Origin of the sequence: Streptomyces coeruleorubidus, from assembly GCF_008705135.1 — a bacterium.
Classification (GTDB): Bacteria; Actinomycetota; Actinomycetes; order Streptomycetales; family Streptomycetaceae; genus Streptomyces; species Streptomyces coeruleofuscus.
The window spans coordinates 1993196-2915941 of record NZ_CP023694.1 but is presented as its reverse complement, the minus strand read 5'-3'; the positions used below and the strand labels follow the sequence as shown (position 1 = coordinate 2915941).

The 922746-nt window shown below is 71.3% G+C and carries 804 protein-coding genes, 2 tRNA genes, 3 rRNA genes, 1 other RNA gene, 10 pseudogenes and 3 riboswitches (2 of these 823 only partly in view); of the genes and pseudogenes, 447 read left to right on the top strand and 373 right to left on the bottom strand.

Features of this window, described 5'->3' with window-relative positions; genetic code table 11:
* Positions 1 to 200, top strand: the 3' end of a protein-coding gene (locus CP976_RS13445) for an MFS transporter (protein ID WP_150480571.1). 1228 nt of this gene lie to the left of the window's left edge; 200 of the gene's 1428 nt are visible here — the last part of the coding sequence; the start codon falls outside the window, past its left edge; its stop codon occupies positions 198 to 200.
* A 253-nt stretch (positions 201 to 453) separates the two neighbouring features.
* Positions 454 to 1194: a class I SAM-dependent methyltransferase gene (locus tag CP976_RS13440; RefSeq protein WP_150480570.1), complete on the top strand. Its 741-nt coding sequence runs from the start codon at positions 454 to 456 to the stop codon at positions 1192 to 1194.
* 4 nt (positions 1195 to 1198) lie between these two features.
* On the opposite strand, the gene CP976_RS13435 is transcribed toward CP976_RS13440, so the two are convergent.
* Positions 1199 to 2398 carry a polysaccharide pyruvyl transferase family protein gene (locus tag CP976_RS13435; RefSeq protein WP_150480569.1) on the bottom strand — a complete coding sequence of 400 codons (1200 nt, stop codon included), beginning with the start codon at positions 2396 to 2398 and terminating at the stop codon, positions 1199 to 1201.
* A 307-nt stretch (positions 2399 to 2705) separates the two neighbouring features.
* On the opposite strand from CP976_RS13435, the gene CP976_RS13430 reads away from it, so the two are divergent.
* From CP976_RS13430 to CP976_RS13420, 3 genes are read left to right on the top strand one after another with little or no spacing between them, the layout of a single operon-like run.
* A complete protein-coding gene (locus CP976_RS13430) occupies positions 2706 to 3563 on the top strand; it encodes a MaoC/PaaZ C-terminal domain-containing protein (RefSeq protein WP_150480568.1) in 858 nt (285 codons plus the stop codon).
* Positions 3564 to 3594: 31 nt separating this feature from the next.
* The gene (locus CP976_RS13425) at positions 3595 to 4671 is read left to right on the top strand and encodes a Zn-dependent alcohol dehydrogenase (RefSeq protein ID WP_150480567.1); all 1077 of its coding nucleotides are present in this window, start codon (positions 3595 to 3597) and stop codon (positions 4669 to 4671) included.
* 10 nt (positions 4672 to 4681) lie between these two features.
* Positions 4682 to 5623 (top strand): 3-oxoacyl-ACP reductase, encoded by a 942-nt coding sequence (locus CP976_RS13420; protein WP_150480566.1) that lies wholly within the window; start codon positions 4682 to 4684, stop codon positions 5621 to 5623.
* A 66-nt stretch (positions 5624 to 5689) separates the two neighbouring features.
* Here the strand turns inward: CP976_RS13420 and CP976_RS42880 are convergent, their stop codons facing one another.
* Complete coding sequence (locus CP976_RS42880) at positions 5690 to 5866, bottom strand: hypothetical protein (RefSeq protein ID WP_167537332.1); 177 nt, start codon at positions 5864 to 5866, stop codon at positions 5690 to 5692.
* A 97-nt stretch (positions 5867 to 5963) separates the two neighbouring features.
* Positions 5964 to 7217: a hypothetical protein gene (locus CP976_RS13415; protein WP_150480565.1), complete on the bottom strand. Its 1254-nt coding sequence runs from the start codon at positions 7215 to 7217 to the stop codon at positions 5964 to 5966.
* Between the two features lie 247 nt (positions 7218 to 7464).
* Here CP976_RS13415 and CP976_RS13410 point away from each other — a divergent pair, with 247 nt between their 5' ends.
* From CP976_RS13410 to CP976_RS13400, 3 genes are read left to right on the top strand one after another with little or no spacing between them, the layout of a single operon-like run.
* Positions 7465 to 8319: a Nif3-like dinuclear metal center hexameric protein gene (locus tag CP976_RS13410; protein WP_150480564.1), complete on the top strand. Its 855-nt coding sequence runs from the start codon at positions 7465 to 7467 to the stop codon at positions 8317 to 8319.
* Positions 8316 to 9059: a zinc ribbon domain-containing protein gene (locus tag CP976_RS13405; RefSeq protein ID WP_150480563.1), complete on the top strand. Its 744-nt coding sequence runs from the start codon at positions 8316 to 8318 to the stop codon at positions 9057 to 9059. The genes CP976_RS13410 and CP976_RS13405 overlap by 4 nt, the downstream gene beginning before the upstream one ends.
* A 19-nt stretch (positions 9060 to 9078) precedes the next feature.
* Positions 9079 to 10668, top strand: coding sequence for a bifunctional RNase H/acid phosphatase (locus CP976_RS13400; RefSeq protein ID WP_150480562.1), 1590 nt, complete (start codon positions 9079 to 9081; stop codon positions 10666 to 10668).
* On the opposite strand, the gene CP976_RS13395 is transcribed toward CP976_RS13400, so the two are convergent.
* From CP976_RS13395 to CP976_RS13380, 4 genes are all read right to left on the bottom strand, one after another.
* Positions 10643 to 11290 (bottom strand): bifunctional 4-hydroxy-2-oxoglutarate aldolase/2-dehydro-3-deoxy-phosphogluconate aldolase, encoded by a 648-nt coding sequence (locus CP976_RS13395; protein ID WP_150480561.1) that lies wholly within the window; start codon positions 11288 to 11290, stop codon positions 10643 to 10645. The two genes, CP976_RS13400 and CP976_RS13395, sit on opposite strands and share 26 nt — an antisense overlap.
* Before the next feature lie 83 nt (positions 11291 to 11373).
* Entirely contained in the window at positions 11374 to 12156 is a 783-nt protein-coding gene (gene yaaA / locus CP976_RS13390; RefSeq protein WP_150480560.1) for a peroxide stress protein YaaA, read from the bottom strand.
* A 43-nt stretch (positions 12157 to 12199) separates the two neighbouring features.
* Complete coding sequence (locus CP976_RS13385; protein ID WP_150480559.1) at positions 12200 to 12778, bottom strand: hypothetical protein; 579 nt, start codon at positions 12776 to 12778, stop codon at positions 12200 to 12202.
* The gene (locus tag CP976_RS13380) at positions 12775 to 13530 is read right to left on the bottom strand and encodes a MerR family transcriptional regulator (RefSeq protein ID WP_150480558.1); all 756 of its coding nucleotides are present in this window, start codon (positions 13528 to 13530) and stop codon (positions 12775 to 12777) included. Before CP976_RS13380 ends, CP976_RS13385 begins: the two co-directional genes overlap by 4 nt.
* 163 nt (positions 13531 to 13693) lie before the next feature.
* Between CP976_RS13380 and CP976_RS13375 the strand changes: the two genes are divergently transcribed.
* The 4 genes and pseudogenes from CP976_RS13375 (at position 13694) to rnpB (ending at position 16461) form a co-directional block, all read left to right on the top strand.
* The gene (locus CP976_RS13375) at positions 13694 to 14272 is read left to right on the top strand and encodes a Uma2 family endonuclease (protein ID WP_190146802.1); all 579 of its coding nucleotides are present in this window, start codon (positions 13694 to 13696) and stop codon (positions 14270 to 14272) included.
* Positions 14273 to 14301: 29 nt separating this feature from the next.
* Complete coding sequence (locus tag CP976_RS13370) at positions 14302 to 15141, top strand: helix-turn-helix domain-containing protein (RefSeq protein ID WP_229875236.1); 840 nt, start codon at positions 14302 to 14304, stop codon at positions 15139 to 15141.
* Between the two features lie 19 nt (positions 15142 to 15160).
* A pseudogene (locus CP976_RS44660) lies at positions 15161 to 15940 on the top strand (DMT family transporter); the annotation flags it as partial.
* 115 nt (positions 15941 to 16055) lie between these two features.
* Positions 16056 to 16461: RNase P RNA component class A (gene rnpB, locus CP976_RS13360), an RNA gene on the top strand.
* 84 nt (positions 16462 to 16545) lie between these two features.
* Here the strand turns inward: rnpB and CP976_RS13355 are convergent.
* From CP976_RS13355 to CP976_RS44345, 12 genes are all read right to left on the bottom strand, one after another.
* Complete coding sequence (locus CP976_RS13355; RefSeq protein WP_150480556.1) at positions 16546 to 17946, bottom strand: DUF6177 family protein; 1401 nt, start codon at positions 17944 to 17946, stop codon at positions 16546 to 16548.
* Positions 17943 to 21923: a type VII secretion protein EccCa gene (gene eccCa / locus CP976_RS13350; protein WP_150480555.1), complete on the bottom strand. Its 3981-nt coding sequence runs from the start codon at positions 21921 to 21923 to the stop codon at positions 17943 to 17945. Before eccCa ends, CP976_RS13355 begins: the two co-directional genes overlap by 4 nt.
* On the bottom strand, positions 21920 to 23032 hold the full coding sequence (locus tag CP976_RS13345; RefSeq protein ID WP_150480554.1) for a CpaE/TadZ family protein: 1113 nt from the start codon (positions 23030 to 23032) through the stop codon (positions 21920 to 21922). The genes eccCa and CP976_RS13345 overlap by 4 nt, the downstream gene beginning before the upstream one ends.
* A 15-nt stretch (positions 23033 to 23047) precedes the next feature.
* Entirely contained in the window at positions 23048 to 24427 is a 1380-nt protein-coding gene (gene eccD, locus CP976_RS13340; RefSeq protein ID WP_190146816.1) for a type VII secretion integral membrane protein EccD, read from the bottom strand.
* Positions 24428 to 24443: 16 nt separating this feature from the next.
* A complete protein-coding gene (locus tag CP976_RS13335) occupies positions 24444 to 24734 on the bottom strand; it encodes a hypothetical protein (RefSeq protein ID WP_150480553.1) in 291 nt (96 codons plus the stop codon).
* Between the two features lie 34 nt (positions 24735 to 24768).
* Positions 24769 to 25647, bottom strand: a complete 879-nt coding sequence (locus tag CP976_RS13330) for an immunity 49 family protein (RefSeq protein ID WP_229875240.1) — start codon at positions 25645 to 25647, stop codon at positions 24769 to 24771.
* 12 nt (positions 25648 to 25659) lie between these two features.
* Entirely contained in the window at positions 25660 to 28071 is a 2412-nt protein-coding gene (locus CP976_RS13325) for a hypothetical protein (protein WP_150480552.1), read from the bottom strand.
* Positions 28068 to 28460 carry a DUF6507 family protein gene (locus tag CP976_RS13320; RefSeq protein WP_268250132.1) on the bottom strand — a complete coding sequence of 131 codons (393 nt, stop codon included), beginning with the start codon at positions 28458 to 28460 and terminating at the stop codon, positions 28068 to 28070. The genes CP976_RS13325 and CP976_RS13320 overlap by 4 nt, the downstream gene beginning before the upstream one ends.
* Positions 28461 to 28513: 53 nt before the next feature.
* Positions 28514 to 28825, bottom strand: a complete 312-nt coding sequence (locus tag CP976_RS13315) for a pore-forming ESAT-6 family protein (RefSeq protein WP_150480551.1) — start codon at positions 28823 to 28825, stop codon at positions 28514 to 28516.
* 76 nt (positions 28826 to 28901) lie between these two features.
* Positions 28902 to 29234, bottom strand: coding sequence for a hypothetical protein (locus tag CP976_RS13310; protein ID WP_086604314.1), 333 nt, complete (start codon positions 29232 to 29234; stop codon positions 28902 to 28904).
* Positions 29235 to 29512: 278 nt separating this feature from the next.
* Positions 29513 to 31771: a UvrD-helicase domain-containing protein gene (locus CP976_RS13305; RefSeq protein WP_150480550.1), complete on the bottom strand. Its 2259-nt coding sequence runs from the start codon at positions 31769 to 31771 to the stop codon at positions 29513 to 29515.
* Positions 31768 to 38817, bottom strand: coding sequence for a DEAD/DEAH box helicase (locus CP976_RS44345; RefSeq protein WP_150480549.1), 7050 nt, complete (start codon positions 38815 to 38817; stop codon positions 31768 to 31770). The genes CP976_RS13305 and CP976_RS44345 overlap by 4 nt, the downstream gene beginning before the upstream one ends.
* Before the next feature lie 306 nt (positions 38818 to 39123).
* Between CP976_RS44345 and CP976_RS13295 the strand changes: the two genes are divergently transcribed.
* Positions 39124 to 40164: a beta family protein gene (locus CP976_RS13295; RefSeq protein WP_150480548.1), complete on the top strand. Its 1041-nt coding sequence runs from the start codon at positions 39124 to 39126 to the stop codon at positions 40162 to 40164.
* Between the two features lie 36 nt (positions 40165 to 40200).
* On the opposite strand, the gene CP976_RS13290 is transcribed toward CP976_RS13295, so the two are convergent.
* The 10 genes from CP976_RS13290 to CP976_RS13245 all read right to left on the bottom strand — a co-directional run bounded on the left by CP976_RS13290 (position 40201) and on the right by CP976_RS13245 (position 52468).
* Entirely contained in the window at positions 40201 to 41661 is a 1461-nt protein-coding gene (locus CP976_RS13290) for a hypothetical protein (RefSeq protein WP_150480547.1), read from the bottom strand.
* Between the two features lie 18 nt (positions 41662 to 41679).
* A complete protein-coding gene (locus tag CP976_RS13285) occupies positions 41680 to 42105 on the bottom strand; it encodes an ATP-binding protein (protein ID WP_150480546.1) in 426 nt (141 codons plus the stop codon).
* A 193-nt stretch (positions 42106 to 42298) separates the two neighbouring features.
* Entirely contained in the window at positions 42299 to 43711 is a 1413-nt protein-coding gene (locus CP976_RS13280) for a restriction system modified-DNA reader domain-containing protein (protein WP_150480545.1), read from the bottom strand.
* A gap of 45 nt (positions 43712 to 43756) precedes the next feature.
* Positions 43757 to 44689: a hypothetical protein gene (locus CP976_RS13275; protein ID WP_150480544.1), complete on the bottom strand. Its 933-nt coding sequence runs from the start codon at positions 44687 to 44689 to the stop codon at positions 43757 to 43759.
* A 72-nt stretch (positions 44690 to 44761) separates the two neighbouring features.
* Positions 44762 to 45895: an AAA family ATPase gene (locus tag CP976_RS13270; RefSeq protein WP_150480543.1), complete on the bottom strand. Its 1134-nt coding sequence runs from the start codon at positions 45893 to 45895 to the stop codon at positions 44762 to 44764.
* Positions 45888 to 47057 carry a DUF262 domain-containing protein gene (locus tag CP976_RS13265; protein ID WP_150485331.1) on the bottom strand — a complete coding sequence of 390 codons (1170 nt, stop codon included), beginning with the start codon at positions 47055 to 47057 and terminating at the stop codon, positions 45888 to 45890. Before CP976_RS13265 ends, CP976_RS13270 begins: the two co-directional genes overlap by 8 nt.
* A gap of 191 nt (positions 47058 to 47248) precedes the next feature.
* Positions 47249 to 47785 (bottom strand): hypothetical protein, encoded by a 537-nt coding sequence (locus CP976_RS13260; protein ID WP_150480542.1) that lies wholly within the window; start codon positions 47783 to 47785, stop codon positions 47249 to 47251.
* Positions 47786 to 48115: 330 nt separating this feature from the next.
* Positions 48116 to 50185 (bottom strand): Hsp70 family protein, encoded by a 2070-nt coding sequence (locus tag CP976_RS13255; protein ID WP_150480541.1) that lies wholly within the window; start codon positions 50183 to 50185, stop codon positions 48116 to 48118.
* Positions 50182 to 50604: a hypothetical protein gene (locus CP976_RS13250; RefSeq protein ID WP_229875245.1), complete on the bottom strand. Its 423-nt coding sequence runs from the start codon at positions 50602 to 50604 to the stop codon at positions 50182 to 50184. Before CP976_RS13250 ends, CP976_RS13255 begins: the two co-directional genes overlap by 4 nt.
* Before the next feature lie 268 nt (positions 50605 to 50872).
* The gene (locus CP976_RS13245) at positions 50873 to 52468 is read right to left on the bottom strand and encodes a hypothetical protein (RefSeq protein ID WP_190146804.1); all 1596 of its coding nucleotides are present in this window, start codon (positions 52466 to 52468) and stop codon (positions 50873 to 50875) included.
* A gap of 485 nt (positions 52469 to 52953) precedes the next feature.
* On the opposite strand from CP976_RS13245, the gene CP976_RS13240 reads away from it, so the two are divergent.
* On the top strand, positions 52954 to 54081 hold the full coding sequence (locus CP976_RS13240) for a hypothetical protein (protein ID WP_150480540.1): 1128 nt from the start codon (positions 52954 to 52956) through the stop codon (positions 54079 to 54081).
* Between the two features lie 132 nt (positions 54082 to 54213).
* Here the strand turns inward: CP976_RS13240 and CP976_RS13235 are convergent, their stop codons facing one another.
* The 3 genes from CP976_RS13235 to CP976_RS13225 are packed head-to-tail and all read right to left on the bottom strand — an operon-like array spanning position 54214 to position 56359.
* The gene (locus CP976_RS13235; RefSeq protein WP_150480539.1) at positions 54214 to 54525 is read right to left on the bottom strand and encodes a hypothetical protein; all 312 of its coding nucleotides are present in this window, start codon (positions 54523 to 54525) and stop codon (positions 54214 to 54216) included.
* Positions 54525 to 55913 (bottom strand): hypothetical protein, encoded by a 1389-nt coding sequence (locus tag CP976_RS13230; RefSeq protein ID WP_150480538.1) that lies wholly within the window; start codon positions 55911 to 55913, stop codon positions 54525 to 54527. The genes CP976_RS13235 and CP976_RS13230 overlap by 1 nt, the downstream gene beginning before the upstream one ends.
* Positions 55910 to 56359, bottom strand: coding sequence for a hypothetical protein (locus CP976_RS13225; protein ID WP_229875247.1), 450 nt, complete (start codon positions 56357 to 56359; stop codon positions 55910 to 55912). The genes CP976_RS13230 and CP976_RS13225 overlap by 4 nt, the downstream gene beginning before the upstream one ends.
* 432 nt (positions 56360 to 56791) lie before the next feature.
* Here CP976_RS13225 and CP976_RS44475 point away from each other — a divergent pair, with 432 nt between their 5' ends.
* From CP976_RS44475 to CP976_RS13210, 3 genes are all read left to right on the top strand, one after another.
* Positions 56792 to 57328 carry a hypothetical protein gene (locus CP976_RS44475; protein ID WP_308429988.1) on the top strand — a complete coding sequence of 179 codons (537 nt, stop codon included), beginning with the start codon at positions 56792 to 56794 and terminating at the stop codon, positions 57326 to 57328.
* 629 nt (positions 57329 to 57957) lie between these two features.
* On the top strand, positions 57958 to 58797 hold the full coding sequence (locus tag CP976_RS13215; protein ID WP_150485327.1) for a helix-turn-helix domain-containing protein: 840 nt from the start codon (positions 57958 to 57960) through the stop codon (positions 58795 to 58797).
* Positions 58794 to 58994, top strand: coding sequence for a DUF397 domain-containing protein (locus CP976_RS13210; RefSeq protein ID WP_150480537.1), 201 nt, complete (start codon positions 58794 to 58796; stop codon positions 58992 to 58994). The genes CP976_RS13215 and CP976_RS13210 overlap by 4 nt, the downstream gene beginning before the upstream one ends.
* A 25-nt stretch (positions 58995 to 59019) precedes the next feature.
* Here CP976_RS13210 and CP976_RS13205 read toward each other — a convergent pair whose 3' ends face one another.
* The 5 genes from CP976_RS13205 to CP976_RS13185 form a co-directional block, all read right to left on the bottom strand.
* The gene (locus CP976_RS13205) at positions 59020 to 59658 is read right to left on the bottom strand and encodes a hypothetical protein (RefSeq protein ID WP_150480536.1); all 639 of its coding nucleotides are present in this window, start codon (positions 59656 to 59658) and stop codon (positions 59020 to 59022) included.
* A gap of 38 nt (positions 59659 to 59696) precedes the next feature.
* A complete protein-coding gene (locus CP976_RS13200; protein ID WP_150480535.1) occupies positions 59697 to 60929 on the bottom strand; it encodes an AAA family ATPase in 1233 nt (410 codons plus the stop codon).
* Positions 60930 to 60938: 9 nt separating this feature from the next.
* Positions 60939 to 66239 (bottom strand): class I SAM-dependent DNA methyltransferase, encoded by a 5301-nt coding sequence (locus tag CP976_RS13195; protein WP_244403664.1) that lies wholly within the window; start codon positions 66237 to 66239, stop codon positions 60939 to 60941.
* A 78-nt stretch (positions 66240 to 66317) separates the two neighbouring features.
* Complete coding sequence (locus tag CP976_RS13190; protein ID WP_150480534.1) at positions 66318 to 69251, bottom strand: DEAD/DEAH box helicase; 2934 nt, start codon at positions 69249 to 69251, stop codon at positions 66318 to 66320.
* Between the two features lie 210 nt (positions 69252 to 69461).
* On the bottom strand, positions 69462 to 70736 hold the full coding sequence (locus tag CP976_RS13185; protein ID WP_150480533.1) for a serine/threonine-protein kinase: 1275 nt from the start codon (positions 70734 to 70736) through the stop codon (positions 69462 to 69464).
* 607 nt (positions 70737 to 71343) lie between these two features.
* Between CP976_RS13185 and CP976_RS13180 the strand changes: the two genes are divergently transcribed.
* The 13 genes from CP976_RS13180 to CP976_RS13120 all read left to right on the top strand — a co-directional run bounded on the left by CP976_RS13180 (position 71344) and on the right by CP976_RS13120 (position 84636).
* On the top strand, positions 71344 to 72372 hold the full coding sequence (locus CP976_RS13180) for a lytic murein transglycosylase (RefSeq protein WP_244403663.1): 1029 nt from the start codon (positions 71344 to 71346) through the stop codon (positions 72370 to 72372).
* Between the two features lie 109 nt (positions 72373 to 72481).
* On the top strand, positions 72482 to 73576 hold the full coding sequence (locus CP976_RS13175) for an RNA polymerase sigma factor (protein WP_150480532.1): 1095 nt from the start codon (positions 72482 to 72484) through the stop codon (positions 73574 to 73576).
* 151 nt (positions 73577 to 73727) lie between these two features.
* Positions 73728 to 74660 carry an ABC transporter ATP-binding protein gene (locus CP976_RS13170; protein WP_150480531.1) on the top strand — a complete coding sequence of 311 codons (933 nt, stop codon included), beginning with the start codon at positions 73728 to 73730 and terminating at the stop codon, positions 74658 to 74660.
* Positions 74657 to 75427, top strand: coding sequence for an MlaE family ABC transporter permease (locus tag CP976_RS13165; RefSeq protein WP_010036858.1), 771 nt, complete (start codon positions 74657 to 74659; stop codon positions 75425 to 75427). The genes CP976_RS13170 and CP976_RS13165 overlap by 4 nt, the downstream gene beginning before the upstream one ends.
* 3 nt (positions 75428 to 75430) lie before the next feature.
* Positions 75431 to 76246 carry an MlaE family ABC transporter permease gene (locus CP976_RS13160; RefSeq protein WP_150480530.1) on the top strand — a complete coding sequence of 272 codons (816 nt, stop codon included), beginning with the start codon at positions 75431 to 75433 and terminating at the stop codon, positions 76244 to 76246.
* Positions 76247 to 76254: 8 nt separating this feature from the next.
* Positions 76255 to 77496, top strand: coding sequence for an MCE family protein (locus CP976_RS13155; RefSeq protein WP_150480529.1), 1242 nt, complete (start codon positions 76255 to 76257; stop codon positions 77494 to 77496).
* Positions 77493 to 78530 (top strand): MCE family protein, encoded by a 1038-nt coding sequence (locus CP976_RS13150; RefSeq protein WP_150480528.1) that lies wholly within the window; start codon positions 77493 to 77495, stop codon positions 78528 to 78530. Before CP976_RS13155 ends, CP976_RS13150 begins: the two co-directional genes overlap by 4 nt.
* Entirely contained in the window at positions 78527 to 79594 is a 1068-nt protein-coding gene (locus tag CP976_RS13145; RefSeq protein WP_229875249.1) for an MCE family protein, read from the top strand. The genes CP976_RS13150 and CP976_RS13145 overlap by 4 nt, the downstream gene beginning before the upstream one ends.
* On the top strand, positions 79591 to 80715 hold the full coding sequence (locus CP976_RS13140) for an MCE family protein (protein ID WP_150480527.1): 1125 nt from the start codon (positions 79591 to 79593) through the stop codon (positions 80713 to 80715). The genes CP976_RS13145 and CP976_RS13140 overlap by 4 nt, the downstream gene beginning before the upstream one ends.
* Complete coding sequence (locus CP976_RS13135; RefSeq protein WP_150480526.1) at positions 80712 to 82046, top strand: MCE family protein; 1335 nt, start codon at positions 80712 to 80714, stop codon at positions 82044 to 82046. Before CP976_RS13140 ends, CP976_RS13135 begins: the two co-directional genes overlap by 4 nt.
* Positions 82043 to 83320, top strand: a complete 1278-nt coding sequence (locus CP976_RS13130) for an MCE family protein (protein WP_150480525.1) — start codon at positions 82043 to 82045, stop codon at positions 83318 to 83320. Before CP976_RS13135 ends, CP976_RS13130 begins: the two co-directional genes overlap by 4 nt.
* Entirely contained in the window at positions 83317 to 83805 is a 489-nt protein-coding gene (locus tag CP976_RS13125) for a hypothetical protein (RefSeq protein ID WP_150480524.1), read from the top strand. Before CP976_RS13130 ends, CP976_RS13125 begins: the two co-directional genes overlap by 4 nt.
* 48 nt (positions 83806 to 83853) lie before the next feature.
* Positions 83854 to 84636: a hypothetical protein gene (locus CP976_RS13120; protein ID WP_150480523.1), complete on the top strand. Its 783-nt coding sequence runs from the start codon at positions 83854 to 83856 to the stop codon at positions 84634 to 84636.
* Positions 84637 to 84649: 13 nt separating this feature from the next.
* Here CP976_RS13120 and CP976_RS13115 read toward each other — a convergent pair whose 3' ends face one another.
* The 4 genes from CP976_RS13115 to CP976_RS13100 all read right to left on the bottom strand — a co-directional run bounded on the left by CP976_RS13115 (position 84650) and on the right by CP976_RS13100 (position 97845).
* A complete protein-coding gene (locus CP976_RS13115) occupies positions 84650 to 95287 on the bottom strand; it encodes a non-ribosomal peptide synthetase/type I polyketide synthase (RefSeq protein ID WP_150480522.1) in 10638 nt (3545 codons plus the stop codon).
* Complete coding sequence (locus CP976_RS13110; RefSeq protein ID WP_229875250.1) at positions 95247 to 96770, bottom strand: MFS transporter; 1524 nt, start codon at positions 96768 to 96770, stop codon at positions 95247 to 95249. The genes CP976_RS13115 and CP976_RS13110 overlap by 41 nt, the downstream gene beginning before the upstream one ends.
* 104 nt (positions 96771 to 96874) lie before the next feature.
* Positions 96875 to 97243 (bottom strand): MazG-like family protein, encoded by a 369-nt coding sequence (locus CP976_RS13105; protein ID WP_150480521.1) that lies wholly within the window; start codon positions 97241 to 97243, stop codon positions 96875 to 96877.
* 44 nt (positions 97244 to 97287) lie between these two features.
* Positions 97288 to 97845 (bottom strand): DoxX family protein, encoded by a 558-nt coding sequence (locus CP976_RS13100; protein ID WP_150480520.1) that lies wholly within the window; start codon positions 97843 to 97845, stop codon positions 97288 to 97290.
* Between the two features lie 148 nt (positions 97846 to 97993).
* Between CP976_RS13100 and CP976_RS13095 the strand changes: the two genes are divergently transcribed.
* Positions 97994 to 98320: a hypothetical protein gene (locus CP976_RS13095; protein ID WP_086846736.1), complete on the top strand. Its 327-nt coding sequence runs from the start codon at positions 97994 to 97996 to the stop codon at positions 98318 to 98320.
* A gap of 60 nt (positions 98321 to 98380) precedes the next feature.
* A complete protein-coding gene (locus CP976_RS13090) occupies positions 98381 to 99367 on the top strand; it encodes an aldo/keto reductase (RefSeq protein WP_150480519.1) in 987 nt (328 codons plus the stop codon).
* A 249-nt stretch (positions 99368 to 99616) separates the two neighbouring features.
* On the opposite strand, the gene CP976_RS13085 is transcribed toward CP976_RS13090, so the two are convergent.
* A complete protein-coding gene (locus tag CP976_RS13085; protein WP_150480518.1) occupies positions 99617 to 100375 on the bottom strand; it encodes an SDR family oxidoreductase in 759 nt (252 codons plus the stop codon).
* Between the two features lie 133 nt (positions 100376 to 100508).
* Here CP976_RS13085 and CP976_RS13080 point away from each other — a divergent pair, with 133 nt between their 5' ends.
* On the top strand, positions 100509 to 102149 hold the full coding sequence (locus CP976_RS13080) for an alkaline phosphatase D family protein (RefSeq protein WP_150480517.1): 1641 nt from the start codon (positions 100509 to 100511) through the stop codon (positions 102147 to 102149).
* Positions 102150 to 102155: 6 nt separating this feature from the next.
* Here CP976_RS13080 and CP976_RS13075 read toward each other — a convergent pair whose 3' ends face one another.
* Positions 102156 to 103190 carry a Gfo/Idh/MocA family protein gene (locus tag CP976_RS13075; RefSeq protein WP_150480516.1) on the bottom strand — a complete coding sequence of 345 codons (1035 nt, stop codon included), beginning with the start codon at positions 103188 to 103190 and terminating at the stop codon, positions 102156 to 102158.
* Positions 103191 to 103275: 85 nt separating this feature from the next.
* Here CP976_RS13075 and CP976_RS13070 point away from each other — a divergent pair, with 85 nt between their 5' ends.
* From CP976_RS13070 to CP976_RS43280, 3 genes and pseudogenes are all read left to right on the top strand, one after another.
* Positions 103276 to 104619 carry a multidrug effflux MFS transporter gene (locus CP976_RS13070; RefSeq protein ID WP_150480515.1) on the top strand — a complete coding sequence of 448 codons (1344 nt, stop codon included), beginning with the start codon at positions 103276 to 103278 and terminating at the stop codon, positions 104617 to 104619.
* An 11-nt stretch (positions 104620 to 104630) separates the two neighbouring features.
* Positions 104631 to 105746 (top strand): serine hydrolase domain-containing protein, encoded by a 1116-nt coding sequence (locus CP976_RS13065; protein ID WP_150480514.1) that lies wholly within the window; start codon positions 104631 to 104633, stop codon positions 105744 to 105746.
* A gap of 15 nt (positions 105747 to 105761) precedes the next feature.
* A pseudogene (locus CP976_RS43280) lies at positions 105762 to 105914 on the top strand (IS5/IS1182 family transposase); the annotation flags it as partial.
* A 689-nt stretch (positions 105915 to 106603) separates the two neighbouring features.
* On the opposite strand, the gene CP976_RS13050 reads toward CP976_RS43280, so the two are convergent.
* The 3 genes from CP976_RS13050 to CP976_RS13040 form a co-directional block, all read right to left on the bottom strand.
* Positions 106604 to 107002 carry a type II toxin-antitoxin system VapC family toxin gene (locus tag CP976_RS13050; RefSeq protein ID WP_150480513.1) on the bottom strand — a complete coding sequence of 133 codons (399 nt, stop codon included), beginning with the start codon at positions 107000 to 107002 and terminating at the stop codon, positions 106604 to 106606.
* Entirely contained in the window at positions 106999 to 107280 is a 282-nt protein-coding gene (locus tag CP976_RS13045; protein WP_150480512.1) for a hypothetical protein, read from the bottom strand. Before CP976_RS13045 ends, CP976_RS13050 begins: the two co-directional genes overlap by 4 nt.
* Before the next feature lie 267 nt (positions 107281 to 107547).
* Positions 107548 to 107994, bottom strand: coding sequence for an SRPBCC family protein (locus tag CP976_RS13040; protein WP_150480511.1), 447 nt, complete (start codon positions 107992 to 107994; stop codon positions 107548 to 107550).
* 140 nt (positions 107995 to 108134) lie between these two features.
* Here CP976_RS13040 and CP976_RS13035 point away from each other — a divergent pair, with 140 nt between their 5' ends.
* Together CP976_RS13035 and CP976_RS13030 are read left to right on the top strand one after the other, a co-directional pair.
* Positions 108135 to 109121 carry a small ribosomal subunit Rsm22 family protein gene (locus CP976_RS13035; RefSeq protein ID WP_150480510.1) on the top strand — a complete coding sequence of 329 codons (987 nt, stop codon included), beginning with the start codon at positions 108135 to 108137 and terminating at the stop codon, positions 109119 to 109121.
* Positions 109122 to 109204: 83 nt separating this feature from the next.
* A complete protein-coding gene (locus CP976_RS13030; RefSeq protein WP_150480509.1) occupies positions 109205 to 109558 on the top strand; it encodes a hypothetical protein in 354 nt (117 codons plus the stop codon).
* Here CP976_RS13030 and CP976_RS13025 read toward each other — a convergent pair.
* Together CP976_RS13025 and CP976_RS13020 are read right to left on the bottom strand one after the other, a co-directional pair.
* Positions 109525 to 110895 (bottom strand): S28 family serine protease, encoded by a 1371-nt coding sequence (locus tag CP976_RS13025; RefSeq protein WP_150480508.1) that lies wholly within the window; start codon positions 110893 to 110895, stop codon positions 109525 to 109527. The two genes, CP976_RS13030 and CP976_RS13025, sit on opposite strands and share 34 nt — an antisense overlap.
* Positions 110896 to 111012: 117 nt before the next feature.
* Entirely contained in the window at positions 111013 to 111216 is a 204-nt protein-coding gene (locus CP976_RS13020; RefSeq protein WP_190146806.1) for a DUF6243 family protein, read from the bottom strand.
* 107 nt (positions 111217 to 111323) lie between these two features.
* On the opposite strand from CP976_RS13020, the gene CP976_RS13015 reads away from it, so the two are divergent.
* Positions 111324 to 111968, top strand: coding sequence for a TetR/AcrR family transcriptional regulator (locus tag CP976_RS13015; RefSeq protein ID WP_150480507.1), 645 nt, complete (start codon positions 111324 to 111326; stop codon positions 111966 to 111968).
* Here CP976_RS13015 and CP976_RS13010 read toward each other — a convergent pair.
* A complete protein-coding gene (locus CP976_RS13010; protein ID WP_150480506.1) occupies positions 111947 to 112843 on the bottom strand; it encodes a glycerophosphodiester phosphodiesterase in 897 nt (298 codons plus the stop codon). The genes CP976_RS13015 and CP976_RS13010 overlap by 22 nt on opposite strands.
* Positions 112844 to 113053: 210 nt before the next feature.
* On the opposite strand from CP976_RS13010, the gene CP976_RS13005 reads away from it, so the two are divergent.
* The gene (locus CP976_RS13005; protein ID WP_150480505.1) at positions 113054 to 113791 is read left to right on the top strand and encodes a bifunctional DNA primase/polymerase; all 738 of its coding nucleotides are present in this window, start codon (positions 113054 to 113056) and stop codon (positions 113789 to 113791) included.
* An 18-nt stretch (positions 113792 to 113809) separates the two neighbouring features.
* Here the strand turns inward: CP976_RS13005 and CP976_RS13000 are convergent, their stop codons facing one another.
* On the bottom strand, positions 113810 to 114811 hold the full coding sequence (locus CP976_RS13000) for an SCO2278 family lipoprotein (RefSeq protein ID WP_150480504.1): 1002 nt from the start codon (positions 114809 to 114811) through the stop codon (positions 113810 to 113812).
* A gap of 347 nt (positions 114812 to 115158) precedes the next feature.
* Between CP976_RS13000 and CP976_RS12995 the strand changes: the two genes are divergently transcribed.
* Positions 115159 to 115803 (top strand): PhzF family phenazine biosynthesis protein, encoded by a 645-nt coding sequence (locus tag CP976_RS12995; protein WP_150480503.1) that lies wholly within the window; start codon positions 115159 to 115161, stop codon positions 115801 to 115803.
* A 3-nt stretch (positions 115804 to 115806) separates the two neighbouring features.
* Here the strand turns inward: CP976_RS12995 and CP976_RS12990 are convergent, their stop codons facing one another.
* On the bottom strand, positions 115807 to 116454 hold the full coding sequence (locus tag CP976_RS12990) for a biliverdin-producing heme oxygenase (RefSeq protein WP_150480502.1): 648 nt from the start codon (positions 116452 to 116454) through the stop codon (positions 115807 to 115809).
* A 119-nt stretch (positions 116455 to 116573) separates the two neighbouring features.
* Entirely contained in the window at positions 116574 to 117431 is an 858-nt protein-coding gene (gene map / locus CP976_RS12985; RefSeq protein WP_150480501.1) for a type I methionyl aminopeptidase, read from the bottom strand.
* A 58-nt stretch (positions 117432 to 117489) separates the two neighbouring features.
* Here map and CP976_RS12980 point away from each other — a divergent pair, with 58 nt between their 5' ends.
* Entirely contained in the window at positions 117490 to 117720 is a 231-nt protein-coding gene (locus tag CP976_RS12980) for a hypothetical protein (protein WP_150480500.1), read from the top strand.
* Between the two features lie 68 nt (positions 117721 to 117788).
* On the opposite strand, the gene CP976_RS12975 is transcribed toward CP976_RS12980, so the two are convergent.
* The gene (locus tag CP976_RS12975; protein WP_150480499.1) at positions 117789 to 118391 is read right to left on the bottom strand and encodes a hypothetical protein; all 603 of its coding nucleotides are present in this window, start codon (positions 118389 to 118391) and stop codon (positions 117789 to 117791) included.
* Between the two features lie 118 nt (positions 118392 to 118509).
* Here CP976_RS12975 and CP976_RS12970 point away from each other — a divergent pair, with 118 nt between their 5' ends.
* From CP976_RS12970 to CP976_RS12960, 3 genes are read left to right on the top strand one after another with little or no spacing between them, the layout of a single operon-like run.
* Positions 118510 to 119619: a sialidase family protein gene (locus CP976_RS12970; protein WP_150480498.1), complete on the top strand. Its 1110-nt coding sequence runs from the start codon at positions 118510 to 118512 to the stop codon at positions 119617 to 119619.
* A 33-nt stretch (positions 119620 to 119652) separates the two neighbouring features.
* Positions 119653 to 120372 carry an NADPH-dependent F420 reductase gene (npdG, locus tag CP976_RS12965; protein WP_030837291.1) on the top strand — a complete coding sequence of 240 codons (720 nt, stop codon included), beginning with the start codon at positions 119653 to 119655 and terminating at the stop codon, positions 120370 to 120372.
* 13 nt (positions 120373 to 120385) lie between these two features.
* A complete protein-coding gene (locus tag CP976_RS12960; protein WP_190146807.1) occupies positions 120386 to 120616 on the top strand; it encodes a hypothetical protein in 231 nt (76 codons plus the stop codon).
* Between the two features lie 4 nt (positions 120617 to 120620).
* On the opposite strand, the gene CP976_RS12955 is transcribed toward CP976_RS12960, so the two are convergent.
* Positions 120621 to 121421 carry a site-2 protease family protein gene (locus CP976_RS12955; protein WP_150480496.1) on the bottom strand — a complete coding sequence of 267 codons (801 nt, stop codon included), beginning with the start codon at positions 121419 to 121421 and terminating at the stop codon, positions 120621 to 120623.
* A 170-nt stretch (positions 121422 to 121591) separates the two neighbouring features.
* Between CP976_RS12955 and CP976_RS12950 the strand changes: the two genes are divergently transcribed.
* The gene (locus CP976_RS12950; protein WP_150480495.1) at positions 121592 to 124876 is read left to right on the top strand and encodes an ATP-binding protein; all 3285 of its coding nucleotides are present in this window, start codon (positions 121592 to 121594) and stop codon (positions 124874 to 124876) included.
* Between the two features lie 19 nt (positions 124877 to 124895).
* Here CP976_RS12950 and CP976_RS12945 read toward each other — a convergent pair whose 3' ends face one another.
* The 3 genes from CP976_RS12945 to panB form a co-directional block, all read right to left on the bottom strand.
* Positions 124896 to 125711 (bottom strand): ABC transporter permease, encoded by an 816-nt coding sequence (locus tag CP976_RS12945; RefSeq protein WP_150480494.1) that lies wholly within the window; start codon positions 125709 to 125711, stop codon positions 124896 to 124898.
* Positions 125708 to 126727 (bottom strand): ATP-binding cassette domain-containing protein, encoded by a 1020-nt coding sequence (locus CP976_RS12940; protein WP_150480493.1) that lies wholly within the window; start codon positions 126725 to 126727, stop codon positions 125708 to 125710. Before CP976_RS12940 ends, CP976_RS12945 begins: the two co-directional genes overlap by 4 nt.
* A 131-nt stretch (positions 126728 to 126858) precedes the next feature.
* Positions 126859 to 127734, bottom strand: a complete 876-nt coding sequence (gene panB / locus CP976_RS12935; protein WP_150480492.1) for a 3-methyl-2-oxobutanoate hydroxymethyltransferase — start codon at positions 127732 to 127734, stop codon at positions 126859 to 126861.
* 202 nt (positions 127735 to 127936) lie between these two features.
* On the opposite strand from panB, the gene CP976_RS12930 reads away from it, so the two are divergent.
* From CP976_RS12930 to CP976_RS12910, 5 genes are all read left to right on the top strand, one after another.
* Positions 127937 to 129538 carry an MFS transporter gene (locus CP976_RS12930; protein ID WP_150480491.1) on the top strand — a complete coding sequence of 534 codons (1602 nt, stop codon included), beginning with the start codon at positions 127937 to 127939 and terminating at the stop codon, positions 129536 to 129538.
* A gap of 90 nt (positions 129539 to 129628) precedes the next feature.
* A complete protein-coding gene (locus tag CP976_RS12925; RefSeq protein ID WP_150480490.1) occupies positions 129629 to 130264 on the top strand; it encodes a TetR/AcrR family transcriptional regulator in 636 nt (211 codons plus the stop codon).
* Positions 130265 to 130440: 176 nt separating this feature from the next.
* The gene (locus CP976_RS12920) at positions 130441 to 131493 is read left to right on the top strand and encodes an endonuclease/exonuclease/phosphatase family protein (protein ID WP_150480489.1); all 1053 of its coding nucleotides are present in this window, start codon (positions 130441 to 130443) and stop codon (positions 131491 to 131493) included.
* Positions 131494 to 131649: 156 nt separating this feature from the next.
* Positions 131650 to 132867 (top strand): MFS transporter, encoded by a 1218-nt coding sequence (locus CP976_RS12915; protein ID WP_086848753.1) that lies wholly within the window; start codon positions 131650 to 131652, stop codon positions 132865 to 132867.
* A gap of 193 nt (positions 132868 to 133060) precedes the next feature.
* The gene (locus tag CP976_RS12910) at positions 133061 to 133984 is read left to right on the top strand and encodes an NADP-dependent oxidoreductase (protein ID WP_167537331.1); all 924 of its coding nucleotides are present in this window, start codon (positions 133061 to 133063) and stop codon (positions 133982 to 133984) included.
* 63 nt (positions 133985 to 134047) lie between these two features.
* Here CP976_RS12910 and CP976_RS12905 read toward each other — a convergent pair whose 3' ends face one another.
* The 5 genes from CP976_RS12905 to CP976_RS12885 all read right to left on the bottom strand — a co-directional run bounded on the left by CP976_RS12905 (position 134048) and on the right by CP976_RS12885 (position 140583).
* Positions 134048 to 135802 carry an NAD+ synthase gene (locus CP976_RS12905; protein WP_167537330.1) on the bottom strand — a complete coding sequence of 585 codons (1755 nt, stop codon included), beginning with the start codon at positions 135800 to 135802 and terminating at the stop codon, positions 134048 to 134050.
* A gap of 90 nt (positions 135803 to 135892) precedes the next feature.
* Entirely contained in the window at positions 135893 to 137836 is a 1944-nt protein-coding gene (locus tag CP976_RS12900; RefSeq protein WP_150480486.1) for a S53 family peptidase, read from the bottom strand.
* 158 nt (positions 137837 to 137994) lie between these two features.
* Positions 137995 to 138615, bottom strand: coding sequence for a DUF305 domain-containing protein (locus CP976_RS12895; RefSeq protein ID WP_150480485.1), 621 nt, complete (start codon positions 138613 to 138615; stop codon positions 137995 to 137997).
* On the bottom strand, positions 138612 to 139277 hold the full coding sequence (locus CP976_RS12890; RefSeq protein WP_150480484.1) for a DUF3105 domain-containing protein: 666 nt from the start codon (positions 139275 to 139277) through the stop codon (positions 138612 to 138614). Before CP976_RS12890 ends, CP976_RS12895 begins: the two co-directional genes overlap by 4 nt.
* Positions 139201 to 140583: an RNA-guided endonuclease InsQ/TnpB family protein gene (locus tag CP976_RS12885; RefSeq protein ID WP_229875251.1), complete on the bottom strand. Its 1383-nt coding sequence runs from the start codon at positions 140581 to 140583 to the stop codon at positions 139201 to 139203. Before CP976_RS12885 ends, CP976_RS12890 begins: the two co-directional genes overlap by 77 nt.
* 220 nt (positions 140584 to 140803) lie before the next feature.
* Here CP976_RS12885 and CP976_RS12880 point away from each other — a divergent pair, with 220 nt between their 5' ends.
* Positions 140804 to 141253, top strand: a complete 450-nt coding sequence (locus CP976_RS12880; RefSeq protein WP_150480483.1) for an RrF2 family transcriptional regulator — start codon at positions 140804 to 140806, stop codon at positions 141251 to 141253.
* Here the strand turns inward: CP976_RS12880 and CP976_RS12875 are convergent.
* Positions 141250 to 142440, bottom strand: a complete 1191-nt coding sequence (locus CP976_RS12875; protein WP_150480482.1) for a globin domain-containing protein — start codon at positions 142438 to 142440, stop codon at positions 141250 to 141252. The two genes, CP976_RS12880 and CP976_RS12875, sit on opposite strands and share 4 nt — an antisense overlap.
* A gap of 294 nt (positions 142441 to 142734) precedes the next feature.
* Between CP976_RS12875 and glnA (CP976_RS12870) the strand changes: the two genes are divergently transcribed.
* Complete coding sequence (gene glnA / locus CP976_RS12870; protein WP_150480481.1) at positions 142735 to 144096, top strand: type I glutamate--ammonia ligase; 1362 nt, start codon at positions 142735 to 142737, stop codon at positions 144094 to 144096.
* Between the two features lie 75 nt (positions 144097 to 144171).
* Here the strand turns inward: glnA (CP976_RS12870) and CP976_RS12865 are convergent.
* The 5 genes and pseudogenes from CP976_RS12865 to CP976_RS12840 form a co-directional block, all read right to left on the bottom strand.
* Positions 144172 to 145038, bottom strand: a pseudogene (locus CP976_RS12865) (tyrosine-type recombinase/integrase); the annotation flags it as partial.
* An 874-nt stretch (positions 145039 to 145912) separates the two neighbouring features.
* A complete protein-coding gene (locus CP976_RS43655) occupies positions 145913 to 146188 on the bottom strand; it encodes a lactococcin 972 family bacteriocin (protein ID WP_229875254.1) in 276 nt (91 codons plus the stop codon).
* Complete coding sequence (locus CP976_RS43650) at positions 146092 to 146364, bottom strand: hypothetical protein (protein ID WP_229875273.1); 273 nt, start codon at positions 146362 to 146364, stop codon at positions 146092 to 146094. The genes CP976_RS43655 and CP976_RS43650 overlap by 97 nt, the downstream gene beginning before the upstream one ends.
* Before the next feature lie 674 nt (positions 146365 to 147038).
* The gene (locus tag CP976_RS12845) at positions 147039 to 147485 is read right to left on the bottom strand and encodes a VOC family protein (protein ID WP_059420767.1); all 447 of its coding nucleotides are present in this window, start codon (positions 147483 to 147485) and stop codon (positions 147039 to 147041) included.
* A gap of 15 nt (positions 147486 to 147500) precedes the next feature.
* Entirely contained in the window at positions 147501 to 148019 is a 519-nt protein-coding gene (locus CP976_RS12840; protein WP_150480477.1) for a pyridoxamine 5'-phosphate oxidase family protein, read from the bottom strand.
* Between the two features lie 158 nt (positions 148020 to 148177).
* On the opposite strand from CP976_RS12840, the gene CP976_RS12835 reads away from it, so the two are divergent.
* The gene (locus CP976_RS12835; RefSeq protein ID WP_150480476.1) at positions 148178 to 151186 is read left to right on the top strand and encodes a bifunctional [glutamine synthetase] adenylyltransferase/[glutamine synthetase]-adenylyl-L-tyrosine phosphorylase; all 3009 of its coding nucleotides are present in this window, start codon (positions 148178 to 148180) and stop codon (positions 151184 to 151186) included.
* Between the two features lie 147 nt (positions 151187 to 151333).
* Here the strand turns inward: CP976_RS12835 and CP976_RS12830 are convergent, their stop codons facing one another.
* Positions 151334 to 151804, bottom strand: coding sequence for a TetR/AcrR family transcriptional regulator C-terminal domain-containing protein (locus CP976_RS12830; protein ID WP_373304845.1), 471 nt, complete (start codon positions 151802 to 151804; stop codon positions 151334 to 151336).
* On the opposite strand from CP976_RS12830, the pseudogene CP976_RS12825 reads away from it, so the two are divergent.
* Positions 151704 to 151934: pseudogene (locus CP976_RS12825) on the top strand (amidohydrolase family protein); the annotation flags it as partial. The gene CP976_RS12830 and the pseudogene CP976_RS12825 sit on opposite strands and share 101 nt — an antisense overlap.
* 51 nt (positions 151935 to 151985) lie before the next feature.
* Here CP976_RS12825 and CP976_RS12820 read toward each other — a convergent pair.
* Positions 151986 to 152816, bottom strand: a complete 831-nt coding sequence (locus CP976_RS12820; protein WP_150480475.1) for a phosphatase PAP2 family protein — start codon at positions 152814 to 152816, stop codon at positions 151986 to 151988.
* A gap of 93 nt (positions 152817 to 152909) precedes the next feature.
* On the bottom strand, positions 152910 to 153944 hold the full coding sequence (locus CP976_RS12815; protein WP_150480474.1) for a LacI family DNA-binding transcriptional regulator: 1035 nt from the start codon (positions 153942 to 153944) through the stop codon (positions 152910 to 152912).
* A 391-nt stretch (positions 153945 to 154335) separates the two neighbouring features.
* Between CP976_RS12815 and CP976_RS12810 the strand changes: the two genes are divergently transcribed.
* From CP976_RS12810 to CP976_RS12775, 8 genes are all read left to right on the top strand, one after another.
* The gene (locus tag CP976_RS12810) at positions 154336 to 155604 is read left to right on the top strand and encodes an extracellular solute-binding protein (RefSeq protein WP_150480473.1); all 1269 of its coding nucleotides are present in this window, start codon (positions 154336 to 154338) and stop codon (positions 155602 to 155604) included.
* A gap of 123 nt (positions 155605 to 155727) precedes the next feature.
* Complete coding sequence (locus CP976_RS12805) at positions 155728 to 156732, top strand: carbohydrate ABC transporter permease (RefSeq protein WP_150480472.1); 1005 nt, start codon at positions 155728 to 155730, stop codon at positions 156730 to 156732.
* Positions 156733 to 156746: 14 nt separating this feature from the next.
* Positions 156747 to 157655: a sugar ABC transporter permease gene (locus CP976_RS12800; RefSeq protein ID WP_150480471.1), complete on the top strand. Its 909-nt coding sequence runs from the start codon at positions 156747 to 156749 to the stop codon at positions 157653 to 157655.
* Between the two features lie 148 nt (positions 157656 to 157803).
* Positions 157804 to 159501: a glycoside hydrolase family 13 protein gene (locus CP976_RS12795; protein ID WP_150480470.1), complete on the top strand. Its 1698-nt coding sequence runs from the start codon at positions 157804 to 157806 to the stop codon at positions 159499 to 159501.
* A gap of 119 nt (positions 159502 to 159620) precedes the next feature.
* A complete protein-coding gene (locus tag CP976_RS12790) occupies positions 159621 to 160991 on the top strand; it encodes an alpha-amylase (protein ID WP_150480469.1) in 1371 nt (456 codons plus the stop codon).
* Positions 160992 to 161097: 106 nt separating this feature from the next.
* Positions 161098 to 166500 carry a pullulanase-type alpha-1,6-glucosidase gene (gene pulA, locus CP976_RS12785; RefSeq protein WP_150480468.1) on the top strand — a complete coding sequence of 1801 codons (5403 nt, stop codon included), beginning with the start codon at positions 161098 to 161100 and terminating at the stop codon, positions 166498 to 166500.
* Positions 166501 to 166573: 73 nt separating this feature from the next.
* Positions 166574 to 168193 carry a fused response regulator/phosphatase gene (locus tag CP976_RS12780; RefSeq protein WP_150480467.1) on the top strand — a complete coding sequence of 540 codons (1620 nt, stop codon included), beginning with the start codon at positions 166574 to 166576 and terminating at the stop codon, positions 168191 to 168193.
* A 30-nt stretch (positions 168194 to 168223) separates the two neighbouring features.
* The gene (locus CP976_RS12775; protein WP_150480466.1) at positions 168224 to 168580 is read left to right on the top strand and encodes a 5-carboxymethyl-2-hydroxymuconate Delta-isomerase; all 357 of its coding nucleotides are present in this window, start codon (positions 168224 to 168226) and stop codon (positions 168578 to 168580) included.
* A gap of 49 nt (positions 168581 to 168629) precedes the next feature.
* On the opposite strand, the gene CP976_RS12770 is transcribed toward CP976_RS12775, so the two are convergent.
* The 3 genes from CP976_RS12770 to CP976_RS12760 all read right to left on the bottom strand — a co-directional run bounded on the left by CP976_RS12770 (position 168630) and on the right by CP976_RS12760 (position 171934).
* Positions 168630 to 169319: a TetR/AcrR family transcriptional regulator gene (locus tag CP976_RS12770; protein ID WP_086845292.1), complete on the bottom strand. Its 690-nt coding sequence runs from the start codon at positions 169317 to 169319 to the stop codon at positions 168630 to 168632.
* A gap of 116 nt (positions 169320 to 169435) precedes the next feature.
* Positions 169436 to 171358 carry a hypothetical protein gene (locus CP976_RS12765; protein WP_150480465.1) on the bottom strand — a complete coding sequence of 641 codons (1923 nt, stop codon included), beginning with the start codon at positions 171356 to 171358 and terminating at the stop codon, positions 169436 to 169438.
* A 48-nt stretch (positions 171359 to 171406) separates the two neighbouring features.
* Positions 171407 to 171934 carry a tetratricopeptide repeat protein gene (locus tag CP976_RS12760; RefSeq protein WP_150480464.1) on the bottom strand — a complete coding sequence of 176 codons (528 nt, stop codon included), beginning with the start codon at positions 171932 to 171934 and terminating at the stop codon, positions 171407 to 171409.
* A gap of 146 nt (positions 171935 to 172080) precedes the next feature.
* Between CP976_RS12760 and CP976_RS12755 the strand changes: the two genes are divergently transcribed.
* The gene (locus CP976_RS12755) at positions 172081 to 172542 is read left to right on the top strand and encodes a hypothetical protein (RefSeq protein ID WP_150480463.1); all 462 of its coding nucleotides are present in this window, start codon (positions 172081 to 172083) and stop codon (positions 172540 to 172542) included.
* A gap of 68 nt (positions 172543 to 172610) precedes the next feature.
* Here CP976_RS12755 and CP976_RS12750 read toward each other — a convergent pair whose 3' ends face one another.
* The 10 genes from CP976_RS12750 to CP976_RS12710 form a co-directional block, all read right to left on the bottom strand.
* Complete coding sequence (locus tag CP976_RS12750) at positions 172611 to 174179, bottom strand: DUF1996 domain-containing protein (RefSeq protein WP_150480462.1); 1569 nt, start codon at positions 174177 to 174179, stop codon at positions 172611 to 172613.
* Between the two features lie 203 nt (positions 174180 to 174382).
* On the bottom strand, positions 174383 to 175036 hold the full coding sequence (locus tag CP976_RS12745; RefSeq protein WP_086851022.1) for a LuxR C-terminal-related transcriptional regulator: 654 nt from the start codon (positions 175034 to 175036) through the stop codon (positions 174383 to 174385).
* On the bottom strand, positions 175027 to 176286 hold the full coding sequence (locus tag CP976_RS12740) for a sensor histidine kinase (protein ID WP_150480461.1): 1260 nt from the start codon (positions 176284 to 176286) through the stop codon (positions 175027 to 175029). The genes CP976_RS12745 and CP976_RS12740 overlap by 10 nt, the downstream gene beginning before the upstream one ends.
* Positions 176287 to 176338: 52 nt before the next feature.
* Positions 176339 to 177373, bottom strand: coding sequence for an NAD-dependent epimerase/dehydratase family protein (locus CP976_RS12735; protein ID WP_167537329.1), 1035 nt, complete (start codon positions 177371 to 177373; stop codon positions 176339 to 176341).
* Between the two features lie 78 nt (positions 177374 to 177451).
* On the bottom strand, positions 177452 to 178075 hold the full coding sequence (locus tag CP976_RS12730; RefSeq protein ID WP_150480460.1) for a winged helix-turn-helix domain-containing protein: 624 nt from the start codon (positions 178073 to 178075) through the stop codon (positions 177452 to 177454).
* Between the two features lie 120 nt (positions 178076 to 178195).
* On the bottom strand, positions 178196 to 178318 hold the full coding sequence (locus CP976_RS44340; protein ID WP_010037077.1) for a hypothetical protein: 123 nt from the start codon (positions 178316 to 178318) through the stop codon (positions 178196 to 178198).
* Positions 178319 to 178409: 91 nt separating this feature from the next.
* Positions 178410 to 179345: a DUF6891 domain-containing protein gene (locus tag CP976_RS12725; protein WP_150480459.1), complete on the bottom strand. Its 936-nt coding sequence runs from the start codon at positions 179343 to 179345 to the stop codon at positions 178410 to 178412.
* A gap of 85 nt (positions 179346 to 179430) precedes the next feature.
* On the bottom strand, positions 179431 to 180462 hold the full coding sequence (gene glnII / locus CP976_RS12720) for a glutamine synthetase (protein WP_150480458.1): 1032 nt from the start codon (positions 180460 to 180462) through the stop codon (positions 179431 to 179433).
* 364 nt (positions 180463 to 180826) lie between these two features.
* Positions 180827 to 181540, bottom strand: a complete 714-nt coding sequence (locus CP976_RS12715) for an RlpA-like double-psi beta-barrel domain-containing protein (RefSeq protein ID WP_150480457.1) — start codon at positions 181538 to 181540, stop codon at positions 180827 to 180829.
* Between the two features lie 128 nt (positions 181541 to 181668).
* A complete protein-coding gene (locus CP976_RS12710) occupies positions 181669 to 182028 on the bottom strand; it encodes an arsenate reductase family protein (protein WP_150480456.1) in 360 nt (119 codons plus the stop codon).
* Between the two features lie 199 nt (positions 182029 to 182227).
* On the opposite strand from CP976_RS12710, the gene CP976_RS12705 reads away from it, so the two are divergent.
* Positions 182228 to 182542: a hypothetical protein gene (locus CP976_RS12705; RefSeq protein ID WP_150480455.1), complete on the top strand. Its 315-nt coding sequence runs from the start codon at positions 182228 to 182230 to the stop codon at positions 182540 to 182542.
* 661 nt (positions 182543 to 183203) lie between these two features.
* Here CP976_RS12705 and CP976_RS12700 read toward each other — a convergent pair.
* From CP976_RS12700 to glnA (CP976_RS12670), 7 genes are all read right to left on the bottom strand, one after another.
* A complete protein-coding gene (locus CP976_RS12700; protein WP_150480454.1) occupies positions 183204 to 184391 on the bottom strand; it encodes a winged helix DNA-binding domain-containing protein in 1188 nt (395 codons plus the stop codon).
* A 102-nt stretch (positions 184392 to 184493) separates the two neighbouring features.
* A complete protein-coding gene (locus CP976_RS12695) occupies positions 184494 to 186134 on the bottom strand; it encodes an alpha/beta fold hydrolase (RefSeq protein ID WP_229875255.1) in 1641 nt (546 codons plus the stop codon).
* A gap of 92 nt (positions 186135 to 186226) precedes the next feature.
* Positions 186227 to 186811 (bottom strand): PspA-associated protein PspAB, encoded by a 585-nt coding sequence (gene pspAB, locus CP976_RS12690; protein ID WP_150480452.1) that lies wholly within the window; start codon positions 186809 to 186811, stop codon positions 186227 to 186229.
* A 6-nt stretch (positions 186812 to 186817) separates the two neighbouring features.
* Positions 186818 to 187735: a zinc metalloprotease HtpX gene (gene htpX / locus CP976_RS12685; RefSeq protein WP_150480451.1), complete on the bottom strand. Its 918-nt coding sequence runs from the start codon at positions 187733 to 187735 to the stop codon at positions 186818 to 186820.
* Between the two features lie 104 nt (positions 187736 to 187839).
* The gene (locus tag CP976_RS12680) at positions 187840 to 188211 is read right to left on the bottom strand and encodes a cupin domain-containing protein (protein WP_150480450.1); all 372 of its coding nucleotides are present in this window, start codon (positions 188209 to 188211) and stop codon (positions 187840 to 187842) included.
* Positions 188212 to 188257: 46 nt separating this feature from the next.
* A complete protein-coding gene (locus CP976_RS12675; protein WP_150480449.1) occupies positions 188258 to 188530 on the bottom strand; it encodes an SCO2583/SCO2584 N-terminal domain-containing protein in 273 nt (90 codons plus the stop codon).
* Positions 188531 to 188641: 111 nt separating this feature from the next.
* Positions 188642 to 190051 carry a type I glutamate--ammonia ligase gene (gene glnA, locus CP976_RS12670; protein WP_086854677.1) on the bottom strand — a complete coding sequence of 470 codons (1410 nt, stop codon included), beginning with the start codon at positions 190049 to 190051 and terminating at the stop codon, positions 188642 to 188644.
* Positions 190052 to 190261: 210 nt separating this feature from the next.
* Here glnA (CP976_RS12670) and CP976_RS12665 point away from each other — a divergent pair, with 210 nt between their 5' ends.
* Positions 190262 to 190729 carry an RDD family protein gene (locus CP976_RS12665; protein ID WP_010037124.1) on the top strand — a complete coding sequence of 156 codons (468 nt, stop codon included), beginning with the start codon at positions 190262 to 190264 and terminating at the stop codon, positions 190727 to 190729.
* Between the two features lie 90 nt (positions 190730 to 190819).
* Here the strand turns inward: CP976_RS12665 and CP976_RS12660 are convergent, their stop codons facing one another.
* From CP976_RS12660 to lipB, 4 genes are all read right to left on the bottom strand, one after another.
* On the bottom strand, positions 190820 to 191524 hold the full coding sequence (locus CP976_RS12660; RefSeq protein WP_150480448.1) for a DUF4191 domain-containing protein: 705 nt from the start codon (positions 191522 to 191524) through the stop codon (positions 190820 to 190822).
* A gap of 80 nt (positions 191525 to 191604) precedes the next feature.
* Positions 191605 to 191817 (bottom strand): SCO2195 family GlnR-regulated protein, encoded by a 213-nt coding sequence (locus CP976_RS12655; protein ID WP_059413702.1) that lies wholly within the window; start codon positions 191815 to 191817, stop codon positions 191605 to 191607.
* Positions 191818 to 192077: 260 nt separating this feature from the next.
* Positions 192078 to 193043, bottom strand: coding sequence for a lipoyl synthase (gene lipA, locus CP976_RS12650; RefSeq protein ID WP_150480447.1), 966 nt, complete (start codon positions 193041 to 193043; stop codon positions 192078 to 192080).
* Positions 193044 to 193137: 94 nt separating this feature from the next.
* Entirely contained in the window at positions 193138 to 193938 is an 801-nt protein-coding gene (gene lipB, locus CP976_RS12645) for a lipoyl(octanoyl) transferase LipB (RefSeq protein WP_150480446.1), read from the bottom strand.
* A 238-nt stretch (positions 193939 to 194176) separates the two neighbouring features.
* On the opposite strand from lipB, the gene CP976_RS12640 reads away from it, so the two are divergent.
* Positions 194177 to 195649, top strand: coding sequence for an NsdA family TPR-like regulatory protein (locus CP976_RS12640; protein ID WP_150480445.1), 1473 nt, complete (start codon positions 194177 to 194179; stop codon positions 195647 to 195649).
* 63 nt (positions 195650 to 195712) lie between these two features.
* Here CP976_RS12640 and CP976_RS12635 read toward each other — a convergent pair whose 3' ends face one another.
* Positions 195713 to 197119 carry an NAD(P)/FAD-dependent oxidoreductase gene (locus CP976_RS12635; RefSeq protein ID WP_150480444.1) on the bottom strand — a complete coding sequence of 469 codons (1407 nt, stop codon included), beginning with the start codon at positions 197117 to 197119 and terminating at the stop codon, positions 195713 to 195715.
* A 238-nt stretch (positions 197120 to 197357) separates the two neighbouring features.
* Entirely contained in the window at positions 197358 to 198260 is a 903-nt protein-coding gene (locus CP976_RS12630) for a TIGR01777 family oxidoreductase (protein WP_150480443.1), read from the bottom strand.
* Positions 198261 to 198330: 70 nt separating this feature from the next.
* On the opposite strand from CP976_RS12630, the gene CP976_RS12625 reads away from it, so the two are divergent.
* Positions 198331 to 198828 (top strand): GNAT family N-acetyltransferase, encoded by a 498-nt coding sequence (locus tag CP976_RS12625; protein ID WP_150480442.1) that lies wholly within the window; start codon positions 198331 to 198333, stop codon positions 198826 to 198828.
* Positions 198829 to 198841: 13 nt separating this feature from the next.
* Here the strand turns inward: CP976_RS12625 and CP976_RS12620 are convergent, their stop codons facing one another.
* On the bottom strand, positions 198842 to 200026 hold the full coding sequence (locus CP976_RS12620) for a MarP family serine protease (RefSeq protein ID WP_150480441.1): 1185 nt from the start codon (positions 200024 to 200026) through the stop codon (positions 198842 to 198844).
* Positions 200027 to 200327: 301 nt separating this feature from the next.
* On the opposite strand from CP976_RS12620, the gene CP976_RS12615 reads away from it, so the two are divergent.
* The gene (locus tag CP976_RS12615) at positions 200328 to 201161 is read left to right on the top strand and encodes a peptidoglycan recognition protein family protein (RefSeq protein ID WP_150485323.1); all 834 of its coding nucleotides are present in this window, start codon (positions 200328 to 200330) and stop codon (positions 201159 to 201161) included.
* On the top strand, positions 201158 to 201376 hold the full coding sequence (locus CP976_RS12610) for a hypothetical protein (RefSeq protein WP_150480440.1): 219 nt from the start codon (positions 201158 to 201160) through the stop codon (positions 201374 to 201376). Before CP976_RS12615 ends, CP976_RS12610 begins: the two co-directional genes overlap by 4 nt.
* On the opposite strand, the gene CP976_RS12605 is transcribed toward CP976_RS12610, so the two are convergent.
* The 8 genes from CP976_RS12605 to CP976_RS44335 all read right to left on the bottom strand — a co-directional run bounded on the left by CP976_RS12605 (position 201377) and on the right by CP976_RS44335 (position 212206).
* On the bottom strand, positions 201377 to 201895 hold the full coding sequence (locus CP976_RS12605; RefSeq protein WP_150485322.1) for a DUF4240 domain-containing protein: 519 nt from the start codon (positions 201893 to 201895) through the stop codon (positions 201377 to 201379). It lies immediately after the preceding gene.
* Between the two features lie 56 nt (positions 201896 to 201951).
* Entirely contained in the window at positions 201952 to 202938 is a 987-nt protein-coding gene (locus CP976_RS12600) for a helix-turn-helix transcriptional regulator (protein ID WP_150480439.1), read from the bottom strand.
* A 59-nt stretch (positions 202939 to 202997) separates the two neighbouring features.
* Positions 202998 to 205700: a pyruvate dehydrogenase (acetyl-transferring), homodimeric type gene (gene aceE / locus CP976_RS12595; protein WP_150480438.1), complete on the bottom strand. Its 2703-nt coding sequence runs from the start codon at positions 205698 to 205700 to the stop codon at positions 202998 to 203000.
* A gap of 267 nt (positions 205701 to 205967) precedes the next feature.
* A complete protein-coding gene (locus CP976_RS12590; RefSeq protein WP_150480437.1) occupies positions 205968 to 206591 on the bottom strand; it encodes a GntR family transcriptional regulator in 624 nt (207 codons plus the stop codon).
* Positions 206592 to 206842: 251 nt separating this feature from the next.
* Positions 206843 to 208633, bottom strand: coding sequence for a 2-oxoglutarate dehydrogenase, E2 component, dihydrolipoamide succinyltransferase (sucB, locus tag CP976_RS12585; RefSeq protein WP_150480436.1), 1791 nt, complete (start codon positions 208631 to 208633; stop codon positions 206843 to 206845).
* A 62-nt stretch (positions 208634 to 208695) separates the two neighbouring features.
* Positions 208696 to 210084 carry a dihydrolipoyl dehydrogenase gene (gene lpdA, locus CP976_RS12580; protein WP_150480435.1) on the bottom strand — a complete coding sequence of 463 codons (1389 nt, stop codon included), beginning with the start codon at positions 210082 to 210084 and terminating at the stop codon, positions 208696 to 208698.
* Positions 210085 to 210389: 305 nt separating this feature from the next.
* Complete coding sequence (locus tag CP976_RS12575; protein ID WP_086850448.1) at positions 210390 to 211916, bottom strand: leucyl aminopeptidase; 1527 nt, start codon at positions 211914 to 211916, stop codon at positions 210390 to 210392.
* A gap of 164 nt (positions 211917 to 212080) precedes the next feature.
* Positions 212081 to 212206: a hypothetical protein gene (locus CP976_RS44335; protein WP_268250133.1), complete on the bottom strand. Its 126-nt coding sequence runs from the start codon at positions 212204 to 212206 to the stop codon at positions 212081 to 212083.
* Between the two features lie 56 nt (positions 212207 to 212262).
* Between CP976_RS44335 and CP976_RS12570 the strand changes: the two genes are divergently transcribed.
* The 5 genes from CP976_RS12570 to CP976_RS12550 all read left to right on the top strand — a co-directional run bounded on the left by CP976_RS12570 (position 212263) and on the right by CP976_RS12550 (position 218862).
* Positions 212263 to 214296, top strand: a complete 2034-nt coding sequence (locus CP976_RS12570; RefSeq protein ID WP_150480434.1) for a hypothetical protein — start codon at positions 212263 to 212265, stop codon at positions 214294 to 214296.
* A gap of 102 nt (positions 214297 to 214398) precedes the next feature.
* A complete protein-coding gene (gene pelF / locus CP976_RS12565; protein ID WP_150480433.1) occupies positions 214399 to 215922 on the top strand; it encodes a GT4 family glycosyltransferase PelF in 1524 nt (507 codons plus the stop codon).
* Complete coding sequence (locus tag CP976_RS12560; RefSeq protein WP_150480432.1) at positions 215919 to 217433, top strand: hypothetical protein; 1515 nt, start codon at positions 215919 to 215921, stop codon at positions 217431 to 217433. The genes pelF and CP976_RS12560 overlap by 4 nt, the downstream gene beginning before the upstream one ends.
* Positions 217430 to 218089 (top strand): spherulation-specific family 4 protein, encoded by a 660-nt coding sequence (locus tag CP976_RS12555; RefSeq protein WP_150480431.1) that lies wholly within the window; start codon positions 217430 to 217432, stop codon positions 218087 to 218089. Before CP976_RS12560 ends, CP976_RS12555 begins: the two co-directional genes overlap by 4 nt.
* Entirely contained in the window at positions 218086 to 218862 is a 777-nt protein-coding gene (locus CP976_RS12550; RefSeq protein ID WP_150480430.1) for an endo alpha-1,4 polygalactosaminidase, read from the top strand. Before CP976_RS12555 ends, CP976_RS12550 begins: the two co-directional genes overlap by 4 nt.
* Here CP976_RS12550 and CP976_RS12545 read toward each other — a convergent pair.
* Both CP976_RS12545 and CP976_RS12540 read right to left on the bottom strand, forming a co-directional pair.
* A complete protein-coding gene (locus CP976_RS12545; protein WP_150480429.1) occupies positions 218822 to 219427 on the bottom strand; it encodes an RDD family protein in 606 nt (201 codons plus the stop codon). The genes CP976_RS12550 and CP976_RS12545 overlap by 41 nt on opposite strands.
* 83 nt (positions 219428 to 219510) lie before the next feature.
* Positions 219511 to 220293 carry an adenosylcobinamide-GDP ribazoletransferase gene (locus CP976_RS12540; RefSeq protein ID WP_150480428.1) on the bottom strand — a complete coding sequence of 261 codons (783 nt, stop codon included), beginning with the start codon at positions 220291 to 220293 and terminating at the stop codon, positions 219511 to 219513.
* Between the two features lie 60 nt (positions 220294 to 220353).
* Here CP976_RS12540 and CP976_RS43645 point away from each other — a divergent pair, with 60 nt between their 5' ends.
* Positions 220354 to 221118 (top strand): hypothetical protein, encoded by a 765-nt coding sequence (locus tag CP976_RS43645; RefSeq protein WP_150480427.1) that lies wholly within the window; start codon positions 220354 to 220356, stop codon positions 221116 to 221118.
* Here the strand turns inward: CP976_RS43645 and CP976_RS43275 are convergent.
* Both CP976_RS43275 and cobT read right to left on the bottom strand, forming a co-directional pair.
* Positions 221105 to 221767, bottom strand: a pseudogene (locus CP976_RS43275) (hypothetical protein); the annotation flags it as partial. The gene CP976_RS43645 and the pseudogene CP976_RS43275 sit on opposite strands and share 14 nt — an antisense overlap.
* Before the next feature lie 94 nt (positions 221768 to 221861).
* Entirely contained in the window at positions 221862 to 222980 is a 1119-nt protein-coding gene (gene cobT, locus CP976_RS12525; protein WP_150480426.1) for a nicotinate-nucleotide--dimethylbenzimidazole phosphoribosyltransferase, read from the bottom strand.
* 171 nt (positions 222981 to 223151) lie between these two features.
* Between cobT and CP976_RS12520 the strand changes: the two genes are divergently transcribed.
* Positions 223152 to 224198 (top strand): class I SAM-dependent methyltransferase, encoded by a 1047-nt coding sequence (locus CP976_RS12520; RefSeq protein WP_150480425.1) that lies wholly within the window; start codon positions 223152 to 223154, stop codon positions 224196 to 224198.
* Positions 224199 to 224227: 29 nt separating this feature from the next.
* On the opposite strand, the gene CP976_RS12515 is transcribed toward CP976_RS12520, so the two are convergent.
* Positions 224228 to 225427: a bifunctional adenosylcobinamide kinase/adenosylcobinamide-phosphate guanylyltransferase gene (locus tag CP976_RS12515; protein WP_150480424.1), complete on the bottom strand. Its 1200-nt coding sequence runs from the start codon at positions 225425 to 225427 to the stop codon at positions 224228 to 224230.
* A 223-nt stretch (positions 225428 to 225650) separates the two neighbouring features.
* Between CP976_RS12515 and CP976_RS12510 the strand changes: the two genes are divergently transcribed.
* Positions 225651 to 225863, top strand: a complete 213-nt coding sequence (locus tag CP976_RS12510) for a hypothetical protein (protein ID WP_150480423.1) — start codon at positions 225651 to 225653, stop codon at positions 225861 to 225863.
* Between the two features lie 52 nt (positions 225864 to 225915).
* Here the strand turns inward: CP976_RS12510 and CP976_RS12505 are convergent, their stop codons facing one another.
* Together CP976_RS12505 and CP976_RS12500 are read right to left on the bottom strand one after the other, a co-directional pair.
* Positions 225916 to 226617, bottom strand: a complete 702-nt coding sequence (locus CP976_RS12505; RefSeq protein WP_150480422.1) for a class I SAM-dependent methyltransferase — start codon at positions 226615 to 226617, stop codon at positions 225916 to 225918.
* An 83-nt stretch (positions 226618 to 226700) separates the two neighbouring features.
* Positions 226701 to 227300 carry a DUF3043 domain-containing protein gene (locus CP976_RS12500; protein ID WP_150480421.1) on the bottom strand — a complete coding sequence of 200 codons (600 nt, stop codon included), beginning with the start codon at positions 227298 to 227300 and terminating at the stop codon, positions 226701 to 226703.
* 336 nt (positions 227301 to 227636) lie between these two features.
* On the opposite strand from CP976_RS12500, the gene CP976_RS12495 reads away from it, so the two are divergent.
* The 6 genes from CP976_RS12495 (at position 227637) to CP976_RS12470 (ending at position 236459) form a co-directional block, all read left to right on the top strand.
* Positions 227637 to 228422 (top strand): PspA/IM30 family protein, encoded by a 786-nt coding sequence (locus CP976_RS12495; protein ID WP_150480420.1) that lies wholly within the window; start codon positions 227637 to 227639, stop codon positions 228420 to 228422.
* A gap of 23 nt (positions 228423 to 228445) precedes the next feature.
* Positions 228446 to 228724, top strand: coding sequence for a PspA-associated protein PspAA (pspAA, locus tag CP976_RS12490; RefSeq protein ID WP_010037210.1), 279 nt, complete (start codon positions 228446 to 228448; stop codon positions 228722 to 228724).
* Between the two features lie 209 nt (positions 228725 to 228933).
* Positions 228934 to 230151, top strand: coding sequence for a sensor histidine kinase (locus CP976_RS12485; RefSeq protein ID WP_150480419.1), 1218 nt, complete (start codon positions 228934 to 228936; stop codon positions 230149 to 230151).
* Positions 230148 to 230831 (top strand): response regulator, encoded by a 684-nt coding sequence (locus CP976_RS12480; RefSeq protein WP_150480418.1) that lies wholly within the window; start codon positions 230148 to 230150, stop codon positions 230829 to 230831. Before CP976_RS12485 ends, CP976_RS12480 begins: the two co-directional genes overlap by 4 nt.
* 160 nt (positions 230832 to 230991) lie before the next feature.
* Entirely contained in the window at positions 230992 to 234108 is a 3117-nt protein-coding gene (locus tag CP976_RS12475) for an efflux RND transporter permease subunit (RefSeq protein ID WP_150480417.1), read from the top strand.
* A 116-nt stretch (positions 234109 to 234224) separates the two neighbouring features.
* Positions 234225 to 236459: a protein kinase domain-containing protein gene (locus CP976_RS12470; protein ID WP_150480416.1), complete on the top strand. Its 2235-nt coding sequence runs from the start codon at positions 234225 to 234227 to the stop codon at positions 236457 to 236459.
* Positions 236460 to 236477: 18 nt separating this feature from the next.
* Here the strand turns inward: CP976_RS12470 and nadA are convergent, their stop codons facing one another.
* Positions 236478 to 237662 (bottom strand): quinolinate synthase NadA, encoded by a 1185-nt coding sequence (gene nadA, locus CP976_RS12465; protein ID WP_150480415.1) that lies wholly within the window; start codon positions 237660 to 237662, stop codon positions 236478 to 236480.
* 281 nt (positions 237663 to 237943) lie between these two features.
* Here nadA and CP976_RS12455 point away from each other — a divergent pair, with 281 nt between their 5' ends.
* Complete coding sequence (locus CP976_RS12455; RefSeq protein ID WP_086851802.1) at positions 237944 to 238300, top strand: HesB/IscA family protein; 357 nt, start codon at positions 237944 to 237946, stop codon at positions 238298 to 238300.
* Positions 238301 to 238386: 86 nt separating this feature from the next.
* On the opposite strand, the gene CP976_RS12450 is transcribed toward CP976_RS12455, so the two are convergent.
* Both CP976_RS12450 and CP976_RS12445 read right to left on the bottom strand, forming a co-directional pair.
* Positions 238387 to 240318 (bottom strand): hypothetical protein, encoded by a 1932-nt coding sequence (locus tag CP976_RS12450; protein ID WP_150480414.1) that lies wholly within the window; start codon positions 240316 to 240318, stop codon positions 238387 to 238389.
* 146 nt (positions 240319 to 240464) lie between these two features.
* A complete protein-coding gene (locus CP976_RS12445; protein ID WP_150480413.1) occupies positions 240465 to 240674 on the bottom strand; it encodes a hypothetical protein in 210 nt (69 codons plus the stop codon).
* A 133-nt stretch (positions 240675 to 240807) separates the two neighbouring features.
* Between CP976_RS12445 and CP976_RS12440 the strand changes: the two genes are divergently transcribed.
* On the top strand, positions 240808 to 241782 hold the full coding sequence (locus tag CP976_RS12440) for a carbohydrate kinase family protein (RefSeq protein WP_150480412.1): 975 nt from the start codon (positions 240808 to 240810) through the stop codon (positions 241780 to 241782).
* A gap of 61 nt (positions 241783 to 241843) precedes the next feature.
* Here CP976_RS12440 and CP976_RS12435 read toward each other — a convergent pair whose 3' ends face one another.
* The gene (locus CP976_RS12435) at positions 241844 to 243223 is read right to left on the bottom strand and encodes a cysteine desulfurase/sulfurtransferase TusA family protein (protein ID WP_150480411.1); all 1380 of its coding nucleotides are present in this window, start codon (positions 243221 to 243223) and stop codon (positions 241844 to 241846) included.
* 264 nt (positions 243224 to 243487) lie between these two features.
* Here CP976_RS12435 and ctaC point away from each other — a divergent pair, with 264 nt between their 5' ends.
* From ctaC to CP976_RS12415, 4 genes are all read left to right on the top strand, one after another.
* Positions 243488 to 244453, top strand: coding sequence for an aa3-type cytochrome oxidase subunit II (ctaC, locus tag CP976_RS12430; RefSeq protein WP_150480410.1), 966 nt, complete (start codon positions 243488 to 243490; stop codon positions 244451 to 244453).
* On the top strand, positions 244450 to 246186 hold the full coding sequence (ctaD, locus tag CP976_RS12425) for an aa3-type cytochrome oxidase subunit I (RefSeq protein ID WP_150480409.1): 1737 nt from the start codon (positions 244450 to 244452) through the stop codon (positions 246184 to 246186). Before ctaC ends, ctaD (CP976_RS12425) begins: the two co-directional genes overlap by 4 nt.
* Positions 246183 to 246581: a cytochrome c oxidase subunit 4 gene (locus CP976_RS12420; RefSeq protein WP_107458433.1), complete on the top strand. Its 399-nt coding sequence runs from the start codon at positions 246183 to 246185 to the stop codon at positions 246579 to 246581. The genes ctaD (CP976_RS12425) and CP976_RS12420 overlap by 4 nt, the downstream gene beginning before the upstream one ends.
* Before the next feature lie 131 nt (positions 246582 to 246712).
* Positions 246713 to 247969, top strand: a complete 1257-nt coding sequence (locus CP976_RS12415; RefSeq protein ID WP_150480408.1) for a L,D-transpeptidase — start codon at positions 246713 to 246715, stop codon at positions 247967 to 247969.
* 76 nt (positions 247970 to 248045) lie between these two features.
* Here CP976_RS12415 and CP976_RS12410 read toward each other — a convergent pair whose 3' ends face one another.
* Complete coding sequence (locus CP976_RS12410) at positions 248046 to 248447, bottom strand: response regulator (protein WP_150480407.1); 402 nt, start codon at positions 248445 to 248447, stop codon at positions 248046 to 248048.
* A 145-nt stretch (positions 248448 to 248592) separates the two neighbouring features.
* On the opposite strand from CP976_RS12410, the gene ctaE reads away from it, so the two are divergent.
* The 6 genes from ctaE to CP976_RS12380 all read left to right on the top strand — a co-directional run bounded on the left by ctaE (position 248593) and on the right by CP976_RS12380 (position 255680).
* Positions 248593 to 249213: an aa3-type cytochrome oxidase subunit III gene (ctaE, locus tag CP976_RS12405; protein ID WP_030249479.1), complete on the top strand. Its 621-nt coding sequence runs from the start codon at positions 248593 to 248595 to the stop codon at positions 249211 to 249213.
* 77 nt (positions 249214 to 249290) lie between these two features.
* On the top strand, positions 249291 to 250103 hold the full coding sequence (qcrC, locus tag CP976_RS12400) for a cytochrome bc1 complex diheme cytochrome c subunit (RefSeq protein ID WP_150480406.1): 813 nt from the start codon (positions 249291 to 249293) through the stop codon (positions 250101 to 250103).
* Entirely contained in the window at positions 250100 to 251179 is a 1080-nt protein-coding gene (gene qcrA / locus CP976_RS12395; protein ID WP_150480405.1) for a cytochrome bc1 complex Rieske iron-sulfur subunit, read from the top strand. The genes qcrC and qcrA overlap by 4 nt, the downstream gene beginning before the upstream one ends.
* The gene (gene qcrB / locus CP976_RS12390; protein ID WP_086839575.1) at positions 251176 to 252798 is read left to right on the top strand and encodes a cytochrome bc1 complex cytochrome b subunit; all 1623 of its coding nucleotides are present in this window, start codon (positions 251176 to 251178) and stop codon (positions 252796 to 252798) included. Before qcrA ends, qcrB (CP976_RS12390) begins: the two co-directional genes overlap by 4 nt.
* Before the next feature lie 136 nt (positions 252799 to 252934).
* On the top strand, positions 252935 to 253999 hold the full coding sequence (trpD, locus tag CP976_RS12385) for an anthranilate phosphoribosyltransferase (RefSeq protein ID WP_150480404.1): 1065 nt from the start codon (positions 252935 to 252937) through the stop codon (positions 253997 to 253999).
* Between the two features lie 66 nt (positions 254000 to 254065).
* Positions 254066 to 254182, top strand: a riboswitch (SAM riboswitch).
* Between the two features lie 130 nt (positions 254183 to 254312).
* The gene (locus tag CP976_RS12380; RefSeq protein ID WP_150480403.1) at positions 254313 to 255680 is read left to right on the top strand and encodes an aminotransferase class V-fold PLP-dependent enzyme; all 1368 of its coding nucleotides are present in this window, start codon (positions 254313 to 254315) and stop codon (positions 255678 to 255680) included.
* Here the strand turns inward: CP976_RS12380 and CP976_RS12375 are convergent.
* The 7 genes from CP976_RS12375 to CP976_RS12345 all read right to left on the bottom strand — a co-directional run bounded on the left by CP976_RS12375 (position 255635) and on the right by CP976_RS12345 (position 261373).
* Complete coding sequence (locus CP976_RS12375; RefSeq protein ID WP_150480402.1) at positions 255635 to 256342, bottom strand: glycerate kinase; 708 nt, start codon at positions 256340 to 256342, stop codon at positions 255635 to 255637. The two genes, CP976_RS12380 and CP976_RS12375, sit on opposite strands and share 46 nt — an antisense overlap.
* Before the next feature lie 13 nt (positions 256343 to 256355).
* A complete protein-coding gene (locus tag CP976_RS12370; protein WP_150480401.1) occupies positions 256356 to 257771 on the bottom strand; it encodes an SLC13 family permease in 1416 nt (471 codons plus the stop codon).
* A 57-nt stretch (positions 257772 to 257828) separates the two neighbouring features.
* Positions 257829 to 258494 (bottom strand): response regulator transcription factor, encoded by a 666-nt coding sequence (locus tag CP976_RS12365; RefSeq protein WP_150480400.1) that lies wholly within the window; start codon positions 258492 to 258494, stop codon positions 257829 to 257831.
* Positions 258491 to 260005 carry a sensor histidine kinase gene (locus CP976_RS12360; protein WP_190147073.1) on the bottom strand — a complete coding sequence of 505 codons (1515 nt, stop codon included), beginning with the start codon at positions 260003 to 260005 and terminating at the stop codon, positions 258491 to 258493. Before CP976_RS12360 ends, CP976_RS12365 begins: the two co-directional genes overlap by 4 nt.
* Positions 259932 to 260258: a small secreted hydrophilic protein gene (locus CP976_RS12355; protein ID WP_150480399.1), complete on the bottom strand. Its 327-nt coding sequence runs from the start codon at positions 260256 to 260258 to the stop codon at positions 259932 to 259934. The genes CP976_RS12360 and CP976_RS12355 overlap by 74 nt, the downstream gene beginning before the upstream one ends.
* Before the next feature lie 87 nt (positions 260259 to 260345).
* Positions 260346 to 260627: an Lrp/AsnC family transcriptional regulator gene (locus tag CP976_RS12350; protein ID WP_030848030.1), complete on the bottom strand. Its 282-nt coding sequence runs from the start codon at positions 260625 to 260627 to the stop codon at positions 260346 to 260348.
* A complete protein-coding gene (locus CP976_RS12345) occupies positions 260624 to 261373 on the bottom strand; it encodes a rhomboid family intramembrane serine protease (RefSeq protein ID WP_150480398.1) in 750 nt (249 codons plus the stop codon). Before CP976_RS12345 ends, CP976_RS12350 begins: the two co-directional genes overlap by 4 nt.
* A 159-nt stretch (positions 261374 to 261532) precedes the next feature.
* On the opposite strand from CP976_RS12345, the gene CP976_RS12340 reads away from it, so the two are divergent.
* The 5 genes from CP976_RS12340 to CP976_RS12320 all read left to right on the top strand — a co-directional run bounded on the left by CP976_RS12340 (position 261533) and on the right by CP976_RS12320 (position 266909).
* The gene (locus CP976_RS12340) at positions 261533 to 261772 is read left to right on the top strand and encodes a hypothetical protein (protein ID WP_020272953.1); all 240 of its coding nucleotides are present in this window, start codon (positions 261533 to 261535) and stop codon (positions 261770 to 261772) included.
* A gap of 37 nt (positions 261773 to 261809) precedes the next feature.
* Positions 261810 to 263159 carry an NYN domain-containing protein gene (locus tag CP976_RS12335; RefSeq protein WP_150480397.1) on the top strand — a complete coding sequence of 450 codons (1350 nt, stop codon included), beginning with the start codon at positions 261810 to 261812 and terminating at the stop codon, positions 263157 to 263159.
* A gap of 248 nt (positions 263160 to 263407) precedes the next feature.
* Complete coding sequence (locus tag CP976_RS12330) at positions 263408 to 264448, top strand: C40 family peptidase (protein WP_150480396.1); 1041 nt, start codon at positions 263408 to 263410, stop codon at positions 264446 to 264448.
* 230 nt (positions 264449 to 264678) lie between these two features.
* Positions 264679 to 265692 (top strand): C40 family peptidase, encoded by a 1014-nt coding sequence (locus CP976_RS12325; RefSeq protein ID WP_150480395.1) that lies wholly within the window; start codon positions 264679 to 264681, stop codon positions 265690 to 265692.
* A gap of 32 nt (positions 265693 to 265724) precedes the next feature.
* On the top strand, positions 265725 to 266909 hold the full coding sequence (locus tag CP976_RS12320; protein ID WP_150480394.1) for a hypothetical protein: 1185 nt from the start codon (positions 265725 to 265727) through the stop codon (positions 266907 to 266909).
* A 38-nt stretch (positions 266910 to 266947) separates the two neighbouring features.
* Here the strand turns inward: CP976_RS12320 and CP976_RS12315 are convergent, their stop codons facing one another.
* Positions 266948 to 267478, bottom strand: coding sequence for a PadR family transcriptional regulator (locus CP976_RS12315; protein WP_150480393.1), 531 nt, complete (start codon positions 267476 to 267478; stop codon positions 266948 to 266950).
* A 105-nt stretch (positions 267479 to 267583) separates the two neighbouring features.
* Between CP976_RS12315 and CP976_RS12310 the strand changes: the two genes are divergently transcribed.
* Positions 267584 to 268909, top strand: coding sequence for an MATE family efflux transporter (locus CP976_RS12310; protein ID WP_150480392.1), 1326 nt, complete (start codon positions 267584 to 267586; stop codon positions 268907 to 268909).
* Here CP976_RS12310 and CP976_RS12305 read toward each other — a convergent pair.
* Positions 268867 to 270105 (bottom strand): glycosyltransferase family 87 protein, encoded by a 1239-nt coding sequence (locus CP976_RS12305; RefSeq protein ID WP_150480391.1) that lies wholly within the window; start codon positions 270103 to 270105, stop codon positions 268867 to 268869. The genes CP976_RS12310 and CP976_RS12305 overlap by 43 nt on opposite strands.
* Positions 270106 to 270224: 119 nt before the next feature.
* Between CP976_RS12305 and CP976_RS12300 the strand changes: the two genes are divergently transcribed.
* Both CP976_RS12300 and CP976_RS12295 read left to right on the top strand, forming a co-directional pair.
* Positions 270225 to 271367 (top strand): glycosyltransferase family 4 protein, encoded by a 1143-nt coding sequence (locus CP976_RS12300; RefSeq protein WP_150480390.1) that lies wholly within the window; start codon positions 270225 to 270227, stop codon positions 271365 to 271367.
* Between the two features lie 114 nt (positions 271368 to 271481).
* A complete protein-coding gene (locus CP976_RS12295) occupies positions 271482 to 273119 on the top strand; it encodes a GMC oxidoreductase (RefSeq protein WP_483025173.1) in 1638 nt (545 codons plus the stop codon).
* 18 nt (positions 273120 to 273137) lie between these two features.
* Here the strand turns inward: CP976_RS12295 and CP976_RS12290 are convergent, their stop codons facing one another.
* A complete protein-coding gene (locus CP976_RS12290) occupies positions 273138 to 273698 on the bottom strand; it encodes a hypothetical protein (protein WP_150480388.1) in 561 nt (186 codons plus the stop codon).
* Positions 273699 to 274210: 512 nt separating this feature from the next.
* Entirely contained in the window at positions 274211 to 276007 is a 1797-nt protein-coding gene (locus tag CP976_RS12285) for an AMP-dependent synthetase/ligase (RefSeq protein ID WP_150480387.1), read from the bottom strand.
* Between the two features lie 297 nt (positions 276008 to 276304).
* Here CP976_RS12285 and CP976_RS12280 point away from each other — a divergent pair, with 297 nt between their 5' ends.
* The 6 genes from CP976_RS12280 (at position 276305) to CP976_RS12255 (ending at position 281536) form a co-directional block, all read left to right on the top strand.
* Entirely contained in the window at positions 276305 to 277102 is a 798-nt protein-coding gene (locus tag CP976_RS12280) for a metallophosphoesterase family protein (protein WP_150480386.1), read from the top strand.
* 111 nt (positions 277103 to 277213) lie between these two features.
* A complete protein-coding gene (locus CP976_RS12275) occupies positions 277214 to 277651 on the top strand; it encodes an SRPBCC family protein (RefSeq protein WP_086564878.1) in 438 nt (145 codons plus the stop codon).
* Positions 277652 to 277871: 220 nt separating this feature from the next.
* Entirely contained in the window at positions 277872 to 279047 is a 1176-nt protein-coding gene (locus tag CP976_RS12270; protein ID WP_150480385.1) for an ArsA family ATPase, read from the top strand.
* Between the two features lie 44 nt (positions 279048 to 279091).
* Positions 279092 to 279592 carry a DUF5304 domain-containing protein gene (locus CP976_RS12265; protein ID WP_150480384.1) on the top strand — a complete coding sequence of 167 codons (501 nt, stop codon included), beginning with the start codon at positions 279092 to 279094 and terminating at the stop codon, positions 279590 to 279592.
* 133 nt (positions 279593 to 279725) lie between these two features.
* A complete protein-coding gene (locus CP976_RS12260; protein WP_020272969.1) occupies positions 279726 to 280679 on the top strand; it encodes an ROK family glucokinase in 954 nt (317 codons plus the stop codon).
* Positions 280680 to 280789: 110 nt separating this feature from the next.
* A complete protein-coding gene (locus CP976_RS12255) occupies positions 280790 to 281536 on the top strand; it encodes an endonuclease/exonuclease/phosphatase family protein (protein ID WP_150480383.1) in 747 nt (248 codons plus the stop codon).
* Here the strand turns inward: CP976_RS12255 and CP976_RS12250 are convergent.
* Together CP976_RS12250 and CP976_RS12245 are read right to left on the bottom strand one after the other, a co-directional pair.
* Positions 281533 to 282174 (bottom strand): hypothetical protein, encoded by a 642-nt coding sequence (locus tag CP976_RS12250; RefSeq protein ID WP_150480382.1) that lies wholly within the window; start codon positions 282172 to 282174, stop codon positions 281533 to 281535. The genes CP976_RS12255 and CP976_RS12250 overlap by 4 nt on opposite strands.
* Complete coding sequence (locus tag CP976_RS12245) at positions 282167 to 282964, bottom strand: alpha/beta hydrolase (RefSeq protein WP_150480381.1); 798 nt, start codon at positions 282962 to 282964, stop codon at positions 282167 to 282169. Before CP976_RS12245 ends, CP976_RS12250 begins: the two co-directional genes overlap by 8 nt.
* Positions 282965 to 283166: 202 nt before the next feature.
* Between CP976_RS12245 and CP976_RS12240 the strand changes: the two genes are divergently transcribed.
* Genes CP976_RS12240 through CP976_RS12225 form a run of 4 tightly spaced genes read left to right on the top strand, consistent with a single transcriptional unit; the run spans position 283167 to position 286981 of the window.
* A complete protein-coding gene (locus CP976_RS12240) occupies positions 283167 to 283958 on the top strand; it encodes a lysophospholipid acyltransferase family protein (RefSeq protein ID WP_150485320.1) in 792 nt (263 codons plus the stop codon).
* A gap of 28 nt (positions 283959 to 283986) precedes the next feature.
* A complete protein-coding gene (gene macS / locus CP976_RS12235) occupies positions 283987 to 285213 on the top strand; it encodes a MacS family sensor histidine kinase (protein ID WP_150480380.1) in 1227 nt (408 codons plus the stop codon).
* Positions 285210 to 285899: a response regulator gene (locus CP976_RS12230; protein ID WP_150480379.1), complete on the top strand. Its 690-nt coding sequence runs from the start codon at positions 285210 to 285212 to the stop codon at positions 285897 to 285899. Before macS ends, CP976_RS12230 begins: the two co-directional genes overlap by 4 nt.
* Positions 285900 to 285952: 53 nt before the next feature.
* On the top strand, positions 285953 to 286981 hold the full coding sequence (locus CP976_RS12225; protein WP_150480378.1) for a 6-phosphofructokinase: 1029 nt from the start codon (positions 285953 to 285955) through the stop codon (positions 286979 to 286981).
* Positions 286982 to 287034: 53 nt separating this feature from the next.
* Here CP976_RS12225 and CP976_RS12220 read toward each other — a convergent pair whose 3' ends face one another.
* Together CP976_RS12220 and CP976_RS44655 are read right to left on the bottom strand one after the other, a co-directional pair.
* The gene (locus CP976_RS12220; protein WP_150480377.1) at positions 287035 to 288900 is read right to left on the bottom strand and encodes an anthranilate synthase family protein; all 1866 of its coding nucleotides are present in this window, start codon (positions 288898 to 288900) and stop codon (positions 287035 to 287037) included.
* 114 nt (positions 288901 to 289014) lie between these two features.
* Complete coding sequence (locus CP976_RS44655) at positions 289015 to 289071, bottom strand: trp operon leader peptide (RefSeq protein ID WP_082319877.1); 57 nt, start codon at positions 289069 to 289071, stop codon at positions 289015 to 289017.
* Positions 289072 to 289181: 110 nt separating this feature from the next.
* Here CP976_RS44655 and CP976_RS12210 point away from each other — a divergent pair, with 110 nt between their 5' ends.
* Positions 289182 to 290534, top strand: a complete 1353-nt coding sequence (locus CP976_RS12210) for a class II 3-deoxy-7-phosphoheptulonate synthase (protein WP_086601386.1) — start codon at positions 289182 to 289184, stop codon at positions 290532 to 290534.
* A gap of 149 nt (positions 290535 to 290683) precedes the next feature.
* Complete coding sequence (locus CP976_RS12205) at positions 290684 to 290917, top strand: (2Fe-2S)-binding protein (protein ID WP_086855271.1); 234 nt, start codon at positions 290684 to 290686, stop codon at positions 290915 to 290917.
* Positions 290918 to 290975: 58 nt separating this feature from the next.
* Here the strand turns inward: CP976_RS12205 and bfr are convergent, their stop codons facing one another.
* Positions 290976 to 291452 carry a bacterioferritin gene (gene bfr, locus CP976_RS12200; RefSeq protein WP_086855270.1) on the bottom strand — a complete coding sequence of 159 codons (477 nt, stop codon included), beginning with the start codon at positions 291450 to 291452 and terminating at the stop codon, positions 290976 to 290978.
* Positions 291453 to 291626: 174 nt separating this feature from the next.
* Between bfr and CP976_RS12195 the strand changes: the two genes are divergently transcribed.
* Positions 291627 to 292277 carry a sulfite oxidase-like oxidoreductase gene (locus tag CP976_RS12195; protein ID WP_150480375.1) on the top strand — a complete coding sequence of 217 codons (651 nt, stop codon included), beginning with the start codon at positions 291627 to 291629 and terminating at the stop codon, positions 292275 to 292277.
* A 17-nt stretch (positions 292278 to 292294) separates the two neighbouring features.
* On the opposite strand, the gene CP976_RS12190 is transcribed toward CP976_RS12195, so the two are convergent.
* From CP976_RS12190 to thiO, 5 genes are all read right to left on the bottom strand, one after another.
* A complete protein-coding gene (locus CP976_RS12190; protein WP_086855268.1) occupies positions 292295 to 293173 on the bottom strand; it encodes a deoxyribonuclease IV in 879 nt (292 codons plus the stop codon).
* 58 nt (positions 293174 to 293231) lie between these two features.
* On the bottom strand, positions 293232 to 295166 hold the full coding sequence (gene pknB / locus CP976_RS12185) for a Stk1 family PASTA domain-containing Ser/Thr kinase (RefSeq protein WP_167537328.1): 1935 nt from the start codon (positions 295164 to 295166) through the stop codon (positions 293232 to 293234).
* Between the two features lie 189 nt (positions 295167 to 295355).
* Entirely contained in the window at positions 295356 to 296153 is a 798-nt protein-coding gene (locus CP976_RS12180; protein WP_150480374.1) for a thiazole synthase, read from the bottom strand.
* Between the two features lie 2 nt (positions 296154 to 296155).
* Entirely contained in the window at positions 296156 to 296356 is a 201-nt protein-coding gene (thiS, locus tag CP976_RS12175; RefSeq protein ID WP_150480373.1) for a sulfur carrier protein ThiS, read from the bottom strand.
* The gene (gene thiO / locus CP976_RS12170) at positions 296353 to 297522 is read right to left on the bottom strand and encodes a glycine oxidase ThiO (RefSeq protein WP_150480372.1); all 1170 of its coding nucleotides are present in this window, start codon (positions 297520 to 297522) and stop codon (positions 296353 to 296355) included. Before thiO ends, thiS begins: the two co-directional genes overlap by 4 nt.
* A riboswitch (TPP riboswitch) is annotated at positions 297520 to 297631 on the bottom strand. It overlaps the preceding gene by 3 nt.
* 55 nt (positions 297632 to 297686) lie before the next feature.
* Here thiO and CP976_RS12165 point away from each other — a divergent pair.
* The 6 genes from CP976_RS12165 to CP976_RS12140 all read left to right on the top strand — a co-directional run bounded on the left by CP976_RS12165 (position 297687) and on the right by CP976_RS12140 (position 302883).
* Positions 297687 to 298037, top strand: a complete 351-nt coding sequence (locus tag CP976_RS12165) for an avidin-fold protein (protein WP_150480371.1) — start codon at positions 297687 to 297689, stop codon at positions 298035 to 298037.
* A gap of 32 nt (positions 298038 to 298069) precedes the next feature.
* On the top strand, positions 298070 to 299311 hold the full coding sequence (locus tag CP976_RS12160; RefSeq protein WP_190146945.1) for an NAD(P)/FAD-dependent oxidoreductase: 1242 nt from the start codon (positions 298070 to 298072) through the stop codon (positions 299309 to 299311).
* A gap of 77 nt (positions 299312 to 299388) precedes the next feature.
* Positions 299389 to 299754: an Rv2175c family DNA-binding protein gene (locus CP976_RS12155; RefSeq protein WP_053671919.1), complete on the top strand. Its 366-nt coding sequence runs from the start codon at positions 299389 to 299391 to the stop codon at positions 299752 to 299754.
* A gap of 442 nt (positions 299755 to 300196) precedes the next feature.
* Positions 300197 to 300856 (top strand): thiamine phosphate synthase, encoded by a 660-nt coding sequence (thiE, locus tag CP976_RS12150; RefSeq protein WP_150480370.1) that lies wholly within the window; start codon positions 300197 to 300199, stop codon positions 300854 to 300856.
* A 96-nt stretch (positions 300857 to 300952) separates the two neighbouring features.
* Complete coding sequence (metF, locus tag CP976_RS12145; protein WP_059423235.1) at positions 300953 to 301876, top strand: methylenetetrahydrofolate reductase [NAD(P)H]; 924 nt, start codon at positions 300953 to 300955, stop codon at positions 301874 to 301876.
* Between the two features lie 56 nt (positions 301877 to 301932).
* A complete protein-coding gene (locus tag CP976_RS12140) occupies positions 301933 to 302883 on the top strand; it encodes an SCO2102 family sporulation regulator (protein ID WP_150480369.1) in 951 nt (316 codons plus the stop codon).
* Between the two features lie 45 nt (positions 302884 to 302928).
* On the opposite strand, the gene CP976_RS12135 is transcribed toward CP976_RS12140, so the two are convergent.
* From CP976_RS12135 to CP976_RS12120, 4 genes are all read right to left on the bottom strand, one after another.
* Complete coding sequence (locus CP976_RS12135) at positions 302929 to 304422, bottom strand: phytoene desaturase family protein (protein ID WP_150480368.1); 1494 nt, start codon at positions 304420 to 304422, stop codon at positions 302929 to 302931.
* A gap of 477 nt (positions 304423 to 304899) precedes the next feature.
* Positions 304900 to 305529 (bottom strand): TetR/AcrR family transcriptional regulator, encoded by a 630-nt coding sequence (locus CP976_RS12130; protein ID WP_150480367.1) that lies wholly within the window; start codon positions 305527 to 305529, stop codon positions 304900 to 304902.
* A gap of 71 nt (positions 305530 to 305600) precedes the next feature.
* A complete protein-coding gene (locus CP976_RS12125) occupies positions 305601 to 307685 on the bottom strand; it encodes a YhgE/Pip family protein (RefSeq protein ID WP_150480366.1) in 2085 nt (694 codons plus the stop codon).
* A complete protein-coding gene (locus tag CP976_RS12120; protein ID WP_229875825.1) occupies positions 307657 to 308451 on the bottom strand; it encodes an ATP-binding cassette domain-containing protein in 795 nt (264 codons plus the stop codon). The genes CP976_RS12125 and CP976_RS12120 overlap by 29 nt, the downstream gene beginning before the upstream one ends.
* Before the next feature lie 181 nt (positions 308452 to 308632).
* Between CP976_RS12120 and CP976_RS12115 the strand changes: the two genes are divergently transcribed.
* The 3 genes from CP976_RS12115 (at position 308633) to CP976_RS12105 (ending at position 310870) form a co-directional block, all read left to right on the top strand.
* Positions 308633 to 309196, top strand: coding sequence for an SAV_6107 family HEPN domain-containing protein (locus CP976_RS12115; protein ID WP_150480365.1), 564 nt, complete (start codon positions 308633 to 308635; stop codon positions 309194 to 309196).
* A gap of 195 nt (positions 309197 to 309391) precedes the next feature.
* Positions 309392 to 310189, top strand: a complete 798-nt coding sequence (locus tag CP976_RS12110; RefSeq protein ID WP_150480364.1) for a methyltransferase — start codon at positions 309392 to 309394, stop codon at positions 310187 to 310189.
* Between the two features lie 279 nt (positions 310190 to 310468).
* Complete coding sequence (locus tag CP976_RS12105) at positions 310469 to 310870, top strand: DUF3040 domain-containing protein (protein ID WP_086604991.1); 402 nt, start codon at positions 310469 to 310471, stop codon at positions 310868 to 310870.
* 264 nt (positions 310871 to 311134) lie between these two features.
* On the opposite strand, the gene CP976_RS12100 is transcribed toward CP976_RS12105, so the two are convergent.
* From CP976_RS12100 to CP976_RS12085, 4 genes are all read right to left on the bottom strand, one after another.
* On the bottom strand, positions 311135 to 313528 hold the full coding sequence (locus tag CP976_RS12100; protein WP_167537327.1) for a transglutaminase TgpA family protein: 2394 nt from the start codon (positions 313526 to 313528) through the stop codon (positions 311135 to 311137).
* Positions 313528 to 314889 carry a DUF58 domain-containing protein gene (locus CP976_RS12095; protein WP_150480362.1) on the bottom strand — a complete coding sequence of 454 codons (1362 nt, stop codon included), beginning with the start codon at positions 314887 to 314889 and terminating at the stop codon, positions 313528 to 313530. The genes CP976_RS12100 and CP976_RS12095 overlap by 1 nt, the downstream gene beginning before the upstream one ends.
* Positions 314889 to 315926, bottom strand: a complete 1038-nt coding sequence (locus CP976_RS12090; protein ID WP_086851215.1) for an AAA family ATPase — start codon at positions 315924 to 315926, stop codon at positions 314889 to 314891. Before CP976_RS12090 ends, CP976_RS12095 begins: the two co-directional genes overlap by 1 nt.
* Before the next feature lie 308 nt (positions 315927 to 316234).
* Complete coding sequence (locus CP976_RS12085; protein WP_150480361.1) at positions 316235 to 316783, bottom strand: beta-class carbonic anhydrase; 549 nt, start codon at positions 316781 to 316783, stop codon at positions 316235 to 316237.
* 374 nt (positions 316784 to 317157) lie between these two features.
* Between CP976_RS12085 and rsmH the strand changes: the two genes are divergently transcribed.
* The 16 genes from rsmH (at position 317158) to CP976_RS12000 (ending at position 334891) form a co-directional block, all read left to right on the top strand.
* Positions 317158 to 318114, top strand: a complete 957-nt coding sequence (gene rsmH, locus CP976_RS12080) for a 16S rRNA (cytosine(1402)-N(4))-methyltransferase RsmH (protein WP_150480360.1) — start codon at positions 317158 to 317160, stop codon at positions 318112 to 318114.
* Positions 318115 to 318145: 31 nt separating this feature from the next.
* Entirely contained in the window at positions 318146 to 318595 is a 450-nt protein-coding gene (ftsL, locus tag CP976_RS12075) for a cell division protein FtsL (RefSeq protein WP_150480359.1), read from the top strand.
* 5 nt (positions 318596 to 318600) lie between these two features.
* A complete protein-coding gene (locus CP976_RS12070) occupies positions 318601 to 320559 on the top strand; it encodes a peptidoglycan D,D-transpeptidase FtsI family protein (RefSeq protein WP_373304882.1) in 1959 nt (652 codons plus the stop codon).
* A gap of 181 nt (positions 320560 to 320740) precedes the next feature.
* Positions 320741 to 322261 (top strand): UDP-N-acetylmuramoyl-L-alanyl-D-glutamate--2,6-diaminopimelate ligase, encoded by a 1521-nt coding sequence (locus CP976_RS12065; protein ID WP_150480357.1) that lies wholly within the window; start codon positions 320741 to 320743, stop codon positions 322259 to 322261.
* Between the two features lie 28 nt (positions 322262 to 322289).
* Positions 322290 to 323696 (top strand): UDP-N-acetylmuramoyl-tripeptide--D-alanyl-D-alanine ligase, encoded by a 1407-nt coding sequence (locus CP976_RS12060; RefSeq protein WP_150480356.1) that lies wholly within the window; start codon positions 322290 to 322292, stop codon positions 323694 to 323696.
* On the top strand, positions 323696 to 324787 hold the full coding sequence (gene mraY / locus CP976_RS12055) for a phospho-N-acetylmuramoyl-pentapeptide-transferase (protein WP_086854586.1): 1092 nt from the start codon (positions 323696 to 323698) through the stop codon (positions 324785 to 324787). Before CP976_RS12060 ends, mraY begins: the two co-directional genes overlap by 1 nt.
* Positions 324769 to 326211 carry a UDP-N-acetylmuramoyl-L-alanine--D-glutamate ligase gene (murD, locus tag CP976_RS12050; RefSeq protein ID WP_190146944.1) on the top strand — a complete coding sequence of 481 codons (1443 nt, stop codon included), beginning with the start codon at positions 324769 to 324771 and terminating at the stop codon, positions 326209 to 326211. The genes mraY and murD overlap by 19 nt, the downstream gene beginning before the upstream one ends.
* Positions 326212 to 326355: 144 nt before the next feature.
* On the top strand, positions 326356 to 327720 hold the full coding sequence (gene ftsW / locus CP976_RS12045) for a putative lipid II flippase FtsW (RefSeq protein WP_150480355.1): 1365 nt from the start codon (positions 326356 to 326358) through the stop codon (positions 327718 to 327720).
* A 6-nt stretch (positions 327721 to 327726) separates the two neighbouring features.
* Positions 327727 to 328824 carry an undecaprenyldiphospho-muramoylpentapeptide beta-N-acetylglucosaminyltransferase gene (gene murG, locus CP976_RS12040; protein WP_150480354.1) on the top strand — a complete coding sequence of 366 codons (1098 nt, stop codon included), beginning with the start codon at positions 327727 to 327729 and terminating at the stop codon, positions 328822 to 328824.
* A gap of 26 nt (positions 328825 to 328850) precedes the next feature.
* Positions 328851 to 329645 (top strand): cell division protein FtsQ/DivIB, encoded by a 795-nt coding sequence (locus tag CP976_RS12035; protein ID WP_150480353.1) that lies wholly within the window; start codon positions 328851 to 328853, stop codon positions 329643 to 329645.
* 288 nt (positions 329646 to 329933) lie between these two features.
* Positions 329934 to 331127, top strand: a complete 1194-nt coding sequence (gene ftsZ, locus CP976_RS12025; RefSeq protein ID WP_150480351.1) for a cell division protein FtsZ — start codon at positions 329934 to 329936, stop codon at positions 331125 to 331127.
* Positions 331128 to 331137: 10 nt separating this feature from the next.
* Positions 331138 to 331869, top strand: coding sequence for a peptidoglycan editing factor PgeF (gene pgeF, locus CP976_RS12020; protein WP_150480350.1), 732 nt, complete (start codon positions 331138 to 331140; stop codon positions 331867 to 331869).
* Positions 331870 to 331875: 6 nt separating this feature from the next.
* The gene (locus CP976_RS12015; protein WP_150480349.1) at positions 331876 to 332595 is read left to right on the top strand and encodes a YggS family pyridoxal phosphate-dependent enzyme; all 720 of its coding nucleotides are present in this window, start codon (positions 331876 to 331878) and stop codon (positions 332593 to 332595) included.
* Between the two features lie 129 nt (positions 332596 to 332724).
* Positions 332725 to 333366 carry a cell division protein SepF gene (locus tag CP976_RS12010; protein ID WP_086602706.1) on the top strand — a complete coding sequence of 214 codons (642 nt, stop codon included), beginning with the start codon at positions 332725 to 332727 and terminating at the stop codon, positions 333364 to 333366.
* Between the two features lie 59 nt (positions 333367 to 333425).
* Positions 333426 to 333710 carry a YggT family protein gene (locus tag CP976_RS12005; protein WP_007448661.1) on the top strand — a complete coding sequence of 95 codons (285 nt, stop codon included), beginning with the start codon at positions 333426 to 333428 and terminating at the stop codon, positions 333708 to 333710.
* Positions 333711 to 333763: 53 nt separating this feature from the next.
* Entirely contained in the window at positions 333764 to 334891 is a 1128-nt protein-coding gene (locus CP976_RS12000; protein ID WP_150480348.1) for a DivIVA domain-containing protein, read from the top strand.
* Between the two features lie 216 nt (positions 334892 to 335107).
* Here the strand turns inward: CP976_RS12000 and ileS are convergent, their stop codons facing one another.
* Positions 335108 to 338260 (bottom strand): isoleucine--tRNA ligase, encoded by a 3153-nt coding sequence (gene ileS / locus CP976_RS11995; protein ID WP_150480347.1) that lies wholly within the window; start codon positions 338258 to 338260, stop codon positions 335108 to 335110.
* 624 nt (positions 338261 to 338884) lie between these two features.
* Between ileS and CP976_RS44470 the strand changes: the two genes are divergently transcribed.
* The 6 genes from CP976_RS44470 (at position 338885) to CP976_RS11960 (ending at position 345199) form a co-directional block, all read left to right on the top strand.
* Entirely contained in the window at positions 338885 to 340432 is a 1548-nt protein-coding gene (locus CP976_RS44470) for a TraR/DksA family transcriptional regulator (RefSeq protein ID WP_308430033.1), read from the top strand.
* A gap of 89 nt (positions 340433 to 340521) precedes the next feature.
* Entirely contained in the window at positions 340522 to 341208 is a 687-nt protein-coding gene (gene lspA, locus CP976_RS11980; protein WP_150480346.1) for a signal peptidase II, read from the top strand.
* 64 nt (positions 341209 to 341272) lie between these two features.
* Positions 341273 to 342217 carry an RluA family pseudouridine synthase gene (locus CP976_RS11975; protein ID WP_086602782.1) on the top strand — a complete coding sequence of 315 codons (945 nt, stop codon included), beginning with the start codon at positions 341273 to 341275 and terminating at the stop codon, positions 342215 to 342217.
* Positions 342214 to 342693: a GNAT family N-acetyltransferase gene (locus tag CP976_RS11970; protein ID WP_150480345.1), complete on the top strand. Its 480-nt coding sequence runs from the start codon at positions 342214 to 342216 to the stop codon at positions 342691 to 342693. Before CP976_RS11975 ends, CP976_RS11970 begins: the two co-directional genes overlap by 4 nt.
* Positions 342694 to 342788: 95 nt before the next feature.
* A complete protein-coding gene (locus CP976_RS11965; RefSeq protein ID WP_150480344.1) occupies positions 342789 to 344375 on the top strand; it encodes a Na+/H+ antiporter in 1587 nt (528 codons plus the stop codon).
* Between the two features lie 83 nt (positions 344376 to 344458).
* Positions 344459 to 345199, top strand: a complete 741-nt coding sequence (locus tag CP976_RS11960) for an SDR family NAD(P)-dependent oxidoreductase (RefSeq protein ID WP_150480343.1) — start codon at positions 344459 to 344461, stop codon at positions 345197 to 345199.
* A gap of 149 nt (positions 345200 to 345348) precedes the next feature.
* On the opposite strand, the gene CP976_RS11955 is transcribed toward CP976_RS11960, so the two are convergent.
* Entirely contained in the window at positions 345349 to 346479 is a 1131-nt protein-coding gene (locus tag CP976_RS11955) for a mechanosensitive ion channel family protein (RefSeq protein ID WP_150480342.1), read from the bottom strand.
* 107 nt (positions 346480 to 346586) lie between these two features.
* Between CP976_RS11955 and CP976_RS11950 the strand changes: the two genes are divergently transcribed.
* A complete protein-coding gene (locus tag CP976_RS11950; RefSeq protein ID WP_150480341.1) occupies positions 346587 to 347156 on the top strand; it encodes a dienelactone hydrolase family protein in 570 nt (189 codons plus the stop codon).
* A gap of 10 nt (positions 347157 to 347166) precedes the next feature.
* Here CP976_RS11950 and CP976_RS11945 read toward each other — a convergent pair whose 3' ends face one another.
* From CP976_RS11945 to CP976_RS11930, 4 genes are all read right to left on the bottom strand, one after another.
* Positions 347167 to 348837, bottom strand: a complete 1671-nt coding sequence (locus tag CP976_RS11945) for an alkaline phosphatase D family protein (protein ID WP_150480340.1) — start codon at positions 348835 to 348837, stop codon at positions 347167 to 347169.
* 93 nt (positions 348838 to 348930) lie between these two features.
* On the bottom strand, positions 348931 to 349749 hold the full coding sequence (locus tag CP976_RS11940) for a DsbA family protein (RefSeq protein ID WP_086853764.1): 819 nt from the start codon (positions 349747 to 349749) through the stop codon (positions 348931 to 348933).
* Between the two features lie 78 nt (positions 349750 to 349827).
* On the bottom strand, positions 349828 to 350523 hold the full coding sequence (locus CP976_RS11935) for a hypothetical protein (RefSeq protein WP_150480339.1): 696 nt from the start codon (positions 350521 to 350523) through the stop codon (positions 349828 to 349830).
* 91 nt (positions 350524 to 350614) lie between these two features.
* Positions 350615 to 351940 carry a DUF2252 domain-containing protein gene (locus tag CP976_RS11930; protein ID WP_150480338.1) on the bottom strand — a complete coding sequence of 442 codons (1326 nt, stop codon included), beginning with the start codon at positions 351938 to 351940 and terminating at the stop codon, positions 350615 to 350617.
* A 215-nt stretch (positions 351941 to 352155) separates the two neighbouring features.
* Here CP976_RS11930 and dnaE point away from each other — a divergent pair, with 215 nt between their 5' ends.
* On the top strand, positions 352156 to 355695 hold the full coding sequence (gene dnaE, locus CP976_RS11925; RefSeq protein WP_150480337.1) for a DNA polymerase III subunit alpha: 3540 nt from the start codon (positions 352156 to 352158) through the stop codon (positions 355693 to 355695).
* Between the two features lie 102 nt (positions 355696 to 355797).
* On the opposite strand, the gene CP976_RS42875 is transcribed toward dnaE, so the two are convergent.
* A complete protein-coding gene (locus CP976_RS42875) occupies positions 355798 to 355962 on the bottom strand; it encodes a hypothetical protein (RefSeq protein WP_167537326.1) in 165 nt (54 codons plus the stop codon).
* 222 nt (positions 355963 to 356184) lie between these two features.
* Here CP976_RS42875 and CP976_RS11920 point away from each other — a divergent pair, with 222 nt between their 5' ends.
* From CP976_RS11920 to CP976_RS11905, 4 genes are all read left to right on the top strand, one after another.
* Positions 356185 to 357396, top strand: a complete 1212-nt coding sequence (locus CP976_RS11920) for an NYN domain-containing protein (RefSeq protein WP_150480336.1) — start codon at positions 356185 to 356187, stop codon at positions 357394 to 357396.
* 123 nt (positions 357397 to 357519) lie between these two features.
* The gene (locus CP976_RS11915) at positions 357520 to 358494 is read left to right on the top strand and encodes an ABC transporter ATP-binding protein (protein ID WP_150480335.1); all 975 of its coding nucleotides are present in this window, start codon (positions 357520 to 357522) and stop codon (positions 358492 to 358494) included.
* A 181-nt stretch (positions 358495 to 358675) separates the two neighbouring features.
* Positions 358676 to 359497: an ABC transporter permease gene (locus CP976_RS11910; protein WP_167537325.1), complete on the top strand. Its 822-nt coding sequence runs from the start codon at positions 358676 to 358678 to the stop codon at positions 359495 to 359497.
* 56 nt (positions 359498 to 359553) lie between these two features.
* Positions 359554 to 360270, top strand: coding sequence for an AAA family ATPase (locus CP976_RS11905; protein WP_150480333.1), 717 nt, complete (start codon positions 359554 to 359556; stop codon positions 360268 to 360270).
* A gap of 105 nt (positions 360271 to 360375) precedes the next feature.
* On the opposite strand, the gene ybaK is transcribed toward CP976_RS11905, so the two are convergent.
* The 4 genes from ybaK to CP976_RS11885 all read right to left on the bottom strand — a co-directional run bounded on the left by ybaK (position 360376) and on the right by CP976_RS11885 (position 364423).
* Positions 360376 to 360879, bottom strand: coding sequence for a Cys-tRNA(Pro) deacylase (gene ybaK, locus CP976_RS11900; protein ID WP_150480332.1), 504 nt, complete (start codon positions 360877 to 360879; stop codon positions 360376 to 360378).
* A gap of 61 nt (positions 360880 to 360940) precedes the next feature.
* Positions 360941 to 361681: an LON peptidase substrate-binding domain-containing protein gene (locus CP976_RS11895; RefSeq protein WP_150480331.1), complete on the bottom strand. Its 741-nt coding sequence runs from the start codon at positions 361679 to 361681 to the stop codon at positions 360941 to 360943.
* 11 nt (positions 361682 to 361692) lie between these two features.
* The gene (locus CP976_RS11890) at positions 361693 to 362724 is read right to left on the bottom strand and encodes a hypothetical protein (protein WP_150480330.1); all 1032 of its coding nucleotides are present in this window, start codon (positions 362722 to 362724) and stop codon (positions 361693 to 361695) included.
* Positions 362725 to 362845: 121 nt separating this feature from the next.
* Positions 362846 to 364423, bottom strand: a complete 1578-nt coding sequence (locus CP976_RS11885; protein WP_150480329.1) for an oxidoreductase — start codon at positions 364421 to 364423, stop codon at positions 362846 to 362848.
* Positions 364424 to 364601: 178 nt separating this feature from the next.
* Here CP976_RS11885 and hisD point away from each other — a divergent pair, with 178 nt between their 5' ends.
* From hisD to hisF, 8 genes are read left to right on the top strand one after another with little or no spacing between them, the layout of a single operon-like run.
* Entirely contained in the window at positions 364602 to 365927 is a 1326-nt protein-coding gene (hisD, locus tag CP976_RS11880; protein WP_150480328.1) for a histidinol dehydrogenase, read from the top strand.
* Positions 365924 to 367036, top strand: a complete 1113-nt coding sequence (locus tag CP976_RS11875) for a histidinol-phosphate transaminase (protein WP_150480327.1) — start codon at positions 365924 to 365926, stop codon at positions 367034 to 367036. Before hisD ends, CP976_RS11875 begins: the two co-directional genes overlap by 4 nt.
* The gene (gene hisB / locus CP976_RS11870; RefSeq protein ID WP_003989586.1) at positions 367033 to 367626 is read left to right on the top strand and encodes an imidazoleglycerol-phosphate dehydratase HisB; all 594 of its coding nucleotides are present in this window, start codon (positions 367033 to 367035) and stop codon (positions 367624 to 367626) included. Before CP976_RS11875 ends, hisB begins: the two co-directional genes overlap by 4 nt.
* The gene (locus CP976_RS42870) at positions 367623 to 367787 is read left to right on the top strand and encodes a hypothetical protein (RefSeq protein WP_167537324.1); all 165 of its coding nucleotides are present in this window, start codon (positions 367623 to 367625) and stop codon (positions 367785 to 367787) included. The genes hisB and CP976_RS42870 overlap by 4 nt, the downstream gene beginning before the upstream one ends.
* The gene (gene hisH, locus CP976_RS11865; protein ID WP_373304881.1) at positions 367784 to 368428 is read left to right on the top strand and encodes an imidazole glycerol phosphate synthase subunit HisH; all 645 of its coding nucleotides are present in this window, start codon (positions 367784 to 367786) and stop codon (positions 368426 to 368428) included. The genes CP976_RS42870 and hisH overlap by 4 nt, the downstream gene beginning before the upstream one ends.
* Positions 368425 to 369150 carry a bifunctional 1-(5-phosphoribosyl)-5-((5-phosphoribosylamino)methylideneamino)imidazole-4-carboxamide isomerase/phosphoribosylanthranilate isomerase PriA gene (gene priA, locus CP976_RS11860; protein WP_086601778.1) on the top strand — a complete coding sequence of 242 codons (726 nt, stop codon included), beginning with the start codon at positions 368425 to 368427 and terminating at the stop codon, positions 369148 to 369150. The genes hisH and priA overlap by 4 nt, the downstream gene beginning before the upstream one ends.
* On the top strand, positions 369147 to 369548 hold the full coding sequence (locus tag CP976_RS11855; protein ID WP_150480325.1) for a RidA family protein: 402 nt from the start codon (positions 369147 to 369149) through the stop codon (positions 369546 to 369548). Before priA ends, CP976_RS11855 begins: the two co-directional genes overlap by 4 nt.
* Positions 369545 to 370300, top strand: a complete 756-nt coding sequence (gene hisF, locus CP976_RS11850; RefSeq protein ID WP_150480324.1) for an imidazole glycerol phosphate synthase subunit HisF — start codon at positions 369545 to 369547, stop codon at positions 370298 to 370300. The genes CP976_RS11855 and hisF overlap by 4 nt, the downstream gene beginning before the upstream one ends.
* Before the next feature lie 25 nt (positions 370301 to 370325).
* Here hisF and CP976_RS11845 read toward each other — a convergent pair whose 3' ends face one another.
* Entirely contained in the window at positions 370326 to 370961 is a 636-nt protein-coding gene (locus CP976_RS11845) for a TIGR03085 family metal-binding protein (RefSeq protein WP_150480323.1), read from the bottom strand.
* Positions 370962 to 371045: 84 nt separating this feature from the next.
* On the opposite strand from CP976_RS11845, the gene hisI reads away from it, so the two are divergent.
* From hisI to lgt, 11 genes are all read left to right on the top strand, one after another.
* Positions 371046 to 371441 (top strand): phosphoribosyl-AMP cyclohydrolase, encoded by a 396-nt coding sequence (hisI, locus tag CP976_RS11840; RefSeq protein ID WP_150480322.1) that lies wholly within the window; start codon positions 371046 to 371048, stop codon positions 371439 to 371441.
* A gap of 11 nt (positions 371442 to 371452) precedes the next feature.
* The gene (locus CP976_RS11835) at positions 371453 to 372934 is read left to right on the top strand and encodes an anthranilate synthase component I (RefSeq protein ID WP_150480321.1); all 1482 of its coding nucleotides are present in this window, start codon (positions 371453 to 371455) and stop codon (positions 372932 to 372934) included.
* Positions 372935 to 372975: 41 nt separating this feature from the next.
* Entirely contained in the window at positions 372976 to 373617 is a 642-nt protein-coding gene (locus CP976_RS11830; RefSeq protein WP_150480320.1) for a TIGR02234 family membrane protein, read from the top strand.
* Between the two features lie 119 nt (positions 373618 to 373736).
* The gene (locus CP976_RS11825; RefSeq protein ID WP_150480319.1) at positions 373737 to 373988 is read left to right on the top strand and encodes an HGxxPAAW family protein; all 252 of its coding nucleotides are present in this window, start codon (positions 373737 to 373739) and stop codon (positions 373986 to 373988) included.
* An 83-nt stretch (positions 373989 to 374071) separates the two neighbouring features.
* Complete coding sequence (locus CP976_RS11820) at positions 374072 to 374506, top strand: DUF2752 domain-containing protein (protein ID WP_150480318.1); 435 nt, start codon at positions 374072 to 374074, stop codon at positions 374504 to 374506.
* Between the two features lie 139 nt (positions 374507 to 374645).
* Positions 374646 to 375455 (top strand): indole-3-glycerol phosphate synthase TrpC, encoded by an 810-nt coding sequence (trpC, locus tag CP976_RS11815; protein ID WP_037668094.1) that lies wholly within the window; start codon positions 374646 to 374648, stop codon positions 375453 to 375455.
* Positions 375456 to 375477: 22 nt separating this feature from the next.
* Positions 375478 to 375678, top strand: coding sequence for a tryptophan biosynthesis modulator TrpM (trpM, locus tag CP976_RS11810; protein WP_150480317.1), 201 nt, complete (start codon positions 375478 to 375480; stop codon positions 375676 to 375678).
* Between the two features lie 75 nt (positions 375679 to 375753).
* Positions 375754 to 377040 (top strand): tryptophan synthase subunit beta, encoded by a 1287-nt coding sequence (gene trpB, locus CP976_RS11805; RefSeq protein ID WP_150480316.1) that lies wholly within the window; start codon positions 375754 to 375756, stop codon positions 377038 to 377040.
* A complete protein-coding gene (trpA, locus tag CP976_RS11800; RefSeq protein ID WP_150480315.1) occupies positions 377037 to 377855 on the top strand; it encodes a tryptophan synthase subunit alpha in 819 nt (272 codons plus the stop codon). Before trpB ends, trpA begins: the two co-directional genes overlap by 4 nt.
* 86 nt (positions 377856 to 377941) lie before the next feature.
* Complete coding sequence (locus CP976_RS11795) at positions 377942 to 378715, top strand: DsbA family protein (RefSeq protein ID WP_150480314.1); 774 nt, start codon at positions 377942 to 377944, stop codon at positions 378713 to 378715.
* Between the two features lie 84 nt (positions 378716 to 378799).
* On the top strand, positions 378800 to 379738 hold the full coding sequence (lgt, locus tag CP976_RS11790; protein WP_150480313.1) for a prolipoprotein diacylglyceryl transferase: 939 nt from the start codon (positions 378800 to 378802) through the stop codon (positions 379736 to 379738).
* 58 nt (positions 379739 to 379796) lie between these two features.
* Here lgt and CP976_RS11785 read toward each other — a convergent pair whose 3' ends face one another.
* The 6 genes from CP976_RS11785 to CP976_RS11760 are packed head-to-tail and all read right to left on the bottom strand — an operon-like array spanning position 379797 to position 386648.
* A complete protein-coding gene (locus CP976_RS11785) occupies positions 379797 to 380618 on the bottom strand; it encodes an HpcH/HpaI aldolase/citrate lyase family protein (RefSeq protein WP_150480312.1) in 822 nt (273 codons plus the stop codon).
* Entirely contained in the window at positions 380615 to 381802 is a 1188-nt protein-coding gene (locus tag CP976_RS11780) for a CaiB/BaiF CoA transferase family protein (protein WP_150480311.1), read from the bottom strand. Before CP976_RS11780 ends, CP976_RS11785 begins: the two co-directional genes overlap by 4 nt.
* Positions 381799 to 383235: an ADP-ribosylglycohydrolase family protein gene (locus tag CP976_RS11775; protein ID WP_150480310.1), complete on the bottom strand. Its 1437-nt coding sequence runs from the start codon at positions 383233 to 383235 to the stop codon at positions 381799 to 381801. The genes CP976_RS11780 and CP976_RS11775 overlap by 4 nt, the downstream gene beginning before the upstream one ends.
* A complete protein-coding gene (locus tag CP976_RS11770; RefSeq protein ID WP_150480309.1) occupies positions 383223 to 384392 on the bottom strand; it encodes an ADP-ribosylglycohydrolase family protein in 1170 nt (389 codons plus the stop codon). Before CP976_RS11770 ends, CP976_RS11775 begins: the two co-directional genes overlap by 13 nt.
* Positions 384393 to 384399: 7 nt before the next feature.
* On the bottom strand, positions 384400 to 385608 hold the full coding sequence (locus CP976_RS11765) for an ADP-ribosylglycohydrolase family protein (RefSeq protein WP_229875817.1): 1209 nt from the start codon (positions 385606 to 385608) through the stop codon (positions 384400 to 384402).
* A complete protein-coding gene (locus tag CP976_RS11760; RefSeq protein WP_150480308.1) occupies positions 385605 to 386648 on the bottom strand; it encodes an ADP-ribosylglycohydrolase family protein in 1044 nt (347 codons plus the stop codon). Before CP976_RS11760 ends, CP976_RS11765 begins: the two co-directional genes overlap by 4 nt.
* A 227-nt stretch (positions 386649 to 386875) precedes the next feature.
* Here CP976_RS11760 and CP976_RS11755 point away from each other — a divergent pair, with 227 nt between their 5' ends.
* The 3 genes from CP976_RS11755 to CP976_RS11745 all read left to right on the top strand — a co-directional run bounded on the left by CP976_RS11755 (position 386876) and on the right by CP976_RS11745 (position 394041).
* Entirely contained in the window at positions 386876 to 387607 is a 732-nt protein-coding gene (locus CP976_RS11755) for a VIT1/CCC1 transporter family protein (RefSeq protein WP_086849404.1), read from the top strand.
* 382 nt (positions 387608 to 387989) lie between these two features.
* Positions 387990 to 392585 carry a glutamate synthase large subunit gene (gene gltB, locus CP976_RS11750; RefSeq protein ID WP_150485313.1) on the top strand — a complete coding sequence of 1532 codons (4596 nt, stop codon included), beginning with the start codon at positions 387990 to 387992 and terminating at the stop codon, positions 392583 to 392585.
* The gene (locus tag CP976_RS11745) at positions 392578 to 394041 is read left to right on the top strand and encodes a glutamate synthase subunit beta (RefSeq protein ID WP_150480307.1); all 1464 of its coding nucleotides are present in this window, start codon (positions 392578 to 392580) and stop codon (positions 394039 to 394041) included. Before gltB ends, CP976_RS11745 begins: the two co-directional genes overlap by 8 nt.
* Before the next feature lie 133 nt (positions 394042 to 394174).
* On the opposite strand, the gene CP976_RS11740 is transcribed toward CP976_RS11745, so the two are convergent.
* The 4 genes from CP976_RS11740 to CP976_RS11725 form a co-directional block, all read right to left on the bottom strand.
* The gene (locus tag CP976_RS11740) at positions 394175 to 395074 is read right to left on the bottom strand and encodes a chitosanase (protein ID WP_150480306.1); all 900 of its coding nucleotides are present in this window, start codon (positions 395072 to 395074) and stop codon (positions 394175 to 394177) included.
* Positions 395075 to 395326: 252 nt separating this feature from the next.
* Complete coding sequence (locus CP976_RS11735) at positions 395327 to 396301, bottom strand: ABC transporter ATP-binding protein (protein WP_150480305.1); 975 nt, start codon at positions 396299 to 396301, stop codon at positions 395327 to 395329.
* The gene (locus CP976_RS11730) at positions 396298 to 399033 is read right to left on the bottom strand and encodes an ABC transporter permease (RefSeq protein ID WP_150480304.1); all 2736 of its coding nucleotides are present in this window, start codon (positions 399031 to 399033) and stop codon (positions 396298 to 396300) included. Before CP976_RS11730 ends, CP976_RS11735 begins: the two co-directional genes overlap by 4 nt.
* Before the next feature lies 1 nt (position 399034).
* The gene (locus tag CP976_RS11725) at positions 399035 to 402382 is read right to left on the bottom strand and encodes an FtsX-like permease family protein (RefSeq protein ID WP_150480303.1); all 3348 of its coding nucleotides are present in this window, start codon (positions 402380 to 402382) and stop codon (positions 399035 to 399037) included.
* Between the two features lie 138 nt (positions 402383 to 402520).
* Between CP976_RS11725 and CP976_RS11720 the strand changes: the two genes are divergently transcribed.
* The 3 genes from CP976_RS11720 to qcrB (CP976_RS11710) all read left to right on the top strand — a co-directional run bounded on the left by CP976_RS11720 (position 402521) and on the right by qcrB (CP976_RS11710) (position 405829).
* The gene (locus tag CP976_RS11720) at positions 402521 to 403252 is read left to right on the top strand and encodes an ABC transporter ATP-binding protein (RefSeq protein ID WP_150480302.1); all 732 of its coding nucleotides are present in this window, start codon (positions 402521 to 402523) and stop codon (positions 403250 to 403252) included.
* 12 nt (positions 403253 to 403264) lie between these two features.
* Positions 403265 to 403999: a vWA domain-containing protein gene (locus CP976_RS11715; RefSeq protein ID WP_150480301.1), complete on the top strand. Its 735-nt coding sequence runs from the start codon at positions 403265 to 403267 to the stop codon at positions 403997 to 403999.
* A gap of 123 nt (positions 404000 to 404122) precedes the next feature.
* The gene (gene qcrB, locus CP976_RS11710) at positions 404123 to 405829 is read left to right on the top strand and encodes a cytochrome bc1 complex cytochrome b subunit (RefSeq protein ID WP_229875815.1); all 1707 of its coding nucleotides are present in this window, start codon (positions 404123 to 404125) and stop codon (positions 405827 to 405829) included.
* On the opposite strand, the gene CP976_RS11705 is transcribed toward qcrB (CP976_RS11710), so the two are convergent.
* Positions 405801 to 406766 carry an acyl-CoA dehydrogenase family protein gene (locus CP976_RS11705; protein WP_150480300.1) on the bottom strand — a complete coding sequence of 322 codons (966 nt, stop codon included), beginning with the start codon at positions 406764 to 406766 and terminating at the stop codon, positions 405801 to 405803. The genes qcrB (CP976_RS11710) and CP976_RS11705 overlap by 29 nt on opposite strands.
* Positions 406766 to 407905, bottom strand: a complete 1140-nt coding sequence (locus CP976_RS11700; protein ID WP_150480299.1) for an acyl-CoA dehydrogenase family protein — start codon at positions 407903 to 407905, stop codon at positions 406766 to 406768. Before CP976_RS11700 ends, CP976_RS11705 begins: the two co-directional genes overlap by 1 nt.
* Positions 407906 to 407952: 47 nt before the next feature.
* On the opposite strand from CP976_RS11700, the gene CP976_RS11695 reads away from it, so the two are divergent.
* From CP976_RS11695 to CP976_RS11685, 3 genes are read left to right on the top strand one after another with little or no spacing between them, the layout of a single operon-like run.
* The gene (locus tag CP976_RS11695) at positions 407953 to 408738 is read left to right on the top strand and encodes an SDR family oxidoreductase (protein ID WP_150480298.1); all 786 of its coding nucleotides are present in this window, start codon (positions 407953 to 407955) and stop codon (positions 408736 to 408738) included.
* A gap of 15 nt (positions 408739 to 408753) precedes the next feature.
* Positions 408754 to 409392 (top strand): TetR/AcrR family transcriptional regulator, encoded by a 639-nt coding sequence (locus CP976_RS11690; RefSeq protein ID WP_373304880.1) that lies wholly within the window; start codon positions 408754 to 408756, stop codon positions 409390 to 409392.
* A gap of 23 nt (positions 409393 to 409415) precedes the next feature.
* The gene (locus CP976_RS11685; RefSeq protein ID WP_150480297.1) at positions 409416 to 410573 is read left to right on the top strand and encodes an acetyl-CoA C-acetyltransferase; all 1158 of its coding nucleotides are present in this window, start codon (positions 409416 to 409418) and stop codon (positions 410571 to 410573) included.
* On the opposite strand, the gene CP976_RS11680 is transcribed toward CP976_RS11685, so the two are convergent.
* From CP976_RS11680 to CP976_RS11665, 4 genes are read right to left on the bottom strand one after another with little or no spacing between them, the layout of a single operon-like run.
* A complete protein-coding gene (locus CP976_RS11680) occupies positions 410557 to 411606 on the bottom strand; it encodes an NAD(P)H-dependent flavin oxidoreductase (protein ID WP_150480296.1) in 1050 nt (349 codons plus the stop codon). The two genes, CP976_RS11685 and CP976_RS11680, sit on opposite strands and share 17 nt — an antisense overlap.
* Positions 411606 to 412325 carry a CoA-transferase subunit beta gene (locus CP976_RS11675; RefSeq protein WP_150480295.1) on the bottom strand — a complete coding sequence of 240 codons (720 nt, stop codon included), beginning with the start codon at positions 412323 to 412325 and terminating at the stop codon, positions 411606 to 411608. Before CP976_RS11675 ends, CP976_RS11680 begins: the two co-directional genes overlap by 1 nt.
* Positions 412322 to 413158, bottom strand: a complete 837-nt coding sequence (locus CP976_RS11670; RefSeq protein ID WP_150480294.1) for a CoA transferase subunit A — start codon at positions 413156 to 413158, stop codon at positions 412322 to 412324. The genes CP976_RS11675 and CP976_RS11670 overlap by 4 nt, the downstream gene beginning before the upstream one ends.
* Positions 413159 to 413902, bottom strand: coding sequence for an enoyl-CoA hydratase family protein (locus CP976_RS11665; RefSeq protein WP_150480293.1), 744 nt, complete (start codon positions 413900 to 413902; stop codon positions 413159 to 413161).
* Between the two features lie 54 nt (positions 413903 to 413956).
* On the opposite strand from CP976_RS11665, the gene CP976_RS11660 reads away from it, so the two are divergent.
* Together CP976_RS11660 and CP976_RS11655 are read left to right on the top strand one after the other, a co-directional pair.
* A complete protein-coding gene (locus CP976_RS11660; RefSeq protein WP_150480292.1) occupies positions 413957 to 414718 on the top strand; it encodes an SDR family oxidoreductase in 762 nt (253 codons plus the stop codon).
* Positions 414715 to 415641, top strand: a complete 927-nt coding sequence (locus CP976_RS11655; protein ID WP_150480291.1) for an SDR family oxidoreductase — start codon at positions 414715 to 414717, stop codon at positions 415639 to 415641. Before CP976_RS11660 ends, CP976_RS11655 begins: the two co-directional genes overlap by 4 nt.
* A gap of 41 nt (positions 415642 to 415682) precedes the next feature.
* Here CP976_RS11655 and CP976_RS11650 read toward each other — a convergent pair whose 3' ends face one another.
* A complete protein-coding gene (locus CP976_RS11650; RefSeq protein WP_150480290.1) occupies positions 415683 to 416570 on the bottom strand; it encodes a hypothetical protein in 888 nt (295 codons plus the stop codon).
* 122 nt (positions 416571 to 416692) lie between these two features.
* Between CP976_RS11650 and CP976_RS11645 the strand changes: the two genes are divergently transcribed.
* Both CP976_RS11645 and CP976_RS11640 read left to right on the top strand, forming a co-directional pair.
* Positions 416693 to 417145: a GNAT family N-acetyltransferase gene (locus CP976_RS11645; protein WP_229875814.1), complete on the top strand. Its 453-nt coding sequence runs from the start codon at positions 416693 to 416695 to the stop codon at positions 417143 to 417145.
* A gap of 45 nt (positions 417146 to 417190) precedes the next feature.
* A complete protein-coding gene (locus CP976_RS11640; RefSeq protein WP_150480289.1) occupies positions 417191 to 417541 on the top strand; it encodes a chorismate mutase in 351 nt (116 codons plus the stop codon).
* 44 nt (positions 417542 to 417585) lie between these two features.
* Here the strand turns inward: CP976_RS11640 and CP976_RS11635 are convergent, their stop codons facing one another.
* The gene (locus tag CP976_RS11635; protein ID WP_150480288.1) at positions 417586 to 418422 is read right to left on the bottom strand and encodes an alpha/beta fold hydrolase; all 837 of its coding nucleotides are present in this window, start codon (positions 418420 to 418422) and stop codon (positions 417586 to 417588) included.
* Between the two features lie 253 nt (positions 418423 to 418675).
* Here CP976_RS11635 and CP976_RS11630 point away from each other — a divergent pair, with 253 nt between their 5' ends.
* The 4 genes from CP976_RS11630 (at position 418676) to CP976_RS11615 (ending at position 425179) form a co-directional block, all read left to right on the top strand.
* Positions 418676 to 419227: a response regulator gene (locus CP976_RS11630; RefSeq protein ID WP_150480287.1), complete on the top strand. Its 552-nt coding sequence runs from the start codon at positions 418676 to 418678 to the stop codon at positions 419225 to 419227.
* A gap of 67 nt (positions 419228 to 419294) precedes the next feature.
* Positions 419295 to 421790 carry an aminopeptidase N gene (pepN, locus tag CP976_RS11625; RefSeq protein WP_150480286.1) on the top strand — a complete coding sequence of 832 codons (2496 nt, stop codon included), beginning with the start codon at positions 419295 to 419297 and terminating at the stop codon, positions 421788 to 421790.
* A 510-nt stretch (positions 421791 to 422300) separates the two neighbouring features.
* Positions 422301 to 423707: a pyridoxal phosphate-dependent decarboxylase family protein gene (locus tag CP976_RS11620; protein WP_150480285.1), complete on the top strand. Its 1407-nt coding sequence runs from the start codon at positions 422301 to 422303 to the stop codon at positions 423705 to 423707.
* Complete coding sequence (locus CP976_RS11615) at positions 423704 to 425179, top strand: lysine N(6)-hydroxylase/L-ornithine N(5)-oxygenase family protein (RefSeq protein WP_150480284.1); 1476 nt, start codon at positions 423704 to 423706, stop codon at positions 425177 to 425179. Before CP976_RS11620 ends, CP976_RS11615 begins: the two co-directional genes overlap by 4 nt.
* A gap of 13 nt (positions 425180 to 425192) precedes the next feature.
* On the opposite strand, the gene CP976_RS11610 is transcribed toward CP976_RS11615, so the two are convergent.
* On the bottom strand, positions 425193 to 426998 hold the full coding sequence (locus CP976_RS11610; RefSeq protein ID WP_150480283.1) for a bifunctional metallophosphatase/5'-nucleotidase: 1806 nt from the start codon (positions 426996 to 426998) through the stop codon (positions 425193 to 425195).
* Between the two features lie 161 nt (positions 426999 to 427159).
* Between CP976_RS11610 and CP976_RS11605 the strand changes: the two genes are divergently transcribed.
* Positions 427160 to 427879, top strand: coding sequence for an SIMPL domain-containing protein (locus CP976_RS11605; protein WP_150480282.1), 720 nt, complete (start codon positions 427160 to 427162; stop codon positions 427877 to 427879).
* Between the two features lie 164 nt (positions 427880 to 428043).
* Positions 428044 to 429480: a pyruvate kinase gene (gene pyk, locus CP976_RS11600; RefSeq protein WP_150480281.1), complete on the top strand. Its 1437-nt coding sequence runs from the start codon at positions 428044 to 428046 to the stop codon at positions 429478 to 429480.
* Positions 429481 to 429487: 7 nt separating this feature from the next.
* On the opposite strand, the gene CP976_RS11595 is transcribed toward pyk, so the two are convergent.
* Together CP976_RS11595 and CP976_RS11590 are read right to left on the bottom strand one after the other, a co-directional pair.
* The gene (locus CP976_RS11595; protein ID WP_150480280.1) at positions 429488 to 430276 is read right to left on the bottom strand and encodes a helix-turn-helix domain-containing protein; all 789 of its coding nucleotides are present in this window, start codon (positions 430274 to 430276) and stop codon (positions 429488 to 429490) included.
* Positions 430277 to 430362: 86 nt separating this feature from the next.
* Positions 430363 to 430446: transfer RNA gene (locus tag CP976_RS11590), tRNA-Leu, on the bottom strand.
* A 102-nt stretch (positions 430447 to 430548) separates the two neighbouring features.
* Between CP976_RS11590 and CP976_RS11585 the strand changes: the two genes are divergently transcribed.
* Positions 430549 to 431205, top strand: a complete 657-nt coding sequence (locus CP976_RS11585; RefSeq protein ID WP_150480279.1) for an ANTAR domain-containing response regulator — start codon at positions 430549 to 430551, stop codon at positions 431203 to 431205.
* Between the two features lie 65 nt (positions 431206 to 431270).
* Here CP976_RS11585 and CP976_RS11580 read toward each other — a convergent pair whose 3' ends face one another.
* The 8 genes from CP976_RS11580 to CP976_RS11545 all read right to left on the bottom strand — a co-directional run bounded on the left by CP976_RS11580 (position 431271) and on the right by CP976_RS11545 (position 441644).
* Positions 431271 to 431987 (bottom strand): ABC transporter ATP-binding protein, encoded by a 717-nt coding sequence (locus CP976_RS11580; RefSeq protein ID WP_059414413.1) that lies wholly within the window; start codon positions 431985 to 431987, stop codon positions 431271 to 431273.
* Positions 431984 to 432850: an ABC transporter ATP-binding protein gene (locus CP976_RS11575; protein WP_086848239.1), complete on the bottom strand. Its 867-nt coding sequence runs from the start codon at positions 432848 to 432850 to the stop codon at positions 431984 to 431986. The genes CP976_RS11580 and CP976_RS11575 overlap by 4 nt, the downstream gene beginning before the upstream one ends.
* A gap of 5 nt (positions 432851 to 432855) precedes the next feature.
* Positions 432856 to 434667, bottom strand: a complete 1812-nt coding sequence (locus CP976_RS11570; RefSeq protein WP_150480278.1) for a branched-chain amino acid ABC transporter permease — start codon at positions 434665 to 434667, stop codon at positions 432856 to 432858.
* A gap of 4 nt (positions 434668 to 434671) precedes the next feature.
* Positions 434672 to 435601, bottom strand: a complete 930-nt coding sequence (locus tag CP976_RS11565; protein ID WP_086855523.1) for a branched-chain amino acid ABC transporter permease — start codon at positions 435599 to 435601, stop codon at positions 434672 to 434674.
* 138 nt (positions 435602 to 435739) lie between these two features.
* Entirely contained in the window at positions 435740 to 436969 is a 1230-nt protein-coding gene (locus CP976_RS11560; protein WP_150485310.1) for a branched-chain amino acid ABC transporter substrate-binding protein, read from the bottom strand.
* A gap of 823 nt (positions 436970 to 437792) precedes the next feature.
* The gene (locus CP976_RS11555) at positions 437793 to 438665 is read right to left on the bottom strand and encodes a trypsin-like serine protease (protein WP_150480277.1); all 873 of its coding nucleotides are present in this window, start codon (positions 438663 to 438665) and stop codon (positions 437793 to 437795) included.
* A 153-nt stretch (positions 438666 to 438818) separates the two neighbouring features.
* Positions 438819 to 439307, bottom strand: coding sequence for a PaaI family thioesterase (locus CP976_RS11550; RefSeq protein ID WP_150480276.1), 489 nt, complete (start codon positions 439305 to 439307; stop codon positions 438819 to 438821).
* Positions 439308 to 439364: 57 nt separating this feature from the next.
* Positions 439365 to 441644, bottom strand: a complete 2280-nt coding sequence (locus CP976_RS11545) for an FdhF/YdeP family oxidoreductase (RefSeq protein WP_150480275.1) — start codon at positions 441642 to 441644, stop codon at positions 439365 to 439367.
* Positions 441645 to 441800: 156 nt separating this feature from the next.
* Here CP976_RS11545 and polA point away from each other — a divergent pair, with 156 nt between their 5' ends.
* Positions 441801 to 444527 carry a DNA polymerase I gene (gene polA / locus CP976_RS11540; protein ID WP_150480274.1) on the top strand — a complete coding sequence of 909 codons (2727 nt, stop codon included), beginning with the start codon at positions 441801 to 441803 and terminating at the stop codon, positions 444525 to 444527.
* 137 nt (positions 444528 to 444664) lie between these two features.
* Positions 444665 to 445264, top strand: a complete 600-nt coding sequence (locus tag CP976_RS11535; protein WP_150480273.1) for a hypothetical protein — start codon at positions 444665 to 444667, stop codon at positions 445262 to 445264.
* On the opposite strand, the gene CP976_RS11530 is transcribed toward CP976_RS11535, so the two are convergent.
* On the bottom strand, positions 445164 to 446039 hold the full coding sequence (locus tag CP976_RS11530; RefSeq protein ID WP_150480272.1) for a DUF4184 family protein: 876 nt from the start codon (positions 446037 to 446039) through the stop codon (positions 445164 to 445166). The genes CP976_RS11535 and CP976_RS11530 overlap by 101 nt on opposite strands.
* Before the next feature lie 316 nt (positions 446040 to 446355).
* Here CP976_RS11530 and CP976_RS11525 point away from each other — a divergent pair, with 316 nt between their 5' ends.
* The 3 genes from CP976_RS11525 to pgfA all read left to right on the top strand — a co-directional run bounded on the left by CP976_RS11525 (position 446356) and on the right by pgfA (position 449422).
* Positions 446356 to 448110 (top strand): lytic transglycosylase domain-containing protein, encoded by a 1755-nt coding sequence (locus CP976_RS11525; RefSeq protein ID WP_150480271.1) that lies wholly within the window; start codon positions 446356 to 446358, stop codon positions 448108 to 448110.
* A gap of 159 nt (positions 448111 to 448269) precedes the next feature.
* Entirely contained in the window at positions 448270 to 448404 is a 135-nt protein-coding gene (locus tag CP976_RS11520; protein WP_106975450.1) for an SPW_0924 family protein, read from the top strand.
* A gap of 25 nt (positions 448405 to 448429) precedes the next feature.
* Positions 448430 to 449422 (top strand): cell envelope lipid trafficking protein PgfA, encoded by a 993-nt coding sequence (pgfA, locus tag CP976_RS11515; protein WP_150480270.1) that lies wholly within the window; start codon positions 448430 to 448432, stop codon positions 449420 to 449422.
* A 12-nt stretch (positions 449423 to 449434) separates the two neighbouring features.
* Here pgfA and hrpB read toward each other — a convergent pair whose 3' ends face one another.
* Both hrpB and CP976_RS11505 read right to left on the bottom strand, forming a co-directional pair.
* Entirely contained in the window at positions 449435 to 451975 is a 2541-nt protein-coding gene (gene hrpB, locus CP976_RS11510) for an ATP-dependent helicase HrpB (protein WP_150480269.1), read from the bottom strand.
* A gap of 4 nt (positions 451976 to 451979) precedes the next feature.
* Positions 451980 to 452792: a class I SAM-dependent methyltransferase gene (locus CP976_RS11505; protein ID WP_308430036.1), complete on the bottom strand. Its 813-nt coding sequence runs from the start codon at positions 452790 to 452792 to the stop codon at positions 451980 to 451982.
* Between the two features lie 362 nt (positions 452793 to 453154).
* Here CP976_RS11505 and rpsA point away from each other — a divergent pair, with 362 nt between their 5' ends.
* The 4 genes and pseudogenes from rpsA to CP976_RS11480 all read left to right on the top strand — a co-directional run bounded on the left by rpsA (position 453155) and on the right by CP976_RS11480 (position 456927).
* On the top strand, positions 453155 to 454654 hold the full coding sequence (rpsA, locus tag CP976_RS11495; RefSeq protein WP_150480266.1) for a 30S ribosomal protein S1: 1500 nt from the start codon (positions 453155 to 453157) through the stop codon (positions 454652 to 454654).
* Positions 454655 to 454885: 231 nt separating this feature from the next.
* Positions 454886 to 455824, top strand: coding sequence for a PAC2 family protein (locus tag CP976_RS11490; protein WP_150480265.1), 939 nt, complete (start codon positions 454886 to 454888; stop codon positions 455822 to 455824).
* 52 nt (positions 455825 to 455876) lie between these two features.
* Positions 455877 to 456497 (top strand): dephospho-CoA kinase, encoded by a 621-nt coding sequence (gene coaE, locus CP976_RS11485; protein WP_150480264.1) that lies wholly within the window; start codon positions 455877 to 455879, stop codon positions 456495 to 456497.
* Between the two features lie 50 nt (positions 456498 to 456547).
* Positions 456548 to 456927 (top strand): annotated as a pseudogene (locus CP976_RS11480) (tetratricopeptide repeat protein).
* Positions 456928 to 457006: 79 nt separating this feature from the next.
* Here CP976_RS11480 and CP976_RS11475 read toward each other — a convergent pair.
* A complete protein-coding gene (locus CP976_RS11475; protein WP_150480263.1) occupies positions 457007 to 457270 on the bottom strand; it encodes a DUF6343 family protein in 264 nt (87 codons plus the stop codon).
* A gap of 159 nt (positions 457271 to 457429) precedes the next feature.
* On the opposite strand from CP976_RS11475, the gene CP976_RS11470 reads away from it, so the two are divergent.
* The 3 genes from CP976_RS11470 (at position 457430) to CP976_RS11460 (ending at position 459772) form a co-directional block, all read left to right on the top strand.
* Positions 457430 to 458140 carry a class I SAM-dependent methyltransferase gene (locus CP976_RS11470; RefSeq protein WP_150480262.1) on the top strand — a complete coding sequence of 237 codons (711 nt, stop codon included), beginning with the start codon at positions 457430 to 457432 and terminating at the stop codon, positions 458138 to 458140.
* The gene (locus tag CP976_RS11465) at positions 458133 to 459194 is read left to right on the top strand and encodes a protein kinase family protein (protein ID WP_150480261.1); all 1062 of its coding nucleotides are present in this window, start codon (positions 458133 to 458135) and stop codon (positions 459192 to 459194) included. Before CP976_RS11470 ends, CP976_RS11465 begins: the two co-directional genes overlap by 8 nt.
* A 113-nt stretch (positions 459195 to 459307) precedes the next feature.
* A complete protein-coding gene (locus CP976_RS11460) occupies positions 459308 to 459772 on the top strand; it encodes a DoxX family protein (RefSeq protein WP_150480260.1) in 465 nt (154 codons plus the stop codon).
* 18 nt (positions 459773 to 459790) lie between these two features.
* Here CP976_RS11460 and CP976_RS11455 read toward each other — a convergent pair whose 3' ends face one another.
* Positions 459791 to 460441 carry an RNA-binding S4 domain-containing protein gene (locus CP976_RS11455; protein WP_229875812.1) on the bottom strand — a complete coding sequence of 217 codons (651 nt, stop codon included), beginning with the start codon at positions 460439 to 460441 and terminating at the stop codon, positions 459791 to 459793.
* A gap of 133 nt (positions 460442 to 460574) precedes the next feature.
* Here CP976_RS11455 and CP976_RS11450 point away from each other — a divergent pair, with 133 nt between their 5' ends.
* The 3 genes from CP976_RS11450 (at position 460575) to CP976_RS11440 (ending at position 463300) form a co-directional block, all read left to right on the top strand.
* Complete coding sequence (locus CP976_RS11450; protein WP_150480259.1) at positions 460575 to 461192, top strand: helix-turn-helix domain-containing protein; 618 nt, start codon at positions 460575 to 460577, stop codon at positions 461190 to 461192.
* Positions 461193 to 461290: 98 nt separating this feature from the next.
* Entirely contained in the window at positions 461291 to 462511 is a 1221-nt protein-coding gene (locus CP976_RS11445) for an MFS transporter (protein ID WP_308430032.1), read from the top strand.
* 84 nt (positions 462512 to 462595) lie between these two features.
* Positions 462596 to 463300: a uracil-DNA glycosylase gene (locus CP976_RS11440; RefSeq protein WP_190146942.1), complete on the top strand. Its 705-nt coding sequence runs from the start codon at positions 462596 to 462598 to the stop codon at positions 463298 to 463300.
* Positions 463301 to 463317: 17 nt separating this feature from the next.
* Here the strand turns inward: CP976_RS11440 and CP976_RS11435 are convergent, their stop codons facing one another.
* Entirely contained in the window at positions 463318 to 463992 is a 675-nt protein-coding gene (locus tag CP976_RS11435; protein ID WP_150480256.1) for a GntR family transcriptional regulator, read from the bottom strand.
* Between the two features lie 145 nt (positions 463993 to 464137).
* Between CP976_RS11435 and CP976_RS11430 the strand changes: the two genes are divergently transcribed.
* Positions 464138 to 465601: an NCS1 family nucleobase:cation symporter-1 gene (locus CP976_RS11430; protein WP_150480255.1), complete on the top strand. Its 1464-nt coding sequence runs from the start codon at positions 464138 to 464140 to the stop codon at positions 465599 to 465601.
* 5 nt (positions 465602 to 465606) lie between these two features.
* Complete coding sequence (locus CP976_RS11425) at positions 465607 to 466329, top strand: aspartate/glutamate racemase family protein (RefSeq protein WP_150480254.1); 723 nt, start codon at positions 465607 to 465609, stop codon at positions 466327 to 466329.
* A gap of 1 nt (position 466330) precedes the next feature.
* Here the strand turns inward: CP976_RS11425 and CP976_RS11420 are convergent, their stop codons facing one another.
* On the bottom strand, positions 466331 to 466936 hold the full coding sequence (locus CP976_RS11420) for a gamma carbonic anhydrase family protein (protein ID WP_150480253.1): 606 nt from the start codon (positions 466934 to 466936) through the stop codon (positions 466331 to 466333).
* Positions 466937 to 466953: 17 nt separating this feature from the next.
* Positions 466954 to 467367 carry a RidA family protein gene (locus tag CP976_RS11415; protein WP_150480252.1) on the bottom strand — a complete coding sequence of 138 codons (414 nt, stop codon included), beginning with the start codon at positions 467365 to 467367 and terminating at the stop codon, positions 466954 to 466956.
* Between the two features lie 153 nt (positions 467368 to 467520).
* On the opposite strand from CP976_RS11415, the gene CP976_RS11410 reads away from it, so the two are divergent.
* On the top strand, positions 467521 to 468297 hold the full coding sequence (locus CP976_RS11410) for a nucleotidyltransferase family protein (RefSeq protein ID WP_373304879.1): 777 nt from the start codon (positions 467521 to 467523) through the stop codon (positions 468295 to 468297).
* 223 nt (positions 468298 to 468520) lie between these two features.
* On the top strand, positions 468521 to 470515 hold the full coding sequence (locus tag CP976_RS11405) for an FUSC family protein (protein WP_167537323.1): 1995 nt from the start codon (positions 468521 to 468523) through the stop codon (positions 470513 to 470515).
* Here the strand turns inward: CP976_RS11405 and CP976_RS11400 are convergent.
* Positions 470483 to 471070, bottom strand: a complete 588-nt coding sequence (locus tag CP976_RS11400; protein ID WP_150480250.1) for an SAM-dependent methyltransferase — start codon at positions 471068 to 471070, stop codon at positions 470483 to 470485. The two genes, CP976_RS11405 and CP976_RS11400, sit on opposite strands and share 33 nt — an antisense overlap.
* On the bottom strand, positions 471049 to 472005 hold the full coding sequence (locus tag CP976_RS11395; protein ID WP_150480249.1) for an endonuclease/exonuclease/phosphatase family protein: 957 nt from the start codon (positions 472003 to 472005) through the stop codon (positions 471049 to 471051). The genes CP976_RS11400 and CP976_RS11395 overlap by 22 nt, the downstream gene beginning before the upstream one ends.
* A gap of 134 nt (positions 472006 to 472139) precedes the next feature.
* Between CP976_RS11395 and CP976_RS11390 the strand changes: the two genes are divergently transcribed.
* The 3 genes from CP976_RS11390 (at position 472140) to CP976_RS11380 (ending at position 474597) form a co-directional block, all read left to right on the top strand.
* On the top strand, positions 472140 to 473504 hold the full coding sequence (locus CP976_RS11390; protein WP_150480248.1) for an amidohydrolase: 1365 nt from the start codon (positions 472140 to 472142) through the stop codon (positions 473502 to 473504).
* Positions 473505 to 473578: 74 nt separating this feature from the next.
* Complete coding sequence (locus CP976_RS11385) at positions 473579 to 474259, top strand: DUF899 domain-containing protein (protein WP_150480247.1); 681 nt, start codon at positions 473579 to 473581, stop codon at positions 474257 to 474259.
* Between the two features lie 155 nt (positions 474260 to 474414).
* A complete protein-coding gene (locus tag CP976_RS11380) occupies positions 474415 to 474597 on the top strand; it encodes a hypothetical protein (protein ID WP_150480246.1) in 183 nt (60 codons plus the stop codon).
* Positions 474598 to 474620: 23 nt separating this feature from the next.
* Here CP976_RS11380 and CP976_RS11375 read toward each other — a convergent pair whose 3' ends face one another.
* The 3 genes from CP976_RS11375 to CP976_RS11365 form a co-directional block, all read right to left on the bottom strand.
* Entirely contained in the window at positions 474621 to 476594 is a 1974-nt protein-coding gene (locus CP976_RS11375; protein WP_150480245.1) for an ABC transporter ATP-binding protein, read from the bottom strand.
* A 311-nt stretch (positions 476595 to 476905) separates the two neighbouring features.
* The gene (locus tag CP976_RS11370; RefSeq protein ID WP_150480244.1) at positions 476906 to 477340 is read right to left on the bottom strand and encodes a hypothetical protein; all 435 of its coding nucleotides are present in this window, start codon (positions 477338 to 477340) and stop codon (positions 476906 to 476908) included.
* Entirely contained in the window at positions 477337 to 477999 is a 663-nt protein-coding gene (locus CP976_RS11365; RefSeq protein ID WP_229875809.1) for an ATP-binding protein, read from the bottom strand. Before CP976_RS11365 ends, CP976_RS11370 begins: the two co-directional genes overlap by 4 nt.
* A 246-nt stretch (positions 478000 to 478245) precedes the next feature.
* Between CP976_RS11365 and CP976_RS11360 the strand changes: the two genes are divergently transcribed.
* The 3 genes from CP976_RS11360 (at position 478246) to CP976_RS11350 (ending at position 480272) form a co-directional block, all read left to right on the top strand.
* Positions 478246 to 479106, top strand: coding sequence for a helix-turn-helix domain-containing protein (locus tag CP976_RS11360; protein WP_150480242.1), 861 nt, complete (start codon positions 478246 to 478248; stop codon positions 479104 to 479106).
* Positions 479107 to 479361, top strand: a complete 255-nt coding sequence (locus tag CP976_RS11355) for a DUF397 domain-containing protein (protein WP_020277664.1) — start codon at positions 479107 to 479109, stop codon at positions 479359 to 479361. It begins immediately after the preceding gene.
* 98 nt (positions 479362 to 479459) lie between these two features.
* A complete protein-coding gene (locus CP976_RS11350) occupies positions 479460 to 480272 on the top strand; it encodes an SAM-dependent methyltransferase (protein WP_150480241.1) in 813 nt (270 codons plus the stop codon).
* A gap of 22 nt (positions 480273 to 480294) precedes the next feature.
* Here the strand turns inward: CP976_RS11350 and pdxR are convergent, their stop codons facing one another.
* On the bottom strand, positions 480295 to 481707 hold the full coding sequence (gene pdxR / locus CP976_RS11345) for a MocR-like pyridoxine biosynthesis transcription factor PdxR (RefSeq protein WP_150480240.1): 1413 nt from the start codon (positions 481705 to 481707) through the stop codon (positions 480295 to 480297).
* 47 nt (positions 481708 to 481754) lie between these two features.
* Here pdxR and CP976_RS11340 point away from each other — a divergent pair, with 47 nt between their 5' ends.
* Positions 481755 to 482240 (top strand): carboxymuconolactone decarboxylase family protein, encoded by a 486-nt coding sequence (locus tag CP976_RS11340; protein WP_150480239.1) that lies wholly within the window; start codon positions 481755 to 481757, stop codon positions 482238 to 482240.
* A gap of 24 nt (positions 482241 to 482264) precedes the next feature.
* Here the strand turns inward: CP976_RS11340 and CP976_RS11335 are convergent, their stop codons facing one another.
* The 3 genes from CP976_RS11335 to CP976_RS11325 form a co-directional block, all read right to left on the bottom strand.
* A complete protein-coding gene (locus CP976_RS11335; protein ID WP_150480238.1) occupies positions 482265 to 483755 on the bottom strand; it encodes a glutamate synthase subunit beta in 1491 nt (496 codons plus the stop codon).
* 140 nt (positions 483756 to 483895) lie between these two features.
* A complete protein-coding gene (locus CP976_RS11330) occupies positions 483896 to 484375 on the bottom strand; it encodes an anthrone oxygenase family protein (RefSeq protein ID WP_150480237.1) in 480 nt (159 codons plus the stop codon).
* A 394-nt stretch (positions 484376 to 484769) separates the two neighbouring features.
* Positions 484770 to 485504 (bottom strand): DUF2293 domain-containing protein, encoded by a 735-nt coding sequence (locus CP976_RS11325; protein ID WP_229875807.1) that lies wholly within the window; start codon positions 485502 to 485504, stop codon positions 484770 to 484772.
* A 153-nt stretch (positions 485505 to 485657) separates the two neighbouring features.
* Here CP976_RS11325 and CP976_RS11320 point away from each other — a divergent pair, with 153 nt between their 5' ends.
* Both CP976_RS11320 and CP976_RS11315 read left to right on the top strand, forming a co-directional pair.
* The gene (locus CP976_RS11320; RefSeq protein WP_150480236.1) at positions 485658 to 486290 is read left to right on the top strand and encodes a nucleoside/nucleotide kinase family protein; all 633 of its coding nucleotides are present in this window, start codon (positions 485658 to 485660) and stop codon (positions 486288 to 486290) included.
* Positions 486291 to 486471: 181 nt separating this feature from the next.
* Positions 486472 to 486900 (top strand): CBS domain-containing protein, encoded by a 429-nt coding sequence (locus tag CP976_RS11315; RefSeq protein WP_150480235.1) that lies wholly within the window; start codon positions 486472 to 486474, stop codon positions 486898 to 486900.
* Between the two features lie 43 nt (positions 486901 to 486943).
* Here CP976_RS11315 and corA (CP976_RS11310) read toward each other — a convergent pair whose 3' ends face one another.
* Positions 486944 to 488071 (bottom strand): magnesium/cobalt transporter CorA, encoded by a 1128-nt coding sequence (corA, locus tag CP976_RS11310; RefSeq protein ID WP_150480234.1) that lies wholly within the window; start codon positions 488069 to 488071, stop codon positions 486944 to 486946.
* Positions 488072 to 488356: 285 nt separating this feature from the next.
* Between corA (CP976_RS11310) and CP976_RS11305 the strand changes: the two genes are divergently transcribed.
* The gene (locus tag CP976_RS11305; RefSeq protein ID WP_150480233.1) at positions 488357 to 489151 is read left to right on the top strand and encodes a class I SAM-dependent methyltransferase; all 795 of its coding nucleotides are present in this window, start codon (positions 488357 to 488359) and stop codon (positions 489149 to 489151) included.
* Positions 489152 to 489174: 23 nt separating this feature from the next.
* On the opposite strand, the gene CP976_RS11300 is transcribed toward CP976_RS11305, so the two are convergent.
* Together CP976_RS11300 and CP976_RS11295 are read right to left on the bottom strand one after the other, a co-directional pair.
* Positions 489175 to 490101, bottom strand: coding sequence for a carbohydrate kinase family protein (locus tag CP976_RS11300; RefSeq protein ID WP_150480232.1), 927 nt, complete (start codon positions 490099 to 490101; stop codon positions 489175 to 489177).
* Between the two features lie 401 nt (positions 490102 to 490502).
* The gene (locus CP976_RS11295) at positions 490503 to 491408 is read right to left on the bottom strand and encodes a pseudouridine-5'-phosphate glycosidase (RefSeq protein WP_150485306.1); all 906 of its coding nucleotides are present in this window, start codon (positions 491406 to 491408) and stop codon (positions 490503 to 490505) included.
* Between the two features lie 102 nt (positions 491409 to 491510).
* Between CP976_RS11295 and CP976_RS11290 the strand changes: the two genes are divergently transcribed.
* Entirely contained in the window at positions 491511 to 491939 is a 429-nt protein-coding gene (locus tag CP976_RS11290; protein WP_150480231.1) for a VOC family protein, read from the top strand.
* An 11-nt stretch (positions 491940 to 491950) separates the two neighbouring features.
* Here CP976_RS11290 and CP976_RS11285 read toward each other — a convergent pair whose 3' ends face one another.
* Complete coding sequence (locus CP976_RS11285; RefSeq protein ID WP_150480230.1) at positions 491951 to 492505, bottom strand: methylated-DNA--[protein]-cysteine S-methyltransferase; 555 nt, start codon at positions 492503 to 492505, stop codon at positions 491951 to 491953.
* Positions 492506 to 492574: 69 nt separating this feature from the next.
* Complete coding sequence (locus CP976_RS11280) at positions 492575 to 493441, bottom strand: glycerophosphodiester phosphodiesterase (protein ID WP_150480229.1); 867 nt, start codon at positions 493439 to 493441, stop codon at positions 492575 to 492577.
* Between the two features lie 288 nt (positions 493442 to 493729).
* Between CP976_RS11280 and CP976_RS11275 the strand changes: the two genes are divergently transcribed.
* The 7 genes from CP976_RS11275 to CP976_RS11245 all read left to right on the top strand — a co-directional run bounded on the left by CP976_RS11275 (position 493730) and on the right by CP976_RS11245 (position 502470).
* A complete protein-coding gene (locus CP976_RS11275; RefSeq protein WP_150480228.1) occupies positions 493730 to 494596 on the top strand; it encodes an MHYT domain-containing protein in 867 nt (288 codons plus the stop codon).
* A 40-nt stretch (positions 494597 to 494636) separates the two neighbouring features.
* Positions 494637 to 496781: an excinuclease ABC subunit UvrB gene (uvrB, locus tag CP976_RS11270; protein WP_150480227.1), complete on the top strand. Its 2145-nt coding sequence runs from the start codon at positions 494637 to 494639 to the stop codon at positions 496779 to 496781.
* Positions 496782 to 496919: 138 nt separating this feature from the next.
* Positions 496920 to 497498, top strand: a complete 579-nt coding sequence (locus tag CP976_RS11265) for a TerD family protein (RefSeq protein ID WP_059422155.1) — start codon at positions 496920 to 496922, stop codon at positions 497496 to 497498.
* A gap of 73 nt (positions 497499 to 497571) precedes the next feature.
* Positions 497572 to 499590, top strand: coding sequence for a TerD family protein (locus tag CP976_RS11260; protein WP_150480226.1), 2019 nt, complete (start codon positions 497572 to 497574; stop codon positions 499588 to 499590).
* Positions 499591 to 499813: 223 nt separating this feature from the next.
* Positions 499814 to 500815: a TerC/Alx family metal homeostasis membrane protein gene (locus tag CP976_RS11255; protein WP_150480225.1), complete on the top strand. Its 1002-nt coding sequence runs from the start codon at positions 499814 to 499816 to the stop codon at positions 500813 to 500815.
* A gap of 129 nt (positions 500816 to 500944) precedes the next feature.
* Positions 500945 to 501247 carry a hypothetical protein gene (locus CP976_RS11250; protein ID WP_150480224.1) on the top strand — a complete coding sequence of 101 codons (303 nt, stop codon included), beginning with the start codon at positions 500945 to 500947 and terminating at the stop codon, positions 501245 to 501247.
* A gap of 122 nt (positions 501248 to 501369) precedes the next feature.
* Positions 501370 to 502470: a calcium:cation antiporter gene (locus CP976_RS11245; RefSeq protein ID WP_150480223.1), complete on the top strand. Its 1101-nt coding sequence runs from the start codon at positions 501370 to 501372 to the stop codon at positions 502468 to 502470.
* Between the two features lie 93 nt (positions 502471 to 502563).
* On the opposite strand, the gene CP976_RS11240 is transcribed toward CP976_RS11245, so the two are convergent.
* Complete coding sequence (locus CP976_RS11240; protein WP_229875806.1) at positions 502564 to 503871, bottom strand: MFS transporter; 1308 nt, start codon at positions 503869 to 503871, stop codon at positions 502564 to 502566.
* Between the two features lie 60 nt (positions 503872 to 503931).
* Positions 503932 to 504978 (bottom strand): S66 family peptidase, encoded by a 1047-nt coding sequence (locus tag CP976_RS11235; RefSeq protein ID WP_150480222.1) that lies wholly within the window; start codon positions 504976 to 504978, stop codon positions 503932 to 503934.
* Between the two features lie 103 nt (positions 504979 to 505081).
* On the opposite strand from CP976_RS11235, the gene aroQ reads away from it, so the two are divergent.
* Complete coding sequence (aroQ, locus tag CP976_RS11230) at positions 505082 to 505555, top strand: type II 3-dehydroquinate dehydratase (protein WP_086599349.1); 474 nt, start codon at positions 505082 to 505084, stop codon at positions 505553 to 505555.
* Between the two features lie 51 nt (positions 505556 to 505606).
* On the opposite strand, the gene CP976_RS11225 is transcribed toward aroQ, so the two are convergent.
* The 5 genes from CP976_RS11225 to CP976_RS11205 all read right to left on the bottom strand — a co-directional run bounded on the left by CP976_RS11225 (position 505607) and on the right by CP976_RS11205 (position 509952).
* The gene (locus CP976_RS11225; RefSeq protein ID WP_150480221.1) at positions 505607 to 506359 is read right to left on the bottom strand and encodes an amino acid ABC transporter ATP-binding protein; all 753 of its coding nucleotides are present in this window, start codon (positions 506357 to 506359) and stop codon (positions 505607 to 505609) included.
* Positions 506356 to 507258, bottom strand: a complete 903-nt coding sequence (locus CP976_RS11220; RefSeq protein ID WP_150480220.1) for an amino acid ABC transporter permease — start codon at positions 507256 to 507258, stop codon at positions 506356 to 506358. The genes CP976_RS11225 and CP976_RS11220 overlap by 4 nt, the downstream gene beginning before the upstream one ends.
* A complete protein-coding gene (locus CP976_RS11215) occupies positions 507255 to 508133 on the bottom strand; it encodes an ABC transporter substrate-binding protein (protein WP_150480219.1) in 879 nt (292 codons plus the stop codon). The genes CP976_RS11220 and CP976_RS11215 overlap by 4 nt, the downstream gene beginning before the upstream one ends.
* Positions 508134 to 508570: 437 nt before the next feature.
* Entirely contained in the window at positions 508571 to 509227 is a 657-nt protein-coding gene (locus CP976_RS11210; protein WP_150480218.1) for an MBL fold metallo-hydrolase, read from the bottom strand.
* Positions 509228 to 509262: 35 nt separating this feature from the next.
* The gene (locus CP976_RS11205; protein ID WP_150480217.1) at positions 509263 to 509952 is read right to left on the bottom strand and encodes a maleylpyruvate isomerase family mycothiol-dependent enzyme; all 690 of its coding nucleotides are present in this window, start codon (positions 509950 to 509952) and stop codon (positions 509263 to 509265) included.
* Between the two features lie 224 nt (positions 509953 to 510176).
* On the opposite strand from CP976_RS11205, the gene uvrA reads away from it, so the two are divergent.
* Entirely contained in the window at positions 510177 to 513200 is a 3024-nt protein-coding gene (uvrA, locus tag CP976_RS11200; protein WP_150480216.1) for an excinuclease ABC subunit UvrA, read from the top strand.
* Between the two features lie 80 nt (positions 513201 to 513280).
* Here uvrA and CP976_RS11195 read toward each other — a convergent pair whose 3' ends face one another.
* On the bottom strand, positions 513281 to 513832 hold the full coding sequence (locus CP976_RS11195) for a YceI family protein (protein ID WP_150480215.1): 552 nt from the start codon (positions 513830 to 513832) through the stop codon (positions 513281 to 513283).
* A gap of 101 nt (positions 513833 to 513933) precedes the next feature.
* Here CP976_RS11195 and CP976_RS11190 point away from each other — a divergent pair, with 101 nt between their 5' ends.
* Positions 513934 to 514794, top strand: a complete 861-nt coding sequence (locus CP976_RS11190) for a helix-turn-helix domain-containing protein (protein ID WP_150480214.1) — start codon at positions 513934 to 513936, stop codon at positions 514792 to 514794.
* Positions 514795 to 514845: 51 nt separating this feature from the next.
* Here the strand turns inward: CP976_RS11190 and CP976_RS11185 are convergent, their stop codons facing one another.
* From CP976_RS11185 to CP976_RS42865, 4 genes are all read right to left on the bottom strand, one after another.
* Positions 514846 to 515751 (bottom strand): carbohydrate kinase family protein, encoded by a 906-nt coding sequence (locus CP976_RS11185; RefSeq protein ID WP_150480213.1) that lies wholly within the window; start codon positions 515749 to 515751, stop codon positions 514846 to 514848.
* Entirely contained in the window at positions 515748 to 516830 is a 1083-nt protein-coding gene (locus CP976_RS11180) for a LacI family DNA-binding transcriptional regulator (RefSeq protein ID WP_150480212.1), read from the bottom strand. Before CP976_RS11180 ends, CP976_RS11185 begins: the two co-directional genes overlap by 4 nt.
* Before the next feature lie 123 nt (positions 516831 to 516953).
* Positions 516954 to 517901, bottom strand: a complete 948-nt coding sequence (locus CP976_RS11175; RefSeq protein ID WP_150480211.1) for a hypothetical protein — start codon at positions 517899 to 517901, stop codon at positions 516954 to 516956.
* 257 nt (positions 517902 to 518158) lie between these two features.
* Positions 518159 to 518320: a hypothetical protein gene (locus CP976_RS42865; RefSeq protein ID WP_167537322.1), complete on the bottom strand. Its 162-nt coding sequence runs from the start codon at positions 518318 to 518320 to the stop codon at positions 518159 to 518161.
* Positions 518321 to 518569: 249 nt separating this feature from the next.
* On the opposite strand from CP976_RS42865, the gene uvrC reads away from it, so the two are divergent.
* The 13 genes and pseudogenes from uvrC to CP976_RS11115 all read left to right on the top strand — a co-directional run bounded on the left by uvrC (position 518570) and on the right by CP976_RS11115 (position 535295).
* A complete protein-coding gene (uvrC, locus tag CP976_RS11170; protein ID WP_150480210.1) occupies positions 518570 to 520663 on the top strand; it encodes an excinuclease ABC subunit UvrC in 2094 nt (697 codons plus the stop codon).
* Positions 520660 to 521619, top strand: a complete 960-nt coding sequence (rapZ, locus tag CP976_RS11165) for an RNase adapter RapZ (protein WP_150480209.1) — start codon at positions 520660 to 520662, stop codon at positions 521617 to 521619. The genes uvrC and rapZ overlap by 4 nt, the downstream gene beginning before the upstream one ends.
* Positions 521616 to 522695 carry a gluconeogenesis factor YvcK family protein gene (locus CP976_RS11160; RefSeq protein ID WP_150480208.1) on the top strand — a complete coding sequence of 360 codons (1080 nt, stop codon included), beginning with the start codon at positions 521616 to 521618 and terminating at the stop codon, positions 522693 to 522695. Before rapZ ends, CP976_RS11160 begins: the two co-directional genes overlap by 4 nt.
* Positions 522686 to 523675: a DNA-binding protein WhiA gene (whiA, locus tag CP976_RS11155; RefSeq protein ID WP_150480207.1), complete on the top strand. Its 990-nt coding sequence runs from the start codon at positions 522686 to 522688 to the stop codon at positions 523673 to 523675. Before CP976_RS11160 ends, whiA begins: the two co-directional genes overlap by 10 nt.
* Positions 523676 to 523826: 151 nt before the next feature.
* Entirely contained in the window at positions 523827 to 526781 is a 2955-nt protein-coding gene (locus CP976_RS11150) for a M14 family metallopeptidase (RefSeq protein WP_150480206.1), read from the top strand.
* A 243-nt stretch (positions 526782 to 527024) separates the two neighbouring features.
* Positions 527025 to 528032: a type I glyceraldehyde-3-phosphate dehydrogenase gene (gene gap, locus CP976_RS11145; RefSeq protein ID WP_086599366.1), complete on the top strand. Its 1008-nt coding sequence runs from the start codon at positions 527025 to 527027 to the stop codon at positions 528030 to 528032.
* A 142-nt stretch (positions 528033 to 528174) separates the two neighbouring features.
* The gene (locus CP976_RS11140; RefSeq protein ID WP_150480205.1) at positions 528175 to 529386 is read left to right on the top strand and encodes a phosphoglycerate kinase; all 1212 of its coding nucleotides are present in this window, start codon (positions 528175 to 528177) and stop codon (positions 529384 to 529386) included.
* Positions 529387 to 529391: 5 nt separating this feature from the next.
* Complete coding sequence (gene tpiA, locus CP976_RS11135) at positions 529392 to 530168, top strand: triose-phosphate isomerase (RefSeq protein ID WP_059418257.1); 777 nt, start codon at positions 529392 to 529394, stop codon at positions 530166 to 530168.
* A gap of 95 nt (positions 530169 to 530263) precedes the next feature.
* The gene (gene secG / locus CP976_RS11130; protein WP_208641567.1) at positions 530264 to 530500 is read left to right on the top strand and encodes a preprotein translocase subunit SecG; all 237 of its coding nucleotides are present in this window, start codon (positions 530264 to 530266) and stop codon (positions 530498 to 530500) included.
* Between the two features lie 238 nt (positions 530501 to 530738).
* A complete protein-coding gene (locus tag CP976_RS11125) occupies positions 530739 to 531074 on the top strand; it encodes an RNA polymerase-binding protein RbpA (RefSeq protein WP_003976875.1) in 336 nt (111 codons plus the stop codon).
* 134 nt (positions 531075 to 531208) lie between these two features.
* Positions 531209 to 532351, top strand: a pseudogene (locus CP976_RS43640) (MFS transporter); the annotation flags it as partial.
* Between the two features lie 195 nt (positions 532352 to 532546).
* Positions 532547 to 534199 carry a glucose-6-phosphate isomerase gene (gene pgi, locus CP976_RS43635; protein ID WP_167537546.1) on the top strand — a complete coding sequence of 551 codons (1653 nt, stop codon included), beginning with the start codon at positions 532547 to 532549 and terminating at the stop codon, positions 534197 to 534199.
* 172 nt (positions 534200 to 534371) lie between these two features.
* On the top strand, positions 534372 to 535295 hold the full coding sequence (locus CP976_RS11115) for a hypothetical protein (RefSeq protein ID WP_150480203.1): 924 nt from the start codon (positions 534372 to 534374) through the stop codon (positions 535293 to 535295).
* A gap of 20 nt (positions 535296 to 535315) precedes the next feature.
* Here the strand turns inward: CP976_RS11115 and CP976_RS11110 are convergent, their stop codons facing one another.
* From CP976_RS11110 to CP976_RS11100, 3 genes are all read right to left on the bottom strand, one after another.
* Positions 535316 to 537907: an ABC transporter permease gene (locus tag CP976_RS11110; RefSeq protein ID WP_150480202.1), complete on the bottom strand. Its 2592-nt coding sequence runs from the start codon at positions 537905 to 537907 to the stop codon at positions 535316 to 535318.
* Positions 537908 to 537977: 70 nt separating this feature from the next.
* A complete protein-coding gene (locus CP976_RS11105; protein WP_150480201.1) occupies positions 537978 to 538733 on the bottom strand; it encodes an ABC transporter ATP-binding protein in 756 nt (251 codons plus the stop codon).
* Positions 538730 to 539245 carry a PadR family transcriptional regulator gene (locus CP976_RS11100; RefSeq protein WP_086561728.1) on the bottom strand — a complete coding sequence of 172 codons (516 nt, stop codon included), beginning with the start codon at positions 539243 to 539245 and terminating at the stop codon, positions 538730 to 538732. The genes CP976_RS11105 and CP976_RS11100 overlap by 4 nt, the downstream gene beginning before the upstream one ends.
* 121 nt (positions 539246 to 539366) lie before the next feature.
* Here CP976_RS11100 and CP976_RS11095 point away from each other — a divergent pair, with 121 nt between their 5' ends.
* The 5 genes from CP976_RS11095 (at position 539367) to CP976_RS11075 (ending at position 546022) form a co-directional block, all read left to right on the top strand.
* A complete protein-coding gene (locus CP976_RS11095) occupies positions 539367 to 540638 on the top strand; it encodes an ABC transporter substrate-binding protein (protein WP_150480200.1) in 1272 nt (423 codons plus the stop codon).
* Positions 540639 to 540778: 140 nt separating this feature from the next.
* Entirely contained in the window at positions 540779 to 542437 is a 1659-nt protein-coding gene (locus CP976_RS11090; protein ID WP_190146941.1) for a glycoside hydrolase family 13 protein, read from the top strand.
* A 49-nt stretch (positions 542438 to 542486) separates the two neighbouring features.
* Entirely contained in the window at positions 542487 to 543812 is a 1326-nt protein-coding gene (locus tag CP976_RS11085) for an ABC transporter substrate-binding protein (protein ID WP_150480198.1), read from the top strand.
* A 6-nt stretch (positions 543813 to 543818) separates the two neighbouring features.
* Complete coding sequence (locus CP976_RS11080; RefSeq protein WP_150480197.1) at positions 543819 to 545186, top strand: ABC transporter permease subunit; 1368 nt, start codon at positions 543819 to 543821, stop codon at positions 545184 to 545186.
* Positions 545183 to 546022, top strand: coding sequence for a carbohydrate ABC transporter permease (locus tag CP976_RS11075; RefSeq protein ID WP_150480196.1), 840 nt, complete (start codon positions 545183 to 545185; stop codon positions 546020 to 546022). The genes CP976_RS11080 and CP976_RS11075 overlap by 4 nt, the downstream gene beginning before the upstream one ends.
* A 140-nt stretch (positions 546023 to 546162) precedes the next feature.
* On the opposite strand, the gene pgl is transcribed toward CP976_RS11075, so the two are convergent.
* Genes pgl through tkt form a run of 5 tightly spaced genes read right to left on the bottom strand, consistent with a single transcriptional unit; the run spans position 546163 to position 552846 of the window.
* The gene (gene pgl / locus CP976_RS11070) at positions 546163 to 546948 is read right to left on the bottom strand and encodes a 6-phosphogluconolactonase (protein ID WP_150480195.1); all 786 of its coding nucleotides are present in this window, start codon (positions 546946 to 546948) and stop codon (positions 546163 to 546165) included.
* Positions 546945 to 548081, bottom strand: coding sequence for a glucose-6-phosphate dehydrogenase assembly protein OpcA (gene opcA / locus CP976_RS11065; RefSeq protein WP_150480194.1), 1137 nt, complete (start codon positions 548079 to 548081; stop codon positions 546945 to 546947). The genes pgl and opcA overlap by 4 nt, the downstream gene beginning before the upstream one ends.
* The gene (gene zwf / locus CP976_RS11060) at positions 548078 to 549601 is read right to left on the bottom strand and encodes a glucose-6-phosphate dehydrogenase (protein WP_150480193.1); all 1524 of its coding nucleotides are present in this window, start codon (positions 549599 to 549601) and stop codon (positions 548078 to 548080) included. Before zwf ends, opcA begins: the two co-directional genes overlap by 4 nt.
* A gap of 4 nt (positions 549602 to 549605) precedes the next feature.
* Positions 549606 to 550724 carry a transaldolase gene (gene tal, locus CP976_RS11055; protein WP_150480192.1) on the bottom strand — a complete coding sequence of 373 codons (1119 nt, stop codon included), beginning with the start codon at positions 550722 to 550724 and terminating at the stop codon, positions 549606 to 549608.
* Between the two features lie 34 nt (positions 550725 to 550758).
* Positions 550759 to 552846 carry a transketolase gene (tkt, locus tag CP976_RS11050; protein ID WP_150480191.1) on the bottom strand — a complete coding sequence of 696 codons (2088 nt, stop codon included), beginning with the start codon at positions 552844 to 552846 and terminating at the stop codon, positions 550759 to 550761.
* Between the two features lie 383 nt (positions 552847 to 553229).
* Between tkt and CP976_RS11040 the strand changes: the two genes are divergently transcribed.
* From CP976_RS11040 to CP976_RS11030, 3 genes are all read left to right on the top strand, one after another.
* A complete protein-coding gene (locus tag CP976_RS11040; RefSeq protein ID WP_190146940.1) occupies positions 553230 to 554147 on the top strand; it encodes a heme o synthase in 918 nt (305 codons plus the stop codon).
* Between the two features lie 69 nt (positions 554148 to 554216).
* Positions 554217 to 554549, top strand: coding sequence for a hypothetical protein (locus CP976_RS11035; RefSeq protein ID WP_150480189.1), 333 nt, complete (start codon positions 554217 to 554219; stop codon positions 554547 to 554549).
* 148 nt (positions 554550 to 554697) lie between these two features.
* Complete coding sequence (locus CP976_RS11030; protein ID WP_150480188.1) at positions 554698 to 555804, top strand: amidohydrolase family protein; 1107 nt, start codon at positions 554698 to 554700, stop codon at positions 555802 to 555804.
* 18 nt (positions 555805 to 555822) lie between these two features.
* Here CP976_RS11030 and CP976_RS11025 read toward each other — a convergent pair whose 3' ends face one another.
* The 4 genes from CP976_RS11025 to CP976_RS11010 are packed head-to-tail and all read right to left on the bottom strand — an operon-like array spanning position 555823 to position 559411.
* The gene (locus CP976_RS11025; protein ID WP_150480187.1) at positions 555823 to 556830 is read right to left on the bottom strand and encodes a COX15/CtaA family protein; all 1008 of its coding nucleotides are present in this window, start codon (positions 556828 to 556830) and stop codon (positions 555823 to 555825) included.
* A gap of 46 nt (positions 556831 to 556876) precedes the next feature.
* The gene (locus tag CP976_RS11020) at positions 556877 to 557593 is read right to left on the bottom strand and encodes an ABC transporter permease (RefSeq protein WP_150485304.1); all 717 of its coding nucleotides are present in this window, start codon (positions 557591 to 557593) and stop codon (positions 556877 to 556879) included.
* Positions 557594 to 557643: 50 nt separating this feature from the next.
* Entirely contained in the window at positions 557644 to 558567 is a 924-nt protein-coding gene (locus CP976_RS11015; RefSeq protein WP_150480186.1) for an ABC transporter ATP-binding protein, read from the bottom strand.
* Between the two features lie 31 nt (positions 558568 to 558598).
* Positions 558599 to 559411, bottom strand: a complete 813-nt coding sequence (locus CP976_RS11010; RefSeq protein WP_150480185.1) for an AAC(3) family N-acetyltransferase — start codon at positions 559409 to 559411, stop codon at positions 558599 to 558601.
* Positions 559412 to 559571: 160 nt separating this feature from the next.
* On the opposite strand from CP976_RS11010, the gene CP976_RS11005 reads away from it, so the two are divergent.
* From CP976_RS11005 to CP976_RS10970, 8 genes are read left to right on the top strand one after another with little or no spacing between them, the layout of a single operon-like run.
* The gene (locus CP976_RS11005; RefSeq protein ID WP_150480184.1) at positions 559572 to 560315 is read left to right on the top strand and encodes a helix-turn-helix transcriptional regulator; all 744 of its coding nucleotides are present in this window, start codon (positions 559572 to 559574) and stop codon (positions 560313 to 560315) included.
* Positions 560312 to 561733, top strand: coding sequence for a Fe-S cluster assembly protein SufB (sufB, locus tag CP976_RS11000; protein ID WP_150480183.1), 1422 nt, complete (start codon positions 560312 to 560314; stop codon positions 561731 to 561733). The genes CP976_RS11005 and sufB overlap by 4 nt, the downstream gene beginning before the upstream one ends.
* 57 nt (positions 561734 to 561790) lie before the next feature.
* Positions 561791 to 562975 carry a Fe-S cluster assembly protein SufD gene (gene sufD / locus CP976_RS10995; RefSeq protein ID WP_150480182.1) on the top strand — a complete coding sequence of 395 codons (1185 nt, stop codon included), beginning with the start codon at positions 561791 to 561793 and terminating at the stop codon, positions 562973 to 562975.
* Positions 562972 to 563289 (top strand): non-heme iron oxygenase ferredoxin subunit, encoded by a 318-nt coding sequence (locus CP976_RS10990; RefSeq protein WP_086846035.1) that lies wholly within the window; start codon positions 562972 to 562974, stop codon positions 563287 to 563289. The genes sufD and CP976_RS10990 overlap by 4 nt, the downstream gene beginning before the upstream one ends.
* A gap of 7 nt (positions 563290 to 563296) precedes the next feature.
* Positions 563297 to 564061: a Fe-S cluster assembly ATPase SufC gene (gene sufC / locus CP976_RS10985; protein WP_150480181.1), complete on the top strand. Its 765-nt coding sequence runs from the start codon at positions 563297 to 563299 to the stop codon at positions 564059 to 564061.
* Entirely contained in the window at positions 564058 to 565314 is a 1257-nt protein-coding gene (locus CP976_RS10980; RefSeq protein ID WP_150480180.1) for a cysteine desulfurase, read from the top strand. Before sufC ends, CP976_RS10980 begins: the two co-directional genes overlap by 4 nt.
* Before the next feature lie 15 nt (positions 565315 to 565329).
* The gene (gene sufU / locus CP976_RS10975) at positions 565330 to 565800 is read left to right on the top strand and encodes a Fe-S cluster assembly sulfur transfer protein SufU (RefSeq protein WP_059419772.1); all 471 of its coding nucleotides are present in this window, start codon (positions 565330 to 565332) and stop codon (positions 565798 to 565800) included.
* Positions 565797 to 566129, top strand: a complete 333-nt coding sequence (locus tag CP976_RS10970) for a metal-sulfur cluster assembly factor (protein ID WP_031143572.1) — start codon at positions 565797 to 565799, stop codon at positions 566127 to 566129. The genes sufU and CP976_RS10970 overlap by 4 nt, the downstream gene beginning before the upstream one ends.
* A gap of 56 nt (positions 566130 to 566185) precedes the next feature.
* Here the strand turns inward: CP976_RS10970 and CP976_RS10965 are convergent, their stop codons facing one another.
* Positions 566186 to 567025: an AbfB domain-containing protein gene (locus tag CP976_RS10965; RefSeq protein ID WP_150480179.1), complete on the bottom strand. Its 840-nt coding sequence runs from the start codon at positions 567023 to 567025 to the stop codon at positions 566186 to 566188.
* 172 nt (positions 567026 to 567197) lie between these two features.
* Between CP976_RS10965 and CP976_RS10960 the strand changes: the two genes are divergently transcribed.
* The 4 genes from CP976_RS10960 (at position 567198) to CP976_RS10945 (ending at position 569776) form a co-directional block, all read left to right on the top strand.
* Positions 567198 to 567518, top strand: a complete 321-nt coding sequence (locus tag CP976_RS10960; RefSeq protein ID WP_150480178.1) for a DMT family transporter — start codon at positions 567198 to 567200, stop codon at positions 567516 to 567518.
* Positions 567518 to 568066 (top strand): TetR/AcrR family transcriptional regulator, encoded by a 549-nt coding sequence (locus tag CP976_RS10955; protein ID WP_150480177.1) that lies wholly within the window; start codon positions 567518 to 567520, stop codon positions 568064 to 568066. Before CP976_RS10960 ends, CP976_RS10955 begins: the two co-directional genes overlap by 1 nt.
* 276 nt (positions 568067 to 568342) lie before the next feature.
* Positions 568343 to 569332 (top strand): 2,3,4,5-tetrahydropyridine-2,6-dicarboxylate N-succinyltransferase, encoded by a 990-nt coding sequence (gene dapD / locus CP976_RS10950; protein ID WP_150480176.1) that lies wholly within the window; start codon positions 568343 to 568345, stop codon positions 569330 to 569332.
* A 213-nt stretch (positions 569333 to 569545) separates the two neighbouring features.
* Entirely contained in the window at positions 569546 to 569776 is a 231-nt protein-coding gene (locus CP976_RS10945) for a hypothetical protein (RefSeq protein ID WP_150480175.1), read from the top strand.
* A 73-nt stretch (positions 569777 to 569849) separates the two neighbouring features.
* On the opposite strand, the gene dapA is transcribed toward CP976_RS10945, so the two are convergent.
* On the bottom strand, positions 569850 to 570734 hold the full coding sequence (gene dapA / locus CP976_RS10940; protein ID WP_167537321.1) for a 4-hydroxy-tetrahydrodipicolinate synthase: 885 nt from the start codon (positions 570732 to 570734) through the stop codon (positions 569850 to 569852).
* A gap of 195 nt (positions 570735 to 570929) precedes the next feature.
* Between dapA and CP976_RS42850 the strand changes: the two genes are divergently transcribed.
* The 5 genes from CP976_RS42850 to CP976_RS10920 all read left to right on the top strand — a co-directional run bounded on the left by CP976_RS42850 (position 570930) and on the right by CP976_RS10920 (position 573832).
* The gene (locus CP976_RS42850) at positions 570930 to 571079 is read left to right on the top strand and encodes a hypothetical protein (protein ID WP_167537320.1); all 150 of its coding nucleotides are present in this window, start codon (positions 570930 to 570932) and stop codon (positions 571077 to 571079) included.
* Complete coding sequence (locus CP976_RS10935) at positions 571076 to 571777, top strand: hypothetical protein (protein WP_150480173.1); 702 nt, start codon at positions 571076 to 571078, stop codon at positions 571775 to 571777. The genes CP976_RS42850 and CP976_RS10935 overlap by 4 nt, the downstream gene beginning before the upstream one ends.
* Positions 571778 to 571995: 218 nt before the next feature.
* Complete coding sequence (locus CP976_RS10930; protein WP_150480172.1) at positions 571996 to 572415, top strand: phage holin family protein; 420 nt, start codon at positions 571996 to 571998, stop codon at positions 572413 to 572415.
* Positions 572412 to 572807 carry a DUF3618 domain-containing protein gene (locus CP976_RS10925; protein WP_150480171.1) on the top strand — a complete coding sequence of 132 codons (396 nt, stop codon included), beginning with the start codon at positions 572412 to 572414 and terminating at the stop codon, positions 572805 to 572807. The genes CP976_RS10930 and CP976_RS10925 overlap by 4 nt, the downstream gene beginning before the upstream one ends.
* Positions 572808 to 573145: 338 nt before the next feature.
* Positions 573146 to 573832 (top strand): antibiotic biosynthesis monooxygenase, encoded by a 687-nt coding sequence (locus tag CP976_RS10920; RefSeq protein ID WP_150480170.1) that lies wholly within the window; start codon positions 573146 to 573148, stop codon positions 573830 to 573832.
* A 58-nt stretch (positions 573833 to 573890) separates the two neighbouring features.
* On the opposite strand, the gene CP976_RS10915 is transcribed toward CP976_RS10920, so the two are convergent.
* On the bottom strand, positions 573891 to 575720 hold the full coding sequence (locus tag CP976_RS10915) for an endonuclease/exonuclease/phosphatase family protein (RefSeq protein WP_150480169.1): 1830 nt from the start codon (positions 575718 to 575720) through the stop codon (positions 573891 to 573893).
* Between the two features lie 306 nt (positions 575721 to 576026).
* Here CP976_RS10915 and CP976_RS10910 point away from each other — a divergent pair, with 306 nt between their 5' ends.
* The 12 genes from CP976_RS10910 (at position 576027) to CP976_RS10855 (ending at position 589500) form a co-directional block, all read left to right on the top strand.
* Positions 576027 to 577445 (top strand): hypothetical protein, encoded by a 1419-nt coding sequence (locus CP976_RS10910; protein ID WP_150480168.1) that lies wholly within the window; start codon positions 576027 to 576029, stop codon positions 577443 to 577445.
* 154 nt (positions 577446 to 577599) lie between these two features.
* Positions 577600 to 579042: an alkaline phosphatase PhoX gene (locus tag CP976_RS10905; RefSeq protein WP_150480167.1), complete on the top strand. Its 1443-nt coding sequence runs from the start codon at positions 577600 to 577602 to the stop codon at positions 579040 to 579042.
* Positions 579043 to 579389: 347 nt separating this feature from the next.
* Positions 579390 to 580973: a TROVE domain-containing protein gene (locus tag CP976_RS10900; protein ID WP_150480166.1), complete on the top strand. Its 1584-nt coding sequence runs from the start codon at positions 579390 to 579392 to the stop codon at positions 580971 to 580973.
* A 92-nt stretch (positions 580974 to 581065) separates the two neighbouring features.
* Positions 581066 to 581707, top strand: a complete 642-nt coding sequence (locus tag CP976_RS10895; protein ID WP_150480165.1) for a GntR family transcriptional regulator — start codon at positions 581066 to 581068, stop codon at positions 581705 to 581707.
* 35 nt (positions 581708 to 581742) lie between these two features.
* Positions 581743 to 582795: a 1-aminocyclopropane-1-carboxylate deaminase gene (locus CP976_RS10890; protein WP_150480164.1), complete on the top strand. Its 1053-nt coding sequence runs from the start codon at positions 581743 to 581745 to the stop codon at positions 582793 to 582795.
* Between the two features lie 86 nt (positions 582796 to 582881).
* Complete coding sequence (locus tag CP976_RS10885) at positions 582882 to 583286, top strand: VOC family protein (RefSeq protein ID WP_150480163.1); 405 nt, start codon at positions 582882 to 582884, stop codon at positions 583284 to 583286.
* 113 nt (positions 583287 to 583399) lie between these two features.
* Positions 583400 to 584437 (top strand): LacI family DNA-binding transcriptional regulator, encoded by a 1038-nt coding sequence (locus tag CP976_RS10880; RefSeq protein WP_150480162.1) that lies wholly within the window; start codon positions 583400 to 583402, stop codon positions 584435 to 584437.
* Positions 584438 to 584678: 241 nt separating this feature from the next.
* The gene (locus tag CP976_RS10875) at positions 584679 to 585971 is read left to right on the top strand and encodes an ABC transporter substrate-binding protein (RefSeq protein ID WP_150480161.1); all 1293 of its coding nucleotides are present in this window, start codon (positions 584679 to 584681) and stop codon (positions 585969 to 585971) included.
* 1 nt (position 585972) lies between these two features.
* Positions 585973 to 586992 carry a carbohydrate ABC transporter permease gene (locus tag CP976_RS10870; protein WP_150480160.1) on the top strand — a complete coding sequence of 340 codons (1020 nt, stop codon included), beginning with the start codon at positions 585973 to 585975 and terminating at the stop codon, positions 586990 to 586992.
* Positions 586982 to 587854 (top strand): carbohydrate ABC transporter permease, encoded by an 873-nt coding sequence (locus CP976_RS10865; protein ID WP_190146938.1) that lies wholly within the window; start codon positions 586982 to 586984, stop codon positions 587852 to 587854. The genes CP976_RS10870 and CP976_RS10865 overlap by 11 nt, the downstream gene beginning before the upstream one ends.
* Before the next feature lie 97 nt (positions 587855 to 587951).
* Positions 587952 to 588518 (top strand): TetR/AcrR family transcriptional regulator, encoded by a 567-nt coding sequence (locus tag CP976_RS10860; RefSeq protein WP_150480159.1) that lies wholly within the window; start codon positions 587952 to 587954, stop codon positions 588516 to 588518.
* Between the two features lie 49 nt (positions 588519 to 588567).
* The gene (locus CP976_RS10855) at positions 588568 to 589500 is read left to right on the top strand and encodes an alpha/beta fold hydrolase (protein WP_208838967.1); all 933 of its coding nucleotides are present in this window, start codon (positions 588568 to 588570) and stop codon (positions 589498 to 589500) included.
* Between the two features lie 30 nt (positions 589501 to 589530).
* On the opposite strand, the gene CP976_RS10850 is transcribed toward CP976_RS10855, so the two are convergent.
* From CP976_RS10850 to CP976_RS10815, 8 genes are all read right to left on the bottom strand, one after another.
* On the bottom strand, positions 589531 to 590739 hold the full coding sequence (locus CP976_RS10850; RefSeq protein WP_150485302.1) for a TerD family protein: 1209 nt from the start codon (positions 590737 to 590739) through the stop codon (positions 589531 to 589533).
* Positions 590740 to 590803: 64 nt separating this feature from the next.
* Positions 590804 to 591025, bottom strand: coding sequence for a hypothetical protein (locus CP976_RS10845; protein WP_150480157.1), 222 nt, complete (start codon positions 591023 to 591025; stop codon positions 590804 to 590806).
* 73 nt (positions 591026 to 591098) lie between these two features.
* Complete coding sequence (locus CP976_RS10840) at positions 591099 to 592088, bottom strand: zinc-dependent alcohol dehydrogenase family protein (protein ID WP_150480156.1); 990 nt, start codon at positions 592086 to 592088, stop codon at positions 591099 to 591101.
* Positions 592085 to 592936, bottom strand: a complete 852-nt coding sequence (locus CP976_RS10835) for a carbohydrate ABC transporter permease (protein ID WP_059417350.1) — start codon at positions 592934 to 592936, stop codon at positions 592085 to 592087. The genes CP976_RS10840 and CP976_RS10835 overlap by 4 nt, the downstream gene beginning before the upstream one ends.
* The gene (locus tag CP976_RS10830; RefSeq protein WP_150480155.1) at positions 592933 to 593874 is read right to left on the bottom strand and encodes a carbohydrate ABC transporter permease; all 942 of its coding nucleotides are present in this window, start codon (positions 593872 to 593874) and stop codon (positions 592933 to 592935) included. Before CP976_RS10830 ends, CP976_RS10835 begins: the two co-directional genes overlap by 4 nt.
* Positions 593871 to 595244, bottom strand: coding sequence for an ABC transporter substrate-binding protein (locus CP976_RS10825; RefSeq protein ID WP_150480154.1), 1374 nt, complete (start codon positions 595242 to 595244; stop codon positions 593871 to 593873). The genes CP976_RS10830 and CP976_RS10825 overlap by 4 nt, the downstream gene beginning before the upstream one ends.
* Before the next feature lie 78 nt (positions 595245 to 595322).
* Positions 595323 to 596093, bottom strand: coding sequence for a DeoR/GlpR family DNA-binding transcription regulator (locus CP976_RS10820; protein ID WP_150480153.1), 771 nt, complete (start codon positions 596091 to 596093; stop codon positions 595323 to 595325).
* 262 nt (positions 596094 to 596355) lie between these two features.
* The gene (locus tag CP976_RS10815) at positions 596356 to 597165 is read right to left on the bottom strand and encodes an NAD-dependent epimerase/dehydratase family protein (RefSeq protein ID WP_150480152.1); all 810 of its coding nucleotides are present in this window, start codon (positions 597163 to 597165) and stop codon (positions 596356 to 596358) included.
* Between the two features lie 222 nt (positions 597166 to 597387).
* Between CP976_RS10815 and CP976_RS10810 the strand changes: the two genes are divergently transcribed.
* Positions 597388 to 598329, top strand: coding sequence for a 5-dehydro-4-deoxyglucarate dehydratase (locus CP976_RS10810; RefSeq protein ID WP_150480151.1), 942 nt, complete (start codon positions 597388 to 597390; stop codon positions 598327 to 598329).
* Positions 598326 to 599498: a hypothetical protein gene (locus CP976_RS10805; protein ID WP_150480150.1), complete on the top strand. Its 1173-nt coding sequence runs from the start codon at positions 598326 to 598328 to the stop codon at positions 599496 to 599498. Before CP976_RS10810 ends, CP976_RS10805 begins: the two co-directional genes overlap by 4 nt.
* 37 nt (positions 599499 to 599535) lie before the next feature.
* On the opposite strand, the gene CP976_RS10800 is transcribed toward CP976_RS10805, so the two are convergent.
* Positions 599536 to 601155, bottom strand: coding sequence for an ABC-F family ATP-binding cassette domain-containing protein (locus CP976_RS10800; RefSeq protein WP_150480149.1), 1620 nt, complete (start codon positions 601153 to 601155; stop codon positions 599536 to 599538).
* A gap of 222 nt (positions 601156 to 601377) precedes the next feature.
* Here CP976_RS10800 and CP976_RS42845 point away from each other — a divergent pair, with 222 nt between their 5' ends.
* The 8 genes from CP976_RS42845 (at position 601378) to CP976_RS10765 (ending at position 610767) form a co-directional block, all read left to right on the top strand.
* Positions 601378 to 601536 (top strand): hypothetical protein, encoded by a 159-nt coding sequence (locus CP976_RS42845; protein WP_167537318.1) that lies wholly within the window; start codon positions 601378 to 601380, stop codon positions 601534 to 601536.
* 101 nt (positions 601537 to 601637) lie between these two features.
* The gene (locus CP976_RS10795) at positions 601638 to 602627 is read left to right on the top strand and encodes a cupin-like domain-containing protein (RefSeq protein WP_167537317.1); all 990 of its coding nucleotides are present in this window, start codon (positions 601638 to 601640) and stop codon (positions 602625 to 602627) included.
* The gene (locus CP976_RS10790; RefSeq protein WP_150480147.1) at positions 602617 to 603927 is read left to right on the top strand and encodes an ABC transporter substrate-binding protein; all 1311 of its coding nucleotides are present in this window, start codon (positions 602617 to 602619) and stop codon (positions 603925 to 603927) included. Before CP976_RS10795 ends, CP976_RS10790 begins: the two co-directional genes overlap by 11 nt.
* Positions 603924 to 605027: a ThiF family adenylyltransferase gene (locus CP976_RS10785; RefSeq protein ID WP_150480146.1), complete on the top strand. Its 1104-nt coding sequence runs from the start codon at positions 603924 to 603926 to the stop codon at positions 605025 to 605027. Before CP976_RS10790 ends, CP976_RS10785 begins: the two co-directional genes overlap by 4 nt.
* A complete protein-coding gene (locus CP976_RS10780) occupies positions 605018 to 606523 on the top strand; it encodes a hypothetical protein (protein ID WP_150480145.1) in 1506 nt (501 codons plus the stop codon). The genes CP976_RS10785 and CP976_RS10780 overlap by 10 nt, the downstream gene beginning before the upstream one ends.
* On the top strand, positions 606486 to 607913 hold the full coding sequence (locus CP976_RS10775) for a TldD/PmbA family protein (RefSeq protein ID WP_167537316.1): 1428 nt from the start codon (positions 606486 to 606488) through the stop codon (positions 607911 to 607913). The genes CP976_RS10780 and CP976_RS10775 overlap by 38 nt, the downstream gene beginning before the upstream one ends.
* A 56-nt stretch (positions 607914 to 607969) precedes the next feature.
* Positions 607970 to 609448 carry an NAD(P)/FAD-dependent oxidoreductase gene (locus CP976_RS10770; RefSeq protein ID WP_150480143.1) on the top strand — a complete coding sequence of 493 codons (1479 nt, stop codon included), beginning with the start codon at positions 607970 to 607972 and terminating at the stop codon, positions 609446 to 609448.
* The gene (locus CP976_RS10765; RefSeq protein WP_308430029.1) at positions 609445 to 610767 is read left to right on the top strand and encodes an MFS transporter; all 1323 of its coding nucleotides are present in this window, start codon (positions 609445 to 609447) and stop codon (positions 610765 to 610767) included. Before CP976_RS10770 ends, CP976_RS10765 begins: the two co-directional genes overlap by 4 nt.
* Here the strand turns inward: CP976_RS10765 and CP976_RS10760 are convergent.
* Positions 610745 to 611980 carry an MFS transporter gene (locus CP976_RS10760; RefSeq protein ID WP_150480142.1) on the bottom strand — a complete coding sequence of 412 codons (1236 nt, stop codon included), beginning with the start codon at positions 611978 to 611980 and terminating at the stop codon, positions 610745 to 610747. The genes CP976_RS10765 and CP976_RS10760 overlap by 23 nt on opposite strands.
* Positions 611981 to 612111: 131 nt before the next feature.
* Here CP976_RS10760 and CP976_RS10755 point away from each other — a divergent pair, with 131 nt between their 5' ends.
* From CP976_RS10755 to CP976_RS10670, 18 genes are all read left to right on the top strand, one after another.
* Positions 612112 to 612708, top strand: coding sequence for a TIGR03086 family metal-binding protein (locus CP976_RS10755; RefSeq protein WP_150480141.1), 597 nt, complete (start codon positions 612112 to 612114; stop codon positions 612706 to 612708).
* Between the two features lie 196 nt (positions 612709 to 612904).
* The gene (locus tag CP976_RS10750) at positions 612905 to 613564 is read left to right on the top strand and encodes a GntR family transcriptional regulator (protein ID WP_037670479.1); all 660 of its coding nucleotides are present in this window, start codon (positions 612905 to 612907) and stop codon (positions 613562 to 613564) included.
* The gene (locus CP976_RS10745; protein WP_150480140.1) at positions 613561 to 614472 is read left to right on the top strand and encodes a dihydrodipicolinate synthase family protein; all 912 of its coding nucleotides are present in this window, start codon (positions 613561 to 613563) and stop codon (positions 614470 to 614472) included. The genes CP976_RS10750 and CP976_RS10745 overlap by 4 nt, the downstream gene beginning before the upstream one ends.
* Entirely contained in the window at positions 614469 to 616202 is a 1734-nt protein-coding gene (araD, locus tag CP976_RS10740; protein WP_150480139.1) for an L-arabinonate dehydratase, read from the top strand. The genes CP976_RS10745 and araD overlap by 4 nt, the downstream gene beginning before the upstream one ends.
* Before the next feature lie 133 nt (positions 616203 to 616335).
* Entirely contained in the window at positions 616336 to 617271 is a 936-nt protein-coding gene (locus CP976_RS10735; protein ID WP_150480138.1) for a carbohydrate ABC transporter permease, read from the top strand.
* Complete coding sequence (locus CP976_RS10730) at positions 617268 to 618164, top strand: carbohydrate ABC transporter permease (protein ID WP_150480137.1); 897 nt, start codon at positions 617268 to 617270, stop codon at positions 618162 to 618164. Before CP976_RS10735 ends, CP976_RS10730 begins: the two co-directional genes overlap by 4 nt.
* Entirely contained in the window at positions 618161 to 619447 is a 1287-nt protein-coding gene (locus tag CP976_RS10725; RefSeq protein ID WP_150480136.1) for a pectate lyase family protein, read from the top strand. Before CP976_RS10730 ends, CP976_RS10725 begins: the two co-directional genes overlap by 4 nt.
* Positions 619448 to 619455: 8 nt before the next feature.
* Positions 619456 to 620625, top strand: a complete 1170-nt coding sequence (locus tag CP976_RS10720) for a Gfo/Idh/MocA family protein (RefSeq protein ID WP_398658223.1) — start codon at positions 619456 to 619458, stop codon at positions 620623 to 620625.
* The gene (locus CP976_RS10715; RefSeq protein ID WP_150480134.1) at positions 620622 to 621470 is read left to right on the top strand and encodes a DUF6807 domain-containing protein; all 849 of its coding nucleotides are present in this window, start codon (positions 620622 to 620624) and stop codon (positions 621468 to 621470) included. Before CP976_RS10720 ends, CP976_RS10715 begins: the two co-directional genes overlap by 4 nt.
* On the top strand, positions 621467 to 622975 hold the full coding sequence (locus CP976_RS10710; RefSeq protein WP_150480133.1) for a glycoside hydrolase family 43 protein: 1509 nt from the start codon (positions 621467 to 621469) through the stop codon (positions 622973 to 622975). Before CP976_RS10715 ends, CP976_RS10710 begins: the two co-directional genes overlap by 4 nt.
* Positions 622976 to 623009: 34 nt before the next feature.
* Positions 623010 to 624998, top strand: a complete 1989-nt coding sequence (locus CP976_RS10705) for a pectinesterase family protein (RefSeq protein ID WP_150480132.1) — start codon at positions 623010 to 623012, stop codon at positions 624996 to 624998.
* 49 nt (positions 624999 to 625047) lie between these two features.
* Positions 625048 to 626397 carry an ABC transporter substrate-binding protein gene (locus CP976_RS10700; RefSeq protein ID WP_150480131.1) on the top strand — a complete coding sequence of 450 codons (1350 nt, stop codon included), beginning with the start codon at positions 625048 to 625050 and terminating at the stop codon, positions 626395 to 626397.
* Between the two features lie 125 nt (positions 626398 to 626522).
* Positions 626523 to 627320 carry a rhamnogalacturonan acetylesterase gene (locus CP976_RS10695; protein WP_150480130.1) on the top strand — a complete coding sequence of 266 codons (798 nt, stop codon included), beginning with the start codon at positions 626523 to 626525 and terminating at the stop codon, positions 627318 to 627320.
* A 33-nt stretch (positions 627321 to 627353) separates the two neighbouring features.
* Positions 627354 to 628664, top strand: a complete 1311-nt coding sequence (locus tag CP976_RS10690; RefSeq protein ID WP_150480129.1) for a pectate lyase family protein — start codon at positions 627354 to 627356, stop codon at positions 628662 to 628664.
* A 127-nt stretch (positions 628665 to 628791) separates the two neighbouring features.
* On the top strand, positions 628792 to 629922 hold the full coding sequence (locus CP976_RS10685; protein WP_150480128.1) for a pectinesterase family protein: 1131 nt from the start codon (positions 628792 to 628794) through the stop codon (positions 629920 to 629922).
* Positions 629923 to 630954: a pectinesterase family protein gene (locus CP976_RS10680; RefSeq protein ID WP_150480127.1), complete on the top strand. Its 1032-nt coding sequence runs from the start codon at positions 629923 to 629925 to the stop codon at positions 630952 to 630954.
* Positions 630947 to 632212: a pectate lyase family protein gene (locus CP976_RS10675; RefSeq protein WP_150480126.1), complete on the top strand. Its 1266-nt coding sequence runs from the start codon at positions 630947 to 630949 to the stop codon at positions 632210 to 632212. The genes CP976_RS10680 and CP976_RS10675 overlap by 8 nt, the downstream gene beginning before the upstream one ends.
* Complete coding sequence (locus CP976_RS10670; RefSeq protein WP_150480125.1) at positions 632199 to 633356, top strand: dienelactone hydrolase family protein; 1158 nt, start codon at positions 632199 to 632201, stop codon at positions 633354 to 633356. The genes CP976_RS10675 and CP976_RS10670 overlap by 14 nt, the downstream gene beginning before the upstream one ends.
* 3 nt (positions 633357 to 633359) lie before the next feature.
* Here CP976_RS10670 and CP976_RS10665 read toward each other — a convergent pair whose 3' ends face one another.
* Positions 633360 to 635567 carry a glycoside hydrolase family 43 protein gene (locus tag CP976_RS10665; RefSeq protein WP_150480124.1) on the bottom strand — a complete coding sequence of 736 codons (2208 nt, stop codon included), beginning with the start codon at positions 635565 to 635567 and terminating at the stop codon, positions 633360 to 633362.
* A 247-nt stretch (positions 635568 to 635814) separates the two neighbouring features.
* Here CP976_RS10665 and CP976_RS10660 point away from each other — a divergent pair, with 247 nt between their 5' ends.
* Positions 635815 to 636969 carry a right-handed parallel beta-helix repeat-containing protein gene (locus CP976_RS10660; RefSeq protein WP_150480123.1) on the top strand — a complete coding sequence of 385 codons (1155 nt, stop codon included), beginning with the start codon at positions 635815 to 635817 and terminating at the stop codon, positions 636967 to 636969.
* Between the two features lie 456 nt (positions 636970 to 637425).
* On the opposite strand, the gene CP976_RS10655 is transcribed toward CP976_RS10660, so the two are convergent.
* From CP976_RS10655 to CP976_RS10645, 3 genes are all read right to left on the bottom strand, one after another.
* On the bottom strand, positions 637426 to 638259 hold the full coding sequence (locus CP976_RS10655) for a pectate lyase (protein WP_150480122.1): 834 nt from the start codon (positions 638257 to 638259) through the stop codon (positions 637426 to 637428).
* Positions 638260 to 638343: 84 nt separating this feature from the next.
* Entirely contained in the window at positions 638344 to 639189 is an 846-nt protein-coding gene (locus CP976_RS10650; protein ID WP_150480121.1) for a hypothetical protein, read from the bottom strand.
* Entirely contained in the window at positions 639186 to 639791 is a 606-nt protein-coding gene (locus CP976_RS10645; RefSeq protein ID WP_150480120.1) for a SigE family RNA polymerase sigma factor, read from the bottom strand. The genes CP976_RS10650 and CP976_RS10645 overlap by 4 nt, the downstream gene beginning before the upstream one ends.
* Before the next feature lie 269 nt (positions 639792 to 640060).
* On the opposite strand from CP976_RS10645, the gene CP976_RS10640 reads away from it, so the two are divergent.
* Positions 640061 to 641518: an NCS2 family permease gene (locus CP976_RS10640; RefSeq protein WP_150480119.1), complete on the top strand. Its 1458-nt coding sequence runs from the start codon at positions 640061 to 640063 to the stop codon at positions 641516 to 641518.
* A gap of 74 nt (positions 641519 to 641592) precedes the next feature.
* Here CP976_RS10640 and CP976_RS10635 read toward each other — a convergent pair whose 3' ends face one another.
* The 6 genes from CP976_RS10635 to CP976_RS10610 all read right to left on the bottom strand — a co-directional run bounded on the left by CP976_RS10635 (position 641593) and on the right by CP976_RS10610 (position 647392).
* A complete protein-coding gene (locus tag CP976_RS10635; protein ID WP_150480118.1) occupies positions 641593 to 643050 on the bottom strand; it encodes a peptidoglycan D,D-transpeptidase FtsI family protein in 1458 nt (485 codons plus the stop codon).
* Positions 643051 to 643104: 54 nt separating this feature from the next.
* Positions 643105 to 643767, bottom strand: coding sequence for a response regulator transcription factor (locus tag CP976_RS10630; protein ID WP_150480117.1), 663 nt, complete (start codon positions 643765 to 643767; stop codon positions 643105 to 643107).
* A complete protein-coding gene (locus CP976_RS10625) occupies positions 643764 to 645050 on the bottom strand; it encodes a sensor histidine kinase (RefSeq protein ID WP_150480116.1) in 1287 nt (428 codons plus the stop codon). The genes CP976_RS10630 and CP976_RS10625 overlap by 4 nt, the downstream gene beginning before the upstream one ends.
* On the bottom strand, positions 645047 to 646054 hold the full coding sequence (locus tag CP976_RS10620; protein ID WP_150480115.1) for a hypothetical protein: 1008 nt from the start codon (positions 646052 to 646054) through the stop codon (positions 645047 to 645049). Before CP976_RS10620 ends, CP976_RS10625 begins: the two co-directional genes overlap by 4 nt.
* A gap of 90 nt (positions 646055 to 646144) precedes the next feature.
* Complete coding sequence (locus CP976_RS10615; RefSeq protein ID WP_150480114.1) at positions 646145 to 646615, bottom strand: GNAT family N-acetyltransferase; 471 nt, start codon at positions 646613 to 646615, stop codon at positions 646145 to 646147.
* Between the two features lie 3 nt (positions 646616 to 646618).
* Entirely contained in the window at positions 646619 to 647392 is a 774-nt protein-coding gene (locus CP976_RS10610; RefSeq protein ID WP_010037854.1) for an IclR family transcriptional regulator, read from the bottom strand.
* Positions 647393 to 647524: 132 nt separating this feature from the next.
* Between CP976_RS10610 and CP976_RS10605 the strand changes: the two genes are divergently transcribed.
* From CP976_RS10605 to CP976_RS10585, 5 genes are all read left to right on the top strand, one after another.
* Positions 647525 to 649054 (top strand): aldehyde dehydrogenase (NADP(+)), encoded by a 1530-nt coding sequence (locus CP976_RS10605; RefSeq protein ID WP_150480113.1) that lies wholly within the window; start codon positions 647525 to 647527, stop codon positions 649052 to 649054.
* Between the two features lie 92 nt (positions 649055 to 649146).
* On the top strand, positions 649147 to 649755 hold the full coding sequence (locus tag CP976_RS10600; protein WP_150480112.1) for a DUF1349 domain-containing protein: 609 nt from the start codon (positions 649147 to 649149) through the stop codon (positions 649753 to 649755).
* 46 nt (positions 649756 to 649801) lie between these two features.
* Positions 649802 to 650296: a GNAT family N-acetyltransferase gene (locus tag CP976_RS10595; RefSeq protein ID WP_190146937.1), complete on the top strand. Its 495-nt coding sequence runs from the start codon at positions 649802 to 649804 to the stop codon at positions 650294 to 650296.
* A 76-nt stretch (positions 650297 to 650372) separates the two neighbouring features.
* Positions 650373 to 651086 carry a DsbA family oxidoreductase gene (locus CP976_RS10590; protein ID WP_150485299.1) on the top strand — a complete coding sequence of 238 codons (714 nt, stop codon included), beginning with the start codon at positions 650373 to 650375 and terminating at the stop codon, positions 651084 to 651086.
* A gap of 95 nt (positions 651087 to 651181) precedes the next feature.
* On the top strand, positions 651182 to 652234 hold the full coding sequence (locus tag CP976_RS10585) for an aminotransferase class V-fold PLP-dependent enzyme (RefSeq protein ID WP_190146936.1): 1053 nt from the start codon (positions 651182 to 651184) through the stop codon (positions 652232 to 652234).
* A 210-nt stretch (positions 652235 to 652444) separates the two neighbouring features.
* On the opposite strand, the gene thpD is transcribed toward CP976_RS10585, so the two are convergent.
* The 6 genes from thpD to CP976_RS10555 form a co-directional block, all read right to left on the bottom strand.
* Positions 652445 to 653344 carry an ectoine hydroxylase gene (gene thpD / locus CP976_RS10580; RefSeq protein ID WP_190146946.1) on the bottom strand — a complete coding sequence of 300 codons (900 nt, stop codon included), beginning with the start codon at positions 653342 to 653344 and terminating at the stop codon, positions 652445 to 652447.
* A gap of 15 nt (positions 653345 to 653359) precedes the next feature.
* Complete coding sequence (locus CP976_RS10575; RefSeq protein WP_059422332.1) at positions 653360 to 653758, bottom strand: ectoine synthase; 399 nt, start codon at positions 653756 to 653758, stop codon at positions 653360 to 653362.
* Between the two features lie 42 nt (positions 653759 to 653800).
* Positions 653801 to 655072 (bottom strand): diaminobutyrate--2-oxoglutarate transaminase, encoded by a 1272-nt coding sequence (gene ectB / locus CP976_RS10570; RefSeq protein WP_059422331.1) that lies wholly within the window; start codon positions 655070 to 655072, stop codon positions 653801 to 653803.
* A 52-nt stretch (positions 655073 to 655124) separates the two neighbouring features.
* Entirely contained in the window at positions 655125 to 655631 is a 507-nt protein-coding gene (ectA, locus tag CP976_RS10565) for a diaminobutyrate acetyltransferase (protein ID WP_059422330.1), read from the bottom strand.
* Between the two features lie 338 nt (positions 655632 to 655969).
* Positions 655970 to 656497, bottom strand: coding sequence for a DinB family protein (locus CP976_RS10560; RefSeq protein WP_150480109.1), 528 nt, complete (start codon positions 656495 to 656497; stop codon positions 655970 to 655972).
* 275 nt (positions 656498 to 656772) lie between these two features.
* Entirely contained in the window at positions 656773 to 657882 is a 1110-nt protein-coding gene (locus CP976_RS10555; RefSeq protein WP_150480108.1) for a pyridoxal-phosphate-dependent aminotransferase family protein, read from the bottom strand.
* A 208-nt stretch (positions 657883 to 658090) separates the two neighbouring features.
* Here CP976_RS10555 and CP976_RS10550 point away from each other — a divergent pair, with 208 nt between their 5' ends.
* From CP976_RS10550 to CP976_RS10535, 4 genes are read left to right on the top strand one after another with little or no spacing between them, the layout of a single operon-like run.
* Positions 658091 to 658936 (top strand): transporter substrate-binding domain-containing protein, encoded by an 846-nt coding sequence (locus CP976_RS10550; RefSeq protein WP_150480107.1) that lies wholly within the window; start codon positions 658091 to 658093, stop codon positions 658934 to 658936.
* Positions 658933 to 659769 carry an amino acid ABC transporter permease gene (locus CP976_RS10545; protein WP_150480106.1) on the top strand — a complete coding sequence of 279 codons (837 nt, stop codon included), beginning with the start codon at positions 658933 to 658935 and terminating at the stop codon, positions 659767 to 659769. Before CP976_RS10550 ends, CP976_RS10545 begins: the two co-directional genes overlap by 4 nt.
* Positions 659766 to 660557, top strand: coding sequence for an amino acid ABC transporter ATP-binding protein (locus tag CP976_RS10540; RefSeq protein ID WP_150480105.1), 792 nt, complete (start codon positions 659766 to 659768; stop codon positions 660555 to 660557). The genes CP976_RS10545 and CP976_RS10540 overlap by 4 nt, the downstream gene beginning before the upstream one ends.
* Before the next feature lie 21 nt (positions 660558 to 660578).
* Positions 660579 to 661670: an amidohydrolase family protein gene (locus CP976_RS10535; protein WP_150480104.1), complete on the top strand. Its 1092-nt coding sequence runs from the start codon at positions 660579 to 660581 to the stop codon at positions 661668 to 661670.
* A gap of 338 nt (positions 661671 to 662008) precedes the next feature.
* On the opposite strand, the gene cobC is transcribed toward CP976_RS10535, so the two are convergent.
* The 13 genes from cobC to CP976_RS10470 all read right to left on the bottom strand — a co-directional run bounded on the left by cobC (position 662009) and on the right by CP976_RS10470 (position 679318).
* Entirely contained in the window at positions 662009 to 663064 is a 1056-nt protein-coding gene (cobC, locus tag CP976_RS10530; RefSeq protein ID WP_150480103.1) for an Rv2231c family histidinol phosphate aminotransferase CobC, read from the bottom strand.
* Entirely contained in the window at positions 663054 to 663974 is a 921-nt protein-coding gene (locus CP976_RS10525; protein ID WP_150480102.1) for a sirohydrochlorin chelatase, read from the bottom strand. The genes cobC and CP976_RS10525 overlap by 11 nt, the downstream gene beginning before the upstream one ends.
* Before the next feature lie 40 nt (positions 663975 to 664014).
* The gene (gene cobJ, locus CP976_RS10520; protein WP_150480101.1) at positions 664015 to 665697 is read right to left on the bottom strand and encodes a precorrin-3B C(17)-methyltransferase; all 1683 of its coding nucleotides are present in this window, start codon (positions 665695 to 665697) and stop codon (positions 664015 to 664017) included.
* A 49-nt stretch (positions 665698 to 665746) separates the two neighbouring features.
* Entirely contained in the window at positions 665747 to 666565 is an 819-nt protein-coding gene (gene cobM, locus CP976_RS10515) for a precorrin-4 C(11)-methyltransferase (protein WP_150480100.1), read from the bottom strand.
* A gap of 55 nt (positions 666566 to 666620) precedes the next feature.
* The gene (gene cobI, locus CP976_RS10510) at positions 666621 to 667352 is read right to left on the bottom strand and encodes a precorrin-2 C(20)-methyltransferase (protein WP_150480099.1); all 732 of its coding nucleotides are present in this window, start codon (positions 667350 to 667352) and stop codon (positions 666621 to 666623) included.
* Complete coding sequence (locus tag CP976_RS10505; protein WP_150480098.1) at positions 667349 to 668731, bottom strand: cobyrinic acid a,c-diamide synthase CobB; 1383 nt, start codon at positions 668729 to 668731, stop codon at positions 667349 to 667351. The genes cobI and CP976_RS10505 overlap by 4 nt, the downstream gene beginning before the upstream one ends.
* Positions 668731 to 669330 carry a cob(I)yrinic acid a,c-diamide adenosyltransferase gene (gene cobO, locus CP976_RS10500; RefSeq protein WP_150480097.1) on the bottom strand — a complete coding sequence of 200 codons (600 nt, stop codon included), beginning with the start codon at positions 669328 to 669330 and terminating at the stop codon, positions 668731 to 668733. Before cobO ends, CP976_RS10505 begins: the two co-directional genes overlap by 1 nt.
* Positions 669330 to 671348, bottom strand: a complete 2019-nt coding sequence (locus tag CP976_RS10495) for a putative cobaltochelatase (protein WP_150480096.1) — start codon at positions 671346 to 671348, stop codon at positions 669330 to 669332. Before CP976_RS10495 ends, cobO begins: the two co-directional genes overlap by 1 nt.
* Positions 671345 to 675001, bottom strand: a complete 3657-nt coding sequence (gene cobN / locus CP976_RS10490) for a cobaltochelatase subunit CobN (protein WP_150480095.1) — start codon at positions 674999 to 675001, stop codon at positions 671345 to 671347. Before cobN ends, CP976_RS10495 begins: the two co-directional genes overlap by 4 nt.
* On the bottom strand, positions 674998 to 676509 hold the full coding sequence (locus CP976_RS10485) for a cobyric acid synthase (RefSeq protein WP_150480094.1): 1512 nt from the start codon (positions 676507 to 676509) through the stop codon (positions 674998 to 675000). Before CP976_RS10485 ends, cobN begins: the two co-directional genes overlap by 4 nt.
* Positions 676506 to 677447: a cobalamin biosynthesis protein gene (locus CP976_RS10480; protein ID WP_150480093.1), complete on the bottom strand. Its 942-nt coding sequence runs from the start codon at positions 677445 to 677447 to the stop codon at positions 676506 to 676508. The genes CP976_RS10485 and CP976_RS10480 overlap by 4 nt, the downstream gene beginning before the upstream one ends.
* A 101-nt stretch (positions 677448 to 677548) precedes the next feature.
* Positions 677549 to 677687, bottom strand: a riboswitch (cobalamin riboswitch).
* A gap of 130 nt (positions 677688 to 677817) precedes the next feature.
* The gene (locus tag CP976_RS10475) at positions 677818 to 678039 is read right to left on the bottom strand and encodes a hypothetical protein (RefSeq protein WP_033310903.1); all 222 of its coding nucleotides are present in this window, start codon (positions 678037 to 678039) and stop codon (positions 677818 to 677820) included.
* Between the two features lie 34 nt (positions 678040 to 678073).
* Positions 678074 to 679318 (bottom strand): inorganic phosphate transporter, encoded by a 1245-nt coding sequence (locus CP976_RS10470; RefSeq protein ID WP_150480092.1) that lies wholly within the window; start codon positions 679316 to 679318, stop codon positions 678074 to 678076.
* A gap of 252 nt (positions 679319 to 679570) precedes the next feature.
* On the opposite strand from CP976_RS10470, the gene CP976_RS10465 reads away from it, so the two are divergent.
* The 3 genes from CP976_RS10465 to CP976_RS10455 all read left to right on the top strand — a co-directional run bounded on the left by CP976_RS10465 (position 679571) and on the right by CP976_RS10455 (position 683278).
* Entirely contained in the window at positions 679571 to 680302 is a 732-nt protein-coding gene (locus CP976_RS10465) for a class II aldolase/adducin family protein (protein WP_150480091.1), read from the top strand.
* A gap of 204 nt (positions 680303 to 680506) precedes the next feature.
* Positions 680507 to 681634 carry an alpha/beta hydrolase gene (locus CP976_RS10460; RefSeq protein WP_150480090.1) on the top strand — a complete coding sequence of 376 codons (1128 nt, stop codon included), beginning with the start codon at positions 680507 to 680509 and terminating at the stop codon, positions 681632 to 681634.
* Positions 681635 to 681877: 243 nt separating this feature from the next.
* Positions 681878 to 683278, top strand: a complete 1401-nt coding sequence (locus CP976_RS10455) for a hypothetical protein (protein WP_190147061.1) — start codon at positions 681878 to 681880, stop codon at positions 683276 to 683278.
* 22 nt (positions 683279 to 683300) lie between these two features.
* Here the strand turns inward: CP976_RS10455 and CP976_RS10450 are convergent, their stop codons facing one another.
* A complete protein-coding gene (locus CP976_RS10450; RefSeq protein WP_150480089.1) occupies positions 683301 to 683714 on the bottom strand; it encodes a VOC family protein in 414 nt (137 codons plus the stop codon).
* Positions 683715 to 683961: 247 nt separating this feature from the next.
* Between CP976_RS10450 and CP976_RS10445 the strand changes: the two genes are divergently transcribed.
* The 3 genes from CP976_RS10445 (at position 683962) to CP976_RS10435 (ending at position 687026) form a co-directional block, all read left to right on the top strand.
* Positions 683962 to 685560 carry an ABC-F family ATP-binding cassette domain-containing protein gene (locus tag CP976_RS10445; protein ID WP_086852169.1) on the top strand — a complete coding sequence of 533 codons (1599 nt, stop codon included), beginning with the start codon at positions 683962 to 683964 and terminating at the stop codon, positions 685558 to 685560.
* Between the two features lie 335 nt (positions 685561 to 685895).
* Complete coding sequence (locus tag CP976_RS10440) at positions 685896 to 686114, top strand: helix-turn-helix domain-containing protein (protein WP_010037790.1); 219 nt, start codon at positions 685896 to 685898, stop codon at positions 686112 to 686114.
* A gap of 108 nt (positions 686115 to 686222) precedes the next feature.
* Positions 686223 to 687026, top strand: a complete 804-nt coding sequence (locus CP976_RS10435) for an enoyl-CoA hydratase/isomerase family protein (RefSeq protein WP_150480088.1) — start codon at positions 686223 to 686225, stop codon at positions 687024 to 687026.
* A gap of 442 nt (positions 687027 to 687468) precedes the next feature.
* Here CP976_RS10435 and CP976_RS10430 read toward each other — a convergent pair whose 3' ends face one another.
* Positions 687469 to 688185 carry a nucleopolyhedrovirus P10 family protein gene (locus tag CP976_RS10430; protein WP_150480087.1) on the bottom strand — a complete coding sequence of 239 codons (717 nt, stop codon included), beginning with the start codon at positions 688183 to 688185 and terminating at the stop codon, positions 687469 to 687471.
* Positions 688186 to 688272: 87 nt separating this feature from the next.
* Here CP976_RS10430 and CP976_RS10425 point away from each other — a divergent pair, with 87 nt between their 5' ends.
* The 5 genes from CP976_RS10425 to amaP are packed head-to-tail and all read left to right on the top strand — an operon-like array spanning position 688273 to position 690634.
* Complete coding sequence (locus CP976_RS10425) at positions 688273 to 688746, top strand: Asp23/Gls24 family envelope stress response protein (RefSeq protein ID WP_086852174.1); 474 nt, start codon at positions 688273 to 688275, stop codon at positions 688744 to 688746.
* Positions 688747 to 688795: 49 nt separating this feature from the next.
* Positions 688796 to 688978: a hypothetical protein gene (locus tag CP976_RS10420; protein ID WP_086852176.1), complete on the top strand. Its 183-nt coding sequence runs from the start codon at positions 688796 to 688798 to the stop codon at positions 688976 to 688978.
* Positions 688975 to 689358 carry an Asp23/Gls24 family envelope stress response protein gene (locus tag CP976_RS10415; RefSeq protein WP_150480086.1) on the top strand — a complete coding sequence of 128 codons (384 nt, stop codon included), beginning with the start codon at positions 688975 to 688977 and terminating at the stop codon, positions 689356 to 689358. Before CP976_RS10420 ends, CP976_RS10415 begins: the two co-directional genes overlap by 4 nt.
* Entirely contained in the window at positions 689355 to 690050 is a 696-nt protein-coding gene (locus tag CP976_RS10410) for a DUF6286 domain-containing protein (RefSeq protein ID WP_150480085.1), read from the top strand. Before CP976_RS10415 ends, CP976_RS10410 begins: the two co-directional genes overlap by 4 nt.
* 5 nt (positions 690051 to 690055) lie before the next feature.
* A complete protein-coding gene (amaP, locus tag CP976_RS10405; RefSeq protein WP_373304937.1) occupies positions 690056 to 690634 on the top strand; it encodes an alkaline shock response membrane anchor protein AmaP in 579 nt (192 codons plus the stop codon).
* A gap of 22 nt (positions 690635 to 690656) precedes the next feature.
* Here amaP and CP976_RS10400 read toward each other — a convergent pair whose 3' ends face one another.
* The 5 genes from CP976_RS10400 to CP976_RS10380 are packed head-to-tail and all read right to left on the bottom strand — an operon-like array spanning position 690657 to position 695702.
* Positions 690657 to 691412, bottom strand: coding sequence for an SDR family oxidoreductase (locus CP976_RS10400; protein ID WP_150480083.1), 756 nt, complete (start codon positions 691410 to 691412; stop codon positions 690657 to 690659).
* A 5-nt stretch (positions 691413 to 691417) separates the two neighbouring features.
* Complete coding sequence (locus CP976_RS10395; RefSeq protein ID WP_150480082.1) at positions 691418 to 693211, bottom strand: glycoside hydrolase family 15 protein; 1794 nt, start codon at positions 693209 to 693211, stop codon at positions 691418 to 691420.
* A gap of 33 nt (positions 693212 to 693244) precedes the next feature.
* Positions 693245 to 693577, bottom strand: a complete 333-nt coding sequence (locus CP976_RS10390) for a hypothetical protein (protein WP_150480081.1) — start codon at positions 693575 to 693577, stop codon at positions 693245 to 693247.
* Positions 693574 to 694158 (bottom strand): SigE family RNA polymerase sigma factor, encoded by a 585-nt coding sequence (locus CP976_RS10385; RefSeq protein ID WP_150480080.1) that lies wholly within the window; start codon positions 694156 to 694158, stop codon positions 693574 to 693576. The genes CP976_RS10390 and CP976_RS10385 overlap by 4 nt, the downstream gene beginning before the upstream one ends.
* Positions 694155 to 695702: a sodium:solute symporter family protein gene (locus CP976_RS10380; RefSeq protein WP_150480079.1), complete on the bottom strand. Its 1548-nt coding sequence runs from the start codon at positions 695700 to 695702 to the stop codon at positions 694155 to 694157. Before CP976_RS10380 ends, CP976_RS10385 begins: the two co-directional genes overlap by 4 nt.
* Before the next feature lie 168 nt (positions 695703 to 695870).
* On the opposite strand from CP976_RS10380, the gene CP976_RS10375 reads away from it, so the two are divergent.
* Entirely contained in the window at positions 695871 to 696083 is a 213-nt protein-coding gene (locus CP976_RS10375) for a DUF3311 domain-containing protein (RefSeq protein ID WP_086852193.1), read from the top strand.
* Positions 696084 to 696127: 44 nt separating this feature from the next.
* The gene (locus CP976_RS10370) at positions 696128 to 698266 is read left to right on the top strand and encodes a carbon starvation CstA family protein (RefSeq protein ID WP_150480078.1); all 2139 of its coding nucleotides are present in this window, start codon (positions 696128 to 696130) and stop codon (positions 698264 to 698266) included.
* A gap of 129 nt (positions 698267 to 698395) precedes the next feature.
* Here the strand turns inward: CP976_RS10370 and CP976_RS10365 are convergent, their stop codons facing one another.
* The 3 genes from CP976_RS10365 to CP976_RS10355 form a co-directional block, all read right to left on the bottom strand.
* Positions 698396 to 699193: an SURF1 family cytochrome oxidase biogenesis protein gene (locus CP976_RS10365; protein WP_229876608.1), complete on the bottom strand. Its 798-nt coding sequence runs from the start codon at positions 699191 to 699193 to the stop codon at positions 698396 to 698398.
* A 49-nt stretch (positions 699194 to 699242) separates the two neighbouring features.
* Positions 699243 to 699476, bottom strand: a complete 234-nt coding sequence (locus tag CP976_RS10360) for a hypothetical protein (RefSeq protein WP_078945499.1) — start codon at positions 699474 to 699476, stop codon at positions 699243 to 699245.
* Between the two features lie 165 nt (positions 699477 to 699641).
* Positions 699642 to 700643: a DEDDh family exonuclease gene (locus tag CP976_RS10355; protein ID WP_150480076.1), complete on the bottom strand. Its 1002-nt coding sequence runs from the start codon at positions 700641 to 700643 to the stop codon at positions 699642 to 699644.
* Positions 700644 to 700900: 257 nt separating this feature from the next.
* Between CP976_RS10355 and CP976_RS44330 the strand changes: the two genes are divergently transcribed.
* The 5 genes from CP976_RS44330 (at position 700901) to CP976_RS10330 (ending at position 708878) form a co-directional block, all read left to right on the top strand.
* Complete coding sequence (locus CP976_RS44330) at positions 700901 to 706204, top strand: HD domain-containing protein (RefSeq protein WP_167537313.1); 5304 nt, start codon at positions 700901 to 700903, stop codon at positions 706202 to 706204.
* 46 nt (positions 706205 to 706250) lie between these two features.
* Positions 706251 to 706598, top strand: a complete 348-nt coding sequence (locus tag CP976_RS10345) for a hypothetical protein (protein WP_150480074.1) — start codon at positions 706251 to 706253, stop codon at positions 706596 to 706598.
* Positions 706595 to 707209, top strand: a complete 615-nt coding sequence (locus CP976_RS10340) for a hypothetical protein (protein WP_150480073.1) — start codon at positions 706595 to 706597, stop codon at positions 707207 to 707209. Before CP976_RS10345 ends, CP976_RS10340 begins: the two co-directional genes overlap by 4 nt.
* 107 nt (positions 707210 to 707316) lie before the next feature.
* Positions 707317 to 708201: a sterol desaturase family protein gene (locus tag CP976_RS10335; RefSeq protein WP_150480072.1), complete on the top strand. Its 885-nt coding sequence runs from the start codon at positions 707317 to 707319 to the stop codon at positions 708199 to 708201.
* Positions 708198 to 708878: a lysoplasmalogenase gene (locus CP976_RS10330; RefSeq protein WP_150480071.1), complete on the top strand. Its 681-nt coding sequence runs from the start codon at positions 708198 to 708200 to the stop codon at positions 708876 to 708878. Before CP976_RS10335 ends, CP976_RS10330 begins: the two co-directional genes overlap by 4 nt.
* Positions 708879 to 708922: 44 nt before the next feature.
* On the opposite strand, the gene CP976_RS10325 is transcribed toward CP976_RS10330, so the two are convergent.
* The 4 genes from CP976_RS10325 to CP976_RS10310 form a co-directional block, all read right to left on the bottom strand.
* Entirely contained in the window at positions 708923 to 709897 is a 975-nt protein-coding gene (locus CP976_RS10325; RefSeq protein ID WP_150480070.1) for a CopD family protein, read from the bottom strand.
* Between the two features lie 51 nt (positions 709898 to 709948).
* Positions 709949 to 710479, bottom strand: coding sequence for a hypothetical protein (locus CP976_RS10320; protein ID WP_150480069.1), 531 nt, complete (start codon positions 710477 to 710479; stop codon positions 709949 to 709951).
* 77 nt (positions 710480 to 710556) lie between these two features.
* Entirely contained in the window at positions 710557 to 712077 is a 1521-nt protein-coding gene (locus CP976_RS10315; protein WP_150480068.1) for a S8 family peptidase, read from the bottom strand.
* Between the two features lie 59 nt (positions 712078 to 712136).
* On the bottom strand, positions 712137 to 713666 hold the full coding sequence (locus CP976_RS10310) for a S8 family peptidase (RefSeq protein ID WP_150480067.1): 1530 nt from the start codon (positions 713664 to 713666) through the stop codon (positions 712137 to 712139).
* A gap of 256 nt (positions 713667 to 713922) precedes the next feature.
* Here CP976_RS10310 and CP976_RS10305 point away from each other — a divergent pair, with 256 nt between their 5' ends.
* The 3 genes from CP976_RS10305 to moaA all read left to right on the top strand — a co-directional run bounded on the left by CP976_RS10305 (position 713923) and on the right by moaA (position 717271).
* A complete protein-coding gene (locus tag CP976_RS10305) occupies positions 713923 to 714279 on the top strand; it encodes a DUF485 domain-containing protein (RefSeq protein WP_150480066.1) in 357 nt (118 codons plus the stop codon).
* Positions 714276 to 715901 (top strand): solute symporter family protein, encoded by a 1626-nt coding sequence (locus tag CP976_RS10300; RefSeq protein WP_150480065.1) that lies wholly within the window; start codon positions 714276 to 714278, stop codon positions 715899 to 715901. The genes CP976_RS10305 and CP976_RS10300 overlap by 4 nt, the downstream gene beginning before the upstream one ends.
* Positions 715902 to 716281: 380 nt before the next feature.
* Positions 716282 to 717271 (top strand): GTP 3',8-cyclase MoaA, encoded by a 990-nt coding sequence (gene moaA, locus CP976_RS10290; protein ID WP_229876607.1) that lies wholly within the window; start codon positions 716282 to 716284, stop codon positions 717269 to 717271.
* Between the two features lie 20 nt (positions 717272 to 717291).
* Here the strand turns inward: moaA and CP976_RS10285 are convergent, their stop codons facing one another.
* A complete protein-coding gene (locus tag CP976_RS10285; RefSeq protein ID WP_150480063.1) occupies positions 717292 to 717507 on the bottom strand; it encodes a hypothetical protein in 216 nt (71 codons plus the stop codon).
* Positions 717508 to 717723: 216 nt separating this feature from the next.
* Complete coding sequence (locus CP976_RS10280; protein WP_150480062.1) at positions 717724 to 718119, bottom strand: DUF3099 domain-containing protein; 396 nt, start codon at positions 718117 to 718119, stop codon at positions 717724 to 717726.
* 243 nt (positions 718120 to 718362) lie between these two features.
* Between CP976_RS10280 and CP976_RS10275 the strand changes: the two genes are divergently transcribed.
* Positions 718363 to 718638: a GlsB/YeaQ/YmgE family stress response membrane protein gene (locus CP976_RS10275; RefSeq protein WP_150480061.1), complete on the top strand. Its 276-nt coding sequence runs from the start codon at positions 718363 to 718365 to the stop codon at positions 718636 to 718638.
* Positions 718639 to 718698: 60 nt separating this feature from the next.
* Here the strand turns inward: CP976_RS10275 and tyrS are convergent, their stop codons facing one another.
* Genes tyrS through CP976_RS10260 form a run of 3 tightly spaced genes read right to left on the bottom strand, consistent with a single transcriptional unit; the run spans position 718699 to position 722938 of the window.
* Entirely contained in the window at positions 718699 to 719967 is a 1269-nt protein-coding gene (gene tyrS, locus CP976_RS10270; protein ID WP_150480060.1) for a tyrosine--tRNA ligase, read from the bottom strand.
* A 56-nt stretch (positions 719968 to 720023) separates the two neighbouring features.
* Positions 720024 to 721418 (bottom strand): metallopeptidase TldD-related protein, encoded by a 1395-nt coding sequence (locus CP976_RS10265; RefSeq protein WP_150480059.1) that lies wholly within the window; start codon positions 721416 to 721418, stop codon positions 720024 to 720026.
* The gene (locus CP976_RS10260; RefSeq protein ID WP_150480058.1) at positions 721415 to 722938 is read right to left on the bottom strand and encodes a TldD/PmbA family protein; all 1524 of its coding nucleotides are present in this window, start codon (positions 722936 to 722938) and stop codon (positions 721415 to 721417) included. The genes CP976_RS10265 and CP976_RS10260 overlap by 4 nt, the downstream gene beginning before the upstream one ends.
* A gap of 271 nt (positions 722939 to 723209) precedes the next feature.
* On the opposite strand from CP976_RS10260, the gene fabG reads away from it, so the two are divergent.
* The 3 genes from fabG to CP976_RS10245 all read left to right on the top strand — a co-directional run bounded on the left by fabG (position 723210) and on the right by CP976_RS10245 (position 725199).
* Positions 723210 to 723914 (top strand): 3-oxoacyl-[acyl-carrier-protein] reductase, encoded by a 705-nt coding sequence (gene fabG, locus CP976_RS10255; RefSeq protein WP_086854509.1) that lies wholly within the window; start codon positions 723210 to 723212, stop codon positions 723912 to 723914.
* A gap of 5 nt (positions 723915 to 723919) precedes the next feature.
* On the top strand, positions 723920 to 724687 hold the full coding sequence (gene fabI, locus CP976_RS10250) for an enoyl-ACP reductase FabI (RefSeq protein ID WP_086854510.1): 768 nt from the start codon (positions 723920 to 723922) through the stop codon (positions 724685 to 724687).
* Positions 724688 to 724848: 161 nt separating this feature from the next.
* The gene (locus tag CP976_RS10245; RefSeq protein WP_150480057.1) at positions 724849 to 725199 is read left to right on the top strand and encodes a hypothetical protein; all 351 of its coding nucleotides are present in this window, start codon (positions 724849 to 724851) and stop codon (positions 725197 to 725199) included.
* Here the strand turns inward: CP976_RS10245 and CP976_RS10240 are convergent.
* Positions 725177 to 725869 (bottom strand): FadR/GntR family transcriptional regulator, encoded by a 693-nt coding sequence (locus CP976_RS10240; protein WP_150480056.1) that lies wholly within the window; start codon positions 725867 to 725869, stop codon positions 725177 to 725179. The two genes, CP976_RS10245 and CP976_RS10240, sit on opposite strands and share 23 nt — an antisense overlap.
* A gap of 91 nt (positions 725870 to 725960) precedes the next feature.
* On the opposite strand from CP976_RS10240, the gene CP976_RS10235 reads away from it, so the two are divergent.
* The 4 genes from CP976_RS10235 (at position 725961) to CP976_RS10220 (ending at position 728808) form a co-directional block, all read left to right on the top strand.
* Positions 725961 to 727664 (top strand): CynX/NimT family MFS transporter, encoded by a 1704-nt coding sequence (locus tag CP976_RS10235; RefSeq protein WP_229876606.1) that lies wholly within the window; start codon positions 725961 to 725963, stop codon positions 727662 to 727664.
* Positions 727665 to 727733: 69 nt separating this feature from the next.
* Positions 727734 to 727850, top strand: a complete 117-nt coding sequence (locus tag CP976_RS44325) for an SGM_5486 family transporter-associated protein (protein ID WP_106975484.1) — start codon at positions 727734 to 727736, stop codon at positions 727848 to 727850.
* A gap of 167 nt (positions 727851 to 728017) precedes the next feature.
* Positions 728018 to 728224, top strand: a complete 207-nt coding sequence (locus CP976_RS10225) for a hypothetical protein (protein ID WP_150480055.1) — start codon at positions 728018 to 728020, stop codon at positions 728222 to 728224.
* Between the two features lie 65 nt (positions 728225 to 728289).
* The gene (locus CP976_RS10220) at positions 728290 to 728808 is read left to right on the top strand and encodes a SixA phosphatase family protein (RefSeq protein WP_150480054.1); all 519 of its coding nucleotides are present in this window, start codon (positions 728290 to 728292) and stop codon (positions 728806 to 728808) included.
* A gap of 128 nt (positions 728809 to 728936) precedes the next feature.
* Here CP976_RS10220 and serB read toward each other — a convergent pair whose 3' ends face one another.
* Both serB and CP976_RS10210 read right to left on the bottom strand, forming a co-directional pair.
* Positions 728937 to 730151 carry a phosphoserine phosphatase SerB gene (gene serB, locus CP976_RS10215; RefSeq protein WP_150480053.1) on the bottom strand — a complete coding sequence of 405 codons (1215 nt, stop codon included), beginning with the start codon at positions 730149 to 730151 and terminating at the stop codon, positions 728937 to 728939.
* Positions 730152 to 730281: 130 nt separating this feature from the next.
* On the bottom strand, positions 730282 to 732552 hold the full coding sequence (locus CP976_RS10210) for a streptophobe family protein (RefSeq protein WP_150480052.1): 2271 nt from the start codon (positions 732550 to 732552) through the stop codon (positions 730282 to 730284).
* A 242-nt stretch (positions 732553 to 732794) separates the two neighbouring features.
* On the opposite strand from CP976_RS10210, the gene CP976_RS10205 reads away from it, so the two are divergent.
* Positions 732795 to 735344, top strand: a complete 2550-nt coding sequence (locus CP976_RS10205; RefSeq protein ID WP_208838934.1) for an ABC transporter ATP-binding protein/permease — start codon at positions 732795 to 732797, stop codon at positions 735342 to 735344.
* A gap of 91 nt (positions 735345 to 735435) precedes the next feature.
* Here the strand turns inward: CP976_RS10205 and CP976_RS10200 are convergent, their stop codons facing one another.
* From CP976_RS10200 to CP976_RS10190, 3 genes are all read right to left on the bottom strand, one after another.
* Positions 735436 to 736164, bottom strand: a complete 729-nt coding sequence (locus CP976_RS10200; protein ID WP_150480050.1) for a transglycosylase SLT domain-containing protein — start codon at positions 736162 to 736164, stop codon at positions 735436 to 735438.
* Positions 736165 to 736506: 342 nt separating this feature from the next.
* On the bottom strand, positions 736507 to 737580 hold the full coding sequence (locus CP976_RS10195; RefSeq protein ID WP_150480049.1) for an S-adenosylmethionine:tRNA ribosyltransferase-isomerase: 1074 nt from the start codon (positions 737578 to 737580) through the stop codon (positions 736507 to 736509).
* Positions 737577 to 738275, bottom strand: a complete 699-nt coding sequence (locus CP976_RS10190; RefSeq protein ID WP_150480048.1) for an SDR family NAD(P)-dependent oxidoreductase — start codon at positions 738273 to 738275, stop codon at positions 737577 to 737579. The genes CP976_RS10195 and CP976_RS10190 overlap by 4 nt, the downstream gene beginning before the upstream one ends.
* A 233-nt stretch (positions 738276 to 738508) precedes the next feature.
* Between CP976_RS10190 and CP976_RS10185 the strand changes: the two genes are divergently transcribed.
* From CP976_RS10185 to CP976_RS10175, 3 genes are all read left to right on the top strand, one after another.
* Positions 738509 to 739654 (top strand): GAF domain-containing sensor histidine kinase, encoded by a 1146-nt coding sequence (locus tag CP976_RS10185; protein ID WP_150480047.1) that lies wholly within the window; start codon positions 738509 to 738511, stop codon positions 739652 to 739654.
* Entirely contained in the window at positions 739647 to 740288 is a 642-nt protein-coding gene (locus tag CP976_RS10180) for a response regulator (RefSeq protein ID WP_150480046.1), read from the top strand. Before CP976_RS10185 ends, CP976_RS10180 begins: the two co-directional genes overlap by 8 nt.
* A 156-nt stretch (positions 740289 to 740444) precedes the next feature.
* Positions 740445 to 740687, top strand: a complete 243-nt coding sequence (locus CP976_RS10175; RefSeq protein ID WP_086847493.1) for a chaplin — start codon at positions 740445 to 740447, stop codon at positions 740685 to 740687.
* Positions 740688 to 740928: 241 nt separating this feature from the next.
* Here the strand turns inward: CP976_RS10175 and CP976_RS10170 are convergent, their stop codons facing one another.
* Complete coding sequence (locus CP976_RS10170; protein ID WP_150480045.1) at positions 740929 to 741714, bottom strand: hypothetical protein; 786 nt, start codon at positions 741712 to 741714, stop codon at positions 740929 to 740931.
* Positions 741715 to 741875: 161 nt separating this feature from the next.
* Between CP976_RS10170 and CP976_RS10165 the strand changes: the two genes are divergently transcribed.
* From CP976_RS10165 to CP976_RS10155, 3 genes are all read left to right on the top strand, one after another.
* The gene (locus CP976_RS10165; protein ID WP_150480044.1) at positions 741876 to 742673 is read left to right on the top strand and encodes an ABC transporter ATP-binding protein; all 798 of its coding nucleotides are present in this window, start codon (positions 741876 to 741878) and stop codon (positions 742671 to 742673) included.
* A 96-nt stretch (positions 742674 to 742769) separates the two neighbouring features.
* Positions 742770 to 743201 carry an NfeD family protein gene (locus CP976_RS10160; RefSeq protein WP_150480043.1) on the top strand — a complete coding sequence of 144 codons (432 nt, stop codon included), beginning with the start codon at positions 742770 to 742772 and terminating at the stop codon, positions 743199 to 743201.
* Positions 743202 to 743333: 132 nt separating this feature from the next.
* Positions 743334 to 744293, top strand: coding sequence for an SPFH domain-containing protein (locus tag CP976_RS10155; protein ID WP_086604733.1), 960 nt, complete (start codon positions 743334 to 743336; stop codon positions 744291 to 744293).
* A 69-nt stretch (positions 744294 to 744362) separates the two neighbouring features.
* On the opposite strand, the gene CP976_RS10150 is transcribed toward CP976_RS10155, so the two are convergent.
* The 3 genes from CP976_RS10150 to CP976_RS10140 form a co-directional block, all read right to left on the bottom strand.
* The gene (locus CP976_RS10150; protein WP_010037688.1) at positions 744363 to 744869 is read right to left on the bottom strand and encodes an HNH endonuclease; all 507 of its coding nucleotides are present in this window, start codon (positions 744867 to 744869) and stop codon (positions 744363 to 744365) included.
* Between the two features lie 210 nt (positions 744870 to 745079).
* Positions 745080 to 745619: a YbhB/YbcL family Raf kinase inhibitor-like protein gene (locus CP976_RS10145; protein WP_150480042.1), complete on the bottom strand. Its 540-nt coding sequence runs from the start codon at positions 745617 to 745619 to the stop codon at positions 745080 to 745082.
* 53 nt (positions 745620 to 745672) lie between these two features.
* Positions 745673 to 746455: a sporulation protein gene (locus CP976_RS10140; RefSeq protein WP_150480041.1), complete on the bottom strand. Its 783-nt coding sequence runs from the start codon at positions 746453 to 746455 to the stop codon at positions 745673 to 745675.
* A gap of 145 nt (positions 746456 to 746600) precedes the next feature.
* Here CP976_RS10140 and CP976_RS10135 point away from each other — a divergent pair, with 145 nt between their 5' ends.
* From CP976_RS10135 to CP976_RS43260, 6 genes are all read left to right on the top strand, one after another.
* Positions 746601 to 747251: a DNA-3-methyladenine glycosylase gene (locus CP976_RS10135; RefSeq protein WP_150480040.1), complete on the top strand. Its 651-nt coding sequence runs from the start codon at positions 746601 to 746603 to the stop codon at positions 747249 to 747251.
* A 525-nt stretch (positions 747252 to 747776) separates the two neighbouring features.
* Positions 747777 to 749305 (top strand): 16S ribosomal RNA (locus CP976_RS10125).
* Positions 749306 to 749614: 309 nt separating this feature from the next.
* Positions 749615 to 752735, top strand: a 23S ribosomal RNA gene (locus tag CP976_RS10120).
* Positions 752736 to 752839: 104 nt separating this feature from the next.
* Positions 752840 to 752956: ribosomal RNA gene (gene rrf, locus CP976_RS10115) — 5S ribosomal RNA — on the top strand.
* Together the 16S, 23S and 5S rRNA genes form the textbook arrangement of a ribosomal RNA operon.
* 215 nt (positions 752957 to 753171) lie before the next feature.
* On the top strand, positions 753172 to 754410 hold the full coding sequence (locus CP976_RS43265) for a hypothetical protein (RefSeq protein ID WP_208838988.1): 1239 nt from the start codon (positions 753172 to 753174) through the stop codon (positions 754408 to 754410).
* Positions 754302 to 755027 (top strand): tetratricopeptide repeat protein, encoded by a 726-nt coding sequence (locus tag CP976_RS43260; RefSeq protein WP_193504660.1) that lies wholly within the window; start codon positions 754302 to 754304, stop codon positions 755025 to 755027. The genes CP976_RS43265 and CP976_RS43260 overlap by 109 nt, the downstream gene beginning before the upstream one ends.
* A gap of 69 nt (positions 755028 to 755096) precedes the next feature.
* Here the strand turns inward: CP976_RS43260 and CP976_RS10105 are convergent, their stop codons facing one another.
* Positions 755097 to 756389, bottom strand: a complete 1293-nt coding sequence (locus CP976_RS10105; RefSeq protein ID WP_150480038.1) for a DUF1015 family protein — start codon at positions 756387 to 756389, stop codon at positions 755097 to 755099.
* A gap of 72 nt (positions 756390 to 756461) precedes the next feature.
* Here CP976_RS10105 and CP976_RS10100 point away from each other — a divergent pair, with 72 nt between their 5' ends.
* The 4 genes from CP976_RS10100 to CP976_RS10085 all read left to right on the top strand — a co-directional run bounded on the left by CP976_RS10100 (position 756462) and on the right by CP976_RS10085 (position 760537).
* Positions 756462 to 757493 (top strand): HAD hydrolase-like protein, encoded by a 1032-nt coding sequence (locus tag CP976_RS10100; RefSeq protein WP_150480037.1) that lies wholly within the window; start codon positions 756462 to 756464, stop codon positions 757491 to 757493.
* Positions 757494 to 757599: 106 nt separating this feature from the next.
* Positions 757600 to 758643 (top strand): FecCD family ABC transporter permease, encoded by a 1044-nt coding sequence (locus tag CP976_RS10095; RefSeq protein ID WP_150480036.1) that lies wholly within the window; start codon positions 757600 to 757602, stop codon positions 758641 to 758643.
* On the top strand, positions 758640 to 759680 hold the full coding sequence (locus CP976_RS10090) for a FecCD family ABC transporter permease (RefSeq protein ID WP_150480035.1): 1041 nt from the start codon (positions 758640 to 758642) through the stop codon (positions 759678 to 759680). The genes CP976_RS10095 and CP976_RS10090 overlap by 4 nt, the downstream gene beginning before the upstream one ends.
* The gene (locus tag CP976_RS10085; RefSeq protein WP_150480034.1) at positions 759677 to 760537 is read left to right on the top strand and encodes an ABC transporter ATP-binding protein; all 861 of its coding nucleotides are present in this window, start codon (positions 759677 to 759679) and stop codon (positions 760535 to 760537) included. Before CP976_RS10090 ends, CP976_RS10085 begins: the two co-directional genes overlap by 4 nt.
* On the opposite strand, the gene CP976_RS10080 is transcribed toward CP976_RS10085, so the two are convergent.
* Positions 760521 to 760868, bottom strand: a complete 348-nt coding sequence (locus CP976_RS10080; RefSeq protein ID WP_150480033.1) for a sterol-binding protein — start codon at positions 760866 to 760868, stop codon at positions 760521 to 760523. The two genes, CP976_RS10085 and CP976_RS10080, sit on opposite strands and share 17 nt — an antisense overlap.
* Before the next feature lie 42 nt (positions 760869 to 760910).
* On the opposite strand from CP976_RS10080, the gene CP976_RS10075 reads away from it, so the two are divergent.
* The 5 genes from CP976_RS10075 (at position 760911) to CP976_RS10055 (ending at position 766191) form a co-directional block, all read left to right on the top strand.
* Positions 760911 to 761198: a hypothetical protein gene (locus CP976_RS10075; RefSeq protein ID WP_150480032.1), complete on the top strand. Its 288-nt coding sequence runs from the start codon at positions 760911 to 760913 to the stop codon at positions 761196 to 761198.
* A 7-nt stretch (positions 761199 to 761205) separates the two neighbouring features.
* Entirely contained in the window at positions 761206 to 762021 is an 816-nt protein-coding gene (locus CP976_RS10070; RefSeq protein WP_086848095.1) for a TlyA family RNA methyltransferase, read from the top strand.
* Positions 762018 to 762923 (top strand): NAD kinase, encoded by a 906-nt coding sequence (locus CP976_RS10065; RefSeq protein ID WP_086848094.1) that lies wholly within the window; start codon positions 762018 to 762020, stop codon positions 762921 to 762923. The genes CP976_RS10070 and CP976_RS10065 overlap by 4 nt, the downstream gene beginning before the upstream one ends.
* Before the next feature lie 193 nt (positions 762924 to 763116).
* Complete coding sequence (gene recN, locus CP976_RS10060; protein ID WP_150485296.1) at positions 763117 to 764835, top strand: DNA repair protein RecN; 1719 nt, start codon at positions 763117 to 763119, stop codon at positions 764833 to 764835.
* Positions 764836 to 765045: 210 nt separating this feature from the next.
* Entirely contained in the window at positions 765046 to 766191 is a 1146-nt protein-coding gene (locus tag CP976_RS10055) for a glycosyltransferase family 4 protein (protein ID WP_150480031.1), read from the top strand.
* A gap of 173 nt (positions 766192 to 766364) precedes the next feature.
* Here CP976_RS10055 and CP976_RS10045 read toward each other — a convergent pair whose 3' ends face one another.
* The gene (locus CP976_RS10045) at positions 766365 to 768026 is read right to left on the bottom strand and encodes a PucR family transcriptional regulator (RefSeq protein WP_150480030.1); all 1662 of its coding nucleotides are present in this window, start codon (positions 768024 to 768026) and stop codon (positions 766365 to 766367) included.
* Between the two features lie 126 nt (positions 768027 to 768152).
* Here CP976_RS10045 and CP976_RS10040 point away from each other — a divergent pair, with 126 nt between their 5' ends.
* Positions 768153 to 769109, top strand: a complete 957-nt coding sequence (locus tag CP976_RS10040) for an LLM class F420-dependent oxidoreductase (RefSeq protein WP_150480029.1) — start codon at positions 768153 to 768155, stop codon at positions 769107 to 769109.
* Here the strand turns inward: CP976_RS10040 and CP976_RS10035 are convergent.
* Both CP976_RS10035 and CP976_RS10030 read right to left on the bottom strand, forming a co-directional pair.
* On the bottom strand, positions 769096 to 770415 hold the full coding sequence (locus CP976_RS10035) for an FAD-binding oxidoreductase (protein WP_229876122.1): 1320 nt from the start codon (positions 770413 to 770415) through the stop codon (positions 769096 to 769098). The two genes, CP976_RS10040 and CP976_RS10035, sit on opposite strands and share 14 nt — an antisense overlap.
* 133 nt (positions 770416 to 770548) lie before the next feature.
* Positions 770549 to 772351: a glycoside hydrolase family 15 protein gene (locus CP976_RS10030; protein WP_150480027.1), complete on the bottom strand. Its 1803-nt coding sequence runs from the start codon at positions 772349 to 772351 to the stop codon at positions 770549 to 770551.
* A 519-nt stretch (positions 772352 to 772870) separates the two neighbouring features.
* Between CP976_RS10030 and CP976_RS10025 the strand changes: the two genes are divergently transcribed.
* The 10 genes from CP976_RS10025 (at position 772871) to CP976_RS09980 (ending at position 785412) form a co-directional block, all read left to right on the top strand.
* The gene (locus CP976_RS10025; protein ID WP_150480026.1) at positions 772871 to 774529 is read left to right on the top strand and encodes a CTP synthase; all 1659 of its coding nucleotides are present in this window, start codon (positions 772871 to 772873) and stop codon (positions 774527 to 774529) included.
* Between the two features lie 115 nt (positions 774530 to 774644).
* Positions 774645 to 775271, top strand: a complete 627-nt coding sequence (locus CP976_RS10020) for an NUDIX domain-containing protein (protein WP_150480025.1) — start codon at positions 774645 to 774647, stop codon at positions 775269 to 775271.
* 300 nt (positions 775272 to 775571) lie between these two features.
* Positions 775572 to 777656: a tetratricopeptide repeat protein gene (locus CP976_RS10015; RefSeq protein ID WP_150480024.1), complete on the top strand. Its 2085-nt coding sequence runs from the start codon at positions 775572 to 775574 to the stop codon at positions 777654 to 777656.
* 136 nt (positions 777657 to 777792) lie between these two features.
* Entirely contained in the window at positions 777793 to 778917 is a 1125-nt protein-coding gene (gene ald / locus CP976_RS10010) for an alanine dehydrogenase (protein WP_150480023.1), read from the top strand.
* Between the two features lie 412 nt (positions 778918 to 779329).
* Entirely contained in the window at positions 779330 to 780457 is a 1128-nt protein-coding gene (locus CP976_RS10005) for a ParA family protein (protein WP_086559363.1), read from the top strand.
* A complete protein-coding gene (locus CP976_RS10000; RefSeq protein WP_150480022.1) occupies positions 780442 to 781020 on the top strand; it encodes a hypothetical protein in 579 nt (192 codons plus the stop codon). Before CP976_RS10005 ends, CP976_RS10000 begins: the two co-directional genes overlap by 16 nt.
* Positions 781021 to 781521: 501 nt before the next feature.
* Positions 781522 to 782577, top strand: coding sequence for a segregation and condensation protein A (locus tag CP976_RS43625; RefSeq protein WP_373304903.1), 1056 nt, complete (start codon positions 781522 to 781524; stop codon positions 782575 to 782577).
* Positions 782574 to 783260 carry an SMC-Scp complex subunit ScpB gene (gene scpB / locus CP976_RS09990; RefSeq protein ID WP_150480020.1) on the top strand — a complete coding sequence of 229 codons (687 nt, stop codon included), beginning with the start codon at positions 782574 to 782576 and terminating at the stop codon, positions 783258 to 783260. Before CP976_RS43625 ends, scpB begins: the two co-directional genes overlap by 4 nt.
* A complete protein-coding gene (locus tag CP976_RS09985) occupies positions 783260 to 784321 on the top strand; it encodes a pseudouridine synthase (RefSeq protein WP_150480019.1) in 1062 nt (353 codons plus the stop codon). Before scpB ends, CP976_RS09985 begins: the two co-directional genes overlap by 1 nt.
* Positions 784322 to 784392: 71 nt before the next feature.
* Positions 784393 to 785412 carry an ADP-ribosylglycohydrolase family protein gene (locus CP976_RS09980; protein ID WP_150480018.1) on the top strand — a complete coding sequence of 340 codons (1020 nt, stop codon included), beginning with the start codon at positions 784393 to 784395 and terminating at the stop codon, positions 785410 to 785412.
* A gap of 67 nt (positions 785413 to 785479) precedes the next feature.
* Here the strand turns inward: CP976_RS09980 and CP976_RS09975 are convergent, their stop codons facing one another.
* Positions 785480 to 785920, bottom strand: a complete 441-nt coding sequence (locus CP976_RS09975) for a Rieske (2Fe-2S) protein (protein ID WP_150480017.1) — start codon at positions 785918 to 785920, stop codon at positions 785480 to 785482.
* Between the two features lie 214 nt (positions 785921 to 786134).
* On the opposite strand from CP976_RS09975, the gene aroH reads away from it, so the two are divergent.
* From aroH to der, 5 genes are all read left to right on the top strand, one after another.
* Positions 786135 to 786497 carry a chorismate mutase gene (gene aroH, locus CP976_RS09970; protein WP_150480016.1) on the top strand — a complete coding sequence of 121 codons (363 nt, stop codon included), beginning with the start codon at positions 786135 to 786137 and terminating at the stop codon, positions 786495 to 786497.
* Entirely contained in the window at positions 786494 to 787579 is a 1086-nt protein-coding gene (locus CP976_RS09965) for a prephenate dehydrogenase (RefSeq protein ID WP_150480015.1), read from the top strand. Before aroH ends, CP976_RS09965 begins: the two co-directional genes overlap by 4 nt.
* A gap of 117 nt (positions 787580 to 787696) precedes the next feature.
* Positions 787697 to 788377, top strand: a complete 681-nt coding sequence (gene cmk / locus CP976_RS09960; RefSeq protein ID WP_150480014.1) for a (d)CMP kinase — start codon at positions 787697 to 787699, stop codon at positions 788375 to 788377.
* Entirely contained in the window at positions 788374 to 789024 is a 651-nt protein-coding gene (locus tag CP976_RS09955) for a lysophospholipid acyltransferase family protein (protein WP_150480013.1), read from the top strand. Before cmk ends, CP976_RS09955 begins: the two co-directional genes overlap by 4 nt.
* Positions 789025 to 789104: 80 nt before the next feature.
* Entirely contained in the window at positions 789105 to 790601 is a 1497-nt protein-coding gene (gene der / locus CP976_RS09950) for a ribosome biogenesis GTPase Der (protein WP_150480012.1), read from the top strand.
* 60 nt (positions 790602 to 790661) lie between these two features.
* Here der and CP976_RS09945 read toward each other — a convergent pair whose 3' ends face one another.
* Positions 790662 to 791051 (bottom strand): hypothetical protein, encoded by a 390-nt coding sequence (locus CP976_RS09945; RefSeq protein WP_150480011.1) that lies wholly within the window; start codon positions 791049 to 791051, stop codon positions 790662 to 790664.
* A gap of 85 nt (positions 791052 to 791136) precedes the next feature.
* On the bottom strand, positions 791137 to 791919 hold the full coding sequence (locus CP976_RS09940) for a hypothetical protein (protein WP_086855056.1): 783 nt from the start codon (positions 791917 to 791919) through the stop codon (positions 791137 to 791139).
* 545 nt (positions 791920 to 792464) lie between these two features.
* On the opposite strand from CP976_RS09940, the gene CP976_RS09935 reads away from it, so the two are divergent.
* Entirely contained in the window at positions 792465 to 793106 is a 642-nt protein-coding gene (locus CP976_RS09935; protein ID WP_150480010.1) for a LysM peptidoglycan-binding domain-containing protein, read from the top strand.
* 70 nt (positions 793107 to 793176) lie between these two features.
* On the opposite strand, the gene CP976_RS09930 is transcribed toward CP976_RS09935, so the two are convergent.
* The 3 genes and pseudogenes from CP976_RS09930 to CP976_RS09920 all read right to left on the bottom strand — a co-directional run bounded on the left by CP976_RS09930 (position 793177) and on the right by CP976_RS09920 (position 797304).
* Positions 793177 to 793818: an ABC transporter ATP-binding protein gene (locus tag CP976_RS09930; RefSeq protein WP_150480009.1), complete on the bottom strand. Its 642-nt coding sequence runs from the start codon at positions 793816 to 793818 to the stop codon at positions 793177 to 793179.
* Positions 793815 to 796818 (bottom strand): annotated as a pseudogene (locus CP976_RS09925) (ABC transporter permease subunit). The gene CP976_RS09930 and the pseudogene CP976_RS09925 overlap by 4 nt, the downstream one beginning before the upstream one ends.
* Positions 796819 to 796827: 9 nt before the next feature.
* Positions 796828 to 797304: a hypothetical protein gene (locus CP976_RS09920; protein ID WP_150480008.1), complete on the bottom strand. Its 477-nt coding sequence runs from the start codon at positions 797302 to 797304 to the stop codon at positions 796828 to 796830.
* A 142-nt stretch (positions 797305 to 797446) separates the two neighbouring features.
* Here CP976_RS09920 and CP976_RS09915 point away from each other — a divergent pair, with 142 nt between their 5' ends.
* From CP976_RS09915 to CP976_RS09905, 3 genes are read left to right on the top strand one after another with little or no spacing between them, the layout of a single operon-like run.
* Complete coding sequence (locus CP976_RS09915; RefSeq protein ID WP_150480007.1) at positions 797447 to 798010, top strand: MTB12 C-terminal domain-containing protein; 564 nt, start codon at positions 797447 to 797449, stop codon at positions 798008 to 798010.
* The gene (locus CP976_RS09910; RefSeq protein WP_150480006.1) at positions 797985 to 799271 is read left to right on the top strand and encodes an ABC transporter substrate-binding protein; all 1287 of its coding nucleotides are present in this window, start codon (positions 797985 to 797987) and stop codon (positions 799269 to 799271) included. The genes CP976_RS09915 and CP976_RS09910 overlap by 26 nt, the downstream gene beginning before the upstream one ends.
* 39 nt (positions 799272 to 799310) lie before the next feature.
* Positions 799311 to 800351 (top strand): helix-turn-helix transcriptional regulator, encoded by a 1041-nt coding sequence (locus CP976_RS09905; RefSeq protein WP_150480005.1) that lies wholly within the window; start codon positions 799311 to 799313, stop codon positions 800349 to 800351.
* On the opposite strand, the pseudogene ctaD (CP976_RS09900) reads toward CP976_RS09905, so the two are convergent.
* Positions 800350 to 801921: pseudogene (ctaD, locus tag CP976_RS09900) on the bottom strand (aa3-type cytochrome oxidase subunit I); the annotation flags it as partial. The gene CP976_RS09905 and the pseudogene ctaD (CP976_RS09900) overlap by 2 nt on opposite strands.
* Positions 801922 to 802351: 430 nt before the next feature.
* Here ctaD (CP976_RS09900) and CP976_RS09895 point away from each other — a divergent pair.
* Complete coding sequence (locus tag CP976_RS09895) at positions 802352 to 802567, top strand: I78 family peptidase inhibitor (protein ID WP_150480004.1); 216 nt, start codon at positions 802352 to 802354, stop codon at positions 802565 to 802567.
* Positions 802568 to 802656: 89 nt separating this feature from the next.
* Here the strand turns inward: CP976_RS09895 and CP976_RS09890 are convergent, their stop codons facing one another.
* Both CP976_RS09890 and CP976_RS09885 read right to left on the bottom strand, forming a co-directional pair.
* Positions 802657 to 803658, bottom strand: a complete 1002-nt coding sequence (locus CP976_RS09890; RefSeq protein WP_150480003.1) for a phosphatase PAP2 family protein — start codon at positions 803656 to 803658, stop codon at positions 802657 to 802659.
* A 227-nt stretch (positions 803659 to 803885) separates the two neighbouring features.
* A complete protein-coding gene (locus CP976_RS09885; protein ID WP_150480002.1) occupies positions 803886 to 805076 on the bottom strand; it encodes a glycosyltransferase family protein in 1191 nt (396 codons plus the stop codon).
* 263 nt (positions 805077 to 805339) lie between these two features.
* Between CP976_RS09885 and CP976_RS09880 the strand changes: the two genes are divergently transcribed.
* Both CP976_RS09880 and CP976_RS09875 read left to right on the top strand, forming a co-directional pair.
* Positions 805340 to 806941 (top strand): MFS transporter, encoded by a 1602-nt coding sequence (locus CP976_RS09880; protein ID WP_150480001.1) that lies wholly within the window; start codon positions 805340 to 805342, stop codon positions 806939 to 806941.
* Between the two features lie 148 nt (positions 806942 to 807089).
* Entirely contained in the window at positions 807090 to 808280 is a 1191-nt protein-coding gene (locus CP976_RS09875; RefSeq protein ID WP_150480000.1) for an acyl-CoA dehydrogenase family protein, read from the top strand.
* A 37-nt stretch (positions 808281 to 808317) separates the two neighbouring features.
* Here CP976_RS09875 and CP976_RS09870 read toward each other — a convergent pair whose 3' ends face one another.
* Entirely contained in the window at positions 808318 to 808755 is a 438-nt protein-coding gene (locus CP976_RS09870; protein ID WP_150479999.1) for a cell division protein SepF, read from the bottom strand.
* A gap of 290 nt (positions 808756 to 809045) precedes the next feature.
* On the opposite strand from CP976_RS09870, the gene CP976_RS09865 reads away from it, so the two are divergent.
* From CP976_RS09865 to CP976_RS09855, 3 genes are all read left to right on the top strand, one after another.
* Entirely contained in the window at positions 809046 to 810278 is a 1233-nt protein-coding gene (locus CP976_RS09865) for a DUF5685 family protein (protein ID WP_190146980.1), read from the top strand.
* Between the two features lie 261 nt (positions 810279 to 810539).
* Positions 810540 to 811445, top strand: a complete 906-nt coding sequence (locus CP976_RS09860; protein ID WP_150479998.1) for a S1 family peptidase — start codon at positions 810540 to 810542, stop codon at positions 811443 to 811445.
* A gap of 421 nt (positions 811446 to 811866) precedes the next feature.
* On the top strand, positions 811867 to 812949 hold the full coding sequence (locus tag CP976_RS09855; RefSeq protein ID WP_150479997.1) for a S1 family peptidase: 1083 nt from the start codon (positions 811867 to 811869) through the stop codon (positions 812947 to 812949).
* 142 nt (positions 812950 to 813091) lie between these two features.
* Here CP976_RS09855 and CP976_RS09850 read toward each other — a convergent pair whose 3' ends face one another.
* Positions 813092 to 814096 carry a DUF3533 domain-containing protein gene (locus tag CP976_RS09850; RefSeq protein WP_150479996.1) on the bottom strand — a complete coding sequence of 335 codons (1005 nt, stop codon included), beginning with the start codon at positions 814094 to 814096 and terminating at the stop codon, positions 813092 to 813094.
* 154 nt (positions 814097 to 814250) lie between these two features.
* Here CP976_RS09850 and CP976_RS09845 point away from each other — a divergent pair, with 154 nt between their 5' ends.
* Positions 814251 to 817748, top strand: a complete 3498-nt coding sequence (locus tag CP976_RS09845) for a DNA polymerase III subunit alpha (RefSeq protein ID WP_150479995.1) — start codon at positions 814251 to 814253, stop codon at positions 817746 to 817748.
* The gene (locus CP976_RS09840) at positions 817745 to 818728 is read left to right on the top strand and encodes a DNA polymerase Y family protein (protein ID WP_150479994.1); all 984 of its coding nucleotides are present in this window, start codon (positions 817745 to 817747) and stop codon (positions 818726 to 818728) included. Before CP976_RS09845 ends, CP976_RS09840 begins: the two co-directional genes overlap by 4 nt.
* A 16-nt stretch (positions 818729 to 818744) precedes the next feature.
* Here the strand turns inward: CP976_RS09840 and CP976_RS09835 are convergent, their stop codons facing one another.
* Entirely contained in the window at positions 818745 to 819119 is a 375-nt protein-coding gene (locus CP976_RS09835; RefSeq protein ID WP_150479993.1) for a cupin domain-containing protein, read from the bottom strand.
* A gap of 81 nt (positions 819120 to 819200) precedes the next feature.
* Here CP976_RS09835 and CP976_RS09830 point away from each other — a divergent pair, with 81 nt between their 5' ends.
* Both CP976_RS09830 and CP976_RS09825 read left to right on the top strand, forming a co-directional pair.
* Entirely contained in the window at positions 819201 to 819647 is a 447-nt protein-coding gene (locus CP976_RS09830) for a MarR family winged helix-turn-helix transcriptional regulator (RefSeq protein WP_150479992.1), read from the top strand.
* Between the two features lie 170 nt (positions 819648 to 819817).
* Positions 819818 to 820690 (top strand): esterase/lipase family protein, encoded by an 873-nt coding sequence (locus tag CP976_RS09825; protein ID WP_150479991.1) that lies wholly within the window; start codon positions 819818 to 819820, stop codon positions 820688 to 820690.
* A 73-nt stretch (positions 820691 to 820763) separates the two neighbouring features.
* Here CP976_RS09825 and CP976_RS09820 read toward each other — a convergent pair whose 3' ends face one another.
* On the bottom strand, positions 820764 to 821795 hold the full coding sequence (locus CP976_RS09820; protein WP_150479990.1) for a lytic polysaccharide monooxygenase auxiliary activity family 9 protein: 1032 nt from the start codon (positions 821793 to 821795) through the stop codon (positions 820764 to 820766).
* 183 nt (positions 821796 to 821978) lie between these two features.
* On the opposite strand from CP976_RS09820, the gene CP976_RS09815 reads away from it, so the two are divergent.
* Complete coding sequence (locus tag CP976_RS09815) at positions 821979 to 822428, top strand: GNAT family N-acetyltransferase (RefSeq protein WP_150479989.1); 450 nt, start codon at positions 821979 to 821981, stop codon at positions 822426 to 822428.
* Positions 822429 to 822455: 27 nt separating this feature from the next.
* Here the strand turns inward: CP976_RS09815 and CP976_RS44320 are convergent, their stop codons facing one another.
* Entirely contained in the window at positions 822456 to 822590 is a 135-nt protein-coding gene (locus CP976_RS44320) for a hypothetical protein (RefSeq protein ID WP_010046145.1), read from the bottom strand.
* A 139-nt stretch (positions 822591 to 822729) separates the two neighbouring features.
* On the opposite strand from CP976_RS44320, the pseudogene CP976_RS09805 reads away from it, so the two are divergent.
* Positions 822730 to 823346, top strand: a pseudogene (locus tag CP976_RS09805) (class I SAM-dependent methyltransferase); the annotation flags it as partial.
* 23 nt (positions 823347 to 823369) lie between these two features.
* Here the strand turns inward: CP976_RS09805 and CP976_RS09800 are convergent.
* Both CP976_RS09800 and CP976_RS09795 read right to left on the bottom strand, forming a co-directional pair.
* A complete protein-coding gene (locus CP976_RS09800) occupies positions 823370 to 823870 on the bottom strand; it encodes a ribonuclease FAU-1 family protein (protein WP_150479988.1) in 501 nt (166 codons plus the stop codon).
* Entirely contained in the window at positions 823851 to 824777 is a 927-nt protein-coding gene (locus CP976_RS09795) for a GNAT family N-acetyltransferase (protein WP_150479987.1), read from the bottom strand. Before CP976_RS09795 ends, CP976_RS09800 begins: the two co-directional genes overlap by 20 nt.
* Before the next feature lie 71 nt (positions 824778 to 824848).
* Between CP976_RS09795 and CP976_RS09790 the strand changes: the two genes are divergently transcribed.
* Positions 824849 to 825217 (top strand): GntR family transcriptional regulator, encoded by a 369-nt coding sequence (locus CP976_RS09790; RefSeq protein WP_190146979.1) that lies wholly within the window; start codon positions 824849 to 824851, stop codon positions 825215 to 825217.
* 81 nt (positions 825218 to 825298) lie between these two features.
* On the opposite strand, the gene CP976_RS09785 is transcribed toward CP976_RS09790, so the two are convergent.
* The 6 genes from CP976_RS09785 to CP976_RS09760 form a co-directional block, all read right to left on the bottom strand.
* The gene (locus CP976_RS09785) at positions 825299 to 826072 is read right to left on the bottom strand and encodes a DUF72 domain-containing protein (RefSeq protein ID WP_150479985.1); all 774 of its coding nucleotides are present in this window, start codon (positions 826070 to 826072) and stop codon (positions 825299 to 825301) included.
* Positions 826073 to 826105: 33 nt separating this feature from the next.
* The gene (locus CP976_RS09780) at positions 826106 to 827200 is read right to left on the bottom strand and encodes a DUF5925 domain-containing protein (protein WP_150479984.1); all 1095 of its coding nucleotides are present in this window, start codon (positions 827198 to 827200) and stop codon (positions 826106 to 826108) included.
* 76 nt (positions 827201 to 827276) lie between these two features.
* The gene (locus CP976_RS09775) at positions 827277 to 828077 is read right to left on the bottom strand and encodes a polysaccharide deacetylase family protein (RefSeq protein WP_190146978.1); all 801 of its coding nucleotides are present in this window, start codon (positions 828075 to 828077) and stop codon (positions 827277 to 827279) included.
* Entirely contained in the window at positions 828074 to 829111 is a 1038-nt protein-coding gene (locus tag CP976_RS09770; protein ID WP_150479983.1) for a glycosyltransferase family 2 protein, read from the bottom strand. Before CP976_RS09770 ends, CP976_RS09775 begins: the two co-directional genes overlap by 4 nt.
* Complete coding sequence (locus CP976_RS09765) at positions 829108 to 829929, bottom strand: glycosyltransferase family 2 protein (RefSeq protein WP_086605655.1); 822 nt, start codon at positions 829927 to 829929, stop codon at positions 829108 to 829110. Before CP976_RS09765 ends, CP976_RS09770 begins: the two co-directional genes overlap by 4 nt.
* A 493-nt stretch (positions 829930 to 830422) precedes the next feature.
* Positions 830423 to 831631 carry a S8 family peptidase gene (locus CP976_RS09760; RefSeq protein WP_150479982.1) on the bottom strand — a complete coding sequence of 403 codons (1209 nt, stop codon included), beginning with the start codon at positions 831629 to 831631 and terminating at the stop codon, positions 830423 to 830425.
* Between the two features lie 336 nt (positions 831632 to 831967).
* On the opposite strand from CP976_RS09760, the gene CP976_RS09755 reads away from it, so the two are divergent.
* On the top strand, positions 831968 to 832774 hold the full coding sequence (locus CP976_RS09755; RefSeq protein ID WP_150479981.1) for an SGNH/GDSL hydrolase family protein: 807 nt from the start codon (positions 831968 to 831970) through the stop codon (positions 832772 to 832774).
* Positions 832775 to 832778: 4 nt separating this feature from the next.
* Here the strand turns inward: CP976_RS09755 and CP976_RS09750 are convergent, their stop codons facing one another.
* From CP976_RS09750 to CP976_RS09735, 4 genes are all read right to left on the bottom strand, one after another.
* A complete protein-coding gene (locus CP976_RS09750) occupies positions 832779 to 834416 on the bottom strand; it encodes a serine/threonine-protein kinase (protein WP_229876117.1) in 1638 nt (545 codons plus the stop codon).
* Between the two features lie 79 nt (positions 834417 to 834495).
* Positions 834496 to 836091 (bottom strand): HoxN/HupN/NixA family nickel/cobalt transporter, encoded by a 1596-nt coding sequence (locus tag CP976_RS09745; RefSeq protein ID WP_150479980.1) that lies wholly within the window; start codon positions 836089 to 836091, stop codon positions 834496 to 834498.
* Complete coding sequence (locus tag CP976_RS09740; RefSeq protein ID WP_150479979.1) at positions 836088 to 837812, bottom strand: tetratricopeptide repeat protein; 1725 nt, start codon at positions 837810 to 837812, stop codon at positions 836088 to 836090. The genes CP976_RS09745 and CP976_RS09740 overlap by 4 nt, the downstream gene beginning before the upstream one ends.
* 108 nt (positions 837813 to 837920) lie before the next feature.
* Positions 837921 to 839453, bottom strand: a complete 1533-nt coding sequence (locus CP976_RS09735) for a DUF4331 domain-containing protein (RefSeq protein ID WP_150479978.1) — start codon at positions 839451 to 839453, stop codon at positions 837921 to 837923.
* Positions 839454 to 839680: 227 nt separating this feature from the next.
* On the opposite strand from CP976_RS09735, the gene CP976_RS09730 reads away from it, so the two are divergent.
* The 3 genes from CP976_RS09730 to CP976_RS09720 all read left to right on the top strand — a co-directional run bounded on the left by CP976_RS09730 (position 839681) and on the right by CP976_RS09720 (position 841431).
* Complete coding sequence (locus tag CP976_RS09730) at positions 839681 to 840223, top strand: sigma-70 family RNA polymerase sigma factor (RefSeq protein WP_167537312.1); 543 nt, start codon at positions 839681 to 839683, stop codon at positions 840221 to 840223.
* Positions 840220 to 841038 carry an anti-sigma factor gene (locus CP976_RS09725; protein ID WP_150479976.1) on the top strand — a complete coding sequence of 273 codons (819 nt, stop codon included), beginning with the start codon at positions 840220 to 840222 and terminating at the stop codon, positions 841036 to 841038. The genes CP976_RS09730 and CP976_RS09725 overlap by 4 nt, the downstream gene beginning before the upstream one ends.
* Before the next feature lie 126 nt (positions 841039 to 841164).
* Complete coding sequence (locus tag CP976_RS09720) at positions 841165 to 841431, top strand: hypothetical protein (RefSeq protein ID WP_086841716.1); 267 nt, start codon at positions 841165 to 841167, stop codon at positions 841429 to 841431.
* Positions 841432 to 841613: 182 nt separating this feature from the next.
* On the opposite strand, the gene CP976_RS09715 is transcribed toward CP976_RS09720, so the two are convergent.
* Together CP976_RS09715 and CP976_RS09710 are read right to left on the bottom strand one after the other, a co-directional pair.
* A complete protein-coding gene (locus tag CP976_RS09715) occupies positions 841614 to 842396 on the bottom strand; it encodes an ABC transporter permease (protein ID WP_150479975.1) in 783 nt (260 codons plus the stop codon).
* Entirely contained in the window at positions 842393 to 843355 is a 963-nt protein-coding gene (locus tag CP976_RS09710) for an ATP-binding cassette domain-containing protein (RefSeq protein WP_150479974.1), read from the bottom strand. Before CP976_RS09710 ends, CP976_RS09715 begins: the two co-directional genes overlap by 4 nt.
* A gap of 63 nt (positions 843356 to 843418) precedes the next feature.
* Here CP976_RS09710 and CP976_RS09705 point away from each other — a divergent pair, with 63 nt between their 5' ends.
* Positions 843419 to 844135 carry a TetR/AcrR family transcriptional regulator gene (locus tag CP976_RS09705; protein ID WP_150479973.1) on the top strand — a complete coding sequence of 239 codons (717 nt, stop codon included), beginning with the start codon at positions 843419 to 843421 and terminating at the stop codon, positions 844133 to 844135.
* Between the two features lie 6 nt (positions 844136 to 844141).
* On the opposite strand, the gene CP976_RS09700 is transcribed toward CP976_RS09705, so the two are convergent.
* The 3 genes from CP976_RS09700 to hmgA are packed head-to-tail and all read right to left on the bottom strand — an operon-like array spanning position 844142 to position 847469.
* Positions 844142 to 845314: a type ISP restriction/modification enzyme gene (locus tag CP976_RS09700; protein ID WP_150479972.1), complete on the bottom strand. Its 1173-nt coding sequence runs from the start codon at positions 845312 to 845314 to the stop codon at positions 844142 to 844144.
* A gap of 26 nt (positions 845315 to 845340) precedes the next feature.
* Positions 845341 to 846090, bottom strand: a complete 750-nt coding sequence (locus tag CP976_RS09695; RefSeq protein ID WP_150479971.1) for a GntR family transcriptional regulator — start codon at positions 846088 to 846090, stop codon at positions 845341 to 845343.
* A gap of 26 nt (positions 846091 to 846116) precedes the next feature.
* Positions 846117 to 847469, bottom strand: a complete 1353-nt coding sequence (hmgA, locus tag CP976_RS09690; protein WP_150479970.1) for a homogentisate 1,2-dioxygenase — start codon at positions 847467 to 847469, stop codon at positions 846117 to 846119.
* A 162-nt stretch (positions 847470 to 847631) separates the two neighbouring features.
* Between hmgA and CP976_RS09685 the strand changes: the two genes are divergently transcribed.
* The 11 genes from CP976_RS09685 to CP976_RS09635 all read left to right on the top strand — a co-directional run bounded on the left by CP976_RS09685 (position 847632) and on the right by CP976_RS09635 (position 861972).
* On the top strand, positions 847632 to 848240 hold the full coding sequence (locus CP976_RS09685; RefSeq protein WP_150479969.1) for a hypothetical protein: 609 nt from the start codon (positions 847632 to 847634) through the stop codon (positions 848238 to 848240).
* Positions 848237 to 848854 carry a TetR/AcrR family transcriptional regulator gene (locus CP976_RS09680; RefSeq protein WP_150479968.1) on the top strand — a complete coding sequence of 206 codons (618 nt, stop codon included), beginning with the start codon at positions 848237 to 848239 and terminating at the stop codon, positions 848852 to 848854. The genes CP976_RS09685 and CP976_RS09680 overlap by 4 nt, the downstream gene beginning before the upstream one ends.
* 92 nt (positions 848855 to 848946) lie before the next feature.
* Positions 848947 to 851214 (top strand): molybdopterin oxidoreductase family protein, encoded by a 2268-nt coding sequence (locus CP976_RS09675; RefSeq protein ID WP_150479967.1) that lies wholly within the window; start codon positions 848947 to 848949, stop codon positions 851212 to 851214.
* 135 nt (positions 851215 to 851349) lie between these two features.
* A complete protein-coding gene (locus CP976_RS09670) occupies positions 851350 to 852768 on the top strand; it encodes a CitMHS family transporter (protein ID WP_150479966.1) in 1419 nt (472 codons plus the stop codon).
* A gap of 34 nt (positions 852769 to 852802) precedes the next feature.
* Positions 852803 to 854032: an MFS transporter gene (locus CP976_RS09665; protein WP_150479965.1), complete on the top strand. Its 1230-nt coding sequence runs from the start codon at positions 852803 to 852805 to the stop codon at positions 854030 to 854032.
* Positions 854033 to 854125: 93 nt separating this feature from the next.
* On the top strand, positions 854126 to 854716 hold the full coding sequence (locus tag CP976_RS09660; protein ID WP_150479964.1) for a hypothetical protein: 591 nt from the start codon (positions 854126 to 854128) through the stop codon (positions 854714 to 854716).
* A gap of 523 nt (positions 854717 to 855239) precedes the next feature.
* A complete protein-coding gene (locus CP976_RS44650) occupies positions 855240 to 856226 on the top strand; it encodes a class F sortase (protein ID WP_373304901.1) in 987 nt (328 codons plus the stop codon).
* Positions 856227 to 856422: 196 nt separating this feature from the next.
* Complete coding sequence (locus tag CP976_RS09650) at positions 856423 to 857763, top strand: ABC transporter ATP-binding protein (RefSeq protein ID WP_150479962.1); 1341 nt, start codon at positions 856423 to 856425, stop codon at positions 857761 to 857763.
* Between the two features lie 154 nt (positions 857764 to 857917).
* The gene (locus CP976_RS09645) at positions 857918 to 859306 is read left to right on the top strand and encodes an aldehyde dehydrogenase family protein (protein WP_150479961.1); all 1389 of its coding nucleotides are present in this window, start codon (positions 857918 to 857920) and stop codon (positions 859304 to 859306) included.
* Between the two features lie 20 nt (positions 859307 to 859326).
* Complete coding sequence (locus CP976_RS09640) at positions 859327 to 860409, top strand: Zn-dependent alcohol dehydrogenase (protein ID WP_150479960.1); 1083 nt, start codon at positions 859327 to 859329, stop codon at positions 860407 to 860409.
* A 192-nt stretch (positions 860410 to 860601) separates the two neighbouring features.
* Complete coding sequence (locus tag CP976_RS09635; RefSeq protein WP_150479959.1) at positions 860602 to 861972, top strand: MFS transporter; 1371 nt, start codon at positions 860602 to 860604, stop codon at positions 861970 to 861972.
* Here CP976_RS09635 and CP976_RS09630 read toward each other — a convergent pair.
* From CP976_RS09630 to CP976_RS09620, 3 genes are all read right to left on the bottom strand, one after another.
* Complete coding sequence (locus CP976_RS09630; protein WP_167537311.1) at positions 861961 to 862935, bottom strand: DMT family transporter; 975 nt, start codon at positions 862933 to 862935, stop codon at positions 861961 to 861963. The genes CP976_RS09635 and CP976_RS09630 overlap by 12 nt on opposite strands.
* 92 nt (positions 862936 to 863027) lie before the next feature.
* Complete coding sequence (locus CP976_RS09625) at positions 863028 to 863738, bottom strand: ArsR/SmtB family transcription factor (protein ID WP_150479958.1); 711 nt, start codon at positions 863736 to 863738, stop codon at positions 863028 to 863030.
* 58 nt (positions 863739 to 863796) lie between these two features.
* Entirely contained in the window at positions 863797 to 864438 is a 642-nt protein-coding gene (locus CP976_RS09620) for a TetR/AcrR family transcriptional regulator (protein ID WP_150479957.1), read from the bottom strand.
* 77 nt (positions 864439 to 864515) lie between these two features.
* Between CP976_RS09620 and CP976_RS09615 the strand changes: the two genes are divergently transcribed.
* The 3 genes from CP976_RS09615 (at position 864516) to CP976_RS09605 (ending at position 866698) form a co-directional block, all read left to right on the top strand.
* Entirely contained in the window at positions 864516 to 865667 is a 1152-nt protein-coding gene (locus CP976_RS09615; RefSeq protein ID WP_150479956.1) for an acyl-CoA dehydrogenase family protein, read from the top strand.
* A gap of 59 nt (positions 865668 to 865726) precedes the next feature.
* A complete protein-coding gene (locus tag CP976_RS09610) occupies positions 865727 to 865987 on the top strand; it encodes a YiaA/YiaB family inner membrane protein (protein WP_150479955.1) in 261 nt (86 codons plus the stop codon).
* Between the two features lie 69 nt (positions 865988 to 866056).
* Positions 866057 to 866698 (top strand): TetR/AcrR family transcriptional regulator, encoded by a 642-nt coding sequence (locus tag CP976_RS09605; protein WP_150479954.1) that lies wholly within the window; start codon positions 866057 to 866059, stop codon positions 866696 to 866698.
* Between the two features lie 31 nt (positions 866699 to 866729).
* Here CP976_RS09605 and CP976_RS09600 read toward each other — a convergent pair whose 3' ends face one another.
* Positions 866730 to 867191: a MaoC family dehydratase gene (locus CP976_RS09600; RefSeq protein ID WP_150479953.1), complete on the bottom strand. Its 462-nt coding sequence runs from the start codon at positions 867189 to 867191 to the stop codon at positions 866730 to 866732.
* A 121-nt stretch (positions 867192 to 867312) separates the two neighbouring features.
* On the opposite strand from CP976_RS09600, the gene soxR reads away from it, so the two are divergent.
* On the top strand, positions 867313 to 867783 hold the full coding sequence (soxR, locus tag CP976_RS09595; protein ID WP_086846866.1) for a redox-sensitive transcriptional activator SoxR: 471 nt from the start codon (positions 867313 to 867315) through the stop codon (positions 867781 to 867783).
* Positions 867784 to 867897: 114 nt separating this feature from the next.
* Here soxR and CP976_RS09590 read toward each other — a convergent pair whose 3' ends face one another.
* Positions 867898 to 868638: a 3-keto-5-aminohexanoate cleavage protein gene (locus CP976_RS09590; protein ID WP_167537310.1), complete on the bottom strand. Its 741-nt coding sequence runs from the start codon at positions 868636 to 868638 to the stop codon at positions 867898 to 867900.
* A gap of 93 nt (positions 868639 to 868731) precedes the next feature.
* A complete protein-coding gene (locus tag CP976_RS09585; protein WP_150479952.1) occupies positions 868732 to 869334 on the bottom strand; it encodes a hypothetical protein in 603 nt (200 codons plus the stop codon).
* 266 nt (positions 869335 to 869600) lie between these two features.
* On the opposite strand from CP976_RS09585, the gene CP976_RS09575 reads away from it, so the two are divergent.
* Positions 869601 to 872399 carry a penicillin acylase family protein gene (locus tag CP976_RS09575; RefSeq protein ID WP_150479951.1) on the top strand — a complete coding sequence of 933 codons (2799 nt, stop codon included), beginning with the start codon at positions 869601 to 869603 and terminating at the stop codon, positions 872397 to 872399.
* A gap of 19 nt (positions 872400 to 872418) precedes the next feature.
* Here the strand turns inward: CP976_RS09575 and CP976_RS09570 are convergent, their stop codons facing one another.
* Positions 872419 to 873735, bottom strand: coding sequence for a serine-threonine protein kinase (locus CP976_RS09570; protein ID WP_150479950.1), 1317 nt, complete (start codon positions 873733 to 873735; stop codon positions 872419 to 872421).
* Positions 873736 to 873842: 107 nt separating this feature from the next.
* Positions 873843 to 875078, bottom strand: coding sequence for an exo-beta-N-acetylmuramidase NamZ family protein (locus CP976_RS09565; protein ID WP_150479949.1), 1236 nt, complete (start codon positions 875076 to 875078; stop codon positions 873843 to 873845).
* A 154-nt stretch (positions 875079 to 875232) separates the two neighbouring features.
* On the opposite strand from CP976_RS09565, the gene CP976_RS09560 reads away from it, so the two are divergent.
* From CP976_RS09560 to CP976_RS09550, 3 genes are read left to right on the top strand one after another with little or no spacing between them, the layout of a single operon-like run.
* The gene (locus tag CP976_RS09560) at positions 875233 to 876006 is read left to right on the top strand and encodes an SDR family oxidoreductase (RefSeq protein ID WP_150479948.1); all 774 of its coding nucleotides are present in this window, start codon (positions 875233 to 875235) and stop codon (positions 876004 to 876006) included.
* The gene (locus tag CP976_RS09555) at positions 876003 to 877667 is read left to right on the top strand and encodes a class I adenylate-forming enzyme family protein (protein ID WP_150479947.1); all 1665 of its coding nucleotides are present in this window, start codon (positions 876003 to 876005) and stop codon (positions 877665 to 877667) included. The genes CP976_RS09560 and CP976_RS09555 overlap by 4 nt, the downstream gene beginning before the upstream one ends.
* A gap of 28 nt (positions 877668 to 877695) precedes the next feature.
* Positions 877696 to 878289, top strand: a complete 594-nt coding sequence (locus CP976_RS09550; protein WP_150479946.1) for a TetR/AcrR family transcriptional regulator — start codon at positions 877696 to 877698, stop codon at positions 878287 to 878289.
* A gap of 156 nt (positions 878290 to 878445) precedes the next feature.
* Here the strand turns inward: CP976_RS09550 and CP976_RS09545 are convergent, their stop codons facing one another.
* Positions 878446 to 879660: an acyl-CoA dehydrogenase gene (locus CP976_RS09545; protein WP_150479945.1), complete on the bottom strand. Its 1215-nt coding sequence runs from the start codon at positions 879658 to 879660 to the stop codon at positions 878446 to 878448.
* Positions 879661 to 879665: 5 nt separating this feature from the next.
* Entirely contained in the window at positions 879666 to 880688 is a 1023-nt protein-coding gene (locus tag CP976_RS09540; RefSeq protein WP_150479944.1) for a phosphotransferase family protein, read from the bottom strand.
* Positions 880689 to 880886: 198 nt separating this feature from the next.
* On the opposite strand from CP976_RS09540, the gene CP976_RS09535 reads away from it, so the two are divergent.
* Positions 880887 to 881831 (top strand): NADP-dependent oxidoreductase, encoded by a 945-nt coding sequence (locus CP976_RS09535; protein WP_150479943.1) that lies wholly within the window; start codon positions 880887 to 880889, stop codon positions 881829 to 881831.
* Positions 881832 to 881967: 136 nt separating this feature from the next.
* Here the strand turns inward: CP976_RS09535 and CP976_RS09530 are convergent, their stop codons facing one another.
* The 4 genes from CP976_RS09530 to CP976_RS09515 are packed head-to-tail and all read right to left on the bottom strand — an operon-like array spanning position 881968 to position 884187.
* Positions 881968 to 882312 carry a DUF202 domain-containing protein gene (locus CP976_RS09530; RefSeq protein WP_150479942.1) on the bottom strand — a complete coding sequence of 115 codons (345 nt, stop codon included), beginning with the start codon at positions 882310 to 882312 and terminating at the stop codon, positions 881968 to 881970.
* Positions 882300 to 882692, bottom strand: coding sequence for a YidH family protein (locus tag CP976_RS09525; RefSeq protein ID WP_150479941.1), 393 nt, complete (start codon positions 882690 to 882692; stop codon positions 882300 to 882302). Before CP976_RS09525 ends, CP976_RS09530 begins: the two co-directional genes overlap by 13 nt.
* A 31-nt stretch (positions 882693 to 882723) precedes the next feature.
* Positions 882724 to 883260 (bottom strand): NUDIX hydrolase, encoded by a 537-nt coding sequence (locus CP976_RS09520; protein ID WP_150479940.1) that lies wholly within the window; start codon positions 883258 to 883260, stop codon positions 882724 to 882726.
* A gap of 27 nt (positions 883261 to 883287) precedes the next feature.
* Positions 883288 to 884187 carry a DMT family transporter gene (locus tag CP976_RS09515; RefSeq protein WP_150479939.1) on the bottom strand — a complete coding sequence of 300 codons (900 nt, stop codon included), beginning with the start codon at positions 884185 to 884187 and terminating at the stop codon, positions 883288 to 883290.
* A 366-nt stretch (positions 884188 to 884553) separates the two neighbouring features.
* Here CP976_RS09515 and CP976_RS09510 point away from each other — a divergent pair, with 366 nt between their 5' ends.
* From CP976_RS09510 to CP976_RS09495, 4 genes are all read left to right on the top strand, one after another.
* A complete protein-coding gene (locus CP976_RS09510; RefSeq protein WP_150479938.1) occupies positions 884554 to 885504 on the top strand; it encodes a hypothetical protein in 951 nt (316 codons plus the stop codon).
* 37 nt (positions 885505 to 885541) lie between these two features.
* Entirely contained in the window at positions 885542 to 887077 is a 1536-nt protein-coding gene (locus CP976_RS09505; RefSeq protein ID WP_150479937.1) for an APC family permease, read from the top strand.
* Between the two features lie 111 nt (positions 887078 to 887188).
* Complete coding sequence (locus CP976_RS09500; RefSeq protein ID WP_150479936.1) at positions 887189 to 887914, top strand: molybdopterin-dependent oxidoreductase; 726 nt, start codon at positions 887189 to 887191, stop codon at positions 887912 to 887914.
* On the top strand, positions 887898 to 888512 hold the full coding sequence (locus tag CP976_RS09495; RefSeq protein ID WP_150479935.1) for a cytochrome b/b6 domain-containing protein: 615 nt from the start codon (positions 887898 to 887900) through the stop codon (positions 888510 to 888512). The genes CP976_RS09500 and CP976_RS09495 overlap by 17 nt, the downstream gene beginning before the upstream one ends.
* 153 nt (positions 888513 to 888665) lie before the next feature.
* Here the strand turns inward: CP976_RS09495 and CP976_RS09490 are convergent, their stop codons facing one another.
* From CP976_RS09490 to CP976_RS09475, 4 genes are read right to left on the bottom strand one after another with little or no spacing between them, the layout of a single operon-like run.
* The gene (locus tag CP976_RS09490) at positions 888666 to 889697 is read right to left on the bottom strand and encodes an L-idonate 5-dehydrogenase (protein WP_150485289.1); all 1032 of its coding nucleotides are present in this window, start codon (positions 889695 to 889697) and stop codon (positions 888666 to 888668) included.
* A gap of 20 nt (positions 889698 to 889717) precedes the next feature.
* Positions 889718 to 890482 carry an SDR family oxidoreductase gene (locus CP976_RS09485; protein WP_150479934.1) on the bottom strand — a complete coding sequence of 255 codons (765 nt, stop codon included), beginning with the start codon at positions 890480 to 890482 and terminating at the stop codon, positions 889718 to 889720.
* Between the two features lie 13 nt (positions 890483 to 890495).
* The gene (locus tag CP976_RS09480) at positions 890496 to 891893 is read right to left on the bottom strand and encodes a GntT/GntP/DsdX family permease (protein ID WP_150479933.1); all 1398 of its coding nucleotides are present in this window, start codon (positions 891891 to 891893) and stop codon (positions 890496 to 890498) included.
* 51 nt (positions 891894 to 891944) lie between these two features.
* On the bottom strand, positions 891945 to 892463 hold the full coding sequence (locus tag CP976_RS09475) for a gluconokinase (RefSeq protein ID WP_150479932.1): 519 nt from the start codon (positions 892461 to 892463) through the stop codon (positions 891945 to 891947).
* 137 nt (positions 892464 to 892600) lie between these two features.
* Here CP976_RS09475 and CP976_RS09470 point away from each other — a divergent pair, with 137 nt between their 5' ends.
* Entirely contained in the window at positions 892601 to 893302 is a 702-nt protein-coding gene (locus CP976_RS09470) for a FadR/GntR family transcriptional regulator (protein ID WP_150479931.1), read from the top strand.
* 6 nt (positions 893303 to 893308) lie between these two features.
* On the opposite strand, the gene CP976_RS09465 is transcribed toward CP976_RS09470, so the two are convergent.
* The 4 genes from CP976_RS09465 to CP976_RS09450 all read right to left on the bottom strand — a co-directional run bounded on the left by CP976_RS09465 (position 893309) and on the right by CP976_RS09450 (position 899351).
* On the bottom strand, positions 893309 to 893683 hold the full coding sequence (locus tag CP976_RS09465; RefSeq protein WP_150479930.1) for a YchJ family protein: 375 nt from the start codon (positions 893681 to 893683) through the stop codon (positions 893309 to 893311).
* A 13-nt stretch (positions 893684 to 893696) separates the two neighbouring features.
* Complete coding sequence (locus CP976_RS09460; protein ID WP_150479929.1) at positions 893697 to 895040, bottom strand: M1 family metallopeptidase; 1344 nt, start codon at positions 895038 to 895040, stop codon at positions 893697 to 893699.
* 68 nt (positions 895041 to 895108) lie between these two features.
* Entirely contained in the window at positions 895109 to 898975 is a 3867-nt protein-coding gene (locus CP976_RS09455; protein WP_150479928.1) for a Pls/PosA family non-ribosomal peptide synthetase, read from the bottom strand.
* Between the two features lie 291 nt (positions 898976 to 899266).
* A tRNA-Leu gene (locus tag CP976_RS09450) sits at positions 899267 to 899351 on the bottom strand.
* Between the two features lie 195 nt (positions 899352 to 899546).
* On the opposite strand from CP976_RS09450, the gene CP976_RS09445 reads away from it, so the two are divergent.
* The 3 genes from CP976_RS09445 to CP976_RS43255 all read left to right on the top strand — a co-directional run bounded on the left by CP976_RS09445 (position 899547) and on the right by CP976_RS43255 (position 902264).
* Positions 899547 to 900872: a M20/M25/M40 family metallo-hydrolase gene (locus tag CP976_RS09445; RefSeq protein ID WP_150479927.1), complete on the top strand. Its 1326-nt coding sequence runs from the start codon at positions 899547 to 899549 to the stop codon at positions 900870 to 900872.
* Between the two features lie 174 nt (positions 900873 to 901046).
* The gene (chpH, locus tag CP976_RS09440; protein ID WP_150479926.1) at positions 901047 to 901280 is read left to right on the top strand and encodes a chaplin ChpH; all 234 of its coding nucleotides are present in this window, start codon (positions 901047 to 901049) and stop codon (positions 901278 to 901280) included.
* A gap of 129 nt (positions 901281 to 901409) precedes the next feature.
* Positions 901410 to 902264: a chaplin family protein gene (locus tag CP976_RS43255; RefSeq protein WP_150479925.1), complete on the top strand. Its 855-nt coding sequence runs from the start codon at positions 901410 to 901412 to the stop codon at positions 902262 to 902264.
* Positions 902265 to 902359: 95 nt separating this feature from the next.
* On the opposite strand, the gene CP976_RS09430 is transcribed toward CP976_RS43255, so the two are convergent.
* On the bottom strand, positions 902360 to 902548 hold the full coding sequence (locus CP976_RS09430) for a DUF5703 family protein (protein WP_010045410.1): 189 nt from the start codon (positions 902546 to 902548) through the stop codon (positions 902360 to 902362).
* Between the two features lie 47 nt (positions 902549 to 902595).
* Here CP976_RS09430 and CP976_RS09425 point away from each other — a divergent pair, with 47 nt between their 5' ends.
* Positions 902596 to 903306 (top strand): hypothetical protein, encoded by a 711-nt coding sequence (locus CP976_RS09425; protein ID WP_150479924.1) that lies wholly within the window; start codon positions 902596 to 902598, stop codon positions 903304 to 903306.
* Positions 903307 to 903372: 66 nt separating this feature from the next.
* Here CP976_RS09425 and CP976_RS09420 read toward each other — a convergent pair whose 3' ends face one another.
* Positions 903373 to 905631, bottom strand: a complete 2259-nt coding sequence (locus CP976_RS09420) for a helix-hairpin-helix domain-containing protein (RefSeq protein ID WP_150479923.1) — start codon at positions 905629 to 905631, stop codon at positions 903373 to 903375.
* Positions 905628 to 906614 (bottom strand): aldo/keto reductase, encoded by a 987-nt coding sequence (locus CP976_RS09415; RefSeq protein ID WP_150479922.1) that lies wholly within the window; start codon positions 906612 to 906614, stop codon positions 905628 to 905630. Before CP976_RS09415 ends, CP976_RS09420 begins: the two co-directional genes overlap by 4 nt.
* Before the next feature lie 168 nt (positions 906615 to 906782).
* On the opposite strand from CP976_RS09415, the gene CP976_RS09410 reads away from it, so the two are divergent.
* Both CP976_RS09410 and CP976_RS09405 read left to right on the top strand, forming a co-directional pair.
* A complete protein-coding gene (locus CP976_RS09410) occupies positions 906783 to 907838 on the top strand; it encodes an LLM class F420-dependent oxidoreductase (protein WP_150479921.1) in 1056 nt (351 codons plus the stop codon).
* Between the two features lie 278 nt (positions 907839 to 908116).
* Positions 908117 to 908905 carry a ferritin-like domain-containing protein gene (locus tag CP976_RS09405; RefSeq protein WP_150479920.1) on the top strand — a complete coding sequence of 263 codons (789 nt, stop codon included), beginning with the start codon at positions 908117 to 908119 and terminating at the stop codon, positions 908903 to 908905.
* Positions 908906 to 908915: 10 nt separating this feature from the next.
* On the opposite strand, the gene corA (CP976_RS09400) is transcribed toward CP976_RS09405, so the two are convergent.
* Positions 908916 to 909911: a magnesium/cobalt transporter CorA gene (corA, locus tag CP976_RS09400; protein ID WP_150479919.1), complete on the bottom strand. Its 996-nt coding sequence runs from the start codon at positions 909909 to 909911 to the stop codon at positions 908916 to 908918.
* 61 nt (positions 909912 to 909972) lie between these two features.
* Here corA (CP976_RS09400) and CP976_RS09395 point away from each other — a divergent pair, with 61 nt between their 5' ends.
* The 4 genes from CP976_RS09395 to mshC all read left to right on the top strand — a co-directional run bounded on the left by CP976_RS09395 (position 909973) and on the right by mshC (position 913445).
* Positions 909973 to 910659, top strand: coding sequence for a histidine phosphatase family protein (locus CP976_RS09395; protein WP_150479918.1), 687 nt, complete (start codon positions 909973 to 909975; stop codon positions 910657 to 910659).
* Between the two features lie 78 nt (positions 910660 to 910737).
* Positions 910738 to 911328, top strand: coding sequence for a DUF3090 domain-containing protein (locus tag CP976_RS09390; RefSeq protein ID WP_086839541.1), 591 nt, complete (start codon positions 910738 to 910740; stop codon positions 911326 to 911328).
* Positions 911292 to 912122 (top strand): SCO1664 family protein, encoded by an 831-nt coding sequence (locus CP976_RS09385; protein ID WP_150479917.1) that lies wholly within the window; start codon positions 911292 to 911294, stop codon positions 912120 to 912122. Before CP976_RS09390 ends, CP976_RS09385 begins: the two co-directional genes overlap by 37 nt.
* A gap of 93 nt (positions 912123 to 912215) precedes the next feature.
* On the top strand, positions 912216 to 913445 hold the full coding sequence (gene mshC, locus CP976_RS09380; protein WP_150479916.1) for a cysteine--1-D-myo-inosityl 2-amino-2-deoxy-alpha-D-glucopyranoside ligase: 1230 nt from the start codon (positions 912216 to 912218) through the stop codon (positions 913443 to 913445).
* A gap of 160 nt (positions 913446 to 913605) precedes the next feature.
* Here the strand turns inward: mshC and CP976_RS09375 are convergent, their stop codons facing one another.
* The 6 genes from CP976_RS09375 to CP976_RS09350 all read right to left on the bottom strand — a co-directional run bounded on the left by CP976_RS09375 (position 913606) and on the right by CP976_RS09350 (position 920624).
* On the bottom strand, positions 913606 to 914589 hold the full coding sequence (locus CP976_RS09375; RefSeq protein WP_150479915.1) for a PAC2 family protein: 984 nt from the start codon (positions 914587 to 914589) through the stop codon (positions 913606 to 913608).
* Positions 914590 to 914745: 156 nt separating this feature from the next.
* Entirely contained in the window at positions 914746 to 915417 is a 672-nt protein-coding gene (locus tag CP976_RS09370; protein ID WP_150479914.1) for a FadR/GntR family transcriptional regulator, read from the bottom strand.
* A 124-nt stretch (positions 915418 to 915541) separates the two neighbouring features.
* Positions 915542 to 917158: a glycerol-3-phosphate dehydrogenase/oxidase gene (locus tag CP976_RS09365; protein ID WP_150479913.1), complete on the bottom strand. Its 1617-nt coding sequence runs from the start codon at positions 917156 to 917158 to the stop codon at positions 915542 to 915544.
* 8 nt (positions 917159 to 917166) lie between these two features.
* The gene (glpK, locus tag CP976_RS09360; protein WP_150479912.1) at positions 917167 to 918705 is read right to left on the bottom strand and encodes a glycerol kinase GlpK; all 1539 of its coding nucleotides are present in this window, start codon (positions 918703 to 918705) and stop codon (positions 917167 to 917169) included.
* An 83-nt stretch (positions 918706 to 918788) separates the two neighbouring features.
* Positions 918789 to 919583: an MIP/aquaporin family protein gene (locus CP976_RS09355; protein WP_086600090.1), complete on the bottom strand. Its 795-nt coding sequence runs from the start codon at positions 919581 to 919583 to the stop codon at positions 918789 to 918791.
* A gap of 267 nt (positions 919584 to 919850) precedes the next feature.
* A complete protein-coding gene (locus tag CP976_RS09350; protein WP_150479911.1) occupies positions 919851 to 920624 on the bottom strand; it encodes an IclR family transcriptional regulator in 774 nt (257 codons plus the stop codon).
* A gap of 351 nt (positions 920625 to 920975) precedes the next feature.
* Between CP976_RS09350 and metH the strand changes: the two genes are divergently transcribed.
* Positions 920976 to 922746: the 5' portion of a methionine synthase gene (gene metH, locus CP976_RS09345; RefSeq protein WP_150479910.1), read on the top strand. Its footprint extends 1751 nt past the window's final position; the window shows 1771 of its 3522 coding nt (coding positions 1–1771); it begins with the start codon at positions 920976 to 920978; its stop codon lies beyond the right edge, outside the window.

Here is a 922746-nt window from a genome sequence, read left to right as displayed (position 1 = left end):
TCAACACCTCCCGCACGATGGGCGGTTCCCTGGGCCTGGCGGTCCTGTCCACCCTCGCGGCGGCCCGGTCGGCTGGGAGCGGGACGCCGGAGGCGCTGACGGAGGGGTACGCCTTGGCGTTCCGGGTGGGGACCGGAGTGCTGGCCGTGGGGGTGCTGTTGATGTGGGTCTGGCTGCCGCGGACGGCACGGGAGCACTAGGGGGTGTCGGCAGCTCCTGGATCTGCCGACGGCGGACATCGGTGCGCGTCGCGTCGTCCGTATCGGGGGCGTCGAGGCCCCTGGGCGGCGCGCCGCCGCTCTTTCGGCCCGGGGGCGGAGTGAGGCCCCGGGCGGGTGGTTCCCGGTTCGGCGGTAGGCCGCAGGAGGCCCTTCACCGGCGCCTGAAAACCCGTCTGAGCTGGGCTTTCCTCCTGTCCGGGCATAGGGTTGCCGGAAGCGGAAGGGGGACCGGATGGACCGGAACATACGCACCGTCGACGACGTACTCGCGCTGCTCGACGGGCTGTTCGCGCCCGAGGCCGATCGGTGGACGGGGCGGGGCGCCGATTGGTGGGACGGCTTCTACGCCGACCGTTCCCGGCAGGTGCCGTTCTTCGTGGCGAAGCCGGACGAGAACCTGGTGAGTTGTGTCGAACAGGGGGTGATCAGCGGGGGGCGGGCGCTGGACCTGGGGTGCGGCCCGGGGCGCAACGCGCTGTACCTGGCGGAGCGGGGGTTCGAGGTGGACGCGGTCGACCTGTCCCCGGCGGCCGTCGACTGGGCCCGGGAACGGGCCCGTGAGGCGGGGGCGGACGGCGTACGGTTCCACTGCGGGGACGCTTTCGCGCTCGCCGGCACGGAACTCACCGGGCCGTACGACCTCGTCCACGACTCCGGCTGCTTCCACCATCTGCCTCCGCACCGGCGGATCAGCTACCTGGCGCTGCTGGACGACGTCCTGGCTCCCGGGGGCGTGTTCAGCCTCACGTGCTTCGCCGCCGGTGCCGGCGGGATGGGGTCGGAGCTGTCCGACACCGGCTTCTACCGTGAGGCGAAAGGTCTCGGGGGCGGGCTCGCGTACACGTCCGAGTCGTTGCGGGAGATCTTCTCGGGCCTGACCGAGGTCGAACTGCGGCGGATGCGGGACGAGCCGGAGGAGTCGGCGTACTTCGGCGAGAGCTTCCTGTGGACGGCGCTGTTCCGGCGGACCTGAGGTCTCACCGTGGCGCGTCGAGCAACGAGGCCAGCGTCTCGGTGAACGCCGTCGCCGAGTAGTCGGCGTGCGCACGGATGCGCGCCGCCACGGCCTCGGCACCGCCGCCCTCCAGGAGCCGCACCAGCCGGTCGACGCCCTGCCGGTGCCCTTCCTGGGTGGACAGGTAGAAGTCCGCCGCGTCGTAAGCCATGTGGAAGACGTGCTTCTTCACATCGCTCAGCGTCAGGTAGTCGTCGTGGGTCTTGGGGGTCGGCTCGGGCGCGCCGACGCACACCGCGGGGGTGCCGGCGCCCCAGGCGTTGACGGACAGGTGGTAGGTGTCCGTGATGACCAGGCGGTAGCGGGGGAGGACCCCCACCAGGTCGCCGATGGTGTGCCGGCCCGGGCGCGGCGCGATGTGGCCGACCGGAGCGGGGATGTCCCGGTCGAACCAGGGCAGCCATTCGAGCGGGGCGCCCAGGCGCTCGGACAGGTCCTGGCAGAAGGCCGGCAGCCACTCGGGGATCCGGGTACGGGCACCGAGGAACACGCCGATCGCGCCGCCGTCCGGGACCGCCCGGGACCATTCCGTCGTCGGGAGGTGGTCGAGGTCGCCCGGACGGGACAGCAGCGCCGCGTCCGAACCGAAGTAGTCGGTCGTGCGGTCCCGGCGCAGGTGCGCGATCTTCGCGGCCGAGAGCGGGTCACGCACCCAGACGCGGCGGCTGCGTGTCACCAGGCGTGAGAACAGGGGGCCGTATTCCTTGTCCTCGTAGTCGGACTGCGAGTTGTGCAGGATGGTCCCGCCGTAGCTGAGGGTCCGCGCGAGGAGCTCGTCCGGCTGGTCGGCGAACAGCAGGGTGCGGTTCAGCAGGTTCCGGGCCGCGCCGCGGTCCTCGGCGAAACCGAAGTCGAGCAGACGGTTCGTCGCGTCCTGCTCCAGGTAGTGCCGGGTGTGGAGGAAGTCGCCCCAGAAGACGACCGCGTCGTGGTCGCGGAGCGTGTCGAGGTGCTCCGCCAGGGGGTGGAAGTGGAACGGGAGGTCTGTGTCTCGCGCGCACTCGCGCAGGGGCACGGTCTCCGGCGTGTGCAGGGTGTACCAGGTGGCGTCGATCTCGGGGGTCATCCGCCGCCGCAGGGACTCGAACGCCAAGTCGACGGTCAGCATGCCGGTGTTGCGGTACCCGATGTTCGGCGCGGTGATGACGGCGACGCGTGCCATGTGCTCCATTTCCCCAAGCAGTTGCCGACGCCCTGTACGTGTACGTGTGCATGCACGTGTGGCGCGGACCATCGTCAACGTACACGCCGACGTGGGTCGTACTGCGCCCTGCCCCCTGCCCCGGAGCTGTCGCGATCTGACACAGTGTCAGGAGGCTTCACAAGTGTGGTGGCCTGGGCTATACAGAGGGCGCAGGACTGGAACGCGTTCCAGTTCGGCCCCAGAAGGCCTCGGTGCGACCGACGGTGCGGACGGCCGTGCCGAGGTCTTTCCCACGGCGGTCTCTCCCACGGCGATCAGGAGCCCCATGCCCATCGACGCAGCCAAGGCGCTCGCCGCCGAGCCCCGGACCGGCGAGCTCTCCTGGGACCACAAGGACGTGCAGCTCTACCACCTCGGCATCGGCGCCGGCGTCCCCGCCACCGACCCCGACGAGCTGCGCTACACCCTGGAGTCCCGGCTGCACGTCCTGCCGAGCTTCGCCACCGTCGCGGGCGCCGGGTCCCCCGGGGTGATCAGCGGGCTGTCCATGCCCGGCGTCGACGTCGATCTCGCCCGCGTTCTTCACGGCGGGCAGAGCCTGCGGATCCATCGCCCCATCCCGGCCCGGGGGCGTGCGACCGCCACCGGCCGGATCGCCGCCGTGTACGACAAGGGCAAGGCGGCCGTCCTCGTCATGCGGACCGAAGTGGCCGACGACGACGGGCCGCTGTGGACCAACGACGCGCAGATCTACGTCCGGGGAGAGGGCGGCTGGGGCGGCGACCGGGGACCGTCCACCCGGCTCGATCCGCCCGCCGGTGAGCCGGACCGGGTCGTCGAGCGGCACGTCCGCGAGGACCAGGCCCTGCTCTACCGCCTCTCCGGCGACCGGAACCCGCTGCACGCCGACCCCGATTTCGCCAAGCGCGCCGGGTTCGACCGGCCCATCCTGCACGGCCTGTGCACCTACGGCATGACGCTCAAGGCGGTCGTGGACACGCTGCTCGACGGGGACGTGACCCGGGTGCGGTCGTATGCCACCCGGTTCGCCGGGGTCGTGTACCCGGGCGAGACGCTGCGCATCCGCATGTGGCGCCTGGACGGCGGAATCCGGGTCGCCGTGAGCGCCGTCGAGAGGGACGACACGCCCGTCCTCGCCGACACCGTCGTCGAACACACCTGAGTCCAGAACGCCGTACGAGGGGAGCCGCACCATGCGCGCAGCCGTACTGCACGAGATCGGCCAGGACAAACTGGAGGTCCTCGACGACGTCGAGGCGGTGGGGTTCGGACCCGGCAAGGTGCGGATCCGGGTGCGCGCCACGGGGCTGTGCCACTCGGACCTGTCCGCGATGAGCGGGGTGCTGCCGCAGCCCGGGCCGTTCGTGCCCGGACACGAGGGGGCGGGCGAGATCCTCGAAGTCGGCGAAGGTGTCGGCCACTTGGCGGTCGGCGACCGGGTCGTCGTGTGCTGGCTGCCCGCCTGCGGAGTCTGCCCCGCCTGCAAGCGCGGGCAGACCGAGCTGTGCCTCGCCGGGTTCATGAACGCGGGCACCCCCAACTTCAGGCGGCCCGCCGGGGACGTCTTCGGCATGGCCGGCACCGGCACGTTCACCGAGGAGGTCGTCGTCGACGCCGGGTGCGCGGTCCCGATACCCGACGACGTGCCCTTCGACATCGCCGCCCTCATCGGCTGCGGGGTGACGACCGGGCTGGGCGCCGCCCTCAACACGGCGGACGTGGAGGCCGGTTCGGCGGTGGCGGTCATCGGGTGCGGAGGCGTGGGCATCTCCGTGATCCAGGGCGCCCGGCTGCGCGGGGCCGCCGAGATCGTCGCCGTCGATCCGGTCGCCTCCCGGCGCGAGGCCGCCCTGCGGTTCGGGGCCACGAAGGCCGTCTCGCCCGACGAACTGCCCGACGCCAAACAGCAGGTCACCGCGGGCGAGGGCTTCGACTACGTCTTCGAGGTCGTCGGCAGGTCCGCCACGGCACGGACCGCCTACGACACCACCCGGCGCGGCGGCACCCTCGTCGTGGTCGGCGCCGGCGCCATGGACGACTTCCTCCAGCTGAACATGTTCGAGCTGTTCTTCGACGAGAAGCGGATCCTGCCGTCCATGTACGGCGGTGGCGACATCCTGCGCTCCTACGAACGCACCATCGCCCTGTGGCGCGCGGGCCGCGTCGACCTGGCGGGCCTGATCACCCACCGGGTCCCCCTCGCCGACATCAACGAGGCCCTGGACCAGATGCGGACCGGGACCGCCCTGCGTACCTGCATCGAGATGTGAGGACACCGCCATGCCGCTGCCGCTCCAGGGACTGTCCGCGATCGTCACGGGCGCGGGCCGCGGGCTCGGCCGGGCCGAGGCGCTGGAACTCGCCCGGCTCGGCGCCGCCGTGGTCGTCAACGACTACGGGCAGCCCGGGCGGGACGGCACCGGCGAGGCCTGCGCCGGACCCGCCGAGGAGGTCGCCGCCGAGATCCGCGCGGCGGGCGGCACCGCCCTCGCGCACACCGGCGACGTCTCCGACTTCCGGCAGGCGCGCGAACTGGTCGAGTCGGCCGTCGCCGAGTTCGGCAAGCTCGACATCCTGGTCAACAACGCGGGCATCCTGCGCGACCGCATGGTGTTCTCGATGGCCGAGGAGGAGTGGGACGCCGTGCTCCGCGTGCACCTCAAGGGGCACTTCAACACCATCCGGTTCGCCGCCGCCCACTGGCGCGAGCGGTCCAAACGGGCCGGGGAGCCGGTGTACGGGCGGATCGTGAACACCTCCTCCGAGGCGTTCCTCGCCGGTTCCGCCGGGCAGCCCAACTACGCGGCCGCCAAGGGCGGGATCGTCGGCCTGACCACCTCCACGGCCCTCGCCCTCGGCAAGTACGGCGTCACGGCCAACGCGATCTGCCCGCGTGCCCGCACGCGGATGACCGAGGACGTCTTCGCGGGCGTCGAACAGCCTTCCGGCGACCGCCTCGACCCGCTCGCCCCCGAGCATGTCGCCCCGCTCGTCGGCTTTCTGGCCTCGCCCGCCGCCGCCCATGTGAACGGACAGCTCCTCGTGGTGCACGGCGGCATGGTGGCCGTCGTCGAACGGCCGCGCGTCGCCGCCCGGTTCGACAGCAAGCAGGACACCTTCACGTACGACGAACTGGAGGCCGTCCTCGGGGCGTACTACGCGGACCGGCCGGCGGGGGAGACGTTCGCGGCGGCGGAGGTGCTGGGGCTGAGGCGCGGCTGAGGAACGGGAACGGCCCCACCCCCATACACGGGCGGGGCCGTTCGTCGTACGGTCACTGACGTGCCGTCAGGCCGCCGTCTCGGTGCGCTCGGTCCGTTCGGTCTCCGTCACCGGCTTGCGGTGGCGGCCGCGCGGAGCCGTCTCGCCGACCTGCGTGGAGATCTCGCCGCGGTGCCGGCCGTGGCCGGCGGCGGTCTCCTGGACGTCGGCTGTGTGCAGCTGGTTCCTGCTGGCGTCGCTCATCGGATGGAATTCACCCCGTCAACATGATCTTTCAAACAGCCGGGCGAGTTTAACCGGCACCCCGTATCCCGGATCCAGGCGGCCACGCCAACCGGCACTAGTTCGTTACAAGCCGTCCCAACGGCGCCTCTTGCAGCGGGACCGGGCGGGGGGCGGAGGGGGCCGGAGGTGGAGCGGGATCGGCTGGTGGAGTGGGTCGTGGGGGGTGTGCGGGCTGTGCCAACTGCGGAGGCATGCTGGAGGTTTCCGGAGCCGGGGGCGCCGGTTCCGGGGGGTGTCCTGGGGGGTGTCCTGGCACCGGGGTCGCGCCGGGCTCGGGCGCCGCGGCCGCGGGCGGGCTCACCAGGGCCACGCCGCACGGCACCGCCTCCGTCGCGTACGGCAGACGCAGCACCCCCTCCGGCGTCCACAGGCCCGTGCCCGCCAGCCACCCCTCGGGCGCCGGGAGATGGTGCACCCGCCGCTCGGCCGGCCGCCACACGCCGACCCACCTGCCGCGCGGCCCGTCGACGCGCAGCGCCACCGCGCAGCTCTCCGGTGTCAGGATCTGCCCCGGCTGGATCGCGAACGGCGTGACGGTGCAGTCCCGCAGCCGCAGGCACTCCGGGAAGCGCACCGGCAGGGTGCTGCCCAGGACACCCCAGCCCAGCCGGTCCTGCCCCGGCGATGGCGCGTCCGAGCGGATGAGCAGCAGCCCGCTGTCGTGGTCGGCGAGCAGCAGCCGGTCGTCGCTGTCGGCGGCGATCTGGAGCAGCGGCGACATCTCCCCGCCGCGCTCCAGGTCCACCACGACGGCCTTGGTGCGTCCGCCGGTCTCCCGGTCCAGGGCCAGCAGCCGTCCCGCACGGTCCAGCCAGACCCCGCCCGAGCAGCGGCCGGGCAGCTCGGCCAGCCGCTCGGGTCCGAAGGCACCGCCCGCCACCAGCCACACCGTCGTCGCACGCGGGCCGACGGCCAGGGCGTACGCCCGCTCTCCGCCGGGGGCGGGCGGCAGCAGCCGCAGCCGGGCCGTGTCGTCCGGGCACTGGACCACGCCCAGGGGCAGCTCGCCGGTGCCGGGCCCGGTCGGGTACAGCAGCGAGAAGGCGTGCCGCCCGGCCACCAGACGGTGGATGAGGACCCGCCCGTCACCCATCGGCTGCACCTCGGTGCCGGGTTCCTCCGGCTGGTTGCGGGGCAGGGGTACCGCGTACGGCTCGGGGCCGTCCAGGGTCCAGCGCTCCGGGAACCAGGAGTCGCCGGCCGACGCGAGGCGTGCGGCGTAGGCGCCGTCCGCGGTGAGTGTGCATCCTGCCGGCGCGACCCCGTCGTCCTCGTGTCCCGCCGAAGGCTCGATCGCACACGCTGTCATCGTTCGGTCACCTCCAGTGACGAACGTAGTTATCGTACGTGCAGGCGGGGAATCCGCAGGGTCCCGACTTCACACATAAGGGTGTTCCAGGAACGATTCGCCTGAGGATGCGGGGGCTTCTGTGCTGGGCGGGGCGACAGCCGGCCGACAGCGGGCGCCGAGGGAGGGGACCGGGGGAGGAGGCCGGGGGAGAGGACGGCGGCGGTGGCGGTTCAACGCCACAGATCAGACGGGTAGCCTTGCACCCGTGCCCCGTCTGTCTGAAGTCATCGCCGCGCTGGAGAACCTGTGGCCCGCCGAGCGGGCCGAGTCCTGGGACGCGGTCGGCACCGTCGTGGGCGACCCGGACCAGGAGGTCACGCGCGTCCTGTTCGCCGTCGACCCGGTCCAGGAGATCGTCGACGAGGCGGTGAAGCTGGGCGCCGACCTGCTCGTCACCCACCACCCGCTCTATCTGCGCGGCACGACGACGGTCGCGGCGACGCACTTCAAGGGCCGTGTCGTCCACACTCTGATCAAGAACGACATCGCCCTGCACGTCGCCCACACCAACGCCGACACCGCCGACCCCGGCGTCTCCGACGCCCTCGCGGGCGCCCTGGACCTGCGCGTCACCGGGCCGCTCGTGCCGGACGCCGGCGATCCCGAGGGCCGCCGGGGACTGGGCCGCGTCTGCGCCCTCGACCACCCGCTGACCGTCCGCGAGTTCGCCGCCCGTGCCGCCGAGCGGCTGCCCGCCACCGCGCAGGGCATCCGGGTCGCCGGCGACCCCGAGGCGGTGCTGCACACCGTGGCCGTCAGCGGCGGCTCCGGCGACAGCCTCTTCGACCAGGTACGCGCGGCGGGCGTCGACGCCTTCCTCACGGCGGACCTGCGCCACCACCCCGTCTCCGAGGCCCGCGCCCACAGCCCCCTCGCGCTGCTCGACGCGGCGCACTGGGCCACCGAGTGGCCCTGGTGCGAGCTGGCCGCGAGCCAGCTCGACGAGATCTCCGACCGTCACGGATGGGACCTGCGCGTCCACGTCTCGAAGACGGTCACCGACCCCTGGACCGCCCACGCGGCCTCTGCCACTTCTGACCCACTGGGAGCCCCGAACTGAACGCCGCGCCCGCCGACCAGATCCGACTCCTCGACCTCCAGGACCTCGACGTCCGCCTCCAGCAGCTCGCCCACCGGCGGAGGTCGCTGCCCGAGCACGCCGAGATCGAGTCGCTCACCAAGGACCAGACCCAGCTGCGCGACCTGCTCGTGGCCGCGCAGACCGAGGAGAGCGACACCGCCCGCGAGCAGACCAAGGCCGAGCAGGACGTGGACCAGGTGCGCCAGCGTTCCGCCCGCGACCAGCAGCGCCTGGACTCCGGTGCCGTCACCTCCCCCAAGGACCTGGAGAACCTCCAGCGCGAGATCGCCTCGCTCGCCAAGCGGCAGGGTGATCTGGAGGACGTGGTGCTGGAGGTCATGGAGCGCCGGGAGTCCGCGCAGCAGCGGGTCGCCGAGCTGACCGAGCGGGTCGGATCCGTCCAGTCGAAGATCGACGCCGCGACCGCACGCCGCGACGCCGCGTTCGAGGAGATCGACGCCGAGGTCGCCACGGTCACCAAGGAGCGCGAGGTCATCGCCGGTTCGATCCCCACCGACCTGCTCAAGCTCTACGAGAAGCTGCGCGAGCATCAGGGCGGCGTCGGCGCGGCGAAGCTGTACGCGCGAAGCTGCCAGGGCTGCCGGCAGGAGCTCGCCATCACGGAGCTGAGCGAGATCCGCAAGGCGGCGCCCGACACGGTGATCCGCTGCGAGAACTGCCGCCGCATCCTGGTGCGCACGTCCGAGTCCGGTATCTAGGCCGCTGGGAGCCGTTCCGGTGCGGGAGTTCATCGTCGAGGCCGACGGCGGGTCGCGGGGCAACCCGGGACCCGCGGGCTACGGGGCCGTGGTGAGCGACGCTGCGACGGGCGAGACGCTGCGGGAGGCCGCCGAGTACATCGGCGTCGCCACGAACAACGTCGCCGAGTACCGCGGCCTCCTCGCCGGCCTGCGCGCCGCCCACGAACTGGACCCGGGCGCGACGGTCCACGTCCGGATGGACTCCAAGCTCGTCGTCGAGCAGATGTCGGGCCGCTGGAAGATCAAGCACCCCGACATGAAGCCACTGGCCGCGGACGCGGCCCGGATCTTCCCGCCCGGGCGCGTGACGTACGAGTGGATCCCACGAGAGCGCAACAAGCACGCGGACCGGCTGGCCAACGAGGCGATGGACGCCGGTGCCAGGGGAGAGCAGTGGTCGGCGTCGACTTCGACGGCGGAGCTGGACACCGGAGCCGGAGCCGGAGCCGGAGCCGGGGCTGTCGCCCCGTCCGGCCCGCCGGGTGACGCCGCGGCGGGCGCCGCGAGGGTGCGCGAAGCCCTGGCGACGGGGCGCGCCGCCTCCTTGGGTGGGGCTCCCGTCGGGGACGGTGCTGACGCGGGCTCGGCGAAGGCGGACGATGGTGTTCGTGCCGGCAGGGCGGACGCGGACGCTCGTACCCCCAAGGCGGACGCTGACGCGGGTGCCCCGAAGGCGGGCGCCGACCTTGGCGCGGCCGAGACGGACGCTGACGCTCCCACGGCCGAGGCGGACTCCGACGCCCACGCCCCCGAGGCGGACGCCGACCATCGCGCGGCCAAGACGGGCGCTGACGCTCCCACGGACACGGACACGGACACGGACACGGACACGGATACGGCCACGGACACGGATATGGATACGGCCACGGCCGCGGCCAAGGCGGACGCCGACGCCCGTGCCGCCAAGGCCGTCGCCACCCCCGGCTGGGCTCCCGCCGACATGGGCGCCCCCGCCACCTTCGTGCTGTTGCGGCACGGGGAGACGCCGTTGACGCCGCAGAAGCGGTTCTCCGGCAGTGGTGGTACCGATCCCTCCCTCTCCGACATCGGCCGGGACCAGGCCGAGCGGGCCGCCGCCCTGCTCGCCCGGCGGGGCACGATCCAGGCGATCGTGTCGTCGCCCCTCGCCCGTACCCGGGAGACCGCCGGCATCATCGCCGCCCGGCTCGGCCTCGACGTGAGCGTCGACGACGGGCTGCGCGAGACGGACTTCGGCGCCTGGGAGGGCCTCACCTTCGCCGAGGTGCGCGAGCGCCACCCCGACGACCTGAACGCCTGGCTGGCCTCCCCGGACGCCGAACCCACCGGCGGCGGCGAGAGCTTCGCGGCGACCGCCACCCGGATCGCCGCCACCCGCGACAAGCTGATCGCGGCGTACACGGGACGCACGGTCCTGCTCGTCACGCACGTGACCCCGATCAAGACGCTGGTCCGGCTCGCCCTCGGCGCCCCGCCGGAGTCCCTGTTCCGGATGGAACTGTCGGCGGCGTCCCTGTCGGTCGTCGCGTACTACGCGGACGGCAACGCCAGCCTCCGGCTCCTCAACGACACGTCACACCTGCGCTGAGCGCCGCCGCCTCGCGGGCCAGCGTTTCGACGCGGCCCCAGTCGCGGGCCGTGACCGCGTCCTGCGGAAGCATCCAGCTCCCGCCCACGCACGCGACGTTGGGCAGGGCCAGATAGTCCGGGGCGGAGGCCGGGCCGATGCCGCCCGTGGGGCAGAACCGGGCCTGGGGGAGCGGCCCGGACAGCGACTTCAGGTAGGCCGTACCGCCCGCGGCCTCGGCCGGGAAGAACTTCATCTCCCGCACCCCGCGCTCCAGCAGCGCCACGACCTCGGACGTGGTCGACACCCCCGGCAGGAACGGCACGCCGGAGCCCCGCATCGCCTCCAGCAGCACGTCCGTCCAGCCGGGACTGACCAGGAAGCGGGCGCCCGCGGCCACCACGTCCGTGACCTGCCCGGGGCTGATCACCGTCCCGGCACCCACCACCGCCTCCGGCACCTGCCCCGCGATCTCCCGGATCGCCTCCACGGCCGCCGGCGTCCGCAGCGTCACCTCGATCGCGGGCAGCCCACCGGCGACCAGCGCCCGCGCCAGCGGTACGGCGTCACCGGCATCCTCGATGACGACGACAGGGACGACGGGCGCGAGATCCAGCACGGAGGCGGGCAGGGGTGAGGCCATGGCCGTATCCTGCCGCCGACTCGACAGCATGCGCAAAGCTCATTGCGTATGCTGCAACACTCAGTCCGATGCTGCGATGATGCTCAGTGGACCTCGGTCACGAGCACATCCAGCGACCAGGCCTGCCCCGCCTTCGCAGGGGCCTCCGCCTCCACGACGTACCCGAGGTCCCGCAGCGCCTCCACCAGCTCGGCCGGCCCCTTCGGGGCGGCCCCGGTGGTCAGCAGACTGCGCACGATCCGCCCCTTCGTCGCCTTGTTGAAGTGGCTGACGACCTTCCGGGTCGGCGCGTGCAGCACCCGCACGGACGCCGTCCGACCGGCGACCTCGCCCTTCGGCTTCCACGCGGCGGCGTACGCGGCGGACCGCAGATCCAGCACCAACCCGTCCCCGGCCACCTCGGGAAGCACCGACGCCATCGGCGTACGCCAGTGCGCGCCCAGCGCACCGAGACCCGGCAGCTTGACACCCATCGAGCACCGGTAGGACGGGATCCGGTCCGTCACCCGGACCGCTCCCCACAGCCCGGAGAAGACCAGCAGCGACCGCGCGGCCCGCCGCTTGGCGGAGGCGTCCAGGGAGGCGAGGCCGAGGGCGTCGTACAGCACCCCGGTGTAGATCTCCCCGGCCGGCCGGGCCCCCGCCGTGCGCAGCCCCGCGTTCTTCGCGACCTCGCCCCGCAGCCCCTCGCTCAGCCCGAGCACCTCGCGCGCCTTGTCCTCGTCGCCGGTGCACAGCTCGACCAGCTCGGTGAGGACGGCCTCCCGGGCGGCGGTCAGCCCCGGCAGCGACAGCGCCTCGGGCTTCAGCGGGGCACCGCGGCCGGAGGAGGCCTTGCCTTCGGACGGCGGCAGCAGGACAAGCACGCGTACTCCTTCGATCGAACTCCGCCGACAGGGTACGGGGAGCTCAGACGCGGGCCCGGCCGAGGGCACGGACCAGCCCGTCGGCGTCGTCGGCGTGGAAGCGGACCACCCGTACGTCCCTGCGACGCCCGAAGAACGTGACGTGCGTGACCGGTTCCGTCAGTTCGAGCGTGACGGTGGTCTGGGACCCGACCTCGACGTCGAGTTCGCCGTCGGCCCGCTCGTGCGTCATCCGCAGCTCGCGCCGCACCGAGGAGATCCGCTCCAGCGGAACCCGCAGGTCGACATGGACGTACCGGCGGATCCGCAGCGAGCCGGCGTCCGGATCCAGCACGTGCGGGCGTACGACCGACGAGGCGTGCAGCGCGACGACGATGACGATGCCGTACACGTCCAGGAAGAGAAGCACGGCGTGCGCGGTCGGCCAGTCGCGCAGCAGCACGGACATCGCGACGGTCTCGACGAGACACACGAACCCGAACCCGAACATCATCGCGCCCTGCCCGCGCGCATACCCGAAGGCCCTCCCACTCCTCGTCCCGTCGGTCCGCCGCACCACCCACAGCACGAGACTCACGAGCAGCCGCGCCTCGTGCCGGACCAGCAGGCGCGCGACCCTCATCGCCGCTCCTCGGTGAGGATGCGCAGCGTCCGGCGGATCGCCTCCGCCTGGGCCGGGGCCAGGTCCTCGTAGAAGGCGCGCAGGACACCGCCGCCGTGGTCGAGGTCCCCGATCTCCGGGAACAGCTCCGGCGGAATGCAGTCGGCGAGGGCCCGGGCGGCCTCGGCGACGCGCGGATCGTCCGGCTCCGCGTCGGCGAGCGCGTCGAGCCGGGCATACGCCTCGTTGGCCCGCGCCACGGCTTCGGGCCGGCCGAGCACCGCACCCAGCGACGACATGAGCTGCTGCCGGGCCTCGTCAGGCATGGCCGTCTCCAGGAAGGCGATGATCTCGCGGTCCTTGGCGGCCATGGGCGAGTCCGACAGCTGCGCGGTCCCGGCGAACAACGCGGCCAGCTCGGGCGACACCGGCCCCTCGGCGGGCAGCCCGTCCTCAGCCTCCAGCAACGCCCGCAACCGCCCGCGCCGCTCCCGGACGGCCTCCTCCTGCCGCGCCAGATCCTCGTCCAGCTCCGTCAGCACCTCGACGAGGTCCTTCCCCGCGTCGTCCGCCAGCACGTCCCGCACCTCGGCGAGCCCCAGCCCCAACTCGGTCAGCCGCCGGATCCGCGCCAGCACGACAGCGTGCCGCAGCCCGTACTCCCGATACCCGTTCGCCCGCCGTTCCGGCTCGGGCAGCAGCCCCACATGGTGGTAATGGCGCACGGCCCGCGTGGTGACACCGACGACGTCGGCGAGTTCTCCGATCCGCATGGGACCAGTAGAGACGTTGACGTTGCGGCAAGGTCAAGGACCGGCTCTGGCTTCTGACGGCGGTCGTGATCGTGTGCCACGATCGAGGGAACGGTTCCCGATCTCACGGACGGGTGGTTCGGCGATGTCCCAGTCTGGCGAGCGACCGAAGGAGGGGCGTGACATGACTGCCATGGCCCATGAGCCGCTCACGCAGGAACAGGTCCTGCTGGAGGGCTTTCTCGCCCTGGACACCCCGGAGGGTTTCCGGGCCGAGCTGATCGAGGGGGAGATCGTTGTGACGCCGCCGCCGGACGGGGATCACGAGAAGTACATCAGCCGGATCGTGCGGCAAGTGATCAAGCAGTCCCGGACCGATATGGATTTCTCCGGGAACAAGGGGCTGAAGTTGCGGAGCGGCGACGCCTGCCCCAAGAACCACCTGGTGCCGGACGTCACCTTCGGCCCCATCGAACTCGACCTGTTCGGCGGGGTCGGCTCCTGGATGTCCTGCGAAGGCGTCGCCATGGTGCTGGAGGTGACGTCGACCAAGCCGAAGGCTGATCGCGAGGTAAAGCGCCGTTGCTACGCCCGCGCCGGCATCCCTCTCTACCTGCTCGTCGACCGGGACACCGCTCAGGTCACGCTGTTCAGCGAACCCAAGCAGAACGACTACCGCGAGCATTGCGCCCGCCCCTTCGGCAAGCCGATCACTCTGCCCGAGCCGTTCGCTTTCGAACTGGACACTACGGACCTCCTCTGATCCCCTGTGAGGTGGGGAGGTACCACGGGGTGAGCACACGGGGGCGGATACGCGAGCAGGCCCGCTGGGCGAGGGCGCGACTGGGGCGGGACGGGCCGCCCCTGGATCTCCTCACCGCCCACTTCGATCAGCATGTCTACGCTCCACACGCCCACCAGGAATTCACCATCGGCGTCACGGTCGGCGGGTCGGAGGTCATCGCGTACCGGGGCGGGCTGATCCACTCCTACCCGGGTTCGATCGTCGTGCTGGAGCCGGGCGAGATGCACACCGGCGGTCCGGCCGCCTGCGAGGGCTACGCCTACCAGGCCCTGTACGCCGAGCCCACCCTCCTCACCGACGGCACGCTCGGCGGCACCCCGCACTTCCGCGACCCCGTCCTGCACGACCCCGAACTGGCCACCGCCCTGCGCGCCGCCCACACCGACATCAGCGCCTGCCCCGACCCGCTGGAGGCCGAGTCCCGGCTGCCCTGGCTGCTCACGGCCCTGGCCCGCCGGCACTCCACGGCGCGGGCGAGCGAGGACACCGTGCCCGGCGCCGGCCACATCGCCCGGGCCGTGCGCGACCGCCTCGCGGACGAGCTGCTGGAACCCCCTTCCCTGGCCGACCTCGCCACCGACCTGGGCCTCTCCCGCTACCAGCTGCTGCGCGCCTTCCGCACGACGATGGGCGTACCGCCCTACGCCTGGCTCGCCCAGCACCGCGTGACCAGGGCCCGCGGCCTCCTGGAAACCGGCCTGCGCCCCGCCGAGGTCGCGGGCCTCGTCGGCTTCGCCGACCAGGCGCACCTCACCCGCTGGTTCCGCCGCGTACTGGGCGTGACCCCGGCGGCGTACCGCAACAGCGTTCAAGACGCGGCGGGGTGAGGCGGCCGAGACTCGCCGCATGACTGCACGCGGCTGGTTCCTGTTCTCCCTGATGGGAGTGGTCTGGGGCGTCCCCTACCTGATGATCAAGGTGGCGGTGGAGGACCTGTCCCCGTCCATGGTGGTGTTCACGCGCTGCGCGCTGGGCGCCGCGCTCCTGCTCCCCTTCGCGCTCCGCCAGGGCGGCCTCGGCCGTACCGTCCGGACCCACTGGAAGCCGATGCTGGCCTTCGCCGTCATCGAGATCATCGGCCCCTGGTGGACCCTGACCGACGCCGAACGCCATCTGTCCAGCTCCACCGCCGGACTCCTCATCGCGGGCGTGCCGATCGTCGCCCTCATCCTGGCCCGCTTCTTCGGCGCCGAGGAACGCGTGGGCGCCCGCCGTGTCGCCGGACTCGGCCTCGGTCTCGCGGGCGTCACCGTCCTCACCCTGCCCCACCTCACCGGCGGCGATGCCCGCTCCCTGGCCGAGGTGCTGGTGACGGTCGTCGGCTATGCCACCGCCCCGCTGATAGCCGCCCGGCATCTCAAGGACGTCCCGACCCTCCAACTGATCACCCCCTGCCTCACGCTAGCCGCCGTTGTCTACGCCCCAGCCGCCTACCTGACCCGGCCCGCCGCCATGCCCTCGGCCGAGGTCCTGGCCGCCCTCGCCGGCCTCGGCATCATCTGCACCGCGATCGCGTTCGTGGCCTTCCTGGAGCTGATCAAGGAGATCGGCCCGACCCGGGCCGGCGTGATCACCTACGTCAACCCGGCGGTCGCCGTCGGCGCGGGCGCCCTCTTCCTGGACGAGGAACTGACCCTCGGCATCGGCGTCGCCTTCACCCTGATCCTGGCGGGCTCGGTGCTGGCCACGGCCGCGGCGCCGAAACGGGAGATCCGCCGGGTACCATGGTCGACACGGCAGACGAGCCGGGCGGACGGCCGCGTGGAGTCCCCCTGACGGGGAGCTCCCCGAGGAACGTCCGGGCTCCACAGGGCAGGGTGGTGGCTAACGGCCACCCGGGGTGACCCGCGGGACAGTGCCACAGAAAGCAAACCGCCGAGGGCTCCGGCCCTCGGTAAGGGTGAAACGGTGGTGTAAGAGACCACCAGTGCCTGGGGTGACTCAGGCAGCTAGGTAAACCCCACCCGGAGCAAGGTCAAGAGGGAGCACCTCGGTGCTCCTGCGCGGACGATCGAGGGCTGCCCGCCCGAGTCCGCGGGTAGACCGCACGAGGCCGGTGGCAACGCCGGCCCTAGATGGATGGCCGTCGCCCGGGGCTCCGCGAGGAACCCCGGGAACAGAACCCGGCGTACAGCCCGACTCGTCTGCCGCTTTCGGCGGATTTGCCGTGCTGAAGGCATCTGGGCTGTGCCGGAGGCCCTTACCGGTCCTTCACCCGGTCGGGCCGGCCGTCACGCCTGCCTCAGATGCTGGATGAGGTGCTGGAACGTGGTCCAGGCCCGGGCATCTGTTCCGTCCCCCAGGGAGTAGTGGAGGGCGGGCCGCGCCGTGGGGCCGAGCCGCGCGGGCGTGGGGCCTTGGGGCGGATGCTCGGCGCGGGCCGGGCCGATGCGTTCGGTCTCGTCGTGTCCGAGCGTGAAGGCGACGGGGATCGGCGGGGGTTCCAGGCGTGAGGGGACAGTGAGGTCGCGGCGGGCGGCGCGCAGTGACGTGAGCTGGGTGACGAGGCCGTGCTGGGTGTCGAGTTCGGCCGCGAGGTCCGCGATGATGTCGAGGGCCGGTGTCTCGTCTCCGCCGTAGCCGATGGCGAGGGTGATGTCCTCCTCGATCCCGGCCGGTGTGCGCAGCACGCGGACGGTGGCGAGGGCGGGGCGGTCGGAGTGCCCGACGGCGACGAGCCAGGTGGGCCGGGGCGCGCGGGCGCGGGCCAGGTCGGTCAACTGGCGGGTGGACCAGGGGAGGTTGACGGGTTCGGCGGTGCTCCAGCCTGCGGGCGGTGCGCCGGTGAGGTGCTGGAAGGCGGCTTCCAGGGCGTGGCCGAGGGCGAGGTTCTCTTCGGCCGGCTGGCGGGTGCGCAGGGTGAGAATCAGCTGGCGGTCACCGGTGTCGGGGGTGGGGGTGAAGGCCTCGGCGACCCTGGTGGCGCCTTGCTCGTCGTGTACGGGGATGAAGCTGCCGTCCTTCCAGTGGAGTACGGCCCCGGACAGGCCGTCGTAGTAACCGTGCTCAGGATCCTGGACGACCCAGCGGTTGGGCACGCCGCGCAGAGCCGTGCGGGTGGGCAGGGTGAGGCGTGCGGAGGGCGGGGTGACGATCTGCAGGGCGCGGTCGGCGGTGGCCGCGGTGCGCAGGGCGTCGGAGAGCCAGCTGGTCATGGCGACCAGGGGGCGGTCCTGGATGACCACGGCTGTCGAGTCGGTGAGGACGTCCACGGCGGGGGCGCCGGTGGCCGGGGCTGGGATCGCCGAGACGTCCGTGGTGAGGGGGACGACGTCGGTGGTGGCGGCCTCCGGCGGCCATACCGTCCCGCCCAGCACGGTGGCCAGACGTCCGGCGAAGGAGCCCGCGAGTCGTCCGGCTTCGGCGACGGCGGTCGAGGCACGGGCCTCGGTCCACCACACCGGCCCGTCCTCGACCGCGTGGTCCAGCAGGCGGGTGGTCTCGCCGGGAACGTGGACGAGGATGGGTGCCTCCACCGAGACCAGGGGACGGCCGTCGGGGCCGCAGAGCTGGACGACTGCCCCGTCGGCCGTGGTGTTCACGCCGAGGTCGGGGCCGCCGGCGTAGAGGCCCGCGAGCAGGGTGGGCAGGTCCGGCATCTTGGGGGTGAGCGCGATGACGTCCTTGGTCACGGGCCTTCTTCATCTGCGAGGGCGGTCTGGATGAGCTGGTGGGGGCGTCCGCGGCGGACGAGTGTGCCCCGGCCAGGCGGCTGCCGGGACGCGTACAGGCCGGGGAAGAGCTGGCCTTCGGTGCGCTCGCCGGTCATGACGAGTGCGGTGGTGCCGGTTTCGCGCAGTGTGGTCAGGAGCGGTTCGTAGAGCGCGCGGGAGGCGCCGGCGGTGCGGCGGGCGACGACGAAGTGCAGGCCGATGTCCTGTGCGGAGGAGACGTACGGCAGGAAGGGCGCCAGGGGCTGTTGGCCGGCCGCGGTGAGGATGTCGTAGTCGTCGACCAGGATGACGATGCGGGGCCCGGTGAAGGCGGGCTCGGTGGTCGTCGGAGCGTCGGGGTCCGCCGTCTCCGGCAGGCGCTTCTCCAGCTCTGCGGCGATGCCGGTGGACAGTGCGCCTGCGAGCTTGGCGTTGTGGGCGTAGCCGCCGCGGTAGGGCTCGGGGACCACGCCGCGCAGGCCGCGGCGGGGGTCGTAGACGCCGAAGACGAGTTCCTTGTCGCTGTATCGCCGGACGAGCTGGGTGGCGATCAGCTTCAGCAGGTTCGTCTTGCCGCACTCGTTGTCGCCGAGGACCAGCAGGTGCTGATCGGTGCCGAACAGGTCGAGCAGGACCGGCGCGAGGGTCTCCTGGTCGAGGCCTACGGGGACCGTCGCCGGTTCGGCGACCGGTCCCGGCAGCTTGGCCGAGGACAGACGGGTGGGCAGGACCCGTACGGCTGGGGCGACTTCGCCGTGCCAGGAGGCGCGGATGGTGCGGGCGGCGTGTTCGAGGGCGGGGCCCAGGTCGCCTGCCGTCGGCCGGTTGTCGATGCGGGGCAGAGCGACCTGCGCGAACAGCTTGCCGTCGGTCAGGACGCGACCGGGGGTGCCGGGGGCGAGGGTCTCGGACAGTTTGCGGTCGATGGATGAGTCGGCCGGGTCGTTGAGGCGCAGTTCGATGCGGGTGCCGAACATCGACTGGGTGGCGATGCGGACGTCGTTCCAGCGCAGCAAGCCAGCGACGATGTGGATGCCGTAGCCGCCGCCGCGCTTGAGCAGGTCGGCCACCGCGTCGTCGAGGTCGGCGAACTCATCACGCAGTGCACCGAAACCGTCGATGATCAGTACGACGTCCGTGGCGGCAAGCTCGGGCAGCCGTCCCTTGGATCGCAGGCGGCGCAGTTGGTCGACGGAGTCGATGCCGTGCTCGCGGAACAGCTCCTCGCGTATCGCCAGCATGCCGCGCACCTCGGCGACGGTGCGGGCGGCCCGCTCGTGGTCGGCGCGGGAGGCGATGCCGCCGACGTGCGGCAGACCGGACAGGGCGGACAGGCCGCCGCCTGCCAGGTCGAGGCCGTACACGGCCACTTGGTACGGCGTGTGGGTGAGGGCCAGGGAGAGGGCGAGGGTGCGCAGGAGGGTGGTCTTGCCGGACTGCGGGCCTCCGATGACGGCCGCGTGCCCGCCGGCGACGGTCAGGTCGAGCCGCCACGGCTGCTGCCACTGCCGGGCCGGGTCGTCCAGGACGCCGAGGGGGACGTTCATCGGTCCGCCTGTGTGGGTGAGGCGCACACCGTCTGCGCCGGCGTGGAGGGGGCCTGCGGCCGTGTCGAGGGTGGTGGCGTCGGGCAGTGGGGGCAGCCAGATGCGTCGTACCGGCGGTGCTGTCGCCGCGAGCCGGCCGACCATCACGGACAGGACGGTCGGGCCGGTTTCCCGCCGGGTGGCGACGGGCTCCTCCACCGCCTCGGTCTCTTGAGGGGTGTTGTACGCCGGGTAGGGGCGGACGAGTGGCTCGTCGTCGCGTCGGTCGCGCTGGGCCGGTCCGCTGTAGGGCCCCGAGACGTATCCGGCCTTGAAACGCTCGTAGGTGGAGGTGTCGACCTTGAGGTAGCCGAAGCCCGGCAGCGGCGGGAGGTGGAAGGCGTCGGTGGTGTCGAGGACGGTGCGGGACTCGTCGGCGGAGAAGGTGCGCAGGCCGAGCCGGTAGGAGAGGTAGGTGTCCAGGCCCTTGAGCTTGCCGCCCTCGATGCGCTGGCTCGACAGCAGAAGATGGACGCCGATGGAGCGGCCGATGCGCCCGATGGACAGGAACAGGTCGATGAAGTCCGGCTTGGCCGTGATGAGTTCGCCGAACTCGTCGATGACGACGAACAGGTGGGGGAGGGGTTCCAGGTCGGGGCGGCCGGCGGCGCGCAGGGTGGCGTAGTGGCCGATGTCGGCGAGGTCCCCGGCGTCCTTGAGGACCTGCTGGCGGCGCTTGACCTCACCGGCCACGCTGGAGTGGACGCGTTCGACGAGCCCGGCCTGGTTCTCCAGGTTGGTGATCACGCCTGCCACGTGGGGGAGTTCGGCGAACGGGGCGAAGGTCGCGCCACCCTTGTAGTCGACCAGGACGAGGGCCAGGTCCTCGGGTGAGTGAGTGGCGGCCAGTGCGAGGACGAGGGTGCGCAGCAGCTCGCTCTTGCCGGAGCCGGTGGCGCCCACGCACAGGCCGTGCGGGCCCATGCCGAGCTGCGAGGACTCCTTCAGGTCCAGCAGCACCGGCTCGTGGCGGTCGGTGAGGCCGATGGGGACACGCAGGAAGTCCCGATCGCCGCGGGGTGCCCACAGGCGGCGCAGGTCGAGGTCGGCCGGGTCGTCGATGCCCAGCAGCGCGGGGAAGTCGACCGGGCCGGCGACGGGCGTGCCCTCGGCCGCAGATTCGGCCGACAGGCGCAGCGGGGCGAGCATGCGGGCGACGCCCTCGGCTCCGGCGGTGGTCACCGCGTCGACCGTGCCGTGGCCGGAGGGCGTGTTCGGGGCGCGCAGGTCGTCCATGACGATCCGGTCGCCGTCGACGGTGATGCGCACGCTGACCTGATCGGGCTCGTGCACCTGCTGCTGAAGCAGGTGCAGCACGGTGACACCCATCTCCGGCAGTCCGATCGCCGAGTCGGGGCGGGAGAGTTCACCCGCGGGGGTGCCGTAAGAGTCGCTGATCACGAGCATGCGGGAGGTCAGGCGCAGGGCGTCCTTGGTCCGGCCGGACAGTCCGCGGCGTACCTCGGCCGCGTAGGCGGCGTGCTGCCGCAGGTCGGGGGCGCACAGCCGGGCCAGCTCGGCCAGGTGGGGGGCGATACGACGGGCGGCGACCGGGCCGTCGGACGTCTGTGGATCGAGGATGTGGGGCAGCCACTTGGCCCATGCCCACTCCGGCTCGTCGCTGGTGCCGAGGGCGACGGCGACGTCGTCCGGCGCGTGCGTCACGGCGGTCTGCAGCAGCAGAGCGCGGGCGACCCGGAGGACGCCGTCCCGGTCGCCGATGATGCTGACGTTTCCGGCCCGGTCCAGCGGCACGGTGAGCGGGAAGTCCGTGGCCGTACCGAAGCGGCCCTGAAGGGCGCGGGCCTCGTTCAGCATGAACGGGTCCGGTGGGGTGAGGACACCGCCGGTGCTGTTCTGCGCGATGACCAGCTCATGTGCCGGTACGTCGCCGGTGCCGGCCCGCACCGAGAGGAAGTCGACGTCCTGGCGCCGCCGCTCCCACAGCCTGGCCGGGTTCCGGACGAGGTCGTACAGGGCCTCGGGCGGCGGGTTCAACTCGCGTGCCTTCTGCCGCCGTTCCCGCTCGGCGGTGCCCAACTCCTCGCGCAGTTCCTCCAGGTACTCCAGGTAGCGCTCACGCTGCACGCGCCGGGTGCGCTGTGCCTTGCCGCGCTGCGACAGGAACAGCGCCACCGCTCCGAGCAGGGCGACGACGAGCACGAGCGCGCCGATCGCGGCGAACTGGCTGTTGCGGATGACCGTCATCAGTACGACGGAGCTGACGACACCGGCCATGGGCAGCAGTGCCGTGGCGGCGTTGCCGACCTTGCCCTCCGGGAGGTTCGGGGGCGCCTCGATGGTGCGGGGTGCGGCGGGTTCGAGGGGGCGGGTGCTGCGGGCGGGCCGGTGGATCACCTGCTGGGTCATCGCACCCTCACCGCCCGCCGCATCGCCTCGGCCGCCAGGCGTACGGCCGCGTCCCGGGTGCTTCGGCCGAGCATGGCGGTGTGGATGGGGCCTCCTTGGGCGAGATGACGGTCGTAGGGGAGCGGGACGACGGGCACGCCGGGCTCGCGCAGGTGCGCGGCGGCCGTCTTCGGGTCCATGGTGGTGTCGGGGGAGTTCGCGCTGAGCACGACCACGGTGCCGGCCAGCGCGGAGTGCGGCAACTGGCCCAGCCAGTCGAGGACTTGGCGCGTTCCGTGGATGCCCTCGGCGGTCATCGGGGCGACGACGACTCGTGCGTGGGCGGTGTCCATGGCCGTGCGTGCCACCTCGCCGGGCAGTGTCTCGCAGTCCACCACCGTCACCGCGAAGTACCGGCGCAGGGCGAGCGTCACCGTCCGGTAGGTGCGGATGTCCATGGGGGCACCGACCCGCCCCTGGCTCGCGGGCAGCAGCCAGCCGCCATCGGCCACGGGCACCAGGTAGCCCGTGATGTCCGTGAGCTGCATCGCGGGTGTCAGGATCCGGGCGAGGTCGGCGCAACACCAGCGCACGGTGTCCGCGCCCATCCGTACCGGGAGGGTGCCGAGGGCGGCGTCGGCCTCCAGGGTGAGCACCGGATCGTGCCGGTAGTGGTTGAAGGTACGGCCGAGCAGCGCGGAGACCGTGGACTTGCCGACGCCGCCGCGGATCGAGGTGACGGCGATGACCCGTCCGGTGGTGACGGGCTGCTGCACCTCCTGGGCCAGACGGGTCTGTTCGGCTACCTCCTGGGTGGCGGAGGCGGTGAGACGGCGCAGGGAGGTTCCGGCGCGGCGTGCGGCCGAGTCACCGTGGTGCGGGTTGCCCAGGGCGAGAGCGAGGCGCGGATCGACCGTGGGGAGGGACTCGGGGACCGGCGCAGGGACACGAGGGTCAGGCGTCCGGCGGGGGACCGGAGGTGGTGCGGAGGCAGCCGGGGGTGAGGGCTGCCGCGGTTCGGGAGCAGCCTGGGCTGCGTGCTCCTCGGGCACGGCGGGGGCAACCGGCTCCGGATTGCCGTCGGTGAGCTGGCGCAGCACGTCGCGCTGCCAGTCCCCTCCCCCTGTCATGCCGGTCACCCTGCCCTACGCGAAGGTGCCGAGCAGCCGCCCGTACACCCCGAACACGCCGATCACCAAAGGGAACAGGGTGATCACAGCCACGGACTCCAGCAGGTCACCGGCCCGCCGCAGCCGCACCCGCACATGTTCGGCCGGTTCGACGGCCAGCACCACCAGAGGTACGACAGCGAGGGAGGCGAGCACGGCGACAGGGCCCACAGCCGAGGCATGGTCCCCCCACAGCGCCACGAGGCGCACCGCGACGACGGCCGCCGCCAGGAGCAGCACGACGACCTCGGCGGTGAGCGGAAAGGCACGAGCCCGCAAGGCGAGCACGACCATCACGACGACGCCGAGCGGCACCGTCCACACTGACGCCGTACGCAGGACGAGCACGCCGGCCGCCCCCGCGGAGGCGGCGAGAACCACGGTCGCCAGCACCAGCCCACGGTGGGTGGCCGCGAGTGCCGTACCCACCTGGTACCGGCTCACCGACGCCCCACCCGTGCGCCGGTCGTCCAGCCCGGTCAGCCCTGACGCCATCAGCGCGAGCCGCGGCAGCATCCCGAGGACGACGACGGAGACGACGGCGAGCAGCGCACCCACCCGGGCCTGCTGGGCGGCGGTCCCCGCCCCGCCCTGAAGCCCGAGGGCCGCTTGCCACATCACCAGGCAGCCGACGACAGCCCCGGCACCGATCAGCGCGCCGCGCCCCAACGGCGTGAACCACCCCGCGAGCAACAGCGCCAGCGCCACGCTCGCCGCGACACCGGCCAGCCGCACCGCGCCGTTCCAGCCGTAGGCATCGGCGCAGGTCCAGGTAGACAGGACGGCCAGGACGGCGGCCGTGGCGATCAGGGTGGCGGCGAGTGCCTGCCGCCGGACGCGCCCGAGGAGGACACCGGCCACGGCACATCCCACGGCAATGACGAGAAGCCCCACCCCGACTGCCGACAGGGCGAAGTGCTCTCTAGCCAGGAGCCCAGCGGCGAAGGCCCAGAGGACGGTTGCACACGCGGCGACGACGCGCCGCACCGCAGGCCGCCACCGCCAGACCCGCATGTCGAGATCGCCGGCGACTTCGTCGGTGACGTCATGGACGACAGGCGCGGAAGGGGCATCCTCCACCCGCACGAGCCGCAACACCGCCCCGTCGGCCACACCGGCCGACTCCAGGGTGCTGTCGTGCGCGAGCGCGGACCCGTCCGGGGTGACCAGATGCCGCAACTCGGGCCGGTCGCCCACTCGGTCGTCCAGGAGCCGCATGACCTCCGGCAGCAGGACCCCGACGGGCTCCCGCGAAGGCAGCACGAGGTCGACCCGACGCCGCTCACCGACCAGGGTGATCCGGCTCAGCGCCGTACGGCTGCTGGTCGCCGAACGACTCAAGGACCCCGTGGACATCACGCGTTCGAACCTATCACCGAGAAGAAGAGGCAGACGGGGCGGCAGCGGTGGGGGAGTTCTGACCCGAGGACGGCACGGACGCCCCGTACGGGCTCTTCCCGATGACCTTGTGCGACACGAACGACCAGCCCACACACCCCGCGCACACCACCGCCGCGATCACGACGCCGACGAACAGCTTCCCCAACCTCTCGTCGGTGGAACGCCTCTGGCGCTGGGCGCCGAAGAGCAGAGCGTCCCGAATGCGCCGTCGGCGGACGGACACCGACTCCAGCAACTGGTTGTCGTAGTCCTGAGCTGTCACGGTCTTCGGCCCCCTGTCTCGCGGAGAACGTGGATCACGTCTCGAACTCGCCGACCCATGAACGCCTCAGCAGATGCTTGGGCAAGTACTCGGACTCGACCTCGATCGGGAATTCGTTGTCGTGAGCCATACAGGCCAAGGCGAGAGGACCGAGGGCCACCAGGCCGTCTCCGCTCAGGACACGCGCCTCATCGCCGGCCCAGTACTGCTTGTGCCCGGTGACGGCGTCAACCAGTGCGCTGTTGAACTGCTCGGTTTCCCGTAGCTGGAAGCGATGGAAGAGTTCGAGCGGCGGATAAAGGATCTTCAGTATCATTTCCTTGTCAATGACGCCCTCCCGCTCGGGATCGGTGCCTTTGACCGCCGCCACCAGCTTGTCCCACATCTCCGTCGCTCGACCGGCCCAGTAGCTCTGGAGAGCCTCTACCCAGTCGTAGACGTAGTCATCGAAAACCGCGCCCTCGGGAACAGACTCACGCAGAAACGACACAGGCACCCGCATCAGTCGATCGAGACGGTCGTTCTCGCGGCAGATCGTCGCCAGATAGACCGCCGTGAGCCACGCCCCCGCGTGCGTATAAGGCGTCGGCCCCGTCGCAGGCAGATTCTTCACCTCGCCCGCGCTCCCGATCCGGCACGGTACGGGTCCCTCGGTGGCCGTGGCCGAGTCGAACAGAGCACAGCCGACCTGCATCGCTGTGACCCAGGCCTCCCACGTTTCAAGCTTCGCTGCTTCGGGGTCCGTCAGGCAGTACCACTTCGCCATGGTCAGGGTGCTGCTCAGCGCCCGGTGGCGGGACATCTCCGACCGTTCCATTCGGTCGAGAACCCGACGCGTCCCATTGATGAGCGGCGCCATGGCCTCGGCCGCGTTGTCCGTGCGGAAGCCATGGCGCGGAACGCTCGTGACCACTGAACCCCTCCTCTAACGGATCTTGAAGTATTCCATCACAGCACCAGCGTAGGACCCCGTGTTCTCATTCGCCTTCACTAGGACGTACTGCAGCTTTCCGTCTTCCAGGGCGTCTTCGAGGGCGTTGGCGATCTCGGTGTCTTTCCCGCCTCGCGCCCACATCTTTTCAAGAATTGTGTAGAAATATTCCTTGGTGCCCTGTTTGACCATCATGCCCTCGTAGGGGCCTGCACCTCTGCGCCAGCCGAGGTCCGCCGAGGGTGCCTTCGCTTCGACGATCACAAAACCGCCGTCATCGCCAAGCTTGTACACCTGGTCGAACATGTCGGCGCCATTGGGCGTCTTGGGAAGTGGCACGCACTCGGCGCCTGGGAACTCATGCGGAACCACGTGCAGCTCAGCGGCCTTCTCGCCCAGCTTCTCGGATATCTTGCTGTTGTTGGGCACGTCGCCGAGCTGCTCGGCGTATGCCGCCTGTGCTCTTTTGAGGGCCTCGTGCGCTTCAGGTGTGGGGGCTTCCTCAACTGCCTTTGACGCATCGGTGAGGTGCCCTGCCACCTTGCGGTCTTTCGCCAGCCTGTCGAGTTCGGGACGATGCACGGGGTCGGCCGAGTCCGGCCCCAGCGGCGTCCGACCATACTTGACATCCGACGGCCCGCTCGGCAGGTCGTACTTGGATACCAGCTTGCCGTTCGCGTCCCTGGCGAGGATGGGCAACTCAACGCCGTCAACGATCCTCGCGGCTTCCTTGCGTCGGTCGAGAGCGTCATAGTGTTCTTCGCGCCAAGCCGGGTCGTTGTTGGCCTTCCAAATATGCTCGTCCCGGATGCGCTTTCGTTCCTCCGCGGAGAGTTCCCGGTCTCCGGCGGAATTTGTTCCTCCGGAATTGTGATCCGAGCCGCCTGGCCTCGCGGCAGATCTCGACGGCTCGTGGCCGCTACCCGACCCGTTGGCATCGCCTGTTCCTTGGCTGGGCGACGATGCATGCGAGGTGTGTCCTCGAACGCTGCCACCGGTATCGGCTGTTGTTCCGGCGGACCCGCCGCCTGTGTGCGTGGATGCCTGCGGCGACTGTGACCTGCCGCCAACCCCTGCAAGTTCTCGCTCTCGCCCCGCCAACTCCTCCGGTGTGTCCCCGGCCGCGGCGGAACGTTCCGTCTTCGGTGCGTCGCTGACGATGTTGCCGTGTTTGTCGTAGGGGATGAACTCGCCGTTCTCGATGACGACCTTGGAGCCGTCGTCGAGTTCCAGGACGCTGTGCGGAGCGCGCAGGTCGGGGACGTTGTTCACTCCGCGCAGGTTCTCGGTGACCTGGGCGATCCTGGGTATGGCGTGGCCCGTCACCTTGACCGCGGCGCCGACCGGGTCGATCACGTCGCCGACCTTCGCGACCGTGGTGGCGACCTTGGCGGCGGTGCCTGCCTTGCCGGCGGATGCGATCTTGAGCGGTCCGGCGCCAAGAGTGAGTCCGTTGAAGACGACGGTGGCCGCGGCGCGGGACGGGTTCTCCTCCCACATGTCCCAGGCGACGAAGCCCTTCGCGAACTCCTTGGCGTATCCCTTGCTCGCCTGGGTGAAGTCGGTCGCGAAGACTCCGGTGGGTTTTTGGCCGCCGGATTCCATGAGGTACGTCTCGGCTCCGACCACCGCCCGGACCAGGCCTTCCCAGGCCTGGCCAGCGCTGTCCGAGCCGTGGAACCCGGCGAGGGTCGCGAGGCCGTCGACGGTGCCCCAGACGTTGTCGACGATGATCCCGTCCCAGAAGAAGCTCTTGGCGTAGTAGCCGAGGTCGTCCGGGTCCCACCAGTCGTGGGACTGGGTGACCGGTGTGCCCCAGGGGAGTTCCTTGGCCTGGTCCAGTACCTCGGCGCTGTAGCCGTAGAGTTCCGCGCCACGTGGGGTGAACTGCTTGTCGCCGGTGTTCATCACGTACTGGGTGCCGCCCACCAGTGCCGTGATCTTGTTGTTGCAGGCGATCTCGGCAGCGGTGAACGCCGCCTGCGCGACGGCCACGTCATGCATCAGAGCTTGGTGCTCCGAGACCTTGTCCGCGTCATCGGTCCAGTTCTCGTCGAACTCCCCGCTGCTGGTCTTCAGCCCGGCCACAAAGGTGGTCGCCTGGCTCTGTAACTGCTCCAACCGCTTGGCGATCGGCGCGACCTCGGCCGCGTAGGTCCGCAGCGCGTCGGCCACCGTGGCGACGTTGTCCCCGAACCGGTCGGCGGCGTCGCGTACCGGCGTCGTGGAGGCGAACAGGTCCTCCGCCTCCGGCGCCTGGTAGAAGGCCGACAGCCCCTGGAACTGGCGATGGGCCTCCCCGCCGGCCTGGCGGATACCGTCCGCCTCGTCCCGCAGGGCGTCGATGTGCTGTTCCAACTGACCGAGATCGCCGGTGAACAGCGGGATGGACTCCGGCTTGATCACAGGCGGCCGGCCTTCCAGCCGTCCGGCATGTCGGGCCTGACCACTCCGGCCGCGCGCCGCTGCACTTCCGCGGCCATCTCCAGGTCGCCGTCCCGGTACGCCACCGTGGCCTCCACCGCACCGTTGACCGACTTGCCGACCCGCACGCCGATGAACTTCAGCTCGTTCGCGGTGCCCTCCATGAACTCCGCGAGGGCAGCGGCCACCAACCCGCTCTGCCCCTTGTGCTCACCGCCCGCCCCACCCGGAGCGAGCGTCCCGGCCGAGGTGGCCGCACCCTGCACGTCATCCGAGTACGCCTGGACGATGTCGTCCAGGACTTTCATGACGTCACTCACGTTCGAGATCACACTTTGGACCCCGGACGGAGAGATGTCCCACGCCGGCATGCGTCAGCCCCCGCTTCCCGCTCCCTGTTACTGCTACCGCTGCGCGTCCGGCTTCAGCCGATGTTGTCGACGGCCGCCCGTGCCCTGGCCAGGGTCGTCTGCGCGGTCCCGTCGTTCTGCTCCATCGTCGTGCGCACCAGCCGGATGATCTCGCGGACTTCACCGGCGGCGCGGTGCCAGCGGTTCTCCTTGCCGTGGTACTCATCGGCGATGCCGTCCGCCGTGAAGTCGGCCATCGCGGCCTTCACCGCGCGGTCGCGGTCGCTCAGTACCCGCTCCAGCTGCCCGATGACGGCGTGCAGGCTGATCTGGACCTCGCTGGAAGCGCCGGTGTCGTACGAGCGGCGGTCCTGGTTCTGCCCCATGGTCGGATTCCCCCTTGAAAACGGTGACGGTGAAGGCGGGTGGCTACGGCCGACGGGCGCATACGCGCCTCCGTGGTTACCGTGCGCCGAAGCGGGCCGCATCGAAGTTGGCGGCACCCATGTTCTGGTGGGCGTTGTCTTCCAACTCCACGTCACCGGTCCCGAATGCGGTGTCCATGCCGGACTGACCGCCCAGGATCGCCCCCAGCGAACTGTTCAACGCATCCGTGATCTCGTCGGCGTGCAACTTGAACCTGTCGAACGCGGCCTTGCCCGCCCCGTTGAACTTCCCCTCCAACGGCTCTGCCGACTGGATCAGCCACGTGATCAGCGTGCCCAGATCCTCACTCGAGCCGACGGTGCTCTTCCCGAGCTCCGACAGGGTCGTCGACCCCATATCGAACTTCATCAACCCACCCCCGTAAGCGTGTTGCGCAGTGGGATTGCGCGATCTCTGCAGCGTACTCACACGTCACGTGTGACTCACAGCTCGTCGAACATCCTTCCGTACATTGCGTTGCAGGCGCAACGCAGATGAGTATGAAGTGGCTTGATCTCGTACGTGGATGGCCGTTGCTCGGAGCTCCGCAAGGACTTCCGGAACAGAGGCCGGCGTGCAGCTCGACTCGTCTGCCGCTATCTGCGGTTGCCTGGAAGAGGGCAGATGCGGCCGCTCGTGCGCGCCGTTCACGGCAGACGGTGGAGGAACGGGCTCGGGGCGCCGTGCCAGAAGATGTCGAGGCTGTCGCGGGCTCGGGTCACCGCCACGAACAGCAGGGATCTCGCCCGCTGGAGTTCCCTCCGGTAGCGGGCTGGGTCCACCTGACGCAACTGGTTGACCTGCTCGCGGGGGACAAGACCGTCACTGACCCCGGCGATGATCATGCGCTGGTACTCCAACCCCTTGAACCGGAACATGGTCCCGATGTGAACTCCGGACTCGCCCCGGGCGCCGTCTGCGCCGATCTCCAGGGCCCGGATGCCGTGTTCCCCGAGGGTGTTTCCCAGCTCTCTCGCCATGAGATTGGTGGGAACGCAGATTGCGATCTGCTCGTGTGCGATCCGCTCGTCTGGGTGGGCGTCCCAGGCCAGGATGCGTGCGGCGATGGCCTCGCGTTCCGTCTGCCAGTCCGTGCACGGGTGCATGCCAGGTGCGCTACCGCTGAGCACGGAACGGTATCCGGCGAGGGTCTCCGAGTTTCCGTCGAGGTCGTCGTAGGTCTCCTCGCCCAGCACCTCGAGCGCGGAGCGCAGGATCTGCCGTGTTGTGCGGTAGCTGAGGCTGAGCTTCGCGGACCGGCCCCGGATGTTGATACCGAGGCTGCCTAGCGTCACCTGGTTCTTGTAGATGCGCTGGTGGGTGTCGCCCACGAGGAACAGGTCATCCGAGTCACGGGCCGTCATGGCGCGCAACATCTTCCAGTGGGCGGGGCGCAGGTCCTGAGCCTCGTCGACCACGATGTGCCGGTACCGGTAGCGGAGCCAGCCGCCTGAGCCGTCCTGGAGGTGGATGTTGTCCAGACCGCTCGCTTCCTCCCGCTGCCGTTCGATGGCGCGGATGCGCTGCTCGCGCCCTATCTCCAGACGGGCGGCCCGTTCGGCGACCTGATCCCACGTCTGGCGCCCGAGCCGGTCCAGACGCTGCGTGAAGCGTTCGGCGAGCTGCCAGATGGCGGCCCTGTCCGCCCGGCCGATGTTCTTGCCGCGTCCGGCCCGGCGAGCCCGGAAGTAGTCGGTGCGGGTGCCGACTGCCTGTCCGAGGATCACCTGCGTCCACTCGTCGTGCAGGAACTCCGCATCCCAGCCGCTTTCGCCGAGCTCGTCGAGCATCGCCCGCCATTCCCGTACGGCCTGGCTGTCGTCGATGGTCTGCTTGCGGCTGCCGGGCTCGGCTTCCCTCACCACGCGTAGCGCGAGCTGGTCGACGTGGCTTACCTCCACCCGCGACAGCAGTTGCTCACCGCCCAGTTCCAGGAGGCGGGAGCGCAGGTCGGCAGCGAGATTCTTGTTGTAGGTGGTCAGCAGTACCGGCTTGTTGTGACCAGGCGGCAGCTGGGAAACGAGGTGGCGGACGCGGTGCAGGGCAACGATGGTCTTCCCGGTGCCTGGGCCGCCGCCGACCCGTGCGGGTCCGGAGTAGCGGCGCTCGACCAACTTTGACTGAGCAGGGTGGAGGAAGACCTTCCAGCGGCCGAAGTCTCCTGCCTCCAGTGCCTCGCGCAGCGCGTCGTCGGAGGTGGTGACAACGGTGGCCGGCCGTTCGGCGGCCGTCTGGAAGTCCTCGGTGTCGACGGGCTCCGGAGCGGCAACGGGGGCGGTGACCTCGTCCCGTACCTCTTCGAACGGCTTTCCGTCGTAGAGGGCGAGCAGGACCTCGCCGGTGAGCTGCGGCGCGTACTCGATCAGGCCGAGGAGCTGCTCATCGGTGGTGAGGGAGCGGATGACCGGAACCAGGGGCTCGGCCACGCCCAGTTCCATCAGCTGCCCGTCGGTCCAGGCGGCGAACAGCGGCTCGGGAGCGAGCGGTCGGGCTTCAGCGGGCGGTGCTGGGACGGCCGGAGTGGCGGTCGACGGCTGTTGCGGCGGGATGCGCCGCAGCACGCTGTCCTCCACCACCTGAAGGTCGACGTACTCGATCCCGCCGGTGACGGTGTTGATTCCGTACGCCAGCCGGTCGTAGACCTCCTTGCGGTGCTTGACCGAGACGATGAGCCAGTCGTCCTCGGCCAGTTTGAGCAGGAGGGCGCGGTACTCGTCGTTGATCCGAGCGGACCAGATTCGGCTGTCGCCCTTGAGCTGCTTGAGCTTGAGCCCCGGGGTCCGAGGGTTCTCCTTGAACTTGTGCTGGAAGTCGAACAGCGCGCCCTTGACTGTGCGCGGGAGCCGGAGGATCTCTTTGTCCGCCTTGTCGAGCAGGCGCAGCGTCACGCCCCCGGTCCTCGTCATGCCAGCTCCCCGTCTTCGTTCTCGTTCTTGTCGTTCTTGGTCGTGCCGGTGTCAGGCCGCCCCACGTCTGTATGACTGCCGTCGGGTGTCCGCGCGGCAACGACGCCGAGGCGTCCGGCGATCTCCTCCGCGGTCCACCCGCCTGCCGGACGTACGTCCCAATGGGCGGCGACGAAGGCACGGTCACGGTCCTGTGCCTCGTGATCCGGCTCCTCGGGCGTCCCCTGCGGTGCCAGCACCACGCCGAGCCGGGCGTCGGGCCAGGCCAATTCGGCCTGCCAGCCGTGTTCGTCGAGTTCGAAGCCGTCCTCAGGCGCGGGCACGCCCAGGTCGGCGAGTGCGTGAGCCAGTTCGGCCAGGCCGGCTTCGTCGGGGTCGACGTACTCCAGTACCGCGTCCCAGGCGCCGTCCCGCCCCGGCCGGGTTTCGGAAGGCGGCTCCTCTGTTCTCGCCGGTACCGCGGGCAGTCCGGCGGTCACAGCGACCGGTGGCAGGCTGTCCGGTTCCCGCTGAGGCTCGCCGCCGACGACCGGCGTGATCCGCGTTGAGGACAGCCACCCCTGTCCGCCGGTCACGGTGAGTACGTCGGCGGTGAAGCCGTCGAGCAGTGTGGTGGTGAGCTGCGCGCTGTCGCCCCCGCCGTGCTCCAGGAACTGCAGCACGTTGCTCCAGTACAGCCAGGCCTGCCAACGCCGCTTGTGGGTCTTCTCCTCCGTGACGGCGTGGGCACTGTCGTCCAGGAGTGTCAGCCCCGTCCATGTCGGCGGCCGGTGCCGCACGTCGGCGACCAGGACGAGTCGGCAACCGGACCTGTCCGTCGCCATGAGGACGCGCAGAGGCCCCTTCGGTTCATTCACGACCTCGTCGCGTAATGCCGCCTCGACGGCTCGGCCGACCGCTTCCGCCCCGACCGGTGCGTCCCGTAGGCCGGGGGTTCCGAGGAGGCCTGCCACGGTGGCTTCGGCGCGGTGGTGCCACCGTTGCGCGTCAGGGGCACGGAGGTAGGCGAGCAGCAGTTCGGCAGGGTTGACCCAGATGGTTTCCGACAGCTCGCCGGGCAGGCCGCCCCGGGTCTGGGCGTAGTAGGAGCGTGCTCGGTCCTGTGCCGCCGGGTTGTACGGCATCCACACCGGATCCGCCGGGGCGACTCCGGCATAGCCGGTGTCGCGGACGCGGCGCCGCCACTCCTTGACGTCGTAGTACGTCAGTTGGAACACCCGCAGTCCGTCGGCCCGCAGCCGGGCGCGTTTCGTGGCGTCGTCCGCGAGACGGTTGTGCTCGGAGCTCGCGTGGTACCGGTATCCGTCCAGATAGACGGCGAGCCGTGGACCGGGAGCGTCGAGCCGCTCGAAGAGCACGTCGGGCCGGGTCCCGTCGAGGACGCGCTGCTGCGAGACCCGCCAGCTCACCGTGGCTCCGTCGCCGGTCGTCAGTCGCAGATCCAGCGCCCGGGTACCCGCCGGGGTGGTGTACGTGTCCGCCGCCGCACGGGACTCGGGCTGCTTGGCCCACTCCTCCAGCGTGTCGACGAACATGACCTCCAGGTCGCTCTCCGCCTGCTGCTCCAGCGGAATCTGGCGGGTCGTCGAGACCGGTGAGGTCTGCCAGCGTTCGCCGTCGGCGCCCAGGAGTTCGTCCAGCATGGACTGCACCTCGCGGCGGGAGACCCGGTCGTAGTCCGACGGGGGCACCCTGCGCAGGAGACACTGGTGGCAGCCGTCCAACTCCCTTTGCTGACATGGGCAGTTCTCCATGACCTCGCGCGCCTTCAGCAGCACCTCACGGAAGCCGGCCGCGGATGCCAGCCGGTGCAGATAGCCGGTGCCACCGGGCAGCCGGTCGTAGACGACGAGGAAGCGCCGAGGGAAGTCGGAGCCGAGTTGTTCCGGACTGTCCGGCATCGAGGCCGCGGCGATCTCGATGTGGTCGGGGTCGCCGCCGTAGCGTGCCGCGATACCGGCGAACAGCGCCGCGGTGAAGGAGGCGAGCCGCTCCCGGGCCCGTGTCACGGAGGCGGGCAGCAGGATCCGCACGGCTTCCGTGGTCAACTCATGGGCCAGCAGCAGCGGTACGTCCTGGCCCCCTCCCTGCCTCTCGCCGTGCCCGGAGCCCTGAGTGCGCCGCCGGGGGCACCACAGCAGATGGTGCAGGCTCCCCTTCGTGGTGGCGGCCCCCGATTCGGTCAGCGCGTGCTGCGACTGGTCGACGACCGGCCGGCCGTCTGCCGTCGCGCCGCCGCAGCTCGTGCAGACGTAGAACGGGTTGATCCGGACGTCCTCGCCCGCCAACGGAACCGTGGAGCTGCCGTCCTGCCGGTCGAGTCCCAGGTTCAGCGTTCTGATGACGGCTCGGCGGGAGAAGTCCACGCCGAAGGTCGCCGTGTCATGCCGCCAGGAGCCGGTTGCCTGGTGCGCGGGGTCGATGTCCACCGTGGTGAGGACCGCGTACTGCCTGCGGGCGCGCTCGTCGCGGTCGTCGCGCACTCGTGCGTCGTCCCGCTTGTCGCGCGCTACGACCCGGCGCGGCTGGAGCACGTACTGGACACAGCCCGCGTCCGCGATCTCGCGCCCGTCGCAGCGCGGACAGGGCGAGGTGTCGGTCTGGGCGTCGCGTGTGCGCACGTATCCGCAGGAGGGACACAGCCGCCACACCGACCAGGCGCGGCGTTCCGGGCTGCCGATGTCGAGGGCGCGCACCACGTGCTTGTAGCCGTTGACGTAGAAGCTGTTGCCCGGGGCGAGTTCGGTGAGGGCGATCTTGCGGGAGCGTTCGTAGTCGCGGGTCTCGCTGCGGTAGATGCGAGGCGTACCGGCGGGGGGCCGGTGTTCTTTCGGTGCGTCGGTTCCGCCGGGCGTCTGGGCGGTCTCGTCGGTGTCCGAGGGGACCTCGGACCAGTACAGGGTGGCCTCCAACTGGGTCGTGGTGTCGGCCAGGCTGTAGTTCGGCAGGAGACCCAGCTCGACGAGGGTGCCGTGCGCGCTGGTCCGGCTCAGGTCCCGCAGCAGATCGCCGGTGCTGCGGCGCTCGGCGAGCAGTTCCCGCCGCTCCCGGTCCTGGACCTCGTCCGTGCGGGCCAGTGAGTCGACGGCTTCGTCGATCGCGGCGATCCTGCGCCGCAGCTCCTCCCGCCGTCCCGTCCAGTCCTCCTCCGCCTCCTGGAGCGCACGTACGATGCCGCCGGTCGCGTACTCCCGGAGCGCGTCGGCGGCGTGCGTGGACACTCCGGCGTCGTCACCGTCCCGCACGGCGGACTCGCCATGGCCTCGTACGAGGGATCCGCCTTCGGGGAACAGGGCCAGGAACTGCTCGACGAGGCTCGCCCCGTGTGTCTGTGCGGCGTCCGCGAGGTCTTGGCACCAACCCGTCGTGCCGAAGAGAGCGGAGGCCAGCCGGGGCACCGGCTGCACCTGCTCGCCGTCCGCGGTCCTGAGCCCGCCTCGCGCGGCGAGGTCCAGCAGCCACGCGGTGTACTGGCGGCGCAGGATCTCCACCGCCGACAGATAGCAGCCCGGTGGCACGATGTCGCCGGCGATCATCTCTCGCGGCTGGTCCAGGTAGTACAGGTCCCGGGCCCGGCGTCCGCCGAAGGCGACGACCAACGCGTTGCCGGTCTTGCGTCCCGCGCGGCCCGACTGCTGCACATAGTTGGCGGGCCCCTTCGGCAGCGAGCCGATGAGTACGGCCGAGAGGTCGCCGATGTCGATGCCGAGTTCCAGCGTGGGTGTGCAGGACAGAACGTTCGGATCGGTGTAGTGCGTTCCGGCGCGGAAGGTCCGCTCGACCTGCTCACGCTGCGCACGGGTCAGCATGCCGGTGTGCTCGGCCGTCACCACGCGGAAGGTACCGCCGGTCAGATACAACCTTCGGTAGTAGTCGTTCGTGTAGTCGCGTTCCTGGAGAACTCCGAAGCCCGCGCCGGTGACGCCCCCGCTGCCGCTGTGCGGTTCATGCGGTGTCCCGCGGTGCATCCCCGGTTGCGGCGGCGTCAGGTATCCCTTGCACCGATAGCGCGGGCACGGATGGCCGTACCATCGTGTGCGCCGCTCCGGCGGCACGACCTGCTGCCAGCCGCAGTCCTCGCACGCCACGAACGCCTTGTTGACGATCGAGTCGTCCAGTAGCCGCACCTGGATGTGGCCGGGCTGAAGACCGTAGACGCGTGTGGTGCGGTCTTTCGCCGTCCGCACGCTGAGCACATGCTCGTCGGCGAGGGCGGGCAGCAGCCGACGGAGGTACTCGGTGGCTCCGGGGGCGTCCAGCCCGAGACAGCGGCGGGTCCAGTCCTGGAACCAGCCGAGACGGCCGGTGACCACGTCGAACTCGGACCGGTCCTTCTGCCCGTCCAGCAGGAACCGCGGTGGGGCGATCCCTTCCGGAAACGCGGGCATGCCGTCGGGCCGTCGCCCGCTGATCAGGAACCGGTCGGCGCCGGCCTCCCGCATCCACTGCTCCAGCCACCGGTGCCGGACCGCGCCGCGCAGCCGCAGCCGCTCCAAAATGCCTCGCACGTAGGCGAGATACCTCTCAGGTGTGGGAAGGCCACCCGCCATCACCATCTGTCCCGGCAACGCGAGGTGCAGATCACGGGCGAGATCGGTGACTCTCTCAGGGTTCTCGACCACGACCTCGGCGGCGGCAGTCCGCGTGAGTTCCAGGGTGCGGCCCAGCCGTGACCGCAGCCCGAACTCCATGACCGTGGCGAACGCCAGCCGTTCACCGATCAGCCGCCAGGTACGGGCGTCCCCGGTGCCGCGCCCCGACAGCACCCGGTCGACACCCGGCTCGTCGTGCAGATCCGGTGGAACGACGGCGGCCAGCGCCTCGGGGTCGTCCACCGAGTCGAGTACGTTGCCGATCAGATCGTTGAGCGCGGTCGCGGTCCCGGAGTCGTCGAGGTTGTGCGCGAGCAGCGACCTCAGCGAGAACTTGTACGAGGCGTTGGCGACGTATCCGGCGCGGTGCGCGGCGTCCTGCGTGGAGTCGTTGAACAGCAGTGTCTTGCGTTCCTCCGGTACCAGCGCGATGTCCCCGCCCGTGAAGAGCTGGGTGACGGTGGCCGAGGCCAGTGCCGCCTGCGCCGTACCGAGGAACCGGATGCTGTTGTCGGTGTTGCACGCCGGGCAGCGGTCGTCTCTGGCCGCCTTGTCGGCGGTTTTCTTGTCGAGCAGCGCGAGCCCGAACCAAGCGTCCACCAGGTCCCCGTCGTCTCCCGCCGTCGGCAGCCGGTAGGTGCCCTGTGCCCCGTCGAGTACCACCACGGAGAGGGGATCGACGCCGCTGCCCGCGGGACGTCGCCCGGCCAGCGCGTCCAGTGCCTGGCGCCGCTCCGGCTCGGTCGCGGAGATGAAGTAGCGGATGCGGCGCTTGTCCCGGCCGACACCTGCTCGCCAGATCCGGTCCTGCGCCATGACAAGCTGCTGCGGATCGGCCTCCGGGGACAGCGCGGCCCAGCCCGAGCGCCCGCAGGCGCGGCAGTAGACGGCGGGCAGATGGACCTGGGCGGGGCGCACCGCCGTATCCGTACCCGCAAGAGGCTGCGGCCGGTTCGCCCCGGCAGAAGACCCACTGCCGGCGGAGGGGCCGTCCTCCTCGTCCGACGGCGGAGACGCGGCCAGGGCGGCTCGTCTGGCCTGCGCGCGGTCGTCCTCGTACCAGCGGAACTCCGGAGTCCGGCCGACCCCGCGCAGCACACGCGTCACCGGCCGCACCCAAAGATGGGCCTCCACGTGCAGCAGGGGACGCGGACGCCGTTCGTCCGAGTCGGGATCCCGGGCGGCGGACAGCAGGGCCACGAAACGGGCCAGGGCTTGCAGCACCAGCTGCGGATTCTCCCGGGCCGTGCGCCCCCAGGCGTATCCGAAGCGCGCGAGCCGGTCCCGCAGCCCCCATTCGTCCAGCGGCTCGCCATCGAGCAGCGCGAGCACGCCCTGCGTGAAGTCGTGCCGCTTCAGCAGGCGGCCGATACGGAATGCGTCGAGGCCCTGCCGCCCCAGCATGCGGGCGGCGAGCCCGTCCAGGTCCAGCAGATCCGGCTTCGCCTCCACCCCGATGCCGCCCGACGCCGCGATGACCTCTTGCGGAGAGGGTGGCTCGGGAAGCGCGTAGTCGACCTCGCCGGTGAACTCCTCGGCGGTCATCCGTTCCTCGCCGATGACCGCGTCCGCCGTGAACGGCATGCCGAACACCTGCGCCGCCACGTCCAGGATGCCCCCGGCCGGCGTACCCGCCCGGCCCGCCCCCAGCGTCGCGGAGGTCGCCACGGGGCAGATTCGCCCCAGCGGTCGGTCCGGCCGCGCTGCGCCGACCGCCCTCGCCAGCCGGCGCAGTAGCATGGCCACGTCGGTGCCCTGCGCACCGTCGTAGGTGTGGAACTCGTCCAGCACCACGTACGCGACGTCTGCGCCCGCCCACAGTGCCCGGTCCTCACCACGCTGCAGCAGGAGGTCCAGCATCTTGTAGTTGGTGATCAGCACGTCCGGCGGGGAGACACGCATCTCCTCGCGCCGTGTCATGACCCGCCGGAAATCGGTGTCCGGCCGGTCGCCGATGTACAGACCCGCCGTTACCTGGGCGAGGTCGGGTGCGGTCAGGTAGTCGCTGATGCGGCCCGCCTGGTCGGTGGCGAGCGCGTTCATCGGGTACAGCAGGACGGCCTTCACACCGCGCCGCCCGAGCGCCTTCTGCCGTCGGCAGTGGTCGAGCACCGGCACCAGGAACGACTCCGTCTTTCCGGAACCCGTGCCGGTCGTCACGAGCGTCGGCTCGGCCTCCCTGCCGCCCAGCGTGCTGAGCCGCTGCCACGCCTTGGCCTGGTGCCGCCACGGCGTGAACCCAGGCTGCCACTCCAGATGCCGCTCCCACCCGTCGTCCGCCTTGTGGAACGGCGTCCTGATCCGCAGATACGGACCCCGGAAGATCCCGGACTCCGGATCCCCCAGAAACCGCTCAAGGGCTCGCCGGGTGTCGTCGTCGGCCAGTGCGTACGTCGTCGTGAGGTACTGCGTCAGACTGCCCCGCAGCTGCGCGGCGGCCAGAGTGGGTTTCACGACGCTCCCCTTCGTCTGTGGATCCCGAGACGCTTGCGTGGCAGCGGTCGCCTCGTGTGGTGCGGTGTGGTGCCGGTTCGTGTGGTGCGGATCAACCGTATAGCGCAGGTCGGACAGTGTGTGAGGGGACGGACACACCGGCGGCCCGTGACCTCCGCAGAGAGCTCCGGCGCCGGATGGCCTGTGTTGACACCGAGCGTGGCCGATTGGCGCCCTTTCCGGTATTCACAAGTGGTTTCACCCTGAAAGAAAGCGAGGGCAAGCGAAGGAAAACACCGCACACGGGCAGCGCCGAGGGGGAACGCCATGTCCGTACCGCCGTACGTTCCCGTTCTGCCGACCCGACCGCACGCGGCAGCCGCCTACCGCGCGCTGGCGCCGGACGTACAGCGCCAGGTCGCCCCGCTGTGGACGTTGCCTCCCCGCCCCGGCATGCTGCCGCAACCATTGGCCGAACGCGTCGCCAAAGAGGCCGGCGACATCGCCGCCGCACAGCGCCTCGGGCCCGGGTGGCTGGACGCGCCCTTCGCCGACGACGTCGAAGCAGCGGTCCTGGCAGACGTCCTGACCCCCGAGTGGTGGGACCACCGCAACCTGCGACCGGTCACCGGACCCGGGCGCTCTGGCGCCCAGCAGTCACTCGCCCTCGCCGCGGCCCGACACCGGGAGGACGGACTCGGTATCCGCGTACGACTCCCCGGCGACTGGAACGACCGCACGGCCATGGACGTCGCCGTGCTGCTCGACCGGCTGCCCTCGGGCCAACCCGCCGACCTGTTCCTCGACCTCGCCACCGTACTGCCCGACCGCCCCGACGCCGCCAAGGAGGCCCTGCGCGCGCTGGACACCCTGATCCCACTTACCTCCTGGCGCACGGTGACCGTCGCGGCCGGCGGCTTCCCCGAACCGCCCGACGACTTCCGGGAGGGCGTCACGTACGAGGCCCCGCGCTCGGACTGGGAGACCTGGCACGAAATCCGCCACAGCGAACGCCAGTACCTGTCCCGACTGCGCTACGGCGACTACGGGATCCATCCGGCCACCTACGTCACCCAGCCCCCGCCCTCACGCAGCGGGGGACCACCCTGGGGCGTGCTGCGCTACACGACCGCCCGTTCCTACCACCTGTCCAAGGTGCCGCACGGTAGGCAGTACGACGACGCCAACCGGGAGGCCGCCAAGTGCCTCACCCGCCTCAGCGACTTCCGGGGAGCGGCGGCGAGTGCCGGCGAGGAGTGGCTCTGTGATCGGGTCCGGGGCGTCGAGACCATAGGGAACCACTCCACTTGGAACAGGCAGGGAAACGTCCAGCACATGACGTTCGTGACGCGAAGTCTCGGGCATTGACGGAGGCTGACCTCTACCAGACCACCACAGCTGATTTCAGGACTCGGGGAACATCTGTTGGCCGGGAATGGGTGGTGTGGGACGTCGCTGCCTGCGCAGGCGGTTGGCGAGCGCTTTGTCGTACCCCTGAGCGTGATTCCGTCTGTGCCGCTCCTTGACCGTCTCGCGCAGCGGGCCGGTTGCTCTCTCGACGGCGAGGACTACGGACATCTTGTCTTCCTCGGCCCGTTGCGCACCGATTTCCGCGAGCTGCTCGATCGTCGTGCCGACGGTCCCCACCAGTCCGTTCTTGATGAGTGTGGTGAACTCGGTGTTCGTCAGATATCGATCGACCTGCGGGTACCCGAGCATCCGTCCGCCGTTGGGGCCCCGTGTGACATCGTCTTCAAGCAGCAGCCGTACGTACGGCACCGGCAGGTACATGCCGGGCGAGGGGCCCGGGTCGATGGTCTCCGTCAGCGGCCAGTAGGCGAGCTTCACGAAGCATGGATCAGGGCCTAGGCGCCACTCGTGGGGAAGGCCCGCTGGGCGGCTGAGGGCGGCCACTCGCTCCAGTCGGTCCAGCTGACTCAACAGCTTCTTGTCAACGCGAATCCAGCGGTTCCCGGCCTCGTGCGGCAGGCGCTTGTACTGCACCAGCACGAAGCTCTGCGTCGGCTCGTGGTAGAAAATCAGGTCGGTGCCGAGGCGAGTTTCGACCGGTGACGCGTTGACATTCGCGATTTCAATACGGCGGCCGAGGTGCTCGAAGACCTGGATGTCGCATCGAAAGGTGGAGCCGACAGAGCCGTCAGCGTACGGCGGTCCCATGGACTGGAAGACGTCGTCTCCGTCGAAGAAGTGATGCATGTCGTAATCGAGTAGCGACGGTTCATAGGGTTCGGCGATCAAACCAGCCAGAACGGGCGCGTGGCGATCGGCCGGGCGTCGCCACGCGGCAAGCCGAGCTGGCGGAACTCCTACGGTTACCATAGCCAGCCGGGCTGCTTCGAGTTGCTCCTGCCAAGAGGCGTCCTCAACCCGCCCCAGCGGATCGAGGCGTTCTGGCGCGGCAGCCTCACCAAGAAAGCGGAGCAGTTGGTGCAGCTTCTCATGGTGCTGGGCGATAGCCGAAAGAAGAGCGTCGGATACTGCGTCGTCCAGGATGGTGACTTCTCTGCCCGAAGCGGCAGCGACCACGTTGCGGAAGTGAAACGGGAGTTTCTCTTCGATGGCCTGCATCGACATGGGGACGGGGCATTCTCGTAGCAGTTCCACGTTGACCCGTGAGTCGACTGCGGCCACCTTCTCTCCGCGTGGCTGCCGCACGACTCCCAGCCAGACCAGTGGGGATGCCTGCCCGGCTGTGGACGACCGTGTGACGATCAGAGTGATCTGAGGCTCGGAACCACTGGGCAAGGAATCGGCGGCGACAGTCTTGGTGAAGGACTGCTTCAACCGTAAGTCCATGTCAATACGGTCGAGTTCCTTCTCGCTGAGCGCTATGACGTAAACCATGCACGGAGAGTACGCGAGTCATCGCGGCATCCCGAGGGCGGGCGAGCGGCCGGTGAGAGGGCAGCCCGTCTCCGCCCACACGGTCTTGCCGGGGGCCGTTACGCGTGGCGCGACGCCCCACCGGTCGGCCAGCGCGGCCACCAGCATCAGCCCGCGACCGGACTCAGCGTCGCCGGAAGGCTCCTGCGAGGGCAGCAGAGGAACTCGCTCGGTACGTGTATCGGAGACCTCCACACGCAACGTCTCACTGGTGGCGATGAGTCGCACCTCGAAGTCACGACCCGGTACGTGACCGTGGCGCACTGCGTTGGCGGCCAGCTCTGCCGTGATGAGGGTCAGCGTCTCGTTCGCCGTGGACGTGTAGGGATGGCCCCACGCACCGAGTCTGTCGGCGACCAGGCGGCGGGCGAGGCGGGCGCCCCGAGGAGTCGGGCTGAAGCGCATCGTGAACTCATCCGTAGTACTGCGTACTTGCGCCGGGTCACATGTTGTGGAGGTGGCTGAGTGCTCGCTGTTCATGGCACCTACGTTGCCGGTGCGTACCCAGATGTGCCCAGGTCCGACGCGCACACAGCCAGGCGCCGTAGGCGTCGGTGTGTTACGTGTAGGCGGCGGTGTGCGGCGGTGAGTTATGGACCTACTCCCCGTACTCCCTCAGCAACTTGTTGAGGTTTCGGATCTTGTCCACGTCCGCCTTCGGCAGGGGATCGCTGCTGTTGAAGTGCATGACGTTGTTGCGGATCTTCCGGATTTCTTCGAGTCGCGCGATGAACACCTTGCGGTCGAGCGGCCAGCCGAGTTGCTCCCACAGCCCTGGATTCTCCAGTACGCGCTGGTAGTCGCCGACGGTCATGTCGCCGAAGGAAGCGATGCGCTCGCCCTCCGCGTCGCAGAGTTTCGTCACTTCGGGCAGGGGGAAGGCACCTGCGATGACCTGTCGCAGGCGGCGGTCCATCTCCCCGATCAGGAGGAAGTGTCCGGCCAGATCACCGTAGGCCTGGGCCACGTCGGCGGCGGTGACGATGCCGGCGATGGCGTTCCGCTGGTCCCTGACGAGGATGAAGTCGTGCTCGGCGAGCGTGGGGAGGACGTCGATCAGGTCGTGGTCGTAGCGGACGTCCCGCGCGTCCACGATGGCCTGGGAGAGGTGGGCGCCGGGATCGGCGTGCCGGGCGCGGGCTATGGATTTCCACGAGACGGACCCTCGCAGGTTGTGCGGACCGGCGAGGACGGGCAGCTGGGAGAAGTCGTGGAGCACCATCAGCGTGATGACCTCCTCGAAGGTGGCCGTCGGCTTGACGCTGATGACGCCGCCGAGGGCGGACGGCAGGGTGCCGACGGTGAGCCCGGTCTCGCGTGATTCCTGTTCTTCGGACGTACCGGTCGGCACTGTGGTGGTCGCCGGAGGCCCGGTCAGATGAATGTCCTCAGTGTCTTCTTCCGCGGCCTTGACCAGGTGGACCGTGGCGGTCAGGGGGACCTTGTCGAATTCGGGCGAGGTAATGAGGCTGTGGTTGGCGAGTTCGGCCTCGATCTGCTCGTTGACAAGTCCTCGGCCTGTCGCACCCCACCAGCCCAGTAGCGACTGCACGGAGAGGGTGAACGGACTCCCTGCCTCGGCCGACTCCCGGGCCTTCTTCAGCCGGGCGTGCCGCTCGCTGGGCGACAGCGACGTCTGTTGCTGCTCCTCCGGCTCCGTGGGGTCGGCTTCTTCGGCGGCCCGGTCCAGCAGCTCCTGGCGCAACTGCATCAGGAATCTGCCGTCGTCCACCTGCCAAGCCGCCCACCCGTCGAACGTCCCGTACCCGACAGCGACCATGGCCGCCTTGGACGGTGAGCGGAACTCCTCCCCGTCCGCCAGCCGGATCCATCCCCGCGACGTGACCGTGGCCTCGTGCGTCTCACCCATCCGGGGCCGTACAAACGTCAGGTGTTCACCCTCCGCGAGCAGCCCGGCGCTGAGCAGGTCGGAGAGGGTCACCCGCCGTCCGTCCAGGAGGTAGCGGGCGCGGGACTGTGTCTCTGCGGGAACGGTGGTGGAATCAGTCATGTCACCTGCGCCTTTGCTGGTGGAAGCGGGCCGTGAGTGTCTGCTTCAGAGGTGGCGCCCGATGTGGGCGATGCGGATGGCTTTCTCGTCGTGAACGAGCCTGAAGTAGATGCGGCCGGCGTTGCGGTTGAGGTTCCCGTGGAGCTCGAAGCAACGGCTCTCGCCGTCTTTATCCTCCCAGAACCGGTTTCTGCGGGCGCTTTCGTGTTCCGGTCTGATGTTCGGGGCTTCCCAGTGCGGGCCGGTGGGGGAGGTGACCGGGTCCCATGCCTCCGCGCTCGCCTGAAGCTGGCGCAGCAACCGGCGCGCGCCTTTGAACCACTTCGGGTCGAGGTTCTCCAGATCGTCCTGTACCCGGTCGAGGAACTGGAGGTTGGGAAAGAAGTCCGCATGTCCTGCCCAGAGTTCTGCGCCGCTGGAGACGCTGTCCAGTCCTTCCAGCCGCCCCCATTCCTCGTGGTCGCGGAGGTGCGCCTTCTGGGAGGCATGCCGAATCGTCTCCGGGTACTCATCGGCGACGGTCTCCCCGGTCTCGGGGTCCTCCGACAGCTCCTCGATGCGAAGTTCCAGCCAGGCCGTGTCCCAGTCCGGGGCAAGCGGCAGACTCACGGCGAGCCCGTCCGTCATCTGTGCCGCGCCGAGCCCGTGTACGTCGACCCCGTTGTGCCGGTGCCAGATGTCGTCCCGGTCTGGCGCCGCAGCGTCGTGGAGAGCGGCCGTGAAGGTCGTGCAGCGGTCGCGCATCCGCTGGATGAAGCGGTGTTCGTCCCTGTTGCGGGTGTCGTTGCGCCACTGTGCGTAGTAGTAGCCGTCCGCGAGTTCCGCCTGGTCGAGCGGGCTCTGCGTGGCGAGGCTGATGTCCCGCCAGCGCCGTAACTCCCGGAGCACGTCCACGAAGGTGCGCATACCCGAAGCGACCTCGTCGGGCCCGCACTTCGTCGCGCAGGACTGTTCGTTGAGAAACACAAGCAGCGGCACGCCCCACCCCATTCTTGTTCCGCGCCGATGGCCCCGACCCCCCGGGGCGCTTCAATGGCTCTGTGTGCCTGCTCAGTCGAGCAGCTGATCGAGGGAGTTCTCCCACTCGTCGAAGAAGCCCTCGGGCCATTCGGAGAGCCGGCCGTCCGGCCCGATCACCGGGCTGACGACCTCCGAGGTCTGATCCTTGCGACGGAAGTAATGCACGGCGGTCGCGTCCGCGCTCAGCAGCCCCTGCTTGACGCGGAGCCGCAGCCCGTTGAGTACGTGATCGCTGTGCGTCTCCATCACGATCTGCGCCCCGCTGGCCGCCGCCGCGCTCGCCAGGTACGCCATCCAGGTCTGGCCCTGCGGGTGCAGGTGCGCCTCCGGGTTCTCCAGCAGGATCAGCGTCCCCGGCTTGGCCGACAGGCAGGCCACGACGATCGGCAGGACGTACGTGAGTCCGAATCCGACGTTGGTGGGGCGGTACCGGTTGGACTGGGAGACACCCGATCCGAAGCGGTAGCTGAGCCGGACGGAGTCGGTGCCGTCGATGCCGGCCGCCTCCAGGCTCACCCCGGGGCACAGTTTCTGCATCCAGGCTTCCGTCTGACCGAGCAGCGTGACGGACGCCGCGTCCGGGACGAGGAGCGCTGACGCCTCGACGGGATCGTCCTGGTGAGCGCGCAGATAGTTCACGGTGTGCTCACCATGCGCGCCGAGGAACCCGCGCGTGGTCACGGCGTGGTGCGAGCGTGGGTAGCTGACCTGGGGTGAGACACGGTCGGCCTTCAGGTACTGGAAGCCCGGGCCGAACAGGGTCGGCAGCAGACCGGCAAGGTCCTTGCCGTCTCTGTCCTCGTCCGTGTCCGACAGCAGCTTCAGATGGTCGGCTTCCTGCTCGTAGAGGGCGCTCCATCGGATGGAAGCTCCGTCACCGCGCACCGCGAGCGAGATATGCGGACCGGTCTCGTCGTATGCCTCGTGCCGTACGTCCTGTCCGATGCCGAGCTGCACCAGCTCCTCGTTGAGCAGCAGCCCGGCCTCGTCGCCGCCGACCGGGGCAAGGTCACCGGACTCGTACGACTGCCGCAGCAGTGCCAGAGACTGGAGGACAGAACTCTTGCCGGAGGAGTTGAGCCCGGTGAGCAGGGTGAAGGGGGCCAGACGGAGTTCCTGGTGGGCGAACGCCTTGAAGTTGGTGAGAGTGAGCGACTCAAGCATTCGTGGACTCCAACACCTCGCGGAACAGGTCCTTCATGGACTGGAAGCGGTAGTTGACCTTGTCGGCGTCGCCCGTTCCCGAGGAGATTGCGTCGAAGAAGGCCAGGTCGTCGTTCATGAGCTTCTTGAATTTCTCCTCGACGAGGCTCGCCCGTTGGCAAAGGATCTTGGCCTCTGCCGGCGTGCACTGGGCCAGGGTGACAGCCTGTACTTCGAAGAGCGCCTTGTTAATGGGGTAGCGGCGTGCTGATCCGGCGAACTGCTTACGAAACGCGTGCTCCCCGAAAACGCGGGCGCTGGTGAGCATGGCGCGATAGAAGCGTCTCTCCAGGTCGAGCCGTTCCGACGGCGTGAGCCCGTTGATATGGCGCATGGCCTCACGCAGGAAGCCGTCGAAGTCCTGGGTGACGTACCGCTCCGGTGGCGTCATCCAGAACGCCAGAAATCGCAGGCACAGTTCGCGCTCTGCCATGCGGCTGGGGGACACGCTGTGTGTCGTCGCGTACAGGAAGAACAGACTCTCCGCGAGTGTGGCCAGCAGATCCCGCGCTGGTCCCGGAATCAGGGCGTGCCGCAGTTCCTGCTGCGAGAGGGGCAGTCCTCCGGTGTTGATCCGCGTGAAGATGTTGAACCGGGCCTCTTCGGGTGTGCCCTTCCGGATGAGCAGCAAGGACAGCTCGGTCTCCAGAATGCGGGTCTGCATGCGCCCCGGCAGGTCCTCGAACGTCTTGCCGTTGTAGTCGAGGTACTCCAGGTTCCTCAGCGTCAACGGTTCCAGCCCGGCGGCCTCAGGTTTGACGAACCGGACGATGGTGGTGAGCCGCTGCACCCCGTCCACAACGGTCCAGGAGTCGTCGGCCTCCTCCGCCACGTAGATCGTGGGCAGCGCAATGCGTAGGAGGAGGGACTCGATCAGTCTGCTCTGGGCCGTCTCGTTCCAGATGCCGGAGCGGCGCTGGAAGTCGGGTTGCAGATCGATGAGCCCTCGTTTGAGGCGCTGAAGCATCAGGTCGATCGTCGTCGCGCGCGGATAGACGTCGATCAGCTCCGGGTCGAACGGCGCCCGGTGGCTCGGACCGAGGTCCTCCGCTTCGATTCCGGCGCTGAGTCCGGTGTCGGTCAGTTCGACGAGCGGTTCGTCGTTCCGCGGTGTCGCGGCCACTGTGGATGCGGGGTCCGGTGACGACTGTTCCGGCTCCGGCCCGGGAGCGCTGCCGACCAAGATGTGCCCCTCCGCATACGTGCATACCGCCCATGAATCGAACGTGTCCGTACAGTAGCTGATCGACTACGGCCAGCGCCCTGTGTTCCGCCCGGAAGAAGCCGCGCTGTTAAGGCAGTACCCGGCTGGACTCAGCGGCCGATACCGCCATGGTGGGAACACGTTCCGCGGCCGGTGGATCCGGAGACCCAGCCGTCGCGGCACACGGTTCCAGGGAGCGCAGGTGTGGGCATCGGAACTGCGAGGGTGGGCCGCGGCGTTGATGTGGCCGACAGTGGTGGCAAGGTGTTGACGGTGGTCCAGCAGTTTCCGCGGTCACCGATCCAATAGGCCTGAGGGGCGGTGTCCGGACAATCTCCGTACGGAGTGCCGGCGGGTACGAGGCCCTGTTCCACGAAGAGGTCCACCGCCGTGTCCAGAGCACTTGCCAGGGCTTTCGTCGGAACGACTTCACGCTTCACTTCGACGATGCGTACGGCCAGCCCGCGGCCATCGGCCGGCCGTACAGCGTAGGCCGTCCTCGATATGGTCGCCGAGGCGTTCACGTGGCCGAAGTAGGTGTGCTCAGTGGCGAGCGAGTGCTGCTCGGAGTCGATGAACTCGACGGTGACGTCGTAGTTGGCTTCGCCCGTGCCGGTGTTCTTCACCGTGATGTCCACGGCGCTCATGCCTGAGTCCGCGTCCGAGCACCGCACGTCGCCCAACTCGACGTGGCGTACGGGCCCGGATGCGCGCGTGGGAATGGCTGAGACGTCGGACGCGACGGGTGGACAGACGTCGTTCTCCGCCTGACCGGTGCTCGGCCGAGCCGAGCAGCCGGTGGCGAGAAGCAACGCGACCACCGCGACGACCGACAACCTCACGCTCTCCACTGGCGGCCCCAATCGCTGTCCGGCCGCCCCGGACGACGATTGCGTACGTCGGCGCCAGGGCGCAGGCTTCCATGTCTCTGACTGCCTAAGCGTGTTCTCGTCCGTGCGGATCCGCCCCCCTGCGTGTCACCTTCGCTGGGCAGGCGGCGCCGGATTGGGTACGCGTCGGTTGAACACCCACACACCCTGTGAGTGAGTCGCCCCCATGACCCGTCCAGCGACCCGCAGCCACGGATTCGCCTTCTGGAAGGGCGCGAAGTTGTCGTTCGAGACGATGACTCCGCTGACCTCCTCGGCGATGCTGATCACCAATGCGTCACCCCGACCCTCGGTCCCGGCCGGAGGCTGTACGACAGTGCCGTCGGCGATGGCTGCCTCCACGAGGGGCCTCTCCTCGGCGGACACGTCGTGGCGCAGGGTGGCGTCGACCACCACGTGGATGTCGCAATCGGGGTGCTTGAACCGCAGCGACCGGACAGCCGCCTGCAATGCCGCGAAGCTCGGCTTCCCGCCCGCAGCACGCGGCGGGCGGCCGTTCCAGGCGAGGTTGGATCCGTCGATCACGAGCGGCGGCGCGGCCGTGTTCGCGTCGGCCGACCGGGGCGCGGAGCGAGGCGGGGCGGGTTTGGGCGCCCCGTTGCCCTGGCCCTGGGGCCGGACCTGCGGAGGATGGGTCGGAGTGGTCGCGGGCCGGGCGGCCGGCGCGAGGGCGAGCAGCCGGTCGAGCTCCTTCTTCACCTCCGGCAGGACGTTCCCGTCCCCGAACACCTTCACCTCGCCGTCGAGGACGACCTCGCCGGTCTTCTGCAGGGTCGCCCGGACGGTCAGCAGGCCTTCCTTGCTGTAGGTGTACTCCAGGTCGAAGACACCGTCCTCGGCCGTGCAGCGTCGGGGGTAGGTCAGAACGAGGTCGGTCAGCTTGACGTTGTCCGGGTGGCCGACCTCGCGGTCCGGGTCTCCCTCCCAGACCTCGACGTTGAGTTGGGAGACGTTGTCCTTCGTCGGCTCGTACGACTTCACGCGCTGCTGCGGGAGGCGCTGGTTGCGGTCGATGAGGGCGCTGAACTTCCGCCTGCCCTCACGGTCCTTGGTGATCGTGCCCAGGGCGTGCGTGTTGACCACCCGGATGATGCTCTTCAGCTCGCCGTCCATGGCGGCGGCGCTGATCGCCGCTCCCTCGGCGACCGCGGTCATCGGATCACACAGGGAGGCGTCCACGAGTTCGCAGTCGAGCGCCTCCGAGACCGCGGCGCGCACTGCCGGGATCTGGCTGCTGCCGCCGATCATCAGTACTGCGGTGAGGTCCTGCGGGTCGATCCGAGCCTGTTCCAGGCATTCCTCCACCGGGTCGAGGGCCCGGTTGATGAGGTCCTGGATGGCCTCGGAGAACTCGTCCTGCCCAATCTCGACGGTGACGTCGTCGGGCGTTTGGACGCGGACCGATTCCTGGTGGGAGAGGAGGATTTTGGCCCGCTCGATCTCCAGGGCGAACATCCGCTTCTCGGAATCGCTCCAACGCCCGCGGGCAGGCGCCTGGTCGAGGACCATGCGGCGCAGTCGGGCGTCGATCTCCAGGCCGCCGAGGCGGTTGACGCCCCGGCTCGCCTTCTCGTCGAAGAACCCGTCATCGTGAAGGAGGAGGGTGGCGTCCATCGTGCCGCCACCCCAGTCGAATACCAGAAACTCGCCGTCGATCTCCATCTCGTGCGCGTACGCGATCGCCGCCGCCGTCGGCTCGTTCAGCAGGGTGCGGACCGTGATGCCCGCGGCACGGGCGGCCTCACGGGTCCGGAACCGGGCCGCGCCGGTCGCGTTGGCGGGCACGGTGATGACGGCCTCGCGGATCTCGGTGGCGGCCTCCTCCTCCGCCGCCCCCGCGATGGCGTGGAAGACGCCGGCGGCGGCGGTGGTCGCGGCGAAGCGTTCACCGCCCAGCTTGACGAACGGCTCCTCGTGCAGCATCCGCTTGCACGCCTCGACGGCCTGCTCGGAACGGAGTTTCGCCTCCCAGCCGAACAGGGTGCCCGGCCGCAGGGAACTCGTGCCGACGACCGACGGGTAGAGCAGCTCGAACCCCTCGCGCCTCCAGTTCGCGTCCAGGCCCTGCCCGCCGATCTCCAACAACTCGACGTACTCGCCGTTCCACTGGGCGGCGACCGAGTTGGTGGTCCCGAAGTCAATTCCGGCTGCCGTCATGCTTCCTCCCCCGCCGTCACACCCGCAAGCCCGGCGATGCGCCGGAGTTGCCCCGCGAGAATGACCTTCCCTGTCAACTCGTCGACGTATGCCGGACTCAGCAACTCGAAGGCGTCTCCCTCGCCCTCGGTCACCACGAACCGGTCGCTCTCCTCCGGCTCCGTAACCCGCAGCAGCCGCAGTTCCCGCAGGTGCGCCGTCATCGCGCCCTCGACGGTCTCGCGGCTGTCTCCCGCCCGGGACCACAGCAGCGCGTCGATCTCGGCGAGACGTCCGGCGAACTGGGCGCGCGTGCGGAACTCGTCGAGGACCGCCCTGCGCACCGCCGCGGTGAGCGCGCCGGCCGGGGGCGCCTCTTCGGCCCCGGCAGCCTCCAGTGCCTCCGGTACGCGGGCCGCCACCCCTTTGATGACCGTCATAGCGTCGATCGGATCGGGACGAGGGGGAGCCTCGACGGCACTGGCCTCCGTGGGCTTGGCCGGGGCATCCGTGTGCTGCCCCCGGCGGCGCTTCAAACCTCCGGGTTTGTGTGGTGACGGCGCGCCCTGTGCCCCGGGTTGCGTCTGGCCGCACGCGGGGCACGGGCGGTGTGCTCGCTCTCTTTTGGGAATCTTCTTCTTGGGAGGCATCAGGCTGCTCTACTTCGTTCGGCTCGGACGGTGGGTCAGGACGACGGCGCCGAAGCGGTCATCGTGCGGAGCTGTGGCGGTCGAGGCGCGGAGCGGTAGTCCGGAAGTCGTCGAGGAGTTCTACGGCGGCACGGGCGCGGATGGCCTCCAGCTCGCCGCCACTCGTCACCGCGGTCCGGCGGGGCAGGGCCTCCACCGGAGGCACTAGATGCTTCGGCACCTGGGAGGGCATGTCGTATCGCGACCGGTCGAGCGGCAGCTGGTAGAAAACGTCCCAGCCCGCCTCTCCGCGCAGCGCGCCACGGATGCGTTCCTCGGCCATGTTCAGTTCCGACTGGCCCCTGGCGTCGCCCTCGCGCTCCCGGAATATCTCCCGGCAGCGTTCCTCCCACCCGTCGGCCCCGTGATCGAGGCCGATGTCGAGGAAGGGATTGCTGAACCGACCACGGTCGTTCCTTCTCGTCCCCCTCCAGGCGCGAAGGAGCCGGAGGTTGCGTTCGGCGACGACCCCTCCCTGCGTGGCGGCCTTACCGGCGTACTCCTCGGCGGAGTCGAGAAGTTTGTCCCGTCCCGCGGGAGAATCGAGCTGCTCACTCTGTGCCACGGCCACGTACGCCGCGAGGACGTTGGCCTCCTGTACAAGGTCCGCAGGAACCTTGCGGTTGCTCACGCTGTCACGGGTGAGGGAGCGAGCCTGCTGGGCCGCCGCTTCCAAGTCGCCGGACCTCATGAGGTCGTAGGCGCGATTCAAGGCGACGAGGGCGTAGAACGGACTCCGTCCGGCGTCGACGAGGTTGCTTGGGCGCCACAGGGTGGCCATGAGCAGCCAGAGTCCTCGGTCGTCGGTCATGCTCGGCGGCCACTGCCCGGACAGCGCACCCGACTTGAGGTCGCGAAACTCGATCTGCTGAGGCCGGGGCAGGGCCATGTCGAGTGCGTCCATGGCCGTCACGTCGCCGTCGATGACGACGTCGTACAGCAGGTCCCACACATCCTCCGGTTCCTCTCGGACGAGGGTCTCGCCGATGAGGAAGGACTGCCGGCGCAGGTACGCCTGCCATGTGAGGCGCTCGGCCTGCTCGCTGGTGACCGTTGTGGGGGCGAGACGGGCGCGCAGATACAGCCCCTCCCGCTCATCCCTTTTCGTCCAGGGTGTGTCCTCGGGCATGAGGCCACCGTGGTCGATCAGATCGTCGATGACGGACAGGGGCGCCCACGCGAGAAGTTCGTCGAGAAAGCGGTTCGGCACGGGGATCGCGCCGCGTGTGGCCGCGGTCGCGAAGAGGCTGAAGGCGGGTCCGCCTGAGACCGCGTGGGCACGCTTGCTGATCAGGTCCAGGCTGGGCGCCGTCGAACACAGCACTCTGCACCGCTCCAGGCCTGCCTCGTTGAGCCATCGCACACCGGTCGCCCAGAGGCTCCGCAGATGGCCGAGGACCGACTCCGGTGGAAGGAGACTCAGCCCCGCGCGCACTGCGGGTAACAGGATCTCGCGTTCCGGATCGCCTTCGAGGGCCTGCGTGAGGACCGCCCGCTCCGCCTCAGGCATTCCGGTGACGGCCGCCGCCTCTGTGAGCATGGCCAGCACGGCTTCGACCGCCTCGCCGCCCCCGACGCCGAGCCAACGCCACTTGCGCTGAACGAAACCGCTCACGCCTGAGGAGCCCTTGCTCTCCCGGCGTTCGCGCGCACGTTTCAGGCGCTCATGTTCAGCGGCTTTCGCTGCCCGGCGAGCGGCGACCGGGTCCGTCATGTCGTACACCCCGACAGGGTATCCGCGTGATCTGACAATCCATATGGACTCGTGCGTTTCGTGACCATGGGCGATGGGCGGATCCGGCACGCGTGGCCGTGACATCGGCCCCTGTGGGGGAGAGACCGTGGCGGCGTACGAGGGATCGGACTGGAAGTCGAGAGCGGCGAGATTCTCCTGAGCCGCCTTCAATGTGGAGCCGATCAGATCAGGCATCCTCGGCCAGGGAATCGTGCCGCATGATGACGCACGCTAGGGTTATGCAGCTTATGGGACATCTGTCCACAGTATGTTGCTGGTTACTGAGTCACCGTGTTGAGACGTCAGTGGGGTTGTCCAAACCAGGCAACCTTGCTGCACGCTGAACCGCCTGGGGGGAGCTCGCCATGGCCGAAGCTTCGACTGACGCTGCCGGCGCCGGCGCCGGCGCCGACGACGATGCCGACCGGAAGGTTGTCGAACAGGAGCGGGCCGAAGTACGGGAGTTCATCAAGGGGCTGAGCGCGGACGACATCAAGTCGGGCGGCTGGTTCTCCAAGCTCAGCGCTGAGGCCCTGAGCTCCTACACCGACAAGGTCGACTGGCAGTACTTCCAAGAACGGTACGAGGGCGTACCCGCGGACGCCATCGTCGACCAGCGGATCAAGATGGCGGCTCGGTACGCCGCGCTCGAAGGCGGGCTCTCCGCCGGGGCCTACACGGCGGCCGTCGCCGCCACGATCGGAAGCCTTGGCGGTGCCTCGGCGGCGACGGTCCCGGCCGCCGTCGCGACCATGATGGTTGATGTCGCGTTCATCACGCGGCTCCAGCTCCGCCTGGCCTACGACATCTCAGTCCTCTATCGGGTCCCGCTCGACCTGTCCGACCCCGATGACATGTGGAAGCTCATTCGAGTGGCTTTCACGATCAAAAGCGGGGAAGCGGTCCGGGTACCGGTGGTCAAGGCGGTCCCGGCCATAGTGCGGCCGATGATCAAGCGCTACTACTCCAAAGCGGTACTGACCGCCGCGAAGGGGCTCCCCGTCGTCGGGAAGTATCTCCTGCAGCGCAACGTCATCAAAATCGGTATCCCCGTGGTCGGCGTTCCCCTTGCGGTGGTGCTGAACCGCTACACGACGCTGCTCGCGGGGCGGCACGCGCAAGCCGTCTTCCGGAACGAGGCGCGGGTGATCGAAATCGCCGAGGGTCTGAGCAAGCGGAGTCAGCACCCGCAGTTGATGCTGTGGGTCGCGTGGCTCGTCATCATGGCGGACCACAAGATCGCCGACGACGAGACGCTCTTGATGAAGCACCTGGTGAGGCTGGTCCGGGATCAGCATCAGGTGGTCGACGAACAGCTCGCTCACCTTGTTGATATAGACCCTGCCGAGGTGTGGGAGCGCATAGACGCCGAGCCGGGGGACCTGAGCGACCTCCTCGACGTGGCCGACCGGGTGGCCACGGTGGACGGTGCCGTCAACGCGAGCGAGAAAGTCATCATCTCCGAGCTTCGAGGTCGCTGCCGCCGAGTCTGACGCCGTCATGCGCTGCCCCGCAATCGCGAGGATCTGACGCGTGAGTTGTGGCCTGCTGGCAGTCTCGCGGCTTGATGCGGAGGTTCGCGCATGTGCAGCGAACCGAGTGCGACGGTGGCGGTGGACCTGGGCCTAGCCGCCCACGGCCCATCGCGCTCCTGCAACCGCGCCCAACAGCAGAGCGGGAAATATCCACCACCACGGCATGGCCCTCCGCACCGAAGGCACCAGCCACAGTGCCGCCGCGGCTCCGGCGGCCGCGATGGTGACGACGCACGACAGCACGATTCCGGCGTACGCGTCGTCGTCCCAGGTGCCGGACGGTGTGGTGGTCAGTGCCGTCCAGCAGAAGTACGCCGCGATGAGGGTGAGCAGGGTGAGGGGTACGGCGAGGACCACACGGAGGCAGCCGCGGTCGTCGTCAACGTGGGAAGGGGTGGTCATCAGCGCAGTGCGTTCCTTGCCTCGTCCAGATTGTTCGCGAACCCACGCCCGTAGTCCTGGGCGTCGTCGGTCTCCCAGTACGGCCCGCCGTTGTAACGCGCGGCGAGTTCCTGGTACTGGGCTGGTGTCATCTCCTCGGCCGGCACATTGGCGAACTCGCTCTCCGCCTTGAGCTGGGCCAGGTACTCCGAGGCGATGAAGATGTTCTGAGCGGGGTCCTGCAGGGCTGTTTCCACCGTGCCGCGCTGCTGGTCGGTGAGGTGCTCGGGGTCGTAACCGAGAACCTCGGCGCCACGTCGCACCTGGATGGCGATGGGGCCCATGGACGTGTTGTCCGGGTCACCGCCGAGTCGCCGCGGCAGGCTCTCAGGAGCGATCGGGCTCAAGGGAGAGTCCGCCTGTTCGCGGATGGTGTCGGTCATGTCGTCCAGGATGCCGGGCTGTCCGCCGACCTCCTGCCACGCGATACCGGCAACCATGTCCGGCGGCAGCCCCGAATTCCGTGCCGCTGCCTTGATGATCTCCTTGTTCGCAGCGATCCAATCGGCCCGGTCCTGTGAGGTGGACGGTGGGCTCCAGTAACTGTCCTCCGCGCCGGGCAGGTTGGCGATCTGGAGGCGGATGTCCCGCAGGGTCGGTGAGACGATGTCGTCGCCGGCGAGGGGGGAGTAGTCCTGCTTGGGGCCGCTGCCGGGCAGCCGCGTCAGCGGGTTCGTGCTCGCCTCGGCCGCCTCTCGCCGCAGCTCCGCGATCGCCGAGACGACGTCGACACGTTGGATGAAACCCATCCGGAAGTCCGGCAGCAGGTCATAGGCCTGCTTGAGCTCGTGCACGCAGATCTCCCGCGCCTCATGCTCCGTGATCTTCGCCAGGTGGAAGTCCCCACCGGCGGCATCGTGCAGCCGGTTCGCGTCGTCGCGGATGTCGTCGACATCCATGGTCAGCTCGGCGAAGAAGTCCATGACACCAGTGGTGTCCCGCATGTCCTCCCACTGGCGCATCGGCTCCGCCTCCTGGGCGTCGCGGGTGATCGCCGTGCCCTTGGTGTGGATCAGTTCCGCGAGGGACTGCTCGTTCGCCTTGCCGTTGGAGTAGTGCGCCTTGGCGACCTCCAGCGCGAACGCGTAGCTGCGTAGCGCGCTGGAGGCCTTGTCGTAACCCTCTGCGAGCTGCGCGATGAGCTTGCGCCCTTCGGTGAGCCGGGCTTCGTAGTGCTGGCTGCCCTCGCTCTTCCACTGTGTGTGCTTCTCGGCCCGCTCGGCGGATGGGTCGACCGCTACGAGCATGTCGTGCAGGCGCTTGAACTCGTCCGCGTTCCGTTCGACGAGGGGCGGGTTGCAGTCTTCCAGGAACTCGACGTCCTTGCGGTGACTGATGCCGCTGCTCATCGCGCCTCCGGGGCGACGTACTGACCGTACTCCAGGACGTTGTCCAGGAAGCGTTGGGCCGTGTCGTCGTCGATCTTCACGAAGTCGCTGCCGGTTGTCCTGAGGCGAGTGGACAGCGCCGCGAACAGGGCGACCGCGTCCAGGTACTGGTCATCGGCGAAGCCCGCGAACCGTGCCACCTGCTTGGCCACGTCCTCGGGCGCCCGGGGTGCGCGGGCCATGGTGGTCAGTTCGTCATCAGGCCGACCCTCATGGAGGAAGCCCGCGATCTCGATCAGCAGATTCGCGTTGCCATTGATCGACTCGGCCTTGGCGACCAGGGAACCGGTGGTCGGGGCGACGGCCCCGCCGCCGCTGTCTGCCGGCAACTGATTGATCCGCGTGCCGGTCTGCTGACGTGCCAGGGCGTCGGCCTTCAACTGGGCCCATTCCTCTTCGAAAGACAACCTGTTCCCCCTCCAAGTACGTCACCTCGAACAGTCAATCGATCACGCTACTGGAGGGGTGCGTACCGGAACTTTGCCGCTTCGCCTGGGGATGGTTCACACATTGTCTTGGCCAGTCGCGCACAACCCGGGCCGCCTGCGGGGGCGATGGAGCGCAGGCGGACCGGTGACGGGGTATTCGCCCAGCTCGGTACCGGGGCGCGGGATCCCGCGACTCGGTCATGCGCGATGTTCTTTGAGGAAACTACCAACCCCGCCAAACCCGCCTTTTCTGTCCGCGAGTCGGTGGGCCACTCGTTCGAGTGATGGGACCGTCAGCGGGTCGGGCGGGTGGGGTACGGTCGCCGCACACAACCTCAGACAGAGAACGGCCCCCGGCAGGACGGCAATCCCGGCGAGGGCCTGACCAACCAGGAAGATGTGAGCTTCCCGATGGCTGACCCGCAGTCTAACGCGGCCGTGCCCGCGTACCCGTCGCCCGAGCACTCGTTGCCCGCGCCTCCGGAACTCCCGCCGGACGCGCCCCGCGCCGGAGTCCTCCACGTACGGCACCGCCACACCGAGCGCTACACCGTCGTCGGCAACCACCTCGCCCAGCACCCCCGCCTCTCCGCCACGGCGATCGGTATCGGCGTCCACATCCAGTCCCTGCCGGATGGGGCCTCGGTCACCATCAAGGCGTTGGCCCTGCGCTTCCCGGAGGGCGAGGTGACGATCGGCAGGGCGTTGCGGGACCTGGAGGATGCCGGGTATCTCGTTCGCCGCCGGGTGCCGCTCGGGGGTGGTCGTATCGCCACGCGTACGTTCTTTCTCGATCATCCGGGGGTGGTCGTACGAGCCTCGGTGCTGAGCAGCGGGTTGGAGGCTGCCGTCCCTGTCCCGTCCCCTGCCGCAGGGGATGAGCCCGAGCCTCGTCCTGCTCCGGGGCCCGGTGGCTGTTCAGGGCGAGGCGAAGGGTCCGCGGCCTGACTCGCCGTCGACTTCCGTACGTACGAAGCGTGCTGCCCCCGGACCTGTTACGGTGCCCGACGGGCCGGCGGCCGACCTGCTCGCGCGTCTGCGTCTCGCCGACGCCCGGCTCTTGCTGTCCGAACGGGACGTTCAGCGGCTCGCGCCCGCTGTCGAGGCCTGGCTCGCTCGTGCCGCGACGCCGGACCAGATCGTCCGCATGCTCACTGCGGGTCTCCCGTCCGAGGCTGACCCCATCCGCCACCCGGCGAGCTTCCTCGAATACCGCCTGACCACCCTTCTTCCACCGCCGTTGCCGCCAGGGCCTGCCCGTACGGCTACGGTGACGTCTCCATCGCGACCGGTACCGCTGGTCACCTGCGACGGCTGTGAACGCGCGTTCCGCTCACAGGATCCGCGCGCGCTCTGCCGGGCTTGCAGGGAGCGCCGTGGCCGCCACAAGGCCGAACCGGTCCACTCGGCCGCCTGAGCCGGTATCGGCGGGAGTACTTGTGCGGGTGAACTTTCGAGGTTCGGCGGTGTGGTGAGCGTGTGCTTCCTAGCGTGGGCGTCGGTCGGTACGGGCGGTGGAGGTGAGCGGGCGGGTGAGTGAACTGGCACGGGAGCCGGACGGAACCGGGGCTGCGGGCATGGACTCGGACGGCGAGACGGAGGCTTCGGCGTCGCCAGAACCGGGGTCGGGCATCCTCCGAGTCTTCGGACGGCAGCTGAAACGGTTCCGGCTGCGGGCGGGGCTGGAGCGCGCCGAGTTCGGGTCGCGTACCGGGTACTCGGCGTCCACGATCGCGGCGTTCGAGCAGGGGAGGAGGGTACCGCCGCCTCGGTTCATCGACGTGGCGGACGAGGTGCTGGACGCGGGCGGGGTCTTGAAGGAGATGAAGGAGGAGGTCGCGCGGGCGCAGTACCCGGCGTTCTTTCGGGATGCGGCTCGGTTGGAGGCGGAGGCGGTTGAGCTGCACGCTTACGACACGCACGTCGTCAAAGGGCTCTTGCAGACCGAGGAGTACACGCGAGCCCTACTGCGGATGCGGAGGCCGCTCCTGACTGAAGAGATCATCGAGCAGCGAGTGGCAGCTCGGCTGGCACGACAAGAGGTCTTCGCGAGAGTCGACAGGCCGCTGTTCAGCTTCGTGATGGAAGAATCCGTGCTATTGCGCGGACTCGGCGGTCCAGATGTCAAGCGGGGACAGCTGGAGCAGATCCTTCTCATCGGTCAGCAGCGCAACGTCGAGGTCCAGATCATGCCGTTGGACCGAGAGGACAATGCAGGCGTTGACGGAGGCTTCACGCTCTACATGCGGAAGGGCGGGGAGCAGGTGGGCTATTTGGAGACCCAAGGACGAAGCACGCTGGTCACCGACCGAGAAGAGGTGCGCGTGCTGTCGGCGCGCTATGGGATTATCCGAGCGCAAGCACTCGCTCCCCGTGAGTCGTTGTCCTACATCGAGAAGTTGTTGGGAGAACCATGACGCCCCGAACCAAGAACACGGCGGACTCGTCCCTGACCTGGTTCAAGAGCAGTTACAGCGGGGCTGAGGGCGGTGATTGCGTCGAGGTGGCCGCCTCCCCGCAAACGATCCATGTGCGGGACTCCAAGGACACTGCCCGCCCTGGACTGACTGTTGGCAAGGATGCCTGGGCGATGTTCGTCGGGTACACGAGCTGAGCTGCATGACTAAGCCGTGAACCGCTCATCTGCGGCGGCGGGGACTCGGGACGGAGGCTGCGGACCACTGGCCGAGTTCGTGGACGAAGTCCTTGTAGGAGCGGTTGGTACCGGTCGGGCCCGAGGCCAGTAGGCCAAGCGACTGGGCCTGCTCGGCGACCTTGGGCCCGTCACTCTCCCGGAAGGCAGGGGAACCAAGCCTGCGCTTGAGCTCTTCCTTGGGGCTCATGAGGGTTCCGGTGTCGCGGCCTCGGAGCTGGGCGGGAACCTTCCAGCTGGGTCGGACGGCCGGGAAGGCGTCCGGGAAGAGTAAGAGCCAAGCTTCCGATTCCCAAGCCGCAAGCGCCAACGCCGAGTTGCAGGGACTCTCACGTGACAGGGCCCTGGCGACGTTCGCACGGATACGGGCGTAATCGGCGTCCGTGTAGCCGTCCAGGTCCTCGTGGATCACCAGGCCGACCAGCGGGCCCTTCGCCCGGAGAGCGCGACCCTTCGCCTTGCCGATGATCGTGCGGATGCGGGCGGCGAGTTCGGGACCGGTGGCCGTCTTGAGCCGGGTCTTGTCGCTGATCTCGACGAGCCGGGCGTTGCTGAGGTCCGGGTGGTGCTGCTTGATGATCTCGGCGACGATCCGGCAGTCGTTGGAGTCCTCGCCGGCAAGCACGATGACGCCGCGCTCCTGCGGCCGTCTGTTCCTGGCCGTCACAGCTCGTCGCCAGTGAGGTCGCCCCCGATGACGCCGGAGAACCAGAGTTCGCCGAGCGGCAGGTCGCCACTCTCCTCGACGATCGCACGCACCTCGTCGGTGGTGATCGCAGGGATGAGCGAGGCGCCCTCGTCGTCGCGCTCACAGATCACGATCTCCTCGGGCTCAAGCCGGTCGGTGAGCGCGGGGGAGTGCGTGGCGACGATGAACTGCGTGAGGGCACTGGCCTCGCGCAGTCGATCGACGATCAGGTTCAGGGCCTGGGGGTGCAGGCCGTGGTCGATCTCTTCGATACAGGTGAGTGCAGGGGGCGCGGGATCGTAGAGCAGAGCCAGGAGGCCGAGGAGTCGCACGGTTCCGTAGGAGGCGTCGGCCAGAGGAGTGGGCCGGCGCAGGCCGCGTTCCACCAGTTGGACAGCCACTTGAGCGGCACGACCACCGACCGCCGCGAACTGGATGTCCTCGAGCTGTGGAAGCACGGAACGAGCGTCGTCGAGGAGTCGTCCCCAGAGGGCGGAGTCTTCGTTGAGGAAGTTCAGGAAAGCGGCAAGGTTGTCGGCACTGGACGACAGGTCGCCGTAATAGCGGTGATCGAGGCGAGACGGCAGACGCGCCGCGTCCACATCCACGTCGAAAACACGGAATGACGAGAGCCGGTCCGCCATCATCGCCACCTCGGTGCCGCCCTCGGCACTTGCAAGGCGGGGCAGAGTGGACAGACCGCTACTGAGCCGCTGGATGCCGAACTCGCTGCTGTCCTCAAGCTTGGTACTGGGCCGCGTATCGACGACTGTGGCCCGCGCTCCCGACACGGTGATGCGACGGCCGCGTCCCTTGGTCCGCTTGAACTGGAAGCTCTCACTGCGGGTGAGCCGGTAGCGGCCGTGGTCCCTGTTGCTGGGGGCCGAGTAGCGCCGGACCTTGAGGTCGTACTCGTCGGGAGCGTTAGCACTGGAGTGGATCGTCCAGGTCCCCTTGAGTCGAACCCGTAGCGTCGATGGTGGCTTGGGCCCGCCCCAGAACGCGACTTCGTCGAACCCGCCGCGGGTTTCGAGGGCGGGTTCGAGGTCGGTTCGGATGATGTCGGCGAGCAGGTCGAAGACCTTGAGGACATTCGACTTGCCGACACCGTTCGCACCGACGAGAACCGTCAGCGGACCTAACGGGATCGTCACATCCCGCAGACTGCGGAAGTTCTCCACGTGTAGTTCGAGCAACTGTCCTGGCATGGACGGAACCTATCGGGAGGCTTGGAACGGAATCAGTTGTGGCGTCGGCACACGCCGCTGAGGGTCAGCCATCCACTGGCACCTCACGCGCCGCCTGGACGCGGAGCCCACTGTCCACAGGCTCGGGCGGAGTCCACCGCCCTGCCGCAATCTCGGCATCCAGCCGCGCCTGGAAGTTCGCGTGAGCACCTCGCATCTCGGCCTCACGGTCGGCCTTGTAGAAGGGGGGCTCGTATCCATCGGGAGGGGGGCGGTTTCGGGGGATTGAAGGTAGGCGAGGAGGGCGGGATAGGCCTCCTTAGTTTGGTTGTGACCGTAGGTGTTGTGGTTGCGTGCGATCTTCCGGCCCTTGGCGTCGAAATACATCTCGGCTTCGTAGTCGCGCAAAACGGGGTAGCGCGACTTGTAGATGGCCACAAGCTGGTCGGCGGTAATGCCGAGCCAGACAGAGACTAGCGCATCCAACTCTACGAGTGCTGCTCGCCGCTCGTATTCGGAACGGAGGGGCGTCCTGTGATTCCAGACAGCTGTCAGGGTCCCGGCAAGTGGTGTCAAGCAGGGCCATTTGTAAGCCCACTCTTCGTATCCAGGCCAGGTGGCATGAAACAACTCTTGCCATAGAGGAGCATACGCATCGGTCAGGCAATTTAGGCGAAGAGACCGCAAGAGAACAGGGTTAGCTAGGGGGTGTGTGCAAGTTGGTGCAGGCATTTTATTTGCCTCACCGCCTTGCAGATCTGCGCGGCCGGTGATGCGAAGTAGGTAGTCGAGAGGGAGAGACGCCCAGAACCCTGCATTCAATGCTGTGAGTTGGTTAGAGGGTAGCGCCATTGAGTGGACAGTGTGCACGTGCGTAGGACCTGGGGGAATGAGTGCGGAAAATAGACTGCGCTCCGTATCGAAGGGGATCATACGTCGCCAGGCGAGTCGGAAGAAATTTGTGTAGGGCTGTCCATCCCAGAGGTCTTGGGCGCCCTGGTACTCACTTGCGGAACATGCGCGCTGATAGTCCGTGGCGGGAGTAGCTGAGGTGGGAAGCTGGTTCAAGTTGAGGAACTCTCCCGATCTTCCCATGTCGGGAGCCTGCTTCGAGAAAGGGGTCGCAACAGAGAAGTGCGGCCCTCGCAGAATTACGTCCTGCCAAGCAAGATTGGTTGCAAAGCCGCGCTTTATGAAGCCTGCCTCCTTGGCTCCTGATTCGTGATATCCGGACGAGATGTGCGGTTTATGTGAAATCAGCCTCAGGGCCTGCGAAAGACGATCTATAGCTCCTTGCTCCGTACGGGAGATCGGGTAAAGGAGGGGAGTCTCAGTTACGTCTGAGCTCTCGGCATTAAGTAGCCTCTGCCATGTCGCCAGCTGCTTCAAGTCGACGTGGATAAGGCGGTCTTTGTGTGCGCGAGTGTCCCACTTTCCGCGGTGTCTCATACCGGGTGGAGGGCCGCTTCCGTCATGCTTGAAGGAGTTGAGTAGTGAAGAAGTGTCAAAAATCCAGCTGGCGTGTGTGAATGAGGGAGTGTGTGGATTTCCATAGATATGTACCCCATATTGTCTCGTTACTCGAATCTCAGGGAAGAGGGCTGTGAGATTCGAAAAGTGAATATGGGTGCGAAGTCTGCTGTAGCAAGCACGCCTTAGTTTTCCCTCTCGGATGCCACCGAAATGTGTATCTGGATGGATTAGCCCGGCTGAACCTTTGGAGTTCGTATTATCCCATACGCGGCACATGAAAGCTCGATAGAGATCGGGCTGGGTCCCGGTAAGCAAGGGGTAAGTGGCTGCGTTGGCGAGAATGTCGACTGTTCCGGTGGTTTGAGTCAGTTCATTTAGGAAGAAGAAGTTCGCTTCGCGGTCTTCGAGGGCCTCACTCTTCCTCGAATTGCGATCCGATGTACTCGCTTTATCGGTTAGCATGAACCAAGGGTCGGTTTCTGCGAGCACGGAATCCTCTTGCCATGTAGGCCGCACCCACGGTGGATTCCCCACTTGCAAGTCATAGCCACCCGCAGCAAACACGTGCGCAAAGTCCAGCTCCCAGTGGAAGAATCCCTGAGCCTTGGCCACATCCCCCGCCACCGACGCCCAAGGGAACCGCAGCTCCAACTGCTGGAAATGCTCCATCCCCATCAGGTCCGGCAACGCATCCTCATACGGCTCCAGTTCCGCCAGCGACCCGAACTCCGCCACCAGCGAGTCCGCTGGCACATCCTCCGTGCCGATCAACGCCTCGGCGAACTCCAGCCAGTCGTCCAGCCCCGCCAGCGGAACCACCGCCCGCTTGCGCGCACCCCCGATGGCCTCCTTGCGGCGCCCCGTACGCCGTCGCTCCACCGAGGCCGCCGTCAGCTCACCGGCCCCCGTCACTTCGCCGAAGAGGTCGGTCGTCTCCCAGGACATCAGCACGCCAGACTCGTCCGCCGCCCGCAGACCCTGCGCCACAGCGCCCGAAGGAAGCTCCTCAGCCCCCCGCTGGTACACCGCCGCCGTTCCGTCCAGCAGCCCAGCCTCCTGCACCGGCCAGAACCACAACGCGCACCACGCGTCCATCAGCGTCTTCAGCCGCCAGTACGGAGTGTTCGGCGCCGTCAGGTCGGCGACGACCTTCTCCCGCTGCACCGCGACCTCCGGTGACCGCAGCCAGCCGTCCTCCGTGCCCCACACGTCGATCCGGCGTGAAATGTCCCGCTCGGAGATCTCCAGGCGCCGTACGACCAGCTCCCACAGGAACTCGACCCGTCGGGCCAGGGCCTGAAGGCGTTCCGACTGCTTGGCGGTTGGCGTGCGCGTGATCATCTTGCGCCAGTTGCCCAGCGTGCGCGCCGCCTCCGGGGAGAGCGCCTTCGCCTCCTTCTCGGCCGCGACCGCGCCCCACTCCTTCGCGGGGAGGAGGAAGTGGTGGACGGCGTTCTCGGTGACGCGCTGCACCGATCCGCTCCGGGTCGTGCGCTCGGTCACCGTCACCGGGAGGCCGTTCGCCGCCTCCGTGAGGGGGAAACGCTCGGGCGTGGTCCCCAGCCAGGCCGCCTTCTTCAGCTTCTCCGGCGGATACACCTCACGTCGGCCGCCGATCAGCGAGTTGCCGCGCCGCAGGTGGAGGCCGAACCACGGGGCCTCCATGCCGGGGTGCATGGTGTTGAGCCACAGAGATACCTCTGCCAGCTCCACGGCCGTCTCGTTGAGGTCGACGCCGTAGGAGTTGTGCAGGGCGATGTATGCCTTGGTCTTCTGGAGCTCGATCGCGTACTTCTCCGTGTCGATCGGCGTGCCCAACTCCTCCTGGCGGCGGCGCAGGTACTCCGCCGCGACCTGGTTGATGGCCTCGTTGAGGAACGCGCCCGAGCCGAGCGCCGGCTCGCAGATCTTCCAGTCGAGCAGCTCGCGCGCCTCGGTCGTCGTACCGTCCTGGTCCAGGCGGTGCTGGAGGGCCAGTTGGACCGTGACCTTGGTGAGGGACTCGGGGGTGTAGTACGAGGCGGAGGTCTGGCGGTCGCGGCCGGAGAGGCGGTAGACGAACGAGCCGGGTTCATAGGTGACGCGGACGTCCTCGCCGGTCTCCTCGTCGCGGCGGTACACGAACACGTTGCTCGGATAGTCGTCGATCTTCGACTTCGGGATCAGCCAGGAACCGTCCTTCGGATCTCCGCCCTTCGCGACCTCGTACAGATCCTCGTTGTCGGCCGCGATGAAGCCGTTGTACGACATCAGGCCCTCGTACACGGCCCCGAGCTGGTTGATGCCGAGCTGGGCGTACGAGATGAAGCCGCCGCGTTCGCCCTTCTTGCCGCGGGTGATCATCAGCAGGCGCAGCACCTTGTAGAGGGTGGCGTTTCGCAGGCGGGTGTCCAGGAGGCGGCCTGAGCTCTCAGGGCCGGCCTCGGCGTCGTCCTCGTCGTACCCGTCGTGGGGGTGCTGGATCGCGCCCAGGCCGATCAGCCGGATCGACTCCGGCTCGAACAGCTTGGAGTGCAGCGGCTCGAAGCGCAGGCCCACGTCCTCGCTGGTTTTGGCGTCCGTCTCTACGCCGTCCGTCTCCAAGGCTGCGACGCCGTGCGTCCGGCGGGAGCGGTAGCCTTCCTGCACCTTGCGGAAGAGCAGGTCCAGGGACTCGTACAGGTATGTGCCCTGCCGGGACTTCTCGTCGACGAGGTCGCGTTCGGCGATCAGTTCGCCGAGGCGGCCGAGGCCGTAGCCCTGCTGGTACTCGGGATAGTCGGCGGGCAGGATGCCCAGCTCGGGGCGGGCCTCCGCGTAGAGCAGGAACAGAATGCGGTAGAGGTAGCGGAGCGACTCGCGAGTCAACTGCTTGCCGAGGTCGGACAGTTCGCCGATGTCCTCTGGGCGTACGCCCTGCTCGCGCAGCCGGGCCAGGACCTCGCTCGCGATCAGCTCGACGCTCTGGCGCAGACCGTCGCGCAGCTCGCTGGAGACGCCCACCGCGTGCTTGGTGGACTTGTCGACGAGTTCGGAGAGAGGGTTCTCGCCGCCCTCCTCCGGGGTGCGCAGCGAGTCCGCGCCGAACAGGGCGGCGATCGTGTCGAGTTCGCCGCCCGCCTTGGTGTCGTTGCGTTGCAGGGCCGCGTCCAGGGAGACCGCGAGGTAGCGTCCCTCGCCCCACACCATCCGGTCCGCGAGGACGACGACCCCGCCGACCAGCAGCAGCACGTAGCGGGGCGCGTCCTCGCAGGCGAAGAGGAACGAGGCGAGCTTCGAGCCCGTCGGTACGGTGTTCCGGCCGTCCAGCGGTACCGGCTCCAGGAGGCGGCCGGGGCCCTCCGGGTCGAGGGCGGCGTCCGGTTCGGCGGCCCAGCCGCAGTCGACCGCGACCAGGCCCTTCTCGGCGTGCGCCACCCGCACCTCGTACGGCTGGTCGGCGCGCGTGACCGTCATCGTGCGCGGCTTGGCGTCGTATCCGAGCGCGCGCAGCACCTCTGCGTTCAGGGCGCGGACCCGCTCGCACCAGGCGGGGGAGTCGTACGTCGCCGAGTCGTCCTCGGTGTCCTGGGCGGCGGCCGTACCGTCCTCGTCCTCGGGCAGGGCGAAGGAGGAACGGGCCCGGAAGTAGCGGCGGCGCAGCTCACGCAGGCCCGCGCGCGGGGTGACCGGCAGGGCGTCGGCGTCCGGTTCCCCCGGTGCCGCTTCGGACGTCGCGTCGGCTCCCGCCGTGGCCGCCCGCTCGGCCTCCGCCTTCGCCTCGTCCTCGCGCTGCTTCCAGGTGGCCAGTAGTCCCGACTTGAGGTCCTTGGGCAGCACTTCGGCGAGGTAGTGCGCCGAGAAGTAGTCTCCTCGGTTGACCAGGGAGTCGTACGTCATGTCCGGTCTCTTCTCAGGGAATCACAGGTCGGGAAGTCTGGCGGGCGAGGGCCGGGCCGTGGGTGGGCGGCGCGGGGCTCAGGCCGTGGACGGCGGATGCGAGGGCGCTTCCGGATCGGGGACCAGGACGGCGAGGACCCGCATCAGCGGGCGGCCGGTGGTCAGCAGCGAGTCCGCGAGCGAGGCGAGCGACTTCTTCGTCCGCTCGCCGGCCAGGGTGGGCTGCTCCCAGTCGCCCAGGCGTGCCTTGTAGTCGTCGATCGGCTTGCGCAGCGGCTCGTCCCAGGCGTCACGGTGTTGGTCGAGGAACCGTTCGGCAGCGGCCAGCGCGTCGGGGATGCCGGCCTCCAGCGCGGTCACCGGTTCGCCGTGGCGCATCGGGTTGGCCATGGTCGGTCCGACCCCGGAGCGGCGCAGCAGACCCACCATGTCGTCCTCGACCGTGCCGCCCCGCGTCACGCCCATCCACTTGACGACGGTCGGACGGCCCAACGCGTTGGAGTAGACGCCCTGGATGAGATAGGTGGGCTCGGGCACGTCCGCCGTGATGATCAGGGCCTCCTGGCGGCCCAGGCGTACCAGGACCTTGTCCGTCAGCCACTCCACCACCGGATGTAGATCCGTGAGCAGGGAGATCTCCGGCCAGCTGGACGTGGACGACTCGCGGGCCCGCTTCAGGGAGTGCTCGGCGAGCCGGCGGTTGAAGGTCACCAACAGCCGCTCCCGCAGGCGCTGTTCGCGTACGTAGTCCAGCGGGAGCGCCTTGAGACGGTGTACCAGGTCGGTGGGCGGGCGGAAGGACAGCAGGCCCGACTCGGTGTCCCGGTGCAGATCCAGGCTGGTGGTCGCGTCGGGGAACACCTCGCGCAGTGCCTCGTCGAGGAACTCGGCGGTCGACGTGAACAGGCGCGGCACCACCGCGTTGCCAGCTCCTGTCCCCGCCCCGCCCGGTGTCGCCGCGTCGGCACCGTTTCCTTCGGCGTCCTGCGGATCGCCGTCCCCCGCGCTTGGTTCGGCGTCACCCACCGAACCGAAGAAGTCCGCGAGGAAGTCGTCCATGGCCGCGTCCGCCTCGGCCTCCGCCCGGTGCGCGTCCAGTGACTCGTCCACCGTACGGCCGCGTAGCAGATCCTGGATGAGGGACTTCTCCTCGGCCTCCGCCCGGTACAGGCCCGTCACCGCCTCGGCCGTGCCCAGCGCCCGGTGCGCCTGGTCCTCACGGTCCAGCAGCCGCTCCGCCACTACCGTGTCGTCCTTCGCACCCTCCACCTCACTGGTGAGGATCAGCGCGCGGAACTGCGGCTGGTGCGCCTGCCCGTACCGGTCGATACGGCCGTTGCGCTGCTCGATGCGGATCAGCGACCACGGCACGTCGTAGTGGATCAGCTGGTGGCACTGGCGGTGCAGGTTGACGCCCTCGGACGCCACGTCGCCGGTCAGCAGGATGCGCACGGGCGCGTCCGCCAGGCCGAAGTCCTCCACGCACTGCATCTGCTGCTCGTCCGAAAGGCCGCCGTGCATCACCCGCGTCGACTCCTCGGCCGCCCGGCCCCGGAAACCGAGCGCCGCCGGGAGCACCGTACGCAGCCACTCCAGGGTCTGCACCCGCTCGGAGAAGACCACCATCCGCGCGTCCGACTTCGGGCCGACACCGATCGCCTTCAGCTGCTCGACCAGCGCCGAGAACTTCGCCGAGTCCGCCTCGGTCATCGGCGCCACCAGCTCCTGGAGCGTGCGCAGCGCGTCGAGTTCGGCGCGGGTCGCCGTCGGGTCGTCCTTCTTCTCCAGCGTCTTGATGCGCGCGGCCACCGTCGCCTTCAGAGCGGCGTGCGAGGACAGGAACGACTTCAGCAGCGTGTACGGGAAGAGGGGAACGCCGCTTACCGACGTGCCGTTCTCGCCGGGCAGCCACACTGCCGCCAGTTCCTCGAAGATCTTCTCCTCGGCGGGGGTGGCCGCGCACCGTACCGACTGGGAGGGGCCCCGGTCCGCCCACTGGCCCTTCATCTGCTCGCGGACCTCAGGGCTGATCTTCGTACGGCGGATGAAGAGGTGCTCGATGTCCTCGGCGCGGTAGTGCTCCGGATCGCGGATCGCCGCCGGGTCGAGGAGGCTGATCAGCTCCGCGAACGACTTCGCGTCACCGTTGTGCGGGGTCGCGGAGGCCAGGATCAGGGCGTCCGTGCGCGGAGCGAGGATCTGCGCGAGCTGGTTGCGTAGGGAGCCGCGGTTGATCAGGTTGTGGGACTCGTCGATGACGACCGCGTCCCAGTTGATCCGCTCCAGGTGGTGCTTGTACTGGTCAGTGTTCTTCAGGGTATCGATCGAGACGATGACCCGCTTGAAGTAAGTGAACGGGTTGCGGCCCGCCGGGATCTCCCGCTGGATCCGCTCGATGCCGACCGAGTCCAGCCGCACGAGAGGGATCGCGAACCGGGTCCACAGCTCGTGCTGGAACTGCTCAAGGACATGCTGTGGGGTGACCACCAGGATCCGCTCGCCACGCCCCCGCCGGATCAGCTCGGCCAGCGTCAGACCGATCTCCAGGGTCTTGCCCAGACCGACCACGTCGGCGATCAGCAGCCGTGGGCGCAGGTTGCGGCCCGACAGGGCCAGCTCTGCGGGGCGACGCTGGTAGGGGAGGGAGTCGAGGAGGAACGAGTCGGCGAGGGCCAGCCGGCGCTCGGACTGCGGCAGCGCGGTCTTGCGGAGGACCGCCTCCAGGAAGAGACGGGAGCGGCGGAAGGTCGACGACTCGTCCCGGACCAGTTTCGTACGGCGGGGGTCGATCAGCTCGATCGTGTCCAGGCCGGTGAAGAACACGGCCTCCTGGTCCCGTACGAAGTCGGACACGCCTACGACATCGACTTTGGCCCCGTCGTGCTCGGTGCGTACGGAGTTCCGCACGAGCCACACCTCGTCGCGCACGAAGACCTGCGCGCCTGCCGGAAACTGGTCCTCCTCCTCGGGGCGAGGGCCGACCGGTGCGGTGCTGCTCTGCTGGGCGGTCACCCGCTGCCTCCCGTGTCCGTCGTGCTGTGCTGTTGTCGCGGTCGCCGCCCGGCTCGGGCAGACCTGCCGCTCACGCTGTTGTACCGCTCCACTGTGCCGTATGGGCGGCAAAGCGCGTGAACCACCCTCACCGGGGCAGACCCGCAGGTCAATGGTGCGCGGCGGGGGGTGTGCCGGGGGAGGCACCTGGAGCGGTGCGCGGGATGTGGCTCAGAACGCGGCGAGCGCCGCGTAGGTCTCGCGCAGCTGCTGGGCGGTGCGGCGGGCCTGGGCGGAATGGCGCAGGGAACGGGCCGGGGTCCGACCGGTGCGGCGGGGCCGCCGTGGCATGTCCTGTGCGTTCTGAGCGCTCTGCTGATCCTCTGTGTCCTGAGGCACCGGGACCGCAGGCGCCGGTCGAGGGGGCGGCTCGGCCTGCGCTGCCTGCTGTGGCGCGGCCAGGCGCATGGTCGGCCGGGTATCCGGAGCGGGTTCCTCCGCTACCCCGGGTGCGGTCGGCAGTGCGTCATGGAGCTGCGTGGTTGCCGGATCGGATGCAACGGGGACGGCCGGAGGCGTAGCGCTTTCCGGCACCGGCACCGGCAGCAGCGTCGGGAAGTCCTGGGGTGGCGCCGCCGTGTAGGTGGTGAGACGCCTACGTGCCTGAGCGAGCTTCAGGCCCTGAGCTTCGACCAGGCCACGGCACTGCTGGACGACCTCGGTGATCGTGGGCCGGTCCTGAGCGTTGTGGGACAGCATGGCCGTCAGGAGGGGGACCAGCTCGGGCGGCGCCCCGGTCAGATCGGGGGCGGTCGCAGGATCGGTCACCATGTGGAACAGCACGTGGATGTTGTTCGCGTGGTACGGCAGGTGGCCAGTCGCGGCGAACAGCAGAACCGTACCGAGTGCGTACACGTCGACGGCGCTCGTCAGCGGCTTCACACCGTTGGCCTGCTCGGGCGGCATGCAGGACGGGGTTCCTACGACGGTGTTGGCGGCGGTGAGGGAGGCGCTCGACTCGGCGAAGACCGCGAGGCCGAAGTCGATGATCTTGGGACCGTTCGGGCCGAGCAGGATGTTCGCGGGCTTCAGATCCCGGTGCAGCAGTCCCTGCTTGTGCACATAACCCAGACCCTCGGCGAGAGTGGCGCCGAGCGACAGGACAAGGAGCGCGGGCAGCGGGCCGTGCGTCACCACATGCTTGCCGAGGTCAGGTCCCTCCACGTACTCGGTCGCCAGCCAGGGCTGCTCCGCCTCCGCGTCCGCGTCGAGGAGCTGCGCGATCCGCGCGCCCCAGACCGTCTTCAGGATCTCGATCTCCTGCGCGAAACGCAGTCGGGTGGTCGAATCGACGACCGACGGTTTGATGATCTTCACTGCGGCCGGCTCACCGCCTGGAGACTCGCCCAGGTACACCTGTCCCATGCCGCCGTGGCCGATCCGGCCCAACAGCTCGAAGGTGCCGATCTGTGCCGGATCTTCGGGGCTGAGCGGCGTCGTCTGCACGTCTGTCCTTTGGTCGGGCTCGCCGGGCGGGGCTGCAGAAGAGGTTCAGCAACAAGCTAGCCGATCCGGCTGACGCGGTCCGCCGCGTGCGCAACTCCGCACCACCACGCCTATGGGTGCCTTGCCCGCAGCGCAAGAAAGCGTGCACTCGATGGACATCGCTTCAAGTCGAAGGCCGTATGCACCGGTCAAAGAGGGCTGACCAGGGTGAGCGGGCTTGGAACGCCTGCTTCCACAGGGACGAAGCTGGCTGTTCTCCCCCCGTACCGACAGGGCGCGGCAGGCGATCTGTGGAGACCGCCTCAGAGCCGAGGGGCCTGGATGTTGTCGGCCGCGGTTCCTCGCCACGGGGCGCGCGACTTTCAACGAGGGAGCGAGCGCACCTGCGCTCACATAGCCGTCAAAGGAGCTGTAGGAGTGATCGCGTGGCATGTTTGTGCAGGTCATAGCCTGCGAAGACTCTCCCCGGCGTACAGCCCGACTCGTCTGCCGCTCCCACTCCGCGCCGTACCGGCTCCGCCCGCAGCGTGCGCAAAACCCGCGACGGACCCACCCCCCCTCCCCCGTAGAGCAGACGACAGAAAGCTCGCAGGGAGGGGAGCGGGACGTGGCAGGGAACAGGGGCAGACGCGTCAGAGGTACGGCCGCCGCAGTGATGGCGATGGCGGCGCTCACCGCGTCGCAGGCGCCGGGGGCGGTGTCGGCGCGGGCCTCCGCACCGGCGGCCGGTCAGGCATCCGTCGAGGACGGGCCGAGCGTGTCCGGCGACGCGCCGTACCGGACCGAGCTTCCGCCGCTGCGGGCCGGGAAGCGCGCGGGCGGTAGAAACGCGGTCGAGGTGGGTGGTGCGCTGCCGGCGACTGTGTTCGCCGCCTACCGGCGGGCCGAGGACCGGCTCGCGCGTGAGGCACCCGGCTGCAGGCTGCGCTGGCAGCTGCTGGCGGCGATCGGGCAGGTGGAGTCGGGGCAGGCGCGGGGCGGCAGGGTGGCGTCGGATGGTACGACCTTGGCGCCGATCCTCGGGCCGCGGCTGGACGGCGTGGCCTTCGCGCTGATCCGGGACACCGACGGCGGCGCCCACGACGGGGACACGGCGTACGACCGCGCGGTCGGGCCGATGCAGTTCATCCCGTCGACCTGGGCCCGCTGGGGCGCGGACGGCAACGGCGACGGGCGCACGGATCCGAACAACGTCTTCGACGCGGCACTCGCCGCCGGACGGTATCTGTGTGCCGGTGGCCGGGACCTGTCCGTTCCCGCCCAGCTGGACCGCGCGATCCTCGGCTACAACCACTCGGCGGCCTATCTGCGCACGGTCAGGGCCTGGTACACGTACTTCCTGGAAGGGCACCGGGTGGTGCCGGACGGATCCGCCGGGCCCGTCCCCGGGACCTCCTCCCCACGCCCCGAGCCGTCGCGGTCCCCCTCGAAGCCGAAGCAGGCCTCGCCGACACCCTCCGCCCGGCCGAGTGCCCCGCCGTCCCGCAGTCCGGCGACCCCTGCCTCCCCGGCCCGGCCAGAACCCGCCCCGCCCCCGACCCCGAGAAGCCGGACGAGCCACGACTCCCCGCCCCGACCCGGACTTGGAGCTCCCTGCCCCCGACCTGCTGCCCAGCGGTGCCCCGCTCACCAGTAACAGCGCGGACTCGATGACCGTCTCCCCCTCCACAACCGCCGATACTGGGCGGTAATGTCGCCCACCGCCGGACAGCACGAGACCGGTGGGCGAGCGCGAAGGGGCCCTCATGGCGACGGACATGCCTGCGGACATGCCCGCAGAGACACCTGCGGAGGTGACCGCGGCCGACGAGCGGTGGCGGCGTATGTGGAGCCACCGCGAGCACCTCCTCAAGGTGGCCCGGCGCAGGTCGATGAGCCCGGAGGACGCCGAGGACGCGGTGCATGAGGCGATGCTGCGCGCCGCTGAGCGTCCCGACCTGGACGAGGAGCGGCTCGCGGCCTGGCTGACGACGGTGACGATGCGGCTGTGCGTCGACCGCTACCGGCAGGTGAACCGCGAGGCCGAGGTGCGGACCAGCCCGACACTCATCGCCCCCGGCCCGGTGCCCGTCGAGGAGGCGGTGTGCGACCGGGCCGAGGCGAAGTGGCTGGCGGTGCGCAGTGGTGAGCTGCCCGCGCGGCAGGCCGAGGCGCTGCGGCTGAAGTCGGAGGACCTGGACGTCGGCCAGGTCGCCGTCCGGATGGGGCTGAGCTACCGGACCGTCGAGTCGCTGCTGGCCCGCGCCCGGCGGACCCTGCGGCAGTCGCTGGCCGCCACGCTCGGGTTCGCGCTGTTCCTGATCGGGTGGGGACGGCCGCGCGGAGTCGGCAGGGCCCAGGCCGTGGCGGTCGCCTCGACGGCGGCGTCCCTTGCGGTGGCGGGGTTCGTGCTGCCGTACGCCCTCGACGGCAGCGGAGACGGGGGCGGGGGTGGTAGGCCGCCTCGGCCCGCCGTTGCCTCTCCGGGTGCCGAGGCGGTCCGGCCGGACAGCGGTGGAGGGGAGCGTACGCCTCGGGGGAATGGGCCCACGGCTGCGGCAGCCGAGCCCGGAGCGGCCGAGTCTTCCGTGGGCGAATCGTTCCTTCCGCTGTCGGTGCCGTCGGTGCCGCCACTGCCGGAGGTCCCGGACATTCCGGACGTTCCTGAGGTGCCCCCAGTGTCGCCGCTGCCCGCACTGTCCGCGCCGGAGGTCCCGCAGGTGCCCGACATCCCCGACTTGCCGGTGGAGCCCACCGCCGCGCCGACCGGCACAGCGGTCCCTGCGGTCCCGGAAGCTCCGGAGGCTCCCGCCGTACCGTCCGCCTCGCTCTCCGTGCCCACGCCGAGCCCGCTTCCGTAGCGCCCGGAAGCCCGCCCGGAAGCCCGCCCGGAACCCGCTCGGAAACCCGCCCGAAAAAAATCCGCCACTCGAGCGACGGACGCCCCGCCCCTCCCCGTAGAGCAGATGTCAGAGCTGCTGGAACTGCTCCACGGGCTGAAGGGTGGACCGGATGGGTGTCGAGATCTGTGTGGAAGGGCTGACCAAGTCCTTCGGTCACCAGGTCATCTGGCAGGACGTCTCGCTGACGCTGCCCGCCGGGGAGGTCTCGGTCATGCTCGGCCCCTCCGGCACGGGCAAGTCGGTGTTCCTCAAGACGCTCGTCGGCCTGCTCAAGCCGGAGCGCGGCTCCATCACGATCCAGGGCCGGGACATCACCAAGCTCCGCGAGCACGACCTGTACGAGGTGCGCAAGCTCTTCGGCGTGCTGTTCCAGGACGGGGCGCTGTTCGGCTCCATGAACCTGTACGACAACATCGCCTTCCCGCTGCGCGAGCACACCCGTAAGTCCGAGAGCGACATCCGGCGCATCGTGCTGGAGAAGATGGACATGGTCGGTCTGATCGGCGCGGAGGGGAAGCTGCCCGGCGAGATCTCCGGCGGGATGCGCAAGCGCGCCGGGCTGGCCCGGGCCCTCGTCCTCGACCCGGAGATCATCCTCTTCGACGAACCCGACTCGGGCCTCGACCCGGTCCGCGTGGCCTACCTCAACCAGCTCATCGTCGACCTCAACGCCCAGATCGACGCGACCTTCCTGATCGTCACGCACGACATCGCCTCGGCGCGCCAGGTGCCGGACAACATCGGGCTGCTGTTCCGCCGCGAGCTGGTGATGTTCGGGCCGCGTGAAGAGCTGCTGGCCAGCGACGAACCCGTCGTACGGCAGTTCCTGAACGGCCGGATGCAGGGCCCGATCGGCATGGCGGAGGAGAAGGACGCGGCGCAGGTCGAGCAGGAGCTCGCGCAGATCGACGACAGCGCGCGCGTTCGCGAGCCGCCGGCTCCACGCCTGCTGCCGGGGCCGGGCATCGCCCGGCCACCCCGCTGGGAGGCCATCGCCCGGCGCGAGGCGGCGCTGCTCCAGAAGGAGGTGGCCGGCGCGTGAGCCTGTCACCGGTGGGAGCGCTGCGGCACTCGGGCAGCCTCTTCGCGATGGCGCTGGACGTCGTCCGGACGATTCCCCGACGGCCCTTCCAGGCGCGGGAGTTCATCCAGCAGACGTGGTTCGTCGCGAGCGTCACCATCCTGCCGACGGCCCTGGTGTCGATCCCCTTCGGAGCGGTGATCGCGCTGCAGATCGGCAGTCTGACCCGGCAGCTCGGCGCCCAGTCCTTCTCCGGCGCCGCCTCCGTCCTCGCCGTGCTGCGCGAGGCCTCGCCGATCGTCACCGCGCTGCTGATCGCGGGCGCCGGCGGCACGGCGATCTGCGCCGACCTCGGGGCGCGGAAGATCCGCGACGAGATCGACGCGATGCAGGTGCTGGGCATCGACCCCATCCACCGGCTGGTCGTCCCCCGCGTGCTGGCGTCGATGCTGGTGGCGGTGCTGCTCAACGGCCTGGTCTCGGTGGTGGGCGTGGCGGGCGGCTACTTCTTCAACGTCGTTCTCCAGAACGGCACCCCGGGCGCCTACCTGGCCTCCTTCACCACCCTCGCCCAGCTCTCCGACCTGTGGGCGGCCGAGGTCAAGGCGCTGGTGTTCGGCGCGATCGCCGGGATCGTCGCCTCCTACAAGGGACTGACCGCGAAGGGCGGACCCAAGGGTGTGGGCGACGCGGTGAACCAGTCGGTGGTGATCACCTTCATGTTGCTGTTCGTGACCAACTTCGTGATGACCGCGGTGTACTTCCAGGTCGTCCCCCAGAGGGGTTAGCCGATGAGACTCATCGACCGCCCGCTGAAGTCCCTAGAGGCGCTGGGCACTCAACTCTCGTTCTACGGCCGTTCGCTGGCGTGGACGGGGCGCACCCTGCGCCGCTACAAGAAGGAGATCCTGCGGCTGCTGGCCGAGGTGAGCTTCGGCCGGGGCGCGCTCGCCGTCGTGGGCGGCACGGTCGGCGTGATCGCCTTCCTGTCGTTCTTCACCGGCACGGAAGTGGGGTTGCAGGGCTACGCCGCGCTCAACCAGCTCGGCACCTCCAACTTCGTGGCGTTCCTCTCGGCGTACTTCAACACCCGTGAGATCGCCCCGCTGGTGGCCGGGCTCGCGCTCTCCGCGACCGTCGGCGCCGGGTTCACCGCCCAGCTCGGCGCGATGCGGATCAGCGAGGAGACCGACGCGCTGGAGGTCATGGGCGTGCCCTCGCTGCCGTTCCTCGTGACGACGCGGATGATCGCCGGGTTCGTGGCCGTCGTCCCGCTGTACGTGATCGGCCTGCTGTCCTCGTACCTGGCCGCCCGCACCATCACCACCGGGTACTACGGGCAGTCCACAGGCACCTACGACCACTACTTCCAGCAGTACCTGCCCCCGGTGGACGTGCTGTGGTCCTTCGGGAAGGTGCTGGTCTTCGCCGTCCTGATCATCCTGGTGCACTGCTTCTACGGCTACTACGCGAGCGGCGGCCCGGCGGGCGTCGGTGTCGCGGTGGGCCGTGCGGTGCGGACCTCGATCGTGGCGATCAACGTCCTGGACTTCTTCCTGTCGCTGGCGATCTGGGGCGCCAGCACGACCGTACGGATCGCGGGGTGAGCCGCCGTATGAGGGTGCTGAGACTGCGGTTGTACGGCGTCGTCTTCATCGCCGTGCTCGCGCTGCTGCTGTCCCTGTCCGTCGCCGTCTACCGGCAGGCGTTCACGCCGGTCGTGCGGATCACGCTGGAGGCCGACAGCCTCGGCAACCAGCTCGATCCGCGGGCCGACGTCAAGCTGCGCGGGCTGCTGGTCGGCGAGGTGCGCGAGGTGCGGGCCGACGGGACGAAGGCGACGCTCGACATCGCGCTGAAGCCGGAGCACGTCGCCCAGATCCCGTCCGACGTGCACGCGCGCCTGCTGCCCAAGACGCTGTTCGGCGAGAAGTACGTCGACCTGGTCGCACCGCGCGGCTCATCGGGCCGGCCCATCCGCGCCGGTGACGTCATCACCCAGGACCGCACCCGCGTCGGCATCGAGGTCCAGCAGCTGATGAACGACCTGCTGCCGCTGCTGCGGACCGTGCAGCCCGGCAAGCTCAACGCCACGCTCTCCGCGTTCGCCACCGCCCTCGACGGCCGCGGCGACCGGATCGGCGACAACCTCACGCGAGTGGAGGCCTACCTGCGCCGCCTCAATCCGCACCTGCCGTCCCTGAAAGAGGACATCGCACGCTTCGCCGACGTCGCCGAGGTCTACGGCGACGCGGCGCCCGACCTGATGGAGATCCTGCGCAACACCGTCACCACCAGCCGCACGATCGTCGAGGAGAAGGACCGGCTGGCCGCGGCGCTGACGACCACGGCCACCGTCGCGGGCACCGCCGAGGACTTCCTCGACGCCAACGGCGACCGGCTGATCACCCTCGGCCGGGTCTCCCGCCCCACGCTGGAGCTGTTCGCCCGCTATTCCCCCCAGTACCCCTGTCTGCTGGCCGGCCTGGTCCGGCAGGAGAAGGCGTCCGAGGAGGCGTTCCGGGGCGGAAAGATGCACATCACGCTGGAGGTCGTACGGCCGCAGGGTGCGTACGAACCGGGTGAGGAACCGCGCTACGGCGAGCGGTCGGGCCCGAACTGCCGTGATCTGCCGAACCCTCCGGTGCCGGCGCCCGGCGCCCACCTCGACGACGGTTCCAAGAAGGCGAGTCCGTCCTCGGGCGGTCCGCTCGGCGTCTCCGCCACCCGGGCCGAGCAGCGGGCCGTCGGCTCGCTCGTGGCCCCGGTGCTGGGCGTGCCCGCGGACGAGGTGCCGCCGGTCGCGACGCTGCTGTTCGGGCCGATGGCGCGCGGGACGGCGGTGAGCGTCGCATGAGCACTGCAGGAGCCCGGCAGACCGCCGCGCCGCTCATCAAGTTCAGTCTCTTCGCGCTGGTGACGGTGGTGGCGACGGCCCTGCTCGCCGCCACCATCGTGAACATCTCCTTCACCCCCGAGCACGAGTACCGCGCGGTCTTCAGCGACGTCACCGGCCTGGAGGAGGGCGACGACATCCGGGTGGCCGGTGTGCGGGTCGGCGAGGTCGCGGGCATCCGGATCAAGGACCGGACGCTGGCCGAGGTCACCTTCACGGTCAGCCGGGACCGGCCGCTGCTCACCAGCACGGGCGCCGTCATCCGCTACCGCAACCTGGTCGGGCAGCGGTACGTCGCGCTGACCGAGGGCGCCGGCGACGGCACCCGGCTGCGCCCCGGCGGCACGATCCCGCTCGCGCGCACCCAGCCCGCCCTCGACCTGAACGCGCTGCTGAACGGCTTCAAGCCGCTGTTCGCCGCGCTCAGCCCGAAGGACGTCAACCAGCTCGCCACCGAGATCATCAAAACTCTCCAGGGCGAGGGCGGCACCGTCAACAGCCTGCTGACGCACACGGCGTCGCTCACCACGACGCTGGCCGGCCGCGACAAGCTGATCGGCTCCGTGATCGACAACCTCAACACCGTGCTGAAGACGCTCGACAAGCGCGGCGCCCGCTTCTCCGGACTGCTCAGGCAACTGCGCCGGGTCATCTCGGGCCTGTCCGCCGACCGCAAGCCCATCGGGGAGTCGCTGGTGAGCATCGGCGATCTGACGGAGGCCACCTCGGGCCTGCTCAAGGACGCGCGTCCGCCGCTGAAGGACGACATCGCGGAACTGACCGACCTCACCGGGACGCTGAACGACAACGAGAAGACCGTGGAGGGCGTGCTGAAGAGGCTGCCGAACAAGCTCAACGAGCTGACGGGGACGGCGTCCTACGGCTCGTGGTTCAACTTCTACCTGTGCGACTTCGACGGCCGCATCGTGCTGCCGAAGACGAAGCAGGTGCTCACCCCCGAGATGCACGTGGCGAGGGCGAGGTGTGGGGCATGAGCCGCAAGCGCCGCCCGGAGCCGCTGGTCAAGGTGCGCATCGAGCCGCCGAAGCTGCCGAAGATACGGCTCCGGCGCCCCCGTCTCGGCCCCTTCCGCGAGCGCAACCCCATCGTCATCGGCGCCGTCGGACTCACCGTCCTCGCGCTGCTGACCGTGGCCGCGTTCAACGCCGACCGCCTGCCGGTGATCGGCGACGGCGAGACCTACAGCGCCGCCTTCGCGGAGGCGGGCGGTCTCAAGCCGGGCGACGAGGTGCGGATCGCCGGGGTCAAGGTCGGCAAGGTCGAGGAGGTCGACCTGGACGGCGACCACGTCAAGGTCACCTTCAAGATCAAGGACGAGCCGGCGTTCGGCACCCGGACCGGCGCGTCGATCCGGGTCAAGACGATCCTCGGCGCGAAGTACCTCGCCCTGCACCCCGAGGGGCGGGGCCGGCTGGAGCCCGGCAGCGAGATCCCGCTGGAGCGGACCGTGCCCGCGTACGACGTCGTGCAGGCGTTCAGCGATCTCACCACCACGACGGAGAAGGTCGACACCGAACAGCTGGCCAAGGCCCTGGACACCATCTCCACCACCTTCGAGGACTCACCGGAGGAGGTACGGGCGTCCATCAAGGGCCTGTCGAAGATCTCCCGGACGGTGGCCTCGCGCGACAAGGCCCTCGGGGAGCTCCTCGACCACGCGAACGGCGTGACGGGCGTACTCGCCGAAAGGTCGGGCGACTTCACCGCCATGGTCGAGGACGGCGACAAGCTGTTCAGGGAGATCAGCAAGCGGCGTGCGGCGATCCACAAGCTGCTGAAGACCTCCGCCGCGCTCGGCATCCAGCTCTCCGGCCTGGTCCAGGACAACGAGAAGGAGATCGGGCCCGCGCTCAAGGGCCTGAACCGCGTGGTGACGATGCTCGAACGGAACCAAGCCGGCCTGGAGCGGAGCATCAAGCTCCTGGCCCCCTACGTACGGGTCTTCACCAACACCCTCGGCAACGGGCGCTGGTTCGACTCCTACGTCCAGAACCTGGTCGCCGCCCCGGTGGTCCCGCGAACGGGAGGAGAGCGGTGAGGAACCGTCGGAAGAAGCACGCGGCCCTGCTGACCGCCCTGGCCCTGGTCGCCGCGCTCACCTACGTCCTGTGGCCGCGGACCGAGCCGGCCCGCGTCACGGCGTACTTCCCCCGCACCGTCGGCATCTATCCCGGCTCGGACGTGCGTGTGCTGGGCGTGCGGATCGGCGAGGTCAAGAAGATCACGCCGGAGGGCGGCCGGGTGCGGGTGGAGCTGGAGTACGACGCGGACCGCAAGGTCCCGGCGGACGCACAGGCGGCGATCATCAACTCCTCGGTGGTCAGCGACCGTTACGTGCAGCTGCTGCCGGTGTACCGGAGCGGTCCGGTGCTGCGGGACGGGGACGAGATCCCCGAGTCGCGTACGGCCGTGCCGGTCGAACTGGACCGCGTCTTCGACAGCCTGCACACCACGGCCGAGGCGCTCGGCCCCGAGGGCGCCAACAAGGACGGCGCCCTGTCACGGCTGCTCGGCGTCAGCGCCGACAACCTCGACGGCCAGGGGAAGAACCTCCACCGGATGGTCGGGGACCTCTCGGAGGCGGTCACGACTCTCTCCGACGGCCGCACGGACCTGTTCGGCACGGTCCGCAACCTCCAGGTGTTCACGGCGGCGCTGGCGGCGGACGACAAGAGCGTGCGGTCGTTCAACAGCAGTCTCGCCAAGGTCGCCGAGCAGCTCGCGGGCGAGCGCAAGGACCTGGCGGCGGCGCTGAAACACCTCGGCACGGCCCTCGGTGACGTGTCCGCCTTCGTGAAGAAGAACAAGAAGTCCCTGACCTCGAACGTGGAGGGCCTGAGCAAGGTGACCAAGGTGCTCGTCACCCAACGTGCGGCGCTGGAGGAGCTGCTGGAGGTCGCGCCGACGGGCATGTCGAACCTGAACAACGCCTACAACCCCTCCGCCGGCACCCTCGACACCCGCAACAACCCCGACCATCCGCAGGATCCGGCGTCCCTGCTGTGCTCGATCCTGAAGACGACCGGGGAGAAGACCGACTGCAAGGACCTGAGGGACCTCTTCGACTCCCTGCCCGAAGTGCCCGAAGTACCCGAGGGCACCGCGGCCACCGGCACGGTCGACCGCACCCTCGGCGGAATCCTGGGGGCACGCGCATGAGGCCACTGCGCAAGGGCGGGGCGGTCGCGTGGGCGGCCGTCGGGACGCTGCTGCTGTCCGGCTGCGAGTTCAACGGCTGGTACGACGTCCCGCTCCCCGGCGGAGCCGCCGCCGATGGCAACGCCTACCACGTCACCGTCGAGTTCCGCGACGTCCTGGACCTGGTGCCGCAGTCGGCGGTCAAGGTCGACAACGTCACCGTGGGCGCGGTGGAGAAGGTGGAGCTGGAGGGCTGGCACGCGAGGGTCCGCCTCCGGGTCGCCGACTCGGTGAAGCTGCCCGCCAACGCCGTGGCCGGGCTACGGCAGACCAGCATGCTCGGCGAGAAGTACGTGGCGCTGGCCGAGCCGCCGGAAGGCACGCCGGTCGGCCGGCTCCGCGACGGTGACGTGATCCCTTTGTCCCGCAGCGGCCGCAACCCGGAGGTCGAGGAGGTGCTGTCCGCGCTGTCCGCGCTGCTCAACGGCGGCGGCGTGGCCCAGCTCAAGACGATCACCACGGAGCTGAACAAGGCCCTGGAAGGCCGGGAGAACCGGGTCAGGTCCCTGCTCAAGGAGCTCGACACCTTCATCGGCGGCCTGGACGACCAGCGCCGGGACATCGTCCGCGCGCTGAAGGCCGTGGACCGGCTGGCCAAACGGCTGGGCAAGGAGAAGAGGACGATCGCCGACGCCGTCGACGCGATGCCGCCCGCCCTGAAGGTCCTGGCCGACCAGCGCCGCGACCTGACGAGGATGCTCACCGCCCTGTCCAAGCTGGGCAGGACCGGCACCGAGGTGGTCAACGCCTCGCACGACGACACGGTCGCCAACCTCAAGCGGCTGCGGCCGATCCTGCGACAGCTGAACAAGGCGGGCAGCGACCTGCCCAACTCCCTTGAGCTGCTGACGACATACCCGTTCCCGCGCAACGTGGTGGACGCCATCAAGGGCGACTACGTCAACCTGCACATCACGGCGGACCTCGACCTGCCCGGGATCTACGGCAACCTGACGGACGAACCGGGCGGCGGGAAGGGCGGGGACACGCGGATACCGGAGCTTCCCGAGGCCCCGGACCTGCCGGACGTACCGGATCTCCCGGACGCACCGGATCTGCCGGACGTGCCGAAGCCCACCGCGCTGCCGAGCGGTCCGAGCGTGCCGTCGCGCCCGTCGGCCCCCTCGGGCGGCGACGACCCGCTGTGCCCGCCGGTCTGCACCGCCGACTACGGCTCCGGCGGATACGGCTCCGCCGGCTATGGCTCCGGCGGCCACCGCACCCGGGGCGACTGGCCCGAGGGGATCGACCTCGAACTCGCCGAGCTGATGCTGAAGGGGGTCCAGCCGTGATCACCCGTACGGTCAAGGCGCAACTGATCGCCTTCGCCGCCCTCACCGCCGTGGGGGTGTCGTACGTCGGCGCCGAGTACACGGGCCTGGTGGACGAGGTCCTGGACCGCGGCTACACCGTGAAGGCCGACTTCGCCGACTCCGGAGGCGTCTTCCCCGGCGCCGAGGTCACGTATCGCGGGGTGCCGGTGGGCAAGGTCGGCGCACTGCGTCTGACCGGCCCGGACGGCGTCTCGGTCACGCTCGACATCAAGGACGGGGCGCCGCGCATCCCGGCGGACACGCTGGCCGTGGTGGCGAACCGTTCGGCGGTGGGCGAGCAGTACGTCGACCTCCAGCCCCGCACCTCCCGCGGCCCGTACCTGCTGAACGGCAGCACGATCCCGCGCGAGAGCACGCGGGTGCCGCTGTCGACGACGGACATGGTCCTCAGCCTGGACCGCCTGGTGAACTCGGTCGGCAAGGACGACCTGGGCGTCACGGTCGACGAGTTGGGCAAGGCGTTCGCCGGTACCGGCCCGAAGCTGAGCCGCCTGGTGGACTCGGGCAACACCCTGGTCGAGTCGGCGTCCGAGGCGCTGCCGGAGACGATCGCCCTGATCGAGGACTCACGCAAGGTCCTCAAGACACAGGCCGACCAGGGCTCGTCGATCAAGTCGTTCGCGCGTGATCTGGCGGCGCTCTCGGCCCAGTTGAAGGCCAGCGACGGTGACCTGCGCAAGCTGATCGGCAACGCGCGGCCGGCGGGGCAGGAGCTGAACTCGCTGCTGAAGTCGACCGGGCCGCAGCTGTCGGTCCTGCTGGCCAACCTGATCAGCGGCGGCCAGGTCACGCTGGCCCGCCTGCCCGGCGTCGAGCAGGCCCTGGTCACCTTCCCGCTGATGGTCGCGGGCAGCTACACGGTCGTCCCGGGCGACGGCACCACCCACTTCGGCCTGGTCCTGAACGCCGACGACCCGCCGGCCTGCACCCAGGGGTACGGCACGGCACGCCGAGACCCCGCGGACACCAGCACACGCGAGGCGAACACCGGCGCCCGCTGCACGCTCCCGCGCGGCAGCCAGTCGTCGGTACGGGGCGCGCAGAACGCCCCGGGGGCGTCGGCCCCCGGCGGCGGCGCGAACCAGGCGACGTACGTCACCCCGTACGACCCGGAGACCGGTACCACCACCGGCCCGGACGGAAGGAACGTCGAGATCGGCTCGACGGGCGGCCAGCAGGCCGTGTTCGGAAAGGAGTCGTGGCAATGGCTGCTCGTTGGCCCCGTGGCATGAGGCCGGTGCGACCCGGAGTGCTGACGGCGGGACTCGTCGCGGCGACCGTCAGCACCACGGCACTGACGCTCTGGCTGGCCTTCGGCCTCTACCAGCAGCGCGAGGCGGACCAGCGACGCCAGGGCATCCTGGCCGCGGCCCGCCAGTCGGCGCTGAACTTCACCTCCCTCGACTACCGGCACTACGACCGCGACAGCGCGAACGTACTGGCGGGCGCGACCGGCGAGTTCAAGAAGCAGTTCACCGCGCAGACGGACCAGTTGACGAAGCTGGTGGCCCAGAACAAGTCCGTGTCGGAGGGCCAGGTTCTGGAAGCGGGCATCGTCCGCTCCGACGAGGACTCGGCCCGGGTACTGGTGGTCGCCGACAGCAAGGTGAGCAACACCGCCGCGCCCGAGGGGGAGGCGCGCACGTACCGGCTCCAGCTCGACCTCGTGCACAAGGACGGCCGCTGGCTGACGTCCGACGTCGAGTTCGTCGGCTGATCCACGGGCCGATCCGCCGACCGACAAGCACCGACGAGGAGTACCACCATGCCGAAGACGACCACCGGCCGCGCCCCCGCTCCGGGCACCCGCCGCACCATGACGGCGGCGGCCCGCGCGGCGGCGAAGCGCGCGGAGCGCGGCCACCGTGAAGCGGGCGCGGCGACGGCCGGCGACGAGGAGTCCCCGCGCCGGGCCGAGCGGCCACGCGCCGGACGCACCGTCCTCGTCGACGCCCCGAGGGACGGCTGGGACGACCCGCCGGAGCCGTCGCCGGAGTCGTTCGAGGAGGACGCGCCACAGGAGCGGGGCGAGCCCGGCCCCGCAGGCCGTCGGAGGCCGCTCACCTTGCTCCTGGCCGTCCTGCTCGTCGTGGGCCTGGTCGCGCTCGCCGCCCTGGGGTGGCAGTACCGCGACGGCCGCCTCACGGAGACGGCCCGGACCGAGGCGCTCGCAGCCGCGCGAAAGGCGGCACCGGTCGTCCTGTCGTACGACTACCGCCGCCTGGACAAGGACTTCTCCAGGGCCCGCGCCCACCTGACCGGCGACTTCCGCGACGAGTACGGCAAGACCACGAAGACCGTGGTCGCCCCGACGGCCGAGAAGTACCACGGCGTGGTGAAGGCCACGGTCGCCGCCCCCGGCTCCGGCGGCACCCCGGCCGCCTCCGTCGTCTCGGCCTCCCCCGACAAGGTCGTGGTCCTGCTCTTCGTCAACCAGGTCACCGAGAGCACCCAGGTCTCGGGTGCCCGTGTGGACCAGAACCGGGTGCGGATGACGATGGACCGCACGGGGGACGGGTGGAAGGTGAGCGCGGTGGACGCCCTGTGACGGGAAGTTCCGTTCAGTCCCCGCAGTCCACCGCGGATCTCAGTGCCTCGGTGAAGGACCCGGCCCACGCCTCGACCGTCTCGTGGGTGAACAGGTCCGTCGAGTACTCGAACGTGACCGTGATCGAGTCGGCCTCGGGTGCGATCACGACGTAGAGCTCGTTGCGGGCCACGCCCTGGGCGGGGAGGGCGCGGATGGTGGTGGAGACCTCCTGGAGGTTCAGGGCCGGGGGCTCTGTGGTGATCACGGTGAACAGGACCGTGGGGAACAGGGCGTCCTTCAGCCCGGGCGAGACGAGGGACACCACGTCCGTCAAGGGGAGCTCCTGGTGGTCGAGGGCCGTGAACAGGGTGGTGCTGAGCTGGGACACCAGGTCGGGGAACGTTTCGGCATCGGACAGTCGGGCCCGTAGCAGCACGGCGTCGCCCAGGATGCCGACGATCTCGGAGCGGTCGCGCTGGACGCGGTTGGCGCTGGACGCCGCCAGGACGATGTCGTCCTGTCCGCCGCAGAGGTCGCCCAGCCAGGTGGCGAACGCGGCCGCGAGGACCGTGTACGCCGTGGTGCCCAGGCGGGTCGCCGTGCCGGTCAGGCGGGCGGGAGTGTCGTCGGCGATGGTCCAGGTGCGCAGGGCGCCCCGGCCGGAGAGCCTGCCAGGGTGCGGGTGGTCGTAGGGGAGGGGCGGGCGTAGCGGGACGGTGTCGAGTTCCGTGCGCCAGAAGTGTTCCAGGGCTGTTCTGCGCTGGTCCGGCAGTGCGTGTTCCGATCGGGCGAAGTCCGTGAACTGGCGGACGTCGAGCGGCAGTTGGGGTTGCGTGCCGGATCGTCGCGCGTTGTAGAGGTCCTGAAGGTCGCGCCTGATGATGCTCAGGGACCAGCCGTCGCACACCGCGTGGTGGAAGACCGTCACCAGGACCCAGCGGTCCTCGGCGAGACGGGCCAGGCGGAAGCGGAAGAGAGGGGGCTGGTCCAGCGTGAACGGGGTGGAGACCTGCTCGCGGCACCAGTGGTCCATGGCCTCTTCCGTCTTCCCGGCACGGAGGTCGCTGATCGGCAGCGGCACGGGGACCTCGGCCAGGATCTCGACCTCGTAGCGTCCGTCCTCCCGGCGGACCGGCCTGCCGCGCAGCGCGTGGTGGCGTGCCACCAGGTCCCTGAGGGCCTGGTGCAGGACCTCGGGGTCCAGGTCGCCGCGCAGGTCCATGCGGTGGGCGATGTTGTAGACGCTCGGGTCGGGGAGCGCGTGGTGGCGGCGCCACAGGCGGCGCAGGGTCGAGGGCATCGGCGCGGTGTCCACGACACGGTGACGTGCCGAGATGCCCCGGATCGTCGGATCCAGGAAGAAGTCGGCCATCGTGAGGTCGACGTCCGCCTCCTCCCGCATGCGGTTCAGCAGCCGGATCGCGCTCAGCGAGTGGCCGCCGAGTTCGAAGAACGAGGTGGTGACCGGGACCGGCCGTGTGTCCAGTTCCTCGCCCCACAGATCGTGCAGCGTCTTCTCCAGGGCCGTCGCCGGACCGGCCTGCGACGGCCCGGCGGAGTCGTCCCCCGGTTCCGGCAGGGCCGTGCGGTCCAGCTTGCCGGAGGCGTTCACCGGGAGGCGGTCGAGGGTCACCCAGCGGCGGGGCACCAGGTGGTCCGGCAGTTCGGCGGCCAGTGCGGTGCGCAAAAAGTGCCAGGACGCCGTCGGTTCGGTGGGCACCACGTACGCGGCCAGCTCCATGTCACCGTGTCGGTCCCGGCGTGGGAGGACCGCCGCGTCCCGGACCCCGGGCAGTGCCGTCAACGCCGACTGGACCTCGCCCGGTTCGACGCGGTAGCCGCGGATCTTGACCTGGTCGTCCGCCCGGCCCCGGTACTCCAGCGTGCCGTCCGTACGCACGCGGCCCAGGTCACCCGTGCGGTACAGCACCCCGCCCTCGCCGTCGTCGACGAACGCGGCGGCGGTCTCGGCGGGGCGGTTGTGATAGCCGTGCGCCACCGGTATCCCGCTCACGTGGATCTCGCCGACGGCGCCGACCGGGACCTGCCGGCCCGAGCCGTCCAGCAGCAGGACGCGCGCTCCCGGCACCGGGGTGCCGATCGGGGGCCACTCCTCGCCTGCCGGGTCGACGCGGTGCGACGTGACGATGACCGATGTCTCCGTGGGGCCGTACTGGTTGTGGAGAGCGCAGTCCGGGTGCTGCGCGAGGAAGCGGCGGAAGGCGGGCGTGAGCTGGAGGGCCTCGCCCGCCGAGAACAGCTCGCGCAGGGAGGGGAGATCGGGGGCCGTCTCCATCAGGTACTTCAGGGGGGTGCAGGGCATGAACAGGCGCTGCACCCCGTGGCGGCGTACCGCCTGCGCCAGCGCCGCGGGGTCGTGCCGTACGGCGTCGTCGACGAGGACGAGCGCGGCTCCCGAGGCCAGCGTCGTGAAGATCTCCTGCACGCTGACGTCGAACGCCGGTGACGTCCATTGGAGGGTGCGGAGCGCGGGGTGGCGGCGCAGGTGGCCGTGGACCAGGTTCGCCGGGCCGCGGTGGGGTACGACGACGCCCTTCGGGCGGCCGGTCGAGCCCGAGGTGTGGATGCAGTACGCCGGGTCCTCCAGGCCCGCCCCGTCCGGCAGGGGTGTGGACGGCAGTGTGTCGTCCGCCTGCTCCATACGCAGGACGGGCGGTTCCGGCGCGAGGTCCGGGTGCCCGGCGAGAGCGGTGCCGGAGGTGAGCAGAAGCGCGGGTGTGCCGTCGGCGAGCAGCAGCGACAGACGCGGGGTGGGCAGCGACGGGTCGAGGGGGAGGTATGCCGCCCCGCTCTTGAGCACCGCCAGCAGGGCCGTGATCAGGTGCGGGCCCCGTGGCAGGAGTACGGCGACCCGTTCTCCGCGTGCCGCGCCCCTGGTGCGGAGCCGCCGGGCGAGGCGGTTGGCCGCCGCGTCCAGCTCCGCGTAGGAGAGGTGTTGTTCCCCGCTGATCAGGGCCATGGCGTCCGGGGTGCGGTGGGCTTGCTGCTCGAACAGGCCGTGCAGGGTGGCCAGGGCCCCTTCGCCGGCGCCCTCCTGCCGGGACAGGGCCGCGCGGTCCGCGGCCGTGAGCGCGGTGAGGTCCGCCAGCGGCGCGCCCGGTGCGTCCAGGGCGCGGCGCAGGACCTGTTCGACGTAGTCCACGAAGCGGCGCACAGTGGCCTCGTCGAAGAGGGCCGTGTCGTACTCGACCATGAAGCGGACGCCGTCCGCGTGGTGGGTGAGGTAGACGCTGAGGTCGAACGGGGCGCGGGCGCTCGGCACGTCGAGCAGGGCGGCCGTCAGGCGGGGCGGGTCGAAGAGGGCCTCGCCCTCGTTCTCGTACTCCACCATCACCTGGAACAGCGGATTGCGGCCCGGGTCGCGACGCGGGTTGAGCGCGCCGACCAGTTCGTCGAAGGGCACGCCGCGGTGTTCGTACGCCGACGTGCTGCTCTCCCGGACCCGGCGCAGCAGCGTCGGGAAGTCCGGGTCGCCGGTCAGGTCCAGCCGCAGCGGCACGGTGTCGAGGAACAGGCCCACGTGGTCTTCCGCACCCGCGGGGCGGGCCGCCACCGCGGTGCCGATCACCACGTCCCGTTGCCCGCTGAAACGGCCCAGGACCGCGCCGATCGCGCTCGTCAGTGCCATGAAGAGGGTGGCGCGGTGCCCGGCGGCGAACTTCCTTAGCCCGTCCGTCAGTTCCGCGTCGAGGGCGTGCGTGAGGCTCGCGCCCGCCCCGGTCCTGACCGGCGGGCGGGGACGGTCGGTGGGCAGGGTCAGCTCCGGTGCGTCGCCGAGGCGCCGCCGCCAGAAGTCCAGGGACGCGGGGTCTGCCTCGGGTGCCGCCGGCAGTCCGGGCAGGGGCGGCGGCTCCGAGCCCGCACTGCCGCCCCGCCGGGCGCGGTAGTACGCGGCGAGGTCACGGGCCAGCACAGCCGTGGAAGAGGAGTCGAAGACGATGTGGTGGGCCAGGAGGAAGAGCAGGTGGCGGTCCGGGGACAGGCGGAGCAGGCGGGCCGCGACCAGAGGACCCGTGGCGAGATCGAGTCCGTGGTCGTCCACGAGTGCCGACCGCAGGGCGTCCTCCTCGGTCGAACCCGTGTGGTCCTCCACCGGGCAGTCGAGCGGCATACGGTCGCGCACCTCCTGGTAGGGGATGCCCTCCGTGTCGCCGAACACCGTGCGCAGCGCCGGGTGCCGGTCCGTGACCCGGTCCAGCGCCCAGCGCAGGGCCGGGACGTCCAGCGGGCCCTCCAGCCGGATCGCCTTGGGCTCGTGGTACATGGCGGTGCCCGGGTGCAGTTGCTCCAGGAACCAGATACGGCGCTGGGCGGGGGTGAGCGGCGCCCGGCGGGGCGCTGAGGGTGCCGGAGGCTTCGTCCCGGGAGCCGTCCTGCGGAGCCGGTCCAGTACCGGCAGCGCCGCCAGCACCTTCTCCTTCGGTACGCCGAAGTCCACGAAGCAGGCGATCTCGTCCGCTCCGGCCTCCCGCAGACGCCGTACGGTCTCCGCGGCCGTGCGCTCGTCGCCGATCAGCGCGCGGGAGTCGCAGTAGCGCTCGTAGGCGCGGCCTAGGAGGAACTCCACGTCCTCCTCGGGGGTGTTCTCGAGGTCCACCTGGAAGCCGAGACTGTTGGTGACCTGGTCGAAGAGGGACAGGGAGGAGCGCAGATACGACAGGAAGGGCCGGTAGGCCTCGGCCCGTGCCCGCTCGGCGTCGTCCTCCAGGTAGGTGTGCACGAGCACCACGACCCGCCCGGCCGCCGGGTCGAGACCGTGCTCGGCACGGCAGCGCCGGTACAGCGCGATGTTCTCGGCCAGTTGCTCCACCGTCTGCGTCATCAGGTTGGTGACCACGCCGAGGTCCTCGGCGGCCGCCCGGCGGTAGCTGTCCGGGTTCCCGACGACGGCCACGTACATCGGCGGCCGTTCCTGTACGGGGCGGGGGTGCAGGCGGATCTCCACGGGGGTGCCGTCACCCGCCGTCGTCTTCACCGGCTGCCCCGACCAGAGGTCCCGTACGGTCGCCAGGTGCTCGTACATCACCTCCCGGTGCCGGCCGAAGTGCTGGGGCGCCAGCGCGAAGTCGGTGGCGTGCCAGCCGCTCGCGAAGCACAGGCCCGTCCGGCCGCCGGAGATGTTGTCGACCACCGACCACTCCTCCGCGACCCGGGCGGGATGGTGCAGCGGCAGCACCACGGAACCGGCGTGCAGCCGGACCCGGCTGGTCCGGGCGGCCAGAGCCGCGGCCAGTACGGAGGGGTTGGGGAAGAGCGCGCCGAAGGAGTTGAAGTGCCGCTCGGGGAACCACAGGGCGTGGAAGCCGTGCTGGTCGGCGAAGTCCGCGGCGGCCATGATCAGGCCGTATTTGTCGTGGTCGGTGTCCTGGGGGTAGTCGCCGAAGAAGTAGAGGCTGAAGTCGAACGTCCCAGGAGGTGAGGGGGACGGACTGGGGGTGGGTATGGGCGCGGGCTTGGGGACGATGGGTGCGGGGGCCTGGGCGGGCGGTGTCGTCGGGTGGCCGGATGCCGCGAGCACGTCCAGTTGGCGGGAGATCATTTCGCCCACCTGGTCGACGAGTTGCTCGGCCAGTCGGAGCTGCTGACCGAACAAGGCGTGCAGCCCTTCCGGCGACTCCGACGGAGCAGCGGGCGCCGTCGGCTGCTCGACCACCGGTTCCCGGACCACCCGTTCCCGGACCACCGGCGCGTCTCCCCGCAGTCGCGCGACCCGCTCGGCCAGCCTGCGCGGTGTGTCGGCCGAGTCGAACACCTCCCGGACCGGGACGCGGACGCCGTACCGCTGTTCCAGCTCCGTCGTCATGCTCATCAGGGAGAGCGAGTCGGCGCCCAGTTCGAAGAAGGAGCTGTCCGGTGTGACGTCGGCGGTGGGGCGGCCGAGTTTGGCAGCCGCCAGTTCCCTGATGACGAGCAGGACTTGGCCGTCCGGCCCGGGCTTCTCAGGAGCCGGCACCGGCGCCTCCGCCCGGAACGGCACCGCACGCCGCCGCAGCGGATGCCCCGGCAGCGGCACCCGGCCCCCGTCACCGGTCAGCGAGTCCCAGTCCAGGTCCGCGCCCCTGCCGTACAGCGAGCCGAGCGCCGTCAGGAACCCGTGTGCCTGCTCGGCCGCCGCGTCCCCTTCGCCCTGCCCGCTCAGCCAGCGGCTGTCGGGTACGCAGTGCCGGCCGAGGCCGGTGAGGGTCCGCCCGGCGCCGATCTCCACGAAGTCCCGGCAGCCCTGCTCGACGGCCCTGTCCATGGCGAGGTCGAAGCGGACCGGCTGCCGGGCCTGACGGCACAGGTAGTCCACGTCGACCGTCCAGCCCGCCCCGCGCAGCTCACCGTCGGCCGTGGTCACCAGCGGCGTGTGCGACGGGCGGTACGTCACGTCGCGCGCACGGGTCCGGAACTCGTCCAGGGCGCTGTCGATCCCGGCGGAGTGGAACGCCCGGTCGACCGGCAGCTCACGCCACCGCAGGCCCTCCCGGTCGAGCAGCACCGCCGCCTCCTTCAGGGCCTGCGGTTGGCCCGAGAGCACCTGGGCGTAGGGGCCGTTGACCGCGGCGAGCTCCGCACCGGCGGCCAGGGCGATGCGCCGCGCGGTGGCCTGGTCGGCCCGGACGGCGAGCATGCCCCCGGCCGGGCAGCGGGTCTGCATCAGCCGCCCGCGCCAGGCGGTGAGCCGCAGCCCGTCCTCCAGCGTCAAAGCACCGGCCGCGTAGAGGGCGGCATACTCGCCGACGCTGTGCCCGAGCAGGAGCGCGGGGCGTATCCCGGCCGCCCGCCAGGCGTCCACCAGTGCCGCCTGATGGGCGAAGAGGGCGGCTTGCGCGGTTTCGGTGGGCCAGATCTCGTCGTCCGCGGGCCGGTCGGCGGGCGTGGGGGCGGGGGTGGTCAGCAGCCGCGCGAGCAGGCTGCCGCCGAACTCCCCGGCGTAGACCTCCTCGCACCGGTCGAGCGTGACCCGCGCGGCCGGGTGCGCGGCGTACTGGCCGTTCGCCATGCCGCGGCGGGCACTGCCCTGGCCCGCGAACGCGAAGGCGACCGGGCCGAGAGGGGAGGGCGTGAGGTGGCGCTGTTCTCCCAGAGCGCGGGCGAGTTCGCCCGCCGTGCGGCCGGCCACGGCGGTGCGTGCCGGACGGTGCGGCCTGCCGAGGGCCAGGGTGGCGGCCACGTCGGCGGCCGGGAGGCCGGGCCGGGCCGGCAGCCGGTCGCGGAGGGCGGCCGTGAGCTCGTCCAGGGCCTCGGGGTCGCGGGCCGACACGGGGACGAGGACGGGCAGGTCGGGGGTGGGGCGGGGGCGTGCGGGCGGGGCTTCCTCCAGCACCACATGGGCGTTGGTGCCGCCGACGCCGAGCGCGCTGACCCCGGCCCGGCGGGGCACGCCGTCCGGCACCTGCCACGGCCGCAGTTCCGTGGCGAGCGTCAATGTGCCGTCGCTCAAGGGGAGTTCGGGGTTCGGACGGGTGAGGTGCGGTGTCGGCACCAGGGTGCGGTCGCGCAGCATGAGGACCGTCTTGATGAGCCCGGCCATTCCGGCGCAACTGTCGAGATGCCCGATGTTCGGCTTCACCGAGCCGACCACGCAGGGGCCGGAGCGAGCGGATGCCCCCGTGTCCTCGCCCAGCGCCCGCCGCAACGCCGTCAGCTCCACCGGATCCCCGAGCCGCGTCCCCGTGCCGTGCGCCTCCACGTACGAGATCGTCGCCGCGGGCACCTCCGCCCTGCGCAGGGCCTGACGTACGACCTCGGCCTGTCCCTCGACACCGGGCGCGCTGAAGCCGACCTTGGCGGCGCCGTCGTTGTTGACCGCGGAGCCCAGGATCACCGCGTGCACGGTGTCGCCGTCGGCCAGCGCCCGGTCGAGACGCTTGAGCAGGACGGCGGCCACGCCGTTGCCGCCGACGGTGCCGTCGGCCTCCGCGTCGAAGGCGCGGCAGCGTCCGGTGGGGGACAGGATCGACCCGGGGTGGCTGTGATAGCCGGTCTCCTGCGGCAGGTGCACGGCCGCCGCGCCCGCCAGCGCCAGGTCCGTCTCCCCGGTGAGCAGCGCCTGGACCGCGAGGTGCACCGCGACCAGGGAGGTGGAACAGGCCGTCTGCACACCGATCGCCGGGCCGGTGAGGCCGAGCCGGTAGGCGACGCGGGTGGCGAGGAAGTCCGGCTCCTGACCGATGGCCGACTGCATGCCGGCGGCCGGGTCCGACGGGTCGTACGGTGAGCCGGTCGCGGGCTGCTGCTGGTGGTCGTAGAGGTTCATGCCCGAGCCGGCGAACACCCCCACCCGGACGCCGGGCGCGGTCGCCGCGTGGCCGCCGTCCTCCAGGGCCTGGTGGCAGCACTCCAGGAACAGCCGGTGCGCGGGATGCGTCAGCCCGGCCTCCTTAGGGCTCATCCCGAAGAAGTCCGCGTCGAACTCCTCGACGCCGTCGAGGATCCCGGCGGCGGGCACGAGGCCGGGCGCGCGGCGCTGCTCCGGCGACAGGCCCGCCGCCGCGAGCTCCCGCTCACCGAAGACCCGGACGCTGTCGACGCCGCCCCGCAGATTCGCCCAGAACTCCTCGACCGAGTTCGCCCCGGGGAAGCGCAGCGACAGCCCGATGACGGCGACGCGGCGCTCGGGGGAGTCCGTGGGAGAGGTGCCCTCGTCGGTCACCGTCTCGGCCCCGGTCCGGGTCGCCGTCCCGGCCGCCGGTCCGCTCGCGAGGTGTGCCGCGAGTGCCGTGGCCGTCGGGTGCTCGAAGAACGCGGTCTGGGCGACCGGCACCCCGAGGCGTTCCGCCAGCCGGTTCCCCAGGCGCACCAGCAGGACGGACGTCAGGCCGAGTTCGTAGAACGGCACGTCCGCGTCGGCCGGGCGGCCCAGCTCGGCGCTCAGTTCCTCCCTGACGGCCCGGGTCACGGCGTCCGCGTCCGCCGGGGCGGACGGCGCCGGAGCCGGGGCGGCGTCGAAGCCACCGGCGACCAGGCGGCTCTGGAGTTCCGCGCGGCGCACCTTGCCCGCCGGCGTCCGAGGGAACTCGCCCGCCGGGACGGGCAGGACGTACGCGGCGGTGAGCCGGAGACGGGTGAACAGCGCCGCCTTCACCTCGGTGGCGATCCGCGGGTCCTCGGCGGTGCCGCGGCTGACGAAGAACACGGCGAGTTCCTCCGTGCCCCGCTCCGGGTGCGGGATGCCGCAGGCGGCGACCTCGCCCTGCCGGACGCCGTCGACGGCGGTGGCGGTCTCCTCCACCTCGTGGCAGTAGACGTTGTGGCCGTTGAGGATGATCACGTCCTTGCGGCGGCCCGTGATGACGACCTGGCCGCCGTAGAGGAACGCCAGGTCACCGGTGTCGAGCCAGTCGCGTCCGGCGGGGTAGGCGGCGGCGTCCGCCTCGGGGTTGTTCACGTAGCCCGGGGTGAGCCGGTTGGCCGAGTGGACCTGGAGCCTGCCGATGCGGCCCGGCGGGGCGAGCTCGCCCCGGTCGTCGACGACGCGCAGGGTGACGCCGTGCGCGGGCGAGCCGCAGGCGACGAAGGTGACGCACTCGGCGTCCGGGGTGTCCTCACCGGCTCGGACCAGGTCGCCGCCCAGGCTGTTCTTGAGCAGGCGGTGCACGGTGCCCGGCCGGTCCAGCCGGCCGTAGGTGACGGCCGTGACCGTCTCTGCCATGCCCCACACCGGGGCGATGTGCTCCTCGCGCACCCCGTACGGGGCCGTCGCGTCGAGGAAACGGCGCAGCACCGGCAGCACGACCCGCTCGCCCCCGCACACCAGCGACTTGAGGCCGCTCAGGTCCCAGGAGCGGTCGGCCCGCTCGGCGAGCGCGTCCGCGACCAGCCGGTAGGCGAAGGTCGGTGCCCAGCCGTGCTGCGCCCGGTGTTCGTGGAGGAGGTCGAGCCAGCGCAGCGGGTCGGCGAGCACCCGCTCGGTGGGCGCGTGGACGTTGGTGCAGCCGGTGAAGACCGCGAGCAGGTGGTAGAGCAGGAAGGCGCCGCTGTGGTCGACGGGCAGCCAGTTCACCATCGTGTCGTCCGGGCGGACGTCGAGGATCCGCCTGCTGCTCGCCGCGAAGTCCGCGAGCCCGGCGTGCGTCAGCCGGGCGGCCTTCGGGACGCCGGTGCTGCCGGAGGACAGCATCAGCAGGGCCGTGTCGGAGGGGTCCGGCTCGACGAGGTCGTCGTGGCCGTCCGCGGGCGGTGCGTCCAGGCAGGCGGCGGCGAGGGCGACGCGCGGTGCGGGCGTGGCGTGGGCGAGGGCCGCCGCGCCGGGTGCGTCGGTCAGGACCAGCGGCCCGCCGAGCAACGCGCAGGCCTGCCGCAAGCGTTCGAAGGCCGGGGAGCCCGGCGCGGGATGCTCGGCGATGGCCACGGGTAAGGCACCGCCGAGGACACACGCCCAGAAGGCGGGGAAGAACTCGGCCAGTGGCAGCCCGCACAGCACCACCGTGTCGCCGCGCCGCAGTCCGTGCGCCCGCAGGCCGGTGAGCATACGGCGTGCCGCGTCCAGCAGTTCGGGATACGACCGTGAGCTCGTCGTGCCGTCGGCGGCGACGGTGACGACGGCTCCGCCGGAAGCGGCCCGGGCGGCGCCCAGCAGTGCCCGCACGGCGTCGACCGGATCACCCTCCGCGCGTTCGGGCTCAGGGCCCCGGCAACTGGCTTGCCCCCGTGGACGTTCCATGCGCGTGCTCTCCCTTTTCTTCGCCGGCCGGCGGGGGGTGTGAGTGGTCCTCGCCGGTGGGTGGGCGGTTGTGGCCGGTGGGTGGGCGGTTGTCGCCGGTGGACGGGTGGTTCTCGCCGAGGGATGGGTGGTTCTCGCCGGTAGGTGGACGGTTGTCGCCGGTGGACGGGTGGTCCTCCCCGACGGACGGACGGCTCTCGCTGATGGGCGGGCGGCCGTCGTCGGCGTGCGAGTGCGAGTGCGTGTCGCCGTCGCCCTGGCCCGGCCGGCCCATCCACCGCCGTCCCCCCGCGAACAGCAGCAGCGCCAGCGCCCCGCACACCGCCGCCCCGTGGAAGGCGCCCACGACGGTCAGTGCGGGCAGCACCTCCAGGGCGGCGGCCGCGGCCATCGTGCCGAGGGCGAATCCGGACTGCTCGGCGGTGGCGGACAGGCCGAACAGGCGGCCGCGCTGCCGGTCGGGGGCCGCCTGGAGGCGCGAGGTGTAGACGATCTCGGTCCAGCCGTCCGCGAACCCCGCCGCCACGGCCGCCGCCATCAGGGCCGGGGCGGGCAGCCCGGTGAACGCCGCCACGAAACAGAACGACATCGCGCAGGTGCCCACCGCGAAGGCACGCTCGCCCCAGGACGCCCCGTGGGACCGGCGTTTGAGGACCTGGTGGGCGAGCAGGGTGCCCACGGCCCACGCCGACCAGAACCGGGTCATGAACACCGCCGGATCGGACGGCTCGGCCGCGTGCGCCGCCAGCGGCAGCGCGACGTTGTGCGAGGCGGACGCCAGCGCGTCGAGCCCCCGCAGCGCGATCATGCCGAGCAACGCTCCGGCGAGGCCCGCCACACGGAGCCGCGGCCGCTTGCCACCCGCCGGCGAGGACCCGGCGCCGGCCCGCTCCTCCCCGGACTCGTCACACGGTTGGTCGTCCGTGCGCGGCCGGAGCACCAGTACGGCCGCGGCCGACACCGCGAAGCTCGCGGCGTTCACGGCGAAGGCGACACCGAAACCGCCGAGGGCGATGACCGGCGCGGCCGACGCGAAACCCAGCACCGTGGCGACCGAACGGGCCGTGACCAGTACGCCGTTCGCCCGGGCGCGGTCGTCCTGCCCGACCATGACGGGCACCGCGCTGCGCAGGGCGACGTTGAAGAAGGTGTTGCCCGCGCCCAGCACGACCACCGCCCCGAGCAGCACCCACAGCGGCGTGTCCGACGCCCGGAGCGCGAGCACGACCATGGCGAGGGTCTGGGCGAGGTCCGTGACCACCATGACGGTCCGGCGCGTGAACCTGGCGGTCAGCGCCCCGGCGGCGAGGCCCGCCGTGACACCGGACAGCAGCCGTACGGCCATCACGACGCCCACGCCCAGGGCGGTGCCCGTGACCTCGTACGAGAACAGGCTCAGCGCGATGAGATTCAGGTAGGTCCCGTACGCCGACACGGCGTGCGCGACCACCACGGCACGAAACCGCCACTCCACCCCCGTCACCGGACTCCTCAACCTGGTTGGGCCAGGGTCGGCCGCTCGGTGCTTTTCACCGCAGCGTAACCCGAGGGGGAAAGGTGAACGGGCGCTTGTGCGTTATTCGATGATCAGAGCGACGGGCGCGGAACCTCCGCTTGTGCCGGCAGTGCCGTGGACCGGCGTGTCACCCGCTCCAGGTGCCCGGCGAAGACCTCCCGCGCCTCCGGCGTCAGGGACCGCAGTGCCATCAGTGCCGTGATGACGACATCGCACAGTTCCGCCTGCACGTCGTCCCAGGTGTGTGTCACGCCCTTGCGCGGGTTCTGGCCGGTCGCGCCGATCACCGCCTCGGCGACCTCGCCGACCTCCTCGGACAGTTTCAGGATGCGCAGCAGCACGCCCTCGCGGCCCTCGACCGGGCGGTGGGTGTCGAGCCACTCGGACAGGGTGTCGATGGTGGCCCACAGGTCGGGCACGGGCGGCGTGTGATCACTCATGGGCGGCAGCCTGCCACGAGGGTCTGACAGTGCCCCTACCGCTGCTACTCCATGAACTCCTCTTCGAACAGCGGGTCCTGCTCGCCCTCCTTCGCCCTCCGCAGCCGCCGGGCACGCGCCCCCACGACCAGGGCCGTCCCCGCCGCCGTCGCCGCGAACGCCGCCGGAATCATCCAGCCCCGGTTCACCGCGTGCCCGAGCGCGTGGTCCAGGGAGAGCCTTCCCGGGCCGGTGACGGCCAGGCCGGCGGCCGTGAGGCCCAGCGTCGCCGCGTACTCGTAGCCGCCGCCCTGGTTGAAGAAGCCGTTCGGCGTGTGCACGGCTGCCGCACCGGCCATCGCACCGGCCGCCGCGGCACCGGCCGCCGGTGTGGCGAGGCCCAGGGCCAGCAGCGCGCCGCCGCCGGTCTCGGCGAGGCCCGCCGCCGTCGCGCTCGTCCTGCCGGGGACGTAGCCGACGGACTCCATGAACTGGCCGGTCCCCTCGATGCCGTGCCCGCCGAACCAGCCGAACAGCTTCTGCGTGCCGTGCGCGGCCAGCACACCGCCCGTCCCCAGCCGAAGCAGCAGCAGGCCCAGATCACGTCGGTCGTAACGCCTCACGTCGTCTCCCGGAGCAGACAGCAGGAACAGAAGGACACTCCCCGTCGCCTTTCCACCGTCGCACCCCTGACACCCCCCGGACCCGCCCGGGACGCCGTTCGGGTGGCACGGGTGGCGTGGCGGGGCGGCCGGTACGAGGCTGACCGGCATGACGATTCAGACCACACGCCTCAGCGATCCGGCCGTCCGCGCCTTCGTGACCGCCGTGAACAACCACGACCGCGAGGCCTTCATGGCGCTCCTCGCGCCCGGCGCGACCATGGCGGACGACGGCTCCGACCGCGACCTCGCCGACTGGGTGGACCGGGAGATCTTCTCCTCCCACGGCCACCTGGAGGTCGACAACGAGTCCAACGGCGGCCGCGCCCTCATCGCCCGCTACAACAACGACACCTGGGGCGAGATGCGCACCCGGTGGAGCTTCACCGTGGACGACGACGGCCGGATCTCCCGCTTCGAGACCGGTCAGGCCTGAAAAACCGCACTAGGCAGGGCCTTGCCTTCGCGTGCGCTCCAACTCCTAGCATCCCCGGGCATGGAAACCACACGGACGCTGGGACGCAGCGGCATCGAGGTGAGCGCCCTCGGCTTCGGCTGCTGGGCGATCGGCGGGGAATGGCAGGACACGGACGGGCAGCCGCTCGGCTGGGGCAAGGTCGACGACGAGGAGTCCGGGCGGGCGGTGCGGCGCGCCCTCGACCTGGGCGTCACCTTCTTCGACACCGCCGACACCTACGGGGCCGGACACAGTGAACGCGTGCTGGGCCGGGCCCTCGGCAAGCGCAGGGCCGATGTCGTCGTCGCCACCAAGTGGGGCAACGTGTTCGACGAGGCCACCCGGACCCGCACCGGCGGCGACGCCTCCCCGGCCCACCTGCGCCGCGCCCTGACCGCGTCCCTGGACCGGCTCGGCACCGACTACGTCGATCTCTACCAGTTCCATCTCTCCGATGCGGACCCCGAGCAGGCCGCCCTGCTCCGGGACGCGTGCGAGGAGCTGGTCCGCGAGGGACTGATACGGGCCTACGCGTGGAGCACCGACGACCCGGCCCGCGCCGCCGTGTTCGCCGAGGGGCCGCACTGCGCCGCAGTCCAGCACACGCTCAACGTCCTCCAGGACGCGCCCGCGATGATCCGGCTGTGCGAGGAGGCGGGCCTGGCGAGCATCAACCGCAGCCCGCTCGCCATGGGACTGCTCACCGGGAAACGCCGGGCCCGGCAGCCGCTGGAGGCCGGTGACATCCGCAGCAGGCCCCCGGCCTGGCTCCAGGGTTTCGGTGACGGATCCGGCGCCGACCCGGAGTGGCTCGCCCGTATCGACGCCGTCAGGGACGTCCTCACCAGCGAGGGCCGCACGCTCGGCCAGGGCGCCCTTGCCTGGTTGTGGGCGCGCAGCCCGCGCACGATTCCCATCCCGGGCTTCCGGTCGGTGGCCCAGGCGGAGGAGAACGCGGCGGCGCTGGAGAAGGGGGCACTGACCGGCGCTCAGCTGACCGAGGTCGACCGGCTGCTCGGGCGGTGATGTAAGCGGCAGTCGTTCCACACGCACCGGTGCGCACCCCGCGGTTCAGCGCGGGGTCCACCCCCACCCGGTGCCGTGGAACGACTGCCGCCGCCCCCCTGGAAATGTGGCCGACGGAAGCTACCTGCTCCAACTGTGAAGCTTTCGTGTAAGCGAGTTGAGCATAAGGCCCCTACCGGCCGCAATGGGGCGGACGTTCTAATTCCGTTTGTGCAGGTTGAAGAGTTGACGAATGCGCCCCCGCGAGGGTCAGCCCCGCCCGACGTACGGCATCGCCGTGGCGAGTACGGTCGCGAACTGCACATTCGCCTCCAGCGGCAGCTCCGCCATGTGCCGTACCGTGCGGGCCACGTCGGCGACGTCCATCACCGGTTCCGGGGCGGTCTCGCCGTTCGCCTGAAGCGCTCCCGTCTGCATACGGGCCGTCATGTCGGTGGCCGCGTTGCCGATGTCGATCTGCCCGACGGCGATGCGGTACGGCCGCCCGTCCAGCGACAGCGATTTGGTCAGGCCGGTCAGCGCGTGCTTGGTCGCGGTGTAGGCCACCGAGTGCGGACGCGGCGTGTGCGCCGAGATCGAGCCGTTGTTGATGATCCGCCCGCCCTGCGGCTCCTGCTCCTTCATCTGCCGGTACGCCGCCTGCGCGCACAGGAACGCCCCGTTGAGGTTGGTGTCCACCACGTGCCGCCACGCCTCGTAGGGCAGCTCCTCGACCGGCACGCCGCCGGGCCCGAACGTGCCCGCGTTGTTGAACAGCAGGTCGACCCGCCCGAAGCGCTCGACGGTGGCGGCGAACAGGGCGGTCACGTCCTCGGGCCGTGAGACGTCCGTCCGTACGGCGAGAGCCGCGCCCCCGGGTACCAGGGCCGCCGTCTCCTCCAGCGTCTCGGCGCGCCGCCCCGCCAGTGCCACCGACCAGCCGGCGCGGAGCAGTTCCACGGCGACCGCCCGGCCGATGCCGGAGCCCGCCCCGGTCACCACCGCGATCGCATTTTCCTTGGCATTCATGGGCCCGCAGCGTACGGGAGGGCCCGCCATGCGGAACTCACCCATCCGTCACGCGAGTGCTGTGTACGTGTCAACCAGGTGTCGTCCCCGGCCACTCCAATGCCCCCTGAGCCATTCGTCAGGGGAGGACCGGATGACACCCGCAGCACACCCGTCCCAGCACGCCCCCGAACTCCGCGCGGCAGCCCGGCACATCGGCCGCCGCCGCTTCCTCACCGCCACCGGCGCCGCCGCCGCGCTGGCCTTCGCGACCAACCTGCCGTCCCCCGGAGTAGCGGCCGCCGCCGAACTCGACGCCGCGCGGATCACCGACAACCCGTTCACGCTGGGCGTCGCCTCCGGCGACCCGCTGCCCGGCTCGGTCATCCTGTGGACCCGTCTCGCACCCGCCCCCTTCCAGGCCGACAGCGGACTGCCCGCCGAACGCGTCACCGTCCACTGGGAGCTGGCCCACGACGAGCGGTTCCGCCGCGTCGCCCGGCGCGGCACCGCCACCGCGCACCCCGAGTTCCACCACACCGTCCACGTCGAGGTGGGCCACCTGGACGCCGGACGCGTCTACTACTACCGCTTCCGCGCGGGCCGTTGGGTCAGCCCGGCCGGCCGCACCCGCACCGCCCCCGACCCCGGCAGCCGCGTCCCGGAACTCACCCTCGCCGCCGTCTCCTGCCAGGCCTACCACGACGGCTACTACACGCCGTACGCCCATCTCGCCGCCGACGACGTCGACCTCGTCCTGCACCTCGGCGACTACCTCTACGAGTACGCCGTCAACCCGGTCGGCGGCCAGCGCAACTACACCGACCGCACGCTGCCCGACCTCTTCAACCGCGAGACCCTGACCCTGGAGGACTACCGCCTGCGGTACGCCCTCTACAAGTCCGACCCCGACCTGAGCGCCGCGCACGCCGCGCACCCCTTCGTCGTCACCTGGGACGACCACGAGACCGAGAACAACTACGCCGACGACATCCCCGAGAACAGCGTCCCGCCGGAGGAGTTCCTGCTGCGCCGCGCCTCCGCCTACCGCGCCTACTGGGAGAACCAGCCGCTGCGTCAGCCGCAGCGTCCCACCGGACCCGACATGCGGCTCTACCGCCGCCTGCACTGGGGCAGGCTCGCCCAGTTCGACGTCCTCGACACCCGCCAGTACCGCTCCGACCAGGCCTACGGAGACAAGGCGCACGTCCCCGGGCCCGAGTCCGACGACCCGGCGCGCACCATGACCGGGGCGACGCAGGAACGGTGGCTGCTCGACGGCTGGCGCTCCTCGCGGGCGCTGTGGAACGTCGTGCCGCAGCAGGTCCTGTTCGCCCGGCGGCACATGGACGCCACCACCCCGTCGCGGGTGTCGATGGACGCCTGGGACGGCTACAGCGCCTCACGCAGGCGCGTCCTCGACGGGGCGAAGGCCGCCGGCGTCGAGAACCTGATGGTGCTCAGCGGCGACGTGCACGCGGCGTACGCCTTCGACATCAAGGACGACTTCGACGACCAGGACTCCGCGACGCTCGGCACCGAGATCGTGGCGACGTCCATCTCCAGCGGCCGGGACGGCGCCGACAAGCCCGCCACCTGGGACACCTACATGTCCGCCAACCCGCACCTGAAGTTCTTCAACGGGCGGCGCGGCTACGTCACGGTCGCCCTGGGGCGGGAGTCGGCGCGGGCCGACTTCAAGACCGTGCCGTACGTGACCCGGCAGGGGGCGCCGGTCGCGACGGCCGCGTCCTTCGTGACGGAGGTGGGGGAGCAGGGGCTCAAGCCGGCGTGAGCAGGCTCAAGCCGGCGTGAGCTCGGCCGTGAGGTCCCCGTCCGGGGTCTCGCCCGGGTAGCGGACGCCGACGCGGTCCCGGATCGCGTCGAGCGTCCGCATCACGGCGAGGGTGCCGTCGAGCGGGACGAGCGGGGACTCGGTCTCACCGGCGCGCACGGCGCGCATCACCTCGGACGCCTCGTGACGGAGGCTGTTGCGGGGCCCGTCCGCCGGGTCGGCCGTGAACTCCTCGGGGTCACGGCCGTCCCGGTGCAGCACGAAGCGGTCCGGGAAGAAGAAGCCGTGCGGGATGTCGATACGGCCCTGCGAGCCGGTGACCGAGGCGGAGGTCGCCGTACCGCCGACGATGGAGCAGTGCACCGAGCCGAGAGCGCCGCTCTCCCAGGAGAGCAGCGCTCCCGTCTGGAGATCGACGCCCTCGTCGGAGAGCACCGCTCGCGCCGCGATGTCCGACGGCTCCCCGAGCAGGAGCTGCGCGAACGAAACCGGATACACGCCGAGATCGAGCAGCGCGCCCCCGCCCAGCTCCGGGTTCCGCAGCCGGTGCGAGGGCGGGAACGGCCCGGCCAGCCCGAAGTCGGCCTGGACCGTGCGCACTTCACCGATCGCGCCGTCGTCGACCAGCGACTTCAGCCGCCGCACCACCGGGTTGCAGTACATCCACATCGCCTCCATCAGGAAGCGCCCGTGTTCCCGCGCCAGCGCGACGAGTTCCGCCGCCTCGCGCACGTTCAGCGTGAACGGCTTCTCGCACAGCACGTTCCGCCCGGCCGCCAGACACAGACCGGCGGCGGTCCGGTGGGCTGTGTGCGGCGTGGCGACGTAGACGACATCGATGTCCTCGTCCCGGGCGAGCGTGTTCCAGTCGCCGTAGGCCCGCGGGATCCCGAACCGCTCCGCGAACGTCTTCGCGGACGCCTCCGACCGGGACGCCACCGCCACGACCTCCGCGTCAGGCAGGTCGATCAGGTCCGCGGTGAACGCCGCCGCGATCCCTCCGGTCGCCAGGATGCCCCACCGCACCGTGTCCGCCGTCATTCCCGCCCCGCCTTCACCTCGTAACCCGAGCAGTCCGTACGAGCTGAGAGCATAGGTGGCGATCGACTCGAAAAGGGAGGGACTCATGCCCGAGGGTGGGGCGTCCATACCGAACACCGCGCAGGGGGCCGCAGCCGGGGCGGAGCCCCCCGGCCTCACAGCGCACCGCCGCACCGGGCTCCTGGTCACCTTCCTCCTCGGCGGCCTGACCGCCGTACCCCCGCTGGCGATGGACATGTACCTCCCGGCCCTGCCGGAGGTCACCCGCGCCCTGCACGCCCCCGCTGCGACCGTCCAGCTCACCCTCACCACCTGCCTGGCCGGCATGGCGCTCGGCCAGCTCGTCGTGGGTCCGATGAGCGACCGCTGGGGACGCCGCCGCCCCCTCCTCGCCGGACTCGGCGTCTTCGTCGTCGCCACCGTCCTGTGCGCGCTCGCGCCCACCGTCGAACTCCTCGTCGCCTTCCGGCTGGCGCAGGGCCTCGCGGGCGCGGCCGCCATCGTCATCGCCCGGGCCGTCGTCCGCGACCTGTACGACGGCATGGCCATGGCCCGGTTCTTCTCCACCCTCATGCTGATCTCGGGGGTCGCCCCGATCGTGGCGCCGCTCATCGGCGGGCAGGTCCTGCGCGTGACGGACTGGCGGGGCGTGTTCGTCGTCCTCACGGCCATCGGCATCCTGATCGGAGCCCTGGTCTGGACGAGGCTCCCCGAGACCCTGCCGCCCGCGCAGCGCCACAGCGGCGGCGTCGGCGAGGCGCTGCGCTCGATGCGCGGCCTGCTCGCCGACCGCTCCTTCGCCGGCTACACCCTCACCGGCGGCTTCGCCTTCGCCGCCCTCTTCGCCTACATCTCCGCGTCCCCGTTCGTCATCCAGGAGATCTACGGCGCCTCCCCGCAGACGTTCAGCCTGCTGTTCGGCGTCAACTCGGTCGGACTGGTCCTCGTCGGCCAGATCAACGGCAAGATCCTCGTCGGCCGGGTCAGCCTGGACCGCGTCCTGGGGATCGGCCTGGCCATCGTCATCACCGCCGCGACCGCGCTGCTGCTGATGTCCCTCGGCGTGTTCGGCGAGGTCGGCCTCGCGCCCGTCGCCGTCGCGCTGTTCGTGCTGATGTCCGCGATGGGCATCACCCTGCCCAACACCCAGGCCCTCGCCCTGATGCGCACCAAGCACGCCGCCGGCTCGGCGTCCGCCCTGCTCGGCACGTCGTCGTTCCTCATCGGCGCGATCGCCTCCCCGCTCGTCGGCGTCGCCGGGGAGGACACGGCCGTCCCGATGGCCGTCGTCCAACTGGCCGCCGCCCTGGTGGCACTGGCCTGCTTCGTGGGAATGTGCCGACCCTGGAAGTCTGACAGGGAGATGGACAGCAAGACGGACGGGAAGACGGACAGCAGGGGCGCGAGCGTGGAGGGAGCAGACAGCTGAGCGCACCAAGACTGCGCGACGGCACACCGGAACGGGCCGGACTCGACCCCGGGGAACTGCGTCACCTGGTCCGGGAGGTCCACGTCCTCACCACCGGGCAGCGCCCCTGGGCGCCCGGCGCGGTCGTGGTCGTCGGCCGCGGCCCGGTGATCGCGGTCGAGGAGGCGGCGGGCTGGGCCGTCCGCTACGCGGCCTACGACGAGGCCACCGACGCGGGTGTGGAACTGCCGCCCGAGGAGCGGGTCCCGATGACCGTCGGCACCCCCTTCGACCTGGCGTCCCTGACCAAACTGTTCACAGCCGTGGCCGCCGTGCAGCAGATCGAGCGCGGCACCCTGGGCATCGACGCGAAGGTGGGCGCGTACCTGCCCGACTTCACGGCGGCCGCCCGCCACGGCATCACCGTACGGCAGCTGCTCACCCACACCTCCGGGCTGCGCCCCGAACTCCCGCTGTACGACTGCGCCGACGCGGCCGGGCGGCTGGCGGCGCTGCGCACGGAGGCGCCGGTCGGTCCACCGGGCACGTACGGCTACTCCGACCTGAACATGCTGCTCCTCCAGCACGTCCTGGAACGCATCACCGGCCGCACGCTCGACGTCCTCTTCCGCGACGGCATCACCCGGCCGCTGGGCATGACGGCGACGGAGTTCGGGCCGTGCCTCGGGGCGGCGGCGACCGAGGACCAGCGGCGGCCGTGGGCCAAGGCGGACCGGGGGATGCTGCGGGGCGAGGTGCACGACGAGAACGCCTGGGCGCTGGGCGGCGTGGCGGGCCACGCGGGCCTCTTCTCCACCGGCCGGGACCTCGCGGTGTTCTGCCGCGCCCTCCTCGCCGGCGGCTCCTACGGCCCCGCCCGCATCCTCGGCCCCGACTTCGTCGACCTCCTCTTCACCCCACCGGGCCTGGGCTTCTCCCTCGACCAGCCGTGGTTCATGGGCGACCTGGCGGGCCGCGGCGCGGCGGGCCACACGGGCTTCACGGGCACGTCCCTCGTCCTCGACCCGGCGACGGACACGTTCCTGATCCTCCTCACCAACACGGTCCATCCCCGTCGCCGCCGCCCGGACAGCGCGCCGAGGGCGGCGGCGGGGTCGCGGGTGGCTCGGGCGGTGCGGGGGATGTGAGAGGGAATACAAAGGGGGGAACTCACAGGTCCGAGCCCCGTGGACCGGGGCAAGCCGGGTTTCACGATGCACGTCCTGTCGGACGCGAACGGACTGCCCCTGGTCGTCGGCGTCTCGGCCGCCAACACTCACGCTTCCCGAGCAGAGGGCCTTGAGCCCTGCGTCTCAACGCTTGGGAGAGTTAGCGGACCCCCCGCGTTTCCGCCTGACACCTGGTCCTTGGCCGCCGCCCTCGGCTCGGTCTGTCGGGCGCAGCGACGGTCCTCGGGGCGTTTTCCCCCTCAGACACACGGGCGGGATCGTCAGCCTCTGGCGAGCCCTGCACTTCAGGGAGATCGTCTGGCCCCGCTTGAAGAGCGCGCCGTACCTCACGCCAAGCTCGGATGATCTCAGGAAGCTTGGACAGCACCTCGGCGATCTGCGTCAGTAGCAGCATGACGCAGCCAGAAGCAGCGAGGATCACCAGCGTCACGTTGTCCCAGCTCATGCGGACTGTCCCAGCGTCGGCTGGAGCGGTCCTCGACGTCCATGCAGGCTGAGCGTCGCGTCCCCCAACCGCACCTCCACGCGGTCGCCGACATCGTGCATCGTGGCGCCGGGGATACCAACCTGTTGAGCTGTCCAGCATGCCAGATTCGTGGCAGAACGCTGATTGTGTGGGTCGGCGGGGGCTTCTTCTGGCGCTACAGCAGATGCCTGTGATTGCTTCTGCGCCTGCCCCCTGTGCTTTTGCAGTCCGAGTTCCGGCCTCCGACTCGGTGTCGCCCTGGACGCGCCGCCCGTTCATCCGCTCCGGCTCGGCGAGGCGAACGCAACCTCCGCACAGCGAGCGCCGTCTCTCCAACACACGCCTCGGCTCAGACCTTCTCCGCACTCACGCGCGGATGCTCGGCAGCGAGCAGCCCGACGTCTTCTACATCGCAAGTCAGGATCGTCACCCGGCCGGGATGTTGCAGGGCGGTCGCGCACAGCATGGCGTCGATAGCGTACTTGTGGCCGTGTAGCCCCGCTGTACGCAGCAAAGCGGCAGCGGATTGCGCGACGGCCTGGGTCACCGGCTCGATACTCAGGCGGGACAGGGTCCACTTGAGTGCGGCTTCGTTGATCTTCGGGTGGATCACCTCGACCAGCACCGCCGCCGAGGTGATCACGGGTAGGTCCGCGTCGCGAGCCGCCGTCAGCCACTCATGGATTTCCCGATCACGCTGTACAGCCTTCGCCAGGCCCTCGCTGTCCAGGACCAGAACACCGCTCACGCGGCCGCCCCGGCATTTGAAGCGCCGCCGGTCAGCCGGGCACGCTTGGCCGCCACGGCCTCGGGGTCAGCGGGGCCGTGCATCTTGTCGAAGTCCGCGATCAGCTCGTCCAGGTTGTCCCGCTCGATCTGCCGTTGGGCCGCCTTCTCCAGGTACGCCGAGACGCCCCGCTTGCCGACCCGCTCACGGATCGCTTGCAGAGTTCCGGCGGTCAGAGTGACGGAGATACCGCTAGTGGGGCCGTCGCCGGGCAGGAAGTCAACGTCGTCATCAGTCACACTGCGAGTGTGCCATAGGAAATGGCATAGTGGTGCCAAGTGCATCACGAGGCTCTGACCGGATGACGGAGGACCCCTGCCAGAGCCTCGTAATGGCTATGCGGCCGCAACGCCCCTCCAAAGATGATCTCGGGCTCCGTGGTCAGGGCCGCGCCGATCCCGCCGATACCCTCGTGGAGCCGGTCGCCAGTCACGCAACCGGCGACGGCGACAGCATCGTCATCTGTGATCGGAGAGTCTCGGCACCCGGGGCCGTGCAGCAGTGCCTCAAACGCCCCCGCCACCCTCCCGCACCGCGATCCGCGCCAACTTCGTCAGCATCATGCCGTTCCGGACCGCGACGACGTAATCCACGGGCAGTCCGTGCATCCGCGTGCCGGGACCCCGGAGCGGGTGCCAGTCGAGGGTGAAGCGAGTGTGCTCGCCCCAGGGGAGCAGCCTCATGGCGATGCGGGCCGCGCCGAAGGGGTCAGCCTTCGCCTCCAGTTCCAGGCGGTGGGGCGGTTCGCAGACGCGGACGACGCAGGTGTCGTCGAGGGTGAGAGGGCCGGCGCCGACGCGGACCTTCAGCCGGGCGCCCACCTCTGGCCAGTGCGGGTCCGCGGCGAGGACCTGCCGGGTTCCTGTCACCCACTCCCCGTAGCGGTGGCCGTCGCACAGCAGACGCCAGACTTCGGACGGCGGGCTCAGGATCAGACGGCGGCTCCGGGCCATGATCACGCTCCTGGGCGGCTGTGAGCTCGACGCGAGAACTTCGAGAACATGGTTCCAGCGTCATGCCGACGCACCACGTGCACCGTCCGACCGGTCCGGACGGGTGAGTCTCCGGGCCCGGGCCCTCGTAGAATCGCCGGGTGAACGCCCCCGCACCCCCGGCCGAAACCCTCCGCGCCGCCCTCGCCGGTCTGCTCGACGGGCTGCCGCCCCGGCAGGCCGCGCAGGCGGTGGAGCGGCTGATCGCCAGCTACCGGGGGGCGACCCCGACCGACGCTCCCATCCTCCGCGACCGGGCCGATGTCGCCGCCTACGCGGCTTACCGCATGCCCGCGACCTTCGAGGCGGTCCGTTCCGCGCTGGAGGCGTTCGCGGATGCCGTGCCCGGGTGGGTGCCCGGATCGCACACCGACCTCGGTGGCGGTACGGGTGCCGCGGCCTGGGCCGTGAGCGCGACCTGGGGCGGGAAGCGGCCCGTCACCGTGCTCGACTGGGCCGAGCCCGCGCTCGCGCTCGGCCGGGAGATCGCCGCGGCCGACCCGGCCCTGCGGGACGTACGGTGGCAGCGCTCTCGGATCGGAGCGGCGCTCACCCTGGAGAGCACTGATCTCGTTACCGTCTCCTACGTCCTCAACGAGCTGACCGCCCCCGACCGCACCGCCCTCGTCGACGCCGCCGCGACCGCGGCTCAGGCCGTCGTGATCGTCGAGCCCGGCACCCCCGACGGTTACGCCCGCGTCATCGAGGCCCGCGACCGGCTGATCGGCGCCGGCTTCCACGTCGCCGCCCCCTGCCCGCACAGCGCCGGCTGCCCCATCGCCCCGGGCACGGACTGGTGCCACTTCTCCGCCCGGGTCAGCCGTTCCTCCCTGCACCGCCAGGTCAAGGGCGGCTCCCTGCCCTACGAGGACGAGAAGTTCAGTTACGTAGCCGCCGCCCGCTTCCCCGTCACCCCGGCACCCTCCCGTGTCGTGCGGCGCCCGCAGATCCGCAAGGGCCAGGTCCTCCTCGACCTGTGCGAGACCGAACCGTCCCTGCACCGCACCACCGTCACCAAACGCCACGGCGATCTTTACAAGGCGGCACGAGACGCGGACTGGGGCGACGCCTGGCCGCCGGCACCATGATCGGGACTCCTGTCAGGTACGCATAAGATCAACTCCGCGCCTTCGGGCGTGAGCAATGCGCACCAAAGAAACGGGAGGAACCTTTGAAGAAGCTTCTGATCGCCCCGGTGGCGGTGGCGGCCCTGGCCCTGGCCGGGTTCGTGCCGAGTGCCTCCGGCACGGCGACCGTACGGAGCGACGACATGACCACCGTCGCGGCCACGGCGAAGTGCAAGAGCCTCACGGCGCTTTCGAACGTCAATGTGCGCAAGTCGGCCAGCACCAAGTCGACCATCCTGCGCCTCTGGTACAAGGGCACCAAGGGCTGTGACATCAAGGGTGTCGACGGCGGCTCGTACAAGAACGCCTGCGGGATCAAGAGCTACCACTACTGGCGCAAGGTCAACTACCGCGGCACCGTGGGCTACGTGCCCAACGTCTGCGTGAAGTACTCCTGACCGGCCCAGCGGGACAACGCCTCCTCCGCCGACGCCCGGTCGGCGGGGGACAGGTTCGCGATCTCGATGTTGTGGTTGCCTCCCGGGACCCAGAGGACCCCTGAGTCGCGGCCGCCGGGGCTGAAGTACTCGGCCACGGACGGGTCTTGGGTGCCGTTGACGACCAGCAGCCGGCTGCCGTGCCGGCGGACCCAGCGGTCGATGTCCGGCATGGCTGCCGCGTCGAAGGCCATGGGGATGTCCCGGGGGACGAAGTTGCGCGCCTCGATGCCGCCGGAGTGGCGCATCAGGTCCGCGACATGGTCGGTGGGGACGTCGCCGTACCCCAGCTGCGTGCCGATCTGGTACCAGTACGGGATGTACCGCCGCGCCGCCGTGTCGGCGTAGAAATGCAGCCCCGCCGTGTCGTCGAGCCAGGTGTACAGCTCGTCGGCCGTCGCCTCCGGGCCGGGGATCGTGGCGACGTCGGCCGCGCTGCCCCGCTGCCAGAACATGAACAGCACGCGCAGCACGGCGATTTCGAAGGCCTGGTCGGCGCTGCCGATGATGCGGAAGGTGTCGTTGGTGGCGGCCGCCCAGGCCTCGTAACGGGCGACCATCTCGGCCCGTTTGAGCAACAGCCGCCGCTGTGCGGACTTGACGGCCTCGCGGCCCGCGGGGGTGCCGACCGTCTCCAGGAAGCGCAGGTAGGCGGAGTTGTCGCGGTCGTCGACGTTGTTCGGGGCCGAGTAGACCACCGTGCCGTCCACGTCCTGGGGGTGGAAGCGGCGGTGGTAGACCGTCGCCGTGCCGCCCTTGCTGCCACCGGTGGAGATCCACGCGCCGGAGTAGAGCCGGCGGAAGAGGCGGACGACGCGGTGGTGGTCGTCGGCGGCCTGGCGGATCGTGAGGTGGGCGTAGCCGGTCCCCGCCGGGCGTGACGTGCCGAAGTAGCGGTGTTCCACCTGGAGTTGGTTGGCGCCGAGCAGGATCGTCGGTTCGCTCCGCCAGGGCGAGAGGACCGCGTGGTAGCCCGTGGTGGTGAGGACCATGGGACGGTCGGCGGCGGTGTGCAGCAGGGTGAGGCGCTGCTCGAAGGTGCCGGCCGCGGGGTTCCCGTGGTCGACCGGCTGGCGCAGGCCCAGGACGAAGTGCCGGTAGCCCGGTTCGGCGTCCTGCCGCTCCTCGATCAGCCGCAGTCCGGGCAGTGCCCGCAGCGCGTCCGCGATGTCGCGGGTGCCGGGACGGGCCGCTCCGGCCGCCGCCCGGGCGGGCAGGGCCGTCGTCGCGGCGAGACCCGCCGCCGTGACGGCCGTCGCCGCCGAAGTGAGCAGTCGTCGTCTCGTCCACACGCGCATCGTGAGTCCTCCCGGGTGTCCGTCGGCCGCGGTGTCACGACCGCGTTCAGTACATCCGCCGGACGTCCCGGGAGGATCCCTCGCGCGAGGGGACCGCCTCCCCCGGGCGGGGGAGGCTCACGACGACTTGTCGGTCGTACCGCCCTCCTGCTGTTGCCGGCGCTTCTCCTGGAGCTTGCGCAGCAGCTCGCGCTTCTGGGCCTGCGGGTCGAGGCCGCCGCCGATCCGGCCGCCCCGGCCGCCGCCGCGCAGCGCCTTGCGGCCGAGCTTCTGGCGTGATCCGCCGACACCCAGCAGGTTTCCGGCTCCACCTCGGGTCATGTCGGGCTCCTTCCCTGATCCTTCTCCGCGACGAGACGGTTCGTCTCGTTCATGTTGCTCCACTGTCCGCGAGACGCTCCGTCTTGTCAACCTGTTAAATTCGATCCATGCCCGTACAGAAAGACTCCGCCCCGCCCGCCCCCGCCAAGCCCGCCCCCGACTCCACCCGGCGCAGTGAGAAGTCCCGCCGCGCCATCTACGACGCCGCCCTCTCGCTCGTCGTGGAGGCCGGGTATCCGAAGACCACCATCGAGGGCATCGCCGCCCGCGCCGGCGTCGGCAAGCAGACGATCTACCGCTGGTGGTCGTCGAAGGCGGACGTGCTGATGGAGGCGTTCCTCGACCTGGGCGAGCAGTCCCTGCGGGAAGCGGGACCGGAGCCGTACGCCTTCCCCGACACCGGCGACGTCGCCGCCGACGTCAAAGGCGTCCTGCGCGCCACCGTCGACCAGTTGCGCGACCCGAGGTTCGAGGCACCGTCCCGCGCGCTGGCCGCCGAGGGCGTCGTCAACGAGCAACTCGGGCGCGAGCTGGTCGCCAAGCTGATGCAGCCCTCACTCGACCTGTACATGGAACGGCTGCGAGCCGCACAGGACGCCGGGCAGGTGCGGTCCGACGTCGACCCGCGCATCGCCCTGGAGTTCTTCATCTCCCCGCTCGCCCAGCGCTGGCTCCAGCACACCGGCCCGATCTCCTACGAGTACACCGACACCCTCGTCGACTACGCCCTTCACGGCCTCGCGCCCCGCTGAGCGGCCCGCGCGAGGCGCCCCGGCGCGTCCGTGATCACCCCGTCACAGCCCAGCGCCAGCACCCGGTCCCGCTGCGCGTCCGTCACCACGGTGTGCGCCCACACCCGCCGGATCCCCGAGCGCACCGCCCGCACGAGGTCCGCGTCCCGCGCCCGGTGGTCCACGTCCAGCAGGTCCACGTACGACCGCCAGCGCTCCGGGCGGTCCGTGCGCAGTTGCCGCGCCGAGCGCCACAACTGGGCGAGCAGGCCCAGGCGATGGGCGCGCCGGGCCACCTCCGGGTCGTTGGAGTTCACGAACACCGAGCGGGTCAGTCCGCGGGCCCGGATCAGCCCGGCCAGCCGGTCGAGGCTGCCCGGGTCCTTCGCCTCCAGCATCAGCACGATCCGCCCGCCGAAACGATCCAGCACCTCCGCGACCGTCGGCGGCCGTTCCGACCGCCAGCTGCCGGGCAGGGCGTCCTTCGGGCGCAGCCGGACGCCCTGCCACTCCCGGGCGTCGAGGCCGCGCACCTCGCCGCCCAGGTACGTGGTGCGGTTCAGGGTCTCGTCGTGGAACACCACGGGCGTCCCGTCGCGCAGCGACCGCGTGTCGAAGTCCAGCACCTGCGCCGTACCGCGCTCGTAGGCGGCCATCAGCCCCGTCATGCTGTTCTCGGGGACCTCGCGGGCGCCGCCGCGGTGGGCGACGTACGCGATCCGGGGGAGCGCCGCCACGGTCAGGGGGCCGGTGCCCCACTCCAGCGGGCGGGTGTGCCCCGCCGGTGGACGGATGCCCGCCGGCAGGGCCGGGGCGGCGCCGGCCGGTCCCGTGAGGGTCAGCGAGACCACCGAAACCGCGGAGGCGAGGCCCGTCAGCGCGATCCTTGTGAGCATGGCGACCACGGTAGGGCGCCATGTCGCGGCAAAGCGGGCAATGACACCCGATCACGGTGCGGAGTACGCCTCGCCCCACGGGCATATGCCTCGCCCCACCGGTACATGTCTCGGCCCTCCTGCCCCGGATGTGGGCACTGGCCCCCCGGCGCGCGGGAAGATGGGACCATGAGGCATGCTGTTCCGCACGACAGCGAGGCGAGGGGATAGATGAGCGCGGAGTACGGCGGCAGGACCGGCCTACAGGGCAAACTCACCCAGTGGCTGCGCGCCGGGCGCCGGCCGAAGGAGACCGCCGGTGACGGCGGCCGTGAGGACCTGCTGCTCGCCGCCGCCGGCGCCGGACTGCCGCTCGCGCCCGCCGCGCACCCGGCCGGCTACCGCTGCTCCTGCGACCGCGTCGGCTGTCCCACCCCGGCCCGGCATCCGGTGTCCTTCGCCTGGCAGACGCAGTCGACCACCGACCGCGCCCAGATCGAACGCTGGGCCCGCCATCAGCCGCAGGCCAACTTCATCACCGCGACCGGCATGGTGCACGACGTCCTGGACGTGCCCCTGGATGCCGGTCGCAGTGCGTTGGAGCGGCTGCTGGCCGGCGGGGTCGAGGTCGGCCCCGTCGCCGAGAGCGACGACGGCCGCATGCTGTTCTTCACCCTCACCCGCGGGACGCCCGAGGACGAGGACGAGTGGTGGCCGTGCGAACTGGACTGCCACCCCGAGACGATGGACGAGCACCCCGGGCTGCGGTGGCACTGCCGCGGCTCCTACGTCCTCGTCCCGCCGGCGCGGCTGCCCGGTGAGGACCGGACCGTGCACTGGGTGCGCGGGCCCGAGCATCCGCTCCCGGATCCGCTGACCCTGCTGGAGACCCTGACCGAGGCCTGTGCCCGGTACGCCGGTGAGGACGCCGACCATGCCGGGTCGGCCTGGCCGGTGCGACGGCACTGAGCCGGTCCCGCTCCGCCCCTACGAGCCTTCCGCCGACGTCATTCCCTGGATCCGGCCGAGGATCGTCACCTTCTGGCTGCCGCTGCCCTTCGGCGGGTCCAGCGCCACCTCGTTGGAGACGAACTCCATCAAGAGGGACTGCTTGATCTCGCCGGTCGTCAGCGCGAGAACGTCCTTGTTGGGGACGGGGAACGACGTGCCCGCGTAGGCCGTCTGCTTCTCGTAGTGCCGTGTGGTGAAGAACACCAGCGCGCCGCCGTCCGCCGTGCGCAGGGCGAGGGGCTGGTAGTCGCCGTTCGTCAGCGGTTCGTCGATGTACTGGGTGACCAGGCCCGGCTTCTTGGAGTTCTTCTCGCGCAGGGCGCGCCACTGACTGGTGTGGAAACCGTCCGCGAACGTGTCTCCGCCGTTCTTGAGGTAGGCCGTGTAGTCCCGGCTCAGACCGCCGGGATCGGCGGCCAGGCCGGTCGAGTTCACCGGGACGGACTCGGCCCAGCCGTCCGCGTCCTTCTTGAACTCCGGGACCTTGCCCGGTGTGACGAGGGTGAGGTACGCCACCTGGAAGGGGTCGTCCAGGCTGCTGCGGGTGAACACCAGCAGCCAGCGGGCCGTGCCGCCCTTGTTGCCGGCCGCGTCGACGAGGAACCAGCGGGGCCAGCCGGCCTTCTTGGGGATCGTGTACTTCGCGTCCGTCAGCTTCAGGGGCGAGTGGTTCGGGTTGCCGTCCGGGTTGTTCGCCTTCCCGGCCTTCAGACGGGCCGAGTCGATGTCGGCCAGGGCCCCGGTGGTGTGGTCGGAGTCCAGGGAGGCGTCGTAGGCCTTGTCGGCCTCGTTGTACGCGGTCGTGAACTCCTGGAGGGCCTTGGCGGCTTCGGCGCGGGTCGTGGACGGGAGGATCTCCCGTTCGCCGTGCACCACGACGCATCCGCTCGCCGTCGCCGACAAAGCGGTCACCGAGGCTGCTATGAGGGCGCTCCGGGCGGACCTGCGGAGCGTTCGAGGGTCGCGATCCCTGCTCATCGGGTTCCTTCACCTTCCCCTTTCCGGAGGCGAACCCTACCGGTTGCCTCCGGCGGTCGGGCGGGGGTGGGTGTGCCTGTGCCTTGGCTGCGGGCGTTCGTGCCTCCCTCAGTGCCTCAAGGGCCTGGGAGGTGCCGCCAGGGCGGCACGGGTGGGCGCAACGGCACCGCGTCGGCGCCGAGTTGCGCGGCGCCCCGGCCTCGGCTCTCGCCGGCCGGTGTTGTCGCCGTCCGACGCTGTCGGAATCTCGCCGGTGACAGCAAGCGGCCCGTACCGTCGCCCGGCCCCTCCCGGCGGTCCGGCCACCTGGGACGACCTGGCCGCCCGGGCGATGTTTGAATGCCCCCGTGACTGACTACGACGTGCTCCGCGTCTTCTGCGGGCCGAACGGTGGATACGGCAACGAACTCGGTGTCGTGCGCGAGGGTTCGCTGCTGCCCGAGCGGAGGGACCGGCAGGAGTTCGCCGCGAAACTCGGGTTCAGCGAGACCGTGTTCGTCGACGACCCCGAGCGCGGTGTGATCGACATCTACACGCCCACCCTGCGCCTGCCCTTCGCCGGGCACCCGTGTGTCGGGACGGCCTGGCTGCTCGACGTGCCCGAGCTGGTCACGCCCGCCGGGGTGGCCGGTGCCCGGCAGGACGGGGAGTTCTGCTGGATCGAGGCACGGGCGGAGTGGGTGCCGCAGCGCACCCTGCGGCAGTACGGCAGCGCCGCCGAGGTCGACGGCCTGGCCGTGCCGCCGCCGGGGGAGTGGGTGTACGCCTGGGCGTGGGAGGACGAGCCCGCCGGACGGGTTCGGGCCCGGGCCTTCCCCGGACGCGGTGACGGGATCGACGAGGACGAGGCGACCGGGGCGGCGCCCCTGCTGCTCACCGACCGGCTCGGCCGGGCCCTCAACATCACCCAGGGCGCGGGCTCCCAGATCCTGACCGCGCCCCAGCCGGGCGGATGGACCGAGGTCGGCGGCCGGGTCCGTCTCGAACGCTGACGCTCACGCCGACAGCGGGAACTCCTCGCCCAGCGCCTGGAACACCGCGTTGTTCATCGCGTACGCCCGCCGGCACTCGGACACGATCCGCTGCCGCTCCAGCTCGTCGCCGGGGACCGCGTCCAGCAGCTCCCAGTAATCCCGCTTGAAGGCGGCCGGGTTGGGGATCTCCTCGAACACGTAGAAGCGGACCCCGTCGCCCTTCTTCGGGAAACCCCACGTCCTCTCGGCCGTGTCGCGGATGATCTGCCCGCCGGAGAGGTCACCGAGGTAGCGGGTGTAGTGGTGGGCGACGTAGCCGGCCGGCCAGGTGCGGGCGCAGTCGGAGATCCGCCGCGCGTACTCCAGGGTGGCGGGCAGCGCGCTGACGCCCGATCGCCAATCGGGGCCGCGCAGGTACTCCAGGTCCTGTTCCAGCGAGGCCATCCGGAACAGCTCCGGGCGGACGAACGGGCCGGCCACCGGGTCCCCGGCCAGTTGCTCGGCGCCGGACTCCAGGGCCCCGTACACGAACCAGAGCTGCTCCGTGTAGCGGGCGAACGCGTCGACCCCCAGTTTGTGCCCCAGCAGGTCGCTCATGAACGTCGAGCCCCTGACCTCCTCGTGCTGCTCGCGGGAAGCGGTCCGAATGAGGGTCGAGAAGGATTCCATGGGCTCATCCTCTGGGTAAGGCTTACCTAAGTCAATGGGTTTGCCGACGCCCTGTCGGTAAAAGCGTACAAGAGAAAGCCCGCCCTGGCAGGGCGGGCTCGGTGATCGGTGATCGGTGATCAGGGCAGCGTGAGGATCTCCGCGCCCGTCTCCGTCACGACCAGCGTGTGCTCGAACTGGGCCGTCCGCTTCCGGTCCTTCGTCACGACCGTCCAGCCGTCGTCCCACATGTCGTACTCGTGCGTCCCGAGCGTCAGCATCGGCTCGATCGTGAACGTCATCCCGGGCTGGATGACCGTCGTCGCGTGCGGGCTGTCGTAGTGCGGGATGATCAGGCCCGAGTGGAACGAGCTGTTGATGCCGTGGCCGGTGAAGTCCCGGACCACCCCGTAGCCGAAGCGCTTGGCGTACGACTCGATGACCCGGCCGATGATGTTGATCTGCCGGCCCGGCTTGACCGCCTTGATCGCCCGGTCGAGGGACTCCCGGGTCCGCTCCACCAGCAGCCGCGACTCCTCGTCGACGTCACCGACCAGGTAGGTCGCGTTGTTGTCGCCGTGCACACCGCCGATGTACGCCGTCACGTCGAGGTTGACGATGTCGCCGTCGCGCAGGACCGTCGAGTCCGGGATGCCGTGGCAGATCACCTCGTTGACCGAACTGCACAGCGACTTAGGGAAGCCCCGGTAGCCGAGCGTCGAGGGATAGGCGCCGTGGTCGCACATGTACTCGTGCGCCACCCTGTCCAGCTCGTCCGTGGTCACCCCGGGGGCGATCAGCTTCGCGGCCGCCGCCATCGCCCGGGCGGCGATCCGGCCGGCGAACCGCATCGCCTCGATCGTCTCGGGCGTCTGCACCTCCGGTCCGGTGTACGGCGTCGGCGCGGGCTTGCCGACGTACTCGGGGCGACGGATGTTTCCGGGCACGGGACGGGTGGGGGACAGCTCCCCCGGTACGAGCAGCGACTGGCCAGACATGCCAGCGAGTCTAACCAGCGGCCATGGGGGAACATGACGGTGGCGAGAGGAGCTGGTCATGGCCCTGTTCAAGAAGCGGACGGTCGGCAAGCCGGGCGAGTGGTACTACTGCCTGGAGCACAAGAAGGTCGAGGAGGGGCCGGAGTGCCCCAACAAGGACCGGTTCGGACCGTACGCCTCCCGTCCGGAAGCCGAACACGCGATGGAGACCGCCCGCGCACGCAACCTCCAGTGGGAGAACGACCCCAAGTGGCACGACGCCCCTGCGGGCGGCCGGAACGAGGAGTAGGCGCACCCCGGCGGCTGCGCGCCGGTCGCGCAGCCGCACCACCGGCAGAGCCCGCCCAGGGGGTGTCCCTACCAGCGTGCGGGCGGAGGGGCCGTCAGGTGCTCCGCCAGTCTCGCCACCCTGTCCCGGAAGCGGCGGCGGCCGCGTGGCGTCGGTAGGGCATTCTCCCCGGCCGCCGCGCTGACCAGGTGCTGGACCGTGTCCAGGTCCAGCTCCGAGCCGTCGGGGACGGCCAGGGCCTCGTGAGCCATCGCCGACAGCTCACCCTCACCGGGGCCGAGGGACAGCACCGTCGCCCCGGCGCGCCGGGCGTCGGACACCCGTTCAAGGAGGGGCGCGGCAGGCCCCTCGGGGGACACCACCAGCAGCGTCTCGCCCCGCCTGGCCGCCTCCAGCCGGCCGAGGCCGACCGCCAGGTGCGCGGGGTCCGAGGAGCGCGCGTCGTGCCGTACCAGCGTCGGGGCCAGCTCCGGCGTGCCCGACCAGGCCGCCTCGTCCACCAGATGCGCCGCCAGGTGCCACGGCTCGTACTCCGGCGTGCCGACGAGCAGCATCCCGCCGCCGTGCGACACCACCGACCCCCGCAGCGCACCGGCGAACCGCCGCGTGGCGCCCAGCCACTCCGTCCCGGCGAGCACTTCCCGCAGCAGCGCGACCCGTACGGCATCCATATGACCGCATCCTGCCCCGACCGGTCACTCGTGATGTGGAATTCACCACGCATTCGCCCGGCTTGGGCAGGGGGACCGGTCATCCGTACCTTCGTCGAACGCCCGGAGGAATCCGCCGATGACCGAGACCAGCGTCCCCTTCCGCGCCGGCCAGGAGGGGTACGCCAGCTTCCGCATCCCCGCCGTCGTCACCACCGTCCCCCACTCTCGGCTCCGCGCGAGCGGGGGCACCCCCATCGGCACCCTGCTCGCCTTCTGCGAGGGCCGCGTCGGCTCCCGGGACGACTTCGGGAACATCGACGTCGTACTCAAACGCTCCACGGACGGCGGCCGCACATGGGGCCCGCTCCTGGTCGCCGCCAAGAACGGCGACGCACTCGCCGGCAACCCGGCCCCCGTCGTCCTCGACACCGGCCGCGTGCTCCTCGTGCACGTACGCAACGCCGCACTCGCCACCGAGGACGCCATCCGGCGCGGCAAGGTGAGCGCGGCCGACGGACGCCGGGTCTGGGTGCAGCACAGCGACGACGACGGCCTCACCTGGTCCGCGCCGAGGGAGATCACCCAGCAGACCAAGAAGCCGCACTGGCGCTGGTATGCCACCACCCCCGGCCACGCCCTCCAGCTGAGCACCGGCCGGATCGTCGTCCCCGCCAACCACTCCCTGCCGCCCACCGGCACGGACAACGGCACGGAGGGCAGGTACAACGGCGGCCACTGCCTGCTCAGCGACGACCGGGGCGCCACCTGGCGGATCGGCTACGTCGACGACAACACCGACGGGTACATCAACGCCAACGAGACCACCGCCGCCGAACTCCCCGACGGCCGCGTGTACTTCAACACCCGCAACGACTCCCCGTCGCCCGGCACCCGCGCAGACGCCCACTCCGCGGACGGCGGGCAGACCCTGGTGAAACCCTTCCGTCCGCAGGCGGGCCTGGCCGCTCCCGTCTGCCAGGCGAGCGTGCTCCAACTCCGCGACCCCGACGTGCTGCTCTACTCCGGCCCGGCCGACCCGGGCTTCCGCGCCCTGATGACGATCCGCGCCTCCACCGACGGCGGCACCACCTGGCGCCCGGCCCACCCCGTGGACGGACTGCCCGCCGCGTACTCCGACCTCGTCCGCGTCGACGCGGACACCGTGGGCCTGCTGTACGAGACCGGCGACTTCAGTGCCTACGAGACCATCACCTTCCGCCGGGTGCCCGTGACGGAGCTGACCTGAGCCGATGGCCGCGGCGGACGTAGAGTCTGGGCCATGACCTCTACCGACAGTGCTGCCACCGACAACGCCCAGAAGGCCCCCGCCAAGGACCCCTGGGACCTGCCCGACGTCTCCGGACTCGTCGTCGGGGTGCTCGGCGGGACCGGGCCGCAGGGCAAGGGTCTCGCCTACCGGCTCGCCAAGGCCGGGCAGAAGGTGATCATCGGCTCGCGGGCGGCCGACCGCGCCCGGGCCGCCGCGGAGGAACTCGGACACGGCGTCGAGGGCGCCGACAACGCCGAGACCGCGCGCCGCAGCGACATCGTGATCGTCGCCGTGCCGTGGGACGGCCACGGCAAGACCCTCGAATCCCTGCGCGAGGAGCTGGCCGGCAAGCTCGTCGTGGACTGCGTCAACCCGCTCGGCTTCGACAAGAAGGGCGCCTACGCGCTCAAGCCCGAGGAGGGCAGCGCCGCCGAGCAGGCCGCCGCCCTGCTGCCGGACTCCCGGGTCACGGCCGCCTTCCACCACCTGTCGGCCGTGCTGCTCCAGGACCCGGAGATCGACGAGATCGACACCGACGTGATGGTGCTCGGCGAGGTCCGTGCCGACGTCGAGATCGTGCAGGCCCTCGCCGGGCGCATCCCCGGCATGCGCGGCATCTTCGCCGGGCGGCTGCGCAACGCCCACCAGGTGGAGTCGCTGGTGGCGAACCTGATCTCCGTGAACCGCCGGTACAAGGCGCACGCGGGGCTCCGCGTCACCGACGTGTGAGCCGCTGAGGCGCATGGGGGACACTGGTCGTCGTAGCAGTGTCCCCCGACAGGAGTCGACCGAAATGCCCCGCCTTGCCCTCTACGCCCTGATCGTCTGCGTCCTCGCCGTGGCCGCGGCCGTCGTCTCCTTCACACGGGGCAGCTGGCTGGGGATCGTCTGGGTGCTGCTGGCGGGCCTGTCGTCCAACATGTGCTGGTACTACGTGAAGCGCGGCAAGCAGCAGAAGTCCGTCACGGGCTGACCCGTCAGGGAGCGGCCGAGCAGAACTCGTTCGAGCCCTGCCAGAAGCGGTACAGTTCCTGACCGCAGTACGTCTCGAAGTCACTGATCCCGAGCGACTTCAGGAGCGAGTCGACCACGTCGAAGAACACGCCGTTCACCGCGGGCAGCCACAGCAGCGCGAACACGAACAGCAGGCCGAACGGCGCGAACGGCTCCACCTGCCGCCGGATGTTGTACGACAGCCAGGGCTCGATGACGCCGTAGCCGTCCAGGCCCGGGACCGGCAGGAAGTTCAGCAGCGCGGCCGTCACCTGGAGCAGCGCGAGGAAGGCCAGGGCGAACCGGAAGTCGCTCGGCACGCCGTCCAGCGCGTCCAGCCAGAACGGGGCCGTGCATACGACCGCGAAGAGCACGTTCGTCAGCGGACCGGCGGCCGAGATCAGACTGTGCTTCCAGCGGCCCTGGATCCGCCCGCGCTCGATGAACACCGCCCCGCCGGGCAGCCCGATCCCGCCCATGATCACGAAGATCACCGGGAGGACGATGCTGAGCAGGGCGTGCGTGTACTTCAGCGGGTTCAGCGTGAGGTAGCCCTTCGCGCCGACCGAGATGTCGCCGCTGTGCAGGGCGGTGCGCGCGTGCGCGTACTCGTGCAGACAGAGCGAGACGATCCAGGCCGCCGTCACGAAGAGGAACACGGCGACCCCGGGCTGCTGCGCGAACCCGGTCCAGGTCGCCCACCCCGTGACCGCCGTCACGGCCAGAATCCCGACGAAGACGGGACTGATCCGCCGCTCACTGTGGCGGCTGGTGGCGGTGGTCATGGGACTCCCTGCACTCTCGAACACGCGATGGGACGCCCGACGGTACCGGGCGCAGCGGGAAAACGTCTCGCGCGGGGCGGTCGGTTCCGGGGGTGCGGGGGCATCGGCCGGTCCCCTGCCGCCCGCCGCGCCGCCCAACTACGTGACCGGCTCTCGGCATACCGGGGACAATGGTCCCCGTGCGCTACCGCATTCTCGGCACCACGCAGGCGCTCCGCACCGACGGCACGGTCGTTCCGGTGGGCGGGGCGCGGCTGCGTGCGCTGCTGACCGTGCTGGCCCTGCGGGCCGGCCGTACCGTGCCCGTGGGGCTGCTCGTCGACGAGGTGTGGGGCGGTGAGCCCCCCGCCGACGCCCCGGGGGCGCTCCAGGCGCTGGTCGGGCGGCTGCGGCGGGCGCTCGGGGCCGACGCGGTCGCCTCCGACGAGGGCGGGTACCGGCTCACGGCCGCGCCCGACGACGTCGACCTGCACCGGTTCGAGCGGCTGTCCGGTGAGGGACTGCGGGCCCTGGCCGACGGCGACCCCGCCAAGGCGGCCGTGGTCCTGGACGACGCCCTCGCCCTGTGGCGCGGACCGGCCCTCGCCGACCTGCCCGACCGCGCCGCCGAGGCGGCCCGCCGGGACACCCGCCGCCTGGACGTGCTGCGCGCCCGCCACAGCGCCGCCCTCGCCCTCGGCCAGGCGGAGCAGTCCCTGCCGGAGCTGACCGCCCTGTGCGACAGCCACCCCTTGGACGAGCCCCTCCAGACCCTGCGCCTGCGCGCCCTGCGCGACGCCGGCCGCACGGCGGAGGCGCTGGACGCGTACGAGGACGTGCGGCGGCTGCTCGCCGACCGGCTCGGGGCCGACCCGGGGCCGGAACTGCGCTCCCTGCACGCGGAGTTGCTGAAGCTGGGCGACGGCAGCCCCGTGTCCGACCCGGCTGCGGACGCCCCGGCCGTCGGCAACCTGCGCGCCCGGCTCACCTCCTTCATCGGCCGCGAGAGCGACCTCGAGACCATCCGGCGCGATCTCACCGCGGCCCGCCTGGTGACGCTGCTCGGACCCGGCGGGGCCGGCAAGACACGGCTGTCGCAGGAGGCCGCGGAGACCGTACGGCACGCCATGCCGGGCGGCGTGTGGCTGGCCGAGCTCGCCCCGGTCGACGACCCCGCCGCCGTACCGGAGGCCGTGCTCACGGCCGTCGGCGCCCGCGAGACCGTGCTGTACGGCGCCGGCGCCGAAGGCATCCGGGCCGCCGTCGGCGACCGGCTCGACGATCCCGTCGAGCGGCTCGCCGAGCACTGCTCCAGGCCCGGCATGCTGCTGATCCTCGACAACTGCGAGCACGTCGCCGAGGCCGCCGCCCGGCTCGCCGAGGAACTGCTGGAGCGCTGCCCCGGCCTGACCGTGCTCGCCACCAGCCGTGAACCCCTCGGCGTGCCGGGGGAGTCGCTGCGGCCCGTGGAGCCGCTGCCCGAGCCGGTCGCGCTGCGGCTGCTCGCCGACCGGGGCGCGGCGGCCCGGCCCGGCTTCCGGACCGAGGACGACCCCGAGGCGTGCGCGGAGATCTGCCGGCGCCTCGACGGCCTGCCGCTGGCCATCGAACTGGCCGCCGCCCGGCTGCGGATGCTGACGCCACGCCAGATCGCCGACCGGCTCGACGACCGCTTCCGTCTCCTCACCTCCGGCAGCCGTACCGTCCTGCCCCGCCAGCAGACCCTCCGGGCCGTCGTCGACTGGTCCTGGGACCTGCTCGACGAGGACGAACGGGACGTCCTGCGGCGGCTGTCGGTGTTCGCGGGCGGCTGCGACCTGCCCGCCGCCGAGGCCGTGTGCGGACCGGCCGCCCTGGAGGCGCTCGGCTCCCTCGTCGACCGCTCCCTGGTCGTGGCCACGCCGCCCGGCGAGTCGGGCGACGGCGAGATGCGCTACCGGCTGCTGGAGACCGTCGCCGAGTACGCCGCCGAGCGGCTGGACGAGTCCGGGCAGCGCGACGGCGCCGAGCGCGCCCACCTGACGTACTACCGCGAACTGGCCCGCACCACCGACCCGTTGCTGCGGGGCCCGGGCCAGCTGGCCGCGATCCGCCGGCTGGAGCGGGAGTACGAGAACCTGCGCACCGCCCTGCGCCGTGCCGTCGCCCTGCGCGACGAGCAGGAGGCGCTGTGCCTGACGCTGTCCCTCGTCTGGTACTGGCAGATGCGCGACCTGCGCATCGAGGCCCGCAACTGGTGCCGCGAGGTCATGGCCCTCGGCCCCGACCCCTTCACCGAGCCCGTCCGCCCCGCCGCCCCGGTGTGGCAGCGCTGCACCGACGCCCCGCCCCCGATGGCCGGCGAGGTCCTGTGGGAGGCCCGGCGCGGTGTCCACCTGGCCCATCTCGCCTGCATGGACACCGAACTGGACGCCTGGCAGAACCCGCGCTCCCAGCAGAAGCTGCGGAACATCTCCCTGACCTACGAGGCCGGCCTCCCGCAGAACTGCCGGCTCCCCGGCCTGCTCTGGTTCTTCGCCGTGATGCTGACCGGCGACATGGACCGGCTGCGCGTCATCATGGACGCGGCCATCCGCACCTGCCGCGAGACCCCCGGCTTCGACTGGGAGCTTGCCTCCGGCCTCCAGATGCGGGCCAACTTCCTCGCCAACCGCACCGACTGGGCCGGCGACGCCGCCCGCGACGCCGACGAGTCGCTGGAGATCTACCGGCGCCTCGGTGACGCCTGGGGCACCGCCGAGGCCCTCTCCGCCCGCGCCGAGGCCCACGAACGCAAGGGCGACTACACGCTGGCCGCCGCTGACTACGAGGCGGCCATCGCGCACGCCGAACGGGTCGGCGCCCGCGCCCAGGCGGCCGTCCTCGCCGCCCGGCTGGGCAGCGCGCTGCTGGAGGCGGGCGAGGGCGAGCGCGGCGAGCGGCTGCTGCGCGAGGTGATCGCCCAGCGCGGGGACTCGCACAGCGAGGCCATGCCCGCCGCCCGCCTGTTCCTGGCCGGCTGGCTCGGCATGACGGACCGCGTCCCCGAGGCGCGCGAGCAACTGCGGCGGCTGCGCCAGGACTTCCGTATCGCCCACTTCATCGTCTTCGACGCGTTCATCCTCGGCGCGGAGGCCTGGCTGGACGCCATGGAGGGGCGTCACGAGGCGTGCCTGGACCTGATCCGCAGGGCGCTGGAGCGGGCCGCCGATCCGCTCTCGGTGGCCATCACACCCCATATGCGCGCGGTGTACCTGACCATCGCCGCCCGGTCCCTGGCCGCCCTGGACGGCGGGCACCGCGCCCGGGACGCGGCCCGCTTCATCGGCGCCGCCGACGCCCTGCTGCCGTCCGGGCACGTCGCCGCGCGGCAGGAGCGCGAGGCGCGCGAGCAGGCGGAGCGGCGGGCGCGGGCGGTGCTCGGCGACCCGGCGTACGAGTCCGCGTACGCGGAAGGCGGCCGCCTCTCCCCCGAGGAGGCCGCCGCCCTGCTCTGACGCGGATCCGCCCGCCGGTTCAGCTCTTCGTGCGGAATTTGTGGATCGCGACCGGCGCCATCACGGCCGTGATCGCCACCGACCAGCCGAGCGTCACCCACAGGTCGTGCGCGACCGGCCCGCCCACCATCAGACCGCGTGCGGCGTCCGCCAGCGTCGACAGCGGGTTGTAGTCGGTGAACGCCTGCAACCAGCCCGGCATGGACGTGGTCGGCGCGAAGATCGACGAGCCGAACTGGAGCGGGAACAGCACCAGGAAGCCCATCGCCTGCACGGACTGCGCGTTCTTCAGGATCACGCCCAGGGTGAGGAACACCCACATGATCGACGAGGCGAACGCCGTGGACAGGGCCACCGTCGCGAGGAGCCCCGGCCAGTTGGTGATCTCGAACCCGACCGCGACGGCCACGATCATCAGCACGGCGGTCGCGAACAGCATCCGCAGCAGTTCCACCGAGATCTTCGCGAACAGCACCGAACCGCGCCCGATCGGCAGGGACCGGAAGCGGTCCATGACACCGGAGTTGAAGTCCTGGCTGAAGCCGGTGCCGACGCCCTGGGACAGCGTCATGCTCATCATCGCGATCATGCCGGGGATCACGTACTGCACGTACCGGTCCTGCCCGCCGCCCAGCGCCTGCCCGATCGAGCCGCCGAAGACGAACACGAACAGCAGGGTGAAGATGACCGGCATCAGCAGGGCGTCGGCCATCGACTCCGGGTCCTTGCGGATCCACAGCAGGTTGCGGCGGATCAGGGCGCCGGTGTGGCGCAGGTGGCCGCGCAGCGAGATACGGGCGTCCGCCTCGGCGTCGTGGATGGTGACGGCGCTCATACGGCGGCCTCCTGAAGGTCTTCGGCGGGCACGGCGTCCTGCGGGGCACTGGCGCGGTGGCCGGTGAGGGACAGGAACACCTCGTCCAGGCTGGGCAGTTCGGTGGTGAGGGAGGAGAGGGTGATGCCGCGCGCGGTGACCGCGCCGACCACGGCGGTCAGCTGCTCGTCGCTGAGGATCGGCACGAGGACGTCACCCCGGTCGGTGTCCACGGTCGTGGTGGCGAGCCCGGTGATCCCCAGCTCGTCCAGCGCGACGGCGAGGGGCCGCAGGTGCGCCGGATCGGCCGGGCGGATCCGCAGCGCCCGGCCGCCGACCTTCGCCTTCAGTTCCTCGATGGCGCCGCCCGCGATGACCTGGCCGCGGTCGACGACCGTCAGCTCGGAGGCGAGCTGCTCGGCCTCCTCCATGTACTGCGTGGTGAGCAGCACGGTGACCCCGTCGCCGACCATGCGCTTCACCTCGTCCCACACCTCGTTGCGGGTGCGCGGGTCGAGCCCGGTGGTCGGCTCGTCGAGGAAGAGCACGGCCGGCCGCCCGATCATCGAAGCGGCCAGGTCCAGCCGCCGCCGCATACCCCCGGAGTACGTCGCCGCCGGCCGCTTGGCCGCCTCGGTCAGGGAGAAGCGCTCCAGCAACTCGTCGGCCCGGCCGCGGGCGTCCTTGCGGGGCAGGTCGAGCAGCCGCCCGATCATGTACAGGTTCTCCCAGCCGGAGAGCTTCTCGTCCACGGAGGCGTACTGCCCCGTGAGCCCGATCACCCGCCGCAGCTGCCGCGGCTGCCGTACGACGTCGTACCCGGCCACGGTCGCCTGCCCCGAGTCGGATTTCAGCAGGGTGGACAGGATCCGCACCAGGGTGGTCTTCCCGGCCCCGTTCGGCCCGAGCACCCCCATCACGGTGCCCTCACGCACGTCCAGGTCGACCCCGTCCAGTGCCTTGGTCTCGCCGTAGTGCTTCACCAGCCCCCGCACGGTCACAGCGGCGCCGCCGGTGTTCTTGTCGATTCGCGTCATGACACAGACGGTGTCAGCTCCCACCGACAAACCACCGACAGACCGCCGACAGCCCTTGTCGGTGGTCCCGGCAAAAGGGACAGCCCGCCGACGGGGGAAGATCGACGGGCTGCCGGTGGTACCGCAGTGGCTCAGTGGACGCTGTGCTCCTCGAGCGGGAACGTTCCGCCCACGACGTCCTCCGCGAACGCCTTCGCCGCGTTCCCCATGACCTCACGCAGATTCGCGTACTGCTTGACGAACTTCGGGACGCGACCGCCGGTCAGACCCAGCATGTCCGTCCACACCAGCACCTGCGCGTCCGTCTCGGACCCGGCGCCGATCCCGACGGTCGGAATGTGCAGCACCCGCGTCACCTCGGCCGCCAGCTCCGCCGGAACCAGCTCCAGCACTACGGCGAACGCGCCCGCGTCCTGCACGGCCTTGGCGTCCCGCAGCAGCTGCTGGGCCGCCTCCTCGCCCCGCCCCTGCACGCGGTACCCCATCGCGTTGACGGACTGGGGGGTCAGGCCGATGTGCGCCATGACCGGGATGCCGGACTCGACGAGCAGCCGGATCTGCTCGTGCGACCGCTCGCCCCCCTCCAGCTTCACGGCCTGCACGCCCGCCTCCTTCACCAGCCGGGTCGCCGAGCGCAGCGCCTGCACCGGACCCTCCTGGTAGGAGCCGAAGGGCAGATCGCCGACGATCAGGGCGCGCGAGGTGCCCCGTACGACCGCCGCCGACAGCATGGTCATCTCGTCGAGGGTGACGGGCACGGTCGTCTCGTACCCGAGGTGGCAGTTGCCCGCCGAGTCGCCGACGAGCATGACCGGGATCCCGGCCTCGTCGAAGACGGACGCGGTCATCGCGTCGTAGGCGGTGAGCATGGGCCACTTCTCGCCGCGCTCCTTGGCGGCGGCGATGTCCCGCACGGTGATGCGGCGGGTGCCCTTGCCCCCGTACAGCGTCTTGCCGCCGTCGGAGGACTTCCTCTGAGCAGTCTGGGCAGCCGGAAGCTGCGTCATGGCACGGCTCCTAACACGTCATCTCGAGGCGCCCTGACGGCGTCCCCGGACCACGTCCATGGTGGCACCTCGTGTCATCCAGGGCTAGGGGAGCCCCTGTGAGTTCCGCCCGGGTGCCGTGAAGCACAGCGCGCGTAAGGGCTCGGTAAAAGTATTCCAATACGAGACGGTCTCGTATCGAAATGGCTCTAGGGTCGACGGCATGACTACTCCTGCCGACCGTGCCGCCCCCACCGGCCCTCGCATACCGGAAGCGGTGCACCGGCGCCGCTGGGCGATCCTCGGCGTGCTGATGCTCAGCCTGCTGATCGTCGTCCTCGACAATTCGATCCTGAACGTCGCCATCAAGACGATCTCCACACCCGCCCCGACCGGCCTGGGGGCCACGCAGAGCGAGCTGGAGTGGGCGATCAACTCCTACACCCTCGTCTTCGCGGGCCTGCTGTTCAGCGCCGGCCTGCTGGGGGACCGGCTGGGCCGCAAGAAGGTGCTGCTCGGCGGGCTCGCGGTGTTCGGCGTCGGTTCCGCGCTCGCCGCCTTCTCCGGCTCCCCGGGCGAGCTCATCGCCTTCCGTGCCGTCATGGGTCTCGGCGCCGCGTTCGTCATGCCGGCCACCCTCGCCGTCCTCATGAACGTCTTCGAGCGCGAGGAGCAGCCGAAGGCCATCGGCATCTGGGCGGGCGGCGTCGGCCTCGCCATCGCCATCGGCCCGATCACCGGCGGTGTGCTCCTCGACCACTTCTGGTGGGGCTCGGTCTTCCTCGTCAACGTGCCGATCGTGCTGCTCGCGCTCGCGCTGATGCTGTGGCTGGTGCCCGACTCCCGCGACCCCAGCCCCGGCCGCCTCGATCCCGTCGGCGTCGTGCTGTCCGTCGTCGGCCTGGTGCTGCTCGTCTACGGCATCATCAAGGGCGGCCAGCTCGCCGACTTCACCGACGCCACGGTGCTGGCGACGATCGGCGCCGGCCTCGCCGTGCTCGTCGCCTTCGTGCTGTTCGAGAAGCGCACCGACCACCCGTCCATCGACGTCAGGTACTTCAAGAACAAGGTCTTCTCGGCCGCCGTCGCCGCCATCGCGCTGGTCTTCTTCGCGCTGATGGGGGTGACGTTCTTCTCGGTCTTCTACACGCAGAGCGTGCGCGCCTACTCGCCGCTCCAGACCGGTCTGCTGATGCTGCCGCTGGCCGCCGCCCAGCTCATCTTCGCGCCGCGCGCCCGGCTGCTGGTCGACCGCTTCGGCAACAAGGCCACCACGACCGCCGGAATGCTGGTCATCGCCGCGATGCTGGCCGCCTTCGCCACGCTGGACGCCGGTACGCCCATCTGGATCCTGGAAGTGATCTTCTTCCTGATGGGCGCCGGCATGGCGCACGTCATGACGCCGGTCAGCGTCGTCATCATGCAGGCCCTGCCCCGCGAGAAGGCCGGCTCGGCCTCCGCGCTCAGCAACACCTTCCGGCAGGTCGGCGGCGCCCTGGGCATCGCCGTCCTGGGCTCGGTGCTGTCCGCGGCCTACCGCACGGGCATCGAGGACAAGCTCGACCGGCTGCCGCCGGCCCTGCGGCACACCGCGGGGGAGTCCATCGAGGCCACCCTCGGCGTCGCCGCGAAGCTGGGCCCGCAGGGCGAGGCCCTGGTCACCCCGGCCTACGACGCGTTCCTGCACGCGATGCACGTCACCGCCCTGTGGGGAGCGGGGGTCGCGCTGATCGGCGCGGTCGTCGTGGCGCTGTTCCTGCCCGGCAGGCAGCCGGAGCCGCAGCGGGGGGAGGAGGAGAGGGAGTTGTCGGACGCGCGGTCGTAGACCTCGGACACGCGATCGTAGACCTCGGACACGCGGTCGTAGACCTGCGGGAGAATCATCCTCATCCTGCCCAGGAAAGGACCCAGCGACGTGAGCCTCGCCGAACGGCACCCCCGGCCAGACGGCCCCCCGAGGGGCCGCCCCAGAAGCGAGGCCGTGGAGCGCGCCATCGTCGAGGGCGTGATGAGGCTCCTGGAGGAGGGCGTGCCCCTCGCGGAGCTGTCCATCGAGCGGATCGCCCGCACCGCCGGCGTCGGCAAGGCCACCATCTACCGCCGCTGGAGCGGCAAGGAGGAACTCTTCGCCGACGTCCTGCGCGCCACAGAACCCCCCGGGCCCCCGCTCCCCGGCACCTCCACGCGCGACGACCTCGTGGCCCTGCTGGAACAGGCGCGCCGGCGCGGCCTGGCCAAGCGCTCGTCGGCGATCCTGACCAACGTGCACGCCCAGATGAAGAGCAGCCCGAAGATCTGGGCGGCGTACGAGGCCACCGTCCTCGCACCGCGCCGCCGGCAGGGCCTGGAAATCCTGCGCCGGGGGCAGGAGAACGGCGAATTGCGTACGGACGTCGACATCGAACTTCTGAGCGACATGTTCATCGGCCCCGTGCTCGTCCGCTCCGTCCTGCGCCCGGACGCCGACCTCCCCGACGACCTCGCCGCCCAGGTCGTCGACACACTCCTCGAAGGCCTACGGCCCGTCAGTTCCGCAGCTCACCCGTCCTAGTGTGCGCGTTTCGTCACAGAGGGCGCTTACTCCGGTCCTGATCGGAACTCGTCCCGCGGGCTCGAACGTCCTCGCCCCCGTACGGCCGTCGAAGGACGGCGGGAACGGAACGGATCATCCCCTAGGGTCGTAGACACGGGGGCGATGGTGTGCACGGCAGGCAGTGAGGCGACGGTATGGCGCAGCAGCAGGCGTACATGACGGAGACGGCAGACGGCGGCTCGGGGCCCGAGCCCCGGGGAGACCGGCTTCGGCGCCTGTTCGACCGGTTCCTCGGCGACTGGCGCGGGGACCGGCAGATCTGGCGGCGCGGGATCGTCGTGGCCGCGTGCGCGGTGCTGCTGGCCGTCGTCATGCTGCTGCACTCGCGGATCCCGAACACCATCGGCAACCTGGGCAGCCTCGTCGAGACGTTCCTGCCCTGGCTCGGCCTCTTCATCCCGGTGCTGCTCCTCGTCGCCGTGGTCCGCAAGTCCGCGACCGCCCTGATCGCGGTGCTGCTGCCGGCCATGGTCTGGCTGAACCTCTTCGGCGGCCAGGTCAGCGACAAGACCGCCACCGGCGGCGACCTCACCGTGGCCACGCACAACGTCAACGCGGACAACCCCGACCCGGCCGGAACCGCCCGTGACGTGGCCGCGTCCGGCGCGGACGTGGTGGCCCTGGAGGAGCTGACGGCGGACGCGGTCCCGACGTACGAGCGGGCGCTGGACTCGACGTACCCGTACCACTCGGTGCAGGGCACGGTCGGGCTGTGGAGCAAGTACCCGCTGACCGGCGTGGGGGCCGTCGACATCGACCTGGGCTGGACGCGGGCCATGCGCGCCACCGTGACCGCCCCGGCCGGGCAGGTCGCCGTCTACGTCGCCCATCTGCCGTCCGTGCGCGTGAAGATGGAGGCCGGCTTCACGGCCCGGCAGCGCGACCGGAGCGCCGACTTCCTGGGCGAGGCCATCGCCCACGAACCGCTGAAGAACGTCGTACTGCTCGGCGACCTGAACGGCACGATGAACGACCGCGCGCTCAACGCCGTCACCTCCCAGATGCGCTCCACGCAGGGCGCCGCCGGCAACGGCTTCGGGTTCAGCTGGCCGGCGTCGTTCCCGATGGCGCGCATCGACCAGATCATGGTCAGGGGCCTGAAGCCGGAGAGCTCGTGGACCCTCCCGCAGACGGCCAGCGACCATCTGCCCGTCGCGGCCCGTGTGAGTGTCACCACAGGCGGCTGAGGAAAACCGCAGCTCAGGGCCAGTCCGTCAGGAGTGGGCAACCGCGGCTTCACTTCCTGGAGGCCTCGCGGAATAGTCGGCCTGCGAGACTTTGTTCCGTACTTGAACATACGAAGTCACGAAGTACGAACACCGCAAGTCTCGAAAGGCTCCCTCATGCCCCTGGCCCTACTCGCCCTCGCCGTGGGCGCCTTCGGCATCGGTACGACCGAGTTCGTGATGATGGGGCTGCTGCCCGATGTCGCGGACGACCTGAACATCTCGATACCCAGCGCCGGCCACCTGGTGTCGGCGTACGCGCTGGGCGTCGTCATCGGCGCCCCCCTGCTGGCCGCGGTCACCGCCCGGATGTCCCGCCGTACGGTCCTGATCGGGCTGATGGGGCTGTTCGTCGCGGGCAACGCGCTGTCGGCCCTGGCTCCCGACAACGGCTGGCTGCTGGCGGCCCGCTTCCTGAGCGGTCTGCCGCACGGCGCCTTCTTCGGCGTCGGCGCCGTCGTCGCGACGAACATGGTCGCCCCCGAACGCAAGGCGCGCTCGGTCTCCCTGATGTTCCTCGGCCTGACGGTCGCGAACGTCGTGGGTGTGCCCGTCGCGACCCTCATGGGCCAGCAGCTCGGCTGGCGGGCGACCTTCCTCGGCGTCAGCGCCATCGGCCTGGCGGCGATCGCCGCGCTCGCGTTCCTGATCCCGCACGACCACGAGCACGCCACCGCGAAGGGCCTGCGCGGCGAACTGGCCGCCCTGCGCTCCGTCCCGGTCTGGCTGTCGCTCGGCACGACGGTCGCGGGCTTCGGCGCCCTCTTCGCGGCCTACAGCTACATCACGCCCATGCTCACGGACGCCGCCGGGTACGCCGGCGCCAGCGTGACCCTGCTGCTGGCCCTGTTCGGTGTCGGCGCGACCGCCGGCAACCTGCTGGGCGGCCGCCTGGCCGACCACTCCCTGCGGGGCACGCTGTTCGGCGGCCTGGGCGCGCTGGTGGCGGTACTGGCGCTGTTCCCGCTGCTGATGCGCACGGAACTCACCGCCGCCGTCGCCGTGATCCTGCTCGGCATGGCGGCCTTCGCCACCGGCTCCCCGCTCCAGCTGATGGTCATGGACAAGGCCGCGTCGGCCCCGTCCCTGGCCTCCTCCGCCAACCAGGCCGCCTTCAACCTGGCCAACGCCGGCGGCGCCTGGATCGGCGGCCTCGCCCTGGCCGCGGGCTTCGGGGTCACCTCCCCGGCCCTGGCCGGCGCGGTCCTGGCCGTCCTCGGCCTCGGCGTGGCGTCGCTGGCGTACGCCGTGGACCGGCGCACCGCGCCGGCCGGCGGCCGCGAGCGGGTCGTGGCGAGCCACGTCCCGCAGGAGGCGGAAGCGGTGCGCCGCTGACCGGGGCCGGTGCGCCGGCGCTGTGATGCGACTCGGGCGGCGGTCCGCGGGTGGGTACCCGCGGACCGCCGCTCCGTGCGTACGGCAACCGAGAGGGCGCGGCAGGCCGGTCTCTCACTTCGGCGCACGGGGAAGACGACGCCCGTTCCAGGAGGTTCACCCTGAACCACTCCCGGACATACGGAGGTTGTCAGTGCTGGCTGCGCGCTACCACCGCTACGGCGGTCCCGAGGTCCTCTCCGTGGAGGAGGCCGACGAACCGCACGCCGGCCCGGGGCAGGTCCGCATCTCGGTGCGTGCCACCGGCGTCACCCCCGCCGACTGGTACCTGCGCTCGGGGATGCTGAAGGAGATGGCATCCCTGCGGTTCCCCCACATCCCCGGCATGGACGCCGCCGGAGTCGTCGACGAGGTCGGCGAAGGGGTGACCGGCACCGCCGTGGGAGACGCGGTGTTCGGCCTCGTCCCCCTGGCCCGGCTGGGCGGGGCCGCCGCCCGGTACGCGGTGCTGGAGGCATGGGCTCACAAGCCCCGGGCCTGGTCCTTCGAGACGGCGGGCGGTGCCGCGGGCAACGTCGAGACGGCGACACGGGTGCTGGACGCCCTCGGGGCCGCCGAGGGCATGACCCTCCTGATCGAGGGTGCGGCCGGCGGCGCCGGCACGATGACCGCGCAACTGGCCAGGGCCCGCGGGCTGACCGTGATCGGCACCGCGAGCGAACGCAACCACGACTTCCTCGACGGACTCGGCGTCACGCCGGTCACGTACGGTCCGGGCCTGGCCGACCGCGTCGCCCCGCTCGCTCCCCGGGGCGTCGACGTGGTGCTGGACGCCGCGGGCAAGGGCTCCCTCCCCGACCTGGTGGCCATCGCCAAAGACCCGCACCGCGTGGTGACGATCGCCGACTTCGACGCCGCCCGCCACGGAGTACGGCTCACCCGCTCCGGGGTCGGCGAGCCCGGCTGGTCCGGACTGCCGCACGCCGCGTCCCTCGCCGACGAAGGCCGCCTCACCGTCCCGGTGCACAGGGTGTTCCCACTACGGGACATCGCCGCGGCGCACGAGGAGAGCGCCACCGGTCACGCGCGCGGCAAGATCGTCGTCACGGTGCCCTGAGACACCCGCCGTGGGAGCCCGGGCCGCGGCCCGGGCTCCCCCGGCGGGTGATCGACGAACCCGTCAGACCGACTCCCGCCACCCGTTCGTGATCGGCAGTCGGCGGTCCTTGCCGAAGCCCTTCGCCGAGATCTTCGTCCCCGGCGGGTACTGCCGTCGCTTGTACTCGGCCGTGTCGACCATGCGCAGGGTCTTCGTGACCAGCGCCCGGTCGTAACCGGCCGCGACGATCTCGTCGGCACCCCGGTCCCGGTCGACGTAGAGCTCCAGGATCGCGTCCAGCACCGGGTAGTCGGGGAGCGAGTCCGTGTCGACCTGGCCCGGGCGGAGTTCCGCGCTCGGGGGCTTGGTGATGGAGTTCTCGGGGATCGGCGGGGTCTGGCCGCGTTCCACGGCGGCCCGGTTGCGCCACTCGGCCAGGCGGAAGATCGACGTCTTGTAGACGTCCTTGATGGGGCCGTAGGCGCCCACCGAGTCCCCGTAGAGCGTGGAGTAGCCGACCGCCAGTTCCGACTTGTTGCCGGGGGCCAGGACGATGTGGCCCTCCTGGTTGGAGACGGCCATGAGCAGCGTGCCGCGCAGGCGCGACTGGAGGTTCTCCTCGGCCAGGCCCGACAGGCCCAGGGAGCCCATGTACGCGTCGAACATCGGCTCGATGGCGACCGTGCGGTAGTTCAGGCCGGTGCGGCGGGCCAGTTCCGCCGCGTCGTCCTTGGAGTGGTCCGAGGAGTACTTCGACGGCATCGACACGCCGTACACGTTCTGCGCGCCCACCGCGTCACAGGCGATCGCCGCGACCAGCGCCGAGTCGATGCCGCCCGACAGACCGATCAGGACCGACTTGAAGCCGTTCTTCGCGACGTACGCCCGCAGGCCCACGACCAGCGCCGAGTAGACCTCCTCGTCGTCGTCCAGGCGGTCCGCGTAGCCACCCGTGAGCTCCGGCTCGTACGGGGGCAGCGGGTCCTCCGAGAGCACCACCCGGTCGATGCGCAGGCCGTCGTCCACCACGCCCGTCGGGGCGTCCGCCGACGCCGCCGGCAGCTCCAGGTCCAGGACGACGCAGCCCTCGGCGAACTGCGGCGCCCGCGCCACGACCTCGCCGTCCCGGTCCACGACGATCGAGTCGCCGTCGAACACCAGCTCGTCCTGGCCGCCGATCATGGCGAGGTAGGCCGTGGTGCAGCCGGCCTCCTGGGCCCGCTTGCGGACCAGCTCCAGGCGCGTGTCGTCCTTGTTGCGCTCGTAGGGCGAGGCGTTGATCGAGACCAGCAGGCCCGCCCGCGCCGAGCGGGCCGCGGGGACACGGCCGCCGTCCTGCCAGAGGTCCTCGCAGATGGCCAGGGCCACATCGACACCGTGGACGCGCAGGACCGGCATGCTGTCGCCGGGCACGAAGTAGCGGAACTCGTCGAAGACGCCGTAGTTCGGCAGGTGGTGCTTGGCGAAGTTCAGGACGACCTCGCCGCCGTACAGCACCGCGCCCGCGTTCTGCGGCGCGCCGGCCGGCTGGCCGTACTTCGGCTGGGCGGTCGCGCAGCGGTCGAGGTATCCGACGATCACCGGCAGCTCGCCGAAGCCCTCGTCGGCCAGGCGGACGGCGAGGCTCCGCAGCGCCGCCCGGGACGCCTCCACGAAGGACGACCTGAGGGCCAGGTCCTCGACGGGATACCCGGTCAGCGCCATCTCGGGGAACGCCACGAGATGGGCTCCCTGCTCGGCGGAGTGCCGGGTCCAGCGGACGATCGACTCGGCGTTCCCGGCGAGGTCGCCGACGCTCGAGTCGATCTGGTTCAGGGCGAGACGTAGTTGAGGCACGGGCCCAGTGTAATCGTCAGAGCGACGCAATGGGGTGGCGTGGGTCACCCACACCACCCCGTTCTCCTTGCGATGGCCGGCTCGCGGAGGTCAGCGACGCCGGTACGACTCCACGTAACCGCTCGCGGGCGTGCCCACGCCGGTGACGTCGTCGTAGCCCTTCACGGCCGAGAGCGAGCTGTCCTTGCCCAGGCTGCGCACGGACGTGGCCAGGCCGCCCGTGGCGTCATAGCCGTTCACGAAGTCGACGCGGGCCACGGCCAGGCCGGAGCCCGTCGGGTCGTCGGTGACGTCGTGGTAGGCCTTCGAGCCGGCCTTGGCGTAGATCGCCGGGTTGGCGAAGCCGATCGGCGTGCCGCCGCGGGCCTCCTGGGCCAGCGCCTGGATGGCGGCGATGGTCGGCGCGGCGAGCGAGGTGCCGCCGATCCGGTACTCGCTGTACGCCTGCGTCTTCCCGTCGGGCAGGGTCTGCGTCTGGCCGACCAGGAAGCCGGTGTTCGGGTCGGCGATCGCCGCGATGTCCGGCACGACGCGGTTGCCGTCCGCGCTGTCGGCCTTCGCCAGCGCGTCCGGTACGACGCCCTGCTGATAGGAGGGCTCCGCCACCGTCTTGCTGGTGCCGCCGCCCGCCCCGGAGGTGAAGGCGCCGGGGAAGTCCGTCCAGCTCTTGCCGTCCGCCGACAGGCTCGCCTTGTCGGTGCCCCAGCCGGTCTCCCACAGGTACGTGTCGTTCTTGCCGACGGCCAGCGAGGTGCCGCCGACTGCGGTCACCCACGCCGAGTTCGCGGGGGAGTCGACCTGCTTCGTCCCGGAGCTCGCGACCTCGTCGCCGTTGTCGCCGGAGGAGAAGTAGAAGCCGATGCCCTCGACCGCGCCGAGCTGGAAGACCTGGTCGTAGGCGGCCGCGAGGTCGGGCGTCTGCGCCGCTTCGACCTCGCCCCAGGAGTTGGAGACGATGTCGGCCAGGTGGTGGTCGACGACCTTGCCGAGCGCGTCGAGCAGGTCGGCGTCGGAGCAGGACGCGGCACCCACGTAGGTGACGTCCGAGGCCGGCGCGACCGCGTGCACGGCCTCGACGTCCAGGGTCTCCTCGCCGTACCAGCCGGACGCCGAGCAGGCCTTGGTGTCCGTGTACTTCTTGGGCAGCACCTGGTGCAGCTGGCCGGTCTTCCAGGCCGCGTCGCCGTGCTTGCCGGCGTAGGTGGCCGCGTCGTGGGCGATCGTCGGCGAGGCGTACGCGTCCGTGATGGCGACCCGGACGCCCTTGCCGGTGCGGGTGCCCGCGCCGTAGGCGGCCCGCAGCTGCTTGCCGGTGTAGCCCTTGATCGCGTAGGGGATCTTCGTGCCGTACGCGTCCGGCAGCGTGCTCGCGGTGTTCGAGCCGTAGTACGAGGAGAACGGCCCGGCGTTGCGGAACACGGTGTCCGGCGGCGGCAGCCGGTCGTCGTGCGTGACCATGTGCGGGGCGTTGTCCAGGCCCGTGACGGTCAGCACGGCGCCGGCCAGGCTCGCCGGCACGGAGGCGGTGCTCGCCGGGGCGCGGTAGGTCTTCGAGCCCTTGGCGAAGTCGTGCAGCTGGGTGCCGAACGCCTTCTCGGCGGCGGCCACGTCACCGGCGACGGAGACGTAGTGCGCCGTGACGCCGGTGACCTTCAGGCCGGCGGCCGTCAGCCAGGACTTCACGGCGGCCACCTGGGCCTCGGTCGCGCCGAAGCGGGCCTGTGCCTGCCCGGCGGTCAGGTACGTGCCGTACGAGGCCGACGTCGGGTCGGAGACGGCCTTGGCGTACGCGGCGAGGCCGGCCGCGTCGCGGCCCCGGAGATAGACCCGGGCCGACACCCCGGCATCGTCGGAGGTGGCGCCCTCGTCGGCCCTGGCCGTGGCCCACGCGGGCTTGGTCCCGGCGAGCAGGTCGCGGAGCGGATGGTCGGCGGCGTGGGCCGCGGGTATGCCGAGCGCCAGCGCGCCGGCGAGCATCGGCAGTGTCGCCGCCATGCTCACTCCTGCGCGCACCTTGGCGCGATTGGATCTCATGGAACCCCCAGTGCGGTTCGACGCGAGTGGATCACTCGACGGTCGCCACTCTCGCGACGAACCGTTCATGCCAGGGGAATGCGCAGCCCAAGAAGCGCTCTACGGAGGCCAAGAGGAGGCCAAGAAGCCGCAGTACAGGGTGATTTGGGGCTTACGCCCTACGAGCGCGGTGCGGCGCCCCGCTCCTTCAGCATGTCCGCCATCAGGTCGATCTCCGACCGCTGCGCCTCCACCATGCCCTGCGCGAGCCGCTTCTCCACGCCGACCGTGCACTTGTCGACACAGCCCTGGGCCATGTGGACGCCGCCCTGGTGATGGTCCGTCATCAGCTGGAGGTAGAAGATCTCCGCCTGCTTGCCGCTGAGCTCACCGAGCTTCTTCATCTCCGTGTTGGTCGCCATGCCCGGCATCAGCGCACCGTCCTTGCCGGAGGCCATGCCGCCCATGTCCATCCACGTCATCGGCGGCTGAGAGGACACCTTGGGCAGCCCCCACAGGTCGAGCCAGCCGATCATCATGCCGCGCTGGTTGGCCTGCGTCTGCGCGATGTCGTACGCGAGGCGTCGCACCTCCTCGTCCTTGGTGCGGTCGCGCACGATGTACGACATCTCCACGGCCTGCTGGTGGTGCACCGCCATGTCCCGCGCGAACCCGGCGTCCGCGGACCCGGCGGACGGGGTCCGGCCGCCGCCGTCGTCCCCGGCGACGGCGTAGGTGATCGCGCCGGCCGCGACGAGCGCCGTCGCCGCGGCTCCCGCGATCAGACCGACCTGCCTCACTGCGACAGGCCGTTCGTGCAGGCGGCACCCGGCTCGGGCGTCTGCTTGCCCTGGACGAACTTCTCGAAGAACGTGTCGACGTCCGGGTCGCTCGCGCCCGTCACCGTGCGCTGGTGACCCCACGCCGAGAGCATGATCGGGTCCTTCTGCTCGTCCAGCGGGCTCATCAGCGTGTACGGCGTCTTCTTCACCTTCGCCGCGAGCGCGTCGATGTCGGCCTTCTTCGCGTCGGCGTTGTACGTCACCCAGACCGCGCCGTGCTCCAGCGAGTGCACGGCGTTGGTGTTGTTGATCTTCTTGGTGTAGACGTCGCCGTTGCAGTTCATCCAGGCCAGGTTGTGGTCACCGCCGACCGGGGGCACGGAGGCGTACTTCACCGCCTTGTTGACGTGGTTGCGGGCCAGCTCGCCTTCCCAGGTCTTCACGCCGTCCTTGCCCGTGACGAACTTCCCCTTGCCCGAGGAGTCGCTCGCCGCGGTGTCGCTGCCGCCGTCGGACTGGGACCGCACGAGCACGACACCGCCGGCGACGAGACCGCAGACGATCACGACACTGGCCGTGATGGTGAGGATCCGGTTGCGGCGCTCACGGGCCTGCTCGGCGCGCCGCATCTCCTCTATCCGCGCCTTGCGGTCCGTGTTGCTCTTCTTGGCGGAGCCCATGGGGTGTCCTTCGTGGGGAAAGTGGGACGGTCGGGTGAGCTGATCTTGACGTGCTCCCTGGCTTAATGTCCAGAGTTCCGGCCTGGGGCGTCCGACCCTTCCGGTGGCTTCCTGCTTCGACGCGCTGTGCGGGCACGTATGCCCGTCTTACCGGCGCTCCACAGGCGTTTGGTGTCTCCGCCCGTCCGGCGGCGACGATGCGGCGTCCTTCGAAGAGGACGTTGCGGGCTGCGTTGTGGTCGCGGTCGTGCACGGTGCCGCACGCCCCGCACGTCCACTCCCGGACGTGCAGGGGCTTGGGGCCGTCCCTGAATCCGCAGGCCGAACAGACCTGAGAGGACGGGAAGGCACGGTCGACCTTGGCGAAGGTGCGGCCGTGCAGAGCCGCCTTGTACTCCAGCATGCCGACGAACGCCGACCACCCCGCGTCGTGCACGGATTTGGCGAGCCGAGTGCGGCCGAGGCCGGACACCGCGAGGTCCTCCACGAACACCGCTTGGTTGTCGCGAATGATCTGTGTGGAAGCCTTGTGATGCCAGTCCCGGCGCTGGTTGGCCACCTTGGCGTGCTGGCGTGCGACCTTGATGCGGGCCTTGGCCCGGTTCTTCGAACCCTTGACCTTGCGGGAGAGCTCCCTTCCAAGGCGCCTGAGCTTCTTCTCCGCCCGGCGCAAAAAGCGCGGGCTGTCGATCTTGCGGCCGTTGGACAGGACGGCGAAGGCGGACAGGCCCAGGTCGATACCGGTTTCTGTCTCCAGCTCGGGGAGGATGTCCGGCTCGGTGTCCACGACGAAGCTGAGGAAGTACCGGCCCGAGCTGTCCCTGGTGACAGTCAAGGACGTCGGTGCGGCTGGCAGCCGGCGAGACCACTTGACCTTGAGGTTGCCGACCTTGGCCACGTACACGGTGCCGTTGCCTTGGACGGAAAAGGCGTTGGTGTTGAGGCGGATCGACTGCCGGGTGTCCTTCTTCGACTTGTAGCGGGGAGGGCCGACCTTCCGGCCCTGCCGTTTGCCTTTGAGGCTGTCGAAGAAGTTCTTGTAGGCGGTGTCCAGGTCCCGCAGGGACTGCTGCAGGGCGACCGCTGACACGTCGGCGAGCCAAGCGCGCTCCTCGGTGCGCTTGGCCTGGGTGATACGCAGCCGGGACAACTCCGCCGACTTCACGTACGGCATCCCCGCCGCGTGTGCTTCCTTCCGGTCGCGCAGGCAGTCGTTCCACACCACACGGGCACACCCGAACGCCTTCGCCAGCGCACGGCGCTGGGAGGCATCCGGGTAGGCCCGGTAGTTGTAGCGGAGCTGCATACCGAGCACCGTAAGGACGCTTCGTGGCCACCCACGGCGAAAGATCACATCCAACCGGAATTGCACACGACGTGAGCAGGTATGTTCGAGGGCTTCGAGGTGGAGCTGATGGAGGTCACCGGCGCGTCCGAGCAGAACAGCACCGACAGTTGCCGGTCAGGCGCGGACCTTCGAGTACGGATAATTTGAACCGCAGATTCCCATTACCTAGGCTGCGGGCATGCGGCTGCTGCGCTCCACCGACCTGGCCCTGCGGGTCCTGATGCGGCTCGCCGTCGCCGGTGAGTCGAGCCCGACGACCCGCGACGTCGCCACCGGCATGGACGTGCCGTACACCCACCTGGCGAAGGTCGTCGCCGAGCTCCAGCACATGGGTCTGCTGGCCGCCCGTCGCGGCCGCGGCGGCGGTCTCACGCTCACCGAGCGGGGCCGTACGGCGTCGGTGGGCGCCGTGGTGCGCGCCTTCGAGGGCGACGGCGACGTCGTCGACTGCGAGGGCCCCACGCCCTGCCCCCTGAACTCCGCCTGCCGCCTGCGCGACGCCCTGCGCCGGGCCCAGGAGGCGTTCTTCGCCTCACTGGACCCGATCACGGTGGCGGACATCGTGGCGGAGCCGACCGGGGCGCTGCTGCTGGGGATCTCGCGGGGCGCTGATCCCCGTGATGTCTAGGCCGCCTGCCCCGCCAGCCACAGGTCCGGCCCGAACACCTCGTAGTGGATGTCGGCCGGTGCCACGCCCTTGCCGATCAGCTGGGCCCGTACCGCCCGCATGAAGGGCAGTGGCCCGCACAGGTACGCGCGCGTGCCCGGCGCGACCGGAACGTCGGCGAGGTCGACCAGGCCGGAGCGGGTGCCCGCCGGGGCGTCCTGCTCGTACCAGAAGTGGACGGACGCGTCGGGCAGCTTGGCGGCGTAGGCCTCGTGGTCGGTGCGCAGGGCGTGGGCGGCGGGTGAGCGGTCGCCGTGCACGACGGTGACCGGGGCGCGGTGCCCCGAGCCGGCGAGGTGGGCCAGCATCGCGGTCATGGGGGTCACGCCGATGCCCGCCGAGGCCAGCAGCAGCGGGGTGTCGGGGCCGGCGTCCAGCACGAGGTCGCCGTAGGGCTCGGACAGCTCCAGGACGTCACCCGCCTGCACGCGCGCGTGGAGGTGGTTCGAGACCTCGCCGTCGGGGGTGCCGTCGCCGTGCACGCGCTTCACGCTGATCTGCCGCAGGTCCGGGGCGGGCGCACCGGAGAGGCTGTACTGCCGTATCTGCCGGGCGCCGTCCGCCAGCGCGACGCGGACGGAGACGTACTGGCCCGCGAGGAAGTCCCGCACCGGACCGCCGTCGGCGGGCCGCAGCCGGAACGTGGCGACGTCATCGGTCTCGGCGACGCGCTCGACGACCTCCCAGGCCCGCCAGGCGTACCCGCCACGCTCCTCCCGCAGCCGCTTCTCGACGGCGATGAGGGCGTTCGCCATCAGCCAGTAGACCTCGTCCCAGGCGGCGGCGACCTCGGGGGTGACGGCGTCGCCGAGCACGTCGGCGATGGCGGCGAACAGGTGCTCGTGGACGATGTCGTACTGCTCGGGCGTGATGTTGAGGGAGGCGTGCTTGTGGGCGATGCGGTGCAGCATCGCGTCCGGCCGCTGCTCCGGGTGGTCGAGCAGGTGCGTCGCGAAGGCGGCGATGGATCCGGCGAGCGCCTGCCGCTGGGTGCCGGCGGCCTGGTTTCCCCGGTTGAACAGGTCGTTCAGCAGCTCGGGGTGGGCCGCGAACAGCCCGGCGTAGAAGCGCTCGGTGATCGTGCCGAGGGCCGCGCCGACGGCGGGGAGGGTGGCGCGGACGGTGACGGCGGACTGCTCGGACAGCATCGGGACTCCTCAGGACTCGACTGCCGCGCACCGTATTTAAAGTTGCATATGAAATGCAAATTAAGTGGGAGGACAGCGAACCGAACCGGCCGTTACGGATGCCGGTGCGAGCAGGCACTATGGGCGGAAGAGCAGTCCACCCGCCGTACGTGAGGCGTTCGGCCCCGGGCCGCCCGGGCGATCATGGTGCGCAACGCGTACGAAATGGTGGTGTGGTGGGATGCTCAGGTGCCCGACCGCCTCCCGAGCTACGGAAGACAGGCGGCCTGACCAGCAAGGATGGGGAAGCGGAAGATGGACAAGCAGCAGGAGTTCGTGCTCCGGACGTTGGAGGAGCGCGACATCCGGTTCGTACGCCTGTGGTTCACGGACGTGCTGGGCTTCCTCAAGTCCGTCGCCGTGGCCCCGGCCGAACTGGAACAGGCCTTCGACGAGGGCATCGGCTTCGACGGCTCCGCGATCGAGGGCTTCGCCCGGGTCTACGAGTCCGACATGATCGCCAAGCCGGATCCGTCGACCTTCCAGATCCTGCCCTGGCGCGCGGAGGCCCCGGGCACGGCGCGCATGTTCTGCGACATCCTCATGCCGGACGGCTCGCCGTCCTTCGCCGACCCGCGCTACGTACTCAAGCGCGCCCTGGCCCGCACCTCGGACCTGGGCTTCACGTTCTACACGCACCCGGAGATCGAGTTCTTCCTGCTGAAGGACCGGCCGCTGGACGGCAGCCGTCCGACGCCCGCCGACAACTCCGGCTACTTCGACCACACCCCCACCAACGTCGGCATGGACTTCCGCCGCCAGGCGATCACCATGCTGGAGTCCATGGGCATCTCGGTCGAGTTCTCCCACCACGAGGGCGCGCCGGGCCAGCAGGAGATCGACCTGCGCTACGCCGACGCGCTCTCCACGGCCGACAACATCATGACGTTCCGCCTGGTCATGAAGCAGGTGGCGCTGGAGCAGGGCGTCCAGGCGACCTTCATGCCGAAGCCGTTCTCCGAGCACCCCGGCAGCGGCATGCACACCCACCTCTCCCTCTTCGAGGGCGACCGCAACGCCTTCTACGAGTCGGGCTCGGAGTACCAGCTCTCGAAGGTGGGCCGCTCCTTCATCGCGGGCCTGCTGCGGCACGCGGCGGAGATCTCCGCCGTCACCAACCAGTGGGTCAACTCCTACAAGCGCATCTGGGGCGGCGCGGAGCGCACGGCGGGCGCGGGCGGCGAGGCCCCCTCGTACATCTGCTGGGGCCACAACAACCGCTCGGCGCTGGTCCGCGTCCCGATGTACAAGCCCGGCAAGACGGGCTCGGCCCGGGTCGAGGTCCGCTCCCTGGACTCCGGCGCGAACCCGTACCTGTCCTACGCCGTCCTCCTGGCCGCCGGCCTGAAGGGCATCGAGGAGGGCTACGAGCTCCCGCCGGGCGCCGAGGACGACGTCTGGGCCCTCTCCGACGCCGAGCGCCGCGCGATGGGCATCGAGCCGCTCCCCCAGAACCTCGGCGAGGCCCTGACCCTGATGGAACGCAGCGACCTGGTCGCCGAGACGCTCGGGGAGCACGTCTTCGACTTCTTCCTTCGGAACAAGAAGTCGGAGTGGGAGGAGTACCGCTCGGAGGTCACGGCGTTCGAGCTGCGGAAGAACCTTCCGGCCTTGTAGACGCAGGTCAGAGCGACTTCTCCGCAGATTCAGCGGATGAGGCCGACGGTTGCGGACCGTCGGCCTCATGGCGTCTCACAGACCCTGGGCCGTCTCTGGGCCGTCGGGCGCCGGATCGGTGCCCTCGTACAGGCCGTCCACGGCCTTCCGGGCTCGTGCGTCGCTGCTCGGCATGAGGTGCGTGTAGACCCGGAGCGTGAACCCCGGATCGTTGTGTCCGAGGTAGTTGCTCAGCGCCTTGACGTTCTCGCCGGTGTCCAGGAGGGCCGAGGCGTAGAAGTGCCTGAGAGCGTGCATGCCGTGTTCGCGGGCAGCCTGGTGGCGCTCTCCCGGATTCGGCGCGGGGATCACCCCAGCGGCCACGAGAGCAGGCTTCCACGCGCGGTCGTTGAAGTCAGTACGCCGAACTGCACCCGCGCCGTCGAGGCGAGTGAAGAGCAGCCGCTTCGTGACACTCTGACCGCCCACCCGGAGCCACGGCAGGGTGATCTCTACCGGGGGGAACGCCTCCATATGCTGCTTGAGGACGTGCGCCACGCGATTCGGCAAGGGAACGTCGCGGATCTTGTTCCGCTTCGGTGGGGCGAACACGAGACCGTCTTTCGTCACCTTCACCTGGTTCGCGATGTGCAGCCATCCGGAGTCGAAGCCGATTGCATCGACGGGCAACCCGAAGATCTCCCCTTGCCGGAGTCCGCATCCGCCTCCGAGGTCGACCGTCGCGCGGTATCGCTCTGGCAGTGCCGCTCGTACAGCGAAGACGCGCTCGGCGCTCCACGGCACAACGCGGCCACTTCCCGCAGCAGGTGGACACACCGATTGCGCGTGGCACGGGTTCTTCGACAGGTGACCGTCGTCCACCGCCGCGTTGAGGACCGTCGACACGTTGTTGTAGATCACGCGCCGGTACGACGATGCAGGGACAGCCCGTTCCAGCCGCGAATCGCGGATTCCACTGACTCTCGCGTGGTCATGTCCTCAACGACCGGCCCCAGCTGACGGATCGAGGCTGGACTTCAGAAGGTCACAAGGACGAAATGTCCCTTCTGGCGTGGTGCTCATCCGTCTCCGCGGAACGAGTACGCCGAGAGTGCCACCAACTCCGGATGGTGTGAATTACTAGAGCCAAAGCAACAGCGCCCGCGATGAACCGAATCACATTCCAAGTAATTCCAACGACCGCACGTTGCCCATCCGCCTCTGCAGCCAGCTGCATGGAGGTCTCGAAAAGTGCTACGAGCGGAACAATCAGTCGGAATGGGAGACCGCCAACACTTGGAATTCGCGCCAGGTTGCCCAAGAGCCCGACGGGTGCCCCAAGGACGAAAGCTGCTATTCCCCATGCAAGCATACTAGAGTAATTTACCTCGCCGGTGGCGCCAGATTCCAGTCCGGCCGGGATGGTGGGGCTCAGGTCCTTGAATAGATAGTATGTGACCACGCCGATAGCCAACCCCAAAGAGGGCAGCAAGGCTGACTCAATTTTGGATCGGCTGAAATAGCCTACCAAGAATGCATAACAGACCCACGACCATCCATCGGAAAAAACAACATTTAGAGGGGCGCAAACGGGATTGCCCCATTTTTCGGTAAGGGGACCCGCTAGTCCAAGTAGAAAACCGACCCCGAGGGGCACTGCGAGCGGCGCAACATGAGTGCGCGGAAAGTTTGCGATTTCTTCTTCCCTGTTCCGTGATTACCTCAGAGTAGGAGGTGGCGCCACTCGGAGACTGCGCGGGCGACGAAACAGACCCGAGTGGCGCACCAACCTACCCCACCTACCGAAAGGGTCACCGCGTGATGCGGGGATCAGAATCTACTCATCAAGGCTGTAGAAGGTTTCGCAGGTGTAGGCAGCGCCCGCCGTCCGGTTGGCGTAGGAGGTTTGGCCAGCGAACGCGTAACCGGTATTCGAACCCCCGGCAATCTTGACCGTGGAATGGTGGTCCTTAGTGGAGTGGTAGTAGTTCGAGTAGCAGTACTTACCGTCGGTGGTCAGGTTGTAGCCGTAGCACCAATTTCCGCCACTGGCACCATGCAGGCCTGCGGCGTAAAGGTCGAATCGTCCATCTTGATCACCACCACACCCCATTCTGAGGGGTTACCCAGCTCTGCGGGCGGCTTCGTCCCGTCACCACGCTTGTGGACGGTGACCTGGCCGACCTTGGAACCATCCGCGGCGACGACAGTGCCGTTCGCCGTAACGGTGGCAGCCTGAGAGGCGTCTGCGGCGGCCGGCGTAGCGAAGCTAAATGCTGCGAGTGCCACGCTCACAAAGCCGAGAACGATCGATCTACCGGATATCCTCACGGCATTTCTTCCCTAACCCCCCAGTGGGAGTTTGCGTAATGATCTTGGGCGAGGGGATGGGTGGCAGTCAATAGCCTCGATGAGGACTGTCCGAAAAAGGACTGTCCATTACAGGACTGTAGTGCAGCATTCGGCAGGGTGTGGCCTGTTCGCCGTCCTTGACCTGGACTTTTGTGGGCCTACGGTACGGGTCAAAGCCTCGCGACCCGTACCGGATTTGCCCCACGTCGTATTCCGGTGAGATGGGGTCGCCGGAGTCGATGTCGGTGCAGTAGGCGTCGAAGATTTCTCCGGCCGTGAGGGGGTCGAGGTCTCCCGCTCGCAGCCGCCAGCCGTAGACGCGGTCCGGGCCGGGCCGTCTGTGGGCCGTCGAAGGGCGGCCCAAGGCGACCAACAACGACCAACAACGACCACCCGATCACAGGTCAGACCTGCGCCGACACCGATCGTGTGAGGTCGCCCCACGCCGACGTCACTTCCTTCGGAACAAGAAGTTGCTGCGGAAGAACCTCCCGGCGCTGTAAGGGCGGTGCCGTCTCCTGGACGGCAAGGGGGAGGGGCCAGCGGTCGATGATCGCCGGCCCCCTCGTCCGTTCTTACAACTTCGCCAGGTACGCGCTGAACCGACCCGGTCAGCCCCCCTGCCGCTTCAGGTCCGCCAGCAACTGGTGCAGCGGCTCCGTCGCCCGGCGGCGGTACTCCTGGATCGCCCAGCCGTTGCCGTCCGGGTCCTGGAAGTGCATGAACGTGGCGCCGTCGTCGGGGGCGTACTGGACCGGCTCCGAGACGTCGAGACCGCGTTCGACGAGCTCCGCGTGGGCGGCCTTGATGTCGGCGACGCACAGTTGCAGGCCCTGATAGGAGCCGGGTGCCGGGGTGGGGCCCGGGGTCATCTCCCAGATGGAGTCGCCGAGGGCGATCGAACAGCCGGAGCCGGGAGGCGTCAGCTGGACGATCCGCATCCCGGGCATGACCTCCTGGTCGATGTCCACGTGGAAGCCGACCTTGTCCCGGTAGAAGTCCCGGGCACGGTCGATGTCGGTCACCGGCAACGGGATGACTTCGAGTGTGAAGTCCATGGCGTGACTCCTTCGTCAGGCATCGGTGAACCGCCACCTCGTCTGGCTGAACGGCTCCCCCTTACCGAAGCCGAATACTGTGCGCGGCGCCACCGCATAGACGGCCGCGTGTCCCGCACCGTGGCGGAAATAGCCCTCCCGTACCTCGAAGTGCCAGAAACTGCCGTACTTCGCCTCCCACGCGGCGGCCAGTTCGCGTAGGCGCCCGTCGTCGGTCACGCGCGTCGCCTCGCCCTCGACGACCAGGTCGTAGCCCTCGTTCCAGGTGTTCGTGCCGGTGGTCAGCACGACGTGCGGGTTCTCGGCGAGGTTCCTGGCCTTGCGCTCTTCCGGTCCCGTGCAGAAGTGCAGGGCGCCGTCCGACCAGACCGCCGGCAGCGGGGTGACGTGCGGGCGGCCGTCGGGTCGCACCGTGGTGATCCAGAACAGTTCGGCGGCCGTGAGCCGCGCCTCGGCCTCCTGCCAGTCGGTCGCGGTCGCCGTCTCGTCGCTGTAGCGGCGATCCAGACGGGTCTCGGGGTGCATGGTGGTCATGAGCGTCCTCCCGGCCTGTGGGTTCACAGGTGCAGACCCCGTCCGGGCGCCGAACTCATCGGCGCTTCCCCCGGCCCGTGCGGTTAGGCTCAAGCCGTACGACCTTGATCCGATGAGACTTTCGATGTGACTCCGATGCAAGTGCGAGGGAGGCCCGGATGACGGCGGCGCCGGGGCGCAGGAGCAGTACCTTCACGCGGCTGCTGCGGCACGGCTTCACCGACGCCTCCGCCGCCGAGCGGCTCCTGGACAGCGCCGAGCTCGCGCCCCTGCGCGACGACCCGGTGCTGCTGGACGCGCTGGGCGCCACCGCCGACCCCGATCTCGCGCTGCTCGGGCTGGTCCGGCTGCTGGAGGCCCAGCCGGAGCCCGGCGCCCGCCGGGAGCTGCTCGACACGCTGATCTCGTCCAAGCCGCTGCGTGACCGGCTGCTCGGTGTGCTCGGCGCCTCCACCGCCCTCGCCGACCACCTCACCCGGCACCCGGACGACTGGCAGGCGCTCGTCATGTACGAGGCCCACGACCTGCACCCCGGCGTGGAGGAGTTCGAGGACGGTCTCGCACAGGCCACCGACCCCGTCTCCCTGCGCGTCGCCTACCGGCGCTGCCTGCTGTCCATCGCCGCCCGGGACGTGTGCGGCACCACCGGCGTCGCCGAGTCCGCCGCCGAGCTCGCCGACCTGGCCACGGCGACCCTGCGCGCCGCTCTCGGCCTCGCCGGGGCCGCCGCGCCCGAGGACGCCGCCCTGTGCCGGCTCGCGGTCATCGCGATGGGCAAGTGCGGCGGCCACGAGCTGAACTACGTCTCGGACGTGGACGTCATCTTCGTCGGGGAGGCCGTCGAGGGCGCCGACGAGACCAAGGCCGTCCGGGCCGCGACCCGGCTCGCCTCGCACATGATGCGGATCTGCTCGGAGACGACCGTCGAGGGGTCCATCTGGCCCGTGGACGCCAACCTCCGGCCCGAGGGCAGGAACGGCCCGCTCGTGCGGACGCTCTCCAGCCACCTCGCCTACTACCAGCGCTGGGCCAAGACCTGGGAGTTCCAGGCGCTGCTCAAGGCCCGCCCGGTGGCCGGTGACCTCGACCTCGGCGCGGAGTACGTCGCCGCCGTCCAGCCGCTGGTGTGGAAGGCCGCCGAGCGCGAGAACTTCGTCCCGGACGTGCAGAAGATGCGCCGCCGGGTCGTGGAGAACATCCCCGTCGCCGAGGTCGACCGCCAGCTGAAGCTGGGCCCGGGCGGCCTCAGGGACGTCGAGTTCGCCGTGCAGCTCCTCCAGTTGGTGCACGGCCGGACCGACACCTCGCTGCGCAGCGGCACCACCCTCGACGCGCTGAAGGCGCTCGCCGCCGGCGGGTACGTCGGCCGGGCCGACGCCGCCCAGCTCGACGAGGCCTACCGCTTCCTGCGCTCCATGGAGCACCGGATCCAGCTGTTCCGGCTGCGGCGCACCCACCTCGTGCCCGAGGACGAGGCGGAGCTGCGCCGCATCGGCCGCTCCCTCGGCCTGCGCACCGACCCGGTCGCCGAGCTGCTCCGGGAGTGGAAGCGGCACGCCACCGTCGTACGGCGTCTGCACGAGAAGCTGTTCTACCGGCCGCTGCTCGACGCGGTCGCCCAACTCGCCACCGGTGAGGCGCGGCTGAGTGCCGAGGCGGCCCGGGAGCGGATGGTCGCCCTCGGATACGCCGACCCGGCCTCCGCCCTGCGCCACCTGGAGGCACTGGCGTCCGGCGTCACCCGCAAGGCCGCCATCCAGCGCACCCTGCTGCCCGTCATGCTGGGCTGGTTCGCCGACTCGGCCGACCCGGACGCGGGTCTGCTCAACTTCCGCAAGGTGTCGGACGCGCTCGGCAAGACGCCCTGGTACCTGCGGCTGCTGCGGGACGAGGGCGCCGCCGCGCAGAACCTGGCCCGCGTGCTGTCCGCCGGCCGGCTCGCGCCCGACCTGCTGATGCGCGCCCCGGAGGCGGTGGCGCTGCTCGGCGACGGGGACGGCGGCGGCCTCGAACCGCGCTCCCGGGCCCATCTGGAGCAGGAGATACTCGCCGCGGTGAACCGGGCCGACGGGGCCGCCCAGGCGGTCACGGCCGCCCGCGGTGTGCGCCGCCGCGAGCTGTTCCGTACGGCCGCCGCCGACATCGTCGGCTCCTACGGCACCGAGGAGCAGCCCGTCGAGGCCGACCCGGGCGCCCTGGTGGACCGGGTGGGCGGCGCGGTGTCGGACCTGACGGCCGCGACCCTCGCGGGTACGCTCCGCGCGGTCGTGCGCGACGGCTGGGGGGACAGACTGCCCACCCGGTTCGCGATCATAGGCATGGGACGCTTCGGCGGACACGAACTGGGCTACGGTTCCGACGCGGACGTGCTGTTCGTGCACGAGCCGCGCGACGGCGTCGACGAGCGGGAGGCCGGGCAGGCCGCCAACAAGGTCGTCTCCGAGATGCGCCGGCTGCTCCAGATCCCCAGCGCCGACCCGCCCCTGCTCATCGACGCCGACCTGCGCCCGGAGGGCAAGTCCGGCCCGTTGGTGCGGACCCTCACCTCGTACGCGGCGTACTACCGCCGGTGGTCCCTGACCTGGGAGTCGCACGCGCTGCTGCGGGCCGAACACGTCGCCGGGGACGAGGACCTCGGCCGCCGGTTCATCGAGCTGATCGACCCGCTGCGCTACCCGGCGGACGGGCTCGCCGACGAGGCCGTCCGCGACATCCGGCGGCTGAAGGCCCGCATGGAGTCCGAGCGGCTGCCGCGGGGTGCCGACCCCAAGCTGCACGCCAAGCTGGGCCCGGGCGGTCTGTCCGACGTGGAGTGGACGGTGCAGCTGCTGCAATTGCGGCACGGCGCGGCCGAGCCGGGCCTGCGCACGACCCGGACGCGTCAGGCCCTGGCCGCCGCCCGCACGGCCGGTCTCATCGGGGACGAGGACGCGGCGGTCCTGGACGAGGCCTGGGTCCTCGCGACCCGCGTCCGCAACGCGGTCATGCTGGTCCGCGGCCGGGCCGGCGACACGTTCCCCACGGAGCCCCGTGAACTGGCCGCCGTGGGACGGTACCTGGGCTACGGACCCGGCCACGCCGGGGACATGCTCGACGCGTACCGGCGTACGGCACGCCGGGCCCGGGCTGTGGTGGACGAGCTGTTCTACGGGGTGACGGAGCGCTAGTCCGGGCTGTTCCGGCCCGCAGCTGCCCAGCCTTGGCCCTCACGGCCCGCAGCTGCCCAGCTCCGGGCTGTTCCGACCCGCAGCTGCCCAGCCTTGGCCCTCACGGCCCGCAGCTGCCCAGCCTTGGCCCTCACGGCCACCGGCTCCCTACCCCTCGCCCCTGCCGGCCCGCAACTCCCTCGCGTGGTTCATGACCCCCGTCAGCCCCACCTCGAACGCCCGGTCCGCCCGGCCCTCGCTCACCGCCGACAGCGCCTGGGCCAGCCGTGGGGTGGGTGCCGAGGCGGTCAGTTCCCACATCGTCTCGGAGGCGGCGAGGTCGAGGGCCGAGCCGAGGACGAGGTTCTCCAGGGCGGTGAGCAGGGGCATCACCCCGGCCGGGTCGAAGCCCGCGTCGAGCAGCAGCGTCACCGCCCGCTCGTACTGCTCCAGCACGCGCGGTGCCCGCACGGGGGACGTCATCAGCAGCGGGATCGCCCTTGGGTGCGCGGCGAACGCGGCGAGGTAGGAGCGGGCCGCGGCATCCTCCCGGGCCGGGCTGACCGGCCTGGAGGCGCTGGAGGGCTGCACCAGCCATGCGGCGCTGGCGGCGGGGGAGTCCGGCGCGGCCGGGCGCATCGCTCCCGGGTTCCGGGCCGACCTGACGGCGCTGGGTCTGGACCCGGTGGCCGCTCCGGCGGACGAGGTGGCCGAGGCACCGGTGCTACTGACGGTGACCGGGGGACACGTGGTGTATCGGGGGAAGTGAGGCACGGGGAAGTGAGGCACGGGGAAGTGAGGCGCGGCCTCGCCGCCCGGGTCACAGTCTCGCGGGTACCACTTGCGGCAGTGCGTAGGGCAGCCTCCCGTACCAGACTCCTGCCACCGCGAACCCGAAGCCCAGGCAGAGCATGCCACCGACCGCATCCAGCCAGAAATGGTTCGCCGTGGCGACGATGACGACCAGCGTCAGCGCCGGGTACAGCAGGCCCAGAACCCGCACCCAGGGGATCGTCGCCAGGGCGCAGATGGTCAGTCCGCACCACACGGACCAGCCGATGTGCATCGAGGGCATCGCGGCGTACTGGTTGGACATGTGTTTCAGGTCGCCGGAGGCCATCGATCCCCAGGTCTGGTGGACCATGACGGTGTCGATGAAGCCACCGCCGTTCATCAGCCGTGGGGGCGCCAGCGGATACAGGTAGTAACCGACCAGGGCGACGGCGGTCGTCGCGAACAGCACCAGGCGGGTCGCCGCGTACCGGCCGGGATGGCGACGGTACAGCCATACGAGCACACCCAGCGTCACCACGAAGTGCAGCGTCGCGTAGTAGTAGTTCATACCGATGATCAGCCAAGTCACCGAGTTCACCGCCTGGTTCACCGACTCCTCGACGGCGATGCCCAGAGCGTGCTCGGCCTGCCAGATCCAGTCGGCGTTGCGCAGCGCCTCGGCCCGCTGCTCGGGCACGGCGTTGCGGATGAGCGAGTACGTCCAGTAACTCACCGCGATCAGCAGGATCTCGAACCAGAACCGGGGCCGGCGGGGGGTGCGCAGCCGGGGGAGTGGGCCCCGTCCCGGATCGGCCGCGACCGGGTCCGGAACGGCCGCTTTCCGGCCGTCCAGCGTCGTCACGGTCGAGTCACCCATAGGCACAAAGTCTGCCAGAAAAGCCCTGTCCCCCCGATCATCCTCCGCCCTGGTGCGGGCCGCATGTTCAGCGGCGAAATCCAGCCGCGAACCTCAGGAGCGAGCGCGGTCCCCAGGCGCCGAATCCGTCGAGCCCCGCACCACCAGTTCCGGCATGAACACGAACTCGCTGTGGGGTGCGGGCGTCCCGCCGATCTCCTCCAGCAGCGTGCGGACCGCGGCCTGGCCCATCGCCGGGACCGGCTTGCGGATCGTGGTCAGCGGCGGGTCGGTGAAGGCGATCAGCGGAGAGTCGTCGAAGCCGACCACGGAGATGTCCGTCGGAACCTCCAGGCCGCGCTGCCGTGCCGCCCTGATCGCGCCCAGCGCCATCATGTCGCTGGCGCACACCACGGCCGTGCAGTTCCGCTCGATCAGCGCCGTGGCCGCGGCCTGACCGCCCTCCAGGGTGTAGAGGGAGTGCTGCACCAGCTCCTTCTCGACGGTCTCGGCGCCCAGGCCCAACTGGTCCTGCATGGTGCGCACGAACCCCTCGATCTTGCGCTGCACGGGCACGAACCGCTTGGGCCCCAGGGCCAGACCGATCCGCGTGTGCCCCAGGGACACCAGGTGCGTCACCGCCAGGTTCATCGCCGCGCGGTCGTCGGGGGAGATGAACGGCGCCTGCACCTTCGGCGAGAAACCGTCGACCAGCACGTACGGCACGCCCTGCGCGCGCAGCCGGTCGTAGCGCTGCATGTCGGCGGTGGTGTCCGCGTGCAGCCCGGAGACGTAGATGATGCCGGCGACCCCTCGGTCCACGAGCATCTCCGTGAGCTCGTCCTCGGTCGAGCCGCCCGGAGTCTGGGTGGCCAGCACGGGCGTGTAGCCCTGTCGGGTCAGTGCCTGGCCGATGACCTGGGCCAGGGCGGGGAAGATCGGGTTCTCCAGCTCCGGGGTGATCAGGCCGACGAGGCCCTCGCTGCGCTGCCGCAGACGCACGGGGCGTTCGTAGCCCAGCACGTCGAGGGCGGCCAGCACGGACTGGCGGGTGGTGGCGGCGACGCCCGGCTTCCCGTTGAGGACGCGGCTGACGGTCGCTTCGCTCACCCCCGCCTGCGCAGCGATGTCCGCAAGCCGTGTGGTCACAGCACTGGACTGTAGCGGCCGGGGTTCTGCTTGCACACCGACGGGACGCCTGGTGCGGGCCGGCGCACGGCCCGCTGCGGGTGGCTTGGTCATCGCGGTCCCTCGAAGTCGTGGTCGGCGCCGATCCGCAACGGATGATTCCCGCGGCGGCAACGGATGGCAAGTGCTTGCAGAGTCTTGCACAACTGTCCGACTCCCCGCCGAACAGGCGGAAACCCCGGCTCCACAAGGGTCCGGGAGAGGTCACGGCGGGATAACCATCCGCACCCCTTGCAACTTTTTGCTGCAAGGTCTTTCGCAACTCCTTCCAGCGCGGCTAATCTCACCGACGCCCGGCGGCCAACGGTGCAGTCGGCAGCACGAAACGGGCTTTCACCCTCAAGGAGAACTCATGCGGCGTGGCATAGCGGCCACCGCGCTGGTGGCGTCCCTCGCCCTGGCGGCGACGGCGTGCGGCGGGAGCGACAGCGGCGACGAGGCCGACGGCCCGGTCACCATCACCTGGTGGGACACCTCCAACGCCACCAACGAGGCGCCGACGTACAAGGCCCTGGTCAAGGAGTTCGAGGCCGCCAACAAGGACATCAAGGTCAACTACGTCAACGTCCCGTTCGACCAGGCGCAGAACAAGTTCGACACCGCCGCCGGTTCCAAGGGCGCCCCCGACGTGCTGCGCTCCGAGGTCGGCTGGACCCCCGCCTTCGCCAAGAAGGGCTTCTTCGCGCCCCTGGACGGCACCGAGGCCCTCGCCGAGCAGGACAAGTTCCAGCCCAGCCTGATCGAGCAGGCCAAGTACGACGGCAAGACCTACGGCGTCCCCTTCACCACGGACACCCTCGCCCTCGTCTACAACAAGGCCCTGTTCGAGAAGGCCGGCGTCGAGGCCCCCAAGACCTGGGACGACCTGAAGAAGGCCGCCGCCACCATCAAGGACAAGACCGGCGTCGACGGCTACTGGGGCTCCACCCAGGCCTACTACGCCCAGTCCTTCCTCTACGGCGAGGGCACCGACACCGTCGACGCCGACGCCAAGAAGATCACCGTCACCTCGCCCGAGGCGAAGAAGGCCTACGGCACCTGGAAGGGCCTCTTCAGCGGCAAGGGCCTGCACAAGGCCGACACCACCGCCGACGCCTACGCCCACATCCAGGAGGCGTTCGTCAGCGGCAAGGTCGCCTCGATCGTCCAGGGCCCGTGGGAGATCACCAACTTCTACAAGGGCTCCGCCTTCAAGGACAAGAACAACCTCGGCATCGCCACCGTCCCGGCCGGCTCCACCGGCAAGGCGGGCGCCCCGACCGGCGGCCACAACCTCTCCGTGTACGCGGGCTCGGACAAGGCCCACCAGGAGGCCTCGCTGAAGTTCGTGAAGTTCATGACCTCGGCCAAGGCCCAGGAGACCATCGCGCTGAAGAACTCCACGCTCCCCACGCGCGAGGACGCCTACACCGCCGAGGTCAAGGCCGACCCCGGCATCGCCGGCTACCAGGGCGTGCTGTCGTCCGCCCAGCCGCGCCCGGCGCTGCCCGAGTACAGCTCGCTGTGGGGTCCGCTCGACGACGAGCTGATCGAGATCGCGGGCGGCAAGGAGTCCCTGGACAAGGGCCTCGGCGACGCCGAGACCGCCATCGCCAAGCTGGTGCCGGACTTCTCCAAGTGACCGCCGCGTGGCCGCCGGATCCCCGGTCATGGGGGAGGGGATCCGGCGGCCACCGGCCGCGCCTGCGCCCGGGCCCGGGCAGCTTCCCTCCGAACTCCTTGAACCTCCAGAAGGTGCCGAACCATGACAGTCGTCATCGACCGAGCGACCGGCAAGCGGCGCGGTGAGCGGGAACCGCGACCCGGGCCGGGCCGGCGGCTGAAGAACGGCTTCCACAAGCACTGGTACGCCTACGCGATGATCGCGCCGGTGGCGATCGTCCTCGGCGTCCTCGTGCTGTACCCGCTGGCGTACGGCCTGTACCTCACCCTCACCGACGCCACCAGCCTGAACACCGCCCGCACGATCGGCGTCAACGAGATCGACGCCACCTACCAGTTCATCGGCCTGGACAACTACGCCGACATCCTGTGGGGCCCGACGGCGTACGACCGGTTCTGGTCGCACTTCCTCTGGACGGTCTTCTGGACGGCTGCCTGCGTCACCCTGCACTACGGCATCGGCCTCGGCCTCGCCCTGCTGCTCAACCAGAAGCTGCGCGGGCGCACCCTCTACCGGATGATCCTGGTGCTGCCCTGGGCCGTGCCGACCTTCGTCACCGTGTTCGGCTGGCGGTTCATGCTCGCCGACGGCGGCATCATCAACTCCGGCCTGGACTTCCTGCACCTGCCGACGCCGCTGTGGCTGGAGGACACCTTCTGGCAGCGGTTCGCCGCGATCATGGTCAACACCTGGTGCGGTGTGCCGTTCATGATGGTCTCGCTGCTCGGCGGACTCCAGTCGATCGACGCGAGCCTGTACGAGGCGTCCGAGATGGACGGGGCCAACGCCTGGCAGCGGTTCCGGTACGTCACCCTGCCCGGTCTGAGGTCCGTCAGCACGACGGTCGTACTCCTCGGCGTCATCTGGACCTTCAACCAGTTCGCCATCATCTTCCTGCTGTTCGGCAACACCGCCCCGGACGCCCAGATCCTCGTGACCTGGGCCTACCAGCTCGGCTTCGGACAGCAGCCACGCGACTACGCTCAGTCCGCCGCCTACGGAATCCTGCTCCTGTCCATCCTGATCGTCTTCACCTCCTTCTACCGCCGCTGGCTGAACCGCAACGAGCAGCAGCTCGCGATCTGAGGCAGGAGTCCGAAATGAGTACGACCACCGTCGAGACCTCCGCCGCGGACACCGGGCGGCGCCCCGCCGACGCACCCCGCAAGGTCCGCCGCCGCGGCGAGCACAGCCGCGCGACCTCCCTCGTCTCGCACGCCATCCTGATCGGCGCGAGCCTGACCGCGCTCTTCCCGATCGCCTGGCTGCTCTTCCTGTCCCTCGGCCCGGACAAGGACGACTACCTGCACCCCGGACGCATCTGGGGGAAGATGACGTTCGACAACTACGCGTTCGTCCTCAAGGACACCAGCTTCTTCGACTGGCTGACGAGCACACTGGTCGTGGTGCTGGGCACGACGCTCATCGGAGTCGTCGTCGCCGCGTCCACCGGCTACGCGGTCTCCCGCATGCGGTTCCCCGGCTACCGGAAGCTGATGTGGGTGCTGCTCGTCACCCAGATGTTCCCGATCGCGGTACTGATCGTGCCGATGTACCAGATCCTCTCGGATCTCCAGCTCATCGACAGCTACCTTGGTCTCATCCTTGTCAACTGCACCACGATCGTGCCGTACTGCGCCTGGCTGATGAAGGGCTATTTCGACACCATCCCGTTCGAGATCGACGAGGCCGGGCGCGTCGACGGGCTGACCCCCTTCGGCACCTTCGCACGGCTGATCCTTCCGCTGGCCAAGCCGGGCCTCGCGGTCGCCGCGTTCTACAGCTTCCTCACGGCCTTCGGTGAGGTCGCGTTCGCTTCCACGTTCCTGCTGAGCGACGACAAGTACACGTTCGCCGTCGGTCTCCAGACGTTCGTGAGCGAGCACGACGCGCAGCGGAACCTGATGGCCGCGACGGCTGTGCTGATCGCCATACCGGCTGCCGTGTTCTTCTACCTCGTGCAGAAGAACCTGGTCACCGGGCTCACCGCGGGTGGCACGAAGGGGTGACCCGGTGCCCCTCGGGGTGCCGCCGAACCGCTCCTCACAAGCCCGAGGCGGCCGCGGTGCCCATCCGACCCCGCTGTGCCGCGGCCGCCTCGTCACCCACTCAGCTCACGCTCACATGACCACATCTCAGTTACGCATCAAGGACGACATGAGCCAGCAGCACTCAGCCGCCCCTACCCCCACTTCCGCATCGGGCGTCGCCACCGTCGCCAAGCGTCGCGACTGGTGGCGGGACGCGGTGATCTACCAGGTGTACCCGCGCAGCTTCGCCGACAGCAACGGCGACGGCATGGGCGACCTGGAAGGTGTCCGCACCCGTCTGCCGTACCTGCGCGACCTCGGCGTGGACGCCGTGTGGCTCAGCCCCTTCTACGCCTCGCCGCAGGCCGACGCCGGCTACGACGTCGCCGACTACCGGGCCGTCGACCCCATGTTCGGCAACCTCCTGGACGCCGACGCGCTGATTCGCGACGCCCACGAACTGGGCCTGCGGATCATCGTCGACCTCGTGCCCAACCACTCCTCCGACCAGCACGAGTGGTTCAAGCGGGCCGTCGCGGAGGGCCCGGGCTCCCCGCTGCGGGACCGCTACCACTTCCGCCCCGGCAAGGGGGAGAACGGCGAGCTGCCGCCCAACGACTGGGAGTCGATCTTCGGCGGCCCGGCCTGGACCCGGGTCACCGAACCCGACGGCACGCCCGGAGAGTGGTACCTGCACCTCTTCGCCCCCGAGCAGCCCGACTTCAACTGGGAGCACCCGGCGGTCGGCGACGAGTTCCGCTCCATCCTGCGCTTCTGGCTGGACATGGGCGTCGACGGCTTCCGGATCGATGTCGCCCACGGCCTGGTGAAGGCAGAGGGGCTGCCCGACCTTGGATCCCATGACCAGGTGAAGCTGCTGGGCAACGATGTCATGCCGTTCTTCGACCAGGAGGGCGTGCACGAGATCTACCGGCAGTGGCGGCTCGTCCTCGACGAGTACGCGGGCGAGCGCATCTTCGTGGCGGAGGCCTGGACGCCGACCATCGAGCGCACCGCCCACTACGTCCGCCCGGACGAGCTGCACCAGGCCTTCAACTTCCAGTACCTCAGCACCCACTGGGACGCCGCGGAGATGCGCGAGGTCATCGACCGCACCCTGGAGGCCATGCGCCCGGTCGGCGCCCCGGCCACCTGGGTGCTGTCCAACCACGACGTGACCCGGCACGCCACCCGCTTCGCCAACCCGCCCGGCCTCGGTACCCAGATCCGCCTGGCCGGCGACCGGGAGCTGGGCCTGCGCAGGGCCCGGGCCGCGACCCTGCTGATGCTCGCGCTGCCCGGCTCGGCCTACATCTACCAGGGCGAGGAGCTGGGCCTCCCGGACGTCGTGGACCTGCCGGACGAGGTGCGTCAGGACCCGGCGTACTTCCGGGGCGCGGGCCAGGACGGCTTCCGCGACGGGTGCCGGGTGCCGATCCCGTGGACCAGGGCCGGGTCGGCGTACGGCTTCGGCGACGGGGGCAGCTGGCTGCCGCAGCCGGAAGGGTGGGGCGAGCTGAGCGTCGAGGCGCAGACCGGGGAGCCCGGCTCGACCCTGGAGCTGTACCGGGCGGCGCTCGCCGTGCGCCGCGCGCAGCCCGATCTCGGTGCCGGCTCCTCCGTGGAGTGGCTGCGGGCGCCCGAGGGCGTGCTCGCCTTCCGGCGCGGGGAGTTCGTGTGCGTCGCTAACACCACCGGCGAGTCGGTGGCGATGCCGGCGTACGGCCGGGTGCTGGTCGCGAGCGGCGAGGTCGTCGAGGTCGACGACGAGGCCAAGGTGCCGGCCGACACCACGGTGTGGTGGACCACCGCGGTCACCGCCTGATTTTCCGTTGAATTTCGCACGGCCCGCTGCCCTTTGGGGCGGCGGGCCTTTAACATCTGCGTCACCGCAAGGTTTCTGAACTTTGCAGCAAGAATCTTCAAAGAAGAAGGAAACCCCACATGGCACGCAGACACCTCTCCGCCGCCGCGCTCGCCGTGGCTGCGGTTGTCATGAGCCCGACGAGTGCACAGGCCTCCCCACCTGGCACCAAGGACGTCACCGCAGTTCTCTTCGAGTGGAAGTTCGTCTCCGTCGCCCGCGAGTGCACCAACACCCTCGGGCCCGCCGGATACGGCTACGTCCAGGTCTCCCCGCCCGCCGAGCACATACAGGGCCCGCAGTGGTGGACCTCGTACCAGCCGGTCAGCTACAAGATCGCCGGCCGGCTCGGTGACCGCGCGGCCTTCCGGAACATGGTGAACACCTGCCACGCGGCCGGTGTGAAGGTCGTCGTCGACACGGTGATCAACCACATGTCGGCGGGCGACGGCACCGGCACCGGCGGCTCGTCGTACACCAAGTACGACTACCCCGGCCTGTACTCCTCGTACGACTTCGACGACTGCACCTCCCGGATCGGCAACTACCAGGACCGCTGGAACGTCCAGCACTGCGAACTGGTGGGCCTCGCCGACCTCGACACCGGTGAGAACTACGTCCGAGGCGCCATCGCCGGGTACATGAACGACCTGCTCTCCCTCGGCGTCGACGGCTTCCGCATCGACGCGGCCAAGCACATGGACGCCGCCGATCTCGCGAACATCAAGTCCCGGCTGAGCAACCCGTCGGTGTACTGGAAGCAGGAGGCCATCTTCGGCGCCGGCGAGGCCGTCCAGCCCACCGAATACACGGGCAACGGCGACGTCCAGGAGTTCCGCTACGGCTACGACCTCAAGCGGGTCTTCAACAGCGAGAACCTCGCCTATCTGAAGAACTACGGCGAGGGCTGGGGCCATATGAACAGCTCGGTGGCCGGCGTCTTCGTCGACAACCACGACACCGAGCGCAACGGCTCCACGCTCAGCTACAAGGACGGTGCGAACTACACCCTGGCCAACGTCTTCATGCTGGCCTGGCCCTACGGCGCCCCGGACATCCACTCCGGCTACGAGTTCACCGACCACGACGCCGGTCCGCCCAACGGCGGCCAGGCCAACGCCTGCTGGCAGGACGGCTGGAAGTGCCAGCACAACTGGCCCGAGATCAAGTCGATGGTCGGCTTCCGCAACGCCACACGCGGCGAACCGGTCACCAACTGGTGGGACAACGGCGGCGACGCCATCGCCTTCGGCCGGGGCGGCAAGGGTTTCGTGGCCATCAATCACGAGTCGGGATCCCTCACGCGGACGTACCAGACGTCGCTGCCGGCGGGGGCGTACTGCGACGTGCAGAACAACACGACTGTGACAGTGAACTCCAGCGGGCAGTTCACGGCCGCCCTGGGCTCGAACACGGCCCTGGCGATCCACGTGGGGAAGCCGCGCTGCTGAAAGTTCTTTCCAATGATTTCAGGACTCTTGCTGTAAGCGTTTCGGCGGCGATACGGTCGCGCGGGGTCGGACCCGTGAGAGCCGCAATCGCAAGGAGTCCACGTCAGTGATACCGAGATGGCCGGCGCCGCCGAGGCGCCGAACCGCCCGTGCCGGACGGGTCGCTGCGGTCACCGCCACCGCGCTGGCCGCAGCACTCGTCCAGCCTCTCGCCGCCGGGGCGGCCACCCCACCGGCGCCCCCGTCCGACGCGAAGCTCGCCGCCGAGCCCGCCCGTCATGACGCCACCCGCGAGCAGTTCTACTTCGTCCTGCCGGACCGCTTCGCCAACGGCGACCCGCGCAACGACAAGGGCGGACTGACCGGTTCGCGCCTGTCCACCGGCCACGACCCCACCGACAAGGGCTTCTACCAGGGCGGCGACCTCAAGGGCCTGACCAAGAAGCTCGACTACATCAAGGGCCTCGGCACCACCGCCCTGTGGATGGCCCCGATCTTCAAGAACCAGCCCGTTCAGGGCACCGGGGCGAACGCATCGGCCGGCTACCACGGGTACTGGATCACCGACTTCACCCAGGTCGACCCGCACTTCGGCACCAACGAGGACCTCGAGACCCTCATCGACAAGGCGCACGCCAAGGGCATGAAGGTCTTCTTCGACGTCATCACCAACCACACGGCGGATGTCGTCGACTATGAGGAGAAGTCGTACGACTACCTGTCCAAGGGCGCCTTCCCGTACCTGACCAAGGACGGCGAGCCCTTCGACGACGCCGACTACGCAGACGGCACGCGGAAGTTCCCGGCCGTCGACGCGGACTCCTTCCCGCGCACGCCGGCCGTCCCCGCCGCGAAGAAGGACGTCAAGGTCCCGTCGTGGCTCAACGACCCGACGATGTACCACAACCGCGGCGACTCCACCTTCGCCGGAGAGAGCTCCACCCACGGCGACTTCTCCGGCCTCGACGACCTGTGGACCGAGCGTCCCGAGGTCGTCAAGGGGATGGAGAAGATCTACCAGCGCTGGGTACGGGACTTCGACATCGACGGCTTCCGGATCGACACCGTGAAGCACGTGAACATGGAGTTCTGGACGCAGTGGGCCACCGCCCTCGACGCGTACGCGGCCAAGCGGGGCCGGGACGACTTCTTCATGTTCGGCGAGGTCTACTCGGCCGACACGAACGTCACCGCCCCCTACGTCACCGAGGGACGGCTCGACGCCACCCTCGACTTCCCCTTCCAGGAGGCGGCCCGCCAGTACGCCTCGCAGGGCGGCAGCGCGCAGAAGCTCGCGGGAGTCTTCGGCGACGACTACAAGTACACGACCGGCAAGGCGAACGCCTACGAGCAGGTCACCTTCCTCGGCAACCACGACATGGGCCGGATCGGGTCGTTCCTCAAGCAGGACAATCCCAAGGCCACGGACGCCGAGATCCTCGCCAAGGACAGGCTCGCCAACGAGCTGATGTTCCTCAGCCGCGGCAACCCGGTCGTCTACTACGGCGACGAGCAGGGCTTCGCCGGCGCGGGCGGCGACAAGGACGCCCGGCAGACCATGTTCGCCTCGCGCACCGCCGACTACCTCGACGACGACCGGATCGGCACGGACGACACCCACGCCGAGGACGCCTACGACACCAAAGCGCCGCTGTACCGGCAGATCAGCGCCCTCGCCCAGCTCCGCAAGGCCAACCCGGCCCTCACGGACGGCGTCCAGCAGCAGCGGTACGCGGCCGACGGGCCGGGCGTCTACGCCTTCTCCCGCACGGACGCGAAGAGCGGCACCGAGTACGTCGTCGCCTTCAACAACGCCGCCGACGAGAAGACCGCGACCTTCGCGACCGGCTCGGCCGGCATGACCTTCCGCGGCCTCTACGGCACCGACGCCGCCCCGAAGAGCGACGGCGACAGGAAGCTCACCGTGACGGTCCCGGCCGGCTCGGCGATCGTCCTGAAGGCGGCGGGCAGGCTCCCGAAGCCCGCCACCGAACCGTCCCTGACCCTGAAAGCCCCCGAGGCCGGCGCCACCGGCACCGTGGAGGTCACCGCGGACGTCGACGGCGGGCAGCTGAACCGGGTCGTGTTCGCCGCCCGGACCGGAAACGGCAAGTGGCGGGTCCTCGGCTCCGCCGACCACGCCCCGTACAAGGTCACGCACACCATCGGCAAGGACGTGGCCCCGGGCACGGCCCTGCGCTACAAGGCCGTCGTGGTCGACTCGGCCGGCCGCACCGCGAGCGCCCTGGCCGCCTCCACCACCGGCACCCCGCCCGTCGCCCAGCCGCCCACCGCGTCCTCGCGCGACTACGCGATCGTCCACTACAAGCGCGCGGACGGCGACTACGCCGACTGGGGCCTGTACGCCTGGGGCGACCTCGCCGAGGGCGAGGCCACCGAGTGGCCGAAGAGCCACCCCTTCACCGGCCGGGACGCCTACGGCGCCTTCGCCTGGGTCAAGCTCAAGCCCGGCGCCTCGAACGTCGGCTTCCTCGTCATCGACAAGGACGGCACCAAGGACGTCTCCGCCGACCGCACGATCGACGTCACGAAGACCGGCGAGGTCTGGATCGAGCAGGGCAAGGAGACCGTCACCACCGAGCGGCCCGCGTACCCGGCGCCCGACAAGAGCAAAGCCGTCCTGCACTACCACCGGGCCGACGGGAACTACGACGGCTGGGGCCTGCACGTGTGGACGGGCGCCGCGAACCCCACCGACTGGTCGAACCCCCTCGAACCGGTCAAGACTGATTCCTATGGCGCAGTCTTCGAGGTGCCGCTCACCGAGGGTGCCACCAGCCTCAGCTACATCGTCCACAAGGGCGACGAGAAGGACCTGCCCACCGACCGGTCGCTCGACCTCAAGGCGGACGGCCACGAGGTGTGGCTGGTGAGCGGCCAGGAGAAGCACCTGCTCCCGCAGCCGGCGGGCAGTGCCGCCGCCCTCGACCCGACCACCTCCAAGGCGGTCTGGATCGACCGGAACACCCTGGCCTGGAACGGCTCGGAGGCCGCCGCCTCCACCCAGCTGCAGTACTCCCGCGACGGCTCGATCAAGGTCGAGGACGGTGCACTGACCGGCGGCGCCAAGTGGCTGCGCCTGTCGAAGGGGGAGCTGACCGACGCCCAGACGACGAAGTTCCCGCACCTGAAGGAGTACGACGCCTGGACCGTCGACCCCCGTGACCGCGACCGGGTCCGCGAGGCCCTGCGCGGCCAGGTCGTCGCCACACAGCGGGCCGCCAACGGCGCCGTCCTGGCCGCGACCGGCGTGCAGATCGCCGGTGTCCTCGACGACCTCTACGACGCGACCGGGGCCGACCTGGGGCCGACGTTCTCCCTGGGCCGACCCACCCTGGCCGTGTGGGCGCCCACCGCGCAGTCCGTGTCCGTGGAGATCGGCGACGCCACCGTGCCGATGAAGCGCGACGACAGCACCGGCGTCTGGTCCGTCACCGGCCCGAAGTCCTGGAAGAACAAGCCCTACCGCTACGTCGTGAAGGTCTGGGCGCCCAGCGTCCGCAAGGTCGTCACCAACAAGGTCACCGACCCCTACGCCCTCGCCCTCACCACCGACTCCGAGCGGAGCCTCGTCGTCGACCTGGACGACAGGGCCCTCAAGCCGGCCGGGTGGTCGACCTACACCAAGCCCAAGGCCGTACCGCTGCGGGACGCCCAGATCCAGGAGCTGCACATCCGGGACTTCTCCGTCGAGGACCGCACGGCGAAGCACCCCGGCACCTACCTCGCCTTCACCGACAAGGCGAGCGACGGCTCCGAGCACCTGCGCGAGCTGGCGAAGGCCGGCACCTCGTACGTCCATCTCCTGCCCGCCTTCGACATCGCCACCATCCCGGAGCGCAAGGCCGACCAGGCGAGCGTCGACTGCGACCTGGCCTCCTACCCGGCCGACTCCGACAAGCAGCAGGAGTGCGTCGGGAAGATCGCCGCGAAGGACGCCTACAACTGGGGCTACGACCCGTACCACTACACGGTCCCCGAGGGCTCCTACGCCACCGACCCGGACGGCACGGCCCGCACGGTCGAGTTCCGCAGGATGGTCAAGGCCCTCAACGACGACGGCCTGCGGGTCGTCATGGACGTCGTCTACAACCACACCGCGGCGAGCGGTCAGGCGAAGACGAGCGTCCTCGACCGGATCGTCCCGGGCTACTACCAGCGGCTCCTCGCCGACGGCTCGGTGGCGAACAGCACCTGCTGTGCCAACACCGCCACCGAGAACGCCATGATGGGCAAGCTCGTCGTCGACTCGATCGTCACCTGGGCCCGGGAGTACAAGGTCGACGGCTTCCGCTTCGACCTCATGGGCCACCACCCGAAGGCCAACATCCTCGCGGTCCGCGAGGCCCTCGACGCGCTCACCCCTCAGAAGGACGGCGTCGACGGCAAGAAGATCATCCTGTACGGGGAGGGCTGGAACTTCGGGGAGGTCGCCGACGACGCCCGGTTCGTCCAGGCCACCCAGAAGAACATGGCCGGCACGGGCATCGCCACCTTCTCCGACCGGGCCCGTGACGCCGTGCGCGGCGGCGGCCCCTTCGACGAGGACCCCGGCGTGCAGGGCTTCGCCTCCGGCCTCTACACCGAACCCAACTCCTCCGGGAACAACGGCAGTCCGGCCGAACAGAAGGCCCGCCTGCTGCACTACCAGGACCTGATCAAGGTCGGGCTGTCCGGCAACCTCGCCGGCTACCGGTTCACCGGCACCGGCGGCAAGGAGGTCAAGGGCTCCGAGGTCGACTACAACGGCTCACCCGCCGGATACGCGGACGCCCCGGGCGACGCCCTCGCCTACGCCGACGCCCACGACAACGAGTCCCTGTTCGACGCGCTCGCCTTCAAGCTCCCTGCCACGACCAGTGCGTCCGACCGGGCCCGCATGCAGGTCCTGGCCATGGCGACGGCCACCCTGTCCCAGGGCCCGGCCCTCTCCCAGGCGGGCACCGACCTGCTCCGCTCCAAGTCCCTGGACCGCAACTCCTACGACAGCGGCGACTGGTTCAACGCCGTCCACTGGAACTGCGCCGACGGCAACGGCTTCGGCCGCGGACTGCCCATGGCGACCGACAACGCCGGCAAGTGGCCCTACGCCAAGCCCCTGTTGAGCAAGGTCAGGGTGGGTTGCGAGCAGATCGAGGGCGCCTCGGCGGCCTACCGGGACCTGCTGCGGATCCGTACCACCGAGCAGGACTTCTCCCTCGGCACCGCCGAGCGGGTGCAGTCCCGGCTCTCCTTCCCGCTGTCCGGCAAGGACGAGACACCCGGCGTGATCACGATGCGGCTCGGCGACCTCGTCGTCGTCTTCAACGCCACGCCCGAGCGGCGGGAACAGCGCGTCCCCGCACTCGCCGGGACCGGCTACCGGCTGCACCCGGTGCAGGCGGCGGGGGCGGACCCTATCGTCAAGTCGTCCTCCTACGCGGCGGAATCGGGCACGTTCGCCGTTCCGGGGCGCACGGTCGCCGTCTTCACCCGGGCCGCCGGATAACCGCACTACGTTGGGTGGCGCAGGCCGCGACCGGCGGTCTGCCCACCCACGTACGCCCCGAGGGGCAGTCGAGATGTACGGCAACGGCACGCAGCAGACCTCAGGCACCACCGTGCTGGTCGTGGACGACGTCGCGGCCAGCCGGTACGCCATGGGCGCGGTGCTGAGCCGGGCCGGCCACCAGGTCGTGCCGGTCGCCAGCGGCGGCGAGGCGCTCGTCGAACTCGACGTCCGGCTGCGCGACGGCACCCTGCCCGACGTGGCCCTCGTCGACGTGGGCCTGCCGGACATGAGCGGCTTCGAACTGTGCCGCCGGGTACGGGCCCGGCCCCCCATGGCCGCGCTGCCCGTCGTGCACTTCTCCGCCGCCGCGACCGCGCCCGGCGACCGGTGCCGGGGACTGGACGCGGGCGGCGACGCCTATCTGACCGTGCCCGCCGAGCCGCAGGAGATCCAGGCCGTCGTACGGGCCGCCGTGCGCGGGGCCCGCCGCAGCACGGGCGCCGAGACCGCCGTCCACCGTCTGACGCTGCTGTCCGAGGCCATCGTCACCGTGCAGGCCGCCCGCTGCCCGCGGGAACTCGCCGCCGCGGCCGCCGAAGGCGCCGCACACCTCACCGACTCGCCCGCCGTGGTGTTCGTGATCGGCCCGGACGGCGAGCCGTACCGGGGCACGGCCCGGTGCCGCCCCGCACCGGCGGACAGCGGCGCGCACCAGGCGGCGGCCCGGCTGGTCACCCGGCTCGCGGAGGGCCGCACGGGCGTCACCAGCACCGTCGTCCCCGCGCCGCTGTGGCCGGCCGGGATGTTCCGGGCGGGCGTCGAGGAGGACGCCCGCCTGACCGTGGCGACCGCCCAGGACGGCCGGACGGCGGTCTGCCTCGCCACGCCCGTACGGCGCGCCGCGATCACCGACCCCGCGGCCGACGGGCTGCTCGCCCGCCTCGCCCAGGCCTGCGCGCTCGCCGCCGAGCCGCTGCTGCTGTACCGGGTGGAGCGGCATGTCGCCCTCACCCTCCAGCACAGCTTCCTGCCCCAGCCGCACAAGCTGCCGCACCTGCCCGGCGTCGACATCGTCGTCCGCTACGTGCCCGCCTCCCCGCAGACCGAGATCGGCGGCGACTTCTACGCCGCCCTGCGCACCGGCGAGGGCGTGCTCACCGCCGTCGGGGACGTCGTCGGGCACTCGCTGGACGCGGCCACCGTCATGGTCGAGATCCGGCACGCGCTGCGCGCCTACTGCGTGACCGAGAGCGACCCGGCGGTCCTGGCCGGGCGGCTCGACCGGATGCTCCAGCAGTACCACCCCGACGTCACGGCGACCGTCTGCCTGGCCCTGGTCGATCCCGGTAGCGGGCGGGTGCGGATCGCCAACGCCGGGCACATCCCGCCGCTGATCCTGCGCGACGGGGGCGGCGCCGAGTACGTCGACGCGTGCGGTCCGCTGCTCGGGCTGGGCCTGGAACGGCCCGCCCCGAGCGAGCGGCACCTGGCCCCCACCGACCGCCTCCTCATGGTCACCGACGGCCTCATCGAGACCCGCGGCACTCCCCTGGAGACCTCCCTGGAACAGCTCCGCACGGCCGCCTCCGACGCCCCGGCCGGTCTCGACACCCTCTGCGACGTGCTGCTCGGCTGTTTCGGCCGCGACCGGGAGGACGACATCGCGATGCTGGCGCTGAGGTTAGGGTGAGCCCGATGGCCGCCTAGAACAGGAGTGCTCATGCCGCAGATCACCGTCGACTATTCCGCCGACCTCGCGGACGACTTCGACCGGCCCGGGTTCGCGAAGGCGCTGCACGAGGCCACGGTCGACATCGCGGCCGCCAAGCCGGCGGCGTGCAAGACCCGGTTCCGCCGGACCGAGGACGTCGTGGTCGGCCCCGAGACCGAGGGGCACGCCCATGTGCACGTCCACATCGCGCTGCTCGCCGGCCGCACCGAGGAGACCAGGGCCCGGCTCACCGAGGCCACCCTGGAGTTGCTGCGCACCCACCTGAAGACCACCGACGGGCGCGTGCTGCACGCCTCCGCCGAGGTGCGCGAACTGGACGCGTCCTACCGGAAGTTCGAGAGCTGAGCGGTTTCAGGTCGCCGGCGCCGCCGGAAGTTTCGAGAGCCGAGCCGTCTCAGGTCGCCAGCGCCAGCAGGCGGCCGGCCAGGGTGGCGAACGGGCCGTCGGCCGGCTCCTCCTGGGCGATGCGGCGCAGCAGGGCGGCCATCTCTGCGTCCTGGGCGGCGCTGACGGCGGTGAGCGCGGCGAAGTCGTGGACGAGCTGGACCTCCAGCTCGGCCCGCGGGATGCGCCGGCCGTCCAGCCAGATCAGCGCCGTCGACTCGGCGAGCGAGATCCAGGAACGCACGACCAGTTCCAGCCGCGCGGGCGGATCGGTCACGCCCAGATGCGAAAGGATCTGGACATACGCGGCCTGCCGCACGGAGTCGATGAGCGCGTTGGTCGTCGAGGAGCCGACCGCCGGACCGCCGCGCATGAGGGCGGAGAAACCGGGGCCGTGCTCGTCGACGAAGTCGAAGAAGCGACGCATCACACGCAGCAGCCGCGCCCCCAGCGGCCCCTCGTGCGGCTCCACGAACCGGGCCGCGAGATCGTCCGAGGCCCGCTTCAACGCGGCCTCGTACAGGCTGAGTTTGCCGGGAAAGTAGTGGTAGACCAACGGGCGTGAAATGCCCGCGGCCGACGCTATCTCGTCGATGGAGACCTCGTCGGGCGAGCGGCGGCTGAACAGTTCGAGGGCGACGCCGATCAACTGCTGCCGCCGCTCCTCGACTCCCAATCTGCGGCGAACCCCGGTAGTCATGCGAACACCTTACCGATCGATTCCGGCCTTGAACGGATCGGATCGGTCCGGGATCGGTCGGGGATCGTCCGGGGATGGTCACCCAGGGGCGCCGGACGGGGCGCCTCAGCCGCCGTTCAGCGCAGCCCGCCGATCGGGCGCCCGTCCCGCAGTGTCCCCTTCAGCTCGGCCCGAGCCCCCCGCTCGGCCGGCACGGTCAGCAAACTGGTCTGCGACGCCCCGCCGACCCCGCCCGTCGCGCGGATCGACGCGGTGTCCCGGCTGCCGGCGGCCAGCAGATACCAGCCGCCCGCCTTCGACTTCCACAGCACTCCGGCCAGCACGTGCGGTTCGCGCGCCCCGCAGGCGAGCACGTTCTCGGCCTTCGCCGCCACCGCCCCGTACCTCCCGCCCGGCGTGTGGAACTGGGCCAGCACCCGCGCTCCGCCGCCCCGCCAGGTCTCGGCCCGGGTGCACACCCACGCGGCCGAACCGCTCGCGTCCGGCAGCGGCTGCCTGTTGAACGCCCAGGCGTTGACGCTCCGCACGCCCGCCGAGCGCACCGTGCCCAGCGAGCAGGCGAACGGCCCCCAGGTGCGCAGCGCCTCGGCACCGGACGCCTCGCGCGGTGAGCCGGGCCGTCCGGCGGTGAGCCGGGCCGGGACCAGTTCGCCGAGGTCGGTCAGCAGCCGCGTTCTCGTGCCGTCGCTCAGTTGCAGCACGTTCCACGACGTGCACGCGCCGGCCCGCAGAACCGGGCTGGCCAGCGGCGCGGTCACACCGTCGGCGAGGGCCAGGTCCATCGCGCCGGAGCCCGGCTTCATCAGGTCCCGCTCGCCCGCCTCCTTCACCCAAGGGGCGGTCAGATAGCGGACGTTGCCGTCGGACCGGCCGAGGACCACCGCGCCCGCCTCGGCCCGGCCCGCGCCGTCGACCCGGGCGAAGTCGAGGGCGGCGCCCTGCGTGCCCTCCTTCGGCTCGGCGTACCGGGCGACGCGCAGACCGTCGTAGAGGATCACCACGCGCGCCGCGTCGACCGTCCCCGCGTACAGCAACTGGGGTGGTCCGGCCGGGCCGCCGGACGGGGTGCCGGGCGTCGCGGACACCCCGACCGTCTCGCCCGGGCGGGCCCAGACGGCCAGGGCGCGGCGCAGCAGGGGCGAGTCGCCGGTGAGCTCGCCGCGGGCCGGCCACACCGAGAAGTCCGTGCGCGCCGAGCCCCGCCACGCGGCGGGGGAGACCCGGGTCAGCTTCGCGGGGTCCAGGGCGGCCTGGGCGGCCGGGTTCCGCGCGTACGGCGGCGCGGCGGCGCCGTCGGGGCCCCACCCATCGCCGGGCAGACCCAGCAGCGCCCCGCACACCAGCAGGGCCGCCCCCGCGGCCAGCGCGGCCTTCAGGTGCTGGCGGCGCCGCATGAGGTCGGTGGGGCGGGCCTGAAGCGAGCACGGGTCGAACTCGGGGGAGTCGAGCAGTCCGTACTGCGCGGGGATCCCGTCGGCCTCCAGCAGCGCACCGTCCGCGTCGGCGACCCCCGCGGTCGTGAGCACCTTGCGTACGCCGTCGTCCGTCAGCCGCTCCAGGCCGCGCAGCGCGTAGGCGGCCCGGGCCGGGCCGGACAGGGTGGACAGCCGCTGGTCCAGGGCGAGTTCGTCGGCGCCGCCGGACCGCGGGAACAGCTTCAGCCCCCACACCTGCGGCAGCACCGGCGGCAACTGGGACCGCTTCGGCCAGGCCTTGCGCTTCAGGGGCAGCCCCGCCTCCAGCGCCGTACGCAGCACCTGGAGACGGACCAGGGCGTAGCCCGGGTCACCGTCACGGCCGGTCGACTGGGCCGGGATCACCGGCGCCGGTGTGCGGTTGCGGGGAAGTGCGCGCTGGGTGAGGGCGTGTGCGGTGAGGACGCGCCTGCTGCGGCCCAGGCCCGGCGGCAGCACCAGATAGGCGAGCCGCACGAGCCGCGGATAGTGCTCGACGAGCGCGGCCTCGGCCTGCTCGACATCGACGACCGGGCCGGCGGGGGAGGGGGGCGCGGGGCGCTGGGCGACATCCTGTGACTGCACGTTCAGCAGAACGAGCGAATCGGGGGATGGTCACCTGACCACGGGGCGTCACGCCCCTGGCTGCTCCCCGGGCTCCACCAGCAGCCGGGCGTAGTTCGCCATCGACCGCTGGTAGCGCGGCAGGTGCGGGGCCAGGGCGCCGAGGGTCAGCGACAGCGCCTCGCGATCGCGGCCCAGGCTCGACAGGCACAGCGCGAGCGTGGCCCGCACCGGGTCGTCCAGCTCGTCGGACGGAGCTTCCAGCTCGGGCGTCAGCAGCGCGACGCCCTCCTCAGCCTGTCCGATGTTCCGCAGCGAGCTGGCCATCTGGATCTTCGTCCGGCGGGCCTTGTAGGGGCTGACGTCGGCGAGGCCGAGCTCGAGCGCCTCCCGGTAGAGCGGGACCGCCTTGTCCGAGTGGCCCGTGGAGTCCCAGGCGCACGCCTGCTCGAACGGACCGAGCGGGCTGCCCTCCGGCAGCTCGGCGACGAGGGCGTCGACGTCGGAGCGGAAGCGGGCCTCGTCCTCCTCGGTTTCGGCGTAGTCGTCGAACCGGTCCCACAAGGCGGCCACGCGATCTTCCCAGTCCTGGTTCACCGGGACAGACTCGCACGGACGTGCCCGCGGTGGCACCTGGATTTGAGCGCTGCGCCCGCCGCAGCCGTATCGAAGACGAGAGCCTCTTGCCGGGGCTCCGTGCGGCATGCGTCCGGACCGTGCCGTGACAAGGACCGGAGGAACAGATGAGGGTGACCCGACCGATGCTCGCGCTGAGCGGCGCGGTGGCGATACTGGCGCTGACCGGCTGCGGATCCGGCGGCAAGGGCGAGGCGGCCGCGCCGGAGACGGTGACCGGCAGTCTGGAGCACATCGCGGCCGAGGCCAAGTGCAAGCCGGACATGCAGACCGACGCCGACACCATCCGCCAGGCCCTGTGCAAGAAGGGCAAGGAGAAATACGTCCTCGCGACCTTCGCCACCGACCGCGGACAGCGCGAGTGGCTGAACGGGGCGAAGGACTACGGCGGCTACTACCTGGTCGGCCGCAAGTGGGTCGCCGTCGGCGAGAAGAAGACGGTCACGGCGCTCCAGGGCACCATCGGCGGGACCATGGAGGAAGGCTCCGAGCACATGAATCCCGGTGGCAGTCACAACAGCGGCAACCACGACAGCGGCAAACACGGCAGTGGCGGCGGCCACGGCTGACCGCGCGGGCCGGGCAAGCGAAAGCCGGCGGTGGGAAATCCCACCGCCGGCTTTCACTTACGTGCGGACTACTGGCAGTCCTCGCCGTTGTTGATGCACTGGACCATCTCGTTCATCACGTTCTCGTCGAAGAAGTTGATGAAGTCGTTGTGGTCGGTGATCGCCTTGTGCAGCTGCTCCGGGAAGGAGTCCACCGCGAAGGCGTTCTGTATCTGCCCGTTGTTGATCTGCGGCGCCTGCACGTCGTAGACCAGGCGGACCTGGAGCTGGGGGATGGCCTGGAAGCCGTTCGAGCAGCTGCCGTCCGCCTCCACGAAGTCCACGTGGGTGCGGTGGTTGGCGCTGTCGATGTTCTGGCCGTCCCAGCAGCTCTGGAAGTTGGACGTCCGGACCACGCTGCTGCCCTCGGGGCAGAGCGGGTACTTGTCCGTCACCTGACGGTCCTCGAACCCGGTGCAGCTCCAGGAGGTGTTGGCGTTGTTGAGGCCGTTGGTGAAGGCCTTGGCGTCACCGGTGATGATGCGCAGGGCCTTCGGCATCGCGACGACGTCGCTGGTGCGGTTGCCGACGAACTTGAGCTGGGCCTCGGCCGGCTCGACGATCTTGCCGACGTTGCCGTCCTGACCGCCACCGGGCTGGCCGGCGTCGATGTCGTCCGAACCGTCCTGGATCCGCAGGACCGGCCAGAAGTACGAGGACTTGTCGCCCTGGTTCTGGCAGGTCGTCTCGGCGTTCGCCAGGTCCTCGTCGCTCGCGAAGGCGTTGTTGCTCTGGTTGCCGACGTAGTCGTGCTGGTGCTGCGCGCCGTTGGAGACGCCGGGCGCCACGATCACGTTGTCCGAGTTGCGGTTCTCGTTCTCGTTGGTGCCGCAGTTCGTGGTGAACGAGCCCGTGGAACCGCCGTCGCCGTTCGCGGCGAGACCGTTCGGCAGGTTGCGGGAGTTGGGCTGGACGTCCTCGATGTTGATGAAGTCGTCGGCCACCGGGCCGTTGTTGGCCTGACCGCCGTTGCCGCCCTGACCCTGGTCCTGGCCGTTGTCACCGCCCTGGTCCTGACCGCCGTTGTCCTGACCCTGGTCCTGGCCCTGGTCCTGGCCCTGGTCCTGACCGTCGTTGTTCTGGCCGTCGTTGTTCTGACCGCCCCCGGCCTCGCCGTCGTTGGTGTTCGCGTCGGCGGCCATGCCCTTGCATTCCGCCATCTGGGCGAGGTTGTCCGGGGCCTGGCCACCCACCCGCCGGATGTTGATGCCGATCCGGTCGATGACAGCGGTCCGCTTCGACTTCAGCGGGCCGAGGATGGCGTTGTTGACGAAGCCCGAGTCACCGGCCTGGGCCTGACGCGTGGAGGCGAGCCGGGTGTAGGCCTCGCTGATCTGCTTGTCGAGGTTCGCCAGCTCCTTGTCCACCCCCTGCCGCGCACCCTCCGGCACATCGGTGAGCTGCTGCCCGACGTCCGGGCACTGGATCGTGGCGATCTGTGCGCCCGCGGCCTTCGTCTGGTTCGCCGAGTTCTCCTCATGCGCCGAGGCATAGAAGTTTGCCCAGATCAGCCCGCCCCCACCGAGCGCTAGGGCCGCCGATGCGGCTATGGCCTTGGTGGCCATCGGCGTCCGGCGTTTTCTTGTGTTGCGTCCCATGGAACTCCTCTGACTTCCTTTTTCGGGGGCATCGAGGCGCCCGACAGGAGTGAAGCGGCGCCCTTCCATACGGAGGCCGTCCCAGGGGTGTTCAGATGTCTCGGAAATTGATGCGAGATTCGTGAGGGAGCTGTGTCCTCAACAGCCTCTTGCGCACCGGGAGTTGTTGATCCCCGACAGCGGGTGAATAAGCAGGTCCGGTTTCACCGGCCGTGGTCGAGATACGCGAGAACCGCCAGCACGCGCCGGTTGTCGTCGTCCGAGACCTCCAGTCCCAGTTTGGCGAAGATGTTCGCGGTGTGCTTGGCGATCGCCCGTTCCGTCACGACCAGCCTGCCCGCGATCGCCGCGTTGGTCCGGCCCTGCGCCATCAGCTCCAGCACCTCCCGCTCGCGGGGAGTCAGCCGGGCCAGCGGCCGGCCGTCGCCCGCCTGCCGGGCCAGCAGCTGCTGGATGACCTGCGGATCCATCGCCGTACCACCGGCGGCGACCCGCCGTACCGCGTCCACGAACTGCTCGGCGTCGAACACCCGGTCCTTCAGCAGGTATCCGACGCCGCCGCTGCCGTCGGCGAGCAGCTCACGCGCGTAGAGCTGTTCCACGTGCTGGGAGAGCACCAGCACCGGCAGCCCGGGCCGTTTCCTGCGTGCGTCGAGCGCGCACTGAAGCCCCTCGTCGGTGTGCGTGGGCGGCAGGCGGACGTCGACCACGGCGACGTCCGGCTCCAGCTCGGCCAGCGCGGCGGCCAGTTCGGGACCGGACTCGACGGCCGCCGCGATCTCGAAGTCGTGCGCCTGGAGCAGCCGGACGAGTCCGTCGCGCAGCAGGAACAGGTCTTCGGCCAGGACTACGCGCAAGGGATCTCCATGGTGACCATGGTGGGACCGCCCGCGGGGCTGCTGACGGCCAGGACGCCGTCGAATGTACCCAGTCGCCGCTCCACCCCGGCCAGTCCGGAACCGGCCCCGATCACCGCACCTCCCTTGCCGTTGTCGGTGACGGTCGCCCGCAGATGGCCGTCCGCGTGGTGCAGGTCGACCCAGATCCGGTCGGCGCCGGAGTGCTTCACGGCGTTGGTGAGCACCTCGCTCACGGCGAAGTACGCGGCGGACTCCACGGGCGCCTCCGCCCGCCCGGGCAGGTCCACGTTCACCTCGGTGGCCACCGGCAGCCGCAGCGCCAGCGCCCGTACGGCGTCACCCAGTCCGCGCTCGGCGAGGACCGGCGGATGGATGCCGCGCACCAGCTCGCGCAGCTCGGCCAGCGCTTCGACCGAGGACGTGCGGGCCTGCGCGATCAGCTCCTTGGCCTTGGCCGGGTCCTTGTCGAGGAGCGCCTCGATGGTGCCCAGGTCCATGCCGACCGCCACCAGCCGGGCCTGGGCCCCGTCGTGCAGATCCCGTTCGATGCGCCGCAGTTCGGCGGCGGAGGAGTCGACCGCGTCCCGCCGCGTCTCGGTCAGGACCCGCACCCGCTCGGCCAGTTGGCGCTGGCCCGAGCCCAGAACGGCCTGGGTGAGGCGGAAGTGGACGTCCAGCAGGAGCGGGCTGAGGAAGTGCGCGAAGAAGAGGATGACGAGGCCCAGGGCAGCGGCACCGAGCGCGGACACCTGCCCCGTGACCGGCACGAATCCGTACCAGTACCCGTCGGGGAAGACCCGCCACAGCCCGACCGCGAGCGCGAAGCCCTCCAGCGGGTACAGCCACAGCGCGGCCGGCAGCAGCGCGGTGACGAACCCCGCCGTCATGTCGACCGGCAGCCACATCAGGTCCCGCCAGGTCGCCGGGTCGCGCAGCATCCCGAAGGTGCGCGTCCACGGGTTGGCGTTCCTCGGCAGCGGCCGGTACGCCGGAGGTATCCGCACCCCGCCCCACTCCGCCGCGAGCACTCGCCGCCAGTTCGCGAACGCCCGCACCCCCGTCAGTACGTACGGCGTCGTGACGAGCCCGATGCCGATCGGGATGAGCGCCATGGACACCAGGGACAGGGTGAAGCACAGCACCGCCCCCGGCAGGGAGACCAGGGCGACCCCCAGCCCCCGCATCGCGGCGAGCCCGATGCCCCGCCCCTTGGTACGCCCGTTGCCGTTCTTCGTGTCGATGGTCATGGCGTCAGTCTTGCCGAGCGGAGTGCGCGGGTCACTGGGCCGACCACCCCGGTCAGGGGGTGGTGCTACCTACACCCCTCCCGTCTCCGCCGGCCGCGAGCACCCTCGCCTCCACCTCCGGGGCGAGCCCCGTCCTCGTCCGGTCCGGGCGCTGGGGTGCCGTGCCGCCGATGTCCTGGAGCCACCGCCAGGTGTCGGCCACGGTCTCCTCGACGGGTCGGCAGCTCAGAGCCGATTCGACCGCCCGGGAGACGTCCGCGCCGTGCAGCGCGTCGTGCAGGTCGCTGCCCGGCGGCACCCACACCGGCAGCTCGGTCCACGGTTCGATGCCCGCCTTGAGGATCGCGTCGGGTTCGGTCCACCGGAGTTCGGCCGCACCACCGGTGACCCGGACGCAGGCGTCCAGCAACTCGCCCATGGTGGCGTGCCCCTGCGGACTGATCAGGTTGTACGGCCCGCTCAGCTCCCGCTGCGCCGCGTGCAGGATCCACTCGGCCAGGTCACGGACGTCCACGTACTGAAGGGGCAGCTCACGTGGGCCCGGAGCCAGCACCGGGCCGCCGCGCGCCATGCGACCCAGCCACCAGGGCAGTCGGCCGACGTTCTCGTACGGGCCGAGGATCAGCCCCGCCCGTACGAGCACCGACCGGTCCTCGCCGAAGGCGTCCAGGACGGCCAGTTCGCCGCCCCGTTTGTCCCGCGGGTAGTCGGTCTGGTCAGCGTCGGCCGACGCGCCCTCCACCAGGGGCGCGTCCTCGCCGTATCCGGCGGGAGGGGCCCACGCGTACACCGAGCAGCTCGACACGTACACGTACCGGCGGGCGCGGCCCCGCAGCAGCCGCGCCGCGTCCAGCACCGCGCGGGGCGCCGCCGACCAGGTGTCGACGACGACGTCCCACTCGCCCGGGTGCTCGGCGAGGGCGGCCAGACCGCCGGGCGTGGTGCGGTCGCCCAGCAGCGACCGCACGCCGGCCGGCGCCTCGTGCCGCCCCCGGTGGAAGACGGTCACCTCCCAGCCCCGCCCCAGGGCCGCCTCCACGACCGCCCGGCCGGCGAACTCCGTACCACCCAGCATCAGAAGTCTCATGCCTCGGACTCTGCCCGGTGGGGCGAGAGGACGGAACGGTGATCTGCTGTCAGCAGACGGGCCGGCGGGGGAGGGGCCTCAGTGCGCCGTCGGCGGCACGTACTTGTAGCCGACCCGCCGCACCGTGCGGATCGTGTCGCGGTGTTCGGCACCCAGCTTGCGGCGCAGGCGGGCGACGTGGACGTCGACCGTACGGCCGTCGCCCACATGCCCGTAGCCCCACACCGTGCCGACCAGCTGGTCACGGGTGTGGACCCGGCCCGGATGCGCCACGAGGTGGGCCAGCAGCTCGAACTCCAGGTAGGTGAGGTCGAGCTGACGCCCCGCCACCTCGGCCGTGCGCTGCACGGTGTCGACCCGGATCAGCGGCTCACCGCCCGGCTCGGGGCCTGCGGGGCCTTCGGGGCTTTCGAAGACTGCGGGGCTTTCGACGCGGGTGGTCTCCGACCGGTCCGGCACCGCCGCCGGGAACGGCGGCTGCTGGTCGGCCGGGACGAGCACCAGATAGCCGATCATCGGCGGCTGCCCCGGCAGCGTGGGCAGGGTGTGCTGGGGCGCCGGGAGCCAGGTGGCACCGGGCGGCAGCAGGTCCGCGACCGTCACCACCTCATCCCGGTCGACGGCACGCAGCCGGTGCCGGGGCCCGGTGGCCGAGGGGGCGTTGAAGGGGGCGGCGGGAGACAGGGAACGAGTGGTCGCCATGAGAGGTCAGCTCTTTCGCGCGAGGAGTTCGTCGGAGAGGTCGACGGCCGCGATTCGTGGTCGGGCTCGCCGAGGGACGTACGCGGTTCGCGCTGGCCGAAGGCCGGGGGGTGTACGGCTTTAGAGGGCCGGCGCGTTCGTCGCGCGGCAACACACCCGGTCGAAGTCGTGGTCCTGACGGGACGGCCAGAAGGGCTCGAGGTCATGGCGACCCGTCGCGGTGTGCTTCTGGTAGCTGGCCATGAGGCCATTGAAGCAGACGGGGGCCAGGTGCCGGGACCCTCCTCTCACAGCTTGGACATCCGCCGGGAGGGCCTTTGGCCCCTCCGGCACCTCATCCCACCAGGCGCTTGCGCCACTCCAGGGGCGCGACGTCGATCGCCTTGCCCGGGTCGCCGTCCCACTCCGCGGACAGCCCGGCCGCGGCCAGCGCCGCCACCACCTCGTGTCCGACGGCTTTCGTGGTCTCCTCGGAGCCGTCGAATCCGCCGTAGTAGAGCGACAGGCCGTGTCCCCGCGCCGCGCCGCGCGTGCCCTGGTGGTGGAAGAAGACGAATCCCCGCACCCCGGGCTTGCCGTCCGCCTCCGCGCCGATCTCCGTCAGGCCGCAGCCGCGGCAGCAGGCGAAGTCCTCCCGGGCGACGATGCCGGCGTCCTCCAGGGCCGCGAAGGCCTGCTCCAGCCGGTCCGGACCGGTCGGCCCGGCCCACGTCTCCTGCTCGTCGAGCCGGTCCAGCCACAGCCGCTCGACGATCTCGCGGGCCTGCGTCCGGGAGACGGGGGAGGCGCCCTCGCCGTCCTCCATCAGGTACACCGTCTCCCGGATCATCGCCTCGATGCCCAGATAGCCGTCCCGGAGCATCTCGCGGACGTGCTCCTCGGCCCGCGCGGCGACCTTGGCCGCGAGGGCAGGGGCCTCCTCGGGCAGCCCGAACTCCTCACGCTCCCAGGAGACTCCGGCGTCCCAGCCGTCCTCCTGCCGCGCCCAGCGCTCCATCACCTCGGCGACGAGGCCCGGGTCGGTCACCCGGGCCACCCACATGTGGGGGACGCGGCCCGTGCGGTGCTGGAGGTCGTACGCCCCGTCCCCGTCGCGTGCCGTCTGGATGAAGAGCAGCGGCCGGTCCGGTATCCGCTGCACGACGAGGAAGTGGTCGTCGTCCCCGCCGATCCGCTGCACCAGCTCGCGCAGTCGCCGCGCCGGGATCCGCGCGTACGTCTGCCCGCTCTCCGTCTTCACCTTGATGTCGAGGCCCCCGTCGATCTTCATGCCCCCACGATGACATGGCCCACTGACAACGCGAGGGGGCGCCCACCGCGCACGGTGAGCGCCCCTCAGGAGCCTTGCGGGTGGATCAGACCTGGCCGGCCTTCTCCAGCGCCGAGCAGCAGGTGTCGACGAGCAGGCGGGTCACCACGTACGGGTCGACGTTGGCGTTCGGACGGCGGTCCTCGATGTAGCCCTTGCCGTCCTTCTCGACCTGCCACGGGATACGGACCGAGGCGCCGCGGTTGGAGACGCCGTAGGAGTACTCGTTCCACGGGGCGGTCTCGTGCAGACCGGTCAGGCGGTCGTCGATGCCCGCGCCGTAGTTCTTGACGTGGTCGAGCGGCTTGGAGCCCTCACCGAGCGACTCGGCCGCGGTGATGATCGCGTCGTAGGACTCGCGCATCGCCTTGGTGGAGAAGTTGGTGTGCGCGCCGGCGCCGTTCCAGTCGCCCTTGACCGGCTTCGGGTCGAGCGTGGCGGCGATGTCGAAGTCCTCGGCGGTGCGGTAGAGCAGCCAGCGGGCCACCCACAGCTGGTCGGAGACCTCCAGGGGGGCGAGCGGGCCGACCTGGAACTCCCACTGGCCGGGCATGACCTCGGCGTTGATGCCGGAGATGCCCAGGCCCGCCTTCAGGCAGTTGTCCAGGTGCGCCTCGACGACGTCACGGCCGAAGATCTCGTCGGCGCCGACACCGCAGTAGTAGCCGCCCTGCGGGGCCGGGAAGCCCCCCTTGGGGAAGCCGAGCGGGTAGCCGTCCTTGAAGAAGGTGTACTCCTGCTCGATGCCGAAGATCGGCTCCTGCGCCGCGAACTTCTCCTCGACCTCGGCCAGCGCGGCACGGGTGTTGCTGGCGTGCGGGGTGAGGTCGATGTTCAGGACCTCGCACAGCACCAGGATGTCGTCGCCGCCGCGGATCGGGTCCGGGCAGGTGAAGACCGGCTTGAGGACGCAGTCCGAGGCGTGGCCCTCGGCCTGGTTGGTGGAGGACCCGTCGAAGCCCCAGATCGGCAGCGCGTCGAGACCGGCGGGGGAGCCCGCGATGATCTTGGTCTTGGAACGCAGCTTGGCCGTCGGCTCGGTGCCGTCGATCCAGATGTACTCAGCCTTGAAGGTCACGGGCCACATCCTTCGGGGGTGTGTCTGGGCGCGTATCGCGGGTGCTTGCGGCGCTGCGGCACTGGGGCGCCGCGTCAATGCCCGGCAGCCTGTCAACAGGCGATTTCCCGGCCATTGCTCGAATGTGAACCCCGTGTTACCTGGTGTCGTGGTGCCCTGCCTCACGCTGTGAGGGTGTTTGGCCCCGAGGGATGAGCTGGTCACCGGCTTCCCTCCGTCAAGCCGGTGACCGGCGCCACGTGTCGCGCGGCGCGCCGGTCCTGCCGCTCCTGGCCGGGAGCGGCAGGACCGTTGACACGTACGAGGAGGCGGCCGAGGGGTGGGCCGCCGCCTCAGTGACTCACTCGTCCTCGTCCGTCCGGCGTCACCCCACCTTCTCGATCACGGCCCGGCGGATCAGGAACTTGCCGGGCTCACGGACCTGTTCGAACGCCGCGTTGTTGAGCAGCACACAGCTGCCGGAGACCGAAGTGACCTCCACCGTCGTGGACTTGTTGTTGTCCAGGTTGGTGACCTTCAGCTTCGTGCCGGCCGGGAACTGGTTGCTGGACGCGGCAGGCGCACCGTCCTCGCCGGAGAGCGTGACGGTGGAGCCGTTGCACACCTGCTGCCCGGAGGCCTCGGCGCCACCGCCGGGGTTCTCCGCGGGGGCGGACTGCGCGGGGGCGGACTGCGCGGGCTGCGAGGGCTGGGCGCCTCCGCCCTGTTGGCCGCCCTGCTGACCGCCCTGCGCGGGCTGCGACGGCTGCGCGGCCTGGGAGTCCTGAGCCGACTCCCCAACCGCGCACCCCGACGCCTCCTGCTTCCGCTTGATCTCCTCGATGACCGCCTGGCGGTTGGCGATCCTGGCTTCCGACTGGGCGTCGGGGTTGGCCTGCTGGTCGGCGATGAACTTCTGGTTGTTGCCGAGGGCGGTGGCGAGTCCCAGACAGGCCGTCGACTCCGCCGCCGACTTGGGAGCCGGCGGCGTGGCGTTCGACGTGCTCGCCATGACGAAGGCCCCGCCTCCCGCCACGGTCGCCGCGCTCACCAGCAGCGCGATCTTCTTCTTCGTGCCGAGAGTTCTCCTACGCGACATGCGCGCCTCCTGAAAGAGGTAGGGGAGCGTACGTCGCTATGTACGAGATACCGAACGAGGTTACTCAGCGGTTACAGGAGTCACTGAAGTAACGTCCGTCACACAAGAAGGAGATCTCCTGGGGGCCTCTACCGGGAGAGGGCATCTCGTACGGCCTCGTCGGTGCGCGCGACCACCGCCGTACCGTCGTCCGCCGTGATGATCGGCCGCTGGATCAGCTTGGGATGCTCGGCGAGGGCCTTGATCCACCGTTCCCGCGCACTCGCGTCGCGGGGCCAGTCCTTGACGCCGAGTTCCTTGGCGGCGGGCTCCTGGGTGCGGGTGATGTCCCAGGGCTCCAGTCCGAGCCGGTCCAGCACGCCCCGGATCTCGTCCTCGTTCGGCACGTCCTCCAGGTAGCGGCGGACGGTGTAGTCGGCGCCCTCGGCGTCGAGCAGCTGCACGGCACTGCGGCACTTCGAACAGGCCGGGTTGATCCAGATCTCCATGGCCCCACGGTACGCCCCCGTGACGCCGGGGAGCGTGGCTCGAAACTCGTTCTCCACTTGTGTCACGGCACCCCCGAAAGGCCTTGTGGCCAGGGCCTTTTGTCAGTGGTGGGCAGTAGAATAGAAGCAGTGTTCGAGGGTGGCGCCGGGGTCGCCGAGGACCCCGGTGAGCCGCCCTCACCGCGACAGGAGGATGCCTGTGCCCGCTGCCGCACTCAAGCCGAAGCCGCTGCCCACCCAGTCCACCGCGAAGCGCCCCGTCCTGCTCGACCTGCCGTACGTGCCCGTGGAGAAGCGGCCGCTGCCGCCGGGCCGTCCGCGCGAGTGGTACGTCACGCACAACCGTCGCCTCAAGGCGATGCGCCTTGCCATCGCCCTGCTCGACTCCGGCGTCTACATGCCGAACCAGGCCCGCAACGAGACGATCCGCGACACGGCGGAACTGATCGGCGTCCACCCGCCGTCGGACACGACGTGCCACATGGTGAGGGCGCTCATGCGGTACGCGCGCTGACCTGACCCGATTCCGAGCGCCGGGTGCCCTGTCCGCGGGGTGCCCGGCGCTTCGTCATGCCGCACGGCCCGGTGCCGCGAACACCGGCGGATTCAGGCGGGCGAAGCCCTCCTGCCGCTCGTAGGGGACCGCGGCGCGGGCGGGGGTCTACGCACGGCCCTGACGCCGCGGGGACCGGCGCTCCACGCCATGCGGGGCCGGCTCCACGCCGCGGAGACCTGGCGCCCCACACGCCGCGGAGCGCGGGCATCGGTTGCGCTCCACGCCGAAAAGACCCGGCGCTCCACGCCGCGGAGTCCCGGCGCCCCACGCCGCGGGGGCCGGCGCTCCACGCCGCGGGGGCCGGCGCTCCACGCCGCGCGGGGCCGGCTCCACGCCGCGGAGACCTGGCGCCCCACACGCTGCGGAGCGCGGGCACCGGTTGCGCTCCACGCCGAAAAGACCCGGCGCTCCACCGCGGACACCCGGCGCTCCACGCCGCTGACACCCGGCGGCCCACGCGCGGACACTCGGCGGCCCACGCCGCGGAGACCCGGCGCTCCACGCCGAGAAGACCCGGCGCCCCACGCCGTGAAGGTCGGCTCCCCACCTCGCGAAGGCCCGACGCCCCACGCCGCGAAGGCCGGCGCCCCACCTCGCGAAGGCCCGACGCCCCTTCTGGCTACGCCGCCAGCTCCTTCTCCAGTGGTGTCCGGAAGCGGGGTGTGATCCTGGTCGTCCCCACCCACCCGCTCAGCCGCTCCGCTTCCTTCTCGATCGCGGCGAGCGCCTCCCGGCCCACCCCCTCCTCGTCGAGGATCCGCCAGACGATCTCCCCGCCGGGCCGCTGGGCCCACCCGCCGACCACGCGGCCGTTCCACCACACCGTCGGCCCGACGTTCCCGCTGCGGTCGAACAGCCGGGGCCGCAGTTCCGGCGCGAGATACCAGTCGCGCTGCTGCCACCCCATCGCCGTCGGGTCGAGGGCGGGCAGCAGTGCGGCCCAGGGCTCGCCGGGCGCGGTCACCTCGTCGACGTCGCCGTCGGTCACGTATCCCGTGCCCTCGTCCAGCGACACCGGCTGCGCCCCGATCGCGGACAGCGCCCGGCGGACGTCCGTCACGCGCCATCCCGTCCACCACTTCAGATCGGCCTCGGTCGCCGGACCGCACGCCGCGAGCCACAGTCCCAGCAACTCCGCCTGCGCCTGCGCCGGGTCCAGTTCGGGGTGCTCGGGCGCCACCGCCCAGCGGAACTGGCTGGACGTCCAGGAGCCGAGCGGCCGGCCGCGTACGACCTTCCCCTCGACGCCCAGCACCCTCAGCAGCCGGGTCGAGACCGTGTGCAGGCCCTCGTAGCTCTTGCCGGCCGCGTACACGAACTGCTCCCGCAACCGCGGCTCGTCCTGGGCGAGTTCGGAGGCCGTGGCCTGCCCGCGCCGGGCGAGTGCCGCCAGCGCCGCATCCTCGACCTCCTTCAGCCAGGCCGCGTCCGGCGCCCCGGCCGCCGCCATGTCCTTGAGCAGCGCGGCCCGCTCCCGGGCGGCGACCGCCAGGCCGGTCGAGGCGTGCACGACGGCGGTGAGGGCCGTGGGGAACACGAACACCGTGTGCCGCATGCCGTGCATCCGCACCAGGGAACGGTCGTCGTACAGGGCGCGCCCGGTCTCCGCCACCGTCCTCGCGGGGTCCGCCAGCCGCGCGCCCACGGCCAGGTACACCGCAGCCGGGTCCGTGCCGTGCAGGGCGACGAGCGAACCGGCGACCTCCTCGGGAGTTCCCGCCCGCGCCTGCCCGGCCAGCCGCTGCCGCGACGCGAGCCGGGCCCGCCGCTCCGCCACCCCGATGTACCGCTGCGCCCTACCGCCCATACCGGCCTCCAGTCGTCACATCGCTCCGGCCATCGCTCCGATCCGACCGCATCATCGCGAACACCACTGACAATCGGCCGTCACCCGCACCACCACCGCCTCTCAGGCGTACCGCTCCAGCAGGCCGGCCACATACGCCTCCAGCCGCCCGGCCAGCACCTCCGGCGTCAGATCGATCCGGCCCAGCTCCCGCCACGGGCCCGCCAGCTTCACCGCGTCGGGGGCGTAGGCCAGGGCGTCGAGCAGCCGCCAGTACAGGTGGTCCGAGCCGTCGGCCTGCCGGTGGCCGCCGTGGGCCTCGTAGCGCTCCCGGAAACCGAGGCCGCACTCCGAGCCGTACAACAGCGCGAGGGCCGTCGAGCAGTGGGCGACGTCCAGGTCGGCGGGACCCCACGAGGTCTCCACCCAGTCGACGACACCGCTGATCCGCAGGCCGGCCCCCGAGCCGGTGAACAGCACGTTGCCCGGATGGAAGTCGCGGTGCAGGAAGCAGCCCTCGTACGGCGGTGGGTCGCGGCGGATCACGTCCACCGCTCGTTCCCACAGCGCACCCTCGGGCGCGAGCACCCGCTCAGGGGACGTCCAGGCCTGGTACAGCCGCGGACGCTGCTCGGGGACGACCCGGTGGATCCGGGCGAGCTGGGCCGCCAGCAGGTCCACCCGCGGGTCGAGGTCCTCCTCGTCCACCCGGACCCGGCCAGGCAGTGCGGACATCAGCAGGGACGGATGGTCGCAGTGCTCGGCGGTCGCGTCCACGCCGATCAGCTCGGCGGCCGGCACGCCCTCCTGCTCCGCCAAGAGCGTGAGAATCTCCGCCTCGCGGGCCAGCAGCCCGGGCGCGTGCCGCCGGAAGAAGGGCTTCACGAAGGTCCGCAGCGCCAGCTCGGTGCCGTCGTCGAGGGTGAGCCGCCGCATCTGGGCGCTCCAACCACCGCTCAGGAAAGCCGACTTGTCGACCGTACGGCCCTCCGGCAGCTCCTTGGCCACCCACGCGCGCGTGGCCGTCCAGCCCTGCTCACCCAGCCCGGCCAGAACAGCCGTGACGAACTCCCGCACATCGCCGGGGTGGTCGCGGAACCACAGGCCCAACCGGTGCTCCGCCTCCGGGAGTTCCCAGTGGGTGAACTGGGCGCTCCGGGCCAGCGCCTCCGAGACGGCCTCCGTCACGGCGGGCGGGATGACCTCGTCCGTGCCCGGCACCGCCAGCACCGCTCGCCCCTCGTACCTCCTCAGGACGTCGAGCGCGGGCGACTCCCGCCAGCTTCCGGGCCGCCGGATGATCTCGCTGAACCGCCCGTCACCCGCACCGAACGGCACGTCCCACGCCTGAGCCGCGTACACCGCCGGCGCGCACAGCCCCAGTGCCGCCACCCGGTCCCCGTAGTGCCGGACGAGATCGGCCACCGTCTGGCCGCTCATGCTGAAGCCGACGAGGACCAGCGGCCCGTCCACGCGCGCGTGCGCGTCGATGACGGACACGGCCTGCTCGAAGCGGCGGCGCAGGCTCAGCTCGGGCAGCAGGCCGGTGCTCTCCCCGTGCCCGGAGAAGTCGAAGGCGAGGGCGTGGCAGCCGTGCGCGGCGAACTCCGACAGCAACGGCAGCAGCCGCTCCTTGCTGCCGTTGCCCGCGCCGTGCAGCAGTACGGCGGTCGCCCTGGCCGGCTCACCCGGGCCGGTGCCGCCGGACAGCCCGCTGAGTCGTTCACCGTCGACGGCATGTGTGAAGGGGATCAGCTCACTCATACGGCCATTCATTCACGCGGCCGGGCCTTGTGAGGGGTGATCACACAGGGCGATCACACAGGGCAATCACACGGGCCAATCACACGGGTCGATCACAGACCCGGCGCTCCCCACACCGGGAACCAGCGACCCAGGTCCTGCTCGATCGGCAGGTCGCCGGCGATCGCCGCCCGCACTTGGAGCTCCAGCGCGTTGTCACGCCGCTGGGGTTCTCCCCGCAGGGGCGCGAACGGGTAGAAGGTGCCGCGCTTGTAGAGGTAGACCAGCGCGAGCCGCCGGCCCGACCGGTCCCCGAACCCGGCCAGGGAGCACAGCAGTTGGGGGCCGAACCCGTTCACCTCCATCTGGCTGTTCACGGCGTGCAGGTCCGTCACCAGCGGTGCGAGCTGGTCGGGGGCGCGGTGCGAGACCAGCCAGGAGTAGCCGTAGTCGTCCTGCCGCAGTTCCACCGGCGGGCCGTCGCGGTCGCGGTCCGCGTCCAGCAGCGCCCGCACCTCGCGGTGAGTCTGCTCGAAGGCCGCGCCCTCGACCGTGGCGAAGCACACCGCGCCCTGCCCGGTCGGGGTGAAGCCCGCCGCGGCCTCCAGCGTCACGGCTGCCGACGGCAGCGCGAAGAGCCGGTCGAGATCCGGCGCGACCGGCTTGGTCCGGCCGAGCAGAATGTCCAGCAGCCCCATCCCCGCTCACACCCCTCCGGGCGCCGCCGCCTCGCCCAGCTCGGCGGAGATCCGGCCCAGCTGGTCGAGCCGCTGCTCCAGGCTCGGATGCGTCGAGAAGAGCCGCGCGACACCGGGCTCGCGGCCCAGCGCCGGAGTGAAGTAGAAGGCGTTGAACGCCTGGGCCGTGCGCAGGTCCTTCGTCGGGATGCGGGCGATGTCCCCCGACACCTTGGTGAGGGCGGAGGCCAGCGCCGAGGGCCGGCCGGTGAGCAGCGCGGCCGCGCGGTCCGCGGCCAGCTCCCGGTACCGGGACAGGGACCGGATGAGCAGGAAGCTCACCGCGTACACGGCCGCCGACACGCCCATCACCGCGGCGAAGACCACCGCCGTGTTCTGGTCCCTGCGGCCCCCGCCGAACAACTGAGAGTAGAAGGCGAACCGCACGATCAGCCCCGCGAGCACACCGAGGAACGAGGCGACCGTGATCACCGCGACGTCCTTGTGCGCCACGTGCGACAACTCGTGCGCGAGCACGCCCTCCAGCTCGGCCGGCTCCAGGCGCCTGAGCAGCCCGGTCGTCACACAGACCACGGCATGGTCGGGGTTCCGCCCCGTCGCGAACGCGTTCGGCATGTCCATATCGGACACGGCCACCACCGGCTTGGGCATGTCCGCGATGGCGCACAGCCGGTCCACGACCCCGTGCAGCTCGGGATACTCCTCGCGCTCCACGACCCGCCCGCGCATCCCGAACAGCGCGACCCGGTCCGAGAACCAGTACTGGGCCCCGAGCACCGCCGCCGCGACGACCACGACCAGCACCCACGACTTCAGCAGCACGATCAGCGCCGCGACGAACCCCACGTACACCAGCCCGAGCAGGAACAGTGTGATCCCCATACGGGTGGTCAACCGCCGGTCGCTCCGGAAACGGCTGTGCATCTGCATCACCCCGCAGTCAGGCACTCGTCCCTCTGCCAGTGTGCACCCGCCCCCGCCCATGAACGGGTCGCGATCACCCCTGGGCCAGGCAAAGCCGTCAGCCGTCAGCCGTCTCCGGCCACCGCGTACCCGGGCACGGACGGCCACCGGACCGTCAGCACCACCGACTCCTCCTCGGCGAACCAGGAGTGATCGACCCCGCGCCCCCACACGACGTAGTCCCCCTGCCGCTCCAGCAGGACACTGCGGCCGGGGAGTTCCACCCGGAACCGCCCACTGACGAGAACCAGCAGCGCGGTCCGCTCCTCACCCCGCACCCACTGCGACCGTTCGTCACCGGCCGGGTGGACACCCCACTTGACCTCGACGGCCTCGCTGTGGCGCGGATCGCCGACGTCCTTGAAGTGCCCGAGGAGCCACCCCCGGTCCAGCGCCGCGTCCGTGCCCGCGTTGCCCACGTACACACCGTCATCCACGTGGCCGGACGCTAGCAGCCGCCGCCTGACCGGCCCCGCGCAGGCTCTAGTACGGCGCCCGGAAGTTGATGTACCCGAGCAGCACGATCACCGCGGCCACACAGCCGAGCACCACGACCGTCGACACCCACGACGAGCGCGACCGACGACCAGACCCCCTGTGGTCGGGCTCGGGCCGGAAGGGCACGGGCCCGGGCGGATTGTGCTTCCAGCGCGCGGCGAGCATTCGGGCCCGCGCGGAGGGCTCCTTGTGCTCGGCGCTGTCCGCCCATCTGAGGTCGAACTCGCGCTCCTGGCCGTCCTGTTCGTGCTCGGGCATTCCCTCTCCACCCCCGTGTGGGTCCTGCCAGCAGAATAGAACATACGACCGCGCCCTCGCTGTCCGTACGGGCAGCGAGGGCGCGGTCGTGGTGTCTCGATCAGGCGTCGATCACACGTCGAAGTACAGCTCGAACTCGTGCGGGTGCGGACGCAGCTGAAGCGGCGCGATCTCGTTCGTGCGCTTGTAGTCGATCCACGTCTCGATCAGGTCCGGCGTGAACACGTCGCCCTGGAGGAGGAACTCGTGGTCGGCCTCGAGGGAGTCGAGGACGGCCGGGAGCGAGGTCGGGACCTGCGGGACGCCCGCGTGCTCCTCGGGAGCCAGCTCGTACAGGTCCTTGTCGATCGGCTCGGCCGGCTCGATCTTGTTCTTGATGCCGTCCAGGCCCGCGAGCAGCAGCGCCGAGAACGCCAGGTACGGGTTGCCGGAGGAGTCGGGCGCGCGGAACTCGACGCGCTTGGCCTTCGGGTTCGAGCCCGTGATCGGGATACGCATGGCCGCGGAGCGGTTGCGCTGCGAGTAGACCAGGTTCACCGGGGCCTCGAAGCCGGGGACCAGGCGGTGGTACGAGTTCACCGTCGGGTTGGTGAAGGCCAGCAGCGACGGGGCGTGCTTGAGGATGCCGCCGATGTAGTAGCGGGCGGTGTCCGACAGGCCCGCGTAACCGGCCTCGTCGTAGAAGAGCGGGGAGCCGCCCGTCCACAGGGACTGGTGGACGTGCATGCCCGAGCCGTTGTCACCGAAGATCGGCTTCGGCATGAAGGTCGCCGTCTTGCCGTTCTTCCACGCCACGTTCTTCACGATGTACTTGAAGAGCTGGAGGTCGTCGGCGGCGGCAAGCAGCGTGTTGAACTTGTAGTTGATCTCGGCCTGGCCGGCGGTGCCCACCTCGTGGTGCTGGCGCTCGACCTGAAGGCCGGCGCGGTTCAGCTCCAGGGAGATCTCGGCGCGCAGGTCGGCGAAGTGGTCGACCGGCGGGACCGGGAAGTAGCCGCCCTTGTAGCGGACCTTGTAACCACGGTTGTCCTCGAGGGCGCCGGTGTTCCAGGCGCCGGCCTCGGAGTCGATGTGGTAGAAGGACTCGTTCGCGGTGGTCGCGAAGCGGACGGAGTCGAAGACGTAGAACTCGGCCTCGGGACCGAAGTACGCCGTGTCCGCGATACCGGTGGAGGCCAGGTAGGCCTCGGCCTTCTTCGCCACGTTGCGCGGGTCACGGGAGTACTGCTCGCCCGTGATCGGGTCGTGGATGAAGAAGTTGATGTTCAGCGTCTTGTCACGGCGGAACGGGTCGACACGGGCGGTCGACAGGTCGGCGCGCAGCGCCATGTCGGACTCGTGAATGGCCTGGAAGCCGCGGATGGACGAGCCGTCGAAGGCCAGCTCCTCGTCCGCGTCGAACGCCTCAGCAGGCACGGTGAAGTGCTGCATCACGCCCGGCAGGTCGCAGAAGCGGACGTCGATGAACTTGACGTCCTCGTCCGCGATGAACTTCTTGGCCTCGTCGGCGTTCTGGAACATCCAGCTCCTCCTACTCCCGACCGTCCCGCCGGGGTGGTAGTTCGTTCGTGCGGCCAGTGCGGGTGGCACACGCTGACCTCGACCCTAGGGACGGGTGGTTTCTCGGGCGTGACTCATTTGTTTCGCACAAGTTAACCGGCTCACCTTCCACCGTAGCCCCGACGCACCCCGCCGTGCCCTGGTCATTTCCGGGCGCAGTACCGTGGACGGGTGGACAACAGGCAAGCACTCGGATCGTGGCTTTCCGGGCCCCGCGCGGCCGCGGAAGAGGCCGGTGTCGACTTCGGATACCGGGGTGAGCAGCTCGGTCTGCCCGAGGAGGGACCCGGCTCGATCGCCCGCCCGGGGCGGCGGCTCGGCGCCCTCGCCGTGGACTGGGGCCTGAGCCTCCTGATCGCATACGGTCTCATCACCCAGAGCTACAACGAAGCGGCCCAGATCTGGGCACCGCTCATCATGTTCGCCCTGATGGTGCTCACGGTCGGCACGGTCGGCTTCACACCGGGCAAGCGGCTCCTCGGCCTGCGGGTGCTCGCCCTGGACACCGGCCGCGTCAGCCCGTGGCGCGCGGTGCTGCGCACGGTCCTGCTCTTCCTCGCGATCCCCGCCCTGATCTGGGACCGCGACGGCCGTGGCCTGCACGACCGGCTGGCGGGCACGGTCGAGGTCCGCATCTGACACGCACGAACGGACATGAACGAACGGACATGAGTGAAGGGGCGGCCGGATCACTCCGGCCGCCCCTTCACTCATGTGGTGTGCGGGTCGTCAGCGCGCCTTCGGCCCGCCGCCCTTCGGCATCCGCATGCCCTTGGGCATCGGCCCCTTCGGCAGCGGCATGTTGCTCATCAGGTCGCCCAGGGCACGCAGCCGGTCGTTGGTGGCGGTGACCTGCGGGCCGGTCAGCACGCGGGGCAGCTTCAGCATGGTCGTGCGCAGCTTCTTCAGCTCGACCTGGCCCTCGCCCGTGCCCACGACCAAGTCGTGCACCGGGACGTCCGCGACGATGCGGTTCATCTTCTTCTTCTCGGCGGCGAGCAGGGACTTCACCCGGTTCGGGTTGCCCTCGGCGACCAGCACGATGCCGGCCTTGCCGACCGCGCGGTGCACCACGTCCTGGTTGCGGTTCATCGCCACCGCGGGGGTCGTCGTCCACCCCCGGCCGATGTTGTCGAGCACCGCCGCCGCGGCACCGGGCTGGCCTTCCATCTGCCCGAAGGCGGCCCGCTCGGCCCGGCGCCCGAACACGATCGCCGTCGCGAGGAAGGCGAGCAGGAGGCCCAGGATGCCGGCATAGATGGGGTGACCGATCAAGAAACCGATCGCGAGGAAGACACCGAAGGTGACGATTCCGACTGTCGCGAGTACAAGACCGATCTTCTTGTCGGCCCTGCGGGTCATCTTGTAGGTCAGGGCGATCTGCTTCAGTCGCCCGGGGTTCGCAGCGTCCGCTGCGGTTTCCTTCCTCGCCATGACCCGAAGTCTACGTGGCCCCACAAGCGCCTTCGACGGCAGTGTCCGCGGGAGCGCTCGCGGGGGAGGGGGGGCGGGCCTCAGGGGTGGACGGAGAGGGACCGGGAGACGGACTGATCGAGGACGCGCTGCGCCTCGACCCGGTCCTTGGCGCGACGGCGGTCCTCCAGCACGGAGGTCCAGGCGTTGCGGCGGGCGGTGCGCTGACCGCTGCTCAGCAGCAGCGACTCGACGGCACGCAGGGCGGTGGTGAAGGACGGAATCGCGGTGGCGCGAACGGGCGCGGCCTGCATGGGTGAGGTCCCCCCTCGGGAGCGGTGTACGTGCTGTGAGTTCAGCGTCACTGATTGGTGTTACCAGGGCATGACCGGCCGGTCAAACACCCATGAAGCCCTGGTTGGGAACCGTCGAACGGCGACGCGGTCCTGACATGTGCCCTCATCTGCGAGGACGGTCAGGACCGCGTCAAATCGGTCGCTACCGGCGGGTAGGTTCTTGTGCGCGAATTCACACGCTTGTCCCACTCTTCATGGGGAAGAACGGTGACGGTTCGTCAGACCGCCTGGGCCGCGATGCGCGCGTCCCGCTGCTCCATGGCCATCTGGTAGAGCCGCCCGGCGCGGTACGAGGACCGCACCAGCGGGCCCGACATCACACCGGAGAAGCCGATCTGCTCGGCCTCCTCCTTGAGCTCCACGAACTCGTGCGGCTTGACCCAGCGCTCCACCGGGTGGTGGCGCACGGAGGGCCGCAGGTACTGCGTGATGGTGACCAGCTCGCAGCCCGCCTCGTGCAGCTGCTTCAGCGCCTCGCTGACCTCCTCACGGGTCTCGCCCATGCCGAGGATGAGGTTCGACTTGGTGACCAGGCCGTAGTCGCGGGCCTCGGTGATGACCTTCAGGGAGCGCTCGTAGCGGAAGCCGGGGCGGATCCGCTTGAAGATCCGCGGGACCGTCTCGACGTTGTGCGCGAAGACCTCGGGACGGGAGGAGAAGACCTCCTCGAGCAGCTCCGGGACGGCGTTGAAGTCGGGCGCGAGCAGCTCGACCTTCGTCCGGCCGGCCTCGCGCTCGGCCGTCTGCTGGTGGATCTGGCGGACCGTCTCCGCGTACAGCCAGGCGCCGCCGTCCTCCAGGTCGTCGCGGGCGACGCCGGTGATCGTGGCGTAGTTCAGGTCCATGGTGACCACCGACTCGCCCACGCGGCGGGGCTCGTCGCGGTCGAGCGCCTCGGGCTTGCCGGTGTCGATCTGGCAGAAGTCACAGCGCCGCGTGCACTGGTCGCCGCCGATGAGGAACGTGGCCTCGCGGTCCTCCCAGCACTCGTAGATGTTGGGGCAGCCGGCTTCCTGGCAGACCGTGTGCAGGCCCTCGCTCTTCACGAGGTTCTGCATCTTGGTGTACTCGGGGCCCATTTTCGCCCGGGTCTTGATCCACTCGGGCTTGCGCTCGATGGGGGTCTGGCTGTTGCGGACCTCCAGGCGCAGCATCTTGCGTCCGTCGGGTGCGACTGCGGACACGACCGGCTCCCTAGCGATTGATTCTTCGGCGTCCTCAAGGGTACGCCCGTTGATTTGAAAGCCTGTGTGGGTGCCAGCCCCTCCACAGCCCGTTTTATGCCGCCGGTGTCTTCTCGATCTCCCGGGGCTTCAGCTCGGCGTTCTCCAGGACGTCCCTCAGGTGCCGCTCGACGACCGGCAGGACCTCCTCGATCGTGACGTCGCGACCCAGTTCGTTCGCCAGGGAGGCGACCCCCGCGTCACGGATGCCGCACGGGATGATCCGGTCGAACCACTTGTTGTCCGGGTTCACGTTGAGCGCGAAGCCGTGCATGGTGACGCCCTTGGCCACGCGGATGCCGATCGCGGCGATCTTGCGGTCCTCGCGGCGCTGACCCGCGTTGGAGGGCGCGTACTCCGGGCCGTTCAGGCGCGGGTCGAACTCCTCGTCGTGCAGCCGCGGGTCGAAGTCCAGGGCCAGGCCCCCCAGCGCCGGGCGCTGCTCGACCGGATCGCCCAGGACCCACACCCCGCTGCGGCCCTCGACCCGGGTGGTCTCCAGACCGAACTCCGCGCAGGTGCGGATCAGGGCCTCTTCGAGGCGGCGTACGTGGGCCACGACATCCACCGGGCGCGGGAGCTTCTGGATCGGGTAGCCCACGAGCTGGCCGGGGCCGTGCCAGGTGATCTTGCCTCCGCGGTCCACGTCGACGACCGGCGTGCCGTCGAGGGGCCGCTCGTTGTCCGCCGTGCGCCGTCCCGCCGTGTAGACAGGGGGATGCTCCAGGAGCAGCACGGTGTCGGGGACCTCGTCCGCGAAGCGCGCCGCGTGCACCCGGCGCTGCTCGTCCCACGCCTCCCGGTACTCGACGGCCTCGTCACCGAACCCCATGCGGACGAACCGCAACCCACTCACGGCAAGCGCCTCCCTCGGACGGGTGTGTCAGGCACGTATCGCGCCCAAGCCACTGTACGTCCGGCCCGGACGCGTCAGTCCTGGGGGCAATCCTCACACGATCGGATGAATGTCCGCGAAAATGTGTGATGGGGTGTTTACTCTCCGCTACATTCGCGCCGTCCAGCAAGCCATAAGGCCTGCTCACAGGCAATCCGGCAGATCACCCACACCGGAAGGCAGGAGACCGCACCGCACCATGACGGAACGACCCGCGCAGCGCACCCCCAACCGACAGCTCGCCGCGCTCATCGCAGAAGCGGGGTTCTCCAACGCGGGTCTCGCCCGTCGCGTGGATCAGCTCGGTCTCGAACACGGGCTCGACCTGAGATACGACAAGACATCCGTCACCCGGTGGCTGCGCGGCCAGCAGCCCAGGGGTACCACGCCCGCGCTGATCGCCGAGGTCTTCACCCGGCGCCTGGGCCGCCGCCTCACCGCCCAGGACCTCGGCCTGGACGCCTGCGCGCCCGTCTACGCGGGGCTGGAGTTCGCGTCCACCCCCGAGGAGGCCGTCGACATCGTCAGCGGGCTGTGGCGCAAGGACTCCGGCAGCCACGCCGAGCTGCGCAAGATCGCCTTCACACCGGCCGGGCTCGTCGTGCCCAGCCGGGACTGGCTGATCGGCCGGGCCGACGAGAAGGTGGCCCGCGGGGAGCCGCCCGCCGCCCGCATCCCGGCCCAGGGCCGCACCGCCCTGCGGCCCCCGGCCGAGCCGGGCGTGCCGTCCCCGCCCCGCCAGCGGGGGCAGGCCGAACGCGGACCCGGCCAGAAGGTGACCGCCGGCGACATCGCCGCCCTGCGCTCGGTCGGCGAGCTGTTCCGCACTCTCGACGACGCCTACGGCGGCGGCCACGCCCGCCAGGCCCTCGTGCGCTATCTGGAGCACGAGTGCGAGCCCATGCTGCGCGGCACCTACGGCGAGCAGACCGGCCGCCGGCTGTTCGCCGCCGCCGCCGACCTGACCCGGCTCGCGGGCTGGACGTCGTACGACATCGCCGCGCACGGCCTCGCCCAGCGCTACTTCGTGCAGGCGCTCCGGCTCGCCCAGGCGGCCGGGGACCGGACGTACGGGGCGTACGTGCTGGTCACCATGAGCCGGCAGGCCGTCTACCTCGGGCACGGGCGGGAGGCGGTGCAGCTCGCGCGTGTGGCCCAGCAGGGTGTCGGCACCTCCGCGCCGCCCGTCGTGCAGGCCCTGTTGCACTGCTCCGAGGCGCGCGGACACGGCGTGCTCGGCGAGGTGCGGGCCTGCACGGCCGCACTGGTCCGCGCCGAGCGCGCCCTGGAGACGGCCCGGCCGGGGGACGACGTACCGCACTGGGCGAAGTTCTTCGACGAGGCGCAGCTCGCCGACGAGTTCGGGCACTGCCACCGGGACCTTCAGCAGTTCCGCGCCGCCGCCCAGCACGCGGAACGCTCACTCCAGCTCCGCGCCCCGTCCTACGCCCGCAGCCGCCTCTTCTGCCGCGTCGTCCTCGCCACCGCCCGCCTCGGCCTCGGCGAACTCGACCAGGCCTGCCAACTGGCCGCGGAGGCGGCGGGGCAGGCGGCGGAGATGCGCTCGGTACGGGCGGTGGAGTATGTGAGGGACTTCGAGCGGCGATTGGAGCCGTACAAGGACGCGGCACCGGTGCGGACTTACCGCGACAAGGTAGCGGCCCTTGGGTAGAGGCCCTTAGGGGCGCGGGGAACTGCGCGAACAACCCCCACGCGCCCGCACCCGACGAAATACCTATGCAGCCCGGGGCACGGTCGGCACAGGGTCGGCAACATGCATCGACCGCCCCGCCCCCAAGTCCGCCAAGATCGCCGCGGATGCCCGATGCCCGGAGTGCAGAGCGCCCTGGACAGTACTGGTATCCCGGTGATCCCCACACACGTACAGCCCGGCCAACAACCGCACCGGCCGCCGCAGATCATGCGGCGGCCGCATCGCCGGCACGGCCTCCGCCGTCCGGTACACACCCAACGTCTCCCACCGGGCCGTCGACACCCCGTACAGCCGCGCCAGATGCATCCGCACGGCCGTGTCCACATCCCCCGGCGGCCGCCCCAGCACCGTCGAGGACACCAGCGCCCGCCCCGCCGGAGCCCGGGACGGATCGATCTGGCTGACCACCGCCGTATGCGCGACCGGCCCACCCAGGTCCGCGTCGAGCAACAGCGACGCCCCCGTCCCCGGCGGCTCGTCGGTCGTGTGGTGGACGACCGTCACCGGATGGAACTCCGGCACCCGCAGCCCGGGCAGGAGCTCGGCCGCGGCCCTCGCGTCCGTCGCCACCAGCACCGCCCGGCACCGGATCTCACCGTGCTCGGCGGTGGTCACCGAGGTCGTCGCCACGGAGGTGACGCGCACGCCCGTGTGCACCGTGCCGGCCGGCAACATCCGGGCCAGCAGCTCAGGCAGGGCCTCGGCGCCGCCCTCCGGCAGGCACAGCCGGCCGCTCGCGAAGGCGCGCAGCGCGAGGTCCGCGCACCGGCTGGACGTCGTCAGGTCCGGGTCGCACAGCAGCGCGGCGAGCAGCGGACGCAGGAAGCCGTCGATCGTCCGGGCGGGCAGCCCGCGGGCCGCCAGGGCCTCGCCGGCGGGCAGTTCCGGGCGGGCCAGCAGCCGTTCGGCCGGGGTGCCCGCAAGCCGGGTCAGAGCGGCTCCCAGGCGGGCCTGGTCGACCGCCGTGCCCAGCGGGGCACCGGACCGGCTCCGGGGCACGGAGACCTGCCGTCCGGGAACCGCCACCGGCCTCCTGGGCGGCCTGGGCGCGGACGGCGACCGGGGGGCGCTCGCCAGGGCGCGCACCGCGTGTAGTGCGCCCCGCGCGCCCCCTGTGCCCGCCTGGACGCCCGCGCGATGGTGCCGTCCGTCGCCGTACAGCAGGACACCGGGCGCGAAGGGGCGCAGCACGAGGGTGCCGAGGCCGGGTGTCAGCCGTAGTTCCGGGTATGCCGTGGACAGCAACTGGCCGATTCTGTCGAGCCGGAAGCCGTCCACCTTCTCCGTCGCCATGCGGCCGCCCACCCCGTGGGCGGCCTCCAGGACCATGGTCGTCACTCCTGCGCTGGTCAGCCGGTGCGCGGCCGAGAGTCCGGCGACCCCGGCCCCCACGACGACCACGTCCGCCTGGTAAGCGGGCTCAAGCACGTGCCCCTCCTCGAGGTTGCGCGGGCGCTGGAGACGTCATGCCCTCAACAGGCCCCAGGGATACGCGAGTTCTGGTCGAGGGTAGGGCCGCGATCGGTCAGGGGGAGTCGCGCATCGGCAGGGCACGGTCGCACAGCGGTCGCATACGGAGGTCTTCTGGGCGTGAAGTGGTCACAGGGGGCTGGTGTGCGGCGCGGAAGGTTGTCTCGGAACCGTCGGTCGCCGTCCCGGGGGCCCGTCACAACGCCGCCCGGATCGCCCCCTCGATCTCCGGGAAGGCGAACCGGAACCCCGACTCCAGCAGTCGCGTGGGCAGGATCCGGGCGCTGCCGAGCACATCCCCGGCCATCTCACCGAGCACGTTCCGCAGGACGGGCGCGGGCACGGCGAACAGCGTCGGGCGGTGCAGCACGCGCCCCATCACGGCCGTGATCTCACGGTTCGTCAGGGGGTTCGGGGCGGTGATGTTGAACGGTCCGGACAGGCCGTCGGTGTCGATGAGATGCCGGATCGCGGCGACCTCGTCGTGCAGCGCGACGAACGACCAGTACTGCCGCCCGTCGCCCATCCGCCCGCCGAGCCCGGCCCGGAACAGCGGGAACAGCCGCCCCCAGGCACCGCCCTCACGGGACACGACCAGCCCGGTCCTGGTGAACACCGTGCGCACGCCGGCCTCCTGGGCGGGTGTGGTGGCGGCCTCCCACTCCACGCACAGCTCGGGCAGGAAGCCCTCGCCCGCCGGCGCGCTCTCGTCGACGGCCCGGTCCCCGGTCTCGCCGTAGTAGCCGATGGCGCTGCCGTTCACGAAGACCCGCGGCCGGTCCTTCTCGTCCAGCGAGGCGACCGCCCGGGCGAGCGCCGCCGTGCCGTTCACCCTGCTGTCGCGGATCCGCTGCTTGTAGGCGTCCGTCCAGCGGCGGTTGCCGACCCCCGCGCCGGCCAGGTTCACCACCGCGTCGCACCCGGCGAGCCCGGCCGCGTCCGCGCGCCCGCCCTCGGGATCCCACCGGACCTCGTCCGCCGTCCGGGGCGTACGGCGCACGAGGCGCACCACCTCGTGCCCGTCCGCGGCCAGGGATCGCGCCAGGGCGCCGCCGATGAGGCCGGAGGCGCCGGCCACTGCGATACGTGAGCGTTCCATGTGCCCATCCTGCCCGGCAGCCGCCTGAATCCCCTGTCGGGCCACGGTCCTGCGACCTAGGGTGACGCCCATGCCCGAGCGCAGCGAACTCCGTATCCGCACCGCCGTGCCCGATGACGGCGAAGGGCTGGCGCTGCTGGACCGTCTCGCGTGGTCGCACCTGCACGCGGTGATGCCCCGGCCGCAGCCGCCGTACCCGCCGTTCTTCAGCGAGCGGCACACCCCCGAGGACTGCCTGGTCGCCGAACTCGGTGACCGCCTGGCGGGCTACGTACATCTCGGCTTCCCGACGCCGGTCGAGGCGAACCGGCACGTCCGGCAGATCCAGGGCCTCGCCGTCTCGGAGGAGGTGCGCGGCCGGGGTGTCGGGCGGGCGCTGGTCCGGGCCGCCGTGGACGAGGCCCGCCGGCGCGGCGCCCGCCGCCTCACCCTGCGCGTCCTCGCCCACAACACCCCGGCCCGGGGGCTCTACGAGGCCGAGGGATTCGTGGTGGAGGGGATCCTGCCCGAGGAGTTCCTGCTCGACGGGACGTACGTCGACGATGTGCTGATGGGGCGCTCCCTCTGAGCTCGGACGATCCTCAGGACTCGGCCAGCTCGCCCGTGTCCACCGGCGCCGTCGCGCTCGCCGCACGCTCGGCGTCGGAGGAGACCTCGGCCGCCGTCAGCACGTAGCCCGTCTCGGCGTCGGAGGTGGAGCGGGCGAAGACCACGCCGAAGACGCGGCCGTCCGTGGTGAGGAGGGGGCCGCCGGAGTTGCCGGGGCGGACGGTGGAGCGGATCGAGTAGATCTCGCGGGTGACGGTGTCGTCGTTGTAGATGTTCTGGCCCGTCGCCCGGACCCGGTTCGCGACCGTCGCCGCCTGGAGGTTCAGGTCGCCGTCCTGCGGATAGCCCGCGACGACCGCCGAGTCGCCGCGCCGGGCCTGGTCGTCGAAGCGGAGCACGGGCGCCTTGAGACCCGGCACGTACAGCACGGCCACGTCCTTCTGCGGGTCGAAGAGCACCACCCGCGCCTCGTACGTCCGCCCGACCCCGCCTATCTGCACGGTCGGCTCGTCGATGCCCGCCACTACGTGGGCGTTGGTCATCACGTGCTCCCGCGCGTACACGAACCCGCTGCCCTCGCGGCCCTGGGTGCCCGCGACGCCCTCGACCTTGACCGTGCTCAGCTTGGCGGCGTTGGTGGCGGCCGCCGTGACGCTGTCGCCGGAGGGCTCGGCGACCTCGGCGGTCGACTCGTTCTCGAAGGGGTTGAAGACCTGCGGGAAGCCCGCCTCGGTCAGCGCGGACGTGGCACCCGAGAACCAGGCCGGCGTGGTGTCCGGCATCGTCCGCTGCACGGCGCCGAGCAGCCGCGAGTCCCGGATCGCCGAGGTGACCAGCGGCGACGAGGAAGCGCCCAGGACGCTCGCGGCCACCCACGCCACGATGAGGACCGCGACCGCGTTGGCCACCGCCCCGCCGATCCCGTCCGCCACGCGAAGCGGACCCCGGTCCAGCTCCCGCCGCAGCCTGAGCGCGAGGCGCCCCGCCAGCTCGTGCCCCACCACCGCCGGGAGCAGCACCGTGAGCACCGCCGTCACCGTCGCGCGCGTCGTGGCCGGCGGCACCAGGTCCATCACCCACGGCAGGATCCACACGCCGACGACCGCACCGCCCACGAAGCCCGCGAGCGACACACAGCCGGCCACCAGCCCGCGCCGGTAGCCGGATGCCGCGTAGGCCAGGACGACCAGCAACAGCAGGATGTCGAGCAGGTCCACGCACGCCTTCTTTCTCTCGGAACCCCCTTAGAGGGTGTTGAAAGTGCCCCTAAGTACGTGGGGGAAGGGCCCGGTGATCAGTTACACGCGCGTGGATGATCAGAACCGGCCACGCGCGCGTGCACTCGGAAAAACGTCGCGGACCGTGACGATGGTTCCACCGGGTGGCACATCACACATCGCGGACGGACCGGATCAGGCCGACAGTGGGATCATGCGTGTCTTGCGAAGACGGCGGGGTACGCGCAGGCACCGCGCCGCCGGGACACCCGGCATAGCCGGACCGCCGCGCGCGGCGCGGGTGCTGCTCGGCTGCCTGCCGGGCGTCGCCGCCGTCGTGGCGCTGGTGCTGTGCGCCCACGGCGTCGAGCACGCCGCCGAGACCAGCGGCCGCACGGCGACGCACCGCCCTGCCGCCACGCCCTACGCGGCGCCGCGCCCGCAGATCGTGCCGCGATCGCAGTGGCTGGGCGACGCCGCCCGCAAGCAGCCGCGCCCCCGCTACGACGACCGGGTCGCCGCCGTCTTCGTCCACCACACCGACTCGCCGAACGGCTACGACTGCGCCGACGCGCCCCGCATCATCCGCGACCTCTACACCGGCCAGACCGGCACCCGCGACTGGGACGACATCGGCTACAACTTCGTCGTCGACCGCTGCGGCACCGTCTACGAGGGCCGCGCCGGCGGCGTCGAACGGGCCGTCACCGGCGCCCACACCCAGGGTTTCAACCACGGCACCACCGGCATCGCCGCCCTCGGCACCTTCACCGCGGGCATGCCCGTGCCCCGGGCGATGACCCACGCCATCGCCGCGCTGTCCGCCTGGAAGCTGGGCCTGACCGGCACCGACCCGCGGGCGAGCGTCCGTCTGGTCTCCAGCAACGGCCTGAGCCGGTACGCGGCCGGCACCACCGCCGAGCTGCCCGCCCTCGCCGGCCACAACGACGGCTACATGACCAGTTGCCCGGGCGCCGCCCTGCACGCCCGGCTGCCGGAGATCAGGCGACTGGCCGCCCGCTTGCAGGGCCGGCCGACGGGTCCACAGGAAGGCCACAGCCGGCGCGCAGGGTCCTCAGATCCCGGCGCCCTACGGTCACCAGCACAGGCAGCCGACCGGAGGTGGGGACCATGAACAACGGGCGTACGAGGAACCCGGGGATCCGAGCCGGGGTCACACGCGGCCCCTGGGCGGTGCTCTGCGCGGTCGCGACCGTCGTCCTGGGCCCGGCCGCGGCCACCGCGTCCGCCCTCGACCAGGCCAACGCCGCCCCCCTGCACCAGGCGGTCACAGCCGACCGGACACACGCGTACCCGCCGTCCGACACGAGCCGCCGCCGGGCCGCCTGATCAGCCCCGAAAGCGATCCCACAGCCGGGGATAGCGCTCGGCGAGCAGGTCCTCGTTCTCGAAGTCGAGCGGCGTGCCCTCGGGTTCCGGGGGCGCCGGCGGGATTCCCAGATCGGGGGCGACCGTGCCGGTGAGCTGCTCGTAGGCCTCGTCCGCCGCGTAGCCGAGCTCCTCGCCGTCGCCGTCGATCTCCTCGTCGAAGTCGCCCAGCAGATCGGCGAGCGAGTCCGGATCGTGCACGGCGCCCTCGAAGACATGGCGGCCCTGACCGATCAGCCAGCACCGGAAGAAGTCGAAGGCGTCGTCGCTCGCCCCGTCGAGCAGCACCCAGGCGGCCCCCCACAGGTCCCACCGGTAGGCGCGGTTGTAGCGGGACTCGAAGTGCCGGGCGAAGTCCAGGACCGAGTCCGGGTCCTTCTGCGTGAGCCGCTCCACGAGCAGGTCGGCCTGCTCCTCCGGGTCGCCCTCGGCGGCCTCCCGGGTGTCGTCCACCAGCTCCCAGAACTCCGTCTCGTCCATCACGGGTCCAGCATCGGCCCTGGGGCACAGGGGCGCACCCGGAGTGCGCGGGATCGTTATACGCCGTCCTGGGGGTGGTACAGCCCGGCCAGCCGCAGCGCGTCCCCCGCGAACCGCTCGCGCAGGCTCTCGGGCGCCAGTACCTCCACCTCCGGGCCCAGCGCCGTGAGCTGGCTGTGGGCGACCTCCTCGGACTCCACCGGAAGGGCCACCGTCACCCAGCCGTCGTCGTCCGGGGCGTCCGCGTCCGCCAGGGCCTCGCGGGCGGACAGCGAGTCGAGGGCGTACGGCAGCCGGCGCACACCGTCGGGGGACAGCCGGACCACGACCCGGGCGCGCAGGATGGACCGCGCGAACTGCTCCGCCCGTTCCTCCCAGAAGGCCGGCAGGTCGAACTCCGGCTCCCGCTCGAAGCGCTCCCCGGCCGTGTCCACCGCCGTGAACCGGTCGATTCGGTACACCCGGAAGGACCCGCCCCCGGCCACCCGTGCGCACAGGTACCAGACGCCCGCCTTCAGCACGAGCCCGTACGGCTCCAGCTCCCGGACGACCTCGTCCTCACCGCGCCGGTAGCGCGCGGCGACCCGCCGGTCGTCCCACACCGCGTCGGCGACCTCCGGCAGCAGCACGGGTGTCTTCGGCTCCTTGAACCAGTCCGGCGCGTCCAGGTGGAACCGCTGGGCCGCCGTCCTCGACGCGTCCCGCAAGGAGGGCAGCAGAGCGGCCGACACCTTCAGCTGGGCTGCCGAGGCGGCGTCCTCCAGGCCCATCTCGCGCAGCGCCCCCGGCACCCCGGACAGGAACAGCGCCTCGGCCTCGCTGCGGTGCAGCCCGGTCAGCCGTGTCCGGTACCCGCCGACCAGCCGGTAGCCGCCGGCCCGGCCCCGGTCCGCGTACACGGGCACACCCGCCTCCGACAGGGCCTGGGCGTCCCGTGTGACCGTCCGCTCCGACACCTCCAGCTCACGGGCGAGCTCGGCGGCCGTCATGGAGGGCCGGGACTGGAGCAGCAGCACCATCTTGATGAGCCGGGCAGCGCGCATGCAGCACATCATGCAGGAGGAGGCCCCCGCCGCAGCGGGAGCCTCCTGCCTCGCAGCTCTTACAGACCGTACTTCGCGCGCGCTTCCTTCACGGCCGTGGCCTTGACCTCGCCGCGCTTGGCGAGCTGGGCCAGGGCCGCGACGACGATCGACTCGGCGTCGACGCCGAAGTGGCGGCGGGCCGCCTCGCGGGTGTCCGAGAGGCCGAAGCCGTCGGCGCCCAGCGAGGACCAGTCCTGCTCGACCCACTGCGCGATCTGGTCCGGGACCTGGCGCATGTAGTCGGAGACCGCCAGCACCGGGCCCTCGGCGCCCTGGAGCGCCTGCCGGACGAACGGCATCCGCTCCTCGCCGCGCAGCAGCGCCTCGTCCGCCTCCAGGGCGTCCCGGCGCAGCTCGCTCCACGAGGTCGCCGACCAGACGTCGGCCGCCACGCCCCACTCCTCGGCAAGGAGCTGCTGGGCCTTGAGCGCCCAGTGGATCGCCGTACCGGAGCCGAGCAGCTGGATCCGCGGGGCGTTGGCCGGGGGCGTGATGCCCGCCGACTCCGCCGTGTTGAAGCGGTACAGGCCCTTGACGATGCCCTCGTCGATGCCGTCGACGGACGGCTTCGCGGGCTGCGGCAGCGGCTCGTTGTAGACGGTCAGGTAGTAGAAGACGTTCTGGTCCTCACCCGGGGCCGCCTCGCCGTACATCCGGCGCAGGCCCTCCTTGACGATGGCCGCGACCTCGTACGCGAACGCCGGGTCGTACGTCAGCGCCGCCGGGTTCGTCGCGGCGATGACGGGGGAGTGGCCGTCGGCGTGCTGGAGGCCCTCACCGGTCAGCGTCGTACGGCCCGCCGTGGCGCCCACGAGGAAACCGCGGCCGAGCTGGTCGCCGAGCTGCCACATCTGGTCGGCCGTGCGCTGCCAGCCGAACATGGAGTAGAAGATGTAGAACGGGATCATCGTCTCGCCGTGCGTCGCGTACGACGTCGAAGCGGCGATGAAGTCGGCCATCGAACCGGCCTCGGTGATCCCCTCGTTGAGGATCTGGCCGTTGCGGGCCTCCTTGTAGTACATCAGCTGGTCGCGGTCGACCGGCTCGTACGTCTGGCCCTTGGGCGAGTAGATGCCCAGGGACGGGAAGAGGCTCTCCATACCGAAGGTGCGCGCCTCGTCCGGGACGATCGGCACCCAGCGCTTGCCGGTCTCCTTGTCGCGGACCAGGTCCTTCACCAGGCGGACGAACGCCATGGTGGTGGCCACGTTCTGCGAGCCGGAGCCCTTGTCGAAGGAGGCGAACGCCTTCTCCGCCGGGGCGGGCAGCGGCGCGACCGGGTGGACGCGGCGGGCCGGGGCCGGACCGCCGAGGGCGGCACGCCGCTCCTGGAGGTAGCGGACCTCGGGGGAGTCGGCGCCCGGGTGGCCGTAGGGCACCACGCCGTCGACGAAGTCGCTGTCCTTGATCGGCAGGCCGAGCAGGTCGCGCATGTTCTTGAACTCGTCCACCGTCAGCTTCTTCATCTGGTGGTTGGCGTTCTTCGACGCGAAGCCCTCGCCGAGGGTGTGGCCCTTGACCGTCTGGGCCAGGATCACGGTCGGCGCGCCCTTGTGCTCGACGGCCGCCTTGTACGCGGCGTACACCTTGCGCGCCTCGTGACCGCCGCGCGAGAAGTGGAAGCACTCGAGGATCTTGTCGTCGCTCAGCAGCTTCGCCATCTCCGCCAGCGCCGGGTCGCCGCCGAAGAAGTCCTGGCGGATGTAGGCGGCGTCGCGGGTCTGGTACGTCTGGATCTGCGCGTCCGGTACCTGGCGCAGGCGGCGTACGAGCGCGCCCGTGGTGTCCAGCCGGAACAGCTCGTCCCAGGCCGTGCCCCACAGCGTCTTGATGACGTTCCAGCCGGCGCCGCGGAACTGGGCCTCCAGCTCCTGCACGATCTTGAAGTTGGCGCGGACCGGGCCGTCGAGGCGCTGGAGGTTGCAGTTGATGACGAACGTGAGGTTGTCCAGCTCCTCACGGGCCGCCAGCGCGAGGGCCGCCGTCGACTCGGGCTCGTCCATCTCGCCGTCACCGAGGAACGCCCACACGTGCGAGGCGGAGGTGTCCTTGATGCCGCGGTTGGTGAGGTAGCGGTTGAAGCGCGCCTGGTAGATGGCGGAGAGCGGGCCCAGACCCATGGAGACGGTCGGGAACTCCCACAGCCAGGGCAGTCGGCGCGGGTGCGGGTAGGAGGGCAGGCCGTTGCCGCCCGACTCGCGGCGGAAGTTGTCGAGTTGCTCCTCGTTCAGACGGCCGTCGAGGAACGCGCGGGCGTAGATGCCGGGGGAGGCGTGGCCCTGGATGTAGAGCTGGTCGCCGGAGCCGTCGGCCTCCTTGCCTTTGAAGAAGTGGTTGAAGCCGGTCTCGTACAGCCAGGCGGCGGAGGCGAAGGTGGCGATGTGGCCGCCGACGCCGTACTTGCTGCCCCGGGTGACCATCGCGGCCGCGTTCCAGCGGTTCCACGCGGTGATCCGCTGCTCCATCGCCTCGTCACCGGGCACGGCCGGCTCGGCGGCGGTGGGGATGGAGTTGACGTAGTCCGTCTCCAGGAGCTTCGGCAGCGCGATGCCGGCGCCCTCGGCGCGCTCCAGCGTGCGCCGCATCAGATACGCGGCACGGTGCGGCCCGGCCGCCTCGGTCACCGCGTCCAGGGAGGCCTGCCATTCGGCGGTCTCCTCCGGGTCCCGGTCCGGGAGCTGGTCGAGCTCGCTCGGCTGGATGGCGTTGGGGTCGGTCATGTCGCCGCCTTCCTCAGTCGAAGGGGGTTCCCTCACGTAAGGGGATCGGGGGTGCCCTTTGTCTTTGGCAGGACAGGGCTGGAGCTTGGGTGGCAAGCCCGTCGGCGACTGTAACTCGCTGATCGATGATCGATCAAAGGGTTGAGGAGCAAAACCTCTTGATCACGAGAAAGTAGGCACGGGGTGCCTCCGGAGGTGGCACGCGGTGACGGCTTTTCGAACGATTTTCGCAGGTCGGAGGCGTTTGAGCGGGCGAGTGCTCGGGTGTCACGCCCGGGGCGCGCAGCCCAGGACGTGCGCCTTCACGAGTTCCGCGATCCGGGGGTCGCGGCGCTTGAACGCGGCGACCAGCTCCTCGTGCTCCTCGGCGTACGACTGCTGCTGGGTGCCCAGCCAGCGGATCGACAGGGCCGTGAACACCTCGATGCCGAGGCCTTCCCAGGTGTGCAGCAGGACGGAGTTGCCCGCGGCGCGGACCAGTTCGCGGTGGAAGGCGACGGTGTGGCGGACCTGGGCCGTGCCGTCGGACACGCGGTCGGCCTCGTAGAGGGCGTTGACGTGGGGTTCCAGGGCCGAGCAGTCCTCGGCGAGGCCCTGGGCCGCCAGTTCCGCGGCGATGGCCTCCAGGCCGGCCCGGACCGGGTAGCTCTCCTCCAGGTCGGCGGCCGTCAGGTTCCTGACGCGGACGCCCTTGTTCGGAGCCGACTCGATCAGGCGGAGGGACTCCAGTTCGCGCAGGGCCTCGCGGACCGGGGTCTGGCTGACCTCCAGTTCGGTCGCGATGCGGCGCTCCACGATCCGCTCGCCCGGCTGCCAGCGTCCGCTGATGATCCCCTCCAGGATGTGCTCGCGGATCTGCTCGCGCAGCGAGTGGATGACGGGCGCGGTCATGAAGGCTCCTTAGGCGGGATTGACGTTTAGACAATACGGCCGGTTCACACCGCGGGTGAGACCGACGAGGGTGCTGTCGTGCAGGTGAGATGAGGCGCACACGGTGCCTGTGACGCGTGTGAGCTCGGGCCGGACGGCCTTCGGGCGGCCGCGGGTCGTTTGTGCTTGATCGCGCAGTTCCCCGCGCCCCTCAGGTACGACGGTGCCCCGCCCGGGAATCCGGACGGGGCACCGTACAGCCGTGAGGAAGGTCAGAGGCCGAGCTCGACCTCGAACTCGCCTGCCTCCAGGATGGCCTTGACCGCCGTCAGGTAACGGGCCGCGTCGGCGCCGTCCACCAGGCGGTGGTCGTAGGAGAGGGTCAGGTACGTCATGTCGCGGACGCCGATGACCGGGCCGTCCTCCGTCTCGATGACGGCGGGGCGCTTGACCGTGGCACCGATGCCCAGGATCGCGACCTGGCCCGGGGGCACGATGATCGTGTCGAAGAGCGCGCCGCGCGACCCGGTGTTGCTGATGGTGAAGGTCGCGCCGGACAGCTCGTCCGGGGTGATCTTGTTGGCGCGGACCTTGCCCGCCAGCTCGGCCGTGGCCTTGGCGATACCGGCGAGGTTGAGGTCACCGGCGTTCTTGATGACCGGGGTCATCAGGCCCTTCTCGGAGTCCACCGCGATACCGACGTTCTCGGTGTCGAAGTAGGTGATGGTCCCCTCGGCCTCGTTGATCTTGGCGTTGATGGGCGCGTGCGCCTTCAGCGCCTGGGCCGCGGCCTTGACGAAGAACGGCATCGGGGAGAGCTTGACGCCCTCACGGGCCGCGAACGCGTCCTTGGCACGGGCGCGCAGCTTCATCAGGCGGGTGACGTCGACCTCGACGACCGAGGACAGCTGGGCCTGCTCGTGCAGGGCCTTGACCATGTTGTCGCCGATGACCTTGCGGATCCGCGGCATCTTGATGGTCTGGCCGCGCAGCGGGGACGCCTCCAGCACCGGGGCCTTCTTGGCGGCGGCCGGAGCGGCGGCGGCAGGGGCCGGAGCAGCGGCGGCGGCCTTGGCGGCCTCGGCGGCGGACATGACGTCCTGCTTGCGGATACGGCCGCCGACGCCGGTGCCCTTGACGGTGGACAGGTCGACGCCGTGCTCGGCGGCGAGCTTGCGCACCAGCGGGGTGACGTAGGCGCCGTCGTCGGCCGGCTGGGCGGCGGCCGGAGCGGCCGGTGCCTGGGCCGGAGCCGGGGCGGGAGCAGGAGCGGCCGGGGCCGGCTCGGGAGCCGGGGTGACCTGCTGCTGCGGAGCCGGGGCCGAGGGAGCCTGCGGCGCCGGGGCGGGCTGAGCCGGAGCCGGAGCCGGAGCCGGGGTGGGCTCGGGCTGGGCCGGGGCGGCCGGGGCCTCCTGCGCCGGGGCGGCGGCCGGAGCGGCACCCGCCTCGCCGATGACGGCGAGCTTGGCGCCGACCTCGGCGGTCTCGTCCTCACCGACCACGATCTCCAGCAGCGTGCCGGAGGCGGGCGCCGGGATCTCGGTGTCGACCTTGTCGGTGGAGACCTCGAGCAGCGGCTCGTCGGCCTCGACGCTGTCACCGACCGACTTCAGCCAGCGGGTGACGGTGCCCTCGGTGACGGACTCGCCCAGCGCGGGCAGGACCACGTCCGTGCCCTGGGCGGAGCCGCCGCCGGCGGCGGCGTCGGCGGTCGGAGCGGGCGCCGGGGCGGCCTGCTCGGTGGACGGGGCGGCCGCGGCCGGCTCGGGAGCGGGCTCGGCGACCTGCTCGGCGGCCGGGGCCGGGGCGGCAGCGGGCGCGCCCGTGCCGTCGTCGATGACGGCCAGCTCGGCGCCGACCTCAACGGTCTCGTCCTCGGCGACCTTGATGGACGCCAGGACACCGGCGGCGGGCGAGGGGATCTCGGTGTCGACCTTGTCGGTCGACACCTCGAGCAGCGGCTCGTCGGCCTCGACGCGCTCACCCTCGGCCTTCAGCCAGCGAGTGACAGTGCCCTCGGTGACGCTCTCTCCGAGCGCCGGAAGGGTTACGGAAACCGCCATGGTTTCGGTTGCTCCTTACGGAAAGTGCGGAAGTCTGTGTCGTCGCTTCGTCGACCGAGGGATCAGTCGTGCGAGTGGAGGGGCTTGCCGGCCAGGGCCAGGTGGGCCTCGCCGAGCGCCTCGCTCTGCGTCGGGTGTGCGTGGATGAGCTGCGCGACCTCGGCCGGCAGCGCCTCCCAGTTGTAGATCAGCTGGGCTTCGCCGACCTGCTCGCCCATGCGGTCGCCGACCATGTGGACGCCGACCACGGCACCGTCCTTGACCTGGACGAGCTTGATCTCGCCCGCGGTGTTCAGGATCTTGCTCCGGCCGTTGCCGGCGAGGTTGTACTTAAGAGCGACGACCTTGTCCGCGCCGTAGATCTCCTTGGCCTTGGCCTCGGTGATACCGACGGAGGCGACCTCGGGGTGGCAGTACGTCACCCGCGGGACACCGTCGTAGTCGATCGGAACGGTCTTCAGACCGGCCAGGCGCTCCGCCACCAGGATGCCCTCGGCGAAGCCGACGTGCGCGAGCTGGAGGGTCGGGACGAGGTCGCCGACTGCGGAGACGGTCGGGACGTTGGTGCGCATGTACTCGTCGACCAGGACGTAGCCGCGGTCCATGGCGACGCCCTGCTCCTCGTAGCCCAGGCCCTGGGAGACCGGGCCGCGGCCGATGGCGACGAGCAGGATCTCGGCCTCGAACTCCTTGCCGTCGGCGAGGGTGACCTTGACACCGTCCTGGGTGTACTCGGCCTTCTCGAAGAAGGTGCCCAGGTTGAACTTGATGCCGCGCTTGCGGAACGCGCGCTCCAGCAGCTTGGAGGAGTTCTCGTCCTCGACCGGGACGAGGTGCTTCAGGCCCTCGACGATGGTGACGTCGGTGCCGAAGGACTTCCACGCGGAGGCGAACTCGACGCCGATGACACCGCCACCGAGGATGATCGCGGACTTCGGCACGCGGTCCAGGACGAGGGCGTGGTCCGAGGAGATGATGCGGTCGCCGTCGATGTCCAGACCCGGCAGCGACTTCGGCACGGAGCCGGTCGCGAGGAGCACGTGGCGGCCCTGGACGCGCCGGCCGTTCACGTCGACGGAGGTCGGGGAGGACAGGCGTCCCTCACCCTCGATGTAGGTCACCTTGCGGGAGGCGACGAGCCCCTGGAGCCCCTTGTAGAGGCCGGCGATCACGCCGTCCTTGTACTTGTGGACGCCGGCGATGTCGATGCCCTCGAGGGTGGCCTTCACACCGAACTGCTCGCTCTCGCGGGCCTGGTCGGCGATCTCACCCGCGTGCAGCAGGGCCTTGGTGGGGATGCATCCTCGGTGCAGGCAGGTGCCGCCGACCTTGTCCTTCTCGATCAGGGCGACGTCCAGGCCCAGCTGTGCCCCGCGCAGGGCCGCGGCGTAACCACCGCTGCCACCGCCGAGGATCACTAGGTCGAAAACGGTGCTGGCGTCGTTCGCCACGTCACGTCCTCCATGCATGTGCGCCGTACGCCGGTCTTCACTGACCGGCAGGCGGCTGGTGTCCGGCCGCTCGTTCTTCGGCCCTTCGGTGGGGCCCTGTCCTGCCGAGCCCCATCTTCGCACTTGTCAGCACAGAAGGAGACGCCGGGCTGCTGTGTGAGACGCCCCACGTTCAGATGAGACGCGCCCTGAAGGGATGACGGACGGCGGGGTCGTGCCCTTAGGGGCGCGGGGAACTGCGCGACCAGCCCCCCACGCCCCCGCACTCGCCACACCACAGGCGAGACCGGGCTACTGGGCGACGATCAGCCCAGATCACCCGCAGCCGTCAACTCCGCCAGCCGCACCAGCGTCCGCACGCCACTGCCCGTGCCGCCCTTCGGCGTGTACCCGAACGGCCCGCCCTCGTTGAAGGCCGGCCCGGCGATGTCGAGGTGCGCCCAGGTGATGCCCTCGCCCACGAACTCGCGCAGGAACAGCCCGGCGACCAGTCCGCCGCCCATCCGCTCACCCATGTTCGCGATGTCGGCCGTGGGCGAGTCCATCCCCTTGCGCAGGTGCTCCGGCATCGGCATCGGCCACGCCGGCTCCCCGACCTCCTCAGCGGCCTCGTACAGCGCCGTGCGGAAGGCGTCGTCGTTGCCCATGATCCCGAACGTCCGGTTCCCCAGCGCCAGCACCATCGCCCCGGTCAGCGTCGCGACGTCCACGATGGCGTCCGGCTTCTCCTGGGACGCCGCCCACAGGGCGTCGGCCAGCACCAGCCGGCCCTCCGCGTCGGTGTTGAGCACCTCCACCGTCTTGCCGCTGTACATCCGCAGCACGTCACCCGGACGGGTCGCCGAACCGGAGGGCATGTTCTCGGCCAGGGCCAGCCAGCCGGTGACGTTGACCTCCAGGCCGAGGCGCGCGGCGGCGACGACCGCGGCGAACACGGCGGCCGCGCCGCTCATGTCGCACTTCATCGTCTCGTTGTGACCGGCCGGCTTCAGCGAGATGCCGCCCGAGTCGTACGTGATGCCCTTGCCGACGAAGGCGAGGTGCTTCTTCGCCTTGGAGGAGGTGTACGACAGCTTCACCAGGCGCGGACCGGCCGCCGAGCCCGCCCCGACGCCGAGGATGCCGCCGTAGCCGCCTTTCTCCAGGGCCTTCACGTCGAGCACCTGCACCTTGATGCCGTGCTCCTTGGCCGCGGCCTGGGCGATCGCGGCGAACGACTCGGGGTTCAGGTCGTTCGGCGGGGTGTTGACCAGGTCGCGGGCGCGGTTGAGTTCCTCGGACACGGCGACGGCACGCTCGACGGCCGCCTTGTACGCCTTGTCGCGGGGCTTGCCGCCGAGCAGGGCGACCTCGGCGAGGGGGGCCTTGCCGTTCTTCGCCTTGGGGTCCTTGCCGTTGTCCTTGTAGGCGTCGAAGGAGTACGCGCCGAGCAGCGCGCCCTCCCCGATCGCGCCGGCGTCGGCGGCGTCGGTCAGGGGGAGGGCGAAGGCGGCCTTCTTTGACCCGGTCAGGGCGCGGGCGGCGATGCCGGCGGCCTTGCGCAGGGCCTCGGAGTCGTAGGCGGTGTCCTTCTCGGGCACCGGGCCGAGGCCCACCGCCAGCACGAGCGGTGCCTTGAAGCCGGACGGCGCCGGCAGCTTCGTCACCTCGCCCTCGGCACCGGAGGCGCCGAGGGTCTCCAGAACGCCGGCGAGCCTGCCGTCGTACGCCTTGTCCACGGCCTCGGCGCCCGGCGCGACGACCGGCCCCTTGGCACCCTTGGCGACACCGATCACGATGGCGTCGGCCCGCAGACCGGGCGCCGCGGCGGTGCTGAGAGTGAGAGCAGTCACGGTGGTGAAATCTCGCTTCCGATGTGAAGTTGCTGTGGTCGAACGGTGTGGGTCGACCGGGCCCGACAGCCGACCCTATTGCGACCTCAGGGTTCGGGTATCACGGGGCCTTCCCCGGTGCGGCGAACACTCGACGACGAGACTACGCGCGTGGCCGTGTTCGCTCATGCCTGCGGGCGTTCACCTGACGGTGGCGTAGTGGCCATTTCTTGATCCTTCATGTCGGTGAACTGAGTCACACTCGTCGGGATCCGGTGAGCGCCCTGCTCGCCGCTTTGCATGATTTCCACGGATCCTCCTCTGTTCGACCGCAAGGGGATCTCTGGGATCTTCAGGGGGAGGAACCATGGCGCAGCGTGCGCGCAAGTGGAGAAACACGGCCGCAGCGGTGACGGCGGCGGGCATGATCACGGCCGGGGCGGTGGCGCCGGGGGCGGCGGCCGCGGAGGCACCACGCATCGATCTGAAGGTGCTGGTCGTGGACAACGGCGACAGCTCCGTCCGGGCCGTCGCCGCCCAGCTCAAGAGCACGGGCGTCCCGTACACGACCGTCGACCTGAACGACGCGGACCGTCCGAAGATCACCGAGTCGTTCCTGAGCGACACGGTCGACGGCCGTCCCCGCGCCAAGTACCAGGGCGTCGTCCTGCCGAACGAATCCCCGTTCGGCGCGGGCTCCGCCGAGCAGACCGCCCTGGAGACCTTCGAGCGGACGTACGGCATCCCGCAGGTCGACGCCTACACCTGGGCGCACCCGGAGGTCGGCCTCGACTACACCAGCGAGGGTGGCTGGGCGGGCACTCTTGACGGGCGCGAGGCATCCGTCACGGCGGCCGGGAAGGCGGGCTGGTTCGGCTATCTCGACGGCGCGTTCCGGTTCGAGGACAACTCGGCGTCCGTTCAGGAGAGTTACGGCTACGTGGCCCGGCCCCGCGCCGGCTTCACCAGCTACGTCGACATCCCCGTGCCCGGCGGCGCCGGCCGCGGCAGCCTCGTCGGCGAATACGACCACGACGGCCGCCGCGAACTCGTCGTGACCTTCGCCTACAACGGCAACCAGCAGCAGTTCCGGCTGCTGGCCCGGGGCATCGTCGAGTGGCTCACCCAGGGAGTGCACCTGGGCCGGACCCGCAACTCCTTCGCCGTGCACATCGACGACGTGTTCGCCCCGGACAGCCGCTGGGACACCGAGCGCGACTGCACCCCGGGCGACTTCGACTGCGCGGGCGGCGACGGCGAGGGCACCACGCCGATCCGCATGACCGCGGCCGACGCCGCCCACGCCGCCCAGTGGCAGCGCGAGCACGGCTTCACCATGGACATGGTCTACAACGCCGGCTCCGGCGAGGAGTGGAAGACCGAGCACGGCGGTACCGACGCGCTGACCGACCGGCTGCTCGCAGACAAGGCGCAGTACCGCTGGGTCAACCACACCTACACGCACCCCTTCCTCGGCTGCGTCCAGGACACCTCCACCGTGCCGTGGAGCTGCGCGAAGAACGCCGACGGCTCGACCAAGTACATGAGCCGCGCCGAGATCGCCGCGCAGATCCGCGACAACCACGCCTGGGCCGTGAACAAGGGCCTTCCCGTCGACCGCACGGAACTGGTCACCGGTGAGCACTCGGGCCTGAGGACGCTGCCCCAGCAGCCCGCCGACAACCCCAACCTGGCCGGCGCGCTCGCCGACACCGGCGTCAGGTGGGTCGCCTCGGACAACTCCCGCGAGCCCGAGCAGCGCGCGATCGGCAACGCCCTCACCGTCCCGCGCCATCCGATGAACGTGTACTACAACGTGGGCACGGCGGCCGAGATGGCCGACGAGTACAACTGGGTCTACACCTCGCGGGCCGACGGCGGCAGCGGCGTCTGCGAGGACAACCCCACCTCGACCTGCCTCGACGAGCCGCTCGACCCCGCCACCGGCTACGCCGAGCACATCGTCCCGCAGGAGGCGCGCACCGCCCTCGGACACGTCCTCGCCGGCGACCCCCGGCCGCACTACGCGCACCAGTCCAATCTGGCCGAGGACCGGCTGCTCTACCCGGTCATGGAGAAGGTGCTGGACGACTACCGGGCCCTGTTCGCCGACAACACCCCGCTGGAGAACCCCCGGCACAGCGCCATCGGCACGGAGGTGCAGCGCCGCGCCGCCTGGCAGATCGCCCTGGCCAACGGCCGCGTGACGGCGTACCGCATCGGCAACACGGTCACGGTCACGGCACCGTCCGGCACCCAGATCCCGGTGACCGCGCCGGACGGCACACAGAAGCAACTGCTGCTGGGCACCAGCGCGTTCGGCACCCCGTACGCGGGAGCCCGCTCGGCCTGGACGACCCCGGCGGCACTCCAGTCGGCTCTGACACTGAAGCTGCCGTAAAGGGGCGCGGGGAACTGCGCGACCAGCCCGCACGAGGCCCGCACTCGGCATCCGGGCAAGCAGTTCCCCGCACACCATCCGCAATACAGGGGGAAACACCGCATGAGGCGAACAGGCCGTCATGTCACCATGCTCACCGAAGGCACCTACCCGCACGTCCACGGCGGCGTCAGCACCTGGTGCGACCAGCTCGTCAAGGGCATGCCCGAGGTCGACTTCCACCTCGTCTCGCTCACCGGCAGCGGCCGCGAACCCGTCACCTGGGAACTGCCGCCCAACGTCTACGCCCACACCTCGGTCCCCACCTGGGGCCCGCGCCCCGGCCGCAGAAGGCCCCCGTACGGCAGGGCCCGCCGCCGCTTCACCGAGACCTACGAGCGTTTCCTGCTCTCCTTCCTCGACCCCGGCTCGCACGCCGACTTCGGCGAGTCCCTGAACGAGCTGGCCGAACTCGCCCGGGACGGACGCCTGCCGGCGGCCCTGCGCACCGAGTCGGCGCTGCGGTCGCTGATGTGGATATGGACGATGCCGCATCTGCCGACGGCCGCCGCCCGCCCCACCGTGCACGACGCGCTCACCGCTACCGACCTGCTGGAACACGCCCTGCGCCCGCTCGGCGTCCGCATCCCCGAGGAGTCCGTCGCGCACGCCGTCAGCAGCGGCCTCGCCACCCTGCCCGCGCTCGCCGCCCGCCACCTGGACGGCGTGCCGTTCCTGCTCACCGAGCACGGCATCTACCTGCGCGAGCGCTACCTCGGCTACCGCCGTGACGCCCAGCGCTGGCCCGTGAAGGCGTTCATGCTGGGCTTCTACCGGGAGCTGAACTCCTACGGCTACCGGGCCGCCGACCTGATCACGCCGTGCAACCAGTACAACCGCCGCTGGGAGGAGCGCGGCGGCGCCGACGCCGACAAAATCCGCACCGTCTACAACGGCGTCGACCCGGCCGCCTTCCCGCACGCCGGCCCCGAGCCCGGGGTCCCCACCCTGTCCTGGTGCGGCCGGATCGACCCCATCAAGGACCTCGAGACCCTGATCCGCGCCTACGCGATGGTGCGCGCCGAGATCCCGGCGACCCGGCTCAGGCTCTTCGGCCCGGTCCCGCCCGGCGGCGAGGCCTACCGCACCCGTCTGGAGAAGCTCGCCGCCGAACTGGGCGTCACCGACGGCCTGACCTTCGAGGGCCGCATCACCGAGGTCTGGCGCGCGTACGCGGCCGGGCACCTCGTCATGCTGTCGTCGATCTCCGAGGGCTTCCCGTTCTCCATCATCGAGGCCATGTCGTGCGGCCGTACGACCGTCTCGACGGACGTCGGGGGAGTGCGCGAGGCCGTCGGCGACACCGGCCTCGTGGTGCCCCCGCGCGAGCCGGAGAAGATGGCCGCCGCCGCGCTGACCCTGCTCAAGGACGACCAACGGCGCATCGAACTAGGGGAGTTGTCGAGACAGCGCGTCATCGACCGGTTCACGCTGCGCCGCTCGGTGGACGCCTTCCGCACCATCTACAAGGAACTCGCGGGCGAGGACGAGGTCTACGAGCCGACGCTGGAGACCGTCGCCGACTGGACGCTGGAACTGCGCGACCCCTGGTACGCCGCCGTCGCGACGGACGGAGCCGGCTGGTGAGCGGAAGCGTCTGGCTGCCCCCGGGCTCCCGCCCGGACACCCTCCCCGGCATTCCCCGGCAGCGCACCCCGAGCTGGGCCCGGCCCGACCCGGTCGACGAACTCGCCGACCGCCTGGAGGACTTCATAGCCGCGGCCGTCCACCCGGACGAGATAGCCGCGCTCCTGGAGTCCGACGGCCTCTCCGACGACCAGATACGCGAACGGTACGGCGTGAAGAACTCCCTCGCGCTCGCCGAGACCCTCTACGAGCGGGTCGAGCGCCGCTACCCCGAGCCCGACGGCCCCCTCCACGACCCCTGGCGGATCGGCCTGCTCGGCTGCCTGCTGCGCGGTCTCGTCTTCGCCCTGCCCGGCCTCGCCTACGTCCTCGGCGCGCCCCTGTTCACGGGCCCCGGCGACTTCGGCCTCCCCGCGGGCACGGTCCCGCTCCTGGCCGGGGCCCTGTGCGGCTGGACATGGAACCAGGGCCTCGCCCACCGGGCGTACGCCTGGCTGGGCCTGGGCGACCGGACGGCCGCCCGGCGAGCCCTGCTGCTCGGTGCCCCGGCCGGCGCGCTGCTCGGCTCGCTGGTCGCCCTGGCGTTCGCGGGCGGCGCCGCCCCGGCCGTGGTCGCCTTCGCCGCCGGGCAGTCCTGCTATCTGGCGGCGGCGACCGTGCTGCTGGTGATGGGCCGCGAACGGTTCCTGCTGGCCGCGCTCGCGCCGATGGCGATGGGCGCGGTCCTGTCCCTGGTCGACCCGCTGCCCGAGGCCGCGAGCCTGGCCCTGCTGCTGGGTTCCCTGGCGGCGGTCGCGGCCCTCGCCGTCCGCGAAGTGGCACCCGCCCTCAAGGAACCGGGCGAGGGCGGCTGGACCGCCGGCCTCGTCGCCCTGCTGCCCTTCGGCGGGTTCGGCACCGCCCCCGCGCACCGGAGCCCCGCCGGACCCCGGCTCACGGGCTCCCTGCCGTATGCCCTGTTCGGGCTCGCCACCGGCGTCCTCGTGCTGTACGCGGCGCTCGGCGACGTCCTCGCCGGGGAGACGGACAGCGCGGTCGCCGCGCCCGCCGCCGTGGCGCTCACCCTCAGCATGGGCCCCGCCGAGTGGCTGCTGTACCGCTTCCGCAGCGACAGCCTCGCCGGACTGCGCTCCAGCGGCACCGCCCGGGACTTCTGGCGCACCACGGTCCTGACCGTCGCCCAGTGCCTGGCCGCCTATCTCGCCGCGCTGCTCGCGCTGAGCCTCACCGCCTCCCTCCTGTGGCCGCACTCCCCGGTCCCGGGCGGGGTCCGGCTGGCCGGGCTGCTCCTGCTGGGCGTGGTCCTCTGGACCGGCCTGCTGCTCCAGTCGTTCGGCGCGGTGACCGGCGCGACGGCGGTGTGCTGCGCCGCGGCCCTCGTCCAGAGCCTGCTCATCGCCACCCGCACCGGCGACCCGCACACGGCGGGCCTGGCCGTGTACGGCGCGGCGGCCGTCGTCCAGGCCGTCCTGGTGTGCGCGCTGCTGGGGAGGGCAACCGCCCACCGATGAGCACTCTCCTGGTCCCGTACTACGAGCACCCGTCCGCCCGCCCCGCCGAATGGGAGGCGATCGTGGCGGCCGCGCCCCGCCTCTACGGCGTCGTCCTCAACCCGGCCAGCGGCCCCGGCGACCGCCCCGACGCGGCCTTCGCCGAGGTCGCCGCCCGGCTGAAGGGGGCGGGCGTCCGGGTGCTGGGGTACGCCGACACCGACTACGGCCGCCGCGCCGCCACCGACGTCGTCCGCGACCTCACCCGGCACCGCGACTGGTACGGCACCGACGGCGCCTTCCTCGACCAGGTCCCCGCCGGGCCCGAGCAGTTCGAGCACTACCAGCGGCTGGCGGTGGCCGCCTGGGGCGTCGGCTGCGGCACCCTCGTCCTCAACCACGGCACGGCACCGCACCCCTGCTACGCCCGCATCGCCGACGTCCTCGTCACCTTCGAGGGCACCTGGGCCTCCTACCAGGCTCTGTCTCCCCAGCCCTGGCCGGGCGGCGGCGGGGTGCGGCTGTGCCACCTGGTGTACGGCGTGCCGCCCGGCGCCGACCCCGAGGGCCTGGCACGGGAGCGGGGCGCGGCGGTGCACTGCGCGGTGCCCGGCACCGGAGATCATCCTTGGGGCACACTGCCGTACACCCTGCACAACCCGGAGAACGCCCCGTGAGACGCCCCCTGCTCGCCGCCCTGCTCGTCCTGCTGCTCGCGGGCTGCACCCAGGGCCCCGACGACAAGCCCGGCCCCCGCTGGCAGCCCCGCCCCGGCACGGCCTGGCAGTGGCAGCTCAGCGGGCGCCTGGACGCCTCCGTCGACGTGCCGGTCTACGACATCGACGGCTTCGACCACTCCGAGGACACGGTCGCCCGGCTGCACCGCGAGGGCCGCAAGGTCATCTGCTATCTGTCGACGGGCGCCTGGGAGGAGTTCCGCCCGGACGCGGAGAAGTTCCCGAAGCCGGTCCTCGGCCGGGGCAACGGCTGGGAGGGTGAACGCTGGCTCGACATCCGCCGCACCGACGTCTTGGAGCCGCTCATGGCGGCCCGTATGGACATGTGCCGCGACAAGGGCTTCGACGCGGTGGAACCCGACAACATGGACGGCTACCGCAACGACACGGGCTTCCCGCTGACCGCCGCCGACCAGCTCCGCTACAACCGGCTCATCGCCCGTCTGGCCCACGACCGGGGCCTGGCCGTCGGCCTGAAGAACGACCTGGACCAGATCCCGGAACTGGTCGGGGACTTCGACTTCGCGGTCAACGAGCAGTGCGCCCAGTACGGCGAGTGCGCGGCCCTGAAGCCGTTCGTGGAGGCGGGCAAGGCCGTCTTCCACGTCGAGTACGAGGTGCCCACCGGCCGCTTCTGCGCCGAATCCCGCCGCCTGCGCCTGAGTTCACTGCTCAAGAAGCACGAACTAGGGGCGTGGCGACAGGAGTGCTGAGCCCGAGCCCGGTGACCTGCGTGCCCGCCACCCGGTCGGCGAGGGACCGGCGGGCGGGGGAGAGGACCGGCAGCGCGTTCAGCAGGAACAGCACCACCGCGACCGCCCACACCAGCACCGACAGCACGACCTGCCCCTCGACCAGCAGCACACAGGCCACCGCGTACACGGCGACGTCCGCGACGGTGGTGACGGCGGCCCGCAGCGCCGCCCGGCGCGGCAGCCGCGGCGTGACCCTGAGTCCGGCCAGGCCCTTGCCGACCGTCCGCCCGGCCAGGGCCAGACAGGCCCACTGGTAGAGGAACACCGTCAGGACCAGCAGCCCGAAGGCCTGCTCGACGTACAGCACCGACTTGTCCCACAGCCTCAGCCCCAGGTCCTGGGAGGCGTCGAGCACGTCGCCGCGCGAGGTCAGCAGTTCGAGTCCGCTGCGGGTGGCGAGCTCGGGCACGTCGGTGACGAGCGCGGAGACCCGGTGGAAGGTGAGCACGGCGAGCGCCGAGGCCAGCGCCACCACCAGCGCGAAGTCGACGGACCAGGCCACGGCACGGCGCAGCTTCGGCATGAACATCCCCCGATCACTTGTGTGTTCGAGGCAGGAAGCTAGCGGCTGGGCGGCCCGGGCAGGAAGGGAACGAGGAGATCGTTTCAGCCCAGTGACAGAACGACCAGCGCCGTGGTCGCCGCCGTCTCGGCGAGGCCGCCGAACACGTCCCCGGTGATCCCGCCGAAGCGGCGCGTGCAGTGTCGCAGGAGTGCTTCCGCGGCGGCCAGGGAGAGCAGGACCGCGAGCGCGGTGCGGGCGACGTCGTACGGCCCGAGGACGGCGGCGACCGCCGCGGCCGCGCCCGTCACGGCGACTCCGGCGAGCAGCGCTCCGCGGACCGGCACCACACCCGCGACCGCCGCCCCCAGCCCCTCCGGCCGCGCCGCCGGCACCCCGGCCCGGGCCGCGAGGGTCAGGGCCAGCCGGGCGACGGTCGCCGAGACGACGGCGGCGCACGCGCCCCGGGCCCAGGAGGCGTCGTAGGCCTGGGCGAGCGCGGCGACCTGGGCGAGCAGGGCGAGGACGAGGGTGATGACACCGAACGGCCCGATGTCCGACTGCTTCATGATCCGCAGGGCGTCCTCCGCGGGCTTGCCGCTGCCCAGCCCGTCGGCGGTGTCCGCGAGCCCGTCGAGGTGCAGTCCCCGGGTCAGGGCGGCGGGGACGGCGACGGTGGCCACGGCGGCGAGCGGCCCGCCCGCACCGAGGAACAGCAGCACCAGTCCGGCGGCGGCGGCGGCCGCCCCGACCGCGAGCCCGGCCAGCGGAGCGCACAGCATGCCGCCGCGCGCGGCCTCCCGGTCCCACCGGGTCACCCGGACCGGGAACACCGTGAGCGTGCCGAAGGCGAAGCGGAGACCGTCGAGGGGCGAGGTTCTGGGCACCGGCGCAGGCTACCGGCCGGTCAGGAGAGCGGGCATGGTGGCCGAGGATAAAGTTCGCATATGGGATGGTTCGAGCGGAACATCATGGAACCCGGCAAGCTGCCGTTGCTTCTCGCTCTCGTCTCCTTCGTGCTGACCTTCTTGATCACCCGGGGCATCACCCGCCTCATCCGGGCGGGCAAGGGCCCCTTCCGCAACATCAGCGGCAGCGGCGGTGTCCACGTCCACCACGTGGTGCCCGGCGTCATCCTGACGATCGTCGGCGGCTTCGGCGCGGTGGCCGGAGGGCAGCACGGCTTCGGCTCGGCGCTGGCCGCGGTGATCTTCGGCATCGGAGCCGGCCTCGTCCTCGACGAGTTCGCCCTGGTCCTGCACCTGGCCGACGTCTACTGGACCGAGGCCGGCCGCAAGAGCGTCGAGATGGTCGTCCTCACCGCCTCCCTCGTCGGACTGCTCCTGATCGGCTTCTCGCCCCTGGGCGTCAACGACCTGTCGGACGACCAGGAGCAGAACCGCGCCACCGTCATCGTGAACGTCGTCGTGAATTTCGTGTTCGCCCTCATCGCCCTGTTCAAGGGCAAGGCCCGCCTCGCGGTCTTCGGCGTGATCGTCCCCGTCATCGCCCTGATCGGCGCCGTACGGCTGGCCCGCCCCGGTTCCTATTGGGCCAAGCGTTTCTACCGGCGCCGCCCCCGCGCTCGCGCCAAGTCCAGCCTGCGGGCCTACCACCACGACCGCCGCTGGCTGGGCCCCCGGCGCGCTTTCCAGGACTGGATCGGAGGCGCGCCCGACCCCGAGCCGGCCCGGTCCCTCGAACACCGCTGACGCGCCGCCGGCGCACGGCGCCGACCGCGCACACGACCAGCACCGCCGCGATCGCCGCCAGGTGCTCCTTGCCCGCCAGGTTCTCCTTCAGGGCGACCTCGGCCACCATCGCCACGATCACCGCCCCCGCCGTGAAGTACGCGCGGTAGCGCCATCCCAGGTAGACGGCCAGCCCCACCACGGCCGCCGACGGCCCGGTGTCCACGACCCGCGCGTCCGCGGCGGGCAGCCCCAGCGGGACGTCCGGGCCCAGCCGGACGCCCAGTCGGGCGTACAGCGTGCCCGCGAGCGTCGCGAGGTACGCCATGAGCAGCGTCCGCCGCCGGCCCAGGCAGAGCTCCGCGATGCCGAACACCAGCAGGATCTGCGCCAGCGCGCCCCACACCGGCAGGTCCAGCGCGGGCACGAACAGCGACAGCGGCGTCCGCAGCAGCGCGAGCCACAGCGGATCCTCGGCCCGTACCGCCCCGATGTCCTGCACGAACCGGTAGCCCCACGGCCGGCTGTGCGCGAAATGCAGCGCGGCCGTGAGGCACACGGCCGCGACCGCCATCGGCACGGCCCGCAGGCGCCGCTGCCGCAGCGGCCCGCGCACGGCCGCGTACAGCGGCCCCCATTCGGCGCGGGCCCAGCGGGCGAGCGTGGTCATCGGTCGTCCTCGTCCGGTGTCGGTACATGGGCGAAGACCGACCGGAGGGGGACGAAGTTGAGCCAGGTGTGCGTGACCTGGATCTCCCGGAACGCTACTGCTCGGAGGGAACCTCAGAAGCCTCCGCGACCTCAGGGGCCTCGGCACTCTCCAGTGCCTCGGACTCCTTCGGCTGCTCGGGCAGCTCCGCCGCCAGCGCGGCCGCGGCCTGCACCAGCGGGAGCGCGAGCAGGCCGCCCGCGCCCTCGCCGACGGTCACGCCCTGGGTCAGCAGCGGTTCCAGGGCCATCCGGTCCAGCGCCTTGGCCTGCCCGGGCTCGCCGCTGTCGTGCGCGGCCAGCCACCAGTCCGGCGCCCGGAACGCGATCCGCTGCCCGACCAGCGCGCACGCGGCCGTCACGACCCCGTCGAGCACCACGGGCATCTTCCGCACCGCGCTCTGCAACAGGAAGCCCGTCATCGCGGCGAGGTCGGCCCCGCCCGCCGTCGCCAGCAACTGCAACTGGTCCCCGAGCACCGGCCTGGCCCGGCGCAGCGCGTCGCGGATCGCCGCGCACTTGCGCATCCACGCCAGGTCGTCGATCGCCAGCCCGCCCCGGCCGGTGACGACCGACGCGTCGACCCCGCACAGCGCCGCGACCAGCACGCCCGCCGCCGTCGTCCCGCCGACGCTCACATCGCCGAGCACCACCAGATCCGTACCGGAGTCGGCCTCCTCGTCGGCCACCGCGACCCCGGCCCGGAACGCCGCCTCGGCCTCCTGAAGGGTCAGCGCGTCCTCGACGTCGATGCGCCCGCTGCCGCGCCGCACCCGGTGCCGTACGACGTCCTCGGGCAGGGCCTCCGGATCGCAGTCCAGGGCCATGTCGACGATCCGCACCGGCACGCCCAGCCGCCGCGCCAGCACCGACACGGGCCGGCCGCCCTCCAGCACCTCCCGCACCAACTCCCCGGCGCCGCCCGCGGGCCGGGCCGAGACGCCCAGTTCGGCGACGCCGTGGTCACCGGCGAAGAGCACCACCCGCGGCCGTTCGATCGGCCGCACCGGCACGGCGGACTGCGCCGCCGCCAGCCACTCACCCAGGTCGTCCAGGCGGCCCAGCGACCCGGGCGGCACGATCTGCCGCTCCCGGCGCGCCTCGGCGTCACGGCGTACCCCGCCGTCCGGACGCTCGATCAGATCGGTGAAGTCGTCGAGATTAAGCGAGCTCATTCGCCGAACAGTACCGGCACCGATCGAACAGCAGGGCGCCACATCGCGACTCCGCGGTGGCGACGTCGTTGCACCCCGGATCGGCATCCCATACGTTCCGGTTTGCAGCGGATTGTCGTACGTCGTTCGTCGGACGTCCCTGCCGTACGCCTTCGCGCCCGGGAGCCGCCCATGACCGCACATCCCGCCCCCTCCGCACCTCCCACCCCTCAAGCGACGACACCGGCGCACGAGCCGCGCCGAGAGGACTGCCCCTGGTGCGGCTCGGCCCGGCTGCGGAACCGGCTGCGCACCGGTGACCTGCGGCAGTACAAGCCGGGCAGCTTCACCGTCGACGAGTGCCGGGACTGCGGCCACACCTTCCAGAACCCCCGCCTCACGTTCGAGGGCCTCGCGCTCTACCACCGGACGGTGCGCGGAGCACCCCGGGACGTCGCGGCCGACACCCTCCTCGCGCTGCGCGGCAGCCGGCTCCGCCACCGCTCGGCCGCCCGCGCGATGCTCCGCTTCGGGGAGCCGGAGAGCTGGCTGGACGTGGGGACGGGCCACGCCCGCTTCCCCGCGACAGCCCGGGAGTTCTTCCCCTACACCTCCTTCGACGGCCTCGACCGCACCCCGCGCGTGGTCCGCGCCCGCTCGGCCGACCGCGTCGAGGAGGCCCACGTGGGCCGCCTGACGGACCCCCGGATCTCGGCTCCACTGCGCGCCCGCTACGACGTGGTCAGCATGCTCCACCACCTGGAGGGCGTCCCCGACCCCCGCGCGGAGCTCCACGCCGCCCTCGAAGTCCTGCGCCCCGGCGGCCACCTGCTCATCGAGACCCTGAACCCGCGCAGCGTGTACGCCGCGCTACTGGGCCGCTGGTGGCTCGCCTACGACCAGCCCCGCCACCTGCACCTGCTCCCCCCGCGCAACCTCCGCGCGGAACTGGAGGCGGCTGGCTGCACGATCGCGCTCCTGGACCACCGCCCCGTCCACATCCCCCACGACCTCGCCGGCGCCACGGCCCTGGCCCTCTCCCACGCCCTCCCCGCCCCCGACACCCCCTGGCGAGCGATCCCGCCGCCCATGACCCGTCAACACCTCCGCGAGGCCCTGCTCCGAGCCGGTATCCCCTTGGTGGCCCTGGCGGCGGTGGCAGACCACCTCATCGCCCCACTGACCCGCCGCACCCGCTTCGCGAACACGTACCGCCTGATCGCCGGCAAGCCCGGTTAGCTGCGGGCAGCCGTGCCCCCCGGCACCTGTTACCCCCGCAGCACCACGGCCTGCCCCGCCACCACCAGCAGCACATGCTCACACTCGTCCGCGAACCCCGCGTTCAACCGCCCGAGTTCGTCCCGGTACCGCCGCCCCGACGCAGTCGACGGCACGATCCCCGACCCCACCTCGTTCGACACGGCGACAACGGTCCGCCGAGTGGAACGCACCGCCTCCGTCAGCTCCCGCACCCGCTCCCGCAACGCCTTCTCCCCCCGCTCCGCCCACACCGCGTCGTCCCACGCCCCGGCGGCATCCATCGCATCCGTCAGCCACAACGACAGGCAGTCGATGAGCAGCGGCGGCCCCTCCTCCTCCAGCAGCGGCACCAGATCGCACGTCTCGACCGTCCGCCACGACCCCGGCCGCCGGTCCCGGTGCGCGGCCACCCGCGCCGACCACTCGGTGTCCCCGTTGCGCGACCCGCCCGTCGCCACGTACAGCACGTCCGGAAAGGCCTCCAGCCTCCGTTCGGCCTCCACCGACTTGCCCGACCGCGCCCCGCCCAGCACCAGCGTCCGCCGCGGCACGTCCGGCACGTCCTCGTACACCCCCACCGCCAGCGTCGTCCCGTCCGGCACGGCCCGCGCCCCGGCCGCCGCGAGCCGCCGCCCGAGCTCCGGCCCCGGCGGCACGTCGTGGTCCAGATGGACGGCGACCACATCGGTCGTCGCCCCCACCGCGCCGACCGCCCGCAGCTTCGCCAACGCGTCCGGCCGCCCCACGACGTCCGCGAGCACCATGTCGTACGACTCCGCCGGCTCCTCCAGCCCCGCCGGCGCCCCGCCCGGCGGCAGGTACAGCAGCCGCTGCCCCTCCGGCCCGGTCACCGCGTATCCCGTGCCCGGCGCGTCCAGCGCCACCGCCCGCACCCGGTGCCCCGTCAGCAGCGTCAACTCCCGTCCGTCCGGCACCCGTCCGGGTTGCGGCAGCCCGGCCGGCACCTCGACCGCCGGCCCGTCGTGCGGATGCGACAGCAGCACCTGCCGCACGCCGGTCAGGGAACGGCCCGCCCGCGCCGCCGCGAACGCTGCCCCGGGCGTCAGGTCGAGCAGCAGCGCCCCGTCCAGGAGCAGCGCGGTGGCCGCCCGCGCGTCCGGGCCGAGGGCGGCCGCACAGGCCGCGCAGGGACAGTCGGGGCGGGGGAGTCCCGCGGGGGCGCCGGTGCCGAGCAGAGTCAGTTCCACGCCCCGATTCTCACCCGTGCACATGGAACACGCGTGATGGAGACGCCCTCAAGGGGCGCGGGGAACTGCGCGCCCAGCCCCCCACGACCCGCACGCGCGCAACCACTCGCACTCCCGGAAGGCCTATAACGCCCCACCCAGCGGAGCGCATAGGCTCAGGTCAGGAGCCGGACCAAGATCCGGCTTTCGCTGTGCAGTGTGCTCACACACATGGGAGGCGTACATGGCGGCATGGACGTGGCGGTTCGAGAAGACCGACGGGACGGAGGTCGAGCCCGCGGTGCCGCCGGAGGAGTTCCCCACCCAGGGGGACGCCGAGTCCTGGATCGGGGAGCACTGGAAGGCGCTTAAGGAGGGCGGCGCAGACCAGGTGCGGCTGTTCGAGGACACCACGGAGATCTACGGGCCGATGAGCCTGCACGCGGCCGAGGCGTGAGCCCCGGGGCGGGGGCCGGCCGACGGCCCTCGCCCACTCCGCCGGCCGGCGGTCAGCCCCGTACGCCGCACAGGTGCAGCAGCGCCGCCACCCCGCGGTACGGGTCCGTCCGCCCGGCCTTCTCCTCCACCGCGAGCAGCGTCTCCACGTCGGCCGGGACCTCGGAGCCGTCCGCCGCCGTGTCCGTGAACACGCGCACCCCGTACCAGGCGTGCAGCGGCGCACCGATCCCGGCGAGCGTCGCCGTCAGGTCCTTCAGCCGGTCGGCCCGTACGTCCAGCCCGAGGCGGTTGCGGTAGGCCACCGTGTCGAACGCGGCCAGCGCGCCCGCCCAGTCGCCGGACAGCCCCGGCCGTATCGCGAGCGCGTCCCCGTTGCGCACGAGCAGGGACAGCAGCCCGCCGGGCGCGAGCATCCGGGCCAGGCCCGCCAGCAGCGGGTCGGGCTCCTCCACGTACATGAGGACGCCGTGGCACAGCACCACGTCGAAACTGCCCGGCAGGAAGTGCACGCCGGTGTCCCGGCCGTCGCCCTCGATGATCCGCATCCGCTCCCGGATGCCCTCCGGCTCCCCGGCGAGGGACTCCCGGGCCACGGCGATCATCGTCGCGTCCTGCTCCAGACCGGTCACCTGGTGCCCGGCCCGGGCCAGCCGCAGCGCCTGGGTGCCCTGGCCCATGCCCACGTCGAGCACCCGCAGCCGCTTGCCGACGGGGAAACGCCCGATGATCTGCTCGTCCAGCTGCCGGGCCACCAGCTCCTGCCGGACGACATCGCGCAGCCCGCCCAGCTTGTCCAGCCAGGCATCCGCCGCGCCCCCGGAGAACGACGTCGCGGTCAGGGCCGCTCTCCGCGCTTGACCTGCGGCTTCGGCAGCCGGAGCCGGCGCATCTGGAGAGAGCGCATCAGGGCGTAGGCGACCGCGCCGCGCTTGTTCTCGTCCGCGAAGCGCTCGTTGAGCTGCTTCTTCAGGCGGAACGCCGTGACGAACGAGTCGAGCACGATCAGCACGATCACCACGAGCCACAGCAGCAGCGCGATGTTCTGGAGCGCCGCCACCCGCACCATGCTCAGCACGAGGATGACCACGGCCATCGGCAGGAAGAACTCCGCGATGTTGAACCGCGAGTCGACGAAGTCGCGCGCGAACCGGCGGACCGGTCCCTTGTCACGCGCGGGCAAGTAGCGCTCGTCGCCGCTCGCCAGCGCCTGGCGCTGGCGCTCCAGCGCGCTGCGGCGCTCCTCGCGCTGCCGCTTGGCGGCCTCCTTCCGCGTCATCGACGTGTTGGCGACGCTGCGCCGCTGGGACTGGGCCTCACTGCGCTTGGGCGTGGGCCTGCCCTTCGGGGCCTGCGGGTCGCGGGGCTGCTTGGAGAAGTTCACCGGCGCCTTGTCGGCTGCCTGGGCCTTCTCATCCTTCGCACGGCTACGGAACACAAAACCCAAGGGTAAGGGCTTCCCGGGCATGGACCCCAGTCCCGGTGGGAACGATCCGGCAACACCAGTCGTCTGTAAGGGGACAGAGGGGACGTTGTGTACGCACCCGGTCGTTCCCGGGATGTACGGCTCCGGTAACCCCGGGTATCCCCGGTAACCCCGGGGACCACCTACTCCCTACGCCGGAGCGGGAGCGTGCTCAGTCGTCCTTGGGGATGAGCGCATCCGTCCCCGAACAGTGCGGTAATGGATGCAGGGCCCGTACTGTGGGTTCTGTCGCAGGAGCTGGAGCCGGAGTCGGTCAGAAGGGGGCGCGCGAAGCCCATGAGCGGTGTCATGAAGCGTATGGGGATGATCTTCCGCGCGAAGGCGAACAAGGCCCTTGACCGGGCCGAGGACCCGCGCGAGACCCTCGATTACTCGTACCAGAAGCAGCTGGAGCTGCTCCAGAAGGTCCGCCGCGGTGTCGCCGACGTGGCGACCTCGCGCAAGCGCCTGGAACTCCAGCTCAACCAGTTGCAGTCCCAGTCCACCAAGCTGGAGGACCAGGGCCGCAAGGCGCTCGCGCTGGGCCGTGAGGACCTGGCCCGTGAAGCGCTGTCCCGCCGTGCCGCCCTCCAGCAGCAGGTGACCGACCTGGAGACCCAGCACGCGACGCTCCAGGGCGAGGAGGAGAAGCTCACCCTGGCGGCCCAGCGGCTCCAGGCCAAGGTCGACGCCTTCCGCACGAAGAAGGAGACGATCAAGGCGACGTACACGGCGGCCCAGGCGCAGACCCGCATCGGAGAGGCCTTCTCCGGCATCTCCGAGGAGATGGGCGACGTCGGCCTGGCGATCCAGCGTGCCGAGGACAAGACGGCCCAGCTCCAGGCCCGCGCCGGGGCCATCGACGAGCTGCTCGCCTCCGGTGCCCTGGAGGACCCCTCCGGCATGCACAAGGACGACCTCCAGGCCGAGCTGGACCGGCTCTCCGGTGGTACGGATGTAGAGCTGGAACTGCAGCGGATGAAGGCCGAGCTGGCCGGCGGATCGAGTGCCGGGCAGCAGGCCCTCGAAGGTGGCACGAGCCAGCAGCAGTCCCAGCAGCAGCCGCAGGACACCCCGCGCTTCGACAAGCAGTAGGGGCCCACGCCTAGGAGGGCGACATGATCGTACGGATCATGGGGGAGGGCCAGGTGAGGCTGGCCGACGGCCACCTCACCGAACTGAACAAGCTGGACGACGAACTCCTGGCCGAGATGGAGAACGGCGACGGCCCCGGCTTCCGCCGCACCCTCCAGGCCCTGCTGACCAGGGTCAGAGACCTGGGCGAACCCCTGCCGGACGACTCCCTGGAACCCTCGGAACTGATCCTCCCCTCTCCGGACGCGACGCTGGAGGAAGTCAGGGAACTGCTCAGCGACGACGGCTTGATCCCGGGCTGAAGCTGCGTAACCGCGGGCATTCGTGCCTCCCCCAGTGCCTTAAGGGCCTGGGAGGTGCCCCCAGGCGGCACGGGTGGGCGCGGCGGCACCCCGCAGCGCCGGGTTGCGCAGTCGCCCCGCCCTCAGCTCCCACGCCGAGCACCTCACAACCGGCCTTCCGACCCCGGCCCCCATACCCCGCACACCCACCCCGGCTACCGTGAACCCCCGTGAGCACCCTCCAGCGGGTCAAATGCCAGGCCAAAGCACATCCCCTGGCCATGGACGCGGTCCTGGCCGCAGGCGTCCTGGTCTGCATGGTCGCCGGATCGTTCGTCGAGCCCCGCCACCGTGACAGCGTCAGCTGGGCCCTGCGCACCCCCGACCTCCTCAGCCTCCTCCTCATCGCCCTCGGCGCCGCCGCCCTGGTCTTCCGCCGCCGCGCCCCGATGACGGTCCTCTGCCTCACCGGCACGGTCTCCGTCATCGAATCCGTCACCGGCGACCCCCGCGCCCCCGTCGCCATGTCCGCGGTCATCGCCCTGTACACCGTCGCCTCCACCACCGACCGCCCCACCACCTGGCGCGTCGGCCTGCTCACCATGACCGTGCTGACCGGCTCCGCCATGGCCGCCGGCAGCCTGCCCTGGTACGCCCAGGAGAACCTCGCGATCTTCGCCTGGACCGGCATCGGCGCCACCGCCGGCGACGCGGTCCGCAGCCGCCGCGCCTTCGTCCAGGCCATCCGCGAACGCGCCGAACGCGCCGAACGCACCCGTGAGGAGGAGGCCCGCCGCCGGGTCGCCGAGGAGCGCCTGCGGATCGCCCGCGACCTGCACGACGTCGTGGCCCACCACATCGCCCTGGTCAACGTCCAGGCCGGCGTCGCCGCACACGTCATGGACAAGCGCCCCGACCAGGCCAAGGAAGCCCTCGCCCACGTCCGGGAGGCCAGCCGCTCCGCCCTCAACGAACTCCGCGCCACCGTCGGACTGCTCAGACAGTCAGGTGACCCGGAGGCCCCCACCGAACCCGCCCCCGGCCTGGACCGCCTCGACGAACTCACCGGCACCTTCCGCAACGCCGGCCTGCACATCGAGGTCGCCCGCGCCGACCACGACACCACCCTCCCCGCGGCCGTCGACCTGGCCGCCTACCGGATCATCCAGGAGGCCCTCACCAACGTGCAGAAGCACGCCGGGCCGCAGGCCCAGGCCGAGGTCAGCGTCGTACAGGTCGGACCCCACATCGAGATCACCGTCGTGGACGACGGCAGCGGCGAGAACGACACCCCGGGCAGCGGCGGCGGGCACGGGCTGCTCGGCATGCGGGAACGCGTCAGCGCCCTGCGCGGCACCCTCACCACCGGTCCCCGCTACGGCGGCGGTTTCCGTGTCCATGCGATCCTGCCGGTCAAGAACCGCACACCCGGGGAGGACCCCGCATGACGATCCGTGTCCTGCTCGCCGACGACCAGGCGCTGCTCCGCAGCGCCTTTCGCGTGCTCGTCGACTCCGAGCCCGACATGGAGGTGGTGGGCGAGGCCTCCGACGGCGCGGAGGCGGTACGGATGACGAAGGAGCAGCGCGCCGACGTCGTCCTCATGGACATCCGGATGCCCGGCACCGACGGTCTCGCCGCGACCCGCATGATCAGCGCCGACCCGGAGCTCGCCGACGTCCGCGTGGTGATCCTGACGACGTTCGAGGTCGACGACTACGTCGTGCAGTCGCTGCGCGCGGGCGCCTCCGGCTTCCTCGGCAAGGGCTCCGAGCCCGAGGAACTGCTGACCGCCATCCGGACGGCGGCCGGCGGGCAGGCACTGCTGTCCCCGGCGGCCACCACGGGCCTGATCGCCCGTTTCCTCGCCCAGGAGGACCCCGACGCGGGCGACCGCGACCCGGCCCGCGGCGAGCGGCTCGACTCGCTCACCGGGCGGGAGCGCGAGGTGCTGGTCCAGGTCGCGGGCGGCCACTCCAACGACGAGATCGCCGAGCGGCTGGAGGTCAGCCCGCTGACGGTGAAGACGCACGTCAACCGGGCCATGGCCAAGCTGGGTGCCCGGGACCGGGCCCAGCTCGTGGTCATCGCGTACGAGTCCGGTCTGGTCCGTCCAAGGGTGGAGTGAGCCCGGCCCGGGCGTACTGCGCCGGGAGTATGCGCCGCATAAGGAACGGGACCTGGGGCCTACGGATCGGGTCCCGCCGATGGCTCAGGGTGTAGGGGCGGGCGCTCATCTGCGCGCCCGCTGCCGCTTCTGCCGTTAAACAGAAGAGAGACCCTGACCCATGTCCTGGCTGTCGAGATTCAGCCTCGCGCAACGGGCCCTGATAGGGCTGATGTCGATCATCGCGCTCGTCTTCGGGGCGATCGCGATACCCCAGCTCAAGCAGCAGCTGCTGCCCACCATCGAACTGCCCATGGTGTCCGTGCTGGCGCCGTACCAGGGCGCGTCCCCGGACGTGGTCGAGAAGCAGGTCGTCGAGCCCATCGAGGACAGCCTCGAAGCCGTCGACGGCATCAGCGGCGTGACCTCCACCGCCACCGAGGGCAACGCCGTGATCATGGCGTCCTTCGACTACGGCAACGGCACCGAACAGCTCGTCGCCGATGTGCAGCAGGCCGTCAACCGGGCCCGCGTCCAGCTCCCGGACGACGTGGACCCGCAGGTCGTCGCCGGTTCGACGGACGACATCCCGACCGTCGTCCTCGCCGTCACCTCCGACCGGGACCAGCAGGCCCTGGCCGACCAGCTCGACAAGACGGTCGTGCCGGACCTGAAGAGCATCGACGGCGTCGGCCAGGTCACCGTCGACGGTGTGCGGGACCTCCAGGTCACCGTCACCCCCGACGAGGCGAAGCTGGCGAAGGCCGGCCTCACCTCGCAGGCCCTCGCCCAGGCCCTCCAGGCGGGCGGCGCGACCGTCCCGGCCGGCTCCTTCGACGAGGGCGGCGCCAACCGCACGGTCCAGGTCGGCGGCGGCTTCACCTCGCTGAAGCAGATTCAGGACCTGATGGTCGCGGGCGAGCCCGGCAAGGGCAAGCCGGTGCGCCTCGGTGACGTCGCCACGGTGAAGCAGCAGGAGGCCCCGGCCGACTCCATCACCCGCACGGACGGCAGGCCCAGCCTCGCCGTCGCCGTCACCATGGACCGCGACGGCAGCGCGGTCGCCATCTCCGACGCCGTCCAGGACAAGCTCCCCGACCTCCGCAAGGACCTCGGCTCCGGCGCGAACCTCACGGTCGTCAGCGACCAGGGCCCGGCCGTGTCGAAGTCCATCAAGGGCCTCACCACCGAGGGCGCGCTCGGTCTGCTCTTCGCCGTCCTGGTGATCCTGGTCTTCCTGGCCTCGATCCGCTCGACCCTCGTGACGGCGGTGTCCATCCCGCTGTCCGTGGTCCTCGCCCTGATCGTGCTGTGGACCCGCGACCTGTCGCTGAACGTCCTGACGCTGGGCGCGCTGACCATCGCCATCGGCCGCGTCGTCGACGACTCGATCGTGGTCCTGGAGAACATCAAGCGGCACCTCGGCTACGGCGAGGAGCGCAACTCGGCCATCCTCAACGCGGTTCGTGAGGTCGCGGGCGCGGTGACGTCCTCGACGCTCACCACGGTCGCCGTGTTCCTGCCGATCGGCCTCGTCGGCGGCATGGTGGGCGAGCTGTTCGGCTCGTTCAGCCTCACGGTCACCGCCGCGCTGCTGGCGTCCCTGCTCGTGTCCCTGACGGTCGTACCGGTGCTGTCGTACTGGTTCCTGCGGCCTCCCAAGGGCACCCCCGAGGACGCGGACGAGGCCCGCCGGCTCGCCGAGGAGAAGGAGGCCAAGAGCCGCCTCCAGCGCATCTACGTGCCGGTCCTGCGCTTCGCGACCCGCCGCCGGCTCACCAGCGTCGCCATCGCGATCGTCGTCCTGGTCGGCACGTTCGGCATGGCACCGCTGCTGAAGACGAACTTCTTCGACCAGGGCGAGGTCGAGGTCCTCACCGTCAAGCAGGAGCTGAAGCCCGGCACCAGCCTGGAGGCGACCAACGCCCAGGCCAAGAAGGTCGAGCAGCTCCTCGGCGACACCGAGGGCGTGAAGAACTACCAGGTCACGATCGGCTCGTCCGGCTTCATGGCGGCCTTCGGCGGCGGTACGGACACCAACCAGGCCTCGTACCAGGTGACGCTGGACGACTCGGCGTCGTACGAGGACGTCCAGGACCGTGTCGAGAAGGGCCTGGCCGGTCTGAAGGGCATCGGCACGACCACCATCACCGCCGGTGACGGCTTCGGCGCCCAGGACCTCAGCGTGGTCGTGAAGGCCGCCGACGCCGGCGTCCTGCGCACCGCGGCCGAGGAGGTCCGCAAGACGGTCGCCTCGCTCGACGACGTCACGGACGTCACCAGCGACCTGGCGACCAGCGTGCCCCGGATCTCCGTGAAGGCCAACGACAAGGCCGCCGCGGCCGGCTTCAACGACCAGACCCTCGGCGCCGCCGTCGCCCAGGCCGTCCGCGGCACCAACGCCGCCAAGGCGGTCCTGGACGACACCGAGCGCGACGTCGTCATCCGCTCGGCGAAGCCCGCGACGACGCTGAAGCAGCTTCAGGACCTGCGCCTGGGCGCGGTGAAGCTCGGCGACATCGCGACGGTGAAGCTGGTCGACGGCCCGGTCTCCATGACCCGCATCGACGGCCAGCGCGCGGCCACCATCACCGCGAAGCCGACCGGCGACAACACGGGCGCGGTGAGCACCAAGCTCCAGTCCGAGATCAACGCGCTGAAGCTCCCGGACGGCGCCACGGCGTCGATCGGCGGTGTCTCCGAGGACCAGGAGGAGGCGTTCGCCAACCTGGGCCTGGCGATGCTCGCGGCCATCGCGATCGTCTTCATGCTGCTGGTCGGAACCTTCCGGTCCCTGGTCCAGCCGCTGATCCTGCTCGTCTCCATCCCGTTCGCGGCGACGGGCGCGATCGGCCTGCTGGTGGCCACCGGCACGCCGATGGGCGTGCCCGCGATGATCGGCATGCTGATGCTGATCGGCATCGTGGTGACGAACGCGATCGTGCTGATCGACCTGATCAACCAGTACCGCAAGCAGGGCTACGGCGTCGTCGAAGCCGTGGTCGAGGGCGGCCGCCACCGGCTGCGGCCCATCCTCATGACCGCCCTGGCGACGATCTTCGCCCTGCTGCCGATGGCCCTCGGCATCACCGGCGAGGGCGGCTTCATCGCCCAGCCGCTGGCCGTGGTCGTGATCGGCGGCCTGGTGACGTCGACCCTGCTGACGCTGCTGCTGGTCCCGACGCTGTACGCGATGTTCGAACTCCGCAAGGAGCGCCGGGCGAAGAAGCGCGCGGCGAAGAAGGGCCTCCCGGCCCAGCGGACGGACGCGGCGGAGCCGGAGCACGCGGGCGTGTGACGGCCTGACCCGGCGGCGGCCGGGCACCGGACCTCATGGTCGGTGCCCGGCCGCCCCCATGTCCCGTTACGTATCCTGTGGGCCTGAACGGCAGTACGGGGGAAGGGGATTCGGGCGTGCCGCTGCACAGCGACGACCCGAAGTCGGTCGGCGGCTACAGGCTGCTCGACCGGCTCGGGGCCGGGGGCATGGGCGTCGTCTACCGGGCCAGGGCGCGGTCGGGCCGTGACGTCGCCATCAAGGTGGTGCACGCCCAGTACGCCGCGGACAGCGTCTTCCGCACCCGGTTCCGGCAGGAGATCGCGGCCGTCCGCAAGGTCAGCGGCGCCTTCACCGCACCGGTCCTGGACGCCGACCCCGAGGCGGCGCTGCCCTGGATGGCGACCCAGTACGTGCCCGGGCCCTCGCTCGCCCGGCGGATCCGCGACCGGGGCGCCCTGCCGGACGCCGAAGTGCGCGGGCTGGCCCTGGGCCTGGTCGAGGCACTGCGCGACATCCACCGGGCCGGTGTGGTGCACCGGGACCTGAAACCGGCCAACGTCCTGCTCGCCGAGGACGGGCCCCGTGTCATCGACTTCGGCATCTCCCGGGCGGCGGAGAACCACCAGACGCTGACCGAGACGGGCCAGATGATCGGCACTCCGCCCTTCATGTCTCCGGAACAGCTCGTCGACGCCCGTGCGGTCGGCCCGGCCTCGGACGTCTTCTCCCTCGGCTCACTACTGGTCTACGCCGTCACCGGCCGCGGCCCCTTCGACATGGACAGCCCCTATCTGACGGCCTACCGGGTGGTCCACGACGAACCCGTGCTGGACGGAGTGGGGGAGCCGCTGCGGGGCATCCTGGAGCGCTGCCTGTCCAAGGAGGCCGCGGACCGGCCCGGACTCGACGAGCTGGCCCGGGAGTTCGCGACCGCCCTGCCCGAGCCGGCGGACGACGATCCGGCCACCGTGACCCTCCGCGCGGACAGGATCCCGGCGGCCGAGGCAACCCGCCCCGTGACCCTGGCGGACCCGCCGGGCCCCATCCGGCCCCGCCCCCGCCGCCGCATCCGCCCGCTGCTCGCCGCGACGGGCACGGTCGGCGCCCTGGTGCTCGGCCTGACGGCCTATCTGACGCTCGGCCCCGGCTGGGCGCGGAGCACGGACCGGCCCGGCACCTCACCCTCCGCGAACTCCCGGTGGGCGGCGCCGCCCACCGGCTGGAAGCCCTGGCAGACGACCGTGTACGAGACGGCCGGGCGCGGCGTGCGGAAGACGCCGAAGCGGCAGGTCGGCGAGACCCGGGGCGGGCCGGGGTGCCAGGTGTACGAGGGCGCCGTCTTCTGCGCGGGCGACGGGATCCTGCCCGTACGCCTGGACGGGAAGACGGGCGAGACCGTCTGGCGCGCCGGCTCGCCGGCGGCTGTCACCGGCGACGGCTTCTCCAGGTTCGAGATCCTCGGCGTCCGGGACGACGCGGTACTGGTTCAGCAGGAACCCCCGGGCGAAGGGGCCACCCGGGTCTTCGCCTTCGACACCGGCACCGGCGACCGGCTCTGGGACCGAGCGGTGAACGACGAGTGGGTGGAGGTGGTCTTCTCCGGCGACATGGTGGTGATCCCGGAGGGCGACGGCACCTCGGTGACGGCCCGCTCGCTCCGCACCGGCGCTCCGCGCTGGACGGAACGGCTGCCCGCGAGGCACGCCTGCGGGATCCTGGAGGCCGCCCGGAAGCTGTACCTGCACTGCAGCCCGGAGGCGGCACCCCAGAACAGCCTGGTCATGGAACTGCACCCGGCCGACGGCCCGGCACGCCGGCTGACCGTACCCGGCAAGGCCATCTACTTCGGATCGTTCGACGGCCGGCTCCTGTTCCTGGACCTGACCCAGGACGAGGACGGAAACACACTCCTCGGGCAGGAGGCGCCGTATGCGGCAATCCGGTTGGTGGATCCCGCCACCGGTGCGGAAAGCACGACGAAGCTGGCCGAGGAGTACGCGGGACAGGTGACGATGGCGGACGGCACCCTGTGGTTCGCCACCTCCAGCGGACGGGTCACCGCCGTGTCGGCCCGCACGGGAAAACCGCTGTGGCAGACCCCGACCAGCCTGGAACAACCGAGCGAGGCGACGTACGACCCGCGGACCCGGGCCGTGTACCTCGCCAGTGCCAGCGGCCGCGTCGGCGCGCTCGACGCCAAGAAGGGCACGCTGCTGTGGGAGACGCTGCCGCGGGCGCAGAGGAACGACACCGACTGGGGTGCCACCAGAGTGCGGCTCGTCGAAGGCGCCCTGGTCGCGACCACCCCCGGCGGCACCGTCTTCAGCCTCGACCCCGCGCACCCCGAGCGGAAACCGCACTCGGGGTGACGACGGGCGGGGCGAGGATTACGGCAGCGCCAGCATCCGCTCCAGGGCCAGCTTCGCGAACGCCTCCGTCTCCTTGTCCACCTCGATGCGGTTGACGAGGTTGCCCTCGGCCAGCGACTCCAGCGCCCACACCAGGTGGGGGAGGTCGATGCGGTTCATGGTCGAGCAGAAGCAGACCGTCTTGTCGAGGAAGACGATCTCCTTGCCCTCCGGCGCGAAACGGTTCGCCAGGCGGCGGACCAGGTTCAGCTCCGTGCCGATGGCCCACTTGGAGCCGGCGGGCGCGGCCTCCAGGGCCTTGATGATGTACTCCGTCGAGCCGACGTAGTCCGCCGCGGCCACGACCTCGTGCTTGCACTCGGGGTGGACCAGGACATTGACGCCCGGAATGCGCTCGCGCACGTCGTTGACCGAGTCCAGGCTGAAGCGGCCGTGCACCGAGCAGTGGCCGCGCCACAGGATCATCTTCGCGGCGCGCAGCTCGTCGGCCGTCAGCCCGCCGTTCGGCTTGTGCGGGTTGTAGACGACGCAGTCGTCCAGGGACATGCCCATGTCCCGCACGGCGGTGTTGCGGCCCAGGTGCTGGTCCGGCAGGAAGAGGACCTTCTCGCCCTGCTCGAAGGCCCAGTCCAGGGCCCGCTTGGCGTTCGAGGAGGTGCAGATCGTGCCGCCGTGCTTGCCCGTGAACGCCTTGATGTCGGCGGACGAGTTCATGTACGAGACGGGCACGACCTGCTCGGCTATCCCCGCCTCGGTCAGCACATCCCAGCACTCGGCGACCTGCTCGGCCGTCGCCATGTCGGCCATCGAGCAGCCGGCGGCGAGGTCGGGCAGGACGACCTTCTGGTCGTCGGACGTCAGGATGTCCGCGGACTCCGCCATGAAGTGCACACCGCAGAACACGATGTACTCGGCCTCCGGACGCGCCGCCGCGTCCCGGGCCAGCTTGAAGGAGTCCCCCGTGACGTCGGCGAACTGGATGACCTCGTCGCGCTGGTAGTGGTGGCCGAGCACGAAGACCTTGTTGCCGAGCTTCTCCTTGGCCTTGCGGGCGCGCTCCACCAGGTCCGGGTCGGACGGCGAGGGCAGGTCGCCTGGACACTCCACGCCCCGCTCGCTCTTCGGGTCGGCCTCACGGCCGAGGAGCAGCAGGGCGAGGGGCGTCGGCTGTACGTCGAGCTCCTGGGTTTGGGCGGTGGTCACGACACGCACCCTTTCTGTTCCAAGACTTTTCGTCGATTTGACGCTATCTATCATAACCGCTTCACGTCACTTTGACGATGGCCATAGCGTCTGTGTGACGTGAATCCCGGCGAGCCGTCGTTCATTCCCGGGAAGGCCGGGAAAGAGCCGTTTTCCGGTTCCCGGCGCGTGTGCGAGCATGAAAAGGAGCCGAGATCGAGCGCCCGGCCCGGAATGAATCCGCGGCCCCGCCGGTTGGACCCGTCGGCAAGCAGTCTCCGTACAACCCGGGAGAGATGTAGATGTCCGTATCGGACGAGACCACCACCGTCAGCGACGGCATCATCCTGACCGACGCCGCCGCGGACAAGGTCAGGACCCTGCTCGACCAGGAAGGCCGCGACGACCTCGCGCTGCGCGTCGCCGTCCAGCCCGGCGGCTGCTCCGGCCTGCGCTACCAGCTCTTCTTCGACGAGCGTTCCCTCGACGGTGACGTGGAGAAGGACTTCGGCGGTGTGAAGGTCGTCACCGACCGCATGAGCGCCCCGTACCTGGGCGGCGCCACGATCGACTTCGTGGACACGATCGAGAAGCAGGGTTTCACGATCGACAACCCGAACGCGACGGGCTCCTGCGCCTGCGGCGACTCCTTCAGCTGAGCCTGCCGAGCCGCTTCCCGCGGCCGCGGACATGACGAAGGCGGCGGCCCCCTCCGACGGGGCCGCCGCCTTCGCGCTCTGCCGTCCTATCGCTCCCGCGTCGGGGGAGCCGGCAGCCGCGCGCCCTCCTTGGCCAGCGGGACGCCCTTGCCGTCCGAGCCCACGACCGCGCGGTCGCCGAGCGGCTCGTCCAGCTGCACGGTCTTCTGGAACTGCTTCGCGATCATGATGCAGACCTTGTCCGGCCACGGGGTCGAGGTCACCGTGACCTTCACCTCGTCCCCGCTCTCGGTCGCCTTCACGTCGTAGTCGGAGCACACCCCGCCCGTGAAGGTCACGGTCAGCTCCGAGCCCTCGGCCCGGTAGCCGTCCACCTCGACGTCACGCGGCTCGGGAGCCGACGTCGGCTTGTCACTCGGCTCGCTCGGCGTGGGCGAGGCCAGGTACTTCGGGTCGACCGCCGGGTACGTCACCGTGAACGGGTCCTTCGCGCCCGGCGCCGTCACCTCGAACAGCCAGGACGGCACCAGCGCCTGCCGCCCGTCCACAAAGTGCGAGGCCAGGCCGAACACCGCGTCCCGCACCGTCACGGCGTCCTTCTCGGGAGCGCCGCTCGCCGACGACTCGCAGGGCTGCTCCAGCCGGTCCTTCAGCGGCACGGGGCGCGCGCAGCCGCCTATGCCCATGCGGTGGTCGCCCGCCGGCCGCTGTTCCATCAGCTCCAGTGCCTTCTCCGCGCCGACCACGGGGTACGTGTCCCCCTTCACCGGCGTCTTCAGCTGACCGCTGCCGCCGACGACCTCGCCGTCGGAGCCGACCGTGACCCCGGTCGTCCAGCCGTGCGTGGGCAGTCCACCGACCTCGGGAGCGGCGTTCACCACCCGCTGGGCGCCCATGACCTGGCTCGCGTCGAGCTTCGCGTCGTCCTGACCCAACGCCTTCAGCACGGGCGCCGCCGCCTTCTCGGCCTCCGCCTCGCTCACCGGGTTGCCGCCGGGCTGCGGAGCGGTGCAGGTGTCGGTGCCCTTGCAGTTGTCGGTGCCCGGGGCGTACCGGCTGAAGGTCCAGGCTCCCGGTGCCTGCCTGTTCACCTGGAGGCTCGGCCCGGAACCGTCCTGACCGGCCCCGACCTTCCAGGCCTCGCCCTGCGCCACCGGCGCCCCCTCGACCCCGAGGGCCTTCGCCAGCCGGGCCACGTCCTCCTCGGTGACCCCGCCCTGCGCCCGGTACACCGGGGCTTCGCCGGGACCGTCCGGAAGCGGGCCGCCGAGCCGGTAGGTGGCGCCGTAGGGGTTGGGCTCACCGGGCGCGAAGCCGTTGCCGCCGCCCGACGTCGATTCCGAGTACCCGTCGAGCGCGAGCGGCGGGGGAGTGTCGTCCCCACCGGGCGCGCCGGACGTCGCACCGCCGTCGGACCCGCCGGAGGCGTTGGCCGCGAGCCAGGCCCCACCACCGCCGATCAGCAGCACGGCGGCGGCGACGGAGGCGATGATCGCGGGCGTCCGCGACCGCCCACTGCCCGGACGGACCAGGTGCTCTTCGTCGCGGGGGAGGTCGCCGTGGGGTGCGGGGGGTGTCGCTTCCGTGTCCGCTTCCCGGGCCGGGCCGGAATCGGCTTCCTGGGCACCGGGGCTTTCCGCAGCGACCTCGCGGTCCGGGGCCGGGCCGGTTTCCTCGGCGCCGGCACCATCCGTACCGGTTTCCTCGGCGCCGGCACCATCCGTACCGGCTTCCTCGGCGTCGGCTTCCGAGGTGCTGGACTCCTCGGCCGCCGGTACCGCGTCGTCCTTCCCGGCCTCGCCGGCCTCGGCACCGTCCGTCGCCTCGCCGTCCGCCTCAGAAGCCCGCGCGTCCTCACCCGGCGTCTCGGAAGCTTCAGCGGCCTCGGAGGCCTCGGAGGCCTCCGAGGCCTCAGCGGCGTCGGCCGAACCCCGCTCCTCGACCTCCGGGGTGTCGGCGGATCCGGCGCCGCCCACTTCCCTGGCGTCGTCGTCGTTGTCGGGTCGCTCGGTGTTCACCGCATCGCTCCTTCGGCTGCACAGCTGTCCCACGGGACCCGGCCCGGTCCGAAACGGGCCACTGTCGGGTCGTATCCCGCATCCCCTTTACGGGGGACAGCGATGGGACGCAGCGGGGGAGCGCGCGGTTCCCGGTAATGCTCCGCTCAGTCCCCGTAGTCCGACATCGCGTCGAGCATCCGCGCCGACGCCGAGGGTACGGTCACACCGTGGATCAGGGCCGGGGAGACCGGCCGGGAGGCGACCCGGTCGGGAGCCGCCCAGTGGGGAGCCATCCGGGCCCCGTCACCCGGCAGCGACGCCAGGTCGCCCTCGAGATCGACCGGAACCGGCACCTGGAACTTGAGGTTCGTCATATCCGCACCGTATGCACGCCGGACCTCACGGAGAAAGATCTACTATCGGGTAGTTTCGATGCCTTCAGAGCGGCGCCGCCCACCCGATAGCGTGAAGTGTCAAGGTCCGCCCTCCCTCAGGAGAGTCCACGCCGTGCGCATCGCAGTCACCGGCTCCATCGCCACCGACCACCTCATGACCTTCCCCGGCCGCTTCGCCGACCAGCTCGTAGCGGACCAACTGCACACGGTCTCGCTGTCGTTCCTGGTCGACAAGCTCGACGTCCGCCGCGGCGGCGTCGCCGCGAACATCGCCTTCGGCATGGGACAGCTCGGCACCCGCCCGATCCTGGTCGGCGCCGCGGGCGCGGACTTCGACGAGTACCGGGCCTGGCTCGACCGGCACGGCGTCGACACCGACTCCGTCCGCATCTCCGACACGCTGCACACCGCCCGCTTCGTGTGCACGACCGACGCCGATCACAACCAGATCGGCTCCTTCTACACCGGCGCCATGAGCGAGGCCCGTCTCATCGAGCTGAAGACCGTCGCCGACCGCGTCGGCGGTCTCGACCTGGTCTCCATCGGCGCGGACGACCCGGAGGCCATGCTCCGTCACACCGAGGAGTGCCGCTCCCGGTCCATCCCGTTCGCTGCCGACTTCTCCCAGCAGATCGCCCGTATGGACGGCGAGGAGATCCGCATCCTGCTGGACGGGGCGACGTACCTCTTCTCCAACGAGTACGAGAAGGGCCTCATCGAGTCCAAGACCGGCTGGACCGACGCGGAGATCCTGTCCAGGGTGGGGCACCGGGTGACCACCCTCGGCGCGCAGGGCGTCCGGATCGAGCGGACCGGCGAGGACCCGATCGAGGTCGGCACCCCGGACGAGGAGCGCAAGGCCGACCCGACCGGCGTCGGCGACGCCTTCCGCGCGGGCTTCCTCTCGGGCCTCGCCTGGGGCGTCTCCCTGGAGCGTGCGGCCCAGGTCGGCTGCATGCTGGCGACTCTCGTCATCGAGACGGTGGGGACGCAGGAGTACCAGCTGCGGCGCGGGCACTTCATGGAGCGGTTCACCAAGGCGTACGGGGATGAGGCCGCGGCGGAGGTGCAGGCGCACCTGGGCTAGACCGCCTTTGGCTGCGGGTCGCGGGGGCTGGTCGCGCAGTTCCCCGCGCCCCTCAGGTTTCTCAGCTCACCCGGCGGACCAGGTACGCCGTTCCCTCGTCCGCCGGCTCCTCACCGACGTACTCCTGGCTCCTCATCTCGCACCACGCAGGGATGTCCAGCCGGGCCGCCTCGTCGTCCGACAGCACCCGGACCAGGCCGCCGACGGGTACGTCGCCGATGACCTTCGCCAGCTCGATCACAGGAATCGGACAGCGCTTGCCCAGGGAGTCGACGACCAGGACGTCCTCCTCGCGGGCGACCTCGGAGGCGACCGGCGCCCCCAGCTTCTCCCGCACCGCCGCCACCGTCCCCGGCAGCACCTCCAGGAACCGCTCGACGTCCTCCTCGGCCACCCCCACCGGCAGGGAAAGCCGCACATTTCCCTCACTCAGTACGCCCATCGCCCGGAGCACATGGCTCGGCGTCAGCGTGCTGCTGGTGCAGGACGAGCCGGACGAGACCGAGAAACCCTCCCGGTCCAGCTCGTGGAGCAGCACCTCCCCGTCGACATAGAGACACGAGAACGTGACGACCCCGGGCAGCCTGCGTACCGGATCGCCGACCACCTCGACGTCCGGCACCGCCCGCTGCACCCGTACCCGGATCCGCTCCGTCAGCTCCCGCAGCCGCAGGGCCTCCTCGGCAGCCTCGGCCCGTACGGCCCGCAGCGACGCGGCCGCCGCCACGATCGCCGGGATGTTCTCGAATCCGGCCGCCCGACCCGACTCCCGCTCGTCCACCGGCCCTTGCGGTACGAACCGAACGCCCTTGCGGACGACCAGCAGGCCGACCCCGGCCGGGCCACCCCACTTGTGCGCGCTGGCCGTGAGCAGCGACCAGTCACCCTCCACCGGCCCCCACCCCAGCGACTGCGCCGCGTCCACCAGCAACGGCACCCCCGCCGCCCGGCACACCTCGGCCACCTCGGCCACCGGCTGCTCGGTCCCCACCTCGTGGTTGGCCGACTGGAGACAGGCCAGCGCCGTGTCCGCGCGCAGGGCATCGCCGTACGCCGCCGGATCCACCCGTCCGGTGCGGTCCACCGGGATCTGTGTGACGGTCCCTCCGGCGGCCTCGAGGGGCTCCGCCGAATGCAGTACAGACGAATGTTCGACTGCTGACACGATCAGGTGGCGCCCGGCCCGCCTCCGCCCGGCCAGCGCCCCGGCAATCCCCGTATGCACGGCACGCGTTCCGGACGACGTGAAGATCAGTTCGTCCGGTCGGCAGCCCACCGCCTCGGCAGCGGCCTCCCGCGCCGCGTCCAGCAGCACCCGGGCACGCCGTCCCTCCCTGTACAGACGCGCGGGATCCGCCCACCCTTCGTCGAGCGAGGCCAGCAGGGCCTGCCGGGCAACAGGATGAAGCGGAGCAGCGGAAGCAGCATCGAAGTAGGCCACACAGCAACGCTAAGACGTTCAGCAGGGCAGTGGACCTCAGGGGCGCGGGGAACTGCGCGACTAGCCACAAACAACCCGCAGCCGCCAAACCAGCGAACCACCCCTCCGCATAGGCACCCCTCCCCGAGAACCCCCGGAGGGCGTCGGCTAGGGTTTGGTCCGCATAAACATCCAAACCCCTGCCCGACGCAGGGCGGCGACCGACCAGCGAGAAGGCCAGGCCGCAGCCGATCCGCGCGGGCGAGACTCTCGGGAAGGCGCTACGTGAGTCCCAACGGCTCCGACCGCTCGCCGCGGCGCCCGATGCGGCGGAAGCTGCTGCAGGCACTGACCGCGGGCCTGGTCTTGGCGACAGCCACCGGTTGCTCGTACAACTGGGAAGACTTCCCCCGCCTTGGTATGCCCACCCCGACCACGGAAGAGGCTCCGCGGATCCTCTCCCTGTGGCAGGGGTCCTGGGCGGCTGCGCTCGCCGTTGGCGTGCTGGTGTGGGGTCTGATCCTGTGGAGTGCTTTCTTCCACCGGCGCAGCCGCACCAAGGTCGAGGTTCCTCCGCAGACCCGGTACAACATGCCCATCGAGGCGCTGTACACCGTGGTCCCGCTCATCATCGTCTCGGTGTTGTTCTACTTCACCGCTCGTGACGAGTCCGAGCTGCTCAGCCTCAAGAAGAAGCCCGACGTCACGGTCAACGTGGTCGGCTTCCAGTGGAGCTGGTGCTTCAACTACGTCGAACCGGTCGCCGGTTCCACCGGTGACGCCAAGAAGTCCCCGGAGCTCGACGCGATCCCGGACCGGTTCAAGAAGGACTTCCCGGCCGACGCCGGCGGCGTCTACGACTGCGGTACCCCCGGTACGCGGAACCCGCAGACCAACAACCCGGGTCCGACGCTCTGGCTGCCCAAGGGCAAGACGGTCCGCTTCGTCCTCACCTCGCGTGACGTCATCCACTCCTTCTGGGTGGTGCCGTTCCTGATGAAGCAGGACGTCATCCCGGGCCACACCAACGCCTTCCAGGTGACCCCCAACAAGGAGGGGACCTTCCTGGGCAAGTGCGCCGAGCTCTGCGGCGTCGACCACTCTCGGATGCTGTTCAACGTGAAGGTCGTCTCCCCCGAGCGCTACGAGCAGCACCTCAAGGACCTCGTGGACAAGCAGCAGACCGGTTACGTTCCCGCCGGCATCGCGCAGACGAGCCACGAGAAGAACCGGGAGACGAACAACCTGTGAGCATCCTCAACGAACCCCAGGGTGCCGCGGCAGCAGGGTCCCACTACCAGGACGAGCTGCCGGTCAGGCGCCAGAACCGCGGCAGTGTCGTGGTCAAGTGGCTGACGACGACGGACCACAAGACGATCGGCACGCTGTACCTGGTGACGTCGTTCGCGTTCTTCGTCATCGGTGGCGTGATGGCGCTGTTCATGCGCGCCGAGCTCGCCCGGCCCGGTCTGCAGATCATGTCGAACGAGCAGTTCAACCAGGCGTTCACGATGCACGGCACGATCATGCTGCTGATGTTCGCGACGCCGCTGTTCGCCGGCTTCGCGAACTGGATCATGCCGCTGCAGATCGGCGCGCCGGACGTGGCGTTCCCCCGGCTGAACATGTTCGCCTACTGGCTGTACCTGTTCGGCTCGCTCATCGCCGTCGGGGGCTTCCTCACCCCGCAGGGCGCGGCCGACTTCGGCTGGTTCGCCTACAGCCCGCTCTCGGACGCGGTCCGTTCCCCGGGCATCGGCGCCGACATGTGGATCATGGGTCTGGCCTTCTCCGGCTTCGGCACCATCCTCGGCTCGGTCAACTTCATCACCACGATCATCTGCATGCGCGCCCCGGGCATGACGATGTTCCGCATGCCGATCTTCACCTGGAACGTGCTGCTGACCGGTGTGCTGGTCCTGCTGGCCTTCCCGGTGCTGGCCGCGGCGCTGTTCGCCCTGGAGGCGGACCGCAAGTTCGGTGCCCACATCTTCGACTCCGCCAACGGCGGGGCGCTGCTGTGGCAACACCTCTTCTGGTTCTTCGGCCATCCAGAGGTGTACATCATCGCGCTGCCGTTCTTCGGGATCATCTCCGAGGTCATCCCGGTCTTCTCCCGTAAGCCGATGTTCGGTTACCAGGGTCTGATCGGCGCGACCATCGCGATCGCGGGTCTGTCCGTGACGGTGTGGGCGCACCACATGTACGTCACCGGCGGTGTGCTGCTGCCGTTCTTCTCCTTCATGACCTTCCTGATCGCGGTCCCGACCGGTGTGAAGTTCTTCAACTGGATCGGCACCATGTGGAAGGGCTCGCTGTCCTTCGAGACGCCGATGCTCTGGGCGACCGGCTTCCTGATCACGTTCACCTTCGGTGGTCTGACCGGTGTCATCCTGGCCTCGCCGCCGATGGACTTCCACGTCTCGGACTCGTACTTCGTGGTGGCCCACTTCCACTACGTCGTCTTCGGCACCGTGGTCTTCGCGATGTTCTCCGGCTTCCACTTCTGGTGGCCGAAGTGGACCGGCAAGATGCTGGACGAGCGCCTCGGCAAGATCACCTTCTGGACGCTGTTCATCGGCTTCCACGGCACGTTCCTGGTCCAGCACTGGCTGGGTGCCGAGGGCATGCCCCGCCGGTACGCGGACTACCTCGCGGCCGACGGCTTCACCGCACTGAACACGATCTCGACGATCAGCTCGTTCCTGCTCGGCATGTCGATCCTGCCGTTCTTCTACAACGTGTGGAAGACGGCCAAGTACGGCAAGCCGGTCGGCGTCGACGACCCGTGGGGCTACGGCCGCTCCCTCGAGTGGGCGACCTCCTGCCCGCCGCCGCGGCACAACTTCGTGATCATGCCGCGGATCCGCAGTGAATCCCCGGCGTTCGACCTGCACCACCCGGAGATCGCCGCTCTCGACCAGCTCGAGAACGTCGGTCACGGCGAGAAGTCCCTCGCTGGCGGCAAGGAGGCCGGCAAGTGAAGATCCAGGGCAAGATGTTCATGTGGCTGAGCGTCTTCGTGCTCGTCATGGCGGTCGTCTATGGCGTGTGGTCGAAGGAGCCGGCCGGCACCACGGCCCTCTTCCTGGCCTTCGGCCTGTGCATCATGATCGGCTTCTACCTCGGCTTCACGGCCAAGCGGGTCGACGTGGGCGCACAGGACAACAAGGAGGCGGACGTCGCGGACGACGCCGGCGAGGTCGGGTTCTTCAGCCCGCACAGCTGGCAGCCGCTCTCCCTGGCCATCGGTGGCGCCCTCGCCTTCCTGTCGATCGCGATCGGCTGGTGGCTGATGTACTTCTCGCTGCCGATCATCCTGATCGGCGTCTGGGGCTGGGTCTTCGAGTACTACCGCGGTGAGAACCGCACCCAGTAACACGAGCCGAGCGCTTCAGGGGCCCGGACACTCCGCAAGGAGCGTCCGGGCTCCTGCTTTTGCCGCAATACGTGTCACTCGTACGAGTCACCCGGCGTGCCGCAGTTGACGCGGCTTCCTAGCGTGAGGCCATGAGCCACACAGCGATCTCCCGCCCCCGCACCGCCGTCAGCTGCACGCTGCTGGTGATAGCCCTCTGCGCGGGCCTCACCGCCTGCGGCTCGGACGGCAACCCGCTCTCCCACCGCCCCTACGACGCGGCGGACCAGATCTCCTTCAACGCCCCCTCGGAGGGCCGCAAGAAGGCCGACCCGGACAAGCCCCTGGAAGTGGTCGCCGAGGACTCCGACGGGCGCATTACGGACGTCACGGCCTACGACACCGCCGGACGCTACGTGGCCGGCGAACTCGCCGCCGACGGCGGCCGCTGGCACAGCACCTCGCCGCTCGCCGCCAACGCCAGCTACACGGTCCGTGTGAGCACCGAGGACGAGGACGGGGCACCCGGCCGCAAGGTCCTCACCTTCGACACCGGCAAGACCACCTCCAAGAAGCGCCTGGACGTCACCTTCGGCCCCAAGGCCGGCACCTACGGCGTCGGCCAGCCCATCACGGCCGAGCTGAGCCAGCCCGTCAAGGACAGATCCCAGCGGGCCGTCGTCGAACGGGCCCTCAAGGTCTCCTCCATGCCCGCCACGGACGGTGCCTGGCACTGGGTGGACGACAAGAAGCTCCACTACCGCCCGAAGGACTACTGGCCCACGCAGGCCACCGTCCAGGTCCGCAGCAACCTGGAGGGCATCAAGATCGGCGACCGGATGCGGGGCGGCAAGGCCAAGCCGCTGACGATCAACACCGCCGACAAGGTCATAGCCGTGACGGACGCCGCGGCACACCAGATGACCGTCTACAAGAACGACGAGATCGTCCGGCAGATACCGGTCACCACGGGCATGCCCGGCTACGACACGCGCAACGGCGTCAAGGTCGTCCTGGCCAAGGAGGGCACCGTCCGGATGACCAGCGCCAGCATCGGCGCCTCGGACTTCTACGACCTGATCGTCCACCACTCCGTGCGGGTCACCAACAGCGGCGAGTACGTCCACGCCGCCCCCTGGTCGGTCGGCTCCCAGGGCTACGCCAACGTCAGCCACGGCTGCACCGGCATGAGCACCGAGAACGCCGCGTGGTTCTACGAGAACGTTCGCGAGGGCGACATCGTCAAGGTCATAAACTCCGGCGGCGACACGATGACGCCGTTCGGCAACGGCTTCGGCGACTGGAACCTCGAATGGAAGCAGTGGCGCACAGGCAGCGCCCTGACAGCCGGCACCCCGGAGGGCCCGACACCGGCGGACAGGGCCCGCCTACGCCCTCAGAGTGTCTGACCTGAAGGGGCGCGGGGAACTGCGCGACAAGCCACGGAACACCCGCACCCGCCGGACTGCCGCCGAACCCGAGCTCCTAGGCGTGCAAAGCCGCCCTCTCCCGCAACAAGGAAGCCAGGGCCGCGGCGAACTCCACCGGATCCACCGGCAACGTCACCGCCGACTCCGCCCGGCTCCAGGTCGCCAGCCACGCATCCTGCGGCCGCCCCATGAGCAGCAGCACCGGCGGACAGTCGAACACCTCGTCCTTGATCTGCCGGCAGAGCCCCATGCCCCCCATGGGCACGGCCTCACCGTCCAGCACACAGACGTCGATCCCACCCCGGTCCAGCTCCTTGAGCACCGCCGCCGGAGTCGCACACTCCACGAACTCCACCAAGGGAACGTCCGGCGCCGGCCGCCGTCCCGTGGCGAGCCGCACCTGTTCGCGGGTGGTGGAGTCGTCGCTGTAGACCAGCACCGTGGCGGTCGGCTGCATTGTTCCTCCGTGACGTCAGCGTCGTAAGGACAGGCCCGTTGGGCCGGATGCTACTCCCTTGAACACCACGTCAACACCGGTACGACCGGCTTAGACACTCCGAACGGCACCCCCCGGAGTGAGGGCGGGATAAGCGACCGACATAATGTCGGTCGTGGCGACAGCAACGACAGTAGAAACCGGGCACGCGCACCCGTCGGTCAACCGGCCGAACCTCACCAGCGTCGGAACCATCATTTGGCTGAGTTCCGAGCTGATGTTCTTCGCGGCCCTCTTCGCGATGTACTTCACCCTGCGATCGGTGACGGGTCCCGATCACTGGAAGGAGATGGCGAGCCATCTCAACTTCCCGTTCTCGGCGGCGAACACCACCATCCTGGTGCTCTCCTCGCTCACCTGCCAGCTCGGCGTCTTCGCCGCCGAGCGCGGTGACGTGAAGAAGCTGCGGATGTGGTTCATCGTCACGTTCGTGATGGGTGCGATCTTCATCGGCGGTCAGGTCCTCGAGTACACCGAGCTGGTCAAGGAGGCGGGCCTGTCCCTGTCCTCCGACCCGTACGGCTCGGTCTTCTACCTGACCACCGGCTTCCACGGCCTGCACGTGACGGGCGGTCTCATCGCCTTCCTGCTGGTCCTGGGCCGGACCTACGCGGCCCGGAGGTTCACCCACGAGCAGGCGACCGCCGCGATCGTCGTGTCCTATTACTGGCACTTCGTCGATGTCGTCTGGATCGGCCTCTTCGCCACGATCTACATGATCAAGTAGCGGGACCGCAGCGCGCGCCCGACGAGGCACGCATCCCAGAAGCACCGACGCAGAAGATCCTGACACCGGGGTAATCCGTGAAAAAGCTCTCCGCACGACGACGCCACCCGTTGGCGGCGGTCGTCGTCCTACTCCTCGCGCTGCTCTTCAGCGGGGGGCTGTATGCCGTGTTCGCACCCACGACCAAGGCTGAGGCCGACGAGTCAGCCCAGTCCCTCACCATCGAGGAGGGCAAGAGGCTCTACGCCGTCGGCTGCGCCAGTTGCCACGGCACCGGCGGTCAGGGCACCTCCGACGGGCCGAGCCTGGTAGGCGTGGGCGCCGCGGCCGTGGACTTCCAGGTGGGCACCGGCCGCATGCCGGCCGCCACCTCCCAGGGCCCGCAGGTCCCCAAGAAGAAGAACATCTACAGCCAGGCCGAGATCGACCAGCTCGCGGCCTACATCGCCTCGCTGGGCGCCGGGCCCGCCATCCCGACCGAGGAGCAGTACGGCCCCCAGGGTGCCGACATCGCCAAGGGCGGTGAGCTGTTCCGCACCAACTGCGCGCAGTGCCACAACTTCACCGGCAAGGGCGGTGCGCTGACGCACGGCAAGTACGCACCGGACCTCGAGGGTGTCTCCCCGAAGCACATCTACGAGGCCATGGAGACCGGCCCGCAGAACATGCCGTCCTTCCCCGAGACCACGCTCTCGGAGGAGAACAAGAAGGACATCATCGCGTACCTGGACGCGGTCAACAGCAGCAAGTCCGAGAGCCCCGGCGGTCTCGAGCTCGGCGGCCTCGGGCCGGTCAGCGAGGGTCTGTTCGGCTGGATCTTCGGTCTCGGCGGGCTGATCGCCGTCGCCGTGTGGGTCGCCGCCCGGACCGCAAAGGCCAAGAAGTCATGAGTAGCCAAGACATTCCCGAAGAGAACCTGCCTGCCGAGCAGTCCGAGCAGACCGCAGGACATGACGAGCACGGGCACGGGGCACTGAGCCCCGCGGACGAGCACCCGTTCGCCGACCCGGGCCTGCCCCCCCACGAGCACCGGATCCAGGACGTCGACGAGCGGGCCGCCAAGCGGTCCGAGCGCTCGGTCGCCCTGATGTTCACGGTGTCGATGCTGGCCACCATCGCCTTCATCGCCGCGTTCGTGGCGATCCCGGTCGACAAGTCGGTCTACATCTTCCCGCTGGGCCACATCAGCGCGCTGAACTTCGCGCTGGGCATGACGCTCGGCATCGCGCTGTTCTGCATCGGCGCGGGCGCCGTCCACTGGGCGCGCACCCTGATGTCGGACGTGGAGATCGCCGACGAGCGGCACCCGATCGAGGCGGAGCCCGAGGTCCGCGAGAAGGTCTTCGCGGACTTCAAGCAGGGCGCCAAGGAGTCCGCGCTCGGCCGCCGCAAGCTGATCCGCAACACCATGTTCGGCGCGCTCACGCTGGTGCCGCTCTCCGGTGTCGTACTGCTGCGCGACCTCGGCCCGCTGCCCGAGGACAAGCTGCGTCACACGCTGTGGTCCAAGGGCAAGCTGCTCGTCAACATGAACACGAACGAGCCGCTGCGTCCGTCGGACGTCGCGGTCGGTTCGCTGACCTTCGCCAAGCCCGAGGGCCTGGAGGAGCACGACCACGAGTTCCAGAACGAGATCGCCAAGGCCGCCCTGATGATCGTCCGGATCCAGCCGGAGAACATCAAGGACAAGCGCGAGCTCGAGTGGTCGCACGAGGGCATCGTCGCCTACTCGAAGATCTGCACCCACGTCGGTTGCCCGATCTCCCTGTACGAGCAGCAGACGCACCACGTGCTCTGCCCCTGCCACCAGTCCACCTTCGACCTCTCCGACGGTGCCCGAGTGATCTTCGGCCCCGCCGGTCACGCCCTGCCGCAGCTCCGCATCGGCGTGAACGACGAGGGCTACCTCGAGGCGCGCGGCGACTTCGAAGAGCCCGTCGGCCCTGCTTTCTGGGAGCGCGGATGAGCACTGCACAAGAACGACGCAAGGCGCCCGCGGGTGAGCGGGTCGCCGACTGGGCCGACGGCCGCCTCGGGATCTACTCCCTGGCCAAGGCCAACATGCGCAAGATCTTCCCGGACCACTGGTCCTTCATGCTGGGTGAGATCTGCCTCTACAGCTTCATCATCATCATCCTCACGGGTGTGTACCTGACGCTGTTCTTCCACCCGTCGATGAACGAGGTGGAGTACCACGGCAGTTACGTCCCGCTCCAGGGGCAGCTGATGTCGGAGGCGTTCGCCTCCACGCTGGACATCAGCTTCGACGTCCGCGGCGGTCTGCTCATCCGGCAGATCCACCACTGGGCGGCGATCATCTTCCTCGCCGGCATGTTCGTGCACATGATGCGCGTGTTCTTCACCGGCGCGTTCCGCAAGCCGCGTGAGATCAACTGGCTGTTCGGCTTCCTGCTGTTCGTCCTGGGCATGTTCACCGGTTTCACCGGCTACTCGCTCCCGGACGACCTGCTCTCCGGCACCGGTGTCCGCTTCACCCAGGGCGCGATCCTGTCCGTGCCGATCGTCGGCACGTACATCTCGATGTTCCTGTTCGGCGGGGAGTTCCCGGGTACCGACTTCGTCGCCCGGTTCTACTCGATCCACATCCTGCTGCTGCCGGGCATCATGCTCGGGCTCGTGGTCGGCCACCTGATCCTGGTCTTCTACCACAAGCACACGCAGTTCGCGGGTCCCGGCCGGACCAACAAGAACGTCGTCGGAATGCCGCTGCTGCCGGTCTACGCGGCCAAGGCCGGAGGCTTCTTCTTCCTGGTCTTCGGTGTCATCGCGGCCCTCGCCGGCATCGCGACCGTCAACCCCATCTGGGTGCTGGGCCCCTACCGGCCCGATCAGGTGTCGACGGGTGCACAGCCCGACTGGTACATGGGCTTCGCCGAGGGCCTGATCCGGGCGATGCCGGGCTGGGAGATCGACTTCTGGGGTCACACGCTCGTCCTGGGCGTGTTCATCCCGCTGGTCCTCTTCGGTCTGTTCCTCGGGATCATCGCCCTCTACCCGTTCATCGAGTCGTGGGTCACCGGGGACAAGCGCGAGCACCACATCCTGGACCGGCCGCGCAACGCCCCGACGCGCACCGGCTTCGGTGTCGCGTGGATCACCGGCTACATGATCATGCTGATCGGCGGTGGCAACGACATCGTCGCCACCCACTTCCACCTGTCGATCAACGCGGTCACCTGGTTCGTCCGGATCGGGTTCTTCGCCGGACCGGTCATCGCGTTCATCATCACCAAGCGCATCTGCCTCGGCCTCCAGCGCCGCGACAAGGAGAAGGTGCTGCACGGCCGCGAGTCGGGCATCATCAAGCGCCTGCCGCACGGTGAGTTCATCGAGGTGCACGAGCCGCTCAGCCAGGAGCAGATGTACACGCTCACGGCGCACGAGCAGTACCAGCCGGTCGAGATCGGCCCGACGGTCGACGAGAACGGTGTCGAGCGCAAGGTGAAGGGCTCCGAGAAGCTGCGCGCCAAGCTCAGCGAGTCCTACTACGGCGAGGGAGCCCAGATCCCGAAGCCGACCGCCGAGGAGTACCGGGAGATCACGAGCGGCCACGGCCACCACTGATCACTGCTTCGCCACGCCACAGAAGGGCCCCGTCCGGTGTTCGGACGGGGCCCTTCGCGGTGCCCGGGGCTGGATAGGGTGGACCTCGTTGAGACTCTCGTCCCGTAGTGCGGGACGCCTGACCCTGGAGCGGCTTATGAGCGCTGTGATCCCCGCTGGAGGCGACACCGCGGCGGGCCGCTCCTGGCCCCTGCTGTTGAACGGTCTGCTGGACCGCCGGGACCTGACCGCCGACGACACCGCCTGGGCGATGGACCTGATCATGCGCGGCGAGGCGACGGATGCGCAGATCGCCGGGTTCGTGGTGGCGCTGCGGGCCAAGGGCGAGACCGTCGAGGAGATCGCCGGCTTCGTCCGGGCGATGTACGAGCACGCCAACGTGATCGAGGTGCCGGGCCCGGCCGTCGACATCGTCGGCACGGGCGGCGACGGGGCGAAGACCGTCAACATCTCCACGATGTCGGCGATCGTCATCGCCGGCACGGGTGCGAAGGTCGTCAAGCACGGCAACCGCGCGGCGTCCTCGGCGTCCGGGGCGTCGGACGTGCTGGAGAAGCTCGGCGTCAATCTGGAACTGCCGACGCACCGGGTGGCCCAGGTCGCCGAGGACGCCGGGATCACCTTCTGCTTCGCGGCGAAGTTCCACCCGGCGATGCGGCACGCGGGCGCGGCCCGCGGCCAGTTGGGCATCCGGACGATCTTCAACGTCCTCGGCCCGCTGACCAATCCCGCGAAGGTACGCGCCCAGGCCGTCGGTGTCGCGGATCCGCGCATGGCACCGATCGTCGCGGGCGTCTTCGCCGAGCGCGGCCACTCGTCCCTGGTCTTCCGGGGTGACGACGGCCTCGACGAACTGACCACCACCGCCACGTCCCGGGTGTGGGTCGTCCGCGACGGCAAGGTGACCGAGGAGGCCTTCGACCCGCGCGACGTGGGCATCGAACTCGTCCCCGTGGAGGCGCTGCGCGGCGCGGACGCCTCCTACAACGCGGAGGTCGCCCGCCGTCTGCTGGACGGCGAGACGGGCCCGGTGCGGGACGCGGTCCTGCTGAACTCGGCGGCTGCCCTGGTGGCCCTCGATCCCGGCCAGGGGCCGCTGGCCGAGCAGATCCGTGCCGGCATGGCGAAGGCGGCCGAATCGATCGACTCCGGGGCCGCAAAGCGGACCCTGGAGCGGTGGGTGGCGGCGAGCAACGCGTAGCGCCGGGTGTCCCGCAATCCGGACGCGGGTTGCGGGACCTCGATCATTCTCGTAAGTTCCTTCTCAGGTCATGAGTGACAGTCATGAGGCCCCGGCCGACTGTCCGGCAACCCTCCGTCCGTGGCGGGGTGCCCCGGGTGAAGACCAGGCCGCAGGCAGCGAGGTCTGTGGCAAGCGCGTGACGAGGAGTCTCTCGTGAACCAGCGAATGCGATAGGGCCGCAGAGCCCCGCCTCCGCACCCCTCTTTCCTTCACCCCCGCTTGAGCCATGTCCTCGCGGGCGGATCACACCTGACTTCACGGGAGTTCCGTCATGTCCGTCTCCACCCTTGCCACCGCCCCGTCCGTCTGTGCCCCGCTGCCCGTCCTGGGCCGGGACGTCACCGTTCCGCTCGTCACCGGTGGCGAGGTCACCTACGCCGCGCTCGACTACGCCGCCAGCGCCCCGGCGCTCCAGCGGGTCTGGGACGACGTCGCCGCCTACGCGCCGTACTACGGCAGCGTCCACCGCGGGGCCGGGTACCTGTCCCAGCTGTCGACCGACCTGTTCGAGAACGCCCGCCGTACGGTCGCGGAGTTCCTCGACTGCCGGGACGGCGACCAGGTGGTCTTCACCCGGTCCACCACCGACTCCCTCAACCTGCTCGCCGCCGCGCTCCCGGCCGGCTGCCAGGTCTTCGTCTTCGAGACCGAGCACCACGCCGCCCTGCTGCCCTGGCGCGACGCCCGCGTCACCGTCCTCGACGCCCCGCGCGGCCCCCGCCAGGCCGTCGAGACCCTGGAGCGCGCCCTTGCCGGAAGGGACCCCCACGGCCCGGCCCTCGTCTGCGTCACCGGCGCCTCGAACGTCACCGGTGAGCTGTGGCCCGTACGGGAACTCGCGGCGACCGCGCACGCCCACGGCGCCCGGATCGTGCTCGACGCCGCCCAGCTGGCCCCGCACCACCCCGTGTCCGTCGAGGACCTCGATGTCGACTGGGTCGCCTTCTCCGGGCACAAGCTGTACGCGCCCTTCGGCTCCGGCGTGCTGGCCGGGCGGGCCGACTGGCTGCGCGAGGCCGAGCCGTACCTCGCGGGCGGCGGCGCCAGCCGCAAGGTCACCCGGCGCACCGACGGGGGAGTGGACGTGGAGTGGCACGACAGCGCCGCCCGTCACGAGGCCGGCTCGCCCAACGTCATCGGCGCCTACGCCGTCGCCTCCGCCTGCAAGGCGCTGACGGAGGCCGGATTCGACACGCTCGTCGCCCGCGAGCAGTACCTGGTCGCCAAGGTGCGGGAGGGGCTCGCCGACGTCCCCCAGGTGCGGTTCCTGTCCCTCTTCGGGGACGACGCCCCGCGCGTCGGTGTGCTCTCCTTCGTCGTCGAGGGCTGGAACAGCTCGCACTTCGCCGCCGCGCTCTCCGCCGAGTACGGCATCGGCGTCCGGGACGGGCTCTTCTGCGCCCACCCGCTGGTGCGCACGCTGCTCGGCAGCGACCCGCAGACACAGGGCGAGTGCGGCGCGCCGGAGGCGGCGCCCGGCGAGAAGTCCCTCAACGCCATCCGGGTCAGCTTCGGCGCGGGAACGCCGGACGAGCACGTGGAGCGGTTCGTGCGGGCCGTGCGGGAGCTCGTGACGGACGGGGCGCGGTGGAACTACCGCACGGAGGACGGGCGTTGCGTGCCGGACACCTCCGCCTGAACGGGTTCGGACACCAGAGGTAGCCGGGTGCCGAGGACGATCATCCGCAGGGCACGTTCCGTGGCGTCGGTGAGCAGTTCGCTCGCACGGAGCAGTGCCTCGGCCAGCTCCATCGGGGCGGGCAGGATGCCGTGGCAGGCGTCCACGCCCGGCACCTCGTGCGCGCCCTCGCCGAGCGTGCCCGCCAGGGCCAGGACCGGGCGGCCGTAGAGCTTGGCCCGGCGGGCCACCTCGGCGGGGACCTTGCCGCGCGGTGTCTGGTGGTCCAGGGCGCCCTCGGCGGTGATCACCAGGTCCGCGCTGGCCAGCCGGGCATCCAGGTCGAGGTGGTCCAGCAGCACGTCGAAGCGGGGGAGGAGACGGGCGCCGAGGGCGGCGAGGCCGGCGCCCAGGCCGCCGGAGGCCCCGGTGCCGGGACCGTACCGGAAGTGGGCGCCGATGGTCTCCCCGACCGGGCCGGTGGCGGGCACGGTGACGAGCCGGCCCCCGGTCGCGGCGGCCAGGGCGACGGCCGTGCCCTCGCCGCCGTCCACCAGCGGGACGAGGTCGAGGTCGGCGCCGGGCAGGACACGGCGTACACCGGCGGCGATGGCGTCGGCGGCGGCCTCCGCGGACAGGGACTCCTTGAACCCGCTGGGGGCTACGACGACACGGGTGAGCATGGGTGGGTCTCCTTTAACGGGTGACGGAGATGCCGAGCAGCGGCCACACCGCGACGGCGAAGAGCAGCACGAGCGCGGCGGTCAGCGGGGCCAGGAAGGCGGACAGCCGCAGCAGGTCGCGCGGGGTGTAGGTGGGGGTGCCGGGGATCTGGGCGAAGAGTGTGACCGGCTTGGCGGAGGCGGGCAGTGTGTGGCAGAAGCCGGCGGCGGCGGTGGAGGCGAGTGCGGCGGCGACCGGGTTGACGCCGACGCCGACGGAGGCGGCCACGACGAGCGGGACCAGGACGGAGGAGCGGGCCGAGCGGGACTGGAGGACCAGGTGAGCGGCCGTGCTGACCGCGATCACGACCGCCAGGAACACCACCGGGGCGCCACCCGCCGGCAGCCCGGAGACCAGCCACTTCGCCGCTCCCGAGTCGGTGAGCGCGACGCCCATCGCCATCGTCGCCGCCATGAACAGCAGCAGTGACCAGGGGACGGTCTTCAGCGCGTCCTTCAGGCGCACGGTGCCGAGGGCGGGCGAGGAGGCGATGACGGCGCCGATGAGCGCGACCAGCGCGGGCGGCACGCGGTGCAGGGGCTCGCTGCACCACAGCAGCACCACCGTGGCCATGAGCAGGGCGCAGCGCTTCTCGGCCTGGCTCCAGGGGCCGGTCACCGGCTGCTCGCTGTGCTGCTGGATCTGCTCGGCGGTGATGTGGACCGGGCCGCGGCGGTCCGCCCGCCGGGTCGTCGTCAGCAGGACCAGCTCGGCGGCCAGGTGCGAGGAGGCCACGGCCAGCGGCAGGCCCAGCAGCAGCCACTGCGTGAAGCCGATGTGCTGTCCGGTCGCTTCCCACAGCACCGACACGGTGATCAGATGTGCGCCGGCGCCGATCAGGGTCGCCACCGCCGACAGCAGGATCACGGTCGGGAACAGCAGCGCCAGCATCACGACCAGTCGCTTCCGGTCGGCGAGGACCTTGGCGAGAGCGAGGAACACCGGCAGCGCGAGCGCGGCCCGGCCGGACGTGGCGGGCACCGCGAACGCCGTGACGACCAGGGCCGCCGTCGTCAGGTGCACGAGCTGCCGTACCGTGCGCGCCCCGCTGACCAGGAACACCGCCGCCCGCCCCGCGAGCCCGGTCCGGCTCACCGCGGCCGCCAGCACGAACGCGCAGATCAGCAGCCACACCGTGGCATCACCGAGCGTGCCGAACAGGGTGTCGCTGCTGATCACGCCGGTCACCGTGAGCGCGAGTCCGGCGCCCAGCGCGATGTAGGTGTCGTCGATCGACGTCCCGATCCAGGCGCAGGTCGCGAGCGCGAACACGGCGAGCGTGAAACGGGCGTCTGCACCGAGTCCCGGGAAGTTCCGGGGGACCGCGAGCAGCGCGCACAGCGACAGCGCCACGCAGAGGGCGGTGAGAGCTCGGGGGTTCCTTGTCACGTCATCGAGGGTTCATCCCGGGTGTGAGCCGTCGATGAGCCGAAGATGAAGGGAACTTCACCCGGCGGGCAGCCGGTACCCCATCCCCCGTACCGTCTCCACCCGCTCCGCCCCCAGCTTCTTCCGCAGTGTCCGCACGTACACGTCCACGATGTTGGACCCCGGGTCGAAGTCGTAACCCCACACATGGGACAGGATCTGCTCACGCGACAGCACCTGGCCCGGATGCCGCAGGAACAGCTCCAGCAGCACGAACTCACGGGCCGTCAGATCGACCGTCCGCTCCCCGGACCGGGCACGCCGCGTACGGAGATCGAGGCTCAGGGAGCCCGACCTGAGCACCGTCACCTCCGGCGCCCGCGCGGCCGTCCGCAGCCTCAGCCGCACCCGGGCCAGCAGCTCCTCGAAGCGGAACGGCTTGGTCATCCAGTCGTCGGCGCCACCCTCGAGACCGGCCACCGTGTCCCGTACGGAGTCCCGCGCGGTCAGCACGATCACCGGCACCGTCACCCGCGCCTCGCGCAGCTCGCGCAGGATGGTGAAACCGTCCCGGCCGGGCAGTCCGATGTCCAGGACGACGAGGTCGAAGCCGCCGGTCAGGGCGTACTCGCAGCCCGCGTCGCCGTCGGTGACGACGGTCGTGGTGAAGCCGTTGGAGCGCAGGCCCTTCTCCACGAAGGAGGCGATGCGCTCCTCGTCCTCGACGATGAGGATGCGGTTCACGTGGGGTCCCCTTCCGGTGCCCGGGGCGCGTGCAGGACGAGGGCGAAGGTGGCGCCGCCCCCGGGGGTGCCGTGGAGCCGTACCCGGCCCCGGTGCCCCTCGGCGATCGCCTTGACGATGGACAGTCCGAGCCCGGCGCCGGAGCCCCGGGCGCCGCGGCGGGCCGTGCCGCGCCGGAAGCGCTCGAAGATCACCTCGGTGTCCTGGGGCTGCACACCGGGCCCGGAGTCGGCGACGTACAGCTCCAGGTGCGGGCCGTCGGTGCGGGAGCCGATGCGGATGGTCTGGCCGGGCGTGGTGTGCTGCACGGCGTTCTGCGCGAGCTGCACCATGGCCTGGGTGATCCGCTGCGGATCCAGCTCGGCCTCCAGGTCGGCGACCCCGTCGAGCTGCCAGTCACGTTCGCCGAGCGTGCGGGCCTTGACGTAGACGTCGGCGGTGAGTTCGGCGACCTGGACCGGCTCGGGGGAGACGAAGTCGGGGCGTTCGGCCTTGGCGAGGAGCAGCAGGTCCTCGACGATGCGGCTCATCCGGTCCAGCTCGTCGGTCACCAGCCGGACGGTCTCCTCGCGTTCGGCCGGATCGTCGCCCATCAGTTCCAGATGGCCGCGCACGATGGTGATGGGCGTGCGCAGCTCGTGGCCCGCGTCGTCGACGAACTCGCGCTGGGCCGCGAAGGCCCGCTCCAGCCGGTCGAGCATGCCGTTGAACGTGTCGGCGAGCGCCGCTATGTCGTCGTTTCCGTGCACCGGGATCCGCCGCGTGAGGTCCTGCTCGGTGAGCTGCGCCGCCGCGGTGCGCACCACCCGCACGGGTCTGAGGATCCGCCCGGCGACCGCCCAGGCGATCCCGACGGTCAGCAGCAGGGCGACCCCGGAGATGCCGAGCAGCGTGCGGAACATGCTGTTCACGCGGGCCTGCTCGCGCTCCGGATGGAAGGCGACGACGAACGCGGCGTCCGGCTCCCGGCCCCGCTGGGCCACGGTGACCTTGGCCCAGCGGATCTCGCCCTCCGGCCGGTGCAGAACACCGGAGGACGCGGGCGAGCCGAAGATGCGGCGCAGCGCGTCGGCGTCCCGGTCCAGGGGCAGGGCGACGGGCACGTCGTGCGGCTGGCGGAGCGGCCGGAGGCTGCCGTCGGTCCTGGTCACGAGGCCGATCAGCTCCTCGTCCGCGTCGGGGTTCTGCCGTTCCAGGAACACCGTCAGCAGCCGGTCCGCGTCGGTGAACGGCCGGCCCGTCCGCGGATCCCCGCCCCGCTCCTCGAAGTTGGCGAACTCGCCGGTCTCCTGGGTGAGCAGGCCGTTGATCCGGTTGTCGACGTCCCGCAGCAGGAACGAGCGGGTGGTCATGGCGACGGAGGCGAGCGCGACCGCCATCACGAAAAGCAGCCAGAGCAGGATGCGGACCCGGGCGGAGACGCGCCGGCGGCCGGAGTCAGTTGTCGGAGCCGGCGTCGTCGTCGTTCGGTCCGTCGTCCGATGCGCCCCGGCCGCGGTCGTCGTCGTCATCGTCACTCGCTGAGCTGTCGGTCACCGGAGGCCGCGAGACGCCCTCGTCGCCCGGCGTGGGCTCCGGCGGCGTGGACTTCGCGGGGGGTGTGAGGGTGGAGGTGGGCGTGGGCGAGCTGTTGTCCAGCTCCACCTGCTGGGACGGGACCTTGGGCGCCTCGGGGCTGTCCGCGAGGGCGTAGCTGGTCGCGGCGATGCCCAGCGGGATCAGCACGACGGCGGACAGGGCCGCCATACGACGGGAGAAAGCCATGCGCCCGATCCTGTGGCCGGAACCCGGAGCCGATGATGAACCCCGGATGAAGAACTCTTCATCCGGAGTCCGCGTTCAGAGGGGTCCTCAGTTGTCGAGCCCGATCGAGAACGCCGCCTCCAGGTCGTGCTGCGAGTACGTACGGAACGCCACGTGCGTGTCGGTCCCCTCCACCCCGGGGATCTTGCTGATCCGGCCGGGGATGACCTCCGCCAGGTCCTCGTGCTCCTTCACCCGGACCATCGCGATGAGGTCGTAGGTGCCGGTGACGGAGAAGACCTCGCTGACGCTGTCCAACGCGGCGATCGACTCCGCGATCTCGGGGATCCGGTCCACGCTGGTCTTGATGAGGACGATCGCGGTGATCACGGCTGGTTCTCTCCCTCGGGGGCCGGAGCAGGGGCCTTCACTCTAGTGGGGCTGGTCGGGCGGCCGTAGCGGACCGAGGCGTAGCCGAAGCCGAGGCCGAAGCCCACCAGGTGGGCGAGGTAGGCCACCCCCGGGCCGTCCGAGGCCCGTCCGGCCGCCAGCCACTGGAGCGCCGCCCAGAACGGCAGCACGATCCAGGCCGGGAAGCGCACCGGCAGGAAGAAGAGGAACGGCAGGAGACTGGTCACCCTGGCCCGCGGGAACAGGTACAGAAACGCACCGAGGACCGCCGAGATCGCCCCCGAGGCACCGACCAGGGACTGCTCGGAGTCCGCGTTGACGGCGGCGTAGCCCAGCAGGGCCAGAGAGCCGCAGCCGACGTAGAACAGGATGAACTGCACCCGGCCCATCCGTTCCTCGGTCATCGCCCCGAAGACGTAGAGGAAGAGCATGTTGCCGAGCAGGTGCACCCAGCTGCCGTGCACGAACAGGGCCGTCGCGGGGGTGAGAGCCGATCCGGCGGACCCTTCGAACAGTTCTGCGGGGATCACGCCCCAGAGCCGGAAATAGGCCCGCTGCGCGGCGAGCAGGTCGTCGCCCGTGCCGTACGCCGGACTCAGGCCCGAGGCGGGTCCGGCCAGGAAGACCGCGCAGCACAGGGCGATCAGTGAGTACGTCACCGGTGCCGACGACCCCCGGACCGATCTGCCGGCCCGGACGATCGACGCACTCCACTTGCTGATCATGAACACAGAGCATGACGTAACCGGACGCAACCGCACAGATCGCCTCGCCGCCGTGGACGCGTGGGCGGCGAGGACCCGCCAGGCCGTAGGGTTACGAGCCACACGCACCGGGGATGCCGGTGGCGTCACGGACACTAGAAGGAAAGAGAACAGGCCACGATGACGGTTCCCCTGCCGACCGCCTCGACGCGGTGGCGCTGCGCCCTCTGCGGCAACCTCACGAGGTTCGACGTGACCCGCTCGTCGAAGGTCGTCGAGTACGTCCACCTCGACCTGGCCGGAGAGCCGAAGGTCGAGGAGCGCGAGGTGCTCAGTGAGACCATCGAGTCGGTGCGCTGCCGCTGGTGCAACGCGGTGGACCAGGTGGAACTCGTGGACAGGCCGGGTGCCGGCTCCTGACGGGAGCGGTCCCCGCACAGGCATTGGGGTGTGACGGATGGTGGAGACCACGGGCGGGGGGCCGGGCGACGGCGCCGCCGAGGTGCTCGACCGTCCGCTGCCCGACGGCGTGCGCCGCAGGGTCGTCCAGATCGTCTCCGACGGCTTCGGTTCGCTGACCGTCGGTGAGCTGCCCGCGCAGCTCAGGCAGTACGCCCGGTTCGCCCCGAACCGCCGGGCCAAGTTCGCCGGCAACGCCATGGCCGCGGCGCTGGAGACCGACCCGCTGTTCCGGCAGCGCATCGGGGAGAAGCTCAGAGAGGCCCAGCCGGAACTGACCGGCGCCCTCGACTCAGGCTCCCCGCCCCCGGCCGCGGATCCGCTCGACGTGGCGGCCGCGGCCTACGTACTGCGGCCCCTCGACTGGGTGAAGCTCGTGACCGCCGCCGGCGAGGAGGCCCAGCGGGCCGACGCCGAGCGGGCCGACGAGGAGAACCGGGCCGAGCTGGAGCGGCTGCGCGCCGAACTGGCCCGGGCCCGTGACCACACCAGGGCCGAGACGGAGCGGCTGCGCACGGAGCTGGAATCGGCCAAGAAGGAAACCGAGTCGCTGCACCGCAAGCTCCGCGCCGCCCTCAGCGACGTCAAGCGCGGCGAGGCCGCCCTGCGCAAGGCGCACGGCGAGATCGAGGCCGTCCGTACCGAGGGGCAGGCCCAGGTGTCCGCCGCCGAGAGCGAGACGCGGCGGCTCAAGGCGCGGCTGGCCGAGACCGAGGCCGCCCTGGAGGCGGCGCGCCGGGCGGCGCGCGAGGGCCGCAGCGTCGAGGACATGCGGGTACGGCTGCTGCTGGACACCCTGCTGGACGCCACCCAGGGGCTCCGGCGCGAGCTGGCCCTGCCGCCGGTGTCGGTGCGGCCCGCCGAGACCGTGGACGCCGTCGAGCCGGGCCGGATGAGCCCCAAGGACATCGCAGCCCGCGCCCTGTCGGAGAACGACCCGCAGGTCCTGGACCAGCTGCTGGCGCTGCCACAGGCCCATCTGGTCGTCGACGGCTACAACGTCACCAAGACCGGCTATCCGCAGATGCCGCTGGAGAAGCAGCGTCTGAGGCTGCTGGGGCAGCTCTCCCAACTGGCGGCACAGACCGGCGCCGAGGTGACGTGCGTCTTCGACGGGGCCGAACTGGCCGCGCCGGTCCTGCTCGCGCCACCGCGCGGGGTGCGGGTGCTGTTCTCGAAGCCGGGCGTCACCGCCGACGAGCTGATCCGCCAGCTGGTGCGCGCCGAACCGCCCGGCCGGCCCGTCATCGTGGCCTCCACCGACCGCGAGGTCGCCGACGGCGTGGCCCGCGCGGGCGCGCGTCCCGTGGCCTCGGCGATGCTGCTGAAGCGCCTTTCGCGAGGCTAGCAACCGTACGGGCGATGCGTAACGTCCGGGCCTGATGCCCGAATTGATGAGACATGTGTGCCACGGTGAGTCAACTGTGCCTCACTGCCTGTGGGTCCAGGGGAAAAGTTGGCCTACCGTGACGCGATTTTTCATCTGAGGATTTGAACTGATCACAGGAAGGTCACTAGGGTCAGGCCCCGAACCTCCGCTCGGGTGATCGCTCACTGGGAGCGTCGGCGGAGGGGCCGAGAAGGAGCTTGTCACCCGTGGCGTCCCACCGTCGTCCCAAGCAGCCGAGCCGCGCACGTGTGACCGTGTTGACCACCGCCGCCGCCGCTGCCGTCGCCTTCAGCTCGCAGGCCGCCAACGCGGCCCCCAGTGAGAAGCCGAGCAAGGACGAGGTCAAGGCCAAGGTCGACAAGCTCTACGAAGAGGCTGAGCACGCCACCGAGAAGTACAACGGGGCCAAGGAGAAGCAGGAGAAGCTCCAGAAGGAGATCTCCACCATCCAGGACAACGTCGCCCGCGGCCAGGAGGAGCTCAACGAGCTGCGCGACAGCCTGGGTCTCGCGGCCGCGTCGCAGTACCGGACCGGCTCCATCGACCCCTCCGTGCAGCTCTTCCTCTCCGCGGACCCGGACGACTACCTCGACAAGGCGTCCACGCTCGACCAGTTGAGCAGCCAGCAGGTCGAGGCGCTGAAGAAGGTCCAGGACAAGCAGCGCGAACTCGCCCAGGAACGCGCCGAGGCCTCCGAGAAGCTCAAGGACCTCGCCTCCACCCGCACCGAACTCGGCAAGAAGAAGAAGGAAGTCCAGGGCAAGCTCGCCGCCGCGCAGAAGCTGCTCAACACCCTCACCGCCGCCCAGAAGGCACAGATGAAGGCCGAGGAGGACCGCGCCAGCCGCGACAGCGCACGCGACGCCCTCACTGCCGACGTCCCGCCCGGTTCGGGCCGGGCCGCCGCGGCCTTCGCCTTCGCCCAGAGCCAGCTCGGCAAGCCGTACGTCTACGGAGCCACCGGCATGAGCTCCTACGACTGCTCCGGCCTCACCTCCCGGGCGTACGCCGCGGCCGGCGTGCAGATCCCGCGTACCTCCGAGGCGCAGACCGGAGCCGGCACCAAGATCTACTCGGTCAGCCAGCTCAAGGTCGGCGACCTGGTCTTCTTCTTCAACGACCTGCACCACGTCGGCCTCTACGCCGGCAACGGGCAGATCATCCACGCCCCGCGCACCGGCACGGTCGTCCGCTACGAGTCGATGGACACCATCGGCGGCCCGTTCATGTTCGGCGTCCGCGTCTGACCCTCCGCACGACGGACCCGACCGGCCTCCGGCGTCTCCAAGATCAGGACACCGTGTCCGCCGTTCGGGCGAATCACGCCGACCTCGACTGAGCCCACGCCCCGCCAGTGACCTGCGTCAGTGGCGGGGCGTCGTGCCGCATACCCACGGATGGTCGTTGGCGGCCCCGCGTCGCGGGGCTACTGTCTGCCGCGTTTCCTAGTCCGTCAGCGGAAGGAGAGCGGCTTCCCGTGGGGTCCCATCGCCGCCTTGCACCGTCCGGGTTCGACCGGGGCGCCAGTGCCGCGGTCAGCTTCCTTTCCGTCGCGGCCGCCGCCCTGGGCGCGGTACCCGCCGCGGCCGCACCGTACGACGACACCCGGGCCGAGGTGGACCGCCTCTACGAGCAGGCCGAGAAGGCGACCGAGGCCTACAACGAGGCCGACGAGCGCGCCGACGAACTGCGCGCCGAAGTCCGCACCGCCCGGGACCGGATCGCCCGGCAGCAGCAGCGCATCAACTCCATGCGGGAGTCGCTCGGTTCGCTCGCCGGCGCCCAGTACCGGTCGGGCGGCCTCGACCCGTCCCTCGCCCTGCTGTTCTCCGACGACCCGGACGACTACCTCGACAAGGCGTCCCGGCTGGACCGCGTCACGGCCCACCAGGCCGGCGAGCTGAAGGAGCTCCAGCAGGCCATGCGCGAACTCGCCCAGGACCGCGAGGAGGCCGCCGGCAAGCTCCGCGAACTGGAGAAGAGCCGCAAGGCCGTCACCGCCCACAAGAGAACCGTCGAGCGGAAGCTCGCCACGGCCCGCCGGCTGCTCAACTCCCTTCCGGACAGCGAGCGCGACGCCTACGACCGCGCCTCCCGCTCCGGCCGGGACGGCATCCCCGACCTCGGCGGCGCCACCGCCGCCTCGGGACGCGGGGCGGCCGCCGTCGCCGCCGCCCGCAGCGCGCTCGGCAAGCCCTACATCTGGGGCGCCAACGGCCCCTCCGGCTTCGACTGTTCGGGTCTGATGCAGTGGTCGTACGCGCAGGCCGGGGTTTCCCTGCCGCGCACCTCGCAGGGCCAGCGATTCGCCGGCCGGCAGGTGCCGCTGTCCGAGGCGCGCCCCGGTGACCTGGTCGTCTACCGGGGTGACGCCAGCCATGTCGGGATGTACATGGGCAACGGCCAGGTCATCCACGCGCCCTACCCCGGCGCACCCGTGCGCTACGACCCGGTCGGGATGATGCCGGTCTCGTCGGTCACCAGGGTCTGACCGGCGCGGCCGGGCGCCCGTACGATCGGGACGTGGCTGGTCGAAGGTCGGGGTCCCCGGTGGTGGCGCTCGTTCTGCTGCTCGTCTTCCTGACCGGATGCGGGGGCCGGCCCGCCGTCGACAGCGCCACGGCGGACGTCCAGCGGCTCCTCGACCGGCGGGCCGCCGCGGTCCTCGACCACGACGAGCGGGCCTACGCGCGCACGGGCACGGCGGCGGATTACGCCCGTCTGCGCGCGCTGCCCCTCGCCGACTGGGCGTACCGGGTGACCGGCCTGCACCGCACCGGCGACACGGCCACCGCCGACGCCGAACTGCGCTACCGCGTCGCGGGGTACGACCGGGCGCCGGTGACCGCCGGCCGCACCCTGCGGCTCACCCGCGACGCGGACGGGCGGTGGTCCGTCGACGCCGACCGGCCCGCGAGGAAGTCCGCCCAGCAGCTGTGGGACCAGGGGGCGGTACAGGTCGTCCGGGGCGAGCGCAGCCTCGTCCTCGGTGTCGGGCAGTCCGGCCGGTCGCTGCGCGGCTTCGCGGACCTGGCCGACCGTGCGGTGCCCGCGGTTTCGGAGGCCTGGGGCACGGACTGGGGCCGGCGCGTCGTCCTGCTCGTACCGAAGTCACTGGAGGGGATGGCGGGGCTGCTCGGCTCGCCCGCCTCCTCCTACCGCGGGATCGCGGCGGTCACCACCGGCGAGACGGGCGCACCGGCACAGGCGCCGGCGGACCGCGTCATCGTCAACCCGGACGCGTTCGCACTCCTCGGCACGTTCGGCGAGCAGGTCGTCGTCACCCACGAGACGACCCATGTCGCCACCCGCGCCCACACCACCCCTGCCACCCCGCTGTGGCTGTCCGAGGGCTACGCCGACTGGGTCGGCTACCGGGACACCGGCCGCACGCCGCGCGAGGCCGCGCCCGAACTGTCCCGCGCGGTGACCCAGGGCCGGATCCCGTCCGCCCTCCCGGCCGACGAGGACTTCGGCTTCACCGGCGACGCGAGCCGTCTGGCCCGGGCCTACGAGAGCGGCTGGACGGCCTGCCGGCTGATCGCCGACCGCTGGGGCGAGGCCCGGCTGGGCGAGTTCTACCGGGCCGTCGGCGAGCACCGGAAGCGCGCCGGGGCGGTGGAGGAGGCGATGCGCGACGTACTGGGGACGACGCCGGAGGCCTTCTCGCGGGAGTGGCGGGAGTATCTGCGGGTTCAGCTGGGCTGACCGGGCCGTGACCGGGACGGACAGCCACGCCCCCGGCCTCACCCCGGCTGTTCCAGCAGGGCGATGGCCTCTCGCAGCCAGGTGCGTTCCGCCTCGCCCGTCGCTCGGGCGACCCGCAGCATGCCCTGGCGGAAGAGGTCGTCGGCCTCCTCGGCGCGGACCGGCTTGCCGGACTGGTAGAAGAAGCTCGACGGGGTCTCGAGGAAGTCCAGCCGGCGGCGCAGCACCGCGGCCTGCTCGCGCCGGTCGGGCAGGTGGCGCAGGAACGCCAGGACCGTGTTGAAGCGGACGTGGTCGGTGATCTCGGTCTGCTTCGGGTGGCGCAGCCGCTCCAGCAGTTCCTCGCGGCCCTTGCCGGTGAGGGCGAGGATCCGGCGCGGGGCCGCGCTCGCGCCCGGCTCGGTGCGCTGGTCGAGCAGGCCCGCCCCGACCAGGCGGGTGATCGCCGGGTAGAGCGCGCCGTCGCTGACCGGCCGGACATGGCCGGTCAGCGCCTTGATCCGCTCCTTGAGCTCATAGCCGTGCAGCGGCTCCTCGGCCAGGAAGCCCAGGATCGACAGCTCCAGCATGGTCCTCCTTGCGGGTGCGTGAGCCCTCATGCTACCTCTTAACGAGCTACCTCGAATCGAGTTAACACTTTTCGAGGTTCACCAGGAACCAGGGGGAAGGTCGCCGTGAACGCCCACCGCAAGCAACTCCTCCAGCTCGCCCACCCCGTCTACTTCTCGCTCCTGGCGTCCGTCGCCGCCGGGATCATCAACACCGTCTGGGTCGCCCGGCTGGGCGGACCGGCCGTGGCCGCCGTGGCCGTGGCGACCACCACGGAGAACGTGCTGCTCGGCGTCGCCCTGGTCTTCGGCTCCGGCACGACCGTGCTGGTCGCCCACGCCCGGGGCGCCCGCGACCCCGCCGCCGTACGGGCGGCCGTGCGCGGCGGCTGGGCGCTGTGGGCGCTGGTGACACCCCTGGTGGTGGTGGGCGGTCTGCTGTGCCGCGAACCACTGGCCCGGCTGGTGCTGGGCGGCTCCGACGGCGCCGCCCTCCCGCTCGCCGTCGCGTACTTCACGCTCTCCATGCCCGGCATGGCCGTCTTCTTCGCCCAGCAACTCGTCGACGGCATCCTCAAGGGCACCGGCGACACCAGGACCCCGCTGCGACTCGCCCTGCTGTCCAACGGCCTGATCCTGGCCCTCGACCCCCTTTTCATCCACCTCTACGGCGTCCAGGGCGCCGCCGCCTCCACGGTGCTGTGCCGGTCCGTGGCGCTCGGGGCCGGACTCGTCGCCGTCCGGCGCAACGCACCGCTGCGGAGCGCCCGCGGCGCGGCGCCGACCGAGTCCCCGGCCGTCTCCCTGCGCCGGACGCTGACCACCGGTCTGCCCATGTCGGCCGACTTCACCGTGCGCCAGACGGGCGCTCTGGTCCTGGTCGCCATCGTGGCGCGGCTCGGGGTGACGGCGGTGGCCGCGTACTCGATCGCCTACAAGGTCATGTACGTGGCGACCATGGCCTTCTACGCCGTCCGCCAGGCCGCGTCCATCCACACCGCGCACACGCGGGGCGAGGGGAGGGAGGCGCGGCGGGAGATCGGGCGGCAGGCCGTGCTGGTCTCCGGAGCCATCGGCCTCGCCGCGGCCGTCCTGCTGGCCGTCACCGCCCCGTGGCTCATGGCCGCCTTCGGCGCCGGGCCCGGGGTCGCGCGTGAGGGCGTCCTCTTCCTGCGCTGCGTCGGGCCCTACCTGCTGCTGATGGCCTGCCTCATCGCGCTCGGCGGTGTCTTCGAGGGCGGCGGGGACGCCCGGAGGCTGCTGCGCGTGACCGTGCTCGGGACGGCGGTCCAGCTGCCGCTCGCGTATGGCCTGACGGGGCTCGGGCTGCCCGGTGTGTGCCTCGCGCTGGCGGTGGCGACGGCGGTGCAGTGCGGGCTGGCGGGCATGCTGTTCCGGCGGGCTCCGGCTCAGGTGGAGACCGGGGTCTCGTCGGTGCGGGTGGTGGGCTGAGCGGGCACGGCAGCGGGGGCCGTGCGCGGCACCGTCGCCCGCCACAGGGCGCGGGCCGCGAGGAGCGCGGCGGCCACCAGGAGGCCGTTGCGCAGGAACAGCAAGGTCAGCCCGAGGCCGTCGCTGGCCACCACGTTGCCGAAGTAGAGCGGGAACTCCAGCACCGTCACGAAGCACGCCACCAGGACGAGCCCGACCGGAAGCCGCATCCGGCTCCCGGGGAAGTACAGGCAGACCGCCGCCAGCCCGACCAGCCACACCATGTACTGCGGGCTGATCACCCGGCTGGTGGTGGTGAACATCAGCACCGCCACGAAGGCCGCGTCGGCGACCGTGTGCTCCTCGAAGTTCCGGGCCAGCAGCCGCCACAGCACCAGCCAGCCGAACGCCGCCCCCGTCAGGAACAGCGCGCCCGTGCTCACCTCGCTCACGTACGGCCCGAGGAACTCGATCGAACCGTAGTTCAGCCGCACCTCGCCCTCCCAGCCGAAGTGCCGGGCGACGTGGAAGACCAGCGCGCCGAGCGACTCCACCTCGGTGCCCCGGTCCCGCTGGAAGGTCAGGAAGGCGAACGCCCCCGGCATGACCAGGGCGAACACACCCGTCACCGCGATGCCGGTCACCAGGGCCGACACCCAGGAGGCGGGCCGGCGGGCAGCCAGGAGGAGCATCGCCGGCCAGACCTTCAGCAGCGCGCCGAACGCGGCCAGCGCCCCCATCACCTTGGGGTGCCGGGCGCCCGCGAGCAGCGCCGCCACGGCCACCGCCGTGACCATCACGTCGTAGCGCGCGTACACCGTCGGCCCGAGCAGCGGCACGCCCGCCACCCACACCCAGGCGCCGCGCAGCGACCTGCCGGGGCGCCGGCCCGCGTACGCCAGCAGGGCCAGGACGGCCAGGTCGGTGACGCAGACCAGCACGAAGAACGCGGTCGCGTAGGGCAGGAAGGGCAGCAGGCCGGGGGAGAGGATCGCCAGGGCGGCGGCGGGCGGGTACTGCCAGGTGACGTCGTTCTGAGGGAACGTTCCGGTGCGCAGGACGTCGTACCAGCCCTGGTAGATCACGGACACGTCGCTCGTCACGTCCGGGCCCGGGACGACGTACACCTTCAGCACGAACAGCAGCAGCACCAGCCTCGTGAGACACCAGGCCACCAGCAGCCATGCCAGGGACCGCCTCGCGCCCGTCGTCCTCACCTGATCCCTGCCCCGTCCGCGTGCCGTGTCGAGGAGGCCATGATGTCCCCGACAGCTGTGAGCGTGCCACACCTGCCGGCGCGTACGGCCGTGAGGGGCGGTTCGGTAGGGTCGGCGGCGTGCGCAAGACCCTGATCGTGACCAACGACTTCCCTCCCCGGCCGGGCGGCATCCAGGCGTTTCTGCACAACATGGCGCTGCGGCTGGACCCGCAGCGGCTGGTCGTCTACGCGTCGACCTGGAAGCGGAGCCGGGAGGGCGTGGAGGCGACCGCCGCCTTCGACGCCGAGCAGCCCTTCACCGTCGTACGGGACCGTACGACCATGCTGCTGCCGACGCCGGGCGTCACCCGGCGGGCCGTCGGGCTGCTGCGGGAGCACGGATGCACCTCGGTGTGGTTCGGGGCGGCGGCGCCCCTCGGCCTGATGGCGCCGGCGCTGCGGAGCGCGGGCGCCGAACGGCTGGTGGCCACCACGCACGGGCACGAGGCCGGCTGGGCGCAACTGCCCGCCGCCCGGCAGTTGCTGCGCCGGATCGGCGACTCCACGGACACGATCACCTATCTCGGCGAGTACACGCGCTCCCGGATCGCCGGCGCGCTCAGCCCGCAGGCGGCCGCGCGGATGGCGCAGCTGCCGCCGGGCGTCGACGAGAAGACCTTCCACCCCGGTTCGGGCGGCGACGACATCCGGTCGAGGCTCGGCCTGACGGACCGCCCGGTCGTGGTGTGCGTCTCCCGGCTGGTGCGGCGCAAGGGCCAGGACACCCTGATCCAGGCCATGCCCCGGATCCTGGCGGCCGAGCCGGACGCCGTGCTGCTGATCGTCGGAGGCGGCCCCTACGAGAAGGACCTCCGCAAGCTGGCCCACGACACGGGTGTCGCCGGCTCCGTCCGCTTCACGGGCCCCGTGCCCTGGGCGGAGCTGCCCGCCCACTACGGCGCCGGCGACGTCTTCGCCATGCCCTGCCGCACCCGCCGCGGCGGCCTCGACGTCGAGGGCCTCGGCATCGTCTACCTGGAGGCCTCCGCGACGGGCCTCCCGGTCGTCGCCGGCGACTCGGGCGGCGCCCCGGACGCGGTCCTCGACGGAGAGACGGGCTGGGTGGTCCGCGGCGGCTCGCCGGCGGAGGCAGCCGACCGCATCATCACCCTCCTCGGCGACGCGGAGCTGCGCCGCAGGATGGGCGAGCGCGGCAGGGAATGGGTCGAGGAGAAATGGCGCTGGGACCTGCTCGCGGAGCACCTGAAAAACTTGCTGTAGATGCCTCAGGGGCGCGGGGAACTGCGCGATCAACCAGAACGCACCCGCACCCGCCCACGACGAATACGCGGCACCCCACTAGGCGGAACCAAATAATCCGCCGATGCTGCGCCCATGACATCAAACCTGACGCATCGTCACCTGACAAGACGTCAAATCCTCGGTATGGCAGCCCTCCAAACCGCAGCCACCCTGGGTTTCACCCGCATCGGCCTCGACTCCGCCCGAGCGGCGCAGCCACACGCAGTCGACACCGCCCCCGCCATCGTCATCGGCTCCGGCTACGGCGGCGCCGTAGCCGCCCTCCGCCTCGCCCAGGCCGGCATCCGCACCCTCGTCCTGGAGATGGGCCGCCTCTGGAACACCCCAGGCGCGGACGGCAAGATCTTCTGCTCCACCCGCACCCCGGACCAGCGCTCCATGTGGTTCCGCACCCGCACCGAGGCACCCCTGGGCACCTTCCTCTGGCTGGACGTCGTCAACCAGGACATCGGCCGCTACCCGGGCGTCCTGGACCGCGTGCACTTCGCGGAGATGTCCGTGTACGTCGGCCGGGGCGTCGGCGGCGGCTCACTCGTCAACGGCGGCATGGCGGTCACGCCGCCCAGGGCCTACTTCACCGAGCAGTTCCCCACCGTCGACGCCGACGAGATGTACGGCACGTACTTCCCGCGCGCCCGCGCCGCCCTCGGCGTGAACACCGTCGACCCCGCCTGGTTCGAGTCGACGGAGTGGTACCGCTTCACCCGCGTCTCCCGTCAGCACGCGGAGAAGACCGGACTGCGCACCACCTTCGTGCCGAACGTCTACGACTTCGGCCACATGGCGCGCGAGGCGGCCGGTACCGCCCCGAAGTCGGCACTCGCCGGCGAGGTCATCTACGGCAACAACCACGGCAAGCGCAGCCTCGACAAGACCTATCTCGCCGCCGCGCTCGGCACCGGCCACGTCACGATCCACACCCTGGAGAAGGTCCGCGCGATCAGCCGGGCGCCGGACGGCACCTACGTCCTGACCGCCGACCGCATCGACTCCACCGGCCGGGTCGTCGAGACCAAGGAGTACGGCTGCACGTACCTCTTCCTCGGTGGCGGCAGTCTCGGCACCACCGAACTGCTGCTGCGCGCCCGGGAGACGGGCACCCTGCCCGATCTCGACCCCGGTGTCGGCGCCGGCTGGGGCACCAACGGCAACGTGATGCTCGGCCGGGCCAACCACCTGTGGGACACGGTCGGCGCCAACCAGTCGACCATGCCGGTCATGGGCATCGACGACTGGGCGAACGCCGCCAACCCCGTGTTCGCCGAGATCGCCCCGCTGCCGACCGGGCTGGAGCACTGGGTGAGTCTCTATCTGGCGATCACCAGGAACCGGGAGCGGGCGTCCTTCACGTACGACACCGGCTCGGACGGGGTACGGCTCGGCTGGACGGCCGCCCACAGCGCGGTCTCCGTCGCCATGGCCAAGAAGCTGTTCGACCGGATCAACGCGGCCAACTCGACGATCTACCGGTACGACCTGTTCGGGTCGAGCAGCAAGGTCTTCGCCGACGACTTCACCTACCACCCGCTGGGCGGCTGCGTACTGGGCCGGGCGACGGACGACTACGGGCGGGTGAAGGGCTACCCCAGGCTGTACGTCACCGACGGCTCGCTGGTGCCCGGGTCGATCGGGGTCAACCCCTTCGTGACCATCACGGCCCTCGCCGAACGCACGATGGCGCGGGTCCTCGCGGAGGACACCGCGCCCTGAGGGTGGTCCGGCCACGCCTCACATGTACTGGAAGTAGCGGTCGTACCAAGCTGGCGGAAGATCGTCTTCCTCTTCTTCCTCCTCGTCTGCGGACGCGGCCGCCAGCGCCGCCAGAATCGCCTCGTCGGCCTCGTCGTCTCCCAGGGGAGTTGGTCCGTCGTACGGCTCCATGAGCAGTTCGAAGGGCACGTAGACGCAGCCGAGTTCCGTGCACAGCTCGTCGAGCCAGGTCACGAACTCGTCGTCCAGGCCTTCCTTCCAGTCGAGCAGACCCGGAAGGCCTGCTCTGGCCGTGACGAAGGGGCCAAAATTGCTGATCGCCATCTGCAGGGGCCGGCCCGTCCCCGTGGCCTCACCAGGGACCGAGACGACACCGAGGAAGCTCGAGTCCTGTCCCATGCCGGCCGACACGGACGGCCCGAACCGCCGCTCCGCGGCGTCGGCGAACTGCCGAAAGCGCTGCCGGGCGGCCGGAACGTCGTAATCCCGGGGCATCTCCCGGTGTTCGGGGTCGGGGTCGTCCAGCTCGCGCAGGAGCTCCCGGAGGCGGTCGAGGGGGAGCATGGTCGTGTCCTTCATGGTGTTCGCCGTACGTCGGCTCTTAGGGCGTGTCCGCAAAGTCCCGCCTGCCCCGCGACGCCCGGCACGCTCCCCCACTGCCTTAAGGGCGTGGGAGGTGCCCCCACTCGCCGCACCGTGCGAACACCCGCGTACAACCAGTACGCGGGCGTCCGCCCGGCACTCCCCCAGCCTTCGGCCGGGGGGACCCCCAGAGCACGCACCGAACGCCGCGGGGCCCGCCCTCCGGGCGGACGACGGGACTTTACGGACACGCCCTAGGGGATCCCCGGCGTCGCCGAGGCCGGCGACCGCTTCGGCGCGGAGGTCGCCGCCGGCGACTACACAGGGACCTCGGCCGTCGGCCTGGCCGTCGGCGCCCCGGGCGAGAACTCCGGCGACGGCACCGTCGTCCATCTCGGCGCCGACAGCACAGCCGCCTTCATCGGCCCTGCCACGGTGGGCACTCCCGCCGACGCCGGCCTGGGCACCGTCCTCGCGCCCTAGGTGTGTCGTCCAGGCCCTCCGGCCGGTCACTTCGCGTAGATCGCCTCGACCTCGTGCGCGTAGTCCTTCGCCACCACGTTCCGCTTCAGCTTCAGCGAGGGGGTCAGGTGGCCCGACTCCTCCGTGAACTGGGAGGACAGAATGCGGAACTTCCGCACCGATTCCGCCTTCGACACCGCGGCGTTGCCGTCGTCGACCGCGGCCTGGATCGCGGCCAGCAGGTCCGGGTCCTCGCACAGCGACGCCGCGGTGGAACCCGCCGGCTTGCCGTGGTCCGCGCACCAACGGCCCAGGAACTCCTCGTCGATGGTGATCAGCGCGCCCACGAACGGCCGCCCGTCACCCACCACCATGCACTCCGCGACCAGCGCGTGCGCCCGGATGCGGTCCTCGATCACGGCCGGGGCGACGTTCTTGCCGCCCGCGGTGACGATGATCTCCTTCTTGCGGCCGGTGATCCTGAGGTAGCCGTCCTCGTCGAGGGTGCCGATGTCACCGGTGTGGAACCAGCCGTCGGCCAGCGCCTCCGCGGTCGCGCCGGGGTTGTTCCAGTACTCCTTGAACAGGTGCTCGCCGTGCAGCAGCACCTCGCCGTCGTCGGCGATCCGGACCACCGAGCCGGGCAGCGGCTGGCCGACCGTGCCGATCTTCTGCCGGTCCCAGGGGTTGAACGCGGTGGCCGCGCAGGACTCGGTCAGGCCGTAGCCCTCCAGGACCGTGAAGCCGATGCCGCGGAAGAAGTGGCCCAGGCGCTCGCCCAGCGGGGCGCCGCCGGAGATGGCGTACTCGCCCCGGCCGCCGAGGACCGCGCGGAGCTTGCTGTAGACGAGCTTGTCGAACGTCTTGTGCTTGATCCGCAGGCCGAGGGACGGGCCGGAGGGGGTGTCCAGCGCCCTGCTGTAGGCGATCGCCGTGTCGGCGGCCTTGTCGAAGATCTTGCCCTTGCCGTCGGCCTGGGCCTTGGCGCGCGCCGAGTTGTAGACCTTCTCGAACACGCGCGGCACCCCGAGGATCAGCGTCGGGCGGAACGCGGCCAGCTCGTCGGTGAGGTTCTTGATGTCCGGGACGCAGCCCAGCTTGATCGGCGCCATCATCGGCGCGATCTGCACGAGCCGCCCGAAGACGTGCGCGAGCGGCAGGAAGAGCAGCACCGAGCACTCGCCCGTGCGGAACAGCGGACGCAGCCGCTCCACGATGTTGCCGCACTCCGCGAAGAAGCTGCGGTGGGTGAGCACACAGCCCTTGGGACGGCCGGTCGTGCCCGAGGTGTAGACGATGGTCGCCGGGTCGTCGGCCTTGGCGATCGAGCTGCGCTCCTCGACCGTCCGGTCCGTGACGTCCTGCCCGAGCCGGCCCAGCTCGTCGATGCCGCCGCCCTCGATCTGCCACACGTGCTTGAGCGCAGGCAGATGGTCGCGCACCGACTCGACGGCGGCCGTGTGACCGCCCGACTCCACGATGCACGCGGTCGCGCCGGAGTCGCCGAGGATCCACTGGACCTGCTCCGGCGAACTGGTCTCGTACACCGGCACGGTCACCGCGCCCGCGCTCCAGATCGCGAAGTCCAGCAGCGTCCACTCGTAACGGGTGCGGGACATCAGGCCCACCCGGTCGCCCGGCTGGACACCGGCGGCGATCAGCCCCTTCGCGGCCGTGTGCACCTCGGCGAGGAAGGCGGTGGCCGTGACGTCCTGCCAGGTGCCGCCGATCTTGCGGGCGATGACGGTGACGTCCGGGTGCTGCGCGGCGTTTCTGCGGACGATGTCGGTCAGATTGCCGTCCGCAGGGACCTCGTACAAAGCCGGAAGGCTGAACTCGCGCAAGACTGCTGCTCCTCATAGGGCGCCGGCGCCACGACGTTGTGTGATGCGACGGTCCGGTCCAAGGCTCGGGCAGGTGCTCCGGCATTCACTTGTTGAAATGCAGAGCACGACTGGACTGCCCGGACGTTACCCGCCGGTATGGCTTCTACGACAGGGGGTCCCGGCGAGATGTTCGCTGCGTCACACAGTTGGGTATTCCTTCGCGCACAGTAGTCCACTTACTAACTGACTGGCCAGTAACCGCAGGTAGGGCCGCCACTGTTCACAAGTGCAGCGCTCGACCTACCCTTGATCGCCATGGCACCCACACCAGCCGGAAACCACAGGACGCGCGTGCATGTGGTCAGCGACGTGCACGGCAACGCCCGTGACCTGGCGAGGGCCGGCGAGGGCGCCGACGCCCTGATCTGCCTGGGCGACCTCGTCCTCTTCCTCGACTACGCCGACCACTCGCGCGGCATCTTCCCGGACCTGTTCGGCGTGGAGAACGCCGACCGCATCGTCGCGCTGCGCACCGCCCGCCGCTTCCAGGAGGCACGGGAGTTCGGCGCCCGGCTGTGGGCCGGCGTCGGCGCGGACCGGGCGTCGGTGATCGAGAAGGCGGTGCGCAAGCAGTACGCCGAGATGTTCGCCGCGTTCCCCACTCCGACGTACGCGACCTACGGCAATGTCGACATGCCGCCCCTGTGGCAGGAGTACGCCGGCCCCGGCACGACCGTCCTCGACGGCGAGCGCGTCGAGATAGGCGGCTGGGTCTTCGGCTTCGTCGGCGGCGGCCTGCGCACGCCGATGCGGACGCCGTACGAGATCAGCGACGAGGAGTACGCGGCCAAGATAGAGGCCGTCGGCGAGGTCGACGTGCTGTGCACGCACATCCCGCCCGAGGTTCCCGAACTGGTCTACGACACGGTCGCGCGCCGCTTCGAGCGCGGCAGCCGGGCCCTGCTGGACGCCATCCGCCGCACCCGCCCCCGCTACTCCCTCTTCGGACACGTGCACCAGCCGCTGGTGCGGCGAATGCGGATCGGGGCAACCGAGTGTGTGAACGTGGGGCACTTCGCGGGGACCGGGGCGCCCTGGGCGCTGGAATGGTGAGGACGTCCCAGGTCGGGTGAGATCGGCGGGGCCCGTGCGCGGTAGCCTTCACGCTGCACACGCTTGCGCACGACGACCTCATACCGGCCCGTATCTGGAGGAGCCACGGAGATGGCGGAACACACCAGCTCGAGCATCACCATCGAGGCGGCCCCGGCCGACGTCATGGCGGTCATCTCCGATTTCGCCCGCTATCCGGACTGGACCGGCGAGGTGAAGGAGGCCGAGGTACTCAAGACCGACGAGCAGGGGCGCGCCGAGCAGGTCCGGCTCGTCATGGACGCGGGTGCGATCAAGGACGACCAGGTTCTCGCGTACACGTGGACCGGCGAGAACGAGGTGTCCTGGACCCTCGTGAAGTCCCAGATGCTCCGCTCCCTCGACGGCACCTACCTTTTGAAGCCGGCGGGTGCGGGTGGCACGGAGGTCACGTACGCGCTGACCGTGGACGTCAAGATCCCGATGCTCGGCATGATCAAGCGCAAGGCGGAGAAGGTCATCATCGACCGGGCGCTGGCGGGTCTGAAGAAGAGGGTCGAGTCCGCTTAGCCGCCGCGCGGGTTTCTGACGGAGTCCCGTGCGGGCCCGTCGTGGCTGGTCGCGCACACGCGGCGGAGCCGCATGTTTGCACAGCCCCGCGCCCCTAGGGTGCCTCAGCTGCGGGCAATCGTGCCGCTAAGGGCGGCACGGGTGGGCGCAGCGGCACCTCGCTCCGCCGGGCTGCGGACCCACCCGGCCCGAGCGTCAACGCCGGGTACCGTTCACCCCCATGCGCACCATCCTGATCACCGGCCCCGGCGGCAGCGGCCGTACCACCCTCGCGGCCGCGACCGCCCTGGCCGCGGCGACGGAGGGCACCCGCACCCTCCTCCTCGGCGCCGACCGCACCGACACCCTCGGCGCCGCCCTCGGGACCAGGACGGGACCTGAGCCGGCCGAAGCCGCACCCCGCCTCACGGCCTGGCGTCCCGACCCCGCCCAGGACTTCCGGAGGGACCTCACCGCCCTCCAGGACCGCGCCTCCTCCGCCCTCGACCTCCTCGGCGCCTCCCGCCTCGACTCCGAGGAACTCACGCCCCTCCCCGGCGCCGAGGAACTCGCCCTCCTGCGCGCCCTGCGCGACGCCGCGCTGTCGGAGTCGTACGACCTGCTCGTCGTCGACCTGCCACCGACCCCGCGGGCCCTCGACCTCCTCGCCCTGCCCGAGGTGCTCCGCCGCTACCTGCGCCGCCTGCTCCCGCCCGAACGCCAGGCCGCCCGCGCCCTGCGCCCCGTACTGGGCCGGCTCGCCGGCGTCCCCATGCCCGCCGAGTGGCTGTACGAGACGGCCGCCCGCTGGGACCTGGAGCTGGCCGCAGTCGAGGCGGTCGTCGCCGACCGCGACACCGTCGTACGACTGATCGCCGAGCCCGGCCCGGCCGGCGCCGACGCCCTCCGCGCGGCCGGCCTCGGCCTCGCCCTGCGCGGCCTGCGCACCGACGTCCTGGTCGCCAACCGCGTCCTGCCCGAGGCGTCCCCGGACACCTGGCTGGCCGGCCCGGTCGCCCAGCAGCGCAAGACACTGGAGGAGTGGCGGGAGTCGTACGACGTCCGGACCGTCGCCCACCTCGGACGCGACCCGGTCGGCGCCGACGACCTCGCCGACCTCGCCGTGCCCGGCGTCGATCCGGACGCCCCCGTCCCACCGGTCGAGTGGCCGGTGACCGACCGGCTCGGCGAGGACGGCGTGCTCGTCTGGCACATCCCGCTGCCCGGCGCCGTACGCGAGGAGCTGGACCTCGTCCGGCGCGGCGACGAACTCGTCGTCACGGCGGGACCTTTCCGCCGAATCGTTCCGCTGCCCTCCGCGCTGCGCCGCTGCACCGTCGACGGGGCCGCCCTGCGCGAGGGCGAGCTGCGCGTCCGCTTCGCACCCGACCCGAAGCTGTGGCCGCGGACGCGGTGAGAGGGGGTAACGTCGTAGGGACGAACCGTAGTCAGGAGTCCGTCATGAGCGAAGAGCTCCCCCCGTCCGACGCCGCCCGTGAAGAGGCCGTCGACGAGGCGCGGGCGACCGACCCCGACGCCTGGGCGACCGCGTGCGCCGAGGACCTCGAGGCGGAGAAGGCCCGCCGCCGCGCCGAGTACGGCCCGCACCCCGGCTCCGCGGCCGAGGAACTGAAGAAGCTCGTCGACGCCGTCGCGGACAAGCTGTCGGGGATCCAGTCCCCGCTGTTCGGCGCGGTCGCGGGACCAGCCGCCGAACAGGTCGTCCGCCAGGTCGTCCAGCAGGCCAAGGCCGCCGTGGAACCCGTCATCGAACGCAACCCGGACGTCTTCGACCACCTGGCCGCCGCCGGGAACGAACTGCTCGCCGCCTACCGCTCGGCCGTCGAGGCCCAGGAGCGCCGATGGACCGGCCGAGACGACCGGATCGACCCGCGTGACCTGGACGAACGCGATGACCGGGGCGACGACGGCGGCCCGGGGGAGCGCATCGACCTGGACTGAGCCCCCGGCCCTCTCACGAGCCGCGACCGGCGTGCCGCCGCCGGTCCTGCCCAGCGTGCGGACGACAGCGAACCCGACGGCGTGCCTCGGGTACCGTTGGCCGTAGCGGGGCTCGACCGAAACTGAGGGATTCATGGGACTCACCATCGGCGTCGACATCGGCGGCACGAAGATCGCGGCCGGCGTGGTCGATGAGGAAGGCAACATCCTCTCGACCCACAAGGTGCCGACCCCGGGCACGCCTGAGGGCATCGTGGACGCCATCGCCTCGGCGGTGGAAGGCGCACGCGTCGGGCACGACATCGTCGGCGTGGGCATCGGCGCGGCCGGATATGTGAACCGGCAGCGTTCCGAGGTCTACTTCGCGCCCAACATCCACTGGCGCAACGAGCCGCTCAAGGAGAAGGTCGAGGCCCGCGTGGGCCTCCCGGTGGTCGTCGAGAACGACGCGAACGCCGCGGCGTGGGGCGAGTACAAGTTCGGCGCGGGCAAGGGCCACCGCAACGTCATCTGCATCACGCTCGGCACCGGCCTCGGCGGCGGCATCATCATCGGCAACAAGCTGCGCCGCGGGCACTTCGGCGTGGCCGCCGAGTTCGGCCACATCCGCATGGTGCCGGACGGCCTGCTGTGCGGCTGCGGCTCACAGGGCTGCTGGGAGCAGTACGCGTCGGGACGGGCGCTCGTGAGGTACGCCAAGCAGCGCGCCAACGCCACCCCCGAGAACGCCGAGATCCTCCTCGGCCTCGGCAACGGCACGCCCGACGGCATCGAGGGCAAGCACATCTCCATGGCCGCCCGCCAGGGCGACCGCGTGGCCGTCGACTCCTACCGCGAACTGGCCCGCTGGGTCGGCGCGGGCCTCGCCGACCTCGCCTCCCTCTTCGACCCCTCCGCCTTCATCGTGGGCGGCGGCCTCTCCGACGAGGGCGAACTGGTCCTGGGCCCGATCCGCAAGTCCTACAAGCGCTGGCTGGTCGGCGGCAACTGGCGCCCGGTGGCCGAGGTCCGCGCCGCGGAACTGGGCAACAAGGCCGGCCTGGTGGGAGCAGCGGACCTGGCGAGGGAACCCGACCCGATCATGTAACGCCCTGCTTTTGGCCTTTAAGGGGCGCGGGGAACTGCGCGATCAGCCACATACGACCGGCACTCGCGCACAATCCCCGCGCCCCGAGCCATTGGGCGTAAATTGATCACATGCCCCTGCTCCCCAACTCCCGTACCGAACCCGACGGTTCCGCGGTCATCAGGGTCCTCAGCTACAACATCCGCTCGATGCGGGACGACACCGACGCCCTGGCCCGTGTCATCCGCGCTTGCGAACCCGACCTGGTCCTGATCCAAGAAGCCCCCCGCTTCTTCCGCTGGCGCAAGAAACTCGCCCGTCTGGCCCGCGAATCCGACCTGGTCGTCGTCACCGGGGGCGCCACCACCACAGGCCCGGCGATCCTCAGCTCGCTCCGGGCGAGCGTCGAACGCACGGAGGACGTCCTCCTGCCCCACACCCCCGGCCTGCACCGCCGCGGCTTCGCCACCGCGGTCGTCCGCTTCGCCGGCACCCGCCTCGGCGTCCTGAGCTGTCACCTGTCGCTCCAGAAGGACGAGCGCTACGACCAGGCCGGCATGCTCCTGGACCGGCTCGCCGGCATGGGCGTGGAGCACATGATCGCCGGCGGCGACCTGAACGAACGCCCCGACGGCCCCGCCTTCCGCCGGCTCACCGGCACCCTGACCGACTGCCGAGCCGCGTCCCCCTGGGGCGGCGAGCACACCTGGACCCCCGCCGACCCCTACCAGCGCATCGACGCGATCTTCGCGACCGAGGGCATCGAGGTGCTGGGCTGTGGGGTGCCGTTCGAGCACCCCGGAGTGACCGACACAGACCTGAGGGCGGCCACGGACCACCTTCCGGTCCTGGCCGCCCTCAGAGTGCCGGCTTCCTAGACGACCGCACCCCGCCCGGGATCGTCGTCCTCCTCGTCATCCGTCCGCATCCGCATCACCAGCGTCGCGAACCCGCCGACGAACCCGCCGATCCCCAGCGTGGCCAGCCACCACGTCATCTCCCAGCCGAGCAGCACGGCGAGCAGGAGCAGCACCGGCCCGCCCAGTACGCCGAGCCAGGCGAACTTCGCGGTGGGGTCGGCGGACGGCAGCGGGGGCGGCTCCGGCGGCACGAAATGCCCCTCGTCGTCCTCGTCGAAGTCGTCCTCGGTGGCCTCGGGCGCGGAGTAGTCGCGCGGGCCGACGCCGGGTGCGAAGGAGACGGAGCCGCCCAGCGGTCTGGCGGGCTTGTCCGGCTTGTCGCCGGTGCCCTTCGGCTCCGGCCCGTCCGGCTCGCCGGGCTTCCCGGCCTCCACGGGGGCCGACGCGGCGTCCCCGGCCGTGTCCACCCGGTCGTCGTTGGTCGGAGACTCCAGCAGCGCCAGGTCCTCGATCGACTTGAACGGCTTGGCGCCCGGCGGGTCCGGCGGCTCGTCGCCGTACCCGGCGACGATCGCCGCCCAGGCGGCCTCCTCGTCGAACGGGACGCCCTTCTCGTCCGGCTCGCGGCCCTCGCGGTCGGAGTCGTGCTCAGCCACCTGCGGTCGTCCCTTCCTTGCCGAGACCGGGCTCGTTGCCGAGGCCGGACGCGAGCCGGCCGATGAACGCGGTGCTCTCCGCGAAGATCCGGTCCGCGTCATGGTCCAACGTGGCGACGTGGTAGCTCTGTTCCAGGAGGACCTCTTTCACGTCGGTCGACGAGATGCGGCTGAGGACACGGGCCGAGTCGGCGGGCGGCACCACATGGTCCTGCGGGCTGCGCAGCAGCAGCACCGGCTGGGTGACCTGCGGCAGCTCGCCGTCGACGATCCGGAAGAACTGCCGCAGGGAGTGCGCGGCGTGCAGCGGCACCCGGTCGTAGCCGAGCTCCCTGCTGTCCGGCTTGGCGATGTCGCTGGCGATGCCCTTCGTCGCGGGGACGAGGTGGCGGACCACCGGCAGGGCGTGCGCGGCCAGGCCGTGCACCTTGTTCGCCGGGTTGACGACCACCACGCCGCTGACGGCGTCGCCGTGCTTCGCGGCCAGCCGCAGGGCCAGGGCGCCGCCCATGGACAGACCGGCCACGAACACCTGCTCGCGGCGCTCGCACAGCAGGCGCAGCTCGCGGTCCACCTCCGCGTACCAGTCCTGCCAGCCGGTCATCCGCAGGTCCTCCCAGCGCGTGCCGTGCCCGGGCAGCAGCGGCAGCGAGACGGTCAGGCCGCGTGCGGCGAGATGCTCCGCCCAGGGGCGCAGCGACTGCGGTGAACCGGTGAAGCCGTGGCAGAGGAGTACGGCGGTCTCCCCGCCCTCGTGGCGAAATGGCTCGGCTCCGGCAAGGACCGGCACCTTCGGCCTCCTGGTCGTGAGAAGGGACTGACACGATCACGGATTGTCACGGAACGTCATGGCAGGGGTCGCACGGCGTTCGCGGGACCTTCACCGTACGCGACGGCACTGACACCGACCAGGGCCGTCGGCGCCTTTGACAGCGCGCCGGGTTAAGGTCTGATCGACACATACAGGAGGCACTCGGTTGTTGTACGGCGCGATGAAGGTCGCTGTTGGGGGACCGCTGAAGGTCGCCTTCAGGCCATGGGTGGAAGGCCTGGAGAACGTTCCCGCAGACGGCCCCGCGATCCTGGCGAGCAACCACCTCTCCTTCTCGGACTCGTTCTTCCTGCCCGCGGTCCTGGACCGCAAGGTCACGTTCATCGCGAAGGCCGAGTACTTCACCACGCCCGGGGTGAAGGGCCGGTTGACGGCCGCCTTCTTCAAGGGAGTCGGGCAGCTTCCGGTGGACCGCTCCGGTGCGCGCGGCGCGGGTGAGGCCGCCATCAAGAGCGGCATCGAGGTGCTGGAGCGCGGCGAGCTGTTCGGTATCTACCCGGAGGGGACGCGCTCGCCCGACGGGCGGCTCTACCGCGGCAAGCCGGGCGGCCTCGCGCGCGTGGCGCTCGCGACCGGTGCGCCCGTCATCCCCGTCGCCATGATCGACACGGAGAAGATCCAGCCGCCCGGCAAGGTCATGCCGAAGCTGATGCGCCCCGGCATCCGGATCGGCAAGCCCCTGGACTTCAGCCGCTACCAGGGCATGGAGCACGACCGCTTCGTGCTGCGCGCGGTGACCGACGAAGTCATGTACGAGATCATGAAGCTCTCCGGCCAGGAGTACGTCGACATGTACGCGACGGCCATGAAGCGTCAGCTCGCGGAGGCGGCGAAGGCGGAGAAGGAAGCCGAGAAGGCGGCGAAGGCCGCGCTCGTACGGGCGGAGAAGGAACAGGCGGAGAAGGAAAAGTCCGAGCAGGAAAAGCCGGAGCGGCGGCGGACCGAGCCCTAGTCGGGGGTTCGAGCCAGGGGTGGGGGAGATGGCCAAGCGCGAGCGGGTCCTGAGGATGTCGGTCGAGCAGCCGCTGTGGCGCGCGCTGACCGCCTACCGGGTGCTCACGATGCTGTACGCGGTCGGCCTGTTCGCCACCGCCTACGAGGAGTTCACCCGGCCCTGGGTGGCCGTCGGCTACTACGCCGTGCTGGGCGTGTGGACCCTGGCCACACTGCCCCGGGTCGCGAACGCCGCCCGCTGCACCAAGCGGTTCCTCGCCGCCGACCTCACCGTCGCCGTCACCGGCATCCTGCTCACGCCCGTCGCCGACGCCCACGAGCGGGTCCAGGCGGGCGGCCCGACGCTGCCGTCGATATGGACCGCCGGTGCCGTCCTCGCCTTCGCCATCAAGGGCGGCTGGCGCTGGGCGGCCCTCGCCTCCAGCCTCGTGGCCGTCGCCAACCTGATCGAGCGCGGCAGCCCGGCCCGCGACACCGTCCACAACGTCATCCTGGTCTGCATCGCCTCCATCGCCATCGGCTACGTCGTCGAGGTCGCCCGCGCCTCCGAGCGCACCCTCGCCCGCGCCCTGGAGATCGAGGCCGCGACACGGGAGCGGGAGCGCCTGGCCCGGGACATCCACGACAGCGTGCTCCAGGTGCTGGCGATGGTGCAGCGGCGCGGCGCGGTGATCGGCGGCGAGGCGGCCGAGCTGGGCCGGATGGCCGGCGACCAGGAGGTCGCCCTGCGCACCCTGGTCTCCGGCGGACTGGTGCCCGTCTCCCGGGTCTCGGAGGACGCCGCCGAGGGAGCCGTCGTCCGGGCCGTCGACGAGCAGCCGGAGGAGAGCGGCCCCGTCGACCTGCGCGCCCTGCTCGCGCCGTACGCCGGCGCCAAGGTCAGCCTCGCCGAGCCGGGCGCGCCCGTGCCGCTGGCGCCGGTCGCCGCCCGGGAGGTGGCCGCCGCCGTCGGGGCGGCGCTGGACAACGTCCGCAAGCACGCCGGGGAGCAGGCGCGCGCGTGGATCCTCGTCGAGGACGAGCCGGACGAGGTGATCGTCACCGTACGGGACGACGGACCCGGCATCCCGGAGGGGCGGCTCGCCCAGGCCGAGGGCGAGGGGCGGCTCGGCGTCGCCCTGTCGATCCGCGGCCGGCTGCGCGACCTCGGCGGCAGCGCGGAGCTGATCTCGGTGCCGGGCCAGGGCACGGAGGTCGAGTTGAAGGTACCGAAGGACGTGACGAACGTACGGGGGAAGGCGGAGCGGCGATGACGGAGACCACGGAGGACCGGCGGGACCCGATCAAGGTCATGGTGGTCGACGACCACCCCATGTGGCGTGACGCGGTCGCCCGTGACCTGGCCGAGTCGGGCTTCGAGGTGGTGGCCACCGCGGGCGACGGCGAGCAGGCCGTGCGCCGCGCCAAGGCCGCCGCGCCCGAGGTGCTCGTGCTCGACCTGAACCTGCCCGGCAAGCCCGGCGTCCAGGTCTGCAAGGAGGTCGTCGCCGCCGACCCGTCGCTGCGCGTCCTGGTGCTGTCCGCGAGCGGGGAGCACGCCGACGTCCTGGAGGCGGTGAAGTCCGGCGCGACCGGCTATCTGCTGAAGTCGGCCTCCACCGAGGAACTCCAGGACGCGGTCCGCCGCACGGCCGTCGGCGACCCGGTCTTCACCCCCGGCCTCGCCGGGCTGGTCCTCGGCGAGTACCGCCGCCTGGCCTCCGAACCCGCCCCCGCCCAGGACACCGACGAACCGAAGGCACCCCGGCTCACCGACCGCGAGACCGAGGTGCTGCGCCTCGTCGCCAAGGGCCTGAGCTACAAGCAGATCGCCGAACGCCTGGTCATCTCCCACCGCACGGTGCAGAACCACGTCCAGAACACCCTCGGCAAGCTCCAGTTGCACAACCGCGTGGAACTCGTGCGGTACGCGATAGAGCGCGGCCTCGACGACGAGTGAGGCGCACGTCACACTGACCCTTCGTCAGGCACCTGCGGCGAAGGGACTGTTCCATGCGCGTCGGAGTACTGACCGGAGGCGGCGACTGCCCCGGCCTCAACGCCGTCATCCGGGCCATCGTCCGCAAGGGCGTGCAGGAGTACGGCTACGACTTCACCGGCTTCCGGGACGGCTGGCGAGGGCCCTTGGAAAACGACACCGTCCGTCTCGACATCCCCGCCGTGCGCGGCATCCTGCCCCGCGGCGGCACCATCCTCGGCTCCTCGCGGACCAACCCGCTGAAGGAGCGGAACGGCATCCGCCGGATCAAGGAGAACCTCGCCGAACTGGAGGTCGAGGCGCTGATCGTCATCGGCGGCGAGGACACCCTGGGCGTGGCCGCCCGGCTGTCCGGCGAGTACGACGTGCCCTGTGTGGGCGTTCCGAAGACGATCGACAACGACCTGTCCGCCACCGACTACACCTTCGGCTTCGACACCGCGGTCGGCATCGCCACCGAGGCCATCGACCGGCTGCACACGACCGCCGAGTCCCACATGCGGGTCCTGGTCTGCGAGGTCATGGGCCGGCACGCCGGCTGGATCGCCCTCCACTCCGGCCTGGCCGGCGGCGCGAACGTCATCCTCATCCCCGAGCAGCGCTTCGACGTCGAGCAGGTGTGTGCCTGGGTGACCTCTCGCTTCCGGGCGTCGTACGCGCCGATCGTCGTCGTCGCGGAAGGAGCCATGCCCAAGGACGGCGACATGGTCCTCAAGGACCAGACGCTGGACTCCTTCGGGCACGTCCGCCTGTCGGGTGTCGGCGAGTGGCTCGCCAAGGAGATCGAGAAGCGCACGGGCAAGGAGGCCCGCACGACGGTCCTGGGCCACGTCCAGCGCGGCGGCACCCCCAGCGCCTTCGACCGCTGGCTCGCCACCCGCTTCGGCCTGCACGCCATCGACTGCGTCCGCGACGGCGACTTCGGCACGATGGTCGCCCTGCGCGGCACCGACATCGTCCGCGTCCCCATCGCGGACGCGACGGCCAGCCTGAAGACGGTGGACCCGAAGCTGTACGAGGAGGTCGGGGTGTTCTTCGGCTGACGGACTGTCCGGCTCGGACGCCGGCCGGGCCGAGCGGCCCGACCGGCCCCGTGCTACGCCGTGTGCGTGCTCGTGCCCCGCAGCTGCCCCACCAGGTCCCGCACGACCGCCGCGCCGCCCAGCGTGAGCACGGACTCCGGGTGGAACTGCACCCCGGCGAATCCGGGCCCCCGCAACGCGTGCACCTCCCCGTTCGCGGCGCGGCTGACCTCCACGCCGTGCGCGGCCAGCTCCTGACGGGCCGCTTCGTCGCAGCGCGCCACGAAGCTGTTGTAGAAGCCGACCGTCTCCGGCCGCCCGAACAGGTCGATCGTCGTCTGCGCCCCCTGGTACGGCACGTCCTTCCGTACGATCTCCAGCCCCAGCTCGGCCGCGATCAGCTCGTGCCCGAGGCAGACGCCGAGCACGCCGTGCGGATGATCACGGATGACCTCGGCGGTGAGGTTCCGCAGGATGCGCATCTTGGGGTCGGTCAGGTCCGAGGGATCACCGGGGCCCGGGCCCAGGACCACCGGCCCCTCGTGCGCGAGCACCGCCTCGCGGAGCCCGTCCTCGTCGTACCGCCGGACGGTCACCTCCAGCCCGCCCGACCGCAGCACATGGGCGAGCATCGCCGTGAAGGTGTCCTCGCCGTCGACGACGAGGGCGTGTCCGGTGAGCTCCTCGGACGGCTCCTGCATCCGCAGCCAGAACGGCGCGAGGGAGGACCGCCGCCCGTCGAGCGCGGCCTGCACGCGTGGGTCGTCGGCCAGTCGCGGCCGTACGGACTCCTCGCGCGGCCGTCCCGGCCGGACGCCCAGCGCCGTCAGCACACCCGCCGCCTTCGCGTGCGTCTCCGCGACCTCGCCCGCCGGGTCGGATCCGCGCACCAGCGTGGCGCCCACCGGCACCCGCAGCCGGCCGCCGGTGTCGATGTCGGCGGTGCGGATGAGGATGGGGGAGTCGAGGGTCTGGGCACCGCCCGAGTCCCGGCCGAGGAGGGCCAGCGCCCCGGCGTAGTACCCGCGCCCGCCGACCTCGTGCCGCTCGATGACCCGGCAGGCGTTCTGCACCGGCGAGCCCGTGACGGTCGCCGCGAACATGGTCTCCTTCAGGACCTCCCGCACGTCCAGCGAGGACTTCCCGCGCAGCTCGTACTCGGTGTGCGCGAGGTGTGCCATCTCCTTCAGCCGGGGTCCGACGACGACCCCGCCCCTGTCGCCGACGGTGCACATCATCTTGAGCTCCTCGTCGACGACCATCGACAGCTCCTCGATCTCCTTGCCGTCGGCGAGGAAGTCCAGCAGGTGCTCGGGGGTCGGCCCGCCGGCGGGGTAGCGGTACGTGCCGCTGATCGGGTTCATGACGACCGTGCCGCCGGACATCCGGACGTGCACCTCCGGGCTCGCCCCGACCAGCGTCCGGTCGCCGGTGTGCACGACGAACGTCCAGTACGCGCCCCGCTCGCCCTCCAGCAGCCGCCGGAACAGCGCCAGCGCGTCGGCCCGGTCGAACCCGGGGATCTCGCCCTCGTACGTCCGCCGGATCACGAAGTTCGCGCCCTCGCCCCGGCCGATCTCCTCCCGCAGCACGCGCCCGACGATCTCCCCGTACTCCTCGTCACCGACGTCGAAGCCACCGCCCTCTACGCGCACGTCGTGCGCCGGGAGCTGCTCCAGGGCGTCGGTGAGCGGAACGCCGTACGACTCCTCGGGCGTCAGCACCGTCAGCGGAGTGCCGTCGTCGCGGACGTCGAAGCCGCGCTCGCGGATCTGCCGGAAGGGGACGAGCGCCAAGCCCTCGTCGGGGAGGTCGGCGAGGCGGTCGTGCGTGGTGACCGGGCCGACGAGGACCTCGATCAGTCCCTGGTCGTGGCCCGGGGTGCGGCGGCGCAGCAGGGCGAACGGGCGGGGGTCGTCCAGCAAGCCGAGCAGATTCATGGGTCCGTGCTCCTTCTCCGAGGATCCGGTGGGATGTCGGTGGAGAGGAACGACCCCGGGAAACGCCGAAGGCCGCCCCTCGGGCGGCCTTCGCGAAGTCTGTCGTACGCGCAGTCAGTGGGCCGCCGGATGAGCGGTCCACCACCAGGTCTGGATCGAGTGCGCGAACATGGCAGGCACCCTACCCCATGTCCGAGACCCCATGTCCGAGTCGTGTACCCCGTGTCTCAATTGCTGGGCATGGGCCAGGACGCCCGACACGACCCCGTAATGTTGAGGTCGTGACCGTGAACGCTAAGACCAGCGCGAGTGCTGGCAACACCTGGCGAGACCTGCCCGCGGCGCAGCAGCCCGAGTACCCCGACACCGAGGCTCTGCGCGCAGTCGTTGCGGACCTCGAGTCGTATCCGCCGCTCGTCTTCGCGGGCGAGTGCGACCAGCTGCGCGCCCGGATGGCGGCCGTCGCCAAGGGAGAGGCGTTCCTCCTCCAGGGCGGCGACTGCGCCGAGGCCTTCGACGCGGTGTCCGCGGACCAGATCCGCAACAAGCTCAAGACGCTGCTCCAGATGGGCGCCGTGCTGACGTACGCCGCGTCCGTGCCCGTGGTGAAGGTCGGCCGGATCGCCGGTCAGTACTCCAAGCCGCGCTCCAAGCCGACCGAGACCCGCGACGGCGTGACGCTGCCGACCTACCGCGGCGACTCCGTCAACGGCTTCGACTTCACCGAAGAGGCCCGGATCCCGGACCCCGAGCGGCTGAAGCGCATGTACCACGCCTCGGCCTCCACGCTGAACCTGGTGCGCGCCTTCACCACCGGCGGCTACGCCGACCTGCGCCAGGTGCACGCCTGGAACCAGGACTTCGTGAAGTCGTCCCCGTCGGGGCAGCGCTACGAGCAGCTCGCCCGCGAGATCGACAACGCGCTGAACTTCATGCACGCCTGCGGGGCCGACCCGGAGGAGTTCAAGACGGTCGAGTTCTACTCCTCGCACGAGGCGCTGCTGCTCGACTACGAGTCCGCCCTCACCCGGGTCGACTCGCGCACCGGGCAGCTGTACGACGTCTCCGCGCACATGGTGTGGATCGGTGAGCGCACCCGGCAGCTGGACCACGCGCACGTCGAGTTCGCCTCGCGGATCCGCAACCCGATCGGCATCAAGCTGGGTCCGACGACCACGGCCGAGGACGCGCTGCAGTACATCGAGCGCCTCGACCCGGAGCGGGAGCCGGGCCGGCTGACCTTCATCGTCCGCATGGGCGCCGACAAGGTCCGCGACAAGCTTCCGGAGCTGGTCGAGAAGGTCACCGCCTCGGGCGCCACCGTCGCCTGGGTGACCGACCCGATGCACGGCAACACCTTCGAGGCGGCCTCCGGGCACAAGACCCGTCGCTTCGACGACGTGCTCGACGAGGTCAAGGGCTTCTTCGAGGTCCACAAGGCCCTCGGCACCCACCCGGGCGGCATTCACGTGGAGCTGACCGGCGACGACGTCACCGAGTGCGTCGGCGGCGGCGACGAGATCTTCGTCGACGATCTGCACCAGCGCTACGAGACGGCCTGCGACCCGCGGCTCAACCGCAGCCAGTCGCTGGACCTGGCGTTCCTCGTGGCCGAGATGTACAGGGACCAGTAGCGGTTTCGCCTGTTACCCCGACAACGACTGGGGCGCGGATCACATACGATCCGCGCCCCAGTCGACTTTTGCGTCTCCGACCCGGCGGGTAAGGTTAGGTTAGCCTCACCGATCAACGGGGACGGCGCCATGGAACGACCTGTCGGGAGGTGGACCGCGTGTACGTGTGCAGTTGCTTCGGGATCACCGAGCAGCAGGTCAAGAAGCACGCGGACGGCGGCGCCTGCACCCCTCGGCAGATAGCCTCCGCATGCAAGGCGGGCACGGACTGCGGGTCGTGCGTACGTCGCATCCAGGCCATCCTGGGCAGGGGTGCGTGCCCTCGCCGTGACCTGGCCGACCAGGGCCAGCCGGTGCTCGCGGAGCTGGAGGACGCCGCCTAGGGCGTGCCGGGCGTCGCGGGGCAGGCGGGACTTTGCGGACACGCCCTAGGGGCCCGCCCTAGCTCGGCTGCTCGATCTGCTGCGCGAGGTACAGCGCCTCGCCGAGCTTGTCGATGAGCTCCAGTTGCGTGTCCAGGTAGTCGATGTGGTGCTCCTCGTCCTCCAGGATCGACTCGAAGAGGTTCGCGGACGTGATGTCGCCCTTGCTGCGCATCACCTCGATACCGCGCTTGAGGCGGTCGATCGCCTCGACCTCCACCTGGCGGTCGGCCTGGAACATCTCCGTGACCGTCTGGCCGACCCGCACGTGGAAGAGCCGCTGGTAGTTGGGCAGGCCGTCCAGCATGAGAATGCGTTCGGTGATCTTGTCCGCGTGCTTCATCTCGTCGATGGATTCTTCACGCGTGTACTTGGCGAGCTTGGTCCAGCCCTTGTTGTCCTGGATCCGGTAGTGCAGCCAGTACTGGTTGATCGCCGTCAGCTCGCCGGTCAACTGCTCGTTCAGGAATTCGAGAACCTCGGGGTCGCCCTGCATCGCAGAGGCTCCTTCCACGCGGGGGAACTGGCAGGTTGCGCCGCATGATTCCACCGGCGACGAAGATCGTCCAGTAAGTCTTCACTTACTAAGTAAGGGCATGCTTAGTTCCCATTGCCCTTTTTGGGGTGGCCCCGGTCGGGGGCATCACCCGGGGTCTGTCAGGATGGAGTCATGGGTCAGCCGGTGGGACACGAATCGGGAGAAGGGCGCGATCCGGCAGGAGCGACGCAGCCCGGGCTTCCGCCGGGACAGCGGGTGCAGCGCGGCTGGCCGGTCACTCACTACGGGCCCGTCCCCAAATTCCGTCCCGAGCGCTGGGAGTTCAGGGTCTTCGGCGCCACGGCGGACGGCGGCAAGCACTGCTGGACCCACGAGGAGTTCACGGCCCTGCCGTACACCACCGTCGTGGCCGATCTGCACTGCGTCACGAAGTTCAGCATGCTGGGTGCCGAGTGGGGTGGCATCCCCGCGCGCACGATCCTCGACATCGCTCCACCCGCGGACGACGTCACCCATGTGATGGTGTGGGCCGAGTACGGATTCAGCTCCAACCTCCGGCTGTCCGACTTCGCCTCCGAGCACGCCCTGTTCGCCACCCACAAGGACGGCGAGCTGCTCACCGCCGAGCACGGCTTCCCGCTGCGCCTCGTCGTGCCCCACCTGTACGCCTGGAAGGGCCCCAAATGGGTGCGCGGTGTGGAGTACATGACCGCCGACCGGCGTGGTTTCTGGGAGGAGCGTGGCTACCACAACGTCGGCGACCCCTGGCGGGAGCAGCGCTACTCCTATCAGGAGGAACCCGGGGACGGCCCCGACCTCTGAGGCCTCCGCAGCGGCTTTCAGCAGTCGCGCAGTTTCTTCAGCCGCTCCACGTCCGCCGCGTGCCCTTCCTTGCCGCCCGGCGTCTCGATGATCAGCGGCACGCCCTCGGTCGCGGGGTGCGTCATCAGGGCCCGGAACGGGTCCTCGCCGATGTGGCCCACGCCGATGTTCTCGTGCCGGTCCTTGTGCGCGCCCACCACGTCCTTGGAGTCGTTGGCGTGGATCAGCTTCAGCCGGCCCTCGCCGACCGTGTCCACCAGCAGGTCCAGCGTCTGGTGCATGCCGCTGGGGCCCGTCAGGTCGTGCCCGGCGGCGAAGACATGGCAGGTGTCCAGGCACACGCCCAGCTTCGGATGGGCGTCCAGCGCCTCGAAGTACGGGCCGAAGTCCCACGTCCGTGAGCACAGGGAGGCGCCCTGGCCGGCGGTCGACTCCAGCAGCAGATACGGGTCGTCGTCGTGGGTCAGCTCGTCGAGCAGCGGCAGCAGATGCTCCCGCACCTGTTTCAGCGCCACGGACCGCTCCCGGCCGCCGGTCGCGCTGCCGGTGTGCACGACCACGCCCAGTGCCCCGATCGCCCGCCCGCGGCGCAGCGAGTGCCGCAGCGACTCCACGGACCGCTCCACGGTCGCCTCGGTGTGCGAGCCGAAGTTGATCAGGTAGGGGGCGTGGACGTACGCCGGGATCGACTCGGCCTCGCACGCGGCACGGAACGCCTCGTCCTGCTTCGGATTTCCGGCCGGAGTGGCCCAGCCGCGCGGGTTGGCGACGAAGACCTGGACGGTCTCGGCCTTCAGGTCACGGGCGTAGGACAGGCCGACGGAGTGGAGCCCACCGGCCACGGGGACGTGGCCGCCCACGGGGTTGCGGGAGGGGCCGGACAGCTGATTGTTCACCCGTTCAGGGTGTCATGCGTCCGGCCCTGTCCCGGTCGGGGGCTCCCCGCCCGGTCCCTCACCTGATCTTGATCGTGATCGTCGAGCCCTTGGGCGCGGTCTCGCCGCCCTTCACGGACTGGTCCTTCACCGTGTCGCCGAACAGGCCGAGCAGGCCGCGGTCCTCCTCGACCTGGAACCCGGCGCTCTCCAGCTCCCGCGTGGCGTCGTCGACACTGGCGCCGACCACGTCCGGGACCTCGATCATCTCGGGCCCCTTGGAGACCGTCAGCGTCACCGTGTCGCCCTCGGCCGCCCGGCCGCCCGGGCTCGGGCTCTGCTCGGCGACCTGGCCCTTGTCGAATTCGGAGGAGGTGACCCGCTCGGCGGCGACCTTCACCTCGAGGCCGGCGTCCTCCAGCTCCGACCGCGCGTCGGCCAGGTCCGAGCCGGTGACGTCGGGGATGTCGATGGGGCTGCCCTTGCTGACGACGAGCGCCACGGCCGTGCCCGTGCGCACCTTCGTGCCGTCCGCCGGCCGCGCGGAGATCACCGAGCCCTTGGGCACGTCCTCGCTGAACTGCCGGGTGACCATGCCCGGCTCCAGCCCGTCCTGCTTCAGCAGGGACCGCGCCTTGTCCAGCCGCTGGCCCGCCAGGGCGGGCACCCGCACGTTCCGGGGGCCGTCGGAGATGGTGAGGGACACCGCGTCGTTGCCGCGGATGCGCGTCCCGGCCTTCGGGTCGCTGCTGATGACCGTGCCGCGCTCCACGGTGTCGCTGTAGGCGTGCTCGACCTTGCCGAGCTCCAGCCCCGCGTCCGCCAGCCGGTCCTCGGCCTGCGCCTGGGTCTTCGCCAGGAGCGGGGGCACCTCGGTGAACTGGCCCGAGTTGATGTACCAGATGCCGGTGCCGAGACCGAGTACGAGCAGGACGGCGACGACGATCGCCATCGGGCCGCGCCGGGGCCCCGAGCGGCGCCGGGACGGCGGGGGCGGCGGGGACTCGAAGCGGCTGGTGCGGTTGAGCGCGGCCGCGGAGACCTCCTCGTCCTCGTTGACGGGCAGCGGGCGCGGCGTGGCCGGCGCCCGCGGGATCACGCTCGTACGGTCGTCGGTGTTGTCGTGGTCCGCGGCGAGCGCCTGCGGCGGCACCGCGTCCAGCTGCTCCACGGCCAGCCGGCCGCGCCCGTCGCGGACCTGCGCGAGCAGCGCCACCGCGTCGTGCGGGCGGATCTCCGGGGTGCGGGCGGTCGCGGAGGCCACCATCTCGTCCAGCTCGTACGCCAGACCGGGCACGGCGGCCGAGGGCGGCGGGACGTCCTCGTGCAGGTGCTTGTAGAGGATCACGGCCGGGGAGTCGCCGTCGTGCGGCTTGTCGCCGGTCAGCATCTCGTACAGCATCACTCCGCACGCGTACACGTCGACGCGGGGGTCGGCGGTGCCGTTCTCTATCTGCTCGGGAGCGAGGTACGAGACCGTGCCGAGCACGGTGCCGGTGGTGTTCGTCACCGTGTCCACGGCCCGTACGAGCCCGAAGTCGGCGACCTTGACCCGGCCGTCATCCCCTATCAGGACGTTCTCGGGCTTCATGTCCCGGTGCACGAACCCGGCGCGGTGCGCGGCGCCCAGCGCGGCCAGCACCGGCTCCAGGATGTCCAGGGCGGCACGCGGCTGAAGGGCCCCGCGCTCGCGCAGCACGTCCCGCAGGGTGCAGCCCGCGACGTACTCCATGGCGAGGTAGACGTAACTGCCGTCGGTGCCCTGGTCGAAGACCTGCACCACGTTCGGGTGAGCCAGCCGGGCCACCGACTTCGCCTCGCGGATGAACCGCTCGACGAAGGAGCCGTCGACCGCGAGCGAGGGGTGCATCACCTTGAGCGCGAGGACCCGGTCGAGCCGGGTGTCCACGGCCCGGTAGACCGTGGCCATCCCGCCGACCGCGATCCGCGCGTCGACGCGATACCGGCCGTCGAGCACCTGCCCGACCAAGGGGTCCTGAAGGGTCGTGTCCACGCAGGCGAGTGTACGAGCCACGACTGACAGCTCCGTCCCCCCGTCAGTTTCGGGGCGCGACTGAAGCGGACCTGTGACGTGCGTCCACTTAGCTGCGGGCAGTCGTGCCGCTTGGGGCGGCACGGGTGGGCGCAGCGGCACCCCGCACCGCCGGGCTGCGGACCCACCCGCCCTCAGCGACAACGCCGGTCACTGAAAAGCAGGCCGCTCAGGATCCAGCACGGCCCTGCCCTCAGCCGGTGAAGACGCCTCCGCGAAATGCCGCCGAGGAATACGCCCAGCCCGATAAGCCAACCTCCCCGCCTCCACCGCGTTCCTCATGGCGGCAGCCATCAGCACCGGCTCCCGCGCCCGCGTCACCGCCGAGGCGAGCATCACACCCGCACACCCCAGCTCCATCGCCAACGCCGCATCCGACGCCGTACCGGCCCCCGCGTCGAGAATCACCGGCACGCGCGCGTGCTCGACGATCAGCTGGAAGTTGTGCGGATTGCGGATGCCCAGCCCGGAGCCGATCGGCGAACCGAGCGGCATGATCGCCGCGCAGCCGACGTCCTCCAGCTTCCGCGCGAGCACGGGGTCGTCGTTGGTGTACGGCAACACCGTGAACCCGTCGTCGACCAGCGTCTCGGCCGCCTCCAGCAGTTCGATCGGATCCGGCAGCAGGGTCCGCTCGTCGGCGATGACCTCCAGCTTGATCAGGTCCGTGCCGAGGGCCTCGCGCGCGAGGCGGGCGGTGAGGACGGCCTCGCCGGCGGTGAAGCAGCCCGCCGTGTTGGGCAGGACGCGGATGCCGAGCTTGTCCAGGACGGACAGCACCGAGCCGTGCACCGAGGCGTTCACCCGGCGCATCGCGACCGTCGTCAGCTCCGTCCCGGACGCGACCAGCGACCGCTCCAGCACATCGAGGCTCGGGGCCCCGCCCGTACCCATGATCAGGCGGGACGTGAAGGACGTACCAGCGAGGACGAACGGATCGTCGGCCATGATCAGCCTCCTTGGACGGCGGTCAGGACTTCCACGCGGTCCCCCTCGGCCAGGGGGGTGGACGGCCACTGCGCGCGCGGGACGACGGTTTCGTTGAGGGCGGCGGCCACGCCGGACGGCGAGGTGGTGAGCGACCTCACGACGGTGTCGAGAGCCGTGCCGGGCCGGACGTCCCGGGGCTCCCCGTTGACGGAGATGTTCATGCGGACTGCTCCGTGAGTGCGGTGGCGGTGCTGAACCGCTTCGGCGTGAAGGGGCGGGCCTCCTCGGGGAGCTCACCCGTCGCCAGGGCGTGTGCCATGGCGTCGCCGGTGACCGGCGTGAGCAGGACGCCGTTGCGGTAGTGCCCGGTGGCCAGCAGCAGTCCCTCCAGCCCGGTCGGGCCGAGCAGCGGGGCGTTGTCGGGGGAGCCGGGCCGCAGTCCGGCACGGGTCTCGGTGAGCGGCAGCTCGGTGAGGCCCGGGACCAGTTCGTGCGCGTCGCGCAGCAGCTCGTACACGCCGCCCGCGGTCACGGTGGTGTCCCAGCCCAGCTCCTCGCTGGTCGCCCCGACGACCAGCTCGCCGCTCTCGCGCGGCACCAGGTAGACGTGGCTGCCGCGGACGACCGCGCGCACCGTCCGGCTCAGGAACGGCCCGTGCCGCCGCGGCATGGTCAGCCGTACGACCTGCCCCTTCACCGGCCGCACGGGCGGCAGCACGTCCTCCGGGACGCCCGCCAGCCGCCCGCTGAGGCTTCCCCCGGCCAGCACGACCTGACCGGCGTCCAGCGCGGTGCCGTCGTCCGTGACGACGCCCGTGGCCCGGTCCCGTACGACGGTGAGCCGCTCGGCCCACACCCGGTGGAAGACCACACCGGCCCGCTCGCACGCGGCGACCAGCGCCCCGGCCAGCCGCCGCGGGTCGATCTGGTGATCGCCGTCGACCCGCAGCCCGCCGCGCACACCGGGCGCGAGCATCGGCTCCAGGCGCCGGCACTCCCGCCCCGACAGCCACTGGGACTCCAGGCCCGACTGCTGCTGCAAGGTGTGCAGTTCGCGCAGATGGGCCCGGTCGTCGGCGTCCAGGGCCACGGCGAGCGTGCCGCACCGGCGGTAGCCGAGGTCGTGGCCCGTCTGCTCGGTGAGCTCGGCCGCGAAGTCCGGATAGCGCCGGGCGGAGGCGAGATTCAGACCGAGCAGGGTCTGCTCGCCGTAGTGCAGCTCCGTGACGGCGGCCAGCATCCCGGCCGCCACCTGTGCGGCTCCGCCGCCCGGCCCCGGGTCCACCACAGCCGTGGCGAGCCCGCGCTGCGCGGCCCGCCACGCGGTGACCAGGCCGATGATCCCGCCCCCGATGACGAGGACGTCTGACGTTCGCGTACGCGACATGGGCGTCCAGCCCCTCCCTTCGCCGGCATGACCCGGATCAGGTTCGTACGGTCGGAGGCCGCCAGCCTCCCTCTCAGCCCGGTGCGTCCGGGCTCCCGCGAGTGCCTTACGTTGGCCACCCACCCTAGCCCGATGCCATATGCCGCAGTAAGGGAGCCACCGCCATGGCCCGATCCCTCGACGGTCTCGTCCTCGCCCCGGTCGCCGACCAGGCACCGGGCCAGGTCGGGACCCGCACCCGGTTCACGTACCACGAGAAGGACGGCGAGATCTGGGCCGAGTACACGGGCGGAGACGTCGTACGCGGACATCTCGTGGGAACCCGGGAGGGCGACAGACTGGACTTCCGCTACGTACAGCTCAAGGAGGACGGAACCACGTCCTCCGGGCACTGCGTGTCGACGGTCGTGGAACTGCCCGACGGGCGGGTGCGGCTGGAGGAGAGCTGGGAGTGGGAGTCCCAGGCGGGCAGCGGGACGAGCGTTGTGGAGCAGGTCACTGCGCATGAGCACTGACTGACAAAATGTCAGTTGTCTATGGTGATCAGGTGAGCGAGCAGACGCAGGAACCAGGTTCGTCCGCGCCGCGGCGCGTGGTCGTGGCGGGCGCGGGCATGGCCGGTGTGCAGACCGCGGTCGCCCTGCGCGAGCAGGGCTTCACCGGCACCGTGAGCCTGATCGGCGCCGAGCCCCACCAGCCGTACGACCGGCCTCCCTTGTCCAAGGCCGTCCTGCTCGGCAAGGCCGAGGGCTCCGCCTTCGACGTCGACTTCGAGGCCCTGGGCATCGAGCTGCGGCTCGGCTGCGAGGTGCGGGGCCTGCGGCCCGGCGACCACGAACTGGACACCGAGGACGGGCCCGTGCCGTACGACGTCCTGGTCGTCGCGACCGGTGCCGAACCGATCCGGCTGCCCGGGGCGGAGGGCGTGCCGGGCGTGCATCTGCTGCGCACCCTGGACGACGCCGAGCGGCTGCGGCCGGTGCTGGCCCGCCGGCAGGACATCGTGGTCGTCGGCGCGGGCTGGATCGGTGCGGAGTTCGCGACTGCGGCGCGCGAGGCGGGCTGCGCGGTGACCGTCGTGGAGGCCGCCGAGCGGCCGCTCGCCGGGGCGTTGCCCGCCGAGGTCGCCGCGCCGATGGCCGGCTGGTACGCCGACGCGGGTGCCGTCCTGCGGACGCACGCGCGCGTGGAGCGTGTGGAACCCGGCACGGTGGTTCTCGACGACGGCTCGCGGCTGCCCGCGGGCGCGGTCGTCGTCGGCATCGGCGCCCGTCCGGCCACGGCCTGGCTGTCCGGCTCCGGGGTCGAGCTGGGCGCGCACGGCGAGATCGTGGCCGACCAGCACCTGCGTTCGTCGGCGCCCGACGTGTACGCGGTCGGTGACTGCGCCTCCTTCCCCTCCGGCCGGTACGGCGAGCGCCTGCTGGTGCACCACTGGGACAACGCCCTCCAGGGGCCGCGCACGGTCGCCGTGAACATCGTCGGCCGGGCGTCGGGGGAGACCCCGGCGGTGTACGACCCCGTGCCGTACTTCTGGTCCGAGCAGTTCGGGCGGTTCGTGCAGTACGCCGGTCATCACGCGGCCGCCGACATGACCCTGTGGCGGGGCGACCCGGCCGGACCGGCCTGGACGGTCTGCTGGCTGCGAGGCGACCGGCTGGTCGCGCTGCTGGCGGTGGGACGTCCCCGGGACCTGGCGCAGGGCCGCCGCCTGATCGAGTCGGGCACGCCGATGAATCCGGCGTTGCTGGCGGACCCGGCGAGGCCGTTGAAGGCGGCGACGGCGTAGCTCGCGAGGAGCGTGTGTCCGCCCAGGTGGGCGGGCCCGACTTCCGACTGTCAGTGGGGGATGGCAGGCTGGTTTCCGTGACCGAGATTGACGCAAAGATCGATGCTCTCGTCCCTGCCTGGCTCACCCTCCCCGACATCGCCGAACAGCTCGGCGTCGAGGTGACGCGCGTGCGGCAGCTGGTCAAGGAGGGCCAGCTCATCGCCGTACGCCGTGGTGAGAACCGCGCACTGCACGTCCCCGCGGCCTTCATCGACGGGGACAAGGTCGTCAAGGGCCTGTCCGGGACCCTGACGCTCCTGCGGGACGACGGCTTCACGGACGAAGAGATGCTGGAGTGGCTCTTCACCCCCGACCCGAGCCTGCCCGGTACGCCGGCACAGGCGCTCAGCGAGAATCGCGGCACGGAGGTGAAGCGCCGAGCCCAGGCGCTCGCGGTCTGACCCGACCTCGACCAAAACAACCGTCCGGTGCCGTACGAGTGGGACCGGACTGAACAACGCCCGGTGTGCGGGCCGGGGCCCGTCGGGCCCCGGCCACGGGCCGGCTCGCGCCCGGCCGGGACGTGCGCAGCCTGCGGCGGGCCGTGCGGGACCCCGGGCGGGGCCCGCACGGGAGCATCCACCGGAGCGGTGCGCTCCTGCGCCCCGGCCGCATGCGCGTGCCGTGCGCCAGAGGTGCCGCACCTGCCCGTCCGCCACGGTCACGGGCGACCTGATGTCCCGCTCGTAACCGCCACCGGTACGGGGCGCGCGCCACCATGGGCGCACCCGTGCCTCCCCGTCGCCGGGTGTACCCGCATCCGTACGCTCAGGGGTGTACCCGTGCGCCGCCAGGCGGCGCACCCCGCGCACCCGTACACCACCGCCAACCAGGGGGACCCGCATGGCCGCCACCACCGCCACCACCGCCCGCGCCCAGCTCGCCGACGCCCGGGTCTACCTCTGCACCGACGCGCGCAAGCGGCAGGGCGATCTCGTGGAGTTCCTGGACGCCGTGCTGGCGGGCGGCGTCGACATCGTGCAGTTGCGGGACAAGGGCATGGAAGCGGCCGAAGAGCTGGAGCACCTGGCCGTCTTCGCCGACGCCTGCGCCCGGCACGGCAAGCTGCTCGCGGTCAACGACCGCGCGGACGTCGCCCACGCCGCCGGCTCCGACGTACTGCACCTCGGCCAGGGCGACCTCCCCGTCCCCGCGGCCCGCGCGATCCTCGGCGACGACGTCCTGATCGGCCGCTCCACGCACGCCGAGTCCGAGGCCGCCGCGGCCGCCGTCCAGGACGGCGTGGACTACTTCTGCACCGGCCCCTGCTGGCCCACCCCCACCAAGCCCGGCCGCCACGCCCCCGGCCTGGACCTCGTCCGGTACACCGCCGCCCTCGGCACCGACCGGCCCTGGTTCGCCATCGGCGGCATCGACCTCGGCAATCTCGACCAGGTCCTGGAAGCGGGAGCCCGGCGCGCCGTCGTCGTACGGGCGATCACCGAAGCCGACGACCCGGGCGCGGCGGCGGCCGAGTTCGCGAAGAGGCTGCGGGGGAACTAGTACGCCGGGTGTCCAAGGGGTGGACAACAAGTACACAAATCGGTCAAATGTCCATGCCCGGTTGGGGGACCGACCGCCCCTGGCTAACCTGCCGGTATGGCCCTCGGCACCGCATCCATCAGGTCGGACCACGCGCGCACCGTCCGCGACATGCTCGCGACCGGCAAAACGACGTATTCGTTCGAGTTCTACGCCCCGAAGACACCGAAGGGCGAGCGGAACCTGTGGAACGCGCTGCGCCGGGTCGAGGCCGTGGCGCCCGACTTCGTCTCCGTGACCTACGGCGCGGGCGGTTCCACCCGCGCGGGCACGGTCAAGGCGACCGAGGCGATCGCCTCCGACACCACCCTCACGCCCATCGCCCACCTCACGGCGGTCGACCACTCGGTGGCCGACCTGCGCAACATCATCGGCCAGTACGCCGACGCCGGGATCCGCAACATGCTCGCCCTGCGCGGCGACCCGCCCGGTGACCCGATGGGCGAGTGGGTGCCGCACCCCCGGGGCCTGGCCTACGCCGCCGAACTCGTCGAACTGATCAAGGCGTCCGGCGACTTCTGCGTCGGCGTCGCCGCCTTCCCGGCGATGCACCCGCGCTCCACCGACTGGGACACCGACGTCCGCCACTTCGTCGACAAGTGCCGCGCGGGCGCGGACTACGCCATCACGCAGATGTTCTTCCACCCGGAGGACTACCTCCGGCTGCGCGACCGGGTCTCGGCCGCCGGCTGTGACACCCCGATCATCCCCGAGGTCATGCCGATCGCCAGCGCGCGGTCGCTGGAGCGCATCCCGTCCCTCACCAACGCCGCGTTCCCGGCCGCCCTGAAAGAGCGGATCCTCACAGCAAAAGACGATCCGGCCGCTGTACGCTCCATTGGTATCGAATTCGCCACGGAGTTCTGTGCGCGGCTGCTCGCCGAGGGAGTGCCCGGCTTGCACTTCATCACGCTCAACAACTCCACGGCGACGCTGGAAATCTACGAGAACCTTGGCCTGCACCACCGACCGCAGGCCTAGACCGTTCGCACCGGTATACGACACACTGCGTAACGGCGACTGGGAGAGGGGCGTACATGGGCTGGGCGGTCCTCTACATCGCGTTCGGCATCGTCGCGCTGTGGCTGCTGGGCGAGGTGCTGTTGCAGTACAAGGCGCGGCTGCGCTGGCGGCTGCTGGCCTTCGTCGGGTTCCTCGGCGTCGTCGTCGGTGTACTGATCCCGTCCGTCGTCGTGATCGGACTGGGCGCGGCCGCCTTCGCGGTCGGCCAGACGTACGTCACCCTGTCGTTCCGCAGCGGATTCTCGGCCGGCTGGGCGATGAACGCGCCGGTGCTGGGCGGCAGCAAGCGCCGCCGCGGTGAGCGCGGCCGCCAGGAGCCGACCCTCGAGGTCTCCGGCCTGGAGACGGCCGGCGGCGGCTACGGCGACGAGGGCGCCGACTACCGCCGCGACGCCAGTGCCCCCGCCTACGGCCAGGACGACGACTACGACCGCGACGACGTCTTCACCCCGTCGCGTCCCGTCCACCCGACGGCCGCCGAGACCACCGCCGTCTACGAGCCGCAGCCCGTGCCCGACGACACCGGCTCCTACGGCGTGTACGGCGACACCGGCTACCAGCCGGGCCAGACCCACGACCAGTACGCCGCCACGGCCCAGGGCACCGACCAGACCTACGGCTATGACTACTCGGGCTACGGCCAGCAGCAGGGCTACGACGCCACGGACCAGCAGCAGTACGCCGCCTACTCGGACCCGTACATCGGCACGCCGACCTACGGCGGCGCCTCGTACGACACCTCCTACGGCGACCAGCAGTACTACCCCCAGCAGGGCTACGGCCAGGACCAGTACACCGGCACCCACGGCGGCGAGACCCCGCCGGGCGATGTGTGGGTCCCGCAGCAGCGCACCACCGACGAGTACGGCCAGGAGCTGCCGCCGGAGCAGCAGCCGTACCCGTACCAGGGCAACGGGCAGCAGCAGGCGCCCGGGAACGGTTTCGACGAGCAGTACCGCTTCTGACGAGCAGTACCGTTCTGAAGCCTGGACGCCGCTGAGGCGGCGAGCTCACTGGGAGCCCCGGAACTCCGGTCCCTCCACGATCAGTCCCGCCACCAGCGCGCCCGACATGCCGGCGTGCGGCAGTCCGCCACCGGGGTGCGCCCAGCCGCCGACGGTGAACAGACCGGGCACGCGCGTGCTGTTGGACGGATGCAGCAGCCGCCCGCCGTCCGCCGCCAGGGCGGGCACGGGCACCGCCCCGCCCTCCGCGCCGGTCGCCCCGGCGATGTCGGCCGGGGTGCGCACCTCGTGCCAGAGGAGACGGTCGCGCAGGTCGGGTACGGCGCGTTCGGCGACGGTGATCATGTTGTCGGCGAGGTCGTCGTAGGGCTCGCCGGGCCGCGCGGGTACCACCGTCGTGACGGTGACCGCCTCGTGGTCCGGGTCCGGGACCAGCCCCGGGTCGTCGGGCCGCAGGACCGTGACCGTCGGGTGTGTGTTCCCCGCCGCCTCGCCGAACAGGGCGTCCAACTCGGCCTCGCGGTCCGCCGCGTGCACCACCGTGCGGTGTGCCGTGCCCTCGGGGCGGGCGTCGCGCAGGGCGAGCAGCACCGTGAGCCGGCTCGCCGTCGCGGGCTGCGGCGGCACCTCGCCGTCACCCCGCACCGCGGCCTGTGCCGACAGCCGGTCCAGCGTGCCGGGTGCGACACCGGCCACCACGAAGTCCGCCTCCGCGACCGCGCCGTCGGCGAGTTCCACCCCCGACGCCCGGCCGTCCTTCTCCAGCACCCCGGTCACGTCGGCGCCGAAGCGGAACTCGACCTTTCGGGCCACACACCGCTCGTACACCGCCCGGGCCAGCTCGCGCAGGCCGCCGCGCACGTACCACGTGCCGAAGGCGTGCTCCATGTACGGCAGCACGGCCGCGCTCGCCGGGGTGGTCCGGGGATCCAGGCCCTGCGCCAGGGCGTGGCTCTCCAGGAGCGCGGCGAGCCGGGCGTCCCGCAGCTCCCAGGCGCCGACCTCGGCGAGCGTGCCGGCCCGGCGGGTGCGCAGCAACCGCTTGTGGGGCACCGCCGGGTACGGCTCGCGCTCCGCCAGCACCTGCCAGTTCGGCCACAGCGGCTCCTCCAGGAGGGGCCGGCGGGTCCGGTCCCAGGCCTCGCGGGCCCGCACCAGGAAGTCGCCCCACCGCCCGCCGGCCCCGGAGCCGAGTGCCTCGTCCAGAGCCGCCACGACGCCCGCGCGCGAGGCGTTCGGCAGCGAGACCCGGGTGCCGTCCGCGAACACGTGCCGGGACGACGGGTCGACCTGGACCAGGTCGACGCAGGCCTCCAGCGGCTCCTTGCCGGTCTTGACGAACAGGTCGCGGTAGACGGCGGGCAGCGGGAGCAGGCCGGGTCCGGTGTCGAAGGAGAACCCGTCGCGCTCGAAGCGGCGCAGGGCTCCGCCGTACGTGTCCGTCCGCTCGTACACCACCACCCGGTGGCCCGCCACGGCCAGCCGGGCGGCCGCCGCCAGCGCGCCCATCCCGGCGCCGATCACCGCAATCCGTGCCATGCCAGGGACTTTATCGGCCCCCACTGACAGTCCCCGCCGACAGCCTCCGAGTACGGGCACGGAAGCGATCGTGACCAGTCGGCCGCCCGGTGTTCTGGGGCCGCGTGCGCAGGGCTGAGTACCCGTACCTAGTGAGGGAGTTGAGTACGCGCGCGGATGGGCGGGGACCTGCGCGAACGAGAGAGTGGAGGCACGGAGAGGGGCACGGCTCCGGTACCGGCGACACGGGGCGCCGGAACGGGACCGGGCCCACGATCCGCTCCTTCCGCCGACGGTGTCGGCGGGAGCGAGGCACGGGGGAGAACCGGGGGACGACCGAACGGGGGTCCTGCGGGGGAACGCACGGGGGAGCAGGAAAACGGGGGAGCGAGGAAGGCGCCGGTTCGAGGTGGCCCGCGGGGGACGCGGCCACAGCGGACCGGCGCTTTCACGTCTGCGCCGGGGCCGCCTTCAGCGGCAGCCGCTCAATGTGTGGCCTCAGCGGCAGCCGCTCACCCGCCCCTGGAGCAGCCGGGACAGGGCCGCGTGGACGTCGTCCAGGGAGCGCTCCGGCTGGAAGGACTTCCAGTCCAGCGCGGCCACCAGGACCATGCCGACCAGCGCGGCCGCCGTCAGCGGGACGTCGATCTCGTCGCTGAACTCGCCGCCCGCCACTCCTTCGCGCAGCACGTCCTCCACGACCGCGACGGCCTGCTGCCGGACCACCATCAGCGTGGACTGCCAGGCCCGGTTCGTGCGCCACAGCTCGGCCACGTACAACTGCGTGAAGGCCGGGTAGCGGTCGATGAAGACCAGCCCCGCGCGGATCATCGCGTCCAGGGCGTCGACCTTGGTGCCGTCCTCGCGGGCGGTCCGCTCGGCCGCTTCCCGCAGGGAGGCGGTGAGGAGGCCGACCCCGTGCCGCAGCAGTTCCTCGAAGAGGACGGACTTGCTCGCGAAGTTGTAATAGACCGTGCCCTTCGCGACTCCGGCACGCTCGGCGATCTCGTCCACGGTGGTGGCGGAGAAGCCCTGCTCGGCGATGAGCGTGACGGCCGCCTCGTAGAGCTTCTGCCGGGTGGCCTCGCGGCGCGTGCTGCCGCCCGACGCGGCACTGCTGCTTTCCATGGCCCTGATTGTCACAGGAACCTTTCCGGGGGATGTCACCGAAGGGTGCGCAGGGGGTGTCACCGAGCGACTCACAGGCCCAGCTCCGGGTGCAGCCGGTCCAGCGTCCACACCTGGCGGCGGCGGGCCGCCACGGCGGTCAGCGCGAGGGCGCCGGCGGTGAACGCCGTCAGCACCACGCACGCGTGCCACACCGGTTCCAGACCACCGCCCGTGATGAGCCTCCGGAGGGCCTCGACGACGTAACTCATCGGCAGGAAGGGGTGGAGCGCGTTGAAGAAACCGGGGCTGGTCTGCACGGGGTACGTGCCGCCCGCCGAGGTCAGCTGGAGCATCAGCAGGGCGAGCACGAGGATCCGGCCGGCCGCCCCGAAGCGCGCGTTCAGCCACTGCACGATCGCCGCGAAACACGCCGTCACCAGGAACAGGAAGCCCACCGTCCCGGCCGCCCGCACCATCTCCAGGCCGACCGCCCAGTGCAGCACCGACATCAGGGCCACCGTCTGGAGCACCCCGATCGCCACCACGGGCAGCCAGCCGGCCAGCGCGATCCGCCATGCCGAGGCGCCCGCGGCGAGCGCGCGCCGGTTCATCGGCGTGATCAGCATGTAGGCCACCATCGCGCCCACCCACAGCGACAGCGGGATGAAGTACGGGGCGAACCCGGTGCCGTAGTTGGGCGCCTTGTGCAGGTCCTGGGAGGCGAGCCGCACGGGGTCGGCCATGACCTCCGTGCGCTGGTCGCGGTCCCGCTCGTTGTAGTCGGGGATCCGCTCCGCCCCGTCGTGCAGCCCGCCCGCGAGCTTGCCGGAGCCGTCGACGAGCTTGAACATGCCGCCGTTGAGGTCGTCCGCGCCCGTCTTCAGATCGCCGACGCCCTTGTCCAGGTCGACGGCACCGGTCTTGGCCGTGCCGAGTCCCTTGTGCAGCTTCTTCGCGCCCGCGGCGACCTCGGCCGCCCCGTCGTTCAGCTTGTTGATCTTCTTGACTGCGTCGTCGAGGTCCTCGGAGAGGTGCGGCGCGCGCTCGGCCAGGGCCCGGGACTGCTTCTGGAGGGTGGCGAGGTTCTTGTCGAGCTCGGTCAGGTCGCCGTTCTGGTCCGCGATCAGCGTGTTGACGTCGTCGGCGATGACGGCGACGTCGGCGGCCGCGTCCTTGGCCTTCTTCAGGTCGGCGCAGGCGGCGTCGGGCAGGACGGGGTCGTCACAGCGCCTGGCGTAGACGCCGTCCAGGGTGTCCGACGCCGTACGGGCGCCCTTGGCGGCGGTCGGGGCCGTCTTCGCCAGGGTGTCCAGGTTCTTGCGGATCACCCCGGAGGAGTCCGCGACGAGCCGGGCCGTGTCGCCGATGGTCTTCTCGTTGCCCTTGAGGAAGGGGCCCAGCTTGTCGGCGTACGTGTTGACCTTGTCGGCGAGCTTCCGCGTGCCCTCCGCGACCCGCTTCGAGCCGTCCGCCACGTCGCCCGCGCCCTTGTGGAGCTTCTTCAGGCCCGTGGACAGATCACCGCTGCCGTCCTTGGCGTCCTTCAGACCGTCGGCGAGGTCCTTGGAGCCCTTCTCGGCCTTCCCGATGCCGCCCTTGAGCTCGTCGGCCCCCTTCGCCGCCTTCACGGTCTTGCCGTGGATGTCGGAGAACGAGACGAAGATCCTGTCCAGGAACGACCGCGACGTCTTCGTGGACGCGGCCTGCCGCACCTCGCTGAACACCGTCCGGGAGATCTGCCCGACGATGTAGTTGTTCGCGTCGTTGGTGCGCACCTGGAGGGCGCCGGTCTCCGGGGTCTTCCCCGAACTGGAGGCGATCCGCTCGCTGAAGTCCGCGGGCATGGTGAGCGACAGGTAGTACGTGCCGTCCTCCACACCCCTGCGGGCCTCGGCGGCACTCACCTCCTGCCAGTCGAAGGTCTTGCTGTCGTGCAGCCGCTCCGTGATGTCGTCGCCCGCCGTGATCTTCTTCCCGTCGGCGGTCGCCCCCTGGTCGGCGTTCACGAGCGCCACGGGGATCCGGTCCAGGCGGCCGTACGGGTCCCAGAACGACCACAGGTACAGCGCGCCGTACAGCAACGGCAGCACCAGCAGCGCGACCAGCGCGGCCCGCGGCAGCTTGCCCCGCCCGAAGCGGCGGAGCTCAAGCGCGGCCAGTCTCGGCGAGCGCATCGGCCTTCTCCTCTCCCTGGTCGGCCTCGTCGTCCTCGGCCGCTCGGTGATCGTCGCTGTCGTCCTGGTTCTCCTGCGTGGACACCCGGACGGCGCCCGCCGGGGCCTCACTGCACACGGCCACGACCGTCGTCCCGGCGTCGGCGAGGGATCTCAGCAGGGACCAGACCTCGTCCCGCTCGCCGTCCGAGAGCTTGAGGTCGGTGTCGTCGACCCCGAGCAGCAGCGGCCTGCCGATGAGCGCGAGGGCGACCGACAGCCGCAGCGCCTCCAGACGCTCCAGATCGCGCACCGCGGTACGGGACGCCTTGGGCAGCGCCTCCAGGTCGAGACCGGCGGCGGCCAGTGCCGCGCCGACGCGCCGCCCGGCCTCGGCCGCCCGCTCGCCGCGGGGCCGCAGCAGTCCGCGCAGGGAGTCGCCGAACCGCCGCTGGAGCAGCGCCCGTTCCCGCAGGTGCTCGCCGACGGTCAGGGCCGGGTCGAGGTCGGTGACCCCGGGTACATGGGCCAGGGCGCTGACGCGGCGCACCGCCGACAACTGCTTGGGGAGCCGGGCCTCGCCGACAGTGGCGGTGCCCTCCGCGATCTTCATCCGCCCCGTCAGCGCGAGCAGCAGGCACGTACGGCCGGACCCGGACGGGCCCTCGACCGCGACGAGCGATCCCGGCTCCGCGTCGACGGAGATCCCGCGGAACGCCCACCCGCGCGGCCCTTTGACCCCAAGGCCCTCGGCGGCGACCCGCGCCCCTCCCACTCGTTCCCCCACGAGTCTCCTTCGATTGAGAACTGAAGTTTTTGAACTGACTGGTCAGTGCAAAAACTACTCCGAACCTACGAGCGAGGCAAAACCGCAGGTCAGATCGGATTGTCAGTGCCATACCTCACGATGGGTCACATACGGCACTCCGTAACGGACATGCCGTCACACAGACGACAGGAGGTTCGTCATGGCCAGCTACCACGCAGCAGCCGCCCGCCGGCGCCGCGCCACCGGCCCTGCCCCCTCACTGACCGGTCCGGCGAGCGATGTCCACCCTGTGCTCCGCCGCGCCTCGGCCCCGCCCGCCGCCCTCGACCTGCTCGCCCAGGCCCGCGCCGGCCTCGACGAGGCCACCGTCCTGGAAACACCGAACGAGCGCTACGCGACGGCCCACCTCGCCGCCCTGCGCACGGCCGCCGCCGTGCTCGCCGCCCGGGGAAGGCCGGAGACCTCGCCCCGGGCCCGGGCCAAGATCAGGAGCGCCTGGGAAGTGCTCCCCGAGATCGCGCCCGAACTGTCCGAGTGGAGCGCGTTGTTCGCCTCCGGTGCCCGGCGCCGTGCCCGGGCCGAGGCGGGCATCCAGGACGCGGCCAGCAGCCGGGACGCCGACGACCTGATACGGGACGTGGCGATGTTCCTCCGCATCGTCGAGCGCATGCTGGTCCTCCAGCCGGTCCTCCCGCAGCCCCGCGCGGACCAGGACGACCCGGAGGCACCGGGGGAGGGGCGGGACATGCCGGACGCGGGCTGAGCAGGCATGCCGGCGCGTGTCCGCCCGGTCGTGCCGACGCGTGCCCGGGTGAGGACCGGGCCATGCCGGCTGCCCAGTCGGAGGCAATAGGGTGGGGGACGCCTGAAGTCTTCCCTCCCCGTCGCCGGGGCCGGGGAAGGCGCCCCGTTCGCTCCGCCGTGCAAGTGGCGGTGCCGCGCCGAGGAGTCAACTGCCGTGTCGGACCCGATGCGCCCCCGCGCCTCACTCCGTACCGCCGTGGTCTGGGAGGTCCTCCAGGACGCCCTGGACCGCCGGGTCAAGGCCACGGGTCGGGAGTCGCTGGACGTCCTCGACACCGGGGGCGGCAGCGGCAACTTCGCGGTGCCCGTCGCCCGTCTCGGTCACCGGGTCACCGTCGTCGACCCCAGCCCCAACGCGCTGTTCGCCCTGGAGCGGCGCGCCGCCGAGGCAGGAGTCGCCGACCGGGTGAAGGGCGTGCAGGGCGACGCCCACGGCCTCTTCGACGTGGCCGAGCGCGGTGGCTACGACGTGGTGCTGTGCCACGGCGTCCTGGAGTACGTGGACGATCCGGCCGAGGGCGTGCGCAACGCGGTGGCCGCCCTGCGCTCCGAGGGCGTCCTCAGCCTGCTCGCCGCCGGCCTCGGGGGTGCCGTGCTGGCCCGCGCCCTCGCCGGGCACTTCAAGGAGGCCCGGCAGGCGCTCGACGACCCGAACGGACGATGGGGCACGGGTGACCCCGTTCCGCGCCGCTTCACCGCCGATCAGCTCACCGGACTGGTCGAGGGCGCGGGCCTGCGTGTCGGCGCCGTGCACGGCGTGCGGGTCTTCGCCGACCTCGTGCCCGGCGTCCTCGTCGACACCGAGCCCGGCGCCCTGGAGGCGCTGCTGAAGCTGGAGGAGGCCGCCGCCGAGCTTCCCGCCTTCCACTCGGTGGCCACCCAGCTTCATGTGCTGGGTGAGACTCCTGGGACTGGTGAGGTAATCGAGACCGGTGGGTCGGTCGAGGCCTGAGCCGCTTCGTGAGGTACCGCCGCTGATCAGCGCCTGGCCTGTGCATGGAGTACGCCACAGGCCCCCCGAATGGCGGCTAGGCGCCGTATGATCGAGGGAGACCGTTCCGGCATGACGGGTCGGCCGCCGGGGAATGTAGGCCTCAGCGAGCCGGGATGTTCATGGCGTGTTCCGGTTGGCCAATTGGCGCAGAGGGGCGGGTTTCACGGGGGCGATTCCCTGCCTATCCTGAAGAGACCCCCCGGGTCGCCCCGGCGACTGCACGATGAGGAGGACTCCGTGCCGCTCTCGGAGCACGAGCAGCGCATGCTCGAGCAGATGGAGCGAGCGCTGTACGCCGAAGATCCCAAGTTCGCGACGGCGCTCGAGGGAAGCGGGCTGCGTACGTACACCCGGCGACGGGTCTACCAGGCGGTCGCGGGCTTCCTCGTAGGTATTGCGCTCCTCATGGCCGGTATGGTCGCCAAACAGGTCTGGCTCAGCGTCGTGGGCTTCCTCGTCATGCTGGGCTGTGCGGTGCTCGCCGTGACCGGCTGGCGCAAGGCCCCCAAGCCGGGCGAACAGGCGGCCGGGGCCGGCGGACAGCCGGCCGCACGCCGTCAGGGCCGGCAACGGCGCTCCATGATGGACCGCATCGAGCAGCGCTGGCAGAAGCGCCGCGACGAGCAGGGCGGCCATTAGCCCGGAGCACAGATCTCCAGGACACCTGAAGACATGAGTCAGGGGGTGACCACCGACTGGGTGGTCACCCCCTGACGTGTGCGTACAAGGAGCGACTGGTTACCGGGGGTACCGGGGGAGGGCTTCCCTGCGAGGCCGCCCCCACCCTCCGGCGCGTGCTCACCCGGGGTGACGGGAAGCCGAACGCATCACCGGCCGACCCCGGGCAGACACAGCGAGGCCGGCCGGGCGCACAAGCCCGACCGGCCTAAGGCCCCCGGCCCGTCAGCCCTGCTGCCCCGATGCCTTCCGCCACGTCGGCCGCAGCGCCAGAGCACGTTCCCGCACGCCCGACCACCAGGCCGACGCCGCCCACACCACGCGCACGGTGGAGCGTGGGGCCAGCACCGCACGGAGCCTGGTGCCCCGGCCGACCCCGGCGCTCAGGCTCGCCGCCGCGCGGCGGACGTCGTCCGTGAGGCCCGGCGTCGGGCGGGGCTGCGGTGCGTACAGGACCTGTTCCACCGCGTTCGCCACCCGGTGCACCGAGGCCTCGGCCGTCGCGTCGAGGGAGCCCAGCCGGACGATGCGTGCGGCAGCCTTGCGTGGCGTCTGTGACTCGTCCGGCGCGATGCCGAAGTCCCAGGCCGTGTCGGTCAGCTCCTGCCAGACGGCCAGCGTGTGCGGCACCGCGTCCGCATCACTGCGGCCGTGCGCCCCCAGCCGGACCGCCCGGATCCGTCGGCGCCACAGCATCGGTGCCAGCGGAAGCGCCAGAACGGCGAGACCGGCCAGGGCCCAGGCCAGGATCGCGTACCACTTCGGCCCGTCGTCGCCCGTGGGCAGCGCCGCCTGCGGGGACTCGCTCGCGCACCCGCCGTCCAGCTTCCTCTGCACCGGCGTGCAGCTCTCGCTCGTCGAGGGGGTCGGGGACGGCGCGGCGGACGACGTCTCGGACGGTCGGACCACGTCCGGGAGCGAACTGCCGGGGCTCTCGGGCAGCGTGTACGGCGGCATCGAGCCGCGGTTCGGAGTCGGCTCGAAGCGGGTCCAGCCCACGCCCTCGAAGTACAGCTCGGGCCAGGCGTGCGCGTCGCGCAGCCCCACCGACACCGAGCCGTCCGCCTGCGGGGTACCGGGCGCGAAGCCCACCGCGACCCGGGCCGGTATGCCGAGCGAGCGCGCCATCGCCGCCATGGCGAAGGAGAAGTGCACGCAGAAGCCCTGCTTGTCCTTCAGGAAGCGGGCGATCCCCTCCGAGCCGCTGCCGACCTGCACCTGGGTGTCGTACTCGAAGCCGCCGGTCACGGCGAACCAGTCCTGGAGCTTGACCGCCTGGTCGTAGGGGTTGGCGGCGTCCGCGGTCACCTGGCGGGCGGTGCGCGCCACGACCGCCGGGAGCGAGTCGGGCAGCTTGGTGAAGTCGCGCACGATGGCTGCCGGCGGGGGCGCCGCCGAGGCCAGCTGTTCCGCCGTCGGCTGCACGTCCAGGCTCTTGACCTGGTACGTGAGCCCTCGTGTGTTCTGGCCGTGGTCGCCGACCAGCGTCATCCCCAGGGGTTCGTAACGCCAGTTGCCCCGGATGTCGACGCCGCTCGGCGGGTACGGCATGGGCAGCCAGTCCTGGCCGTACCAGCCGGCCGCCGTGATCGTGGTGTCGACCTCCGTGCGCTTGACCTCGGAGCCGAGGCCGGTCGGGGTCGGGAAGGTGCCGTCGGGGACGGCGGTGATGGAGCGCCGGGCCGGCTTCCAGGTCGTGCCGTCGAACTCGTCCAGGGACACGATCCGCAGATAGAGGTCCGAGACGTCGGCCATCTTCGTCTTCACGGAGAGGACCTGCCGGTCCTCGTCCACGTTCAGATTGTCGCGCAGCGAAACCAGCGGGTTCACGGCGGAGATCGTGCCGCCGCCGCCCGTGCCGCCGCCCGCGCCCGCACCCACGGAGTCCAGCAGGCCCCCGTTCATCGCGGGCAGTCCCAGCGGCACCACCAGGGCGATGCCCAGCGCGACCACGCCGATCCGCCGGCCCGTGCGGACCGGGGCGACCACGCCGCTCGGTTCCCCTCCGGCCGTGCGCGGAGCCCCGCCGAAGACCCGGCCCCACTGGGACAGCCGGTCCCGGCCCTCGGCCAGGAGCAGCATCAGATAGCCGGCCGCCGCGACCAGGAACCACAGCCAGTCCGTGCCCCCGTCGGACAGCCCCGCGGCCACCGAGTACAGCGCGAGCAGCGGCAGGCCGGCCGGGGCGGCGCTGCGGAAGGTCACCGCGAGGGTGTCCACCAGCAGCCCGATGATCAGGACGCCGCCGATGAGCATCAGCCGGATGCCGTCGGACTCCAGGGGCGCCGGTATCGCGTACCGCGCGATGTCGTCCCCGCCCTGCCGGAGCAGGACCTCGAAGCGGTCGAGGGCGTCCGGCCCGGGCACCAGCCCGGCGAGGGCCTGCTCACGGGCGAAGAGGAACGTCAGCAGCAGTACCGTGACCACGGCCTGTGCCGCCACCGTCAGCGGGCGCGCCAGCGGCACCCTGCGGGCCGCGGCACCCACGCCCGCCTGCACGGCCAGCAGGAAGGCCGCCTGCACGATCCAGGTCGCCGGCTTGACGAGGGGCAGCAGGGCGCACGCGGCCATCAGTGTGGCCGCCCACGCGCCCAGCGTCAGTCGTACCCGCCCGCTCATCACGGTCCCTCCCCGCCGCCCGCGGCGGCCATCCCCCTGCGCTCCCGGTCCGCCTGCCGCCACAGCTCGTCCACGGAGGCACCCCGCGGCACGCCGAGGGCCGTCCAGCCCGCCTCGCGCAGCATGCGCAGCCGCTCCCCGCTCCCGTCCAACGGACCGGGCACGTCGCTCGGTTCCCGCACCCAGGAGTCGCTGTCCAGGACGAAGGCGACCGCGCCCGGGCTGCGCTGCCGCATCCGGCCCAGCACGGCCGCCTGCTCCTCGTCCAGGTCGCCGAGGAAGGCCACCAGCAGCCCCTCGTTCCCGCCGCGCAGCACGTCGTAGGCCCGGGACAGGCCCGCGCCGTCGGAGTGGTCGATCACCGCGAGGGTGTCCATCATCAGCCCGGCCGCGTCCGCCGACTCCTGGTTCGCGCCCGCGAATCCGTCACCGCCCTCGCCGGGCACCGCGTTGCCGGTGTCCGTCAACAACCGGACCGAGAAGCCCCGTTCGAGCATGTGCACCAGCACGGACGCCGCGCCCGACACGGCCCATTCGAAGGCCGAGTCCGGTCCCGCGCCCTGGTAGGCGATGCCCCGGGTGTCGAGCAGCACCGTGCAGCGGGCGCGCTGCGGCTGCTCCTCGCGGCGCACCATCAGCTCGCCGTAGCGGGCGGTGGAGCGCCAGTGCACACGGCGCAGGTCGTCGCCGTAGCGGTACCCGCGGGGAATCACGTCGTCCTCGCCGGCCAGCGCGAGCGAGCGCTGCCGCCCCTCGCCGTACCCCTTCGCCTCACCGCTGAGACGCACCGGGGCCAGCGGCTCCACGCGCGGGATCACCGTCAGCGTGTCGAACGTCGAGAAGGACCGGGTCAGCTCGCACATGCCGAACGGGTCGGTCAGGCGAAGCTGGAGCGGGCCCAGCGGGTAGCGGCCGCGCAGGTCGGAACGGACCCGGTAGGACACCTCGCGCCGGCCGCCCGCCTCCACCCGGTCGAGCACGAAACGGGGCCGGGGACCGAGCACGTACGGCACCCGGTCCTGGAGCATCAGCAGACCCGTGGGCAGCCGCGAGACGTTGTCCATCCGCAGGTGGACCCGGGCCTCGCTGCCCGCCGGCAAGCGCGCGGGGGAGAGGCGGCGGCTGCCCGCGACCCGGTAGCGCGTGCGGTACAGCACCGTCGCGCACACCAGCGGCAGCACCGCCAGCAGCAGGCCCACGCGCAGCAGGTCGCTCTGCCCGAGCACGTACGAACAGACGGCGGCCGCGACGCCGGCGGCCAGGAAGGAGCGTCCGCGGGTGGTCAGACCGGCCAGGGCGGTGCGGATGCCTCCCTTGTCGCCCCGGTCGGCCTCCGCCTGCCCCGTCCCCGCGGTGGTCATCACAGCCTCCGCGGCGGCTGCTGGGGATACGCCGGCACGCCCCGGCCGAGGCCGCCGAAGCCGCTCTGCTGCGGCGTCGCCGGGACCGGCGTGCGCTGGAGGATCTCCTCGACGACCTGCTCGGCCGTGCGGCGGTTGAGCTGGGCCTGGGCGGTGGGCAGCAGACGGTGGGCCAGGACGGCGACGGCGAGTGCCTGCACGTCGTCCGGCAGCGCGTACTCCCGGCCGCTCAGGGCCGCGGACGCCTTCGCCGCGCGCACCAGGTGCAGCGTCGCGCGCGGGGAGGCGCCCAGTCTCAGATCGGGGTGCGTGCGCGTGGCGCCGACCAGTTCGACCGCGTAGCGCCGGACCGGCTCGGCGACATGGACGCCGCGCACCGCCTCGATCAGCTTGAGGATCTCGTGCGCGTGGGCCACGGGCTGGAGGTCCTCAAGCGGCGAGACGCCGCCGTGCACGTCCAGCATCTGAAGCTCGGCCTCGGCGCTCGGGTAACCGACCGACACCCGGGCCATGAAGCGGTCGCGCTGGGCCTCCGGCAGCGGGTAGGTGCCCTCCATCTCGACCGGGTTCTGCGTCGCCACCACCATGAAGGGGCTGGGCAGCTCGTAGGTCTTGCCGTCGATGGTGACCTGGCGCTCCTCCATGGACTCCAGGAGCGCGGACTGCGTCTTGGGCGAAGCGCGGTTGATCTCGTCGCCGATCACGACCTGCGCGAAGATCGCGCCGGGCTTGAACTCGAAGTCGCGGCGCTGCTGGTCCCAGATGGACACACCGGTGATGTCCGAGGGCAGCAGGTCGGGCGTGAACTGGATGCGCCGCACCGAGCAGTCGATGGACCGCGCCAGTGCCTTGGCGAGCATCGTCTTGCCGACGCCCGGGACGTCCTCGATCAGCAGATGTCCCTCGGCGAGCAGTACGGTCAGCGAGAGCCGTACGACCTCGGGCTTGCCCTCGATCACGCCTTCCACCGACTCCCGCACGCGTTCCACCACGGCGGTCAGATCAGTGAGGCTCGCTCGATCGTCATAGGTCGTCACCCGGCCCTCCTCGGCCTTTCCCTTGCTCCCAGGGAGCACGGGATACCCCATTTTCCCGGGCCGACGCCACATGACGCAGGCCGGCCCACCCCGAACCACGGACACCACGCGTGAAAGGTTCCGCGTGACGCCACTCCCGCATTCTTGCTGCCGTTACCGATTCGTGTCACTCGACTGTGGATAACTGGCCGCGATATGTCGGTCTTGCGACCATTCGAACGCGTGACTGACAGGCTTTCGACAGCTACAGCAGGTTGTGCCCGGGGTGGGCTGTCAGGTCAGGAGGCGGGATCGATCAGCGGGGTCGATCAGGCGGGGTCGATCTCCCGCAGCAGGCCGGTCTTCACGTCGAAGACGAACCCCCGCACGTCGTCCGTGTGCGGCACGAACGGCGAGGTGCGCACGCGCTGCATGGACTGCCGTACGTCCTGGTCGACGTCCCGGAAGGACTCCACCGCCCACGCCGGGCGCTGGCCGACCTCGGCCTCCAGTTCGTTGCGGAAGTCCTCGGTGAGGCTCTCCAGGCCACAGCCGGTGTGGTGGATGAGGACGACGCTGCGCGTCCCCAGCTTGCGCTGGCTGATGGTGAGGGAGCGGATCACGTCGTCGGTGACGACGCCGCCCGCGTTGCGGATGGTGTGGCAGTCGCCGAGTTCGAGACCGAGCGCCGCGTGCAGGTCGAGACGGGCGTCCATGCAGGCCACGACGGCCACGTGCAGCACGGGCCGGGCGTCCATCCCCGGGTCGGTGAACTCGGCGGCGTACCGGGCGTTGGCGTCGACGAGGCGGTCGGTGACCGTGCCGCTGCCGGCTGTGGTGCTCTCCGAGGCTGTGGGAACCGATGCAGAAGTCGTCATAACCCATGACGTTACTGGTCACACCCGGTCCAGGCCTCTTGTGAGACTGGACAAAGAATGCCAGCGAGGCGGGGTTGTGAGGTAACCCACAAGGGTGGTGGGCCGCCGGACGCGACGCGCAGGCCGGTTGATTGACCGGGAGACAGGGTGGACTAAAGTGACGCGAAGCGGGAGGCGAGACTCTCCCCGCTGGACTGTTCACCCCGGAGATCCCGGCGACGACCGGAGATCTCCCCACGTGCGCGGCGCGTACGTACGGCTCGGCCTCCTCCCGCTCCCGGTCGGCTGACGCTTCCGGCGCCGGCAGGCCTCCCCTTCACGAGCGGGCGGGGACCCGGCGGTGCGTATGGGCCCGCCGGATCTGAGAGGGCCCCTTGAGCCAGAGTCGACACGTTCCGGTGATGCTCCAGAGGTGCCTGGATCTGCTGGCACCCGCCCTGGAGGGGCCGGAGCCGGTGGTCGTCGACTGCACCCTCGGCCTCGGCGGCCACAGTGAGGCGCTCCTGGAGAGGTTCCCCGGGATCCGCCTCGTCGCCCTCGACCGCGACAAGGAGGCCCTGCGCCTGTCCGGCGAGCGCCTCGCGTCCTACGGGGAGCGGGCCACCCTCGTGCACGCCGTGTACGACGAGCTCCCCGAGGTGCTGCACCGGCTCGGCATCGCGCGCGTGCAGGGCGTGTTGTTCGACCTCGGGGTCTCCTCCATGCAGCTCGACGAGGCCGACCGCGGCTTCGCCTACGCCCAGGACGCCCCGCTCGACATGCGGATGGACCAGACGTCCGGGGTCAGCGCCGCGGAGGTCCTCAACACGTACCCGCCGGGCGAGCTGGTTCGCATCCTGAGGGCGTACGGCGAGGAGAAGCAGGCCAAGCGGATCGTGTCCGCGGTCGTGCGCGAGCGGGAGAAGGAGCCGTTCAGCACCAGCGCGCGGCTGGTCGAACTGATCCGGGACGCGCTGCCGCAGGCCGCCAAGCGCACCGGTGGCAACCCGGCCAAGCGCACCTTCCAGGCGCTGCGCATCGAGGTCAACGGCGAGCTCGCCGTCCTGGAGCGGGCGATCCCGGCCGCCGTGAAGGCGCTGGACGTGGGCGGGCGGATCGCCGTGCTGTCGTACCACTCGCTGGAGGACCGGCTGGTCAAGCAGGTGTTCGCGGCGGGTGCCGCCACCACGGCGCCGCCCGGGCTGCCCGTCGTGCCCGAGCGCTACCAGCCGCGGCTCAAGCTGCTCACGCGCGGTGCCGAACTCCCCACCGAGGAGGAGATCGCCGAGAACCGGCGGGCGGCACCGGCGCGGCTGCGCGGCGCCCAGCGCATCAGGGAGGACATCGAGTGAGGCGTCTGAAGGCCGTACCGAGGGAGCGTGAGTGAGCACCAAACCCGAACTGAAGGGGAGGGCGGCACGTCTGGCGCAGCTCTTCCCGACCGGCCCCGGGCAGGCGGCGCGCACCCCCTTCGTCCTCCTCGTGGTCCTCCTCCTCGGCGGTGGTCTCATCGGCCTCCTGGTGCTGAACTCGGCCCTCAGCGAAGGCGCGTTCAAGCTCGACGACCTCCAGCGCGAGACCAAGAGCCTCACCGACGAGGAACAGGCCCTCCAGCGGGACATCGACGCCTACTCCGCTCCCGAGGCCCTCCAGCGCCGCGCCCGCGAACTCGGCATGGTCCCCGGCGGCGACCCCGCCTTCCTCGCCCCCGACGGCACAGTCAAGGGCTTCCCGAGTCCCGCCCCCGGCGTCCGGCAGACCTTCGCCCACATCCCCCTGGTCCTGGCCCCCGAGGCCATGCCCAACGGCCCCACCTCAACCTCCGGCAGGTGACGGAAGTGACCGACAGGGAACCCCCGCGCCGCCGCGTGCCCGGGCCCGCCAGGCCCGCTCGACCCGACGCCCGGCGCCGCCCGGGGCCCGGTGCCCGGCCGGCCCGTCGCCCGGCCCCGGCCCGTCAGGCGGCGCCCAAGCCGCTCCGGCTGGGCAGCCCCCGCCCCCGGCTGCGTCTGGTCGGGCTCGCACTGACGCTGGTGCTGATCGCCTTCGTCGTACGGCTGTTCCAGGTGCAGGCCGTCGACGCGAGCACGTATGCCGCCAAGGCCGAGCAGAACAGGTACGTCGGGCAGGTGCTGGCCGCGGACCGCGGGGAGATCACCGACCGGTCCGGGGTGGCCCTGGCGACCAGTGAGGACGCCTACGACATCACGGCCGACCCCACGATGTTCGCCCCCGACCAGCTGAAGATCGGGGACGGGCCCGAGCAGGCGGCCGCGCTGCTCGCGCCGATCCTGGGCCAGGAGCAGGAGACTCTGGTCCAGAAGCTGCGGCCGAAGAACAAGGCGCTGCGCTACGTCAAGCTGGCCTCCCGTCAGACCCCGCAGGTCTGGAAGCAGATCAAGGACCTGAAGTCCGCGCTCGCCAAGAAGGAGGAGACGGACAAGTCCGCGCACAACGTCCTCGGGGGCGTCTTCTCCGTCGCCACCAGCAAGCGCGTGTACCCCAACGGCGACCTCGCCGCCGGGATACTGGGCTGGGTCAACGGCGAGGGCAAGCCCGGCGGAGGCGTCGAGCTCCAGCTGAACAAGCGGCTGGCCGGCAAGGACGGCAAGATCCGCTACGCCCAGTCCGGCGGCCGGCTCGTCCCCACCGCGGGTTCCACCGAGACGCCCGCCGTGCCCGGCAGCGACGTCGAACTCACCATCGACCGCGACATCCAGTGGGCCGCCCAGAAGGCCATCAGCGACCAGGTGAAGGAGTCCGCAGCCGACCGCGGCTACGTCATCGTCCAGGACACCCGCACCGGCCAGGTCCTGGCCATGGCCAACTCACCCGGTTTTGACCCGAACGACCTCTCCGACGCCGACTCGGCCGCCCTCGGCAACGCGGCCCTCCAGGACGCCTTCGAACCCGGCTCCACCGCCAAGGTCATGTCGATGGCGGCCGTCCTCCAGGAGGGCGCCGCCACCCCGATGACCCACGTCGTCGTGCCCAACCGGCTGCACCGCGGTGACCGGCTCTTCAAGGACGACGTGAACCACCCGACCTGGTACCTGACGCTCAACGGCGTCCTCGCCAAGTCCAGCAACATCGGCACCATCCTCGCCACCGGGCAGCTCGGCAAGACCCAGGCCCAGTCCAACAAGGTCCTCTACGACTACCTGCGCAAGTTCGGCCTCGGCAGCTACAGCGGCCTCGGCTTCCCGGGCGAGACCAAGGGCATCCTCGCCCCGCCCGACAAGTGGTCGACCTCGCAGCAGTACACGATCCCTTTCGGCCAGGGCGTCTCCATCAACGCCATGCAGGCGGCGTCGGTGTACTCGACCATCGCCAACGGCGGCGTCCGCGTCGAACCCACCCTCGTACGCGGCACCAAGGGCCCCGACGGCCGCTTCACCCCGGCCCCCAAGCCCGAGAAAACCCGGGTCGTCAGCGCCAAGACGGCGAAGACCCTCGCCCAGATGCTGGAGTCGGTCGTGGACGACGAGGAGGGCACCGGCACCAAGGCGCGTATCCCCGGCTACCGCGTCGCGGGCAAGACGGGCACGGCCAACCGCGTGGATCCGGCCACCGGCATGTACAAGGGCTACACCTCGTCGTTCGCCGGATTCGCGCCCGCCGACAAGCCCCGCATCACCGTCTACTGCGCCATCCAGAACGCCACCGAGGGCAACTACTTCGGCGGCCAGATCTGCGGCCCCGTGTACAAGCAGGTCATGGAGTTCGCACTGAAGTCCCTCCAGGTCCCGCCGACCGGGGCCAAGCCGGCGAAGCTCCCGGTCACCTTCAAGCGCTGACCGGCCGCAAGCCCCGGTCGGCACGGAACCCACCAGGAACCACCTCGTGACAACGATCACCCCGGACCCGGGGAACCAGAGCAGCCCCCGCCCCTCACTTCGCCCGGAGGCGGGTACGCCCGGTACGCTCACCGCCGTGCCACACGCTGATCAGTCCCAAACCACCCAGAAGGGCCATCCCGTGACATACCCCGGGCCGCCCAGGCCGGCGCAGGTCTCCGCCACACCCCTCGCGGAACTGGCCCGGCAGCTGGGTGCTCCCGCGCCGGAGGGCGCCGCCGACGTCACGGGCATCACCCACGACTCGCGCGCCGTACGCCCCGGCGATCTGTACGCCGCCCTCCCGGGCGCCCGCCTGCACGGCGCCGACTTCGTCGACCAGGCCGCGAGCCTCGGCGCGGCCGCCGTGCTGACGGACCCCACCGGCGCCGAGCGCGCCGCGGCCTCCGGGCTGCCGGTCCTGGTCGTCGACGACCCCCGCGGACGGATGGGCGAGCTGGCGGCCACGATCTACCGCCACCCCGGCCGGGACCTCCTCCAGATCGGCATCACCGGCACCTCCGGCAAGACCACCACCGCCTACCTCGTCGAGGGCGGCCTGAAGACCGTCAGGTCCACCGGCCTGATCGGCACGGTCGAGATGCGCATCGGCGACGAGCGCATCAAGTCCGAGCGCACCACCCCCGAGGCCACCGACCTCCAGGCCCTCTTCGCCGTCATGCGTGAACGCGGCGTCGAGGCGGTGGCCATGGAGGTCTCCAGCCACGCCCTGGTCCTCGGCCGCGTCGACGGCTGCGTCTTCGACATCGGCGTCTTCACCAACCTCAGCCCGGAACACATGGAGTTCCACTCCGACATGGAGGACTACTTCCAGGCGAAGGCGCAGCTGTTCACCCCGAAACGGGGCAAACTCGGCGTGGTCAACGTCGACGACGAGTACGGCCGCAGGCTGGCCAAGGAGGCCACGGTCCCGGTCGTCACCTACTCCGCCGAGGGCCACCCCGACGCCGACTGGCGCGCCGAGGACGTCGAGGTCGGCCGGCTCGACTCGACGTTCACCGTCATCGGGCCCAAGGGCGAGCGGATCAGCGCCAAGTCGCCGCTGCCGGGCCCCTTCAACGTGGCCAACACCCTCGCCGCGATCGTCGCCCTCGCCGTCGCCGGGCTCGACCCGCAGGCCGCCGCCGACGGCGTCGCCGCCGTACCCGGCGTACCGGGCCGCCTGGAGCGCGTGGACGCCGGACAGCCCTACCTCGCGGTCGTCGACTACGCGCACAAGACCGACGCCGTCGAGTCGGTGCTGCGCGCCCTGCGCAAGGTCACCGAGGGCAAGCTGCACATCGTCCTCGGCTGCGGCGGCGACCGGGACAGGACCAAGCGGGAGCCGATGGGCGCCGCCGCGGCCCGGCTCGCCGACACCGCCGTACTGACCTCCGACAACCCCCGTGGTGAGGACCCTCTCGCGATCCTCGCCACGATGCTCCAGGGCGCGGCCTCCGTGCCCGCGCACGAGCGCGGCGAAGTGGCGGTCTTCGAGGACCGGGCCGCCGCGATCGCCGCCGCCGTCGCCCGTGCCGAGCCCGGCGACACCGTGCTGGTCGCGGGCAAGGGCCACGAGCAGGGCCAGGACATCGCCGGGGTGGTCCGTCCCTTCGACGACCGCCAGGTGCTTCGCGAAGCCATTCAGAAGACCCAGGGATGAAATCCCGCATGATCCAGGGGATGAACTTGTGATCGCCCTCTCCCTCGCCGAGATCGCAGAAGTCGTCGGCGGGCAGACGCACGACATACCGGATCCGACCGTCCAGGTCACCGGCCCGGTCGTCCGGGACTCCCGCGAGGCGGGGCCGGGCAGCCTGTTCGTCGCCTTCGCCGGCGAGCGCGTGGACGGCCACGACTTCGCGGCCGCGGTCGTCGAGGCGGGAGCGGTGGCCGTGCTCGGCACCCGGCCCGTCGGCGTGCCCGCGATCGTCGTGGACGACGTCCAGGCCGCGCTCGGCGCCCTCGCGCGGCACGTCGTACGACGTCTCGGCGCCACCCTCGTCGCTCTCACCGGCTCGGCGGGCAAGACCAGCACCAAGGACCTGATCGCGCAGGTGCTCCAGCGCAAGGCGCCCACGGTCTTCACGCCCGGCTCGCTCAACAACGAGATCGGGCTGCCGCTGACCGCGCTCAGCGCCACCGAGGACACCCGGTTCCTCGTCCTGGAGATGGGGGCCCGCGGTATCGGGCACATCTCCTACCTCACGGGTCTCACGCCCCCGAAGGTCGGCCTCGTCCTGAACGTCGGCAGCGCCCACATCGGCGAGTTCGGCGGCCGCGAGCAGATCGCGCAGGCCAAGGGCGAACTCGTCGAGTCCCTCCCGGAGGACGGGACGGCCGTCCTCAACGCGGACGACCCCTACGTGCGGGCCATGGCCTCCCGTACGAAGGCGAAGGTGATCTTTTTCGGAGAGTCCGACGAAGCGGACGTTCGCGCCGAGAACGTGCGACTCACGGACACGGGACAGCCCGCATTCAGGCTTCACACACCCTCCGGTGCAAGCGATGTGACCATGCGCCTGTACGGTGAGCACCACGTGTCGAACGCGCTCGCCGCGGCCGCCGTCGCCCACGAGTTGGGCATGTCCGCAGACGAGATCGCCGTCGCGCTCTCCGAGGCGGGCTCCCTCTCCCGCTGGCGGATGGAGGTCACCGAGCGCCCGGACGGCGTGACGGTCGTCAACGACGCCTACAACGCGAACCCCGAGTCCATGCGAGCCGCTCTGCGCGCGCTCGCGGCGATCGGCAAGGGGCGCCGTACGTGGGCGGTGCTCGGCAAGATGGCCGAGCTCGGGGACGAGGCTCTCGCCGAGCACGACGCGGTCGGACGGCTCGCCGTCCGGCTCAACGTCAGCAAGCTCGTCGCGGTCGGTGGCAGGGAAGCCGCCTGGCTGCAACTGGGCGCATATAACGAGGGTTCGTGGGGTGAGGAGTCGGTGCACGTGTCCGACGCACAGGCGGCGGTCGACCTGTTGCGCAGCGAGTTGCGCCCGGGAGACGTCGTACTCGTGAAGGCGTCCCGTTCGGTCGGCCTCGAGAGCGTGGCGCAGGCGCTGCTCGAGTCCGGTGCCGAGGGTGAGGTTTCCGCCCGATGATGAAGCAGATCCTGTTCGCAGGAGTCATTGGCCTCTTCCTGACCCTGGTCGGCACCCCGCTGCTGATCAAGCTGCTCGCGCGCAAGGGCTACGGTCAGTACATCCGCGACGACGGCCCGCGCGAGCACGCCAGCAAGCGCGGTACGCCGACCATGGGCGGTATCGCCTTCATCTTCGCGACGGTCGCCGCGTACTTCCTGGCCAAGGTGATCACGGGCTATCTGGACCCGGAGGCCGACGCGGCGCCGACCTTCTCGGGTCTGCTGGTGCTCGGTCTGATGGTCGGCATGGGTCTGGTCGGCTTCCTCGACGACTACATCAAGATCGTCAAGCGGCGTTCGCTGGGTCTGCGGGCCAAGGCGAAGATGGCCGGCCAGCTGATCGTCGGCATCGCCTTCGCGGTGCTCTCGCTCCAGTTCGCGGACAACCGCGGCAACACCCCGGCCTCCACGAAGCTGTCGTTCATCACGGACTTCGGCTGGACGATCGGCCCCGTGCTGTTCGTGGTCTGGGCGCTGTTCATGATCCTCGCGATGTCGAACGGCGTGAACCTCACCGACGGTCTGGACGGTCTGGCCACCGGCGCCTCGGTGCTCGTCTTCGGTGCCTACACGTTCATCGGCGTCTGGCAGTTCCAGGAGTCCTGCGCCAACGCGCAGACGCTGACCAACCCGGGCGCCTGCTTCGAGGTGCGGGACCCCCTCGACCTCGCGGTGGTGGCCTCCGCGCTGATGGGCGCCTGCCTCGGGTTCCTGTGGTGGAACACCTCGCCGGCCAAGATCTTCATGGGTGACACCGGTTCGCTCGCGCTCGGCGGTGTGCTCGCCGGCCTCGCGATCTGCTCCCGCACCGAGCTGCTGATCGCCCTCCTCGGCGGCCTGTTCGTCCTGATCACCATGTCGGTGGTCATCCAGGTCGGCTCCTTCAAGCTCACGGGCAAGCGCGTCTTCCGGATGGCGCCACTCCAGCACCACTTCGAACTCAAGGGCTGGTCCGAAGTACTCGTCGTGGTCCGCTTCTGGATCATTCAGGGCATTTGTGTGATCGTCGGACTGGGCCTCTTCTATGCAGGATGGGCAGCGGACAAGTGACCTCCTCGGTGTCTTCGGAGTTCAAGGGCAAGCACGTCACCGTCGCCGGGCTCGGCGTCTCCGGCCTCCCGGCGGCCAAGGTGCTGCACGGCCTCGGCGCGATCGTCACGGCCGTCAACGACGGCGCCGACGAGCGCGCGCGGGCGCAGGCCGCCGAACTGGAGGCGCTCGGCATCACCGTGCGCCTCGGTGACGGCGACACCCTGCCCGAGGGCACCGAGCTGATCGTCACCGCGCCCGGCTGGAAGCCGGACAAGCCGCTGTTCGCGGTGGCGGAGCGGGCAGGCGTCCCCGTCTGGGGCGACGTCGAGCTGGCCTGGCGCCTGCGCGGCCCCGACGCGGCCCCCTGGCTCGCCGTCACGGGCACCAACGGCAAGACCACCACGGTGCAGATGCTCGCCTCGATCCTGAAGGCGGCGGGCCTGCGCACGGCCGCCGTCGGCAACATCGGCGTCTCCCTGCTGGACGCGGTGCTCGGCGAGGAGCAGTACGACGTGCTGGCCGTGGAGCTGTCCAGCTACCAGCTCCACTGGGCGCCGTCCCTGCGCGCCCACTCGGCCGCCGTGCTCAACCTCGCCCCCGACCACCTCGACTGGCACGGCTCCATGGAGGCGTACGCCGCCGACAAGGGCCGCATCTACGAGGGCAATCGCGTCGCCTGCGTCTACAACGCCGCCGACAAGGCCACCGAGGACCTGGTCCGCGAGGCCGACGTCGAGGAGGGCTGCCGGGCCGTCGGCTTCACCCTCGGCACGCCCGCGCCCTCCCAACTCGGCGTCGTGGAGGGCATCCTCGTCGACCGTGCCTTCGTCGAGAACCGGCAGAAGAACGCCCAGGAGCTCGCCGAGGTCGCCGACGTCAACCCGCCGGCCCCGCACAACATCGCCAACGCCCTCGCGGCGGCGGCCCTCGCGCGGGCGTACGGCGTGCCCGCCAAGGCCGTACGGGACGGCCTGCGGGCGTTCACCCCGGACGCCCACCGCATCGCGCACGTGGCCGACGTGGACGGGGTCGCGTACGTCGACGACTCCAAGGCCACCAACACCCACGCCGCGGAAGCCTCGTTGGCGGCCTACGAGTCGATCGTGTGGATCGCGGGCGGGCTGGCGAAGGGGGCGACGTTCGACGAGCTGGTCACCAAGTCGGCGCCGCGGCTGCGGGGGGCCGTACTGATCGGCGCGGACCGCGCGCTGATCCGCGAAGCCCTGGCGCGACACGCACCGGAAGTACCCGTCGTCGACCTCGACCGGACCGACACTGGGGCGATGCGCGCGGCGGTTCAGGAGGCGCGGCGGCTCGCTCAGGCCGGTGACACGGTGCTGCTGGCTCCGGCCTGCGCCTCCATGGACATGTTCGCCAACTACAACAAGCGCGGGGACGCTTTCGCGGACGCCGTTCGCGAGCTCGGCTCCGCCGACGGCTGACCCGGGTCCGCCTCGCCCGGCGGCGGCGCCGGGCGTATCTGGGAGGGACGCGTGACACGGATGTGGCTGGTGCCCGAGCGGCCGGGGAGCGAAACACCCCCTGGGTGCCGAACGTTCCCCTTCGGCATGGCGGGGTGAGCGGCGATGCCCACCAGCCGCACCGGACGGCCTCCGGTCCCACGCACGCCCAAGCGCACCGCGACGCCCCGGCTCGCCCGTGAGAACGGCGTCCTGGCCTTCTACACCCGTGCGCGCAGGGGCTGGGACCGGCCGCTGACCGCCTACTACCTCATCTTCGGCGGCAGTCTGCTGATCACCGTGCTGGGCCTGGTGATGGTCTACTCGGCCTCGCAGATCACCGCGCTCCAGATGTCGCTGCCGGGCTCGTACTTCTTCCGCAAGCAGCTGCTGGCCGCCGTGATCGGCGCAGGGCTGCTGTTCGCCGCATCCCGGATGCCCGTGAAGCTGCACCGCGCCCTGGCCTATCCGATCCTCGCCGGCGCCGTCTTCCTCATGGCCCTGGTGCAGATCCCCGGGATAGGAGTGTCGGTCAACGGCAACCAGAACTGGATCGCGGTCGGCGGCTCCTTCCAGATCCAGCCCAGCGAGTTCGGCAAGCTCGCCCTCGTGCTGTGGGGCGCCGATCTGCTCGCCCGTAAGCAGGACAAGAAGCTGCTGACCCAGTGGAAGCACATGCTGGTGCCGCTGGTCCCGGCCGCCTTCATGCTGCTCGGTCTGATCATGATCGGCGGCGACATGGGCACCGCGATCATCCTCACGGCCATCCTGTTCGGCCTGCTCTGGCTGGCCGGCGCCCCCACGCGGCTGTTCGCCGGCGTGCTGTCGATCGCCGCCGTACTCGGCCTGATCCTCATCAAGACCAGCCCCAACCGCATGGCGCGCCTCCAGTGCCTCGGCGCCACCGAACCCCAGTCCGGCCCGGTCGACTGCTGGCAGGCCGTGCACGGCATCTACGCCCTCGCCTCGGGCGGAATCTTCGGTTCCGGACTGGGTGCGAGTGTGGAGAAATGGGGCCAACTCCCCGAAGCCCACACCGACTTCATCTTCGCCGTCACCGGTGAGGAACTGGGCCTGGCGGGGACGCTGTCGGTACTCGCCCTCTTCGCGGCTCTAGGCTATGCGGGTATCCGCGTGGCCGGACGCACGGAGGACCCCTTCGTGAGGTATGCCGCGGGAGGCGTGACCACCTGGATCACGGCCCAGGCCGTGATCAACATCGGTGCGGTGCTCGGTCTGCTGCCGATCGCCGGCGTCCCCCTCCCGCTGTTCTCCTACGGGGGATCCGCCCTGCTGCCGACCATGTTCGCCATCGGGTTGCTGATCGCCTTCGCGCGCGACGAGCCCGCTGCGCGGGCGGCGCTTGCGATGCGGCAACCCCGCTTTGGTAGAAAGCGGGGGGCTGGGGGAACCGGTTCCGGCCGGAGTCCCCGGAGATGGAACACGATGCGACGACGCGCCTCGGCGGCGCGCTCGTCCGGAGAGCGGTGAATTTCGGTGCATGTCGTACTCGCCGGCGGAGGAACCGCGGGCCACATCGAGCCCGCGCTCGCCCTCGCGGATGCCCTGCGCAGGCAGGATCCGTCCGTGGGCATCACGGCCCTGGGCACGGAGCGAGGCCTGGAGACACGTCTCGTACCCGAGCGTGGCTACGAACTCGCGCTGATCCCGGCCGTACCGCTGCCGCGCAAGCCCACCCCCGAGCTGATCACCGTCCCGGGCCGGCTGCGCGGCACCATCAAGGCGACCGAGCAGATCCTGGAGCGCACCAAGGCGGACGCCGTGGTCGGCTTCGGCGGCTACGTCGCCCTGCCCGGCTACCTCGCGGCCAAGCGCCTCGGCGTGCCGATCATCATCCACGAGGCCAACGCCCGCCCGGGACTGGCCAACAAGATCGGCTCGCGGTACGCCAGCCAGGTCGCCGTCTCCACCCCGGACAGCAAGCTGCGTAACGCCCGGTACATCGGCATCCCGCTGCGCCGCTCCATCGCCACCCTGGACCGGGCCGCCGTACGCCCCGAGGCCCGGGCCGCCTTCGGTCTCGACCCGAACCTGCCCACGCTGCTGGTCACCGGCGGCTCCCAGGGCGCCCGCCGCCTGAACGAGGTCGTCCAGCAGGTCGCGCCCTGGCTCCAGCAGGCCGGAATCCAGATCCTGCACGCGGTCGGACCGAAGAACGAACTGCCGCACGTCCAGCAGATGCCGGGAATGCCCCCCTACATCCCGGTAAGTTACCTGGACCGGATGGACCTCGCGTACGCCGCGGCCGACATGATGCTGTGCCGCGCGGGCGCGATGACCGTCGCCGAGCTCTCCGCCGTCGGGCTCCCGGCCGCCTACGTCCCGCTGCCCATCGGCAACGGCGAACAGCGGCTCAACGCCCAGCCGGTGGTCAAGGCCGGCGGCGGCCTGCTGGTCGACGACGCGGAGCTGACCCCCGAGTGGGTCCAGCAGAACGTCCTGCCCGTGCTCGCCGACCCGCACCGGCTGTACCAGATGTCCCGCGCCGCCGCCGAGTTCGGCCGCCGGGACGCCGACGACCTGCTCGTCGGCATGGTGTACGAGGCGATCGCCGCCGCTCGTGCACACCGCTAGGACTGTATGACGGAAGGCAGGGGAGCGTGGCCGGATCGACCACCGCCGAGCGCGGTCAACGCCAGCAGGAATCGTCCAGCCCGCCGCCCCGCCTGCGGTCGAGGCGGGCCCGGCTTCGCGCCATCGTCATCCTGGGTCTCGTCCTGGTGTTCCTCGGCATCCCGACGGTGTGGCTGTTCTACGGCTCCGAGTGGCTGCGCGCCGAGCAGGTCTCCGTGTCGGGCACACGGGTGCTGACGCCGGCTCAGGTCGAGGCGGCCGCCGACGTCCCCCTCGGGGAGCCGCTGATTTCCGTCGACACCGATGCGATCGAGACGAGACTGCGCCAGAAATTGCCCCGAATTGACTCGGTTGACGTGGTCCGTTCCTGGCCTCATGGAATCGACCTGAAAGTGGTCGAGCGGACTCCGGTTCTGATTGTCCAAAAGGGCCGAAAGTTCATCGAAGTGGACGATGAAGGTGTCCGATTCGCCACGGTTTCCAGGGCGCCGAAAGGCGTGCCCGCACTGGAATTGACGCTCTCCCGGTCCAGCTCCGCCGCCGCGAGCCTGCGCCGCTTCGGCGAGTCCCGGCTGGTGCGCGAGGCGGTCGGCGTCGCCCGTGCGGTTCCGGCCGCCGTCGCGCGCGACACACGGACCGTCAAGGTCCGTTCCTACGACGACATCTCGCTGGAGTTGAGGGACGGCCGTACGGTCGTCTGGGGAAGCAGCGAGAAGGGCGCCGCGAAGGCCCGTACACTCACCGCCCTGATGAAAGCCTCACCCGGCGCGCGGTACTTCGACGTGAGTGTTCCCACCGCGCCTGCGTCATCAGGGAGTTGACGCACATCCGCGCAGGCCAGCACCCTGGTTGGGCAGTGCTACGGCTGATCACATAGGGTGAAAAGAAAAACGGGAGGTTCGGCGTGTTCGTTGAACGTGCGCCACTTGTCGACTTAGTGTCCTGTTCAGAAGAGTCCAAGGAACAGACACACTGGTAACCCTAAACTTCAGGGTTAGGGTTCGGGTCGGCGATACGGACCGTCCCATTCGGCATCAGTCGTCGGGTCGCGGGGCGCAGCGCGCCACGGTGATTCGGCGACACGTAACTCGAGGCGAGAGGCCTTCGACGTGGCAGCACCGCAGAACTACCTCGCAGTCATCAAAGTCATCGGTGTCGGCGGCGGTGGTGTCAATGCCATCAACCGGATGATCGAGGTCGGTCTCAAGGGCGTCGAGTTCATCGCCATCAACACCGACGCGCAAGCTCTGTTGATGAGCGACGCCGACGTCAAGCTGGACGTCGGCCGTGAACTCACCCGCGGACTCGGCGCCGGAGCCAACCCGGCCGTGGGCCGCAAGGCCGCCGAGGACCACCGCGAGGAGATCGAGGAGGTCCTCAAGGGGGCCGACATGGTCTTCGTGACAGCCGGTGAAGGCGGCGGCACCGGCACCGGCGGCGCGCCCGTCGTGGCCAACATCGCCCGCTCGCTCGGTGCCCTCACCATCGGCGTGGTGACGCGCCCGTTCACCTTCGAGGGACGGCGCCGCGCGAACCAGGCCGAGGACGGCATCGCCGAGCTCCGCGAAGAGGTCGACACCCTCATCGTCATCCCGAACGACCGGCTGCTGTCCATCTCGGACCGCCAGGTCTCGGTGCTGGACGCCTTCAAGTCGGCCGACCAGGTCCTGCTCTCCGGTGTCCAGGGCATCACCGACCTCATCACCACCCCGGGCCTCATCAACCTCGACTTCGCCGACGTCAAGTCGGTCATGTCCGAGGCCGGCTCGGCCCTGATGGGCATCGGCTCCGCCCGCGGCGACGACCGCGCGGTGGCCGCCGCCGAGATGGCGATCTCCTCGCCGCTGCTGGAGGCGTCCATCGACGGCGCCCGCGGTGTGCTGCTCTCGATCTCCGGTGGCTCGGACCTCGGTCTGTTCGAGATCAACGAGGCCGCCCAGCTGGTGAGCGAGGCCGCCCACCCCGAGGCCAACATCATCTTCGGCGCGGTGATCGACGACGCCCTGGGCGACGAGGTCAGGGTCACCGTGATCGCGGCCGGCTTCGACGGCGGCCAGCCGCCCTCCAAGCGGGACAACGTCCTCGGCTCGTCCTCGGTCAAGCGCGAGGAGCCGGCCCCGGCGCGGCAGACCGAGAGCCGCCCGTCCTTCGGTTCGCTCGGCAGCGTGACCCCGAAGGAGGACCCGGAGCCCGCTCCGAAGCCGGTCGAGGACATCCCGGTCGCCCCGCCGGTCCCGCCGGCGCCGCGGACCTACTCGGACAGCGCGGCCGAGGAACTGGACGTACCGGACTTCCTCAAGTGATCCTTCTGACGTGATAGGACAGCGCGAAAGCGTGAGCGGCGCCCACTTCGCCTTCACCGACCGGTGGGGCGGGGTGAGCGCCGCTCCGTATGAGGAGCTCAATCTCGGCGGGGCGGTCGGTGACGACCCCGGCGCCGTACGCGCCAACCGCGAACTGGCCGCGAAGTCCCTGGGCGTCGAGCCGGACCGGGTGGTCTGGATGAACCAGGTGCACGGGGCCGACGTGGCGGTGGTGGACGGGCCGTGGGGATCTTCCTCCGGGATCCCGTCGGTCGACGCGATCGTCACGACGCGGCGGGGGCTCGCCCTCGCCGTGCTCACCGCCGACTGCGTGCCGGTACTGCTCGCCGATCCCGTCGCCGGAATCGCCGCCGCGGCCCACGCGGGCCGCCCCGGCATGATCGCCGGAGTCGTCCCGGCCGCGCTACGCGCGATGACGGACCTGGGCGCCGAGCCCTCCCGGATCGTCGCCCGCACCGGGCCCACCGTGTGCGGCCGGTGTTACGAGGTGCCCGAGGCGATGCGTGCCGAGGTGTCCGCCATCGAGCCGGCGGCGTACGCCGAGACGAGTTGGGGCACACCGGCGGTCGACGTGAGCGCGGGAGTGCACGCCCAACTGGAACGGCTCGGGGTGCGTGACCGGGCGCAGTCGCCGGTGTGCACGCTGGAGTCGGAGGATCACTTCTCGTACCGCCGCGACCGCACGACCGGTCGGCTCGCGGGCTATGTGTGGCTGGACTGATAGGACATGACGGACCGCAAGGACGAACTCGCCGCAAATCTGGCGAAAGTTGAGCGTCGCATCGCCGACGCCTGTGCGGCCGCGGGGCGGGGGCACGAAGAGGTGACCCTGATCGTGGTCACCAAGACCTACCCCGCGACCGATGTGCGGATCCTCTCGGAACTCGGCGTGCGGCACGTCGCCGAGAACCGCGACCAGGACGCGGCACCGAAGGCCGCCGCCTGCGCGGATCTGCCCCTTACTTGGCATTTTGTCGGTCAACTCCAGACCAACAAGGTGCGATCCGTGGCCGGTTACGCGGACTTCGTGCAGTCCGTCGATCGTTCCAAGCTCGTCACAGCTCTGTCGAAGGAGGCCGTCCGGGCCGGGCGGGAGCTGGGGTGTCTCATCCAGGTCGCACTCGACGCCGGCGAGAGCGCGCGGGGCGAGCGGGGTGGCGTCGCGCCCGCGGGAATCGAAGAGTTGGCCGCCCTCGTCGCGGAAGCACCGGGGCTGCGACTCGGCGGACTGATGACCGTCGCACCGCTCACCGGGGAGTACGCGGGACGCGAACAGGCGGCCTTCGGGCGGTTGATGGATTTGTCCACCGACCTGCGCCGGAGTCATCCGGCTGCCACCATGGTCTCGGCAGGGATGAGTGCGGACCTCGAACAGGCCGTGGCGGCCGGAGCGACACATGTGCGCGTCGGCAGCGCGGTACTCGGAGTCCGCCCCAGGCTCGGGTAACGTCGCCAAGAAGTCGGACCACAGCAGAAAATATGGTCATTGCCGCCGAAAGGCGGATTCAAGGACCACGTGGATCGCGGGCACTTGGCAGTCGTCAGCCGATCCACCACAGAGCGGAGGACTCAGAGCATGGCCGGCGCGATGCGCAAGATGGCGGTCTACCTCGGCCTCGTGGAGGACGATGGGTACGACGGCCGCGGATTTGACCCCGACGACGACTTCGAACCAGAACTGGACCCGGAGCCCGAGCGGGACCACCGACGGCACGAGCCGTCCCACCAGCCGCATGCCTCACATCAGCCCCAAAGGGACGAAGAGGTACGAGTCGTACAGCCGCCCGCACCTCGTGAACCGGCCGCCCGTTCCGCTTCGCTACCCGCGGAATCCGGCCGCCCGGCGCGCATCGCGCCCGTGGCATCCATCACACAAGAACGCGCAAGTCTGGAGAAGAACGCACCGGTGATCATGCCCAAGGTCGTGTCCGAACGAGAGCCTTACCGGATCACCACGCTCCACCCACGGACCTACAACGAGGCCCGTACCATCGGGGAACACTTCCGTGAAGGCACCCCGGTGATCATGAATCTGACTGAGATGGATGACACAGACGCGAAGCGACTTGTCGACTTTGCGGCTGGTTTGGTGTTTGGTCTTCACGGCAGTATCGAGCGGGTGACGCAGAAGGTGTTCCTGTTGTCGCCTGCTAACGTCGATGTCACGGCGGAGGACAAGGCCCGCATCGCAGAGGGCGGGTTCTTCAACCAGAGCTGAGACGTAACACCGGAAACAGCAGCAACAGCAGGGCACAGGGGAGAGGGAAGCAAGAGGTCATGAGCGTGGTTTTGGATGTCGTCTACATCGCGCTGATGTGCTTCCTCATCGTGCTCATCTTCCGGTTGGTCATGGACTACGTCTTCCAGTTCGCCCGCTCATGGCAACCAGGCAAGGCGATGGTGGTCGTTCTGGAGGCCACCTACACTGTCACGGATCCACCGCTCAAGCTTCTGCGGCGGTTCATTCCGCCGCTGCGTCTCGGGGGCGTGGCGCTCGACCTGTCCTTCTTCGTGCTGATGATCATCGTCTACATCCTGATCTCGATCGTGAGCCGGCTGTGAGCGATGTGAACTACGGTCTTGCCGAATGCCGACGACTACGTTGAGGTGAAGAGATGCCGTTGACCCCCGAGGACGTGCGGAACAAGCAGTTCACGACCGTCCGCCTCCGAGAAGGCTATGACGAGGACGAGGTCGATGCCTTCCTCGACGAGGTCGAAGCCGAACTGACCCGCCTGCTCCGCGAGAACGAGGACCTGCGCGCCAAGCTGGCCGCGGCCACGCGCGCTGCTGCCCAGAATCAGCAGAACATGCGCAAGCCTCCCGAGCAGCAGGATCAGCAGCAGCAACAGCAGCAGCAGGGCATGCGCGGTCCAGGTGGTCCCGTACCCGCCGGCATATCGGGCCCGCCGCAGCAGCAGATGGGTGGCCCCATGGGTGGTCCGCCCCAGCTGCCGAGCGGTGCCCCGCAGCTGCCCGCCGGTCCCGGCGGTCAGGGTGGCCCGCAGGGTCCCGGCCCGATGGGCCAGGGTCCGGGCGGTCCCGGCCCGATGGGCCAGCCCCCCATGCAGCAGCAGATGGGTGGTCCGATGGGCGGCCCCATGGGCGGTCCGATGGGCGGCCCCGGTCAGGGAGGCCCCGGTGGCGACAGCGCCGCCCGTGTCCTCTCGCTGGCCCAGCAGACCGCCGACCAGGCGATCGCCGAGGCCCGTTCCGAAGCCAACAAGATCGTCGGCGAGGCGCGTTCGCGTGCCGAGGGTCTGGAGCGTGACGCCCGTGCCAAGGCCGATGCCCTGGAGCGGGACGCGCAGGAGAAGCACCGCGTCGCGATGGGCTCCCTGGAGTCCGCCCGCGCCACGCTGGAGCGCAAGGTCGAGGACCTGCGCGGCTTCGAGCGCGAGTACCGCACGCGCCTGAAGTCGTACCTGGAGTCGCAGCTGCGTCAGCTGGAGACCCAGGCCGACGACTCGCTGGCCCCGCCGCGTACTCCGGCGACCGCGTCCCTCCCGCCGTCCCCGGCGCCTTCCATGGCACCGGCCGGCGCGAGCGCCCCGTCCTACGGCGGTGGCAACCAGACGATGGGCGGCGGTCCCTCGCAGTCCGGTCCGTCCTACGGCGGTCAGCAGCAGATGTCCCCGGCGATGACCCAGCCCATGGCGCCGGTGCGTCCGCAGGGCCCGTCGCCGATGGGCCAGGCGCCCTCGCCCATGCGAGGCTTCCTGATCGACGAGGACGACAACTGACGGCCTGATGGCCAGTAGTACGGCCTAGACGTCGGCAGCGTTCAGGGCGGGGCCCCGGGTTGATCCCGGGGCCCCGCCCTTTTGCCGCTGCGTGTTCGTGCGCACAGCACCCGTGTTCGTGGGTGCGTAACCGCGTTCGTGCGTACGCAACGCCGAAGGCCCGGACCCACCAAGATCTTTGGCGGGTCCGGGCCTTCGGCCTGTGGGCCCCTGTGGCTACACCTTGCGCAGACGGAACGTCAGCGTCAGGCCCTCGTCCGTGAACGGGTTCCCGTAGCTGTCGTCCGCGTCGCCTTCGGCGAAGTCTGTGGCCAGGACCTCGTCGGCGATCAGGCCGGCGTGGTCGGTGAGCGCCGCGACCGTCGCCGGGTCCGTGGCGGTCCAGCGCAGTGCGATGCGGTCGGCCACGTCGAGGCCGCTGTTCTTGCGGGCCTCCTGGATCAGGCGGATCGCGTCACGGGCCAGACCCGCACGGCGGAGCTCCTCCGTGATCTCCAGGTCCAGCGCCACCGTCGCACCCGAGTCGGACGCCACCGACCAGCCCTCGCGCGGGGTCTCCGTGATGATCACCTCGTCCGGAGCGAGGGTGACCGTCTCGCCGTCGACCTCCACCGACGCCGTGCCCTCGCGCAGGGCCAGGGACAGGGCGGCCGCGTCCGCGTTCGCGACGGCCTTGGCCACGTCCTGGACGCGCTTGCCGAAACGCTTGCCCAGCGCGCGGAAGTTGGCCTTGGCGGTGGTGTCGACCAGGGACCCGCCGACCTCGCTCAGCGTCGCCAGGGACTCGACGTTCAGCTCCTCCGTGATCTGCGTGCGCAGTTCCGAGCCGAGCGTCTCGAAGCCCGTCGCCGCGATCAGCGCGCGGGACAGCGGCTGACGCGTCTTGACGCCCGACTCCGCGCGCGTGGCACGGCCCAGCTCCACGAGCCGGCGCACCAGCACCATCTGCCTGGAGAGCTCCGGGTCGATGGCGGTGAGGTCGGCCTCGGGCCAGGTCGACAGGTGGACCGACTCCGGGGCGCCCGGGGTGACCGGGACGATCAGGTCCTGCCACACCCGCTCGGTGATGAACGGGGTCAGGGGGGCCATCAGCTGCGTCACCGTCTCGACGACCTCGTGCAGCGTGCGCAGCGCCGCCTTGTCGCCCTGCCAGAAGCGGCGGCGGGAGCGGCGCACGTACCAGTTGGACAGGTCGTCGACGAACGCGGACAGCAGCTTGCCGGCGCGCTGGGTGTCGTAGGCGTCGAGGGCCTGGGTGACCTGGTCGGTGAGCGCGTGCAGTTCGGACAGCAGCCAGCGGTCCAGGACCGGGCGGTCGGCCGGGGCCGGGTCGGCCTCGGACGGGGCCCAGCCGGACGTGCGGGCGTACAGGGCCTGGAAGGCGACCGTGTTCCAGTACGTGAGGAGCGTCTTGCGGACGACCTCCTGGATGGTGCCGTGGCCGACGCGGCGGGCCGCCCAGGGGGAGCCGCCGGCCGCCATGAACCAGCGGACCGCGTCGGCGCCGTGCCGGTCCATGAGCGGGATCGGCTCCAGGGTGTTGCCCAGGTGCTTGGACATCTTGCGGCCGTCCTCGGCGAGGATGTGGCCCAGGCAGACCACGTTCTCGTACGACGACTTGTCGAAGACCAGCGTGCCGACCGCCATCAGCGTGTAGAACCAGCCGCGGGTCTGGTCGATGGCCTCGCAGATGAACTGCGCCGGGTAACGCGCCTCGAAGATCTCCTTGTTCTTGTACGGGTAGCCCCACTGCGCGAACGGCATCGAACCCGAGTCGTACCAGGCGTCGATGACCTCCGGCACGCGCGTGGCGGTCTGCCCGCAGCCCTCCTGCGGACAGGCGAAGGTGACCCCGTCGATGAACGGGCGGTGCGGGTCCAGGCCCGACTGGTCGGTGCCGGTCAGCTCGGTCAGCTCGGTGAGGGAGCCGACGCAGGTGAGGTGGTCGTCCTCGCAGCGCCAGATCGGCAGCGGCGTGCCCCAGTAGCGGTTGCGGGACAGCGCCCAGTCGATGTTGTTGTTCAGCCAGTCGCCGTACCGGCCGTTCTTGACCGTGTCCGGGAACCAGTTGGTGTTCTCGTTCTCCGCGAGGAGGCGGTCCTTGACCTCGGTGGTGCGGATGTACCAGGAGGGCTGCGCGTAGTAGAGCAGCGCGGTGTGGCAGCGCCAGCAGTGCGGGTAGCTGTGCTCGTACGGGATGTGCTTGAAGAGCAGGCCGCGCTGCTGGAGGTCCTCGGTGAGCTTTTCGTCCGCCTTCTTGAAGAAGACGCCGCCGACGAGGGGGACGTCCTCCTCGAACGTGCCGTCCGGGCGGACCGGGTTCACGACCGGCAGGCCGTACGCGCGGCAGACCTTGAGGTCGTCCTCACCGAAGGCGGGGGACTGGTGGACCAGACCCGTACCGTCCTCGGTCGTGACGTACTCGGCGTTCACGACGTAGTGCGTGCCGCCCTCGGTCTCCGGGAACTCGACCAGCTCGAACGGCCGCTGGTACGTCCAGCGCTCCAGCTCGGCGCCCGTGAACGTCTGGCCGGTGGTCTCCCAGCCCTCGCCGAGGGCCTTGGCGACGAGCGGCTCGGCGACGACGAGCTTCTCCTCGCCGTCGGTCGCGACGACGTAGGTCACCTCGGGGTGCGCGGCGACCGCCGTGTTGGAGACGAGCGTCCAGGGCGTGGTCGTCCACACCAGGAGCGCGGCCTCGCCGGCCAGCGGGCCGGAGGTGAGCGGGAAGCGGACGAAGACCGACGGGTCGACGACCGTCTCGTAGCCCTGCGCCAGCTCGTGGTCCGACAGGCCCGTGCCGCAGCGGGGGCACCAGGGGGCGACGCGGTGGTCCTGGGCCAGCAGGCCCTTGTTGAAGATCTCCTTCAGCGACCACCAGACCGACTCGATGTACTCGGGGTCCATGGTGCGGTAGGGCTCGGTGAGGTCGGTCCAGTAGCCCATGCGGGTCGTGAGCTCTTCGAAGGCGTCCGTGTGCCGGGTCACCGACTCGCGGCACTTCGCGTTGAACTCGGCGATGCCGTACGCCTCGATGTCCTGCTTGCCGGAGAAGCCGAGCTCCTTCTCCACGGCGAGCTCCACCGGGAGGCCGTGGCAGTCCCAGCCGGCCTTGCGGGCCACGTGGTAGCCGCGCATGGTGCGGAAGCGGGGGAAGACGTCCTTGAAGACGCGGGCCTCGATGTGGTGGGCGCCGGGCATGCCGTTGGCGGTGGGCGGGCCCTCGTAGAACACCCATTCGGGGCGGCCCTCGGACTGCTCCAGGCTCTTGGCGAAGATCTTCTGCTCGCGCCAGAAGTCGAGCACGGCGTGCTCGAGGGCGGGCAGGTCGACCTGGGCGGGTACCTGGCGATACGTCGGCGATGTCATCAGCGGGCTTCCTCCGGCGGACTTGCTGCCTTCCGTCCGGAGGGACGAGAGCTACGTCTGCCTGCGCCGCCTTCGGCGCGCTCCCGCGGTACCACCCTCCTTGGCCCTCCGGTGCGGGGTGTGCGCCGGTGAGCCCCCTCATTGGGGTCGCGATGCCGGTTCTACTGGCCACTGCGCTGGGCGGCGGTTTTCTTCCGGCGGCTCCGGGGTGATCTTCACGTCGCGCTCGCCCCCGGGCTTCCACCGTCCCCGGGTCGCTCTGGGCTGCGTACGCCGCTACTCGTCCCCATCCACGCTTCTCGCTCCGCCCAGTGTACGGCGCCGCACGGACAGCGGCCGACCGCTTTTCGGGGCGGTCGGGGGAGGGGAGCCGTGCGGGACGCCGTATTGGGTGACGTATGGGTTTGATGACCCGAATGGCGAGGTATGGGTGTTCGGATCCTGGGACGTCCGGCTCGGCGGATTACCCGGCGGGGAGCTGGGCACAACGGATGCAGGTTCGCCGCGCGGCGTGCGCGAGGCGGGCGAATCGGGCGGTGTGCCCCGTTGCCGCGGGACTCAAGTCGATTTATCGTCCCAGCACGATTCGCGAGCAAGATCACAATATGTGAAGGGGCCGCGGCCATGGTGGCGAAGAAGACCGCCGTACAGCAGCCGGCGTCCGGCAGGTCCGCGGAGGCCTCCGGCGGTGCGGCCAAGGATGTGGGCGGGAAGAAGACCACGCAGGGGGGCTCGGCGGGGCGGGCGGCGAAGGGGGCGGCCGGGAAGGCGACCGAGGGGACGAAGTCGGCTGTCGAGAAGACGAAGACGGCGGTCAAGAAGGTGACGGGCAAGAAGGCCGTGGCCGGGGAAGTGGTGGCCAAGGCCGGGAAGGCCGTTACCAAGAAGGCCGCGACGAAGGGGGCTGCGACACGGGAGGCCGCGGCCAAGGAGGCCGTGGCCAAGGCTCCGGCCGAGGAGACGACCGAGGCGACGGCCGAGGAGACGACCGAGAGGGGGAGGGCGGCCAAGAAGGCGGGAGCCAGGAAGACGGCGGTCAAGGAGGCCGCGGCCGGGAAGGCCCCGGCGAAGAAGGCCCCCGCCAAGGAGACGGCGCTCAAGGGGACGGCGGCCGGGAAGGCGGCAGCCAAGGAGGCGACGGCCAAGGGGCCGACAGCTGGGAAGGCCCCGGCCAAGGCGGCCCCGGCCAAGGAGACGGCGGCCGAGAAGGCGGTGGCCACAGAGGCGGCAGTCGAGAAGGTGCCGGCCAGGAAGGCTCCGGCCAGGAAGGCGGCAGTCGAGAAGGTGCCGGCCAGCAAGGCGGCCGCCGGGAAGGCTGAGGCCAAGGAGACGGCGGCCGAGAGCGTGGCGGCCACAGAGGCGCCAGCCAAGGAGACGGGGGCCAAGAAGGCCGCGGTCAAGGAGACGGGGGCCAAGAAGGCGGCGGCCAAGAAGGCGGCAGTCGAGAAGACGGCGGTCAAGAAGGCGGCGGAGAAGAAGGCCGCTGTCAGGAGGGTGAAGGCCGCCAAGGCCGGTGCCGCCGAGAAGGGCGTCGAGGCCGAGGGCGTTCGCGCCGGAGGCGAGAGCACCACCACGAAGGGCGGAGTCGGGAAGGGCACGGCCCGGACCGGCGCCGTCACACAGGACACGGCCGGCAGCAGTACGGCCAAGAAGGCGCGTGCGGCCGAGGCCGCGCAGCAGACGGGAGCGACGACGGTGGGTGCGAAGAAGACTCCTGGCACGGCGACGGCGGCCAAGACCGCTGTACCGAAGGCACGGGGGGCCGCGGCGGAGCCGGGTGAGCTCGCGGTACGCCCGGGCGAGGACCCCTGGACGGAGGCGGAGGTCGAGGAGGCGCGTGCCGAGCTGACGTCCGAGGAGACCCGGCTGCGTGAGGAGCTCGAGTCGTCGGAGCGGTCGCTCGCCGGTCTGATGCGGGACTCCGGGGACGGCGCCGGTCACGACGAGGCGGACACCGGCAGCAAGAACATCACGCGCGAGCACGAGCTGGCGCTGGCCGCCAACGCGCGCGAGATGCTCGTCCAGACCGAGCGCGCCCTGGAACGCCTCGACGCCGGTACCTACGGCCTGTGCGAGAACTGCGGCAACCCCATCGGCAAGGCCCGCATGCAGGCCTTCCCGCGGGCCACTCTGTGCGTGGAGTGCAAGCAGAAGCAGGAGCGCCGTTACTGACCGGCCGCCGAATGCCTCCTGAGCACGTGGGACGCCCGGGGTGTGCCGTACCCTCGTCCTCAGTCAGGCACCTAGGTTGAGGGACTCACGTGGCAGAGGCGGAGCGCATCATCGGTACGCCGGACACACCGGACGCGGCCGGTAACGGGCGGGAGCGGCCCGGCGAGGACGCGGCGCCGGGCGAGCGCGCCGACTCCGAGGGCACCCGGGCCCCGGCCGGCGGCTCCGGCGATGCGGCGGCCGCCGGGGCGTCCGGCACGGATGAGCCGACGGCGGCCGGGCGGCCCCGGGGCAAGCGCCGGATCGCCGTGCTGTTCGCGGTCGCCTCGTTCGCGTACGCCCTGGACCTGATCAGCAAGATGATCGTGGTGGCCAAGCTGGAGCACCACCCGCCCATCGAGATCATCGGGGACTGGCTGAAGTTCGAGGCGATCCGGAACGCGGGCGCGGCCTTCGGCTTCGGCGAGGCCTTCACGGTGATCTTCACCATGATCGCGGCGGCGGTGATCGTGGTGATCGCCCGGCTCGCCCGCAAGCTCTACAGCCTGCCCTGGGCGATCGCGCTCGGTCTGCTGCTCGGCGGTGCGCTGGGCAACCTCACCGACCGGATCTTCCGGGCGCCGGGCGTCTTCGAGGGCGCGGTCGTGGACTTCATCGCGCCGAAGCACTTCGCCGTCTTCAACCTGGCGGACTCGGCGATCGTGTGCGGCGGCATCCTGATCGTGCTGCTGTCGTTCAAGGGGCTCGACCCTGACGGGACCGTCCACAAGGACTGAGCCCGCGAGGGGTTGTCCACAGGCTCCGTACGGGGCTGTCTCACTCGTCCGGCATACTCGACGGGTGAGCACGATTCCCGAGATCCGTACCCTGCCCGTGCCCGACGGACTGGAGGGCGAGCGCGTCGACGCCGCCATCTCTCGTATGTTCGGCTTCTCCCGGACCAAGGCGGCCGAGCTCGCCGCCGCGGGGAAGGTCACGGTCGACGGATCGGTGGTCGGCAAGTCGGAGCGGGTGCACGGCGGTGCCTGGCTCGAAGTCGAGATGCCGCAGGCGCCCGCGCCGGTGCAGGTGGTGGCCGAGCCGGTCGAGGGCATGGAGATCGTGCACGACGACGATGACGTGGTCGTGATCGTCAAGCCGGTGGGCGTGGCCGCGCACCCGTCGCCGGGCTGGACCGGCCCGACCGTGATCGGGGGCCTGGCCGCCGCCGGGTACCGGATCTCGACCTCCGGGGCCGCGGAGCGCCAGGGCATCGTGCACCGGCTCGACGTCGGCACGTCCGGGCTGATGGTCGTCGCCAAGTCGGAGTACGCCTACACGTCGCTGAAGCGCCAGTTCAAGGAGCGCACGGTCGACAAGCGGTACCACACGCTCGTCCAGGGCCACCCCGACCCGACCAGCGGCACCATCGACGCGCCCATCGGACGGCATCCGCAGCACGACTACAAGTGGGCGGTCACCGCCGAGGGCAAGCCGTCCGTCACGCACTACGACCTGATCGAGGCCTTCCGCGCGGCGTCGCTGCTCGACGTGAAGCTGGAGACCGGCCGTACCCACCAGATCCGCGTCCACATGGCCGCCCACCGGCACCCCTGCGTGGGCGACCTGACGTACGGGGCCGACCCGACGCTCGCCAAGCGGCTCCACCTGACCCGCCAGTGGCTGCACGCGGTGCGGCTGGGCTTCGAGCACCCCGGGGACGGGCAGTGGGCGGAGTTCTCCTGCGAGTACCCGGAGGACCTCCAGAAGGCCCTGGACCAGGTCCGGGAGGAGACGTACGCATGAGCGGGAGGCCGGCGCCGTCGTACGTGGTGCGGGTCGCGGAGGACCCGGCCGATCGTGAGGCGTGCTTCGCGGTGCGCAAGGAGGTGTTCGTCGGCGAGCAGGGCGTGCCGGAGGACATCGAGTACGACGCGTACGACCCGGGAGCCGTCCATGTGCTGGCGGTCCGGGAGGACGGCGTGCCGCTGGGGACCGGGCGGCTGCTGCTCGGGGAGGCGGCCGTGGCACAGACCGGCGCCGACCCGTCCGTGGGCTCCCTCGGCCGGCTCGCCGTGGCCGCCCACGCGCGCGGTCTCGGTGTCGGCGTCGCCCTGGTGCGGGCCATCGAGGAGGCGGCACGCGCGCGTGGTCTCGCGGCCGTGGACCTGCACGCCCAGACGCACGCGCTGGGCTTCTACGAGCGGCTCGGCTACGAGGTGTACGGGCCGGAGTACTTGGAAGCGGGCATTCCGCACCAGGCGATGCGGCGTTCGCTTTAGCCCGTCGTGAAGGGTGCCGAAACGGTTTGTCCCGGGAGTTGCGTGGCAGGCTTGAGGTCAGTCGTGTGAACGTCTGACCTTCCGGAGCGCTGACCGTGGATCAGTTGGCCCTGCTGTTCGTGCTACTGCTCGGGGCCGTGATCAGCGTCCCGGTCGGGGACCGGCTCAGCGTGCCCGCGCCGGTGCTGATGACGCTCCTGGGCATAGTCCTCGCGCTGCTCGACTTCGTACCGAACGTCCAGATCCCGCCGGACCTGATCCTGCCGCTGCTGTTGCCGCCGCTGTTGTACGCCGCGGTGCGGCGCACGTCCTGGCGGCAGTTCGCGGCGAACAAGAGGCCGATCTTCCTGCTGGCCGTGGCGCTGGTGTTCGTCACCATGGCCTGTGTGGCCGCCGCGGCCAACGCGATCGTGCCGGGGCTGCCGCTGGCCGCGGCGTTCGCGCTCGGCGCGCTGGTCGCGCCGCCGGACCCGGTCGCGGCGACCGCCGTCGCCGGGCAACTGGGGCTGCCGCGCCGGCTGGTGTCGATCCTGGAGGGCGAGGGGCTGTTCAACGACGTGACGGCCATCGTCCTGTACCACGTGGCGATCGCGGCCGCCGTCAGCGGGACGTTCTCACCCTGGAAGGCCGGGCTCGATCTCGTGCTGTCGGCCGTGGTCGGGGTGGCCGTGGGCCTCGCGCTGGGCTGGGGCGCGAACAAGCTGATGGACCTGCTCGGCGAGGCGACCCTCCAGATCGGGCTGACCCTGCTGGTGCCGTACGCCTCGTACGTCATGGCCGAGGAACTGCACGGGTCCGGGGTGCTCGCCGTGCTCACCACCGCGCTGTTCCTCGCGGAGCACGGGTCCGACGCCGACGACGTCATGACGCGGCTGGCCGGGCACACGTTCTGGAACATCGTCGACACGCTCGTCACCGGCGTCGCGTTCGGGCTGGTCGGGCTGGAGCTGCACAACGCGATCCATACCGCGTCCGGCCGCTGGGGCGAGTTGCTCGGGTGGGCGGCGGTCGTCGTCTGCGTGGTCGTGTTCGTACGGCTGTTGTGGCTGCTGCCGGCGACCTGGCTGACCAAACGGCTGCACGCGCGGCGGGACTACGACGAGGACATCCCGGTGAGCTGGCGCGAGACCGTGGTGATGTGGTGGTCGGGAATGCGGGGGGTGGCCTCCGTCGCGCTGGTGCTGGCCATTCCGCTGGAGACCGACGCGGGGGCGCCGTTCCCCAGCCGGGACGAGATCATCTTCATCGCGTTCGGGGTGATCATGGCGACGTTGGTGGTGCAGGGGCTGACGCTGCCGTGGCTGGTGCGGTCGCTGGGGGTGCGGGCCGACACGGACGTCGAGAAGGAGTTCGCGAAGGCGTTGGCGATCCGGGCGTCCCATGCGGCGAAGCGCAGGCTCCGGGAGATCGAGGAGGCCGAGGAGCTGCCGGAGGAGCTGTCCGAGCAGATGGTGCGGCGGGCGTTCGACATCGCGGTGCGGATCAGTCCCGAAGTGGCCGAGGACGAGCGGCGGGACGCATATCGGGAGCGGGCCCGGCGGCTGAAGCGGGTGCGGCGGATCCAGCAGGAAATGCTGAGTGCGGCGCGGCACGAGGTGCTGGCGGCGCGGAGCGAGCCGGGGGCGGATCCCGAGGTGGTGGACCGGGTGCTGCGGCATCTCGACGTCCGTAGTATGCGGTGAGCCGCCCACGCGTGTCCCCAGGCGGCCGCGGCCTCGGTTGACGGTTTGACGGTGGGCGGCCGGGGCGTCGTAGGGTCGTTCGCATGGCACGAAACGTAGTAATCAGTGGTGGAGGTACGGGAATTGGGCTCGCGGCGGCTCGGATGTTCGCCGCGGGCGGGGATCGGGTGCTGCTGCTCGGGCGGCGGGCCGAGGTGCTGGAGAAGGCCGAGGTGCCCGGCGCACTGACCTGTGCGGCGGATCTCGCCGAGCCCGAGGACGTGCGGGGCGTCGCCGGTTTCGTGGAGCGGGAGTTCGGGGGCGTGGACGTGCTCGTGCACAGCGCCGGCGGCAGCGGGCTGCTCGAACCGGATGCCGGGAGCGACGATCCGCTCGAGGGCGTCGCCCACACGTGGACCGTGAACTTCCGGCTCAACACGCTGACCGCCGTCCTGCTCACCGAGGCTCTGAAGCCGAGGCTCGCCGAACCCGGTGGGCGGGTGCTGTTCCTCAGCTCCATCGCCGCCTACCGGGGATCCGGGAGCGGGGCGTACGCGGCGGCCAAGGCGGGGCTGCACCCGTATGCCCATGATCTGGCCCGGGAGCTGGGGCCGCGCGGCATCACCGTGAACGTGGTCGCGCCCGGCTACATCGAGGACACCGAGTTCTTCGGGGACGCGATGGCCGAGGAGCGGAGGGCGCGGCTCATCGGCGAGACCTCGAACGGGCGAGCCGGGACGCCCGGGGACGTTGCCGAGACCCTGCACTGGCTCGCCTCTCCCGGCGCCGGGCACATCACGTCCCAGATCATCCAGGTCAACGGCGGCGCCGAGCGCGGTCACTGACCCGACCGACGCAGGAGGGCTGCCCGCAGCCGCGGGCAGCCCTCCTGCGTCGGTCGGCGCGGCAGGACGCGGGTTGCTCGGTGACCGGGCGCCCCTCCTGCGGTGCGGTCGGCGCTCCGGTCGTGGGTGGACGTCCGCCCGTGCCGCCGTCAGGGCTCCGTCCGGCTCGCGCCGTGGAAGCGGCGCTGCTGGTGCGGGACGCCGTCCTGGGACGGGCGGTGGCCGTTCTGGCTCTGGGACGGCGGCAGGATCGCGTCCGCCGTGTTGACCCGGGGCAGGGCGTACGGGTGCTCGTCGGCCAGCCAGCCGACCATCTGCTCGCGGACCGCGACCCGCACCGTCCAGATGTCGTCCGCGTCCTTGGCGGTCACCAGGGCCCGCACCTGCATGGTGTTCGGGGTGGTGTCCGTGACGGACAGGTCGTAGGCGCGGCCGTCCCAGGCCGGGCACTGGCGCAGGATGTCGCGGAGCTTCTCGCGCATGGCGTCCACGGGGGCCGTGTGGTCGACGTGCCAGAAGACGGTGCCGGTCATCTGCGGGGTGCCGCGCGACCAGTTCTCGAACGGCTTGGACGTGAAGTACGACACCGGCATGGTGATCCGGCGCTCGTCCCAGGTGCGCACGGTCAGGAACGTCAGCGTGATCTCCTCGACCGTGCCCCACTCGCCGTCCACGACGACGGTGTCCCCGATGCGCACCATGTCGCCGAAGGCGATCTGGAACCCGGCGAACATGTTGCTCAGCGTGGACTGGGCGGCGACACCGGCGACGATGCCGAGGATGCCGGCCGAGGCCAGCAGCGAGGCACCCGCCGCGCGGAACGCCGGGAACGTCAGCAGCATGCTCGCCGCGGCCACCACACCGACGATCGCGGACACCACCCGCATGATCAGCGTCACCTGGGTGCGCACCCGGCGGACCCTGGCCGGGTCGCGGTGGGCCCGGGCATTGGCGTACCGGGTGTAGGACGTCTCGACGATCGCCGACGCGATACGGATCACCAGCCAGGCGGCCGACCCGATCAGCACCAGGGTCAGCACCTGGCCGATGCCCTCCCTGCGGCTCTCCAGCAGTTGCGCCTCGTCGTACGACCCTCTCAGCAGGGCCGCGCACAGCAGGAGCTGGTAGGGGATGCGGCCGCGGCGGAGCAGCCCCCACAGCGGGGTCTCGTGGTGCCGTTCGTCGGCCTTGCGCAGCAGGAAGTCGGTGGCCCAGCCGATCACCAGCGTGAGCACGACCGAGCCACCGACCACGATCAGCGGTCGTAGCAGGTTCTCCATGCCCCCGAACCTAACCGGCTCGCCGGGTGCATGAACATGTGACTTCGGCGGCGTCCTGGGTAGTGCCGCGATCCCGGCAGGTCACACCCGGCTGGCACCATGGCCTCATGGACATCATGCTCTTTCACTCGACCCATGGGCTGCGGCCCGCGGTGCTCCAGGCCGCTGACCGGCTGCGCGCGGCCGGACACGAGGTGTGGACACCCGACCTCTTCGAGGGACGCACGTTCGACACGGTCGAGGAAGGCATGGAGCACAAGGAGAAGATCGGCAAGGAGGAGCTGCTGAGGCGGGCCGTGCTGGCCGCCGCGCCCTACTCCGAGCGCGGGCTGGTCTACGCAGGGTTCTCGCTCGGCGCCTCCATCGCGCAGACCCTCGCCCTCGGCGACGACAAGGCGCGCGGGCTGCTGCTCCTGCACGGCACGTCGGACATCGCGCCGGGCGTCACGGCGGACGAGCTGCCGGTCCAGCTGCACGTGGCGGAGCCGGACCCGTTCGAGACGGACGACTGGCTCAGCGCCTGGTACCTCCAGATGGGCCGCACCGGCGCCGACGTCGAGGTGTACCGGTACGCCGGGGCCGGCCATCTCTACACCGACCCCGACCTGCCGGACTACGACGAGGAGGCCGCCGAGGCCACCTGGCGGGTGGCACTCGGCTTCCTCGACAGCCTGTAGGGAGGTCCGGTCACGCCGGGTCGTAGGCGCGCTCGACCTTCTGGGTGCCGTTGCGGGTGCGGTACGAGCGGACCCACTTGGCGGTCGTGTCCCGCTTCGTGCGGTCGGAGACGACGTAGTAGTCCATCTGCGCGCGCTCGGCCGTGATGTCCAGGACGCCGAAGCCGTGGCGGTCGGTGTCGACCCAGTGGACGTGCCGGTTGGCGGCGCGGATCACGGGTGCGGCGACCGCGGAGACCGTGCCCTCGGGGACCTTGACGATGTCGTCGAGGTTGTCGGAGGTGACCGAGGTGACGACGAACTCGGTGGCGGCCGACGGGGACAGCGGGTACGTACCGGCGTCCACCGGCACGTCGTTGGCCCACGCCATGTGGATGTCGCCGGTGAGGAAGACGGTGTTGCGGATGGCGTGGGACCGCAGGTGCGCCAGGATCTCGCGGCGGTCGTCGGTGTAGCCGTCCCACTGGTCGGTGTTGAGGGCGAGACCCTCCTGCGGCAGGCCCAGCAGCTTGGCCAGCGGCTTCAGCAGGTCGGCGGAGAGCGAGCCGATGGCGAACGGCGAGACCATCACCGAGTTGCCGACCAGCCGCCAGGTGGTGTCGGACGCCTTCAGGCCCGCCTTGAGCCAGTCGAGCTGGGCGCGGCCGGTGAGCGTGCGGTCCGGGTCGTCGACCTCGCCGTCGCCGACCTTGACCTGCTGGGAGCGGAAGGAGCGCAGGTCCAGCAGCGAGAGGTCGGCCAGCTTGCCGAAACGCAGCCGGCGGTAGGTGGTGCCCGCGATCGCCGGACGCACCGGCATCCACTCGAAGTAGGCCTGCTTGGCGGCGGCCTGGCGGGCGGACCAGGTGCCCTCGGCGCCTTCCGTGTGGTTCTCGGCGCCGCCCGACCAGGCGTCGTTGGCGAACTCGTGGTCGTCCCAGATCGCCACGACAGGGGCCGCCGCGTGCAGGGCCTGGAGGTCCGGGTCCGTCTTGTAGCGGGCGTGCCGGACGCGGTAGTCGGCGAGGGTGACGATCTCGTGGGCCGGGGCGTGCGGGCGGACGACCGTGCCGCGGGTGCCGTACTGGCCGGTGCCGTACTCGTAGATGTAGTCGCCGAGGTGCAGCCAGGCGTCCAGGTCGCCGCGCGTGGCGAGGTGGCGGTACGGGGAGAAGTAGCCGGCCTCCCAGTTGGCGCAGGAGGCCACGCCGAAGCGCAGGTTGGTGACGGCCGCGTCGGGCGCCGGGGCGGTGCGGGTGCGGGCGGCGGGGGAGTCGGTGCCGCCGGCGGAGAAGCGGAACCAGTAGTCCGTGCCCGGCTCCAGGCCGCGGATGTCGGCCTTCACGGTGTGGTCGGAGGCGGCGGTCGCGGTGGTGGAGCCCTTGGCGACGACGGTGCTGAACGCCTTGTCCCTGGCGACGATCCAGCTCACCTCGGTGTCCGGGCCGAGCCCGGAGCCGGGTATCGCCTCCGGGACGGGCGTCACGCGGGTCCACAGCAGGATGCCGTCCGGCAGCGGGTCACCGGAGGCCACGCCGTGCAGGAAGGCGGGTGCCTGGTCGACGGCGCGCGCGGGCAGGGTTGCCGCCAGTGGCCCGGCCAGGACAGCGGTCGCCGCCGCGGCCTTGACGACCGTACGGCGGCGCGGGGTGAGGGAGTTGAGGCCCTCGGACGTGTTCGATGATCTGTATCGACTGGTCACGAGCGATCAGGTTACTGGTCGGTATGCACCGGAGCGGGCGAACTGAAGGAAGTTCGCCCGCTCTTCACATGCCGGCCGGTCCCTGACCTGCCGTCACTTCTTGAGGGCCTCGCCCACGACCCGGTTGAAGTCGGCCACCGTCATCAGCGGCGTGCCCTGGTTGTCGGCGGTGAGCTGCTTGCCGTCCATGACGAAGCCCGGGGTGCCCTGCACGCCGTCCTTGTTGTCGTCGAAGGTCTTCGACATGGCCATCGCCCAGGCGTCGTAGGTGCCCTTCTCGACCGCGTCCTGGAACTTCTTGTTGTTCTTCAGCTCCGGGACGGTGTTCGCGACCTTGATGAGGTAGCTGTCCTTCTTGAACTCGTCGGTCGTCTCCTCGGGGTGGTACTTCGCCGAGTACAGCGCGGCCTTGTAGTCGAGGAACGCCTGGTCGCTGACGTTCAGCGCGGCACCCAGGGCGCTCAGCGCGTTCTTGGAGCCCTCGCCGTTGTCCTTGTTGTCGATGAAGGTGGCGCCGATGAACTGCATCTTGTACTTGCCGTCGTCGATGTCCTTCTTCACGGTCGGACCGACGGTCTGCTCGAACTGGGCGCACACGGGGCAGCGCGGGTCCTCGTAGATCTTCAGGGTCTTCTTGGCCGAGTCCTTGCCGATGACGACCGTGGTGCCCTTGCTGCCCGTGGTGTTGGCCGGGGCGACGACCTTGGCGTCCTTCTGGGCCTCCCAGTGCGTGGGCTTGTTGGCCTGGACGACCGCGTAGCCGATGCCGCCGGCTATCGCCAGGACGCCGACTATGGAGGCGGCGACGATGATCTGCCGCTTGGCCTTCGCCCGCTTGGCCTCGCGCTCGCGCTCGACGCGCAGCCGCTCACGGGCCGCCGTCTTCGCCGCCTGGCTGTTCCGCTTGCTCATGGTGATGTTCTCCGTCGGGGACGCGCACACGTCGTGTGCGGAATACGTAAGGGGGACTGGCGGTGCTCGAAAGGTGCCTCACGCGAAGGCGGGCGAGCACGGCGGTCCACGTCGTCCCAGGGAGTGGGTGAGGATCCGGTCGCGGGCGGTGGGCGTGCGGTCGGAGGCCCGCGACGGCAGCCGGGGCCCGGCCGGGTCCCGGGTCACCGTCACGGCGGCGACCGCTAGCAGCAACGGCCGGAACGTGCTCGCCGCCACCGCCCGCAGCAGCTGGGCCAGGGCCCGCTCGCCGCGGCGCAGCCAGACGGCGGCGGTCAGTCCCACGCCGACGTGCGCGCCGAGCAGCAGCCAGGCGGTGGCCGGATCGGCGTGTGCGACCACGGCCGCGAGCCGGTCGGTGCCGGTGGCCCCGGCCATCCGCGCCAGCGGCGTGCCGATCTCGAAGCCGCCGCACAGCACGTCCAGGCCGACCGACCGCAGCGGGCCGGCTACCGGCCCGCCCGAACGGCCGTAACAGGCGTGCTGTCCCGTGGTGAACACCGTGTCGGCGGCCAGTTCCAGCGGGATCAGCAGGGCCGCGATCCGCCCGAAGGAGCGCTCGCGGCCCGCCAGGGCGTACGCGATCACGAACACGGTGACGGCGACCGCGGCCACCGTGCCCATCGGCAGCGGGACCCGGGACAGCAGCACGTGCGACGCGGTGCTGAGCGTCACGACCACTGCCGTGAACAGCGCCGCGCGTACGGCTCTGAGCTGGATCCCGGATATGTCCATAGCGAAAGGAGAGTCTGTCACGGGGGCCTGTAAGGGACCCCTAAAGGATGCCTGTGAGTAAGCGGCCGGACAAAGCCCCGGCTCAGGGCCCTTACAGCCCCGGGATCCGGCCGTTGCGGAACAGGTCCACGAAGGTCTGGTGGTCGGCACGCGCGCGTGCGCCGTAGCTGTGCGCGAAGTCGGTCAGCAGCGGGGCGAAGCTCTCCTCGTCGCCCGCGATCGCGGCGTCGATGGCCCGCTCCGTGGAGAACGGCACCAGGGACTCGCCGGACTGGTCGTCCGCCGCCGAGTGCATCGTGGCCGTGGCGCGGCCGAGGTCGGCCACCACCTGGGCGATCTCCTCAGCGTCGTCGATGTCGCCCCAGTCGAGGTCCACCGCGTACGGCGAGACCTCGGCGACCAGCTGGCCCGCGCCGTCCAGCTCGGTCCAGCCCAGCCACGGGTCGGCGTGCGCCTGGAGGGCGCGCTGGGAGATGACCGTGCGGTGCCCCTCGTGCTGGAAGTAGTCGCGGATCGGCTGGTCCGTGACGTGCCGGGAGACGGCCGGGGTCTGGGCCTGCTTGATGTAGATCACCACATCGTTCTCCAGGGCGTCGCTGTGGCCCTCAAGGAGGATGTTGTACGACGGCAGCCCCGCCGAGCCGATGCCGATGCCGCGCCGGCCGACGACGTCCTTCACGCGGTAGGAGTCCGGGCGGGCCAGCGAGCTGTCCGGGAGCGTCTCCAGGTAGCCGTCGAAGGCGGCGAGCACCTTGTAGCGCGTGGCCGCGTCCAGCTCCACCGAACCGCCGCCCGGGGCGAAGCGGCGCTCGAAGTCGCGGATCTCCGTCATCGACTCCAGCAGCCCGAACCGGGTCAGCGACCGGGCGTCGCGCAGCGCGTCCAGCAGCGGGCCCTGTGCCGTGTCCAGCGTGAAGGGCGGCACCTCGTCGCTCTTGGCGCCGGTGGCCAGGGCGTGGATCCGCTCGCGGTAGGCGACCGCGTAGATCGTCACCAGCTCGGAGATCTGCTCGTCGCTGAGCGCCTTCGCGTACCCGATGAGGGCGATGGAGGCGGCGAAGCGCTTCAGGTCCCACGTGAAGGGGCCGACGTAGGCCTCGTCGAAGTCGTTGACGTTGAAGATCAGGCGGCCGTTGGCGTCCATGTACGTGCCGAAGTTCTCCGCGTGCAGGTCGCCGTGGATCCACACGCGCGAGGTGCGCTCGTCCAGGAACGGCCCGCCCCGCTTCTCCTGCCCCAGATCGTGGTAGAAGAGGCACGCCGTGCCCCGGTAGAACGCGAAGGCCGAGGCCGCCATCTTCCGGAACTTCACGCGGAACGCGGCCGGGTCGGCGGCCAGGAGCTCGCCGAAGGCGGTGTCGAAGACGGCGAGAATTTCCTCACCGCGGTGCTCGCCGTCGAGCTGCGGGAACGACATCGCTGGGTGCCTCCTGGTGGTACGTCTGGGGACGGCAGATCCGCCCTCCGTCTAACGTGCGGCGGTCCGCGGGAGTGCCCGCGAGCCCCGCACGAAGGTACGCGGGTCAGGCCCCCGAGTGTCACTGGCGAGGCATAGACTTCGACGCTGTCCCCCAGACTGTCCGCAGCCTGTCGGGCCCCATTCGACGAACGTTTTCTCTGGAGGCCGCAGCCGTGTCAAAGCCGCCGTTCACGCACCTGCACGTCCACACCCAGTACTCGCTGCTGGACGGTGCCGCGCGGCTGAAGGACATGTTCAACGCGTGCAACGAGATGGGCATGACGCACATCGCCATGTCCGACCACGGCAACCTCCACGGGGCGTACGACTTCTTCCACACGGCGCAGAAGGCCGGGGTCACGCCGATCATCGGCATCGAGGCGTACGTCGCGCCCGAGTCGCGCCGCAACAAGCGCAAGATCCAGTGGGGCCAGCCGCACCAGAAGCGGGACGACGTCTCCGGCTCCGGTGGCTACACCCACAAGACGATGTGGGCCGTGAACAAGACGGGCCTGCACAACCTCTTCCGCCTCTCCTCGGACGCGTACGCCGAGGGCTGGCTGCAGAAGTGGCCCCGCATGGACAAGGAGACCATCGCCAAGTGGTCCGAGGGCATCGTCGCCTCCACCGGCTGCCCCTCCGGCGAGGTCCAGACCCGGCTGCGCCTCGGCCACTTCGACGAGGCCCTCAAGGCCGCCGCCGACTACCAGGACATCTTCGGCAAGGACCGCTACTTCCTGGAGCTGATGGACCACGGCATCGAGATCGAGCACCGGGTCCGCGACGGCCTGCTCGAGATCGCCAAGAAGCTCGGCATCCCCCCGCTGGTCACGAACGACTCCCACTACACCTACTCGCACGAGGCGAGCGCGCACGACGCCCTGCTGTGCATCCAGACCGGCAAGAACCTCTCCGACCCCGACCGCTTCAGGTTCGACGGCACCGGCTACTACCTGAAGTCCACGGACGAGATGTACGCCATCGACTCCTCGGACGCCTGGCAGGAGGGCTGCGCCAACACCCGGCTGATCGCCGAGATGGTCGACACCACGGGCATGTTCGAGAAGCGCGACCTGATGCCCAAGTTCGACATCCCCGAGGGGTACACGGAGGTCAGCTGGTTCCGCGAGGAGACCCTGCGCGGCATGCACCGCCGCTTCCCGGACGGCATCCCGGACGACCGCATGAAGCAGGTCGAGTACGAGATGGACACCATCATCTCGATGGGCTTCCCGGGCTACTTCCTCGTGGTCGCCGACTTCATCATGTGGGCCAAGAAGCAGGGCATCGCGGTCGGCCCCGGCCGAGGCTCCGCGGCCGGCTCGATCGTCGCCTACGCCCTCGGCATCACCGACCTCGACCCCATCCCGCACGGCCTGATCTTCGAGCGGTTCCTCAACCCCGAGCGCATCTCCATGCCCGATGTCGACATCGACTTCGACGAGCGCCGGCGCGTCGAGGTGATCCGGTACGTGACGGAGAAGTACGGCGCCGACAAGGTCGCCATGATCGGCACGTACGGCACCATCAAGGCCAAGAACGCGATCAAGGACTCCGCGCGCGTGCTGGGCTACCCGTACGCGATGGGCGACCGCCTCACCAAGGCCATGCCCGCCGACGTCCTCGGCAAGGGCATCAACCTCGACGGCATCACCAACCCCGAGCACCCCCGCTACTCGGAGGCGGGCGAGATCCGGGCGATGTACGAGAACGAGCCGGACGTGAAGAAGGTCATCGACACCGCCAAGGGCGTCGAGGGCCTGGTCCGCCAGATGGGCGTCCACGCCGCCGGCGTGATCATGTCCAGCGAGACCATCACCGACCACGTCCCGGTCTGGGTCAGGCACACCGACGGCGTGACCATCACGCAGTGGGACTACCCGAGCTGTGAGTCGCTCGGCCTGCTGAAGATGGACTTCCTCGGCCTGCGCAACCTGACGATCATGGACGACGCCGTCAAGATGGTGAAGTCCAACAAGGGGATCGACATCGATCTCCTGAGCCTCCCGCTCGACGACCCCACGACCTTCGAACTGCTCCAGCGCGGCGACACCCTCGGCGTCTTCCAGTTCGACGGCGGCCCCATGCGCTCCCTGCTTCGGCTGATGAAGCCGGACAACTTCGAAGACATCTCCGCCGTGTCGGCCCTGTACCGCCCGGGCCCGATGGGCATGAACTCCCACACGAACTACGCCCTGCGCAAGAACGGGCAGCAGGACATCACGCCCATCCACCCCGAGCTGGAGGAGCCGCTCAGGGAGGTCCTGGACGTCACCCACGGCCTGATCGTCTACCAGGAGCAGGTGCAGAAGGCCGCCCAGATCATCGCGGGCTACTCGCTCGGCGAGGCCGACATCCTCCGCCGCGTGATGGGCAAGAAGAAGCCCGAGGAACTGGCCAAGAACTTCGTGCTGTTCCAGGAGGGCGCCCGCAAGAAGGGCTACAGCGACGAGGCCATCCAGGCGCTGTGGGACGTGCTGGTCCCCTTCGCCGGCTACGCGTTCAACAAGGCGCACTCCGCCGCGTACGGACTCGTCTCGTACTGGACGGCGTACCTCAAGGCGAACCACCCCGCCGAGTACATGGCCGCGCTCCTCACGTCCGTGAAGGACGACAAGGACAAGTCGGCCGTCTACCTCAACGAGTGCCGCCGCATGGGCATCAAGGTGCTCCCGCCGGACGTCAACGAGTCGATGTCCAACTTCGCCGCCCAGGGCGACGACGTGATCCTCTTCGGCCTCTCCGCCGTCCGCAACGTCGGTACGAACGTCGTCGAGTCGATCATCAGGTGCCGCAAGGCCAAGGGGAAGTACACCTCGTTCCCGGACTACCTCGACAAGGTGGAGGCGGTGGTCTGCAACAAGCGCACCACCGAATCGCTGATCAAGGCCGGCGCCTTCGACGCCATGGGCCACACCCGCAAGGGCCTGACCGCGCAGTACGAACCGATGATCGACAACGTGGTCGCGGTCAAGCGCAAGGAGGCCGAGGGGCAGTTCGACCTCTTCGGCGGCATGGGGGAGGAGCAGAGCGACGAGCCGGGCTTCGGGCTCGACGTGGAGTTCACCACCGAGGAGTGGGACAAGACCTATCTGCTCGCCCAGGAGCGGGAGATGCTCGGTCTGTACGTCTCCGACCACCCGCTGTTCGGTCTGGAGCACATCCTGTCCGACAAGGCCGACGCGGGCATCTCCCAGCTCACCGGCGGTGAGCACGCGGACGGCGCGGTCGTCACCATCGGCGGCATCATCTCCGGCCTCCAGCGCAAGATGACCAAGCAGGGCAACGCCTGGGCCATCGCCACCGTCGAGGACCTCGCCGGCTCGATCGAGTGCATGTTCTTCCCGGCGACCTACCAGCTCGTCTCGACCCAACTCGTCGAGGACGCCGTGGTGTTCGTCAAGGGCCGACTCGACAAGCGCGAGGACGTGCCGCGGCTGGTCGCGATGGAGTTGCAGGTCCCCGACCTGTCGAACGCGGGCACCAACGCGCCCGTCGTACTGACCATCCCGGCCACGCGGGTGACCCCGCCGCTGGTCAGCCGGCTCGGCGAGGTCCTCAGCCACCACAAGGGCGACAGCGAGGTCCGGATCAGGCTCCAGGGGCCGACCAAGACGACCGTGCTGCGTCTGGACCGGCACCGGGTGAAGCCGGACCCGGCGCTCTTCGGCGACCTGAAGGTGCTGCTCGGGCCGTCCTGCCTGGCGGGCTGACGACAGAGCCCAGCGGGCTCTTGACGCGCGTGAGGGGCGTACCCGGTACCTGGTACGCCCCTCGCGCATGAGCGCGAGTCTCAACGACCCGTCACACAGATGTCAGTTGTGGCCGAAGCTGCGCTTCCGCTTGCGGGACGCCACGTCACCGGGGGTCAGCTCGACCTCGGGCTGGGGCTCCGCCTCGGTCGCGGGGCTGCGGTCCGCCCGCTGTCCGCGCTCGGTAGGACGCTGCTGCTTACGGTCACGGTTCTTGTTCTTGGCCATGGTGATGCCTCCTGTGGGGGATCTAGGGGCCAGGGCCGGGACCAGATTCACACAGGCCGACAACGATCGCATGTCGGACAATTACCGTGCGTGACAGGGCTGGTCGCGGCGAGATCCTCGGAAACGCCACGCCGAAGATCGAGTTCCGGCCGTTAACCTCCGCGCCGTCGGGCAGACTCGAAGCAAGCCCGAAGCAAACCTCCCGGGAAGAGGGTGAGTCGTGTGGACCGCTGCATCGTCCTGGTGGACGCGGGGTATCTGCTGGGGGCAGCGGCGAGTCTCCTCGCCGGGGAGCCCTCGCGATCCCGTATCACCGTCGACCACACCGCCCTCATCCAGGGGCTGCGCGAACGCGCCGAGTCGGACACGCAGCAGCCGCTGCTGCGTATCTACTGGTTCGACGGCGCCCCCGACCGGGTCCCGCAGCCCGAGCACCGCAGGCTGCGCGTGATGCCCCGGGTCACCGTCCGGCTGGGCGCGCTGACCCGCAGCGACGGCCGCTGGGCGCAGAAGGGCGTGGACGCCGCGATGCACGCCGAGCTCACCGAACTGGCCCGCAACCGCGCCTGCTCCGACGTCGTCCTGGTGACCGGGGACGGTGACCTGCTGCCGGGAATGATGGCCGCCAAGGAGCACGGCGTCGCCGTCCACCTGTGGGCCGTGCAGGCCGCCGACGGCGACTACAACCAGTCCGAGGACCTGGTCGCCGAGGCCGACGAGCGGCGCGTCCTGGACCGGACCTGGATCACCAGGGCCGTCCGCGCCAAGGAGCACACCGGCGTGTGCGCCCCGCAGCCCGCGCCCCGGCCCGAGATCGCCGCGATCCTCTCCGCCCCGCTGCCCGAGTCCGCGCTCGCCGCCGCGGCCGAGCGACCCGCCCCGCAGCCGCAGCACCCCGCGGCCGGTGCCGGGCAGAACGGCGGGGAGGAACGGGCGCCCGCCGCCAAAGGCGTCCCCACGCCCAAAGACCTGGCCGCCCTGCGCGCCCCCGGCGCCCAGTCCGCCCAGCAGCCCGCCTCCGCCACCCTCCGCTGGTCCTCCGACAAGGGCTGGGTCGACCGGCCCACGGCCGAGCCCCCCGAGGCCGCCTCGATGCCGACGCTCGCCCAGCTGACCACGGCCGAGCAGCGGTGGGCCGACCGCGAGGAGGACATCACCACCGTCGGCGGCGACCCCTTCGAGGTGGGGCAGGTCTTCGCGCGGCGCTGGGTCGAGCGCCTCGGCGACCAGGGCCACCTGCAGAAACTGTCCGGAATGTACCCGCGCATCCCGCACCGTGTCGACGGGGAGCTGCTGCGCTACGCCGCCCGCTTCGGGCTGCTCGCCCACAAGGACGACCAGATCGACGAGCGGGACCGGTACGCCATCCGGGCCGGTTTCTGGAAGGAGATCGGCGTCCGCACGGGAGTGGAGCACGCGCCCGTCGGCGAATGAGAACTTCGCCGGCGGATTTCCCGTTGTGGACCGACCCGAGAGCGGACCGGGCTCGCCGACCCCGTAGTCTCGTCCCTTGTGAGTAAGCGCGCGGCACAGGCATTTCGGCACGATGGTGACGTCGTGTGCGCGGTGCGCGGGCTGACCAAGACCTATCCGGCGGTACGCGCCCGGCGCGGCGCGCCCGGAACACCCGAGGTCCGGGCCACGGACGACGTGACGCTGGACATCCGGCGTGGCGAGATCTTCGGCCTGCTCGGGCCGAACGGCGCCGGCAAGTCCACCCTCGTACGGCAGCTCACCGGACTGATGCGGCCCGACCGCGGCAGCGTGGAGATTCTCGGGCACGACATCGTGCGCCACCCGGAGCGGGCGGCGCGGATCCTCGCCTACCTCGGGCAGGAGTCGACCGCCCTCGACGAGCTGACCGTGTCGCTCGCCGCCGAGACCACCGGGCGGCTGCGCGGCCTGGACGTACGGCGGGCGCGGGCCGAGCGGGACGACGTACTCGACGAGCTGGGGCTCGCGCCGCTCGCCGGGCGGCCGCTGAAGAAGCTCTCCGGGGGCCAGCGGCGCCTGGCGTGCTTCGCCGCGGCGCTGGTGGGGGAGCGGTCGCTGCTCGTGCTCGACGAGCCGACCACCGGCATGGACCCGGTGGCGCGGCGGGCTGTGTGGTCCGCCGTCGACCGGCGGCGGGCCGAGCGCGGGACGACCGTGCTGCTGGTCACCCACAACGTCATCGAGGCCGAGACCGTGCTGGACCGGGTGGCCGTCCTCGACCGGGGGCGGGTGATCGCCTGCGACACTCCGACCGGGCTCAAGGAGCAGGTCGCCGGCGAGGTGCGGGTCGACCTGGTGTGGCGGGACGCGGCGCCGCTGCACGTCCCCGAGGTGGCCGCGCTGCGGGACCGCGCCGTGGAGTCGGGCCGCCTGTGGACGCTCCGGCTCGGGCCCGAGGAGGCCCGGGCGGTGGTCGCCACCGTCACCGGCGGAGCCGCCTTCGCCGCCCTGGACGACTTCACGCTGGCCACGCCGAGCCTGGAGGACGTGTACCTGGCCCTGGGCGGTGCCGTGCAGCAGGGGCTGGTGAAGGCGTGAGGAGTGGCGAGGCCTCGAGTGCGGGGGCCTGGAACATGGCGGCCTTGAACATGACGGCCTTGAATGTGACGGCCCGGAATGCGGCGGCCCGGAATGCGGCGGCCTTGAGTACGCGGGGCGCCGCGTACGTACCGAACTGGGCGACTGCCGCAGTGGACCCGACGAAGGGGAGCAGCGCGACGTGAGTGTCGTACCCGCCGATGTCCTGCCGGGCAGTGCCCTGGCCGTGGACGAGCCCGCCGCGTACGCGGCCGAGCTCGGGCCTCGGGCGCGGCTGTGGCCGTCGCTGGCGGCCGTGTACCGGGCGCAGCTGTCCCGGGCGCGGGTCGCGCGAATCCCGCTGCTGTTCGTGGCGACCTTCCAGTCGATCGGGATCATGATCCTGATGCGCGGGGTCGTGGACGACGGGGCAGAGGCGCAGGCCGTCGTCGCCGGGTCGTCGGTCCTCGTGGTCGCCTTCGTCGCGCTGAACCTTCTCGCGCAGTACTTCGGGCAGCTGCGGGCCAGCGGCGGACTCGACCACTACGCGACGCTGCCGGTGCCGCCGGCGGCGGTGGTGCTGGGCGCGGCGGGCGCGTACGCGTCGTTCACCGTGCCCGGGACCGTCGTGACGGCGGTGTTCGGCTGTGTGCTCTTCGGGCTGCCACTGGCCCATCTGTGGATCCTCGTGGCCGTGATCCCGCTGGCGGGCGCCGCGCTCGCCGGGCTCGGGGCGGCGCTCGGGCTGCTCGCGCCCCGGCCGGAGCTGGCCACGTTGCTCGGGCAGCTCGGCATGTCGGCGGCGCTGCTGCTGGGCGTGCTGCCGGCGGACCGGATGCCGGAGGTCGTGCGGTTCGCGCGGGATCTGCTGCCGTCGACGTACGGGGTGGAGGCCTTCGCGCGCACGTTCGGGCCGAACCCCGACTGGGCCTTCGTGCTCGGTGACCTCGCCGTGTGCGGGTTCGTGGGCGTCGTATCGCTGGCCGTGGCGACCTGGGCGTACCGCCGGGCGGCCGTCCGGTGAGCGGGGAGGGATCGTCCGGTGACGCGGGGCACAGGCGGGCCTGGCACGATGGCAGGGTGACCGCACCACTGAATCCGCCACCGCATGAACGTTCCGCACAGGATTCGTGGCCGCCGCCGGGCGCCGGCCCCGGGGCGCACGGGTCCCAGGCTCATGAAGCCGAGGCTCCTGGGTCTCAGCAGGCCGAGTACGCCGGGCACGGCTGGTACGGGCAGGACGACGGGCCCGGCATGAGGACGGAAGTGCGGGAGGCCGGCGTGGTCGCCGTGGCGGTGGCGCTCGGCGGGGTGCTGCTGGGCGTGCTGTGGTGGTGGCTCGCGCCTCACGTGCCGCTGGTCGGTGACGTGGTCGAGGGGAACTGGGTCGTCTTCCTCAAGGACACCGAGGGGGAGCAGGCCGTCGGGGTCGACGGCACGTTCACGCTGCTCGGGCTGGCCTTCGGGGTCGTCAGTGCCCTGGTCGTGTTCCTGCTGCGGCGGCGCGGGGGTGTGCCGCTGGTCGTGGGGCTGGCCGTCGGGGGGCTGCTCGGGTCGTTTGTGGCATGGCGGGTCGGGGTGTGGCTCGGGCCCGCGGAGGACGTGGTCGCCCATGCGCGGGAAGTGGGGCGGGGGGTGACGTTCTCCGCGCCGTTGAGGCTGGGGGCGAAGGGGGCGTTGCTGGCCTGGCCGTTCGCCGCGCTGGTGCTGCATCTCGGGTTGACGGCGTTGTTCGGGCCTCGGGATCCGGAGCCGGAGTTCGGGCATGGGCCCTATGAGGCACCGCCTGCTGCTTGAGCGCTCGGCGTTGGTGCTGGGGCGGGGTGGGTCCGCAGCCCGGCGGCGCGGGGTGCCGCTCTCTTTGGGACGGGTGCCGCCCTTAGCGGCACGATTGCCCGCAGCTCAGCTGAATCGCCCGACAGGCGCCAGCAGTGCGTCCGTCAGCTTCTGCAAGTCCAGCGGGGACAGTTCCACCTCCAGGCCCCTCCGGCCCGCCGAGACGCAGATCGTCGAGTGCGCTGAAGCCGAGGCATCGAGCACCGTCGGGAGCCTCTTTCGCTGGCCCAGCGGGGAGATGCCGCCCCGGACGTACCCCGTCGTGCGTTCCGCCAGTGTCGGGTCGGCCATGGTCGCGCGTTTGCCGCCCACGGCCGCTGCCAGGGCCTTCAGGTCCAGCTGGCCCGCCACCGGGACCACGGCGACCGTCAGGGAGCCGTCGACGTCCGCCACCAGGGTCTTGAAGACGCGGTCCGGGGAGACGCCCATCGCCTCGGCCGCCTCCTCGCCGTAGGAGGGGTGGGAGGGGTCGTGGTCGTAGGAGTGGACCGTGAACTCCACGCCGGCCGCCGTGAGGGCGACCGTCGCGGGGGTGCCGCCCGGCTGCTGCTTCTTCGACTTCTTGGCCATTCCGTCCGCTTCGGTCGAGACGCGTCTTCGGTTGAGACGCGTCTTCAGTTGAGACTCGTCTTCAGTTGAGACTCGTCGGGCCGCGCGTCAGGTCCGACGACGGCAACGACGGCAGATTACGGATGATGGCCGTCTCGGAGCGAAGGAGTTTCAGCTCGTCGCGCAGGCGGGAGGCCGTGTCGGGTGCCTGGAGCAGGCGCTGCTTGGTGGGGGTGTCCAGCATCATCGCCGCGGCCACCAGGTACGAGACCACACCGGGCTCGTCGGGCAGGTCGGCGCCGGTCGTCAGGGACCGTTCCCGCGCGCCAGCCAGCCGCTTCTGGTACTGGCGGAAGGACCGCAGCACCCCCTCGGCCAAGGGCGCCGCCTCGTCGCCGGGTTCCTCCGGCAGCGTCTCCAGCTCGGCCGTCAGGAACGGACCCGACGCCTCCACCGACAGCAGCCGCACCCGGTTCGTGCCGGTCGCCAGCACCTCGAAGGAGCCGTCGGTCCGCTCGCGGATCGTCGCGGCGTCCGCGATACAGCCCACCTTGTGGAACGCCTTGGCCGGGTCCGTGCCGAAGCCGGCGGCGGGCCCCCGCTCGGGCAGGGACGTGGGGTCGGGCATGCCGGGCGCGCTCGGGGCCACCTCGTGGCCGTCGCGGATCGCCACGACGGCGAACCGGCGCGGCTCGTCCTCCGGCGTCTTCAGCAGTTCGCGCATCATGGCGCGATACCGCTCCTCGAAGACGTTGAGCGGGAGCACGAGCCCCGGGAACAGCACCGAGTTCAGGGGGAAGAGGGGGAGCCGGACGGTGGTCACGACGCAAAAGCCTAATGGTCGCGGGAGCGGGCTCGTCCGCCCCGTTCACTCCGTGGATGCCCGGGCGGCCGGCCGGCCGCTCCGGCCAGGATGTCGTCGCGTACCCGAAGGAAGTGGCCGAGCGGGTCGTCGGACACCTGGTCCCAGGGGAACGAGGTGGCGTACGGGCCGTTCAGGCGCAGCTGTTCCTGGGCGTCCGGCCAGCGCTCCAGGCGCACCAGGACGAAGACGAGCAGGTTCCGCATGCGGGCCGGCCAGGGGTCGGCCGTCGGCAGGCGCAGGGACAGCGCGATCGCCCGGTCGGCGGCCGCGTCCAGCCGTTCGCGCGGCAGCTCGGGGCCGCAGTCGTCGGTGAGATAGCCGAAGGCGGCCCGCAGCGGCAGCGCCTGGACGAGCGCGTCGGCTGGCGCGTCCTGCGCGGCCCGGTCGGCGAAGTCGAAGCACTCCTGGTGCGAACCGTGCCAGGACGCGGCCAGGTAGCGCAGGGCCGACTCGTGACAGCCGTAGTGGTGGGGGGCGCGGCGGACGGCCGCCGCCCACAGTTCCTCGAAGTAGCTGTGTCCGGCCTGGGCGCCGCGCGCGTGGTCCAGCGCGAGCCGCCAGGGCACGGGATCGCCGTGGTCGGCCCGCGCGGCGGCCGTGATCAGCGGGCTCACCTCGCGCAGCGCCTCGGCCCGGGCCGGTGACTGCCAGGCGCGGTCCACCGCGAGCTGGGCCCTGAGCAGCAGCGCGTCCGGGTCCTGCGGGACGGTGGCGAGCCAGGCGTCCAGCCAGTCGGGGCGCGAGCGGGCGAAGGCGGCCAGCCGGGTGACGTACCGGTCGCGCCGCTCCCATTCGGCCGCCGTCCGGGTGGCGCTGAGCAGCCCGGCAGCCGGTCCGTGGTCGTCGCGGGCGGCCGCGACCAGCGCCGGACTGAGCCGCGCGTCGGGCGCGTCGAGCAGTGCCTCGTCGTCGGTGCGCGGTCCGCCGACGAGGTGGGAGGCGGTCCTTGTCATCCGGCTCGCGCGGATGAACGGCAGCTGTATTGCCATGGTGCCGACCATTGAAAGTCCGCTGGTCACAGCGGCGCCAGATCGTTCAGGGAAGTCGCGGAAAGTTGTACGCCACAGAGTCAAGAGATGGTAAAGCTGTGACAGTTCAACAACTTCCATCACATGGGCAACACTAGTTGCGCCGCAGCAACCGCGTCGCCCCCGCCGCCACTGTCGTCGCCAGGATCCAGCCCAGCAGGATCATGGCCGTCGCCAGCCACTGCCAGCCCCCGCGCAACTGCCAGAAGCCCACCTGGCCGAGGTCGATGACCGGCAGCAGCAGATCGAGCGTGAACAGCGTGGGGTTCCACTCCGGATGCTCACCGCGCTTCAGCGGCGGGTGCCCGGCCTGGGCGAAGGCGAACGAGCCCGCCGCCCACAGCACCGCCATCCACACCGCGGCCCGGCCCGGCCGGTACCCGTAGGCGACCGTCCAGTCCTGCGCGTAACCCCACAGCTTGGCGGCCGGCGGCAGGCTCTCCCGGTGCCGGCGCTGCTTGGCGAGCAGCACCTCGCGGGCGTCCTCGTCCTCCCCGCCGGCCCGCAGCACGGCCGCGAGCCGCTCGTACGGCTCCGGGTTGTACTCGGCGGTCGCCGCCGCCACCCAGTCCAGCCGCTCGGCCAGCGGGAACGGCCCGCGCGGCACGAGGTTCTCGTAGGTGAAGCCGCCCATGTGCAGCCGCCCGGGGCCGGGCCAGGCGTCCGCCCGGTCCATCAGGTTGACGATCTTCGCCCCCGACAGCACGACACGCCCGCGCGCGGGCTGCTCACCGAGGAACCGCAGCTCCGGCGTCTGCACCCGGCGCAGTGACAGCTCCTGGTCGTCGGTGAGGGTGAACCTGGCCCGCTCGAAGTCGACCGCGTCGCCGAACCGCCCGTCGTCCAGCCGGATCCCGCCCTCGCACGAGAACCGCTGGATCCGCGTCCCGCGCGCCGGGGTCATCCCGCTCATCGCCTGGGCGCCGATGCCCGCCGGCGTCAGGTACAGGCTGCGCTCGACGGTGAGCTGCGGGGCGTTGAAGGCGAGCCGCTCGTACGGGTTGGCCAGGCGGGCGCCGCGCAGGCTCAGGGACACGCCGATGGTGGCGGCGCGCAGGCTCAGCTCGCCGTGCGACTCCAGCAGCTCGGCCTGTAAGTCCTGGCCGACGGTCAGGCCGTCCGCGGCGATCGACCGCCCGCTGCGGTCCCGGTGCACGATCGCCTGGTTGAGCATCAGGTCCGTGCCGATCTGCGCGTCCGTGAGCCGGATGCCGCGGTGGAAGCGGCAGCGCGGCAGATGCAGATCGCCCTCCGTCTGCACGCGGGCCGCCTCCAGCCGCGGCACCGAGCAGTCCACCATCCGCACGGTCGTGAAGCGGGCCTCCGGCAGCAGCACGTCCTGCTCGAACCGGCACTGGTGCATCTCGACGTACGGGACCACCGTGCCGCCCGCGAGGTCCAGCGAGCCGCTGATCAGCACGCCGGTCAGCTTCAGCGACGACACCCGGCCGGCCAGGGCGGGCGGGCCGTCCAGGAGCAGCCAGCAGACGATCCGGGCCCGCACGGTCCGATCCTCGCCCCACGGGTGGCCGCCGTGCGGGTCGTCCACCACCGGGTCGCCGCTGCTCAGGTCGTACACGCTGCCGTTGCGGAACGCCTGCCACATTCCGGCCTCCGCCGCGGTCAGGTCGTCGGGCAGCTCCCCGGCACGCACTCCGGCCCCCTCGGTCACGTCTCTTCCTTCCTCCCCGGGTACTCGCGGGTCAGTTGCTTCGTACACCAGTTCATGCCCGCTGAGTGACGCCCCGAACGCGAAACGTGAAGGGGATCTTCCGGGTTCCGGCGGCGTTCTGTATCAGCCATTGATACGAGCGAACGGCACGTCATCGGGGTCTGAGAGAATTGAGCACGTGATCTCCCGAATCGATCTGCGTGGCGACGCCCTCCCCGAGGGCCCCGCCCTGCGCGACCTGCTGCCCCGAGCCGAGTTCGACGTTCAGGCCGCCCTGGAGAAGGTGCGTCCGATCTGCGAGGACGTGCATCATCGGGGCGACGCGGCGCTGATCGATTTCGCCGAGCGGTTCGACGGGGTCAGGCTCGACCAGGTGCGGGTGCCTGCCGCCGCGCTCACGCGCGCGCTGGAGGAGCTCGACCCGGCCGTGCGCGCGGCCCTGGAGGAGTCCATCCGGCGCGCCCGGACCGTCCACCGCGAGCAGCGCCGCAGCACGCACACCACCCAGGTGGTGCCCGGCGGTTCCGTGACCGAGAAGTGGGTTCCGGTCGAGCGCGTCGGGCTGTACGCGCCCGGCGGCCGGTCCGTGTATCCGTCCTCCGTGGTCATGAACGTCGTGCCCGCCCAGGAGGCCGGCGTCGAGTCCATCGCGCTCGCCTCCCCGGCCCAGGCCGAGTTCGGCGGGCTGCCGCACCCGACGATCCTGGCCGCCTGCGCGCTGCTCGGCGTCGACGAGGTCTACGCCGCCGGCGGCGCCACCGCCGTCGCGATGTTCGCCTACGGCACGGATTCCTGCCCGCCCGCCAACATGGTCACCGGCCCCGGCAACATCTGGGTCGCCGCCGCCAAGCGCTACTTCACCGGCAAGATCGGCATCGACGCCGAGGCCGGCCCGACCGAGATCGCGGTCCTGGCCGACGACACGGCCGACCCGGTGCACGTCGCCTCCGACCTGATCAGTCAGGCCGAGCACGACCCGCTGGCCGCCGCCGTGCTCGTCACGGACTCCGTCGAGCTCGCGGACGCCGTGGAGAAGGAGCTGGAGCCGCAGGTCGCGGCCACCAGGCACGTCGACGACCGGATCGTCCCGGCGCTGTCCGGCAAGCAGTCCGCGATCGTCCTGGTCGACGGCATCGACGAGGGCCTCAGGGTGGTCGACGCGTACGGCGCCGAGCACCTGGAGATCCAGACCGCCGACGCCACCGCCGTGGCCGACCGCGTCAGGAACGCCGGCGCGATCTTCATCGGCCCCTGGGCGCCGGTCTCCCTCGGCGACTACGCGGCCGGCTCCAACCACGTCCTGCCGACCGGTGGCTGCGCCTGCCACTCCTCGGGCCTGTCCGTCCAGTCGTTCCTGCGCGGCATCCACATCGTCGACTACACCAAGGACGCGCTGGCCGAGGTCGCGCACCACGTGGTCACGCTGGCGGAGGCGGAGGACCTGCCCGCGCACGGCGCGGCGATCAAGGCAAGGTTCGGCTGGAAGGTGCCGGAGAGCAAGTGAGCGACGTACGTATCGACGATCTCCCCGTACGGGACGAGCTGCGCGGCAAGTCCCCCTACGGCGCGCCCCAGCTGGACGTCCCCGTACGGCTGAACACCAACGAGAACCCCTACCCGCTGCCCGAGCCGCTGGTCGAGCGCATCACCGAGCGGGTCCGCGAGGCGGCCCGCACCCTCAACCGCTACCCCGACCGGGACGCGGTCGAGCTGCGCACCAAGCTCGCCGAGTACCTGACGGACACGTCCGGTCACGAGGTGGGCCTCGCCAACGTCTGGGCCGCCAACGGCTCCAACGAGGTCATCCAGCAGCTGCTGCAGACCTTCGGCGGGCCCGGCCGCACCGCGATCGGCTTCGAGCCGTCGTACTCGATGCACGCGCTCATCTCGCGCGGCACGGGCACGGGCTGGATCTCCGGTCCCCGCAACGAGGACTTCACGATCGACCTCGAGGCCGCCGAGCGGGCGATCGCCGAGCACCGGCCGGACGTCGTCTTCGTCACCACCCCCAACAACCCCACGGGCAACGCGGTCCCGCCCGAGACGGTCCTCGCGCTGTACGAGGCCGCACAGGCGGCGAAGCCGTCGATGGTCGTCGTCGACGAGGCATACATTGAGTTCAGCCACGGCGACTCGCTGCTGCCGCTGCTCGACGGGCGTCCCAACCTCGTCATCTCCCGCACGATGTCGAAGGCGTTCGGCGCGGCGGGCCTGCGCCTCGGCTACCTCGCCGCGCACCCCGCCGTCGTGGACGCCGTCCAGCTCGTCCGGCTGCCGTACCACCTGTCGGCCGTCACCCAGGCGACCGCCCTGGCCGCCCTGGAGCACACCGGCACGCTGCTGGGCTACGTCGAGCAGCTCAAGGCCGAGCGGGACCGCCTGGTCACCGAGCTGCGCGAGATCGGCTACGAGGTGACCGCGTCCGACGCGAACTTCGTACAGTTCGGCCGGTTCGCGGACTCCCACGAAGCCTGGCGGAAGATCCTCGACCGGGGCGTCCTGGTCCGGGACAACGGCGTGCCCGGCTGGCTCCGGGTCACCGCCGGAACCCCCGAAGAGAACGACGCGTTCCTCGACGCGGTACGTGCACTGAAGAAGGAGCAGAGTTCATGAGCCGCACCGGACGCGTGGAGCGGACGACCAAGGAGACCTCGGTCCTCGTCGAGATCGACCTCGACGGCACCGGCAAGACGGAGATCTCCACCGGCGTCGGCTTCTACGACCACATGCTCGACCAGCTCGGCCGGCACGGTCTGTTCGACCTGACCGTGAAGACCGAGGGCGATCTGCACATCGACTCGCACCACACCATCGAGGACACCGCCCTCGCCCTGGGCGCCGCCTTCAAGCAGGCCCTCGGCGACAAGGTCGGCATCTACCGCTTCGGCAACTGCACGGTCCCGCTGGACGAGTCTCTCGCCCAGGTCACCGTCGACCTGTCGGGCCGCCCCTACCTCGTGCACACCGAGCCCGAGAAGATGGCCCCGATGATCGGCGAGTACGACACCACGATGACGCGGCACATCCTGGAGTCCTTCGTGGCCCAGGCGCAGATCGCGCTGCACGTGCACGTGCCCTACGGGCGCAACGCGCACCACATCGTGGAGTGCCAGTTCAAGGCGCTGGCCCGGGCCCTGCGCTACGCGTCCGAGCGCGACCCGCGGGCGGCCGGCATCCTCCCCTCCACGAAGGGCGCCCTGTGAACGGCATCTCGACCCTGCTGATCGTCGTCGGCCTGTTCCTCGTCGGCGGGATCTACTCCTTCATCAAGCAGAAGATGCCCAAGGGCCTGATCGTGCTGCTCTCGATCGGCGCCGCGATGTGCCTGGCTGCCGGTGTGGTGAGGCTGGAGGTGTGGAATTGAGCGCCCCGCAGAAGAAGGTCGTCGTCTTCGACTACGGCTTCGGCAACGTCCGCTCCGCCGAGCGTGCCCTCGCGCGCGCGGGAGCCGACGTCGAGATAACGCGTGACTACGACAAGGCCATGAACGCCGACGGGCTGCTCGTGCCGGGCGTCGGCGCCTTCGCCTCCTGCATGACGGGCCTGCGCGAGGCGCGCGGCGACTGGATCGTCGACCGCAGGCTGTCCGGCGGCCGCCCGGTCATGGGCATCTGCGTCGGCATGCAGATCCTCTTCGCCCGTGGCATCGAGCACGGCGTGGAGAGCGAGGGCCTCGACGAGTGGCCCGGCTCGGTCGAGCCGCTCCAGGCCGAGATCGTGCCCCACATGGGCTGGAACACCGTGGACGCGGCGCCCGGTTCGCAGCTGTTCGCGGGCCTGGACGCGGACGCGCGCTTCTACTTCGTGCACTCCTACGCCGTCCACGACTGGTCGCTTCAGACCCACAACCCGGCGATGGAGGCCCCCAAGGTCACCTGGTCCACACACGGCAAGCCGTTCGTCGCGGCCGTCGAGAACGGTGCCCTGTGGGCCACGCAGTTCCACCCCGAGAAGTCCGGCGACGCCGGAGCCCAGCTCCTCACCAACTGGATCGGAACACTGTGAGCAAGCTCGAACTCCTCCCCGCCGTCGACGTCCGTGACGGCCAGGCGGTGCGTCTGGTGCACGGCGAGTCCGGTACGGAGACCTCCTACGGCTCGCCCCTGGAGGCCGCCCTCGCCTGGCAGCGGTCCGGCGCCGAGTGGCTGCACCTGGTCGACCTGGACGCCGCGTTCGGCACGGGCGACAACCGCGCGCTGATCGCCGAGGTCACCAAGGCGATGGACATCAAGGTGGAGCTGTCCGGCGGCATCCGTGACGACGACACCCTCGCCGCCGCCCTGGCCACCGGCTGCACCCGCGTGAACCTGGGCACGGCCGCCCTGGAGGCCCCCGAGTGGGTCGCCAAGGTCATCGCCGAGCACGGCGACAAGATCGCCGTCGGTCTCGACGTCCGCGGCACGACCCTGCGCGGCCGCGGCTGGACCCGCGACGGCGGCGACCTCTACGAGACGCTGGAGCGCCTCAACAAGGAGGGCTGCGCGCGGTACGTCGTCACGGACATCGCCAAGGACGGCACGCTCCAGGGCCCGAATCTGGAGCTGCTGAAGAACGTCTGCGCGGCGACGGACCGCCCGGTGGTGGCCTCCGGCGGTGTCTCGTCGCTCGACGACCTCCGTGCGATCGCCGAACTCGTCCCGCTCGGTGTCGAGGGCGCGATCGTAGGGAAGGCGCTGTACGCGAAGGCGTTCACCCTGGAAGAGGCATTGGAGACTGTGTCGTCATGAGCGATGCCGTACGGCGCGTGCAGAGCGGAAGTCCCTGGGAAGAGAGTTTCGGTTTCGCGCGCGCCGTGGCGGCGGGCGATCGGGTGCTGGTGGCGGGCACGACACCCTTCAAGGGCGATGTGCTGTACGGCGAGGGCGACCCGTACGAGCAGGCCAAAGCGGCCTTCACCAGCGCCCTCGAGGCGATCGGCGAGTTCGGGCTCGGCATCGGGTCCGTGGTCCGGACGCGGATGTATCTGGCACACACGCGCGACCTCGACGAGGTGGGCCGGGCCCACAAGGAGCTGTTCGACATCGTGCGCCCGGTCGCGAGCTTCCTCGTGGTGGACGGCTTCGTCGACCCGCGCGTCCTGGTGTCGGTGGAACTAGAGGCATTCAGAGGAACGGTGGATTCATGACCCTGGCGGTCCGAGTCATCCCCTGCCTGGACGTGGACAACGGCCGGGTCGTCAAGGGCGTCAACTTCCAGAACCTGCGCGACGCGGGCGACCCCGTCGAGATGGCCAAGGTGTACGACGCCGAGGGCGCCGACGAGCTGACGTTCCTGGACATCACCGCCTCGTCGGGCAACCGCGAGACGACGTACGACGTGGTGCGCCGCACGGCCGAGCAGGTGTTCATCCCGCTCACGGTCGGCGGCGGTGTGCGCACCGCCGAGGACGTGGACAAGCTGCTGCGGGCCGGCGCGGACAAGGTCGGCGTCAACACGGCCGCGATCGCCCGCCCGGAGCTCATCCGGGAGATCGCGGAACGCTTCGGCCGCCAGGTCCTGGTCCTGTCGGTGGACGCGCGCCGGACCGAGTCCGGCTCCTTCGAGGTGACCACCCACGGCGGCCGCCGCGGCACCGGCATCGACGCCGTCGAGTGGGCGCACCGGGCCGCGGAGCTGGGCGCCGGCGAGATCCTGCTCAACTCCATGGACGCGGACGGCACCAAGGACGGCTACGACCTGGAGATGATCGCGGCCGTGCGGGGGCATGTGACCGTCCCGGTCATCGCCTCGGGCGGCGCGGGCAGGCTGGCGGACTTCCCGCCGGCCATCGCGGCGGGCGCGGACGCGGTGCTGGCCGCGTCGGTGTTCCACTTCGGGGACCTGCGCATCGGCGAGGTCAAGGAGACGCTGCGGGAGGCGGGTCACCCGGTGCGGTGACCCACTCCCTCAGATCCCGACTGCTTCAGATCCCGAGCTGCTTCGTCTCGTGCAGCTTCGCGATCGCGTCCTCGTCGCCGTCCAGCTCGACCTTGGCCTTGCTCTGCCGTCCGTAGGAGAACAGCACCAGCTCCGAGGGCTCACCGGTCACCGTCACAACCGGCGCGCCCCGCTGGGCGACGACCGTCTGGCCGTCCGGGCGGCGCAGCACCAGGCCCGTCGGGACGCTGCGCCCCATCAGCCGGGCGGTGCGCTCCAGCCGGGTCCACAGGGCGTCCTGGAAGACCGCATCGAGCTCGCGGGGCGACCAGTCGGGCTGGGCGCGCCGGACGTCCTCCGTGTGGACGTAGAACTCGATGATGTTCGACATCTCGTCGACCGGCTTGAGCGAGAAGGGCGAGAAGCGGGGCGGCCCCGTACGGATCAGCTGGATCAGCTCCTCGTACGGCTTGTCGGTGTACTCCGCCATCACCCGGTCCAGGCGAGGCGCGAGCTGCTTGATCAGTATCCCGCCGGCGGCGTCCGGGCGGCGCTCGCGCACCACCACGTGGGCGGCGAGGTCCCGGGTCGTCCAGCCCTCGCACAGGGTGGGCGCGTCCGGGCCCGCGGTCTCCAACAGATCGGCGAGGAGAAGTCGTTCACGCTTGGCATGGGTCGACATGCGGCCCAGCCTACGACCGGCCCGGAGGTCCGCACAGTGGACACTCCACTTGGCCTGTCAGTGGCGCGCGGCACAATGGTCGGCATGACCAGCACGTCCTCCCGGCCCAGCCCCCTCGACCCGGAGATCGCCGCCCGCCTCAAGCGCAGCGCCGACGGCCTCCTGCCCGCCATCGCCCAGCAGTACGACACCGGAGAGGTGCTCATGCTCGGCTGGATGGACGACGAGGCGCTGCACCGCACCCTGACCACCGGCCGGTGCACGTACTGGTCGCGCAGCCGCCAGGAGTACTGGGTCAAGGGCGACACCTCCGGCCACTTCCAGTGGGTGAAGTCCGTCGCCCTCGACTGCGACGCCGACACCGTCCTGGTGAAGGTCGACCAGGTCGGCGCCGCCTGCCACACCGGCGCACGCACCTGCTTCGACGAGGACGTGCTCCTCAAGGACGGCGGCTCCGACGTCTCCGCCACGGATCAGTAAGGTCAGCCGCCATGGACCTCGAGACGTTCCGCAAGCTCGCCACCGACCGGCGGGTCATCCCGGTCACCCGCAAACTCCTCGCCGACGGCGACACCCCGGTCGCGCTCTACCGCAAGCTCGCCGCCGAGCGCCCGGGCACCTTCCTGCTGGAGTCCGCGGAGAACGGCCGCTCGTGGTCCCGCTACTCGTTCGTGGGCGTCCGCAGCGCCGCCACGCTGACCGAGCGCGACGGGCAGGCCCACTGGCTCGGCGCCCCGCCCGTCGGCGTCCCCACGGACGGCGACCCCCTCGCCGCGCTGCGCGCCACCATCGAGGCCCTGCACACCCCCCACCAGGACGGCATGCCGCCCTTCACCGGCGGCATGGTCGGCTACCTCGGCTACGACATCGTCCGCCGCCTGGAGAAGATCGGCCCCGGCGAGCGCGACGACCTCAAGCTCCCCGAGCTGACCATGCTCCTCACCAGCGACCTGGCCGTCATGGACCACTGGGAGGGCTCGGTCCTGCTGATCGCCAACGCGATCAACCACAACGACCTGGAGACCGGCGTCGACGAGGCCTACGCGGACGCCGTGGCCCGGCTCGACGCCATGCAGGCCGACCTCTCCCGCGCGGTCGCCCAGCCCCCGGCCGTGCTGCCGCCCTCCGAGCTCCCCGAGTACTCCGCGCTGTGGGGCGGCCCCGACTTCCAGGAGGCCGTCGAGGACATCAAGGAGCGCATCCGGGCCGGCGAGGCCTTCCAGGTCGTCCCCTCCCAGCGCTTCGAGACGCCGTGCACGGCGAGCGCGCTGGACGTCTACCGGGTCCTCAGGGCCACCAACCCGTCCCCGTACATGTACCTGTTCCGCTTCGACGGGTTCGACGTCGTCGGCTCGTCCCCCGAGGCCCTGGTCAAGGTCGAGGACGGACGCGCCATGGTCCATCCCATCGCCGGCACCCGCTGGCGCGGCGCCACCCCGCAGGAGGACCAGGCCCTCGCCGACGAACTGCTCGCCGACCCCAAGGAGCGCGCCGAGCACCTCATGCTCGTCGACCTGGGGCGCAACGACCTGGGGCGGGTCTGCGAGCCCGGTTCGGTCGAGGTCGTCGACTTCATGTCCGTCGAGCGGTACTCGCACGTCATGCACATCGTCTCGACGGTGACGGGCCGCGTCGCCCCGGGCCGCACCGCCTTCGACGTCCTCACCGCGTGCTTCCCGGCCGGCACCCTCTCCGGTGCCCCGAAGCCCCGCGCCATGCAGATCATCGACGAACTCGAACCGTCCCGGCGCGGGCTGTACGGCGGCTGCGTCGGCTACCTCGACTTCGCGGGCGACTCCGACACCGCCATCGCCATCCGCACGGCCCTCCTCCGGGACGGCACCGCCTTCGTCCAGGCGGGCGCGGGCATCGTCGCCGACTCCGACCCGGTCGCCGAGGACACGGAGTGCCGCAACAAGGCGGCGGCGGTCCTCAGGGCCGTCCACACGGCGAACCGGCTGGGAAAGGCCTGAGATGACCCCCGGGTGACGGTTCGCCCCGGGTTCAAGCGATAGTGGGGTACGTGACTGCTGCACCTCACCCCCGTTCCCAAGGCGCCGGGTCCGCCCGGGCCGGCCGCCGGAGCCTCGCCGTCGCGCTGCTGTGCGGCGCGCTCGGCGCGGCCGTGGCGCTGCTCGCCACCCGGCAGCGCTGGGCGGAGGGCACCGCGACGGTCGCCGGCGGCGCCTTCCCCCTGACCGCCAAGGGCAGCGACGTCACAGGCGTCCCGGCGGCGCTCGCCGTGGTCGGCCTCGCCGCGCTCGTCGCCGTCTTCGCCGTCCGCCGGGCCGGCCGCCTCGTCGTGGCCGCGCTGCTCGCGCTCTCCGGCGCGGGCATCGTCGTCGCCGCCCTGCTCGGCGCCTCCGACGGCTCCGCGCTCGACGAGCAGGCCGCCCAGGCCTCCGGCGACAGCTCCGCCTCCGTAGACACCCTCAGCCACACCGCCTGGCCGTACGTCGCGGCCGTCGGCGGTGTGCTGCTCCTCCTGGCCGGACTGCTCGCCCTGCGCTACGGCCGGCTGTGGCCCGCGATGTCCGGCCGCTACGAGCGGAGCGGCACACCGCAGCCGCGCCGCAAGGCCCCCGCCGTCGACCCGGACCGGCCCGAAGACCTGTGGAAGGCGCTCGACCGGGGCGAGGACCCGACCGGAGCCTGAGCCACACGGGGGAGCGGGGCGTATCGCAGGAGCACCCCCGCTCACCGCCCCCGCGCACGTGCGGGACAATGGGCCCGAGCGTCCTGCTCAGACACGCACACAGCAACGAGGAGCAAGCAATGGCGGGCAGCAGCCACGGTCACACCCCGGCCGCCTGGACCGGTGTCACGATCGCCTTCATCGGTTTCTGCGTCGCGGGCGCGTTCATGGTGATGGACCAGCCGGCGGGCTTCTGGGCCGGCATGGTGGTCGTGCTGCTCGGCGGCGTCGTCGGCGCCGTCATGCGCGCGATGGGTCTCGGACAGCCGAAGGAACTGCACCAGCCGCACCGGACCACGGGCGACCGCGAGCCGGCGCGCGCCGAGGGCTGATCCCCGCGGAACACCGCGTTGTCGCGTCAGGGGCGGCCGGCACTCGGGTGCCGGGACCGCCCCTCACGCGCGTGCGGGGCACAATGGCTGCCGTGAACGCCGACAGCCGAAGGGCGACGCCCAGCGTCCCGGGCCGCCTGGCCGTCCCCGCCGGGGTGCTCGCGGCCGTCACCGCGGCCTTCGCCTACGTGGGCGCGGTCGACCCCAACGAACCCGGCCACTACCCCGTCTGCCCGCTGCTGCACTACACGGGCCTGTACTGCCCCGGCTGCGGCGGACTGCGCAGTGCGCACGCCTTCGTCCACGGCGACCTCCCGGCGGCACTGCACGCCAACGCGCTCGCCGTCCTCGGCTATCTGGCCTTCGCCGTGCTGTGGACCGTCTGGGTGGTCCACGCGGTGCGCGGGCGCCCGCTGCGGATCGACCCCCGCCCGGGGCTGGTGTGGAGCCTCGGCGCGTTGCTGCTGGTCTTCACGGTCGTCCGGAACCTGCCCTTCGGTGGCTGGCTCCATCCTTGATCAACTGGCGGATGTCCAGGTAGTGGGACCGGCGTCAACCGGATGCGAGGCCTACGCCCCGCTGCGGATACCATCGCAGTGACCATCGGTTTTCGATCGGTCGCTGGAACTGTCAAGAGTCTGGAAGGGGGCCGCTCGCGTGAGTGTGCTCGACGAGATCATCGACGGAGTCCGTGCCGACCTCGCGGAGCGGCAGGCGCGCGTCAGCCTCGACGAGCTCAAGGAGCGCGCGGCGAAGGCTCCCGCCGCCAAGGACGGCGCGGCCGCACTGCGCGGCGACGGCGTCAAGGTCATCTGCGAGGTCAAGCGCTCCAGCCCGTCCAAGGGCGCGCTGGCCGCGATCGCCGACCCGGCCGGACTCGCCGCGGACTACGAGGCGGGCGGCGCGGCCGTCATCTCCGTCCTCACCGAACAGCGGCGCTTCGGCGGCTCGCTCGCCGACCTCGAGGCGGTCCGCGCCCGCGTGGACATCCCGGTCCTGCGCAAGGACTTCATCGTCACGTCGTACCAGCTCTGGGAGGCCCGGGCCTACGGCGCCGACGTCGTCCTGCTGATCGTCGCCGCTCTCGACCAGCCCGCCCTGGAGTCCCTGATCGAGCGCGCCGAGTCCATCGGGCTCACGCCGCTCGTCGAGGTGCACGACGAGGACGAGGTCGAGCGCGCGGTCGACGCCGGCGCACGCGTGATCGGCGTCAACGCGCGCAACCTCAAGACCCTCGAGGTCGACCGCGGCACCTTCGAGCGCGTGGCACCCGAGATCCCCGACCACATCATCAAGATCGCCGAGTCCGGCGTCCGCGGCCCGCACGACCTCATCGCCTACGCCAACGCCGGCGCCGACGCGGTCCTGGTGGGCGAGTCCCTCGTCACCGGCAAGGACCCCAAGACGGCGGTCTCCGACCTGGTGGCGGCAGGCGAACACCCCGCACTCCGGCACGGCCGGGGCTGATCCCCCGCTAGGCTTGGCCCCGATGAACCTCACCATGACGACCGTGGACCGGTACGCCCGCCTCGCGCGCGGCTGCCGCCCCCGCGGCTGCCGTGCGCCCGCGCGCCGCGTACACGGCCGCCGCGTCCGCTACGTCATCGGTGACGAGCCGGGCCAGGTCAACGGCATGCGATGGCAACAGCGCCCCGTAAGGGGCGCGGGGAACTGCGCGACCAGCCACTGACGGCCCGCGGTCAACAGTCGATCCCCGCCCCCACGGCGACTAGTGCATCCAACACACTCACCGTGAGGTATTCGCATGCCCAGTCAGTTCTTCATCCCCGACCCCGAGGGTCAAACGCCCAACCCCGAAGGCTACTTCGGGACATTCGGCGGCAAGTTCATCCCGGAGGCCCTCGTCGCCGCAGTCGACGAGGTGGCCGTCGAGTACGACAAGGCCAAGCACGACCCGGAGTTCGCCAAGGAACTCGACGACCTCCTGGTCAACTACACCGGCCGCCCGTCGGCGCTGACGGAGGTGCCCCGGTTCGCCGAGCACGCCGGTGGCGCCCGGATCTTCCTCAAGCGGGAAGACCTCAACCACACCGGCTCCCACAAGATCAACAACGTCCTCGGCCAGGCCCTGCTCACCAAGCGCATGGGCAAGACCCGCGTCATCGCCGAGACGGGCGCCGGCCAGCACGGCGTCGCCACGGCCACGGCCTGCGCGCTCTTCGGCCTCGAGTGCACCATCTACATGGGCGAGATCGACACGCAGCGGCAGGCCCTCAACGTCGCGCGGATGCGCATGCTCGGCGCCGAGGTCATCGCCGTGAAGTCCGGCAGCCGCACGCTGAAGGACGCGATCAACGAGGCGTTCCGCGACTGGGTCGCCAACGTCGAGCACACGCACTACCTCTTCGGCACGGTGGCCGGTCCCCACCCCTTCCCTGCCATGGTCCGCGACTTCCACCGGGTCATCGGCGTGGAGACCCGCCGCCAGCTCCTGGAGCGCGCGGGCCAGCTCCCCGACGCGGCCGTCGCCTGCGTCGGCGGCGGCTCCAACGCCATCGGCCTCTTCCACGCCTTCATCCCGGACCCGGACGTACGCCTCATCGGCTGCGAGCCGGCAGGCCACGGCGTCGACACCGGCGAGCACGCGGCGACCCTGACCGCCGGAGAGCCCGGCATCCTGCACGGCTCCCGGTCGTACGTCCTCCAGGACGACGAGGGCCAGATCACCGAGCCGTACTCGATCTCGGCCGGTCTGGACTACCCGGGCATCGGCCCCGAGCACTCCTACCTCAAGGACTCCGGCCGCGGTGAGTACCGCGCGGTCACGGACGACGCGGCCATGCAGGCCCTGCGCCTGCTGTCCCGCACCGAGGGCATCATCCCGGCCATCGAGAGCGCCCACGCGCTGGCCGGCGCCCTGGAGGTCGGCAGGGAGCTCGGCGAGGACGGGCTGATCGTGGTCAACCTGTCCGGGCGCGGCGACAAGGACATGGACACCGCCGCCCGCTACTTCGGCCTCTACGACACCGACGCCGAGGTCGCCGCCGACGCCGACACCGACACCGCAGAGATCGAGGGGGACGCCAAGTGAGCGGGAACATTCAGCTGCTGAGCGACACCCTCGCCGCGGCGAAGTCCGAGGGCCGGGCCGCCCTCATCGCCTACCTCCCGGCCGGGTTCCCGACCGTGGACGGCGGCATCGAGGCGATCAAGGCCGTCCTGGACGGCGGCGCCGACGTCGTCGAGGTCGGTCTGCCGCACAGCGACCCCGTCCTCGACGGGCCCGTCATCCAGACCGCCGACGACATCGCCCTGCGCGGCGGCGTGAAGATCGCCGACGTGATGCGCACGGTCCGCGAGGCCCACGCGGCCACCGGCAAGCCGGTGCTCGTCATGACGTACTGGAACCCCATCGACCGCTACGGCGTCGAGCGGTTCACCGCCGAGCTCGCCGAGGCGGGCGGCGCCGGGTGCATCCTGCCCGACCTGCCCGTGCAGGAGTCGGCGCTGTGGAGGGAGCACGCCGAGAAGCACGGCCTCGCCACCGTCTTCGTCGTCGCCCCCAGCAGCAAGGACCAGCGGCTCGCGCAGATCACCGCGGCGGGCAGCGGCTTCGTCTACGCCGCTTCCCTCATGGGCGTCACCGGCACCCGCGCGTCGGTCAGCTCGCAGGCCGAGGACCTGGTGGCACGCACCCGGGCCAGCGGCACGGACCTGCCGGTCTGCGTCGGGCTCGGCGTCTCCAACGCCGCCCAGGCCGCCGAGGTCGCCGGCTTCGCCGACGGCGTGATCGTCGGCTCCGCCTTCGTCAAGGCCATGCTGGACGCCCCGGACGACGCGGCCGGTGTCGAGGCCGTGCGCTCGCTCGCGGGTGACCTCGCGAAGGGCGTGCGCCGACAGGAGTAGGAAAGCCGGAAGTCATACAGGTCCCTCGTACGGGTGGACCTGGGGCCGGGGAGGCGCGGTGCGCCTCCCCGGTTCGTTTCCGGGGTGTGAGCGAGAAGAACCGTGAGGGAAAGCGCACCGCCCGGGAGAAGATGGCGGTCGAGCGTGAGAAGCAGAAGTCCGCTGAGAAGCGCCGGCGCGCGTTGATCGTGGGCGGGGCCGTCGTCGCCGTCCTGGGTCTCGCGGCGGTGATCGGCGTCGTCGCGGCCAACGCCGGCAAGGACGACAGCGAGGCCTCGGGCCCGGTCGTGGCCCCCTCGGGAGCACAGGGCAAGGACGGCCTGGCGATCCCGGTCGGCAAGGACAGCGCCAAGTCCACGCTTACGGTCTGGGAGGACTTCCGCTGCCCGGCCTGCAAGTCCTTCGAGACGGCGTACCGGCCGGTGATCCACGAACTGACGGACGCCGGCCAGTTGAAGACCGAGTACCACCTGGTCACCCTCATCGACGGAAACATGGGCGGCAGCGGCTCCCGCAACGCGGCCAACGCCGCGGCCTGCGCCCAGGACGCCGGGAAGTTCCCCGCGTACCACGACGTGCTCTTCGACAACCAGCCCCAAGAGGTCGACGACGCCTACGCCAGGAACGACAAGCTGATCGAGCTGGCCGGCAAGGTCGACGGCCTGGACACCCCCGCCTTCCGCAAGTGCGTCGAGGACGGCAAGCACAACGGCTGGGTCGCCAAGTCCCACCAGGCCTTCAACAAGGGCGGCTTCTCCGGCACGCCGACCGTGCTGTTCGACGGCGAGAACATCTACCAGGACCGGGCGATGACCCCGGCGAAGCTGAAGCAGATGGTGCAGGAGCAGAACAAGGGGTAAAGGCTTTTCTCACGCTCCCGTTATGGACCCGTAGCCGGGCTGCCTGCCGCGGCCCCGGTCCGGCACGGTAGCGTCGACCCTGCCATGGAACTTGCCTTCATTCCCAGCCCGTCACGCGGGGTGCTGTACCTCGGCCCCATTCCGCTGCGCGGCTACGCGTTCTGCATCATCATCGGCGTCTTCGTTGCCGTCTGGCTCGGCAACAAGCGCTGGATCGCCCGGGGCGGGCGGACCGGCACGGTGGCCGACATCGCTGTCTGGGCCGTGCCGTTCGGTCTGGTCGGCGGCCGGCTCTACCACGTGATCACGGACTACGAGCTGTACTTCAGCGAGGGCCGTGACTGGGTGAACGCCTTCAAGATCTGGGAGGGCGGTCTCGGCATCTGGGGCGCGATCGCGCTGGGCGCGCTGGGCGCCTGGATCGGCTGCCGGCGCCGGGGCATCCCGATGCCGGCGTACGCCGACGCCGTCGCGCCGGGCATCGCCCTCGCCCAGGCGATCGGCCGCTGGGGCAACTGGTTCAACCAGGAGCTGTACGGCAAGCCCACCGACCTGCCCTGGGCCCTGGAGATCACGTCCTCCGCGGACGGGCGGGTGCCGGGCACGTACCACCCGACGTTCCTGTACGAGTCGCTGTGGTGCATCGGCGTCGCAGTCCTGGTCATCTGGGCGGACCGCCGCTTCCGGCTGGGACACGGCCGGGCGTTCGCGCTGTACGTCGCCGCGTACTGCGCGGGCCGGGCGTGGATCGAGTACATGCGTGTCGACGACGCCCACCACATCCTGGGTCTCCGGCTCAACGTGTGGACCGCGATGATCGTGTTCCTGCTCGCGGTCACCTACCTCGTGGTGTCGTCGAAGAAGCGGCCGGGCCGGGAAGCCGTGGTGGAGCCTGGTGCCTCCGGCGGTGAGGCCGACGGTGACGACGCGTCCGCCGGCGAGGGCAAGGAAGACGAGGCCAAGGAAGAAGAGTCCCAGGCCGACGAGGCCAATGACGAGGCCGGGTCGGCGAAGAAAAGCTGACGATCAGCCGCACGACGTCGAGGGGTGCCCGGAGTTGTCCGGGCACCCCTCGGTGCGTCTAACGGCGGCGTGCCAGGGACAGGGTGCGCTGGGCCGCCGTCACCACCGCCGTGTCGATGAAACGGCCGTCCGGGAGGGCCTGGGCGCCCGGGTCCGCGGCCGCCGCCTTGACGATCGTCTCCGCTTGCTCGATCTCCTCCTCGGTGGGGAGGAAGGCCCGCTCGATGACCGGGAGCTGGCGGGGGTGGATCGCGGTCCGGCCCAGGAAGCCCAGGGTGCGGCCATGGGCACAGGAGGCGGCCAGCCCTTCCAGGTCGTGGACGTCCGGGTGGACCGACTGCGCCGGCGGGGGCAGGCCCGCGGCCCGGGCGGCCACGATCACCCGGGAGCGGGACCAGTCGAGCCCCGCGTCGTGCCGTACGCCCAGGTCGGCCCGTAGATCCGCCTCCCCGAGCGCGATGCCCCGCAGGGACGGGTGGGCCGTGGCGACGGCGTAAGCCTGTTCCACGCCGAGGGCCGTCTCCAGGAGGGCGTACAGAGGCAGCCCTGCGGGGACGGCGTGCTGTGCGATCCGGACGATCTCGGCGGGCGAGGTGATCTTGGGGAGCCGCAGGGCGCAGAGGCCGGGAGCCGGGGACACGGCGGCGAGGTCCTGCCCGGCCCAGGGGCTGTCCAGGGCGTTGACGCGGACGTGCACCGGGACCGGCGGCAGCTCGGCGAGCAACTCGGCGGTGGCGGCCCGGGCGTACGCCTTCCGGTCGGGGGCGACCGCGTCCTCCAGGTCGACGACGACGATGTCGGCGCCGGAGGTGAGGGCCTTGGCCACCACGGGCGGGCGGTCGCCCGGGGCGTAGAGCCAGGTGAGTGGGAACGCCGTCACAGGGCGCCCTCCGCGCGCAGCGCCGTGAGGTCGGCCGGGGTGAGGCCCAGTTCGGTGAGGACCTCGTCGGTGTCGGCGCCGTGCGGGCGGCCGGCCCAGCGGATCGCGCCGGGCGTGGCGGAGAGCCGGAAGAGGACGTTCTGCATGCGCAGGGGGCCCAGCTCCGGGTCGTCGACGGTGGTGATGGTGTTCAGGGCCTGGTACTGCGGGTCCGCCATCACGTCGCGGACGTCCTGGACCGGGGCCACCGCCGCCTCGGCCTTCTCGAAGGCCGCCAGGACGTCCGTGCGGGTGCGTGCGGCGATCCAGGAGCCGACCGCCTCGTCCAGGACGTCGGCGTGGCGGGCGCGGTCGGCGCCCGTGGCGAACCACGGCTCGTCGATCAGTTCCGGCCGGCCCACCAGGTGCATCACGCGTTCCGCGACCGACTGGGCCGACGTCGAGACCGCGACCCAGGTGCCGTCCGCGGTGCGGTAGACGCCGCGTGGGGCGTTGTTGGGGGAGCGGTTGCCGGTGCGGGGCTGGACGTGGCCGAGCTGGTCGTACCAGAGGGGCTGGGGTCCGAGCGCGGCCAGGATCGGTTCGATCAGGGCCATGTCGACGACCTGGCCCTCGCCGGTGCGGTCGCGGGCGGCGAGCGCCGTCATCACCGCGTACGCCGTCGTCAGGCCCGCGATGGAGTCGGCCAGGCCGAACGGCGGGAGCGTCGGGGGCGCGTCCGGTTCGCCGGTGATCGCGGCGAAGCCGCTCATCGCCTCGGCGAGGGTGCCGAAGCCGGGGCGGTGGGCATAGGGGCCGAACTGGCCGAAGCCGGTGACGCGGGCCAGGACCAGGCGGGGGTTGGCGGCCGACAGCTCCGGCCAGCCCAGGTCCCATTTCTCCAGGGTGCCGGGGCGGAAGTTCTCGATGATCACGTCGGCGCCGGCGGCGAGGCGCAGGAGGGTGCTGCGGCCGCCGGGCTTCGACAGGTCGAGGGTGATGGTGCGCTTGTTGCGGCCGAGCATCTTCCACCACAGGCCCACGCCGTCCTTCGACGGGCCGTGGCCGCGGGACGGGTCCGGTTTCGACGGGTGCTCGACCTTGACGACCTCCGCGCCGAAGTCGCCGAGCAGGGTGGCGGCGAGCGGGCCGGCGAAGAGGGTGGCGAGGTCCAGGACGCGGAGGCCGGTGAGGGGAGCGGTCATGAGCGGTGGGTCTCCCGGTGTGTGAGGTGGGCGAGGGTGTCGAAGCCGATGCCGTTGAAGTCGCCGATGGAGGTGGACAGGCGGTTCTTCAGGGGGGCCGTCCATCGGTCGGGGAGGGCCGCGGGGTCTTTGGCCAGCAGGCCGGCGATGCTGCCGGCGGTCGCGCCGTTGGAGTCGGTGTCCCAGCCGCCGCTCACCGCGCGGCAGATCGAGCCGGAGAAGTCGCCGTTCGCGTGGGTGAGGGCGGCGGCGATCAGGGCGGTGTTGGGGACGGCGTGCACCCAGTGGTGGGTGGGGGCGTGGGTGGCGTGCAGTCCGTCGACGACCGTGTCGAAGTCGTCGTGCTCCCGGGCCAGTTCGATGGCGTGGTGGACGGCTTGGGTGAGGCGGGAGCGTGGCGGGACGACGGTGAGGCCGGTGCGCAGGCAGGTGTGGACGTCGTGTTCGCCTGTCGCGGCGGTCGCGATGGTGGCCGCCGTGAACATCGCCGCGTAGGCGCCGTTGGCGGTGTGGGTGAGGGTGGCGTCGCGGTGGGCCTGTTCCGCGGCGGCGGCCGGGTCGCCGGGGTTGGTCCAGCCGTGGACGTCGGCGCGGATCAGGGCCCCGATCCATTCGCGGAACGGGTTGCGGTGGCGGGCGGTGTGCGGGGGTTCCAGGCCGGTGAGGAGGTTGCGGTAGGCGATGCGTTCGGCGGTGAAGGTGCGGCCGGCGGGGAGTTCGTCGAGCCAGGTGCGGGCCACGTCCGTGGTGGTGAAGGACTTGCCGTGGCGGTGGAGGACGAGGAGGTTGAGGAGGGGGTAGTTGAGGTCGTCGTCCTCGGGCATGCCGTCGATGTTCTCGGCGAGGGAGGCTTTCGCCGAGCGGCGGTTCCAGGGGTGCTTCTGGAGGAGGTCTTCGGGGACGCCCCGGGCTGTGAAGTAGGTGGTGAGGGGCCAGTTGCCGGTGGAGTTGGCCAGTTGGCGGATGGCATCGAGGGGGAGTTTCTCTACTGGTTTGCCCAGGAGGCAGCCGGCGGCTCGGCCCAGCCATGCGGATTCCAGGTGCTGGTCGGGTGTGGCTGGGGTCCGGGTTGCGGCGCTCACCCGCGCTGGCGGGGTGCCGCCCTTCTTTGGGACGGGTGCCGCCCCAGCGGCACGACTGCCCGCAGACGGCGGCCACTCGGGGCAAGCTGACCTGATCTTCCCCAGGTCCGTCGGTTCGTCGTCCGACAACCTGCTCGGGAGGTCTGCCAGTTCGTCCAGGAGGTCTTCTGCCAGTTGGCGTAGGTAGCGGGAGGCCGGGGACGGGGACGCGCCTGCTGTGAGGGGGGCGTCCGGGCCGCCTGCTGCTCTCCAGCGGGCCGCGATCGCTTTCGGCTCGCGGCCGTCCTGGGCTGCCTGGCGGAGTTCGTGGCCGAGCAGGTCCTCCGGCTGGACCCAGGTCAGGCGGAGCATTCCGGGCCTCCGAGGGATGCGAAGGCCTGTTCGTGGGTGCGGCGGCGGGCGGTGTCCCGGGAGAAGACCTCGCGGGTTACGGCCGTGAGGGTCACGGCCGGTTCCCAGAGGTCCAGGCGGCTGGCCTCCGCGACCGTCTTGGCCCAGTCCTGGGGGATGGGCGAACCGAGTGCGCCGGCCAGGGCGCCGGCCATCGTGGCGATGGAGTCGCAGTCGCGGCCGTAGTTCACGGCGCCCAGGACCGCGTGCCGGTAGTCGCCCTGGGCCACGAGCAACATGCCCAGGGCTACGGGGAGTTCCTCGATCGTGTGGAGGCGGGAGGGGCGGCGGGCGCCGAGGGAGGGGGCGCGGTAGTCGGGGCCGACCGTGTCGTAGGGGGCGACCGCCTCGCGCAGGGGACCCAGTGCGGACTCGAAGTCCGTGTGGCGGGAGGCCTCCTCGCAGACCCGCTCGATGGCGGTGCGCGTGCCGTCCTTCGCCAGGGACAGGCAGGCCGAGACGACCGAGTCCGGGGTGGCTCCCGGGGTGCACGCCGCCGCGACCGCCGCCGCCAGGACGCCCGCCGCCTCACGGCCGTACGACGACTGGTGCGCGCCGGCGATGTCGAGGGCTTCGGCGTAGGCCGCCCGCGGGTTGGCGGCGTTGACCAGGCCGACCGGGGACATGTACATCGCCGCACCGCAGTTGACGATGTTGCCGCTGCCGGCCTCTCGCGGGTCGGCATGGCCGTAATGGATCCTCGTCACCAGCCATTTCTCCGCCAGGAAGACGCGGTGCAGGGGGAGTGCCTCGGTCTCCAGTTCCGGGATCCAGCGTGGCTCGGTCATGAGGTCGGGGACGAGGTGGCCGGCGATCGCGTAGGCGTCGAGGTGGTCGCGGACCCGGGCGTAGACGCGGATCAGGGCGTGCGTCATCAAGGTGTCGTCGGTGACGTGGCCGTCGCCCTTGTGGTACGGGGCGAGGGGGCGGGCGGTGCGCCAGTCGTCGCCGTGCCAGGGGCCGACGATGCCGTGCACGCGGCCGCCGTGGCGTTCCAGGATCTGCTCGGGCGAGTAGCCCTCGACGGGGCCGCCGAGGGCGTCGCCGACGGCGGCTCCGACCAGGGCTCCGGTGATCCGTTCGTCCAGTGTGGCGTTTTGGTGTGGTTTGGGCTTCATGGCCGCATCATCCACCGGGGCATGCCGGTTGTGCGGCTTCCAGCAGTTCGGCGAGTTCCACGAGGTCCGTGCCGGTGAGGCGGGGAAGGGCGCAGCCGGAGAGCGTGCGGCAGGTCTCCCGCCAGGAGGCGGGGATCGAGGCGCCGCCGCCCAGCGCGCCGGTCAGGGCACCCGCCAGGGCCGGGGCGGAGTCCGCGACGCGGGACAGGCAGGCCGCGGCGGGGATCGCCTCCGCGATGCGGCCGCGGGCGGCGGTGGCCAGGGCGAGGGCGACCGGTACCGTTTCGGCGGCGGCGATGCCGTAGCTGTAGACGTGGTCGACGATCTGGTGTTCCAGGGGCGGGACCAGGGCGAAGGCGCTGTCCGCGACGGCGGCGAGGTGCAGCGCGTGCCGGGCGTTGCGGCCGATCTCCGTCTCCTCGGGGAGTTCGGCGAGCGCCGCCGTGACGCAGGCGTCGACGTTCGCGCCGGCCAGGGCGAGGGCGAGCGCCGCCGCCATGGCGCGGGCGCCGTGTACGCCGTCGCCGTCCTGGGTGTAGCGGGCGTCGAACTCGGCGAGGCCGGCGGCGCGGCGGGGGTCGCCGGGGTGGGCCACGGCCAGGACGCACGCGCGTACGCAGGCGGCGTCGTCGAAGTAGTGCGGGTTGTCGTGGCCGGTGGCGGGCGGGCGCAGGCCGGTGGCGAGGTTGCCGAGGCCGGCGCGGACGGAGATGCGGGCGCGTAGAGGGAGGACGGCGGATTCGATCTCGGAGGCGCGGTCCGCTGCGGCGGCCACCTCGCAGGCGAGGGCGTTCCAGGTGAGGTCGATCGCGGCGCGGATGCGGCGTTCTCGGCTGAGGTCGTTCAGGACGGTGTCGTCGCCCGCGCGCAGGAGGGCCTCCGCGGAGAAGGCGGCCCACTCGGCGTCGTCCGAGGGGCCCAGGCGGAGGGGTTCCGGGGGCTGGTTCAGGGCGATGGGGACGGGGAGGGTGGTCGTGGCGTTGTGTTCGGCGAAGGTGTCCAGTTCGCGGGTGAGGCGGCGGGTCCAGTCGGGCATGCGGGCGGCTCTGTGGCGGGCGGCGGGCCAGCCGGCGGCGTCGCCCGCGGCGAGTCCGAGCAGGAGGCCTTCGGCCTTTTTGTCTCCCACCCGCGCACCGCCCGTAACTGTCACCGGAGGGGTCCTGGTCTCCCGTGGGGCGCCTTCGCCGTCGGCGGCTGCGGGTGCCAGCGGGGTCATGCGGGTACCTCCCTCTCCCCGTCCGCTGCCAGTGCACAGGTGGTTGCCGCCGGCGTCAGCAGGTCCGCCACGTCCAGGACGTGGTAACCCGCCATCGCCGGCAGGCACCGGCCGCGGACCGGGCCGATGGGGGTCGTCCAGGCCTGCGGAATCGCCGAGACTCCCCGGGTCGCGCCCGCCAGGGCACCCGCGACCGCCGCCGTCGTGTCCGCGTCGCGGCCCATGTTCACCGCCGTCAGGACGGACTGCTCGAAGTCGCCGTCGGCCGCCGCGTACGCGCCGAAGGCGAGGGCGACCGCCTCGGGGGCCAGGTCGGTCCAGGGGTAGCCGCCGATGACGACCGCGGAGCGGACCGCGCGTTCGCCGCGGTGGGCCACCGCCACCGCGCGGCGCAGGCAGCGGGCCGTCCAGGAGTCGTCGGGCACGACCGCGAGGGCGGCGGCCACGACCGCGATCGGCTGGGCGCCCGCCATCGCCGCCGCCACGCCCGCGGCCACCGCCTGGCCGCCGTAGATGCCCTCGCCGTCATGGCTCACCGAGCCGTCGATCGCCACCAGCCGGGCCGCCTCCGCCGGGCGGCCGGGCGCGAACACCCCGAAGGGGGCCGCGCGCATGGCCAGGCCGTCGCTCCAGGCGTGCCGGTGCTGGGCGGAGATGGGGGCCGCCAGACCCCGGCGGAGGTTCTCGAGCGTGCCGCGTTCGCTGAAGCCGGCGCCGCGGAACGGGCCCTCGTCGCGGTCGGCGATCCATTCGTGCCAGGCCGCCTCCACGTGTGCGGGGGTGAGTGCCGAGCCGTGCCGGGTCAGGAGGAGGCCCGAGAAGATCGCGTACTCGGTGTCGTCCGTTCCGGCGGGGTGCTCGGCGACGTAGCCGGTGATGCGGCCCCACCGCGCGCGGATCTCCGAGGGCTTCATGTTCTCGGCCGGGGCCCCGAGCGCGTCACCGACGGCCAGGCCCAGCAGTGCGCCGCGTGCCCGTGCGCGGAGTTCGGCGGCGTCCCCGGGCGCCGGGGCTGAGGGAATGCAGGCGATCGGTGCCATACGGGATGTGTCCCACTCCGGCGACCGCCCCGAGCCTCAGCGGCCACAGCATCACCCGGTCGACATCTGTGCAAGATCGTCATCAAGTGAGCGCTGAACGGTAAAACCGCAGGTTAGCCCAGCCTTTCCTTGCTGGCGGCGCTGGAATTCACGGCGTACTTTGGTTGCTGTAAAAATCTGGAACTTGTCCAAAGTGGCTTGTTCGGCGAGAGGATCGGGGATTTTTCATGGCCATCATCGAGACCGAGGCGGCGCTGCACGAGGCGCACCGGGACAACCACACCCACCGGGACGTGAACGGCGGCTGGCTGCGTCCCGCGGTGTTCGGTGCGATGGACGGCCTCGTCTCCAACCTGGCCCTGATGACCGGTGTCGCGGGCGGCTCGGTCAGCCAGCACACCGTCGTCCTGAGCGGACTCGCGGGCCTGGCCGCCGGTGCCTTCTCCATGGCCGCCGGTGAGTACACCTCCGTCGCGTCCCAGCGCGAGCTCGTCGAGGCCGAGCTGGACGTGGAGCGGCGCGAGCTGCGCAAGCACCCGCAGGACGAGGAGGCCGAGCTCGCCGCGCTCTACCGGGCGAGAGGGGTCGAGCCGCGGCTGGCCAGTGAGGTCGCCCGGCAGCTGTCGAAGGACCCCGAGCAGGCGCTGGAGATCCACGCCCGCGAGGAGCTGGGCATCGACCCCGGCGATCTGCCCTCGCCCACCGTGGCCGCGGTGTCGAGCTTCGGCTCCTTCGCGCTGGGTGCGCTGATCCCCGTCCTGCCGTATCTGCTGGGTGCGAGCAGCCTCCTGCCGGCCGTGCTGCTGGCGCTGCTCGGGCTCTTCCTGTGCGGCGCGGTGGTGGCCAGGGTGACGGCACGCACCTGGTGGTACAGCGGCCTGCGGCAGCTCTTCCTGGGAGGTGCGGCGGCCGGTGTGACGTACGCCCTGGGCACCTTGTTCGGGACGGCCGTAGGATAGTTCGGCTCGGACCTATGCGTTGGGCCGTATAAGTAGCCGTTACTTGCTGGTTTCGAACGCGCAATCACCGGGCATGAGCCGTAAGCGCTGCGGGCAATGAGGCCCGTGGGCGCGATCAGCGAGGTGGGTGAAGACGCCCGTCCCGCCCCCGGGCCCGACGGGCATCGATCTCACCCGGTCGTTCCGTGCTGGCCCCCCATAGCTTCCACCGTCGGTGCGGTACCCCCGCCGCCAGCCGCCGGTGTCCGCATGTTGGAACGGATTATCCCGGTTCCCGAGAACCGCTCCATCATGTAACCTGCACGAAATTTTGCGATCACGCGAGGGCCAACGTCGTCCCTCGGCACTTTGCATATGCCACATGACGACGACGGGAGAGCCGATGCGTACGCCGCGCCAGCCGTCCCAGCATTCCGCGAATGGCCAGAACTGGTCCTTCATGGATGCTCGCCCTGCTGCGCAGGGTATGTACGACCCCCGCAACGAGCACGACGCCTGTGGCGTCGGCTTCGTCGCCACCCTCACCGGCGAGGCGTCCCACACCCTGGTCGAGCAGGCTCTGACCGTCCTGCGCAACCTCGAACACCGCGGTGCCACCGGCTCCGAGCCCGACTCCGGTGACGGCGCCGGCATCCTGTCGCAGGTCCCGGACGCCTTCTTCCGTGACGTGGCCGGATTCGAACTGCCCGAGGCCGGTGCCTACGCCGTCGGCACCGCCTTCCTGCCGGAGGACTCCGCCGCCGAGGCCGTCTCGCAGATCGAGACGATCGCGGCCGACGAGGGCCTGACCGTCCTCGGCTGGCGCGAGGTCCCGGTCGCGCCCCAGCTGCTGGGTGCCACCGCCCGGTCGACCATGCCGGTCTTCCGCCAGATCTTCGTCAGCGACGGGGTGTCCCAGGGCGTCGCCCTGGACCGCAGGGTGTTCGCGCTGCGCAAGCGCGCCGAGCGTGAGGCCGGCGTCTACTTCCCGTCGCTGTCCGCGCGGACGATCGTCTACAAGGGCATGCTGACCACCGGCCAGCTCGAGCCCTTCTTCCCGGACCTGTCCGACCGCCGCTTCGCCTCCGCGATCGCGCTCGTGCACTCCCGGTTCTCCACCAACACCTTCCCGAGCTGGCCGCTGGCCCACCCGTATCGCTTCGTCGCCCACAACGGCGAGATCAACACGGTCAAGGGCAACCGAAACTGGATGGCGGCCCGCGAGTCCCAGCTCGTCTCCGACCTGTTCGGCGACCAGGAGAAGATCGACCGCATCTTCCCGATCTGCACGCCGGACGCCTCCGACTCCGCCTCCTTCGACGAGGTCCTGGAGCTGCTGCACCTGGGCGGCCGTTCGCTGCCGCACTCCGTGCTGATGATGATCCCGGAGGCGTGGGAGAACCACGACTCCATGGACCCCAGCCGGCGCGCCTTCTACCAGTTCCACTCCAACCTGATGGAGCCCTGGGACGGCCCGGCCTGTGTCACCTTCACCGACGGCAAGCAGGTCGGCGCCGTCCTCGACCGCAACGGCCTGCGCCCCGGCCGCTACTGGGTCACCGACGACGGCCTCGTCGTCCTCGGCTCCGAGGTCGGCGTCCTGGACATCGACCCGGCCAAGGTCGTCCGCAAGGGCCGCCTCCAGCCCGGCCGCATGTTCCTCGTGGACACCGCCGAGCACCGCATCATCGAGGACGACGAGATCAAGGCCCAGCTCGCCGCCGAGGAGCCGTACACGGAGTGGCTGGAGGCCGGCGAGATCGAGCTCTCCGACCTGCCCGAGCGCGAGCACATCGTCCACACCCACGCCTCGGTCACCCGCCGCCAGCAGACCTTCGGGTACACCGAGGAGGAGCTGCGCGTCATCCTCGCGCCGATGGCCAAGGCCGGTGCCGAGCCCATCGGCTCGATGGGCACCGACTCGCCGATCGCCGCGCTGTCGGACCGCCCGCGCCTGCTCTTCGACTACTTCACCCAGCTGTTCGCGCAGGTCACCAACCCGCCGCTGGACGCCATCCGCGAGGAGCTCGTCACCTCGCTGCGCTCCTCGCTGGGCCCGCAGGGCAATCTGCTCGACCCGAGCGCGGCCTCCTGCCGCAGCGTCGTGCTGCCCTTCCCGGTCATCGACAACGACGAGCTGGCCAAGCTCATCCACATCAACGCCGACGGCGACATGCCCGGCTTCAAGGCCGCGACGCTGTCCGGCCTGTACCGGGTGCACGGCGGCGGTGACGCGCTGGCCGCGCGGATCGAGGAGATCTGCGCCGAGGCCGACGCCGCGATAGAGAACGGCGCCCGGCTGATCGTCCTGTCGGACCGTCACTCGGACGCCGAGCACGCGCCGATCCCGTCGCTGCTGCTCACCGCGGCCGTCCACCACCACCTCATCCGCACCAAGCAGCGCACCCAGGTGGGCCTGCTGGTCGAGGCCGGCGACGTCCGCGAGGTCCACCACGTCGCCCTGCTCATCGGCTACGGCGCCGCCGCGGTCAACCCGTACCTGGCGATGGAGTCCGTCGAGGACCTGGTTCGCGCCGGCACCTTCCTGCCCGGCATCGAGCCCGAGAAGGCCATCCGCAACCTCATCTACGCCCTCGGCAAGGGCGTGCTGAAGGTCATGTCCAAGATGGGCATCTCGACCGTCGCCTCCTACCGCGGCGCCCAGGTCTTCGAGGCCGTCGGTCTCGACGAGACCTTCGTCGGGAAGTACTTCAACGGCACGGCCACCAAGATCGGCGGCGTCGGTATCGACGTCATCGCCAAGGAGGTCGCCGCCCGCCACGCCAAGGCCTACCCGGCCTCCGGCATCGCCCCGGCGCACCGCGCGCTGGACATAGGCGGCGAGTACCAGTGGCGCCGCGAGGGCGAGCCGCACCTGTTCGACCCGGAGACGGTCTTCCGCCTCCAGCACTCCACGCGCTCCGGCCGCTACGACATCTTCAAGAAGTACACCGAGCGCGTGAACGAGCAGTCCGAGCGGCTGATGACGCTGCGCGGCCTGTTCGGCTTCAAGTCCGACCGGAAGCCCATCCCGGTCGACGAGGTCGAGCCGGTCTCCGAGATCGTCAAGCGGTTCTCGACGGGCGCCATGTCGTACGGCTCCATCTCGCAGGAGGCGCACGAGACCCTCGCCATCGCCATGAACCAGCTGGGCGGCAAGTCCAACACCGGTGAGGGCGGCGAGGACCCGGAGCGCCTGTACGACCCGGCCCGCCGGTCGTCCATCAAGCAGGTCGCCTCCGGCCGCTTCGGTGTGACCTCCGAGTACCTGGTCAACTCCGACGACATCCAGATCAAGATGGCCCAGGGCGCCAAGCCCGGCGAGGGCGGCCAGCTCCCCGGCCACAAGGTCTACCCGTGGGTCGCCAAGACGCGGCACTCGACGCCGGGCGTCGGCCTCATCTCGCCGCCCCCGCACCACGACATCTACTCCATCGAGGACCTGGCCCAGCTGATCCACGACCTGAAGAACGCGAACCCGCAGGCGCGGATTCACGTCAAGCTGGTCTCCGAGGTCGGCGTCGGCACGGTCGCCGCGGGTGTCTCCAAGGCGCACGCGGACGTCGTCCTCATCTCCGGCCACGACGGCGGTACGGGCGCCTCGCCGCTCACCTCGCTGAAGCACGCGGGCGGTCCCTGGGAACTCGGCCTCGCCGAGACCCAGCAGACGCTGCTGCTCAACGGCCTGCGCGACCGCATCGTCGTGCAGACCGACGGCCAGCTCAAGACCGGCCGCGACGTGGTCATCGCCGCGCTGCTCGGCGCCGAGGAGTTCGGTTTCGCGACCGCGCCGCTCGTCGTCTCCGGCTGCGTCATGATGCGCGTCTGCCACCTGGACACCTGCCCGGTCGGCATCGCCACGCAGAACCCGGTGCTGCGCGAGCGGTACAACGGCAAGGCCGAGTACGTCGTGAACTTCTTCACGTACATCGCCGAAGAGGTCCGCGAGATCCTCGCCGAGCTGGGCTTCCGCTCCATCGAGGAGGCCGTCGGCCACGCCGAGACCCTCGACGTCACCCGCGCGGTCGACCACTGGAAGGCGCAGGGCCTGGACCTGGAGCCGCTGTTCCACGTGCCCGAGCTGCCCGAGGGCGCGGTCCGCCACCAGCTGATCGCCCAGGACCACGGCCTGGAGAAGGCGCTCGACAACCAGCTCATCAAGCTGGCCGCGGACGCCCTGTCCGCCTCGGACGCCACCGAGGCCCAGCCGGTCCGCGCCCAGGTGCAGATCCGCAACATCAACCGCACGGTCGGCACCATGCTCGGCCACGAGGTGACGAAGAAGTTCGGTGGCGCGGGCCTGCCCGACGACACCATCGACATCACCTTCACCGGCTCCGCCGGCCAGTCCTTCGGCGCGTTCGTGCCGCGCGGTGTCACGCTGCGCCTGGAGGGCGACGCCAACGACTACGTCGGCAAGGGCCTCTCCGGCGGCCGGATCGTGGTCCGCCCGGACCGCGCGGCCGACCACCTCGCCGAGTACAGCGTCATCGCCGGCAACACCATCGGCTACGGCGCCACCGGCGGCGAGATGTTCCTGCGCGGCAAGGTCGGCGAGCGGTTCTGCGTCCGAAACTCCGGTGCGACGGTCGTCTCCGAGGGCGTGGGCGACCACGGCTGCGAGTACATGACCGGTGGTCACGCGGTCGTGCTCGGCGAGACGGGCCGCAACTTCGCGGCCGGTATGTCCGGCGGTATCGCGTACGTCATCGACCTGGACCCCGACAACGTCAACGTCGGCAACCTGGACGCGGTCGAGGCGCTGGACGACACCGACAAGCAGTGGCTGCACGACGTGGTCCGCCGCCACCAGGAGGAGACGGGCTCGACCGTCGCCGAGAAGCTCCTGGCCGAGTGGGACACCGCCGTCGAGCGCTTCAGCAGGATCATCCCCAGCACGTACAAGGCAGTGCTCGCCGCCAAGGACGCCGCCGAGCGAGCCGGTCTCTCCGAGACCGAGACCCACGAGAAGATGATGGAGGCGGCGATCAATGGCTGACCCGAAGGGCTTCCTGAACCACGGGCGCGAGGTCGCCAAGTCCCGCCCCGTCGAGGAGCGCGTCAGGGACTGGAACGAGGTCTACGTCCCCGGCTCCCTGCTGCCCATCATCAGCAAGCAGGCCAGCCGGTGCATGGACTGCGGCATCCCGTTCTGCCACAACGGCTGCCCGCTGGGGAACCTGATCCCCGAGTGGAACGACTACGCCTACCGCGAGGACTGGGCCGCCGCCTCGGAGCGCCTGCACGCGACGAACAACTTCCCGGAGTTCACGGGCCGTCTGTGCCCCGCTCCGTGTGAGTCGGCGTGTGTGCTCGGCATCAACCAGCCGCCGGTCACCATCAAGAACGTCGAGGTCTCGATCATCGACAAGGCGTGGGAGACCGGGGACGTCGCCCCGCAGATCCCGGAGCGCCTGTCCGGCAAGACCGTCGCGGTCGTCGGCTCGGGCCCGGCCGGCCTGGCCGCCGCCCAGCAGCTGACCCGGGCCGGTCACACGGTCGCCGTCTACGAGCGCGCGGACCGCATCGGAGGCCTCCTCCGGTACGGCATCCCCGAGTTCAAGATGGAGAAGCGGCACATCAACCGCCGTATCGAGCAGATGCGCGCGGAGGGCACCCGCTTCCGCACGGGCATCGAGATCGGCCGCGACCTGAAGGCGACGGACCTGAAGAAGCGGTACGACGCCATCGTCCTGGCCGTCGGCGCGACCACGGCCCGTGACCTGTCGGTGCCGGGCCGCGAGCTCAAGGGCATCTACCAGGCCATGGAGTACCTGCCGCTGGCCAACAAGGTGCAGGAAGGCGACTTCGTGGCGCCCCCCATCTCGGCCGAGGGCAAGCACGTCGTGGTCATCGGCGGCGGCGACACCGGCGCGGACTGCGTCGGTACGGCCCACCGCCAGGGCGCGGCCTCCGTCACGCAGCTGGAGATCATGCCCCGCCCGAACGACGACCGGCACCCGGTCAACCAGCCCTGGCCGACCTTCCCGATGCTCTACAAGGTCACCTCGGCCCACGAGGAGGGCGGCGAGCGGGTCTACTCGGTGTCGACGACGCACTTCGAGGGCGACGAGGACGGCAACGTCCAGTGGCTGCACCTCACCGAGGTGGAGTTCATCGACGGCCGGCTGACCCCGAAGCCGGGCACGGAGCGCAAGATCCCCGCTCAGCTGGTCACCCTCGCCATGGGCTTCACCGGCACCGACCGGGAGAACGGCCTGGTCGAGCAGTTCGGCCTGGAGCTCGACGAGCGCGGCAACATCGCCCGCGACGACGACTACCAGACCAACGTGCCCGGTGTGTTCGTCGCCGGTGACGCGGGCCGCGGCCAGTCGCTCATCGTGTGGGCGATCGCGGAGGGCCGCTCGGCGGCGCGCGGGGTGGACCGTGCCCTCACGGGCGCGAGCGAACTGCCGGCGCCGATCCGCCCCACGGACCGCGCGCTGATGGTCTGACCGCACCGCACAAGACGTCCCGCACAAAGGCGTGCGGAACACTGACAGCGCCCGCCCAACAGTCCCCGACCGGACGACCGGGCAGGCGCTGTCGCCTTCCCCGGCCGGCCACGGCACCCTGTACGGGCCAGGGTCACGGCACCTTGTACGTGTCCCCGTAGACGGCCCACGCCAGCGGCGTCTCGAGACGCAGGTTGCCCTCGTTCAGGAAACGGCGCTGGGCGGTGTCGATACGGCTCGTGTCCGTGTGCTCGGTGGCCATGGCGGTGCGGCGGATGTCGAGGAAGGCGTCCAGGTACGCCTTCTCACCGCCGCCCTCGGCCGGTGTGTCCGCCACGCGCAGCGCGCGTTCGCGCAGGCCGTAGAAGCCCTCGGGGCCGGCGTCGGGGCCGTGGAAGATCAGAGCGTCGTAGTAGACGAACTGGCCGAGCGTGCCCAGGCCGTCCAGCTTGGCGAGGCGGACAGCAGGGTCGAAGGAGAAACGGTCACGGTGCTCGTCCTGGGCCCTGCGGAAGGCCGGCAGCTTCGCCTCCGCCTTCCAGGCCGCGGTGAAGCCGGGGTCCAGGCCCTCGTGGGAGTCCGTGCCGTCGACCGTGCGCAGGGCCGGCAGGTAGCGGGCCAGGCCGTTGTCCGGGTGGGCTTCGGTGTAGCGCTCGACGAGGGCGAGCAGATCGTGGGTGCCGGTGCAGAAGCCGGCGATCCCGGCGGTGTAGCCCCGCCCGTCCTCCAGGTCCTCGATGGAGCCGTAGAGGGCGCGCCAGTCCAGCGTCGACTGGTGGGCGCTCGCCACGATCCGCTGCGCCAGTTCCTTCTTCGCCGGGGCGGCCAGGCCCGCGGGCAGCCCGGCGATCACCTTGTCGTCCTCCGCCCGCTCCTCCTCGGCCCGGTCCTTGGCCTCTTCCCGGGCCGCCTGGGCGGCGGACACGGAGGGCTTCGCCATGGGCTCGGCGGAGTCCGCGGGTGCGAGGAAGTAGGCCAACGCCGTGGCGGCCACGGGAACGGCGACGAAGAACGCCACACCGGCACGCTTCACTGGGATCACCCTGCCTGTCAGCTCCGTGACTTACCCCGCGGTCCCGGCCGCCTGGAGCACCAGCGGCCCGGCGCACTCTCCCCGCCCGCACCGGCGCGCGGCGCCGGTCCAGGGGCGCGTAAGCGTACGCCAGCGTGCGCGCGCGTCCATCGGCGGGTCGCCGGGCGCATACGCTCGGCATCGACGGACGCCGAACTGTACGACCGGCTGGTGGGCGAGTTCCCGAAGGGGTTCGTGGCCGCCCGGGCGTTCTCAGCCGGTCCCGCTCCCGTTCCCGTTCTCGTCCGGCCACACCTGGATGTGGTCCTCCTCCAGCTCCAGCAGCACCCGGTCCCGCATGGCCAGCGCCGTCGTGTACTCGGCGGGCAGCTGGAGGCGTCCCGCGCGGTCGAGCATCGCGTACTCCCGGGCCACCAGGGACTCCTGGCCCGCCTCGTCGACCTCCGTGCGGCGCAGCACCTCCGTCGAGGTGCGGCCGTCGCGGATCGCGACCGTGCGGCGGACCTCGCCGGCGACCGCCTGGTCGTGCGTGACGATGACGACGGTCGTGCCCAGCTCCTCGTTGGCCCGGCGGAACGCCGCGAAGACCTGCTGCCCGGTCGCCGAGTCCAGCTCGCCGGTCGGCTCGTCGGCGAGCAGCACGGCGGGGGCGTTGGCCAGGGCGACGGCGATCGCGACGCGCTGCTGCTGGCCTCCGGACATCTGCTGCGGACGCCGGTCCCGGCAGTCGGCGACGCCGAGCATGGCCAGCAGGTCGTCCGCCCGTCCGGCCCGCTTCCTTCGCGAGCCGCCCGCCAGCTGCATGGGCAGGACGACGTTCTGCGCCGCCGTCAGATACGGCAGCAGATTGCGTGCCGTCTGCTGCCAGACAAAGCCGACCACCTCGCGCCGGTACCGCAACCGCGCCTTCGCGTCCATCGTCAGCAGATCGCGGCCCGCGACCTTCGCCGTGCCCGCGGTCGGGACGTCCAGGCCGGCGAGGATGTTCATCAGCGTCGACTTGCCGCTGCCGGACGCCCCCACCAGGGCCATCAACTCGCCCTCCCGCACCAGGAGATCGAGCCCCTGGAGCGCCTGCACCTCCACGGCGTCCCGGCCACCGCGCTTGGCGAAGATCCGCACCAGCCGGTCGCAGGCGATCAGGGCGTCGTGCCCGTAGGCGGGCCGGTCGCGGTGCCGCGCCGCCCGCCGCTCCAGTTCCGCGAGCGACTCCGTCGTACCGCTCATCGCATGTCTCCTCGCCTGAGGTGAGTGATCGGTGTCCGGCGCCCCGCCCACCAGGCCTGCGCGACGGCCACCGCCCCGGTCAGCAGCACCGCGCCCGCGGCGGGCAGGGCCAGTGACCACAGGTCGGCCCGCAGCGCGGCACCCTGCGGCGCCGTGCCGCCCGACGCGCCGGCCAGAGCGAGCCGGTCCAGGTCGACGCCGGGGGCGAGCAGCCGTACCGTGGCCCAGCCGACGGCCAGGCCACCGCCGGCCGCGAGCAGCGCCAGGGGCAGCGCCTCCAGGCCGAGCAGGTGGCGCCCCTGGCGGGTCGTCAGGCCCAGGGTGCGCAGCCGGGCCAGCAGCGCGGCCCGTTCCGGCGCGGACCGCAGCAGGCCGAGCACCAGGGCGAGCACGGCGTAGCCCGCACCCGCGACGACGGCCCAGACGTAGATCCGTTCGGCGCCCGCCTGCAACGGCGAGTCGGACAGCGCCGCACGTACCTCGCCGCGCGGTGTCACGGAGAGGTTCGAACCGGCGCCGCGCACGGCCGCCCGCAGCGCCTTCGCGTCGAGCCCGGCACCCGAGGCCAGCAGGGTGGTGGGGCCGCCGGAGCCCTTCAGACCCGCCGCGTCGACCAGCAGGAAGTCGTCCTCGGGGACGGCCGGGGTGCGGGGGCGCACGGCGGTGATCCGCACCGTGACCGCTCCGCCGTCCGTCACGATCCGGCGCGGCGCCCGCCCGAGCCGCTCGGCGACCTCGGGGGAGGCGACGGCGTCCAGCACCCCGCCCCCGGCTCCCAGCCGGTCGGCAGGGAACCCTCCGAGATCCATCTGCCGGGCCAGTTCCGCGTAGGTCTCCGGCTCGACGCCGACCACGGTCACCGACCGCGACTCGTCGGAGTCGCGCTCCGTGGCGAACTGGAACCCCACGGCCGTGACCTGCCGTACGCCCGACACCTCCTTTACCGTCCGCGCCAGCGCCGCCGGGAGCGGTTTCCCGTCGGTCGATTCGATCCGCGCGTCCGCGCCCGTCTCCAGCAGCGCGGCCCGGTCCCGGGCGTCCGCCACGCCCGCCAGCACGGACCCCCCGAACGCGGCCGTCGTCAGAGCCGTCAGCAGGGCGAGGAGCGGCAGCGTGGCGACCGCCGCCGGTGAGCGGCCCGCGCGGGCCAGCGACAGGAACCCGACCACGCCGCGCAGCCGCCCGGCCGGGCCGGCGGCCCACCGCAGGGGTAGCGGGTACAGCCGTACGAGGACCAGCGCGGCGACCAGCCCGACGAGCACCGGGGCGGCGCTCACCAGCAGATCGCCCGCCCCGTCCGTACCCCGTCGGCGCAGCGTCACCACCGAGCCCACGGCCAGCACCAGCAGGGTCAGTTCGGCGACCGTGCGGCGGCCGCCGGGCCTGGCCTCGGCGAGGTCGTCGCGCTCCTGGTGCGCCCGCGGCCTGCGATGCGCCACGACCGCGCGCACCGGCAACGCGGCACACGCCAGCAGCGCCACGGCGCCCGCCCCGAACACGGCGGGCAGCGGCCGGGCCTCCTCCACGACGAGCACCGCGAGCAGCAGACCGCAGACCGCCGCGGGCACCGCCGGCACCGCGGTCTCGGCCAGCAGCCGCCCGGCGATGCCTCCCAGGGAGCCGCCCCGGGCCCGCAGCAGGGCGAGTTCGGCGGCACGGCGGGCGGCTGCCACACCAGCGCTCATGACCAGCACGACGACGGCGATCGCGGCGATCCCGAAGGCCGCGACGGCGACCACGGGCGTGATCGCGTCACGGGTCTGGGCGTGGGAGCCGACGACCTGCTCCAGGCCGGTGGACAGCCGCGCCGTCGGACCGGCGGCCCCGCGCATCCGCACCAGCGCGGGGCCGTCTTCCAGGGACGCGACCGCGTCGACGAGCGCCGAGGCGTCCGCCCCGGTGAGCCGCCCGGTCGCGGGCGCGAACCGCCAGTACCGCTCCGGCTCGCCCTGACCGCCGAGCAGCGCGGGTGCGGCCCCGGGAGCCAGCAGGACGCCCGCCTCCCAGTAGTACCGCGGTGGGCGGACACTGGTGGAGGCCAGGCCCGGTGTGCGCAGGACCGGTTCCGCAGACCAGTAACTCCGCTGCGGATGCCGGGGTTCCAGGACGCCGGTGATCCGTACGGTCAGCGGTCCGTCCAGGAAACCGGCCAGGGTGAGCGTGGAGCCGGCCCGCAGACGCAGCGCGCGGGCGGTCTCGGTGGTCACGGCGCCCTCCACCACCCTGGTGCGCACGGTCACCGGCGTGCGGGCGGTGGGCAGCCGCCCCTCCCGCACGGTGGCGTGGCCGGCCGCTCCCGACTGCGCGAGCAGCGTGAACCTGGGCGGCAGTCCATTGGGCCGGGGCAGCGAAGCGTCCAGTGCCTCCAGGCTCTTCCCGGTCCGCACCCCGTAGGCCGACTCGGCCCGGTCCGCCCGCAGCGGCGCCGGCAGCAGCGCCCGCGCCCGGCCGTCGACCGCCGCGAGCGCCTCCGGCCGCACCACGTCCGCCCGGGCAGCGTCGGGCCGTTCGAGACCGGGCTGCGGAGCCTTCAGCTCCAGCACGGTGGACTCGGGGGAGGCGGTGGCGAGGGCCTTGCGCAGCCCGTCCGTCTCGTACGCCTCGACGGCCCGGGGCAGGACGGCCGCGAGGAACGCCGTGACCAGCACCAGCACACCGAAGACGACGGCGGACACGGGCGCGGTCCGCAGCCGGGTCCGCACCCAGGGCGCGCCCTGTGCGTTCGGCGGCATCTCAGTCCTCCCCCTGATGGCGGAGCGCGGCCACCGGCTCGGCCCGGCGCAGCGCCGCCGCGGCGGTGATCAGCAGGAGCGGGGCGGCCACCCCCGCGAGGAGCAGGGCCACCTGGGACACCGGGAGTTCGACGAGGACGGCCGGGACCGGCCGTGCGGCATCGGAGGTCAGCACGATCAGCGGGACGACGGCCCGGGTCAGGACGGTGCCGAGACCGAGCCCGGCGAGCAGGCCGGCGCCGATGAGCAGGCTCTGCTCCGTCGCGACGAGCCGGGCGAGGTCCCGGCGGGGCGCGCCCAGGGCGCGCAGCACCGCGAACTCCGCGGACCGTTCCCGCCGCGCACCGGCGGCGCTCACCGCGAAACCCCCGGCGGCGAGGGCCGCGGCGGCCGCGGCCACCGCCGTCAGCGCCGAGCGCGGCCCGGCGCCGAGCGGATCCCGCAGCAACTCGGCCGCGGTCTCGTCCCGCACCAGCACCTGCTGCGGTTCGAGGTCGGGGCGTGCCCGCAGCGCGGCGGCGACCTCGGCGGTCTTGCCGGGGGCGGCGCTCACCCACCACTCGGTGGGGGTGAGCGGCGCGCTGCCCCGCCGCGCCAGCACGGCGTCGACGGCCCGCAGATCGAGCAGCAGCGCCCCGCCGGCCATGGCCTCTTCGTCCAGGCCGGCGGCGGTGGTCGGCAGCTCCTCGACGGACCGTACGATCCGCACCCGCAACTGCTCCCCGGACAGCGGTACGTCGATGGTGTCGCCGGGCCCGGCCCCCGCCGCCCGCAGGAAGTCCCGGGTGGCGACGGCCAAGAGGCTCCGCGGCGCCTCGGCTCCGGCGGTGTCGACGCGGACGGTGTAGACCGGCGCTGCGCTGAAGCTCTCCTCGGCGCCGGCGCCGGCGCCGGTGCCGGTGTCGTACGGCACGGTCAGCGGCGCGGCCCCCGACACGGCGGGCTTCACGGCCGTACGGGCGATGACCGCGCCGTTCTCCGTCACGGTCCGGCCGCCCTGCCAGCGCGTTCCGGAGGGCACCGGGACCGTCCGCGCGGAGCCGTCGCGACCGGTGGCGAGCAGCCGTTCGACGGTGAACCGGTGTTGTTCGGCGCGGCCGGCGGGAGAGGCGTCGTCGAGCTGGAGTCCGGTCAGCCGCAGCGGTCCGGCCGGGGCGGCGCGGCGGCCCGTCGCCGTCACGTCCAGGTCGAGGGTGACCCGGTGGACGCGGCCGTCCACCGGGACTTTCCCGGCGCCCAGCCGGTAGGTGATGCCGTACCGGTCCTCGACGACCACCGTGAGCAGGGGCGCGCGGTCGGAGGGAGAGCGTCCGGTCCGGGTCCGCACGTCGGTGATCCGCGCGTCGAGGGCAAGCCGCCGGGTGTCGCCGGGAAGCCGCACCGCCCGGTGTTCGTCCCGCGCGGGCGGTGCCAGTGCCCGCAGCAGCTTCGCCGGGGGCTCGTCGGCGAGATCGCCGCGCATCAGCATCCCGTCCCCGGCGCGGGACGTGTCCAGCGCGAGGACCGTCGCGTCACGGTCGCCGGACAGGCCCAGGACGGCGCGGTGCGCGGGGGCGGCGTCCCGGGCCCCGGGCAGCGCGGCGTAGAGGCCGGTCTGCCCGGGGCCACCCGGCCTGGGGTCGAGGACCCGTAGGGAGGCGCCCGTCCTGAAGTCGGCCTGGTCGTCCTGCGACCGGTCCCAGGACGCGCCGTGCCCGATCGCCAGCATCCCGGTCGTCACGGCGATGACCAGCAGCAGCACCGGACCCGCTCCGCGCAGCGGGCGCCGGCTGAACTGCCACCCCGCCAGCGCCGCCGGCAGCCCGCGCCCGCTCGCGGACCGCCGCTCCGCGAGGCGGGCCGCGAACGGCAGCAGACGCAGGGTCAGGACCGTGCCCGCCAGCAGCGCCAGCGCGGGCGCCCCGACCAGCAGCGGATCGATGCCCAGCTCCCCGGCCCGGTCCCGGCTGAGCACCCCGCCGCCGGTCGTCTCGGTCTGCCGGTCGAGCTGCCAGTACGCCACGCCCGCGATCAGCAGCAGCCCGACATCGGCTCCGGCGCGCACGGGCGCGGCGGCCGTGACGGCCCGGACGCGCCGCAGCCGTACCGGCGCGCCCGCCGTCGCCGCCAGCGCGGGCGCCACGACCGCCACCGCGCAGGCCGCCGCCACGCCGCCCGCGACCAGCCAGACCCCGCCCGCCGGGACGGCGTCCAGCCGCAGCCCGATCCCGTCGAGCGAGGACCACCGGGCCAGCAGCCGGGCCAGCGGTCCGGACAGCAGCGCGGCACAGATCGCGGCCGGCACCGCCAGCAGCAGCGCCTCCAGCGCGGCGAGTCCGGCGATCCGGCCGCGCGATCCGCCCCTGGCCCGCAGCAACTCGTTCTCGCCCGCCCGCTCGGTGTCCAGCAGCCGGGCCACCAGCAGCAGGGCGTACCCGGCGAGCAGCACCAGCTGCACGGAGACGACCATCAGGGTGGACCGGGACACCAGCAGGGCCCGCCCGGTCCGGTCGAGCACCTCGGGCAGCCCGGTGCGCACCTCCGCGGCACCGCCGAGTGCCGGGTCCTCGCGCAGCGCGCCGGACGCGCGTACGGCCGCCGCGCGGAGCGCCCCGATGCCGTCGGTGGTGAAGGTCCGGTAGTCGGCCGTCGCCACCCAGCCGGTGCTGTCCCCGGAGGTGCGGCCGGAGGCGAGCACCGACGCGTCGGCCAGCAGCGGCCCGTACGTGGTGAAGGCGACGGTGCGCACGCCCTGCCCGCCGAGGGCGTCCGCCTGCCAGTAGGGATCGGAGCTGTCGGCCGCCCGGTACACGCCGGTCATCCGTACGCGGAGGGGCTCGCCGCCCAGCCGGTCCGTGAGCGTGAGGCGCGCCCCGGGCCGCAGCTTCAGCCGGTCGGCGGCCGCCTCGGGCAGGGCGACGGGTACGGCGGCGGTGCGGGTCGTCGGTGCCCGGCCCGGCAGCGTGCCCGAGACCAGTCTGATCCGGGACCGGTCGAGGGCGGCGACGTGCGTGAGGTCGGGCTCTCCGGCGCGGGCGTCGGCGTCCTGGAGGGAACGGGGCAACGCGTACGGCCCGGACCGCTCCAGCGTCCGCACGGTCACCGGCAGCCCGCCGAACGCCTCCCGCGCCCCGCGTTCCACGGCCCGCCGCGCCGCGTCGCGCCGATCCCGGGGCACGTCCGCCTCGACGACGAGGGAGGCGGAGGCCGCGGCCCGGCCGCCCAGGGTGCCGCGCAGCGCCGCGTCCCCGACGGAGCCGGAGAAGGCGGCCAGGGCGGCGAGCACCGAGGTGGTCAGCAGGACGGCGAGCAGGGCGGCCGTGAGGAGCAGCCGATGCGCACGCAGGCGCAGCAGCAGTAAGCCGGTCACTCTTCCCCCACCCGATGGCCGAACCTCTGTTCCCCCAACCCGGTATGCATATCACGGAGTTACCTGTGGGACACACGTGTTCGAGTGCGGGGTGTTCCGCTCTTGACCGCCCGGACCGGTACCGTATGGGATGCGGTGATGACCGAGAACACCAGCCCGGGGTCCGCTGCCGCCCTCGCCGACGACCCGGCCGGCGAGCCGATGCTGAGGGTGGAGGACCTGCACCACTCCTACGGCACGGGTGCCGCGGCCGTGCACGCGCTGCGCGGGGCCTCCTTCGCCGTCCGGCGCGGTGAACTGGTCGCCCTCAAGGGCCGTTCGGGCTCCGGCAAGACGACGCTGCTCCATATGATCGGCGGCCTCGACTCCCCGCAGCGCGGCCGTGTCGTCGTGGACGGCACGGACCTGTCGGCGCTGACCGGGAGCGAGCTGCTGGAACTGCGCCGCGACCGGATCGGCTTCGTCTTCCAGTCCTTCGGGCTCATCCCCATCCTCACCGCCGCCGAGAACGTGGGCGTGCCGCTGCGGCTGCGCCGGGCCGAGCCGCGCGAACGCGAGGAGCGGGTGGCGCTGCTCCTGGCCCTGGTGGGCCTCGCCGGCCACGAGACGCAGCGGCCCGCCGAGCTCTCCGGCGGACAGCAGCAGCGGGTCGCCATCGCCCGGGCCCTGGCCAACCGCCCGGCCCTGCTGCTCGCCGACGAGCCGACGGGCCAGCTCGACGCCGCCACCGGCCTGGCGGTGATGGAACTGCTGCGGGCCGTGGTTCGCAGCGAGGGCGTCACGGCCCTCGTCGCCACCCACGACCCCCAACTCCTCGGCCTGGCCGACAGGGTGCTGGAACTGAGCGACGGAGTGGTCGTCGAGGGGTGAGAGGGTGGGGCCATGGTCGCGATCAGTCTGAGCAAGGTCCAGGAGACCGCTCCCGCGCTGGTGAACCTCTACAAGAGCGCCGGGGTCTCCCTCACGAAGCACGGCCTGGACGGGCTGCGGGCCGCGGTCTACCTCGTGGTCGACTACTCCGGCTCGATGAGGCCGTACTACAAGGACGGCAGCGTGCAGGCGCTCGCCGACCGGGTGCTCGGGCTGTCGGCGCACCTCGACGACGACGGCACCGTGCCGGTGGTGTTCTTCTCCACGGATGTCGACGCCGAGACCGAGATCGCTCTGGCCGGCCACCAGGGGCGGATCGACCGGATCGTGGCCGGGCTCGGGCACATGGGGAAGACCAGCTACCACCTGGCCATGGACGCCGTCATCGACCACTACCTCGACAGCGGGACGACCGAGCCGGCCCTCGTCGTCTTCCAGACCGACGGCGGGCCCATCAACAAGCTCGCCGCGGAGCGGTACCTGTGCAAGGCGGCGAGGCTGCCGTTGTTCTGGCAGTTCATCGGCTTCGGCGACCCGGACAGCAAGCAGTTCGACTTCCTGCGCAGGCTGGACGAGCTGCCGGTGCCGGGCAAGCGGGTCGTCGACAACGCCGGGTTCTTCCACGCCGGTGAGGAGCCGCGGAAGGTGCCGGACGGCGAGCTGTACGACCGGCTGGTGGGCGAGTTCCCGAAGTGGCTGGTGGCCGCCAGGGCCCAGGGGATCGTGCGGGATCCCGGCAGCCGCTGAGCCGTCTGCTCGCCCCCCTTGGCCCAACCGAGCCGCCTCTTGGCCTATCCGCCCATACGTCCCATTTGCACGGCCGCGCTGCCGTGCCACGCTGGGAAGGATCCGACGGGGAGGCGACGACGTATGGGCGACGACGGCGCACGACGGGTGTACGGCGACGGCGGACGGCAGGTGCACGACGACGGCGCACGGCGGGTGTACGGGACGGCTTCCGCCCGCAGGAGACCTCCCGCCGGCAAGGGCGAGCAGCTCGCCGACTGGGCGGACGGGCGGCTCGGCCTCTACGCGCTGGCCAAGGCCAACATGCGCAAGGTCTTCCCGGACCACTGGTCCTTCATGCTGGGCGAGGTCACCCTCTACAGCTTCATCGTCCTGATCATCACCGGCGTCTACCTCACCCTGTTCTTCGAGCCGAGCATGCAGGAGGTCGTCTACCAGGGGTCCTACACGGAGCTCAACGGCGTGCTCATGTCCAGGGCGTTCGAGTCCACCCTGGATATCAGCTTCGACGTGCGCGGCGGGCTGCTGATGCGGCAGATCCACCACTGGGCGGCGCTGGTCTTCATCACGGGCATGATGGTGCACATGATGCGGGTGTTCTTCACGGGCGCCTTCCGCAAGCCGCGCGAGCTCAACTGGGTGTTCGGCTGGACCCTGCTGATGCTCGGCATCATCACCGGCCTGACCGGCTACTCCCTCCCGGACGACCTGCTGTCGGGCACCGGCCTGCGCTTCGCGCACGGCGCGATCCTGTCGATCCCGATCGTCGGGACGTACGTGGCGTTCTTCCTCTTCGGCGGGGAGTTCCCGGGCGACGACATCATCTCGCGCCTCTTCCCGGTCCATGTGCTGCTGCTGCCCGGGATCATGCTGGGCCTGGTGACCGTCCATCTGATCCTGGTCTTCTACCACAAGCACACCCAGTTCCCGGGGCCCGGACGCAAGGAGCGGTCGGTCGTCGGGATGCCCTTCCTGCCGGTCTACATGGCCAAGGCGGGCGGCTTCTTCTTCCTGGTCTTCGGTGTCCTGACCGTCATGGGCGCGATCGCCCAGATCAACCCCGTGTGGGCTTTCGGTCCCTACCGCCCCGACCTGGTCACCACGGGCGCCCAGCCCGACTGGTACCTGGGGTTCTCGGAGGGGCTGATCCGGGTGATGCCGGGATGGGAGATCAACCTGTGGGGACACACGCTGGTGCTCGGCGTGTTCATCCCGTTCGCGCTCTTCCCGCTGGTCATGCTCGCCATCGGTGTCTATCCCTTCATCGAGGCGTGGATCACCGGTGACAAACGCGAGCACCACATCCTGGACCGGCCGCGCAACGCGCCCGTGCGCACCGGCCTGGGCGTGGCCTGGCTGACCCTGTACGCGGTGCTGCTGATCGGCGGCGGCAACGACATCGTGGCCACGCATCTGCATCTGTCCATCAACGTGATCACCTGGTTCGTGCGGATCGGCGCCTTCGTGCTGCCGGTCGTCGCCTTCATCGTCACCAAGAAGATCTGCATGGGCCTCCAGCGCCGCGACCGCGCCATGGTGCTGCACGGCAGGGAGACCGGCACCATCAAGCGGCTCCCGAACGGCGAGTACACCGAGGTGCACGAGCCCCTCTCGCGGGCGGAGCTGTACACCCTCACCCAGCACGAGCAGCGCCCGCCGTACGCGATGGGGCCCGTGGTCGACGCGGGGGGCGTGCGCCGCAAGGTCAGGCGGTCCGAGCGGCTGCGTGCGCGGCTCGCGAAGGCGATGTTCGGGCCGGACGCGCGGATCGAGAAGCCGACCGTGGAGGAGTACCGGGAGATCACCAGCGGCGATCACCAGCCGCACTGACGACCAGGGCCCGGCACTCGTGGGGATCGCCCCAGGCGGTGCGCAGGGCCCGGGCCTTGGTCAGCCACAGCGACAGGCCGTACTCCGCCGTGTAGCCGATCGCGCCGTGCAGTTGCAGCGCGGCGCGGGCGGTGGTGCACGCCGCCTCGCACGCGGCGGCCTTGGCGGCGGCGACCTCGGCCGGCCGCAGGGACAGGGCGGCACCGAAGACCAGGGGGCGCGCGAACTCCAGGGCGATCTTCGCGTCGGCCAGCCGGTGCTTGACCGCCTGGAACGACCCCACAGGGACGCCGAACTGGGTGCGTTGCCTGACGTATCCGACCGTTCTGTCGAGGAGTGCGAGGCCCACCCCGAGGGCTTGGGCGGCCGTGGCGAGACGGGCCCAGGTGAGGGCCTGTCCGGTGGGGGCGTCGAGGAGTTCGCCGCCGGGGGCGAGGGGGGTGAGGCGACGGGCGGGGTCGAGGGAGGGGCGGACGGGTCCGTGGCCGGGGGAGAGGCGGATGCCGTCGGGGGAGAGGGCGAGACGGAGGGAGGCGGCATCGCCGTCGAGGGCGAACGCCCCCTCGGGCGCCACCGTCGCCATCGTCCCGCCCGACGCCAGGGCCGGCAGCAGCCGCTTGGCGACGCCCGGGTCGGCCCGTGTGAGGAGCGCCGCCGCCGTCACCGTCTCGACCAGCGGGCCCGGCACCGCGTGGCGGCCCAGCTCGACGAAGGCGACGGCCAGTTCCACCGGACGCGGCCCCAGTCCGCCGTCGTACGTCTCCGGAACCGCCAGCGCGAGCACGCCCGCCTCCGCGATCCGGGACCACAGCGCCCGCCCGCTCGCATGGTCGCCCCGGCTCCAGTCCCGCACCACCGCCGGAGTGTCCGCCGCCGTCAGGAGGGCGTCCAGCGAGACGGCGAAGGCGCGCTGCTCGGCGTCGAGGAGGAAGCGCATCAGCGGCGTCCCCTCGGCAGGCCGAGCAGGCGCTCGGCGATGATGTCGCGCTGGATCTCGTTCGTGCCCGCGTAGATCGGGCCGGCGAGCGCGAAGACGTACCTCTGCGCCCAGTCGGTGTCCGCCGGCTCGCCCTCCGGGCCGAGGAGGTCGAGGGCCGTCTCGTGCAGCGCGATGTCCAGTTCGGACCAGAAGACCTTGTTCAGGCTCGACTCCGGGCCGACGGTTTCGCCGTCCAGGAAACGGGAGGCCGCCGCGTACGTGAAGAGCTGGTAGGCGCGGGCGCCGATCAGGGCGTCGGCCACCCGGTCCCGCTCGGACACCGGGCTGCCCCGCTCCCGCCACAGCTCCTCCAGCCTGCGCGCGGCCGCGAGGAAACGGCCGGGGGAGCGGAGCATCAGCCCGCGTTCGGCACCGGCCGTCGCCATCGCGATCCGCCAGCCCTGGCCGGGTTCGCCGATCACGTCCTCGTCGGGCAAGAAGACCTCGTCCAGGAACAGCTCCGCGAACGCCGGCTTGCCGTCCAGACGGGCGATCGGGCGGACCGTGACGCCGGGTGCGCGCAGGCCGAACATGAGGTAAGTCAGGCCCTGATGGGGCTTGGCGGTGTCCGGGTCGCTGCGGAACAGGCCGAACGCGCGGTCGGCGAACGCGGCACGCGAGGACCACGTCTTCTGGCCGCTCAGGAGCCAGCCGCCGGCCGTGCGCACGGCCCTCGCCCGCAGGGACGCCAGGTCCGAACCGGCCTCGGGCTCCGACCAGGCCTGCGCCCAGACCACCTCCCCGCAGGCCATCGGGGGCAGCACCCGGGCCCGCTGCTCCTCGGTGCCGTGGGCGAAGAGGGTCGGGGCGAGCAGGTGGATGCCGTTCTGCCCGACGCGTCCCGGGGCGCCCGCCGCCCAGTACTCCTCCTCGAAGAGCAGCCACCGCAGGAGCCCCGCGTCCCGTCCGCCGTACCGCGCCGGCCAGTCGACCACCGACCAGCGGTCCGCGGCCAGCTCCGCCTCCCAGGCGCGGTGGGCCTCGAAGCCCTCCGCCGTCTCCAGAGAGGGCAGGGGCTCGCGCGGCACACGCGCGCGCAGCCACTGACGCACCTCGGTGCGGAACTCCTCGTCCGCCGGCGAGAACGCGAGATCCACGACCGCCCTCCTTCCCTAACAAGTGTTTGGTAGGTTAGCGTGAGCCCATGACAGACGTCGAGAGTCCGTCGTACGTGCCCGGGCACGGCGTGCTGGAGGGACGGACCGCCGTCATCACCGCCGCGGCCGGCGCGGGCATCGGCGGGGCCACCGCGCGCCGCTTCCTGGAGGAGGGTGCGCGTGTCCTGATCAGCGACGCGCACGTACGGCGGCTCAAGGAGCACGAGGCGGAGCTGGCCGGCGAGTTCGGCGCGGCGTCGGTCACCGCGGCGCCCTGCGACGTCACCGACGAGACACAGGTGCGCGCCCTCTTCGACACGGCCGTACGGAAACACGGACGCCTCGACGTCGTGGTCAACAACGCCGGTCTCGGCGGCACCGCGGACCTCGTCGACATGACCGACGACCAGTGGTCCCGCGTCCTGGACGTGACACTGAACGGCACGTTCCGGTGCGTGCGGGCCGCGCTCCGGCACATGCGGGGCAGCGGCGGGGTGATCGTCAACAACGCCTCCGTCGTCGGCTGGCGCGCCCAGGCCGGGCAGGCCCACTACGCCGCAGCGAAGGCCGGCGTGATGGCACTGACCCGGTGCGCGGCGGTCGAGGCGGCGGCGTACGGGGTGCGGGTCAACGCCGTCGCGCCCAGCCTCGCCATGCACCCGCACCTGGTGAAGGTGACCACGCCCGAGCTGCTCGCCGAGCTGACCTCACGCGAGGCCTACGGGCGGTACGCCGAGCCCTGGGAGGTGGCCAACGTGATCGTGTTCCTGGCCTCCGGCTATTCCTCGTACATGACCGGGGAAGTGGTCTCCGTCAGCAGCCGGCACCCCTAGGACGACAATGGACCAGTGCCTCCTACGAAGAAGAAGCCCCAGGTGACCGACACAGAGCCCCCCGCGGCCGCCGCCGCCCGCGACCGCCGCGGCGAACTCCTCGGCACCGCCGCCGAGGTCTTCGCCGAGCAGGGCTACAACGCCACCACGGTCCGCAAGATCGCGGACCACGCGGGGATGCTCGCGGGCAGCCTCTACTACCACTTCGACTCCAAGGAGTCGATGCTGGAGGAGATCCTGCGCACCTTCCTCGACGAGCTCTGGGACGGCTACGACGCCGTGCTGGGTGCCGGGCTCGGCCCGCGCGAGACGCTTCAGGCCCTGGTCACCGAGTCGTTCCGGGAGATCGACCGGCATCGCGCGGCCGTCGCGATCTACCAGAAGGAGAGCAAGCAGCTCGTGGCGCAGGAGCGGTTCGCGTTCCTCGCCGAGTCGCAGCGCAGATTCGAGAAGGCGTGGCTGTCCACGCTGGAGCGCGGCGTCGCCGAGCGGGCCTTCCGGGCCGACCTCGATGTCCGGCTCACCTACCGGTTCGTGCGCGACACGGTGTGGGTGGCCGCGTCCTGGTACCGGCCGGGCGGCCAGCACAGCCCGGACGAGATCGCCCGGCAGTACCTGTCGATGGTGCTGGACGGGATCGCCGTACGCGAATAGACCTTATCTGTGAGGGAGTTGCCATGGCCGAGGCCTACATCGTCGAAGCGGTCCGCACGCCCGTCGGGCGGCGCGGGGGAGGGCTGAGCGCGGTCCATCCGGCCGACCTCGGCGCCCATGTGCTGAAGGAGCTGATGAGCCGTTCCGGCGTGGGTCCGGCCGCCGTGGAGGACGTCGTCCTCGGCTGTCTGGACGCGGTGGGGCCGCAGGCCGGTGACATCGCGCGGACCTGCTGGCTGGCGGCCGGGCTGCCCGAGGAGGTGCCGGGCGTGACCGTCGACCGGCAGTGCGGTTCCTCGCAGCAGGCGGTGCACTTCGCCGCGCAGGCCGTGCTGTCCGGCACCCAGGACCTGGTGGTCGCCGGCGGCGTGCAGAACATGTCGATGATCCCCATCGCCTTCGCCACCCGGCAGGCCGCCGAGCCGCTCGGGCTGACCCAGGGCCCGTTCGCGGGCAGCGCGGGCTGGCGGGCGCGGTACGGGGACAAGCCCGTCAACCAGTTCGCGGGCGCCGAGATGATCGCCGCGAAGTGGGGGATCAGCAGGCAGGACCAGGAGGAGTTCGCCCTGCGGTCCCATCAGCGGGCGGTGCGGGCGATCGACGAGGGCCGCTTCGACCGCGAGACCGTGCCGTACGGGGACGTCACCGCCGACGAGGGCCCGCGCCGGGACACCTCCCTGGAGAAGATGGCCGGGCTCAAGCCGGTCATCGACGGCGGCACGATCACCGCCGCATGCTCCTCGCAGGTCTCCGACGGGGCGGCGGCGATGCTGCTGGCCTCCGAGCGGGCGGTGCGCGAACACGGGCTCACCCCCCGCGCGCGCGTGCACCACCTCTCGGTGCGCGGCGAGGACCCGATCCGCATGCTCACCGCACCCATCCCGGCCACCGTCCACGCCCTGAAGAAGACCGGCATGACCATCGGCGACATCGACCTCGTCGAGATCAACGAGGCCTTCGCCCCGGTCGTCCTGGCCTGGCTGAAGGAGACGGGCGCGGACCCGGAGAAGGTCAACGTCAACGGCGGTGCCATCGCCCTGGGCCACCCGCTCGGCGCGACCGGCGTGAAGCTGATGACGACCCTGCTGCACGAACTGGAGTGCACCGGCGGCCGGTTCGGCCTCCAGACCATGTGCGAGGGCGGCGGACAGGCCAATGTGACGATCATCGAGAGGCTGTGAGACGCCGAAGGGTGTCCTCGGCCTCCTTCATGATCCGCTCCATCAGCTCCGCGCACGACGGCAGGTCGTCGATCACCCCGGCGACCTGCCCGGACGCCATCACCCCCAGATCCGTACGGCCGTCCACCATGGACGCCTTGAGCAGCATCGGCGTGTTCGCGGCGAGCAGGACCTGGCTCCAGGTCAGGTCCTTGCCGTGCCTGAGGGCGAGGCCGTCCTGGAGCATCCGGCGCCAACTCGTGCCGGACAGCTTCCGGTAGCCCGCCGCCCTGCGGACCGCCTGGAGGGCGCCCCTCACCCGGCCGGAGCGCTCCAGCGCCTCGACCAGTTCCGTCCGCAGCATGCGGTGCGGAAGCCCGTCCACCGCCCTGGTGACCGTCACGTCCCGAACCGTCGCCGCCAGGTACCGCGCCTTCACCGCCTCCGGCACGGTCGAGTCCGAGGTGAGCAGGAACCGCGTGCCCATGGCGACGCCCGCCGCCCCGTAGGCCAGCGCCGCGACCAGCCCACGCCCGTCGAAGAACCCGCCCGCCGCCACGACCGGTATGTCCACGGCGTCCACCACCTGCGGCAGCAGCACCGTCGTGGCCACCTCGCCGGTGTGCCCGCCGCCCTCCGCGCCCTGCACGAGCACCGCGTCCGCGCCCCAGCCGGCGACCTTCTCGGCGTGCCGCCGCGCCCCCACGGTCGGCATGACGACCACACCCGCCTCCTTGAGCTCGCCGATCAGCTCCCGGGACGGGGCCAGGGCGAAGGAGGCGACCCGGACGCCCTCCTCGATCAGGATCCGCACACGGTCGCCCGCGTCCGCCGCGTCGGCGCGCAGGTTCACCCCGAACGGCGCGTCGGTACGGGACCGGACCTCCCGGACGGCCGAGCGCAACTGGCCGAGCGTCATCGTCGCCGAGGCCAGGATGCCGAGAGCGCCCGCGTTCGCCGTGGCGGAGACCAGCCGGGGGCCCGCCACCCAGCCCATCCCGGTCTGCACGACCGGATGACGGACCCCGGTCAGCCGGGTCAGCGCCGTCTCCATCACGAGGCGACCTCCCTGGTACGGGTACCGGCCGGATCGAGGACCTCGCGGATCAGCCGGAGTTCCTCGGCGGTCGGCTCGCGGGTCGGCGGCACCTCGTCCGGGACGGCCAGCTCGAAGCCCGTCGCCTCCCTGACCTGCTCCATCGTGACACCCGGGTGCAGCGAGGCCGGACGCATCGAGTGGTCGGCGGTGGCGAAGTCGAAGACACCCAGATCGGACACGACCCGCGGGATGCGGTGGTGACGCGCACCGGCCGCGTGGTCGTAGCCGACGCCGCAGACCATGTCGACCCGCTCGACGAAGACCCGCCGGGAGTGCCTCGGGACCCAGTAACTGGTCGGATTGTTCAGGGTGTTGACCGGCGCGCCGCGCACCCCGAGCAGCTGGCGCCTCGGCCGCTCCCAGTCGCCGATGCACGAGATGTTCTGGTTGCCGAACCGGTCGATCTGACTCGCGCCCATCATCACGTGCCGCCGGCCGCCGGTCACCAGGGCCAGATGCTGCCGGTACGGCAGCCAGCCCTCCGCCGTCCCGTCCGGGCGGACCAGCAGCGCCTCGCCGTCGGTCAGCAGCAGGTCCGGCGCGAAGGTGAGCCGGGCGAGCCGGGCGCCGAGGGAGGGGATCAGCCCCATCGGGCTCGCGAGCACCTCGCCGTCGCCCCGCCAGGCCTCGGCGCACGCGATCACGCAGTACTCGGCGCGGGTGGCCCCCGTCATGTCCCCTCCCCGACGGCCGACCGGTACGCCTGCTCGTCCCCGGCGAGGAACCGGGCCGCGAACTGGGGCCAGGGTGTCGTCGCGTACGTCTTCTGGAAGGCCTCGTCCCGGCCGTAGTCGGGCGCGCAGGACGTGAAGTGCGCCCCGCCCGGGGCCTCCACGACCCCGGTCACCGTGTGCCGCTTGACCAGCAGGGTCTGGGGTGCCGCCGCCTTGGTCAGCTCGGCCGTGTCGACGATCCGCTCGCAGCTGACGTACGCCGTGTCCGCCGCCTCGCAGAACAGGTCGTCGAAGTAGGGGTCCGGGCCCAGGTACTGCCCGTTGCCCAGCCGGTCGGCGCGGTTCATGTGCACCAGGGCCGCGTCGAGCCGCAGGGCGGGCATCGCCACGAACGTCTCCCCGTCCCCGTACGGTGAAGTGACCGTCCGCAAACCGGGGTTGACCCGCATCACGTCCGAGCCGATCCCGGCCCGCACCGGCAGGAACGGCAGCCGGTTCGCCGCCGCGTGCAGACCCCACATGAACATCGCCTCGTCGATCTCCGTCAGCGCGAAGGCGCCCCGCTCGCGGGCCGCGCGGTAGTGCGGCTCCAGGGGGATCGAGTCGAGGGTGACGAACGCCGTGACCAGCTTCCGGATCCGCCCGGCGGCGGCCAGCATGCCCACGTCCGGGCCGCCGTACGAGACGACGGTGAGATCGGTGACCTCCGACCTGAGCAGTGCTCTCACCAGGGCCATCGGCTTGCGGCGCGAGCCCCAGCCGCCGATGCCGAGGGTCATGCCGCTGGACAGGCGGGACACCACCTCGTCGGCCGTCATCGTCTTGTCGCTCACCTACGCCCCCTCCTTCCCGAAGCCGGCGCGCACCCGGCCGGCCACCCCGCTCAGGCCCGCCTCGAAGGTGAAGCCCTGCTCGAAGCGGTAGCTGCGGCGCACGTCGACCGGATCGATGCCGTTGAGGGCGGCCTTGGCCAGGCGCAGCAGCTGCCCGTCCTTGGCGGCGATCTCGCGGGCCAGAGTCAGTGCGGCGGCTCGCAGTTCCCCGCGCGGCACGACCTGCCACACCGAGCCGTGCGCGTGCAACTCGGCCGCGGTCGCCGTGCGCGAGGTGTAGTACAGGGCGCGCATCAGATGATGCGGGACCAGCCGGGCCAGATGGGTGGCCGCGCCCAGGGCGCCCCGGTCCAGCTCGGGCAGCCCGAAGACGGCGTCCTCGCTCGCCACGATCGCGTCCGCGTTGCCCACCAGCCCGATACCGCCGCCCAGGCAGAAGCCGTGCACCGCCGCCACGACCGGCACCGCGCAGTCGTACACCGCGGCGAAGGCCTCCGCGCAGGCGTGGTTGGCGCCGATCAGCGCACTGTTCCCGTCCTTCTGTATCTCCTTGATGTCCACACCCGCGTTGAACCCGCGCCCCTCGGCTGTCAGCACCACGCACCGGACCTGCGGGTCGCGCCCGGCCGCGCGCACCGCGTCGGCCAGGGCGAACCAGCCGGCCACCGGCAGGGCGTTCACCGGCGGGAAGCCGACCGTGACGACGGCTACGCCCTTTTCCACGCACGAGGTGGAGACACCCATGGCCGCATCAGCTACCTTTCCACCAAACGTTTGTTAGGTGGAAGGTAGCAGCGAATGGAGCTGGACGGGAAGGTCGCCGTCGTCACGGGCGGGACCCGGGGCGTCGGTGCCGGCATCGCGCGTGCCTTCGTACGGGCGGGCGCCGAGGTCGTGGTCTGTGCCCGCCACCCGCCGGAAGTCCCGGTACCCGGAACGGAGTTCGCGCCGCTGGACGTCCGGGACGCCGAGGCCGTCCGGCACCTGTGCGGCGAGCTGCCCCGGCTCGACGTCCTCGTCAACAACGCGGGCGGCAGCCCCCACCGCCCGCTCACCCACGCCTCCGCCGACCGGCACGCGCGCGTGGTGGAGCTCAACCTCGTGGCTCCGCTGACCGTGTCCCTCGCCGCGTACGAGCACCTCCGGCGGGCCAGGGGCTCGATCGTCATGATCGGCAGCGTCAGCGGAGGCCGCCCCTCACCGGGCACCGCCGCCTACGGAGCCGCCAAGGCCGGCCTGGAGAACCTCTCCCGCTCGATGGCCGTGGAGTGGGCGCCCGACATCCGGGTCAACACCCTCGTCGTCGGCATGGTCCGCACCGAGTTGTCCCACCTCCACTACGGCGACCGGGACGGCGTCGCCGCCGTCGCCCGGACCGTCCCGCTCGGCCGCCTCGCCGAGCCCTCCGACGTCGGCCGGGCCGCGGTCTTCCTCGCCTCGGACGCCGCCGCCTACATCAGCGGGGCGAGCCTGCTCGTCCACGGCGGCGGGGAGCGCCCCGCGTTCCTGGACGCCTCGACGGCGAACAACGAGACCTACACGGAAGGAGACCCGAGATGAGCGGAATCTGCGACGGGCGGGTCGTCGTCGTCACCGGCGCGGGCCGGGGCCTCGGCCGCGCCCACGCCCTCGCGTTCGCCGCCGAGGGCGCGCGGCTCGTCGTCAACGACCTCGGTGTCGGCCTCGACGGCACACCCGCAGCCGCCGGCGGGACGCCCGGTCCCGACAGCCCGGCCGGCCGCGTCGCCGAGGAGATCCGCGCGGCGGGCGGCGAGGCGGTGCCGCACGGCGGCGACATCGCCACGACCGAGGGCGCCGCCGCCCTCGTCCAGACGGCCCTGGAGACGTACGGCCGGCTCGACACGCTCGTCAACAACGCGGGCTTCCTGCGCGACCGGATGCTGGTCAACCTCGACGAGGACGACTTCGACGCCGTCGTACGCGTCCACCTCAAGGGCCACTTCCTGCCCCTGCGGCACGCCGCCGCACACTGGCGGTCCGAGGCCAAGGCGGGCCGCCGGCCCGAGGCGCGGATCGTCAACACCAGCAGCGGCGCGGGCCTGCTGGGCTCGGTCGGACAGGGCAACTACAGCGCCGCCAAGGCCGGGATCGTCGCCCTCACCCTGGTCGCGGCGGCCGAACTGCGCCGCTACGGCGTCCAGGTCAACGCGATCGCCCCCGCCGCCCGGACCCGCATGACGGAACGCACCTTCGCCGACACCATGGCAGCACCCGACTCCGGCTTCGACACGATGGCCCCGGAGAACGTCTCCCCTCTGGTCGTCTGGCTCGGCTCCGCCGCGAGCGCCGGCGTGACCGGCCGGGTCTTCGAGGCGGAGGGCGGCCGGATCACGGTGATGGAGGGCTGGCGCCCGGGCCCGGGCGTGGACAAGGGCGAGCGGTGGGCTCCGGCGGAGGCGGGGGAGGCGGCGCGGAAACTGCTGGCGGAGGCGGGTGAGCCGGGGCGCGTGTACGGGGCGTAGGAAGACCGGCGGGCGATCCCTCTCCCCACCCCGGCGCACACCTACGTGTCGCACTCCAACACACTCCGGCACAACGCACACCGCGCCCGAACCCGCCCCCGCACCGGCACCCTGATCCGCTGATGACAGGTCGGACAGGGAAACGACACCCGCAACCGCCCACCCCCGTCGGGAGTGAACGAGTACCGCACACCCGGCTGCGGCGGACCTGTCGGCGCATGCCGCCGATCGCGCGCGTACCGCCGCCGCCCCGCCCATCCCGCCGCGGTCAGCGGCGGCTGCTGCTCGTCGTGACGGGCCAGCTCCCTCCCCTTCACATATGCCGTGTACGCCTGCGGACTGGTGAACCACACCGACGGGTCCTCCCCGAAGACCAGCGCCCGCTTGGCCAGCACGTACCCGAACTCCTCCGGCGTGAGGTACCCCAGCTTCTGGGACGCCGCCCGGTCCTCCCGGTACGCGTCCAGCAGCAGCCAGCCCGCACCCAGATACGTCGTCGCCGTGTCCGTCAGGATCTCGTTGTCCCTCACGCCCGGGAAGGACAGGTCGAGGCGGTGCAGGTACACATGCATCACCTCGTGCGCCAGGGCCGCCCCGATGTCCCGCCGATGCGTACGGAACCGGTCGTTCAGCTCCACGAAGTACTCCGGCCCGGCCGCGAGCTCGACGTTCGCCGCGTGCCGCATCTCCCGGAAGCTCACGATCATCCGGGCATCCGGCAGCCGGTAGTGCCGCACCAGCTCGTGCGCCACCCGCTGCGCCCCCAGATACAGGTCGTCGGTGTCGCAGAAGGCCACGTCGGCGGGGAGCACGCTGGTGGCGAACGTCTGGATCGTGTCGTACGACAGCCGCTTGTACAGCGCCGTGATGGCGGCCCGCACCGTCTCCAGATGCGGGTAGCCGTGCTCCACCGGCCCGTCGTTCGCCACGCCTCACCCCCAAGACGCCCCTGAACCCGATTCCACTGTACGGAAGTGTGACGGCCACGGGGCCGCCCCGCCGCCGCGAAAACCGGTCGTCGCCGCCCCGGGCCGCTGGCAGAATCCGGGCCGTGACCAGCGAACAGCGCTCCGTCGCCGCCTCGCTCCGGGTGGGCGGCCAGGACGACGAACTCGAGAAGCGGCTCGACGAGGAGCTGACCGCCTTCAACACCGCGGCCGCCGACGGCGCCACCACCGAGCCCCTCTCCGTCCGCGTCACCGACGAGGCCGGCGACCTGATCGGCGGGCTCACCGCCTGGACCTGGGGCAGCCTGTGCTCCGTGGATCTGCTCTGGGTGCGCGCGGACCAGCGGCACGCCGGCTGGGGCGGCCGGCTGATGCACGCCGCGGAGGAAGAGGCCGTCCGGCGCGGCTGCACGGACATGGTCGTCTCCACCTACAGCTTCCAGGCACCCGGTTTCTACCCCCGGCTCGGCTTCCGGGAACGGGCGCGTATCGAGGGCGTGCCCGGCGGACACGAGGACGTCTGCTTCCACAAGCGGCTGAGCACCGCCGAGTTGTGAGACGGCCCGCGGCCGCCGGGCCTGCGCCCCTTAGGCTGACCTGCCATGACCACCAGCAACACCGGCACCGGTGACGTCGACCCCGCCGTCGTTACGGAACTCGCCCGCCTGCGCGACAGCATCGACAACATCGACGCGGCCGTCGTCCACATGCTCGCCGAGCGCTTCAAGTGCACCCAGCAGGTCGGCCTCCTCAAGGCCCGGCACCAGCTGCCGCCCGCCGACCCGGCCCGCGAGTCCCGCCAGATCGCCCGGCTGCGCGCGCTCGCCGAGGACGCCAAACTGGACCCGGCCTTCGCGGAGAAGTTCCTGAACTTCATCGTCGCCGAGGTCATCCGCCACCACGAGCGCATCGCGGACGAGGCACTCAACGGGTCCGCGCCGGGCCGTGACTGACCTGGCCCGATCTTCGACCTGCCCAGGCCGAAGACCAAGTCGGGTCATCCTTTGAGGAATTCGGTGATCTGCGGGGCGAGCTTCTTCGGTGCCATGACGACCGCGCCGTGGTTGAGGCCCGGCAGGGCGCGGTGGTCGGCCTGCGGCAGGATCTCGATGACGGCGCGGGCGGCGCGCTGGAAGGCGGCCGGGCTCTTGCCGCCGGTCAGCACCCGGGTGGGCACGCTCGCGCCCTTCCACTCCTCGGCGTCGAGCGGCTTGCCCTGCTGGGTGTCGCCCATGACCGCGATGTCGTAGGGCAGGGTGCGGGCCAACCCGGTGAGGTTCGCCCACACCTTCGGCATCAGCCTCATGAAGAACACGGCGATACCGGGCATGCCCTGCACCCTCGTCATGAAGTACTTGACCGCGTCGCTGTCGCGGCCCTGCGCGAGCAGCGCGGTGACCTGCCGCGCGAGGTCCCTGGGCGGGCCGTCGTCGCCGTCGGCGACCACGAACGGCGGCTCGTACAGGGCCAGGCGGTCGATATTCACTCCGGCAGCGGCCGCACGCAGGGCGAGGACCGCCCCGGAGGACGAGCCGAACAGCGACGCCGAGCCGCCGACGTGCTCGATCAAGGCGGCGATGTCCTCGATCTCGCGCTCGACGGCGTAAGCGTCGGCGTCACCGCTGGCACCCCGGCCGCGCCGGTCGTAGTTGATCACTGTGAAGTGCTCGGCGAGGAGGGCGGCAAGCCTGGTGGTGTCGGAGCGGTCGGCCAGGGCCGAGGCCACCAGGACGACAGCGGGCCCGCTGCCCGACTGCTCGAACGCGATCTCCGTGCCGTCGGCGGAGACGACGCGTACGCCGGCCTCGGCTGCCTGCCCTCGGGTTGCTGACATGACCTTCTCTCCCGTTCACCTAGGGGCCGTACCGCTGCGGCTCGAGCTACTGCCGTTGAGACCCCTGTGGGGCGGAAAACTCATCGCAACCCCGCTCGAGTCCGCCTGCCGGATCCCCGCCCGCTACCCGGAGGGAGTGACACCGCGGCCCGCGCGGGGCATGCTGCGCTGTGCACAGCATGTCAGCTGACAAGTACTACGCGTCAGCGTCCCGGATTTACTCTGGTCCTCCACAGGGAGGGGACGTCGGGCCATGCCGTCGGATACCAGGATCCTCATCGTCGACGATCACGAGGACACGCTGTACGCGCTGGAGAGCGCCCTGGCCCCGCTGGGCTACCAGCTCGGACGGGCCACCGGCGGCGACGAGGCGCTCAAGCAGGTGCTGCGCGGCCAGGTCGGCCTGCTCCTGCTCGACGTGCGCATGCCCGGAGTCAGCGGGCTGGAGGTCGTGCGCTACATGCGCCGCGTGGAACAGACCCAGCACATCCCGGTGATCCTGCTCACCGGCTTCGGCCCCGACCAGGAACTGACCACCGCCGCCTTCCGCCTCGGCGTCGCCGACCTCGTCATGAAACCCGTCGACCCCTGGTCCCTGCGCACCAAGGTCCGCTACCTCTACGACGCCCACCGGCACCACCTCGCCCTGGAACAGGAGGTGCGCCGGCTGCGCGCTCAGGTCCGGGAGCACACCGAGACCGCAGCACACTCCCAGCGGCCCGCCCTGCCCCACCCCGACGCGCGCGTGCCGTCCCAGCGGCCCTCGGGGGCGCACGCCGGGGAGCTCGAAAAAGACCGCACATAGACCGGACATCGGTCGCAAACCGATCCGCCTCTGTGCCATGCCGGTGCCATCAGGCAGCATGTCCTGCATGTCCGTACTGACGCGCGACGAAGCGCAGACCCGAGCAGGGCTCCTCGACGTCCACCGCTACTCGATCGAACTCGATCTGACCACCGGCGACGAGATCTTCGAATCCCGCACCGTGATCAGGTTCAGCGCCCGCGCGGACGGGGACACCTTCGTCGAGGTCAGGCCCGCCGAGCTGTGCTCCGTCACCCTCGACGGACAACCCCTGGACCCGGAAACCCTGGACGGCAACCGGCTGCCCCTGAAGAACCTCACCGCCGGCGAACACGAACTGCGCGTGCACGCGCACATGCGCTACTCCCGCACCGGCGAAGGCATGCACCGCTTCACCGACCCCACCGACGGCGAGACCTACGTCTACACCCAGCTCTTCCTGGACGACGTCCAGCGCGTCTTCGCCGCCTTCGACCAGCCCGACCTCAAAGCCGTCTTCGAACTGTCGGTGAAGGCCCCGCAGGACTGGACCGTCCTCGCCAACAGCGTCACCGAGCACACCGGCGACGGCCTCTGGCAGGCCGCCCCCACCCCGCTGATCTCCACCTACCTCGTCGCCGTCGCCGCCGGCCCCTGGCACTCCGTGCGCACCGAACACCGCGGCCTGCCCTTCGGCCTGCACTGCCGCCGCTCGCTGGCCCCCTACCTGGACGCCGACGCCGACGAACTCCTCGACGTCACGCGCGCGTGCTTCGACCGCTACCACGAGAAGTTCGACGAGGCCTACCCCTTCGACTCCTACGACCAGGCCTTCGTCCCCGAGTTCAACGCGGGCGCCATGGAGAACCCCGGACTGGTCACCTTCCGCGACGAGTTCGTCTACCGCTCCGCCGTCACCGACACCGAGCGCCAGACCCGCGCCATGGTCGTCGCCCACGAGATGGCCCACATGTGGTTCGGCGACCTCGTCACCCTCAAGTGGTGGGACGACATCTGGCTGAACGAGTCCTTCGCCGAGTACATGGGCTACCAGACCCTCACCGAGGCCACCCGCTTCACGGACACCTGGACCGACTTCGGCGTCAACCGCAAGTCCTGGGGCTACGACGCCGACCAGCGCCCCTCCACCCACCCCGTCGCCCCCGAGGCCGTCGACGACACCGCCTCCGCGCTCCTCAACTTCGACGGCATCTCCTACGCCAAGGGCGCCAGCGCGCTGCGGCAACTGGTCGCCTGGCTCGGCGAGAAGGACTTCCTCGCCGGCATCAACACCCACTTCACCCGGCACAGGTTCGGCAACGCCACCCTCGCCGACTTCATCGACTCCCTCGCCGACGCCACCGAACGCGACGTCCACGCCTGGGCCGACGCCTGGCTGCGCACCACCGGCGTCGACACCCTCACCCCGCACCTCGCCCCCGGCGAGAACGGCACCTGCGCCCTCACCGTCGACCGCACCGGCAGCCGCCCGCACCGCATCGCCGCAGGCCTGTACGACCGGGACCTCGGCGACGACGGCAGGCACCTCGTGCTGCGCGAACGCCTCCACCTGGACCTGCCGCAGACCGGCGCCCACCCCATCGGCAAGCGCCCCGCGCTGCTCCTCCTCAACGACGGCGACCTCAGCTACGCCAAGGTCCGCTTCGACCCCGAGTCCTTCGAGACCGTCCGCAAGGACCTGTCCGGCCTGCCCGAACCGCTCACCCGCGCGGTCGTCTGGAACGCCCTGCGCGACGCCGTCCGCGACGGCGAACTGGCCCCCGCCGCCTACCTGGAGACCGCCCGCGCCCATCTCCCACTGGAGACCGACCTCGCGATCGTCCAGGGCGTGCTCGCCTTCGCGTCCACGTACATCACCGACCGCTACCTCACACCCCAGGAGCGGCCCGCCGCGCTCGCCACGCTCTCCGAGCTGTGCCGCGACCTCATCCGCCGCACCGAGGACGGCGACAACCCCGGCCTGCGCCTGATCGCCGTACGCCACCGCATCGACGTCGCCGCCCACCCGGACGCCATCGCCGCCTGGCTCGCCGACGGCACCGTGCCCGGCGGCCCGGAACTCGACCCCGAGCTGCGCTGGCGCGTCCTGGGCCGGCTCGCCGTCCTCGGCGCCACCGACGAGGCCGCCATCGCCGCCGAACTGGACCGCGACCCGAGCGCCACCGGCCTGGAGGGCGCCGCCCGCTGCCGCGCCGCCCTGCCCGACCCGGAGGCCAAGGCCCGCGCCTGGGAGGCGATGTTCGGCTCCGACGAGCTGTCGAACTACCTGTTCACCGCCACCGCCCAGGGCTTCTGGCAGCCCGAACAGGCCGACCTGGTGCGCGCGTACGTGCCGCGCTACTACACGGACGCGGTCGACGTCGCCGACCGCCGCGGCCCCGCCATCGCCGAAGCCGCCGGCCGCTGGGCCTTCCCCGCCCACGCCGTCGACCCCGAGAACCTCCGCCTCGGCGAGGAATGCCTCCGCGACGCCGCCCCGATCCCGGCGCTGCGCCGCAAGCTCGCCGACCAACTCGACGATCTGGCACGGGCGCTGCGGGTCCAGGAGAGCACGAAGTTCTAGAACCGGCACCCGGGGCGCGGACGGCTTCGCCCGTTCGCGCCCCGGGTGCGGGGCGGGCTGTGCGGGCGGTTTCGCGGGTCGGGCCTCGGGTGCGGGGGAGAACCGCGTGGACGACAGCGTGGGCCAAGCCCCCGCGTGCGGTGGAGAACCACGCGGACGGTCTCGCGGGTCGGGCCCGGGTGCGGGCGGGAACCACGCGGACGACGTGGGCGGCTGCGTGGGCTGAGCCTGGGCGCGGGCGGGAATCACGCGGACGGTCTCGCGGGTGGAGCCTGGGTGCGGGCGGGAACCACGCGGACGGTCTCGCGGGTGGAGCCCGGGTGCGGGCGGGAACCACGCGGACGACTGCGAGTGCTCCGCCCGGGCGCGGCGGAGGCCACGCGGACGACTTCAGGGGCCGAGCCCCGGGCCGGGCCGTTCCGGCCGGTTTCCCCGTACGGAAGTACCTCCTCCCGCATCCGGTCGTTGGGCTATTCGGGCGCGCCCGCCCCGCGCCCCGGAGGACAGCCCATGCGCACCCCGCCCCTCGCCTCAGGCCCCGAAGGCCCCCACGCCCTGCGGCCGTTGCTCCACACCGTGCTCCGAGCGCTGGACGACGGCGCCCGGGCCCGAGGCGGGCCGCTGCCGGCGGGCGGGCCGGACGCCGTCGCGGCGCGGCTGCGGGAGGCGGTGGGGGAAGCCCTGCCCGACCAGGGCGACCCGCAGGCCCTGAGCACCCTGGTCCGCGCGTTCGCCGAGGGCGCCGCCGACCCGGCACACCCCTTGTGCGCCGCCCACCTCCACTGCCCGCCCCTCGCCCTCGCCGCAGCCGCCGACCTCGCGGCCTCCGCCCTCAACCCGTCCCTGGACTCCTGGGACCAGGCCCCGGCGGCGTCGGAGCTGGAGACGCTGGTCGCGGCAGCGCTGGCCGCGGAGGTCTACGAGGCCGGGGGAGACGCGGGCACCGGACCCGACTCCCTGATCACCACCGGCGGCACCGAGTCCAACCAACTCGCCCTCCTCCTCGCGCGGGAGGCGTACGGCGGGTCCGTGCGACTGGTGCGCGGGGCGAACGCCCACCACTCGCTGGCCCGGGCCGCCTGGCTGCTCGGCCTGCCCGAACCCGTCGTCGTACCCGCCCCGGCCGGCACACTCCACCCCGCCGCCCTCGACGAGGCCCTCTCCCGGCTGCCCGGACCGCTCCTCGTCGCCGCCACCGCCGGCACCACCGACGCCGGACTCATCGATCCCCTGCCCGAGATCGCCGCCCGCTGCGCCGCCCACCGCGCCCGGCTGCACATCGACGCCGCCTACGGCGGAGGCCTCCTCTTCAGCGACCGCCACCGCCCCCGGCTCGCCGGGCTCGACGCCGCCGACACCGTCACCCTCGACCTGCACAAACTCGGCTGGCAGCCGGTCGCCGCGGGCCTCCTGGCCGTCAAGGACCCCCGCGACCTCACCGCCCTGCGGCACCGCGCCGACTACCTCAACGCCGCCGACGACACCGAGGCCGGTCTGCCGGACCTGCTCGGCCGGTCCCTGCGCACCACCCGCCGCCCCGACGTCCTCAAGCTCGCCGTCACCCTCAAGACCCTCGGCCGCAGCGGCCTCGGTGCGCTCGTCGACCAGGTCTGCGCCCGGGCAGCGGAGTTCGCCGCCCTCGTCGAGGAGCACCCCGGCTTCGAACTCCACGCCCGGCCCGTCATCAGCACCGTCCTGTTCCGGCCCGCGGGCGCCGGCGACACCACCGTGGCCGCCGTACGCCGCGCGCTCCTCACCGACGGCCGCGCCGTCCTCGGCCGGGCCCGCCTCGACGGCCGGCTCTGGCTCAAGGCCACCCTCCTCAACCCCGCCACCGGGCCTGACGACCTGGCCGCGCTGCTCCACCTCGTCACAGCGCGGCAAGCGACACTCGTGGAAGGACACACCCCCCGATGAACCCCGCGCCGAGCCCCCAGCCGCACGAGCCGAACCCCGCCCAGGCCACCCGGCCCCAGCACCCCTGCCCGCACCCCCACCGCGAGCCCGACGCACCCCGCGACCTGGTCGGCATCGGCATCGGCCCGTTCAACCTGTCCCTCGCGGCGCTCGCCCACCCCCTCGGCGAACTCGACACCGCCTTCTACGAGCAACGCCCCGCCTTCGGCTGGCACTCCGGTCTGCTCATCGAGGGCGCGACCATCCAGGTGCCGTTCCTCGCCGACCTGGTGAGCCTCGCCGACCCCACCAGCCCCTGGACCTTCCTCAACTACCTCAGGTCCCGCGAGCGGCTCTTCCCCTTCTACTTCGCCGAGCGCCTCCACATCCAGCGCGCCGAATACGACGCCTACTGCCGCTGGGTCGGCGAGAGCCTCCCCGGCCTCCACTTCGGCCACCAGGTCGACGCCGTCCGCTGGAATGCCGAACGCGACCTCTTCGAGGTCGACTTCACCCAGCTCGACGCCGACGGAGAAGCGGAGGCCCTCGGCCGCACGTACACGCGGAACGTCGTCCTCGGCATCGGCACCGAGCCCTACGTCCCCGACCCCCTCAAGCCCCTCGTCGAAGCCCCCGGCGTGCCCGTCGTGCACGCCGCCGACTACCTCGACCACCGCGCGGACCTCCTGGCCGCCGAGCACGTCACGGTCGTGGGCATCGGACAGTCAGGCGCCGAGATCTTCCTCGACCTGCTGCGCGGCAGGCCCGCCGGGCGCGAGAAGCTCCACTGGCTGGGCCGCACCGAGGCCTTCGCACCCATGGAGTACTCCAAGCTCGGCCTGGAGCACTTCACCCCCGACCACACCCGCTACTTCCACGCCCTGCCCGAGCCCGCCCGCGACCGGCTCCTCGCCGGACAGTGGCAGCTCCACCAGGGCATCGACACCGCCACCATCACCGCCATCCACGACGAGCTGTACCGCCGCACCCTGCACGGCGGCTGGCCCGACGCCGTCCTCACCCCCGGCGTCCGCGTCCGCACCGCCGGACGCGTCGCGACGACCAAGGTGGAACTGCACCTGGAACACGGCCGGCAGGACAGCCGCTCCCGCCTCACCACCGACGCCGTCGTCCTCGCCACCGGCTACCGCGAACGCCCCCTCGACCGCATCCTCGCCGGCCTCGACCCCTACATGCGCCGCGACAGCCAGGACCGCCCGCGCATCGACGAGGACTACCGCCTCGTCCTCGACCCGTCCGTCACCGGCACGGTGTACGTCCAGAACGCCGAGACCCACACGCACGGCGTCGGCGCCCCGGACCTCGGCCTCGCCGCCTGGCGCAGCGCGATCATCCTCAACTCCGTGACCGGCAGGGAGGCGTACACGCTCCCGCGCCGCACCGCCTTCACCACCTTCGGCCTCACGCAGCGCCAGCAGGTCCCGCCGCCCCGTGAGGCACCGGCGCTGACCCCGCTCGTGGACCGAAGGTGACGAAGCCCGCGGCTCAGAAGACGGGCGTACCGTTCCGCGTGAGCTTCCAGTCCACCGCCGCGAACCCGGCCGGGTCGATGGACCCCTTCGCCTTCACCCAGGCGATCATGGTGTTGCGGATCTCGTCCGAGTTCGACCACAGCAGCGGAGCGGCGGCCACATGCGGGAAGTTGCCGCCGCCGTTGGCCCGGTAGTTGTTCACCGCGAACACGAACTTCGCGTCGTCCGCGAGCGGCTGCCCCTCGAACCGCACGTTCGTCACCCGCGAACCGGCCGGCTTCGCGATGTCGATCTCGTACGAAAGACCGCTCACCACGTCGTAGTTGTAGTCCGGCGTGCCGTTCGCGTTCGTCAGCTTCGCCGGATCCACCTGAGCCTCCGGCGCCGTCTGCACGAAGTAGCCCGCCGAGAACTCCAGGTACGCCTTCATCTGCGCACCCGTCATCAGACGCGCCTCCAACGTGTTCTCGAAGACGTACAGACCCGCCACGTCCCGGATCGTGACCTCGCCCGCCGGGATCCGGGCGGACCGCGAGAAGCACGCCGCCTGCGACAGCACCGGCAGCGCGGCGTGCTCCGTGCCCGCCAGGGCCTGCTTCACCGTGTCCGCCTGGATGTGGTTGATCAGATCGATGATCGGCACGTCCTTGTACGGCGCCTCGGCCGACGTCATCTCCGCCGCGTTCGTGCCGATGACCTGGTTGACGTACGCCACGACCTTCTCGTGCTCGTCCGACAGCAGCCCCACGATCTTCGGGTCCTCCTGAACGGTGTTGGAGTTCAGGACCTGCGCGCCCACCTTCTCGACCGCCCAGCGGCCCTTGTCCCACACCAGCTCGAAGTCGAAGAGCGTCAGCCGCTGCCCCCACTTCAGCGGCTCCGACAGCACGACCCGCTTGCCGGTCTTCTTGTTGGTGACGAAGTACTCGGGGATCTCCGTGTGCGCGTGCCCGACCAGGATCGCGTCGATCCCCGGCACCTGCTCGGCCACCAGCCCGGCCGCGTTCTCGATGTACGGCAACTGGTCACCGTAGGACGACGTCCCCGACGAACCGCTGTGCGCCGACACGATGACGACGTCCGCGCCCATCGACCGCAGCTTCGGCACCCACTTCGCCGCCTGCTCCTCCAGACCCGGGAACGTCATCTTCCCCTGCACGTTCGCCTTGTCCCAGATCGCGATGCCCGGGTTGGTCAGACCCAGCACCGCCACCTTCACGTCCCGCCCGCACGGCGTGCGCAGCCGGTGCATGCTGTACGGCGCGAACGCCGGCCGAAGCGTCTTCGCGTCCAGCGCGTTCGCGCCCAGCAGCGGGAAACGGCACTGCTGCTCGAACTTCCGCAGCACCGGAATGCCGTAGTTGAACTCGTGGTTGCCGAGCGCCGCCGCGTCGTAGCCCATGGCGTTCATGGCCTGCGCCATCGGGTGCACGGGGCCGCCCTCGGCCGTGATCGGGTCGACCTTCGCGTAGTAGTACGACAACTGCGTGCCCTGGATGGTGTCGCCCGCGTCGATCAGCAGCGTGTTGCGGCGGCCCTTCTCCTCACGGACGCGGTTCACCAGGGTCGAGACCTTGGCGAGACCGATGTCGTTGTGGTCCTTGTCGTCGAACTCCTTGTCCGTGAAGTAGTCCCAGTTGAAGACGTTGCCGTGCAGGTCCGTCGTCCCCAGCACGGTGAAGGCGTACCGCTTCGCACCCCGCTTGTCCTCGCGCGCCTCGGCCGCCTGCGCACCCGGCGCCCCGACCGCACCGGCCAGCGCCACCCCCGCCCCGGTCACGGCGGACTTCTCCAGGAACTTCCGGCGGTTCAACGGCATGTCTGGCTCCTCGCGGAATCTGTGAACGACGCGCGTAGATAACGCGCGTAGATTCTGACCCGGACATGACCGGCCGCAACAGTCCCGCCAGGTTGCGATCTGATGACTCGACCCGCCCGCTCCACCCCTCCGGTCAGCCAAGACATGACAGAGTGGGGCGTATGACCGCGCCCACGTCAGACGCCCCCACACCCGCCGTCCCCTACGGCACACCCGACGCCCCCCGCATCGCCGTCCGCGGCGAAGCCCGCCTCGAAGTCGACCCCGAGATCGCCCGCATAGGCATCACCGTCGCCGCCCGCGGCCGCGACCGCCGCTCCGCCCTCGACGACCTCACCCACCGCAACGCCGGCGTCCTCGACCTCGTCAAGTCCTACGGCGACGCCGTCGAACGCCTGGAGACCGGCGCCTTCTCCATCACCCCAGAACTCACCAAGCACGGCCGCGGCGAACGCGTCCGCACCTACCACGGCACCGTCCACGTCACCGCCGAACTCACCGACTTCACCGCCCTCGGCGAACTCACCACCCGCCTCGCCGACCTCGAACTCACCCGCGTCGACGGACCCTGGTGGGCCCTGCGCCCCGACTCGCCCGCCCACCGCGAAGCCCGCAAGAAGGCCGTACGCGAAGCCGTCCAGCGCGCCCGCGAGTACGCCGAGGCACTCGGCACCACCCTCTCCGCCCTGGTCGAACTCGCCGACATCGGCGCCGAGAACGCACCCCCGGCCTACCCCCAGGCCCCCGGCCGCGCACGCTCCGCCGCCTACGGCGCCGCCGCCGAGAACGCCCCGGCCGCCCCCCTCGACCTCGAACCTCAGCGCCAGCGGGTCCACGCCCAGATCAACGCCCGCTTCACGATGGTGCCGCCGCGGCTCTAACCGGCCCATTCCGAAAGCCCGACCGAATTCCACGGGGTGCTCATGCGCTCATCGGAGCACCCCGCCGCACAATTCAACACTTGTCAATAACGCTTCACTCAAAGTCTGTTGAGTAGTCACGCGCGACCAATTCGCTACCAGCCAGTAACTCATAGGCTCAGACCATGCGCCGAGCAAAGATCGTCTGCACCCTAGGACCCGCCACCGACTCGTACGACCAGATCAAAGCCCTGGTCGACGCCGGAATGGACGTAGCCCGATTCAACCTCAGCCACGGCAGCCACGCCGAGCACGAGGAGCGCTACCACCGGGTACGAAAGGCCGCCGACGAAACCGGCCGCAGCGTCGGAATCCTCGCCGACCTTCAAGGCCCGAAAATCCGACTCGGCCGCTTCACCGAAGGCCCCGTACTCCTTGAACGCGGCGACACCTTCACCATCACCGTCGAAGAAGGCGTCGAAGGCGACCGCAACACCTGCGGCACCACCTACGCCGGCCTCGCCCACGACGTCACCACCGGCGAACGCATCCTCGTCGACGACGGCAAAGTCTGCCTGGAGGTCACCGACGTCGACGGCCCCCACGTCCACACCACGGTCGTCGAGGGCGGCGTCATCTCCGACCACAAAGGCCTCAACCTCCCCGGCGTCGCCGTCTCCGTCCCCGCCCTCTCCAAAAAGGACGAGGACGACCTCCGCTGGGCCCTGCGCACCGGCGCCGACGTCATCGCCCTCTCCTTCGTCCGCACCGGCCACGACATCCAGGACGTCCACCGCATCATGGACGAAGAAGGCCGCCGGCTCCCCGTCATCGCCAAAGTCGAAAAACCCCAGGCCGTCGAGAACATCGACGACATCGTCGCCGCATTCGACGGCATCATGGTCGCCCGCGGAGACCTAGGCGTCGAAATGCCGCTGGAACAGGTCCCGATCGTCCAGAAGCGCGCGATCAAACTGGCGAAACGCAACGCCAAACCGGTGATTGTGGCGACCCAGATGCTCGACTCGATGATCGACAATGCCCGCCCGACCCGCGCGGAGGCCTCCGACGTCGCCAACGCGGTCATCGACGGCACGGACGCCGTGATGCTCTCCGGCGAAACGAGCGTCGGCAAACACGCGATCGAAACGGTAAGGACAATGGCCCGCATCGTCGAAGCGGCGGAAGAAGACATCCTGGCCAAAGGCCTGCCGCCCCTCACGGAACGCAACAAACCCCGCACCCAGGGCGGCGCGGTAGCCCGGGCCGCGGCGGAAATGGGCGACTTCCTCGGCGCCCGATTCCTGGTCGCCTTCACCCAGTCCGGCGACACAGCCCGCCGCCTCTCCCGCTACCGCTCCCCGATCCCCCTCCTCGCCTTCACCCCCGACCAGGCGACGCGCTCCCAGCTCAGCCTCACCTGGGGCGTGGAGACGTTCCTCGGCCCGCAGGTCGGTTCGACGGACGCGATGGTCGACCAGGTCGACGAACTACTGCTCCGCTACGGCCGCTGCCAGAAGGGCGACACGGTCGTCATCACGGCCGGCTCCCCTCCCGGCGTCTCCGGCTCGACGAACATGGTCCGCGTCCATCACATCGGCGAGGACGACAGCCCGAAGTAGGGCGCGGTCAGTACTTGGGTCCTACGTGGGCGTCCATGAGGGCTACGGAGGCTTTGCGGGCGACGGAGATGTTGAACGGGTCGCTCCCGCGGGCCAGCGTGCTCCATTCGACGCCCACCGTGTCGAGGGCATCCGTGAAGAGCTTCCGGATGTCGTCCGACTTGTTGGAGAAGAAGTAGCGCGGGTATTCGTAGCGCTTCCGCTCTCCTGCGACCATGCGGGTCGTCCAGTTGGTGATCCGGCAGCCGTCGGAGTGGATGAGGCCACGGATGAATTCCCAGGGGTGGGCGTCGAAGATCGCCTGTTGCCACGGTTCAAGGGCAATGGGGCGCTCGTGTTTCTTGCCGGGGCCGTGCTGGGGGAAGAGGCAGTGCAGGTGCTTCGAGTAGACCTTCACGTTGCGGCAGCCGGTCTTGCGGACACGGCAGACCGAGTTCTCCGGGAATACCGCACGCATGGCCCGTTCGCAGTCGTCCATGAGGCCGGGCCACGATTCCGTGCAGGTGATCATGAGGTTGGGCACGCGGTGCTCGGAGTAGTGGCTGATATGGCCGTCGCCGAGATACAGGCCGAGCAGATAGGCGTAGGCGGCCTCGTCGAGTTCCCGTCCATCGCATCGGGGGCACATCGGGTCGTGCCGGCCGGGGCACTCGCCGCGTGCAGCCCGGTCCATGTGCTTCCAGTAGCCGACCGTGCCCAGCGGCACGTTCAGGTTGCGGGCCACGTCCGCGTTTTTCGCGCCGCCGCGCAGCAGCGTGAGGGCCCTCTGTCGCACCTCAGTGCCATGAACGTTCATGCGACTACCGTGCGTCACTGATCGTGACCGGGGCAGCAAAAAGCGGAGAACCACGCGAACGTGATCCTCCGCTTCCGACTTCGTTGTGCCCGGTGTGGGATTCGAACCCACATGCCCAATGGGCACGGCATTTTGAGTGCCGCGAGTCTGACCAGTTCCTCCAACCGGGCAAGTCAGGGGACCGATGAGCAGTGTACCGGTTCACTGTGTGGCCTTGCTGCTAGGTACGCTCTTGGGAGCAGTACCGGCCTGCCCCGTACCAAGGAGCCCACGTGAGCGCCCCCGAGTCGCCCCAGCCTGTTGACGTGCCTGATGAGGACAACTCGCACGTGCCTCCGATGACGACCCGGGTCGTCATCGCCGAGGACGAGGCCCTGATCCGGCTCGATCTCAAAGAGATGCTGGAGGAGGAGGGCTACACCGTCGTCGGTGAGGCCGGGGACGGGGAGCAGGCCGTGGAGCTGGCCCGTGAGCACCGGCCCGACCTGGTGATCCTGGACGTGAAGATGCCGAAGCTGGACGGTATCTCCGCGGCCGAGAAGATCGCCGAGGAGAGCATCGCGCCGGTGCTGATGCTGACCGCCTTCTCGCAGCGCGACCTCGTGGAGCGGGCCCGGGACGCCGGTGCGATGGCGTACCTGGTGAAGCCGTTCAGCAAGACCGACGTCGTGCCGGCGATCGAGATGGCCGTCTCGCGGTTCACGGAGCTGAAGGAGCTGGAGAAGGAGGTCGCGGACCTCACGCTGCGGCTGGAGACGCGGAAGCTGGTGGACCGGGCCAAGTCGATCCTCCAGACGGAGTACGGGCTGACCGAGCCCGCCGCGTTCCGGTGGATCCAGAAGACGTCGATGGACCGGCGGATGTCGATGCAGCAGGTCGCGGAGGCCGTCATCCAGGACGCCGAGGAGAAGAAGGCCGGCAAGGGCTGAGAAGAGCAGAACAAGAGGCCCGCCCCTTTCGATGGGGGCGGGCCTCTTCGTGTGCGGGCCGGACCTCAGTCCTCGCCGAGGTACGCCTTGCGGACCGACTCGTCGTGCAGCAGGTCCTGCCCCGTCCCGGAGAGGACGACGTTGCCGACCTCCATGACGTGGCCCTGGTCGGCGAGCGAGAGCGCGGCTTGGGCGTTCTGTTCGACGAGCAGGATGGTCGTGCCCTGGGACTTCAGCTCCGAGATCGTCGCCATGATCTTCTGCATCATGATCGGGGAGAGGCCCATGGAGGGCTCGTCGAGCATGAGGAGCTTGGGCTGGGACATCAGGGCGCGGCCCATGGCGAGCATCTGCTGTTCGCCGCCGGAGAGGGTTCCGGCGGCCTGCTTCCTGCGTTCCCCGAGGATGGGGAAGAGGTCGTAGGCCCGCTGGATGTCCTTCTCGATGCCTTCCTTGTCCTTGCGGAGGAACGCGCCGAGCTGGAGGTTCTCCGCGATGGTGAGGCGGGGGAAGATGTGCCGGCCTTCGGGGGAGTGGGCGAGGCCGAGGGCGACGATCTTGTGGGCGGGGACCCCGTTGAGGGGCTTGCCGTCGAAGAGGATCTTCCCGGACGTCGGCTTCAGGAGGCCCGACAGCGTGCGCAGGGTGGTCGTCTTGCCGGCGCCGTTGGTGCCGATGAGGGTGACGACCTGGCCGGCCTCGACGCTGAAGGAGATGCCTTTGACGGCTTCGATCTTGCCGTAGGAGACCCGGAGGTCTTCGACCTCGAGGAGTGCGGTCACTTGGCTTCTCCCTTGGTGCTGCTGGTGGTGCTGGGCGACGCTTCCGCGGCGGCTTCGGCGGCCTCGACCTCGGCGGCTTCGGCCTCGCCGGGGTCGCCTTCGAACGGCTCGCCGAGGTATGCGGCGATGACGCGCTCGTCGGCCTGGACGACGTCGGAGGTGCCTTCGACGAGCTTCTCGCCCTGGACGAGGACGGCGACGCGGTCGGAGAGGTTGAAGACGAAGCGCATGTCGTGCTCGATGAGGAGGACGGCGATGCCCTTGTCGCGGATGGCGAAGACGAGTTCCTCGGTGGCCCGCGTCTCCTGGGGGTTCATGCCGGCGGTGGGCTCGTCGAGGAGCAGCAGGCCGGGCTCGGATGCCATGGCGCGTGCGATCTCGAGCTTGCGCTGTTCGCCGTAGGGGAGGTTGCGGGCGAGGTGGTCGCGCTTGTGGGCGAGGCCGATGAACTCGAGGAGTTCCATGGCGCGTTCCTCGCTGGCGCGTTCGGCCTTCTTGAAGCCGGGGCCGCGCAGGAGGGCGGACCAGAGGCCTTCCTTGGTCCGTGTGTGGCGGCCGACGAGGACGTTTTCCAGGACCGTCATGTTGGCGAACAGGCGGATGTTCTGGAAGGTCCGGGCGATGCCGGCCTGGGTGACCAGGTGGGGCTTGGGCGGGAGGACGGTGCCCTTGTAGGAGACGGTGCCCTCGGTGGGGACGTACAGGCCGGTGAGGCAGTTGAAGAAGGTGGTCTTGCCGGCGCCGTTGGGGCCGATGAGGCCGACGATCTCGCCGGCGTTGACCGTGAAGTCGACGGAGCGGACGGCGGTGAGGCCGCCGAAGCGCATCGTGACGCCGCGGGCTTCGAGTACAGGTGTCGTCATGATGGTTACGCCCCCGCCTTGGTGACGGCCGGTTCGTCGGTCAGCGTGGTCTGTTTGGGTACGTCGAGTTGGCCGGTCTCGTGGAATTCGAGCTGGCGCCGGCGGTTGGCGATGATGCCTTCGGGGCGGAAGCGCATCAGCAGGATGAGCGCGATGCCGAAGGCGAGGAGCGACTTGTCCTGGAGGAAGACGAGCTTCTCGGGGAGCAGGTAGAGCAGGGCCGCGCCGAGGAGCGGTCCGGCGACCGTGCCCATGCCGCCGAGGACGACCGCGGCCAGGAGGAACGCGGAGTTGGGCGGCGTGGAGCCGGCGAACTGGTACGGCGTGGGGACCACGCTGTAGGTGACGTGGGCGCTGACGGTGCCGGCGAGGCCGGCGAGGGCGGCGCCGAGGGCGAAGGCGACGAGCTTGACGCGGAAGCCGTTGATGCCCATGGCGGTCGCGGCGGTCTCGTCCTCGCGGATGGCGATCCAGGAGCGGCCGATCCGGGAGTCGGCGGCGCGGGTGTAGACGAGGACGACGATGGCCATGATGAGGACCATCAGCAGGTAGTAGTTGGCGAACCGGCCGAGGGTGAATCCGCCGATGTCGTGGGCCTGGCCGAAGTTGAAGCCGAGGAGGTTCAGGTCGGGGATGTTGGCGATGCCGTTGGGCCCGTTGGTGACGTCGGGTCCGGAGTCGCCGTCCATGTTGTTGACGGCGATGCGGAAGATCTCTCCGAAGCCGAGGGTGACGATGGCGAGGTAGTCGCCGCGCAGCCGCAGGGTCGGGGCGCCGATGAGGACGCCGAAGACGAGGGAGGCGGCGGCGCCGGCCAGGGCGGAGGCCCAGAAGGGCAGGTGGACGCCGGAGATGGTGGAGAACTCGGAGCCGGAGACGAGGGCGGCGGTGTAGGCGCCGACGCCGAGGAAGGCGACGTATCCGAGGTCGAGGAGTCCGGCGAGGCCGACGACGATGTTGAGGCCGAGGGCGACCGTCCCGAAGATCAGGATGTTGACGCCGATGTTGGCGTAGTGGTCGTCGGTCTGCGTGAAGGGGAAGGCGATGGCCGCGGCGAAGCCCATGGCGAGCGTGAAGCTGCGGTTGGCGGCGACCAGTGCGGAGAAGCGGTCGAGCAGGCCGGCGGTGTGGATGGCCCACATGGCGAAGGTGACGACGAAGAGGTAGCCGACGAAGAGTTGGCCGTACTCGGTGTCGATGCCGTAGGTGAAGACGCCGAGGCCGATGATGGTGACGGCGGTGATCACGGCCCGCTGGACCCAGCCGCTGGTGGCCTGGGGTGCGGGGATGCGGTCGGGCTTGGCGATGTAGGCCTTGAGGGTCTCCTTGGTGCCGTCGGCGGCGGTTCGCTCCTGCGGGAGGGCGAAGGCGCCGAGGACGGGCAGGAGGGAGGCGATGGCCGCGATCCAGCCGCCGGGTTCGAGGTTGACTACTCCGCCGAGTTCGACGCTGATGGCGATGACGGTGAACCAGGTGACGGTGAAGCCGCCGAGTGCGGTGAGCACGAGGGGTGCGTTGTTGCGGGCGGGCAGCAGCCAGCCGAGGCCGCGGACGCCGTAGGAGGCGAGCGCGAACAGTGCGGTGAGGACGCCGGCGGTGAAGGTGAGCCACTGAAGGCCGCCGGGGTAGCCGTTGAAGGTGAGGTCGCCGGGGAACTCGTCGGTCCAGGTCCAGGCGAGGAACGCGGAGGCCGCGGTGGCGATGCCGCCGGCGAGCAGGAGGGCGCGGGCGGCGGCCGCGGGCAGCGGTATGAGGCCGCGGAGTGCGGGCGGGGTGGGCATGGCGTCCGGGGCGGGGGTCTTGGTCGTCTCGGTCATGTGATCACGCCCTGTCCGCGACGCGCTCGCCGAGCAGGCCCTGTGGCCTGAAGAGGAGCACGAGGATGAGGAGGCAGAAGGCCCACACGTTGGCCCAGCTCTGTCCGCCGAGCTGCTGCATGCCGGGGATCTCGTCGATGTAGGCGGAGGCGAGGGTTTCGGCGATGCCGAGGACGACGCCGCCGAGCATGGCGCCGTAGATGTTGCCGATGCCGCCGAGGACGGCCGCGGTGAACGCCTTGAGGCCCATGAGGAAGCCCATGCGGTAGTCGACGTTGCCGTACTTGAGTCCGTAGGCGACGGCCGCGACGGCGGCGAAGAAGCCGCCGATGGCGAAGGCGATGACGATGATGCGGTTGGTGTCGATGCCCATCAGCTGCGCGGTGTCGGGGTCCTGCGCGGTGGCCTGCATGGCGCGGCCGGTGCGGCTGCGGCGCACGAAGAAGGCGAGGGCGGCCATGCAGATGACGGCGGCGAGGATGAGGAAGATGTCGGCGTCCTTGATGGTGATGGAGCCGATGTCGTGGGTGGCGTCGAGGCCGGGGAAGGCGCGGGCGCGGTCGGCGCCGGGGTAGAAGTTGCGCACGACCTCCTGGAGTGCCAGGGAGAGGCCGATGGCTGTGATGAGCGGTGCCAGTCGTGGTGCTCCGCGCAGTGGCCGGTAGGCGAACCGTTCCGCTCCGACGGCGATGAGGATGGCCACGAGGGCGCCGCCGATGAGCATCAGGGGTACGGCGAGGGCCATCGAGGTGCCGTCGGGGAGGATGTAGAAGTAGACCGTGAGGGCGCCGAACGCTCCGGTCATGAAGATCTCGCCGTGCGCGAAGTTGATGAGCTGGACGATGCCGTACACCATCGTGTAACCGATGGCTATCAGCCCGTACATCGAGCCGAGAAGCAGCCCGTTGGCCAGCTGCTGCGGCAGGGTGTTCACCGCATGGCCTCCATGTCGCTGGTGGTCGTGTGCACTGGATGCGTGCGTGGTCGCGTGCTGTGGGGGTGTGAAAACGGGCCGCGCGGTCGGGGTCGTCCTCCCGCGCGGCCCGTGGTGCTGCGTACTGGGGGGCCGGAATTACTGGAGGTCGGCGGTGCCGGTCTCCACGGCCTTCCAGGCACCCTTCTCGACCTGGTACACCGTCAGCTGCTTGTTGGTGGTGTCGCCGTACTGGTCGAAGGAGACCTTGCCGGTGAGGCCTTCGAAGTCGGACTTCTGGACGCCGTCGACGACCTTGGAGCGCAGGTCGTTGATGTCGCTGGGAACCTTGCCGCCGTTGGCGTCGGCCGCGGCCTTGACGGCCTTGATGATGGCCGTGGTGGCGTCGTAGGCGTAGGCGCCGTAGGCGCCGTAGTCGCCCTTGTAACCCTTGTCCTTGTACGTCTGGATGAACTGCTTGGCCGCGGGCAGGGTGTCGGCGGGGACACCGATGGCGGTGACGAGGTCACCCTCGGCGGGCTTGCCGGCGGCCTCGATGTAGGTGGAGGCGAACATGCCGTCGCCGCCGAACAGCGGGATCTTGACGCCGGCGTCCTTGAGCTGCTTGGTGATCAGCGCGGACTCGTCGTACTGGCCGCCGTAGTAGAGCAGGTCGGCACCGGAGTTCTTGATCTTCGTGACGAGGGAGCCGAAGTCCTTGTCGCCGGTGTTGACGTGGTCGGTGGCGACGACCTTGCCGCCGAGCTTCTTGAACTGCTCGTTGAAGATCTTCGCGAGGCCGGCGCCGTAGGTCTGCTTGTCGTCGACGACGAAGGCCTTCTTCTTCTTGAGGCCGTTGTACGCGTAGCCGGCCGCGAAGCTGCCCTGCAGTTCGTCGGTGGTGGCGGTGCGGAAGTACGTCTTGAACGGGCGCTTCTTGTCCGTCTGCCAGTTCTTGCCCTGGGTCAGCTCGGGGGCGGTGTTCGCGGGGGAGATCTGGACCATGTTGGCCGAGGCGAACACCTGCTGCATCGTCTGGGCGACGCCGGAGTTCAGGGGGCCGACGGCGCCGACGACGGTCTTGTCGCCGGTGAGGCTGGTGGCGTTGGACTGGCCGGTGGCGGGCTGCGCCTTGTCGTCCAGGGCCTTGAGCTTGAATTTCACGCCCGGGACCCAGTTGTTCTTGTTGGCGTCGTCGACGGCGATCTGAGCGCCGTACTGAATGCCGAGGCCGGTGGTGGAGTTCTCACCGGACAGGGGCGCGTCCACGCCGATGGTCAGCGTGGTGCCGTCGCCGCTGTCTCCGCTCTTGTTACCGCTGTCGTCTCGGGAGCCGCAGGCGGTGAGAGTCAGAGCTCCGGTCGTAAGAACGGAGGTAAGAATCACCAAGGAACGCTGTCGCACGATCAGTCCTTTCACAGGCAGGCCCGCCCTGATCGGGGGGTGAGTGCCGCGCTGGTACCGAACTCCCGATGGAGCGGTGACTGGCCGTGACTCTAAGCCCGTGTGGAGGCAGGGTCAGCGGCGTGGGCTGGCTTGTGACTTTCTTGTTATGACGCGGTGGATGCCCGGCTTCGGTGGCGGGCAGTCTCGGTGGGTTTGGGGGGTTTGCTCCGAAGTCCGCATTCTGAGAACGCGCACTTCCGGTTGGCCTTGGCCGAGATCATGCGGTGGCCGGGGCGCGTGCGGCGTGAACGAGTCCGGAAAGGCCCCGGGCGCGGGCACGCCAGGAGACGGAACTGTGCTGTTGTATTGCGCGCGCGTTACGGAGCGTTACGCAGAGAGAGGGGTGGCGGGCGTCCCGGGGGAGTTCCGAGCCATCGGAAACGGCTGTTTCGACGGTGAGGCTCCGGGGCGTGCCGGCCGGGCCGGTCACGGCCGGGGCCGGGCGCCGGGATCAGGGCCTGCCGCAGCACTGCCGCCGCCATCGCCGCCGCGGACGCCTCGACGCCTGCTGCGTGTCGCCGAGGTGGCGGCGAGGCCCAGCGGTCGACAGGCCGGTTGGTCAGGCGTGGCGCAGCGGCGTGCCGATGACGTCGTAACTCCCCTGTACCTCTGTTGAGTTGGAAGAACGGCGATGCCCCGCCGCTCCGGATGGTCCCGGTGCGACGGGGCGGTCGATCATGCCGGGTGGCCGGGTGGCCGGGTGGCCGGGTGGCCGGGTGGCCGGGTGGCCGGGTGGCCGGGTGGCCGGGTGGCCGTCGGCGCCCGGTTACGGCAGCTTGACGAACGGCGCCAGGAAGGCGCGGGCGCCGGGGGTGTCCAGGCGGTACGTCACGTTGGTCGCGTAGCAGGGGGAGTCGCCGGTGATGGTGGTGGCGGCGAGGATGGTCCGCCCGTCGATGACGGCGAAGTTGGGGCCGCCCGAATCGCCGTAGCAGGCACCTCCGTTGCCCTGCGGGGCGGTCATCGCCAGACGGGCCCAGGAGTCGTTGAGGGCGTTGAAGGTGACGGGCGCCTTCATGCGGACGCCGCCGCCGGGGTGGGTCTGGCCGCCGGGGCCGTTGACGGCCTCCTGGGTGCCGTAGCCGGCGACGAACCAGTCGGTGGTGTTCAGGCCCTGCGGTCCGAGTCTGCCGAGCTGGTTCGCGGTGGGCAGGGCGGCCGGGGTGAAGCTCCAGCGGGCCTTGACCTGGGCGGCGGGCAGTTCGACCACCGCGATGTCGTGGGTGTCGGAGGCGGGACCCGGGTAGTCGGGGTGGGAGTGGGCGGTGCCCGGGACGGCGACGGCGGCGGCCTGCGCGGCCGGGTCGCCCGGGTACTTCTTCGCCGCCGCGTCGAGCCCGGACTGCACGTCCTGGTCCAGGGAGACGTGGAACCGCACGTTGTCGGGCCAGTCGGTGGTGCAGTGCGCGGCGGTCAGGAAGGTGTCCGCGTCGATCATGGTGCCGGAGCAGACCCAGTCGACCCGGTCGGGGGTCGCGGGGTCGCCGTCGTCGTCCCACGTGGCCACGAGCGCGCCGACCTCGGTGCGTTCGGGTGCGGGCGTGGCGTTGTAGGAGTTGATGGCGGACGACGGCAGCGCGGTGGCGAGCACGGCGGCACCGGCCGCGGCGGTGACGGCGAGGGCGCGTACGGAGGTCAAGAGAAACCCTTCTGGGGGTGGGACGGGTCTTCTCCTGTGGGGGGTGGGGCGTCGTCAGTGAAGCGCCCGGGGGCGGTCGCGACAAGAGCGCGCCCGCCCCTCCAGGGTTTTCCCTACGTCGGCCGGCTCCGCATCGGCCGGTCCGACGTGGCGTCAGCTCGCGGCGCGGATGAGCGCCTCGTCGCCCGGGTTCACATCGCGCAGCAGACAGGTCAGCCGGGCCGTGCACACCCTTTTGTCGTTTTCGTCGGTTATGACGATTTCGTACGTGGCGGTCGAGCGCCCCTGGTGCACGGGTGTGGCCACACCGGTGACGAGGCCCGAGCGCACCCCGCGGTGGTGGGTGCAGTTCAGGTCGACGCCCACGGCGATCTTGGAGCTGCCGCCGTGCAGCATCGAGCCGACCGAGCCGAGCGTCTCGGCCAGCACCGCGGAGGCCCCGCCGTGCAGCAGTCCGTAGGGCTGGGTGTTGCCCTCGACCGGCATCGTCCCGACGACCCGGTCCGCCGACGCCTCGACGATCTGGACGCCCATCCGGGTCCCGAGGTGGCCCGCGGAGAACAGGGCCAAGAGGTCCACGCCGAGCGCGGCGTACTCGTCGATGACCTCTTGCGGGAACTTCACATGCTGCTGTTCACCCATGGGGCCCGTTCTCCGTTCGTCCAGATCATGCGGTCACCTCTGTGGCTGAGCAAACGCTCAGTCGGTCGCCGATTGTTCCAGACGCACCAGGACGGACTTGCTGGCCGGGGTGTTACTGGTGTCCGCCGTGGCGTCCAGCGGCACCAGCACGTTGGTCTCCGGGTAGTACGCGGCGGCGCAGCCCCGGGCCGTCGGGTAGTGCACGACCCGGAAACCGGGCGCCCTGCGCTCCACGCCGTCCCTCCACTCACCGACCAGGTCCACGTACGAACCGTCCGCCAGCTTCAGGGCACGCGCGTCCCCGGGGTTGACCAGCACGACCCGGCGGCCGTTCTTGATCCCCCGGTAACGGTCGTCGAGGCCGTAGACCGTGGTGTTGTACTGGTCGTGCGAGCGCAGCGTCTGGAGCAGCAGGCGGCCCTCGGGCAGCTCCGGGTACTCCACGGGCGCGGCGGTGAAGTTGGCCTTGCCGGTGGCCGTGGGGAAACGGCGTTCGTCGCGCGGGGCGTGCGGGAGCGTGAAGCCGCCGGGGCGGGCCACGCGCGCGTTGAAGTCCTCGAAGCCGGGGACCACGCGCGCGATGCGGTCCCGGATCGTCGCGTAGTCCTTCTCGAACTCCTCCCAGGGCGTGGCGCTGTTCTCGCCCAGCACGCGGCGGGCCAGGCGGCAGACGATGGCCGGCTCGGACAGCAGATGCCGGCTCGCGGGCTCCAGCCGCCCACGGGAGGCGTGCACCATGCCCATCGAGTCCTCGACGGTCACGAACTGTTCGCCGCTGCCCTGGAGGTCGCGCTCGGTGCGGCCGAGCGTCGGGAGGATCAGGGCACGCGCGCCCGTGATCACGTGCGAGCGGTTCAGCTTCGTCGACACGTGCACGGTCAGCCGGGCCCGCCGCATGGCCGCTTCGGTGACTTCCGTGTCCGGGGACGCGGAGACGAAGTTGCCGCCCATGGCGAAGAAGACCTTCGCCTCGCCGTCGCGCAGCGCGCGGATGGCCCGTACGACGTCGTAGCCGTGCTCGCGCGGCGGGGCGAAGCCGAACTCCTTCTCCAGGGCGTCCAGGAACGCCGGGGCGGGGCGCTCGAAGATGCCCATCGTGCGGTCGCCCTGCACGTTCGAGTGGCCGCGCACCGGGCACACGCCCGCACCCGGGCGGCCGATGTTGCCGCGCAGGAGAAGGAAGTTGACCACTTCCCTGATCGTGGGGACGGAGTGCTTGTGCTGGGTGAGGCCCATCGCCCAGCACACGATGGTCCGCTCGGAGGCCAGGACCATGCCGAGGGCCTTCTCGATGTCGTCCCGGGTCAGGCCGGTCGCCGTGAGCGTCTCGTCCCAGTCGGCGGCGCGGGCGGCCTCGGCGAACTCCTCGTAGCCGTGCGTGTGCTCCCGCACGAACGCCTCGTCGACCGCGCCCTCGGTCTCGACGATCAGCTTGTTGAGGAGGCGGAACAGGGCCTGGTCGCCGCCGATGCGGATCTGGAGGAACAGGTCGTTCAGCGCGGCGCCCTTGAGCATGCCCTGCGGGGTCTGCGGGTTCTTGAAGCGCTCCAGGCCCGCCTCGGGCAGCGGGTTGACGCTGATGATCTTCGCCCCGTTGGCCTTGGCCTTCTCCAGGGCGGACAGCATGCGCGGGTGGTTCGTCCCCGGATTCTGTCCGGCGACGATGATCAGATCGGCCTTGTACAGATCCTCCAGCAGGACGCTGCCCTTGCCGATGCCGATCGTCTCCGACAGGGCCGAGCCGGACGACTCGTGGCACATGTTCGAGCAGTCGGGCAGGTTGTTCGTGCCGAGCTCGCGGGCGAAGAGCTGGTAGAGGAACGCGGCCTCGTTGCTGGTGCGGCCTGAGGTGTAGAAGACGGCCTCGTCCGGGGAGCCGAGGGCGGCGATCTCCTCGGCGACGATGTCGAAGGCGCGCTCCCAGGTGACGGGCTCGTAGTGGGTGCCCCCCTCCGGGAGATACACGGGGTGGGTGAGGCGCCCCTGCTGTCCCAGCCAGTAGCCGCTGCGGCCGAACAGGTCGGCGACCGGGTGCGCGGCGAAGAACTCGGGCGTGACCCGGCGCAGCGTGGCCTCCTCGGCGACGGCCTTCGCGCCGTTCTCGCAGAACTCCGCCTTGTGCCGGTGCTCCGGCTCCGGCCAGGCGCAGCCCGGGCAGTCGAAGCCGTCTTTCTGGTTCACGCTCAGCAGCGTCAGCGCCGTGCGCTTCACACCCATCTGCTGCTGGGCGACTCGCAACGTGTGCCCGATCGCGGGGAGCCCCGCTGCCGCGTGCTTCGGCCCGGCGACCTGCGGCGCGTCCTGAACCGGATCACTCTTGGGCGGCTTGGTCGCCATCGCACGCTCCCCTTCGACTGCGCTGTGAGGTACGTCTCCGATCCTCCCACGCTGCGGTGACATCCGGTGGGGGCGGGCGGGGGCGGCGTCCCGCCCCGGCGCCCGCGCGGTCGGGGCCGGGGCCGAGTGTCAGTGGGGCGTGGCAGGATCGGGGGCGTGGCAGAGACAGCATCGAAGACGACCGACAAGACCTCCGGCGGCAGCCGTCCGCGACTGATGCTCATGGACGGGCACTCGCTGGCCTACCGAGCGTTCTTCGCGCTGCCCGCGGAGAACTTCACCACCGCGACGGGCCAGCCGACGAACGCGATCTACGGCTTCGCGTCGATGCTGGCCAACACGCTGCGCGACGAGGCGCCCACGCACTTCGCGGTCGCCTTCGACGTCTCCCGCAAGACCTGGCGGTCGCAGGAGTTCACGGAGTACAAGGCGAACCGCTCCAAGACCCCCGACGAGTTCAAGGGCCAGGTCGAGCTGATCTGCGAGCTCCTCGACGCGATGGGCGCGGCCCGCTTCGCGGTCGACGGGTTCGAGGCGGACGACGTGATCGCCACGCTCGCCACGCAGGCCGAGGCCGAGGGCTTCGAGGTGCTGATCGTCACCGGCGACCGTGACTCCTTCCAGCTGGTCAGCGAGCACACCACGGTGCTGTACCCGACCAAGGGCGTCTCCGAGCTGACCCGCTTCACCCCCGAGAAGGTGTTCGAGAAGTACGGGCTGACGCCCGCGCAGTACCCCGACTTCGCGGCCCTGCGCGGCGACCCGTCCGACAACCTCCCCGGCATCCCCGGCGTCGGCGAGAAGACCGCCGCGAAGTGGATCAACCAGTTCGGGTCGTTCGCGCAGCTCGTCGAGCGCGTGGACGAGGTCAAGGGCAAGGCCGGGCAGAACCTCCGCGATCACCTGGAAGCGGTCAAGCTCAACCGCCGGCTGACCGAGCTGGAGCGCCGGGTCGAGCTGCCCAAGGGCGTCACCGAGCTGGAGCGGACCGCCTACGACCGCAAGGCCGTCGCGATGGTCCTGGACACCCTGGAGATCCGCAACCCCTCCCTGCGCGAGCGGCTCTTCGCCGTCGACCCCGGCGCCGAGGAGGCCGAGACCACCCCGATCAGCACGGACGGCGTGCAGATCGACGGCACGGTGCTCGGCACCGGCGAGCTGGCCGGCTGGCTCACCGAGCACGGCACCCAGCCCCTCGGCGTCGCCACGGTCGACGCCTGGGCGCTCGGCACGGGCTCGGTCGCCGAGGTCGCGCTCGCCGCGCCCGGCGGGGCGGCCGCCTGGTTCGACCCCTCCCAGCTGGACGAGGCCGACGAGAAGGCCTTCGCCGACTGGCTCGCCGATGCCGCCCGGCCCAAGATCTTCCACAACGCCAAGGGCGCCATGCGCGTCTTCGCCGAGCACGGCTGGAGCGTCGAGGGCGTGCGCATGGACACCGCGCTCGCCGCCTACCTGGTCAAGCCGGGCCGCCGCTCCTTCGACCTGGACGCGCTGTCCCTGGAGTACCTGCACCGCGAGCTGACCCCCGCCGCCGCTGCCGACGGCCAGCTCGCCTTCGGCGCGGACGAGGGCGCCGAGGCCGAGGCCCTGATGATCCAGGCCCGCACCGTCCTCGATCTGGGCCAGGCCTTCGAGAGCCGCCTGGAGGAGGTCGGCGCCGCCGACCTCCTGCGCGACATGGAGCTGCCCACGTCCGCGCTGCTCGCCCGCATGGAGCGGCACGGCATCGCGGCCGACCGGCCCCACCTCGAGGCCATGGAGCAGATGTTCGCCGGTGCCGTACAGCAGGCGGTGAAGGAGGCCCACGCGGCGGCGGGGCACGAGTTCAACCTGGGCTCGCCCAAGCAGCTCCAGGAAGTCCTCTTCGGCGAGCTGGCCCTGCCCAAGACGAAGCGGACGAAGACCGGCTACACCACGGACGCCGACGCGCTGGCCTGGCTCGCCGCCCAGACGGACAACGAGCTTCCGGTGATCATGCTCCGCCACCGCGAGCAGGCCAAGCTCCGCGTCACCGTCGAGGGCCTGATCAAGACGATCGCGGCGGACGGCCGTATCCACACCACCTTCAACCAGACGGTCGCCGCCACCGGCCGCCTGTCCTCGACGGACCCGAACCTGCAGAACATCCCGGTCCGCACCGACGAAGGACGGGCGATCCGCCGCGGCTTCGTCGTCGGCGAGGGCTTCGAGTCCCTGATGACGGCCGACTACAGCCAGATCGAGCTGCGCGTGATGGCCCACCTCTCCGAGGACGAGGGCCTGATCGAGGCGTTCACCTCCGGTGAGGACCTGCACACCACGGCCGCCTCCCAGGTCTTCGCGGTCGAGCCGACCGCGGTGGACGCCGAGATGCGCCGCAAGATCAAGGCCATGTCGTACGGCCTGGCCTACGGTCTGTCGGCCTTCGGCCTCTCCCAGCAGCTGAACATCGAGGCGGCGGAGGCCCGCGCCCTGATGGACGCGTACTTCGAGCGGTTCGGCGGCGTACGGGACTATCTGCGCCGGGCGGTCGACGAGGCCCGGGCTACGGGCTACACGGCCACGCTCTTCGGGCGCCGCCGCTACCTGCCCGACCTCAACAGCGACAACCGCCAGCGCCGCGAGGCGGCCGAGCGGATGGCCCTCAACGCGCCCATCCAGGGCACGGCGGCCGACATCGTGAAGATCGCCATGCTCAAGGTGGACAGCGCGCTCAAGGACGCCGGGCTCGCCTCCCGCATGCTGCTCCAGGTCCACGACGAAATCGTGCTGGAGATCGCCCCCGGGGAGCGGGCGGCCGCCGAGGAACTCGTCCGCCGCGAGATGGCGAACGCCGTCCACCTCCGCGTGCCGCTGGGCGTCTCGGTGGGCGCGGGCCCGGACTGGGAGTCGGCGGCGCACTAGCCCGGCGCGCAGTGCCCTCGGCCAGCTCCTGAGCCGGGGGCACCCGCCTCCCACTCCCGCTGAACCCCCGCCGAAACCGTCACTCGCGTGGCCGCCGACAAAGGGCCCCCGCCCCCGGCGGTCGCAAAGATGCGGGCATGGGTATACGCACGCTCCTCCGCCGCACGGCCCCAGGCGTGGCACGCCCGCCGGTCCCGCCCTTCGCGGCCGCCGCAAGCACGGTCCGCGTCCCCGCCGGCCTCACCACGGCCCTGCGCCGCACGACGGCGGACCTCCGGCAGCGCCTGGCCAAGGGCCGGCGGCCGGCCGACCCCACGCGCGCCACCGAGGCGTCCGCCGCGACCGGTCACACCGGCGCCGGTGACCTGACGGCTTTCCTCGGTCTCACCGGCACCGGCGACCTGCCCGCCGTCACGGGTCTCACCAGCCCCGGCGACGTGTCGGAAATCCTCGGTCTCACCGACGGCACATCCCCTGCCGCCCAGCACCCGGGCCATGCAGAGCGCCCCGGCAGGACCGGCCGCCCCTGGGCGGCCCTGGCCCGCAGCTACCTGACGCTCGTCCTGACCCTGCTTCCACGGCCCCGCCGCCCAGCCCACACCACCATCACCGTGTACATCGCGACGACGGCGCCCCTCAGCGAGCGGCCGGCCGACTCGGCTCCACACCGTCGACGCGGCCAGGACCGCCCGGGGCCGGGTCCGGATCCGGGGCCGGAACCGGACGCCACACCCTGACCCCCACGGCGTACAGCAACAGCGCCGGGACGAGACCCGCGCCCGCTCCGAAGCACACCGTCGGGATGATCTCCCACGGTTTCGCGCTCGAACCCCAGTAGGCCCACCACCGCGACGCCCGCTGCACCGCGCCCACCAGCGCGAAGCCGCCGATCACCGCACCCGCCAGCCACCGGTCCCGCACCGACAGCGCCGGGACCCCCACCGGCACGCGCGCGGGCGCCCGCCGCACGGCCCGCACCAGGAACCCGGCGATCACGACCGCGGCCACCGCAGAACCGCCGTACTGCAAGTACCAGTACAGCGGCGAGCCCGCCACCTCCCGGCCCAGCACCGGAAACACCCGCATCCCCCACCGGTCGAGATGCGTGAACGCGTCCCACACGACGTGCGTCAACGCGCCGAGCACCGCGGACACGTACCACCGCAGCACCAGGGACGCCCGCACACGCGCGCGAGGCGCCCCGCACCGCACCAGCGCGGAAACGCGCCCCTGCCGGGCTCGCGGCAGCAGCGCCACCAGCGGTTCGCGCACCAGCAGCCACAGCCCCACCAGCGCCCAGGCGATGAGCACATCGACCGTGAACACACCCGGGAACGAGTGCGTGACGTCACCGAACTCCATCGCCCCGGACACCGCACTCGCCGCGTAATAGGTCATGTCGGGCGCGAAGGAACCCGCCACGAGCACGGCGGGCACCAGCGGGCCCCGGCCGGTGCCGTCGGTGCGTACGGCGGGCAGTACGGCTGCCGCGTGGCTCAGCGTGAACGGCAACTCGGCTCCTTGTGACGGTCGTTGGCAGGGTGATCGGAAGGGCTCAGTATGCGGGATGCCGAACAGCGGCCGCCCGCCACGCTCCTCACATGACCAACTGGTGAAAAACGGGCACGAACGGGTGCCCGAGCAAAGGAAGTTGTCGTAGGGTCGCCAGGGTCACCGTGCCGGTGGCAGGAGACAGGCCTGTGGAGGGCAACCACTCGGGCCGGTCGATCGTCACAACAGAGCGAACGCAACAGAAGTACGCGTACGCAACAGAAGCGCGCGACAGACAGAGACGGGCGCTCGGGCGTCCACGGGAGGGGTTCACTCTATGGCGGCGCAATTCGGCAGGAGGCTGTGCAAGGGGGCGGCGACCACCGCCGTGGCCGCGGTAGCGGTCGCGGCCCTGTCCGCCTCCCAGGCTCCGGGCGTGAACGACCACGGCAGACAGGCGGCCGCGGACGCCACGCCCTCACCCGACGCGAGTGCCTCCGACGGCAGCGCCACCGGCAACTCCCCGTACTACACGGACCTGCCGCCGCTCAACAGCCCGAGCCCGTCACCGAGCACCGGGACGGGGCCCACCACCCCCGGCACCTCCGAGGCGGGCATCCCCGCGACCGTCCTCGACGCGTACAAGAAGGCCGAGGCCGCGCTGCGCGACGCCAAGCCCGGCTGCAACCTGCCCTGGCAACTCCTCGCGGCCATCGGCCGGGTGGAGTCGGGCCAGGCACGCGGCGGCCGCGTCAACGCCGAGGGCACCACCATCTCGCCGATCCTCGGCCCGCAGCTCGACGGCAACGGCTTCGCCCTCATCAAGGACACCGACAACGGCGCCTACGACGGCAACAGCACGTACGACCAGGCCGTCGGCCCCATGCAGTTCATCCCGTCCACCTGGGCCTGGGCGGGCCGCGACGCCAACGGCGACGGCAAGAAGGACCCCAACAACATCTACGACGCCGCGCTCGCCGCCGGCCACTACCTCTGCCGCTTCGACTGGGACCTGTCCGACCAGAAGGACCTCGACCGCGCGATCCTCAGCTACAACAACTCGCGGGAGTACCTGAACCTGGTCATGCGGTGGCTGGAGTACTACCGCAAGGGCACGCACGAGGTCCCCGACGGCACCGGCACGCTGCCCGGCAACCGCAGCGACAACGGGGCCGGGGCGAGCCCCGGTCCCTCCACGCCGCGCACACCCGGCACGCCGGCCGCGGGCGGCTCGAAGCCCAAGCCCAGCCCCCCTGCCCCTGCAAAGCCCGGCGGGGGCGGTACGACGAAACCGAAGCCGCCCACCACACCGCCCGCGACCCCGCCAGACTCTCCGAGCACACCGCCCTCGCCGCCCGCCACCCCCACCGACACGGTGCACCACCTGGAGGACGCCGGGACCGCGAAGCTCACCGCGATGGCGGGCGACGCGTTCACCAAGCGGATCAGCACCCGCGCCGAGACGAAGGCCGGCAAGGCCGTCGGCAAGGTCAGGATCCGCTTCACCATCGTCGGCGACACGGACACCACGTTCACGGGCGGCGAGAGCGTGGCCACGGTCGCCACCAACAGCTCCGGAGTGGCCGTCGCACCCGCGCTCCAGGCGGGGGAGAAGACGGGCGACGTCACCGTCCGGGCCACCGTCGTGGGCCGTATGGTCGCGGGCCTCGACTACACGGCCACCGTCACCGAGCGCGCCGCCGACGCCCTCGCCCGCACCGGTGACGCCGCGCTGACCTGCGCCCCGGGCGGCGAGTTCGCCAACCAGGTCGAGGTGAAGGCCACGTACAAGGGCGCCGTCGCGGACGGCGTCGCGGCCACCGCCACGCTGATCAAGTCGGCGGACGACCCGACCGCCAACGACAAGGGCCCCTTCTTCAAGGACGCCGACGGCAAGGCCGTCCGCACGCTGACGGGCCTGAAGACGGACGCGAAGGGCCTGCTGAAGCTGCCGAAGCTGTACGCGGACGACACCACCGGCACGTTCCTGCTCCGCATCACCACCGAAGGCGGAGCGACCCTCACCGTCGAACTGACCGTGGCGGCTGCCGAGACGTCCTCGCCGAGCCCCTCGGCCTCCCCGAGCGCGTAGCTCTCAGGTACGACGGACGACGCCCCTCTTTCAAGAGGGGCGTCGTTTTTTCGCACGGGGCGCGTCGTTGTGCGTGCAACGTGTTCTCATCTCCGCCGCGCGTTGCTACGGTGCCGAGAAACCTGACGGTGTATCAGCTCACCCGTGGGGAGGCCCCGTATGCGCGCCCTCGTAGCCGCCGCCACCGGTCTCGCCGTCGCGTTCGCCGTGGTCCTGACGCTGACCGCCCTCGGCACCCCCTCGGGCGGGACGTCCCCGAAGCCGCTGCTGACGACGGTGCCCGCACACCCCTGACCGCCCGCCCGGGAGGGAGGCCGAGATGCGCCGCAAGGCCGGCCTGGTCCTGCTCGCCCTCGCCGTGTTCTTCGCGGCCCTGTCCCCGCTGCTGCGCTGGTACGCCTTCCCGCGCCTCGCCAAGGTCCCCGCGAACCAGTACCAGGACATGGTCCTGGAGGCGGAGAACGCCACCCTCCTCGACTACGGCACGATGCGGGCCCGCACGGTCCCCAAGGTCACGATCGTGCAGACCCTCAAGGGCAACGTCGAAGCCTCCGAGCGGATCGAGGAGTCGGCGGGCCGCGACGTGGTCGTCTGGGACGGCCTGTCCTACGTCGTCGGCCCCGACGGCGAGATGGTGTCGAAGATCCCCGAGCGCTACATCTTCGACGCCCACACCCAGGAACCCGTCCACGCCACCGGCGAGATGGTCGACGGCGACCCGGTGCGCCGCGAGGGCATCGAGTTCAAATGGCCGTTCCTCACGGAGAAACGGGACTACGAGTACTTCGACGCCCAGGCCCGCGTCACCGCCCCCATCCACTACAAGGGCACACAGGACTTCCGCGGCCTGGAGGTCTACTACTTCGAGCAGACCATCCCCTGGACCAAGGTGAGGATCCCCAAGACGCTGCCCGTGGAGGGCCTCACCCCCGAGTCGGTCGCCGCCACCGGTACGACCCGCTGGTACACCACGGTCCGCAAGTTCTGGGTCGAACCCCTCACCGGCGCCCCCGTCTACGGAGAGGAACTCCACAAGGAGGAACTGCGCGGCGGCACCCTCCTCGGCGACCGCGACAAGATGACCGCGTTCGCCGGGCACGTGAAGATGCGCGAGGACTACATCACGCACACGGTCGACCTGGTGAAGTCCCAACGCCTGCTCATCCTGCTGCTGACGTCCTACCTGCCGTGGGGCTCCCTGGCTCTCGGCGTCCTCCTGCTGGCCCTCGCTCTGTTTCTGGAGGCCCGCAGCCGACGCCCGTCCGGCCCGGCCCCCACCGAGGCCGAGGAACCGTCACCGGTCAGCGCCTGAGCCGGGCGGTGGTCAGCGCCTGAGCCGGGCGCTGGTGTGCCGGGTCGGCTCGGCCCCGGCCGGGTCCTCCGGCCACGGATGCTTCGGATACCGCCCGCGCAGCTCCGCCCGCACTCCCTTGTAACCGTCCTTCCAGAAGGAGGCGAGATCGGCCGTGACGGCGGCCGGCCGCCCGGCCGGCGACAGCAGATGGACGAGCAGCGGCACCCCCGCGACCCGCGGCGACTCCTGGAGCCCGAACATCTCCTGCAACTTCACCGCCAGCACAGGCTGCTCGGGCCGGGCGTAGTCGACGCGGATCCTCGACCCGCTCGGCACGGTGATCCGCTCCGGGGCGAGCTCGTCGAGCCGCCCGGCCTCCCCGGAGGCCCAGGGCAGCAGCCGCGCGAGCGCCGCCCCGGCGTCGATCCGCGCCAGATCGGCCCGCCGCCGGGCCCGGCTCAGCTCCGGCTCCAGCCACTCGTCCACGCGCGCGTGCAGCGCGTCGTCGGAGACGTCGGGCCATGGTTCACCGAGGTGCAGCCGCAGGAACGCGAGCCGCTGCCGCAGAACACCGGCATCCGGCGACCACCGCAGCACGCCGACCCCTTCCCGCCGCAGCCCCTCCAGCAGCGCACCGCGTACGAGCTCTGGATCGGCGTTCTTCAGCGGCCGCACAGCCAGCTCCACGGCCCCCAGCCGCTCCACCCGCCGCGCTACGACGTCCCCGCCGTCCCAGCGCACCTCGTCCCGCTCCTCCAGCAACGCGCCGGCCGCGAGCCGGGCCGTCTCTTCGTCGACGACAGACCCGAGCTGCACGCGCGCGTGGCCCTTGCCGACGGGCCGGTCGGCCATGGCGACAGCGATCCAGGGGCAACCGCGCAGCGCGCTTCCGTCCCCGGCCTCGGCACGGGTTCCGGACGCCATGAGATACGACCCACCGTCGGCCTTGGCGACACGCTCGGGAAAGGCGAGAGCGGCGACGAGACCGACCTGGCGTTCCTCCGAGGAGGTGGCCCACGCGTCGACCCGTGCTTCTGGACGCGAGATACGGGCGGGTGGGTGGGAAACGCCTGAAACGACGGCCCGCAGCCGCCGAACTTCCGCCCGCCACCGCCCGGAGTAGGCGTCACCCCCACGCCGGGCACGACGCAACGCACCCGCCAGATCATCCCCGTACTCCCGCGGAGCCTCCTCACTGAGCAACGCGATGACCTCGGTGGCCCTCTCCGCCCCGACCCAGCCGGACCCGTCGAGCAACGCCCGCCCCAACCGCGGATGCAACCCCAGCCGAGCCAGCGCAGCACCCCGCTCCGTGGCCCGGCCGACGGAGTCGACCGCACCCACGGCCGCCAGAACCTCCCGCGCCGCCGCCATCGCCCCACCCGGCGGCGCGTCCAGCAACGCCAGCCCGGAGGCGTCCGGGTCCCCCCAGCACGCCACCTGAAGCGCGAACGCCGTCAGGTCGGCCACCTTGATCTCCGGCGAGGGAAAGCGCGGCAGACGCGCGTCCTCGGCCTCCGCCCAGCACCGGTACACCGCCCCCGGCGCCTCACGCCCGGCCCGCCCCGCCCGCTGCCGCCCGGCCGCCTGCGACGCCCGCACCGTCGTCAGCGCGCTCAGCCCGCGCGCGTGGTCCACGCGAGGCTCCCGCGCCAGCCCGGAGTCGACGACCACGCGCACACCGGGAACCGTCAGCGACGACTCGGCCACCGACGTGGCCAGCACCACCCGGCGACCCTCCCCGCCGGCCAGCACGGCGTCCTGCACGGCCGCGGGCGCCCGCCCGTGCACCTGAAGCACCTCGACGTCCCCGAGCCCGCCGAGCTGCCCGGCGACCCGGGCGATCTCGCCCACCCCCGGCAGGAAACACAGCACGTCCCCGTCCCGCTCGGCCAGTGCCCGCCGCACCACCGACGCCACATGCGTCAGCAGCGCCGGATCGACACGCATCCCGTGCGGCGGCCGTACCGGCCGCACCGGCGGTGCCCACACGACCTCCACCGGATACGCCGCCCCCTGCGCCTCGACCACCGGAGCGCCGCCCAGCAGCGCGGCCCACCCCTGCGCGTCGGTCGTCGCCGAGGCGGCCACCAGCCGCAGCTCGGGGCGCAGCGTCTGCCGTACGTCCCACAGGAACGCCGCCGCCGTGTCCGCGTCCAGATGCCGCTCGTGGCACTCGTCGAGCACCACCACGTCCGTACCGGCCAGCTCCTGGTCCCGCTGCACCCGCTGCACCAGCACACCGGTCGTGACGACCTCCACGCGCGTGTGCCGCCCGACGACGCGTTCCCCGCGCACGGTGTAGCCGACGCTCTCGCCGACCTTCTCGCCCAGCAGCCACGCCATCCGCCGCGCCGCCGCCCGGGCCGCGATCCGCCGCGGCTCGGCGACGATCACCCGCCGCCGGGGCCCTTCCCCGAGCAGCCCCGCCAGGGCCAGGGGCACCAGCGTCGTCTTGCCGGTGCCGGGCGGCGCCACGAGGACGGCGGTGCCGTGCCCCGCCAGGGCGTCGTCCAGGGCGGGCAGGGCACCGCGTACGGGCAGGGCGTCCAGGGCGTCGTAACGGATCACGCACTCAGTCTCGTACGCACACGAAGATCGCCGTCCCCGGGATCAGGTTCCCGCGCAGCGGAGACCAGCCGCCCCACTCGGAGGTGTTCCAGGCCGGCCACTCCGGCTCCACGAGGTCCACCAGCCGGAAGCCCGAGGCCACCACGTCCCGGACGCGGTCGCCGATCGTGCGGTGGTGCTCGACGTAGACCGCGCGGCCCTCGTCGTCCTGCTCGACGTAGGGCGTGCGGTCGAAGTACGAACCCGACACCGACAGCCCCTCCGGGCCCGGCTCGTCCGGGAAGGCCCAGCGGATCGGGTGCGTCACCGAGAAGACCAGACGGCCCCCGGGCCGCAGCACCCGGCGCACCTCCCGCAGCACCAGCCGCGGGTCGGCCACGAAGGGCAGCGCCCCGTACGCCGAGCAGGCCAGGTCGAACGAGCCGTCCGCGAAGGGCAGCGCGCCGGCGTCGGCGCACACCAGGGGGAACGGTCCGCCGATGCGCAGCGCGTGCTGCAACTGCCGGTGCGAGATGTCCAGGGCCACCGGGCGGGCGCCCTGGCCGGCCAGCCAGCGCGAGCACTGCGCCGCGCCCGCGCCGATCTCCAGGACGTCCTTGCCCTTCAGCTCCTCCGGCGGGCCGAGCAGCTCGGCCTCCACCTCGTCCAGACCCTCGGGACCCCACACGAAGCGGTCGTCGCCGAGGAAGGTGCCGTGCTCGGTCTGGTACTCGTCCGCGTTGCGGTCCCACCAGCCCCGGTTGGCCCGGGAACTCTCCGTGACATCTGCGTCACGCCGGGTCGCCACCGGTTCGGACGCTTCGGGCTCTTGGATGATCGGCTCCCTCGTCGTACTCTTCCGTCCAGCCGGTCCCGGAGGTGGCCCGAAGGGGGCGTCACACGCCCTGCGTGGCCTCGGACGACACGAGTTGTGCCGGGTATGCGGTGTTCCGCCCCGGGTGGGCGGCTTCGCGCATTGACCCTGCCCGGCTGCCCCCGTATGCTACAAGTTGCGCTGCGAGCCTGCGTACCTCAGACGTAGCAGGTTGCGCTCGCATCTGTATGTATGTCCCCTCGGTTCTCGAGGCGCCACCTTTTTTGTGTGGCGCTTCCTTGGCTGTCCGGCTTCTGCAGAGCGAAACGGGCTCCCGGCGTAGCAGTACCTACGACTTCAATGTCCGTACCGGAGCCCTTTCCCACATGACGAGCAGCACCGAGACCACCGCCACCACCCCGCAGGTAGCGGTCAACGACATCGGTAACGAGGAAGCCTTCCTCGCCGCGATCGACGAGACGATCAAGTACTTCAACGACGGCGACATCGTCGACGGCGTCATCGTGAAGGTCGACCGGGACGAGGTCCTGCTCGACATCGGTTACAAGACCGAAGGTGTGATCCCGAGCCGCGAGCTCTCGATCAAGCACGACGTCGACCCCAACGAGGTCGTCGCCGTCGGTGACGAGATCGAGGCCCTTGTTCTCCAGAAGGAGGACAAGGAAGGCCGCCTGATCCTCTCGAAGAAGCGCGCCCAGTACGAGCGTGCCTGGGGCACCATCGAGAAGATCAAGGAAGAGGACGGGATCGTCACCGGTACCGTCATCGAGGTCGTCAAGGGTGGTCTCATCCTCGACATCGGCCTCCGTGGCTTCCTCCCGGCCTCCCTGGTCGAGATGCGCCGCGTCCGCGACCTCCAGCCCTACGTGGGCAAGGAGCTCGAGGCCAAGATCATCGAGCTGGACAAGAACCGCAACAACGTGGTCCTGTCCCGCCGTGCCTGGCTGGAGCAGACCCAGTCCGAGGTCCGCCAGACGTTCCTCACGACCCTCCAGAAGGGTCAGGTCCGTTCCGGCGTCGTCTCCTCGATCGTCAACTTCGGTGCCTTCGTGGACCTGGGTGGCGTCGACGGTCTGGTTCACGTCTCCGAGCTGTCCTGGAAGCACATCGACCACCCCTCCGAGGTCGTCGAGGTCGGCCAGGAGGTCACGGTCGAGGTCCTCGACGTCGACATGGACCGCGAGCGCGTCTCCCTGTCGCTGAAGGCGACCCAGGAAGACCCGTGGCAGCAGTTCGCCCGCACCCACCAGATCGGCCAGGTCGTGCCCGGCAAGGTCACGAAGCTGGTTCCGTTCGGTGCGTTCGTCCGCGTGGACGAGGGCATCGAGGGTCTGGTCCACATCTCCGAGCTGGCCGAGCGCCACGTGGAGATCCCGGAGCAGGTCGTCCAGGTCAACGACGAGATCTTCGTCAAGGTCATCGACATCGACCTCGAGCGCCGTCGCATCAGCCTCTCGCTGAAGCAGGCCAACGAGGCCTTCGGTGCCGACCCGTCGACGGTCGAGTTCGACCCGACCCTCTACGGCATGGCCGCGTCCTACGACGACCAGGGCAACTACATCTACCCCGAGGGCTTCGACCCGGAGACCAACGACTGGCTCGAGGGCTACGAGACCCAGCGCGAGGCCTGGGAGACCCAGTACGCCGAGGCGCAGCAGCGCTTCGAGCAGCACCAGGCGCAGGTCATCAAGTCCCGCGAGGCGGACGAGAAGGCCGCTGCCGAGGGTGGCGACACCGCGGGTGCGGCTCCGGCCGCGTCCGGTGGCGGTTCGTACTCCTCCGAGGGCCCGGACAACTCCGGCGCGCTGGCCTCGGACGAGGCGCTTGCCGCGCTTCGCGAGAAGCTGGCGGGCGGGCAGAGCTGAACGCCCACTGAGCTGTAGCTCCTGACTGAGGGCCCGTACCTTTCGAGGTGCGGGCCCTCAGCGTGTGTCAGGGCCGTCGTTCGGCTACGGGCCGGCGGGGGCTTGTCACGCAGTTCCCCGCGCCCCTCAAGGGCGTTGTCCCAGCAGTCAAGATCAATGTTCTCCTTCTCCGGGGAATGCCCATGCCCCCAACGGTGTTGTGGAGTGTGAACACGAGGAGGAGCGGTCACTGTGCTAGATCCGCAGGGTTTGTACGCATGGGAGCCGAAGGGCCTGGCCGTCGTCGACATGGCGTTGGCCCAGGAGTCGGCCGGACTTGTCATGCTCTACCACTTCGACGGATACATCGACGCGGGCGAGACGGGCGACCAGATCGTCGACCGGGTGCTCGACTCGCTGCCTCACCAGGTGGTCGCCCGCTTCGACCACGACCGGCTCGTGGACTACCGCGCCCGCCGTCCGCTGCTGACGTTCAAGCGTGACCGCTGGAGCGACTACGAGGACCCCGCCATCGAGGTGCGGCTGGTGCAGGACGCCACCGGAGCGCCGTTCCTGGTGCTGTCCGGTCCCGAGCCGGACGTCGAGTGGGAGCGCTTCGCGGCCGCCGTGCGGCAGATCGTGGAACGGCTCGGCGTCCGCCTGTCGGTGAACTTCCACGGCATCCCCATGGGCGTCCCGCACACCCGGCCCGTCGGCCTGACCCCGCACGGCAACCGCACCGACCTCGTCCCGGGCCACCGCAGCCCGTTCGAGGAGGCGCAGGTGCCCGGCAGCGCCGAGTCGCTCGTCGAGTACCGCCTGCTCCAGGCCGGGCACGACGTCCTGGGCGTCGCCGCCCACGTCCCGCACTACATCGCCCGCTCCCCATACCCGGACGCGGCCCTGACGGTCCTGGAGGCCATCACGGCGGCGACCGGACTGGTGCTGCCCGGCATCGCCCACGCCCTGCGCTCGGACGCCCACCGCACCCAGACGGAGATCGACCGGCAGATCCGCGAGGGCGACGAGGACCTCACCACGCTCGTGGAGGGCCTGGAGCACCAGTACGACGCCGTCGCGGGCGCCGAGACCCGGGGCAACATGCTCGCCGAGCCGGTGGACATCCCGTCGGCGGACGAGATCGGCCGGGAGTTCGAGAAGTTCCTGGCGGAGAGAGAAGGCGACAGCTGAGCCCGGGAGACCTGGACAGGGCCCTGCCCTCGGCAGGGCCTAAGCTCGGCTCATGCTGAAGGTGGGCCTGACCGGCGGTATCGGTGCCGGCAAGAGTGAGGTGTCACGGCTGCTCGTCGAGTGCGGTGCCGTGCTGATCGACGCGGACCGCATCGCACGCGAGGTCGTCGCACCCGGGACCCCGGGACTCGCCGCGGTCGTCGAGGCCTTCGGCGAGGAGGTGCTCGCGGCCGACGGCAGCCTGGACCGGCCGAGGCTCGGCTCCATCGTCTTCGCCGACGCCGCGAAGCTCGCCACGCTCAACTCGATCGTGCACCCCCTCGTGGGCGCCCGCTCCCGCGAACTCGAAGAGGCCGCCGCCGAGGACGCGGTCGTCGTGCACGACGTCCCGCTCCTCACGGAGAACGGCCTGGCGCCGCTGTACGACCTCGTGATCGTCGTCGACGCGAACCCGGAGACCCAGCTCGACCGGCTCGTACGGCTGCGCGGCATGACCGAGGATGACGCCCGCGCGCGGATGGCCGCCCAGGCGACACGCGAGCAGCGCCGGGAGATCGCGGACATCGTCATCGACAACGACGTCCCGCTGGAGGACCTGGAGCGCCGCGTGAAGGACGTGTGGGCCGAGCTGGAGCGCAGGTCGCAGGCGCCCCGGCCGTCCCCTCAGGAATAGCGGCATCCCGCGGGGGCGTTGAACCCTTGCAGTGAGGGAAGGACTCTGCCGTGCCCGAGACCAGCGGTTCGACCGGACGTACTCCGGAGACGCACGTCATCGACTTCCGTGCCGCCGAGCAACTGCTCGCGGCGCGGGACCCGCGGGGGCGGTGAAGCTGCTCGACGGAGTCATCGCCGCGCACCCGGAGAACACCGCCGCGCGGCTGCTGCGCGCGCGTGCCTTCTTCGCGGCGGCGCAGCTGAGGCCGGCGGAGCTCGAGTTCTCGATCGTCCTCGAGCGCGAGCCGGACAACGCCTTCGCGCACTTCGCGCTCGCCCGCACGTATGAGCGGCAGAACCGCCCCGACCAGGCCAAGCGCCACTTCCGACTGGCCGCCGCGCTGGACCCGAACCCGCGGTTCCTGAAGGCGGCGGGCTTCGACTCGTGAGCGGCCGTCACCGTCTGCATCAAGAGTGATCCGTCTGTGTCAAGGGTGATCTGCCCGCATCAGGGGTGATCCCGCTGCCTCAGGGGTGATCGTCCGGTGGATGGTAGGGCGGGATGTCGGGACCCGGCTGGTAGTGCGGGCCCTGGCGGATGTGCCTGAGGACGATCACCAGGTCGATCGTGACGACGAGCAGCAGCGCGCCACAGGCGATGGCCCAGCCGGTCCGCCCGGCGAGCGTGAATGCGACCGTCCCGAAGAGCGCCCAGACCAGTCCCCACACGCTCAGCCAGAAGCGCACCCGCAGGGCACTGCGGGCAGTTCTCGGTTCACTGCCTGTACGCATCACATCTCCGCTCCTCTCTGCAAAGTACTCCTCGCCGCGGATGCGGACCAACGGGGGAGCCGGGGCCGGTACGGGACGCCGTTCACTCGGGCGGGTGAACGTGGCCGGGACGGGAACGGGCGTGCGGGTGTGGGCCGTTGGGCGGGCATGGAGCTGAAAATGCGTGAGGGGTACGAGGGGACGGGACCCGGGGCCATCACCCCGGACGGCTGCGCTGTGGAGTTCTACTCGCGGCTGCCCGTCGGGGACGAACCGGACGTCATCGCGGCAGCGGTGCCGGCGGGCGCGCGCATCCTGGAGCTGGGCAGCGGCGTCGGGCGCATGACCCATGCGCTGCTGGAGCGCGGATTCGAGGTCACGGCGGTGGACGAGTCCGCCGAGATGTTGGAGCGGGTACGCGGGGCGCGGACGATATGCAGCCCCATCGAGGACCTGACCCTGGCCGAGAAGTTCGACGTGGTGCTGCTGGCGTCGTTCCTCGTGCACGCCGGGGACGCAGAGGTGCGGCGAGGCCTGCTGCGCACCTGCGTGCGGCATGTCGCGGAGGGCGGCTGCGTGCTCATCCAGCGGGAGGGCGAGGACTACCACACGAACGTGCCGCGTGAGCGGGTGGACCCCAGCGGCTTCACCGTCCGCGTCGTGTCGTCGGAGCCGGTCGGCGACGGGGTCAACTCGGTGCGCGCGGAGTACGAGTTCCCCGACGCGGTCTGGACCCATACGTTCCGGGCGCGACCGCTGACCACGGAACAGTTCGAGGAGGCGCTGGAGGAGACGGGCCTGAGAGTGGACCAGTACCTGACGGAGGATCGGACCTGGGTGAGGGCGGTGCAGGCCCGGCAGCCAGGCGGTCCGGGCGAGCGGGGTGCGTGAGGCGCCGTACGGGGCGGGGGAGGCCGGGCGACTGGCCGGTTACGACAGGGTCTCGACGTCACTGGCGCTGTGCGGGGACGCCGAGCTGCGCGGGCTGGTGGACGCGGCCGTGCCGTTGGGGACGGGCATCGGCGGGAAGTCGGCCCGGATGGACGTGGCCGGCACGACGGTTTTCGTGAAGCGGGTGCCCCTGACGGACCTGGAGCGGCTTCCGGAGCACCTCCGGTCCACGGCCAACGTGTTCGAGCTCCCCACCTTCTGCCAGTACGGCGTCGGCGGGCCCGGGTTCGGGGCGTGGCGCGAGGTCGCCGTCCACACGATGACGACGAACTGGGTGCTCTCCGGGCAGTTCCAGGGCTTTCCGCTGATGTACCACTGGCGCGTGCTGCCGGACGAGGCCCCCACCCTCGCGGAGGAACTGGCCGATGTGGAACGGGCCGTGGCCTACTGGGAAGGCAGCGCGGAAGTACGGCGTCGTATCGAGGCACTGCGGCAGTCGTCGGCGAGCGTCGCGCTGTTCCTGGAGTACGTCCCCCAGACGCTGCACGCGTGGCTCACGGAGCAGGTACGCGCGGACGACGCGGCGCTCGACCGGGCGTGCTCGCTCGTTGAGAAGGAACTGCGGGCCGGTACGTCCTTCATGAACAGCCGGGGGCTGCTCCACTTCGACGCCCACTTCGAGAACGTCCTGACCGACGGCCGGCGCCTGTACTTCGCCGACTACGGCCTCGCCCTGTCCAGCCGCTTCGACCTCTCACCCGCCGAGACCGACTTCTACGACCGGCACGCCGGCTACGACCGCTGCTACACGGCCAGTTACCTCGTGAACTGGCTGGTCACCGCCCTGTACGGCGCGGACTGGGAGATACGTGGAGCACTGATACGGGCCTGGGCCGAAGGACAGCAGCCCACCGGGGTGCCGCCCGGGGCGGCGAGGATCCTCGCCCGCCACGCGCCGGTCGCGGCCGTGATGACGGACTTCTACCGCACGATCCAGGAGGTGAGCAGGACGACTCCCTACCCGGCGGAAAGACTCCGGCGGTTCTGCCCGTGACGAGCAGGGCCGGCGCGACGCGGGTGAAAATCTGCCGGGTGGGATGAGTTCGAGCGTGAGGGGCGGTCTATCCCTGCGACATCACCACGGACCGCTTCCCCCAGGAGACCTCCATGTCCGAGACCACCGCTCCCGTCGCCTCCGGCCCCTCCGCCCCGGCCGGTGTGGTCGTCGCCGAGTCCGTGACCGCTCGCGGGCGGCGTGCCCGGATCGCGCTGCGCGGCCTCCAGGTGCTGCTCGCCCTCTTCTACGGGATCGCGAGCGCCCTGCCCAAGCTCATCGCGCACCCGTCGGCAGCCGAGTCGTTCGAGAAGCTCGGCTGGGGCAGCGCGGGGATGTACACCATCGGTGCGCTCGAACTGGCCGGAGCGGTCGCCCTGTTGATCCCGCTGCTCCAGTCGGTGGCGGCGATGGCGCTGGGCGCGCTGATGGTGGGCGCGTTCGTCGTCCAGATCACCGTCATGGGCGGGCAGTACGCGGCGACGCCGCTCATCCTGATCGTGCCGCTCGCCCTCATCGCCTGGGCGCGGCGGGGGCACAACGCGGAGCTGCTGCGCCTGCTGCGGCTCCGCGGGTGACTCTGCCGCGTGCGCTACTCATGGCCTGGGCTTGCCCGGCCCTCCGCCGGGGCCGGGGCCGAAGCCGCTTCCCGGTCCCGGTCCCGGTCCCGGGCCGGCCAGGCCGCGTAGGCGTTCCAGCTCGCGGCGGTCCCGCTTCGTCGGGCGGCCCGCGCCGCGGTCGCGGATGCCGGCCGGGGCGACGGCCTCGCGGGGCGGGGGCGGCGGGGAGTTGTCGATGTAGCACTGGGCGGCCACGGGGGCGCCGACCCGCTTGCGGATCAGCCGTGTGACGACGACGACCCGTTCCCGGCCGTCGTGCCGCAGGCGCACCTCGTCGCCGACGCGCACGGCGTGGGCGGGCTTCACTCGCTCGCCGTTGACGCGGACGTGTCCGCCCCGGCAGGCGGTGGCGCCCAGGGAGCGGGTCTTGACGAGGCGTACGGCCCAGATCCAGCTGTCGACGCGGACCGTCCCGCCGCTCTGCGGCCCGGCGGCCTCGGCGGCAGCGATCGCCGCCGCGACCTTCGGGTCCACGGTCTTGGGGTCCGCGCTCTTGGGGTCCGCGCTCTTGGGGTCCGCGCTCTCGGGGTCCGCGGTCTTCGGGTCCGCGGTCTTCGCGTCCACGGCTTTCGGGTCCACGGCCTTCGTGTCGTCCGCCCCGTCGTACTCCGCGCCTTCAGAAGCCATGTCCCCGACCTTAGTCCTTCAAGTGCCCTGTTTTCGGGCTGGCCGGGCAGGTGATCGCCCTCGACGGGGATCGGCAAAATTAGTTTTGCAAAAAGTCTTTTGGTAAATTCTGGCGCTCGCCTACCCTGCCGGCATGGACAGCGACGAGCACAAGCGCGTACTCGATCCCGAGCACGACACCGATGCCCTGAAGGCCCTCACCCACCCCCTGCGCATCCAGCTGCTCGGGCTGCTGCGGCAGGACGGGCCCGCCACGGCCAGTGAGCTCGCCGCGCGGACGGGGGAGTCGTCGGCGTCGACCAGCTACCACCTGCGGGTGCTGGCGAAGTACGCGTTCATCGCCGAGGCCGAGCACCGTGACGGCCGGGAGCGGCGCTGGCGGGCCCGGCACACCGTGACGTCCTGGAGCAACGAGGCGATGGAGTCCTCCGAGGCGGGCCGCGCCTTCGTCAGCCTGGCGCGGCGGCGGCAGCTGGAGCACCTGGAGGCGTCCCTCGCCCGGCACGAGGCGGACATGGCCGCCGGGCGGTTCGGCCAGCAGTGGGTGGAGCCGTCCGGGATCAGCGACCTCATGCCCCGGCTGACGGCCGAGTCGCTCACCGAGCTCTGGGACACGGTCGCCCGGAAGCTGGAGGAACTGACCGCCCGGGACGCGGAGGATCCGCGCGCCGAGCACGTCGTGCTCCTCACCGCCGGCCTGCCGCTCGCCCCGCACGACCGTGAGGGCACGGATCGCGAGAGCGCCTCATGACAGAGCTGCGAGAACCGTTGGAGACGTCCGGGATACGGACCGCTCGCCGCCGGTACGTCACCGTCTGCGCGCTCTTATGGCTGCCGCCGGGCCTCGGTATGGCCTCGCTGGTCCTCCTGTTCAGCGAGCGCGGCATGTCCCTCGCGGCGGTGGCGGGGCTCTTCGCCGCTCACTCGCTGACCGTGGCCGTGCTGGAGCTGCCCACGGGCGGACTCTCGGACGTCCTCGGGCGCCGGCCGGTCCTGGCCATGGCCGGTGCGCTCAACGTGGTCGCCTTCGCCCTGGTCGGCCTCGGCACGACCGCCTGGGTACTCACCGCCGGCATGGTGCTCATGGGCGTGGCCCGCGCCCTGGCCAGCGGTACCGCCGAGGCCTGGTACGTCGACACCGTCCAGGCGCACTCCGGCCCCGGCGCCGAGCTGCGGACGGGCCTGGCCCGGGGCGGCTCCGCGACCTCCGCCGCCCTCGCGGCCGGCATCCTGCTCGGCGGTGCCCTGCCCTGGCTGCTCGGCCTGGGGCCCGATCTCGGCGCCCGGCTGAGCGAGGCGACGTCCGGGGCGGTGCTGCCCCTGTCCGTTCCCGTGCTGCTCGGAGCCGCGGTCAGGATCGTCTTCGTCTGCTACGTGCTGACCGTCCTGCGGGAGCCGCCGCGGCCTGCGGCCACCCCGCGTTCCGTGCTGCGCGGCGTCCCGGTCACCGTCCTGGGCGGACTGCGGCTGGGCGGACGCGACGCGCTGGTCCGGCGGGTCCTGCTCACCGCCGCGGCCGTCGGCAGTGCCCTGGCCGTCGTCGAACTGCTCATGCCGGGCCGTACCGCGGCGCTGACCGGGGCGACCGGCTCCGGCGCGATGGCCTATGCCGCGCTCTCCTGTGCCGGCTTCGTCTGCGGCGGAGTCGGCAGTCACCTCGCGCCGCTCGCCGCCCGGGTCGCGGGCAGCGGTGAACGGGCCGTGCTGGTCTGCCTCGGGGGCTGTGCGGGCGGCATGCTGCTGCTCGGTGTCACCGCGTCCACCGCGCACCTGCTCGCCACGACCCTCGCGGTCGTCGGCTTCTGCCTGTTCCACCTCGGCATCGGTGCGGCTTCCCCGAACGAGAACGAGCTGCTGCACCGCAGGGTCCCCAGCGCGCAGCGCGCCACCGCCCTGTCCGTCCAGTCCCTCGCCCAGCAGTTGGTCGGCGCGCTCACCGGCCTGGCCGTCGGGGTGTTGCCGCCGGGCCCCCTGCCCTGGCTGCTGACCGGTGCCGTGCTGTTTTCCGGGGCCCTGCTCTGGCTCCGGCGGGCCGGAGTCCGGTCCACGCCGGTCACGACCACCACCTGAACCGGTGCGCCGGGGCGTCCGGACCGGCCCGGGAAACCCGCCTCCCTCCGACGACCACGATCCCGCTGGGCCTACCGTGGAGTGATGGACGCCAGCGGTCTCCCTCTCCTCGACCGGCGCATCACGGACTGCCGGGCCTGCCCGCGGCTGGTCTCCTGGCGGGAGGAGGTGGCCCGGGTCAAGCGAGCCGCCTATGCGGACTGGACGTACTGGGGGCGGCCGGTGCCCGGGTTCGGACCGGAGGACGCCCGGCTGCTGATCGTCGGACTGGCCCCCGCCGCCCACGGCGGCAACCGCACTGGCCGGATGTTCACCGGCGACCGCTCGGGGGACGTCCTGTACGAGGCGCTGTACGACGTAGGCCTCGCGTCCCGGCCCACCGCCGAGCACGCCCACGACGGCCTGGAGCTGTACGGCGTGCGCGTCACCTCGCCCGTGCACTGCGCACCGCCCGCGAACAAGCCCACTCCTCAGGAGCGGGACACCTGTCGCCCCTGGCTCGTGCAGGAACTGCGGCTGCTGCGTCCGACGCTGCGGGCCGTGGTCGTGCTCGGCGCCTTCGGCTGGCAGGCCGCGTTGCCCGCGTTCGCCGAGGCGGGCTGGTCCGTGCCCCGGCCGCGGCCCGCCTTCGGCCACGGCGCCCGGTTCCGCCTGGACGGCCTCGAGCTCTTCGGCTGCTTCCATGTCAGCCAGCGCAACACCTTCACCGGCCGGCTCACCCCGGTGATGCTGCGCGATGTCCTGCGGACGGCCGCGCGGGCGGCGGAGTTGCCGACGACCGCCGACTGAAGAGGGCTGGAAGAGGGCTAGGGGATGTCCGGGAGGTGCTCCTCTTCAAACAGATGCCGCACCGTGGAGCGGTAGTTGGTCCGTACGTGCGTGAGCGCGTGTGTGCGTGCCCGGTCGGGGTCGCCCGAGGCGATCGCCTCGTACAGCTCGCGGTGCTCCACGAGGAGCTGGGGCCACTCCTCGTTGCGCCGGGTCATCCAGCGCAGCCGGCCGGCGACCGGTTCCAGGGCCTCGGTCAGCAGGCTGTTGCCGGCCATTGCCACGATGCGGTCGTGCAGGCGGCTGTTGAGGTCCGTGATCAGCTCGGCGTCCCCGGCCTCGGTGGCGGCGGCCGCGCGGTCGAGGAGCTCCTGGACCTCGGCCAGGTCCTGCGGTGTCGCGCGGGACGCGGCGAGTCCGGCGGCGTAGACCTCCAGAGCCTCGCGCAGTTCGAACAGTTCCTTGACGTCGTTCGGGGTGAGTCGGCGTACGACCGTGCGGCGGGGCGTCTCGAAGTGGACGAAGCCCTCGGCGACGAGCGCCCGGATCGCCTCCCGGACGGGAACGCGCGAGACACCGAAGCGTTCCGCCAGCTCACGTTCGACCAGGCGGTCGCCGGGACGGAGGCTGCCCGCGATGATCTCCTGCCGCAGGTCCGCCGTGACGCGTTCGCGCACCGCTCCGAGGGGTTCGATCTTCGTCATGGAACCCATCCTCGCCGACGCGGAGCCTCTTTTACGGAGCGTTAACAAGAGGGACATCGGTCAGAACGGTTGACGGCGAGACCATGTGCGCAGTTTGGTATACCAAACCCTCGCAGAGCAGTCCTCCTTCGTCCCCTTGCTCATGGAGGCCCCCGTGTCCCTCGCCGACCGTGCCGCACCCCCCGGCACCCCAGCGTTCGTCCCCGATCCCCGGCTCACCAACGAAGACCTCGCGCCCGCGAAGAAGCGCAACTGGAAGGTCTTCGACCTCTTCGCCATGTGGATGTCCGACGTCCACAACCTCGGCAACTACACCTTCGCCGCCGGGCTGCTCTTCCTGGGCATGAACGTCTGGCAGATCTTCACGTCCCTGCTCGTCGGCTTCGTGATCATCTACATCGGCATGAACTGGATGGGGAAGATCGGGCAGCGCCACGGCGTCCCCTTCCCGGTCGTCAGCCGTATCGCCTTCGGCGTCTGGGGCGCCAACATCCCGGCGCTGATCAGGGCCGTGATCGCCATCATGTGGTACGGCATCCAGACCTACCTTGCCTCTGTCGCCGTCAACGTGATGCTGCTCGCGGCCTGGCCCGGCCTGGAGTCGTGGACGCACAACTCGTTCCTCGGACTGGACGCGCTCGGCTGGGTCTCCTTCATCGCGCTGTGGCTGGTCCAGGCGGCGATCATCAGCCGGGGCATGGAATCGGTCCGCAAGTTCCAGGACTTCTGCGGTCCGGCGATCTGGCTCGTGATGATCGCGCTGGCCGTGTGGATCCTCGCCAAGGCCGGCTGGACGATCTCGCTCACCTCCACCCCGCATCCGGTCTCCGTGGGCGAGCAGTGGCGCCAGTGGTTCGGCGCGATCGGGCTGGTCCTCGCCACGTACGGCACCCTGATGCTCAACTTCTGCGACTTCTCCCGCTTCTCGCCCGACTACAAGTCGGTCAGGCGCGGCAACTTCTGGGGCCTGCCCGTCAACTCCACAGCCTTCGTGATCGTGTCGGTCATCGTCACGGCGGGCGCGTTCGAGGTGTTCGGCAAGGAGATCACGGACCCGGCCTACCTCGTCGCCGAGATCGGCAACACGTGGGTGCTGGTGCTGGGCGCGCTGACCTTCGCCATCGCCACCATGGGCGTCAACATCGTCGCCAACTTCGTCTCGCCGGCGTACGACCTCGCCAACGTCTGGCCGCAGAAGATCACCTTCAAGGTCGGCGGCATGATCAGCACGGTCGCGGCCCTGCTCGTCACGCCCTGGAACCTCTTCTCCAACCCGACCGTCGTGAACTACTTCCTCGGCGGCCTCGGTGCCTTCCTCGGCCCGCTGTTCGGCGTGATCATGCTCGACTACTACTGGGTCAAGCGCGGCCGCGTGAACGTGGACGAACTGTTCGACGCCACCCCCGGCTCCCGCTACCACTACCGCAAGGGCGTCAACCCCAAGGCGCTGTGGGCCTTCCTGCCGGCGGCGGGTGTCGCGGCGGTGCTCGCGCTGGTGAAGGACTTCAGCGACGTGGCGCCGTACTCCTGGTTCATCGGCACGGCCCTCGCGGCCGGGCTGTACGCGGTCCTGTGCCGCAGCGAACGTGCCGCCGAGCGCGTGGCCGTGGAGGTCTGAGAGACGTGCGGATCGTCGTCACCAACTGCAACACCACGCAGGAGATGACCGAGGAGATCGTACGAGGTGCCCGGGCCGCCGCAGGCCCGGGCACCACCGTGACCGGACTGACCCCCCGGTGGGGGCCGGAGTCCGCGGAGGGCTGGCTCGACAGCTACCTGTCCGCCGCCGCCGTCCTGGACACGCTGCGGACGTACGACGGACCGCCCTACGACGCCGTCGTCATGGCCGGCTTCGGGGAGCACGGGCGCGAGGGCGTCCGGGAACTGGTGGGCGTACCGGTCGTCGACATCACCGAGGCGGCGGCGCATCTGGCCTGCCTGCTGGGCCGCCGCTACGGCGTCGTCACCACGCTGGCCAGGTCCGTCGGCCAGATCGAGGACAGCCTGGAGACGGCGGGCGTGGCGCGGAACTGCACCGCGATCGTCGGCACGGGCCTGAACGTGCTCGACCTCGGCGACGACGAGCGCACCGAGACGGCGTTCCTGGCCGCCGCCGAGCGGGCGTGCGCGGCCGGGGCAGAGGTGCTGGTACTGGGCTGCGCCGGCATGACGGGGTTGCAGCGGGTGGTCGGGGAGAAACTGGGCCTGCCGGTCGTCGACGGAGTCGCCGCGGCGGTCAAACTGGCGGAGTCGCTGGTGGCGCTGGGGCTGACGACGAGCCGGGCGGGGAGCTACGCCGAGCCGCCGGCGAAACGGAGGGTGTGGGGGCGGCCCGAACGGCACTGACTCATGAGGGGCCGTCGAGTGTGACGTCGTCGCGATGGGCGCCGTAGAGCCGCACCTGGCGGGCCATCACCTCCCGCATCGAGGTGCCGCGCGGGATGCCGTACACCGTGCCGGGGAAGTCCAGCGCCTCCTGCACCTGCCACAGCTCGTCATGCTCGCCGGGGGCGAAGAGCCGGGCCCGGGGCGCTCCCGCCGCGATCCAGCCGATGGGCAGGACGGTGCCGGGCGGCAGCACGGAGTTGACGTGCAGCACGCTGTGGATCCGCAGTTCGGACCCGGCGCTCGCGACGGCGCCCGGGAAGACGCAGGCGCCGGTCGCCACGAAGACCTCGTCCTCCAGCGTCGCCCCGTTGACATGGGCGTGCGGGCCGACGAGCACGGCGTCACCGATCACCGCGGGATGCCGGGCCCGCCCCCGCACCAGCGCGTTCTCCATGACGACGACGTCCGAGCCCACCCGCACCTCCCCGTCCTCGGCGGTGAGCACGGCCCCGTGCAGCACCCGGCTGCGCTCACCGAGGACGACGGCCCCGCACAGGACGGCCGTCGGGGCGACGTACGCGGACTCGGGGACGACGGGGCGCCGCCCGCGGTGCTCGATCAACATGGCGTTCTCCTCAGGCCTCAGGCCGGCGGCTCGCCGGGCACGACCGCTGTCGCCGTAATCTCCACCAGCTGTCCCGTGTATCCGAGGCACGCCACGCCGATCAGCGTCGACGAGTGCGGACCGGCACTGAGCCCGGACGCCTCGACGACGTCCCAGACGGCGGACAGCGTCGCCGGTTCACCGCTGACCACGTACACCTCGGTCACCACGACGTGCGCCAGGTCGCTGCCGACCGCGCGCAGTTGCTCGCGAAGGTTGTCGATCACCTGCTCGGCCTGCCGCACGGGGTCTCCGGGACCGACGAGCTTGCCGTCGGCGTCCAGCGGAACGGAACCGGCGAGGAACGCGAGTCTGGTGCCGGCTTCCACGACGGAGGCGTGGGAGTAGACGGGCGGCGGAAACAGGCTCGGGACAGTGACTCGCTGGATCACGGGGATCTCCGATCTACGGGGGCGGCCGAGGGCAACCCACCGATCATGCGAGGCATGGTGCGCGGACGCACCCGTATTTCGTTTCACTCCGGCCGAGCCGTCCCCCTACGCTTCACCAGACCCCCGTCACCCGCCCGCCGAGGAGCCGTGCCCGTGCCCACCCTCCCGGACCAGACCTTCCTCGACACCACCGCCGACCGCCTCGCCGCCCTCCCCGCCGTCCGGGCCGTCACCCTGGGTGGCTCCCGCGCCCAGGGCACCGAACGCCCGGACAGCGACTGGGACCTGGCGGTCTACTACCGGGGCGGATTCGACCCGGACGACCTCCGTGCGGTCGGCTGGGAGGGCGAGGTCTCCGAGCTCGGCGCGTGGGGCGGCGGCGTCTTCAACGGCGGCGCCTGGCTGACCGTCGACGGCCGGCGCGTGGACGTGCACTACCGCGATCTCGACGTCGTCGAACACGAGGTGGCGGAAGCGGAGCAGGGCCGCTTCCGGGTCGAGCCGCTGATGTTCCACCTGGCGGGCATCCCGACGTACCTGCTCGCCGCCGAACTCGCGATCAACGAGGTGCTGCGGGGCGAACTGCCGCGTCCCGCGGCCTACCCGCCGGCCCTGCGCGAGACCGCCCCGGCCCACTGGCACGGCATGGCCGCGGCCACCCTCGCCTACGCGAAGGCGGGCCACGCGCCCAGGGGGGCGGTCACCCAGGCCGCGGGCGCGATCGCCGTCGCCGTGACGCAGACGGCGCATGCGGTGCTGGCGGCGCGGGGGGAGTGGGTCACGAACGAGAAGGGCCTCGTCGCACGGGCGGGCCTGCGTGACGCGGACGCGCTCCTGGGCACCCTCACCCGCGCTCCGGACGAGCTCGCGCAGAGGATCACCGACGTGGAGACCCTCCTGAACCGGGCCGTGGAGGCAGCGCGGAACTGACCGGGTACGGCCGTCGCCGACTGCGTTCATAGAGCGATTGGATTCATAGAGCGATCGGGTTCATAGAGCGATTGCGTTCATAAAGAACCCGGCTTTCCCGGACTCCGTCACGTTCCGGCAACCTTCCCTCCAGGAACCCGGCCTACTGTGGGCACCCACACCCCCGCCCGGCCACCGTCGCCCGAAGGCCCACCCCTGCCCTCGACAAGTCGACAGGAGCCCTGTGTCCCGGTCCCGCCGTGTCCTGCCCGCGTTGCCGCCCTGGCTCGCGCACGCCCTGCGCGCTCAGCGGGGGCCGGTGCCCTGGAGCGCGGTGACCCGGGGGGCCCTGTCCGCGGGGCCGCTGCTGCTGGTGGCCGTGCAGGTCGGGCGTACCTCGCTCGGGGTCGTCGCCGCCATCGCCGCCATGCTCGCCGGGATCAACGACCGGCCCGGGAGCCGGCGGGTCTCCGTCAAGCGCATCGGGGTGCCCGCACTGGGCGGTGCCCTGGGGCTGGTGGTGGGGACGTACGCCGGGCAGCAGACCGGCGCGGTCGTGCTGACCGGGATCCTCACGTTCGTCGGGCTCGTCGCCGGGAGCATCAGCGCGATCGGGCCCGTCGCGTCCGCCGTCGGGACACAGCTGCTCGTCGCCTCGGCGATCGGGGCGGGCATGCCGCTGCCGGAGCCGGGCTGGGAGCGTGCGCTCGCCTACGTCGCGGGCGCCGGGTGGCTGCTCGTGCTCCGGCTCGCGCTGCCCACGCCCGGCTCCCTCGCCGGGGACTTCCGGTTCGACGGGGAGCGGAAGGCCGTCGCCGGCGTGTACGACGCCGTCGCCGAGCTGCTCGACGCCGTCGGCGGGCCCGAGGCCATCCGCCGCAGGGCCGCGCTCACCGCCGCACTCGACCACGCGCAGGACGCCCTCGCCGGGCCCCGGCTGCGGCGGTACGCCTCCTCCTCCGCCGAGCGGCGGCTGCACGCGCAGTACGCCGCCGCCCTGCCCCTCGCCGAGGCCGCCACCGCGCTGGCGTGGGCCGGAGAGGCCGTCGCCGAGCGGGCCTCCGAAGGACCCCGGCGGCTCGCCGCCGCCGTACGCGGCAACAACCACACCGGGCCGCTGCCCGCACCCTCCCGCTCGGCGCCCGCGCTGCGCGCCCTCGACGACGCCCTCCTGCACGCCGCCGAGGTGTTCGACCAGGGCAGGGGCGGCGATCTGCACACCCGGCCCCGTACGCCCAGGGACCGGCTGCGCGCCGCCTTCGGCAGCGCCGGACGCGAGTACGGACTGCGTGTCGCCCTCTGCTTCGGGGCCAGTTCGGCGGCCGCCCAGGCCCTGCACCAGGGCCAGTGGTACGGGCAGCACGAGCACTGGTACTGGCTGCCGGCCACCGCCGTCTTCCTCGTCAAGCCCGACCTGGGGCCGCTGGCCTCGCGGGTACTGAACCGTGCCGCCGGCACCGTGCTCGGCGCGGTCCTCTTCGCCGGATTCGCCGTTGTCCTGCCCCGGCCGGAAGGGCTCATCGCGCTCGTCGCCCTCAGCGGAGCGCTCATCCCGGTCGCCACCCGGCACTTCGCCGCCCAGACGGCCGTCGTCACCGTCCTCGTCCTCGCCCTGGTCATGGTCGGCGGCGAGCCGCAGGCCTCCATGGGGCGGATCGGCGAGACGCTGCTGGCCTGCGCGATCGTGCTGATCGTCGGGCATCTGCCGATGCCGGGACAGCGGGGCGGGGGAGTGCGCGCCCGGCTCGCGGCGGCGAGCGAGGCCGCGTACGCCTACCTCACCCACGTCCTCGACGAGGCCGACACCCCGCGCATCGGCACCTCCGGCACGCCGTCCGAGCGCCGCGCCGCCGCCTCTGAGCGCCGTGTCACCGACCGCGCCACCGCCTCCGACCACCGCGCCACCGCCTCCGAGCGCCGCGTCATCCCCTCCGACGACCGCGCCACCCGCTGGACCCTGCGCCGCGAGGCCTACCGGACCCTCGCCGAGGCCCGAACGGCCATCTCCCTGTCCGCGCACGAACTGCCCGCCCTCGCCCGGCACACCGAGGGCGCGGACGAGGTGGCCGACCTCCTCGAACGCCTCGTCGACACCACCACCGCCTGCGCCGTCCACCTCGACGACACGGGACGGATCGGCCCCGAGCACACCGAGCGCCTCACCGCCCTCCTCGACGAACTCGCCGGACCGGTGGAGCGGGTGGGGCTACGACCTCCCGGGACGCCCCTCGCCGGATAGCCGCCCCGGCACCACCGCCCTGCCCAGCACGCCCACGAGGGCGGCGCCCCGCGCGGTCGCCGCCCGGCGCACCTCGGTCGCGAACCCGTGACCCGCGACCGCCGGCTCCACCTTCGCGGCGATCTCCCCGGCCCGCTTCCCGTCCGGCGGTGCCCAGCACAGGCACAGCAGGCCTCCCGGTGCCAGCCAGCGCCTCAGAGCGGCCAGTTCCCGGTCCGCCGGGCGGGTCCAGAAGAGGTTCACATCGACCGCCAGGATCCTGTCGAAGGAACCGGTGGCGAAGTCGGCGTCCTCCAGCGGCACGGTGTGGAAGGCGGCCCTTCCGGTGGCGAGCGCGTCGCTGTTGCGGCGGCGTGCCACCTCGACGGCCTTGGCGGAGCGGTCGATGCCGGTGACGGTGCCCGTGACGAGGCGGTCGCGGACCAGCGCGACGGCGACCCCCCGGCCGCAGCCGATCTCCAGCACCCGGTCGTCGGGTGCCGGGTCGAGGATTCGCACCGCCCAGGTCAGGCGCTCGGGGACATCGATGGTGCTCAGCCCCCGATCCGCACCCACACCGGCGCGTGGTCCGACCCGGGCGCGCCCCGCCGCTCCGCCGGATCGGGGCCGACCGACGGCAGACCGGGCGGGCCCTCGCCGGGCAGGCCCGTGCCCGCCGCCGTCACCCGGTGCACCAGACGGTGGCTCAGCAGCACATGGTCGATCAGCTCGCGCCGCCCGGAGTTCACGCGGGAGTAGCGCTGCCCGGGCGGGATGAGCGGGGCCACGTCCCACAACCGGGTCGCGTCACCCTTGTCGGCCTTCTCGTACCCCGGCGTGCCGATCTCCGAGCCGGGCGGGCCGAGCAGGATCTGTGTGGTCGCGGCCTGCATCTCGTCGTTGAGGTCGCCCAGTACGGCCACGTCCCTGCCCTGCCCGTCCCCGTCGAGGAGTTCGTCCGCGAGGGCGCGCAGGGCCGTCGCCTCGGCGGACCGCCGGTACAGGGCGTAGGCGCCGTACCGGGCCCGTTCGCCCTCGTCGCGCGGCTGGAACCGGTCGTTCGGGTACGACAGCAGCTTCGACTTCAGGTGACAGACGGCCACCCGCAGCGGCCCGTGCCCGGCCTCCCCGGCCTCCACGGCGAGGAAGCCCCGACCCGCCCGCGTCACCGTCGCCCCCGAGTCGTCCACCTGCACGGGACGCAGCTCCGCCGGGAACGCCGTCGTGTCGGCCAGCACCGTCACGGCCGTACGGCTCAGGAACCCGACCCGTATGCCCCGGCTGTCCGCGTGCTCGGACAGGGCGAGCTGCCAGTCGTCGTCGAGCATTCCCGCCAGGTCCTTCAGGGCCTCGGGGTCCCCGACCTCCTGCACGCCGAGCAGCGTGGGGTCGAGTTCCGTGATCACGGCGGCGAGCGCGGCGAGCTTCACCTCGTACGCGGCCTCGTCCTCGGGGCCGTACGGGCCGCCGGGCCGGTAGAGGTTCTCCAGGTTCCAGGTGCCGAGGAGCATGCCGGGCTCCTTTCAGAAGCCGACAGGCGGGATGCTGGGACCAGGGTGCTCCCCCGGCCCGCCCCGCGACAGAGCCGCGACGGGATGTGCGGTTCGGCTCATGCCGCCCCACGACCTCGTCGTACGTTGGCGCGGTGACGCCTTCTGCCGCGGACAGTCCCGCCGACCTCATCATCAGCGCATGTACCGTCCTCGTGCACGACGATCAAGAGCGCATCGGGTTCGAGGAGGACGCCGCGATCGTCGTACGCAACGGCGTCGTCGAGGCGGTGACGACCGCCGCCGGGGTCGCGGACCTGCCCGCCGCCGAGCGCCTCGACGCCCGGGGCCAGGTCGCCCTGCCCGGTCTGATCAACTGTCACACGCACGCGCCGATGGTCGCGCTGCGCGGCCTCGCCGAGGACCTGCCCACGCAGGAGTGGTTCAACGACGTCGTGTGGCCTGTGGAGTCCAACCTCACGGAGGAGGACGTCGAGTTGGGGGCGCGGCTCGCCTGCGCCGAGATGATCCGCGCCGGCGTCACCTGCTTCGCAGACCACTACTTCGCCATGGACGCGGTGGCGCGAGTGGTCGCGGAATCCGGCATGCGGGCGCTGCTCGGCGAGGCGTTCTTCTCCTCGCAGGGCCCCGAAGGCCGGGAGCGATCACTGGAGTTCGCGCTCCGGCACCGCGGCGCGGCCGACGGCCGGATCACCACCGCGCTCGCGCCCCACGCCCCCTACACGGTCGACGACACCGACCTGGCCGCCACGGCCGAGCTCGCCCGCACACACGGCCTGCCCGTGCACCTCCACGCCGCCGAGAACCGCGACCAGACCGAGACCAGCCTGGCCCGCCACGGCGCGACCCCGATCGAGGTCCTGGAACGCACCGGCATCCTCCACACGGACCTGCTCCTCGCCCACGGCACCGGCATCGTCGACAGCGACCTCTCCTTGCTGGAGCGGTCGGACGGTCGTACGGCCGTCGCCACCGCGCCCCGCGGCTACCTCAAGTTCGCCTGGCCCGACACCACACCGGTCCGCGCCCTGCGCGACATCGGCGTCGACGTCGGGCTCGCCACCGACGGTGCCGCCTCCAACAACTCCCTCGACGTGTGGGAGTCGATGGCCCTCACCTCCCTGGTCCAGAAGTCCTCCGAGGGCGACCCCCGCTGGCTGACCTCCCGCCAGGCCCTGCACCACGCCACCCTCCAGAGCGCCCGCGCCGTGGGACTGGGGGACAGCGTCGGCAGCATCGCGCCGGGGCGGCGGGCGGACATCGTCCTGGTCGACCTCACCGGACCGCACACCCAGCCCGTCCACGACCTCGCCGCCACCCTCGTGCACAGCGCCCGCTCCGCCGACGTCCGCACCACGATCGTCGACGGACGGATCCTGATGCGCGACCGGAGGCTGCTGACGATCGATGTGCCGGCGGTGGTACGGGAACTCGAGGAGCGCCTGCCCGCCCTCGTCGACCGCAGCCACGGCCGGCGCATCCAGGACTACGACACCTGACTCCATGGCAGCGATGAGTTCCGTCCCTCCCGCCGGTCACCACCTACGGACGGACCGTTGCCACAGGAGGGCCCATGTCGCTTCCGGAGATCGTCTCGCGCGGGCAGTGGCGCGCGGAACTGCTGGTCAAGGAGAAGGCCGCCACCCGCGCGCGGGACGCGCTCAATGCCGAGCGGCGCGGACTGCCCATGGTGGAGGTCGGCGAGGAGTACGTGTTCGAGGGCGGGGACGGCAAGGCCACCCTGCTCGACCTGTTCGAGGGCCGGCACCAGCTCGTCGTCTACCACTTCATGTTCGCGCCCGAGTGGGACGCCGGCTGTCGCAGCTGCTCCGGGTTCCTGGATCAAATAGGGCATCTCGCCCATCTCAAGGCCCGCGGTACGTCGTTCGCGGCCGTGTCCCGGGCGCCGTATCCGAAGATCCTGCCGTTCAAGGCGCGGATGGGCTGGACGGTGCCCTGGTACTCGTCGTACGGCGGCGACTTCAACCACGACTTCGAGGTGACCCTCGAACACGAGGGTGAGCTCGTCGAGCGCCCCGGCCTCAGCTGCTTCCTGCGGGACCGTGACCGGGTCTTCCACACCTACTCGACGTACGAGCGCGGCCTCGACGGCCTGGGCTCGACCACCAGTCTGCTGGACCTCACCGCGCTGGGCCGCCAGGAGGAGTGGGAGGAGCCCAAGGGGCGCGCGTCGGCCCTTGGGGCACCTGCGGGGAGTGAGCACATCCGGTATCACGACGAGTACGACGACTGATACGGAAAGTGAACAGGTAGACCAAAGGGCTGAGAGGTTTGTCACACTCGGTGGTGAACGAGTGTCAACTACGTCTCAGAACCGTCACTTAGCGAGCCGTTCACCCCATGGTTGGCGTTTAACTCTACGAGTACAGCGCGACATGGAGGTGCAGGGTGAACGGGCGAACGGTGCTCGAGAGCTTTCCCGCCGGTGGGCCGCGTGGCTCCTGGCCGGCGGAGGAGTTCGCGCAGGCGCGGCGTCTGGAGGGCCTGCCTGCCGAGGTCGTCATGGACCTCGCCACGGACATGTTCCTGGTGATCGTGCGCAGCGCGGACGGTGCCGACGCCGTGGCCTGACGCGTGCACCGAGGGGGGCTGGCTCAGCCCGCCTTCGGCGACGGCACCTTCGGAACCGGCTGAACCGGCTGGACCGTGGTGGGTGACTTGGCGAACTGCTCCGCCTGGAGGGCGTACAGCTCGGCGTAGAGACCGCCGGTCGCCAGCAGCTCCTCCGGAGCCCCTGACTCCACAAGCCGGCCCTGGTCCAGGACGTGCACCAGATCCGCGTGGCGTACGGACGCCAGCCGGTGCGTGATCAGTACGACCGTCTGGCCGCTGTCGGCCAGGGCGCGGATCCGCTCGAAGACCTCCAGCTCGGCCCGGGCGTCCAGGGCCGCCGTCGGCTCGTCCACGATCAGGATGCGGCCCCTGCGGTAGGCCGCCCGGGCGATGCCCAGCCGCTGCCACTGGCCGCCCGACAGTTCGTGCCCGCCGCTGAAGTTGCGGGCGAGCAGCGTGTCCAGCCCGCGCGGCAGGTCCGCGATCACCGTCTCGGCCCCGGCCTCGGCGATCGACTCGGCCAGCCGTTGTTCGCACACCGGCGCCGACGTACGCCCCAGGGCGACGTTCACCCGGGCCGTGAACGGCCACCGCTTGAAGTCCTGCGCCACCATCGCGATCCGCTCGGCCAGCCGGTGCCGGTCGGCGGTCGCCGCGTCCACGCCGTCCCACAGGATCCGCCCCTTCTCCGGCGTGTAGAGCCCGGCGAGCAGCTTCACCAGGGTCGTCTTGCCGGAGCCGTTCTCGCCGACCAGTGCCACGATCCGGCCCAGCGGAAGGCTGAGCGACACGTCGTCGAGAGCGGGGCGTGCGGAGTCGCCCGGGTAACGGAACGTGACGTTCTCGAAGCGGATCTCGCGCGGGTCCTCCGGCAGCGGACGGCCGCCCGCCGGGATGGCCCGCTGTGCCGCCTCCGTGTACAGCCGTTGCAGATCGCCGACGAAGAGGGCCTCCTCGTGCAGCGCGTTGACCTCCACGACGAGCGTGTCGAGGCTCTGCGAGCCGGTCCGGATCGCGATCACGGCCGTACTCGCCACCGACAGGGCCATCGCGCCCGCCAGCAGCAGCCCGCCGAGCGTCGCGTACGTCGCCACCGTCGCCAGACCTGTCCACGCCGCCGCGATCAGGCCGGTACGGGCGGCGAGCCGGGCCAGGCGGGCCTGCTCGGCCTCCGCCGTCTCCGACATCGCGCGAAAGTGCCGCAGCAGGAACGCGCCCACCCCGTGCACCCGGATCTCGGGGGCCGCCTCCGGCTCGATCAGCAGATTGCCGATCAGCCGGCCCGCACGGGCGTGCTGCACCCAGGCGTGGAAGGACTCGTAGCGCCGCCGGGCCACGGTCAGCGCGCTCCAGGCGCTCGGCAGCGTCATCGTCACCAGCAGCGGCAGGAGCGCCGGGTGCAGCACGGTCAGGACACCGGCCGCCGCGACGAGCGAGATCATCGCGTTGATCACACGCGTCCCGTACATGATCATCCGGCGGGCGGAGGCGGCCCCGTACTGCGCGGTGTCCAGCAGCTTGTGGAAGGCGTGGTCCTCGATCGCGGCCAGTTCGACGGCCGCGGCCCGCTCCAGGTACTGCTCGGTCGCCACCCGCTCGACCTTGGGCTCCAGCCGTCCGGTGGCGTAGGTGCTCACGGCTCGCAGCAGCGCCGCGAGCAGCATCACGGCGGCCACGGTGACCAGCGCGGGGACGGCGCCGCGCAGCCGGTCCTCGATCGGGCCGCCGCCCATCAGCCGTGCCAGCACGCTGTTGACCGCGAGCAGCGCCACCGCCTGCGCCACGCCCCGGCCCGCCTCGGCGGCCAGCACGACCCGCGCGGCGCCCCGGTCGGCCTGCCGGGCGAGCCGGAGGCTGGACGCCAGCAGGGACGGCAGCCGGCTGATCATGGCGCGGAAGTTCAGCTCCAGGAACGCGTCGGCGTGCTGGTTCCAGCCCATGTCGTAGCGCAGCGGTCCGCCGAAGAGCAGCCGCTCCGACTCGGACACCTCCGGCGCGGTCCGCTTCTTCGCCACCGTCGACCGACCTCCCTGTTCGTGCCCCGCTCCTGGACGAGAACGGTCACTATTGCGGGGCGGAGGCCGCCCGGGCAGGGCGCAGCCCGGGGCGCCGGAGGCGCGCGGGCGCACGACCCGACCGGCGGAGGCGTGGGACGGCGCGGAGTCACAAGGGTGGTGCGTATGTCCTGGCCGAGCAGTGTCCGGCGGGTGGTGCGCATGTCCTGGCCGGGCAGTGTCCGGCGGGTGGTGCGTACGTCCAGGCCGAGCAATGCCCTGCGGGGGCGCGTATACCCCGGCCGAGCCGTGTCCGGCGAGCTCGCCGGACCCTACGCGCTGACCGGGCGCGACCAGGCCGGAGCGGTCCCCGTCACGCGGCACAGGGCGAGATACAGCGGTATCGGCGGGGTGTACGGCAGCCTGCCGTCCGGGCGGTGGATCAGTTCGGGGAGCTCGGGGGTGTCCGGGACGACCGCGCCGGTGGCGTAGTGCGCCGGGGCGGGCCACTCCAGGGCGTGGTCGGAGTCGGACGGCACCAGCCACCACCAGTGCGTCTCGTCGGCGTAGACGCAGCCCACGCGGGGCAGCCGGGGCAAGACCAGGGAGCCGAAACGGGCGGGTACGGCGATCGCGTCGCAGCCGAGCGGGGCGGTCATGCCGTCGGGGACGGGCAGCCGCAGTGCCGGCCCGGTCGTCCGCAGCCCGCGCCGGAGGCGGGTCAGGGTGTCCAGGTTCAGGACGCGGCCACCGCGCCCGGGACTCATGCAGGCCCTCGCTGTCGGCGTCGCTCCTGCGGGGGAACCTCCCGGGCGCCCTTCGTGTGGCGGGCCCGGTCCGCTCCGTCCCCGTCGCCCGGGTCGTCGGACGGCCCCGGCTTCGGACGGGCGCCCCAACCCAGGTCGTTCCGGGGCTCCGCCGCCTCGCCCGGGGTATCCGCCGTGCGCGGCAGCTCGGCCCAGACCAGCAGCCCGGGGCCGTGCTCATGGGCGCCCCAGGCGTCGCAGAGGGCGTCGACGAGAAGCAGTCCCCTCCCGTGCTCCTCCTCGGGCCGGGTGCGGCTGGCCGCGTGGGGCTGGCCCGGGGCGCAGCCCTCGTCACGCACGGCTATCCGCACCAGGTCGTCGCCGTCGTGCAGCTCGCACACTATGTGCGTGCTCGCCGTGTGCACGATGGCATTGGTGACCAGCTCGGAAACCACCAGGGCCGCGCTGTCGCAGGTGTCCTCGCACACCGACCAGCCGGTCAGCCGGGCCCGCGTCAGGCGTCTGGCCTGTGCGGGAGAACCCGGATGTGCGGCCAGCTCGAAACGGAACCGGCGCTCGGCAGCGGCCCCGACGGGGCTTGCTTCCGAGGTGGCACCCAGGCCGTAAGGGCCTGCGGCGGCGTCTGTTCCTAAGGGCGCGGACGGAATCACGCTTGCCACTATCGCCCCGCCGTGAACACTTGGCAAGTGTCACTCTGAAAATTGCAGAGTGCCGTGTGACGGTCTGGAAGGCCGTGGCACACTGCTCGCAACAGCACGTCGCGCGGCGCCAGTTGAGATCGTCGAAGGTCTGTTCGGAACGTGAGTTCGGATACCCAGCTCTTCGGAACGGTCTTCGCATGGCGCCGCCGGGCTGTCAGCGTTCTTTTGTGGCCGGCTCGTCAGAACTCTTCGTGGAGGTGGAGCGTGAGCGAACCACGGTCCGCGCCGACGGTGGGCCAGGTCGTTCTCGGCCGGCGCCTGCTGGACCTGCGGGAACGCGCCGGGCTGAAGCGCGAGGAGGCCGCCCGCATCCTCCGCGTCGCCCCCGCCACGGTCCGCCGCATGGAGATGGCCGAGGTCGCGCTCAAAATCCCGTACATGCAACTGCTCCTGAAGGCCTACGGAATCTCCGACGAGGAGGCCGACGCCTTCGTCCTGCTGGCCGAGGAAGCGAACAAACCCGGCTGGTGGCAGCGTTTCCACGACATCCTGCCCGGCTGGTTCTCGATGTACGTGAGCCTGGAGGGCGCGGCCGCGGTCATCCGCAGCTACGAACCGCATTTCGTCCCCGGGCTGTTGCAGACCGAGGACTACGCGCGCGGAGTGCTCCGGTCGGGCGCCATCGGCCAGACGCGGCCCGACGACATCGAGGGCCATGTCGCCCTGCGGATGCAGCGCCAGGAACTGCTCACCCGTGAGGACGCGCCCCGGCTGTGGGTCGTGATGGACGAGACCGTGCTGCGGCGCCCCGTCGGCGGCCCGGAGGTGATGCGTGCCCAGATCGACAGGCTGCTCGAGGCCACGAAGCTGCCCAACGTGACGTTGCAGGTCGCCCCGTTCGCCAGTGGGCCGCACCCGGGCACGTACGGGCCGTTCGTGCTGTTCCGATTTGCCATGCCCGAACTGCCGGACATGGTCTACAGCGAGTACCTGACCGGCGCGATCTACCTCGACGCGCGCGCCGAGGTGGCGACCCACCTCGAGGTCATGGACCGCATGGCGGCGCAGGCCGCTACGGCACATCGCACGAAGGAGATCCTCAGGGATCTCCGCAAGGAGCTGTAAATGGATCGCATCAAGCCGCGCAAACACGTCTACAACGGCATGCCCGCGCGCGACTTGGGCAGCGAAGGCTGGCACAAGCCGTGGAGCGGGGGGAACGGCGGGAACTGCCTGGAGGCGATGAAGCTCGCCGACGGCCGGATCGCCGTGCGGCAGTCCACCGACCCGGACGGTCCGGCGCTGATCTACACCACGGACGAGATGACGGCCTTCATCGAAGGGGCGAAGGCGGGAGAGGCGGACTTCCTCCTGTCCTGATGTGATCGCCCGTTCTGCTGCTTTCTGCCGCTGTCTGTGGCTCAACTTCCTTACGCTGGTGCTGAATTGATCACCCCTTGTGTCTTATGGAGTGCCTCATGACCGGGCAGGACCCCACCTCGGCCGTCGCGATCGACACGAGCAGACCGCATCCGGCGCGGATGTACGACTGGTACCTCGGCGGCAAGGACAACTACCCGGTCGACGAGGAGATGGGCCGGCAGATGCTCACCCTCGACCCGAGGGTGCCGGTCATGGCGCGGGTCAACCGCGCGTTCATGCACCGCGCCACACGCTGGCTGGCGGGCAACGGCGTACGGCAGTTCCTGGACATCGGCACCGGCATCCCGACCGAGCCCAACCTCCACCAGGTCGCCCAGGAGACCGCCCCCGACGCCCGGGTCGTCTACTGCGACAACGACCCGATCGTGCTGGCCCACGCGGCGGCCCTGCTGCGCGGCACGGACCAGGGGGCGACCGAGTACCTCCAGGCCGATGTGCGCGACCCGGACGCCATCCTGGAGGGCGCGAGGAAGGTCCTGGACTTCACCCGGCCCGTCGCGCTGTCACTCATCGCGCTGCTGCACTTCGTCTCCGACGAGGACGGCGCCCACGACCTGGTCCGCCGGCTGCTCGCCGAACTGCCCTCCGGCAGCTACCTGGTCATCACCCACGCCACGGCCGACTTCACACCGGAGGAGTCCAGGGCGGCCACCGAGAAGCTCCGCGCCGCCGGTGTCACCCTGGCCCTGCGCTCCCGCGCGGAGTTCACCCGCTTCTTCGACGGCCTCGACCTCGTCGAGCCCGGCGTCGAGGTGCCCCACCGCTGGCACCCCGAACTGGGCGAGCCCGTACCCGGGCAGGACGACGGGGTGATTCCGGGGTACGGGGCGGTCGCGCGCAAGCCGTAGTTCCACGCGCTTCACAGGCCGGTCACGGCGGCGGCAGTGCACGGCACAGCGCCTCCAGGGCCGGCCCGTACGCATGCTCGGAGGGAGTCGCGTATCCCACGACGAGGCCGTCGCCGGCCGCCATGTCCGTGTCCGGGTGCCGGAACGCGGCGAGGCCGTCGAGGGCGATGCCCTGCCAGGCGGCGGCCTTGACCGCGGACGCCTCGGTGCCGGGCGGCAGCCGCAGCACCGCGTGCAGCCCGGCCGCGACACCGGTGGCCTCGATGTGCGGCGCGTGCTCGGCGAGCGCCGCGACGAGCCGGTCCCGGCGGCCGCGGTACCGCTGCCGCATACGCCGTACGTGACGGTCGTACGCCCCGGAGACGACGAAGTCCGCGAGGCTGAGCTGGTCGAGGACGCTCGCCCACGCCTCCCGGTCCCCCTTGGCGGCCAGGACGGCGTCGACGTACCGCTCCGGGAGCACCATCCAGCCCAGCCGTACCGCCGGCGACAGGCTCTTGCTGACCGAGCCGATGTGCACAACGCGCTCGGGGTCGAGGCCCTGGACGGCGCCGACCGGCTTGCGGTCGTAGCGGAACTCCCCGTCGTAGTCGTCCTCCAGGACCAGCCCGCCACGCGCGCGTGCCCAGTCGATCACGGCGGCCCGGCGCGCGGCGTGCAGGGGGCCGCCGGTCGGGAACTGGTGCGCCGGCGTGAGCAGCACGGCACGCTCGCGCCCCAACCGGTCGACCCGGGCGCCGTGTTCGTCGAGGGGGAGGGGCACGGTCCGCACACCGGCCGCCGTGAGGACCTCCCGGTGGAATCCGAGCCCGTACGCCTCCACCGCCAGGGGACCGCGCAGGACGCCCCCTCCGAACAGCAGCCGCAGCGCGTGCGCGAAGCCGGAGCAGATCACGATCCTGCCCGGCTCGGTGCGCACCCCACGCGCGCGTGCCAGGTACTCCGTGAGCGCCTCCCGCAGTTCGATCCGGCCGGCCGGATCACCCGGGCCGAACACCTCGTTGGGGGCCTGCTGGAGAGCCCTCCGGTAGGAGGCCAGCCAAGCGGTGCGCGGGAACGACGAGGCGTCCGGCGTGCCCTGCGTCAGGTCGTGCCGGGGTCCACGTGCGCGTGGAGGCGCCTTCCGGGGCTCGCGGGCGGCGGGCCGCAGCGGCTCCGCGCGCTCCGCGACCCGGGTGCCCGACCCCTGCCGGGCGGTGAGCCAGCCCTCCGCGACGAGTTCCGCGTAGGCGTCGGCCACCGTGTTGCGGGCGACGCCGAGATCGGCCGCGAGCGAGCGGTACGGCGGCAGCCGAGCGCCCGGAGCGAGCCGCCCGCTGCGTACGGCCTCCCGCAGGGCGCGGATCAGCGCCGCGCGGCGGCCGCCCGGCCCGGTCAGCTCCAGATGCAGGTCGGACCCGATCCGTTCCGCGGAATTGACCCACGAAGTCGCCATGGAAATGCACCCTACAGCGGGTCTTTCCGGCTCGTAGGTTGAGGGACATGACGACGCACACGAGCACGAACAGCACGCACGTGAAGGCACCCCGGCTGGAGTTCGCCAAGTCCGCCCCGAAGGCCTTCCGGGCCCTCGTCGCCTTCGACGCCGCCGCCCGCGAGGGCCTCGACCCGGCCCTCATCGAACTGATCCAGATCCGCGCCTCGCACCTCAATCACTGCGCGTACTGCCTGCACATGCACACCAACGACGCCCGCAAGGCCGGCGAGAACGAGGACCGGCTGCACATGGTCGCCGTGTGGCGCGAGGCCCGGCACTTCTTCACCGAGCGCGAGCAGGCTGCGCTCGCCCTCACGGAGGCGCTGACGCTCGTCGCCGACGCGGGTGTCCCCGACGAGGTCTACGCAGAGGCCGCCGCGTTGTTCGACGAGCGCGAACTGGCCCAGGTCCTCGCCCTGATCTGCACGATCAACACCTGGAACCGGGTGGCGCTGTCGACGGGGAAGGTGGCGGGGACGGACGAGCGGTGATCACCCCGGGGACCGGCCGTATGCCTAGACCGCCATGGGCCGGTCGTACGGTCCGATCGGTGACGGCAGCCTCGAACTGCCCGTCAGATACCGGTCGACCGCCGCCGCCACCGCCCGCCCCTCGGCGATCGCCCAGACGATGAGCGACTGGCCCCGGGCGGCATCCCCCGCGGCGAACACGCCGGGCACGTTCGTGGCGAAACCGGCGTCACGCGCGATCGTGCCGCGGGGTTCCAGGTCCAGCCCCAGCTGGTCGACGAGCCCGTCCTTCCGGTCGGGCCCGGAGAAGCCTAGGGCGAGCAGCACGAGGTCGGCGGGGAGCGTCCGCCCGGTACCTTCCACCGGGCGGCGCCGCGCGTCCACCTCGACCAGGTGCAGTGACCGCACATGGCCCGCCGCGTCACCGTCGAAGCGCAGCGTGGACGCCGCGAACAGCCGCGCGTCCGCGTCGGCCACCGGGGCGGTCCGCAGGTCACGGGCCTCTTCGTGCGCGGCGGACAGCCGGTAGACCCGCACCGGATAGGTCGGCCAGGGCTCGGTGTCCTCGTCGCGCTCGGTGTCCGGCAGCGCGTAGATGTCCAACTGGGTCACGGACGCGGCGCCGTCCCGGACGGCCGTGCCCAGGCAGTCGGCCCCGGTGTCGCCGCCGCCGACGATGACGACGTGCTTCCCGGCGGCCGACAGCGGGGACGTCTCCAGATCGCCCTCGCACACCCGGTTGGCCAGCGGCAGGTACTCCATCGCCTGGTGAATGCCCGTCAGCTCCCGTCCTGTCACGCCGAGTTCACGCCACGCGGTCGCCCCCGTGGCGAGCACCACGGCGTCGTAACGAGTCCGCAGGTCATCGGCCTTGATGTCCCGCCCGACCGCCGTCGACGTACGGAACTTGGTCCCCTCGGCCCGCATCTGCTCCAGCCGCCGCTCCAGATGGTGCTTCTCCATCTTGAACGCGGGGATGCCGTACCGCATCAGCCCGCCGAGCCGGTCGTCCCTCTCGTACACGGCGACCGTGTGTCCCGCCCGGGTCAGCTGCTGGGCCGCGGCCAGCCCGGTGGGCCCCGAACCGATCACCGCGACCGTCTTGCCGGACAGCCGGTCCGGCGGCCTCGACGGCGCGAAGCCCTCCTCCCACGCCCGGTCGGCGATCGCGCACTCGACGTTCTTGATGGTGACGGCCGGCTGGTTGATCGCCAGCACACACCCCGCCTCACACGGCGCCGGGCACAACCGGCCGGTGAACTCCGGGAAGTTGTTCGTGGCGTGCAGCCGGTCGGCGGCCGCCCGCCAGTCCTCCCTCGACACCAGGTCGTTCCACTCGGGGATGAGGTTGCCCAGCGGGCAGGCCTCGTGGCAGAAGGGGATGCCGCAGTCCATGCAGCGGTCGGCCTGCTTGCTGATGATCGGCAGCAGCGCCCCGGGGACATAGACCTCGTCCCAGTCCCGGACCCGCTCCTCGACGGGCCTGCGCGGCCACTCCTGGCGGGGGGTGGTCATGAAACCCTTGGGATCGGCCATGGCCGTCTTCCTTGCGTGCGCGTGTGACAGGCCGTGCGTCGTCGGGCGGCACTCCTTCCGGCCACGATACGTCCGCGGAGGCCCACCCGCAGGGGGGCGGTCACGCCGGCAGGAGGGCGGGACGGCGTCTGCCGTCGCGCTCAGGTGAGTGCCAGCACGTACGCCACCGCCGCACCGGCCGAGGCGGCCGTGCGGACGTGGTTCCACATCGTCCACTCGCGCACATACACCGGCCAGTACGCGGCAGCCTCCGGCGAGACTGGGTCCAGCCCGGCCAGCGCGTCGTTGCGCGGCACATTCGCGACCATGGTGAGCCCGAACGAGCCGAACAGGTACAGCGCGCTGCCCACCAGCAGCTCCACCGTCCCCTCGTCCGGCCACAGCACGAACGTCACCACGGCGATCACCGCGCACAGCACGGCCGACCCGAGGAACACGACCATGAAGGGCGGTGTCACGGCGGCCACGTTGATCGCGTTCATCGCGGCGACCCCCTGCGCGGGCGGCAGCGTGGCGAGGCCTCGCATGACGAAGGTCGAGAAGCCACAGAACACCCCGGCCACCAGGCCGGTCCCGAGCACACCCAGCACCGTCACCACGAAGTACGGTCCGTCGATCATGTCAGCCTCTTCCACCCGTTGAGCCGGGATCCTGCCCCGGCACCCTTCCTCACCACAAGCGAAATCCCGTACGAGCAGTGACCATGACCGAGCGGCGCGGGACCGTACGCGTACGGCCACGGCCCACCGAGGGCCCCGGCCAGGACTCGCCGGCCACCCGGCACGCGAGCGCCACCGTACGGCCGACCGGCCGCGCCGCCGAGGCGACCTGCCGAGAGGGGCGCACCTCCGGCGGCATGTCGTGGGGCCTGACGAGGGGGCGCACCTCCGGCCGCATGTCGTGGCGACCTGACGAGGGGGGCGAACCCCAGCCCGCATGTCGTGGCGATTGCCATGCGGGCGAACAGCGGCCGCACCTCCGGCCCGCGGTGGCGCCGCCGGCCCCCGGACCGGGTCACCCGGCGGAACCGAGCCCCGCCTCGGTCCACCCCCTCACCACCGTCTCCACCACCGCCGCGATGCGCCGCCGCGCCTCGTGCCGCGGCACGCCGCTCATCAGCAGCCGGTCGTACGGCGTGTCCAGATGCCGTACGGACGCCACGACCGCCGAGGTCACCGCCCCCTCCGTCAGCGCCCGCCCGGCCGCGCTGCGGCCCACCCGCCCGCTGCCCCGCTCGGCGGCGTGCGCGGCGATGGCCCGCGCACGGTCGGCCGGGCATCCGGGGAACAGCCGCCGTATCTCCGCCGCGAACGCCTGAGTGAACCGGGCGTCCTGAGCCGACCGCCGCCGCGCGTCCCGCACACGGCGCCGCCGTCGCGCCTCGGCGTCCGCCAGGCAGCGCTGCTCGGCCCTCGCGAGTGCCGCCTCCTCGACCAGAACGCCCTGCCGCTCGTAACGGCTCTTGCGCCGGTTGAACCGCACGACCACCGCCGACAGCACGCTCTCCTCCCGCGATCTGCGCGTCAGCGCGGTGTCGCCGCTCGGCAGGAACACCAGATGCCCCAGGTCGGCGCAGTCGAGGCAGCGCGGGACACCGTCCTCCAGGACCAGCAGCGGCAGCGGCCCTCGCCGGCACTCGGCGCAGTGCCGCCGCTTGAGGGGCTGGAAGACGAGAAGTCCGGTGCGGGACGGGAGCGTCGCGCGCGGGACCGTACGGGGTTCCGGGACCACAGGGGGTTCATGGACCATAGAGAGTTCATTCCCACCGCGGCGGCGCGCACCGCATCCGCCGGGGGAGGCCCCGGCGATCCCGGCGCCTCTCGTTCTGCCGTGTCCTCCCCGGTGTCCGCGGCGCTCGCCGGCCTGACACGTCCTGCCGCGGCCTGGCGCATCATGGGCCGTGTGCGACTCGAAGCGATCACCTGGGACCGGCTCGGCGACCTGCTCGCCGAGCGCCTGCTCGAACTGAAGCCCGCCGACGGCAGTCCCTGGCCGCGCATCGCCTTCGACGGCGCCCCGGCCGCCCGCCCGGGAGACCTCGCCCGGCGGGTCTCCGAGGCGCTGCGCATACGCGGCCGTTCCTCGCTCGTCGTGGGCACGGAGGGCTTCCTGCGCCCCGCCTCCGTGCGACTGGAGTACGGCCACCGGGACCTGGAGTCCTACTACAGCGGCTGGTACGACACCAACGCCCTGTGGCGCGAGGTGTTCGGCCCCCTCGAAGCCGGCGGCGACGGCCGCGTCCTGCCGGACCTGTGGGACCCGGCCGCCGACCGGGCCACCCGCAGCCCCTATGTCCAGCTGCCGCCCGGCGGTGTGCTGTTGCTCCACGGGCCCTTCCTCCTTCGGCACTGGTTCCCCTTCGATCTGAGCGTTCATGTCCGGCTCTCCCCGGGCGCCCTGCGCCGCCGCACGCCCGAGGCCGAGCACTGGACCCTGCCGGCCTTCGAGCGCTACGAGCAGGAGACCGGCCCGGCGGGCACGGCCGACGTCCTGGTACGGGCCGATGATCCGCGCCACCCGGCGTGGAGCGGCTGAGCCGCTGCCGGGTCGCATCCCGATGCTGGTCCGGCTGCTCCCGGGCCCGATGGTGGCGGCTGCCGCGGGCCCGGGGCGCTGTTGCGTGTGCGGGCGCCGGGTGACGCGGCGAGAATGAAGGGCGCCGGGACTCGCGGTGCCTCCCGCGCCGCGCCGGCCGTCCGGCACCGGGAGGTACTTCATGACCACCGCCGGAGACATCATGCACCGCGGCGCCCAGTGGATCCCCGCCCACGAGACCCTCGACCGCGCGGCCCAGCTCATGCGCGAACTGAACGTCGGCGCCCTGCCCATCAGCGACGAGAACGAGCGGCTCTGCGGCATCCTCACCGACCGCGACATCGTCGTCGGCTGCGTCGCCCTGGGCCACGACCCCGCCGAGGTCACCGCGGGCGAGATGGCCAAGGGAACCCCTCGCTGGATCGACGCGGACGCCGATGTCGGCGAGGTGCTCCACGAGATGCAGGAGCACCAGATCCGCCGCCTGCCCGTCATCCGGGACAAGCGCCTGGTCGGCATGATCAGTGAAGCCGACCTGGCCCGGCATCTGGCGGGCGACCAGATCGCATCCTGGGCCGAGAGCGTCTACGCCAGGACCACCCAGCGCTGATCGCGCATCGCCCCGCCCTCGACCGCGCGGGGCACGGCCCTCGTCAGAGCCAGCCGCTGCGCCGGAACCCCCGGTACAGCGTCAGGCACGCGACGGATATGACGCCGATGACCATGCCGTAGCCGTACCGCCAGTGCAGTTCCGGCATGTGGTCGAAGTTCATGCCGTACACCCCGCAGACCATCGTCGGCACGGCGATGATCGCGGCCCACGCCGTGATCTTCCGCATGTCCTCGTTCTGCGCGACCGTGACCTGCGCCAGGTGCGCCTGGAGGATGGAGTTGAGCAGTTCGTCGAAGGCGGCGATCTGCTCCTTCGCCCGCAGCAGGTGGTCCGAGACATCGCGGAAGTACGCCTGTATCTCCGGGTCGACCGCCCGGATCGGCCGGGTGGCGAGATCCTCCAGCGGCCGGCTGAGCGGCACCACCGCCCGCTTCAGCTCGAGGAGTTCACGCTTGAGCTGGTAGATGCGCCCCGGGTCCACCCGGGCGCCGGTCTCCGCGAAGACCTCCGTCTCGACCTGGTCGATGTCCGCGTGCACCGAGTCCGTGACGGTCAGGTAGTCGTCCACCACATGGTCCGCGATCGCGTGCAGCACCGCGGACGGGCCTTTCGCCAGTTGGTGGGGATCGGACTCCAGCTCCTCGCGCAGCGGGCCCAGCGAGCCGTGCCGGCCGTGGCGCACCGTGATCACGAAGTCCTTGCCGACGAAGACCATGATCTCGCCGGTGTTCACCACCTCGCTGGTGGCCGTGAGTTCTTCGTGTTCGACGTAGCAGACCGTTTTGAACACCGCGAAGAGCGTCTCGTCGTAGCGCTCCAGCTTGGGGCGCTGGTGGGCCTCGACGGCGTCCTCCACGGCCAGGGGGTGCAGGTCGAAGAGCTCGGCGATGCCCGCGAACTCCCGGTCGGTCGGCTCGTGCAGGCCGAGCCAGACGAAGCCCTCGCCCTTCTTGCGCACCGACTCCACGGCGTCCACCAGATCGCCGCGCGCAGCGGTGCGGACGCCGTCCCGGTACGTCACGCAGTTCACCACCGAGGAGCCCAGCGGGGAGCGGGCCGGGTGACTCAGGTCGACGCGCGGCCGCCGCCGAGCCAGCCGAGCCACCTTGCGGAGGCCGCCGACCCCGCCGAGGCTCGTGACCTTCCGCAGATTCCCTGCCATGGACATCTGCATCTCCTTGCGTGGAGCTCCGCGCGCCGTCCCGCGCCTTGGTTCGTCAGTCTGCCAGGCCGACGTGAGCTGCGAGTAAGCCTGTGGAAACGGCTCGTTCCGCTTTGTTCCCGGCTGTGGACGAGGTCGTTGCCGGCTGGGACAGAGGGACTCCCGCCGGGTCCGTCGTCCTGAGACATCGACGTGTGCTGGGGCCATGTGGTTCTCCGCACGTGAGCGTCGCCTCTCCGTACCGGAGCGTCGACCGTCGCGGACAAGTCGGACAACTGGGATGATCGCGGCATGACGCGAACCGATGGGTACCTCCTCGACAACCGGCAGACCGAGGCGGCAGAGCACTTCAGCGCCTTCGCCGCTCTCTTCGACCCCACGACGTTCCGGCATCTCGAAGCGCTCGGCATCGGATCAGGCTGGCGGTGCTGGGAGGTCGGAGCCGGCGGCACCTCCGTGGTGTCCTGGCTGGCGAAGAAGGTCGGCCCGACCGGACGCGTCGTCGCGACCGCCACCGACACCTCACGGCTCGCCCCCGCTGCCCGGCAGCCCGTCGAGGTGCGCGTGCACGACCTCGGCGTCCAGGAGCCGCCGGGGGAGGGCTTCGACCTGGTGCACGCCCGTCTCGCCCTCGTCCACGTGACCGACCGGGCACAGGCGTTGCGGTCCATGGTCCAGGCGCTGCGCCCCGGCGGGCGCATCCTGGTCGAGGACGCCGATCCCACCCTGCAGCCGCTGCTCTGCCCCGACGAGTACGGCCCCGAGCAGCAGCTCGCGAACCGGCTGCGGCACGGCTTCCGCAGGCTCCTCGCCGACCGCGGGACCGAACTCCCCTGCGGCCGCGTCCTCCCGCGGCTGCTCCGGGAGGCCGGCCTGACCCGCGTGTACGCCGACGCCTACTTCCCCGTCGGCTCGCCGGCCTGCGCCGCCCTGGAGTCCGTCACGATCCGTCAGATCCGCGACCAGCTGGTCACCGCGGGCCTCGCCACGGACCAGGACATCGACCGGCATCTCGCGAACGTCACGTCCGGTGTCCTGGATCTGACGACGGCTCCGATGATCTCGGCGTGGGGGCGCAAGCCGTAGCCAGGGGCGCGGGGTATCGGGCATCAACCGGGCAGGGGCGGTCTGCCGCCCACCCGTTCCACCGCCCTCGCACCCGCCCGGCAGCCCTCCGCCGCCGCGTCCTCCGGCCCGGCACCCGCGAGCAGGGCGGCGAGGAACGCGCCGGTGAAGGCGTCACCGGCGCCCGTGGTGTCCCGTGGCGTCGCCGGTACGGCGGGGACGCGGGCGCACACCTTGCCCGAGCGGGCCACGAGCGCCCCCTCGTGCCCCTGCTTGGTGACCACCAGCGGGACACGCAGGCTCAGCTCGGCCGCCGCGTCGGCCGCGTCGGTCAGCCCCGTCAGCAGACACGCCTCGTCCCGGCTGGGCAGCAGCACGTCCACGCCCTCGACGAGCGCGAGGAACCGCCCGGCGCCCAGCTCACCGAGGAAACCGGCCGACGCGGGGTCCAGGCTCACCGGCACGCCACGCGCGCGTGCGGCTTCGAGAGCCACCGTCACCAGGGCGCGACTCGCTTCGGAGAACAGGAGGTAGCCCGACAGGTGCAGCCGGGCCACGCCGTCGAGCAGGTTGTCGGACCAGTCGGCGGGTTCGAGCCGCAACGACGCGCCGCTGTCGGTGAGGAACGTCCGCTCCGCCGAAGCGCCTCCGTCCACCAGGCAGATCACCGTGCCGGTCGGCGCCTGCGGGTCGACGACGAGTCGCGGACGCACGCCGTGGGCCACCAGCTCACGCTCGTGCCAGGCAGCGGCCTCCGCCCCCACCCGCCCGAGCAGCCGCACCTCCGCCGCGCCCCGGTGCGCGGCCCAGCACGCCACGTTGGCGCCCGCCCCGCCCGGCACGGTCCGGATCGAGGCAGCCGTGTCCGTACCGGCCGCGAGCGGCCCCTCGTGCCGTGCGACGACGTCCGTGATGACGTCCCCGACGACCAGTAGCGCGCCGCGGCCCACCGAGCGCGGGGCGACCTCCATTGCGGCGGTTTTGCTCTCCGCCGAGCTCGGCGTGACATCTGCTGGGGTGGTTCTGCTCTCTGGCGGACCCGGCGTGGCCTCTGCCGGGGCGGCTCCGTGCTCCGCCGAGGCCGCTGCGATCTCCGCCCGGCGGGTTTCACGCTCCGCCGAGCCCGGCGCGACCTCAATCGGGCCGGTTCCACTCCCCGCAGAGCGCGTCCCGCTTGCTGCCGGGACCGCCGCGGCCTCGGATGGGCCGTCTGCGCCGTTCGCCGAGCGTGCCCCGCTCTCCGCCGAGCCGGCTGCCATGTCCGACGGTCGGGCTCCGCTCTCCGCCGAGCCCGCCGCCCCCTTGGCTGGCCCTGCTCCGCTCTCCGCCGAGCAGGCTCCGCCCTCCGCACCGCGGTCGCCCCCGCTGCCGGTCATCCCCGTGCCCAGGCCGCCGCGATCCGTGCCGCCAGGCGTACGTTGCCGCGGACCGCCGCCAGATTGGCGCTCAGGGAGGCGCCGTCGGTGTGCCGTACGAGGTAGTCGAGCAGGAACGGCGTGACCGCCTGGCCGGTGATCCCCTCCTCCTCGCACGCGCGCAGCGCGTCCGCGAGCACGCGCGCGTGCAGCTCCGGATCGAGCTGCTCGTCCTCGGGCACGGGATTGGCGACGATCAGCGCCGACTCCGGCCCGGCGAGTGCGTCCTGGGCCCGCATGACGCCCGCCACCTGCTCCGGCGTCCGCAGCGTCCAGTCCACCGGATGCCCCGAGTCGGACAGATAGAAGCCGGGGAACCGGTCGGTGCCGTACCCGGCGACCGCGACACCCAGCGTCTCCAACCGCTGCAAGGTCGCCGGGACGTCCAGGATCGACTTCACCCCGGCACACACCACGGTGATCCGCGTCCGCGCCAGCAGCCCCAGGTCGGCCGACTCGTCCTGCGTCACCGTCCACTCCCGGTGCACCCCGCCGAGCCCACCCGTCGCGAACACGTGTACGCCCGCCAGCGCCGCCAGCAGCGCCGTCGCCGACACCGTGGTCGCCCCGCTCGCCCCGGAGGCCGTCGCGAGCGGCAGGTCGCGGTGGCCCAGCTTGCGGATGCCGTCCTCGTTCGCGACCCGCTCCAGCTGCTCCTTGTCCAGCCCGACATGAGGCCGCCCGTCCAGCACGGCGATCGTCGCGGGCACCGCGCCCTCCTGCCGCACGGCCGTCTCCAGCTCCAGTGCCACCTGGAGGTTGCGCGGCCGCGGCAGCCCGTGGGCGATGATCGTGGACTCCAGGGCCACCACGGGCCGACGCGCGTCGATCGCCTCCCGCACTTCTTCTGACACCACCAGCACCACGCGCCTGCCTCCTGTCGGTCGGTCTTCCCTCATCTCTGGCGGGCGGCGCGCCGGGCCAAACCCTTGCGGGCTGTCGGCGACGTCACCAGCCTGGGATGCATGACGGACAACACACCACGACTCGACCACGTCGTCCTCTGGGTGCGCGACCCGGTCGCAGCCGCCGACTTCTACGAGAAGGCCGTCGGCCTGGAGACGATCAGGCTCACCGAGTTCGCCGCCGGTGAGGTGCCGTTCCCCTCCGTACGCGTCAACGACGAGACCATCCTCGACCTCATGCCGCTGACCTTCGCGGAACGCATGACCATGCTGCCCGGCGCCGCCGACAGCGCGGGGCACCCCGCCAACCACGTCTGCCTGTCACTGCCCCGGGGCGACTTCGACACCCTTCTCAGCCGCCTGGAGGAACGCTCCGTACCGGTGTCGGACCTCTCGTACGACTCCTTCGGGGCCCGGGGCAAGGCCACGCGCAGCTTCTACTTCCGCGACCCGGACGGCAACGTCTTCGAGGCGCGGCACTACGACTGACCAGCCCGTCCTCAGAACAGCGGCTCGGGCAGCACCCCTTCGAGGGCGAGCAGCTTCCGCTTGGTCTCCAGCCCGCCCCCGAAGCCGCCGATGCCGCCGCCGCTCTCGACGACCCGGTGACAGGGCACCACCACCGGCAGCGGATTGGCGCCCATCGCCATGCCCACGGCCTGGGCGGCGCCCGGCTGGCCGACCCGCCCGGCCAGATCGCCGTACCCGACGACCGTGCCGTACGGCACACCGGATGCCAGCTCGCGCAGGACCTCCCGGTTGAAGCCGGAGATCAGCGACCAGTCCAGCGGCAGGTCGAAGTCCCGGCGCTCACCCGCGAAGTACGCCTCGACCTGACGTATCGCCTCGGTCAGCAGTGGGGAGCCGGGCGCCTCGACGGGCTCGGTGCCGAGCCGTGACGCCAGCCGCTCGACCGCCCGGTCCCGCACCGCGTCCGTGGCGTGGAAGATCACGTTGACCAGGCCTTCGCGGGTCGCCGCCAGCAGCAGCGGGCCGATGTCGCTGTCGACGACGCCCCACACGACCCGCTGCTCACCCTGCCCATGGCTGTCCATGCGCCCACCGTACGACCCACCACTGACAACGCCGCTCCGGCCGGACGGACCGCCCGCCGGCGGCAGGCCTCACCCCTCCACGGCCTCCCGCACCACATCCGGCTTGTTCGTGATGATCCCGTCGACCCCGTACCCGGCGACCCGCTGAGCCGTCGCCGCGTCGTCGACCGTCCAGGTGAAGACCTCCAGCGGCCTGCCGTGCGGTCCGGTGAACGCCTGGACGGAGGCCACGTAGGCCGTGGAGATCGAGCCGTACGACGGGTTGATCTGGTCGGCGAAACCGGCGTAGCCCGGCAGGTCCGACACGGGCGGCGTGCCCAGGAAGCCGGTCTTCACGGCGGGCTTCAGCTCGTGCACCGTCCGCACGCTGTCCGCGCTGAAGCTCTGCACGATCAGCCGGCCCGCCAGATGCGACCGGTCCAGCCAGCCCTCGTTGCTGAGGACCTTGAGCGTCTGCCGCTCGATGCCCGGATACAGCTCCGGGTTCTTGATCTCAAGGAGCAGCTTCTGGTGATGACGCTCGACGCGGTTCACGAACTGCTCCAGCGTCGGCACGCGCGCGCCCGCGTACGCCGGGCCGAACCAGCTGCCCGCGTCGAGGCGGGCGATCTCGGTGGCGGTGAAGTCCTTGACCTTCCAGGGAGCCCGGTCGGGGAAGACCTCCTCGACGTCGGTGGTGCGCCGCAGGTTGTCGTCGTGGAGGACGACGAGCTCGCCGTCCTTGGTCCGCTGCACGTCGTTCTCCACCCAGCGGATGCCCAGCTCGGCCGCCTTGTCCACGGCGGCCAGGGTGTTCTCGGGCGCGTACGCGGAGGCCCCCCGGTGCGCGATGACCACCGGCCCGCCGCCGGCGGCCCGCGCCGGGGAGGCGGGGAACAGGAGGGTGATGGTCCCCAGGAGCGCGGTGGTCGAGGCGGCAACAGCGCGCGCGTGCATGCGTACTCCTCGCGTCGAGCGATCACGGCATCACGGACAGCTCAACTGTGACAGCAGAGGGTCAACACGAGAGGGGTACAGGATGACCACAGGTTGAATGGAGGAGACCCAACTCCGCTCACGGGTACCGCACAACTGCGGCAAGGGCGTGTTTCTTTGCCGGAAAGTCGTTCGACCATTCCGGTGGGGGTCATACTCACTGCGTCCACCCTGACCGCTGCCTGCGGTCCTGTGAGGGGGCGCACATCAGGAATTCCGGGACGCACAGGGCGGGAAGGGCAGCCGCGCATGCAGGGCACGGTCGACGGATTCAGCTACGGCCTGGTCACACCCCTGGTGGCCTACCTCATGGCCTGCCTCGGCGGCGCCCTGGGGCTGCGCTGCACCACCAGGTCCATGCTCGTCGCCCAGTCCTGGCGCCCCGGATGGCTCGCCCTCGGCTCGGCCGCCATCGGCTCCGGCATATGGACCATGCACTTCATCGCGATGATGGGGTTCACGATCCGCGGGACCCCGATCCACTACGACATGCCGATGACCTTCGCGAGCCTGGCCGTCGCGATCGTGATGGTGGGCATCGGGATCTTCATCGTCGGCTACAAGGGAGCCCGCGGAACTGCCCTGTTCACCGGCGGCACCATCACGGGCCTGGGCATCGCGTCGATGCACTACCTCGGCATGGCCAGCATGAGCCTGGACGGGAAGCTGGAGTACAACACGCTCACCGTCGGCATCTCCGTAGCGATCGCCATGGCCGCCGCCACGGCCGCCCTGTGGGCGGCCGGCCAGGTCAGGGGCCTCCTGTGGAGCGTGGGCGCCAGCCTCGTCATGGGACTCGCCGTCAGCGGCATGCACTACACCGGGATGGCCGCCCTCAGCGTCCACCTGCACGGCACGGCCGAACCCACAGCGGGGCAGTCGCCGGCGGCCCTGCTCGCGCCCATGCTGATCGGCCCGCTCGCCTTCCTCCTCCTCGCGGGCGTCGTGGTGATGTTCGACCCGCTGATCGTCATGGGGAAGCCCTCGGTCGTCGCCGTCGAGCAGCGGCCCGGCATCCCGGCCCACACCCACACCGCCCACAACCCGCAGCGCATGCGGCTCCGCGCCCGCCGCACCGTGGAGCACCGCGGCCCCCGAACCCCGCAGAACCGCTGATCGGAGCCTGTTGTCAGTGCGGGGTCGTACGGTGGAACCCATGCGGCCCGTTTCCCACATCGAACGCACGGTGGCGCCCTTCGAGGTCGTCAGCCCCTACCAGCCGAGCGGCGACCAGCCGACGGCCATCGCCGAACTCGCCCAGCGCATCCAGGCAGGCGAGAAGGACGTCGTCCTGCTGGGCGCGACCGGCACCGGCAAGTCCGCCACCACCGCGTGGATGATCGAGAAGCTCCAGCGCCCCACGCTCGTGATGGCGCCGAACAAGACGCTGGCCGCCCAGCTGGCGAACGAGTTCCGAGAGCTCCTCCCGAACAACGCGGTCGAGTACTTCGTCTCGTACTACGACTACTACCAGCCCGAGGCCTACGTCCCGCAGTCGGACACCTACATCGAGAAGGACTCCTCGATCAACGAGGAGGTCGAGCGCCTGCGCCACTCCGCGACCAACTCGCTGCTCACCCGCCGCGACGTCGTCGTGGTCGCCTCGGTCTCCTGCATCTACGGCCTCGGTACGCCACAGGAGTACGTGGACCGCATGGTCCCCCTGCGCGTCGGCGAGGAGCACGACCGCGACGAGCTGCTGCGCCGCTTCGTGGACATCCAGTACACGCGCAACGACATGGCCTTCACCCGCGGCACCTTCCGCGTCCGGGGCGACACCATCGAGATCTTCCCGGTCTACGAGGAGTTGGCCGTCCGCATCGAGATGTTCGGCGACGAGATCGAGGCGCTGTCCACGCTGCACCCGGTCACCGGCGAGATCATCAGCGACGACCAGCAGCTGTACGTCTTCCCGGCCTCCCACTACGTCGCAGGGCCCGAGCGCCTGGAGCGGGCCATCAACGACATCGAGAAGGAGCTGGGGGAGCGCCTCGCCGAGCTGGAGAAGCAGGGCAAGCTCCTGGAGGCCCAGCGCCTCAGGATGCGCACGACCTACGACATCGAGATGCTCCGCCAGATCGGCTCCTGCTCCGGCGTGGAGAACTACTCGATGCACTTCGACGGCCGCCTGCCCGGCTCCCCGCCCAACACCCTGCTGGACTACTTCCCGGACGACTTCCTCCTCGTCATCGACGAGTCACACGTCACGGTCCCGCAGATCGGCGCCATGTACGAGGGCGACGCCTCCCGCAAGCGCACCCTCGTCGACCACGGCTTCCGGCTGCCCTCCGCCCTGGACAACCGCCCGCTGAAGTGGGAGGAGTTCCAGGAGCGCATCGGCCAGACGGTCTATCTGTCGGCGACCCCGGGCGCCTACGAGCTCTCCCGCTCGGACGGAGTCGTCGAGCAGATCATCAGGCCCACCGGCCTCGTCGACCCGGAAGTCGTCGTCAAGCCCACCGAGGGTCAGATCGACGACCTGGTGCACGAGATCCGGCAGCGTACCGAGAAGGACGAGCGCGTCCTGGTCACCACGCTCACCAAGAAGATGGCCGAGGACCTCACGGACTACTTCCTGGAGCTGGGCATCCAGGTGCGCTACCTGCACAGCGACGTCGACACCCTGCGCCGTGTCGAACTCCTGCGTGAGCTGCGCGCCGGCGAGTACGACGTGCTGGTCGGCATCAACCTCCTGCGGGAGGGCCTCGACCTGCCCGAGGTGTCCCTGGTGGCGATCCTGGACGCCGACAAGGAGGGCTTCCTGCGCTCCGGCACCTCCCTGATCCAGACCATCGGCCGCGCCGCGCGCAACGTCTCCGGTCAGGTCCACATGTACGCGGACAAGATCACCCCGGCGATGGCGAAGGCCATCGACGAGACCAACCGGCGCCGGGAGAAGCAGGTCGCGTACAACAAGGAGCGGGGCATCGACCCCCAGCCCCTCCGCAAGAAGATCAACGACATCGTCGCCCAGATCGCCCGTGAGGACATCGACACCGAGCAGCTGCTCGGCTCGGGCTTCCGCAAGGCGAAGAAGGACGGCGGGGCGACCAAGGCGCCCGTGCCCTCCTTGAGCAGGGCGGCCGAGAGTGCCAAGCCGGGCAAGGGCAGGGGCAAGGCCAAGGAGACGGTGCCGACCGACCGCCCCGCGGCCGAACTCAGCGAGCAGATCGAGGAACTCACCGCACGCATGCGGGCCGCCGCCGCGGATCTCCAGTTCGAGATCGCTGCCCGGCTGCGCGACGAGGTCTCCGAGATGAAGAAGGAACTGCGCCAGATGAAGGAGGCGGGCCTGGCCTGACAGCGGACCGCGTACGCGCAGTGTTGCAAGACCGACACAAAGTGCGGACCGGGGTACGTCACTGTCAGTGCCCCTGCGTAGTGTTCTGATCAACCGCGACTGCGCGGCAACAGGGGACGTCCGAGAGGGGATCAGCGCGTGACCGTCAACATGACCAAGGGTCAGGCCATCAGTCTGCAGAAGAACGACGGCGGCAGCCTGACCGCGGTGCGCATGGGTCTCGGCTGGCAGGCGGCTCCCCGGCGCGGCCTGTTCGGCTCGCGTACGCGAGAGGTCGACCTCGACGCCTCGGCCGTCCTGTTCGCCGACAAGCAGCCGGTCGACGTCGTCTTCTTCCGCCACCTGGTGAGCGACGACGGCTCGGTGCGCCACACCGGCGACAACCTCGTCGGCGGTGTCGGCCAGGGCGGCGACGACGAGGCGATCCTCGTCGACCTGTCGCGCGTCCCGGTCCACATCGACCAGATCGTCTTCACCGTGAACTCCTTCACGGGCCAGACGTTCCAGGAGGTGCAGAACGCGTTCTGCCGCCTGGTCGACGAGACCAACGGCCAGGAGCTCGCCCGCTACACGCTGGCCGGAGGCGGCCAGTACACGGCCCAGATCATGGCCAAGGTGCACCGCTCGGGCCCGGGCTGGACGCTGACGGCCCTCGGCAACCCGGCCAACGGCCGCACCTTCCAGGACCTGATGCCGGCGATCCTGCCGGTCCTCTGAGGCTCCGGGGGGTACCGGCCGGGGCGGGCCGGTAGCGGCACACGACACCACACAACGACACAGGGGGAAGGCGATGACGGCCGAGCTGGTGCGGGGGCAGAACCACCCGCTCTCCCAGGCCCGTCTCGAGATCCGGGTCTCGGCCGGCACACCGATCGTGGCCGCGGCCGCGCTCAGTGACGAGAACGGCCGGATCCACGGCGTGGAGTGGGTCGCCCACCCGGGCGCACCCACCCAGCCGGGCCTCGAGGTCTCCCGGCAGGCCGCCGCCGACCATCGCCTCGCGGTGGATCTGGACGCCGTGCCGGAGGCCGTCCACCGTGTCGGCGTGCTGCTCGCCCTGCCCGCCGCCGGGGCGGGCCCGGTCCGCTTCGGTGCCGTGGCCGCCCCGTTCGTCGCCGTGACCGGCCTCGACGGCGCCGAGATCGCCAGCTACACCATCACCGGCCTGGAAGCCGAGTCGGCCGTCGTCGCCCTGGAGCTCTACCGCCGGCAGGGCGCCTGGAAGGTGCGCGCTGTCGGCCAGGGCTACGCCGGCGGCCTCGCCGAACTCCTCACCGACCAGGGGCTGCCCCAGGCCCGCCAGCTCGCCGGCGGCATCGACGACGCGGTGGCCCAGGGACTGGCCCGCTCGGTGCAGGCGCCCCCGCCGCGCACGGCGGACGGCGACCGCTCCCGGCAGGCGGCGGCCCCGGCCCTCGGCCCGGACCAGGGCGGCGGCGCTCCTCAGCCGGGCCAGGCACCACCGGCGTCGCCGTACGGCGGTCAGACGCCCGGCGGGCCGGGGCAGCCCGTGCCGCAGATGCCGTCGTATCCCGGCCCGGCGCCGGACCCCGACGCCGTCACGCAGTCGTCCACGCCCACCGCGGGCGGCCCGATCGACTACAGCCACCCGCGCCGCCAGAACGCCGCTCCGCCCCCGCCGCCGCCCACCGCGCCCCCGGCCGCACCCGGGCAGCCCGCCCAGCCCGTCGCGGGCGACGCGACCGGCTGGTCCATGGACGAGCGGCTCTACAACCAGGTGTGGGGCATGTTCGAGGACCTGGCCCGCAGCACCGCCGCCTATCGCAGCGCCGTCGACTTCGCCGAGTCCCGCATGGACAAGGAGCTCGAACAGGTCCTCTCCGACCCGCGCAGCCGGATCGGCGGACAGGGCGACGCCGCCCGCGAGGCGGCCCGCGCCCGGCACGCCCAGCTCGTCGCCCAGGCCGCCGAGGCCCTCGACCGGGACCTCGCCCAGCTCACGGCCGAGGCCGAGGTCGTCGAACCGGCCCTCCCACCGGCGTACGCCCGCTGGGACAGCCCCGTCTGGCACGATTACCGGGTGCCGATGGAGATCCCCATGGCCCTGCGCCTGGGCGACCTCCATCTCCCCGAGGCCGACGGGATCCGCATCCCGATGCTGGTCCGGCTGCCGCTGGAGCGCGGCCTGTGGATCGACAGCGGCCGGACCGGATCGTCCGACGGTTCGTTCGCGGACTCGCACGCCCTGGGGCGTCTCGCCATGGAGACGGCGGTCGCGCACGCGGCGCGGCTGCTCGCCGTCTACCCGGCGGGGGAGTTCACCGTCCACGTCATCGACCCGGCGGGCTCGGGTGCGCAGCCGCTCGCACCCCTCGTGCGGACCGGTGTGCTCGCGGCCCCGCCCGCGCTCGGCGCCGCCGGGGTGGCGGACGTGCTGGCCCGGCTCACGCAGAGGGTCGACCTGGTGCAGATGGCGGTGCGGGGAGGCGCCGCCGACTCCCTGCCGCCCGGTTTCGACACCTCACAGCAACTGCTGATCGTCAACGACTTCCCGCACGGCTTCGACGACCGGGCCGTGAACCAGCTGCGCTATCTCGCCGACGAGGGTCCCGCCTTCGGCGTCCACCTGATGATGGTGGCCGACCGTGAGGAGTCCTCCGGGTACGGGCCTTTGCTCGACCCGCTGTGGCGTTCGCTGCTGCGACTGACACCGGTGCCCGACGACCATCTCGCCGACCCGTGGGTCGGTCATGCCTGGACGTACGAACCCTCGCTCGTGCCGCCGGGCAGTCAGGTCCTCCAGCAGGTGCTCGCCCAGGTCGCGGCCGCCCGTACCAAGTATGTGTAAAGCCGTCTGACCAGGGGTTTTGGCCTTTCTTTTGCCAAGCGCTTTACCTGCTCTTGGTGATTGCGGTACTGTTATCGGCACGGAGGGGAGTACTCCCTGTCTGCTGCGGCGTACCCGTCAATACGGATCAGGCCAGATCCCGGGGCGTCGGCCCATCCTTGGGTGGAAGAGACCTCCGGCAGCGACGACGCTGACATTTGCCGTTACGACTGCCGGAGGCGCAGTGGATGTTTCCGTGACCCTATGGGTCCTGACGATCGTGGGGCTCGCAGCCCTGATCGCGGTCGACTTCTTCATCGGCCGCAAGCCGCACGACGTATCGATCAAGGAAGCCGGGATCTGGACGGTCGTCTGGATCGTCCTGGCCGCGCTCTTCGGGCTCGGCCTGTTCATGTTCGGCGGCGGCCAGCCCGCCGGCGAGTTCTTCGCGGGCTTCATCACCGAGAAGTCGCTGAGCGTCGACAACCTCTTCGTCTTCGTCCTGATCATGGCGAAGTTCGCGGTGCCCTCGCAGTACCAGCAGCGCGTACTCCTGATCGGTGTCCTCATAGCCCTGGTCCTGCGGGCCATCTTCATCGCCGCCGGCGCCGCGATCCTCGCCAGCTTCTCGTGGGTCTTCTACCTCTTCGGCGCCTTCCTGATCTGGACCGCCTGGAAGCTGATCCAGGAGGCCCGGGCGGAAGAGCAGGACGAGGAGTTCGAGGAGAACAAGCTGCTCAAGGCCGCCGAGCGCCGTTTCGGTGTGGCCGACCGCTACCACGGCACCAAGCTGTGGATCCAGGAGAACGGCAAGCGGGTCATGACCCCGATGCTGGTCGTGATGCTCGCGATCGGTTCCACGGACGTGCTGTTCGCGCTCGACTCCATCCCGGCGATCTTCGGCCTGACGCAGGACCCCTACATCGTCTTCACGGCCAACGCGTTCGCCCTGATGGGTCTGCGCCAGCTGTACTTCCTCATCGGCGGCCTGCTGAAGAGGCTGGTCCACCTCAGCTACGGCCTGTCGATCATCCTGGGCTTCATCGGCGTGAAGCTGGTGCTGCACGCGCTGCACGAGTCCGGCGTGCACGTCCCCGAGATCAGCATTCCGGTCTCGCTCGGCGTGATCTGCGCCGTCCTGATCGTCACCACGATCACCAGCCTGCGGGCTTCGAAGAAGCAGGCGGCGGCCGAGGCGGCGCAGGCGCAGAGCGGCGGCGCTCCGAAGGACAGCATCGACGTCTGACCACGTCGGGCGCAGGAACAACCACTACCGGGACCGGCGGTCGGCGAATTGCCGACCGCCGGTCCCGGTGCTTGCTTGTTCTTGAGCGCGTTCCCCGGCCCGGGGACGCCGTGGCCGGCTGGAGGTGCCATGAAGTTCGTGCAGATCATCGACTTCGAGACCGAGCGCTTGGACGAGATGGAACAGATCTTCGAGGAGGCGGGGAGGCGCTTCGCCGGCCGGTCGGGCGGCCCCAGGCAGCGCATGCTTCTGAAGGACCGTGACAATCCGCTCCGCTATCTGGCGCTGATCGAGTTCGACTCCTTCGAGGAGGCCATGCGCAACAGCAACGACCCCGAGACCAGCAGGATGGCTGAGCGAGTGGGCGCGCTCTGCATCGGCGAGCGGGTGTACACCAACTGCGACCTCGTGGACCAGCGCGAACTCGCGTAGCTCCACGGTATTTGTGCTCGCGTAGCCCCGCTGCACGTGTACTCGCGTAGCCCCGTGGCACGAGTGAAGGGGCCCCGCACGACCGGAGTGCGGGGCCCCTTCACGTCTGCGACGATCACTGCATGATCGCTCGGCGTGGGCCGCTCGCGGCACAGTGGACGACCCTGGTGCCCCTGCTCGCGGCCGTGCTGCTGGTGTTCACCTGGGGGCGCGATCTGCCGGTCGCGGTCGTCGCGCTGGCGACCCTGGTCCTCGCGGGAGCCGTCCTGGCCGCCGTGCACCACGCCGAGGTGGTGGCCCACCGGGTCGGCGAACCGTTCGGCTCCCTCGTCCTCGCCATCGCTGTCACGATCATCGAGGTCGCCCTCATCGTCACCCTGATGGTCGACGGCGGGGACAAGAGCTCGACACTGGCCCGGGACACCGTTTTCGCAGCCGTGATGATCACTTGCAACGGCATCGTCGGCCTCTGCCTTCTGGTCGCCTCCCTGCGGCACGGCACGGCCGTCTTCAACCCCGAGGGCACCGGTGCCGCACTCGCGACCGTCGCCACCCTGGCCACGCTCAGCCTGGTCCTGCCGACGTTCACCACGAGCAAGCCGGGCCCGGAGTTCTCCACCGTTCAGCTGACCTTCGCCGCGCTTTCCTCACTGGTCCTGTACGGGCTGTTCGTCGCGACGCAGACCGTGCGGCACCGGGACTACTTCCTGCCGATCACCCGGCACGGCGAGGTGATCACGGCGGAGGAACACGCGGCGGCGCCGACCGCCCGTACGGCCCTGATCAGCCTCGGGCTGCTCGGCCTGGCGCTGGTCGGCGTGGTCGGTCTGGCCAAAGGGGTGTCGCCCACCATCGAGTCAGGAGTGGAGGCCGCCGGGCTGCACCACGCCGTCGTCGGTGTGATCATCGCGCTGCTGGTGCTGCTCCCGGAGACCATCGCCGCGCTGCGCTCCGCGCGACGCGACCGGGTGCAGACCAGCCTGAACCTCGCCCTCGGCTCGGCCATGGCCAGCATCGGCCTGACCATCCCAGCGGTCGCGCTCGCGTCCGTCTGGCTGTCCGGCCCGCTGGTGCTCGGCCTGGGTGCCACGCACATGGTGCTGCTCGCCCTCACTGTGGTGGTGGCTTCGCTGACCGTAGTGCCGGGCCGGGCGACGCCCCTCCAGGGCGGGGTCCATCTGGTGCTGTTCGCGGCGTATCTGGAGCTGGCGATCAACCCGTAGCCGCTCATCGTGAATGCGCGTAAACGCTCGCGCAAGCGATGACGCGCACCACCGTAACGCTCGCGCAAGCGATGACGCGCACCACTGCCAAGGTCAGCCCGAGGCAGGCTCCGCAGCCGCCACCACCGGCGCCGGGCGCGTCTCCGGCAACAGCGCGAAGCACCCCAGGCTGAACAGCGCGATCGCCGTCAGATACGCGGCCACGCCCCAGGGCACCCGCCCGCTCTGCTCGGCCAGCGCCGTCGCCACGATCGGCGTGAGCGCGCCCCCGAGGACGCCGCCGAGGTTGTACCCGACCGCCGCGCCCGTGCAGCGCACCCGAGGCTCGTACAGCTCCGGCAGATACGCGGCGATCACGGCGAACATCGTGATGAACGCGAGCATCGCCCCCAGGAAGCCTAGGAACATCGGCAGCGGCGCGCCGGTGGCGAGGAGCGCGACCATCGGGAACATCCACAGGGCGGCGGCCGCGCACCCGGCCAGGCACAGGGGACGCCGGCCGTACCGGTCCCCGAGCAGCGCCACCAGGGGCGTGAGCGCGCCCTTCACGACCACCGCGGCCATGATGCAGGTCAGCATGACGCTGCGGCTCACCCCGAGCCGTTCCGTCCCGTAGGCGAGCGACCAGGTCGTCACGGCGTAGAAGATCGCGTAGCCGATCGCGAGCGCCCCGCCGGTCAGCAGGAGCAGGCGCCAGTGGTCGCGCAGGACCTCGACGAGCGGCACGCGCGCGTGGTCGTCGATCTGGAGGAAACTGGGGCTCTCGGTGAGCGACGAACGCAGCCACAGCCCCACCACGGCCAGCACCCCCGCCGCCCAGAACGGCACCCGCCACCCCCACGCGGCGAACTGCGCCTCGGACAGCGTCGCCGACAGTCCCAGCACCACACCGTTGGCGAGCAGGAACCCCAGCGCGGGCCCGACCTGCGGAAAGCTCGACCACAGCCCGCGCCGCCCGGCGGGCGCGTGCTCCACCGTCAGCAGCACCGCCCCGCCCCACTCCCCGCCGAGCCCCAGTCCTTGGAGGAATCGCAGCACCAGGAGCAGCAGGGGAGCGGCCACGCCGATCGCCTCGTACGTCGGCACACAGCCGACCGCGACCGTGGAGGCACCGGTCAGCAGGAGGGAGGCGACGAGGACCGGGCGCCGACCGCGCCGGTCCCCGATGTGCCCGAACAGCACCGACCCCAGCGGTCGCGCGATGAAGCCCACGCCGAAGGTGGCGAAGGCGGCCAGCGTCCCCGCCACCGGCGAGAAGGTCGGGAAGAACAGCGGCCCCAGGATCAGGGCCGCCGCGGTGCCGTAGACGAAGAAGTCGTAGAACTCGATGGCCGTGCCGGCGAGCGAGGCGGCCGCGAGGCGCGGCATGGAGGGGGTCTTTACGGTGCGTACGTCGTGCATGCCGCGTCAACTACCCACAGTGACGGTGGGTTACGGGGGCGCGTGGAGGCCCCGGGGCACTCAGTACGTGACCGTGATGTGCCGGGCCGGTCCGTCCACGCGCACGGTCCCGCCGTACGGGATCACCAGCTGCGGATCGGTGTGTCCGAAGTCGACGTCGAAGACGATCGTGGCGTCGGGGGCGTAGGCCCGCATGGCGCTCAGGACGGCCTCACGCTGGTCGGACGCGTGACGAGCGGCCTCCTCCGGGCCGTTGGGCCGCTCGAAGGACCAGGTCTTCGGGCGGCCCATCAGGAGGGCCGAGAAGCGCTGGAGCAGCCCGCGTTCGCCCATGTTGCGCAGGGTGCGGAAGACCTCCGTGGCGCTCGGCATCTCCTCAGAGGTCTCCAGGAGCAGCACACCGCCGTCGTGCTCGGAGAGGTCGTGCGCGATCTCGCGGTCGGCCATCAGCAGCCAGCCGAGGATCTCCAGGCAGCCGCCCCAACTGCGGCCCTCGACCACCCGGTCGGCGTTGACCCAGGTCCAGCCGGTCCCGGGCCGGGTCTCCGGTTCCACGTCGAAGGTCGCCGGATCCGCCCAGTCCCGGTCGACGTCACGCCACCGCTCGGCGGGCCGCAGCTCGTACGGGCCGGAGGTGAACAGGGCGGCGCGCAGGGACTCTGCGGTCTGCGGGTGCATGGCCCCCGGGCGGCCCAGCTCGCACATCACCCTCGTATCGTGAAAGGCGACGACGCCGCTGTTGTGGAGGTAGGCGAGCAGGTTCGTGTTGTCGCTCATCCCGAAGAACGGCTTCGGGTTGGCCCGGATCAACTCCCGGTCCAGCAGCGGCAGCACGGTGATCTGGTCGTCCCCGCCGATCGACGCGATGACCGCCTTGATGCCGGGGTCGGCGAAGGCCGCGTGGATGTCGTCGGCCCGCTCCTGGGGCGTGGAGCCCATCTTGCGGGTCGCCGGATACTCGACCGGCTCCAGTCCGTACTCCTTGCGCAGCCGCTCCAGGCCCAGCTCGTAGGGGAGCGGTAAGAGCCCGGGCAGGCCGGAGGAGGGCGAGAGCACGGCGATGCGGTCACCGGGGGACGGCCTGGGCGGGTAAGAGGGGCTCGTCATGCCGGGAGGCTAGGGCCCGGCGAGCTGTCGGCGCACCGTGATAAACCGGGTCCGAGCAGCGGTCCGCCACGGGCCGCCCGACCTCGAACGGACCGGAGGAACCGTGCCCCGCACCCTGGCCAACGCCCCGATCATGATCCTCAACGGCCCCAACCTGAACCTGCTCGGCCAGCGGCAGCCGGAGATCTACGGCTCCGACACCCTCGCCGACGTCGAGGCCCTGTGCGCCAAGGCGGCGGCCGCGCACGGCGGCACGGTCGACTTCCGCCAGTCCAACCACGAGGGCGAGCTCGTGGACTGGATCCACGAGGCGCGGCTGAACCACTGCGGCATCGTGATCAATCCGGGGGCCTACTCGCACACCTCCGTCGCCATCCTGGACGCCCTCAACACCTGCGACGGCATGCCGGTGTTGGAGGTCCACATCTCCAACATCCACAAGCGTGAGTCGTTCCGGCACCACTCCTACGTCTCGCTGCGTGCCGACGGGGTCATCGCGGGCTGCGGGGTGCAGGGGTACGTGTTCGGCGTGGAGCGGGTCGCGGCGCTGGCCGGGGCGGGGCACGCGGACGCCTGAGGTCTTCTGCGACCGTCCTGCTCAACGATCACAATTGTCCCGTCTCCACGACTACAACCGCCCCGCCTCCATGATCCGCCGCAGGAAGCGCCGCGTGCGCTCCTGCCGTGGTTCCCCGAAGACCTGCTCCGCGGTGCCGCGTTCCAGCACCACGCCGCCCTCCAGGAAACACACCTGGTCGGCGACCTCCCGCGCGAAGGCCATCTCGTGCGTGGCCAGCACCATGGTCATGCCCTCGTCCTTCAGATCGCGGACGACGGTGAGGACCTCGCCCACCAGCTCGGGGTCGAGGGCGGCGGTGATCTCGTCGAGCAGCAGCAGCCGGGGCCGTACGGCCAGGGCACGGACGATCGCCGCCCGCTGCTGCTGGCCGCCGCTCAACCGGTCCGGGTACTCGCCCGCCTTCCCCCCGAGCCCGAGCCGCTCCAGCAGTTCACGCGCGCGTGCCTCGGCCTCGGCACGCGGCACACCGTGCACGCGGCGCGGCGCGAGCGTGATGTTCTCCAGGACCGTCAGGTGCGGGAAGAGGTTGTAGGCCTGGAAGACCACGCCGATCCTGCGGCGTACGGCGTCCTGGTCGACGCGTGGGTCGGTGATCTCCTCGTCGTCCAGCCAGATCGCCCCGTCGTCGATCTCCTCCAGCAGGTTCGCGCACCGCAGCAGCGTGGACTTGCCGGAGCCGGAGGCGCCGATCAGCGCGGTGACCGTGTGCGGGGCGACCTCCAGGTCGATGTCCCGCAGCACCACCGAACCGCCGAAGGTCTTGCGGACGGACTCCATGCGCAGCACGGGCGCGTCGCTCATGTGATTCCTCCCTGGGCCCGCCGTCGGTCCATCCGTGCCGTCACCCAGTCCGTGAAGCGGGTCATGGGAATGGTCAGCGCGACGAAGACCAGACCCGCGACGATGTACGGCGTGTAGTTGAGGCTGCGGCCCACGATGATGTCGGCGGCCCGTACGGCGTCCACCGCACCGCCGATCGAGACCAGCCCGGTGTCCTTCTGGAGCGACACCAGGTCGTTCAGCAGCGGCGGCACCTGGCGGCGCACCGCCTGGGGCAGTACCACGTACCGCAGCGCCTGCCGGTTGCTGAGCCCGAGCGATCGGGCCGCGGCGCGCTGCGAGGGGTGCACGGACTCGATGCCGGCCCGGAACACCTCGGCGACGTACGCCGAGTACGTCAGGGTGAGCGCGGTGCCGCCGAGGACTACCGGGTCGACGGTCACGCCCTGGAGCCGCAGTGCCGGGACGCCGAGGACCACGATCATCAGGTTGATGATGAGTGGCAGGCCCCGGAAGAAGTCGGTGTACGCGGCGGCCAGAACGCGCAGGGGGAAGAACACCGGGCCGCGCAGCGTACGGGCCACGGCGATCAGCATGCCGAGGACGAGCACCGCGGCCCCGCACACCAGCAGCAGCCGGACGTTCAGCCACAGGCCTTCGAGGACCTTCGGGAGCGCCTCGCGCGCGTACCCCCAGTCGAAGAAGGTCTCCTTGGTGCGCGGCCAGCCCGGGGCGTTGACCACGACCAGATAGAGGACGGCTCCGGTGACGAGGGTCGAGAGCGCGCCGATCGCCGTGGCGCGCCGAGCGCGGGCGCGCTTGTAGCGCTCACGGTCCAGACGCCGCTGCGACGGCACGTAACCGTCCCGCGCGTCGTGCTCGCCGGAGCCCACCGCGGGCTCCTCCTTGTTCACCGTCACTTGAGCACCGGAGCGTCGACGGCGTCCGACAGCCACTGCTTCTCGATCCTCGCCAGCGTGCCGTCCTCGCGCAGCGCGTCCACGGCCCGTGAGACGCAGGAGGTGAGCGCGCTGCCCTTGTCGAGGACGAGACCGAACTGTTCCGGCGTACCGCCCCGGTTTTCGAACTGGCCGACGATCGTCGCGTCCGTGACCTCGGCACCGGTGATGTAGAAGGCGGTCGGCAGGTCCACGACGATGGCGTCGACCTGGCCGTTCTTCAGCGCTGACTTGGCCTGGTCGTTCTTGGCGAACACGGCGGCCGCCCGCGTGGGCCGCACCACGTCGTCGATGTAGTCGAGGCTGGTGGTGCCGACCTGTGCGCCCAGCTTCAGGTCCTTCAGGTCCGCGACGCTCTTCGCCTTGGCCGCCTTGGAGCCCTTAAGGGCGACGACGGCCTGGCGCACGTCGTAGTAGCCGGCCGAGAAGTCCACGGCCTTCTTGCGCTCGTCGCTGACGGACACCTGGTTGATGTCGAAGTCGAACGTCTTCTCGCCGGGCGCGAAGGCCTTGTTGAACGGGACGGTCTGCCAGACGACCTTGTCCTTGCCGTAGCCGAGTTGCCCGGCGACGGCGTACGCGACCGCCGACTCGAAGCCCTTGCCGCTGGCGGGGTCGTCGTCCTTGAACCACGGCTCGTAGGCGGGTTCGTCGGTGGCGATCGTCAGCTTGCCCCCGGTCCGGGTGGCCAACTTGCCCTTCTCGCAGGTCTTTCCGGCCGAGGACGCGCCGGCCGCGGGCTCCTCCGGCTGCGGCGCACAGCCGACGGCGGCGGCGAGCAGGGCGACGGTGACGGCGGCGGCAGCGCGGTGCAGGGCACGCGGGGCAGGATGCATGGCGCGAGATTGGCAGCAGCCGGTCCCGTTTGTCGAGGTCACGACGGAACGTGCTCACATCGTGGGAGCGGGTGTTGCGTTCTTGTGAACACTCCCTGGCGCTTGCCGAGTTGGGCGGTCGCCGGGGCCGCCGGCCGAGGGCGGGGATCGACAGGCCGGCGGCCCATCCGCCCAGGAGCCGTCATCCTGCGCGGGGCTTCTACCAGTTGACTACGCAACTACATGTAGGGGGAGCGTACGTACGACACCGGCGTGTGCGAACGATTCACACGGGGTGCGTGCGCGGCCCACGGCTCCACACGTGTGCGCCCCGCGCGGACACACGTGTGCGCCCCGCGCGGACACACGTGTGCGCCCCGCGCGGACACACGTGTGCGCCCCGCGCGGACACATGCGTGCGCCCCGCGCGGACACATGCGTGCGCCCCGCGCGGCCCGTCACCATCCGCGCGCGTGCCACTCCGGCAGATGCGGGCGCTCCGCACCCAGTGACGTGTCGTTCCCGTGCCCGGGGTAGACCCACGTCTCGTCCGGGAGGACGTCGAAGATCTTGGTCTCCACATCGTGGATGAGGCTGGCGAACGCCTTGGGGTCCTTGTGGGTGTTGCCCACACCGCCGGGGAAGAGGCAGTCCCCGGTGAACACATGGGGATGCCCATGCGGGTCGTCGTAGACGAGGGCGATCGAACCGGGCGTGTGCCCGACCAGGTGGCGCGCGGTGAGCTCCACGCGCCCCACCCGGATGGTGTCGCCGTCGTCGACCAGCACGTCGGTCCGCACCGGGATGCCGTCGGCGTCGTCCCGGCCCGCGTATGTGCGGGCGCCGGTGGCCGCCACGACCTCGGCGAGGGCCTGCCAGTGATCGCCGTGCTGGTGGGTCGTGACGACGGACGCGATGCCGTCGTCACCGATCATGCCGAGCAGTGTCTGCGCCTCGTTCGCGGCGTCGATCAGCAACTGCTCGTCCGTGGCCCGGCAGCGCAGCAGATAGGCGTTGTTGTTCATCGGACCGACCGCGATCTTGGTGATCATCAGGTCCTTGAGTTCGTGCACGTCGGCAGGTCCGCCGACCGTCACCTGTCCGCTGTACGTCATGTCCGCCAGCCTATAGCGGGGCAGTGGCCCGGACCCTACAGCGGGGGCAGCGCCGGAAGCGGGCCGCCGTCCACCGTCAGCCCGGCTCCGGTACGGCGGCCGGCGAGCCAGCCCAGCAGGTCCGCCGGGGAACCGGTGACGGTCGCCTCGGGCCCGGCGTCCGTCTCCCGTCCCGTGCTCCACGCGCGCGTGCCGTCCGTGAGACGCGTGGGCGGTACGTCGGGACGGCCGGCGAACCGGTCGGCCAGGAAGGCGATCTCCCGCTCGGTGAACTCCGCCGGCAGATCCTCCAGCTCGTACCCGATCCCGAGGTCCACGTGGTGCAGCTCCACCTCCACCCACCGCCGGAACGGCACCCGCGACGCGGAGTCCGTGACCCCGTTGCGCAGCTCCACCGTGCGCGACCAGTCGGCGGGAGCGGCCCCGGTCTCCTGGAAGCGGGCCGCGCTCTCGCGCAGGTCGGCGAGCTGGACGTCGACGGGGCGCGGGGCGTCCTGCTCGATGTCGGCGTCCCGGGCCTCGCCGGAGACGTACATGGGCCGGCCCTCGAGGACGTTCACGAGGGCGTCGGCGTTGCGGGCGAGGTGGGCCAGCACGTGGCCCCTTGTCCAGCCGGGAAGCCGTGACGGCTGCGTCACAGAGGCGTTGTCCAGTTTGCCGACTGCGATGAGCAGCCGTTCTGTAGCGGCATGTACACATGCCAGGTCATGACCGTGATCAATCATGGTGCTGACCCTAATCCCGCCACACCTTCGGGTGAAGGTGGTGAACCAGTACCGGTAATCGAAAGCACGTGCTATATGGTCGGTCGTGACATCGGGCATGCTGGAAAGCCGGGGTTTGTTGGCAACCCGTGAATCCGACCGGGCGTTGTCAGTGGCTCCCTCTAGTCTGAGAAAGCACGGGGGCCCCGCCCCTGTCACTTCTCTCAAGAAAGGTGCGGACCGGCGTGGCCGACCGTCTCATCGTTCGTGGAGCGCGCGAGCACAATCTCAAGAACGTCTCGCTCGACCTCCCGCGCGACTCGCTCATCGTCTTCACGGGCCTGTCGGGGTCGGGCAAGTCCTCGCTGGCCTTCGACACCATCTTCGCCGAGGGACAGCGGCGCTACGTGGAGTCGCTCTCCTCGTACGCCCGGCAGTTCCTCGGCCAGATGGACAAGCCGGACGTCGACTTCATCGAGGGCCTGTCCCCGGCCGTCTCCATCGACCAGAAGTCGACCTCGCGCAACCCGCGCTCCACGGTCGGCACCATCACCGAGGTCTACGACTACCTGCGTCTGCTCTTCGCGCGCATCGGCAAGCCGCACTGCCCCGAGTGCGGCCGCCCGATCTCGCGCCAGTCGCCGCAGGCCATCGTCGACAAGGTCCTGGAGCTGCCGGAGGGCAGCCGCTTCCAGGTGCTGTCGCCGCTGGTGCGCGAGCGCAAGGGCGAGTTCGTCGACCTCTTCGCCGACCTCCAGACCAAGGGCTACTCCCGCGCGCGGGTGGACGGCGAGACCATCCAGCTGTCGAACCCGCCCACGCTGAAGAAGCAGGAGAAGCACACCATCGAGGTGGTCGTCGACCGCCTCACGGTCAAGGAAGGCGCCAAGCGCCGTCTCACCGACTCCGTCGAGACCGCCCTCGGCCTGTCCGGCGGCATGGTCGTGCTCGACTTCGTCGACCTCCCCGAGGACGACCCCGAGCGCGAGCGCATGTACTCGGAACACCTGTACTGCGCGTACGACGACCTGTCCTTCGAGGAGCTGGAGCCCCGCTCCTTCTCCTTCAACTCGCCCTTCGGCGCCTGCCCGGACTGCTCCGGCATCGGCACGCGCATGGAGGTCGACGCGGAGCTCATCGTCCCGGACCCGGACAAGAGCCTCGACGAGGGTGCCATCCACCCCTGGTCGCACGGCCACACCAAGGACTACTTCGGCCGCCTGATCGGCGCACTCGCCGACGCCCTGGGCTTCCGGACGGACATCCCCTTCGGGGGCCTCCCGCAGCGCGCCAAGAAGGCCCTCCTCCACGGCCACAAGACCCAGGTCGAGGTCCGCTACCGCAACCGCTACGGGCGCGAGCGCCGGTACACCACGGCCTTCGAGGGCGCCGTGCCGTTCGTCAAGCGCCGGCACAGCGAGGCCGAGAGCGACGCCAGCCGTGAGCGCTTCGAGGGCTACATGCGCGAGGTGCCCTGCCCGACCTGCGAGGGCACACGCCTGAAGCCGATCGTCCTCGCGGTCACGATCATGGACAAGTCCATCGCGGAGGTCTCCGCGATGTCGATCAGCGACTGCGCGGACTTCCTGAGGGAGCTGAAGCTCAGCGCCCGCGACAAGAAGATCGCCGAGCGCGTCCTGAAGGAGGTCAACGAGCGGCTGCGGTTCCTCGTCGACGTCGGTCTGGACTACCTCTCCCTGAACCGCGCGGCCGGCACGCTGTCCGGCGGCGAGGCCCAGCGCATCCGCCTGGCCACCCAGATCGGCTCCGGCCTCGTCGGCGTGCTGTACGTGCTCGACGAGCCGTCCATCGGCCTGCACCAGCGCGACAACCACCGGCTGATCGAGACCCTGGTCCGGCTGCGCGACATGGGCAACACGCTCATCGTCGTCGAGCACGACGAGGACACCATCAAGACCGCCGACTGGGTCGTCGACATCGGCCCCGGCGCCGGTGAGCACGGCGGCAAGGTCGTGCACAGCGGCTCCCTGAAGGAGCTGCTCGCCAACGACGAGTCGCAGACCGGCCAGTACCTGTCCGGCAAGAAGGCCATCCCGCTGCCCGGCATCCGGCGCCCGATCGACCCGTCCCGGCAGCTCACGGTGCACGGCGCCCGGGAGAACAACCTCCAGGACATCGACGTCTCGTTCCCGCTGGGCGTGTTCACCGCCGTCACCGGCGTGTCCGGCTCCGGCAAGTCGACCCTGGTCAACGACATCCTGTACACCCACCTGGCCCGCGAGCTGAACGGCGCGAGGAACGTACCCGGGCGGCACACGCGCGTGGACGGCGACGACCTCGTCGACAAGGTCGTGCACGTCGACCAGTCGCCCATCGGCCGCACCCCGCGCTCCAACCCGGCCACGTACACCGGCGTCTTCGACCACATCCGCAAGCTGTTCGCCGAGACCACCGAGGCGAAGGTCCGCGGCTACATGCCGGGCCGCTTCTCCTTCAACGTCAAGGGCGGCCGCTGCGAGAACTGCTCGGGCGACGGCACCATCAAGATCGAGATGAACTTCCTCCCGGACGTCTACGTCCCGTGCGAGGTCTGCCACGGCGCCCGGTACAACCGGGAGACCCTGGAGGTCCACTACAAGGGCAAGTCCATCGCCGACGTCCTGAACATGCCGATCGAGGAGGCCACGGAGTTCTTCGAGGCGGTCCCCGCGATCTCCCGCCACATGAAGACCCTCAAGGATGTCGGCCTCGGCTACGTCCGGCTCGGCCAGTCCGCGACCACCCTGTCCGGCGGTGAGGCCCAGCGCGTCAAGCTCGCCAGCGAGCTCCAGCGCCGCTCCACCGGCCGCACGGTCTACGTCCTGGACGAGCCGACCACCGGTCTGCACTTCGAGGACATCAGCAAGCTGCTGACGGTCCTGTCCGGCCTCGTCGACAAGGGCAACACGGTCATCGTCATCGAGCACAACCTCGACGTGATCAAGACCGCCGACTGGGTCGTCGACATGGGCCCCGAAGGCGGCGCCGGCGGCGGCCTGGTCGTCGCCGAGGGCACGCCCGAGGAGGTTGCCGCCGTCCCGGCCAGCCACACCGGCAAGTTCCTGCGCGAGGTCCTCGGCGCCGACCGGATCAGCGACGCGTCCTCGGTGAAGCCCCCGCGCAGGACGGCGGCGAAGAAGACGGTCCCGGCGCAGACCAGGGCGACCAGGGCCGCCACCGGGACGGTCAACAGCACCGCGGCCAAGAAGACAGCCGCGAAGTCCACGAAGGCCGCCGCGAAGAAGACGACGCGGACGACCAAGGGCTGACCGGCCGAGGGCTGACGGCTTACGCCGACGCGCCGTGGCCCACAGGAGCTTCCTGTGGGCCACGGCGCGTCGTTGTGCGGTCAGGCGTTCTTCGGCTCCACGAACTGCATGTCGAGCTGGATCTTCACCACTTCCCCGAGCAGCCCGGGGGCGAAGTCGAGCCCGAACTCGCTGCGCCGGATCTCGCCCGTCGCCTCGAAGCCGGCATGCCGGCTGCCGTCCATGGGCACATCGACCAGCCCGCCGAACTCCACGGCGAGCGTCACCGGACGGGTCACCTCGCCGATGGTCAGCTCGCCCTCCATCGTCCAGTCCTCACCCGCACCCGACACACGGGTCGAGCGGTACGTCATCGTCGGGCGCTTCTCGACGTCGAGCAGGTCGGAGGCGCGTACATGCGCGTCCCGGTCGGCGTTGCCGGTGTCGATCGAGGCCAGGTCGACGGTCGCGGAGACCCGCACGTCCTCGACGCGCTCCCCGACGAACAGTTCGGCCTCCAACCGCTCGAAGCGCCCCCGCACCTTGGCGATGCCCAGGTGACGGACGGTGAAGCCCACGGAGGAGTGGAACGGATCGAGGGCCCAGTGCCCCGGGGCCAGCGGCAGGGCGGTGGTGGCGGTGTCATTCGTCATGCCCTCCACCCTGAAGGCTGCGCGCGCCCTGAGGGAGACCGGCCCGAGCCTAGTAGTGACGGGGCCACCCTCCGCGCCCGCGGGCGCTGTACGTTCGGCGGGTGAGCGACAACGAGTTGGGCACGTTCCTGCGCACCTGGCGCGAAGCCGTCACCCCGGCCGAGGCGGGCTTGCCCGCCGGCCCCCGGCGCCGCACCCCGGGCCTGCGGCGCGCCGAGCTGGCCACCCTCGCGGGCATCAGCGTCGAGTACCTCACCCGGCTGGAACAGGGACGTGACCGCAACCCCTCGGCCCAGGTGCTCGGCGCCCTCGCCGACGCCCTCAACCTCTCCCTCGCCGACCGGATGCTGCTGCGCCGCCTCACCAAGGAGGCCAACGGCGGCGACCCGCTGGTCTGCGCGGCGGCCCCGTCGCTCAGCCACACGGCGCGCCCCACCGTACGGGCCGTGCTGGACCACCTGGAGCCGGCTCCCGCGCTGGTGGTCAACTGGATCGGCGACGTCCTCGCCCACACGGCCGGTTACGAACGCCTGGCCGGCCCCCTCGGCCTGCTCGACGACGAGCGCCCCAACCTGCTGCGGTACCTGTTCACCGACGAGCGGGCCCGCAGCGCCTACCGCGACTGGGACCGGGTGGCCGACGACCTCGTCGCCCGGCTCCGGCACGGCGTCCCCTTGCGGGACCCGCACCTCGCCGAGCTGGCCGACGAGCTGACGGTGACGGCCGGGGCGGACTTCGCCGACCGGTTCGCCGACCTGGCCGCGGCACCGCGGCGGACGGGCTCCCAGCACATCGAGCACCCCGAGGCGGGATCGCTGCGACTGCTCCACGAGACGTTGGCACTGCCCGACGAAGGCCAGCGCGTGATCGTCCACCTGCCCGCGGACGAGGCCACGGCCACCGCCCTGGACCGCCTCAACGGCCGTCGTCCCGGGGCGCTGCGGGCCGTGGCGGCCGGCTGAGCGACGCGCCCGGGACGCGGTCCACGTCGTCCGCCCTGGTCGCGGGAGGCGTCAGCCCTCCAGCTCGTGCGCGTACGGCGGTTCGGCACCGGCCCGGGAGCAGGTGACCGCCGCCGCACGGGCCGCGAAGCCCAGCAGCCCCGCCCAGCCTTCCGGCCCCAGAGCGGCCAGCGCCTGCGCGCTGAGCGCGTCGCGCGCCGCGAGCCCGTGCAGCAGCGCCGCGTTCACCGTGTCGCCCGCGCCGATCGTGTCCACGACCTCCACCCGCTCGCCCGGCACCGCGTACTCGCCGCCGGCGGTGAAGGCGGTCAGCCCGTCGCCGCCCCGGGTGATCACGACCGCCGCGGGGCCGGCGGCCAGCCACTCCTGGGGCGTGCCGCCGAGCCACTGGGCGTCCTCCTCGGACAGCTTCAGCAGCGACACCGACGGCAGCCAGCTCTTGAACCGCGCCCGGTAGGCGTCCGCGTCCGGGATCAGCCCGGCCCTGATGTTCGGGTCCAGCGCGGTGAACACGCCCTGCGCGGCCGCCGCACGCATCAGCTCCTCGTAGGCGCTCGCCCCCGGCTCCAGCACCAGCGAGCAGGTCCCGAAGGAGACGGCCCGGGTGCCGGGCGGCAGCGCTGAGGGCGCCGTGAACAGCCGGTCCGCCGTCCCGTCGACGTAGAAGGAGTACGCCGCCGAGCCGTCCGCGCCGACCGTGGCGACGGCGAGGGTCGTGGGCTCGGCGCCGCGCTGCACCGACGACACGTCCACCCCGGTCTCCCGCAGCCGGTCCAGCAGGGCCTCCCCGAAGGCGTCGTACGACACCCGGGAACAGAAGGCGGCGGGCGAGCCGAGACGGCCCAGCGCCACCGCCGTGTTGTACGGGCCGCCGCCGAGCGCCGGCTGGAGTGCCGCCAGGGCACCCGTGCCCCGCGGTACCAGGTCGATCAGTGCCTCACCGGCGACGACGATCATGCGACGGTTCCTCTCTCGGACTGCGCGGGCTGCTCAGGCTGCTCAAGCCGCACGGACCGCCCCGGCTCCTCGGGGCAGCCGCACGACGTGCGGTGGACGAAGGTGCAGGGGAGCCGCACGGTCCGGGCGGGCCGGTCCGGCTCGGCGAGACGCTCCAGGAGCACGCGTACGGCCCGGGCGCCGATGTCCCTGCTGGGCTGCGCGACGGCGGTGAGCCGGGGCGAGAACAGGTCCGCCCAGGCGAAGTCGTCGAAGCAGCACAGCGCGATGTCGCCGGGCACGGACAGGCCGTGAGCGCGCAGGGCCCGCAGCGCCCCGATGGTCATCGCGTTGTTGCCGGTGACCAGCGCGGTGGGCGGCACGGCGAGGGACAGCAGGGCGGCGGTGGCCTGTTCGGCGCCGGCCGACTCCGAGTCGCCGTGCACCAGGAGCCGTTCGTCGTACGGCAGCCCCGCGAACGCGAGGCCGGTCCGGTAGCCGGTGATCCGCTCGCTCGTGGTGCTGAGCCCCGGCCGTCCCGCCACCAGCCCGATCCGGCGATGGCCGAGACCGGCGAGATGGGCGACCAGCCGGGACATCGGTTCGGCGTTGTCGGCGCAGACCTGGTCGAAGCGCGGTCCGCCGTCCGGCACGTCGACCAGCCGGTCGAGGAACACGGCCGGCACTTCGTGCCGCCCCAGGTAGGCGAGCAGTCCGCGCGGATCCGCGGAGGGCGCGACGATCATGCCGTCCACCCGGCGTTCGTGCAGCAGCCGGACGACCTTGCGTTCGTGCTCCGGGTCGTCGTGCGGGTCGGCGATCAGGAGGCTGTAGCCGTGCTCCAGGGCGCCGGCCTCGACGCCCTGGAGGATCTCCGTGAAGTACGGGTTGCTGATCGCCGACACCGCCAGCCCGATGGACCGGGTGCGGGCGGTCACCAGGGAACGAGCCAGCGTGTTCGTGGTGTAGCCCAGCTCCTCCACGGCGTCCAGAACCGCCTGGCGGGTGTGCGGCAGCACCGGCCGGGTGCCGTTCAGGACGTGCGAGACGGTCGCCACGGAGACACCGGCGCTCCGCGCGACGTCGGCCATGGTCGCCATGGCGCTCCCTCCTCCTCTTCCGGCGGGGAACGTATCGCATCCGACGCCGGACGTAAACGCTTGCGCAAGCGTTTACGTCTGATCACCGCCAGGAGCACGTGCGGCGGGCACAGGTGAGGCGCGCTACTCCCAGTCCCAGCCGATCCCCAGGAACCCGGTGCGCACCCGTGGCTCGACCAGGTGCACCGACCGGTGCCGTCCGCTCAGTGCCAGGTCCTGGCAGCCGGTGCGCGGGGCCACCGCCGAGTGCTGGGCGAAACGGTGGCAGCGCAGGGGCAGGGCCGCCGCGTCGAAGCACACCTGGAGCGCGTACTGGCCGCCGGGGGAGTCGAAGCCGCGGAGGTACTCGTGCGACACACCCGCCGTGCCGTCCTCGACGCCGAAGCGGAAGAGGAACGTGTCGCCGGCCCGCAGCCGGGTGTCGAAGAGCAGCTCGGCCGCGAGCAGTCCCGTGTCGCCGTGCCAACGGACGCGTCCCGTACGGCAGTTCTCCAGCGCGTGCACCCTCATGCGCTCCGGTACGGCCCCCCGGTCGCCGTGGTGGACGGCCACGAACCGGTCGACACCGTCCCGGTGGGCGCGCACGATGTGGTGCGACTCCCGCTCGGCCAGCTCGCGCCGGGCTCCTATCCGCAGCCGCTCGTGGTGCCCGAGAGTGTGCAGACCGCCGTCCGGCGGGCAGCCCAGTTCGGCCAGCAGCTGGTCCAGGACCCCGGAGGCCTCGACGAGGGAGCGGTAGGAGCGGGCCGCGGACCGCTGCCCGGACGTGCCGTCGCCGGATTCGGCGAGCAGCCGGATCAGCGACTCCTCGGGAAGCTCCAGGATCTCCTCCAGCGCGCGCACGGCCCGCAGCGACTCGGGGCGCTGCGGGCGCCTGGCTCCCTGCTGCCAGTAACTCAGGCTGGTCACGCCGACCTTCACCCCGTGGCGGGAGAGGTGGTGCTGCACGCGTTGCAGCGGCAGCCCGCGGGCGGCTATCGCGGCACGCAGGGCGACGTGGAAGGGGCCGCCTCGCAGAACCGAGTCCAGTTCCGCGGTGGCGACGTCCGCGTGCTGTGGGGCGTGCGGCATGCAGGGGCCTCTCTGTGAGTCGGCGACGGCTGGTCAGACCGTGCGCGCGGGCCGCCCGGGACCGTCCCGCCGGCGCAGGGGAGGTCTTCACATCCGTACGCCGTCGTTCAGGGCCCCGAGTTCCCCCGCATTGAAGCGTGTTGACCTGGTCCCGACAACACCTGATGCCGGACAGTGACGTACTCCCGGCCGGGCCGGTCCGGACATGCGAACGCCCGGGGCGCGCGCCCCGGGCGTTCGCGACAGAGGGTGAGCTTCTAGGAGCGTTCGCCTCGGCCCGGCTCCTCGAGGGCCAGGCGCTTGGCCCGCACTATGTCGGGGTCGCGGGGGTCCAGCGCGTCGCGCAGCGCGAACGGCTCGTCCGCGTACCGGCGGGCTCGGACGGCCCGCCGGCTCTTCTCGATCCGCATCCGCTTCATCTGCGCAGCCCTCCGACCCGTGGCCCGTTCCGCTCCGGGAGCGGCCGGTCCGCCTGACAACGTGTGTCTGCACCCACACGGCCTCCATCCGCCGGACGTCGCCGTGTCTCCATGGGAAGCCTGCATTCCCGCTACCGGCCTGCCGTAACCCCGGTGCGGGACATGCCACGGGAAATCGCCCGCCGCCGGAGCCTGATCGTGCCCCGCCGCCCCGCCGGACTGTCGGTGCTCGCCAGTAGGGTGTGAGACATGGCCGACCCCTCCAGCTACCGCCCCAAACCGGGTGAGATCCCCGACTCGCCGGGGGTCTACAGGTTCCGCGACGAGCACCGCCGGGTGATCTACGTCGGAAAGGCGAAAAGCCTGCGCCAGCGCCTGGCGAACTACTTCCAGGACCTGGCGGGCCTCCACCCGCGTACCCGCTCCATGGTCACCACGGCCGCGTCCGTGGAATGGACGGTGGTGTCCACGGAGGTGGAGGCGCTCCAGCTGGAGTACTCGTGGATCAAGGAGTACGACCCCCGGTTCAACGTCAAGTACCGCGACGACAAGAGCTACCCGTACCTCGCGGTCACGATGAACGAGGAGTTCCCGCGCGTGCAGGTGATGCGCGGTCACAAGAAGAAGGGCGTCCGCTACTTCGGGCCGTACGCGCACGCGTGGGCGATCCGCGACACCGTCGACCTCCTGCTGCGCGTCTTCCCCGTGCGCACCTGCTCGGCCGGCGTCTTCAAGAACGCCGCCCGCACAGGCCGCCCCTGCCTCCTCGGCTACATCGAGAAGTGTTCGGCTCCTTGCGTGGACCGGGTCTCCGCCGAGGAGCACCGCGAACTGGCGGACGAGTTCTGTGACTTCATGACCGGCCGTACGAACACGTACATCCGCCGCCTGGAGAAGCAGATGGGCGAGGCGGCCGAGGAGATGGAGTACGAGCGGGCGGCCCGGCTGCGCGACGACATCGGGGCCCTGAAGAAGGCCATGGAGAAGAACGCGGTCGTGCTCGCCGACGCGACCGACGCCGATCTGATCGCGGTCGCCGAGGACGAACTGGAGGCGGCCGTCCAGATCTTCCACGTGCGCGGCGGACGCGTGCGCGGCCAGCGCGGCTGGGTCACCGACAAGGTGGAGGAGATCACCACCGGCGCCCTCGTGGAGCACGCCCTCCAGCAGCTGTACGGCGAGGAGACGGGCGACGCCGTCCCCAAGGAGGTCCTGGTCCCCGCCCTGCCCGACCCGGTGGAGCCCGTCCAGGAGTGGCTCACCGGGCGGCGCGGCTCGGGCGTCTCCCTGCGCATCCCGCAGCGCGGGGACAAGAAGGCCCTCATGGAGACGGTGCAGCGCAACGCCCAGCAGGCGCTCGTCCTGCACAAGACCAAGCGCGCCTCCGACCTGACCACGCGCTCGCGCGCCCTGGAGGAGATCGCCGACGCGCTCGACCTGGACAGCGCCCCGCTGCGGATCGAGTGCTACGACATCTCCCACCTCCAGGGCGACGACGTGGTGGCCTCCATGGTCGTCTTCGAGGACGGCCTGGCCCGCAAGAGCGAGTACCGGCGCTTCCAGATCAAGGGCTTCGCCGGACAGGACGACGTCCGCTCCATGCACGAGGTGATCACCCGCCGCTTCCGCCGCTACCTCGCCGAGAAGGAGAAGACGGGCGAGTGGACCGACGGTGAGGACGGCCAGGACGCCCAGGACCGCGAAGGCACCCTCGCCGGCCCGGACCTCGCCGGCGCCCCGAACACCCTCACCGAGGACGACGGCCGACCCAAGAAGTTCGCCTACCCGCCGCAGCTCGTGGTCGTCGACGGCGGCGCCCCGCAGGTCGCCGCCGCCCGGCGGGCCCTGGACGACCTCGGGATCGACGACATCGCCGTGTGCGGCCTCGCCAAGCGCCTTGAGGAGGTCTGGCTGCCCGGCGACGACGACCCGGTGGTCCTGCCCCGCACCAGCGAGGGCCTGTACCTGCTCCAGCGGGTCCGTGACGAGGCCCACCGCTTCGCGATCACCTACCAGCGCACCAAGCGGTCCAAGCGCTTCCGGTCCAGCCCGCTGGACGACGTCCCGGGGCTCGGGGACACGCGCAAGCAGGCACTCCTGAAGCACTTCGGTTCGTTGAAGAGACTGCGATCCGCCACCATCGACCAGATCTGCGAGGTTCCCGGCATAGGCCGAAAGACCGCCGAGACGATCGCGGCGGCCCTCGCCCAGGCGGCCCCGGCCGCACCCGCCGTCAACACGGCGACTGGAGAGATCATGGAAGAGGAACCGGGCACCATGGGTACCGGAGGGGAGCCCGTGCGGACGGGCGCCCCGGACGAACGACGGGGGCAGGAGACATGAATGTGAACGAGCACGACGGGCAAGAAGAGCAAGCCGGAGACGGAGCACAGGTGAGTACGGGCACGCCCAACGACAAGGCCGCAGTCCCGGACGCGGCCATCCCCGAGCTGGTGATCATCTCCGGCATGTCCGGGGCGGGCCGCTCGACGGCCGCGAAGTGTCTGGAGGACCTCGGCTGGTTCGTCGTCGACAACCTGCCGCCCGCGCTGATCCCCACCATGGTGGAGCTCGGCGCCCGCTCCCAGGGCAACGTGGCCCGGATCGCCGTCGTCGTCGACGTCCGCGGCCGCCGCTTCTTCGACAACCTCCGCGAGTCGCTGGCCGACCTGGAGGCGAAGAACGTCACCCGGAGGATCGTCTTCCTGGAGTCCTCCGACGATGCCCTGGTGCGCCGCTTCGAGTCGGTGCGCCGCCCGCACCCCCTCCAGGGCGACGGGCGGATCGTCGACGGCATCGCCGCCGAGCGAGAGCTTTTGCGCGAGCTGCGCGGCGACGCCGACCTGGTGATCGACACCTCCAGCCTCAACGTGCACGAGCTGCGCGCCAAGATGGACGCCCAGTTCGCCGGCGAGGAGGAGCCGGAGCTGCGGGCCACGGTCATGTCCTTCGGCTACAAGTACGGCCTGCCGGTCGACGCCGACCTGGTCGTCGACTGCCGCTTCCTGCCGAACCCGCACTGGGTCCCGGAGCTGCGCCCGTACACGGGCCTCAACGAGGAGGTGTCCGGGTACGTCTTCAACCAGCCCGGCGCCAAGGAGTTCCTCGACCGCTACACGGAGCTCCTCCAGCTCGTCGCCACCGGCTACCGCCGTGAGGGCAAGCGCTACGTGACCATCGCCGTGGGCTGCACGGGCGGCAAGCACCGCTCGGTCGCCATGTCGGAGAAGCTCGCCGCCCGGCTCGCCGCCGAGGGTGTGGAGACGGTGGTCGTACACCGGGACATGGGACGCGAATGACACGACGTACTCCGCGGCTGAGCCGGCTGCGCCGGGTGGTGCCCGACGGCAGCACCGACGGAAGGGGCGGCCGGCCCGCCGAGGCCCGCGGCGGCAGACCCCGCCGCCGGGGCACCCAGCCCAAGGTCGTCGCCCTCGGCGGCGGCATGGGCCTGTCCGCCTCGCTCGCCGCGCTGCGCCGGATCACCGGCGACCTCACCGCCGTCGTCACCGTGGCCGACGACGGCGGCTCCAGCGGTCGGCTGCGCGACGAACTGGGCGTGCTGCCGCCCGGCGACCTGCGCAAGGCACTGGCCGCGCTGTGCGGTGACGACGACTGGGGCCAGACCTGGGCGCGCGTCATCCAGCACCGCTTCCAGTCCAAGGGTGACCTGCACGAACACGCGGTCGGCAATCTGCTGATCGTCGCCCTGTGGGAACAGCTCGGCGACCACGTCCAGGCCCTCGACCTGGTCGGGCGGCTGCTCGGCGCGCAGGGGCGCGTGCTGCCCATGTCCGCCGTCCCGCTGGAGCTCCAGGCCCTGGTCAAAGGCCACGACCCGGCGCGCCCGGACGAGGTGGACACGGTCCGCGGCCAGGCCACCGTCGCCCTCACCCCGGGCGAGGTGCAGTCCGTCCACGTCGTGCCGCACGACCCGCCGGCCGTGCCCGAGGCGGTCGAGGCCGTCCTGGACGCGGACTGGGTGGTGCTCGGCCCCGGCTCCTGGTTCTCCTCGGTCATCCCGCACCTGCTGGTGCCCGACCTGCTGGACGCGCTGACGCAGACCAAGGCCCGCCGGGTACTCTCCCTGAACCTCGCCCCGCAGCCCGGAGAAACCGAGGGCTTCTCCCCGCAGCGTCATTTGGAGGTTTTGGGACGACACGCCCCTAAACTCGCCCTGGACGTGGTGCTGGCCGACGAGGCCGCCGTGCCCGACCGCGCCTCCCTGACCGATGCCGCCAAACGGTTCGGGGCCGCGGTCGAGCTGGCGCCGGTGGCCCGGCCCGACGGGACCCCGAGGCATGACCCGGAGCTGTTGGCCGCCGCGTACGACCGTATTTTTCGGATGCATGGAAGGATCGGCCCATGGCGATGACGGCAGCGGTGAAGGACGAGATCTCCCGGCTCCCCGTCACCCGGACCTGCTGCAGAAAGGCGGAGGTCTCCGCCATTCTGCGGTTCGCCGGCGGCCTTCACCTGGTGAGCGGTCGGATCGTGATCGAGGCGGAGCTGGACACGGCGATGGCGGCCCGCCGCCTCAAGCGGGACATCCTGGAGATCTTCGGCCACAGCTCGGAGCTGATCGTGATGGCACCGGGCGGACTGCGCCGCGGCTCGCGCTACGTGGTGCGCGTCGTCGCGGGCGGTGACCAGCTGGCCCGCCAGACCGGCCTGGTCGACGGGCGGGGCCGCCCGATCCGCGGCCTGCCCCCGCAGGTGGTCTCGGGGGCCACCTGCGACGCCGAGGCCGCCTGGCGGGGCGCCTTCCTGGCGCACGGCTCGCTCACCGAGCCCGGCCGCTCCTCCTCCCTGGAGGTGACCTGCCCGGGCCCCGAGGCGGCGCTCGCCCTGGTCGGCGCCGCCCGCCGCCTGTCGATCGCCGCCAAGGCCCGCGAGGTGCGCGGCGTGGACCGGGTCGTCGTCCGCGACGGCGACGCGATCGGCGCCCTGCTCACCCGCCTGGGCGCCCACGAGTCGGTGCTGGCCTGGGAGGAGCGCAGGATGCGCCGCGAGGTGCGGGCCACGGCGAACCGGCTCGCCAACTTCGACGACGCCAACCTGCGCCGCTCGGCCCGTGCGGCGGTCGCCGCCGGTGCCCGGGTCCAGCGCGCCCTGGAGATCCTCGGCGAGGACGTGCCCGAGCACCTCGCCGCGGCCGGCCGGCTGCGCATGGAGCACAAGCAGGCATCGCTGGAGGAGCTGGGCGCGCTCGCCGACCCGCCGCTGACCAAGGACGCCGTCGCCGGCCGGATCCGCCGCCTGCTGGCCATGGCCGACAAGCGCGCCTCCGACCTGGGTATCCCGGGCACGGACGCCAACCTCTCCGAGGAGCTGGCCGACAATCTCGTAGGCTGATCACACAGTCCGTCAAGAAGCCGGTGCCGGAGTCCACTTGGGTGGTCGGCACCGGCTTTCGCGTGTCGTTGGGGCACTCTTGACTCGATCATGGACTGTCATGAGCCTGGCATCTGTTCGCTGCTGTGGCGAACCCACGCTAGGGGGGTTCATGAGACGAAGAGCGAGATCGATCCTCGCTGTCGGCACGCTCCTGATCGGCGGAGCGAGCATCGCACCCATCGCCCAGGCACAACCGGACAGTTCACCCCCGTCCGACCCGGACGAAGTCAAGGTCTTCCGCGCCGACGTCACCCACGAGCAGGTACCCCTGCTGCTCGCGGCCGGCCAGGACGGCCACGAACTCAGCGAGCAGGTGCCGGAGAAGGGCACCGCCACCGTCGAGGTCATCCTGACCGACCAGCAGGCGAAGAAGCTGGAGCAGCAGGGCGTCGACCTCACCGAGCACGACCTCTCCCGCAGGGCGAAGGCCCGCGTCGGGAACGCCGCCGAGGGCGTGTTCCGCCCGTACAGCGGCAAGGGCGGCATCAAGGAGGAGATCCTCGAGGCCGCGCAGGACAACCCCGGCCTGACCAAGGTCGTCTCCATCGGCAAGACGGTCAAGGGCCAGGACATCCTCGCGCTGAAGCTCACCAAGGGCGCGAAGAAGACGAAGGACGGCTCCAAGCCTTCCGTCCTCTACCTGTCCAACCAGCACGCCCGAGAGTGGATCACGCCGGAGATGACCCGGCGCCTGATGCACCACTACCTGGACAACTACAAGAAGGACCGGCGCGTCAAGAAGATCGTCGACTCCACCGAACTGTGGTTCGTCATCTCCGCCAACCCCGACGGCTACGACCACACCCACGCCGGTGACGACAACCGCCTGTGGCGCAAGAACCTGCGGGACGTCAACGGCGACGGCGTCATCGGCACCGGCGACGGCGTCGACCTCAACCGCAACTTCGCCTACAAGTGGGGCTACGACAACGAGGGCTCGTCCCCCAACCCCACCAGCGAGACCTACCGCGGCGCGGGCCCGAACTCCGAACCGGAGACCCAGGCGCTGGACGCCTTCCAGAAGCGGATCGGCTTCACGTACGGCATCAACTACCACTCCGCCGCCGAACTGATCCTCTACGGAGTCGGCTGGCAGGTGGCTACGCACACCCCCGACGACGTCGTGTACGAAGCGCTCGCCGGTACGCCCGAGAACCCCGCGATCCCCGGCTACCACCCGCAGGTCTCCTCCGAGCTGTACACCACCAACGGCGAGGCCGACGGCCACGCGGCGAACGTCAACGGCCTGGCGATGTTCACCCCGGAGATGTCGACCTGTCAGTCGGCCTCCAACGCCGACCCGAACGACGAGTGGAAGGCGTCCGACTGCCGGTCGATCTTCACCTTCCCGGACGACGAGAAGCTGATCCAGCAGGAGTTCGCCAAGAACGTCCCGTTCGCGCTCTCCGTCGCCGAGTCCGCCTCCCACCCCGACCGGCCGTCCTCGTCGGTCGGACTGCGCGCCGCCGACTTCACCCCGGCCGCGTTCCCGGTGTCGTACTCCCGCGGCGCCGACCAGGAGGTCTCCGTCGTCGCACGCAAGTCGCTGCGCGACAAGGAACTGAAGTACCGCGTCAACGGCGGCCGCACCGAGGACATGGCGCTCAAGCCCTGGAAGGGCGGCGAGACCTACGGCGGTGAGGACAACCTCTACTTCGACGAGTACCGGGCGAAGGTCAAGGACGGCGATCCCGGCGACAAGGTCGAGGTGTGGTTCACCGCGGAGACGAGGAACGGCAAGAAGGTCTCCAGTGAGCGCTTCACCTACACCGTCGCCGAACGGCCCAGGGCGAACACCCTCGTCGTCGCCGAGGAGGGCGCGACCGCCACGCAGGCACAGAAGTACGTGGACGCCCTCAAGGCCAACGGCCGCAAGGCGCTCGTCTGGGACGTCGCCGAGCGCGGCGCGCCGGACGCACTGGGCGTGCTGAGCCACTTCGACACCGTCGTCCACTACACGGGCGCGAGTGTCCCCGGCAACGCCACCCAGCTCCAGCTGCGCGCCTACCTCAACGAGGGCGGCAGGCTGATCGAGGCCGGCGAGCAGGCCGGCGGCAGCGTCGACCTCGGCGGCGGCACCCTGTCGGACGACTTCAGTCAGTACTACCTGGGCGCCTACAGCCGTACCTCGGCCGCCGGAGCCACCGGCTTCACCGGCTCCGGCGAGCTGGGCGGCTTCACGGGCCCCCTCACGGCGGCGCCCGGCAACCCCCTGGACAAGGCGGGCCGGTACGGCGTCACCTCGGACGAACTGCCCGCCGACGAGTTCCCGCAGTTCGCGAGCAAGGGCGCCGGACAGTTCGCCGGCGCGGTCAACCCGTACGGCCCGTACGCGGGCTCCTCGATGGCGGCCGCCGTCCACACCGACGACGCCTACAAGCGCCTCACCCGCACCGTGGACCTCACCGGTGTCGCCGCGGCCGACAAGCCCACCCTGCGCACCCAGCTGATGTGGGACACCGAGCCCGGCTACGACAACGTCCTCGTCGAGGCCCACACCACGGGCGCCGACGACTGGACGACCCTGCCCGAGAAGGGGGGCGCCACCAAGGCCACCGTCCCGGCCGAGTGCGGCGGCGGCTTCTACGTCCGTGAGCACCCCTGGCTGAAGCGCTACCTGACCCTGTCGGACGACGGCTGCACCGCGACCGGCAGCACCGGGTCGTGGAACAGCCTCACCGGCACCTCCGGCGGATGGCAGCAGGTGGAATTCGACCTGAGCGCGTACGCCGGCAAGACGGTCGAGGTCTCGATCAGCTATGTCACCGACCCGGGCACCGGCGGGCGCGGCGTGCTCGCCGACGACGCGTCGCTCGTCGTCGGCGGCACGGCGAAGGAGACCGAGGGCTTCGAGACCTCGCTCGGCGCCTGGAAGACGGCCGGACCGCCCGCGGGCAGCCCGGCCGTCCTGAAGGACTGGACCCGCACCGGAGCCCTGTTCCAGACATACGGAGCGGTCACCACGGACGACACCGTGCTGCTGGGCTTCGGCCTGGAGCACGTCGCCACCGCGGCCGACCGGGCGGCACTGATGAGAAAGGCACTCGCCTCCCTCGACGTGTGACCCCACGGGAGCTGGGAACTCTCCGTCAACTGGCACCACACCGAGTAGCGAAATCGAGTGATCCCGCTCTCGGTGGCGGGCGGTCCGTACCCCTACTGGCCGGTACGGACCGCCCTGCCGTGTATGGGGCATCTGGATGTCACCACCGCAGCCTCAGGGAGGTAGGGTCGTAGGCGGTCGGGGACATCCCAAACAGAGCTCGCCGGCTCTTCATGGCCGGCGTACCAACGAGGAGATCGGTTCGTGACGATCCGCGTAGGCATCAACGGCTTCGGCCGCATCGGTCGTAACTACTTCCGCGCGCTGCTGGAGCAGGGTGCAGACATCGAGATCGTGGCTGTCAACGACCTGGGTGACACCGCGACCACCGCTCACCTGCTGAAGTACGACACCATCCTCGGCCGCCTCAAGCAGGAGGTCTCGCACACCGAGGACACCATCACCGTCGGCGACAAGACCATCAAGGTCCTCGCCGAGCGCAACCCCGCCGACATCCCCTGGGGCGAGCTGGGCGTCGACATCGTCATCGAGTCGACCGGCATCTTCACCAAGAAGGCCGACGCCGAGAAGCACATCGCCGGCGGCGCCAAGAAGGTCCTCATCTCGGCCCCGGCCAAGGACGAGGACGTCACCATCGTGATGGGCGTCAACCAGGACACGTACGACCCGGCGAACCACCACGTCATCTCCAACGCCTCCTGCACCACCAACTGCGTGGCGCCGATGGCCAAGGTCCTCGACGAGAACTTCGGCATCGTCAAGGGCCTGATGACGACGGTGCACGCGTACACGAACGACCAGCGCATCCTGGACTTCCCGCACAAGGACCTGCGCCGCGCCCGTGCCGCCGCCGAGAACATCATCCCGACCACCACGGGTGCCGCCAAGGCCACCGCGCTGGTCCTCCCGCAGCTCAAGGGCAAGCTGGACGGCATGGCCATGCGCGTCCCGGTCCCGACCGGTTCGGTCACCGACCTGGTCATCGAGCTGAGCCGCGAGGTCACGAAGGAAGAGGTCAACGCCGCCTTCCAGAAGGCCGCCGAGGGCGAGCTGAAGGGCATCCTCGAGTACACCGAGGACGCGATCGTCTCGTCCGACATCGTCAACGCCCCGGCGTCCTGCACCTTCGACTCCTCCCTGACCATGGTCCAGGAGGGCAAGAACGTGAAGGTCATCGGCTGGTACGACAACGAGTGGGGCTACTCCAACCGCCTCGTCGACCTGACGGTCTTCGTCGGCAACCAGCTCTGATCCACGGAGCAGGCACGTCCATGTGAGAACAGGGCTCGGGCAGCGCGAGAATGCGCTGTCCGAGCCCTGACTCACGTACAGATCAGAGCTGTTCGATCACGAGCGCTTTCGAGCGATCACGAGCTCTTCCAGGAGTCCCCTCATGAAGACGATCGACGAACTCCTCTCCGAAGGGGTGTCCGGCAAGCGGGTCTTCGTCCGCGCCGACCTGAACGTGCCGCTGGACGGTACGACCATCACCGACGACGGCCGGATCCGCGCCGTGCTGCCCACGGTCAAGGCCCTCGCCGACGCGGGCGCCCGGGTGATCGTCGCCTCGCACCTGGGCCGCCCCAAGGGCGCCCCGGACCCGGCCTTCTCCCTCGCCCCGGCCGCCACGCGCCTCGGTGAACTCCTCGGCACGGACGTACGGTTCGCCACCGACACGGTCGGCGAGTCCGCCCGGTCCACCGTCGCCGCCCTCGCCGACGGCCAGGTCGCGGTCGTCGAGAACCTGCGCTTCAACGCCGGTGAGACCAGCAAGGACGACGCCGAGCGCGGCGCCTTCGCCGATCAGCTCGCCGCCCTCGCTGACCTCTACATCGGTGACGGCTTCGGGGCCGTGCACCGCAAGCACGCCTCCGTCTACGACCTCCCGGCCCGGCTGCCGCACGCCGCCGGCTACCTCATCGCCAAGGAGGTCGCCGTCCTGAAGAAGCTGACGGAGGACCTCCAGCGGCCCTACGTCGTCGCCCTCGGCGGCGCCAAGGTCTCCGACAAGCTCGCCGTCATCGACCAGCTGCTCGGCAGGGCCGACCGCATCCTCATCGGCGGTGGCATGGCCTACACCTTCCTCAAGGCCAAGGGCTACGAGGTCGGCGGTTCCCTCCTCCAGGAGGACCAGATCGCGGCCGTCCAGGAGTACGTCGAGCGGGCCGAGAAGACCGGCGTCGAGCTGGTCGTGCCCGTCGACGCCCTGAGCGCGACCGAGTTCCCTGACCTGAAGACCAAGGCTCCCGCCCACCCCACGACCGTCGCCGCGGACGCCATCCCGGCCGACCAGATGGGCCTCGACATCGGGCCCGAGACCCGCAAGCTGTACGCGTCCAAGCTCGCCGACGCCGCCACCGTCTTCTGGAACGGGCCCATGGGCGTCTTCGAGCACCCCGACTACGCCGAGGGCACCAAGGCGGTCGCCCAGGCCCTCGTCGAATCCAAGGGCTTCACCGTGGTCGGCGGCGGCGACTCCGCCGCCGCCGTGCGCACCCTCGGCTTCGACGAGACGGCATTCGGCCACATCTCGACCGGTGGCGGCGCCTCCCTCGAATACCTCGAGGGCAAGACGCTCCCCGGCCTCGCCGCACTGGAGGACTGACCCTTATGAGCACGCGCACGCCGCTGATGGCGGGCAACTGGAAGATGAACCTCAACCACCTCGAGGCCATCGCCCACGTCCAGAAGCTCGCCTTCGCCCTGGCCGACAAGGACTACGAGGCCGTCGAGGTCGCCGTCCTGCCGCCCTTCACCGACCTGCGCTCCGTGCAGACCCTGGTCGACGGCGACAAGCTCAAGATCAAGTACGGCGCCCAGGACATCTCGGCCCACGACGGCGGTGCCTTCACCGGCGAGATCTCCGGCCCCATGCTGGCCAAGCTGAAGTGCACGTTCGTCGCCATCGGCCACAGCGAGCGCCGCCAGTACCACGCCGAGACCGACGAGCTGGTGAACGCCAAGGTCAAGGCCGCCTACAAGCACGGCCTGACCCCCATCCTGTGCGTCGGCGAGGAGCTGGAGGTCCGCGAGGCGGGCAACCACGTCTCCCACACCCTCGCCCAGGTCGAGGGCGGTCTGAAGGACCTCCCCGCCGAGCAGGCCGAGACCGTCGTGATCGCCTACGAGCCGGTCTGGGCCATCGGCACCGGCAAGGTCTGCGGTGCCGAGGACGCCCAGGAGGTCTGCGCGGCGATCCGCGGCAAGATCGCCGAGCTGTACTCGCAGGACGTGGCCGACAAGGTCCGCATCCAGTACGGCGGCTCCGTGAAGTCCGGCAACGTCGCCGAGATCATGGCGCAGGCCGACATCGACGGCGCCCTGGTCGGCGGTGCCTCGCTGGACGCCGACGAGTTCGTCAAGATCGTGCGCTTCCGCGACCAGTGAGTATGCGGTAGGCGCGATCCGTCGTACCCTTGCGGGGTCCAGCACTGTGCTGGGCCCCGCGTCGTCCATCCGAATCCGAGGAAGTTGGTCCAGCCGTGGTTTTGGGGTTCTCGATCGCCCTGATCGTCTTCAGCCTGCTGATGATGCTGCTGGTGCTGATGCACAAGGGGAAGGGCGGCGGCCTCTCCGACATGTTCGGTGGCGGCATGCAGTCCTCCGTCGGCGGCTCCTCGGTCGCCGAACGCAACCTCGACCGGATCACCGTCGTGGTCGGTCTGCTCTGGTTCGCGTGCATTATCGTGCTCGGCATCCTGATGAAGGTGAACAACTGACCGGCCCGCATTCCGCACGCAATACGTACGCACGCAAGACGTACCCAAGCGATACGTACGTAAGGCCCCATGTTCGGTACGCGCGGCAAAGCGCGGCCTATCATGGGGCTTGCGTCTAGGTGTGAGGGTTGTAACTCCAATCACTGGACGCGCGTTGGGCCTTACGTAGACTGAGGCGCTCGCAGCGAAGCGGAACGCCGACTCGCTTCGCGGCACCATCACGCAGGGAGTTACGACCGTGGCAAGTGGCAACGCGATCCGGGGAAGCCGGGTCGGGGCGGGGCCGATGGGCGAGGCCGAGCGCGGCGAGTCCGCGCCGCGGCTGCGCATCTCCTTCTGGTGCTCCAACGGACACGAGACCCAGCCGAGCTTCGCCAGCGACGCGCAGGTGCCCGAAACCTGGGACTGTCCCCGCTGCGGATTCCCGGCCGGCCAGGACCGGGACAACCCGCCGGACCCGCCGCGCACCGAGCCCTACAAGACGCACCTGGCGTATGTGCGGGAGCGGCGCAGCGACGCGGACGGCGAGGCGATCCTCGCCGAGGCGCTCGCCAAACTGCGGGGCGAGATCTAGGAGTTGAGACCGGCCGGGCACCAGCGGGTGCCCGGCCGGAGCTGCTTTCCGCCCCGGCGGACGGCCGCTCGCGGACCGATTGTCAGTGGTGCCCTCTACGGTTTGTTGCATCGGGCGAACCGTGAGGGGGAGCAGTGGCGGCGGTCGAGGTGGCGGGCAGGCGCGCGCCCGCGTGGCGCGGGGGCTTCGGACGGCTGTGGAGCGCCGCCGTGCTGTCCAGTTTCGGTGACGCGCTGCGTACGGCCGCGCTGCCCCTGCTCGCCGTCTCGCTGACCGACGAGCCGCTGCTCATCGCCTCCGTCACGGCCTGCGGCTACCTGCCCTGGATCGTCTTCGGCCTGCTCGGCGGGGCCGTCGCCGACCGCGTGGACCAGCGGCGCGCCATGTGGACGGTCGACGCCTTACGCGGGCTGCTGGTCGCCGCCTTCGCGGTGGCGGTCGCCCTCGGTCACGCCTCGATCGGCCTGCTCATCGTGGTGGCCTTCGCCCTGACCACCCTCCAGACCCTCTTCGACAACGCCGCCACGGCGCTGCTGCCCGCCCTGGTCGACCGGGACGCCCTCGGCAGTGCCAATGCCCGGCTGATGACCGGCCAGCGCATCGCGGGCGGCCTGCTGGGCGGGCCCGTGGTCCCGCTGCTGCTGGCCGCCGGGACCGCCGTCCCCTTCGCGGCCGACGCCGTGACCTTCCTGGTGGCCGCCGTGCTGATCGCCTCACTGCCGGCCGCCGAGTCCGACCGGAAGCCCAGGTCGTCGGGGAGCACCCTGCGCCGCGAGATCGCTCAGGGGCTGCGCACCCTGTGGCGCGACCGCGCCCTGCGTGGCCTGTGCGCAGCGACCGCCCTGTGCAACATCGGCATGGGCGCCCAGCTCGCCATGCTGGTCGTCCTCGTCACCGACTGGCTCGACGCGGGCCCCGCGGGATACGCGGCGGCGGGCGCGGCCTTCACCCTGGGCAGCCTGGCCGGGGGAGTGGTGAACGGCCGGCTGGTCGCGCGTCTCGGCCGGCTACGGTCCGTGCTGCTCGCCGGCTCGGTGCAGACCGCCGCCCTCGTCGTCATGGGCACCGTGCGCAGCCTCGCCGTGCTGGTGGGCGCGCTGGCCGTCTTCGGGCTCATGGGCATGGTGTGGAACGTCAACACGATGACACTGATGCAGGAGCGCAGCCCCGCCGCACTGCTGGGCCGGGTCAGCTCGGCCTTCCGGACCCTGGCCTTCGCCGGCGTGCCCCTCGGAGCCCTGCTGGGCGGGGCCGTCGCCACCGCCTGGGGGCCGAACACGCCGCCCCTGCTCACGGCCGCGTTCTTCGTCCTCGCCGTCCTCGCGCTGATACCCGCGCTCCATGTGAACGTAGGTGTTGTTGAGCCGGACGACGGCGCCACGACAGACGATGTCACGCGCTGCTCCATTAGGTTGGGACCGGCAGCGGGGCAAGGTACGCAGGCAGGACAGGAAAGAAGGCTGAACTCCGAGATGAACGCAGACGGCCGTACCAGGCTCAACCAGACGCCCGAGTGGACGGCACTGGCCAAGCACCGCGAGGAACTGGGCGACGTCCGGATGCGCGAGCTGTTCGCCGCCGACTCCGGCCGCGGCACCGCGTACACCCTCCGGGTCGGTGACCTGTACGTCGACTACTCCAAGCACCTGGTCACCGACGACACCCTGCGGCTGCTGCGCGAACTGGCCGCCGCCACCGACGTGTTCGGGCTCCGGGACGCCATGTTCCGAGGCGAGAAGATCAACACCACCGAGAACCGGGCCGTGCTGCACACCGCGCTGCGGGCGCCGCGGGACGCGGTCGTCGAGGTCGACGGTGAGAACGTGGTGCCGGGCGTGCACGCGGTGCTCGACAAGATGGCCGACTTCGCCGAGCGTGTCCGCTCCGGCGTGTGGACCGGCCACACCGGCAAGCGCATCAGGAACGTGGTCAACGTCGGCATCGGCGGCTCCGACCTGGGTCCCGCGATGGCGTACGAGGTGCTGCGCGCCTTCACCGACCGGGACCTGACGGTCCGCTTCGTGTCGAACGTGGACGGCGCCGACCTGCACGAAGCGGTGCGGGACCTGGACCCGGCGGAAACGCTGTTCGTCATCGCCTCCAAGACCTTCACCACCATCGAGACGGTCACCAACGCCACGTCCGCGCGCGGCTGGCTGCTGGACGCGCTGGGTGACGAGGCCGCCGTCGCCAAGCACTTCGTCGCCCTGTCGACGAACGCCGAGAAGGTCGCCGAGTTCGGTATCGACACGGCCAACATGTTCGAGTTCTGGGACTGGGTCGGCGGCCGCTACTCGTACGACTCCGCGATCGGCCTGTCCCTGATGATCGCCATCGGCCCGGACAACTTCCGGGAGATGCTCGACGGCTTCCGGATCGTCGACGAGCACTTCCGGACCGCGCCCGCCGAGTCCAACGTGCCGCTGCTGCTGGGCCTGCTGGGCATCTGGTACGGCAACTTCCACGACGCCCAGTCGCACGCGGTGCTGCCCTACAGCCACTACCTGTCCAAGTTCACCGCCTACCTCCAGCAGCTCGACATGGAGTCCAACGGCAAGTACGTCGGCCGGGACGGGCGTGAGGTGGAGTGGCAGACCGGGCCGGTCGTGTGGGGCACGCCCGGCACCAACGGGCAGCACGCCTACTACCAGCTCATCCACCAGGGCACGAAGCTCATCCCGGCGGACTTCATCGGGTTCGCGCGGCCGGTCGCCGAACTGAGCGACGAACTGAAGGCGCAGCACGACCTGCTGATGGCCAACTTCTTCGCCCAGACGCAGGCGCTCGCCTTCGGCAAGACCCCGGAGGAGGTGCGGGCCGAGGGTGTGCCGGAGGAGCTGGTCCCGCACAAGACGTTCCAGGGCAACCACCCGACGACCACGATCGTGGCGCCCGAGCTGACGCCGTCCGTGCTCGGACAGCTCGTCGCCCTCTACGAGCACAAGGTGTTCGTGCAGGGCGCGGTGTGGGACATCGACTCCTTCGACCAGTGGGGTGTGGAGCTGGGCAAGGTCCTCGCCAAGCGCGTCGAGCCCGCGCTGACCGAGGGCGCCGAGGTCGAGGGTCTGGATGCCTCGACCAAGGCCCTGGTCGCCACGTACCGGGAGCTGCGCGGCCGGCAGTGACGAGCACCGGGCGGGAGGCGGACGGCAGCGTGCTGTCCGCCCACCGCCCGGCGGCGTGCTGTCCGCCCCCCTGTCCGGCGGCGCGCTGATTCCGCCCACCCCCGGCGGCCCGCCCTCCGCTTCCCGTAGACTCCCGGGCGATCATCATGGCGAGTGCTCGGGGGAGCGCGAAGTGGCACGCACACGCGGTAGTTGGACAGGCGGCGCGCTGACGGTCGGGTCCGTCCTGAAGCCCCAGGACGTGGCGCGGGCGGTGTTCCACCCCGCGTGGATACCGCAGCCGCTCGATCCGTCCGTGGAGCGGCTGAAGAAGTTCCGGGTCATCGCCGGGGCGGTCGCGTCCCTCGGGGTCTACACCTTCATCGAGGGCGGCTTCGACTTCACGGAGCTGCTGGAGAACGCGATGACGGCCTCCGTCGTCCTGCTCTTCCTCACGCCGCTGACGGTCGCAGCGATGCTCTGGGTCTGGCGGCGCGGCGGCACGGTGCGGCAGCTGCGGGTGCCGCTGCTCAACTCCCTGCTGCTGCTCCTGCTGTTCGTCGGGTGCGTGGCCGCCCTGCTGATGCTGGTGCAGACGGTGAACGGGTCGGCGAACGCCGCCGTGATCATCGGGGTCGGCCTGACGATGATGTGGATGCTCATCTTCACGGCCTACGGGGCGGTGCGGGTCTCCGGCAACTTCTTCGGCACGGCTGCCACGCACCGCTGTCTGCCGCCGCTGCTCGCCATGGTGACCAGCTGGCTGGTGGCCGTCCCGGACCTCGTCACCGGTGATCTGCACGGCCTGAGCCTCACCCTGGGGATCGTCTTCATCCTGGGCGCTCCGGTGACGGTCACCGCCATCGCGCTGCTGGAGATGGGGCGGCTCAAGCGGCGGTACGGGATCCGGCTTAAGGCCCATCCGGCGACTCTGGCGCCGGCGCCCGCGCCCGGGCCGGTCCCGCCGATGCCTCCGGGGACGCCCCCGGCGGGATCGCCGTACCTGCCGCCGCAGGGCGGCAACCCCTACGGCCATCCCTACGCGCCGGGCGGTCAGCACCCGTACGCCCCGCACCCGCAGCCGCCGTACAACCCGCAGCACCCCTACGGCGGCTGACCCGCGGAGCGGTCAGGACGTCAGGCGACCGCGCTCAGTGTGTCCGCGAGCCGGCGGCGGGCCGCACGGGCCGCGGGCAGGGCGGCGAGTGCGGCCGCGCAGAGGACCGCCGCCGTCCCGAGCAGCAGCATCAGCGGGGCGGACGGGCCCTGGGCGATCCCGGCGCCGATGCCGCTCGACCGGCCCTGGGCGTCGATCAGCCAGTGGGCGAGCGGCAGGCCCAGGGCAGTGGCGGCGAGCACGGCCGCCAGTGCCGTACAGCCGGTGGCGGTGACGGTGATGGCCGTGATCTGCCGGGGGGACAGGCCGATGGCCTTCAGCGCGAGCAGGTCCCGTTCACTCTCGCGGACGGTGCCGCCGATCGCCGTCAGGAGCTCGATCAGCCCGATGAGGGCGAGGACGGCGATCAGCCCGGCGACGACCGCGCGCAGCGGGGAGAGCCCGTCGGCGGGGTTGGTCACGGTGTGCACGTCCAGGTGGCCGCGCCCGGCCGTGGCCAGCCGGTCGGCGACCTCCCGCGGGTCGGCACCGGGATCCAGGCGCAGCTCGTAGAGGGTCGGGCGGAGCCCGGGGTCGTTGGCGCGGAGGGTGTCGAGGGACGTGGAGATGACCCGGCCGGCGTTGTCCGGCTCGATGCTGCGTCCCACGATGTGCAGGATCTGCGGCTGGTCGCCGACGGTCATCCGCACCCAGTCGCCGACGCGCACGTCCAGCAGGTCGAGCAGTCCCTGCCCGGCCACGGCCTCGTCGGCGCCACTGGCGGGGCGGCCCTCGGCGAGGGTGTACGGGTAGGGGTCCTGGTCGGTGCCGAGGCCGCGCAGGGCGATGGTCGCCGTCTGGCCCGGGACCAGGGCGGCCGTCTCGACGCCGGGGTAGGCGGCGGTCACCCCCGGGTCGCGTTCCAGGAGGGCGCGGGTCTGCCGTTCGGTCAGGCCGGCGTCGGCGCGGACGCTGAGGGCGGTCGGCAGGCCGACCTGCTCGGGCGTGCTGTGGAAGCGGTCGATGGTGGTCCACGCGCTCATCGCCACGACGATCAGCAGCAGCGGCAGCGTGAGACGGGCGACGGTGGCGAGGGACCGGGGGCGGCGGGTGAACGCCTTGTGCCAGCCCAGCACCAGCGCGGGCGGAACCCGCGCCCCGAGGGCGCGGCGGGCCAGGTCGGAGAGCTGCCCGGCCCGGGGAGCCGCGGGCCGCAGCCCGAGGGCCCGGCGCAGCCCGCCGGTCGGCCGCCCGCCGTGCGGAGCCGCTGCGGTCTGCGGTCGCAGGGCTTGGCTCGTTGTCCCGGCCGGCTGCCGGTCGGGTGCGGCCGGTGTGGGCCGCAGTCCGAGAACCCGGCGCAGGCCGTCGGCCAGACGCCTGACAGTCGGTGCGGCAGCCGGCTGGAGGGCTTGGGCCGCTGTCCCGGTCGGTTGCGTGCCAGGCGTAGCCACCGCGGGGCCCGGTCCGAACGCCCGGCCCGTGTTCGCTCCGGTCAGCCGACCGCCGAGCGCCGCCGTCGGCCGTTGCACCGGCACCGGCGGCACCCGTCCCGCCCGCCAGGCGGCCAGCCCGGTGGTCGCGCCGATGAACAGCACCGCGCCCACCGGGATCACGAACAGCGCCACGGTGTGTCCGGGCAGCCCCTGCCACACCCCGACCGCGTCCCCGAGACGCCCCGGGACCCGGCTGCCCAGGGCCTCGGCCAGCGCGGCGGCGGCCACGGCACCCAGGAGGGCGTAGGCGAGGTGCTGGAGCAGGAAGATGCGGACCACCTGGCCGGGGGTGAAGCCGATCGCCTTCAGCACGGAGAGGTCCCGCAGGTGGCCGCGGATACGGGTGCCGATCGCCCCGTGCACGGCGAGCCCGGCGGCGACCAGCGCGCCCAGCCCGAACAGGCCCAGCACCTGGCCGAGCAGCCGGTTGTCGCCCTGCGCCTCGGCCCGGGCCTGCTGCCAGGTGGACACCTCCCCGATCGCCCCGGCGCCCAGTACGGTCACGGCGCGCTGGACGACGTAGGACGTGTCGCCGGGATCGGTCAGCCGCAGCCCGATCACCTGGCCGACGGGATCCGGCACGGCCGACGGCAACGCCCACACCAGGCCCGGCTGCTCACCGGGCCGGTAGCGCGGCTCGGCGCTGTCGGCGAGGCCCACCACGGTCAGTTCGCGGGCGGTGCCGGGCACGGTGAGGGTGTCGCCGGGCTCGGCCAGCAGCGCGCGGGCGAGGCGGCTCTCCAGGACCACACCGTTCGGGGTCGTGGGGTCCAGCCAGTGGCCGGAGACGACCGGCGGGCGGCCGACGGACGGCCGCTGCGTAGTGCCGCGCAGCTCCACGGCGGCGCGGCTGCCGCGCGAGGCGACGGTGGTGGCGGCGGTGGGGTACGGGCCGGCGACGGAGTCGACGCCGTCCAGCTCGGCCAGCTTCCCGGTGTCGGCCGCCGTGTCGGTGTGCAGCCACACGTGCGCGCCGTGCGACTGCGTGAACACGCGCTGCCAGGGGTTGGTGGCGTACCCGAACAGGGCCGTGGCGAGCAGCAGGGAGGCGACGATGCCCGCGGTGGCGAGGACGAGGAACAGCGCCTCGCCGCGGTGCGTGCGCAGATCGGAGTGCGCCCAGCGCAGGGTGGCTCGCACGGGCCTCAGCCTCTCGGCCCGGACACCGGGCAGCCGTCGTACACCCGCATGTCAGTCCTTCACCCGCATGTCAGTCCCTGAGTTCCAGCACACCGGATATCCCGGCCCGGCGTGGTGGTGTGCCGCCGTCGAGTTCCGCGTCGTCGGCGATCCGGCCGTCGAAGAAGCTGATCACCCGGTCCGCGGCGCTCGCCAGCCGCGCGTCATGGGTGACCAGCAGGATCGTCTGGCCGCGCTGGTGGAAGCGGGTCAGCAGCCGCATCACCTCGCGGGTGCCCTTGCTGTCGAGACTGCCCGCGGGCTCGTCGGCCAGCAGCAGAGGGGGATGGTTGACCAGTGCCCGGGCCAGGGCGACGCGCTGCTGCTCGCCGCCGGACAGCTCGCCCGGCATGCTGCGCTCCTTGCCCGTCAGGCCCAGCTCGGCCAGCAACTGCTCCCGCTCGGCCCGGGCCCGCTTCGGCGAGGTCCCGGCGAGCAGGGCGGGCAGCTCCACGTTGTCGGCGACGGACAGGTTGGACACGAGGTTGAAGAACTGGAAGACGATCCCGATCCGCTTCCGGCGCTTCACCGCCCAGCGGGCCTCGCTGTAGGTGTCGGTGGACTCGCCGTCGAGCCAGATCCTGCCCGCGTCCGGCCGCTGGAGGCCGCCGAGCAGATGCAGCAGTGTCGACTTCCCGGCACCGGACGGGCCGGTGATCGCCACGAACTCGCCGGGCCGTACGCTCAGGTCGACCCCGCGCACGGCATGGGCGGGCGCGCCCTCGCCGTGGTGCGTCTTCACCAGCCCCTCGGCGCGCAGCACAGGAGCGGGACGGTCGTCGCTCACTCCAGTTCCTCCAGCTCTTCCTGGCACCGCTCCAGCCAGTCGAGATCGGCTTGCAGGTGCAGCATCGCGCCTTCTATCAACAGGTGGGCGATGCGGTTGTCGCGGTCTTCGGCGGCGGCCAGCTTCGACAGCTGCCGCATGGTGTTCAGGTATTGGCGCCGCTGCTGGTTGATCAGGGAGATCTGGTCGGCGAGACCGCTCTGCGGAGCGAGCGCCAGCTTCATGAAGAACTCGTCCCGCACCCGCGGCTCGTCCTCGGGCTCTTCGAACCAGGCGCGCAGCGCCTCCCGCCCGGCGTCGGTGAGGTGGTAGACCTTTTTGTTGGGCCGGCTGGACTGCGCCACGTCCTCGCCCTCGATCAGTCCCGACTTCTCGAGGCGGCCGAGGGTCACATAGATCTGGCCGACATTCGGCTGAGGGTACGCGGAGCCCAGCAGTTGCTCAAGGTCCTGCTTGAGCTCGTAGCCGTGGGCGGGTCCGCGGGCGAGGAGGGCCAGGAGGGGCAGGCGCACGCGTGCAGTCCTCCTGTCCGGTCCAATGTGCTCCAGGCCCTAGTATCGCCCATACCTAACAGGTATACATGGCCTCTGTTCCGGGCGAAGGCGCCCGTCGCCGGTGTACAGGGAGGAACCTATGCGGTGGATCCATGCCGCGGGTAGGGGCCTTCTCGTTCTCGTCGTGGTCCTGACCGGTTACGTTGCCGCCGGAGCGCAGGCGGGCGAGCCCGCCGGCGGCGGCCGTGGACCGCTGACCCTCGCCACCGCCGGAGACCTTACCGGCTACCTCGGTCCTCTGCTGGAGGGCTGGAACCGCACCCACCCCGGCGAGAAAGTGACCCTCGTCGAGCTGCCGGACTCCGCCGACGAGACCCAGGCCCAGATGGCCACGGACCTGCGTGACGGCGACCGCAGCCGGTTCGACGTGCTCAACATCGACGTCAACTGGACCTCGGAGTTCGCCGCGGCGGGCTGGATCCGGCCGCTGCCCCGCGACCGCTTCCCCCTGAGGACCTTCCTCCCGCCGGTCGTGGACACGGCGACCTACGACGGACAGCTCTACGCCGTCCCGTACGTCACCAACGCCGGCCTGCTCCTCTACCGCAAGGACATCCTCGCGAAGGAGGGCGTGCGGCCGCCGCGCACCTGGGCGGAGCTGGAGCGGTACGCGAAGACCATCGCCCCGAAGTACGGCCTCGACGGCTACGCCGGGCAGTTCCTGCCGTACGAGGGCCTCACCGTCAACGCGGCCGAGGCCGTCTACTCGGCGGGCGGCTCGATCCTCGGGGACGAGGGCGAGCGCGTCACCGTCGACTCGGCGGCGGCCCGCGAGGGCATCGGCTTCCTGGCGCGCGGGGTGCGCGAGGGCTGGATACCGAAGGAAGCGCTGACGTACAAGGAGGAGGAGTCCAAGCAGGCCTTCCAGGACGGCCGGCTGCTCTTCCTGCGGAACTGGCCGTACGCCTACGTCGGCGCCTCCGCCCCGGGCTCCGAGGTCGCCGGGAAGGTCGGCGCCGTGCCCCTGCCGGGACCGGACGGGCCGGGCACGAGTGTCCTCGGCGGCTCCAACCTGGCCGTCAGCGCGCATGCGCGGCACCCCGACTCCGCCGCCCGCCTGATCGCCTACCTCACCAGCGAGCGCGTCCAGCGCCAGGTGCTCACGCGCGGCGCGCTGCCGCCCGTCCGGGCCGATCTCTACGAGGATCCCGCGCTCATCCGCAGGTTCCCCTACCTGCCGACCCTGCGCGAGAGCGTGCGCACGGCCGAGCCGCGCCCCAAGAGCCCGCGCTACGACCAGGTCAGTCTGGTGGTGCAGGCGGTCGTGCACGACGCGATGGCCGGGCACGAGACACCCACGGCGGCGGTGCGCCGTCTGGCGCGGGAGCTCGCCCTCATCTCACGCCGGTAGTACTTCTACTTACTTGTTAGGTAACGCGGACGTCTCATCTGGCTGAGATATGTCCGATAGATGCCTGAATCCGCCATATCAACTCCTCGGTAGCTTCTGCCTTTTCATTGACACCCTCTCGACACGCCTACTTAACATGCATGCATAACCGCTGCCCTCCTCAGAGACAGGTCGATGGGTTGAACAGGCACCACTGGTGGCGTGACGCAGTGATCTATCAGGTGTACGTCCGCAGCTTCCTGGACAGCACCGGCGACGGCGTCGGCGATCTCGCCGGAGTCCGGGCCGGGCTGCCCTATCTGAAGAAGCTCGGCGTCGACGGGATCTGGCTGAGCCCCTTCTATCCCTCGCCGCAGCACGACCACGGCTACGACGTGGCCGACTACTGCGACGTCGACCCGCTCTTCGGCGACCTCGACGAGTTCGACCTGCTGGTGGGCGCCGCGCGGCGGCTGGGCATCAAGGTGCTGCTCGACATCGTCCCGAACCACTGCTCCAGCGAGCACCCCTGGTTCCGCGAGGCGCTCGCCGCCCCACCCGGCAGCCCGGCCCGCGCCCGCTTCCACTTCGCCGACGGCCGCGGCCCGGACGGCGCCGAGCCGCCCAACAACTGGCACTCCATGTTCGGCGGCCCCGCCTGGAGCCGGGTGACCGAGCCGGACGGACGGCCCGGCCAGTGGTACCTGCACATGTTCGCGCCCGAGCAGCCCGACTGGAACTGGCGCAACCCGGAGATCACCGCAGAGTTCGACCGGATCCTCCGCTTCTGGCTGGACCGGGGCATCGACGGCTTCCGCATCGACGTCGCGGCCGGGCTCTTCAAACACCCGGAGCTGCCCGACTCGGACGACCCCGAGGCCGACGCCCGCACCCGCGACTCGGTCAACCCGCTCGCCTGGAACCAGCCGGAGGTCCACGACGTGTGGCGGCGCTGGCGCTCCATATGCGAGGAGTACACCGAGCGCGACGGCTTCGAACGCCTGCTCGTCGGCGAGGTCTCCGTCCCGACCGCCCGCGAGCACGCCCAGTACGTCCGCCCCGACGAACTGCACCAGGCCTTCTTCTTCGACCTGCTCAGCGCCCCCTGGGACCCGGACGCCTTCCAGAAGGTCATCTCCGAGGCCATGCAGGACATCGCCGGCACCGGCTCGACCGTCACCTGGGTCCTCAACAACCACGACCAGGTCCGCACCGTCACCCGCTACGGCGAACCCGCCACCGAGGGCAGCGGACTCGGCGCCGCCCGCGCCCGTGCCGCCGCGCTGCTGATGCTGGCGCTGCCCGGAGCCGCCTACATCTACCAGGGCGAGGAGCTCGGCCTGCCCGAGGTCGTGGACCTGCCCGACGACGTGCTCACCGACCCGATCTTCCGCCGCACCGGCAGCCGGGCCCGCATCCGCGACGGCTGCCGGGTGCCGCTGCCCTGGTCGGGCCAGGCCTCGCCGTTCGGCTTCACCCCGGGCGTGGAGAGCGCCAAGCCGTGGCTGCCCCAGCCGGAGTACTTCGCCGAGTACGCCACCGACCGGGCCCTCGCCGACACCCGCTCCTTCTGGCACCTGTACCGCGACGGCCTCCAACTGCGCGCCGCGCTGCCCCAGTTGGGTGAGGGCACACTGCGCTGGCTGGACTCCCCGCCCGGCGTCCTGGCCTTCACCCGCGGTGACGACCTGGTGTGCGCCGTCAACTTCGGTACGGCCCCCACCCCCGCGCCGGTCTCCGGCACCCCCCTGCTCGCCAGCGGCCCCTGCGCGCCCGGAGTGCTCTCCGGCTCGACGGCCGCCTGGTGGATCCGTTCCTGAACGCCCGCAAGTCAACCCCGCAAGTCAATTCCCCGAAGGGACATCAACGATGATGCGACGACGTACCACCCTGCTCACCGGCTGCACCGCCCTCGTCCTGGCGCTCGGCGCGACCGCCTGCGGCGGCGGCCCCGTCGCGGCCGGCGGCGGCGACAAGGCGCTCGACGGCCAGACCATCACCGTGGCCGGTGTCTGGTCCGGCACCGAGCAGAAGAACTTCCAGAAGGTGCTGGACGCCTTCACCGAGAAGACCGGCGCCAAGACGCAGTTCACGTCCACCGGCGACAACGTCTCCACCGTCGTCGGCAGCAAGATCGAGGGCGGCAACGCCCCCGACGTCGTGATGGTCCCGCAGGTCGGCGTGCTCAAGCAGTTCGCGCAGAAGGGCTGGCTCAAGCCGCTGTCGAAGAAGACCGAGCAGTCCGTGGACGCCGGCTACGCCCCCGTGTGGAAGGAGTACGGCAGCGTCGACGGCACCCTCTACGGCCTGTACTTCAAGGCCGCCCACAAGTCGACCGTCTGGTACAGCCCCGACGCCCTCGCCCAGGCCGGGGTGACGCCCCCGAAGACCTACGACGAGATGCTGAAGGCCGGGCAGACCGTGTCCGACTCCGGTCTCGCCGCCTTCTCCGTCGCCGGACAGGACGGCTGGACCCTCACCGACTGGTTCGAGAACGTCTACCTCTCCCAGGCCGGACCCGAGAAGTACGACGCCCTCGCCGCGCACAAGCTGAAGTGGACCGACGCGTCCGTCGTCGAGGCCCTCACCACGCTCGGCAAGCTCTTCAAGGACAAGCAGCTCATCGCCGGCGGCCAGAAGGGCGCCCTGAACACCGACTTCCCCGGCTCGGTGGAGAAGGTCTTCGGGCCGGAGCCCGAGGCCGGCATGGTCTACGAGGGCGACTTCGTCGCCGGCGTCGCCAAGGACCAGTTCGGCAAGAAGGTCGGCGAGGACGCGAACTTCTTCCCGTTCCCGGCGGTCGCCGGTGGCGAGGCGCCGGTCGTCAGCGGTGGCGACGCGGCCGTCGTCCTCAAGGACGGCAAGAACCAGAAGGCCGCCCAGGCCCTCCTGGAGTTCCTGGCGACCCCGGAGGCCTCGGCCGTGTGGGCGGAAGCCGGCGGCTTCCTCTCCCCGAACAAGAAGCTCGACCTCGCCTCCTACGGCGACGACGTCACCCGCGCCACCGCCAAGTCCCTCGTCGACGCCGGGGACTCGGTCCGCTTCGACATGTCCGACCAGGCCCCGGCGTCCTTCGGCGGCACCAAGGGCACGGGCGAGTGGAAGCTGCTCCAGGACTTCCTGCGCGACCCGTCGGACCCGAAGGGCACCGCGGCGAAGCTGGAGGCCGCGGCGGCCAAGGCGTACCAGGACTGATCCGCCATGACAGCGACCCTCGTCAAAGAGACGAACCCCCCACCGCCACCGCCCGTCACGATCGCCGACCGCACCCGGCGGCTGCGGCGGCGCGGCAAGATCGTCGCCCTGCTGTTCGTGCTGCCCGCACTGCTGCTGCTCGGCGCGCTCGTCGTCTACCCCGTGCTGTTCAGCGTCGGCCGCAGCTTCTTCGACGCCTCCGGGACGACCTTCGTCGGCGGCGAGAACTACGCCGAGATGTTCCGCGACCCGGCGACCCTCACGGCCGTCCGCAACACGGCCATCTGGGTCGTCGTGGCCCCGGCCCTGCTCACCGGCCTGGGGCTGATCCTGGCCGTCCTGGTGGAGAAGGTCCGCTGGGCCACCGCCTTCAAGCTGCTCCTCTTCATGCCGATGGCGGTCTCCTTCCTCGCCGCCGGCATCATCTTCCGGCTCGCCTACGACGAGGACCCGGACAAGGGCGTCCTGAACGCCGCTGTCGTCTCCGTCCACGACGCCTTCAAGGCGGAGTCCTCGTACCCGACGGCCCGGGCGCGTGACGGGCAGGGCCTGACGAAGGACAAGGACGGTTCGTACCGCACGAGTACGAGCGTGTCCCCGGGCGACGCGGTGGCGCTGGGCCTCGTCGGGGTGCTGCCCGACGACCTGCCCGGTGGGACCGAACCCGCGTACGCGGCGGCGGGGAAGAAGGCCGCCCCCGACGAACTGCGCGGCGTGGTCTACCTGGACTTCACGCCCGGCGGGGGAGGGGAGCAGGGCAAGGTCGACCGGCGGGAGAGCGGACTGCCGCAGATGAAGGTCGAGGCGGTCCGGGACGGCAAGGCCGTCGCCACGGCGACCACCGCGTCCGACGGCTCCTTCCGCTTCGAGGGACTCCAACCGGGCTCGTACGCGGTGAAGCTGCCGTCGTCCAACTTCGCCCCACCCTACGAGGGTGTCTCCTGGCTCGGACCGGCGCTCGTCACACCGGCGATCATCGGGGCCTACCTGTGGATCTGGACCGGCTTCGCCATGGTGCTGATCGGGGCGGGCCTGTCGACGCTGCCGCGGGACGCGCTGGAGGCGGCGCGGATGGACGGCGCGAACGAGTGGCAGATCTTCCGGCGGATCACGGTGCCGCTGCTGGCACCGGTGCTGACGGTCGTCTTCATCACCCTCGTCATCAACGTGATGAAGGTCTTCGACCTCGTCTACATCATCGCGCCCGGTCCCGTGCAGGAGGACGCGACCGTGCTCGCGACGCAGATGTGGCTGGTGTCGTTCGGCGGCGGCAACAACCAGGGACTCGGCAGCGCGCTCGGTGTGCTGCTCCTGCTGCTGGTGGTTCCGGCCATGGTGTTCAACGTCCGCCGTTTCCGAAGGGGGCAGCGATGAACGCGGTTCGGCGCGGGTTGGGCAACGGGGTCGTCCAGGCCTTCCTCGTGGTGGTCGGCCTGGTGTGGATGACGCCGCTGGCCGGGCTGTTCCTGTCCTCGCTGCGGTCCGCCGAGGACACGGCGAAGGGCGGCTGGTGGACGGTGTTCACCAGTCCCGGGCAGCTGTCCTTCGACAACTACTCGTCGCTGCTGGAGAACGCCGGGATCACGCAGGCGTTCTGGAACACGGTGCTGATCTCGGTGCCGACGACGCTGCTCGTCGTGGTGATCGCCGCGCTCGCGGGATACGCCTTCGCGTGGCTGGACTTCCCCGGACGGGAGACGATCTTCCTCGTCGTGGTCGCGCTGCTGGTGGTGCCCGTGCAGATCGGGCTGCTGCCGGTCGCGAAACTCTTCGGGCAGCTTGGGCTGTTCGGCACGATCCCCGGTGTCGTGCTGTTCCACGTGGCCTACGGACTGCCGTTCGCGGTGTTCCTGCTGCGGAACTACTTCGCCGACATTCCGAAGGAGATGCTGGAGGCCGCGCGGATGGACGGGGGCAGTGAGTGGCGTATCTTCACGCGGCTCGTGCTGCCGGTGGGGCGGCCGGCGATCGCCTCCCTGGCCATCTTCCAGTTCCTGTGGGTGTGGAACGACATGCTGGTGGCGCTGCTGTTCGCGGACAGTGCCTCGCAGCCGTTGACAGTGGAACTCCAGTCGCAGATACGGCAGTTCGGCAGCAACATCGATGTCCTGGCGCCCGGGGCGTTCGTGTCCCTGGTCGTGCCTGTCGTCGTGTTCTTCGCGTTCCAGAGGCACTTTGTGCAGGGGGTCATGGCCGGGTCGGTGAAGTAAGCACTGCCGATGCACGACCAGGGGGCTCCGCCCCCTGGACCCCCGCCTATGCCCACCCGCACCCGAAACTGCCCTTGAAAGGGCTTCGGGTAGTGGGTGGGCGAAGGCCCGGGGTCCAGGGGGCGGAGCCCCCTGGTTGCCTAAGCCGAAGCCGGCGGGTACAAGGAACGCGGCAGTTGCGAAGCCGCCGCCGCGTCCAGCAGCCACAGTGTCCGACTGCGGCCGTACGCCCCGGCCGCCGGCGCCTGGATCTCCCCGGCTCCCGAGAGCGCGATCGCCGCGGCCTGGGCCTTGTCCTCGCCCGCGGCCAGGAGCCACACCTCCCGCGCCGCCCGAATCGCCGGCAACGTCAGCGTCACCCGGGTCGGCGGCGGCTTCGGCGCGCCGTGGACACCGACGACCGTACGGTCGAGTTCCCGCACGGCCGGGAGTTCCGGGAAGAGCGACGCCACATGCGTGTCCGGCCCGACGCCCAGCATCAGCACGTCGAACGTGGGGACAGGCCCGTGGTTCTCCGGGCCCGCCGCACGCGCCAGTTCCTCCGCGTACGCGGCCGCCGCCGCGTCCACGTCGGTGCCGTAGGGGCCGTCCGACGCGGGCATCGCGTGCACCCGTTTCGGATCGAGCGGCACCGAGTCCAGCAGTGCCTGACGCGCCTGCGTGACGTTGCGCTCGGGGTCGCCCTCGGGCAGGAACCGCTCGTCACCCCACCAGAGGTCGAGCCGGCTCCAGTCGATCGCGTCCCGGGCGGGCGCCGCGGCCAGGGCGGCCAGCAGGCCGTTGCCGTTGCGGCCGCCCGTCAGGACCACGGACGCCGAGCCCCGGGAGGCCTGCGCGTCCACGACCCTGGTGATCAGCCGGGCCGCCGCGGCCTGGGCCATCAGCTCCTTGTCGCGGTGGACGACCAGCTGCGGTGCCGTACTCACTTCGTCGGTGCCTTCCTTACCGGTTCCAACCTGGGCGGTTCCTGCTTCACCGGTGCCTGCGCCGTCGCTTCCGCAGCGGGAGCTTTCGCAGCCGTTTCGACGGGAGCGGGGAGGGCGAGCCGCCCCCGGCCGTCACTTTTGGGCTCCCCTTTGGCCACCGGCTCTTCCTTTTCGGCCACCGGCTCTTCCTTCGCCGGAGCCGGCCAGGACGCCTTCAGCCGGTCCACCCCGTACCGCAGCGCCGACGCGTACGTGTCGTCCGGGTCCAGCCGCCGCAGCTCCTCCGCGATCAGCTCGGCCGTCTCCCGGCGCTTGAGCGCCACCCCGCGGGCCGGCTGGCCCTCGATGGAGAGGGTCGCGAGCGATCCGTCGGCACGGTCCAGGGTGATCGCGCCGCAGCTGGTGTCCATGCGGACCGCCGTCAGACCGGGGCCGCCGGACAGCGAGCGCTTCACCGGGACGTCCAGCCGGTCCGCGAGCCACATCGCCAGCAGCTCGCAGCTCGGGTTGAACTCCTCGCCCTCCACCTCGACGGCCCTGACCTCGCAGGTGACCTGGTCGAGGGCCGCCGCCAGCATGGAGCGCCAGGGCGTGATGCGGGTCCAGGACAGGTCCGTGTCGCCGGGGGTGTAGGTCCCGGAGCGGGTGGCCAGGTCCCGCACCGGCTGCTCGGAGGCGTAGGTGTCGGTGACGCGGCGCTGGGCGAGGGCACCCAGGGGGTCCTTCGCCGGGTCGAGCGGAGCGCTCACCGGCCACCACACCACCACCGGGGCGTCCGGCAGCAGCAGCGGCAGCACCACCGACTGGGCGTGATCGGCGACCTCGCCGTACAGCCGGAGCACCACCGTCTCTCCGGTCCCGGCCTCCGCGCCGACCCGGACCTCCGCGTCCAGGCGGGACTGCGTACGGTCGCGGGGCGAGCGGGAGACGCGCCTGATGACCACGAGCGTGCGCGAGGGATGCTCGTGTGAGGCGTCGCTCGCGGCCTTCAGCGCGTCGTAGGCGTTCTCCTCGTCGGTCACGATGACCAGCGTGAGCACCATCCCGACCGCCGGGGTGCCGATCGCCCGGCGGCCCTGCACCAGCGCCTTGTTGATCTTGCTGGCCGTGGTGTCCGTGAGGTCTATCTTCATGGCCGGCGCCAGCTCCGTCCGTGTTGCTCGAGCATTTCGTCCGCCTCGACGGGCCCCCAGGTACCGGCCGGGTACTGGGCGGGTTTGCCGTTGGTGTCCCAGTACTCCTCGATCGGGTCGAGGATCTTCCAGGACAGCTCGACCTCCTCGGTACGCGGGAAGAGGTTCGAGTCTCCGAGGAGGACGTCCAGGATGAGACGCTCGTACGCCTCCGGGCTGGACTCCGTGAAGGACTCGCCGTACGCGAAGTCCATCGACACGTCGCGGATCTCCATCGACGTGCCGGGGACCTTCGAGCCGAAGCGGACCGTGACGCCCTCGTCCGGCTGGACGCGGATGACGATCGCGTTGGATCCCAGTTCCTCGGTGGCCGTCGTGTCGAAGGGGGAGTGCGGGGCCCGCTGGAAGACGACCGCGATCTCCGTGACGCGGCGGCCCAGGCGCTTGCCGGTGCGCAGGTAGAAGGGGACGCCCGCCCAGCGACGGTTGTCGATCTCCAGCTTGATGGCGGCGTAGGTGTCGGTCTTCGAGGAGGCGTTGATGCCGTCCTCCTCCAGATAGCCGCGCACCTTCGTGCCGCCCTGCCACCCGGCCGCGTACTGGCCGCGCACGGTGTCCCGTCCCATGTCCTTGGGCAGCTTCACCGCGCCGAGCACCTTGGTCTTCTCGGCGGCCAGCGCGTCCGCGTCGAAGGAGGCGGGCTCCTCCATGGCGGTGAGTGCCAGGAGCTGGAGCAGGTGGTTCTGGATGACGTCACGGGCGGCGCCGATGCCGTCGTAGTACCCGGCCCGGCCGCCGATGCCGATGTCCTCGGCCATCGTGATCTGCACGTGGTCCACGAGGGACCGGTTCCAGATCGGCTCGAACATCGTGTTGGCGAAGCGCAGGGCCAGGATGTTCTGGACGGTCTCCTTGCCCAGGTAGTGGTCGATGCGGAAGACCTGGTCCGGGGCGAAGACCTCGTGGACGACCTTGTTGAGCTCCTCGGCCGACTTCAGGTCGTGCCCGAACGGCTTCTCGATGACCGCGCGCCGCCAGGAGCCGCCCTTCTGGTCGGCCAGCCCGTGCTTCTTGAGCTGCTGGATGACCACCGGGAAGGACTTCGGCGGCACGGACAGGTAGAAGGCGAAGTTGCCGCCCGTGCCCTGTGCCTTGTCCAGCTCCTCGATCGTGGAGCGCAGGCGCTCGAACGCGTCGTCGTCGTCGAACGTGCCCTGCACGAAGCGCATGCCCTGGATGAGCTGCTGCCAGACCTCCTCGCGGAAGGGCGTGCGGGCGTGTTCCTTGACCGCGTCGTGGACCTCCTGTGCGAAGTCCTCGTGCGCCCACTCGCGGCGGGCGAAGCCCACCAGTGAGAAGCCCGGCGGCAGCAGACCCCGGTTGGCGAGGTCGTACACGGCGGGCATGAGCTTCTTCCGGGACAGGTCGCCCGTGACGCCGAAGATGACCAGGCCCGACGGCCCCGCGATACGCGGGAGCCGTCGGTCCGCGGGGTCACGCAGCGGGTTGCTGCTCGACACCTGTTCAGCCCTCCGAGGGGGCGAGGCGCTGAAGCTCGGCCTCGGTCGACTTCAGCAGGTCGGTCCAGGACGCCTCGAACTTCTCGACGCCCTCCTCCTCCAGCAGCTGGACCACGTCGTCGTACTTGATCCCGAGCCTCTCGACCGCGTCGAGGTCGGCGCGGGCCTGCTCGTACGTGCCGGCGACGGCGTTGCCGCGGATCTCGCCCTGCTCCTCGGTGGCGAACAGGGTCGCCTCCGGCATGGTGTTCACCGTGTTCGGGGCCACCAGTTCGTCGACGTACAGGGTGGGCTTGTACGCCTTGTCCTTGACACCGGTGGACGCCCACAGCGGACGCTGCTTGTTGGCGCCCGCCTTCTCCAGGGCGTTCCAGCGGTCCGAGGAGAAGACCTCCTCGTACGCCTGGTAGGCCAGACGGGCGTTCGCGACGCCGGCCTTGCCGCGCGCCGCCTTGGCCTCGTCGGTGCCCAGCGCGTCGATCCGCTTGTCGATCTCGGTGTCCACGCGGGAGACGAAGAACGACGCCACGGAGTGGATCTGCGACAGGTCCAGGCCGCGCTCCTTGGCCTTCTCCAGGCCGGTCAGGAACGCGTCCATGACCAGGCGGTAGCGCTCCAGCGAGAAGATCAGCGTGACGTTGACGCTGATGCCCAGGCCGATGGTCTCGGCGATGGCCGGGATGCCCGCCTCGGTCGCCGGGATCTTGATGAGCGTGTTGGGCCGGTCCACCAGCCAGGCGAGCTGCTTGGCCTCGGCGACCGTCGCCCGCGTGTTGTGCGCCAGGCGCGGGTCGACCTCGATCGAGACCCGGCCGTCCTGGCCACCGGTGGCGTCGAAGACCGGGCGCAGGATGTCGGCGGCGTCGCGGACGTCCGCCGTCGTGATCATGCGGATGGCCTCTTCGACGGTGACCTTGCGGGCGGCGAGATCGGTCAGCTGCGTGTCGTAGCCGTCGCCCTGCGAGATCGCCTTCTGGAAGATCGACGGGTTGGTGGTGACGCCCACGACGTGCTGCTGGTCGATCAGCTCGGCGAGGTTGCCGGACGTGATCCGCTTGCGCGACAGGTCGTCCAGCCAGATCGCCACGCCTTCCTCGGAGAGGCGCTTGAGTGCGTCTGTCATGGAAATTCCATCTCCTACGTGTCGTATATAAGCGTCAGCGCTGAGCTGCGGCGATCGATTCCCGCGCGGCGGCGGCCACGTTCTCGGGAGTGAAGCCGAACTCGCGGAAGAGGACCTTGCCGTCGGCCGAAGCACCGAAGTGCTCCAGGGAAACGATGCGGCCGGCGTCGCCCACGTACTTGTGCCAGGTGAGACCGATACCGGCCTCCACCGCGACACGGGCCCGGACGGACGGCGGCAGGACGCTGTCCCGGTACCCCTGGTCCTGCTGCTCGAACCACTCGACCGACGGCATGGACACCACGCGGGTGGGCACGCCGGCGCCCTGGAGCTGCTCGCGCGCCTCGACGGCGACGTGCACCTCGGAGCCGGTGGCGATCAGGATGACCTCGGGCTCGCCGCCGTCGGCCTCGAACAGGACGTAACCGCCCTTGGCGGCATCGTCGTTGGGCTCGTAGGTCGGCACACCCTGACGGGTCAGCGCCAGACCGTGCGGCTGGCCCTTGCCGAACTCCTTCGTCCAGCGCCCCAGGATCTCGCGCCAGGCGATGGCCGTCTCGTTGGCGTCCGCCGGGCGCACGATGTTCAGGCCCGGGATGGCGCGCAGCGCGGCCAGGTGCTCGACCGGCTGGTGGGTCGGGCCGTCCTCGCCCAGGCCGATGGAGTCGTGCGTCCACACGTACGTCACCGGCAGGTGCATCAGCGCCGACAGCCGCACCGCGTTGCGCATGTAGTCGGAGAAGACCAGGAACGTGCCGCCGTAGATCCGGGTGTTGCCGTGCAGCGCGATGCCGTTCATCTCGGCGGCCATCGCGTGCTCGCGGATACCGAAGTGGATCGTGCGGCCGTACGGGTCCGCCTCCGGCAGCGGGTTGTCCGCCGGGAGGAAGGAGCTGGTCTTGTCGATCGTGGTGTTGTTGGAGCCGGCCAGGTCGGCCGAGCCGCCCCACAGCTCGGGAACGACCGCGCCGAGGGCCTGGAGGACCTTGCCGGAGGCGGCACGCGTGGCCACGCCCTTGCCGACCTCGAAGACCGGGATCTTCTCCTCCCAGCCGGTGGGCAGCTCACCCTTGGCGACCCGGTCGTACTCGGCGGCGCGCTCGGGGTTGTTGTCCCGCCACTGCTGGTACGCCTTCTCCCACACCGCGCGGGCCGCCTGGCCCCGCTCCAGCGCCTTGCGGGTGTGCGTGATGACCTCGTCGGCGACCTCGAAGCTCTGCTCCGGGTCGAAGCCCAGGACCCGCTTGGTCGCGGCGACCTCGTCCTCGCCCAGTGCCGAGCCGTGGGCGGCCTCGGTGTTCTGCGCGTTCGGGGCCGGCCAGGCGATGACCGAGCGCATCGCGATGAACGACGGCCTGTCCGTGACGGCCTTGGCCTTCTGGACCGCCTCGAAGATCGCGGCCGGGTCCAGGTCGCCGTTCTCCTGCGGCTCCACCCGCTGCACGTGCCAGCCGTAGGCCTCGTACCGCTTGGCGGTGTCCTCGGAGACGGCCGTCTCGGTGTCGCCCTCGATCGAGATGTGGTTGTCGTCCCACAGCAGGATCAGGTTGCCGAGCTTCTGGTGGCCCGCCAGCGACGAGGCCTCGGCGGAGATGCCCTCCTGGAGGCAGCCGTCACCGGCGATGCAGTAGATGAAGTGGTCGAAGGGGGACTCGCCCTCGGGGGCCTCCGGGTCGAACAGACCGCGCTCGTAGCGGGCGGCCATCGCCATGCCCACCGCGTTGGCGACACCCTGCCCGAGCGGGCCGGTCGTCGTCTCCACACCGGTCGTGTGCCCGTACTCGGGGTGACCCGGCGTCTTCGAGCCCCAGGTGCGGAAGGACTTCAGATCGTCCAGCTCCAGGCCGAAACCGGCCAGGTACAGCTGGGTGTAGAGGGTCAGGGACGAGTGGCCGGCGGACAGCACGAAGCGGTCCCGCCCGACCCAGTCGGCGTCCGCCGGGTCGTGCCGCATCACCTTCTGGAAGAGGGTGTAGGCGGCAGGCGCGAGACTCATCGCCGTACCCGGATGGCCGTTACCGACCTTCTGTACGGCATCGGCGGCCAGGACACGCGCGGTGTCGACGGCCCGCTGGTCCAACTCGGTCCACTCGAGGTCTGTTGTGGTCGGCTTGGTGCTCACCCTGTGTCAGGGCTCCTCTCCACATGTCGGATGCCGGTGTATCGGGGCGTCCACCGGCCGCAGCCGAGCCTACCCCCGTGGGACGTGCGTTCTTTCGAGTCACTCCAGAGTGCCGGGACACGTTTCGATCCGCCTCCTGACTGGGGCGTATCCCATTCGACAGGTGAATACGGAGCCGCTCATCCGGGTGCTCAATCGAGCTTCCGCACGCCCTTCCGAAGCCGCCCTCCAACACGAGCCGACCCCCGCGAATGTCCGACTCTGGGCAACGTCTAAAGTGGCGTGGTACGCGCGAGCCTTTACCGGGACTTCACACGGGTGAGGCTTGCTGGGATGTCTCTGTAGGGGTGTGCGTGACGGCCGTTGAATCCCGTCCAGCGGGGATGCTAGGGGCGGACCAGAGCCCGGCCCACCGGCCGTTCGGGGCCCGTGTCAAGGCGTTCGTGGCTCTCACCAAGCCGCGGATCATCGAGCTGCTGCTGATCACCACCGTCCCGGTGATGTTCCTGGCGCAGCAGGGCGTGCCCGACCTGACGCTGGTGCTGCTGACCTGCGTCGGCGGTTACATGTCCGCGGGCGGCGCCAACGCGCTCAACATGTACATCGACCGCGACATCGACGCCCTGATGGACCGCACCTCGCAGCGGCCGCTGGTCACCGGCATGGTCAGCCCGCGCGAGTGCCTCGCCTTCGGCATCACCCTGGCCATCGCCTCGACGCTGCTGTTCGGCCTCACCGTGAACTGGCTGAGCGCCTGGCTCGCCCTCGGCGCGCTCCTCTTCTACGTCGTCGTCTACACGATGATCCTCAAGCGCCGTACCTCGCAGAACATCGTGTGGGGCGGCATCGCCGGCTGCCTGCCCGTGCTGATCGGCTGGTCCTCGGTCACGAACTCCATGTCGTGGGCGCCGATCATCCTGTTCCTCGTCATGTTCTTCTGGACGCCGCCGCACTACTGGCCGCTGTCCATGAAGGTCAAGGAGGACTACGCGCGCGTGGGCGTGCCGATGCTGCCGGTGGTCGCCTCCAACAAGGTCGTCGCCAAGCAGATCGTGATCTACAGCTGGGTCATGGTCGCCGTCTCGCTGCTGCTGACCCCGCTCGGCTACACCGGCTGGTTCTACACGGCGGTGGCCCTGCTGGCGGGCGGCTTCTGGCTCTGGGAGGCGCACGGCCTCCAGAACCGCGCGAAGGCGGAGGTGACGGGCGCGAAGCTGAAGGAGATGCGCCTGTTCCACTGGTCGATCACGTACGTCTCGCTGCTGTTCGTGGCCGTCGCGGTCGACCCCTTCCTGCGCTGACACAGCGCTGACGTACGTCACAGCGCCCTGCTCTCGCCAGTCGATCTACCCGTGAGTAGCATCCCTGCCATGGCAGACACGCAGCAGGTTGACCCGAAGGCCGAGCGCAAGGCGGCCCGGCTCGCCAAGCAGATCAGCTCCTTCTCCAAGGCCCACGGCGGCGCCGAGGGCCAGGTCGCCTACCTCGGCGAACGCGGCGCCCGCATCGTCCTGGTCGGCGAGGACGGCAACTGGGGCGACCTGGTGGCCCCGTCCCACGAGATCGCCGAGAAGGCCGTGGAGAAGTCCGGCATCACGACCCACGAGTCCTTCGACGGCGAATTCGCCGCCAAGGTCAAGACGGGCCGCTACGAGTGGTCACGCATGGCGGGCATCCAGGTGGGCGGCCCCAAGAACAACTGACCTTCTTGGGGGCGCGGGGAACGGCGCGACCAGCCACACACGACCCGCGGCCGCCAGAACACCCGCACCCCCCACCGGGACCGCGACCTCAACCCGGTTCACCCGTTAGGACCCTTAGGAACAACAGGGTCCACACCGGGGAGCCCGGATGATCGAAACGCCGTCCCTAGTGGACCAGTACTGCCACGGAGTACTCCGCACGGAGCTGGGCCTCGGCACCTTCGAGGCCCACCTCTCCCGCACCGAGGGCCCACCCGCCCCCGGCACCACCCTCTTCGACACCCAGACCGGCTTCGCCGTGCGGCGCTGGTGCCCACCCCTGCTCGGCCTCGAACCGCACTGCACGCCCGCCCGCTACCTGGCCCGCCGCCGTGAACTGGGCGTCCTGGAGTCCGGCCGCCGGCTCCTGCGCGGCAGCGGCATCACGACCTACCTGGTCGACACGGGCCTGCCCGGTGATCTGACCGAACCCGGCGAACTGGCCTCCGCCGGAGCCGCCGAGGCCCGCGAGATCGTACGGCTGGAGCTGCTCGCCGAGCAGGTCGCCGACACCTCCGGGACCGTCGAGTCCTTCCTCGCCAACCTCGCCGAGTCCGTGCACGCAGCCGCCGCGAACGCCGTCGCCTTCACGTCGGTCGCGGGTGTACGGCACGGCCTCGCGCTCGCGCCGGAGCCGCCCGGGCCGGGGGAGGTGCGGGGGGCCGTCGGCCGCTGGCTCGCGGGGCGGGGCGTCGGCGGGGAGCTGAGCGACCCCGTGCTGCTGCGGCATCTGCTGTGGAGCGCCGTCGCCTCGGGGCTGCCGCTCCAGCTCCACGCGGGGCTCGGCGCGCCGGGCCTGCGGATCGACCGTACGGATCCGGTGCTGCTGACGGACTTCGTACGGGCCACGGCCGGTCTCGGCACGGACCTCGTCCTGCTGAACGGCTACCCGTACCACCGGCACGCCGCCCACCTGGCCGGTGTCTTCCCGCACGTCCACGTCGACTCCGGCGCCGCCCTGGTCCGCACCGGCGCCCGCGCCGCGACCGTCCTCGCGGAGATCCTGGAGCTGGCCCCCTTCGGCAAGATCCTCTTCTCCACCGGCGCCCAGGGGCTGCCCGAGCTGCATGTGGTGGGTGCCCGGCTGTTCCGCGAGGCGCTCGGCCGGGTGCTCGGCACCTGGGTCGCCGAGGGCGCGTGGTGCCTGGCCGACGCGCAGCGGGTGGCGGGGATGCTGGCGTCGGAGAACGCGCGCCGGGTGTACGGGCTCGGCTGAACCCTGGCAGGGCGGCTTCTAGGCCTTGGTCAGGGTCGCCTCGGGGGCGGGACCGGGCACGTCGGCCACGACCTCCGGCCGTTCGCGCAGCGACAGCACCACCCGCAGCACCCAGATCCACATCACGGCCGAGCCGAACATGTGCAGGCCGACCAGGACCTCGGGCAGGTCCGTGAAGTACTGGACGTAGCCGATGACGCCCTGCGCGAGCAGGATCAGAAACAGTTCGCGGGTGCGGTTCAGCGGGCCGCGCGGCGCGTCGACCGCCTTGAGGACGAACCACAGGGCGAACGTCAGCGTCACCACGATCCACGCCAGCACGGCGTGCAGCTTGCTCACCGTCTCCCAGTCGACCGGCATCCGCTCGACCTCGCTGGAGTCGCCGGCGTGCGGGCCCGCGCCCGTGACCACCGTGCCGACCAGGATGAGCAGCACGGCGGCGGCGACCAGGAACCACACCAGCTGCCGCACGGCCTTGCCGACCAGCGGGCGCGGCGGTGTGTCGCCCTCACGGGTGCGCTGCCACATCACCGTGGCCACCGCGATGAGCGCGGACGTCGCCACGAAGTGCGCCGCGACCGTGTACGGATTGAGCCCGACCAGCACCACGATGCCGCCGAGCACCGCGTTGCTCATCACGATCCAGAACTGCGCCCAGCCCAGCCGGGTCAGGCTGCGCCGGTGCGGCTTCTGGGAGCGCGCGGCGATGATCGCCCAGCCGACGGCGGCGCTCAGCACGTACGCCAGCATGCGGTTGCCGAACTCGATGGCGCCGTGGACGCCCATCGCGCTGGTCGCGGTGAGCGAGTCGGCGGTGCACTTGGGCCAGGTCGGGCAGCCGAGGCCCGAGCCGGTCAGCCGTACGGCTCCGCCGGTGACCACGATGAGCACCGACATCACGATCGCGGAGAGGGCCGCGCGCTGGACCGTCCGGGGTTCCGGGGTCCAGCGCTCGGCGATGAAGGCGAGGGGGTTGCGCAGGGCCGCCCTGGCGTCGGCGGGGGTCACTTTTGGCACGCGACCCATCGTAGGACGCCGCTTGTGCACGCTTTCACGAGGGTCCGTCTTGGCCTCACTCCCAGCGGAAGAACCGTCCGGCCGCCGCCAGCCCCACGACCGCCCAGACGCCCAGGATCCCCAGGTCGGCCCAGGGCATCCCGGCCCCGTGCTGGAGCACGTCCCGCAGGCCGTCGGACAGGGCCGAGATGGGCAGCAGGCCGAGCACGTCCTGCGCGGCGGGGGGGAACTTGTCGAGCGGCACGATCACCCCGCCGCCGACGAGCAGCAGCAGGAACACCAGGTTGGCGGCGGCGAGCGTCGCCTCGGCCTTCAGCGTCCCGGCCATCAGCAGACCGAGGCCCGAGAAGGCCGCCGTACCGAGGATCAGGAGCAGCAGGACGGCGAACGGGTTGCCCTGCGGCGACCAGCCGAGCGCGAAGGCGATCACCGTCAGCAGGACCACCTGGAGAACCTCGGTGACCAGGACGGACAGCGTCTTCGCCGTCATCAGGCCCCAGCGCGGCAGAGGCGAGGAGGCGAGCCGCTTCAGGACGCCGTAGCGGCGCTCGAAGCCGGTCGCGATCGCCTGCCCGGTGAACGCCGTCGACATCACCGCGAGCGCGAGGATGCCGGGGGCGAGGAAGTCGACGGCCTCGCCGGCGCCCGTGTCGACGATGTCCACGGTGCTGAAGAGCACCAGGAGCAGGGTCGGGATGACGACGGTCAGCAGCAGCTGCTCGCCGTTGCGCAGCAGCATCTTCGTCTCGAGCGCGGCCTGAGCCGCGATCATGCGGGGGAGCGGCGCGGCCCCCGGCTTCGGCGCATAGGTGCCGGTGGCGGTCACGAACGCAGCTCCTTACCGGTGAGCTCCAAGAAGACGTCCTCCAGGGTGTGCCGCTCCACCGAGATCTTCTCCGGCATCACGCCGTGCTGGGCGCACCAGGAGGTGACCGTCGCGAGCAGTTGCGGGTCGATCTTGCCGACGACGCGGTACGAACCCGGCGTCAGTTCGGCGGCCGAGCAGTCGGCGGGCAGGGCCTTCAGCAGCGAGCCGACGTCCAGCCCGGGACGGCCGGAGAAGCGGAGCGTGTTCTCGGCACCGCCGCGGCACAGCTCCTCCGGGGAGCCCTGGGCGATGACCCGGCCCGCGTCGATGATCGCCACGTCGTCGGCGAGCTGCTCGGCCTCGTCCATGTAGTGGGTGGTGAGGATCACGGAGACACCGTCGTCGCGCAGGTCCCGGACCAGGTCCCAGGCGGCGCGGCGGGCCTGCGGGTCGAGCCCGGCGGTCGGCTCGTCCAGGAACACCAGCTCCGGGCGCCCGACCACGGCCATCGCGAGGGCGAGCCGCTGCTGCTGCCCGCCCGACAGCCGCCGGTACGTCGTACGGCCGCAGGAGCCGAGCCCGAGGCGTTCGATGAGCGCGTCCACGTCGAGGGGGTGGGCGTGCAGCTTGGCCACGTGGCGGAGCATCTCGTCGGCGCGGGAGCCCGAGTAGACGCCGCCGGACTGGAGCATCACGCCGATGCGGGGCCGCAGGTCCCGGGACTGTCCGACCGGGTCGAGGCCCAGGACGCGCACCGTGCCGGAGTCCGGCTTCCGGTACCCCTCGCAGGTCTCGACCGTGGTCGTCTTGCCCGCCCCGTTGGGGCCGAGCACGGCGGTCACGCCCTCCCGGGCCACCAGGTCCAGCCCGTCCACCGCGGTCTTCGTGCCGTACCGCTTCACCAGGGCCTGGACCTGGACCACGGGCTCACTTCGCATGGGTCCAGAGTCTAGGTTCGTGTACCGCGGCTCAGACCGGCGGGTGCGGGAACTCCTCCTCACGGGGGCGGTGGACCGGCAGCCACTGTTCCGCGTAGGCCACCGCGTCCGCCACCGGGAACAGCCGCGCCTCGGCCGCCCCGACCTTTCCGCGTACGACGGGACGGTCCCGCTCGAAGTCGTAGCCCAGCTCGTCGAAACGGTCCGAGCTGATCGACACCTCGGTCACGGTCTCCCAGCCCCCGGGGCCCGGCCGGCCCACGGCGACGCGCGGGGACGGTATCCGGTACTCGGCGAGGTGGAAGCTGGTGCAGGAGGCGTAGCCGGCGCCGAGCAGCAGGACCCGGGCGCCCATGGCCTCCAGCTTCGCGAGCGGGCTGCGCTCGCCGAGGCGGCAGTCGGGCGCGTGGCCCTCGACCACCTCCGCCGCGCGCGGGCCGACGGCCGCGAACGAGGTCTGGGGATGGGCGCTGCGCAGCGCGCCGGGCCAGGTGCGCACGGTCTCCGGGACGACCCCGACCCCGCGCGCGGGGGTGATCCGGGGGTCGTAGGCGGGCATCGTGGCGCGGATGGCCGCCCACCATTCCGGGGGCAGGGGCGGGTTGCCCCACAGGGCCGGGTCGGAGAGGTTGCCGGTCTGCGTCGGAACCACCAGCGTGCCCTCCGGGCCGAGCGCGTCGAGCAGTCCCTGCACGACCGCGACGGCCCCGCCGTTGACCCAGCCGAGGGAGCTGAGCGAGGAGTGCGCGAGGAGGGTCTCACCTGGGCGCACACCCAGCTCGGACAGCTGCGTGCGCAGGGCGTCCCGGGTGACAAGAGGGCCGGTCGGAGGGGGTGTGGACATGCTTCGGGAGTGTCCCCGAAGCGGCATCGGCATGCCACCGGTTTGATCGATCAGAGATCGTTTCCGCAGGTCAGGTTAGCTTTACCTAAGTGACGCAGGGCACCTCCAGTTGGCCGGACGCCGCTTGCCCGGCCCCGATGAATTACGCAACAATGGCGTTGTGAAAAACGTCGGCGAAGCTCGGGAGAACCCCACGGGGTCCCCTCAGGAGGAGCTCGCGACCGGGGAGCGGTCCACCCGCAACCGAGTCGCGCGGTCCATCCTGGACCACGGGCCGTCGACCGTCGCCGAGCTCGCCGAGCGGCTGGGCCTCACCCAGGCGGCCGTGCGCCGGCACCTCGACGCCCTCGCGGGCGACGGTGTCGTGGAGGCGCGCGAGCAGCGGGTCTACGGCGCGCGCACCCGAGGCCGGCCGGCCAAGGTGTTCGCCCTGACCGACTGCGGCCGGGACGCCTTCGACCAGTCGTACGACAAGCTGGCGGCGGACGCGCTGCGCTGGATCGCCGACCGCGAGGGCGGGAACGAGGCGATCGCCGCCTTCGCCCGCGCCAGGATCGCCGCGCAGGCGGGCGCGTACCGCAAGGCGGTCGAAGCCGCCGCGCCCGAGCAGCGGACGGAAGCGCTGGCCAAGGCGCTCAGCGTGGACGGGTACGCTGCTACGGCGCGCAGCGCGCCCCACCCTCAGAAGGGTGAGCAGCTCTGCCAGCACCACTGCCCGGTCGCCCACGTCGCCGAGCAGTTCCCGCAGTTGTGCGAGGCGGAGACGGAATTTTTCGCCGAGCTGCTCGGTACACACGTACAGCGGCTCGCCACCATCGCGCACGGCGACGGCGTCTGCACGACGTTCATCCCCAAGATTTCCCACAACGCATCTGCAAGCACGGCCGGGAGGAACCCCGCATGACTCTCCCCACGGAGACTGCCCACCCTGAGCTCGAGGGCCTGGGCAAGTACGAATACGGCTGGGCCGACTCCGACAAGGCCGGCGCCTCTGCCAAGCGCGGCATCAACGAGGACGTCGTCCGCGACATCTCCGCCAAGAAGAACGAGCCGGAGTGGATGACCAAGCTCCGCCTCAAGGGCCTGCGCCTCTTCGAGAAGAAGCCCATGCCGAACTGGGGCTCGGACCTGTCGGGGATCGACTTCGACAACATCAAGTACTTCGTGCGCTCCACGGAGAAGCAGGCGGCCTCCTGGGAGGACCTGCCCGAGGACATCAAGAACACGTACGACAAGCTGGGCATCCCGGAGGCCGAGAAGAACCGCCTCGTCGCCGGTGTCGCCGCGCAGTACGAGTCGGAGGTCGTCTACCACCAGATCCGTGAGGACCTGGAGGAGCAGGGCGTGATCTTCCTCGACACCGACACGGCCCTGAAGGAGCACCCGGAGCTCTTCAAGGAGTACTTCGGGACCGTCATCCCCGTCGGCGACAACAAGTTCGCGTCGCTGAACTCCGCCGTGTGGTCGGGCGGCTCCTTCATCTACGTGCCGCCGGGCGTCCACGTGGAGATCCCGCTCCAGGCCTACTTCCGTATCAACACGGAGAACATGGGCCAGTTCGAGCGGACGCTGATCATCGTCGACGAGGGTGCCTACGTGCACTACGTCGAGGGCTGCACCGCCCCGATCTACAAGTCGGACTCGCTGCACTCCGCGGTCGTCGAGATCATCGTCAAGAAGAACGCCCGCTGCCGCTACACGACCATCCAGAACTGGTCGAACAACGTCTACAACCTGGTCACCAAGCGTGCCGTGGCCTACGAGGGCGCGACCATGGAGTGGGTCGACGGCAACATCGGCTCCAAGGTGACGATGAAGTACCCGGCCGTCTACCTGATGGGCGAGCACGCCAAGGGCGAGACGCTGTCCATCGCCTTCGCCGGCGAGGGCCAGCACCAGGACGCGGGCGCCAAGATGGTCCACATGGCGCCGAACACGTCGTCCAACATCGTGTCGAAGTCCGTCGCGCGCGGTGGCGGCCGTACGTCCTACCGCGGTCTCATCGAGATCGGCGAGGGCGCCGCGGGCTCCAAGTCGAACGTGCTCTGTGACGCGCTGCTGGTCGACACGATCTCCCGCTCGGACACCTACCCCTACGTGGACGTCCGCGAGGACGACGTGTCCATGGGCCACGAGGCCACCGTCTCCAAGGTCTCCGAGGACCAGCTCTTCTACCTGATGAGCCGCGGTCTGAGTGAGTTCGAGGCGATGGCGATGATCGTGCGCGGCTTCGTCGAGCCCATCGCCAAGGAGCTCCCCATGGAGTACGCGCTGGAGCTCAACCGGCTGATCGAGCTGCAGATGGAAGGCGCGGTCGGCTGACGCCCACCGCAGTCCCATCAAGCCCTTACGTAACGGAAAGCGAGCACTACGACAGCCATGGCTGAGGCTCAGAACATCCCGGTGGGTTCCACCACCACCGGCTCGATCGCGGTGGCGGCCGAGTCGACCGTCGCCACCCGCATGAGCGCGCCCCCCTCCTTCGACGTGGCGGACTTCCCTGTCCCGCACGGCCGTGAGGAGGAGTGGCGGTTCACCCCGCTGGAGCGCCTGCGCGGCCTGCACGACGGCACCGCCGTCGCCAACGGCAACGGCGTGAAGGTCGACGTCCAGGCACCCGAGGGCGTCACCGTCGAGGCCGTCGGCCGCGACGACGCGCGGCTCGGCAAGGCGGGCACCCCGGTGGACCGTGTCGCCGCCCAGGCCTACTCGGCCTTCGAGAAGGCCTCGGTCGTGACCGTGCCGAAGGAGACCGTCCTCACGGAGCCGATCCGCATCGCGGTGCACGGCGAGGGTGGCACCGCCTTCGGCCACCAGGTGATCGAGCTGGGCGCCTTCGCCGAAGCCGTCGTGGTCATCGACCACACCGGTGACGCGGTGCTCGCCGCCAACGTCGACTACCTCCTGGGCGACGGCGCGAAGCTGACCGTCGTCTGCGTCCAGGACTGGGACGACAAGGCCGTCCACGTCGCCCAGCACAACGCGCTCGTCGGCCGCGACGCCTCCTTCAAGTCGGTCGTCGTCACCTTCGGCGGCGACGTCGTCCGGCTCCACCCGCGCGTGCGGTACGCCGGCCCCGGCGGCGAGGCCGAGCTGTTCGGCCTGTACTTCACGGACCGGGGCCAGCACCAGGAGCACCGCCTCCTGGTCGACCACAACGTCCCGCACTGCAAGTCGAACGTCGTCTACAAGGGCGCGCTCCAGGGCGACGACGCGCACGCGGTGTGGATCGGCGACGTGCTCATCGAGGCCGCGGCCGAGGGCACGGACACGTACGAGATGAACCGCAACCTGGTCCTCACGGACGGGGCGCGCGTGGACTCCGTACCGAACCTCGAGATCGAGACCGGCGAGATCGTCGGCGCCGGTCACGCCTCGGCCACCGGCCGCTTCGACGACGAGCAGCTCTTCTACCTCATGGCCCGCGGTATCCCGGAGCACGAGGCCCGCCGCCTGGTGGTCCGCGGCTTCTTCGCCGAGCTGGTCCAGCAGATCGGCCTCCCCGACATCGAGGAGCGCCTGATCGCCAAGATCGAGGAGGAGCTGGAGGCCGCGGTCGGATGACCTTCGTACGCGCCTGTGGACTCGGTGAGCTGGAGGAGGACACCCCGAAGCGGGTGGAACTCGACGGCACGCCCGTGTCCATCGTGCAGACCGAGGGCGAGGTGTTCGCGATCCACGACATCTGCTCGCACGCGAACGTCTCCCTCGCGGAGGGCGAGGTCGACGACTGCCACATCGAGTGCTGGCTGCACGGCTCGCGCTTCGACCTCCGCTCCGGCAAGCCCGACGCCCTTCCCGCGACGCGCCCCGTCCCCGTATACCCCGTAAAGATCGAAGGGGACGACGTGCTCGTCTCCCTCACCCAGGAGTCCTGAGGCACCCATGGCTACGCTTGAAATCCGAGACCTGCACGTCACCGTCGAGGTCGAGAACGGCACGAAGGAAATCCTCAAGGGTGTCGACCTCACCGTGAAGCAGGGCGAGACGCACGCCATCATGGGCCCCAACGGCTCGGGCAAGTCGACCCTCGCCTACTCCCTCGCGGGACACCCGAAGTACACCATCACCGGCGGCACCGTCACGCTCGACGGCGAGGACGTCCTGGAGATGTCCGTCGACGAGCGCGCCCGCGCCGGTCTGTTCCTCGCGATGCAGTACCCGGTCGAGGTCCCGGGTGTCTCCGTGTCGAACTTCCTGCGCACCTCCGCCACCGCCATCCGCGGCGAGGCCCCCAAGCTGCGCACGTGGGTGAAGGAGGTCAAGGAGGCCATGGAGCGCCTCAACATCGACCCGTCCTTCGCCGAGCGCAACGTCAACGAGGGCTTCTCCGGCGGTGAGAAGAAGCGCCACGAGATCCTCCAGCTGGAGCTGCTCAAGCCGAAGATCGCGGTCCTCGACGAGACCGACTCCGGCCTGGACGTCGACGCTCTGCGCGTCGTGTCGGAGGGTGTGAACCGCGTCCGTGAGACGGGCGAGGTCGGCACCCTGCTGATCACGCACTACACGCGCATCCTCCGCTACATCAAGCCCGACCACGTGCACGTCTTCTCCGGCGGCCGGATCGTCGAGTCCGGCGGTGCCGAGCTCGCCGACAAGCTGGAGGAAGAGGGCTACGAGGCATACACGAAGGGTGGCGCATCCGCGTGACACAGCTGCCGGGCCTCCTCGACACAGAGGCGCTCCGCAAGGACTTCCCCATCCTGGACCGACAGGTCCACGACGGTAAGAAGCTCGTGTACCTGGACAACGCGGCGACCAGCCAGAAGCCGCGTCAGGTGCTGGACGCCCTCAACGAGTACTACGAGCGCTACAACGCCAACGTCCATCGTGGCGTGCACGTCCTCGCCGAGGAGGCCACGGCGCTGTACGAGGGCGCGCGTGACAAGGTCGCGGAGTTCATCAACGCGCCGTCGCGCAACGAGGTGATCTTCACCAAGAACGCCTCGGAGTCGCTCAACCTCGTGGCGAACATGCTGGGCTGGGCCGACGAGCCCTACCGCGTGGACTCCGACACCGAGATCGTCATCACGGAGATGGAGCACCACTCCAACATCGTGCCGTGGCAGCTGCTCGCGCAGCGCACGGGCGCGAAGCTGAAGTGGTTCGGCCTGACCGACGACGGCCGCCTGGACCTGTCCAACATCGACGAGGTCATCAACGAGAAGACGAAGATCGTCTCCTTCGTGCTGGTCTCCAACATCCTGGGCACCCAGAACCCGGTGGAGGCGATAGTGCGCCGCGCCCAGGAGGTCGGCGCGCTCGTCTGCATCGACGCCTCTCAGGCCGCGCCGCACATGCCGCTGGACGTGCAGGCCCTCCAGGCCGACTTCGTGGCCTTCACCGGCCACAAGATGTGCGGCCCGACGGGTATCGGCGTTCTGTGGGGCCGCCAGGAGCTCCTGGAGGACCTGCCGCCCTTCCTCGGCGGCGGCGAGATGATCGAGACAGTGTCGATGCACTCCTCGACCTACGCCCCGGCGCCCCACAAGTTCGAGGCGGGCACCCCGCCGGTCGCCCAGGCGGTCGGTCTCGGCGCGGCGATCGACTACCTCAACTCGATCGGCATGGACAAGATCCTCGCCCATGAGCACGCGCTCACCGAGTACGCGGTGAAGCGGCTGCTGGAGGTCCCCGACCTGCGCATCATCGGCCCGACGACGGCCGAGGAGCGCGGCGCCGCGATCTCCTTCACCCTGGGGGACATCCACCCGCACGACGTGGGCCAGGTCCTCGACGAACAGGGCATCGCGGTCCGGGTCGGCCACCACTGCGCGCGGCCGGTCTGCCTGCGGTACGGAATTCCTGCGACCACGCGAGCGTCGTTCTATCTGTACTCCACGCCGGCCGAGATCGACGCGCTGGTCGACGGCCTGGAGCACGTACGGAACTTCTTCGGCTGAAGGGCGTGCTGAACGGTGAAACTGGACTCCATGTACCAGGAAGTCATCCTGGACCACTACAAGAACCCGCACGGGCGGGGCTTGCGGGATGGCGACGCCGAGGTGCACCACGTCAACCCGACGTGCGGTGACGAGATCACACTGCGCGTGAAGTACGACGGAACGAAGATCGAGGACGTCTCGTACGAGGGCCAGGGCTGCTCCATCAGCCAGGCCTCGGCCTCCGTACTGAACGAACTCCTCGTCGGCAAGGACTTCTCCGACGCGCGGAAGATCCAGGAGACCTTCCTGGAGCTGATGCAGTCCAAGGGGAAGCTCGAACCCGACGACGCTATGGAGGAGATCCTGGAGGACGCGGTCGCGTTCGCCGGGGTGTCCAAGTACCCGGCCCGGGTGAAGTGCGCCCTGCTGAGCTGGATGGCCTGGAAGGACGCGACGGCCCAGGTGCTGGGCGGCGCCGACGCCGAGAAGGAGACGACGGCATGAGCGAGACCGTTGAGATGAAGCCGGCCTCGGAGGAAGAGGTCCGTGAGGCGCTGTACGACGTCGTCGACCCCGAGCTGGGCATCGACGTCGTCAACCTCGGCCTGATCTACGGCATCCACATCGACGAAGCGAACATCGCGACGCTCGACATGACCCTGACCTCGGCGGCCTGTCCGCTGACGGACGTCATCGAGGACCAGGCCAAGTCCGCCACGGACGGCCTCGTCAACGAGCTGCGCATCAACTGGGTCTGGATGCCGCCGTGGGGCCCCGACAAGATCACGGACGATGGTCGGGAGCAGCTGCGGGCGCTCGGGTTCAACGTCTGAGCTCCACTGACTGACGAAAGGGCGGCATCCTCCCGGGGTGCCGCCCTTTCGCGTGTTCAGTCCAGCCCGGCCACCAGCCGGAACGCCGAGTCCGCGCGGTACAGGCCGTCGTGCTGGTACGGCTCGAGGCGGAGCTGGAAGTTGCGGTGGCGCAGGAAGCGGCCCGGATAGTTCACGGACTCCAGCATGACCGCGCCCGACGCGGCCGAGGGGCGCGGGCAGAAGGTGGCGTCCTTGCGGAACAGGGCGGAGCCGTCGTCGGTGTCCTCGACCAGGACGAAGCTGCGGTGGCGGAGGTAGCGGCCGTCCGCCGTGGTGAAGGAGGAACAGGAGGAGTCGGCGAGGCCGGAGACGCGCTCGAAAGTGGCGTCCTCGCGCTGCTCGGGTCCGGAGCCGATCTGATCCAGGCGCACGTAGCCGTCGCGGACACGCCAGTAGCGGTCGGGGTAGTTGACCGAGCGTATGGATATGCCGTGCGAGGCCGGGGGCTTCGGGGGCTTCGACGTGCCGTGGGGCGGCGTGGGCTTGGGGGTCTTCTTCTGCGGCTCCGGGCTCGGGTCGGCGCTGGTGGGTGCGCTCGTGGTGGGGGTGGGAGTGGGGGACGGGCGGCCGCCGTCCGTGCCCCGCGTTTCGCCGGCGCCCTTGGAGGGAGTCGCGAAGGAGATCAGACCGCCCGGTGCCGAGCTGCCGAGCGTGGTCGGTTCCGCCGCCTCGCGGGCCGGCTCGCCGGGCTCGTTCTCCAGCACGGTGACGGCCGTGACGCACGCGGTGACCGTGGCCACGGCGAGGGCACCCGCCAGCCAGAGCCGTCGGGTTCCTGGTGCCCGGGTGGTGTCCGGGGCCCAGCCGCTCTCCCACGGGCGGTCCAGTGGGGGCCGGGACTTGTCTTTCGGCATGCTCTTGTTTCCTCCGGCGGGCTCCCTTGACGGCGGTGCAGTTGTGGTCGCCCGGTGTGTGATCGGGGTGACACCGTAGTGGATCAGTGGGACCCCTGTGAGGCGTTTGTTGAAAGCGGTATCTCTTCTCTCGTTGTGTACGGGTGTACAGGTGTTGTGTACGCTCGTACATATGGGTTATCTGCTGCTGGCCGCGGCCATCACCGCCGAGGTGGGCGCGACCACCGCCATGAAGTACAGCGACGGTTTCAGCCGGCTCGGGCCCTCGCTGCTCACGCTCCTCGGCTACCTCGTCTCCTTCGCGCTGCTCGCGCAGACGCTGAAGACCGTCTCCGTGGGAACGGCCTACGCGATCTGGGCCGGCGTCGGCACCGCGGCCATCGCCACGATCGGGATCGTCTTCCTGGGGGAGGGCATGAGCGTCGCCAAGGCCGCCGGGATCGCGCTGATCATCATCGGGGTCGTGGTGCTGAACCTGGGAGGTGCCCACTGATGCCCCGCCGCTACGACCCCGAGCGGCGGCAGCGGATCATCGACGCGGCGATCCGGGTCGTCGGGGCGAAGGGCATCGCCGGGCTGAGCCACCGCACCGCCGCCGCTGAGGCCGATGTGCCGCTCGGCTCGACGACGTACCACTTCAAGACCCTCGACGAACTGCTGGTCGCTGCCCTGCGGCAGGCCAACGAGGGCTTCGCCAAGATCGTCGCCGGGCGCGGCGCGCTGGAGGATCCCCATACCGATCTGGCCGCCGAACTCGCCGCGTGGATGGGGGAGTGGCTCGCGGGCGACCGCACGGGTGTCGAGCTGGAGTACGAGCTCTACCTCGCCGCCCTGCGCCGCCCCGCGCTGCGGCCCGTCGCCGCCGAGTGGGCCGAGGGGCTCGCCGAGCTGCTGTCCCGGCGTACGGATCCGGTGACCGCGCGGGCCCTGGTGGCGGTCGTCGACGGCGTCTGTCTCCAGGTGCTGCTGACCGGGGTGCCGTACGACGAGGCGTATGCCCGGGAGGTGCTGGGGCGGGTCGTCGCGGGAGCGCGGGAGTAACAGTCGGTGGGCGGGTCGTCGCGGGGACGGAGCGCGGAAGTGCCACCGACGGCGGAGCGGCTGTCGGGCTGCGGGAGTGACCCCGATGGCGGGGGCGTCGTGGGGAAGGAGCGCGGAAGTGCCACCGACGGCGGGGCGGCTGTCGGGCTGCGGGAGTGACCCCGATGGCGGGGCGTCGCCGCGCGCCGCCGACCAGCGGCGGGACGTACCGCCCGGCACGTGAGACGCCCCCGCACCGGTTCGCATCGACCGCCGTCCGCCGGTTAGGTTGCCCTCATGACCGACACGACTGCTCCTCGCACCACCGGCGCCGTGGCCGCCGGCCTCGCCACGGTCGCCGCCGACGGCACCGTCCTCGACACCTGGTTCCCCGCTCCTGAACTGGCCGCCGAGCCCGGTCCGTCCGGCACCGAGCGGCTCTCCGCCGAGCAGGCCGCCGAGCTGCTCGGCGGCGGCGCGACCGCGGCGATCGGCCCGGACGCCCGCCGGGGCGTCGAGGTGGTCGCGGTCCGCACGGTCATCGCCTCGCTCGACGAGAAGCCGATCGACGCGCACGACGTCTACCTGCGCCTGCACCTGCTCTCCCACCGCCTGGTCAAGCCACACGGCCAGAGCATGGAGGGCATTTTCGGCTTCCTCGCCAACGTCGCCTGGACCTCGCTCGGCCCGGTCGCCGTCGACGACCTGGAGAAGGTCCGGCTGAACGCCCGCGCCGAGGGCCTGCACCTCCAGGTCACCTCCGTCGACAAGTTCCCCCGCATGACCGACTACGTGGCCCCCAAGGGCGTCCGGATCGCCGACGCCGACCGGGTCCGCCTCGGCGCCCACCTCGCCGAGGGCACCACCGTCATGCACGAGGGCTTCGTCAACTTCAACGCCGGCACGCTCGGCACGTCGATGGTCGAGGGCCGTATCTCGGCCGGCGTCGTGATCGGCGACGGCTCGGACATCGGCGGCGGCGCCTCGACCATGGGCACGCTGTCCGGCGGCGGCAACGTCATCATCTCCATCGGCGAGCGCTGCCTGATCGGCGCCGAGGCGGGCGTCGGTATCGCCCTCGGCGACGAGTGCGTCGTCGAGGCCGGCCTCTACGTCACCGCCGGCACCCGCGTCACCATGCCCGACGGCCAGATCGTGAAGGCCCGCGAGCTGTCCGGCGCCTCCAACATCCTCTTCCGCCGCAACTCGGTCACCGGCACCGTCGAGGCCCGGCCGAACAACGCGGTGTGGGGCGGGCTGAACGAGATCCTGCACAGCCACAACTGACCGGCGTCGGTCGTCACCGAGCGCCCTTCCCAGGTCCGAGGACGGCCGGGAAGGGCGCTTCGTGTGTCATCGGCTCTCCGGACGGGCCCCGTACGAGTTACCCGGCGTGACCTCGGGATGGTTTTTGCAGATGAACGGGTGGGCGCAGGGTCCGATGAACGGGCGGACGCCGTGTCCGATCAGAAGCCGAACCGATGAAACGAGGACCGGGGCATGAGGAACGAGCGGGGGCGGGCCGTGGCGCGCTGTCTGGCCGGGGCGGTCACGGCGCTGGTGGTGTGCTGGCTTCCGGCGGGGGCCGCGCACGCCGACGAGACCAACACGGACTCGCACAACGGCCACCGGGTGGGGCTGGTCAACGTCAACGTCGGCCAGGTCGACGACCCGGCGGAGGACGTGCTGGAGCACACGCTGCTGTTCGGCGACGGGTACGCCTGGAACTGAGCCGGCACTTCGACGGGCCCGGGCCCCGTACCGCGAGTGTGTGCGGTACGGGGCCCGGGCCGTTTCCGTTTGGTCAGGTCGTGGTCAGGACCTTGTGGAGCGACAGGAGTTCGCCGGTCGTCTTGTCGGGCGCGGGCCGCAGGGGAGCGCGGACCGGGCCCGCGGGGAGGCCCAGGGCGGTGAGGAGCGCCTTCGTCGTGACGGTGCCCGGGAGGCCTGCCGACATCAGCGCCTCGATGAGAGGGGTGGCCTGCTGCTGGAGGCGGGCCGCCTGTGCCGTGTCGCCCGCGTCGAAGGCGTCCAGAACGGCTCGCAGCCGGTCCGGGATCACGTTCGACACCGTGCTGACGTAACCGGCCCCGCCCACCGCGTACAGCGCGAGGTTGTGTTCGTCGCTGCCCGCGTAGTACGCCAGGTCCGTGCGGGCCAGCACCTTCTGGGCGGCCAGGAAGTCGTGGGAGCAGTCCTTGACCGCGACGATCCTCGGGTGTGCGGAGAGGCGGAGGATCGTCTCCGGTTCGACTCGGACGCCGGTGCGGAACGGGATGTCGTAGAGCATGAGCGGGAGTTCGCTCGCGTCGGCGATCTCGCGGAAGTGGGCCTCGATCGCGTCCTGCGGGGGCCTGCTGTAGTAGGGGGCCACCACTAACAGGCCGTCCGCGCCTGCCTTTTCGGCCTCCCTGGCCAGGTCCACGGTGTGACGGGTGTCTGATGTGCCGATGCCCGCGACGATCGACGCCTGATCGCCCACGGCCTCGCGGACGGCTGCGATCAGGGCTGACTTCTCGGCGTCCGTGGTGGTCGGTGACTCGCCCGTCGTGCCGGAAAGGACGAGGCCGTCGCAGCCCTGGGCGACCAGGTGCGCGGCGTGGCGTTGGGCACCGTCGAGGTCCAGTGCTCCGGACGTCGTGAACGGGGTGATCATGGCGCACAGGGCGCGGCCGAAGAGGGGCGTCATGTGAGTAGTGTCGGCAGCGTGACTGTGTAGCTCCAGTTAATTCTTCTGCCCGGTACTCGTAAGGAATGCTTTCCGGTTGTCTCGTGGGTGCGGGGGAATGCCGGTCGGGTGCCCGGGGAGTGCCCTATGTCCAAACCAGGGCCTTGTGGGTCACCATGGCCAGGACGGTCGGCGACGGCATTTCATGGAGGCGTCATGAAGCTGGGCAAGGCACTGGCCACCGGGATCGCGGAGGAGCGGCCGCAGGCCCGGGACGAGGAGATCGAACTCCCCGAGCTCCAGGGACTCCACGGCCTCCGGGATGTCGAGGAGCCCGCGCTGGATGAGGTCCCGGTCGCCCGATGAGGCTGCGGCTTCCGACGGAGCGTCCGACGGAGCCGCCGACCGGATACAAGATCGCCCACCCGGTGCTGTCCCAGGACGGCACCCGGGCCGGGTTCACCGGTGTGTCGCTGGGCGGCGCGCTCCCGTACGAAGTGGTGGCGGAGGCGGCGTGTGTGTACGGGCTGCGGCACCGGGCGCCGCACCGGCGCTGCGACTGCGGGTTCCACTGCGTGCATGACCGGCGGGCGGCGGAGGCATTGCTGTGCACGGCCGAGCACCGCGCGGCCGTGCTGTTGGAGGTCTCCGTTCTCGGTGTCTACATCCGCTTCGAGCGTGGGTTTCGGTACGCCCGGCAGCGGGTGCGCGTCATGACCCTGGGGGCGTGTGCGTGCGGTGCCGGGGCCGCCGCGCTGGGCGAGGCCGGATGGGGGCGGCCGGGGTGGCGGGCGTTGGCGCCCTGCTGCGGGGAGTGTCTGCGGGGGCGGCCGTCCTTGTCGCCGGCCGGGTTCGCGCGGCTGGCGGGGGACGGGTTGCGGGTCGTGGCCGGGGGTGGTAGCGCGCCGGCGGGGCCGGCGGCGGCCCAGGGGGTGGGGGTGCCCGAACTTGCCGCGGAGGCCGCGTTGTTGCAGGCGCGGCTGGACGTGTTCCAGGCTCAGTTGGCGTGGCTCGGTGAGGGTGGCGAGCGTGGTGGTCGTGGTGGGGGCGGGGCGGCGGGGTAGCCGGGCCGGGCGGGGAAGGGCTGGGCTGAGGTGCGGCGAGGCCGTGGCGTTCCCGCCGGTGCCGCCCAGGGCGGGTGTGCGGATGCCGGCCGGGCTGGGTGGCGGGGGCGGCAAGCAGGGGTAGCGGGGCCGCAGGCAGGGGCAGGGGGCGGTAGGCAGGGGTAGCGGGGGTGGGCCGGGTACTCGGGGCTTCCTACTTCGAGAGGAGGCGGAACACCGTGACCGGGACCATCGATCATCGGGCCGTGCACGACGAGCGCCACTCCGTGGGCGAGCTCGTCTCACAGGCCTCGGAGCAGCTCTCCCGGCTCGTCCGGCAGGAAGTGGCTCTTGCGAAGGAAGAGCTGGCCGAGAAGGGCCGGCGTGCGGGGCGTGGCGGTGGGCTGCTCGGTGCGGCGGGTGCCGTCGCCTACGCCGGGCTGCTCGCGCTGGCCGGGACGGGTGTCGCAGCCCTCTCGCTGGTGCTTCCCGTCTGGGCCGCGGCGCTCATCGTGACAGGGGTGCTGTTCGTGATCGCGGCCGTGCTGGCCGCTGCCGGCCGGAGCCAGTTGCGCCGGGCCACGCCTCCCACGCCTGAGGAGGCGCTCGGCAGTGTCAGGGCCGACGTCGAGGAGATCAGGGAAAGGGCACATCGATGACGGATGCGACGGGTGGGGCCAAGGGGCCCGATGAACTGCGGCAGCAGATCCAGCGGACCCGTAGTGAACTCGGCAACACCGTGGAGGAGTTGGCGGGGAAGGCGGACGTGAAGGGGCGTGCGCGGGCTCGGGCCGCCGATCTGCGGGACAAGGCCGGGGCGATGACGGTGCAGTTGCGGAGCAGCGCCGCGCAGGCCGGGCACACGGTGCACGACAAGGCGACGCATGCGGGGCCGCGGCCGGTGCGCGATGTCGTCCAGGCCGGGATGCGGCATCCGAAGCCGGTGCTGGTCGCCGGGGCGGCTGCGGGGGCCGCGGTCGTCGCTGTCGAGGTGGTGCGGCGACGGCAGCAGGTGACTCGCGGGCATCGCTGGCAGCGCTGGTATCGCTGAGGGATGCGCCAGCGGCAGGCGGGCCGTTTGCGCCTGCCGCGGTGGTGGTGGGTCGGGCCGCGCCGGGGGGTGCCCGACCTCGGAACGGTGCGATGGGGTCGGACACCGGCTGACTGTCCGTTGACGCGCCAACCGCTGCGGGCGGTCGTGCCGCTAAGAGCTGCGCGGGTGGGCGCAGCGGCACCCCGCTCCGCCGGGCTGCGCACCCACCCGCCCCAGCGCAGACGTTGAGCACCCGGAAGCGCCGGCCCCTGCGATACCCGTCGCTTGACCTCAAGCATGGTCGAGGTTGAAAGGTGGGGTGCGCAGGCAACCGGCGCATACGACTGGAGTGTTCAATGAGCCCTCGAACCGAGCAGCACCCCGACCTCACCGACATCCGGGTCGGTGCTCCCTTCTTCAGTACCTGGCGGGTCGGTACACCCGAGCGGCAACGGCAGACCGTGGAGGCGATCGGGCGGACGTGGGAGCGGCGGCCGTGGCCCACCGGTGATCTGCTGGGGTACCACGTCTACGTGGGGCACGACGGGTCCACGCTGATGCACTACTCGCAGTGGAGCAGCGAGCAGGCGTACGAGGCCTTCGTCAAGACTCATCGGCAGGAGCGGGTCGACGAGATCGACACCGCCGTGCCGGGGATCGAGAGGGTGGGGATCGGGCGGTACCGGCGGTACGGCGGCCTCGAACGGGCCGTCGGGGACGTACGGGAGCCGGGGGTGATCGTCACCGTGCGGGTCGACTTCGAGGAAGGGGCCGGGGAGCGGCGGGAGGAGTGGGTCGATCTCGTGCTCAAGGCCCTGGGTGCCGATCCCGAGGGGAACGCCGGGCTGATCTCCGCTCATTTCCATCTGAGTGCCGATGGCGGGCACGTGCTCAACTACGCCGAGTGGGAGAGCGACCAGGCCTATGACGAGGCCTTGGCGGCCCCCAGGACCGACACGTGGGAGCGGGTGCGGACCTACCCGGGGGTGAAGGGGTCGAGCGGGAGCCGGTACCGGCATGCCCTGGGGCTCGTGCCCGGGTGAGTGCGGTGCCGCGGGGCCGGCCGGACGCTCTGGGCCGGCCGGCCACACGGCCGACGGATTACGGCCGGAAGCGCAGGACCTGCGGGTCGTGGTCGCTGATCTGGTCGTTGAACTCCGCGTTGACGTGCACGCTGTCGTACTCGAAGTCGCAGTCGCGGCGGATCGACGGGCTGATCAGGATCTGGTCGAGGACCTGGCTGTTGCCCTGGTAGACGTACGAGTAACGCTCGCTCCTGGGCAGCGACTTGATCGCCGACCAGAGTTCGCCCCGGCCCTCGAGCTTCCTGGTGGTGTCGGAGAACTCGAAGTCGTTGATGTCGCCGAGCACGACGACGTCCGCGTTCTTCTCGGTGTCGAGGATGTCCTTGGCGAAGGCGTTCACCAGCGTGGCCTGCTGGTGGCGCTGCGTCTCGGAGCTGCGCGCCGGCGGCTGGTACTGGGAGGTCAGGCCCTGGTCGCCGCCCTTGGAGTTGAAGTGGTTGGCGATCACGAAGACCGTGCGGCCGCGGAAGACGAACTCGCCGGCCAGCGGCTTGCGGCTGTTCTTCCAGGCCTCGTCGGCGGGGGCGATCCGGCCGGGGCTGAGCGTCAGGTGCGCCTTGCCGCGGATCTTCGTCACGCCGGTCGCCGTCGTGGCGTCGCCGCCCGCGCGGTCCGTGAAGGAGACCCGCTCCGGGTTGAACAGGAACGCCTGGCGGATGTTGCCGCCGGGCTCACCGCCGTCGGCCTTGTCGGCCGGGTCGATCGAGCGCCAGTCGTACGCCGGACCGCCGGCCGCGACGATCGCGTCGATCAGCTTGGTCATGGTCTGGTCGGCGGCGACCGTACCGTCGTTCGTCGCGCCGTTGTTGTCCTGGATCTCCTCCAGGGACACGATGTCCGGCGACTTCAGGTTGTTCACGATCGCGGACGCGTGCTCGGCGAAGGTGTCGTCGGTCGGGTCGAGGTTCTCGACGTTGTAGGTGGCGACCGCGAGTTCCGAGGAGCGCTGCTTGCGCGTCGTCTCTCGCTTCAGGTCCGCGGACTTGAGCGTGCCGAGTTCGCTCGCGACCAGGGTGTAGCCGCCGAACTGGTTGTAGTCCAGCGGGCCCGCCGTCGTGCCGGTGAGCGTGTCACCGACGTTCGCCTTCGGGAAGTCCGCCGTCGCGCCGAGGGACTGGATCTGGAGGCGGCCGGTGTTCTGGGCGTCGTAGGAGCCGTAGACCGTGCCGCCGTTGCGGCTGCGGTTCTCGTGCGGCTTCACCGTCACCCAGAGTTCGGTGTACGGGTCGGTGGCGCCCACGACACGGGTGTCGGTGACGCGGACGGTCATGCCCTCCAGCGCCTCGTAGCGGTCCAGGGCGTACTTCGCGGGCTTGAGGGGCAGGGCGTTGACCGAGCCGTTCGCTGCCGCGTCACCGGCCGGCGCGTAGGCGGCGGGGACCGACCTCGCGTCGACCGTCGTGGCGGCGGGGAGCCGGTTGCCGCTGGAGACGACCGTGGTCGTCGGCTTGGTGATCTCCGTCAGGGACTGGTTGCCGGAGGCGGTGCCGCCCGGGACGTATTCCGAGACGGTGCCGCTGACCGTGACGGAGTCGCCGACGGCGACCCCCTTCGGCGTCGAGCTGGTGAAGACGAAGACGCCTTCGCTGGTCGCCGGGTCGGCGTCCGGGTTCGGGTCCTGGATCCAGAAGCCGCGGGACGAGCCGTAGGTACGGATGCCGGTGACGATTCCGGTCACGTCCGTGACCTGCTTGCCGGCGAACGGCGATATCCGGGTGTTGCCCTGGATGTCATGGATGCGGACCGAGTCCGCGTGTGCGGGAGTGGTGAGGACGATCGTGGATGCCGCGGAGCACACGGCGGCGACGGTGAGCGCGGCGAGGCGCGCGGACGACTTGCTCGGCAACGGGGTTCCCTCCGGGGACGTGACAGGGCGCCGGGACGAGGGTGGTGCGTGGACTGTCTGCCGCTACCTGTGGGGCGGGCGGTGTGACGCGCGTAGCGGGCGGTGGACGGGCGGGTCTGGTGGGGCGACCCGGTGAACAAGTGTCCGCCGACTTCTACGCGCGTCAATCTCCAGCCTGCTCAGGTCACTTGTCAAGGTTTCGGCCATGTACAGCCCCTGACGGGGACATGAAGCAGGCGGCATGGGTGTAAATCCGTCTAGGCTGAGCGGCTGAGTCGTATGAGGCACCGCTAGGAGAAACAGCCGATGTCAGACAGCTCCCCCCTGCCGCCGGTGCGGCTGCACCCCGAAGCGGAGCTGGCGCGCGACGCGCTGTCCACGCCGTTGCTGTCCCGGGCCGCCCGGCTGGCCCGCTGGGCCGGGCCGGAGACCCGGGTCGACGCCGGGGGCGGGCTCGTCGACGAGCAGGTGCCCGCGGCCGCCGAGGTGCTCGGACTCAGCGGGGACGACGCCGCCGCCGACGCCAGTGAGGCGTGGCGGGTGGCCGTGGACGCCGGGCTCGTCGAGATCGTCGACGAGGAGGAGGGCACCGTCACAGCCGGCGAGGACCTGGCGCTGCTCACCGGCGGTTCGCCGCAGGACGTGCTCGCGGTGTGGCTCGCGGCCCTGGAGACGGTGCTCGCCGACGCGAGCGTGCCCGACCTGGACGGTCTCGTGGCCGAGGACGGCGAGGTCGACCTCTCCGCCCTCGACTGGGACCCGGAGGCCGAGGCCGAGTTCCTCGACGGCGTGCTCGGCAACCTCTACCTGCTGACCGCCGGCGAGGACACACCCGCCGACGCTCCGGTGCCGCTGCCGGCGCTGGCCGCGTCGGTGATCGTGCCCAGCGACATGGGCGAGCCGACCAACGACGTCCTGGAGCAGGTGTCCGAGGCGATGATGCGGCTGGACGACCAGTTCCGGATGCTGGAGCCGGTGGGGCTCGTGGCGTACCAGCCCGTGGACGAGGCGCTCATGGCCGAGGCCGACGAGGAGCCCGCGGCGCCCGTCGACGACACCGACGTCTCCCGGTACGGCATGGTCCGGCTCACCCCGCTCGGGCTCTACGGCCTGCGTGCCCGGCTGCTGGAGGCCGGGTTCGAGGCGCCGGCCGTCGGGGACCTCGCGGACAAGGGAGCCGACGCGCTGCTCGACGGCACGGCGGCGTTCCCGCCCGGTGCTGCGCAGGCCGAGACGGAGCAGTGGCTTCAGCGGCGGGAGTCGCTCGCCGCGGCCCGCGAGCTGCTGGCGGCGGCGCGGGGTTCCGATGCCGGGGCGCCGCTGCGGCGACTGCGGTGTCAGCAGGCCTTGTCGCTGGTCGGGGCCTCGGCCGAGCCCGCCTTGCGGGAGGTGCTCGACGATGCCGAGCTGGGCGGGCTCGCTCGTGTCTGGCTCACCGAGCACGGTGCGGTGGATGTGCCCGCGCCGTCGGAAGCGATGGTGTACTGGCTGACCATCGACACGGTGGCCGCGCAGCTGGCTGCCGAGGGGAACTCCGAGGAGCTGCGGGCGTTGGTCGAAGGGCTCGCGCGGCAGCACGGTGGGTTCTTCGAGGCTGTCTGGCGGGTTGAGCACCCCGCTACGGCGGATGTGCTGGAGGCGATGGGGCGGTTGCATCCGGACAAGAAGGTGGCGAAGGAAGCGCGGAAGGCTGCGTTCAAGGCGCGGTCGCAGCAGGGGGGCTGAGTTCGTATTGCGGGTGCGGGCGCGTTGTGGCTTGTCACGCAGTTCCCCGCGCCCCTGGGGTGTTGTTCAACCGGCGTTCATGGATGAGCGGGACGGTGGCGGTGATCGAGGTCCGCCACCCTCCACGGCATACCCCCCGTCACAGGAGACACCCATGTCGCTCACCCGCAGGGACTTCGCCAGAACCTCCGCGATCACCGGTGCCGGTGTCGCGCTGGCGGGCAGCGTCGGCGCACTCGCCACCGCGCCCAACGCCCTCGCGTCCTACGACACCGACAGTGCGGAGGGCGCGGCGGAAGCCCGGCACTCGGTCGGCTACGGGCCGCTCGTCCCCGACCCCAAGGGCATCCTCGCCCTGCCCGCCGGCTTCTCGTACCGGATCATCACCTACAGCGGCAGGACGAAGCTGGAGTCCGGTGAGTTCACGCCGTCCAACCACGACGGCACCGCTGCCTTCGACGGCCCCCGCGGCACCACCCTGCTCGTCAACAACCACGAGCTGAAGGGCCCGCGCGCCAACTGGAAGTACCCGGTGCCGCTCACCGAGGGCCTCGTCTACGACCCGGCCGCCGCCGGTGGCTGCACGGTCGTCGAGATACGCCCCGACGGACGGGTCGCGGAGTGGGTCGGCATCGCGGGCACCTCCACCAACTGCGCCGGTGGCAGCACGCCGTGGGGCACCTGGCTCACCTGCGAGGAGAACTCCGACAGGGCCGGCGTCAACGGCATGACCAAGGACCACGGCTACGTCTTCGAGGTCGACCCGAGCGACCGGCGCGCCAACCGCGGCCCCAAGCCGCTGAAATTCTTCGGCCGATACGACCACGAGGCCGTCGTCATCGACCCCAAGCGCGGCCACGCCTACCTCACCGAGGACGACGACGAGCCCAACGGTCTCTTCTACCGCTGGACCCCGCCCAAGGGCTTCGCGTACGGCCCCGGAAAGTTCCGCGAGCTCGCCGACGACGCCGGTGTCCTCCAGGCGCCCAAGTGCTTCGACTCCGGTGGGAAGTTCGTCGACGACCTGTCCCGCGCCACGAAGACCGGCACCGTCTACGGCGTCGACTGGGTGGACGTGCCCGACCGTGACGCCCGTACGACCCCCGTGCGCAAGCAGTTCGCCGCCGACGAGGTCACCCGCGCCCGCAAGCTGGAGGGCATGTGGTGGGGCGACGGGGGCGCCTACATCGTCTCCTCGTACGCCCGTGAGGAGAGCCCCGTCCAGCACGACGGCCAGGTCTGGTTCTACGACCCCAAGCGCCGGACACTGACACTGAAGGTGCTGCTCGGTGTGAACCCCGACCCGTCCGAGGACGGCGCGTTCGACGGTCCCGACAACATCACCGTCTCCCCGTACGGCGGCATCGTGCTGGCCGAGGACGGCGAGGGCGTCTCGCACCTCTTCGGCGCCACCGAGAGCGGCCGCACGTACCCGATCGCCCGCAACGACCTGAACGTCGGCACCGAAGAGGAGCCGGAGTACAGCGAGTTCGCCGGTGTCACCTTCTCGCCCGACGGCAAGACCCTTTACGCCAACATCCAGGACCCGGGCATCCTGCTCGCCATCACCGGCCCCTGGAAGCGCCAGAAGCGGTAATTAATTCACTCGCAGGTCCCGTACCGCGCCTCCTACAGTGAGATCACAACGTCACGCACCTCCCGGTGCGATGGCAGCGGCTACTTCTCTTCCAAAGAATCCGACGCCGCCGCCGACTTGATCTCGGGAGGCGCAGCATGTGGTGGGTGCCCGGTGCGAAGGCAACGGTTACTTCCTGGGATCAGAGGGTTGCGGGTTCGAGTCCCGTCAGCGACTTCGGGTCGCTGTAGCTCAAGTGAGTAGAGCATCTGAATTAGTCCGTCGCCGACTTCTGTCCTCGGGCACCCACCTCTTTTCCTGCATGCAGCGTCTCTCCCGAAACACGAACGAATTCGGGGGAATTCACCATGGCGCGATTCAATTCCAAGGCAGCCCGCGCACGTCCCGTCTCCCGCGTGACGTCCACCGGGCGTGTGCTGCGCACGTACGAGGGCGGCCGGGGCCGCGAGCGTGACGCACGCTCCGAGCTCTTCCTGCTGGCCGTGTCCAACTTCGTTTCACAGCAGACCTTCTACGAGACCGGCGCCGACCGCGACGACCGCTTCGCGAAGCTCGTGCGCGAACTCGCCGTCACCGACCCGGCGTGGACGGCCGGCCTGCTCGGCTGGCTGCGCGGCGAGGGCAACCTGCGTACGGCCTCCGTCGTCGGCGCCGCCGAGTACGTCAAGGCCCGCCTGGACGCCGGCGCGACCGGCGGCCCGGCCAACCGGCAGGTCGTCGCCTCCGTGCTCCAGCGGCCCGACGAGCCCGGCGAACTGCTCGCCTACTGGACGGCGATGTACGGCCGCAACGTGCCCAAGCCGGTCAAGCGCGGCATCGCCGACGCCGTACGCCGGCTCTACCACGGCAAGGCGCTGCTGAAGTACGACACCGCCTCCAAGGGCTACCGCTTCGGCGACATCCTCAACCTCGTGCACGCCGCCCCGGACCCGGACAAGCCCTGGCAGGGCGAGCTGTTCCGGTACGCCCTCGACCGGCGGCACCACCCCGACACCGCGGTGCCGCCCGCGTCGGACCGCGTCCTCACCGCCCACCGCGAGCTGATGGCGCTGCCGGTGGCCGAGCGGCGCGCGGTCGTGACCGCCGAGGGCGGTGCCGAGCGGCTGGCCGCGGCCGGGATGACGTGGGAGACCCTGGCGGGCTGGCTCCAGGGGCCGATGGACAAGGCGGCCTGGGAGGCCGTGATCCCGTCCATGGGCACCATGGCGCTCGTGCGCAACCTGCGGAACTTCGACGAGGCCGGGGTGTCCGACGAGGTCGCCGAGCGGGTCGCCGCGCGGATCAGCGACCCGGCCGAGGTCGCGCGCTCGCGGCAGTTCCCCTTCCGGTACCTCGCCGCCTACCAGCACGCGCCGTCGCTGCGCTGGTCGTACGCCCTGGAGCGGGCGCTCGGCCACTCGCTGGCCAACGTGCCCGCGCTGCCCGGCCGGACGCTGGTGCTCGTGGACCGCTCGGGCTCGATGTTCTGGTCGCGGCTGTCCGATCGCTCGGAGCTCAACCGCGCCGACGCCGCCGCGATCTTCGGCACGGCGCTCGCGCTGCGGGCGGAGCGCGCGGACCTGGTCGAGTTCGGCTCGACGAGCGGCCGCGTGAAGTTCCGCAAGGGCGAGTCGGTGCTGAAGATCCTCGACCGCTTCGGCGACCTGGGCGGGACCGACACCACCGAGGCGGTGCGCCGGCACTACCGGAAGCACGACCGGGTGCTGATCGTCACCGACGAGCAGTACACGCACCACCACCGGGGTGACCCGACCGAGCAGGTCCCGGGCGACGTGCCGGTCTACACCTGGAACCTCGCCGGGTACCGGGCGGGCCACAGCCCGTCGGGCACCGGGAACCGGCACACCTTCGGAGGCCTGACGGACACGGCCTTCCGGATGGTTCCGCTGATCGAGGCCTCCCGGGACGCCGACTGGCCCTGGGCGGCCTGAGGGACCGTGGCCCGCACCGCGAGGGGAGTGCGGGCCACGATCTTGTCCGGACCCTTGCCCGGGAGCGGTGCTGACATCTAACATTTCAGTTCATGGAGGCCATTCGGCCCGTGCCCCGGACCCTGCTCAGGGACCGGGCGTACGAGGCGATCCGGGACGCCATCGTGGCCGGGGAGATCGAACCCGGCGCGGTGGTGCGGGACGCCGAGCTCGCGGAGCGGCTGGGGCTGTCCCGGGCACCCGTACGCGAGGCGTTCTCCCGGCTCGTGGACGAGGGGTTGCTGGAGAGCAAGCCGCAGAGCTACACCCGGGTGACCCCGCTCGTGGCCTCCGACGTCAGGGACGCCGCCGCCGTGGTCGGCGCCATGCACGAGCTCGTGACGCGGGTCGCCGTGCCCCGGCTGGGTGCCGCGGACATCGAGGCGATGCGCACCGCCAACCAGCGGTTCGCCGCCGCCGTCGGCACCGGAGACGTGGACGGGGCCCTGCGCGCCGACGACGCGCTGCACGAAGTCCTCGTCCGGGTGAGCGGCAACCGCGCGGCCGCCGCGACCGTCGCCCGCTACACCCCGCTCATCCGCCGCCTGGAGCGACAGCGCTTCGGCGAGGGCGGCAGCTGCCGTTCGGCCGGACTGCACGAGCGGCTGATCGAGGCCTGCGCGGCCGGTGACACGGCCGAGGCGGTCCGCGTCACGGCTGAGATCTGGCGAGGGCTCGAAGAGCTCGCCGACTGAGACCGACCGATCCCATCCCGACCCCGGGAGGAACCATGTCCCTTTCCTCGTCCCCGTCTCCTTCCCCTTCCTCGTCCCTTGCCTCGTACGCGCGCTACCCCCTCCTCTTCGGGCCGTCACCCGTGCACCCCCTGGAACGGCTCACCGATCACCTCGGCGGCGCGGCCCTGTGGGCCAAGCGCGAGGACTGCAACTCCGGTGTCGCCTACGGCGGGAACAAGACCCGCAAGCTGGAGTACCTGGTCGCCGACGCGCTCGCGAAGGGCTGCGACACGCTCGTGTCGATCGGCGGGGTGCAGTCCAACCACACCCGGCAGGTCGCGGCGGTGGCCGCCCGGGCCGGGCTCAAGTGCGTGCTGGTGCAGGAGAGTTGGGTGGAGTGGCCGGACGCCGTGTACGACAAGGTCGGCAACATCCTGCTCAGCCGCCTCGCCGGGGCCGACGTACGGCTGGTGCGGGCCGGGTTCGGGATCGGGTTCAAGGAGAGCTGGGAGCAGGCGCTCAGGGAGGTCGAGGAGGCGGGCGGCAAGCCGTACGCCATCCCGGCCGGAGCCTCCGACCATCCACTCGGCGGCCTCGGCTTCGCGGGCTGGGCGTACGAGGTCGCCGAACAGGAGCGCGAGCTGGGCGTCTTCTTCGACACCGTGGTCGTGTGCTCGGTGACCGGCTCCACCCAGGCCGGCATGGTCGCCGGGTTCGCCGCGCTGGAGGAGGCGGGCGGGCGGCCCCGGCGCGTGCTCGGCGTCGACGCCTCGGCGAAACCCGCCGCGACCCGTGGCCAGATCGCCCGGATCGCGCACGACACCGGGCAGCTCATCGGGCTCGAGCGCGAGTTGACCGAGTCTGACGTCGAACTGGACGAGCGGTACCACGCGGGCACGTACGGCATCCCCGACGAGTCCACCCTGGCGGCGATGCGGCTCGCGGCCCGGACGGAGGGGATGGTCACCGACCCCGTCTACGAGGGGAAGTCCATGGCCGGGATGATCGACCTGGTCTCGCGGGGCGAGATCGGCCGCGACTCCACGGTCCTCTATGCCCACCTGGGCGGACAGCCGGCGCTGAACGCGTACAGCGCGCTGTTCTGACGACGCCTGGCCGTTGTCCCGCCCCAGGAATCAACCGGCCGGCGCGTGGGTTGTCAGGGATCATCCGAACCTCGAAGGAGCCCCCCATGCCCGACGAACCGGCCGTACGAGAACTCCGCCTCGTTGTGACCGCGGACGACTACGACGCCGCGCTGCACTTCTATCGGGACGTGCTCGGCCTGACCGAGCAGGGCGCGTTCGCGTCGGAGGACGGGCGGGTCACGATCCTGGAGGCCGGGCGGGCCACGCTGGAGCTGACCGACCCGAACCACGCCGCCTTCATCGACGAGGTCGAGGTGGGGCGGCGGGTGGCCGGGCACGTCCGGGTCGCCTTCCAGGTGGACGACTCCGTCGCCACCACGGCGAAGCTGGCCGCCGCCGGAGCCGAGGTGGTCGCCGAGCCCACGCGCACCCCCTGGAACTCCCTCAACTCCCGGCTCGAGGCCCCGGGCGACCTCCAGCTGACGCTCTTCACCGAGCTCGACGGCTGAGGGGTCCTTGCGCTGTGAGCGCCCGGGTCGGACGCTCACAGCGCAAGGACCCCTCAGGGGCCCGCGCGGCCGCCCCTGCCGGGCCGGGCCCGGGGCCGGATAAAGTGCTCAGCGTGTGGACCGACAATCAGCGCGCGGAGCCGGGTGCCGAGGGGCCCGACGGTGCCCGGCGCCGGGCCACCATCCACGACGTCGCACGACTGGCCGGGGTGTCACGGCAGACGGTCTCCCGGGCGGTCAACGACAAGGGTGAGATCGACCCGGCCACCAAGGAGCGGGTCCTGGAGGCGGCCAGGCTCCTGGACTACCGGCCCAGCCGGTTCGCGCGCGGACTCGTCCAGAAGGGCGCCGTGACGGCGGGCCTGGTCATCCCCGACCTGCGCAACCCGTTCTTCCCCGAGGTCGCCGCCGGGGTGCTGGAGGCGGCCGAGCAGCGCGGCTGGCAGGTGGTCGTGTGGGACTCCCGGATCGACGAGGCCAGGGAGCGGCAGGCGCTCGACGTGCTCTCCCACCAGGCGGACGCCGTCGTGGGCTACTTCAAGGACCCGGACGACGTCCTCACCCGGCACCTCGGCGGCGTGCCGCTGGTGCTTCTGGAGCGCGGCCCGCAGCAGACCCGTTTCGCCGCCGTGGGCATCGACGCCGCCACCGGAGTCGAGCAGGGCCTGAACCACCTGTTCCGCGCGGGGCACCGCAGGATCGGCATGCTGGACGGCGTGCACGGGCCCGGCCCCCGCAGGCTGGCGTTCCTGGAGCAGGTGCGGCGCCTCGGACTGCCGGTCGACGAGGACTGGGTCGCGGTGTGCCCGGAGCACAGTGTGGCCGGCGGCGAGGCCGGTATGGAGCGGCTCCTGGCGGCGCGGCCCGAGATCACCGCGGTCTTCGGCTTCAACGACCTGATCGCGGTCGGGGCGATGCGCACCGCCCGCCGCCACGGCCGGAGCGTTCCGGACGATCTGGCGGTGCTGGGCTTCGACGGCCTCTCCCTGGGCGAGCTGGTGGAACCCGCCCTGACCACCCTGCACATCGACAAGCGGCAGCTCGGACGGCTGGCCGTGGAGCAGGTGGCCCGGCTGCGCGCGGGTGAGGAGCCGTTGCGGGGCGCGGACGCGTGGGTGGTGCCCGAACTGGTGGTCCGCTCCTCCGCCTGACCCGCCGGGGCAGGGCCCGGCAGATCGTTCCGTGCAGCTCCCTTGACACCGGTTTTCGAGCGTGCCGATACTCGACGGCAACGCTCACGTGAACGTTCACGAACCCCTGAGCCCCCCACCGCGAGACCGTCGGCCCGACCACCACGCGGCCCGCCGACATCGTTGTCTTCACTTCCCTTATCAAGGGAAGCCTCCCCCCATCCCCGCGAGATGCGAGTGCGCGCCCATGGATCAGCGAACGATGTCCCGCAGACGCCTGCTGGGGGCCTGTCTCGGGAGTGCGGGGGCGGGCCTGCTCGGACTGACCGGATGCGGGTCCGCGGAGGGATCGGCCTCCGCCGGCACCGACCACCTCGGCCTCTGGTATTGGAAGGGCTCGCTCAGCGACAAGCTGCTCGCCACCGCCAGGCGGGGCGTGCCGGGGGTGCCCGGACTGAAGGTGCGGGGTTCGCAGATACCCGACGGCGACATCGACTCCAAGGTGCGCACCAGCCTCGCCGCGCGCGCCTACGTGCCGGACGTGACGGTCGTGAACAACGACAACCTCGCCACGTTCTTCCCCGACGAGAACGAGTTCCTCGACCTGCGGGAACTCGGCGCGGAGTCCGTCCGCGACCAGTACCTCGAGTGGAAGTGGAAGGCCTGCTTCACCCCGACGGGCAGGATGATCGGCTTCCCCCTGGACGCCGGCCCCACCGCGCTCTACTACCGCAGGGACCTCTTCCGGGAGGCCGGACTGGCCTACGAACCGGAGGACGTCGCCGAGGAGATCCCCACCTGGGAGACGTTCATCGCCGCCGGGCGGACCCTGCGGGCGAAGGGGCCCGAAAAGCCTTACCTGGTGAGCAACATCGGCAATGTCTTCCAGCAGGTCCTGCTCCAGAGCTCCAGGCAGTTCGTGGACGCCGGCAACCGCTTCATCGGCGACCAGGAGCACATCCGGCGGGCCTGGGACCTGTCCGTGGACATCCTCCGCCAAGGGCTCAGCGCCAGGATCACGGACGGCACACCCGACTTCAACGCGGCCATGAGCGGAGGCCGGATCGCCACGATGACCACGGCGGTGTGGGCCACCAACGGCCTGAAGGACACCGCCCCGAAGACCTCCGGATCCTGGCGGCTGACCACCATGCCGGACGGCCCGGCCAACTACGGCGGCTCGTACATGACCCTGACCCGCTACTGCCGGGATCCCGAGGCGGGCTTCGCCTTCCTGAAGTGGCTGCTCAGCCCGGCGAACCAGCTCAAGAGCTACCAGGAGATGGCCCTGTTCCCCACCACCCCGGCCGCCTACGCCGACCCGGCGATGCACGAGCCCGACCCCTTCTTCGGCGGCCAGCGGCCCATCGACGTCTTCGGCCCGGCCGCCGAGAAGGCCCCCGTCGTCTACTTCAGCCCCTACGAGGAGTCCGCCAACACCCCGTTCTTCCAGGAGCTGACCAATGTGGAAACGCTCGGCAAGAACCCCGAACGGGCCTGGCGGGACGCCGTGAACACCGCCGAGACCACGCTGTCACGGGTGGGGGTGAGCTGACATGGCGACGGTTCTCGACCCGGCCGGCGCGCCGGCGGCGAACGAGAAGCGGCCGGCCGGCCGTACACAACCCACCACCCCGGGCGGCCGCCGGCGTCACGTCCCGCCGCTGCTCGCCATCTCCCCGTTCTACGTGCTGTTCGCCGTCTTCGGCGCCTTCCCGATCGTCTTCTCCGTCTACCTGTCCTTCCAGGACTGGGACGGCATCGGCGACATGCGCTACGTCGGGCTCAAGCAGTACGGCTGGCTGCTCCAGGACTCGGTGTTCTGGCACTCGGTGCTCAACACCTTCGAGATCTGGTTCCTGTCCACGGTGCCGATGCTGTTCCTGGCCCTGGTGCTGGCGTTCCTGCTGCACTCGCAGGTCCGCTTCGCCGGTGCCTACCGGGTGGCGTACTTCGTCCCCAACGTCACCTCGATGGTCGCCATGACCGTCGTGTTCGGCTCGGTCTTCGCCCAGGCGGGCCTCGCCAACTCGGCGCTGCGGGCGATCGGGCTGGACGGGGTCGGCTGGCTGTCCTCCGAGTGGGGCATCAAGTCGTCCGTCTCCATCATGATCATCTGGCGGTGGGTCGGCTACAACGCGCTGATCTTCCTGGCGGGCCTCCAGGCCATCCCCACCGAGCACTTCGAGGCCGCCCGCGTGGACGGCGCGAACAGCAGGCAGACCCTCTTCCGGGTCGTACTGCCCCAACTGCGGCCGGTGGTGCTCTTCGCCGCCGTCACCTCCACCATCAACGGCCTGCAGATCTTCACCGAGTCCCAGGTGCTCTTCCAGTCGACCGACGTCGGAACCACGGGCGGGCCGGGCCAGGAAGGGATGACCATCGTGCTCTATCTGTGGCAGAAGGCCTTCAAGGAGCACCAGTTCGGCTACGGCGCCGCCATGGGCTGGGTCCTCTTCGCGATCATCGCCGTCTTCACCGTCATCAACTGGCGCCTGGTCGCCGGCTCGGACGACGACCGCCGGCCCGGCATCGCCGGTCTGCTGCGCCGCAAGGGGGCTCGCCGTGGCCGCTGAACAGAGGTCGACCGGGAGCGCGGGCCTGGCCATCGGCTCCGGCAGCAGGCTCAGCCGCACATGCGTCCGGGCGGTGCTGCTGCTCGGTGTGCTGGTCTCGCTGTTCCCCTTCTACTGGCTGGTGGTGCTGGCTTCCGGCACCACGCAGGACATCTACCGCTACCCGCCCAAGCTGGTGCCGGGGCCGCATCTGCTGGACAACATGGGGCGGGTGCTCGACACCGTCGACTTCTTCGGCTCGCTGTTCAACACCGTCGTCGTCGCCGTGCTCGGGACCGTGCTGGTGCTGTTCTTCGACTCGCTGGCCGCGTTCGCCTTCGCCAAGTACGAGTTCCCGGCGAAGAAGTTCCTCTTCGGCATGCTGCTGGTGACGTACATGATCCCCGCGCAGCTCTCCCTGGTGCCGCAGTTCGTGACCATGGCCGAGTTCGGCTGGGCCGGATCCCTGAAGGCGCTGATCATTCCCGGCGCGGCGAACGCCTTCGGCATCTTCTGGATGCGGCAGTACGCCCAGAACTCGCTGCCGGACGAACTGCTGGACGCCGGGCGGATCGACGGCGCCGGCTTCTTCCGCCTCTACTGGACGGTGGTCCTGCCGCTGTTCCGGCCGGCCCTCGCCTTCCTCGGCATCTTCACGTTCATCGGCCTGTGGAACGACTACATCTGGCCCCTGGTCGTCATGATCGACCCCGACAAGGTCACCCTCCAGGTCGCCCTGGCGAATCTCAACATCCTCTACAACACCGACTACTCGCTGGTGATGGCCGGCGCGCTGATGAGCGTCATCCCGCTGATCGTCGTGTTCCTGATCGGGGCGCGGCACTTCCTGCGGGATCTGGCGGCGGGGGCGATGAAGATGTAGGGCGGCGGGTGTGCGGACCTCCGACCGCCGGCCGATCTCGATAAGGTGCGGAGAGGGGCTCCGGTTCGTGGGGCCCCGGTTCGTGAGGAGTGGCTGCATGGCGCAGGTCAGGCCCATGCGGGCGGATGCTCGGCGCAACTACGAGCGGTTGCTGAAGGTGGCCGCGGAGGCCTTCGCCGAGCACGGGGAGGGCGCGTCGCTCGATGACATCGCCAAGCGGGCCGGCGTCGGCTCCGGCACGCTCTACCGGCATTTCCCGACCCGGCACGCGCTGCTGGAGGCCGCGTACCTCGACCGCATCGAGGCGATCGCGGCCCGGGCCGACGAACTCGCGGCCGAACTGCCGCCGGGCGAGGCGCTGGGGGAGTGGCTGTACGAACTCGGCGCCGGGATGGTCCGGATGCGCGGGCTCAGGGCCCTGCTGGGCCCGGCCGTCACACAGACCGGCTCCACCGTGGCCACGGCCTGCGGCGACTCCGTGAAGAGCGCGGCGGGGCGCCTGGTCCGGGCAGCACAGGAGGAGGGCACGCTCCGGCGGGACGTCGAGCCGGTCGACGTACTGCGGCTGGCGCACGGCGTGTCGACGGCGGCGGAGCTGGCCGACGGGGAGGGCGAACACATCCGCCGCTATCTGACGTTGCTGACGGAGGGGCTGCGGCCCTGAGACCTCGGGGGGCGTCCCGTTTCGGCGGGCACGGCGTGGGTACTCCGGCCTGATTCCGTGCCTGACCAGCCAGGAGGCGAGGAGTATCGACGCCCCGAACCACAGGACAGCACACCGGTACGCCGACATCGACGGGACGCGCGTCTTCTACCGCGAGGCAGGTCCCCCGGGCGCCCCCGTCGTTCTGCTCCCGCACGGATACCCGTCCTCCTCGTTCCAGTACCGAGCCTTCCTGCCTGCCCTCGCCGACCGGTGGCGGCTCGTCGCACCCGACTTCCCCGGCTTCGGCTACAGCGACACCCCGGACCCGGGGGGCTTCTCGTACACCTTCGACGGGTACGCCGACTTCCTCCAGCGGTTCACCGACACGCTGGAGCTCCGGCGGTACGCCCTCTACCTGCACGACTACGGGTCGCAGATCGGACTGCGACTGGCGATGCGCGCCCCGGAGCGCGTGGCGGCCCTCGTCGTCCAGAACGGCGACATCTACGAGGACGAACTCGGCCCGAAGTACGGGGCGCTCAAGGAGTACTGGGCGAACCCGACGCCCGAAGGGCGGGCGCGGCTGTGGGAGGCCGTGACGGAGGAGGGGCTGCGCGAGGAGTTCGTCGGCGAGGTCGACGACCGGCTCGTCGAGAAGATCAGTCCCGATCTGTGGAAGCTGTCCTGGCCGCTGCTGTCCTCTCCGCGGCGCCGCGAGATCATGGTCGGTCTCATGGAGGGCCTCAGGGAGAACCTCGACTGGTTCCCGAGGTACCAGGAGTACCTGCGAAAGCACCGGCCCCCGACGCTGATCGCCTGGGGGCCCCAGGACGGCTACATGCCCGAGGGCGCCGCCCGCGCCTACCTGCGTGACCTGCCGGAGGCCGAACTGCACCTGCTCGACGGCGGGCACTGGCTGCTGGAGACGCACCTGGAGGAAGTCGTCGCCCTGGTGCGGGACTTCCTCAGCCAGGTGCATGTCCGGCAGCCGTCCCACTAGCGCTTCGTCGGGTGCCGGCTCCGGCCCCGGCTACAGAGACTGGGCCGCCGGCTTCACCATCCCCCTCACCGTGCGGGACTTCACGAAGTCGCCGATCGCCGTCATCTCCCACTCGCCGGAGAACTGGCGGATCAGCTTGGCCATCATCACGCCGGTCTGCGGCTCGGCGCTGGTGAGGTCGAAGCGGACCAGTTCCTCGCCGGTCGCGCCGTCCAGGAGGCGGCAGTAGGCCTTGGCGACCTCGGTGAACTTCTGGCCGGAGAAGGAGTTGACCGTGAAGACCAGGCCGGTGACCTCCTGGGGCAGTCGGCCGAGGTCGACCGTGATGACCTCGTCGTCACCGCCGCCCTCGCCCGTGAGGTTGTCGCCGGAGTGCCGGATCGCGCCGCCCACGATCTGGAGCTTGCCGAAGTAGCAGCTGTCGACGTGGTTGCGCTGCGGCCCGTAGGCGATGACCGAGGCGTCCAGGTCGATGTCCTTGCCGCGGTACGCCGGCTCCCAGCCGAGGCCCATCTTGACCGAGGAGAGCAGGGGGCGGCCGCCCTTGATCAGGGAGACGGTCTGGTTCTTCTGGAGGCTGACGCGCCCCTTGTCGAGGTTGATCTTCCCGGCGCCCGGCGCGGGCGGCGGGGGCGTGGCCGGAGCCGGGGGCGCCGCGGGTGTGGTGACGGGCGGGGCCGGCGGAGCCACCGGCGCCTGCGCCGGGGCCGGCGGCGGGGTCACCGGCTGCTGGGCCGGGGCGGCCGGCTCCTCCACCGAGACACCGAAGTCCGTGGCGATGCCCGCGAGGCCGTTGGCGTATCCCTGGCCGACGGCTCGGGCCTTCCACTGGCCGTTGCGCAGGTAGATCTCCACGATCACCAGGGCCGTCTCGTCACCGAGCTGCGGGGGCGTGAACGAGGCCAGGACGGAGCTGTCGTCCGCGTTGCGGATCGTGGCCGTCGGTTCGATGCCCCGGAAGGTCTGGCCCGCGGCGTCCGGGCTCGCCGTGACGACGATCTTCTCGATGCCCGGGGGGAGGGCCGAGGTGTCGACAATGATCGCGTCGGGCGCGGTGCCGCCGCCCGAGCGGTAGGTCACGCCCGGGCCGGACGGCTGGTTGTAGAAGATGAAGTCGTCGTCGGAGCGCACCTTGCCGTCGGCGGTGAGCAGCAGGCCCGATACGTCGAGCCGCACCGGGGCGGCGACGTCAACCGTCACGCGGGCGGCGGACAGGGGGATGTTCGAGCCGGGGGTCATAGCTGTCATGCCGGGTGAACGATCGAGGCGGTTTTGCCGTTCCCTTACCCTGCGGCCAATCGGGTCAGCGGCGGTTGCGGGGATGGTCGCGGGCCGTGCGTTCGTTGCCCCGCTTGTAGTTCCCGGTCCAGCGGGCCATGACGAGCTGGGGGTCGGAGGCCTCGACCTCGGCGATGAACTGCTCGGCCCGGGGGCCGTTCAGCGTGGTGGCGGGGCGGCCGTGGTGGGTGATGCGGACGGTTCCGCCCGCGTGCTGCTCGTAAGCGAATCCGTGGGGTCGTGGCATGCCGCGAGCGTACGGGGGCGGGGTCAGGCGCCCCACCGAATTTCGCCTGCCCCCGCCCGCAGCGGTCCGTTCCCTACGGCACGACCACGATCTTGCGGCCGACCCCTGACGCGAACTGCTCCAGCGCCTGCGGGTACCGCTCCAGCGGGATCCGGTCGCTGATGAAGACGTCGGGGTCGAGGACTCCGTTCGCGAACAGCTCGGCCGCGCGCTCGAAGCTGTGCAGCACCGCCATCGAGCCGGTGATGGTGATCTCCTGGTTGTAGATGCGGTACGGGTCGATCGTCACGCGGGTCGCGTAGTCGGCCACGCCGAACTGGAGGAACGTGCCGGCCTTCGCCACCCGGTCCAGGCCGTCCTGGATCGCCGCCGCGTTGCCCGTGGCGTCGACGACCAGGTCCCAGCCCTGCGGACGGTCGAGTTCGTCCGGGCCCGCGGCCGCAGCCGAGACGCCGAGGCGGCGGGCCGTCTCAAGGCGGGCCGGGTTCACGTCGACGACGTCCACGCTCGCCGCGCCCGTGCGCTTGGCCAGCTCCAGCATCATCAGGCCCATCGTGCCGGAGCCGTAGATCAGGACGTGCGCGCCGAGACGGGACCGGAGCACGTCGTAGCCGCGTACCGCGCAGGACAGCGGCTCCACCAGGGCCGCGTCCTGCGTGCGGACGTGCTCGGGGAGCTTCACGCAGTTCGCCACGGGGGCGAGGGCGTACTTCGCGGCCCCGCCCGCCGTCGTGACGCCGATCGCCGCCCAGCGTTCGCAGAGGTTGTTGTGGCCGGTGCGGCAGTAGCGGCACTCGTAGCAGTACAGGGACGGGTCCACCGCCACCCGGTCGCCGGCCGACAGTTCCGTGACCTGGGTGCCGACCCCGACCACCTCGCCCGCGAACTCGTGCCCGGGCACGATCGGCAGCTTGGGGGCGAACTCGCCCTGGAGGATGTGCAGGTCCGTGCCGCACAGCCCGCAGGCCGCGACCTCGACGACGACCTCGCGCGGCCCTGGCGTCGGGTCCGGGACCTCGGCGACGACGGCCCTGCCCACGGACTCGATGACGGCGGCCTTCATTTCACGGCTCCCAACGACAGGCCCTGGACGAGCTTGTCCTGGGCGGCGAACCCCGCGGCGAGCACCGGCAGGGAGATGACGAGCGACGCGGCGCACACCTTCGCCAGGAACAGGCCCTGGCTGGTGATGAAGCCGGTCAGGAAGACGGGGGCGGTCTCGGCGACCACGCCGGTCAGCACCCGTGCGAAGAGCAGTTCGTTCCAGCTGAAGATGAAGCAGATCAGGGCGGTCGCCGCGATGCCGGGCAGGGCGATCGGGGCCACCACGCGCGCGAGGACCGTCGGCAGCCGTGCCCCGTCCACCCGGGCCGCCTCGATCACCGCGACCGGGATCTCGGCGAGGAACGACTGCATCATCCACACCGCGATCGGCAGGTTCATGGAGGTGTAGAGGATGACCAGCAGCCAGATGTTGTCGAGCATCCCGGCGTTCTTGGCGAAAAGGTAGATCGGGAGCAGGCCCGCGACCGCGGGCAGCATCTTCGTGGAGAGGAAGAAGAACAGGACGTCCGTCCACTTGCGGACGCGGTTGATCGACAGCGCGTACGCCGCCGGGAAGGCCAGCAGCAGGACCAGCAGGGTCGAGGCCACGGACGCGACCGTTGAGTTGATCAGCGCCGGCCAGGGGCTCGCGCCGCCGCCCGCGCCGAAGAACTCGCGGTAACCGTCCAGGGTCAGGGCCGCCGCGAAGGACGGCGGGTTGGTCGCCGCGTCCTGCTCGGAGTGGAACGACGTCAGCGCCATCCACGCGATGGGCAGGAAGAACGCGATGCCGAGCAGCCAGGCCAGCAGGCCCAGGCCCGCACCCTTGCCTCGGACACGGCGGACACGCAGGGCGGTCGTGCTCATGCGCCGGACACCTCCTCGCGGAACAGGGACGACACCACGCGCAGGGCGAAGGTCGCGATGATGATCGAGCCGATGACCACCAGGACGCCCGCGGCCGAGGCGAGGCCGTTCTCGTGGGCCTGGTAGAAGCTCTGGTAGACGGTGTAGGGGAGGTTGGCGGTGCCCAGGCCGCCGGACGTGATGGTGAAGACCGCGTCGAAGTTCTGGACGATGTAGATCGAGCCCAGCAGGGCGCCCAGTTCGAGGTAGCGGCGCAGATGCGGGAGCGTCAGGTGGACGAAGATCTGCCAGTCGCTCGCGCCGTCGACCCGGGCCGCCTCGATCTGCTGGTGGTCGCGGCTCTGGAGGCCGGCCAGCAGGATCAGCATCATGAACGGCGTCCACTGCCAGACGAGCGACGCTTCGACCGCGAGCAGCGGGGTGTTCGAGATCCAGTCGGGCTGTGGGCCGCCCACATAGTGCAACAACCCGTTGAACAGGCCGTATTCGGGGTTGTAGAGCACATGCTTCCAGAGCAGGGCCGCCGCGACCGGTACCACCAGGAAGGGTGCGATCAGCAGCGTCCGCACGATGCCCCGGCCGCGGAACTTCCGGTCCAGCAGCAGCGCCAGGACGAGTCCCAGCACCAGGCTGGCCAGGACCACCGCCACCGTCAGCAGGACGGTCGTCCACACCGACTGGCGCAGGTCCGCGTCGGTGAGGACCTCCTGGTAGTTGTCGAGGCCCGTGAAGTGCCGGGCGTCGGGATAGAGGGAGTTCCAGTCGAAGAAGGAGATCACCAGCGTGGCCACGAACGGCAGCTGGGTGACGACGATCATGAAGATCAGGGCGGGGAGCAGCGGGGCGCGGGTGGCCCAGGCGCGCAGGCGGGCGGAGGGCCGGCGGACCGGGGTGGGTGTCTCGGGAGCGGCCACGGGGGCCGTTGTCGTGGCGGTCATCGTCCCTCGTACTCCTCGGAGATCTTCTCGGCGAGCGCCTGCGACTTCTTCAGGGCCGACTCGACGGACTGGCGTCCGGCGATGGCCGCGCTGATCTCCTGCGAGACCTTGGTGCCGAGGTCGGTGAACTCGGGGATGCCGACGAACTGGATGCCGGGCGCGGGCCGCGGCTGCACCCCGGGATCGTTGGGCCGGGCCCCCTCGATGGCCTCCTTGGTCATCTCCTGGAAGGCGGCGGCCTCCTTGCGGTAGTCGGCGTTGGCGTACGTCGACGCCCGCTTGCCGGCCGGGACGTCGGACCAGCCGATCCGGTCGCCGACCAGTTGCTCGTACTCCTTGCCGGACGCCCAGGAGACGAACTTCCAGGCGTCGTCGGAGTTGCGGGAGGCCTTCTGGATGCCCCAGGCCCAGGTGTAGAGCCAGCCGGCGGACTCGGTCTTCTCGACGGGGGCGGGGGCGTAGCCGACCTTGCCCTTGACCGGGGAGTTCGCCGCCTCCAGGGATCCGGCGGCGGAGGTGGCGTCGTACCACATGGCGACCTTGCCCTGGGTCATGTTGTTCAGGCACTCGGCGAAGCCGGCCTGGGCGGCGCCGGACTCGCCGTGCTCGCGGACCAGGTCGACATAGAACTTCGTCGCCTTCTCGAAGGCGGGGGAGTCGAGCCGCGCCTTCCAGTTCTTGTCGAACCAGGTGCCGCCGAAGGTGTTCACGACGGTGGTCAGGGGGGCCATCACCTCGCCCCAGCCGGGCAGGCCGCGCAGGCAGATGCCCTTCATGCCCGGTTCCGCGCCGTCCGCCTTGGCCGCGAGGTCCGCCACCTGCTGCCAGGTGGGGCGCGCGGGCATCGTCAGGCCCTTCTTCGCGAACACGTCCTTGCGGTACATCAGGAACGACGACTCGCCGTAGAAGGGCTGGCCGTAGAGCTTGCCGTCGTCCCCGGTGAGGGACTGGCGCATCGGCTTCAGGATGTCCTGCTCGTCGTAGGCCGGGTCCTTGGCCACATAGCCGTTCATCTCGCGCAGCCAGCCGTTGCGGGCGTAGATAGGTATCTCGTAGTTGGACAGCGTGGCGACGTCGTACTGGCCGGCCTGGTTGGCGAAGTCCTGGCTGATCTTGTCGCGGACGTCGTTCTCGGGCAGGACGGTGAAGTTGACCTTGATGCCGGTCTCTTTGGTGAAGTGCGCGCGGGTGAGCTTCTGGAGCTCGACCATCTGGGGGTTGTTGACCATCAGGACGTTGATGGCGTCGCCGCCGGATCCTGCCCCGCCCGCCCCGACCCAGCAGCCGGAGAGCAGCGGGGCGAGCAGCGTCCCTGCGGCGGCCGCGGCGAGCGTGGCTCGCGGTGGCCGTCGTCGGCTCTGGGTTCGCATGGATCGCTCCTGGATGTAAGGGGAGATATGGGGCATGGCAGGGCGTGGCTGAGCCCTGTGGGGACGGGGATCGGTGGGTCAGACTCGGATGACCTGTGGGCCGAGCAGTGAGTAGCGGTGGGCCTCGGCCGCCGGGAGGAGGGTGCTCGTCACGATCGTCTCCAGTGCGCCGACCTCGGCGAACCGGCAGAAGCTGACCGCTCCGAACTTGGTGTGCACGCCCGCGAAGACCGTGCGGCGGGCGGCCCGGACCGCCTGGGTCTTGACCTCGCTGACGGCCGGGTCGGGGGTGGTGAGGCCGTGTTCGCGGGAGATGCCGTTGGCGCCGATGTACGCCAGGTCGACGACGAAACCGGCCAGCATCTTCGTCGTCCAGTGGTCGACCGTGGCGAGGGTGCCGGAGCGGACCCGGCCGCCGAGCAGCAGCACGGACACGCTGTCGGTCTCGGCGAGGGCGCCGGCGACCGGCAGGGACGCGGTGACCACGGTCAGCGGCCGGTCCCGGGGGAGTGCCTCGGCGATGAGCTGGGGGGTGAAGCCCTCGTCGACGAAGACGGTCTCGGCGTCGCCGAGCAGTTCGGCGGCGGCGGTCGCGATGCGGCGCTTCTCGGGGACGTGACTGGTGGCGCGGAAGGCGAGCGTCGTCTCGAAGCCGGCGCTCTCCACCGGGTAGGCGCCGCCATGGGTGCGGCGGAGCAGGCCGTGGTCCTCCAGAACACGCAGGTCCCGTCGTACGGTCTCCTTGGCCACGCCCAGTTCGGCGGCGAGGGCGGTGACGTCGACGGAGCCGGCGCGCCGCGCGGCCAGCACGATCTCGCGCTGGCGTTCTTCCGCCGTCCTCGTGCTCATGCCGACACCTGCCTTCCGCTTCTGCTGCCCGTTCGGGCCCGGTGGGACCCGTGGGGGAATTTCTACAGCGGGGATGCGGCACTGACCAGGTCTGTTGCGGGTTCGATACTGCCCGCTTGTGCCCGTTCGACGTGGGGCCGGACCGTCGCGGACCTGCGTCGGCGATGACGGGGGCGTGAGAGCGGGCAGCGATGGTGCCCGAATACGGGGGCGGGCGGGCCCGTTCGGTGCCCGCCCGCCCTCTCGCGACGACTCTTTCCGGTCAGTACGGCCAGATCGGCGGGTCCGTCACGAAGTGGCCGCCGAGGTAGGCGTGCGCCTCGTTCTCCGGGTCCAGCTCGCCCTGCTCGGCGATGAGCTTCTCGGCCCACGGCTCGGAGTCGTCCCGCGGCTCGTAGCCGAGCGCCCGGGCGGTGGTGAGGTCCCACCACAGCCGGGTGTTCGCGGAGGAGCCGTGGACGACGGTGTGGCCGACGTGCTCGGCGGTCAGGGCCGCGTGGAAGAGGCGGGCACCGTCGGCGGGGCTCATCCACACCGAGAGCATGCGCACGCTGGTCGGCTCGGGGAAGCAGGAGCCGATCCGCACCGAGACCGTCTCCAGGCCGTGCTTGTCCCAGTAGAGCTGCGCGAGGTCCTCGCCGAAGCACTTGGACAGGCCGTAGAAGGTGTCCGGGCGGCGGGGGGTGTCGACCGGGATCAGGGGGTCGTCGCCCTGGGGGCGCGGGGTGTAGCCGACGGCGTGGTTGGAGGAGGCGAAGACGATCCGGCCGACGCCCTCCTCGCGAGCGGCCTCGTACAGGTGGTAGGTGCCCTCGATGTTCGCCTTGAGGATCTTCTCGAAGGGGGCTTCCAGGGAGATGCCCGCGAGGTGGATGATCGCGTCGACGCCGCGGACCGCCTCGCGCACGGCGTCCTTGTCCGAGAGATCGGCGGTGATCGCGTCCGGGGCGCCCTCGATCGGCCGCATGTCGAGCAGGCGCAGCTCGTAGCCGTAGTCCGGGAGCAGGCCCCGCATCAGGGTGCCGAGGCCACCGGCGGCGCCGGTGAGCAGGACGGTGCGGGGAGCGGGCATCCTCGGTCTCCTTGCATCTCCCACCGTGCACATGAGTGCACGGTATTCATATTCGTGGACACGCTAAGGATCTGGAGTGGAGCCCGTCAAGTATGCCGCGGAAAGAGCGAATCCGCTGGTGCGTGGCGGGTTCGCGCGCTTGACCGGCGTCGAGGCGGCGCCTTAGCGTGGGGTCGTTCAGAAATATAGACGGCAATCATGAATATGGAACCGGGAGAGCTCGTGACGTCAGCCCCTCTCGCCGCTCGACTCAACATCCCCAGCGGACCGCTGTTCTTCCCGGTCACCGCCTACGGCCCCGACGGCTCCGTGGACCTCGACACCTACCGCGCGCACGTGCGCCGCGGGGTCGAGGCCGGAGCGGCCGCCGTGTTCGCCTGCTGCGGCACCGGCGAGTTCCACGCGCTGACGCCCGAGGAGTTCGAGGAGTGCGTCCGGGCGGCCGTCGAGGCGGCCGAGGGACGGGTGCCGGTCGTCGCGGGCGCCGGGTACGGCACCGCGCTCGCCGTGCGCTACGCCCGGCTCGCCGAGGCGGCCGGGGCGGACGGGCTGCTCGCCATGCCGCCGTACCTCGTCGTCGCCGGGCAGGAAGGGCTGCTGCGGCACTACCGGGAGATCGCCGCCGCGACCTCCCTGCCCGTCGTCGTCTACCAGCGCGACAACGCGGTCTTCACGCCGGAGACCGTCGTCGAACTGGCCCGCACGGACGGGGTCATCGGCCTCAAGGACGGGCTCGGCGACCTCGACCTCATGCAGCGCATCATCAGCGCCGTACGCACCGAGGTCCCCGGCGACTTCCTCTACTTCAACGGCCTGCCGACGGCCGAGCAGACCCAGCTCGCCTACCGCGCCCTCGGCGTCACGCTCTACTCGTCCGCCGTGTTCTGCTTCGCGCCCGAGATCGCCCTCGCCTTCCACCAGGCGCTCCGCAGCGGCGACGACAGCGTGGTGGAGAAGCTGCTGGACGGCTTCTACCGCCCCTTCGTCGAGCTGCGCGCCCAGGGCCGCGGCTACGCCGTCGCCCTCGTGAAGGCCGGCGTACGGCTGCGCGGACTGGACGTGGGGGAGGTGCGGCCCCCGCTGCACGAGCCGACCGAGGATCATGTCAAGCAGCTCGCCGAAGTGATCGAGCGCGGCTACGCGCTGCTTGAGGAGGCCAAGTGAAGGCGTCGGCATTCGTCTACCCCTGGGACGTCAACGGGGACCCGGAGGCACCCGCGCGGATCGCCGCGCTCGGCGTGGAACAGGTGACGCTCGCCGCCGCCTACCACTCCACGCGCGCGCTCACGCCCCGCCACCCGCGCCACCGCATCGTCACCGCCGAGCACGCCGCCGTGCTGTACCCGGCGGGCGACCGCTGGGACGGGCGGGAGCTGCGCCCCTACGCGGCCGGTGACTGGGCCCCCGGGGACGCCTTCGGCGAGGCCGCCGGGGCGCTCGCGGACGCCGGCCTGGAGGTGCACACCTGGGTCGTCCTCGCGCACAACTCCCGCCTGGGCGCCGAGCACCCGGACACCTCGGTCGTCAACGCCTACGGCGACCGCTACCCCTGGGCGCCGTGCATCGCGCAGCCCGCCACGCGCGCGTACCTGACCGACCTGGCGGCGGAGGCGGCCGTACGGCCCGGGGCGCGCGGGACCGAGCTGGAGTCCCTCGGCTGGTACGGCCTCCAGCATCTGCACGCCCACGACAAGACCGGCGGCGTCGGCCTCGGCGACGCCGGGCAGTACCTGATGGCGTTGTGCTTCTGCCCGGCCTGCCGGGAGGGCTACGGCCGGCACGGACTGGACGCCGGCGAGCTGGCCGCCGCCGTACGGACCGCGCTGGAGCCGGTGTGGCAGGGGGTGACGCCCTCCGACGGAGGCTGGACGGGCGTCGAGAAGCTCCTCGGCGAGACGCTCGCGAACACCACGCGCGCGTACCGCGACGCGACCGCCCGCACGCTCCAGGAGGAGGCCGTGGCGGCGGTCCGGGCGGCCGCACCCGACGGCTTCCAGGTGCTGCTGCACGCGGACCCGGTGTCCTACCACGTCGGTGCCAACCCCGGGGTCGACCCGGCGCACATCCTGTCCGTCGCCGACGGGGTGGTCGTGCCCTGCGCGGGCGGCACCGGCACCCTGACGCCGTTCGCCCGGCAGGGCAAGGCGGGCGCGGTCATCGCCGCCAACTTCACCGTCGTCTCCGGCATGGGCGGCAGCCCCGGCACGCTCGCCGCCAACGCGGCCGAGGCGCGGCGGCTCGGCGCCACCGAACTGCGGCTCTACCACGCCGGGTTGGCGTCGGACAGCGATCTGGCGACCGTAGCGGAGGCACTGCGCACCCGGGCCGGATGAGGCGCGGGCTTCGCCGGCCGGGACGGGAGCGGGCCGATCAGCGCGCCCGCTCGACGCGCCGCTCGTCCCACACCGGCTCGGACGCCTCCCGCACCCGGCCGTCGGAGCCGAACACCAGGTAACGGTCGAAGGACCGGGCGAACCAGCGGTCGTGCGTGACCGCCAGGACCGTACCCTCGTACGCCTCCAGTGCCCCCTGGAGCGCCTCGGCGCTCTCCAGGTCGAGGTTGTCCGTCGGCTCGTCCAGAAGCAGCGCGGTGGACCCCGCGAGTTCCAGCAGCAGGATCTGCAAGCGTGCCTGCTGGCCCCCCGACAGGCGCTCGAAGCGCTGTTCGGCCTGCTGGGCCAGCCCGTACCGGCGCAGCACGGGCATGGCCCCGCTCCGGTCCTGGGAGTGCTCGCGCCACAGGATGTCCAGCAGCGTCCGCCCCAGCAGTTCGGGGTGGGCGTGGGTCTGGGCGAAGTGGCCCGGGACGACCCGCGCACCCAGTTTCCACTGTCCGGAGTGCGCCACCTCCTCACCCGCCAGCAGCCGCAGGAAGTGCGACTTCCCGGAACCGTTGGAACCGAGGACCGCGACCCGTTCGCCGAAGAAGACCTCCAGGTCGAAGGGTTTCATCAGCCCGCTCAGCTCCAGGTCCGTGCAGGTGATCGCGCGCACGCCGGTGCGTCCGCCGCGCAGCCGCATCCGGATGTCCTGTTCCTTGGGTGGTTCCGGCGGAGGTCCGGCCTCCTCGAACTTGCGCAACCGGGTCTGCGCGGCGGCGTACCGCGAGGCCATGTCATGGCTCACCGAGGCCGCCTGCTGGAGGCTGACCACCAGCTTCTTCAGCTGGGCGTGCTTCTCGGACCAGCGCCTGCGCAGCTCCTCGAAGCGGGCGAACCGCTCCCGGCGCGCCTCGTGGTACGTGGCGAAGCCGCTGCCGTGCACCCACACGTCGGCGCCGCCCGCGGCCGGCTCCACGCTGACGATCTTCTCCGCCGCTCGGGCGAGCAGTTCGCGGTCGTGGGAGATGAACAGCACGGTCTTACGGGTCTGCCGGATCTGTTCCTCGAGCCACTGCTTGCCCGGCACGTCCAGGTAGTTGTCCGGCTCGTCGAGGAGCAGCACCTCGTCGTGGCCGCGGAACAGGGCCTCCAGCACGAGCCGCTTCTGCTCCCCGCCGGAGAGCGTGCGCACCTGACGCCACTGGGCCTTCTCGTACGGGACACCGAGCGCGGCCGTGGTGCACATGTCCCAGACGGTCTCCGCCTCGTAGCCCTGGGCCTCGGCCCAGTCGGCGAGCGCCTGCGCGTACCGCATCTGCGCCGCCTCGTCGTCCACGGTCATGATCGCGTGCTCGGCCTCGTCGACCGCCTTCGCGGTCACCCGGATGCGCGGCGGTGCCACGGAGACCAGGAGGTCGCGCACGGTCGTCTCGTCCCGGACGCTGCCGACGAACTGTGGCATGACGCCCAGCCCGCCGCTGACGGTCAACGTGCCGCCGTGTGGGGCGAGTTCGCCTGCGATCAGTCGCAACAGCGTTGTTTTTCCTGCCCCGTTGGGGCCGACCAGCGCCATCGCCGAACCCTCCGCGACGCGAAAAGAGACGTCGCCGAGCAGAGCCCGTCCGTCCGGCAGGTAGTACTCGAGATGTGAAACTTCCAGATGCCCCATGATGAGGCATTCTCGCGGCTCTTCCCCTTCCGCGGCAACATCAACCAAGCCGGCGGCCATGCTGTCTTGTTTTGGTCGCCGGGAGAGGGGGAATCGGCCATTCCCTAGCGGGAATTTTTTGTCACAGACGTGGACTTCGGTCGTCGTCTAAGTTCTGGTGAACCGGGGGCAAGTTCTGACCCGGCGTCCAGTGACATTCGTGCCACGAGAAATGGGGAACCCATGGAGAAGACGCGGAAGGTCGAAAGCGCCAAGGACACCGAACTGACCCCGAAGCCGGTGCAGGAGCAGGACCGGGTGAGCGCGCGGGAGAGCATTGAGCTGCGCATCACGGACCTGAGCAGCCCGGCGATGGTGGCGGGTCTCGCCCGCCGCTGCTGATTTCACCACCGGGCATCCTGCGCGGGGAGTTCCTCTTCCCCGCGCAGGATGCGCGGAGGTTTTCCGGAACTAGGTCTCCGACTGTTCGAGGAGCGTCGCGCGTGGCACCCATTTCGCCCACATCCCTGCGTGTGCTGGACGGATCGACCGTCACCACGCTGGAGGACATCGATGGGCCGGTGGTCATCCGCGGCCTCCAGGACGAATGGCGGGCGCGAGAACTCTGGACTGTGGATCATTTCCGCCACCAGTACGGCGGACTTCGCGTTCCGGTGCGTGAGTACCCGGCCGGATCCGAGTACGAATATACGCTTTCCGAAGACGGACTCGCCGATTTCCTGGACTACTGGGAGAAATCCCGGGCGGATCATTCCCTAGCCCGGGACCGGCGGTATCTCGCCGAATGGAATTTCGTCCGCGACTGCCCCGGGCTCCTCGACGACTTCAGCATTCCGGCGATCTTCTCCGACGACTGGATCGAACGGCTCCCGGAACAGGTCCGCTTCGGAAGAATGTGGATCTTCTTCGGAGAGCCCGGCTGCTCGACCGGACTGCATTGCGACACCTTCTCCACGAGTGCCTGGCTGGCCGTCCTCGCCGGCAGCAAGGAACTGCGGCTGGTGACGCCCGAGGCGGGCAGGGCACTGCGGGCCGACGACAGCCTGTGGTCCGAGCGCACCCACGACGAGGTGCTGCGGAAGTCCGCCGGCCCCCTGTACGAGGTGACGCTGCGCGCCGGCGACACGCTCTACATCCCCGGCGACTGGTACCACGAGGTCCGCAACCCCGAGCGCAACCTCATGCTCACCGCCAACTTCGTCGAAGAGCGCAAACTCCTGTCCTTCCTCGCACAGTTCGAGACCCGTCTCACCGAGCCCCTCTCGGTCCTCCGGCAGGCTCGCAACGCCCAGATCCGCACGTGGGCGGGCGGCGACGGACGGCACGACGAACTGGCGCGGGAGGAGTTCCGTGCCCGGCAACTGGACTGGGTGCGCGCCATGACCAGCGACCTGCGCGAGTACGAGCGTGCCCTGCTGGAGTGGGACGCCCCGGGCGCCGGCGCGACGGAGGCGCCGAACGGTGCCCGCTGAACCCGCCGAGTGCGTAGCGGCGTTCGACTCCATGCCGGGCACGCTGGAACAGCCCGGCTGGTGCGACCACAGCGGGCTGCAACTCGCCGCCCTGACCACGCGTCCGCTCGTCGCGCCCGGTGCCACGGGGCCCGAGCCGATGGGAGCCAGGTCGGTCGACAGCTCCGCCGACGGACGCCGGCACGACTTCGCCGTCCGCCCGGGTGCCCGCTGGGCCGACGGCAGCCCGGTCACGGCCACCGACTACGCGCGGGCCCTGGACCGCGCGACCGCCTCGGCCACCGTCACCGGTTACTGGCTGCGCCACGTCGAGCAGGTCAGCGGCCGGGGAGACCACCTGCGCGTACGGCTCGCGCAACCCGATTTCGGCTTCCCGCTGCTGACCTCCCTCCCGGCACTCGCCCCTTACCGGGGCCGTACCGACGGCGTCGGCCGGTACCGGATCGTGCGCACCGCGCCGCGCACGATCGTCCTCGACCGGACCCCGCACACGCCGGGCGGCGCCCCCCGTGTGGTTCTGCGCCGGGTCAAGAGCCCTGAGCGCAATCTTGAGGGCTTCGCCGCAGGGCGGCTCCACGTCACGTCCGACACCGCCTTCCCGCTGCACCGTGTCGCCGAGTTCGCCGACCACCCGTCCCTTCGGGTACGGCAGCCCGGCATCATCGTGGCGCTGTGCTTCGAGGGAGACCTGCTGCGCCCGGAGGCCGAGCAAGACCGACACACCATCCGCGACGCACTCGCCGCACCCGGCACCGGCGCCCTGTTGCCCGCCCCGCTGCTTCCGCAGCACGGCTTCCTGCCCGTACGGGACTTCGACCGGGCCTTTCGCGACGCCGCGCGGCGCACGGCCCCCGCCCCCGCACCCATGCGGAGAGCCCTCGCCGGCCCCCGCTACCGGCTCGCCTACGACACGTACTACCCGAACCGCGAACTCGCCCGCGCCGTCGCACAGATGCTCGCCCGGGCGGATATCCCGGTCGATCTCGTCCCCGACCGTTACGAGCACCGTTCCCACGCCGCCGACCTGCGGCTCAACCTCTTCCGGGGCCTGCGCTCCGATCCCCTCGGCGTCCACCGGGGCCTGGTGTTCCTGGAGGCGCTGCGGACCCATGAGGCGCTGGAGTCCTACGTGAAGGTGCTCGAGCGCCACGACACCGCCCCGCAGACCCCCGGATCCCTGGACGAGGCCGTGGCGGAGCTGGACGGCATCCTCGCCCGCCACGCCCTGTGCGTCCCCCTCGCCGAGATCCCGGGCATCTTCCTCGCCCGGCAGCCGAAGGCCCCCTGGGAGTGGTCATGACGAACCGACCTGTGATCGACGGGCCGGTGGCCGGCGGGCACGAGAGCGACCGGCCGGCGGCCCGCGCACCGCAGGACACCGCGCCGTCCGCGCTGCGCCTGCGTTTCCCCGCCGGTGTCATGCTGCGCGCCGGCACGACCCTCGCCGCCGGGGACGCCGGGGAGCTCCTGGTGATCGGCGAACGCGGCTTCAGCGTCGAAGGGGCGGACCGCGCCCTGTGCGCGTGGGCGGGACGGCTCGCCGAGGGGATGCGCTGGCCCGCTCCCGAAGCGCTCACCCCCGGGCAGGAGGCCCTGCTGGCGGCGTTCGCCGCCCGCGACCTGCTCGTGCCGCTGCCGCGCACCGACACCGTCGACGCGTACACCAAACAGCGCCGCTGGCTCGCGCACACCGGCACGGACCCCGACGCGGCCCAGGAGCGGATCGCCCGGCACCAGGCGGTCGTCGTGGGCTGCGGCGGCACCGGTGCGATCGTCGCCACCCACCTGTGCGCCATGGGAGTGCGCCGACTGCTGCTGGTCGATCACGACGCGGTCGAAGTGACCAACTTCAACCGGCAGTTCACCTACCGGCAGGCCGACCTCGGCCGGCCCAAGGCGGAGGCCCTGCGGGACTTCCTGCTGGAACGCCACCCGGAGGCCGGGATCACCGCCGCGCGGGTCTTCGTCGACGAGGACACGATCACCGGGCTCGTCCCGCACGAACCCGGCGAGTGGACCCTGTTCTGCTGCGCGGACCGGCCGGTCGGCACCCTCGCCGCGCTCCTGGCCGGGTTCGCCCGTGACCGGGGCGGGTCGGTGCTCTTCGCGGCGGCGGGGCTCGACGAGGCCGCCGTCGGTCCCCTGCTGAGGCCGGACGACACCGCCGCGCACCAGGCCTTCGCCCAGGAGATGGAAGCGGTGGGCGCCGTCGCCCGGAGCGCGCTCGCCGACCCGGTGATGAGCGCCTCGGTCGCCCCCGTGAACACCGTGACGGCGGCCTGGATGGCCGGCGAGTGGCTGAACGGCGTGATCCTGGAGCGCCCCGTGCGCTCCCTGAACACCCGGTTCGTCGTGGACCTGGGGAACTCGTCGACGTATGAGGAGAGAACGTGGCGTTGAACAGCTCCCCGGCCGCACGGGCCGTGACCCTGGAGGTCCGGCACCGGCGGGAGAACGGCCCGCTGTCCGCACGGGCGCGGCACCTGCGTGAGGTCTTCGGGGTGGAGACCGCCGAGGAGACGGTGGCCCTCCAGCCGGTCACCGTCACGCCCCGCGGCATCACCCTCATCACCGGCTTCAGCGGCACCGGCAAGTCGAGCCTGCTGCGCGAACTGTGCCGCCGTACCGACGTGCGCACCGTCGCGGACCTGCCGCCGATCGGCCCCACGGACCGGGTCGTCGACCTCTTCGACAGCGACGTCGAGGAGACGGTCTCGTGGCTCGGCAGGTTCGGCCTCGGCGAACCACGGCTGATGATGTCCCGGCCGGAACACCTCTCCGACGGGCAGTACCACCGGCTCACCCTGGCCCGCCTCGCCCACGGCGGACCGGGGCTCATCGCGGTCGACGAGTTCTGCTCCAACCTCGACCGCACCACGGCCAAGGTCATCGCCCACAACTTCCAGCGGGCCTGCCGCTTCCTCGACCTCGACGCCGTCGTCGCCACCGCCCACGAGGACCTGGACGACTTCCTCTGCCCGGACGACCACATCCGCCTCGACTTCGACGGCACGGTCGGCAGGACCACCGGCACCCGTGTGCCGGGCGAGCGCATCGAGCACTGGATCGGCGAGGAGTTCACCGAGAGGGCGGGGGACCGGGCCGACTACGAAACCCTGGCCGGCTACCACTACCGCGCCGAGGACGAGCGGTGGATCGACTGGGAGAACCTGGTCACCGAGGTGCGCACCGTCCGCGTGCGCGGACTGCTCGTCGCGGTCAAGGTGTTCTGCCGCCCCTTCCCCCGCGAGTTCGAGGCGCTGCCCACCCTGCGCCGGATCAACGAGTCCGTCCTGTGCCAGGAGCGCGTCATCGTGCACCCCGCCTTCCGCGGGCTCTCCCTGAACGCGCGCATGTGGCCGGGCACGGAACCGGGCACCGCACCGCGACAGCGGATCCTCTTCGCCCAGTCGGCGCTGGGCCGGCTCTTCCCCTTCCACCTCCGCGCCGGCTACCGGCGTGTCGGGCACCCCTCGGAGACACCGGCCCAGGAACAGCTCGACCTCGCCGACGTGCTGCGCCGCCACGATCCCGGCATCAACCCGAACTCCACGAAAGCCATCACCGCCCTGCTGCGCAGCGCGCCGGACGACGTGCTGTCGGAGATCCGGGCCACGGCCGCCGCGGCCTTCGACCTCGCCACCCGGCGGCAGATCGTCTTCCTGGCGGACCTGGCCGGTGCCGACGTACGGCAGGAGGACCTCGCGTTCGTGAGCCGGGCCTCCGCCGACGCGGCGCGCACGGCGGATCCGGAATCCCTGGCAGTGATGGTGGAAACGGCAACCCCCTACCGGATGGCCGGCTTCGTCCGCGAGTGGGCCCCCGAGCACGGATGGCGGGTGGCAGCACATGGAAGCGATGACCACACCGGTACCCTCGCGGCCGCACACCGCTGACCAGGACGGTGCGCCCGGCACCCACCCGGACCTGGCGGCCCTGGGCGAGCGGTTGCGCGAGACGGAGGCCAGGACCGGGGTCCGGGTCGACCTCTTCGTCGAGCGGGTGCGCGGCACCGAGTGCTTCGTCCCGGACGACGCGACCGTCACCGGGGAGCCGTACGAGCAGGCCGGCTTCGCCGTGCGGATCCGCCACCGTGACGGTGAGGGGTACGTCGCCCTCAACAGCCTGTCCGGCGAAGCGTTCCGGCTCGGCGTCCGGGCTGCCGCCGACCGGGCCGGAGCCGAGCGGTTCGACACGGACGGCCTGGCGGCCACGGTGCTGCGGGCCGCAGGCCATCTGGAGTCGCGCGGCCCCGGCGTGGCGGTCGCCGCGCCGTCGGCGGAGCTGCTCCGTACGGCCCGCTCGTCGGCCCTGCGCGCCGCACGCGGCGCCGCCTCCCTCACCTCGGTGTCCGTCTCGTACTCCGGAGCCGCCCGGGACTTCCTCCGGCTCGGGCCCGGGATCGCGCACCTGGAGGAGACACAGCGATGGCACCTGGTGTCCTGCCGGGCCGTCGCGGACGGCACGGGCGGCCCGGTCGTCGGATACCGCAAGGCCGGAGTCCGCGACCTCGGCGCCTGGGAGTCCGGCCTCGACATCGTCCGGGTCGGGCGGGACGCGGGCCGCGCCGCCGTGGCCAAGACGACGGGCCGGCCGGTCACCGAGCGGAACGTCACGCTCGTCATCGCCGCCGGAGCCAGCGGCGTACTCGCCCACGAACTCCTCGGCCACCCGCTGGAGGGCGACGTCGCGGCCCGCCGGCTGGCCGGGGTGGCCTGGCGCGAGGGTGATCGGATCGGCCCGGCCGGGCTGCACGTGGCCGACGACCCGGGGCTGGCCGGCGGCTGGGGCGGCTTCGCGCACGACGACGAGGGCGCCCCGGCCCGCCTGCGGCGCCTGGTCCGGGACGGCACGGTGACGGGCTTCATCGACGGCGCCGGACGGCAACGCAGGCAGTCGTTCCGGCAGCCACCGCTGACCCGGATGAGCAACGTGTACGTCGATCGGGGGCCGGACGACCCGGCCGCGCTGACGGCTTCCGTCGGCCACGGCTTCCACGTCGCCCGGCTGGGCGGCGGACGGGTGCACGAGGACGGCACGTTCGCGTTCGGCGCGGTGGACGTCCGCCGTATCCGGGACGGTTCGGTCGCCGAGCCGGTGTCCGACGCCGTCGTCACCGGACACGTGGCGGCCGCCCTGACCGGAATCCGGGGCATCGGCGACGACTTCGCCATGGGGAGCCCCGCCGCCTGCGCCAAGTACGGCCAGGAAGTCCCCGTCGGGGACGGCGGGCCCACGCTGCTCGTCACCGGCCTGGACATCGAGCCCTCGCACGCCTCCCCGTAACGGCCCCGCCCCATCGCCCACCCGCCGCACGACCCAGTCGAGGAGACGACCAGGACATGATCACCGCAGACATCGCCATCGTGGGCAACGGTGTCCTCGCCCTGTCCACCGCGTTCGAACTGACGCGCCGGGACGACTCCCTCTCGGTCGCCGTCATCGGGCCGAAGGACCTGGAGGGCGGGGCCACTCCGGCGTCCGGCGCCATGCTCAACTGCTTCGCCGAGGTCACCAAGTACACGCTCGCCTCCGACGCGTCGCGTGCCAAGTTCGACATGTGCCGGGACTCGCTGACCCTCTGGCCCGAGTGGCTCGACCGGGTCTGCGAGGTGTCGGGGCACGACCGGCCGCACACGGTCTCCGGTACCGTCGTCGTCGAGAACGCGGTGTCCGGTGTCCTGGACTCGGAGAACTTCGACGCGATGCTGGACGCGGCCGCCAAGTACGGGGAGACGCACGAGCTCGTCGGCCCGCGCGGTATCGGCGGCCTGGACCCGACCCCGACCGCACGGCCCCTGCGTGCCCTGTTCCTCCCCGCGGAGGGCGCGGTCGACAGCGGTGCGGTGTCCGAGGCGCTCCGGGCGGCCCTCGTCGCGCGGGGCGTACGGTTCGTCGACCAGCCCGTCGGCGCGCTCGTCCGCGAGGACGACCGGGTGACCGGCGCGATGCTCGCGGACGGTTCCCGTGTTGCGGCGGGCACGGTCATGGTCGCCGCCGGGGCGTTCACGACACCCCTCCTCGACACCGTGCTCGGCCCGCACGACGTACAGCCCGTGTTCTCCGGCACCGGCATCGCCGCCGTCACCCACCGCTCCGGCGCCGAGCAGTTCGGCCATGTCGTGCGTACCGTCAACCGGGCCGGCTCCTGCGGGCTGCACGCCGTTCCCTTCCCCGGCGGGCGTGACTACATCGGTGCGACCAACGTGGTCTTCGCGACCCCGCGCACCCGTCCCTCGGCGGGCCTGAGCCACTTCCTACTGCAGTGCGCCATCGACCAGTTGAACAACGACTTCGCCTTCGCGCAGATCGACGAGTGGCGCGTGGGCAACCGCCCGGTGACCCTCGACACCTTCCCCCTGCTCGGCCCGGGCCCCCTGGAGGGACTGCACATCGCGACCGGAACGTACCGGGACGGCTTCCACAACAGCCCCCTGATCGCACGCATCATGGCCGACGGCATACTCGGCGGCGCGCAGCCGTACGAGCACCCCTTCCGCCCCGACCGCCGCCCGATCAGCGTGTTCACAGCGGCCGAGAGCGCGGGGGAGACGGCGTACCAGGGGGCGTGCACGGGGTTCGAGGCTTCCCTCGTCCTGCCCCGGCTGTGGCGGCACGACGCGGTTCCCGCGCTGTTCGCCTCCGGCGCGGTGCGTATGTACGAGGACCTCGACTCGTCCCACGGGCTGTCTCCCGATATCGTTCCGTTCCTGGTCGCGGGTGCCTTCAGTGAGGACGGCCCGGACCGGGACGCGTATCTGCGGGTGAAGTCGCTGCTCGCCGATCGGGGGGCCTCATCGGGACTGGAGACGGTGCGTTGACGACGGATTCGGGCGAACTCGCGCAGGACAGCACGAGGGAGCCCGACGACCCCGCGGCGTCCCTGCGCGTGGCACGGAGCGTGTCCCGCCCCTTCTACCTGTACGCGGTGCTCGCGAACTCCCTGTTCCAGCGTGGGGTGTTCGTTCTCTACCTGGTCCACCAGGGTTTCTCCGCCGCCCAGATCGCCCTGCTCCAGACCCTGCTGTACATCGTCAGCGCGCTGGCCGAGATCCCGACCGGGTTCATCGCGGACCGGGTGGGCCGCAGGGCGAGCATCGTCATCGGGCAGGCGCTGATCGGCGCCTGTCTCATCGGCCAGGTGACGCTGTCGGGATACGCGGCGTTCGTCGTGCTCTTCGCGCTGCAGGGCATCGGTATGGCCTGTGTCTCCGGCGCGGAGACCGCCCTGCTCTACGACCTCCTCAGGCGCCGCGGGGCCGAGACGCACTACGTGAAGGTCAAGTCCCGGTACGCGACGTTCGGCGCCACCACCATGGCCCTGGCCATCGCGCTGGGCGGCAGCCTCCAGCAGGTCTCCTGGGAGCTGGTGTACCTGGCCTCGGCGTGCGCACTGCTGCTCGCGGCCGCGGTGCTGCTGACCCGGGTCCCCGAGATCAGGGGACAGGACGCCGCCGCACTCGACGAGCCCGGGGAGGCGGACGACGAGGCGGGCCGGTCGTCCGCCGGCCCCGTGGCCTCGCCGGAACGGGCAGGCGCCCCCCTCTCCAAGGCGGCCGTGCTGCGCCACCTCACCCCCCGGCTGGCCTCGCTGGTCGTGGTGTCCGCTCTGATGCACGCCACGATGACCCCGTACTTCATCTTCACCCAGGAGACGCTGAGCCATCAGGGCATCGCCACGACGCTGGTCAGCGTGGTGATGGCGGCCGGTTACCTGATCGGCGGCTTCGCCCCGCTGCTGGCGGACCGGGCAGACCGGCGTCTGGGAGTGCAGCTGCTGGTTCCCCTGACCTTGCTGGTGCTCGTGGCCGCGCTCGGGTTCACCAGCCTCGGCCTGGCGTGGCTCACCGTCGGTGTGTTCCTGCTCGCCGTCGGTGCCCCGGACATCACCGCGGTGGTGGTGGACAACGTCTTCAACGAGGGGGTTCCCTCCCGTTACCGGGCGAGTCTGCTGTCCATCATCACGTTCGTGGAGTCCCTGCTGATCGGCTGCGGGTACCTCGTGCTGGGCTGGCTGGTGGACCGGGCGGGACCGAGCCACGGGCTCGCCTGGTACGCGCTCGTCCCCGCACTCGCTCTCGCGCTGAGTGTCCCGGCCCTGCGGAAGGGGACCTGGGTCAAGGGCGAGAAGACCGGCTGACGCCTGCCGAGGGCGGCCTGACGCCGGTGACGGGCGGTCGCAGCAGGGCCGCCGTCACCAGCAGGACCACGCCCAGCGCCACCAGCACCGGCCGGTGGCTCACCAGCTCGACCAGGGCCGCCCCGGCGGCCAGCCCGACCACGTTCGGCGCGTACACCAGCGTGCCGGCGGTGGCGGTGACCCGGCCCAGCAGCGCATCCGGCGTCTCGCGCTGCACGGACGTCAGCGTGGCGATCAGCACGGCGGGCAGCCCCGCCCCGATCGCCGCGCTGCCCACCAGCGCCGACGGGTCGGACGGCACCGCCCGCAGGGCCACCGCGAGCGCCAGCAGGGCGATGCCGAACGCCGCGAAGCGCCGCTCGCCCAGGCGGCGCAGGGCGGTGCCGGAGAGCAGTCCGACCGCGATCGACCCGGCGCCCTGCACGGCGTACAGCACACCGGCGTACGCGGGGGAGCGGCCGAGGTCGTCGACGACGGCGTAGAGCATCGCCCCGTTCAGGCCCGCGCACAGCATGGTGGCGCCGCCCGCCAGGACCAGGGGGCGCAGCACGGGGTGCGCCCACAGGTGGCGGACGCCCTCGGCGGTCCGCTCCCGGCGGCTGCCGGTGGGCGGCGCCGGCTTCTCCTCCCGTACCCGCAGCACCGCGTACAGGCCCGCTGCCAGGACGAACGTCGCCGCGTCCAGGAGGGCGACGCTCGCGCCGCCGAACGCCGCGTACAGGCCCGCGCCCGCCATCGGGGCCAGGAGCTTCATGCCCTCGTTGGCCGTCATGCGCAGGCCGTTGAAGTCGCCGAGCAGCGACGGGTCGACGGCGGTCGCGACCAGTGCCGATTCGGCCGCGTCGTGGACGACGCCCGCCGCGCCGTATACGAACAGCACGGCGTAGAGCAGCCAGAGATCACCCGGGGCGTCGACGGCCACGAGGGTGAGCAGGAGGGCGCCCAGCAGCAGGTTCAGGCCGATCAGCAGCGGTTTGCGGCGGACCCGGTCGGCGAGGGTGCCCAGCAGCGGGCCGGCCAGGGTCGGCAGCCACAGGGCGAGCACGCACAGCGCGGCCAGCCCGTCCGAGCCGGTCAGGTCCTTGACCCACACCCCGGACGCCAGCCACAGCGCCGAGGTGCCGAAGCCGGAGACCACCACGCCGGAGAGGTAGAGCCCGGCGTCGCGGTCGCGCAGGACACGCACCACGGGCCAGGTCGTTCTGTTCGTCATGCCTGGTCATCGTGGCTCTAAGGCCCGTGCGCGGGAATCGGGAAAGTGCCGTAGAAAACGGGCGGCCGGGCGATGAGTTCCGCGGTCGCCGTCGGTCTACCTCCCAGGAACGAAACCAGGAGGAACAGCGGATGACCGACACCACCCCGACCCTCGACCTCGGGCCGCAGACGGCGGCCCTGGCGCGTCTGGCCGAAGGCGTCACCGACGGGCAACTGGCGGACCCGACGCCCTGCCCGGAGTACGCGGTGCGCAACCTGCTGGGCCACCTGGTCGGGCTGACCGTCGCCTTCCGTGACGCCGGCCGCAAGGACCTGGGCGCCACGACCGACACCAGCCCGGGCTCCGCGCTCCCGGACATCGGGCCCGGCTGGCGCGAGGAGCTGCCCACGGTCCTCGCCGAACTGGCCGAGGCCTGGCGCGACCCGGCCGCCTGGACCGGCATGACCCGGGCCGGGGGCGTCGACCTGCCCGGCGAGATCGCGGGGCTCGTCGCCACCGACGAGCTGGTGATCCACGGCTGGGACCTGGCCCGCGCGACCGGCCGGCCGTACGCCCCCGACCCGGCGGCGCTCCAGACCTGCCACGACTTCCTCGCCGCGTCGGTCGACGACCCCAGCCGGGGCGAGATCTTCGGCCCCGTCGTCCCTGTCGGGCCGGACGCGCCCCTGCTGGACCGGGCGGTGGCCCTGAGCGGGCGGGATCCGGGATGGAAGCCCAGGTCGTAGAAGGCTGGAAGCCCAGGCAGTAGAGGGCTGGAAGCCGAGGCCGTAGAAAGCGATTGCTACTTCCTTCGTCAGAAGCATTGACGAAACAAACGCGCCCTCTTAACGTCATCGCGTCGTACTTCGTACGTCATATATGAGACGCGATACGCGAGATCCGATACGCGATCCCCAGGGACGCGAGATCCGAGAGGCGCGCATGACCTCTGTGCCCACGCCGATCCCCTCCCGCACGCAGTACGTGCTGGAGGGGATCAAACACCGCATCCTCACCGGGCAGTTGACGCCGGGCCAGGCGCTGGTCGAGACCGAGCTCGCCGCGCAGTTCGGGGTGTCGAAGACCCCGGTGCGCGAGGCGCTCAAGACCCTCGCCGGGACCGGGCTGGTCGTGATGAGCCAGTACAAGGGCGTCACGGTGCGCATGGTGGACGCGGACATGGCGCGCGAGGTCTACGACGTGCGGCTGCTGCTGGAGCCCGAGGCGCTGAAGCGGGCCGTGCACCGCGGGGCTTCCCTTGAGGCCGCCCGCTCCGCGCTGACCAGGGCCGACGCCGCCACCGACACCGCCGAACGCTCCCTGGCCAACCGGGAGTTCCACCGCGCCCTGTACCTGCCGTGCGGGAACCCGCTGCTCGGCCGGATGCTCGACGAGGTCCGCGACCAGGCCGCCCTCGTCTCCGCCGTCGCGTGGGCCGCCTCGCCCTCCTGGGAGCGGGAGGCCGGCGAGCACCGCGAGATCCTCCGGCTCGCCCTCGACGGCGACGCCGACGGCGCGGCCCGCGCCCTCCACTCCCACATCGCGTCCTTCGTGCAGCGTGCTTTCCCCCAGGCGGGACTGGAACAGGAAGGTCAGGAATGAGCAGCGTGGCGTTCGAGACCCAGCGGGCCGCCCTGGCCGACGTGGTGGCGATCCCGGTGACGCCGTTCGCCGAGGACGGCTCCGTCGAGCAGGACACCTACCGGGCCCTGCTGCGCCGCCTGCTCGACGGCGGCATCACGACCCTCACCCCGAACGGCAACACCGGCGAGTTCTACGCCCTGACCCCCGAAGAGCGGCGTCTGGTCACGGAGTTGACGATCGACGAGGCCGGGGAGCGGGCCGTCGTCCTGGTCGGCGTCGGGCACGACATCCCGACCGCCGTCGCCTCCGCCCGGCACGCCCGTGACCTCGGCGCCCGGATGGTGATGGTCCACCAGCCCGTCCACCCGTACGTCTCGCAGGCCGGCTGGGTCGACTACCACCGCGCCGTCGCCGAGGCCGTGCCCGAGCTGGGTGTCGTGCCGTACATCCGCAACGCACAGCTCACCGGCGCCCGCCTCGCGGAACTCGCCGACGCCTGCCCGAACGTCATCGGCGTGAAGTACGCCGTCCCGGACGCCGCCAAGTTCGCGGCCTTCGCCCGGGACGCCGGGCTGGAACGGTTCGTGTGGGTGGCCGGCCTGGCCGAGCCCTACGCGCCCTCCTACTTCTCCGCGGGCGCCACCGGCTTCACCTCCGGGCTCGTCAACGTCGCCCCGGCCGTCTCCGTGAACATGATCGAGGCGCTGCGCTCCGGCGACTACCCGGCCGCCATGAAGGTCTGGGAGCAGATCCGCCGCTTCGAGGAACTGCGCGCCGCGAACGGCTCCGCCAACAACGTCACCGTCGTCAAGGAGGCCCTCGCCTCCCTCGGGCTGTGCCGCCGCGAGGTCCGCCCGCCGAGCAGGCCGCTGCCCGAGGGCGAGCGCGCCGAGGTCGCCGCCATCGCCGCCGGGTGGTCGATATGAGCACACCGAAGAGGCGTCCGGAGGACCTGCGCAGCCACCAGTGGTACGGCACCGAAGGGCTGCGTACCTTCAGCCACCGCGCCCGTACCCGCCAGCTCGGCTACCTGCCCGAGGAGCACCTCGGCAAGCCCGTCATCGCGATCCTCAACACCTGGTCGGACATCAACCCCTGCCACGTGCACCTCAGGGACCGTGCCCAGGCGGTCAAGCGCGGTGTCTGGCAGGCGGGCGGTTTCCCGCTGGAGTTCCCGGTCTCGACCCTGAGCGAGACCTTCCAGAAGCCGACCCCCATGCTCTACCGCAACATGCTCGCCATGGAGACCGAGGAGCTGCTGCGGTCGTACCCGGTCGACGGGGCCGTCCTGATGGGCGGCTGCGACAAGTCCACGCCCGCCCTGCTCATGGGCGCGTCGAGCGCGGACCTGCCGGCGGTGTTCGTGCCGGCCGGGCCCATGCTGCCGGGCCACTGGCGCAACGAGGTCCTCGGTTCCGGCACCGACATGTGGAAGTACTGGGACGACAAGCGGGCCGGCGTCATCGGCGACTGCGAGATGCAGGAACTGGAGAGCGGCCTCGCCCGCTCGCCCGGTCACTGCATGACGATGGGCACGGCGTCCACCCTGACCGCCGCCGCCGAGGCCCTCGGCGTCACGGTCCCGGGCGCCTCCAGCATCCCGGCCGTCGACTCCGGGCACGACCGGATGGCCGCCAAGGCGGGCATGACGATCGTCGAACTGGTCCACAAGGACCGGAAGCTGAGCGACATCCTCACCGCCGACGCCTTCCACGACGCCGTGACGACCGTGCTCGGCCTCGGTGGCTCCACCAACGCCGTGATCCACCTGATCGCCATGGCCGGCCGCGCGGGCGTCCGGCTCACCCTCGACGACTTCGACCGCATCGCCCGCACGGTCCCGGTGCTGGCCAACGTACGGCCCGGCGGACAGACGTACCTGATGGAGGACTTCCACTTCGCGGGCGGCCTGCCCGGGTTCCTCTCCCGGATCACGGACCTGCTCCACCTGGACCGGCCGACCGTCTCGCACGACACGCTGCGGGAGCAGCTGGCCGGCGCGCAGGTGCACAACGACGAGGTCATCCGGACCCGGGACAACCCGGTCGCCGCCGAGGGCGGGGTCGCCGTGCTGCGCGGCAACCTCTGCCCGGACGGCGCCGTCATCAAGCACATCTCCGCCGAGCTGCACCTGCTCAAGCACACCGGACCCGCCGTCGTCTTCGACGACTACAAGACCATGCAGCGCACCATCAACGACCCGTCGCTCGGCATCACCCCCGACCACGTGCTCGTGCTGCGCAACGCCGGTCCCAAGGGCGGCCCGGGCATGCCCGAGTACGGGATGCTGCCCCTGCCCGACTACCTGCTCAAGCAGGGCGTCCGGGACATGGTCCGCATCTCCGACGCCCGCATGAGCGGCACGAGTTACGGCGCCTGTGTGCTGCACGTCGCTCCCGAGTCGTACGTGGGCGGACCGCTCGCCCTCGTCCGCACCGGCGACTCCATCACCCTGGACGTCGAGGCGCGCACCCTCCAACTCCATGTGGACGACGAGGAGCTTCAGCGGCGCAGAGCGGACTGGACACCGCCGCCCACCCGGTACGAGCGCGGCTACGGCGCGCTCTACAACGAGCAGATCACGCAGGCCGACACCGGCTGCGACTTCGAGTTCCTGGCCCGTCCGGGCAAGGTGCAGGACCCGTACGCGGGCTGAACCCACGCGCCACCCACGCACGACGGCACCACCCACGCACCTCAGCACGACCCGGCACGACCCTGCACAGGAAGAAAGCGCTTCCCGCGCACACGCACGACGTACCAAGACGTACTGAGATCGGAGAACAGTCATGGCCCAAGCCGCAGCCGTGGCGAAACCGCCCGCGCCACCCCGGCGGCGCCGTGCCTCCGCCACCCCGCGCAGGCTCCCCTACCTGCTGATCGCACCGGCCGCCCTGCTCATGCTGGGCTTCATCGCCTACCCGGTCATCAGCGTCTTCTACTACAGCCTGCAGAACTACAACCCCACCAAGCCCTGGCGGAACGGATACGCGGGCTTCGACAACTTCGTCCATGCCTTCACCGAGGACCCGGTCTTCTGGGACACCCTGGTCTTCAGCGCCAAGTGGGTCTTCGTCGAGGTCGGCCTCCAGCTGCTGTTCGGTCTCGCGCTGGCCCTCATCGTCAACCAGACCTTCGTGGGCCGGGGCCTGGGACGCGCGATGGTCTTCTCCCCGTGGGCCGTCTCCGGCGTCCTCACCTCCGCGATCTGGGTGCTGCTCTACAACTCCCAGACGGGCATCACCCGTTATCTCGCGGACATGGGCATCGGCTCCTACGGGACCAGCTGGCTGTCGGACACCTCCACCGTCTTCCCGGCGGCGATCGTCGCCGACCTGTGGCGCGGGGTGCCCTTCTTCGCGATCCTCATCCTCGCCGACCTCCAGTCCGTCTCGAAGGACCTCTACGAGGCCGCCGAGGTCGACGGGGCCAGCCGGATCAAGCAGTTCTGGCACATCACGCTGCCCCATCTGAAGGACGCCATCATCCTGTCCACGCTGCTGCGCGCGGTCTGGGAGTTCAACAACGTCGACCTGCTCTACACCCTGACCGGCGGCGGCCCCGCGGGTGAGACGACCACGCTGCCGCTGTACATCGCCAACACATCCGTCGACGCCCACAACTTCGGCTACGCGTCGGCCCTGACCACGGTGGCGTTCGTGATCCTGCTCTTCTGCTCGATGGTCTATCTGCGGCTGAGCAAGTTCGGAGGCGAGAGCAAGTGAGCGTCAAGGAAGCCACCAAGGCGGCGCCCGCACCGGCGCCCGCGGCCCCCGAACCGCCGCGTCCCGCCAAGGGCAAGCGCGCCTGGGACGAGGCGCCCCGCTGGCAGATCTACCTGCCCCTGGGGATCTACCTGGTCTTCACCCTCATCCCCTTCTACTGGATCCTGCTGTTCGCCCTGCGCCCGGCCGGCTCGACCTCGCTGGTGCCCTGGCCGATCACCTTCGACCACTTCGAGAAGGTGTGGACGGAGCGCAGCTTCGGCACCTACTTCGCCAACAGCGTGCTCGTCGGCGTCGCCACCCTGATCATGACGACCCTGGTCGCCCTGGCCGGCGGCTACGCCCTCGCCCGGTTCGACTTCAAGATCAAGCGGGCGTTCATGCTGGCCCTGCTGTGCTCCCAGTTCGTGCCGGGCGCGCTGCTGCTGGTCCCGCTGTTCGAGATCTTCGCCGAACTCCAGATGATCAACAGCCTCGGCAGTGTCATCCTCGCCGAGACGGTCTTCCAGCTACCGCTGTCGATGATCCTGATCAGCAACTTCATCAAGAACGTGCCGTACTCCCTGGAGGAGGCGGCCTGGGTGGACGGCTGCAACCGCATGACGGCCTTCCGGATCGTCGTGCTGCCGCTGCTGCGGCCGGGCCTGATCGCCGTCGGCTCCTTCGCCTTCGTGCACTCCTGGAACCACTTCCTGTTCGCCCTGATGTTCCTCAACAACCAGGACAAGCAGACCATCCCGGTCGGCCTGAACACCCTGATGAGCGCGGACAGCGTCGACCTGGGCGCCCTCGCCGCGGGCGGCATCATCGCGGCCGTGCCGGTCGTGCTCGTGTTCGCCTTCATCCAGAAGTGGCTGATCACCGGGTTCAGCGCGGGGGCGGTGAAGGGATGAGACTGCGCCAACTCGCCGTCGCGGCAGGGCTGGTGGGCGTGCTCTGCGTCCCCGCCCACGCGGAGGACCGTGACATCAGCCGCGGCACCCTGCCCGCGAACGACGGCTGGGCCTCCGCGGGCGAGGGCACCACCGGAGGCGCGGCCGCCGACGCCGGCCACGTCCACACCGTCACGGACCGCGCGGAACTCGTCCGCGCCCTCGACGGCGGCAGCGACACCCCGAAGATCATCAAGATCGCCGGGACCATCGACGCCAACACCGACGACGACGGCGACCGGCTCGACTGCTCCGACTACGCCACCGGCGGCTACAGCCTGAAGAAGTACCTCGCCGCCTACGACCCTCGCACCTGGGGCGCCGCCAAGCCCAGCGGCCCGCAGGAGGAGGCCCGCCAGGCCTCCGCCGCCCGGCAGGCCGAGCGGGTCGTGCTGCCCGTCGGGTCCAACACCACGATCGTCGGGCTCGGCGACTCGGCCGTCCTGAAGGGCGCGAGCCTCCAGGTACGGAACGCGGACAACGTGATCATCCGCAACCTCGACATCCGCGACGCCTACGACTGCTTCCCCGTCTGGCAGCCCAACACCGGCGGCCTCGGCGACTGGAAGACGGCGTACGACGCGATCTGGCTGGCAGGCGCCACCCATGTGTGGGTCGACCACGTGACGTTGAGCGACAAGGGCCACCCGGACGCCGAGGAGCCCACCCACTTCGCCCGCAACTACCTGCGCCACGACGGACTGCTGGACATCACCAACGGCTCGGACCTGGTGACCGTCTCCTGGAGCCGGTTCGCGGACCACGACAAGGCGATGCTCATCGGCAACGGCGACACCGCCACCGGCGACCGCGGGAAGCTCCGGGTCACGCTCCACCACAACGAGTTCGAGTCGGTCGTCCAGCGCGCCCCACGCGTCCGCTTCGGCCAGGTGCACCTCTACAACAACCGCTACGAGATCACCGGCGACGACTACCGCTACTCCCTCGGCGTCTCCACCGAGTCGAGGATCCACGCCGAGAACAACGCCTTCCACGCCCCCGGCCATGTGGAGGTCGCCGACCTGGTCAAGAGCTGGAACGGCAGCGCACTGCACCAGAGCGGCACGCTCTTCAACGGCTATCCGGTTGACCTGCTCATGATCTACAACGCCTACAACTCGGGCAGCGAGCGCGACCTGACGGGCGACGTCGGCTGGACGCCCAGCCTGCACGGGCGGATCGACAGCGCCGCCGCGGCCGACCGGGCCGTGGCCCGCGGCGCGGGTGCGGGGAGGATCCCGTGACCGGACGCATGATCGACTCCATGAACACACCTCTGCCTGTCGTCCTCGCCGGTGCCCGGGGCCACGGCCGCTGGCACGTCGAGAACATCCGCCGCCTCCAGGAGAAGGGCCTCGTACGGCTGGCCGGCGTCTGCGAACTGACGCCGCTGACCGAGGAGGAGCTCGACGGCCTGGGCACGCCCGAGCAGTCCGCCGACTTCGGCGCCCTGCTGGATTCCACCGGCGCCCGGATCGCCGTGATCTGCACACCCATCCCCACCCACACCGACCTCGCGCTCACGGCGGCCGAGCGGGGCGTGCACCTCCTGCTGGAGAAGCCGCCCGCCCCCTCGTACGCGGAGTTCCGCCGCATGGCCGACGGGGTCGCCGCGGCCGGTGTCGTCTGCCAGATCGGCTTCCAGTCACTGGGCTCGCACGCCGTGCCCGCCATCCGCGAGCTGATCGCCGAGGGCGCGATCGGGAAGCTGGCCGGGCTCGGCGGGGCCGGTGCCTGGGTGCGGAACGAGGACTACTTCCGGCGGGCGCCCTGGGCGGGCAAGCGGCGGCTGAACGGCGTCGACGTGATCGACGGGGCGCTGACCAACCCGCTCGCCCACGCCGTCGCCACCGCCCTCGCCCTGGGTGGCAGCACCCGCGCCGAGGATGTCACCGGCATCGAGACCGAACTGCTGCGTGCCAACGCCATCGAGTCCGACGACACCTCGTGCGTCCGGGTCAGCACCGCGCAGGGCCACCCGGTCACCGTCGCCGCGACCCTGTGCGCCGAGCAGGCGGACGAGCCGTACGTCCTGGTGCACGGCAGCACCGGCCGGATCACCTTCTGGTACAAGCAGGACCGCGTGCTGCTCCAGCGCGCGGGGCACGGCCCCGAGGAGTTCGAGCACGGCCGCACCGACCTGCTGGAGAACCTCGTCGCGCACCTCACCACCGGCGCGGACCTGCTGGTCCCGCCGGAGGAGACCGGCGCCTTCATGAAGGTCGTGGAGGCCATCCGCACCGCGCCCGACCCGGCGCCGCTGCCGGACACCGCCTGGCACCGGATCCCCGGCGAGAACCGCCGGGTGGTGCCCGGCATCGACGGGCTCGTCGCGGCCGCCGCCGACACCCTCTCCCTCTACTCCGAGCTGGGCGCCCCCTGGGCCTCGGAGCACCTGTCGAAAGAGGTGAGCACCAGATGACCAGCAGCAACGACACCGCGGTGCTGCGTGTCGCGGGACGGCCGGTCGGCCGGTACGTCACCCGGCCCGAGCTGCCGGCCCGGCTCTCCCCGCGCCCCTATCTGCACCCCGTCACCACCCTGGCCGGCACGGCGGTCACCGAGCTGACCCCCGCCGACCACGCACACCACCTCGGCGTCGGTGTCGCCGTTCCCGACGTCGAGGGGTTCAACTTCTGGGGCGGGCGCACCTACGTCCGCGACCAGGGCCCGACCGAGCTGGACAACCACGGCTCCCAGCGGCACGTCGCGTTCCAGCTCCGCGACCCGGACGGCTTCGTGGAGGAGCTGCGCTGGGTGGCGGCGGGCGGTGAGCTGCTGCGGGAGCGCCGTACGGTCGCGGCGACCGAACTCACCGACCAGGCCTGGGCGCTGGACCTCACCTTCTCCCTCACCAACGTCACCAAGGACCCGCTGTCGATCGGCAGCCCCGCGACCAACGGGCGACCGGGCGCGGCCTACGGCGGATTCTTCTGGCGGGCCCGCAAGGAGTCCGCCGCGCCGGAGGTCTTCTCGGCCGGGGCCGAGGGCGAGGAGCGGGTCCACGGCCGCCCCGCCGACTGGCTCGCCCTCAGGGGCGGCACCTGGACGCTGGTCTTCGCCGGCGCCACCGAACAGACCCGCCGCGACCCGTGGTTCGTGCGCACCGAGGAGTACCCGGGCGTCGGCTCCTCACTGGCGTACGGCGAGCGGCTGCCGATCCCGCCGGGCGAGACCGTCGTCCGCCGCGTGGTCACCGTCGTCGCCGACGGCCGCCTCGACCGGGACGCCGCGGCGGCCCTCGTCCGCAAGGCGGTGAGCCCGTGACCACCGAGACCTACCGCAACCCGGTCCTCGACGCCGACTGGTCCGACCCGGACGTCGTCCGCGTCGGCGAGGACTTCTACCTGACCGCCTCCAGCTTCGGCCGCGCCCCCGGACTGCCCTTACTCCACTCCCACGACCTGGTGAACTGGACGCTGGTCGGCCACGCGCTCGACCGTCTGGAACCGGCGGAGGAATTCAAGAAACCCCGCCACGACTGCGGCGTCTGGGCCCCGTCCCTCAGGTACCACGACGAACGCTTCTGGATCTTCTGGGGCGACCCCGACCAGGGCATCTTCCAGGTCAACGCCCCCGAGATCAGGGGCCCCTGGACCCGCCCGCACCTGGTGAAGGCCGGCAAGGGCCTGATCGACCCGTGTCCCCTGTGGGACGAGGACACCGGCGAGGCCTATCTGGTCCACGCCTGGGCCAAGTCCCGCTCGGGCATCAAGAACCGCCTCACCGGACACCGCATGCGCCCCGACGGCACCGAACTCCTCGACGAGGGCAAGGTGATCGTCGACGCCGACCGCATACCCGGCTGGTTCACCCTGGAAGGTCCCAAGCTCTACCGGCACGACGGCTGGTTCTGGATCTTCGCCCCCGCCGGGGGAGTGGAGACCGGCTGGCAGGGCGCCTTCCGCTCGCGCGGTTTCTTCGGGCCGTACGAGGAGCGGATCGTCCTGGAACAGAAGGACACCGAGGTCAACGGCCCCCACCAGGGCGGCTGGGTGCGCACCGCGTCCGGCGAGGACTGGTTCCTGCACTTCCAGCAGCGCGGCGCCTACGGCCGGGTCGTGCACCTCCAGCCGATGCGCTGGGGGGCGGACGGCTGGCCGGTGCTCGGCGACGACGGCGCCCCCGTCGCCGTGTACGGGAAGCCCGGCCTGCCGCCGCAGCCGCCCGCCGCGCCGGCCACCGACGACGACTTCCCCGGCGGACGGTACGGCCGACAGTGGCAGTGGACCGCCAACCCGGGCGACGGCTGGGCCACCCAGCACTCCGGGGACGGGCTCCGGCTGACCTGCGTCCGCTCGGCCGACGCGCACGACCTGCGCAAGCTGCCGAACGTGCTCACCCAGCGGCTGCCCGGCAAACCCTGCACGGTCGAGGTGGAACTGCGGCTCGACAGCGACGAACCCGGGGCCCGGGCCGGTCTCGCGGTCCTCGGGGACGCGTTCGGCTGGATCGGGCTCCAGCGGGGCGCGGACGGGACCGCGCACCTCGTGCACCGGTTCGCCGAGGCGGTCGCGGACGGCGAACGCGACGCCGCCCACCCGCGGCTCGCGCCCGGGGGCCGAGCCCGGCTGCGGATCGAGATCGGCGCGGGCGCCCGCTGCCGCTTCTCGGCCGACGTCGGCGACGGCTTCCGGCCGTCGGGCCCGGTCTTCACCGCCACCCCGTGGCGCTGGGTCGGCGCCCTGCTCGGCCTCGTCGCCCTCGCGCCCGCCGGCCAGGGACACGCCGGCGCGGCCACCTTCACCCAGTTCCGGATCAGCGCCTCGTAACACACCCGAAGTCGTACGCCTGTTGGGAGCCGCAATGACGCACTTCCGTAGCAAGCGCTTGTCGAGACCGGGACACGGCAAGGTCGTGGCCGCCGTGCTCGGCCTCGTCGCCGCGCTGAGCCTCGGGACCCTCGGGGACGCACAGGCGGCCCCGCAGTCCCGGGGCGTGCCCGCCGCGGACCGCTGGACCGACCGGCCGCACGGCTTCGCCTCCCTCGCCGGCGGCACCACCGGCGGCGCGGGCGGCAAGGTCGTCACCGTCACCGACCAGGCCGCGCTCGCCAAGTACGCGGCGGCCGAGGAGCCGTACGTCATCCGCGTCAAGGGCTCCCTGGACATGGACCCCTTCGGCACGGAGATACCCGTCGCCTCGGACAAGACCATCATCGGCGTGAGCGACACCGCCGAGATCGTGCACGGCGGCTTCACCCTCGACCCCGGCACGCACAACGTGATCATCCGCAACCTCGCCATCCGCGACACGGCCATCGAGGGCAACTGGGACTGCAAGGACACCGACTACGACGGCATCCGCCTCGACACCGCCCACCACGTGTGGATCGACCACATCCGCTTCTCGCGGATCTGCGACGGCCAGCTCGACATCCGCAAGGACAGCGAGTACGTCACCGTCTCCCACAACCAGTTCACGAACAACAACAAGACCTTCGGCATCGGCTGGACCCCGAACGTCAGGACCCAGATCACCGTCGACCACAACTGGTTCCGCGGCACCAAGCAGCGCAACCCGTCCGCCGACAACGTCGCCTACGCCCACCTCTACAACAACTACCTGTCCTCGCAGCTCTCCGACGGCGACCCCGTGTGGACGTACGGCAACTGGTCGCGCGGCCGGACGAAGATGGTCATCGAGAACAGCTTCTACGACGGCGTCCAGCACCCCTACCAGGCCGACGCCACCGCCGAGCTGGTGCAGCGCGGGTCGATCCTGCGGAACACCACCGGCCGGCACGAGGCGTGGGGCACGGCGTTCGACCCGCGCGCGTTCTACGACTACCGGCTCGACCCGGCCGCGGCCGTGCCCGCGCTGGTGAAGCGGTTCTCCGGACCGCAGAAGCGGATCGGCGGGCCTGTCACGCTGCACGTCCCGGGCGACTACCCGACCGTGCAGGCCGCCGTGGACGCGGTGCCCGACGGCAACGACACCGCGCTGACGATCGCCGTCGCGCCCGGCACGTACCGCGAGAAGGTGTTCATCCCCGCGAGCAAGCCGAATCTCGTGCTGCGGGGGACCGGACGGGACCGCTCCGACACCGTCATCGTCTTCGACACGCCCGCCGAGTACGGGGGTTCGAAGGGGAGCGCCACCGTCCGGATCGCCGCGAACGACGTCACCGCACGCAATCTCACCTTCAGCAACGACTTCGACGAGGCCGCGCACGAGCTGAAGGGCGAGCAGGCGCTGGCGATGAAGACGACGGGCGACCGGATCGTCTTCGAGGACACCGCCTTCCTGGGCAACCAGGACACCCTGATGACCGACAGCCCCAAGCTGACCATCCTCAGCCGGGTCTACGTCCGCGACTCCTACATCGAGGGCGACGTGGACTTCATCTACGGCCGGGCCACGACGGTGATCGAACGGTCGGTGATCCGGGCGCTGAGCCGGGGCTCGGACACGAACAACGGCTACATCACGGCGGCTTCGACCTGGAAGGGAAACCCGTACGGGTTCCTGATCACCCGGTCGAAGATCGTCAGTGACGCCCCCGCCGGGAGCTTCCACCTGGGCCGGCCCTGGCACCCGGGCGGCGAGCCCGACGCGATCGGCCAGGTGCTGATCCGCGACACCGAACTGCCCGCCGCGATCAAGTCCTCGCCGTGGACCGACATGGGCGGGTTCTCGTGGAAGGACGCGCGGTTCGCCGAATACCGCAACTTCGGCCCGGGCGCGACGGTCACCGCCGACCGTCCGCAGCTGAGTGACCAGGAGGCGCGGCCGCACACCGTGGCCGCCTACCTCAGGGGCACGGACGACTGGGCACCCCACGCCCGCCACTGACCCCCCACACCTTCAAGTTCCGCTGGATCCAGAAGAAGAGAGCCGACCAATGAAGATCAGCAATCGCAGAAGCAGGCGCGCCGCCACGGCCGTCGCCCTGGGGGCCGTACTCGCGCTGACCGTCACCGCCTGCGGCGACGACGGCAGCGGGGCGGGCGGCGACAAGGGCGCCGACGGCAGCGGCAAGGGCAAGATCGTCTTCTGGGACAACAACGGCGGTGTCCGTACCGAGGCCTGGAAGGAGATCATCGCCGACTTCGAGAAGGCGAACCCCGACATCAAGGTCGAGTACGTGGGGATCGCCTCCACCGAGTACCAGTCCAAGGTCGACACCGCCCTCCAGGGCGGCGGCCTGCCGGACGTCGGCGGTGTCGGCGCGGCGATGCTCGCCGGGTTCGCCGCACAGGGCGCGCTGGAACCGCTGGACGAGCGGCTCGCCAAGTCCTCGCTCAACGGCAAGCTCAACAAGGACATGGTCGAGTCGCTGAAGGCGGCCGGCGGTGGCGACGACAAGCTGTACTCGATCCCGACCTCCGCGAACAACGGTGTGCTGTACTACCGCACCGACCTGTTCAAGAAGGCGGGGCTCCAGGAGCCGACGACGTGGGACCGGTTCTTCGAGGCCGCGAACAAGCTCACGAGCAAGGGCAAGAACGAGTTCGGCTACACCATCCGCGGTGGCGCGGGCTCCATCGCCCAGGCGCTCGACGCGATGTACGGGCAGTCCGGGATCACCTCGTTCTGGGACTCCAGCGGTGAGAAGACCACGGTCAACGATCCCAAGAACGTGGCGGCGCTGGAGAAGTACGCGGCGCTGTACAAGAAGGTCACCCCCGCGGCCGACCTCAACAACGACTTCACCAAGATGGTCGCGCAGTGGGACTCCGGCACGATCGGGATGCTGAACCACAACCTCGGGTCGTACCAGGACCACGTGAAGGCGCTCGGGGTCGACAAGTTCCGGGGCATTCCGCAGCCGACCGGGCCCGGCGGTAAGCGGGTTCAGGTCTCCAACCCTGTGGACGGGCTGGGGCTGTTCAAGAGCGGCAAGAACAAGGACGCGGCCTGGAAGTTCATCGAGTTCGCCACGTCCAAGGCGGAGAACTCGAAGTTCAACGAGTCGGCGGGGCAGGTGCCGTCGAACACGGACGCGGCGAAGGACGCGTGGATTTCGAAGGCCGAGCCCACGAAGCTGGCCGCTGACGCGTTGTCGGACGGGTCGACGACGATTGTGCAGCTTCCGTACTACTTGCCGGACTGGAACACGATCTCCAAGGCCGACAATGAGCCGAACTTCCAGAAGGTGCTGCTCGGGAAGATGAGTGCGAAGGAATTCCTGGACACGTTGGCTGAGCAGCTGAATGCGGCTCAGGAGGAGTGGGACCAGCAGAAGGGTTGATTCTTGCTGGGTTTCGCCGTGGGACGGCCCGTGGTTCGCAGGGTGCGGGCCGTCCTGTGGCTTGTCGCGCAGTTCCCCGCGCCCCTGGGCGCATGTCCCCGCCGTCTTGTCGAAAGGAACTCCGCGTGTCTCTCAGTCGAAGACAAGTAGCTGTGGCGGGAATCGCCGCCGTGCCTCTCGCTCTGTCCGTCACAGGTACCGCGCAAGCCGGCGGTCACCGTCATCGCACCCTCTACATCGCCGGTGATTCCACCGCAGCCCAGAAGTATGCGAACGCCGCGCCCGAGACCGGGTGGGGTATGGCGCTTCCGTTCTTTCTCGGCAAGAACAGGCCGGTCGCCAATCACGCTGTGAACGGGCGGAGTTCGAAGAGCTTCGTCGACGAAGGACGGCTGGAGGTCATTCTCTCCGCGATCCAGCCCGGCGATTTCCTCCTCATCCAGTTCGGTCACAACGACCAGAAGGCGGAGGACCCCACTCGCTACACCGAGCCCTGGACGACGTATCAGGAGCATCTGCGGATGTACGTCGAGGGGGCCCGGGCCCGTGGGGCGCGGCCCGTGTTCGCCACATCCGTGGAGCGGCGGAGGTTCGACGCCGGCGGGAAGGCCGTGACGACGCACGGCGAGTACCCGGCGGCCATGCGGGCGCTCGCCGCCGAGGAGCGGGTCGCGTTGCTCGACATCCAGGCGCTGTCGCTCGCCCTGTGGCAGGAGCTCGGGGTCGAGGAGACGAAGAAGTACTTCAACTGGACCGCCACCGAGCAGGACAACACGCACTTCAATCCGCCGGGCGCCATCGCCGTGGCCCGGCTGGCGGCGAGGGAGCTGCTCCGGACCCGGGTGCTCGGGCCGCGCGATGTGCGCCGGCTGGACGAGCGGATTCCCGAGTCGTGGATCACCTGGCCGGAAGCCGCCGCGTAACACCCCCTGACGCAGTAGGAAGAGAGCCGCACCATGAACGTTCGCAAGTGTCATGATCATGCCAGAGTGAAGGTCGCTGCGGTGGTCGGGTGTGCCGCGCTCGTGATGTCCCTGAGCGGTACCGCCGCGCAGGCCGGGCCCCGGGACGTGGCCCGCCAGACGCTCGGGGCCAACGACGGGTGGGGTGCGTACGGCACCGGTACCTCGGGCGGTGCCGCGGCCGATGCCGCGCACGTCCACACCGTCACCACCTGGGAGCAGTTCAAGGCCGCCCTGAAGGAGGGCGGATCCGCACCGAAGATCATCAAGGTCAAGGGGATGATCGACGCCGTCTCCCAGGGCTGTGAGGCGTTCGAGGCCGAGGGGTACGACTTCCAGAAGTACCTCGCCGCCTACGACCCCGCCGTCTGGGGGCACGACAAGCCGGTCAGCGGTGAACAGGAGGACCTGCGGGCCGCCTCAGCCGCCCAGCAGGACAAGACCATCAAGGCGATCGTCCCCGCCAACACCACCATCATCGGCGTGGGCAAGAACTCCGGGATCCTCGGCGGCAGCCTCCAGATCAAGGGCGTCGACAACGTCATCGTCCGGAACCTGACCATCGAGGCCCCGGTCGACTGCTTCCCGCAGTGGGACCCGACCGACGACAACAAGACCGGTGCCTGGAACAGCGAGTACGACGGGGTGGTGGTCTACGGCTCCACCCATGTGTGGGTCGACCACAACACCCTGACCGACGGGCGCTACCCCGACAGCTCCCTGCCGTCCTACTTCGGCAAGACCTACCAGCAGCACGACGGGCTGCTCGACGTCGTCCGCGGCTCCGACCACGTGACCGTGTCCTGGAACTCGTTCAAGGACCACGACAAGACCATGCTGATCGGCAACAGCGACAGCGCCACCGCCGACGACACGGGCAAGCTGAAGGTCACGCTGCACCACAACCGCTTCGAGGGCATCGTCGAGCGGGCGCCGCGCGTGCGGTTCGGGCAGGTCGACTCGTACAACAACCACTTCGTGGTCACCAAGGGCCAGAAGTGGGGCTACGTCTACGGCATCGGCAAGGAGTCCCGGCTCGTCGCCGAGCACAACGCGTTCACGCTGGCGCAGGGCATCAGCCCGGCGAAGATCCTCAAGAAGTGGAACGAGGCGCCGGTCACCGCGAACGCGAACGTCGTCAACGGCAAGGCCGTCGACCTGATCGCCGTGCACAACGCCGAGATACCCGGCGAGACGCTCCAGTCGGGCGCCGGCTGGACGCCGACGCTGCGGGCCGGCGTCGACCCGGCGAAGGCGGTCCCGGGCATCGTCGGTGCCCGCGCGGGCGCCGGCCGCGTGTGCTGACCTGACCGGCCCGTGAACCGGCCGGGGCGGCCCGCATCGCACTCCCACCCCGGAGTGCGCCCGCCCCGGCCCCATCCCAGCTCACCACAGCCACCCCGCACCAGCCGCACCGCGAAGGAGCAGCCGTATGCTCTCGCAGCCCCATGTCTCCCTCTCCCGCCGCAAGTTCCTCCTCACGAGCGCCGCAGCGGGTGCCGTCGCCGGCCTCGCCGCCGTCCCCGCGCGGGCCGCCGGCGCCCGGCCGCGCCCGTTCGGCCGGTACGGCTCACCGGCCGCCCGCCTGACGCCCGGGACCCTGTACGTCCACCCGGGCGGCGCCGGTGACTTCACCACCGTCCGGGACGCCGTCGCCGCGGCGAACGGCAGCGGACACACCCTCGTCATCGCCCCGGGCACCTACCGGCAGACCGTCGCCGTCGACGCCGCCCGTACGGAGATGACCTGGATCGGGGCGAGCGAGAACGCCCGTGACGTCGTCATCGTGTACGACAACGCGGCGGGGACGCCCAAGCCCGGCGGCGGGACCTACGGCACCACCGGCTCCGCCACCACGACCGTGCAGGCCGACGGCTTCACCGCCCGCTGGATCACCTTCGCCAACGACTGGCTGCGCGCCGACCACCCCGGGATCACCGGCACCCAGGCCGTCGCCGTCAAGGTCCAGGGCGACCGGTCCGCCTTCCACCACTGCCGGTTCCTCGGCCACCAGGACACCCTGTACGCCGACTCGATGGCGCTGGGCACCTTCGCCCGCCAGTACTTCGCCCACTGCTACGCCGAGGGCGACGTCGACTTCGTCTTCGGGCGGGCGACCGCCGTCTTCGATCACTGCCGCTTCCGGACCCTGAACCGGACCGACCTGTCGGCCGCCCCTTACGGCTTCGTCTTCGCCCCGTCGACGGCCGGTGCCAACCCCCTCGGATACCTGGTGACCAGGAGCCGCGTCGACAGCGAGGCTCCCGACGGCCACTACAAGCTGGCCCGCCCCTGGGTTCCCAGCTCCGACACCACCGCCCGCCCCATGCTCACCGTCCGGGACACCTGGCTCGGCCCGGGCATCGACGCGGTCGCGCCCTACACCAACATGTCGAACGCCCACCCGTGGCAGTCGATGCGGTTCGCCGAGTACCGCAACACGGGACCGGGCGCCGCCGTCTCCGTTCCGGAGAACCGGCCCCAGCTCACCTCCGAGCAGGCCCGGTCGGCGACCCGCGCCGGATATCTCGGCGACTGGGAGCCGTGGAAGGAGGCGTGCTGAGTGCACCGGCGCACCCTTCTCACCGGACTCGCCGGTGGCCTGGTCGCCACCGGCGCCGCACCCGCCTTCGCCGGGGCCGGCCGTCACCGCGTCCTCCATGTCCGGCCCGGCGACTCGGTGCAGGCCGCCGTGGACGCCGTGGACGGTCAGGGCTGGACCGTCGTCGTGCACCCGGGGACGTACCGCGAGGTCGTCAGTGTCCCGGCGGAGAAGGCCGGACTGACCCTCAGGGGTGCCACCCGGGACCCGCGTGACGTCGTCATCGTCTACGACAATGCCAACGGCACACCCAGGCCGGACGGCTCGGGCACGTACGGCACGGCGGGCTCGGCGACCTTCACCTCGGCGGCCCCCGGGCTGACCGTCCGCGACCTGACCCTGGCCAACGACTGGCTGCGCGCCGACCACCCCGACATCACCGGCACACAGGCGGTCGCGGCGTACACGTACGGCGACCGCACCCGCTTCGAGGACGTCCGGCTCCTGGCCCACCAGGACACCCTCTTCGTGGAGACCGGCGCCCTGGACACCTTCGACCGGCAGTACTTCCGGCACTGCTACATCGAGGGCGACGTCGACTTCGTCTTCGGGCGGGCGACCGCCGTGTTCGAGCAGTGCCACTTCCGTACGCTGGCCCGGGACGTCGACTTCACACCCAAGGGCATGGTCTTCGCGCCCTCCACGGCCCGGGCGAACCCGTACGGCATCCTCGCCGTCCGCTGCCGGATCACCTCCGGCGCCGAGGACGGGGCGTACAAGCTGGCCCGGCCCTGGGTGCCGTCGTACGAGACCACGGCCTGGCCGTCGCTGGTGGTGCGGGAGACCCGGATCGGTCCGGGCATCGACGCTGTGGCCCCGTACACCAACATGCGCGAGGCCTATCCCTGGCAGTCGATGCGGTTCGCCGAGTACCACAACACCGGGCCGGGCGCCGCCGTCTCCGTGCCGGAGAACCGGCCCCAGCTCGGCCGCGCGCAGGTCGCGCTGCACACCAGGGAGACGTACCTCCGCGACTGGCGGCCCTATGCGTAGGGCCGCCGTGCTCCTCCTCGGTCTCTGTCTGCTCTGGCCGGCCTCGCCTGCCTCCGCCGCCGAACGCGCCCCCGTCGGCTGGGCCTCGGCCGGCTCCGGCACCAGCGGCGGGGCGGGCGGCCGGACCTGGACCGTGGACACCCGCGCCGAACTCGAGACCGCCCTCGCGAACGACGGCGATCCCACCGCGCCCAAGGTGATCCGGGTCGTCGGCGACGTCAACGGCCACGAGAGCGACGACGGTTCCCTGCTCGGCGAGCAGGACTACGCGCCCGGATACGACCTCGGCAAGTACATGTCCTGCTTCGGCGAGGACGGCGCGGTCTGGTCCGACACCCGCTTCGAGTACTGCAAGCAGCAGCGGCAGTTGCGCCAGACCGGGTCGAACAAGGAGAAGGCGCAGATCCAGCTCACCGTGCCGAGCAACACGACCCTCGTCGGCGTGGGCCGCGACGCCCGGCTGCTCGGGGTGTTCCTGACGGTCAACACCGGCAGCAACATCGTCGTGCGCAACCTGCATCTGGAGGCGCCCGTCGACCACTTCACGAGCTGGTCCCCGGGCGACGGCACCCACGGCAGCTGGAACGCCCGCTTCGACGCGCTCACCGTGATCACGGGCAAGAACATCTGGATCGACCACTGCACCTTCACCGACGGCCGTTTCCCCGACCGCGAGGCACCCCTGGGCTTCCATGGCGAGCGCGTGCAGCGGCACGACGGACTGCTGGACATCGAGGACGGCTCCGACTTCGTCACCGTCTCCGACAGCCGGTTCGTCGATCACGACAAGGCGATCCTGATCGGGTCGGGCGACGGACGCGGCGACCGGGACCGGGGGCACCTCAAGGTGACCTTCGTCCGCAACCTGTTCAGCGGCATCGTGCAGCGCGCCCCGCGCGTCCGCTTCGGGCAGGTGCACGTCGTCAACAACGTCCACCGGGGGCAGGCGCCTCTCTACGCCCTGGGCGTCGGTGTGGAGTCCGCGATCTTCTCCGAGCGCAACGTCTTCCGGTACCCCGGGGGACGGCCGACGCTCGCCGTCGCGGACTACGGGGGCGAACGGTTCCGCGACACCGGCTCCTGGTTCAACGGCCGGCCCGCCCGGCTCAACGCCGTGGCGAGCGGTCTCGGCCTCGGGACCGACGTCGGCTGGGATCCGGCCGACGTGTACGACTACCGCGCCCTGACGTCCCCGTCGGCGATCGAGCGATACGTGCTGCGGCACGCCGGAACAGGGAGGTCGTATGGGCACCCATGAGACGCTCGGCCGGCGGACGTTCGTGGTCGGGGCGAGCACGGCCCTGCTGGCCGGGGGAGCGGTGAGCGGGGCGGAGGCGGCGGTCGTGGACGGCCCGCTGCCCGACTTCCACCCGGCGCTGAAGGACGCCCTCACCTTCCCGCTCGCCTGGGGACGATCCCCGATCCGCGACTTCCGTACCTGGCGGCGTGCCGCCCGGGCCACGGTCGAGGAGCACCTGCTCGTCGAACGGCAGGACGGGACGCCGTACACACCGGAGATCGGCGGTCGTGCCCAAGGGGAGGGCTACACAAGGGAGTTGGTCACCGTCTCCCTCACCCGCCACGAACGCGTGCGCGGCGCCCTGCTCACCCCGCGCGGCCGCGGGCCCTTCCCCGCCGTGCTGCTCCTGCACGACCACGGGGCCAGGTTCGACATCGGGAAGGAGAAACTGATCCGGCCCTGGTACGACGACACGCGTCTCGCCTCCGCCCGGGCCTGGGCGGACAAGTACTTCAGCGGGCGGTTCGTCGGCGACGAACTGGCGCGGCGCGGCTATGTGGTGCTGTGCCTGGACGCGCCCGGCTGGGGCGACCGCGGGCCGCTCGCCTACGAGCAGCAGCAGGCCCTCGCCGCCAACTTCTACAACCTCGGCTCCTCGCTCGCCGGGCTCATGGCCCGCGAGGACCAGCGGGCCGCCGCCTTCCTGGCGGGACTCGACCGGGTGGACGCCCGGCGGGTCGCGGCCGTCGGCTTCTCGATGGGCGCCTACCGCGCCTGGCAGACCGCCGCCCTCAGCGACCACGTCGCGGCCGCCGCGAGTGTGTGCTGGATGACCGGCCTGAAGGAGATGATGGTGCCCGGCAACAACACGCTGCGCGGGCAGTCGGCTTACTACATGCTCCACCCGGGTCTCGCCCGGCACCTGGACATCCCCGACGTGGCGAGCATCGCCGCGCCCCGGCCGATGCTGTTCTTCAACGGCGGGCTCGACACGCTGTTCCCGGCCGAGGGCGTACGGGGCGCGTACGACAAGCTGCGTGCCGTCTGGCGGTCGCGCCACGCCGAGGACCGGATACGGACGAAGACGTGGCCGGAGCTCGGCCACGTCTTCACCCAGGAGATGCAGGACGAGGTCTTCAACTGGCTCGACGACGTCCTGTGAGACTCATCGCCGTACCGGCTTGATGCCCTCCAGCGTCGGCACCACCGGCTTGATGCCGCCGTCGGCCGCGAACTCCATGCGGTCGATGGTGGTCTCCCGGTGCATGCCGTCGCCGCCGGGCCTGCCGGGGCCGTTGAGGGCGAAGCGGTGGTAGACCATGTACCAGTCGTCGGTGCCCGGGGTGTTCACCACCGAGTGGTGACCGGTGCCGAGGATGCCGTACTCCGGCCGCTTCTGAAGGATCGTCCCGCGCTTGGTCCACGGGCCGAGCGGGGACGGACCCGTCGCGTACGCCACGTGGTAGTTCTCGCTGCGGGTGTCGTCCTCCGACCACATGAAGTAGTACGTGCCCTTCCGCTTGATCACGAAGGAACCCTCGCGGAAGTTGTCGGGGGTGATGTCCTGCACCTTCGACGCGTCGAAGGACACCATGTCGTCGTTGAGCGGTACGACGTACCCGCGTCCGTTGCCCCAGTACAGGTACGCCTGGCCGTCGTCGTCCGTGAAGACCGACGGGTCGATCATCTGGCCCTTGAGCGCCCCGCCCTTGGCGACCAGCGGCTTGCCGAGCGCGTCCTTGAAGGGGCCGGCGGGGGAGTCGGCCACCGCCACGCCGATCTGCTGCTCGGCGCAGAAGTAGAAGTAGTACCTGCCGTTGCGCTCGGCGATCGCGGGCGCCCAGGCGTACTTGTCGGCCCAGGTCACGTCAGGCCCGAGGTCGACGATGACGCCGTGGTCCTTCCAGTGGACCAGGTCCTTCGACGAGTACGCCTTGAACTTGGTGCCGCTCCAGCCCTGGAAGCCGTCCGTCGTCGGGTAGATCCAGTACCTGCCGTTGAGGTAGTGCACGTCCGGGTCGGCGTTCAGGCCGGGCAGCATGGGGCTGCGGGTGCGGACCGCCTCGACCGTCCAGGTGCGCTTGGTGCCGTCGGCCGCCGTCACGGTGTACTTCTGCGGCGTGCGGAAGTCGCGGCGCGTGCCGGACTTCGGGCTCAGCACGGCGCCCTCACCCACCCACAGTTTCGGGGCCAGACCACGCAGATCGGCATCCGGCTCCATCGGCAGGACGACCTTGGACGCGCCGTCCGTGACGATCGAGTAGCCCTTCTGGTGCTTCGCCGTCGCGTCCACGACCGAGGTGGGCGTGGCCGGGTACGCCGCCAGCAGCCGGTCGTACTCCTTCTGTGTCACCGGGAGCACCGTGCCGTGCCGGGGGCTCGCCGGGAGCTGGTAGTCCGTGGACGGGGTCCACTTGCCCGAGGCGAGGTCGGTGGTCTCGAACGGGATGTAGCCGCGTCCGCCGTACTCGTCGCTGAACAGGTACCACTTCTTCTCGGTGTTCGACTTGAACACCGTCGGGCCCTCACCGCGGTCCATCGCGCCCTTGCCGATGCAGTCGGCCACGAACTCGTACTTCGTCGAGGTCAGGGACGTCGACTTCTCACCGGTGATGAACTTCGAGCAGGGGCTGGAGGAGCTGGGGTCCCGCTCGTCCTTGGTGTAGCGGTAGTACTCGTCCTTGTACTTCACGACCGTGGAGTCGATCACCGAGTAGCCGGGGTCGTTCCAGATCTTCGGCTCGCTGAAGGTCCGGAAGTCCTTGGTCGTCGCGTACATCATCTTGTTGTACGTGTTGCCCTTGTGCTCCGGGTCGTCGTCGGCGTACAGCTTCGACGCCCAGAAGACGACGTACTCACCGAGCTCGTCGTCCCAGTAGGCCTCCGGGGCCCAGGTGTTGCCCGCGTTGTCCGGGGAGACCTTCACCAGGCGCTGGTCGGTCCAGTTGACCAGGTCGGTGGACTCCCAGACCATGATCGACTTGCTGCCGTGCCGCTGCACCTGGTCCCAGCTGCCACTGGAGTTCTGGTACATCCGCAGGTCGGTGGCGATCAGGAAGAACTTGTCGCCCTTGGGGGAGCGGATCACGAACGGGTCGCGCAGGCCCTTCTCGCCGATCGTCGACGTCAGGACCGGCTTGCCGGCGTTCAGCTCACGCCAGTGCAGCGCGTCGTTGCCCCGGCTGAGGGCGTAACGGATCTGCTCGCCGTCGGCGGTGCCCTCGCCCGTGAAGTAGGCGAAGAGATAGCCGGCGTACTTGGAGTGCTTCACGGGTGGTGCTCCGGAGTCCGCGGCGCCGGGGGGCGCCGTGAGAAGGGTCAGGAGGAGGCCGGTCAGGGCCAGGAACGGGAGCAGGAGCGTGCGGGGGCGCATGACACTTCCTGTCGGAGTCTGGGGGATTCTGTTGGGTAGCGGCCATCGGAGTTTCACCGGACGGGGACAGGGCGTCAACGGGTGTGCATGAGGCGGGTGGTTCCGAAACTTTCGCAAGCTCGGGCACGCCGGTGCACGTGACGGCGGCAACCCTTTCGCTGCGCGGCGGCGACTGCTGGTCGGAAACGGGACGGAGCGGGCCCCTCCCGACCGTTTCCGTCCCCGTTCCCCAGGAAAGGACCGCTTCGTGCTGCTCAGCGCAGGACGCCACCGCAGGACCCGTACGCTCGCCATCGCCGCCGCGGTGGTCTGCGCCTCGGGGGCGGGCGGCGTCTACCTCGGGCTCTCGGGAGGCGGCGCGCAGGCCGCCTCGTCGACGGTCACCGTCTCCACCGCGGCCCAGCTCGAAGCGGCCGTGAAGAACGCCACCGCGGGGATCACCATCCAGGTCCGCGGCGGCACCTACTATCCGGCCGCGACCCTCAAGTCCACGGCGAACGGCACCAGTTCGGCTCGCATCACCCTGCGGGCGTACGGCGGTGAGAAGGTCCGGATCGACGGTTCGAAACTGCCCGCCGGCTCCTGGCTGGCCGCCGTCCACGGCGACCACTGGACCGTCCAGGACCTCACCTTCGTCAACTCACCCGCCCAGGGCTTCGTCGCCACGTCCTCCGCCGGAGGCGTCTTCAAGAACCTCGTCACAGCGGACAACGGGGACTCCGGCTTCACCCTGCGCGGCGACGGCACGACCGGCAACCTCGTGCAGAACCTGGACAGCCACGGCAACTACGACCCGGCCGGCCACGGCCAGAACGCCGACGGCATCGCCGTCAAGTTCGGCTCCGGGACGGGCAACAGGATCACCGGCGCCCGGCTGTACGACAACTCCGACGACGGCCTCGACCTCTGGCAGTTCTCCTCACCGGTCACCATCGAGCACTCCTGGGCCTTCGGCAACGGCGAGAACCGCTGGAACGACCCCGCCTTCGAGGGCAACGGCAACGGTTTCAAACTGGGCGGCGGCGGAGCGTCGGTCGCCCATGTCGTCAACAACAACGCCGCCTGGGACAACACGCTGCACGGCTTCACCGAGAACTCCAACACCGGCGCCGTCGCCCTGAACCGCAACACCACGTATGCCAACGCCCACAACGGCTTCTCCTTCGCCACCGGCAAAGCCCGCCTCGGCAAGAACCTCGCCGTGAGCGACAAGGGCGGCCCCGCCGAGCTGGGCTCCGCGGCCGTCTCCGCCGGAAACAGCTGGGACAGCGGCGTCGCCACCCCGCCCTTCAGATCGACGGACGCGAGAAGCGCGTACGGAGCGCGCCGGGCGGACGGCTCCCTCCCGGCGACCACGTTCCTGACGACCGGCTCCACGGCCATCGGCTCGACGATGGACTAGGGCGTGTCCGTAAAGTCCCGTCGTCCGCCCGGAGGGCGGGCCCTGCGGCGTTCGGTGCGTGCTCTGGGTGCCCCCCGGCCGAAGGCTGGGGGAGTGCCGGGCGGACGCCCGCGTACTGGTTGTACGCGGGTGTTCGGCCGGTGCGGCGAGTGGGGGCACCTCCCACGCCCTTAAGGCAGTGGGGGAGCGTGCCGGGCGTCGCGGGGCAGGCGGGACTTTACGGACACGCCCTAGAGCATCCGCCGAGCGGGCGCACGCGACGACGCCCCCACCGGTGTGAACCGGCGGGGGCGTCCTGCCGTCTGGCCGAGGGGGGCTCGGCCAGGGCTGTTCGACCGTCCGGAGGGGGGCTCCGGAGGGTCGGGGTGCCGGGAAGTCCGACTGGGGCCCGGACATCCGGCATCCGGCCGGCCCGAGGGGGATTCGGGCCGGCCGGAGCTCACACGTGCTGCGGCATCACTGGTAGCTGATGTCCGAGGCCTTGAACTTGCAGGTCTTGCCGTCCGGCCCGGGAGGGGTCAGCTCCTTGGGCTCCTTGCCCGTGTTGTTGCCCTCGAAGCGCACACACGTCTTGATCTTCTTCTTGCTGTCGCCGTGGATGCGGATCTTCGACAGCGTGGCCGTGTCGCCGTAGTTGGCGTTCACGCCGACGATCGAGTTCATGGGCGCCGTGACGTCGATGTCGTTCAGCACGACCGTGCGCTTGTACTGCGTCTTGCAGTTGCCGCAGGAGCGCACCAGCTTCCCGGCGTTCTGCACCTGGAAGCCCGAGACGTTCAGCGTGCCGGCGCCGTTGAACTGGAGCACCTTGTCGTCGGCGTTCTTCGCGCCGCCGCCGATCACCTTGTACACGGCCGACGACGACTTGCCCTTGAAGCTGGCCGCGTCCTCGCCGACGTCCGTCCACCACACGTTCTGGAGCGTGCAACTGCCCTTGCAGTGCACACCGTCCGCGGCCGGGGTGCCGATGATGACGTTCTTGAGCGTCGCGCCGTCGGCCAGCTCGAAGAGGGGGGCCTGGCCCTCGTCCTGGCTGTCGCCGCCGAGCGCGCCGGAGCCGTAGAACATCTTCATCCCGCCGTCGCGGACACCGGAGACCGCGATGGTCTCCGACACGGGCGTCTTGCCCTTGTCCGTGGGCCAGGAGGACGCGGCGCCCGCGGTGGACAGCATCGACGTGGTGACGATCGCCGCTCCCGTGATGCCGAACGCCGATAACCCGGCGATCATGGCCCGCCGCTTGGTGAGCCGGCGGCGATGGCGGACGCGCTGTTCTGCTGGTGCAGTCATGTACCGATTCCTCAATGGGTGGTGACTCTTGCGTCTGGTGGTCGCCACCGGTGAGGAAAGGGTTGCCGTGCCTTCAGGAATTTTTCACGAGTCGTCGTCGGTGCCGTCCACGGCCGCGAAACCGCCGCCCACGGACAGCCGCTCCGCACCGGCCGCGGCCGTCACCGTGTACCGGTCGGCGCCGGCGTCACGGCCGCCTCGCTCGTGGTCGAACTGGCCCGCGAACACCCACTCGCCCGCCGGGACCTTGCGGCCCTCCTTCAGGGTCCAGGTGTAGACGAGGAAGCCGTCCCGCTCGCCGACCGTGAGCCTGAAGTCCTGCTCGGGCAGCGACCGCCAGGCGCCCGCGTCGGAGACCCCGCCGGTCTGGGCGACGCTCAACCGCACGGTCAGCGCGGTCAGTTCCTCGCGCGTCTTGATCGTGATGTTGCTCTGCGCCCAGAAGTCGTTGCTGTGCGGGTCCACCGAGCCGTCCGACCACAGCGGCCCGTCCTCCGTGGCGGCGGGCGGCCGCCCGGTGACGGAGGTGCTCGGCGTCCGCGAGGGCGGCGGGGCGGACTCGCGGCGCTCCGGCGGGGCGGACGGCGTGGGATCCACCGGCGGCGCCGGGGCCCGGCTCGTCGCCTCCGGCGACGGCGTGGGCGTCGGCGACGTCGCCACGTCCTGCTGCTGCGGGGCGGTCTCCTCCTTCACCGCGGACGCGACCGCGTAACCGCCCACCGCCAGCACGCCCGCCACCGCGGCCGTCGCACCGGCCACCCGCATCCACCCGAACACCGGCGGACGCGTCGCCCGGTGGCCGGCACCGGCCGGACCGGCCATACCGCGCTCGACCCGGGCCAGGATCTGCTCCCGGTCGGGCTGGTGCGTCCCGGCCGCCTCGTGCAGCCGGGCGCGCAGCTCCTCGTGCACGTCCCGCCGCATGGTCATCGGTCCCTTCCTCCGCCCTCACCGGTGCGCGCCCGCAAGCTTTCCACGACCGGCGAGCAACGGGGAGCGCCCACCGCCGCGTGCATCCGCTGCGGTACTCCCTGTGTGCCCAGCAACCGCTGGAGTTCGGCCATTCCCTTGGAGGTCTGGCTCTTCACCGTACCCACCGAGACGCCGAGGGCGAGCGCGGTGTCCTTCTCCGAGAGGTCGAACGCGTGCCGCAGCACCACACAGGCCCGCTTGCGGAACGGCAGCCTGCGCAACGCCTCCTGGACGTCGACCACGCCCGCGACGTCCGGGTTCTCGGTGTTCTCCTCGCGCTGCGACCAGAACAGGGCGATGCGCCGCCGCTCCCGCACGGCGCTGCGGATCCGGGTCCGGGCCAGGTTGGCGACCACACCCCGTGCGTACGCCGCCGGATGGTCGGCGGCGCGCACCCGGTCCCAGCGGTGCCACAGCGCCAGCAACGCGTCCGCCGCCAGGTCGTCGGCGGTGTCCGACTCGCCCGTCAGCAGGTAGGCCAGGCGGGACAGTTCGGCGTAGTGACGCTCGAAGAAGGCGTGGAACTCCACGGAGGCGGCGTCGTCGACGACTGTGCCCACGGGCGACCTCTCCTCGCAGCGGCTTCGGGCACCCCGGGCCGGGGTGCCTATGCGTGTCATGTAGATGACATGTGATCATCCGGGGGAGGTCCGGACGAGATCGGGAAGCGTAGCAGCGTTCTCAGGATGGTTCGTACGGAGCTTCGAACGGCGTATGGCAGGCCGGACTCTGATTCCGTAACACGAAGAAAACCTGAATGTGGTTCAACGCGGGAACAATCCAGCCAGCATCCGCACACCGATCACCCAGGCACCGAGGAGCACCAGTCATGTCCGAATCCCAGAAGGTGGCCGACCGGCCCGACGCCGCACCACCGGCGGTGAACAGCGTCGACCGGTTCTTCAAGATCTCCGAGCGGGGATCCACCTTCGGCCGTGAGATTCGCGGCGGCTTCGCCACCTTCTTCACGATGGCCTACATCCTTGTCCTGAATCCCATCATCCTGGGCAGCGCGAAGGACAAGTTCGGGCACCAGCTGGACGCCGTCCAGCTCACCACCGCCACCGCCCTGGTGGCCGCGGTCATGACGATCATCATGGGCGTGGGCGGCAATCTGCCCCTCGCGCTCGCCGCCGGACTCGGCCTGAACGCCGTGGTCGCCTTCCAGATCGCCCCGCTGATGAGCTGGGACGACGCGATGGGGCTGATCGTCCTCGAAGGCCTGCTGATCTGCGTGCTGGTGGTGACCGGCCTGCGCGAGGCCGTCATGCACGCCATACCCCAGCCGCTCAAGCAGGCGATCAGCGTCGGTATCGGCCTGTTCATCGCCTTCATCGGCTTCGTCGACGCCGGCTTCGTCAGCCGCATCCCGGACGCCGCGAACACCACCGTGCCGGTTCAGCTGGGCGGCACGGGAACGCTCACCGGGTGGCCGATTCTCGTCTTCTGCCTCGGCGTTCTGCTGACGATCGGCCTGCTCGCCCGCAAGGTCAAGGGCGCCATCCTGATCAGCATCGTCACCATGACGGCGCTGGCGATAGTGATCAACTCCATAGCCGACATCAAGAGCTGGGGCCTGACCACACCCTCCTGGCCCGACAAGCTCGTCGACGCCCCCGACTTCGGACTCGTCGGCGACTTCGACCTGTTCGGCGCCTTCAGCGCCCCCGGCGTCGGCGTCATCACCGTCGTGCTGCTGATCTTCACCCTGATCCTGTCGGACTTCTTCGACACCATGGGCACGGTCGTCGGCATCAGCGCCGAGGCGGGCCTGCTCGACGAGGAGGGCAAGGTCCCGAACCTCGGCCGGGTGCTGCTGATCGACGGCGCCGCGGCGGTCGCGGGCGGCGCGGCCTCGGCCTCCTCGGCGACCTCCTACATCGAGTCCGCGGCCGGCGTCGGCGAGGGCTCGCGCACCGGCTTCTCCAACCTGGTCACCGGCTCACTGTTCGGCCTCGCGCTGTTCCTGACCCCGCTGCTCACCATCGTCCCGCTCCAGGCGGCCGCCCCCGCCCTGGTCGCCGTCGGCTTCCTGATGATGACCCAGGTCAAGCACATCGACTGGGACCGCTACGACATCGCCATCCCCGCGTTCCTCACGATCGCCGTGATGCCGTTCACCTACTCCATCACCAACGGCATCGGCGCCGGCTTCCTCGCCTACGTCGTCATCAAGACCGTGCTCGGCAAGGCCAAGGAGGTCCACTGGCTGCTGTGGGGTACCTCGGCGCTGTTCCTCGTGTACTTCGCGATCGACCCGATCGAGCAGCTGCTGGGAGCGAAGTAACGATGACGGGCCGCTCCCGGGGGGAGGGGGGCGGCCCGTCTCGTCTCTACAGACGGCTTATCGGCAGCTGAGGTTCAGTCCTTGAGCGCGGCTTCCATCATCGCCTTGGCGACCGGCGCCGCCAGGCCGTTGCCGCTGACCTCCGAGCGAGCCGCGTTCGACTGCTCGACGACGACCGCCACGGCGACCTCCTTGCCCGACGAGTCGGACTTCCCGTACGAGGTGAACCAGGCGTACGGCACCTGGCTGTTGTTCTCGCCGTGCTGGGCCGTACCCGTCTTGCCGCCCACGGTCGCGCCCGGGACCTGGGCGTTCGTGCCCGTGCCCTGGTCCACGACCGTCTGCATCGCCGACTGCAACTGCTCGGCGGTCGAGGAACTGACGATCTCCTTCGAGCCCGCCTCGTCGTCGTAGTCCTGCAACACATCACCACCGCTGTTGGTGATCTGCGAAACCATATGCGGGGAAACCAGCTTGCCGCCGTTGGCTATGGCCGCCGACACCATGGCCATCTGGAGCGGCGTCGCGGTGACGTCGAACTGGCCGATGCCCGTCAGGGCCGTCTGCGACGGGTACATGTCCGACGGGTACACGCTCGTGTAGGCCCGCACCGGCACGTCCAGCTTGTCGTCGTTGAAGCCGAACTTCTCGGCCATCGCCTTCACCTTGTCCTGGCCCAGCTGTACGGCCATCTTCGCGAAGACGTTGTTGCACGAGTACTCCAGCGCCGTGCGGATGGTGGCGTTCGTGCAGGGCGCGTTCGGGTTCTCGTTCGTCAGCTCCCGCGTGGTGCCCGGCAGCGTGTACGGGTCGGGGCTGGCCGTCTTCTCGTCCACCGACGAGTACAGGCCGTCCTCCAGGGCGGCCGCCGCCACGACCAGCTTGAACGTCGAACCCGGCGGCAGCGGCTGCCGCAGCGCACGGTTGACCAGCGGCTTCTCCGGGTCCGCCGTGAGCTTCTTCCAGGCCGCCCCCGCGGTGTTGGCGTCGGTCAGCGACGAGGGGTCGTACGACGGGGACGACACGACCGCGAGGATCTTCCCGGTCTTCGGGTCGATGGCGACGGCCCCGCCCTTCTTGTCGCCGAGCGCGTCGAACGCCGCCTTCTGCACGTCCGGGTCGATCGTCGTGACCACGTTGCCCGGGTCGGCCCGCTGGTTGGTGATGGTGTCCATCACGGACTTCAGCCGGCTGTCCGTGCCGTTGAGCAGGTCGGTGTAGATGCCCTCCAGTTGGGTCGGCGCGTACGCCTGCGACGCGTAACCCGTCACCGCCGCGTACAGCTCGCCGTCCCTGTATGTGCGCTTGTACTTCAGGTCGCCGGTCGTCGTCGGGGCCGAGCCGGTGACCGACCGGCCGCCCACGATGATGTTCCCGAGCGGCGCCGAGTACGTCTCGATGGCGTTCCGCCGGTTGTCCTTGTCGTCTGCGAGCGCCTGGCCCTCGTAGAACTGCACCCAGGTCGCCCTGACCAGCAGAGCGAACACCAGCAGCAGCGCGAAGACCGATGCGCGCCTGATCGTCTTGTTCATCCCGGACTGAGGACGAACCACACCGGGCGGATCGTTCCCGCCCGTCCTGTTTTCTCATCCGGCGTTCAGGAAGCCCGCCTCGTACGCCGCGATGACCGCCTGCGTGCGGTCCCGGGTGCCCGTCTTGGCCAGCACCGCCGCCACGTGCGACTTCACCGTGGCGGGGCCCACCTCCATCCGGCGGGCGATCTCCGCGTTGGTCAGCCCCTCCGCCATGTGCCGCAGCACCTCCCGCTCGCGTCCCGTGAGCTTCGCCACCCACGCGGGCGGCGCCGGGTGCGCGCGTGCGTGCTCGGTCGCGAGGGTGCGGACGGCCGCCGGGAACAGCAGGCTGTCGCTGCGCGCCACCAGCCGGACCGTCTGCACGAGCGCGTCGGCGTCCGCCCGTTTCAGCAGGAACCCGGCGGCTCCGGCGCGCAGCGCGTCGTACACGTAGGAGTCGTTCTCGAAGGTCGTCACGACGACGATCCGGGGCGGCTCGTCCAGGGTGGCGAGGATCTGCTCGGTGGCCCGGATGCCGTCGATCTCCGGCATGCGGACGTCCATGAGGACGACGTCCGGCCGCAGGTCCCGTACGACCGACACGGCCTCGGCGCCGGTGGCCGCCTCGCCCACCACCTCCAGGTCCGGTTCGGCGGAGAGGATGGCCCGCAGGGCGGTGCGGACCATGCGCTCGTCGTCGGCGAGGACGACACGGATCGGCGTCGGGCGGGTCATGCGGTTCCTTTCATCGGCAGACGTACGTGCAGCCGCCAGGTCTCTCCGGCCGGTCCGGCCGTCATGGTCCCGCCGAGCAGCCTGACCCGGTCCGCGATGCCGCGCAGCCCGTGGCCGCCGCCGGGGCGGGAGGACGCGGGGCCGGTGACCGTCGCTGGTCCGGTGACCGTCGCGGGGCCGGTCACCGGATTTTCCACGGTGATCTCCAGCCACCCGTCCGCCGCCGCGATCCGGACGTCCACGGCGACCCGGTCGCCCGCGTGTTTGAGTGCGTTGCTCAGCCCCTCCTGCACGATCCGGTAGCCCTCGCGGGACAACAGCGGGGGGAGGGACTCCGGGTCGGCGTCGACCGTGGCCGTCACGCGCTGTCCGCCCGCCCGGGTGCGGCGCAGCAGACCGTCGAGGTCGGCCGCGAGGGTCGGCGCCGGGGCCGTGCCGGGGGCGCCGCCCTCGCGCAACACGCCCAGCACGGCGTCGAGTTCGCCGACGGTACGCCGGGTCGTGTCCTCGATCGCGGCGAGGGCCTCGCGGACGAACTCCGGGTCGGAGTCGAGGACGCGGCGCGCCGCGCTCGCCTGGAGGGTGACGGCGCTCAGCGCGTGGCCGACGGAGTCGTGCAGCTCCCGCGCCAGCCGGTTGCGCACGGCCAGGTCGGCGGCGCGTGCCTCGGCGGCCGCGAGCCGGCCCTCGGGAGACGGGCCGAGCAGCGCGGGCGCCCAGCGGGCCAGCAGCGCACCGCTGCCGGCGGCACAGCCGGCGAGGGCCACGAGCATCGCCGCGCCCGCGACCGGTGCGAGTGCCAACGCCCAGGCGTGGTCGAAGACTTCGGGCAGCCCGAGCCGGGTGCCGCCGAGTCCCGCGAAGACCGGCAGCAGGATCAGCACGGTGGCGAACGGCGGCACGGCCAGCGACATCCCGGCGATGATCCCGCCGAACCCGAGATGCAGCGTGAACCAGCTCGCCGTACGGCCCTTCTCGCCCCGCGTCCGGGCCGGTCCGAAGGCGAGCCGGTCCGCGTCGACACCGCACAGCCAGCGCGCGGCGGCGGCCTCCAGCGGCCGGGTCAGCGGGAACACGGACGTGACGGCGGCGAGCGGCAGCCCCACGCCGAAGGAGGCGAGCTGGAGCGGGAAGGACCCGAAGACGTTCGTGCTGCCGGTGGCCGGACCGATGATCACCGAGCCGACCAGGACGTACGGCATGGCGAGCGCGCCGCCGAGGATCAGATGCACCCAGCGCAGCCGGGCCCGCCGGCCGAACAGGGACCGGGCGGCCTGTCTCACGCGGTCCGCCGTGCGGCCCGGGCCGAGCGCTCGGCGAAGTAGTAGACGCCGATGGCGGCGACGAGGAATCCGACGAGCATCTGCCCAGCGTAGGCGAGGTTCATCAGCGGGGTGGGACGGTCGGCGATGTCCTCCACGCCGCCGAGAGAGGCGAGCGTCAGCCAGCCGCCCCAGCAGGCCACGGCGCCCGAGCCGACCCAGGCCAGGCCGAGCGGCACCGCCGCGGGCAGCGCCCGGCCGCGCCGGAAGGCCAGCAGGAAGCCGCCGGCGACGGCCGCGACGAGGAACGCCGCGTGGACGGCTTCCAGGACGTGGAAGTCACCGCCCCGGTCCGCCGCCCGGCCCTCGCTGAGTCCGGCGGTGACACCGCAGGCCCAGAGCACGTGGAGGGTGAGGGGCAGCAGGGCGAGTACGGCGGCCACGGCGGCGAGGGCCCGGTGCGCCGGCCCGACGACGCCGACGGGCAGTTCCCAGACCCGGCCCCGCCACAGATACCCCCAGCGGTCGCGGGCGTACAGCACGAACAGGCCGCCGAGGGCGAGCCCTTGGAGGATGAACCCCGTGTACACCACGGTGAACACCCACTCGTGGAGGAAGGGCTCATGGCCCTGGTCCGATACGGAACCGCCTCCGAACGCCCTCACGACGAGCTGCGCCGGGAACCCGGCCATGATCGGCGCGAGCAGCCCGGTGGCGACCCACACGGGGAACGCGAGCAGCCACGCGGGCACCCGCAGCCCCCACGGCCGGGTCAGCACCAGCGCCAGCACGATCACCGCGCTGTCCAGCAGCACGGACAGACCGTTGATCACGGCCATGCCCACCCGGTCGTCGAGCAGTCCGCTCCCCTCGGGGATGCCGACCTGGCTCCCGGCGATCCAGGCGGCCTTGAGCCCCAGGTACGGCACGCAGGAGAGGACGGCGACGGCACGGAGGATCCGCCGGGGCCCGCTGAGGCGGACGGCGGGGCCGGGAACGGGTGCGGGAGCGAGTGACTGCGTCATGCGCTCAGGCTCCCGCGAGGCAGGCCGACGGCACCTCCTGCACGACGACGATCCGCCTCCGCCGGACGGGGGAGAGGCGAGGGCAGCCGCTCAGCCCTCCAGGAGCAGGACCGTCTCCTCGATCTCGGCGCCCCGCGCGTTGGCATACCCGCTGGCCGTGGCGACGACACGGAACCCGCACTTCTCCAGTACCCGCAGCGAGCCCGCGTTGTCCGACGCCGCCCGGGCGTACAACGGGCGCTCGGGGACCTCTGTGACCAGCGCCCGCAGGGCCGCCGTGGCGATGCCCTTCCCCCAGTACGCGCGGTCGACCCAGTACGTCACCTCGCGTTCGCCCGGCACGCCGTACACCGCCGCGCTGCCGACCACGTCGCCGTCGGCCAGCACCGTGCGGACCACGGCGTCGGAGGACCGGATCTTGGCCCAGTGGGCGTCGAAGGCGTCCCGGTCGGCCGGTTCCCCGGGGGTGAAGGCCGCCATGTGGAGAGCCTCGGGGTCGTTCATCTGCCGGAAGAAGACCGGCAGATCGCTGTCGTGGACCTGGCGCAGCTCGACATTCATGTCTCAGAGCCTACGGGTGGCCAGTGTCAGCCGGTCCCGCGCGTCGAACAGCGCGTCCTTCACGAGCTGTTCGTGCGCCGGGGTCAGCCGGGCCACCGGCACCGAGCAGCTGATGGCGTCCCGCGCCGGCGTGCGGTACGGAATGGCCACCCCGAAGCAGCGCAGCCCCAGCGTGTTCTCCTCGCGGTCCACGGCGAAGCCCTGCTCCCGGACCTGGTGCAGCTCCTCGATGAGCTTCTCGCGGTCGGTGATCGTGTTCTCGGTCAGCGCGGGCAGCGTCTCCGGGAGCATCTTGCGGACCTGCTCGTCCGAGTAGGTGCTCAGCAGCGCCTTGCCGAGGGACGTGGAGTGCGCGGGCAGCCGGCGGCCGACCCGGGTGAAGGGGCGCAGGTAGTGCTGCGACTGGCGGGTGGCGAGGTAGACGACGTTCGTGCCGTCGAGGCGGGCGAGGTGGATCGTCTCGGTCGTGTCGTCCGAGAGCCGGTCCAGCGTCGGGCGGGCCGCCGCCACGACCTCGTCGCCGTCGATGTAGGAGGTGCCGACCAGCAGGGCCCGCACCCCGATGCCGTACCGCGTGCCCGTCGCGTCGGTCTCCACCCAGCCCAGCTCGACGAGCGTGCGGAGCAGCATGTAGAGACTGGACTTGGGGTAGCCGACGGCCTCCTGGACCGCCGCGAGCGAGTGCATACCGGGACGCCCGGCGAAGTATTCGAGCAGTTCAACCGTTCGTACCGCGGACTTGACCTGCGCCCCGCCGCCCGTCTCGCCAGCCGACATCGCCCTTGACCCCTTCGTTCGACGGGAAATAGTCTCCACAGCATATTCATCATCAGAGACAGCGTTCAGTATATCGAACGCCCCTGGTGGATGACCCAGTACTGCGGCATTACATGTGTGGAGGGACCCGCGGTGGCAGCAGCACCAGTCTGGAGTGTCGACCCCCGAACCGGGAAGCAGCGTGAACAGGTTGCGGTGGAGGCCACAGCCCAGGAGGTCGACGCCGCCGTCCGCGCCGCGCACGAGGCGCGCGGCTCACTCGCGGACCGTACCGTGCGCGCGGCCTTCCTGCGCAGCGCCGCCGAAGAGCTTCAGGCGGCCAAGGACGGTCTCGTCGAGACCGCCGACGCCGAGACCGCGCTCGGCCCGGTCCGGCTGACCGGTGAGCTCGCCCGCACCTGCTACCAGCTGCGGGCCTTCGCCGACATCGTCGACGAGGGCGCCTTCCTCGACGTCGTCATCAACCACCCCGACGACACCGCGACCCCGCCGATCCCGGACCTGCGCCGTTACAAGGTGCCCCTGGGCGTCGTCGCCGTCTACTCGGCGTCGAACTTCCCGTTCGCCTTCTCGGTCGCCGGCGGCGACACCGCGAGTGCCCTCGCGGCCGGCTGCCCCGTCGTCGTCAAGGCGCACCCGGACCACCCGGCCCTGTCCGAGTACGTCGCGAAGGTGCTGCGCCGCGCCGCCGCCCGGCACGACATCCCCGAGGGCGTCCTCGGGCTGGTGCACGGCTTCGAGGCGGGCATCGAGCTGATCAAGCACCCGCTGGTCTCGGCGGCCGGCTTCACCGGGTCCGTGCGGGGTGGGCGTGCGCTGTTCGATGCGGCTGCCGCGCGTCCCGTGCCGATCCCGTTCCACGGCGAGCTGGGCTCGCTGAACCCCGTCGTCGTCACCGAGGCCGCCGCCGCCGAACGGGCCGAGGCGATCGGTGCGGGCCTCGCCGGTTCGATGACGCTGGGTGTCGGCCAGTTCTGTGTGAAGCCGGGCCTCGTCCTGGCGCCGGCCGGCGCCGCCGGTGACGCCCTGCTGAAGTCGCTGACCGACGCGGTCAGCGACACCGACGCGGGGGTCCTGCTCGACCACCGCATGCGCGACAACTTCGTCGCCGGCGTCGCCGAGCGGGCCGAGCTGCCCGACGTCGACTCCCCGGTCACCCCGGGCGCGGGCGGCGAGCACACCGTCAGCGCGGGATTCCTGACCGTTCCGGCGAGCAGGCTGGCGGCGGAGGGGGAGCACGACCTGCTCCTGGAGGAGTGCTTCGGGCCGGTCACCGTGGTGGCCCGCTACGAGGACGAGACCGAGGTGAAGGCCGTGCTGTCGCGGCTGCCGGGCAACCTCACGGCGACGGTGCAGCTGTCCGACGAGGAGGCCGCCGGCCAGGGCCGGGGCGCGGAGCTTCTCCAGGAGCTGACGCCGCTGGCCGGGCGCGTGCTGGTGAACGGCTGGCCGACGGGGGTCGCCGTCGCGCCGGCTCAGCATCACGGCGGGCCGTACCCGGCGACGACGTCCACGTCCACGTCGGTGGGCGGGACGGCGATCGAGCGGTGGTTGCGGCCGGTTGTCTACCAGAACGCTCCGGAGGCGCTGCTTCCGGCCGAGCTGCGGGACGAGAATCCGTTGGGACTGCCGCGGCGGTTCAACGGGCAGCTGGAGCGTTGACGCCGTAGGGGTGCGGGTGGGCTGCGGGTTCGTTGTGGTTGATCGCGCAGTTCCCCGCGCCCCTGAGGGCCGGACCTGAAAGACTCGGTTGAATGGATCTCGAGATTCCCGAACTTCCGTTCCCCCTGCGCTCCTACGGGCCCGAGGCCCATTGGTCCTACGAGGACGGGGTGCTGACCGGGTGGGCCGGGGCTCGGCAGGATCGGTTCGTGCCGCCCACCGGGGAAGGGCTGGACCCCGCGTCCGACGCGCCTCGGCTGCTCGGGGCGCCCGAAGGGGACTTCCAGCTGATCGCCCGGGTCACCGTCGGGTTCGGTGCGGCCTTCGACGCCGGGGTGCTCTACGTCAATGTCGGCGAGCGCGCCTGGGCCAAGCTCTGCCTGGAGTACTCCCCGGACGTGCCCACCGTCTGCACGGTGGTCACCCGGGGCCACTCCGACGACGCCAACTCCTTCGCCGTCGACGGCAGTTCCGTCTGGCTCCGGGTGAGCCGCACCGGCCGCGCCTTCGCCTTCCACGCCTCCCGCGACGGTGAACGGTGGACGTTCGTCCGCCTCTTCACGCTGGGCGACGAGAAGGAGACGGGCGCGGCCCTGATCGGCTTCATGACCCAGTCGCCGATGGGGGAGGGCTGCGTGGTGACGTACGACCGCGTTGAGTTCAGGCCGCACTGGCCGAACGACCTGCGCGACGGCAGCTGAAGCCTGTCGGGGAACCACGTCCCGGCCGGGGGACGTCCTCCGCTGCATGATCAAGAACCGAGTGACCCCCGACAGAGTGATCCGTACCGCCTTGCCCGCCGAGGTGGCGGACGTCGTCGCGCTGCACGCGCGTGCCCGGGCGACGTACTACCCCGACGGGCTGCCACAGGACGGCACCGACTGGCTCGCCATCTGGGAGAGCGCCCTCGCGCGGCCGGAGGGGCGGGTGTTGTGCGTGGTGGAGGCAGGGCGCATCGTCGGCCTGGCCTCCTTCCGGACTCCCGAGGGCGCCCCGGCGGACACGGTGAAGCTGTTCCAGTTCCACGTCGACCCCGACCACTGGCGCGGCGGCATCGGCACCGCCCTGCACGCGGCCTGCGTCGAGGAGTGGCAGGCCGACGGCCGGCGGACCGCCGTTCTCGACGTGCATGTCGACAACCTGCGGGCGCAGGGGTTCTACCGGCGGCAGGGGTGGGTGCCGGAACCGGCCGAGCCCGGGGACCACCATCTGACGATGCGGCTCTCCCTGGCCGCGGAATGAAATCGGCTGCTTGAACGTTCACCAACTCGGCGGAGGGGGCCTCCGCACCCCGTACGAGCTGGAGAGAGCCGAAGACATGCGCGTCGAGATCTGGAGCGACATCGCCTGCCCCTGGTGCTACGTGGGCAAAGCCCGCTTCGAGAAGGCGCTGCGGGACTTCCCGCACCGTGACGACGTCGAGGTGGTGCACCGCTCCTTCGAGCTGGACCCGGGCCGCGCCAAGGACGACATCCAGCCCGTGATCACGATGCTCACCGGGAAGTACGGGATGAGCCGGGCGCAGGCCGAGGCCGGTGAGGACAACCTGGGCGCACAGGCCGCCGCCGAGGGGCTGGACTACCGCACCCGGGGGCGCGACCACGGCAGCACCTTCGACATGCACCGCCTGCTCCACTTCGCCAAGGAGCAGGGGCGCCAGGAGCAGCTCCTCGACCTGCTGTACCGGGCGAACTTCGCCGAGGAGCGCTCCGTGTTCAACGACGACGAGCGGCTGGTGGAGCTCGCCGTGTCCGCCGGGCTGGACGCGGAGGCCGTCCGCGCGGTGCTCGCCGATGCCGGGGCGTACGCCGATGACGTACGCGCCGACGAGCGCGAGGCCGCGCAGCTCGGCGCGAGCGGTGTGCCGTTCTTCGTGCTCGACCGCACGTACGGCGTCTCCGGTGCCCAGCCCGCGGAGGTCTTCGCCCAGGCGCTGACCCAGGCGTACGGCGAGCGCTCGCCGCTGAAGCTCGTGGACAGCGGGGACGCGGACGCGTGCGGCCCGGACGGCTGCGCGGTGCCCCAGCACTGAAACCGCAGGTCGGGGCGTATTTATAAGCGCTCCTTAGCGGCATCACGCAGAAATCGGCAATGGACGGGGAGATCCAGGGGACGCAGAGTGGTTCCATGGAGACCTTCGAGAACCTCGTCCGTGCCGAGTTCGCCCCGAAGCACACCTACCTCAACACCGCGAGCAACGGGCTCCTGCCCGCCCGTACCGTCACCGCCGTACAGCAGGCGGTGCGGATGCGCGCGGAGGGCACGCCCCTGGGTCCCCTGTACGAGGACGTCGAGGCCGCCCGCGCTTGTTTCGCCCGGCTGGCCGGCGTGCCGGCCGAGCGGGTCGCCACCGGCGCCTCGGTCGCCGAGTACGGCGGGCTGATCGCCGCCTCGCTGCCCGCGGGCGCCGAAGTCCTCACCGCGGAGGCCGACTTCGCCTCCCTGGTGAACCCCTTCCACGCGCGCGGCGACCTCAAGGTGCGCGCCGTTCCCCTGGAGCGGCTCGCCGAGTCCGTCCGCCCCGGCACTGCGCTCGTCGCGGTCAGCACCGCCCAGTCCGCCGACGGCCGGCTCGCCGACCTGCCGGCCGTGCGCGAGGCGGCCCGGGCGCACGGCGCCCGAACCTACGTCGACGCCTCCCAGTCGGCCGGCTGGCTGCCGATGGAGGCCGACGCCGACGACTTCCTGGCCGCCGTCGGCTTCAAGTGGCTGCTCGGGCCGCACGGGGCCGCGTTCTTCGTCACCCCGCAGGACTTCGGCGGACTCACGCCGCTGCTCGCCGGCTGGGTCGCCGGCGAGGTCCCCTGGGAGAGCTGCTACGGCCCGGTCGAGGAACTCGCCCACTCCGCACGGCGCTTCGACATCAGCCCCTCACTCTTCACCTACGCCGGGCTGCGCGCCTCCCTGGAGCTGCTGGAGGAGATCGGCGTCGACGTCGTGCACGCCCACGACGTCGCCCTCGCGGACCGCTTCCGCGTCGGGCTCGCCGAGCTGGGCCACGCGCCGGTGCCCGCGCCGGGCTCGGCGATCGTGTCCGTCCCGGGGCTCGGCCACCGGCAGCAAGAGCTGAGCCGCGCGGGCATCCAGGTGTCCGACCGGGCGGGGAACCTGCGGGCGGCGTTCCACCTCTACAACACCCCGGCGGACGTCGACCGTCTGCTGGAGGTCCTGGCCGCATGACAAAACCGGGCGGGGCCTCCCGTCCCACACGAGGAGGCCCCACCCGGCAGCTGTGTCATCCGGTCACTTCACCGGCGACCAGCGGTCACTTCACCGGCGCGCAGCGGTCACTTCACCGGCGACCAGCGGTCACCGCACCGGCGTGAAGTCCCGCGCCCCGATGCTGTGTTCTCCGGGGGCCAACCCCCGGACCCCCGGCCGGGGGGTCGTTCACCGCACCGGCGTGAAGTCCCGCGCCCCGATGAACTCCGGTCGTCGCACCGGCGCCGCGAACGGTTCCACCGCCGTGTTCTCCACGCTGTTGAACACGATGAACACGTTGCTGCGCGGGAACGGCGTGATGTTGTCGCCGGAGCCGTGCATGCAGTTGCAGTCGAACCACGTCGCCGAACCGGCCTTGCCCGTGAACAACTTGATGCCGTGCTGCGAGGCCAGCAGGGTCAGCGCGTCGTCCGACGGCGTGCCCGCGTCCTGCATCTGCAACGACTTCTTGTAGTTGTCCTTCGGCGTGGCCCCAGCGCACCCGAGAAACGTCTTGTGCGACCCCGGCATGATCATGAGCCCGCCGTTGGTGTCGTAGTTCTCGGTCAGCGCGATCGAGACCGACACCGTGCGCATCCGCGGCAGACCGTCCTCGGCGTGCCACGTCTCGAAGTCCGAGTGCCAGTAGAAGCCACTGGCCCCGAACCCCGGCTTGACGTTGATCCGCGACTGGTGGACGTAGACGTCCGAGCCGAGGATCTGCCGCGCCCGGCCGACGACCCGCTCGTCCCGCACCAGCTTGGCGAACACCTCGCTGATCTTGTGCACCTCGAAGACCGAGCGGATCTCCTTGGACAGCGGCTCGACGATCGACCGCTCGTCGGCACGGATGTCCGGGTCGTTCACCAGCCGGTTGAGCTCGTTCCGGTAGACGGCGACCTCGTCGTCGGTGATCAGCTCGTCGATGGCGAGGAAGCCGTCACGCTCGAAGGACAGCAGATCGGCCGGCGCGACCGGACCGGGCGCGTCGGGGGCGCCCCAGACGACCGGGTCCTGGCGCGGGGTGAGCACCTCGGTGGCGCCCCGACTGGGATAGAGGTCGGGGATACCGGTGGTGGTGTCGGTGATGGCGGTCATGAAACGTCACACCTCCTCGGTGAGCAGCGGGTAAACGCCGTTCTCGTCGTGGTCCTCCCGTCCGGTCACGGGCGGATTGAAGACGCAGAGGCAGCGGAAGTCCTTCTTGATCCGCAGCGTGTGCTTCTCGTGCCCGTCCAGGAGGTACATGGTCCCGGGCGTGATGGTGTACGACTTCCCGGTCTCGCGGTCGGTCAGCTCGGCCTCGCCCTCCACGCAGACGACGGCCTCGATGTGGTTCGCATACCACATCGACGTCTCCGTACCCGCGTACAGGATCGTCTCGTGCAGGGAGAAGCCGACCTTCTCCTTGGCGAGGACGATGCGTTTGCTCTCCCACGTGCCGGACGCCGACTTCACGTGCCGGTCGGTACCTTCGATCTCCTTGAACGAACGGACAATCACGGTGCTGCGATGCCTCCTAAATGGGTGGTGCCGGTTGCTCGGTCAGGCGGTCTCGCGGACGGCGCGGGCCAGTGTCGACAGGCCCTCGTCCAGTTCCTCGGGCGTGATGGTCAGGGCGGGGAGCAGTTTCACGACCTCGCTCTCCGGCCCGGACGTCTCGATGAGCAGGCCGAGTTCGAAGGCGCGCTTGGCGATCTTGCCCGCGCGGTCCTTGTCGTGGAACTCCATGCCCCACACCAGGCCGCGGCCCCGGTACTCCTTCACGTCGGCCAGGTTCTCCTCGGTGATGGAGATCAGCGCCTGCTCGACCTGCTCACCGCGCTTGCGGGTCTGCTTCTCCATCGCGGAGCCGTCGGCCCAGTACGCCTCCAGGGCCGCGGTCGCCGTGACGAAGGCGGGGTTGTTGCCGCGGAAGGTGCCGTTGTGCTCGCCGGGCTCCCACACGTCGAGCTCCGGCTTGAACAGGCACAGCGACATCGGCAGGCCGTAGCCGCTGATCGACTTCGAGACGGTGACGATGTCCGGCGTGATGCCCGCCTCCTCGAAGGAGAAGAAGGCGCCGGTGCGGCCGCAGCCCATCTGGATGTCGTCGACGATCAGCAGCATGTCCTGCCGCTCGCACAGCTCGGACAGGGCGCGCAGCCACTCGGGCCGGGCCACGTTGATGCCGCCCTCGCCCTGCACGGTCTCGACGATCACGGCGGCCGGCTTGTTCAGGCCGGAGCCCTGGTCCTCCAGCAGCCGCTCGAACCACAGGAAGTCCTCGACCGTGCCGTCGAAGTAGTTGTCGAACGGCATGGGCGTGCCGTGCACCAGCGGGATACCGGCACCGGCCCGCTTGAAGGCGTTGCCGGTCACGGCCAGCGAGCCCAGCGACATGCCGTGGAAGGCGTTGGTGAAGGACACGATGGACTCGCGCCCCTTCACCTTTCGCGCCAGCTTCAGCGCGGCCTCCACGGCGTTGGTGCCGGTCGGGCCGGGGAACATGACCTTGTACGGCAGGTCGCGCGGCCGCAGCAGCAGGTTCTGGAAGGCCTCCAGGAACGTGCGCTTGGCGGTGGTCGACATGTCGAGCCCGTGCGTGACGCCGTCCCGCTCCAGGTAGTCGATCAGGGCGCGTTTCAGGACGGGGTTGTTGTGCCCGTAGTTCAGTGACCCGGCTCCGGCGAAGAAGTCGAGGTACTCATGGCCGTCCTCGTCGTACATACGGCTGCCCACCGCACGGTCGAAGACGGTGGGCCAGCCGCGGCAGTAGCTGCGCACCTCGGACTCAACGGTCTCGAAGACACTCAGGTCGGGCTGGGTGATGGTCACGACGAATCGCTCCTCGGTACGTGGGGGAAGTCTGCGGGAGTCCGGCAGGAAGTCAGTGGGACAGCGGGCCGATGCGGTACAGGACCTCGGGGTCGTGCGGCCCGTCGGGGAACACGGCCGTGTCGAAGAGCACCTCGCGCTCCAGCCGGGCGCCGTGACGCTCGGCGAACGACGTGAACAGGCGCTCCGAGGCGGTGTTGCCCGGGGTGATGGTGGTCTCCACCGTCGTCACCCCGCGCTCGGCGACGGTCCGGGCGACCAGACCGTCGAGCAGCGTGGCGGCCAGCCCGCGCCCGCGGTGTGCCTCGTCCACCGCCACCTGCCAGACCAGCAGGGTGTGCGGGCTGTCCGGCCGCACGTACCCGGTGATGAAACCCATCGGCTCGCCGTGCTCGTCACGCGCCACGGCCGACGTGGCCGCGAAGTCGCGGCACCACAGCAGATAGCTGTAGGACGAGTTCAGGTCGAGAACCTTCGAGTCCTTCGCCATCCGCCAGAGCGCGGCTCCGTCAGCCACCGTTGGGCGGTCGATTTGCGGATCTGCTTGTACGGCAGTCATGCGAATTGAACTTACCCAGCGAAATTCAAAATTGCATCGCCGATAGGGGTTACGTATGAGCCAGGCCTGTGTTATCACGCGGGCGCGAGGGTTCGCGCAAAAGGGCAGAGGTATGCCCGATATTGTCCGGGTAATACCGGGCAAAGCAGTCACGGTGTGTAACGCGTCACAGCCGTGTAATCACCACGAGATCTGCCCGAATTCCTTCTCCAGGTGTCCTCAAAATCTTTGGGTTTAGGATCAGGAAAAGCGGGCAGAAGAATACGGGAAGCTGTTCTTGAAAGAATTCCTAATTGTGTGCCAGCTTACATGTGGGTCGTCCCGGAAACACGTTTAATTCAAGCCCCGGTCACTCCGTCGATACGTTCCCGCAGGAGATCGGCGTGACCGTTGTGCCGGGCGTACTCCTCGATCATGTGGATCAGCACCCAGCGCATGCTGACCTCCATCCCGGGCACCGGCCCCTCGGCGACCCGCCCGATGTGGTCCAGCGGCAGCCCCGCACACAGCTCCCGCCCCCGCTCGATCTCCCGCCGCCAGATCCCGAGCGCCTCGTCGATACCGCGCGACGGGTCCAGCGTGTAGCCGGTGCCGTCCTCGTACACCGGCGGCACGTCGAGCCCGGCGGCCACCCGCTGGAACCAGTTCCGCTCGACCTCGGCGAGGTGCTGCACCAGCCCGAGCAGCGTCAGCGTGGACGGCTCGGCCGCCGCGGTCCGCACCTGCGCGTCGTCCAGCCCGGCGCACTTCAGCGCCAGCGTGGCCCGGTGGAAGTCCAGCCAGCTCTCGAGCATGGCCCGTTCGTCACCGGTCAGATGCGGGACGGGACGGCCGTCGGGAAGGGTGATGGGGGTGTTGGTGGTCATGGGGGGAGCTTGGCACGGGCCACCGACAACGGGCGGGCCCCTAGGGGGTGTCCGCAAAGTCCCGCCTGCCCTGCGACGCCCGGCACGCTCCCCCACTGCCTTAAGGGCGTGGGAGGTGCCCCCACTCGCCGCACCGGTCGAACACCCGCGTACAACCAGTACGCGGGCGTCCGCCCGGCACTCCCCCAGCCTTCGGCCGGGGGGACCCCCAGAGCACGCACCGGACGCCGCCGGGCCCGCCCTCCGGGCGGACGACGGGACTTTGCGGACACCCCCTAGAAGGTTTCCCGCCACGCCTCCCCGGCCGCCCGCAGCGCCCCCTCCACGTCCACCGGCAGCCCCGCCTCCGAGAGCGCGGCGCCCAGCGCCGCCAGACTCGCCCGCACGGCCCCCGGCGTCGCATCGGGCCCGTAGTGGTTGACCCGGATCATCTCCTTGGCCAACGCACCCCCGCCGGCGGCGACCGGCACCGCCGGATCCGCCTCCAGCGCCCTGGCCACCAGCTCCGACGCCACCACCCCGGACGGCGCCCGGAGCGTCGTGGCGACGGGCGCCGCGTCCCGCGCCTCGTACACATACGGCTCCAGCCCGCCACCGAGCCCGACCGCCCCGGCCCGGGTGGCCGCCGCGGCCGACGCGTGCCGGGCCATCACCGCGTCGAGCCCCACCGCCTCGATCCGCTCCACACACGCCTCCAGCGCCAGCATCTCCAGCTGCGCCGGAGCGTGCAGCAGCGCCTTGCGGCCGCCGCCGATCCACCGTTCCTTCCAGTCGAGCAGCGACAGATACGACCGGCGCGGCGCCCGCGGGTTCGCCGCCATCCGGGCCCAGGCCCGCTCGCTCACCGACACGGCCGACACACCGGCCGGGCCGCCCATCGCCTTCTGCGCCCCGATCACGCACAGATCCACGCCCCACGCGTCCGGCAGCACCGGCTCGGCACCGATCGACGCCACCGCGTCCAGGTAGAACAGGGCCCCGTGCGCGCGCACCACCTCGCCGATCTCCGCGACCGGATTGGTGTTCCCGGTCGCCGCCTCCGCGTGCACCAGGGACACGAAGTCGATCTCCGGGTGCTCGGCGAAGGCCTGCCGGATCTGCTCGGCCGTGACCGCCGTGTGGAAGGGCACCGCCAGGTCGACCACCGTCGCCCCGCAGTCGCGCAGCCAGTCGCCGAAGGTCTGCCCGTACGGCCCCGTGATGACGTTCAGGGCCGTGGTGCCCGGACCGGCCGCGGCGCGGATCGCGCCCTCCAGCGGCAGCAGCGCCTCACCCTGCATGATCACGACGTCCTGCTCGGTGCTCAGCAGCCGCGCCACACGGTCCTCGATCGCGGCGAAACGGTCCGCCCCGAGCGGGGCCAGGTCCAGAAACGGATGCGTCACGGTGGCACTCTCTTCACGTGCGGGGACTACTCGCGGGAACAACGGGAACGAGCGTAACCGCCGCGCCCCAGCCCGCTACGACCGCGCCCCAGCCCCCTACGACCGGTGACTTCGCAGGCCCGACGCCCTCGCGGCCATCGGATTGTTTTGAGCCACTCAAACTTCTCCTTATGATCGGAACCCACAGTTCACTCACAGGAGGCTCGCCGTGAACACGCACCCCGGGCACCGGGCCCGCATCCTGGCCGCCACCACCGCGACGGCCGGGCTGCTGCTCGTGGCCGGCTGCACCTCCACCGACGACGGCGGCAGCGGCTCGAAGACGGCCGCGGGCGGCGTCGAAGTCGTCAAGGCGGGCAAGCTCACCACCTGCACCCACCTGCCGTATCCGCCGTTCCAGTCGGAGATCGACGGCAAGGTGCAGGGCTTCGACGTCGCGCTGATCGACCTGGTCGCCAAGGACCTGGGCGTGCAGCAGGACATCCTCGACACGCCCTTCGAGAACTTCAAGACCGGCGCGTTCCTCAACTCCGGCGAGTGCGACCTCGCCGCGGCCGGCATGACCATCACCGAGGAGCGCAAGAAGAACGTCGACTTCTCCGACCCGTACTTCAACGCCACCCAGGCCGTGCTGGTCGACAAGAAGAGCGGCATCTCCTCCTTCGCCGGCCTCAAGGGCAAGAAGCTCGGCGCCCAGGCACAGACGACCGGTGAGGACTACGCCAAGAGCAAGGGCCTCGACCCGGTCTCCTTCGAGTCCTCCGACGCCGTCCTCAACGGTCTGCGCACCGGCCAGGTCCAGGCCGTCGTCATCGACTACCCGGTCGTCCAGGGCTGGCTGAAGGACAAGGCCAACGCCGACGCCTTCGAGGTCGTCGACAACCTCGACACCGGTGAGCAGTACGGCTTCACGGTGAAGAAGGGCAACACCAAGCTCCGCGCCGCGATCAACAAGGCGCTCGAGGACGCCAAGGCCGACGGCACGTACAAGAAGCTGTACGAGCAGTGGATCGGCCCGTACGACGAGTCCGCCGCGTCGCCCGCCGCCTCATGACCGACACGGCCACGCCCGAAGTCCAGCCGAAGAAGAAGGGCCTCACCCGGCGGCAGAAGCGCGGCATCTCACGCGGCGTCCAGTACGCCGTCTTCGTCGCGGCCGTGATCGTCTTCGCGGTCTCGGCCGACTGGGACCGGCTCCAGAACCAGTTCGCGCAGGCGGACATCGCCGAGCGCATGTTCCCGGACGTCATCACGCTGGCGCTGAAGAACACCGTGCTCTACACGGTGACCGGCTTCGCCGTGGGGCTGGCCCTCGGCATGGTGATCGCGCTGATGCGGCTGTCCTCCGTGGGCCCGTACCGCTGGCTCGCCGGGATCTACATCGAGATCTTCCGCGGTCTGCCCGCCCTGCTGATCTTCATCTTCATCGGCGTCGCCGTGCCGCTGGCCTTCCCCGGCACCGAGATCATCGGCGGCACGTACGGGAAGGTCGCCCTCGCGCTCGGCCTGGTGGCCGCCGCCTACATGGCGGAGACGATCCGCGCCGGCATCCAGGCCGTGCCCAAGGGGCAGATGGAGGCGGCCCGTTCGCTCGGCTTCTCGCCCGCGCGGGCCATGATCTCCATCATCATCCCGCAGGCGTTCCGGATCATCCTCCCGCCGCTCACCAACGAACTGGTGCTGCTGTTCAAGGACTCCTCGCTGGTGCTGTTCCTCGGCGTCACCCTGGAGGAGCGCGAACTGTCCAAGTACGGCCGCGACCTGGCCAGCCAGACCGCCAACTCCACGCCGATCCTGGTCGCCGGACTCTGCTACCTGCTGGTCACGATCCCGCTCGGCTTCGTCGTACGCCGCATGGAGGCGAAGGCCCAGGAGGCCGTGAAATGAGCCGACCCGAGATCGAGGTACGCGCGCTGCACAAGTCGTTCGGCGCCAACGAGGTGCTGCGCGGCATCGACCTGGAGATCGGCCGGGGCGAGGTGGTCTGCGTCATCGGCCCGTCCGGCTCCGGCAAGTCGACACTGCTGCGCTGTGTGAACCTGCTGGAGGAGCCGACCAAGGGCCAGGTGTTCGTCGGCGGTACGGAACTGACCGACCCCGACGTCGACATCGACGCGGCACGCCGCCGTATCGGCATGGTCTTCCAGCAGTTCAACCTGTTCCCGCACCTGACGGTGACCGAGAACCTCACCCTGCCGCAGCGGCGGGTGCTGCGCCGTGACAAGGCGTCGGCCGCGAAGGTGGCCGCCGAGAACCTGGCGCGTGTGGGCCTGTCCGAGAAGGCGGCGGCCTACCCCTCCTCCCTCTCCGGCGGCCAGCAGCAGCGCGTCGCCATCGCCCGGGCCCTGGCCATGGGCCCCGAGGTGATGCTGTTCGACGAGCCGACCTCGGCGCTGGACCCCGAACTGGTCGGGGACGTCCTCGCGGTGATGCGCATGCTCGCCGACGAGGGCATGACGATGATGGTCGTCACCCACGAGATGACCTTCGCCCGCGAGGTCGCCGACCGGGTCGTCTTCATGGACGGCGGCGTGATCGTCGAGGACGGCACCCCCGAGCAGGTCATCGGCGACCCGCGCCACGACCGCACCCGCCACTTCCTCTCCCGCCTCCTCGACCCGGCGATGGCCGAGGTGGAGGAGGAGACCCCGGACCAGGTGGGCAAGGCCGACTAGCGCCTCACTAAGGTGCCGTACATGAGCGATCGCACGGTGCTGCACGTGAAGGGACGGGTGCTCGTCGGACCCGAGGAGGTCCGCGACGAGCTGTGGGTCGTCGACGGCCGGATCTCCTACGACCGTCCCGCCGGCGCCCGCGACATCCGTACCGTCAGGGGCTGGGCCCTGCCCGGCCTGGTCGACGCGCACTGCCACGTGGGACTCGACCGGCACGGCGCGGTCCCCAGGGACGTCGCCGAGAAGCAGGCGCTGACCGACCGGGACGCGGGCACGCTGCTGATCCGCGACGCGGGCTCGCCGTCCGACACCCGCTGGATCGACGACCGCGACGACCTGCCGAAGATCATCCGCGCCGGGCGGCACATCGCCCGCACCCGCCGCTACATCCGCAACTACGCCTGGGAGATCGAGCCGGACGACCTGGTCGCCTACGTCGCCCAGGAGGCGCGGCGCGGCGACGGCTGGGTCAAGCTGGTCGGCGACTGGATCGACCGCGACCTCGGCGACCTGTCGGCCTGCTGGCCGCGCGGGGCGGTGGAGGCGGCGATCGCCGAGGCGCACCGCCTGGGCGCCCGGGTCACCGCGCACTGCTTCTCGGAGGACTCCCTCCAGGACCTCGTCGAGGCGGGCATCGACTGCATCGAGCACGCGACGGGCCTGACCGAGGACCTCATCCCGCTGTTCGCCGAGCGGGGCGTCGCCATCGTCCCGACCCTGGTCAACATCGCGACCTTCCCGCAGCTCGCCGACGGCGGCGAGGCCCGGTTCCCGCGCTGGTCGGCCCATATGCGCCGGCTCCATGAACGCCGCTACGACACCGTGCGGAGCGCCTTCGACGCCGGGATCCCGGTCTTCGTCGGCACCGACGCGGGCGGCGGACTCGCCCACGGTCTCGCGGCGGCCGAGGTCGCCGAACTGGTCACCGCGGGCATCCCGCCCGTCGAGGCCCTGGCCGCGGGAACCTGGACGGCGCGGACCTGGCTCGGCCGCCCCGGCCTGGACGAGGGCGCCCCGGCCGACCTCGTCGTCTACGACGAGGACCCGCGGAAGGACGTGGGCGTGCTGGCGGCACCGCGCCGGGTGGTGCTGAACGGACGCGTGGTCGGGTAGCCGCGCCGCTGGAGCCGACCTCGGACTCCCGGGCCGGGACGGCGGGGCGGGGGGACCGCTGGAGCGTGGAGGTTTCCCCTTCGTCGGCGGCACGGGCCTGATGCTGCCGGGCGCGGGCCCGGCCACCGTCCGCGCCGCCGTCGGCCCGCTGCCCCGCTGGCCGGCCTCGGCCGCCGTGATCGGCGTGCTGGTCTTCGTCCCCCGGGTCGGCTTCTTCGCCTTCATGGCCGCCGGGCTCCGGGGCGTCGTCACCAGCGTCCTGCTGTCCCGCCGCCCCCAGGACGGCACACCGACCGGGACGGAGAGGGCCGGGACCGCCGCCGCCCGGCGGTGCGCCGTCAGCCCGCCAGCGCACGCTCCAGTGCCCGCAGGAACCCGTCCACCGTCCTCCGGTCCCGCACCGCCAGCCGCAGCCACTCCTCGTCCAGGCCGGGGAAGGTGTCCCCGCGCCGCACGGCGTAGCCGAGGTCCCGCAGGCGGCCGCGGACGGTCGCCGCGTGCGGGAGGCGGATCAGGACGAACGGACCCTCCGCGGGCGCGACCACCCGCAGCCCGGCCGGGGCGAAGCGGGCGAGGCCCGTCACCAGGTGGGCCCGGTCCGCGGCGACGCGGTGCGCCGCGTGGGCCGCCTCCGCCACCCCCCGTGGCCCCACGCACACCTGCGCCGCCGCCAGCGCCGGAGTCGAAACCGGCCACAGCGGTTGCGCCCGCTCCAGATCCTCGATGGTCTCCGGCGCCGCCAGTACGTACCCGATCCGCAGTCCGGCCAGCCCCCACGTCTTGGTCAGGCTGCGCAGCACCACGAGCCCGGGCACGTCGACGCGGTCCGCCAGGGCCTCCCGCTCGCCCGGCACCGCGTCCATGAACGCCTCGTCCACCACCAGCAGCCGCCCGGGCCGGGCGAGAGAGGCGATCACCTTCGCCGGGTGCAGCACCGACGTCGGGTTCGTCGGATTGCCGATCACCACCAGGTCAGCGGCCTCGGGGACGGCCGCCGGGTCCAGCCGGAAGCCGTCCTCCTCCCGCAGCAGCACCCGGTCGACCGTGTGCCCGGCGTCCCGCAGCGCGGCCTCCGGCTCCGTGAACTGCGGGTGGACCACGACCGGCCGCCGCACCTTCAGCGCCCGCGCCAGCAGCACGAACGCCTCCGCCGCCCCCGCCGTCAGCAGCACCCGCTCCACCGGCAGGCCGTGCCGCGCCGCCACCGCCGCGCGTGCGGCCCGCCCGTCCGGGTAGGCAGCCAGCCCGCCCAGCGACGCGGCGATGTGCTCCCGCAGCCACGCCGGAGGGGTGTCCGCGCGGACGTTCACGGCGAGGTCGACGAGCGAGCCGCCGTCGTCCCGGACCTCCGCGTCCCCGTGGTGCCGCAGGTCGTGCCCGCCGTCAGTGGACATGGGAGTGCGCCCCGTGGTGATGACCGTGGTGGTGGCCGTCGTCGTCCGGGTGGAAGTGCGGCTGCTGCGGCATCCCCACCTTGTCCTCGAAGCCCGGCAGCGCGACGCGGTACACGCACGAGTCGCAGTTCATCCGCAGATCACCCTCGACGGCCTCCGCGTACCGCTCCCACACCAGGTCCAGCAGCTCCGGCTCCGGCCCGATGACGTCGGCCGAACGCACCTCGACCTCCGGGTGCGCCGCCGCCCAGCCCTCCGTCTGGAGCCGCACCCGGTCCGGCAGGATGCCGGTGAACAGGAAGTAGGGGAGCACCACGATCCGGCGGGCGCCCAGCCGCGCGCACCGGTCGAGTCCGCTCGGCACGTCCGGCGCCGCCAGCGACACGAACGCCGTCTCGACCCCCGCGTACCCGCGCCCCTCCCACAGCAGCCGCGCCGCCTTGTACACCTCGGCGTTGGCGTCCGGGTCCGTCGACCCGCGCCCCACCAGCAGCACCGTCACATCGGCCCGGTCACCCGGCCTGCGCCCCGCGGCGCCGCCCAGCGCCTCGTCCAGCCGCCGCTCCAGCACGTTCAGCAGCGCCGGGTGCGGGCCCAGCGGACGCCCGTACGTGTACGAGATCCCCGGGTGCCGTTCCTTCTCGCGGGCCAGCGCCGCCGGGATGTCGCCCTTGGCGTGCCCGGCGGACACCAGCATCAGCGGTACGGCGGCGAAGCGCCGTACGCCCCGCTCCACCAGCTCGGCGACGGCCTCGCCCAGCGGCGGCGGGGACAGTTCGATGAAGCCGCCCGCGACGGGCACTTCCGGGTGGCGGGCCCCCAGCTCCCGCACGAAATCGCGGAACGCCTCGGCTCCGGCGTCGTCACGGGTGCCGTGGCCGGCGATGAGAAGGGCGGGCGGGGTGGTCACAGGTTCTCCTCGGCGGACGTGGGGTGGTGGACTGCGCGGTTCACTCGGGCTCCTCCTGCCAGCGGTAGCCGCGCGGCGTCACCATCCGCCCGGCGATCTCCCGGGTCGCGGTGTTGCCCACGGTGACGACGGTCATCATGTCGACCGTCGCCGGGTCGAGCGCGGTCAGCGTCGTGAGCCGGGCGGACTCGTCCGGCCGCGAGGCGTTGCGCACGACACCGACCGGCGTCGTCGGCGCCCGGTGCTCGGCGAGGATGCCCAGCGCCTTGGGAAGCTGCCAGTGGCGGCCGCGCGAACGCGGGTTGTAGAACGTCACCACGAGGTCGGCCTCGGCAGCCGCCCGTACCCGCCGCTCGATGACCTCCCACGGCGTGTGCAGGTCGGACAGGCTGATCGACACGTGGTCGTGCCCCAGCGGCGCGCCCAGGATCGCGCCGGCCGCGAGCGCCGCCGTCACGCCGGGCACGCCGGCCACGTCGATGTCGTCGGAGGCCTCGGCGAGCGCGGGGGATGCCATGGCGTACACGCCCGCGTCCCCGCTGCCGATCAGCGCGACGGCCTGCCCCTTGCGGGCCTCCTCGACGGCCGTGCGCGCCCGCTCCTCCTCGGCCCCCAGCCCTGATTCCAGGATCCGGGTGCCGGGCCGCAGCAGATCGCGGATCTGGTCGACGTACTGGTCGAGTCCGACGAGCACGGAAGCACGCCGGAGTTCCGCCTTCGCGCGCGGCGTGATCAGGTCCCGGGCACCCGGCCCGAGCCCGACCACCGCGAGCCGCCCGCGCCCCGGCCGCCGTACGACGGCACAGGTCGCCATGGCGGGGCGTGCGGCGGACTTCCGCTTGGGGACGAGGAGTTCGCCCCCGCGCAGCAGGGCGGCGGCCTCCGCGACGGAGGGCGTACCGACGGCGGCGAGCGGCGCGTCGGACGGGTTGGGCACGTCGACGGCGGCCAACTCACCGGCGGAGTACGTCACCAGGGGCACACCGAGCCGCCGTGCGGCCTCGACGAGGCCGGGCTCCCCGGTCTTGGCGTCGACGGTGGCGAGCTCGGCGACCGACGCCGCGGCCAGCCCGGCCTCCCGCAGGGCGTCCTCGATCAGCCCGAGTACCTCCTCGACGGGGGCGCCCTTCGACGCCCCGACCCCGACGACCAGCGACGGCGGGCGCAGTACCACCTCCCGCTCGGACGTCTCGACGAGCCGGTCGGTCAGCCGGATCGTGTACGACCCCTCGGCGGCCACCGGGAGCGGCGGCAGCGGCCAGGCCACCTCGGCCCGCAGCGCCACCGCCTCACCGTCCAGCAACGCCCGGGAGACCCCGGCGACATCGCCCTCCACGGGCAGGCCGAGGGTGTCGAGGCCGGGCAGGTCCACGGCGTCCGTGGCCGTCGTCACGACCGGCTCGGCGCCCAGCAACTCCCCGACCTCCCGGGCGAGTTCATTGGCCCCGCCCGCGTGCCCGCCCACCAGGGACACCGCGAACCGGCCGCCCTCGTCGACGCACACCACGCCCGGGTCGGCCGTCTTGCCGGCCAGCAGCGGAGCCACCAGCCGTACCACCGCCCCCGTCGCCAGGAAGCACACGAGCTGCTCGCACTGCGCGAACGCCGCCCGCACGGCGTCCCCGACGGGACCCTCGTACACGCGCGTGCGGTCCGGCCAGGCGGCGGCCAGCCGGTCCCGCGCAGCCGCTCCCGCCGCGGTGGCGGAAATGAGCCCGATCACTGTGCGACTCCCTCTTCGATTTCCTCGATGCCTGCGGCAGGCCGGACGATCATCTGCCGGCACCCCGTTCGCGCAGTGCCTTGCGGGCCTCGGGGTCGGCCTTGCGGTAACCGTGGAAGTGACCCGGATGGTAGAGGTGCGAGCGCGTGCCGTGCGCGTCGAGTGCCGGGCCGACCAGGAACAGCGTGTGCTTCCAGAGCTTGTGTTCCTTGACCGTCTCCTCCAGCGTGCCGATCGTGCACCTCACGATCAGCTCCTCGGGCCAGGTCGCCTGGTAGGCGACGACGACGGGGGTCGTCGCGGGATAGCCGCCCTCCAGCAGTTCCCGCACGAGCTGCCCGCTGCGGGCCGCGGAGAGGAAGATCGCCATGGTCGTGCCGTGCCGGGCGAACTCGCGGACCTCCTCCCCGGGCGGCATGGGCGTCTTGCCGCCGCCGAGCCGGGTCAGGACGACGGACTGCGCGACCTCGGGGATGGTCAGCTCGCGCCCCGCGAGCGCGGCGACGGCGGAGAAGGCGGACACTCCCGGCACGACCTCCGTCGCGATGCCGATCTCGGCGCACCGGTCGAGCTGCTCCTGGGTGCCGCCCCACAGGGCGGGGTCGCCGGAGTGGATCCTGGCGACGCGCAGGCCCTCCTCCCGGGCCCGGCGGTACACGGCCACGACGTCCTCCAGGGACAGGGCCGCCGAGTCGAGGACCTCCGCGTCCTCGCGCGCGTGCTGGAGGACCTCCGCCTGGACCAGGCTCGCCGCCCAGATCACGATGTCGGCCTCGGCGATGGCGCGCGCGGCACGGAACGTCAGCAGGTCGGCGGCGCCGGGGCCGGCACCGACGAAGGTCACCTTGCCGGTGGGGGCGTCGGCCATGGAGTTGGTCCTCTCGTACAGGGGGTTCCGACAGACGGGGTGACGGACGGGCGAGTCAGAGCTTTCCGCCCCGCCCGCCGTCGCGCCGCGCCGGAGAGATGAGCGTCGACAGGTAGGGCAGGGGAGTGCCGTCGAGTTCTGCGGCCGGCCGGATCGACTCCTCCGTCAGCCCCAGCGCCGACCCCCACACCGCGTCGCCGATCCGCCCGGTCTCCCGCAGCGCCTCGGCGACCTCGTGCGCCTGCCGGCCGAACTTGTAGGCGACGACCGTCCCGGGCCCGGCGAGGGCCTCCTTGAGCACCGTCGCCCCCGCCGTGACGGGCACGAGCGTGAGCGGCTCGGTCCCCTCGGTCAGCACGGCGCCCGACCGTGCGGCGAGGTCCTGCATGGCGGTGATCCCGGGCACGGTCTCGACGACGGTCCCCGGCACCAGCTCGGCGATGGTCTGCGCGAGATACGTGAATGTGGAGTACACGTTGGGATCCCCGATGGTCGCGAAGGCGACGGCACTATGCCCGCGCAGCAGCTCGGCGACCCGCTCGCCCGCCGCGTCCCAGGCCGCCTCGCGCCGAGCGCGGTCGCTCCGCTCGTTCAGCGCGAACACGACCCGGACGACCTTCTCCTCGGGCACGTAGTGCAACACGGTCGCCTCGGCCCGTCCTCGCTCGCCCGTGTCCATGACAGGCACGACGACGACCTCGGCTTCCCGCAGGGCGTTCACGCCCTTGACGGTCACCAGCTCCGGATCCCCGGGCCCGACCCCGACACCGACCAGCCTGCTGCTCATGACGTCCGGCACCTCTCCACGAACCGACGGGCGACACCGGGCTCCGCGGCCCAGTGCGTGTGCAGATAGCTCGCGTGCACACCGCGCCGCACGAACCCCTCGACGCGCCGCTGAGGGGTCCGCAGGCCCCAGGCGGGTTCGGCCCCCGCCCCGGGCTCCACGGCGGTCCGGTGGAACTCGTGCCCCCGCATCCGCGTCCCCGCCGCCGCGAGCACACTGTCGCCGACGGCCACGGCGTCCCGGTACCCCAGGGTCAGCCGTTCGGTCATCCGCGCCCCGGCGTCCAGCACCCCGCACATGGGCAGTCCGTCCAGCTCCCGGCACAGATACAGCAGTCCAGCACACTCGGCGGCCACCGGAGCGCCGCTCTCCGCCAGGTGGGCAACGGCCTTGCGCAGGGGCTCGTTGGCGGACAGCTCGGCGGCGTACACCTCGGGGAACCCGCCCCCGATCACCAACCCCCGCGTCCCTTCGGGCAGTTCCTCGTCCCGCAGCGGATCGAAGGGCACGACGTCGGCACCGGCGGCGGTGAGGAGCTCGGTGTGCTCGGCGTAGGAGAAGGTGAACGCGGGCCCACCGGCGACAGCGACCCTCGGCTTCGGCTGCTCGTCCGACCGCGTCGGGTGGTGGGTGGGCGAGGAAACAGCCTCAGCCGCATCCCAAGCCGCACCCGACAACCCCGCCGCACTCCGGGCCAACTCCATCAACCCGTCGAGGTCACAACCGTCGGAGACCTGCGCGGCCATCGCCGCGACGGCCTCCACCGACTCGGCCCGCCGCTCGGCGACCGGCACGAGCCCCAGATGCCGCGACGGCGTGTCCACCTGCGGAGCCCGCCGCAACACCCCGAGCACCGGCACCCCCGTCTGCTCCAGTGCCTCCCGCAGCATCACCTCGTGCCGGTCCGACGCGACCTTGTTCAGGATCACGCCCCCGACCCGCACCTCCGGATCCCAGGAGACGAAGCCGTGCACCAGCGCCGCCACCGACCGGGACTGCGACGACGCGTCGACGACCAGCACCACAGGCGCCCGCAACAGCTTCGCGACATGAGCCGTGGAGGCGAGCTCCCCCTCCCCGGCGGCCCCGTCGTAGAGCCCCATCACGCCCTCGACGACCGCGATGTCGCACCCGCGCGCCCCGTGCAGGAACAGCGGCCCGACCAGCTCCGGCCCGCACAGATACGCGTCGAGGTTGCGCCCCACCCGCCCGGTCGCGAGCGCGTGGTACCCGGGGTCGATGTAGTCCGGCCCGACCTTGTGCGGGGACACGGCGAGCCCCCGCGCGGCGAACGCGGCCATCAGCCCCGTGGCGACGGTGGTCTTGCCACTGCCCGACGAGGGCGCGGCGACGACCAGCCGGGGCACGGACGAGGACATCACCACTCGATGCCCCTCTGCCCCTTCTGCCCCGCGTCCATCGGGTGCTTCACCTTGGACATGTCGGTCACGAGGTCGGCGAAGTCCACGAGCTTCTCGGGAGCGTTGCGCCCCGTGATGACCACATGCTGGGTGCCGGGCCGGTTCCGCAGGACGTCCACGACCTCGTCGGTGTCGATCCACCCCCAGTGCATCGGGTAGGCGAACTCGTCCAGCACGTACAACCGGTACGTCTGAGCCGCCAGGTCCCGCTTGACCTGCTCCCAGCCCTCCCGGGCCTTCTCCTCGTTGTCCAGCTGTGCGTCGCGCTGCACCCAGGACCAGCCCTCGCCCATCTTGTGCCAGGCGACGGACCCGCCCTCACCGGAGGCACCGAGCACACGCAGCGCGTTCTCCTCGCCGACCTTCCACTTCGCCGACTTGACGAACTGGAACACCCCGATCGGCCAGCCCTGGTTCCAGGCCCGCAGCGCGAGCCCGAAGGCGGCCGTCGACTTGCCCTTGCCGACGCCCGTGTGCACGACCACGAGTGGCCGGTTCCGGCGCTGTCGGGTCGTCAGACCGTCGTCCGGAATGACACTCGGCTGTCCCTGCGGCATTACGCGGCCCTCCTCGAAGTCCCCTGTACATCCCTGACCAGCCCGGCGATCGAGTCGGCCCGCAGCTCGTCCAGCGTTACGGCGGTGCCGCCCAGCTCACCGGCGAGCTGCCCGGCGAGCCCGAGGCGCACCGGCCCGGCCTCGCAGTCCACGACGACGGACGCGACGCCCTCGGCCGCGAACAGCCGCGCCGCCCGCCCGGCCAGGGCGACCGGCTCCGGGCCCCCGGTGGCCCGCCCGTCCGTCACCAGCACGACCAGCGGCCGCCGCGCCGGATCCCGCAACCGCTCCACCCGCAACACGTCGTGCGCGCGCAGCAGCCCGGCGGCGAGCGGCGTACGCCCGCCCGTCGGCAGCGACTCCAGCCGGACCGCCGCCGCGTCCACGGACGAGGTCGGCGGCAGCGCGACGTCCGCGCCCGAACCCCGGAACGTCACCAGCCCCACCTTGTCCCGCCGCTGGTAGGCGTCCAGCAGCAGCGACAGCACGGCCCCCTTCACGGCACTCATCCGCTGCCGCGCCGCCATCGAGCCGGAGGCGTCCACGACGAACAGCACGAGATTGCCCTCGCGCCCCTCGCGGGTGGCCTGCCGCAGATCGTCCCGGCGCACCACCAGCCCCGGCCCGGACCGCCCGCGCGCCCGCTGGTGCGGGGCCGCTGCCTGCACGGTCGCCGCCAGGTGCAGCTTCGTGAGTGTGCCCCGGGGCCGCCGGGAGCCGGTCGTCCGCCCGTGCTCGGTCCGCGCCCGCGAACGCCGCCCGGCGGCGCCCTCGCCGATCCCGGGCACGCTCAGCACCTTGGTCCGGAACGGCTCGGCAGCCCGTACGGCCGACTGCTCACCGGCGCCCGACGGCTGCGGCTGCCCGCCCTCCCCGGCCTCGGGCGTCGCGCCGGTGTCATCGCCCTGCGACCCGTCGTCGGGCTCCGGCTGCCCGCCGCCCCCACCGGGCCCGTCCGGCCCCTGGTCCGGGTCCGGGTCGGGGTCCTGGTCCGGGTCGTCGTCCCCGGAGAACTCCTCCAGGGTTTCGTCCAGCTTGTCCTCGTCAAGTCCCGGCGCGTCGAAGGGGTTGCGCCGCCGGCGGTGCGGCAGCGCGAGCAGCGCGGCCTGCCGTACGTCCTCGGCGAGCACGTCCGTACGCCCCGCCCAGGCCGCCAGCGCCGTCGCCGTGCGCGCCATCACGATGTCGGCGCGCATGCCGTCGACCTCGAAGGCCGCGCAGGTCGCCGCGATCTGCCGCAGCGCCCCGTCGCCCAGCCGCACGGACGGCAGCAGCTCCCGTGCCGCCACGATCCGCGCCCGTACGTCGGCCTCCTCGTCCGCCCACCGGGCCGCGAAACCGGCCGGATCGGCGTCGTAGGCGAGCCGCCGCCGGACGACCTCGACCCGCTGGTCGGGTTCCCGCGAGGCCGCGACCTCGACGGTCAGCCCGAACCGGTCGAGCAACTGCGGCCGCAGCTCGCCCTCCTCGGGGTTCATGGTGCCGACCAGCAGGAAGCGGGCCGCGTGCCGTACGGAGACGCCCTCGCGCTCCACGTACGAGGCGCCCATCGCGGCCGCGTCCAGCAGCAGGTCGACCAGGTGGTCGTGGAGGAGGTTGACCTCGTCGACGTAGAGGATGCCGCGGTGCGCGGCGGCGAGCAGGCCCGGTTCGAAGGCCTTCACGCCCTCCGACAGCGCCCGCTCGATGTCCAGCGCGCCCACCAGCCGGTCCTCGGAGGCGCCGACGGGCAGCTCGACCATCCGGGCCGGCCGGGCCTGGCCGGCGGTCCCCGGAGCGTGCGGCCCGTCGGGGCAGGCGGGGTCGGGGGAGGCGGGGTCGCAGGAGAAGCGGCAGCCGGGGACGACGTCCACCTCCGGCATGAGCGCGGACAGCGCCCGCACGGCCGTCGACTTGGCGGTGCCCTTCTCACCGCGCACCAGCACACCGCCGACCGCCGGCGACACGGCGTTCAGCAGCAGCGCGAGCCGCAGGTCGTCCTGGCCCACCACGGCCGTGAACGGGAACGGGGTGCTCACTTGTCGTCACCTTCCAAGTCGCCTTCGAGCTCCAGGTACGTGGCACGCAGCCGGTCCAGCGTCTCCGCGTCCGGCTCCGCCCACAGTCCGCGGTCGGCGGCCTCCAGCAGCCGCTCGGTGATGCCGCGCAGCGCCCAGGGGTTGGACGTCTTCATGAACTCCCGGTTCTCCGGGTCGAAGACGTACTCGGCGCTGAGTTTCTCGTACATCCAGTCGTCCACGACCCCGGCCGTGGCGTCGTACCCGAACAGGTAGTCCACGGTCGCGGCCATCTCGAAGGCGCCCTTGTAGCCGTGCCGCCGCATGGCCGCCATCCAGCGCGGGTTGACCACCCGGGCACGGAACACCCGGTGCGTCTCCTCGCCCAGCGTGCGCGTCTTCACCTGGTCCGGAACGGCCGAGTCGCCGACGTACGCCTCGGGGCTCGCGCCCGTCAGATGGCGGACCATGGCGACCATGCCGCCGTGGTACTGGAAGTAGTCGTCGGCGTCGACGAGGTCGTGCTCGCGGGTGTCCACGTTCTTCGCGGCCACGGCGATCCGCTTGAACGCCGTCTCCATGTCCCCGCGCGCGGCCCGCCCGTCCAGCCCCCGCCCGTAGGCGTAGCCGCCCCACACCGCGTACACCTCGGCGAGGTCCGCGTCGGAGCGCCAGTTGCGGGCGTCGATCAGCGGCAGCAGACCCGCCCCGTACGCCCCCGGCTTGGAGCCGAAGATGCGGGCGGTCGCCCGGCGCCGGTCGCCGTGCCCGGCGGTGTCCTCGTCGGCGTGCGCCCGGACGTAGTTCAGCTCGGCGGGCTCGTCCAGCTCGGCGACCTTGCGGACGGCGTCGTCGATCAGCCCCACCACGTGCGGGAACGCGTCCCGGAAGAAGCCCGAGATACGGACCGTCACGTCGATGCGCGGCCGGCCCAGCTCCTCCGGGGGGATCACCTCGAAACCGGTCACCCGGCGCGAGGCGTCGTCCCACACCGGCCGGCAGCCCAGCAGCGCCAGGATCTCGGCGATGTCGTCACCCTGGGTGCGCATGGCCGAGGTGCCCCACACCGTCAGGCCGACGGACTTGGGATACGCGCCCGTGTCGGTCAGATACCGCTGCACCAGCGAGTCCGCGAGCGACTGCCCGACCTCCCAGCTCAGCCGGGACGGGATCGCCTTGGGGTCGACGGAGTAGAAGTTGCGTCCCGTCGGCAGGACGTTGACCAGGCCGCGGGTCGGCGAGCCGGAGGGACCGGCAGGGACGTAACCGCCGTCCAGCGCCCGCAGGATGTGCCCGATCTCGTCGGTGGTCCGGGCCAGCCGCGGCACGACTTCCGTGCAGGCGAACTCCAGCACCGCCACGGCGTCCGCGACGTCCCTGCCGAGCACCTCCCGGACCAGCGCCGGGACGTCGGCGACCGCCCAGCCGCGCTCCTCCATGCCCTCCGCGATCCGCCGGCAGAGCTGCTCCAGCAGGTCGATCGCGTCGGCGGCGGTGCGTGCCGGCCCCGCCACCAGGCCCGTCAGCTCCGCCGGCACCTTCACCGCAGCGCCCGGCTCGGCCAGCAGATCCTTCTCCACCAGCCCGAAGTGCTCCGCCAGCGCCGCCCTGAGCCCCGGCAGCGCGTCGGCCTGCCCGCCCCACACCTGCGAGGCGCGCAGCACCGCAAGCACGAGGTTGACGCGCGGTTCACCGACCGGGCCGCCGCCCAGGATGTGCAGGCCGTCCCGGATCTGCACATCCTTGATCTCGCACAGATAGCCGTCGATGTGCATGACGAACTCGTCGAACGCGTCGTCGTCCGGCTGCTCGTCGACATGCAGGTCGTGGTGGAGCTCGGCGGCCTTGACGAGGGTCCAGATCTGCGCGCGCACGGCCGGTGCCTTCGCCGGGTCCAGGTCGGAGACGAGCGCGTACTCGTCCAGGAGCTGCTCCAGCTTGGCCAGGTCGCCGTAGGTGTCGGCACGGGCCATCGGCGGCACCAGGTGGTCGACGACCGTGGCGTGCCCGCGCCGCTTGGCCTGGGTGCCCTCGCCCGGGTCGTTGACGATGAACGGGTAGACCAGCGGCAGCTCCCCGAGCACGGCGTCCGGGGCGCACCCGGCGCTGAGCCCGAGGCCCTTGCCGGGCAGCCACTCCAGCGTGCCGTGCTTGCCCATGTGCACGATCGCGTCCGCGCCGAAGCTGTTCTCCAGCCAGCGGTAGGCCGCCAGGTAGTGGTGGGACGGCGGCATGTCCGGGTCGTGGTAGATCGCGATGGGGTTCTCGCCGAAGCCACGCGGCGGCTGGATCATCACCACGACGTTCCCGAACTGCAGGGACGCCAGCACGATGTCGTCCCCGTCGACGTAGAGGCCGCCCGGCGGCTCGCCCCACGCCTCGGTCATGGCGTCCCTCAGCTCCGGGTCGAGCTGGTCGAACCAGGCCCGGTAGTCCGCCAGCGGCACCCGCGCGGGCGCGGCGGCCAGCTGCTCGTCCGTCAGCCACTCCACGTCGTGCCCGCCGGCCGCGATGAGCCGGTGGATCAGCTCGTCACCGCCCGCGGGGTACTCGGTGAGGCCGTACCCGGCGTCCCTGAGGGCGTCCAGCACCCGCACCGCCGAGGCCGGGGTGTCCAGCCCGACGGCGTTGCCGACCCGCGAGTGCTTGGTCGGGTACGCGGTGAAGACGAGCGCGAGCTTCTTCTCGGCGTTCGCCTTGTGCTTCAACCGCGCGTGCCGTACGGCGATCCCGGCGACCCGCGCGGCCCGCTCCGGGTCGGCGACGTACACGGGCACGTCGTCCGCGCCCTGCTCCTTGAAGGAGAACGGCACGGTGATCAGCCGCCCGTCGAACTCCGGGATCGCCACCTGCATCGCGGCGTCCATGGGGGACAGGGCGGCGTCGGAGCCCTCCCAGGCGCGCCGCGAGGACGTCAGGCACAGCCCTTGCAGCACGGGGATGTTCAGCTCGGCGAGGGCGCCGATGTCCCAGGACTCCTCGTCACCGCCCGCCGAGGCCTGCGAGGCGTGGGTGCCGCCGGCGGCGAGGACGGTGGCGACGAGGGCGTCCGCCCGCCCGAGGATCTCGTACAGCCCCGCGTCGGCCCCGCGCAGCGAACCGCAGTACACGGGAAGCGCGTTGGCGCCCCGCGCCTCGATCGCGTCGCACAGGGTGTCCACGAAGGCGGTGTTGCCGCTCAGTTCGTGCGCCCGGTAGAAGAGCACCCCGACGGTCGGCCGGCCCTCGGTCTGTGCGCGCTCGCCCCGGACGCCGTACTCCGGCATCCGCCGCGGCGCGGCGAAGCCCTCACCCGTGAGCAGCACGGTGTCGGACAGGAACCGCGCCAGCTCGGTGAGGTTGGCCGGCCCGCCCTCCACGAGGTACTTCAGCGCCTCCGCCACGACACCGGCCGGCACCGACGACTCGGCCATCAGCTCCGCGTCGGGAACCGCCTCTCCGCCGAGCAGCACGGTCGGGACGCCGGACGCCTTCAGCGCGGCGAGCCCGTCTTCCCAGGCCCGCTTGCCGCCGAGCAGCCGTACGACGGCGATGTCCACGCCGTCGAGCAGGGACGGAAGCTCCTCCTGGACGTCCACGCGGGTCGGGTTGCCGATCCGGTACGAGGCTCCGGCGGTGGCCCGGGCCGCCAGCAGGTCCGTGTCGGCGGTCGACAACAACAACACAGTGCTCATGCGGGCGCTCCCGGTGGAATGAAGGGCAGTCCTCGTGGCGCGCCCGACTCGATGAGCCGCCACAGCGCGTCCGTGTCCGCGTGCTGTTCGATCAGGTCGCCGAGCCGGTCGAGCTGCTCCTCGCGCAGCGCGGCGAACGAGGTGTCCGGCGCCGGCACGAAGCGGCGCCCCGCGGCGGCCGCCACCTCGCGCAGGAAGGCCCGCCGGAACCCGTCCGACTCCAGCGAGCCGTGCCAGTGCGTGCCCCAGGTCTGGCCGACCCGGCAGCCGTCCAGGAAGGGGTCCCCTCCGGTGACGTCGGCGACGCCATGATGGATCTCGTAGCCCGCCACGAGCTCCCCGAGGGCCTCGCCCTCCGGCCGCGTCAGGGTCTTCTCGCGGGCGAACCGCACCCGCACGGGCAGGATCCCGAGCCCCTCGACATGGCCCCGGCGGCTCTCCACGTCGTCCTCGATGTGCTCGCCGAGCATCTGGAAGCCGCCGCAGATCCCGAGGACGGGCCGCTGCTCGGCGGCCCTGCGCACGAGCGCGCCGGCCAGCCCGCGCTCCCGCAGCCACTCCAGCGCACGGACGGTCCCCCGGGTCCCGGGCACGATGACGAGGTCGGCGTCGGCGAGTTCCTCCGGCCGGTCCACGAACCGCACCACGACACCCGGTTCTGCGGCCAGCGCGTCCACGTCCGTGAAGTTGGACATGAGCGGAACGGCGCACACGGCGACGCGCAGCACGTCCGCGCCGACCGGCGGGGCCACGACGGACTCCCGGACCGTGCCCCGCAGGGAGACGCGCAGCCCGTCCTCCTCGTCGATCCCCAGCCCGTGCCGGAAGGGCAGAACGCCGTACGTAGGCCGCCCGGTGAGCCCCTGGAGCATGTCGAGACCCGGCTCCAGCAGGGACACATCCCCCCGGAACTTGTTGACGAGGAACCCGGCGACGCACTCCTGGTCCTCGCGCGACAGCAGCGCGACGGTCCCGAAGAACGAGGCGAAGACACCGCCCCGGTCGATGTCGCCGACGACGAGCACGGGAAGCCCGGCGTTGCGGGCGATCCCCATGTTGACGATGTCCGTCCGCCGCAGATTGATCTCGGCCGGACTGCCCGCCCCCTCACAGATCACCGCGTCATACGTGCCCCGCAACTGCTCCAGGCAGTCCAGCACGGTCCCGAGCAGCTTCTGCTGCCGTCCGCCGTGGTACCCGCGTGCGCTGAGCTCCCCGACCGGCTTGCCCAGCAGCACGACCTGGCTGCTGCTCTCGCCGCCGGGCTTGAGCAGCACCGGGTTCATCAGCGCGGTCGGCTCGACGCGGCAGGCCTGCGCCTGCATGGCCTGCGCCCGCCCGATCTCGGCGCCTTCCTTCGTCACGAAGGAGTTGAGGGACATGTTCTGCGCCTTGAACGGCGCGACCTTGACGCCCTGCCGCACCAGCCACCGGCAGATTCCGGCGGTCACGACGCTCTTGCCCGCGTCGGAGGTGGTACCGGCGACCAGAAGCCCACCGCCCGTCATGACGTACGCCCTTTCGCGATGCGGCGCGCGGCGACACAGACGCCGAGCGCGAGCCAGCCGACACGCCTGGACAGCCGTACGGCCCGTTCGATGTCCCGGGTGCCGACGCCACGCCCCGCCCCGTTGAGCACGGGCCGGTGCTCGACGCGCCCGCCGTACGACAAGGTCCCGCCCAGCCGCACCCCGAGCGCCCCCGCGAACGAGGCCTCCACCGGCCCGGCGTTGGGACTCGGGTGCTTGCCGGCGTCGGCGCGCCAGGCCCGCACTGCTCCCCGCGGATCGTCCCCTGCCAGGGCCGCGAGCACGGCGGTCAGCCGGGCCCCCGGCCAGCCCGCGAGATCGTCCAGCCGCGCGGAGGCCCACCCGTAGCGCCGGTACCGGGCCGACTTGTGCCCGACCATGGCGTCGAGGGTGTTGACGGCCCGGAACCCGAGGAGCCCCGGCACACCGCCGACGGCCCCCCACACGAGCGCCCCCACGACCGCGTCGGAGGTGTTCTCGGCGACGGACTCGACCACGGCGCGGGCGATCCCGTCGGCGTCGAGCGCCTGCGGATCCCGCCCGCACAGGTGCGGCAGCCGGGCCCGGGCCCCGTCGACGTCCCCCGCCTCCAGGGCACGCCCGATGGCCCGCGCCTCCCGTGCGAGCGAAGTCCCCCCGACCACGGCCCAGGTGGCGGCACCGGTCAGTGCGACGGAGGCGACGGCGGAGTCACGCACGGCCCGCGCGGCGACGCCCCCGAGCGCGACGGCTCCTCCGGCACACACCACGGTGTGCAGCGCGCCCCACCCCCGGTGGTCCCGCCACAACACCCTTTCCACGGCTCCCGCGGCCCGCCCGAACACGGCGACCGGATGCCCCCGGCGAGGATCGCCGAGCAGCAGGTCACCGATCAGACCGGCGGCGGCGCCGTACGCGAAGACGCGACCGGCACCCATGGGCTCAGCCGGTCACAGGAGCGGGCAGGGGTGGGGTGCTGAACCTCGATCGGCAGCCGCGCATGGCGATATGTCCTCACTCAGGGTGTCCACGCCCTGGTTCGACTAGACCGGCGGTGAGAGTTCCTGGCTCCCGGGGATCACTACCCCGGTGACAGTGGCGGGACCGCGCCGGACTTCCACCGGCTTCCTCTCCTGCCGCCGTTACTGGCCCCGGCAGTCCACCATGGCCGGGAACAGCCGTCAACTTGCCGTTGACCTGCGGGGGGAGACTGTGGAGAAGCCCACACCGCCCCCTGCCACACGACGACCGGGCGGGACAGGACCGAAGTCCTGTCCCGCCCGGCGGGAACCTCGTGCGGTCGGGCCGTCAGGCCACGATCAGATAGATCCCGTATCCCACAGCCGCCGCGCACGCGGCGAAGCACGCGTACGCGCCGGTGACCGCGAGGCCCGCGGATCCGCCCTGGGCCACCGCCCGTTCGCGGCGGGACAGGCCGGTGATGCCGAGGGTGAACAGGGCCACCAGGGCCACGGTGACCACGAGGCTGACGCCGAAGACGGAGCCGAGGGCCGCCCAGTCGATCTTCATATCGGAGACTCTTCCTTGTTACCGGTCGGCGGGGTCAGACCGTGGTGGTCGTCGAGGGCGTCCGCTCGGCGGCGGCCTGGGCCGGGAACGACGGCACCGGGTCCTCCGTCGCCGTGCCGGCCGGCGGCGGCGTCACCGCGGCCATCGCCGTGGTCACCACACCGGCGGGCTCCGCCTCGTCGGTGTCGTTGACGTTGGTGTGGTCGACGACCTCACGCCGCGAGATCTTCCAGATCGCCGCGCTGGAGGTGACGAGGAAGACGGCCACCACCGCGGTGCCCCAGCTGCCGAAGCCGGTGACGTACTCGGCGAGCGCGGCCACCAGGGCCGCCGCCGGCAGCGTCAGACCCCACGCGACGAACATCCGCGTCGCCGTCGACCAGCGGACGACACCGCCCTTGCGGCCGAGCCCCGCGCCCATCACCGAGCCGGAGACGGAGTGGGTGGTGGAGAGGGAGAAGCCGATGTGCGAGGAGGCCAGGATGACCGTGGCCGCGCTGGTCTGGGCGGCGAAGCCCTGCTGCGGCTGGAGGTCGGTCAGGCCCTTGCCCATGGTGCGGATGATGCGCCAGCCGCCGAGGTACGTGCCGAGCGCGATGGCGATGCCCGCCGACAGGATGACCCACATGGGCGGGTCGGAGTCGGGGGCGACGGCGCCGCCGGCGACCAGGGCGAGGGTGATGACACCCATCGTCTTCTGGGCGTCGTTGGTGCCGTGGGCCAGCGAGACCAGGCCCGCGGAGGCGATCTGGCCGGCCCGGTAGCCCTTCTCGGAGGCCTTGCCGTCGGCCTTCTTGCCGAGGGTGTACGTCAGCCGGGTCGCGAGCATCGCCGCGATGCCCGCGACCAGCGGGGCGGCGATCGCCGGGATCAGGACCTTGGTGACCAGCACGTCGCCGTGGACCGCGCCGACGCCCGCCGAGGCGATCGTGGCGCCGATCAGGCCGCCCATCAGGGCGTGCGAGGAACTCGACGGCAGGCCGACCAGCCAGGTCAGCAGGTTCCAGAGGATCGCGCCGACCAGGGCGGCGAAGATGACCTCGGGACGGATGCCCGACTCGTCGACGAGACCCTTGGAGATCGTGTTGGCGACTTCCACCGACAGGAAGGCGCCGACCAGGTTGAGGACGGCGGACATGGCGACGGCGACCTTGGGCTTCATGGCACCCGTGGAAATGGTCGTGGCCATCGCGTTCGCCGTGTCGTGGAAACCGTTCGTGAAATCGAACGCGAGTGCGGTTACTACCACAATCGCGAGGATCAGCGAGAAGCTTTCCATTTACCCAGGCAATCGTTCGAGGTCATTGGCTGGACGAACGTAGGTAACCCGAGTGAACGGAAGATGAACTGGGAGGGGCGCAGGGGTGTCCGCAATCGAGGGTTACCGTTCCGCCCTGCTGTCAGGGTCCCCGCGCCCCCAAGGGCTAGGCCCCGCGCGCGAACTGTTTCAGTCGATCGAGTGACCCGTCGAAGAGATTCTGATCACCCGGCAGGCTCGGCACGTCGAGAGCCCGCCTGGCAGGATCGCCGCATGGCTGAGCAGCGAGGTGACGGGCGGGGCACGGGGGACGTCCGGGGCGGCGGACAGGATGCGGGGGAGTCGCGGCGCAGGGGTGTCCGCCCCGAGGAGGCGCGCGCCTGGGAGGAACTCGTCGCGACGGCCCGCCGGACCGTCTCCGACGGACTCGTCGTCGGCACGTCCGGGAACGTCTCGGTGCGCGTCGGGGACACGGTCCTGGTCACGCCGTCGGGCGTCCCCTACGACCGACTGAGGACGGACGACGTGACCGGCGTCGACCTCGACGGCCGGCAGGTCCTCGGCGCACTCGTCCCGACCAGCGAGCTGCCCATGCACCTCGCGGTCTACCGCACGACCGGCGCCCGCGCCGTCGTCCACACCCACGCCGTGCACGCGACGGCCGTCTCGACGCTCGTGAGCGAGCTGCCGCTGATCCACTACATGGCCGCCGCGCTCGGCGGACCCGTCCGGGTTGCCCCATATGCCACGTACGGCACCGACGAGTTGGCCGAGAACATGCTCCGCGCCCTCGCCGACCGCTCCGGCTGCCTCCTCCAGAACCACGGCACCATCACCCACGGGACGACACTGGACCAGGCCTACGACCGCACCGCCCAGCTGGAATGGATGTGCCGCCTGTGGCTGACCGCCGCATCGGTACCGGGCCTGTCCCCGAGCCTGCTGTCCGGGGAGCAACTGGCGGAGGTCCAGGAACAGCTGCGCGGCTACGGCCAACGCCGTTGACCTTCCGGGCGCGAGCACGACACGTACGTCTGCCCGCTCTCCGGGCACAGCCCCCCGATGCCCCGGTGCGTGTACATGCTCTACGCGCCGGGGCGTACGCGGGGCTTCCCGGCCGAGTGTCCCCGCCCCGCCCCGCTTCCGTCGCCGTCACCCCGCCGCTGCCTCCCACTGGTCGCTCGCCCGGTCCGCCAGGACACTGGAGCCGTGCGCACTGTCAGAGCGACGGCCGCTGCCGTCACCGCCGTGATCGGAGTCGGCGCGGCCGCCGTGGCCGCCGGGCGGTTGGCCAGCGACGCCGCGCTCAAGGCGCCTCCCGGGCGGCCGCTGCCCACCGAACCCCGGCTCACCGTGCACGGCACCGCCGCGGGGCAGATCAGCCTCACCCGGGACCTGGCCGCCCTGCGGCCCGGCCGCTACGGCCTGTCCGGCAACGGCGCCCACGCGATCGTCGGCCCCGTCCTGGCCGGAGCCTCGGACACCGCCGACACCGTCGTGCGCCGCCTGGAGAGCGTCACGCACGGCACCCTGAAACCCGGCGACAAGGCCTGGCTCACCCCGAACGTCCACGTCGGCAACCCGAGCTCCGCCCTCGGCCTCGAACACGCCGACATCGACATCCCCGGCGAACTCGGCGCCCTGCCCGCGTGGTTCGTACCCGGGGCCCGGGACACCTGGGTGATCGCCGTGCACGGCCTCGGCACCACCCGGGAACTCGCCATGAACGTCATGGAGTTCCTGCACCGCAGCCACGTCCCGGTGCTCGCCCTCGCCTACCGCGGCGATCTGGGCGCACCCCGCCCGCCCGACGGCCTGAACCACTTCGGCGAGACCGAGTGGCGCGACCTCGACGCGGCGATCCGCTACGCCGTGCGCTACGGCGCCCGGCAGGTCGTCCTGCACGGCTGGTCCACCGGCGCCACCATGGCCCTGCGCGCCGCCGCCCACTCGGGACTGCGCGACCGCGTCTCCGGGCTCGTCCTGGACTCCCCGGTGCTCAGCTGGGAGACCACCCTGCGCGCCCTCGCCGCGGCCCGCCGCACCCCGGGTGCCCTGCTGCCCCTGGCGGTCCGCGCCGCACAGGGCCGCACCGGCCTGTACGGCGAGCGCGCCGGGAACACGGACTCCTCCGCCGGGCTCCGGATCCCGGCGCTCGTCTTCCACGGACCGGGCGACACGGTGGCCCCCTGGCAGCTCTCCCGCAGGCTCGCCGACGCCCGCCCCGACTTGGTCGCCCTCCGCACCGTCGGCAACGCGCCCCACGGAGCGATGTGGAACGCCGACCCGCAGGGCTACGAGGAGGCGCTGCGGCGTTTCCTGACACCTCTCATGTGACCCTGCCCTCGCATCTCATGTGACCCCTGCCCTCGCACACCCCCGTTCACGCCCCCTTCGCCCCGTCGCAACCACGTCCCGTCCCGCTCCCTGCCGACCGGTCGCGACGATTCCGTTTAGCGGCGTACCACTGGCCTGTTTGCGGCCCTCGACCGCTCACGGGACCCCGTGCGTTGGCCATCCCCGTCGCCCGCCGTGACATTCCGTTTGGGTTTTCGGACCGTCAACCGGAAGACTGCCCCCGTGACGTCCCGTATCCCGCGCGACTCCAGGCTTCGACTCGTCCGCCCGCGACCCCTGGCCGCCGCCCCCAGAGCGATGAACCAGCGGCGCTCGCGCCGCCCCGCACCGCGCCCCCCGGAGGGCACCCCGGCACCGGCGGAGCTGGCCAGAATGGCACGCTCAGGTCTTGCCGACGCGGCCCGCGTCGCCCGCTGGGCCGACACCGAACTCGGCCCCGGCCGGGGCAGCGCCACCGCCGACGGCAAGGCCACCCTCTCCGCCGCGACCGCCGAACGGGCCGCCCGCGAGTTGGGTCTGACTCCGGATCAGGTCAGAGCCGACTGGGACACCGCCCGCCTCGCCGGTCTCGTCGAGGTGCACGGCGACAGCGCCCGCCCCGGCTGGCGGCTGCGCGCCTGGGACCGCGACGACAGCGCCGTACTGCGCGGCTGGGTCGCCCTCTTCGACGCCTGGTCGCTCGCCTGTCCGCAACCCCGGGACCACGAGCCCGCCGCCGTCGCCGAGGTCGTCTCGGCCATGCCGCAGGTGCTCTCGTTCCTCCAGCTGTCCGCCGGCCCCGTCCCCGTGGAGCAGCTCCTCGACCTCCTGGAGCAGCGCGTCACCGAACTGCGCACCGCGCGCTGCGAGATCCCCTACGGCCCGCAGCCCGAGCCGCAGGCCGAGCCGGCGCCCACGGACGCCCCGCTCGCCCCGCTCCTCGACTGGGCCCTGCGCGCCCTCGCCTCCGTCGGCGCCCTCACCTACGGCGACGGCCAGGCCACGCTCACCCCGCTCGGCAGCTGGGCGGTCTGGGTCAAGCTGGAGCAGATCTGTGTCGCCGCGCAGAGCCCTGCCGGGAACATCGAGCAGGCGGCCGAGGACATGCTCCGCGGCTGCGCCCAGCTTCGCCCGAACGCGGCCCGCGCCGAGTACCGGGCCTGGCTCGCCGCCCGCACCGTCGGCAGCGCCGTCACCGAACTCCTGGCCGCCGCCCGCGGCGAGGACGCCCTGCTGCGCGGTCTCGCCTTCGAGGCGCTGCGCGTGGTCGGCGCCCCCGCCGAGCCGGACGTCCGCGCCGTGCTGGACGAGCCGACGCTCAGGCCGTACGCGCTGCTGTGGCTGGCCGAGCACGACGGGACCGACCCCGAGGACGCCCACGAGGTCCTCACCCGGGAGGAGGCGACCTGGCTGTGGGTGGACACCGCGGCCGCCGTCGCCGACCACGGCGAGGCCCCGCTGCTCGTGCGCCACCTGGAGTCCGCCGTGCAGCCGACCGTCCCGATGCTGCTCGACGAGGTGCGGGCCGTGGGACACCCGCGGACCGTGCAGGTCCTGGTCGCCCTCGCCGCGGCCCACCCGGACCCGGCCCTGGCCAAGGCCGTACGCCGCGCGGCGTTCCAAGTGCACACCGGAGGCAGCTAGCCGCACCCGCCGCCGTGGGCCGTCAGCCCGGTATCTCCGGCGCGTACGTCCCGAAACTCCACACATTGCCCTCGAGGTCCCGGGCCATGTAGTCCCGCGAGCCGTAGTCCTGGTCCGTCGGGGGCATCAGGATCTCCACGCCGTGGTCCAGGGCGCGGCGGTGGTGCGCGTCCACGTCGTCCACCACGACGTACACCCCGGTGGTACCCGCGTCCTTCATGGCCGCGTCGAAGACGCCGCCCCGGCCCTTGCTGCCGACCATCACCGCGCCGTTGCCCTGCACCAGCTCGGCGTGCAGCACCGCGCCGTCCTCGCCCTCGAACACCGACAGCTCCGTGAAGCCGAAGGCCTCCGTGAGCTGCCGGATCGCCGCTTTCGCGTCGGCGTACAGCAGCGTCGGACAGATGCTCGGGCGCCCGCCGGACGTGCCTGCCATACCGATCACTCCCTTGTGTCGGTCGCCGGAAATCCGATGCTCCGGCCCTGTTGCTCAGTCTCGCACCCACCACCGACAGCGACCCGGCGAGACGAGACCCGGCGAGACCAACCGAACACCCGCACGCAGAAAAAGTGCTTGCACCGCCCCGTTAGACTGTCCCCCATGGCCTTTCTCCTCGCGCATTAGACGGCGGGAACGTCCTCAGCCGCCCATCCCGCCCCCGTATCCGCCCTGGAGTCTGTCCGTGATCTCCGCCTCCGGTATCGAGCTGCGCGCCGGTGCCCGCGTCCTCATCGAAAACGCCACCTTCCGAGTCGCCAAGGGCGACCGCATCGGCCTCGTCGGCCGCAACGGCGCAGGGAAGACCACTCTCACCAAGTGCCTGGCGGGCGAGGGCATGCCCGCCGGCGGCACCATCACCCGCTCCGGCGAGGTCGGCTACCTCCCGCAGGACCCCCGCACCGGCGACCTCGACATCCTCGCCCGCGACCGCATCCTCTCCGCGCGCGGCCTCGACGTCCTGATCCGCAAGATGCGCGACAACGAGCAGCGCATCGCCAACGGCCAGGGGTCCACCCGCGAGAAGGCGCTCAAGCAGTACGAGCGCCAGGAGACGGAGTTCCTCACCAAGGGCGGGTACGCCGCCGAGGCCGAGGCCGCCACCATCGCCGCCGCGCTCAACCTTCCCGACCGGGTGCTCGGCCAGCCCCTGCACACACTCTCCGGTGGTCAGCGCCGCCGTATCGAGCTGGCCCGGATCCTGTTCTCCGACGCGGACACGCTGCTGCTCGACGAGCCCACGAACCACCTCGACGCCGACTCGATCATCTGGCTGCGCGACTACCTCAAGACCTACCGCGGCGGCTTCATCGTGATCTCCCACGACGTCGACCTGGTCGAGACGGTCGTCAACAAGGTGTTCTACCTGGACGCCAACCGCGCCCAGATCGACGTGTACAACATGGGCTGGAAGCTCTACCAGCAGCAGCGCGAGGCCGACGAGAAGCGCCGCAAGCGCGAGCGGCAGAACGCCGAGAAGAAGGCCTCCGCGCTGCATTCGCAGGCCGACAAGATGCGGGCCAAGGCCACCAAGACCGTCGCCGCGCAGAACATGGCCCGCCGAGCGGACAAGCTGCTGGCCGGCCTGGAGGCCGAGCGGAAGTCCGACAAGGTCGCCAAGCTGCGCTTCCCCGAGCCCGCGCCCTGCGGCAAGACCCCGCTGATGGCCGAGGGCCTGTCGAAGTCGTACGGCTCGCTGGAGATCTTCACCGACGTCGACCTGGCCATCGACAAGGGCAGCCGCGTCGTCATCCTCGGCCTCAACGGCGCCGGCAAGACCACCCTGCTGCGGCTGCTGGGCGGCGTGGAGCAGCCCGACACGGGCGCGGTCGTCCCCGGCCACGGTCTGAAGCTCGGCTACTACGCGCAGGAGCACGAGACCCTCGATCCGGAGCGCACGGTCCTGGAGAACATGCGCTCGGCCGCCCCCGACCTGGACCTGGTGGAGGTCCGCAAGACGCTCGGCTCGTTCCTGTTCTCCGGCGACGACGTCGACAAGCCCGCCGGTGTCCTCTCCGGCGGCGAGAAGACCCGCCTGGCGCTCGCCACCCTGGTCGTGTCCTCGGCGAACGTGCTGCTGCTCGACGAGCCGACCAACAACCTCGACCCGGCCAGCCGCGAGGAGATCCTCGGCGCGCTGCGCACGTACAAGGGCGCGGTCGTCCTCGTCACGCACGACGAGGGCGCGGTCGAGGCGCTCCAGCCGGAGCGGATCATCCTGCTGCCCGACGGCGTCGAGGACCTGTGGGGCGCCGACTACGCGGACCTCGTCGCCCTCGCTTGATCGAATGCGTGATCAACGGCGTATGGATCATTCGGCCTAGCGGTGATCCATCATCTGTGTGAGATCTCCTCGTACCGAGGTGTGTCCTACATCGATTTCGCGGCCGAGCCCCCGATTCTTCCGGGCTCGGCCGCGACGCCTTTCTGACCTGGCATTTCCCGTGGCAATCCGTTCGGGCGTACGGACGCCACTCTTCGGAATTTTGTATTCCACTTGTGGGGACGCGCTCCCGTCGTCACAACCTTGTCTCACGGACCTTGCCGAATGGGTGGCCATCAGGGCCCGGAGGGGTGATCATGAGGAGACCAGAGCGCACTTCCCATGAGGAGGCACGGGTGGCCGAGACTCTGAAGAAGGGCAGCCGGGTGACCGGCGCCGCGCGCGACAAGCTCGCGGCAGACCTGAAGAAGAAGTACGACGCCGGTGCGAGCATCCGGGCGTTGGCCGAGGAGACCGGCCGCTCGTATGGCTTCGTGCACCGCATGCTCAGTGAGTCGGGCGTCACGCTGCGAGGGCGTGGCGGGGCGACACGGGGTAAAAAGGCCACGGCCTGACCCCGGGTGGCCCCTTCGGCTTCGATGGTGGCCACCCGGTCGGTCGACTGATCGGCCGGGTGGTTACTGTGCAGTCACTTAGCTGACCGCACACATCGGAGGCGTCCCATGGCTTCGCCCGACAAGGACCTCGTTCCCGTACTCGACAAGGACGGCGTACGGCTCACCGTCGACGACGCGATCGCCACGGTGACGCTGACCAATCCGGCCAAGCGCAACGCGCAGAGCCCCGCTCTGTGGCGGGCGCTGACCGAGGCCGGGAGGCAGGTGCCGGGCTCCGTCCGCGTCGTGGTGCTGCGGGCCGAGGGCAAGTCCTTCTCGGCCGGTCTCGACCGGCAGGCGTTCACGCCCGAGGGCTTCGACGGGGAACCGTCGTTCATCGACCTCGCGCGTGGGAGCGACGCCGAGCTGGACGCGGCCATCGCCGAGTACCAGGAGGCGTTCACCTGGTGGCGGCGCAGCGACATCGTCTCCGTCGCCGCTGTCCAGGGGCACGCCATCGGGGCGGGCTTCCAGCTCGCCCTCGCCTGCGATCTGCGCGTCGTCGCGGACGACGTGCAGTTCGCCATGCGCGAGACCAGCCTCGGACTCGTGCCCGATCTGACGGGCACGCATCCGCTGGTGGGACTCGTCGGATACGCCCGCGCGCTGGAGATCTGCGTGACCGGGCGCTTCGTCACGGCCGAGGAGGCCGTGAACACCGGGCTGGCCAACGTGGCCGTGCCCGCGGACCAACTCGACGACACGGTCCGCGACCTCGCCTCGGCCGTGCTCGCCGCGCCCCGCGACGCGGTCGTCGAGACCAAGGCACTGCTGCGCGGCGCGCAGGACCGCACCTACGAGGACCAGCGCGGCGCGGAACGCCAGTCCCAGGCCCGCCGCCTGCGGGACCTCGCGGGCATCGGGGACTGATACCGGGCGGCTTCCCGGCGTCACCAGGGGAGTTGCCGCCGACTGAGCGCTGCCCGCGGCCCATGGCGGGCGCTGCCCGGTCGGCTGTTCCTGTGCGTCGGGGAGCCATGGCCGGCTGTGGGGTTCTTGCGGTCCGTGGCGGGTGCTGCCCGGTCAGGTGTTCGTGTGCGTCGGGGAGCCATGGCCGGCTGTGGGGTTCTTGCGGTCCGTGGCTGGGGTTGGCCGGTCAGGTGTTCGTGGGCGTTGGGGAACCATGGCCGGCTGTCGGGTTCTTGCGATCCGTGGCCTGCCGGCCGATCGGCTGTTCGTGTGCGTCGGGGAGCCATGGCCGCTGTGGGGTTCTTGCCGTCCGTGGCGGGTGCTGCCCGGTCAGGGTGTTCCTGTGTGTCAGGGCGCCACGGCCGGCTGTGGGGTGCCCGCGCCCCAGGTCGGGTGCCGTCCCTCAGCCGATCCCGCTCACCAGGACCGCCACCGTCGGGTGGTCCGACAGTGCCCTCCGCACCGCCGTGCGGACCTCGCGCGCCACGTCCCGGGAACGGTGGTCCTCGCGCGCCGCGATTTCCAGCCGGACGTGGCGGTGCGACAGCGCGGCCCCGCCCGGGAGTTCCTCGATGTGCACCGGGTGGCCCAGCGCGCCGGTCAGGTGAAGCACGCCCGGGACCTTGAGCGCGGCGGCGGCGACGCGGCCCTCGTCGTCGCCCTCGGCCCGCGCGGCGCGCGGCGGCTCGAGGAGGGGTGCGGCGGGCCCGGGTGGCTCCGCCTCCTCGTCCAGCAGGCCCGTCACACGCAGATCCACCTCCGTCACCGCCAGACCGAGCCGCTGCGTCGCGGCCGTCGCCAGCGTCGCCCGCAGCAGGGACGCCGTCGTCGGCAGCGGCTGCGAGGCCGTGGCCGCGAACTCCGCCGTCACCCGCAGCGGCCCGGGCGGCAGAGCGCTCGGCGGGGCCGGCACGGCCGGGATCCCGGTCGCCGCCGGATCGGCGAGCGCGACCCGGAGCGCTTCGAGGCGCACGCCCGGAGCGTCCCATGCCGCGCGCCGCAGCACCGCCTCGGCCGCCCGCTCGGCGATCCACGCACCGTCGCGCGCATCACCCAGCGGCAGAAGCCTGCCGAGGCCCAACTGTTGTCTCACTGCCTGTGTCCACCGGTCGGCCGTCATTCCTCCAGCCTGCCGCATCAAAGGCGCGCAACCACGCAACCGTGCTTACGGTGGTCGCAGGACGACAACCGAAAAGGACGAACGGCGATGACTGACATGACCGAGAACCGGGGCGGGGAGACCGAGACGTCGGCGGCGCGCCGGAGCCCGCTGACCAAGCGTGGCGGCGGAGACCCCGGCTCCCGGGGGCGGACGACTATCGCGGACGGCGTCGTGGAGAAGATCGCCGGGCTCGCCGCCCGCGATGTGGACGGCGTGCACGCCATGGGCAGCGGCCTGTCCCGCACGTTCGGAGCAGTGCGCGACCGCGTGCCCGGCGGCGCCAAGTCGGTGTCGCGCGGTGTGAAGGTCGAGGTCGGCGAGGTCCAGGCCGCCCTCGACCTGGAGATCGTGGTCGAGTACGGCGTGTCGATCGCCGATGTGGCCCGGGACGTACGGGAGAACGTCATCACCGCCGTCGAGCGGATGACGGGCCTCGAGGTCGTCGAGGTCAACATCGCGGTGAGCGACGTGAAACTGCCGGACGAGGAGGAAGAGGAACCGGAGCGCCGGATCCAGTGAGGCACCGGCCACCGGACATCGCAGCCAATGAAGAGCTGAGGAGCGCAGCATGAGCATGGCCGTCGTCGGCATGATCGCCGGCATGGCACTGGGATTCGCCGGGTACTTCGGCGGGTTCGGCGCCTTCCTGCTGGTGGCGGCGCTGGGCGCCGTCGGCTTCGTCGTCGGCCGGTTCCTGGAGGGGGACATGGACTTCGGCGACTTCTTCCGTCCCCGTGAACGGCGGCGGTGACGGCCGTGAGCGCAGGGGCCGGTGAGCTCGACAGACCCCTGACCGTCGTCCCGCCGGGCGAGCGGGGCGCGACCCGGATCGCCGACCGGGTCGTCGCGAAGATCGCTTCCCAGGCGGCCCGCGAGGCCGTCGGGACGCTGCCGCCCGACGCCGGCCGGCCGTCCGCCACCGTCGTGGTCCACCGCGAGGCCGCGCACGTCCGTGTGCACGTCGAACTCGACTACCCCTGCGACGTCGGCGCGCGCTGCCGCCAGGTGCGTCGTCACGTCGTCGAGCGGGTGGGCTCCCTGGTGGGAATGCAGGTGCCGGAGGTCGTCGTCCAGGTGGAGCGGCTGCACCTGGTCGCCGGGCCCGGCGCGGTACAGGGGAGGACGCGATGAGCGAACCCCGGGGCACCGAACCGCCCGAGCCCGAGGGCACCACACAGCGCCTGCCGGTCCTAGACGCGTCGCAGACCGGCACCGGACCCGACCGGTCCGCGCCGGCGGACGAGAACGGAACGCCGCCCGTACCCGACGGCGAGGGCGGCCGCGAAGGCCGCTTCTGGTCGGCACGCCGCGTCCCGGCGGGCATCGTCGCCCTGCTGCTCCTGGGACTCGCCGGACTGTTCCTCTACGACATCGCGTCCGTGCGCGCCGACCGGCCCGTCATGAGCTGGCGCCGGGAGCTGGCCCGGCAGCTCGCCGACCGGCCCCTCGACGACATCTGGGTGCTCGTCGGGGCCGGGGCCGCCGCCGCCCTAGGGCTCTGGCTGCTGGTCCTGGCCGTGACGCCCGGCCTGCGTGACGTGCTCCCGATGCGGCGCACGCACGCCGACGTACGCGCCGGACTGGACCGGGACGCCGCCGCGACCGCGTTGCGCGACCGTGCCATGGAGGTGGCCGGCGTGCAGTCGGTGCGGGTACGGGTGCGCCGGAGGCGGGCGCGCGTCCGCGCCATGTCGCACTTCCGTGAACTGGACGACGTTCGAACCGACTTGGACGCCGTGCTCACCGACGCGGTCCGCGGACTGGGCCTCTCCCGGCCGCCCGCGCTGTCGGTGCGCGTCCGGCGGCCCGGCCGGAAGGAGTGACAGCGATGCTCAGAGTCGTCAACCGCGTGTTCCTCGGGCTCGTGGGCCTCGTGCTGCTGGTGCTGGGCGGCTCCGTGCTGGCCGTCGGCCTCGGCGCTCCGGCACCCTCGTGGTGGATCCACGACAGCCGGCACGACGTGCTGCTGAGCAACGCCGAACGCACCCGCTGGCGGGACGACGGCTGGTGGTGGCCGACCGTCATCGCCGTACTCGCCGTCGCGATGCTGCTCGCCCTGTGGTGGCTGGTCTCGGTACTGCGCCGGCGCCGCCCGGCCGAGGTCCTCGTGGACACCGGCGACGGCGAGGGCGCCCTGCTGCGCGGCCGGGCCCTGGAGAACGTCCTCACCGAGGAGGCGTCCCGGGTCGACGGCGTCGACCGGGCCCATGCCCGTCTGACGGGCCGCCGCAGCGCCCCCGAGGCTCATGTACGGCTCGCACTGGACCCGCGCGTGGACCCGGGCACGGCCCTGCACGAACTGACGACCGGCGCCCTGACCCACGCCGGAACATCGGCGGGTCTCGCGTCACTGCCGGCGGAGGTACGGCTGCGGGGCGTCAAACACCGTGCGGGCAGAGTGAGCTGACGGCCCCGGCCGTACCCGGCGCTCAGAACCCGTGCCGTGCCCCGCCGTCCACCGGCACCATGACCCCGGTCAGATAGGAAGCCGCCGGAGACAGCAGGAACGCCGCCACCCGCCCGAACTCCTCCGGCGCTCCGTACCGCCGCAACGGAATGCGCGACTCCGACGCCGCCCTGGTCGCCTCGGGATCCGCCGACAGCGCGTCCAGCTCGCGCACGCGATCCGTGTCGATGCGCCCGGGAAGCACGCCGACCACCCGAATCCCCCGCGGCCCCAGTTCGTCCGACAGCGACTTGGCGAACCCGGCCAGCCCCGGCCGCAGCCCGTTCGAGATCGTCAGCCCCGGAATCGGCTCGTACACCGACCCCGACAGCACGAACCCGATGACACCCCCCGACTCCAACTCCGCCGACGCCGCGCGAGCCAGCCGCACCGCGCCGAGGAACACCGATTCGAACGCCGCCTGCCACTGGTCGTCCGTGTTGTCCGAGACGAACCCGGCCGGCGGCCCGCCCACGCTGACGAGGACACCGTTGAAGCGCCCGAAGTGCTCCCGCGCGGCCGCGATCAGCATGGCCGGCGCGTCGGGGTCGGCGTTGTCGACGGCCACCCCTACCGCGTTCGGGCCCAGCGCGGCCGCCGCCTCGGCGACGCTCTTCTCGTCCCGCCCCGAGACGACCACCTTCGCCCCGTCCGCGACGAGCTCGCGCGCGGTGGCGTTGCCGAGGCCCCGCGTGGCCCCGGTGACGACGTACACCCGGTCTTTCAGTCCAAGATCCATGGTCCCTATCCTGCCCCGTCCTCACCGAACAGGGCCATGGCGGTGTTCACCAGGCCGATGTGGCTGAACGCCTGGGGGAAGTTGCCGAGCTGCCGGCCGGTCACCGGGTCGAACTCCTCGGAGAGCAGCCCGACGTCGTTGGCGAGCCCCACCAGCCGCTCGAACAGCTCCCGGGCCTCCTTCGTGCGGCCCGTCATGTGCAGGGCGTCCGCGAGCCAGAACGAGCACACCAGGAAGGTGCCCTCGGAGCCGGGCAGTCCGTCGATCTCCGCCTGGTCCGAGTCGGTGGGGCTGTAGCGGTGCAGCAAGCCGCCGTGGTCCAGCTCCTTGCGCACCGCGTCGATGGTGCCGATCACCCGTGGATCGCCGGGCGGCAGGAAGCCGACGCGCGGGATGAGCAGCAGGGCGGCGTCCAGTTCGCGCGAGCCGTAGGACTGCGTGAACGTGTTGCGCTCGGGGTCGTAGCCCTTGTCGCAGACCTCGCGGTGCACCTCGTCGCGCAGCGCGCGCCAGCCGTCCAGGTCGCCGTCCAGCTCCGGATGGCGCTCCAGGGTGCGAACGGCACGGTCGGCGGCGACCCACACCATCACCTTCGAGTGCACGAACTGGCGCCGGCCGCCGCGCACCTCCCACAGTCCTTCGTCCGGCTGCTGCCAGTGGCTGCGCAGAAAGTCCATCAGGGCCGTCTGGAGCGCCCACACGTCCGGCTGGGCGGACAGGCCCGAGATGCGGGCCAGCGACAGGGAGTCCATGACCTCGCCGTAGACGTCCAGCTGAAGCTGTTTCACGGCGTCGTTCCCGATGCGTACAGGGGCGGACCCGGCGAAGCCGGACAGCCACGGCAGCTCGAACTCGGGCAGCCTTCTCTCGCCCGCCAGGCCGTACATGATCTGGAGGTCCGCCGGGTCGCCCGCCACCGCGCGCAGCAGCCAGTTCCGCCAGGCCTCGGCCTCCTCCTGGTAGCCGGCAGCCAGCAGCGCGCCCAGGGTGAGGGTGGAGTCGCGCAGCCAGCAGTAGCGGTAGTCCCAGTTGCGCACCCCGCCCGGCTCCTCGGGCAGGGAGGTGGTGGCGGCGGCGACGATGCCGCCGGTCGGGGCGTAGGTGAGCGCCTTGAGGGTGATCAGGGAGCGGACGACGGCGTCCCGGTACGGTCCGTCGTAGCGGCAGCGCGCCACCCAGGCCCGCCAGTCCTCGACGCTGTGGCGCAGCGACTCGTACGGGTCGACGAGCGGCGGGCGCTGCTCGTGGGAGGGGTGCCAGGTGAGGACGAACGCGACTTTCTCCCCCTTCCGGACGGTGAACTCCGCGTGCGTCCCGAAGTCCTCGCCCCAGCTGCGCACCTCCGGCTCGCTGCGCAGCCAGGCCGAGTCGGGTCCGGCGACGGCGACGCGGTGCCCGTCGGCCCGGCGTACCCAGGGGATGATCGAGCCGTAGTCGAAGCGCAGCTTGAGGACGCTGTGGAGCGTCACCTCGCCGTCCAGGCCCTCGACGACGCGCACGAGGTCGGGGGCCTGGTCGCGCTGCGGCATCAGGTCGGTGACGCGTACCGTCCCCTGCCCGGTCTCCCACTCGGTGTCCAGGACGAGGGTGTCGCGCCGGTAGGCGCGCCGGGTGCACCGGTCCGCCCCCACGGGGGCGATGCGCCAGAAGCCGTTGTCCTCGTCGCCGAGCAGCTTGGCGAAGCAGGCGGCCGAGTCGAAGCGGGGCAGGCAGAGCCAGTCCACGGATCCGTCGGTGCCGACCAGGGCGGCGGTCTGTTCGTCGCCGATGAGCGCGTAATCCTCGATGCTCGGGTCCACGGAGTGCGGGTTCCCGGCAAGTCGGCGCGGCAATCAGGGCGAGGGCCGGGGGAGTGACGTGCCGTCGGCGACCGGGGCGCCCGTGCCCGAGAAGATCACCCCCGGGTCCGACGGGGCCTGGTTGAGCACCCACAGGCCGATCAGGGTGGCCAGCGTGAAGACGACGGTGATGAGCACGGCGAGCACGAGGCGCCGCCGGCGCTCGCGCCGCAGCCATTCACCGCGTGCCGTGCGGTACGCGTCGGGGTCGGGGAGCACCCCGCCCGCCAGGACCCGGAGCGCCTCGCGGAGCTCCTCCTCGGTGCGGCCGTGACCGGCCCGGTCCGGACCGGTGCCGCGCGACGGAGTCTTGTCTCGATGTGTCATCGCCGGGCCTCCATCGCCTGGGTCAGGGCGGCGATGCCGCGTGCCGTGTGTGTCTTGACCGAACCTCCGGATATGCCCATCGCGGCGGCTATCTCGCTCTCCTTGAGACCGAGCCAGTGCCGCAGCACCAGAGCCTCGCGCTGCCGGGGCGGCAACTGCTGGAGCGCGTCGATCAGCACGCGCTGGTCGTCCCGCAGCAGCGCGGCGTGCTCGGCGGAGGCGACCGTGTCGTCCGGCGGGGTCTCCTCATGTCTGCGGGCGACTTGAAGGTGCCGGATCCGCATCCGCGTCAGATTGCAGACGGTGGAGCGCAGATACGCCTCCGCCGCGGCCGCGTCCCGCAGCCGCCGCCACTTGCGGTAGATCTGGTAGTACGCCTCGGCCACCACGTTCTCCGGATCGTCGGCGCCGAGCAGGACGGCGAGGCGCAGCATCGAGGAGTAGTGCAGCTCGAAGAGGTGGGCGACACCTGCCTCGCGCTCCGGGTCGGTGGAGTCGCCGGCCGGGGGAGCGAGGGGCTCGGCCGGTGCCGCTGCTGGTGCTGGTGCTGGTGGCAGTGTGGGGTTCTGTCTGCGTCTCACGGGTTCTTCGCTCCGGTCTCCGGGCGTCGCCGGACGGTCAGGCGGGACGGCAGGTCGGTCGTGTCGGCGCCGCGCGGGACACCGAGGCGGGTCAGCACGGCGGTGCCGGCCGCCGCGACGGTCAGGTTGAGCAGCAGGGCGGCGAGTCCGGCGTAGATCTCCAGCGGTCCGGCGCCGGTACCGAGCGGCACGATCGAGGAGAACCCCTCGCGCACCACCAGGTACGTCCCCGACGCCATGCCCACGGCCCACCCGGCGAGCAGCGCCCGCGGGTGCAGCCACCCGGTGAACAGCCCGACGGCGACGGCCGGGAAGATCTGCAGGATCCACACGCCGCCGAGCAGCTGGAGGTTGACGGCGTCCTGGTCGCGCAGCCCGAACACGAACGCCACGGCCCCCACCTTCGCGGTGAGCGACACCGCCTTGGCGATGCGCACCTGACGCTTCGGCGTGGCCGTCGGATGGACGTACTCGACGTATACGTTGCGGACGAAACTCGTGGCCGCGGCGATCGACATCACCGCCGCCGGGACGAGCGCCCCCACGGCGATCGCGGCGAACACCAGGCCGGCCAGCGGCGCCGGCATCAGCCGGTCCACCAGCATCGGCACGGCCGCCTCGGCACCGCCGCGCGGCGCCCGCACCCCCGCGGCGAGGGCGGCGATGCCGAGGAACCCGAACAGCGCGAGCAGCCCGGTCCAGGCGGGCAGCGCCACCGAGACCTTGCGCAGGGTGCGGGGTCCGTCGGCGGCGAAGCCGGCGGTGAGCACGTGCGGGTACATCAGCAGGGCGAGGGCGGAGCCGAGTGCGAGCGTGGCGTAGGCCGGCTGCTGCGCGGGGGACAGGAGCAGCGCCGGGCTGCCCAGCCGCTGCTCCGCGCCCTCGAAGACCGGGCCCGGGCCGCCCAGCCGGGCGAGGACCAGCCAGGTCACCGCGGTGAGCGAGACGAACACCGCCACCGCCTTCAGCGCCGAGATGACCGCCGGCGCCCGCAGCCCGTGCCGGTACGTGGCCACCGCGAGCCCCGCGAACAGCGCGACCAGCACCAGGTCCCCGGCAGCGCCCCGCGGGTACACGCCCCCGGCCGTCAGGACCGCCCTGATGCCCAGCAGTTGCAGCGCCAGGTACGGCATCGTGGCGAGGATCCCGGTCAGCGCCACCACCAGGGCCAGCGGCGGTGACCCGTACCGGCCGCGCACGAAGTCGGCGGCGGTGATGTAGCCGTGCCGCCGGGCCACGCTCCACAGCCGGCTCAGCAGCACGAAGGCGAGCGGGCAGACGATCACCGTGTACGGCACGGCGAAGAAGGCGGGCGCGCCGTTGCCGTAGGCCAGTCCGGGCACGGCGGTGAAGGTGTACGCGGTGAAGATCGTGCCGCCCAGCAGCAGCCAGGTCCAGCCGGGGCCGAGGGAGCGGTCGGCCAGGGCCCAGCCCTCCAGGGAGGGCAGCCGGTCGACCGGACGCAGCCGCCGCGCGGTGACCGCGAGCAGCGACGCCCCGCCGATCACGGCGAGGAACGTCGCGGTCATGGCGCCGTCAGCCATGGGTCACCGTCCTTGGTGTGCCTGTGCCCTCGCGCGAGAGTTGCGCGGACGGCCCGTCCGGAGGACAGGAAACCGGCGGGAAATCTTTCTCGAACGCCCTGTCAACCACTTCCGGCGAGTGCGCAACTCTTGCACAGACCGACAGCGAGCGGGAGAGGAGCACAGGTCATGGCACGCACCGGGCACCCCCGGCTACGGCGCGTCGCCGTCGCCCTGCTGCTGCTCGCACCCGCGGCCGGGTTGCTGTGGGTCCCGCTGTACGCCGGTGCCGGTCCGCGGCTCGCGGGGACGCCGTTCTTCTACTGGTACCAGCTCGCGTGGGTACCGGGCTGCGGCCTGTGCCTGCTCGCCGCGTACGCGCTGACGGACCGACACCGCTGATCCGCACTCCCCGTTGTGCACACCCGTCGAGGTGAGGAGCCGCCATGCCCGTATCAGCCCTGCCCGAATCCGAACCAGAAGTGCCGGAAAAGTCCAGAATGCGGCCGATTCTGCTCTGGGCCGCCGTCTCCCTCCTCGGCGCGGTCGCCTGGGGCGTCCTCGCCCTGGCGCGTGGCGAGCGGATCTCCGCGGTCTGGCTGGTGATCGCCGCGCTCGGGTCGTACGCCATCGCCTACCGCTTCTACTCCCGGTTCATCGCCCGCCGCGTCCTGGAGCCGGACGACCGCAGGGCCACCCCCGCCGAACGCCTCGAGGACGGTGTCGACTACCACCCCACCGACCGCCGGGTGCTGCTCGGGCACCACTTCGCCGCCATCGCCGGCGCCGGACCACTGGTGGGGCCGGTGCTCGCGGCCCAGATGGGCTACCTGCCGGGGACTCTGTGGATCGTGGCGGGGGTGATCTTCGCGGGCGCGGTGCAGGACATGGTCGTGCTGTTCCTGTCGATGCGGCGGGACGGCACGTCGCTCGGGCAGATGGCCCGCGACGAGATCGGCCGGGCCGGCGGGGCCGCCGCCCTGATCGCCGTGTTCGCCATCATGATCATCCTGCTGGGGGTTTTGGCGCTGGTCGTCGTCAACGCCCTCGCCCACAGCCCCTGGGGCACCTTCTCCGTCGCGATGACCATCCCCATCGCCCTGTTCATGGGCTTCTGGCTGCACGTCATCCGCCCGGGCCGGGTCGTCGAGACCAGCCTGATCGGCGTGGTCCTGCTGCTGCTCGCCATCGTCGGCGGCAGCTGGATCCAGGAGTCCTCGCTGGCCTCCGCCTTCACGCTCAGTCCCACGACCCTGGTGTTCTGCCTCGTCGGCTACGGCTTCGTCGCCTCCGTCCTGCCGGTGTGGATGCTGCTCGCGCCGCGCGACTACCTCTCCACCTTCATGAAGATCGGCACCATCGCCCTGCTCGCGGTCGGCGTGGTCGTCGCGGCGCCGGTCCTGCGCACGGACGCGGTGAGCGACTTCGCCTCGTCGGGTGCCGGGCCCGTCTTCGCCGGGGCCCTGTTCCCCTTCCTCTTCATCACCATCGCCTGCGGCGCGCTGTCCGGCTTCCACGCGCTGGTCTCCTCCGGGACCACCCCGAAGCTGATCCGCAAGGAGTCCCAGGTCCGGATGATCGGCTACGGCGCCATGCTGATGGAGTCGTTCGTCGCGATCATGGCGCTGATCGCCGCGGCGACCCTGGAACCCGGCCTCTACTACGCCATGAACGCCCCGGCGGCCCTCCTCGGTACGACGGCCGAGTCGGCCTCCCACGCCGTCGCCGGCCTCGGCTTCACCATCACCCCCGACCAGCTCACCCAGGCCGCCAAGGCCGTGGAGGAGCAGACGCTGATCGCCCGCTCCGGAGGAGCCCCGACCCTGGCCGTCGGCATGTCGGAGATCTTCTCCGGGGTCTTCGGCGGCGCCGGGATGAAGGCCTTCTGGTACCACTTCGCCATCATGTTCGAAGCGCTGTTCATCCTGACCACGGTGGACGCGGGCACCCGCGTCGGCCGCTTCATGCTCCAGGACATGCTCGGCAACGTGTGGAAGCCGGCCGGCCGGGTCAACTGGAAGCCGGGCATCTGGGTGTGCAGCGCCCTCGTCGTGGCGGCCTGGGGCTACTTCCTCCACACCGGCGCCACCGACCCGCTCGGCGGGATCAACCAGCTCTTCCCGCTCTTCGGGATCGCGAACCAGCTCCTCGCCGCGATCGCCCTGGCCGTCTGCACCACGATCCTGATCAAGTCCGGCCGGCTGCGCTGGGCGTGGGTCACGGGCGTCCCGCTCGCCTGGGTCGTCGCGATCACCTTCACCGCCGGCTGGCAGAAGATCTTCTCCGCCGACCCGAAGATCGGCTTCTTCGCGCAGCGCGCGCGGTACGCCGACGCCCTCGACGCCGGTCAGGTCCTGCCGCCCGCCAAGAACCTCGACGACATGCACACCGTGGTCACCAACTCCACGGTCGACGGTGTGCTGATCGCCCTGTTCCTGCTGCTGGTCGCCGTCGTGATCGGCAACGCCGCGGTGGTCTGCGTACGGGCGATACGGGCCCCGGGCTCGACTCCGGTCACCGAGGCGCCGTACGTCGAGTCCCGACTCGACGTGCCGGACGAGCCGTTGGCGGGAGCCCGGACGTGAGGGTGGTGCGCTGGGCACGGGCGGTGCGCTGGTACGTGCGGGAACTGGCCGAGGTGCTGAACCGGTCGCACCGGGAGGAGTGCCGGCAGGGACGCTGCTGCTGACGCGGCCGGGGGCGACCGGCGGGGGTCACACCGCCGCCGGCTCCGCCTTGCTCGCGTCGGCTTCTCCGGCCGCCGCCTGCGCCCGGTCCCGGGCCTCGCGGCGGGCCAGGACCACCCAGCCGACCGGGACGGCGGCGGAGAACAGCCACCACTGGACGGCGTACGCGTAGTTCAGCGCCGCGTCCTCCTTGCCGGGGTCGCCGAGCAGCTCGGGGGTGTCGCCCTTGGGCTCGGGAGCCGTCTGCGCGATGTAGCCACCGAGCACCCGCGCGTCCAGGCGCCGGGCCTCCTGCTCGCTGTTGATCAGCATGATCTGCCGGTCCGGCAGGCCCTTGAGGTTCTTGATGCCGCTCGCCGCGGTCGTCTCACTCGGCATCAGCCGCCCCTCGACGGTCACCTCGCCGCTCGGCGGTGCGGGGACCTTCGGGAACGTGGTCTGGCTCGGGCCGTCCGAGGGGATCCAGCCCCGGTTGACCAGCAGAACCTTGCCGTCGTCGAGGACGAACGGGGTCAGGACGTGGTAGCCGACCTCGTCGTCGGAGTTGGTGCGGCGGCGGACGACGACCTCGTCCTCCGCGTCGAAGCGGCCCTTCGCGGTCACGGTCCGGTACCGCTCGGCGCTGGTGACGGTGTGCCCGGGCGCGGTCAGCTTCTCCACGGGTACCGGCTCGGCCGCCAGCGCGTCGGTGACCAGCTGGTTCCGGGCGGTGCGCTCCTCGTAGCGATGCATCTGCCAGATGCCCAGCCTGATCATCGTGGGGATGAGAAGCAGGGCGATCAGTGTGAGGATCACCCACTGCCGGGACATCAGGAAGCGGTACACCCCACGACCGTACAACTCGGTCGTGGGGTGCATTCAGCCGGGTACGGGTTCAGACCTTGTCGACAATTCCCACCTTTCCCTCCGCCCGGGCGCAGTGGGCACCGCAGTACCACTGGCCGTCGACCTCGACGCCCTGGCCGATGATCTGTACCCGGCAGTGCTCGCAGATGGGGGCCATGCGGTGGATCGCGCAGGCGAAGCAGTCGAAGACGTGCACCGCCCCCTGCGCATGCACCTCGAAGGTCATTCCGTACTGATTGCCACATACCTCACAGGTCGCCATGCGCCACAGGGTGAGCCGTCGCCCCGGCCCGGGCGAGCGGCCGCCGGGCGAGTCGCCCGCCAATCACCCGTCCGTACGGTCGCCCTGCGACACCGCTCCGCCTGTGGCCGCCCCGGCGGCACCGATCCGCGTACGGTCACTCCTCCGACGCCGATCCGCGTACGGTCACCCCTCCGAGGCCGGCTCCACATCCCCGAGGAGTTGCCCGAACGCCGCCTCGTCCACGATCGGTGTGCCGAACTGCCGGGCCTTGACCACCTTGGACGTGCCCGAGTCCGGGTCGTTCGTGACGAGCAGGCTGGTCAGCCGGGACAGGCTGGTGGCCACGTGCAACCCGGCTTCGGTCGCCCGGTCCTCCAACAGCTCCCGCTCGGTCGAGGTGTCACCCGAAAAGGCGACCCGCATGCCCTGCTTGAGCCGCCCGCCCGCCTCGTAGCGCCCCGGGTTGGGGTAGGGGCAGGCGGGGCGCTTCCGGGAGGGGCGCCAACCGGTCTGGCGGTAGCCGCCGTAGCCTCGCGGGCCCGCCTGCTGTCCGATGCGGGGCGTGGCAGGGCGGTCCGACCACTCCGTCAGCGGCCGGCACTCGTGCAGCGGCAGCCGTACGCCGTTCGCCGCCGCGGCCCTGAGGCTGGGCCGGAACGCCTCCGCCAGCACGCGCGCGTCGTCCAGCGCGTGGTGCGCCCGCCGCTGGACGACGCCGAAGTGCGCGGCGAGGGACTCCAGCTTGTGGTTGGGCAGCGGAAGGCCGAGCTCCTTGGAGAGCGCGATGGTGCACAGCCGCTGCCGCACGGGCGCCTCGCACTTCGCGCGCGCGTACTCCCGGGCGATCATCTGCCAGTCGAAGACGGCGTTGTGCGCGACGAGCACCCGCCCCTGAAGCCGGGCCGTGAACTCCTCGGCGATGTCCGGGAAGAGGGGCGCGCCCTCGAGCGCCTCGCTCGTCAGTCCGTGGATCCACACGGGGCCGGGGTCACGCTCGGGGTTGACCGTCGTGTACCAGTGGTCCTCGACCTCGCCGCGCGCGTCCAGCCGGTAGACGGCCGCGGAGATGATGCGGTCGTCCCGGGCCAGGCCCGTGGTCTCCACGTCAACGACCGCGTACCCCTTGGGATACGCGGCCGGCCACGACGTGGGAGAGAACGCCGCGGTCGTCAGGTCTTCCAGCATGGTCACTGAGGATACGGGCCGGGACTGACAGCCCGGTCCGTCAGGTGCCGTGCCGCGTCCACCGTGGCCGGGCAAGACGACCCTGGGGATTCCGCTCCCAATTCTCCGGGCATCCCGAATGCAGTTGACGGGACATCTGCTGAGGCGGGTGGAGGGCGAAGGGGCTGCGGAGCAGGGAACGGGGCCGGATGTGCCGCATGTCTCCTGTGCCATTCTTGCCCGTGCCGCGCAGTGGCCGAAGGGGGACGAGCGGGCCGATGGGGGAGAACAGGCAGGCGCTGATCGTCGCCGTTCCGCAGTACGAACTCTCGGAGCGCTTCCACGACCTGACGGAGACGGTGGGACGTGACGTCGAGCTGATGACCGGGGCGCTGCGCTCCTCCGGGTACAGCGTCGAACGGATCGGGGCGACCCCCGACGAGCCCGCCCTGCGCTCCCGGATCCGCAGTGCGATCAGCAGGGTCTGCGCCACCGCGCCCGAAGACGGCACGGTCCTCATCCACTTCACCGGACACGGGCTGTCCGTGGAGGGCGCGGACTACCTCGTGCCTGCGGACGCCCAACTCACTTGGGCCACCACACCGCCGCAGGTGGCGCTGGACAGCCTCATCGGCCTCGACCTCGCCCAACTGCTCCAGGGGTGCCGTGCCGGTACGGTCCTGCTGACCGTCGACGCCTGTCGCGAGGAAGCCGCCTCGGGCGGCACGTCGTACGGCGGGCCGGCGACGAACTTCCCGGCCGGGCGGGAACGGGTGGCCGTGCTCTTCGGCTGCGGCCCCGGCCAGACCTGCGGCTCCGACAAGGAACTCGGCAGCCACTTCACCCGCGCGCTCGCCGACGCTCTTCAGGCGGACACCGCGCCCCGCACGGTCGCCGACGTCATCGCCCACACCGTCCGCAGGACCGCCGAGTTCGCCCGCGCCGCCCGCCAGCGGCAGACACCGACCGCCCACTACGCGCCCAGCGGCCCGGAGGCGATCCGAAAGGTCGAACTCTGCGCCGGCCGCACCCTCCACGAGGAGTGGGCAGCGGCAGTCCGCGACCCCGAACTCTGGTCGGCCGTCGAGGGTGGCGGTGACGCGCGACGCGACGAACTCCAACGCGTCCTCGTGCGGTTGACGGCAGAGTGCGCCAAGTGGCGCAGCACCGCGTTCGCGACAGTCCCCGACCCCTGGGCGGACGACGACTACCCGGTGCGCGTGCTGGCCCGCGGGCTCAGACCCCTGCTCGCACCCTCACAGACACAGGGCGGCCCGCTCCTGGACCCGGGCGAGTTCGCGGTGCTCGCGGCCGCACCCTTCGTCCGCGAGGCCGTGTACGCCATGGGCGTCAAGGAGACGACGGCGGTCGAGCCCTTCCGGCTCGATCCGGAAACCGGCTCCTTGGGGCGTGATCCGGAACGCGTCGACCTGGAGCACACCTTCGCCGCGCACGCCCTGCTCTGGCGCAAGGGCCGCGAGCTGGCCGGACGCGGCCGGGCCGAGGACGCCGCGGCCGTCGCCGCCTGGCTGCTGCACCGGCACGTCGGAGGCAAGGAGCAACTGTGGGACACGTACGCGCCCCAGCTGCTCGCTCCGCTCGCGAAGGCGCTGATCGGTCCTGACACCGCACCGGCCCGGACCGAGGAGCTGACCGACGAACTCGTACGGGTCTGCCGGCAGATCGCGGTCGCCCCCACCGAGCCGAACCAGGGCGAGCGGGACCGCACCGACACCCACTGGCGCCTGGAGGAACTCGCCCGCGCGGACGGCACGACGGAGCGCTGGCGCCCCCGTGAGCTGACCTGGCTGCTCGGCGTCGCTGGCCTGCTCGGCGGCGACCTGAGGCAACTGCCCGGTGTCCTGGTGGACAACATCGGGGTCGCCGACGGGCTGCGGCCCGGCGAAGCCGTGGCGAGTGTGCGGGAGTTGCGCTGGGCGCGGGACCGGCTGAGCAAGACACTCGACCTGGACCTGCCCTGCCCGCACCCCGCGGTGCACGCCGCTCTGGAGACGCTGGCCGCCTGGGCCGACGACGCCGTACAGAACGTGCGCCGGCACCTCACCTCCGCCCAGCCCGCCGCGCTCCTCGCCCACGTGCCCGACCGAATCACCTGCCGTCGGCTGCGCCCGCGGTACGACAGCGCCGTCAAGGGCGACGCCTACGGTGTCCCGCTGATGCGGTTCAGCCTCGCCGAGGACGAGATGCGCGAACTGCTCATGGGCACCCATCTGTACGGCGACCCGGTCCTCGCGCTCCGGGAGATGTACCAGAACGCCCTGGACGCCTGCCGCTACCGGCAGGCCCGGCTGCGCTACGGAAAGGCCGACGGGCACGTCCCGTACACCTGGCAGGGCGAGATCGTCTTACGGCAGGGCACGGACGCGGAGGGCCGCTCCTACGTGGAGTGCGAGGACAACGGCGTCGGCATGGATCACAAGAGCCTGCGGGGCACCTTCTCGCGGGCCGGCCGCCGCTTCGAGCAGTCCCGCGAGTACCGCAGGGAACAGGCCCGCTGGCGCCGCGCGGACCCGGACCTGCGGATCTATCCCAACAGCCGTTTCGGCGTGGGTGTGTTCAGCTACTTCATGCTGGCCGACGAGATCAGCATCTGGACCCGGGCGACGGACGAGTACGGGCGCGCGGAGGCGGACGGCGGGCTTCGCGTGGACGTGGCCTCGACCGGCAGTCTGTTCCGTATCCGGCGGCGCGAGGGGGCGCAGCCCGGGGGTGGCACCCGAGTGCGGCTGTACCTCCAGTCGGGCGACATCGACGTGGCGCAGGAGCTGGCCAAGCGGGTATGGCGGTCCGAGTTCGCGATGCGGGTGGAGCGGGACGGGGAGGCCGTGCGCACGTGGGAACCAGGAGCGCTGTACTACTTCGGTGATGCCCGGCGCCCGCTTCCCGCAGGTCCTGATGCGTGGTGGGTGGACGGAAAGGGATGCCTCCTGGCCGACGGCATCCTCGTGGACCCGGCGTCCATGGTCCAGGAGGACAGCAGCGCTGCCGCCTGGCTCCGCACCGGCGCCGGCAAGCTGGAGCGGCTCGACAGTGCCGGTAAGGACTGGCACGACCTGGGCGGGCATCCCTTCGGCTTCGTGATGGACCTGCGCGAGACGCACGCTCCGGACATCAGCACCGACAGGACCAGGATCCTCTCGTACGACCGGGCGTGGGTGGACGAGCAACTCCTCGACGCCGCCCGTGCGTTCGGGGCGCCGGAGTGGCTGACGCTGGAGTGGCTCTGGGCGTTCGCCCGCCTGCACCCGGCTGGGGCGGTCCGGGTGACGGCGCGGCTGCTGGCGGCCGAAACACATCTGACCAGCCGAACCGGCTGGGACCGGGCGACGGTCCTCGACTTCCGCAGGGTGGGGTGCTTCCCGTTGGACGTGGGGCTGGTGCCGCTGAAGGACTTCGGGACGGTTGTCCTGCCGGACGAAGCCGGGGTGCTGTCCTGGCGGGCGGCGGTTCTGCGCAGCGTCGGAATCGAACTGGGCGAGCGGGCCTGGGAGAGACTGGCGTTGCCGGAGTCGGTGGACGGCTATCCCGCTCCCGAGTCCTGGGAAGCCGGTGTCAGCCCGCGGGAGATGCGGCTGCCCGATGCCACGAGGCAGGCGGCTCTGCCGCAGTCGCCGGAGGAGAGCATCACTCTGGGAGAACTCATGAGGCGGTTGCGCCGGTACGCCATCGCCGGCCTGGACGTGCCCGCCGTCACCGGACTCGACGCGGCGCACCGGATACTGCTCGACGCCACGGACCGCCGGATCCTCCTCGGCCGTGAAGCCTATGACGCGTTGCTGCGCGAGGACTACGCACGCCACTTCGCCAACGATGTGGTCGCGGTGCTCCGGAGGTTCAGTGTCGTGGAGGGCCTGCCCCTCCGGGAGGCCCTGGACCGGGCCAGGCGGTTCGCCGCGGCCGGATTCCCCCTGCACGTGCCGGACGACACCGATGCCGTCCCCGCCGACGCCATCGCCACCCACGAGGAGCTCAACGTGCTGGCCTGGCACCCCCGGTTCACGGCCCCGGGGGAGCGGAAGGCGGGGACGCCGCCGGCTCAGGAGAAGTACGAGGACATCCTGCGTCGGTATGCGTGGCTCGGCTGGGCGGCGGAAGGACCGGCCCCCGCGGAAGCTCCCGCCGCAACGTCCTCCAAATTCGACGTACCCAGGTCCTGGACGCCGGAGCAGCGCACCGAGTTCACCATGAGCCTCGGCATCGCCACATACAGCGCCGATCTGGACCTGTCGCCCCGGCAGATGGCCAGGGCATCGGGGATGCTGGGGATCCCGGTGGCCCAGGTGCCCGAACGGTTCGCGGATGTCCTCGCGGCGCAGCAGCTGCGCGTCCCCCCTCCTGGGGAACTGGCCGACCGCGTCTTCACCAGGCTGGACAGTGACCTCCTCGGCGCCGTTGTCGACCACAGGTTCACCGAGGACTGGCCGTACGACCCGACCGGATGTCCCGCGCCCCTGCTGGAGACGGCGCAGGCCGTGCGGAAGGTCCGGGCCGACGGCGCGCTGGTGGCGGAACGGCTCACGGAACTCGCCGAGGCGGGCTTCGTGGACGAACGCGCGCCGGCGCTCGTGGAGCGGTGGCGTGCCGTCTCGGCCGGTGACTGGGACCTGCTCATGTGCTCCAGGCGAGACGTGGTGTCACGCCGCGGGTACTACGACTCGGAGGGATCGCTGGAGTTGACGAACATGGGCAACGCGGTCCGCGGCGTCGCCCTGCGCCAGGGCGTCGACGTCTTCTTCGTTCTCTATGCCGCGGCGATGGCCCGCAGCACGCTCGGCTCCGCGATCGAACGGCTCACCGCGCTCGGCCCGCTGGTCGGGCTCGACGTCTCGGCGCTGGACCGGCCGGCCGATGGGGCACCCGCTGATCTGCGTCCCACCGCAGCTGACGTCCTGGCCTCCAGCACGCCGCAGCGGACGGAGCGGGAGAATGCCTTCCAGTCCTGGCGGGGTGTCTACGTCCCGCGCTGGCGCCCCCGTCCGAGCCCCGCCGTCCTCGTGTCCCACGCCCGGGCCAGCGACGCGACCCTCGGCGATAGCGTGGCCGTCCTGGTCCGCTACGCCCCCTTCGGTGCCCCTTGGCGAGAGCCGGCCGACGGCGCTGACGGCGGATCCGACGCCTGGCGCGAGCACCGGCCCACCGAGCACGACAGCGCGCTGTTCCGGCCGGACCTCGTCGGCGACCGACCCGTCGGCCCGCTCGAACTGCTGCGTGTCGCGGCCCGCTTCGGCTGGGCGTTGACCAAGGCCTGGGACCGGCTCGCGCTCTACCGTCCCTTCGGTCTGCGCCTCCTGGTGGAACGGCCGGGACCGGACGCGGACACGGTGCCGACCTGGCAGGACCTGATCATGCTCACCGAGCAGTACACGGGACGGGCGCCCGCGCTGAGCGGTGAGGTGACGGCCGACCGCATCGCCGTGGCCGCGCGAGAGTTCGGGCAGCCGACCCGCGGGGTGTACGACCGGCTCGCCCGGTACGCGCCGCTGTTCGGCCTCGTCCTGCCGCCGGACTGTCCCGCCGAGCCGGCCCCGACGCCGCAGGCGGAGCCTTACCGGGCTCGATGACAACCGTCAGGCCGGTCAGGCCGTTGACCCAACCCTGTGAGGAGCCATGCCCGATCACGTTCCGACCGAGTTCCGTGAACAAGAGGTCGCAGTCGACCCGGAGGAGCCGTTCACCGTCGCACGGTCCGAGGACGGCCGCTGGTACACCGTGACGGGACTCTGCCCGACGTGCAGAGCGGCAACCGTCTTCCGGGTGGCGTACGGAGTGCTGGGCCCGCCCAAGCGGCTGTGGCGCCGGGACCGGAGCGAGCCCGAACCCCTCACGGGCTCCATCCCGGTCTACTGCGCCTGCGGTTACCCCCACCCGGAACGGCCGCCGGAGTCGCCCGACTCGGGCTGCGGGGCCTTCTGGGACGTTCCGGTGCCGCCGCCCGCGCACGCGGCGGCGTCGTGAGCGACCTCGCCAGGAAACGGTTCGCCCAGCTCGGGCAGCAGCTCCAGTACGACCAGCTCGGCGCCGTACGCCGGCAGGCCGAGGGCTGGCGCAACGGGCTGACCGGGCTCACGGGGCTGGTGGGCGTGGTCTTCGTCCTGAAGGGCCGCGAGAGCGTCGCGGGCATGCCGGGCGCCTGGCGCTGGACCACGGCACTGCTGCTGGTGCTGGCCTTCGTGCTGCTGCTCTCCGGTGCGCTGGGAGCCGTGCGGGCCGCCCACGGTCCGCTCGGACGGCAGACCTGGCTGAGCGGTGACCGGCTGCTCGCCGCCGTCCTGGACGAGGTCGTGCGCACGCAGGCCGCCCTGATCCGGGCGCGGCGGCTGTCCGTTGCCGGGCTGTGCGCGATCGTCGCCGCGATCGCGGTGTCCTGGCTCGTGCCCGTTGATGATCCCGCGAACTCCCAGCAGGGCGGGCCGTACGTCGTGGTGACCACAGAGGGCGGCGTGCGGTGCGGGGAGCTGGTGATGAGCGACGCCACGGCGGTGACCATCAAACCGAGGAAGGGAGACGAGTACAGCAGGATCCCGATCGGCACGGTCCGGTCGGTCACGCCGACGCGGCGGTGCTGACGGCGCGGCGATTGGCGGAGATCGCCAAGAAGCAAGCGCGTACCGTCGGTAATACTTGTCGGTAACAACGTCTAGCCGGGGCGGAGCGGCGGTCCTACGGTTCAGGCATGCCGAACCTGCCCGATGTCGTGCTGTGGTCGATACCCGCCTTTGTGCTGCTCACCGTGGTCGAGATGGTGAGCTGCCGTCTCCACCCCGACGAGGACGCGGCGGGCTACGAGGCGAAGGACGCCGCGACGAGCATCGGCATGGGGCTCGGCAGCCTCGCCTTCGACTTCCTCTGGAAGATCCCTATCGTCGCCCTCTACACGGCCCTCTACGAACTCACGCCCCTGCGCGTGCCCGTGCTGTGGTGGACCGTCCCGCTGATGCTGCTCGCGCAGGACTTCTTCTACTACTGGTCCCACCGCGGCCACCACGTCATCCGCATCCTGTGGGCCTGCCACGTGGTCCACCACTCCAGCCGGAAGTTCAACTTCACCACCGCGCTGCGCCAGCCCTGGACGTCCCTGACCGTGTGGCCGTTCTACGTCCCCCTCATCGCCGCCGGAGTGCACCCGGCCGCGCTCGCCTTCTGTTCCTCCGCGAACCTCGTCTACCAGTTCTGGATCCACACCGAGCGGATCGACAAGATGCCCCGGTGGTTCGAGTTCGTCTTCAACACCCCGTCGCACCACCGTGTGCACCACGCCTCCCAAGGCGGTTACCTGGACCGCAACTTCGGCGGCATCCTCATCGTGTGGGACCGGCTGTTCGGGTCCTTCGTCGCCGAGACCGTGCGGCCCGTGTACGGACTGACCAAGAACATCGACACGTACAACCCGCTCAAGGTGGCGACGCACGAGTACGTGTCCATCGCGAAGGACCTGAAGGCGGCGCGCGACTGGCGCGAGCGCGCGGGGCGGGTGTTCCGGGGGCCGGGGTGGGGGCCCGCGCCGGCCGCGGCACCGGTGTCCACCGCCGGCACGCCTGCCGAGAGCACGTCGGCGTGAGCCACTCCCGATTCCTCCTCGGCGCCTTCGGTCTCGCCGTCGTCGTCGACCTCGGTTCCCTAGCGGCCGGCTTCGACGCCGGGCACGCCGTCGCCAAGCCGCTGCTGATGCCGCTCCTGGCGCTCTGGGCCGTCCTGCGCCGGGCGCCCCGGCCGCTCGTGGCCGCCCTGCTGTTCGGCTGGGGCGGTGACGTGCTGCTGCTGTCCGACGCCGAGCCGGCCTTCCTCGCCGGCATGGGCTGCTTCGCGGCGGGACACGTCTGCTACCTCGTCCTCTTCCGGGCGCACGGCAGCCGGTACGCGGTCCCACGCGCGCGTGCGGCCCTGCTCGCCCTGGGCTACGCCACCGCCCTGGTCATCACCGTCGCGCTGCTGTGGCCGGACCTGCCCGCGGACCAGCGCCTGCCCGTCGCCGGATACAGCCTCCTGCTCACGGCCATGGCGTACAGAGCCGCCATCCGGCTCGGCCTCTTCGCCGGGCTCGGCGGTGCGCTCTTCCTGCTCTCCGACACGCTCATCGCCACCGGCGTCGCCGACTGGCCGCAGCCGCCCCTGCCGGACTTCTGGATCATGCTCACGTACATCGCCGCACAGGCCCTCCTCGCCGGCGGCGCGATCGAGGCACTGAACGCGCGCAGGGCGCCGGCCGCGACGTACGGAGAGATGCGCGCCGTCTGATGCTCATCGGCGGATGGGGAACGGCACCCGTGGGTTCGGGAGCGTCACCAGCGGATGGGGAGCGGCAGGGCCGTCAGCAGTCCGGACGAGGCGACCACCAGGCCCAGCGCGACCACCTCCGCCCGCGCCGGCGCACAGGCGGTCAACGGGTCAGCCGCCCGGCGCAGCCGCTGCCGTGCCCACAGGGCGAGGGCGGCCACGGCGGCCACGAGGAGGACCTTGGCGAGCAGGACGCGCCCGTACGCCGTCGCCGTCAGTTGCTCCAGGACCGTCTCCGGTGGCATCCGGCGCAGTGAACTCCACACGCCCGTCGCCGTGATGGCGGCGAGCAGAACGGCCGCCACGCGCGCGTAGAGGCCCAGCAGGGCGGCGCCCGCCCCCGTGCCGTACCGCCCGCGCCACAGCCGCAGGGTCCGCAGCGCGTGCAGCAGACCGCCCGTCCACAGCGCCGCACAGGTCAGGTGGACGAGGGTCAGCCCGGAGCCGGTCAGCGGGGCGTGCTCGGTCGCGGGGTGCGCGCGCAGGGCCTCGGCGACGACCACGGCGGCCAGCGGCCACAGCTGCGTGGCCGGCCGGCGCGACACGGCACACAGCCCCGCCACGAGGAACGCGTTGACCTCCAGCAGGGCGAGCTTGCCGTCCCGGGACGCGTAGAGCCCGCCCACGTCGATGTCCGACAGGCCGTCGGGGACGAGATTGCCCGTGGCCACGACCGAGGCGAGCCCGAGAGCGGCGGAGAAACCGGCGGCGGCCGCCCACGGTGACCAGCTACGGGGCGCGACCGGACGGCCGGTGGCCCTCCCCGTGCCCGGCACGGAACGCGCCAGCCGGTCCACGAACAACTCGCCGATCGGTACGCACAGGGCCGCGAACAGCACGGTGCGCAGCAGCGCTATGCCGCCGACGCCGGGCACGGAGGCCTCCCCGGTGCCGTGCAGCGCGGTGGACGGGCCGAGCAGCGGGATCAGCGCGGCCAGCGCCACCAGCACCAGGACGGCGACGGGTCTTGTCAAGGTCACCCCGAGATCTTCACCAGCCTTCACATGGCTGGCAAATCCGCGAGAGCGAACTCAGGAGACCTTCGACGCGGCCGACCACCACAACCGGACTTCCCTGCGCACGTCCGTCGGCCGCAGCTCCCATCCCTGCGCGAGCGCCACCTCGGCGACGTACCAGCCGCCCACACCGCGGTAGTCGCGCAGGCTTATCGCACACTCCACGGGCGGTCGCGGCTTCTTCGGGTCGACCGGGGCAGAGGCCCGGGCGGTCCACTTCGCGACCGCCTTGTCCACGCGCGCCTTGTAGAACCCGGTGTCACCCTCATGGCGCAGCTCCGGCCAGGACACGCACCAGGAGGCCAGGCGCGCGACCCGGTTCAGCATCACGTCCATGGCGCCGAGGTAGCCGCGTTCGAGGGTGTTGCTGAACGCCGTGATCACCTCGGCGAACATCCCGACGACGATGAACGCCGCCGCGATGGCCCCCCACAGCACGCACACCACCGGGAACCACACGATGCTCCCCGCGAACCGCAGGGCCAACTGCCACTGCGGTCTTACCGGTTCGGCGGTCCAGGTCGAGGGGGCTTCATACACGTCCATGACAAGGAATCCTGCCGCAGGGACGCGGCGGGCCGGGCGGGTATCCCCGCCCGGCCCGGACTACCTCCACACGAGCTCTACTTGGTCACCGCGTCCAGCGCGTCCGCGATGCCCCACCCGTAGAAGCCGTTGCGGTTCTTCGAACCCTCGCACACCGCGTCGATCTTGCCGTCGGCGTCGATGTCGTACGGGTCCGTGCAGGCCTTGGCGTCGGCCTGCGCGTACAGCAGGGCCTTCACCAGGGCCGGAGAGGCGTACGGGTGCGTCGACTTGATGAGCGCCGCGACGCCCGCGACGTGCGGGGACGCCATCGACGTACCCGCCATGTAGCCCCACTTGCCGCCCGGCAGCGTGCCCAGGATCAGACCGCTCGTGGCGGGCGGCTCCGGCTTCTGGTAGGCGGTCGAGTCGCCGCCCGGGGCGGCTATGTCGGCGACGCCGAGGCCGTAGTTGGAGAAGGACGACTTGAGGCCCTTCGCACCCGTCGAGGCGACCGTGACGACACCCGGCAGCTGGGTCGGGATGTCGAGGCACTCGGACGGGTCGACGACCCGCTCACCCGGCGTGGTGTCGTTCGGGGACGACGGGTCGGTGATCTCGTCGGCCGCGAGGTCGTAGTTCTCGTTGCCGGCCGCCGCGACGTTGACCGCGCCCTTCTTCTCCGCGTACCGCGACGCCCGCGTGACCGCGTCCAGCAGCGCCTTCTGGTCCGGGTCGTTCTTGCAGTTGAAGTACCACGGGTCGGTGTAATAGCTGTTGTTCGTCACGTCGACGCCGTGCTCGGCCGCCCAGACGAAGCCGCAGACGACGGCCTCCGTGTAGAAGAAGCCGTCCGGGTTGGACACCTTGATGCCGGAGACCTTCACCCCGGGGGCGACGCCGGTCATGCCGACACCGTTCTTCGCGGCCGCGATCTCACCCGCCACGTGCGTGCCGTGCGGGCTCTCCGAGGCGCCGGGCCGCCAGGCCCCGTCGGCCGTGTCCGGCTTGCCCGACACACAGTTGACCGACGCGCCGCGGTCGAAGTTGGGCGCGATGTCGGGGTGGGTGTCGTCGACACCGGTGTCGATCACGGCGACCGTGACCTTCGAGCTGCCCAGCGACTTCTCGTGCGCCTTGTCCGCCTTGATGGCGGGCAGGTCCCACTGCTGGGGCTCCAGCGGGTCCTGTCCGGCGGGGGCCTCCGCCCTGGCGACCTCGGCCGCGCTCAGCGCCTTCGGCGTGCCCAGGTCGGCCGTCACGGCCGTGGGCAGCGGCGCGGTGCGGGTGGCGCCGGCCGACTGCACGCCGCGCACCTTGCGGATCGTCTTGGCGAAGTCGGCGTCGGAGGAGTGGACGACGATGACGCCTATCTGGTCGTACGACGTCACGATCGTGCCGCCGGCCTTGCCGACGGCCTTCTTCACGTACGCCGAAGTGCCGTGCCCCGGTTTGACGTTGACGACGTAGCTGAGCGGGGTCGCGTCGGCCGTGACCGCCGCGGGCGCCTCGTCGGCGGCCGTGGCCGTGGTGTTCGGCAGGAACGCGAGGGCCGTGGCCACGGCCATCCCGGCCGGGATCGCGACGGCGCGGCGATAGCGCGCGTGCGGCGCTGTCATGGTGTCTCCAGTTCGTTCGCGGTACGAGCGGGCTGTGCGGGAGGTCTGGGAAACGCGCGTCACTCGACCGCGCGCAGCGCGTTGACGATGCCGTACCCGTAGAAGCCATTGACGCGCTTGCCGCCCTCGCACACCGCGTCCTGCGTGCCGTCACCGTCCTGGTCGTACGACTCGGGGCAGGCGGTCCGGTCGGCCTGCGCCTTGAGCATGGCCTGGAGCTGCGCCGGGGACGCCCAGGGGTGCTTGGACTTCAGCAGCGCGGCCACACCGGAGGCGTGCGGGGAGGCCATCGAGGTGCCCTGGAGGAAGCCCCACGCGCCGTTCGGCATGGTCGACAGGATGCGGCCGTCCTTCGAGGGCGTGTCCGGTATCTGGTAGCGCCGGTCACCGCCCGGCGCCGCGACGTCGACGACGCCCTTGCCGTACGTCGAGAAGTACGACTTCTCGTTGTCGACGCCCGTCGAGCTCACCGTGACGACACCCGGCAGCTGGGTCGGTATGTCGAAGCACTCGTGCGGGTCGATGGTGCGCTCGACGGGCGTGGTGTCGTTCGGGCTGGAGGCGTCGGCGATCGCGTCCGCGTCCAGGTCGTGGTTGGAGTTGCCCGCCGCGGCGACGTGGAGCGTGCCCTTCTTCTGCGCGTACAGCTGCGCCCTGTTGACCGCGTCGACGATGGCTCGCTGGTCCGGGTCGTCCATGCAGTTGTACAGCCACGGGTCGACGTAGTAGCTGTTGTTCGTGATCTCGACGCCGTGGTCGGCGGCGAACACGAACGCGCACACCACGCTCTCCGGGTAGAAGAGGCCGTTCGCCCGGTCGGTCACGTTGATGCTGGAGACCTTCACACCGGGTGCGACGCCTGCCACGCCGATTCCGTTGCGCGCGGCGGCGATCTCACCGGCCACGTGCGTGCCGTGGTAGTCCTCCGGGGTGTACGGCCGCCAGGCGCCCTCGCTGGTGTCGGGCTTGCCGCCGGCGCAGTTCGCGGACTGGGAGGCGGAGAAGTTCGGGGCGATGTCGGGGTGGGTGTCGTCCACGCCGGTGTCGATCACGGCGACGGTCACCTTGCGGCTGCCCGGGTTGATCTTCGCGGCCTTGTCGGCGCCGATCGTGCGCAGATCCCACTGGTCGGCCTCGAGGGGCTCGCTCTCGGGCGTCTTCGCCGAGGCGGCCTCGGTGCGCTCGGCCTGGGCGGCCGTCAGGTACTCGACCGCGCCCTCTTCCTTGGTCCCCGCGGCGGCCAGCGGCGCCGTCCGCGTCGCACCCGCCGACTGGACCCCGCGCACCGTGCGGACGGTCTTGGCGAAGTCGGGGTTCGAGGAGTGGGCGACGATCACGCCGATTCGGCCGTACGTGGCCACGACCGTGCCGCCGGCCGCGCCGATCGCCTTCTCCACCGACGCGATCGTGCGACGGTCCACCTTGGTGTTGACGACGTACGCCAGCTTCGGCGCGTCCGCCGTCCGCGCGGCCGACTCGGCGCGCGGGGCCGCCGACGCGGCAGCGGGCAGGAAACCCAGCGAGGCCGTCAGTGACAGTACGACGGGCACGGCGAGAGCGAGCCGGCGTCTGGAACGCAGATGAGACATGGGGTCTCCACATCCTCCGGAAACGAAACCGGCCCGAGGCACAGGTGGTGCTCGGGCAGGTACATGACGAGGTGGTGCAGGGTGAAGCTATCCCGCGCTCTCGCTGGCCAGCAACGTTTTGCCGAAACGACTTCGGAAAGAACGCCGGGCAGTTGAACCGGTTCTCGCGAGCCGCCGTGACGTTGGACAAGGAGCGCGAGGACACTCGCCTCCGTCCCTGATCAAAACCGCTTCCGTCATCGCGAGGAGACGCTCCGTGGCCACCGACGCACCGCCCCCCTCGAAAGAGCAACACAAACTCCCCTCACCCGAGGAGTTCACCGAGGTGCAGGAGAGCGCGGAGTTCGGTGAACTGCGCCGCTCCTACCGCTCCTTCGCCTTCCCGCTGACCATCGCCTTCATCGCCTGGTACCTGCTGTACGTCCTGCTGTCGAACTACGCGGGCGGCTTCATGGGCACCAAGCTGTTCGGCAACATCAACGTCGCCCTCGTCTTCGGCGTCGCCCAGTTCCTCACCACGTTCCTCATCGCCTGGTGGTACTCGAAGCACGCCGCCGCGAACCTCGACCCCAAGGCCGAGGCGATCAAGTCCCGGATGGAGGGCGGCGCATGAGCCCCGCACAGCAGACCCTTCTCGCCGCGAACGAGGCCAGCCAGCACCGCCCGCTGATCATCACCCTGTTCGCGTTGTTCGTCCTCGCCACCCTCGGCATCACCATCTGGGCGGGCCGCCAGACCAAGGACGCCGCCGACTTCTACGCGGGCGGACGCCAGTTCAGCGCCTTCCAGAACGGCCTCGCCGTCTCCGGCGACTACATGTCGGCCGCGTCGTTCCTCGGCATCGCGGGCGCGATCGCCATCTTCGGCTACGACGGCTTCCTCTACTCCATCGGCTTCCTGGTCGCCTGGCTGGTCGCCCTGCTCCTGGTGGCCGAGCCGCTGCGCAACTCCGGCCGCTACACCATGGGCGACGTGCTCGCGTACCGCATGCGCCAGCGCCCGGTGCGCACCGCCGCCGGTACGTCCACGATCGTCGTGTCGATCTTCTACCTGCTGGCCCAGATGGCCGGCGCCGGCGTCCTCGTCTCGCTGCTGCTCGGCATCACCTCCGACGCCGGCAAGATCCTCATCGTCGCCCTCGTCGGCGTCCTGATGATCGTCTACGTCTCCATCGGCGGCATGAAGGGCACCACCTGGGTCCAGATGATCAAGGCCGTGCTGCTCATCGGCGGCACCATCCTGATCACCTTCCTGGTGCTGCTGAAGTTCAACTTCAACATCTCCGACCTGCTCGGCACGGCCGCCGAGAAGAGCGGCAAGGGCGCCGCCTTCCTGGAGCCCGGCCTCCAGTACGGCGCGACCGGCACCTCCAAGCTGGACTTCATCTCCCTCGGCATCGCCCTGGTGCTCGGCACCGCCGGCCTGCCGCACATCCTGATCCGCTTCTACACGGTGCCGGACGCCAAGGCCGCCCGTAAGTCCGTGAACTGGGCCATCGGCATCATCGGCGGCTTCTACCTGATGACGATCGCGCTCGGCTTCGGCGCCGCCGCGCTCATCTCGCAGGAAGAGATCATCGCGTCCAACCCGTCCGGCAACACGGCGGCACCCCTGCTCGCCCTGCACCTCGGCGGCGTCGACTCGACCTGGGGCGCGATCCTGCTCGCCACGATCTCGGCGGTGGCCTTCGCGACGATCCTCGCCGTCGTCGCCGGCCTCACCCTCGCCTCGTCGTCCTCCTTCGCCCACGACATCTACGCCAACGTCATCCGCAAGGGGAAGGCCTCCGGCGCCGAGGAGGTCCGCGCGGCCCGCTGGGCGACCGTCTTCATCGGCGTCGTCTCCATCGGCCTCGGCGCCCTCGCCCGCGACCTGAACGTGGCCGGCCTGGTCGCGCTCGCCTTCGCGGTCGCGGCCTCCGCCAACCTGCCGACGATCCTCTACAGCTTGTTCTGGAAGCGGTTCACCACCCAGGGCGCCCTGTGGTCGATCTACGGCGGTCTGATCGTCGCCGTCGGCCTGGTGCTGTTCTCGCCCGTCGTCTCCGGCGACCCCAAGGCGATGTTCCCCGAGGTCGACTTCGCCTGGTTCCCGCTGAAGAACCCGGGCATCATCTCCATCCCGTTCGGCTTCCTCATGGGCTGGCTCGGCACGGTCCTGTCCAAGGAAGAGCCGGACGCCAAGAAGTTCGCCGAGCTGGAGGTCCGGTCGCTGACCGGCACCGGCGCCCACTAGGGGGTGTCCGTAAAGTCCCGTCGTCCGCCCGGAGGGCGGGCCTCGCGGCGTCCGGTGCGTGCTCTCGGCGTGCCGGGCGGACGCCCGCGTACTGGTTGTACGCGGGTGTTCGGCCGGTGCGGCGAGTGGGGGCACCTCCCACGCCCTTAAGGCAGTGGGGGAGCGTGCCGGGCGTCGCGAGGCAGGCGGGACTTTGCGGACACCCCCTAGCACGAACTCCCTCGCGCGGCCGCGTCGTAGGAACCTCCAGGTCCCTGCGACGCGGCCGCGTCCCGCGTCGTGGGATCGGGCCTGTGGTGATGTCAGTGGTGTCACGTAGGCTCGCAGGTGCCGGGGAAACATGGCTCCGGGCACGATCCGCGTCGAGGGAGGGGGCCCACGTGCTCATCGACACCTACGGCCGAGTGGCCACCGACCTGAGGGTCTCGCTGACCGACCGGTGCAATCTGCGCTGCACGTACTGCATGCCCGAGGAGGGTTTGCAGTGGCTGGCCAAGCCGGACCTGCTCACGGACGACGAGATCGTCCGCCTGATCGACATCGCGGTCACCTCCCTCGGTATCGAGGAGGTCCGCTTCACCGGTGGCGAGCCCCTGCTGCGCCCGGGCCTGGTCGGCATCGTCGAGCGCGTCGCGGCCCTCGAACCTCGCCCCCAGATGTCCCTCACCACCAACGGCATCGGCCTCAAGCGCACGGCGGCCGCCCTGAAGGCGGCGGGCCTGGACCGGGTCAACGTCTCCCTCGACACGCTCCGCCCGGACGTCTTCAAGACCCTCACCCGCCGCGACCGCCACAAGGACGTCATCGAAGGCCTGCACGCCGCGCGCGACGCGGGCCTCACGCCGGTCAAGGTCAACTCGGTCCTGATGCCGGGCCTCAACGACGACGAGGCCCCCGACCTCCTCGCCTGGGCCGTGGAGCACGACTACGAGCTGCGCTTCATCGAGCAGATGCCCCTGGACGCCCAGCACGGCTGGAAGCGCGACGGCATGATCACGGCGGGCGACATCCTGACCTCCCTGCGCACGCGCTTCGAGCTGACCGCCGAGGGCGAGGAGGCGCGCGGCTCGGCACCGGCGGAGCGCTGGCTCGTCGACGGCGGGCCGCATGTCGTCGGCGTGATCGCCTCGGTCACCCGCCCGTTCTGCGCGGCCTGCGACCGCACTCGCCTCACGGCCGACGGACAGGTACGCACGTGCCTGTTCGCCCAGGAGGAGACCGACCTGCGCGCCGCCCTGCGCTCGGACGCCCCGGACGAGGAGATCGCCCGCATCTGGCGCCTGGCGATGTGGGGCAAGAAGGCGGGAGCGGGCCTGGACGACCCGACCTTCGTGCAGCCGGACCGGCCCATGTCGGCGATCGGTGGTTAGAGGTACTCAGGCGCGAGGCCTCAGCCTTCGGTCGCTTCCCACTCCTTGAGAAGCACCACGTCCTTCAAGAAACCCCGCACCCCGAGGAACTGCGACAGATGCTCGCGATGCTCTTCGCACGCGAGCCACGTCTTGCGCCGCTCCGGCGTATGGATCTTCGGGTTGTTCCACGCCAGCACCCACACGGCATCCGCACGGCAGCCCTTCGCGGAACAGATGGGCGTCTCGTCACTCACTGCTTTGTCTCACCACTGCACACAGAAAAGGCGACGCCGAGCAGCCACGGGGGGAGCTGCCCGGCGTCGGTCCGTCGCTCCGACGGGGGATGCGGAGCGCGTACGAAGTATGTCACGGGTAACCCCGGGCCCGGCACCTGAACAGCATGATTGATCTGAGCTTTTCTTGAGCTTGGCGGGAAGATGACTTCCGTTTGTGATCGCCCCCAAGCGCCCCTACCGCTCCTGCGACTCGGTCCGTGCCCCCGGCACCGTCCCGGACACGGCGTCTTCCGCGACGGATTCCTCGGGAGAGTCCTGCGTCCCCGGCGGCGCGATCATCGGCCGCACCGGCGGCACCACGAACGTCGACGGCAGAGACGGCGCGTTTTCACGCCCGGCGTTCGCGATCACCACCGCGATGTACGGCAGCACCAGCCCGAGCACCAACGCCACGGCGGCGACGTGCCGTTCGACGTTCCAGAGCGTGGCCGCGAGGATCACGGAGATCGTGCGGACCGTCATCGAGATCACGTACCGGCGCTGCCGCCCGCGGACGTCCTCCTGGAGTCCGGCCCGGGCGCCGGTGATCCGGAACACCTGGGCATGTCCGTCGCCATGCTGCTTCCGCATCGCATTCCACCATCCGCCCGTATCGGATCTCCCCGCCCCGTAGCCGTCCTCGGCCGGCCGGGGAACCTGGCCGGGACAGCTTCCACGTTACGCCGCGCCTGCGTCGGCTACGAGACCGGGGCCGCTCCGGCCCGGGCGAACGGACTGGTCCGTGCCGCGTACGGCCACGCCCGGCATGCGGCGTAGGGCACCTGGGCCGACACTGGGCGTAGTGCTCACGTCGAGCCGTACGAGGAGGCAGCGATGGGCTGGTTGTGGGCGATCATCGTGGGACTGGTACTCGGTCTGCTCGCCAAGGCGATCATTCCGGGCAAGCAGCACGTCCCCCTGTGGCTGACCGTCATCCTGGGCATGATCGGCGCCATCGCCGGCAACGCCATCGCCCGGGCGGCCGGTGTCGACGCCACAGCGGGCATCGACTGGTGGCGGCACGTGTTCCAGCTGGTGATGGCGGTCATCCTCGTCGGTCTCGGCGACCGGGCCTGGACGGCGGCCAGGGGAAGCAGACGAAGGGCATAACGGGCACACGGCGAAGGGGGCGGTCTCCGTCCCCGGCGACCGCCCCCTTCGCCCGCGCACTCAGGCGCCGGTGACCTCCACCGCCGCCAGGTTCTTCTTGCCCCGGCGCAGCACCAGCCAGCGGCCGTGCAGCAGGTCCTCCTTGGCGGGGACCGCGTCCTCGCCGGCGACCTTGACGTTGTTCACGTAGGCGCCGCCCTCCTTGACCGTGCGCCGCGCGGCCGACTTGCTGGCCACCAGGCCGACCTCGGCGAACAGGTCGACGACCGGTCCGAGCTCGGCGACCTGGATGTGCGGCACCTCCGACAGGGCCGCGGCCAGTGTCCGCTCGTCGAGCTCCGCCAGCTCGCCCTGCCCGAAGAGGGCCTTGGACGCGGCGATCACGGCGGCCGTCTGGTCGGCGCCGTGCACCAGCGTGGTCAGCTCCTCGGCCAGCGCACGCTGCGCGGCACGGGCCTGCGGACGCTCCTCGGTCTGCTTCTCCAGCTCCTCGAGCTCCGCACGGGAGCGGAAGGACAGGATGCGCATGTACTTCGAGACGTCCCGGTCGTCCACGTTCAGCCAGAACTGGTAGAACGCGTACGGCGTCGTCATCTCCGGGTCGAGCCAGACGGCGCCGCCCTCGGTCTTGCCGAACTTGGTGCCGTCCGCCTTGGTCATCAGCGGCGTCGCCATGGCGTGCACCGTGGCGTCCGGCTCCAGCCGGTGGATCAGGTCCAGGCCCGCCGTGAGGTTGCCCCACTGGTCGCTGCCGCCCTGCTGGAGGGTGCAGCCGTACCTCCGGTAGAGCTGGAGGAAGTCCATGCCCTGGAGGAGCTGGTAGCTGAACTCCGTGTAGCTGATGCCCTCGGAGGACTCCAGGCGCCGGGCGACGGAGTCCTTGGTCAGCATCTTGTTGACGCGGAAGTGCTTGCCGATGTCCCGGAGGAACTCGATCGCGGAGAGGTTCTCCGTCCAGTCGAGGTTGTTGACCATGACGGCCGCGTTCTCGCCCTCGAAGTCCAGGAACGGCTCGATCTGGGAGCGCAGCTTGCCGACCCAGCCGCCGACCGTCTCCGGGTCGTTCAGCGTGCGCTCCGCGGTCGGACGCGGGTCGCCGATCAGGCCCGTGGCACCGCCGACCAGCGCCAGCGGCCGGTGACCGGCCTGCTGGAGCCGCCGCACGGTCAGCACCTGCACCAGGTGCCCCACGTGCAGCGACGGCGCCGTCGGGTCGAAGCCGCAATAGAACGTGACGGGACCGTCCGCGAGCGCCTTGCGCAAAGCGTCCTCGTCAGTGGACAGGGCGAACAGCCCGCGCCACTTCAGCTCGTCGACGATGTCCGTCACGGTTCTCGCGTCTCCTTGATGATCTTCGGGCAGTCGGGTGACAGCCGACTACGAGGTTATACGCCCTGACTGACAGAGCTCATATTGAAATCGGGGACGCGCAGCGCGGGCATCGCGGCCCTGGTGAACCAGTCGCTCCACTCCCTGGGCAGCGTCTTCTCGGTGCGCCCGGCCTCCGTGGCCCGCCCCAGCAGCCCCACCGGCGACTCGTTGAACCGGAAGTTGTTCACCTCGCCCGTCACCTCGCCGTTCTCGACCAGGTAGACGCCGTCCCGGGTCAGGCCGGTGAGCAGCAGCGTCGCCGGATCGACCTCCCGGATGTACCACAGGCACGTCAGCAGCAGCCCCCGCTCGGTGCTCGCGACCATCTCCTCCAGGGAGCGGTCCTCGCCCCCGTCCAGGACGATGTTGTCGATGCCCGGCGCCACGGGCAGCCCGGTCAGGCCGGCGCTGTGGCGACTGGTCGTCAGATGCCGCAGCTCGCCCCGGCTCATCCACTCGGTGGCCGCCAGCGGCAGCCCGTTGTCGAACACCGACTGGTCGCCCCCCGAGGAGTGGGCGATCACGAAGGGCGCCGACTCCAGACCGGGCTCGTTCGGGTCGCTGCGCAGCGTCAGCGGCAGGTCGGTCAGCTTCTCGCCGACCCGCGTACCGCCGCCCGGCTTGGAGAACACCGTGCGGCCCTCCACCGCGTCCCGGCCCGACGCCGACCACATCTGGTAGATCAGCAGGTCCGCCACGGCCGTCGGCGGCAGCAGCGTCTCGTACCGGCCGGCGGGCAGCTCCACGCGCCGCTCCGCCCACCCGAGGCGCACCGCCAGCTCCGCGTCCAGCGCCGCCGGGTCGACGTCCTTGAAGTCCCGGGTGGAGCGACCGGCCCAGGCGGACCGGGTCCGGTCCGGCGACTTGGCGTTCAGCTCCAGCGTGCCGTTCGGCTGGTCGTGCCGCAGCCGCAGTCCCGTGGACGTCCCCACGTACGTCGACACCAGTTCGTGATTGGCGAAGCCGTACAGCTCCCGGCCGCCCGCACGCGCGCGTGCGAAGGCCTCGCCGAGCGCCGGAGCGAAGTCGGCGAACGCGGCGGAGGAGGTCTCGGCGGGCGCCTCCATGTACTCCGGCGCCTGCGTGACGCCCGTGACCAGCGGCTGCGCGTCCTCGGCGGGCCCGGCGCCGCGCGCGGCGGCCTCGGCGGCCCGCACCAGCGGCTCCAGCTCGTCGGCCGTCACGGCGGACCGTGACACGACCCCCGAGGCCGTGCCCTCCTTGCCGTCGACCGTCGCGATGACGGTGAGCGTGCGTCCGCGCGTGACACCGTTCGTGGTCAGCGCGTTGCCCGCCCAGCGCAGGTTGGCGGTGGACTGCTCGTCCGCGATGACGACACAGCCGTCCGCCCGGGACAGTTCGAGGGCGCGCTCGACGACCTCGTGCGGCTTGCTGGTTCGCGCGCTCATCGACCGGCCTCCTGGGTCGTGTTCAGAATGTTGACGCCCTTGAACAGGGCCGACGGGCAGCCGTGCGACACGGCGGCGACCTGGCCCGGCTGGGCCTTGCCGCAGTTGAAGGCGCCGCCCAGGACGTAGGTCTGCGGACCGCCGACGGCGGCCATCGAGCCCCAGAAGTCGGTCGTCGTCGCCTGGTAGGCCACGTCACGCAGCTGCCCGGCCAGCCGCCCGTTCTCGATCCGGTAGAAACGCTGCCCGGTGAACTGGAAGTTGTACCTCTGCATGTCGATCGACCAGGACCGGTCGCCGACGACGTAGATGCCCCGCTCCACGCCCCCGATCAGGTCCTCGGTGGACATCCCGGCCGGGTCCGGCCGCAACGACACGTTGGCCATGCGCTGCACCGGCACGTGCCCGGGGGAGTCGGCGTAGGCGCAGCCGTTGGACCGCTCGAAGCCGGTCAGCCTCGCGATCCGCCGGTCGAGCTGGTAGCCGACGAGCGTGCCGTCCTTCACCAGGTCCCAGGACTGGCCCTCCACGCCCTCGTCGTCGTACCCGATGGTGGCGAGCCCGTGCTCGGCGGTGCGGTCGCCCGTGACGTTCATCAGCTCCGAGCCGTAGCGCAGCTTGTTCAGCTGGTCGAAGGTGGCGAAGGAGGTGCCCGCGTAGGCGGCCTCGTAGCCGAGGGCCCGGTCCAGCTCGGTGGCGTGCCCGATGGACTCGTGGATGGTCAGCCACAGGTTGGACGGGTCGACGACCAGGTCGTACAGGCCCGCCTCGACACTCGGCGCGCGCATCTTCTCGGCGAGCAGCTCCGGGATCTGCTCCAGCTCGCTCTCCCAGTCCCAGCCGGTGCCCCGCAGGTACTCCCAGCCGCGTCCCACGGGCGGCGCGAGGGTGCGCATCGAGTCGAACTCGCCGCTCGACTCGTCCACCGACACGGCGTTGAACACCGGGTGCAGCCGCACCCGCTGCTGTGTGGTCACGGTCCCGGCGGTGTCGGCGTAGAACTTGTTCTCGTGGACGGTGAGCAGCGAGGCGTCCACATGGTCGACCCCGTCGGCCGCCAGCAGCCGTGCGCTCCACTCCGCGATCAGCCCGGCCTTCTCCTCGTCGGGCACGGTGAACGGATCGATCTCGTACGACGAGACCCACGTCTTGTCTGCGTGCACCGGCTCGTCGGCCAGCTCCACGCGCTCGTCCGATCCGGCCGCCTTGATCACCTGCGCGGAGAGCCTGGCCATCGCCACGGCCTGGGAGGCCACCTTGGCGGCGGCGTCGAGGGTGAGGTCGACACCGGACGCGAACCCCCACGTACCGCCGTGCACGACGCGCACCGCGTACCCGAGGTCGGTGGTGTCCGAGGACCCGGCCGGCTTGGCGTCCCGGAACCGCCAGGAGGCGTTGCGCACCCGCTCGAACCGGAAGTCCGCGTGCTCGGCGCCCAGCGCACGCGCGCGTGCGAGGGCCGCGTCGGCGAGGGCGCGTAGGGGGAGGGCCGTGAAGGCCTCGTCGATGGTATGAGGCACCGCCGTCTCTTTCTGTCGAGGTGACCGTGGTTGCCGTACGTCGTGACTGCTCCGATCATGTCGTCTCATCCCGCGCGCGGGCCACGAGTTTCCGACCCGGGCGGGTGGCTTTCTGTAGGGACCCGACAGTGAGTCCCGTACGCCACTGTCGGTGCCCGATTGTCCGCGAGCGTGTCCGGACCGATAGGTTTTCGAGGAAGCCGCCTGTCATCGCCGCCTGTCGTCCAGGCGCCCGGGCGGGGTATCAGACCGCTACCGAAAGGGTGATCCGTTGAGCCGCTCGGTTCTCGTCACCGGAGGCAACCGGGGCATCGGCCTCGCCATCGCCCGCGCTTTCGCCGATGCCGGCGACAAGGTCGCCATCACGTACCGCTCGGGTGAGCCGCCCGCGGGTTTCCTGGCCGTCAAGTGCGACATCACCGACGCCGAGCAGGTGGAGCAGGCCTACAAGGAGATCGAGGAGGCCCACGGCCCCGTCGAGGTCCTCGTCGCCAACGCCGGCGTCACCAAGGACCAGCTCCTGATGCGCATGTCCGAGGAGGACTTCACGTCCGTCCTCGACACCAACCTCACCGGCACCTTCCGCGTGGTCAAGCGCGCCAACCGCGGCATGCTGCGCGCCAAGAAGGGCCGCGTCGTCCTGATCTCGTCGGTCGTCGGGCTGCTCGGCTCCGCGGGACAGGCCAACTACGCCGCCTCCAAGGCCGGCCTCGTCGGCTTCGCGCGCTCCCTCGCCCGTGAGCTGGGCTCGCGCAACATCACCTTCAACGTCGTCGCGCCCGGCTTCGTCGAGACCGACATGACCGCGGTGCTCTCCGACGAGCAGCGCGCCGGCATCGTGAAGCAGGTCCCGCTCGGCCGGTACGCGCAGCCGGAGGAGATCGCCGCGACGGTGCGGTTCCTCGCCTCGGACGACGCCTCGTACATCACTGGAGCCGTCATTCCCGTTGACGGCGGACTGGGAATGGGTCACTGATCACCATGAGCGGAATTCTCGAGGGCAAGCGCGTCCTGATCACCGGTGTGCTGACGGAGGCCTCCATCGCCTTCCACACCGCCAAGCTGGCCCAGGAGCAGGGCGCCGAGGTCATCCTCACGGCGTTCCCGCGGCCCACGCTGACCGAGCGCATCGCCAAGAAGCTCCCCAAGCCCGTCAAGGTCATCGAGCTCGACGTGACCAACGACGAGCACCTCGGGCGCCTGGCCGACATCGTCGGCGAGGAGCTCGGCGGCCTCGACGGTGTCGTGCACTCCATCGGCTTCGCCCCGCAGGACGCCCTCGGCGGCAACTTCCTGAACACGCCGTTCGAGTCGGTCGCCACCGCCATGCACGTCTCGGCGTACTCCCTGAAGTCGCTGACCATGGCCTGCCTGCCGCTGATGCAGAACGGCGGCTCGGTCGTCGGTCTGACCTTCGACGCGCAGTTCGCCTGGCCGCAGTACGACTGGATGGGCCCGGCCAAGGCCGCCCTGGAGGCCACCAGCCGCTACATGGCCCGCGACCTGGGCAAGCAGAACATCCGCTGCAACCTGGTCTCGGCCGGCCCGCTCGGCTCCATGGCCGCCAAGTCCATCCCGGGCTTCAGCGAGCTGGCGTCCGTGTGGGACTCCCGCTCCCCGCTGGAGTGGGACCTGAAGGACCCCGAGCCGGCCGGCCGCGGCGTCGTCGCGCTGCTGAGCGACTGGTTCCCGAAGACCACCGGCGAGATCATCCACGTGGACGGCGGTCTGCACGCCATCGGAGCCTGATCTCCCGTACGCCGTAGGCGCCCCGTTCCCCGCAGCGCGCGGGGAGCGGGGCGTCACCCGTTCGGCTCATCCGGCCGGGCGGGAGAGGCTCACAACCGGGCACCCTGGAGTACGCGGTCACCACGCGATCCCCTCCCCAGCACGGCCGAGGAGGTCCCCTTGTGCGCTTGTCCCGCCGAACGGCCTCACTGTCCCTCGCCGTCGCTCTCGTGATGACCCTGGCGTACGAGGCGGTGCCCCACGCGCGCGTGCCCGCCGCCGAGCAGGAGTCGGCGGAGCCGTTCGGCGCGGCGTGCCGGACCCGCGTCACCGGCTCCCGGGTGACCGCGTACTGCCACAACCCCTACCCGGAGGTGGACCGCGTGAGCCTGCACGTCGAATGCGCCCGCTGGTGGGACATCGACACCGACAGCTCCCCGGTGGAGGCCGGGCCCGCCCAGACCGTGCGGCTGACCGGACGCTGCTGGAAGGAGGTCGGCGAGGTGTGGATCAGTCACCGGCGGGCGAGCTGACCCCGCCCAGGCGGCACAGGAACGGGTAGCGGGCGGCCTCGGCGGCCGCCTGCGCCGCGTCCCCCGCGCGGATCGCGTCGAGCAGCCGTCCGTGCTCCATGTACGTCTCCGGCGTCAGCTCCCCGCCGACGTCCTCGCGCAGCCAGTCCCGCAGCACCTCGCCCAGGTCCGCGTACATGGCGGTCATCACGTCGTTGTGGGAGGCGGACACCACGGCCAGGTGGAAGGTCGCGTCCGCGGTCACGAACGCCTCCGCGTCACCCGACTCCCAGGCCTCCTCACGCCGCAGCAGCAGCGAGTCGAGCTGCTTGAGGTCCTTCTCCGTACGCCGCTCCGCGGCCAGCCTGGCGGCGGACGACTCCAGCGTGGACCGCAGCTCGGCGATGTGCCGGGGGTCGGCACCGGCGAACCGCCGCTGCATCACCCCCGCCAGCTCACTCGTCGCCACGACGTACGTGCCCGAGCCCTGGCGGATGTCCAGCAGGCCGTTGTGCGCGAGGGCGCGGACGGCCTCACGGACCGTGTTGCGGGCGACTCCGAGCTGTTCGACCAGTTCGGGCTCGGTCGGGATGCGGGAGCCGACCGGCCACTCGCCGGAGGTGATCTGGGCCCGCAGGGCGGCGATGACCTGCTCGGAGAGCGCCGAACGTCGGGGATGGCTCAGGGGCATGGCACACCTTCGCACGACCGGGGCGCCGAAGGGCAGCCGGAGACGGGACGGACTGGACAGTCAATCATCCTATGATTCTATGATGGGCCTCATGCCTAGCGAGGAAACCCGGACGAAGACGCCCCCGACCGTACGCAGCTCGGCCGCGCACGAGGCCCGGGAACCCGGCGGTACCTCCACGCGCGCGTGGACGACGCGGTTGCTCGTCCTGGGCATCGTGCTGTCCGCGCTGAACCTCCGCCCAGCCATCACCAGCCTCGGCGCCCTCCTGGAGGAGGTCCGCGACGGGCTCGGCATGAGCGGCAGCGTGGCCGGGCTGCTCACCTCCGTGCCGCCGCTGTGCTTCGCCGTCTTCGGCGTCATGGCCCCGCGGCTCGCCCGCCGCTTCGGAGCCGGCGCCGTGGTGTGCGCCGGCATGGCCGCCATCGCCGCCGGCCTGGCGATCCGGCCGTACGCCGGGGGCACGCCCGGCTTCCTGGCCGCCACCGCCCTCGCCCTCATGGGCATCGCGGTCAGCAACGTCCTGATGCCGGTCATCGTCAAGCACTGGTTCCCCGACCGCGTCGGCTCCATGACCGGCCTGTACTCCATGGCGCTCGCCCTGGGCACGGCCCTCGCGGCCGCGGTCACGGTGCCCCTGACCGACGCCCTGGGCGGCAGCTGGCAGTCGGGCCTCGGCCTGTGGGCGGGTCTGGCCGTGGCGGCGGTCCTGCCCTGGCTGCCGTTCGTACGGGGGCGCGGGGCGGGGACTGCGGCGTCCGGGCCGGGGGAGCGGACCGGAGGCGCGGCCGGGCCGGGGGAGCGGGCCGGAGGCGCGGCCGGGCCGGGGGAGCGGGCCGGAGGCGCGGCCGGGCCGGGGGAGCGGGGCCGGGGCAAGGAGACCGGGTCGGGGAAGCGGACCGTGGGCCCGGAGATCGGTCCGGGGGAGGGTAGCCGGGTCACGGAGACGGGGTTGAGGGACCGGGTCACGGAGACGGGGTTGAGGGACCGGGTCACGGAGACGGGGCTGGGGGACCGGGCCGTGAGCCCGGAGACCGTGTCCGGGCACCGGACCATGGGCCCGAAGACGGAGCCGGGGAACCAGGCCGCGAGCCCGGAGGCCGACGGCGACCGGCCGGAGCGGGACCGGGCAACGCGGTACCGGCAGACGCGGGACGGGCAGACGCCGGGCTCGGCTCCCGCCGGATCCGCCGCCGGGGAGGCACCGCCGCTGCGGATCACCCGGAGCCGCACCGCCTGGGCCCTGGCCGTCTTCTTCGGGCTCCAGGCCACCGCCGCCTACATCACCATGGGCTGGATGGCGCAGATCTTCCGGGACGCCGGTGTGCCCGCGGGCACCGCGGGGCTGCTGCTCGCCCTCACCATGGTGATGGGCGTGCCCCTGGCCTTCGTCATACCGCGCCTGGCCACACGGCTGCCGCATCAGGGCCCGATCGTGCTCGCCCTGGGCGTCTGCGGCCTGGCCGGCTATGCCGGGCTGTACCTCGCGCCGGCCGCCGGCGCCTGGGCCTGGGCCGTTCTGCTCGGCGTCGCCAACTGCGCCTTCCCGCTCGCGCTCACCATGGTCGGCATGCGGGCCAGGACCGGCCCGGGCGTGGCACAGCTGTCGGCGTTCGCGCAGAGCACCGGCTATCTGATCTCCATCCCGGGGCCGCTCCTGGTGGGCGTCCTCTACCAGCACAGCGGCGGCTGGGGCCTGCCGATCGCCCTGATGAGCGCCCTGATGATCCCGCAGATGGCGATCGGATTCCTGGCGGGCCGGGACCGTACGGTGGAGGACGAGGCGGGCCGCTGAGCCCCTCCTCGGGGCGATCGGGGGCACCCCCGGGCGTCAGGCGCCCGGGGCGGGTGCGAGACTTGCCCCATGCCAGTGCTCGACCCGAATCCCCAGCACGGTCAGAAGAAGATGCTGCTCGTCTTCGGAGCCTTCTTCGCGATCTTCATCGTCATCGGCATCATCGCGACCATCGCCTCGCCATGACAGGCCCGAGCCCGGCCCATGGTGGGGCTGGCCCCCCTGTCCCCTAGGGGGCGAGGGTCAGGGTCAAGTGGGTGGATCACCGGATGGGCTGACGGCCGGACATTCCGTAACTTCGACGTGTGACCGCGAGACGCGGGCCACGGACCGTTCGGAGAGCGGAGGCACCCATGTCGGCTCCTGTGCACACCCGGCCCCGTCCGGCGACCCGGATGGGCGCCGACAGCCGGCTGCCCTGGTGGGCCCTCGCCCTGCCCACGCTCGCCTTCGCCGCGCTGCTCGTGCTGATCCTGAACCCCTCCGACGCCCAGGCGGCCACCGGTGACCCCCTGATCACCCACCTCTTCGAGCGGCTCCAGCAGCTGATGTCCCGCTGAGCACGGCTGAAGACGGTGGTCAACTCCCTGCGCCCCATGGCCTGTTTCGTGCGAAGCTGGATCTTATGAGCGTCGCAGAACCCCGCAGGATTGTCCTCTTCCGCCATGCGAAAGCCGACTGGCCACAGGTGAGCGATCACGAGCGTCCGCTCGCCGACCGGGGCAGAAAGGAAGCGGCGGAGGCCGGGCGCAGGCTGGCCGACACCGGCGTCCCCTTCGACCTGGCCCTCTGCTCCACCGCGGTCCGGACCCGGGAGACCTGGAAGCTCGCTGTCCAGGAGTTCCCGCAGCGGCCGAAAACCATCTACGAAGAGCGGATCTACGAGGCCTCGCCGGGCGAACTGATCGCCGTGCTCAACGAGACCCCCGACGACGTGCAGAACATCCTCGTGATCGGCCACAACCCTGGCATCCAGGGCCTCGCCGACATCCTGGGGGGCACGGCCGAGGGCGACGCGCGCGACCGGATGAGCCGCCGCGGCTTCCCGGCCGCCGCCTTCGCCGTCCTGTCCTTCAGCGGCTCGTGGAAGAGCGTGGAGCCGGGCGTGGGCACGCTGCTGGACTACTGGGCGCCGACCGAGTGACCGACTCCGGGTGACCGTGGGCCCGGCACCGGCGCGGTGCCGGGCTCTCCCGGCTGGTCCGGACCGTGCGCAGGGGCCGCGCTGTGCCTCTGGTCCAGACCGTGCTGCCGTCCGGGACCGTTGCGGCTTCAGACCGTGTCGACGGTGTCCGCTGCCTCGACCTCTTCGCGCGTGATACCCAGCAGGTACAGCACGGTGTCCAGGAAGGGGAAGTTCACCGCGGTGTGCGCGGCCTGGCGCACCACCGGCTTGGCGTTGAAGGCGACGCCCAGACCGGCCGCGTTCAGCATGTCCAGGTCATTGGCACCGTCACCGATCGCCACGGTCTGCGACAGCGGCACACCCGCTTCGGCGGCGAACCGGCGCAGCAGCCGGGCCTTGCCGGCACGGTCGACGATCTCGCCCGTGACCTTGCCCGTCAGCTTCCCGTCGACGATCTCCAGCGTGTTGGCGTGGGCGAAGTCCAGCCCGAGCCGTTCCTTCAGATCGTCGGTGACCTGGGTGAAACCGCCGGAGACGACGCCGACTTGGTAGCCGAGCCGCTTCAGCGTACGGATCAGGGTGCGGGCGCCCGGCGTCAGCCGCACCTCGCTGCGCACCTTGTCCACGACCGAGGCGTCCAGCCCCTCCAGCAGCGCCACGCGCGCGTGCAGGGACTGTTCGAAGTCCAGCTCGCCGCGCATCGCGGCCGCCGTCACCTCGGCGACCTGGTCCTCGCAGCCGGCGTGCGCGGCGAACAGCTCGATGACCTCGTCCTGGATGAGCGTCGAGTCGACGTCCATGACGACCAGGCGCTGCGCGCGCCGGTACAGCCCGGCGGCGACGACCGCCACGTCGATGCCCAGCTTCGCCGCGTCGGGCGCCAGGGCGGTGCGCAGCGGTTCGGTCTCCACGCCGGACACGGCGAACTCGACGGCGGTCACGGGGTACTTGGCGAGCCGGAAGATACGGTCGATGTTGCCGCCGGTCTTCGTGATCCGCGCGGCGATCGCAGCCGTCGCCTCGGCGGTGAGCGGATGCCCGAGCACGGTGACCAGGGAGCGGCCCAGCCCGCGCGGCCGGTTGTCGCCGAGGCCGGAGATGATCTCCGCCTGCATCTTCATCGACTCGGCCCAGCTGTGGACGGTCGCCCGCAGATCGCCCTCGAGCCCCTTGGGCGGCTCGGTCACGAGCGCGCACAGCACCATTCGGCCACGGGTGACGACCTGCTCGATGTCGACGACGTCGACGGAGTAGGCGGCGAGGGTGTCGAAGAGGCCGGCCGTGATGCCCGGGCTGTCCTTGCCGAAGATCTTGACAAGGAGGGTGGGGACGTCGGAGGGCGAGGTCTGCAAAGCGCTCATGGTGGTTCCACCGTATCCGGCGGGCAGGTCGTACCGCCCGTGAGGTCCGTCTGGCGGACAGCGAACAGTGGGTGTCGTGTGGGTGGCGCGAACCTTGCCTTCGAGTGCGGCGTCCCTGTCCCCCCTGGGATCACTTGCCGCCACGCGGTTTCCGCGGCGGCGGGGGAGGAGGCGGCGGAGGCGGCGGCCCGTCGTCCGGCCGGGCCGGCGGCCGGTTGCCGCCCTTGGGGCCGGGCGGCTGCCGGGGGCCGCGCGGAGGCGGCCCCACCGGCCGAGCCACCGTGGGCGCGCCGTACACGTCACCGTCCCGGTGCGTAGCCGGGTCGCCGCCGGCCTCGTGCGGCGGGCGCCGGCTCTCCCCCCGCTGCCGGCCCTCACCGGCCTGCCGCCCGGGCTCCGCCTTCCCATCGGACGGCCCTACCTCACCGACAGGCCGCGCGTCCTCCGGCTCTCGCAGCTCATCCGGTACCCGGAGATACGGATTGGTGGCCGGGTTCGGTGGCCGGTACGGCGTTCCCGGCACGTACGGCCCGGCCTCCTCCCCGTACGACGATGCCCGGCCGACGCCGGACCCGCCCCGGACGCCGGACCGCCCGGCACCGGCGTTGCTTCCGGCCTGCCCCGTATCGGCCGAGGGCACGGCCTGCCCGGCACCGGCGTCGCCTCCGGCCTGCCCGGTACCGGCTCCCGCTCCCCCCTGCCCGGCACCGGCGTCGCGTCCGGCCTGCCCCATATCGGCCGAGGGCACGGCCTGCCCGGCACGGACGTCGCGTCCGGTCTGCCCCGTATCGGCCCACGGCCCGGCCTGCCCGGCACCCGCCACGTACCCCACCTGTCCCACACCGCCCCCTGCCGCAGCCGGCCCGGCCCCCGGCCCGTACCCGGCCCACCCGGCCCCCGACTGACTCCCCGCCCCACCGGCCCCCGCCCCACCGGCCCCGGGCGCACCGGCCCCGGTCACACCGCCGCCCGCCACCCCCTGCCCCCGAGCCAAAGCCGTCGCCCACCGCCCGGCGGCCCCGCTCGCCCACGCGAGCAGCGCCCCCACCGCCCCGGCCCCCGCACCCCACACCGCGCCCAGCAGCAGAGCCATGCCGAGGTGCCCGTGCAGTTCGATGCCCGCGCCGACGGCGTCGAAGCCGAGCACGGACAGGGAGGCCGCCACGGACACGTCCGTCAGCCGGACGAGCAACGGCAGGGACAGCGCGGTCGCGACCGCCAACCCCAGCGCACACCGCCCCGCGAAACCGAGGGCACCCGAACCCCGTACATCCCCAGGCCCTCCTGACCCGCCCCCCACCGGCGTCCGCACCGCCGCCAGCACCCCCGCCAGCAGCATCATCAACGCCGCCGCCACCCCCAGCAGCCACACCCGCCCGTCCAGCTCGGCCAGCCGCCCCAGCGTCACCGGCTGGTCGGAGCGGACCGCGAGCAGGTCGTCCAGCGGGTCCGGCAGGAGACGGGCCAGTTCACCCGTGGCCCGGCCGTCCCACGGCACGAGCAGGCCGATCGGGACGCCCAGCCACACCCCGTTCGGCGCCCCCAGCAGCGCCGCGCCGGCGATGCGGCGCGGGTGGTCGTCACCGGTCGCCGCGTACGCCGCCGCCGCGAGCCCCGCCGCCACCGCCACCAGCAGCACGGACACCACCGCGGAAACGGCGGGCCGTACGACCCGGTGCACGGCCTCCCAGCCCCGCGGCAGCGGCGTGCGGCGCGAGGCCAGCAGGGCGATGAGGAGAATCCCGGCCGACCAGCCGAGCCCACCGAGCAGCGTGGGCGCGGTGTCGACCGTGAAACCGACCGCCGCCTGCGCGTCGACCAGGTCGCCGAGCCGGTCCGGCAGCAACCCCCCGACGTCCCCCAGCCCGGGAATCTCCAGGCCGTCTCCGCCTCCACCGCCCCCGCCCGCCAGGTCGTCCAAGCCCAGCGCGCCGCCGTCGATCGTGATGACGTCGTGACCCGCCCAGGCGAGCCCGCCCAGCATCGCCACGAACAGCGCGACCACCGCACCCGCGCGTGCGAGGAGTTCGGCCGGCGATATCACAACTCCCGCCGCACGCAAGGACCTCAGGAAGAAGTACGACAGCAGCAAGGCCCCGACCAGGCTCACCCCCAGTGGCGTGATCTCGATGGCCGTCTCCGCCTGCGCGCCCGTGAGACCGAACGCCGACACATCACCGGACGGCGTGACCGAACCACCCGCCCCAAGGGCCACCACCGCCGCGGTCATCGGCCCCAACGAGCCCGCCGTATCCGCCTCCAGCAGCCGCAGACCCAGCGCCGCCGTACCCGCCATCCCGATCAACGCCCAGCTCACGGCGGCGACGGCGGACATCAGCACGTCCGTCCACGGCACGCGCGTGCCGTCCCTCGCCGTCCCGACCCCTGTACCGGCACTCATGGCAGACCCCCCGATCCGCTGAGCGGCGGGGACCACCGCGCATGTCCCCCTCGCGTCGAAATACCACTCTCCGGCCCGTTTTCAACCCCGTCAACGGAAACGGCTGATGCGTCCGAACGCGGTCTTGCCGAGGCCCGACTTTCGGTCAGGCGGCCGCTACTGAAATAGTTCCACCCGATGTTCGACATCCCTAGACTCCCCATGTCGGGGGTAACTCGGGGGACAACTCAGTGGGGCATGGAGTGCCGGAACTCGTACTGGAATCAAACGGACGTACCTGGACGCTCGATCCGTCCAGGGCATACACCCTCGGACGTGATCCGCAGGGGGACGTCGTCTTCGACGACGCCAGGGTCTCCTGGCGTCACGCCACGGTCAGCTTCAACGGCCGCAGTTGGGTCATCGAGGACCATGGCAGCACCAACGGCACGTTCGTGCAGGGGCAGCGGATCCATCAGATGGAGCTCGGCTCCGGATCGGCGGTGCACCTGGGCAACGCGACCGACGGCCCGCGCCTGAACCTGTCGGACGTCGCGGCCGGCGTCGCCACGCCGCAGGCCCAGCCCCAGCAGCAGCCGTACGCGGCGCAGGGCGCGAGCCCCGGCTGGGCCCAGCAGGCACCCGCCCAGCAGGCGCCCCACCAGCAGCCCCAGGCCCCGCAACAGCAGGCCCAGGCCGGCTGGCAACAGCCGCAGCAGCAGCCCGCGGCGCACATCCCGCCGCAGCAGCAGGGCCCCGGCGGCGTCGCGGGGGCGCCGCCGGTCTACGGCGACCGCAGCCCGACCACGTTCCACCAGTTCTCCCTCGGCCGCGTGATGCGCATCGGCCGTGCCCTGGAGAACGAGCTGGTCGTCTCGGACCTCCAGGTCTCCCGGCACCACGCCGAGTTCCACTCGACGCCCGACGGCCGCATGGAGATCCGCGACCTGGGCTCGCACAACGGCACGTACGTCAACGGCCAGCCGATCCCCAAGGGCGGCACGCAGCTGCTCGGCCCGGCCGATGTCGTCGGCGTCGGCCACTCGACGTTCCGGATCGTCGGCGACCGGCTCGAGGAGTTCGTCGACACCGGTGAGGTGTCCTTCTCGGCCCGCCACCTGACCGTCACGGTCGACGGCGGCAAGCAGATCCTCAAGGACGTCTCCTTCGGCGTCCCGGAGAAGTCGCTGATCGCGGTCATCGGCCCGTCCGGCTCCGGCAAGTCCACCCTGCTCAAGGCGCTCACCGGTTACCGCCCGGCCGACCAGGGCGAGGTCCTCTACGACAACCGCAACCTCTACAAGCAGTTCGCCGAGCTGCGCCAGCGCATCGGTCTGGTCCCGCAGGACGACATCCTGCACAAGGAGCTGACCGTCAAGAAGGCCCTCAAGTACGCGGCCAAGCTCCGCTTCCCGGCCGACACCACAGCCGCCGAGCGCGACGCCCGTATCGACGAGGTGCTGCGCGAGCTGAAGCTGGACATCCACAAGGAGAAGAAGGTCACCTCCCTCTCCGGCGGCCAGCGCAAGCGCGTCTCCGTGGCCCTGGAGCTGCTCACCAAGCCGTCGCTGATCTTCCTGGACGAGCCGACCTCCGGGCTCGACCCGGGCATGGACCGCGACGTCATGCAGTTGCTGCGCGGCCTGGCGGACGACGGCCGTACGGTCCTCGTCGTCACCCACTCCGTGGCGGAGCTGGCGATCTGCGACAAGCTGCTGGTGATGGCGCCGGGCGGCTCGGTCGCCTACTTCGGCCCGCCCGAGGAGGCGCTGAACTTCTTCGGCTACGACACCTGGGCCGATGTCTTCTCCGCTTTCGAGAACTACCGCGACTACGACTGGGCGGGCCGCTGGAAGGGCTCGCAGCACTACCAGATGTACGCCGCGGACATCGACGCCGTTGCGCCGCAGTCCGTACAGGTCGCGCCGATGCAGGCGATGAAGCCGCCGAAGCCGCAGGGCTGGATGTCCCAGTTCGTCACGCTCGTGCGGCGCTACGTCTCGGTGATCGCGTCCGACAAGGGCTTCCTCGCCCTGATGGTGATCCTGCCGGCCGTGCTCGGCGCGGTGAGCCTGCTCATCGACGCGGACCGGGGTCTGCTGCCCAACCCGCCCAACCCGCAGACCGGCCGGATCATCCCGAACGGCACCGCCACCACGGTCCTGCTGATCCTCGCCGTCGGCGCCTGTTTCGCGGGCGCGGCGAACTCGGTCCGCGAGCTGATCAAGGAACGGGTCATCTACGAGCGGGAGCGCGCGACCGGCCTGTCGCGCTCGGCGTACCTGATGTCGAAGGTGTTCGTGCTCGGCATGATCACCGTCCTCCAGGGCCTGCTGGTCGGCGTCATCGGCTTCTCCAGCCGGGAGATCCCCGAGGAGGGCCTGGTCCTCGGCAGCGCGACCCTCGTCGAGCTCTCCATCCCGATCATGGCGCTGGGCTTCACCTCGATGATGTTCGGCCTGATCATCTCGTCGCTGGTCAAGACCGCCGAGAAGACCATGCCGCTGCTGGTGATGTTCGCGATCATCCAGGTCGTCTTCACGGGCTGCCTGTTCGCGCTGCACGGCTCGATCGGCGTCAACCAGTTCTCGTTCCTGATGCCGTCGCGCTGGGCGGTCGCCGCCTCCGGTGCCACGCTGGACTTCAACAAGATCAGCCCGCCCGAGACGGCCGGCGACACCGACCCGCTGTGGGAGCACACGGTCGGGGCCTGGGCCATGGACATGGGCGCGCTCCTCGCCCTCGGCGTGATCTGCGGCTTCTTCGTGGCCCGGTTCCTGCGCCGCCACGAGCCCGAGGTCATGCGCAAGTAGTCACCGCCGCACCACGCCCGAAGGGCGGCACTCCGTCAGGAGAGTGCCGCCCTTCGGCGTTCGGTCCAGCGAGCAGAGGTCCGCGCCAGCCTCAGTACGCGCTGTCGACGTTGTCCATCGAGCCGTACTTGTCGGCCGCGTAGTTGCAGGCGGCGGTGATGTTGGCTACCGGGTCGTAGATGTCCCAGGAGGTGCCGGGGACGTGCCAGTGCTTGAAGGTCGGCGGGATGACCTGCAGCAGGCCCTTCGACGGGATGCCGTTGATGGCGTTGATGTCCCAGTTGTTGATCGCCTTCGGGTTGCCCGAGGACTCCCGGATGATGTTGCGCTTGATGCCGTCGTAGGAGCCCGGGATCCCGTGCTTCTTCATGACGTCGAGCGACTCGCGGATCCAGCCGTCGAGGTTGTTCGGGTAGCTCTTGACGGCGGCCTTCTTGACCTGGGCGCGCTTGGCATCCCGGCTCGCGGCCTCCTTGGCCTTGCGCGCGGCCTCGGCCTTCTTCTTCGCCGCCTCGGCGGCGGCCTTCTTCTTGGCGGCGGCCGCGGCGTCGGCCTTCTTCTTCGCCGCGATCTGCTCGGCCTTCAGGCTGGCGCCGGCCATCTGGTCGGTGACGCTCGCCTTGACGTCCTTGATCTGCTCGGTGCTGAACGCCACCGCAGCCGGCTGAGCGGCCTCGGTCGTGGTCTTGGTCGACGCACCGCTCGGCACCGCGGAGAAACCGATGGCGGCGGCGCCGAGGGTGGCGACACCCGCCATGGCGATCTTGTGGTGACGGGTCAGGGTACGACTGCGGCCACGGCTGAAGATGTTCTTGGGCATGGTGGTGGGACCTCTTCGAATAGCGCGGGAGTCGCTCGGCGTCCGGCGTTGGACTCGGTGTGTTTCCGACACGAACGCCGCGGAGGTGAACCCACGGCGCTGAGCGACGGCAGCCATTCTTAGCGGCCGCAAAATGGCGTGGCAAAGGTGTGACGTACGAAGCCCGATAGTGGATCAGGGAAGGGCAAATCGGGGCAGATTGGACTGTATGGGCCGCTCAAAAGGTGGGGCTTTGTCTCCTATGCACTTTCGTACGTGACGTGGGTCCTATGCGAGGGCTCACATCGGGCGGCATGCGTTCTCACGACACGTTGCACGAGCGATGCTGAGTGTGAGGGCCTTTCACGGCAGGAGGAGGTGCACATCCCCGAACTCGTGCCACAGGTACCGGCCCTGGAGCGCGGCCTGGTAGCCACGCTCGATCGCCACCCGCCCCGCGACCGCCTCCAGCATCAGCAGATGCGAGGCCTCCGGCTCGTGCAGCCCGGTCAGCAGCCCGTCCACCACCCGCACCCCGCGCTCCGGCGTGACGACGAGATCCGTCCATCCCGCACGCGCGCGTACGAGACCGTCGATCCCCGCACGCGCGCGCACGGGCCCCTCAGCCCCCACCGCCGACTCCACGGCCCGCACCGCCGTCGTCCCGACCGCCACGACCCGGCCGCCGCCGGCCTTCGCGGCGTTGATCAGCCGCGCCGACGCCTCGGGCACCGCGAAACGCTCCGGATACGGCGGCTCGTGCACCTCCGCCGACGCCACTCCTGTGTGCAGCGTGACCGGCGCGAACCGCACGCCCCGGCTCACCAGCTCCGCCACCACCCGCGCCGTGAAGGGCCGCGCCGCACTCGGCATCTCCGCACTGCCCGCCCCGTCCGCGGACGGCAGCGCGAACACCGTCTGATAGACGGACAACGGCTGGTCGCGCTCCGTGTAGGAGTAGCGAATGGGCCGCCCGTGCTCCCGCAGCAGCCCCGGCACGCCAGGCCCGGTGACCCGCGCCCACCACAGCCGCCCGCTCCGCCCGCTCAGCGGCTCCTCCAGAACCAGCCCCCCACCTCCCGGCAGGCGCACCTCCGTACCCGCGGGCCCTCCCGCACGCGCACGTGTGGTGCCCCGCCCGTCGGGCTCCCGCAGTTCCACCGCCCAGCGGCCGTCGTCCCCCCGGGTGGAGAAGTGCACCACCACGCGCGCGTGCCCGATCCACCCGTCGACGGCCGCCGCCAGCGTGGCCGAGGTGTTGACCACGAGCAGATCCCCCGCCCGCAACAGCCGCGGCAGCTCCCTGAACGTGTGATGCGCCACCTCCGCACCCCGCGACACCAGCATCCGCACGGCGGCCCGGTCCAGCCCCGGCCCCCGCTGCTCGACCGGCATGCGGGCCGACAGCTCCTCCGGTACCCGTAGGGCCGGCGTCACAGGACCCCGTCCACCAGAGCCGGAGCCCCGTACCGCCCGCTCGCCGGCCGCTCGTCCAGCAGCCGCAGGAACCCCGGCACCACAGCCGCAGGCGCCGGCCGCTGATCGTGATCGTCCGGTACGGCCGCCGCATACAAGTCCGTGGCCATGTCCCCGGGATCCACCGCCCAGATCCGCAGCTCCGGCTCCTCCACGGCGAGCACCGCCATCAGATGGTCCAGCGCCGCCTTGGACGCCCCGTAGCCGCCCCAGGTCTCGTACGCCTCGGCGGCCGCGTCGGAGCTGACCGCGATGACGGTGCCGGCCCGCGAGGCCCGCAGCAGCGGCAGCGCCTCCTGGACCAGGCCCAGCCCCGCCACCAGGTTCACCTCCAGCGCCCGCCGCAGTCCCGCCAGGGTCAGCTCCTCCAGCCGCACCAGCGGCTCGGCGCCCAGCGCGCTCGCGTTGTGCACCAGCAGGTCGACGCCGCCGAGCCGCCACGCCGCCGACACCAGTGCCGCACGGTGCGCGGCGTCCGTGACGTCCCCCGGCAGGGAGGTCACGCGCGTGCCGTGCGCGGAGACGGCCTCTGCCGCGTCCCCCAGTGCCTCGGCGCCCCGGGCATCGAGCACCAGATCCCAGCCCCGCCCGGCCAGTGCCTCCGCGAGTGCCCGGCCCAGGCCCTTCGAGGCCCCTGTGATGATCGCAACCGGCATGATCCGCTCCCTCGTCGTGGCGTGTGCACTCAACGTAGGAACGCGGCCACCCCCACCGCCTCGGACGCGGGCCGCAGACCACCGGGTCCCTTCGCCCTACGCCACCGGCCCCGCGCCCCCGGCCGTACGCCCCCTGCCGGCATCCTCGGCCCTGCGACCTAGGCCCACCGGACCGGGAGCCCGCCGCCGGCGGTCCGATCCGCGCCGTCACAGCCCGCCGGTACCGTGAGGACATGAGTCACGGTCCCCGGTCCGGCCTCGCCGCGGTGAGCTCCGCGTTGCTGGCCATGAGCAGGCATCTCGAGGTGCGCGACGTCCTCAAGACGATCGTCGCCTCGGCCCGCGAGCTGCTCGACGCGCAGTACGCCGCGCTCGGCGTCCCGGACGACCACGGCGGCTTCGCCCAGTTCGTGGTCGACGGCGTCAGCGAGGAACAGTGGAAGGCCATCGGCCCGCTCCCGCGCCAGCACGGCATCCTCGCCGCGATGCTCCACGAGGCCCGGGCCGAGCGCCTCGCCGACGTCCGCAAGGACCCCCGCTTCGAGGGCTGGCCGAGCGCCCACCCCGACCTGGTCGACTTCCTGGGCCTGCCGATCCGCGACGGCGACGAGGTCATCGGCGCGCTGTTCCTGGCAAACAAGAACTGCCCCAAGCCGGAAGGCGGTTGCGGCTTCACGCAGGACGACGAGGAACTGCTCGGCATCCTCGCCCAGCACGCGGCGATCGCCCTCACCAACGCCCGCCTCTACGAACGCAGCCGCGAACTCACCATCGCCGAGGAACGCTCCCGCCTCGCCCACGAACTGCACGACGCGGTCAGCCAGAAGCTCTTCTCCCTCCGCCTGACAGCCCAGGCCGCGGCCCGCCTGGTGGACCGGGACCCCTCCCGCGCCAAGGGCGAACTCCAGCAGGTGGCGGCCCTCGCCGCCGAGGCCGCCGACGAACTGCGCTCCGCCGTCGTCGAGTTGCGCCCCGCCGCCCTAGACGAGGACGGCCTCGTCGCCACCCTCCGGACGCAGATCCAGGTCCTCGACCGCGCCCACTCCGCCCGCGTCACCTTCACCGCCCGCGGTGTGAAGGCCCTGCCCGCGTCCCAGGAGGAGGCCGTGCTGCGGGTAGCCCAGGAGGCCCTGCACAACGCCCTGCGCCACTCCGGCGCCGAGCACGTCGACGTGACCCTGGACCGTCACAGCGGCGGAGCGGTCCTGCGGGTCACGGACGACGGCAGCGGATTTGACCCGATGGCGGTCCGCCGCGCGGGGCGCCATCTGGGCCTGGTCTCGATGCGGGACCGGGCGAGCGGGGCGGGCGGCACGCTGACCGTGGAATCGGCGCCCGGCAAGGGCACCACGATCGAGATGGAGGTCCCCGGTGGCTGACGCAATCAAGGTGCTGATCGTCGACGACCACCAGGTCGTCCGCCGGGGCCTGCGCACGTTCCTGGAGGTACAGGACGACATAGAGGTCGTCGGCGAGGCGGCCGACGGCGCCGAAGGAGTCGACCGCGCGGAGGAGCTGCGGCCCGACGTCATCCTCATGGACGTCAAGATGCCGGGCATGGACGGCGTCGACGCCCTGCGCAGACTCCGCGAACTGGACAACCCCGCGCGCGTGCTGATCGTCACCAGCTTCACCGAGCAGCGCACGGTGGTCCCGGCCCTGCGCGCGGGCGCCGCCGGCTACGTCTACAAGGACGTCGACCCCGACGCCCTCGCCGGAGCGATCCGCTCCGTCCACGCCGGGCACATCCTCCTCCAGCCGGAGGTCGCCGACGCCCTGCTGTCCCAGGAGGAGGCCAACTCCGGGCCCGGCAGGGCCGGTTCGCTCACCGACCGGGAGCGTGAGGTGCTCGGCCTGATAGCGGACGGCCGCTCCAACCGGGAGATCGCCCGCGCCCTCGTCCTCTCCGAGAAGACCGTCAAGACCCACGTCTCGAACATTCTGATGAAACTCGACCTGTCCGACCGAACGCAGGCCGCCCTGTGGGCCGTTCGCCATGGCGTGACCGGCTGACGCGCTCATCCCACGGCAACACGGAGAGTTCCATTCCGGGCTGAGATTCATACTGTCGTGGGAACGTCCCTCACATGGCGCAACCTCGGTGGATCTCCGCCGTTCTCCAGTGCGTGCTGCGGCGCCTGCCGCGGCGATCGCAAGGAGGGCTCAGAAGTGAAGAACCTGAAGAAGGCCGCTGCCGTGACGATGGTGACGGGTGGCCTGCTGGCCGCGGGCGCGGGCATCGCCTCCGCCACCAGCGCGCACGCCGACGGCCAGGCCGTGGGCTCCCCGGGCGTCGGCTCGGGCAACGTCGTCCAGGCCCCGGTGCACGTCCCGGTCAACGTGTCCGGCAACAGCGTGAACGTCGTGGGCGTCCTGAACCCCGCCTTCGGCAACCTGGCCGTCAACCACTGACACCCCACCTCCGTCTCCGAGCCGGAGGTGACACCGGCCTCCCGGGTTTCCCCGGGAGGCCGGTCCGCTCAGCTGCGGGCAGTCGTGCCGCTGGGGCGGCACGGGTGGGCGCAGCGGCACCCCGCAGCGCCGGGTTGCGCACCCACCCAGCCCCAGCACAGACGCCGAGCACCATCACGACCGACAGTCACCGCACCGCACCCCGCTCAGCACCAACACCGAGCACCAGAACAACCCCAGGTCACCGCACCCCCCGCTCCCGCTCCTCCACAACGGAGTTGTACGCCGCGACCTGCGCCCGCCGAGCCGTCCGCTCCACCGCCCGCAACGCCTCCCGCCGCGCAGAGATCTCCGACGCACTCACCGCACCCCCGGCCCCACTCTCCGTCGCCACAGCGATGAGCGTCCCCACCCGCTGCGCCAACTCCAGCACCCGCACCGCGCGCGGCGGATACCCCGGCGCCAGCACCTCCCGCCCCCGCTCGGCCCGAGCCCGGTACGCGTCGACAGCCGCCTCCGCAACCGGCCCGGATCCGGCCACATCCAGCCGCGTCAGCACCTCGGTCGCCTCCCGGAGGGCCTCCGCGAGCTCCCGCTCCGCCTCACCCAGCGACGGCACATCCGCCGGCGGCGCCTCCCGCACGGGCAGCACGTGCCACACGACCTCGACCTGCACACCCTCGGGCCCGGCCTCGTACACGTCCGGCACCAACCCCAAGGCGGCCCCGTAACAGACCACGGCCTCCTCGGCCTCCAGCGCCCGCGCGTTGAACTCCGGCGGCCCGCTCAGCCCCAGCGGATGCCCCGGCGCGGGCAGCGCCACCCGCAGCCCGGTCACCCCGAGCGTCCGCAGCCGTCCCAGGGCGAGCGTCAGCCCGACCTGGCCCGACTCACCCGGCAGTCCCTCCACCCGATGCACCGCGTCCTCGCCGACGATGGCGAGCACGGCGTCATCCGGCGAGACAAGTCCGGCCAAAAGTGCATTTCCCCATGCAGCGAGACGTCCAGCGCGAGGTTCCGTGAGCATGTCCCCACCCTAGGACCCTCCAAGGACCGGACCGAGGGAATGTCCGGGCCGACCGGTGGCGTAGATTTCATGGAGGGCTGCGCCCACCGGCGCGGCGGACCGAGCCACAGGCTTACGCGACAGCCGAGACCGGCCACACTGCAAGGGGAGACAACGCGCTCATGAGCGATGTTCTGGAGCTTCAGGACGTATCTGTGGTCCGCGAGGGCCGGGCTCTGGTGGACCAGGTCTCCTGGTCGGTCAAGGAGGGCGAGCGCTGGGTCATCCTGGGCCCGAACGGCGCCGGCAAGACCACCCTCCTCAACCTCGCTTCCACCTACCTCTTCCCCAGCGCGGGCACCGCCGCCATCCTCGGCGAGACCCTCGGCAAGCCCGGCACCGACGTCTTCGAGCTGCGCCCGCGCATCGGCATGGCCGGCATCGCCATGGCCGACAAGCTCCCCAAGCGCCAGACGGTCCTGGAGACCGTACTGACCGCGGCCTACGGCATGACCGCCACCTGGCACGAGGACTACGAGGAGATCGACGAGAAGCGCGCCCGCGCCTTCCTCGACCGCCTCGGCATGAGCGAGTACCTGGAGCGCAAGTTCGGCACGCTCTCCGAGGGCGAGCGCAAGCGCACCCTCATCGCCCGCGCCCTGATGACCGACCCCGAACTGCTGCTCCTCGACGAGCCCGCCGCCGGCCTCGACCTCGGCGGCCGCGAGGACCTCGTCCGCCGTCTCGGACGTCTCGCCCGCGACCCGATCGCCCCCTCGATGCTCATGGTCACCCACCACGTCGAGGAGATCCCCCCGGGCTTCACGCATGTCCTCATGATCCGCCAGGGCAAGGTCCTCGCCGCCGGCCCGCTGGAGCTCGAACTCACCTCCCGCAACCTCTCCCTCTGCTTCGGCCTCCCGCTCGTTGTCGAACAGGCAGGCGAGCGCTGGACGGCACAGGGCCTCCCGCTGTCCTGACCCGTACCCCTCAGCCCGCAAATCCCAAAGTAAGAACGGCATTTCACACGCCGGGCGCCCTGTCGGCGACAGGGCCGTCGGACCTACCATGACCATGTGGAAATCGACGCATGGCTGTGGTGGCTGATCGGCGCGACAGCGCTCGGCATCGCGCTCGTGGTCACCGCGATGCCCGAACTCGGCATGCTCGCGGTGGGCGCCATCGGCGCCGCGGTGGTCAGCGGCGTCTTCGGCGGCGGAGCCGTCGCCCAAGTCGTCGTCTTCGCCGTCATCTCGACCGCGGGCATCGCCGTCGTACGGCCCATCGCGAACCGGCATCGCTCCCAGCGACCCCAACTCGCCACCGGTGTGGACGCGTTGAAGGGCAGACAAGCCGTCGTCCTGGAACGTGTCGACGCCTCCGGCGGCCGGATCAAACTGGCCGGAGAGGTCTGGTCGGCCCGCGCCCTCGACACCGACCGCGCCTACGAAGTAGGCCAGGACGTAGACGTCGTGGACATCGAAGGAGCCACCGCGATCGTCATGTGACCTCGAAGGACGTAACTGGAGTGAACTCCTCGCCAGCTACGCGACGGTCTGACAGACTCGACCAGCAAGATCTTCGACAACCATAAGATCTGCCGAAGGCGCCGAAGCGGAGAAGGGATACGGGGAACGACGATGGAACCGGTCATCATCGTCCTGATCATTCTGGTGGTGTTGGTCTTCATCGCCCTGATCAAGACGATCCAAGTCATCCCACAGGCCAGCGCGGCCATCGTCGAGCGCTTCGGCCGCTACACGCGGACGCTGAACGCCGGCCTCAACATCGTCGTCCCGTTCATCGACACCATCCGCAACCGCATCGACCTGCGCGAACAGGTCGTCCCCTTCCCGCCGCAGCCGGTGATCACCCAGGACAACCTGGTGGTCAACATCGACACGGTCATCTACTACCAGGTGACCGACGCCCGCGCCGCGACGTACGAAGTCGCCAGCTACATCCAGGCGATCGAGCAGCTCACGGTCACCACGCTCCGCAACATCATCGGTGGCATGGACCTGGAGCGGACCCTGACCTCCCGCGAGGAGATCAACGCGGCCCTGCGCGGCGTCCTCGACGAGGCCACCGGCAAGTGGGGCATCCGCGTCAACCGCGTCGAACTCAAGGCGATCGAGCCGCCCACCTCCATCCAGGACTCGATGGAGAAGCAGATGCGCGCCGACCGCGACAAGCGCGCCGCCATCCTCCAGGCCGAAGGTGTCCGGCAGTCCGAGATCCTGCGCGCCGAAGGTGAGAAGCAGTCCCAGATCCTGCGCGCCGAAGGTGAGGCCAAGGCCGCCGCCCTGCGCGCCGAGGGCGAGGCCCAGGCCGTCCGTACGGTCTTCGAGGCCATCCACGCCGGCGACCCGGACCAGAAGCTGCTCTCCTACCAGTACCTCCAGATGCTCCCCAAGATCGCCGAAGGCGACGCCAACAAGCTCTGGATCGTCCCCAGCGAAATCGGCGACGCACTCAAGGGCCTCTCCGGTGCCATGGGCAACTTCGGCGGCCTGGGCGGCGGTTCCGGCGGCAACTCAGGCGCGTCCGGAGGCGGCGTCCCCGCCCAGGAACGCCGCGAGAAGCCGTCCCTCGACTGACCCGGCACCGCATCGCATGAAGGGGCCCGCTTCCCCGAAGGAAGCGGGCCCCTTCATGCGACAGCCGGGCTAGGCCGCAGGCTGGGCCAGCCACTCCGGCAGCGCGTCGAAGTCGTCCTGCCCCAGCGCCAGCAGCATCGCGTCCGCCGGAGTCGGCTCGAACGGCTGCCGCAGCAGCGGCATCCCCGCCTCCTCCGGAGTCCGGTTGGCCTTGCGGTGGTTGTCCTGCGCGCATGAGGCCACCGTGTTCAGCCAGGTGTCCTGACCGCCCTGCGACCGCGGCACCACGTGGTCGACGGTCGTCGCCCGCCTCCCGCAGTACGCGCACCTGTGCCGGTCCCGGACCAGCACACCCCGCCTCGACCACGGCGCTCGTCTTCGGAACGGCACCCGTACGTACTGGCAGAGCCTGATCACACGAGGCGCCGGTATGTCGACCGCGGCTCCCCGCATCCGCAGTTCGGGGTGGGCCTGCTCGACGACGGCCTTGTCCTGAAGCACCAGAACGACGGCTCGGTTAAGCGTCACCGTCGACAGCGGCTCGAAGCTCGCGTTGAGTACCAGCGTGTCCCGCATACCAGCCCACCTCCCGTGTGCACCGGCCCACCCTCTGGCGGGCTGGGATCAACTCTGGCCGGGCACGCCGAGATGGACAACGCAATATCTGCTGCTCCCACGGGGGGTGACCCCCGCGACCCCCGGCAACAAAAATGCCCGCTCCTGATCAATTCCAAGACCAGGAGCGGGCAAACGTTCCGTGAACGCCGGGATCGCGGGGCGGCTCACTCAGCTTTCGGCGGGCACCTCGTACTCACCGATCAGCTGGGCCCGCCCGATCGTGTGGAACCGCAGGTTGAAGCCCACGACGGCCGGCGAAGCCTCCGCGTCCGGACCGAGCTTCTCCTGGTCCACGGCATACACCGTGAACACGTACCGGTGCGGCCCGTCCCCGGGCGGCGGCGCGGCACCGCCGAACTCCTTGCCGCCGTAGTCGTTACGAGCGTGGATCGCACCCTCGGGCAGACCCTCGAACTTGCCGCTGCCCGCACCCGCCGGCAGCTTCGTCACCGACGCCGGGATGTCGAACAGCACCCAGTGCCAGAACCCGCTCCCCGTCGGGGCATCGGGGTCGTAGCAGGTCACGGCGAAGCTCTTGGTCTCGGGCGGGAAGCCCTCCCACCGCAGCTGCGGCGAGGTGTTGTCGGCCGCGTGGACCTGAGCGTCCTTGAGCGTCGCCCCCTCCTGGACGTCCTCGCTCGTCACCGTGAACGACGGCACGGGCGGATGGAAGTCGTGGGGGAGCGGCCGCCGCTTGAGCTCGGTCACCTCGGTACCTCCTGGATCGGTTCTTGCAGTCGATACCGAGCCTAGGGCCTTCCCTAGAACCAGTTGCGCTTGCTGCCGACCTCGGAGAGCCACTGGTTGAGGTACGCCGTCCAGTCGGTCCCCTGGTAGTCGTTGAGACCCACCTGGAACGAGCGGAAGGTGTCACTGCCCTCGCTGAACAGACCCGGCTTCTTGTCCATCTCGAGCACCACGTCCATGGCGTTCTGGTCGGCCACGAAGCTCAGCTCGACCTGGTTCAGCCCCCGGTACTGCTGCGGCGGGTGGAACTCGATCTCCTGGTAGAACGGCAGCTTCTGCCGCGTACCCCGGATGACACCGCGCTCCATGTCCGCGTTCTTGAACCGGAAGCCCAGCTGGATGAACGCGTCCAGGATCGCCTTCTGCGCCGGCAGCGGGTGCACGTTGATCGGGTCCAGGTCACCGGAGTCCACCGCCCGCGCGATCTCCAGTTCCGTGGAGACCCCGATGTGCATCGAGCGCAGCTCCTGCCCGTCGATCGTCGTGATCGGCGTCTCCCACGGAATCTCCAGCCCGAACTGGACCGCGTGCACCGCGTTCGCCTGGAGCTCGAACGCCCCGCCCAGCCGGGACTTCGTGAACTCGATGTCCTGCTTGTACTCCTGGTCGCCGCTCTCGACCTCAACCTTGGCCTGGAGCCCGACCGACAGCCCCTCGATCTGCTGGTTCACGGACCCGCCCTGAATCCGCACCTCACCCTGGACGACACCGCCCGGCACGACGTTGACCTCGTGCAGCACCGTCTCGACGGAAGCCCCGCCGGCCCCCAGGCTCGCGAGCAGCTTCTTGAACGCCATGTCTCTCCCTCTCGCCCACTACGGGTGGATCCTTGATCCATACAAACGCGATCCGGCCGTGGCCGGTTCCATGCCCTCACCCTGGCAAGGCCGGCGCCCTGAGGCCACCCCACCGCACCACCCGTCTCCAGTACCCTCGGAGGGCATGATCGCGACCCCCGACCGTACGCCCCTGTCCAGGGAGTTCTTCGACCGACCCGTCCTCGATGTCGCCCCCGACCTCCTCGGCCGCATCCTGGTACGCACCACCCCGGACGGTCCGATCGCCCTCCGCCTGACGGAGGTCGAGGCCTACGACGGTGCCGACGACCCCGGCTCCCACGCTTATCGCGGCCGCACGGCCCGCAACGGCGTGATGTTCGGTCCCCCCGGGCACGTCTACGTCTACTTCACGTACGGCATGTGGTTCTGCATGAACCTGGTGTGCGGCCCCGAGGGCAAGGCGAGCGCGGTCCTGCTCCGGGCCGGCGAGATCATCGAGGGCGCCGAGCTGGCCCGCACCCGCCGACTCTCGGCCCGCAACGACAAGGAACTGGCCAAAGGCCCGGCCCGTCTGGCCACGGCCCTGAACGTGGACCGCTCCCTGGACGGCACGGACGCCTGCACCTCCGACGCCACCCCCCTGAGGATGCTCACGGGCACGCCCGTACCCCGTGACCAGGTACGCAACGGCCCACGCACCGGAGTCGCGGGCGACGGGGGCAACGGCGACATCCACCCCTGGCGCTTCTGGGTCGCCAACGACCCGACGGTGAGCCCCTATCGGGCCCATGTCCCGAGGCGCCGCCGAAGTTGACGCGTCCCCGCAGGATGCGTAATGTAGCCCGAGCCGCTTGACCCGGGTACGGCATTCGCCAGCAGCCGGAAGCGGCCAACCCACTACCTAGCGACTCCCCTCAGCAGGGGCGAATTCGGCGTGCCCGCATGCCTGAATTCGGCGCCGACGGACTCGATTATGAGTTGGACGGCGAATCGGTTAACGTAGTGAATGTCGAAAGGCCGACGAGCGAAAGCCAAGGCCGCCCGGCAAATCCCGCCGACAGGGAATCGGATCGAGAAAAAGATCTGATAGAGTCGGAAACGCAAGACCGAAGGGAAGCGCCCGGAGGAAAGCCCGAGAGGGTGAGTACAAAGGAAGCGACCGTTCCTTGAGAACTCAACAGCGTGCCAAAAGTCAACGCCAGATATGTTGATACCCCGTCTCCAGCATCAGCTGGGGCGAGGTTCCTTTGAAAAAACACAGCGAGGACGCTGTGAACGGTCGGGCCTATTCCGCCTGACCGTTCCGCTCTCGTGGTGTCGACCGGATTACCGGTAAACATTCACGGAGAGTTTGATCCTGGCTCAGGACGAACGCTGGCGGCGTGCTTAACACATGCAAGTCGAACGATGAACCACTTCGGTGGGGATTAGTGGCGAACGGGTGAGTAACACGTGGGCAATCTGCCCTGCACTCTGGGACAAGCCCTGGAAACGGGGTCTAATACCGGATACTGACCACCTTGGGCATCCAAGGTGTTCGAAAGCTCCGGCGGTGCAGGATGAGCCCGCGGCCTATCAGCTTGTTGGTGAGGTAATGGCTCACCAAGGCGACGACGGGTAGCCGGCCTGAGAGGGCGACCGGCCACACTGGGACTGAGACACGGCCCAGACTCCTACGGGAGGCAGCAGTGGGGAATATTGCACAATGGGCGAAAGCCTGATGCAGCGACGCCGCGTGAGGGATGACGGCCTTCGGGTTGTAAACCTCTTTCAGCAGGGAAGAAGCGAAAGTGACGGTACCTGCAGAAGAAGCGCCGGCTAACTACGTGCCAGCAGCCGCGGTAATACGTAGGGCGCGAGCGTTGTCCGGAATTATTGGGCGTAAAGAGCTCGTAGGCGGCTTGTCACGTCGGTTGTGAAAGCCCGGGGCTTAACCCCGGGTCTGCAGTCGATACGGGCAGGCTAGAGTTCGGTAGGGGAGATCGGAATTCCTGGTGTAGCGGTGAAATGCGCAGATATCAGGAGGAACACCGGTGGCGAAGGCGGATCTCTGGGCCGATACTGACGCTGAGGAGCGAAAGCGTGGGGAGCGAACAGGATTAGATACCCTGGTAGTCCACGCCGTAAACGGTGGGCACTAGGTGTGGGCAACATTCCACGTTGTCCGTGCCGCAGCTAACGCATTAAGTGCCCCGCCTGGGGAGTACGGCCGCAAGGCTAAAACTCAAAGGAATTGACGGGGGCCCGCACAAGCGGCGGAGCATGTGGCTTAATTCGACGCAACGCGAAGAACCTTACCAAGGCTTGACATACACCGGAAACGTCCAGAGATGGGCGCCCCCTTGTGGTCGGTGTACAGGTGGTGCATGGCTGTCGTCAGCTCGTGTCGTGAGATGTTGGGTTAAGTCCCGCAACGAGCGCAACCCTTGTCCCGTGTTGCCAGCAAGCCCTTCGGGGTGTTGGGGACTCACGGGAGACCGCCGGGGTCAACTCGGAGGAAGGTGGGGACGACGTCAAGTCATCATGCCCCTTATGTCTTGGGCTGCACACGTGCTACAATGGCCGGTACAATGAGCTGCGATACCGCGAGGTGGAGCGAATCTCAAAAAGCCGGTCTCAGTTCGGATTGGGGTCTGCAACTCGACCCCATGAAGTCGGAGTCGCTAGTAATCGCAGATCAGCATTGCTGCGGTGAATACGTTCCCGGGCCTTGTACACACCGCCCGTCACGTCACGAAAGTCGGTAACACCCGAAGCCGGTGGCCCAACCCCCTTGTGGGGAGGGAGCTGTCGAAGGTGGGACTGGCGATTGGGACGAAGTCGTAACAAGGTAGCCGTACCGGAAGGTGCGGCTGGATCACCTCCTTTCTAAGGAGCACTTCTTACCGATCCCCTCGGGGTGAGGTCAGAGGCCAGTACATCAGCGAATGTCTGATGCTGGTTGCTCATGGGTGGAACGTTGACTATTCGGCATCTTCAGCCAACTCGGGCTGCTAGTACTGCTCTTCGGAGCGTGGAACGCGGACCACGAGAGGCCAGGGGTGTCGGGCACGCTGTTGGGTGTCTGAGGGAATGGATTTTTCCTCAGTCGCCGGCCCCAGTGAACTCGGATCGAAGGTCCGGGGTGATGGGTGGCTGGTCGTTGTTTGAGAACTGCACAGTGGACGCGAGCATCTGTGGCCAAGTTTTAAGGGCGCACGGTGGATGCCTTGGCACCAGGAACCGATGAAGGACGTGGGAGGCCACGATAGGCCCCGGGGAGTCGTCAACCAGGCTTTGATCCGGGGGTGTCCGAATGGGGAAACCCGGCAGTCGTCATGGGCTGTCACCCTTGCCTGAACACATAGGACAAGTGGAGGGAACGCGGGGAAGTGAAACATCTCAGTACCCGCAGGAAGAGAAAACAACCGTGATTCCGGGAGTAGTGGCGAGCGAAACCGGATGAGGCCAAACCGTATGCGTGTGAGACCCGGCAGGGGTTGCGTATACGGGGTTGTGGGATCTCTCTTTCATGGTCTGCCGGCCATGAGACGAGTCAGAAACCGTTGATGTAGGCGAAGGACATGCGAAAGGTCCGGCGTAGAGGGTAAGACCCCCGTAGTCGAAACATCAGCGGCTCGTTTGAGAGACACCCAAGTAGCACGGGGCCCGAGAAATCCCGTGTGAATCTGGCGGGACCACCCGCTAAGCCTAAATATTCCCTGGTGACCGATAGCGGATAGTACCGTGAGGGAATGGTGAAAAGTACCGCGGGAGCGGAGTGAAATAGTACCTGAAACCGTGTGCCTACAAGCCGTGGGAGCGTCGGGCAAGCACTTGTGCTTGCCTCGTGACTGCGTGCCTTTTGAAGAATGAGCCTGCGAGTTTGCGGTGTGTTGCGAGGTTAACCCGAGTGGGGAAGCCGTAGCGAAAGCGAGTCCGAATAGGGCGGTGGAGTAGCACGCTCAAGACCCGAAGCGGAGTGATCTAGCCATGGGCAGGTTGAAGCGGAGGTAAGACTTCGTGGAGGACCGAACCCACCAGGGTTGAAAACCTGGGGGATGACCTGTGGTTAGGGGTGAAAGGCCAATCAAACTCCGTGATAGCTGGTTCTCCCCGAAATGCATTTAGGTGCAGCGTCGTGTGTTTCTTGCCGGAGGTAGAGCACTGGATAGGCGATGGGCCCTACCGGGTTACTGACCTTAGCCAAACTCCGAATGCCGGTAAGTGAGAGCGCGGCAGTGAGACTGTGGGGGATAAGCTCCATGGTCGAGAGGGAAACAGCCCAGAGCATCGACTAAGGCCCCTAAGCGTACGCTAAGTGGGAAAGGATGTGGAGTCGCAGAGACAACCAGGAGGTTGGCTTAGAAGCAGCCACCCTTGAAAGAGTGCGTAATAGCTCACTGGTCTAGTGATTCCGCGCCGACAATGTAGCGGGGCTCAAGCGTACCGCCGAAGTCGTGTCATTGCAGCTATAGCCCCAACGGGTGCTGTGATGGGTAGGGGAGCGTCGTGTGCCGGGTGAAGCAGCCGCGTAAGCGAGTTGTGGACGGTTCACGAGTGAGAATGCAGGCATGAGTAGCGATTCACACGTGAGAAACGTGTGCGCCGATTGACTAAGGGTTCCTGGGTCAAGCTGATCTGCCCAGGGTAAGTCGGGACCTAAGGCGAGGCCGACAGGCGTAGTCGATGGATAACCGGTTGATATTCCGGTACCCGCTGTGAAGCGTCAAACATCGAGCATCGTGATGCTAAGGCCGTGAAGCCGTTCCGGACCCTTCGGGGAAAGGAAAGTGGTGGAGCCGCCGAACCAAGCGGTTAGTAGGTGAGTGATGGGGTGACGCAGGAAGGTAGTCCAGCCCGGGCGGTGGTTGTCCCGGGGTAAGGGTGTAGCCCGTCATCTAGGTAAATCCGGATGACTTGAGGGTGAGACCTGATGCCGAGCCGATTGTGGTGAAGTGGATGATCCTATGCTGTCGAGAAAAGCCTCTAGCGAGTTTCATGGCGGCCCGTACCCTAAACCGACTCAGGTGGTCAGGTAGAGAATACCGAGGCGTTCGGGTGAACTATGGTTAAGGAACTCGGCAAAATGCCCCCGTAACTTCGGGAGAAGGGGGGCCATCACTGGTGATCCGTTTTACACGGTGAGCTGGGGGTGGCCGCAGAGACCAGCGAGAAGCGACTGTTTACTAAAAACACAGGTCCGTGCGAAGCCGTAAGGCGATGTATACGGACTGACGCCTGCCCGGTGCTGGAACGTTAAGGGGACCGGTTAGTCACTCTTCGGGGTGGCGAAGCTGAGAACTTAAGCGCCAGTAAACGGCGGTGGTAACTATAACCATCCTAAGGTAGCGAAATTCCTTGTCGGGTAAGTTCCGACCTGCACGAATGGCGTAACGACTTCTCGACTGTCTCAACCATAGGCCCGGTGAAATTGCACTACGAGTAAAGATGCTCGTTTCGCGCAGCAGGACGGAAAGACCCCGGGACCTTTACTACAGTTTGATATTGGTGTTCGGTTCGGCTTGTGTAGGATAGCTGGGAGACTGTGAAGCGCTAACGCCAGTTAGTGTGGAGTCGTCGTTGAAATACCAGTCTGGTCGTGCTGGATGTCTAACCTGGGTCCGTGATCCGGATCAGGGACAGTGTCTGATGGGTAGTTTAACTGGGGCGGTTGCCTCCTAAAGAGTAACGGAGGCGCCCAAAGGTTCCCTCAGCCTGGTTGGCAATCAGGTGTTGAGTGTAAGTGCACAAGGGAGCTTGACTGTGAGACCGACGGGTCGAGCAGGGACGAAAGTCGGGACTAGTGATCCGGCGGTGGCTTGTGGAAGCGCCGTCGCTCAACGGATAAAAGGTACCCCGGGGATAACAGGCTGATCTTCCCCAAGAGTCCATATCGACGGGATGGTTTGGCACCTCGATGTCGGCTCGTCGCATCCTGGGGCTGGAGTCGGTCCCAAGGGTTGGGCTGTTCGCCCATTAAAGCGGTACGCGAGCTGGGTTTAGAACGTCGTGAGACAGTTCGGTCCCTATCCGCTGTGCGCGTAGGAGTCTTGAGAAGGGCTGTCCCTAGTACGAGAGGACCGGGACGGACGAACCTCTGGTGTGCCAGTTGTTCTGCCAAGGGCATGGCTGGTTGGCTACGTTCGGGAGGGATAACCGCTGAAAGCATCTAAGCGGGAAGCCTGCTTCGAGATGAGGACTCCCACCTCCTAGAGAGGGTAAGGCTCCCAGTAGACGACTGGGTTGATAGGCCGGATATGGAAGCACGGTAACGTGTGGAGTTGACCGGTACTAATAGGCCGAGGGCTTGTCCTCAGTTGCTCGCGTCCACTGTGTTAGTTCTGAGACAACGAACAGTTGTCGGCTTTGAGCAGAACAAATAATTGAAGAGTGTGCTTGTTCGCTCGAAACCATTAGGGTTTCGGTGGTTATAGCGTAGGGGAAACGCCCGGTTACATTCCGAACCCGGAAGCTAAGCCTTACAGCGCCGATGGTACTGCAGGGGGGACCCTGTGGGAGAGTAGGACGCCGCCGAACAATCTTTGGAAGGACCCCTGGTCCCAGCGTTCAGCTGGGACCAGGGGTCCTTTTTGTTTTTGCACTGCGCGCTGGGCACCCGGCTGCGCGAGAATGACTTGCAGTACCGAAGACAGGAGTCACCATGTCCACCAACTCTCCCGACGACCGACCGGAGCGCGACCAGCAGCGACGGGAGGGGGACCGGAGCGACCGCGGCGGTCAGCGCGGGGACCGTGGAGACCGTGGTGGCTTCCGCGGTCGGGACGACCGTGGCGGCCGGAGCGACCGAGGTGAGCGAAGCGACCGCGGGGAGCGTGGTGGCTTCCGGCGTGACGACAACCGCGGTGGTGGCTACGGCCGGCGCGACGACCGTGACCGAGGGCCGCGCAGGGACGATCGTGATCGGGGAGATTCCCGGCGAGACGACCGTGGTGACCGTCCCTCCTTCCGGCGTGATGACCGCGGGGAGCGTCCCCCGTTCCGGCGTGACGACCGCGGTGACCGTCCCTCCTTCCGGCGTGACGACCGTGGGGAGCGTCCCCCGTTCCGGCGTGACGACCGTGGTGACCGTCCCTCCTTCCGGCGTGACGACCGTGGCGAGCGTCCCGCGTTCCGCCGTGACGACCGTGGTGAGCGGCGGGACGACCGGGGAGACAGGGGCGGCGACCGGGGCGGTTTCCGGCGTGACGACAACCGTGGTGGCGGTTACGGCCGGCGCGACGACCGCCGGGGCGATGTCCGACGCGGAGACGACGACCGTGGACAGCGCGGTGGATTCCGACGGGACGACCGTCGGGACGACAGGCGCGACGACCGTCGCGATGACAGGCGTGAGGGCGACCGCGGCGGATTCCCCCGCCGTGACGACCGCGGAGAGCGCCGGGACGCCCCAGGCCGTGGTTTCCGCGGTGATGACCGGGACCGCGGCTTCCGGCGCGACGGCGACCGCGGCGGGTTCCGGGGACGTGACGACCGACGGGATGACCGACGCGACGACCGACGGGATGACCGACGCGACGACCGACGGGATGACCGACGGGATGACCGTCGTGGGGACGACCGTGGGGACCGTGGCGGTTTCCGGCGTGATGATGCCCCTCGTGGTGGGCGTGGGAGTTTCCGGCGGGACGACACCCGCGGCGAGCGCGACACTCGCGATACGCGCGGCGACCGCGGCGGCGAGCGCGGCGGCTTCCGTGGCCGCGACGACCGTGGCGGGCGAGGGCCGCGTCGCGACGATCGCGGTGGGCGGCCCGGGGGCTTCCGGGGCCGTGACGACCGGCGCGACGACCGTCGGGACGACCGTCGTGGCGGCGGCCGGTTCCGTGACGAGCGCGAGCGGGACAGGGAGCCGATCAAGCGGCTGCCGATCCCCGAGGACGTCACGGGCGAAGAGATCGACAAGGACGTGCGGCAGGAGCTCCAGAGCCTGCCGAAGACGCTTGCGGACGATGTCGCGAAGAACCTGGTGATGGTCGCGCGGCTCCTCGACGAGGACCCCGAGGGCGCGTACGGCTACTCCAGGGTGGCGCTGCGGCTGGCGTCGCGTGTCGCCGCCGTGCGGGAGGCGGCCGGGTTCGCGTCGTACGCCAGCCAGAAGTACGGCGAGGCGCTGGCCGAGTTCCGGGCCGCCAAGCGGATGACCGGGAACATCGATCTGTGGCCTGTCATGGCCGACTGCGAGCGTGGGCTGGGGCGGCCGGAGAAGGCGCTGGACATGGCCGGGGCGCCCGAGGTGCACAAGCTCGACAAGGCCGGGCAGGTCGAGATGCGGCTCGTCGCGGCCGGTGCGCGGCGGGACATGGGGCAGCTGGACGCGGCCATCGTGACGCTGCAGAGTTCGGAGCTGGCCTCCAACTCCGTGCAGCCGTGGACCGCACGGCTGCGGTACGCCTACGCGGACGCGCTGCTGGCGGCCGGGCGGGAAGGCGAGGCGCGGGAGTGGTTCGCGAAGGCCGTGGAGGCCGACCGGGACGGCAGCACGGACGCCTCGGACCGGCTCGCCGAGCTGGACGGGGTGGAGTTCGTGGACGCCCTGGGCGAGGACGAGGATGAGGGCGGCGAGGCCTCCGTGGAGGAGAAGGACTGACGTCGCGTAGAGGCAGAGGGGGCGGATTCCGGTCGGGATCCGCCCCTTTCGTGTGCCAGAACCAGCGCGTCAGAGGTCCAGCGCGCGCAGGACCAGGCCGGAGGCCGGCTTCGGGCCGAACGACGTCGACTTGCGTGGCATGGTGACGCCCTGCCGGGCCAGGTCGCGGACGACCTCCTCGCGGACCGCGTGCATCAGAACGGCCGTACCGCCGTCGCGTTCCGCCTTCGCCACCGTGGCGGCCGCGTCGTGGATGTAGGTGATGTGCGCGGGGGAGTCCTCGGGGATGTCCCAGACGTGGTCGAGGAGCGTGGCGTGCAGGACCGTCGCGTCGAGCGTTCGCCAGGCGGTGGGGCGGTCGGCGGGGACCGTGCGGGCCAGGAGATCCTGGTCCGGGTGGTCGACGAGGTGGAAGGAACCGTCGCCGGCGAGCAGGAACGCGTTGCCCGCGCAGGCCGCGTCCGCCAGTGCCTCCAGGGCCTCGGCCAGCGGGAGTTCGAGGCGGCGGACGCGGAAGCGGCCGTCCAGGGCGGCCACGGCGTCGCCGACCGGCAGGTCGTGGAGGAGGCGGTGGATGGCGCGGACGCGGAGGGGGTAGCGGGCCGTGTCGACCAGGAGGACCAGGCCGTGGTCCCACGGGCTGGGGGAGGGGTGTTCCGCGCGGAGGCGGCGGTAGGTCGCCCAGCGGTGGTGGCCGTCGGCGATGAGGGCCTGGTGACGGGCCAGGCCGGCCTGGATCGTGGCCAGGTCGGCGGGGGCTGTGACCGACCACAGGCGGTGGCTGAAGCCGTCCTCCGTGGTGGTCGCGAGGAGCGGTGGCTGTTCGGCGGTGCGCTCGATCAGGTCCGCCGTGGCGGTCGTCGAGTCGTCGCCGCGGTAGGTCAGCAGGAGGGGTTCGAGGTTCGCGGAGGTGGCCCGCATCAGGGCCGCGCGGTCGGCGACGATGTGCGGCATGACGTCCTCGTGCGGCAGCACCACCTGCTCGGCCGGGTCCGACACGCGCAGGGCGCCGATGACGCCGCGTTGCAGCATGCCGTTGCTGTCCCGCTGCTCGTAGACGTACAGGCCGGGATCGGGGTCGGTGGTCAGGACGCCCTCGGACAGCCAGCGGCGCAGGGTCTTGGCGGCCTGGTCGTTGCGGGCGCCGGGGGTGGCGGCCTGGGGGAGGATCAGCCGGACGATGTTGTGCGGGTCGGCGGACTCGAGATGGTGCACTCCGTCGGGGCGGACGACGACGTCGTACGGCGGGGACGTCACTGCGGCCAGGCTGCCGACCCGGTCGGGGTCGTATCGAAGGCCTCGGAACGGGGTGAGTTCCAGGCCTCGGCGCTCTGTTGCTTCCGAGTGACCTGCTGTGTTCATCCCGGCATCGTACGGGTGTCAGTGGCATGGGGGATGATCGGGGGAAAGCCGTCGAACGAGGAGCGATGCGGGATGAGCCGAAGCGTCAGGACGAGGCCCGAGGGCAGTGGGCAGGCCCTGAGCGAGGCGTACGACACGGCGCTGCTCGACCTGGACGGTGTCGTGTACGCGGGCGGGAGCGCGATCGCGCACGCGGTCGAGTCGCTGGCCACGGCCCGGGCGGGCGGGATGCGTCTGGCGTACGTCACCAACAACGCGCTGCGGACTCCGGACACGGTCGCCGAGCATCTGACCGAGCTGGGCATACCGACAGGCGCGGACGATGTCATCACCTCGGCGCAGGCGGTCGCGCGGCTGATCAGTGAGCAGGTGCCGCAGGGCGCCCGTGTGCTGGTGATCGGCGGTGACGGGCTGCGCGTGGCGCTGCGCGAGCGCGGGCTCGTGCCCGTCGAGTCGGCGGACGACGATCCGGCGGCGGTGGTGCAGGGATACGGCGGTCCGGAGCTGCCGTGGGGCCGTTTCGCGGAGGCCAGTTACGCCGTCGCGCGCGGTGTGCCCTGGTTCGCCTCGAACACCGACTTGACGATTCCGAGCGGGCGGGGGATCGCGCCGGGCAACGGCGCTGCGGTGGAGGTCGTGCGGATCGCCACGGGCGCCGAGCCTCAGGTCGCGGGCAAGCCGCTGCCGCCGATGCACCGGGAGACCATCCTGCGGACCGGGGCCGAGCGGCCGCTGGTGGTGGGGGACCGGCTGGACACGGACATCGAGGGCGCGTTCAACGGGGACGTCGACTCGCTGCTCGTGCTGACCGGCGTGACCGACGGCGCCCAGTTGCTGGCCGCGCCGCCGCAGCACCGGCCGACGTACGTGGACGCCGATCTGCGGGGGATGCTCGGCGGTCAGCCGGAGGTCGCCGCGGCGGACGACGGCGGGTTCCGGTGCGGTGGCTGGACGGCGAGGGCCGGTGCGGACCGGCTGGAGCTCGACGGGGACGGCGAGGCGCTGGACGGGCTGCGCGCGTTGTGCGCCGCGGCGTGGACGGCCGCCGGTGCGGGTGTGTGCGAGCTCGACGGGGGGAAGTCGCTGGCGAGGCTTGGTCTTTGAGTGACGGTTGGATCCGTGGTTCGCGGGCACGCTCCGGCCGGGCGTGCGTGGCGGCGGCCGGGCTCCGGATCGAGGTCGAATGGCAGGGTAGGCTAACCTAACCTGCGTGTTGGTCGACAGTCCCCCTGAACAGCGCGCGGAGACCGCCCCCGCGCCCCCGACCCGACGGGCGATACGGGCCTTTGGGCTCCTCCTGGCCGTCGCGATCCTGGTGCTCGTCGCGCTGGCGAGTATCGCGATCGGAGCGAAAGAGCTGTCCCTCGGGCAGGTCTGGCACGGCTTGTTCGAGGACTCGGGGACGTACGGCGACGTCGTCGTCGCGGAGCGGCTGTCGCGGACCGTGCTCGGGCTGCTCGCCGGCGCCGCCCTCGGCCTGGCCGGAGCGGTTCTCCAGGCGCTCACGCGCAACCCGCTGGCCGACCCCGGACTGCTCGGCATCAACGCGGGCGCGTCCGCCGCGGTCGTCACGGCCGTCACGTTCCTCGGGATCACCTCGCTCAGCGGCTACGTCTGGTTCGCGTTCTTCGGCGCGGCCGCGGTCGGGGCGCTGGTGTGGTTCCTCGGCGGCAGCCGGGGCGCGACGCCGGTGCGGCTCGCGCTCGCCGGTACGGCGATCAGCGCCGCGCTCTACGGCTACCTCCAGGCCGTGATGATCATGGACGACGCGGCGCTCGGCAAGATGCGGTTCTGGACGGTCGGTTCGCTGTCCGCGGCGAACGAATCGACCATCCGGCAGGTCCTGCCGTTCCTGCTGGCCGGCATGGTCCTGGCGCTGGCCCTGTCCCGGCCGCTCAACGCCATGGCCATGGGCGACGACACCGCCAAGGCGCTCGGCGCCAACCTGAACCGGACGCGGGCGCTGTCCATGCTGGCCGCGACCGTGCTGTGCGGGGCGGCGACCGCGGCCTGCGGGCCGATCGTGTTCGTCGGGCTGATGGTTCCGCACGTCGTGCGGTCCTTCACCGGGCCCGACCTGCGCTGGATCCTGCCGTACGCGGCGATCCTGTCGCCCGTGCTGCTGCTCGGCGCCGACGTCATCGGCCGGATCGTGGCCCGGCCCGCGGAACTCCAGGTGGGCATCATCACCGCGATCCTCGGCGGTCCGGTGTTCATCTATCTCGTACGACGGCGGAGGACGGCTCAGCTGTGAAGACCACCAACCGTACTGTGAGGACCCCGGGCGGGCTCTCCGTGCGCCTGGACGTGCGGGCCTTCACCGTCGTGTTCCTGCTGCTGGTCGCGGCGCTCACGGCGAGCGTCGTGCTCATCGGCACCGGCGACTTCCCGATCCCGGCCGCCGACGTGCTGCGGACGCTGTTCGGCGAGGGCAACGCGGGCCAGGAGTTCATCGTCAACGAACTACGGCTGCCACGGGTCCTGGTCGGGTTGCTGGTCGGCGCCTCACTCGGACTCGGCGGCGCGCTGTTCCAGTCCATCTCCCGCAATCCGCTGGGCAGTCCGGACGTGCTGGGCCTCGGGCAGGGGGCGACGGCCGGCGCGCTCACGGTGATCGTGCTGTTCTCCGGGAGCGCGAACCAGGTCGCCGCCGGCGCGCTGGTGGGCGGCCTGGTGACCGGCCTCGCCATCTACGTGCTCGCCTGGAAGCGGGGCGTGCACGGCTACCGGCTGGTGCTGGTGGGTATCGGCGTCTCCGCGATCGTCACGGCGGTCAACGGCTATCTGCTCACCAAGTCCGACATCGTGGACGCGGCGCGCGCGGTCGTGTGGATGACCGGGTCCCTCGACGGCCGTGACTGGGCCCAGGTCTGGCCGCTCCTCGGGCTGTGCGCCGTGCTCGTGCCGCTGGTCCTGTGCAACGGGCGCGGACTGCGGATGATGGAGATGGGCGACGACGTGTCGTACGCCCTCGGGGTGCGGGTGGAGCGCGTGCGGCTGCTGCTGATGGTGGCGGCCGTGCTGCTGACCGCGTCCGCGACCGCCGCCGCCGGTCCCGTCAGCTTCGTCGCGCTCACCGCGCCGCAGCTGGCCCGGCGCCTGACCCGTGCGCCCGGCCCGAACCTGCTGGCCTCCCTGAGCATGGGCGCCGCCCTGCTGGTCATCGCCGACTGGCTCTCGCAGCGGGCGTTCGGCGCCGAGCAGTTGCCCGTGGGTGTGGTCACCGGCGTGCTCGGCGGCGTCTACCTGCTGTGGCTGCTGGTCACCGAACGCAAGGCGGGCCGGATATGAGCAAGAACCGAAGGAGCACCGTGAACCGTCTGTCCGCCGAGAACGTCACCCTCGCCTACGACCAGCGGGTGATCGCCGAGCAACTGTCGGTGGAGATACCCGACAACTCCTTCACCGTGATCGTCGGCCCCAACGCGTGCGGCAAGTCGACGCTCCTGCGGGCGCTGTCGCGGATGCTCAAGCCCAGCGAGGGCCGGGTGCTGCTCGACGGCCAGACCATCCAGTCGATGCCCGCGAAGAAGGTCGCGCGGACCCTCGGTCTGCTGCCCCAGTCGTCCATCGCGCCCGACGGCATCACCGTCGGCGACCTGGTGGGCCGGGGCCGGTACCCGCACCAGGGCATCCTGCGCCAGTGGTCGACCGAGGACGAGCGGGTCGTCCAGGAGTCGATGCGGCAGACCGGCGTCGCCGAGCTGGCCGACCGGTACGTCGACGAGCTCTCGGGCGGTCAGCGCCAGCGCGTGTGGATCGCCATGGCACTCGCCCAGCAGACACCGCTGCTACTGCTCGACGAGCCGACGACGTTCCTGGACATCCAGCACCAGATCGACGTCCTGGACCTGTGTGCGGAGCTGCACGAGGAGCAGGGGCGCACGCTCGTCGCCGTGCTGCACGACCTGAACCACGCCGCCCGCTACGCCACGCACCTCATCGCCCTGCGCGAGGGTCGGATCATCGCCGAGGGCGCGCCGAAGGACATCGTCACGGCCGGCCTGGTCGAGGAGGTCTTCGGACTGCGCTGCCAGGTCATCGACGACCCGGAGACGGGCACGCCGCTGGTCGTTCCGGCGGCGCGGAAGGCACGCGTCGGAGCAGGGGCCGGGGCCGGGAAGGCGGCCGCTACAGAAGCTTCCTGAGCTGGAGCAGGTCCCGCACGCCCGCGTTCAGTTTCACCCGGCCCGAGCCCCAGGCCTTGGCGAAGCTCAGTTCGCCGTCGACCAGGGCGACCAGGTCGTCTCCGGTCATGGCCAGCCTGATCTCGGCCTTGTCGGGCGGCGGCCCCTGGATCGTGTCGCGCACGACGATCCGCCCGCCCTGCATACGGCCGACGAAGGTGACGTCCAGGTCCGTGATGTGGCAGCTCACCGAACGGTCCAGGGCCGCGGCGTCGCGGACGTCCCCTTCGGCGCGCTGCATGTTGTCGGAAAGCTTGTCGAGTGCGCTGCGGCACTCCTCGATCGTGGCCATCGCGGTCGACGGTACCGCAGCGGTTCGCGGTAGCGTCGGGGCATGGACGACGCAGTACCCGAGACCCCGGCGGTGGCGGAGGACGATCCCGCTCCCGAACCCGGGTACGACCCCGCCTCTCCCGCCCCGCTGAACGTGCCCCGCACGCCCACCGGTGACGCCGACGTGGACGCGGCCCTGGACCGGCTCGGCGACGCGGACCACCTCGCCACGGACGGACACGTCGAGGTGTACGAGGATGTACACCGGGGGCTGCGCGACGCGCTCACCGCGCTCGACGCCCGCCCGGGACCTCCGGCGCCCCCATCGACGCACGGACAGGGGAGCTGAACCGAACGTGGCAGGAGTCGCACGCCGCCGTCTCGACGCGGAGCTGGTCCGCCGGAAGCTCGCGCGCTCGCGTGAGCACGCCGGCCAGCTCATCGCCGCCGGGCGGGTCTCCGTCGGCAAGACCGTCGCGACCAAACCCGCCACGCAGGTGGAGACCGCGGCCGCGATCGTCGTGGCGGCCGACGAGAACGACCCCGACTACGTGTCGCGCGGCGGCCACAAGCTCGCCGGCGCGCTGACGGCGTTCCTGCCGCAGGGCCTGGTCGTCGAGGGGCGCAGGGCGCTCGACGCCGGGGCGTCCACCGGCGGTTTCACCGATGTCCTGCTGCGGGCGGGCGCCGCCCACGTCGTCGCCGTGGACGTCGGATACGGACAACTCGCATGGTCTCTTCAAAAGGATGAACGCGTCACCGTCAAGGACCGTACGAACGTTCGCGAATTGACACTTGAAGAGATCGATGGGGAGCCTGTGGATCTTGTCGTGGGGGATCTGTCCTTCATCCCGCTCGGGCTGGTCCTGCCAGCCCTGGTGCGGTGCGTGAAGCCGGACGCGGACCTGGTGATGATGGTCAAGCCGCAGTTCGAGGTGGGGAAGGAGCGGCTGGGCAGCGGGGGAGTCGTACGCAGCCCCCAGCTGCGGGCCGAAGCGGTGACGGGGGTGGCCGGTAAGGCCTGGGGACTGGGGCTCGGGGTGAAGGGCGTGACGGCCAGTCCGCTGCCCGGGCCGTCGGGGAATGTCGAATACTTTTTGTGGCTGCGGGCCGGGGCACCGGAACTGGACCCGGCCGATGTCGACCGTGCAGTGGCGGAGGGGCCCCGTTGACCGATAACCGAGCTCGTACTGTTTTCCTGCTCGCCCACACGGGGCGGCCCGCCGCCGTGCGCAGTGCCGAGCTCGTGGTGAAGGGGCTGCTGCGCTCAGGTCTTGGCGTGCGCGTCCTGGAGGCCGAGGCGCGTGACCTGCCGCTGCCGGACGAGGTGGAGCTGGTCAAGGAGGCCACTCCGCAGTGCCTCGACGGGTGCGAGCTGCTCATCGTGCTGGGCGGTGACGGCACGCTGCTGCGCGGTGCCGAGTTCGCGCGGGCGTCGGGCGTGCCGATGCTCGGTGTCAACCTCGGGCGGGTCGGGTTCCTCGCGGAGGCCGAGCGGGACGACCTCGACAAGGTCGTCGACCGGGTGGTGACCAAGGCGTACGAGGTCGAGGAGCGGATGACCGTCGACGTCGTGGTGCACCGCAACGGGGACATCGTGCACACGGACTGGGCGCTGAACGAGGCGGCCGTGCAGAAGGTGTCCGCCGAGCGGATGCTGGAGGTCGTCCTGGAGATCGACGGGCGGCCGGTGACGGGGTTCGGCTGTGACGGGATCGTGTGCGCGACGCCCACGGGGTCGACCGCGTACGCGTTCTCCGCGGGCGGGCCGGTGGTGTGGCCGGAGGTCGAGGCGCTGTTGATGGTGCCGATCTCGGCGCATGCCTTGTTCGCGAAGCCGTTGGTGACATCGCCGGATTCTGTGTTGGCTGTGGAGGTTCTGCCACACATTCCGCCGGGGGTTCTGTGGTGTGACGGACGGCGGACGGTGGAGTTGCCGCCCGGCGCCAGGGTGGAGGTGCGGCGGGGGGCTGTGCCGGTGCGGCTGGCTCGGCTGCATCATGCGTCGTTCACGGATCGGCTGGTGGCCAAGTTTGCGCTGCCTGTTTCCGGGTGGCGGGGGGCTCCTCACTAGCGGTTTGTGGGGGATGGTTGCTCGTCGTCGGCGGGTGCGGGTCCGCTGTGGCTGGTCGCGCCCACGCGGCGGAGCCGCATATTGATACAGCCCCGCGCCCCTTGAGGTCCGTATCCACCCGCGTGGGTGACAGAGGCGGGCCAGTCGCAATTGCTTGCCTGGACCTCGTAAGGTCGTGTCCGTGTTGGAGGAGATGCGGATACGGTCGCTCGGTGTGATCGACGACGCTGTTGTCGAGCTGTCGCCCGGGTTCACCGCGGTCACCGGTGAGACGGGTGCGGGCAAGACCATGGTGGTCACCAGCCTCGGGTTGCTGCTGGGCGGGCGCGCGGATCCGGCGCTCGTGCGGATCGGGGCCGGGAAAGCGGTCGTGGAGGGGCGGATCACCGTCCCCGACGACGCCACGGCCGCCGTACGCGCCGAGGAGGCCGGGGCCGAGCTCGACGACGGGGCGCTGCTGATCAGCCGTACCGTTTCCGCCGAGGGGCGCTCGCGGGCGCACCTGGGCGGGCGCAGTGTGCCCGTGGGGGTGCTCGCCGAGCTCGCCGACGAGCTGGTGGCCGTGCACGGGCAGACCGACCAGCAAGGGCTGCTCAAGCTGTCCCGGCAGCGGCAGGCGCTCGACCGGTACGCGGGCGACGCGGTCGCCGTGCCGCTGGTCAAGTACGGCGAGGCGTACAAGCGGCTGCGGGCCGTCTCCGCCGAGCTCGACGAGATCACCACGCGTGCGCGTGAACGGGCCCAGGAGGCCGACATGCTGCGCTACGGGCTCGACGAGATCGCCGCCGTCGAGCCCCGGGCCGGTGAGGACGTGGAGCTCGCCGAGGAGGCCGAGCGGCTCGGGCACGCCGAGGCGCTGGCGTCCGCCGCCGCGGTCGCGCACGCGGCGCTCGCGGGCAATCCGGAGGATCCCGAGGGCGTCGACGCCGGGACGCTCGTCGCGGGCGCGCAGCGGGCCCTGGACGCCGTACGGTCGCACGACCCGGCGCTGGCCGCGCTCGCCGACCGCATCGGGGAGATCGGGATCCTGCTGCGGGACGCGGCCGGGGACCTGGCCGGATATGCCGACGACCTGGACGCCGATCCCCTGCGGCTGGCGGCCGTCGAGGAGCGGCGGGCCGCGCTGACCGGGCTGACGCGGAAGTACGGCGAGGACATCGCCGCCGTGCTGGCCTGGGCCGAGCGGAGTGCCGCGCGGCTGACCGAACTCGACGGCGACGACGAGCGGATCGGGGAACTGACCGCCGAGCGGGACGCGCTGCGGGCCGAACTGGGCGGACTCGCACAGGCGTTGACGGACGCGCGGACGGAGGCCGCCGATCGGTTCGCGGCTGCCGTGACCGCCGAGCTGGCCTCGCTGGCCATGCCGCACGCGCGCGTGTCCTTCGACATCCGGCAGACCGAGGACCCGGAGGGCGTCGAGGTCGGCGGGCGGCCCGTCGCCTACGGGCCCGCGGGTGCCGACGAGGTCGAGCTGCTGCTGGCCCCGCACCCGGGGGCGCCCGCGCGGCCGATCGCCAAGGGCGCGTCCGGTGGTGAGCTGTCCCGTGTGATGCTGGCGGTGGAGGTCGTGTTCGCGGGAACGGATCCCGTGCCGACGTATCTCTTCGACGAGGTCGACGCCGGTGTCGGCGGCAAGGCGGCGGTCGAGATCGGCCGGCGGCTCGCGCGTCTGGCGAAGACCGCGCAGGTCGTCGTCGTGACCCATCTCCCGCAGGTCGCCGCCTTCGCCGACCGGCAGTTGCTGGTCGAGAAGACGAACGACGGGTCGGTCACCCGTTCCGGTGTGAAGGTGCTGGAAGGCGAGGAGCGGGTCCGGGAGCTGTCCCGGATGCTCGCCGGCCAGGAGGACTCGGAGACGGCCCGGGCGCACGCGGAGGAGCTGCTGGCGACGGCTCGGGCGGATCTGTAGGGGAGGAGCGGTCACGTCTGCCGAGGGCAGCGCCGATCTTCACTCGTGTGGGTGACTCGGCCCGGCGCATCCCCCGGATGCCGCGCCCCCACTGTCGCGCCGCCGGGCTTCGAGCGTTCCCGGAACCCGCATATGTCCTGGCATCCTTGGCGGAGTACGCGCGGGGATCCTGCGCGGTGACCGCCCGACCCGAACCAGGAGCCCGGCCACGTGACCCCCGTGAGCAGCCACTCACCGCATGGCCAGTCGCCGTTGCGCACCGTGCAGGTGCTGGGCGGAGGCAACGCGGCCAGCAGTGCGCATGTGCGTTCCTTGGCCGCGGGGCTGGTCGCGAGGGGCGTGAAAGTCACGGTGTGCGCCCCCTGTGAGGCGGATCGCTCCTACGACTTCAGCGGCGTCGGGGCCGACCACGTGCACGTGCCGCGCAGCAGTGACCCGGTGTCGGTGGCGGCCCTGCGGGCGGCCTGCGCCGACGCCGATCTGGTGCACGCGCACGGGCTGCACGCCTCGTTCCGTACCGTGCTCGCTCTCAGCGGGCGGCGCGTGCGGACTCCGCTCGTCGTGACGTGGCACGACCGGGCGCACGCCGACGGGGCCCGCGCCCAGCTGCTGCGGGTCCTGGAGCGGCGGGTCGTGAAGGCGGCCACCGTGGTGCTGGGGACGACCTCGGCGCTCGTGGACCGGGCGCGGCGGACCGGGGCGCGGGACGCGCGGCTCGCGGCCGTCGCGCTGCCCGGCCCCCGCAGGCCCGCGGAGCCCGACGACCCCGACCGGCTGCGGCCCAAGGTGCGCGCCGAACTCGGCGCGATCGGACGGCCGTTGCTGATGGCCGTCGGCTCCCTGGAGCGGCACCGCGGGTACGACGTGCTGCTGGACGCCGCGCGCGCGTGGCGGCGGCTCGATCCCGTGCCCCTGGTCGTGATCGCGGGCGAGGGGTCGCTGCGCGGCGAACTCCAGGAGCGGATCGAGGGCGAGGGGCTGCCCGTCCGGCTCATCGGGCGGCGCGACGACATCACCGACCTGCTCTCCGCCGCCGACCTCGCCCTGCTGCCGAGCCGATGGGAGGAGGCCCGTTCCGTCCTCGCCCAGGAGGCCCTCCACGCGCGCGTGCCGCTCGTCGCCACCGACGTCGGCGGCATCCCCGAACTCGTCGGCGACGCGGCCGCACTCGTCCCGCCCGGCGACGCCGAGTCGCTCGCCGGCACCGTCGTACGCCTGCTCGGCGACCCCGAGGGCCGGGAGCTGCTGAAGGTCAAGGGCGCCCGGCAGGCGGCGACCTGGCCGAGCGAGGACGAGACGGTCGCCCAAGTCCTCAGTGTCTACGACGAGTTGACCCAGCTCCGGCCCCTCGCCTAGGGCGTGTCCGTAAAGTCCCGTCGTCCGCCCGGAGGGCGGGCCCCGCGGCGTTCGGTGCGTGCTCTCGGCGTGCCGGGCGGACGCCCGCGTACTGGTTGTACGTGGGTGTTCGGCCGGTGCGGCGAGAGTGCGTGCCGGGCGTCGCGGGGCAGGCGGGACTTTGCGGACACGCCCTAGGGCACCTCGGGGCTCCGGAGAACGTGCCTGCGGGCCCGCAGGGCCAGGCTCAGGGCCAGTACCGTCTGCGGGTCGTCGAGGTCCGTGCCCAGCAACTCCCCGATGCGCGCCAGGCGGTTGTACAGGGTCTGCCGGTTGAGGTGGAGTTCCCGGGCCGTCTCCGCCTTGCGGCCCGCGTGGGCGAGGTAGGTCGACAAGGTGGGCAGCAGCGGCGGCCGGGAGCGCCGGTCGTGTTCCAGGAGCGGGCCGAGGGCCCGGCCGACGAAGGCGGCCAGGTCCGGATGGCCGCGCAGCCGCCACACCAGCAGATCGATGTCCAGGCGCCGGGCGTCGTACCAGGGCCGGTCCGGCAGGCCCTGGGCCGCCGTGGCCGTCTCGGCGGCGTGCCGCAGGCCCGAGGCCGCAGCCGTCCAGCCGCCGGCCATGCCCACGACCACCACGGGAGGCTGCCCGCCCGGCCGCAGCATCCCGGCTCGCTCCACACCGGCCCGCAGCGCCACCGCGACCCGGTCCGCGACCGTCGCCCGCTCCGGCTCCGAGCGCAGCCCCAGCAGGACCAGCAGCCGGCCCTCGACCGGCCGTACCCCGAGCAGCGCCGGCACGCCCACGGAGGCCAGTTCCTCGGACACCGCCCGGGCCAGCACCGCCCAGCCTCCCCCCTGCGACAGGGCGTCCCCGAGCCGCATGACGACCGGCAGCAGCGGGCCGTCACCCGGGCGGAAGCCCAGCACGCGCGCCTGTGCCGGGGCGTCCTCCGCCGTGACCCGGCCCTCGGCGAGGTCCGTGAGGAAGTCGCCGCGTCCGCGCGCCGCGAGCTCCTCCTCCTGCCGTGCCTGCATCAGCACCACGGCCAGGATGCCCGCGGCCCGCTCCGCCGCCATCCGGTGCACCGGCGCCAGGGAAGCCCGCACCGGAAGCAGGACGAGGCGGGCGCGGACGCCCCCGCTGCCGGGCCCGCCGCCCGGCACGTCCACCAGGACCGAGCCCGCGAGCGGCGGCTCGTCCTTCTGCCGGCCGCGCAGCCCCTCCCACACCTGGAGCGGATCCGCACCCTGGGGACCGGCCCCGGCTGCGTACAGCAACTGCCCGTCCGCCGTCTCCAGGAAGACGGGGTTGCCGCCGAAGTCGGCCAGGATGCCGAGGACCTGGGGCACCCCGCCGCCGCCCAGCAGGGCCTGGGTACACCGCTGGTGCACCTCTTCGGCCTGCTGGAGCAGCGCGTAGTGGCCGTTGACGATCTCGGTGTGGATCTCCTCCGTGACCGTGACGAACGGCACCTCGCGGTGGAGCTGGACGAGCGGCAATCCGGCCGAACGTGCCGTGTCGACCAGGGCGGCGGGCAGCCGTGTGAAGCGCGGGCCGAGCTCCACGACCAGGGCCGCGATGCCGCGCTCGGCCAGCGTGCGCACGAACGCCCGCTGTTCGGCCGGGCGGGTGCCGAGGCCGTAGCCCGTGGTCAGCAGCAGCTCGCCGCCCTTGAGCAGCGAGGCGATGTGCGGCACCTCCCCGGCGTGCACCCAGCGCACGGTCCGCCCGAGCCGGTCGGCGCCCGCCAGCACCTCGGGCAGCCCGCTGCGCAGACCCGGCAGCTCCAGTGCCCGCTGCACGGTGATCCCGGCGGCCTGGGTGCCGTAGCCGCTGTCCGTCCCGGTCTCCATGAGCCGGACGCTACCTGCGCGGGTGCCTCCGGGACATCTCCGGCGGGGCACCGGGACGATCAACTCCGGGAGTCCGCAGCGGATCTCTCCGGATTACGGCGTGATCGACCGGGTACGGGCGCGGTCATGGACATCAGCGTGGTCGCCGTAGGGCGGGAGGACGACAGTCCGGTCGAGGAGCCGCTGCGGGTGGCGGTGCTCGCCGACCGGCTCGGTTACCGGGAGGTGTGGGCGGGCGAGGGGCCGACGTGGGACTCGTTCGTCCTGGCGACGGCGATCGGCGCGGCCACCGGGCAGGCGACGCTGACGGCCGGGCCCGTGCCGGTGTCGGTGCGCGACCCGCTCACCATCGTCCGGGGCGCCGCGTCCACCGCGGCCGTCACCGGCCGGCCGGTCGGCGTGGCCCTGGGCACGTCCAGCAAGCGGGTCGTCGAGGGCGTGCACGGCCGGCCGCGGACCCGGCCCGCCGCCGCCCTCGCGGAGTCGGCGGCGGCCGTGCGCGCGCTGATGCACGGCGCGCCGGGCGAGCCGATCGTTCCCGGGAGCGGCTTCCCGCGCCGGCTGCCGCCGCCCGGAGGCGAGGTCACCGTCGCAGCGTTCGGCGAGCGCGCGATCGCCGCCGCGGTGGAGCACGCCGACCGGATGCTGCTCGACCTCGTCTCCCCCGAGCAGGTCCGCGTGCTGCGGACCCGGATGCTCGCCGCCGCCGAGCGGGCCGGGCGTACGCCGCCGCGGCTGGCCGCCTGGCTGCCCGCCGCCGTGGACCCGGAACCGGAGACGCTCACGCAGGTCCTGCGCAGCGTCGTCGGCTATCTCGCCGTGCCGGGCTACAGCGACATGTTCGTCGAGGCGGGGCTCGCCGCGGTCGTCGAACTGGCCGCCAAGGGAGCCGACCCGGAGACCCTGCTGCGGGCCCTGCCGCCCGAGGCCGCGAACACGGTCGCCCTCGTCGGCGATGCCGGCACCGTCCGCGCCCGCATGGACGCCTACGCCGAGGCCGGCCTCGACGAGATCGCCCTGGTCCCGGCCACGGCGGGTGACCCGGCGGGGGAGCGGACGCTCACGGCCCTCAGGCCGGCGTGATGTTGTGGTTGAAGCGGAACACATTGTCCGGGTCGTGACGCCGCTTCAGCTCCGCAAGCCGGCGGGTGTTCTCGACGCCCAGACCGGCGACCACCCGCTCGGTGCCCTCGTCGCCGATGAAGTTCAGGTAGACCGCGCCGGTGCTCCACGGCCGTACGTCGGCGCGCACGTCCCGCACCCACCGCACGCACCGTTCGTCGTCCGCGGGGTCCGCCCAGATGCCGAAGGGATGCACCGCCCAGGGCGCGTCCCGGTAGGGCACCGGATACTCGCCCGGGCCGCCGGCGATCGCCCCGCCCTGAGGGAACAGCACGTGCTGGGTGCCGGTCGGCACCGGCATGGGCCCGGCCCGGGCGCAGAAGACGTCCACGAAGTCGTCGGGCGCGCCCGTCAGGTACTCCGCCGACCAGTAGTTCCGCATCCCCGGCGGGTCGTCGATCATGCACTGGACGTCGGCGTACGGCATCGCGCCGACGATCTCGGCCTCGTGCGGCAGCGCCAGCAGGGGCTGGGCGACCTTGCGCATGTCGTCCTCGCCGCCGGCGTACGTCAGCAGCAGGCCGCACACGAGCCTGCCCACGAGGTGCTCGGGGACGAACTCCTCCGGCTGACCGGTGAAGTAGAGGACGCCGCCGCCCGCCTCGTCGGGCCCGTTCGTGATCAGCTCGCGGTACGTGCGGACCACCTCGGGGCCGTGTTCCGGCAGGTACAGCACCATCGCGATGGAGAACTCGGGCAGTTCGTGCAGCCGCAGCGTCATCGCCGTGGCGATGCCGAAGTTCCCGCCGCCGCCGTGCAGGGCCCAGAACAGGTCCGGATTCTCGTCGGCACTGGCGTGGACACGGGAGCCGTCGGCGGTGACGAGTTCGACACCGAGCAGGTTGTCGACGGCGAGCCCGCAGCAGCGGTCGAGCCAGCCGGTGCCGCCGCCCAGCACGAAGCCGCCGACGCCGGTGGTCGAGGCACGGCCGCCGGTCGTCGCCAGTCCGTACGGCTCGGTGGCCCGGTCCAGATGGCTCATCGTGGCCCCGCCGGCGACCCGGACGGCCTGGGCCGCCGGATCCACGGTCACCTCGTGCATCCGGCGCAGATCGACCACCACGCCGCCGTCGCACAGGGCCATGCCCGCCACGCTGTGGCCGCCGCCACGAACGGCGACGGGCAGATCCAGCTCCCTGGCGAACCGCACGGCCCGCACGACGTCGTCCTCGTCGGCGCACTGTGCGAGCACGGCGGGCCGCCGGTCGATCATGGCGTTGAAGACGGCCCGGGCGTCGTCGTAGCCCGGGTCGCCCGGAGCGAACACGTCGCCGGTCAGATCCTCGCGCAGCGCGGAGAGGGCCGCGCCCGCCTTCGAGAGGGGAAGCCATGGCCGCCCCCTTCCGAAAGGGGGAAAACGTCCGGTTCCAGCCTAGGTGGCCGGGCCCGGTCGGGCCCGTTCAGCCCCCGTAGGCCCCGGAAGCCGTCAGACGCAGCGCCGTGTCGATGAGCGGCACGTGGCTGAACGCCTGCGGGAAGTTGCCCACCTGGCGCTGGAGGTGCGGGTCCCACTCCTCCGCCAGCAGGCCGAGGTCGTTGCGCAGCGACAGCAGCTTCTCGAACAGCTTGCGGGCCTCGTCCACGCGGCCGATCATCGCCAGGTCGTCGGCCATCCAGAACGAGCAGGCGAGGAACGCGCCCTCGTCGCCCGGCAGGCCGTCGACGCCCTCGTTGTCGCCCTGCGTCGGGTAGCGCAGGATGAAGCCGTCCGGCGTGGACAGCTCCCGCTGGATCGCCTCGATGGTGCCGATGACGCGCTTGTCGTCCGGCGGCAGGAAGCCCATCTGCGGGATCAGCAGCAGCGACGCGTCCAGCTCCTTCGAGCCGTACGACTGCGTGAAGGTGTTGCGTTCCTTGTCGTAGCCCTTCTCGCACACGTCACGGTGGATGTCGTCGCGCAGTTCCTTCCACCGCTCCAGCGGGCCGTCGGCGTCGCCGGACTCGATCAGCTTGATCGTGCGGTCGACGGCGACCCAGGCCATCACCTTGGAGTGCACGAAGTGGCGGCGCGGGCCGCGCACCTCCCAGATGCCCTCGTCCGGGTCCTGCCAGTGGTCCTCCAGGTAGCGGATCAGCTTGAGCTGGAGCAGCGAGGCGTAGTCGTTGCGCGCCAGACCCGTCATGTGGGCCAGGTGCAGGGCCTCGGTGACCTCGCCGTAGACGTCCAGCTGGAGCTGGTGCGCGGCGCCGTTGCCGACCCGGACCGGGGTGGAGTTCTCGTAGCCCGGCAGCCAGTCCAGCTCCGCCTCGCCGAGCTCGCGCTCGCCGGCGATGCCGTACATGATCTGGAGGTTCTCCGGGTCGCCGGCCACGGCCCGCAGCAGCCACTCGCGCCAGGCGCGGGCCTCCTCGCGGTAGCCCGTGCGCAGCAGCGAGGACAGGGTGATCGCCGCGTCCCGGAGCCACGTGTAGCGGTAGTCCCAGTTGCGGACGCCGCCGATGTCCTCCGGCAGGGAGGTGGTCGGCGCGGCGACGATGCCGCCGGTCGGGGCGTACGTCAGGGCCTTCAGCGTGATCAGCGAGCGGACGACGGCCTCCCGGTAGGGGCCGTGGTACGTGCAGTGGTCGACCCATTCGCGCCAGAAGTCCTCCGTCGCCTCCAGCGACTGCTCCGGCTCGGGCAGCGGCGGCGGCTCCTTGTGCGAGGGCTGCCAGGAGATCGTGAACGCGATCCGGTCACCCGGGGCGACCGTGAAATCCGCGTAGGTCGTCAGCGACTTGCCGTACGTCTCGGCGGATGTGTCGAACCACACGGAGTCGGGGCCCGCCACGGCCACCGTGCGCCCCTCGTGCTTGTGCACCCACGGCACCACCCGCCCGTAGGAGAACCGCATCCGCAGCGCCGAGCGCATCGGCACACGGCCCGAGACGCCCTCCACGATCCGGATCAGCTGCGGGGCGCCGTCACGTGGCGGCATGAAATCGGTCACCCGGACCGTGCCCCGCTGGGTGTCCCACTCGGATTCCAGGATCAGCGAGTCACCGCGGTAGCTGCGCCGGGCCGCGGTGGGCGGCTGCTGGTCGGAGGCGTACGCGGGCCCGAGCCGCCAGAAGCCGTGCTCCTCGTTGCCCAGCAGGCCGGCGAAGATGGCGTGCGAGTCGAAGCGGGGCAGGCACAGCCAGTCCACCGTGCCGTCCCGGCAGACCAGGGCAGCGGTCTGCATGTCTCCGATGAGTGCGTAGTCTTCGATGCGCCCGGCCACGTGCAACTCCAGTCGAACGGCCACGTCACCCCGCAAGGGGGCTGTCGCTAGTGCGGTCAAGGGGGATTTTCAGCAAGTCTTGCAATGCGTCGTTGAGCGATGAAGCAAAACAGGTCACTCAGCCGTGATGCAAAGCGCCAATTGTTCCTCAACGAACTGACGAGCTCACGTTGTTCCGGTACTTACGGGCGGGGGGTGGTGCCGTTGGGCCGGCGGGCTCGGCAGCGAGTGTCCGAGCAGGATACGACGCACGCCGATGTTCCGGGTGCCCGTCCTGGCAAGGCGAGTACGCCGAAGGAGTGAGCAACGGGTGAGAGACCGGTGAGGGCGACCATTTCCGTGTCGGCGCGTGCGCGGAGCGTGGCCGGAAGCCATCGCCCCGCGGCGCTGATACGCTGGTAGCCCGTGGACCGGTGGGCAGCAAACCCCCGAACCGCAGCGACGGCGACCCCCCGGAAACCTCCGGCAGGCAGCCGTACCGCACCCCCAGACCGCGACCACGGGAGCCCCGTCTTGGCCATGCCGCCCTCCGCTTTTCGTAATTCGACGACCAAGCACATCTTCGTCACCGGGGGTGTCGCCTCCTCGCTCGGCAAGGGCCTGACGGCCTCCAGCCTCGGCATGCTGCTCAAGGCCCGGGGCCTGCGCGTCGTGATGCAGAAGCTCGACCCGTACCTGAACGTCGACCCCGGCACGATGAACCCCTTCCAGCACGGTGAGGTGTTCGTCACCAACGACGGCGCCGAGACCGACCTGGACATCGGCCACTACGAGCGCTTCCTCGACCGCGACCTGGACGGTTCGGCGAACGTCACCACCGGCCAGGTGTACTCCACCGTGATCGCCAAGGAGCGGCGCGGCGAGTACCTGGGTGACACCGTGCAGGTCATCCCGCACATCACGAACGAGATCAAGCACCGCATCCGCCGCATGGCGACGGACGAGGTCGACGTCGTGATCACGGAGGTCGGCGGCACGGTCGGCGACATCGAGTCGCTGCCGTTCCTGGAGACCGTCCGCCAGGTCCGTCACGAGGTCGGCCGTGACAACGTCTTCGTCGTCCATATCTCGCTCCTGCCGTACATCGGCCCCTCGGGTGAGCTGAAGACGAAGCCCACCCAGCACTCGGTTGCGGCTCTGCGCAACATCGGTATCCAGCCGGACGCGATCGTGCTGCGCTGCGACCGCGAGGTCCCGACCGCGATCAAGCGGAAGATCTCGCTGATGTGCGACGTCGACGAGGCCGCCGTCGTCGCCTGTCCCGACGCCCGCTCGATCTACGACATCCCGAAGACCGTGCACGGCGAGGGCCTGGACGCCTACGTCGTCCGCAAGCTCGACCTGCCGTTCCGCGACGTCGACTGGACGACCTGGGACGACCTGCTCGACCGCGTCCACAACCCCGACCACGAGATCACCCTCGCCCTGGTCGGCAAGTACATCGACCTGCCCGACGCCTACCTGTCGGTCACCGAGGCGCTGCGCGCCGGCGGCTTCGCCAACCGCGCCCGCGTCAAGATCAAGTGGGTCACCTCCGACGACTGCAAGACCCCGGCGGGCGCCGCGGCGCAGCTCGGCGACGTCGACGGCATCTGCATCCCCGGTGGCTTCGGCGACCGCGGTGTGCTCGGCAAGGTCGGCGCGATCAAGTACGCCCGCGAGAACAAGATCCCGCTGCTCGGCCTCTGCCTCGGCCTGCAGTGCATCGTGATCGAGGCCGCGCGGAGCCTGGCCGACATCGGCGACGCCAACTCCACCGAGTTCGACCCGGCCACCGCCCACCCGGTCATCTCCACGATGGCCGAGCAGCTCGACATCGTCGCAGGTGAGGGTGACATGGGCGGCACCATGCGGCTCGGCATGTACCCGGCGAAGCTGGCCGAGGGCTCGATCGTGCGCGAGGTGTACGACGGCAAGGAGTACGTCGAGGAGCGCCACCGGCACCGCTACGAGGTGAACAACGCCTACCGCGCCGAGCTGGAGAAGCGGGCGGGCATCCTGTTCTCCGGCACGTCGCCGGACGGCAAGCTCGTCGAGTACGTCGAGTACCCGCGCGAGGTCCACCCGTACCTGGTCGCCACCCAGGCACACCCGGAGCTGCGCTCGCGCCCGACGCGCCCGCATCCGCTGTTCGCCGGGCTCGTCAAGGCCGCGGTCGAGCGGAAGACTTCGAAGTAACACACCAGTTGTACGGTGGCCGGGGTGCATCCCTTCAAAGGGTGTGCACCCCGGTTTCTTTTCGGCACGTCGGGCCCGGCACGCGGAGTCGCGCCGGGCACGTGGGAGGACAGGCATGACGATCAAGGACACCCCGGAGGAATGGGAGATCCGGGCGACGGACACCCCCTTCGTGGGGAACAAGACCTCCGTCCGCACCGACGACGTGGTCATGCCCGACGGCACCGTGGTCGGCCGCGACTACCAGGTCCACCCCGGTTCCGTGGCCGTCCTCGCCCTCGACGAGGCCGACCGCGTGCTGGTCCTGCGCCAGTACCGCCACCCCGTGCGCCACAAGCTGTGGGAGATCCCGGCCGGTCTGCTCGACGTCCCCGGCGAGAACCCGCTGCACGCCGCGCAGCGCGAGCTGTACGAGGAGGCGCACGTCAAGGCCGAGGACTGGCGGGTGCTGACCGACGTCTACACGACCCCCGGCGGCTGCGACGAGGCCGTCCGGATCTTCCTCGCCCGCGGTCTGTCCGAGGCCGAGGGCGAGCGTTTCGCCGTCGAGGAGGAAGAGGCCGACATGGAGCTCGACCGGGTGCCGGTCGAGCACCTCGTCCGGGGCGTGCTGGCCGGGGAACTGCACAACAACTGCCTCGTCGTGGGCGTCCTCTCCCTGGTCGCCGCGCGCGCCGGCGACGGCCTGGACACACTGCGCCCGGCCCAGGCGCCGTGGCCGGCGCGTCCGTTCGAGGCGTGAACCCTCCGGGGGCGGAGCCGGATCAGGGTAGTGGTTGCGGCGTCCCGTCGCACCGGGCGACGCGACACCTCCGCCCTCCCGTCGCAGGGGGCGGTCTTCCCAGCGGCAAGAAGGCCCGCTGGTGGTTGCCTGTGAGCAGCTCCGGCAGTGGTGTGAAGATCGGCTGATCCGATCGGGGGACCTGCCCGCCGTGCCCGTCGTGCTTCGGCCGGGGCGTTGCAGAGCGTGAACTAGGCTCTGTTCACGCCCGGACCGGAGTCCCGGCGGGCTTGTGCGTGTGGTGGGACGGGAGTGTGGCCCGTGACGGATCAGGTCGTGGAGACAGGCGACGTGCGGCTGACCGGACACGCTTCCGGGGAGAGCCGATTCCTGGGCCGCACACGCGAGTTGAAGGAACTGCGCGCCGACATCGAGCGCGCCGGGCTCGACACCCTCGCCGGCCGCAAGCCGCCCCACGCGCGCGTGCTGCTCATCGCCGGCCGGCCCGGCTCGGGGCGCACCGCACTCGCCGAGGAACTTGCACGGCAGGTCGCGGACCGTTACCCGGACGGGGTGCTGCGCGCCCGCCTGAGCGACCCCGACGGCACTCCCGTACCGGTCGAGCGCACCGCCCGGGACCTGCTCGCCGCCCTGGGCCAGGAGGCCCCGGCCGGCGCCTGTGAAGACGACCTCACCGACGCCCTGCGCACCGCCCTGGCCGACCGCAGGGCGCTGCTCCTGCTGGACGACGCGGCCGATGCCGAGCAGGTCGACGCCCTGCTGCCCGGCACCCCGGACTGCCTGGTCGTCGCGGTCTCCGGGGGGCCGCTGACCGGCATCTCGGACGTCCGCCCGTGCACCCTGGGCGGCCTGGACGCCAAGTCCGGGGTGGACCTGCTGTCCCGGCACACCGGCTCGGTCCGCATCACCGTCGACCCCCGGGCCGCGGAAGGCCTCGCCGAGGAGTGCCAGGGGCAGCCGGCCGCGCTGATGCTGGCGGGTGGCTGGCTCGCCGCCCGCCCCCAGGCGGCCGTCTCCGACCTCGCCAAGCAACTGCGCGCCGAAGACGCCGAGGGGAACGCGCTGAACCGGGTCTTCCGGCTCGCCTACGCCGCCCTGCCCGCCACCGCCGCCCGGGTGCTGCGCCTGCTCGCCCTCGCCCCGTCCGGACTCGTCGATCCGCAGACCGCCTCCGCCCTCGCCGGCTGCTCGGTCGCCGGCGCCCGCACCACCCTGGACGACTTCGTCGCCCTGGGCTTCCTGCACGCGGTGGACTCGCCGCTTCCGCAGTACGAGGTGCCGGGCTGTCTGCACGCGGAGCTCCGCGTCCTCGCCGAGCGCCACGAGCGCCCGGCCGAGCTCCAGCTGGCCCGCGCCCGCATGCTGGAGCGGACCGTACGACTGCTCCAGGCCTGCCGGGCGATCACCGAGACCGACAGCCCCCAGGCACGCCAGAAGCTCCTCGACCTGCCGCGAGCCCTGCGCTTCTCCACGCCCCGGGCGGCCGCCGAGTGGCTGCGCGTGACCCGGCCCGCCCTGCTGGCCTCGGCCCGGCTCGCGGTCGCCGACGGGCAGCTGGACACCCTGGCCCGGCGGCTGATGTCCCAGCTGGTGCGGGCCATGGTGGCGCATGTCGGCACCCAGGCGGCGGCGCCCGACCTCTACGACATCCACAGCCTGGTCCTCGACGTGGCCGAGCGCCGGAACCTCCACCGTGAGCGGGCCGCCGCCCTGCTCAACCTCGGCGACCTCGACGCCCGGACCGGCCGCACGGCCGACGCGCTGGCCCGCTACCGGGCCGCGCTGGACGCCGGACGCGAGGTGAACGATCCATACGCGACCGGCCGCGCGATGGAATCCGTAGGCGGTGCGCATCTGGAGCTCGGCGACTTCGACCGGGCCGCCGACTGGTTCGGCCGGGCCCTGGTCGAGCGGCTCGCCCGGGACGAGCGCGCCGACGCCGCCCGGCTGTACGGGCGGATCGCCGCCGCCCACACCTACGCGGGCCGCTACGGCGAGGCCGTGCGGAACTGGCGCGCGGCGATCGCCGGGCACCGCAAGAGCGGCGACGTGGCCGCCCAGGCGCGGGCGCTGAGCGAGCTGGCGCGGGTCCAGGAGTACGCGGGCCGGCCCGAGGAGTCGCTGCGCACCTGCCGGGAGGCCGTGGAGTGGGCACGGCGGGCCGAGGACACGCGTTTGCAGGCCGCGCTGCACCTGCGGGTCGCCGACACCCTCGAGCACCTCGGCGACCCCGCGTCGGCCCGGCTGCACCGGGGCGCCGCAGAGCGGATTCTCGGCGAGCACCAGGAGGACGAGGAAGAGCCCGTAGCGGCCTCGAACGGCGACTCACACCGGAAACCGGAACCTGACGCCTGCGAAATCCGTAGCGCATCCGCTGAAGATTGATGCAATGAAAGGCTAGACACCGGGAACACCTTCATTAGACTGGCTCTGCCGCACGTTCTCCTGCGGTCTCTCCCGGTGTGCCCGTGCGCGCCCGGGTATGTCTAGTAATGCACCCATACCCTATGAGCCAAGGACCGTGATCGACGTGAAGGTCGGCATCCCCCGCGAGGTCAAGAACAACGAGTTCCGGGTGGCCATCACCCCCGCCGGCGTGCACGAGCTGGTGCGTCATGGCCACCAGGTCGTCATCGAGCGCGGCGCCGGCGTCGGCTCCTCGATCCTGGACGAGGAGTACGTGGCCGCCGGTGCGCGGATCCTGGACACCGCCGACGAGGTCTGGGCCGCCGCCGACCTGCTGCTGAAGGTCAAGGAGCCCATCGCCGAGGAGTACCACCGCCTCCGCAAGGACCAGACGCTCTTCACCTACCTGCACCTGGCCGCCTCCAAGGAGTGCACGGACGCCCTGCTGGAGTCCGGCACCACGGCGATCGCCTACGAGACGGTCGAGCTGCCCAGCCGCGCGCTCCCGCTGCTCGCCCCGATGTCCGAGGTCGCGGGCCGGCTGGCCCCGCAGGTCGGCGCCTACCACCTGATGCGCGCCAACGGCGGCCGCGGCGTGCTGCCCGGCGGCGTCCCCGGCGTCCTGGCCGGCCGGGCCGTCGTCATCGGCGGCGGTGTCTCCGGCTGGCAGGCGGCGCAGATCGCCATCGGCCTGGGCTTCCACGTGACCCTGCTCGACAAGGACGTCAACAAGCTCCGCGAAGCGGACAAGATCTTCGGCACGAAGATCCAGACCGTCGTCTCCAACGCCCTGGAGCTGGAGAAGGCCTGCCTGGAGGCCGACCTCGTCATCGGTGCCGTCCTGGTCCCCGGCGCCAAGGCCCCCAAGCTGGTCACCAACGAGCTCGTCTCGCGGATGAAGCCCGGAAGTGTCCTTGTCGACATCGCGATCGACCAGGGCGGCTGCTTCGAGGACTCCCGTCCGACCACCCACGCCGAGCCGACCTTCCAGGTCCACAACTCGGTCTTCTACTGCGTCGCCAACATGCCCGGCGCGGTGCCGAACACCTCCACCTACGCGCTGACCAACGCCACGCTGCCCTACATCGTGGAGCTCGCCGACCACGGCTGGGCGGACGCGCTGCGCCGCGACCCGGCACTGGCGAAGGGTCTCAACACCCATGACGGCAAGGTCGTTTACAAGGAGGTCGCCGAGGCGCACGACGTGGAGCACGTCGAGCTGTCCTCGCTGCTCGGCTGAGCCCGCCGGCCGGTAAGTCGGCTAAGTCACCAACAAGCAAAGGCGATACGTCAACACAGATCGTCAACGCCGCGCACCCGGCCGGACCTTGCCCGACAAGGTCCGGCCGGATGTGTGTATGGTCACTTCGCGATTCTCGGGTAACTCGCCTCGAACGTAACCCTTCAACCGATTCGCACACCGGTGAAACCTGCCGTGCGACGGCCGTACGCCCTTGACAGCGGGATGTTTCATTGCCGACACATCGGGCCGGGTCCGGCGGATTGTGTTGCTGCGGACGCCCGACACGCCATAGAGTCGCCAACCGTCGGCATGGTGCCACGCTGACCTGTCTAGAAGTTTCCTGGTCACCAAGGAGGTAAGACGACTTGTGAATGAGTCGACATTTACTCCCGGGGGTGGTCAACCAGGAATGCCTGCACGGGACCAGGGTCCCGCGGGGTTCGCTGCTGTCGGCTCCGTCGCTGTGCGCACCTTCGCAGCCCACCAGAGTCAGCAGGCGACTCACACAGCACACCAGAAGATGGATGGCCATCACGTGAACGCCATGGCCGGCGACGGAAGTGGCGCGCCCCACAACCACTTCGCCGACTACGACGAACTGCCCGAGGGGCACTTCTACGACCCCGACGCGGAGTACGAGCCCGATCCCGAGTACGCGGCCACTCTCGCGCCCGACGCGGCCAGACAGCGCCGGGAGCGCATCGGCCCGACCGGACGCCCGCTGCCGTACTTCCCGATCCCGGGCCCGCTGACCGACCACGGACCCGCGAAGATCATCGCGATGTGCAACCAGAAGGGCGGCGTCGGCAAGACCACGTCGACCATCAACCTGGGTGCCGCGCTCGCGGAGTACGGACGCCGTGTCCTGCTCGTGGACTTCGACCCGCAGGGCGCGCTGTCGGTCGGACTCGGCGTCAACCCCATGGAACTCGACCTCACCGTCTACAACCTGCTCATGGAGCGGGGGATGGCGGCCGACGAGGTGCTGCTGAAGACGGCGGTCCCCAACATGGACCTGCTGCCCAGCAACATCGACCTGTCGGCGGCCGAGGTCCAGCTCGTCTCCGAGGTCGCCCGCGAGTCGACCCTGCAACGCGCCCTGAAGCCGCTGCTGGACGACTACGACTTCATCGTCATCGACTGCCAGCCCTCGCTCGGCCTGCTCACGGTGAACGCCCTGACGGCCGCGCACAAGGTGATCGTGCCGCTGGAGTGCGAGTTCTTCGCACTGCGCGGTGTGGCCCTGCTGACCGAGACCATCGAGAAGGTCCAGGAGCGGCTCAACCCCGACCTGGAGCTCGACGGGATCCTCGCCACGATGTACGACTCGCGCACGGTGCACAGCCGTGAGGTGCTCGCGCGTGTCGTCGAGGCGTTCGACGACCACGTCTACCACACGGTCATCGGGCGCACGGTCCGGTTCCCGGAGACCACGGTCGCCGGTGAGCCGATCACCACGTACGCCTCCAACTCCGTCGGCGCCGCCGCCTACCGCCAGCTCGCCAGGGAGGTGCTCGCCCGGTGTCACGCCGAGTGAGTCTGCCGGGGGCCGACGAACTCTTCCGTACGACAGGGGGGATGGGGCTTCAGTCGTCCACGCCCAGGCGTCAGGCCAACGGCGACGCCCGGGTGCCCGCTCCGGCGGGGGAGGGCGACGCGGCGGCGGCCGGCGCGGAGGACGTGCCGCAGTCGGTGCCCGCGCAGGGCGGTGACGGCGAGGGCGCGGAGCATGTCGCGGCGGACTCGGAGTCGGCCGAGGCCGGGGAGTCCCGCAGCCGCTCCGGCTCCGCCCGGCGGCAGGCGGCGCAGGAAGGTTCTGCCGCGGGTGCGGCCGGTGCCGCCGCGGCGGCACCCCGCAAGCGCGGGCGGGCCGCCGCGCGCCGTCCCAGCGGCCGTGAGCGGCACGACGAGAAGATCACGGTGTACGTGTCGGCCGAGGAGCTCATGGACCTGGAGCACGCCCGCCTCGTGCTCCGCGGCGAGCACGGCCTGGCCGTCGACCGCGGCCGTATCGTCCGTGAGGCGGTCGCCGTGGTCCTCGCCGACCTGGAGACCCGCGGGGACGCCAGCATCCTCGTACGACGGCTGCGCGGGCGGTAGCGGTAGCCTGCGGGGGCCATGACCTCGAACGCTTCCCCACCGCCCGTCGGCGGCCCGTCCGGCCGCCGGCGCGCGTTGGGGCGTGGGCCAGGGGCTCCGCCGGTTGAGCCGACGGATGTGGCCGAGCCCGGTGAGCCGCCCGAGGACACCGCCGAGTCGGGCCTGACGCCCGAGGAGACGGAGGCTACCGAGTCTGGCGCGACCCCCGAGGTGACCGAGGCTGCCGCGTCGGGCGTCCGGTTCGAGGAGGAAGCGGCCGGCGCGCTGGCGTTGGTTGCCGAGGAGCCGCCCGGCGGTGTGGAGCGGCAGGTCCCTGTCGATGCGGAGGCCGGCAGGCCCCGTCCGGAGCGTGCGACCGGGCCTGCCCGGGCGGAGTCCGAGGCTGTCGCTGCTTCCGTGGTGGGCCGTGAGGGCGTTTCCCCGGAGGGAGACGAGGCGTCCGGGCCCGGGCCCGAGGCAGGTCGCCCGGCGGCGGGGCGTCAGCGTCCCGCCCTCGGGCCGGTGGCTGCGGCCGAGACCGCCGCGCCGGCCGCCGAGTCCGTCGCGACCGGGTCCCGGCGCGAGGGGTTCGCTTCCGCCCCCGGGGCCGATACCGACGCCGAGGTCGCCGTTGCGGAGTCGGGAGCCGGGGCTGTTCCTGCGCAGGCCCTGGTCGAAGCCGGGGCGGCCCCCGGAGCGCAGGCACCGCAGGACCGCGGCGAGTCGGGGGAGACCGCCCAGCCCTCGGCCGGAGGTGCCGGTGGCGACGACGGGGTCTTCAAGGTCCGGCTCGCCAACTTCGAGGGGCCCTTCGACCTGCTGCTTCAGCTGATCTCCCGGCACAAGCTGGACGTCACGGAGGTCGCGCTGTCGAAGGTGACCGACGAGTTCATGGCGTACATCCGGGCGATGGGGCCGGACTGGGACCTGGACGAGACGACCGAGTTCCTCGTCGTCGCGGCCACGCTGCTCGATCTGAAGGCGGCACGGCTGCTGCCCGCCGCCGAGGTGGAGGACGAGGCCGACCTCGCGCTGCTCGAAGCCCGGGACCTGCTGTTCGCCCGGCTGCTCCAGTACCGCGCGTACAAGCAGATCGCCGACATCTTCAGCGGGCGGCTCGACGACGAGGCCCGGCGCTATCCGCGTACCGTCGGGCTGGAGCCCCACCATGCCGAGCTGCTGCCCGAAGTGGTCATCAGCATCGGCGCGGAAGGGTTCGCCAGGCTCGCCGTGAAGGCGATGCAGCCCAAGCCCAAGCCGCAGGTGTACGTCGACCACATCCACGCCCCGCTGGTCAGCGTGCAGGAGCAGGCCGCGATCGTCGTCGCGCGGCTCCGGGAGCTCGGCGAGGCCGGTTTCCGGGAGCTCGTGGCGGACACCGACGACACCTTGACCGTCGTGGCCCGGTTCCTGGCGCTGCTGGAGCTGTACCGCGAGAAGGCCGTCGAGCTGGAGCAGGAGACCGCGCTCGGCGAGTTGCTCGTGCGGTGGACCGGCGGGGACGGGGACGAGACACCGGCTGTCACCGACGAGTTCGACCGGCCGCCCGAGCCGCCGAAGGAGGAGAAGAAGGCATGAGCCAGGAAACCACCGAGGTCCCGGCCGGGCTGGGTGCCGTCGCCGGCCTCGATCTCAAGCCCGCTCTGGAGGCCGTCCTCATGGTCGTGGACGAGCCCGCGACCGAGGAGCACCTCGCGAAGATACTGGAGCGGCCGAAGCGCCAGATCGCGGACGCGCTGCGCGAGCTGGCCGACGAGTACACCGTCCAGGGACGCGGCTTCGAGCTGAGGTTCGTGGCGCACGGCTGGCGGTTCTACACCCGCGCCGAGTACGCGCCCGCCGTCGAGCGTTTCGTGCTGGACGGCCAGCAGGCCCGCCTCACCCAGGCCGCCCTGGAGACCCTGGCCGTCGTCGCCTACCGGCAGCCGGTCAGCCGCAGCCGGGTCTCCGCCGTACGCGGAGTCAACTGCGACGGCGTCATGCGCACCCTCCTCCAGCGCGGTCTGATCGAGGAGGCGGGCACGGAACCCGAAACAGGTGCGATCCTGTACACGACGACGAACTACTTTCTGGAGCGGATGGGCCTGCGCGGTCTGGACGAGCTCCCGGAACTCGCGCCCTTCCTCCCGGAGGCGGAGGCGATCGAGGCCGAGACCCAGGAAGGCGTACCGTCGTTCGACCCGGACGCGCCTGATGACGACGTGCCGGGCCGCCCGGTCACCCCGGGTACCGACGACGAAGACGACCAGACGGACATTTGATGCGAAGCAGCGGCAGCGGCAAGAGCGGCGGGCGCGGTAACCACCGCGGCGCCGGCAACGACAGGGACCAGAAGCAGGGGCAGGGCCGCCCCCGCAAGCCCCGCCCGGAGGAGCGCCGCTACGACGTGGGCCCCGGAGCGACCAAGGACGGCCCCAAGGCCGGACGTGGCGGCGCCGCGCGCGGCGGAGCCAAGGGCGGGCCCAAGCAGCCCCAGAAGGGCGGTCGTACGGCCCCGGCGCGCCCCCGCGAGTACGAGGCGAAGATCGAGGAGCGCAACCGCGACCGGTACGCCGAGAAGAAGGACGTCAAGCTCCCGAAGACCTTCCCGGGCGCCGAGCAGGAGGGCGAGCGCATCCAGAAGGTGCTCGCCCGCGCGGGCTTCGGCTCCCGGCGCGCCTGCGAGGAGCTGATCGACGAGGCCCGCGTCGAGGTCAACGGCGAGATCGTGCTGGAGCAGGGGCGGCGGGTCGACCCGGAGAAGGACGAGATCAAGGTCGACGGCCTGACCGTCGCCACGCAGAGCTACCAGTTCTTCGCGCTGAACAAGCCCGCCGGGGTCGTCTCCACCATGGAGGACCCGGAGGGGCGGCAGTGCCTCGGTGACTACGTCACCAACCGCGAGACCCGGCTCTTCCACGTCGGCCGGCTCGACACCGAGACCGAGGGTGTCATCCTGCTCACCAACCACGGCGAGCTGGCCCACCGGCTGACCCACCCCAGGTACGGCGTGAAGAAGACCTACCTCGCGCACATCGTCGGCCCGATCCCGCGCGACCTGGGCAAGCAGCTCAAGGACGGCATCCAGCTCGAGGACGGCTACGCGCGCGCGGACCACTTCCGGGTCGTCCAGCAGACCGGCAAGAACTACCTCGTCGAGGTCACTCTCCACGAGGGCCGCAAGCACATCGTGCGCCGGATGCTCGCGGAGGCCGGTTACCCGGTCGACAAGCTGGTCCGCACCGCCTTCGGCCCGATCACCCTCGGCGACCAGAAGTCCGGCTGGCTGCGGCGGTTGTCCAACACGGAGGTCGGCATGCTGATGCAGGAAGTCGATCTCTAGGCTTACGCGCACAGCCCGGGTGCCGCGAGCTCCCCGTGCCTTCCGGGCGCGGGGACGGAAGGACTTCTGACATGGCCACGCTCGTCTACAAGCAAGCCGCCACCGGAGCGCTGACGGGCCTCGCACTGGGGGACGCGCTGGGGTATCCGACCGAGTTCAGCGACGTGCCGACGATCGTCGCCAAGCACGGACCGTGGCGCGAGCTGGCGCTGCCGAAGAAGGCTTATGTCTCCGACGACACCCAGATGACGCTGGCACTCGGACGGGCGGTGCGCACGGCGATGGACCGGGGGCTGCTCACGCCGTTGCGACTGGTCCGTCCCCTGCGTGAGGAGTTCGTGGACTGGTACCAGTCTCCGGAGAACAACCGGGCTCCGGGGCGCACCTGCCTGAAGGCCTGCTCGCTGCTGAAGGACGAATCCCGCCCCTGGCAGGACGCCAGCCAGATCCACTCCAAGGGCTGTGGCGCCAACATGCGTGTCGCGCCCCTGGGGCTGGTCCCCGGCTTGAGCGATGAACAGCGCGCGGGCGCCGCCCAGTTGCAGTCCGCCCTCACCCACGGGCACCCGACGGCGCTGGCGGCCTCCGACCTGACCGCGCACGCCGTACGGCTGCTCGCGCAGGGAGCCGAGCCGGCCGGGCTGATCGGCGTGCTCCGCTCGTACGCCCTGGAGAACCGCAGCCACTACCACGAGCGCTGGCTCGGCGACCTGTGGCGCCGGGCCCAGGACCCGAGCCCCGAGCAGTTCATCGCGCGCGGCTGGGACGAGTGCCTGGCGATCCTCGACCGGCTGGAGCACGCCGTGCGCACCGTCTCGCCGGAGACCGACCCCTGCCTGGCCACCGGCGAGGGCTGGATCGCCGAAGAGGCCCTGGCGACCGGCCTGCTGTGCTTCCTGCTCTTCGCCGACGAGCCGCTCACGGCCCTGCGCCGCGCCGCCTGCACCGCGGGCGACTCGGACTCCATCGCCTGCCTGGCCGGCGCCTTCGCCGGCGCGTACCTGGGTGCGGAGGCGTGGCCGGACGAGTGGGCCGACCGCGTCGAGTACCGGAGCGACCTGCTGACCCTCGGCGCGCTCTGGGACGCGTGACGGCTGACCGACGTTCCGGACATGGGCCTGGCGCCCGTGGTGGCCGTGTGGGGCGTACCCGGAACCCTCACGCCAGCCGGACCGAGTCTCCCTCCACCGTGATCTGCTCGGCCGGCAGCGGTCGCGTCGCCGGGCCGTGGGCCACCGAGCCGTCGGCGATGCGGAACTTGCTGCCGTGGCAGACGCAGTTGATGGTGCCGTCGGAGACGGACGCCACCGTGCAGCGCTGGTGCGTGCAGATCGCCGAGAACGCCTTGAACCGGCCCTGCTCGGGCTGGGTGACCACGACCTCCTCGTCCTTGAAGATCTTGCCGCCGCCGACCGGGATCTCGTCGGTGGAGCCCAGCTCCTGACCGGCGGGGGCGCTCGTCCCCGTTCCCTGGTCGGTGGTGGCCGTCGGGGCGGAGCCGTTGTCGTCGCCGCCTCCGCCGCAGGCGGCGACGAGCGCCGCCGCGCCTGTCGCGCCCGTCGCGAGGAGGACCGTGCGGCGTGTGGTGCTGGTGGTCATGTCGTCACTCCGTGGATGGCGAGGGGATGCGGTGGATACCGAGACCCCGAATAGGGATAAATCGGAAATAGTTGCATCCTGGCACTCGACGTGCCCGAGGAGAAGCAGCCCGGGCGTCTCACCGGGCGGGCGCCGCGCACCCCGCCCTCGCGGGCTGACTAGGCTTGACACACAGCGACACGCAGTCACACGCACGTCAGCAAGGAGCATCGCCGTGGCGGTACGAGCGGTCCGGGGCGCCGTCCAACTCGAACGGGACGAGGCCGGGCACATGGACGAGCAGGTGGGGGCCCTGCTCTCGGCCATCCTGGAGCGCAACGACCTCACCGCCGAGGACCTGATCAGCATCTGGTTCACGGCCACGCCCGACCTGCACAGCGACTTCCCGGCGGCCGCCGCCCGCAAGCTCGGCATCGTCGACGTCCCGCTGATCTGCGCGCAGGAACTGGACGTCGAGGGCGCCATGCCGCGCGTCGTCCGCGTCCTGGCCCACATCGAGTCCGACAAGCCCCGTGCCGGCATCGCGCACGTCTACCTCGGCGCCGCGGGCGCCCTGCGCAAGGACATCGCCCAGTGAGGACCGCACTCGTCATCGGAACCGGGCTGATCGGCACGTCCGCCGCCCTGGCCCTGTCCCAGCGGGGCGTCACCGTGCACCTCGCCGACCACGACGCGGAGCAGGCCCGTACGGCGGCCGCGCTCGGCGCCGGCACGGACGAGGCGCCGGACGGGCCCGTCGACCTCGCGATCGTCGCCGCCCCGCCCGCGCACGTGGCCGACGTACTCGCCGACGCCATGCGCCGCGGTGTGGCGCGCGGCTACCTCGACGTGGCCAGCGTCAAGGGCGGGCCGCGCCGGGAGCTGGAGGCACGCGGGCTCGACCTGACGGCGTACCTCGGCACGCACCCCATGTCCGGCCGGGAGAAGTCCGGCCCGCTCGCCGCCACCGGCGACCTCTTCGAGGGCCGCCCCTGGGTGCTGACCCCGACCCGGGACACCGACACCGAGGTGCTGAACCTCGCCCTGGAGCTGGTCTCGCACTGCCGTGCCGTGCCGGTCGTCATGGACGCCGACGCCCACGACCGTGCCGTCGCCCTCGTCTCCCACATGCCCCACCTGGTCTCCAGCCTGGTCGCCGCGCGCCTGGAGCACGCCGAGGAGGCCGCCGTACGGCTGTGCGGGCAGGGCATCCGGGACGTGACCCGGATCGCCGCCTCCGATCCCGGCATGTGGATCGACATCCTCTCCGCGAACCCCGGGCCGGTCGCCGACCTGCTCACGGACGTCGCCGCCGACCTGGAGGAGACCGTGCGGGCCCTGCGCGCCCTCCAGTCGTCCGACGACGACAAGCGCCGTGACGGCACCACCGGCATCGAGGACGTCCTGCGGCGCGGCAACGCCGGGCAGGTCCGCGTCCCCGGCAAGCACGGATCCGCCCCGCGGGCCTACGAGGTCGTGGCCGTGCTCATCGACGACCAGCCGGGACAGCTCGCCCGGATCTTCGCGGACGCGGGCAGGGCCGGCGTCAACATCGAGGACGTGCGCATCGAGCACGCGACCGGACAGCAGGCCGGTCTGGTGCAGCTGATGGTGGAGCCGAAGGCGGCACCCGTGCTGAGTGCCGCGCTGCGGGACCGTGGCTGGGCGATCCGGCAGTAGGGCATGCTGGAGGTGGCTGACCGACGCGCGGCCGGACGAGTGACCCGCACCCAGTAACCTTGTGCGGGGCAGTCACGCCCTCACCCCCGCCAGCCCGGTTCAGGAAGGTCCCCCACTGTGGAAAGCGCCACGCCAGTGATCGTCGCCATCGACGGCCCGTCCGGCACGGGCAAGTCGAGCACCTCGAAGGCCGTGGCGGCACAGCTCGGACTGAGCTACCTGGACACCGGCGCCCAGTACCGGGCGATCACCTGGTGGATGGTCAACAACGGCATCGACACCGACGACCCCGCCGCGATCGCCGCCGCGGCCGGCAAGCCGGAGATCGTCTCCGGCACCGACCCGCAGGGGCCCACCATCACCGTCGACGGCGTCGACGTGGCCGGCCCGATCCGCACCCAGGAGGTCACCTCCAAGGTCAGCGCCGTCAGCGCGGTACCCGAGGTGCGCGCCCGGATCACCGAGCTCCAGCGCTCGATCGCGGCCTCCGCGGCGCACGGCATCGTGGTCGAGGGCCGCGACATCGGCACGACCGTGCTGCCCGACGCCCACCTGAAGATCTTCCTCACCGCGTCCCCGGAGGCGCGCGCCGCCCGCCGCAGCGGCGAGCTGAAGGGCGTCGACGTGCACTCCACCCGCGAGGCCCTGATCAAGCGGGACGCGGCCGACTCCAGCCGCAAGACCTCGCCGCTCGCCAAGGCGGACGACGCGGTCGAGGTGGACACCACCGAGCTCACGCTGGCCCAGGTCATCGAGTGCGTCGTCACCCTCGTCGAGGAGAAGCGGGCCGGGAAGTGACCGACCGACTGCCTTCCCCGCGGGGCGCCGACGTCGGGCGGCGCATCGGCGTCGGCCTGATGTACGGGCTGTGGAAGCCGCGCGTGCTCGGCGCCTGGCGGGTGCCCACGACCGGCCCGGTGATCCTCGCCGTCAACCACTCCCACATGATCGACGGCCCGATGGTCATGGGTGTGGCGCCCCGGCCGACGCACTTCCTGATCAAGAAGGAGGCGTTCCTCGGCCCGCTCGACCCCTTCCTGACCGGCATCGGCCAGGTGAAGGTCGACCGCGACACCACCGACCGCACGGCGATCACCCGGGCGCTCGGCGTGCTGGAGAACGGCGGCGTGCTCGGCATCTTCCCTGAGGGCACCCGGGGCGAGGGCGACTTCGCCTCGCTGCGCGCCGGGCTCGCGTACTTCGCGGTGCGCAGCGGCGCCCCGATCGTGCCGGTCGCGGTGCTGGGAAGTTCCGACAAGCGGGGACGGTTGATAAAGGAGCTGCCTCCGCTGCGGTCCCGCGTCGACGTCGTCTTCGGGGAGCCCTTCGAGGCGGGCGACGGCAGCGGGCGCCGTACGCGCACGGCGCTGGACGAGGCGACCGGGCGCATCCAGAAGCAGCTCGCCACCCACCTGGAAAACGCCAGGCGCTTCACCGGGCGCTAGACGACACTGAGTAGTGGATCAGCCCGCGAGACAGCGGGTACTCCACCGACCACCACGATGAACGACGAGGTACGGACTTCATGAACGACCAGACCCAGCCCGACGGCTCGGACGCGTACGAAGGCGCGCCCGAGCACGACCACGGGGCGCTCGGCGACGCCGAGTACGCGGAGTTCATGGAGCTCGCCGTGGAGGAGGGCTTCGACCTCGAGGACGTCGAGGGCGCGATCGAGGAGGCCGGGCACGGCCCGCTGCCCGTCCTCGCCGTGGTCGGCCGTCCCAATGTCGGCAAGTCGACCCTGGTGAACCGCATCATCGGCCGCCGCGAGGCCGTCGTCGAGGACAAGCCCGGTGTCACCCGCGACCGTGTGACCTACGAGGCGGAGTGGGCGGGCCGCCGCTTCAAGGTCGTCGACACCGGCGGCTGGGAGCAGGACGTCCTCGGCATCGACGCCTCCGTGGCCGCCCAGGCCGAGTACGCCATCGAAGCGGCCGACGCGGTGGTCTTCGTCGTCGACGCCAAGGTCGGCGCCACCGACACCGACGAGGCCGTCGTCCGGCTCCTGCGCAAGGCCGGCAAGCCGGTCGTGCTGTGCGCCAACAAGGTGGACGGCCCGAGCGGCGAGGCCGACGCGGCCTACCTGTGGTCGCTGGGCCTGGGGGAGCCGTACCCGGTCTCCGCGCTGCACGGCCGGGGCACCGGCGACATGCTCGACCAGGTCCTGGAGGTGCTGCCGGAGGCGCCGCGCGAGACGTTCGGCGGGGGCGGCATCGGCGGGCCTCGCCGCATCGCCCTGATCGGCCGCCCGAACGTGGGCAAGTCCTCGCTGCTGAACAAGGTGGCGGGCGAGGAGCGCGTCGTCGTCAACGAGCTGGCGGGCACCACCCGTGACCCGGTCGACGAGCTGATCGAACTCGGCGGCGTCACCTGGAAGTTCGTCGACACGGCGGGCATCCGCAAGCGCGTCCACCTTCAGCAGGGCGCCGACTACTACGCCTCGCTGCGCACCGCAGCCGCCGTCGAGAAGGCGGAGGTCGCGGTCATCCTCATCGACGCCTCCGAGTCCATCTCGGTGCAGGACCAGCGGATCGTCACCATGGCCGTCGAGGCGGGCCGTGCGATCGTCCTCGCCTTCAACAAGTGGGACACCCTCGACGAGGAGCGCCGCTACTACCTGGAGCGGGAGATCGAGACCGAGCTGGGCCAGGTGGCGTGGGCCCCGCGCGTCAACGTCTCGGCGCGCACCGGCCGCCACATGGAGAAGCTGGTCCCGGCGATCGAGACGGCCCTGGCGGGCTGGGAGACCCGGGTCCCGACCGGCAGGCTGAACGCGTTCCTCGGCGAGCTGGTCGCCGCCCACCCGCACCCGGTGCGGGGCGGCAAGCAGCCGCGCATCCTGTTCGGCACCCAGGCGGGCACCAAGCCGCCGCGGTTCGTGCTGTTCGCCTCCGGCTTCATCGAGGCGGGTTACCGGCGCTTCATCGAGCGTCGCCTGCGCGAGGAGTTCAGCTTCGAGGGGACGCCGATCCACATCTCGGTGCGGGTGCGCGAGAAGCGCGGCGCGAAGAGGAAGTAGCACGAAGCAACGGAAGGGCGGCCCCAGCCGGGGCCGCCCTTCCGCTGTGCGGTGCTCGCTTCAGACGCCGCTCCGCCGACCCGGCGGCAGTGCGGCCGGCACGTGGTGCATCCCCGTGCCGTGCGAGCCGATGGTCCCGACGCGCTGCCATTGCGGCTGCTGTCCGGTGGCATGGCGGGCGCTCTGGGCGCCCGCGCTGTAGGCACTGTACGAGCTGCTGTGCGAACTGCCGTACGAGCCCGTACTGTGCGGGATGTTCCCGAAGGCGGTGAAGCCGAGTTTCTCCTCGCCACTGCGGTCGCCGGGAAGTGCGCGGAAGGACTTGACGTACTCGGCGTAGAGCGCGTCGTAGATCGGCGTGGCCGATGGGCCGCCCTGGGAGTCCTGAGCCGAGCGTGCGGAGGGGATCGACGAGTAGGACTGGCGGCGGGGAACGTCGTATGCGTGCACGTATGTCCAAACGACCCCGCGGGTCAAGGGATGCGGCCCGGGTGCGGCTTTTGCGGGGGTGCGGGCTGCCCGGGTGACGCGCCGCTCAGGTGCCGGCCAGCGGCAGCGCCGCGGCGACCAGCTTTCCGTTCGCCGCCGCCTTGTCCAGCGCGTCCCGCATCAGGTCCTCGCGCGGCTGGCGGCCGATCGAGCCGACCGGCGCGGCGAACATCAGCACCTGCTGGTGCTTGTTGGCGGCCGCGCGCCAGCCCTCGGTGACCTGGAGCGGCTGGTGCGCCTGCCACCAGGCGACCGGCTGGCCGCCGTTGCTCCCCGGCTGGAGCACCGCGTGCAGCCGGCCCACGGCGAGCAGCACGGACCAGCCGTGCAGCACGGGCGGTACGGCGGACAGCTCGGTCAGTGGCATGAAGCCCTGCTCGATGAGCAGCGGCAGGAAATCGTCGCCGGAGCCGGTGGTGCCGGGCCGGGCGATGGGCGCGGTCGGCTCCACCACCAGGGCCGGGTGCAGCTCCCCGGCGATCAGCACGAGCCCGCTGGTCACGCCGAGCACCGCCTGCTCGGGCACCACCTTGTCGGGCTCCAGGTCGACGGTGTCGCCGGCGATGGACTTCACGGCGCCCCGGAGCTGTTCCTCGGTGACCTGGACGACCTGCGAGGGCAGGCAGCCGGCGTGGGCGAAGGCGAGGACGGCGGTCTCGTCCCCGATGAACAGGACGGTGCTGGTGCGCTCCTGCTCGGAGTTGCCCGGAGTGCGGCAGGACGTGCAGTCGTAACTGCCCGGGGCGGTCTCTCCGGCGAGCAGGCGGTCGGCTTCTTCGTCGCCGATCTCGGCGCGTACCTCGTCGCTGACGTCGAGCATGCGCGGCACGGGTGGCTCCCTCGGGGATGCGGTGCGTGGCAAGGCCGGGTGGCTCCCGGCCCGTGGTCCGGGTGGGCCCCGGCTCATGAAGAAGACAACGGGTGATCTGTGGCGGGAGTCACGCCCCAGAGCGAACGGAATCGAACCATCCAGCGCACAGGGTCACGCTCGGCGCGGAATCGTGTACTCACCGTCAAGTCACCGCTCGATAAAGGGTGTTGAAGGGGTGAGGTGGGTCACAGGTCGTCAGGCGGGTTGGTCGACATATCAGGAAATCCGGGAATGAAGTGGGTGTCCGGAAATGGCCGTTACCCGAGGTATCGGGGAACTGGCCTGGCAAGACGGGCGACCTGTTGATGACGGACCGTCAACCTCTTTAGATTCCTCGGCCGTGTGCAGCGAGCACCGCTCGGGTACGTCCGCCGGCCGCGTGATTCTCCGGAACCACGCGCAGCACCACACCGGCGGGCGGGGCGAGCGCGACCCACGCGCCCCATGGCGCGGGGAGTGGCGTTCCGCCTTGGGGGACCCCGGGTGTTTCGAGAGGGAACCACATGTCCGAATGTGCCGATACCACGTGCGACAACGCTCGGAAGAACCAGGTTCGTACGACGGCGGTCCTCGCCGGCGCGGCACTGCTCGCGCCCCTCGGACTGCTCGCCGCGACCGGAAACGCCGCGGCGGCTGACAGCGGAGTGTGGGACCGCATCGCCCAGTGCGAGAGCGGCGGCAACTGGCACATCAACACCGGCAACGGCTACTACGGCGGACTCCAGTTCGCCGCCTCCACCTGGCGTGCCTACGGCGGCACGGCCTACGCGCCCACCGCCGACCAGGCGAGCAAGTCCCAGCAGATCGCCGTCGCCACCAAGGTCCAGCGCGCCCAGGGATGGGGCGCCTGGCCGACCTGCTCGGCACGCGCCGGGGCGAGCGGCAGCGCACCCGCGGCGTCCGCGGCCGACCCGGTCACCTCCACCGAGGCCGCTCCGGCGAAGCCCTCGAAGACGCCGGCGCGTTCCACGGCACACCCGGACCGCGGCTCCTCCCGCGGCGACTACACCGTCCGCGAGGGCGACACGCTGAGCGGCGTCGCCGCCCGGCACGGAACCACCTGGCAGCACCTCTACGCCGCCAACAAGGCCGCCATCGGCGGCGATCCCGACGTGATCGTGCCCGGCCTGCGCCTCGACATCTGAGCCGCTCCCGCCCGCCGGGACACGCGGGCCCCGTCCGGCCGGCCGGACGGGGCCTCGGCGCGTCTGCGGCTCACGGTCCGAGCTCGCTCGCCTCCCCGGCGAACACGACGGCCCCGCGGCGCAGTTCGTACACCAGGACCGGCCGGCCCCGCAGGGCGGGCGGCAGGCGCTGCTCGGCGACCACCACGCACGCGTCGAGCGCGCTCAGCAGCCCGTAGGTGCGGGCCGCGACCGACGGCGCCATACCTTGGGCGGGCTCGTCGACGAGCACCACGCGCGCGCGTGCCAGCAGGGCCCGGGACAGGGCGAGCATGCGCTGCTCCCCGCCGGAGAGGGTGCCGGCCCGCCGCTCCAGCAGGGGCCGCAGCTGCGGGTAGGCGTCGAGGGCCGGGCCGTGGTCCGGTGCGGCGAGTTCGAGGTTCTCGCGCACGGTGAGGGAGCCGAACACGGCCTGCCGTTCCGGCACCAGGCACAGCCCGCGCCGGGCCCGCTCGTACGCCGGTACGCGGGTCACGTCGGCGCCGTCCCACACCACGGCGCCGCCCGACAGGGGCACCGTTCCGGCCAGGGCGCGCAGGGCCGTGCTGCGGCCGGAGCCGTTGCGGCCCAGCAGCACGGTCAGGCCCGGGCCGGGGGCGGCGAGGGTGACGCCGTGCAGGGCCTCCAGCGGGCCGTAGCGCACGCGCGCGTGGCGCAGGGAAACGGTGGTCATCGCCCGGCCGCCGATCCCAGGGTGTCCAGAACCCGCCCGGGCGGGCCGGAGGCGACGATCCGGCCCGCCGTCATCACGTGCACGACGTCGGCGAGACCGGCGACCAGGTCCAGGTCGTGCTCGACGACGAGCAGGGCCGTGCCGTCGGCGGCCAGGGCCGTCAGGACCCGGGCGAGAGCGGCCACTTCGGCGGTGTCGAGGCCGGCGGCGGGCTCGTCGAGCAGCAGGACGCGCGGGGCGCCCGCGAGGGCCCGGGCCAGTTCGACGCGGCGCAGCGTCCCCGTGGGCAGCCCGGCGGCGGGCTGTGCCCGTACCGGCCCGTCCAGACCGAGCAGCCTGAGCGTCCGCTCCACCGCGCCCGGGTCGGTCACCCGGCCCTGTTCGGCGCCCACCCGGACGTTCTCGGCCACCGTCAGCGACGGGAAGACGGCCAGTTGCTGGAAGGTCCGCGCGACACCGAGCCGGGTGCGGGCGTGCGCGGGCAGTGCGGTGATGTCCCGCCCGCCGAGGCGCACCGACCCGCGCGCGGGCCGCAGCGTCCCGGCCAGACAGTGGAACAGGGTGCTCTTTCCGGCCCCGTTGGGGCCCACGACCGCGGTGATCCGCCCGGGGAACACGTCCAGGCCGACCCCGTCGAGGGCGGTGAAGCCGCCGTAGTGGGCGTGGAGACGGCGGGCGGTGAGGACGGGGGAGGAGGGGGCCGTGGTCCGGGCGGTGGGCGGTCGGGCCGCTTGCGGAGGCGCTGCCGCGCGCGGCCGGGGTTTCCTGAAGGGCCCGGCGGCCGCCTCGCCCGCTGCCGGGGGCGCTGGAGTGGAAGGGGGCCGGGCAGTGCCGGGGTGCGCCTCGCCGGGCGAGCCATGGCGGTCCGCCGGGGCGGGCCCCGGCGTCCCGTCCGCCGAAGCCCCCGGGTGACGGGCGGCGGGGGCCGAGGGGTCGTGGACCGGCGGCTGAGGCGCCTCGCGGCTCGCGGGCCCGGCGCCCGGAGTCGCTCGCCGTCCGTCCGCGGTGGTGGCGCGGGGTGCCGTTCCGCTCTCGTCTCCCGGAAGGCCGGTACGCCCGTCCACTCCCGTGCCCTCGGCCTCCCGCACGACGCGGGTCGCCGTCGCGCCCGTGGGCACCGGTGCAGCCCGGCCCGCCCGCGGCTCCGCCGGGCGCAGCAGCTCGCGAGCCCGGGCTCCCGCCGACGTCAGAGCAGATCCGCGGCTCGGGCGCAGGCGTTCCACCGTCGTCCGCAGGGCCTCGTACGGGCCGCCGGGGAAGCGGCCCACGAGGACCGCCAGGACGCCGATCACGGCCGCCGCCACGCCGCCGCGCGTGCCCGCGTCCAGGCCGACCAGGAGGGCCGCGGCGGCGAGCGCACCGAGGGTGCTGTCGGCGCCCAGCACCACGACCGCGGCGAACCACAGCAGACCACGCACCGGGTCGTAGGCGGCGGGGTCGAAGGCGCGCAGACCCATGCCGAGCATGCCGCCGCCCAGCGCGGCGAGCGCGGCGCCCGCGACGAAGGCGAGCAGCTTGAGGGACGGCACCCGCACGCCCGCCGCCTGCGCCCCCGCCTCGTGGTCCCGCATGGCCGCGAGGGCCCGGCCCGTCCGCCCCCGGCGCAGCCCGTGCGCCGCCAGCAGCGCCACCACCAGCAGGAGCAACTCCAGGACGTAGTACGCGCGGTCCCCTTCGAAACCCGCCGGGCGGCCCAGGGACAGGCCCGACGTGGCGTACGGCTGGGCGAAGACGAAGCGGCTCACGCCCACGCCGACGGCGAACGTCGCCAGCGCCAGCGCCAGACCCCGGCGGCCGATCGCCGGCCAGCCCGTGAGCAGGCCGAGCGGTGCCACCAGGACGACCGCCACCGCGAGGGCCGCCAGCTCCGGCACGGCCGGCAGGCCCGGGAAGCGGCCCGCCGCCAGCAGCGCGGTGAACAGGGCGCCCAGACCCGCGTACGCCGCCTGCCCCAGCGAGATCTGGCCGCCGCGGCCGGTGACCACCACCAGGGACAGCAGCACGACGGCCAGTGCCGGCACCTGGATCGACGTGTGCAGGTCCCGGCCGGCCAGGCCCAGCGGCAGCAGGAACAGCACGGCCGCCACGATCCACGCGCCGGGCGGTGTCGGAACCCGCGCGGTGGCCGTGCGCGGCAACGCGTCACGCGTGCCCACACCCGGCAGGACCAGGGCCGCGACCAGCAGGGCGACGACGAACAGGTTCGTGCCGGTGGCCTGGAGCAGCGGCGCCTCCCACCCGGACGGGTGCAGCCGCGTGAGCTGGCTCTGCGCCACCCCGACGCCCAGCGCCACCACGACCGCGACCGGCAGGCTCCGCATCCGCGCGGCCACCGCGACCGCCACGACCTCCATCACGAGCAGCGGCAGCCCGTACGGGTCGAGCCGCACGAACGGCGCCAGCAGCACGCCGGTCAGCCCCGCCGTGAAGGAGCCGAACGCCCAGCCCGCCGCAGCGACCCGGTCCGCGTCGATGCCTCCCAGCACGGCGAGCCGCCGGTCGTCGACCACGGCCCGCAGCTCCCGCCCGAACCGCGTCCAGCGGACCACCGTGGCGACCCCCGCGGCCAGCACCAGCACCACCGCGAGCTGCCCCCACGGCTCGTCCGGCACCAGCTCCGGCGCGTCCTCCCGCGCCCCCTGCCCCCAACAGCAGCGCCGCCCCGCCCACCAGCAGCACGAACACCCCGATGGACGCCACCAGCGTCTGCGCCGGGTCACCGCCGAGAACCGCCAGCGGCCGGAAGACGAACCGTTCCAGTACGACACCCAGCCCCGGCGCCAGCACCAGCAGTGTCACCGCGGCCCCGAGCCACAGCGGCCAGCCCCACTCGGCCACGCACTGCCGCAGCGCGTAGGCGCACACCATCGCGATCGCGCCGTGCGCGAAGTTCAGCACGCCGGTCGCGCGGTACGTCACGATCAGGCCGATCCCGGTCAGCGCCGCCGCGCTGCCGACCGCCAGACCGGCCAGAGTGAGGTCGTACGTCAGCGAGGACATCGGCCGGGCTCAGTCGGTCTCTTCGGCGGGCTCGCAGATCGGGCACGGGCCCAGCTCGCCGCTCGCCACCAGCTTGGAGTCCACCGGAACCGCCTCCGCCTTCCCCGCGACCAGCGGGCAGTCCGCGCGGTGCCACAGCGTGCCGCCCGGCACCATCAGCAGCTCGCCGCTGACCGCGAGGGGTGCGAGTACGGCCTGTCCGGTCTGGTCCGCATCGGCCGGCTCGGCCGCCACCAGCAGGCCGTACAGCTCCTCCACGCGCGCGGCGGCGATCGAGCTCCGGCCGTGGGCCAGCAGCACCGCCCCCGCGATGATCAGGGCCGCGCCGGGGACCGTGCAGGAGGCGAGGTAGGGAAGCTGCCGTTCGGCGAAGCGCTCCCCGGAGACGCCGTACCAGCCGACGACGCACAGCACCGCGCCGGCGGCCAGCGCCGCCCAGCCGGCCCAGAGGACGGGACGCACGGTCCGCAGTCGGCTTGTCCGCATCGCTGGCTCCCACACGTCGGTTGTCCGGGCACGCGCCTGCTGCCTGTTCAAGTCCGCCGATCGCTTGCACTATGCCCCTTGGAAGCTGACCCTGAAAGCACCGGGCGCACATGGCCCGGACCGACACCCGGTGGTGAGCCAGATGGTTCTCGGCAGCGACCTCAGGCGGGGGAACGCGACACGGGGCCCACGAGCCGCGGGACGGGGTACGGCGATCACGGCCGCCCTGGTACTGGCCCTCGCCCCGGCCCTCGCGGCATGCACCGACGACGACGGCGGCGGCAGCGAGGCCACGCCGCCCCAGCCGACCGTGGACCGGACCGCGAGCGCACCGGCCAGCGCGCCGGCGGACCGGGCCGCGGCCGAGGCGGAGATCAGGCAGAACTGGCAGAAGTTCTTCGACCCGAAGACCTCGACCCAGGACAAGCAGGCCGTCCTGGAGAACGGCGACCGGATGGGCCCCGTCCTTGAGGCCTTCAGCGGCGACGAGCGCGGCGGCCAGGTCCAGGCGAAGGTCACCAGGATCGAGTTCACCTCGGCCACCGAGGCCGACGTGACGTACACGCTCACCCTGAAGGGCGCCACCGCCCTGCCGGACGCCTCCGGTACGGCCGTCGAGCAGGACGGCACCTGGAAGGTGTCCGCCAAGGCGCTGTGCGCACTGGTGCAACTGAGCGGCAATGCGTCGCCGGTCCCGGGCTGTTGAGGCCCTCGCCGCGGTGCTGCTGCTCGCCCTGAGCGCGGCCTGCGGCAGCCGGCTCCCGGAGAGCGACTTCGAGCACGACGACCGCACCTCCGCGCCCCGCGACACCGCGCCCCTGAGGGTCGGCATCATCGCCAGCGCCACCAGCCCGGTCGGCGGCGCCGCCTTCACCGGCCCGCGCGACGGCGCCAAGGCGTGGTTCGACCGGCTCAACGCGCGCGGGGGAATCGACGGCCGCCGCGTGGAGGTGCGCCTGTGCGACGACGGCGGCAGCGGCGTCGGCAACAACGAGTGCGTGCACCGGCTGGTCGAGGAGGACGAGGTGGTCGCCCTGGTCGCCACCACCGCCTTCGACTACGCGGGCGCCTCCCGCGTCTCACGCGCGCGCGTGCCCGACATCGGCGGCCAGCCCATCGGCAGCGCCTACGACACCTACCCGCACCTCTACGGCATCTACGGCAGCCGCGCGCCGCGCGACGGCACCACCGGCTGGGACGGCAAGCTGTACGGCGGCACCGAGGTCTACCGCTACTTCAAGCGCGAGCACGGCGCCCGGACCGCCGCCGTCGTCTCCTACAACCAGTCCGCCTCCGCCGCCTACGCCCGGCTGGTCGAACGGGGCCTGCGCGCCGAGGGCTACAAGGTCGTCACCGAGCAGGTCGACTTCGCCCTGCCCAACTTCCGCGCCGTCGCGGCCGACCTGAAGGAACAGGGCGCCGACCTCGTCTTCGACGCCATCGACAGCCACGGCAACGCCCGGCTGTGCCGGGCCATGGACGAGGCCGGCGCCGACGTCACCGCCAAGGTGACCAACGTGCAGAACTGGACGTCCACCGTCGCCGACGCCTACAAGGACGCCCCGCGCTGCCGCAACGCCCTCTGGGCGACCGGCTCCAGCCGCAACTTCGACGACACCGGCCACCCGGCCGTACGGGAGTTCCGCGAGGCGACGAAGGGACTGACGACGCATTCGCAGTGGCAGCTTGAGGGCTGGGCGGCCGCGCGGTGGTTCACGGACGCCGCCGAGTCCTGCGCGAGGACGGGCATCACGCGCGCGTGCGTCGACGCCTACATGAACCGCGGCGAGGGGTACACCGCGGGCGGACTGCTCCTGCCCGTCGAGTTCGAGCGGCGCCCCGAGCCGCCGAGGACCAGCCGGACCTGCCTGTCGGTGGCCCGCTGGCAGGACGGGGAGGGCTGGGTCACCCAGGGGGACATGAACCGCACCTGCTTCGACGTCCCCCAGCTCGCCTACGCGCCTTGAGGACAGTGGCTGTCCGCAAGGGCTGGCAGACTCGCCCCCATGTTGGAGACCTCGGCACGCCTGCTGCGCCTGCTGTCCCTGCTCCAGGCCCACCGCGAGTGGTCCGGCCCCGACCTGGCGCAGCGGCTCGGCGTCAGCGCCCGCACCCTGCGCCGGGACGTGGACCGGCTGCGCGAACTCGGCTACCCGGTCAACGCCAGCCCCGGCACGGGCGGCGGCTACCAGCTCGGGGCGGGCGCCGAACTGCCGCCGCTGCTGCTGGACGACGACGAGGCCGTCGCCGTGGCGATCGGGCTGCGCACGGCGGCCGGGCAGGGCATCGAGGGCATCGGCGAGACCTCGGTACGGGCCCTCGCCAAACTGGAACAGGTCCTGCCGAACCGGCTGCGGCGCCGCGTGGGCGCCCTCAACGCCTTCACCGTGCCGATGCTGCGCGGCCCCCTGCCCGACGCCGTCGACCCGGCCGTACTGACCGAGCTCGCCCACCTCTGCCGGGACGCCGAGCGCCTGCGCTTCGAGTACCGCGGCCACGACGGCACCACCAGCCGCCGCAGTGTCGAACCGCACCGCCTGGTGTGCACCGAGCGCCGCTGGTACCTGGTCGCGTGGGACCTCGACCGGGAGGACTGGCGCACGTTCCGCGTGGACCGCATCACGCCCAGGCCGCCGCACGGCCCGCGCTTCGAGCCGCGCGAGGCGCCCGCCGAGGACCTCGCCGCCTACGTCTCCCAGGGTGTCTCCACCCGCGTGTACGCCACCCACGCCGTCGTGCGGCTCCTGGTGCCCCTGGAGGAGGCCGCCGCGCAGATCTCGCCCAGCGCCGGGGTGCTGGAGGAGGAGGGCCCGGACAGCTGCCTGCTGCGCTGCGGCGCCGGGAGCCTCGACGTGATGGTGATCCATGTGATGATGCTGGGCTTCGAGTTCGAGGTGCTCGAACCCGACGGGCTGATCGAGGCGATCAGGAGGACTCGCGACCGGCTTGATGGGGCTTTGGCTCGGGCTGGGCAGTCACCGCCGCGTACTGGGGGTGGTGCAGGTCGAACGCCGGCGACTCCGACCGGATCCGGGGCAGCGTCGTGAAGTTGTGCCGGGGCGGCGGGCAGGAGGTCGCCCACTCCAGGGAACGGCCGTAGCCCCAGGGGTCGTCGACCTCGACCTTCTCGCCGTACTTGGCGGTCTTCCACACGTTGTAGAGGAACGGCAGCGTCGACATGCCGAGCAGGAACGCGCCGATCGTCGACACGGTGTTGAGCGCCGTGAACCCGTCCGCCGCGAGATAGTCCGCGTACCGGCGGGGCATGCCCTCGGCGCCCAGCCAGTGCTGCACCAGGAACGTGGTGTGGAAGCCGGTGAAGAGCGTCCAGAACTGGATCTTGCCGAGCCGCTCGTCGAGCATCTTCCCGGTGAACTTCGGCCACCAGAAGAAGAAGCCGGCGAAGATCGCGAAGACGACGGTGCCGAAGACGACGTAGTGGAAGTGCGCCACCACGAAGTACGTGTCCGTCACATGGAAGTCCATCGGCGGCGACGCCAGGATCACCCCGGTCAGCCCGCCGAACAGGAACGTCACCAGGAAGCCCGTCGCCCACAGCATCGGTGTCTCGAAGGACAGCGAGCCCTTGAGCATGGTGCCGGCCCAGTTGAAGAACTTCACACCCGTCGGCACGGCGATCAGGAAGCTCATGAAGGAGAAGAACGGCAGCAGCACCGCGCCCGTCGCGAACATGTGGTGCGCCCACACGACCATCGACAGCCCGGTGATCGCCATCGTCGCACCGACCAGCGTCAGATAGCCGAACAGCGGCTTGCGGCTGAAGACCGGGATGATCTCCGTGATGATCCCGAAGAACGGCAGCGCGATGATGTACACCTCGGGATGCCCGAAGAACCAGAACAGGTGCTGCCACAGGATCGCCCCACCGTTGGCCGCGTTGAACACCTGCGAGCCGAACCGCCGGTCCGCCTCCAGCACCAGCAGCGCCGCCGCCAGCACCGGGAAGGCCATCAGGATCATGATCGACGTGAACAGCGTGTTCCAGACGAAGATCGGCATCCGGAACATCGTCATGCCGGGCGCGCGCATCCCGATGATGGTGGTGACGAAGTTGACCGCGCCGAGGATCGTGCCGAAGCCGGACAGCGCCAGGCCCATGATCCACAGATCGGCCCCGACCCCCGGCGTGCGCTCCGCGCTGTTGAGCGGGGCGTAGGCGGTCCAGCCGAAGTCCGCCGGCCCGGAGGGCACCAGCAGCGAGCCGAGCACGATCAGGCCGCCGAACAGGAACAGCCAGTACGAGAGCATGTTCAGCCGCGGGAAGGCGACGTCGGGCGCGCCGATCTGCAACGGCATCAGCTCGTTCGCGAAACCCGCGAAGGTCGGCGTCGCGAACAGCAGCAGCATGATCGTGCCGTGCAGCGTGAAGGCCTGGTTGAACTGCTCGTTGGTGATGATCTGGAGTCCGGGACGGGCCAGCTCGGCGCGCATCAGCAGCGCCATCACTCCCGCGATCAGGAAGAACACGAAGGACGTGATCAGGTAGAGGTGACCGATCTTCTTGTGGTCCGTCGTGGTCAGCCAGTCGACCACCACCCGCCCGTGCTTCTTCCTCGGCACGGGCGGCGCCGTCGCCTGTACGGTCTGCGTCCCCATCGCTCGCTCGCCCCTTCGCTCATCGCGTCCCGGGCCCGCCGAAGCCCGCGCCGCATGTACCCGCGAGCTCACGCCATGATGCTCGCGTCACCGAGCGCACCGACAGGGGGCGTACCGGCCTCTGTGCGGCGAAGCCGTGCATTTCCTGTGCGGCGGCGGCTGAGCCGGCCCGGTGCGGCGCCGGAATGGAATGGGGCCCCGAGGTCACTTCTCCCGGAACTTTCCGCCGGGCTTTTCCATGGGCTCATGTGACACGCGGAAATTGCGATCGAATACCTGCGGAAGGCCTACGAAACCGCTCGTCCGTGTGACGGACAGCGCCCGAAACAGCTGTCGTGATCTTGTGACAGAAGCGTGACAGGGGAGGGACGGGGACAGGGGTTACCGGCCCGGACTTCCATGGTCGCCGGGCACGGCATAGCGTGGCGGCATGGCACCGATTCCGACACCTTCCGCGGAACCCGACGACACCCCGGACACCTATGTCGGCCTGGAGGCCGGCCGGGCCGAACACCTCGCGCGTGAGCGCGGCTGGTCGACGGTGCGCGCGCTGCCGCCGGGGGCGATCATCACGATGGAGTACCGCGTGGGCCGGCTGAACTTCGAGGTGAAGGGCGGCCGGGTGGCGCGGGCCTGGAAGGGCTGAGACATCGCGAAGGCCCCGGTTCCGCTCCGGAACCGGGGCCTTCGCCGTGCCGGGACGGGTGTGCGCACCGGTCCCGCCGTCCGTCCTGGTCAGCCGCCCGTCAGGGGGCGGGCCGAGGAGGCCGAGCCGCGGGGGTGCCGCTCCCCGTGCGGCGGGCGGCGGCTGCCCGTGGGGGTGATCGGCGTGCGCTCCGAGCGGGCCGTGTGCGGTCCCGGCGCCAGGTAGACCGGGGCCCGGGGCGCGCCGGCCGCGACGTCGTCCCGGTCGCCGGGCAGCGGCGTGACCACCACGTGCGGCGCGCTGACCGGGACGGCGGCCGACGCCGTACCGCTCCGGCGGGCCCGCACGCGGTCGCGCAGGTCGAAGATCCTGGCCTCGGAACGGGCGATCAGCGGCTCGAACCACGGCAGGGCGAGCAGGATCAGCAGCCCCGCGACCCAGCCCAGGAGCACATCGCTCAGCCAGTGCGTACCGAGGTAGACGGTGGCCATCCCGACGCCGAGCGAGGTCACCGCGGACACGGCGGACAGCCAGCGGCGCGCTCTCGGGGTGGAGGCCATATAGGCCAGGATTCCCCAGGTCACCACGGCGTTGGCGGTGTGACCGCTCGGAAATATATCGCCGCCGCGCCACATCTCGTTCGAGCCGATCACGGTCGCGTAGTGCGGTCCCAGCCGGCCCATGCCGTACTTGGCGGCGCCGACCGTGATGTTCAGCAGGAGCAGCGAGACGCCGAGGGCGAGCAGCGGACGCAGGGTGTGCTGCCGCCAGGAGCGCCAGCCCAGCCAGGCCGCGACCATCACCGCGGTCGGACCGCGCTGGCCGAGCACCACGTAGTAGTCGACGAACCAGTGGATCTCCGACCACTGCTGGTACGGCCGGAAGAACATGACCTGCCAGTCGAGCCGGACGAGCCAGGACGTGATGATCACGGCCCACACGATCGCGCCGTAGAAGGCCAGGGTCGCCGCGAGGAGCACGATGCGGTGCCTGCTCATCTTCGGCACATCGAGGTGGGCCGGTCGTTCCGGCTCACGGTCCAGCCGGGCGAACACCCGGTCCAGACGGGTGAGCTTCGGTTCGGTACGCACCCAATCGACGTTACAGCGAGTGAGCTCGGATCCCTGGCGAATCAACGGCTTTGTGATGACGATGTGATGTGGGATTCCTCTCAGGAGGAGGTTTATTTCCAGCGAATCCCTAATCGCCGCGCGCTGCGGCCTTCAATTCCTTTGATCATTCCGGATGGGGGTTTTATTGCGCTTTTGAATTCGTTCACCGGGGCATCGTGCGCAATTCTCCCGGCGCTCACAGCGGGTCAGGGCGGACCGGAGCCGTTCAGCCAGAACGCCCCGTACACCGCCGAGGCGACCGCCACCGGTCCGAGGACCAGCGCTGACCTGCGCAGATGCGGTCGGGCCAGGGCCAGGGCGAGGGGCAGCAGCAGCGGGAAGGCGGGCATCAGCAGGCGCGGCTTCGAGCCGAAGTAGCTCGACGCGCACAGGGCGAGCGCGGTCACCACTCCGGTGTAGACCAGCAGCGGGAGCGGCTGGCGCTGACGTACGCCGACCACATACAGCCATACGACTGACGCGACCCCGGCGATCAGCCCGGCACCGGCCAGGGCCGAGGGAAACGACGTGAACTTTTCGGCGACGAACCGGGCGAAGGCGTACCCCCCGTCGAACCCGTTGCGCCAGCCCGCCTGCACGTCGAGATAGCCGAGCGGGCCCTTGCCGGTGCGGTGGCCGACCCACAGCACGTATCCGGCGGTACCCAGGGGGGCCAGCAGCATGCCGAGGGCGCGGCGGGTGCGCGGGCCGGCGCCGTCGGTGTCGCCCCGCTCCTGTGCGGAAGGACCGGCACGCCGTTCCCGTGCGAAGGCGGCGATGCCCGCCACCCACACGGCGGCCACCACGGCCACCCCGACCGGACGGGTCAGCCCCGCCAGCAGGGCCAGCGTGCCCGCGGTCACCCAGCGGCCGGTCAGAACCGCGTACAGCGACCACGCGGCGAGTGCCGTGAACAGCGATTCGCTGTACGCCATCGACTGCACGATCCCGACCGGGAGCACGGCCCACAGCAGCACCGCGCACACCCCGGCCCGGCGCCCGTACACGTGGTCCGCGACCGCGAAGATCCCCCACGCCGCGGCGACGGAGGCGACCAGGCTGACGAGGAAGCCGCCGTCCGCGTACGACAGCGGGGACACCGCCGCCACCAGCCGCTCCAGCCAGGGCAGCAGCGGGAAGAACGCGAGGTTAGAGTGCACGTCCCCGTTCGCCAGGCGCACCTCGTAGCCGTAGCCGAGTTCGGCGACCCTGGTGTACCAGAGCGCGTCCCAGCGAGCGGTCAGCAGCGTGTACGCGCTCTTGTCGCGCGCCGCGCTCCACAGGGCCAGGGTGATGAGGCCCAGGCCGCGGACGGCCGCGTACCCGAGGAGCGCCGGGGCCGCCCGGCGCAGCGCCCCGGCGCGGGACGGGGCCGCGCGCGTCTCAAGATCGGTCACGGGCCCGATTATCGACCCGGGCCGGAACCGGCCGGCCGCCCGGGGCGTGGACGACGGTGGGGGGAGTGGCGTACGCCACACCTTTCCGCCGGACGTGTGAGAGGTCCGCCACTCGGCTCCCGCGCGGACTCGCGTACTCTGACGTGTCACTCGCTGTTCGTTTGCGCGGGCCGGAGACCACCGCTCCTCTCCGGCCGAGTCGCGGGGGCGTCCCCCACCCCGTGAGCCCGCCGATCGCGAGGGAACATCTGGGAGGTACGTACATGTCCGGGACGACCACGGCCGCCGCACTGCGCCGTCGGGCGGCCGGGGCCGGTGCCAACCGCTGGGTGGTTCTCGTCGTCCTCTGCGTCAGCCTGCTGCTGGTCGCCGTCGACGCCACCGTGCTGCACGTGGCGGTCCCCGCCGTCACCGAGGACCTGAAGCCCGGCGGGATAGAGCTGCTCTGGATCGTCGACATCTACCCGCTGGTCTGCGCCTCGCTGCTCATCCTGTTCGGCACGCTGGGCGACCGCGTCGGCCGCAGAAGGGTCCTGCTCCTCGGGTACGCGCTGTTCGGCGTCGCCTCCGGCCTCGCGGCCCTGGCGGACAACGCCCAGGTACTGATCCTGGCGCGGGCGCTGCTCGGCGTGGGCGGCGCGATGATCATGCCGGCGACCCTGTCGATCCTGCGGCAGGTCTTCCCGGACCGGCGCGAGCGGGCGCTCGCGATCGGCATCTGGAGCGCTGTGGCCGCGGTGGGCGCGGCGGTCGGGCCGCTGCTCGGCGGCTTCCTGCTGGAGCACTTCTGGTGGGGCTCGGTGTTCCTCGTCAACATCCCGTTGATGCTGGTCAGCCTCCCGGTGGGGCGACTGCTGCTGCCCGAGTCGAAGGGTGACGGCGAAGGGCCCTGGGACGTGGTCGGCGCGCTGATGGCGGCCATCGGGCTGTTCGGTGTGGTGCTGGGCGTCAAGCGGCTCGGCGGCGGGGAGTCGGTGGGGAGCCTGCTCACCGTGCTGCCGCTGGTCGTGGGCGCGGCGCTGCTGGTCGCCTTCGTACGGCGGCAGCGGCGGCGGGCGCAGCCGCTGGTCGACCTCAAGATGTTCGCGCGGCCGGCGTTCAGCACGTCCGTCGGGTGCATCGTGCTGGCGATGCTCGCGCTGGTCGGTCTCGAACTGATCGCCGCGCAGTACCTCCAGCTCGTCCTCGGGCTGTCGCCGCTGGAGACGGGGCTGCGGCTGCTGCCGCTGACGTTCGCGGCGATGGCGGCCGGGCTGGCCGGAGCGAGGATGCTGCGGCGGTTCGGGCCGCGGCGGATGGTGTGCTCCGGATTCTTGCTGACGGCGTTCGCGGTGGTGCTGCTGACGGCGCTGGGCCGGACGGACGACTGCGCGCTGATGCTGACCGGGTTCGTACTGCTCGGCTTCGGGCTGGAGACGACGCTGTTCGGGGCGTACGAGTCGATGCTGAGCGAGGCGCCACAGGAGCAGGCCGGTGGGGCGGCGGCGATCGGGGAGACGTCGTACCAGCTGGGGGCGGGGATCGGGATCGCCCTGCTCGGCACGGTGATGAACGCGGCGTACGCGCCCGGACTGTCGGACGTGCCGGGTGTGCCGGAGCCGGCGTCCTCTGCTGCGGGGCATTCGCTCGGGGAGGCGTACGAGGTCGCCGCGCAGCTCGGCGGGGTCGCCGGGATCGCTCTGCGTCATGCCGCGCGGGACGCGTTCGTGCACGGGCTGCATGTGACGTTGCTGGTGAGTGCGGGGTTGTTGCTGCTCGGCGCGGTGATGGCGTTGCGGTTGCCGCGGGCCATGCAGTGTGACGGCGCCGGCGCGGTGGAGTTGCCCGCGCCCAGGGACGCCGCGGAGTCGCGCGTCTCGGTGTGACGCCTTTTCGCCCACCTACGCGCCACCCGTATCTGCCGATGAGGGGTGGGCGACCTTCCGGTTGGCAGCTACGGGTGGTGCGTGGGTGGGCGAACACCGTAGCGTCTTGGTTAGCGCTGCTAGTTAAAGAGTTTCGGAGGGTGTCCGCATGTCCGAGTCGTCCAAGCTTCCTCCCTTCGACCCAGCCGACCCCCTCGGTCTCGACGACCTCCTGGAGCCGGAGGATCTCGGGATCAGGGACACCGTGCGGGCCTGGGCCGCGGACCGGGTGCTGCCGTATGTCGCCGAGTGGTACGAGCAGGGGGAGCTGCCGGGGATCCGGGAGCTGGCCCGGGAGCTGGGGAGCATCGGTGCCCTCGGGATGTCGCTGGAGGGGTACGGGTGCGCCGGGGCGTCCGCCGTGCAGTACGGGCTCGCCTGTCTGGAGCTGGAGGCCGCCGACTCCGGGATCCGGTCCCTCGTCTCCGTGCAGGGCTCCCTCGCCATGTACGCCATCCACCGCTTCGGCAGCGAAGCGCAGAAGCAGCAGTGGCTGCCCCGGATGGCCTCCGGCGAGGTCATCGGTTGCTTCGGGCTGACCGAGCCCGACCACGGATCCGATCCGGCCGCCATGCGGACGTACGCCAAGCGCGACGGCACCGACTGGGTCCTCAACGGCCGCAAGATGTGGATCACCAACGGGTCGGTCGCCGGCGTCGCCGTCGTGTGGGCGCAGACCGAGGACGGGATCCGCGGGTTCGCCGTGCCGACGGACAGCGCCGGTTTCTCCGCCCCCGAGATCAAGCACAAGTGGTCCCTCAGGGCCTCCGTCACCAGTGAACTCGTCCTCGACGACGTACGGCTGCCCGCCGAAGCCGTACTGCCGGAGGTCACCGGCCTGCGCGGGCCGCTCAGCTGTCTCTCGCACGCCCGGTACGGCATCGTCTGGGGCGCCATGGGCGCGGCCCGCAGTTGTTTCGAGGCCGCGGTCGGCTACGCGAAGTCGCGGGAGCAGTTCGGGCGGCCCATCGGCGGCTTCCAGCTCACCCAGGCCAAACTCGCCGACATGGCGGTCGAACTGCACAAGGGAATTCTGCTCGCCCATCATCTGGGGCGGCGTATGGACGCCGGCCGCCTGCGTCCCGAGCAGGTCAGCTTCGGCAAGCTCAACAACGTACGAGAGGCGATCGAGATCTGCCGCACGGCCCGCACCATTCTCGGGGCCAACGGGATCTCGCTCGAATATCCCGTGATGCGGCACGCGACCAACCTCGAGTCGGTGCTCACCTACGAGGGCACCGTCGAGATGCACCAGCTCGTGCTGGGCAAGGCGCTCACCGGACTCGACGCCTTCCGGTGAACCCTGCGCGGGGGCAGGGCCGGTGAGCGGCCCTGCCTCAGCTCTGGTTGAAGAAGCCGTCCGTGCGGCGTCCGGCCGGGTCGCCGTTGACGATCTCCGTGTTGGCGGGGGTCAGCAGGAACACGCGGGTCGACACCCGCTCGATCGAACCGCGCAGGCCGAAGATCAGCCCGGCCGCGAAGTCGACCACGCGCTTGGCGTCGGCGGCGTCCATGGCCGTGAGGTTCATGATGACCGGTACGCCCTCGCGGAACAGCTCGCCGATGGCGCGGGCGTCCCGGAAGCTGTCCGGTGTCACCGTGCCGATGCGGCGGCCCTTCTCCTCGGCGACGTCCGAGGCCACCTTGACACGCGGATCGGTGACCCAGGGCTCCCCGGGCTCGGTCCCGTCGGAGTAGTCGTCGTCGTAGTAACGCTCGTCTTCGTTGTCGTCGACGAGGCCAAGCCAGGCACTTGCCTTGCGTACCGATCCCATGGACGCCTCCTCTCACAGCGGTCTTTCTTGCTTTCCGCATCCCTATGGTCGTCCATGATGCGGATGGCGCGCCAAGTGGATAGACGCCGCACGGGGGGTTTGTGACGGTACTGGTGCACAGCGAATCCGTCGAGAGTCCGTGTTTCCCAAGGGTCTTGTCGTAAACGGCTGCTGACTGTGAGTGAAATATGATTCTTCGCGGCGTACGGGTGATGAGCGGTGCGTACGGGTGAACGCGATGGCCGATACCATGCGGCGCCAAACATCGTACGGAGAACCGGGGGGACGTCGTGTTCGGAATGGTCAGGCCCTGTCGGCACCGGCTCGGTGAGAGCCTCACGGCCCAGTGGATGGCGCATTTGTGCGGTCTGTGTCTCGCGCTGCGCGGGGACCACGGTCAGCTCGCGCGCATCGTCACGAACTATGACGGGCTTCTCGTCTCCGTGTTGACGGAGGCTCAGGTGGCGCGGACGCCCGGCGCGTCGAGTGGTGTGGGGCGGCGCACGGCGGGTCCGTGCCCGCTGCGCGGGATGCGCACCGCGTCCGTCGCGCACGGTGAGGGAGCGCGGCTCGCGGCGGCCGTGTCGCTGGTGCTCGCCTCCGCCAAGGTGCGCGACCACGTCGCCGACGGCGACGGACTGCTCGCCCGCGCGCCGGTCGCACGCGCCGCACGCCGGGTCGCCGCGGGCTGGGACCGTGCCGGGGCGCGCACCGGCTCCGCCGTCGGGTTCGACACGGCCGTCCTGGTCGACGCCGTGGACCGGCAGGGCGGCATCGAGGCACTCGCCGGGCCGGGCACGCCGATCCTGACGGTCACCGAACCGACCGAGACCGCGACCGCCGCCGCCTTCGCGCACACGGCGGTCATCGCCGGCCGGCCGCACAACGCCGGACCGCTCGCCGAGGCCGGACGCCTCTTCGGACGGCTGGCCCACCTGCTGGACGCCGTGGAGGATCTGAACTCTGACGCCGCGTCAGGCGCCTGGAATCCGATCGCCGCGACCGGCACCTCACTCGCGGAGGCCCGGCGGCTCGCCGACGACGCGGTGCACGGGGTGCGGCTCGCACTGCGCGAGGCCGAGTTCACCGACGCGAAGCTCGTGCATCTGCTGCTCGTGCACGAACTGCGGCGCTCGGTGGACCGGGCGTTCGGCACGGTGCCGGTGTGCGCCTCACACCAGGGCGGCCCGTACGGGCAGCAGCCGCCTCAGGGGCCGCACGGTGCTCCGCAGAACCCGTACGCCGGCGGTGGCGGAAACCCGTACGCGGGTCATGGAGGAAACCCGTACGCAGGTGGGGGAGGAGGGTACGGCGGCGGCGGCGGTTTCGGTGGCGGCGTGCCGGCGCCCCAGCCGCCCCGGGGGCGACGCGGGTTCTGGGCCGGCTGCGGGATGTTCTGGCTGCTGTGCTGCACCTGCAAGCTGTGCTGCGCCAAGGAGTACGAGGGGCCGTGGTCCCGCAAGAAGCGTGAAGGCTGCTGCCGGGATTGCGACTGCGACGGGTGCGACTGCTGCTGCCCCTGAGGCGGCTGACTCTTGCCGTATCCCTTGCGCGCTGCTGCGGAAGGGGTGCGATCGCCCGTCATGTCGCGGCCTTGTGACAGCCCTTCAAAAGGCCGCGGCCGAAAGGCCCTCTTGCGCCTACCGGCCGTTCGGCCGAATACTCCCCCCAGCGCTTGTCAGGGGCACGGCGGGTTCGGAATCCGAACAAGCCGGTCCCGGACTGCGCCTCACGGGCCCGAAACCCCACGAGGGCCCCCTACTTCCTTTGTGGAGGAACGAAAAGTGAGGATCAAGCGCACCACCCCCCGCAGCGGCATTACGAGACGGACCCGGCTGATCGCCGTTTCCACCGGCCTCGTGGCCGCCGCCGCGATCGCGATCCCCAGCGCGAACGCGTCCGACACCCCCGCCACCTTCAGCGCCACCGAGCTCAAGAGCGCCAGCAGCTCCCTCCTGAAGGCCGACATCCCGGGCACCGCCTGGGCCGTCGACAGCAAGACCAACCGCGTGCTCCTGACCGTCGACAGCACGGTCACCCAGGCCGAGATAGCGAAGATCAAGCAGCAGGCCGGCGCCAACGCCGACGCGCTCACGATCAAGCGCACCCCCGGCAAGTTCAACAAGCTGATCCAGGGCGGCGACGCCATCTATGCGAGTAGCTGGCGCTGCTCCCTCGGCTTCAACGTCCGTGCCAGCAACGGCACCGAGTACTTCCTGACCGCCGGTCACTGCACCGACGGCGCGGGCACCTGGTACTCCAACTCCGGCCGCACCACGGTCATCGGCTCGACCGCCGGCTCCAGCTTCCCGGGCAACGACTACGGCCTCGTCCGCTACAGCGGCTCCGTCAGCCGTCCCGGCACCGCGAACGGCGTGGACATCACGCGCGCGGCCACCCCGAGCGTGGGCACCACCGTCATCCGCGACGGCTCCACGACCGGTACGCGCAGCGGCCGTGTCACCGCCCTCAACGCCACCGTCAACTACGGCGGCGGGGACATCGTCTCCGGCCTGATCCAGACCACCGTCTGCGCGGAGCCCGGTGACTCCGGCGGGTCGCTCTACGGCAGCAACGGTGTCGCCTACGGCCTGACCTCCGGCGGCAGCGGCAACTGCTCCTCCGGTGGTACGACGTTCTTCCAGCCCGTCACGGAGGCCCTGAGTGCCTACGGGGTCAGCGTGTACTAGACCGGGCGGTCCCGGTCGGTAGCAGGCTGAGTCTCTGTGCCCCCGCACGCACTGCGTGCGGGGGTTTCCCCTTTTTTAGGCGGTATCACGTGAGTTGATGGGGTGCGGGGGCTTTGAGTGGGGTTGCCGCAGGCTGGCCAGACGGGCGATTTTCAGCCACTGCCAGACCTCACAGAGTGGGCACACGTTACTCACGCGTAGTGTTTGCAGTGTGAACGCGCGTGAAGCGGGTGTGAGTTGGTCCGATTTGACCGTGGACGGTCAAAATGAGGGGGCGTGTGTTCCGTAATCTACGCGCGTCCTGAACTCGACCTTGTGTGCTCCCCGTTGTCCTCGGAATAGTGGGCGCTCGTCAACAAAGCCTTCCGGTTCGCGAGGTCCCCACAACCTCTCGGGCCGACCCCCCACAGGAGGACGCGAGTTGAAGCACCGACGCATACCCAAGCGGCGTGCAGCCGTGGCAGGTGGCGGTATCGCCGCACTGGTCGCCGCGGGAGTCACCTTCCAGACTGCGAACGCGAGCGAGACCCCGGAGGCCTCCGCACCCCGGACCCTGTCGGTCACGGCGGCCGGAAAGCTCGCCTCGACGCTGGCCGAGGACCTCGGCGCCGACGCGGCGGGCACGTACTACGACACGAAGAGCAAGAAGCTCGTGGTGAACGTGCTCGACGAGGCCGCGGCCGAAGCCGTCGAGAAGGCCGGAGCCAAGGCGAGAGTCGTGGCGAACTCTCTCGCCGAACTCAAGAGCGCCCGCGGCACGCTGAAGCAGGACGCGACGATTCCGGGCACCTCCTGGGTGACCGACCCGACGACCAACAAGGTCGTCGTCACCGCCGACCGCACGGTGTCCAAGGCCGAGTGGGCGAAGCTCACGAAGGTCGTCGACGGGCTCGGTGCGAAGGCCGAACTCAAGCGGACGAAGGGCGAGTACAAGCCCTTCATCGCCGGTGGTGACGCGATCACCGGCGGCAGCGGCCGCTGCTCGCTCGGCTTCAACGTCGTCAAGGGCGGCGAGCCGTTCTTCCTGACCGCCGGGCACTGCACCGAGGGCATCTCGACGTGGTCGGACTCCAGCGGCAAGGAGATCGGCACCAACGCGGACTCCAGCTTCCCGGGTGACGACTACGGGCTGGTCAAGTACACCGCGGAGGTGGCTCACCCGAGTGAGGTGAACCTCTACAACGGCTCGACGCAGAAGATCACGGGCGCCGCCGAGGCGACGGTCGGCATGGAGGTCACGCGGAGCGGCTCGACCACCCAGGTGCACGACGGGAAGGTCACGGGGCTGGACGCCACCGTGAACTACGGCAACGGCGACATCGTGAACGGTCTGGTCCAGACCGACGTGTGCGCGGAGCCCGGTGACAGTGGTGGCTCGCTCTTCTCGGGGAGCAACGCGATCGGGCTGACGTCCGGTGGCAGTGGTGACTGCACGTCCGGTGGGGAGACGTTCTTCCAGCCTGTGACGGAGGCGCTGTCGGCTACCGGGACCGAGATCGGCTGAGCTCTGGTTCTGGGTTTGTGAAGTCCCGCCCCTTGTGTGAGGGGCGGGACTTTGCGTTTGCCGCCGGCCTCCGGTGGTCGGGCGGGGTGCCTGCGGTGGCCTGGGCCGGTGTGGTGGGGGTTCGCGTAGCGCCTTCGCGGGGCTACTGCGCCTTGCGGTGGGTCGCGGATGCCGCCACCGTGATCGCCGCTCCCACCACTGCCCATGCCGCCAGTACCAGGATGGGAGTGGTCAGGGCGTTGTTCTCGAAGTAGGCGATCGAGCGCGTCGACCAGGTGCCGGCGCCCGGGGGCAGGGCCGGGCCGATGGCCTTCCAGAAGGGTGGGAGGAGGGGTGGGGGCAGGGCGCCGCCCGCGCTGGGGTTGCCCAGGATCACCACCAGCAGGATGACCAGGCCGATGCCGATCGTGCCGAAGACGCCCTGGAGGGCCAGGGTGGCCGCGCCCACGGCGAAAATGATCAAGGTGCCCAGGCCCCAGAGGGCTGCTGTGCTGCCGGGGAGGGCGTCGAGGACCGGGCCGGCGATGAGGGCTCCGCCGAGGCCGCCGAGGATCGCGACCAGGGCCATGACCGCCAGGCGGATCGCGGCGCGCTGGGGGTTCGACGGCTTGGCTCCCGCGCTGATGGCCAGGGCCGCGGCGCCCAGGTAGCCGCCCACGCACCAGCCGACCACCAGGTAGAAGGACGAGAGCCCGTTGGGGTCGTGGGCGGCCGACGGGATGACGTCGACCGTCCGTAACGTGCGTTTGTCCGATCTCTCCAGGGTGGTGACGAGGGTGGTCAGGGTGGTGGAGAGGACCCTGCCGCCGCCGGAGGCGACCAGGAGGGTGTCGGTGCCGGTGGGGTCGATGATCAGGGCGCCGTCGATGTCCCGGTTCGTGATCTCGCTCCGGGCCGTGGACTCGTCGGGCAGTGCGCGGGGGTCCAGGGGAGAGCCGGGCAGGCGGTCCAGTCGGGTCACCGCCTGATCGGACGCGGCTCCGGGGGCGACCACCGCGAAGGGCACGTCCTTCGGCTTCGGGTCGTGCAGCGCTCCCACGTAGGAGGCGATGAACAGGAGCTGGAGTGCGATCACGCCGACGATGAGCAGGGTGGCCCGCGGGGTGACGGCGTCTCTCACCTCGTCGCGGAACGAGCGGTGCGGCATGCCTCCACGGTCGGGGGCGTTCCGGTGTTTCCGCAGGTGGGGCGGGGCCGAACGGATGTCGCACATGCATTCGAGAATTGGTCTATGGTGGGGGTGAGGTAGCTGGGAACAGATGTTCGAGAGCCGGTGTGGTTCACGAGTGCGGGAGGTGCGTGTGCCGGGGTTCACGCATCTGCACACCGTCTCCGGATTCTCGTTGCGGTATGGAGCCTCGCACCCGGAGCGGCTGGCCGAGCGTGCCTCCGAGCGGGGCATGGACGCCCTGGCTCTCACCGATCGCGACACGCTCGCCGGTGCCGTCCGGTTCGCCAAGGCCTGTGCGAAGGCGGGGGTCCGTCCGGTGTTCGGGGCGGATCTGGCGGTGGCGGGAGCGGAGCCCCCCGAGCCCGGGGCCGGGCGGGGGCGGCGCCGGACTCCCGTGCGCGGTGGCGCCTTCGTCGACGAGTCGGCTCCCCGCGTGACCTTTCTCGCCCGGGACGGTGCCCGTGGGTGGGCCGGGCTGTGCCGGCTCGTCTCCGCGGTGCATGAGGGGGAAGGGGCGCCCCTGCTGCCCTGGGAGCGCAATCACGCCGAGGGTGTGACCGTGCTGCTCGGGCCCGACTCGGATGTGGGGCGTGCCCTGGCCGCCGGGCGTCCCGACCGTGCGGCGCGGCTGCTCGTGCCCTGGCGGGAGGTCTACGGCGACGCCCTGCGGCTGGAGGCCGTCTGGCATGGCCGGAAAGGCACGGGTCCCGGCTCCCTGCGGCTGGCCGCCCGGACCGTCGGGTTCGCCGCCGAGCAGCGGATCCGCCCCGTGCTCAGCAACGCCGTACGGTACGCCGACCCGGGGCTGGGGCCGGTCGCCGACGTGCTGGACGCCGCGCGCCGGTTGGTGCCCGTCGACCCGACCAAGGAGCTGGACTCCGGCGAGGCCTGGCTCAAGGGCGCGGGGGCCATGCTGCATGCCGCCGAGCGGATCGTGGAGGCCGCGGGGTTCCGGCGTGACACCGCTCATCGGCTGATGGAGCAGACCGAGGCCACGGCCGTCGAGTGCCTGGTCGATCCCGAGGACGACCTCGGGATCGGTACCGTCCACTTCCCCGAGCCGCATCTGGTCGGCGCCGACCGCCGTACCGCCCAGCGGACGCTGGCCTCGCGGGCGGCGGCGGGGATGGTGCTGCGCGGGTACGACCGGCGGCGGGAGTACTGGGAGCGGATGCACCACGAGCTGGACATCATCGCTCACCACGGCTTTGCTTCTTATTTTCTGACCGTTGCCCAAGTGGTCGACGACGTACGGGAGATGGGCATCCGGGTCGCCGCCCGGGGGTCCGGTGCGGGGTCGCTCGTCAACCATCTGCTCGGGATCGCGCACGCCGATCCCATCGAGCACCGGCTGCTGATGGAGCGGTTCCTGTCGAAGGAGCGGGTCGTGCTGCCCGACATCGACATCGACGTGGAGTCCGCGCGCCGGCTGGAGGTCTACCGCGCGATCATCAGCCGGTTCGGCACCGAGCGGGTCGCGACGGTCGCGATGCCGGAGACGTATCGCGTGCGGCACGCGATCCGTGATGTGGGGGCCGCCCTGTCGATGGATCCGGCCGAGATCGACCGTGTGGCCAAGTCCTTTCCCCATATCCGGGCGCGGGACGCCCGCGCCGCGCTGGAGGAGCTGCCCGAGCTGCGGGCGCTGGCGGGGGAGAAGGAGAGGTACGGGAGGCTGTGGGAGCTGGTCGAGGCGCTGGACGCGCTGCCGCGCGGAGTGGCCATGCATCCGTGCGGGGTGCTGCTGTCCGACGCTTCCCTGCTGGCCCGTACGCCGGTCATGCCGACCAGCGGCGAGGGCTTTCCGATGTCGCAGTTCGACAAGGACGACGTCGAGGACCTCGGGCTGCTCAAGCTGGACGTGCTGGGGGTGCGGATGCAGTCGGCGATGGCGCACGCCGTGGCGGAAGTGGAGCGGGTGTCGGGCGTCAGGGTCGATCTGGACGCCCTGCCGCCGGGGGATCCGGAGACGTACCGGCTGGTCCGGTCCACCGAGACGCTCGGCTGCTTCCAGATCGAGTCGCCGGGGCAGCGGGACCTGGTCGGGCGGCTCCAGCCGGCCGGCTTCCACGACCTGGTCGTCGACATCTCGCTGTTCCGGCCCGGGCCGGTCGCCGCCGACATGGTGCGGCCGTTCATCGAGGCGCGGCACGGGCGGGCGCCGATCCGCTATCCGCACCCGGATCTTGAGGAGCCGCTGAAGGAGACGTACGGGGTCGTCGTCTTCCACGAGCAGATCATCGACATCGTCGACATCATGACCGGCTGCGGGCGCGGTGAGGCGGACCGGGTGCGGCGCGGGCTGTCGGATCCGGAGTCGCAGGAGCGGATCAAGGTGTGGTTCGCGCAGCACGCGGCGGCGAACGGGTATGACGCGGAAACGATTCAGCGGACGTGGGAGATCATCGAGGCCTTCGGGTCGTACGGCTTCTGCAAGGCCCACGCGGTCGCCTTCGCCGTACCGACCTACCAGTCGGCGTGGCTGAAAGCGCATCACCCGGCCGCCTTCTACGCGGGGTTGCTCACGCACGACCCCGGCATGTATCCGAAGCGGCTGCTGCTGGCGGACGCGCGGCGGCGCGGGGTTCCGGTGCTGCCGTTGGATGTGAACACGTCGGGCGTCGCACACCGTATCGAACTGGTGTCCGGTAAATGGGGTCTGCGGCTGGCGCTCTCCGATGTGCACGGCATCAGTGAGGCCGAGGCGGCGCGGATCGCCGAAGGGCAGCCGTACGCCTCGCTGGTCGACTTCTGGGAGCGGGGCCGGCCCAGCCGTCCGCTGGCCCAGCGGCTCGCGCAGGTGGGAGCGCTGGACGCGTTCGGCGCCAACCGCCGTGATCTGCAACTGCATCTGACCGAGCTGCACCGGGGCGCGCGGGGCGCGGGCGGTGGCCAGCTCCCACTGGCCGGCGGGCGGAAGACCGCCCCGGCCGGACTGCCCGACCTCACCTCCTCGGAGCGGCTCAGCGCCGAGCTGGGCGTGCTGTCCATGGACGCCTCGCGCAATCTGATGGACGATCACCGGGCGTTCCTCGACGAGTTGGGCGTGGTGTCGGCGCGGCGGCTGCGCGAGGCCCGGCACGGGGAGACGGTGCTGGTCGCGGGCGCCAAGGCGGCCACCCAGACGCCGCCGATCCGGTCCGGCAAGCGGGTCATCTTCAGCACCCTGGACGACGGCACGGGCCTGGTCGACCTCGCCTTCTTCGACGACTCCCACGACGCCTGCGCCCACACCGTCTTCCACTCCTGGCTGCTGCTGGTGCGCGGGGTGGTGCAGCGGCGCGGCCCGCGCAGCCTCAGCGTCGTGGGCGCAGCCGCCTGGAACCTCGCGGAGCTGCTGGAGGTGCGCCGGGAGGAGGGGCTGGAGGGAGTCGCGGCCCGGCTGGCCGGCGCCGGTGATTCCGGCGGCCCCGGCGAGGACGGTGAGGGGGCCGCGCGCCGGCGGCTCGCCGGTTCGGAGGGGGCGCCCGCACCCACGGGTTCGGCGGCCCAGGATCCGATGGAGCAGCGGAAGGTCCGCATGTCCACGGGGTACGAGATGCACCCCTGGGCCGATCTGCGTCCCGCGGGCGAAGGGTCCGCGGTGGGAAGAAAGTTGTGGCACCAGAGTCCGGGGAGTGCGGGATGACCATCCTCTGCGTACGTTTCCAGCTGCCTCCGACGCGCGAGGCCGACCTGCCCCGACTGCTCGGGATGCTCGAGGAGTTCACCCCCGTCGTCCAGGCCCTGCCACCGGACGGGGCACTGGCCGATCTGCGGGGTGCCGAGCGGTACTTCGGGCGGGGCGCCGTCGAACTGGCCTCGGTGATCCGGGTGCGGTCGCTCGCGCTGTACGGGGTCGACTGCGTGATCGGTGCCGGGCCCGGGCCGATGCTGGCCCGCGTGGCGCTGCGCGACGCCGTGCCCGGGGTGACGTGTGCGGTGCCCGAGGGGCAGGAGGCCATCGCGGAGTTCCTCGCGGACAAGCCCGTCGCCGCGCTGCCCGGCGTGGGCGCCGCGACCGCCCGTACGCTGGGCGACTACGGCCTCGACACCCTCGGCCGGGTCGCCGCCGCGCCGCTGTCCACGCTCCAGCGGCTGATCGGCGCGAAGGCCGGCCGAGAACTGCACGAGAAGGCGAACGGCGTCGACCGCGGCCGGGTCGTACCGAACGCCGTCTCCCGCTCCCTCGCCACGGAACGCCCCTTCGACCGCGACGAACTGGACCCGGACCGCCACCGCCGCGCCCTGCTGTCGGCCGCCGAGGATATCGGCGCCCGGTTGCGCGCCCTGGAGAAGGTCTGCCGCACGCTCACCCTCACCGTGCGCTACGCCGACCGCTCGGCGACTACCCGCAGCCGCACGCTGACCGAGCCGACCGCGCACTCGCCGGACCTGACCAGGGCCGCGTACGGCATGTACGAGGCACTCGGCCTGCAACGCGCCCGGGTCCGCGCGATCGCCCTGCGCGCCGAGGGGCTCGACCCCGCCGACCAGGCCTCCCACCAGCTGACCTTCGACCCGGTGGACGAGAAGATCCGCCGCATCGAGGAGGTCGCGGACCGAGCACGGGTGAAGTTCGGCCCGCGGGCGGTGATGCCCGGGGGACTAGCGGGACTGGCGGCGTAGATCCTTCTGCGTGACGTCAGTTGGCCCACGGCGGCACGACGCGGGTGCCGTCGGCGAGTCGTGCCTCCAGGCCGACGGAGGTGGTCACCCAGGAGTACGCGGTCCGGTCGGTGGGGTTCTCGACGGTCAGGGTGGCGCCGGGGTTGATGATCACCGTGTCGCCCGCCGCGATCCGCTCGGTGCGGCCGTCGAGGGTGATCAGCAGCTCGCCGTCGAGCAGATGGAAGATCTCCTCCCGGCTGACCGTGTGCGCGGGCGCCTTGAGACCGGCGGGGATCTCGCCGCGCCAGGCGCACAGCTCCTTGCTCCCGCTGCGCGGTGTGGCGTACGAGACGAAGCGGGCGCCGTGGATCTCGTGAGTGACGGCTTCGGACGATCGGACGACGGGCATGAGGGCCTCCCAAGTAGTCAAGTAGCTTGACTACATAGTCAAGCTACTTGACCACCTCGTCAAGGGTGTTTCAATGCATGCGTGCAGAACTCCGAGGCCATGGCCCTCTCCGCCGCCCTGCTCGCCGCCGCCGGCGGGCTCACGCAACGCATCCACGAGGGCGTGGTCGCTCGCGGCTTCGAGGGGCTGCGGCCCGCGCACGGCTTCGCTTTCGCCCGGCTCGCCCCGGACGGCGCGACGGTCACCGACCTGGCCGCCCACCTCGGGGTGACCAAGCAGGCCGCCAGCCAGCTCGTGGACGAGATGGTGCGCAAGGGATACGCCGAGCGGCGGCCGCACCCCGACGACGCGCGGGCGCGGCTGGTCGTGCTGACCGTGCGGGGGTGGGAGTGCACGCGGGCGGCGGAGGAGGCGGCCGCGGAAGCCGTGCGGGAATGGGGGGACACGCTGGGGGAGAGGGAAGTGCGGGCGCTCGGGGAGCAGTTGCTGCGGATCGCTCCGCACGGGTCCATCCGGCCCGCCTGGTGAAGGGGCGTCAGGCGGGCCCACGCTGCCGGTTACCACTGGAAGTTTTTACTGACGCGTAACTTCCCAGTTGGACTACTCGCTCGTAACTTGACGAGTGAACAGCATCCCGTGATCCGGATCACAGGGCGTCGTGCCGTCGCACCTCCCTTGAGCCGCAAGGAGATCACTCGATGCTGCCCTGGAAACGAGTGCTCAGACCCCTGGCCGCGCTGCTGCTGACCGCCGCGGCCGTCACCGCCCCCGCCACCACCGCCCAAGCCACCGCCCGGACCGCCGGTGCCCCGAGCTCCGGCTGGAACGACTACTCCTGCAAGCCGTCCGCCGCCCATCCCCGCCCCGTCGTCCTCGTCCACGGCACCCTCGGGAACTCCGTCGACAACTGGCTGGGCCTCGCCCCCTATCTGAAGGTCCGCGGCTACTGCGTCTTCTCCCTCGACTACGGCCAACTCGAGGGCGTCCCCTTCTTCCACGGCCTCGGACCCGTCGAGAAGTCGGCCGGGCAGCTCAAGGACTTCGTCGACAAGGTGCTCGCCGCCACCGGCGCGGCCGAGGCCGACGTCGTCGGACACTCGCAGGGCGGCATGATGCCCCGCTACTACCTGCGCTTCCTCGGCGGAGCCGCCAAGGTGAACGCCCTGGTCGGCATCGCGCCCAGCAACCACGGCACCACGCTGAACGGCTTCACCAACCTGCTGCCGTACTTCCCGGGCGCCGGGGACCTGTTGGCGAAGAACACTCCCGCCCTCGCCGACCAGGTCGCCGGCTCCGACTTCCTCGACCGGCTCAACGCGGGCGGCGACACCGTGCCAGGCGTCCGCTACACCGTCATCGCCACCAAGTACGACCAGGTGGTCACGCCGTGGCGCAGCCAGTACCTGAGCGGGCCGGACGTGCGCAACGTCCTGCTCCAGGACCTGTGCCCGGCCGACCTGTCCGAGCACGTGGCCGTCGGGCTGCTGGACAGGGTCGCCTTCCACGAGGTGGCCAACGCCCTCGACCCGGCGCGGGCCAGGCCCACGACCTGCGCGTCGGCGTTCGACTGACACGTGTACACGTACAGGGAAACACTTCGGGGCCTGTCCGGCCTGAGCCGCCGGACAGGCCCCGAGTCCTGGGTCAGCGCCCGTGGCGACTTCCGCTCACCGTCCGGCGCCGGGCCGACAGGAACAGGGCCGACGAGCCGAGCGCCAGCGCGGCCGCCCCGCCGATCGCGAGGTACGGGGTGCCGCTGTCGCCGCCGGTCTCGGCGAGGTTCTCCGTGGCGCCGGCCGCCTTCGGCCGGTTGGGAGCGGCCTCGGCCTGCGTGGGCCGGCTCGGGGCGGCTTCGGCCTGTGTGGGCCGGTCCGGGCCGGGGCTCTCCGGGGCCGCGGCCGGCTCGGCCGAGGTGCTGGGGTCGTCGTCGCCGTGCCCGTCGTGCTCGATCGTCGACTTGTCGTTGCCCGCCTCGATCTGCTCCTTGGTGGGAGCGGAGGCCGTCGGGGCCGGGGCGGTGCCGCCGGCCGCGCTGTCACCGCCGCCGAAGCTGACGTCCGAGCAGGAGTAGAACGCCTCCGGGCTGTCCGACCGCTGCCAGACCGCGTACAGCAGATGCCTGCCGGACCGCTCGGGCAGGCTGCCGGAGAAGGTATAGAAGCCGCCCGACGCGGCCGGGTCGGTGGCCGTCGCGACCGGGCGCCCCAGGTCCAGATCGTTCCAGGCGAGCGGCTTGGCCGGGTCGTAGCCGGGCTTGGTGATGTACACCTTGAAGGTGCCCTTGTGAGGGGCCGTCACGCGGTACCTGAAGGTGTGCGAGCCGCCGCGCACCCCGGTCGCCGGCCAGTCGGCGCGGGCCAGGTCGAGCCCCTTGAACTGCTCGTTGTTCGCACTGCACAGCTTGCCGTCCGGGATGAGCTGCCGGTGCCGACCGCCCGCGTCCCCGATGCGGATGCCGTTCCAGTCGTAGAGGGCCTGCGTACCACCCGCCGCGACCGCCGCCTTGCACGCGGCCGACTCGGGGCTCTCCGGGCCCTCGGCGTAGCACTGCGAGACCCGGCTGACCGGGTCGCCCATCGAACCGTGCGCCGCCGCCGGCGTGGCGGTCAGCCCGGTCAGGGCGAGCGGGAGGGCGCCGAGGGCGGCGACGGTGACTGCCGTGCGGCGTGCGGGCATGCGGGAACTCCTCGAAACGGTACGTGGGGACAGGCCGGGCCGGGGTGGGCCGGATCCCGTGGGGGCGATCCGAAGCTAGCCCCTGAGAACCGCAAAATCGCCTGCTGAAGGCGGGTGAGGGAGATCCTTATGGCCGCGTTAAGGGAGTGCTCAGACTGGCATCAGGTAGGTACCGTGCGGGACATGGAGGACGAGGAGATCCGGCCGGCCGGCGCGGCCGACGTACCGGTCGTCAAGGACGTGATCGACGCGGCCTTCCGCCCCTACATCGAGCGCATCGGGCGGGTGCCGCAGCCCATGGAGGAGGACCACGCGGCGAACGTGGCCGCGGGCAAGGTGTACGTGACGGGCGAGCCCGTGACCGGCCTCGTCGTGGTCGAGGCGTTCGAGGACCATCTCTTCCTCGACATCATCGCCGTCCACCCCACCGCGCACGGCGGGGGAGTGGGGCGACGGCTGCTGCGCTTCGTGGACGCGCACGCGCGTGCGCTGGCGCTGCCCGAGGTCAGGCTCTACACGAACGCGCTGATGTGGGAGAACCAGAAGATCTATCCGAAGTACGGCTATGAGTTGGTGGAGCGACGACTGGACGGGCCCTACGACCGCGTCCACTACCGTAAGCGGCTGTTCTGAACGGGTCTCGTGATCGGTACCGGCCGCTCAGGCGTCCGGCCACCACGTGCGTGCGATGTCCTTGCGGACTTCCGGGCGTCCCGCGGGACGCTCGTCGGCCTCCTCGCGGGCCCGGCGGACGTCCGTCTTCTTCAGGGGCTTCTGCACGGTCACACGGCGCATGGCTGCCTCCTTAAGGGTCTACCGGGTTCCGCGTTCTCACGGAGGTAGACCTTTCGGGGGAGAGTTCCTCATCGCTCCTGGTCTGTCAGTGGCGGCTGTCACGATTCGAGTGTCAGTGGCGGGTGTCACTCTTGGGCACATGGCGAACGACAGTGACGCAACGACCTCGGGGAACACCGGCGCCGACATGGACTGGGACGCGCGGGCCGCCGGCTTCGACGAGGAGCCGGACCACGGACTGCGCGACCCGGAGGTGCGCCGGGCCTGGGCCGCGCGGCTGCGCTCCTGGCTGCCCGGGCGGGCCGGTGACGTCCTGGATCTCGGCTGCGGCACCGGCAGTCTGTCGCTCCTCGCGTCCGAGCAGGGGCACAGAGTGACGGGTGTGGATCTCTCCCGGCGATGGTGACGCTCGCCCGGCAGAAACTGGCCGGGCGTGACGCGGCGTTCCTCATCGGTGACGCGGCGGCACCACCGGTCGGGGAGCAGCGCTTCGACGCCGTGCTCGTCCGGCATGTCCTGTGGGCCCTGCCCGACCCCGGCCGCGCTCTGCGGCACTGGGCCGGGCTGCTGCGGCCGGGAGGGCGGCTCGTGCTGGTCGAGGGCGTGTGGGGGACGGCCGGGCCGGTCGGGATACCGGCGGAGCGGCTCACCGGCCTTCTCACGCCGATCGCCGGGCAGGTGAGGGTGGAGCGGCTGTCCGGCGATCCCCTGCTGTGGGGCGGGGAGGTGACGGACGAGCGGTACGCGGTGGTGGCCGTGACGGCGTGAAGGGGGAGGGTTCAGGCCAGGAGCGCGGTGAAATCGCCGCCGCGGGCCAGTGCCTCCAGTTCGTCGAGCGCGGCGAGCGCGGCTGCTGCTGCCTCGGGGTCCGTCTTGTCGATGCCGCTGTCGGCGAACTCGTCCTCGTCCAGGCGCCGTACGTCCGTGCCGTCCGCGGAGACCCACAGGTCCAGGTCGAGGTCCTCCACGACCAGCTCGGGGCCGGAGCGCGCGGCGGGGCGGGTGATGTCGCAGTACCAGCCCTTCAGCGCGCCCGTGGCGGAGCGGACCTCCTTCACCGCGTACCAGCGGTCACGCCAGTAGTACTCCGTGAAGACGTCCCCCGGCTCGAAGCGGACGAAGCCGAAGTCGCGGACGCCGCTGCCCGCCCACGGGGCGCGGACCGCGACACGGGTGCCGTCGTCCGTCAGGAGCTCACCGGCGTACCGGATCTTCGTACGGCCCGCCTTGACGAGCACGACGTCCAGCCGGCCGGACCCGTCAGCCGAGTTCGCGGACATAGCGCACTTCCTTCGCACAGATCTCGTAGCCGAACCACTTGTTGATGGCGATCATCGGCTCGTTGCCGGTGTCGTTACCCGTGAACGCCTCCGTGTACCCGGCGGCACGGGCCCGGTGCAGGGAGTCGTTCTTGGCGAGCTTCGCCAGGCCCCGGCCGCGGAAGGCGCGGGCGGTGCCGGTCATGGCGGTCCCGTAGCGGCTGCCGTCCGTGTGCGCCACGCTGAAGGCGGCGGGGCGGCCGTCGACGACCGCCACCGTGGTCAGCTCGCGGTTGAGGAGCGGGTGCTTCCAGTTCTGTTCCAGCCAGGCCTCGTAGTCCGTGAACTCGGCCTCGATGTCCCCCGGTTCGTCCGACACCGTCTCGGCGTCCAGTTCGAACATCGGGCGCGGGTCGTCCGCGAAGTCTGCGGCCGTGCGCAGCTCGACACCGGCCGGCGGGTCCTCGCGCGGCGGCAGCGTGCCGCCCGCCAGGTCGAGGCGCAGGAAGTAGGCGGAGCGGCTGGCCCGGAAGCCGTGCCGCTCGGCGAAGGCGAGGTTGTCCGGCTCGTCCAGCACCCAGGCGAACAGCTTCCGCACGCCCAGCCCCGCCAGGCGCTCCTCGGCGGTGCGCAGCAGGAGCGAACCGGCGCCGCGCCGCGTGCGGTCGGGGCGCACGTAGATGTTGGCGGAGCCCTGGCCGGGCTCCGGGCTCTCGTGGGCGACGCTGATCTGGGCCGTGCCGATGATCTCGCCGTCCTCCTCGGCGACGAGCTGCCCGAAGTGGGCGTCCGGGTGGGCGCCGGTCAGGGTGTGCACCACGGACTCGGGCGTGGACAGCATGTAGGGCAGGGCGAGGCGGCGGGTCCGGGAGAACCCCTCGGCGTCGGCTCGGACATCGGGTCGCAGGTCGCGCACGATCACGGTCATGGAGGCGCACGTTACGCGGGGGCGCACGCCGGGTGCCTCCCATTTTCCGTCGGGTACGGGACAATCGGCCTGTGACCTTGAAGATCGACATCGACGACAGTGCTCCGCCGTACGAGCAGGTGCGGGCGCGGATCTCCGAGCAGGCGCGTTCGGGGGAGCTGCCGGTGGGATACCGGCTGCCGACCGTGCGGGGGCTGGCCGAGTCGCTGGGGCTCGCCGCGAACACGGTCGCCAAGGCGTACCGGGCGCTGGAGGCGGACGGCGTGATCGAGACGCGCGGGCGCCACGGCACGTTCGTGGCCGCCGCCGGCTCGGCGGCGGACCGGGAGCTGGCGGTCGCCGCCCAGGCGTACGTGGAGCGGGCTCGAAGGCTCGGGCAGGGGGAGGACGCGGCACTCGCCGCGGTACGGGACGCCCTGCGGGCGGCTTACGGGGAGTAAGGCTCAGAGGGGGGCCGCACGGGCCCGCACAGCGGCACCGCACGGGACTTCGCGGACACCTCTAGGGGGTCAGGGCGTTGCTCAGCCGGCCCGCGTCAGACGCTCAGGTGTCCGTGTGATCTCCAGGCCCGCCGATCTCCCCAGCCGCGCGAACGTCATCGCGTCCTCCACCGCCGCACCCCCCGGGTCGTTGTTGAAGTAGGCGTAGACGTCCTCGCCGGCGGGCCAGGTCGTGGCGATGCGGTCGAGCCAGGTGGCCAGCGAGCGGCGGCCGTAGTGCGGCCAGGGCCGGGCGCGGCCCTGGTGGAAGCGGACGTAGCCCCAGCCGGTGGTGCGCCACAGCGGGGTCGCGGGGCGGGCCAGGGCGTCGGCCCAGCACAGGGCCGCCTGCCGGGACTCGAGGACCGTGCGCACCTCCGGCGTCCACCAGGACTCGTGGCGGGGCTCGACCGCGACCCGGGTCGAGGCGGGGAAGCAGGCCAGGCAGGCGTCCAGCAGGCCGGGATCGGCGCGCAGGTTCGGCGGGAGCTGGAGCAGGACCGGGCCGAGCCGGTCACCCAGGCCCGCCGCGTGGCTCATCAGGCGGCCGACCGGCTCCTCGGGGTCCTTGAGCCGTTTGATGTGGGTCAGATAGCGGCTCGCCTTGACCGCGACCACGAAGTCCGCGGGCACCCGACCGCGCCAGTCCTCGAACGTCTCCCGCGCCGGCAGCCGGTAGAAGGCGTTGTTGATCTCGACGGTGGCGAAGTGCCCCGCGTACTCCTCCAGCCAGAGCCGCATCGGCAGCCCGGACGGGTACAGGACGTCCCGCCAGTCCTTGTACTGCCACCCGGACGTGCCGACGAACAGGGTCATAGACCCATCAAAACACCGGCGCGCGTGGACCTCCTACAGATACAGCCCCGCGTCGGCGTCCCCACGCGGCTCCGGCAGGGCCGTCGGGGAAGTGCCCCGGCGCAGCGCGTACAGCTCGGCCAGCGTCGCGCCCTCGCGGCCGATGCCGTCCTCGCGGCCCAGCCAGCCCACCGCCTCCGAGCGGGTCAGCGGACCCACCTCGATCCGGGCGAGACAGCGGCCGGGCCGGACGACGGCGGGGTGCAGACGCTCCAGGTCCTCGTTGGTCGTGACCCCGACCAGGACGTTGCGGCCCTGGCCGAGCAGCCCGTCCGTCAGGTTCAGCAGCCGCGACAGCGCCTGGCCCGCCGTGTGCTTGGCCTCGCCGCGGATCAGCTCGTCGCAGTCCTCCAGGAGCAGCAGCCGCCAGCGGCCCTTGCCCGCCGCGTCCTCCTCACCGATCGCGATGTCCATCAGATAGCCGACGTCACTGAACAGCCGCTCGGGGTCCAGGACGCAGTCCACCTGGCACCAGTCCCGCCACGAACGGGCGAGGGTGCGCAGCGCCGACGTCTTGCCGGTGCCCGGCGGGCCGTGCAGGAGGAGGAGCCGGCCCGAGATGTCCTCGGGGGTCGTCTTCATCAGGCGGTCCATCGCGTCCGCCACCGGCGCCGTGTAGTTGGGCCGGACCTCGTCCCAGGTGCCCGCCGAGATCTGGCGCGTGGTGCGGTGCGGGCCGCGGCGCGGGGAGACGTACCAGAAGCCCATCGTGACGTTCTCCGGCTGCGGTTCCGGTTCGTCCGCCGCGCCGTCCGTGGCCTGGTCGAGGACCTTCTTCGCCAGCTCGGCACTGGTCGCCGTGACCGTGACGTCGGCGCCCCGGTTCCAGCGGGAGATCAGCAGCGTCCAGCCGTCGCCCTCCGCGAGCGTCGCGCTGCGGTCGTCGTCCCGGGCGGCCCGCAGCACGCGGGCACCGGACGGCATCAGCGTCGCCCCGGAGCGTACGCGGTCGATGTTCACCGCGTGGGAGTACGGCTGCTCGCCCGTCGCGAAGCGGCCGAGGAACAGCGCGTCGACGACATCGGACGGGGAGTCGGAGTCGTCGACGTTGAGCCGGATCGGCAGCGCCTCGTGCGGGTTTCCAGACATGCCGCCATGATCCGGCACGAGGACGCCGCGTGCACCCGGTTTCCCGGTGCGCACGCGGCGTTTTCCCAGGTGCGGGTCAGGCCCCGAGGCGGGAGACCAGCCGGCGGGCCTGGCGTGTCCTGCGGACCACGGCGTACCCCTTGGTGAGGGCACGGTCCCTGGCGAACGTACGGGCGATCGCACGGCCTTCGACCACCCGCTCGAACTCGTCGGTGCCCGTGCTGCGGCGCACCGTCACCCGCCGCAGGGCGTACGGCCCCTGCGCCCGGCGCGCGAGGCCGTTGCCGACGGCGAGTGCCTGGGCGTACCCCGTCTCGCGCACCGCCTGCCGGACCCGGCGGCTGGAGTAGCCGTAGGGATAGGCGAACGAGGCCGGTACGGTGCCCAGTTGGTCCGCGACGATCTCCTTGCAGTGGATCAGCTCGAACCGCAGTGTGGCGTCGGAGACCTGGTCGAGCTGCGGGTGGCTGTGGCTGTGCCCGCCGATCTCGACGCCCGCCGCCGCGAGCTCGCGGACCTGGTCCCAGTCCAGCATGGTGTCCAGGCCGCCGCCGGTGTCGTAGGGCCCCCGGATCCATCCGGTCGAGACGAACAGGGTGGCCGGGAAGCCGTGCTTGGCGAGCACGGGCAGGGCGTGCCGGTGCACACCCTCGTAGCCGTCGTCGAACGTGATGAGGACCGGCCGCCCCGGCAGCGCGCCGCCGGAGCGCCAGCACGCCGCCAGCTCGGCGGTGGTGACGGGGGTGAGACCCCGGTCCGCGAGCACCGCCATCTGCTGGGCGAACGCCTCAGGCGTCACGGACAGATCGCGGGTCGCGTCGTTCGGATCGGTCGCGACCGCGTGGTACATGAGGATAGGTACGCGCACGTCGCTCACGGACCCGCCCCTTCCAGCGCCGCCCCCTCGGCAGGCGCGCGCGGGCCCGCGGCTCCGGCGGCCGGCACCTCGGGCACCGAGAACGTGGTCCCGCCCCGGCGGGCCCGCACGCTGCCCACCACGTATCCGCCCGCCGCCGTCAGCACCCCGGCGACGATCGCCCCCGCCCGCCCGGCACCGCCCGGGCGGGCCAGCAGCGCGTCCCGCAGCCCCCGGGCCACCCCGGCCGGCAGCACCCGGGTGGCGTACCGGCGTTCGGACTCCAGTCCCTTGCCGGCGCCGACGCTCCGGGCCACCAGGGCCTTGGACAGGCCCTCGGCGTACGCGCGCGTGCGGAAGTAGCGGAAGTGCTCGCGGGCCTCGGGCACCCGGTGATGGATCACCGCCCGGTCGTCGATCAGCAGCACCGCGTCGGGCCGGGCCCGGCTGAGGCGGATGCACAGTTCCGTCTCCTCGCAGCCCAGCGGGCGTTTGTCGCCGTCCCGGCCGATGCCGGTGGCGAAGCCGCCCGCCGCGTCGAAGGCACTGCGGCGGAACGAGGCGTTGCCACCGAGCACGTTGCGCACCCGGACCCGGCCCCGCGGCAGGCCCCGGTAGGTGCAGCCCACCACCCAGTCGAACTCCTCGGGGAACCAGTCGGGCCGCCGCCCCGACGCCCAGACCGGCTCCGTGCGCCCGCCGACCGCCATCACGCGCGGGTCGGCGTACGCCTCGGCGAAGTGCAGCAGCCAGTCGCGCTCGGCCACGGCGTCGTCGTCGAGGAAGGCGACGACCTCGCCGCGCGCGGCCGCGATTCCGGTGTTGCGGCCGGCGGACAGGCCGCGGGGGCCCGCGTTGGCGAGCACCCGCACGTCGTCGGCTTCCTTGTACTCCTTGCCGAGACGGTCCAGAAGGGCCTGGTTGTGGTCGACGACCAGCAGCGTCTCCAGGGCCGGCCGTGACTGCGCCCGTACCGAGGAGACCGCCGCGAGGATGTCCTCCCAGCGGTCCTCGGTGTACGCGCAGATCACGACGGAGATGCCGGGACCGCTCAAGACACCTCTCCCCGGACCGAGTCGAGCATCGGCGACTGGGACGAACGGCGGCGCAGCGCCCGGCGGTTGGAGCGCTCCTGGAGGATCACCCTGAGCACGCGCAGCCCGTCGCGCACGGCCCGCAGGTTGCTGGTCCCGTGGATGCGCAGGTACTCGTGGCTCGGGATCTCCTGCACCTTGAGCCCGGCCTTGACGACCCGGATGTTCATCAGCGTCTCGACCTCGAAGCCGGTGCAGTCGAGGTCGATCTTGTCGAGGCAGTGCCGCCAGAACGCGTTGTAGCCGTAGCACAGGTCGGTGTAGCGGGCGCCGAACTTGCGGTTGACGACCGTGCACAGCGCCCAGTTGCCGAGCTTGCGGATGAAGGTCATGTCGTCCGTGCCGCCGCCGTTGGCGAAGCGGGAGCCCTTGGCGAAGTCCGCGCCGGAGACCAGGGCGGAGACGTACGACACGATCTCGTTGCCGTCCGCCGAGCCGTCCGCGTCGACCATCACGATGATGTCGCCGGTGCACGCCTGGAACCCGGTGATCAGGGCGTCGCCCTTGCCCTTGCCGCGCTGCTCGACGACCTTGACGTCGGGCCACAGCTCACGGGCCACCTGGACGGTGTCGTCGGTGGAGTTGCCGTCGACCAGGACCACTTCGTGGATCCAGTCGGGCAGGGTCTTGAAGACGTACGGAAGGTTCTCCGCCTCGTTCATGGCCGGGATGACCACGCTCACCGGTGGCGCTATGGCCAGGTGAGAGGAGACGGGCCGGTACTTCCCGGCGGTCGGCGGATGCTGCTCCGCCGCGGCCGGTTGCAGAACTGAGCTCACGAGTCTGGTCCCTCTCGTCCGGTGGACCGCCCCCCCAGGGCAGTCCGGATCCAATCCGGTTCGAAAGGGGGGTTCTCACCCGTGGCACGCCGAGATGGAGCTTCGGGCACGCCGGGTGAGCTGGCAAAGCTGGTCGACGGCGGAAAAACGGCAGCCGACCGCGCGGCACGGCCCGGAGACAGTTGCGGTCACCGAGCACGGCACCCCCCTACCGCGCCCCGCGTCGGTTCGTCGCGGTCCTTGAGCCCTCCCCTAGAGCCGCGTGCTGACGGACCGATGCGGGTGAGATGTATGACGGTATTGACGATTGAACCCGTATGGCAAGACCTGGAACGGCCTCTCACGTTTTTGATGGTTTGGGCGTTGCGGGATGTGCTTCGTGGGTCGCAAGTTGAGAGGTTCCGGTGACGGAAACAACCGTTCCCCGGAGGCGTGTCGAGCCTCCGGGGAACGGTTGTTCAGGTGCTGGTGTCCGTGCTGGTGTCCGTTCCGGTTACGGAACGAGCTTCAGCAGCCGGTTCGGGGAGCCCGAACCCGCGCTGGTGACCTTGCCGGTGGTGGCGCCGCCGACCAGGGCCGAGGCGACCTGGGCCGGGGTGGAGGAGGTGTGGCCCGCCAGGTAGACCGCCGCCGCGCCCGCGACGTGCGGGGTCGCCATCGAGGTGCCGGAGATGGTGTTGGTCGCGGTGTCGCTGGTGTGCCAGCCGGCCGTGATGGAGGAGCCGGGCGCGAAGATGTCCAGGGCAGAGCCGTAGTTGGAGTAGCTCGCCTTGGCGTCGGTGCTGGTGGTGGCGCCGACGGTGATCGCCTCGGCGACCCGGGCCGGGGAGGAAGAGGAGGCGGTGGTGCTGCTGTTGCCCGCGGCGACGGCGTAGGTGACGCCGCTGGCTATGGAGTTGCGGACCGCCGTGTCCAGGGCGGCGGAGGCGCCGCCGCCGAGCGACATGTTGGCGACCGAGGGGCCGGAGTGGTTCTTCGTCACCCAGTCGATGCCCGCGATCACGCCGGCCGTGGTGCCGGAGCCGCTGTTGTTCAGCACCCGCACCCCCACGATTTTCGCCTTCTTGGCGACGCCGTAGGTCGAGCCCGCGATCGTGGTGGCCACGTGGGTGCCGTGGCCGTTGCCGTCGGAGGCGTTGGTGTCGCCGTCGACGGCGTCGTAACCGTGCGCGGCGCGGCCGCTGATCTGCTGGTGCGTGATGCGCACACCGGTGTCGATCACATAGACCGTCACACCGCTGCCCGCGCTGTCCGGGTAGGTGTAGCTGCCGGAGAGCGGGAGCGAGGTCTGGTCGATGCGGTCCAGGCCCCAGGGGGCGTTGGTCTGGGTGGCGGAGAGCCGCACGCGCTGGTTCTGCTCGACCGAGGCCACCGCCGGGTCGGCGGCGAGGCGCCTGGCCTCGGTGGCGGAGAGGGTGGCGGAGTAGCCGTTCAGCGCTTTGCCGAACGTCTTGTGCACGGACCCGCCGTACTCCTCGACGAGGTCCTTGCCCGCGGCCGAGGACGCCTTCACGCCCGCGCTCTTCTTGAGCGTGACGATGTAGCTGTCCTTGATCGCGGCCGGAGAGTCCGCGGCGAGCACCCGGCCCTCGGCGGGGGCGGCGGCCTGGGCGGGGAGGGCGGTGAGCCCGCCCACGAGGGCGGTGGCCGCCGACAGGGTGATCGCGGCGAACCCGAGTCTCTTGCTACGCAGTTGTGCCATTACGAGGGAGTCCTCCTCTAGGCGGCGCGCGCCTGGGTGGGGCGCGCGTCATGTGGGGGATGTGCGCGTGCTCGCGCACACGGCCGGGAGCGTCGCGTTCCGCTCTCGGCCGGAGTAAAGCGTCGACCATCTACCGGCGTAGAACAAGGGAGTTGAGCACTAGTCAACAAATCTGTCATGGGCACGTAACAAGAGGCACTCGGGGCGTAACAAAACGTGAGGTGAATGCGCCGTGTGCGCCCCCCAAACGACCGAAAAGGCTTGGCATGGACACTTCCTATCAACACGCGTAGCTGCTACGACAGTTGTGGCAGAGATCCTGCTAAGGGAGGTTCCATGAGACGTTCCCGACTTGTCGTCTTCGTGAGCTCGCTCCTCCTCGCCGCCGGCACCGCCCTCACCGGGGCAGCCACGGCGCAGGCGTCCTCACTCGCCGCAACTGGCGGCTATGCAGCGCTCGGTGACTCCTACTCCTCCGGAGTGGGCGCCGGCAGCTACATCAGCTCAAGCGGCGACTGCAAACGCAGCACGAAGGCCTACCCCTACCTCTGGGCCGCCGCCCATTCACCCTCGACCTTCGATTTCACGGCCTGCTCCGGCGCCCGAACGGGTGATGTTCTGTCCGGACAGCTCGGCCCGCTGAGCAGCGCCACCGGCCTCGTCTCCATCACCGTCGGCGGCAACGACGCCGGATTCGCCGATGTCATGACGACCTGTGTGACCCAGTCCGACAGCGCCTGCATCTCCCGCATCGACACCGCACGGGCGTACGTCGACTCCACGCTGCCCGGCAGGCTCGACAGCGTGTACTCGGCGATCCGCTCCAAGGCACCCAACGCCCACGTCGTCGTGCTCGGCTACCCCCGCTTCTACAAGCTCGGCACCACCTGCCTCGGCCTCTCCGAGGCCAAGCGCAAGGCCATCAACGACGCCTCCGACCACCTCAACACCACCATCGCCAAGCGCGCCGCCAACCACGGATTCACCTTCGGCGACGCACGACCGACCTTCACCGGCCACGAGATCTGTTCCGGCGACTCCTGGCTGCACAGCGTCAACTGGCTCAACATCGGCGAGTCGTACCACCCGAAGGCACCCGGCCAGTCGGGCGGCTATCTGCCCGTGCTCAACGCCAACGACTGACCGCTCAGCCGGAGTCCGTGTCCGACTCCCCGTCCGAACCCCCGTCCGAACCCGTGTCCGAAGGAGAAGGGGAGGCCCCGCCCGTCGGGGTCTCCGTCTCACACGTGATCGAGAACGGCACCGACTCGGACGTCGTCCGCACCGGCTCCCGCACCTCGACACCGATCTCGTTCTCGAACGTCCCGGTCTCCGCGTCCGTCGTCACGGTCACCGCGTCCTGCTTCGTACGGCCGTCGCCCTCCGGGAACGACAGCGTCTTCCAGCCACCGTCCAGCACCGAGCCGTCCTGCGTCACCCAGCGGTAGCTCACCTCGGCCGGCAGCCGTTCCACCGTGAACGTCGCCGTGAACCTCGGCGCCTGGGCGCTCGGCGGCGGACACGGGCCCGCGTAGTCCGTGCGTGTGCCGTCCAGCCCGACCCGCACCGACTGCGGCGGCGGACTGCTCTCCTCGCTCTCGCTCTCGCTCGGCGTCGGGGAAGGACTGGACTTCCCGCTCCCGGTGTTCCGCGGCGGATCCTTGGTCTCCGCGGGCGTACTCGCCCCGGCACCCCGGTCGCCGTTCCCGTCGCCGTCCCCGCGGTTCAGCAGCGCGTACGTCAGCCCGCCCACCGCGAGCGCCAGCGCGACCACGCCCGCGACCAGAACCCGGCCGGCCCGGCGATCGCGGTCCCTGCCGGTCGCCGTCGTCGTCGCACCGGAACCGGACGGCGCCGGCTGCCCCGGGAAGGGCATCGGAGGCGTGGGAGAGGGCTCCGGGTGGGCCCCCACCGTCGGCGGGTACGGCACCGCCCGTACGGTGTCCGCGCGCGGCGAGCCGCCCGCGCCGATGACCCGCAGGTCCTGCTCGGCCTGCCCGGCCGGCAGCCGCTGCGCGGGATCCTTGCGCAGCAGCCCCTCGATGACCGGGGCCAGCGGACCGGCCCGGCGCGGCGGCGGCAGCTCCTCGTCGACGATCGCGCGCAGCGTGCTCAGCGGGGTGTCCTGACGGAACGGCGACTGGCCCTCGACCGCCGCGTACAGCAGGACACCGAGCGACCACAGGTCGGACTCCGGGCCCGGTGTGCGGCCGAGCGCCCGCTCCGGGGCGAGGAACTCGGGCGAGCCGATGACCTCCCCGGTCATGGTCAGCGCGGAGCTGCCCTCGACCATGGCGATGCCGAAGTCGGTGAGCACGATCCGGCCGTCGTTCGCGATCAGCACATTGGCCGGTTTCACATCCCGGTGCAGCACCCCGGCCTCGTGCGCGGCCCGCAGCGCGGCCAGCACCTCGGCGCCGATGTGCGCGGCACGCTGCGGCGGCATCGGGCCCTCGGCGTCCAGGACCTCCGCCAGGGAGAGCCCGCGCACCAGCTCCATGACGATCCACGGCCGGCCGCCGTCCGTCGCCACGTCGTACACCGTGACCACGTTCCGGTTGGCGACCCGGGCCGCCGCCCACGCCTCGCGCTCCAGCCGGGCGTACATCCGCCGCACGTCGTCGCCCCCCAGCCCGGCCGGGGCGCGCACCTCCTTGACGGCGACCTCGCGGTGCAGCACCTCGTCGCGGGCGCGCCACACCGTCCCCATACCGCCCTCGCCGAGCGGTGCCAGGAGCCGGTAGCGGCCCGCGATCACACGCTCATGGCCCGGTTCTTCGGACACGGCGCCCCCATTCGCAGCCGGGCGAAATCTCCACGAGGTCTGTTTTCCCCATGACGTCGGATTTCCTCACGAACGTAACTCAGCCCAGCGCGGATGCCGCCCCCTTGAACACCAGTCCGGCCCCGAGCGCCACCACGGCGAAGGCCGAGCCGAGCGGGGCGGTCCGGCGCACCAGGGTCGCCAGTGGGCCCGCCGTCCAGCGGGGGCGCCGGTCCAGGAGCCGGGTCATGCCGCTGCCCGCCTTGACGACGGCGTACCCGGCCGCCGTGAGGGTGAGCGCGAGCCCGACGCCGTACGCGACGACGAGCAGCAGACCGAACCACGCCTGCCCGAGGGCGGCGGCGCCGACGAGCACCACCACGGCGGACGGGCTGGGCACGAGCCCGCCCGCGAAGCCCATGAGGATCGTGCCGCGGAGGGTGGGGGCGACGGGGTGGGAGTGGGTGAACCCGCCGTGGGTGTGCTCGATCGTGTGGGGGTGGGAGTGGGGATGGGTGTGGTCGTGCGGGTGGTCGTGGTGCTTGTCGTGCGGGTGGTCGTGGTCGTGGTCGTGAGGGTGGTCGTGCGTGTGGCTGTGGCTCTCGTCGTCGTGTGTGTGGGTGTGGCCGCCATGGCCGTGGTGGTGCGTGGGCGCGCGGTTGCGCAGGGCGCGGCGGACCAGGCTCGCGCCCGCCAGGGTCACCAGGATCCCGCTGGCGACGCCGAGCCAGGCGATCACCGAGGGGGCCGCCGCCGAACCGGCCGTGACCAGGAGGCCCAGGGCGATCACGCCCAGGGTGTGGGTGACCGTCACCGAAGCGGCCATGGGCAGGACGTCCTTCATCCGGGCCTGGCCGCCCCGGGCCGCCGCCGTCGCGGCCATGATGGTCTTGCCGTGGCCCGGGGCAAGCGCGTGCATCGCGCCGAGGACGACGGCGATGAGCAGGGCCAGCGCGGCGAAGCCCGCGGTGAGGTCGTGCCGGGCGACCAGGTCGTCCAGGGCCCGCGTCCAGCGGTCGGCGCCGCGCGGCAGCACGGAGGCGGCGGGGGCGTCCGACTCCTCCTCGGCCAGGGCCGCACCGCCGGGCCGCACGCGCAGGGCGGCGGTCGCGGTGTCGGCCGGGGAGGAGAGCAACTCCTCGGGGTAGCGGGTCAGTTCGGCCGAGATCGACTTCTCCGGTACGTCCGACTCCGTGAGCGTCATGCGGTCGCCCCGTGCCGTGATCTCCCGCCAGCCCGGGCCGGAGGAGGCGCCCGCGCCCCGGAAGCCGAGCGACACGGTCCTGTCGGACTCGCCGGACGGGAGGGGGGCGGTCAGTTCGCATTCCACGCGGAGGGTGTCGAGCCCCGCCTGCCCGGGCCGCACGCGCGCGTGGCTGCGCTCGGCGATGAGCGGGGTGCCGCGGCCGTCGACGGTGACCCTGCTGTCCGCGGCGGCCGCGGCGCACCGCTCGCGGGCCCACAGGGTGATGCCCAGCCGCTCGATGTCCGGTCCCGCCTGGGTCGCCGGGATCTCGGCGAGGTCCTCGACGTGGTGGACCCGCAGTTCGCCGGGGGCGGCGACCAGACCGTCGTAGCGGTTGACTGTGAAGTTGCCCAGCGGGTGGGCGCTCGCCGCGCCGGCGGGCAGCAGGGTGAGCGCGCAGGCGGCCGTGAGGACGGCGGCGCCGGACGCGAACAGGCGGCGCGGGGTCACCGGCTCCCCTCCAGGTCCTTGAGTGTCGTACGGGCCTCGCGGGCGCCGAGGGGCGAGAAGCCGGGGTTCAGGTCGAGCGCGGCCTTCAGGTGGTCGCGGGCCTCGCGTTCGTTCCCGGTGGCACGTTCGATGATGCCCCGGTGGTAGAGGAAGCCGGCGTTGCGGTAGCCGGTGGCGGTGGCGCGGCGGGCGTACGGCAGGGCTTCCTCGTCGCGGCCGTTGACGTGCAGGGCCCAGGCGAGGGCGTCGGCGGTGTGCACGCTGTGCCGGCGGTTCCACTCGGCGCGGGCGGCGCGCAGGGCCTCCTTCTTATCGCCGTGGTCGGCGGCGGCCATGGCCGAGTCGAGGTCGGCGTTGACACCGCCCGCGCGGGCGAGGGACGTCCAGGCGTCGACGAGGGCGTACTGGTCGCCCGCCTTCGCCCGGTCGCCGTCGGCGCCGCGGTCCTCGTACAGCTCCCCGAGGGCGACGAGCGGGCCGGGCAGCGGGAAGCGGGCGACGACCTGTTCCAGTCCCTCGACGGCGGCCCCCCGGTCGCCGTTCGCGGCCTGGGCACGGGCACGGCCCTCCAGGGCGGGGAGGTAGTCCTCGTCGGCGGCGAGGGCACGGGCGTAGTGGCCGAGGGCCGTCTTGTACTCGCCCTGGTTCCAGGCGAGTTGCCCGAGGGAGGTGGCGACGTACGCGGTGTCGGCGGGCGAGTCGGCGGCTTCCAGGGCGCGCTCCAGCACGTCACGCGCCGTACGGACGTCGCCGCGCAGTTCCTTCACGTACGCGTACCGCGTGAAGACGGGCACCCCGGGCCGCCTGCCGTCGGCGGTGCGGGCGGCCTCGGCGGCGTCCTCGTACCGGCCGAGTTCGACGAGGGCGTCGATACGGGTGCACAGGGCGCGTTCGTTGTAGGGGTTCTCCTTCAGGGCGCGGTCGGCGTCCTTCAGCGCGCCGGTGAAGTCGTGCCGGGCGGCGGCGAGGGCGGCCCGGCCTGCGAGAGCCTGGTCGTTGCCCGGGTCCAGCTCCAGGGACCGCTTCAGCGCCCGCTCGGCCTGCGGATAGCGCGAGGGGTCGCCGTTCGTCCGGGCCTGTTCGACGTAGGCGATCCCGAGGGTGGCCCAGCTGCCGAAGTCCCTCGGCTGGGCGCGAAGATGCTTCTGGAGGGACCCGATCCCCGAGTCGAGATCACCGCGGGCCAGCACGCCGGGCGCCAGGGCCCCACCGGCGGACACGGCCTCGACCCCGGCCCCCGCGCGGCCGTCCCCCACACTCCCGAAGGCGACGGCCCCGCCCGTCAGCGCGACGGCCAGCAGCGCGGCACACCCGGCCAGATGCGCGGCCCGCCAGCGCCGCCCGCCATCGGCGGCCCGCCGCACCGCGGCCACGCGCTCGCCGGCGCCGGGGTCGTTCTCGGGGCGAGGACCGGAGCCGCCGTGCCCGTCAGGATCGCCTTCGGCGGCGGATCCGTTCCCGGCGCGGGGACGGTCGTGGTCGTGGGTGCCGGGCGTGCCTTCGGTGCCGGTGCCGTTCGCGGCGTGGGTGCCGGGAGAGTCCGCGCCTCCCGTGCTCACAGCTCCGGGAACCGGGTCGGTGTCGTGCCCGCCCTCTGCCACGCCGGCTGAGTCCGGGCGCAGCCCGTCGCCCGCTTCGGCAGCCGCGCCCCCGCCCTGGTCGGGGCGCGGGTGGTCGTCGTCGCGCCTCTCCGGTGCGCTGTCGGTCGTACGCGGAGGCATGACCTCTCCTCAGTCGGCTGTGCGGGTGCGGGTGTGGTGAGGGAGAGGCGCGGCCCGTGCCGTGGGGGACGGGGGACGGGCCGCGCCGGTCGGTGGGTACGGAGCGGGTCAGTACGCCCGGTTCCGCATGCGGCGCCACCACATGAGGGCCGCGCCGATCAGGACGATGCCGCCCGCCCCGGCCCCGGCGGACGCGGCGATCAGGCGCATGTCGTCCGAGCCCTGGGTGCCCGCCGGCTGGAGCGCGTCGCCGAGCTGGCTGCGGACGTCGTTGCCGCCGTCCACGCCCTTGGCGAGCGGGCCGCGCGAACCCTCCGTCGGCAGCGCGACGTACGGGAAGGCCTTCTCGAACTTCTTGTCGTTCTTGTCGACCGCGTCACCCAGGTCGTTCTTCGCGCCCAGCAGCTCGCCCTCGACGACCTGGAGCGAGGCGTCGATCACGTCGTCCGTCAGGCGACGGCCGTTCGGGAAGCCCGCGGTGTCGCCGTCCAGGACGCCCAGCCGCTTGGGCTTGGCTGCCGGCTTGATGGAGGTGTTCAGGCGGAGCTGCTCCGACGGCGTCACGTGCGGCGGCTGGTTGAGGTCCTTGACGCCCTTGAGGAACACGTCGACCAGGTCGTTGCGCGGCTCGGCGGGCGCCGGGATCTTGTAGATCGCCTCGATGAGCTTGGGCAGCTCCGGGTTGGTGACGTTCTTCAGGAACTGGGCGTCGTCCCGCGGCGCGGACGCGTTGAACTTGTCCTTGTCCTTCAGCGGGTTGACGACCTCGTTGACCAGCGGGTTGCCGAGGCGCGAGACCTGCGCGAAGTAGCCCTGGGCGTTCTTGCGCTGCGTCGTCGACCAGATGCCGACGACCGGCTGGTCGTGCGACTGGGTGATGAAGCTGTTGGGGACCTGGAGGGCGATCGAGTTGACGTTGTAGCCCTTGAGCGTGTCGTTGCCGACCTCGGAGAGGTTCCCGCCGTACAGCAGGTCGAAGACGCGCAGGTCCAGGAAGAACGGGTCGTCGGCCTGCCCGGCGAACGTCTGGGCGCCCCCGGCGAGCTTGTGGATCGCCTGCTTGCGCAGCGTGGTGTAGTCCGGCATCGACGCCTTGCCGACGTTCGACGGCGCCACCGGGACGTCGTCGGCGACCTTGGTCTTCGACACGGCCTTCAGGTTCTTCAGCTTGATCAGTTCGAGGTCGTACGTCTGCGTGATGTTGAGGTCGGGGTCGTCGAGGCTCTCGACCGGGCCCGTGTTGTAGAGGAACGTCTTGTCGTTCTTCGTGTGCGTCTTGAACGTGTACCGGAAGAGCAGGTCTTCCTTCGCGTCACCGTTGCTGTCGATGCGCAGGTCGTACTGGGCGTCCTCGGCGAAGGTGAAGAAGTTGGGCCCGCCGGCCGGTTCCTCGAAGGGGATCCAGTTCGCGACGATGGTCGTCGTGTCCGGCTTGTCCGGGCTGACGAACGCGTACACGTCGGTGTTGTCGTACTGCGGGGTCCCCGAGATCAGGGGGGCTTCGCGGTGACTGGAGGCGGAGGCCGCCTCAGGTTCCAGCGCGGTCACACCGGCGGCTGCGAGCCCGCCGGCGGCCAGCGCACCACAGATCGCGGTCGCGATGCTCCTGCGTCCCGCACCGGTCCTGGAGAAAGGTGTCATGCCGTCCGTCCTCAGTGCCAACTTGCCTGACACACGCCATTCGGAGCGGTCGGCCAAGCGGATTGGTGGAATCTCAAACGTTCTTACGGCGCGTCGGGAAAGTTGTTTCATCGCCGGGCGACCCGCGTTTTCGGCGCGCTGATCCGTAACCCCATCCGGAGGTGTGTGCGTTGCGAATGCCTCGTATGAGGGGACAGGCTCCATGCGGCCTGGGAGAGGGGGACCGAGTGGAGGCGGACGAGCTGCTGCTGCGCGTGGCGGGCGGCGACCAGCAGGCCTTCGAGGATCTGTACGGGCTGGTGTCCGGCCCGGTGTTCGGGCTCGTACGGCGAGTGGTGCGCGACCCCGCCCAGTCGGAGGAGGTGGCGCAGGAGGTGCTGCTCGAACTGTGGCGTTCGGCCGCGAAGTTCGACCCCGGCCGGGGCAGCGCGATGTCGTGGATCCTCACCCTCGCCCACCGCCGTGCCGTCGACCGGGTGCGCAGCGCCCGTGCGGCCGGCGAGCGTGAGCAGCGGGAGGCCTGGCGCGCCCACCACCCGGCCTTCGACCAGGTCACCGAGGAGGTCGAGGCGGGACTCGAACGCGAGTGGGTACGGGTCTGCCTGGACCGGCTCACCGACCTCCAGCGCCAGTCCGTCACACTCGCCTACTACGAGGGCTACACCTACCGTGAGGTGGCCGAGCGGCTGTCCCTGCCGCTGGGCACCGTCAAGACGCGGATGCGCGACGGGCTGACCCGGATGCGCGAGTGCCTGGGAGGCGTGGCATGAGTCTGTTCCGCCGCGAGGACCCGCACTCGCTCGCCGCGCCCTACGCGCTCGACGCCCTGGAACCCCCGGAGCGGGTCCGCTTCGAAAAGCACCTGAGGGACTGCGGCCGCTGCGCCGCAGAGGTGCGCGCCCTGTCCGAGGACGCCGTCCGGCTCGCCTGGTCCGCGGCCGCCCCGCCCCCCGCCGCCCTGCGCGACCGGGTCATGGCCGCCGTACGGACGACTCCGCAGGACCCGGCGCCGCAGGACGCGGCACGCGAGCCGGTACGCGCGCGTGCGCCGCAGCTGCCGCCGCACGTGTGGGGCACCCGGCCGCCGCCGCGGCAGCGGGTGCGGCGCCGGATCCCGCTGTTCGTGCCCTTCGCCACGGCCACCGCCGCGGCGGCCCTCGTCGTCGCCTCGCTGTTCGCGGTGCAGGCCAACCGGACGCAGGATCAGCTGACCGCCGAGCGGGACCGGTCACGTGAGATCGCCCACGTTCTCGCGGCTCCGGACGCCCGTGCGAGCAGCGGCCGGGACGGGCGGGGCCGAACCATCGGAGTGATCGCTTCCGCCACGGAGGGGAGTGCGGTGGTCACCCTCGGCGGATACGGTGCCCCGCCGGGCGGCCGAGTGCACCAGTTGTGGCTCATGCGCCCGGGCGCGCAACCACGCTCCCTGGGCCTCTTCGAGGGCGACACGCCCCTGGTCGCGACGGGTCTCGGAACCTCCGCGACGTCACTGGCCGTAACCGTCGAGCCCGGCGGCGGATCGCCGCAGCCCACCAGCCAGCCGATCGTCCAACTCGCCCTGAAATCTGTTGGATTCGGAGAGTAATCGGAGATACATCGTCAACCCCCTTATGGGGAAGGTGAATCCTGTGACCGCGATACACGAGTGCCCGGACGGGGCGATAGGGTTAACCTGCCCGGGCCGGGTGGACTCGTACGGGTGGGGAGTGACATGGAACAGATAACAGTGCGCAGCAGGGCGAGGGTCCCTGCGATCACCTGCGGGAGCAGCGCGACCAGTTCGCGCCTCGACCGCCACCTGTCGGTGCTGGGTGGCCCTGCCGTCCCGCAGCGGGAGACGGTCGAGGCGACCTCGCTGATGCGTGAACTGACCGCGCGTCAACCGCAGGACCGCAGTGGCAGGGGAGCGCGCGTGCGCCGCGTCTCGCTCTTCGCACCGCTGCGCAGGCTGCGCCGCTCGCTGTTCGGCGGCAAGTAGGGACCCGCGCTCGGGCGGTCACACCGCCCCTGGTGCGACGCTGCGCACTCGTCGTCCGTCATCCCCACGGCACGCAGCAGCGCCAGGTGTGTACCCGAGCGCGGCCCGCCCCCAGTCGGTGCCGCATCCCCGCCCGGCGGTGACCGGGGGCATCGTCCGGCTTCGGTGTTCCGGCCGCCCCTTCACCGCTCCCCGTGTGCGTACTGACGCACGGCCAGCGGCACGAACACCCCGAGCAGCACGGCGCACCACAGCAGCGCCCCCGCGACGGGGTGAGCCACCGGCCAGGCCGCTCCGTCGGGCACCGGGGCGTTGCCGAACAAGTCCCGCAGAGCCGTCGCCACCGCGCTGATCGGATTCCACTCGGCGACCGTCCGCAGCCACCCCGGCAGCCCGCTCGTCGGGATGTAAGCGTTGGACAGCAGCGGCAGCAGGAAGGTCGCCCCGCCCAGCTGACCGGCCGCCTCCTCGTTCCGCGTGAGCAGGCCGAGGTAGATCCCGGCCCAGGTGCAGGCGAAGCGGAACAGCATCAGCAGCCCGACGGCCCCGACCGCCGCGAGCGGACCGCCCTCGATCCGCCAGCCCACCGCGAGCCCCACCAGCAGGAACGGCACCGTCCCGACGGCCGTGACCACCACGTCCGCGGCGGCCTGCCCCAGCGGTACGGCCGCCCGGCTCATCGGCAGCGTACGGAAGCGGTTCGCCACACCCCGGTGCGTGTCCTGGGCCGCCTGGAACATGCCGGTCATGATCCCGCCCGCGGCGGTCGCCACCAGCAGGCCCGGCACGAGGAACGACCGGTACGCCTCGCCCGGCATCGCCAGGGCGCTGCCGAAGACGTAGCCGAAGAACAGCAGCATGCTGATGGGCATCGTCTGGGTGAGGATCAGCAGTCCCGGGTTGTTCCGCATCCGCAGCAGCTGGCGGCCCAGCATCGCGGTCCCGTCGTACGCCAGCATGCTCATGCGGCACGCTCCTTCTCGCCGGTCGTGGTCGTGGTGTCCGTGAGGCGCAGGAAGACGTCGTCGAGGGTCGGGGGCCGCAGGCTCACGTCGAGCAGCGGCACGCCCGCCGAGTCCAGCGTGCGGACGAGCAGCGGGAGGGTGAGCGTCGGGTCCTTGGCGACCGCGCCGACGGCGTTGCGCGCGTGGTCGAACGACGGCTGCGCGCCCGTGAGCCGGTCGAGGACGGCCGCCGCCTTCGTGAGCGCGCCCGCGTCCGGCACGACGACCTCGGCGTGTGCCCCGACGAGCGCCTTGAGCTGCGCCGGTGACCCGGTGTGCGCGACCCGGCCGCGGTCCACCAGGGCGATGTCGTCGGCGAGTTGGTCGGCCTCCTCCAGGTACTGGGTGGTGAGGAGCACGGTCGTGCCCTCGGCGGTCAGGTCGCGCACCGCGTTCCATATGAGGTTGCGGCTGGCCGGGTCCAGGCCGGTCGTCGGCTCGTCCAGGAACAGCACCTCGGGGCGGCGGATGAGGCTCGCCGCCAGGTCCAGCCGGCGCCGCATGCCGCCGGAGTAGGTGGAGGCGGGCCGGTCGGCGGCCTCGGCCAGCCCGAAGCGGTCGAGGAGTTCCGTGGTCCGGCCGGCGGGGCCGCGCACCCGGTGCAGCCGGCCGAACAGCAGCAGGTTCTGACGTCCGGTGAGGTCCCCGTCGATCGACGTGTCCTGTCCGGTGACACCGATCCGGCTCCGTACGGCGGCGGCCTCCCGGACGAGGTCGTGCCCGGCGACCCGCGCGGAGCCCGCGTCCGGCCGCAGCAGCGTGGTCAGCAGCCGTATGGCCGTGGTCTTGCCCGCCCCGTTCGGCCCCAGGACCCCGCACACCGTCCCCTCGGCCACCGCGAGATCCAGCCCGCGCAGGGCACGGACCTCACCGAACCGCTTCTCCAGACCCTCACTAAGTACAGCGTACGTAGAAGTCATGGCATGACCATAGCGCACTACGTACGGTGTACGTAACTAGGATGGAGGTCGAGGTGATGATCGATGGCGGGCCGAGCGGCCGTACCCGAAGTGATCTGGGCGCGCCCCGAGCGCACCGGCCGTGGGCCGAAACCGGCGTTCACCCGCGCCGACATCGCGGCGGCGGCGGTGCGGATCGCCGACGCGGAGGGCCTGGACGCGGTGTCCATGCGGCATGTCGCGGCGGAACTGGGCTGCGGCACGATGTCGCTGTACAACTACGTCCCCCGCAAGGAGGACCTGTACGAGCTGATGGTGGACGCCGTCGGTGCCGAGCACGAGTTGTTCGAGCCCACGGGCGACTGGCGCGCCGACATGCTCCGCAACGCGGAGGAGACGCGGGCCATCATGTACCGCCACACCTGGGTGCCGCGCCTGATGTCAGGGTTGTTCGGCTTCAGTCCCAACACCCTGCGCTACCTGGAGCACTGCCTGGCCTGCCTCGAACCGCTCGACGTCCCGGCCGGCACGAAGACGGAGCTGATCGCCCTGCTGAACGGGGTCGTGACGACGTACGCCGCGAACGACATCGCGACCATCGAGCGCACCCGCTCCATGCCGTGGTCCGAGGAGGAGGAGAACGCCGTCCGGATGGCCTATCTGGGCAGCCAGGTGGCCACCGGCGCGTATCCGCGCCTGGCCGCGGCCTTCATGGAGCAGAGCGGGCCCGTCGATCTGGAGGCGGTGTTCCGACGGGCCCTCGAACGCCTGCTGGACGCCTACGACCCCGGCCTGCGCTAGAAGTCGCTAGAGCAGGGCGAGCTGCCCCTCCGGCCCCTCCTCCGGGCCGGCCAGCACCGAGGCCGGGCGGTGGGCCGTCGCGGGTACCGGCAGGACGCCGGCCTCGCGCAGCTCGGTCGTCGTGACCGGGTCGGGGATCGCCGGTTCGTCCAGCGGGCGGAGTTCGGACAGCAGGGCCAGGACCGTGATCAGTTCCAGCAGCTCCGACGTCCAGGTCTGGGGCCATGTGGCGGGGCGGATCGCGGCGAGTGTGCCCGGCTCGGCCTCGGTGACGCGCGCCGTGAACCACTGTTCCAGGACGCGCACCCCGCCCACCTCGAAGTCCCAGGCCTCCGGCGGCACCGGCGAGATGCGGCCCTCGTCCAGCAGGAGAGCCTCCTCGTCCCTGTCGTAGCGCAAGGTCAGGGGGCGGGAGGGCAGCGGGGCGCGGACGTAGGGGCGGCGGCCGCCGGGGAGCCTGGGGCGCTCGCCGTCGCGGCGCATCAGCCACAGCAGCCGGTGGCCCAGCTCCAGGCCCCGCGCCCAGGCGTCGGCGTCCCCGGTGAGGGGGACGGACAGGTCCGGGCGGGCCGTCGCCGTGATCCAGGCCAGCACGTCCAGCGGTGTGGGGGAGCCGCCCAGGCGAGTGGCCAGGTGGGCGAGCAGGCCGGGGGCCAGGTTCGGCTCCTGCCCGTCCGGCCGCCGGAACAGCGGGCGGATCCGGCCGGGGCGCAGCAGCGGGAGCAGCGAGGTGACGAGCAGGTTCGGGGCTCCGCGGACACCTGCTGGGGCTGCGGGCGCCTCCAGCACGAAGACCTGCCGTTCGTCCGCCACCCGCCACAGTTCCGGGCGGGCCGCGTCGATCAGCCGCTGGTCGGGGATCAGCCACTGCTCGTCGAAGGGGGCGTACAGCACGCGCACCGGCTCCGGGCACGGCCCCGAGGCGCGCGCCAGCTTCTGTGTGCCGCTGCCGGCCTGGCCGGGCAACTGGCCGACCGCCGTGTGCGGCGTGCGGGAGCGGGTCGGCTCGAACAGGGCCTCGCGGTCGGGTCCCTCGGCCTTCATCAGGGCGTCCCAGCGGGCTTTGAGGGACGCCGCGTCGGGGCCCGCCGGCCACCCCCGGCCGAGCCGCGGCGGTGCGACGGACCACGGCATGAGGTCCGCGAGCAGCGGAGCGTCGTCGTGCGTCACGCAGGGCATCGTACGGTGTGGCTCCGACACCCGGGTCAGGTCGCCTCAAGGGTCACCGTGAAGGAGAAGCGGTCCCCCCGGTACTGGATGACGGCCACGTCCAAGGGCCGCCCGCCGGCGTCGTACGTGACGCCCGTGTAGTGCAGGATCGGGCTGAGCAGCGGCACTTGGAGCAGTTTCGCGGTCTCCGGGTCGGCCAATCGGGCCTCCACCGTGTCCGTGATGCGGCTGATGTCCGCCCCGACGACATCCCGCAGCACCTTGGTCATGGGCCACCGGACCAGGTCGTCCAGGTCGATGTGCGCGGCCAGTTCGGGACGTACGTAGTTGCGGGCGTGGTTGGTCGGCTCACCGGCCTTCTCGTCGCTGCGCAGCCGGTGGTACGTCGCCACCTCGGGCAGCTCCGGGAAGAACTCGGTGAGTTCGGCCGGCACCGGGGCGGTGCCGTGGTCCAGCAGCGCGGTCGTCATGCCGGACTGCTGGGCCACGATCGCGTCCACCGAGCCGAGCAGACGGACCGGGGAACCCCGGCGCGCGTGCGGCTCGATGAACGTGCCGCGCCGGCGGTGACGCGAGATGAGCCCCTCGTCCTCCAACTCCTTCAGCGCCTGCCGCATGGTCAGCACGCTCACCCCGTAGTGCCCGGCGAGCTGCTCCTCGGTGGGCAGGCGCAGCGGGTCCCGGGGCGAGCGGCCGAGGATCGAGGCGCGCAGCGACTGTGACACCTGATACCAGAGCGGCAGCTTGCGGTTCAGGACGATCGAGTCCGGAGCGAAGGAGGTCACGGGCCATCCGTACCGGTCGGGGCTGTTCAGTGCAAGGGACGGAAGTGCCGCTCCAGGCCCTGCCAGACGTCGTCGTAGCGCTGCTGGAGGTGTTCGGCGCGGGCCGCCTGCGGGGTGAGGGCGATCGGCCAGCGCGTCTCGAACATGAACGCCAGGCCGTCGTCGATCTTCTGGGGCTTCAGCTCGGCGGCGCTCGCCCGGTCGAAGGTCTCCCGGTCGGGGCCGTGCGCCGACATCATGTTGTGCAGCGAGCCGCCGCCCGGCACGAACCCTTCGGCCTTCGCGTCGTACGCGCCCTCGATGAGTCCCATGTACTCGGTCATCACGTTCCGGTGGAAGTACGGCGGCCGGAACGTGTCCTCGCCCACCAGCCAGCGCGGGGCGAACACCACGAAGTCGACCCCGGCCAGCCCCGGGGTGTCCGACGGGGACGTCAGCACCGTGAAGATCGACGGGTCCGGGTGGTCGTACGTGATGGTGCCGAGCGCATTGAAACGGCGGAGGTCGTAGACGTACGGCACATGGTTGCCGTGCCAGGCGACGACATCGAGCGGGGAGTGGTCGTAGGTGGCCGTCCACAGGTTGCCGCAGAACTTGTTCACCACCTCCACCGGGCCCTCGACGTCCTCGTACACGGCCACCGGGGCGCGGAAGTCCCGGGGGTTGGCGAGGCCGTTCGCGCCGATCGGGCCCAGGTCGGGGAGGTGGAAGGGCGCGCCGTAGTTCTCGCACACATAGCCGCGGGCGGACTCGTCGAGCAGTTCCACACGGAAGCGGACACCACGTGGAATCAGCGCCACATGGCCCGGCTCCACATGGAGCAGACCGAACTCCGTGCGCAGCAGCAGCCCGCCGCGCTCCGGGACGATCAGCAGCTCGCCGTCGGCGTCGCTGAACACCCGGTCCATCGAGGCGTTGGCGGTGTAGAGGTGGACGGCGATGCCGGTCCGCTGGGTGACGTCGCCGTTGCCGCCCAGGGTCCACAGGCCGGCCAGGAAGTCGGTCTCCGGTGCCGGGTCGGGGAGGGGGTTCCAGCGCAGGCGGTTGGGGTCGGGCACGGTCTGGGTGAAGGGGGCGGTGCGGATCGAGCCGTTGTGCGTGCGGGTGAAGGCCGGGTGCGCGGCCGACGGGCGGATCCGGTACAGCCACGAGCGGCGGTTGTGGGCCCGGGGCTCGGTGAAGGCCGTACCGCTCAGCTGTTCCGCGTACAGCCCGAGCGGGGCCCGCTGGGGCGAGTTGCGCCCCTCCGGCAGTGCGCCCGGTACGGCCTCGGAGCTGTGCTCGTTGCCGAAGCCGGAGAGATAGGTCAGCCCTTCGGCGGTCTTCCGCGCTCCCCCACGCTCGAACCCGCTCGCGCGGGAGGTACCCCCATCGCTCATGATCGCTGCTCCCTTGTGTCTGATTCCTATGCAGTACCGTAGGATTGCGTTTTCCCCGGCGCAAGGGGGACACGTGCCCTACAGGCCGTACTTCCGGCGGATGACCGGGACCAGACTTCAGGACGATCCGCAGTACCGGACGCGTGTTCTACGCTCCCCGACATGTCGTGTACACGGGGACCTTTGGCCGTGCTCGCGGTCTGTGTCCTCCTCGTGGCCGGATCCGCGGGCTGCGGCTCCAGTGCCGAGCGGGAGCGGGGCGGCGGGGCGTCGCCCACGCCCGTGGGCAGGCTGCTGGATGACCGGGACAAGGAGGGGCGGCCCTACCGGGAGGTGGGGCAGGAGGACGCCCCCGGCGTCGGCATCGAGGTGCAGCCCGGCGTGGCCGACGGCTGGGACGTACGCCTGACCTTGCGGAACTTCCGTTTCTCGCCGGCCGGCGCGGCCGGCGTGGTCGCCGGACGCGGCCTCGCGCACCTCTACGTGGACGGCCGCCTCGTCGCCCGGCTCCGCGCCCCCGGGTACCGCCTCGCCGGCCGGCTCGTACCGCGCGGCACGCACCAGGTGACGGCCCGCCTCTACGCCGACGACGGCACCGTGTGGGTGGTGGACGGCGAACCCGTGGAGAGTACGGCCGACATCACCGCGTCGGAGCCGGGCCCGGGCACGACGCCGAGCGCGAACGCGCGGCGGAAGGCGCGGGCCCGTGCAACGACCCGGTCACCTGCCGGGGGGCGAGGTTCACCGGACCGCGCCGGAAGGGCATCATGAAGCCCGTGCCCCACGCGACATCGCTCCGCCGCGCGCCCGTGCAGCGGCGCAGCGCCGAACGCCTGACCAGGATCCTCGACGCCTGCGCCGGCCTCCTCGACGAGGTCGGCTACGACGCCCTGAGCACCCGTGCCGTCGCCCAGCGGGCCGGTGTCCCCATCGGCTCGGTCTACCGCTTCTTCGGCAACAAGCGCCAGATGGTCGACGCGCTGGCCCAGCGCAACCTCGAGCACTACTCGGAGCGGATCGTCCAGCGCCTGCGGGAGGCGGGCGACGGGGGCTGGCGCGAGGCCATGGACGCCGTGCTCGACGAGTACCTGGAGATGAAGCGCACCGCGCCCGGCTTCTCCCTCGTCGACTTCGGCAACCAGATCCCGGTCGGCGCCCGCCAGGCCGAACCCAACCACCGCGTCGCCGACCGGCTCACCGAGCTCCTCTCCGGCTATCTCGGCCGTGAGCCCGACGAGGATCTGCGCCGGGTCTTCCTCATCGCCGTGGAGACCGCCGACACCCTCGTGCACTTGGCCTTCCGGGTCGCGCCGGACGGGGACCAGAAGATCATCGAGGAGATGCGGGAGATGCTGCGGGCGTATCTGGCCCGGGTGCTCGACTGACTCGTGGCGGCCAGGGCCTCCCCTCCGTGCATACCGGTCGGTATGCTCGGTCGCGTCCGCGCGTCACCGTAGCCGCCGCCCCTGGAGGACCCGTGTCCCGCACCGCCCTGCGTATCTGTCCCCTGTGCGAGGCCACCTGCGGCCTGACCCTCACCATCGAGGGGACGCGCGTCACCCGTGCCCGAGGTGACCGCGACGACGTCTTCAGCAAGGGATTCATCTGCCCCAAGGGCGCCTCCTTCGGGGCCGTCGACGCCGACCCCGACCGGCTGCGCACCCCGCTCGTGCGCCGGGACGGCGAGCTGCGCGAGGCCACCTGGGAGGAGGCCTTCGACGCGGTCGCCGCCGGCATCCGGCCCGTCGTCGAGCGGTACGGCCCGAACTCCGTCGGCGTCGTCCTCGGCAACCCCAACGTGCACACCATGGCCGGCGCCCTCTACCCGGCGCTGCTGCTCGCCGGGCTCGGCACGCGCAGCGTCTTCACCGCCTCCACGGTGGACCAGATGCCCAAGCACGTCTCCAGCGGACTGCTCTTCGGCGACGCGCACGCCATCCCCGTGCCCGACCTGGATCACACCGACCATCTGCTCCTGATCGGCGCCAACCCGCTGGAATCCAACGGCAGTCTGTGCACGGCCCCCGACTTCCCCGGCAAACTCAAGGCGCTCAAGGCCCGCGGCGGCACGCTCGTCGTGATCGACCCGCGGCGCACCCGCACCGCGAAGCTCGCCGACCGGCACATCGCCGTGCGGCCCGGCACCGACGCGCTGCTGCTGGCGGCGATGGCCCAGGTGCTCTTCGACGAGGGCCTCACCGAACCCACCCCGCACGTCCAGGGCGTCGAGGAAGTGGCCGACGCCCTGCGGGAGTTCACCCCCGAAGCCGTCGCCGCCGCCTGCGACGTCGAGGCCGACGTCATCCGCGCCCTCGCCCGCGAGCTCGCCGCCGCCCCCACCGCCGCCGTCTACGGGCGCATCGGCAGCTGCACCGTCCCGCACGGCACCCTGGCCAGCTGGCTCGTCGACGTCCTGAACATCCTCACCGGCAACCTCGACCGGCCCGGCGGGGCGCTCTTCCCGCAGGCCGCCACCGACAAGACCCCGCGCCCCGCCGGACCGGGCCGCGGCTTCGCCCTCGGGCGCTGGCACTCCCGCGTGAGCCGGCACCCGGAGGCCAAGGGCGAACTGCCCCTCTCCGCCCTCGCGGAGGAGATCGACACCGCCACCGAGGAGGGCGAACCGGTGCGCGCGCTGCTGGTCGTCGCCGCCAACCCCGTGCTCTCCGCGCCCGACGGCGACCGGCTCGACAAGGCGCTCGAATCGCTCGACTTCATGGTCAGCGTCGACCCGTACCTCAACGAGACCGCACGCCACGCCGACGTCGTCCTGCCCCCGCCCCCGCCCTCCCAGAGCCCGCACCACGACTTCGCCTTCAACACCTTCGCCGTCCGCAACCAGGTTCGCTACACCCGTCCCGCGATCCCGCTGGAGCCGGGCCGGATGGCCGAGACGGAGATCCTGGCGCGGCTGATCCTCGCCGTGACGGGCATGCACGGGGCCGATCCCGCCGCCGTCGACCAGATGGTCATCGACCAGACCCTCGGCAAGGCGGTCGAGGAACCGCACTCGCCCGTGCACGGCCGTGACCCCCGCGAACTCGCCACGCTGCTCACCGGCGACACCGGCCCCGAGCGGCGGCTGGACATGATGCTGCGTCTCGGCCCCTACGGCGACGGCTTCGGCGTACGACCGGACGGACTGAGCCTTCAGAAGCTGCTCGCGCACCCGCACGGCATCGACCTCGGTCCGCTGCGGCCCCGGCTCCCGCAGCCGCTGAAGACCAGGAGCGGCAAGGTGGAACTGCTGCCGCAGCCGATCGCGGACGACCTGCCCCGCCTGAAGCGCGCCCTGGAGGAGCGCCCCGGCGGACTCGTCCTGGTCGGCCGCCGCCACCTGCGCTCGAACAACAGCTGGATGCACAACGTGCCGGCCCTCACCGGCGGATCCAACCGCTGCACCCTGCACATCCACCCCGAGGACGCCGAACGGCTGGGCGTGCGCGACGGGGCGCCGGTGCGCGTGAAGGGCGCCGGGGGAGAGGTGACCGCACCGGCCGAGGTCACCGACGACGTGCGCCGGGGCGTGGTGAGCCTGCCGCACGGCTGGGGCCACAGCCGCCCCGGCACCCGTCTCAGCCATGCCGCGACCGACCCCGGCGTCAACGTCAACCAGCTCCTCGACGGCCGCCTGCTCGACCCGCTGTCCGGCAACGCGGTCCTCAACGGAGTGCCCGTCGAGGTCGCCCCCGAGACTGCCCCCGGATGCGCATCCGTGACCGAAAAGCTCACCGCTCTGACCTGAGCAAAGCTGTGACCAGCAGTTTTGCGCTTATTGCTCGCACGTCAACGTCTTGTTAACGCTGCTTGAACGCACCTAACGTCTCGGACACCGCCGGCCCTGGTGGGATGTTCAAGGGCGAACGTTAGGTATCCACTCATGCTGACCATCCTCGGCTTCGCCATGATCGCGACCTTCCTGGTCCTGATCATGATGAAGAAGATGTCGCCGATCGCGGCGCTCGTGCTGATTCCCGCGCTGTTCTGCGTGTTCGTCGGCAAGGGCGCCAACCTCGGCGACTACGTCCTCGACGGCGTGACCGACCTCGCCCCCACTGCGGCGATGCTCATGTTCGCGATCGTCTACTTCGGTGTGATGATCGATGTCGGTCTCTTCGACCCGGTCGTCCGCGGCATCCTCAAATTCTGCAAAGCCGACCCGATGCGGATCGTCGTCGGCACCGCCGTGCTCGCCGCGATCGTGTCGCTGGACGGCGACGGCTCCACCACCTTCATGATCACCGTCTCGGCGATGTACCCGCTGTACAAGCGCCTGAAGATGAGCCTGGTCGTGATGACCGGTGTCGCCGCCATGGCCAACGGCGTGATGAACACCCTCCCCTGGGGCGGCCCGACCGCCCGCGCCGCGACCGCGCTCAAGCTGGACGCCAGCGACATCTTCGTCCCGATGATCCCGGCGCTCCTGGTGGGCCTGCTCTTCGTCTTCGTCCTCTCCTACGTCCTCGGTGTGCGTGAGCGCCGGCGGCTGGGCGTGCTGACGCTGGACGAGGTGCTGGTGGAGGAGAAGGTCGAGGAGAAGGAGACCGAGACGGTCCTCGTGGGCGCCGGCGGCTCCGGCGACGGCAAGGTCTCCATGCGCAAGGGCGTCGCGGGCGGCGCGGGTTCCGGCACGGACGCCGACGAGCAGGACGACGACTTCCAGGGCCTCGACCCCCACCGCGCCACGCTGCGCCCCAAGCTGTACTGGTTCAACGCGCTGCTCACGGTCGGCCTGCTCACCGCCATGATCATGGAGGTGCTGCCGATCCCGGTGCTGTTCCTGCTCGGCGCCGCACTCGTGCTCACCGTCAACTTCCCGCACATCCCGGACCAGAAGGCCCGCATCGCCGCCCACGCCGAGAACGTCCTGAACGTCTCCGGCATGGTCTTCGCCGCCGCCGTCTTCACCGGCGTCCTCCAGGGCACCGGCATGGTCGACAACATGGCCAAGTGGATGGTGGACGTCATCCCCGCCAGCATGGGCCCGCACATGGCCCTGGTCACCGGCATCCTCAGCCTTCCGCTGACGTACTTCATGTCGAACGACGGCTTCTACTTCGGTGTCCTGCCGGTCCTCGCCGAGGCGGGCGCCGCGCACGGTGTCTCCCCGCTGGAGATGGCCCGCGCCTCCCTCGTCGGCCAGCCGCTGCACATGTCGAGCCCGCTGGTCCCGGCCGTGTACGTCCTGGTCGGCATGGCCAAGGTCGAGTTCGGCGACCACACGAAGTTCGTCGTGAAGTGGGCCGCCCTCACCTGTCTGGTCATCCTCGGGGCGGGCATGCTCTTCGGGATCATCTGACCCCCGTGGACATCCGATCCGTGTGGAGGACATCGTGAGGCCCGGTGGGAACCGCGGCTGGCTGCTCCGCCTCGTCATCGCCTTCAGCTTCGCGCAGGGGGCGGTGTCGATGGCCCGGCCCGCCGTCTCCTACCGGGCCCTCGCGCTGGGCGCGGACGAGCGCGCGGTCGGTGTGATCGCGGGTGTGTACGCGCTGCTGCCGCTGTTCGCCGCCGTCCCCCTGGGCCGCCGCACCGACCACGGCCGCTGCGCGCCCCTGCTGCCCATCGGCGTGGTCCTCATATCCGGCGGCTGCGCGCTCAGCGGCGTCGCGAACTCCCTGTGGGTGATGGCCCTGTGGAGCGGCGTGATGGGCCTCGGTCACCTCTGCTTCGTCATCGGCTCCCAGTCCCTCGTCGCCCGCCAGTCCGCGCCGCACGAACAGGACCGCAACTTCGGCCACTTCACCATCGGTGCCGCGCTCGGCCAGCTCGTCGGCCCCATCGCCGCGGGCGCGGTGATCAGCGGCGACGACATGACGGGCACCAGCGCGCTCGCCCTGATCGCGGCGGGTGCGATCGGGGCGGTCGCGTTCACCTCGCTGTGGCGCATCGAGCACCGCCGCACGGCGGCCACGTCCCGCGCCGAGAAGGGCGACCGTGTCCCGGTCGGGCGCATCCTGCGCACCCGGGGCGTGCCGGCAGGCATCCTCATCAGCCTCGCCGTGCTGTCCGCGACCGACATCCTCACCGCCTACCTTCCGGTGGTCGGCGAGCACCGGGGCATCGCGCCGTCCGTGATCGGCGTCCTGCTCAGCCTGCGCGCGGCGGCCACCATCGCCTGCCGTCTGGTGCTGACGCCCCTGCTGCGGCTGCTCGGCCGCACCGTGCTGCTCACGGTGACCTGTCTGCTGGCGGCCCTGCTGTGCGCGGGCATCGCCCTGCCGATGCCGGTGTGGACGCTCGGCCTGCTGCTGGTGCTGCTCGGCTTCTGCCTCGGTGTGGGGCAGCCGCTGTCCATGACGACGGTCGTCCAGGCCGCGCCCGACGAGGCCCGATCCACGGCCCTGGCGCTGCGCCTGACCGGCAACCGGCTCGGCCAGGTGGCCGCGCCCGCCGCGGCCGGGCTGATCGCCGGGGTCGCGGGGGTGGCGGCTCCGTTCGTGACGCTCGGGGTGCTGTTGCTGCTGTCCTCAGGCGTCGCCGTGCGGTCACCGAGGGAGCCGAAGGACACGGACGAGGCCCGCCGACCGCGGGCACGGCTGCGCCGGAAGAGCGATATCTGACGCGTCGCAGGGCGCAGTTGCCGCCCTTCGACCGTCTTGTGACAGAGAGTCAGGTGACGAGGTATTTGTATGACAATCATCTGACTTGGAGGCATGTTCATGCCCGTCGTACCTCCCGCGTGCCGTGCCGGCACCCGCACCGCCGTCCTCGCCGCCCTCACCCTCGCAGGGACCACCCTGAGCGGGGTACCCGCTGTCGCCGCTCCGGGGGACAACGGGGACGTCAAGATCCACGCGACCGAGACGGCCGCCAGTGATCGACGCAACGATCCGAAAGTCTGCGACTTCTACCTCGCGGCGTTCGACTTCGAGGCAGGTGAGACGGTCAACTGGACCATCCTGACCCTCCCCGAGGTGCCGGCCAAGAGCGGTTCCGTCACCCTCGACGCGGCCGGCGCGGGCCGCAGTCCGCGCATCGACCTGCCCAATGGGCAGTACAAGCTGACGTGGCTCACCGACCGGGCCCACGGTGTGGGCAAGTTCAAGGTGTTCCAGGTCGACTGCCCGGCCTCCAAGGCCACGCCCACCGCCATCACCCCCAACGGCGGCCCGCCGGCGGGTGGCGGCGGAATCGCCCGTGCCGAGGCATTCACGCCGGTCGCCGGCGCAGCCGCCGTCGGGCTGGCCGCCGTCGCCGGGACGGTCTGGTTCCGGCTCCGTCGCCGCCCCGATGGCGCGGCGTAGGCCGCGTTCCGCGTATCGCGCCGCTCCGGTGGAGCGGCGTGGGGCCGGAGAGGCCATGGGTGCGGGGTCGGTGGGGTGGGGTGGAGGAGGGGCTGGTCCTGACACCGCCTCGGTGGGTCGGCGTGGGACCGGATACCGGTCTGAATCCGGCTCGGCGGTTCGGCGTGGGGCCGGATACCGGTCCGAGTCCGGCTCGGTGGGTCGGCGTGGAGCCGGCAGGCGGTCTGAGACCGGCTCGGCGGCCCGGCGTGGGGCGGGGTCCGGTTATGCCGTTGTGCCGACGGTCAGGCGTGGTGGTGGGGCGGGTTACGGCGGTGCTCCGGTGGGGCGGCGTGGGGTCGCGGCGGCTCCTGCCGCTGATCCGAGGACACGGCGTGGGCCCGGGCCTGGTTCCGGTGCTGCTCGCGTGGTGCGGCGGGGACCGGGCTACGGGGGCGGGGCGGCTCGGCGTGGGGCCGGAACCGGTGTCGTCGCTGTTCCGGCGGGGCGTCGTAGGGCTGGTTCCGGACACGTCCCCGCTCCGGTGGCGCGGCGCCGACGGTCCCGCAAGCCCTGGTACCGGACGCGCGCCTACCGCCTGACGCGGACGATCGTGGTGACCGTCTTCCTGCTCGTGTGCGGTGTCTTCCTGGACCGGGGTGGAGAGCCGGGCAGGGCGGCCACGGCCCTCCCGCCGGGCTCCGCCGAGGCTGCCGCTGCCGTGCCGGGCGACTCGGGTGTCCCCGCCGCTGCCGTGCCGGGCGGCTCGGACCACGCCCCGGCCACCCGGCCCCACCCCTCCCGGGAACCCGGCCCGCCCGTCGGCCCCTCCCGGGAGCCCGGCCCGCACACCGGCGCGTCCCGGGCACCCGCATCCCCTACGGCCGCGGCCCCCACCCCCCGATCCGACGCCCCCGGGCCCCACACCTCCGGGCGCCGGGCTCCCGGATCCCCCACCCCCGAGCCCTCCACCGACGCCCCCGGGGCACGGCGACAGCGGCCCGCCGCCGACCCCGACCCGAACCGCACCTCCACCTCACGACCGCCCCGCCCCCCGGCGTCCCCCAGCCCCCTGCCCCCCTCCCGAGCCACCCGCCTGCTCATCCCCTACCTCCGTGTCGACGCCCCGGTCATGGACCTGGGCCTCGACCGCGAACGCCGCCTCACCGCACCCCCGGAGGGCGACCCGAAGCTCGTCGGCTGGTACAAGCAGGGCGCCTCGCCGGGTGAGCGGGGCACCGCCGTGGCCGTCGGGCATCTCGACACCGACAGCGGTCCCGCCGTCTTCGCGGGGCTGACCGAGCTGAAGCCGGGCCGCACCGTCGAGGCCCGCCGCGCCGACGGGCGGATCGCCGTCTACACCGTCGACAAGATCAAGTCGTACGAGAAGGCGCACTTTCCCAGCCAGGAGGTGTACGGCGCCCGGGGGCGCCCCGAGCTGCGCCTGATCACCTGCGGCGGCAGCTACGACCGCAGGAAGGGCTACTCCGGGAACGTCGTGGTCTTCGCCCACCTCACCGGCATCCGCTGACCCCGGGCGGCCCGGGCCGTGGCCGAATCAGGCCGTCCGCCTTCTCACCAGCTGGACCGGAACCCCCGATCGTGCCCCGTGTCTTCCCCAGGCCGCACACATTCCGTTAACTTCCGTGACCCACAGCCCCGTACGACCCGCACGGGGCTTCCGACCGCGGAGCACCAGCGCCCTGATGACCCCTCGGGGGCACCTCATGACACGCGCCATCTCCCTGCACGACGTGAGCAAGGCCTACACGCGAGGCGCCCGCGTGGTGGACCGGCTGTCGCTGGACATCACGCCGGGCGAGTTCCTCGTGCTGCTCGGCCCGTCCGGCTGCGGCAAATCGACCGTGCTCCGGATGATCGCCGGCCTGGAGGAGATCGACGAGGGCGAGCTGCTGCTCGACGGCGAGTACGCCAACGACCTGCCGCCGTCCGGGCGGGACATGGCGATGGTCTTCCAGAACTTCGCCCTCTACCCGAACATGACCAGCCGCGCCAACATCGGTTTCCCGCTGCGTATCGAGGCCCCGGGCACGGACCCCGGGCCGCGCGTGGACGCCACCGCCCGGATGCTGGGCATCGAGGACCTCCTCGACCGCCTGCCCGCCCAGCTCTCCGGCGGTGAACGCCAGCGGGTCGCCATGGGCCGGGCCATCGCCCGCCACCCCTCCGCCTTCCTGATGGACGAGCCGCTGTCCAACCTCGACGCCAAGCTCCGCACCCACCTGCGGGCCGAGATCTCCCAGCTCACCCGCGAACTGGGCGTCACCACCGTCTACGTCACCCACGACCAGTCCGAGGCCATGTCGCTCGGCGACCGCGTCGCAGTGCTGCGCGGCGGCGTGCTCCAGCAGGTCGACAGCCCGCGTGTCGTCTACGCGCTGCCCAGCAACGTGTTCGTCGCCGCCTTCATCGGCACCCCGCGGATCAACCTCCTGCGCGGCCTGGTGCGCGCCCCGCTGGACGGCGCGATGACCATCAGCCTGGGCAAGCAGTTCCTGCGCCTGCCCGAGCCGCTCTCCCTGGACCACCAGTTGCTCCGGGTCCAGCAGGGCCGCGAGGTCATCGTGGGTCTGCGCTCGGAGGCCGTCCGGATCGCCAAGCACTCCGCGGCCCGCCCCGGCGAGGTGCCGATCACCGGACTGGTCGAGCACGTGGAGTTCCAGGGGCACGAGATCCTCGTCCACTTCAACACCGGCTCCAGCCCCGCGGTCGTCACCGAACTGGAGGCCTCGCGCCCGCGCCCGGGCCGCCCCGCCCGGCGCCGCCGCCGCGAGGGCTCGGTCATCGGCCGTCTGCGGGAGCGGTCCGCCGCCGGGCGCGCGGGCCCCGTCGTGGCCCTGGACCACCCCGCGGACGCGCGACCCGGCCTCGCGACCGCCGAACCCCGCCTGCCCGGCGACCTCATCGTGCGCACTACCCCGGACCTGGCCCTCCGCCACGGCATGCAGGTGCCGCTGCTCGTCGACCTCGCCCACCTCTTCGTCTTCGACCAGCACGGCGACCGCATCTGCCCGCACCCGGCACGCCTGCCCGATCTGGAGGAGTGAGGAGCCGCACACCCGGGCGGGGCCCGCTCCGTGCTGTGATGACCGGGATCACCGGACACACGGGATCACGGGATCACCGGGACGTCTGGCGCCGGAAAACTATCGTCGCTAGTTTATGTGCCGGACGACGACGCCCCGCCCCGGAGGAAGTGCGATGAAGGCATACGACGGCATGTACATCGGGGGCGCCTGGCGCCCCGCCGCCGGCCAGGACGTGATCGAGGTCGTGAACCCGGTCGACGAGCAGGTCATCGGCACGGTCCCGGCCGGCACAGCGGAGGATGTCGACACCGCCGTACGGGCCGCACGCGCCGCCCTGCCGGAGTGGGCCGCGACCCCGCCCGCCGAGCGCGCGGCGCGCCTGGCCGCCCTCCGGGACGTGCTCGCGGCCCGCGCGGACGAGATCGCCGAGACCGTGACGGCCGAGCTCGGCGCGCCCCTGAAGTTCTCGCAGGCCGTCCATGCGGCCGTGCCGATCGCGGTCGCGGGCTCCTACGCCGAGCTGGCGGCGACGTATGCCTTCGAGGAGAAGACCGGCAACTCGGTCGTGCACCACGAGCCGGTCGGCGTGGTGGCCGCGATCACGCCCTGGAACTACCCGCTGCACCAGATCGTCGCCAAGGTCGCCCCGGCCCTCGCGGCGGGCTGCACGATCGTCGTGAAGCCCGCCGAGGACACCCCGCTGGTCGCCCGCCTGTTCGCGGACGCCGTGCACGAGGCCGGAATCCCGGCGGGCGTCTTCAACCTGGTCACCGGCCTCGGCCCGGTCGCCGGCCAGGCCCTCGCCGAGCACCCCGGTGTCGACCTGGTCTCCTTCACCGGCTCCACCGCCGTCGGCCGCCGGATCGCCGCGATCGCCGCCGGGCAGATCAAGAAGGTCGCCCTCGAACTCGGCGGCAAGTCCGCCAACGTCATCCTCCCGACCGCCGATCTCGCCAAGGCGGTCAACGTCGGCGTCGCCAACGTCATGTCCAACTCCGGGCAGACGTGCAGCGCGTGGACGCGGATGCTGGTCCACCGCGACCGGTACGACGAGGCGGTCGGGCTCGCCGCCACCGCCGCCGCCAAGTACGGCGAGCGCATCGGCCCGGTCGTCAACGCCAAGCAGCAGGCCCGGGTGCGCGGCTACATCGAGAAGGGCGTCGCGGAAGGCGCCCGCCTGGTCGCCGGCGGACCCGAAGCCCCGCGGGAGAAGGGCTACTTCGTCAGCCCGACCGTCTTCGCCGACGTCACTCCGGACATGACCATCGCGCAGGAGGAGATCTTCGGCCCCGTCCTGTCGATCCTCCGCTACGACGACGAGGAGGACGCCCTGCGGATCGCCAACGGCACGGTCTACGGTCTGGCCGGCGCGGTCTGGGCCGGGGACGAGGCCGAGGCGGTGGCCTTCGCCCGCCGCATGGAGACCGGCCAGGTCGACATCAACGGCGGCCGCTTCAACCCCCTCGCCCCCTTCGGCGGCTACAAGCAGTCGGGCGTGGGCCGCGAACTGGGCGTGCACGGCCTGGCCGAGTACCTCCAGACCAAGTCCCTCCAGTTCTAGTCAGGGGAGTCCCTTCCGTCATGGCTGTCCGCGCCGCCGTCCTGCCCGCCGTCGGCTCCCCGCTGGAGATCACCGGCATCGAGCTGCCCGACCCCGGACCGGGCCAGGTCCACGTCCGGCTCGCCGCCGCCGGGGTCTGCCACTCCGACCTGTCCCTGTCCAACGGCACCATGCGCGTCCCGGTCCCGGCCGTCCTCGGCCACGAGGGCGCCGGCACGGTCGTCGCCGTCGGCGAGGGTGTCACCCACGTCGCGCCCGGCGACGGGGTCGTCCTCAACTGGGCCCCGTCCTGCGGCTCCTGCCACGCCTGCTCGCTCGGCGAGGTCTGGCTGTGCGCCAACGCCCTCGACGGCGCCGCCGACGTCTACGCCCGCACCACCGAGGGCACCGACCTCCACCCCGGCCTGAACGTCGCCGCGTTCGCCGAGGAGACCGTCGTCTCCGCCGCCTGCGTCCTGCCCGCGCCGGAGGGCATCCCGCTCACCGACGCCGCCCTCCTGGGCTGTGCCGTCCTCACCGGCTACGGTGCCGTCCACCACTCGGCCCGCGTCCGGCAGGGCGAGACGGTCGCGGTGTTCGGTGTCGGGGGAGTGGGGCTCGCCGCCCTCCAGGCCGCCCGGATCGCGGGCGCCTCGAAGATCGTCGCGGTGGACGTGTCCGCCGAGAAGGAGGAACTGGCCCGGGCGGCCGGCGCCACCGACTACGTCCTCGCCTCCGAGAACACCGCCCGCGAGATCCGCGCACTCACCGGCAAACAGGGCGTCGACGTCGCCGTGGAGTGCGCCGGCCGCGCGGTCTCCATCCGCACGGCCTGGGACTCCACCCGCCGCGGCGGCCGCACCACGGTCGTCGGCATCGGCGGCAAGGACCAGCAGGTCACCTTCAACGCCCTGGAGATCTTCCACTGGGGCCGCACCCTGACCGGCTGCGTCTACGGCAACTCCGACCCGGCCGTCGACCTTCCGGTCCTGGCCGAGCACGTCCGCGCGGGCCGCCTCGACCTGAGCGCCCTGGTGACGGAACGCATCTCCCTCGACGGGATCCCGGCGGCATTCGAGAACATGCTGGCGGGCAAGGGCGGCCGGGCACTGGTCGTCTTCTAGCCCGTATCCCCGGTACCCCGGCCTCCGCGCGAGGCCGGGGTCCGCGGCGTGCCCGGCCCCATGATCAGTGGTGCTTACAGACAAAAGTCCTGGTGCACGACCCGTTGACGTCCATACCGTCCGGTCAGTACGTTCCCCGGAACCCGAGCCACCCCCCGGTTTCGTCCCCGCACCCACCGGAGCGTGCACCACATGGACACGGCCCCTTCCGCTCAGCCGCCCGCCTCGACCGCGCCCGCCGTGGGCAACCGCCGCCGCGTAGCCACCGCCGCGGCCCTCGCCTCGGCCGTCGAGTGGTACGACTACTTCGTCTTCGGCATCGCCGCCGCCCTCGTCCTCGGCGACCTCTACTTCCCCGCCGGCAGTCCCACCGCCGGCGTCATGGCCTCCTTCGCCACGTTCGCCGTCGGCTTCCTCGCCCGCCCCCTCGGCGGCATCGTCGCCGGCCACCTCGGCGACAAGCGCGGCCGCAAGCCGATGCTGGTCCTCGCGCTCACGCTGATGGGCGTGGCCACCACCGGCATCGGCCTGCTGCCGACGTACGACACGATCGGCGTCGCCGCCCCGATCCTGCTCGTCCTGCTCCGCATCGCCCAGGGCGTCGCCGTCGGCGCCCAGTGGGGCGGCGCGATGCTCCTGGCCACCGAGTACGCCCCGGAGGGCAAGCGCGGCGTCTACGGCAGCGTCGTCCAGCTCGGCGTCCCCATCGGCGTGGTGACCGCCAACACGGTCTTCCTGGCCGCCGGCGCCCTCACCACCGACTCGGCGTTCGCGGCCTGGGGCTGGCGCGTGCCGTTCCTGGTCGGCCTGCTCGTGCTCGGCCTCGCCTGGTACATCCACACCCGCGTCGAGGAGACCCCGGCGTTCAAGGAGGCCGAACGCGCCCTCGCGGAGCAGGAGAAGTCCGAGCAGAGCTCGCCGCTGCGCACGATCCTGCGCGGCCACCTCGGCACGGTGCTCCTCGCCGGCGGCTCCTTCGCCGTGAACACCGCGACCTTCTACATCCTCATCACCGGCGTCCTCGACTACACGACCCGCGAGCTGGACATGGAGAAGGGCCCGGTGCTCATGGTCTCGCTCTGCGTCAGCCTCACCCAGCTCGTGCTGATCCCGGCCGCCGCCGCCCTCTCCGACCGCATCGGCCGCATCCGGATCTACGCCTTCGGGGCCGCCGGCATCGCGCTGTGGGCCGTACCGCTCTTCCTGCTGATCGACACCGGCTCGCTGCTGTGGCTCGCGGTCGGCACCTTCGTCGCCAGCTGCTTCCTGAGCATCATGTACGGCCCCCAGGCCGCCCTGTTCGCCGAGCTGTTCACGCCCGAGATGCGCTACACCGGCGCCTCCCTCGGCTACCAGATCGCGGCCGTCGCCGGCGGCGGCCTCGCCCCCTTCGTCATGGTGCTGCTGCTGGAGGCGACGGGCACCTCGATGGCGGTGTCCGGCTACATCATCGCGCTCTCGGTGATCGCCCTGGTGTCGATCAAGGTCCTCGCGGACCGGGCGCGTGCGGCGGAACCGGAGGCCGCGCCCGAGGCCAAGGCGGAAGCCGAGTCAGCGGGCTGAGTCCGCAGTCCGCTCGGGCCGGGGTTCCGCATCCGCTCCCGGATCCCCGGCCCGAGCCGCCGCCCGCGAACGCGACCGCGACCGGGACACCGCGACACCCGCCAGGCACAGCGCACCGCCGACCAGGGTGAGCAGCCCCGGCACCTCGCCGAGGAACAGCCAGGACATCAGCACGACCAGCGCGGGCGCCGCGTACGTCGTCGCGCCCATCCGGCTCGCGGTCGTCCGGGACAGGGCGTACGCCCACGTCGTGAAGGCGAGGGCGGTGGGGAAGACGCCCAGGTACACCATGTTGAGTGTCGCGGAGGCCGGTGCTTCGGCGGCCTCCTGGACGAGCTGTCCGGCGAACGGCAGGCACACCACGGCGCCGACCAGGCAGCCGAAGGTCGTCACCTGCAACGGACTGGCCGTGCCCAGTGCCGGCTTCTGCGCGACGACACCGGCGGCGTACGTGACCGCCGCCAGCAGGCACAGCACCACCCCGAGCACCGAGGAACCGCCCCCGCCGGACATCGAAAGACCCACGGTCACCGCACCGGCGAACGACACCGCCATCCCCGCCAGCAGCCGCGGCGGCATCGGATCACCCAGCAACCGGGCACCGAGCAGCGCGATGAGGATCGGCCCGGTGTTCACCACCAGGGCGGCCGTACCCGCGTCGACCAGTTGCTCGCCCCAGTTCAGGGCGACCATGTACACGCCGAACCACAGCAGGCCCGATATGGCGATCCCCCGCCAGGCCGAGCGCGGCGGCCACCCCTCCCGCCGCAGCAGGCAGATCACCCCCAGCGTCAGCGCCCCGGCCAGCAGCCGCCCGAGCGCCAGTGCCCCCGGCGAGTACGCCTCGCCCGCACTGCGGATCGAGACGAAGGCGGACGCCCACAGAACGACGGTCACCGTGGCCGCCGCGGCGGCCAGCAGCTCCGCGCGGCGGGCGGGGCGGGACGGGGTGTTGTTCATCATGCTCCCGAGGCTAGGTGGGGAAAGGGAACGGAGGCTCGCGAATTTCGGACGGGGCTTCAGCAGGTGGTGGGCTTGTCGGGGGAGGCTCGGGGTCAGCGCAGCGCCGCGGCCTCCACGCCCAGCAGATCGAACAGGGCCCGTTCACCGGCAGCCGTCACCTTCACGGCCCGCTCGGAGCCGATCCGCACGCACCACCCCGTCTCCAGGGCGTGCCGGCACAGGGCCGCGCCCGCGACACCCGCGAGATGAGGCCGGCGTTCGGTCCAGTCGAGACAGGCACGGGCCAGCGGGCGCCGGCCGCGCCGGTCGAGACCGATACCGGCCGACTCGAACCACGCCAGCCCGGCGTCGGTGAGCGCGAACCCGGTCTCCTGTTGCAGCAGCCCGCGCGCCGTCAGCGCGTCCGTGACAGCGATGCCGAGCCGCCCGGCGAGATGGTCGTAGCAGGTGCGGCCCCGGGCCATCGCCGAACCGGCGCTCGACTCCCGCAGGTTCCGCGGCCGTACGGCCGTACCCGGCGCGACCTGCGCCGCCAGGTCCTCCACGAGCTGCGCGACCCGCGCGTCGGCCAGCCGGACGTACCGGTGCCGGCCCTGCCGCTCCTCGGCGAGCAGCCCGCCCGCGACGAGCCTGCCGAGGTGCTCGCTCAGCGTCGACGCGGCGACACCCGCGTGCCGCGCCAGCTCGCCCGCGGTCCAGGCCCGGCCGTCGAGCAGCGCCAGCAGGCACGCGGCCCGGGTCTCGTCCGCGAACAGCGCGGCGAGCCGTGCCAGGCTCGTGGCCTGCGGGTCCCTCGTCGTCATGCCCCCAGCATGGAACACCAACACTTCGGCCGGCGCCGAAGTGTCCCGCCGAGAGGTGCTACGCGGTCCGCCGCACCTGCTCGTACTGCCGTGCCAGCCCGTCCAGCAGGGCCGTCAGGCCGGTCTCGAAGGCCCGCTCGTCGATCTTCTCCTGCTGCTCGGCGAGGCGGTGGGCCTGCTGGAGATGGGGGTAGTCGGCGGGGTCGTAGGCGCTCGCGTCGTCCACGAATCCCCCGGCGAAGGAGCCGAGCGCGGAGCCCATCACGAAGTAGCGCATCAGCGCGCCGATGGAGGTGGCCTGCGCCGGCGGCCAGCCCGCCTCGACCATCGCGCCGTAGACCGCGTCCGCGAGGCGCAGCCCTGCCGGGCGGCGGCCGGGGCCGCGGGCCAGCACCGGGACGATGTTCGGGTGGTCGCGCAGCGCGGCCCGGTAGGAGACGGCCCAGTCGTGCAGCGCGGTCCGCCAGTCCCGGCCGTCCTGGAACATCGTCAGGTCCACTTGGCCGCTCACCGAGTCGGCGACCGCCTCCAGGATCTCGTCCTTGGTGCGGAAGTGGTTGTAGAGCGAGGGCCCGCTGACCCCGAGTTCGGCGGCGAGCCGGCGGGTGGAGACGGCCGCGAGGCCCTCCGCGTCCACGAGCGCGCGGGCCGTCTCGACGATCCGGTCGGTGCTGAGCAAGGGCTTGCGCGGTCGGGCCATGGCGCACATAGTAGGGCTGCCGATCGAAACTAGCAGTGCTAATTTAAATGTACGGCTTTCAAGTGGAGTGACCTGTGGTGAACCTGGAGCTCAGCGAGGAGCAGACCGCCGTACGGCAGCTCGCCCGGGACTTCGTCGAGCGCGAGATCGCCCCGAACGCGATCGCCTGGGACCGTGCCGAGGAGGTCGACCGCGGGATCGTCAAGAAGCTCGGCGAGGTCGGCTTCCTGGGGCTGACGGTCGACGAGGAGTACGGCGGCTCGGGCGGCGACCACCTCGCGTACTGCCTGGTCACGGAGGAACTCGGCCGGGGCGACTCGTCCGTGCGCGGGATCGTCTCCGTCTCGCTGGGGCTCGTCGCGAAGACCGTCGCCGCCTGGGGCAGCGAGGAGCAGAAGCGGCGGTGGCTGCCGGGGCTCACCTCCGGTGAGTCGGTCGGCTGCTTCGGCCTCACCGAGCCGGGCACGGGCTCGGACGCGGGCAACCTCGCGACGCGGGCGGTGCGGGACGGTGACGACTACGTCATCAACGGCACCAAGATGTTCATCACCAACGGCACCTGGGCCGACGTCGTCCTGCTCTTCGCCCGCTCCACGGACGCCCCCGGCCACAAGGGCGTCTCCGCCTTCCTGGTCCCCACGGGCACGCCCGGCCTGACGCGCCGCACGATCCACGGGAAGCTGGGGCTGCGCGGCCAGGCCACCGCCGAGATCGTGCTGGAGGACGTGCGGGTGCCCGCCTCGGCGCTGCTGGGGGAGGAGGGCAAGGGCTTCTCGATCGCCATGTCCGCCCTCGCCAAGGGCCGGATGTCGGTCGCCGCGGGCTGCGTCGGCATAGCCCAGGCCGCGCTGGACGCGGCCGTGCGGTACGCGGGCGAGCGCGAGCAGTTCGGGAAGACCATCGCCCGCCACCAACTGGTCCAGGAACTGATCAGCGACATCGCCGTGGACGTCGACGCCGCCCGGCTGCTGACCTGGCGGGTCGCCGATCTGATCGACCGGGGCCGGCCGTTCGCCGTCGAGTCGTCCAAGGCCAAGCTGTTCGCCTCGGAGGCGGCCGTCCGCGCCGCCAACAACGCGCTCCAGGTCTTCGGCGGCTACGGCTACATCGACGAGTACCCCGCGGGCAAGCTGCTGCGGGACGCCCGCGTGATGACCCTCTACGAGGGCACGAGCCAGATCCAGAAGCTGGTCATCGGGCGTGCGCTGACGGGCGTTTCGGCGTTCTGAGTACGCCCCTGAGTATGTCGGCGGATGTGGCGCGGGCCACGTCCGCCGAAGCTTGCCCCATGAGTGACACACCGGGCAGCAAGCAGCAGAACACGGCCGCCTTCTACGGCCAGGCCGTCGCCTCCTTCGCCGTCGCCATGGCGGCCACCGCCATCGGCATCTACCAGCTCAGCGCCGACGCCTGGGTGCGGGGCTTCCTCGCCATCGCCGTCCTGTACCTGGTCACCTCCTCCTTCACCCTCGCCAAGGTGATCCGGGACCGGCAGGAGGGGCCGGCGCAGGGTGCGGCGCCCGCGTACGCCCCGTTCGAGAAGCGCTGAGCTGCCACACTAAGCGCCCGCTCACCTTCGGCGGTATGGTGTTGTCCCTGTCGGTGAGAGGGGCGAGTGATGAGTACGGCGGAGGAGACGGCCGGCGGCGAGGCGCAGGCGTGGGGCGAGGTCACGCCCGACGCGGCGCGACGGCTGCTGATCGCCGCGGTGGAGGCCTTCGCCGAGCGCGGGTACCACGCCACGACGACCCGGGACATCGCGGGCCGGGCCGGGATGAGCCCGGCCGCGCTCTACATCCACTACAAGACCAAGGAAGAACTGCTGCACCGCATCAGCAGGATCGGCCACGAGAAGGCCCTGGAGATCCTGCGGACGGCGGCGCGGCGGGAGGGCACCGCCCGCGAGCGCCTGGCCGGTGCGGTCAGCTCCTTCGTCCGCTGGCACGCCGGCGGACGCACCACCGCCCGGGTCGTCCAGTACGAGCTGGACTCGCTCGGTCCGGACGCCCGTGACGAGATCCTCGCGCTGCGTCGGCAGTGCGACGCCGAGGTGCGGGCGATCATCGAGGACGGCGTGGCGGCCGGTGAGTTCGACGTCGTGGACGTGAAGGGCACGACCCTGGCCGTTCTCTCGCTCTGCATCGACGTCGCCCGTTGGTTCAATGTCAACGGGCCGTGGACGCCGGACGAGGTCGGCGCGCTGTACGCCGACCTCGTGCTGCGGATGGTGGGGGCCGGGGGAGAGGAAGCCCGCCGGTAGCCCGCCGGGGCCAGAGGATGGTCCGCCGGGGTCAGAAGTAGTAGCGGGCGACGGACTCGGCGACGCACACGGGCTTGTCGCCGCCCTCGCGCTCCACGGTGAAGGCGACGGTCACCTGGACGCCGCCGGACACGTCGTCGACGCCGGTGATCGTCGCGGTGGCGCGCAGCCGGGAGCCGACGGGGACGGGGGAGGGGAAACGGACCTTGTTCGTCCCGTAGTTGACACCCATCTTCACGCCCTCGACGGAGATCAGCTGCGGCCCGAAGAGGGGGAGCAGCGACAGCGTGAGATAGCCGTGGGCGATGGTGGTGCCGAAGGGGCCCGCCGCGGCCTTCTCCGGGTCGACGTGGATCCACTGGTGGTCGCCGGTGGCCTCCGCGAAGAGGTCGATCCGCTTCTGGTCGATGTCGAGCCAGTCGGTGTACCCCAGTTGCTCGCCCACCGCCGACTTCAGGTCGTCGACGGACGTGAAGATCCTCGGCTGTGCCATGTCCCGGCCTCTCGCGTCAGGAAGTCTGCGTGCGCTCGTATCTCTAAGCGACTGCTTAGCATGGTCGGCTGCGGGGGCCGTGTCAACGGGCTCGGGAGGGTCGATCGGTAGGGTTCGAGGGGTGCCCCAGATTTCAGAGAAGATCCACGAGCTCACGGTCGGCCAGCTGTCGGCGCGCAGCGGGGCCGCCGTCTCCGCCCTGCACTTCTACGAGTCCAAGGGCCTGATCAGCAGTCGCCGCACGTCGGGCAACCAGCGCCGCTACTCGCGTGACACGCTGCGCCGGGTCGCCTTCATCCGGGCCGCGCAACGGGTCGGCATCCCGCTGGCGACGATCCGCGAGGCGCTGGCGGAGCTTCCCGAGGAGCGGACGCCGACCCGGGAGGACTGGGCGCGGCTCTCGGAGGCCTGGCGCTCGGAGCTGGACGAACGCATCAAGCAGCTCAACCGCCTCCGCGACCACCTCACGGACTGCATCGGCTGCGGCTGCCTCTCCCTCGACACCTGCGTCCTCTCCAACCCGGGCGACGTCTTCGGCGAACGCCGAGCGGGCTCGCGCCTGATGGTGGACAAGGGCCGCACGTCCGCTTAGCTGCGGGCAGTCGTGCCTCCCTCAGTGCCTTAAGGGCCTGGGAGGTACCTCCAGGGCGGCGCCCGTCCCAAAGAAGCGGCACCCCGCTACGCCGGGCTGCGGGCCCGCCCGGCCTCAGCAGCGATGCTGAGCACCTCGGTGGCCTGCCTCGTACTCCACCAACCCCGCCGTGACCAACTCCGCGTTGGACCCGGCCGGTCGTCCAGACGGCAGACGCAGCACATCCTCCACCCCGATCCGCGTCGCCAAGCCCAGCTCGCCCGCAAGCCGCAGCACCGGCCACGCGCCCCCGTCCTCCCCGTGCAGCAGCACAGGACGCCCGTGCGCGGCACCCAGGTCGGACAACAATCCCTGCGCGGAATCCACCGCACTCGAAGGCCCGGTATCCGTCACCTCGGCCAGCACCCGCAGCACCTTCGGCCCCGACGCCGAGGCGGCGAACCGCTCCGCACCGTCCGTCCCGGACCAGATGCCGGCCTCCACACCCACCCCCAGATCCAGGAGCAGGGCGGCGACCTCCTCCGCACCGGGCTCATGCCAGTTGACCGAGGCGTGGTCGGGCAGGACGGTCCAGCCCCGTATCCGCTCCAGCCTGGCGGCAGGGTCCGGCTCGGCCCATGCCCCCGTGGTCACACCCACCGGCACCGGCACCCGCGCCCGGATCGCCGACAACGTCTCCGCGAGCACGCGCGGCGACAACGTGTCCCGCCCGCACGGTGTCTTGGGATGGACATGGATGTCCGTGGCCCCGGCCGCGACGGCGTCGGCGGCCGAGTCGGCCATGGACTCGGGCGTCAGCGGCACCGCCGTACCGTCGGCGGCGGTCCGCGGACCGTTCAGACACACTTGCACCATGTCCCGATGGTGCCAGTCACCACTGACAGCCGGCCCCGGCGACGACAGTGGGGGTGCGGCATCCCCGGCGCACCCCCCGCGCACCCGCATTCGTCAAGCCGACACCAACACCCTCGCCCGCCTGGCGTCCGCCAGAGCCTCGGGCGTGAGCACCGGACGCGGCACCAGAATCCCGCAGTCCGTGCAGACCGGACCCGCCGAAGGCTCGTGGTCCAGGTCGTACTTCCAGGCGAGTTGCACCCCGCCACACACCGGGCACATCGAGCCCGGTTCGCGCTCCAGCGCGGCGATCAGCCGGCGCAGCACCTCGGCCAGTGGTTCACGGGGATGGACCGCCGGATCGTCGCACCACGCCACGCCGAAACCGCCCCAGGTCAGCCGGTGCCAGTCGTCCACCGTGCCCGGCCTGCGCAGTCCGTCGTGCTTCTCCTTCTTGCGGCGCTCGGCGAACTCGACCTCGTAGGCCAGCCAGACCGCCCGCGCCTCCTCCAGTTCGTCCAGTGCGGCCACGAGCCGCGCTGGATCGGGGGACCGGTCCTCGGGACCGAACCCTGCCCGGGAACACAGATGGTCCCAGGTCGCCCTGTGCCCGTAAGGGGCGAACCTCTCAAGGCACTTGCGCAGCGAATAGCGCCGCAGTGCCAGATCGCACCGCGGATCGCGGACCTGTCTCGCCAGACTCCGGAAACCGGCCATCGTCCTGCACCTCCGTCACACCTGCACCTGTAATCCGGTCACTTCGGCGTCGTCGTAAGGACGTCGCCGAATAGACGTATCGACAAGCGAATCGGCTCCATCCGATTTCAAATGGCCTCCATAAGCCGTCCGACGAGGCCCTGAGTCGACTGCCGTGTCTTGTGTGCCTGTTGTGCTGACTCCAAAAAGTGACGCTTGCTCATCTTCAATCCCGGGGATACCGGCGGTAACATCCCCGCCCATCCCCATCGGGAGGAGCCCCCCACATGCCACGGCGTAACCCACGCACCGTTCTCGACAGAATGAGAACTCCCCGCGGAATCCCCGGGTTCCTGAAGACCGCATCGGTATGCGCGCTGATCGCAGGTCTTTTGTCGCCGTTGTCACAGGCGGCCGCCTCGGAGACGGAGACCGCGCAGACCACGGCGGCGGGGAACGACTACTGCGGCAACCAGTGTTCGGACATCCTCCCGCCCGGCCAGAACGGCAACGCCACCCTCGCGCAGATCCTCCTGAACCAGGCCTTCGGCACCCAGCCCGAACACGCAGAGGACCAGCTCGGGCCGTATGCCGACCTCGCCAAGGGGTACACCGGCCTCACCAACGACAAGATCAACAACTTCTTCAACGACGCGTCCTTCGGGGTCCCGGCGGACCAGGTCGCCTCCACCGTCAAACCCGCCGGACGCGGTGACGTGACGATCGTCCGGGACAAGAAGACCGGTGTGCCGCACATCACCGGTACCACCAGATACGGCACGGAGTTCGGTGCCGGCTACGCGGCCGCCCAGGACCGGCTGTGGCTGATGGACGTCTTCCGACACGTCGGGCGTGGTCAGCTCACCTCCTTCGCGGGCGGCGCGCCCTCCAACCAGGGCCTGGAACAGCAGTTCTGGCGGCACGCCCCCTACTCCGAGGCCGATCTCCAGGCGCAGATCGACAACGCCGTCGCCACCAACGGCGAGCGCGGCAAGCTGGCGCTCGCCGACGTCAAGGCCTACCTCGACGGCATCAACGCCTACATCGACGCCTCCGACAGCGGCCGGTACTTCCCCGGGGAGTACGTCCTCACCGGGCACAAGGACTCGGTCACCAACGCCGGGAAGATCGAGCACTTCAAGATCACTGACATGGTCGCCCTGGCGTCCGTCATCGGCGCGCTGTTCGGCTCCGGCGGAGGCGGCGAGGTCAACAACGCCCTCTCGCTCCTGGCCGCCCAGGAGAAGTACGGCGTCGCCGAGGGCACCAAGGTGTGGGAGTCCTTCCGCGAGCGCAACGACCCGGAGGCCGTCCTCACCCAGCACGACGGCAGCTTCCCGTACGCGACCAAACCGGCCGACCCGCAGGGCCGGGCCCTGCCCGACGCCGGCTCGGTGACCCAGGAACCGCTGGTCCACGACCGTACGGGCAGCGCGGCCGGCTCGAGCGCCACCGGCGCCTCCAGGGAGGCGGCCAAGACGGCCCTGTCGTCCGCCAAGCGCGGCATGTCCAACGCCCTCGTGGTGGGCGGCGAGCACACCGCCAGCGGCCACCCGGTCGCCGTGTTCGGCCCGCAGACCGGCTACTTCGCGCCCCAGCTGCTCCTCCTTCAGGAGCTCCAGGGGCCGGGCATCAGCGCCCGCGGCGCCTCCTTCGCGGGCCTGAGCATGTACGTCGAACTCGGCCGCGGCCAGGACTACTCGTGGAGCGCCACGACCTCCGGCCAGGACATCATCGACACGTACGCCGTCGAGCTGTGCCAGGACGACTACCACTACCTGTACCGCGGCACCTGCACGCCGATGGAGAAAGTCGAACGGAAGAACGCCTGGAAGCCGACGGTCGCCGACGGCACCGCGGCCGGCTCGTACACGATGCGCGTCTGGCGCACCAAGTACGGACCCGTCGAGTACCGCGCGACGGTCGGCGGCAAGAAGGTCGCCTACACCTCCCTGCGCTCGTCCTTCATGCACGAGGCCGACTCCATCATCGGCTTCCAGATGCTGAACGACCCGGACCACGTGAAGGGCCCGGAGTCCTTCCAGAAGGCGGTGCAGCACATCAACTACACCTTCAACTGGTTCTACGTCGACTCCGAGCACACCGCGTACTACAACAGCGGCGACAACCCGGTGCGCGCGAACGGCGTCGACCCCGAGTTCCCGGCCTGGGCCCGGCCGGCACACGAGTGGCGGGGCTGGGACCCGGCGACCAACACGGCCGACTACACCCCGCCCTCCGCCCACCCCAACTCCATCGACCAGGACTACTACATCTCCTGGAACAACAAGCAGGCCAAGGACTACACGGCCGCGCCCTGGGGCAACGGCTCCGTGCACCGCGGCAACCTCCTCGAGGACCGGGTGAAGAAGCTGGTCAGGCAGGGCGGGGTCACCCGGGCCTCGCTGGTGAAGGCGATGGCGGATGCCGGGGTCGCCGATCTGCGGGCGCAGGACGTCCTGCCCAAGCTGCTGAAGGTCGTCAACAGTTCGCCCGTCACCGACCCCACCGCGGCAGCCGCCGTCGGCAAGCTCCAGGCGTGGGTCGCCGCGGGCGGCAAGCGCACGGAGACGTCGGCCGGTTCCAAGAAGTACGCCGACGCCGACGCGATCCGCATCCTGGACGCCTGGTGGCCGCTGCTGGTCAAGGCCGAGTTCGAACCGGGACTCGGCAGCGAGCTGTTCTCGGCGATGACCGCCAACCTTCCCGTCGACGAGTCCCCGTCCGCCGCCCACGGCCCGACCGGGTCGCACGCCGGAAGCTCCTTCCAGTACGGCTGGTGGAGCTACGTCGACAAGGACATCCGGGCCGTGCTCGGCGAGCAGGTGCGGGGGCCGCTGGCCCGCGAGTACTGCGGGGGCGGAGAGCTCGGCGCCTGCCGTGACACCCTCGTCAGCACCCTGAAGGAGGCGGCCGGCAAGACCGCGGCCCAGGTCTACCCGGGCGACGACGTGTGCTCGGCGGGCGACCAGTGGTGCGCCGACTCGATCAACCACCGCACCCTCGGCGGTATCAAGCACGGCAAGATCAGCTGGCAGAACCGGCCGACCTACCAGCAGGTCGTGGAGTTCACCTCACATCGGTGAGGCACGGTCCGGCGGCGGGTCAGCGGATGCGGCCCGCCGCCAGCACCAGCCGGGCCAGCTCCTCGTGCAGGATGTCGCTGTGCGCGCCGGCGGGCGGGCCACCGCGTCTGACCACCGCCGCCGCGTCGACGTTCACGCACCCCGAGGCGGGCAGCTTCGCCCGCAGCGCCTCGGCGAGGGTGTACACGCGCGTGCCCGGCACCGCCCGCACCCCGCCGTAGCCCATCGCACCCCACTTGGCGCCCAGGGCCCGCCCGATGCCGAGGTCCGCGACCGAGCGGCTGTCGCCCGCCATGCGCGAGGCCAGCGGATACATCGTGCCCAGGGCCGTGTCGTGCCGGGAGTGGCAGCACACCAGGGGACCGTCGACGCGGTTCTGCTGCCCCTGGAGCACCCCTCCGGCGCGCGCGTCGTGCGGCAGCCGGGCCGCGAACGCGTAGTGGGAGAACGCCCCTTGGAGCAGCGTCACCGACTTCACCGTGCGCACGCCCTCGGGGAGGCCGCGCAGCGCGAACGAGACCAGCCGCGCGCCGAAGCTGTGCCCGACGAGGTGCACGCGCACGCCCGGCGCCGCCTTCGCGAGCTGCCCGACGACCCGGCCGAGACCGCGCTCGCCGACCGTTCCCGCGCGCCGCTTCATCGCGTAGTACGTCGCCTGCCGCAACAGCTCGTGCGCCCCCTCCCAGGGGTTGGGGAGACCGAACTCCTGCCGCGCGCCGGACGCTTGGAGGCCGGCCAGTGCCCGGGCGAACTCCTCGCAGGCCGCCGCCGAGGAGCCGGCGAACATCTCCGGCTCGCTCTGCGGCACGCCCTCCGCCACCGTGTCCGCCGCGAACAGCGCCTGCGGCCCGGGCGCCACCACCTCCACCAGCAGCCGCACCAGCCGCCCGAACTCCTCCAGTTCGGCCTCCTCCGGCGGCTGCTGCTCCAGCAGCCGGGCGATCTGGTCGACCAGGATCGCCCGGCCCGGGAAGGACTCCAGAAGCGCGTGCCGCGTGTCCTTGTCGAGCACCGGGCGCCGGGGTGTTTCGGCGGCAACGGCCCGCGGGAAGTCCGGGATCGGTTCGTCGGAGAACCGCATGGCGGGCCACAGCACCCCGACGTACCCGATCCGGGCCGTCGGGGCCAGCCGCGGGACGGGCGCCAGGAACCGGTCGTAGAGCCGGGTCGCACCCGAGCGGTCGTTGTTCCAGCCGTGCGCGAAGACGACCAGGTCGCGCACCTTCCGTTCGGTCACCCCGGCGAGCAGCCGGTCGCGCTGACGGCCCGCCGGGTCCCCGTCCGCGTCGAAGGTCAGCTCCCAGTAGGGAGTCACGCTCATCGCCTGATCCGCCATGACAGGCCCCCTGTTCCCCCGGGTGACGCGCGCGTTGTGGCGCATCGTCCTGCCAACGGGGGAGCTTGGCCATACGTCACGGGCGCATTGGGCGCGCGATGACGAACTCAGCGGTAGAGGAGGTACTTCCGCCGTGTCCGCCGGAACGCCGCCAGCTCCTCCTGCCACCCCGCCACGACCTCGTCGGTGTCCGCGCCCGCGTCGATCATCGTGCGCACGCGCGCGTAGCCGGTGAGTTTGTCGATCCAGTTGTCGGGGCGCCAGGCGAACCCGCTCCACACCTTCCTGGCGGTCACGAGCAGGGCGATCCCCGTCCGTACGGGGTCGAAGGCGTTCCGGTCGTGCACATGGATCTGCACACCGCCGATCGTCCTGCCCTGGAACTTGGAGAAGGTGGGCGCGAAGTACGCCTCCCTGAACCGCACACCGGGCAGGGCGAGTTCGTTCGCGGCCGCGGCCCAGCGCCGGTCGACGCCCTCCGCGCCGAGCAGCTCGAACGGCCGGGTCGTGCCGCGCCCCTCCGACAGGTTCGTGCCCTCGAACAGACACGTCCCCGAGTACACCAAGGCCGTCTCCGGCGTCGGCATGTTCGGGCTGGGCGGCACCCAGGGCAGCCCGGAGGCGTCGTAGAAGTCCGAGCGCTTCCAGCCCGACATCGGCACGGTCTCCAGCGGTACGGGATCGGTCAGGAACTCCTCGTTGAACAGCCGCGCCAGCTCCGCGACGGTCATCCCGTGGGCCTGGGAGATCGGCTGCCGACCGACGAACGTGGCGAACTCCTTGTGCAGGACGGGTCCGAGGGCCGCCCGCCCGGTCACCGGGTTGGGCCGGTCCAGAACCACGAACCGCTTGCCGGCGAGCCGCGCGGCCTCCATGCAGTCGTACAGGGTCCAGATGTACGTGTAGAAGCGGGCGCCGACGTCCTGGATGTCGAAGACGACCGTGTCCACGCCGGACGCGGTGAAGATGTCGGCGAGCGGCCGGCCGCTCTTGAGGTACGTGTCGTAGACGGGCAGGCCGGTCGCCGGGTCGTCGTAACGGCCCTCGGAACCGCCGGCCTGGGCGGTGCCGCGGAAGCCGTGTTCAGGGCCGAAGACGGCCCTCAGATCCACTCGGGTGTCCGCGTGCATGACGTCGACGATGTGGCGGACGTCGCGGGTGATGCCGGTGGGGTTGGTGACGATGCCGACCTTCTGGCCGTCGAGCGGGGTGTAGCCGTCGTGGGCGAGTCGTTCGAAGCCGGTGCGGAGTTGTCTGGGGCGCTGGGCGGCGGTTGCGGTGGGTGTGGCCGAGACGGCTGCCGCCGTGGCCGCCGTGAGTAAGGCTCGTCTTGAGGGGCGCATGGGGTGGGTGGCCTCCGTGATCCGTTATGTGCCACTTTCGTGGTGGCTGGTCGCGCAGTTCCCCGCGCCCCTAAGGGTGTTGCGGTTGCCCCTTCCTTGAAACATACCGACCGGTTAGTCTGGCGCCATAGCTGAGCCGCGTCTAAGGAGACCGATGGTGGGAGCCTTTCAAGGGGCTGGAGTCGTTGTCACGGGGGCAGGCGGCGGAATCGGAGCCGCACTCGCCCGGCGCTTCGCCGCCGAGGGAGCCCGGGTCGTCGTCAATGACCTGGACGCCGAGCGGGCCAAGCACGTCGCGGAGGAGGTCGGGGGTGTCGCCGTGCCCGGTGACGCCTCGGCGATCGTCGCCGACGCCCGCGGCGCGCTCGACGGGAGCGTCGACATCTACTGCGCCAACGCCGGCGTCGCCTTCGACGGCGTCGATACCGGTCAGGCGCTGGACGAAAAGGCCTGGGCGACCTCCTGGGACGTGAACGTCATGGCGCACGTCCGGGCCGCTCACGAGCTGCTGCCCGCCTGGCTGGAGCGGGGCAGCGGACGTTTCGTCTCCACCGTCTCCGCCGCCGGGCTGCTCACCATGATCGGCGCGGCGCCCTACGCAGTCACCAAGCACGGCGCGCTCGCCTTCGCCGAGTGGCTGTCGCTGACGTACCGGCACCGGGGCGTGAAGGTCCACGCCATCTGCCCGCAGGGCGTACGCACCGACATGCTGGCCGCCACCGGCAGCGCGGGCGACCTGGTGCTCCAGCCGACCGCGATCGAGCCCGAGGCCGTGGCGGACGCCCTGGTCAAGGGCATCGAGGAGGACCGCTTCCTGATCCTGCCGCACCCCGAGGTCGCCGCGTACTATCAGGCCCGGGCCGGTGACCCCGACCGCTGGCTGACCGGCATGAACCGCATCCAGCAGCAGTGGGAGGAGAACCGGTGACCGAGTCCCGCTACGCGGCCAAACCCTGGCTGGACCTGCTGAACGACGTCCAGAAGGGCGCGATAAGCCCCGCCGACTCCCTCGTGCACGCGCTGCGCGGGGCCGTGGACGAGACGCCGGACAGCGACTTCCTGGCCTACTTCGACGGCCGCCTGACCTACCGGGACGTCGACGAGCTCAGCGACTCCGTCGCCGGCCATCTCGCGGCGCGCGGCCTGGAGCGCGGCGACCGGGTCGCGGTGCTGCTCCAGAACTCCCCGCACTTCGTCCTCGCCGTGCTGGGCGCCTGGAAGGCGGGCGCGGTCGTCGTGCCGGTCAACCCGATGTACAAGTCGGGCGAGGTGGCCCACGTCCTGCGGGACGGCGAGGTCGCCGCGCTGATCTGCTCGGACCGGGCGTGGGAGTCGTATCTGCGCGAGACCGCGGCGGACTCGACCGTGCGGATCGTGCTCACCGGATGCGAGCTGGACTTCCAGACGCGGGACGACGCGCGCGTGCTGACCTTCGAGCGGCTGCCGCAGGCCCCGGACGCCGACGATCTGGTCGCCGTGGCACGGGCCGGGCACAAGGCGCCCGGGGACCGGGACCCCGCTCCCTCCGACATCGCGCTGATCAGCTACACGTCGGGCACCAGCGGCACGCCCAAGGGCGCGACCAACACGCACGGCAACATCATGTACAACGCCGAGCGGCAGCGGACCGGCCTGGGACTGCCCGAGCGGCCCGTCTACTTCGCGCTGGCACCGTTGTTCCACATCACCGGCATGGTCTGTCAGTTCGGCGCCTGTCTGAGCAGCGCCGGCACGCTCGTACTGGCCTACCGCTTCGAGGCCGGCGTCGTGCTCGACGCGTTCTCCGAGCACCGGCCGCACTACACCGTCGGCCCGTCCACGGCCTTCATGGCGCTGGCCGCCCATCCGGCCGTCACCCGCGACCACTTCTCCTCCTTCCGGGTGATCTCCTCCGGCGGCGCCCCGCTGCCGCCCGCGCTGGTGGAGAAGTTCCGGGCCGGCTTCGGGCCGTACATCCGCAACGGGTACGGACTGACCGAATGCACCGCGCCGTGCGCCTCCGTGCCGCCCGGTCTTCAGGCGCCCGTCGACCCGGTCTCCGGGACCCTCGCGGTCGGCCTGCCCGGCCCCGACACGGTCGTACGGATCGTCGACGACAAGGGCGACGAGGTGCCGTTCGGCGAGCAGGGCGAGATCGTCGTCCGGGGGCCGCAGGTCGTGCCCGGCTACTGGCGGCGCCCCGACGCCACCGCCGAGACGTTCCCCGGGGCCGAACTGCGCACCGGCGACATCGGCTTCATGGACGAGCAGGGCTGGCTGTACGTCGTCGACCGCAAGAAGGACATGATCAACGCGTCCGGCTTCAAGGTGTGGCCGCGCGAGGTCGAGGACGTGCTCTACACACACCCGGCGGTGCGCGAGGCGGCTGTCGTCGGCGTGCCCGACGGGTATCGCGGGGAGACCGTCAAGGCGTACATCAGCCTGCGTCCGGACGCCGACACGGACCCCGATGCACTCGCCGCCTACTGCAAGGAGAGACTGGCCGCCTACAAATATCCGCGACAGGTGGAGATCCTGCCGGACTTGCCGAAGACGGCCAGTGGGAAGATCCTCCGTCGGGAGCTTCGTTCCCGGACGCAAGGCAACTGACAGCAGTACGGAAAGGCAGGTGGCGGCAGTGCCCAGGACCACGGACCCGGACGGCACCCCCGTACCTCAGCGGCTCCTGGCCGCCGCCACCCGGCTCTTCGCCGAGCAGGGCTACGACCGCACCTCGGTGCAGGAGATCGTCGAGGCGGCCGGCGTCACCAAAGGCGCGCTGTACCACTACTTCGGCTCCAAGGACGACCTCCTGCACGAGGTGTACGCGCGCGTGCTGCGCATCCAGCAGGAAAGACTCGACGCCGTCGCGGGCTCCGACGAGCCGGTGGAGAAGCGGCTGCGGGCCGCGGCCGCGGACGTCGTGGTGACGACCATCGACAACCTCGACGACGCGATGATCTTCTGGCGGTCCATGCACCACCTGAGCCCCGAGAAGGACAAGCAGGTCCGCGCCGAGCGCCGCCGCTACCACGAGCGCTTCCGCGCGCTGGTCGAGGAGGGCCAGCAGTCGGGCGTCTTCTCCAAGGCGACCCCGGCGGACCTGGTGGTCGACTACCACTTCGGGTCCGTCCACCACCTGTCGACGTGGTACCGCCCCGAGGGCCCGATGAGCCCCCAGCAGGTGGCCGACCACCTGGCGGACCTGCTGCTGCGAGCCCTGCGCCCGTAACCGCGCAACCCAGCCCGTCCGGCGTTTGAGGACGAGGCCGTTCAGGCCGAAGGGGGTCCAGGGGGCGCAGCCCCCTGGCGGGGTCGAAGGGGCGGAGCCCCTGGAGATGGGACGGGTAGGGGCGGCGGGGGCGAGAAACCCCGCCGCCCCGCCGCGTCACACGTACCGCTTCAACTCCCGCCGCGCCAGCGACCGCTGATGCACCTCGTCCGGCCCGTCCGCGATCATCAGCGTCCGCGCCGCCGCGTACAGCTCCGCCAACGGGAAGTCCTGGCTCACACCCCCCGCACCGTGCAACTGGATCGCCCGGTCGAGAATGTCCACCACCGCGCGTGGCGTAGCGATCTTGATCGACTGGATCTCGGTGTGCGCCCCCTTGTTGCCCACCGTGTCCATCAGCCACGCGGTCTTCAGCACCAGCAGCCGCAACTGCTCCACGGTCACCCGCGCATCCGCGATCCAGTTGTGCACCACACCTTGCTGCGCCAGCGCCTTCCCGAAGGCCGTACGGGACACCGCCCGCCGGCACATCAGCTCGATCGCCCGCTCCGCCATCCCGATCAGCCGCATGCAGTGGTGGATCCGGCCGGGACCCAGCCGCGCCTGTGCGATGGCGAAGCCGCCGCCCTCCTCGCCGATGAGGTTCGACGCCGGCACGCGCGCGTGGTCGAAGATCACCTCGGCATGGCCGCCGTGGGAGTGGTCCTCGTAGCCGAAGACCTGCATCGCGCGCTCGATCGTCACGCCCGGCGTGTCCCGGGGGACCAGGATCATCGACTGCTGACGGCGGATGTCCGAACCCTCCGGGTCCGTCTTGCCCATCACGATGAAGATCTTGCAGTCCGGGTGCAGCGCCCCGGAGATGTACCACTTGCGGCCGGTGACGACGTACTCGTCGCCGTCCCGCTCGATGTGCGTGGTGATGTTGGTGGCGTCCGAGGAGGCCACATCGGGCTCGGTCATCGCGAACGCCGAGCGGATCTCGCCCGCGAGCAGCGGCTCCAGCCACTGCTTGCGCTGCTGCTCGTCCCCGAACTGGGTGAGCACCTCCATGTTGCCCGTGTCGGGTGCCGCGCAGTTCGTCACCGTCGGGGCGATGTGCGGGGAGCGCCCCATGATCTCGGCGAGCGGCGCGTACTGGAGGTTGGTGAGCCCGGCACCGTACTCGGAGTCCGGCAGGAAGAGGTTCCACAGGCCCTGCCTGCGCGCCTCGGCCTTCAGCTCCTCGACCACCGCCGGGGTCTCCCACGGCGAGGCGAGCTGCGCCCGCTGCTCCTCCGCGACGGCCTCGGCCGGATAGACGTACTCGTCCATGAAGGCCAGCAGTTTGCCGCGCAGCTCCTCGGTGCGCGCGTCGAACGCGAAGTCCATGTCCGTCAGCCTTCCTGAAGGGTGGTGAGACCGTGCTCGATGAAGACGGGGACCAGGTCGCCGATGCGGTCGAAGCCGCGCCCGACCGTCTGGCCCAGGGTGTAGCGGTAGTGGATGCCCTCCAGAATCACGGCGAGCTTGAACCAGGCGAACGCCGTGTACCAGGAGACCGCGGAGACGTCGCGCCCCGAGCGGGCGGCGTACCGCTCGATCAGTTCGGCCGGGTCCGGGTGCCCCGGCGCCTCCGCCGTCGTGGAGACGGGGGAGTCAGGGGCGTCGAGCGGCAGGCTGTACATCGCCAGCAGGCCCAGGTCGGTGAGCGGGTCGCCCAGGGTTGACATCTCCCAGTCGAGGATCGCCTTGATGCGGTCGTCCTCGCCGATCAGGACGTTGTCCAGCCGGTAGTCGCCGTGCACCACGGCCGGGGCGGGGGAGGCGGGCAGCCGCCGTCCGAGCGTCGCGTGCAGCTCGTCGATCCCGGCAAGCTCGCGGTTGCGCGAGGCGTCCAGCTGCTTGCCCCAGCGCCGCAGCTGCCGGTCCAGGAAGCCCTCGGGCCGGCCGAAGTCGGCGAGCCCCACCTCGCCCGGGTCCACCGCGTGCAGCTCCACCAGCGCGTCCACCAGGTTCAGCACCGCGCCCCGGGTCCGCTCCGGACCGAGCGGGGCGAGCTGGTCGGCCGTGCGGTACGGGGTGCCCTCGGCGAACTCCATGACGTAGAACGGCGAGCCGAGCACCTCCTCGTCCTCGCACAGCAACACCGGCCGCGGAACCGGCACGGCGGTCGGGTGCAGCGCGCTGATCACGCGGTGCTCGCGCTTCATGTCGTGCGCGGTGGCCAGGACATGGCCGAGCGGGGGCCGCCGTACGACCCACCGGGAGGTGCCGTCGGAGACGGCGTAGGTGAGGTTCGACCGTCCGCCCTCGATCAGCCGGCCGGACAGGGCGCCGCTCACCAGGCCGGGCCGCTCGCGGTCGAGCAGGCCGCGCAGCCGGTCCAGGTCGAGTCCGGGCGGGTGGTCGGGGCTCATGCGTCGCTCCTACGGGCAGGTGAACAGTTCCCGACTCATGATGCCGACCGGTCGGTATGTCGTCCAGAGCGGGGCCGAAACGTGATCGGAGCCACGATAGGCCGACAACTCCCGCCGCGGGGCGCCGGGGAGGCCCCGGCCGGTTCGTTCAGGCCATCCGGCTTGCGTGCCGCGCGGGGAGCACGGAGGGTCGGAGCCATGAAGGCCATCAGCTACTCACGGTACGGCGGACCCGAGGTGCTGGCGTTCGGCGAGGTCCGCGATCCCAAGGTCGGCCCGGACTCGGTGCTGGTGAAGGTGCGGGCTGCGTCCGTGAACCCCGTCGACTGGAAGGCCCGCGAGGGCTACCTCGAAGGGCTCCTCGAAGCCGCCTTCCCCGTGGTGCCCGGCTGGGACGTCTCGGGCGTCGTCGTACGGCCCGGCGTGGCCGTGTCGGAGTTCGACGTCGGCGACGAGGTCATCGGGTACGTACGCGAGGACTTCCTCTCCCGCGGCACTTTCGCCGAGTACGTGGCCGCGCCCCTGCGCACCCTCGCACGCAAGCCGCGCAACCTCTCCTTCGAGGAGGCGGCCGGACTGCCGCTGGTCGGGCTCACCGCCTACCAGGTGCTGGTCAAGGTGCTCGAGGTGAAACGGGGCGAGACGGTGCTGGTGCACGCCGCGGCCGGCGGGGTCGGCTCCATCGCCGTGCAGCTCGCCGCCCACCTCGGCGCCCGGGTGATCGGCACGGCGAGCGAGCCCAACCACGACTTCGTGCGCGGCCTCGGCGGGGAGCCGGTGGTGTACGGCGAGGGCCTGGGCGAGCGCGTGCGCGGGCTGGCGCCCGAAGGGGTGGACGCGGTGTTCGACACGGTCGGCGGGGACGCGCTGAAGGTCTCGGCCAACCTGCTGGCCCCCGAAGGCCGCCTGGTGTCGATCGCCGACGTCGGCGTCGTGACCTACGGCGGCCGCTACTACTTCGTCCGCCCCGACCCCGAGGACCTCCAGCGCCTGTCCGATCTGGCGGAACAGGGCGTGGTGCGCGTGCACGTCTCCGAGACGTTCCCACTGGAACGGGCGGCGGACGCGTACCGGCTCAACGAGGAGGGCCGGACCCGCGGCAAGATCGTCGTGACGGTGGACTGGGATCCGGAGGACATGTAGCCGGCGGCCGCACCCTGGCGACCGGCGTCCTGCCCTCTGGCATCTCCTGCCGTGCGGTGCCCCGGCGTGCGGCGTCGTCCTGGGGTCCGGGGCGGGATGCCCCTGCGGCCCGCCGCCCCCCGGCAGTGTCCCGTCCCTAGAGCACGAGCGCCGCCCCGCACACCGCCAACGCCATCGTGCACAGCACCGCGGCCGTGGCGCGCCGGGGCTCGAACGCGGCAGGGGTCGCGGTGGCGGAGAGGGCGCGGATACGTCGGTGGGCGATGCTCAGGAAGCCCAGCCACAGGACGCAGCACAGCGCGCACGCGACGAGCCCGGGCGCCGACGCCCCGCCGTGCAGCGCGGTCTTCACGGCGAGCACGGTGGAGGCCGTGGCCGACAGCGTCGTACGCCGCCACGCGAGCCGGGTCCGCTCGGGTTGCAGCCCGGGGTCGCGGTCGGGGTCCTGCCGCCGGGCCGCCGGCGCGTTCACCCCTCCCATCCCACGAGCACCACGACGACCATGGCGAGGGCGACGATCGCGACGACGAGGCTCAGCACCGCCGGGAACCGGGACACCGGCAGGTCCTCGCCCCGGCGCATGGCCCGCTCGCAGCGCACCCAGTGGTTGACCGCCCGCAGCGAGCACAGCACGCCCGCGGCCAGCAGCGCGAGCGCCAGCCCCACGCGCCAGCCCCAGCGCAGGTCCGGAAGGAACTGGTCCACGGCGAAGCCACCGCCGATCAGCGCGAGCGCGGTGCGCAGCCAGGCCAGGAAGGTGCGTTCGTTCGCCAGCGAGAACCGGTAGTCGGGCGTGTCGCCGTCCTTCCGCACCTGCGCGGGAGCGAACCACAACCGGACGTTCCGTACGAACTCGATCACGTGCGCGACCCTACCGGGGACGACAGCCCGCTCAGCCCCTCGACCGAAACGCCCTGAGCCGCTCGTACGCCGCCAGCCCGTCCGGCACCCACTCCCAGTCGCCCAGGCGCCGCCGCACCTCGTCCTCGGGCAGGAAGTCATGCCAGGCCACCTCCTCGGCCTGCGGCTGGACCGGAAGGTCGCAGCGGACCTCGTACACCGCCGACCACCAGGTCTGGCCTGCGCCGTTGTCGTAGAGGAACTTGAAGAGGTACCGCGGGAGCGGCAGACCCGTGACGCCCAGTTCCTCCTCGGCCTCGCGCAGGGCCGCCGTGTCATAGGTCTCGCCCGCGCCGACCACCCCGCCGACGAACATGTCGTACAGGGAGGGGAAGACCAGCTTGGTCGGCGTCCGCCGGTGCACGAAGATCCGCCCCGCGGCGTCCCGGGCCTGGACGAACACACAGCGGTGCCGCAGACCCCTGGCGTAGGCCTCGCCCCGCGGCGACTGCCCGGTGACCCGGTCGTTCTCGTCGACGATGTCGAGGATCTCGTCAGCGGCACTCACGCCCTCGCCCCCAGCACTCATGCCCTCATCCAAGCAGGGCGCGAGACATCACTGCGGCTGCGGCTGGAGCCGCCCCACGCGTGCCCGCTCCACCGTCCCCGTCGGCATGGCCGGATGCAGGCCCAGCAGCATGATCCCGGCCACCACGGCCAGGAGACCGCCCGCCTCCCAGCTCAACGCCACCGCGTCGGTCCGCAGCCGGTCGCCCAGGAAGCCGACGCCGCAGATGATCCCGGCGATCGGCTGGGCCGCTGTCAGCGCGGGCAGCGACTTGCGCAGGGACGCGGTCTCGAAGGCGCTCTGCACGAGGAGCAGCCCCGTGACGCCCAGCGCGAGGACGGCGTACGGCTGCCAGCCGGTCAGCAGCCCGGCGAAGCCGCCCTCGGCGAACTTCTCCCCGCTCACCCGGGTCAGCGCGTCCTGCACGCCGTACAGCAGCCCGGCGGCCAAGGCCAGCAGCACCGGCCCTGAGCCCAGCCGGGAGCGCTTCGCGTGCGCGGTGAGCAGCAGGGCGACCCCGATCATGGCCCCGATGATCAGCCACTGCCGCATCGGATCGGCCGTCGCGGCACCGCCGTGTGGCTCGCCCGCCACGATGAACGTGGTCACACCGCCCGCCAGCAGCAGAAGTCCCGCCCAGCCCTGGCGGCCGAGCGGCTGCCGGGTCTGCCGCCGGGACAGCGCGAGCGCGAAGAGCAGGTTCGTCGCGAGCAGCGGCTCCACCAGCGACAGCTCGCCCTGGCCCAGCGCGGCGGCGCCCAGCGCCGTACCGGCCACCATCAGCCCGATGCCGCCGAGCCAGCGCGGCACCTTCACCAGGTCGATCAGCAGCCGGAAGGACAGGAAGTCGTTGAGCGGGGCGCGCTGGGCCGCGTTCTGCTGAAGCACGAAGCCGAAGCCCAGACAGCAGGCGGCGCTCACGGCGAGCACCAGGACAAGAACCGACACGCGGTGTACCTCGATCATCAGGTCGGGTTCACGATGGCGTAGGGGCCGACTGTACCGGCCGGCTCCGCCCGGCGCGCCCGTACGTCGTCCCATCCTGAGCGGTGGTGACCTCCCAGCACTATGACGCACGCCACAAAGGGCGAAACGGATAAATCGGATGGCCGCCCCGCGTTTCCCCAGCTCCACTTTGATCACAAAACCCTCACGAGTAACAGCAGTTGACGCGTGTAACGCCCTGGTGGCCCTTGACGTCAACCGTTGGCTGGGGGTTGGCTGTGCGTGATCAGTTCATGGCGAAGCGCACACACGCGCTCCATCGACCGCCGTGAGCCGAAACACAAGAAGAGCGCGTGAGGAAGTTCCGCGGTGCCCCCACCCCCGCCTCCCCTCGGCCGTGGCCGCAGACGTGCGTCTCAGGCCTTCGACGAGGCCCTCGACGACGCCGACCTCGTGGCCGCGCGCGCCGCGCTGGCGCAGGGCCGCTGGCAGAACGCCCGCTCCCTGCTGGTGCACACCGCGGACGACTGGGACCGGCGCGGCCACCGCGTCACGGTCCTCGCACGGGAGCCCTACTGCGCCGCATGGGCCCGTGAGTGGCTGCTCGCCGAACCCGAGTCCGCCGACGCCGCCGTCCTGCTCGCCCTCGCACAGGTCCGGCGCGCCCTGCACGGCAAGGGAAAGCCGGTCCGGGCCCGCGAGGCCTGCGCGACCGCCGCCGCCCGCACCCCCGCCGACCCCACCCCCTGGCTCGGCCTGCTCCTGCTGGAGTGCGCGGTCGGCACCGACCAGGACGTGGTCCGGACCTTCGAGCAGGTCCGCGCCCGGTACGCCGACCACCACCACGCCCACCACCTGATGGTCGCCCGGCTCGCCGGACGCCGCACGGAGGCCGGCCCGGACCCGCTGCACGAGGTCTACGACTTCGCCGGCTGGGCCGCCGAACAGGCCCCCGCCGACTCCCCGCTCGCGATCCTGCCGGTCATCGCGCACGCCGAGCGCTACCGCGCGCTGGCCGCCGCCGGGCACGAACCCGCCGACCCGGCCGCCTCGGGCCACTGGACGGGCCGCCGCGCCCGGCAGGTGATGAAAGCCGCCTTCGACTGGTGGCTGGAGTGGGAGCTGGAGGGCCATCCGCGCCGGCTGATCGACCTCAACTTCCTCGCCCACGCCAAGTTCTGCGAGGGGCGGGGCGCCGAGGCCGCCGCCCTGTTCCACCGGATCGGCCGGCACGCCACCCCGGCGCCCTGGTCGTACCCGGACCGCGACCCGCACACCGCCTTCGCCGCCGCCCGCGCCGCCGCGCTGGGCACGGCCTGACACCCCCCGGAAATCCACAAGTGAGGACGCTCTCCCGATGACCACGGACAGTTCGAGCACGAGCACATCCGCAGCCGGCGGCATCAGTACGTTCAAGGGCCAGGAGCGCGCCCTGCGCGCCGACCGGCTCGGCACCGGGGGACTGCTGCTCTCCGTCCTCGCCGCGACCGCCCCGCTCATGGTGGTCGCGGGTGTCATGCCCACTACATTCGCGGTGATGGGCATCGTCGGCCAGCCGCTGCTCTTCGTCGTCCTCGGCGTCGTCCTGATCCTGTTCAGTATCGGCTACGCCGAGATGAGCCGTCACGTCCACAACGCCGGCGCCTTCTACGCGTACATCTCCCGCGGCCTCGGCGGCACCGCCGGCGCGGGCGCCGCCCTGGTCGCCCTCGTCGCCTACAACGCGCTCCAGATCGGCATCTACGGCATCTTCGGCTTCGAGGTCTCCGGGCTCCTCGCCACCTACGCCGAGGTGGAGATCGCCTGGTGGATACCGGCGCTCGTGGCCGCGCTCGCCGTCGGTCTGCTGGGCTGGCTGAAGATCGACGTCAACGCGCGCGTGCTCGGCGTGCTGCTCGTCATCGAGGTGCTCCTCGTCGTGATCTTCGACGTCGCCGCCCTCGCCGACCCCGGCAAGGAAGGCCTCTCGCTGCACGCCTTCAACCCCGACACCCTCACCGGCGCGGGCGTCGGCACCGCACTGTGCTTCTGCATCGCCGCGTTCCTCGGCTTCGAGCAGGCACCCGTGTACGCCGAGGAGACCAGCCGTCCGCACGTCCTGGTGCCGCGCGTGATGTTCCTCGCCGTCGGCGGGGTCGCCGTCTTCTTCGCGCTGAGCAGCTGGGCCCTCACCGTCGCCACCGGCCCCGCCGCGATCGTCGGCACCGCCCAGAAGCAGAGCGCCGGGCTGCTGTTCTTCCTCACCGAGTCCCGCCTCGGCGGCACCTTCACGGACGTCCTGCACGTCCTGTTCGTCACCGGCATGTTCGCCGCCCTGCTCAGCTTCCACAACGTCGTCGCCCGGTACGCCTTCGCCATGGGCCGCGAAGGCCTGCTGCCCGCCGCCTTCGGCCGCACCAGCGGCACCAGCGGCGCTCCCGGCACCGGCTCGCTGCTCCAGACCGTCGTGGCCGTGGTGGTCGTGGCCGCCTTCGCGATCGCCGACGACAAGCCGGCCGGCGACCCGACCGCGCCCGTCCTGCAGCTGTTCACCTGGTTCGGCAACATCGGCGCCCTCGGCGTGATCGTGCTGATGGCGGCGGCCTCCCTGTCGGTCGTCGTCTTCTTCGTCCGCCGGGGTGCCGCGGGCGCCCAGGCCTGGCGGCTGGTCACCTCCGCGCTGGCGGGCCTCGCCCTGCTCGTGATCGCCGGCTACACGGTGAAGGACTTCGAGGTCCTCGTCGGCGCCGGCCCTGACTCCTCGCTGAGCTGGATACTGCCCGGCATCATCGGCCTCGCCCTGGCCGCCGGCCTGGTCCTGGGCCTGGTGCTGCGCGCCCGCGCCCCCGAGAAGCACGCCCGGATCGGGCTCGGCAACGAGGCGTTCCAGCTGGACAAGGCGGCGTCGTCCTGACCCCGGCCGCGTAAGAAGTGGTTACGGAACTCTGACGAGCACCCGCGATCCCTGTCCTGACGGGGTCGCGGGTGTTCGAATGAGAACGTGAACGAGGACGTACATGAGGGCATGAACGACGGACCCCCCGGACAACGGGGCACCCCGGTCGGCCGCCGCGTCTTCCTCGGCACCCTCGGTCTGGGCGCCCTCGGTGTGGTTGCCGCGCCCCGGCTCCAACGCGGCCTGGAGGGCTTCCTCGGCGGCGCCGCCGACAAGGACCCCACCGGCCTGGCCGGACTGCTCCCGAACGGCGGCGGCTTCCGCTACTACTCGGTCGCCTCGTCCGTTCCCCGCAAGAACGCCGACAGTTACCGCCTCACGATCGACGGCCTGGTCGACCACCCCACGACCTACACCCTGGCCGACCTCAAGGCCCTGCCGCAGACCCGCCTGGTCCGCGACGTCCAGTGCGTCACCGGCTGGCGCGTCCCCGACACCCCCTTCGGGGGCGTACGCCTGTCGCGCCTCCTCGACACCGCCAGGGTCCGCCCCACCGCGAGGGCCATCCGCTTCACCTGCTTCGACGGCACGTACACCGAGAGCCTCACCCTCGCCCAGGCCCGCCGCGCGGACGTCCTGGTCGCCCTGCGCATGCAGGACAAGGACCTCGGCCACTCCCACGGCGGCCCGGTCCGCCTCTACGTGGCGCCCATGTACTTCTACAAGTCCGCCAAGTGGCTCTCCGGCATCACCGTCACCGACGAGGTCCGGCCGGGCTACTGGGAGGAGCGCGGCTACGACGTCGACGCCTGGGTGGGCCGCTCGAACGGACGTGACGATGAGCCCACGACCTGACACCGCGGTCGCTGTCAGGCGCTTCAGCCGGGCCGAGCGCTGGGTACACCGCACGACGGCCGCGCTCATGGGCGTCTGCGTCCTGACGGCGGCCTGCCTCTACGTCCCCCAGCTCGCCGAACTCGTAGGCCGCCGCGCCCTCGTCGTCACCCTGCACAAGTGGACCGGCCTGGCCCTGCCCGTCCCGGTCCTGGCGGGCCTCGCCTCCCGCGCCCTCCGTACCGACCTGGGCCACCTCAACCGCTTCGGCCCGCACGACCGCACCTGGCTGCGCGCCGCCCTGCACCGCGACAAGCGGCACGGGTCCCGCCCCGCGGGCAAGTTCAACGCCGGCCAGAAGCTCTACGCGTCCTGGATCGCCGGCGCCACCCTCGTCATGCTCGGCACCGGCCTGATGATGTGGTTCACCCACCTCACCCCCCTCCTGTGGCGCACCAGCGCGACGTTCGTCCACGACTGGCTGGCCCTCACCATCGGCATAGTCCTGGCCGGCCACATAGGCATGGCCCTGGCCGACCCGGAGTCCAGGAGAGGCATGCGCACGGGCTCGGTGAGCAGAGAGTGGGCGGACCAACAGCACCCTCTATGGCGCCAGTAGGTTTCTTTCAGGGGCGCGGGGAACTGCGCGAACAACCCCCACTCACCCGCACCCGCCCAACCACCACACCCCCTACGGCGCTGAGGCCCCAGGGGCGCGGGGAACTGCGCGAACAACCACGACGCACCCGCAGCCGCACGACAACGCACAGCCCTATGGCGCGGGGGCGAAATCCAACAGCACCTTGCAAGACCGACTCCGATCAGCAGCCAGGGCAAAGGCGGACTCGGCATCCCCCACAGGCACCACCGCACTCACCAGCCCGTCGAATGCCGGCTCCACCGCAAGCAGCGCCAACGCCTCATCGAACTCGGCATCGAACCGGAACGCCCCCCGCAGCTCGATCTCCCGACTCACCACCAGGTTCCCCGCAAACGCACTGCGCCCCGCCGGCAACATCCCCAACTGCACGACGACCCCGCCCCGCCGCACACGCCGCAGACACGTGTCGAGCCCCGCAGCCACTCCGGACGCCTCGATCGCGACGTCCACTTCGGAAGGCCAACCCGGGTCGTCAGGATCATCGGCCCCTACGAGAGTCCCGGCACCGGCGATCCGGGCATACTCCAGTGCCTCGGGCAACAGATCCGTGACGGTCACCCGCACCGCCCCGGCCGCCTTCGCCGCCGCGACCACGAGACACCCGATGGGCCCGGCACCGGTCACCAGGACGTGCCGCCCGGCCACGTCCCCGGCCCGCCGCACCGCGTGCAGGGCGACGGACAACGGCTCGGCGAGCGCGGCCCGGCGCAGCTCCAGACCCTCCGGCAAGGCCCGCACCTGCTCGCAGGGCACGGCCACGTGCGCCGCGAACCCTCCCTGCACATGCGGAAATCGCGCCGCACTGCCCAGGTACCGGGTGTCCCGGCAGATGTTCCGCCGACCGTCCGAGCACTCCGGACACAGCCCGCACGGCGTCGCCGGATGAACCGCGACGGCGGCACCCGGTGCCGGCCCCGACGCGCCGGCACCGTACTCGACCACCGTCCCGACAACCTCGTGCCCGAGCACCATCGGCTCCCGGAGCCGGAAGTCCCCGACCCCGCCGTGCCGCCAGTAGTGCAGATCGGACCCGCACACCCCGCCGTACCGCACGGCGACCAGCGCCTGCCCCGGCCCGGGCTCGGGAACCGGCAACTCCGCCACGCGCAGGTCACCCTGACCGTGGATCACACAACCCAGCATCACAGCCTCCCGGCAGGTGGTCACAACACGCTCGTCATACCGCCGTCGACATACAGCACCTGCCCGCTGACGAAGTCGGCCGCGGGAGAGGCGAGGAACAGCACCCCGCCCACCAGGTCCTGGGTGCGGCCCCAGCGGCCGGCCGGGGTGCGCCTCCGCACCCAGGCACTGAACTCCTCGTCCTCGACCAGCGGCCGCGTCAGCTCCGTCTCGATGTAGCCCGGGCCGAGCCCGTTGACCTGCACACCGCTCGGGCCCCAGTCCGCGCACATGCCCTTGGTGAGCATCTTCAGCGCGCCCTTGGTGGCGGCGTACGGCGCGATCCCGGGCCGTGCCACCTCGCTCTGCAACGAGCAGATGTTGATGATCTTGCCGTGGCCGCGTTCCGTCATCCGGCGCGCCGCCTCCCGGCCGACCAGGAAGGCACTGGTCAGGTTGGTGTCCAGGATCCGGTGCCAGTCGGAGTCGGTGAACTCCAGCAGCGGGGCGCGCAGTTGCATGCCCGCGTTGTTGACGAGGATGTCGAGCGGGCCCACCCGCTCCTCGACCTCGGCGACCCCCGAGGCCACCGATGATCCGTCCGTCACGTCGAACGCCGCCGTGTGCACCCGGTCGCCGGGCAACCCGGCGGCGGCCTCGGCGAGCCGGTCCTTGTCGCGTCCGTTCAGGACGACCGTGCAGCCGGCCTCCGCCAAGCCACGGGCGAGCGCGAGTCCGATGCCCCGGCTGGAGCCGGTCACCAGGGCCGTACGGCCGCTGATGTCGAAGAGAGGGTGAGCCGTCATGGCCGTGGCACTCCTAGATCACGAGGGACAACAGCAGGACGATGCCGCCGGCGACCACCGAGATGATCGTCTCCATGACGGACCAGGTCTTGATGTTCTGGCCGACACTCAGCCCGAAGTACTCCTTCACCATCCAGAACCCGGCGTCGTTCACATGGCTGAAGAACAGCGAGCCGGCGCCGATGGCGAGGACCAGCAGGGCCGCGTGCGTGGTCGACATGTCGGCCGCGAGCGGGGCGACCAGACCGGCCGCCGAGACCGTCGCCACCGTCGCCGAACCGGTCGCCAGCCGGATCGCCACCGCGATCAGCCAGGCCAGCAGCAGCGCGGGAATCGACCAGTCCTCGGAGATGTCCAGGACCATCTGGCCCACCCCGGTGTCGATCAGCGTCTGCTTGAAGCCGCCGCCCGCGCCGACGATCAGCAGGATGCCCGCGATCGGCGCGAGGCTCTTCTCGACGAGCGGCGAGATGCGCTCCTTGGAGAACCCGGCGGGCCGCAGCAGCGTGAAGATGCCGACCAGCACGGAGGCGAGCAGCGCGATCATCGGGGCGCCGATCACGTCGAAGACGCGCTGGACCGGGTTCTCCGGGTCGTCCACGACGATGTCGACCAGCGCCTTGGCGAGCATGAGGATCACCGGCAGCAGGACCGTGAACAGCGTGGCGCCAAATCCGGGACGCTTCTCCAGGTCCTCCGAAGCGCGCTGCGGAATCATGCGGTCCGGGGCGGGGACGTCCACCCAGCGGGCCGCGTACCGCGAGAACAGCGGGCCGGCGATGATCACCGTGGGTATGGCGACGAGGACACCGAGCGCCAGCGTCACCCCGAGGTCGGCCTTGACGGCGTCGATCGCGACCAGCGGACCGGGGTGCGGCGGCACCAGGCCGTGCATCACGGACAGGCCGGCGAGCGCCGGGATGCCGATGCGCATCAGCGAGTAGTTGCCGCGCTTGGCGACCATCAGCACCACCGGGATCAGCAGCACGATGCCGACCTCGAAGAACAGCGGCAGTCCGATCACCGAGGCGATGAGCACCATCGCCCACGGCATCGACCGCCCGCCGGCCTTCGCGAGGATGGTGTCGACGATCTGGTCGGCGCCCCCGGAGTCGGCGAGCATCTTGCCGAGCATCGCACCGAGGGCGATCAGCACGCCGACGCCTGCGACCGTGGTGCCGAGGCCGGTGCTGAAGCTGGTGAGGACCTTGTCCAGCGGCGCCCCGGCGATCGCGCCGAGCGCCAGCGACCCGATGGTCAGCGCCAGGAACGCGTGCAGCTTGGACTTGGTGATGAGCAGGACGATGACGGCGATGCCCGCCAGGACGGCGATGCCCAGCTGAGCGTGGCCGGCCGAGGTGATCGGCTCGGGTGCGTCCGCTGCCAGCATCTCGACGCTGAGTCTGGTCACGGGTGGGTTCCCTTGCGTTGGAGGGGACTGGGGGAGGGGGAAGGTCAGGGGTTACTGGACGGGCTCGGGGAGGTCTTCCAGGGCGAGTGCCGCCCGCTCGGTGATCTCCTCCGGGCCGCCCGAGACGTCCACGTCGACCCCGGCCTCGTCCGCCTGGAGCGGCTGGAGCGTGGCGAACTGGGAGTCGAGCAGCGCCGTGGGCATGAAGTGCCCCTGCCGGTGCGACATCCGGTCCTCGATGAGCGCGCGGTCACCCGTGAGGTGCACGAAGACCACGCCGGGCGCGGCGGCCCGCAGCCGGTCGCGGTACGACCGCTTCAGCGCCGAGCAGCTGACCACCCCGCCGAGGCCTGCCCGCCCGTGCGCCCACTCGCCGATGGCGTCCAGCCAGGGCCGGCGGTCCTCGTCGGTGAGCGGGGTACCGGCCGACATCTTGGCGATGTTGGCCTGCGGGTGGAAGTCGTCGCCCTCGGCGTACGGAACGCCGAGCCGGGCCGCGAGCAGGGGACCGATGGTGGTCTTGCCGGTGCCGGCGACGCCCATGACCACGACGACGTGGGGGGTGTTCATCGCTGCCTCACTGTCTGCTGTCTCCGTCGACACGTGATGTCGACGCAACTGAAACCCATTAGGTACGACAAATTCAAGAGGTCGTGATGAATAAGTCTGACTTTTTGTCTCCGTGATCTACCCCGTACGCTGAGTGCATGACCACACCGGGCCGGGGGCTGCACGGCCATGTTCTGGACACCCTCGGCCCCGAGATCACAGCGGGCGAATACCCGCCGGGCAGTGTTCTGCGCACGGACGAGCTCGCCCAGCGTTTCGACGTGTCACGCTCGGTGATGCGCGAGGCGGTCCGCGTTCTGGAGTCCATGCACCTGGTCGAGTCCCGCCGCCGCGTGGGCGTGACCGTACGCCCGACGTCGGAGTGGAACGTCTACGACCCGCAGGTCATCCGCTGGCGCCTGGCCGGCAAGGACCGTGCCCGGCAGCTGCGCTCCCTCACGGTGCTGCGCTCGGCGATCGAACCGGTCGCCGCGGGCCTCGCCGCCCGGCACGCCACAGCCGACCAGTGCGCCGAACTCACCCAGTGCGCCCTCGGCATGGTCGCCAACTCACGCGGTCACAAACTGGAGGAGTACCTCGTCCACGACATGGCCTTCCACCGCGTCGTCCTGGACGCCTCCGGCAACGAGATGTTCGCCCGCCTCGGCGATGTCGTCGCCGAGGTCCTGGCCGGCCGCACGCACCACGACGTGATGTTCGAGGACCCAGACCCGGCCGCCGTCACCCTGCACGTCCAGGTCGCCGAGGCGGTCCGCGCGGGCGACGCGGTCCGCGCGGAGGAACTGACCCGAGAGATCACGGTCGGCGCCCTCCAGGAACTCGACATCCTGGCGCCGTAGCGCCCGCTACGGCAGAAACTCCCCGTCGACGTACACCCAGGCCCCGTCGACCCGCTCGAACCGGCTCCTCTCGTGCAGCGAGCCGCCCCGGTACGACGCCCGGAACTCCACGGTCCCGGAGGAGTGGAACGCCGACCCGTCACTCGTGTCCAGGATCTCCAGCCCGGTCCACCGCATCCCCGGGTCCAGCTCCAGCGTCCCGGGCCGCGTCCGCGGATGCCACGTCCGCAGCAGATACGCGACGTCGCCCTTCACGAAGGCGCAGTACCGCGACCGCATCAGCGCCTCGGCGGTCGGTGCGGCGGTGGTTCCGGAGTGGTAGCGGCCGCAGCAGTCGCCGTAGGCCTCCGGGAGGCCGCAGGGGCAGGAACGCATGGTCATACCGGTCATTGTCCTAGACGGCCGCACCCGTCCCGGACGAGGGCAGCGGCGGCAGCGCCGTCCCGTACACCCATGCGTCGAACAGCTCGTCCAGCGGCTCGTCCGCGAACCGCGCCACATGCGCGGTGAAGGCCGCCGTGGTCACCGCCCCGCCCCGGTGCAGGCCCGCCCACCCGCGCAGCATGCGGAAGAACGCGTCGTCGCCGAGGGCGCACCGCACCGCGTGCAGGGTGAGCCCGCCGCGCTGGTAGAGACGGTCGTCGAACATCGACTTCCGCCCCGGATCGGCGAGCCGGAGGTCCTGCGGCAGCGCGGACAGCGACCGGTGTGCGGCGGCGGCCAGTTGCTGGGCACCGCGGCCTCCCGAGCGCTCCGACCAAAGCCACTCGGCGTACTTCGCGAACCCCTCGTTCAGCCAGATCTGCCGCCAGTCGGCGATGGACACGCTGTTGCCGAACCACTGGTGCGCCAGCTCGTGCGCGACCAGCCGCTCCGAACCCCGCGCCCCGTCCACATGGTTGGACCCGAACAGCGACAACCCCTGCGCCTCGACGGGGACGTCGAGCTCCTCCTCGGTCACGACGACCGCGTACTCGTCGAACGGGTACGGCCCGAACAATTCCTGGAACAGCTCCATCATCGCGGGCTGCCGTGCGAAGTCCCGGGAGAATTGGGGGAGCAGGTGCGCCGGAATGTGCCCGTGCTGCGGCACCCCGCCCGGGCCCGGGTCGCCCAGCAGTACGGTCTGGTACTTCCCGATCGACAGCCCCACCAGATAGCTGGAGGTCGGCGCCGCCTGCTCGTACACCCAGGTGGTCGTCGAGGCCTTCGTCGTGCGGGTGAGCAGACGTCCACCGGCCACCACCGCGTAGGCCGACGGCGTCGTGACCGAGATCTGGTACGAAGCCTTGTCGGCGGGCCGGTCGTTGCACGGGTACCACGACGGCGCCCCGACCGGCTGGCTCGCCACCAGCGCCCCGTCCTCCAACTCCTCCCAGCCGAGGCCGCCCCAGGGGCTGCTCACCGGCCGGGGGTTCCCCGACCACTGCACCTCGACGGTGAACGCGGCACCGGTGCGCAGCGGCTTCGGGGGGCGGACGCGCAGCTTGCCGCCCCGGTGCGTGTAGTGCGCCGCACGGCCGTCGACCCGCACCCGGCCCACCCGGAAATCAGCGAGGTTCAGCTGGAACTCGGTGAGCTGGCCACGGCCCGCGATGGCATTGATCCGCGCCGTTCCCGACAGCCGGTTCGGCGCGGGGCGGTAATCCAGCGTGAGCTCGTACCGGTGCACCCGGTACCGGCGGTCACCGTTGCCCGGGAAGTACGGGTCCTGACCCACTGACTGCTGAACCGCCACTGTTGCGTCCGCTCCCTGCACTGCGCTCGTACGACGTCCGTCGGCCCCCGGCCCCGCGGGGGTCCCGCCTAGCGACGCCATGCCTCGATCGGGTTGCCCAGCCAGCGCGTGTCGTCGGGCACGGACTCCGCGGCCATCACCAGGGACGCCGGACCCAGCGTGGTGCGGGCCCCGACGGCGCTGCCTGGCAGGACGATCCCGCCCGGGCCCAGAGTGGCGCCCTCACGGAGGACCACAGTATCCGTCCGCAAGATCCGGTCGTGGAAGAGGTGGGTCTGGAGCACACAGCCCCGGTTCACGGTCGCCCCCTCGCCGAGCGTCACCAGGTCGGTCTCCGGCAGCCAGTAGCTCTCCACCCACACGCCCCGGCCGATCCGGGCACCGAGCCCACGCAGCCACAGCGTCATCAGCGGCGTACCGGGCACGCGCCCGGCCAGCCACGGCACCGCCACCACCTCGACGAACGTGTCGGCCAGCTCGTTGCGCCACACGAAGGAGCTCCACAGCGGGTGCTCACCACTGCGGTGCCGCCCCACGAGCAGCCACTTGGCGACCACGGACAGAGCACATCCCGCAGCCCCCACCGCCAGCAGCACGACCCCGGCCAACGGCCACGCCCAGCCACCCAGCGAGCTCAGCGCCGCCACCGTCAGCGCCGCCAGCGCGGCCGAGCACAGCACCGGAACGATCCGGCACAACTCCACCAGGCCTCGCGCCCACAGCAGCCGAGCGGGCGGCTCGTACGTCCGGCTCTGGTCGCCGCCGCCCGCGTTGCGCGGCAGCTTCACCGGCGGCAGCCCCAGGTACGAGCTGCCCTTCTTCGCCTTCTTCGGCGTCGCCGACAGCACCCCGACCAGCCCGCCGTCCGGCACGCTGCGCCCCGGCGCGGTCATCCCCGAGTTCCCGAGGAACGCCCGGCGCCCGATCTGCGCGCGCCCGATCCGCATCCAGCCGCCGCCCAGCTCGTACGGCGCGGTCAGCGTGTCGTCCGCGAGGAACGCGCCGTCGCCCACCGTGGTCAGGCTGGGCAGCGCGAGCACCGTCGACACCTCCGCGCCCCGCCCGATCCGCATCCCGAGCAGCCGCAGCCACACCGGCGTGACCAGCCCTGCGTACAGCGGGAACAGCATCTCCCGGGACTGGTCCATCAGTTGCGTGACCGTCCAGGCCTGCCAGCCGACCCTGCTGTGCGTCGGGTGCGTGCCCTCGCGCAGCCGGAGGCTCAGCAGCCGTACGGCGACGAGCAGCAGCAGCGCGTACACCGCGCCGAAGACCAGGGTCGCCGGAACCAGCGCGAGCGCCGCGCCCCGCAGCGCCTCACCGAGCCCGGCGCCGGGCGCCACGAACAGGCTGACGGTGAGGAGCGCGGCGAGTCCGGCGAGAAGGGGCAGAGCGCTCAGCCCGAACCCGGAGATGCCGTACATCGCCCGCCAGAACACGCCCTTCTCCGGCCGCTCCTTGGGCCAGTTCCGCTTGGCCTTGCCGAGCTTCACGGCGGGCGCCCCGGCCCAGCGCTGCCCGGTGGGCACCTGCCCGGCGACGGCGGAACCGGGCGCGACCTCGGCCCGCTTGCCCACGCGCGCACCCGGGAACAGCATGCTGCGCGTCCCGACCACCGCACCGGCACCCACCTTGACCGGCCCGATCTCCAGCCGGTCACCGTCCAGCCAGTAGCCCGACAGGTCCACCTCGGACTCCACGGCGGCACCCCGCCCGAGCTTGAGCATCCCGGTCACCGGCGGCAGCGAGTGCAGATCCACGTCGGACCCGACCCGGGCGCCGAGAGCCCGGGCGTACCGCTCCAGCCAGGAACCGGTGAGCGAGGCCGCGCCACTGAACTCGGCGAGCCGCTCGGCCGTCCACAGCCGCAGATGCACACTCCCGCCGCGTGCGTAGCGACCCGGCGTCACCCCGCGCAGCAACAGCCGAGCCCCACCGGCGGCGATGGCCAGCCGTCCCGGCGGACTGAAGAACAGCAACGCCCCGGCACCCACGACCCACCAGGGAGCACTCGGCAGCCAGGAGTACGCCCCCAGCACGTTCCCGAGGGCGGCCAGCGGCACCATCCAGCGCAGCCCGAGCAGTGTGAACAGCGGAAGGAGCAGCAGCAGTTGCAGCACCCCGGCCCGCGCCGGCACCGGCTCGACCACCCGCCGGGAGCCGTCGCCCTGCGCGGACTCCTCCAGGTGCCGGGCCAGCTTGCGCAGCGTCGGATGCTGGTAGAGGTCCAGCACCGCCGCGCTCGGGTAGCGGGTGCGCAGCTTCGTCGTGAGCTGGGCGGCGGCCAGGCTGCTCCCGCCGATGGCGAAGAAGTCGTCCGAGGCGCTGCCCACCGGGATGCCGAGCACCTCGCCCCACTGCTCCGCGAGCCACGCCTCGGTCCCGTACAGCTCCTCGGCGGGGCCACCGCTGACCAGGCCCTCCAGCGGCCACGGCAGCGCGTTCCGGTCGACCTTGCCGGACGTACGGGTGGGCAGCTCGTCGACCGGTGCGAGCAGCGGCACGAGAGCGGCGGGCAGTTCGGCACGCAGCTTCTCGACGGCGGCGGCCTGATCCCACCCTTCCTGGATGACGACGTACCCGACGAGGAGCTGATTCCCGCTGCGAGCGGTACGCACGGCGGCGGCCGCGCCGGCCACACCGGGAAGCGCCTGCAAGGCGGCGTCCACCTCACCGAGCTCGATCCGCCGCCCCCCGAGCTTGATCTGCTCGTCGGCCCGCCCGAGGAAGACCAGCCCCTCCGGCTCGGCCTTCACCAGGTCCCCGCTGCGGTACGCGCGTTCCCAGCCGAGCGACTCCAAGGGCGCGTACTTCTCCGCGTCCTTCTCGTCGTCGAGATACCGGGCGAGCCCGACCCCGCCGATCACGAGCTGACCGCTGCCGCCCATCGGCACGAGCTCCCCGGCCTCGTCCACGACGGCCAGTTCCCAGCCGTCCAGCGGCAGCCCGATCCGGATCGGCTCCGCGCCGCTCATCAGCGACGCGCACGCCACGACGGTGGCTTCGGTCGGCCCGTAGGTGTTCCACACCTCGCGCCCCTCCGTCACCAGCCGCTGCGCAAGCTCGGGCGGGCACGCCTCACCGCCGAAGATCAGCAGCCGTACGTCGTTGAGGGTCTCGGGCTCCCACAGCGCGGCGAGCGTCGGCACGGTGGACACGACCGTGATCTCCTGCTCGACCAGCCAGGGCCCGAGATCGGCGCCGCTGCGCACCTGCGAGCGCGGCACGGGCACCAGACAGGCCCCGTACCGCCAGGCCAGCCACATCTCCTCGCAGGACGCGTCGAAGGCCACGGACAGCCCGGCCATGACCCGGTCACCCGGCCCGATCGGCTCCTCGGTGAGGAACAACCCGGCCTCGGCGTCCACGAAGGCGGCGGCACTGCGATGGCTCACGGCGACGCCCTTGGGGTTCCCGGTGGAGCCGGAGGTGAAGATGATCCACGCGTCGTGCCCGGCACCGGGCCGGGCGGCGGTGTGACCGGCGGCACCTTGGACGGTCAGCTCGTGACCGGCCCCGACGACCGCCCGCACCCCGGCCTCGCCGAAGACCAGATCGGCCCGCTCGTCGGGGTCTTCGGCGTCCACGGGTACGTACGCGGCACCGGCGGCCAGCACCGCGAGGATGGCCACGTACAGGTCGTTGGTGCCCGAAGGGACCCGGACACCGACGCGGTCCCCGAGCCCGACGTCCACGGCGGCCAGCCGCTGCCGCAGGCGCTCCACCTCGACCGCCAGCGCGCGGTAGGTGAGCAGCCGGTGACCGTCGTCGAGCGCGGGCTCGTCGGGGTACGAACGTACGGACGCCTCGAAGATGTCGACCAGGGTGCGGGGGGAGGCCGCCGGACCGGCGGAGAAACGGGCCACGTCGCTCGGGGCTGTGCTCAGCTCCCGGTCCAGCACGGTGAGGTCAGGGCTGTCGTGCAGGGCGGCCATCGGATCCTCGAGTCTCGAACCCGGACCATCCGGGGCGCCGGTGGGCCCGCAGGTCTGCCTGGGGATGTTCCGTTCCGGTGCGAACAAGCCCAATACTCTAGTGGTCGGGTGACTTCGCCCTGTCATGTCCGCCACTCGCAGGCAAACGCGAGACACCCGGGAGGTCCGGCGCCCCGGCTCCCACCTGTGCTTCTGCCGGCCTGGCGAGATGTCGCCCACATTCCCCCGGTGGGAGGCCTTCCTCCCCGGAAACGACGAAAAGCCCCTCGACGAGAGGGGCTTTTCGATCTGTGTCCGAGGGGGGACTTGAACCCCCACGCCCGATAAAGGGCACTAGCACCTCAAGCTAGCGCGTCTGCCATTCCGCCACCCGGACAAGGTGTCTGTCGCGCGGGTTCTCCCCGTGGCGACGACGTAAACATTACCAGGCTCTCAGGGGTGGCCGATCACCCCCCGCCCGCACCCGGCCGGGCGTGAACGGCGTGTGACGGGCCGGGACCGGTCTTGGGGTGCGGGCCGGGGAGAGGGAGTATGAGGGGGACCCACCAGCAGTGACACCGGGAGGAAGCACGTGAGCGAGACGGACACGGCCAGGAACGTCACCGGCGAGGACGAGGTCGTGGACCTCTGCCGCGAGCTGATCCAGATCGACACCAGCAACTACGGCGACCACTCGGGTCCGGGCGAGCGCAAGGCGGCGGAGTACGTCGCCGAGAAGCTCGCCGAGGTGGGGCTCGAACCGCAGATCTTCGAGTCGCACCCGGGGCGCGCCTCCACGGTGGCCCGGATCGAGGGCGAGGACCGGTCCCGGCCCGCGCTCCTCATCCACGGCCACACGGACGTCGTGCCGGCCAACGCGGACGACTGGACCCATCACCCCTTCTCCGGCGAGATCGCCGACGGCTGCGTGTGGGGCCGCGGTGCCGTCGACATGAAGGACATGGACGCGATGACTCTCGCGGTCGTCCGGGACCGGATGCGCAGCGGGCGCAAGCCTCCGCGCGACATCGTCCTCGCGTTCCTCGCGGACGAGGAGGCGGGCGGCACGTACGGGGCCCGCTACCTCGTCGACAACCACCGGGACCTCTTCGAGGGCGTCACCGAGGCGATCAGCGAGGTGGGCGGATTCTCCTTCACGGTGAGCGAGGAGCGGCGGCTGTACCTGATCCAGACGGCCGAGAAGGGCATGCACTGGATGAAGCTGACCGTGGCCGGCACGGCCGGGCACGGGTCGATGATCCACCGGGACAACGCGATCACCGAGCTGTCGGAGGCCGTCGCGCGGCTGGGGCGGCACACGTTCCCGGTGCGGGTCACCAAGACCACCCGCGCCTTCCTCGACGAGCTCGGTGACGCGCTCGGCATCGAGCTCGACCCGGAGGACATGGAGTCGACCCTCGTGAGGCTCGGCGGCATCGCCAAGTTCATCGGCGCGACGCTGAGCAACACGGCCAACCCCACGCAGCTCGGTGCCGGCTACAAGGTCAACGTCATCCCGGGCGAGGCGACCGCCCACGTCGACGGACGGTTCCTGCCCGGGCACGAGGACGAGTTCCTCGCCGACCTCGACCGCATCCTCGGCCCCAAGGTGCGGCGCGAGGACATCCACGCGGACAAGGCCGTCGAGACCACCTTCGACGGGGCGCTCGTGGAGGCGATGCAGTCCTCGCTGCTGGCCGAGGACCCGACCGCCAAGGCGATCCCCTACATGCTCTCCGGCGGGACGGACGCGAAGTCCTTCGACGACCTGGGCATCCGGGGCTTCGGCTTCGCGCCGCTGAAGCTGCCGCCCGAGCTGGACTTCGCCGGCATGTTCCACGGCGTGGACGAGCGGGTGCCGGTGGAGGGCCTCAAGTTCGGCGCGCGGGTGCTCGACCGGTTCATCGGCGCGTCCTGAAACATCTTCATACGAGCGTCCTGAAACAGCCCATACGAAACAGCGCTATTCGGTCGGATGTGCGAGATCGACTGGGAAGGGTGAATGCGACCATAAGCTCGTAGCCTCATTACTCCCTCCTCGTTACAGGTAATGCGATCGCAAGATAGGTCGCTTTGCCAACTAGGAGGAATAATGATCAAGAAGGTCGTCGCTGCTGCGGCTGCCACCGGTGGTCTGGTTCTCGCGAGCGCGGGCCTGGCCGTCGCCGACTCGGGTGCCCAGGGTGCTGCCGTGCACTCCCCGGGCGTCCTGTCCGGCAACGTTGTTCAGGTGCCCGTTCACGTCCCGGTGAACGTCTGCGGCAACACGGTCTCCGTGATCGGGCTGCTGAACCCCGCCTTCGGCAACACCTGCGTCAACAAGTGACGCTCCCCCTTCTTTGAGGGGAGTTCTGAGCCATCGGTCCCGGAGTGCATGCCATGCACTCCGGGACCGAACGCTTCTTTCGAGGAATTCGAGAAGAATTCGAGACAGGCCGAAGGCAGGTATTCAGGAATGCGACAGGTCACCCGCAAGGGTCTGATGACCGTGGCGGCCGCGACCGGCGTGATCGCCGCCGCGGGCGGCTCCGCTCACGCCGACTCGGGCGCGCAGGGCTCCAGTTCGGGCTCGCCCGGCGTGCTGTCCGGGAACACGGTGCAAGCGCCGGTGCACGCGCCGGTCAACGTCTGCGGGAACACGGTCAATGTGATCGGTATCCTCAACCCGTCGGTGGGCAACTCGTGCGCCAACCAGGGCGGAGGATCGTCGTCGGGGGGATACGGCGATTCAGGCGGTCACGGCGGCTCGCACGCCGGCGGCCATGCCGGTGACTCGCCGGGCATCGGCTCGGGCAACCACGTCGAGGCGCCGATCCACGTGCCGGTGAACGTCTGCGGCAACAGCGTCGACGTCGTCGGCGTGGGCAACTCCAGCACGGGCAACGACTGCGCGAACGGCGGCTCCGGCGGGCACCACGGCAACCCGCCCGGCGGCGGCAACGAAAACCCGGGGCAGCCGGGCGATCCCGGAAACCCGGGTGATCCCGGGAACCCGGGCCACCCCGGAAACCCGGGTGACCCCGGGAACCCGGGCCACCCCGGAAACCCCGGTGATCCGGGCGACCCCGGCACCCCCGGTAACCCTGGCGACCCCGGCTCCCCGGGCGCGACGCCCGGCGCGGACAGCGAGACGCCGGGCGGCTCCTCGCACGGCAACCAGCCGGGCGGCCAGTTCGTCACCCAGCCCAAGGGCGACGCGCAGCTCGCCAGCACCGGCAGCGACCTGCCGCTCGGCCTCGCCCTGCCGGCCGGCGCCGGCGCGCTGCTGGCGGGCTCGATCCTCTACCGCAAGGCGCGCACCTCGGCCTGACAGCCCCGGACAGGCCAGACAGCCCCCGGAAAACGGAGCGGGCCCCGTCGATGCGGGGCCCGCTCCCGTGTGACTTCTCCAGTGCCCGTCTCAGCTCACCACGTGGCCCGCACCTGACGGATGATCCGCCGGCGCAACCGCACCTTGCGGCTGCCGTCGCGCAGCAGGCTCAGACGGTGCAACTCCCAGTGTCCGTACTCGGCATGGTCCGTCAGCAGACGTGCCGTCTCCTTGCGGGAGACCCCGCGCGGTACGTACACGTCGACAAATTCGTATTCCGGCATCGCATCTATTGTGCGGGCTGGGGCCTGGTACGGATAGCGTCTGCACTATGTCTGATGCTGCGCAGCCCACCGCTGCAGAGGTACGCGCCGCCGCCGAGGCGGTCAAGACCGCGCTCGACCGCCACCTGGCCGCGGTCGAACGCAGGTCGGGGGAGGACGACCCGGCCGTCTACGAGGCGTTCAACCAGCTGGCCGCGGCCGCAGAGGTGTACGACGAACTGCTCTACGACCGTTATGACGAGGTCACACCCTTCGAGATCCCCGGTACGGAGGACGCGCTGCCCCCGTACACCGGGCCCGAGGAACCGAACGCGCTGAGCGTACTGATCCGCCGCGACTACGCGGTGGGGGAGCCGCAGCGGCTGCTCGCGCAGGCGCAGCGGATCGAGTCGGCGGACGGCGAGAACGGCCCGGCCGCCTCCGGGACGATCCATGGTGCGCTCGGCCTCCTCTTCGGCGAGTTCGAACCCGACGAGATCGCCTCCCGGCACAAGGAGTTCGGACTGGAGGAGGGCGACTCCACCCTGTGGGTGACGGCGGCGGAGGAGCCGGCCGACCCCGGCGAGTGGCTGGAGGCGCCGTTCGAGCAGGTCGATCCGCAGAGCGTCGTCTGCCGCTTCGACGTCAGTGCCGTCTTCGACGACGAGATCGGCATCGACGACGACGATGACGACGACGCGGAGGAGCTGGAGGAGGACCTCGACACCGATCTGGACGAGGACGAGGACCTGGAGCCGCTGGACGCGGACCGCCGCTGAGCGCACGCGTCGGCCACCCGACGGCGGTGGTCACGGGGGACGGCCCCGTGACCACCGCCGTCGTCGTCAGCCGCTGATCTGCGGAGCGAGCAGCACCGGAAGCCGGGTCGTGCGGGGCTTCGCCGGAACCTCGGCCACGGCCCTGGCCAACGCCTTTTCCACACCGTGCACGACGGACAGATGGCGGTCGGCCCGCCCGAACGCCGTGTACACCCACGGCCGGCTGAGGGCCTGCGCGGCATCGCCGGGCAGCACCACGACCACCGCGGGCCACCGGCTCCCGACAGCCTGGTGCGCGGTGAGCGCCCAGCCGTGCCGCACGGACTGCTCCACCCGCTCCTTCGGTACGACGACGTCCTCGCCCTCGCACGACAGGTGCAGCCCCTCGGCATCCGCCTTCACCACGCGGCCCGGCAGCGCACGGCCCGGCACGGGGGAGTGGACGATCCGGTCACCGGGGTCGAAGCCGCCGAAGCGGCCCGGACCCGGATTGAGCCGCTCCTTCAACGCCGCGTTGAGCGCGCGCGTGCCGACGGCGCCGCCGTGCCCCGGTGTGATCACCTGCGTCTCCTCGGCCGGAACGCCGATCGCCCGCGGCACCGAGTCCACGACGAGCTGCACCGTGCGGTGCACGGCCTCGCCCGCGTCCCGCACCGGCACGATCACGACCTCCTTGCCGGGGGCCTCGACCTGGTTCAGCTCGCCGATGCCGATACCGGAGACCAGCTCGCCCAGCGGCCCGGGATCCGGCTGCCGCGAGGCGACCTGCGGGCAGATCCGCGCCGCGAGCAGATCCGCGAACACCCTGCCCGGACTCACGGACCACAGCACGCCCGGGTCCCCGGCCAGCACCAGCCGCGCCCCGTCGGGCAGCGACTCCGTCAGCAGCGCGGCCGTCTCGACATCCAGCTGCGGCGCGTCGAGCACGACCAGCAGATCCAGATCCAGCGCCCCGTCGGCGTCCCGGCCAGGTCCTTCGGCACCGGAGAGCAGTCCGGCGACGGTGGCGACGGGGGAGCGGTCACCGGGTGACCGAGTGTCGGTGGACGGGGTGCCGGAACCGGTCTCGGACCGGTGCAGCAGGGCCGCGAAGCGGGTGCGGCCGATCGGGCCGTGGGTGGCGGCCCAGGCGCGCAGGCCGAGGGTGTGCGCGGCGGTCAGCAGTGCCGCGGGCTCGGTCAGGGAGGCCTCGCCGCCGGTGTGCAGGACCAGGCCATGGGCGGCGACCGCACGGAGCAGCTCACCCGTCGAACCCTGGGCCGCGGCGGCGGCCCGCTCCCAGTCCTCGGCCGAACCGTCCTGCTTGGGCGCCGAGTTCACGAGCCGGGCCAGGCCGTCGGCCAGGCTCTCCTCCGCGAGCGCGTACCGCTCGAGGCCGACCAGGACACGGACCGGACGCTCCTCGTCCTCCTCCGTGCCCTCCTCCTCGGTCCGGGCCGGCGCGGCACCGGTGTCCTCCAGGGCGTCCTGGAAGACCAGGGCATCACCCTCCGCGATCGCGTCCTGCACGGCGCTGTCGGGGTCCGGCACGCCCCGCTGGGCCAGGGCCGCGAGGAGCGCCGGCATCTCCAGGGCGGTGTGCCCGGCCAGCGCCGCCTGTTCGAGGAGCCAGACGGTGACGGCCCGGCCCCGCCGCTCGTCGTCCGGACCGCACTCGGCGCCGAGCAGGGCCCGCGCGAACCCGTCGGCCTGCTCGGGCCGCACGGCGGCGACCCGCAACAACTGCCAGGGGTCCGCGCGCAGCAGTTCGTCCGCGCCCTCGCCCAGTGCCGCGGCCACCTGCGGCGCGAGCGCCTCGGGAGCACCGCCCGCGCCGAGCACCTGCCGTACGGCCTGCACCGCCGACGGTGCGGGAGCCGTCGACGCGGCGACGGACTCGGCGGCCACCGGCTGCGGCCGTCGTACCGGCTCCGGGGCGGAGCGCCGGGGGGCGGGCTCCGGGTCTTCGAAGACCGTGGCGACCGGCTTCTCGCCGCTCTCCACGGCCCGTACGGCCGCGAGCAGATCGGCGGCCTTGCCGCTCAGCTTGGTGCCGGCCTCGATCGGCGTCTTCTTCTCGGCCTTGCGCTGCTCGATACGCTCCCGCTCGGCGCGCTGGGCCCGCAGCTCGGCCTCGGCCGCGGACAGCTCACCGGAAGCGGCCGCGTCCCCTTCGGTCCCCTCGGCTGCGGGTGCCTCACCCGAAGGGGTTGCCTCACCTTCGGTCACCTCGGCCTCGGGCACCTCACCGGAACCGGCCGCGTCCTCCTCGGCGGCCCCGGTCTGCGCACCACCGGTCGGCGTCCCCGGCTCGGCGTCCTCCGTGGTCTCCGGCTCCGTGCTCACAGCGTGCTCCAGTCGTGATCGGGATAGCGGTGCACGGGCGCCGACACGTCGTCGAGCGCCCGGCAGATCTCGTCAGGAAGACTAAGGGTCTCCACTGACAATGCCGCCGTGAGCTGCTGCGCGTTGCGCGCGCCGACGACCGGCGCGGTCACCCCCGGCCGGTCGCGGACCCAGGCCAGCGCCACCTGGAGCGGCGTCACCGCGAGACCGTCGGCCGCGGTCGTCACGGCGTCCACGATGCGCCTCGCCGTGTCGTCCAGATAGGGCGCGACGAACGGCGCGAGGTGCTCCGAGGCACCGCGCGAGTCCGGCGGCGTCGTGTCGCCCCGGTACTTGCCCGTGAGCACCCCGCGCCCCAGCGGCGAGGACGGCAGCAGCCCGATGCCCAGGTCCAGCGCCGCAGGCAGCACCTCGCGCTCGACGCCCCGCTGGAGCAGCGAGTACTCCAGCTGCGTGGCCGCCAGCCGGGTCCGGGTGCCGGGGGCCGCCAGCTGCCAGGTCGCGGCCTTGGCCAGCTGCCAGCCGCAGAAGTTGGAGACGGCGGCGTAGCGGGCACGCCCGCTCGCGACCGCGAGGTCGAGGGCGTGGAGGGTCTCCTCCAGCGGGGTGTCCGGGTCGAAGGCGTGCACGTGCCACAGGTCGACGTAGTCGGTGCCGAGCCGGGAGAGCGAGGCGTCCAGCGCGGAGAGCAGATGGCCGCGGGAGGTGTCGAAGCGGCGGTCGGGGTCCGGCACGCTGCCGGCCTTGGTCGAGATGACCAGGTCCCGGCGGGCCACCAGGCCGTCCATGAGCCTGCCGAGCAGGTACTCGGCCTCTCCGTCGCCGTACACGTCCGCGGTGTCGACGAGGGTCCCGCCCGCTTCCCAGAACGTCTTCATCAGGTCCGCGGCGTCGTGCTCGTCGGTGCCCCGTCCCCAGGTCAGGGTGCCGAGCCCGATCCGGGACACACGCAGGCCGGTGCGGCCGAGATGCCTCTGCTCCATGAACGCCGAGATTACTGGCCAGAGCCTTCCGTGTGGGGGGCTGTGGACGGCCGATTTCCGGGGGCCGGCCGCGAGTTGTCCGGCACGACCGCCCACGGCTAGGCCCCCACCGAGCCGCGCGCTAAGGTCTCCGCACGTGCACGTTACTGATCGGTAAGGGGATTCGGCATGCAGCTCGGTATCAACCTCGGCTACTGGGGTGCCGGAATGGACGCGGACAATCTGGCCGTCGCCCAGGAGGCCGACCGGCTCGGATACGCCGTCTGCTGGGCCGCCGAGGCCTACGGCTCCGACGCCGCCACCGTACTGACCTGGGTCGCCGCCCAGACCGAACGCATCGACGTCGGCTCCGCCATCTTCCAGATCCCGGCCCGCCAGCCCGCGATGACCGCCATGACGGCGGCCACCCTCGACTCGCTCTCCGGCGGCCGCTTCCGCCTCGGCCTCGGCGTCTCCGGCCCGCAGGTCTCCGAGGGCTGGTACGGCGTCAAGTTCGACAAGCCGCTGGCACGCACGCGTGAGTACGTCGAGATCGTCCGCAAGGCCATGACGCGCGAGCGCCTGTCCTACGAGGGGCAGCACTGGACGCTCCCCCTGCCCGGCGGCCCGGGCAAGCCCATCAAGCTGACCGTGCACCCGCAGCGCGAGCACATCCCGCTGTACATCGCCGCGATCGGCCCGAAGAACCTGGAGCAGACCGGCGAGATCGCCGACGGGGCGCTCCTCATCTTCCCGTCGGCCGACCACCTCGAGGAAACCACGATCAAGTACCTCCGCGCCGGGCGCGAGAAGGCCGGCAAGACGCTCGACGGGTTCGACGTCTGCCCGACCGTCCCGCTCGCCGTCGGTGACGACAAGGACGTCGCCGCGCTCGCCGACACCTTCCGCCCCTACACCGCGCTGTACGTCGGCGGCATGGGAAGCCCCAAGCAGAACTTCTACAACCAGCTCGCCCAGCGCATGGGGTACGAGAAGGAGGCCGCCGAGATCCAGGGCAAGTACCTGTCCGGCGACAAGCAGGGCGCCGCGGCCGCCGTACCGCACGAGCTGATCGACAAGACCACGCTGCTCGGTTCCGTCGACCGGATCGCGGACCGGATGAAGGCCTACGCGGAGGCCGGCGTCACCACCCTGAGCCTCGCCCCGGCGGGCTTCACGCTCGACGAGCGGCTCGCGTCCCTCCGCGCCGGCACGCAGGCCCTGGAGCGCGCCGGGCTCGCCTGACCCGGCGGAGTTGTCTGCGGCCGTGGTGGGGGCTCGGGGGTCTTCCCCGCCACGGCCGTCACGCGGAACAACGCCGTGCGCCCCCCGGCGGTTACGCCGGGATCCGCCTCGCTCCGGTGGCACGACCGCCCGCGGCGATGCCGGTCTTGCGTGTCCTCCATTCGGCGGACTTGTCCGACGTACCTGTTGCACCACCTGCCACCCCGCACTTGACTCGTTCTCGGCGGAATCCTGCGGAGTCACGCAGCACGCGCACGAGCGCGGGAGAGGTGCTCACCATGCTTTCGGCCAAGAGTGTGTTCCAGGAGATCCTCGCCAACGACGAGTCCTTCGCCCTGTTCTGCTCCATCGCCGCGAGCGGTGAGTCCCAGGGAGGCTGGGAGAACGCCCGGATCGCCGCGCTCGTCCCCGACAGCGAGCGGGAACTCGCCCCCAAGATCACCCGGCACGGCGCCGACGAGGACAAGCACGGCCGGATCTTCAACGCCCTGATGAAGAAGCGCGGCCTCGACCCCGTCCCGGTCCCGCCGGAGACCGACTACACCATGCTCCTGGAGAAGAACGGCATCGGCCTCGCGCACGAGCACCTCAAGCGCGACGAGCGGCTCACGGTCCAGGACATCGTCACGTACCTCTCGCACAGCAGGGTCACCGAACAGCGCGCCTCCGAGCAGATGGACCTGCTCCGCAAGTACTTCGCCGACGACCCCGACATCGGCCGGGCGGTCCGGCAGATCTCCGACGACGAGGACAACCACCTCGCCTACTGCCACGAGGAACTGCTGCGCTTCGCCCACGCGGGCCACGGCCGGGTCATCCAGCGGACCCTGCGCGAGTGCGCGCTGGCCGAGATCCGGATCTACCGGGACGTCAGCCTCGCGGTCATGGCGAACATGGGCCGCATCCTCGGCTGGTCCAGGCCCAAGTCGGCGGTGCTCGCGGCGGGCATCCACGCGATGTACGCGTACGAACGGCTGGGCGGCTGGCGCCGGATGGTGTCGCTGAGGATGCCCGAGCGCCGCGACGCCCTCGGCGGACCCGCGTCCGCGGCACCCGAGTTCGCCTGACAGGCCCGGTCTACAACCAGCCCCGGCGCTTGAACAGCCGGAACACCAGCACCTCGAGAACCGCCATCACCACGATCAGCACCGGGTAGGACCACTCCCAGCGCAGCTCGGGCATGTGCTCGAAGTTCATGCCGTAGATCCCCGCGATCATCGTCGGGATCGCGGCCATGGCCGCCCACGCGGAGATCTTCCGCATGTCGTCGTTCTGCCGGACGCTCATCTGCGCCAGATGCGCGGAGAGGATGTCCGACACCAGCCGGTCCAGGTTCTCCACGGACTCGTTCACGCGCGTGAGGTGGTCGCTCACGTCCCGGAAGAACGGCCGCGCCCGGTCGTCCACGAACGGCACCGCCACACCGGACGGCGCCGTGCCCGCCAGCCGGCTCATCGGCAGGGCCAGCGGCCCGGTCGCCCGGCGGAACTCCAGGACCTGCCGTTTGAAGTTGTAGATCCGGGACGCGGTGTGCCGCGAGCCGCCGTCGTCCGGGGAGAAGACCTCCGCCTCCAGCCCCTCCAGGTCGGCCTGCAGCTCCATCGCGACGTCCAGGTAGTGGTCGACGGCGGCGTCGGCGACCGCGTAGAGCACGGAGGTGGGGCCGTTGCCCAGCAGCTCCGGCTCGTGCTCCAGCCGCTGCCGTACGGCCTTGAGCGGGCCGCCCTCGCCGTGCCGGACGGTCACGACGAACGAGTCGCCCAGGAAGATCATGAGCTCGCCGGCCGAGACGGTGTCGCTCTGCGGCTCGTACGTCACCGGCTTGAGCACCACGAAGAGCGAGTCGTCGTACACCTCCAGCTTGGGCCGCTGGTGGGCCTTGAGGGCGTCCTCGACGGCCAGTGGGTGCAGCCCGAACTCCTGGGTCACATGGTCGAATTCGCGCTCCGTCGGCTCGTGCAGCCCGATCCACACGAAACCGCCCGCCGCACGGGCCTCACCCAGGGCGTCGGAGAAGTCCTCCGGCCCCTCCGACCGATGTCCGTCGCGGTAGATGGCACAGTCGACGATCACGAAGAGACTCTCCCGTCACTCGAAGGACACCGTACGCGCGCGTGCGCCTACGCTGGACCGCATGCCCACGTTGATCCTGGTCCGGCACGGACGTTCCACCGCCAACACCGAGGGACTGCTCGCCGGCTGGACGCCCGGTGTCGCCCTCGACGAACGCGGCGCGGCACAGGCCGCCGCGCTGCCCGGGCGGCTCGCCGAGCTGCCCCTCGCCGAGATCGTCACCAGCCCGCTCCAGCGCTGTCAGGAGACGCTCCGGCCCTTGCTCCAGGCCCGGCCGGAACTCGCCCCGCACACCGACGAGCGCATCGGCGAGTGCCACTACGGCGACTGGTCGGGACGCAAGCTCGACGAGCTGAAGGACCAGCCCCTGATGGAGGTCGTGCAGGCGCACCCCTCCGCGGCGGCGTTCCCCGGCGGGGAGTCGATGCGGGCCATGCAGACACGCGCCGCCGAGGCCGTACGCGAGTGGAACGCGCGCGTGGAGCGCGACCACGGCGCCGACGCCGTCTACCTCATGTGCTCGCACGGCGACATCATCAAGTCGCTCGTCGCGGACGCACTCGGACTTCATCTGGACCTCTTCCAGCGGATTTCCGTTGAACCGTGTTCCATCACCGCGATCCGCTACACACGACTGCGGCCGTTTCTCGTCCGCCTCGGCGACACGGGCGACTTCACGTCCCTGGTGCCGCGCGAGGAACCGCCGGGCGACGAGGCCCCCGTCGGGGGTGGTGCGGGCGCACCGTGATCGTCGGCCGCAGTAGGGTGAAGCGGTCGCAGCAGTGCCGTGGCCACACGGCCCCCACGATTCCAATGGAGACAGGACGTGTCCCGTCAGGTGTTCCTCTACGACCATCCGGAGCGTTTCGTGGCCGGCACGGTCGGACTGCCCGGGCGCCGTTCGTTCTTCCTCCAGGCCACCGCCGGCTCCCGGGTGACCAGCGTGGCCCTGGAGAAGACCCAGGTCGCCGCACTCGCCGAACGCATGGACGAACTGCTCGACGAGGTCGTACGCCGTAGCGGAGGCAGCGCCGCCGTCCCCGCCGTCGCACCGTCGGAGATCACCGACACCGCTCCGCTGGACACCCCCATCGAGGAGGAGTTCCGGGTCGGCACCATGGCGCTCGCCTGGGACGGTGAGGAGCAGCTGATGATCGTCGAGGCGCAGGCGCTCGTCGAGCTCGACGCCGACACCGAGGAGGACCTCGCCGAGGCCGAGGAACGGCTGCTCCAGGACGAGGAGAACGGGCCCCCGATGCTGCGGGTACGGCTCACCGGAGCGCAGGCGAGGGCCTTCGCCAAGCGCGCCCTCGACATCGTCAACGCCGGGCGGCCGCCGTGCCCGCTGTGCAGCCTCCCGCTCGACCCGGAAGGACACGTATGTCCGCGCCAGAACGGATACCGCCGCGGAGCGTGACACCTCCTCCCGACGCCGACGAACTGCTCGCCCGGGGCGAACTCACCGTGCGCGGACGCATCCGTGAGGCGTCCAACGCGGCCCTGTACTGCACGGTGTCCCACGACGGCCGGGACGCCGCCTGCATCTACAAGCCGGTCGCCGGGGAGAGGCCCCTGTGGGACTTCCCCGACGGGACGCTCGCCCAGCGCGAGGTCGCCGCGTACGAGGTCTCCGAGGCGACCGGCTGGGGCCTGGTCCCGCCCACGGTGCTGCGCGACGGCCCCTACGGAGAGGGCATGTGCCAGCTCTGGGTCGAGGCGGCGCCGGAGGCGGAGCTGCTCGCGCTGGTCGACGGTGAGGAACCGGAGCCGGGCTGGAAGGCGATCGGCTTCGCCGAGGTCGGCGAGGGCCGCACCGCGCTCCTCGTGCACGCGGACGACGAGCGGCTGCGGCGGCTCGCGGTGCTGGACGCCGTGCTCAACAACGCCGACCGCAAGGGCGGGCACCTGCTGCCCACCGGCGAGGGGCGGCTGTACGGGATCGACCACGGGGTCACCTTCAACGTCGAGAACAAGTTGCGGACCCTGCTGTGGGGGTGGGCGGGGGAGACCCTCACGCGGGAGGCCGTCGACGTCCTCGAAGGCCTCAGGAAGGACCTGGAGGAGGGCGGTGTCCTCGCCGCCCGGCTCCAGCCGCTGATCACCGGCGCGGAGATCGACGCCACACGCGCGCGGGTCGGCGCGCTGCTCGCCTCGGGGAAGCATCCGGAGCCGAGCGGGGAGTGGCCTGCGATCCCCTGGCCACCCGTGTAGCAGCACAGCCGCCGGTTCGCCGCAAGAGCGCCTTCTCGGCCGTCCGGCCGCTCCCATTCGTATATGGAACTTCAGTCCGGTTAGGCTCAAGGCATGCATGCCTGGCCCGCTTCCGAGGTCCCCGCCCTGCCTGGTCAGGGCCGCGACCTGAGGATCCACGACACCGCCACCGGCGGTCTGGTCATCCTCGACCCCGGTCCCGTCGCCCGTATCTACGTCTGTGGCATCACCCCGTATGACGCCACACACATAGGTCACGCGGCGACCTACAACGCGTTCGACCTCGTGCAGCGCGTGTGGCTCGACACCAAGCGGCAGGTTCATTACGTCCAGAACGTCACCGACGTCGACGACCCGCTCCTGGAGCGGGCGCAGCGCGACGGCATCGACTGGGCCGCGCTCGCCGACCAGGAGACGGCCCTCTTCCGCGAGGACATGACGGCCCTGCGGATGCTGCCGCCGCGGCAGTACATAGGCGCCGTCGAGGCGATACCCGGGATCGTCCCGCTCGTCGAGCGGCTGCGGGACATGGGCGCGGCGTACGAGCTCGAAGGCGACGTGTACTTCTCCGTCGAGTCCGACCCGCACTTCGGCAAGGTCTCCGGGCTGGACGCCGCGGCGATGCGGCTGCTGTCCGCCGAGCGCGGCGGCGACCCGGACCGGCCGGGCAAGAAGAACCCGCTCGACCCGATGCTGTGGATGGCGGCCCGGGAGGGCGAGCCCAGCTGGGACGGCGGTTCGCTCGGGCGCGGACGGCCCGGCTGGCACATCGAGTGCGTGGCCATCGCCCTCGACCACCTCGGCATGGGCTTCGACATCCAGGGCGGCGGCTCCGACCTGGCCTTCCCGCACCACGAGATGGGCGCCTCGCACGCCCAGGCCCTCACCGGCGAGTTCCCCATGGCCAAGGCGTACGTGCACGCCGGCATGGTCGCCCTCGACGGCGAGAAGATGTCCAAGTCCAAGGGCAACCTGGTCTTCGTCTCCAAGCTCCGGCGCGACGGCGTCGACCCGGCCGCCATCCGGCTCGCGCTGCTCTCCCACCACTACCGCGCCGACTGGGAGTGGACCGACCAGGTCCTCCAGGACGCCGTCACCCGGCTCGGCCGCTGGCGGGCCGCCGTGTCCCGGCCCGACGGACCGCCGGCGGAGGCGCTCGTGGAGGAGATCCGCGAGGCCCTCGCGAACGACCTGGACGCCCCGGCCGCACTCACCGCGGTCGACCGCTGGACCGCTCGGCAGGAGCAGCACGGCGGCACGGACGAGGGCGCCCCCGGGGTGGTCTCCCGCGCGGTGGACGCGCTGCTCGGCGTCGCGCTGTAACCGGCAACGGACAGAGGGGGCGCCTCCCGAGCGGGAGACGCCCCCTTGGCGTGCGGGTGTCGGGGTGTGGCGCGGGCGTGTGGTGAGGCCGGTGACCCCGGCAGGCCGGGCGCGTCCCTCGCCGCCCGGCACGGGCGCTCCGCGACAGACGAGGCCGCCCTCAGTCCTCCGACGACTCCTCGTCGTCCGTGCCCGGCTTGGGCGGCTTCGGCGGGCGTGTGCGGCCGCTGGGGTTGTCCCGCAGGTACGACGTGCTGTCGCTGCCGTCCGCGGTGGCGTGGCCGCCGGAGGAGGGCGGTCCGCCGCCGTCGCGGCGGCGGAGGTAGCGCTCGAACTCCCGGGCGATCGCCTCGCCCGACGCCTCCGGCAGCTCGGCGGTGTCCCGGGCCTCCTCCAGTGACTGGACGTACTCGGCGACCTCGCTGTCCTCGGCGGCAAGCTGGTCCACGCCGACCTGCCAGGCGCGCGCGTCCTCGGGCAGCTCGCCCAGCGGGATGCGCACGTCGATCAGGTCCTCCAGGCGGTTGAGGAGGGCCAGCGTGGCCTTCGGGTTCGGCGGCTGCGAGACGTAGTGCGGTACGGCCGCCCACAGGGACACCGCCGGTACCCCCGCGTGCGTGCAGGCCTCCTGGAGGACGCCGACGATGCCCGTGGGCCCCTCGTACTTGGTCTCCTCCAGGTCCATGCGGCGGGCCAGGTCCGGGTCGGACGTCGTCCCGCTGATCGGAACCGGACGGGTGTGCGGGGTGTCACCGAGCAGGGCGCCCAGGACGACCACCAGTTCCACGCCGAGTTCGTGCGCGAAGCCGAGCAGTTCGTTGCAGAACGACCGCCATCGCATGGACGGCTCGATGCCCCGGACGAGGACCAGGTCGCGTGGCTTGTCCCCGCCGACCCGGACCACCGACAGCCTTGTCGTCGGCCACGTGATCTTGCGGACGCCGGCTTCCAGGAACACCGTGGGGCGGTTGACCTGGAAGTCGTAGTAGTCCTCGGCGTCCAGTGCCGCGAAGACCTCGCCCTTCCACTCCCTGTCCAGATGCGCGACCGCGGTGGAGGCGGCGTCGCCGGCATCGTTCCAGCCTTCGAACGCGGCCACCATGACCGGGTCGATCAGCTCGGGAACCCCCTCGAGCTCGATCACCCAGCGCCTCCTTCCGACGTGCCCTCGCGTACCCCCCAACCTTACGGCGTGCCAAGGGGGCGCCCGCAGCCCCCTCGCAGGGGGAGTGACCCCATCACTGCCCCGCGATCCACCCCTGAACACCCGGATTCGTCCGAGCTGTCCGTGAGGCCCTGGTCACAGCGTGGAGCGCAGCCACTGCTCCACGCTCGCGATGTGCACCGTCGCCCAGGAACGCGCCGCCTCGGCGTCCCGGTCCCGCAGGGCCGCGAGGATCGCCCGGTGCTCGCGCAGGGTGCGGCCGACCGCGTCCTCCTGGGTCAGGCCGCGCCAGATCCGGGCCCGGGTGGTCGGGCCCGACAGCCCGTCGAGCAGCGAGCACAGCACGGAGTTGCCCGAACTCTGCACGATGCCCCGGTGGAACTCCAGATCGCAGGCGACGAGGTCCTCCACGGACGGGTCGTCGCCGAGCTTGTCGAGCTGGGCCGTCAGCGCGTCCAGTTGCTGCTCACTGATGCGCAGGGCCGCCATGGCCGTCGCGGCCGGCTCCAGGATGCGGCGTACGGCCAGGAACTCCAGGACCGTGTCGTCGCGGTGGAAGTCCACGACGAAGCTCATCGCCTCCAGCAGGAGTTGCGGATCGAGGCTGGTGACGTACGTGCCGTCGCCCTGCCGGACGTCCAGGATGCGGATGAGGGACAGCGCGCGTACGGCCTCCCGCAGGGAGTTGCGGGACAGGCCGAGGTCGGCGGCGAGTTCGCTCTCCTTGGGCAGCCGGTCGCCCGGCCGCAGCGCGCCGGAGACGATCATGCCCTTGATCTTCTCGATCGCCTCGTCGGTGACTGCCATGGCCGGCCTCCCTGTCGCTCAAGACCTCCGACGTATCAGGTCATTATGGGGGTTGGGAACGCGGAAGGGGCGGCTCCGTCGGCGTGGAGCCGCCCCTCCCGGCTACGGGATCCCCGGGTCGTGCCTACTTCTTGTCGAGGAGGTCCTGCACCTTGGCGCGGACGTCGTCCGTGGCCAGGCCGCGGATCGTCAGCGTCGTGCGGCGGCGCAGCACGTCGTCCTGCGTCTCGGCCCACTCGTGGTCCCGGGCCCACACGACCTGCGCCCAGATCTCCGGGGCGTCGGGGTGGACGCGCTCGGCGAGCTCGGGGCTCTCGTTGGCCAGGCGCGCGATGTCGAAGGCCAGCGAGCCGTAGTGCGTGGCCAGGTGCCTGGCCGTGTCGGCCGCCATGCGCGGGCCGGGCGCCGGGCGGTCGGTCAGCAGCCGGTGGGCGACCGCGCGCGGGTTGGCGATGCCGGGCAGCGGCAGCTTCTTCGGCAGGGAGCTGATCGGCTCGAAGTCGTCGCCGAGCGGGTGGCCCGGCAGCGCCTCCAGCTTCTGCATGATCGTCCGGCCGATGTGGCGGAAGGTGGTCCACTTGCCGCCCGCGACGGACAGCATGCCGCCCTTGCCCTCGGTGACCACTGTCTCGCGCTTGGCCTTCGCGGTGTCGCCGGGGCCGCCCGGCAGCACGCGCAGGCCGGCGAAGGCGTAGGTGATGAGGTCGCGGCTCAGCTGCTGGTCGCGGACGGAGAAGGCGGCCTCGTCGAGGATCTGGGATATGTCCTTCTCGGTGACCGCGACGTCCGCCGGGTCGCCCTCGAACTCCTCGTCGGTGGTGCCCAGGAGCAGCATGTCCTCCCAGGGAAGGGCGAAGGTGATGCGGTACTTGTCGATCGGGGTCGCGAGCGCGGCCTTCCAGTGGGAGGTGCGCTTCAGGACCAGGTGCGCGCCCTTCGACAGGCGGATGGAGGGCGCCGCGTTCGGGTCCTCCAGCTTCCGCAGGTGGTCGACCCACGGGCCGGTCGCGTTCAGCACCAGCCGGGCGTTGACGCCGAACTCGTCGCCGGACAGCCGGTCCTTGAGCTCGGCGCCCGTGACGCGGCCCTGGGTGAAGCGCAGGCCGGTCACTTCGGCGTGGTTGAGGACGACCGCGCCCGCCTCGACGGCCCCGCGGACCGTCATCAGCGCCATGCGGGCGTCGTTCATCTGGTCGTCGCCGTACACGGCCACGGCCTTGAGGTTCTCGGTGCGCAGCTCGGGCACGTCCTGTGCCGCCTTGGCGGGGGAGAGCAGGTGCCCGACGCCGTCACCGAAAGCGGAGAGCGCGGAGTAGGCGAAGACGCCCGCCCCGAGCTTCGCCGCGCCGTGCGGCCCGCCCTTGTACACGGGGAGGTAGAAGGTGAGCGGGTTCGCCAGGTGGGGAGCCACCTGCCGGGAGACCGCACGGCGCTCGAAGTGGTTCTCCGCCACCAGCTTCACCGCGCCGGTCTGCAGGTAGCGCAGACCGCCGTGGAGCAGCTTGGAGGAGGCGGAGGACGTGGCACCGGCGAAGTCGCCGGCGTCGACCAGAGCCACCCTGAGGCCGGACTGCGCGGCGTGCCAGGCGGTGGAGATGCCCAGGATGCCGCCGCCGATCACGAGGAGGTCGTACGACGCCTTGGCGAGCTGCTCCCTGGTCTCGGCTCGGCTCGGGTTCGAGCCGGAGGCCGGGTGGGTCCCCAGGGCAGGCACGGACTGCAGGGTGGACTGACTGGTCATGCGGTTTCTTACTCCTCGTCCTCGAGCCAGCCCATGGTCCGCTCGACGGCCTTGAGCCAGCTCTTGTACTCACGGGCGCGGGTGTCCGCGTCCATGCGGGGGGTCCACTCGGCGGCCCGGCGCCAGTTGGCGCGCAGGTCGTCGGTGCTGTTCCAGAAGCCGACGGCGAGACCGGCGGCGTAGGCGGCGCCGAGGCAGGTGGTCTCGGCGACCATCGGGCGCACCACGGGGGCGTCCACGAAGTCGGCGAGGGTCTGCATCAGCAGGTTGTTGGAGGTCATGCCGCCGTCGACCTTCAGGGCGGCCAGCTCGACGCCGGAGTCCTTCGTCATGGCGTCGGCGATCTCCCGCGTCTGCCAGGCGGTGGCCTCCAGGACGGCACGCGCCAGGTGCGCCTTGGTGACGTACCGGGTCAGGCCGGCGATCACACCGCGGGCGTCGGAGCGCCAGTACGGGGCGAACAGGCCGGAGAAGGCCGGGACGAAGTAGGCACCGCCGTTGTCCTCCACCGACAGCGCGAGCGTCTCGATCTCGGCGGCCGTGGAGATCAGGCCCATCTGGTCGCGCATCCACTGCACCAGCGAACCGGTGACGGCGATCGAGCCCTCCAGGGCGTAGACCGTGTCCTGGTCGCCGATCTTGTAGCCGACGGTGGTCAGCAGCCCGCTGTACGAGTTGATGATCTTGTCACCGGTGTTCATCACCATGAAGGTGCCGGTGCCGTAGGTCGACTTGGTCTCGCCCTCGGCGAAACAGGTCTGGCCGAAGAGGGCCGCCTGCTGGTCGCCGAGCGCGGAGGCGACGGGGATGCCGCCGAGCAGGTCGCCCAGCTTGCCGCCGGTGATCTCGCCGTAGACCTCGGCGGAGGAGCGGATCTCGGGCAGGATCTGCTTCGGGACGCCGATCGACTCGCAGATCTTGTCGTCCCACTCCATGGTGTGGAGGTTCATCAGCATCGTGCGGGATGCGTTGGTGACGTCCGTGACGTGCTTGCCGCCGTCGGTACCGCCGGTCAGGTTCCAGATGACCCAGCTGTCCATGGTGCCGAAGAGAATGTCGCCCGCCTCGGCGCGCTCCTTGAGCCCGTCGACGTTGTCGAGCAGCCAGCGGGCCTTCGGACCGGCGAAGTAGGAGGCGAGAGGGAGGCCCGTCTCACGGCGGAAGCGGTCCTGGCCCACGTTGCGGCCGAGCTCGCGGCAGAGGGCGTCGGTGCGGGTGTCCTGCCAGACGATGGCGTTGTGGACGGGCTCACCGGTGTTCCTGTCCCACAGCACGGTCGTCTCGCGCTGGTTGGTGATGCCGATGGCCTTGATGTCGTCACGGGTGATGCCGGCCTTCTCGATGGCCCCGGCGACGACCTCCTGGACGTTGGTCCAGATCTCGGTGGCGTTGTGCTCGACCCAGCCCGGCTTCGGGAAGATCTGCTCGTGTTCCTTCTGGTCGACGGAGACGATCCGGCCGTCGCGGTCGAAGACGATGCAGCGGGAAGAGGTGGTGCCCTGGTCGATGGCGGCGATGAAGGGGCCGGCGGTGTGCGCGTCGGTCACTGTGAGCTCCTGGTAATTCCGGGTTTATGGGGCTTTACGTACGGCGCGTGCTGGAAGTTTCGCAACGGGGGCGAGGATTGCTTCTAAGCGAACGCGACGTTGTAGATGCCTGCCGCGATGGCGCCGCCGATCAGCGGACCCACCACGGGGACCCAGGCGTAGCCCCAGTCGGAGCCGCCCTTGTTGGGCAGCGGCAGCAGGGCGTGCACGATGCGCGGACCGAGGTCACGGGCCGGGTTGATCGCGTACCCCGTCGGGCCGCCGAGGGAGAGGCCGATGGAGACCACCACGAGCGCGGTGATCAGGGCGCCCAGGGTGCCCAGGCCGTTGCCCTTGTCGTTCAGGCCCTGGGTGAGCACGGCGAGCACCAGCACGACGGTGCCGATGATCTCCGTGGCGACGTTCTGCCAGGCGACCCGGACCTCGGGGCCGGTGGAGAAGACGCCCAGCACGGGGCCGGCGCCCTTCTCCTGGGCCTCGACGGCCTTGGCCGTGGTGGCCTGCGCGCCCGGACCGCCGACGATCTCGCGGTCGGTGAGGTGGGCGTGGAACTGGCCGTAGTAGGCGATCCAGACCAGGGCGGCACCGATCATGGCGCCGAGGATCTGTCCGGCCCAGTAGACCGGGACGTTCTTCCAGTCGCCGTCCTTGATCGCGATCGCCAGCGTCACGGCCGGGTTCAGATGGGCGCCGGACAGCGGCGCCGTGGTGTAGACCGCCGTGAGCACCGCGAAGCCCCACCCGAAGGTGATGGCGAGCCAGCCGGCGTTGCGGGCCTTGGATGCCTTCAGCGTGACGGCGGCGCAGACTCCGCCGCCGAGGAGGATGAGTATGGCGGTACCGATGGTCTCGCCGATGAAGATGTCGGAGCTGGACACCCGCGACTCCTTTGTCCTTCGTCCAGGGGTGAAGTTCTAATACCGGCCTGGCGTTGTCACACTCTAGCGCGTATTGCCGGTAGCTGTTCGACAATGTCGACCGATGGACGGGAGTCTTGCTTCGGCGTTACGAGCACGTCAAGGGCTGTGTTGTCGAAAACACGATCGTTACTGATCGCTGCGGCTCGTGGATCTCCGGCGGCAGGTGAGCGTGGGCATGCCGAAGGGCCGGAACGCCCTGCGGCGCCCCGGCCCACTCGTGTCCCGTCAGAACCGCCCGGCGCCCAGGTCCCGCGACACCGCGCGGGCGCAGTCCCGGACCGCCGCGATCAGCTCGGGGCGCAGCGCCCGCTCTTCGTCGGGCCGGCACAGCCGCTCCACGGCGCCCGTGATGCCTACCGCGCCGACCGGCATGCGCCGCCGGTCGTGGATGGGCGCGGCGAGGGAGGCGACGCCCTCCCAGGTCTCCTCGACGTCCGCCGCGTAACCACGCGCGCGTGTGACGTCGAGGATGTGCTCGAAGGCCTCCGGCTCGCACACGGTCCGGTCGGTGAACGCCTTGCGGTCGGCCTCCAGGGCCTCGCTGTGCGCCACGGGGTCGTAGGCGGAGAGCACCTTGCCCAGCGCCGTGGAGTGCAGCGGCTGCATGGCCCCGATCTCCAGGACCTGCCGGCTGTCGTCGGGCCGGAAGACGTGGTGCACGATCAGCACGCCCTGCTGGTGCAGGACACCCAGGTAGACGCTCTCGCCGCTGGACCGGGCCAGGTCGTCGGCCCACACCAGGGCGCGCGCCCGCAGCTCGTGCACATCGAGGTAGGTGGTCCCCAGGCGCAGCAGCTCCGCGCCGAGCTGGTAGCGCCCGGAGGCGTCGTCCTGCTCCACGAAGCCCTCCTGCTGGAGGGTGCGCAGTATGCCGTGGGCGGTGCCTTTGGCCAGGCCCAGCGACGAGGCGATGTCCGACAGGCCGAGCCGCCGCTCGCCGCCCGCGAGCAGGCGCAGCATCGCGGCCGCCCGTTCGAGCGACTGGATGTTCCGTGCCATCGCCGTACTGCCTCCGTCCCCTTCGACCGCCGACCAGCGGCGCCCGCAGCCTTTGTTCGGCAATGCCGAACACTACCGGTCGTTGCCGACCTCTCGCTAATGGCGGGTCACCATTTGTTGCGCCGGCGGGTCGCCGCGTGGTGCACCGGCGACGCGCCGGGGTGCGTCACAAGTGGCTCATCAGTGACACAACCGCCGTCCGGGACGCCATGCGCGTCCGCCCCGTGGACGCCCTGCCCATCCCGGGCCGCTCCCGGTTACGCTGGCGCCGTGCGCCTTTCCCCCGGATGCCCCCCGCGTGTCCGGGCAGCCGCATAGCCGACAGCCGTCGCACTCGAGGGAGCCCTTTACATGGCCTCGTTGCCACCGACCCCTTCCGCAGACAGCCGGACCCGCGTGTCCGCCCTCCGAGAGGCCCTGGCCACCCGCGTGGTCGTGGCCGACGGAGCCATGGGCACCATGCTCCAGGCCCAGGACCCGACGCTCGAGGACTTCGAGAATCTCGAAGGCTGTAACGAGATCCTCAACGTGACCCGGCCGGACATCGTCCGTTCCGTCCACGACGCGTACTTCGCGGTCGGCGTCGACTGCGTCGAGACCAACACGTTCGGCGCCAACCACACGGCCGCGGCCGAGTACGAGATCTCCGACCGGGTGCACGAGCTGTCCGAGGCGGGTGCCCGGATCGCCCGCGAGGTGGCCGACGAGTACGCCGCCGGAGACGGCCGGCAGCGCTGGGTGCTCGGCTCGATCGGCCCTGGCACCAAGCTGCCCACGCTCGGCCACGTCACCTACAGCCTCATCCGCGACGGCTACCAGGCCAACGCCGAGGGCCTGCTCGCCGGCGGCGCGGACGCGCTGCTCGTGGAGACCACGCAGGACCTGCTCCAGACGAAGGCCTCCATCCTCGGCGCCCGCCGGGCCATGGAGGCCACCGGCGTCGAGGTGCCCCTGCTGTGCTCGATGGCCTTCGAGACCACCGGCACCATGCTGCTGGGCTCCGAGATCGGCGCGGCGCTGACCGCGCTGGAGCCGCTCGGCATCGACATGATCGGGCTGAACTGCTCCACCGGCCCGGCCGAGATGAGCGAGCACCTGCGCTATCTGACGCGCCACTCGCGCATCCCGCTGCTGTGCATGCCGAACGCCGGCCTGCCGATCCTCACCAAGGACGGCGCCCACTTCCCGCTCGACCCCGAGGGCCTGGCCGACGCCCAGCAGAACTTCGTCCGCGACTACGGCCTGTCCCTGGTCGGCGGCTGCTGCGGCACCACCCCCGAGCACCTGCGCCAGCTCGTCGAGCGCGTCCGGGAGGCCACCCCGACCGAGCGCAGCCCGCAGCCCGAGCCGGGTGCGGCGTCGCTGTACCAGTCGGTGCCGTTCCGGCAGGACACCGCGTACCTGGCGATCGGTGAGCGGACGAACGCCAACGGGTCGAAGAAGTTCCGTGAGGCCATGCTGGAGGGCCGCTGGGACGACTGTGTGGAGATGGCCCGGGAGCAGATCCGTGAGGGCGCGCACATGCTCGATCTGTGCGTGGACTATGTCGGCCGGGACGGTGTGGCCGACATGGAGGAGCTGGCCGGGCGTTTCGCCACCGCTTCGACGCTGCCGATCGTGCTGGACTCCACCGAGGTGGAGGTGATCCGAGCCGGTCTGGAGAAGCTCGGCGGCCGGGCGGTGATCAACTCGGTGAACTACGAGGACGGTGACGGTCCGGAGTCGCGCTTCGCGAAGGTCACGCAGCTGGCGCGGGAGCATGGTGCCGCGCTGATCGCGTTGACGATCGACGAGGAGGGCCAGGCCCGCACGGCCGAGAAGAAGGTCGAGATCGCCGAGCGGCTGATCGAGGACCTGACCGGGAACTGGGGCATCCACGAGGAGGACATCCTCGTGGACTGTCTGACGTTCACGATCTGCACCGGTCAGGAGGAGTCCCGCAAGGACGGCATCGCCACGATCGAGGGCATCCGCGAGTTGAAGCGGCGTCATCCGAAGGTGCAGACGACGCTGGGTCTGTCGAACATCTCCTTCGGTCTGAACCCGGCCGCGCGGATGCTGCTGAACTCGGTGTTCCTGGACGAGTGTGTGAAGGCGGGCCTCGACTCGGCGATCGTGCACG

Excerpts from the sequence above, each read along its gene's own strand:
- CP976_RS13440 (WP_150480570.1), top strand. The coding sequence starts at position 454 with ATGGACCGGAACATACGCACCGTCGACGACGTACTCGCGCTGCTCGAC.
- CP976_RS13435 (WP_150480569.1), bottom strand. The coding sequence starts at position 2,398 with ATGGCACGCGTCGCCGTCATCACCGCGCCGAACATCGGGTACCGCAAC.
- CP976_RS13430 (WP_150480568.1), top strand. The coding sequence starts at position 2,706 with ATGCCCATCGACGCAGCCAAGGCGCTCGCCGCCGAGCCCCGGACCGGC.
- CP976_RS13425 (WP_150480567.1), top strand. The coding sequence starts at position 3,595 with ATGCGCGCAGCCGTACTGCACGAGATCGGCCAGGACAAACTGGAGGTC.
- CP976_RS13420 (WP_150480566.1), top strand. The coding sequence starts at position 4,682 with ATGCCGCTGCCGCTCCAGGGACTGTCCGCGATCGTCACGGGCGCGGGC.
- CP976_RS42880 (WP_167537332.1), bottom strand. The coding sequence starts at position 5,866 with ATGAGCGACGCCAGCAGGAACCAGCTGCACACAGCCGACGTCCAGGAG.
- CP976_RS13415 (WP_150480565.1), bottom strand. The coding sequence starts at position 7,217 with ATGACAGCGTGTGCGATCGAGCCTTCGGCGGGACACGAGGACGACGGG.
- CP976_RS13395 (WP_150480561.1), bottom strand. The coding sequence starts at position 11,290 with ATGGCCTCACCCCTGCCCGCCTCCGTGCTGGATCTCGCGCCCGTCGTC.
- CP976_RS13385 (WP_150480559.1), bottom strand. The coding sequence starts at position 12,778 with ATGAGGGTCGCGCGCCTGCTGGTCCGGCACGAGGCGCGGCTGCTCGTG.
- CP976_RS13380 (WP_150480558.1), bottom strand. The coding sequence starts at position 13,530 with ATGCGGATCGGAGAACTCGCCGACGTCGTCGGTGTCACCACGCGGGCC.
- CP976_RS13375 (WP_190146802.1), top strand. The coding sequence starts at position 13,694 with ATGACTGCCATGGCCCATGAGCCGCTCACGCAGGAACAGGTCCTGCTG.
- eccCa (WP_150480555.1), bottom strand. The coding sequence starts at position 21,923 with ATGACCCAGCAGGTGATCCACCGGCCCGCCCGCAGCACCCGCCCCCTC.
- CP976_RS13345 (WP_150480554.1), bottom strand. The coding sequence starts at position 23,032 with ATGACAGGGGGAGGGGACTGGCAGCGCGACGTGCTGCGCCAGCTCACC.
- eccD (WP_190146816.1), bottom strand. The coding sequence starts at position 24,427 with ATGTCCACGGGGTCCTTGAGTCGTTCGGCGACCAGCAGCCGTACGGCG.
- CP976_RS13320 (WP_268250132.1), bottom strand. The coding sequence starts at position 28,460 with ATGCCGGCGTGGGACATCTCTCCGTCCGGGGTCCAAAGTGTGATCTCG.
- CP976_RS13315 (WP_150480551.1), bottom strand. The coding sequence starts at position 28,825 with ATGGGGCAGAACCAGGACCGCCGCTCGTACGACACCGGCGCTTCCAGC.
- CP976_RS13310 (WP_086604314.1), bottom strand. The coding sequence starts at position 29,234 with ATGAAGTTCGATATGGGGTCGACGACCCTGTCGGAGCTCGGGAAGAGC.
- CP976_RS13305 (WP_150480550.1), bottom strand. The coding sequence starts at position 31,771 with ATGACGAGGACCGGGGGCGTGACGCTGCGCCTGCTCGACAAGGCGGAC.
- CP976_RS13295 (WP_150480548.1), top strand. The coding sequence starts at position 39,124 with ATGTCCGTACCGCCGTACGTTCCCGTTCTGCCGACCCGACCGCACGCG.
- CP976_RS13290 (WP_150480547.1), bottom strand. The coding sequence starts at position 41,661 with ATGGTTTACGTCATAGCGCTCAGCGAGAAGGAACTCGACCGTATTGAC.
- CP976_RS13285 (WP_150480546.1), bottom strand. The coding sequence starts at position 42,105 with ATGCGCTTCAGCCCGACTCCTCGGGGCGCCCGCCTCGCCCGCCGCCTG.
- CP976_RS13280 (WP_150480545.1), bottom strand. The coding sequence starts at position 43,711 with ATGACTGATTCCACCACCGTTCCCGCAGAGACACAGTCCCGCGCCCGC.
- CP976_RS13270 (WP_150480543.1), bottom strand. The coding sequence starts at position 45,895 with ATGCTTGAGTCGCTCACTCTCACCAACTTCAAGGCGTTCGCCCACCAG.
- CP976_RS13260 (WP_150480542.1), bottom strand. The coding sequence starts at position 47,785 with ATGAGCGCCGTGGACATCACGGTGAAGAACACCGGCACGGGCGAAGCC.
- CP976_RS13255 (WP_150480541.1), bottom strand. The coding sequence starts at position 50,185 with ATGACGGCAGCCGGAATTGACTTCGGGACCACCAACTCGGTCGCCGCC.
- CP976_RS13250 (WP_229875245.1), bottom strand. The coding sequence starts at position 50,604 with ATGACGGTCATCAAAGGGGTGGCGGCCCGCGTACCGGAGGCACTGGAG.
- CP976_RS13240 (WP_150480540.1), top strand. The coding sequence starts at position 52,954 with ATGGCCGAAGCTTCGACTGACGCTGCCGGCGCCGGCGCCGGCGCCGAC.
- CP976_RS13235 (WP_150480539.1), bottom strand. The coding sequence starts at position 54,525 with ATGACCACCCCTTCCCACGTTGACGACGACCGCGGCTGCCTCCGTGTG.
- CP976_RS13230 (WP_150480538.1), bottom strand. The coding sequence starts at position 55,913 with ATGAGCAGCGGCATCAGTCACCGCAAGGACGTCGAGTTCCTGGAAGAC.
- CP976_RS44475 (WP_308429988.1), top strand. The coding sequence starts at position 56,792 with ATGGCTGACCCGCAGTCTAACGCGGCCGTGCCCGCGTACCCGTCGCCC.
- CP976_RS13215 (WP_150485327.1), top strand. The coding sequence starts at position 57,958 with ATGGACTCGGACGGCGAGACGGAGGCTTCGGCGTCGCCAGAACCGGGG.
- CP976_RS13210 (WP_150480537.1), top strand. The coding sequence starts at position 58,794 with ATGACGCCCCGAACCAAGAACACGGCGGACTCGTCCCTGACCTGGTTC.
- CP976_RS13200 (WP_150480535.1), bottom strand. The coding sequence starts at position 60,929 with ATGCCAGGACAGTTGCTCGAACTACACGTGGAGAACTTCCGCAGTCTG.
- CP976_RS13195 (WP_244403664.1), bottom strand. The coding sequence starts at position 66,239 with ATGACGTACGACTCCCTGGTCAACCGAGGAGACTACTTCTCGGCGCAC.
- CP976_RS13175 (WP_150480532.1), top strand. The coding sequence starts at position 72,482 with ATGGCGACGGACATGCCTGCGGACATGCCCGCAGAGACACCTGCGGAG.
- CP976_RS13170 (WP_150480531.1), top strand. The coding sequence starts at position 73,728 with ATGGGTGTCGAGATCTGTGTGGAAGGGCTGACCAAGTCCTTCGGTCAC.
- CP976_RS13160 (WP_150480530.1), top strand. The coding sequence starts at position 75,431 with ATGAGACTCATCGACCGCCCGCTGAAGTCCCTAGAGGCGCTGGGCACT.
- CP976_RS13155 (WP_150480529.1), top strand. The coding sequence starts at position 76,255 with ATGAGGGTGCTGAGACTGCGGTTGTACGGCGTCGTCTTCATCGCCGTG.
- CP976_RS13150 (WP_150480528.1), top strand. The coding sequence starts at position 77,493 with ATGAGCACTGCAGGAGCCCGGCAGACCGCCGCGCCGCTCATCAAGTTC.
- CP976_RS13145 (WP_229875249.1), top strand. The coding sequence starts at position 78,527 with ATGAGCCGCAAGCGCCGCCCGGAGCCGCTGGTCAAGGTGCGCATCGAG.
- CP976_RS13135 (WP_150480526.1), top strand. The coding sequence starts at position 80,712 with ATGAGGCCACTGCGCAAGGGCGGGGCGGTCGCGTGGGCGGCCGTCGGG.
- CP976_RS13125 (WP_150480524.1), top strand. The coding sequence starts at position 83,317 with ATGAGGCCGGTGCGACCCGGAGTGCTGACGGCGGGACTCGTCGCGGCG.
- CP976_RS13120 (WP_150480523.1), top strand. The coding sequence starts at position 83,854 with ATGCCGAAGACGACCACCGGCCGCGCCCCCGCTCCGGGCACCCGCCGC.
- CP976_RS13115 (WP_150480522.1), bottom strand. The coding sequence starts at position 95,287 with ATGGAACGTCCACGGGGGCAAGCCAGTTGCCGGGGCCCTGAGCCCGAA.
- CP976_RS13105 (WP_150480521.1), bottom strand. The coding sequence starts at position 97,243 with ATGAGTGATCACACGCCGCCCGTGCCCGACCTGTGGGCCACCATCGAC.
- CP976_RS13095 (WP_086846736.1), top strand. The coding sequence starts at position 97,994 with ATGACGATTCAGACCACACGCCTCAGCGATCCGGCCGTCCGCGCCTTC.
- CP976_RS13090 (WP_150480519.1), top strand. The coding sequence starts at position 98,381 with ATGGAAACCACACGGACGCTGGGACGCAGCGGCATCGAGGTGAGCGCC.
- CP976_RS13085 (WP_150480518.1), bottom strand. The coding sequence starts at position 100,375 with ATGAATGCCAAGGAAAATGCGATCGCGGTGGTGACCGGGGCGGGCTCC.
- CP976_RS13080 (WP_150480517.1), top strand. The coding sequence starts at position 100,509 with ATGACACCCGCAGCACACCCGTCCCAGCACGCCCCCGAACTCCGCGCG.
- CP976_RS13075 (WP_150480516.1), bottom strand. The coding sequence starts at position 103,190 with ATGACGGCGGACACGGTGCGGTGGGGCATCCTGGCGACCGGAGGGATC.
- CP976_RS13070 (WP_150480515.1), top strand. The coding sequence starts at position 103,276 with ATGCCCGAGGGTGGGGCGTCCATACCGAACACCGCGCAGGGGGCCGCA.
- CP976_RS13040 (WP_150480511.1), bottom strand. The coding sequence starts at position 107,994 with ATGGCCCGGAGCCGCCGTCTGATCCTGAGCCCGCCGTCCGAAGTCTGG.
- CP976_RS13025 (WP_150480508.1), bottom strand. The coding sequence starts at position 110,895 with ATGCGCGTGTGGACGAGACGACGACTGCTCACTTCGGCGGCGACGGCC.
- CP976_RS13020 (WP_190146806.1), bottom strand. The coding sequence starts at position 111,216 with ATGACCCGAGGTGGAGCCGGAAACCTGCTGGGTGTCGGCGGATCACGC.
- CP976_RS13015 (WP_150480507.1), top strand. The coding sequence starts at position 111,324 with ATGCCCGTACAGAAAGACTCCGCCCCGCCCGCCCCCGCCAAGCCCGCC.
- CP976_RS13010 (WP_150480506.1), bottom strand. The coding sequence starts at position 112,843 with ATGCTCACAAGGATCGCGCTGACGGGCCTCGCCTCCGCGGTTTCGGTG.
- CP976_RS13005 (WP_150480505.1), top strand. The coding sequence starts at position 113,054 with ATGAGCGCGGAGTACGGCGGCAGGACCGGCCTACAGGGCAAACTCACC.
- CP976_RS13000 (WP_150480504.1), bottom strand. The coding sequence starts at position 114,811 with ATGAGCAGGGATCGCGACCCTCGAACGCTCCGCAGGTCCGCCCGGAGC.
- CP976_RS12990 (WP_150480502.1), bottom strand. The coding sequence starts at position 116,454 with ATGGAATCCTTCTCGACCCTCATTCGGACCGCTTCCCGCGAGCAGCAC.
- map (WP_150480501.1), bottom strand. The coding sequence starts at position 117,431 with ATGTCTGGCCAGTCGCTGCTCGTACCGGGGGAGCTGTCCCCCACCCGT.
- CP976_RS12980 (WP_150480500.1), top strand. The coding sequence starts at position 117,490 with ATGGCCCTGTTCAAGAAGCGGACGGTCGGCAAGCCGGGCGAGTGGTAC.
- CP976_RS12975 (WP_150480499.1), bottom strand. The coding sequence starts at position 118,391 with ATGGATGCCGTACGGGTCGCGCTGCTGCGGGAAGTGCTCGCCGGGACG.
- CP976_RS12970 (WP_150480498.1), top strand. The coding sequence starts at position 118,510 with ATGACCGAGACCAGCGTCCCCTTCCGCGCCGGCCAGGAGGGGTACGCC.
- npdG (WP_030837291.1), top strand. The coding sequence starts at position 119,653 with ATGACCTCTACCGACAGTGCTGCCACCGACAACGCCCAGAAGGCCCCC.
- CP976_RS12960 (WP_190146807.1), top strand. The coding sequence starts at position 120,386 with ATGGGGGACACTGGTCGTCGTAGCAGTGTCCCCCGACAGGAGTCGACC.
- CP976_RS12955 (WP_150480496.1), bottom strand. The coding sequence starts at position 121,421 with ATGACCACCGCCACCAGCCGCCACAGTGAGCGGCGGATCAGTCCCGTC.
- CP976_RS12950 (WP_150480495.1), top strand. The coding sequence starts at position 121,592 with ATGGTCCCCGTGCGCTACCGCATTCTCGGCACCACGCAGGCGCTCCGC.
- CP976_RS12945 (WP_150480494.1), bottom strand. The coding sequence starts at position 125,711 with ATGAGCGCCGTCACCATCCACGACGCCGAGGCGGACGCCCGTATCTCG.
- CP976_RS12940 (WP_150480493.1), bottom strand. The coding sequence starts at position 126,727 with ATGACGCGAATCGACAAGAACACCGGCGGCGCCGCTGTGACCGTGCGG.
- panB (WP_150480492.1), bottom strand. The coding sequence starts at position 127,734 with ATGACGCAGCTTCCGGCTGCCCAGACTGCTCAGAGGAAGTCCTCCGAC.
- CP976_RS12930 (WP_150480491.1), top strand. The coding sequence starts at position 127,937 with ATGACTACTCCTGCCGACCGTGCCGCCCCCACCGGCCCTCGCATACCG.
- CP976_RS12920 (WP_150480489.1), top strand. The coding sequence starts at position 130,441 with ATGGCGCAGCAGCAGGCGTACATGACGGAGACGGCAGACGGCGGCTCG.
- CP976_RS12915 (WP_086848753.1), top strand. The coding sequence starts at position 131,650 with ATGCCCCTGGCCCTACTCGCCCTCGCCGTGGGCGCCTTCGGCATCGGT.
- CP976_RS12900 (WP_150480486.1), bottom strand. The coding sequence starts at position 137,836 with ATGAGATCCAATCGCGCCAAGGTGCGCGCAGGAGTGAGCATGGCGGCG.
- CP976_RS12890 (WP_150480484.1), bottom strand. The coding sequence starts at position 139,277 with ATGGGCTCCGCCAAGAAGAGCAACACGGACCGCAAGGCGCGGATAGAG.
- CP976_RS12885 (WP_229875251.1), bottom strand. The coding sequence starts at position 140,583 with ATGCAGCTCCGCTACAACTACCGGGCCTACCCGGATGCCTCCCAGCGC.
- CP976_RS12880 (WP_150480483.1), top strand. The coding sequence starts at position 140,804 with ATGCGGCTGCTGCGCTCCACCGACCTGGCCCTGCGGGTCCTGATGCGG.
- CP976_RS12875 (WP_150480482.1), bottom strand. The coding sequence starts at position 142,440 with ATGCTGTCCGAGCAGTCCGCCGTCACCGTCCGCGCCACCCTCCCCGCC.
- glnA (WP_150480481.1), top strand. The coding sequence starts at position 142,735 with ATGGACAAGCAGCAGGAGTTCGTGCTCCGGACGTTGGAGGAGCGCGAC.
- CP976_RS43655 (WP_229875254.1), bottom strand. The coding sequence starts at position 146,188 with ATGGGGTGTGGTGGTGATCAAGATGGACGATTCGACCTTTACGCCGCA.
- CP976_RS12845 (WP_059420767.1), bottom strand. The coding sequence starts at position 147,485 with ATGGACTTCACACTCGAAGTCATCCCGTTGCCGGTGACCGACATCGAC.
- CP976_RS12840 (WP_150480477.1), bottom strand. The coding sequence starts at position 148,019 with ATGACCACCATGCACCCCGAGACCCGTCTGGATCGCCGCTACAGCGAC.
- CP976_RS12835 (WP_150480476.1), top strand. The coding sequence starts at position 148,178 with ATGACGGCGGCGCCGGGGCGCAGGAGCAGTACCTTCACGCGGCTGCTG.
- CP976_RS12830 (WP_373304845.1), bottom strand. The coding sequence starts at position 151,804 with ATGCGCCCGGCCGCGCCGGACTCCCCCGCCGCCAGCGCCGCATGGCTG.
- CP976_RS12820 (WP_150480475.1), bottom strand. The coding sequence starts at position 152,816 with ATGGGTGACTCGACCGTGACGACGCTGGACGGCCGGAAAGCGGCCGTT.
- CP976_RS12810 (WP_150480473.1), top strand. The coding sequence starts at position 154,336 with ATGCGGCGTGGCATAGCGGCCACCGCGCTGGTGGCGTCCCTCGCCCTG.
- CP976_RS12805 (WP_150480472.1), top strand. The coding sequence starts at position 155,728 with ATGACAGTCGTCATCGACCGAGCGACCGGCAAGCGGCGCGGTGAGCGG.
- CP976_RS12800 (WP_150480471.1), top strand. The coding sequence starts at position 156,747 with ATGAGTACGACCACCGTCGAGACCTCCGCCGCGGACACCGGGCGGCGC.
- CP976_RS12795 (WP_150480470.1), top strand. The coding sequence starts at position 157,804 with ATGAGCCAGCAGCACTCAGCCGCCCCTACCCCCACTTCCGCATCGGGC.
- CP976_RS12790 (WP_150480469.1), top strand. The coding sequence starts at position 159,621 with ATGGCACGCAGACACCTCTCCGCCGCCGCGCTCGCCGTGGCTGCGGTT.
- CP976_RS12780 (WP_150480467.1), top strand. The coding sequence starts at position 166,574 with ATGTACGGCAACGGCACGCAGCAGACCTCAGGCACCACCGTGCTGGTC.
- CP976_RS12775 (WP_150480466.1), top strand. The coding sequence starts at position 168,224 with ATGCCGCAGATCACCGTCGACTATTCCGCCGACCTCGCGGACGACTTC.
- CP976_RS12770 (WP_086845292.1), bottom strand. The coding sequence starts at position 169,319 with ATGACTACCGGGGTTCGCCGCAGATTGGGAGTCGAGGAGCGGCGGCAG.
- CP976_RS12755 (WP_150480463.1), top strand. The coding sequence starts at position 172,081 with ATGAGGGTGACCCGACCGATGCTCGCGCTGAGCGGCGCGGTGGCGATA.
- CP976_RS12750 (WP_150480462.1), bottom strand. The coding sequence starts at position 174,179 with ATGGGACGCAACACAAGAAAACGCCGGACGCCGATGGCCACCAAGGCC.
- CP976_RS12740 (WP_150480461.1), bottom strand. The coding sequence starts at position 176,286 with ATGACCATCGACACGAAGAACGGCAACGGGCGTACCAAGGGGCGGGGC.
- CP976_RS12735 (WP_167537329.1), bottom strand. The coding sequence starts at position 177,373 with ATGAGACTTCTGATGCTGGGTGGTACGGAGTTCGCCGGCCGGGCGGTC.
- CP976_RS12730 (WP_150480460.1), bottom strand. The coding sequence starts at position 178,075 with ATGGCGACCACTCGTTCCCTGTCTCCCGCCGCCCCCTTCAACGCCCCC.
- CP976_RS44340 (WP_010037077.1), bottom strand. The coding sequence starts at position 178,318 with ATGGCCAGCTACCAGAAGCACACCGCGACGGGTCGCCATGACCTCGAG.
- CP976_RS12725 (WP_150480459.1), bottom strand. The coding sequence starts at position 179,345 with ATGAAGATCGACGGGGGCCTCGACATCAAGGTGAAGACGGAGAGCGGG.
- CP976_RS12715 (WP_150480457.1), bottom strand. The coding sequence starts at position 181,540 with ATGTCGCGTAGGAGAACTCTCGGCACGAAGAAGAAGATCGCGCTGCTG.
- CP976_RS12710 (WP_150480456.1), bottom strand. The coding sequence starts at position 182,028 with ATGGAGATCTGGATCAACCCGGCCTGTTCGAAGTGCCGCAGTGCCGTG.
- CP976_RS12700 (WP_150480454.1), bottom strand. The coding sequence starts at position 184,391 with ATGGGCGGTAGGGCGCAGCGGTACATCGGGGTGGCGGAGCGGCGGGCC.
- CP976_RS12695 (WP_229875255.1), bottom strand. The coding sequence starts at position 186,134 with ATGAGTGAGCTGATCCCCTTCACACATGCCGTCGACGGTGAACGACTC.
- pspAB (WP_150480452.1), bottom strand. The coding sequence starts at position 186,811 with ATGGGGCTGCTGGACATTCTGCTCGGCCGGACCAAGCCGGTCGCGCCG.
- htpX (WP_150480451.1), bottom strand. The coding sequence starts at position 187,735 with ATGCACAGCCGTTTCCGGAGCGACCGGCGGTTGACCACCCGTATGGGG.
- CP976_RS12675 (WP_150480449.1), bottom strand. The coding sequence starts at position 188,530 with ATGCCCGAGCACGAACAGGACGGCCAGGAGCGCGAGTTCGACCTCAGA.
- glnA (WP_086854677.1), bottom strand. The coding sequence starts at position 190,051 with ATGTTCCAGAACGCCGACGAGGCCAAGAAGTTCATCGCGGACGAGGAC.
- CP976_RS12660 (WP_150480448.1), bottom strand. The coding sequence starts at position 191,524 with ATGGCGAGGAAGGAAACCGCAGCGGACGCTGCGAACCCCGGGCGACTG.
- CP976_RS12655 (WP_059413702.1), bottom strand. The coding sequence starts at position 191,817 with ATGCAGGCCGCGCCCGTTCGCGCCACCGCGATTCCGTCCTTCACCACC.
- CP976_RS12640 (WP_150480445.1), top strand. The coding sequence starts at position 194,177 with ATGACGGAACGACCCGCGCAGCGCACCCCCAACCGACAGCTCGCCGCG.
- CP976_RS12630 (WP_150480443.1), bottom strand. The coding sequence starts at position 198,260 with ATGGAACGCTCACGTATCGCAGTGGCCGGCGCCTCCGGCCTCATCGGC.
- CP976_RS12625 (WP_150480442.1), top strand. The coding sequence starts at position 198,331 with ATGCCCGAGCGCAGCGAACTCCGTATCCGCACCGCCGTGCCCGATGAC.
- CP976_RS12610 (WP_150480440.1), top strand. The coding sequence starts at position 201,158 with ATGAACAACGGGCGTACGAGGAACCCGGGGATCCGAGCCGGGGTCACA.
- CP976_RS12605 (WP_150485322.1), bottom strand. The coding sequence starts at position 201,895 with ATGGACGAGACGGAGTTCTGGGAGCTGGTGGACGACACCCGGGAGGCC.
- CP976_RS12600 (WP_150480439.1), bottom strand. The coding sequence starts at position 202,938 with ATGCGCGCTGCCCGGCTCATCAAGATGGTGCTGCTGCTCCAGTCCCGG.
- aceE (WP_150480438.1), bottom strand. The coding sequence starts at position 205,700 with ATGACCGACCCCAACGCCATCCAGCCGAGCGAGCTCGACCAGCTCCCG.
- CP976_RS12590 (WP_150480437.1), bottom strand. The coding sequence starts at position 206,591 with ATGACCGCGCCCGTCATCCACTCGCTGCGCGAGCAGATCCGCGAGCAC.
- sucB (WP_150480436.1), bottom strand. The coding sequence starts at position 208,633 with ATGGCGGTTTCCGTAACCCTTCCGGCGCTCGGAGAGAGCGTCACCGAG.
- CP976_RS12570 (WP_150480434.1), top strand. The coding sequence starts at position 212,263 with ATGGCGCAGCGTGCGCGCAAGTGGAGAAACACGGCCGCAGCGGTGACG.
- pelF (WP_150480433.1), top strand. The coding sequence starts at position 214,399 with ATGAGGCGAACAGGCCGTCATGTCACCATGCTCACCGAAGGCACCTAC.
- CP976_RS12555 (WP_150480431.1), top strand. The coding sequence starts at position 217,430 with ATGAGCACTCTCCTGGTCCCGTACTACGAGCACCCGTCCGCCCGCCCC.
- CP976_RS12545 (WP_150480429.1), bottom strand. The coding sequence starts at position 219,427 with ATGCCGAAGCTGCGCCGTGCCGTGGCCTGGTCCGTCGACTTCGCGCTG.
- CP976_RS43645 (WP_150480427.1), top strand. The coding sequence starts at position 220,354 with ATGGGATGGTTCGAGCGGAACATCATGGAACCCGGCAAGCTGCCGTTG.
- cobT (WP_150480426.1), bottom strand. The coding sequence starts at position 222,980 with ATGAGCTCGCTTAATCTCGACGACTTCACCGATCTGATCGAGCGTCCG.
- CP976_RS12520 (WP_150480425.1), top strand. The coding sequence starts at position 223,152 with ATGACCGCACATCCCGCCCCCTCCGCACCTCCCACCCCTCAAGCGACG.
- CP976_RS12510 (WP_150480423.1), top strand. The coding sequence starts at position 225,651 with ATGGCGGCATGGACGTGGCGGTTCGAGAAGACCGACGGGACGGAGGTC.
- CP976_RS12495 (WP_150480420.1), top strand. The coding sequence starts at position 227,637 with ATGAAGCGTATGGGGATGATCTTCCGCGCGAAGGCGAACAAGGCCCTT.
- pspAA (WP_010037210.1), top strand. The coding sequence starts at position 228,446 with ATGATCGTACGGATCATGGGGGAGGGCCAGGTGAGGCTGGCCGACGGC.
- CP976_RS12480 (WP_150480418.1), top strand. The coding sequence starts at position 230,148 with ATGACGATCCGTGTCCTGCTCGCCGACGACCAGGCGCTGCTCCGCAGC.
- CP976_RS12475 (WP_150480417.1), top strand. The coding sequence starts at position 230,992 with ATGTCCTGGCTGTCGAGATTCAGCCTCGCGCAACGGGCCCTGATAGGG.
- CP976_RS12455 (WP_086851802.1), top strand. The coding sequence starts at position 237,944 with ATGTCCGTATCGGACGAGACCACCACCGTCAGCGACGGCATCATCCTG.
- CP976_RS12445 (WP_150480413.1), bottom strand. The coding sequence starts at position 240,674 with ATGACGAACCTCAAGTTCCAGGTGCCGGTTCCGGTCGATCTCGAGGGC.
- CP976_RS12415 (WP_150480408.1), top strand. The coding sequence starts at position 246,713 with ATGAGCCACACAGCGATCTCCCGCCCCCGCACCGCCGTCAGCTGCACG.
- CP976_RS12410 (WP_150480407.1), bottom strand. The coding sequence starts at position 248,447 with ATGCAGCCGACCGCCACGGTGCTGGTCTACAGCGACGACTCCACCACC.
- ctaE (WP_030249479.1), top strand. The coding sequence starts at position 248,593 with ATGTCGGTCGTGGCGACAGCAACGACAGTAGAAACCGGGCACGCGCAC.
- qcrA (WP_150480405.1), top strand. The coding sequence starts at position 250,100 with ATGAGTAGCCAAGACATTCCCGAAGAGAACCTGCCTGCCGAGCAGTCC.
- qcrB (WP_086839575.1), top strand. The coding sequence starts at position 251,176 with ATGAGCACTGCACAAGAACGACGCAAGGCGCCCGCGGGTGAGCGGGTC.
- trpD (WP_150480404.1), top strand. The coding sequence starts at position 252,935 with ATGAGCGCTGTGATCCCCGCTGGAGGCGACACCGCGGCGGGCCGCTCC.
- CP976_RS12380 (WP_150480403.1), top strand. The coding sequence starts at position 254,313 with ATGTCCGTCTCCACCCTTGCCACCGCCCCGTCCGTCTGTGCCCCGCTG.
- CP976_RS12375 (WP_150480402.1), bottom strand. The coding sequence starts at position 256,342 with ATGCTCACCCGTGTCGTCGTAGCCCCCAGCGGGTTCAAGGAGTCCCTG.
- CP976_RS12360 (WP_190147073.1), bottom strand. The coding sequence starts at position 260,005 with ATGACGACGACGACCGCGGCCGGGGCGCATCGGACGACGGACCGAACG.
- CP976_RS12355 (WP_150480399.1), bottom strand. The coding sequence starts at position 260,258 with ATGGCTTTCTCCCGTCGTATGGCGGCCCTGTCCGCCGTCGTGCTGATC.
- CP976_RS12345 (WP_150480398.1), bottom strand. The coding sequence starts at position 261,373 with ATGATCAGCAAGTGGAGTGCGTCGATCGTCCGGGCCGGCAGATCGGTC.
- CP976_RS12340 (WP_020272953.1), top strand. The coding sequence starts at position 261,533 with ATGACGGTTCCCCTGCCGACCGCCTCGACGCGGTGGCGCTGCGCCCTC.
- CP976_RS12335 (WP_150480397.1), top strand. The coding sequence starts at position 261,810 with ATGGTGGAGACCACGGGCGGGGGGCCGGGCGACGGCGCCGCCGAGGTG.
- CP976_RS12315 (WP_150480393.1), bottom strand. The coding sequence starts at position 267,478 with ATGCTGGAGCTGTCGATCCTGGGCTTCCTGGCCGAGGAGCCGCTGCAC.
- CP976_RS12295 (WP_483025173.1), top strand. The coding sequence starts at position 271,482 with ATGACATCAAACCTGACGCATCGTCACCTGACAAGACGTCAAATCCTC.
- CP976_RS12290 (WP_150480388.1), bottom strand. The coding sequence starts at position 273,698 with ATGAAGGACACGACCATGCTCCCCCTCGACCGCCTCCGGGAGCTCCTG.
- CP976_RS12280 (WP_150480386.1), top strand. The coding sequence starts at position 276,305 with ATGGCACCCACACCAGCCGGAAACCACAGGACGCGCGTGCATGTGGTC.
- CP976_RS12275 (WP_086564878.1), top strand. The coding sequence starts at position 277,214 with ATGGCGGAACACACCAGCTCGAGCATCACCATCGAGGCGGCCCCGGCC.
- CP976_RS12270 (WP_150480385.1), top strand. The coding sequence starts at position 277,872 with ATGCGCACCATCCTGATCACCGGCCCCGGCGGCAGCGGCCGTACCACC.
- CP976_RS12265 (WP_150480384.1), top strand. The coding sequence starts at position 279,092 with ATGAGCGAAGAGCTCCCCCCGTCCGACGCCGCCCGTGAAGAGGCCGTC.
- CP976_RS12260 (WP_020272969.1), top strand. The coding sequence starts at position 279,726 with ATGGGACTCACCATCGGCGTCGACATCGGCGGCACGAAGATCGCGGCC.
- CP976_RS12255 (WP_150480383.1), top strand. The coding sequence starts at position 280,790 with ATGCCCCTGCTCCCCAACTCCCGTACCGAACCCGACGGTTCCGCGGTC.
- CP976_RS12240 (WP_150485320.1), top strand. The coding sequence starts at position 283,167 with ATGAAGGTCGCTGTTGGGGGACCGCTGAAGGTCGCCTTCAGGCCATGG.
- macS (WP_150480380.1), top strand. The coding sequence starts at position 283,987 with ATGGCCAAGCGCGAGCGGGTCCTGAGGATGTCGGTCGAGCAGCCGCTG.
- CP976_RS12230 (WP_150480379.1), top strand. The coding sequence starts at position 285,210 with ATGACGGAGACCACGGAGGACCGGCGGGACCCGATCAAGGTCATGGTG.
- CP976_RS12225 (WP_150480378.1), top strand. The coding sequence starts at position 285,953 with ATGCGCGTCGGAGTACTGACCGGAGGCGGCGACTGCCCCGGCCTCAAC.
- CP976_RS12220 (WP_150480377.1), bottom strand. The coding sequence starts at position 288,900 with ATGAATCTGCTCGGCTTGCTGGACGACCCCCGCCCGTTCGCCCTGCTG.
- bfr (WP_086855270.1), bottom strand. The coding sequence starts at position 291,452 with ATGCAGGGCGACCCCGAGGTTCTCGAATTCCTGAACGAGCAGTTGACC.
- CP976_RS12195 (WP_150480375.1), top strand. The coding sequence starts at position 291,627 with ATGGGTCAGCCGGTGGGACACGAATCGGGAGAAGGGCGCGATCCGGCA.
- CP976_RS12180 (WP_150480374.1), bottom strand. The coding sequence starts at position 296,153 with ATGGCCGACGATCCGTTCGTCCTCGCTGGTACGTCCTTCACGTCCCGC.
- thiS (WP_150480373.1), bottom strand. The coding sequence starts at position 296,356 with ATGAACATCTCCGTCAACGGGGAGCCCCGGGACGTCCGGCCCGGCACG.
- thiO (WP_150480372.1), bottom strand. The coding sequence starts at position 297,522 with ATGTCGCGTACGCGAACGTCAGACGTCCTCGTCATCGGGGGCGGGATC.
- CP976_RS12165 (WP_150480371.1), top strand. The coding sequence starts at position 297,687 with ATGGCCCGATCCCTCGACGGTCTCGTCCTCGCCCCGGTCGCCGACCAG.
- thiE (WP_150480370.1), top strand. The coding sequence starts at position 300,197 with ATGGCCGCCACCACCGCCACCACCGCCCGCGCCCAGCTCGCCGACGCC.
- metF (WP_059423235.1), top strand. The coding sequence starts at position 300,953 with ATGGCCCTCGGCACCGCATCCATCAGGTCGGACCACGCGCGCACCGTC.
- CP976_RS12140 (WP_150480369.1), top strand. The coding sequence starts at position 301,933 with ATGGGCTGGGCGGTCCTCTACATCGCGTTCGGCATCGTCGCGCTGTGG.
- CP976_RS12135 (WP_150480368.1), bottom strand. The coding sequence starts at position 304,422 with ATGGCACGGATTGCGGTGATCGGCGCCGGGATGGGCGCGCTGGCGGCG.
- CP976_RS12130 (WP_150480367.1), bottom strand. The coding sequence starts at position 305,529 with ATGGAAAGCAGCAGTGCCGCGTCGGGCGGCAGCACGCGCCGCGAGGCC.
- CP976_RS12125 (WP_150480366.1), bottom strand. The coding sequence starts at position 307,685 with ATGCGCTCGCCGAGACTGGCCGCGCTTGAGCTCCGCCGCTTCGGGCGG.
- CP976_RS12115 (WP_150480365.1), top strand. The coding sequence starts at position 308,633 with ATGGCCAGCTACCACGCAGCAGCCGCCCGCCGGCGCCGCGCCACCGGC.
- CP976_RS12100 (WP_167537327.1), bottom strand. The coding sequence starts at position 313,528 with ATGAGCGGGCGGGTACGACTGACGCTGGGCGCGTGGGCGGCCACACTG.
- CP976_RS12095 (WP_150480362.1), bottom strand. The coding sequence starts at position 314,889 with ATGACCACCGCGGGGACGGGGCAGGCGGAGGCCGACCGGGGCGACAAG.
- CP976_RS12085 (WP_150480361.1), bottom strand. The coding sequence starts at position 316,783 with ATGACGACTTCTGCATCGGTTCCCACAGCCTCGGAGAGCACCACAGCC.
- mraY (WP_086854586.1), top strand. The coding sequence starts at position 323,696 with ATGAAGCAGATCCTGTTCGCAGGAGTCATTGGCCTCTTCCTGACCCTG.
- murD (WP_190146944.1), top strand. The coding sequence starts at position 324,769 with ATGGGCAGCGGACAAGTGACCTCCTCGGTGTCTTCGGAGTTCAAGGGC.
- ftsW (WP_150480355.1), top strand. The coding sequence starts at position 326,356 with ATGCCCACCAGCCGCACCGGACGGCCTCCGGTCCCACGCACGCCCAAG.
- CP976_RS12015 (WP_150480349.1), top strand. The coding sequence starts at position 331,876 with ATGACGGACCGCAAGGACGAACTCGCCGCAAATCTGGCGAAAGTTGAG.
- CP976_RS12010 (WP_086602706.1), top strand. The coding sequence starts at position 332,725 with ATGGCCGGCGCGATGCGCAAGATGGCGGTCTACCTCGGCCTCGTGGAG.
- CP976_RS12005 (WP_007448661.1), top strand. The coding sequence starts at position 333,426 with ATGAGCGTGGTTTTGGATGTCGTCTACATCGCGCTGATGTGCTTCCTC.
- CP976_RS12000 (WP_150480348.1), top strand. The coding sequence starts at position 333,764 with ATGCCGTTGACCCCCGAGGACGTGCGGAACAAGCAGTTCACGACCGTC.
- ileS (WP_150480347.1), bottom strand. The coding sequence starts at position 338,260 with ATGACATCGCCGACGTATCGCCAGGTACCCGCCCAGGTCGACCTGCCC.
- CP976_RS44470 (WP_308430033.1), top strand. The coding sequence starts at position 338,885 with ATGGTGGCGAAGAAGACCGCCGTACAGCAGCCGGCGTCCGGCAGGTCC.
- CP976_RS11970 (WP_150480345.1), top strand. The coding sequence starts at position 342,214 with ATGAGCGGGAGGCCGGCGCCGTCGTACGTGGTGCGGGTCGCGGAGGAC.
- CP976_RS11960 (WP_150480343.1), top strand. The coding sequence starts at position 344,459 with ATGGCACGAAACGTAGTAATCAGTGGTGGAGGTACGGGAATTGGGCTC.
- CP976_RS11955 (WP_150480342.1), bottom strand. The coding sequence starts at position 346,479 with ATGGAGAACCTGCTACGACCGCTGATCGTGGTCGGTGGCTCGGTCGTG.
- CP976_RS11950 (WP_150480341.1), top strand. The coding sequence starts at position 346,587 with ATGGACATCATGCTCTTTCACTCGACCCATGGGCTGCGGCCCGCGGTG.
- CP976_RS11940 (WP_086853764.1), bottom strand. The coding sequence starts at position 349,749 with ATGAGCAAGCGGAACAGCCAGGCGGCGAAGACGGCGGCCCGTGAGCGG.
- CP976_RS11935 (WP_150480339.1), bottom strand. The coding sequence starts at position 350,523 with ATGGACATATCCGGGATCCAGCTCAGAGCCGTACGCGCGGCGCTGTTC.
- CP976_RS11930 (WP_150480338.1), bottom strand. The coding sequence starts at position 351,940 with ATGTCGTTCCCGCAGCTCGACGGCGAGCACCGCGGTGAGGAAATTCTC.
- CP976_RS42875 (WP_167537326.1), bottom strand. The coding sequence starts at position 355,962 with ATGGCCAAGAACAAGAACCGTGACCGTAAGCAGCAGCGTCCTACCGAG.
- ybaK (WP_150480332.1), bottom strand. The coding sequence starts at position 360,879 with ATGGCCAAGAAGTCGAAGAAGCAGCAGCCGGGCGGCACCCCCGCGACG.
- CP976_RS11890 (WP_150480330.1), bottom strand. The coding sequence starts at position 362,724 with ATGGTCGGCACCATGGCAATACAGCTGCCGTTCATCCGCGCGAGCCGG.
- hisB (WP_003989586.1), top strand. The coding sequence starts at position 367,033 with ATGAGCCGCACCGGACGCGTGGAGCGGACGACCAAGGAGACCTCGGTC.
- CP976_RS11855 (WP_150480325.1), top strand. The coding sequence starts at position 369,147 with ATGAGCGATGCCGTACGGCGCGTGCAGAGCGGAAGTCCCTGGGAAGAG.
- hisF (WP_150480324.1), top strand. The coding sequence starts at position 369,545 with ATGACCCTGGCGGTCCGAGTCATCCCCTGCCTGGACGTGGACAACGGC.
- CP976_RS11845 (WP_150480323.1), bottom strand. The coding sequence starts at position 370,961 with ATGTCGACCCATGCCAAGCGTGAACGACTTCTCCTCGCCGATCTGTTG.
- hisI (WP_150480322.1), top strand. The coding sequence starts at position 371,046 with ATGACCAGCACGTCCTCCCGGCCCAGCCCCCTCGACCCGGAGATCGCC.
- CP976_RS11835 (WP_150480321.1), top strand. The coding sequence starts at position 371,453 with ATGGACCTCGAGACGTTCCGCAAGCTCGCCACCGACCGGCGGGTCATC.
- CP976_RS11825 (WP_150480319.1), top strand. The coding sequence starts at position 373,737 with ATGGCGGGCAGCAGCCACGGTCACACCCCGGCCGCCTGGACCGGTGTC.
- CP976_RS11820 (WP_150480318.1), top strand. The coding sequence starts at position 374,072 with ATGGCTGCCGTGAACGCCGACAGCCGAAGGGCGACGCCCAGCGTCCCG.
- trpM (WP_150480317.1), top strand. The coding sequence starts at position 375,478 with ATGAACCTCACCATGACGACCGTGGACCGGTACGCCCGCCTCGCGCGC.
- trpB (WP_150480316.1), top strand. The coding sequence starts at position 375,754 with ATGCCCAGTCAGTTCTTCATCCCCGACCCCGAGGGTCAAACGCCCAAC.
- lgt (WP_150480313.1), top strand. The coding sequence starts at position 378,800 with ATGGAACTTGCCTTCATTCCCAGCCCGTCACGCGGGGTGCTGTACCTC.
- CP976_RS11780 (WP_150480311.1), bottom strand. The coding sequence starts at position 381,802 with ATGACCGCTCCCCTCACCGGCCTCCGCGTCCTGGACCTCGCCACCCTC.
- CP976_RS11775 (WP_150480310.1), bottom strand. The coding sequence starts at position 383,235 with ATGCTCCGCCTGACCTGGGTCCAGCCGGAGGACCTGCTCGGCCACGAA.
- CP976_RS11770 (WP_150480309.1), bottom strand. The coding sequence starts at position 384,392 with ATGAAGCCCAAACCACACCAAAACGCCACACTGGACGAACGGATCACC.
- CP976_RS11765 (WP_229875817.1), bottom strand. The coding sequence starts at position 385,608 with ATGACCCCGCTGGCACCCGCAGCCGCCGACGGCGAAGGCGCCCCACGG.
- CP976_RS11760 (WP_150480308.1), bottom strand. The coding sequence starts at position 386,648 with ATGGCACCGATCGCCTGCATTCCCTCAGCCCCGGCGCCCGGGGACGCC.
- CP976_RS11755 (WP_086849404.1), top strand. The coding sequence starts at position 386,876 with ATGGCCATCATCGAGACCGAGGCGGCGCTGCACGAGGCGCACCGGGAC.
- gltB (WP_150485313.1), top strand. The coding sequence starts at position 387,990 with ATGCGTACGCCGCGCCAGCCGTCCCAGCATTCCGCGAATGGCCAGAAC.
- CP976_RS11745 (WP_150480307.1), top strand. The coding sequence starts at position 392,578 with ATGGCTGACCCGAAGGGCTTCCTGAACCACGGGCGCGAGGTCGCCAAG.
- CP976_RS11735 (WP_150480305.1), bottom strand. The coding sequence starts at position 396,301 with ATGAGCGGTACGACGGAGTCGCTCGCGGAACTGGAGCGGCGGGCGGCG.
- CP976_RS11730 (WP_150480304.1), bottom strand. The coding sequence starts at position 399,033 with ATGCCGCCGAACGCACAGGGCGCGCCCTGGGTGCGGACCCGGCTGCGG.
- CP976_RS11720 (WP_150480302.1), top strand. The coding sequence starts at position 402,521 with ATGACCGAGAACACCAGCCCGGGGTCCGCTGCCGCCCTCGCCGACGAC.
- CP976_RS11715 (WP_150480301.1), top strand. The coding sequence starts at position 403,265 with ATGGTCGCGATCAGTCTGAGCAAGGTCCAGGAGACCGCTCCCGCGCTG.
- qcrB (WP_229875815.1), top strand. The coding sequence starts at position 404,123 with ATGGGCGACGACGGCGCACGACGGGTGTACGGCGACGGCGGACGGCAG.
- CP976_RS11705 (WP_150480300.1), bottom strand. The coding sequence starts at position 406,766 with ATGCGCTTCCTCCTCGACGCCGAGCAGCGCGCCTTCGCCGTCTCGCTG.
- CP976_RS11695 (WP_150480298.1), top strand. The coding sequence starts at position 407,953 with ATGACAGACGTCGAGAGTCCGTCGTACGTGCCCGGGCACGGCGTGCTG.
- CP976_RS11685 (WP_150480297.1), top strand. The coding sequence starts at position 409,416 with ATGGCCGAGGCCTACATCGTCGAAGCGGTCCGCACGCCCGTCGGGCGG.
- CP976_RS11680 (WP_150480296.1), bottom strand. The coding sequence starts at position 411,606 with ATGGAGACGGCGCTGACCCGGCTGACCGGGGTCCGTCATCCGGTCGTG.
- CP976_RS11675 (WP_150480295.1), bottom strand. The coding sequence starts at position 412,325 with ATGACGGGGGCCACCCGCGCCGAGTACTGCGTGATCGCGTGCGCCGAG.
- CP976_RS11665 (WP_150480293.1), bottom strand. The coding sequence starts at position 413,902 with ATGGGTGTCTCCACCTCGTGCGTGGAAAAGGGCGTAGCCGTCGTCACG.
- CP976_RS11660 (WP_150480292.1), top strand. The coding sequence starts at position 413,957 with ATGGAGCTGGACGGGAAGGTCGCCGTCGTCACGGGCGGGACCCGGGGC.
- CP976_RS11655 (WP_150480291.1), top strand. The coding sequence starts at position 414,715 with ATGAGCGGAATCTGCGACGGGCGGGTCGTCGTCGTCACCGGCGCGGGC.
- CP976_RS11640 (WP_150480289.1), top strand. The coding sequence starts at position 417,191 with ATGACCACCAGCAACACCGGCACCGGTGACGTCGACCCCGCCGTCGTT.
- CP976_RS11635 (WP_150480288.1), bottom strand. The coding sequence starts at position 418,422 with ATGTCAGCAACCCGAGGGCAGGCAGCCGAGGCCGGCGTACGCGTCGTC.
- CP976_RS11630 (WP_150480287.1), top strand. The coding sequence starts at position 418,676 with ATGCCGTCGGATACCAGGATCCTCATCGTCGACGATCACGAGGACACG.
- pepN (WP_150480286.1), top strand. The coding sequence starts at position 419,295 with ATGTCCGTACTGACGCGCGACGAAGCGCAGACCCGAGCAGGGCTCCTC.
- CP976_RS11620 (WP_150480285.1), top strand. The coding sequence starts at position 422,301 with ATGCGCACCCCGCCCCTCGCCTCAGGCCCCGAAGGCCCCCACGCCCTG.
- CP976_RS11615 (WP_150480284.1), top strand. The coding sequence starts at position 423,704 with ATGAACCCCGCGCCGAGCCCCCAGCCGCACGAGCCGAACCCCGCCCAG.
- CP976_RS11610 (WP_150480283.1), bottom strand. The coding sequence starts at position 426,998 with ATGCCGTTGAACCGCCGGAAGTTCCTGGAGAAGTCCGCCGTGACCGGG.
- CP976_RS11605 (WP_150480282.1), top strand. The coding sequence starts at position 427,160 with ATGACCGCGCCCACGTCAGACGCCCCCACACCCGCCGTCCCCTACGGC.
- pyk (WP_150480281.1), top strand. The coding sequence starts at position 428,044 with ATGCGCCGAGCAAAGATCGTCTGCACCCTAGGACCCGCCACCGACTCG.
- CP976_RS11595 (WP_150480280.1), bottom strand. The coding sequence starts at position 430,276 with ATGAACGTTCATGGCACTGAGGTGCGACAGAGGGCCCTCACGCTGCTG.
- CP976_RS11575 (WP_086848239.1), bottom strand. The coding sequence starts at position 432,850 with ATGACGACACCTGTACTCGAAGCCCGCGGCGTCACGATGCGCTTCGGC.
- CP976_RS11570 (WP_150480278.1), bottom strand. The coding sequence starts at position 434,667 with ATGACCGAGACGACCAAGACCCCCGCCCCGGACGCCATGCCCACCCCG.
- CP976_RS11550 (WP_150480276.1), bottom strand. The coding sequence starts at position 439,307 with ATGGGTGAACAGCAGCATGTGAAGTTCCCGCAAGAGGTCATCGACGAG.
- CP976_RS11545 (WP_150480275.1), bottom strand. The coding sequence starts at position 441,644 with ATGGCGACCAAGCCGCCCAAGAGTGATCCGGTTCAGGACGCGCCGCAG.
- CP976_RS11535 (WP_150480273.1), top strand. The coding sequence starts at position 444,665 with ATGGGTATACGCACGCTCCTCCGCCGCACGGCCCCAGGCGTGGCACGC.
- CP976_RS11525 (WP_150480271.1), top strand. The coding sequence starts at position 446,356 with ATGGCGGCGCAATTCGGCAGGAGGCTGTGCAAGGGGGCGGCGACCACC.
- CP976_RS11520 (WP_106975450.1), top strand. The coding sequence starts at position 448,270 with ATGCGCGCCCTCGTAGCCGCCGCCACCGGTCTCGCCGTCGCGTTCGCC.
- pgfA (WP_150480270.1), top strand. The coding sequence starts at position 448,430 with ATGCGCCGCAAGGCCGGCCTGGTCCTGCTCGCCCTCGCCGTGTTCTTC.
- rpsA (WP_150480266.1), top strand. The coding sequence starts at position 453,155 with ATGACGAGCAGCACCGAGACCACCGCCACCACCCCGCAGGTAGCGGTC.
- coaE (WP_150480264.1), top strand. The coding sequence starts at position 455,877 with ATGCTGAAGGTGGGCCTGACCGGCGGTATCGGTGCCGGCAAGAGTGAG.
- CP976_RS11475 (WP_150480263.1), bottom strand. The coding sequence starts at position 457,270 with ATGCGTACAGGCAGTGAACCGAGAACTGCCCGCAGTGCCCTGCGGGTG.
- CP976_RS11470 (WP_150480262.1), top strand. The coding sequence starts at position 457,430 with ATGCGTGAGGGGTACGAGGGGACGGGACCCGGGGCCATCACCCCGGAC.
- CP976_RS11460 (WP_150480260.1), top strand. The coding sequence starts at position 459,308 with ATGTCCGAGACCACCGCTCCCGTCGCCTCCGGCCCCTCCGCCCCGGCC.
- CP976_RS11455 (WP_229875812.1), bottom strand. The coding sequence starts at position 460,441 with ATGGCTTCTGAAGGCGCGGAGTACGACGGGGCGGACGACACGAAGGCC.
- CP976_RS11450 (WP_150480259.1), top strand. The coding sequence starts at position 460,575 with ATGGACAGCGACGAGCACAAGCGCGTACTCGATCCCGAGCACGACACC.
- CP976_RS11445 (WP_308430032.1), top strand. The coding sequence starts at position 461,291 with ATGGCCTCGCTGGTCCTCCTGTTCAGCGAGCGCGGCATGTCCCTCGCG.
- CP976_RS11440 (WP_190146942.1), top strand. The coding sequence starts at position 462,596 with ATGGACGCCAGCGGTCTCCCTCTCCTCGACCGGCGCATCACGGACTGC.
- CP976_RS11435 (WP_150480256.1), bottom strand. The coding sequence starts at position 463,992 with ATGGGTTCCATGACGAAGATCGAACCCCTCGGAGCGGTGCGCGAACGC.
- CP976_RS11420 (WP_150480253.1), bottom strand. The coding sequence starts at position 466,936 with ATGTTGATCGAGCACCGCGGGCGGCGCCCCGTCGTCCCCGAGTCCGCG.
- CP976_RS11395 (WP_150480249.1), bottom strand. The coding sequence starts at position 472,005 with ATGCTCCTCGGCACCTGGAACCTGGAGAACCTCTACCGGCCCGGCGGC.
- CP976_RS11385 (WP_150480247.1), top strand. The coding sequence starts at position 473,579 with ATGTCGCTTCCGGAGATCGTCTCGCGCGGGCAGTGGCGCGCGGAACTG.
- CP976_RS11370 (WP_150480244.1), bottom strand. The coding sequence starts at position 477,340 with ATGAGTCCCGGGCGCGGTGGCCGCGTCCTGAACCTGGACACCCTGACC.
- CP976_RS11355 (WP_020277664.1), top strand. The coding sequence starts at position 479,107 with ATGGATCGCATCAAGCCGCGCAAACACGTCTACAACGGCATGCCCGCG.
- CP976_RS11350 (WP_150480241.1), top strand. The coding sequence starts at position 479,460 with ATGACCGGGCAGGACCCCACCTCGGCCGTCGCGATCGACACGAGCAGA.
- pdxR (WP_150480240.1), bottom strand. The coding sequence starts at position 481,707 with ATGGCGACTTCGTGGGTCAATTCCGCGGAACGGATCGGGTCCGACCTG.
- CP976_RS11340 (WP_150480239.1), top strand. The coding sequence starts at position 481,755 with ATGACGACGCACACGAGCACGAACAGCACGCACGTGAAGGCACCCCGG.
- CP976_RS11335 (WP_150480238.1), bottom strand. The coding sequence starts at position 483,755 with ATGGCCGATCCCAAGGGTTTCATGACCACCCCCCGCCAGGAGTGGCCG.
- CP976_RS11330 (WP_150480237.1), bottom strand. The coding sequence starts at position 484,375 with ATGATCGACGGACCGTACTTCGTGGTGACGGTGCTGGGTGTGCTCGGG.
- CP976_RS11325 (WP_229875807.1), bottom strand. The coding sequence starts at position 485,504 with ATGGTCCATGAACCCCCTGTGGTCCCGGAACCCCGTACGGTCCCGCGC.
- CP976_RS11315 (WP_150480235.1), top strand. The coding sequence starts at position 486,472 with ATGACCACCGCCGGAGACATCATGCACCGCGGCGCCCAGTGGATCCCC.
- corA (WP_150480234.1), bottom strand. The coding sequence starts at position 488,071 with ATGTCCATGGCAGGGAATCTGCGGAAGGTCACGAGCCTCGGCGGGGTC.
- CP976_RS11305 (WP_150480233.1), top strand. The coding sequence starts at position 488,357 with ATGACGCGAACCGATGGGTACCTCCTCGACAACCGGCAGACCGAGGCG.
- CP976_RS11300 (WP_150480232.1), bottom strand. The coding sequence starts at position 490,101 with ATGGAGGTCGCCCCGCGCTCGGTGGGCCGCGGCGCGCTACTGGTCGTC.
- CP976_RS11290 (WP_150480231.1), top strand. The coding sequence starts at position 491,511 with ATGACGGACAACACACCACGACTCGACCACGTCGTCCTCTGGGTGCGC.
- CP976_RS11285 (WP_150480230.1), bottom strand. The coding sequence starts at position 492,505 with ATGGACAGCCATGGGCAGGGTGAGCAGCGGGTCGTGTGGGGCGTCGTC.
- CP976_RS11280 (WP_150480229.1), bottom strand. The coding sequence starts at position 493,441 with ATGCACGCGCGCGCTGTTGCCGCCTCGACCACCGCGCTCCTGGGGACC.
- CP976_RS11275 (WP_150480228.1), top strand. The coding sequence starts at position 493,730 with ATGCAGGGCACGGTCGACGGATTCAGCTACGGCCTGGTCACACCCCTG.
- uvrB (WP_150480227.1), top strand. The coding sequence starts at position 494,637 with ATGCGGCCCGTTTCCCACATCGAACGCACGGTGGCGCCCTTCGAGGTC.
- CP976_RS11260 (WP_150480226.1), top strand. The coding sequence starts at position 497,572 with ATGACGGCCGAGCTGGTGCGGGGGCAGAACCACCCGCTCTCCCAGGCC.
- CP976_RS11250 (WP_150480224.1), top strand. The coding sequence starts at position 500,945 with ATGAAGTTCGTGCAGATCATCGACTTCGAGACCGAGCGCTTGGACGAG.
- CP976_RS11245 (WP_150480223.1), top strand. The coding sequence starts at position 501,370 with ATGATCGCTCGGCGTGGGCCGCTCGCGGCACAGTGGACGACCCTGGTG.
- CP976_RS11240 (WP_229875806.1), bottom strand. The coding sequence starts at position 503,871 with ATGCACGACGTACGCACCGTAAAGACCCCCTCCATGCCGCGCCTCGCG.
- CP976_RS11235 (WP_150480222.1), bottom strand. The coding sequence starts at position 504,978 with ATGACGAGCCCCTCTTACCCGCCCAGGCCGTCCCCCGGTGACCGCATC.
- CP976_RS11225 (WP_150480221.1), bottom strand. The coding sequence starts at position 506,359 with ATGAGCGACGCGCCCGTGCTGCGCATGGAGTCCGTCCGCAAGACCTTC.
- CP976_RS11215 (WP_150480219.1), bottom strand. The coding sequence starts at position 508,133 with ATGCATCCTGCCCCGCGTGCCCTGCACCGCGCTGCCGCCGCCGTCACC.
- CP976_RS11210 (WP_150480218.1), bottom strand. The coding sequence starts at position 509,227 with ATGACGTACAGCGGACAGGTGACGGTCGGCGGACCTGCCGACGTGCAC.
- CP976_RS11205 (WP_150480217.1), bottom strand. The coding sequence starts at position 509,952 with ATGATTGATCACGGTCATGACCTGGCATGTGTACATGCCGCTACAGAA.
- CP976_RS11195 (WP_150480215.1), bottom strand. The coding sequence starts at position 513,832 with ATGACGAATGACACCGCCACCACCGCCCTGCCGCTGGCCCCGGGGCAC.
- CP976_RS11185 (WP_150480213.1), bottom strand. The coding sequence starts at position 515,751 with ATGATCGTCGTCGCCGGTGAGGCACTGATCGACCTGGTACCGCGGGGC.
- CP976_RS11180 (WP_150480212.1), bottom strand. The coding sequence starts at position 516,830 with ATGGCGACCATGGCCGACGTCGCGCGGAGCGCCGGTGTCTCCGTGGCG.
- CP976_RS11175 (WP_150480211.1), bottom strand. The coding sequence starts at position 517,901 with ATGCCGCACGCCCCACAGCACGCGGACGTCGCCACCGCGGAACTGGAC.
- CP976_RS42865 (WP_167537322.1), bottom strand. The coding sequence starts at position 518,320 with ATGAAGCGGATGCGGATCGAGAAGAGCCGGCGGGCCGTCCGAGCCCGC.
- uvrC (WP_150480210.1), top strand. The coding sequence starts at position 518,570 with ATGGCCGACCCCTCCAGCTACCGCCCCAAACCGGGTGAGATCCCCGAC.
- rapZ (WP_150480209.1), top strand. The coding sequence starts at position 520,660 with ATGAATGTGAACGAGCACGACGGGCAAGAAGAGCAAGCCGGAGACGGA.
- CP976_RS11160 (WP_150480208.1), top strand. The coding sequence starts at position 521,616 with ATGACACGACGTACTCCGCGGCTGAGCCGGCTGCGCCGGGTGGTGCCC.
- whiA (WP_150480207.1), top strand. The coding sequence starts at position 522,686 with ATGGCGATGACGGCAGCGGTGAAGGACGAGATCTCCCGGCTCCCCGTC.
- CP976_RS11150 (WP_150480206.1), top strand. The coding sequence starts at position 523,827 with ATGAGACGAAGAGCGAGATCGATCCTCGCTGTCGGCACGCTCCTGATC.
- CP976_RS11140 (WP_150480205.1), top strand. The coding sequence starts at position 528,175 with ATGAAGACGATCGACGAACTCCTCTCCGAAGGGGTGTCCGGCAAGCGG.
- tpiA (WP_059418257.1), top strand. The coding sequence starts at position 529,392 with ATGAGCACGCGCACGCCGCTGATGGCGGGCAACTGGAAGATGAACCTC.
- pgi (WP_167537546.1), top strand. The coding sequence starts at position 532,547 with ATGAACGCAGACGGCCGTACCAGGCTCAACCAGACGCCCGAGTGGACG.
- CP976_RS11095 (WP_150480200.1), top strand. The coding sequence starts at position 539,367 with ATGCGGTGGATCCATGCCGCGGGTAGGGGCCTTCTCGTTCTCGTCGTG.
- CP976_RS11090 (WP_190146941.1), top strand. The coding sequence starts at position 540,779 with ATGCATAACCGCTGCCCTCCTCAGAGACAGGTCGATGGGTTGAACAGG.
- CP976_RS11085 (WP_150480198.1), top strand. The coding sequence starts at position 542,487 with ATGATGCGACGACGTACCACCCTGCTCACCGGCTGCACCGCCCTCGTC.
- CP976_RS11080 (WP_150480197.1), top strand. The coding sequence starts at position 543,819 with ATGACAGCGACCCTCGTCAAAGAGACGAACCCCCCACCGCCACCGCCC.
- CP976_RS11075 (WP_150480196.1), top strand. The coding sequence starts at position 545,183 with ATGAACGCGGTTCGGCGCGGGTTGGGCAACGGGGTCGTCCAGGCCTTC.
- opcA (WP_150480194.1), bottom strand. The coding sequence starts at position 548,081 with ATGAAGATAGACCTCACGGACACCACGGCCAGCAAGATCAACAAGGCG.
- tal (WP_150480192.1), bottom strand. The coding sequence starts at position 550,724 with ATGACAGACGCACTCAAGCGCCTCTCCGAGGAAGGCGTGGCGATCTGG.
- CP976_RS11040 (WP_190146940.1), top strand. The coding sequence starts at position 553,230 with ATGCTAGGGGCGGACCAGAGCCCGGCCCACCGGCCGTTCGGGGCCCGT.
- CP976_RS11035 (WP_150480189.1), top strand. The coding sequence starts at position 554,217 with ATGGCAGACACGCAGCAGGTTGACCCGAAGGCCGAGCGCAAGGCGGCC.
- CP976_RS11030 (WP_150480188.1), top strand. The coding sequence starts at position 554,698 with ATGATCGAAACGCCGTCCCTAGTGGACCAGTACTGCCACGGAGTACTC.
- CP976_RS11025 (WP_150480187.1), bottom strand. The coding sequence starts at position 556,830 with ATGGGTCGCGTGCCAAAAGTGACCCCCGCCGACGCCAGGGCGGCCCTG.
- CP976_RS11020 (WP_150485304.1), bottom strand. The coding sequence starts at position 557,593 with ATGATCGCGGCTCAGGCCGCGCTCGAGACGAAGATGCTGCTGCGCAAC.
- CP976_RS11015 (WP_150480186.1), bottom strand. The coding sequence starts at position 558,567 with ATGCGAAGTGAGCCCGTGGTCCAGGTCCAGGCCCTGGTGAAGCGGTAC.
- CP976_RS11010 (WP_150480185.1), bottom strand. The coding sequence starts at position 559,411 with ATGTCCACACCCCCTCCGACCGGCCCTCTTGTCACCCGGGACGCCCTG.
- sufB (WP_150480183.1), top strand. The coding sequence starts at position 560,312 with ATGACTCTCCCCACGGAGACTGCCCACCCTGAGCTCGAGGGCCTGGGC.
- sufD (WP_150480182.1), top strand. The coding sequence starts at position 561,791 with ATGGCTGAGGCTCAGAACATCCCGGTGGGTTCCACCACCACCGGCTCG.
- CP976_RS10990 (WP_086846035.1), top strand. The coding sequence starts at position 562,972 with ATGACCTTCGTACGCGCCTGTGGACTCGGTGAGCTGGAGGAGGACACC.
- sufC (WP_150480181.1), top strand. The coding sequence starts at position 563,297 with ATGGCTACGCTTGAAATCCGAGACCTGCACGTCACCGTCGAGGTCGAG.
- CP976_RS10970 (WP_031143572.1), top strand. The coding sequence starts at position 565,797 with ATGAGCGAGACCGTTGAGATGAAGCCGGCCTCGGAGGAAGAGGTCCGT.
- CP976_RS10965 (WP_150480179.1), bottom strand. The coding sequence starts at position 567,025 with ATGCCGAAAGACAAGTCCCGGCCCCCACTGGACCGCCCGTGGGAGAGC.
- CP976_RS10960 (WP_150480178.1), top strand. The coding sequence starts at position 567,198 with ATGGGTTATCTGCTGCTGGCCGCGGCCATCACCGCCGAGGTGGGCGCG.
- CP976_RS10955 (WP_150480177.1), top strand. The coding sequence starts at position 567,518 with ATGCCCCGCCGCTACGACCCCGAGCGGCGGCAGCGGATCATCGACGCG.
- dapD (WP_150480176.1), top strand. The coding sequence starts at position 568,343 with ATGACCGACACGACTGCTCCTCGCACCACCGGCGCCGTGGCCGCCGGC.
- CP976_RS10945 (WP_150480175.1), top strand. The coding sequence starts at position 569,546 with ATGAGGAACGAGCGGGGGCGGGCCGTGGCGCGCTGTCTGGCCGGGGCG.
- dapA (WP_167537321.1), bottom strand. The coding sequence starts at position 570,734 with ATGACGCCCCTCTTCGGCCGCGCCCTGTGCGCCATGATCACCCCGTTC.
- CP976_RS42850 (WP_167537320.1), top strand. The coding sequence starts at position 570,930 with ATGAAGCTGGGCAAGGCACTGGCCACCGGGATCGCGGAGGAGCGGCCG.
- CP976_RS10935 (WP_150480173.1), top strand. The coding sequence starts at position 571,076 with ATGAGGCTGCGGCTTCCGACGGAGCGTCCGACGGAGCCGCCGACCGGA.
- CP976_RS10925 (WP_150480171.1), top strand. The coding sequence starts at position 572,412 with ATGACGGATGCGACGGGTGGGGCCAAGGGGCCCGATGAACTGCGGCAG.
- CP976_RS10920 (WP_150480170.1), top strand. The coding sequence starts at position 573,146 with ATGAGCCCTCGAACCGAGCAGCACCCCGACCTCACCGACATCCGGGTC.
- CP976_RS10910 (WP_150480168.1), top strand. The coding sequence starts at position 576,027 with ATGTCAGACAGCTCCCCCCTGCCGCCGGTGCGGCTGCACCCCGAAGCG.
- CP976_RS10905 (WP_150480167.1), top strand. The coding sequence starts at position 577,600 with ATGTCGCTCACCCGCAGGGACTTCGCCAGAACCTCCGCGATCACCGGT.
- CP976_RS10900 (WP_150480166.1), top strand. The coding sequence starts at position 579,390 with ATGGCGCGATTCAATTCCAAGGCAGCCCGCGCACGTCCCGTCTCCCGC.
- CP976_RS10895 (WP_150480165.1), top strand. The coding sequence starts at position 581,066 with ATGGAGGCCATTCGGCCCGTGCCCCGGACCCTGCTCAGGGACCGGGCG.
- CP976_RS10890 (WP_150480164.1), top strand. The coding sequence starts at position 581,743 with ATGTCCCTTTCCTCGTCCCCGTCTCCTTCCCCTTCCTCGTCCCTTGCC.
- CP976_RS10885 (WP_150480163.1), top strand. The coding sequence starts at position 582,882 with ATGCCCGACGAACCGGCCGTACGAGAACTCCGCCTCGTTGTGACCGCG.
- CP976_RS10875 (WP_150480161.1), top strand. The coding sequence starts at position 584,679 with ATGTCCCGCAGACGCCTGCTGGGGGCCTGTCTCGGGAGTGCGGGGGCG.
- CP976_RS10870 (WP_150480160.1), top strand. The coding sequence starts at position 585,973 with ATGGCGACGGTTCTCGACCCGGCCGGCGCGCCGGCGGCGAACGAGAAG.
- CP976_RS10860 (WP_150480159.1), top strand. The coding sequence starts at position 587,952 with ATGGCGCAGGTCAGGCCCATGCGGGCGGATGCTCGGCGCAACTACGAG.
- CP976_RS10850 (WP_150485302.1), bottom strand. The coding sequence starts at position 590,739 with ATGACCCCCGGCTCGAACATCCCCCTGTCCGCCGCCCGCGTGACGGTT.
- CP976_RS10845 (WP_150480157.1), bottom strand. The coding sequence starts at position 591,025 with ATGCCACGACCCCACGGATTCGCTTACGAGCAGCACGCGGGCGGAACC.
- CP976_RS10840 (WP_150480156.1), bottom strand. The coding sequence starts at position 592,088 with ATGAAGGCCGCCGTCATCGAGTCCGTGGGCAGGGCCGTCGTCGCCGAG.
- CP976_RS10835 (WP_059417350.1), bottom strand. The coding sequence starts at position 592,936 with ATGAGCACGACCGCCCTGCGTGTCCGCCGTGTCCGAGGCAAGGGTGCG.
- CP976_RS10830 (WP_150480155.1), bottom strand. The coding sequence starts at position 593,874 with ATGACCGCCACGACAACGGCCCCCGTGGCCGCTCCCGAGACACCCACC.
- CP976_RS10825 (WP_150480154.1), bottom strand. The coding sequence starts at position 595,244 with ATGCGAACCCAGAGCCGACGACGGCCACCGCGAGCCACGCTCGCCGCG.
- CP976_RS10820 (WP_150480153.1), bottom strand. The coding sequence starts at position 596,093 with ATGAGCACGAGGACGGCGGAAGAACGCCAGCGCGAGATCGTGCTGGCC.
- CP976_RS10815 (WP_150480152.1), bottom strand. The coding sequence starts at position 597,165 with ATGCCCGCTCCCCGCACCGTCCTGCTCACCGGCGCCGCCGGTGGCCTC.
- CP976_RS10800 (WP_150480149.1), bottom strand. The coding sequence starts at position 601,155 with ATGGGGCATCTGGAAGTTTCACATCTCGAGTACTACCTGCCGGACGGA.
- CP976_RS42845 (WP_167537318.1), top strand. The coding sequence starts at position 601,378 with ATGGAGAAGACGCGGAAGGTCGAAAGCGCCAAGGACACCGAACTGACC.
- CP976_RS10785 (WP_150480146.1), top strand. The coding sequence starts at position 603,924 with ATGACGAACCGACCTGTGATCGACGGGCCGGTGGCCGGCGGGCACGAG.
- CP976_RS10775 (WP_167537316.1), top strand. The coding sequence starts at position 606,486 with ATGACCACACCGGTACCCTCGCGGCCGCACACCGCTGACCAGGACGGT.
- CP976_RS10770 (WP_150480143.1), top strand. The coding sequence starts at position 607,970 with ATGATCACCGCAGACATCGCCATCGTGGGCAACGGTGTCCTCGCCCTG.
- CP976_RS10760 (WP_150480142.1), bottom strand. The coding sequence starts at position 611,980 with ATGACGAACAGAACGACCTGGCCCGTGGTGCGTGTCCTGCGCGACCGC.
- CP976_RS10755 (WP_150480141.1), top strand. The coding sequence starts at position 612,112 with ATGACCGACACCACCCCGACCCTCGACCTCGGGCCGCAGACGGCGGCC.
- CP976_RS10750 (WP_037670479.1), top strand. The coding sequence starts at position 612,905 with ATGACCTCTGTGCCCACGCCGATCCCCTCCCGCACGCAGTACGTGCTG.
- CP976_RS10745 (WP_150480140.1), top strand. The coding sequence starts at position 613,561 with ATGAGCAGCGTGGCGTTCGAGACCCAGCGGGCCGCCCTGGCCGACGTG.
- araD (WP_150480139.1), top strand. The coding sequence starts at position 614,469 with ATGAGCACACCGAAGAGGCGTCCGGAGGACCTGCGCAGCCACCAGTGG.
- CP976_RS10735 (WP_150480138.1), top strand. The coding sequence starts at position 616,336 with ATGGCCCAAGCCGCAGCCGTGGCGAAACCGCCCGCGCCACCCCGGCGG.
- CP976_RS10725 (WP_150480136.1), top strand. The coding sequence starts at position 618,161 with ATGAGACTGCGCCAACTCGCCGTCGCGGCAGGGCTGGTGGGCGTGCTC.
- CP976_RS10720 (WP_398658223.1), top strand. The coding sequence starts at position 619,456 with ATGATCGACTCCATGAACACACCTCTGCCTGTCGTCCTCGCCGGTGCC.
- CP976_RS10715 (WP_150480134.1), top strand. The coding sequence starts at position 620,622 with ATGACCAGCAGCAACGACACCGCGGTGCTGCGTGTCGCGGGACGGCCG.
- CP976_RS10705 (WP_150480132.1), top strand. The coding sequence starts at position 623,010 with ATGACGCACTTCCGTAGCAAGCGCTTGTCGAGACCGGGACACGGCAAG.
- CP976_RS10700 (WP_150480131.1), top strand. The coding sequence starts at position 625,048 with ATGAAGATCAGCAATCGCAGAAGCAGGCGCGCCGCCACGGCCGTCGCC.
- CP976_RS10690 (WP_150480129.1), top strand. The coding sequence starts at position 627,354 with ATGAACGTTCGCAAGTGTCATGATCATGCCAGAGTGAAGGTCGCTGCG.
- CP976_RS10685 (WP_150480128.1), top strand. The coding sequence starts at position 628,792 with ATGCTCTCGCAGCCCCATGTCTCCCTCTCCCGCCGCAAGTTCCTCCTC.
- CP976_RS10675 (WP_150480126.1), top strand. The coding sequence starts at position 630,947 with ATGCGTAGGGCCGCCGTGCTCCTCCTCGGTCTCTGTCTGCTCTGGCCG.
- CP976_RS10670 (WP_150480125.1), top strand. The coding sequence starts at position 632,199 with ATGGGCACCCATGAGACGCTCGGCCGGCGGACGTTCGTGGTCGGGGCG.
- CP976_RS10665 (WP_150480124.1), bottom strand. The coding sequence starts at position 635,567 with ATGCGCCCCCGCACGCTCCTGCTCCCGTTCCTGGCCCTGACCGGCCTC.
- CP976_RS10655 (WP_150480122.1), bottom strand. The coding sequence starts at position 638,259 with ATGACTGCACCAGCAGAACAGCGCGTCCGCCATCGCCGCCGGCTCACC.
- CP976_RS10650 (WP_150480121.1), bottom strand. The coding sequence starts at position 639,189 with ATGACCATGCGGCGGGACGTGCACGAGGAGCTGCGCGCCCGGCTGCAC.
- CP976_RS10640 (WP_150480119.1), top strand. The coding sequence starts at position 640,061 with ATGTCCGAATCCCAGAAGGTGGCCGACCGGCCCGACGCCGCACCACCG.
- CP976_RS10635 (WP_150480118.1), bottom strand. The coding sequence starts at position 643,050 with ATGAACAAGACGATCAGGCGCGCATCGGTCTTCGCGCTGCTGCTGGTG.
- CP976_RS10630 (WP_150480117.1), bottom strand. The coding sequence starts at position 643,767 with ATGACCCGCCCGACGCCGATCCGTGTCGTCCTCGCCGACGACGAGCGC.
- CP976_RS10620 (WP_150480115.1), bottom strand. The coding sequence starts at position 646,054 with ATGACGCAGTCACTCGCTCCCGCACCCGTTCCCGGCCCCGCCGTCCGC.
- CP976_RS10615 (WP_150480114.1), bottom strand. The coding sequence starts at position 646,615 with ATGAATGTCGAGCTGCGCCAGGTCCACGACAGCGATCTGCCGGTCTTC.
- CP976_RS10610 (WP_010037854.1), bottom strand. The coding sequence starts at position 647,392 with ATGTCGGCTGGCGAGACGGGCGGCGGGGCGCAGGTCAAGTCCGCGGTA.
- CP976_RS10600 (WP_150480112.1), top strand. The coding sequence starts at position 649,147 with ATGGATCTCGAGATTCCCGAACTTCCGTTCCCCCTGCGCTCCTACGGG.
- CP976_RS10595 (WP_190146937.1), top strand. The coding sequence starts at position 649,802 with ATGATCAAGAACCGAGTGACCCCCGACAGAGTGATCCGTACCGCCTTG.
- CP976_RS10590 (WP_150485299.1), top strand. The coding sequence starts at position 650,373 with ATGCGCGTCGAGATCTGGAGCGACATCGCCTGCCCCTGGTGCTACGTG.
- CP976_RS10585 (WP_190146936.1), top strand. The coding sequence starts at position 651,182 with ATGGAGACCTTCGAGAACCTCGTCCGTGCCGAGTTCGCCCCGAAGCAC.
- ectA (WP_059422330.1), bottom strand. The coding sequence starts at position 655,631 with ATGACTGCCGTACAAGCAGATCCGCAAATCGACCGCCCAACGGTGGCT.
- CP976_RS10560 (WP_150480109.1), bottom strand. The coding sequence starts at position 656,497 with ATGACCACCAACACCCCCATCACCCTTCCCGACGGCCGTCCCGTCCCG.
- CP976_RS10545 (WP_150480106.1), top strand. The coding sequence starts at position 658,933 with ATGACCGACACGGCCACGCCCGAAGTCCAGCCGAAGAAGAAGGGCCTC.
- CP976_RS10540 (WP_150480105.1), top strand. The coding sequence starts at position 659,766 with ATGAGCCGACCCGAGATCGAGGTACGCGCGCTGCACAAGTCGTTCGGC.
- CP976_RS10535 (WP_150480104.1), top strand. The coding sequence starts at position 660,579 with ATGAGCGATCGCACGGTGCTGCACGTGAAGGGACGGGTGCTCGTCGGA.
- cobC (WP_150480103.1), bottom strand. The coding sequence starts at position 663,064 with ATGTCCACTGACGGCGGGCACGACCTGCGGCACCACGGGGACGCGGAG.
- cobM (WP_150480100.1), bottom strand. The coding sequence starts at position 666,565 with ATGGCCGACGCCCCCACCGGCAAGGTGACCTTCGTCGGTGCCGGCCCC.
- cobI (WP_150480099.1), bottom strand. The coding sequence starts at position 667,352 with ATGAGCAGCAGGCTGGTCGGTGTCGGGGTCGGGCCCGGGGATCCGGAG.
- CP976_RS10505 (WP_150480098.1), bottom strand. The coding sequence starts at position 668,731 with ATGTCCTCGTCCGTGCCCCGGCTGGTCGTCGCCGCGCCCTCGTCGGGC.
- cobO (WP_150480097.1), bottom strand. The coding sequence starts at position 669,330 with ATGCCGCAGGGACAGCCGAGTGTCATTCCGGACGACGGTCTGACGACC.
- cobN (WP_150480095.1), bottom strand. The coding sequence starts at position 675,001 with ATGAGCACTGTGTTGTTGTTGTCGACCGCCGACACGGACCTGCTGGCG.
- CP976_RS10485 (WP_150480094.1), bottom strand. The coding sequence starts at position 676,509 with ATGACGGGCGGTGGGCTTCTGGTCGCCGGTACCACCTCCGACGCGGGC.
- CP976_RS10480 (WP_150480093.1), bottom strand. The coding sequence starts at position 677,447 with ATGGGTGCCGGTCGCGTCTTCGCGTACGGCGCCGCCGCCGGTCTGATC.
- CP976_RS10475 (WP_033310903.1), bottom strand. The coding sequence starts at position 678,039 with ATGAAGATCGACTGGGCGGCCCTCGGCTCCGTCTTCGGCGTCAGCCTC.
- CP976_RS10470 (WP_150480092.1), bottom strand. The coding sequence starts at position 679,318 with ATGGAAAGCTTCTCGCTGATCCTCGCGATTGTGGTAGTAACCGCACTC.
- CP976_RS10465 (WP_150480091.1), top strand. The coding sequence starts at position 679,571 with ATGGCTGAGCAGCGAGGTGACGGGCGGGGCACGGGGGACGTCCGGGGC.
- CP976_RS10450 (WP_150480089.1), bottom strand. The coding sequence starts at position 683,714 with ATGGCAGGCACGTCCGGCGGGCGCCCGAGCATCTGTCCGACGCTGCTG.
- CP976_RS10435 (WP_150480088.1), top strand. The coding sequence starts at position 686,223 with ATGGCTTCGCCCGACAAGGACCTCGTTCCCGTACTCGACAAGGACGGC.
- CP976_RS10430 (WP_150480087.1), bottom strand. The coding sequence starts at position 688,185 with ATGACGGCCGACCGGTGGACACAGGCAGTGAGACAACAGTTGGGCCTC.
- CP976_RS10425 (WP_086852174.1), top strand. The coding sequence starts at position 688,273 with ATGACTGACATGACCGAGAACCGGGGCGGGGAGACCGAGACGTCGGCG.
- CP976_RS10420 (WP_086852176.1), top strand. The coding sequence starts at position 688,796 with ATGAGCATGGCCGTCGTCGGCATGATCGCCGGCATGGCACTGGGATTC.
- CP976_RS10410 (WP_150480085.1), top strand. The coding sequence starts at position 689,355 with ATGAGCGAACCCCGGGGCACCGAACCGCCCGAGCCCGAGGGCACCACA.
- amaP (WP_373304937.1), top strand. The coding sequence starts at position 690,056 with ATGCTCAGAGTCGTCAACCGCGTGTTCCTCGGGCTCGTGGGCCTCGTG.
- CP976_RS10400 (WP_150480083.1), bottom strand. The coding sequence starts at position 691,412 with ATGGATCTTGGACTGAAAGACCGGGTGTACGTCGTCACCGGGGCCACG.
- CP976_RS10390 (WP_150480081.1), bottom strand. The coding sequence starts at position 693,577 with ATGACACATCGAGACAAGACTCCGTCGCGCGGCACCGGTCCGGACCGG.
- CP976_RS10380 (WP_150480079.1), bottom strand. The coding sequence starts at position 695,702 with ATGGCTGACGGCGCCATGACCGCGACGTTCCTCGCCGTGATCGGCGGG.
- CP976_RS10375 (WP_086852193.1), top strand. The coding sequence starts at position 695,871 with ATGGCACGCACCGGGCACCCCCGGCTACGGCGCGTCGCCGTCGCCCTG.
- CP976_RS10370 (WP_150480078.1), top strand. The coding sequence starts at position 696,128 with ATGCCCGTATCAGCCCTGCCCGAATCCGAACCAGAAGTGCCGGAAAAG.
- CP976_RS10360 (WP_078945499.1), bottom strand. The coding sequence starts at position 699,476 with ATGGCGACCTGTGAGGTATGTGGCAATCAGTACGGAATGACCTTCGAG.
- CP976_RS10355 (WP_150480076.1), bottom strand. The coding sequence starts at position 700,643 with ATGCTGGAAGACCTGACGACCGCGGCGTTCTCTCCCACGTCGTGGCCG.
- CP976_RS44330 (WP_167537313.1), top strand. The coding sequence starts at position 700,901 with ATGGGGGAGAACAGGCAGGCGCTGATCGTCGCCGTTCCGCAGTACGAA.
- CP976_RS10345 (WP_150480074.1), top strand. The coding sequence starts at position 706,251 with ATGCCCGATCACGTTCCGACCGAGTTCCGTGAACAAGAGGTCGCAGTC.
- CP976_RS10335 (WP_150480072.1), top strand. The coding sequence starts at position 707,317 with ATGCCGAACCTGCCCGATGTCGTGCTGTGGTCGATACCCGCCTTTGTG.
- CP976_RS10320 (WP_150480069.1), bottom strand. The coding sequence starts at position 710,479 with ATGGACGTGTATGAAGCCCCCTCGACCTGGACCGCCGAACCGGTAAGA.
- CP976_RS10315 (WP_150480068.1), bottom strand. The coding sequence starts at position 712,077 with ATGACAGCGCCGCACGCGCGCTATCGCCGCGCCGTCGCGATCCCGGCC.
- CP976_RS10310 (WP_150480067.1), bottom strand. The coding sequence starts at position 713,666 with ATGTCTCATCTGCGTTCCAGACGCCGGCTCGCTCTCGCCGTGCCCGTC.
- CP976_RS10300 (WP_150480065.1), top strand. The coding sequence starts at position 714,276 with ATGAGCCCCGCACAGCAGACCCTTCTCGCCGCGAACGAGGCCAGCCAG.
- CP976_RS10280 (WP_150480062.1), bottom strand. The coding sequence starts at position 718,119 with ATGCGGAAGCAGCATGGCGACGGACATGCCCAGGTGTTCCGGATCACC.
- CP976_RS10275 (WP_150480061.1), top strand. The coding sequence starts at position 718,363 with ATGGGCTGGTTGTGGGCGATCATCGTGGGACTGGTACTCGGTCTGCTC.
- CP976_RS10265 (WP_150480059.1), bottom strand. The coding sequence starts at position 721,418 with ATGAGCGCGCGAACCAGCAAGCCGCACGAGGTCGTCGAGCGCGCCCTC.
- fabI (WP_086854510.1), top strand. The coding sequence starts at position 723,920 with ATGAGCGGAATTCTCGAGGGCAAGCGCGTCCTGATCACCGGTGTGCTG.
- CP976_RS10240 (WP_150480056.1), bottom strand. The coding sequence starts at position 725,869 with ATGCCCCTGAGCCATCCCCGACGTTCGGCGCTCTCCGAGCAGGTCATC.
- CP976_RS10235 (WP_229876606.1), top strand. The coding sequence starts at position 725,961 with ATGCCTAGCGAGGAAACCCGGACGAAGACGCCCCCGACCGTACGCAGC.
- CP976_RS44325 (WP_106975484.1), top strand. The coding sequence starts at position 727,734 with ATGCCAGTGCTCGACCCGAATCCCCAGCACGGTCAGAAGAAGATGCTG.
- CP976_RS10225 (WP_150480055.1), top strand. The coding sequence starts at position 728,018 with ATGTCGGCTCCTGTGCACACCCGGCCCCGTCCGGCGACCCGGATGGGC.
- CP976_RS10220 (WP_150480054.1), top strand. The coding sequence starts at position 728,290 with ATGAGCGTCGCAGAACCCCGCAGGATTGTCCTCTTCCGCCATGCGAAA.
- serB (WP_150480053.1), bottom strand. The coding sequence starts at position 730,151 with ATGAGCGCTTTGCAGACCTCGCCCTCCGACGTCCCCACCCTCCTTGTC.
- CP976_RS10210 (WP_150480052.1), bottom strand. The coding sequence starts at position 732,552 with ATGAGTGCCGGTACAGGGGTCGGGACGGCGAGGGACGGCACGCGCGTG.
- CP976_RS10200 (WP_150480050.1), bottom strand. The coding sequence starts at position 736,164 with ATGCCCAAGAACATCTTCAGCCGTGGCCGCAGTCGTACCCTGACCCGT.
- CP976_RS10190 (WP_150480048.1), bottom strand. The coding sequence starts at position 738,275 with ATGCCGGTTGCGATCATCACAGGGGCCTCGAAGGGCCTGGGCCGGGCA.
- CP976_RS10185 (WP_150480047.1), top strand. The coding sequence starts at position 738,509 with ATGAGTCACGGTCCCCGGTCCGGCCTCGCCGCGGTGAGCTCCGCGTTG.
- CP976_RS10170 (WP_150480045.1), bottom strand. The coding sequence starts at position 741,714 with ATGCTCACGGAACCTCGCGCTGGACGTCTCGCTGCATGGGGAAATGCA.
- CP976_RS10165 (WP_150480044.1), top strand. The coding sequence starts at position 741,876 with ATGAGCGATGTTCTGGAGCTTCAGGACGTATCTGTGGTCCGCGAGGGC.
- CP976_RS10155 (WP_086604733.1), top strand. The coding sequence starts at position 743,334 with ATGGAACCGGTCATCATCGTCCTGATCATTCTGGTGGTGTTGGTCTTC.
- CP976_RS10150 (WP_010037688.1), bottom strand. The coding sequence starts at position 744,869 with ATGCGGGACACGCTGGTACTCAACGCGAGCTTCGAGCCGCTGTCGACG.
- CP976_RS10140 (WP_150480041.1), bottom strand. The coding sequence starts at position 746,455 with ATGGCGTTCAAGAAGCTGCTCGCGAGCCTGGGGGCCGGCGGGGCTTCC.
- CP976_RS10135 (WP_150480040.1), top strand. The coding sequence starts at position 746,601 with ATGATCGCGACCCCCGACCGTACGCCCCTGTCCAGGGAGTTCTTCGAC.
- CP976_RS10105 (WP_150480038.1), bottom strand. The coding sequence starts at position 756,389 with ATGAACACAGCAGGTCACTCGGAAGCAACAGAGCGCCGAGGCCTGGAA.
- CP976_RS10100 (WP_150480037.1), top strand. The coding sequence starts at position 756,462 with ATGAGCCGAAGCGTCAGGACGAGGCCCGAGGGCAGTGGGCAGGCCCTG.
- CP976_RS10085 (WP_150480034.1), top strand. The coding sequence starts at position 759,677 with ATGAGCAAGAACCGAAGGAGCACCGTGAACCGTCTGTCCGCCGAGAAC.
- CP976_RS10080 (WP_150480033.1), bottom strand. The coding sequence starts at position 760,868 with ATGGCCACGATCGAGGAGTGCCGCAGCGCACTCGACAAGCTTTCCGAC.
- CP976_RS10075 (WP_150480032.1), top strand. The coding sequence starts at position 760,911 with ATGGACGACGCAGTACCCGAGACCCCGGCGGTGGCGGAGGACGATCCC.
- recN (WP_150485296.1), top strand. The coding sequence starts at position 763,117 with ATGCGGATACGGTCGCTCGGTGTGATCGACGACGCTGTTGTCGAGCTG.
- CP976_RS10045 (WP_150480030.1), bottom strand. The coding sequence starts at position 768,026 with ATGGAGACCGGGACGGACAGCGGCTACGGCACCCAGGCCGCCGGGATC.
- CP976_RS10040 (WP_150480029.1), top strand. The coding sequence starts at position 768,153 with ATGGACATCAGCGTGGTCGCCGTAGGGCGGGAGGACGACAGTCCGGTC.
- CP976_RS10025 (WP_150480026.1), top strand. The coding sequence starts at position 772,871 with ATGCCGCCCTCCGCTTTTCGTAATTCGACGACCAAGCACATCTTCGTC.
- CP976_RS10020 (WP_150480025.1), top strand. The coding sequence starts at position 774,645 with ATGACGATCAAGGACACCCCGGAGGAATGGGAGATCCGGGCGACGGAC.
- CP976_RS10005 (WP_086559363.1), top strand. The coding sequence starts at position 779,330 with ATGCCTGCACGGGACCAGGGTCCCGCGGGGTTCGCTGCTGTCGGCTCC.
- scpB (WP_150480020.1), top strand. The coding sequence starts at position 782,574 with ATGAGCCAGGAAACCACCGAGGTCCCGGCCGGGCTGGGTGCCGTCGCC.
- CP976_RS09985 (WP_150480019.1), top strand. The coding sequence starts at position 783,260 with ATGCGAAGCAGCGGCAGCGGCAAGAGCGGCGGGCGCGGTAACCACCGC.
- CP976_RS09980 (WP_150480018.1), top strand. The coding sequence starts at position 784,393 with ATGGCCACGCTCGTCTACAAGCAAGCCGCCACCGGAGCGCTGACGGGC.
- CP976_RS09975 (WP_150480017.1), bottom strand. The coding sequence starts at position 785,920 with ATGACCACCAGCACCACACGCCGCACGGTCCTCCTCGCGACGGGCGCG.
- der (WP_150480012.1), top strand. The coding sequence starts at position 789,105 with ATGAACGACCAGACCCAGCCCGACGGCTCGGACGCGTACGAAGGCGCG.
- CP976_RS09935 (WP_150480010.1), top strand. The coding sequence starts at position 792,465 with ATGTCCGAATGTGCCGATACCACGTGCGACAACGCTCGGAAGAACCAG.
- CP976_RS09930 (WP_150480009.1), bottom strand. The coding sequence starts at position 793,818 with ATGACCACCGTTTCCCTGCGCCACGCGCGCGTGCGCTACGGCCCGCTG.
- CP976_RS09920 (WP_150480008.1), bottom strand. The coding sequence starts at position 797,304 with ATGCGGACAAGCCGACTGCGGACCGTGCGTCCCGTCCTCTGGGCCGGC.
- CP976_RS09915 (WP_150480007.1), top strand. The coding sequence starts at position 797,447 with ATGGTTCTCGGCAGCGACCTCAGGCGGGGGAACGCGACACGGGGCCCA.
- CP976_RS09910 (WP_150480006.1), top strand. The coding sequence starts at position 797,985 with ATGCGTCGCCGGTCCCGGGCTGTTGAGGCCCTCGCCGCGGTGCTGCTG.
- CP976_RS09905 (WP_150480005.1), top strand. The coding sequence starts at position 799,311 with ATGTTGGAGACCTCGGCACGCCTGCTGCGCCTGCTGTCCCTGCTCCAG.
- CP976_RS09895 (WP_150480004.1), top strand. The coding sequence starts at position 802,352 with ATGGCACCGATTCCGACACCTTCCGCGGAACCCGACGACACCCCGGAC.
- CP976_RS09880 (WP_150480001.1), top strand. The coding sequence starts at position 805,340 with ATGTCCGGGACGACCACGGCCGCCGCACTGCGCCGTCGGGCGGCCGGG.
- CP976_RS09875 (WP_150480000.1), top strand. The coding sequence starts at position 807,090 with ATGTCCGAGTCGTCCAAGCTTCCTCCCTTCGACCCAGCCGACCCCCTC.
- CP976_RS09870 (WP_150479999.1), bottom strand. The coding sequence starts at position 808,755 with ATGGGATCGGTACGCAAGGCAAGTGCCTGGCTTGGCCTCGTCGACGAC.
- CP976_RS09850 (WP_150479996.1), bottom strand. The coding sequence starts at position 814,096 with ATGCCGCACCGCTCGTTCCGCGACGAGGTGAGAGACGCCGTCACCCCG.
- CP976_RS09840 (WP_150479994.1), top strand. The coding sequence starts at position 817,745 with ATGACCATCCTCTGCGTACGTTTCCAGCTGCCTCCGACGCGCGAGGCC.
- CP976_RS09835 (WP_150479993.1), bottom strand. The coding sequence starts at position 819,119 with ATGCCCGTCGTCCGATCGTCCGAAGCCGTCACTCACGAGATCCACGGC.
- CP976_RS09825 (WP_150479991.1), top strand. The coding sequence starts at position 819,818 with ATGCTGCCCTGGAAACGAGTGCTCAGACCCCTGGCCGCGCTGCTGCTG.
- CP976_RS09820 (WP_150479990.1), bottom strand. The coding sequence starts at position 821,795 with ATGCCCGCACGCCGCACGGCAGTCACCGTCGCCGCCCTCGGCGCCCTC.
- CP976_RS09815 (WP_150479989.1), top strand. The coding sequence starts at position 821,979 with ATGGAGGACGAGGAGATCCGGCCGGCCGGCGCGGCCGACGTACCGGTC.
- CP976_RS44320 (WP_010046145.1), bottom strand. The coding sequence starts at position 822,590 with ATGCGCCGTGTGACCGTGCAGAAGCCCCTGAAGAAGACGGACGTCCGC.
- CP976_RS09800 (WP_150479988.1), bottom strand. The coding sequence starts at position 823,870 with ATGTCCGCGAACTCGGCTGACGGGTCCGGCCGGCTGGACGTCGTGCTC.
- CP976_RS09795 (WP_150479987.1), bottom strand. The coding sequence starts at position 824,777 with ATGACCGTGATCGTGCGCGACCTGCGACCCGATGTCCGAGCCGACGCC.
- CP976_RS09785 (WP_150479985.1), bottom strand. The coding sequence starts at position 826,072 with ATGACCCTGTTCGTCGGCACGTCCGGGTGGCAGTACAAGGACTGGCGG.
- CP976_RS09780 (WP_150479984.1), bottom strand. The coding sequence starts at position 827,200 with ATGTCTGGAAACCCGCACGAGGCGCTGCCGATCCGGCTCAACGTCGAC.
- CP976_RS09760 (WP_150479982.1), bottom strand. The coding sequence starts at position 831,631 with ATGGCACAACTGCGTAGCAAGAGACTCGGGTTCGCCGCGATCACCCTG.
- CP976_RS09755 (WP_150479981.1), top strand. The coding sequence starts at position 831,968 with ATGAGACGTTCCCGACTTGTCGTCTTCGTGAGCTCGCTCCTCCTCGCC.
- CP976_RS09740 (WP_150479979.1), bottom strand. The coding sequence starts at position 837,812 with ATGCCTCCGCGTACGACCGACAGCGCACCGGAGAGGCGCGACGACGAC.
- CP976_RS09735 (WP_150479978.1), bottom strand. The coding sequence starts at position 839,453 with ATGACACCTTTCTCCAGGACCGGTGCGGGACGCAGGAGCATCGCGACC.
- CP976_RS09725 (WP_150479976.1), top strand. The coding sequence starts at position 840,220 with ATGAGTCTGTTCCGCCGCGAGGACCCGCACTCGCTCGCCGCGCCCTAC.
- CP976_RS09720 (WP_086841716.1), top strand. The coding sequence starts at position 841,165 with ATGGAACAGATAACAGTGCGCAGCAGGGCGAGGGTCCCTGCGATCACC.
- CP976_RS09715 (WP_150479975.1), bottom strand. The coding sequence starts at position 842,396 with ATGAGCATGCTGGCGTACGACGGGACCGCGATGCTGGGCCGCCAGCTG.
- CP976_RS09710 (WP_150479974.1), bottom strand. The coding sequence starts at position 843,355 with ATGACTTCTACGTACGCTGTACTTAGTGAGGGTCTGGAGAAGCGGTTC.
- CP976_RS09705 (WP_150479973.1), top strand. The coding sequence starts at position 843,419 with ATGGCGGGCCGAGCGGCCGTACCCGAAGTGATCTGGGCGCGCCCCGAG.
- CP976_RS09700 (WP_150479972.1), bottom strand. The coding sequence starts at position 845,314 with ATGCCCTGCGTGACGCACGACGACGCTCCGCTGCTCGCGGACCTCATG.
- hmgA (WP_150479970.1), bottom strand. The coding sequence starts at position 847,469 with ATGAGCGATGGGGGTACCTCCCGCGCGAGCGGGTTCGAGCGTGGGGGA.
- CP976_RS09685 (WP_150479969.1), top strand. The coding sequence starts at position 847,632 with ATGTCGTGTACACGGGGACCTTTGGCCGTGCTCGCGGTCTGTGTCCTC.
- CP976_RS09680 (WP_150479968.1), top strand. The coding sequence starts at position 848,237 with ATGAAGCCCGTGCCCCACGCGACATCGCTCCGCCGCGCGCCCGTGCAG.
- CP976_RS09670 (WP_150479966.1), top strand. The coding sequence starts at position 851,350 with ATGCTGACCATCCTCGGCTTCGCCATGATCGCGACCTTCCTGGTCCTG.
- CP976_RS09660 (WP_150479964.1), top strand. The coding sequence starts at position 854,126 with ATGTTCATGCCCGTCGTACCTCCCGCGTGCCGTGCCGGCACCCGCACC.
- CP976_RS09650 (WP_150479962.1), top strand. The coding sequence starts at position 856,423 with ATGACACGCGCCATCTCCCTGCACGACGTGAGCAAGGCCTACACGCGA.
- CP976_RS09645 (WP_150479961.1), top strand. The coding sequence starts at position 857,918 with ATGAAGGCATACGACGGCATGTACATCGGGGGCGCCTGGCGCCCCGCC.
- CP976_RS09640 (WP_150479960.1), top strand. The coding sequence starts at position 859,327 with ATGGCTGTCCGCGCCGCCGTCCTGCCCGCCGTCGGCTCCCCGCTGGAG.
- CP976_RS09635 (WP_150479959.1), top strand. The coding sequence starts at position 860,602 with ATGGACACGGCCCCTTCCGCTCAGCCGCCCGCCTCGACCGCGCCCGCC.
- CP976_RS09630 (WP_167537311.1), bottom strand. The coding sequence starts at position 862,935 with ATGATGAACAACACCCCGTCCCGCCCCGCCCGCCGCGCGGAGCTGCTG.
- CP976_RS09625 (WP_150479958.1), bottom strand. The coding sequence starts at position 863,738 with ATGACGACGAGGGACCCGCAGGCCACGAGCCTGGCACGGCTCGCCGCG.
- CP976_RS09620 (WP_150479957.1), bottom strand. The coding sequence starts at position 864,438 with ATGGCCCGACCGCGCAAGCCCTTGCTCAGCACCGACCGGATCGTCGAG.
- CP976_RS09610 (WP_150479955.1), top strand. The coding sequence starts at position 865,727 with ATGAGTGACACACCGGGCAGCAAGCAGCAGAACACGGCCGCCTTCTAC.
- CP976_RS09605 (WP_150479954.1), top strand. The coding sequence starts at position 866,057 with ATGAGTACGGCGGAGGAGACGGCCGGCGGCGAGGCGCAGGCGTGGGGC.
- CP976_RS09600 (WP_150479953.1), bottom strand. The coding sequence starts at position 867,191 with ATGGCACAGCCGAGGATCTTCACGTCCGTCGACGACCTGAAGTCGGCG.
- CP976_RS09590 (WP_167537310.1), bottom strand. The coding sequence starts at position 868,638 with ATGGTGCAAGTGTGTCTGAACGGTCCGCGGACCGCCGCCGACGGTACG.
- CP976_RS09585 (WP_150479952.1), bottom strand. The coding sequence starts at position 869,334 with ATGGCCGGTTTCCGGAGTCTGGCGAGACAGGTCCGCGATCCGCGGTGC.
- CP976_RS09575 (WP_150479951.1), top strand. The coding sequence starts at position 869,601 with ATGCCACGGCGTAACCCACGCACCGTTCTCGACAGAATGAGAACTCCC.
- CP976_RS09570 (WP_150479950.1), bottom strand. The coding sequence starts at position 873,735 with ATGGCGGATCAGGCGATGAGCGTGACTCCCTACTGGGAGCTGACCTTC.
- CP976_RS09565 (WP_150479949.1), bottom strand. The coding sequence starts at position 875,078 with ATGCGCCCCTCAAGACGAGCCTTACTCACGGCGGCCACGGCGGCAGCC.
- CP976_RS09560 (WP_150479948.1), top strand. The coding sequence starts at position 875,233 with ATGGTGGGAGCCTTTCAAGGGGCTGGAGTCGTTGTCACGGGGGCAGGC.
- CP976_RS09545 (WP_150479945.1), bottom strand. The coding sequence starts at position 879,660 with ATGGACTTCGCGTTCGACGCGCGCACCGAGGAGCTGCGCGGCAAACTG.
- CP976_RS09540 (WP_150479944.1), bottom strand. The coding sequence starts at position 880,688 with ATGAGCCCCGACCACCCGCCCGGACTCGACCTGGACCGGCTGCGCGGC.
- CP976_RS09535 (WP_150479943.1), top strand. The coding sequence starts at position 880,887 with ATGAAGGCCATCAGCTACTCACGGTACGGCGGACCCGAGGTGCTGGCG.
- CP976_RS09530 (WP_150479942.1), bottom strand. The coding sequence starts at position 882,312 with ATGGGAGGGGTGAACGCGCCGGCGGCCCGGCGGCAGGACCCCGACCGC.
- CP976_RS09520 (WP_150479940.1), bottom strand. The coding sequence starts at position 883,260 with ATGAGTGCTGGGGGCGAGGGCGTGAGTGCCGCTGACGAGATCCTCGAC.
- CP976_RS09505 (WP_150479937.1), top strand. The coding sequence starts at position 885,542 with ATGACCACGGACAGTTCGAGCACGAGCACATCCGCAGCCGGCGGCATC.
- CP976_RS09500 (WP_150479936.1), top strand. The coding sequence starts at position 887,189 with ATGAACGACGGACCCCCCGGACAACGGGGCACCCCGGTCGGCCGCCGC.
- CP976_RS09495 (WP_150479935.1), top strand. The coding sequence starts at position 887,898 with ATGAGCCCACGACCTGACACCGCGGTCGCTGTCAGGCGCTTCAGCCGG.
- CP976_RS09490 (WP_150485289.1), bottom strand. The coding sequence starts at position 889,697 with ATGCTGGGTTGTGTGATCCACGGTCAGGGTGACCTGCGCGTGGCGGAG.
- CP976_RS09485 (WP_150479934.1), bottom strand. The coding sequence starts at position 890,482 with ATGACGGCTCACCCTCTCTTCGACATCAGCGGCCGTACGGCCCTGGTG.
- CP976_RS09475 (WP_150479932.1), bottom strand. The coding sequence starts at position 892,463 with ATGAACACCCCCCACGTCGTCGTGGTCATGGGCGTCGCCGGCACCGGC.
- CP976_RS09470 (WP_150479931.1), top strand. The coding sequence starts at position 892,601 with ATGACCACACCGGGCCGGGGGCTGCACGGCCATGTTCTGGACACCCTC.
- CP976_RS09465 (WP_150479930.1), bottom strand. The coding sequence starts at position 893,683 with ATGACCATGCGTTCCTGCCCCTGCGGCCTCCCGGAGGCCTACGGCGAC.
- CP976_RS09455 (WP_150479928.1), bottom strand. The coding sequence starts at position 898,975 with ATGGCCGCCCTGCACGACAGCCCTGACCTCACCGTGCTGGACCGGGAG.
- chpH (WP_150479926.1), top strand. The coding sequence starts at position 901,047 with ATGATCAAGAAGGTCGTCGCTGCTGCGGCTGCCACCGGTGGTCTGGTT.
- CP976_RS43255 (WP_150479925.1), top strand. The coding sequence starts at position 901,410 with ATGCGACAGGTCACCCGCAAGGGTCTGATGACCGTGGCGGCCGCGACC.
- CP976_RS09430 (WP_010045410.1), bottom strand. The coding sequence starts at position 902,548 with ATGCCGGAATACGAATTTGTCGACGTGTACGTACCGCGCGGGGTCTCC.
- CP976_RS09425 (WP_150479924.1), top strand. The coding sequence starts at position 902,596 with ATGTCTGATGCTGCGCAGCCCACCGCTGCAGAGGTACGCGCCGCCGCC.
- CP976_RS09415 (WP_150479922.1), bottom strand. The coding sequence starts at position 906,614 with ATGGAGCAGAGGCATCTCGGCCGCACCGGCCTGCGTGTGTCCCGGATC.
- CP976_RS09410 (WP_150479921.1), top strand. The coding sequence starts at position 906,783 with ATGCAGCTCGGTATCAACCTCGGCTACTGGGGTGCCGGAATGGACGCG.
- CP976_RS09405 (WP_150479920.1), top strand. The coding sequence starts at position 908,117 with ATGCTTTCGGCCAAGAGTGTGTTCCAGGAGATCCTCGCCAACGACGAG.
- CP976_RS09395 (WP_150479918.1), top strand. The coding sequence starts at position 909,973 with ATGCCCACGTTGATCCTGGTCCGGCACGGACGTTCCACCGCCAACACC.
- CP976_RS09385 (WP_150479917.1), top strand. The coding sequence starts at position 911,292 with ATGTCCGCGCCAGAACGGATACCGCCGCGGAGCGTGACACCTCCTCCC.
- mshC (WP_150479916.1), top strand. The coding sequence starts at position 912,216 with ATGCATGCCTGGCCCGCTTCCGAGGTCCCCGCCCTGCCTGGTCAGGGC.
- CP976_RS09370 (WP_150479914.1), bottom strand. The coding sequence starts at position 915,417 with ATGGCAGTCACCGACGAGGCGATCGAGAAGATCAAGGGCATGATCGTC.
- CP976_RS09365 (WP_150479913.1), bottom strand. The coding sequence starts at position 917,158 with ATGACCAGTCAGTCCACCCTGCAGTCCGTGCCTGCCCTGGGGACCCAC.
- CP976_RS09350 (WP_150479911.1), bottom strand. The coding sequence starts at position 920,624 with ATGGCACGGAACATCCAGTCGCTCGAACGGGCGGCCGCGATGCTGCGC.